This window comes from Rhodopirellula sp. J20-39 (genome assembly GCF_057365095.1).
This window is the reverse complement of record NZ_CP195123.1, coordinates 6,217,031-7,139,776: the sequence shown is the minus strand read 5'-3', so window position 1 is coordinate 7,139,776 and position 922,746 is coordinate 6,217,031. Positions and strand designations below refer to the sequence as shown.

Here is a 922,746-nt window from a genome sequence, read left to right as displayed (position 1 = left end):
CGGCTCGAGACGAATCGCCTGTGATGACAGCAAGTCCAGGATTGTTTGGCAATGCAAAGGTTGCTGAATTCGCCGTCGACAATCTCGAAGTCACTCCCAACGAATAGTCCTCGGCTCGACTCTTTTTACGGTAGGCCTGAATAGGCCTACGCTAACTCCAAACTCAATACCTCCCCTCCTATAATCTTCCTATGGTTCGCACTGAATTAACCGCTTGGTTGTTGATGATCGGTTCCGCCATCCTGGGCGCAATGACCACTGTCCTGTTTACGGGATGCCAGCCAACGGTCGCCCTGGCTGTTGCACCTGATGTAGCAACACAAGCATCCAACCCGGCAGCTTCCAACACCGATTCCGAAGTGAAGGAATTCGTTCTTCCCGAAGTCATTATGAGCGAGGGCAAGGAATGGCCGCAGTGGGGTGGAACCCGAGTTCGGAACAATGTCCCGAACGTGAAGAACCTTCCGGATACATGGAATATCGGCAAGTTCGATCGACGAACTGGAGAATGGGACGGAGCTAAAGCCGAAAACATTCGCTGGTTTGCCGACTTGGGAAGTCAAACGTACGGAAACCCAGTTGTTGCTGGCGGTCAAGTCTATGTCGGTACTAACAACGGTGCCGGGTACCTTAAGCGTTATCCCAACCAAACCGATTTGGGTTGCTTGTTGGCTTTCGACCAATCCAATGGCGATTTCCTTTGGCAGCACAGTAGCGAAAAGCTAATTACCGGCCGTGTCCACGATTGGCCTTTGCAGGGCATCTGTTGTGCACCCTTGGTTGAAGGCGAGCGATTGTGGTTCGTTACAAGCCGCGGCGAAGTGCGTTGCTTGGACACCAAAGGATTCTACGACGATGAAGACGACGGAGCTGTTCAGGGTGAGCTTGCTCGCGTTGGTGATCTAATGGATGGCGGCGAAGGCAACGCGTTTGAAGAATCGTTGGCGTCGCTTGCCAAAGGCGAGTTGTCCGAAGCACTGCGAAAGGTTCTGGCGGATGCGGGTTCCGAAGCGGGAGACGACGTTGAAATCGCAACCGTGACCGATAACAAGGTTTGGAAAGCAACCGGGACTTTTGATGGTGTGAAACGCACGCTTTCGATCAAGCAAATTGGACCTCGGATTTCGATCTTCAAATCACTTGGTGTCCATGACAAGCAAGACGCTGATGTAATTTGGGTCTTCAACATGATGGATGAGCTCGGCGTTAGCCAGCACAACATGTGTGCGTGCAGCGTCACTTCCTATGGCGATCTGTTGTTCGTCAATACATCCAACGGATTGGACGAATCGCATATCAACCTACCGGCCCCGGATGCTCCCAGCTTTATCTGCATGGACAAGAATACTGGCGAAGTACTTTGGACCGATGGATCACCCGGCAACAACATTCTGCACGGTCAGTGGTCGAGCCCTTCAATTGAAGTCCTTGGCGGCGTGCCCCAAGTTCTTTTCTGCGGTGGCGACGGGATCCTTTACTCGTTCAAAGCCAGTCGCGGCAAAGACGGTAAGCCCGAATTGCTCTGGCAGTTTGATTGCAACCCTAAGACATCGAAGTGGGTTCTGGGCGGTGAAGGTACACGGAACAATCTGATCGCAACGCCGGTTGCTTACGATGGCCGAGTTTATGTGGCCGTTGGTCAGGACCCCGAGCACGGTGAGGGTGAAGGCCACTTGTGGTGCATCGATCCAACTAAGCGTGGCGACGTTTCGCCGCAATTGGCGGTGAAGATGGAAGACCGATCTCGAACACCGATTAAACACAAGCGAATCCAAGCGGTTGAGCCCGAGTTGGGTGAAGCTGCCGTTGATAATCCAAACTCGGCTGTGATCTGGCACTATTCGCTTGCAGATCAGAATGAAGATGGTGAGATCGATTTCGAAGAAGAGATGCACCGTAGTTGCGGTACTGTTGCCATCAAGGACGACGTTCTTTACATCGCTGACTTCTCTGGCTTGCTGCATTGCCTAGACGCCAAGGGGTCTCCCGATGGCACTGCCGTCGTGCATTTCACGTATGACATGTTCGCGCAAAGCTGGGGCAGTCCACTAATTGCCGATGGCAAGGTTTACATCGGTGATGAAGACGGCGACGTGTGCGTATTCGAATTCGGTCCTGAAAACAATGAACCGATCGAAGAAATCAACATGGGCAGCAGCGTTTACAGCACGCCAGTGGCTGCCGATGAAACGATCTTCATTAGCACCAAGGACAAATTGTTTGCAATTGGTCTCTCGGAATAGTCGATATTGATCTTTGGGATCGCGAATAGCTAACGGCGGCCGTTTGGCCCCGTTAGCTTGGCCTCCCAACCTTTTCGCCGAGCTGTTCCTTTTTGCTCAGCCGGCTTCTTATTTTGGACAGGTCCATTCAACTGAATTGAATGGCCGGTTCAGTCGGTATTCTCTCTTCGCAATCGTGCGAACGTGAAAAGCCCCGAGTTATGACCGTCGCTGAAAGCGATGTTGTAAGCGTAGGTTCCGGCTGGCTGCATACCCAGGATTCTCATCGGCTGAGCTTCGGCGGCGCTTAAGACGGGAAGCCCAATCGGCTTAGCTGGCTTAGGCGTTTCTGCATCGTCGTCCGTCAGCAGTTTGCCGTGCTTTTCTCGGCATGTCGCGCAGGGGCAAGCGTCTCGTAATTGCCGAGCGGTCCATTCGGTCGACTCGCCATCGCTCCAGATAATGCGGATCCCTGAATCACTACATCGCTCGATCGATTCGGGATGATAGGCGGCGGAGTTGTCTGTCATGATTGGTTGTCTTCGGAGTTAAGTGCTTGGCGGCCTGCCTCTAGCGTTCGGATGATTTCATCGACATCGTAGACACAGCCGCCCCAAGTTCCGCCGCCGACCTGCTGTAGGGCTGCCCATAGTCGGGTGTCGTCCGGGATGGATTCGTCAAGTTGCAAGCGAGGATGCGGCGGGCGATCGTTCAACGCTTGCGAGACTGATGCACCGTCACAGGCCTCTATCAGATTAACCCGGCCATCAAGGGTGTTGCGGTTGATTTCGATTTCAATGATATCGCCATCCCGAACCTTCGCGATCGGGCCACCGGCAAGGGCTTCTGGGCCGACGTGTCCGATGCAGGCACCCGTGCTGACGCCGGAGAACCGGGCATCGGTAATTAAGGCAATATCTTTACCAAATGACAAGTACTTCAGTGCCGATGTGATTTGATAAGTCTCTTCCATGCCGCAGCCAATGGGGCCACGCCCGATCAGTACGATCACATCGCCTGCCTCGATTGATGTTTCGGTTTGTCCCTTCACTGCAGCGATGGCTTCTCGTTCGGTGACAAAGACTCTCGCTTTACCGCGTTTTCGATACACTCCATCGTCATCAATGACGCTAGGGTCGATGGACGTTGCTTTAATCACCGAGCCTTCCGGACAAAGGTTTCCTGACGGAAAGCAAACCGTGCTGGTCAAACCCCGGTCTTTGGCAACGGCCGGTGACATGATGACATCATCGGGATCAATGCCATCGGCTAGACCTAATCGCTCGCGACAGACTTCTCGTCGAGGGGAGGCTTCCCATTTGTCGAGAATCTCATTCCAGGTCATTCCCGAGACCGTTTCCGCATCGCCGTTCCATAGCCCAGCTCGCCTCAAGTGCAGTGCAACTTCGGGAACGCCGCCGGCCAGGAACAACTGCACCGTTGGGTGTCCGACAGGCCCGTTGGGAAGGCAGTCTACGAAACGCGGGACTTCTTGATTGATTCGCCGAAAATCGTTTGCGGTGGGACGCGGGATACCGGCTACGGCGGCGATGGCTGGAATATGAAGCAACAGATTAGTGCTGCCGCCAACGGCCGCGTGCATCCGCATCGCGTTTTCAAAAGCGGCCTTGGTTAAGACCGATCTGAGGTTTTTGCCTGCTGCGTGCATCGCCTTGGCGGCCGCAGCGGAATCTCTCGCTAATCGCGTCCAGATTGGTTGTCCGCTCGGTGCGAGTGCTGCATGGGGGACGGTCATCCCGAGTGCTTCGGCGATCACTTGGCTGGTCGCCGCGGTACCCAGAAATTGGCAGCCTCCACCGGGTGTGCCGCAAGCCCGGCAGCCAGCGATGGATGCCTCTTCCAAAGTCATCTCGCCGCGAGTGTACCGGGCGCCGATTGTTTGCACCTTTCCGGCATCCTCACCAACGGTAGGCGGTAGTGTAACGCCACCCGGGATTAGCACATTGGCGAGGTGACCGGTGCCGGCTAACGCCATCATCATCGCGGGCAAACCCTTGTCGCACGTCGCGATCCCGATCACGCCTTTGCGTTGCGGAAGCGATCGAATCAATCGCCGCATCACAATCGCTGCATCGTTGCGGTAGGGCAGGGAATCAAACATCCCGGTGGTGCCCTGGGTGCGTCCGTCGCACGGATCGCTTACGAACGCGGCGAATGGGACTCCCTCGCGTCTTTCGATTTCTTCGGCAGCAGCCTGGACAAGAAGTCCGACTTCCCAGTGGCCAGTGTGGTACCCCAAGGCGACGGGGGTGCCATCAGGGTTGCGTACGCCGCCCTGCGTGCTCAGGATCAGATATTGATCGCCTAGAACTCGACGCGGATCGAATCCCATTCCCACGCTTTGAGTCAGTCCGAACAGGTCGCCACTTGTCCACTGGCGAAGGATTTCGTCCGAAAGCGGAAGCTGACCGCTGGGGCCAGCCGCTCTCGTCTTGAGCGACTCGGCCGAATCAAGTGCGGCGAAGTAGTCGACTGGGGTGTCTTCAGTCATGTAGGCGGCGCTCGATCGGTTCGGTTAAGACGCGGCCAAGACTTACACTCGTGCTCAGTCGCGACGGTTCAGTAGGACCATCAGATAATAGGCTAACGTCATGATGGATTGCAAAGTGGCTGCAACATAAGTCAGCGCGGCCGCATTGAGAACCTTTGCAACGTACCTTTCTTCCTGTGCCGAGATCAGGCCGTATTCGACTAAGTGAGCTCGAGCGCGGTTCGATGCGTCAAATTCGACGGGTAGGTTGACCACTTGGAAAAAGACAACGCCCGCGAACAGAATCACACCGATCCACATTAATGGCGGCATCGCTAAAAATGCACCAATCCCCAGCAACGTAACCCCGATCCCGCTGCCGAAGTTAGCGGCTGGCACAGCAAGGTTTCGTATCACCAAAGGAGCATATTGTTGAGCGTCTTGAAACGCGTGACCCGCCTCGTGACATGCGACGCCAAGTGCGGCCATTGATTTCTCGTTGTACACATCCGCGCTAAGTCGTAGCACTTTGGCTCGTGGGTCATAGTGGTCCGATAGTTGACCCGGAATTCGTTCAATCCCAACGGATTGCAAACCCGCGGCGTCAAGCATTCGTCTTGCGGCCTCTCCGCCCGACATTCTCGCGGGCACTTGGCTCATCGCGGCGAAGGAGGACTTCACCTTCCACTGGGCATAAAGTCCAAGCAAGAAGGGTGGGATCACAAACAGGAAATACGTAAACATTTTTGGTGCTGTGGAAACGAGTGGGTTGCAGGGCTGTGTGCCCACGAAAGTCACGAAAGCTTTGGATCCAGTGTCCGCCTTCTAAGCAGACCAGGACGCCACCTGACTGGTGGCCTATCTGATAGACGACCGCCAAAACGGCAGGAAGCCCATCAATCAGACAGACCGGCCCTACTGATACGCAAGAAATGGGCCAATCGATCAGGAATCAATTAGGCTCAATCGATGGCCCAACGGGGCGCGGTTCGGCACCGAGAAGTTTCGCTAGAATTCGCGAAGAAGTCCGAACGAGATCGCCTGGGCGGTTAAGTCCGTGTAGAAATCGTCGCGTTGAGGGCGAGCGGTGCCTACTAGTCCGCCAGCGTCGAGTTGACTGAGGTTCAGGAGCGGATCGATCTGCTCTCCTGCTCGCATGACGCGGCTGATGTAGACCAACTGGTAGCCAGCCGAGACACTCCAGTCTCGGTTCATGCGCCGGCTGAGCATCAAGCCAAGCTCAGGAGCAATCGCGAATTCGTCGAAATCGCTGGAACCCGAATTTGTGTCTTGAACCAACAGTCCGCTGTTGCGAGTGGACGTATCGGTGCCGCCCGCCACGGGAACGCTCGCTGTCGTTGAACCGCTGAGGTTGAGGTTCGACGAAGTAACGCCCAGTCCTAGTTTCAGCGTAGACGCGATCGACCATCCGCAAAAACTGGTTTGGCTTCGCATTCCAAACGCTGCACCGTGGAAATCATTGTCTACCTGGAACCGATCGGTTTCATCCAAGGTCGTGCCCACCGCCAGACCGCTACTACCGCCAATAACTCGCTTAAAATCATGAATCGCAATGTCGTCATCGAGTTGATAGTACGTGTAACCAACGAAGCCTTCGAGTTGCCGGTCGGGTTCGCAGATCAAGATGCCTCTTAGCAATACGTCACCAGCGGCGAACTTGGTTGACGAGGTGACGTCAACGTTGCCAGTCAGTTCGCCAGGGAAGGCAATTAACTCAGAGTTGTTTCCGACTCCGGTGGGCGAAACATCAACGAAGGGCCGAGCCAAAATTCCATAGTTCAGTGAGTCTGCACTGAAGCGTTGGCTCTCATCGTCGGCAAACATTAACGAGGCGGAAATACCCAGTCCGGATTCCCCTTGGAAGTAACGCCCGATTTCAAAGCGACCGCCGGAACGATCATCGTCGTTCAGCTCATCGTTGCCGTACAAGATGCTTGCGCCGCCGACTCCCAAGATTCCGGCATCGTCCCGGTCGGTCCCCGTTGGGCTGGTCGATACCAGGGCCGGAACTTGTTGTCCGTCTATCTTCCAGTGCATGTATTCCGCTCGAGCCCAGAATCCCACCAGTGGGTTTGCCAAAACACGTGCAATGCGTTCCACGCGGGCATCGACATGAGATAAGTGGTGTGGTTGATTGGTTGAGCAACCATCGCAACTGTTCTCTCCGCATGACTCACAGTCGGAACCATCGATCAAGGAAGCTTCGAGGTAATCACCTTCGTAGTATTCTTGATCGTATTCGTAGTCGGGAGAGCCCAAATAGCGTTCATCATCAAATTGCGAAGTCGGCCCGGATGCCATTTGCGCGGGGGTAGATCCCGGCATCGGTTGTCCGATTTTGATGGGCATGGGAGCCGCGCCAAGGAAGTACTCATCCTCGTCCAGCTCTGAATCCACAAGCTCGCCAGCTTCGTTGCGAATTTCAATGCTAGTCACTTCACCGGGTTGCTCACCGGGAGCTTCGGCAAGGACTCGATCGGATTTTGGTTGGTAACCCCTTACCGGAATTCGCCGCCCTGAAGATTGGCTGGTTTGGGAGTCGCCGTTTTGAAACGTTTGCCCGAGGGCAGATCCGCCCCACATCAGCGAGGCAACCATGGTGATCGCAAGGATTCGATGAAGTGGTGTCACGCCGCAGTTTCCATAAAGTTGTCACGAATTGGACCGGCATGTCGTTTTAAATGGGGGTTGAAAAACGCCAGTCGGCATTCGGGGTAACAAACTTGAGTCAAAAGCGTCAAGTCAGATGAGAAATGTCGGTTTTCCAGCAGTTTCACAGCGGGCTAGGCGACAGTCCAAGGTGAGAGTGAATGAGACAGCCGTGTTTTGAAAGAATACTTGCTTGCTTGAAGGGCAAGTTTCAGTTTGATAGCAATTCGTCGTCCGTGTTCTGGACCCCAAGATTGCAGCAGATGCAGGTGAACGTTTGACGACGCCACTTGGGTTTGGAGCTCGTCGGTGCCATGCTTTGGGGGGTGGTGAGCAAGCGAACTGTGTGATTGATTGAATTGCAGAAGTTTGAGTTGGTTCGTTTTACCGTCTGTTGGTCACCGATGATTGTTGGTGACGCGTTGCCTCTTGTTTTAAGCATCTCGGTCATGGTTTTTTCACGTCTTGGACTTCGCCGCAAATCCTCACTCAGAATGGTTGCATCCGACCGTCAAAGGAATCTTCGGAGAGCACGCAATCAGCTTCAATTCCAGGCTCTAGAGCCACGGCACATGCTAGATGGTTTCGGTGTTCGGTTTGCCTTTTTCGCTGCCGAAGGTGGTGGCAGCGAATTGTCATCGCTAAACGTGGGCGAGTCGTACTTGATGCGCACCTATGTACAAGACCAAAGAGCTGAAACTGGATCGACCATTCCCTCGGGCATTTCGCAAGCCGCGTTTGATGTGAGCTACGAGCCTTCGCTTCTCCAGTTTTCAGGGCCGATTACGTTAGGCCCTGAATTCGAAACGGTTCCAGGCCGTCCGAATAATGGCACTATCGAATCCAGTCGTCTGGACAACCTGAACGGTCGAGATAGCACGGAACCGACAGGTGACGGTCGCGACGATGAGTTTCTGTTCTTTGAAATCAACGTGATGGCTCTTGCCAAGGGAAGTGTTGATCTGGATGCAATCGACGCGGTGGAGCCTGATTTGCACGCGGAGTTCTTTTCTCCCACTGGGGTAGTCACTGACTTCGATGTGACCGGTGATCAGATCGAAATCGTCGGCGGTGCAGTAATCTTGACGGGAGCGACAGGACTCGAGGTGACTGAGGGCGGCGCGACGGAGAGTTTTCAAGCGGTGTTGGACCGAGCACCTACGTCGGATGTTAGCTTTCCGATCACGACGACTGCTGATCATCAAGTTGTCGTGTCTCCAACGACCGTGACATTTACCACCGCGAACTGGAACGTGCCGCAAACGATCCAAGTTTCTGCAGTCGACGACGATATTGCCGAAGATAGTTTTGTCGTCAATTTGCAAGCCGGCAACTTGGTAAGTGCGGACGCTGCATTTAGTGGAACCGTGGTCGATGATGTGAGTGTCTTGGTCAGTGATGATGATCAAGCCAGCATTCAGTTGGATCCTTCGTTTGGTTTGGCCACTGATGAGGATGGCTTGCAAGACAGTACTGACTTGCGGTTGACATCAAAGCCGACATCCGATGTGACGATCTCTTTTACTTCGGGGGATTCAGGCGAAGTCGCGATCTCGCCTTCTGAAGTAGTCTTCACGCCGGACAATTGGAACTTCTTTCAAACGCTTGTCGTGACTGGAATAGCCGATGAGGAATTTGATGGGGCTCAAACGGTGACGATCACCTCGATGGTCACCTCTGATGATTCGAAGTACTCGGTACTTCCCGGGCCAACGATCTCGGTCACCAATGCGGACACGAGCCAGGCCGGGTTGTTGATCCAGCCCACTTCAGGATTGATTACCGGTGAGAGTGATGCGGTTGGTGGGAGCGATGTTTTCAACGTCAGGCTAAAAACGCGTCCAGACTCTGACGTCGTTTTAAATATTGTCTCCTCGGATACGAGCGAAGGACGACCCGATAAGGATCAACTGACATTCACACCGAGTAACTGGGACACCGCGCAGGTCGTCACGGTGTTTGGACAAGATGACGACGTCGCCGACGGACAGGTTGATTACATGGTGTCGATCACTCCGGATGCTACTAGTGACGCCGCGTATCAGGATCTCGAGGCGTCCACTGTGTTGTTGACGAACGAGGATGACGATGCGACGGGGTTGTTAGTATCCGAGCCAAGCGAAAGCTTTACGACCGAAGAGGGAGGCGAGGTCACGTTCACGGTTCAGTTGCGAACGCAGCCAGCAGGGATTGTGACAGTCGATGTAACGAGTTCTGACGTTGGCGAAGGATCGGTTTTACCGGCGACTGTGTCCTTTGACGAATCTAATTGGAACGTCCCACAGCAAGTGACAGTGACTGGTGTGGAAGATGAGTTAATTGATGGCTCAATCAGTTACAGCGTGAATCTAGCTAGTAGCTCGGCGAATGATTCCAGCTATGACGAGCTGACCGCGTCTGTCTCACTGATGAATCAGGACAACGATGTTGCCGGAGTTCTGTTGGCGGATTCCGATTTGCTGCAGACGAATGAAGAAGGGGCGACGGATACTTTCGGAATTCGTTTGCAGTCTCAACCTCAATCCAACGTCACGATTGCGTTATCAAGCAGCAATACCGGCGAGGTCGCGGTTTCGCCAGCGACTTTGACATTCACGCCCGCCAACTGGGACAGTGAGCAGACGGTGACGCTGACCGGTGTGAATGACAATGTGATTGACGGTGATGAGACCGTCAGTATCAGCTTTGACTTCTCATCGAGTGCGGACGCTTCCTATCAAGTGCTTACGGTCGATCCGGTGTCGGTGACCAACGCCGGGGATGAGGCGAAGTTGCAGGTGCTTCCGATGACAGGGCTGGTGACCAGCGAAAGCACCGGCGCCAATCATTCGGACAGCTTTACTGTTCGATTGACGCGCCGGCCTGACACAGATGTGATACTTCAAGTGGTTTCATCGGACCCGGAGGAAGGTGTGCCAGCGGTCTCGCAAATTACCTTTACGCCTGAAGACTTTGATCAGCCGAAGGTGGTTACCGTCACGGGTGTGGACGACGATGTCACCGACGGCGATCAATCGTATCAGATTTCGTTGACCCCAACGGACACCAGTGATGCCGCCTACCGTGACCTTAATTCCACGATCGTCGCGATTACCAACCTAGATAATGATGTGCCTGGATTGGTCGTGGGTGAGGCAAGTGCGGACACGACAACCGAAGCTGGCGGGCAATCCCAGATTCCGGTGCGGTTGCAGACTCAGCCGACAGGGACCGTGACGGTCAATGTTGTTTCCAGCAATCCGCTGGAAGGACAAGTGGTCAGCGCCCCGCTCACGTTTGATGAAACGAACTGGGATGAAGACCAGTTGGTCACCATTCAAGGGCAGGACGATTTTGTTGTGGATGGGGATCAAACGTATCAGGTGACGTTGATGCCTTCGTCGACTGAAGATGCGAACTACAACAATAGTTCGTTGGTCGAGACTGTCTCATTGGCGAATGTCGACGATGATGTCGCCGGAATTGAGTTCTTTGATTCAGGGAATTTGCAAACGAATGAGTCCGGGCAGACGGCCACTTTTTCGCTGAGTCTCACCTCCCAGCCGACCGCTGACGTGATCGTGGGAATCGCCAGCAGCGACACCGGTGAGGTAACCGCACCACTTGCTTCGCTGATTTTTACGACTGAAAACTGGAACCAGGCACAGATCGTTACGTTAACGGGAGTCGACGATAGCGACATTGATGGTGACCAAGCGGTCTCGATTGATTTCGATCTGTCATCGAGCCAGGACGCGATCTATCAAAACGTTACTGTCTCGTCATTGACGGTGACCAACAACGATGATGACGGCGGCGTTCGTGTGATCGCGGATAGCAATTTGGTGACCGACGAAACTGGGACCCAGGTCACTTTCGAGGTGGTTCTGACTCGCTTGCCGGACGAGGATGTGGTGGTTCCGCTCTCATTAAGCGATGACTCGGAATTGTCGATCGATGCCGCATCGTTGACATTCACTCCAGCGAACTGGGATGTCGCTCAAGTGGTGACGGTCACCGGCGTCGCGGACAACGTGGTTGACGGGGACGTCGTCTCGCAAGTTTTACTGGGGCCGACCAGTAGTAGTGACCTGGATTTCGATGACCTGAGTGTTAGTTCGGTCTCGGTGTCCAACCGCAACACCGACACTGCATCGATTTCGGTGCTTGCTGCCGATGTGATTGAGGGTAACGCAGGGGATACCTCGACGATGGTCTTCACCGTCCAATTGACCGGGGCGATCGAATCCGGCGTGTCGCTGGACTACACCACGTTTGTTCCGGCAACCGGTATTGTTGCTGAGCCAGGCGTGGACTATACGCCGATCTCCGGTTCGCTGTCGTTGTCGGGACAAAATGGTGAAACGGTTCAATTGAGTGTGCCGGTTTTGGCTGATTCCGTTGTTGAATCCCACGAGGCAGTTGGCTTTCGGCTCAGCAGTCTGGCATCGGCCGATAGTGGTATCGACTTGGGCGACATCGCTTTGCCGTCGAGCGATACGTCGGCGAACATCATCAACGACGACACTGCTGTCATTACTTTGGCGGCCTCTGGTTCGTCCAGCATCTTCGAAGGTGCTGCGGCGGAGCGGCCTGTTTTGAACGCCCAGGTTTCACTCTCGGCTCCTGTGCAGGGTGGCGTTGACATTGCCTATACCACGGTCAACGGAACTGCGACTGCTGCGGACGGCGATTACATCTCGTCGTCAGGGACGCTTTCGCTCGGTGGAGATGCTCCGCTGAATCAGACGTTGGCGTTTGAAGTGATTGGTGACGACACGACTGAAACGGACGAGTCGTTTTCCATCACGCTCGACAATCTCGCGGTAATGGACCCGGTCATTCGAGACGCCATCACGGTGGTCGGTTCACCACTTGAATTCACCATCCAAAACGACGACGCGCCTCGATTGTTGTTTCGCAATGTCACGACTGATTCCTCGGAAGGGAACACCGGCACGGAGCGTGTTTTCCGCTTCGAAGTCGAACTGACCGAAGATGTCGATGATCCAGACGGTTTCACGGTTCCGATTGCAACTTTCGATGGCACGGCAAACTCGTCAAGTGACTACTTGGCACTTGATTCTGAGTTGGTGTTCGCGGGTACCGCAGGTGAGACGAAAACGTTCGAGGTGATGATTAACGGCGATGCTGTTGTCGAAGACAATGAGACATTTCTGGTGTGCCTGAGAACGCCGACGGGTCTAGCCGATACGGCTGAATTGGTCGTGACCGAGCCAGAGCTTCAAGCCACGATCACCAATGATGATACCGCCTCAATTACGTTGGTGGCGGAGCAAACGAGCGTTGCCGAAGGAGCCGTTGGGACGACGACATCGATTACCTTCACTGCGACGCTAAACGGACAAGTCGATTCGACGTTGTCAGTGGACTACTCGACCGCCGATGGCACGGCCACTGTTGGAAACAGTGACTACGTAGCGTCCAGCGGAACCCTGGATTTCACGGGTGAATCGGGGCAATCGCAAGCCTTTGTCGTGACGGTCAATGGTGATTCCCAGGTCGAAGTCAACGAGGTGTTTTCAGTCTTGCTGTCATCCTTGGTAGCAACATCCGATGAGATCCGTGATTTAGTCACCTTGCCATCCAGTAGTCTCGAAATCGAGATCGAAGGCGATGATCGGGCAACCCTTTCAATCGCGAATGCCAGTTCCATCGTTGAAGGTAACGCGGGCTCGGCCAACGAGTTGCAGTTTGTGGTGACCTTGTCAGCTGCCGTTGGCGATGGCCTGGAAGTCGCATATGCCTCCAATGATGGTTCAGCCACGTCGGATTCGGACTACGAAGCGACCAGTGGAAGTTTGTCCTTCGGGGCAAGCGACGGCTTGTCGCAAATGATTCGAGTTTCGGTGCTTGGCGACATGATGGTGGAAGCCGATGAAACGTTGCAGGTAGCTCTGGGTGAGGTGTCGGGTTTATCGAGTGAATTGCTGAGCTTCATTGATGTGACGCGTTCGTCGGCAGCGGGAGTTATCGATAATGACGACACGGCCACGATCACCATTGAGGGACCTGCCGAAGTGAATGAGCCCGGCGGACCAGGCAGCTCTAGCGACGTCACCTATACGGTCCGTCTCTCCGCTCCGATCCAAGGCGGCGTTGATGTTGGGTATGCGTCCGTTGACGGTACCGCGACCAGCAGTGTTGTCGGTGTTTCGGTTGGGGATTTCGAAGCGGTGGCCGGAACGCTCACGTTCGCAGAGCAGGGAGCGTTAACACAAACGATCACAGTCACCATTCTTGGTGATTCAAGGCTGGAAGGTGACGAGCAGTTTGTGGCGGGGCTGACCGATTTATCGGGCGTCGATTCTGAATTGGCATCTTCGATTGCCCTCTCGGATCAATCTGTCGCAACGACCATTCAAGATGACGACTCCGTGAACATCGCCTTCCGTTCGTCCGCTGGCTCGGTAGCGGAGAAGGAGGGTGTGTACGAGGTCGAGGTCGTGCTGACATCGACTGGTGGAGCGGTTCTAAGTGAAGCGTTGGTGGTTGACGTGTCGGTGACATCGGCTGGGACGGCGAGCAGTGCTGATTACGTCTTGCAAACACCTCAGATAACATTCCCGGCGGGAAGTTCAGCCGGTGCTGTGCAAGTCGTTCGTTTGACCCTTGTCGATGATGGGATCATCGAGGTCACCGAAACGATCGAGTTGGCGCTCAGTGCAGTTGGAACAGGCGAAGCGAACGTCACGGTGGCGAGCAGCACCCATGTCGTTTCGGTGACCGACGATCCCGGTAACGCAACTTTGGCGGGTTATGTCTGGGCCGACACCAATTCCAATTCAGTGCGTGAGAGCTACGAGATGGGGATTGCGGGCGTTGTCGTTCAATTGACTGGCGTGGACAACCAGGGTGAAGCGGTTTCGCGTGAAGCAACGACTGACTCCAACGGTCGCTACTTCTTCGACAACCTATTTGGCGGTGTCTACACGCTCATCGAAGTCCAGCCAACCGCCTTTCACGACGGGATCTCGATTGCACCGGATCAGTCCAGTGCAATCGTCACGCAGTCCAATACGATCTCCGGAATCCAGGTCACCGCATCGAACCAGCTCGAAGGATTCGGATTCACCGAAAGAGGCTATCGTGCCAGTTCGATTCCAGCGACAGCGTTCCTTGCTCGCTCGGTTGGCGGTGGACTTGCTCAAGCCGCTATTGATGGCTCATTGACCGATGGCCAAGAAGGCAACGAAACTTCCAGCTCCCGGTCATCGGCCCTCGATAGTATCTTCAGTACTTGGTTGTGATCAGCTACCCAGACCAGACATCATGGGGACCTTGGGCAATGCCATTTCTTGGTCTTCTCTGGACGCTGGCTTTAAAGCTTCGTCGAGGCGTTCATACTTCCTACGCATCATTTCCTTGAACCACTGGTCGTCTTCATCGGCAAGTCCTTGGGCGGCTTTGAACTTTCCGTTTTCACTGCTGGCTACCTGACTGCCCGACAGAATCCCAAACTGGTCTAGTGCGTCGTCTAGGGTCATGGCAGATTTCGAACTGTCTCCCGAGATGAGCCGCTGAATTGCGTCAATCGAGATGATTCCAACGGTACGATAGTTGATATTCGTCACAACTGGCTCGGCCGGATATAGTCCCATCAAGATCATTTTGTCAAAACGAACGTAAGATGAAATGGTGGGCGTGGGAGCATTAACACCCTGGCTGGAGAGTTCTAGACGGTGCAGATTTCTGCGGTCGTCACTCGTGATGAAGACTTCAAGCGGCACTTGATTCCGACTGAATTGTGATGGTGTGGAACCGGATTCCAGACTCGTCGTGCTTGGCAGATGAAAAAACAGCAACTCTGTCGTCAAGCGACCTGTGTTCCCGATCGACGAGATGATTTCGTCACTTTTCTCAAAAGTGAAAGCCATCATTAACGTTCGTCCTTCAGCCTGAAGTTCGCCGGATGAGCCAACCACTCCCAAGGCGCGAAAACGCGAGACAGCAGATTCAATCATGGGCTCAGGTTTCAATGCCACACCAGGACGCGCAATTTCAAAAAATGCTGCATGGCAATCGGTGCCGAAGTAGTACTGTCCTGAGGCGTCGTAATAAATGGTTGGTTGAATCGACAATCGATGCTTGGCGAAATAGCTATCAACTTCTCCTCGAGTAACTTTAGGCAGCTTGTTCCTTCCTGCTGAATCCATTTCCAAGCCAATCGTGATCGCAGGCACACGTCCAAGCATGCCCGCCTCACCAGCTTTGACCATTGAGAGAGTGGGGGCCACGATGGATCCGGGAGGCAATACACGACAAGACCGATCCTTCGATTGATTGTAAATTCGACGTACCTGCGACTCCAATATTGGAAGCGAATCCACCCGATCGATTTCACTTAGGCTGGGCGTCGCACGGATCAATCCCACTCGAAGTTGTAGTGCTTCATGTCGGGGGGCTTCTACCTCGACATTGTCTTCTGACGAGCCTTCTGCACCATCCGTTAAAGCACTGCTGGCAGATTTGCCCTCGCCGAACGTCCCCAGGTTTAGCCGCGACTTACCGTCTACAGAAGATTTGGAATCACTTAGCCTTCCTTCTTTCGACGCAGCGTAGCCGAGCATTCCCAGTAGAATTACAGCCACGGCCAACGTAGTACGTTTAAGATTTTGTTGGCTAACCATCCTAATTGTCTTTCGATTAGAGGAAGAGACGCTCTCAGATACGCGTGACGACAACAGTCATGCTATCGAGTTAACCTGGGATAGTGTAGTCAGAGGTTGACTCGACGGGTGAGCGTACATAGAGGCTGTCAGACCCATGTTCGGCTAGCAAACGTCAATGCCAGCTGTAAATCCAAAAAAAAGCCGCGGCCAACCGGCCGCGGCTTTTCGTTTTTGAGATGGTTAACTAAGTAGATTATCACATAACCCTACCTATCGACCCTCTCGAACAGATAACAGAACCGAATCGCCACTGAAGTAGTTTAAGAAAGTGTTGAGGAAAGCAGCACTTGGCTTTTGGTGCAGCATCACTACATCGTCTGGCAGGACGCGAATTCGCTGTTTCTTGTCCGTGATGGCTCGATCGAGATCACAACGAATGTTGATTTGTCGGCCATCTTTCAATGTTCGCAGGATCATCACTTGTGTCGCTTCCCGAACGTAGCCTGGGGTTGCAGCCGCAAGAGCACCTCCGCTCATGCCCAGTGGACCGCCGGCGGAACCGGTCGCCATCGCAATGGCTTCGATGATGTCCACATCCTTGTCACGTGGCAGCGGGATTCGAGCACCGGGTAGCAACCCACCAGTAATGAAGTATTCATCGCGTCGTGGGATATAGACAACGTCGCCTTCGTTTAGGATCACGTCTGCTGGGCTAAAGGGAATTCCATCACATGGGCAACCCGCCAATGGAATTCGGGTGACACCAGGATTGCACTGCCCGCCCTCGCCACCGCTGACGATACTTTGTAGAGAACCACCGCTTAGGAATTGAGTGTTCAGTCCCAGGCCGGCACGAATTACGTAAAGTTCACGTGCCGCGTCGGTTCCAGGCAATCCGCCGGTAGCCCCAAGGGCGTGTAGCACATCGTTTTCAAAGATCGGCAAATCGATGACTTCGCCACTACCGCGATGGATTTCGTCGACTGCACCTGGGGAAACCAATGCTACCTGGGTGTTAGGTGTATCTTCACGAAGAACAACAACGCGGCGTACACGAGGGATCAACAAGTCAACCGTGACTCGTTCCTTGCCTTCTTGCAGAACGTCTTCGTCAATATATGCCTGGGTGATCTTGTCGATCGCCTGTGGCATGGTAAGTCCTTCAAGCGACAAATCGGGAAGCAGTGGCAAGTCAATCGTCCCGTTGCCTTCCACGCGAACAGGAAGACCAGTCAAAGGCCCGACGACGCTACCTCTTGGTGGGTAATAAATTTGATTTACAGATTGTGTTCGTTGTTGAACAGGAGTCTCGTCTTCGTTGGCAGGGAATACACCGAAGACATAGACCGAAAGCGTGTCGCCTGCACCAATGATGTGCTGCTGCGGCTTGACTTGACCTAATGCCGAAAAGGGCAGTGGTGCGAGCGCCTCACGTGAGCACTCGAACAACGATGGATCGAGCCGGTTGGCTGGGATCGCCTTGCAGGCCGACGAAACGGAGTGATGGAGTTGGCAGCCCGTCGTAGTGAGTGTGCTGACGGCGATGAGTGCAGTCGCGACAAGCGATCTGCGGATGTGTTTGAGTCGATTCTTGAGAATCATTGCTGAGTCCCTTCGCAATGCAGGGTGAATGTATGGTTTGAACTATGAGGAAACACGCCAGCTTAACGGGCGGGATACACGGCAGTTGGAGTTTCCAACATTTCAAATGTTGTTTGAGGTGCCTCAATAATGGCGACGGGTGCGACGTGATCGGTATTGCCTTTAGACAAAACGTCATTCTCAACAGTCGTTTGATTGACTGGAGCCACCAGTCGGACGAATCCAACCGATTGGGCATCAATCGACTTTTTCAATTTGTTTGACGGCGTGGTCGCCAAGCTGTCTGACGAGATTTGGCTTAGCCATGACGAGACATCTGTTGTCTCGGTGGGGACTGTGTAGCGGACGCTCGAATCTGGCTCAGGAGCTGGGATTTCGAGAGGCTCTGTATCGTCAGCCTCCTCAAAGTGGTTCGCTTCTTCAGGGCCCTGTTCACGATTCGAGCTCGACTGAATATCGTGTTCCTCAGGATGCACCACGATTTCGCTTTGCGTCATGCCAGCAGAATACATGTCTGAAGTTGGCATTGCTTCAATCATCTCAGACGACGCACTCATGCCGACGAAAGAGACACCACAAGGTCCACTGCCACAAGGCTTATCGCATCGTGGAAACGGACATTCGCATGTTTCGTAGATTCGCAGATAGTGAGTGTCAGGGAACTGCGAAGCACGTGAAGCACCGTCTTGCCAACCGCTGTAGTAAGCGTGTCGTTTTTTGTCGCAGTGCTTTAGAATCTGTTCGGGTTTATAGTAGCGTGCCGGTGCAACGGCTGGAGGACAACTGTCCCCACCGGTTGCTACCTCGTAGAAACCGTCTAGCCAACCGCACTTATAGTCGTGAGGGTAGCTAGAGCATTCAGGGTTTCCACATTTGATGTATTCCTTGAATGCACGTATCGTCTGCGTTTTTTCGTAGCAGCAATCATTAATAGACGCACAGCCTCCAAGCGTCATCAACGCTAGCAGGCCGATCGCCGCGGGATAGGATTTATTCATCATGTCCTTGACTCATCTGAGACTGTTTACAGAGGGGGGACTTGTGTCCACACTCTGTTTTCGACTTGTCAAGGAATCATCCCACTGATTTTCGCTAGATTTCTCCTAGTGGGGCATATGACTGGCGTTGAAATACGATCGACTCATCGATTGCTTACAATCCGACAATTCGCAACAACCGTTACAACTTCACATGTTAGAGCTCGGCGATCGGTTCTAGAGCTTGTTAACTGGCGAGAATTTAGAAACGGTTGCGGAGCGGCATCAAATTCACACGCAAAACATTCGAGTGTATTCGCGTTTCGTAAGACTTGTGTTCAGCTGGCGTGAGTGACGGTGGAGTCACAAGATGTTGGTTTGACCACAGGCAACGCTGGATTTCCGTCCTCGTGTGGCGGGATATCGGCAACGCTTCGTGGGTAGGTCGCCACGTTCTCAGCGAAGTGAATTGACACTCGTAACGCCTCCAGCATCTTCTGTGTCTGAGCGTCAAAGTGAAGGAAACTGCCCGTTATCGTATGGGCGTATTCAAACTTTGTCGGTCCCATCATCGCTGCTTTAGCGAAATTTCGAATATACAGCCACCGCGTTCGTTTGTCGGCCAGCATTCTCCACGCGATCGTCCGGAACCCTTTGAACATGCGTTTAAATTCCCACCAATTGGGAACATGCTTGTTTTGAATTTTCAGACGTTGAGCTGTGTCGATGACGCGGTCCATGAACGCTCGCGGCGAGTACACGGCTTCAATTATATTGTGCAGTTCGCGGTAAATTTCTACCCGGTCACGTGTGGTCACGAAATTCAAACCACTGATTGTCTGGTCTTTGGATTCCACGCTTCGAAGTTCGTAAGTGGCGTTCGGGTCATCAATCCATTGATGCTCCGAATCAATCAAACGGCGTTCTCTGGTGAGTCGACGGGTTAATTGGGTGTTCGGTAGCGCTGACAGCAATCCAATCATCGAAAGGGAAATTCCGCTTTCTTGAATGAAATGGATCATGGGTTTATCTGTTCCAGGCTTGTCTGTATCAAACCCGATGATCAAGCCAGCGGCGACTGAGATTCCGTAGTCATAGATCGTTCGGACACGTTCGATGATCGGATGAACGGTGTTGATGCGTTTCTGAGTATGAATCAGTGTCTCTTCGTCCGGTGATTCAATTCCTAAGAAGACATAACGAAACTGGACATCCCTCATTAATTCGAGCAGTTCTTTGTCATCGGCAAGGTTGACACTCGCCTCCGTTGAAAACACGAATGGATAGTTGTGCTCTTCGTTCCAAGCTTTCAACGCAACCAACAGCGGTTTGATGAGTTTACGATTACCGATGAAGTTATCGTCGGTAAAGTCAACCCATCCCCGATACCCAAGGTCGTAGAGTCTTTGGAGTTCGGCGAGGAATTGGTCGGGGGTCTTAACACGTGGACGCCGGCCGAACAATTCGATGATATCGCAAAACTCGCAGTTGTAGGGACAACCGCGAGATGACTGCACTCCCACGTGCAGATAATCGTTAAAATCGACAAGGTCGAAACGAGGCACAGGGGCAGTCGTCACATCCGGCTTGATCTTGCTCTCGAAAACGCCCCGAGGGTTACCTTTTCGCCAAGAGTCCAACCACATTGGGATGGTCGCTTCGCCTTCACCCATCACAATCGCATCTGCCTCTTCATAGATCTGAGGTTGGCTAGTGGGATCAGGTCCGCCAACGACAACGAACTTGCCTTCTGCTTTCGCCCGTCGCACCAGTTCCAGAATTCCCGGTTGCTGGGGAAGCATCCCGCCGGTACAGATCAAATCGGCACGTTGCCAAGTCTCTTCGTGTAGGGGGGCCACATTGAGATCAACAATTTCAACTTCCCATTCCTGCGGCAGCATCGCGGCAACCGTCATCAGCCCCAGCGGAGGCGCGGTGGCCTTAGCTCCAATGGCGCGGGCACTTTCAACGAAGTTCCAATAGTTGGTTTGCTCGAACTGCGGTTGAATCATCAGGCACCGCATTGGACGCTCCGGTCCTGGCAATTGGCATGCGTGTCCTGATGAAGAATCGGCAGCCTCAGGGGCTTGGTTGCCGGTTTCGGCCTGATCCAAATGAGATGGTGACGTCGGCATGATCCCCGTTCCAATCGCGTTTTTGAATGGGCGAATCTTTGTATTCGTTAGAATCCCCTCAAGCAGGTTAGTCGGTCAAGTCGCCAAAGCAAAGTTAAACAGGGATACGGAACATTTGCTTTTGTAACTTAAACTGCAATTAGTATGATCGGAGTTCGGGCAAAGAATTATGTTTCGGATCACAAGTTGACCGTGATTTGTTCTCGAATCTTCCCCACTGCTACTCTTCCTATTCAATCAAACTTAGCGACAATGCGTATCAATAAGCTTTTCTACTGCTTTACGGTTCGCCACATGAGTGGAAGTGAGGGGCGATCGTGAGCGACCTAAAAGCCAGTACGGGAACGTTGACACCCCGTAGTGTTTTACTTTTGTCAGGGGCCACCGGTATGGTGGGCTCCTATGTCATGGCCGATTTCTTACGGCAAGGACGCATGCTCGCAGTCCTCGCTCGTGGCAAGGGAAAACAGTCTGCATCCCAACGTGTCGAACAGATTTTGCAGCGATTCGAAAAGTCCTGGAACCTTGTTCTCGATCGGCCGCGGGTGGTCGACGCTGACTTGAATCAACCGAATCTGGGTATTTCCAACGATGATACTCAATGGATTGCTCAAAACTGCGGCGAAGTTCTTCACAGTGCGGCGAGCCTAAGCTTCGCCCCGGCGAGCGAGTCCGTCGAAAACGAACCCTACCGCACGAATGTGGATGGTACGCGGCGCGTGCTTGAGTTCTGCGGTAAAACGGGCATTCGCCAGTTCCATCACGTGTCAACCGCTTACGTGTGCGGAACTCGCGCCGGAACAGTTTCCGAATCGGAATCCGAAATTGGCCAGGAGTTTGCCAACGATTACGAACGCAGTAAAACCATCGCGGAAACGATGCTGCACCAGGCACGTGATTCCGGCACACTTGATTGCCTTACCATCTACCGCCCGTCGATCGTGATCGACCGCACGGGGCTGTCGCCCATTTCGGGTGACCGCACGATTTATGGTGCCTTTACGATGTACCAGATGCTGGCATCACGATTCGGGTTACCTGACCGTGGGCAATGGTTTAGCAACTTGGGATTCATGGGTAGCGAACGCAAGAACATTGTTGATGTGGACTGGATTGCCCGCGCCATCAATGTGATCGTTTCGACGAGAAAGTATCACGACACCACCTACCACCTGACCACTCAAAAGGGAACTTCCGTAGCCAGCCTGGATGCGGCTTTTCGGATAGCCACCGAGGATTGGCTGAACCGCCCTTCCCGAGTCCAACGCACCAAGCGGCCCGCAGCGAGTCAATCACTGAAGGCGGGCGACTTAAGTGCGTCACAAAAGGCAGAGCTTGACCGCATGGCGGCTCCCTTTGTGCAAACATTTCTGCCTTACTTTCGAGACGATCCCACATTTGGTCGTGACCATATCGACCGCGTTGTCGCCGAAACCGATCTGCCCGCCACGCCTGAGATCGACACTGACGAACTACTCGAAATGGTTCGGCACTGGTCGGCGTTTGTGCCCAACCTGCAACCCACGCCGCAGACGCAACCCAATCCAAGTGCTCGGCCTGCATCGTCCAATCGACCTGCGGTAACGACTCCTGTTATCAAAGAGACCTCATCTCAAGGCCTATCCGCAGATCCAACGACGGAAGAATCTGGCTATGAGTCGGAAGCTTCCGACGGTGCGGACGAGATTGTTATTTGTGGCTATGAAGTCCGGTTACCGGGCGGGGTCGAAAACGCCAGCGATTTCGAAAAGATGCTGTGGGAAGGACGTTCCGGGATTGAACCCATGCCGGCTGATCGCCTGGATCGATCACTTTATTTTGACTCGGCACGAGGCGTCCCTGGAAAAACCTACACTCAGCTCGGGGGCTGTGTCACACCAACGCCGCTGGATTCAAATCGCGAACAACGAATTCGCGAGATTGGCGACTTTGATCTCACACATCGTCAATTTGCGCAGGTCGCGATGGGCGCCGTCCACACTACCTTTGGTGTTGACAGTATCGATGAAATTCCGGAGATCGATCCGCTTCGCGCTGGCGTTTTGGTAGGCCACAGTGGTGGCACTCAATTAGGCGGTCCGTTGGCAATGAGCACGCTTGCCGAAGCTGCGGCTGAAATGATCGAGAACACCGATCTAGCAGATTCTCTTGATCAAGCCGATTTAGAAAACTGTAAGTCCGAGTTGGTGGAATCCATCCAACGCGATCGTCCCCGTTGGAACGATGATGGGTCTCCCGATTTCAATGCCTACAGTGTGGCGTCTTTAACTGGTTCGCTGATCGGTTTTCGTGGTCGACGCGAGGTGATTGACGCAGCCTGTTCTTCGTCTCTGCTGGCGCTTCATCACGCCGTGTCAGCGATCAGTGCGGACCGCATGGATCTCGCCGTGGTTGGCGGAGCCACCTTCAATAATGTTGATAACTTGGCCCTGTTCTCTCAGTCGGGCGCTTGCAGCGATGAGGGAAGTTATCCGTTTGACCGTCGGGCCAATGGTCTGATCAGCAGTGAAGGTTACGTGGCTTTAGTACTTGTCCGTCGCAGCTTGGCTGAAAAGCTGGGACTGCCCATTCATGGCGAAATCGTCGGCGTCGGTGTGGCGTCCGATGGAAAAGGAAAAGGACTTTGGGCACCTCGCAGTGAGGGCCAACAACTCGCTGTCCGCCGCGCCGGTTCGCCTGATCCACGTCAGCCACTGGATCTCGACTATCTGGAATGCCACGCAACCAGTACCCAGGTTGGTGACGCTACTGAACTTGAAAGCCTAACCGCCCTCCTGCGGCCCGCTGGCGAAACAGCCAATCCGCCAGCAAAGCCCGCTCAGCGACTGCTGATTGGCAGCGTGAAAAGCAACCTGGGTCACCTGCTTGAAGCGGCTGGGTTGGTCGGCATGGTCAAGTGCCTGATCGCAATGCGGCAAGGTCAAGTTCCACCATCGATCAATTTTGAACACCCGAACGATTCGTACCAGTGGACCGATGCGCCGGTTGAAGTGGTGGATTCAGTTCGTCCGTGGCCGCAACGAAATCAATCGTCCGATCGAGTAGCCGGCATCAATGCTTTCGGTATTGGCGGATTGAATGCTCACGCAGTCATCCGACGCTCACAAAACTCTTCCACCGGTTCGGCCCTACAAATTCGCGCAAAGACGGCTAGCTCACCTGACGAACCGATCGCCATCGTGGGGCGTGGCCTTGTCGTGCCGGGCGCCGCCGACATGAGTTCGTTCGCTAAATTGCTGGAGCAAGGAACTTCACGCATCACCGACCCGCCGTCGGGGCGTTGGCCAGCATCGAAGTCGGGTTCCGGTTGGATCGGGGTGAGCGGCGAAAATGGTTCGCTCCCGCACTGTCGCGGAGCTTACATCGACGATTTTGAGTTCGAAGCCCAAAGCTATCGCATTCCTCCTAAAACGGTCCGATATGCGAATCCGGCTCAGCTGATGCTGATCAAAGCGACGACACAGGCCCTCTTAGAAGCGGGTGTCGTCCCCAATGCGCAATCCATCCAAGAACTTAATCGTGGCGACTGGACAATCGATCGCAGTCGATTGGGCGTTGTCGTTGGAACCATTTTTGGTGGTGAATTCAGCAACGCACTGCAGATTGGTTTGCGGGTTCCTGATATTCAACAATATGTTCGAAAACTGGCTCGCCAGCGAGGACTCAGTGCCAGTTCGGTTGAACGAATCGCGAACCAATTGCGTGACGCGTTGATGGATCGTTATCCCGCTTTGTTAGACGAAACGGGTGGTTTCACAGCCAGTACGCTGGCATCACGGATCGCTCGGACGTTCGATTTGATGGGCGGAGCCTGTGCGGTTGACGCCGATGAGGCTTCCGGCGGACTCGCAATTTTGACCTCATTGGAACAGCTCCGCCATCAGCATGTCGACGCCGTTTTGTGTGGCATGTCACACCGATCTATGGACCGGGTTGCCTTCGAGCAATTGCATCGCAGAAACCAGCTGGTCCGGTCCGGGCGGCCCGAAGATACTCCAAATGATGGATCTCGGATCTTCCCAGGCGAGGGAGTAGCAATCATGATGCTGCAACGGCTTTCCGATGCGGTTGCCCAAGGAAAGAGGGTTTGGGGAATCATTGACCAAGCCCACGAGACCTGGACCGACGATGTCTCGCAGTCGAGGCGAGTCGCTTCGCAAGCTTCTCAAGGGCGCGAATGGATGTCCTCGCACCGTTTGGTCTCGCAAGTTGGACATTTCGGTGGCGGCCAAGGAATTCTTCAAGCGATTACCGCAACCGTTGCTTTTGACATGGACAAATCAACAACCGGCTCGCAGGAAATTTGTGAGACGGCGCGAGATGGTTACCAAATTCGCTATCAAGTTGCACAACCGACCACGCCTGACCAAATGAATCGATCGTCGACTCTCGCTGCGAAACGCCCCTCCGAATCGAAATCAGATTTGAATTCAGACAATCTACCGTTAGACGCCCCGACGGAACGGTCGAGGATTGATACCGCTGCGCAACTGATTCAAGTCCGTTTAGAAGCCGGTAGTTTTCAGCAAATCGAACAGGACCTACAACGACTCGCCGCACAACCCGGTCAGTCTGTCGAATCTCAAGTCACCTCGTTTGCTTCCAGCGACTCGTCTGCGCCTTTGATCCAAGCCGCGATCGTAGGTCGACATGCGACCGAGATTTCACGTGCTGCCCAAGCGTTGCTCGCCGGCCCGATCCTAAAACGACACACCTCGGCCCTCGCCAAAGACTGTGCCTGGCTGCGTGTGATCGATTCGTCCCACGATCAGGCCCGCCCTGTCAATCGAGTCGCGTGGTTGTTCCCCGGACAAGGTTCGCAATACGCGGCGATTCCCTCGTTGTTACGAAACGACACCAACCACGAAACGTTCGCAACCTCGCAAGCGTTTCTAAGCGATGTCGACGTGCGACTGCAGCAACGCGGAATCGAAAAGGTCAGCCATCGCCTGGACGATCCACAGGGCCTACTGGGCCACGACGTCTGGTGGACCCAGCTTTGGGTATTGGCCGTCGGTGCGGCGATGACAGATTCACTGAAACAACGCGGCCATCGCCCTGATGTCGTATTGGGACATAGTTTTGGCGAATGCACTGCCGCCTGGGCTGCCGGCGTGATGAGCATTGATCAAGCAATCGAGTTCGCCAAGTGCCGCAGCGATGCTGTCATCATGACACGCCAAGTTGGCGGCGAATTGCTTTCCGTTCGCGGCGAGCCCTCCGCCGTCCAAGCTGTCATCGCTCGACATCAACTTGAAACGGTTATTTCGCACCACAACTCACCAACGAACACCGTGGTCGCCGGTCACCGCGACGAAATCGCCAAGGCCAGACAGCACCTCTCTGCCGCCGGTTTGGCATCCGTCGTGATCCGTGTGCCTGCTGCTTTCCACACGCCACAAATGCGTCCCGCTCAAGATCTGCTGCGTGCTCGCTTTGGCGGACAGCAACTGTCACCACCTCGCTGTGGGTTCCTTTCAGCGGTGTCAAATCGATACCTCGCCGAGCCGACTGATATTCTGGACAACCTTATCGAGCAATTGACACAACCGGTTTGTTTCAATGGCGCTCTGGAACGGATTGTTCAGCAAGGGTGTGGTCTTTTAATCGAAGTAGGCCCTGAAAATATCCTCACACGGCTAGCCCGTGCGACGGTCGATGGTCGAGCCATCTGCCTGAGCGCTGACGACCGAGCTCGCGACTACGTGTCACAACAAGCGTTGATCGATCTTGCTTGTGAAGCGTTCCAAGGTCCCCGAAGTACATCCCCGAACGCTGGCGTAACGCTCCACACTGGCGATGCAGCCTCAAGTTCTTTGCCAACAGCTGCCGCGGTCAATCACCACCCCGCCTCACGCAATGGCACCGCGTTGCCATCTCCGTTGCCGTCCGCTCCGGCACCACCCGCGACCAATCCGTTTGAAGTCGTTGACGTCACACGTCAACGCCGCCGGTCAACCGAAACAAATGAGCGAGTCGATACGTCTTTGTCGGTCACCGCGCGGCAAGCGACACCACAAGCTTCCCAACCCCAGATCCCTGATTCGCCCGCCCCTGTTTGGCCGACCAGCGAATCGCAAGTCGCCCAGCCGCAAGCCAATGTCTCCTCCACGATCGACCTCAACGCGGCGAAGTCGTTTCTGTTCGACCTCGTTGTCGACCTCACCGGGTACGACCCCGAAATCATTGAGTTTGACGCAGACCTCGAAGCCGAGCTCGGCGTCGACAGCATCAAGAAAGCCCAACTCATCGGCGAGATGGTTCAGTGGGCTGACGCAACGATTGAAACTCAATCCATGCAACTCGCCCAGTTCGAAACACTCAACGACATCGTTGGAATTCTGGAGTCGGCAGGAGCCAGCAACACGCCCGCTTCCGCCGGGCCATCTCCGCTTGATACGGTTGCTTTGGACACGGTCATTAACAAGCAAGAAGTTGAATTCGACCTCCCGGATTCGTACTTTGAGAACAACGTTGCCGGCGATGGCAAATCAACGCCGATCGCAGCCGCCGATCAAGTCTCTGCCAGCGAGTCGTTGCATCGGCTGATCATTGACTTGGTGGTCGATCAAACCGGCTATGACGAATCCATCATCGACATGGAAGCCGACATGGAAGGTGAGCTTGGAATCGACAGTATCAAAAAGGCTCAGCTCCTCGGCGAACTCGAACAACAATATCAATTGCAATCGATCCGCGAGACAAACCTCACGCTAGCAGACTTTGCCACACTCGGTTCCATCCGCGATTTCGTTTGGGAACAAATCTCTGATTCCCCCGTTGCAGTCGCCGACAACGTTCACGCAGCAACGCGTTTCGACGAAGACATTTCTGAATCGCTGCAAAAAAAAAACGAAAGTGACTCCGAGGTAATCCCTCCTGTTCCTGGTTCAGGAACTCATCGTTTTGAAATGCGAACGCGTCCTGCTCCTCGGCTCGATGCCATGCCGACTTCGCCGAAGTTTCATGGCCCCGCCTTGGTGCTCGGTGACAATGCATTGAGTGCTGCCATCATTGCTCGCTGGAATCGCGATCCCGAATCGGCGAAATACGCGATTGAGTCGATTGAATCCTCGCTGACGGCGGAACAACTCGAACTCAAACTGGATGAAGTTTGGCGTCACGGCGTTTCGCCACACCTTTTCATTGCAACCACGCATGATGATGGCGGCGTGTGGTCGACGATGGATTCGGAAGCTTGGAAGTCACGTCGTCAGGCCGCACTGAGCAACCCGTTTCGCGTCTGCCAACGCTGGATGCAAGGGCTCATCGATGCGGACAAAATGCAGCAAGGCTCATTGGTCACCGTTGTTCGTGGCGGCGGCAAGCTTGGGTTTATTGATACCGACAAATTGAACGAGAGTGCAGCGACCAATGTTTCCGCCGAATCCGGTGGAGTGGCGGGGCTCACCAAAGCGATGCTGATCGAAGCCTGGATGCGAGGACATCGCGATACACCGATGTTGGTTGTCGACACGATCGACCACGCCACCCATGACGAGATCGTCGAAGGCATTTGGCGAGAGCTTGCAGTGCCTTCTTATGACGAAGAAGTCGTGGTTGCCGGGGCAAAACGGCTGGCCACCTGTGCCCGCTATCGGCCGCTTTCGTTAGCAGACAACGCGGCTGATTCACCTTCGCTCACGCGAGGTGGCAACTGGGTAATTGCTGGTGGTGGACGTGGAATCACGGCATTGACCGCAATGGAACTCGCCGCTCGGCACGGACTGAAGTTGCACCTACTGGGAACCGCACCCGTCCCGCAAATCGACGACCAAATTCGCCAGCGAGCCGCTGCGGACCGTGGCGACTTGCGACGCCGGGTCATGACCCAAATTCAATCCAAGGGCGGCAACCCAGTCACGGCTTGGCAAAAGATGGAAAAGGCCATTGAGATTGACCAAACACTGCAAGCTTGCCGTGAACGGTCGATCGAAGCAGCCTATCACAGCGTCGACGTTTCCGATGTCCAAGCCGTTCGCGAGTGTCTTCAAAAAATCCGTGAATCTCACGGTCCGATCCACGGAGTCATCCAAGGTGCCGGCGCGGGACAGGATGCCCGGTTTGATCGCAAACGGCCCGACAAAGTTGAAAAATGCTTCCGTGCCAAGATCGATGGTTGCGTCTCGCTTGCCGATGCAACCCGCAATGATCCGCTGGAATGGTTCATCGGCTTTGGTTCGATCAGCGGTCGTTTTGGCGCCAACGGCCATACCGACTATTCCGCTGCCAATGACATGCTTGCCAAATTGATTGGCAACCTTAAACGTCAGCGACCACAAACACGATGTGTCACCTTTCATTGGCACGCTTGGGGTGACATTGGCATGGCGACCAAACCGGAAGCCAAACTCGCCTTGGATATGATTGGAATGGAATTCATGCCCGCTGAAGAAGGGCTGCAGCATTTTCTCGACGAGGTGGAATACGGTGGTGATCTAACGGAAGTTTTGATTACGGACCGACGTTACGTGCGCAAGTTTTTTCCAAGCGGTGAAGCAGTGGGAGCGGGCAACGTGGATGAGCCACTTCCTATGCTCGATCCGGAAGGAAAGCGAGGTGAAACTAATTTGTCGCGGAATGCGTCTGCCAGTATTCAAAATCAATCTTATGTAGTGACCCTGAACCCGACGACAGATCGATTCCTGGCTGAGCATTTGGTGATGGGACGTCCCACGATGCCGTTCGTCATGGCGATTGAAATGCTTGCTGAGGCGGCTATTGCTGGGCAATCAGAATCTGCCGCAGGGAATCGTCGCCTGGTCGCGTGTCATCATGTTCAGGCCCATCAGCCTTTAAAGTGCCTGACGTCCGATTCATTTGCGGTTGAGTTGGTCTCGCTTGAGCCTGCTTCCGAACGATGGTCGTTAGTGAGTGATCTTCGGCGTCGTGATGGCCGCTTGGTACAGGCCGCCCGCCCGCACTTCAGTGCATCGTTTCAATTCGGCGACTCAGTAGCTCCTGTTGCTTGTCAGTCCGATGAACTCGCAACGAGTACCCAAGTTGACTTTCAGCCCATCGAGTACTTACCTGTGGAGGCACCGGTTTATCACGGTTCTCATCTTCAGTGTTTACGGGAAATTGGCTTTGATGATGAGCAATCCATCGCGATTGGATTAATCGTTGCCCCAAGCCCCGCTCATCTGGCGAGCGAAGAGCGACCGCTGCGAGGTTGGGTGATTTCGCCTGCATCAATGGATGCGGTGCTATACGCGGCGGGGATGCTGGCTTATCGCAAAAGTGGTCGTCCTAGCCTGCCGGTTTCGTTTGAACGAATTGAAATGGGGCGTTTGCCTCAACCGGGAGAGCCTCTTCGTGTGATCGTGCGAGTTCAGGAAGAGACGGCAGATGGGCTGATGTTGACAGCTCTTTTAGCCGGCCAAAACAATGATTGTCTGCTTAGGATTTCTGGCTACAAGATCGGTTGGTTAGGGTAACGTCATGTATCAATGTGAATCGACGATGCCGGCATTGCTTGCGCCAGATCGTTACACAACCGAGTCAGCGCACACGCACGATGTCGAACAGTTGCGGAAGCGGACCTGGCAACTTGTCGCCGCGGCATCGCAATTGGCCAAGCCTGGCGATTATGTTGCGCTCACTCGATTGAATGTCCCCTTGTTGATTCGCAACCATGGAGGCGAACTAGTCGCAGTGCGAAATGCGTGTGCCCATCGTCAATGTGAATTGGTCGAAGTTGGGGTAGGGAATCGTGAGGAATTCAAGTGTGGCTACCATGGATGGTGTTACGGTTCAGATGGACGCACGCGAAAACTGCCCGTGTCGAAAGACTTCCCCGGTCTGGATCGAGAGACGTACCGACTCGATGTGTTTCCAATTCGACGCATTGGCGAGTTGATCTTTGTACGTTTGGAACCGACCGACGCGAACGCGATTGAACGGAGTGCCGGTGTGGCGAGTGAGTTTGATGATCTGGATCGATGGCAGGATTGGTCGGATGAATTTGCGGCGAGATGTGATTCGGATCGCTGGCAATTGATCATGAATGAGGAAATACGTTTCGACTGCAATTGGAAGGTCGCGTTGGAAGGATCCCTCGAAGGGTATCATCTTGAAGAGGTTCACCCGCACACATTCGGAGCAGCTCCTGATGAAGCGGATGTCGATCACAAGCTATATGAATCGGGAACGACTCTGGAAACGGTTGCTCGCAATGATTCGTGGATGACGAAATTGGAGATTTGGCTTGCCAAACAATCGGTAGGCAGCCACGATCCGATGTACCGCCATGTTCATGTTTTTCCCTGTGTGACGGGAGCATTTCAAGACAGTGCGAGTTTGATTTATCAGTTTTATCCATTGTCACCAAACCGCTCTGCGATGATTGCACTCGGGTTTGGCAGGCGTGCCAATCGTGGTGGTGCTTACGGCAAAATGCTATCGCGTTTTCGAGGATGGGGGGCCGCTGCATTGACCCGACGCCTGATTGCGGAAGATGGTGCGATCTTCCCTAAGGTTCAACGCGGCATGGAAGGACATCCAGACGGCAACCGGATTTTTGGGAGATGCGAGGAACGATTGGATGCGTTTCATCGGCACTGGGTTGCAACCGAAACAATGCAAAGGCCCTCTCAATGACTCATACGGGAAATACAGAAAGAACGATGACTCAATCAGGATCGGATATCCGCTCATTGCAAGGCAGGATCGCGCTCGTCACTGGCGCGAGCCGCGGAATTGGACGCGCAATTGCGATCCGCTTGGCTCATGCGGGCGCCAATGTCGCGATCAACTTCTTAAACTCGCAGCCCCAGGCAATCGACGTTGCGAAAGAGATCGCCGGCATCCAGCTCTCCCAACCGGGCAATAGCGAGGTGATGCTAGTCAAAGCGGATGTGTCTCGACGAGAAGATGTCTTCGCCATGGTGGAAGAGGTAGAGTCGCGATGGGGCGGTCTAGATATCGTAATTAGTAACGCGGCTGCAGGGGGCTTTCGAGATCTTGCCGACCTGACCCAAGTTAATCTTGAAGCCGTTTTAAGGAACAATTCAGCACCCGTTGTGTGGCTTGCTCAAGCGTCTGCCGCGTCGCTGTCGAAATCCGAAGGGCATGGGAAAGTAGTTGCCGTTAGTAGCCACGGATCACGTTGGGCAGTTCCTCACTACGGAGCGATCGGCGCGTCCAAAGCTGCCTTAGAGAGCTTGGTACGGCACTTGGCGTTGGAATATGGCGATCAAGGCATTAACTTTAATTGCGTCTTGCCTGGAATCATCGCCACGGAGGCCATTGCGAGCATGCCGGGCGCAGATGATTTGGTACAGGCAGCCGGCGAACGCATGATGTCCGGAACGAGGACCCTTGTGGCAGAGGACGTTGCTAACGTGGTTGCGTTCTTAAGCAGTCAGGATAGCGATCTGATTCAAGGGCAAACCATTGTGGTCGATGGCGGCGTCAGTATCCGGATTTAGATGGACGATCCAAACAGCCTACCTACAACCGCGATGGAACGTTACCTGGCCCGATCAAGCCACGGTTCGGGGATGGTATTTGACATCACTTTGATCCTGGAAGGAAAGATTGAAGTTGATCAAATCCGAAAAGCTTGGTTCCAAACGATTGAAAAACATCCTCGACTGTTTGCTCATTTGACAGGCCGAGGTCGGAAGCAAGTCTGGGTTCAACAACCTCACGCTGATCAAGCTTCATTCGCGTACCACGCGGTCGAGACGGAATCCTCCGTTTCGTGTGCTCCCGACATTGCGACCAATCTCAGCGAGCAACCTACTGTCTGCCCTCGTGCAGGCATTGGAACGCGTTGCCTTCTGCGGTCCCGAGCAAGCTCTCGATCGCCTTGTGAAACGCAGTGGACAGTGCATCTTCAGTTTCACCACGCTTGCTGTGACGGTGTTGGTGCCATTCGTGTGTTTGGTCAGTTCGCTAAGGCCTATGTCGGTGAAACAAAGTCCACTGGTTCTGAATCTGAAAACCAAGTTATCGCTACAGAATCTAAGCAATCGGTCGAACTAAAAGCACCGCAGTCGAAAGCTGCGAGAATCGCAATTCCCGATTGGAAGAATATTTGGACGACGATCCGAGGTCGTAATATTCGGCTGAGTCGGCACTTGCCTCCTCTCGGGCGAAGTGGCTCTACTCAACAAGACCCTGGCCTAGCGGCAGAACGCAGGCCGTCCTCTACAAATGCAAATGAGCCGGAATGGTGCAAGCAGCGTGGTGCTGTTTATCAAGAAGGCTCGTTATCTTCCGCAACCCGAAAAGAAACTGTTGGTAGTGAACGACCACCGCAAAAAACACAGCATAAATCCTCGATCGATGACTGCGATGGACATTGTCGATTGCTGTTCTCCAAATCCGACAGTGACCGAATTCGATTGGCGATCAAAAACGCCAACGTCAATCTCAACGACTGGGCCACTGCAATCACGTTGAAGACGTTAGCCGAGCTAACGCCTAACACTGCATCACGGTCCAATCACTTGACGGTTCTTAATCCAGTCGAAACAAGAGATTGGAACGACCGCCATGACACAAACAATCACATTGGTCTAGCATTTATTCGGCGAACCCACGATCAAGTTGACGACGTCGTAAGCTTGATCCAATCCGTTTCGCATCAGATGCAAGACGTTCGTCGATACGGAACGGCCGCCGAAATGGAAGCTGGTATCGCGATCGCCGAGCACATTCCAGGTATGCTAAGACTATTCGAACATCTAGGTACCTTTACTCCCACCGCAGCAGTGACGTGCCTCGCTGGCTTGCGACTTGGAAAGCGTTTTGGTGTCGCTTTTCAAGGTGATTCCCACTGGATCGGTGAGGCGGAAGTTAAAGACATTCGTTTCCAAGCCCCGATTCAATCCGGAGGTGAAGTGTCTATCGCCGTGTGGGATTTTGCGGGGCAACTGACCATCTCTTGTCGTGTCGCGAATGGTCAGGACTCGAAAACCAGCAAAGTTTTCTTGGAACGCTGGCGTAAATGCTCAGTTGTCGCGATTTGAATCAACTTAACCATGATAAATCATGACGTATCTTCGCTCATTCGGCTTGCATGCTGTACCGCGTTAGAGGACCCAAACGTTAACGATAGCTTCGATTCAATGGAGCTTAGGTCCACCAAAGCCGCGAATACGGTCTGCCCACCCCCAATTCCTTGAGAACCCCCCTTTTTAGCTTGACGATTCGCCGTAAGCCAGTGATTATTGGTTGATTGAAATAGGCTGGAGAACGGGCCAGTAGCAGGTATTTATAGCAACGATCAACAAGCGTGTACTCTCCACGCGAGCACCAAATTGAAATGATTATGGCGGAATCCAGCAACCCAAAAAACCGTGTTCGTAGCCTCACGCGACGGCCTGAGGCGGACGATCAGGGTGAAACACTCGACGTGCTTGAAATCCTCAGCCGTCAACGTTGGCTGATCATGTTCTTGACGGTATGTGGCTTGACCGCGGGTGTTGCTTATGCTTTGACCTCGCAGGTCTGGTACGAGTCCACTGCGACGGTTTTGATTAACCAAAAAAGCGCAGGCCTAGGAGGTGATAGTACCGGACAATCTATGGTGGACGAGGACATCCTCGCCAACCATATACAGCTAATCCAAAGCCGGATGATTATCGGCGAGGCGCTTGAGCAAAACGAATTGGTCGCTCTTCCTTCAATTGTGGAGCAACTTGATGAGAGCAAACCTGAATTCGATTCTGTTGATTATGTCATTGAACAGCTTTCGATTGTTAAGGGAGGTGATGGTTCCGCTAAGAGTGCAAGAAGCCTAAATGTAACCTTTACGCACTCAGATTCTGGTGACGCTCAAACAATCCTGACCGCAGTGATGAAACGCTACGAGCAGTTCATTATCGCGCAGGTCGAACAATTGATGGGTCGTGCCAATGAGATGGTTAACGAGGCCAAGCAAGAAGTCGAAGCTGACTTGCTCGCCGCAGAACAAGAACATTTGCAGTCACGACAGGAAGCACCTTTGTTCTTTCAAGGTGAAGGCAGCAGTAATGTTTACCAGGATCGCTATCGTCGACTGCAAGAAGAATTGCTCGACATTGATATTCAAGAATCGACCGTGCGAACTCGGCTTGAACGGGTCGAAGCAACCCTGAAGGAGATGGACGATTCTGGCAATGCTTTTGACCACCTGGACAAACTAGCGTTAATCGACAGCGAGAGTCTTGAGCGACTGGGAGTCTTTGCTGGCTTGCAAATGAGTGCGGCGGATTCAGCAGAATTCAAAGCGGCAATGCCAGCCAAAATGGAAGAAGCTCGCACTCAAATCACGCACCTTTTGAAACTTAATAGTGAGAAGCAGCGACTCACTTCCGTTTTCGGTGCCGCTCACCCAAAAGTGCAGGAGATCGAAAGCGAGATCACGCTGGTCAAGCAATTCTTGCAGGACAAGCAGGATATTACGAGTCCGACCTCCGCGTTCGGTGACAGTTCGCTTTCTCCGGAGGGTTTGCTAAAAGCCTACGTGGGGTTTCTCCAGCATGATTTGGCCGCGCTTGCCGAACGGCGGAAAGAGTTGACTTTCTTGGCTTCGGATGCGGAGACAAAAGCTAAAGAACTCATCGAATTTGAACTGACCGACATGGTCTTGCAGAAGAAGATTGCACGGCAGGAGGCTTTGTTTGAGGGGATCGTGCAGCAGTTGCGAGCACTGGACACTGCCAGCGGCCTGAGTGGCTACCTCTACGAATTCTTGGAGGTCCCGCGCACAGGGGTTAAATCCTGGCCGAAGCTACCACTGTGTGGATTGGGGGGGCTGATGCTCGGCCTGTTCTCCGGCTTGTTCTTAGCGGTCGCCAACGATGTGCGTGATGGTCGATTCCGCTCCTCCGCTGAACTCGATGAAGCGATTGGCTTGCCGAGCCTAGGCCGAGTCGGCAAGCTCAATTCAATCAAGCAGGGCATCACCGGATTGATTGCCACCGAGTTATCACCCGATGCCGAAGCGTTTCGCTTAGGACGCACTGTGTTGCTACCCGATATCCGCAAGGGCAACCTGCGCTCAATCGGCTTCACGAGCCCCATGCAAGGCGACGGAAAATCAACTGTGGCTTCCAATTTCGCCGTTTCCTTCTCGCAAGTTGGCTTGAAGGTGCTCGTTATCGATGCAGACCTTCGCCGCCCCAGCGCCCACCGCTACTTTAGTATCGGAAAAGAAGACGGTCTCTGCGACCTGCTTGAAAGCCGAATCAGCTTCGACGAGGCCGTCCAAGAGACGCGAGCTGAAAACGTCTCCGTGATCCCCGCAGGATCCCATAGTTCCACGCCAGCTGAACTGCTGCAATCGAATAAGTTCGACGAAATTATCGAAACAGCAAAGGAGAAGTACGACGTCGTCCTAGTGGATTTACCGCCAGTGCTCGCTGTCTCCGATCCCGTTGTCGTCTTGCCGCGACTCGATGGTGGAGTTTTGGTAGTCAAGGTCTCCAGCGTCCGCCGAGACGAAGTGGTCAACAGCCTCCGCCGCGTTGAATCCTCTCACGGCAATTTCGTCGGCTGTATGCTCAACGCATTTGGAGCAGGCAAGAAATTCGACTCCGATGGCGGTTACTACGGCTACTACAAGAGTGACTACACCCGCGGGCCAGCCAGAGGAGCTTCTTCTTCACCAACTCGCTCGCCAGGCAGCGTTCAGGTATCTGCCGACGTCAACGGAAAGCATGACTGAGTGCTTCGCCTGACAGCGCTACTTTGATTAGCCGTCTGGGTGTTCGTGGCCTGTGGTTTTATTGAGCGGTTTGGTCGATAGCCCCGGTTCTGGCACCGCGAAGGAATGCGAAATCAATTAATTGCGTAGTGACGAGGCAACTAGCTGGCGGTTACCCGCAAGGATCTCGAAGGGATTTCAGATGCTAGCCGTAGGTCGCGATAGCGCACCTACGGTTAATCAAGGATGACCGACCCCGGAACGCGTCGCAACAACCATGTCGGAAGATTTGCGACCGCTTTCGTGGTCGAATTGATGGTATTTCGAGATGTTCGCGGTCGCTCAAATCCCCGGCTACCATCTTTGCAGCGACCATCCACCATCCACCATACAGCACGCTGATGCTGAGAGTTGTTAAGTGAATATTAGCGGTCGGGGTTGAGGAACGACAGACTAATAACGCCATGTCACCACGAAATACACCGAACTCGCGAAAATCCAGGATTCGCTCTCATTGAGCAGACCGGCAGTGGCCACTTTTCGTTTCGTTTTATTTGAAATTTTCATGGTCAAATAACATCGCCGGTAGGGAGATTCCAACTCGCTGTCCGGGGCAGTGCCAAGTTCTGTAAGTCTTGCCTCAGGTGAATCTGGAGTCGGAGTTTGATCGGGGTGTTCTATTGCCCAAGGAGAACCTTCCTGCAGCAAAACTAAGGCATGGCAAATCTCGAAAGTGCTCCCAATCGTGCAAAATAACTTTCCAAAATCACTCGCCAACTCACACTAATCCGAGCGCTCCGGACCGAGACGCGTGAGTACCGGTGTGTAGTCGGTCGGTGTCCGGCCTTGTTGTAGCGTTTAACGATAAGTTCAGAAGCGATTGTCTGGCTTGGAAATTGATCTTACACTAGCGAATCGCTAATGATTGCAGGTCTGACATGAATTGGTTTAAAATTGCATCCTTGTTCAAAAAGTCCACCGCGTATTGCCGCGCCGCTTGTGACAACTGGACACGCAGCGACTCGTCCACAGCCAACTGGTTGATCGCACTAGCGAAGGCCTTGACGTCATCCGGCAGCACCACGATGCCACGGCCCTTCACTACGTCGGCGATCTGAGTTCCAGGGCTAGCACACGCAACCACGGGGCGCCCTGTCGCCAGCATTCCCGCTATTTTTAAAGGCAGCGCCAAGTCCGTCGCACCAGCCCGCTGGGGCAACAAATGGATGTCAGCACAATTCATTAGTGCGTTAAAGCGGGCAAGCGGCTGGACTGGCAAAAGCTGGACGTTTGGTAGCGAATCACAGGTGTTCGCCAGTGACTCAAACGATGTCCCAGTCCCGCAGATTACATAGTGTAAGCGTGCGTCACCACCGGTTAGCCGAGCCGCTTCAACAATTAATTCCAGCCCCTGCCCAGCACCGAAGTTGCCCGCGTACAAGGCTACGCATTTGCCTGGTGGGATGTCAAACAAATTTCGCAGCGCATTCATCGTCTCACGGGACGAGCTAGATCCTGAAGTTTTTTCTTCGCCGGACCACGTTGCGGATACAGCCTCAGCGATCTCCGAAACGCCCCGAGCCGGTATTAGCGACTCAAGCCGGTTCCCGACTGGCGAAGCCTCCACTTGACTGCTTGCACGTTTCGTAGTGTTCGGATAGCGCCGGTAGAGTGCCTCGCTAGTTTCCGACAAGATGCCTTGCCAATTACTCGTGACGGGTAGGGTTGGGGGGGCGAGTGTATCAAGATGCTCACCATGTAGCTCGCCTGGCCAAACCAGGGGTTGCATAGCGTCGCAATCAACCCAGTTTGGGAAGGGCACGAGACGGTCCTCGTTCACTCCTTTTTGCACTAATTTCATTAGCATGTTGGGGGCGATACTGCTGACACAATCGAACCGCCGCATCAAGAAAGTCTCCACCGCCAGCACGAACTGTTTTAGTATTCGCTGTTTTAGCACCCCTGAATCAATCGCGTCATCGATTTCAAGGTCCTGGATATGCAGCCAGCATTTCGCGCCGCACACCCGAGACGCGATCCAGTCGGTCGGCATGCACATCGCCGCAGTCTCTACCGTCATGACAACATCTGGCCGAAAACGTAAGGACTTCCACACCACAATCGGGATGCTCGACAACCCAAACGAAGCCAGGTGGAGCACTCGCTTCAGCCCGGTCGCCTTCGTTGGCACCCATAATGGGCATCGAATGACTTCGATGGAGTTGCGAGACGCGCGTTGTGAGCGGCGAAGAGTCTTCGGCGAAGCAGTATCTTTGTCCAAAGGTGCTTGCTCTCCGCTCGCTCCATGCAACTCGTCACTGGATGCTCCCGCCTCACGAGCGGTTGGCCATTCGCGATTGTAGGCCATGCCCGAAAAACCAGGCAGAATCGCGAACTGTGGAAAATGAGGCGGCGCGGTTACTACCACGACCTCGTGTCCCGCCTCCGCCAATCTTGCAACCATCTCTCCTGTGTATCTCCCAACCCCAATTTCTTCAGGCGAGTAATTCAATGCGTGCAGTAATATCTTCAATAGTTTCAATTCCAGGAAAAATCCCAGCGAACAATGGTAAACTGGTGCCCAGTTGAAGATAGCCTACGGTCCAGGAATTTCAATTTTGTCGGCTGCGATCCGAGGGAAAGCCATTATTGGCAAAATTACTTATTTACAGCCTATCGGACAAATTGAGTGTCTGAAGCTGACTAAGGCTGCCCGCCTTCCCGCAAGAGAAATTCGGCTAAACGTTATAAAACATCGATATTTCTGTGTTGCTATCGTTGAAGCTAAAATTTGCCTACCTAGACTGGAATCGACGTTTAGCATTTTCGGTTTATCTGCCCCCCATCCAGCCAGCGTTTTATAGACCAGGCTGAAATCGCGGGCATCGCGAGTTAATTCTCCGGGCGAGTGTGCAACGAAGGCTACTAGATGCCTGCCTGCAAGAATGTCGTCTTCATCGGGTACTGCAGTTAAACAAACCCCTCACTTTATGGGCACTTGCCTGCCTTTATGTCACATTGTCGGATCCATGGAATCAATCAGCCTCAAGTTTTGTGAAAGTCTAACGGCGTTGACTTCTTTTCTGGTTGCGACAGTTATAATGCTGCCGTCTCAACACATGGCAATCACTTGTCACGTGGAGTAAGTCCTTTTACTTGACTGCCTCTCTTAGGTAAGAGATTTATGCCGCAATTCGCTACAAGTCCGGTGCCTATTGGCGTTGTCTGTACGGATACGATCGAACAACTTGACCCATTCGTCCCGAGTGCTGCAATGGACGACCATCGCCGCTCTGCACGAATCCACGACCGTTCAATACGGCGGCGGATTACCCGCAACAAGGCGAACGGTGTCGGTCAGGTACTCCTAACGCTGGCGCCGCTGCTCGCCGCTGATGTAGCTGCGTTGTTTTGCTCTGTCCTGATTGCGGCGATGCCACTTTATGTCCTAGGTTACCTTGGGCTTCAATCGTGGTTGTTGCTAAACAGCATTTGCATTGTGGCGTTTTTTATTGTATGCGCGACGATTTACGGCTTGTATCCCGGAACAGGAATGAGCCCTGTTTTAGAATTGCGTCAAAGTGTCCTTGCAGCGATTGCTTCTTTCGCGTTTGCGATCACCGCCAATCTCGTTCTGGCGACTCTTAGCCGAAGTGAGCTTGTTGTGTTTTTCATTGCGGTCATTGTCGCTTCGCTTCTGGTTCCCCTGGCTCGACTGACGGCGCGACGAGTCTGCTCCAGGACAAGTTGGTGGGGCGAAAACGCAGTAATCGTCGGTTCAGGTCCTCAAGGCCGTGCGATCTACCGATTCTATTCTCGTGCTCCGCAGCGAGGCCTTCGCCCTATCGGTGTCGTTGACTTTTCTAGAACAGCTTCCGCAGAAAAATCGTTGGAACTAGCTGGTATACCGTACCTTGGATCCGTGCAGAAGCTGGAGCGTTTGCGTCGAAAAACACAAGCCCGATGGTCGATTGTCGCCCCCGGTGGCTGCGAGCACATTGACATGAGCGAGGTCCTCTCCCATGCCGGCAACTTCTCCAATGTTTTAATTCTACCCTCCCAGATGCAGCTCCCAAGCCTGTGGTCGGGATCGCGGGAGTGTGCCGGTGCAATGGGGATCCACTTGAAGGATCACTTGCACAACCACCCTGCAAGAGCCGTGAAAAGGCTCGTCGATATTTGTGTATCCGCACTCTCTCTGGCCATTCTTTCTCCATTCATCATCGCCTTCATCTTCCTTTTGAAGTTACGTGACCCTGGCCCCGCGTTCTATGGACAAACCCGCGTCGGCAAGAATGGAAAGCAATTCAAGGCCTGGAAGTTCCGAACGATGGTCATCGACGCTGAACAAGTATTAGAGGAATATCTCGAGAATGACCTTGACATGCGTCAGGAATGGATCGAATACCAGAAGCTACAGAGCGACCCTCGTGTCATTTCTGGCATCGGCTCATTTCTACGCAAGACAAGCCTCGATGAATTGCCCCAATTATGGAATGTACTGAAAGGTGACATGAGCTTGGTAGGGCCACGACCGTGCATGACATCTCAGACCTCTCTTTACGGCGACGTTCTTCCTCTCTACCAACGAGTTCGACCAGGAATCACTGGTCTCTGGCAAGTCTCCGGCCGTAATAAAACAACCTACGGCCAACGTGTCCGTTTTGATAGCTACTACGTCACGAACTGGTCCCCCTGGCTTGATATCTATATCCTAATCCACACCTTAAAAACAATAGCATTTCGCGAAGGCGCTTATTAACGCAACTTCAAACCTGAGAAAAATTTTCGAACCAACAAATTACTCGACAACCAAGAAGAAATAAGCAACCAAAGACGCAAGAGGCGTTGCCCCAAGGCTGATTTTGCATCGCACGAATTGCAGTCCACCAAAGCAGCTCCGCAAACACCCACAGAAAGCCAACAGGCTAATATACATTTCCCGAACTTTACGCTTAGGCCAATTTTCTGCCATTCGTCTATCATGGAATCTTTCTTCACTCCTCAATCACCTGCGCTGTGACAACAGTACTTCATATAACAGAGTGCCTCGGCGGTGGAGTAGAATCTGCAATCGCAAAGTACATTCAAGAATCGCCAAAGCACGTCGGACACCACGTTCTCTCTATATCCGGCCGAAACAGTGACCAAAATGGTGAAATATTCCAGACTGAGATCGTAAATTTCGAAGAGTTGAAATGCCCCTTCGTAGTCACCCCATCTGCAATCTGGAAACGCTACTTAAGCTTACGCCCTGATTTCGTTCATCTCCACTCAGCGTTTGCGGGCGTGTTCGGCAGGATGAGTTTCATTCCCAAATCGAAAATTATCTACACTCCTCACTGCTACGCATTCGAGATAACGTCGAAAAGCACTTTATCCAGATTCTCTTACCGTCTTGTCGAGGAGTTGCTGGCAGCTCGTACTGGCACGACGGCTGCCTGTGGAAAGCACGAAGCAACTCTTGCACGATCATTACTTCTAAGCCGCGATGTCGTTGCATTGAATAACGCTGTCCTGCCTACCTCCGCGACTCCGAAGCTGGGAAACGACATGCGTGAAAGAGCTCCAATAATCGGAATGCTCGGACGGGCATGCAAACAGAAAGGCGTCGATTTCTTTATAGAATCCGTTCTAGCAATCCGGAAGCATGGGCTGGACGCTGAATTTTGCTGGATCGGGGGAGGCGAAAAGGATCTTGAAAATCAACTGATAGAAAATGGAATTCGGGTTACCGGGTGGATCAGCAAAACAAAAGCGATTCAACACTTGCGTGAATTAGATGCATACATCCATTCTGCAGCTTGGGAGGGAAATCCAATAGCAGTCATAGAAGCAGCATCATTGCATAAGCCGATCTTTGCCAGGCGAATAGATTCAATTGCAGTGTACGGATCGGACCTCTGTTTCAAAGACCCGAGCGAACTTGGGAATGCAGTAGCAACATCCTTAACTAGCTCACAAATAGACCACAGAGCATTAGAATTGAGCAAGAATGTGCAAGCTGGCAATTCAGTTAGCGATCTGCGAAGGATACTCCAAAGCCTATATTATTCGCGGCATAAACAATCGCCCCCCCCGAAAAACGACTCCTCCATAGAAATGCCTTAAGCATCACCAGCGTGGCCAGAACTTACTAGTACAGATAAGGTACGTCAGACTATAGAACTAATCGCATTTACGCCATTGGCAGAGTCACCGCTTGAACCAGTAGCGGAGCAGAACAAAGATAAAACGTTTGGGCTTGCCACCTTCTTTTCGCAATCAACCGCCACGGACTAACGATACCTCCAGCATCGATGAATATTCTCCGCACTGCCTTTACTACACACCCGGCTATACGAGTGCAGTTGACAGCCGCGAGACCGTGAAATCCATCGACGCGATTGTACAACTGTTGACATAGCCCCCTTGCGAAGGAAACCGAACTAGCAATATTTCCCCGTCAATGGCTTCGAGACAGGCAGAATAGCTCGGTAACTTCCGCACACTCGGTAACCTCCACACAACTGACTTCGTGTTTACGCAAGCATATGTCACACTTCACCATGCTGATCTCGCAAACCTTCGCATTCAGAGATAATTAAGTGTCTTCAAGTTGCTTCCCTGATTTCGTAATACCTGGTGCCATGAAGGCAGGAACAACTACTCTAGCTTCCTGCTTGGAGAGGCACCCGCAAATCGGCTTCTCCTTCCCAAAAGAACCAACACTTCTAATTAACCACGATTACAAACAAATGAATCTGGGGTTTGACGTACCAGCTCCACATCAACTTGAGAAAGCATATGCAAGGTGTTTTAACCATGCTCCAAGAAGTACTCTGTGGGGTGAAGGTAGCGTCGCGTACTTTTCGGCTTGCGAAAGCCCGGGTTTGGTAGCCGGCCGAAACCCTGATGTGAAAGCTATCTTTGTTCTGCGAGACCCCATTGCCAGAACTCAGTCTGCGTACCATTACTCAAAAAGTCGCTTTGATGAATGTGCCGGGACATTCCAGCAAGCTCTAGAAGAAGAAGTGTTAGGGCACCGGGATAATTACTGGCCAACCTTGCGACACCTGCACTACTCTCAGTACGTGGAGCATTTGAATCGCTGGAAAAAGGTGATTAAGCCGGGCAATATGCTTATTATTGAGTTCGAAGAGTTGATTAGTAAGCCATTAGAAACGCTAAACATTACATGCCAATTTCTTGGAGTTTCGGACCTGCAAATCTCTGCCATAGAAAACATGCAGAGGAACAAAACTGTGTACACCGATTCTGCAATTAAGAAATTCGCGATGAGGTTTTTGTACCAACCAAGCAAGAGCAAGAAAATCATGAAACGTTTATTACCAGGCCGCATTCGCCGAAAACTGAAAATTACTGCCCAAGATGTGATGGCCAGGAAGAGCATCAATACGCCAGAATTGAACGAGCACTGCAAGAGCATTCTAAAAAAACAGTTCTGCGGCATCGAAAAAAACTTGATCCAGGAGTTTGGCTTCAAGCCAAAACACTGGAAATACTTGAAGGAAGTATGCTGCTCATGAAAATCGTTCACGTCATACCAAAACTTGTCCAAGGAGGTGCTGAGACGCTACTGCGCAACTACCTAGCCGCGTCTACTTCTGCCCACAGCCACCAGGTCCTTACACTCTTTTCCGATAACGACGAGCGAATACTCAATCCCATTGCAGACAAAACGGAGTCGAGGAGTTCAACCTCCTACTTACAACTAATCGTCGACATTCCAAGAATTCGACGTAAGATTCATCAAATGCAGCCGGACCTGGTGGTAGCATGGATGTACCATGCAGCAGCAATGATACCGATACTGGTGCCCCGACAGGCGAATTCGCTGGCCTATCTACATAACACAGATCTCGCCAGCACTGCAAAAGCACTGGAGAGATGGACCCAGAAGCTACTCGGTCCCGTAGCCCGTTTTCAGAAACTGAACCTTCTGTATTGCGGAAAATCTTCTCGCGCTTTTCATGAAAAAACTCTTGGTTACCCCAGCGTTTTCGGCTCATCAATACCGAACGGTATTCCGCTTGATCAGTTTACTCCTAACAACGCCAACCGCCGACGGATTCGCCAAGGCCTAGATATTCCTGAAGAGGCATTCGTGCTTGGGTGTTTTGGCCGATTTAACCCGCAAAAGAACTGGCCACTGATCCTGAACGCAACTCGAAACGCTCGCATTGCGAGAAAGGACGTGTTCCTAATTGCGGCGGGCCATGGTGTATCGACAGAAAACAGTCAATTCGTGCGACTCATAAATGAATACGATATTGCGGATGCTGTGCGTGCAGTTGGTAATCAATCAGACACTGGTCCGTTTTACGATGCTATTGACATATTTCTCCTAGCATCTACTTATGGCGAAGCATTTCCACTAGTGCTAGTCGAAGCTTTAGCGATGGGAAAGCCCGCCATTGCGACAGACGTTGGTGCCGCTGGAGAGATATTAGCAGGGATCTGCAAGCCAGTGGATCGACACTCGCCAACCGCCTTTATTGATCAAGTGGTTAGTGCTGTGAACGGAAGTTGGCCACCACTTGCTGTAGACCCTGCCGTACTTCGACATCGAGCTGAATCCATGTATGGCATGGCCGAATACGTTTCGCGGTTGGATAAGATATTTTCCGAGGCGGCAGAAAGATGACTTCGAGAAATCCTTTGAAGATCAGTCGTTCTAAACTTCGTGCAATCGGCACCCGATTATTTGTAGTAGCTCTCATCTTGGGACCACTAATTCCATTGCGTGGTTTAATCGCGCCAGCTGACCACGAAGGTTACCTGGAAGTCATAGAGAATGTTGAAGGCACACAGCACGAGAGCGACCTAAGCTCTAAGCAGCACGTTGGGATCTTTTTCAACATCGTGACTCAACTGATGCCATACTGGGTTTTCACAAACGCTGTTTTGATAATCTATCTCTGGTTTCTTTCAGCAACGGTAAAAACATTCAGTTCATACTGTATTGCCTTAGTCATAACGCTTCCGATGTTTATTCACTTCAACTATGTTTCGAAAGAAGCAATTTTGGGGTTCATTGCGGTCTCCGGGATGCTTTCAGCTAGGTTTGCCGGAAAAAAGTTTGGGTACATTGTGTTTATCTCAGGAACACTTCTTTTTGCAGTCTATATAAGGCCGTACTACGCACTGCCAATTACAGCAACCTTGATTGTCTCTGGGCTAGGATTGCGTTGGGGAACCATCACAACTGCCGCAGGATTCCTTTTCTGCATCGTTGCATTCCCGTTGCCACTCCAGATACTCGAACAGCAGCGCGTACAAATGCACACAGCTTCTCAAGCCAAATTTGGGACCAGAACAGTCTACCCGAACATTGACGTGTCGGAAGATCTGCCACTAGTGGCACAGTCAATACGTAACTATCTCGTAGTTCTCTTAGAAACGCTCTTCCCTATTTCCTGGGCGACAAGCATTAAAGATATCTATGCTCAGATATTCATTATTGCGTTGCTCGTCTTAATTTCTGGAGCCGTCCGCGATGGAGACCGACTATTCTCAACATTCGGCATTTTTTTAGTTCTCACGATCCCCTTTTTCAGCCCCGACCTGGGAACAACGCTACGACATTTTTCGGCTTCTGCCATGTGTCTTTCACTTGGGATCGCCTTCAACAAGTTATCCCGTGATCAACACACCTCCATAAAGCCATTCGCACTAACCCCAGTCTACATTTAGCTACCATGTCCTTTCAGCACACGCTGCAATATCCCAGCACCATTTTCGTTGGCCCTCTAAAAACAGGGACAACCTGGGTTCATGAATACCTTTCATGTACCGATGCAGTTCTGCTTCCAAAGGGCACAAAGGAGACGTTTTATTTCGATCGTCATTACGACTCAGGGCCGTCCACCTACGCAAGTTTTTTTAGGGAACCCAAATCAGACAAACGACAGGTGAAAGTCGAAGTGGCTCCGAGCTATGCGGGCAGTACGACAGCTGCGATCCAACGAATTGCGAGAGACCTAGATAATGTTAAAATCGTTATCTCTGTTCGCGACCCGGTGAAACGCAGCCTATCGCAGTTTTGGCACGAAGTACGGTACGGTTATTACCACCAGAACATTGAAAAATACTTAACTAACGACGATCCAATTATCCAAAGAAGCCTATACCCGCAGATGCTGGCAGAAGCCGTTGAATTGCTTGGAAAAGAAAGGGTAAGTGTCATTGTTTTTGAAGAGCTTTGTAGTGACGCACACTTGTTTTGCGCTCGAGTATGCTGCTGCCTTGGAATTCCATTTTTCCGGCCAAATGATTCACTAGTCAACAATGCTAGCAATGAGAGACAAACGCCTCGCAATGCATTTGTATCAAAGATGTCAACTAGTTTTTCCGACTCTCTCAAGCGCATGGGGTTGCATTCACTGCCAGCGACAGCCAGGAAATTTGGGATGAGATCTCTTCTGGAACGGCCTCAAAATAGGAATGAGAAATCAGTAACCGATGAAATTGAATTTCGGATACGCGAGTTGATCGGCTTCGATTATCACGAATTTCTTGAGTCCGCAAAACCTTTCATCCCGCCTGTCAATTCTTCATTGGAAATGAAGTTCTGAGGTCTAATATGCAGAAATTCAAGTGACGCTTATTTAGCACCTTCTGAAGACAACGACCGTCAATATCCGGAGTAATCAGCGGGCTTTTTCAGGGCCTCGAACTGCTGACTATCTCTGACCGACGGAAAACGAGGTAGCCGGGTGACCTGCACCCAAGAAACTGATCCATGCAAGGTGAGAAAATCGGGCTAACATCGATTCGGCATTTTCTTGGAAAGAACGCCGATGAAGAAGTCAAAATTTACCGATCAGCAGATCGCTTTTGCGCTCAAGCAGGCTGATAAGGGGACGCCGATCGTGGGGTCTGCCGTAAGCTCAGAACTAGTCAGCAGACGTTTTGCCGATGGATCAAGAAGTTCGCCGGACTTTGCACCGAAGAACTTCGGCGCCTGAAGCACCTTGAAGATGAAAATAAGCGTTTGAGGTCACTGGTCGCAGACTTAGGTTTAGACAAACAAATTCTGCAGGATGTCCTGCCAAAAAAACTCTAAGGCCTGCTCGCCTTCGTGAATGCTTTAAGGGAGCGAAGTCTTGTTGCCGAATCAACGAGCGTCGAGCCTGCGGTTTGGCTGACCTAGCTCGTTCGAGTCATCGCTACCAGTCCACGAAGGATCACCAGGCCGCACTGCGATTGCACATTTTGCTTCGCCGAGAAGGTTGGGAGGTCAACGCCAAACGGATCTATCGGCTTTACCACGAAGAAAAATTGAGTTTACGAATAACGACTTCTAAACTACGTGTGAGTCGTCGAACCCGTGTCGATCGCCCAAATGCGCCTCACATCAACGACTGCTGGGCGATGTTTTTTTTGTTTGCCGGTCGCCAGATTCGGCTTTTGATGATAGTCGATCGCTTCACTCGTGAGAGTCTTGCGATTTAGGTCCCTCAGCGGTTGCAAGGCAAGATCGCTGCCGCAGTTCTGGAAGGCCTGGCATGCAATCGAAAGCTGTCGAAGTCGATCCGAGACGACAACGGTCCCGAGTTCGCATCGAAAGTTTGAAATCGATGGGCGTACTCCAATGGCGTCGTGCTTGAGTTCAGTAGACCCGGAAAACCAACGGATAAGGCAGTAATCGAATCGTTCAAAGGAAGCGTCCGCGCCGAATGCCTCAACAAAAATTGGTTATTGTCGCTTTACGATGCAAAGGAGAAGCTCAAAGCTTGGCGAGTTGACTACAACAAACATCAACCTCACAGAGATTTGGCGAGTTTTTTACAACGAATCGGACGTATTAAATCCGAAGACCTTCACCAAAGGAATCTCGCAAGCTAAAAAGCAATAGTTGGTACTCGCCAGTTATAAGCTAATGCAAAGCCCGTCAGCTAGCACGAGTAGACCATATAGAGATTAACGTCGAGTAGATGACATTACGTATCAAAATGAATTCAAGAACCAACCTATGAAAAAGGCCCCGTTTCAGACGACTGATTGTAAGGAAGAAATCGTGGCATTTGATGCTAGGTCCCGCGATCTAAAAGAATTACTGCGAAAAAGCGGCGTTTCGCTTTTACTTAAGATTGCTGGCGGTATCGCAGCATTCGTGATGACCTTGGTTGTAGGGCGAAGCCTTGGAACGACAGGTGCGGGCCTGTTTTTCCTCAGCTTGGCCATGGTGAACGTGACAGCAGGAATTTGTCGCTTAGGGTTGGATCAAGCCGTGACGCGAATTGTAGCAGAAGCTAAAGTAAATCAAGACTGGGAAAGCATCAACGGTGTTTATTCAAGAGCGGTACCTGTAGTCCTGTTGACATCAACGTTCGCAGGAGTTTTTTTCTACTTTGCTGCTCCATCGATCTGTAAGTCGTTTTTTGACGAACCACTATTAGTACCTGTGTTTCGCTGGATGAGTTTTTCGATCCTGGGAGTCACCGTAGCTTGGATCCATTCACATTTCTTTCAAGGTCTTGAAGATATTAAGGCTTTTCAGGTCTTTCAGAATTTAGGCCTGACTGTAGCGTTTATGATTGTTCTCGGGTGCGCGTTTCAACTTTACCCCCGAGAAGCTTTAACTCCAGAAACGTTTGGGGCGTGCTTCTTCATTGGTAGCTGTTTTGCAGCAATCCTTGCGCACCTAGTTTGGGTGCGAAAACATACTTGGTTTTCTTGGTCTGGTTCTGCTCGCGGCTGGCAGAAAATCTTGCCAACGCTGGCACCCTTCTTTGGAATGCTTGCACTGCAGCAATTTAGCAATTGGCTGCCACAAATCATGCTCGGTGTTTTTCAGCCTGCAGATCAAGTTGGTGTTTACAACGCGGCGTTTCGTCTTGCTAATCTAGCGTCGCTGGTGCTCGTTGGGGTAAACAGCGTGGTCTTTCCTAAATTCGCCGCCTTGCATTCTGCGGGCGAATTAGACCGTTTGAAGGCTCTTGCCCAATCCAGCGCCCGTCTTATGGCCATCGGCTGCCTGCCCTTCTTGGTGGTCTTGATGTTTTTCCCCGGTGATATCTTGAGCTTGTTTGGTGAAGGCTTCGCCGGTGGTGCTGTAGCACTCCGAGTCATTGCAGTAGGACAGTTCGTCAATGTAATGACGGGGTCGGTTGGTGGTCTACTTAGCATGAGCGGAAATCAGAACATCTGTCTTCGATGCAATTTGATTTCGTTCTTGGTTATGCTGGTCGTACTTCTGGGGTTGACACCTGTCTTCGGTTCCACGGGGACCGCAACTGCGCAGGCAATTGGAGTCATTGTAAACATGGTACTATTGTCACTTGCTTGTCGGCGTCGATTGGGATTTTCCCCAACCGGCGACTTGTCATTTTTGCGTCAAAGATAAATTCGGCCTCTTGGTGTGCTCAGTAAATGGTGACAAATACAAACTCGAGCAAATCCGATGTTCGCGTGCGAGCCATAAAAACGCTACCGCCAGTCATCCGAATGAAGATGCACCTGAGTTGGGTCAGTATTTGTTAAAGCTGACTTCCTACACGAATCTTTGTGACTTGAGATTGCATGCCGGCAAGGGCGCCGAGCTGGAATAGTATCCAGAAGTTGTAGTCGTAGCTCCAGAATACGGTGGCTATCTCAAGTGCGACGGCGATTAGCATGCCTGCGTAGGAGAACAGTAGGATTGCGTTGCTTGGAAATAGATAGGTGGAGGCGACTGGGCCCAAGCGTAGGGATAGGGCAATCGCGGTAAGCAGTAATGCGGCGAATAAGCCGACGCCAATCCAGCCGAACTGGAGGCCGATGTTGATGTAGGAGTTGTCGACGATCCCTAGCCTTGCACGAATTTTGGGGTCGGTGGGGAGGCCTGGCAAGTTGGCTGGAGGGAAGCCACGCGTGTCTCTCGTGCCATAGCCCAAGGGACCACCTTTGATGACGAGTGGTCCGTAGATTTCAACCACGAATAGTCGATTGCGAGAGCTGGTCATCAGCTTGGGTTGGCTGCTGTCGTCGACCTGAATGATTTGAGAACGCTCAACGCCGGTGCCCTCAGAGTCGAAAAGGCGAATGGCGGCGTCAAATTGAAAGGCGACGATTAGTAAGCCCGCGAGGCTGGTCGCGACCAATAGCCATTTGACGGTCTTGTTGAGGCACGCGGCTACGACTGCTGCTGCCACAAGAATACAGAGAACTGGACCGCGTGAGACGGTTGAGAGAATGCCGAGGCAGATCAGAACGAAGAATGATATTCCGAGAATACGTAGTTTAGGTTGAATGCTCGACCGCGTGAAAAGGTCGACTGCGAACGGGAGCATCGAAAAGAGTACGATACCTAGGAAGATGGGGTGTCGGGTGGGGCCGATGGCTCGGTAGAGCAGGCCGTAGCGGATCCCTTTACTCCTAGTGACCTCGTCATCGACCCCGGTAAATAGCCACTCCCATGCGTTGAAATACGTGAATGCTTCTATAACTGCAAGTAGCGAAATCGATGCTGCGACTCCGGCGAAGAGTGGTGCGAGTTTGGTGAAGGTTCCTGGGTATAGGAACGCGTATCGACCTGCGGCATAGGGTAACAGCCATTTTCCATAGGCAACTGCTGCGTTGGCTGGTAGGCCACCGTCGTAGTACGTGTCGACGAAGACATGCCATACAGTCAGACTGCCAACTAGGTAGTCGAGCACGCTGAGTGCATTAAAAATTTCGCGCCAAGAATGGACGCAGTAGACGACTAGTAGGACGACGGAGGTGGCGACCGGGACATTGATGGGAGTCTGTCCGATCTCAATTTTGAACCAGGTGCCGGCTAACATCGAGCACGCCATGCCAGCACCCAACGCTGTTTCCTTGCCGTGTTTTCGCCCAAACCATGCTGCAACGCAGCAGGAGGCAGCTAGCATAATGACGAACGAGATCTCAGCGTTTAGCATTTTTTACTGTCTTCGTTTTGTGGGCAGGGAAATGCATTGTAGCTGTCTGTTAATGAATCGGGGCGTCAATCAACTACGTACGAGTCTTGGACGAACGGTTGGTCGATTTTGGTGCGCGGTGATGGGACAGGCTAAAGCCTGGACTCCAGCAATAGGGAATGATTCTTGGCAGCGTTATGGTTAGGCAGGGCCGTAGGCTCCGCCACCGGGGGTTTGGATTTTTAAGCGGTCGGTGGGGCGGACTTGGATGGTGAAGGATGAGGGGAGGTTGGTGGTTTCGTTGCCTCGCGATGCGGAGGTGTGTCCCATCGCTCCTAGGTGCATGGGCACGTGAGGGGCGTTGGCAACCAGCGAGCCATCACTGAGGAATACGGCGCAGCTGTAGTCGCGGCGTTCTTTGACGCTGACACTGGTGCGGCGCATCGCTTCTCCCTTCGCTCCGGCGATGCCTTGCACTCAGCGGGCGACCACTTCCATTTCAACGGCGTCGTTGTTGGTAGATTCCGCTGTTTGTGGTTCCCGTTCCGTCCTGGCCAGCGTTCGGTGCGGGGCGCCATGAGAGTTAGCTTGATCGGGACTGGTGACGCGGTGCAGTTGGATCAAGCCCTCGTCGTTAATGCCGGCGGTCCAGTTGTTCTCGACGACCAAGATGGAGTGAGCGGATGCGATGATCGCGGGGCCTTGGATTGGTGTACCGGGCGTCAACGATTTTCGGTCATAGGTCGGTTGGGCTTGATCACTCTTGAAAACGGAGTGGGTCGGTTTAGCGTAGGCAGAAACCGGGGTGGATTTGGCCGCGTTTTTAGCCACGATGATCTTGGATTCACATCGGACTACGACGACTTCGATAGGCATCGTGCGGATATCCAATTCAACGAACCATCGGCAGCAATCGACTTCACCAAGCCAATGCACGTTATGGACCGTGTCATCTAATAGCGTCGTGGCAATTGTATGCCCTGCGCTGCGAAACCCTTTTTTCAACTTGGTTATGCTTGATGAGCCGATCGATGTCGGCGTGTCGATTGAGTCAATCCGTAAATGAGAAGCTTTGGCGAGGAAGCTCGTGCTTTGTGCTGATGGAGTTTCGTGCCTCACGAACGTGTCGGTTTACCCGGTAATCCCCAGCCCGGTTGGCGACGGGCCATGTGACGTCTTCGTTTATGCGTCGTGCTGCCTTTTTCGTTTCGCCCAATGCTGATTGGGTGGATGCCGGCCATTTTGAGGATCCACCTCCACTTCATTTCAACGCAATGTTCGCAGATGGCCAATGGCGCATTGGCGAATCGCTCGAGGGCTTTGTCGCTTGATTTCGATGTTGGAATCACACGAGGGTGACTATACCGATGATCGTCAGGCCACCGCTTAAGTACAGGAAGGGGGCGTCCCAGGTGTGGGGCGAGATTGCTTCGGTGGCCGTCATTGCGGGGGGCAGTAACAATAACATCGCGATCCATTGGGGCGTGCTGACAACCGAGTAGGTGAAGACAACCGATAGCAACGCGACGACCCAAACGCAAGCACTGCCCTCGATTGACCTGACGTACTCGCGTCCTTTGGCCAGAGAGGGCACTCGGTAGGTGTGCTTTCCGAATCGGATTCCTACTGGTTCGGCTAGCCCGTCGCCCACGCCCGTTACGATCAGTGGGATGCTGATCAATTCGGTGATGTCCAGCTTCTGAAAAATCAAAAACAACATCGTTAAAATCAGCGCTGACACGATTGCTTGGCTAATGATCCAGAGCAACGTATGCGGGCGATCTTCGGGGCGATCAACGGCAGCGAATGATGTCTGCATCAACGAAATTCGCGTTCGAATCGGTTGGGACAGTGCGAGGGTCGCCAGCGTAAACACCGTGATTGTGGTCAAGAAGGTCCATGTGTTTGGCTGGTAGGGAAGCACAGGAGCTATCAAGAATGGACACAGCATCAATGCAAAATGATTGATTTTGCGCGTGTAATTGACCTTCCAACCACGATTGACGACCAACCAACCCGTTGCCCAGCAACACACGGCCAAGAACGACTGATGTAAACCGATCGTCCATAGGTAGTTTGACGGCAAATTCAACAGGCTATTTCACGTGTAGAGATGAGTGGATTCCAATTCAGATGGCTTTGCGAGGTGGTGCCGATCCGAAGTTCTAGCGAGTGGAACATGGGGTGTCCATCTTCTGCTCGCTTGCGTGTCAGCCTGGTGCGGATCCTAAGTGCATGCCGGCAAGTCATCGGGTTTTCATTCGCTGGGGAGCGTTAGTTCGCAGTATGCATTAACCGAACGCCAATGCATTTCGGTTGATCGAGCTGCGTCAAAGTGATTCATGGGATGTGTCAGTTAAGTTTAGTGGAAGCTTCTGCGATAAGGAGACGCCGTAGCCGCCGCCGCCGGGGGTTTGGATTTGTATTCGGTTTCCGGGTTGGACGTTTTGTGAGAAGCAGGCGTTTAGGTTGGTTTTTGTGTCATCGTGGATCCAGGTTTGTTGGCCAGGCTGTCCGTGAGTTCCGCCGCTTAATCCGTAGGGTGTGGTGGTGCGGCGTGATGTTAGCATTGAAACCGTCAGTGGACGCAAAAACTCGATTTCGCGGATGATTCCGTTGCCGCCGCGATGTTGGCCGTGCCCGCCACTGTCTGGGCGGATACCGAACTTCCAGAGTCGGAGTGGTAGGCGTGACTCTAGGATTTCGGGGTCGGTAATCCGGGTGTTGGTCATGTGTGTGTGGACGGCATGAGCTCCCGGTGCATTGGCTGTCGCACCGGATCCTCCGCCGATGGTTTCGTAGTAGCCGAAGGTATCGTCTCCGATGAGGAGGTTGTTCATCGTGCCTTGGGACGCGGCAGCGGCGCCGAGGGCGCCGAGCAGCACGTCGACGACTCGGTTGCTGGTTTCGACGTTGCCCGCTACGACTGCGGGACAGTTGTCGGGATCGAGCTGGCCGTGCGCGTCGCGGGATACGGGAGGATCGAGCAGGCCGGGTGGGATGATCAAGTCAATGCGATCAAGCACGCCATCGCACAGTGGGAGCTCATTCGGGGTAACGCAGCGCAGGACGTACAGGACCGCGGCGGTGACGATGGACCGGGTGGCGTTGAATGCATGCGGGTGAACGTCTCCAGTTCCTGTGAAGTCGATCTTGAGCCGGCGATTGGTTTGGTCGGGAATGAGCTGGACTTGGACCGGCGTGCCATCGTCGAGTTGGTCTGAGAACCGACGGGGCTCATTTCTGAGCGATTCGATCCAAGTCGCTGTTGCTTGCCCGGCGACGTTGAGCAATCGTTTTAAAAGGTGGGTCAGACGCGGTGCTGAAATGGAATCGGCCAACGACTGGATTAGTCGCACGCCCTCACGGCCAGCCGCTTCCGCTGCGGCGATGTCAGCCATGTTTTCGTCGACGTTGCGTGACGGGTAGCGAGCGGATTGGAGTCGATGGCGGATGTCGGTGTGGTAGGTGTGTCCTTGGTAGACCAACGGAAGACTACTTAGGACGACTCCTTCGTCGGTCAGGCAGGTGGCATTGGGGGCCATGGAGCCTGGGACGAGGCCGCCAATTTCGGCGTGGTGGCAGCGTGAGGCAACGAAGAAGTTGCATTGCTTAGGGGAGTCGGCGCTGTCGGAGTGTTCAAAACAGAAGACTGGGGTGACGACCGTGATATCGGGAAGGTGGGAGCCGCCAGCGTAGGGATCGTTGCTGATGAAGCAGTCGCCGGGCTGCATGTTAGGGAACGCCTCGATGATCGTGCGGACGGTGTGTCCCATCGCTCCAAGGTGAACCGGGACGTGCGGTGCGTTGGCGACCAAGGAGCCGTCGTGGAGAAAGACGGCACAGCTATAGTCGCGGCGTTCTTTAACATTGACGCTGACACTGGTGCGGCGGATTGCTTCACCCATCGCTTCGGCGATTCCTTGCACGCGGCGGGCAACCACTTCCATTTCAACGGCGTCGTTGTTGGAGTGATGAGGTGGGGGCGATGATGGAGATGCGGGGGAACCGGCGGCTAGCGCCTTGCCGCTCACGGGGTGTGAGTGATTGCCGGGCTTGGAGGTGGAACACGCCTCACGTTGCTCGACCCTTCTTGAGGGCGGGTGAAGTTTGGGGGGATCAGCGGTTAACGCCGTGCCGCTGACGGGGAGTGAAGGGGGGCTGGCGATTGGGTTGCGGTGGAGTTGGATGAGGCGGTTAGCGTCGATCGTTGCGGTCCAGTTATTCTCGACGACTAAGATTGAGTGGGCTGACGCGATAATTGCAGGGCCTTGAATCTGTGTTCCTGGCGTTAGCGTTTCGCGGTCAAAGGTTGGCTGGTTCGGATCACTTTCGAATACCGAGTCGGTCGGTATAGCGAAATCAGAATCTGGGGTGGAGTTAGTTGCGTTGGTTACGGAGACGATTTTGGATTCGCATCGTACTGCGACGACTTCGATGGGCATTGCATGGCGAGCATAGCCAAAGGTTTCTTGGTGTTTGGCGTCCATGCGATCGGCTAGTGATGCCAGTGGGGCGATCGCGATTTCTAGGGTCGATTGAGTGCCGAGGTAACGTAGGTCAGCGGTGATGGTGGTGTGGAGTTCGCTTTTGTTGAGCCTGGCGGTGTCGATGCGTTCTTCGGTTTGCAACCGTTCAAGGCAATCTTCTTGTAGGCTGGCCGCCATCTCGCTTAGGCGGTCAATCGTATCGGGAGATATGACCCGAGCAGTGTTCAGCGACGGTGATGTTGTTGAATCGGCGGATGGTGCGATCGTGGCTAAGTACGGACGCGTGAGGATCCGTCCGATGGGTGCGTTGCCGATGCCGACGGCGGAAAGGATCCCGGCTTGGGCGTGGTCGACGGCATGGTGCATGTTGAGTGCTTCAGCGACCTGGCAGAGGTGGCCACCGGCAGCTCCTCCGAAACCGACCAGCGACATTTTGCGGACGTCGTTGCCCGCGGCGGTTGTGACGACTCGTGCGGCTTCGGCCATTTCAGTAACGGCGATTTTCAGGAACCCTTCCGCTAGCGTTTGAGGGGACGTGGCGATGGAAGGTGGTAGTTCGTCGAAGATCGCTTGCAGAGCGTTATGAGATGCATGCGGATCCAGAGGGAATGGAAAGCGATCAATGGGAAGGCGGCCTAGGACCACGTTGATGTCGGTAATCGTCAGGGGGCCGCCGCGTCCGTAGCAGGCTGGGCCTGGGTTGGCGCCGGCGCTATCGGGACCAACGAAGAGGCGTCCGTCTCGGACTCCGCAGATCGAACCGCCACCGGCGGCAACCGTGTGGATATCCATCATAGGTGCAAGGATGCGTATGCCCGCGATCTGGCTTTCTTGGCGGCGCCCCAGTTGGCCGTCGAAACGACTGACATCGGTGCTGGTGCCACCCATGTCGAGGCCCACAGCACCGGCGAGGCCGAGTTGCCGTGAGATCAGTTCCAACGCGACGACGCCACCGGCGGGACCGGACAGCACACTTTCGCGGCCACGGAACGCACCTGATGAAACGAGCGTTCCGTTGCTGGTCATCCAACGCAGGTTGCACCGATCGCCGCCAAATTGCTCGGTCACTCGGTTGACGTAGTCTTCCAGGACAGGTTGCAGATAGGCGTCGAGCGTCGTTGTTTCGGCACGCGGGACGATGCGTGGTAGTGCTGCGATTTGGCAAGATCGAACGACACGTTCGAACCCGGCTTCGTGAGCAAGTTTCGCGACGACCTTTTCATGAGCATCGTTTTGATAAGCGTGTAGCAAACAGATTGCGATGACATCGGGGCGGCTATCGGATTTAGCAAGGGTTCTCAGTCGCTTTGCGATGGTGTCGACATCAAGTGGGATCAGTTCATCGCCTTGAGCGGTCAGACGACCGGGGATTTCGATGATGGTTTGCGGCAGCGGTTCCGGCTTGACTATGTCCAAGGCGAACAAGTCCGGCCGATCTTGCGTTCCGATATGCAGTAGGTCACCGAAGCCTTCGGTGATCAGCAAGGCGAGCGAACTTCCGCTGCGGGTTAACAAGGCGTTGGTTCCGCGGGTGGTGCCTAGACGAGCGTTGAGTGCGGGCAGTGGTTGTGCAAGTGGGATTTGCAGCAAGAGGCGTGTGGCGAGGACCGGGGCTTCGATTCCACCATCAAGCGTGAGCGTTTCGCCAGCGGAAACGGAGTCAACTGCTACGCGGTCGAGCGATAGTTGAACTTGGGAGAGCTCCTGATTGGCGGGTTGATCCGGTGCAACGATTTGAATTTCTGGCAGAGGTGTAACTCGGCATTGTGTGATTTTCCCAAGCGGGGTGCCGGACTGATTGAGAAGTTGCGCGCCGGTCCAGAAGTCTTCGTGCACGAACTTGGTCGGCATTTCGACCGTCAGTGAATCGGATTTCACTGAATCGACGACGGCGGTGACGAGTCCGCTGCTGAGTACTTTGATGCTTCGCTGGATTTGCGAAGTAGAGGTGCCTGACGGATCAGGAAGGTTGACCAAGCAATCGGTGAACGTGCCGCCGATGTCTGCCCAAACGTTGATGATGGCCCTAATGTCCATGTTGGATTGGGACTTTATCGATTGAGTCATATGGACGTGATTCGCAGATAGGTCGGAGGCCGATGCGGTCTGGTGTTTGGTGGGGTAGCGTGCAATGACCTATGCTATGAACGGCTACCGCAGTTCTTTGTCTACCGGAGCGAAACAGTGTTTAAACAGGAGGGGTACGACTTTATGGGGGCCGCGTTTGAAGTCTACAACGAACAAGGCTACGGTATGGCCGAGGAAATTTACCAACAGAGTTTGGAGATTGAACTCGGGATGCGAAGCATTGTTTACGTCAGCAAGGTGGAACTAGAGGTCTACTATAAAAACAATCTGCTTAGCACAAAGTACCGGCCCAACCTTCTCGTGTTCGGCGAGATTGTCGTCGAACTGAAGGCGATGAAGGATACTTGTTCGGATCATGAGGCTCAGCTTTTCAACTGCATGCGAGTTTCTCGAAAACGCATCGGGTATCTAGTCAATTACGGACGCAGTGATGGATTGCAGTGGAAGCGGTTTGTACTAAGCGATCTTCATCCTGGAAGTCTTGGAGAACGCTAATCGACGCTAATTAACACTAATGAAGAAGGAATGAATTGGATGCCTGCTTCGTGTTCCATCCCTCATGACGCATCATGCTTTATTAGTGTCAATTAGTTGGGATTAGTGTTCATTGCTCCCGCCGGTGAACGGCTACGTTTTGACGGGCAGCGTACTTGCTGGTTGCAGATTGACTTTATTAGATGCCCCGTCTATGAATATGAGCTTCGACTAACCGACAGGCACAGGTCGCATCGCCTTGAGGCTGCTTGCGGCCGTTTGGGACATGACACGATTCAGCTGGGGTTGAATAGCTTCATGATTTCGTCGGAATCGTTTAGGTCGATCAGAGCGACGATGATATCGCCGACCTTCAAGACGTCATCGGCGGTGGGGACTCGGACGAAGCCGTCACGCTGAATCGCGGCGACCAGACATCGACCGGCAAGCGGAAGGTTTGCCAGCGAGGCCTTTGTGACAGGGGTCCCGATCAGGATTTCCAATTCATAGACACCGATGGATCCGTTGGGCAGCTTGCTTTGGCTGATCACGGCGCCTTCGTTGAGGAAGCCCAAAACCTGCCGAGCGACCACGTCACGTTCACTGACGGCTAGGTCGATTCCCAGTTTGCCGACAACGTTGGCGTAGTCAGGTCGTCCGACGATACACATAACTCGCGACGCCCCCAGTTCACGGGCTTCGACGCCAGCCATGATGTTGCTTTCGTCGTTGCCGGTGCAGCCAACGAAGTAGTCGACCGTGCCACCGCCTTCGTCTTCGAGAACGCTGCGCCGGTTCGCGTTGGCATGGACGATAGTGGCGTGCGGCAACAACTTGGACAGTTGTTCGCAGCGATGTTGATCGTGTTCGAGAAGGACGATTCGGAAGTCTTCACGTCCGAGTAGTCCGGCGAGGTGATAACCCGTTTCGCCACCGCCGGCGATCATGACTTTAACTTGCTTGCGATTGCGTTTGCCGCTGCCGAACGCTTGCCGGGCAAGGCTGATGGCATCGGGCATACCAACCAAACTGACTCGGTCGCCGACATGTGTTTCGTCGGCACCGCTGGCGATCCACATGCGTCCCTCACGAGCCAGCGAGCCGACTCGCACGCTGGGCGGAAGGTCGAGGTCCATCAGTTTCTTGCCTGCGGCTGCTGAGCCGGGAGCGACTTCCATTTCGTAGACCTGCAGTTGTCCACGAGCGAAGTGTTCCAGCGGGATCGCGTCGGGGTTGCGGATCGCTCGGGCGAGCTCGGAAGCGGACAATTGTTCGAGGGAGAGCAGACTGTCGATACCGAAGTGTTGTTGGTAATCGAAAGTGGCCAGGTCGCGGAATGCGGGCGCGTAGACCCGTGCGATCGCTCGCCGGGCACCGAGTGCTTTGGCCATGCTGGCGGCGACGATGTTGACTTCGTCGTTCCCGGTCACCGCGAGGCAGAGGTCCGCGCTGAGTACGTCGGCGGAAAAAAGCACGGTGCTTTGAGACGCGTTGCCCTCGATCGCTCGTACATCGAGTTCGCTGTTGATCGAGCGGACGATTTCAGGGTCGCTGTCGATCAATGTGACGCTGTGTCGACGCCGACATAACATGTCCGCGATCCAGCGTCCTACCGTTCCTCCGCCAAGCGTTAAAATTCGCATTGAGTTAGGCCATCCAATCCATGACGAGCAGCACGACGAATACGATCGCCATGAAGCCGGTGATCCAGCGGGCCGTGTGTGCGGCATGCTTTAGAATCAGCGTGAGGTCTTCGTGTCGGGTGGCACCAAAAACCAGCGAGATTGCGATAATCAGCGGTAGGTAGTACAGCAGGTAAGTGGGTGCGATCGAAAGCATCACGGGTCCGCGATAAAGGTTCGGCCTAGTTGCAACGGAAACCCAGCGAGTACGTGGGACGGTTGCGACTTCGTATGAGGCGTATCCTAGTTGAGATGGCCAAAGCATCGCAACGGCTTGAATTTTTGGCCGTTTTGAATCATCGTTCTGCGGTAATTCCACTGCAGGGTGTGGCGGCGATCGAGATTGGAAAGTCAGGCCGCACTTTTGCGTTTCCCTGTGTATCTACCCGTGTTTTTGGACGTTTGATGGAAATTTGGCCCGCGATTGACCTCCGCCATGGCAAACCAGTGCGTTTACGTCAGGGAGACTATGACCAGCAAACCACTTTTGGCGACGATCCCGTTGAATTTGCTAGGCGATGGCAGGATGCCGGAGCGAAGTGTCTTCACCTGGTCGATTTGGATGCCGCGCGAGGCGATGACCCCACGGCAAATCGTGATGCCGTCGGGCGAATTGTGGACGCGACGGGTTTGCCCTGCCAAATGGGTGGTGGAGTTCGTGATGAGGAAACGATTGCCGCGTTGATCGAGGTGGGGGTTTCTCGGTTGGTTGTCGGTTCGCGTGCCTGCAAGGAACCCGAATGGTTCACGACGATGTGTGACCGGTATCCAGGCAAACTTGCCGCAGGGATTGATGCTCGCGACGGTTTGGTCGCGACCCAAGGTTGGTTAGAAACCAGCGATGTGTCGGCGATTGATTTGGCAAAGAAGTTGCGTGAGGCGACCGCGAACATTGCCGCGATCATCTACACGGATATCGCTCGCGACGGAATGATGCAGGGACCTAACTTCGAGGGCCTGGCGCAGATGGCTGCCGCGACGGATATCCCGTTGGTAGCCAGCGGTGGTGTAACGACCTATGAAGACGTACAGAAGTTGGTCGAAATGAAAATGCCGGCGGCGATCATCGGCCGTTCGTTGTATGACGGCGTGATGGAGCTGGAGAAGGTTTTGGAAATTGCGACGGAATAGCTATTAGCTATTGGTTGCTAGTGCTAGACCGCGACTGTTGCTTTGATGTGAGGGTGCGGGTCGTAGCCGACCAATTCGAAGTCTTCAAATTGGAAGTCGTTCATCGATTCGACCTTGCGATTGATTTGCATCGTGGGTCGAACTCGCGGTGTGCGAGAGAGTTGCTGACGAGCTTGGTCGAAGTGGTTTGAATACAAATGCACATCGCCGAGAGTGTGAACGAACTCACCCGGCTTCAGGCCTGTCACATGCGCCATCATCATCGTCAGTAGTCCATAGCTGGCGATGTTGAAGGGCACACCGAGGAACATGTCGGCACTGCGTTGATACAGTTGGCAGGACAATTTCCCACCAGCAACGTAGAACTGGAACATCAAGTGGCAGGGTGGCAGTGCCATGTTGGGCACGTCGGCGACATTCCAGGCTGAAACAATCAGTCGCCGCGATTGTGGATTGGATCGGATTTCGTTTTCGACCCAGGCGATTTGGTCAATCGTTTCGCCGGTCTTGGACGGTTCGGTTTGAGTTGAGGTGCCGGTCGGCCAGCTTCGCCATTGGTGCCCATAAACGGGGCCGAGGTCGCCATTTTCGTCAGCCCATTCGTCCCAAATCCGTACACCGTTTTCTTGCAACCACTTGATATTAGTGTCGCCACGCAGGAACCACAGCAGTTCGTAAATAATGGAACGAACGTGGAGTTTTTTGGTGGTCAGCAACGGAAAACCATCAGCCAAATCAAATCTCATTTGGCGACCGAATAGGCTGCGGGTGCCCACGCGGGTGCGGTCGTCTCGGTCGATGCCGTCGTGCAGGACTTCGTCAAGGAGTTGCAGGTATTCGAGCATGAGTGCCTCGAGTGCGATTTGGAGTTGAGGTTTTTGGGCGAGAGCTGGCCGGGAGTAGCTTTACTCGTCTTCGGGCTTTTGCCAATCGAGCGTCCAGTGTCGATCGCTCGTCATTTCAATGCAATGCGATGGAATCCCAAATGGAGCGACGCTTTCGCGGATCTCGTCCAGAGTCAAAGACGCGTGCAATGATTGACGCAACAATTGAGCTGGCGATAGGGGGGCGTCCGAGGCGGGCTCGTTTGTGGGGGCGGATGATGCGGTGTGTTTACCGACAAGTTCCTCCACTTCGGCTTCGGTGGCCGGGCGAGCGAGATCGCGGATAAATAGCCGACCACCTGGTTTCAGGCCCCTGATGGCCAGTTGGATTGCATTGGTCGGGGTTTCTAGATGATGCAGGACGGTATTGCAGATGATGGTGTCAGCGATCTCAGTGTGCAGACCCTCGGGATCGTGCAGGTCGATCTGTTGTAGCTCGATCTGGTCGACACGCCCCGCCATTTCGAGCTCGAAGCGTGCCAGTTCCAGCATTTCAATGCACGAATCAATGCCCATCACATGCAGGTACGGCAACGAGGTGGCGTTGGGCAACTGGTCGTACATGTCACATAAAAGGATCGGGATCAGCGCTGGTCCGCAGCCCATGTCGATTACCAGTGGGCCTACCGCGGGGGGGCCGTTTTCGGGCGATGCGAGTAGATCGGCAACGAATTGACGGTTGACCGTGTCGTTGTCCATTGCGAGGTAGGCATCGGCCTCTAACTTGGGGTTTTCGGGTAGGGGCTCACAGACGCGGGGGAGCATTTGGGAAACTCTCAGGGGTGGTGGGAAGCAAGTGGACGGCAAAGTGTCGAAATCGGGCAGTTTTCGGTTTGGGGAGATTTGATACCCAAAGGCCGAAGATCGCAATTATGAGGGGCTTTACCCACTTTTTTGGAAAAACGACCCCACAAAAATCCGTCCACCAACTAGAACATAATGTTCAGTGCCTGACCTGGACGGTCTAAGAAGATAGGGAGATTTTGCGGCCTGGCGAAAATGGTCTGAGTTGGACGGTCTCGGATCATCCTTTTGTTGCCTTTTTCTAATCCGTTCCAGAAGGCAAAATTGATGTCACGTTCTGATTCTGAAGCCTGGGCGATGGTCACGCCTGGTGATGTATTGCGATCGATCCGCCGCCGAGTTCCCTCGGTTATCGTCACGACTGTATTGGTGACTGTAGCGGTCGTCGCGCTTTTGATCGTTTGGCCGAACCAGTATCGCAGCGAAGGGATGATGTATGTGCGTCTAGGACGCAATGCACTTGGTTCGGACCCGACGTCTAAATCCAGTAATTCGGTGTCCATGCAGGAAAGCCGTACCGCTGAGGTTGCGAGCATTGGCGAAATGGTGGGCAGCCGCGAAATTGCCGAACGAGCCGTCGAGCGGGTGGGTGTGGACGTTATCAACCAGCCTCGTAACTGGATTGAACAATCTCTCGAAGACGCCGCTGCGTTCATGAAATCGGATCACGCATTGGTGAGCTGGATTCCCAAAGGTGAGCCTAAGACAGCGGGTGATATGACCGCTGAAGAATATGAAGCTCAGATCGAACGCGAGAAGGCAATCAAGACTGTTCAAAAGGCGATCAACGTCAATGTTGCCAAGAACGCGTACACCGTGACCGTGGGCGGCAAGGAAGATGACCCCATTTTGATTCAGTCGATCGTGCAAGCGGTCATGGACGAGTTCGGTAGCTACCACGTTGACGCGCACCGAGTTCGCGGTTCAGAAGATTTCTTTGACCAGCAGGCTCGCGAGAGTCGTGATCTTGCAATCGGTGCGCGGAAGAAGCTGCAGGAGACCCGCAACGAAATGGGCTGGTTGAGTGCAGAGTCGGCGGAGCGAACCTTGAGTGAACGCATCATCGATTTAGAGATGAAGCTCAGTTCGGCGGATAGCGAATTAGCTGAGGCGATTAGCCAAGCGGAAGAATTGCGTCGCCAACTTGATGCGACTGAACCTTGGGTGCCGATCGAAAAGACTTTGGGCATTGCGAACGTGGCCGGCGATACGATGCGTAGCCAGCTTTACGACGTGCAAGTTCAAGATGGTGAAGAGCTTGCCAAATTGAGCCCATCGCATCCACGTTACAAACGTCTGCAACAGAAGATGAGTCAAAGCGAAGAACTCGCTGGTGACGAGCGGCAAGAACGCCAAGAAACTCGTGAGGCAATTAATCCGGTTTACCAAGACTTGGAGACTCAATTTCAAACGGTTCGTGCCAAAGCGGTTGGCTTGGCTAGCCGTCGCGATTCGGTTTTGGAAAGGCTTGAAGCAACGCAAAGCGATCTGCAGCGTTTGAATCGTGATATGACCGTGATGGCTCGGTTGAGCTGGGAAGCGGACATTGCTGAAGCAACTTACCGGGAACATGCACGCTCGCTAGAAGAGGCTCGGGTGAATGCCGAGCTAGACAAAAATCAGATGTCTGACGTTAGCGTGATTCAAGAAGCGACCTTGAATCTGAAGAAGTCGGGTCCAATGCGTGGGTTGTTGTCGGTTGTCGGCGCCATGTTTGCGTTTTCGTTGGGCTTGTTGCAAGCGATCCTGCGAGATTCACCGGTGGATCCGCGTTCGACAACGCCGCGTTCCAAACGAGACCGGCTGGATAGCGGTCGCTCAGATCGTCGTGAGCGAGATCGGGTCGACAATGAGCGGTTTGACGGCAATCGCGATTCTTTCCGGACCGAAGTTGATCACGGTGAAATGAATCCTCACCACTTGTCCGCTGGCAAGCCGAGTCCGATTTCCGTGGACGACCAAGGCCAAAAAGCGATGGATGCGGTTGAGTCGGCAGCGTCTGACATTGATGCAACATCAGGATCTGTTGTTGGGGTGGACAACGGCAACTCGAATGGCCAATCGACATCGTTGCCACGCTGATCTCGTTTGTTGAACGAAGTCAAAATCAACTAGGACGACGCTGTGTTTTCAATTTTCAAACGACGCTCTACCGATCAGCGGTGGTTGGCTTGGCCGACCGCCTCGACGCTGGGTAGTCGCCGTGCGCTCTTGCTAACGCCAAGGCAGTTTGAGCGTGAAGTCGCTCGTGAACGCGTGCGTTCGACACGACGAGGCATTCCGTTTTGTGTTCTGCAGGTGGAATTGATCGCGGCCAATGCGCTGGATCCGGAAGCTCAATTGTCGGCGACGCTGGATGATTCGTCGGTCGGTGTTTTAGGACGAACACGGCGGATGACGCAATTGAAGAAGCAGTCCCGCAAGTTGATCGATGTGCTGCACCGAAATTTGCGGATGACTGACGAAAAAGGCGTGCTTTCGGCAACCCGGTATGGTGTGTTGTTGGTCGATACGCCGGAGATGGGCGGTCGTGCTGTGTTGGACCGGATGACAACCCTGACCGCCGACGCAGGATTGGGCGTTCGGCTAAGTTTGCAGGTTCATGACCCAGAAGGTTTCGGAGATCGGTTAGACGATTCGAAGGAACCATTCGATACACCGGACGACGATCGCAATGGTGATCCCGGCGATCAGAATTGGGTGCGAACGCCTACGCCAACGCTGAATGAATCGAATGCCTCGTTTCAAGCTCGTGTAATAGGTGAGCCAGAAGTATACGGGCCGCAGACCCGCACTCAGGTATGTCGGGACAAACCATTAAACGAGGGCCGGTCGGTTCGAGCGTCTGACTTCCGTGCTTCACGAGTTCAATCGGATCAAATTACGGTCGCGGACGAAGAATTGACGTTGCCCGCGCCTTTGGTATCGCGTTTGACCAAACGTACTATCGATGTAGTTGGTGCATCGGTCGGGCTGATTTTGACCGGTCCGTTTGTGTTAGCCGCCATGGTGGCGATTAAGCGTGGTGATGGTGGGCCGGTCTTCTTTTGCCAGACCCGCGAGGGGCAATTCGGTCGGCCGTTCACGATCTATAAACTGCGCACGATGGTGGTGGATGCTGAAAAAGCACAAGCCTCGCTGCGATCGGCCAGTCATCGCGACGGGCCGGCGTTCAAGATCAGTCGTGATCCTCGAGTGACCCGTGTAGGGCATTTGTTGCGTGCGACTTGTCTGGATGAATTGCCACAGTTGATCAACGTTTTAAAGGGTGACATGTCTTTGGTGGGCCCTCGCCCGTTGCCGTGGCATGAAAGCCGAGCGTGCGAACGTTGGCATCGTCGCCGTTTGGACGTTCGTCCAGGATTGACCTGCATTTGGCAGGTCGACAAGGCGAAAGCTGAGACATTTGATGATTGGATGCGGATGGACCTGCAGTACATTGACCGAATTGGTCTATTTCAAGACTTGCGGCTAATCGCCCGTACGGTCGTTGTGCCGATGACGGGTCGCGGCGGCGATTGAGCGGTGTGATTTTCAAAAGATGAATTATCATGCTGGGGTGAATCCTTTTTCCCAAACCATCGAGCCCGCTGTTTCTGAGCCATCGTGCATCGATGCGCGCGTGGTGTTTTTGACCCACTACATCCCGCTCTATCAGGTTCGGGTTTTGCAGGAGATCACGAAGTCGATTCGTGACTTCAAAATCCTGTTAAGCACACCGATTGAGCCGAACCGTGACTTTCGTCCCGATTGGTCGGGGCTGGACGTTGAGATTCAAAAGACGATCACTCTGCGGCGACGTTGGAAGCATCGCAGTGCAGGCTTTGATGACCCGCTGTTCGTGCATGTCCCTTACGACACCTTGTCGCGTTTGAAGTCGATTTCGCCGGATGTTGTTTTTTCACACGAGTTAGGCGCTCGATCGCTAGCGGCAGCACGATACTGTCGTCGCAGTGGTGCAAAGTTGGTGCTGGCAACATTCATGAGCGAGCACACGGAGCAGGGGAGGGGATGGATTCGATCGAGAGTTCGTCGGCGGTTGATCTCTCAAGCGGACGCGATCACATACAACGGTCCCTCTTGTCGCGAATACCTGTTGTCACTGGGGGCAGATAAACAACGATTGTTCCATCTGCCTTACGCTGCGGACGACCGCAACGTTTTGCCGGAGGTTCCAACACGCGATGAGGACGTTGTGCGGAATCGGTTGCTGTGTATTGGACAGCTCAGTTCTCGCAAGGGTGTGTTGCCGCTGGTCCAGCAAGCAAGTGAGTTTTGTCGCAAACATCAACGTTCTTTGGAGATCACGTTCGTAGGTGATGGTCCGATGCGATCATCGCTGGAAACCTTGGCCGCTGGAAAGCCGATCGAAGAGCAGCCTGCACCAGACGAACGATTGAAGATCCATGTTCTAGGTAATCAACCGGCGAAGGAATTGCCGACGCTCATGCTTCAGCACGGCGCGATCGTGGCACCCACCCTGGCTGACGAATGGTTGTTGGTTGTCAACGAGGGAATGCATGCAGCAATGCCCGTGATTGGTAGCGTGTACGCTCAGGCGGTGACCACGCTAGTTCGAGATGGTGAGACCGGTTGGCGGTACGACCCGCTGGCCGATGATCAGGAACGTTCAGGTTCTTTGGGGAAGGCACTGGATAGCTACTTTAGTGTCTCCAATGAACAACTTATCGGTATGCGTCAAAACGCGCGTGAGGTTGCCGCGTCGTATACGCCGCGGCAGTCTGCCGATGGAGCCATTGCCGCGATTGCGTCGGCTTTGAATGACAATCAAAGCTCTGGTTCAGGGCACGCGTCATGAGTGAGTTACCTTTAGCAAGTTTGTCGTTGGATCTTGATAACAAGTGGGCCTACTTACGTGCGGCGGGCCGTGAAGATTGGGAAACGAGCGAGAGCTATTTCGGTATTGCAATCGAAAGAATCGTCGACCTGCTTGGCGAGTTGGACTTGCCATTGTCGGTGTTTCTGGTGGGACGCGATCTGTTGCATGAAGAAGATGTGACAGCGATTAGAAGTTTCGATCGTTTGCGATCTTGGGAACCCGCAAATCATTCACTGAATCATCTGCCATGGATGCATACGATGGCCGATCAGGAGATTCAGGAGGAAATTGAAACCACGCACGACCGCATTGTTGCTGCGTTTGGCGTTCGTCCGGTTGGATTTCGAGGCCCGGGTTTCAGTTGCCCCGACGAAGTGTTGCGAGTGTTGTCGCGGTTAGATTACCGCTATGACGCTTCGGTTTTTCCAACTTCGATGGCTCCTATTGCGCGAGCTGTTTTTCTATCGCGAACGAAGTTGCGAGGGGAACAGCGAGAAAAGGCAAAGAAGCTGTACGGAGGATTTGCATCGATGCGAAATCCCAATCGTCCTTATGTGCGAACGCTGACGGGTGATGATCCAGTGGATTGCACAAGCATGTGGGAGGTGCCGGTGACGGTGTTGCCGATCGTGCGAACACCGATCCATTTTAGCTATCTGAACTTTGTCGCTCAGACGAGTGTTAAGTTAGCGAAGACCTACTTTCGAATTTCGCTGGCCGCGTGTCGTCGGTTAGGCGTAACACCATCGTTGTTGCTGCATCCACCTGATTTTTTAGGTTGTGATGATGGATCCGACATGGCGTATTTTCCAGGGATGAAATCGACTCGCGATATGAAGCTGAAGTTCATGCGATGGGCGTTGGCTCATTTTGCAAAACAGTTTGATGTCAAAACGATGCTCGACCAAGTCACGCAGTTGAATCCTGCGGCGACGCGTCCCGAAAACTCGATGACGTCCGGACGTCATTCTTCTTCTCATTCTTTTCATTTGAATCCTGACGTTTCACTATGATCGACTACGGCCAACACAGTGTTCTCGGTATCGGTGTCAACGCGATCGATTATGAAGCAGCGATCGATAAGATCATCGGTGCCGCCAAGTCACGCCAATCGATGGCGGTGACGGCTTTGGCAGTGCATGGCGTGATGACGGGCGTGCTCGACCGCGAGCATTTTTATCGGCTCAATCAATTTGACTTGGTATGTCCAGATGGGCAGCCCGTTCGCTGGGCACTGAATGCTCTGCACGGCAAAGGGTTCGATGGTCCGAAGTTGCCGGATCGAGTATACGGTCCTGAACTGACGTTGCGATTGTGTGAAGCCGCAGCCAAGCAAGACGTGCCGATCTTTTTGTTTGGTGCCACCGAGGAGATGCTATCGCAGTTCGCGACCAACTTGTCGGAGCGGTTTGAAGGACTGCGGGTGGTCGGGCAACGGGCGTCGGCGTTTCGTCAAATTAACGCAGAAGAGCGAGATGAGTTGGCTGCGGAGATTACGGCGAGTGGGGCACAGATGTGCTTTGTTGGGCTTGGTTGCCCTCGCCAAGAAATCTTTGCTTATGAGATGCGGTCTCACCTTTCGATGCCGTTGATTGCGGTCGGGGCCGCGTTTGCTTTTCACGCCGGGATGTTACAACAGGCTCCGCCTTGGATGCAAAACAATGGGCTGGAGTGGTTGTTCCGACTGACCCGTGAGCCAAGCCGACTGTGGCGGCGGTATTTGTATCTCAATCCAGCCTACGTCAGTTTGTTGACGTTGCAAAAACTGGGTCTGTACCGCAAATCAGCAGCGGACGGGAAGCAGCCTCAAGAAGACCTTCTATTTGGCTGATGAGGTCAAGAGCTGTGCTAGGCGACGACCAGCCTCGCGTGCCGAGCGATCGTCTTCGGCGGTGATGATTTTGCCGTCGATCATGACGTCATCCGCGACCGAGTTGGGATCGCCAATCGAACCTGCGGGGACCAGTCGGCCATCGTTCTGTTCGATGTGCCAGCGGATCGACGGAGCACCGGGGCGGCCGTTGTAGGTTCCTTGCGGTGCTTTACGAGTGGGCGCGGTGACTCTTTTTCCCGCGAGTAGACTTTTGCCATTCACCCGAGACCAGGCGAGTACCGAAGTCGCGTTGCAGATCCCGCAAATGTATTTGTCGTCCGCCGCGAACTGATTGAGCAAGCGATTGACAATTTGTTTGGTTTGGCGATCGCCATTGTAGGATCGGTCGTTGTAGTTGCCCGGGAATGCGAACTGATACATCGACGATCCCCAACCACCGGAGAACACGATCGCGTCGTACCGGTTGGCATCGACTTGGGCCAAGGTGAGGTCAGGCTTGACACCACCGTCACCGGTTTGACCGGACCCGGGGTGTGGATAACAGATTGCGGCGTGTCCGGCGGCGACGTCGACGGTGATGCCCGCCCGTTCAAGTTCTTGTTTGGGATCGGCAAACTCGCGGTAGAAAAAATGCCGGTTGGCGATCACGAGCAACACGCGGTGCGAACCGCCCGATTTTGAAGTGGAGCGTTGTTTTGGTGGTAGCGTATTCGAGCTCGCTTGAGGGGCCGAGCGTCCTGTATCAGTCATGCGAGGTGATCGTTGCAGCTCCGGCCGAGACGCAGATGCGGTGGCGGATCGTGTTGGTTTCGCAATCGAAGCGGAATCGGCTACCTGTCGAAGTTCAATGGAATGGAAGGTGGTTGAGGATTGATAGGCTCCCACGCCAAGAGTGGTGCCCGATGGCATCGACCAAAGCGGATGCAAACTGAGTTCACTTCCGTTGCCCTGGTAAGTGCAGAGCACTTTTTCGTCGAGCAAACAGGTGACTGAGTTCTGACGGACTTGCACTTCAGCGGTGTATTGCCGCTCGTTCCTAATAGCGACATTTTCGGTTCGGGTGGTGTTGGATTGCAACTGAATGGTTTGCCCATCAATCGTCTGGATACCAGCAAGGTGTTGACTCCAGGCGTCTATTTCGAAGGTTGCTAATGAGGCGTTGTTACCAGCGTGTTTCGAGAAAATGAGTGCAATTGAATGTTGACCGGAATGACGCGTGAAGCGAACGCGAAAGTCGTACTCGCGGGGCAGCGTTGCTGGAATGGCAATCCGAGAACTGTTTGACGGCGTGGTTTGAATGCTGTCAGCACCTTGGGTCCATTGCCCTGCAACTGTGTCGCGTTGGATGTCAATCTTGGATAATTGAGAATGCCAGCGCTCGTCCGATTGTGGAGGTTCCGCAAATAGCTTGGAAGCATTGGTTAGCATCAGCGCGCAGGTCCAGGTTGCGATCCACAGCAGGTAGACAGAGCGTGACATGCGAATGTTCCGAGGAAGAGAGTGCGATCGCGAAGGAGCCAAGTTGCAAAGCGGGCATTCCAAAATAATGCATTCGAGATCGTGTCGTTGATTTTGAGGTGTTGGTGGATCCGTCATTTATGCTCGGGAGCGTCCTGTTATTCGAAAGCTGATCGCACCGCGACTTAGTCGACAGGCCAAATTTGATCCCGTAGGATGGGGGGCTCTTCCGTGACTCTTCGCCCTGCGCCTCCATTCTGGGATCAAAAATGCTAATTGCGTCGCCTGCTTCAGGCTCCTTTTCCATGCTCGCAATTGGGCTCTCGTTTTGGTTTGGCGGTCTCGCTGCCCGAGCTCAAGAAGTTGCGCCGTCTCGCTATTCCACCGAATACATTCCTGGTGATGCAATCGCGGCGGCCTTCCTGCCGGTTGGCGAGATGCTTAAGTCGCCAGATTTGGAGCTTTTTCCGATTGAGATTGCCCAGGCAGCCATGATTGAGAAGTTGGGGGTTGATCCACTTCACATTGCCGATGTGAGTGCCGTCGTCGGAATGCCGGGGCCAACGGGACCACAAGGTGGCGCGGTGATTCGAATGAATCACGACTACCAAATCAGCGACCTCAGAGAAAAGGCTCTAGACACGAGAGAACCGATGGAGGTTGGAGAGCACCAATTTTATTTGGTGAAAGACACACTAAGTGTGTTCCTATGCCGGCTGGATGCGAGGACCTATTTGGTGGGGACTGTCGAGTTTTTGGGTTCGATGATCGAAAGTAAGGGGGCGGAGGGGCCGTTGCCGAACTTGGTCGGAAAGTTGAAGCGTCGGCAAGGTTTGTTGGCCGTTGCAGTGATTGAACCCATCCGACCCATGGTCGTTGGAGGGCTAGGACAAGCGGCGGGACGCATGCCGCCTCCGTTACAGAAACTAGCAAGGTTCGGTGAGTGGGCCGATGCGTTGTTGGTGCACATCAACTATGGCTCAGCGATGGGTAGCTTGTCGGTCTCGGCATTGGGGACAGACGAAGCCGCGGCTGAAAACTTGGAAGATGCAATCAATGAGTCCATTGATTTCGGATTGCTGATGCTGCGTCAACAGGTCCTGAAGGAGCAACAAGTTCAACCCGATAACGCGGTCAATCGAGCGACGATCCAGTATGTCGATCGGATTTCAGCGACTTACTCGGACATGATTCGTCCGAAACGCGATGGCAAAACGGTGCAGATCAAGTTGGAGTCGAACATTGCAACGACCGGTGTCTTGGTAGGACTGTTATTGCCAGCGGTGCAGGCGGCCCGTGAAGCAGCACGGCGGATGTCAGCGAGTAACCATTTGAAACAGATTGGATTGGCGTTTCACAACCACCACGCGACACATCAATCACTTCCCGATCGAGCGATTCGCGACGCATCAGGAAAGCCAATTTTGAGCTGGCGGGTGAAGATCCTTCCTTTCATTGGTGAAGAAGCGTTGTACAACGAGTTTCATTTGGACGAACCGTGGGATAGCGATCACAACTATCGTTTGCTGCGCAGGATGCCCGAAGTTTATGTTGATCCCAGTGTGCCGCCACGGCCGGGCTACACCGTGTTTCAGGTTCCCGTCGGTGACGAGGCGATGTTCCCTGAAAGTGGGACGCGACGGTTTCGTGATGTGCGTGACGGTTTGTCCAACACGATCATGGTGGTCGAAACCAGTCGCGACCAAATGGTGCCGTGGACCAAGCCGGTCGATGTGCAACTTGATCCGGTGAATCCGCTTCCGCAACTAGGGAATACGCACCAAGGTGGATTTCATGTTGTCTTAGGTGACGGTGCGGTCAAGTTCATTACGACCAGTATCGACTTAAACATTCTGCGGGCGTTGGTGACTCCGTCGTCTGGCGAGGTGATTCAAGGTTTTTAGTCGACTGGTTAACGGCGCCACTGGGTTAATTACAAAGACGTTGGTGGTCCGCTGAAAACAACTTGGCCACCATCGTCAGCGGCTCCCGGTCCGATGTCGACAATCCAGTCAGCGGCGGCAACGAGCATGGGATGGTGTTCGATCACGATCAGCGAGTGGCCGTCAGCGATCAAAGCGTCGAAGCATCCGATCAGTCGCTCGATATCGGCGAAGTGCAATCCTGTGGTCGGTTCATCCATCAAGAACAGTGTGCGTTTTTTGGTGGAACCGGCCAAGAACGCAGCGAGTTTCAAGCGTTGTGCTTCGCCGCTGGAGAGGGTTGTCGCGGGTTGGCCCAAAGTGACGTAGTCCAAGCCGACGTCGATCAAGCGTTTAAGTCGGGCTTGGGCCTTGGGCATTGTCCGGAAGAATTGGTACGCGTCGCGGACACTCATTTCGAGAACGTCAGCGATGGTGCGGTCGCGGTAACGGACCTGCAAGACTTCCTCGCGATAGCGACGGCCTCGACATTCCGGACATCGCATGGAAACGTCGGCGAGGAATTGCATGTCGACGGTTTGGACGCCTGCACCTTCACACGCAGCGCACTGCCCGGCGGCGGAATTGAAGCTGAAGTGGCCAGGTTTGAAGTTTCGAATTCTGGCATCGACTGTGTCGGCGAAGGCCTTGCGGATTTCGTCGAAGGCTTTGGCAAACGTGACGGGGCAACTTCGCGGACTGCGGCTGATCGGTGACTGATCGACCAACAGACAATCTTCGATTTGGTCAACGCCCTGGATGCTGGTGTAGGGCAGGGTGGTCGCGGTATCCGCAGGTGGGCTGTCGCCCCGTCGGTTTGCTAGTCCAATTGTGACCGCACCGAACAGTGTGTCGTGGATCAGCGTGCTTTTTCCACTACCGCTGCGTCCGGTAACCACGCACAGCGAACGTAGTGGGAATTCAACATCAATGTCTTTCAGGTTGTGACCGGATGCACCTTTCAGCTTCAACATCGACGTAGGCTTGCGCGGCGTGGACTTGTAGGTGGGCTCCAGCGAATCGTCGGCCAAATATTCACCCGTCAGTGAATCTTCGGATTGGATCATTGTTTCGGGGGTGCCTTCGAAGGTCAGTTCACCACCGCCTGCACCTGCACCAGGACCTATTTCGATTACGTGATCCGCAGCAGCGACTAATTGAGCGTTGTGTTCGACTGCAACGACTGTATTGCCACGATCACGCAGTTGCAGGATCGTCCGGATTAGCTTAGTTACGTCGTCACGATGAAGGCCGGCGGTAGGTTCATCCAGGACGTACAACATGCCAACGAGCGTGCTGCCTAGTGCCGACGTTAGAGCAATTCGTTGCGTCTCGCCTCCCGACAGTGTGCGAAGGGGGCGGTTGAGTTGTAGGTAGCTGAGTCCAACCGATGCGAGATAACGCAGCCGGTCGCGGACCTGGCGAGTGGGCTCTTTTGCGATCGAGCTTTGACGTTGACGATCGGTGCGAGCGAGTGCTTCAAGAGCAGATGAATCCGTGTAGGATGCGGGTGCCTCGCGAACTGAAGTCTGGGGTTCCGTTTCTTCTAACACGGACCACGTTTCCAAAAAACGATCCAACTGATCGCACTGCATGGCGAGCAGTTCCGAAATGTTTCGGCCCGCAATCTGGTAGGCGAGAGCTTCGGGTTTGAGGCGTTTGCCTTCGCATTCGGGGCACGTTTTGTAGCTTCGGAATCTGGCTGCAAAGACGCGGATGTGCATCTTGTATTTTTTGCGGTCTAGCCACGCAAAGAATCCATCGAGCCCACCAAATTGACGGGCGGGGATGCCAGCATGGATCTTCTTCAGTGCGGTCTTGTTCAGCTTTGAAAAAGGAATGTCGACAGGGATTTTGTGATCGTCGGCGAGTGCGAGCAGTTCTTCGAGTTCGTGGCTGTACGACGGAGTGTTCCAGGGTGCGATGGCGCCTTCCCGGATGGTTTTGCTGGGATCAGGAACCACTCGAGTCATGTCGGTCTGCAACACATCGCCGAAACCCTCGCAGGTCGAACAGGCACCGAGTGGATGGTTGAAGTTGAACAGTCGAGGAACAGGATCGGGATAGTCAATATCGCAGCGATCACAACGCCGGCGGTCGCTAACGGTTCGTGACCTCATTGAACGTTCATCGACTTCGACGAAGGTGGCGTGTTCGGATTCTTCGTCGGACGTCGCTGAGTCTGATAGAACGATTGCTCGCCCGTTTCCTTCAGCCATGGCGGTTTCCAAGGACTCCGTCCAACGTGGCAGTTCGCTGTCGCCGGATAGTCGATCGACGACGACGATGGCGGTCACGCCGCGGCTGCCGATCCGCTTGGCGAGCGGCTTGCGATCTTCGTCAGACAGCCGGAAAGTTTCTCCTTTCAGGATGAGCCTTAGGTAGCCTTCTTGTTGCAAGGCCAGCAAGATTTCGCTGGCGGCGGTTCGGTTGGGCAACCAGACTTCAAACCCCACAATGGCTCGACTAATGTTGGATTCCGGCGATACCATTTCAGCCGCGATGCTTTGTGGGCTGTCGACGCTCACGTTTTGGCCACATGAATAACAGACCAAGTTCGCCGCCTTGGCAAACAGCAATCGGATATGTTCGGCAATCTCAGTGGCCGTGGCGACTGTGCTGCGGTTGTTTTTGACCGCCGAGGCGCGGGTCACGGCAATCGCGGGTGGAATGCCAGTGATCGCGTCGCAGTCAGGCTTTTCTAGCCGGGCGAGGTACTGGCGGGTGTAGGCCGAGAAACTTTCGATGTAACAGCGTTGGCCTTCGGCATAAAGCGTGTCGAGAGCCAGGGAGGTTTTCCCGCTGCCGGACAGCCCACAAACCACGACCAGTTTGCCTCGAGGGATATCAACGTCGATACCTTTCAGGTTGTTCGTCCGGCAACCCTGCAACCGGATTGGGGGCGCGGCATCGAGTGACTTCTTCACTGATTTGTCAGACATATTGTTACTCTTTTCGGCTTTTTTTGTAGCCATGCTTGTTTCCGCTAGCCAAGTCGCGCCATCTACCTTTGATCAACTACAATGTTGCGTTCAGCGATTCACCAACATTGAGTCCTACCGGTCCCCAATATCCCCCTTAGCAACCCCACCTTTTACGATGCTTGTTATGCTTGCTAGTCGATTTTTGCTTCCCAAACCGCTTTCTCAACTTCTTGCCATCGTAGTAATCGCGTCAATGACGTCGGGGACCTTGTTGGCTCAGTCTGATGCCAAGAAAGCCGATGCAAAAGCACCCGCAGCGACCGAGGCAGAAGCTGAATCTGCAAAATCTGAACCGGTCCCATCAGAGCCAGCCAAGGCCGAATCAGGAAAATCGGAATCAACAGATCAGAACATGCCTAAGGAGGCGGACAAACCCGTCGCCGAATCCAAATCCCAAGAAGACAAAAAGTCAGCGGACAAGACGGAGCGTGAGGAACCCGCTGTAGCCCCGCCTGTCGAAGATCCGGCTCTGGAAGCAGAGTGGAATTCCCAGGGCGTATGGCTCTCGCCTCCTCAAGAGGGCCCTGCTGCTCGTGACTTTGCACTGGTCGGTGAATACTTAGGTGAAATTAAGGCCGGGAAAGAGGATGCTCAACTTTGGGGAATCCAAATTCGGGCACTTGGCGATGGAACGTTCGAGGCACGCGGCTATGTGGGTGGATTGCCTGGACAAGACGGATCCACCGAAGACGGCATGATGGTTTTGGTGGGGCGTCGCAGCGGTGACACGTTGGTGTTGTCAGGCGGTCCTTGGGCGATGTTCGCCGGTCCTGAACAGTGCAAGGTGATCAGCGTTGAAGGGGAACAACTGGGGACTCTTCCACGAGCGAATCGCGTTAGCCCGACATTGGGTGCGAAGGCACCCGAAGGTGCGATCGTGTTGTTCGATGGCAGTGGCACCGAGCAATTGGTCAACGGTCGATTGACGCCCGGCGGTTTGTTGCGTCAGGGGGCTGATATTCAGTTCATGTTGAACGACTTTGATTTGCATGTTGAATTTCGTATTCCTCACATGCCCAAACAAGAAGGCCAGCAACGCGGCAACAGCGGTCTGTATTTGCAAAGCCGTTACGAATGTCAGATCTTGGATTCGTTCGGTGCTCCAAGGGTCTTCAATGGTTTGGGAGCTCTTTACCGTCACCGAGCTGCGGACGTGAACATGGCGTTGCCACCTTTGGTTTGGCAAACGTACGACATCCATTTCACGGCTGCGCGTTTTGGTGCGAATGGCAAAAAGCTAAGAGATGCTCAGGTCACTTCATGGGTCAACGGCGTCAAGGTTCAGGATGCCCAATCGTTGCCGGGCCCAACGGGTCATGGCCAACCAGAAACACCGACTTTGCTGCCTACGAAGATGCAAGATCACAAGGATCCAGTTCGTTATCGCAACGTGTGGGTGATCGATCGTGGCTTGGTTAGCGGCGTCCCATTCCCCAAAATGGCCGAAAAGACTGCCTCGCCGAAGTAACGCCGGCTCGCAGGCCATTTGGCGGGTTGCCATGAAGGTTGCATTCAAGCGAATGCATTGATTCATCAAAAGGCCTGGAACACCAGAGGAATTCTGGCGTTCCAGGCGGACAGGCGAAGCCCATTTAAATAGGTGATTGCCATCATTGCTAGCGAACGCTAGTCGGCAGGCTTATGAGCACGACGTGCAAGACACGCATTGTTCAGTGCTGCAGTCGCAAGTTGTGCATTCGCAGTCACCGTCGCACTGAGTGCAATCACACTCCGTGCATTCGCAAGCGGCGGCACAGTCACATTCAGTGCAGTCACAGACCGCACAGTCGCATGCGGCGCAGTCACAAGCCGCGCACTCGCAGGCGGTACACTCGCATTTCTCGCAAGTGCATTCTCCGCCGCTGCAGCAATTGCAGCCTTCATCGCACTGCCCGCAAGGACAAACCTCAGCGGACGTTGAAGCGAGCGGCGTCGATTCAGCAGACACGTTGCTGCGAATTAGAAACGCGGATAGGGCGGCTACCAACGCGATAGAAGCCAGGATCATTGGGGTTCGAAACATCATATTTCCTCTATTGAAATCAATTGAAATGGAACAGTCGTCTGAATTCAGCGACTGTTAATTCAACCAACGACATAGAAGCGCGCAGCGGTCGCTTGAGGTGATCGAATACGATCGCCTTGTTTCCGCCTTTGCTAATGAACGAACAGGGATACTGGTCAACCCTGGCGTACCAATCCAAGGTACCAAGCCAATGGGGTTCTTCGTCGGAGCTTCAGGTGTTGAGGCTGTAACGACGACCGGTTCGTGTTTCCACTGCTGGATTTCGCACGGACACTCGTGTTTCACACACGCGGTTGTTTCACCGATTTCTGATGCCGTGCACGCACAACAACTAGGTAGTTCTTCATCCGCAAGGGACGCTTGAGGGCCAGGGGCTTGGCAGCAGCAATCCGGCACTAAGGCAGGCCACGCAGCAATCGCGAAGCATGCAACGATTGCGGGCACCCACCGCATCATCTCTGTGAGACGAGGCAGTCGCTGTGATGAGCGAAATCGGTTGGTGGGCAGTCGCTGTGATGAGCGAAATCGGTTGGTGGAGGGCCGTGCCGAGTGTGACATAATTACATGCTACGGAGCTTGGCCGGTTTGGGTCAAGATAATTTGGCTTGTGGCTTGAACGTTTGCTTTCGTAGTGTGATCTCCGACGATCGACCGCTGCGTTGATTGTCGCTGTAAACACTGTATTTCACGAGACTTCCGTTACAAGTTGCCTTTTTGGCCGCTCCTATTACCCCTGACGTATGCCCGCCTCGAAGGTCGCAAAAAATTATTTTTGCTTCGTCGAGGATGTTTGCTGCGCGGTCCAAGTGGGGCAAAGAGCTGGCCGTCGGAAGTTTTTTGACCGTGGCGATTTGTATCGGAGCTGGCCTCTTATGCAGTTCACCAGCGATCGCAGGCGAGCCACTCTTGGCAGTAGAGCCAGCGACAGCAGTTGATCCCGTAATCCCAAGGAATTCCGAGACACTAGGCGATCACGAGACGGTTTTCGTTGCCGGTAATACGGTTCACCGCTGGCGAAATGCGAGCGGCGGGCAAGATTGCACACTCGTTCGTGGCGATTGCGTGCTGAAGCATCAGGGGAAACGCTTCCGCGCCGAACAGGTTTTCCTGGTGGTCGACGGTCAAGGTGATGCAGTCGGAGTCCACTTGTTGATGGACCGCGTTCGGATGAGCGAATCGGAATCCACTCGCAAGCCGATCGTTGCGCATTTGCAACTTGATGAGCCTCCACGCATTGAAGCCCACAACTATCGCGGCGAAACCGAAGTGCCGGCCGCTTGGTGGTCGCAATTGAATCTGCCCCATCCAGGTATGGCTTCCGTCCTGGCAAATTCCGCTGCGGTAGCGAACTCCGGTTCGAAAATGAGTCCGAAACGGCTTCCGGATCCAGGAACAATCTTGCCGGTTCAATACGTCGAGTCGCCAGGAATGCTTCCACAGGGCGGACGGGTGATCGATGCACCGTATTTTGAGTCTCCCAATTCGGAAACCACTCCGTTCACACCACCGGTGACGAGCTATTCGCCGCAAACGAGTCCGCAATATTCGGCGCCCGCTTATCCCGGCCCTACAACGTTGGCGGGGCCAACCCCAGTCATGCCGCTTCCCGATGCACCGATCTTGACCGAAGACGGTGGGACGACCGGTGGATGGCAGTTTGTCGTTGGTGGTGGATCGCGTAGCGTGGAGTTGTTGTCGCGTGGAGCATCGCTACCGGCTCAATTCGAAACAATCAATCGCGTTGAGAACAATGAGACGATCGTGGTCGCTCGAGGCGGAGTAACTGTGTTGGTCCGCGACATCACGGTCCAGGCACCCGATGGAATTACCTTCGATCTAGGAACCGTATCCGTCTCAGCGGACCGGATTGTAGCTTGGTTGCCGACGCTGGGAGATATCTTGACCGGTGCAGCGGATGCCTCAATGGCGGAAGGTGAGATGTATCTGGAAGGAGATATCGTTTTCCGCCAAGGCGATCGAATCATCTATGCCGAATCGATGTACTACAACGTGACCCGAGAGGTCGGTGTGGTTCTCGATGCGGAGGCAATTACATCGATTCCGGAGTACCAAGGGACCGTCCGCGTTAAGGCGGAACAAATGCGACAGGTTGCTCGGGATAACTACGTCGCCACTAATGCGGCGGTCACGAGCAGCCGAATGGGTGTGCCAAGTTATTGGCTGCAAAGTCGACAGCTGCAGCTGACACAGCGGCCCGTCGCGAAGACGGATCCGTTTACCGGTCAAGCGGTAATGGACACCGAACCCTACGTTTCTAGCGGCGGCAATTTCGTTTATATGGCCGGTGTGCCGGTACTGTATTGGCCTCGGTTTACGACACCGCTTCGCAAGCCCACGTTCTATCTGACCGGGGCGGACGTCAAAAGCGATAGCATCTTTGGAACCCAAGTATTGCTGGAGTGGGATCTGTTTCAGTTGCTCGGTCTGGCGAACACACCGGAAGGCGTTGAGTCGATCTTGTTGACGGATTACTTGAGCGATCGCGGTCCGGCAATTGGAAGTCGCACGACGTACAATAAGTCAAGTTTGTTTGGGTTTTCTGGTCCGGTCGAGGGCGAGTACGACAGCTACGTGATCGATGATTCGGGATTGGATGTCTTGGGCAATGGGCGCCGAGACTTGCAACCTGAAGAGACGCTTCGTGGTCGCACGACGCTTCGGCATCGTCATCATCTGTCGAACGATTGGGAATTCATTGCTGAGTTAGGCTACCTCAGTGACCGGAATTTCCTGGAACAGTATTTTGAACAAGAGTGGGATAGTAAGTCAGATGCGACGACGGGGCTGCGACTACGACGTTACGCGGGTTCCCAGTTGTTCGACCTGAACTTCAATGTTCAGATCAATGACTTTTATCAGGAAACGGAAAACCTTCCGTCGTTGAATCATCATGCGTTGGGCGGTTCGCTGTTGGGCGATCGTTTGACGTGGTCGATGAATAATGAAGTTGGATATGCGAGACTGAAAACCGCCGACACACCAGAAGATCCAGCGATTGCAGCGGTGACGGCCGTGCTTCCGGGTGAAGTTGAGAGTGAAGGAATTGTCGCGCGAACGCGTCAAGAGATCTCCATGCCAATTCAAGCGGGACCCATGAAGGTCGTCCCATTTGCCATCGGTGAGGCTTCACACTATGGCGAAGACATCAACGGAGAAGAGTTGACTCGGTTGTGGGGTGGCGGCGGTATTCGTGCAAACTTGCCGTTGTCGCGAATCGATCCAACGATTCAGAGTAGCTTGCTGAATGTACGAGGGTTGGCTCACAAGATTGATTTGTCAGCGGAATACTTCTATGCAGACAGCGACACGAACTACGAGCAATTGCCGTACTACGATCCGCTGGACGATAACGCTCAGGAAGAGTTCCGTAGGTTCTTCACGTTTGACACCTTTGGCGGATTGTTGCCGGATCAGTTCGATCCGCGCAACTACGCTTTAAGGCAAGGAATTCAACGATTCGTCACCAGCCCTAGTAGCACAATCGCGGATGATACCCAACAGTTGCGTCTAGGGATGAAGCATCGGTTCCAGACCAAACGCGGGTTGCCGGGACGTGAGCGTATTGTGGATCTGTTCCGCTTTGATGTGGAGACAATTCTTTATCCGGAAGAGGTGCGGGACAACTTTGGTGAAACCATTGGACCGACGATCTTTGATGCTCAATACAACTTGGGCGACCGTGTCACGTTATTGAGTGATGGCTATCTTGATTTCTTCGACGATGGACTCCGGTCTCTCAGCGCCGGAATTCGAACCAGTCGGCCAGGCTTGGGTGACTTCTATGTGGGGCTGTTGTCACTGGAAGGACCGATTAGCAGCACCGTGTTGCGAACAAGCTTGGATCATCGATTGAACGAAAAATGGATCGTGTCGGCAGGCAACACTTATGACTTTGGTGAAGCCGGTAACGTTGGGCAATCATTTGGTTTGACTCGGATCGGCGAATCGTTCTTGGTGCAAATTGGCGCGAAGGTTGATAGTGGCCGAGACAATACCAGCTTCGGATTCCTGATCGAACCACGGTTCCTGTCACTCGGAAAACTGGGAACTCTAGGCGGCCAGATGATCCCACCACCTGGCGTGGAAGGTATTGAGTAGCGATGCCCAAAGAAGGTGACGCTAATCGAGAAGGTCAGCATCCGGATCAGGTACCCGGACAAACAATCAGGACGGGGCGAACGTCGGAAGCGGATCAAGCAGGCTTGCAACTAACCAGGCAGACTTGGGGTGCCAAGTTTCGAGTGGCGTTGAGTGGTCTCGCTTGGGCGGTCAAAACACAGAACAGCTTTCGCGTGCACATGGCTGCCACGCTCTTAGCGATTGGCGTTGGGGCTGGGTTGCGGATCGACGCTTGGCAGTGGGCGGCAATCTTGATTGTCATCGGCGGCGTTTGGACGGCCGAGTTACTGAACACCGCAATTGAAACGCTGGTGTTGGTCGTGCACCCACAACACGATGAAAGAATTGGCCGGGCTCTCGATGCCGCCGCGGCTGGGGTTTTGGTCGCGTCGATAACGGCAATTGCCGTCGGCCTAATCGTATTAGGACCCGATCTCTATGAACTACTTTGGTCAATTGGGAAACAACAGGACTGATCCTGTTATTCCAAACCCCAAGGCATCGCCGACGCCAGGGAACCACTGGCCAGATGCGAAAATTGCGCCCTGAGGGAGTGCGAGGAACTTTGAAACACGCAGCCGTTACATGCTAATCCCATTACCCCTGCGCACCCCGTCAGGACGCAACTTACATAAGTCAATATATGTACATTGGCGCCGCTTTGCGAAGTCTAGCTTAGTTCAATTCGGTATGAAATGTGGTTTCGTGAAAAAAAACCTATTCTGCCCAAACAGAACATTCTACCAAGGATCGGAGGGCTGTTGCGTGTTGGGGATTTCCGTAAGCAAAAGATAAAGCGAGCTTGCTTACCGTACTCTTTGCATCACCGTATCCAAGGTTTTTCGAAGTGCTGCACCACTTTGACGCAGCCCTTGAACTTCCTTCGGCCACAGGTCGATTTCCATGGTTGCTTGGACACCTGTTCGTCCCAAAACAGTCGGAACACTCAAGGCGACATCCCGGATTCCGTAACAACCATTTTGAATGCTACTGACAGGAAGCACTGTTTGTGTATCCAAAATGATGGCATCGACACAGTCACGAATCGCGACGCCAACGGCAAAGCCGGCTCCGCCTTTTCGCTTAATGACTTCAGCGCCGCTTCCGCGTGTGCGTGTAAATAGTTGGCCAGCTAGGCTTGGGTTCCAGCCAGGATACTTGTCCAGAGGCAGACCAGCGATTGTGGCGCTACTCCAGATTGGCACCATGGTTTCGCCGTGCTCGCCCAAGATCAAAGCCTTGGTTTGAGTTGGTGGTGCCTTCAACTCGTCAGCGATCAGTGAACAAAAGCGGATCGTGTCGAGCTGTGTTCCCAGGCCGATGACTTGTTGTTGTGGCAAACCGAGCATGTCGGCCGCAACGTAGGTCAAGATATCGACAGGATTGCTGACCACCAGGACGATTGCATCGGGCTTGGTACCAGCCGCTTTGATGTTGCGAAGGATATCAACGAACAGGTCCGTATTGCGATTGATCAGATCCAATCGTGATTCGTCTGGTTTACGACGTAATCCGGCCGTGATGCAGATGATGTCGGAGCTGGGGATGTGTTCGTAGCCGCCACCAGCGAAGGTTTGATTGGCGATGCTGGGACTACCGTGTTGCAGGTCCAAGGCATGGCCTACTGCAAGTTCTTCGTTGACATCGAGAAGGGCGATTTCGTTGGCGAGTCCGCCACACTGCAATGCGTAGGCTGCACAGGAACCGACCAGGCCACCGCCGCCGATGATGGAAACTTTCATGATTCTTAAGTATGGATTGTGTGGAACGTGATTGAGGGGGCAAACACGCTCGCAAGAACGTGGATGTCAAAGAAGGCGACTATCAGTGGATCTTCGCCGTTGGTTTTCCAATCGAGTCGACTAGCGGCTCATTTGACGAATGACTTCGTCGGTGATTGCTTTGACGAGCTGGGCTTCATCCACACCGGCGGGAAGCGAAGGCTTGCCATTGCTGGCTGCGTCGCCGGTTGACTTGATTGGTGGAGGTGCTGGGAAAGCACGACGCTCGACACCGGTGTCGGCCCACGAATCGCGGAAGATGTCATTGGCGCAGATATCGCAATCTTTGAAGTCGGCGGTGTTACGAGGATCTTTGTAGCCCCACTTTTCCTTCAGATCCAACAGTTCGCGTGACTTTTCTTCGTTCAAGTACGACACGTTGCCAAGCTGTTTAGCGAGCATCAGCATACGGCAGTACGAATCCAGAATCTCGGTCCACCAATAAGCTTGCTCAACGGATTCACCGTAAGACACGGTGCCGTGGTTTGCCAGGATCATCACGTTGGTCTTGTTAACGTATGGGATGATCGTGTCGGCGAAGGCTTGTCCACCAGGTGTTTCGTACTTGGTGATAGGAACGTCGCCCAAGAAGACTTCCACTTCAGGCAAGATGCACTGTGGGATCGGCTCGCGAGCGATCGCGAAAGCAGTGGCGTGTGGCGGGTGACAGTGCACAACGCTGCGGATGTCATCGCGTTGCTTGTAGATTTCCAGGTGCAGCAGTGCTTCGCTGGATCGTTTCTTGCGTCCGGACAATTGCTTGCCGGTCATGTCGACCAAAGAAATGTCGTCAGGCTTCAGAAAGCCTTTGCAGTGCAGGGTGGGGGTGCAGAGCACTTCGTTTTCGCTCACTCGGACGGTGATGTTCCCATCGTTTGCCGCAGCGAATTGGCGGTTGTAGATACGACGTCCGATGTCGCACATGTCCTGTTTGATTTGATGAAGATTTTGCATTGTGAGACTCGTCAAAAACGAAGGAAGTGGAAGAGGGATCTAGATGGGGAGAGACGGGGTTTGGTAAACGGATCGATCGCTAACCGGGAGCGGTCGTTTCGCAGTGATCAAGGATCGCCACAATGGACGCGTCGATCGGTTTGATGTCTGGCTTAAATGGCGCCGCGGACTCAGGGCCTTCGGCGAGGGCGACGAGGTCACCTTCGCTGGAGCCACATAGGTCCCAAGCGACAATCAGGTCGCCGCCGGGAGTCAGGTTGTTTAGGTCGTCGGTGGAACCCACGACTTCGATGCAACGCAAACGGGAGGCTTGCATTGCTGGGTGCATCCGGCACAAGGTTGTGTTGCCAACGACTCGAGCAATTTTCATCGTTGGCCTCCGGCGACCGTAATCTTCGGAACGCCCGTCCAAGGGGCTGGCGTCCGTTGGGCGATTGCAATGATGCTGTTGACCAACGCGATCAATGGCAGATGCTGAACGTCGAGAACAAATACAGTCGGACGGAGTTCGTCTTTAAAACGTAGGACATCATCGGTGCGGCTGATTAGTACCGCCGAAGTGTTTGACGAAATGGACTCGTACACGGCGAGGGCAGGGCGGTTGGAAAGCGTGGCGGTCACACCCGCTTGTTCGCATAGCCGAACGCCACGAGTGAGTAGTTGCTTTTCGACCGCTGAAAATAATCCTGCATCGACTGAATCGTCTCGCGTCAGGCGGACTCGGCGAAAAGGTGAGCGTTTGGCTGTAAGCGTTGTTGCCTTGGATGACTTCGAAGGGACGCTTGTTTGGATGCCAGCAAAACTGAATTCGATGTTACGATGCTTCAGTTCGTCCTTAGCAGCGGGCGTGACCACGCACTTTGCCGGCAATTGCAGTTGCTTGATTCCGGCGGGAATTTCTTTCAGGTCTGCTAGCGTGACGACGCGTCGATCCAGCGTGAATTGATTAGCGGGAGCCGGGACGGGCGTTGTCGGTCCGTTCAAATTGGGTTGTGTGTCCTGAATCCGCTGCAGCACTAAGCGAACGATCGACTCAATGTCGATTTCAGCAAGCGCGGCGGGAGGAAGTTTGGAGGACACGTTGGAAAGCTATTGACTAGGTTTTGTTCGAAGTTGATTGGGAAAGGTGCGGTGTAAGACTTAGTCGATTAAGCCGCACACGCTCCATCGTGCTGGGCAATTGTCGACGCCGGTCATTTCCTTGATTGGACTGCCGTCGCTGGTCAGCATGACTTGGTCGCCCACTCGGCAGCCCATCGAATCGAGGACTAAGAGGGGTGGCCCGTCAGCGGATCCAGAAGCGTCCAGCGGCTGGGCGATGACAAGGCGTTGGCCGACGAGCGATTCGTGCTTGGTCGTGGCTCGAGCATGTCCGACAACGTTGGCGGGTTGCATCAGACCACTCGCAATTCGTCGACCATGGTGCAGCGGCGTTCGCGGGTGAACGTGTTGGGCGTGGTGACGCCTTCGCCGGTTGGACCAGCGATGCTGAAGGACAGGTAGCCTTCGCCGCCCAGTCCAAGACCAGCGGTGCAGGGGCCATTCTTGATGTACAAGGTGGTATCGAGTTCACGGCCCATCTTGGTCATGTTCGAAACGTTGCGCGAGTGAATGATCGCGGTGTGTCGGAAGCCGTGTTCGTAGTGTTTGGCCAAGGCGATTGCGTGGTCCACGTTGCGGGCTCGTACGAATGGCACGAACGGCATCATTTGTTCGACGGTGACAAAGGGATGATGCTCATCGGTTTCGCCGAAGACCAGTTCACAACCTTCGGGCGGATGAGCACCGGCGGCACGAGCCAGGACCGATGCATCTTTGCCGATGAAGTCCTTGGCGGCGGCGTCGTGTTGGTCGTCACCGACTTTGGCGATCGCTTGGCTGGTGAGCGTGGCGATTTGTGTTTCGTCAAGTTGCAACGCACCGGCTCGTCGCATGGCGGCCATCATGTCGTCGAAGACGGAGTCGACAACGAAGACTTCTTTTTCGCTAATGCACAATAGGTTGTTGTCGTAAGCGGCACCTTGAATGATGCAGCGAGCGGCGTTGTCCAGATCGGCCGTTTCGTCAACAACGACGGGTGGGTTGCCTGGGCCAGCAACAATCGCTCGTTTACCACTTCGCAAAGCAGCGCGGCCGACAGCGGGGCCGCCGGTGACACAGATCAAGGCAATGTCGCGGTGAGCGAACAGCGCGTCGGCACTTTCGAGCGTAGGTTCGGCAAGCACGCAGATCAGGTTGTCGATGCCGACTTCGGCTGCGATGGCCGCATTGAATCGGCTCACACCTTCGGCAGCGACTTTCTTACCGGATGGGTGTGGGTTGACGACAACCGAGTTGCCGCCCGCGATCATGCTGACCGCGTTGCCGGTGATGGTGGGCAGGCTGTGTGTGACCGGCGTGATTGCTGCGATGACGCCAAAGGGAGCTCGTTCGATTACGGCCAATCCGTTGTCGCCACTGAAGGCTTTGGTTTCCAACATCTCGGTGCCTGGTGACAACATGCCGAGCGTTTTGAGCTTTTCAATCTTGTGCTCAGGACGACCAATCCCGGTTTCTCGCATTTCCATCAGCCCGAGTTCTTCGCACTGGTCGATGCTGATGCGGCGGATGATGTCGATGACTTGTTTACGTTCTTCCATGCTCCGTCGACGAAGTTCTTCCTGGGCGTGCTTCGCAGCGGCGACGGCTTCGTTGACGTCGGTGAACACGCCATTGCGACCGGCACCCGGCGCGACGTTCTTGCTAAGCGGCGTTGCGGTGCCGGTAGGCATCGGACCCACTTCGGAAAGAACCTGGGCGACTACGTTGCGGATGATGGATTCGTCGAGTTGCATTTTCGTTATCAGTATTTGTGTTCAGTAAACCGTGGGGAACGGAGCCAGCGGCGTTGTGCCGTTCGCTCTTGGTAATACTTAGTCGTTTCGTGAATAGACCGACTTCTTTTCGGCGTGGACGCTATCGACGATGCCGATAATGACCGCGTCGATCGGTAAAGTCTTGGTTTCGGGAGTCAGGCGTGCTGAGCTTCCTTGGCAAACCAAGACCAGATCGCCTTCACCCGCACCGAGCGTGTCGACCGTAATGAATGTTCGGCCGGTAGTAACCAGCCGATCACGAGCGTCCGCGTCGAGCCGGTAAGGCTCCACGATCAGCAGCTTGTGGCCGGTCATCGCTGGCACCTTTTGAGTGCTGACAACCGATCCGGTTACGCGGGCTAAGAACATGATTGGTGTTGGTAGTGAAGGTTTGAAAAGTGTGTGACAACAGTTACATCAAGTCGCTAGCTGCCAATCGCTTTCTTGGTTCGTTTGGCGACAATCCATTCTTCGTTTGTCGGAACCACCCAGATTTGTGTCTGGCTTGATTCGTCATGCAACGGTCCTTCGGTGCGGTGTCCCTCATTTCGACTTTCGTCTAAGACGATGCCGAGTGATTGCAGGTTGGCACAAACAGCTCGACGAACAACATCGCTGTTTTCGCCAATCCCACCTGTGAAAGCGATCACGTCGACGCCACCCATGGCCACAATCATGCCGCCCATGTGTCGCCGGATTTCCTCCACGTAAACGTCCAATGCCAAAGCCGACTTTGCGTCTCCTTCGGCAGCGGCGGATTCGATGTCACGGAGGTCACCACTGCGATCGCTGAGTCCTTTCAAACCACCTTCGCTGGCCAGTTCGCCGAGCAGCGTTTCGAGTGATTTCCCACTCCGCTCGATTAACAGGGGCAACGCAAATGGATCGAAGTCACCGACACGGTTGTTTTGCGGTAGACCGGTTTGCGGCGTCATGCCCATCGTGGTCATCACGCTTTGGCCGTTTTGAATGGCCGTCAAAGAACTGCTTCCGCCTAAGTGACACGAGATCACTCGCAGGTCATCACGACCCAAAAGTTCAGCAGTTCGTTCAGCGATGAAGCGATGGCTCGAACCATGGAATCCCCACTTTTGAACCTGATACTCTTCGCGCCAGTTCGGCGGCGTCGCGTACAAGCGGCGTGCCTCGGGGATCGAATCGTGGAATTCAGTTTCAAATGCGGCGACCAACGGCAGGTTCGGGAATCGCTCTCGCAACAGTTTCATCGCGGCGATGTACGGCGGGTTGTGGGCCGGAGCGGCGGCATTCATTTCCGCCATCGCTTCGAGCACATCGTCGTCCACCATAAATGTCCCACTCTTGCGTCCACCGTGAACGGCTTTGAAACCGATCGCGGAAACTTCCGATGCGTCTTTCAAGCATCCGTGTTGAGAATCGGTCAACTGATCCAAGCAAGACTGGACGGCGATACCGTGATCTGGCACTGGCATTTCGTAGACATTGTGATAGTCACCAATCGTGACTTCACAACGACTTTCCGAAGCGTCACCGATTCGTTCGACGGCACCACGTGCGAGCACACGGTCGTCGGGACGAATGTCGGCAGCGTGCAGGTCACCGCTGACGTCGAGCAGTTTGTACTTGAAGCTGGTTGAACCTAGGTTCGCAACAAGAATGAGCATGAGGATCTTCCGTGAGTAAGTGGGGAATCGCGAGTGAAGGCGGGAGCTGACTAGCTAAAGTAAGCGCCAACCAACCCATCGGCAGGCCGAGGGATGATGTGGCTGCTGACCAATTCGCCCGCAGTCGCTGCAGCAGCAGCACCAGCTTCGACAGCCGCGCGAACGCTTCCGACGTCACCGCTGACGACGGTTGTGACCAAGCCACCACCGAGGTCGACACGTTTGACGATTTGGACGTTGGCCGCCTTGGCCATGGCGTCGGTGGCTTCGACGAGAGGCAACAAGCCCTTGGTTTCAATCAATCCGATTGCTTCGTTCATTATTTTAGCTCTTAGCAGTTAGCGTTTAGCAATTAGCTGTTGGTATGGGAGATGGATGGTTTGGAAGCTAAAAGCCAATCGCTAATAGCTTGCCGGCTTCTTCTACTTTTTGGCTGGTGTGGCAGGCAGCTTGAGTACCTTTTCGAGGTCCGCGTGTGGGCGTGGAATCACTTGCACGCTGACGACTTCACCGATGCGACCAGCAGCAGCGGCGCCGGCGTCGGTGGCTGCTTTCACAGCAGCAACGTCGCCAGTGACGAAGACGGCTGCGAGACCCGCGCCGACTTTGTCCCAACCGAGAAACTGAACATTGGCGGCCTTCATCATTGCGTCGGATGCCTCGACCATGGCGACAAAGCCTTTGGTCTCGATCATGCCGAGCGCTTCATTAATTTTTGCCATCGAATTGGATGCCTTTCTTAAACAGAACTAACAGGAGAGAGGGGAAACAGAGATCAGTGACCGCACGCACAAGCGTCGGGCATTTTTTGTAAGATTACTTCCGAAGCTGCGTCCAAATTGCACGCATTGCCTTCGTCGGTATCAATGTGAACTTCAAGCTTGGCGGCCTTATCGGCTCGAACCAAAACGTCATCGAACGTCATGCTGCAGTCAGCGCTTTTGACAACAAGCTGCATCATGTCGCCGTTGGCCACGCCGTAGTAATTGGCGTCGTGGTCGTTCATGTGAACGTGTCGAGCGGCGCGGATCACGCCTTGGTCCAGTTGGACGCTGCCGGCGGGGCCGACCAACACGCAACCGGGTGTGCCTTCGATTTTGCCGCTATGGCGAACCGGAGCGTCGATGCCGAGCGAAATAGAATCGGTGAACGCGAGTTCGAGTTGGCTGAATGGACGAGTGGGTCCCAAGACGCGAACGTTGGGCAGCATTCGCTTACGCGGGCCCACTACCATCACGGTTTGTTTGGCCGCGTAAAAGCCGTCTTGGTACAGGTCCTTGTCGGGTTCCAGAATGCTGCCAGCACCGAACAGGATTTCAACATGTTCGTCCGTCAGGTGACAGTGCCGGGCTGAGATGCTGACCCGTAGATTGGGCTTACCATCAACCCAACCCAGCGGCGCTACCGAAGAACTTTGGGGGGCGCTTGAACCGTTAGACGAAGCGCCGCCTGCTTGGCGAATCGCCTGGCGGACGAGGTTTTCAATTTGAGACCGGTCGACAGTCACACTCATGTTGAAGAAGCCGAATTGAGTTCAGATATAGAAGTATCGGGGGTGGAGTTGGCACAGTCAGTTGAAGCCAACAATAGTTCGACCCCTGACGATTCCAGCCAGGGTTTCCATTGAGAATCGAGTCCGTCGTCGGTCACTACCCTGTCCACGTCCTGCAATCCGCAGATTTGGGACAAGCTGACTTTTCCGAACTTGGTATGATCCGCAAGGACGATGGTTTGGTCCGCTGCGGTGATCATCGCTTTCTCGCTTTCCACCAGCATCATGTCGCTGTTGAAGAAGCCTCGCTCGGTCACACCGGCGACTGAAAGGAATGTTTTTGATACGTTCACGCCGGCCAATTGCGAGTCCGCCATGGGGCCGATCGTGACCGAGGTGCGACCGCGAACGCAGCCGCCGATCATGACCAGGTCGATCGAATCACTGGTTGATAGTAGATGCGCCACCGGCAATGAATTGGTCACCACCTGCAGCGGTCGGTGCACGATTTGACGAGCGAGTTCATAAACCGTACTGCCGCCATCCAGCAGAATCGTGTCGCCATCTTCGACCAGGGTCTCGGCGAGCCGACCGATCGCTTGCTTGCGTGGCCAAGCGTCGTCTTTTCGTGAGCGAAACACGCCTAGCGTGTCGGTTTGGCCGGTCCAGTAGACGCCGCCATGGGTACGCCGAGCCAGACCAGCGTCTTCCAAGATTTCCAAATCGCGACGAACGGTTGATTCGCTGACGCCGAGTGTGGACACCAGTTCACCGAGCGCAGCAAACCCAGATGACTGGACATGCTCGCGAAGTTTTTCGCGTCGGGCGTCGGTGGACAAAGTGTAACTCGCTGGGGAGACGGTTTTCTTTCAAGGGGTGATAGTATTCTCGCATCAAGGGAAGAATGCAACCTATTTGGCGACGATTACGCAAAATAGGTTGACCTGGATGGTTTTGGAGAGATCGGTCTGGTAGATATCTTTCGCTTTGTTGGTCGATTTCTGGCGGGTTGTAGACGCGGATTCCTAGCCCAGTGTTTTTGTTTTTGTGCGCAAGACGTTATTCGCCGAGAGGTTTTTTAACGATCGACGGATCGACTGCTGCGTCAGGATCGAGTGCGGATTCGACCTGTTGGTAGGTTTGCATCATCTGATCGAGCTGCTTGAGCAAACGATCGATGTCACGTCCATTGTCAATTGATTCCGTCAGCAGTGGACGCATCCATTCTTGCATCAGATGGAATTGGCCTTTGATCAATTCCGCCATCACGCGAGGGACTTTGTGCTGAACGAGGACCTTTTGTTCCGGTGGGGTGATGGCCTGTTGCTTGGTGAGGTCCTCGATGCGATTGCCGGTCGTTTCCATTTGACGCGCCATGGATTCGCCCATTGCCAGCAAGGTTTGCCGTAGCGAATCGACTCGAGCGTCCATCTTTTCTTCCGCTGAGTGATCTTCCATCGCGATTGCTTTGGCGATGACTTGTCGGATGGATTCGAGGCCATCACGCATGGACGCCAGTTGCTTCATGACTTGGCCGACCTGATCGTCGCTATCCATTCCAGCCATTCGCACGTTCTCGATGAACGCGTACTTGATCGCTTCCCATCGCTGAGTTTCTTCCGATGTCAGGATGCCCATCAGTTCTTTGAACTTTAGCACGTTGGCTTCGTTGTCGGTCGTCAGCGTTTGGGCATCTTGTTCGTAGTTGCTGATGATCAACGTTTGCAGTTCAGCATCATTCATGACGGGAGCGACACGTTCGGCAATCCGGTTCATGTTCCGGTAACTGCCTTGCAACTTGAATGGCGGTTCGGTGCGATACGCGTCGGCTTGGGCAGCGCTACGGATGTATGAACGATTGACTCGTAAAACGACGTCGCGAACACGTAGTAGTTTACGGGCCACTTCGAACATGTCACGGACTTGATCGAGCGGCAGGTTGCTTTCCAGGTCGATGCCTTCGATCGAATCGCGTTGAGCGGCGAGCAGGATCTGACGAGCATCCTTGGGTGGCGAGGAAGCCAGTGGAGCAAGCGTCGCATTGCTGGTGAGGCAGTTTTCGAGATAGCTCATCTCGAAAGCATCCGCCTTGTCGCCAATGATTTCGCCCAAATTGTAGACATCGGCTCGGTTGGAAAGCATGTCAGGAATCTGGAAGCGATCGCCGCTTTCGGTATAGGGGTTACCCGCCATGACAACGGCGACGCGGCGACCACGCAGGTCGTACGTCCGCGTTTTTCCATTTCGGACGCCTTCGATTTTTCGAGTCGCGTCGCAAAGAGAAATGAACTTCTGAAGGAGTTCTGGGTGCGTGTGCTGAATGTCATCAAGGTATAGCATCACGTTGTCGCCCATTTCGAGGGCCAGGTTTAGACGCTCGACTTCTTCTTTCGCGGCCGCATTGGGGGCTTCGGCCGGATCAAGGGAAGTCACACCATGTCCAATCGCCGGACCATTGATCTTCATGAAAACCAACCCAAGCCGGTTGGCGATGTATTCCATTAAAGTCGTTTTGCCGTAACCTGGCGGCGAAATCAGTAACAGCAGACCCATGCGGTCCGTTCGTTTGTCTTCGCCAGCGGTACCCATTTGCTTAGCAAGATTGTCACCGATGATGGGAAGATAGACTTCGTCAAGAAGTTGATTTCGAACGAAGCTGGATAGAACTTTGGGCTTGAATTCTTCCAGCCGCATCTCTTGTCGTGATCGGTCGATGATCTCCGCTTTTGCGGTATGCAATGCCCGGAAACGTGGAACGACTTCGTTGGTGTAATGACGTAGGCGTTTATTAAACTCGTGGTAGTGCAGGGTGAGCTGGCCGTCTTGAATTCGTTCATGGCTGCCCAGTAACCCAGTGATGTGTGTGGCTACGGGAGCGGACTTGGCTTTCTTGCTGGTCGTGCCACTTGGCGATGAATCGTCCAAACGTGAGTTGTCGTTGGACAGGCTTTTCAACTTCTCACCCGCGTCCGCTTTTCTGTCCTTTGTTTTGTTACTCGAAGACAGTTGCGACGATTCGGATTGAGATGTGACCGAACGCAAGATGAGCCAAGCGATCTCATCTCGATAGCCCGTTGCCGGATCGATTTCAGCCGTGGATTGCCCGCGATCTCGTTTTGCAAGAAATGCATCCGCCCAGTTGCGTGCCAACACAAAACACTTCAAAGGATCATGAGCGTTGTCATTGATCCCTGCGTTCAGCCATTTCGAACGGTCGGATTGGGGCAGAGACTGTTCCAACTCGCGGAGCAGATTACGTGCTGGATCACTGACGATTGCTTGTGAGGAGGGCGAGATTAGTTCGTCGAATAGATAATCCGCCACTCTGGTAGGGCTGACATCGGAGCTAAACAAAGGTGACCATCTAGACGAATCCGCGTCGGCGAGTTCCGTCAGTCGTTGACGAAATTCAATGGCAGGCTTCGCATCGGGAAGTGCCCGAGCCAGTTTTGCAAAGCCTTGAATCCATTGCTGCATCTTGCGACGGTCATCGTCGCTAAGGATCTGTTCGAACCAAAGTAGGCTCGCAGCGCGGAGGGACGGTTCGTAGCGAAGTAATCCTAAGTGGGTTTCCATCTCGATGAGTGCAGCGAGGATTTTAGCTGCATCAAGATCGTGGACGCCCTTGGCATAGCCTTCATCGAAACGACCGGCCATTTGTTGGGCGATCCAAGCGGTGTCGGGTTTGTTCGGTGTCTGGCTTGCTTTCGCGAACAGATCCATCGCGAGATATTCCGCTCTATAGACGTTTCGGTTCTCGCTGATCAGCGGCTGGTCCCAAAGGTCACGAGCGTCGTTGAGCCGGGGTTCGTGCATCGGTTCAAAGAACTGGGTGCCAGTCAAATGCAGGCAAAGTTCACCGCCTCGCAATACCGTTGTCAAATCGAGCGGTTGGGTGTTGACCGCGAATCGGCGTTCACCCAGCCGGATGATATCACCACCGTCTTCGTATAGGTCTTGCCGATCTTTCAGGCCACGCATGGCGTCTTCGCGGACGACCTTCATGCGTCCTTGCAAATCGCCGACCCGAACGGCATCACTCAGTTCATCGAGTTGTTCAATCAAATCTCGCAACTTGGCAACCATCAGGTCGCCAGCGAAATAGGCGGCGATGTCATCGGTGGATTCCATCGCGGTGACCCGCGAGTTGATCCCTTTGAGAATACGGTCGGCTGCCGAGGCCAAGGATTCAGCACGCCGATTGCGTTTTTCGACTAGGGCAATCTTGCGGGACTCGAACGCGGCGTAGACCTCTTCGCGTCGTTCGCTAAGTGTTTCAATGAACTCGTCGAATTCTGCGAATCGTCCTTCGAGTTCTTCCAGTTGCACCATGACTTTGGTGAGATACTCGTCGCAGCGAGCGGGTGTGTCGCACACGTCGAGATAGCCCGACGTGGTTTGTTCGAGAAGTTTCATTTGCGACGCAAACTCGGCCCGCCCTTCGGAGCCGACTAGATCGCGTCGTCGGTTCTTCAGTGCACTGCGAACCCGGTTGACTGACGCGAAAACGTTGCCAATCGAATCGATAATTTGAGTCCGCTGGGTCGCATCATCGATTTGCAGGTTGCTGACGGTTTCGGTCAACAGTTCTAAATCGGAAGCGGCGGTATCGATCTGTTCGCTAAGTTCACTAGCGACGGCAACGGTTTGGACTTCCTTGACCTCCGCTTCGGCGGATTCGATACGTTGTTGGTAGGGTGCCAGCGAGTCCGGTTCGAGCAGGAAGTCCACACAGCGACGACTGAGCCGATCGGCGTTTTCTTGAACACGTTTTTCGAGATCGTCGACCAGCGATTCATCGACAAACTTCAGGTCTCGAAGCGTGATCGCATGCCCGCGATGTTGGCGAAGTTCGGTTAGCGAAGAGACAAAATCGTCGATTGATTCGAAACGTGCTCGTTCGATTTGCTTTAGAGTGGCATCAATGGCAGATCGAACTTGTTCGGTTTGCTTGGTCGTCGATTGGCGAACACGAACGACCTTTTCGAATTCGTCGATAGCGGCAGCGGCAGCGTGCTTGATCCCCGTCAGGGGTTCGTCAAGTCGATGGGTTTCGTCCTTTCCGATCCAGAAATAGCTGTCTAGAACGTCACCGGTCTTCTTGGCGAGATCGCTGTAGAGACCGTCGTAGCTATCGTCCTTTTCAATCAGTTGCAGGATCTCGGTGCACTCGGCCATCCCGCGAACGAGATCTTTGTTGCCGATCTTGAAGAGCAGCGAATCGGTTTGGTTGTCCGGTAGATGATTTTCACCCGTGAATGGCGTTTGCCAAATTTGGATGGCGTGATGCTTTTGGGGAGCTTCTTGTGTCTTGAAACACACCATTTCGCCGGCTTCGAAGAAGGTTTGCCCATGGCAAACCAGCGGTGTGTCGACGCTTTGGCGAATTTGGTTGTACCGAAGTTGGATGTAGGTACCGTTTTCGATGTTACTGAACAGGTACAGATAGTCTTCGCCATTGGGTGACGTAATGGTGCGTTCGAAACGCATGTCAGAAAGACCATGGTCGAAACGCTTAAATTCGCCTGATTGTAAGTAGTAACCGCCTGGGAAAATCAGTCCCTGGTCACCTGGCAGCATAACGCAAGCATGCTGCATTTCGTCCAGCCGAACGGCTTGGTTGATCTTGCCTGAAAAAACGATGTAGCGAAATGCTTCCTCTTGATACGGCTTGATCTTAAGCAGCACTAAGTTGCCGACGATGGCGTAGTATGTTTCTGCGTCGTCGAGTTTTTGGTCGGGGTTATCGACCGGTTCAGCGTAGATTCCTTCGCCGCTGCTGGTGTTGTTTTCCACTTTGACGGTCAGGTCGCCGCCAACCGTTTCCACAAAGACTTTGTCTTCGATCGAAATATGTGGGTGTTCGCCGTAGCGGTGCATATCGCGGGTGGCGCGTTCCCAAGCGAATGCATGTTGAGGTGGGCGTTTGACTTCGTGATCGCTGCGGTTGTCGATGTACTGCATCGTTCCATCGGCCAATCGCCATTTGAACGACTTGATATCGCGGGCCGTTTTGCCAACCTGAAACACCATGTGCAGGTTAGGGCCGGAAACGAAGAACCGCAAAAATGTGGTCCCTTTATAGAACCGGTACAATTCCTCGAAGTCACGAATGAACCTTGGATCTTGCAATTGATCCAGCGGGGTGGGGTGGAAGTGGTGGTCTTCCATCCGATAGATCGAAAAGACATCCGGAAGATGAATCTCGGTCTTCAGCCCGAACTGCACGTTGTAGCCGAATACAAAGTGCTCACCGATCGAAACGATGTCGCGAGGGACGCAGTTGTGATCAGTCGTGACGCGCTCGGTAGCGACCAAGCGGGTTTCGATATTACCAAACACTTCGTTGCGATCGATGTTGAGAGCATCGAGTCGGTTGCGAAGTTCACCAGCCGAATCCCGCAACCGGTTGCGCAGGATCTCGTAGGTTCCGCCGGCAAGTTGAGGTTCGGACATAGATTCAGGTTCCCTTATCAATCGGGACATTCCAAGGCCGCGATGCAGCAGGAGTGATTGGTGGGCGCCGACATCCTAGAGCGAAGGCTCAAGGATGTCGTTTGCCGCAGTGAGGCAGCCCGAAAGCGACTGTACGTGCTCAGTCACCTTCTAGGACTTGCGCGTCGGTTTCTTGCTAGTGGTCGCAACTGAATCCACAGCGGGTTTGGCGAGCAATCGGCCCGCTTTCTGGTCGGTGACATTTGCCGTCGCCGCCACGCTAAGCAGGCTGGTCAATTGATTACGCACGTCATCGGTCGATGACATTCCCATCATCTTGGCGATCAGGGCGGCGATCGACAGGTCTTTGACACCATCGGTATCCAAGCCGAACTGGTTCATCAACTCTTGGACCTGGCTGCGGAAGTATTCCGCATTGCCATCAAAGAACGTGTCCTTGATATCAGTCGCCACCTTGGAGTTGTAGACAAAGCGGTCGATTGCCTTGCCACCCTTCACAGCGGAGGTGATTTGTTCGAAGAACTCGCCATCACCACCAACGATGTCGATACGAGCCGCCTTCAGGGCGTCGCCGATGACACTGGCTTGGCTTTCGGCGATTCCTCGTTGAGCATCGATCGCTGCAATTTCGACATCTTGTTCCTTCTTGATTTTGATCTTGAACTCTTCGTGTTCTTTGCCGACTCCGTCGAGCTTCTTCATCGCTTCGGCCTTTTCGGTCAGGCCCTTGGCTTCGGCGCTGTACTTTTCCATCGAGATCTTCGCTTCGGCGAGACCTTCTTTTTCCAGTGAAGCAGCTTTGGCTTCCTGCACTTGGGCTTCGGCCAGTCCAATCGCGGCGGCTTGGGCGGATTCCGCTTCGGCGAGCATTTTGGTCGCTGCGGTTTCCTTTTCGGCTGCATCGCGTTTGGCTTCGGCTTCGATCCCGATCTTTTCGGCAAGCAGAGTACTGGCTTCCTTTTCGGCTTGGGCCAACTTGACTTGGCGGATCAGTTCTTCTTCCGCTTTCATTTCCGCAGCGGTGATTTGAACCTTCTTGGCCCGGTCCGCCTTTGCGAGTTCCTCGGTGTCTTTAATCTTTTCCTGTTCTTCAACAACGGCCCGTTCGACAGCGACCCGTTCGCGAATGACTTCTTGGATGTTCCGCTTCTCGACTTCGATCGCTTTTTCTTTTTCGACTTCGGCAACACCGACAACCCGCAATCGCTCGGTTGCTTCGAGGTCGCGGTCTCGCGATACGCGTTCGATTTCGACGGCGTCAGTTTTCTCTTTATTCCGCATGGCGACAAGGATTTGCCGCGACTTGTTTTCTTCGGCAATGCCGATTTCTTCTTCGGTTTGAATGCGGGCACGTTCCGATTCAAGTCGTTGTTCTTCTTGGACCTTGGCTGCGGCGGCTTGTTCGCGAGCGGTGATCTCAGCGATCTCGCGATGTTGTTTTTCAACCGCTTCGACGCGTTGGCGTTCGAGTGCAAGGATGGTTTCTTCGGCTTCGACGTCTTGCTTCTTAAGTGTCTTTTCTTTGTCGCGGGTGAACTGGTTTTCCTTGACTTTCTCGCTCGACGTCAGCTCGGTGATTTTCTTGATGCCTTCCGCGTCAAGAATGTTGCTGGGGCTGAGCATGCTCAGTGGCGTTTGTTCCAGATAGTCAATCGCGGCGTCGTCGAGGCGGTAACCGTTCAGGTCGGTGCCGATGACCTTCAGGATTTCATCCTTGAATTTGTCTCGTTGGTCGTACAAGTCAATGAAATCGAACTGCTTGCCGACCGTTTTAAGAGCTTCGCTGAACTTCGCGTCAAAGAGTTCTCGAAGCGTTTCGAGTTGGCTGCAGCGTTTGGCACCGATTGCCTCGGCAACTTCTTTCATCTCGGCCGGTGAGTTGGCGACACGGATGAAGAACGCAACTTTGATGTCGGCGCGGATGTTGTCTTTACAAATTAGGCCGGCGCTTCCTTCACGGTGGATCTCGAAGCTCTTTAGCGTCAAGTCCATGAACTCGTATTGCTGTAACAGCGGAATGACGGCCATGCCCTGGCCGCAAACCGCTTTGACGCCGCCTTGGCCCGAACGCACGATGGCTCGATCGGGGCCAACCTTGATGTAGTACTTGTTTGCCAGGGTGGCTGCGAACATCAGCAGCACGATCAAGCCGACGATCAAGATGATCGCGGCATCGACCCAAGGATTATTGGTTATCAACGCGGCTAGCATGGAAGTATTCCCTTTTGGAGACCCTGGAACCGTGACGGTGTTGTGAATTAAACGTGGTGTTGAAATGGCGTGAGCGGCAACGGCAAGCCATCATCCGCAGACGCTGGCCCGAGTGAGTAGGCCAAGTTGCTTGGCATTGGGGGCGCTTTCGGTACACGAAATACTCTAATTTGTTTCGCTTAGCTTAATCGCATCCAAGGTTGTGTGGTGGAATCCAGTCGTTTTGGCGATTCTCTTGGCGTGAAGGAAATCGTTTTGATGAAGGACGAACGTGCAGACGCGAAACGCTTGAAATGTGGCGGTTTTGGGGCAGCAACCCATCGGCGTCATGGGCAATTTTGAGATCCTGCTGACTTGAAGCACGGTCAAGATGGAGCTCGTGGAGACCTAAGAACATTGGCAAATTCCGGCAGAGAGCGTCCTGTAGGGCGTCCGCCGCCGGTGTGTTTTACCGGCGGTGGCTCAATCGGCTCTGTAATTGGGCTAATTGTTACCGCCGGAGAAACCGATACAGAAGATCAGATTTGTCGGATTATGGGCGTCTTACTTAAGCGAATTGAAATGACTCAAGTTTCTGCTGCTCCCATACCGTTGACTCAGTCCATGGAAGTGACCCGCCGGATTCAGAACGAAGTTGATCGCCCACTGCAAAAATTGGTGGCAAATGATGACTGGAATCGGCTCTCCACCGTGACGACGATGGAAATGGTCAACAAGATGAAGGGCTCCCTATTGTCTTACGAGGCTCAAGGGAATGCCAAGACGGTTCGCGATTTTCTTGGCAGACAGGTGCCCGGATTCGTTGTCAACGCAGTCAGCGTTGCTAGTGGTGCATCAAGCGGTCTCGGTTCGGCGGTGAAGCCTTGGATTGTGGCTTTAGAGATCTACAGCGAGTATGGCTCGGTCGTCAACAAAAACAATTTGCACGACGTGGTGCCACAGGGCACCAATCGTCAGAGCCCATACCCTTGTAACTGTGCCAGAGGAGCCGACGGTCGAACTGAATGCGATGAAGCGGTGACTTGGTTGATCAATCGGTCCGAGTGCGACTTAGGGATCAAAGCGGTCGGTGTCTTGTTGGCGGGGATGCCCAGTGTATCGCAATGGGTTTATCGCCGGATTCGTAAGCAGGTTAAGAAGAACAAGATCAGTATGCACGGAGGAATGGCGTTCATCGAACCTTCGTCTATGGCGGTATGGATGCCGGATTCTCAGACTTGCAATTCGTGTGCAGCGCCAGTGAGTTCACGAATCAAGTCGGGGGCTGACCGCCATCATTGCCGGGTTTGCGGCGAGAACTATTGTGGCAATTGTTGCAATATCCGCACGGCACTAAAGAACCCTCTCAAACCAGGCGGCCGAGCAATGGGAGTTCAACCGAATCAATTGATTTGCAATAGTTGCATGGTTGACGCCCAAGAAGATGGTAAGCAGATCACGCGTTATGAAGACGGTCCCCATCGGCGGACTGCGATTCTGAAGAAGAACGCGTTGCCTAAGAGCGGAAGTCATGGTTGCACGCGAGCGTTGGCTGCCCTGTACGCAATCTGCAAGGGATCCACGACGGGAATGTACTGGATCTTGGTTGCCCGCGATGGGAACCATGATCTTGTTCGACGGCTAAGCATGTAGCCGATCTGGCATGTCGTCGATTCGACATGCAGCCAACCGGGTATGTCGTTTGAGTCCAATATGCGACCGCGGTTACGGCGTTAGCAAATCGAGCACGCCGTATCGTTGGGTTTGGTGCACTGCGTTGTTTGGTGCACTGCGTTGTTTGGTGCACTGCGTTGTTTGGTGCACTGCGCTGTTGGAATCACGGCGTTAGGGGACCAGTTGGTTCAGCATGGCGGTGGCGAGTCCAAGAACTAGAAAGAAGCCACACATGTCAGTGACCGTCGTTAACAGCGGACCACTGGCGACGGCGGGGTCAAAGCCGAGTCGCTTCAATAGCAAGGGGACCGTGCCGCCGATCGAAACTGCGATGATCGTGTTGGCGAATAATGCCACGCCCACGACCAAACCCAGATAGCCATTGCCATCCCAGATCACGGCGACGATCGCGACGAGTAGTCCCAGGGCAGCACCGTTGATCAGTCCAACGCTAACCTCTTTTAGCCAGACGCGAAGCATTTCGGTGGGGCGGACCAGGCCGAGCGAGAGTTCTCGCATGCTGACGGCGACCGCTTGATTACCACTGCATCCGCTCATGTCGCTGATGATTGGCAGGAAGACGGCCAACGCGATGACCTTTTCGAGAGTGTCTTGGTACAGTGCGATGACGCCCGCGGCACCGATGTTCAAGACGACATTGATGCTTAGCCAACTGAGTCGTCGTTTGGCGCGTTGCAACAGCGGCATAGTGCGCAGTTCTTCGCCGCCAATGATCCCCTGGCTTTTCAGGAAGTCACTTTCGGCAGCACGGGTGGCTTCGTAGTCGACCGCGTTACGGTGAACAACACCCAGCAACCGGCCACTGTTATCGACGACGGGTACGCCAAGAAAATGGTGGCTGTCGAAAAAGTCGATCAATTCGTCCAGCGGTGTCGTGTCGCGAAGGGAAAGCGGATCGGCGATCATGATGTCGGCAACAGGATCGTTGCGTCGTGCAAATAACAGATTTCGCATCGGTAGAACGCCGACCAGTCGTTGATCGTCATCGGTCAGGTATGCGTACTGCACGTCGTAGTCGCGGAATTCTTCGGCGTTTTCGGAAAGCGTGTTGATCACGTCGGCGACTTTGGTGGACTGATCAAACCGCAAGATCTCGCGAACTAGCAACCCGCCAGCAACATCGTCGTTGTAAGCAAACAGCTCGCGAACGGCTTTTGCTTCATCGCGTGGGAAGGCATCGATGATTTCGCTGGCTTGAACTTGATCCAAGTCGCCCAACAAGTCAGCCTGCTCGTCGCTGGGCATCTCTTGAACAATCGCAGCGGCTTCGTCGATCGATAGCGATTCGACCAGATCCGCCGCTTGGATTTCGCTAAGGTGTCTTAGTAACTCTGCCGCATCTTCGGCAGGCAGTGTGGTGAGGACGGTCTTGCGATGCTCTTCGTCCAGTCGACTGAGGGCAAGTGCCTGGTCGCTTGATGTGAGGTTCTCGATGAATTCGATCAGCGGCGCAGCGTTACCCAGGTCAGCAAGTTCGGTCAGCTTTTCCCAAGGGCGTTCGTCGACGGGAGCGGTTTCGGTTGGATAGGAGCCGGATCGCGAGTGGTCGTTCATGCCGAAAGCAGATGGGTTCGGGGCTTCAAAGGTTTGTAATTCAGTGGCACGTTCGAACTGAATCGTTCTTGCCAAGCTTCAGTGGCGCCAATGGGCGGGTGGGCTAGTTCGTCAGGAGTTCGCATTGTCGCGAACGCTACCCAGTTTTCTTCGTCGCAGTGCGTTGTGTCTCGATGCGTTGTGTTGACGTGCGTTGTGTTGACGTGCATCGATTCGCAATACAGGACGTCACCGATCGGGATTTAGCGTTTTTTCCGCATGTGGGGAAGCCGACGACCTTGCATGGATGCTGTGGTCAGTTGGGTGCGGAGTTCGTCAAGTGAAAGCGGGGTGACCGGAATGGTGATTAGATCTTGCAGGTCGATTTCGCTAGCGAGGTTACGTTTGCCGATCTTTTCGACTTCTTCGTCCAAGGCGGAAAGCCAGGGTGGCAAGTCGAGGCCGACACCAACGGGACGTTTGGAAAGTTCGTTGGCCTCGGATTCCAGTTGTTCAAAGGCAACGCTATCGCGGTTGGCTTCCGCGTCCGCCATCGCCGGTCGAACAAAGGCTCGCATGCGATCGATCGTCATCGGTTGAACGAACCGTTCTTCTAGTCGATCGGCCACGGTGGGCATTCGCATTGAATAGCGTTGCTGCAGTTCGATCAACCGCTTGACGTACAGCTCGGCTTCCGTGGAAATCCGTTCGTTCAGACTGTGACGCCATGCGCTGGATGCATCGTTTAGACCCATGCGGACGAGAACCTGATGCGTCCACATAATTGGTTTTAGGTTCCACGCCACACGTTCGTAGCGAGCCTTCAATCGCAGGAAGTCCAAGAACGTGTAGATCATTTCCCCACGATCGCTTTGGGTCGTGGTGCTGTTGTAGTCTTGGTATTCGGCGTGGTGGTCCATCAACGATTCGAACACCAGCGAAACCCAGCGGGCGGCTACGCTCAGGTCGATGCGACCGTCATGCAGCGCCTGCATGAGGTCCGTTTCATCGAGCAAATCGTCGCCGTCTTCCATGGCACGACTGAGCCAGCTTTCAACGCCCTGGTGCAGGACCGCCCGAATGTTACTGAGCTGTAAGAAGCCTTGGGTGAACATGGGATCGCCATACGTCCTGATGAATTCAACCAGGCGTTTCCATTTAGCTGTATCCCCAACGGCTTCCAGCGGTGACAGCCGCAGCGTTTGGCTGTGGGCGAGCCAACTGCCCAGCATCACTTCGGTCAGCTTTTCAAGCAAAGGGATGAGCGTGTCAGCGATTCGCTGTTGATCGGTTTCGGTCAGTTGCCGGTCGACTGGGTTGGCCGGTTCGGAGTCCGATGTTGTCTCGGGGGCACTGGCGTGCAGGACCGCTTCGGACATCGAGCCCACCATCGAACGGTAGCCTGCGCGGTAGAGGCCATCGAATTCCGTCACCGCACCGGCGCCGATTGGATTGCGCTGTTCCATTTGGCGAGCGGTTTCAATCAACCGACACGTTTCTACCAAAAGTCCCCGGCGGGGAAGCCAATGCAGTAAATGTCGAAGCACGCGTTCACGGAGACGGGCAACGTAAATCTTGACTGGATCACCGCCGCGTGACAGCGGAATGTAGAGCAGGTTTCGTTGGAGGACAGAGTCCACGAATCCTGGAAACGCCTTGCGAGCCGTGGCGGCATCACCGGCGATCAGTGACGAGAACAGCTCGATCGCACCTGCATCGTCTTCGGCAAACTCTTCGCCAGCATCTGCAGAATCCTTGTGGTCCAAAGCTAGCAGGGCACTGGCGATCAATCGCCGAGCGTCTGACATTTCGACGGCGGTTTCAATCACGCGTTCCATCAACGAATCACGTAAGACTCGCCGGCGATCATAGCTGCGCATCGATTCGTTATCGGTGCCGGCTGGCTTGACCTTGTACGCACGAACATCGCTAAGCAGCTTTAGCAATCCAATACGGTTTTCAACGGCGCGTCGGGCCCAAGCTTGGAGGGATTCGACTTGTTGACGGTGCGTTTGCTCGCTGATGCCGCTGGCCGCCTGGTCCGCAGGATCATGAATGGTGGTGTCGTGGCGATCGGTGTGGTGAGTAATCGCAACGTCCGCGCCCACGGCCCACATGCGGGCCAACGCTTGCAAGAAATCCAGACGGCTGCCGAGTCGTTTGACTTCGGTTTCCAGTTCGTCGACGCTTTCGCTTTCGCCGCCGGTGTCGAAGATCGATCCCTCGTTGCCATCGTCTGTGGTGTCACGATAGCTGACGTCTTCATAGGCAGCGTCAAACAAACCGGCTTCGGAATCTTCATTCCAATCATCGTCGGATTCCGGCGCGAATAGGTCGTCCGTCGCCGAGGCGAGTTCCTGTTCCCATTGATCGCCGGAACGGTTGGTGACCGATTCGTCACCGACTTCGAATTTAGGAGCTGACCAAAAGGATTCGGCGTTGGCTTCGAGGTAGTCGAAGAACTTGTTGACCCGTGGCCAAAGTTCACCGGGTTCGTCACGAAGGTGATCGCGAAGTTGCAGCAACCAGCGTTCGGCTAGTCTTGGCAAAGAACTCGCACCACTGCGCAGTCCAACCCGATCGGCTTGTCCGAGCCAGTGGATCAACAACGCTTGTGCAGGGATGAAGTCTTTACGTTCCAACAGTGCCGAGATCACCAGCATGTAAGCGCGTGGAGAATCGAACAGGTCCGCGTGGGGAGCCCAGAACGCGATATCACCATGGCGGGCGCCACCGCGATGCCAGAGCCGCAACGCTTGAGCGACTAGACGAGCCGATTCGTAGGATTCCCACGGATCGGCAGCCTCGACGGATTCGACAGTGTGAGCCGCGAAGGTTCGCCACCATTGGGCGATCTCGCGGTACTGGGAATCCATTTGATCGTAGGCGGCCTCGTCATCCCGCGCCGCCGCTTCGCTCCAAACGCGAGCGATGTATCCGAACAAGCTTTCGATGATGTAGAGCAGTTCGTCGAGTCGGCTGTCGTGAATCGAGTTTTCGATTCCAGGATACAGGCTGAAGTTGCCCATGAATCCCAGGATGTCCCACGGATCCATCAACGCACCGCAGTGAATCGCGCGGCGGATCAGATCAAAGGTTTGTTCGGGAACCGCGATCGCCTGATCGAGATCGCCAGCGCGGAGAGCTCGCAGGCCGAGCGTCATGCCGCAATCGATCCGGCACATCAATCGTGCCGAGGCGGCCGACACCACATCCGCTTGGCGTGCAGCAGAATCGGGATAGCCCATGCGGGCATAGATGCGGGCGAGTTGGACGTGCTGCAACTGCACGGCCCGACTGCGGGCAAGCGACGCGTTGAGGTGTTGTCGAGCGGCACCGAAAGGTTGGTGACGGGTCTCCGCTTCGGCGAGCAAGCGTTTTCCATGCTGGCCACCGATTTGGGAAATTCGCCATCGATAGAACTCGTCGCGGTAGTTTGCGATCGGAACCATCAAGGATCGCAGTGTGACATCGCTGGAGTAGGCACCTGGCCCCCATCCGGAAACGCCTGAAGCCATTAGCATGGTGCCGGCCAGCACCGATGCGGCTTCTTCGAGAACCTCTTCTTCGGGTAGATTGTTGTTGTCTTGGACTCGTTGCAACAGCGAATCCAGCGTCACGCTGCGTAGGATAAAGCGGTCGTACCGACCGTCCCCGTCGATGGACCGTTCGTCCCAGCCACCGAAGTGATAGTTAGGGCGGCGATTGACGGGATGGTCAAAGTCATAAGCCCGCGGGTCGAGACAAAGTTCTTTGATTTGATGTGGATCCATCGCGGCGGATCGCAGGATGTCCGGCGGTGCGGTGGTGATCGAGCGGAGTGCGCGCCGGATCAATTCGCGATAGGGTCCGGCGGATATCCCAGCACCGTCGATTGCCAACGGGATCGGGCGAACGAATTCATTTTCATAGGGTTGGCAAGATCGATTTTCCAGCAGGGCGACCGGTCGGTAGCCGACGTAGTCGTTTAGCTGGGCAATGATCTTTTCGACGAGTTTGTTTTCGTCGTCGATCGAATTGGTTTCACCGATGTGTTGCAGCATCGACTCGGAACACCGAGCCAAAAAGAAACCGTTGAAGATCAATTCCGGTTCGAGGTGAAACAACAGGTCGCGGTGAAAGTCGAGATAGCTTGGCAGCAGCTTTGACCAGAGCACCCGGATGATATTTTCCGCGCGAGAGACATCGCCGAACGCGGTCTTCTCGACGCGTAAGCTTTGGGTCGTTTCTTCGAGCCAGCGCCGGATGATTAAGAACGGTGGAGGGCCAGATAAGACATCTCCACCGGCGGCTTCATCGTGGACTCGGTTCCAGGCTTTCAGAATCGACGGCGCGGCCAGCCCGGACGAGAAGTTCAGGTAGCCCACCAAACTTTGTAGGGCATCGCGTCCGTCTGCTGAGGGCCCTTCCAGCGCGGCTCGCCACGAGGCATCGAAGTCCTCGCCGGAAACAAGTGAATGCAGAGGTGGCATATCCCGACCAGAATCCTCGCCGCGTGCCGAGTCCGATGGACGATCGCTGGGAGGATTCGAAGACATAAAAGGGAGATATTAGACGAACGAGATACCCAAACAGACTGGCGCGGAAACGTCCCTGCCAGCTCAGCTTCGTTTCTTCTTGACCGTCTTTTTGACGCTCTTCTTTGCTGACTTTTTAGCCGACTTCTTGACGCTTTTCTTAACGGACTTTTTCGCGGCGGCTGCTCGCGACTTCACCGCTTTCTTGACCGACTTCTTCGCAGCCTTTTTGACTGGCTTGCGGACGGATGCCTTTGCTGGCTTCACCGCCTTGCTGCTTTTGCTGACTGAGCTCTTCTTGCTAGCTGGTTTCGCAGCGGCAGCCTTCTTTGCCTTTTTCTGAACTTTCTTCTTGGCAGTTGCCTTCTTTCGTTTGGTCGGAGTTCCGCTGAAAGCGGATTCCCAACCATCGGAGTACTTTTCGTTAGTGCCTACTCGCAGGATCGTCATCGTGTCGATTGCCTTGGGATAGAATCATATTGTGTGGTTGTGATGCGGTCGCCGCGGCTGACGACCGGTGTACCACTATGTTTTATCGCATCTCGAAGAATTAACGAGGGGAGAGGTCCTGCGATGGACGACTAACCGGCGTGGATACTCTTGTATCGTGAACGCGACGAATCGTCATCGGAGTCTTCACCCATCCGTTCGCGGCGGTTTCGTTCGTAGGTATCGAAGTTACCTTCGCACCAAACCACCTTGCCGTTGCCTTCGAAGGCCAGGATGTGGGTTGCCAAACGATCCAAGAACCAGCGGTCGTGCGATGTCACAACAACGCAGCCGGCGAAGTTCGCGATCGCTTCTTCCAACGCACGCAAAGTGTCGACGTCGAGGTCGTTGGTCGGTTCGTCGAGCAGCAACACGTTGCAGCCCTTGCGAAGCAATGACGCCAAGTGGACACGGTTGCGTTCTCCACCGGACAGGACACCGACCTTCTTTTCTTGGTCGGGACCCTTGAAGTTGAACTTCGACACGTAAGAACGAGCGTGCATGACACGGCCGCCCATTTCAAACGAGTCGTGACCGCCGCTGATTTCCTGGAAGATCGTTTTGTCTGGATCCAGCTTGTCACGCGATTGGTCGACGTAGCCCAGGTCGACGGTTTCGCCAACCTTGATGGTGCCGCTATCAACGGGTTCTTTGCCCGTTAGCATCTTGAACAAGGTTGTCTTGCCAGCTCCGTTGGGGCCGATGATGCCAACGATTCCACCGGGGGGAAGGCGGAAGGACATGTCCTTCATCAGGACCTTGTCACCGAAGGCTTTGTTGACCTTTTCGGCTTCGATCACGAGGGCACCGAGGTGCTTGCCGGACGGGATTTGGATTTCCAAATCATCCGGTCGATCTTCGAAGGTTTCCGCCGACATTTCTTCGTATGACTTAATCCGTGCTTTGGACTTCGCTTGGCGAGCCTTGGGGCTCATGCGGATCCACTCAAGTTCGCGAGCAAGGTTCTTTTCACGAGCTTTCTGTTGGCGTTCTTCCAGGGCCATTCGCTTAGCTCGGTTTTCTAGCCATGCGCTGTAGTTGCCTTCGAAAGGCATGCCCTTGCCGCGATCGACTTCCAGAATCCACTGAGCAACGTTGTCCAAGAAGTAGCGATCGTGGGTGACCGCGACGACGGTACCTGGATATTTCGCGAGGTGTTGTTCCAGCCACGAAACGCTTTCGGCATCGAGGTGGTTGGTCGGTTCGTCCAACAGCAGCAAGTCGGGCTGGCGAATCAGCAATTGGCACAATGCGACACGGCGTTTTTCACCACCGGACAGGTTGGTGATCTCGGCATCGCCCGGTGGCAGGTTCATGACGGCCATCGACATTTCGACGAACCGATCCAGTTCCCACAGGTTGCCCGCGTCGATGATGTCTTGAAGCTCGGCCATCTCGTCGCAAAGCTTGGTCATCTCGTCATCGTCAGTGACTTCACCAAGCAAGCCGGAGATTTCGTTGAACCGATCCACAACGGCTTGGCGTTCGGCGACGGCAACTTGCACGTTTTCGAAAACGGTCTTGGTCGGATCCAGTGGCGGCTCTTGTTCGAGGTAGCCAACGGTGAATCCTTTGCCCAAGCGTGCGGTGCCTTCGAATTCGGTATCGGTGCCGGCCATGATCTTTAGCAGAGTCGATTTACCCGCGCCGTTAGGACCGAGCACACCGATCTTGGCACCGGGGTAAAAGGCGAGATTGACGTTCTCAAGGACCTTTTTTTGACCATGCTTTTTAGTCAGGTCAGTGACTTGGTAGATGAATTGTCCGGCCATGTCTGGAAGCTTGAAGTAAGAAGTTTGAAGTGTGAAGGTTTGTTAGTAACAGTATTTGAAATCGCTAGAAAAAATCCGCGACTTGGCACTTAAAGATTGGGTTGATTTCGGGAAGTTCCAACGTGTCTCTTTCGGTGAGCTCAATGTCGGATCCGTCTTCACGGAAAATACGAGCATTACGTTTTCGGGGGTCGACGATGACCACCACTTTCACGTCGATGTCCAAGTATTCGCTGATTTTTGCATAAGCCAGTGACCAACGATCGGTCTTGGAGAGCACCTCGAATACGACTTCGGGTGGCGGTCCGTTGTAGTCGTCGGGGATCTCTGCATCTTTTGGAAGGCGGTCGTACGAACAAAAGGAAATATTGGCGCCGCGGACCGTGTCAGGCGCCTCAGAAGTCTGGATTCCTGAATCGCACGTCATTACGTGGCCACACTGATGCGTTTCGACATGTTTTCCCAACGCAAACGCGATTCGAAAGCAACAGCGTCCATGAAGCGGTGATGGTTGATTCATTTCCACAACCTTGCCTTTCACAAGCTCGCAATGAGTTGGTAGGTTCTTTGCGATTTGGTATTCACGTGCTGACATTAGGCTGAGTTCAGGGGCAGCGTCTTCACGGACAACATCGCTCATCGGATCACTCCCATTCGATCGTGGCAGGTGGCTTGCTGCTGATGTCGTAGCAGACTCGGTTGACACCTTTGACTTCGTTGATGATTCGCGTGCTGATCTTGGCGAGCAAATCGTAAGGCAGATGACTCCAGTCCGCGGTCATGAAATCGTCCGTGTTTACACAACGAACCGCGACGGCGTTGTCATAGGTACGAGCATCGCCCATGACGCCGACACTTTGGACGGGCAAGAGAACGGCGAATGCTTGTGAGGTGTCACGATACAAACCTGCCTTTTCGATTTCGTCGACCACAATCGAGTCGGCTTCGCGGAGTACGACAAGTTTGTCGCGAGTGACTTCGCCGAGGCAACGGACGGCGAGTCCGGGACCGGGGAAGGGGTGACGCCAGACGAGTTGTTCGGGAAGGCCGAGTTCTAGTCCTAAGCGGCGTACTTCATCTTTGAAGAGATCGCGAAGGGGCTCGATCAATTCGAAACCGAGTTCTTCAGGAAGCCCGCCAACGTTGTGGTGCAACTTGATCGTGGCGGCGGGGCCATCCTTGTCAGCTCCGCTCTCGATCACGTCTGGGTACAGCGTGCCTTGAGCCAGGAAATGGGCGTCTTCGATCTTTTCGGCTTCGGCTTTGAAGCATTCGATAAAGGCATGACCGATGCGGCGGCGTTTTTCTTGAGGCTCGGCCACGCCAGCGAGATCGGCGAGGAACTGGTCTTCGGCGTCGACGACGCGCAGGTCCGTTTTGAAGTGGCTGGAAAATTCGTTGATGACGAGTTGTTGTTCGTTTTTTCGCAGCAAGCCGTTGTCGACCAAGATGCATGAAAGTTGAGGGCCGATCGCTTTGTATAGCAACGCCGCAACTACCGATGAATCGACGCCACCGGACAATCCACAAATCACTCGCTTATCGCCGACTTGAGCACGAATGGTGTTGATTGCTGCGTCAGCAAAATCGCCTAACTTCCAAGTTCCGTCACAACCACAAACTTCCCGAACAAAGTTGCCCAGGATTTGGCCGCCGTTGGGCGTGTGAGTGACCTCGGGGTGGAACTGCATTCCAAACACGGGGCGAGAAACGTGACGGATCGCGGCATAAGGACAAGTAGCTGTCCGGGCCATGACGGTAAACTGATCGGCGATCTGGGAAACCTGATCCCCGTGGCTCATCCAGACTTGCTCGGAACTGTCCATGCCTCGGAAGATTGAATCGCGATCGACGAACTCGCACTGCGCCCGACCAAATTCTCGGCTAGGTGTGTTGTCGACCCGTCCACCCAACGCTTGGCAGGCGACCTGCATTCCGTAGCAAATGCCTAGGATCGGAATTCCCAGATCAAAGATGGCGGGATCGACCTGGGGGGCACCGTCTTCGTAGACGCTCGATGGACCTCCGGACAGAATCACGCCTTGAGGGGCGAGTTCCTTGATGCGTTCGGCTGTGATGTCGTGCCGGACGATTTGACAGTAAACGTGTTGTTCACGTACGCGTCGAGCAATCAACTGTGCGTATTGCGAGCCGAAGTCCAGGACCACAATTCGCTGGTCGGTCAAAGCGGCGGCGGGGGAGTCGAGATCAATGCTTTGCGGCTGGGTGGTCATCTATTCTTCCGAAGGTGGCGAGTTGGGCCAATCCAACAGTGTAGAAGTTGCATTGACGATGCCCAAGGGGCGAAAACGGCGGGTTCATTTTGTGTGTGGAAGCGTTTGCGGTTTAAGATATGGATACTGCAAGGAACCCAAATGCTCTTTTTGGCACCAATCACGCTATGAAACCTGTTTTTAAGATGATTTCGCGACCGCTATGGGCGGGCTCCGTTTTTCTGTTGGGGCTGTTTTTCTGTTTGGGGGGCGATGTAGTTTTTGGTCAAACCCCCGTTCGACTCGATACGCGGTCCAAACGAATCGTGATGGCGGTCAACGACAGCGTCAAAGAGGCGGGCCAAAAATACCAATCCGGAAGCTTCGATCAGGCGGGTGCGGCATTGGATAAAGCGGTCAAACAGATCGAAATCGCCGTGAAGGCGGGGTCGCCAGAATTGCACGACGCCTTGGCCCCGGCGATGAAACGAATCGTCAACGCACGAGCGATGCTGGAATTGGAGGGCATTTTGATGGCTCCCTTCACGTTGCCGCCCCGGCCGGAAAGCAAACCCGCACCGATGGCGAAGGACGACCCGAAGTCGCCTTCGGCCAAGCCCGCGGGCGAGGGAACGGGCGGAGTGAGCTTCGTATCCCAGGTCGCACCGATCTTGGCAGGTAAGTGCGGCAAATGCCATGTGACAGGATCCAAGGGCGGATTTTCGTTGGCGACTTTTGCCGATTTGATGAAAGGGCCTCCGGAAGGAGTTGTGGTTTTTGCGGGCGACACCGTGGGAAGCCGTTTGATCGAAACGATTGAGTCCGGCGACATGCCTCGGGGGGGCGGCAAAGTTTCGCCGGCGGAATTAATGGTGCTGAAACAGTGGATCAACGAGGGAGCCAAATTTGACGGAAAAGATCCCGCAGCGAAGTTGACCAACCTGAACGGAGCCGCTGAAGAGCCCGATCCGGCTCCGAAGCCCAAAGAGATTGCGAAGCCGACGGGGAAGGAGACCGTTCACTTCGCCAGCGATATCGCTCCGATCTTGGTCGAAAACTGCAGCGGTTGTCACCTCAACGCGATGCGGGTCCGAGGCGGTTTGCAGATGAACACGTTGGCGCAGATGTTTCGTGGAGGAGACAGCGGGGCGGTGATCGAACCGGGCAAAGGCGAGGCGAGTTTGCTGGTCCGCAAGCTGCGTGGACTCGAAGGAGACCGGATGCCGGCGGGTGGCAAACCACCGCTTAGCGAGCAACAAATCAAGCTGATTTCCACCTGGGTTGATGAGGGTGCGACGTTGCCCAAGACCGAACAAGAGATGCCGTTGGAGGTGCTGACGAAGAAAGCTTGGCTCGCCGCGGCATCCATTCCAGAAGTCACGCAGCGGCGTGCCGAAATCACGCAACAGCATTTTCGGCTGGCCGGCGGTGACGCGAATCGACTGAGCCATTTCGAAAGCGAGCATTTTTCTGTGTGGGGCGAGGCACAGCCGAAGCTGCTCGAAGCGGTCGCCGTTCAGGCCGAAGAAGTGCTGAAGCAAGCCACGATCGTATTACCAGACAGCGATCTGGATTCGGCTCCCGCGAGTTTCTTTAATGGCCTGGCTTCGATTTACGTTCTGCCCCGACGCTATGACTACAGCGAGTTCGCGAAAATGGTTGAAGGCCGTTCGTTGCCGACGGATTGGCAATCGCACTGGAAGTACAACGGAATCGAAGCGTATGTCGCCGTGGTCGCATCCGACCGTGACGAAGATGCTGAGATTGCCCAGCGTTTGGCCGCTCCGGTGGCGAGTCTGGCTGTGGCGAGCCGTTCGATCACGGTCCCGCGTTGGTTTGCCAACGGATTGGGCCAAGTGGCGGCGTCGAACAAGAAGATGGACCGATCCGAGCGAGAGCGGGCGCAATCCGAATTGATCACGGCGGTCGGCAGTCTGAAGTCGGGCAAGGAATTTTTCGCGGGCCGGCTCGCACCCGAACGAGCGGACCTGATCGGGGCGGCTGTTTGTCAGTCGTTCCTGACCCGAGATAAGCGGCGGGGGTTTGACGCTGTGATGCGAAACCTCAATGGCGGCAAACCGTTTGATGGAGCGTTCTTGGTCGGTATGGGCGTGACGCCGGTGGCCTATTTCGATGCTTGGCTGGGCTGGGTGAAATAGCCCCGGGCCGGATTGAGGGAAATAGCTAGTCGGGAGAGATTGCCGCTCGATCCGTTTGCTCCTTTGAGGCTGGATTTGTAGACTCCAACGCATCTTCAATGCTTTCGGTTCTTCACTCCAGCTCGCTAGGCTTGCACCCATGAACGTCGGGTCCGATTCAACTGCACCGGTTTCCGAGTCAGATGGGCCTTCCATTCTTGTCGCGGCCATCTATCGGTTCGTGCGACTAAACGATCATGCCGGGCTGCGGCAACTACTCTTGGATCAAATGCGATCCTTGGGAATCGGCGGTTCTTTGTTGTTGGCCGCAGAGGGGATTAACGGGACGATCGCGGGGACGCCGGACGAACTACGGGCGTTCATCGATTGGCTCAGGGGGCTGGAACTGGATGGGCAGACTCCGTTCGCCGGCACCGACGTGAAGTGGTCTTCGTGTGAACAGATGCCATTTCGCAAGTCCAAGGTGCGGCTGAAAAAAGAGATTGTGACGATGGGCGTCGACGGGATCGACCCAAATCAAAGCGTGGGCACCTATGTCGAACCGGAAGATTGGAACGAACTGGTTGACGATCCCGATGTCGTGTTGATCGATACCCGCAATGACTACGAAATCGAGATCGGGCAGTTCGAAGGGGCGTTGGACCCGAACACGCACACCTTCCGAGAGTTCCCGCAATATGTTGCCGAAAACTTGGATCCTCAAAAGACTCCCAAGGTGGCGATGTATTGCACCGGGGGGATCCGTTGCGAGAAATCAACCGCCTATCTGAAGCAATGCGGTTTTGAAGAGGTTTACCACTTACGCGGTGGGATCCTGAATTACCTGGAAAAGGTTTCGCCAGAAGAATCTCGGTGGCGCGGTGAGTGTTTTGTTTTCGATCAGCGGGTAGCGGTCGATCACGATCTTCAAGCCGGACAACACCAGTTGTGTCATGGATGCGGTTGGCCGATGACACCCGATATGCTCAATGACGCCAAGTTCGAACGTGGGGTGGCGTGCCCACGGTGTGCCGATGAAGTGACCGAAGATCAGCGGGCTCGTCGGCGTGAACGACAACGCCAAATGGATCAAGCGAAAGCAGCTAACTTGCGATCGAAAGCGACTTCCGAAAGCACGCCTACGTCGGGGGCAACGTGCGAGTTACCTCATGCGAGCGAGTAAAAGCGGGACAGCGTGAAGACGCTCGCGTTCGGGAAAACGCCATTTTTCGTAGGATAGCTCAGGGTTTTGCGTCGCACTGTTTAGGATGACCTCGTGTTTTGGATGACATATTGAGCGACTCATTCGGCGAGCTGGATCAATCGGCAAACGAGGGCGACCGGAATCGCCACTTGGGGTTGGTCGGTGCGACGGGAGTGGGCGTCGGCGCGATCGTGGGCGGTGGCATTCTGGCCTTGGCGGGCGTGGCCTTTGCGACCACCGGTCCAGGGGCGATCGCCGCGTTTGCAATCAACGGCTTGATCGCGATGCTGACCGCCTTGAGCTTCGCGGAAATGTCGTCGAAGTTCCCCGAGTCAGGCGGGACGTATCTATTTAGCCGTAAGGTTCTTTCGGTCGAGGCGGCGTTCACCGTTGGATGGGTGGTTTGGTTCGCGTCGATCGTTGCCGCGGTGTTGTATGCGATCGGCTTCGGTAGCTTCACAGCCTTGCTGCTTCGCGAACTTGCGGCCGTCAGCGGCGGCGGGCCGGATTGGTTGTCTGATGGAAGGCTGCCTTCGGCTATCGCGCTAGCGACCACATTGTGGTTAGGGCTGGTGTTGATGGTTCGCTCCGGCGGCGGTGGCGCTTGGGTGAATGTTGCCAAAGTTTTGGTCTTCGGTGTGTTGGTCGTCGGCGGCTTTTGGGCGATCGCGGGTCAAGACGTTGCGAAAACTACGGACTCCTTGCAGCCGTTTTTTATTGCGGGCTGGAGCGGCTTGATTCAGGCGATGGGCTATAGTTTTATCGCCTTGCAAGGTTTCGATTTGATTGCCGCGGTAGGTGGTGAGGTTAAGCAGCCAGCCAAGACGATCCCACGTGCGATCCTGTTATCGCTCGCGATCGCCTTGCTGATTTACTTGCCGCTTCTGTTCGTGCTGGTGACCGTCGGCACCCAGGATGGTGAAACAATTGCAGAGCTCGCGGGCAGTGATCCCGAAGCGGTTGTTGCGGTGGCGGCACGGCGGTTTCTGGGCGATGCGGGATATTGGCTGGTGATCGTGGCGGCGGTGTTATCGATGTTCACGGCACTGCAAGCGAACTTGTTTGCAGCGTCGCGGATCGCTTTGGCAATGTCGCGAGACAATACGTTGCCGTCGGTGATGTCGCGTGTGAGTGATCGAACGCGAACGCCGTGGGTTGCGGTGTTGGTCACGATCGTTTTGGTGGCGGTGTTGGTGATGATCTTGCCGGATGTGGCTGCCGCGGGCGCTGCGTCAAGCTTGATCTTTTTGGTCACGTTTGCGATTGCACACGTGTTGGCCATGTTAGTGCGTCATCGCAGCAAGGATGATCCGCCGCCTTTTCGATCGCCGGCCTATCCATTGGTCCCCGTCGTTGGCGGCTTGGCGTGTTTAGGGCTTGCGATCTTTCAAGGGATCGCTGTGCCAGCGGCTGGGCAAATTGCTGTGTTCTGGTTGAGCCTGGGCGGCGTGTTGTTCCTGACCCTGTTCGCCCGACGTGCGCGGCTGACGGACGTGTCGAACATCGCCTCAAACCCTGAACTATCGCGATTGCGTGGCAGCACGCCGTTGGTGTTGGTGCCGATCGCCAATCCGAATAACGCAGGCGCGATGGTGGAATTGGCGGACACGTTGGTGCCGTGGTATGTGGGACGAGTCCTGGTGCAAACAGTGTTAGTCGCGCCGGTTGACTGGCTGCCTAGCAAGGATTCCAAGCCACTGGAACGATTGCTGGAAGTGCAGAGCAAAGTAGTCGAGTCGTCGACACAGTTGGGAATCCGTTGCGAAACTTTGACGTCCATTTCGTCCAAGCCGATGGAAGAGATTGCTCGCGTCGCCAAAATGCACCGTTGTGAATCGGTGTTGTTGGGCTTGTCGGAAATTGCCGAAGACAGCCAAGGCACACGTCTGGAACAGTTGCTGGGCGAACTGGAAACGGATGTGGTGGTGTTGCGGGCACCGAAGGATTGGAAGCTGTCGTCGTCCAAGCGAATCTTGGTACCCGTCGGAGGCAAGGGAGGTCACGACTATCTGTTGACGCGGCTATTGTCGAGCTTGTCGCGTTCGCAAAAGCGGCAGGTCAAGTTTCTACGCGTGGTGCCGTTGGCTGTGTCGGCGGTTGATCACCGGCGGGCCGAACGAGATTTGGCTCGCACCGCTTCCGAAAACGCAGGTGCCCAGTGCGAACAAGAAGTGATTGTTAGTGACGATGTGATTGGAACGATCGCTGATCAAGCGGGCGACAACGGGCTTGTCATCCTGGGCGTCCAGCGACTCGGTCGACGGCAAAAGCTGTTCGGCGATTTTACACGCAAGATCGCTCGACAGACTCAATCACCGATCATCATCATCAGCCGCCGCGGTTGATAATGGACAGTTGCGAAGTTGGATGGTGGTTTCAAAGCACATCGACTTCACAGGTTAGAAAACAACCCTGCTGATTTTTGTTTCGGTTTTTCTCGGTGATGGCTCATTTGCCAAAGAAGTCGTTCACTCGCATTTGACGTTGGGCACGGATTTGCTGGTTTTGTCGCGTGATCGCTTCTTGATCAGCGCCCGGCATCCATCGTTTCGCATTATTACGGTCGATCAGCTTTTGTGATTGTCCTAGCGTCATGTATCGGGCGTTCGAAGCATCGTTTGAATGGAACGAGTTCTGGCGAGTGGATTGCTGTTGATACGAACCTCGTTGGTTTTGATAGTTTTGGTTCGAATAACGTTGTCCCGATTGCGTTTGGTAGTTTTGTGTTGGCTGCCGTGTTCGTTGGGTCTGTTGCTGATACGGCGACGGTTGGTAGGTCTGTGTGGTGTTGAGGGTTGATGATCGAAGAGGCGACATCTGCTGGTTGGATGCCTGAGTGTAGGGCGTTGTCATCGTGGATTGCGTCATAGGCTGTGCCGGATAGACGGTGCTAGGTTGGAATGACGAGACCGGTGCCGGCAGTGATTGATTGGGTAGATAAGTCGTTGTTGGATTTGGTGATGACGACGTCACCGAATTAGCAGTTGAAACGCTTGGCTTGGAAGTGATAGCGGAATGGGACGGGATACTTTTGGGCGGTTTGACTGTGGGCACGGTGGGCTCGACAAATGCGGTCAGCTTAGTCCATCCCCGCCGTGACGAATCGCCTTGGACCGCGTTGACCCAAATCCAATCGCCGTTGATTTGGTTCACTGTCGCGACTTGATTGCGCCGAAGTGTCCCGAGTTTCTTGTTCTGATCCATCAACGCAGATTCCTTCACGCGAACGGCGATTTGCATGTGCTTTTCGCCGCAAGCTAATTTGTCCAGCAACGCCATTTTGAGGTCTTCGATTCGTCCGCGAGTCAGGCAAATGCTTGCTCTTTTCAAGCGAGCGGAGCGTTGATCGTAGGCTGTTGCGCGATGCAACTTGAGAATGGTGCTGCACACGTCGAGAGCGTCATCGTAGGCACCGTTGTTTTCATAGACGCTCGCTTGTCGAAGCAAGTCGACACAATTCATCGTTTGGTCGGACGAGTCTTCGGAGTTGGTCGACTTCGTTGGCATTTTGATCTCGCCCAAACTCTGTGGCATTTCGCTTTGTGTCGCGTCACCAAGCTTAGGTTGTGGACCACCAACGGAAGCCATTTGCGGATTTGTGTCATCGTCGACCGGCGGCAATAGATAAACCTTGGGCATCGCCACATCGATGTGCAACCAAGGGCGTTGTTTGGTCGCTTTCTCGAGCAACTGTCCGGTTTCGAAAATGACGTCCCGCAACAGCAGTCCACTGCGTTGGCGTTTTGACAAGGTTTGCACAAATGCTTGTGTGAAGGGTGAGTTGTCCCCTTTGCCATCCAGTGCGGTCGAGCCTTCGTGGGTGGCGTGGAAGATCACCATATTGTTGCGGGTGCCGCCTCCAGTTTCGGCTAAGCCACGTTGAATGGCACCGCGGTGGACGCGAACGCTTCTTTCAAAAGGATTGTTCTGGCAGCAATCCAAGGTGACACATGTCGCCTTGCTTCTTGAATCTCCCAACGAATCCAGCACGTAGTCCAGCGGCATGGTTTGATAGCGAACGTCGGCTGGCGTGGTGAGATTGGCGTCGACGGGGATGAGGTAGTTGTTCTTGTCCAGTTGCATTCCGTGGCCGGCAAAGAAGAAAAAGGCCAGGCTGTCTTGGGGAAGTTGATAGGAAAAGTTGGCGACGGCTTCCATCATTGCTTGAAGATTCAAGTCCTCGTGTCTTGTGACTTGAAAGCCCAGGGCGGTCAACGACTGATCAATCGCCTTGGCATCGTTGATGGGGTTTCGCAGTGCACCGACTTTGTAGTTTGCGTTGCCGATGACCAAAGCGTGCCGCGGACGTCCGACCGCTCGCTTGACTTGTTCGGGGGCGGGGCTAGCGGTGATCTCGGTTGACTGCTTTTCCTGTTGTAGGGCTTTGGTCAACGGTTGGGACTGCTGTTCCTGTTGGACGACTTCCGATCCGGGGTTGGCAAGCCCGATCGCTCGCGTGGGTTCCGCGGCGGTAGGTGTGTCGTTCGGCGAGGCGTCCGGTGGGTTGATCGCCGGGGCTGCTGCCGCTGTTGTCGGTTCTAGTTGAGCGTTCGCTTGGGCTCTGTCTGCCTCCGTGATCGTTTGGCTATGGAGGCTAGGTGACGAAATGGTGCTGATCACCAGTAGCAGGGACAATCTGCCAAAGTGTGAAGCCATCTGATTACTCTTGTCAAAAACGATTACTGACCGACGATTTCCCCATTGTGTCCCAATTTGGGGGGTAGGTGCAAGTGTTATCTCTGCTGCCGACGAACACTATTTCAGTAGGCGGAAAACATCTGCCCAGCGGCCAACGAGTTTTGTCAGAATTGAAATCGGTCGCGGCTTTGGCAAGGCAACGGAGCAGGGCAGGGCGTCGCGAAGCAGAATGTCGCGAAGTAGAATATTACGGGGCAGAATCTAGCGGGGCAGGGCGGGCAAGCTCAGGCAACGCGTTCTAAATACTCGGCAGGCCGGATGGCTGCGATTTCGGAAGATTTGCCATTGTCGAGACTGCTTTGCAGCCGACGGATGTGGCTTGGGCCATTGTTTCCCGCGTGACCCATTCTTGGGTGTCGACCGGTGCGTCGCATTGATTGACTTCGTTGACGCTTGTAACCAGTTGATGCATCAGCATGGCGATGCCAACAATGATCATGGCTGCATAGCCCCAGAATGCGAACGTGGCGGCGAAGCTTGTGCCCAGTAGTGTCGTTGTGCCGACCGATAAGACCAGGCCGGAAAAAGCCAGTGCCGTTTTGAACTCGGTGGGCCCAAATGTGGACAGAGTGAATTCGCCGGTCATCTTGGACTTTATATTGGTCAGAACCGCCATGGCGAATAGGCAGCACACCGCAGCCAGTCCAAAGTCGAGGCGACCAATCGCAACGGACAGACCGATCAAGATGTAAGCGAAGCTGAGTGGATCGGTAAAATGGTCCAGCAATTCGCCGCCGTTGCGACATTGTCCGGTGGTGCGAGCGTGGGTGCCGTCAAGACAATCCGCGGTATGGTTGCCGGCAACTCCCAGGCATCCCACCAATCCGCCCCACCAAGTCGTGGTGGAAAAGGCAAAACCGATCGCACCGATGATGGCACTGATATGGCCAATCAACACGATGCCTTCAGGTGGGAACCAACGGGGAATTCGCAGGGCAGGGTAGAGTGCTTTTAGGCGTGGGCCGATGACGGGATCGAGCAGGCTATGTGAAACGCGACGGGACATGGCGAGGGCTCCTGGGAAAGAGTGCGAGTTTCTTACAGGAGCCCGTTGGTGGATGAGCGTTTCGCTGGAATCAAATTTATTTCGAAATCAATTCATTCAGCCTGATAGCAGGTTTCGCAGTTCGTCGGGCTGGATGCCGGCGATTGATATTGTTTTGATACGGTTCGTTTCGCCGTTGATAATTTCAATGCTGGACTTACTGACGCCCAGGTGCTTGGACATAGCGGCGATCACCGCCTTGTTTGCCTTGCCGTCCTCGGGAACAGCGTTCACAGCCACTTTCAAAGCGCCGTCGTGCGCGCCGCCGATCGCCGCCCGTTTGGCTTTCGGCGTAACCCGGATGGTCAGTGTACTGCCGTGGGGATTGGATAGAATCTTGAACATGCAGGCCGAAGACGTTTTAGCGGATTTGGAAGCTTAGTAAGCGGTCTTGGTCGCGAACGTACAGGTTGCCGTTGGCAATCACGGGGTGCGCCCAAGCATTTTTGTCGCTGCGGTTGGGTTGAGTGAAGCGGCCAAGCTCTTCATATCCGTTGGGGGTGGCATTTATCAACGCGATGTCCCCCTGTTCGCCTCGCACGTAGAGCACGCCGTCGGCAGCGGAAATTGATCCTTTGCCCACACAGCGATTTTGCCAACGGATGTTGCCCGTTTTCCAGTCAATACACAGGAGAACGCTGTTGTTGGTGCCGTAGATGTATCCATCGACGAAAACGAAGCCACCGTGATGGTTTTCAAATTTCTTGACAAAGAACTCTTCGCGGGTATTCCAGTTTTGGCCTCGGCCGGTAATCAGGGCTTTGCCGCCGCCCGTTCCATAACCGCTGGCGGCGAAGAGGGCGTTGCCGATCACCAACGGGGTGGAACAGTTGGCGGTCCCGTTGGCTGGTGCGTCGTAGTGCCAAAGTCCGCGACCGGTTTTTGCGTCAAAGCCAACCACGCCACCGTGCAGGAAAACAACATATTGTGGTTGCCCATTGATTGTCGCGGAGATGGGGGAAGCGTACGATGCAGTCGTGTAACCGCCGCTGAGTTCGGCTGCGGAGCCTTGCCAAATGGGAGCACCGTTGGACTTGCGGAGGGCAACGACGGTGGCCCGCTCTCCACCGGGAGTGCAGATCAATCGGTCTCCATCGATCAGCGGGGATTCGGCATAATCCCAGTGACCGCAACTGCCGCCGAAATCGCTTTTGAGGTTCTTCTTCCACGCGACGGTCCCATCGGCTCGGTTCACCGAAACGAGTGTCCCATCGCTGCCGATGGCATAAACTTGATCGCCATCGACGGTGGGTGTGCCGCGGGGACCAGGGTACCCGCCACCGCCTGCTTTTCGTCCTAGCGGCGCGGTCCAAATTTCGCTGCCATCGGAGGCCGAACGGCAGAACATTTGTTCGGTGTCACCTTTGGCACCGAGTACATAGACGCGGTCTCCGGTGACCGAGGGCGTTGAGTAGCCTTCACCAATTCCGGTGACATTCCACTGGAGACTGGGACCGCCTTCGGGCCAAGTCTTAAGTAGGTCTGTTTCTGTGCTGACACCATCGCGGTTGGGGCCGCGCCACTGCGGCCATCCGTCATTGGTGGGTTGTGGACTTGATTGTGATGTCGGTGATGAGGACCGTTTGTCGTCGCTGGGGCGTTTGTTGTTCGAACGCTCGCGATTGAGATATTCCAGGTCGCCGACACTTAATTGTTTCAGCGGTAGAATGACAATCTTTTGGTTGTCTTCGCGTTGCAGCCGAATCTTTTCCGAAGTTTGTTCGATCAACTTAAGGCGGACATCGGAACGTCGTCCCGACGAGGTGGTCCAGTGCCGGTAGGTTTCAGCCGCTTCTTGGGCATGTGTCGCGCTGTGAATAAAGCTAGCGACCAAAAATACGGCGAGTGCGATGATAGGTTTCAATGGAATACCTGTTGGTTGACGGATCCGTCTCGGCCGGATTTAGGAACGGAGCAAACGGAGGGCATTGAAGGTGACCAGCAGGGAGGCGCCGGTATCGGCTGCAATCGCCGCCCACAAGGATGCATAGCCAAAGAAGGTCAGGGCGACAAAAATTAGCTTGATCGCCAATGCGAAAACGATGTTTTGACGAATGATGCGAAGCGTGCGTTGGGAATGATTTCGTAACCATGGTAGCAGACGCAGATCATCAGACATTAATGCGATATCCGCGGTTTCAATTGCCGCGTCGCTTCCTCCGGTTCCCATCGCGATGCCGAGGGTGGCGAGCGCCAAGGCGGGCGCGTCATTGATGCCGTCGCCAACCATCGCCACCGATTCGTATTGATTCACAAGTGATTGGACTGCTTCCACTTTATCTTCGGGTAGCAGTTCGGCGTGGATTTCGGTGATGCCTACCTGACGCCCGATCGATTCGGCCGTTTTTCGGTTATCACCCGTCAGCATATGAATGGATTGGACGCCCGAAGCTTGTAGTTCAACGAGAGCTTGTTTGGCTTCGCTGCGAACTGGATCCGCCAGTCCGATTCGTCCTAGAACGGCATCCTCATCGCCGACATAAACAATCGTTTGCGTACTGGATGCATCTGGCTCAGCGATTGAGGAGGGTGCAAGTCCGTCTTGCTCATCTCGGAAGCGTCGTGAACCGGCCCAGTATCGTTTGCCGTTCATGCGGGCGAAGGCGCCTTTGCCTTGGACGATTTCGATGTCGTCGGCTGACTGAATCGAAAGTCCTCTTTGTTCAGCTTCGGCGGTGATTGCTCGGGCCAGAGGATGGTTGCTGTGGGATTCAATTGCGGCGGCGAGTGACAGTAGTTGATCTTCGTCGATAGTTTCGCTAACGATTTCGCTGACATGCGGTTTCCCTTGTGTCAGGGTTCCTGTTTTGTCCAGTGCAATTGCGGTTAACCGTGCTGGGATCTCGATGAAGACGCCTCCTTTGATCAGGACACCTTTACGAGCGGCTGAGGTGAGCGCGGCGACAATACTGACGGGCGTCGAAATCACCAAGGCGCATGGGCATGCGATCACTAGTAGCACCAGGGCTCGGTACAGCCAAGAGTCCCACGGTTGATTCAGCAAGAGCGGAGGAATGACAGCGATAGCAGCAGCGAGCGCGAAGACACAGGGCGTGTAGACGGCTGCGAACTTTTCTACCCAAGCTTCCGATGGGGCGCGTTTGGAACTAGCGTCACCAACCATACGAATGATGCGAGCAAGCGTCGTGTCGCCGGCAGGACGTGTGGTGGTGATTTCGAGTAGACCAGAGCCGTTGATGGTTCCAGCAAAAACAGTATCCCCAACCTGCTTGGATACCGGAACGCTTTCACCCGTGATTGGCGATTGATCGATCTCGCTGATCCCCGAGGTGACGGTGCCGTCTAGCGGAACGCGTTCGCCGGGGCGGACTTGAAGAACGGATTCGATAGGAATCGATGCCGGGTCCACTTCCGTGGTTTGCCCATTGGGAAGCAGTTGTCGAGCGAGCGGCGGCGTCAGATCCATCAGCGAACTGATCGCGTTGCGAGCACGTGCCACGCTCCAAGATTCAAGCAGGAGCGAGAGGGAAAAGAGGAATGCAACGGTGGCTGCTTCGAACCATTCGTCAATCAAAATCGCGCCGATGACCGCGATTGACATCAGTAGATTCATGTCTGGGCGAAGAGTCCGAGCCGAACGCCACGCTTTGGGAATGACGAGAATCAAGCCGGCGAAGATACCGACGGTATACAACGCTTTGTCTAGAGGAATGGCCAGATCCTGGACTTGGGCGGTGAGACCGAGCAACCCAAACACACCGCTGGCGATTGTTAGGACATCACGTCGGCGATACCAATCGAGATGTGCTTCGGCCTCGTCGGGGCTGGACCCATCGTTCCATCTTTCTGAACGTAGACCCGTTCGATCGATCGCGGCCAGTACATCCGCTTTGCTGACGTTCGCTTCGTTAAGATCGATCGTAAGTTTGGCGTTTAGCAGATCAAACGATAGGCGTTCGTCACCACCAAGCAGCGGCACCAATTCTCGTTTGAGCATGCTGACTTCTTCGACGCAATCGAGGCCATGGATTTTGCGTTCCAGCGTTTGCGAATCAGGCATGTCAAAATCGGGGTAGGGCAGGGCGGTGGGGCAGGGCGGTAGCCAGCCTTTTGTGGTAACAATGTAAGCGGAACGCGGGGGTCATGGCGATGTTGGCCGTGGACTGGCTTCGGTTTCATTGGGGCCCAAGGTTTCTTGGCCCGCTAGGGAACCGCTGTTACCGCTTTCTTTCTTCTCCGCCATTTTTATGCAGGACGGTTACTTGAATACTGACAAGGCTCTAGAGCGGTTCATGGAATTGACCGCTATTCCAGGACGCAGCGGCGAGGAAGGGGACGTTGCGGCTACGATCACTCGGTGGTTGGTCGAGGCGGGGGTGCCCGCCCAAAGCATTGAACAGGACCAAGCTAATCAGTCGAGCCGAATTGGTGGGAATTGTGGAAACCTGATCGTGACATTGCCCGGTGACGATTCGCTGCCTCGCGTGATGTTATCCGCCCACATGGATACGGTACCCGTGTGCCTAGGCGCTCAGCCGATTGTGGTTGAAGCAGAAGACTTGGGCGACAGCGATGAACCCGAAAATGCTCATGCGGGTAAAGAGCTGGCAGGCAAGATTGTAAAATCGTCGGCAGATACCGGCTTGGGGGCCGACGATCGAGCGGGCTGTGCGGCGATCGTGACCGCGATCGAGAACCGGATGCAGTGGATAAAAGAAAATCCGGGGGCGCCAGTTCCTCCTGCCGTCTGCACTTTTTTGATCCAGGAAGAGATCGGTTTGGTGGGGGCCCGCTATCTCGACGGCGAACGCGTAGGCCAGGTTGATCTGGCTTTCAATTTTGATGGCGGCACGATGGACAAGATCCGTCACGGTGCGATTGGCGGCGAGCGGATGCAGATTGTCGTTCGCGGATATGCCTCTCATGCGGGGGTGGCACCTGAGAAAGGTGTCAACGCGATTGTCATCGCTGCCAAGGCGATCGCCAATCTTGAAGAGCGTGGTTTGATGGGGTTGATTCAGCAAGACGGAAAACGCGGCACGTCCAACGTGGGAGTGATTCAAGGTGGGGAAGCCACCAACGTAGTGACCCCTGAGGTCAAGCTGCGAGTGGAAGCTCGCAGTCACGATGGGGAATTCCGTAGCTGGATTGTCGCTCAAATTCGGCAGGCGTTCGAACAGGCGGCCAAGGAGGTGACGGATGTCAGCGGACGCTGTGGTCAGATTGAGTTTACCAGTCAGGTTGATTACGAGGCGTTTGCACTGGCGGAGGATCATCCGTCGGTGCAAAAGGCAACCCAATTGCTGTCTGAACTGGGTTACAATGCGGTCTGTGAGGTCGCGAACGGAGGCTTGGACGCTAATTGGTTGTTCCAGCATGGCGTCGAGGCCGTGACGCTGGGTTGTGGGCAGGCAGCAATCCACACGGTCGATGAGCATTTGCTGGTCGATCACTACTTGGATGCCTGCCGACTGGCGACGCGGGTTTTGACGGAATCATCCTGCTGAGGGATTGTGTTGTTCAAGAAGGGGGCGATGACGCGGGGCGATTTGGATTGGATGCGGGGCGAAGTTGTGGGAGAGTTTGAACGCGGACTAGGTGCAAGAGGCACGGGCCTCTACATTCTCGCTCTGATTTGCTCGGTATAGTTCTCTGGTTTTTTCGTTGAGGCGTTTGTCGTTTGTCTGATTCTTGGCAGTCTGGTGTGAAGGTCGCGGAGTTGACGCATGTAGGAATGCGCCGTGCCAACAACCAGGATTCGTTCGCAGTAATGGTGGCGGAATCCCCGGACCGCTTTGAAAGGCGTGGGCATCTTTTCGTCGTTGCCGATGGGATGGGAGCTCACGCGGCTGGCGAATTGGCGTCTAAGATTGCCAGCGAGCAGATCGCGATGCGATACATCAGCTCTCAAGAAAGCGATGTCGGGCAAGCTTTAGGTGAGTCCGTTCATCATGCGAATACGGCCATTTTTGAACGCGGCCAAAGCAACCCCGACTTCCACAACATGGGGACGACGGCCAGTTCGCTGGTTTTGTGTGGCGGTCAAGGATATGTCGCCCATGTCGGCGATTCACGAGTTTACCGATTGCGCGACCGTACGCTTGAGCAGTTGACGTTCGATCACTCGTTGGTGTGGGAAATGGAAGCGAGTGGGCAGGTCGACAGCGACAGCCCGCTTGGGAAAGCCATTCCCAAGAACGTAATCACGCGCTCACTCGGGCCGGGTGAACACGTGATGGTGGATCTAGAGGGGCCCTTCGACGTGCAAGTCGGGGATCGATACCTGTTATGCAGTGACGGGTTAACTGGCCAAATTGAAGACGAGGATTTGGGCGTCTTGATGGATTGTTTGTCGATCGACAAGATCGCTCCCGTCTTGATCGACTTAGCAAACCTGCGAGGCGGGCCGGACAATATCACCGTGATCGTCGTCGATGTCACCGGCGAGAACGTGGCGGCGGGCGGCGCACCGGATGAAGTACCGGCGAAAACGGGTGGCAGTCGCTGGAGCCCGGTTCATTCGTCACGCATGTTGTTAGCGGCGACCGGAATATGCTGGTTGGGTGCGATTGGATTTGGGATCGCCGTCATCTTGGGCCACGCTCGAATGGTCGGCTCCGCAATTGTGGCATTCGTACTGGGCGCGATCGCGATATCCGTTTGGTTTAGCGGTGTGCTTGGGACCGGAAGCAAGCGACCGGCGTTGAAAACGCGGCGGCGGAAGGCGGGTTCGAGACCTTCGGCCAGCCAAGCGGCTGGTTTGGCGACCTACGATTCCGGGTTAGAAGCATCCGAGATTGCGTTAGGGAACGGGCCGTATCGATCGTATTCGGTCGACCATCACCAAGCTCTGTGCAAGAACCTAGGTGGCGTGCTTGCGGAATTAAAACGCACGTCTGATCAGCATCACTGGTTGCTCGACTGGAGTGACGTCGACGCGATCGAAAGCCAAGCACTGCAGGCTCAAAGCGAGGGCAAGTGGAACCAAGCGGTCGTGCAGTACTGCAACGCGGCACTCGAAGCAATGGTCTTGTTGCGTCGGCACCAGGACGATTCGGCTAGCGATACGGCGGTCGATCTCTAGTCGCTGCTTCCGTTTTCACTCTGGTGAAGGCAAGGCTCGACTTAGATGGCTTGAGGCTGATGGGCCTAAAGCCCGGGGCGACATGTCTCGTATTAGTAAGTTCAGCGCAGCAAGAGGATTGTGCGGGGCCCTTTTCCCGTCTCGTGCTTCCACCACATCCAATACCGTCAAATCCAACTCAAGCATTGCATTGGGCCCGCGATCGATCGGCTATTTCTTGCCGAGAACGGGTGGAACCAGAAAGAAGCCGTCTTGGGCCGCAGGTGCAGTTTGCGTGGCGGTTTCCGGAGTCAGACTTGGGGCCGGGGTGTCGTCCCGGAAGCAATTGTCGATGTCCAGCGCACTGGTCATCGGCTCGACGCCTTCGGTATCGAGCTGCGATAGCTGTTCAACGAAGGTCAAGATGTCGGTGACTTGGCGACCGAAGCTGGTTTGTTCAGCCTCGGTCAGTTGCAACTTCGCCAAGCGAGCGAGTTTTTCGATATCGACTGTGGATGTCATGTTCACTCCCTGGCGTTTGCAGAACCGGTGGGTTCGCTATTTCAGCGAACTACTTTTTGACGCCACTGACGTCAAACGGCTTGGTCTTCACCGTTTTACGAACAATACCGCTACGGATGCACTGAACGCACACTCGCAGGGTTTTATTCTGGCCACTGGGCAACGTCACATGGACGCGTTGTAGGTTTGGGACAAATTTTCGGCGGGTGCAACCAGTGATCTTGGTACCGACTCCACCGAGATACTTCGCTTTACCGCGAGTCTCGATTCGGTTGCCCATCTGTACTTTTTTGCCGCACGCTTCGCATTCTCGTGCCATCAGATTCTCCGCCGCTAACTAATTAGGGGTGTTTTAAATACAGGTCATCACCCCTTTTGGGTGACGCCGTGATGAATGTGTTTTTCTTGGAAGCCCCGTAGGATAGCGACTGACCGCTTTTTTTGAAAGCAGGAATCAACATTGGGGACGCTGAAATGCTCAGAGACACCGAAAAGGTGATCGAACCGGCTGATAGAGGGGGTTTTTGTTGCGTTTTGGAGTGAATTTGCTTCGTGATCGGGACAGATTGCCTGATCGGCAAGGGTTCCCTAATCAGCGCGAAGATTGCGATCGGTCTGTCAGGAACCGTTGAGACTGATTCCGGAGCTAATTAGTAGGACCAATGCGTTCGCTAGTGCGGTTTGCACCGATGAAACTTTCGACAAGCCGGTGTGGAACCGGGAACAGCCTTGAAACTCAGATTGAAGCCTAGTGGCGGCTAGCTTCGAAACGAGGGCGGCGAGGCCGGATGTTGTTTTTCGGTCATGGGGATTCGAAATGAAGTCCACTCACGTGAGTGGGCCACTTCGATTCTCTGACCACGCCAAAATTGGTGCCACAAAACTCCCCAATTGGATTTGGGATTAAACGGAGAAAGCAATGAAGCTTAGTAAACTAGCCCTGATCGCAGCGGTTGCATGCGGTATCAACGCCAGCAACTTGATGGATGTTCGGGCAAATGAGATTAATTTGGTTTCGTGCTGCGAAACAACTTGTGACTGCGGTGAGCCCGTTTGCGGTTGTGAGCCAGTATGCTGCGAGCCTACTTGCGACGACAACGCATGCTGCGAGCCTGAGTGCGGTTGCGAAGTCAGCTACTGCGAAGACACCTGCTGTGACAGCGGATGTGACTCGGCAGCTGGTTGCGGCGTCCTTGGCGGACTAGCTGCTATGGGCGATTGCGGCGACTGCGGTGCTGATCCTTGCTCGCTGTTCGGCGACATCGGTCACGGCATCACTGTCGGCGGATGGGCGCAAGTCGGTTACCACACCGCAGCCCTTCCACTTTTCAACAGCCGTCCTGATGAAGTTCAACTTCACCAAGGTTGGTTGTACGCTGAAAAGGCGATCGACACTTCTAACGGTTTCGATATCGGTGGACGTATTGACTACGTTTACGGTACTGACGGACCTGATACTCAGGCATTCGGTATCGACAACGGTCACTGGGATTCCGGTTGGAGCAATGGCGGAGACTACGGTCACGCATTGCCACAAGTTTACGCTGAAATGGGTTACGGCGACCTGTCGGTCAAGCTGGGTCACTTCTACACCATCATCGGATGGGAAGTTGTTGGAGCTCCTGACAACTTCTTCTACAGCCACGCGTACACCATGTACAACAGCGAGCCCTTCACCCACACCGGTGCATTGGCGACCTACAACGTGTCTGACGACATCTCGGTATGGGGTGGTTACACCCTTGGTTGGGACAGCGGTTTCGAAGACAACGGCGATTCGTTCTTGGGCGGTGCTTCGCTCGGTTTGACCGAAGACATCACCATGATCTACGCCACGACTTTCGGTCGTTTCAACGAGCGTCAAGGATCAGCTGAAGGTGCTGAATCAGGTTACATGCACTCGTTGATCTTCGACGTTGCCGTGACTGATAACCTTCAGTACATCTTCCAAAGCGACGTGCTTGAGTCGGATTACGCTGACAGCACGACTGCACGAAGCACCTTCGGCATCAACCAGTACTTGCTCTACACGATCAACGACTGCTTGGCAGTTGGCGGACGCTTCGAGTGGTACGACAACGAAGGAATCTACGAAGACGGTGGTGGAAACGGTATCGAAAGCGATATCTACGCTTTGACCTTGGGTGTCAACTACAAGCCTCACAGCAACGTCATGTTGCGTCCAGAAGTTCGCTGGGACTGGGTTGACTCCAACGTCGCAACCCCAGAAGTTCTGGAAGATGGCGACGACGACCAGTTCAGCTTCGGCATGGACTCGATCTTCTTGTTCTAAGAGATCTTAGGATCGCTTGAAAACGCGAACCGACCGGATGCTAATCAGCGTCCGGTCGGTTTTTTCATGCGCTAAAGGAAAACCGCGATTTGGCGAAATGGGTGGTTTGGCGAGACGAGGGTGAACCAGACGGTGCAAGCTTCGGTGCTGGTTTGCTGCCTAACCGGCACAGATTAACGCGATGCAATAGGAATCATCGCATCGATTGGGATTTTCTTGTCGATGACCTTCACCTTACCGGTTATGCGGACCGATACGATATTGTGAATTGAGTCCTTTGATTCGTTTCACGTCGCTCGGTCATCCAACTTTCAATGGATGTGCGGCCCTCGGTTTGCTTTCACGGACGATTGCAAGGCTTGAGTGGGCGGGGCGTGTTACTGACAGGGGTTACCATCGGGGAAGGAAACCAGTGATGAAATCCAAACGTGCCGCGTTGTTTTTGGCTTTAGGCGGGATCGCCGCTTCCAGTTTAGGCTGGGGCTTTTCAGGGCTAAACGAAGTGTCGGCGGGGGAGCCTCTGATCTCGCAAGCCGCCTATCAACAAATGTCAGGCGGCTATCAGGCCGGCCAGCTACCGACATCGGTTTCGCCAGCATCAGGCAACCTCGCGCCGCTGGGAATTCAGCAAGTCGGGTGCTTCGAAACAAGCTGTGACGATGCATGCGATTGCGGGGGCGGGGCCGATTGTGGCTGCGGTGTGTCCGGCTATGAAATGAGCATGGATTGCGGTTGTGATCCAAACTACGGTTGCGACTGCGATGGCGGTTGCGAGTCGGGCGGGTGCCTTGCCAATGGACTCGCATGCAACCTTGGCGAACCGTTTTCGTTGTTCGGTCAAGCAGGCGCCATCTCCGCCGGCGGTTGGGCCCAATTGGGATACCACAGCAAGGCGTTGCCGCTGTTCAACAGTCGGCCTGACGAATTTCAGCTCCATCAAATGTGGCTGTATGCCGAAAAGTCAATCGACACGACCAACGGCTTCGACTTCGGTGGACGAATCGACTACGTATACGGAACCGATGCACCCGACACCCAGGCGTTCGGACTTGATAACGGTCACTGGGATACCAATTGGGACAACGGCGGTGACTACGGTCACGCTTTGCCGCAAGTTTATGGTGAGGTCGGCTATGGCGATTTGTCGGTAAAGGTCGGACACTTTTTCACGATCATTGGTTACGAAGTTGTGGCCGCGCCGGATAACTTCTTCTACAGCCATGCGTACACGATGTACAACAGCGAGCCGTTCACCCATACCGGTGCATTGGCGACCTGGAACATCGGCGAAGATATCACCGCTTATGGTGGATACACACTGGGTTGGGATAGTGGTTTCGAAGACAACGGGGATTCGTTCTTGGGCGGGGTTTCGCTTAACCTGACTGATCACGTCACCGTGACTTATGCCAGCACAGGTGGCCGGTTCAACGAGGTCAATGGTGCGGTTCGGAATTTCTCCGAGCGTGGGTACATGCATTCGATCGTCACCGACGTCACGCTGACGGACAAGCTGCAATACATCAGCCAGTCTGATTTGCTGAAGTCTGAAGATGCTGACGGTAACACCGTTCGGGATTCAATTGGCTACAACAACTACTTGATCTACACGATGAGTGACTGTTTGGCCCTCGGATCACGTGTGGAATGGTGGAACAATGAAGTCGCCGGAGAAGAGTTTGACATCTTTGAAGTCACTTTAGGTGTCAACGTAAAGCCACATGCGAATGTTTTGATTCGTCCGGAAATTCGTTGGGATTGGGTTGACGGCGACACTGCGGTATTGGCTGCTAACGGCACCGGTCTAGATGGTGACGAAGATTCGCAAACAACCTTCGGTATCGACACGATCTTCACTTTCTAGTTCAAAACGGCCGGCAACCTTGGTGGCGTTTACTTGTTCAGTGAATGAGTGAAACGCGGGTTACGGGCGAACTGATAATCTATCGCTCGGCAGGGGGGTTGCGCCCTCCTGCCGGTTTGCGTTTCAACGCTCTGGCATTTCACCGCCATTTACGGCGCGATACCATGCCTCTCGGTAACGACAGGCCACATGAACATTCAGTGGCATCGCTAGTTCAACGCAATACGACCTTTCGGGCGGAATCCGACGTGAGTAATCATTTTCTACGAAGCCTTTTCGTACTAGCGTGCGGGTGTTTTTTGACATCCTCCGTGATTGCGGACGAAGGTGCCAACGCGCCTCTCGAAGTCGCTGGCAATGCAGGTGTGGGTGGATATCTATCAGCCACTGAAATCATGCCAGCCGATGCGGCCGGCGTGGTGACGGTTCCTGATATGCCGACGCTTTGTGACGCTTGGAAGAAAACCACGCTCTACGCCCTCGGCGAAGATTCCTCGATGCAGCCACTGATCGAAGCTAGCTTCGGTTCGGAAAGCGGTTTGTGGAATCGCGTTGGCGACAAGGTCGGGGTTCGTCCCAAAGACCTCTATGAGATCGGTGCCGGCGAAGTCGTGTTGGCTTGGTTGCCGTTTGAAAACGATCGCCGGCAACCTTCGTGCTTGTGTGTTGTCGCTGATATTCGTGGCAAAGAGGCGGCCGCTGCCAACGTCCTGGATCGCATTGACGCTGATTTGAAAAAGAACGGTGCGACTCGCTCCGACATCGTTCACCGTGGACAGCCCGTACGCGTCTATCAGCCAAAGACGCGCCCCGGTCAATTGAAGATCGAAGAAGTCGTTATCGCATTAACCGGTGAACGGGTGATTGCGGCGGATCGCCAATCGGTTGTGACTGAATTGCTCGACGGAATTTCAGACGGTGGTCGCAAGTTGAGTTTGGCAAGCGACGAAACCTACCAAACGGTGATCAAACAAGTCGCCGAGCGGACTGAAATTCAAACGCCTGGATCGAATGTCGATTGGTTCGTACGCCCCTTGGCTATGGGCCGCATTATTCGCGATGTTGCCAAGGTGGATCGCGGCAACAAGGTGAAGATTCTGAATCTGCTAGAAGATCAGGGTTTTGATGCCGTCAAAGCAATCGGTGGGACGGTGATTGTCGCTCAGGAAGATTTTGACCTGCTGCATCGTGGATACATCTACGCTCCGCCAGTGACTGATAAGCCAGACCGATATCGTTTGGCAGCAAGAGTTCTGCAGTTCCCCAACGGCGACCTCTATAACTTGCCAGGCTGGATTCCCGCCTCGACCGCCAGCGTGACCCAAGTCAACTGGAAATTGGAGTCGGCATTTTGGGCTGTTGAAAGCTTGGTCGATGAAGCGTTCAACGATCAGATCTTTCGGCCGACGATCGAAGGGATCCGAGACGACGAAGAAGGTCCCCAGATCGATATTGCTAAGAACGTTTTACCCAACTTGGGCGAACACTTAGTGTTGTTGACCGACAATACGAGTCCAGTGACGGTCGATTCCGAACGTGTCTTGGTTGCGATCGAGATTCGTGATGAAGAGGCAATCCGCGCTGCCGTTGAGAAGGCGATGGAAGTGGAGCCGGATGTCACGTTGATCGATGCGGTGCCTGGCGTTGATATTTGGAAAGTACAGCGTGGCGACAGTGGCGATGGCGTTGATCAGGAATTCTTTGATGACTTCCAGTTCGAAGAGGCTATCGATGAAGAGCAAACCCCGCTGCTGAATACCTGGGCGATCGCCGTTGTCGGCAAAGGTGAAGGATCAAACCAGCCTTATTTGGTCTTCGCTAGTCACGATAGTTTTCTGATCGACGTTGCGAAGCGAATTCAATCCGGTTCTTCGGACGGACTTGGAAGCTTGCCCGAGATTCAGTCGTTGTTGGAAAAGACGCGTAGTGTGGGTGCTGACCAGGTGGCCATTCAACGAATCGTTCGCTTACGCGAATCGCTGCGTACAAAATACGAATTGCAACGACGCGGTGAGCTGAAACAAAACGATTCAGTCTTGTCGACGCTGGTTCGTCGGATGATGGACAAGAAGGGCGAAAAGGAAATTGAACGACCCAATGTCGAGAAGTGGCCAGCCTTCGATGAAGTGCAGCAGTTCCTTCGCAATGCTTCTAGCTTCGTTGAAACGACGGATGACGGATGGAGCTTGAACAGTTTCATTCTGCACTAACGCATCAAGCCGTTTTTACTTGAGGTGTGCGGTAGTGGACGAGACAACGAGTCCATGGCACTCGAGGTTCGACCGTAGTGGACAAGGAAATATGTCCATTCTGCGGCCCAAGTCAGATGGACTCGTTGTGTTAGCGGAACGGCGCAAGCCGTCCGGTGCCAATCTCAAGGTTCGTCCACGCTGGTATTTGTCCACATGGCATTCATCCATGCTGCATTCTTGCTGCAGTCGATTTGCTGCTAGAGCGAAGGGTCAGGAGTGTTGTTTTCAGCGAAGCCTTTCGCTCTCAGCAAACACGCATCGCACCGGCCGCATGGAGTGATCTTATCGCCATCGGTGGTGATTGGATCGTAGCATGACAGCGTGATTGAGTAGTCGACTCCCAATCGAATTCCCTCGGCGATGATCTGTCCTTTGGTGAGGTCGATCAGCGGTGTATGAATGGTTAGCGGCGTGTTTTGGGATTGAACACCCGCCTTCGTAGCCAACCTAGCCATTGATTCGAAAGCCGCGATAAATGCTGGGCGACAATCGGGATAGCCGCTGTAGTCTAGAGCGTTGACACCAATGTAGATGTCAAACGCACCGATGGTTTCAGCCACAGCGAGCGCGTAAGAAAGAAAGATCGTGTTGCGAGCGGGGACATAGGTGACGGGGATGTCGTCACCAATATCGTCCAAACTTTCACCTTTCGGGACGGCGATGTTGCTGTCGACTAAAGCCGAACCGCCGAGTTGTGCCAGATCGATGTCGATGATTCGGTGCGATGCTGCCTGCATGCTGGAGGCCAGAACGGTCGCTCGTTCCAGTTCGGTGAGATGTCGCTGGCCATAGCGGAAGCTGATGGCGTGAACGGCATGCCCACGTTCTTTGGCGAGGGCTAAACAAGTGGCGCTATCGAGGCCACCGGATAGAAGGACGACAGCGGGAGTCATGGGCTTGATCAGGAAAGGTGTGTGGTCGGCTAGGCCGGTTCGAAACGATGCCGGTTCAAAATGTTAATTGGGAAGTGACTATTTTTTCTTCCAAAGTTTGCGCCCGATCGCGGGAGTGTAGTTGGTCCAGTTGCCGTCCGCGGCAATATCGCGATCCATGATAGCGGTGTACGACGCGAGCTTAGCGTCCAGGTTGTCAATGTGATGTAGGGCGACCGCTTCCAGAGTAACGGGGATCTTGGGGCTGCCGTATTCCAGTGTCCCGTGATGACTTACCACCAGGTGTTCAACTTGGTAACGCAGTTCCTTCGGGAAGATCTCGCCGCTTGATTCTTCGACTTCAGCGATCTTGTCGCCTAATTGTTGAAGTCCGATGACGATGTGACCAACAAGTTGCCCACGATCGGTATAGCTGATCTCGCCGCTGGAACGTAGTTCGTCGATCTTGCCGAGGTCGTGCAGGAACGCGCCAATCAGCAACAGATCGGTGTCGACGCCGCTGTACCGGGGACCGATCATCCGCGCCAGTTCCATCATGCTAAGCGTGTGTTCGAGCAGGCCTCCAGGATAGGCATGATGGTTGGTAACGGCCGCGGCAGCTTGCCGAAAGCTCAGGATGAAGGCTTCGTCGTTCAGGTAAGCGTCGGCTAAGCGAGTCAGCCATGGCTGCGATAAGGTCGCCAGTAGTTCACGCAGTCGGGAAAGATTCTGTTCCGCTTGGTTGGCGTCAAATCGTTCGAAGTCATCCAAGGAGATTTCGCCGGCATCCATTCGTTCGACATCGGTCACGATGATCTGCAACGCACCGTTGTGGATCTGGGTTCGGCCTTGGCAGAACACATAGTCGCCCCGGTCGAAGCGATCGAAGATGGCCTCGTCGGCATTCCACATCATGGCCGCGATGGTCCCGCTGGCGTCGGAAAGCTTCAGCAGGATGTACTTCCCACCCTGACGATTGACACGGAGTTGTTTGTCAGCGGCCTGGAAGGATTGGCCCAACGTGATGCCGTCGGTTAATTCGTTAATCGGTGTGCGAGTCACAAGGAGAACCGGGGCAGGGGGGGGAGTCGAGTCAAAAACAGGAAAACGGCTAAGCCGCCGCCTTGGCCATTCAACGGCTAACAAGGCTGCCAAAATCCTAACAGGCTGAAAAACCTAGCAGGAGGGTGGGGCGGGACTTAAAATCAACTGGATTTCGACTAACCGAGCATTTAGTCTGCCCTGGTAGTTTGACCCATAGGTTTGTTGCCAGACTGCCCGACTCGCGCGATCCAATTTCCAACTTGTTTGCTAGACTGCCTACCGGCGGACTGGTTTGCGTTGGGATTCTGGTATCTGAGGCCAGAAATGAGGGCCAGAAATTGGGTCCAAAATTTGCTGCTCCAACGTGGCAAAGATCTACAGCCCGAGCAACGATCGACAGCCAGGACGTTTGCCGTTTTCCATTATTGGCTCCCACTCCATGTCAGCACCTCCGAAGACTCCCGATTTTCTCACCCCGCCGGTGCGGGAAGGTGAGATCGGACGACTCGGGCCTTACCGCGTCATTGACCTGTTGGGCAAAGGGGGGATGGGACAGGTCTTTCGGGCGGAAGACACGCGGCTAAAACGTGTGGTTGCGTTGAAGGTGATGAATCAAAAATTCGCCGCGACGCCATATAGCCGGCAGCGATTCATCGAAGAAGCCCGCTCAATGGCAGCGGTTCATCATGACAACGTGGCGACGCTTTTTGAGGTGGGACAAGAGAAGACAACGCCATTCATGGCGATGGAGCTGCTGCAAGGCAACAGCCTCGAAGAGCTGTTGGATGAAGGCCGCCAATACAGTTACGACGAAGTCATCGAAATTGGCAAGCAGGCTGCACTCGGTCTCGACGCGGCACACCAGCGAGGCATCATCCACCGGGATATCAAGCCTGCCAACTTGTGGATGCAGACGCCCCACGAGCGAATTAAAATCCTCGACTTTGGGCTCGCTTTGGCGGGGACCGGCGAAGATAAACTTGTGAGCTCTGGCAAAGTGATGGGCTCGTTGGGATACCTGGCTCCTGAACAAGCTGGGAATGAACCGGTGGATGAACGAACCGATTTGTATGCCCTGGGCGTCGTGCTGTATGAACTGTGCAGTGGGAATCCGCCCATTTTGAAACGCAGTGCGCCGGAACAGTTCATCGCCATTTTAACCAGCGATGCACCGCCCGTTGTCGACGAGAATCCAGACATCCCGTTGCCGCTGAGCGATTTGATTGGAAAGCTGCTACGTAAGAACCCTGGTGATCGGATCCCTACCGCGATCGCATTACATCAAGCACTTTGCGATGTCGCCGACGAAATTCAGCATGGCAACCAAAAGCAGCTCGAAATCGATCTCGGCACGGACGAAAAAGTGGAAGCAAAGCAACGAAGCTCCACCGGTAGAGTGCCGGTGGCTTCCAAAAGCGATCAAGCGGACGTGCTTGAGGCTGTAATCGTCCCGGGCTCCGGCGACTCGGATGACGAAGTGGCCGAGGTCGTTTCGCCAGGCTTGATGGATTTCCGGATGTGGTCGTTGGTGGCCGCCGTGATTGTCTTAGTCGGTTTGCTTGGGGTTTACCTGATGACCGGGCCTCGCCGGGTTGCTCAAGAGGTTTCCGAACTCAGCTTGGTGGAGATACCTGAAGGTGTCCGGGAGCCGGTGGGTGAGTCATCGTCAGCCCCTAAGCCGATCACCGCAACGACGCTGGGTGCGTTGTCGCTCGAGACGCCGGCCCTACCTGAAACGGAGGTCGTCGCGGGCAGTTTGGCTCAGTTCACGCTTTCGTTGCTCAACCAAGCGGACTCCCCGCAAACGGATCCACGGATGATCCACCGGGGTGTGAAGAAGGTCGCTGTGGTAGCGATCTACTTGAAGCAGGATGGCAAGTCGAAACAAAAAGCGCCGGCGTATCCATTTGTTCTTTCTGCGTCGCAATTGCCTGCCTCGGGTGCGAACAAGCCCGTCGTCGTGCAATTCCTGACCTCGGGGTTGGCGCCTGGCCGCTACACCGTGATCTTCGAACTGCAGGCCCCTTTGGGTGCCGAGTTGTCGTCTGTGGAATCGGAGCTTGTCCTGACCAAATCTTCCTAAATCACGCCGTTAGGTGATCTAGGGTGGCCACATACTCAATTGCTGGGGTTAGAATGCCCGTTATGAGTGAAACCACTGCTAACTCGACGAATACAAGCGACACAGATGTCAAGACGTCCTCAAGGGACGTGTTGAGCTCGTCGAGTCATTGGCGAGCGACCTCCACGAGCGTCCACTTGGCTCGGTCCAAACAAACCTGGACAGGTGCAGGCAGCGCGGCCGGGTACGTATTGCGATATTTGGCACCGATGCGGCGATTGATGATCGATGTGGCCGGTGGTGAGCAGGAGGCCGATCGTGCGCTCGCGATTTTGGTTGCGCACTTGGTGAAGGCTGGATTCAGCGGGCATGATAAGGGACGACTTCGAGACTTTTTGGTCCGTGGTATTCGCTCGGCGGCCAAGGCACGATTTGACGAAGCGAAAGCGGACAGTGAAAAAGGGGCGACCGTCGATGGTAAGCCTGTGAAGTCACCCAAGGCGCCTCGCATTGAAGCAGCACAACTGGAGTCGTCCGACTGGATTGGGTATTGGCGAGAAGGCATTTTGCAGCGAGCTTGGCGATCGCTAGAACGTTACCAGCACGCGTGTCGATATGGGCGGATCGTCAATCAAAGCCCGGACGCGCCTGCCGAAGACATCGTTTATGACTCGTTGCGGGTCATGATGTCGCATCCCAATGAAACTGGTGAGCTTTGGGCCGGGCGGGTTGCCGCCATGGCCGGTCGCAACGTCACGCCGGATGAGGTTCGTAGCCAAATCGAACTGGCTCGCGTGCGTTTTGCCCAGCAAATCGCAGACGAAGTGGCACAAACCCTCGAACTACCCGAGCCCAAAGCGGTTCACGCCGAGATCAAATCGCTAGGGCTAGCGAAGGCGTTCGCGGGCGTGAAGGTTTTAGCTTAGCGCACGAATCCAATAGTGGTTCGGATCGCAAATTTGAAGACGCGCCAGTTGGTAGTGCGTCGTTGTCGCCGGCAAAGTCTTCCGTGCGAATGCTGTATGCAGTTGGTGACCTGCCGACCGCAGTTCGTTCTCCAGCATCGGCCTGCCTCCTGGTCTGTAACGGACTAAGGCTCCTCAGTCCGCAGCACCCCAAACCAGACCAAGGTCCTGGGGCAGCTCTTCTGGCAACCGGAAACTTTGCTGTGCACCAGGGCAAAAGCCGAGGATCCTGTTCCGTGCCATCCATAGGATCCTGTTTGGTGCCAGCCATGAAGGCACCATGTTGCTGAAGTTGCTGAGCGAAACTTGTTTCGGTTGTGCGCGTTCAAGCTATATACGGTTCTTGCTGTCTTGAGACCGCCGAATATTCCATTTGGCGATCGAACCGAACCGGTAAGCGAAGATTTTTCATGAACTTACAAGCTTGAGGGTTGGGCTGATGATGAAACGCCAACTATTCGCGACATCTATCCTGCTAACGGTTTTCCTTGCCTATGGCACTGGCGTCCATGGTCAAAGCAACACGGTCGATCTACCAACGAATGTTGATAAGACACGCAATCGAAATGTTCCGATCGTCTTTCACCTTCCGAAGCAGAAAGAAGCCTGCCCGTTGGTTTTGATCTCCCACGGCGGGGCGGGGAGTCGCCATGGGATGTACGCCTTGGCGTCGGAGGTTGCACGCAATGGATTCGTAGTCGCATGCCTAGAGCATGTTACAAGCAACACTGATAACATTCGTCAGCGGATGAGGAATAGTGGAGTCGGATTCCGGCTCGCTTTGTTGGAAAGTGCCGACGACATGGTTCCCCGAAAGAACCGGCCGCTGGATGTGAGATTTGCCATCGACCTTTCGGAAAAGTTGAATGCCGACGATCCGCGATTCATGGGGCGAATGGATTTGTCTGAGATCGCGATCATCGGACATTCCTACGGTGCCTACACGGCAATGGTGGCCTGCGGAGCGAAACCGGTCAAATTAAGGGAAGACCTATCGGAGCCGCGGATCAAGCTCGCGATCGCTTTCAGCCCCCAGAGCTCGAACGGAAATTTCTTTAATAAAGAAAGCTTCCAATCCGTAACTCAGCCGTTCGTTGGAATTTCAGGAACCCATGACATTTCCGGCAAAGGCCACCAAGACTTCTTTCATCTCATGCCGCCAGGTGACAAGCATTTGTTGTGGTTTTATGACGCGAACCACTTTAGCTTTTCCGATCCCACCGGCGGTCCACGCAGACTTCCGAACACAGACACCGACGTGACGAACGCTCTCAAAATCATCGTCCCCGAGATCTTGGACACGTATCTTCGAGACAAGGGCGACCTAGACAAAACAAGGCGTGACGACTTGATCGGAAGTAGCCTCGGCGGCACCGTCAGGCAAATTGAATGGAAAGTGAGGTAAGTCGTCCGCGACGTTTGACCGCTCAACCGATTGTAACCACCCCGCGAAAGACACAGTCGTCAACGCAACTACGGGGCTCGAACGAGTGTTTTCCAGAGCGAGTCGTATCGGGGTGATCGCGTTAGTCGATCTAGAGATTTTTCTGCTACAAAAAACGCGTTGTTCTATCTTTCGGCAGATGCATAGCACTAGACGATCTGGCACTGATCAACCCGTCGCTCTAGGTCGAATTCGAAGTTACTCTAACGAATGCCGGCGACTTGTCGAGCACGACTTCATGGATGAGCTTGAGGCATAAGATGCCCAGTAGGCTTTACTGGACCCTTCAGGCTCGGGAGGACTCGAAAGCAGTTCGCCAGCATATTGCGGAGGGATGCTCAGCTACTCGTTTGCTTACGTTCGCAAGATATACCTGTCCATTGGGAGGCTTCGACAGTCCCCTTGCTCCAACGAAGTGGTTCCTGAGCATCGGATCGAGACGATCTGGGAATTTCTATACGGCAATTATTTACCGTGTATCCGATGCCCACATCGACGTTCATACAGTCTTTCCCAGTTCACGCGTTCTTGATTAGCAAAACCTGTAGTGAAGGCCAGCAATGTGGTAAACACCAACCACCGCCAAGCCAAGCCTCCGATCGGCCTGCATCACAATCAGCGTAATCCCAAACACGATCTCATGAGAAATGGATGGCACCAAGCTTCCGATGGCACCAAGCTTCCCAAATGCGGCCATCGAGACAGCGGGCGTGCATGAATCGTCGCCGAATCATCGGTCAAAGCGGACCGGCAACTGTGAAGACGCATGGTCGGAAGGGTGAGCAAATAGATCATCGCCGACTGCTAGCTGAGCGACCTCGTTGATCTTTGATGAATTCTAGTTGAAGAGTGTTTGCATGTCCCACGTCACACAGCTTACCCTTGCGGTCTTGGTATCAAAGCGATCTGTTTTCTCGATGAACGATTCACTCATGACTTGCATCCAACCGACTTTTCGAACCGTTTGCTTCGTCAGCATGGCATTGCTCTCAAGCCTTAGCCTTGCGGATTCGCTTGTCGCACAAGACGCCCATTCAGCACCTTCGGAATCTGCATTCACTGCAGAACCGTTTCAAGTGACCTGTGAAGGAACCTATCCCCATCACCTGCAAGGCGTTTGTATGGACGGGGCGTCGATCTACTGGTCGTTCACCACCACGTTGGTCAAAACGGACCGCGACGGCAAAGTATTGAAGAAGATCCCTGTCGCGAACCATCACGGCGATCTGTGCTTCCGCGACGGCAAGATCTACGTTGCCGTTAACCTTGGGAAATTCAACGATCTCAACGGCAATGCGGACTCATGGGTTTACGTCTACGATGCGGAATCGCTCGACGAAATTGCCCGGCAAGAGACCCAAGAGGTCTTTCACGGGGCAGGCGGGATCGGACACCGCGATGGCCATTTCTACGTCGTCGGCGGACTGCCTGATTCACTCGACGAAAACTATGTGTACGAATACGACGGCCAGTTTCAGTTCGTGAAGAAGCACGTGATCGCGAGCGGCCACACTCACTTGGGGATCCAAACGGCAACCTTCGCTCATGGTCGCTGGTGGTTTGGCTGCTATGGATCGCCGTCGATCACATTAGTGACCGACGCCGACTTTCGGATGAAAGGCCGACACGAGCTCAACTGTTCACTCGGCATTGAAGGGCTCGTGGATGGACGATTGCTGGTCGCCAGCGGCCGCTGCGACAAAGAAACGGGCTGCAGTGGGAAGCTCCAATCGGCGCTCCCACGCGAAACGAAGGGCTTTCAGATCCAGGAGTAATTCAGCGGTCAATTCATGAAAAAACGATCCGCACGGAGCTACCAATCTGATTGGTGCCACCCACCTAATTCTTGACCGCGAGGTCTGAATTGCTAAGGTGGTTGTGACTGCCCAGTTCACTTTGGAGAGTTTCCATGCCTCGGCCGAAACGTGAAGAACAGTTTGGAAGTAGCGAGATTTGCATCGTTCATGCGGTGCAGAGGTGCGTGCGACGAGCGTTTTTAGCTGGCGTTGATGCACAAACTGGCAAGGATTACTCGTTTCGAAAAGAGTGGATCCGTCGACGGATGGAAGCTCTTGCCTCCGTCTTCGGGATCGACGTGCTTTCGTACGCTGTCATGAGCAATCACCTGCACGTGATCCTGCGCAATCGCCCTGATGTGGTGGCGAATTGGAGTGATGCTGAGGTCGCGATTCGCTGGCTGCGAGTGTTTCCAGGACGCCGAATGGAAGAACACCTGGCCGAACCGACGGAACATGAAGTCAAAGTCCTGGCGAGCAACGCAGAGCGAATTGCTGAGATTCGGCTGCGAATGTCGGACATTTCATGGTTCATGCGGTCGTTGGCTGAGCCGATTTCTCGTTTGGCCAACAAGCAAGACGAATGCACGGGGCGTTTTTGGGAGGGGCGGTTTAAGGCTCAGCGAATCGTGGATGAGGCCGGATTGCTCGCGTGCAGTATGTACGTTGATTTGAACCCAGTTCGAGCGGCGATGACGGCGGATCCAGCGACTTCTCCGCATACTTCCGCCTTCGATCGCATTCAGGGAAGCCAAGGAAAACGCATTGATTCCGCAGCGTTCGACTTAAAGCCGGTTCCGACCGAGGAAGCGGCTAAGAAGATCCGCGAAACGCCTGTTGAAGAACTTCGCGCGCAGCGGAAAGCAAAGAAACGCAACCCAACGGGCAAGCGAATTCGTCGCGATGCGTGGTTGGCTCCGTTGACGCTATCGACAGACAAACTGTCCAGTGATGCGGAAGTCAATCGCGACGGATTGCGAGCAAGCAACAAGGGTTTTCTGCATGTGTCGATTCGCGATTATCTCAGGTTGTTGCGTTGGACAGCGAAGCAGAGCGTTGATGGAATCGCGGCGAAGGTCCCTGACTCGCTGGCTGGCACACTGACGTCGATCGGAATCGACGCATCGATGTGGCGAGACCTGGTGTGGCATTGGCAGAAGTATTTCGGCAAATCGATCTGTGTTGGTTCACCGGAATCGATGCGTCAGGATGCCCAGCGATGTGGCAAACACCATCACCAAGGCCAAGCCTCTGCATCTGCCTGCTTCATGTAGCCTGAATTTTACTTCGCCACTGCCTACGACATTTGACGTGCTACCGGTCTGCGCGGACGCTCATCTTTGTTCTCAGAAACACGGAAAACATCACGAAAGGCTAATTGAGGGAAGCGTACGCGGATCAGCGGGATCCCAAACACGACCTCATGGGTGATGGATGGCACCAAGTCTCTTTCGGTTTCTTTGTCTGAGTCGCTTTTGCTCAATTTGCTGTCAAAAAGCCGCGTTGCGCAGGCTTGGGAACGATCTAGCTCTGGGCCAGGGATTCCTGCTATCGTCGAACTTGAATGTTTTTTGAGATTTTTGCGAAGGATCGCACATGCACCTGTTAATGCGCTATCGAGACCTGGTGTTGCCGTTGGGCATCATTGGGTGCCTGGTGGTCATTCTGGTGCCGTTGCCGCCTTTCCTGATGGACTTGTTGCTGGCGACCAATATCACCGTTGGTGTGATCGTGCTGTTGACGACGGTTTACGTCACAACGCCACTTGAATTCAGCATTTTTCCGTCACTGTTGTTGGCTACTACGCTCGCGCGTCTCGTGTTGAATGTGGCGACGACAAGACTGATTTTAACCAGTACAGAATCCGGTGATAGCGCTGCGGTAGGGGGCGTGATTCAGGGTTTTGGCGAGTTTGTCGCTGGGGACCGGATCGAAATCGGGATCATCATCTTTGTCATCATTGTGTTGATTCAGTTCATCGTGATCACCAAGGGTGCCACTCGGATTAGTGAAGTGGCGGCTCGGTTTGCGTTGGACGGGATGCCTGGTAAGCAGATGGCAATCGATGCCGACTTGAATGCCGGCATCATCGATGAAAAAGAAGCTCAGACCCGCCGGGATGACATCGCCAACCAAGCCGACTTTTACGGGGCGATGGACGGTGCCAGTAAGTTCGTTCGCGGTGACGCGATCGCTGGCATTGTGATCACGATCGTGAACGTGGCCGGTGGTCTGTATATCGGTGTGATGCGATATGGGATGACCGTCAGCGAAGCCGCTGAACTGTTCACGAAATTGACGATTGGCGATGGCTTGGTCAGCCAGGTGCCTGCACTATTGATCTCGCTTGCTGCCGGTTTGTTGGTGACGCGGAGTGCTCGTAAGGCAAACCTGCCGGAGCAGTTCATGCAGCAACTGTTCAGCAATCCAAAAGCGTTGGCAGTCGCCGGTGCCTTTTTGTCGTTGCTGATCATGACCAACCTGCCGACAATCCCCATGGCGACGCTCGGGGCAGGGTGTCTCGGTTTGGCGGTCGTTTTGAAGCGGACCAAGGCTCAAGATGTCCAAGATCAACAAGATGCTGACGACGCACAGGCTGCCGCTGCGGCCGCGCCTGCAGACAAACGCGTTGAAGATTATCTAACCGTCGACCCCATGGAACTCGCCATCGGTTTGGGGCTGCTGTCGTTAGCCGATCCGGCTCGCGGTGGCGATTTGATGCAGCGAATCACAGGGGTTCGCAATTCCATGGCGGGTGATATCGGCATTGTTTTGCCAAAAGTTCGTATCCGCGATGATATGGCTTTGGCGGATAACCAATACGAGATCCGGATCGCTGGAAATCCGTTGGCAACCGAGCGTGTGTTACCGGATCGCTTGTTGGCGATCGACAGTGGGCACACTACCGGCGTGATCGAAGGCGAGGCGACTCGTGATCCGACCTTTGGCGAACCTGCGGTTTGGATTGATCCCATTCGGCGTGAGCAAGCTGCGATCTATGGTTACACAACCGTTGAGCCAGGAGCCGTCTTGGCAACACACTTGCAAGAGTTGGCAAGGCGTCATGCCGATGAGCTGCTGACTCGTGATGCAACGAAGCACTTGGTCGATGAACTGAAAGAAGCGGCACCCGCGGTCGTGGACGAGTTGATCCCAGGCCTGATGAAAATCAGTGAGGTTCAGCAGGTCTTGCAGATGCTACTTCGCGAAGATGTGCCTATCCGTCAATTGGCGATTATCTTGGAAACGCTTGGTGACCATGCTGGCAAGACGAAAGATCCTGTGTTCCTAAGCGAGTATGTCCGTCACCGGTTGGCGCGTACGATCAGCACGCGTTATCGCGATGAATACGGGCAACTGCACGTGGTCGCGTTGGATCCCGCGATGGAAGACCGAATCGCGGCCGGTATCGAACATACCGAGCGTGGACTTTTTGTTCGAATGAGCCCACAAGCAGTGGACTCGACTTGCGAGAAAATCAGCGGCGGTGTTAAGAAACTAATCACGCTTGGCCATCATCCGGTGGTTCTGGTGAGTCCACGGATTCGTCCGGGACTTCGCCAGATTTTGAACTCCTCGATGCCTCGCGTGAGAGTGTTGTCGTACAACGAGATTACACAAGATACGAAAATCCAGTCCCACGGCGTAGTGAGTGATTGATGTCCATACGAACATTTAAAGCAGCCAACCTGCAAGCCGCGCTAGCTGATATTCGGGACCAAATGGGGCCCGAAGCCTCGGTGCTGCATACCCGGCAAGTCCGCGATGGTTGGTTTGGCTGGTTAGGTCGAACCAAAGTCGAAGTGGTCGCTGGATTGCGCCCGCAAGGCGAAGGGACCGGTGTCGCCGATGGGCCTCTGGAGGAGTCAAACTCACAGCCTCGTGATGTCCGATCGCTTCAGAATTCCATGGCGTATTCTGAAACCGCCAGTGACTACCGACTGAATACGTTGCGTCCTCATCCGCAACCGGATCCGTTGACAATCGATCCGCTGGTTACGCCGCTGCGACAAGCGGGCGTTGATGAGCCCGTCATTCGTCGCTGGTTGGCATCCGCGTCGAGCTTCGCGGCTAACCTTCGCGATGACGATGACCAATACATGGAGTCGGATCAGCGACTCGAGCATCTACAGCGAGCCGTTGCTCGCGAACTGAACTTATGCGGTCCCATCCGGACTCAGCCCGGTGAACGGCACGTTGTGGCACTGGTTGGGCCTACAGGTGTGGGCAAGACGACTACGGTCGCGAAGCTGGCCGCAGGTTTCCGCATCGAAGCCCGGCGACGAGTTGGCTTGCTTACAATTGATACCTATCGAATCGCGGCGGTCCAGCAGCTAAAGGCTTACGCCGAGATCATGGATTTGCCCATGGAGGTCGTCGAGAAGCCGGAGCAGATGCAAGCTGCACTGCAGTCTCTGGGCGACGTTGACTTGGTCTTGATCGACACGGCGGGACGGAGTCCGCGCAGCGACGCCCGGATCGATCAGCTAACAGAATTCCTGCGTGCCGCTCGTCCCGACGAGACACACCTTGTTCTCAGTGCGACCAGCTCCAGCGACAACATTCGTGCCACCTTGCAAGGATTCCAGCCGGTCGGGCCGACCGCGGTGATCCTGACCAAGCTTGACGAGACACCACACACCGCCGGAGCACTTGCGGCTCTTACGGCAAACGAGCGCCATCTTGCGATGCCGCTCAGCTACGTGACGAACGGGCAACAGGTTCCCGACGACATCGCTGTCGCAGACGCACCTCACTTAGTAGGTGCGCTGTTGCCAATGATGCCGACGGCAATCCAGTCTGTTTCGGCGTTTGGGGAAGCTGCTTAAATAAGCTTTTTTCGCTAAAGAACCTACGCTCGGGGAACCGATCACTAGAACTGACGCGGAACGCAAGGAACCAGACTCACTTGAGTTTATTTTTTGTAAGTCCGTTTAACAAATTTGGGAAACAAGATATATCAGAATTCGATGAAAATGCTGAATCGAATTTTGATCTCTGGAGTTGACTCTTGATACGAACGCTGGCTATTTCAATTGGATCGCTTGCGATGGGACTGGTTGTCCTTCGCGGTGTGATCCGAGGCGAATTGGCGGCGAACGTTGCTGAAGAAGCGATCATTGTTTTGGTCGTCTTCTCTGGCGTGGGAGCCCTCGCTGGAGCGATTGCGGATTACTTGATCCGGGATACAGTCGAAAGCTTGTATCGCAAACGAGTGCAGTGGTATCGAGACGGGGTTGCTGAATTGATGGATTCATCAAAGGCAGCGTCGGAAGATACCAATACGAAGCCGTTATGAACCGAGGCACGGTAGCCCAAGTTCTTAACATTTGCTTCAGCCAACTTAAATCATCATGGAGGATTCAATGCCCGCCGCCGCCAACGTCGACGAAGAAATTATCAAAGTCTGGGATTCCTTCAAGGCGATCACCAAGGATCATCCTGACTACGAAGGTCTACGCAATCAACTCGTCGAGCGTTTCATGCCTTTGGTTCGCTATAACGGCGAACGTATCTGGCAACGTCTTCCTGACGGCGTCGAGCTGGACGACCTGATCAGTGCTGGTATCTTCGGATTGATGGATGCCATTGACGCTTACGACCGCGATCGCGGCGTGAAGTTCGAAACCTATTGTGTGCCACGTATCCGGGGTGCGATGCTCGACGAGCTTCGTACGATGGACTGGGTGCCTCGATTGGTTCGCAGCAAAGCTAGCAAGCTCGGTGTTGCCACCAAGACTTTGGAAGCTCGATTTGGCCGTGCTCCGACCGTGCAAGAGCTTTCTGTGCACATGGAAATCGAAGTCAAAGAAGTCGAAAAGATGCAAACCGAAGCGAATGCCGTTGGCGTCGTTTCACTGAACAAGAAATGGTACGAAACGGACAGCTACAAAGACGTCCGCGAAATCGATATTCTGGAAGACAAGAAGGGCGAAGATCCGACTCTTCGCGTCCAGAAAACCGATTTGATGCGATTGGTTACCAAGGGACTTAACCGCAACGAACGACTCATCATCATCCTCTATTATTACGAAGAGTTGACGATGAAAGAGATCGGTGCCACGCTCGATCTATCCGAGTCGCGAGTGAGCCAGATGCACACATCGATCGTTAATCGATTGCAACAACAACTCGGCGTCCGTCGCCTTGAGTTCGGAGCTTAGTCGCTCGCGTTGTTGCTTGAAATTCGCTAAAACCTCATTGCTGTAGTGGACAATGAGGTTTTTGCATGTCGGGGCGGTCGGTGGCTGGCTCGCGGAATCACTTCTAAACAATGCTCCTCGGACGAGTCCACTTGTTTCGATTACCTCTTCGGCTTGTGAATGTCTGATGCGTGTTGCCCATGTGATCACCCGAATGATCATTGGAGGTGCGCAAGAAAATACGCTCTTCAATTGCCAAGATCTGGTTGCGGATCACGGTGACGAGGTGCTCCTGGTTTGCGGGCCGGAAACGGGGCCCGAAGGAGATCTCTTGGGGCGGGGCAGGGCAGGGCAGTCGGAACGGTCGTCTTTTGAAATCGACGGTGTCCAAGTCCGAATTGTCGATTCGCTCCGGCGGGCCATTCATCTCTCGCATGATTGGCGTGCCGCTGGCGAACTGAAAAAGGTACTGCGTGATTTTCAGCCTGATGTGGTTCATACGCATAGTGCCAAAGGCGGATTGTTAGGCCGGTATGTCGGATGGGGACTGAAGGTTCCCGCTGTCATCCATACCGTTCACGGTGCTCCGTTCCACGACTATCAATCTTCCTTGGCGAGAAAGTTTTTCGTTGAGTGTGAAAAGTGGGCGGCCAAGCGGTGCCACCATTTAATTTCGGTCGCCGACGCCATGACGGATTTGATGGTCGATGCCGGAGTGGCCCAGCGAAGCAAGTTCACGACAATCAGCAGTGGTATGGATGTCGATCCGTTCTTGAACGCAAGACAGCATCGGCAGCGGGTCAGAGTGAAGTACGGCATCACCGACGAACATGTTGTCGTGGGTAAGATCGCGAGGCTGTTTCATCTGAAAGGGCATGCGGATCTGGTTGCATCGGCTCGTAAGGTTGCAGATCAATATCCCAATGTTCGTTTTCTATTGGTCGGTGATGGCATCCTGCGTAATGCATTGACGAAGCAGATTGCAGAAGCGGGTTTGACCGAACAGTTTATCTTCACTGGGCTGGTGCCACCGACGCAGGTGCCCGAGATGATTGGTGCGATGGACCTTTTGGTTCACACGTCGTATCGCGAAGGCTTAGCACGCGCGTTACCACAAGCGTTGATTTCCGGCATTCCCGCGATCAGTTATGACATTGATGGTGCACGCGAAGTGGTGATCAACGATGAAACGGGGTATCTCGTGCGGCCCGGCGACATCGAAGGCCTGGCCGGACGAATTGGTCAATTAGTCGGCGACGCAAAGCAACGTGAGCGGCAGGGCAGGGCAGGGCAGTCCCGGTTTACCGAACAGTTTCGCCATCAAACGATGACGAACAGCATCCGGAAGCTTTATCAAGACGTGCTCGAGCAATCTCGTTAAGACGCGAGAATCTCTCGTTTGATTTGATCTAATAGCTCGACCACTTTGATGCTGGCGGGGCCACAGATCGTTTCGTCGAATGCTGGCGAAGCAGAGGTTGCATCGAGGTTGATCTCGATACGACGGCAGGCGTGCGGCGTGGATGCCACGATACCTGCGGCGGGATAGACCAAGCCGGATGTTCCAATCGCGATGAAGAGATCAGCTTTGGATGCGGCTTCGGATATCTGATTCAGTCCAATTGGCATTTCGCCGAACCACACCACGTGCGGTCTTAAATAACCTTGACGCGCAACATCGTCGGGATGCTCAGGGTGTGGTGTTTCGGTCGAAAGGTCTCCTGTCCACGGAAAGGTTTGCAGGGACTCGACGCACTGGGCCTTCAGTAATTCACCATGCATGTGCAGCACGTTTTGGCTGCCCGCTCGTTCATGCAGGTCGTCGATGTTTTGAGTCACCAATAGGAAATCAATGTCACCATCGTCGGCACACACTTGTTCAAATTCAGCCAGTGCGACATGGGCAGCGTTGGGCTGAATGTCGGGTTCCTGAAGTCGGCGTCTGCGTTCGTTGTAGAACCGATGCACTAAAACGGGATCGCGTGCGAATGCTTGCGGAGTGGCAACGTCTTCGAAATCATGCCCCTCCCAAAGACCGTTGGCATCCCGAAAAGTCGGGATGCCCGATTCAGCAGAAACGCCTGCGCCTGTCAGAATCAAAATATTCATGTTGCTGATTTCTTGGTTGGAATAGCGATGCAATCAGTCACTGTATTCATACTTGATCGCGACGATTTTGACTTGCCTATTGATAGCAGAACGGCGGTGTCGCGACTCAGTTTTTCCCTCTTGGCACTGCCGCCGATTGATTTCGAAGAACTCCAATGATGGGATTGCCGCGGCACTGAGCGGTGGGCTATGGATACGCGGGCCGCACAACAACGGGATGTCACATCGCGTTACATTGTCGGTAGGGGGTTGGCGGGCTCCTTGGGGTTCTGCCTTCATGTTCCCGTTTTTACGGTTTGGATGTGCGTATTGGAGATAGATGATGGCAGAGAATCGTGGTGTTGCTTACGTCAAGCCAGGTGTGGTCGAAGTTCAAAACATTGACTTCCCCAAGCTTTCACTGGGAAAACGAAAGTGTGAACATGGTGTGATTCTGAAGATTATTTCCACCAACATTTGCGGAAGCGATCAGCACATGGTCCGCGGTCGAACCACTGCGCCGGAAGGTTTGGTGTTAGGTCACGAGATCACCGGTGAAGTGATTGAAACGGGAAGTGACGTCGAGTTCATGCAGGTCGGCGATATCGTTTCGGTGCCATTTAACATCGCTTGTGGTCGATGTCGAAACTGTAATGAACAACAGACTGGAATCTGCTTGAACGTGAACCCGGCGCGTCCTGGTGCAGCGTTTGGCTATGTCGACATGGGCGGTTGGATTGGTGGCCAGGCCGAGTACGTGATGGTTCCCTATGCCGACTTTAACCTTTTAAAATTCCCCGATCGTGACCAAGCGATGGAAAAAGTCCGGGACCTGACCCTATTATCGGATATCTTCCCGACTGGTTTTCATGGTGCGGTAACCGCCGGGGTGGCACCGGGGACGATCGTCTATGTTGCCGGTGCGGGACCGGTTGGTTTGGCGTGTGCCGCATCGTGCCACTTGTTAGGGGCGGCACTCGTGATCGTGGGCGATATGATCCCAGAACGGCTTGCTCAAGCTCGCAGTTTTGGCTGCGAAACCATTGATTTACGTAAAGATGCCACCCTGGCTGAGCAGATCGAACAAATCGTCGGGATCCCCGAAGTGGATGCTGCGATCGATTGCGTGGGTTTTGAAGCCCGAGGCCATGGCTCCAATGCGGGCACTGAGCAGCCAGCCACCGTTTTAAATTCGATCATGCAGGTTACTCGCGCCGGCGGGAAATTGGGGATCCCCGGGCTGTATGTGACCGGCGATCCAGGAGCGGTCGATGAGAACGCTAAAACGGGGATGCTGGGAATTCGCATTGGCCTCGGTTGGGCCAAGTCGCACCAATTTTCAACCGGTCAGTGTCCGGTCATGAAGTACAACCGCCAGTTGATGAACTGCATCCTGTATGACCGAATCCAGATTGCGAAAGCAACCAATGTGTCGGTCATTTCGCTGGATGAAGCACCACAAGGTTACAGTGATTTTGATGGCGGAGCAGCTCGCAAGTACGTGATTGACCCGCACGGCATGATTCCCGCATAGCCGATCGAGCGATTTTGTTGACGCCGTTGGCTGAATCCGCCAATGGCGTCAACGGTCACGCTTGGCCTTGTAAAACGCTGCCTTTTCGTAATCCCTAGCGATTAAATCGTTAGGGCTGAACCAGCGACCGGATCGCCTCGGATTGCTTGGCGGCGTCGGCGATCGCTTGTGGTTCGGTGAGGTGAAAGTAGTGACCGTGGTCGCTGGTCATTAGAACCACGGTATCGTCCCAAGCGTCGTTGCTTTCGACCCAGTCAACGACAGCCTGGAAAGCAGCTTCGCCACTGAGCACGGCACCGATGCTGTTGTCGATGTTGTTGGCGTGGTTGGCCCAGTCCACATCGCCGCATTCAATCATCAACCAAAATGGTGCCAGAGCATCCTGCGGGCTGCCGTTGGATTTGGGGCGAGAAAGGACCTTGAGTGCCGATGTTGCCATTTCGGCTAGGCAGGGGTTTTCGAGTTGGTCCGCTTCGGTGTATCGCTCGGTTCCTTTGACGTCGAAAGTAGGGCGATGGTTGCCATCAGCGGTTTGAAAGGGCAGGTGTCCGCCGCGAGTTCCGAAGTAACCCAGCAGACGACGGTCCGTTTCGATAGCAGTTTGAGTTGCATCGGTTAGGACATCGTTGCCATGACGTCCTGGGGTTCGTTCGGCGACGAGGTACTTGCCACTTTTCTTCACTTGGTCGAGATCTGTTTCGTGCAGGTATTTGTTGCCCGGCATGAAGTTGTCGCCTTGGGTCGCGTCCTTGCCCACCCCTTCACCCCAGCCGCCGCCTAGTAGGACATCGAGTCCGGGTAAGGGATTCTTGCGATGTGAGGACGAAGGCAGGCCAAGCAGATCGCGTGCGATGTCCTGGTAGTCTTTTCGCGTGACGTTATTGGCGTAAGCTGCGCCGGGGGTGGCGTGACTGACCGGGACGCTGGTAACAACGCCGACGCGGAAGCCTTGTGCTTGTAGGTCGTGCGAGATAGGCGTCGCATACGAACCGTCGAAGTTGACATTGATTGATCCGTTGAAAGTCTTGATGCCAGCCAGCAGCGAAGATGCCGACGACGCCGAGTCGGTGACGGTGTGGGGTTGTTCTCGGTCGCGGCCAATGGGGTATTGGCTTTGTGAAGCCTCATGCCAGGGCATCGGTCCGGCACGTCGGCGATCAAAGCCGCCCGTTACTTTTTCTTTGACATCGAGCACTGTCTGGGAATTCACGTCGTACTTAGCGCCGCTGGATCTCGGAGCGGTGACCAAAAACGCGAAGTCGGTGGTAACCCCTCGATAATCTTGAAAGGCGAGTCCTTGACCGCGACCGCTGTCGTAGAGGTCGGCTTGGTTGCGATATATCGCGGCATTTCGGGTGGATTGCCAGTCCGTGCCATCAAAGATCATCGTGATGATGTGCTTTTTGCCATCGCGAACGGCGCGTTTTTGTAATTCGTAGAAATCCACTTGGTCGTGGTAATTGGCCTGTGGGTTGAGCGTGTCCTTTGGGACCGATCCAAAGCGTTTGGAAAGACGATCCGGGTCGGCATACATGCTTCCCGGTTCTCGCAGCGAGTTCAGCGTCATGCCGAACGTGTACAACGGCACGACGCGGTTACTGTGGTTGGTCCAGGTGCTGTACTTGCTGGCGACGTGCCCCCAATATCCCCAGGAAGCCGTTTGGTTCTTCATTGCGTCAGATTGCATCTCTCGCAATGGGTCATCTGGCGAGTCGGGATCGGTGGCGAGGTTGTCTTTGACCGCCTCAATGACTTTGCTCACCGTGTTGGGCAGGACAACGTTCTTTTCCGCAACTGCGTTTGCATCCTGGGCTGTCGAGGTATCAATCAGACTGACCGTAAGTGCGAATAGCCAAAACGGCGTGAACAAGCGGATAGATGGCATGTCGGGGCAATCGGGGTGAATTGGTGGGGCTTAGGCAGGAGTTTTGGCGGTCTGTTTCGCCAGCAAAGCGTGATTGAGCGGATGGATCCCTAGGCGGTCCAGTGTTCCGTCGGCAACCATCACGAGATGCGTATCTTAGTCTGATTGTGGTTTCCAAATCCAGGAAGTTGATAACTCCGCTTTCAGCCGTTGTTGACTTGCACCAGAGACGTTTGATGCCAGCGTGGTGAAATGTTGGGCGGGCCGGGATGCAAAGCGGTAGGAAAGCTAAATCGTCGCAGGAATTAGCGGATTTGGGCCTTCGTGAGAGCACGTTGCTATTAGCCGTTTTCAGTCGGTAACGAACTCCAATTAGCAAATTCCGGTGCATTTGCGAGGCTGTTTTGAGGCAGGGCGGCAGTATGAATACCGTTGCGGCTCCGTAACGGGGCTTGCTGGCTTTTGTAGCTCGTCGGCCAAATTCTCCCGCTAGTTGGTGGGGTGCTGTGAACGACCCTTCGCAAAGGTTTTTGATTTGTGACGCTTTCGGATAACTCTCGATATCGCTGCAGTGCCGGTTTGCTGGCTGCATGTTTTGCCTTGGTAGGCATGTTTTGCCTGACGGTCGGGGTGCGTGCGGATAGTCCTGGACAAGATCGGTTGCGTCAATTTGGTGAAAAGCGTGGGCGGGCACCCAGCAATTGGCCTCGCTTCGAATGGCCGGAAAAACGCGAGGTGTTGTTCGGCCACTATGGGCCGACTGAAAATGAGAAACGCTTCATCACTGAAGCGACTCCGCAAAACGCTTTTGCCGAGTCAGTTCACCCACGCAAGGTGCTCGTTTTCTATCGCTGCCAGTACCCCCATGCTTCCATTGCGACGGCGAACTTCGCATATCAGCAAATCGCGGAAACGAGCGGTGCTTTTGAGGTCACGTTTAGCGACGACCCGATGGATATCAATCTCGATTACCTGCAACAGTTCGATGCGTTGTTGTTGAACAACACAACTGATTTTGATCGGACGGTTGGTGAATCCGGACAGCAAGCCATCTTGGATTTCGTCCGAAGTGGTAGGGGGCTAGTCGGTGTTCATGCGGCCGCCGATAGCTGCAAAGGTTGGCCTGAGGGAGCCCGAATGATCAATGGGATTTTTCAATGTCATCCTTGGAAGCCGCAGGGCACATGGGCGTTCAAGCTAAGTTCACCCGAGCATCCCATCAATCAAGCGATTGGCGGAAAGGGCTTTTGGTTTCGCGACGAAATCTATGCTTACCGAGACGGTACCCATGATGAGACACAGTCTCGTGAGCTGATCTCGCTGGACTTGGATCAACCGGAAAACCACAACGCTCCTGAGTTGCATCAAGAACAGCTATCAATGACCAATGCGATTCCATTGCGTCCTGTCGCATGGATTCATCGTTTCGGAAAAGGTCGCGTGTTCTATTCGAATTTAGGCCATAACAACACGACGTATTGGTCGCCGCTTGCGTTGAAACACTACCTGGCTGGAATTCAGTATGCGGTAGGTGACTTGAAGGTGGACGACACCGCGACCAGCCAACTTGGAATTGTCGATACGGCACAAGCTCCGCCAAGGTCGACGCAATAACCCACGACGCAATAAACAATCGGTGGGCGTTTCGATCGGTCGGCATACGCTGATCCGCCTATGCCACTCCCTATCAATCATTGGATTATGCATGACAACACACTTCACCCGTTCTCGCCGTCGCTTTCTGGGACAGACCACCGCCCTGGCAACCGCTACGATGCTCTCGCCGCTTTCGTCAACAGCGACGGCGTTGGCAGTTTCGGCAAACGACCGGCCTGCACTTGGGTTAATTGGTGCGGGGCGTATGGGCCACAATCACATGCGTTTTGCCAAAGGCATGTGTGATTTGGTGGCGGTGTGTGATGTGGATTCGAATCACCGTCAAAAGGCAATCGAAAAGATCTTTGATGGTGATGCAAAGAATGCGAAGGGCTTCGTTGACTACCGAAAGGTGCTCGACGTGGATGAAGTCGATGTCGTGTACATCGCGACGCCGGACCATTGGCATACCAAGATTTTGATCGAAGCAATGCGTGCGGGTAAGGATGTGTACTGCGAAAAGCCTTTGACGCTAACGATTGATGAAGGCAAGCAAGTCCGCCAAGTGGAAAAGGAAACCGGCCGCATTGTTCAGGTCGGTACGATGCAGCGAAGTTATTTGAGCCTGTTCGTGAAAGCGGTCGCGATGGCGGGTGACGGTCGGTTGGGCCGGATCACGCGGGCGACTGCAGCAATTGGTGGCGGAGGAGGTTCCGGCCCCATTCCCCAGCACGACGTTCCGCAGTGGTTGGATTGGAATCAATGGCTTGGCCCGGCCCCCGAGGCTCCGTTCCGCTGGACGCCTGATTCGAAGCTGGGGCCTGATGACTGGGGAATTGGAAGGACCAACTGCCATCAAACGTTTCGGTCTTGGCTGGACTATTCCGGTGGCAGCATGACCGATTGGGGAGCCCACCACGTTGACATCTCGATGTGGGCATTGCGGCAAGCCGGGCAGTCCGACACGGTTGTGTCCGTTGGCGGCGAGGCAACGTTTCCGGTCCCGTATAAGGACGGATATCCGACACGGAATGATCAGTACCACACCGCGTCGTCGTTTTCGATGACCGCAACGATGAGCGATGGAACTGAACTCGTCATCAATAGCGGTGGCCGCAACGGTGTTCTGTTGGAGGGAACGAAGGGACGTATCTTTGTCAGTCGCGGTGATTTGACAGGGAAACCTGTCGAAGACCTAGCAAGTGATCCACTTCCCGAAGACGCAATTGCCAAAACCTACAAAGGCTTACCGACGCCTTACAGTGAGCACAAGAATCACTGGGCAAACTTCTTCCATTGCACTCGAGAACGCATTGAACCAATCTCCGATGTGACTAGTCATCTTCGAGCGATTGACCTGTGCCACCTCGCGAACATCAGTGCTCGTTTTGGTCGGCCAATGCAATGGGATGCCGTGAAGGAAGAGATCGTTAACGATGATCAAGCAAACGCGTTGTTGTCGCGTGAGTACCGTAAAGGTTTTGAAATCGAAGGTTAGCGTTGTCTCTGTCTGAATGCGATTTTAGTCCACGCTAATCCTCCATTTTGTGTGGACAAGGTTGGGCTAACTCGGTCATGGCAAACTAACGCATTTCCAATAGCGGAAGCGGCAATGATTCGTTTTGACTTAAGTTGTGCAAAAAAGACTTGTTGCCTCGCCCACTACGGTTGGACCGAAAGATTGTTGGAGCTGAAAGCCTTGTCCTAGTCAGAAGAGAGCAGGGTAGGGCACCTGTAATCAGATAGCTCGTTGCGGGCTTCCGCGGTTCGATAGTTTGTGTTGCTCAAGATTTACCATGAGACTTCAAGATCCTTTGTTAAAATGAATTATGGCATCGCGTCGTCCAGGGAAGACATTTCTTTCCTCGATGCAATTGCTTCCTCCCTCAATCTCGCCACCGAATGCTTCCCGCCATGAATCACACGTCACCTGAGTTGGATCGTCTACGTACCGATTGGGCACGTCGGACGTTCTTGTCGAAATCGTTTGCGGGCATCGGTAGTTTCGCGCTGGCGTCTTTACTAGGCGGGAAGTCGGCACTCGCCGCCGATCAAGCTTCACAAGGCAGTGATCATCCCTGGCCAGCTTTGCCTGGGATCCCACATTTCGCACCCAAGGCGAAACGCATCGTTCATTTGTGCATGGCGGGTGGCCCCTCGCATGTCGAATCGCTTGATCCGAAACCCGAGCTCGATCGGCTCGATGGTCAAGCTTTCCCCGAGTCGTTTACGGCCGGACAACAGCTCGCGCAGTTGCAAGGGGCTAAGTTAATCGCCCGTAAGTCGTTCACGAAGTTCAGGAAGTGGGGTGAGTCCGGGATCGAGATGTCGGACATGTTCCCGTTGACCGGAGCTCATGCTGACGATCTGTGCGTGATTCGCAGCATGACGACAGAGCAAATTAATCACGATACCGCTCACGCGTTCATGAATACGGGGTCAATCATCAAGGGGCGTCCGTGCATGGGATCGTGGATGCTTTACGGATTAGGTGCGGAAACCGAAAACCTGCCTGGCTATGTTGTCATGACCTCGTCTGGTCCCGGTGCCCAGCCGGTATCGGCACGGCAATGGAGCGCTGGCATCCTGCCTAGTAAGTTCCAGGGCGTCGCATTCCAGTCGTCAGGGGCCCCGGTGCATTACATTGGTAATCCCGACGGTGTCTGTCAGTCGACTCAGCGTCAGGTTATTGACGAAGTTCAGCGGCTTAACGGGATGCTGGCTGGCGAAGTCATTGATCCGGAAATCGCAACCCGGATCGCTCAGTATGAAATGGCGTTCAAAATGCAATCGGCGGTCCCGGAACTGGCCGATATGAGCAGTGAAACCAAGGAAACGTTGGCGGACTATGGTGTCAAAAGACCAGGCGATGGTTCCTATGCATCGAACTGTTTGTTAGCACGCCGTCTGCTGGAACGAGGTGTTCGTTTCGTCCAGTTGTATCATCGCGGTTGGGACCACCACAGCAATTTGGTGAACGGTTTCACACAATCGGCGAAGGACACCGATCGTCCAACGGCAGCGTTGTTGAAGGACCTGAAGGATCGCGGCTTGCTCGAAGACACCTTGGTGCTTTGGGGAGGTGAGTTCGGTCGTACCCCAATGGCGCAGGGGACCGGACGTGATCACCACATCAATGCATTTAGTGTGTGGATGGCGGGCGGTGGCGTCAAAGGCGGGATGACCTACGGCAGTTCAGACGAACTTGGTTACGCCGCAGTCGAAAACGAGGTGCCGGTTCGTTCGCTGCACGCGACGATGCTGCACCTGTTCGGAGTCGATCATGAAAAGCTGACGGCCCGTTTTCAAGGACTGGATTTGAAATTGACGGGTGTCGAACCGGCACGCGTGCTGAAAGAAATCATGACTTAAGCGTATCGAAGCGTGTGTCGCCGATCGGTTTTTTCATCTTGCCCGTAATTGCTCTCACTTATTCTTTCATCATATGTACCGCACCTTATTGCTTTTCGCGTTCGTCTGGTTGCTCGTCGGGAGTGTTGCGACGTTCGCTGACGATCCATCTGAACAGCAACTGGTTACCAGATCGCTTCGGGAAACATTGCCAGCAAAAGTAACGTTCAACGCACACATTCGGCCAATCATGTCGAACACGTGCTTTGCGTGTCATGGGCCTGATGAAGAAGACAACGAAAGTGCGTTCCGGCTTGACTCGTTTGAATCGGCTACCGGTCCACTGGATTCTGATGACGAAGTACGCGGGATCGTACCGGGTGATTTAGATGCGTCAGAGGTCTATCACCGGATCATGGGAACTAGCGACGGCGAGCAAATGCCACCGGAGCACTTTCGGCATCAATTGTCAGATTACGAAAAGGCATTGTTCGTTAGATGGATCGAACAGGGTGCGGAATACGAGCAACATTGGGCGTATTCGCCTCTGACAAGACCGGCTCTTCCTGTGTTGCAGCGATACGCCGCCGAGGTTGAAAATGACATTGATGCGTTCATTCTGTCGCGTCTGGAGACCGCATCGATCGAGCCTTCGCCGCTCGCTGACAAAGCGACGTTGCTACGTCGGTTGAGTCTGGACCTGACCGGTGTGCCGCCAACACCAGATGAGCTGCAGGCATTCTTGTCGGATTCTTCGGACGGAGCCTATCAACGCCAAGTCGACCGCTTGTTGGCGTCGCCGCATTTTGGCGAGCGAATGGCCAGTTCGTGGCTCGATATCGTGCGGTTCGCCGATACGGTCGGCTTCCACGGTGACCAAAATATGCGGATCTTCGCCTACCGCGACTATGTCATTAACGCGTTCAATGAGAACAAGCCGTTTGACGAGTTCACGATGCAACAACTTGCGGGCGATCTTAAGCCGAATCCGACGACGGAGGATTTGGTCGCAACCGGGTTGCTACGACTGAACATGATCACGCGGGAAGGCGGTGCTCAGCCGGGCGAATATTTGGCTAAGTACAAAGCGGACCGCGTGCGGATGATGGGAACCGCATGGTTGGGCTCCACGCTCGCTTGTTGTGAATGCCACAATCACAAATACGATCCGTTTAGCGCCAAAGATTTCTATTCGATGGGGGCATTCTTCGATGACCTTCAACAGTGGGGCGTCTATTCCGACTACGGCTACTCTCCCAATAAAGACCTTCGAGGTTTCAATAATGACTACCCATTTCCTCCGGAGATGCGTGTTGAGTCCGCTTCGTTGCGGAAGGAGATGGAGTCGCTGATCCGGCAACGTGATGACGCTTTGTTGGCTTCGCTGGGCCGGTCCAATTTGGATTCAGAAGCGTTTCAGAACTGGCAGGCAACACTGAGGTCAACGCTCGCGAAACATCCTGATGGATGGGTTCCGGCGGAAGTGACACAGCACACCACTTCGGCGGACACATCGCACGAGCTTCTCGATGACGGCAGTGTTTTGCTGACAGGCAAGCCGGCAAAAGACGAGACCATTTCGATCACCGCTCGCCCGCAAACGCCGACCACAATCAATTCAGTCCGAGTGGAGGTGCTGCCCGACGATCGCAACGGCGGAAACATTGGGCGGGGCGAAGACGGACGATTCGCGCTGAGCCTTTCAGCTCATTTGACAGAGGCGACAGGCAAGGGGCCGGAACTGCGTGTCAATCGCCCTCGTTTCGTTCGGATTGAATTAAGTGGGAAGCAGATTTTATCGCTTGCCGAAGTGCAGGTGTTTTCAAAGCAGAAAGACGAGCAAGGCAATCCTATCAATTTGGCTTTGCAGGGGACCGCAACCCAGTCATCAAACTACTCGTCCGGTGAGGCGTCGCTGGCGATCGACGGGAACACTGATGGAATGTATCGCCGATCGGAATCGGTAACGCATACCAGTATTAGTGGCTACAACCCTTGGTGGGAGGTGGATCTTGGTAGCGAACAGTCTGTCGAATCGATTGTGATTTGGAATCGTACCGACGAAAACTACGGCGATCGCTTGAAGGGATTTCGATTGGTCTTGCTTGACGAAGATCGCAATCGGCTGCAACAGGAAACCCCGGCGACTCCGAAACCGTCGGTTAGTGTCGCAATCGTTGATGAGGTCTTGGTTGAACCAGAGACGAGTCTGAAGATCGCTTGGGGCGAAGCTGACCGAGAAAACCCAGCACGATTCAGCAATGGGCATCCGCCTCGCACGTTAGGAGAAGTTTGGCGTAGTGGTCCGGCGCGATGGCAATTACCGGCGACCGAAAACCAGCTTGTGCATACCGCCGTCTACCATTTTGATCGCCCAATCCAATTGGAACCGAACCAACAGTTGGTGGTTCGGCTGAAGAGCGAGGATGTCGGTCGTGTTCGGTTGTCCTTCTCACCCATTGGGAATGCAATTGCCGGTTGGGATGCTGCTTCAGATGACCTAACGCAATCGTTGCAAAAGAACACTTCCGAGCGTAATGATCGTGACCTCGCGACTTTGGTCAGTTCGTATCATCTTTCGACTCGGCCCGTTGGTGCTCAACGAACTGAAGCAAAGCGATATCGCGACAAGCTTCTGGATTGTCATTCTGCGATGGCGGTCACATTGGTGGCTCAATCGATTCCCGAAGACAAAATTCTGGTCAGCCGTGTTCTGCCCCGAGGCAACTGGCAGGATGAGACTGGGGAATTGGCACCGCCAGCATTCCCCCATTTCTTGCCAGCGGGAGACGTTGAGAGCGGACGCCGATTGAACCGGACCGATTTGGCTAAGTGGCTCACTTCGGCAGAAAACCCGCTTGTACCGCGGCACTTCGTAAACCGAACCTGGAAGCAATTTTTCGGTACGGGCTTGTCGAGCAAGTTAGATGACTTGGGGAGCCAAGGTGAATGGCCAAGTCATCCATTGTTACTGGACCGGTTGGCTAGTGAATTCGTGATTAGTGGTTGGGACATCAAGCACATCGCGCGAATGATGGTGACCAGTCGCACGTATCGCCAAGCCGTTACCGGACGTAGCGAACTGGTTGAAGTGGATCCGTACAATCGCTTGCTGGCACAGGCATCACCGCGTCGTCTGGAGGCGGAAGCGATTCGCGACAACGCGTTGGCGATCGCGGGAATCTTGAATCAGGAATATATCGGCGGACCGAGCGTGTTCCCTTACCAGCCTGGCGGGCATTACTCGAACCTGCAATTCCCCAGTCGTGGATACGGAGCATCTAGCGATGCCCGTCAGTATCGGCGGGGCGTGTACATGCATTGGCAAAGAACGTTCTTACACCCGATGTTGGTCAACTTCGACGCTCCGTCACGAGACGAGTGCACGGCGGACCGATCGCCTTCGAATAGTCCACAACAAGCGTTGACGTTGCTCAACGATCCGACGTTCGTGGAAGCCTCGCACGCGATGGCTAAAACGTTGCTGGAGGAGAACGAGGGTGCTGAGTTCGAAACAATCTTGGACGCCGCGTTCGTGCGGGCTTTATCACGCAGTGCGAAACCAGAGGAGGCTGAATCGTTGCGAGCGTTGCTGGATCGTCAGATCGAGTACTTCGGTGAACACCCTGGTGATGTCGCCAAGTTCATCCGCGTCGGCAACACGCCAAGTTCTTCATCCGAACCGGCTAAACTCGCCGCATGGTCCCAAGTTTGCCGAGTGATTTTGAACCTGCACGAGACGATTACGCGGTACTAGTTCGTTTCCTTCGTATCACGCGTCGACTAAGAATTAGATCCTTGTGTTCTGAATCAATCTCGCTTGATCTTTTGGGATCCAGCATTCTCGACCGTCGGGTAATTGAATTTCCAGCCAGTTGTTTCGTTCGTTGATCCGGTGGAATTCCAAACCGTCGTGGAGTGGTTCGTTGAAGGCATTTGCGTAGGAATACGCCGGACCTTTTCGACCATAGATTTCACTTACCACGATCACGCCCTCACTGCCGGAACCACTGCGAGCATAGATTCCGATGCTTGCGATGGTGATCACGATGGCCAGTGTGGTCAGACTGGCGACGACTGTTGTCCTCGTTCGATAGCGAAGATGTAGCAACACAACGGCCAGAAAAACAAACCAAACCGGTACCAGGACGGCACTGATCCAGCGAACGGGCCAGGCTTGGATTTGCAATCCCGATTTCTTTTCCACCACGTCGACGGTGAGAGCGCGGGCGGCATTTAGGTTGTTGGCGACCTGGTCGTCGAATGGCAAATAAATTTCCGCTTGGCGGTAGCAGGCGATCGCCAGACCGAGTTCACCGGTTTGGAACCAAGCGTTTCCGGCGTTGTACCAAGCGACTCCGCGACGATCCGGTGCGGCAGCCGCGTTCTCGAATTTTAGTGCGGCTTGCAGATACAAAGCTTCCGTTTCGGGGTGGCCGGCTGGCGAATCGATGGCTTGCTGAAAAAGTGATTCCGCGTCTTCCCAGTGGCCGGCGACGGCGGTGCCACCGGTTGTGAGCCAAACGCACAGGATCACCGCAGTCGCTTGCCGGAAAGTCAGGAAAAGGCGATGGGCAATATCGTTTAAGTCGGGAATCGAAGCGGGCGGTTTGCCTGCAGAAAAGTTCGATTCATCGGACTGGGCATGCAGCTTTGAGATCGTTTCGATGTCGTGATCGGGCAGACCCAACGCCTGTAATCGCTGCTTGGCATCGCCAGCTGTCCAAGCCTCCGCTGGCATGGAAAAACCACTGGATAGTAGCTTTTGAAAAGCTTGCCATTTTTCCAAGGTGCCGTCCGGCTGGCGACGCAGTTCTTGGTATGCCAATGCTTGACGACGATAGTTTGGGTTGATGGCACGCCGGCGTTGTTCTCGGACCCAGGGCACCAAGAGCGCAAACGCGGCGGTTCCAAGCAACAACCATGCGACCATGTATTCCGCCAATAGTCCTATTGCGTGATTCATCCATCGGCTCAAAGAAGTAGGTTGTGCGTTGTGCCAAATCCCGGTGGTGTTGTCGGTCAAAGTTGGATCAAAGGCAATGGTTCGCACGTCAAAAAAATCTTTTCCATCTTGCGGGTTTACTTGCAACGGAACCGCTTGGGTCGACAGCATCCGAAAACTTTCCAGCTTGGTGTCGAAGACGGAAATCTGTAGTGAAGGAAATGCTTCGATCCGGGTGGTCAGTGGTCTCACTCGGGCTCGAAAACCGGTGCCGTCAGGGAACCAAGTGCGCCCAAACTCTTCCGATACTTGGAATCGGCCACGGAGGCTTCGTTGCAGTGTTAATGGTTGCAAGTCCAACATGCCATGCGGTGCCTGGTTGTGAACACGAATGTCCACTTCGAGAACTTGACCGACGTTGATTTCATCGGTTGATGTCGCGACGTCAATTTCACAGGGCGTGAACAGGTTGCTGAAAAGCTCAGATCGACCCTCGACTGGAAGTGGGGAAACCTCGAGGGTGATCGGTTCAGTTTCGACGTAAACGCGTTCATAGGAGATCAACGCGGATAGCGGTTCAAAGAGGCCGTTGTTGTAATAGGCGGCGTAGGGTGCGAACGGTGCGGCGCGTCCTTTCAGCCAAGCACACTCCAGCCGCGTCTTCGAAATTTCGATTCGACCAGCAGTTTTGAACCGTAGGAAGATCGGGAACGAAACGGTGCCGAACAGAGAAGGATTGTCGGCTGGTGGCGTGCGGCGGGCAACGATGCGGCGACCACCGAAAGGAAGGCCCATTTGTTGTTCACGATCGGCCGTGCAACGTGGAATGACCACTTCGATATTTTCATCATTGAAGAATGATGGGAAGCACTGCAACGCCCGAAAACGGTTTGAAGGCTGATTGCTGGACCAGGTAACGTCGACCCGTAATGGCTCACCCACATACAGGGAGTTCTTCGACGGTTTCAGTTCAAATTGCATGTCCTCGGTCGGTTGAGGAACGCTAACCAGAAATTGGGTTGCAGGTGAGCGATACACGCGGGTTGTCGATGCAAAATCGAAAGACGGTAAGACGGCTAAACCCGGTCGACGTGGCAGGAAACGGATGATTGCTTGTTGTCCGTTCGATTTCGCATTCGGGGACGGTTGAAAGTGGATGTCGATGAATGAGACGTCGTCGGTCGGTGGTAGCTGGTCCGGCTCAATGACGGATTCGGGAACTTCCACAATCGCTGTGGCCACAACATCAGTGAACCAGGACTGTTCTTTAAATTCGACAGGAACCTCAACGACTTCCAGGTCGACTGTGGATTCGGAGTCCTTGTCCGCGTCGCTATCATCCACCGATTCATTAGCGGATTGCGGCGTGATCGTCGTTGTAGTCGCTTCGGATGCGGCATCGTCAGCAGTTCGCGATCGGGCGAATGAGAAAGGTCCACACGCGATCGTCAGGGCGATAGTGATCACACGGAGGTGAAGTGGGAATGAACGCATCACCAATTTTTCTCCACTTTGCCTTCGTTGCTCTTGGCACGTTGCTGTTGTCGAAACTGCAGGCTGCCTTCTTCTTCCATCAAGATGTCCTCTACCGAGTAATTCGGGACGGGCAAAGATTGCATGCTGGAACCGCTGGCGAAGTCACCTTGTCCTTGCATGGAAGACATCATGGCTTGATCGGACTCGCTCGCCTCCATCATGCTGTCGTAATCTTCTTCATCGTCCCAGTCGCCTTCGTCACCCTCTTGATCAGAGTCGCTGGCGAGGAGTTCCAGGATCTCTTGGATCTTGAGGATCGCCACCTGTTGTTGTTCCCGACCGTCATGCCAAGTGTTCCATTGTTTCAAACGAGTGGCTGCGATTGTTTGCGCGGCGACGACCTCGTTCATTAAACGAATGGGTTCTTGTAGCATGCTGACCGGCGTGGTGTTGTCGTCGGTTGCGGGGGGCGAGATGGCGAGGTCGATCATCTTCATTTCGGCCAAGATCGCTTCGCCTTCTTGTTGAAGTTGATCCTGTTGTTGTGCGAAACGTCTCGATTCCGTGTCGGCGTTGTCAGGAGCTTCGGAAGGCGAGATGCTCTTACCCATTCGCCTTTGAGCGGCGGTTAACCGCGGTGGTGCCGGCACCGAGTCACGCAGTCCCGTTTGTGCTTTTTCAAGTTCTTGCAGCCGTTCGACCAAGTCCTGCATTTGTTGTTGCTGTTTTTCGTTTTCCTCTTCTTCCTTTTCGATCCGCTCGGAGTACTCCTGGATCAATCGGGCTGTCGGGTCGAGATTTTGTGCCGCTTGTTGGAAACCGGGGGAAGTCTGACAGGCCTCTAGGAAATAGCGTTGGGCGGTCATGGCGAGCGACATTGCCGATCGTGGCTCCGCTTCTGCCGCTGCGTTGGCCATTGCCAGATAGCACAGCCCTTGGTTGTAACGAAGGGTGGCTAATTGGGGTGATGAGACAGCTGTTTTGCCGCTGTCCGATTCGAAAGTGTTATAAGCCTCGATGGCTTCTTCGGGCTGGCCACTTTTCTGAAGTTGCAATGCCTTCGAAAACGGACTGGTCTCGGTGGGCTGGATGGCCGAAGCAGAATCATCCGCCGACACCAATCCGGGACCACTTGCAAACCCAGCAAGACCAACGAGCAACATAACGGATGCGGTGGAAGTCTTTACGTTGGGTCGGGCAGTGGGGGAGAGGGCAGTGCGGGGCAGGGCAGTGGGGGGAACGCTGGATCGGGAGCGAGGCGTTCGCTCCGCGATCAACAATAACGCCAAAGCGACGGCGATGAACACAAAGGCGATCTCGGTGTAGACGACGTAGGTTTCCGCCGCTGCGGTACTGGCGACAGGTTTGTCGCTGGCGATTTGATAGTACAGATCGGGCAGGTTGAATGCTGAGGTCCCCGCAGCGACATACTTCGAACCGGCTTCGGACCTCGCCGTCAATCGTGACAGTTCGAGTAAGCCTTGATCGTTCAGTCGAGTGGTGACGAATTGGTCTTCGTGTTTCAGATAGGTTGTTGCACCTTCGTCGTCAATAATTGGGATTCGCGAACCCGAAAGCGGGTCTCCTAGGCCAATCAGTAACAGTCCCACTTGGTGTTCCAGTAATTGCTCGGCGATCTTGTTGTTATGCTCGCCGTGCTCTTCACCGTCGGTCAAGACGATGATGTATTGCATGCCAGTCCGATCTTCAATCAGCAGATTGTCGACGCACTTTTCCATCGCGGACAAAAGCGTGGTGCCGCCGAAGTCGACCGCTCGCGGACTCGCTTGGTCAAGCATATAGAGGGCGAAGTCGTAATCGTGGGTCAGCGGACAAAGGATGTTGGCGCTGCCGGCATAGATGACTAACGCCACACGCTCGGTACGGAACCGGTCCAGAGCGTCGCGGATGCCATTCTTGGCCGCCTCGAGACGCGACGGATAGGCGTCTTCGGCCAACATGCTTTGCGACACGTCCAATACGAATATGACATCGCGACCTGTCTTTGAAATCGACTCGCGGTGCGGCTGGATTCCTGGTCGAGCTAACGCGAAGATCAATAAAGTGCAGGCAATAAGCCGCAACCAGTCTTGTGTTGACGAGCGAGGCGTGCCACCCATTTGAGCGTGCACAGTGTTTCGACGTTTTCTAGCGTGACGTAATAGCCATGCCGTTGGTATCAACAGTACTAATAGGCATAACATCCACGGCGATTGAAAGATCATTGGTGTCATGGGACCGTCCGTAACCACGTGGCATCCAGAACCAAGGCCGGCAAAAGAAAACAGATCGCAATAGCCAATGGCAGCCCAAACCACTCCGTGACGCGGGTGTAGCTGCGCGAGACGATTCGTGATTGTTCCAATTCGTCGACTTCCGCGTAAACGGCCAAAAGAGAGTCGTAGTCATAAGCGGTGCGAAAGACGCCGCCGGTTTCGATGCTGATATGCTCGAGCACGCGTTCGGCTTCGGAAAGTTCAGGCATCGCCGAAGGACTGGCGCCCGGTGGATGTTCGCCTAGGCTGATGCAATAGATTCGGCAGCCCCACTCGCGAGCCAATCCCGCTGCTTCGATGGGCATGTGTTGGCCGGAGTTGTTCTCGCCGTCGGTTAACAAAATGATCACCCGGCTGGCCACTTCACCTTCCAGCGAACGACGTGCACGCACTTCGGGATCGTCAAGCTGTTCGAGCCTCGCTGCTGCGACGGCTAAAGCATCGCCATAGGCCGTTCCGTCTTCGTTGGGACGTTCCTGAATGTCCAGCGATCGGACGAGTTGCAGCAAAGCATCGTGACCAAAGGTTAACGGGCTACGTGTGTCGGCGTAACGAGCGAACGTGATCAGACCTAATAGATCTCCATCACGTCCTTTTAAGTTTTTATCATCACCTGCGATGAATTTTTCGACCAATTCCTTTGCGACTTCGATGCGAGTGGTTTGCGCTTGATCGGGCAATTGCATATTCATGCTCATGCTGCTGGAAACGTCGACCAATAATTCAATCGCAATCCCCTCGGACACTTGCTTCGTGTGCGTGGATCCAGCCTGAGGGCGGGCCAGGGCGATGATCAGCAGCGTGAACGCCGCAAGTCGGCACGCTCGAGGAATCCACAGATATCGAGCACGTCCGATACCAGTGTGTTCCCACAACTCAAGTGAAGGAACCGACACGCCGGATTGATTCTGACGTTGCAAGAATCTCCATAGAAATGGCAGCGGCAGTGCGAGCAGTAGCCATGGATAAGCGAAGCTCATGAGGAAAGCTCCTTAGCGGCCAACACAGCCAACTCGGACGATTGGAAACCTTGCGAGTAGGCAGCCTCTTCCATTGCCAAACGCAAATGCGGGGAGGCAACAAAGTTCGGATCGTTCAGCAACTCGACGAGTTCTTCGCGGCTGGCATTTCCAGCGATGAGCTTTGCAGTGATTAGCTGCGTGCGATCGATCCCGGACTGATCGGTATTGTTCGCTGGCGTTGGCGGGATTCGCAGGCTCCGCAAAAAAGCGACGAAGACGCCCACCCCAATGATTGCTGCGAGTCCAACGATCCATGCCGTACCGAAATGGATACCGTAAGTTTCGTCGTTGGGCGGCAAGGGTAGGGGAGTGTCGGTCAATTCTTGGTTGGCAAAGGGTTGCACTTGCAAAAGCAGTGTCGGCAGTCCAATCGTTTGCGTTCCATCTTGGCTCGATAACGTCACGCTGGCATCTTGCAATCTGATTTCTCCGGAAGAGATCGGTTGGAATAGCCAACTGATGCGTTGCTGGTATCGTCCTTCGGATAGGCTCAGCGGGATTTTTTCAATCGCGATGCTATGCAAGTTCGGGTGCTTGGGGATCTGCAATTCGAACTGGCCCCAACTGTCACGCTGCATCTGCACCTGCAGTGTAACGATGTCACCAGGTCGAGCTTGTTCAGGATCGAACCGGGCGGTGATCCCCGCCTTGGCCAGTTCCAACGCACTTTCGGCAAGAGCGTGATTACGGAATCCATTGCCAAGGGAAATGATGATGAATGCGGTGAAGATGAAACGAAGCACCGTTTAGCCTCCCGTTTCATCGGCAACGCGACGTTGACGTGAATGAAAGAATCCAGACAACGCTGTTACACAATCTTCGTTAACGGCGATCTCCATTAAGCTAATGCCGCATTGCAGCATCTGCTCTTGAAGATCGACATGGTGTTCTTGTTTAAGTTGGGTTTGCTTGTTGTTCGTTGAGGAACGTAGGTCGACAAATCGTTGTTCACCAGTTTCGGTGTCTTCCATACGCACGATCTCGTCGATGGGCGCTGATGCGATGGAGGGTTCGAGGACATTGATCGCGCTAACATCATGGCGACATGCGAGTGCTCGTAGTTCCTCGAGATAATCCGAAGCTAGAAAGTCCGATAGCACGAACACGACAGAATGTTTGCGGGCCATGTGGCCGAAGCGGCTGAGTACATCGGAAAAAGCGGTGGTTCGGCCTTCAGGTTGGAAGTTCAACAGGGTGTCCATGATCCGCAACGCATGGCGCCGGCCACTGCCCGGTGGGATCACCATTTCAACGCGGTCGGTGAATAGGATCAGACTGACGCGATCATTGTTGCGGACCGCAATCATGGTCAGCAGTGCACAAAGTTCGGTGACCAATTCACGTTTGCGTCCGGCGACGGCATCGCGAACCGATGCTGACATGTCCACCAACAAGTACAAAAACTGTTCCCGCTGTTCAACGTATCGTTTGATGTGGGGTTCGCCCGTCCGAGCGGTCACCTTCCAGTCCATCGACCGCACGTCGTCGCCAGGTTGATAACGGCGAACGTCTTCGAACTCGATTCCTTGACCACGAAAGACCGAGTGGTATTCACCAGCCAACAAATGCTCGACGGGTTGGCGGCATTTCAGTTCTAGTAGCGAAAGTCGATTATCCGCTTCCAGCAACTCCGTCATGCTTCCACCGCGGGTACGTCATCGATTGCAGGAACGGTCGACAACATTTGGTCGAGTAGATCGTCGGAGGTTAGCGATTCGGCTTCGGCGCGATAGGAAATCGCCAACCGATGACGAAGCACATCGTGAGCGATGTCTTTGACATCTTGAGGAGTCGTGTAGTCGCGGCCGCTCATCATCGCGTTGCCTCGTGCGGCCAGCGAAAGGTAAATCGACGCTCGGGGTGAAGCACCGAACCGCAGGTACCGGTCGATATCGAGACCATACTTGGATGGGTGACGTGTGCAGTCGACTAAGCGGATGATGTATCGTTCGACTTTCTCGTCCAAGAATGTGTTGTCGAGAGCACTTCGCATTTGAATCAATTCATCAAGCGACAACACCGATTGGATGTCGACGGCCGAAGTGGTTTTAGCCATCCGCTGCATGATGACCAATTCCTCGTCCATGCTTGGGTAGCCAACCTTCAGCTTGAACATGAACCGGTCGACTTGTGCTTCGGGAAGCGAATACGTTCCCTCTTGCTCGATGGGGTTTTGGGTGGCGAGGACAAGGAATGGTGACGGTAAGTCGTAGGTTTCTTTACCGAGCGTGACTTGCTTTTCCTGCATCGCTTCGAGCAAGGCAGATTGGACTTTGGCCGGTGCTCGGTTGATCTCGTCGGCCAAAAGTAGGTTGGCGAACACAGGGCCTTTTTCGGGCGTGAAGGTGTGGCTTCGCGGGTCATAAACAAGGGTGCCCGTCAGGTCGCCTGGCAGCAGGTCGGGCGTGAACTGAATCCGACTGAATTGGGCATCAATTGCTTTGGCCATGCAGTTGACCGTTAAGGTCTTGGCGACGCCGGGGACGCCCTCGAGCAGCACATGGCCATTGCATAGCATTGCAAGCAACAGGCGGTCGATCAGGTCTTGCTGTCCCACGACGAAACGTGAGATCTCCTTTTTTATCTGATCCAGTTTGTCGCTGGAGTCAATCATTTGCTTATCCAATCGCGTGGCTGACCAAGTCGAGGCAGGGCAGGGTATTTGGCTGTCAACGCGAATAGCATAGCCACTTCGAGCGATTCTTGGGCCCCGGCTGGTATTGTCCCAGACGCCGGGGCAGGGCAGGGCGGTTGATCTGAGCCGCCGCCCCTCATGACGCTGGGGGGGCAGGGGCCGTACTGGAAAGACCGCGACATTTTGCAGTCTATGACTTGGTGCAGACTACGACTTGGAGAAGTTCAGTCCGCCGGTGGTACCGCCGCCGACTCGGAAGGTGAACCCACCAGATTGGTTGGGGGTCCAGGTGCCTTCCATTTTGCTGGAGTCGCTGGCACGGCTTAAAGTCAAACGCTCGGAGCCGATTTCATATTGGCCAAGGAAGCGGCTGGTCGATCCGCCCTTGGTGGCGGTCCAAGCAAACGTGCCGTCTTGGTTCAGTTCGAGCGAAACGGATTGGTCGCCGGGTAGCGAGACGGACCACTTACCAACATGGGCAGCCTGAACCGGGGCGGCTTGGCTGCTAGCGACACGTCCAAATTCCGGAATCGACGCAGCAGGGGTGGCGGTTGACGTTGTGGAGGCGGGTTGGTTGATGGAGGCAAGCATGGCCAAAGCAGAAGCTTCCGGCGAGGAGTTGGCCGACGTGTTTTGCTGTGTCGGTGCAGTTGCAGCTTGTTGAGGCTGAGTAGGTTGTTGAGGCTGAGTTGGTTGTTGGATGGGAGCGGTTTGCCGGGTATTGACCGTTCGCTGGGGTGACGCAGCTTGTTGGGGCGACGCTGTTTGTTGGGGCGACGCTGTTTGTTGAGAAGCTCGCGTTTGCGTTTGGAATTGTTGTTGGTTGGGTGTCGCGAACGATTGTTGAGTTGAGCGAGCGGTTCTAGCTACCGCTTGCGACGGCGTGAACTGGTTTTGAGGGGCAGCGAACTGGTTAGGGGCGTTCTGGAAGCTGGGCTGGGTGCTGTACTGCGGGGCAGGGCTGTTGTACTGAACGGGATTGTTGTAGTGAGTCGGAGCGGGTTGGTAGGAAGCCGATGATCGATAAACAGGAGCGGGTCGGTAGGATGAGTAAGACGATGATCCAAAGCCGCCGCTGCTGAGTCCGAATCCACCTCGGCGTCCACCGCTTCCGCCGCAAGCGTTTGCGCTAAGGGCAGGGCCGACGATCACGGACAGGGCAGCGATCGAGAGAGTCCAGGTTTTCAGTTGAGTCTTCATGATTGGGTTCCGTTAGCAAGAAGTTTTTGAAGTCGAAGGCGGCGAGTTGAATAAAGGAGTTCACTTTTCTCGCCTGACAAACTGCTAAGCGGGATCCCAGAGAAGACGTTACAGTTTTTCTCGATAACAATCTTTCCGAAATCGAGCGGCGTGTCTGCCTAGAAGCGAGTCAACGCAGTACGGACTTGCTGTATGGCGAAAAACAGTGCGGCCAGGCCAATTCGGTGCAGTGATTTGCAGAGCAGGACAGGGTGGTTTGGGGTCGAGCCACTGCCTGAGCCACTGTCAAAGCCATTCTGGGCGACTTCTGTGCGAACGCTTGTTGTGCGATTGTTTACTGGGCGAGCCACGATGCCAGCGTTTGCGAGGCGGTTTTCTTTTCCGTTTTCACGTTGAGCTTGGCGTTCATCGCTCCTGCAATTCGGGCGACGTATTCAATCGTTCCGTCGACCGCTTGGCCGGAGGCGGTGGCGTCGAGTTTGGCGACGTAAAGGATCATGTACTCATCGTTTCCGTTCTTCTCGACGGCCCAGCCGCCGATTTTGGTGGCGGAGCTTTGACGCATCAGTCGCATTAGCAAGGCTTCGTTGGGCGGCGTTTTATCGACCGAAACGAGCGACCAAACTTTGCGGACGTCCGCCCGCTGAAAGTACTCGGTATCTTTGGATACGAAGACCGATTGGGTGCTTCCCGAGCTGAGTTCGCGTTTGACTTCGTAGTGTCCGGTAGAGTGCAATTCGTGGTCAACGTTGGCGTTGACCAGGATCGCTTTGGTCGACAACGGAGCGGCCTTCCAAGGGCTGGCGACGAATGCTTTGATGTCAGAAATGTCCACGCAATAGCTGACCAGGTTCATGGTGGGCGAGAACGATTGGGCGATCGCGATCAGCTTTCCGTCTTCGTTGACGACGGGGCCGCCGCTGTCGCCTGGCTTGATGGGCGTTTGGGTTTCGACGACTCGGAACTCGTGCTCGCCGTGGTCTGACTTGAATTTCTTGTCGTAGACCAATCGGACGGTGCCGGAGGTGTACGCCCAGAGAATGTCGGATCCGCCTGGATTGCCGATCAAATCCACCTGATCTCCTGGGCTCGCGCTTTCGGAGGCCAGTTCGATTGCTTTGGCTCGCTCGGGAACGCTGCCCAGCTCAATCAACGCCAAGTCCAGCTTCCGGTCTACCGCGACGATTTTGCCGGGCTGGGCCAAATCAACGACCTTGTCGAGGTAGCGTTTGCGTTTGACCGACGGTTGGCCGTTCTTGATTTCAGGGAAAAAGACGACCGCAGTGCGGCTATCGCCGACCACGTGAGCGTTGGTTAGGACGAGTTTTCGCTCTTGGTCGATGAAGACTCCGGTTCCGGTGGACGTTTTGTCTTCGCCATCCGCTGTGATGATCCAGGTCGTCGAGGGCAACACTTTTTTGTAGTTGTTGCCAGCGAGGCTGACCGAGGACGTGGTCAGGATAGTGAGCAGAGCGATGCAGTTGGGAAGGGCGATGCAGTTGGGAAGGTTTCGGAACATGGGACTTCCTCGGGCTTGGATGACTGTGGGCGGTCGACGGTGTGACGTTCGGTTGTTGGTTGGAGACAACGGAGTTGTCAATGAATTACTTAGCGGAGTGGGCGGCGATGTGTTACAGCCGGATTGGGTGAAAGCAGCTCAAGCTGGCCATTTGGCCTGCAAACGCCTACTTCTGGCGGCGAAACAGAACGCTGGCCGTTCCAATTTGCATGGTGAACTGATCTGCATCCGTTGCTTGGATCTCGCTTGTTAAAGGCGAGCTGCCTTTGGACGAGAGCGTCAATTGTTTGTTGTTGAGTTGGAAATCACCGGCGGATGTTGTTGATTTTCCAGCCTTGAGATGCACTAGCTTAAAGGTGCCAGTGGTTTTTCCTGCTGAGCCATCCGCGAACGCGATCGCATAGACCTCACCGGTAATAGGCGTCGCTGACCATGTGCCGGCCAACGAAATATCAGGTGGCAGCGAAACACTAGATGGCAGCGAAGTGCCAGGGGAAACAGTGGGCTGGGTGGCCGCTTTGGAAGCCGGGGCAGGGGAGGTGGTGGGTTTTTCAGTGGAGCTCGGTTTGAGCTGGGCCCAGGAATCGGAATGTGCCGCGGCCAGAGAAGCGAGTTCAGTAAGCCGTTCCGACAATCGAGCCGTGGTGACGTTTCGGTTCGACAGGGTGCCGCGAACGACCAATTGCCGTGTAGCGGGCGAGAAAGCGAAGAATGCACGTTTCTGGGGACTGCCCGAGGACAGCAGTTTCAGCAAGATTTCGTTGGCTGCTGCGGTTGCCGGCGTCTTGCTGTCGAGGGTCACGAGGCCTAGTTGGAAAACGAGTTGATCGTTTTCGATGTCGACGTTGATCCGGGTTGGGAATCGCCACCCGTCTTGCCGGGCGTTCATTTGGACCGCGTCCGATTGCTGCTTTGCTTCAGTGTCGATGCGAGTGGCAATCGAGAACAGTGTGTTAAGGCTGGTAACGCGTCCCACCGATTCGCCGGGCGAGGCGTCGGACGGTTCGCTGATGACGTCAGTTTTGGTTGATGCCGACGAGCTGGCGAAGACCGATTCCATGGCGATCTCTGAAAACAGATCATCGTTCGCTTTGACGGATGAAGCGGAATAGGCCAGTGCAATCGTGGCCAGGAAGATGGTGAGTGATTGACGCATCGGAGTGTCTCGCATGTTGAGAGGTGGCGGGGGATGTGGACGGAAGTCAGCGGAGCAGGGCAGGGGAGTCGTCAGCGGAGAATGCTTGTGTCCCATGCGATGTCCCGTGCTTACTGGGCCATGACTTTCCAAGCGAGGAATTCAGGGTGTTGTTACATCCCTATTCCTATGCAGTGCGATTTAGCGGGCGATCTCAGGGGCGTTCGAGCAGCGAGCTGAAAAACGAATTCAGAAAAGTTTTGGAAAGTCGGTAACAAGTTCGTTTCCTTGTCGCTTGGCTTCTTAGTCACACGACGAACGGCAGCGAGCCAACGCGGCGAACTCGCTTCCGAATCTAAAAGCCGCACGAAGAAACCTTTCTGGAGAAAGACCCATGTTGTGCCGAAACCTGTTTGCTGTTGCTCTGGCCGTTACCGTTTGCAGCTTTGCCGCTACTGCACGAGCTGACGAAGATTTGTTGACCCGCTTGGCAGCGGCTGAGGCGAGCGAGAACGTTGCCGATGGCGACGAAGCCGATTTGGATGAAAGTGAGTTCGGACTTGCTGACGTCGAAGACTTGCTCAATGAAGACGGTGAGGAGGCTTCATCCGAAGAAGCGGTTGCAGCTTGCTATCGCCGAGCCAGCTACAGCTATGGATATCGCAGCCATGGCTACCGAACACACTACACCTCTTACTACACGCCTCGGTACCACTCGTATAGCTACTACTCTCCTTCGTACTGCTACACCCCGGTCACCTACGCCCCAGTGACTTACAGCTACTACACCCCAACCTACACCAACTACTGGGGTTGCTGGTAACTGACCCGGACGCAAGTGCGATAGGCACGGATCGTCGTGCCGATCGCTTCAAGCCCGGACCCTCGAGTGATCGGGGAGACGGGCTTTTTTTATTCCAAAGCTCGACTTCCAAATTGAAAGACCCAACCCATGCACCATTCAAAAACCATTACCCGATTCATGATGCTGGTCATCATGGGAATCGCTTCGCTAACTATCTGTGTCGTTGCCTGTCAGGGGCAAGGCTTTTATCACCCGCCCGTATTGTCGTCGCACTACGGCAGCACACTCGTATCGGCTGACGAAGTCGGTGATCTGTGCATCGCTGATGTGCAGCAGTTCGAGGTGACCGATTCGTCATGTGGACCCAAGTTCGCTGTTGTCGTTTCGAACAACAGCACTCGATGTGTCGAAGACTTTCATGTCACGGTGGCCGCGACTTTAGGCCGCTTGTTTCCACACTCGCCGCAATCGACTGTTAAGGTTGAAAAGATTCAGCCCGGCGAAGCCTTCCAAGTCGAAGTGACCTTGCCGATCGAAGCACTCGCGATGGGAAATCGAAATGGTCAGGTGATCGGTTTCCAGCGAGTGATCGTGGCGATCGATAGTTTCGATGAGCTGTTTGAGACCGACGAAGGCAACAATCTGAAAACGTTCAAGGCGTGCGATATTCCTTTGATCGCTGCGGTGATTCCGGTTAGTGATGCACCTGTCCAATCGGCGCCCAATCAAGCGCCGACCAACCAGGTTGTGCCCAGTACAGGGATCGCTCCTTCACATGGCGATCTGGCTCCATCGGCCGCGACGGGATCAGAGGTCAGTGCAACGTTTGCTTCGTCTTCGGGCAATGCAGAATCCGGATCCGGGGCGACGAATGCGGCCGATACTCAAGATTCGCTGCGGAAGGCAGTGGCACAGTTTGATGTCGCCAGCCAATCGGCGGACTGAGTGGTTGAGGCCCGTCCGCCGCTAAGCCAGCGGCGGATGGGCTGATTGGTGAATGGCGGCAAGTGTCGTCCAGCTACGAAAAGCGAAACTGGATGCCGGAGCCAGAAGCCGGGTGAGGGCAGGGCGGTTGCGAAAAAGTCACCGCAGGGGGTGAGGCCATTTCGATTGTTGCGGAACGTTCCCGATTCAGAGCATTTTGATAGCGTGCGGACGCGAAAACTGAGGCTTTTCCCTGGTTGGGTATCTCGGGATAGAACCCAGCTCGGGGTTCCTGTCGTGGGCGGGCTTGGATTATCATACAACCCAATCCTTTTGCCTGACCGTTGCGATCCTCGCTTGCCCCGTTGCCTGCCCGATGTCCAAATCTCGCGATTTTCTCGGCCCTTACCGGCTCTCTCGGCTGATTCGTATCGGTTCGACGGCGGAGGTATGGGAAGCGGTCGACGACACCGACATGCAGAAAAAGAAGTACGCGTTGAAGGTGTTGCGGTCTAGTTGCGCGGACGACAAGAACGAGTTGGCGTTGCTGAAACACGAGTTCAATGTCGGCAAAGCTTTGGCTAGCCCGCGAATTATCAAGGTGGTTGATTTCGTCAGCGACAAGGGACGCCCGTTCTTGGTGCTGGAATTGTTCAGCGAATTGAACATGAAACAGGCACTTCGCAAGGGACCTGAGTCGCTGGGGTTTATGGTTGACAAGATTGTGGAACAAGCTGCCGAGGGCTTGTACTACATGCACACCAAGAATTGGATTCATCGCGATATCAAACCGGACAATTATTTGGTTGCCCGAGATGGTGAGACCAAGCTGATTGACTTCACGATCGCGGAACCCAAGCGGACCGGGATCAGCAAGCTGTTCTACAAAGCGAAGACGGTTCAGGGGACGCGTAGTTACATGGCCCCCGAACAGATCCGCGGAAAACTATGCGACGAGCGAAGCGATATTTATTCGTTTGGCTGCGTCGTCTTTGAATTGGTCACGGGCAAGCCGCCGTACACCGGCCAGACACCCAACGATCTGCTTTCGAAACACATTTCCGCATCGATCCCCAGCGCAGTGGCTCACAACAATAACGTGACCAGCGAACTGGCCGGATTGATCAAGCGGATGATGGCCAAGAAACAAGAGGATCGGCCTGCGTCAGTTTGGGAATTCTTGAAAGAGTATCGCGCGATCGAAACTTGGCGCAAGCGGCCACGGATTCCTGAGGAGAGCGTCTTTGATGACGTCGGCGGAGTGCGAACGGCTGACGACATGGTGAAACGCTCCAGCGGAAATAGCTGATCGGTTTGCATGGTTGTCGATTGGCAACGCTCAGACCGCGGCAGCAACTAATACAAGACACACACGAGGAAAAGAAACGATGGCTGGACCAGGACTGGAATTTGAAAACGAGATTGCGGATCTAGAAGACAAGATCGCTTCGCTCGAACGAACAACGGACCGAAACGCTGAGATTGAATCTGCGATTCGATCGTTGCGACTTGCGCGAGTTACCAAGCTGAAGGAAACGTATTCATCGTTGGATCCTTGGCAAACCGTTCAAGTGGCCCGTCATAAGAATCGTCCTTATTCGCGAGATTACCTGAATCTGGCTTTTGACGAATTCGTCGAATTGCACGGCGACAAGCACTTTGGCGATGACCGTGCGATGTTGACCGGGTTCGCCAAGCTGGATCGTTTCAAAGTCATGGTGGTCGGCCACCAAAAAGGACGGACCTACAAAGAGCGAGCGGCGTGTCATTTCGGTTGTGCGCACCCGGAAGGCTATCGCAAGGCGATGATCAAGATGCGATTGGCTGAAAAGTACAAGCTGCCGATCATTTGTTTCATTGACACGCCGGGTGCGTATCCAGGGATCGGAGCCGAGGAACGCGGTCAAGCTCAAGTGATCGCGGAAAGCATGTTTATGATGAGTCGGCTGAAAACGCCCATCATTTGTGTTGTGATCGGAGAAGGCGGCTCAGGCGGTGCGTTGGGTATTGGCGTTGGAGATCGCGTAGCCGTTATGCAGCACGCGTATTACAGCGTGATCAGTCCTGAGGGTTGTGCGGGTATTTTGTGGAAAAGCCACGAACACGCACCAAAGGCCGCCGCCGCGCTTCGCTTCACGAGCAGCCATTTGAAGCGACTCGGGATTGTCGATGATGTGCTCGAAGAACCACTCGGCGGCGCTCATCGCGACCACCATCAAATGGCTTCGCGGATGAAGACTTATCTGTCTCGCCAGCTCACTCAATTGGAGTCGATGCCGGTCGATGAGATGGTCGCCCAGCGGTACGACAAGTACCGCCGCATCGGCGTGTTCTTAGAAGACGCGGTCGAAGCTTCCGCGGTCGTTGCGTGAGTTCGTTGACCGCCATCGATGGTCGCTGCGGAGTTCGCCGCGGCGTCGATTTGAAATCTCAATTCTGCGCCGCCGTTCGCAGTGCCGAACGGCTCGCCGTGATGTTGTTTGGCGCCGCCGCATGTGGGTCGGCTGTTGGTCGGTTGGATGAGCGTGCAGCGATCGGCTGCAGAAAGCAGGGCGGGAATCGACCGCCCCGCAACGTCCGATAATGCCCCTTATGTTGTATTCAGGGTGCGTAAAACCCTTGTTTCAGGCGTTTTTGCGTTTTCGTTTTTCGTGGGTGCCTGAGGGGTGCCTGAGCGTTCGCTTTAGCTGGGCTCCCGAGAACCGGGCTGCCCTGGCGTCGGTGCGGCTGGTCAAATTTCGCTGAGCGATCATTGGGCAATGTCCATCTGACGCTGCGAAAGTTTTGCCGAGCGATGTAGCTAATCGATCAACCGCAGGTGCGTCATCGGCCTCTTATCTTTGCCAAGGTGCTGGCGATGTAGCTTGCTGCCATTGCTGGATTGCAGGCGCGCTCATGTCGGTGCCCTGCTGCATTAGGCGAGATGTTGGAGTCTCGGGTGACCAGGCTGGAAAGCGAGTCGCTGGCTGAATTTGGGGTGCTTCGCTGAACCAAGATTGGCCGGCGGATTTGGGTTCGAATTGAGAATCGAAATTCTCCAGATACGGGCGAACGACCGGTGCGAGTTCGTCTGGCATGATCACGTCGGATTGGTCAAGCAAGCGAGCGATCCAACGGCCGGATCGACTGCCCACGATGGTGTCGCGGACTGAATCGCCGAAAAGTGTGACAGCGAAGAGTGTGATCAATGTGCAGAGGATGGCGCCTTTGCCGAGTCCGAACAGCGCGCCGACTTGGCGGTCAAATTCCTTCAGCTTCATCCGATCGATTGTTCCGCTGATCATCCGGAAAGCGACCCAGATCACTAAGGACGTTCCGATGTACAAAATCAGCATTGCCAGGAAACGGTTCCATGGCGGTGCCGCATGGATATTTTGGCTAAACGGTTCTCGGTAGTGATAAGCGACTGCGTAACTGACAACGATCGATGCGATTGAAGCGAGTTGCCAGGCAAAGCCTTTGACGGCACCAAGAATCATCGCACCGATCAGGACGACGGCCATGATGATGTCGTAAGTCTGCACGGTGACGATTTGGGAAGAAAGGATTCTTGGGTTGGGATCTTCGTATGTGCTGGGAATTCGCTTTTAGCAGAATTGGCAGAGTAGGGCGTAGATCAAAAATTTTGAACTAGCTTCAGCGGCTCCCAAACTGGTATGGGCGAGGGGTCGGATCTCGAAAATTTCCGACCGCCCTGCCCTACTCCCTTCCTATGACACCGGACCGAATTCGTGCCGAGTTGGGTATGACGCAGGTCACGAGACGTTTCGTCGTGCTTTCGCAAAGCGATAGGCGGCAAAGACAACTTCGCTTTGACTTACTTGATTTGACCTCTAGCCGTTTTAATTGTTCCTGTGGCCGGATTTAAAACCCACATATCGACTAGCACGATGGTGGGTGTCGCCTACGGTTATTGGGGCGTCGTGGACCAAGGCATGTCGCTGGAAAGTGCGTTGCTGGCTGGTGGTCTTTGCAGCGTGGCGGGGATGTTGCCGGACCTTGATAGCGATACCGGGGTGCCGCTGCGTGAGACCAGTTTGTTTCTGGCTGCGACAGCGCCGATGTTGATGATGGATCGCTGGCAGGACATGGGGTTGTCGCACGAGTCGATGGCTTTGGCGGCGATGTTGGTTTACGTCGCCATCCGGTTTGTTGCGGTTGAGTTTTTTCGTCGCTACACGGTCCATCGTGGAATGTGGCATAGCATTCCCGCTGCGGTCGTATCGGGGATGGTTGCCTATCTATTGATGCCGTGTCCGAGTGAAGCAATCCGGGTTTACAAATCGTTGGCTGTCTTTGTTGGCTTCATGACGCATTTGATGCTTGATGAAATCTGGAGCCTCGATTTCAGTAGTGGACGTTTCCGAGTTAAGAAGTCCTTTGGCACGGCATTGAAGTTTTTTGGAAACAGTTGGGCGGCCAATGTAAGCGTGTATGCAAAGCTCGCGTTGCTGATCTATGTCGCTTATGGAGACCACGGGATCCTGGATCGGCTGCGTCAACGGACTCGTCTGGATCGTGAGCAATACACGCTTCCAAGTTCAGGTTCTTATCCGTCTTTTTCGCTACCTTGGAAAACCGATCCGGCGGTGACCACGCAAGAGACGACCGGCGAGATTCCAGGCGGTGTCCCTGGGCAAGGCTATGCACCTGGGGCAGGATTCTTCTCTGGTCAGGGGTACCCGCCAAACCAAAATGTTGCACCGGGTCAAAATTTAGCACCGGGTCAAAACTTTGCACCTAGCCAGAACTATGTACCGGGCCAGAACGCTGCGCCGGGTCAGAACGCTGTGCCGGGTCAAGGTTTTCCAACACAGTCGTCGCCTTACGTGCCAGCGCCGAGTCCTTGGCAGCAGGCACCGTCGAGTCCGCCGCAGCAATGGCAGCAGCCGTATCAGTTGCAGCACCGAGTTGCCGATCCGCGAGCTATCTCCCCTGCCCTGCCCTACTGATTTGGCACGCTCAACCGAGTAGTCGAAATCGCAGCGAAGACGGAAGTCTAGCTTGGTGTCGTCTCCGGCTTGGTTCGGCAGATTTCATCGGAGTCTAAGGCGATCGTGACGGGGCCATCGTTGATGAGTGAGACCTTCATGTCGGCGGCGAAGATTCCGCACTGAACAGGCACGCCGCTGTTTCGTAGTGTGTTGGCATAAAGTTCATAAAGTGCCTTGGCGATACCAGGCTCGGCAGCGCCGGTGAATGCCGGACGTCTGCCTTTGCGGCAATCGGCAAGCAAAGTGAATTGGCTGATTGCGAGGATGCCGCCGCCAGTGTCGAGGACGCTGCGATTCATCTTGCCGTTATCGTCATTGAAAATGCGAAGCTGGGCGGTCTTGTTTGCAATCGCTGCGACAATTTCCGGCGTGTCTCCATGGGCAATGCCAACCAATGCCACTAATCCATGGTCGATCTGACCGACGACTTTCCCGTCGACGCGAACGCTTGCATTTTCAGTACGCTGCAGGATCACCTTCACGGTGGGTTCTCGTTAAGATTAGTAAGAGCGGAAGTAAGGAACTGAGGGTGCGGCCCGAACCGCCCCGCCCTGCCCCGTTTCAATCTTGGGATGCGGGTGTCGCCGGTCATTCGGCTGCGGTCGTCGCAATGGTTTAGGTTTTTGTTCGTTCAGCGTTAATCGTATGTCTTATCTGTTTACTTGCCCACACTGCCAAACCCGTACTGAGGTCGAGGATGACTTCAGCGGTCAGTCTGGCGAATGCGTTGTTTGTGGCCGGCAGATTCAGTTACCTGACTTTGCTCCCCGTACCGGGAACGGGGCTGTCGGCGGTGGTAGTCCATCCAGGGCTGCGGTAGCTGGATCATCGCCTAAACGAAAGCGTTCGGTCGCCTGGGTCGTGGCGGCGGTAATGTTGTTGTTGATCGTGGGTGCGGCGGTGATCGCCATTGCTCGAGTGGGCGGATCGGCCGCTCAACGCGTGCGAGTGGGGCGGGAGCGGATGGCCAGCATTCGCAACCTGGAAAAGATTGCCTCGGCGCTGAACGCCTATGCGGCTGACCATGGTACCTACCCTGCCCCGGCGATCTTGGGTAAAGGCGGCAAGCCGGTGTTGTCGTGGCGGGTTCAAATATTGCCGTATCTCGGCGAAGAGGAGTTGTTTGATCGGTTTAATTTGAACGAGCGGTGGGATTCCGGCGAAAATCAGATGTTGAGTTATCAGGAGATGCCAGCGGTCTACCGACACTCCACTTCGCAGGGCTGGGCTACCGACACGGTGTATCACTTGGTTACCGGAAGTGGCACGTTGTTTCCGGCATCAGGGCCGTTGGGCCCAAAGCAGGTCAGCGACGGCGCTGCGAAGACGATCCTATGTGTTGAGGCTCGCGAGGCCAGCAGTTGGACCGAGCCGGTGGATCTGGACGTGATCACGGCGGGCGGCAAGATCAACTCGAGCAATGGATCCGACTTTGGCGGAGTGACCGAAGGCGGTGTATGCGTCGTGACCGTTGATGGTCGCGGCCACTTTTTAGCGGAGTCCACGCCAGCGATGACGATCAATGCGTTGGTCACGCCGCGAGGTGGCGAGCCGCTAACGGATGATGTCTTGGATTAGACGGTTGTTCGTTGGCAGTCGAATCATGATCGCGACTGCCTTGGGAACTGAAGCAACATGCCGGTGGTCGATCAAGGTGAACGCCACCGGTCAAATTGATGTGAACAGCATCTGCTCTAAAGAGGCAAGAAGCGTCAGTTCTAGAACTGTCGCGGTGTCACGCGGCCTTGCACGCGGGATGGTAGTCCCATGATTCGCAAGAAGCCTTCAGCATCGTCCTGGTTGTAGGTGCCGCCGCCTTCCATGGTCGCGATCTCTTCGTCGTAAAGACTGTTAGGACTTTGACGTGAGGCAACCATGATGTTGCCCTTGTAGAGTTGCAGGGTCACTTCGCCGGTTGTGTTCTTTTGAGCTTCCTTGATGAACTTGAACAGAGCGTCCATCTTGGGTGCATACCAGAAGCCGTAGTAAACCATTTCGGCCACTTCCGGTGCGAGTCGATCTCGCAAGTGCATTAGGTCACGGTCCATGGTCAGTTGTTCGACGTTCATCAACGCGTCGTACAGCACGGTCATGCCGGGTGATTCGTAAACGCCACGACTCTTCATACCGACAAAACGGTTCTCGACCATGTCGATCCGCCCTACCCCGTTGCGTCCGGCGATGATGTTGAGTTGCTCAACCATTTCCAGGGCGCTGACTTTGTTGCCATTCAATGTGATTGGCACGCCTGCTTCGAAGCCGATGGTGACTTCTTCGGGCTTGTCGGGGGCATCTTGAGGCGAGACACCCATTCCGAAGTCGACCAGTTCGACTCCGTTGATGGTCAGTTCTTCGAGTTGGCCGGCTTCGTAGGAAATGTGCAGAACGTTTTCGTCGCTGCTGTATGGCTTAGACGTGGATGCTTTGACGGGGATCCGTTTGGCGTCGCAGTATTCGATCAGCTCGGTACGGCCCGGGAACGCGTCGCGGAAGGACTTGATTCGCCACGGAGCGATCATTTCGATGCTAGGGTCGAGCGATTCGGCAGCCAACTGGAAGCGACATTGGTCATTGCCCTTCCCAGTTGCTCCGTGGGCGTAAGCGGTCGCACCGACTTCACGAGCGACTTCCAGCATGACCTTGCTGATCAGAGGGCGGGCAATGGACGTGCCCAATAGGTAGATTTGCTCGTATTTGGCCTGCCAAGCTAATACGGGGAAGGCGAAGTCGCGGCAGAGCTCTTCGCGAACGTCTACCAAGCGGGCCGACTTGGCGCCACACGTGTGAGCCTTTTCCATAATTGCGTCGCGATCTTCGCAAGGTTGACCCAGGTCAACGTAAACGCAGTGAACTTCGTAGCCCTGATCTTGCAACCAGCCGAGAATTACTGAGGTATCCAATCCACCCGAATAGGCCAACACACAACTTTTCATTCTAGCTCAGCTTCCAAATAATTAGGGCAATCGTCTATCTTTACCGGCTCGCATTTAAGTTGTCAGGCGGCAAAGACGCAAGCCTTGGTCTGTCGAAGTCCCGACTCAATCGGAAGAAACGCCACGGCGGTCACTCAATCATGAACGAACTGGATCCCACACTGATGAAAATCTTGGGCGATCTCGCCCAAGGGCAGGTGAGCATTGAGGCCACCGCAAAGAAGATTGCCGAGTCAACGGCGGTCGCTGGTGGAACCGATGGCGGTGCTGTTGGCGGGATAACGGCGGGCGTTTTGCCTTCGGATGTGACGGCCGCGGATCAGTCTCGGCTCGCCAAAGTTGATGGAGCCGTTGTCGATCTGGGACGACTGGCTCGTTGCGGGTTTGGCGAGGTGATTTATGGCGAGGGAAAATCGACGGAGTTAATTCAGCGAATTGCTCAGGCTCAATTGGATGCGGGGCAAGATTGTTTGATTACCCGAATCGAGCCGACCGCCGCGGCACAGGTTCGTCGCCATTTTGAATTCTCGCATCACCACCCGTCAGCCCGGACGATGCGGATTGGCCGAACGAGTGAATCCCTGGACGTTTTGCCTGTTGACGGCACGAAACCGCATGTGGCGGTTGTCACTGCTGGAAGCACTGATGCCGCCGTCGCTGAAGAAGCGGCTGAGACGTTGGCGTGGATGAAAGTCCCCTGTCGACGGTTTGAGGATATTGGCGTCGCGGGGCCTCAGCGATTATTGTCGGCCGTTGCTGAATTGAGGCAAGCGGCGGCAGTCGTGGTCATCGCTGGGATGGAAGGTGCCCTGCCCGCGGCGGTGGCCGGGCATATCGCATCGATGGTCATCGCGGTGCCGACAAGCACAGGTTACGGAGCGAACCTCAGCGGGCTGACTCCGTTGATGGGGATGCTCAGTTCGTGTGCTGCCAATGTCGCGGTCGTTAACATCGATGCCGGATTCAAAGGTGGCTACCTCGCTGGTTTGATCGTTAGCGGTTGGGTCGCGGCTAAGTCAGAATAGGATTCGAAGCTACGACTTCTCCATCAAGCAGACGCTACTGAGAGAATCATGAGTTCTTCGCCCCCCACTGCCCTGCCCTCTCGATTGTCCGATTCTCACAAGGGGACATTTGGACGCGTGATGCTGGTTGGCGGTTCGCGTGGGATGGCGGGCTCGATTGCGTTGTCGTCGATTGCCGCACTGCACAGTGGATCTGGCTTGGTAAGCGCGGCGATACCAGACTGTATCTTGGAAACGGTGGCCTGTTTTCATCCTGCGATCATGACCCTGCCCATGGCCGATTGCCATGGCGTGTTCAGCACCAATGCCTGGCCGCAATTGAGAAAGCAGCTTTCCAGGCAAGACGCGGTGGGGGTTGGACCGGGCATGTCGACCGGCAATGGCAGCGTCGCCATCGTGGAGGGGTTACTCGGTGAGAAGTCCAAGCCGCTGGTGGTCGATGCGGATGCGTTGAACGTGATCTCGCAACAGGGCTGGTTGGACGGGTCGCTGTTGGTTCGTCACCAGGACAACGCGGGGATCGTGTTGACGCCGCATCGAGGTGAGCTCGCTCGGCTGGTAGGAGTGCCCGTGAGTGAACCGGAGAGTCAGGATGAAGCCGCGATTGAGCTGGCTAACCGATTCGGGATCACCCTTGTTATCAAGGGTGGCCCCACTCGCGTGGTGAGTGGTTGCGATACCGGGTGTCGGGGGACTGGGGGGCACGACTACATCAACACGACTGGCAATCCCGGCATGGCAACCGGCGGGAGCGGTGATGTGCTGACTGGCATCATCACGTCCTTGCTGGGGCAAGGGCTGTCTGGTTGGGATGCAGCCCGCTTAGGTGTTTGGGTGCACGGTCTGGCCGGCGATAAAGCGGCTCGTCGCGTTAGCGCGGTGGGGATGACCGCCCAGCACTTAGTGGATTCCCTTGCCGAGGTTGCGGACCGGATGAGCGATGCTTAGTCGTCGTTGAAATGCAGTGATGCGAGTTTGTTCCGTTTGGAACAAACGGGGCAATCACGCAATGTGATCGTAGCGGCGCTGAGTCATCGTAGCGATGCTGAATGTCGTCGCCGATTCGATTATCCTGGTGAGCTCCTTGTCGCAGACGTCTTGTTTTGATGTCGATCACGCAACTTATTCAGCTTAGGAATGAATCCGTGCGCAATTTCGTTGATCGTATTGCTTGTCTTTTGATTTTTGCAGTTTTCGTAGCTACCTCGGCGGCGAATGCTGATAAACACACTGTCAAACTTCCTGGCACGATTGAGAACGTGGTGGTCGGTGGGGGCGGTCAATTCATTGTGTTGCACCTGAAGCAACAAAGACAATTGGCCATTTACGACGTCGCGGCAGGCAAAGTCACCAAGTTCATTCCGGTCGCCGATGATTCACTGACTTACGCCGCGAACATGACCAAACTGATTGTGTCGCTTGGTGACAAGGGAATTATCCAGCGATACGACTTGCACACTCTGGAACGGGAAATTACCACAAGATTGCCATCGGACGATCCAGTGATCAGTTTGGCGATGGGTGCCGCGTCCAATGGTCCGCTGATGGTTATTGCGAATGGCGGAAGCTCGCACAATTATGGCAGCGTTGAGTTCTATGATGTCAAGAGCTTCCAGCCACTCGGCGTGGAACTGAAATATGCTCAAGCCGGCAACCTCTCTACATCGAGTCGTGTCCGCGCTGCGTCCAATGGATCCGTGTTTGGATCATGGCGGGGGAAATCATCCCCAGCGGGATTTTTGACTTTGTTTTTGTCGGGCAATAGTGCGGAAACGTTTTATGCCCACGACACGGTTGGTTATGTCGTGCCGAGTCCTGACGGTAGCAAAATGTTTACCGCACATGGAATCAAGACCAATCGTCCGAGCCTTGTCACTGGCGATCAAAATCGTGGTAAGAGCGTTGTGCCTGCACTACATGGCGCTAGCTATATGACGATCCTCGAGATGGGTAGCGAGGTAACGAAGGTTGGGTTTCATTTCCCAGGTGATGAGACGCCTTTTCACACGATCAACGACGTGGATTTGGCCACGTCACGTGATGATGAGTTTGCAAGAAATAATTTGAAATTGACCCTTGATCAGCGACTCATGCTCGCCCCGAATTACAACAAATTGATATCCATTCCCAAGACGGAAGATCAGTTGGTTGTACGTGATTTCGTGTTTCAAGATGTCCTGGATGATGCAGGGATTGACTATCTCTTTGTGACATCGCAGCCGCCAACAGGGTATGTTCCGGGACGAGTTTTTGAGTATCAGCTTAGGACCATCAACAAGCACGGCGGAATACGGTTCGAGCTGAACTCAGGGCCGGAGGGCATGGAAATGTCGCCGACAGGCAAGATTTCTTGGAAGGCACCTCGCCGGACCGAGGAAATCCATCACGTGATCACAACAGTATCAAATGAGTTCGGGAAGGACACGTTTCATACGTTCAAGATATCACCTGTTAAACAGGGAGACATTGCTGTCGTCCCGTCTGCTGTCGCGAGCAACAGCCCGGGACCCAAGCCGAGTGTAGCCAAGCCATCGTTAACTCCAAACGCCAGCCGGAACCTTTCGTTGGCGAAGGAGGGAAAACGAGTGGTGAAGTTGCCTAGCACTATTGGTGACGTCCAACTTGCTGGTGGTGGGCGATTTCTAATTATGCATCTGAGATCGATGCGAAAGCTTGCCGTGTACGATGGCGAGGCTACCAGAATTGTGAAGTATCTTCCGGCCAACGACGATGACTTGTTGTTTGCCGGCGGCGCGGATCACGTAGTCGTTTATCAAGGGAATGCGGGGACCCTAAGTCGTTGGCGTTTGAGCGATTTTAAATGCGAATTGTCCGTTGCCTGCGAGGACGATCTGCAGGCGATTGCGATGGGGAATGCATCGCAAGGGCCGATCGTTGCAGTCACGAAAGGTCGCTATCGTGGTACGGGGAAGTTCTATGACCTGAAGAAACTTCGTCCTATTGCGATGGCCGTGAGTGGGGGGCAAAACAATGACATGGGGCATCGGTTGCGAGTGTCTGCGAATGGCCAGGTCGTGACCCATTGGAAAGAAGGGGTGTCGCCTACTGGATTCAATAGCTTGATGTTGTTGGGAAACTCCGCTCAAGCTTTTCATGAACATCAATCGGTTGGGAATATCTTGCCAAGTGACGATGGGAGTGTGTTGTTCACCGATCATGGCCTGTTTACCAATGAACTGAAATCACTGGCGAAACCAGAGCCCAGCCTTACCCGGTCGTATATCCCAGCGGTCCAAGGAAAATACTACTTGGTTGTGCGTAAGGATCGAGGCGAAAAACAGGCAAAGCTGAGTCTGCACATGACCGGTGATGATCGGCCGATAGTGAAGTTGTCCCCTGAAAAACTTTCGGTATATGTGCCCGAACGTAGTAACAGGCAAGATCTTCCGATCGATAAACGTTTGTACTTCGTCCCCGCTTCCAAGACGATTATTTCCATTCCAGAATCGAATGATCAGCTGGTGGTGACACGGTTTGATCTGGATGAGACGCTGGAAGAATCGGAGGTTGATTTCCTGCTGGTCACTTCGCGACCGCCGAATACCGTTTCGCCAGGATCTCGCTTCGAATACCAAGTGGAAGTCAAATCGAAACGAGGGGAGGTCAAGTTTGAGTTGGCATCTGGACCAAAAGGAATGCAGGTTTCCGCAGACGGAAAAATTAGCTGGCAAGTCCCGCAGGACGTAGTTCAGCCGGAAGCCAGCATTCTTGTCTCGGTTTCAGATGCGTCCGGGCAAGAAGTTTTTCACAACTTTAAGCTTGGATTGGTCGGCTTGAGCGGAAGCAGCCCTGCCGGCTTGCCAACCGGAAGTCCAGAAAAGTTCATTCGTATGAGTGACGTTTTGGTGCAGATGCCCAGTGGCGGAATGCAAAGTCTACCGGACTACGACCGCAGCGGAACGGTGGTTGTGAAAGGTTCGCATGTGGTGACTCTAGGATCGGATGGAACCACGATCTTGTCACAAGGACAGTTGCCGTATCCGATTCATCGACTTGCCGCCCGTAAAAGTTACTTCATTGTTATTTACAAAGACCAGAATCAGCTTGAATTAGTTAACCGCAAGACTTGGCGATCGGAAAAGTCTATTCCACTGCCCAAGGGGCATCTTATCGATTTAGTAGCCCATCCACGCAATCAGATTTGCTATGTCTCGTACCGGCATTCGTTTGATGAAATTCCTGGCAGCCGAATCATGGTGATCGACGAAAAAAGCGGCAAGGGACGAGAGTCGATCGACTTGATCGGTAGCGAATTGTCGATTGACGCCCAGGGCAAGTACTTAATCGCCGGCTACACCGATTCCTATCGACGTGGATCCAGGCTACTAGCGAACCCCGGGCGATTGCATGTGATTCCGGACTACGGATACATCATTTGGCTGTTGCGTTATCGACTCAACTCGTCCGGTTGGCCCGAAGGTGAAGAGATACTGACCGAAGCTTACAGTGCTGCCAACGGGCTCCGGATTTCATCGGACGGAAAGAAAGTCGCTGCCGTTCCCCAGAGTAAACTTTGTAAGATTTACAATCTGCGAGACTTTACTGAGGTCCCTGTTACGGTACAAACTGAAACAACCGAATCGAATGATTTCGCATTTCATCCGTCGTTGAATTTCGCCGCGATTCTGCAAGGTCCAACGGGGGTTCCGCGATTGGTCGATGTTGATAGTGGTAAGGAGATGCCTGGCAAACTGAAGTTGCCACCAGGCGGAACGCAGGGCGAGGGAAAGCATCTCTATTTTTCAGCCGACGGTCGGTATCTGATTTCGCATACAAGTACCAGCGGCGGAGACTATCTTTACCGGCTGGATCTGGAACTAAGCGAAGACGAGCGTCGGCGGAGTTCGCCCTCGATTCGCATGCAGGCGAGTGGTGCGGGAACATCGAAGCCAGAGCCTGCGAAATCGAAGAAAGCGGTGCCGCTGCGTGAATTGAGTTCCTTGCGTGGAGGTGTGGGAAAAGCGATGAGTGCAAAGGATATTGGCCGTTGGTTTAGTCGATCAGTGGTTGTGGTCGAGACGGACGAAGGCAACGGTTCAGGTTTCGTTGTTGGAGCCAACGGTTACATTCTGACTTGTGCGCATTGCGTCTCCGGCGACGGCGAGATCCGTGTTTCGATTCAAGGTGATTCGGAAACGGTGCGTGTACCTGCTCAAAGAGTTCTTGTTGACGAGCAAGAAGACCTTGCGTTATTAGAAGTGTCGCCAAGTGCGCCGATGCGACCCGTCCGTTTAGCACCGTTGACACCCGTCGAGAGCGGTGAGCGAGTGACCATCATCGCAAACCCAGGTCTGGGACGCACGATTCTTTCGCATACGATGACCGAAGGGATTGTCAGTAACGCAATGCGTGAAATCGATGGTGCGTCGCTGATTCAGACTTCCGCGGCTGTCAATCCTGGCTCCAGCGGCGCACCCATGTTCGATTCGAGCGGGCTTGTGATTGGGCTCGTGGTGCTTAAGGGAAGCATCGAAGGAGCGGGGTTTGCGATTCCTAGTGAGGAGCTCACCCGGTTTCTGGTGCGAGCCGCGTCGACACGCAATGAAGATGCCGAGATTCGTCGATACTGGTTTGATTCTTCCGGCAAACGTCAGATCGACGCTTTGTTGTTGGATGCGAAAGCCGCGGAAGTCCGGTTGCGGCTATCCAATGGCAAAGAGGTGCAGGTTCCGGTGACTAAGTTAAGCAAAAACGATCGCTTGTTTGTGCAGGCCTTAGCAGAGGCTAAGTGAGTCTGGGTTTGTCACCGATCGTTTCAGTCGGTTCGAAAAAGAACCGTGTTGGTGAAGCCATTCAGTGTGTGGCTTGAAAGGTGGTGAATTCGCCGGGTTCAACGGAACGACAGGGATGACAGCACGGCACTTGGTCGAGACGCTGGTGAGCGCCTCGACCAAGTGCAAGTATCCGGTTGCTAGTCGTTACTGTCGGTTGACTAGCGGATGACCAGTAGGATCCGTGTGTTGCCACGACGGACGACTACTCGAAGCGGTACCTGTTGGCGTTGGGCTTCGTTGAAGATTTGCGTCAATTGAGGAACCGAGTTAATTGGCTGTCCGCCAGCTGCTTCCAGCACGTCACCGACTTGCAAGCCGCCGTCCGCAGCGATGCCTTCGTCGTCGACACTGGTCACGATCAGGCCGCCCTCTAGGTCCGAGTAGCCATAGCGTTCAGCCGATTGCGGTGTGACAGGTTCCAGTTCGGCGCCGAGGGCGTTGCCTTTGCCGAACATGGCCATCGCTTGGTCGGTACGCTCTTGAAGATTGACGGTCACGTTCATGATTCGCCCATCGCGGTTAATGACCATTTGAACGCTTTCGCCTGGTGGACGGCTGGCAATGTAGTTAACCAATCGTGAGCTCGTCGTGACCGGACGTCCATCGGTGGAAACGATCACATCGCCAGGTTGCAGACCTGCGTTCGCAGCAGGCTGGTTTTCCAAAACGCCACGAATCAGCGCGCCTTCTTGAACCTTCAATGCAAACTCTTCGACAATTTCAGGCGTCAAATCGGCAACTTGGGCACCCAAGAATCCGCGGCGCACTTCACCGTTTTCAATAATCGATGTCATGACGGGGCGAGCGAGTTGGACAGGGATGGCGAATCCGATACCGGCGCTAGCGCCGGAGCGAGATAGAATCGCGGTATTGATGCCAACCAATTCGCCACGCAAGTTGACTAGCGGACCGCCAGAGTTGCCAGGGTTAATCGCCGCATCGGTTTGCAAGAAATCTTCGAAGCCGCGACCGCCGTCGACAATCCCTTGCACTCGATTCTTGCCGCTGATGATGCCGGCGGTGACGGTTTGGTCCAGACCGAAGGGGCTGCCAATCGCTAACACCCAGTCACCAACCCGGATCGCATCGCTGTCGCCAAAGGGGACAGCGTGCAGGTTGTTACGCTCGATTTTTAGAACGGCCAAGTCGGTTTCGGGATCGGTGCCAACGATCTCGGCGTCGACTTTCGTGCCGTCGTTCATTTCGACGGTCACGATGTCGGCGCCTTCGACAACGTGGTTATTCGTCAAAATGTAGCCATCGTTGCGAACGATAACCCCACTGCCCTGCCCTTGTTGCTGTGGTTGAGGGTTTCGGTTGCCTCGTCCGTTTTGTTCAAACTGTTGTTCGAAACCGGGGGGTAATTGACGCCGCAAGTTCGGCGGCAAGTTTCTTAGGCGGGCGCGAACGTCGGTTTTGGTGCTGATACTGACGACGCTGGGACGCATCGCTTCGGCGACAGTGCGAAACGCACTGGATAGATCTTGAGCGGTGTTCAGATTTTGCGTTGCGGCCCGTTCACGAAATTCCTGATCGGCGAAAACTTGGCGTTGTGAGTGTTGAGGCAGGCTGACGAGGAGTCCGCCAACGAGGGTGCCGATCCAGGCGATTCCCAGGACGAGGCTGATTCGCTTCCATTGCTTCTGCATGGCTAAGAGTCTCCGGTGTGAAAGTAGGGAACTTGAATGCGAGAACGATGACGATGATCGCGGTTTGCAAATTGGCAGTCTTGCCAAGGAGGTTGAAATCCTTAGCAAAGAACGCACCAATTTGCTAAGTTGTTCGTTGAGCGACCGGTCTGAGTGGGCAGCGGCTCTCCCTTTTGCTGGCGGAAGGGAGACCATTCTTCCGATAGTTGGGGTGAGACCGGAAAGTTTGGCCTTGAAAAAGCATGGCCGTGGGAATCAATCGTCGATGTCCCGTGGTTGTTTGATTGGTCGGGGTGGTGCACAGCACCAAGCGAGTCATTGGTGCGCGGCACCGAGCAAATAACTAGGTGCTCTGCACGGGGCAAAAGAGATGGATCTGGCAAAATGCAAAACACGTTAACTGTAATTTTGGCTGGCGGACGGGGATCCAGGTTGGAGCCGTTGACACGAGATCGGGCTAAACCGGCGGTGCCAATCGGTGGTGACTACCGAATCATCGATTTCGTGCTGAGCAACTGCTTGAACAGCGGGATGCGGCGTTTGCTGTTGTTGACGCAGTACAAGGCGCAGTCGCTGGACCGCCATATCCAGGTTGCTTGGTCGAACTACTTTTGCCGCGAACTGGGCGAATTCATCGACGTTGTTCCGCCTCAGCAGCGGATCGATGACAACTGGTATCAGGGAACCGCAGACGCCGTTTACCAAAACATTTATGCGATTGAGCGAGAGCAGCCTGAGTACGTCGTGGTTCTGGCAGGGGATCATTTGTACAAGATGAACTATGAGCCGATGGTCGATTTTCATCGTCGCAACGGGGCTGACATTACGGTCGGGGCACTTCGTGTGCCGCGTGGAGAAGCCAATCAATTTGGCGTGATGCAAGTCGATGCGGATCACCGGCTGCTAGAGTTCGAAGAGAAGCCGGACGATCCGACACCGACAATCGACAATCCAGATGTTTGTTTGGCGTCGATGGGAATCTATGTCTTCAGCACTCGATTCCTGTTCGAGCGTTTGTGCGACGATGCGACAATCCCGGACAGTAGCCACGATTTTGGCAAGAATATCATCCCCGGGGCGATCGCGGACAGCAATGTCTTTGCGTATCCGTTTACTGACGAGAACCGGAAGTCCGACGCGTATTGGCGAGACGTCGGTACCTTGGACGCTTACTACGAAGCGAACATGGATCTGGTCAACGTGGATCCTCAATTGAACTTGTACGATTCGCACTGGCCGATTCGTTCGTTCCGCCCCCAGTTGCCTCCGGCAAAATTTGTCTTCGGTAGTGAGGGACGCTCCAGCCGCCGTGGCGTGGCGATGGACTCGGTGATTTGCCAAGGGGCAATTATCAGTGGTGGGAATGTTTCGCGGTCCATCATCGGTGCGAATTGCCGCATCAACAGCTATGCGAACGTCGAAGACAGCATCCTGTTTGAAAACGTGGAGGTGGGGCGGCACAGTCGGATTCGCCGCGCGATTATCGACAAGGGTGTGTGCATCCCACCGGAAACAGAAATCGGTTATGATCCGGCAATGGATGCCGCCCGAGGCTTAACGGTGACCGACAGCGGTCTGGTTGTGATTGCTCGTGGCGAGCTAATCCGCTCACACGATCCGATTTCGTCACTGACGTAAGGCTGCTACCTGCCCAATGCTACCGGTCAATACAATCTTCCTGTCCGCCGGTTTAATGTTGGCGGTGATCTTATTGGCGATTGGGTACTGGTTTGGACTGCGCACTCGCAAGACGAAACGACGTGAGGAATCGTTCCTGCCGGCAATCGCCGATGAAGATGATCGGCAAAGAATGGTCGAGTTGCTGCAAAGTTTGGCACGCTGGACACAAGAGTATTCAGGCAATGTGTCTGACTACCAAGCGAATTTGAAGCAGATTCGCCAGGACGTTCGCAGCAAAGTGAACTCGGCCAAACAAGAGTCTGGCAACAGGTTATCGGCGGAATCGGCAAGCGTTGGAGACGCTCGGATGCTCACTATGATCAGTGAGGTCATGACAGCCAATGAAGAGTTGCAAACCCGGTTGGTGGCGGCTGAAAAGCAACTCGAGGAACAAACCAGCCAGATTGAGTCCTATTTGACCGAGGCCAGAACCGATGGTCTGACGGGGCTCTACAATCGTCGAGCATTCGACGTCAAGTTAGACGAAATGTTTAGCAGCTACCGTGGCGGTGGCGGGTCGTTCGTCTTGATCTTGATCGACATCGACCACTTCAAAAACATCAATGACACTCACGGGCACCCGGTCGGTGACGTCGTGTTGCAACGCATCGCTGCTCAGTTAGGTAGCGACGTCAGTGAAGCCACCATGGTGGCCCGATTCGGCGGTGAAGAGTTCGCCATTCTGACTGAGTTGCCAATCCGAATTGCGGCCCAGAAGATCAATGATTTTCGAAAGCGGATGGCTGATGTCCCGATCATGGCCGGTCAAATCTCTGTTGAAGTAACTATGAGTATCGGCCTCAGCGAGCCGCGTGATGAGTTGGTGATCGGACCGGTTGTGCGTCGCGCCGATGCCGCGCTTTATTGTGCCAAGAACCGAGGGCGTAATCGGGTCTATTTTGACGATGGTTCGGGACCTCAATTGTTTGGTGCTCCCGAAGTAGTTCGAACATGACCAAGCTGGTTCGCCTTAGCGAAATCAATGCGATCCCCGGTAGCATGTCTTCATTGCAGAACGGTGCAATTAGCATTGGTAATTTTGATGGTGTTCACAAAGGGCATCGGGAGTTGCTTGGCAAGGTTTGCGATGCCGCCAAGCGAGTCGCTGGACCGGCGATTGCAATCGTCTTGGACCCGCATCCCGCTTCGGTCTTGAGACCGCATGGGGCGCCGCCGACCTTGACCACCCTGCCCCGCCGCGCTGAACTGATGTCGTCGGTTGGGATCGATTACTTGTTGGTGTGCGAATCCACTCGTGAGTTCTTAAACCAAACCGCGGAAGCCTTCTTCTCGACTTTGGTTGTCGATGCCTTGCAGGCCAAGGCGGTTGTGGAGGGACCCAACTTCTATTTCGGGCGTGATCGTACCGGCAACGTGACTCGGTTGGCCGAGCTTTGTGCGGAAAAGGATATCTGCTTTGAAGTGGTAGAGCCTTCGGTCCGTGACGAAAGAATGGTCAGCAGTTCACGGGTCCGTGAAGCGATCGCATCGGGAGAAATTTCGCTTGCCAACGAGATGCTCGAATCCGTTTATCGGTTCGCGGGAATCGTGGCCAGTGGGGAGCGTCGGGGTCGCACGCTAGGATTCCCAACTGCGAACCTGGAACAGATTGCTGAGATGCTTCCCGATAACGGAGTCTACGCAGGCCTCGCGACCACTGAGGACGGGGATCGGTATGCGGCGGCGATTCACATCGGCCCCAACCCCACTTTTGATGAAACCCGAAAGACCAAGGTTGAGATTCACTTGCTTGACTATGATGGCGACCTTTATGGCCAAGCCCTGACAGTTGAGTTGTTGGGGAAAGTTCGCGGTGTCCAGAAGTTTCCTGATGCGGCTGCCTTGGTGAGCCAACTTCATGCCGATTTGCTGTCCGTTCGAGCAATCGTTCCTCAATCATTCTAACGTTATCTAAAGAAAGTGCCGCTGTGAGCGTCAACTGGAAAGCCTTCGTCGATCAGATCAGTCACTATCAATCGTTCGTCTTGGTCAGTCATATTCGACCTGACTGTGATGCGTTGGGAAGTGAACTTGGTATGGCGGAAGTCCTACGTGCGGTTGGCAAAGATGTGCGGATCATCAACGCGCACCGGACACCACCGGCGTTGTCCTTTCTCGATCCGGCCGGCAATATTGATGTTCTTGGCGATAGTGTCGAGGCAGCCGACGTGGTTGCGGATTGCATCATGATTTTGGATACAAGTGCTTGGGCACAACTCGGTGATATGGGCGATGTCATCCGCGCGTCTCGAGCTGACAAGATGGTGCTTGACCACCATGTTGGTGAAGACGATTTGGGCGCAAGGATGTTTAAGGACTACCAGGCCGAAGCGACTGGGCAATTGGTCGTCCAAGCAGCCGATGCGTTGAACGTGCCAATCACTCGAACAATGGCCGTGCCGATCTTCGCTGCGATCGCAACAGACACAGGTTGGTTTCGGTTCCCGAGTGTGACATCGGAAACCTATCGCGTGATTGCTCGATTGATCGATGCCGGTGTGGTACCCAGTGAGGTCTATGGAGACTTGTATGAACGTGACACGTTGGGGCGATTGAAATTGCGTGGCTTGATTCTGTCTCGCACCGTTGCCGAAATGGATGGCACGCTGGTCTACACACACGTCGCCAAAGAAGATTTCGAACGTTGTGGTGCAGCACCTAATGACACCGAGGATGCGATTAACCTAACTCTTGCCGTCCGTGGGACCCAGGCTGCGGTCATCTTCGTCGGTCAGATTCGCGGTGGATTCAAGTTGTCGTTCCGCAGTCGTTGTGGCATGGACTGCAATGAGGTTGCGCAGCAGTTCGGCGGTGGCGGTCACAAAGCGGCTGCCGGTGCATTCTTAGAAGGCACACTCGACGACGTTCAGGGACGAGTCTTGCCAGTGGTCCGCGAAGCGCTGGCGAAGTGTTTGGCTTAGGCCAACCCGGCGCAGCTGAGGCGTATGTTTGCGTTTCGCGAGAGTTTCAGCGGCTTGCATCGTAACTAGATTTGCGTGTCGCGGGACGATGTTTCGTGGATGTCTGTGCCGCTGGTGGGCAGGATCATGCGGAAACAGGCGCCGCCGTCGGTGGCGTTTTCAACGCTGACGATGCCGCCATGTTCTTGCATGATTTTGGCGGTCACGGGGAGTCCTAGTCCGGTGCCGCGAGCTCCCTTTTTCGATTCGAACAGCGAGAAAATCTGAGCCTGTTCTTCTTCAGGGACACCTTCGCCGTCGTCGATCACTTCAATGATCCAACCCACGGCGGCATCAAAGCGGCTGTGGATCAAAACACTGGCCTGGGCAGCGTCGATGGCGTTGGTCGCTAAGTTAAGCAACGCTCGATGGATCGCGTCAGGATCAAAACTGGCCGTTGGTAGGTTTTCATCGAGGTCCATTTCGAATTCGATTCCTGCCTCCCCTGCCCTGCCCTGCATCAATTCCATCACGTCGCGGATGGTGTCGTTCAGATCCGCATCGATTCGTTGAGGTTCACGTTCTTTGGAGAACGTCAGCATGTCGAGAACCAAATTGCTGATCCGTTCTTGGTTGCGGTCGACGATCGCCCAACCGCGACGAATCGCTTCAGTGTCATCTTTTTGCAAACCGGACTCGATCAGATAGCTGCCACCGCGAACGCCCTGCAGGATGTTCTTGATGTGGTGGGATAGTGTGGCGATGGTCTGGCCCATCGCGGCGAGCCGTTCTCCTTGTAGCAAGGCTGAATAATAGAACGTATCTTCGATCGCCAGCGCGGCTTGGTGTCCGATCGCGGTGATCAGTTTTAAGTGATCGTCATGGAAGCGAGTGGCACCTTTGGTTTTGATCCATTCGCCGGGTGATGTGTAGGTGTCCACATACAGTGCACCGACGACATCATAGCGACCTTGTAGCGGTACGCAGAGAGCTTCACGGACACCGCCTTGAACGATCGATGCGGCATTATCGAATCGCTCGTCATCCAATGCGTCGCTGGTTCGAACGCCCTCTTTTCGTTGCAGCACATAGTCAAGGATGGTGTGACTGATGGTGATGCGTCCCGGCTTCTTAGTGGACGGCGCGTTCGGCGAGGTCAGCGAGTCACGGTCACACCGTGCCGCAGGGGTCAGTCGCTTTGTTTCTGGATCACGGAGCATCACACATCCGCGGTCCGCTTCGACCCAATCAAAAATTAGCTTTAAGACTCGTTCAAGAACCTCGTTAAGATCGTCGGTGCGTCCTACCGCGAGTGCAGTCAGGTACATCACTTCCAGCGATTGATCGGAATCGAGTGTGGATGCTGTGGAGGTCGCTGCAGGCGATTCTAAGCCTCCGCTGGTACCGGGCAGTTCGGCAGGCGTGGCTGCCGGTTTCGGGTCTCGTGAAAACGAAGAAACGATTCGGCTAGCATCGCCAGTTCGGACTTGCTGAACAATGTCGACACCGTGGACGGCATCCATCGCTGATGCGTTGGCGCCACCGGTGAAAATCAGCAGCGAGTTGCCGATTTCAATTCGATCGCCGCTAGCAAGGTCGCGTTGCTGGATCCTTTGCCCGTTAACGCGGGTGCCGTTGCTGCTAGCCAGGTCAATCAGTTGGTGCCGTCCCGTGGTGAAGTCGGAACGGACTTCCGCATGGCCCCGAGAGGCTTCGTTATCTAGCAATTGGATGTCGTTGGTTGCTTCCCGCCCAAGCCGGGTTACGGGCGCAGATAGCTGAAAGTGCTTCCCCTGATCTCGTCCACGAATCACGAACAGCGAAGCCATGAGCGATCGGTTCCTTCTTGAGGCTGAGTTTCACGGGGGTGTTGGCGGGAAATCTATTAGATGGCATCTAACATAGCTTGTCGCGGCCGATCGTGTTTGGCTACGGTCCTAGATAATTGGTCGAAGTACCGCTCCGTGCCCCCTTCCTCGCACCCACTTTTGATGCATCTGTGTTCGAAGAGCTAAGCCGTTCAGCCAGTCGACGTGCCGGGCTCGTTTGTGGCTGTTTGGTCATGGTGTGTTGCTTCGCGGGATGCCGAACTTGGGCACCGATTCATGTCTGGCAACCACCCGAAATTGCCGCCGCCGATGAGAAATCCATCGTCTTGATGGGAATTGCCGGGCCAACCGAGACCGCCGACGCCATCGGGGAAGAACTTCTGACTCATACGAACCGGCTGGCCAAATCGGATTCCGATCATTCGACGGTTGGACGTCTGCGATTCATGCGACCGTCGGATTTGCAATCTAATCCAACGATCCGACTGGTTTCTGGAACGGATGCTAAGTCAGATGTTGAATTGGAGCTGACTTCGCAATCAAGCGACCTTTCAATCGCGGCCGCAGCCCGTGAACAGGGAGTCAACCAGTTGTTGCGAGGTGAGGTGATCTTCGCGACAGGGCACGAAGATTCCGACCAGCGATTGTCGGTGGTTTGGCGGTTGATCGGACTGGATCCCAGTGCGACCACGGCGGGGCTTCCAGTGTCGGTCGATCAGGATTTCATCGCATGGCAATATCCGGACTTGATGAGTGTTTCGGACCCTCGTGAGCGGCTGAGAAAAGCGGTAGTTCGCCGAACTGTATCGCTGTTGACGGTTTCCGTAGATCGGCAACGTGTTAGTTTGGCCGAACCGCGTTTACGTTTAGGTAGCTCAGCAGTTCGTCGAGGTAATGAACTGGCGAAGATGGGCAATTGGCCCGAGGCAGAGCGGGTTTGGCAAGAAACGCTAGAACGCTATCCCGGTCAAGCGGCCGCGTGGATCAATGCAGCCATCGCTGCGGCGGCCCGTCAAGATTTCACGGAGGCAAATCGCCGGGCATCGCGGGCGGTGCAGATGTCATTCTTTGCACCAGTTCACCGTACACTGGCGCAAGAGACACTCGTTTGGATCGAGCTAAGGCAGCGCGAGTATCACGAAGCGTTCGGTTTGCTGGATCCGCCTAAGGGCTGGCGAGTTACATCAAGCTAGACGTTGAGCGACGCGTAGTTTTGCACTACGGCTGCGCGTGTTGGACTGCAGTTCAGCGTCGGTAGGTCGCAACGGTTTCTTGGTGAGGACTTCCCACCGTTCGTCATCGCGGAAGGCGTTCTTGACGATGCGGTCTTCCAGCGAGTGAAAGCTAATCGCGACGACGCGGCCGCCGGGGGCAATCCAGTCAGGAGCGGACGCAAGAGTGCGTTCCAGAATACCTAGTTCATCGTTGACCGCGATCCGTAACGCTTGAAACGTGCGGGTTGCCGGATGGATATCGTGGTTCTTGGATCGGGGGACGCAACGCCGACAAATATCGACCAAGTCACCAACCGTGCGGACGGGATCCCGCTGTTTGGAACGCAGGCAAATTTGTCGAGCGATTCGGCGGCTGTAGCGTTCTTCACCGTACTGGTAGATCGCGTCGGCGATGTCTTTTTCTTCCTTGAATGCAAGCCACTGATATGCGGGGATATCGGATTCCGGATCAAACCGCAGGTCGAGCGGTGCGTCCGCAATGGTGAAGCTAAAGCCACGCTCGCGATCGGCCAATTGGTCACTGGACAATCCAAGGTCGATGACAAATGCATCGGCGTGCGTTCGATCGCAGTGTGCAAGTGCAGCGGGTGATTTTTCGTAGCTGCCGGTGAACAATTCAATCCGTTCATCAGAGCCTGGGCCGCCCGGTTGATCGTCACGTGCAATGACGCCCGGGTCGCGGTCCATCCCGATAATCAACGGCGCGAGTTTCTTTGGCTGACCGCTAGATGATTCAGCCGGTGGGTCGGATGCGAGGACGTCGAGTAATAGCCGTGTATGGCCACCGCCACCGTAGGTGCCATCGATGATTGTGCGAGGTTGGATCTCACCCACCCAGTGCACGATCTCGTTGGGCATGACCGACACATGTTCGGTGGCCTTGGACGAATCTGAAGACGCGGGCGCAGGGCTAGCTGGCCCGGGACTAGCTGGTACAGGTGATGATGACTCAGGCGATGACTGGTTTGGGGTATGAGTCATGCGTGGGTCGGTCGATTACAGTGCAAGGCGGTTTCCATCTGGTTTGCCACCATCGTGAGACGACTTTGATCACCGCCACCGACTTCTGCAGCTAGCCAGCCGGTGAACTTGATCTTGCGCAGCGCCGTTTCGACAGACGCCCAATCGATATCGCCTTGGGTAATATCGGTGAAGCGATTTTGTTTTCGCGAGAAACCCTTGATGTCGAGTTTTTGTATCCGACTGCCAAGCGTCTCGATCCACTGCGCAACATCGCCGTACTTCCAGTGGTTGCCCAGGTCGAACTGCAAGCCCACGGTGTCGGTTCCAAAGGAGTCGACGAAGTCCGCTAGCGGTTCAGCGGACTGATCTTGATCACCTTCATGGTCGTATAGGAAGTGGTTCCACACGTTTTCAATCAAGATGTGAACGCCAAGTTGATCGGCCAGAGGAATCGCTTGTGTGATGGCATCAAAAGCACGCTGCTTTACTTCCTCGGGGGTGCCATCGTTTCCGTGACCGGGCACGATTAGGAAAGTCTTTGCACCCAGTTCAGCAGTTTGCCGAAGTGACGCGGTGAGTAGTTCTTGGGCTTCTTGACGTACTTTGGGGTCCGGATCGGTATGTCGTGTTTTCCAGTGGTAGCCGCCGACGGTGCCATCGATCTCGATACCCACTTCGCTTGCGGCATGATTGATCGCCGCAATGTCGAGTTTACCGGTGTTGGGTTCAACACCTTCAAACCCAGCCGCTTTCGCTATTTGAAGTCGCGCGACCCAGTCAGCATTTGGGGTGGCTTTGATCATTCCAGCTTTGACTGTCTTACGCAGCCAAGCTCTTTGAGTTTGGTCGTCCGAAGGACCGGCCAGATCGGTGGGCAGCGGTTGTTGTCGTGGCGACTCGGGTTGATCCGCCATCAAGCCAAATCGGCCCACCGCCCTGCCCTGCCCCAACCATGCTGAGCCACCGACGCCAGCGACTAATCCGCCCAGTCCTGATAGGGCTTGGCGACGTGAAATATTCTTTGGTTGATACATAGGCTTATTGAATGATCGATTCGGGAACTCGCTGCAACCTGCCTTCACCATCGATCACGGCTAGAGTGACTGTCGCTTGAACCAAAATTTGTTCATCGCGGCGAATTTCGTACTCGTGAATGATCTTTGCGGCCGTGACCGTAGCAACTTTGGTGGTGACGTCGATTTCGTCATCATACCTAGCGGGGCTCTTGAATCGGCAATCAATTCTTGCCACGACGACAAACAATCCCGCCTCTTCCACATCGCGATATCGGCCACCAGAAGAACGCAGTAGTTCAGTACGGCCGATCTCGAAGTAACGCATGTAGTTCGAGTGATGAACCAAGCCCATCGGGTCGCATTCATCGTACCGAACTCGAAGCCGGATTGTTTGTTCAGTCATGGGGTGCAATTAGGTGCTTTCATACCACTGGCCGCCCTGCTGAGCGACAAGCGTTTTTAGGGCCGGAAGTTCGATCTCCGGATCCTCTATTAGCAGCCAACTGACTTTGTATTCCAGCCCCATATCGAAGGCTGTTTGTTTAATCTGCTGGATCGCATCGAATTCTGGTAATGCTGCAAAGGTGGCAGCGGTTGGCACCGCAACGACTAGGTTGTTTAAGTACCGGAATTCCTCGTCGGCAAAGAAGCGATCACCCAAAGATCGAAGCCTTTCGATGGGGACGGTGCTGCAGTCGACAGCAACCATTGGAAGCTCAGGTTCGTCGAGCGTTCGGAACAGACGCCGTCGCATGTGAGCAACTTCGTCTTTTTGGGGGCCCGCGTCGTTCGATGGCGACAAAGGCGGGAGTGTGGCTACCGACGTGGCGGCAGCGAGAGAGGTTTGAGGTGATTTCCAAAGTGGCCCTGATAGTGAATCTTGGGCAGCTACGGAGTTACTCATCTTCGATTTCCACGGAGGACGAAACGGGATGCTACGTCACACCCCTCCAGCGGTCGCTCAATTTTAGCAAATAATGTGCCGGTCGGACACCGTTTGGGAAGTGTGCCATGAGAAGAGGCTTATTCCCGTCACTGGTAAGGGAAGTGGCCTGCGGAAATCGGCATACGGAAGTAGAGCAGCCAGCGGTAATGACAGCCGCTGGGTTCAGGTTTACCGGCGAAGCATTCGACTTTGCCGTTCAGTGATTTGTATACCGTACCGGGTCAGATAGCGATCCGTTTCATTCGTGAAGTTAACTTCCATGTCTTGATTATCGAATCGAAAACGAGCAATGGGCGGGGGCATGATCCGGCGGATCGAATACAACTCGATCAGACTAACCAAGCGGCTGTGCTGAGCTCCAGGAAGCATGGCATCGGGTTGGTCTTCGATGGACGTCTTGTCGGTTATGGCTTCAGTGGCCGCAAGCGGGCTCGTTTGGGTTGCCGACTCGCTTGAGGTCGGCGGCGTTAGCGAATGGGACGCTAGTTGAGTCGGTGTGCCAGTTGAATCGTCAGCAGCCATGTTGGTCGATGAGGAGTTCGCGGGAGTCGGTTTCGGAACCGCAGGGTCGGTCCAGAATTCGAAACGTAGCGGGATGCCTTGCCCGAATTGAGTTTCAGCCGAGTCTGTCCGGGCGATCGCCACCACGACTTGGGTGGGACACAGTTCCGGCCATTGTTCGGTTCCAAATTGTTCCAGCCAACGTCGGCGAACTGCCAACTTAAGAGATCCGCGAACGATCCAGACGTCACGTTCTTCCAATTGCCCAGCAACGACTTTCAAGTCGTGGTCCATAACGAGGTTCTCAAGCATCTCGGCGAAACCGCCCACTCGCAAGCTCGGTGGCAATGGATTGGATTGAACGGTCGGCCGCTGCGCTAGCTCTCCGTTAGTGAACGAGGATCCTTGGATCCATTGGTCAAGACGTCCGACATCGACCCGCTGAAGCTGAATCTGATCGCCGATTTGTTCGCGAGTCCAAGCGAGACGCCCGTCACTGATCTGTTGCAGGGTGTGTTTGCCGTCACCGTCGTGCATGGCGACTTGTAGGTTGAATCGGCCACTGCCTTCGCCGGCTTGTTCGTAGGTGCCAACGCCGATGACTTCTCTTCCGCCGACCCAGACCCGTTGCCGCACTTTGCAGTCGAAGGCGGGACCCAGTGCCATTTGTTCGGTGACGCGGTTGATCAGACGTATCGCTCTTTCCTGTTGTTCAGCCGGGCTGACGTTCAGTTGAGTCGCCAGTGCCCCCGTCGCTGCAGAGGGAAGGGATCGATTCGCCGACATCCCCGGGGTGCTTGGCTGATTGTCTTGGGCCGGGCCTGATTGATTGGTCCCTGACTGGGCAGTCGGTTGCGAAAACGATTGCGCGGGTCCAGCAGTGTCGGATGTGAATGGCGTTTGGGCGGTAATGGGAGCGACCAACAACGCGATCGTACTGCCATAGATCCATGCCGTTCTCTTGAGCGAAGCCGTCAATAGTCGTCGAAGCGACGTTTTGAGAGCTCGCCGGGGCCATGATCGGTTCGATCCCGCCGGTTGGCAGAATTTTGGCAAAATCCCGCCCAGCCTGAGGTGGGGTCGTTTGACACCGCAAAAAACGGTGTTTGACGCCCAGGTTGGGTGCGAGCAGTCGTGCGGGACAATCTTCATGGGCAAGTTATGACGGTTTTATCAAAGATCGCGGCGGTAGCGTGCCGATGCGTACCAGCAGGGATTGGTCTGTTTTGGATCATTTCCTTACGCATTGTCGAATCCTAGTTTTCGGCAGCGTTCCAAGTCCATGCCATTCTCAGCGACCCAAGACGGGGAAAAAGATGAAACGAATCGTCACTCATTTGGCGCTAACGGCGACCATGGCGGTAATCGCCACTGGGTGTGTGCCGGTTCGCCACAATCTGCCGCCCGAGCAGCGGATGTTGCAACCCGGTCCCGGTGTCGGCGGCCCTGGCCCCGGTGTTCTCGGTCCTCAGGCTTATGGTTCGATGGGTGCTGCGGCAACCTCGAACGCAGTTCCCGTAGAAGGGATGCCTAGCGATGCCGACATGATTTCCGCAGACAGTGAAGTATGCGAAGCGTCGCCGAAAGGCCCGACTTTGCAAGAGCTAGCCGAATCCGGCGTTGGTTCAGAAATTCAACAAGTCGGCTTCCGTCAACACGTTGGCGGCGGTGATGCTTGTGGGTGCGGCGGTCACGGTGAAGGCGGCGGTGGCTGTCTTTCCGGCGGCGGCAGCAACATTCCACCGGGCGGCGGCGTTATGATGCCACCGATGATGGGTGGTATGGTCTCAACCGCACAAGTAACGTTCGGCAATCCAGATGGGATGCACGTGCGTTACGACGTCGGCGGTGCAGGAATGTTTGACAGCGAGCCCATGGTGGTTCCCGCTCGTCAGAACTTCCCGCAAGGTGGTTTGTATCGTCTGAAATTGACGAACATTCCTAGCCGACCCGGCGTGGAATTGTATCCGACCGTGGAACTGGCATACGCCAACCCACGAACGGGAGCCTACCTGGCCCACAACTCGGTGCCATTGCAGTTCACGGAAGAAGACTTTGACCAAGTGCTTACGGGCAACTTCGTCACCAAAGTCATCTACCTTCCAGATCCCGAGTTTCAAGGTCCTGCCTTGGCCGGTATCGATACATTGGTCAGCACTCGCCTTGATCCAGGCATCGACCCCATCGTCGAAGCCGATCGCCGAGGTAGCATTCTGGCCATCATCCGCTTGGGTGACAAAGACATTGAAATGGCCGGCAGCGGATTCGCTGGCGGAATGGCCGGCGGCATGATGGGACCACCCATCGTTGGCTTGCCTGCTCCATTCGCTCCCGCCATGACCGATGGTTGTGGAAGCTGTGGCGGAGCATCCGGTCCCAATGCGGGCAAGGTTGGAATGCCACCAGGTCTTCCAGGCATGATCGCAGGTGTGAATGCTCCTCAGTACGGAATGCCGATCACGGGAACTCCGATCGGATTGCCAGGACCGCCTCACATTCCATTGGGTGCTCCAGCAGGATTGAAGAAGCATGTGATTCGTAACCACACTCACATGAACATTCCTCGCCCTGTCGACAATGTCCGAATTGATGTTCGCCAGCAACCTGGCATGAGTTATCCGAACCCGGTCAGCCGAATCCGGATTACCGAGCAGAACATCAATCCTGGAATTCCTAACGCACGACCTGGCTACGAACACCCTAGCGAACGGGTTTACTAGGCCAAGGTTGATCTTAACGCAGGGTGGGCCATAAGCCTGCCCTGCATTGGGTTCGTAGAGTTGCCGGCGATCGCTGGCATTACGAAGCCTTCGATGATTACTAACGGTTTGGCATGATGCCAGCTATGCCATCATGCTACCTGCCTTTCCGAACGGAATCATGAATCAGTCCGCAACCTGTCGAATCGATTGTTGCCGTGACCGACTGTGGGTCGCTGCGTTGCTGTTGACCTGCTGGATCAGTGCCGGTTCCGTCGATGCTGCTGAACCATCGGACTACTTGTCCGATGCGAAGCGACATCACCTGTTTGCTGGCGACATGCCTGCGGGTGTGATTGCGGCGACTCGCCAGCGATTGACCGCTAACCCGCAGCCGCCCTATTACCAACCGGTTCAGTTCATTGGGCCTCAGGGCACCGAGTTTTCGCTGGCCCAGTACGGTAGCTTTTCAGAGGGCCAGAAAAACCTGATGGCCGGCTTGATGGTTGGCCAGGTGTACCGTTTTCGGATCAGTAATATTCCTTATTCCGAAGGCGTTGAGTTGTACCCCACCCTGGAAATGGTGGACCGAACTTATCCGCCGCCAGGGCTGGCTACCAGTTATCCCATTCCAGTCAACTTGGATGCAGACGATTTGACGGCCGCGATAGGTGGACAGCTTGTCACCCGTGTCATCTTTCTGGAAGACCCGCAGACGGCTGTGCCGCTGGAACAGGCTCCCGAAGGTCCGATGACGATCGATGTTCCGGAGTACCAGGATCCGTTGCGGCTCGCCGATTTACGTGGTCGTGTCGTCGCCATTTTGCGGATCGGTTCGATGTCGCCGCCGCGTGCAGAAGTGTTAAAGCCCCAGTTCTTTTTTGGTCACCCAAGTTGGGCACCTATTTTCGAGCAGCAACCATGATTGAATCCACCGTGCCAAAATGGACACACTGGACTCTCCTGTGTAGTGCCTGGTTCTTTAGCGGTTGTGCGACGCTGCCTGGCCTGAATCGGTCCGCTGCGGTTTCGCCGAAGTCAACCGCTATCGCAACAGATGATGCGGCAGTCGCTGATAACACCAAGGTAGAAACCCACCGTGATATTTCAGCGGAAGCGAGTCGCACCGCAGACCCCGCAATTGCTCGGGCTGCCAGTTCGCAATTTCATAAAGATGCCGTTGTTGCGAACCAACCGCCCTGCCCTGCCCCGATTCAGCAAGTCGGATTCCGAGACCGAGTGCACGTCGGTGACGATGTAGGCTGTCAGTTCGGGCCGTGTAGCGACGATGCGGCAGGTAATCCGTGTTCCGTGGGACCGTGTGCGACATCAGGACCCTGCATCACGCCAAGTTATGTAATGCCAACTGTGCCACCGCGATGGTACTACGATCCACAAGAGTTTCTTTGTGACGGTGGTGACCAGGCACCCGAGGCTGGATTGCGAACGGACGACCAAATCATGGGGCTGCAAACCGAAGACACGGTTAGCCACTACACAACCGAAAGTGGAAAGATCGAATTCACCGCTTCGAATCGTGTGTGTGTGTACTCGCCTCGATTTGGATCGGTTCGGCGGATTACTGGTGCTCTCTTGAACGATCGCTCAATCGCTGCTTCCGGTGTCGAACGCCCGGTGGGCGCTCGCGGTGTTGATTACGATCTGCCGGGTTTGGTGATGACCGATACGCTTGAGGTTGATCAGGCGGAGTTTACGCATCGTGTTGACTCGATGCGAGATCGCAACCGAGGCGTTCGCATTGAGAACATTCAGCAGTTGGAAATGGCTGGAGAGAACATGGCCTTGCTAACGGGTATCCAGAATGTTGGATTGACCGAAATAGACGAGTCCCAACTTGCGGTCATCGAGCGACTCGCGATCGCGGCAAATACCTGGACCATCGATGAATCCGTCGAAGTCGAAATTCTTGATCTGAAACCGCCGGTTTTGACTCGCGACCAGAATGTTGACGCGTTAGTCGTCTATGACTTCCCAGATGCTGGCCGGTTGAACTTGATCAAACTCGCCGACAAGCAACATGCTGGTATCGGCGACGAAGTTACCTTCGCTCTGCGATTGCAGAATGTTGGTGATTCACCGGTGTCCGATGTTGTTGTGACTGACAACCTGACGACCCGCTTGGCCTATGTTGATGACAGTCAATCAGCCAGTATCAAGGCGGAGTTCCAAACCCGCCCCAACGATGCCGGTTCAGCACAGTTGATCTGGACGCTGAAAGAAGAATTGGCGGTTGGCGACAGTGTCTTGATTGAATTCAAGTGTCGCGTCCGCTAATGAAAGCGTCGCAATAAGACAAAATGCAACCGGTCTGAGGGGCACAACAGGCCGATTGCATTCTGAGTTTCTAAGCAATGTTATTGCTGTGAAATGTCGTCAGCCAACAGGCTCAACAAGTCATCATCGTCGTCGTTACCAGCAACCGAAGAGTCAGTTGCCACGCTGACAATGGAAGCATCTTCAATTGAAGATGCACCACCAACGATCTTGGCATCCTGAGCAAGTGATTCAATCGATTGATCGAGCACAATCTCTGCGTCGCTGGAAACATTCGTTGTAGGTACGGCAGCGAGAGGTTCGCCTGACGTCACGGTCGATCGGTTGATTTGATTGATGACGCGAAGAGCATCAATCGCAGTCACGTGACCGTCGCCGTTCACATCGTGATAATACGGTTTCGCAGTTGACGTTGAAGCGGATTCGCCTTCAGCATTCAATCGAGACATCTCGTTGATAACCAACAATGCGTCGATCGCTGTGACGAGGTTGTCACCGTTTACGTCAGCGGGGATCGCATGGTTGTGAAGTGGTTCGCCAGATCCGCTGGTTCCACTGCCATTGGCGATCAGTACCGAGACGGAATCGTAGATAATGTTCTCTACCGGTACTGGGGTATCGACATTGTCTAGCAGCGTGTCTTGGAAAGGAGAGCGGTCCGCGGGTGAACCGGTGATTGTGGCTGTACCGGTTTGCGAAGCACGGAAGTATACCGTTGCCAATCGAGTCCCTGTGCTCCCCGTACCACTTTTGTTCGATCCAAACTCATCGATGATGCCCGGGAATTCGGCCGAACCAACGGCAGAAGACAACAAGAACTGGGAATCAAACTCGACGTCAAAGTCGAATACGTTGGGATCGCCGCCATTGTTAACCGCGATGGTCTCTAACAAGTTCGAATTGTAGAGAATGTCGAGGAAACCAGCGAAGACAGCGTCGTTGCTGGTGTTGCCAAAGACATCCAGATCAATTGCATCGATGCGAATTCCGAAACGTTCGCCGACTGAAACCATTGGGAAGTTGTTACCCGCCAAAACAGGGATTTCAACTCCGCTCTCATCGACAACGGTAAAGTCAAACTGAGCTAATGGGTCGGAGACCTGTCCGGTGACCACACTGACATTGGCGATCGAGCTGACGGTGCCAAAGTCGTCACTTTCAACCGTGATGCTGTAGCTGAATTCATCGTATCCAGTAAAACCGCTGGTAGGCGTGTAGAGGATCTTGTCGTCAGACGGGTCTGTCGTTCCGTTGGTGCTGAAGGCAACCGATCCATTTCCTGGTCCACTACGAATTTGGAAGTTGGTAATCGTATTAGTACCAACCTTTGCATCGTTGGCTAATACATCCAAGATGACGGTCGAGCTTCCCGCAATAGCGGTGCCACCGGCCGGGTAAGAGTCGTCCAACGCCACCGGGTAACCGGAACCCGCAGGAACGATCTCGATCGTTCGCGAATCGTAGGCGATTTCGTCGAAGTTCAGTGCCGTTGGAAGCACACCCGTATCGGGAATCAAGATGGTTTCAGCGACCGCAGCCTCGGTAGGATCGGTCTGGAACAATGCTAAGCCAGTACCCGTGGCTTGCATCGTCAATGTGAACAGTTCAGTAAATCCAGTGTGCGACGCAAGGTCGTTGGAAGTGCCGATCGTATCCAGGTTGATCGTCGACTGGGTCGCGCCAATTTCGTCATACAGACCAGGCGTGAGCGTGTTGCCTAGCGAGAACGATGGGGCAGCGAACTTGGGGCCGAATGTAATATCAAACGGGAACGCATCGGTAGGATCAGTGTCCACCGGTGTAACCAACTCGGACGTGTAGAGAAGGTCTGTATAGGCCGACTGAACACCTTGGACGAAGTCGGAGTCAGGGCTGGCGATGTCATCAACGGAGACTCGCACACGGAAGGTTTGTCCGGCTTGCAGTGTTAGCAATTCGGTGTCGTTGTTCTGGTCAAGAATTTCAATCTTGAAAGCGGCTTTGTCATTAGCCGCTGATTCCGGAGTCAGAATGACGGTAACGTTGGCGGTCGAGGTGTTTCCGACCCCATCGATCACCGTATAAGTGAACTGCTCCGAAGCGGTATTGCCGCTTGCAGGTGTGTAGCGAAGGCCGAGGTTACCAGTCGTTCGAGAGACCACTCCACCTCTGCTTCCCTGCGTAACCGACGTGATCGACAACGCACCGTTGGTCGACTGGATGTCGTTGCTAAGTACGTTGAGCGGGATGCCAGTTTCGTTACTTCCAACTTGGTAGATGTCGTCGACGGCGATGGGATTCGCTGACTGGAAGACAACGTTTACGGTCACAGTAGCGGAGTCTGTGTTACCGTTCTGGTCAGCAACAAAGTAAGTGATCGTATCCAACCCGGTAAAGTCGCCGGCGGGTGTGTACAGCAATGTCTGTTGACCGACGGCACCGGGGCCAATGCTGACCGTGCTATTCGGGTTGGAGCTGCTCGCACCCGTGATGAATAGCGGGTTGTCAGCTACGTTCAGGTCGTTTGCCAGTACATTGATTAGGAAGTTAGACGCGTTCCGTGGTACTTGGATGTTGTCGTCATCGTTGGCAAGCTCATCGGACTGGAGAATGCGAATCTGATAATCTTCGACTTCACCGGTGTCCGCAGTGCCGCCGATAGGGAGGCCCGGCGTTAAGCTGTAGCGGAATCGGGCATAAGTGTCGACGAAGCCGTTTGCTGTAACTGCAGAAGCGTTAAAGCCAGTTGGCAATGGAACGTCGATCGTTGCTGTGCCCGTGCCATAAACACCATTGGTAACAACTTGTTCGCCGAAGTCGTTGAAGTCACCATCGGCATTAAAGTCCACCCAGGCTTGTAGGTAACCAGTACTGCCGGACGTGTTGGTCAGTGATACTTCAAACTGACCCGACGAGATCAAGTTGATTGGACGAATGACAGCCACACCGTCTTCATCATCAATCGCACCAGTGGAGAAGTTGACGGCGTCGTCACCCAATGCATCGGCACTTGGCGAGCCATCGCTTTCGCTATCGATCGTGGCCCCGATTCGAACTGCTGAGCTGACGATGTGATTAGGGCCGCCAGCGCTACTCGTTGTCATGTAGCTGTCCGGGGCATCGCCGAAGTCACGCGAAGAGCGACCGCGGAAGTCGTACGAGCCAGCCAAAGGGCTACCGTTGTAGACGATGATGTGCTCGCCACTAACGGGGAAAGTCGATTCGAATCCAGGTACGGCCACTTCGCGTACGGCAAATGTTTGACCGATGCTAGAGGTTGGAATGCTTAACGAGTAGTTGCCGTTCTGGTCGGTGATATCGAAAGGCTCGAACAAGTCAGGACGGTTGTCGCCGTCGAGGTCAGCATAGATGTAGGCACCGGCAACACCACGGTCTTCAGTATCGAATACACCATTGCTGTTTGCGTCGGAGAACTTACGTCCAGTGACATCAGGAGCGATCTGGGAGAAGCCGAAATTAGCATTGACCGAAGTTGCTCCGATCGTGACCGACTGAGACCGAGTTAAGGTTCCGGCAGTCGAAAGGCTGCTCGGAGCGATGGCGTAAAGAGTGTATGTGCCCTGAGGACCGTTTAGCGAAAAGGAACCATCGGCGGCACTAAGTGTGGTCGGTTCGCCAGCATCTTGTACCCCATCGCTATCGAGGTCCAAGTAAAGGGTAACGCCAGATACACCTGAATCACCGACGAAACTTCCGTCGCCGTTGGCGTCATTGAAAATGGTGCCGGTTACGCTCCCGCCGCCACCGCCGCCAGATCGGCCGGTTGATAGCACGTGAGCAAGAGATTCACCGTTGAACAGTCGGCCGAAAGTAATATCGCCAGCGGGGTCGACTAGGTCGGTGACGAAGCGAGGGGTGATGTCATCAATGGTGCCCAAGATTCCATCAATACCCACGCCCAAACCATTTAGGTTGGTATCACCTGCACCATCGCCGAGCGATGCAGTTTGGTTGCCGCCGTTGGTGTTCAGCAGGCCAAACACATGACCTAATTCATGTGAAGTTGCTGCACCAATTTCGAGGCCGAGGACTTCAAAATCACTTAGGGCTGCGCTATGGGTGACGCCATCGGCGGCCGTGACTTCGCTATCAACCAGAACAAGAACGGTTTCACCAAGGTCGAAGTTGCCGACGTCGACAGTAGGAGAGATTCCCCCAAAACCGTCAGTGTCGGTCAGTCCAGTCAAACTGGTTGTTGAACCGAATACAACCCGGGTTACAGGAACACCGGCACTTATGAGCGAAAAGTACTCAGCTTGGTCGGTGTAGCTGTTGAGAATCGAGATCCCGTATTCACCAGGATTGAATGTACTCGCGTAGTCGCCATTATTGGTGTAGTTCCCTAAGTCAGCGAACCGTTCCAACACAGTTTCGGTGATGTGGTCGGCAACTTCGGTGTAACGGTCCGGTGTGGCTACAAGGCCAGCATCTTCTAAGGTTTGCTCGATCGGCGGAATAACAAACACGCCGCCTTGGAATACACCATCGCCACCGAGGTCGAAGTTGAATTCATCACGAGCAACAACGCCTCCGCCATAATCGAGGTAAACGATTTGCGATTGTCCCGAACCGAGGCTTTCGGTCACCGGACGGTAAGTGCGTAGGCCCAGCGTGTAGTTTGCTGTGATCGTTTGTGCTGACACGCCAATGGTGTAGACACCGTCGTAGGGAACGACCTGGGCAACGTTGACGTTACCAAGTGTTTGCAGAGGCGAGTTGATGGGGTACGCGTCGGAGATTCGAGCGGCGGTCCCGTCAGTAGAGCCGTCTTGTGAAATCCAAACTTGGCCGGCCAAAGATTGTGCTTCGAGCGGAGCCGAGCTGAGATCGGTGGGCATATAAAGCTGGAATGACGACACCGCGCCGTATCCCGCGATGTCCAAGATGTCGCCAGCTTGCAGTTCGAAGCTGTAGAAGTCTAAGTCGGTGACGAACCCGCCCGCGTTACCGGTTTCAAAGCCCACCGATCCGACCACATTTACGGTGTCGCGTTGGCCAGAAGCGTTGCCCAGTGGGACTAGCTCGGAAGTAAATCGGCTGTCGTTTTGTCCAAACTCGCCGCTGTCTTCCCGTTCGTTGTAGGTAAAAGCGGTAACCGAGCCGACGTTCCGAGGGCCATCGTATTCGTCGATGTTGCTGAACGCGCCGATCGAGTTGGCGGCGAGTAGCTGTCGGCGTTCGAGACCTTCGACAGTGAGTCGTCGGTTGGCCACGCGTTTTGAACGAGTGTTTTTCCGTCGGCGAGCACGTTTGGATGCTGGAGCTTGCACGTCCAAAGAAGGAGAGCTATCCGACGACGGTTGGGAAGACTGACGAGGATTCATCGAGGGTCTCTGGCGAGGGGGCCCCGTTGGCTCAGGCTGCCGGGGGACCAGAATAGGAAAAAGCGTTGTTAGGAAATTGGCTCGGATATGAAGTCGAAATTCAATTTCCCAATCGCGAGTCTAGTTGGGCATGGTGAACTGTCAACGAAATGACGCCATTCCGACGCCGTTGGAACCGACAAAGTTCCCCTGAAACATGCCGGAGCCCCTGCAATCGATACAACCGGGCTGAAATACGCCGTGATCTGCAAGGCTTCTTGCCGGTTTGGCGGATTATGCCGGGGGCCAAAACTGAATTTGTCCGGACTCTCTCAAATGGTCGATGACGAGCCAGTGTTCGTGACGTAGCCGGTGTTTGTGAGTCGAAAACTTCAGTTTTTGGTGATCTGTAAACGGTTCGTGATCTGAAGACTGAGTGCTTCAACCATTGCCCAGACAGGAAATTCTGATGTTCGATCGTCCGCGTGATCTAACAAACTCAATTCTAGGAATTTGGCGTTTGGGCGAACTCCTGGCCGTTGGGAACGGGACCTTTTTGTACACTGCCCAGCCCGCTGATTCGCAGGGCAACCCGCGATACGACTACGTTTTGAAGACTATCGACGCCGGGCACGAGAATCCCAACCGCGTCCGCGAGGCCGGACGACAAATTGGTCAGGCGATTCAGGCTTCTGGGGTCACTCATCCGAATCTTGTGGCGGTTCTGGATGCATCGATGTCCGATCACGCTCCCTATTTGGTGATGCCGCGATTAGATGCTCAGCCATTGAATGTGCGAATTGCGGAAATCGAACATTTCGCCGTGCCAGTCGCTCTTTGGTGGGCAAGGCAGATCGCCCAATCGCTGGAAAAACTGCATTCCGCCGGTTGGGTTCACGGCGATGTGAAGCCAGAGAACATCTTGGTCGATGCGATGGGGCATGTGACTTTGATCGACCTTGGTTTTGCGGCACGGACCCATACGCCGATGCATCAGATTTTCCGAGGCACTCCGGCGTACGCTTCACCGGAATTGACCAGTGGCGCGACCGCTGCCCTTCCTGCCATGGACACGTTCGCTCTCGGACGCATCCTGTGGGAATCGCTGACCGCGGCCAACGTATCGACCTCCGCGTCGATCGAGCCTATTGCGGAATTAATTGAACAGATGGTGTCACCAGACCCACTGGATCGTCCTGATTCGAAGCGAGTCGTCAAGCAATTGTTGAGTCTTGAAATCGAAACACTCGGTGGCCACATCGGGCCTTCCACTGCTATCCGTCGCGCGGCGTAAAGCGAAGCTTTTAGAGTATCACCGTTTGCGTGTGGGCCTCGTGTTTGAAACGAATTGATGGCGAATCAACAGCAAGTGCGACGGACTGTCTTTCGGTATCGAGGACATGTCCAAGGGGTTGGATTCCGTGTCAACGCGATTCAGCAATCGCGTGGATTGCAAGTTGTGGGCTTCGTCCGCAATGAACCCGACGGCGACGTTTTGATGGACGTCCAAGGGCCTAGCAAAGATGTCGACGAGCTAGCCAAGCGGGTTGCATCTTCGATGAGTATGAAGATCAATGAAGTGCTCGTCGACCAACGCGATCCGTTGCCAGATCGCGTTGGGTTCAAGATTCAATATTAAGTCCGGACGAACGTTTCGTGCGGCTTATTCTTCGCTGCTTTCCGGGTTGGTTTCCGGAGTGTTTTCGGAAGCATTCTCAGGAGCACTTTCGCCGTCTTCAGGCGTCGTGACTTCTGGCGTTGCGACGGCGTCTGCAGTAACGGTCTCGGCCGTTTCTTCCGACTTCTCTTCGGCTGGAACGCGTACGACAGCGATCAGGTGATCGTCTGCATCGACGTTCATGATTCGAACACCTTGCGTGTTACGGCCGATGACGTTGATGTCGGCTGCTCGGATACGTTGCAGCTTACCCTTGGCGGTCATCATGAAGAGTTCGTCTTCATCGGTGACACGGGCGATGCCAATCACCTTACCGTTCCGCTCGCTCGTACGAATGTCACGCAGACCTTTGCCGCCTCGCTTTTGAGTTCGGTAGCGTGCGGAGCTGCTGGTTGAGCTTGCCTCTTCATCGCCAGTGCTCTCGCTGGCGGTGTCATCAGTATCCGCTTCGTCGCTGGCTTCGGTAACGTTCGGTCCGAACGGAGTCCGCTTGCCGTAACCGTTCTTGCAAACGGTAAGCAGGGTCGCGTCAGGATCCGTAACAACCATCCCGGCCAAACGATCTTCGCCCATCAGCGAAATGCCCTTCACGCCAGAAGTGTTCCGGCCCATCGGACGCGAATCGGATTCACGGAATCGAATCGCCATGCCGTCAGCAGTGACCAGCAACATTTCGTCGCCAGGGCCAACGACAGCAGCATCGACAAGCTCATCGCCTTCGCGAAGTTTGATCGCAATGATGCCGCCTCGTTTAGGCCGGCTGTATTGTTCCAGAGGCGTTTTCTTGATCAATCCGCTGCGTGTTGCCATGGCAACGTAGTGGCCAGGCTGGTTGAAATCGCGAACAGCTAGGCACTGTGCGATTTGCTCACCCTCTTCCATTTGCAGCAGGTTTACGATCGCCCTGCCCTTGGCATCTCGGGCCAATTGCGGGATGTCGTATACCTTTTGCCAGCGAACCTTACCGGTTGTCGTTAAGAACAAAAGGTAAGCGTGCGTGCTGGCAACGAACAAGTGTTCGATCGGATCTTCGTCGTCACTCTTGGCACCCTTGAGGCCTTTGCCGCCTCGGCGTTGGGTGTTGTAAACGCTCGTTGGGGTACGCTTGATATAACCGCGGTGGCTGATCGAGACCACCATTGGTTCCTCGGTGATCAGGTCTTCGAGGTCGATGTTGCCGAGTTCTTCGTTGCTGATCTCGGTACGTCGTTTGTCGCCGAAGCGACGTTTCATTTCTTCCAGATCTTCCTTGATGATGTTGCTGACGCGTTGTGGGTCGCTCAGGATATCTAGGTAGTCCAGAATCTCGGTCAACAATTCGGCGTGTTCGCCGGACAGCTTTTCCTGTTCCAGGTTGACGAGTTGCCCCAACCGCATTCGCAGGATTTCGTCCGTCTGAACGCTGGTGAGCGTGTAGCTATCCGCTTCACCTCGTTCGGAGACGAATTGTTTGAAGCCGCCCTCGCCCAATGCCCGTTCTAGCATCGCCGCCGGGCAATGGATGCCCATCAAGCGTTCTTTCGCTTCGGGTTGAGTCCGGCTGGTACGAATCGTTTGAATGATCTCGTCGATGTTGGCGAGCGCGAGCAGCAAACCTTCGACGGTGTGCTTGCGACGACGGGCGCGGGCCAGCAAAAACTGGGTTCGTCGGCGAATGACGTTCGTGCGGTGACGCAAGAACTCCATCAAGATTTCTTTGAGCGTCAACTCCCGAGGTTTGCCGTCAACCAATGCCAGGAAGATCAGCGAGAACGTGTCCTGCAGCGGCGAGAACTGATAGAGCTGGTTGAGGATGACGTCGGGATCTTCACCCCGCTTCAGTTCGACAACCAAACGAACCGGTTCGTTCAGATCGCTTTCATCGCGAATGGCCGAAATGCCCTTGATCCGCTCGCCGTTTACCAGGGCAGCGATCTTTTCAACAATTCGGTCGCGATATTGTTGATAAGGGATTTCAGAGATAATGATGCGTGACCGGTTGCCTCGCATCTCTTCGATTGAGCACTTCGCGCGGACGACCATGGTGGATCGTCCGGTTTTGTAACCGCGACGAATTCCTGCCCGGCCGCAAATGATGCCTCCGGTCGGGAAGTCGGGGCCCGGAATGATCTCGCACAGTTCGTCGATTGTCGTGTCGGGATCGTCGATTAGCTTGACAATCGCATCGCAAACTTCGGACGGGTTGTGGGGTGGAATGCTGGTTGCCATCCCGACCGCAATACCACCGGAACCGTTGATAAGCAGGTTGGGGAACTTGCTAGGAAGCACGGTTGGTTCAGTACGCGCTTCGTCGTACGTCGGAACAAAGTCGACCGTGTCGAGCTTGATGTCTTCGAGCATCTGAGCCGCGGTCGCGGACAGACGAGCTTCCGTATACCGCATCGCAGCAGGCGGAAGGCCGGCGACGCTACCGAAGTTCCCCTGTTTGTCGATCAACAGGCAACGCATGTTCCATTCTTGTGCCATCCGAACCAAGGTCGGATAGATCACACTTTCCCCGTGCGGGTGATAGTTACCCGACGTGTCACCGGAAATTTTCGCGCACTTAACACGCTTGGAGCCTGGGCCAAGATTCAGGTCGTTCATTGCAACCAGAATTCGTCGCTGGGACGGCTTCAAACCGTCGCGGACGTCTGGCAAAGCACGACTGACAATCACGCTCATCGCGTAGGTCAGGTAGCTTTCACGCAATTCGTCTTCGATGGGCAAATCGACCATTCGAAGAGCACCGTAGCCGCCCGATGATCCGCCAACGGGGATATTGCTGCGGCCATTGCCCTCGTCGTCGGAGCCAGCCGCTCCGGCGGTGGTATTATTAGGCGGGTTGTTGCCGTCGCCATTGTCCCCGCCACCAGCGTTGTTCTCTGGGGGGGAATTGCCTTGGTTGACGTCTTCGAGTTCGTCGCCGTCGTTGGTATTTTCGCCGTCGTCAGCCAAGTGTCTTCTCGTGCCAAATGCGATAATGAAAGAGCGTCAAACGCGGAGGGTTTTACCCCGTTCGCGAACCCGCTAGTTTACCGGAGAGGGTGTTTTTTCACAACGCCCCGCCGTGGAGGTCTGATTGACGCAAAGTCTTGACTTTCAAATACTTAGGTTCTAATCAAGATCGGCCGTCGAACTCTTCCTGCGCCGCCGTTGTCGAGGTCCGGTCTGGCGAGGGCTCGGTCGCCCTTTTGCCCCGAATTCACCTTCTGCCGAGTCTGCTCATGTCTGGTCGCGACGACGATGCGGTTTTACGTTCTATCCGCTTGTTCCGAGAAGCTCTTTCACAAACCCAAGAGCTGTTCGTGGAAGCAGGGCAAATCGCCGAGGGCAGTTACGGCTGGCTAGCCGGCGACGATGCGGATCCTGACGCGAGCATGGCTTCCCAGATGAACGATCTGCACCAGGGCTTCGTGATGAAGGTGTTTGCCGAGACGTTGCCTGACCCCAGTGCACAAACCATGCAGCATCGCCAATTGGGGCGGATTCTGTTGGAGCATATCTGGGGAACGCCTGTCATGGGGTCCCAGCTTCACGAAGCGATCGATTGGTTGATCGGTACAGCGAAGGATCTTTCTTGGTATGACGTGACCCGTCCGTTTCTGGAGCTGCCTTCGTTGCGAGACCGTTGGGGAGAGGTGGAAACGATGGCGACCCGACTGGCGACGCTGATTGCCGTAGTCGATGGTGGCGAGGATGCGAAGGATCGAGCACGCATTGAGACGATTCAAAAGGAGCTAGACCAAGCCAAAGCCCAATCGCACGCGACGACATCCATGGTTGGGGAAGTGGATCGATTTAGCTCGAATGATGGGCGGGGTTCGGAATCACCGGTCGTCGATCATCAAGCGGATATCGACCATGCTCGAGATGCAATCGCCTGGTTGCGAGGCGAAGCGAAGCGGTTGCGTGAAGGCACCGATACTCAACCCGGGATTGGGAAAGACGCCGCCAACAAGCCAACCCCGATGACGGTCGGTGGCAATCCGAAACCGCCGGCGGAATCCGCTGCAAAGTCCACTTCTGAAGTCGATAAGCCGGTCGATGAACGCACGCCTGAAGAGCGATTGGCCGACGCACGAGCGAAGCTCGATCGGCTGATTGGGTTGGAAGCGATCAAGAATCAAATTCAGACGCTTTCCAATTTCTTGAAAATGGAAAAGCATCGCGAGGCGGCCGGATTACCAACCACCAGTCCCAGTCTGCACATGGCGTTTGTTGGAAACCCCGGCACGGGCAAAACCACCGTGGCGCGGATTGTTGCCGATATCTATGGTGCACTGGGCGTGTTGACGAAGGGGCATTTGGTGGAGACCGACCGCAGTGGTCTGGTTGCCGAATACGCAGGCCAGACCGGTCCGAAAACAAACGCCAAGATCGATGAGGCACTCGACGGCGTTTTGTTTATCGATGAAGCCTACACGCTGGTGGACGAAAGCGGCCAAGATCAATACGGCCGCGAAGCCGTGCAAACCTTGCTGAAACGAATGGAGGATCAACGTGATCGACTGGTGGTGATCCTGGCGGGGTATCCGAAGGAGATGACCAAGATGATTCGCAGTAACCCCGGACTGAGCTCGCGTGTGGGCACGACGATGCACTTCGACGATTACGATGCGGAAGCTCTTTGTCGCATCTTTGAATTGATTGCAGCGAAGGCCAAATATGAACTACCGCCGGCCAGTCGCAAGCGATTGTTAAGAGGTTTCACCCATTTGTATTTCAATCGAGATCGCCATTTCGGAAATGGGCGAACATCTCGAAACTCTTTCGAACGAAGCGTCCGCCGGTTGGCTAATCGAATCTCTACCGCTCCGGAAGTCACGCGTGAATTACTGGTGACGATGCAGCCCGAAGATATTGAATTACCTGATCTTACCGACAAGCAGTTGGCGGCGCTGGCTGAACCCGAGGGCATGGTCCGCGTAATCTGTCAGCATTGTGACACCCCGCAGGTTATTGATGACACGAAGCTGGGCATCGAGATCAAGTGCGGGGAGTGCAAAGAGATGTTCGTTCCAGCGTGGGGCAGCCCAGTCATTGATCTGAATGTGCCTGATACCGATACCGAGGACGATGTCGAGTCACCCTTAGAGGCCTAGTTCGTTTGCTCGTCCGCGGCTGCTTGCTATCAGCAGCCGCATGCTAATCACGGCTGGCTCTAAAGCGGACTCGAAGCGGAACTAGCAGTCGCCGCCACCGCAACAGCCGCCGCCATTGACCGGTAGTGTCATAGGGCGAGCCACGGGAAAGCCATCGCGAGAGCCGTCGGAAACGATTTCAGGGGTAGCCTGATAGGTCGCGAACTGATCGGCGATCGCTTCCCGCTGGGCAGCTTGTGCCAACGCATCGCCGCAGGTTTCGCCGCGTGTGTACATGCGACCTTCATCGTCGACAACGTGTTTGAATGGACCGCGGTACACGCTTTGAATGGATGCCGCCGGGGTCTGCATGAATTGCTCCGTTTGCTCGGCTAGTTCTTCACCATCGGTGGCGAGGGCGGGCCGGTATGCAATCACGGTTGCCGACCGGAACGCGATGCCGTCGACGGTTTTCCACGGTTCGGATTGAAGTTGGTCGAGACGGACGTCGACGAAGCCAGCTTGTTCAAAAGCCTCAAGAAAAGCAGACCGCTCAAAGGCTCCGGAGATGCATCCGCTCCAAAGTTCAGGATCAGCTTGCATTTCGAACGGGACCGGTTCGTCGGCAACAATGTCACTGATCACGGCGCGGCCGCCCGGACGCAGCACACGGAAGAGTTCGTCAAAGAGCAGTTCTTTCTCTTCATCATCAACCAAGTTCAAAACGCAGTTGCTGACGACCACGTCGATCGACTCGTCAGCAATCATTGGCCGTTCTTTCCGCAACGAATCTAGAAACTGTTCGAGTTGTCGCAGGCTAAGTTCGTCAGTGACCGGATGGTCCGTTAGGTAGCGTTCAACTTCATCCCGATCGACAGCTAGATCTTGGATTTTCCCTTTGCGGAACGTCACATTGTCATAGCCGATCGCAGACGCGACCGCGGGTTGGGATTTCCGGGCCAGACCGAGCATCTCGTCGTTTAAGTCGACCCCGATGACTTTGCCATTGGCGCCTACGATTTGCGCGGCGATGAAGCAGATCTTCCCGCCACCACTGCCAAGATCAAGCACGGTTTCGCCTTCACGAACCTGCCTAGATGGATCGCCACAACCGTAGTCACGCTCGATCACTTCGGGTGGAATCACTTCCAGAAATTGGGTGTCGTACGAAATTGGGCAACACAACGCCGCCTCTCGCTCGTTCGCAGCGTCGGAATATCGATCGCGAACGATCTTTTCGGTGTCAATTGACGGCATCACGAGGTTCCGCTGGGGATGACGCACGCATCTAAGATTCCAAGCAAGAAATCTGACGCTCGCATAAGAAGGGCAATTCAAGGATTGCCAAAAAAATGGCGTTTCGTGAAGGGCTGCACAAGGGGCACAAGACAACCCTCCACGAAAACACCGATCAAACGAGCAACGTCACGGGGCATGCGACGTAGACGCTCGCTTGATTGCGCATTTTGGTCCCGATATTGAATCGGAATGGTGTACGAATGACAAGACTAATTTCAGCTAAGAAGCGATGGGCTTCTTGTGGGACAATTGAGGGGGTGAGGAATAGCACTAGACAGGTAAAGGTATCTACTTGATCTCAGCGGATTACCGCAATGGTGAAGTCAAATTGATGAATTTCGAACCTGAGCATGCTTTCCAACGCCCATTACTTCTTTGAGACTTTCTGAAGAATACACAAGATAGCGAATCCGCCGCTTGATTGGAATGGACTAGGGGACAACCGTCTAGTTGGGTGCGATTTTTTAAACTCCCAACTGATGCAAATTCAATCCCAATAATTGAAGGCTGCCGAGCAGGGAATGTACCCGGGTGAATTGATCAGGGGAGAAAAAAGGCTATTTAGACTGGAAACCTGTGCTGTAGACCGTCTTTTTGGCCGCCTATTTCGTAGCATCCGAAGCTTAGATTATGCCAGCATGACCTCAGGTCAAGAGTTGTCTTTAAGGTGACAAGTCTTGGCGAAGCTGGTGTCCCGAAGACGAGTCGGGCAACAAAAAAAACGCCACGTCCTAAAACGTGGCGTTTTCTGTTTGCTGTCGTATTCGAGCCGGGTGGTTAGTTGTTGTCACCTGACGAAGCTGCGGCATCGGCGGTTTCGCCGTCACCACCGAGCAGTGGGAAGGACTCTTCCAAAGCGGTAACCGGAGCGGCCGCCAGTTCTTCGAGAGCTTCGCGGCGGTAGTTGACTTCCGATTCTTGGAAGATTCGGAAACCGGTACCCGCTGGGATTAAGTGACCCAGGATAACGTTCTCTTTCAGGCCAACCAGCTTGTCGACCTTGCCAGCCAAAGCGGCTTCGGTCAGCACCTTGGTGGTTTCTTGGAACGACGCCGCACTGATGAACGAGTTCGACTGAACCGCTGCCTTGGTAATCCCTAGCAACTGGGTTGAAGCCGTCGCACTCTTGCAACGTTTGCCCTTGGCAATGTTTCCGCCCATTGCTTCGACTTCCGCATTGGTTTGTTCCAATGCTTCCTTCGGAACGATGGTGCCTTCGGTGTAATCGGTATCGCCGGGATCGGCAATCTTCAAGCAACCACGCATCTCTTGGTTGGCTTTGCGGAAGTGGAACCGGTCCATCACGCTGCCTGGCAATAGGTTCGTGTCACCAGCCGTTTCGACTTTCACCTTACGAAGCATACGAGCGATGATGATTTCGCCGTGCTTGTCGTTGATTTCCACACGCTGGCTACGATAGACCTGTTGGATTTCATGAAGCAGGTATTGTTGAACAGCTTCTTCTCCGGTCACACGGAGAATGTCGTGAGGCACAAGTGCTCCGTCGACCAAAGCTTGACCCGCTTTGACGATGTCGCCGGTGTGGACCAAGAAGTGCTTACCGTGAGGAACAAGGTGTTCACGTTCGATGCCTGATTCGCTGCGAACGATAATGGTTCGCTTACCGCGTTTACGTTCGCTAAGGATTTCCACTTCGCCATCGACTTCGGCGATAACGGCTGGATCCTTTGGCTTACGAGCTTCGAAAATCTCGGTAACCCGTGGCAGACCACCGGTGATGTCCGAAACACCACCCGTTTCACGAGGCATTTCAGCAAGCACAGCACCGGGGGTGATTTGCTCACCTTCCTTGACCGAGATGGTCGCTCGTTCAGGCAGGTATTGGGCGTGCAGTGGACGGCCTTCGGCATCTTCGATCACCAATTGCGGGTGAAGGTCACCCTTGTGATCGACGATGGTCATCCGGGTGTTACCCGATGCTTCGCGGTCTAGACGCATGGTTTCGCCTTCGACCACGTCTTCGAATCGGATCTTACCGGTGACTTCCGAGAGGATTGGAATCGAGTACGGGTTCCATTCGCAAAGCACTTGGCCGGCGGTGACCTTGTCGCCTTCTTTGACCATCAGGGCCGAACCGGTTGGGATATCGTATGACTCGATTTCCCGACCGCGTTCGTCGACCAACATGACTTGGCCGTTACGTGTCAGTACGACGTCGTGGCCTTCGGTGTTGGTCACGGCCTTCATGCGAGTGAAGCGAACTTCCCCGTCACGACCGGACTTGATGTCGGACTCTTCGACTTGCTTGGATACCGAACCACCGATGTGGAAGGTACGCATCGTCAACTGAGTACCGGGCTCACCGATCGATTGAGCAGCGATGATACCAACGGCCATGCCTTCTTCGACCATCGAGCCGGTTGCCATGTCCATTCCGTAACAGCAACGGCAAACACCCAAAGGTGCGTCGCAGGCCATCGGAGTTCGAACTTGGATTTTTTCCAGACCCATTTGCTCGATGTTTCGAGCGATTTCTGGGGTGATCATTTCCGAAGCACCCACGATCAATTCGTCAGTGATTGGGTTAACGATCGACTTCAAGCTGACACGACCATTGATCGAATCGGCGAGCGAAACTTCGACCTTTTCACCACGGTACACAACACCCTTGGTGATGCCTTGGGTGGTGCCGCAGTCATGCATGGTGACAACCACGTTTTGAGCAACGTCGGCAAGCTTACGAGTCAGGTAACCCGAGTCAGCCGTCTTCAACGCCGTATCGGCCAGACCCTTACGAGCACCGTGTGTTGAACTGAAGTATTCAAGTACAGACAGGCCTTCACGGAAGTTAGCCTTAATAGGCGTTTCGATGATTTCACCAGTTGGCTTGGCCATCAAACCACGCATACCGGCGAGTTGACGAATTTGCTCAATACCACCACGAGCACCGGAGTGGGACATCAAGAACACGGGGTTGATGTACCAGCCGCCTTCGCGGATGTCATTTTCCATCGCCTTCATCATGTCCGACGTGATCTCTTCACGGGCATGAGTCCAAGCGTCAAGAACCTGGTTGTACCGTTCCTTGCCGGTCATCAAACCGCGGTCATAAGCCTTCTTGTGCTTCATGACCGTCTTTTCGGCGTCCTTGATGAACTTCAGCTTGGTGTCTGGCGTGACCAAGTCGTCCGTCGCAAACGACAGACCGCTGCAAGTGGACTCGCGGAAGCCCATTTGCATCATGTCGTCGAGCAGGTGAATCGTTGGGCGACGACCGAGACGTTGGTAGCAATCGCTAATGGTCTTGGCGAGGTCACCCGACCGCATGGCGCGGTTGTAGTAATCCATCCCGTCGGGAAGCATGTCGTTGAACCGGACACGCCCAGGGGTGGTGTCGATCGTCGCGCCATAAACACCCGATTCGTCATCGGTTTTCAGTTTTTGGAACTTCGGCAGTCGAAGTTTGATCTTGGTGTGCAAGGCGACAATGCCTTGAGCCAACGCATAATCCACCTCTTCGTAACCACTGAAGGTCATGCCCTCGCCCTTTTGATCGGGCATGACGACCGTCATGTAGTAGCAACCCATGACGATGTCCTGGGAAGGACTCATGATCGGCTTACCGTTCGATGGCGCGAAGACGTTGTTGGTCGACAACATCAACGTGTGGGCTTCCACTTGTGCTTCGATGGAAAGCGGCAAGTGGACGGCCATTTGGTCACCGTCGAAGTCAGCGTTGAAGCCCTTGCAAACCAGTGGGTGCAAGTGAATCGCGTTGCCTTCCACCAAGGTCGGTTCAAACGCTTGAATGCCCATGCGGTGAAGCGTTGGAGCACGGTTGAGCATGACCGGGTGATTGGTGATGACCTGTTCGAGGATATCCCAGACTTCTTCGTCTTTTCGCTCGAGCATCTTCTTCGCGGACTTGATCGTGTCGGCGTGGCCGAGTTCTTTCAAGCGGCGAATGATGAACGGTTGGTAGAGTTCCAACGCGATCTTTTTGGGAAGACCACACTGATGAATCTTCAAACGTGGACCAACCACGATCACCGAACGAGCGGAGTAATCGACTCGCTTGCCGAGCAGGTTTTCGCGGAAACGACCCTGCTTACCCTTGATCATGTCCGTCAACGACTTCAATGGTCGGTTGGACGAGCCAAGAACAGGACGCTTGCAGCGGTTGTTGTCAAACAGCGCGTCGACGGATTGTTGCAGCATTCGCTTTTCGTTGCGAATGATGACTTCCGGCGCGTTCAGGTCGACAAGTTTGCGCAACCGGTTGTTCCGGTTGATGATTCGGCGGTACAGGTCATTCAAGTCCGACGTCGCGAAGTTGCCCGAGTCAAGCAACACGAGCGGACGCAAATCCGGAGGAATGACGGGGATCACGTCGAGCACCATCCACTCAGGACGGTTGTCACTGTCGCGGATCGACTCAACGATCTTCAATCGGTTGATCAGATCCTTCTTCTTTTGCTTCGATCCGGTTTCTTCCAGGTCGACACGAAGTTGCTCGGACAATGGCACGAGATCCAGGCGATTGAGCAGCTTGCGAACTGCTTCGGCACCCATGTCGGCTTCGAACGTACCGGGGCCGTATTGTTGACGTGCGGCGCGGTACTCTTCTTCGGTCAACAGTTGCAGCGATTCTAGATCCGTTTCGCCTGGATCGATGACCACGTAATCTTGGAAGTAGATCACTTTTTCAAGCGAGCTCGTCTTCATGGCAAGCAAGTTGCCCAGACGCGAAGGCATCGCTTTGAAGAACCAAATGTGAACAACCGGTGCGGCCAATTCAATGTGGCCCATTCGTTTACGACGAACGCGGCTGTGGGTGACCTTCACTCCACAACGGTCACAGATCATGCCCTTGTACTTCATGCCGCGGTACTTGCCGCAGGCACATTCCCAGTCTTTTTCTGGGCCGAAGATACGTTCGCAGAACAGACCGTCTTTTTCGGGACGGTAGGTACGGTAGTTGATCGTTTCTGGCTTTTTAACTTCGCCGAACGACCAGCTTTTGATGTCTTGAGGTCGTGCGAGTGAGATGCGTACCGATGCGTAATCGTTGATGCGATCGTAGTTGCTGGTTTCGCCAATTGACATGGGAGAAAGCCTTTAGCTGGTAGCTATTAGCTCGTGGCCTTGGGGCACCTGTGGTCGAGGTGTGGGAACCAAAGCGTTGAGCGTGATTGAGTTGAAAGGTTTCGAGCGACTGAACGCCGCAGTACGTCGGGCATGGCCCGACGATCAATTGTTTGGGGAGCGGTAAGTCCGCTCGAGCCAGCGAAGCGATTGGGGAGTACCCAATCGCGGTTGGCTCAGTCGTAAAGCGACTAGATCGGCCGTTTCTCGAGTTGCATGTTCAGTGCAAGACCGCGGATCTCGTTGGTAAGAACGTCGAAGCTGGCAGGTGTACCGGCTTCGAGTGTGTTCTCGCCCTTGACCATCGACTCGTAAATCTTGGTACGTCCTTCGACGTCGTCCGACTTCACTGTCAATAGTTCTTGCAAGATGTACGCAGCACCGTATGCCTCGAGTGCCCACACTTCCATTTCCCCGAAGCGTTGGCCGCCGAAGCGAGCCTTTCCGCCCAGAGGCTGTTGGGTGATCAGCGAGTAAGGACCTGTGCTTCGAGCGTGGACCTTGTCGTCGACCAAGTGGTGGAGCTTAAGCATGTAGATGTAACCGACCGTGGTTTCCTGGCCCATTGGCTCGCCCGTTCGACCATCGGTCAAGCGGATCTTACCGTGAGCAGGCAAGCCCGCTTCAGCCAAGCAATCGTTGATTTCGCTTTCGCTTGCACCGTCGAAAATTGGGGTAATCGCTTGGAAGCCAAGTTTCGCGCCAGCCCAACCGAGGTGGGTTTCCAAAATCTGTCCCACGTTCATCCGCGATGGAACGCCCAGTGGGTTCAGCATGATTTGGATCGGCGTGCCATCGGGAAGGAAAGGCATGTCTTCGATCGGAAGGATCTTCGCGATCACACCCTTGTTTCCGTGACGGCCGGCCATCTTGTCACCGACGCTGATCGTTCGTTTGGTCGCGATGTAGATCTTGACCATTTGCAGAACGCCCGAGCGAAGTTCGTCACCACGCTTCATTGAGTTCAGTTTGCGGTCACGTTCGTCGATGGCGACTTCAACGTTTGGCCATTGCGACTTGTAAACCTTTTCGACTTCGGCCTTCTTCTCTTCGTTTGGAACCTGTTCAAGCACCAAGTCGAAACGGAACGCCGTTGCTCGCTCAGCAACGAATTTCGGATCCTGGCCGTCCGCCAAAGGCGTGCCGGTCGGGTCTTTCAATTTCACGCCAGCGGCTTCTTCGAGGTCGCGAACAAGCGATTCGAAAGTGCTGGCGATTTCTGCGTTGCCTTCCGTTTCGTGTTGTTTCAGTTCGCGTTCGAATTCCTTCCGCTCGTCTTCGCCCAGGCTCATTCGGCGGCTGAATTTGTGCGTGTCGATGACGATCCCTTCGATGCCCGATGGCACTTCCAACGAATCGTTCTTCACGTCTTCACCCGCACGGCCGAAGATGGCGTGCAGAAGTTTTTCTTCCGGAGTCAGTTCGGTCTTGCTCTTAGGCGAAACCTTGCCGACCAGGATGTCGCCCGGTTTGACGTAAGTACCGGTTTGGACGATGCCTGTTTCGTCGAGGTTGCGAAGTGCTTTTTCCGAAACATTAGGAATGTCGCGGGTGAACTCTTCGCGGCCCAGCTTGGTTTCGCGGATTTCGACGTCGAAGTCTTCGATGTGGATCGACGTGTATGTGTCGTTCCGCACCAACTCTTCGCTGATGATGATCGCGTCTTCGTAGTTGAACCCGTCGAATGACATAAAGCCAACCAACACGTTACGTCCCAGTGCCAATTCGCCCAAGCGAGTCGCAGCACCGTCAGCGATGATTTGACCCTTTTCGACCTTGTCACCGATCGATACCAAAGGCTTTTGGTTTTGGCAGGTGCGTTCGTTGAGGCCTTGGTATTTCTTCAAAGCGTAGTGATCGCTGCCGACTTCGATGCGAGTCGCATCGGCGTAGGTCACCTTGCCGGAGCGACGGGCGCGAACGACCATCGAGCTGTTCTTGGCGACTTCGCGTTCCATGCCGGTACCGACGATCGGTGGTTCGGCAACCAACAGCGGCACAGCTTGTCGCTGCATGTTCGAGCCCATCAACGCGCGGTTCGCATCATCGTGCTCGAGGAACGGAATCAAACCAGCCGAGACACCAACCATTTGGGCCGGAGCCACGTCCATGTAGGACACTTGCTCGGGCAGCACGATTTCGAAGTCACTGCGGAATCGGGCAATCAAGTTGGGGCCAGGAACCAAGGCACCGTCTTTGACTTCCGTGTCAGCAGGAGCGACGTAAGATTCGCCTTCCTCGTCGGCACGTAACCAAACGGTTTGATCACTGATCTTGCCGTCGACCACCTTGCGGAACGGGGTGATTAGGAATCCATAGTCATCCACACCGGCGTAAATCGCCAGCGAGCTGATCAAGCCAATGTTCGTACCTTCAGGGGTCTCAATCGGGCAAATACGACCGTAGTGAGAAATGTGAACGTCGCGAACTTCGAAGCCCGCACGTTTCCGGTTCAGGCCACCTGGGCCCAGTGCGGAAAGGCGTCGTTCGTGAGCCAGTTGAGACAACGGGTTTGTCTGGTCAACGACCTGAGATAGTTCGCCACGACCGAAGAAGTAATCAATCGCCGCCGAGACGCTCTTCGGGTTGATGAGCGAACGAGGGGTCATGTCTTGAGCATCTTTGACGCTCATTCGTTCTTGGACCGTTCGGCGAAGCTTCAAGAAGCCCTTGCGAAGTTCTTCGCTGGCCAATTCGTCGATCGTACGCAAACGGCGGTTGCCGAGGTGGTCGATGTCGTCGATTTCGGCATCGCTATCGGCGTCGAACAAGTCGATCAGGTACCGAATCGCCGAGATCATGTCGTCGGGACGCAGGCACATTTCGGTTTCAGGCACTTCCAAACCGAGTTTACGGTTCAAACGGAAGCGGCCAACCTTGCCAAGACGATAGCGGTTGTCGTCGTAGAACTTTTCTTGGAACAGCGTGCGTGCTTTTTCCAGTTGCGGCGGGTTACCCGGACGCAATCGCTGGTAGATACGCAGCAATGCTTCTTCGTGGCTGGCCGTGGTGTCTTCGGCAAGCGTATGGAAGATCAGTGGAACCTTAGGCAGGTCCATTGCTTCCACGCTGGTGACGCCGGCGCCACAGATCGTTTCAGCCAATTCGGTGCTGATCTTGTGGCCGGGTTCAACGATGATTTCGCCGGCTCGTTCGTGGCCGCTTGGGTAAACGACATCGTCGACGCAGATCTTGTTTTCAAGCTTGGCAGCATCTTCGCCACCGTTGACCTTGATGGTCTTGGTTTCGTAGAACGCTTCCAGCAATTCCGCATCGGTGCTGTACTTCGGATCCATCGCACGAAGCAGCATGGTGGCGGGGAACTTGCCGCTTTGGTCAATTCGGACCGTCAGCGAGTCCTTCTTCGTCACGTTGACTTCGATCCACGATCCACGTTCTGGGATCACGCGGCACGAAGGCAATTTGCGATCGGTGGTCGTGTCTTGTTCAAGCACGAAGTCGACACCAGGTGAACGGTGAAGTTGGCTAACGACAACCCGCTCGGCACCATTGATGACGAATTCGCCACCGCCCAGCATGATTGGCAAGTCGCCAAGATAGACTTCCTCTTCGATTGGCTCTTCGCGGTTCAGACGCAGCCAGATTCGCAGTGGGCGACCAAAGGTCAGGCGAAGTTGACGGCATTCCTGCACGGTGTACCGGGGTTTGCCCAGTTCGTAGTGCAGGTATTCCAGCGTCGTGTTCCCGTCGTAGCTGCTGATAGGAAAGATTTCCTTCAACACGGACTCCAGGCCCTCAGGCTTGCGTTCCAGCGGGTTCTCGCCTTCCTGCAAAAAGGCGGAGTAGGAAGCGGTTTGAAGTGCTGTCAGATCAGGCAATTCGAACTGGCCAAGGCCGGTTCCGAACTTGCGGATGCTGGTAGGCTCAAGTCGACGCTGGGTCGTAGTTGCCATCGAAGTGGTAGCTCCTTCGCGGGGAAGAACAAACTCATCTCTGCCCTGGGTCGAGAACTGCCACTATTCGATGCGGCCAGATCCGTCCAACGCCGGAGCGATGAGATGACTAAATTGGGTTCATCTATCGAGCCAGGACGCCGCCGCAATCGCTGCCAAGTTACACCTACGTCGCACGCTTATCGACGACTTAAGTCGATGCGGTAGCGAAACGAATTCATCCTGGAACAAAATATCAGGCTGCTCGCGGAGGGGACAATTCCACGAAAAGCTCGCATCCCAGGAAGAAAATGGCAGTTTTGGAGGTGGCAGGGAGACGCGTTGAGGGGAGACCGGGCCGATAGTCAACCCAGAAATGTAACCCTTGATTGGAATTTCGCAAAGGGCAACCGCGAGAATTTGGTCCCGTTTGTGCTCTGTGTCAAAATGACATCGTATTAGCGCGTTTTTGCGGCTGCTTGTACGGGGTGTCGCGTCTGCGATTCGCCGTGGTTGCGAGAGTTTGGGGTGGCTGCGCGCCACAATGGGGGCCTTTGGTCGGCGAGGAAGGTGGCTAGCTAGAACATCAACGCTGAGCGATATTCAAGTGGCGTTATCCGACTCTAACGATAAAATCTGATATGAAATTTCCGCGATCTTCCGGCGTTTTACTGCACATTACCAGTTTGCCGGGGGAGGCCTTGGATGACGGTGGGATTGGCGACTTGGGGCCTCAGGCATACCGGTTTGTCGATTTTCTAGCAGCGGCCGGGCAAACTGTTTGGCAGATTCTGCCGCTTTCGCCGCCAGCGGAGGGAAATTCACCTTATAGCGCGTATTCCGCTTTTGCCGGTAATCCGCTGATGATCAGCCTTAGTCGTCTCGTTCGGGATGGGTTGCTGTCGCAGGTGCCGGAATTGAGTCCGGGTGAGGCTGGGGCCGATCACGTTGACTTTGGGTTGGTCGCGGAGCGAAAAGAACGGGCTCTGGCACGGGCTTTTGAGCGTTTTAGTGGCTCTGACTCGCACCCGCTGACCACCGCATTTCGCGATTTTTGCGTCGCTCAGGCCGATTGGCTGGATGAATTCGCCCGATTTGAAGCGATCATGCGAAATCAAAACGAGCGAGATTGGTCGAAATGGCCTGCTGAGTTGGTCGCTCGCCATCCGGAAGCCATCGCCGATTGGGATGAAATGCTGGCCGATGAAATCCAGTTCGCCAAATTCAAGCAGTTCCTGTTCGATCGTCAGTGGGCGGAGCTGAAGGCCTATGCAAACGAGCATCGCGTTCAGATTTGTGGCGATATGCCCATTTTTGTGGCACACGAGAGTGCAGATGTTTGGGTGAATCAGAATCTGTTTGCGGTCGATGACCAAGGGAAACCGACCTTGATCGCCGGTGTGCCGCCAGATTACTTCAGCGAAACGGGCCAGCTATGGGGCAACCCGCAGTATGACTGGGACGCATTGAAGGAGACCGGATACGACTGGTGGGTGAAGCGGTTTGGTTGTGCTCTGCGGCAGTTTGATCTGTTGAGGGTGGATCATTTTCGCGGTTTTGAAGCGTACTGGGAAGTTCCAGCGTCGGCGAAGACCGCGATCGATGGTTCCTGGAAGAAGGGCCCAATGAGTGAGCCTTTTGACGCGGCTGCGCGTGTGCTGGGTGAGTTGCCGTTCATTGCTGAGGATTTAGGGCTGATTACCGAAGAGGTGCATCAACTTCGAGTGCAGCTCGGGTTCCCCGGCATGCGGGTGTTGCAATTCGGTTTTGACACCGCTGACGACGAATTCCACCGGCCGAACACCTATCCCGAGGATTCGGTGGCTTACACGGGCACTCACGACAACGAGACCTTGGTTGGATGGCTGAAGACTCGAAAGCCCACTTCGACCCCGGACCCGCTGAAGGCTTGGGTGACGGAAAGTGAGCCGGTCTATTGGCAATTGATTGACACCGTGCTGCAGTCACGAAGTGACATGGCGATTATCCCGATGCAGGATTTGCTTGGGCTGGGTAACTCGGCGCGGATGAACGTGCCGGGGCAAGCGAAGGGGAACTGGGGCTGGCGGATGAGCGCCGACGCGATCACGGATTCGATCACGACGAAGTTAAAGACGTTGACGAATGACGCGGGGCGTTGCTGATTCGGTTGCGTAAAGCGGTTTAAAACCGCCCTGCCCTGCCCTTTAGATGCGGTGCAGCGTATTTTGAATGGGCGTTCGTTTGGCCGGATCGAGTGTCAGGTTTGAATTCAGTCGGCCGTGAGTGGAGTTGTCGCCGAAAGCATTTTGATGGTGGTGCGGTATTGCAAACGCGATTCCTGCTGCTAGTTGCAGAGCTGTTTAAGGCCGACCGGCGCGACTTTGTTTTGAAAGTTGCCTTGCGTTGCCGAAGCGGAATGGTCCGGCTCTGGTAGAGTCAGGTTACCGAATCGCACTTATCTCTTTTATGGCGTACGATCGATGATGGACTGGCTTTTTGAACCGGCGCGGATGCAGTTCTGCGAGGCGACTCTGGATGGTCCCATCGCACATCCGGCGGACACCTGGACGAACATCGGGCCCATCATCGCTGGCGTGATCATCTTGGTTTATGCCAAGCGTCCGCTCTCGCGTTTGTTAGGTGCGGCTTCGTTATGGACTGGAATCGCTTCGGGCTATTTTCACGCGTCCAATACGATCTTGGGCGAAACGCTCGACCTGAGTGGGATGTTCTTGTTCATCCTCGCGATTGCCGCACTGCAGCAACAGCGGGCTCGGCCGACCAAGCCGGGGAATCGATCGTTAATCTTGTTGTCGATTCTGGGCACGGTCGTGTTAACGGTGGCGTCATCCATTTCAACGGCGTTTGCCAGTCCAATGTTTGCGGCCATTGTGGTGGTCGTGGTGATCCGTGGGATCTATGACCAAAAGCTCACGCGTTGGGCGTACGCGATGGTAGTCACGTTTTTGGTGGCGTGGGGTTTTTGGTGGCTCGACTTCATGCACGTCGTGTGCAATCCGAGCAACCATATCCTGACTCTGCACGGATTGTGGCACTTGCTTAACGGTTTGGTGTTTTGGTTCGCGTTCGAGCATTTTGAACGAACGATGCGAGGCGAAGTGCCGGTTCAAGGCGAGTAGGCAGGCGGACCGCCCTGCCCTGCCCTTTTTAGCTCTGCCTTGTTTAGCCTTTTCCCGTTTAGTCCTGTGCTGCTTAGTCTTGCCGTCTCATTTTATCCTGCCTGGATGGCTTGAGCTGGCGGGACCTGGATTCAGCTTGGTGGGCGTAGTCTTTGGCGAAGCACGGTGATCCGCTCGCTCATTTCGGCCTCTTGGCCTCGACCGACCGGGTTGTAGTACTCGCGGTCAACGCCCAGGTAATCAAGGTCCGCGATTCCGTCGTCTTCGTTGTGCGCCGATCGGTAGCCGTCGCCGTGCCCGAGTTCTTTGGATCCGGTGTAGTGTTGGCAGCGGAGCATCTTCGGGATCGGGATGATCTGTTTGTCGCGGACGTCTCGGCGGGCTGCACTGATGGCAGTGGTGGCTGCGTTCGATTTGGTGCAAGAGCCAGGTAAGCCACTGTCTGACTTAGTGTCAGTTGTGCTTCAGGCAGTCCGATCATCTCGCATGCCTGCATTGCCGATACGGCGATGACGAGTGCTTGTGGATCGGCATTGCCAATGTCTTCGCTGGCCAGGATCACAAGTCGTCGGCAGAGGAAGCGAATGTCTTCGCCGCCTTCGAGCATACGGGCAAGCCAGTAAATCGCGGCGTCTGCATCGCTACCGCGGATGCTTTTAATCAATGCGCTGGCAAGGTCGTAATGATCATCGCCCGTGCCGTCATAGCCGCCCACGCGATTGGTCAGCGATTCCTGGGCGACTTCGAGATCGACGCTTTTGCTGGTGTCGGCGACGCTCTCGACGGCAACTTCCAGGGCAGCCATCGCTCTTCGGGCATCACCGTCGGTCGCATTTGCAAGGAATTCAATCGCTTCGTCGGTAACGGATACGCCGCGTCCGCCCAAGCCACGCTCACGATCGGCGATGGCTCGTTGAAGCAGTGCAGTCATCGCTTCGGTGGACAGCGGTTCGAGTGCGAACAATTGACTGCGACTGATCAGAGCACCATTGACGGCGAAGTACGGATTGCTGGTCGTTGCTCCAATCAGTGCGATGATTCCGCTTTCGACGTCCGCCAACAACGCGTCTTGTTGTGACTTGTTGAAGCGATGGATCTCATCAATGAATAGGATCGGTCTTGAGCCACCGGCGGCGACTTGATCATTCGCTTTCTGGAGGACTTCGCGAACGTCTTTGACGCCGCTGTTGATTGCGTTCAGGGAGATCAGCTCCGTACCCGTTTCCGAAGCAATCAAGCGAGCAAGCGTGGTTTTGCCGCAGCCCGGTGGGCCGTGCAGCAGGATGGAGCCAATCCGTTTGCTAGCGATTAGCCGCTGGAGTAGTTTCCCATCGCCTAATATATGGTGTTGTCCGACGAATTCATTGAGAGTTTGCGGACGCATCCGGGCCGCCAACGGTTGGGCGGAGAATAGGTGATCGGCTTCTTGTTGTGCGAATAGGTCCATTGAAAATGTTCGGGTACATTGCGGCGGCAATCGGAGTTGCCATGGTCGGAAAGACGGTAATGACGATCGATGACTGGGGGCGCGACCTGACTCAGAACACGGCGGAGCTGTCGGACACGCATGCGGATGAGTCTCTGCATCCACTGCGGCTTATTGTGCCTGTCGAGCAAGTCGAAGCTGCGATCGCTCAGTGGGTCGATAGTGAATCGAAGTGGGCGTTGGTGGAAGCGAATGGTCAAGACGACAGTTTACGACGGTTGCATTTGACCCGCACTACGCCGGTATTCCGATTTGTCGATGACATTTGGGTGGAACTGAAACAAGTCGATGATGCCGACGGGCCTTCGCACGTTCTGGTCAACGCAAAGAGTCAATCTCGGGTTGGTAAAGGCGACCTGGGCCAGAACCCAAGAAATTTGAAGGCGTTGCGTGAAGGCTTGCTAGCGACCGGATTGCGACAGGCCGATTAAGGTTTGAATGATCTCGCGAAGTTTGTCGTCGCCGCTGAATTTCATTCCGAGTTGTTCAATTTTGTCGGTGCAGAGCGATCGTTTGGATTCTTTAGCGGGGCCGGTTATTTTCGAGTCGCTGCTAGTGAGTTCCTTGGCCAGGTTCGCGACTTGATGGTGGCTGACGAAGCCGCTGCAGATGTTGTAGGTCTGTCCCGCGATGTCGGCGTCGGTTGATAAAAGGCGTTCGATTGCGGTCACGACATCGTCGACGTAAACCACTTTTCCGCCGCCGGTCGCGTCGGTTTTTTTTCCTGCGATGACGGACTGAATCAATCCGTACCACTTCGATCGCTCGACTGGGGTGTCGACACCGACGATGGACACTGGACGCAGTGTGGCGATCTTCATCTTGTCGGACAGCCCGTAGGCGTGTACAAGCGTTTCGACTGCCGCTTTGCTAGCACCGTAAAGAGTTGTCGGCCAAAGCGGATGGCGTTCATCGAGCGGTAGGTCGTCGGCGACTTGATCGTGGACGGTGCCGGAAGACAAGAAAATAAAACGGGAAACGCCGGCGTTCTTTGCTGCTTCGATCAGTTTTAGAGTGCCCAGTACGTTGGTTTCGTAATAGGCAACCGGATCTTCAGGCTCGCTCATGAAGCTGTCGCTGGTGCGTGAAAGAGCCGTGTGAATCACCGTGTCACAATCGGCAACCAATCGAGCGGTTGAGTCGTCGTCATTGAGTTCGCCGCGTATCCACTGGACGCTGCTTCGCGGGGTCGGAGAACCGCTGCGGTACCACGCCTGCACGTCGGCGCCGTTGGCTGCGAGACGGTCAAGGCAGTGTCGTCCAACGAAACCTGTCGCACCGGTGAGGGCAATACGCATGAAATGAAAATCCTGTATGGGGGTGAATTGCGTTTAAGGGGCAGATAGCGTGTTGCTGAGCAACTTTCACGCCTTTTCGCCTAGTGATTTCTCGGATTGCCAACTAGAACTACTCGCGAATCCCTTTTATTTATGGTCGAAAGTCACCTCATGTCTCCCCCCTCTACCTTGAATCAAACCGAAAACGCCTCATTGGCTACTCGTGAAGACATTCGCAATGTCGTCATCATCGCCCACGTCGATCATGGCAAAACAACGCTTGTCGATTGTCTGCTACGGCAAAGTGGCCAGTATCGGGATACCGAGCTGCAGGGAGAGCGGATTCTCGATTCCAACGACCTGGAACGCGAACGTGGGATCACGATTCTTTCGAAGAATATCGCCATTCCTTACCGCGGTGTGAAGATTAACCTGATCGACACGCCTGGTCACGCGGACTTCGGTGGTGAAGTTGAACGTGTGGTGAAGATGGCTGACGGTTGCCTCGTGTTGGTTGACGCCGCCGAAGGCCCCATGCCCCAAACCCGTTTCGTGCTGGAAAAGGCACTGCAGGCGGGTGTGAAGCCTATTGTGGTTGTCAACAAAGTTGACCGTCCTGACGGCCGCCCTCACGAAGCTCTCGATGAAGCTTTGGAATTGCTTGCTGATCTTGGTGGTGAAGAGCAGCTTGATGACGTCGGTTTCGTTTACACCAGTGCTAAGGAAGGGTTCGCAACGACCGATCCTGACGAACGCACTGAGAACATGTTGCCGCTTTTGGATTTGTTGGTTGATCACCTGCCGGGACCAACGATTAAATCGGATTCGCCTTTCCAGATGCTCGTCACGACATTGGACTGGAGCGAGTATGTCGGCCGGATTGCGGTTGGTCGGATTAATGCGGGAACGATCAATGTCGGCGAGTCGTTTGACTTGCATGGTGTCAATTCAGCGGGTGAACCGGTTGTTCGTAAGGTGAAGCCTTCGGGCTTGTACCTGTTCGACAACTTGGGCCGCGTCGCTGCTGAGACGGCTCACGCCGGTGACATCGTGGCATTGGAAGGGCTCGACGACGTTGAAATTGGCGACACGCTCTGTGCGATCGGCAGCAACGACGTGATGCCTCGTTTGCGAGTCGATGAACCGACTTTGGAAATGATCTTCAGTGTCAACTCGTCCCCGATGGCTGGACGTGAAGGCAAGTACGTGACCACGCGTCAGATCAAAGGGCGTTTGGAAAAAGAACTTGAGCGAAACGTTGCTCTTCGCGTTCGCATGATCGAGGGCACCGAAGCTTATGGTGTTGCTGGTCGAGGCGTGCTTCACTTGGCAATCTTGATCGAAACAATGCGGCGTGAAGGCTTTGAGCTGAGCGTTGGTAAGCCACAAGTGGTTTACAAGACCATCGACGGCAAGAAGCATGAGCCGTTTGAAACACTTCGCGTTGAAGTGCCAACTGAAGTCATGGGCCCGGTCATGGAATTGGTCGGTCTGCGTCGTGGACAACTCGAAGAAATGAAGCAGCGTGGCGAATACAGCTTGCTTCGCTTCATCATCCCATCGCGTGGTTTGATCGGATTGCGTACCCGACTGCTTAACGCGACTCGCGGAACGGCAATTATTCACCACCGCTTTGAAAGCTACCGTGTTGTCGAGGGCGAAGTGCCACGACGTGCTAACGGTGTTCTGATCTCAATGACGGGCGGCAAGACAATGCCTTTCGCATTGTTCGCACTGCAGGACCGTAGCGAATTGTTCGTGCCACCAGGCGTGGAAGTTTACGAAGGGATGATCGTGGGCGAGAACGCTCGTGACAACGACATGCCAGTGAACCCATCGCGTGAAAAGAAACTGACAAACATGCGGGCCAGCGGCAGCGATGAAAACGTCATCCTGAAGCCACCACGCGATATGTCGCTGGAGTCGGCACTTGAGTACATCGAGGATGATGAGCTTGTCGAAATCACTCCGGAATCGATTCGCCTTCGTAAGATCTTGCTGAAGGAATCGGATCGTCGTCGCCAAGGCCGTAACTCTTAGTTCGGCATCTCGCACTCTGACGGCTTGCCGATTGGCGAGCCGTGAAGGCTCAGTGAGTAGCTGATGAACCCGCATGGGCTTCTCAGTTGGCGGCTTAATGCTGAGGCTAAGCTTTGAGAGCTTGGTCTCTGGAGACTGGTTCTAAGAACCTGAGGCCAGAAGACTCGCCGTTTCAGATGGCAATATTGAAATCGCCGTTTTACCCATAAGCCGATCGTTCCAATTAGACTGGTTCCTGTCCCCCCTGAGATGTTCGGGTTGGGGTTTACGGGGTTGGTGTGAGAGAGCGATTCGATGCGGACAGCCGACGAGATTCTAGAAGACGCTGCTGGTCGAGTACCTGTCGACGCTGAAAGCAAGCGAGAGTTGGCGAGGTTTTCGCGAACCCGGCATGCCGAGTTGGTGCGGTCTTTGTCGCAAGTCAATGGCTACATGACGTCGGCATATCTCGCTCTACAGTGGGCCGCAATGATTGGAACTTTGGCGGTTGCCGCATGGGCCGACCACTGGCTCGTCTACATCGCGGCCGTCTTTATTTTGGCCAGTCGCATGCAAGCTTTGGGTGTGATGCTGCACGATGGTGCGCATTGGTTGCTCTACACGAATCGGAAAACCAACGATGCGGTTTGCGATCTGTTGATCGCGTTCCCGCTTGGCATGAGCACGACGCTGTATCGAAAGACTCACTTTCGGCACCACCGGCACACGAACACCGACGAAGACCAGGACCTAGCTGCGCAGCGTGAAGAGCGGGAATGGTTCGAGTGGCCCAAGACGCGATTAGGGTTGGGTTGGGTATTGTTCCGCAGTTTGTTCGGTCTGAACACGCATCGGGCCTGGGTTCTTTACAAGCACTGGGCACCGTGGAACAACTTTCGAAGTCCCGATTTCCCCAAGCAAAGTCGCTATTTGTATGTGTTGTCGATGGTGTGCGTGTACAGTTTCTTTGCGTGGGCGTTTCAGGTGAACCCGCGAATCACGCTGATCTTAATGTTGCTGTACATGATCGCTGGGTTCACAATCTTGAATTTGCTGAACCGGATGCGTGGCACGGCGGAGCATCTTGGGACCGAGGGGACGCATGAGTTAAATGACACGCGGACCGTTTTGCCGAGTGTTCTGGAGCGATTCTTTATCGCACCGTATGGCGTCAATTACCATCTGGAGCATCATCTGTTCCCGTCGGTTCCAGGATACCGTTTAGCCAGATTGCATCGCGAGTTGATGCGGGATAACGAGTTCCGTGAGTTGGCTCACGTTACCAAGTATTACACCGGAGTGGTTCGGGAGCTTATGCAGCAAAGGGGACGCGGCGATGCGTTGACCCGAGCTGATTCACTGCCGTAATGCAATCGCGGTTCCGGGGCGGAACCACGATTGCTTAAGCGGCGATTGCTCAAGAGGCCCCGTATGCGGGCCTAGCTATGCAGGCCTAGTTCGGCGGGCCGATTGGGGTGCCTAGATCCGCGAGTCTACTTTACGGGAAAGCCGCGTTTGCGAAGCAGTGCGTCTGTGTTGACGTCGCGGCCTCGGAAGGCTCGGTAGGTCACGCCTGGGTCGAGTGTGTTGCCGACGCTAAGGATGTGATCGAACAGTTTGCCGGCGACTTCGTTGTCGAAGTACTTGCCGTTGGCTTGTTCGAACATCTCTGCGGCGTCTGCGGTCAGTGCATCACTCCACAAATAACTGTAGTAGCCGGCCGAATAAGCATCGCTGCTGAACAAATGGCTGAAGTGCGGCAATCGGTGACGCATCGGCAGTTCGGCGGGCATATTGATCTCGCCGAGTTGTGACTTTTCGAATTCCGAAATGTCGATGCCGGTGGCGTCCTGTTGGTGCAACTGCATATCAAGGATTGCACAGGCGAGGTATTCAACCGTTTCAAAGCCGCTGTTGAATTTGCTGGATCGCTCAACTTTTTCAAGTAATTCAGCCGGCATGGGCTTACCCGTTTCGAAGTGGACGGCGAATTGGCCGAGCACTTCGGGAGTGGAAAGCCAGTGTTCGAGCACTTGAGAGGGAAACTCGACGAAGTCCCGAGCGACGTTGGTGCCGGCTTGCGATGGGTACTTCACTTGGCTGCTAAGGCCATGCAGTGCGTGTCCAAACTCATGGAAAAGCGTGGTGGCATCGTCCCATGAAATCAATACGGGCTCGCCTTCGGCAGCGGCCACGAAGTTGCTGTTGTTGGAAACGATTGGTGTTCGAACAGGGATGGCTTGCTCGTCATCGCTAATTCCCTTTCCAGATTGTGCTCGGTAGTCGGTCATCCAAGCGCCGCTGCGTTTTCCTTCGCGAGCGAACGGATCCAGATAGAACAAGCCGAGGTGTTGGCCGTCACGGGTGACTTCGTAGACGGTGACGTCGGGATGGAAGGTTGGTAGGCCGCTGGTGAGTTCAAACTTCATGCCGAATAATCGCTCGGCGCAGTACATCATCGCCTCGGTCATTTTGCCGAGTTGCAAGTAAGGCCGGACTTCGGCCATATCGAGATCGTATTTTTGTTTACGGACTTTCTCTGCGTAATAGCGGTAGTCCCATGGTTCAATCTTGATGCGAGGTTCGCCTTTCGCATCGTATTCAGCGTCAGCGATCGCTTGCATGTCAGCGACTTCGTCGGCCACACGGGCGATGGCAGGCTTCCAGACCTGCATCATCAGTTCCATCGCGGCGGAGGGTTTTGCGGCCATCGTGGATTCCATTCGCCAGTGGGCGTGGGTTTCGTAGCCGAGTAGCTTGGCCCGGGCGGCGCGTAGGTGAAGGATCTCGCGGATGATGTTTTTGTTGTCGAACTGGTCGTCGTTGTCGCATCGGAAGTAGAAGTTGCGCCACACTTGCTCGCGAAGTTCGCGGTTCTCGGCGTAGGTTAAAAACGGGTCCATGGAAGACCGCGTGTTCGTGATCGCGTAGGCTGCTTCGCCACCCTTTTCCTTGGCGGCACTGCTCATGGATTGGATGGTTGATTTCGATAGACCGGCTAAGTCAGCTTCGTTGTCGATCCAGGTGACGTGACGCTTTTCTTCTTCTAGGACGTTCTGGTTGAAGTCGGTGAAGAGTCTCGCTAGACGCGTGTTGATTTGCGAGAGTTTGGCTTTGTCGGCTTCGTCCAAGCGAGCGCCGAGTCGCACGAAGTCTTTCAGTGTTTCATCGAGTAGGCGTTCGGCGTCTGGTTCAAGTTTGACGGAGCCCTTGTTGAATACGTCGTCGTGGATCTTCTCGATCCGAGCGAAGAGCTTGCTGTTTTGGGTGATCGAGTCGGCGTGTGCGGCAAGCTTTGGCGAAATTTCACGTTCGAGGTCCGGGATAGGGCCGACGTTCAGGTTTGATGCGTGAACATCAAACAGGACTTCGAGGCGGTTGAGTGTCTCGCCTGCTGTTTCCAACGCAACGATGGTGTTTTCGAATGTGGGCGGTTCGTCTGAATTCGCGATCTCGTCAATGTCGGCTTCGGCTTGGGCCAGTGCGGATTCAAAAGCAGCGGAAAATTGGTCGACGCGCACGTCCCGGAATGGTGGGACGCCACCGTAGGGACCGGTCCAGGTTTGCAGCATGGGGGACGCTTCGATGGCGGATGTTGGCGTGTCGCTCACAAGGTGCTCCTGGGCACTGGGTGCCGGTTGTTTGGGATCCTGGGTGACGGATTCCTGGGCATTGGAAACTGGATAGCCGGTGACCATCGGTGGGACGGTCGCCATCGCAAGCGGTGCGATGGCAAAGAAGATGTGTTTCAACGAGTTTTTCACCAGGGGTTTTCCTTTGGCGGAACGTAGGCGTGAAATCTCGTCCGGCTTCGCGGCCGGCGCGAGATCGCAAGCCGGCTTAAGGGGCCGTCTTGTTTATTTGATGAATTCGCGAGACTTCAGCAATTCGATGATCGCGTCGGCGCAATCGCTGACGGACTGCTCGGATGCATCGACAACCAGGTCTGGCGATGTCGGTGCTTCGTAGGTCGCAGTCACGCCGGGGAAGTTGGCCAGTTCGCCAGCGTCGGCTTTCGCGTATTGCCCCTTGGTGTCGCGTTCGCGGCAGACTTCCAATGGTGTGGCAACGTGGATGACCAGGAATCGATCTTCGCCAATCAGCTTGCTGACTTTCTGGCGAACCTCTTCGGCGGGTGCAACCATGGAAGCCAGGCAGATCAGGCCTGAGTCGTTCAGGGCGTGTGCGAGGTGTCCGCCACGACGCAAGTTCTCGCTGCGGTCTTCGGCGGTGAAGCCGAGGTCGCGGCTGAGCCCGCGGCGCATTTGTTCGCCATCGATGACCGCAACAGCGCGGCCGGTGTCGAAGAGTTTTCTTTCGACGGCACGGGCGATTGAAGTCTTGCCGCTGCCGGTCAATCCGGTCAGTAGAACAGTGGCGGGCTTTTGGCCGAAGCGGGCGGCGCGTTCTTCGGTTGAGACCGTCGAGACTTCGCCGTTGTCATCAGTGGATGCTTCTAGGTCATCGTCCCAGACGGATTTTTGTGGGCCGGTGGCGCCGCGGTCAAGGATCATGCCAGCGGCGACGGTGGCGTTGGTGATACGATCGACCACAATGAACGCACCGGTGCTGCGGTTGCGACGGTATGGGTCCATGTGAATCGGGCTTGAAAGCTCGATCGCCACGCGGCCAATTTCGTTTAGCTCCAGTGTTGGTGCTGGAGTGCGGTGCAGCGTGTTGACATCGACTTGGTATTTAAGCGTTTGGATGCTGCCCGGTAGGGTTTGAGTGGTGTGTTTAACCAAGTATGACTTGCCGGGAACCATTGCTTCTTCGCCCATCCAGACGAGCATCGCTTCGACATTGGATTCGCTGCGAGGTAGGTTGCCGCTGCGGACGATCATGTTGCCGCGGCTGGCGTCGATTTCGTCTTCGAGGGTGAGCGTCACGGCGAGCGGCGCGAACGCCTCGTCGAGGTCGCCGTCGTAGCTGACGATGCTTTTGACTTTCGATTTCTGCTTGCTGGGCAAGACAGTGATCTCTTCGCCGGGGCGAATGATGCCAGAGGAAATCGTGCCACAGAACCCACGGAAGTTGAGGTTGGGGCGGTTGACGTATTGAACCGGCATGCGGAAGTCTTGCAGGTTGCGGTCTGAGCCGATGTAGACCGTTTCCAGGAAGTTCATCAGGGTGCTGCCGGTGTACCACGGCGATGCTTCGCTGCGGTCGACCACGTTGTCGCCGTTGAGTGCGCTGATGGGAATGAAGTGCAGGTCGGGTAGATCGAGTCGGGTTGCGAAGGAGCGGTAGTCGGCGCAGATTTCGTTAAAGCGATCTTCGCTGAAGTCGACCAGGTCCATCTTGTTGATCGCAACAACGACGTGGCGAATGCCCAGCAGCGAAACGATGAACGAGTGCCGGCGGGTTTGGGTGAGCACACCGTGTCGGGCGTCGATCAGGATGATGGCAAGGTCAGCGGTGCTGGCTCCCGTCGCCATGTTGCGGGTGTATTGTTCGTGGCCGGGGGTGTCGGCGATGATGAACTTCCGCTTCGCGGTGCTGAAATAGCGATAAGCAACATCGATCGTGATGCCTTGTTCGCGTTCTTCTTTCAGGCCGTCCATGAACAGCGATGGGTCGAAACCGCCAGCTACACTGCCCTGGCGAACCGAGTCGCTTTGGACTTTGGCCAGTTCGTCTTCATAGACCAGTTTGGAGTCGTACAGAAGGCGCCCGATCAGGGTGCTTTTGCCGTCGTCAACGCTGCCGCAAGTAATGAAGCGAAGCAGTTGTTTCTGCTCGTGTTGCTTCAGGTAGGCGTCGATGTCGGTCGCGATTAGGTCGGATTGATGAGACATGGCAATTAGCTGTTAGCGTTTAGCCATTAGCGGTTAGCTAACAGCCATCAGCGGTGCGTGGAATTCGAGTAAAAAGAGCTAAAAGCTAGTGGCTAATAGCTAGTGGCTGATGCGAAGCGTCTAGAAGTAGCCGCGTTCTTTTTTCTTTTGCATGCCGACGCCGCCTTCGTCTTGGTCGATGATGCGGCCTTGGCGTTCGCTGGTTTTGGTCAGCAGCATTTCTTGGATGACTTCAGGAAGCGTGGTCGCTTCGCTCTCAACGGCACCGGAAAGCGGATAGCAGCCGAGGGTTCGGAAACGAACCATTTTGGTTTCTTCCACTTCGCCGGGCAGTAGCGGCATGCGGTCGTCGTCTCGCATTAGCAGGATGCCGTCGCGGTTGACGACTTTGCGGGGTGCGGACAGATAGAGCGGAACGATCGGAATGTTTTCCATGTGGATGTACTGCCACACGTCCAGTTCCGTCCAGTTGCTCATTGGGAACACACGAATCGATTCGCCTTTGTTGACGCGTCCGTTGTAAAGGTTCCACAGTTCCGGGCGTTGATTTTTGGGGTCCCAGCGGTGGGACTTGTCGCGGAAGCTGAAGACGCGTTCTTTGGCGCGGCTTTTTTCTTCGTCCCGGCGAGCGCCACCGAATGCTGCGTCGAACTGGTATTTGTCCAACGCTGCCTTGAGGGCATCGGTTTTCATCAGTTCGGTATGCCGCTCGGAGTCTTCCCACGGTGGGATGTTGAGCTTCAGGCCTTCTTCGTTGATGTGAACACGCACATCCAGTCCGAGTTCTTTAACGGCATAGTTTTCACGGAAGTCGTACATGTCTTTAAACTTGTACGTCGTGTCCACGTGCAGTAGCGGGAATGGCAATTTGCCCGGGTGGAAGGCTTTGAGAGCCAGGTGCAGAAGGACGGCAGAGTCTTTGCCGATCGAGTACAGCATCACTGGCTTTTGAAATTCCGAGACAACCTCTCGGAAAATGTGGATGCTCTCGGCCTCGAGTTGCTTCAGGTGGGTGAGGCTATAGTCTGACATGTGCAGTTTTTTTCGTAGGCGAAGGAATTGGCGGCGGAAAAGTGTTGGGAAGGAACGTATGTCCTTCACTCGGGTTCGTTTTCCTGCCGAATTGCTAGCGGGTTTGCTGCTGAGTGGAATAATGGTCGATTGGTTTTCGAGGCTCGCAGTTTAGTTCGCGGCCGTCGGATAAGTAGGTCGAAAGTCCTAAGCGAATCGTCCCTTTTGAGACAATTGCAAAATAACGCCTTCGCCTGGTGATGCATCCGATGGAGTCGGGGCCCCGTCTTCCGGATTGGCCGGCGATAGGTCGTTTGTTTCGGCCGGGCTATCTTCGTCCATCGGGTTACCTAATGGATAGGTAGCCACGATTCGGAGGTCCAGGCCTTTGAGGGCACCGTGGTGACGTGCTTCGCCACGTTCGCCAACCCACTTAGGGCCTTTGATTAACAGTAGGCGGTCAAATCCGCTCCAGTGAGGTTCGACCCAGCGGCAGAATTTTAGCAAACTGCCCACCGCCCGGCTGACGATGGTGGTGAACCGGAAGTCCTCGAGAAGGTGCTCGCCCCGCGAGGCGTAAACGGGCACGTTCAGGTTCAGTTCGGTGACTAATTCGTCGAGTACCTTGGCACGTTTCCCAACGGACTCGGCCAGAGAGACTTCGATGTCCGGGCGAATAATCGCCAGCGGAATACCGGGAATCCCGTTGCCACTGCCGAGATCTAAGACATCTTCGTTAGGCTGGATTAAATGGGCCAGTTGCAGGCAATCGCGTAAATCACGGCCCACGAATAGATCCCACGTTGTGTGGCGAGTCAGGTTGAGTTGCTCGTTGTACCGCCACATGGTTTCGGCGTACGCCTTCAGTGAGTTCACTAAAGGTTCGTCAAGCTCCATGCCATAGCGGGCCAAGGCAGCTTCGAATGTGTCGTCATCGCCGGGAGGCGTTGGGTGATCGCCCGGCGGCGTTGAATTGTTTGGCGTTTCGGTCATTCCGGTGGTGATACCAGGGTGGCAACGTCGAACCAAGGTGGGAACAAGCGGAAATTCAGCAGGAATTATTGCTAAATCTCAGTGATCGCTTGGCGATTCAAGGCTCGTCGGACGATTGAGAAGATTGAATTGAACCTAAGCATACCCAGTTTTTTTGTTTTTCAGCCCTGTTTTTGGTTCAATTCCATCTTGTTCCCCGTCGATGGATCGGTACACTCTGCCTTCCCTAAACGGGAACCGCCGTTTGGCCAAGGATGGAAAGTGTGTGACAGACAGTTGTTTTTCACATGGATCATCGATTGGCACCGGCCAACGTAGCTCAGTTGGCAGAGCTGCTGATTTGTAATCAGCCGGTCGTGGGTTCGAATCCCTCCGTTGGCTCTTAGTATCGTTCGCGAGGCGAAGTGACTTCGCGCTCAACTAAATCGTATTAGGTAGGTCGCAGATAACTGAATTGAAGTAACACGACTGACAAATTTTTATGGGGGTTTGCCCGAGTGGTTAAAGGGGGCGGACTGTAAATCCGCTGGCTATGCCTACACAGGTTCGAATCCTGTAGCCCCCATTGAAGAAGCTTTTAGCGGTTCGCTAATGGCAGTTGGCTTTTTGAAAAGAACTCGCCGCCCGCGGCAGTCCCAAGAAGTGATCTGCGGAAGACTGACCGTCGAAAGCATTGGACTGCGGGTGTAGCACAATGGTAGTGCAGCAGCCTTCCAAGCTGAATACGAGGGTTCGATTCCCTTCACCCGCTTAGAGAAGCTTTTAGCGAATGGCTATTAGCAGCTAGTTTTGACCCGCGAGCCGTTGTGTTTCGCGTGATTGAAGTGATGGTTGCTGGCAGGTGATTGGCTAGTGGTTTTTCCGCTGCTGTAGCTCAGGGGTAGAGCGCCTCCTTGGTAAGGATGAGGTCATGGGTTCAAATCCCATCAGCAGCTTTTTTGATATCAGGGCGATGCTTTGGTGTCTAACACAATTTCTGTTTCGTTTCGATTGTCAAATCGAATGCGATTTGTGCGGCCGAACCGTCATCGGTCCACCGTGGGTGTGAACACGGTCGAAGGCGGGTAGGGTTCCTTGGAGCGTATCTCTAAGGGACAGTGGCATGAGTCGCGAATGTAGGTGAACCAAGATGGCTAAGGAAGCATTTCAGCGTACTAAACCCCACGTCAACGTCGGTACGATCGGCCACATTGACCATGGTAAAACCACCACTACTGGTGCTATTCTCGCTGTTCAGGCCGCTAAGGGTCTTGCAAAAGCGAAGGGTTACTCAGATATCGCCAAGGGCGGTACAGTTCGCGACGCGACTAAGACTGTGACAATTGCGGTTGCTCACGTTGAGTACGAAACACCCGAGCGTCACTACGCTCACATTGACTGCCCAGGTCACGCCGACTTCGTGAAGAACATGATCACCGGTGCCGCCCAAATGGACGGTGCGATTTTGGTTGTGTCGGCTGCCGACGGTCCAATGCCACAAACCAAAGAGCACGTTCTTTTGGCTCGCCAGGTTGGTGTGCCTTACATCGTTGTTTACCTCAACAAGTGTGACCTCGTCGACGACGAAGAATTGCTTGAATTGGTTGAACTCGAAGTTCGCGAATTGCTTAGCAAGTACGACTTCCCTGGCGATGACGTTCCTGTCATCCAAGGTAGCTCGTTGCCAGCTTACAACAATCCTTCGGATCCTGAAGCCAGTAAGGGCATCAGCGACTTGATGGACGCGTTGGACAAGTACATCCCTGAGCCAACCCGTGAAGACGACAAGCCATTCCTGATGGCAATCGAAGACGTTTTCTCGATCGAAGGTCGTGGTACAGTTGCTACCGGACGTATCGAGCGTGGTGTTGTGAAGGTCGGCGAAGAAGTCGAAATCGTTGGTTTGTCGGAAACTCCGGTTAAGACCATCTGCACCGGCGTTGAAATGTTCCGCAAGGAAATGACCGAAGGCCGTTCGGGCGACAACGTTGGTTGCTTGCTTCGTGGTGTGAAGCGTGAAGACATCCAACGCGGTCAAGTTCTTGCTAAGCCAAAGAGCATCAACCCGCACACTAAATTTGAAGCAGAAGTTTACTGCCTCAGCAAAGACGAAGGTGGCCGTCACACGCCATTCTTCAGCGGTTACCGTCCTCAGTTCTACTTCCGTACCACTGACGTGACCGGAACAGCTAACTTGGTCGACGCCGACATGTGCATGCCTGGCGACAACGTCAAGGTTACTGTTGAATTGCACAAGCCAATCGCGATCGACGATGGTGTTCGTTTCGCTATTCGCGAAGGTGGACGTACCGTTGGTTCGGGCGTTGTTACTAAGATCGTAGAGTAGGTTAGCTGGAGGAGCTTTTAGCATTTAGCTAAACCGGCTCTTACGCTAGACTGACAGGCTGTGAGCCTTGGATGGTGACATCGATTCACTGTTCAAGGCTTCGGCAATTCTCGCAAGAGATGGTTCGGGATGCTGAGATGGGAGCGTAAAGTGCGCTCGAAAGTCCGGTTTCCATATAGGGGCGTAGCTCAATTGGCAGAGCACTGGTTTCCAAAACCAGCGGTTGTGAGTTCGACTCTCGCCGCCCCTGCTTTTACAACTGCAAGATTCCCGGTGACTTGGCCTTCCTAGGTTGGGCTAAGCCCGGCACCATCATGAGGATGGAGCCGATACGGGTTCCTATTTCCTGCCGATCGTTCGGCTGTGAAGGATTTAACGGATGTCGAAAGACCTGACTCAATCCGGCTCAGCCGGTTCGCCCCTGACCAGCGAATTGTTTCATGCGGAGGTTTACAAACCGACGCAGGGACGAATCGTTCGTCAGCTAACGGCGCTCGCAATCTTTGTGATTGTCGGGCTTGGTAGCTGGCGCCTGTACGGGTTTTTGCCCACGATGATGAGCAACGCGGTGGTCGCTCGGTCGATCGCGGGTGTTTTGTTGGCGGCAGGTTTGTGGTTCGGGTTCCGGCTGGTGAACTGGCCTCGTTTCGCCGATTTTTTGATCGCCGTCGAAGCAGAGATGAACAAGGTCACCTGGCCAAGTAAAGACGAGCTAATTCGAGCTGCGATTGTCGTGATTTTCACGATTTTCTTCCTGGCCGTCACGCTTTTCACCTTCGACGTTCTTTGGCAATTTATCTTTAACGTTCTCGGGGTCACCTCGTGAGCGATAACGAACACTCGGAAAGCGAAATCATTGACGACGCTATGACTGATAACGAAGTGCAGGACGATGACGGCGTAAGTGCGGAAGAAACCGCATCTTCAGGCCCCGTTTTGCCACCCCCTGCCCCGGTCGATCCCAACGCCAAACCTAAGGTTGATGTTGAGGGCGAGGCCGTGAAGGATTGGTACATCTTAAAGGTTGCATTTAACCGTGAAGATTCCATCGCCGACGCGCTTCGCAAGCGGGTTAAGATGGAAGGCATGGGTGATCTTATCGAAGAGATCGTGGTTCCCAGCGAAGATGTTGCGACGTTCACTCGCGATGGAAAACGGCGCGTCACAAAGCGAAAGTTGTTGCCTGGCTACATCATGGCCTACATGGCAATTAACGATGACACTTGGTTCCTGGTTCGTGAAACTGGGGGCATTAGCGACTTCACCGGTTCGGCTGGTAAGCCGATGCCGATGGAGCCTGAGGATGTCGAGCGATTCATTAATCGTCCGTTGGTAGAGGACGAAGAAGACGCTCCGATGAAGACCTCGATCCCATTCAAGGTGGGCGATCGGGTTCGCGTCAAGGAAGGCAATTTCGAAAACCAAGAAGGCGAAGTCGAAGTGGTCGACGAAGCCAATGGTCGTGTCACGGTGGTTATCAATATCTTCGGGCGAAGTGTCCCGATGGAACTGGACCACTGGCAAGTTGAACCTTTGTAGGACGCGAATGGCTGCTAGCGGTTTGCTACTGGCTTTCAAAGTATTATCAATCAGATTTCCCTCACCCGCGATAACTCGAAGACGCTAAATCAGGATCGCCGCACTGCGGCTCGATCAGGCAGCCAATCGTTCGTCGCAAATTGCTAAGAGCTATTTCCCATGGCAAAACAAGTAACCGGTCAAGCTAAGTTTCAGGTTCCTGGTGGACAAGCGACTCCAGCGCCTCCTGTTGGTACCTCGTTAGGTAAGTTCGGCGTGAACTTGGGCCAGTTCGTCCAACAGTTCAACGATCGTACAAAAGAGTACAACGGAACTCCGATTCCAGTAATCGTGACGGTTTACAATGACCGTAGCTTTGACTTTGTCACCAAGAGCCCGCCAGCCGCATCGATGTTGAAGGCTGCTGCAGGTATCGCGAAAGGCAGCGGAGTTCCTAACAAGGATAAGGTTGGCAAAGTAACTCGCGCTCAGTGCGAAGAAATTGCCCAAAAGAAGATGGAAGACCTTAACGCTCGTAGCGTCGATCAAGCTGCAATGATGATCGAAGGCACTGCACGTAGCATGGGAATCGTCGTCGAAGGCTAGTCCTCGACTATTTGGCTGGTTCTCTAGTTGAACTATCGAAAATTTAAAAATGCCAAGCGGTTTTCGCTTGGCATTTTTTGTTTCTGTCTTGGTGTGGTTTCAGTGTTCTGCTAATTTCGGTTTTGTCGCCGTGGAGCCAGGATGGCCCGTGAATTGGCGGTGGAATCTTCATCGTACCGGAAGGGAATCCGACGTGGAAAACACTAAACAAGCTACAAAGACGTCTCACATCCGTTGGATGATTCGCCGGGATATGCCGGATGTGCTCGGGATTGAGGGCAACTGTTTTGAGTTTGCTTGGACGGAAGATGATTTCATCCGTTGTTTGCGACAGCGGAACTGCATCGGCATGGTTGCTGAGTGCGAGGGACGCGTCGTTGGTTTCATGATTTATGAGCTGCACAAGAACCGGCTGCACATCCTAAATTTCGCCGTCCACAGTGATTATCGCCGTCGTGGCATCGGCAATGTGATGATGGACAAGTTGCTCGGCAAGTTGTCGCAGGAACGCCGCAATCGGATCATGTTGGAGGTTCGCGAAACGAATCTCGAAGCTCAGTTGTTCTTCCGGAACCTTGGCTTCAAGGCGATCTCAGTACTGCGTGATTTCTACGACGACGCCACTGAGGATGCGTATCTGATGCAATTCCGGTATCAGCCCACGGCTGAAGAATTGGCACAGCCGCATAACCGAATCACTCGGATGGCTGGTTAGTACAGGGCTATTCGGCCTGATTTCGCGTTGCCTGGTTAGGCATGGCGAATTTGAGGTAATGGAACATCGCACTTCGGTTCGCGGCCTGGTGTTTGCCAAGCCGCGTCGCAACGTTCTGGATGGGCGATTGCGTTTTTGCGCGGAGTATTTGAGCTAAGCGTCTGTGCGGAGCTCTGCCTGCTCGTTAGCTGAGAGCGGCTTCAAAAAAAGTGAGTCAACCTTACATCCTGCTCGGTTGAGCTCACTGTGTCGACTCCTTAAACAGTCTCTGCCACGCTGCATCCTTGTGGCGTGTCAGGTTTGAGGCTTGGTCAGTAAGGGATGGTCCGCATTGCTGCGGTACTTACTGGCAAGTGACGACAAAAATTCAAAAAGGGAGTGACGGGTCCATGTCCAGGGAAAATAATGCCCTGCGGTGGCGTCCAACTGTAACCATCTCCCGATGATTCAACCACATTCTTTGTGGCTAACTAACAGACCACGCTACCTTGCGTTGCCTTGTTGTCTCGGGCGATATCGCGAGTCAGTTTCGTGGGCCGTGTCGTTGTGAAGCGGCTTCGTTGAGTTGACTGCAAAAAGCGTGTGCGGTTGGCGATGTTTGATCGCTTGGTGTCTTCGGGTGTGGTCGTCGTGGAGCAGATGTTTGGCCGTGTGAGTTGTCCTTGTGAAAGGCGAGAGTCACTCTGGCAATTGGCATCGTTCACACTCCGATAAGATAAGCAGGACGAACTAAGAAGCATGGAAGAACGATTAGATTCGGTTGCTTCACGTCGCCTGAAGAAGGGCAACGCTGACGTTCGTCTTGTGGTTGAAGTCCCCAAGAATTTGTCGTTGCGAGAGACGAATGTCAACAACAAAGTAGATGAAAATTACGCCGCATCGGTTTGGCGGATGCGTTTCGGTGTGCAAAAAACGACAATCTTCGATGAAGAAAAGTTTGCTGAAATCTGTTCTGAACGAATGCTCGACGAATGAACGCAATGCGCATCAAAGCTAGACTGGTTTGTACCAATGAGCGAACCTGTCGAGCCGAGTGTGTGCATGAATCCGCAAAGTGATTGTCCGAGTCCTGTTCCCCTGCAACGGAACAAGTTCGATGCATCCTATGTTGCTCAAGTTACGCAGTGGCTCGGTGCAGATGCTTGTCGACGCTTAGCGATTTACGCTTTGCCCGATGCTTTTCGATTGACGGTCATTGTGCCGGTCTATAACGAATGCGATACGGTTCAAGATGTCATCGCAAAGTTGCGAGACACGGGATTACCGCTTGAGATTATCTTGGTGGATGACGGTTCGGACGATGGTTCATCCGAAGTGCTTTCGAAGATGCTGTTAAGCGACGTGTCCGCACGTAGCGAGTCCACCGATGGATCGGTTGCTGGTGATGTGCAGTTGCTAAAGCACGATGTAAACCAAGGCAAGGGAGCTGCGATACGCACCGGTGTTGCTGCCGCCAGCGGTGATGTGATCGTGATTCAGGATGCCGATAGCGAATACAACCCAGATGATTTGCGAGGCCTTCTGCAGCCGTTGGTCGAGGGTTCCGCGGACGTGGTCTACGGCACTCGCTACGGTCACTGCGATAGGCAGTTGTCGCCGTGGTGGCATCAAGCGGTTAACGCGTTAATCACGATGCTAGCGAGTATCGCGATTGGTCCACGTCTGAGTGATGTGGAGACTTGTTACAAGATGGCTCGAGCGGAGCACTTCAAAGCGGTCTTGCCGGATCTAAAAGAAGACCGCTTTGGAATTGAAATCGAATTGACCGCACGATTTGCACGCATGGGATTGCGTTTCACCGAACGGCCCATTCGTTATCAGCATCGTTGGTACGACGAGGGCAAGAAGATCACTTGGAAGGATGGTGTCGCCGCGTTGTACTGCATCGCGAAGTATGGTTTCTTCAAACGCTAGCGACTATTTCAATCCAGCGCCGGTGGGACGTTTGCCCAGTGCACCGCGAACGCCCAGTTGACGTGGGTCGCGAGCAATCTTGTCGGTGAAGACGCGAACGTCGTCTAGAATGGGACGGACACGAGCGGTTGCCGCTTCGATGTTTTCAAGCGTGCGTCGGAACTCGTAATAAAGTTCATCGTCTTCGAGCAATCGTTTTAGTGTGCCGTCGCTGTTGTTCAGTGTCTCGCCAAAGGTGTCGATTTGTATCAACGCGTTGTCGACATTGGCTAGGCTGCGAAGCACTGATTCAACCAGTTCTCCACTATGTTGACCAATCGGTTCGGTGATCGCTTCGATGTTTTTTGCGGTCGCTTGAAAACTACGAAGAGTGTCGCCGGCGGTATCTTTCAATTCGGTTAGAGCTGCCTCGGCAACGTCGCCGACCTGTTCAAATTGTTCGCCGACTTCGGCGAAGTTATCGAAGGTGCGTTGAGTCGTCTTCAGCGTAGCGGTGGCTTCGTCGAGCACACCTGGCAATCGTGTAACGGTGTCGTTGATGCTTTGACGGACTTGTTCGTTGCCAAGGATTGAACGCGCGTCACGGATTGCTCCCTGCAATTCTTGAAGGGTTTCGATAGCTTCCTCTTGAAGATCAACAAGTGTGACTCTTTTGTTCGGTACCGCAGTTGCTGGTGGTCGAAAGCCACCTTGGTTTTGATACGCGGCGGTTTGCGCAATCAATCCTAAGCCGTGCGACGAACCCATAGCGACGGCTTGTTGTACTTGGGAAGCGGCTGCGGGTGTTTTCACCCAGCTTGGTGCTGGCGGCATCGCTAGATTGCCACGCATGTATGGATGAGTACGCAGCGGTTGCCATGAGACGAGTTGTCGGGTCGGTAGGTTGGCGTTTCCAGTTGGGTGCGTTGGCCAAGAGGTTTGGTTGGGGTATGCCGGCGGAGGCCCTTCGAGTCCGATCACGCCGCGAACGTCGCGTACGAGACCTTGGATGCTGTCGCCGATGTTTTGGACGGCGTCCCCTGCCCCGCGGATGCTCTTGAAGGTGGATCGTAATTCGTCCTCCATGCCAAAGAGCAACGAGAACGGGTCTTCCAGCTTTTGTCCGTAAGCGAAATATTCGCCGTCGCTGTATGCACGTTCGATCATGTCTTGGTCGGACTCGAACAGCACTTTCAATTCGCGCGGTTCAGCCTTGCGAAACTCAAGTTTTGAATCACCCGTGATCAGCGAGCCAATGCCGATCTGCGGGATGTAGTGATGCGACATGGTGTGTTCGGAACTCATGGCCAGCATCAATAGCACGCCGCCTTCATCCTGCAACTGAATATCGCTGACGCGACCGATCTTTACGCCGTCACGAAGGACGGGGGTGTTCGTGTTAATTCCTTCGGCCGAAGGGAAGTACACATTCAGTGTGTACTCGCGACTTAAGATTGCCGGAAAGGCTCCGAACAGAAACGTTAGGATCACACCGATACCAATCGCTGCGATGACCAATACGCCCACGCCAAATCGTAGTTTGCTATCGTCCATGGTAATTTTGTCGTTGGGATAGGTGGGTGATCGTTAAGCGGAAGCCATGGTTAACTCGCGAAGGCGGTCACCCGCCTCGCCGCGAACGAATTGGCGAACACGGCGGTCGTCAGCGTGTTCAAGTTGGCTGGGAGGCCCGTCGAAAAGAATTTGGGAGTCTTCAGGTTGAAGCATTCGTCGTGGATAAAACATCATCACGCGGTCAGCAACTTTACGTGCGGTGTGCATGTCGTGGGTGACCACGACGCTGGTGACCGGATAGAGTCGCCGGGTATGTAGGATCAGTTCGTTGATCACGTCGCTCATGATCGGGTCTAGCCCGGTCGTCGGTTCGTCGTAGACGATTAGTTCAGGCTTTAAGACCAGTGCGCGTGCGAGTCCAACTCGCTTTTGCATCCCGCCCGAGATCTCCGCTGGGAACTTGCGTGCGATGTCGTCGGTGAGGCCGACTTCATGCAAGTGTTGTCGAACTCGGTCACTGACTTCGGACTCGGATGTATTCGGTTCGTTTTGGCGGATGGGGAAGGCGACGTTGTCAAAAATGTTCATGCTGTCAAACAGTGCAGCGTGTTGAAACACGAAGCCAAATCGACGACGAATTTGAGCCAAGTCTTTGGGCGATAGTTGATTCAGGTCTTCGCCATCAAACTTCACTTGCCCGTTGGTGGGTTTGAGTAACGCTACCAGCGTTTTCATGAATACTGTTTTGCCGCAACCACTTTCGCCAATGATCGCAACGGTTTGGCCTCTTTGAATCGTTCGGTTGATGCCTGCCAGAATCGGTTGTTCAGAGAACGTGACATCAAGGTTGATCACCTCGATGAGAGGGCTGCCGCCATTGGGTTGAGGAAGAGCTGCTTTGCCGTTGTCTGAGAGATCCGAAGCGTTCGCATCATCGGCAGATGCGTGGCTGGACGAATTCTCCGCATGCGAGGATTGGTCCATCGAATCACGCACGGAATCATCGTTGGATGATGAAGCCGCTGTGGATGCTGGCTCGATCGGCGAGGTTGGGTCGTTGGGATCGTGCATTAGAACAACGTCGTCCCTTCGGGGTAGATCATGAAGTAGATCGAATCCAAAACGATGTTCAGGAACAGATCGATCGCGAGAATCATGACGAAGGAGTAAACGAAGGCTGCGGTTGCTGCTCGCCCAACGCCTTCGGCTCCTGGTTGGCAGTTGAAGCCGCGATAGCAACTGACCACAGCGATGATGCCGCCGAAGAAAAAGCTTTTGAAGATGCCGCTAAACAGATCAAAGCCGACGACGCCTTCACGTGAATGATGGAGGTACGCAGCACGGTCGATCCCCAGGATGATGACGCTGTAAAAATAGCCGCCGACGATTCCCATGAAGTCGGCCATGATCGTTAAAGCGGGAATCAGCAATAGGCATGCCAAGAAGCGTGGAACAACCAGATAATGAATTGGGTCGGCGCCCATGGTTGTAAGTGCATCGATTTGTTCGGTCACTCGCATCGTTCCGAGGACCGCAGCCATCGCACCGCCGACTCGTCCGGCCAGCATGGTGGCGGCCAGCACAGGGCCGAGTTCGCGGACCAGGGATGTGTTGATGACAACGCCCAGACGGCTTTCCAGGCCGATCGCTTGGAACTGGTAATAGCTTTGGACAGCGAGCACCATTCCAATGAATGTGCCAGTCAGTGCTACGACAGGAAGGCTCAGAACACCGACCTGATAGAAGTTCACCATCAGCGTGCCGCGACGCGGCAATCGTGTGAACATCCACACGAGCATTTGCCAGAAGAAGTAGGCTAGGTCACCGATCGACGCGATGCCATCGACAACCGCCGATCCCCACTGCATGATCCAGCGGTTGAGCGGTGTTGGCATCTTCAGTGAGCGTAGATCGCCCGACATGAAACGGCCTTTGTGTGAATGGCGAGGGTGGAGCGAAGAGGTTCGTAAGCTGAAATCAGCTTGGCGGCTGTACGCATGGGCCGGCTAATGCCAGGGGACCAGCAGTTGAGCTTCCGATTCGCTCTTGGATAACTTCCGGTGTGGATTGGGACCGCGCGGAACGCGGTCGACGCGATGACATTTCACGCTAGAAGTTTTATCGGCCAAGGATCATGGGCGGGTTAGTTAAACTTTGCCGATTTCGCTGACCTTGCCGTGGGCCACGATGAACACTCTCGTGTCCCAGTCCCTGCTTCAGCCGGTGCCGATTATTGGCCGCAAGAAAACCAGCATCCCAGGCTAAGCCGACCCAGCGGGTGTTGGGTTTAGTAGACACAAGCGGCCGGTTCCGAATCCCGCCCACGTTGAGGCTGAGATAAGTGGTGCACGCCTTGGTCATCGGTTGTTTGGGCCGCAGTCCTACGCTCCGACGCTAACTCAACCCGTCAATCGTGATTGAAAATCGGCCGAGAGATTCGGCCGATTGGGATGTTTGGGGCGTCTCGCAAAGCGATCGCTTACGACTTGGGTGAGCGATTGAAGAGGCCGCGTTTATTGTCCCGTTTGGTAAGCCCGGCCCGGTCCATCAGCGAAGTCTTCATAACTTCTTCAATATAGTCATCGTCGGCGGGAGGTGGCCCGAACGCGCCCAGCAATTGTGGGTCGTATTCCATCACGTAATCATGTCTCGCGATGGTCACTCGGCTTTTAGGGTCAATGCGTTTCCGCATTACGGCGCGGCCATCGACTTTGGTGCCGTTTCGGCTGTTGAGATCCCGGATAAACCAGTACCCGTGTTCCAGACTGAGTTTGCAGTGTTGGCTGGACACGTTGGGGAAATCCAAGCAAATATCGCAGTGCTTGCGGCGGCCGATCAGCAATTTGTCTTTAATCAGCGGGATCGGGTCACCACCACCGGTGGGGGTCAGTTGTCCAAATGCGCCGGCGAAGGAAGCTTCTTCTTCGCTTTCTAGATCGCTCATGGGATGTTCTGCGTGCTGGGGGGCTTTGATAACGTGGACAAAACACCATTTTAGCGCCGACCGATTGAAACTCCAGCTTCAAAACAGACGGGGGGTGAGTTTTGCGTGTTTTTTTGCTGACTTGCCCGTGTTTTCCCACCCCGACACCTCGGAGCCCCGTTTGAGGGCTCGGATCGCCTCGTTGTCAGCAGATGCCAGCTAGCTCGTGACCGATTTCGGCGACGACTGCGAGATTGGCCGCTGTCGCTTCCGCTATCCTTTGCCGGATCGGCTATCGCAGGTCTAAGATGCGGCGAATGCGTGTGGCGACGTGTGAGTCGTCTTCGCGAGAAAGCCGTTGCCGAAGTCGTTCTAGGATCGCGGGATCTTGATTGGACGCGACGCTGGAAGCGAGCGTGGACGCCACGTGGAGGCGAACTTGGCGGTCTGGGTCATCTAGCAGCATGGATAGCCAAGGACCCGCGTTAAGCTGGCTCGAATGGACTAACGAATCGATCAGGCGAATTCGCCCTTTACCGTCGGTCGTGGCGATTGCGGTCGCCATCTCGAGTTGTGGATCGGAAAAACCGCGTTGAACAAGTTCCGCACGTGCTTGGCTGGCGATCATGGCATCAGGGTTCGCTAGGTGACGAATGACGGTTTCGTCGTCCAGCACCGCGAGTGGCGACTCGGAAAGATGCGTTGCCATTTGGATGGTCGAATCGGTTGGTCGCCGAGCCGCAACAATGCGTGGGCTGGGTTGTGCGTGCGTGCTTTGAGGTGATGGCTCCACCTTTGCCAGCGGAACGGTGACGCCTTGCGGTAGCGATTGCAGTCGACGTGGCGTGGTCGCAGTGACTTTGTCGTTCGGCGTCGCGGAGTTAAGTTCGATTTGCGGCGTTTGCTTGGTGCCTGAGCCCACGATTTGAGCCGTGGTGGAACCCTGAGTTGTCGTCGAATTTGGGGCCAGGTTGGTCGCTGGCGGTGGCCAATCGGTCCAGCCAGCACGACTTTGAAGTGGCGAATTGGCTGGTTGATCAGGAACGCTGCGTTGGGTGGCCTTCGCTAGAATGCGAGGTTGAGGCTGGGGAGCATTTGAGTCGAGATGGTTAAGCAGCTTTTGTGCGTTGCTGACCAAGATATTAGCCCGGTCTAACGGCCCGTCTTCGGGAAGCGACTTATCGGAAAATTCCAACAGGGTTTGCCGAATCAACTCGCGACCCCGAGCGAGATGCTGGGGAGTCAATTGCTGGGCGTCGGTTGTCTTGGCGGTGCTGTAGGTGCGGTGAATCGCTTGCAGCAATCGATCGTGGGCGGTCATTGCCGCTTCGCGTTTGAGCGTCGTCCAGTCGTTCTGCATTCTTTGCAGCAGGACAAAAGCCGATTCCGACACGTCATCGGCCGGATCAATCAATCGCTGGGTCAGCGGTTCGATGGCGGCGTTGCCAAAGCTTGCGATTTGGACCAGTCGAGATTGTTTGCCTGCCGGATCCAATTGATCGAGATCGGAAACCAATCGGTGCAGAAGATACTGTTTGCCGAAAAAGACGCCTGCGAGCAAGACAGCAGTCACGGCGATAGTGGCCAGCAGCGTCTTGATTCCTCGCCACAGCTTGGCTCCGGTGGAGGCTTCTGGCTTGGCGAGAGCTAGTGAGAACGGGTTGGGCGTTGCGGGATCCCAGACGCTTGAATTGCTTGCCGTTTGGTTGCTATGCGTGGGATGAGGGTCAGCGAACGAGGTTTGTGTCGGCGCGGATTGTCCCGAAAGCGACCTGGCGTCTTCGGCGGCCGCGTGGGAGTTGCTGTAGTGTGGAGCTTGATGCGAGGGCATGCGGCGGATTGTGCCGTTGAGGGTACTCGGGCAACAAGATCAATTGCGGTGGATTGATTCGCGGCTCTCGGGATGTCGCTTGTTTGAATGCCATTGCCAGAAATTGTGGCCTGATGCCTGAATGAACCCTCTCGGCTTAGCCGATCAGATATAATTTGCCCAGCTTGTCATTGGTTTGCGTTTGACCTTGGTGCGTTTTGCTTTCTGTTTGCTCGTCTCAAATAAATGAATGTTGCGTTATTTGTCCCCTGCTATATCGACCAGTTCTTTCCGGACGTGGCGGTCTCAACGCTCGAGTTGCTTGAGCGTCAGGGGGTAAAGGTTCATTTTCCAGAGAGCCAGACCTGTTGTGGCCAGCCGATGGCGAACACGGGATGCGAAGCTGACACGGCCCCCGTCGCTCGCCAATTTGTTGAGTTGTTCTCCGGTTACGATGCGGTGGTGTGTCCGTCAGGAAGTTGCACATCCATGATCCGAAATCACTACGGCCAGTTCTTTTCGGCGGATGACACGAAGTTCACTCGACTTCGAGATTCAACATTTGAGTTGTGCGAATTCTTGGTAGATCGGCTTGGCGTTCGTAAGGTTGATAGCCATTTCAATCATCGCGTCAGCATTCACGCTAGCTGTCACGGGTTGCGGGAATTGCGGCTTGCCCAGTGCAGCGAGCAGATGGTTCCTCGCGAAAATAAGCTGCGTCTGCTGCTGGAATCGCTGCATGGAATCGAGGTTTTGCCGACCACTCGCGAAGACGAATGTTGCGGTTTTGGAGGCACGTTTGCGGTTGCCGAACGGGAAACGAGCGTCGCTATGGGGGGCGATCGCGTTCAGGACCATCTAAATACAGGCAGCGAGGTCATGGTGGCTGGTGACATGAGTTGTTTGATGCACATGCAGGGCATCATTCGGCGGCGGAAGTTGCCGCTGCAGGTCATGCACATTGCCGAAGTTTTAGCCGGCCGGCCCGTTCGATCGGTCTCGGTAAACAAGCGTGCTCAAGCCGCCCCAGCTAATTGCCAAACCGACTCCACTCGTTCCTCGCAGCACTAGGCTGATATGTCTTCCGTTTTGCCTATTGTCGATCATCCTCAGGCCGCACGTGACTTCGTTAACAACGAAGAACGCTCGCATTGGCACGACGATTCGTTGTGGTTTGTACGCAGCAAGCGGGACCGCCAGGCGCAGAGCCTTCCGGAGTGGGAGTACCTGCGGGAACAGGCTTCCGCCATTAAGAAGCACACGATTGCGAGGTTGCCGGACTATTTGCAAGCGTTTGAGGCGAATGCGACGCGGCTAGGGGCGGTGGTTCATTGGGCTCGCGATGCGGCGGAGCATAACCGGATCGTGTTGGGGATTCTGCAGCAAAACGACACGCTGCGGATCGTCAAAAGTAAGTCCATGCTGACCGAAGAATGTCACCTCAACGAATATTTGATCGAACACGGAATTGAGGTCGTTGACACTGATTTGGGCGAGCGGATTGTTCAATTGCGGGAAGAAGCTCCCAGCCACATTGTGCTGCCGGCGATTCACATCAAGAAAGAGGAGGTTGGCGAGACATTCCATCAGCACCTGGGAACCCGCCAAGGAGAGTCCGATCCACAGGTGTTAACCGAAGCCGCGCGGGGGCATTTACGCAGCAAATTCCTGAAAGGAGAAGTGGGGATCACGGGGGTGAACTTCGCCATAGCGGAAACCGGCGGATTGGTGGTTTGTACCAACGAAGGCAATGCCGATCTTGGCGTTTCGCTGCCCCGAGTTCACATCGCATGCATGGGAATTGAAAAGCTGTTACCGCGGTTCGAAGACCTGGCGGTGTTTACGCGTTTGTTGGCGCGGAGTGCAACGGGGCAGCCAATTACGAGCTATACGTCGCATTTCCATGGTCCGCGTGATCAAGACAGTCAGCTGCACATTGTGTTGGTGGACAATGGGCGATCGGAGATACGTCAAAGCGACACGTTCCGCGATTCGCTGAACTGCATTCGGTGCGGCGCGTGCATGAACACGTGCCCTGTCTATCGGCGCAGTGGTGGCCATAGTTACCGAGCGACGGTTCCGGGGCCAATCGGCAGCATTCTTGGGCCCGCAAAAGATGCCAAGCGGCACAAGAGTCTGCCTTTCGCATGCACGTTGTGTGGCTCGTGCACGGATGTCTGTCCTGTCAAGATTCCGCTTCATCATCAATTGCTCGCCTGGCGGAAGGTGCTTGTTGGCAAGCGATTGGTTGCCTGGAGCAAACGAGCGGGGATGAAGGCGGCATCGTTGCTGTTTCGGCACCCTCGACTGTTCGCCAGTGCGGGATATGTAGGCCGAATGTCGTTGCGGTACCTACCCAAAGCGTTGACTCATAATCGGCTGAATGCTTGGGCGATCGACCGAGATTTGCCAGAGCCGCCGCGGCAAAGTTTTCGTGCTTGGTATGCCCAGAATCGCAAGGAATAGCTGCGTTATTCGCTTGAACGTTATCAACAAGAAGCTGCCGGCCATCGACCGATTGCTTGGCCACCATCCGCACTTATGTCAGTGAAGTATTGCATGTCTAGTCATCTCAATCAGTCGTCGCCGGCCCGGACCGATGGTCGGCAAGTGATTCTGGATCGACTGCAGGGGCGGCATGTTGATTCAGAAGAGCTTCCAGTTATCGACACGAGCCGTTTGGTGACTTTCGACGACCCGGTTGCGAAGTTTGAAGAATCGCTAAGGCTCGTTGGCGGTGATCCTCATCGAGTTGATTCGCCTCTGCAAATGCTGGAGGTTCTGCAGGGAATCGGTGTGTTCCAGAACGCCGCCCGCATTGCCTCGACTATTCCTGAAGCCGTCCAGTCGACAGTGGACTTAGTGGCGATCGAAGATCCGCATGCCTTAGCGTCTTTGGATTGGACAATCGTTAAAGGTGAGTTCGGTGTCGCTGAAAATGGTGCGATTTGGATCGACGGAGAAACGCTGCCGCACCGCGTCATGATCTTTATCGCCCAGTATTTGGCGATTGCGATATCTCGTCAGCAGATTGTTTCGCATATGCATGAAGCGTATGCCCGAATCGGCACACCGAAGGCTGGTTTTGGCGTGTTTGTTTCTGGTCCCAGCAAGACCGCCGACATTGAACAGTCGCTTGTGTTGGGGGCTCATGGCTGCCGAAAGCTGCAGGTTTTCCTGCTTCCGTGAACCTAGCTTGCCTGTTTGCTCCATTTTTGCGTGCCGAAATCGCAAAAACTTTCATCAAATGTTCAACAGCCGTTGACGCTCAAGAGGCTCGCCCCTACATTCTCGCCTCCCCGGACCAAATTGGTTGGTCATGGGTTGCCTTTTTATCATCGCTTGTAGTGGATTTCGAACGTGTCAACTGGTGCCAGTGAAGTCATTCGTATTCGTATGGAAGCATACGATCATGCCGTTCTGGATCAGAGTGCACGCGATATCGTCGATACGGTGAAGGCAACCGCGAGCATTGTTCACGGTCCGATCCCGTTGCCGACTCGCATTGAGCGGTACACGGTTTTGTCGAGTCCGTTTGTGAATAAGAAAGCTCGTCAGCAATTTGAGATCCGAACGCACAAGCGTTTGGTTGATATCGTCCAGGCCTCGGCCAAGACCATCGAAGCGTTGAATAAGCTCAGTCTTCCGGCTGGGGTTGATATTAAGATTAAGGCGTCCGCCCGCTGATCTTGTCTCCTGGGGTGTTTGTTGGTGGCTTGCTTTCGGCGAGTTAGCTAGCAGGGCTTCGGCTTGTTTGTCGAGTTGTGTCTTTGGTTGCTCGTGACGGTTGTAGTGCCGTTCGGGTAAATGTTGTTCGCGTCATGTAGTCGCGACGACACTATTGTTTTCACTTTGGAAGTCACGGTTTTCCGTATGGTCGGAAGCTGCGGCGATAGCAGGTTGGGTTTCTCGGTTTATTCGAGGGCTTCGATTTGGATCGTCGGGCAGTCCCGGAACTCCTAACGAATCGCGAATGGCCCGCTTCGAAAGCGGCGGGCAGGAATTGTAATGTTACCATCCATTTTAGGCCGAAAGATCGGGATGACTCAGGTCTTTCTCGAAGACGGAACTGCGGTTCCGGTCACGGTCGTTCAAGCTGGCCCTTGTCGCGTCCTGCAGGTTCGCAGTGCTGATCGCGATGGCTATGAAGCTGTTCAGTTAGGTTTCGAGGACAAGCCGCGTCGCTTGGCAAGTCGCAGTGAGCGAGGCCAAGTAGCGGTGATCGAAAGTAAGCGATCAAAGTCCCGTGCGGCTGCTGGTGTTGAGGCTCTGCCCAAGGCGGATTGTGAGCCACAGCGTTTTGTTCGTGAGTTTCGCGGGTCGGCTGACGCAACTGTTGGTGATGAGCTGACGGTCGAGCAATTTGCTGATGTCAAGAAGGTTGATGTCACCGGCGTTAGTAAGGGGCGTGGCTTCTCTGGTGTGATGAAGCGGCACAACTTTGCTGGTCAGCGTGCAACGCACGGTGTTAAGAAGTGTCACCGGCATGCTGGTGGTACGGGCATGAGTGCTTCGCCGAGTCGTGTGTTCAAGGGCAAGAAAATGCCTGGGCAGTACGGCAATGCTAAGGTGACAACCCGCAATCTTGAAGTTGTCAGTGTTGACACTGAAAACAACTTGTTGCTTGTGCGTGGTGCGGTTCCCGGCCCCAATGGTGGGTTCGTTTCTGTCCGTCAAACGAACAAGGTCTAAGGCTAGTACTAATGGCAACTCTTCCAGTACATGATGCGTCGGGAAAAGAGGTCGGCTCTTACGAGATCGACACGACGCAAATCGCTGATCGAATCAGCAAGCAGCTTCTTCACGATGTGATCGTGATGTATCAAGCTAACAAGCGTCAGGGTTCGCACAATTCGCGGACTCGTGGGCAAGTTAGCGGTAATAAGAAAAAGATGTACCGCCAGAAAGGTACGGGTAATGCCCGTGCTGGTGGGAAGCGTACCAACGTTCGCCGCGGCGGTGGTGTTGCACGAACGATTAAGCCTCGTGACTACAGCTACCGGCATCCTCGGAAGGCTGTGAAGTTGGCGACTCGCATGGCGATTCGTTCGCGGATCGACGACGGCGAAGTGGTGGTTATCGACCAGTTTGGTTTGGATGCACCGAAGACAAGCCAGATGGCAACGGTTCTGAAGAACCTTGGTCTTGAAGGCGTGACGACTTTGGTTGCTACAGGCGGCGAAGACGCAGTTGTTTACAAGAGCGGTCGTAATATCGCTGGTGTGACAGTTGAGCCGGTTCGTCAGTTGAATGCGTTGACGCTTTTGACTCCGAAGAAGGTCGTCTTCACGAAAGATGCCCTTGATAAGATCAAGGACGGCACGTTCGCGGCCGGTTCTGCAAGCGTTGAATCAGAGGAGGCCGCCGCTTAAGGCGTTTGAAAATCATGGCACATATCCTTCCACCCGCACCTGTCGAGCGAGCTGTTAAGCTTGAGCCTCACCAGGTTTTGTTGAAGCCGCTTGTCACCGAAAAGGGTGTTCATCGTGCTTCCCGGAATAATCAGTATGCGTTTCAGATTCATCGCGATGCGACGAAGTTGGACGTAAAGAAGGCAGTTCAAGAGCTGTTTGATGTCAAGGTGACTAAGGTTCGCACGCAGACCCGCAAGGGGAAGACTCGGCGATTCCGTCACAAGGTTGGTCGTACGAGTGACTGGAAGAAAGCGATCGTGTCGCTCCAGGAAGATCATCGCATCGATTTCTTTTAGTAAGTGATTGCCGGCTGCATGTTGCGGCCGGTAATTGAAAACACACACACTGCACAAGCTAACTGTAAAAAGCAGAGTCAATGGGCATCCGAATTTACAAGCCGACTAGCGCTGGACGACGTAATGCGTCTGTCAGTGACTTCAAGGATCTGACGAAGGGCTATAAGCCTGAGCGATCTTTGTTGCGTCCCAAGCGTAAGACGGGCGGTCGAAACAACCAAGGTAAGATCACTTCGCGTCACCGTGGTGGTGGTCACAAGCAGATGTACCGTGTAATCGACTTCCGTCGAGTTAAAGACGGTATCGATGCAATCGTCGAATCGGTTCAGTACGATCCGAACCGCTCGGCACGTATTGCTTTGTTGAAGTACGCCGACGGCGAAAAGCTGTACGTGATCGCACCGGCCGGTGTGAAGGCAGGCGATCGTTTGCAAAATGGTGCCGATGCAGCTCCGAATGTTGGGAACTGTCTTCCGCTTAAGAATATTCCTCTGGGTACCTCGGTTTGCTGCATTGAAATGCGTGCCGGTCGTGGTGCTGTGATGTGTCGCAGTGCTGGTACGCAAGCAACTTTGCAAGCTCGCGAAGCAGACTGGGCTCAGTTGTTGTTACCCAGTGGCGAAGTTCGCCGGGTGCCGAGTGCTTGTCGTGCAACCGTTGGCCAAGTTGGTAACAGCGATCACATGAACGTTCGGTTGGGTAAGGCTGGCCGAGCACGTTGGCTTGGTCGTCGTCCACACGTTCGTGGTACTGCGATGAACCCGGTCGATCACCCGCACGGTGGTGGTGAAGGTCGTACAAAGGGTGGTCGTCACCCAGTTAGCCCATCGGGCAAGAGTGCCAAGGGTGGTGCTACTCGTCAGAAGCGTAAGCCAAGTAACTCATCGATCGTTCGTCGGCGTAAGAGTCGTCGTTATGGTCAATTGAAACTTCATAAGTAGGTCCCATGAGTCGTAGCAGCAAAAAGGGTCCCTACGTCGACCCCAAGTTATTTTTCAAGGTCCAAAAAGCCGCCGAGACTGGTTCTAGTGAGCCAATCAAAACCTGGGCACGATCGTGTACGATCGTTCCTGAGTTCGTCAACGTGACTTTTATGGTTCACAACGGTCGTCAGCACCTGAAGGTGTTGGTTACCGAAGACATGGTCGGGCACAAGCTCGGCGAGTTCTCGCCAACACGGACTTTCCGTGGGCACGGCGGCAAAGGCAAGCGTTAAGCAGGAGTTTCCAACCATGTCTCAGTTCACCGCATTTCATAAAAACGCTCGAATCAGTGCACAAAAAGTGCGATTGGTCGCTAACTTGGTCCGTGGCATGTACGCCGACGAGGCACTTGATACTTTGAAGTATCAGCCTCAGCGTGGTGCTCGGATGCTCGAGAAGGTGATCAAGAGCGCTGTCGGCAACGCTCAGGATCCTGACCAAAATAACGGTCACGGGTTTAAGATCGAAGAGTTGGTTCTTACCGACGTTCGAGTCGATGGCGGCCCAATGTTCAAGCGAATTCGTCCGCGTGCTCGTGGTATGGCGTTCATGATTAAGAAACGCTCTAGTCACATCCGCGTCGGCCTCACCCACATCGACGAAGTTTAGTAGTCCTCACCACTCAGTCCTCAGCACTCAGTATTTACTATGGGTCAAAAAGTCAATCCGATCGCGTTTCGATTAGGCGTTACCCGCGGCTGGTCTAGTCGCTGGTATGCATCGAAGCAAGATTACGCGGCGTTGCTGGTCGAAGACAAAAAGATTCGGGATTTCATTACCAAGAATCCCAAGAAAGCATCGTACAAGAGTGCCGGTATTGACCGGATCGAGATCGAACGAACACGCGACGAAGTTCGGGTGTTGTTGTTCGTAGCTCGTCCCGGTCTGATCATCGGCAAGAAGGGTCAAGAAATCGAGATTCTGCAAGCTGAGCTTCAGAACCTGGTTGGCCGACGTATTAACCTCAAAGTCGAAGAAGTTGGACGCCCTGAGTTGCAAGCTCAGTTGGTTTCCGAGGACATCGCGCAGCAATTAGCGAAGCGTTCCAGCTTCCGCCGAACGATGAAACGTTCGTTGGAACAAACGATGGATGCCGGTGCTAAGGGCATTAAGATTCAGATGGCTGGACGGCTCGGTGGAGCTGAGATGGCACGACGAGAAAAGCAAAGTGCGGGCTCAATTCCATTGAGCACGTTACAAGCAAAGATTGATTACGGCTTCACCGAAGCGATGACGCCACAGGGGCACATCGGGATTCAGGTGTGGATTAACCAAGGTACTTACGGAGACGACAACGATGGCGCTGATGCCCAAACGGGTCAAGCATCGAAAAAGCCAAAGAGGTCGTATAAAAGGTAACGCGACTCGCGGTAATACGGTCGTCTTTGGAGATTTCGGTATCCAGTCACTGGATGCGGGATGGATCAAGGCAACGACGATCGAAGCCGGCCGGATCGCAGCCCAGCAATACGTTCGTGGCGAAGGCAAGCTTTATATCCGAATCTTTCCCGACAAGTCCGTGACCAGCACTCCGCTGGAAACTCGGATGGGTAAAGGTAAGGGTGAGCCTGACTTCTGGGCCGCAACCGTCAAGCCGGGCACCATTTTATACGAACTTGGTGGCGTAACTGAGCAACAAGCTAAGGTTTGTTTCGCACGGTTAGCTAGCAAGATGCCTGTTAAGGTTCGATTTGTCGCACGACGCCCTGCTTAGGTGCGGCGTGCGGATCGACTTCGATTCAATATTCCCTTTCGTATGTTTGACTGATGACTTCACTGACCGAACTCCGCGAAATGAGCGACGAGCAGCTCGAAGCGACCTGTAAAGAGGCCGCAGAGACTCTGTTTCGCCTTCGTTTCCAGTCGCAATCCGAGCGGCTTAATACGCCCAGCGAAATGCGAAAGAATCGTCGTTTGATCGCTCGAATCAAGACTCTTCAGACTCAACGCGAGCAAGCCGCTTCGGCTAGCTAGTGTTGCAGTTCACTTTACAATACACCACTTCCATTTTTCCGAAACGTCATGCCTAAACGCGTCGTAGCCGGAGTCGTTACCAGCGACAAGATGAACAAGACGCGCCGCGTCGAGATCAATCGCGTGGTCAAGCACCCCAAGTACAAGAAATACATCCGTCGCCGTACGGTTTGTCACGTCCATGACGAGGCAAACGAGTCGGGGATTGGTGACAAGGTTGAGATCATCGAATCCGAACCGCTTAGCAAACTAAAACGCTGGCGTTTGGTTCGAGTGCTTGAGAAAAGTACTGCGGTCGACGTGGTTGCTTTGCGTGCGGCTCGTAAAGAGGCGCTCAACGCGGCTGAAACCGAAACACTGGAAGCGGCTCACGCCGGCGAAACCGCCAGCAACGAAGAGAACGCTTAGTGGTCTTCGGTCACAACCAAAGCTGGTTGTGATTGAGCTGGCCCTTGATAACTAATTTTTGTCGTTGAAGTAAACCAATGATCCAACAAGAATCTCGCCTCGATGTGGCGGACAACACCGGTGCTCGTCAAGTGATGTGCATCAAGGTGCTCGGGGGAAGTCGTCGGCGTTTCGCCACCGTCGGAGACGTGATCGTCTGCAGCGTCAAAAGCGTCATCCCGGGCAGCGAAGTTAAAAAGAAGTCGGTTGTACGAGCGGTAATCGTTCGTACCAAGCAACCAACGCGACGTCCAGACGGAAGTTACATTCGTTTTGATTCCAACGCCGTTGTGTTGGTCGACAAAGACAAGAACCCTCGTGGTACTCGGATCTTTGGTGCCGTGGCTCGTGAGCTTCGCGAACAGAAGTTTACGAAGATCGTCAGCCTCGCTAATGAAGTTGTTTGATCAAGCCATCGGCTATGGGTGTTGAGCCTTTAGCTGTAGAATTCCGACGCGTAGAATCCCGGTTGGCCCTCCGCTAATCACCATAAGTCAGAAGTTAGTGTTATGAAATTTCGAATTGACGATGAAGTCATCGTGATCGCCGGAGCTGACAAGGGTCACCGCGGCAAGATCATCAAGATCGACCGAGATGCGAACAAGGTTATTGTCGAAGGTGCTGGCCGAGTTTGGAAGCACGTTCGCCAAAGCCAAAAGAACCCTCAAGGCGGTCGCCTGAATAAAGAAATGCCCATCAGCGCTAGCAACGTCATGTTGGCAGACCCTGGTGACGGCAAGCCTACACGAATTGGCACACGCTACTTGGCTGACGGCAGCAAAGAGCGTTTTGCGAAGAAGAGCGGAACGACTATCAGCCAGATCTCGCCTGCCAAGGCAAGCCGAGCTGCCAAGTAGTCCGGTGCTTAATGGGTCGCCGCACATTCCGGTGATCGCTTTCCTCTCCATACTAAACTAACACGGCACGTTGCCAATCATGTCCACACACACTCCACGACTGCAAGCTCGATATCAAGAGTCGATCCGTTCGGCACTGACCGAGCAATTCGGTTACAAGAATCCGCATCAAGTCCCTGCTCTTCAGAAAATTTCGTTGAACATGGGTGTCGGTGCGGCAGTCGGCGACAAAAAGGTTTTGGATCTTGCAATCGATGCAATGACCCAAATCACCGGCCAGAAGCCAGTGATCACGTTGGCTCGGAAATCAGTTGCTGGTTTCCGTTTGCGTGAAGGCATGCCGATCGGTTGTATGGTGACTCTGCGTCGTCAAATGATGTTCGAGTTTCTCGACCGTTTGATCTCGGTTGTCCTTCCTCGTGTTCGTGACTTTCGTGGTATTAGCCGAACTGCTTTTGACGGCAACGGCAACTACACATTGGGTTTGACCGAGCAATTGGTTTTCCCCGAACTGAACCCCGACAAATTCACTCGCCCGCAGGGGATGAACATTAGCTTCGTCACCTCGGCGCAAACTAACGACGAGGCTCGTGCCTTGTTGACTGAATTCGGCATGCCTTTCAAGGCAGCTAAAGAAAAAGCGGGTGCCGCGTAAGCGTCGCTCATTTAATTCATCACCGTATCGTTTCCCAGATGGGCCTAAAAGCCCGCTCCGTCCACCGCAGGTCCTTTCGTGGCAAGCAAGTCCAAAATCGCCAAGGCGAGTCGAACGCCAAAGTTTTCCACACGGAAAGAAAATCGTTGCAACTATTGTGGTCGCCCTCGATCGGTCTATCGCAAGTTCGGTTTGTGCCGAATCTGTTTCCGTCTTAACGCGAACGCTGGGTTAATCCCCGGAGTTCGTAAGGCCAGTTGGTGATTTTGGAAATTAATAAAGGGAACCCCCAACTATGATGACTGACCCAATTGCCGACATGCTTACCCGAATCCGTAACGCGGTTCGTGTTGAGCGGCCATTCGTTGACATCCCAGCAAGTCGCGTTAAACGCGGCGTAGCCGACGTTTTGAAGCGTGAAGGCTTCATCTGGGATTGGAAAGAAGAAGAGACCGAGCCGGTGAAGACGCTTCGTTTGGAGCTGAAGTATGGCCCCAATGGCGAACGCGTTATTCAGACGATTAAACGAATCAGCAAGCCTGGTCGTCGTCTGTATTCTCGCAGCAAAGAGCTGAAGCCTGTTTTAGGTGGTCTCGGTATTCGTATTATTAGCACATCCAAGGGTGTGGTAAGTGACCGCGAAGCTCGCCGCGACAAGATCGGCGGCGAAGTGCTCTGCGAAGTCTCCTGATCCTAAGATTTATTCGTTGCCGAGGTGTTGAAGCCTCGGTTTACACCACCCCCGTTCACTCTGTTCCATTTAGCAAGTTAGCCATGAGCCGCATCGGTAAAAAGCCCGTAGCGATTCCCGCCGGCGTGACTGTGTCGTTGAACGACCGCACGATCGATGTGGAAGGCCCCAAAGGCAAGTTGTCGTTTACACATCGTCCTGAAGTTAGCGTTGAAATCAACGAAGACGGTAAGGAAGCGAATGTGTCACGCGATGGCGATCATCGTTCTGCACGTGAATTACATGGTCTGACTCGCGCTGTTCTCGCGAACATGATTGTCGGTGTCACCGAGGGATACGAAAAGAAGCTCGAAATCGTCGGTGTGGGTTACCTCGCTGCGATCAATGGTGACACGCTTCAACTACGCGTTGGTTATGCCAACGAACTTCATCGAAAGATTCCTGCGGAATTGACCGTCACCTGCCCCGATCAAACTCATGTGGTTGTTCAGGGATGCGATAAGCAAATGGTTGGCCAGTTCGCAGCGGAGATTCGTTCGCTACGTAAGCCAGAGCCTTACAAGGGCAAGGGCGTTCGCTACCAGGGCGAATACGTCAAGATCAAGCCTGGTAAGTCAGCAACCAAGTAAACAGCTAAGCTGTAAGCCTTTAGCGAATAGACACAAGTCAGAGTTATGGACAAGAATAAGAAAATTCAAAGCAAGCGTTTACGTCGCCGACGTAGCGTTCGAAACAAACTACGCGGTGATGCTGGCCAGCCTCGGTTGTGCATTCATCGTTCGTTGAAGCACTTCGCTTGCCAAGTCGTCGATGACGAGGCTGGTAAGACTTTGGTCAGTGCTAGCACACGTGACAAACAAGTCCGTGACCAAGTAAAGCATGGTGGCAACTGTGACGCTGCTGCTTTGGTTGGTAAGCTTGTCGCTGAAAAGGCTGCTGAAGCTGGCGTTACCACCGCTCAACTTGATCGTGGTCACAACAAGTATCACGGCCGCGTTAAAGCTTTTGCAGACGCAGCACGTGAAGCTGGCCTGAAGTTTTAATTCCAACACATCCCCTGCATTTCCTCCCGCAGATAAGACGTAGTTATGAGTAACGGTCGCAACAAACGCAACAACAAGAACAACGAAGAAGGCCTAGCCGATGGCCTGCTCGATCGTGTTGTGAAGATCAAACGATGTGCCGCCGTGGTTAAAGGTGGCCGTCGGTTCAGCTTCGCCGCGATGGTTGTGGTTGGCAACGGTAACGGTCAGGTCGGCTGGGGTTACGGTAAAGCTAACGAAGTTCCGCCAAGTGTTCAGAAGGCACAAAAGCAGGCTTCACGCAGCATGATCCACGTTCCTTTGGTTGATGGATCGATTCCACACCAAGTCTGGGGTCACTTTGGTGCTGCTAAGGTTTTGCTGATTCCTGCTGGTGCTGGTACGGGTATCATTGCCGGTCAAGCGGTGCGTGCTGTTTGCGAAGCATGCGGTATCCACGACATCCTGACTAAGTCGTACGGAACCAACAATCCTGTCACCTTGGTCAAGGCAACTCTGGATGCCATGAGCAAGCTGCGTACTCGCGAGCAAATCGCTGCTCTGCGTGGGTTGAACGCCGAAGACCTGGTCGAAACTCACTGATCTGGGCTTCTGCTCACCCGGTCGACCCTAGTTTGGGTCCCGGCTGCTGATACATTGAAAACCGAAATCTGAAAATTATCTGTCATGCAACTTAACGAAGTCCATCGCGGGATTACAAAACACCGCAAACGTAAACGCATCGGTCGTGGTGTTGGTAGTGGCACCGGTAAGACTTCCGGTCGTGGCCATAAGGGACATAAGAGCCGTAGTGGTTACAGTCGCAAGCCTAACTTCCAAGGCGGTGCGATGCCCATGTTCCGCCGAATCCCAAAGCGTGGATTCAACAACAAGTTTGCTGTTGAAGTATTCGCCGTTAACGTGAGTCGCTTGTGCGAAGCGTTCAACGATGGCGACACCGTGACACTGGAAGCACTGGCTGCCAAGAATCTCGCTAAGGGAACCTTCGACGAAGTCAAGATCCTTGGTGATGGCGAAATCACAAAGAAGCTGACTGTCCAAGGTCATCGCTTCAGCAAGTCGGCTGAAGAAAAGATCACCGCGGCTGGCGGAACGGTTGAAAAGTTGGCTGCCAAACGCACGCCGGCCGAACGCGTTGCCGCTCTTAAGAGCAGCTAGAATGGATTCCACGCGTAGCGTGATCCATCAACGAACACACGCCGAGGCGTGACTTCCAACTAGAACAGGCCGTTAAGCCTGTTCTTTTTTTGTTTCCCTCTCGTGGTCAATCGGTCAGCCCGCTAAACTTTCCGAAATTACCACCGTTAACTTTTACTGATCGACGACGGACTGATCGATGTTGGAAAAACTCCGAGTCATATTCTCGATACCTGAGCTGCGCAAGAAGGTCATGTTGACGATCGGCTTGCTTGCGGTGTACCGGATCGGATTTCACATTCCGTTGCCGATGATTGCGACGAACCTTGAGAACGCAGCCGGCAGTGGTGCCGCTGACTTCTTCGAAAGGGTTAGTGTTTTCGCAGCGTCGGATCTTCGCCAAGCGACGATCTTCGGTCTTGGTATCATGCCATATATTTCGGCCTCGATCATCTTCCAGTTGCTCGGAAGCGTCTATAAGCCGCTCGAAGAGTTGAAGAAGGAAGGTGAAGCAGGCCGTAAAAAGCTAAACGAGTACACGCGATACCTCACCGTGGTTATCTGCCTGGTACAGAGTTACATGTACTTGAAGTTCATGCTGATGTCCGGAGGCGGCGGTCAAAGCAATATCAACCCGAACTTCATGAACGCCGATCAAGAGCTTTATTTTGGCTGGCAGATTGTTGCCGTTCTGGTCATGACCACGGGAACCGTGTTCTTGATGTGGTTGGGTGAACAAATCGACGAATACGGTATCGGCAACGGGATCAGCTTGCTGATTATGGCAGGGATCCTGGCCCAAATGCCCAAGGCTCTCTATGAGTTGGTGCTGGGCATGAAACCTGAATTGACTGGATTGGCGAAAGGACAGGTTGGGATTGAAACGCTTATCATCCTGGTAGTGCTCTTTGTCGTCGTGGTGTTCGGGGTGGTGTTTATCACGCTCGGTCAACGGAAGATTCCAACTCAATCAGCAAAGTTCACTCGTGGCCGCCGCGTCTACGGCGGAACACGTCAACACCTTCCACTGCGTATCAACCAAGCCGGTGTGATGCCCATCATTTTCGCTAGTAGCTTGTTGATGATTCCTGGTGTGTTCTTCGGATTCTTGGCTGGGTATTTCCCTTCCGATGGATCGTTGTTCCGCGGATTGAACTTGGTAAGTTTGACGATGAGTGATCAGTCGTCCTACTTCTTCAACTTGTTGTACGTCGCGTTGATCTTCTTCTTCTGCTATTTCTGGACGGCGATTACGTTCAACCCTAAAGAAATGAGCGACAACCTGAAGGAAAGCGGCACGTTCATTCCTGGCTATCGTCCCGGGCGTCGTACTACCGACTACCTTGAAAAGGTCATGGTTCGAATCACGTATGTTGGTGCTGCATTCCTTGGCTTGATCGCGATCGTTCCGACGATTGTTTACGGTTCGCTGGGCGTGCCTTATTCGATCGCTGGTTTCTATGGCGGTACCGGTTTGCTGATTGCGGTTAGCGTGGCGTTTGATTTGGTGCAGAAGATTGATAGTCACTTGGTCATGCGAAACTACCGTGGTTTGCTTGAAGGTGCTGGTGGCGGAACTTCACCGGTCGTCTAATAGCGACGTCATCTGGATAGCCCAAACTCAACGAGGGAGGGCTCGGTTTTGGCCGAGCCTTACATGGTTTGAGAATTGTCTTCATTGGCCCGCCGGGCTCGGGTAAGGGTACGCAATGTGTCTTGTTGGGACGGCGTCTGAACGTCCCTCACATCAGCACTGGCGAGATGCTGCGTTGCCTTAGCGGTGAATCCGGTCAGATGGTCCACTCGCGGATCGATCGCGGCCATTTTGCGCCCGACGACTTTATGCTCCCGCTAATGCAGGAGCGTTTAGCGAACGCGGATTGCGAAACCGGATATCTGCTTGATGGGTTTCCACGAACGATGGTCCAGGCCAAAGCGTTCGACGTCGCTCTACGGGAACAACGTCAGAAGCTAGACCGAGTGATTCATTTGGAAGTAAGTTCGGATGTTTTGGTGGACCGATTAGCGGAGCGTCAACGGACGGGAAATCGTCTGGATGACTCCGAGCAGTTCGTTCGAGAGCGGTTTGATATTTACCAAGAGCGAACTGCCCCGCTGTTGAATCACTATCGCATTCAGGGGCTTGTCAGTGATGTCGATGGTATTGGTGAAGTCGATGTGGTGTTCGATCGAATCGTTGCTTCGTTGGATGCGAATGGTTCCTTTGACCAGCCCAGGCTGAGCTAGGTAGTTGCGTTGGCGATGCTGCCTTTTGTACGTCGATGGGCACCTGGTGTAACTCCATAATGATCGCGAAATACTTTGATGAAGTACCAGGCCTCATTGAACCCACAGCGATGTGCGATTGATTCAATTGTGCTGTCGGTTGTGTCAAGTAGTCGCTTGCTGGTTTCCATTTGTAGACGCAATATTTCTTGTTTGGGAGTGCGTCCGACGATTTGTTTGAACCTTCGGTTCAGTACCGAACGTGACAAGGCTACCTGTCGTTCGACATCAGAGACGGTCAATTGATTGCAGGCGTTTTCGCGGATGAAGCGTAATGTCTTTGCGATTTCTTGATCATCGCAAGCGACCACGTCCGTGGAATGCCGTTCGACGACACCGATGGCTTCAAACAGAACTGGGGCGTTGTGTGTGACTTCACCATTCATGATTCGGTCCAAGAACGCTGCAGCGGCATAGCCAATTCGTTTCGCATCGACGTCGACACTTGACAACGGAGGAACCGACAATTGGCAAAGGAACTCGTCGTTGTCGACGGCAATCACCGCAACTTGGTCAGGCACATCGAGTTCGGCGCGACGGCAAGCATCGAGCACTTGTTGTCCTCGGTCATCGTGGCAGCACATCACGCCGATTGGCTTGGGGAGTTCGGCTAACCACTTTGAAAGATTGAGTTGGCGTCGCGTCCAGTCCTTCTGTTTGGGAACGGTCGGGTTCGCAAACACATGGCAACGATAGCCGGAGTCTTGCACTAGGCGTTCAAAGGCGGCTTGGCGTTGGTCATCGTAGATGTGATGTCCGGTCGGTTCACCCACAAACGCAAACTCAGTCACTCCACGTGAAGCGAGATGTTCGTACGCAGCGTTGGCGACACTGTTATTGTCGATCCCAAAAGGTGGGTAGCCCAATGGTTTTGCCCCACCGCGAAGGTCAATCATCGGCAGTCCAATTTTCTTTAGCTTCTTTGCCTCAGTGGTGTCAGTAACGCGAGCGAGTATTCCGTCGCCGTCCCAGGTTTTCAGCCATTCGGGGATTGGTTGACCGAGATCTTGTTGTTGGAAGTAGATGGACCAGCTTGGATTTTCACTGTTGAACTCGGCAACGCCGCGAAGCAACGCGCGGCCGTACTCTCGGGAGGTCTCGATTAGCACGGCGACTTGGCGGGTCGGTTTCATCGGAAATCTCGCATGGAGGAGAATCGTATCGCCATTCAGTTTATCAGGGCGACCTAAAAGTTGTGTCGAAAAAACAGTTTCTTGTTTGTTTGCTCCTGGGATATGGGCGATGATGTAGCCAAGCTTGGGTCGGACAACCCGTTCACTTTTGAAATGAAATCGAGAACAGATGAAAATCGATGTCAGTGCAACCAAGAATCAATTGGGCCAGAAAGCTGCTGACCAAGGTGCGGAATGGATTCGCGACGCGATTGCGAGTCGCGGTCAGGCAACTATCGTCGTCGCCACCGGAGCATCCCAGTTTGATACTCTCGCAGCGTTAACTGAGTTGCCTGGCGTTGATTGGTCGCGGGTGACAGGATTTCATCTAGACGAATACCTTGGTTTGCCCGAGAGCCATCCCGCGTCGTTTCGCGGTTACTTGAAGCAGCGGTTCGTCGATAAGGTTCCGTTGAAGGCGTTTCATTACATTGATGGTGAAAGCGATCCCATTGAAGAATGCGAACGCCTTGGTGCATTGATTCGCGACCATATTGTGGACGTAGCGTTCATCGGGATTGGTGAGAATGGTCATTTGGCGTTCAACGACCCGCCAGCAGACTTCGAAACACAGCAGCCATACTTACGCGTGCAGTTGGACGAAGCCTGCCGTCGGCAACAGTGCGATGAAGGTTGGTTTGACACGTTGACCGATGTGCCAACTCATGCCATCAGTATGTCGGTGAAACAGATCATGAAGTCGGCACGAATCGTTTGCAGTGTTCCCGACTCGCGGAAGGCGAAGGCTGTCAAAGCCACGGTTTGTTCGTTGGTGTCGCCTGCCGTTCCTGCATCAATTCTGCAACATCATGACGACGTGGTGCTGTACTTGGATCAAGAGGCAGCCAGCTTGTTGCCTGCGAAAAAAGTCTAGTCGACCACCGAAAAAGTCGTTTCGTCCTTTCAGGAATGGTCCGACGAGCGACGGACTGATCTCAACGAATCGAGCCGTTTCCCAATTGCCAGAGTACGCATGGTTTTCAAAACTTCGCTGAGTAACGCTGGCTACGTTGATTTGCAGGTGAATGGCTATGCGGGCGTTGATTTCAATGGCGACGACCTTACTGCGGAGTCTCTTCATCGAGCATGTCAGCGACTTCGTCAGGATTCCGTAGAAGGAATACTGGCTACGTTGATTACCGACACGTTCGAACGTATGGCGGCGAGGCTTTCACGAATCGCTGAGTTTCGGCAAAACGATTCGTTGTGTGCGAATGTCATAAAAGGCGTGCATATTGAGGGGCCATTCATCAACCGTGAGTCGGGCTATGCCGGAGCCCATCCTGCCGAGGCGATCCGACCTGCGAAAATTGACGAGATGAAGCGGTTGTTGGATGCGGCGGATGGTTTGACAGAGATCGTAACACTCGCACCGGAATCCGATCGCGACATGCGAGTCACTCGGATGCTGGTCGATCAAAATATTCTTGTATCGGCGGGGCACTGCAATCCAACGCTTGATCAACTGGACGCAGCAATCGATGCGGGACTGTCGATGTTTACTCATTTGGGCAATGGTTGTCCGTTGATGATGCACCGCCACGACAACATCATCCAGCGTGTACTCAGTCGATCGGATCGATTGCACATCGGATTGATCGCTGACGGCATTCACGTTCCCTGGCCGGCATTGGGCAATTTTATCAAGGTCTACGGTTTGGATCGGTGCTTTGTAGTGACCGATGCCGTCAGCGCCGCTGGGAACGGACCTGGTTGTTACCGCCTCGCAGATCAAGAAGTCGTGGTGGACGAGCAGGGAGGAACTTGGACCGCGGATCGCAGCCATTTGGTCGGTTCGGCAGCGACGATGCCGATGGTTGCTAAACACCTGATGAAATCGCTCGATTTAAGCGAAGGCGATGTCGAGGTCCTGACCTGTCTCAATCCCAAGGCACTTCTAGCAAAACGTCCTACCCTACCCCTGGATCAAGCCAGATGAATGACTCACTATCACGTCGAACGTTCACGCAGGCCGCCATGATTGCGGGAGCAGCGGCTGCCACGACGTCTGAAAACTTAGGGGCGGAGACCGCGAGCGATTCAACCGAGCGGATCCGAATCGGGATGATCGGTGTTGGAAATCGAGGCAATCAATTGCTCGACGCCGTATGTGAACATCTCGATGCACAGGTGGTTGCGATTTGCGACGTGTTCCAGCTTCACCTCGATAAGACAATGGCCAGGTTGGGCAAAGCACGACCGACCGACAAGGTGGAAACGTATAGCGACTTTCGCAGATTGCTCGAACGCAACGATTTGGACGCGGTTGTGATCGCGACGCCCGATCACTGGCACGCCATCCAAACGATCGCAGCCTGCCGTGCTGGGATGGACGTTTACGTTGAAAAACCATTGTCGATCACGATTCATGAAGGTCGCAAGATGGTCGAGGTGGCCCGAGAAACGAAACGGGTGGTTCAGGTAGGAACCCATCGGCGCAGCGCTGCGTTGTGGCAAAAAACAGCGGGCATGACGCTGGATGGTGCGATCGGAAAAACGACCGTTAGTCATTCCAGTCTGAACAACAACATGTATCCCGACGGCATTGGCAAGCGTCCGTTGTCCGACCCACCGAAAGGCCTCGACTGGGATATGTGGTTGGGACCGCGACCGGAACAACCGTATCAGGACAATATTTGCCCGTATAAGTTTCGCTGGTGGCAAAGGTACTCGTCGCAAATGGGCAATTGGGGCGTTCATTATTTGGACGCGATGCGTTGGTGTTTGGGTGAGGAAAATCCTACGTCGGTTTGCGCGATGGGAGGACGCTATGCAGTTGATGACGATCGTACGATTCCCGACACCGCTCAGGCGTTGTTTGAATTCGCATCGGGACACCTGGCGATCTTTTCCACGTTTGAAGCCAGTGGAAATCCGGTGTTGATCGATGGTGAAATGGAGATTCGCGGTACCGAGGGAACTGCGTACGTTGGCGGAACGACGATTCGAGTTGTGCCGGAACAAGGCGGCCGTTTTCAGAAACGGGGGCTGAGAATGGATCCAGTGGAGGTCAACGTTCCCGGGGCTAATGCGGAACAAACCGCCGCGCACATGCGAAACTTTTTCGACTGCATCCGAACGCGTGAACTACCCGCGGCCGACGTTGAGATCGGGCATCGTTCCACAACGATGGCTCTACTGGCTAACCTTTCCTTAGCTGTCGGAGAACGACTGCAATGGGATGCCGATCGAGAGATCGTGACGAACGTCGCTAAGGCCAACGACTTGCTGCATTACGAATACCGCTCACCATGGAAATTGGATGGCTAATAAAACCCGTCGCAAAAATTGTTCAGCGGTCAAAGTCACCGAAAGGATTGACGACTTCAACTATGGATCACTTCCCAATGCAGATTGCAGACCTATGAAATCACCTCGTCGAGTCGCATTCGCTTTCAGTCACAACACGGTCGTTCCAGTCATCGTCATCATCGGTTTAATCGTGATGTCATCAACGGCCTCAATTGCGAGTGAGCCGCTGCATGCTGGAATCATCGGTTGTGACACTTCACATGCACCCGCGTTTACGAAAGTAATCAACGCCGAACGTGCAGCGGACGATCCATTGGCTGGCGTGCGTGTCGTGGCGGCGTTTCCCGTCGGCAGTGACGACATTGCGTCCAGCCGAGATCGCATCGATGGGTTTGTCGAACAGCTAAGACAGCTTGATGTTGAAATCGTCACGACGCTTGACGAGTTGATTAAGCAGGTGGATGTCGTGTTGCTTGAAAGCGTTGATGGCCGAAAGCACTTACCGTTGATTCGAGCGGTGTTGAAAGCAGGTAAGCCAGTGTTCGTCGACAAACCGTTCGCTGATTCGGTGGCCAATGCAAAAAAGATTTTTGAGTTTGCAGAGCGATATCAAGTTCCCGTTTTTTCAAGCTCGGCATTGCGATTCAGTTCCGGCATTGCGGCGGCGAACTCCAGTGCTGAGATTGGTGAAGTGTTGGGCTGCGTCACTTACAGTCCCTGCGCGATCGATCCGACGCACCCTGATTTGTTCTGGTATGGCATCCATGGCGTCGAAACGTTGTTCACGATCATGGGGCCTGGTTGTCAGAGTGTCGTGCGGACGCACACCGAGGATGCCGACGTCGTTACCGGCGTGTGGAAGGACGGGCGAGTCGGAACGTTTCGCGGTGGGCGATCGGGCAAACACCACTATGGCGCGTTCGTATTTGGATCCAAATCCGACCAGTCCATTGACAAGTTTGACGGCTACGAACCGCTGGTTGCCGAAATCGTGCAGTTTTTTAAGACGGGTGTGCCGCCGGTCGGCAAGGCGGAAACACTTGAGATACTTGCCTTCATGGAAGCTGCCGATGAAAGCCGGCAACAAGGCGGTGTACCGGTGATGCTCGAAGCATTCCTTGGATCTACCAAGATAAGTAATACGGCGACGCCGCTACCGGAGTCCACTGAATGATCGCTTTGGTGCGGAAGCTTGGACCGGCGATCATCGTTGCTGCCTTGGTGTTGGGGCCGGGCAGTATCCTGACGAGTTCCAAGGTGGGATGTCAGTTTGGATACAGCGGGCTTTGGATTTTGGTTCTGGCCGGACTGTTGATGATGGGGATGGTGGCGTTATCGTCGCGGTTAGGAATATCGCTGAAGGGGACTTTGTGCGACGAATTGGCGGCAAGGATCGGTCGACCGTTTGCCATGTTTATCGGCGCCAGTTTGTTTCTGATCGTTGCCTGTTTTCAGTTCGGTAACAACATCGGTGTGTTGGCTGCTATCGAACCATTCGCGAGCGACCGTTGGCTCTGGAAGCTACTGGTTCTAGTTGGTTTGAATGGCTTTGTGATTTGGGTGCTCTTGCGAGCAAGCAATCTTTACAAGACCATCGAACGCATCATGATGTGCATGGTCTTGTTGATGATTATTGGCTTTGCTGCCAATCTAGTAATGGCTGCTCCCAAGCCGATCGCAGTTCTCAGTGGCCTCGTTCCTCAAACGCTCGATACCGATGACGGATCGCGATTTCCGTTATTGGCAGTATTTGGAATGATCGCTACCACGTTCTCGGTGGCGGGTGCGTTTTATCAATCCTATCTGGTTCGCGAGAAAGGTTGGACGCACCGAGAATTAGGACAAGGGCTGGTGGATTCAGCCGTCGGTGTGAGTGTGTTGATCGGTATTTCGGCAATGATCTTGATCACATCCGCGTCGGTGTTGCACGGAGTTGTCCCGGTCGATCAACTGACCAGTGCAACCGAGGTTGCGAAGCAATTGGAACCATTGTTCGGTCCGTTCGCTCACGTCCTGTTTTGCCAAGGAATTTTGGCTGGTGCGTTCAGCTCGTTTATGGTTAACGCCATGATCGGTGGGACGTTGCTGTCCGATGGTCTGGGATGGGGTAGCTCGATGGAAGACAAGTGGCCGCGGCGATTCTCGATTCTCGCGTTGGGTTTAGGGATGGTGATTGCCGTTGCCATGACCGTCTTTCAAATCAGCGTGGTTACGTTGATTATTTTTGCGCAAGCGATCACGGTCGTCGGAGTCCCGAGCCTGGCGTTTTCGATGCTGTATCTAGCAACGCGTCCTGATTTAATCGGCGAGCGTCGAATTCCAACCTGGCTGAAAATCGTTGGGTTGGTTGGGTTGCTAACGACGCTTGGATTGGCCGTGGGCACAACGCTGCAGGTGTTGGCGAAGCTGTCGTAGAGGACTGACGTTGATCGCACTGCCCGAGGCAGCTTCGCCGACTTGCTGCTCAGGACTTGGTCACTGAACAGCTTAGCGTCGGAAGCGGGCATCCACGCTAATTTGCGGTGGCGTTCCAACGAACCGGCAGGTCAAGGCTTTCAAGCTATAGTGCCCTGCCCTGCCCTGCTCAGCCCTGCTCAGCTCAGTTCAGCATGTTGCGACTACAACGCTTTGAAGCGAATGTTTTTGAACTCGGTCCACATCGGTTTGCCGGCGTGCAGTTGCAAACCCAACGAGCCGTTGGTCAGTGCTTGTTCTGGCGAGTCGGTGAAGTCCATTATCAAACGACCGTTGAGGTAGTGCTGAAGGTGCCGGCCCTTTGCGATGATGACCACATCGTTCCATCCATCGAGGTTGAAAAGTTCTTCGAACTCTTCGGCGGTGATGATGTTCTCGATGACCTTCTTCTTGCCGTTTTCTTGAATTGCTTTTTCACCAACGGTGCTGATGCGGCCTCGTTTGCCACCTTCGTCGTAGATGAAGCCAGCAATGTTGGGGAACTTCACTTCATTTCGAACTTCGTGTTGGTAACCACGCAGGACCCAGTCGTTGCGAGCTGACTTGTCCTGGATGTGCTTGGATCGATACTGGATTCCGGAGTTGTTGGTAGCATTGCATCGGAATGACAAACGCAGTTCGAAGTCTTTCGTCGAGCCATCTTCCCAGATCAAAAAGGTGTTGCCCTTGGCTGGGTTTTCCTTGGTTGTTTCACCGTGGATTACGCCGTCTCGCACCGACCACAATCGTGGATCACCGTTCCAGCCATCCAAGTTTTCGCCATTGAAGATGGACTGGAAGCCGGTTTCGGTTTCAGTTGGTGCGTCTGCAGAAGCGGTAGAAAAGGTGGCTGCTAGCACGAGTACTGATAGGGTAGCGATTGTTTTCATGTTCTGGTTCCTAAGGTGGGTATAGAGGTGGGAAGTGAAGAGTATGATTCGAAGTGGGCGTGGGACCAAGGGATGTAGCCAATGAAACCAAAAATCACATTATTGGACGGGCCCGTCGGCACTGAGCTGAATGCTCGCGGGATTGAAACATCTTTGCCATGGTGGACTGCGCAGGCCAACGTGATGGCGGATGATATCGTCGCTCAGATTCACCGCGACTATGCCGATGCTGGGGCTACGGTCCATACGGCAAACACGTTTCGCACCAAGCGACGCTATGCAGGACCGAATTGGCGAGAATGGACACGGCAAGCGGTGGAGCTTGCCCGATGCTCGGTTGGTGTAGGCAATCTTGTCGCCGGAAGCCTTTCACCGCTGGAGGATTGTTACCGCCCTGACCTCGCGCCCCAAGATAGTTTTGAAGAGCACCTTGAAATGGCGGAAATGCTGGCCGAATCGGGCTGCGATTTGATTTTATGCGAGACGTTTCCCAGTGGTCACGAAGCGACCGATGCGGTGCGAGCCTCGGTGCGCACGGGGCTTCCGATTTGGGTAGCCTTAACGGCTGGGCCAGAAGCGAACTTGATGACACCTGATGAAATGGCGACCCACGCCGCTAGCTGTGTTGATGCCGGTGCGGAAGCAGTGCTCGTCAATTGCGTGTCCGCCACCCAAACGAATGCATTCGTCGAAGCGATTGCCGGCGCTCGTTTGGGAGTGCAGATTGGTGCATACGCGAACGCTGGATCACCAAACGAGGCGATTGGTTGGTCGAATGACGTTGACGCGTTAGCTCGCAATGCTGCGAACTACCTGAGTCATGTCAGGCAGTGGATCGAAAGTGGTGCCACGTTGGTGGGTGGTTGCTGTGGAACCTCGCCCCACCACATACGGGCGATCCACGATTGGCTGCACGAAAACCCATGCTGAAATGCATGGGTAATCGCTCCGCTTTCGCCAATTGTCGTTATGCGACCCGACAGGGCCGTGGACTATTCGGCGTTTGAGCCTTCGGTAGCGTCTTCGACGGCGTCCTCAATGACTTCCTCGACGGTTTCCTTATCCGCGGCACCTTCATCTGCAGATTTATCGTCCGCAGTGTTGTCGTCCGTGGTTGCCGGCTCTTCATCGGCTGGGGATTCTTCCATCTTCTCAACCGGTTCTTCGCTCTGCGGAGCTTCCTGATCGCCAGCGACATCATCGCCGTCAGCGTTCCCTTCGCTTTCCGCCTCTGGTGCGTCTTCGGCCGACTCAGCAGGTTCCTCGCTTGTCATTTCAGCGGAGTCTTCCGAGGAAGCTTCTGCTTCGGAAGCCGAGTCAGCGGACTCATCTTCGGATGCCTCGGTTGCTTCAGCCGCTTCCGGAGTCATCTTAGTGGCCTGCTCTGCTTCGAGTTCTTCCGCTTCACGCCGCTTTTCTTCTTCGGCAAGTTCACGTTTTCGAGCTTCGAGCTTCGCGTCTTGTTCCTTGCGGACTTGCTCGTACATGATTGGATCGACCTGGCCGTATTGACCCATCAATTCCACGAATGTGCGAAGCGGAAAGTCATCTTCGATCTCATCGGAGTCCGTCGCAATCTTGTAACGACGAATGGAGTCGAATAGATCTTCGGCGCTGTCGTCGATTACGAGAATCGGATAGTCGTCGAAGATCTCAGCCCAAACTTTGAACGAGTCTTCGTAGAGCTGAATCGCTTTGTCCAGCTCCGCATCCGCGTTAGCTTGCTCGGCTTCATAGGTTAAGCGTCGAGCGCGAACGGTCCGTTCTTCCTGCTCGGCAAGAGCCAAGGTTTCCCAATACTCGAAGTTGATCTGTTTGCGGTGCCCGCTGGTCTTGATAATGCGCTCGTCGATGTCTTTGACTTCGTCAACCAATTGAAGGATCTTCAAGCGGTCTTTCGGAGCGGCTTCGCGAGCGATCGTGTCCAAGTTCGGTGTGACGGCGCCGCCGTGAGTGGCGGCAATCGACTGTTGCGATTTGGTCCGGTCTTCGATCGGTGTTAATAGCGCGTCTTGAATGACGGGATCGAGCGTTTCGATCATCGCCATTTCGGCTCGTTCATAGGCTGCACCGGCCGTCTTTCGGATTTCAGCAACGGTCTCGGCACGCTGACGATTGAGTTCATCGAGCTGGCCTAGTTTGATCGTGAACGAAGCTGTTGTGGGGATCGAGCGATTGCCCAAACTTTGCCAATCTTGCGACGCCATTTGCCAAGCGTTTTGAGCTCGGTCGTCCAGGATCCCTTCTTTTTCGATTGCTTCGGCGTGCTTAATACGCCACTTGGGACCCGTTTCGTAGAAGTTAATCGGGGTTTGGCGGCGGATTTTGATTCCGGACTCGACAAGGTCGTAACCGGAGTTCAGCCACAAGCGTCCAACTAACCAGTTGTCCGGTTTACCGAGCGGCCCGCGAGCTTCGGGGCTATCGACGGCGATACCTTGGTTAAGCAGTTGTTCGTGCAGCACTTCGTCGTCCGCGAAGAGACGTCGGAATTGACGTTTTTCGTCGGACATGCCTAGTTTCTGGCCATAGAACCAACCCGTGTACCAGACCAAACGCGGTGCTTTGCGGTTTTGCTTAACACCCTTGGTTAGGAATTCCGTTCCCTCGCGGACCATTTCGTAGCGTTGACGATAGTCATCGAATTCCGACGAGACGTTGTAAGCCAAGTTGTGAGCTTGGAACTCCCAAACCTTGTCGAAGTGAGGCTGAAGCAAAGCAATGTTGTTAAGCGTTGCCTTGAGTCGGTCCCATTCGTGCGTGACGCGATAGTCGTGCGACTTTTTCCAAAGCAACGATGCCGCAACACCACGCATCCCGAGGGAGGCCAGTTTCATGGTTTCGCTGGCTGGGCTGATTTCACCAAGATCGCTCTCGGCGATGTCATAAGCGTCGCGCATTTGCGCGAGCTTGCCGCCGCCGTCTCCACCACCGCCGGCCGGTTGGCCGAGAAGGTAGAGCGGGATCAGCATGACTACGAGAATGACCAGGTAGGTAAGTTTTCGACGAAGTTGAGTCGTGCGATTCATGCCGCGATCTCACGTGCTTTCAGGGTAAAATAGCTGATAAGGAAAGCGAGCAGGACGTAGCCCAATGTCGCCATTGCGTGACGTGCTAGGATCGCACCAAAAATATCGAATCCAGAGGCAGCAAATTCCGCCGTGCCGACCATCTTCGGCAAGTTGGGTAATGCAGTCGCGATCGCGTCGAGTGTGTAGACAATCCCGGCGTCCGTGGTCTGAATCACCTTGGCTGCCACAGTGTCGACATCCAGTTGCGTCGTCATCGCGTCTTGTTTGAGCAGTCGAACCATCGATTCAATCGGACCGCCTCCACGAGCGATTCCGGCGTCAATGTAGTGCCGGGTGTCGTAGACCTGTTCGGCAGAAAAACCAAGCAGCACGCATACCGCGGTGGCAATCATTGCAACAGGACCGGTCAGGAACGTACTGAACATCACACCGAACGCGATGATCATGGTCATTTGTAACCAAATTGAAATGTACGCCTTGGCCATGTTCCAAGCGAAAGGATTGTCAGCGGGACGTAGGTAAACGCTGGCGGGAGTCACACCGAGGTATTGAGCTCGGTCAAGACAACGGACGACTACAGTCATACGTCCGTTCTCGTCAACTAGATCGTCGAATACGTTCAGCATTCGAGTTTCGGTTCCGTCGGTACCTTCGGTTTCCAGCGGAAGCGTTTTTTCGTCGACTTCATATTCGTGAACGACAAACGCGATCGGATTGCTTTCGATAGGCTTGTCCGGGTGTTTCATCGTGACCGATCCACGGATACCGGTTTCGATATCACCTTTGTAGGAACGGTAAGCACGCAACGACAAGTCGATCGGAAATCCGTCGGGATAGCGTTCTTTGGTCACGTTTGGGAATGTAAATTCCGCCGTACCGAGCGTGCCGCCTTCGACGTAGCCGTGTTCGACCTTTCGGGTTCCCTGTGTGACGCCGATCAGCCGTGAGATGCCCGCACTGCCGTAGCCGCCCGCGAGTCGCTCGTTACCGACGTCGATACCTTCCTCTTGCAGGTTACCGCTGCGGTCGCGGAAGACCAGCGAACCGTAGGAAGGAATCCGAGCTCGCAGAGCACCCTCGGGCGATCCAATCTTGAAGTTGCCTTCGTCATCGCGAATCACAACGTGACGGTGTCCACGAACGATGTTGGTCAGTCCTTCACCGTTTTCGTCCAGGCTAAACGTGTGGGAGTGGAACTGGGTGTAGTCGGTTTCCCCTTCGAAACCACCGCGAGGCAATTCCCGAACGTCCGCTACTTGGGAGTGAGTGTGGTCGAGTCCTCGCACGACGAAGACGTAACTTAGCAGTCCCATGGGCACCAGAATCATGGTACCCACGCCGATGAACCCGAGCATCCGTCCGAGAATGATCTCAGTCGCACGCACCGGTTTCGTGACGATGGTGTACATCGTCTTGTTCTTGATGTCCTCGGGTAGCGAGAAAGCACTGATGAACAATGCCAGAGCCAGCACGAGGTAGTTGGTCGCTGTCAAAACGAAGCTGACATAGAGTCGAGCCGGATCGTCGCTTTGTGGGTTCAGGTACCAACCCGCCAATAAGAGAACGACAACAAACAGACCGACGACGTAAAGCACCTTGCGGCGAAGTGCTTCTTTGAAAGCGAGCTTGGCCAATGCCAGAATGCGGCGCAGGCGGGTGCCGGGCAAGTCGAATCGAAAGAGGTCACGAATCGCGCGTGCGACGGCAAAGAACCCTTCACCGGAACCGTAGCGAGATGACGAAACGACGTAGCCACCGACGAGACCTAGGAAAGTAGCCAGGATGGCTAGAACAATCCCTTTAAGAGCGGCGCTTTCTAGGAACGCTCCCGGTCGGAAGAACCATTCGTAAAATGACCAGAAGTCATCTGGTTGCAAATTCATGCTTGGTCTCCGGTGCTGGCGGAGGTGTCAGCATTGGCACTTTGCGAAACACGGCGAGCACCAGGGCGGGCTTCGCTTTCGCGGACGATGTTCAGGAATAGATCTTCCATCGTCGCGGTTGGGTTGTCGATCGATTGCAATTGGCCGCCGTGACGTGCGATCAGATCGGCGATCTCGGTTTTGGCTTGGTCGCTCAGTCCGGTAGCGTGGACTTCGGTGACGTCTTGGACCTTCAATAGATCCGTCACGCGACCCAATTCCTTCAGTTCGCCTTGGTGCAGAATTGCGACCCGGTCGCAGACGTCTTGAACGTCGGCGAGTTGGTGGCTGCACAGCAAGACGGTTTTGCCTTGGTCTCGCAAACCGATGATCAGGTCTTTCATTTCCCGAGATCCGATCGGGTCCAGGCCGGTCGTTGGTTCGTCCAGCAGGATCAGGTCGGGGTCGTTGATCAGGGCTTGAGCCAGACCCACCCGGCGGGTCATCCCCTTGGAATATTCTTTGAGTTGGCGGTGCTTGGCACCCTGCAAACCGACCAGCTCGATGAGTTGCTTGACTCGGTCACGGCGTTCGGCTCCGGACAGGTCGAAGAGCCGACCGTAGAAGTCGAGGGTTTCTTCGGCGGTCAGGAACTTGTAGAGGTAGGATTCTTCTGGCAAATAGCCAATTCGCTCGTTCTTGCGGGTCTCGCTGGCGTCCTGGTCGAACACCAAAACACGGCCGCTTGTTGGGAAGAGCAGTCCCAGGATCAGCTTGATCGTGGTCGACTTACCGCTACCGTTGGGGCCGAGCAGGCCGAAAATCTCGCCTTTCTTGACTTCGACGTCGAGCGATTTCAAAGCGTGGACCTTTTTTCGCCCCCAGAAATCGCGATAGATCTTGCTTAGGTTGCGGGTCTCGATGACCACATTATCCACGTCCGGGGTGGATGAGGAGGCGGCAAGTTCGGCTGAGTCGGACTGATTAGCTGGGTTTGAGTCAGCGGCAGCACTGGTATCGGTATCCACGAAACAATGATCCCGACGAGAGGGAGAGAAGGACTAGAAAAAACGAGAGTCCGTACGCTACGGGCGGACGTTCAGAACGGTTCGACATTTTGTGCCACGCCGTATGGTTTTGCGATGTGAACGCTACAATAGTGGACAGTCGGAAGTTTTCCAGCGGCGTTCGTTCCTCGCTTTCGACCTCGCTGCCTTGCTTTTTGCCCCAAAAGTTGATGACTCCCACTCGATCCGCCGCCTATCTTGCCGCGACCAAGTGGCTGTATGACCGAATCGACTACGAGCGATTGGGCAAATCAGGGGCGAACTATCGGTTCACACTGGACCGAATGCGAGAGCTGGTGCAGCGTCTGGGGCATGGGCGTTGCTTAGCCAAAGCTGATGGCGGAGATGCAGCGGGGGGCCCGGTTGGTGGTCTTTCAGTTCACCAATCAGCGAAGCCTTCCTCAGCGAAGCCTTGTATCGTGCACATCGCGGGAACCAAGGGGAAAGGTTCCGTGGCGACCATGGTTGCGAGTCTCTTGACGGCCAGTGGGGCGAAGGTCGGTTTGTATACCTCTCCGCATTTGGTGAGTCTGGAAGAGCGATTTCGCGTCGATGGTCGGCCAGCATCTTCGAGCGAGCTGGTCGCGTTGATCGAATCGTTCAAGCCGATTGTCAACGCGATGGCGAGCGAGGCCGTTGGGGGGCCGTCGTTCTTCGAATTGACCACCGCGATTGCGATTGAGCATTTTCACCGCAGTGGTTGTGATTACTGGGTGATGGAAACCGGGCTGGGTGGGCGTCTGGATAGCACGAACGTGTTCCAAAGCGATGTGACGGTGATTACCAGCATCGGGCTAGATCACCAGCATGTCTTGGGCGATACGGTTCAAAAGATTGCCAAAGAGAAAGCGGGGATTTTTAAGCCGGGCGTTCCCGCAATCAGCGGCGTGACCAACCCATCGGCACAGGCCGTGATTCGTCAACAGGCGGAACAAACAGGCTGCTGTCTCGCCGAGCTAGACCGCGATTTTGAGGTGCAAACAATCTCGACGCCAGCCTGGGGAAGCCATTTCCTTTGGCGGCTGTGTTTGGAGGATCTGGATTCCCGTTCGGATGAATTAGAGCCTATTACGCCAGAGGTTATTGTCGGGCCGGAGCTCATTGAGCTGCGGTTAGCCGTCGAGGGACAACACCAGATTCGTAATGCAGCGTTAGCGATTGCCGCGGTGCGGGAGCTGCAGGTTCCGATCGTCGACGTCATGATTGATCAATTAGCGTCGTTACGCATTGATGCCCGACTGGAACGGTTTGTGGCTGAAAATGGAGCGGCTGTCATTTTGGATGCCGCACATAACCCGGATTCCATCGCAGCGTTACTCGATACACTGCAAAGACGCTGTGCGGGCCGCCGCATTGTCGGCGTGTTTGGAACAAGTGTCGATAAAGATGCGCCTGCGATGCTGGGGCAGCTCAAGGGATTATTGAATCGAGTAATCTTTACCCGTTATCACCAGAACCCGCGGTTCGTGCCGACGGCAGAGCTCGCCGAAGTCGCTGGCGAAAGTCTTCGTGATGAGTGGTTTTCGATTCAGGAAGAACCGTTGGCAGCGTGCCGGCAAGCGATTCGCGAAGCCGGGCCTGATGGCGTCGTCGTGATTTGTGGATCTTTCTTCTTGGCGGCCGAAGTTCGTCCCTGGTTGGTTAAGGCAGTTGGCTTTCAAAGTCCATCAGCCGAACCGGTAGCGACGAAGCCTTAGTCGCTTTGGAAGTGGCTGGCTCCACCCCGACGGCGACAGCGGCTACAAAACCGGGGCGGGGTTCGAACGCTTGAAAAGTCCACTCGCGATCACGTGCCAGTGCAGCGTCGGCGAGCGTCAACGTTGGTTCGTTTGAATGTGCTTCTTCGAAAGCGAATTGGTCCAGCGGCGTCGATAGCCCTGTCCCGATTGCTTTGATGAACGCTTCCTTGAGGGTCCAGATTCTAAGGAATAGCTTTTGTCGTTCATCGTCGGTGCGCAGCGACTGCAGTTGCTGAATTTCCGTCGGCGCGAAGTAACGGTCGGCGAGAGCGGGATCGGTTCGCCGATCCATCCACTCCACGTCCACGCCAAGCCATTGGTTGGGTTGCCCCAAGCCGCACACGACTAGGCCGCGAGTGTGAGCGATGTTGAATGTGCGCCGAGCTACCGCGGGACGGTCCACAATCGGCTTGCCGTGATCGAGCAGCCGGAAGCCGATCTCGTGGTGTTCGCAACATCCCGATGACAAAAGACGCCGGGCCATCGCGCGTCCGATGACGTGTTGATGCCGGGCCGAATTGACACGAAATCGATTCGCAGCCACCCGTTCCTCTTCCAATAGAAGGGTTTCGCAAAACGCTTCGATTGGTCCGGGAGCGTCGTGAGCCGCGGGGGCGAGCCAGACTTGGATTTCGTCGTTCAGTTCGGTCATAGCCGGCATGATCGTCAAAACACGCTCGTTTCGTCAATCAGTCTGGCTTGCGGGCGTGAATCGCGGGAGCGAATCGACAATGAGGGCCGATAGGGATGAAGCCTCGATTTGCGGTCGTTCCGCAGGGTGGTGCATGGTTGGAGGGTGGTCCAGCAGACTGAAGCCTGGATTCCAACGGCCATCAAGTCGTCGATTTTGAATGAATCAAGGATTCCCATGAACGCCCTGATCCTCTCGATGACGCTCATGGACCGCAGCGGGCTGTGGATGCTGGGCGGGTTTGCCATGCTCGGTTGGGTGTTGGCCCGGATGACCGTGCAGCGGCGGAAGCGTCGACTGCGCGATGATCGAGAAAATCGCGAAACGTTGCAAAGACTGGAAGCCAAAAACTCAACCGCCCTGCCCCTCAGTGATGCACCGGTGGAGCTTCAGCGATGGCAAGTCGCGATGTTTGATTTACAGCGTGAGTTGAAAGGCGAGCTCGATTCCAGGATCGCGGTCACGCAGGGCTTAATCCGCCAACTTGATCAGCGTATCGCTCGGATGGAAGAGCTCGAGAAAGTCACTGGCAAGTAGCTGGCACCTAAAGGTGTAGGCGAGTCTGTTTGCCTTGGGTGAGACGTTAGTCTTCTTTGGGTTCGTCTAGCTCGTTATCGAAGTTCTGTTTCGGGTCTTCCGCTTTCAATCGAGCAAGCATGTCCGCTTGGTCTTTTGCGAAAAGATCGCGAGCTTCGTCGGTGATAACGGTTTGTGTGGGTTGGGAGTCGCATCCGCAACTAATCAGAGACGCAAGAAGGAGTGTGCATGTTAACGTGATTCGGATCATGTTCGAGGCCGCTTGTGGGGAAGGAATCGAGATGGGGAGTGGGCGGAAACAATCGCCCGATAGCCCTTCCAACTCACATAAGTTGCTTGAAGAAAGGGCGAGTTGCCGGATTCGGAAATTTGGTCCCAACAGAGTGGGGTGAAGGTGTCTACCTAACACCCCAACGTTGTTGTTGGCGAATTAAATGGAGCCGGTGTCGACAGTTTCTTTCATTGAGCGAGTGCCAAGTGCTCCCCATAATCCGAATGGGCTTTGCTGACCGCGGTAAGTGCTGGAGCCATTGTGGTTCGGGTTGACCATTTTGGCGGTGCGATCACCCGCTTCGATTGAGTCAGTGATGAATTTCACCGCACCGTCCGCGAACAGAACGTGTGCTCCGCCCTGGTGACGTGAGCTTACGCTGACCAACGCATCGCTTTCATCGCCACGGAAGCAACTAGCACTGTTGGGCGGATGGACCGTAATGACACTGCCGTAATAGGAAGTCGAAGATGCCCAGCGAAGACCACGTTGCTGGGTCGAGCCACCTTCAAAGGGAGCCGTGTCGTTGTTCCAGAATTGTGGGCGTTCCGGATCGATGTATTGGTCGCAATCCGTCGTTGTTTTGTGCAGATCGTTGCCGCGGACTCGTTGGGTGGTGATGTGGCGATCGCCAAGGTCCGTGTTGATTTCGCCTGCTGCGATAGTGTTGGATAGTCCGTCTAGTACTGCATTGAAACTGACGCGAGACCCGTGTTCAAAGAAACCTCGGTCTTGGATGTTGCGTTCGTCGGTTTCAGGTTTTCCAGCACACCATCGTTCTTCACGGCCTCGACCAATCCGGTACATCGCGTCGCCCATGCAGGCGGCGTAGTTGGTTCGGGCGGCAGCAGGCAATCCTTGACCTGGATCGCTGGGGCAACGAAATCCGGGAATCTCAGTAATGAAAACCGGCTGTTCGACGATGTGGTCGGTGTTTGGGTTCGGCGAAAAAGCAGGGCGAATGAAAGAGGCGCTTTGTTGGTATGGGTTCGAGATGGCTTCCCACAAAGCTTGTTGTTCGACAAATGGTAGCACCCCAACTAGGAAGTTGAGTGTCTTGTTGGATGCCAAGTTGGTTTGCGAGAGATAGCTACCTGGGTAGGTCAGGCCGTTGTGCGAGCATGAACCGCCAGAGCGATAGTCGATGGTGCCAGTACCGTGGATGGGAATGTTGTTGTAGGCCGAATGGTAATTGTGGATGCCCAGGCCAATTTGTTTGAAGTTGTTGCTGCAGGACATTCGTCGAGCAGCTTCACGAGCAGCCTGGACGGCCGGCAAGAGTAGTCCAACGAGCACGCCAATAATGGCGATGACAACGAGTAATTCGACGAGCGTGAACCCGTGTTTGCGAATTTTCATGGTTACGAAACTCAACTGTTTAAATGAGATAGGGGCTAAACGGGGGCTTCACAGCGTTATTTGCACGCCTGGTTTTTCCTGAAAACTAAATAAGTGATGTTGGGAAAACGTTTCGAATTGCAATGTTTTTGCGTCCCGTGACGACAGGGAAGTCTCACGCTGCATGAGAGCCGATGGGATTACTGCCGCAGCTTCAAAAAGCAGCCCTGAAAATAGTCTGAAATTTGCGGAAAAGTTGTCGTCGTGAACTATTGCTGATTCTACGACGGTGTTTTTCTAGAACGTTACTGCTTTTTTGCGGGGTTCTGAAGGCCTCTCAGGTTCGCCATATGCGACCCGGCTGTTTGTAAGGAATAGCTTGGTGTTCAGTCGTTTGGCTGCCTGAATCCAAGTCGGTCTGATGGTTAATTTCAGCTACCGGATTGCCTGCTTTTTGTCGCCACGTTCCCGGTTCGGCCGCCGGATTAAGAAGATCCCTGGTCGCGATCGGTGACTCAGAGAGTTGTGCTGAATCTGTTGGCCAGAATTCCTGGCGGGCTGAGGAGCCTTGTTGGTGGGTGCTGAGCGGTGTGTGCTCGGTTGGTGGTTTGGCTCGTGGTTCGCTTGCGGAGGGGTGAGTTGCTTGCGTGAGGCTCACTGATTCCGGAAGGCATTCAAAGGAAAATGCTCGGTTCTTATGGCTGATCAGCGTCCGTTCGGCAGTAGGTTTGGGCGAAGTGATCGCTCGTCGTCGCGTTCCGGCGTCGCGGATGTGACTGGCAACCGATGCGCTTTTGTCACGAAGCGAGGCGTTTGTGGACGCGAGGCTGGTGTCGTTCGGAAAAGGTTGAAACCCAAAAGACTGTTACCTGAATATGATGAATTTAGTGTCTCCTTGGATGATTGCGGCCGCGATCGCTGTGCGGCTTTGTGTTGCATCGCCGCAGGCTTCAGCCAGTGAGGCGGCGGGAGCTTTAGCTGCGACCGTTGATTTCGATCGCCAGATTCGACCGATCTTCACTCGGCATTGCACCGCGTGTCACGGAGGTGTGAAGCAGGCTGCTGACTTGTCTTTCGTTTACGCGGATTCGGCAATGTACTCCGTCGAAGCCGGAGACCCGGATGCTTCGGAGTTGTTGGTTCGAGTGCTGGATTCGGACGAAGAGACTCGTATGCCGCCGGCGGGACACGGGCCGCGGTTAAGCGAATCCGAAGTGGACTTGTTAACCCGCTGGATCGAGCAGGGCGCTAAGTGGGGCAAACATTGGGCTTACCAAACCCCGACGCGTCATACCGCATCGATGCTGTCGCGGCCTGATTGGGTGATGCAGCCAATTGATGCGTTTGTCTTAGAACAGCTTGATGATCGAGGGATTTTGCCGGCGGGTGACGAGCGGCCTTCGCGTTGGTTGCGCCGAGTTTCGCTGGACTTGATCGGGCTGCCGCCCACGCTTGAAGAACGTGAAGCATTTTTGGCTGACTTGGAGTCCCATGGCCCGGTGGCCTACGAGACTGTGGTGGACCGATTGTTGCAGTCGCCTCATTTCGGTGAACGTTGGGCGAGTGTGTGGTTTGATCTGGTGCGATACGCCGACTCGCGGGGACAGGGTGAGGACTCGCCGCGTGAGATTTGGAAGTATCGCGATTGGGTGATCGACGCACTTAATGAAGATATGCCTTACGACCAATTTACGATTAAACAAATCGCGGGAGACTTGTTGCCGTCGCGATCGGTCGACGACATGGTGGCTACCGCGGTCCATCGGTTGACGAACACCAACGAAGAAGGCGGTACCGACGACGAGGAATTTCGGATCGCTGCGGTGCTCGACCGAGTCAGCACAGTATGGCAAACATGGCAGGGGACGACATTCGGGTGCACTCAGTGTCACGACCATCCTTATGATCCTTTCACGCACGAAGAATACTATAAGTTTGTCTCGTACTTCAACAACACGGCCGATGTTGATTTGAGCGATGACTGGCCCGTGGTGAAGGTTCCCCTGGCTAAATCGGACTACGAGGCGGCCTCGCAAATGCAGCGAGATGTTAACGCTCGCACGCGTTCGATTTGGGAGCAGCAATGGTCAGTGGCGTCCGATCCGGATCATTGGCATGAATTGCGGGTCTCCAGCGGCAAGGCTTCGAAGTCGGCGGGCGTGGAGATCGAATCTCGCGATCAATGGGACGAGTATTACACCACCGGTACGGTTGCCAGTGGCACGGTCATTACGGTTGAAATGCCGATCCCAGAATCGATGTCTTCCTTGACTGGCGTGCAAATCACCGCGATGCCGCTGGATCCTAAACAGGCGTTGGCGGACTCGGAGTGGGGGTTTGTGATGTCTCGCATCACCGCCGAGTTGATCGTGCCAAATGTTGTTGGGAATAAGCCGGCACCGGCTAAAAAGTTGGAACTTGCGGCGATGTACGGTGACGAGCCGTTCCCGTACTTCGATCCCAATGAGAGTCTTCGTGATGGAAAGCCTGGGTTCGCCGCTTTCACGCGTATCCATCATCCAAGGCAAGCGGTGATCGTGCTTAAGGAAGCCACCGAGGTTCCGAAGGGGGCCAAGCTGAAACTGACGATTTTGCATCGGCACACCGAGTTGGCTGCATTTCCGTTGGTCACTCGCCGGGCGCATTTTGCGGTTTCGAAAAGTGAGCAACTAACCGAGTTGTTGACCGATCCGGGGTTGGCCAAAGCGGGTGAAGATTTGAAGCGGGTCAAGGCGGAACTTGCGGCGATCGAATCCAGCGAAGTGCCGGTCTTGATCGAGCGTGAACCCCATCTGACTCGCCCGACACATGTGTTCTTAGGTGGACTGTTTTTAACGAAGGGGAATCAGGTTTATCCCGATGTTCCGCAATCGTTGCTGAGGCATGATGAGCCACTGTCGGATCGATTGCAGATGGCGGAGTGGTTGGTGAGTGATCAGAATCCGCTCACGGCGCGTGTCGCCGTTAATCGCCTTTGGGCCCAGATGTTCGGCGTCGGCTTAGTGGCGACTGAAGAAGACTTTGGTTCGACCGGCGATCGGCCGTCGCATCCAGAGTTGCTTAACGATTTGTCGGTTCGGTTTCGGGATGACTATCAGTGGAGTGTTAAGCGGCTATTGCGAGAGCTCGCTTTGTCGCACACATATCGACAGGCTTCGGCGATTCGTCCCGATTTGCTTGAGTCGGACGCCGCGAATCGCTTCTTAGCACGCGGTCCACGCCACAGTCTGCCAGCCGAAACGGTTCGTGATCAGATGTTAGCGATCAGTGGATTGATGAGTGACAAAATGTTTGGTCCGCCGGCCTATCCACCGTTGCCGCCCGGCGTATGGCGGGCCCGTCGCGGAACTTGGCACACACCCAAGTCAGGTGAAGAGGATCGTTATCGCCGCAGCGTTTATACCTACGTGAAGCGAAGCGTTCCGTTCCCCATGTCGGCGGCCTTTGACGCACCTTCGCGTGATTTTTGTGTGCCGAAACGATTGCGTTCCAACACGCCGTTGCAGCCGTTGATGTTAATGAACGACGCTGGATTCGTGGAATGCTCGCAAGCGTTTGCAAAACGGATTTCGGCGCAATCCGAGGCGTTGGAGGATCAGATCGCCTTCGGTGTGCTTGCGGCGACTTGTCGACCTGCTGAGCTGGATGAGGTAGAGCGTTTGGTTGGTCTGTTTCGTCAAGTCGAAGGCAGCAGCAACGCCGAGGTTGCCATGCAGACGGTCGCCGCCGTGCTTTTGAATCTCGATGAAGTCATTACCAAATAGTTTTGCCGAACCTGAAATCCGCAACGACGATCGACCATTTTTAACGGTAGTCAAACCATGAATCACTTCACGATTGAACAAGAGTTGCGCCGGGCCAAGCTCGAGTATGATACTCGCCGGCAGTTTTTGTCCGGATGCACGACCGGTCTCGGTGCGCTTTGGATGGCGTCGCAATCGGCGGGGTCGGTCGCTCGGGCTTCGAGTTCGGGGCCAGCGACTCTTCCGCATTTCCCAGCGAAAGCCAAGCGAGTCATCTTTCTGCACATGATTGGTGGTCCCAGTCAGTTGGAGTTGTTTGACTACAAGCCGATGCTGGCGAAGTACGACGGTAAAGACGCTCCGCAGGAGTATCTGGATGGGCAGCGGTTTGCGTTCATTCAAGGGACGCCGCAGATGCTGGGGCCGCAGTTTTCGTTCAAGCAGCACGGCGAGAGTGGTGCTTGGGTGTCAGAATTGTTCCCGCATGTCGCCAATCACGTCGACAAATTGTGTTTCATCAAGACGATGCAAACGGATCAGTTCAATCACGGCCCGGCCCAATTGTTGGTGCATACAGGGAACGCACGGATCGGCTATCCGTCGGAAGGATCGTGGGTAACGTGGGGGCTGGGGACTGAAAACGAAGATTTGCCCGGGTTCATGGTATTGTTGTCCGGCGGCGTACCTCGGAATGGGAAGGCGTTATGGTCTAGTGGTTTCTTGCCGTCGGTCTATCAAGGCGTGCAGTGCCGTTCCCAGGGGGATCCGATTCTGAATATTTCGAATCCCAATAACGTCACCCGAGGCATCCGGCGTCAGATGCTTGATGCACTGGGTGACATGAATCGTAAAAGTCATGAGCAGTTCCACGACCCGGAGACATTGACGCGAATTGCACAGTACGAAATGTCGTTCCGGATGCAAATGACCGTGCCGCAAGTCGCTGATATCAACGACGAGCCACAGGAAATTCTGGATCTCTATGGGGCGAAGAAAGGCGAGACATCGTTTGCCAATAATTGTCTGTTGGCCCGTCGGTTTGCCGAGGCCGGGGTCCGTTTCATTCAGCTTTACGACAGTGGGTGGGATTCGCACGGCACGGAGGTTAAGACGTCAATCAATCAAGGCTTTGCCGATAAGTGTCGCCAGGTCGATCAGCCTATTTCGGCGCTACTGACCGATTTGCAGCAACGCGGCTTGCTTGAAGACACGCTGGTTGTTTGGGGCGGCGAATTTGGGCGTACGCCCATGCGTGAAAACCGAGGTGGCAACAAAATGGCGCTGATTGGGCGGGACCATGCTCCGGCAGCATTCACGCTTTTCATGGCCGGCGGTGGCGTTAAGCCCGGGTTCACTTACGGGGAAACCGACGAATTTGGATACCGCCCCGCGACGAATCCAGTGCACGTGCGGGATTTCCATGCAACGATGTTGCATCTGTTGGGGATCGATTCGGATCGAATGACCCACTATTTCCAGGGGTTGCACCAAAAACTGACTGGTGTGAAGCCGGCGTCGGTGATTCAAGATGTCATCGGTTGAGCTGTGTAGGGGCAACGAATAGGCTGAGTCGGTAGTCGATCGATTACGCGTGAAAGCGTTGTTGTGAATCTTTTCGTTTTGCAGGGCTGAATTAGGGGCCGTCGGCAGTAACTTACCGGGGCCGTTGCAGAGAGACGGTTCTTGGCCAGGGTTCGAGCGTTAAGAAATAGGTAGCTGACTGTGGATAACCAGAAAGGGGCGGGGGCCGACGTTGCAAGATTCGTTCGTCTTTTTACTGCCAACGAACGTAGAATCCGCGCATTTCTGTACGGTTTGCTGGTCAATCGAGATGCGGTTGACGAAGTGATGCAGAATGTCAGCGTCGTGCTTTGGGAAAAGTTTTCAGCCCTGCAGGAAGACGAAGGATTTTTGAAATGGTCCTACGTCGTCGCACGGTATGAAGCTCAGATGCACCGTCGTAAGCTTGCTCGGAATCGATTTGTCTTTGATGACGATTTGTTGGCGCAGTTGGCGGCTGAATATGCTGGAGAAGAAAACTTCGAGGCCGACGCACAAATGCTCAATTACTTGGATGATTGTATGACCAAGCTCGATGACTCCGAGCGTGAATTACTAGTCACGGCGTACGCCACGAATCAGTCGCTGACGTCGGTCGCAGACCGGTTGGAAGTGACAGCCAACAGTCTCTACAAGACCGTTGCCCGGCTGCGGCGTCGTCTGCAGCGTTGTATCGATCACAAGTGCCAACCTTTCCCTTCAGCATTGGGCAGCGAATGAACACTGCAAATTTGGAAGAGTTGATCCAGCGCTACTGCTCCAGCGTGATCGATGCCGATCAGTTTGCTGAGTTGCAGGATATCTTGCGAGATAGCCCAGAGGCTCGGAAGGCGTTTCGGCGTGCGACGAAGTTGCACGCCGCCTTGCATGAACTGACTGATTCTTCGCACGATAGTGTGTTGGAATCGGTGTTTGACGTGTCTGGCGCAAACTCGATAGGCGTTCCAGTTTCGCAAGTTAGTACGGCCAAGAGCGAGGTTCAGCCCACCGAAGTTGTTCAACGCAGTACGGCTGGTTTGGCGTGGGTGATGTTTGGTTGTGCGGCTGTGGTGCTATTCGCGTTGGGGGTCCAGACCTTTCTTTCTCAAGATCCCCGTGAGGTTGCTTGGCAGCCCGGGAAGGCGGAGATCATCCAAGATGGTTTTGGCGGTGAAGATCGGGTGATCGATGACGTCGCGGGATCTCAGAAAATTACTCGTACTAGTGCACATACCGTCGTTAATGCACCACGATTTGATCGCGCCAGTGCCAATTTGAATGTTGCTGTATTGCGAGATTCCGGAACCGCCAAGTGGATCACGCCCAATAAGGGAATCCAAATTGGTGACATGCTTGGTCCGCAAACGATTGAGCTTTCCGAAGGGGTTGTTGAGCTCGGTTTTTTAAGTGGTGCCACGGCCATCATTGAGGGACCAGCGAAGATCGAGCTTGTCTCTCGCATGTCCGGGACTTTGTTCTATGGAAAGGTCCGGTGTCATGTGCCTCCCGCAGCCAGTGGATTCACGATCCAGTCTGAAAAGACCAAGTACGTTGATTTAGGTACTGACTTCGCTGTTGAGGCCACGCGAGACGGACGCCAAGAGTTGCACGTTTTCGAGGGTGAGGTTGAGGTGCGGAGCGACCAAGCCGATATGCCTGTGCAGCGTATTACATCGGGTAATGGTCTGAAGCAAATCGAAGATCAGCAACATCCCATTGATTCCGATTCGCAGCAGTTTCCTAATAGCAATGAGTTGCGTTTGCTAAAGGAGTCTTCTGAAATTCAAAGGCATAAGGAATGGCAGAAGTATCGTGATGAGTTGTCCAACGATCCGAGCCTGCTTGTCTTTTATGACTTTCAGCATAACGACGATCATCCCTATGAACTTGAAGATCTTAGCAACAACGCGGTGGATGGATCTGTCATTGGTTGCCGTTGGTCGCAGGGGCGATGGAAAGGGAAGAACGCACTGGAATTTAAACGGCCCGATGATCGGGTGCGTCTCGAGGTACCTGGTCAGTTTGAGTCTCTGACGATGAGTGCTTGGATGCGGATTGACGGATTTGATCGACACTTCAATTCCATCATGCTGACTGACGCGTATGAAGCCGGCGATATCCACTGGCAAATTCGTTCGTCAGGTGCCATCGATACAGGTATCAAACCGCCCGGTGAAGAGCGTGTGATTTGTGTGTCGAAACCGGTCTTTGGATATGATGATCTGGGACGTTGGTTCCATATCGCTACGGTTGCGAATTCAAGCACCACGGAAGTGCGGCATTACGTTAACGGTCAGTTCGTCGAGCTCAGTAAATACTTTGAGGGTAGATTGCCGACCGGAGAGTACAAGTTTCGAATCGGCAAGGCGGAATTGGGCAACTGGAGTCCGAAGCGTCAGTACGATGATTGGCCGATCCGAAATTTAAATGGACAAATCGACGAGTTCGCGGTCTTCAGCCGAGCTCTCTCTGAATCGGAAGTTCTTGAGCTGTATAACGCTGGAAAGCCGGCTTCTTAATCTTGGAGGTATCGGCCTTGGGGAGGCGTGTCGTCGCGTGGAAGTCTTTCCTGACGCGACTTTAGGCACGTCGTTAAAGACTAGAAAAAAGCGGTTTAATCGGGGTTGGCACGGCAGGTTTGTTGTCGCGCGGCAGTAACTGTCTAGTCACGCCTCAACTTTTTGCTCGGTATCTGCACTCGATATCCCAACAACCGACTCATCTCTGGTCATGGTTTATTTTCGTTCAAGGTCCTTGCTGTTCTGTTTCCTGGTGCTGCTCGGAATAGGAGCTGGACACATCGGATGGGCTGACACCCCCAGAGAACCGCAGCCTGCGGCGAGCGATGAGGTCGAAATCTCGCGCGAGCAGGCCCGCTCAGCTCCTGAATCATCGGCGGCGACACAACAACCCATGTTGAAGAGTGGCCAGCCGTCGACGAATTGGGGCGATGCGTTGATTAGCGGTAATGGACGCCAGGGTGTGATGGTCCATGGTCAGCCGCTTGAAGAGACGATAGTTCTGAACCATGAGAAATTGTGGGTGCCCGCTCAGCCGGTCAAGCCGGATGTTCCCAACATGGTTTCCGCCATTCAGGAAGCTCGCGAGTTGGCCAAGCAGGAAAAGTGGAGTCCTGCGGCGAGCATCGTTTTCAACGAGTTCGGCAAGCGGAACGCGGAAGTGTTTCCAGAGGAGGCGTTGATTCGGCCTGGTCCGCGATTCGGTTTGAACTACGTTCACCCCGCGTTGTACTTGAAAATCTCGGTGCCAAAGCAAGGCGAGGTTAAGAACTACTCTCGTACCCTACAACTGGATAGTGGCGAGGTTTCGGTTAAATGGACTGATGATCGCGGCGATTGGCAGCGTGACGTGTTCGTTTCGCGTCCCGACAATGTGGTGGTCACCCGATTGCGTCGGCCGAGCAAGGGATTGCTGAATGCGGAGCTACGTTTTGCGGCCAGGCCGGGCTGGAACGAAGAGGATATCGCAGCCCCATCCATCGAGCACACCGCTGGTGTGGGATCTGCTGACGACGAGATGTACTTGCACACGAGTTACCGACATCTTCACGGGCTCACCAAGGCAGAAGGCTATCAGGTGATGTCGCGGGTAGTCGTTAAAGGCGGGACGTCGCAAGCGAAAGCAGATCGGATTTCAATTCGTGATGCAGATGAAGTATTGGTGCTGACTCGCACCGAGTTCTTGCCTGTTGCCGAACTGCCTCGTCGTGGACAGTTGCAGTCGGACCTAAATCGCTTGTCCGAATCCTATGCGGACTTGTTGCAGGCTCACGCGAAAATTCATGGCGAGATGTTTCACCGGGTGGGCTATCAACTCGGCGGCGAATTCGGGAACGGAAGAACGACTGAGGAGATCATTGCCGAAGCGGAAGCCAACGGTCCTACGCCAGCTTATTTGGAATTGATTTTTGCCGTCGGCCGCTACAGTTTGATCTCCAGCAGCGGCGAGTTGCCGCCTACCTTGATGGGGATTTGGGGCGACACTTGGAAGCCGATGTGGTGGGGGCACTACACCAACGATTCCAATTTGAATCTTGCTATTTCCAATGGTAGCGTTGGGAATTTGCCGGAGGCGATGGAGAGCTATTTCAGTTGGATTGAAACTCTGTATCCCGACTGGGAGCGAAACGCCCAGCAGTTATACGGAGCCCGCGGTTATATGGGGGCAATTGCGCACGGTTGGCGACATGGTTTGGCGATTGCAGGTTGGCAGGGATGGACCGGCGCAACTGGATGGTTGGGTGCGTATTTCTGGCAACACTACTTGTTTACCGGCGATACAAAGTTTTTGGCCGAGCGTGTTGTTCCCTTGTTAGAAAACACGGTGCTGTTCTACCAAGATTTTCTTGGGCCAATGGAAGGTCCTGATGGAAAGTTTTTGATCTATCCCAGCATCTCACCGGAGAACCAGTCTCCTAATACTCCAGGGGCTCCGAATGCTACGTCGGAAATTGCCATCATACGTGGCAGCTTTAATGCCTTGATTGATGCTTATCAGGAGTTAAATATCAAGCTGGATCGCATTCCTGAATTAAGGGCGTTTCTTGCAAAGGTGCCGGAGTATCGAATTAATGAAGACGGTGCAATTGCGGAGTGGAGTTACCCGGGTGTCGAAGACAATTACAACCACCGGCACAATTCACATCTGCATGCCGTTTACCCTGGCGTAGATATCAATCCATCAACGCCGAGACTTTATCAAGCAGCCCGACGTGCCATCGAGAAGCGTCTGGAGTCAGGCCAAGGAAACAAGTCCGCACACGGTTTCATGGAATTGGGGTTCTATGGTTCCCGTTTGCAGGATCCGTCTATCGTTTGGGACATGCTTGATGACTATGCCAAGAGCAAGTTCATCTATCGCAGTTTCATTAGTTCCCACAATCCCAATCACCGGATTTACAACCTTGATTCGATTTTGGCGTTGCCTGCGATCTTGACGGAGATGTGCGTGTATTCTCGGCCGGGCGAAATCAATCTGCTACCAGGGATTCCTGCGGAGCACCTTCCGCATGGGGAAATCGCTGGGGTGCTGGCGCGGAAAGCAATTGTCGTTGATCACTTGAGTTGGGATCTTCCCGCCAGAGCGATCGAGTTGAAGCTGACTTCGAAGGTTGCGCAATCGATTGTGCTTTCGACTCGTTTGGGTATTCAATCAATTGACTCGTCGTCGGCTAGTTACGAAGAAACGGAGTGGCAACTGTACCTACCTGCTGGAGAAACCATCTCAGCATCAATCCTGTTGGAGAACGCTCAGTAGTGAGCAGTCGTTCGTCAAACTTCGACGGCGAACGGTTGAAATTATCGATCTGAATTGGACAAGCTCACAGCGCGGGGGCATCTAGTCGATGCTTGCTTGATCCACTTTGCACTTCCCTTAACCTTTTCATGTTCTATGTATTCGAAGCTCGTCGCCGAGTTCGAGTGCTCCCTCTAAATGAGTCACAATATGCTTGTCAAAATACTCACTCCACTACTGCTGCTCGGGCTATTGCAGTCAGCCACGCTGGCCCAGCAAAACGCATCGGTCGCGACGAAAGATAGTGCTATCGCTGATGAGGCCGCGGCATGGGAAGCGATCGATGGCCGTGATACACCGCAGTGGTGGAAAGACGCTAAGTTCGGAATCTTTATCCACTGGGGACCCTATTCGGTACCGGCCTTTTCTGAAGTGGGACGCTATTCGGAGTGGTATTGGGAAGATTTGGTGAACCCAAAACGCCGGTCGCATAAAGCGGTCAAAGCGTTTCATGAAAAGAACTATGGGAAGGATTTTGAGTACCCCAAGTTTGCAGACCAGTTCACTTGCGAGTTGTTTGATCCGGCTCAATGGGCTGAGGCATTCGAAGAGTCGGGAGCGAAGTATGTCGTCCTGACTAGCAAGCACCACGATGGGTATTGCTTGTGGCCAAATGAGCAGGCGGACAAATCCTTTGGCCGGCCATGGTGTAGCACAAACACGGGGCCAAAGCGTGATTTGGTTGGTGAGCTAACCGACGAAGTGCGTAAGACTGACGTGAAGATGGGACTCTATTTTTCAATCTATGAGTGGTACAACCCGCTCTACAAAACAAAGCTAAGTTCGTTCGTTGACGATCACCTGATTCCTCAGTTCAAAGACGTTGTCAACAAGTATGAACCCGCAGTGATTTTTTCGGATGGTGAATGGGATCATCCTGCCGCGGATTGGAAGTCTGCTGAGATGCTGACTTGGCTTTTCAATGAATCACCATGCAAAGACGAGGTCGTCATCAATGACCGATGGGGTAAGGGCGACCGCCATAAGCATGGAGGCTATTACACAACGGAGTACGGCGCTGGGTTGCCCGATGGGACCAATGCTTGGGAAGAAAACCGAGGGATGGCTCATTCGTTCGGTTATAGCCGAACCGAGCGATTCGAAGACTATAACTCGACCGAATCATTGGTCTTGATGCTAGCCGACATCGTCTCGCGTGGCGGAAACTTCTTGTTGGATATTGGACCGACTGCGGACGGGCGTATTCCTCCACTGATGGAAGAGCGATTGAGCGAAATCGGCGATTGGTTGGAAGTCAACGGCGAGGCTATTTATGAGACAACTACACATAGTAGTACTTGTCAGTGGTCATCCGGTAAGGCTCAGGAACTTGGTCGAGGCAACTACCGGGTCAAGTACGACGTCGAGAAGCTGATGAAGAATCCCGACGAGGGAATGGCTCGTAAGGAAGTGTTGTTCACTCGAAAGGGTGAATCTCTTTACGCGATCTGCGCTTTGTTGCCTGATGAGCAGTTGGTTCTACGACATGTGCAGGCTGCCGAAGGAGCCACTGTATCGATGCTTGGACTCGGCGAACTTGAATGGGAGCAATCCGGAGAAGACTTGCTTATCAAAATGCCTCGGTTAAACCCATCGAAGATGCCTTGCGACCACGCATGGACTTTCAAGGTTAGTAAGGTCGAAGCACTTAACGCTGGGTAACTGGATAAGGCGTCGGCAGGCAGGATCTTCTGCAGCGGTGGATGCTTGAGGACAGCAAGACTCAACATTCGGTTGGGTCGGGGCGAGACAATAGGTTTGTTTGCCCTGGGTTGTGCAAGGCGATTTCGTGTCGCCGTTCACCGCGGAGACTACCAGTGTTGATTGAAGTTTGAGACTCCTGGTATTTGATTTCTTTTAGGAATGTCAAAGCCCGTATCACGAAATCGCGATACGGGCTCTTGAGCTTAAAAGTAGAGCGTTAGGCACGTTGCCCGGCTTCTTCGCTGGTTTGTTTGCCTTGTTGTGCTGCTGTTACTTGTCGGCAATAGATGGATCATAGCCGGGGTTGTCCGGCATCATTTGAGCGTCGACGGAAGTTCGCCAGGCCTGCAGTTTCTTCAGTAGGTGCTGTGCTTTTTCAGGATTGCTTTGCGCCAGGTTATTAGATTCTTGCTGGTCGTCTTTTAGGTTGAAGAGTTCTAGATTCCCATCTTCAAAGAACTCGATCAATTTCCAATCCCCATCGCGAATGGCTCCATAAGGTTTCGTTCGATGGTAGTGCGGGTAATGCCAGTACACGGTATCGCGATCGAGTTTTCTGGATCGACCAGTCAGCAACGGAACGATACTTTTGCCGTCGCGATGTTCATTCGGCCGTGTTGGTAGTCCTGCCATTTCTAGCATTGTTGGATAGAAATCCATTCCGATCACTGTTTCGTCACATGTCGTGCCCGCAGCGGTTTTACCCGGCCAGCGAATCATCAGCGGTTCGCGAACACCGCCTTCATGTGAAAAACCCTTGAAGTCTCGTAAACCGCCAGTTGATTGGTCGTAATTGCCACCATTGTCTCCCGTCAAGATAATGACGGTGTTATCGGCCACCCCTAAAACATCCAGTTTCTTCATTAACCTTCCGACACTGTTGTCGAGGCATTCCACCATTCCAGCACGTTTGGCGTTGAGGTATTCCTTTTTTCGATTGTCAAAGGTTTTGGCTTTCTCGGTGTACTTCGCTTCCAACTCGGCTGGGCACATGATAGGCCCGTGCAGCGTGTAGTATGAAAAGTACAGCAGAAACGGCTTGTCGCGAGGTGTCTCGTCCAAAAAGTCGACGGCCGCGTCGGTTAGTTTGTCAGTTAGGAAGTCACCCGGTTCGCCATCGTCCAAGTTGGGCATGCCAAAAGGAGAGAAGTATCTTCCTGGGCCTTTGGGTTGGCCCCATTCGCGACCACCAACATTCAGATCGAAACCGTGTGAAGTGGGATAGTGTTCATCAAAGTCGGGTGCTCCGATGGGCATAAGGTGCCATTTCCCGAAGAACGCCGTTGAATAGCCCGCTTCTTGTAATGCTTCAGGAAGTAAGGTCCGGCTGTGGTCCATTTTCATGGTCCAGTCGGGAACGGACAATTTCGCCTTGGGGCGAAGGTGTCCAGTGATCCAATCGGTCAGGTGAGTGCGGGCCGGATAGCAACCTGTCAGGATGGCTGCTCGGCTGGGTGAGCAGACAGTGCACGCAGCGTAAGCGTTGGTAAACATCATCCCTTGGCTGGCCAAGTTATCGATGTTAGGTGTTTCGTAAAACTCGGCGCCGTAACTGCCGAAATCGCCCCAGCCAAGGTCGTCGACGAGCAAGAAAACGAAGTTGGTCTGGGGTTCGTCTGCCGACACCAATGCGGGAGTTAATAGCAAACTGAGACAAAAAATCCATCGCGTCATTAGGGTACCTGTTAGTCTTGTTGGTGAATCAAGCAAGCAGTGATTCTGTCGCCTTCCTGACGATTGTATTCAAGAATGGTAGCTGCCGTTGGCTAGGTGGGTTACCAATGCGAATACTTAGCCAAAAGACGGGTTGGAAGCCTGGTTTTCGATCGCTTGCTTATGAAACGGTAGCCCTGACGCTGGGGCGCTCGGCCCCTAGTGACGAAACTTGCCTTGGGAAAAGGCCGTATTCGTAGCGGATTGGTAAAGCTAGTCGCTGACTGGTGAGGCATTTCCCTTGGAATTGTGTTGACGGCTATTGCGTCTTGAAATCCTGCTTTTGAATGCTCGTCTGGCGTATAGGGCCGTAAGATTCCAGCAAAAAAACGGCTTGGTCGTTTGCACAACCAAGCCGTTTCTGAATTTCGATATGGGCTTATTTCCAGAACTAAATTTCTTCCGAAATAACTTCCTTGGCAGCACGAGTTCCAAGCGAACCCCACAAGCCGTAAGGGCTAGCGGCACCGGTCGCCGGTGTATCGGTTTGAGTCCCAGCTTCAATGCTGTCAGTGATAAACTTAATCGCTCCATCACCCATCAATACATGGCAACCACCTTGGTGACGGCTGCCCATCGAAACGATCGCTTGTTCGTTCTCACCGACTCGTGAGCAACTTGGGCTGTTAGGAGGCATGATGGTCATACAGCCAGTGTAAGACAGTCGAGCGTCTGCCCACGCGAAGCCACGGGCTCGGGAAGAGTTATTAACTGCCCCGGTTAAGAACCGAGGACGAGTCGGATCTTGGCGATCACGACATACTTGGACGTTGATGTCGCCGTTGTCAGCGACAACGCCTGTTACGTTCCAAGCCATTTCACCGACAACTTCACGGTTGCCCAAACCTGTGCCAATTTCGCCACACATAATGGTGTTCGCCAAACCGTCAAGAATGTCACGGAATCGCAGTTGATTACGAACTTGGAAAACCCCGCGGCAATTAGCACGTGCCAAATCAGCGGTTGTGTTGTTGTTGGCGGTACCGACTTCTAGGTATTGGAGACGGTCCCACTGACCAGCAATATCTTCAAAGACATCCGCCGAATTCTTGCCACCCGATAACGCCATGAATGCGTCGTCACCGAGGCATGCGGCGTAGTTGGTTCGTCCACTCGAAGGCAGACCGATGCCTGGATCGCTTGGGCAACGGAATCCAGGGATATTGGTAGCCCAAGGATCAAAATCAGTTACCCAGGGTGAAGGGCCCATTCCAGGGTATGCGGCACCGGCAGAGTCTCGTCCTGTTGAGATCTGTTCCCACAAAGCTTGTTGTTCAACAAACGGTGTAACACCCACTAGGAAACTCAATAGTGTCGTGTTGTTTTTGTCGCTAACACGGCCAGAAGGCAAGGATTTCGTGCCTCCACCGTGTTTAGGCAAGGCATTGAAGGCAGAGTGATAGTTGTGGAGGCCAAGTCCGATTTGCTTGAAGTTGTTGCTGCAACTCATCCGTCGTGCGGCCTCGCGGGCGGCTTGAACGGCTGGCAATAGAAGGCCTACCAGAACCCCAATGATTGCAATGACAACGAGTAGTTCCACCAAAGTGAAACCTCGGAAATCACTCTTCTTTGCTTGTAACATAAATAGTTCCTCACTCTCAGCCGGGAAAAGTATTCGCCATAATTGATAGGGCGAATGAAAAAGCGGTCTAAAGACAACGCCTTCGATAGAAGCGAATGCTTCAGACCAACGCACTTACTGCCGCTGGTCTGGGAATGAGCCCTGCTTATTTTTGTGCAAACGAAAGTTTTTTGTTTGGGCTAAAGATTGGGCGGTCCTGTGCGACCTGCCTAAGGTCACGTGCATTGGCCATTGAATTGACTGAATGAGTTTTACTACTGTCGGTGCACTTCAATATATTTTTGTCTGATTTGAAAGTGATGGAATTAGGTCGGTAAGGACAACTGAAGTATGAGCGTCTTAAGAAAGTCAGTGCTCAAAAAACGCGTCGCGTGGTTGTTGTCAATGCAAGGTTCGATCACGTGATCGTCAAATAGGTTTATCGCGTTTCGACTGTGTGCTTGAATTATGTGTTGAGTTTGTCTTGCGATTTGGCGGTTGACTTGTAATCCATGACAATGGACATTCAAGCCGATCATGATCGGTTGAAGTGGACTACATAGTTGTTGACACGATGTGTTCGAGCATTGGGTGTTGGTCCGAGACACGTTGCCTTGACTAGACAAGAGCTTGCGAGCTTGATCGTTTCGTCAATAGCTTGCGGATTGAGAGGTCGATGCTACGTCGGCCATGATCTTCTTCACCGATTCCATTCCTGTCCTTTGTATGAAAGCGATTGACTGATGAATTTTTGTGTTCGTTTATCGATGTTAATGTTGGTGTTTGCTTGTCTCACAGTGACGGGTTGTCCCGGCGGGAGTTCTGCTCCAACCGTTGTTGAACCTGCCGCCGAATTTAGCACCGACCCAGATGATCCCAACGCCAACACTCCAGTATTGGACTGATGCGTCACTTTGCGTTTGGTTCAAAGTGTTGAGCCGTTCGCAATTGATGTGTCACCGTAGGAGTCGACAAGTTGTCGATTAATCTCGACACTTCGACAGAGCGTCAAATGTGAAAAGCACGGCGGCAAACAAGTTTGCCGTGCCTAGGTGGTTGTAGATTCGCAATCGACGTGATCGCTGTTTGCTTTTGCCGCATGACGTAAGAGGGGAGCGTTATTCTGCATTTCGGATAGAGATGGGACAGAATCCCATTCCCGATGCGATGGAGCGATGGAGCGGGGCAGTTCCGCCGTATCCAATTTCTGTCTAATGAGACGCATGCCCTTTGGAATGCAGGCCGTCTTGTCTTGATGACTCATCGTTTGCGATAGCCACACGCGACGATTCGGAAATCTACACCGCTCTAATACGATCGGACATTGCCAAGATTACAGCGTAGACGTGGCAACGTCTGAGTATTAGAGCAGTGTCGCGTTTCCAGAGTTGGGGCCTTACCCGTTCGTTAGCGTGATTGAAGCTCGAGGCTTTAGTCGATCACGTTTTTCGGTTTTGGGGGCGGAGCGTTAGGGTCCTTCGGTTTCGGTGGTGGCTTGGGACGGGGTGGCCCCAGTTCGATCCCGCCGGGGACCCAACTTGTCAATTCGTAGGAGTCCGCTTGAGGTGCCCATCCACTGAGCATGCCTGCCTCGGTGAAGAATCGACGCGCGACAACATAGACCGCGAAACTATCCGGCATGACATTGAATTTCGCGTAGTATTTAGTGGTGTCGATCTTGGAAAGCCAAGCGGTGCGGACCCGAGACCGCGGGTTGAGCAATTCGGCGGCAGTCGCGCCCCGGCCTACTCGTGGTTTCATGCGCAGCCGAGGAAGGCGATCGTCTTGAACGTAGTACTCGACTTCAAAGAAGTCATCCTGGTCCTTCATCCTTTCCCAACGTTCAGTGAATTTCTTAACATCGACGCCCTTCTGCGGTTCTCGCTTCGATGTGGATGCAGCCGCAAGAGTCATCGCTCGTTTCTTAGCGGTCTCTCGAAAGGCATCCCAGTTAACTAGATAAAGTTGATCGCCCGAGCAGAGGACCGTAAGTTCCTTCGCTCCAGGCGGGGCTGGACGAGGGTCGGGAATACTAACTTCGATGTCATCGGGTGCTTCGGTCCGGGGTGTACGGGCCAGCTTGGCTTCGAGTGATGCTTTCTGTTCAAGAGATGCCGTTATCAGCGTTTCCAACTCCTCTCTTTGTGCTTCGGCGGCAGCCACTTGCTTTTGGCTCTCTTCCGCCTTTTTCTTGTCTTGTTCGATTCTAATCGAGTATTCGTTTTTCTCTTTTTCACGTTGTTTGATCAGCTCTTGGCGTCTTTGCAGAAGTTCTTTCTGGCGGCGAAGCTCCTCCCGTTGGCGATCGACATTCACGCTGTTGGGGTTGATCAGAACTTGTTCAAGTTCCGATTCCTCGTCTTGAAGTTCATCCAGTTGTTGGTGCAGCTCCTTGACGGTCTCTTCGTCGATTTTATTTTCCGTCGTGATGCGTGTCACAACGTCGGCAACGCTCATTTGAGTGACGATCAAAACTAAGACTAGTATCCCAACAACATTGGTCATCGTGTCTAAGAGCGAATCGAGGCCGCCATCGTCTTCGCCATCGTCGCGTGGTTTTCTCATTGTTGGACTCCTGCGAATGCACTTAAATCGACTCGTCCCTTGCCGACGATGGGGAGCTTGCCATTGCGAATGTCACGATCGTCACACAATTTCTTGACCGCTCGGTAGGTGTTAAGGCCATCGCTTCGAATAAGTAGTACGAGCGTATCGTCTTTGCCATTGGCGACTTCGTTGAGAAGTGCCAAAAAGTCATTGTCTTTCGTCATGGCACCGGCGGGGATCCGTTTAGGTTCCTTTAACGTGTGTAGCACTAATGCTCGGTCAGCGCACTCGACGAAATGAGGTTTGAAGTTCTGGCCACTGCCCTGCGGCAAAATAGTGACGTTGGCTTCTTTCGGATTTGTACGCTCGTCGATTTGTGATTCGAGTTGAGCAATTTCCTCTTTCAGATCTTTCGCCTGCGATTGCATATCCGCGATCGACTCTCGCATCTGTTTGTCGAGCGTTGGGATGATAACGACGATGCTTTTTTGTTTGGCGAGTTCTAATTCCACTCGCTGTAATTCTTCCAGCAACTTTTTCAATTCTGTGACGGTGACGGAGAGTTGTTGTTGCTGTTGTTGGATTTCAAGAGAGTCCGACTGCGCTACAGAGATTTCACGTTTCAGCTCAGCGATGCGTTCCTCCGACGCCTTCAGTTGTTTTTGTGCGTCTTCGTAGGCTTCGATCTGCGCTACATCGGGCTTGTCAGTCTGGGCCAATGCCAATGTCGCAATCATCATCGTCAATACACCGATGACGGACGCGATGATGCTAAGGAACGGGAACAACGAAATGTCATCGTCGTTGGATTTGGGGCGTCTTGGCATCGCTACGCCCTCCCGTTTCGGCTCTTGCGTCCGCGACCACCAAACCAACCTTGGCGACCTGGGGTGGATTCAACTTGTTGCACGATGACCTGCTGTTCGCCGAGGTTCTCAAGTACTTGGCTGAGGCTTGATAGGCCGGATTCAACCCCGCTAAGGTGCTCGCGTAAGGTCGCATGCGTTTGAGCGAAGGTATCATTGACTTGCGTCTGCATGTCCGCGGTTTGTTCCGCTAGCGTGTTAAGTGACGCTTGAATCTTGTCGGCGGCATTGGCCATTTGGTCTAGCTGGGCTTGCAAATTGGCTTGTTGATCGAGTTGTTGGGTTTGAAGGGTTTCAACATGCTTGGCTTGTTGGGATTCGATGCGTTGATTGACTTCGTCCCATCCCTTGGAAACTTGCTTGGTCATCCGAGCCCCGATCGCATCAAGTTTTTCGAGCCAGCGTTCCATTTCGGCATGCTGAGTTCCGAGAGCTTGCTCAACAGCTTCCCGGAATATCTTGGTGTCACGAGCCCCGGTGCCGCCCCCATTGCCCCGTTCAGCACCACCTTCGCGGTCGTCATTGAGGCGACGCAATAAGTTTTCGTTGCAGTATTCGTCCACATTGGTGATCAAGTCCTCTTCGCTCTTTTGAAGCGCGGAGGCTGGGATCTTGACCAGCATGCTCATGATCAGTGCTAGCAAGGTGGTATCGAAAGCGGTTCCCAGCCCGCCAAAGACGTCTTGAAGGGCAGACTTCATAGCGTCCATGCTGCCACCGCCAGCGAGGCTGCTTGCCAAACTGGCCACCGCCGCGCTCACACCCATCACGGTTCCGATGAAACCAAGAATGGGCAACGCCCAAATGAAGACCTTCAAGATCGTGTAGCTGCCGGCAACGTTGTTGGCATCAATGGCGGATTGAGATTCCATCATCGTGACGGTTTCGGCAGCACTTTTGCGGACACGGAAATGTTCGATTCCTCGAACGACTCGGTTGATCAAAAAGCTGTCGCTGCTGGCGCCGGGGAGATCATTGATATGACCAATGAATTGATCAATGGAGTCAAACGTGATTTCAGGTGAGACTTCCATCGGAAGTACGTCAAGCAGCATCGCGGTTCGTTGTTCGCGAAGGCGTAGCCATTTTAGAAATAGGATGGCGACGGCCCAGAACATCAAGAACGTGGTCGGAAACGGGATCGGGCCGCGCTGCCAAAACAGTGCGCCGAAATAGTTGTCTTGCATCGGGTACAGCATTGCGAACCACAGCACGGTCATGACCGCACCAATAATTCCGCTCAGAAATAGTGAGACATCGCTACTTGCCGATTCACTGGAGGAGTCGAGCCAGCCTTTTTTTGTGGAGCGATTGTATTTGACAGGCTGCTTTTTCGGCGACGCGGCTTTTTCCGGCCGGGTTTGAATGTTGATGCCAAGGCCAGCATTTAGAGCTGGAGTGGCCTTGTTTGGCGACGAAGTTACCGCAGTCGGCTTGGGTTCAGGGGCAGATTCTGGAACCCGAAACGAAGCTCGGCAGTACGGGCAGGCTCGGCTTTTTCCGGCAAGTGCATCGCGTACTTTGAGGTGCTTCTTGCATCCTGGGCAGGAAATCGTGAAGTAAGACATAGCGGTGGGATGAAGTTGGTATGGAGTGTGCCGATAGGGCGTAAGGGCTGTTCGAGATTGGCTAGTGGGGGCAGCTTCTCGGGCCCGGCGGGAATTCATGATTCGGTAGCGCCCATCGGCCGGTTGTCGGCGCACGATGGATGGCTGGAGCTTGAACGCAGCTAGCCGCTCTTAGTACTCAATGGCGTCTAGAGTGGTGGAGATCACGGGATAAATCGTGAATTCCCACCGTTATTGTATCTCGCTTGGTGCGAGAATGCAGTCGGTGGTATCAGCGGCGTGACATTATCGGCTAGTTCGCCGGAACGCTTAGGATTCGAGCGATCATTTGCAAGCGGTTCTCGGCGTCGGGCTGCCGGTGTTGAAATTGCTGAAAGTATTTCAGTTCTTCGCGTAGCCGTTTGAGGAACTCAGGTTTGCGTTGGCGTAAGTGAATGGGGCCAAAGTGAAGCGACGTTTCCAGATCAAGATCGATGTAGGCTGGGTCCACGAAATCACCTCCTTCCGACATTGAGCGGACGAAGTGCAAGACTTCAAAGATGCGATTCGTTCCAGCCCAGTGTTCGTCGACGAGCTTAAAACCGTTTTCGAGTCCCCAGCGGCGAACCAGATGGACTCGTTGATTGGGCTGAAGGACGACACACGATGGCACGCGATCGGGATGTGCGGTAAGGATTCGAACGATGCTGCGTCCGCCCATCCCGCAGATGCTCAGCGAGTCGGCTTCGCCCGCTTGAGCAGCGGCAAGCCCGTCACCCATTCGCACTTCCGCGTTGACGCCGGTAAGTGTCGATTGCGAATTCAGATAAGGCTGCTGCTTGTTTTCGATCGCGATCCCGCGAGAGATGCGACCGGACTTCAAAAGTGCAAAAAGCAGGTGCCCGTGATCTGATCCGACATCCACATGGGTGTCGCAACGGATGATACGAGCAACTGCTTTTAGGCGATCATCTAAACGTGGCACGCGAAAGTTAGATTAACGTTCGCTTTGCATCTGTTGCTGTTGTGCCTCTTGGCGACCCATCAACAACATCATCAGCGGACTTTTTTGTTGTTTGCCACCATAGGTGTAGCTGGCTTCCAAAGCTCGATTGATACGTTGTTGGCTTTCAGTCAAGTGAGCCTTGGAATAGGCATCCATTTTCTGGCCACAGGACTTCAGCGAGCCTTCGATTCGATCGGCTAGCTTGCGAAGTTCCATACGAGCCAAGTTGCTGATCGGATGATAGGCGGCCGTTTGAGGTGCCTCCTCCAAGATCAAGTCAACCAATCGTTGCAAATGTTCGCGTTGTAGATTTCGGCGAAGTGACGAAATCATAGGGTCGCGATCATTGCGATCATCTGGGCATGTTGCATCCAGTTCAGACCAAACCGAAGCGGTGACCTCGCCAAGCAATTCTGGAAGGGTCAATGCATCTTGGTCAGCGGGCAATCGCAACTCGTTGTCATAAACCCGACGCAAAGTAGTTGGGTTCAGCAACAGTGTCAGCGAGGATGCTTGCATGTCGAGGACGCGATCGTGGATAGGCCAAGTCGCTTCCCCGGACATTCCGTGACCACCATCGAGCCACTTGTCGACGCCCAGGCGTTCAAGGATTTCGGGGGTTAGTCCGTAAGCCTCGTCAGTGAAGCTAGTATCGATCACGTACTTCAGTGCCGCTCGCTGATCGTCGGCGGGAACAACTTCCACGGGAACGCGGTTGCCGGGGTCGCCCTTTTTATCACGATGGACGAATGCGCCACCGATCCAGTTTGCCATCATGCTGACCGATCGCATTTGCAGGCCAAGCGTCAATTCGTAGCCGCGACGAGCTTTCGCCCAGCTATCACCATCCTTCACGAAGCGATCTAGCAATTGGTCGCGGTACAACTGCACCAACTTCATTTGTTCCGTCGCATGTGCGAGCGGGTCTTTGCCGAAGTCGTAACGACGAGCGTAGGGGTCTGGTCCGCTGGTGTCCTCATCCGTTGCGTACTGCATTTCAGGTTCGGAGCATCGCTTTAGGATTTCTGGAAGTGATGAGTTCTTAAGCGTGTAGCCGTACTCGATCGCCCAGTAATCGTATGGCCCAATGTCGATCATGGCGTAATCGCCTTGAACGTCACCGGCTTCGTATCGGTAGTTGATAGGGGTGTAGTCCATTACTGACGAGGTGAAAGGCTTCTTGCCTTTAACTTCTTCGCTATTGATTTCCGCGATGGTGTGAAGCGACGACGCTTTGAAGTTGTGACGCAGTCCTAGGGTGTGGCCCACTTCGTGGGCAACTAGATCGGCGAGCAACGGTCCAACGAACCATTCAGGCATCCCGTCAAGCAGGACGGTTTCATCGTCCTTCTTGTCCTTGTCGTCGTCATCTTTTTCGTCGTCGGCTTCTTCTTTGTCCTCGTCAGATTCGTCGTCGGACTTATCGTCAGCAGGCTCTTTTACTTTCTTGTCATCGTCCTTCTTGGCGTCAGACTTTTCTTCGGTGGAGTCTTTTGACTCTTCATCTTCCTTCTTCTTGTCTTTCTTCTTTTTCTTTTCGGCTTCGAGGTCTGCATGCAGCGACAAAGCCCAGTTCATGCGAGCGAGTGCCAAATCCATGCTGCGACCGGTGGCAGCCATGCACATGCCATTTTTTTGGCTGACGTGTCCAATCAGACCATCGAATTCGTCATCGCCTAGCAAGGATGGATCGGCTTGTGCCATTTGGTAACCGGCCATCGGTTGAGTGGCTTGGCGAGCGTACTTGGCACGCAGCGAGTGAGTTTCCTCCGGAGCACCCATGCGGATGCGCGGATCCCAGTTCGGGCGGGTCGCCAGCCATGCGAGCGTCTCGGCGCTGACGCCTTCCATTGCCAATTTGGGCATCAGATCGACGTAATTGAAGTTGAAGTGACGAATCCAACCGTCGGTCAAAATGATATCCGCGTCCAAGATTTGGCCGGTCGATGGATGAACCCGGCTGGGGCCGATCGCGGTACCAATGTCATTGTTGAGCCAGCGAACGAAGTTGTAGCGGACGTCTTCGGGATCCTTTTCCATATGAATGCCGCTGACGGCGTCCTGGTATTCAATCACGATCGCATCGTCGATACCCACTTTTTCGAACGCTTTGTTCCAGTAATCGATGCCAGCTTTGATCCAACGGCGATAGCGAACCGGTGTCGTGTGTTCGACATAGAACCGGATCGGTTCTTTCGGTGGACTTAGATTCAGCTTGGGGTCACGTTTTTCGAGGTGCCAGCGATTGATGTATCGCACGCGAGTTTCTTCGTCGTCGTACTTGCTGAGGTCGGAAAACGAGGTTGTGAAGTAACCGATGCGTTCGTCAGCTTTACGTGGTTTGAATCCACTGGAAGTGCCTGGGACTTCACTGAATGAATAGTGAAGCGTTTGCAAGCGTCCGCCCTGGCCGACGATTTCGAATGCGAGTTCGACGTTCTTCGGAAAGACCTTCAGCGATTCGATTGAATAGAGTCGTGAATTGGTGACGCGTATCTGAGCCCCGAAGAACTTGCTGGCGTTGTTAACCAGCAGGTTGTCCAAGTCGACGACCGGACCACCGTGTGGACCCATCGCGAGGATTGGCACATCAAATAGTACGCGGTCGGTGAAGAGACGTTTGACGGAGGCTTTTGACTCATCGTCGCCCGTCGCCCGGATATCCAAGTTCGGAGCGATCAGTGCCAAACGATTGTTGTATCGCCGCCACTGAACCACCCAGTCACCCGATTGCAATCCGGCATAGCGGTCGCCGCTGCTAAGCGTCAGGGCGATGAAATAGTTTTTCCCTTTGAAATTCTTGGGAAGCTCGCCGATAACGGCCGAGTCCTTCTCTCGTTTCCAGACATTGAAGAGGCCTTTGGTGGCCTGTTGGTCCGAAACCGAAACAGCCTCGAAGTCCTCCGAGATCTTGGAGAATTCAGGCAACGTTTCAGCCGCAGCAGCGGAAACCGTTGTTCCGGAAACCACTGTGGCTAAAGCGACGAACAGAAAGGCGAGCGAACGGCGGGATTGGTTCATACCAAGCATCCAAAGAGTCGGGAGGTCCATCAAAGGTGGGGCGATCATGGAGTTAGTTTACGTCACAACCCGGCACCGCGGATCGCAACGTTTACGGGTTTCTGCCTGTTTTATCCGATAAAACCGGTGCGAACAAAACAATCAGCTAAGCAATTGACGTACGTCTCGGGACGATGGTTCCGGTCGTTGATGTCAATGTGAGGTTGTTTTTTGGCGATCATGGATTTGTTTGATCGCCCAGGCCGCGGATTCGCTGACGATTGGGTCATCGTCTTGGCGGGCTACTAGTAGGGAAGGCAGTGATTCACGGCCTCCGATATTGCCCAGGACAATGGCAGCGTTGCGAAGCATGCCTCGACGACGGGTTCGCCACATCGGTGATCGCCTGAATCGTGTCCGGAATTCATCGTCGGAAAGTTCGAAGAGGGCCAGGGCATCCATCCAGCCGATGGCTTCGTCAGATTCGGCCCCGTTAAGTGGAAGTTTCGCATTGTCGATCTCGGTATGGGGGGCTCTGGATCGCTGGTCCGATTCGCAGGATCGGGAGTTAAATTCGTCGGGTTGGGATTGGGGGGTGGTTTCGTTTGCCGTGGGTCCGGATTTGTTGCTGGGATTTGCGAAGGTTGAGGACTTCAGGTCCGCTCGGCGAGCAGGTTTACGGTTCCAAGGGCAAACTTCTTGGCAAACATCGCAGCCGAAAAGCCAGTTTCCAATCCCTGGTCGCAATGATTCTGGAATGGAATCGCGATGTTCAATCGTCAGGTAGCTGATGCATTTCGATGCGTCCAAAACGCCGGCCTGGACGAATGCGTCCGTTGGGCAGGCGTCCAAGCACGCTGTGCAGGTTCCGCAGTGGGAAGTGGCGTGCGGCGAATCGGCTGGCAGATCGATATCAACCAGAATGCAGGCGAGAAAAAAGTAGCTGCCCAGTTCGCGATTGAGCAGAAGCGTGTTCTTTCCTCGCCACCCCAGCCCCGCCAGTTGGGCGACTTCGCGTTCCATCAACGGAGCGGTGTCAACGATGCCCCTCGCGTTTGCCTCGGGGCAAACTTCTCTGATCTGGCGACACAGGCGTTTAAGTTTTGGATGAATCGTGTCGTGATAGTCGGTCCCCTGCCATGTGTATCGGGCGACGCGGCCAAATGTCGTGTTGATGTGGCGTGGATTTTGGTTGGCGGCTGTTTTTTCGTCCGCAACTGGCGATGGACTTTCGGCGGTTGAGAGATTTGTGGGGGCTGGAAGACTTGCGGGCGATTCGGCGTGGTACGGCATCGCCATGACGATCAACAACCTCGCACCGGGCAATACGCCGCTAGGGTGTCGGTATGCGTCCAGCCGATTGCTGAAGTAGCTCATCTCGGCGGCGTAACCCGCTTCGATCCAGTCGACCAATCGAGGAAATCCCTCGCTAGTTACTGCCGGGGCAATTCCACAACGGATGAACCCTTCGTCATAAGCCGATTGGCGGATGGTTTCGACAAGCTCGCTCGCAGGCAATGTTGGATTCGCCGGCACAGAGCTGCCCGCCGCCACAGAGCGTCCCGCTGGCTGAGCTTGTGACTCACTTGCCAGAGGAGCTTGAGACTCAGACGGGGAGCGGGAATTCGGTCGCGGTTGGGAAGCTGGCATAATCGCAAAGCATACTAGTTACCAAAGACGACGTTGTTGCCTAAACTGCGGAGCATGGCAACGAAGATTGATTCTCAGACGCTTACTTTCCCGGCAATTTGGCGGCATCGCCATCTATTGGATCTGGAACGACATTCAGCGGCGGAGCTGATGGCAATCCTCCGGACGGCTCAAACGTTAAAGGAGCTGACCAATGGATGCAGAGAAAAACTGTCACTGCTGTCGGGCAGAACATGCGCGAACCTGTTTTTCGAAAACAGTACACGTACCCGCAATAGTTTCTCCTTAGCGGCCAAACGGCTCGGAGCGGATACGGTTGAATTCAGCAGCGCCGGTAGCAGCGTTGCGAAAGGCGAGACGTTCGTCGACACGGCCAAGACAATTGAAGCGATGGGTGTGGACTGGGTCGTCACACGGCACTTCACTCCCGGCACGCCGCATTTGCTGGCTCGCGAGCTTGGGTGCTCGGTTCTGAACGCGGGCGATGGACCGCACGAACACCCGACGCAAGGCTTGTTGGACATCCTGACGATTTTGCAGAGTCGCGGACGCGAAGATTGGGCGGATGAGTCGCTCGATCCGGAGCAGATTTTAGCTGGCAAGACAGTCGCTCTGGTTGGTGATATTGCGCATAGCCGAACCGCCCGTAGTAACTTGTGGGGGCTCCGCAAGCTAGGGGCTCATGTGATCATTTGCGGTCCGCCGACGTTGGTGAGTCCGCGGTGGGAAGAACTCGGGTTCGAGGTCGCACACCGGCTTGATGACATTGTTGAACGTTGTGATGTGTTGAACCTATTGCGAATTCAGTTTGAGCGACAATACACCCGGCCGTTTCCCAGTGTTCGCGAATACGCGGCCTTGTACGCCATGAACGGTGATCGGATGCGTCGGGCCAAACCCGAAATTTTGATCATGGCACCGGGCCCCATCAACCGCGGTGTGGAAATCACGCCAGAGGTCGCCGATGGGCCGCATTCGGTCATTCTAGAACAAGTCACTAACGGCATCGCGGTGCGGATGGCATCGCTGTGGTTGTTGGCGGGGGCCAGTGACGCGGCGATCGCCGGCGTTGAGCCTCCTGCTGAAAATACGCCGAATTGGGTTTAACCAACGTGAGAACTGCATTGAATTTCCCATCGCCTGAGCCAATCGTCATTGATGGAGGGCGGGTAATCGATCCGGCGAACGGTATCGACCGCGTCGCTCGACTGTTGTTGGTCGATGGGCGAATTGCGGCGATCGATCCGGCGGATGGCGATATCCCGAGTGATGCTCAGTGGATCGACGCAAGTGGCAAAATTGTCGCTCCGGGTTTAGTAGATCTCGGAGCTGAGTTGCGGCAGCCAGGCCGAGAAGAAGACGAAACGATTCAATCGGGAAGTGACGCCGCGTTGGCGGGTGGTTACACGTCGCTGTTGTGCTGCAGTAATACCAATCCGGTTATCGATTCAGCGGCGGCCGTTGAATTGGTGATCCAAATCGCGCAACGAGTGGGTGGCGTTCGGATCTATCCGATCGCTTGCTTGAGTAAGTCTCGCGAAGCCGAGCAGATGGCGGAACTGGCGATCTTGCACGAGGCGGGAGCAATCGGATTTAGCGATTCGCCCCGGCCGATGCCCAATGATGCTTTGCTGAAGCGTGCATTGGACTATTGCCGCATGTTTGATGTTCCCATTTTCGATCGGCCGGAGGTGCCGGGCTTGGCCGAAGGCGGCGTCATGCACGACGGTCGCGTTTCATTGGCACTGGGCCTGAAAGGATTGCCTTCGGAAGCCGAAGACTTGGCGATCGCACGTGACGTTCGGTTAGCTGAGGCGACGAAGGGCCGATTGCATGTCGGTCCGGTAAGTACGATGGGGGCGATCGACATGATCGGTCGTGTGAAGGCGCGTGATATCGCGATCTCAGCTTCCGTTTGCCCGCATAATTTGAGCGGCAGCGATGAATCGCTTCGCAGTTTCGATGCGAGGTACAAGGTTCACCCGCCGATTCGCAGTGCAAGGCATGTGGAGATGCTCCAGCATGCCGTTGCCGATGGGACCATCGACGCTATTCAAACCGGTCATATGCCGCGGGCCCGTGAAAAGAAGGGCAACGATTTGGATACCGCTCCGTTCGGTGCCGCTGCTTTAGAAACGACGCTTGCGGCAACGGTCACGGACATGGTTCGCACTGGTGTCATGTCGTGGACTCGAGCGATTGAGTGCTTGTCGACCAATCCTGCGAAAATCGCCAAGCTGGATGCTGGCACGCTCAGTGTCGGTGCTGCTGCCGACGTGGTTGTTTTTGACCCGGAAGCAACATGGACGGTTCGTCCGGAAGCGTTCTTGTCGAAATGTCAGAGCAGTCCGATGGAAGGTCGTCAATTGCATGCTGTCGTCACCCACACGATTGTGGGCGGTGACGTGCGGTTCGTTGCGACGCAATCGGACGCGGTTCATACAACCGTTTGATGAGGACTGTTTAGTGACAAACGTCGTCGATGCGAAGTTCCCTAAGTCGATGCGCATCGTCAAAGGCGACGATTTCACTCGTGTGCTTCGTCGCGGTGGTTGTGCGGCAGATAGCACGATAGTCGTATTTGCAATGCTGCGTCCAAATTTGGACGCCGTCGCATCAACAGAAACATCGTCGTTGGATGTGACTCGCTTGGGCGTCACGATTCCCAAGAAGACGGGCAATGCCGTTGTGCGTAACCGGTGGAAGCGATTGATCCGCGAGTCGTTTCGTACGCAGCGTGATCGGATTCCAGTTGGATACGAACTGGTGGTGCGACCTAAAAAAGGGGCGAAGCCAGATTGGAAAGCGATTCAGCGGGGCCTACCCAAGGTCGCTACCCGAGCGATCGCGCGGATCAAACCGTCGCCTTCATGACCGGCTGATTCCGATTTATGAAACGCGAAAAATGCAAGTTGCAACGACGATTAGCAACAAGCATTAGCACCGGTCGGTTTAGGTGGCCATGTGTTTGCGTGTGACATGGTCGGCAACCAAAACGATGCCGGCGGCGACGATCGCTAGAACCGCCAGCATGATAACGCTGCCGTCGTATTCAGCTGGTGAAACGAAATTGAATTTTTGAAACTTCAGTTTTAAGTCTGCCGTCTCGGGTGTGACGACCTGCAGAGGCCATAGCCGACCGACCGATCCAATCATTAATCCGATGAGGGTCGCCATTGTGACATCGCGATGAGTGGATAGCAGGTAGTTCAAGAGTCGAGAAAATGCCAGCAATCCGAACCCACAACCGGCCGCGAAGACGAATAGCTGCGTGATGGATTGGGCGTCAAAGTTTCCTTTGACGAAGTCCTTGATCATTCCAATCACGGGCTCATACACACCGAACAGCAAGAGGACAAACGCGCCGCTGATACCCGGCAAAATCATCGCGCAAATTGCGATCGAAGCGCTGAAGAAGAGGTACACCGTGCTGACCTCACCGACGCTGGCGGGGATTTGGGAGATTGCTAGTGCGGCAACAATCCCGATGACTAAGCCCACGACACGTTCAATTCCCCATGAGGCCACGTTCCGGCGAACGACCCACACGCTCGCAAGGACGAGGCCGAAAAAGACGGCCATGGTTTCGTTCATCCGTTCGTGTAACAGCCAATGCATCAGACCGGCTAGCAAGCCGATACCGGTCACGATTCCGAGTCCGAGGACGACTAAGAAACGAAGGTCGAGTTTGTTAGCCAGTGCACGCCAGTTTCCACCAATCAACAAGGCAACCGCTTCGGAATCAACATGGCTAATCGCCGCGATCAATCGATCGTAGTGGCCCAAGATTAAGGCGACCGTACCACCACTGACGCCGGGGACCGTGTCGGCCGCACCCATGCAGAACCCACGAAACAAATTGATCGCGTCCCCGGTGAGCGTATGGGTGGATTGTCCGTTACCGCAATCGGTCTGGTGATCGAGGGTGGCTGAATCGATGGAACTGGCCGAAGCGTTGGGACTGGTTTGATCGTCGGAACCGTCCCAGTCGGTATTCTCGGAGTTTGCCGTCACGGAAATCTTTGTGAGTGAGGATTTAGTGGTGTATTTCGCGGGCGGCTCGCAGAAGAGCGAGCACCCTAAAGTAGGTTAGATGAATCGCAATGCCACACTTTAACCCAGACTTTCAATCGTGTCCGACTTGTATCGAGTTTTGATCCTGGCCGTCGTCCAGGGAATTGCCGAATTCCTACCGATCAGCTCATCCGGTCATTTGGTCATCCTCGGATCGATGCTCGGCGAATTGGGAGAGTCGGCTTCTCTAGAGATCATTTTGCACGCCGGCACGCTTGGCTCCATCTTGATTGTCTACTGGCGAAAAATCTTGGACCTGTTGTCGCGAGATCGCCGTGTCATTGGCTTGTTGGTGATTGGAACCCTGCCCGCCGTTGTGGTGGGACTGACGATCAAAGAAGCCTTTCCCTGGTTGATCCGAAGTCCGTTGTTGGCTGGGGCCATGTTGATGGTGACTGGTGTGCTGCTCATTGTGTTAGGCAAGTTGTCGGCTCGTGAGGGACGTTACGAGCGAATGGGATGGTGGGGGGCGTTGATCGTTGGTTGTTTCCAGGCGGTCGCTATCCTTCCGGGGATCAGCCGTAGCGGATCGACCATCTTGGGTGGCAGATTGATGGGGTTGGGAAAGGATGACTCGGTCACCTTTTCTTTTTTATTGGCCATCCCCGCAATCTGCGGTGCAACAGTGTTGACAGTTAAAGATCTACTTGATGGCAGCGATTCGGCTTCGACGCTGTCTGGGGCTCTGCTTTGTCTTGGTGCGATCACAGCGATGGCAGTGGGTGTTTTTGCACTGCGCTGGCTAATTTGCTGGAGCAAAGAGGACCGGCTGCATTGGTTCGCGTACTGGTGTCTACCAGTTGGTGCAGCCATTGTTGGAACTCATTTGTTCTCCTAATCGGCTGGTTGTCATACCCCCTCGAGTGCTCGTTTTTACCAAAATCGAGGGCCGTGCACGGGTGAATAGTGATAGTTGGTGTATAAATTAACGTTAGAATTCCGTCGTCAAAGTGATTCGAGAATTAACCAGATTTTGCTCCCGCCTTCTTAAGCAGTTCCCACTACATGAATTGCCCCGCCGTCAGAGAACCTATGACCAAGCCGCAACTTACAGACCGGCAGAAGGATGTATACGAGCTTATTCGTTCGTTGATTCAAGACCGCGGGTATGGACCGACTGTTCGCGAGATTGGCGAACACTTTGGAATCAAAAGTCCCAACGGGGTGATGTGTCACCTGCGGGCTCTTGAACGCAAGGGATTGATTGTTCGCAAGGCGAACAAGTCTCGCGCGATTGAATTGACCGATGGCAATGCTCGATCGAAAACCGGCTTGGTGATGATGGGTGTGGTCTCGGATCAGCCTGTTGAGTTGGACATGAATCCAACCGTCACGGTTGACCTGGGTAAAGTGCTTGCCACCGGTGAACGCTTTGTCGTTCAAGTCTCTGGCAACTCGCTGGAGCACCGTAATATTCTCGACAGCGACTACTTGGTGATCGAAGCGAGTGAGGAAATCGCTCACGGTTCCCTGGTTCTTGCCAAGCTTCGCAGCGGCCACGTTGCATTGCGAATCTGGGAGTCAAGCAATCCTTCGCTTGCGACGGCTTCGGCCGGTTTCGGCGATGAAGCATTGGGCGTGGTCACGTCGCTTGTCCGCGAGAACATCGCTATCTAGACGCTCGGGCTGCGGCAAAGTTCAATTCCGAGATAGCGGCCGTGGCAACGATTCTGTTGCCGTTGAAACAACGGCACATCCCAGAATGCACTGAGCGTCTTCGAGGTGAAGACGCTTATGAGTATTCGCTTCTTGTTGGCGGTTTTCGCCAGCGATCACTACTGGTTCCGAACGTGTTCTTTGAACAGTTCATTGAGCTGACGTGTGATCGGCCCCACCTTGCCATCGGCAATCAGTCGTCCATCCAGTTTGACAGCTGGGATTACCTCGGCAGCACTTCCGGTCAGGAAGCATTCGTCCGCGATGAACAGGTCGTGGCGGGTCATCGTTTCTTCCGCTACTTCAATTCCTGCCTTACGAGCCAGTTCGATCACGGTGTTACGTGTAATACCCTCAAGAATGCCAGCATGGATCGGCGGGGTGATAAGTCGACCACGGCGAATGATGAAGATGTTGTCGCCGGTGCATTCAGCGACTTCACCCATGTGGTTGAGCATCACGGCTTCGACGCAACCGGCACGGAGTGCTTCGATCTTGGCCATGATGTTGTTGAGGTAGTTGAGCGACTTGACTCGTGGGCTAAGCGCCGCAGGGTGATTACGGATCGTGGATGCGGTCACCAGGTCAAGCCCTTCGGTGTAGTACTTTTCAGGGTACAGCGATATTGAATCCACGATGATGATGACCTGCGGATCCTCGCAACTGAACGGATTGAGTCCAAGTTGGTTGCCACCGCGTGTAATGACCAAACGAACGTAGCCTTCAGTCAAGCCGTTCTTGGCAACGGTCTCGACGGTGGCGGCGCGCATGGCGTCGATATCGATCGGGACGTTCAAAGCGATCGCGCGAGCGGATTCGTACAAGCGGACAAGATGGTCTTCCAGTGCGAACACTTTGCCAGCGTAGATGCGCATTCCTTCGAACACGCCGTCGCCGTAAAGCAAGCCGTGGTCGTATACGCTGATTTTGGCGTCTTCGCGGGAGAAGTACTTGCCGTTGATGTAGATCGCTTGAGCCATTGAACCGAAATGAATGATGTACAGAGGAAGTTGGATGGAAAGGTCGACTACGACGTGTTAGTCAACCGAGGCGTCGGTCACCGCGCCGACGACGGCGGCATCGAAATAGTTAGTCGACATGCCAGCATCGACCACAATCGCTTGGGAAGTGATCCCGCTGGATCGGGGGGACAGTAAGAACGTGGCCGTCGATGCGACTTCATCCGTTGCGAGGGCGCGTCCGCGCGGGATGACCTTTTCGGCATACAAGTACGAATCGACGTAACCCGGGATGCCAGCCGAGGCACTTGTTTTTAGCAGACCGGCGGCGACTGCGTTGAAGCGGACTTCGCTAAACCGGCTGAAAGACTTGGTTAGAAAAGCAAGCGACGATTCCAACGCCGCCTTAATAGGAGCCATGAACCCATAGCTTTCGCTCGCCATTCGCGTCGTACTGATACCGATCGTAACGACCGAAGCATCAGTGGCCAGACTTTCGCGGACAGCATTGCAAACCGCAATCAGCGAGAAGGCCGAGATATCGATTGCCTGCAAGAACTGTTTTCGCGTTGTTTCGTGGAACGGTTGAATACCGTCGCTGTAGTCGGCAAAGGCGATCGCGTGCACCAATCCAGATAGCTGGATTTGTTCCTGGACTAGGGTTTGGCCGAGCTGATCGATTTGGGATTGTTGCTCAACGTCGCAAACGATGACGCGTCGATCTTTTAACAATTTGGCAGCGCTTTCGCGGCGGGCTTCGCTGCGAACGGTGTAGATGACCTCGCCACCGGCTTGCTCGATTTGTTGGGCGATGGCCCAGGCAACACTTTTTCGGTTAGCGACACCCATGACCAAGAATTTCTTCCCGGCGATGTTCAGGAAGTCAATTGCTGCCGGAGTTGTCGAATTTGGGTCGAGATCACTCATTGGTTCGCCTCCTGTTCTGCAGGGGATGCGGTGAGCGACGTGTCTGCGGGAGGAGTCGTGAGGCTACAGGCGAACTCAAGTCGGGTGGTCGTTTTGCCGTTCAGCAACATCTTTCCAGATAGGAAGAATGCGTTGGCAAGACGTTCTTTCAGGGTGACGTGAATATCGACGGTGTCGCCAGGGCGAACCATGTTTTTGAACTTCACGCTGTCCATTCGGGTGGCGACTGGGATGAAATCACCAGAATCCGGTGTGCGTGAGCTCAGCAGAACCGCTCCGGCTTGTAGACAGCATTCGCACTGGATCACACCGGGAACCAGTGGGATTTCGGGGAAGTGCCCTTGGACGAAAAAGTCATCCTTTGAAAACGTCTTCCGAGCGTGGATCGTGGATTCTGTTAATTCCACCACTTCATCGATCAGCCGCATCGGCTGGCGGTGGGGGATCATGGCCTCGATCTGTTCAGGACCGAAAGGGCGGGCGTCTGGGGAGGAAGAGGTCATAATCGGATCATCGAAAAGGAGCTTTGGCCCCTGTATGAGACGCCAAAACGCCAATCTTCGTCAAGGTGTCACCGTAATGCTCGGTTCGCTATCGTATTCGTCCAACGCCCGTATTCTTAGTCGTCTGTGGTGACCATGCCGTCTGTGTCTCCTGAATCTGACCTGGTGATTGATTCCGGCAATCTAGCTCGTTGTCGCTGGTGTGTTGGCGATCCGCTGTATCAGAAGTACCACGACCAGGAATGGGGAATCCCGGTCACCGACGATCGATTGCTTTTCGAGAAGATTTGTCTGGAAGGGTTTCAGTGTGGATTGTCTTGGTTGACGATTTTGAAACGCCGTGAGAACTTCCGTGTGGCGTTTGCCCACTTTGACTTTGCGAAGCTAGCGAGTTGGTCGACCCCGGAGGTTGATCGTTTGGTCCAAGATGCTGGTATTATTCGGCATCGCGGGAAGATCGAAGCAGCGATTCACAACGCGTCGCGGGCCATTGAAATGTGCGAAGTTGAAGGATCGTTATCGGACTTCTTTTGGCAATTTCAACCCGCGTCGAGCCCCATCCCCAAACGTTTTGCTGACGTTCCCGCGATAACCGAAGAGTCTTCGCGGATGAGCCGAGAACTCAAAAAACGAGGTTGGAAGTTCGTCGGGCCAACGACTTGTTACGCGTTCATGCAAGCGATGGGAATCGTCAATGATCATCTAGCGGGCTGCAGTTTTCGAGAAGCGTAAACTGCGATGAAAGCCCGTTCAGCCGATTTCGGCACCGAGGGCATGGGTGTAGGCGCCAATCACCGACGCGTGGTCGCCGCATCGCGAAAATTCGATGTGGTCGAAATTTCGAAAGCCGTCGAGGGCATGGTCATAAAAGGATTGTTTGGCTGTCGTCAGGTATTGGCTGCGTACCGAAGTTGCTAGATCGCAAACCCCGCCACCGATGACAAGGACGTCGTAGTCGCCAATGTATTGAATGCACAACAACGCAATGCCCAACGCTTTGGCTTGGTCTTGAAACAATTCCAGTGCCAGTGCATCGCCATCGGCGGCCAGTTCTCGCAACAATTTTGCACGGTCTTTGTCGGTGCCGGGGACCTGATTCAGCGAGTGCGATTTCCATTGCGGTAGATTCAACCGATAGGCGAGTTGTCGGGTCAACGCCGTCAGCGACACGGCGGATTCCACGGTGCTGGTTGAGTTGCCGACCTTGAGGTTGCGGTCGTGCTCGTAGCGAAATGCATCGGCGGAAAGCATGATGTGTCCGGCGTGGCCAGCACGACCCTCGTTGCCTTGGATCACTTTGCCGCTGCGGACTTCGCCTCCACCCAGTCCGGTGCCAACGGCAACCATAAATAACGAATCAAGGTTGCCTTGGATTTGTCCGGGATCGATCCCCAATGAGACTGCGGCGTCTGATGCGAATGAAACGTCGCCGCGTCGGGCCGCGAACTCGCCCAAAGCCGCGGCTTGTCCGTCGCCTACGTATCCTGCAGTCAGTCCAGTCGTGTGCGTTAATCCGGCGGCAGCGGCGGTTTGTTGCAGTCGGATTTGCAACAGTTCGCGAATGGGGCAATTTTCCCAAACGTCGTTGTTGAGATTTGGCGTTGGCGAGAGCACGCCATCGAGTGTTGCCGGACCAGGTGTTGCGATTGTGACACGACGGACATCGGAAAGGCTCGCGTCAAGCTTGTTTAAAGCCGCGACAATCGCATTGACGATGTCTTGGATTGTGGCATCGGGGCCTTCGGTGTTGCGAGTGGGAAATTGCGGCGAAATGTAAGTGATGCGTCCCGCTTGGTCTCCCACGCAAATGGTTGACGTCGTTCCGCCGACATCGACTCCGATATTCAATGACATTATTTCTTACCTGTAGACAATTGACGGTTTGCGCAAGCTAAGATAACGCCGATGAAGGGTTATGTGCGAGGGCCAAACTAGCGGAGTCGCCCTGCCCCGCTTTGCATTTTCCCGTGCTGCATCGCCCCGCGTTAGATCGCGCTGTCCAGTTTTGCATACATCTTCTACCAGTCGGCAAGATGTTCTCTGGTGGGTAGTTTGGGTGGTGATGACCGGGATGACGTCGAAGTGGCAAGGCAACATAGCGATCCACTGGCGGCTTCGGGTCTGGTCAAAATCCCGTCATTTTTGCTATTTTCACTACGTTTGACCGTCTGAAGGTCATGGTGAGCTTTACTGGCGTAGGGTTGATTGACCCATTCGCCTCGAACCAATTGAAAGCAGTTTTGGATGAAAATTTTAGTCACCGGCGGTGCCGGCTATATCGGCAGCCACACTTGTCTGGAATTGCTGGAGGCCGGTCACGAATTAACGGCGATTGATGATCTGAGCAACAGCAGCAAGGAATCACTGCGACGTGTCGAAAAATTGACAGGCAAGAAAGTTGATTTGCGATGCTTCAGTTTGCTGGACAGCGATCAAACGCTGGCGGTGATCCAGGAAGTTCAGCCGGACGCGATCATTCACTTCGCTGCGATGAAGGCGGTAGGAGAATCCGTCGAGCATCCGCTGCGTTACTACCAAAACAACGTCTCCGGTACGATCAATTTGATCGCGGCGATGCAAACCGCTGGTTGTAAAAACTTGGTCTACAGTTCGTCATGCACCGTCTATGGCGAGCCAACGAAGTTGCCGTTGACCGAAGATCATCCTACCGCGGGTGCAGAAAGCCCGTATGGGTGGACTAAGTTGATGACCGAACAGATCATGCGTGACGTCTACGTTAGCGACAACAGCATGAACTTCTCGCTATTGCGATATTTCAATCCGGTTGGGGCTCACCCCAGCGGAGACATTGGTGAAGATCCTAATGGGATTCCTAATAACCTGTTGCCATTCATCACTCAGGTTGCCGTCGGCAAACTGGCCAAGCTGAACGTCTTCGGCGACGATTATGAGACTCGCGATGGGACTTGTATTCGCGATTACATCCACGTGGTGGATCTGGCAAAGGCTCATGTTTCAGCCGTGGAACAAATCGTGTCGAAGCAGCCCGGTGTGGTGACCTACAACCTAGGAACCGGAACGGGCTCGACTGTGCTTGAAATGATTCACGCTTTTGAGGCGGCTGCTGGCAAGAAGTTGCCTTATGAAATCGCACCGCGACGTGCTGGCGATATTGTTGCTGCCTACGCTGATCCATCCAAAGCAAAGGAAGAACTTGGTTGGGCGACAACTTTGGACGTCAACGACATGTGCCGTGATAGCTGGCGTTGGCAGTCACAAAACCCGAATGGCTACGAAGCGTCCTAACGCGGGCCAAGCCAGGTGGTGGCATGATCTGCCGACAACCGCGTTTCGTTAGTGCTGCTGTGAAGCCGAGCGGGCATCTAAGATAACCAACGCCGACTCAGTAATCGGACTGGCCGCAGCACGTGCACCGATCTTTTGAGCGGGCAGGATGATTTGCAGCCCAAGGATGCGAGTGACCACGCTACCGGCTTGTGAAAGTTCGGTGGCTTGCTTCGTGAGCACGCTTGGCGGCGACGTTGGTGTGATACCCAACGCGACCTGTTCCCAAGCAATTTCAGCTGCTTGGGCAACGTACTCTTGATGGGTCGGCGATAAGGAAATCATCCGGTCGAACACTTCGGCGGCCAGTTGCAAGTCTTCGGTTTGCCCAGCGACTTGGTAACGCTGCAAATGCATGACGCCAATTGCTTTAAGATGTGAGGGATCGTTGCCAATCCGCCGAGTCGCTTCGGAAAATGCTGTTGCGAAAGCGTCCGAACGCTTCGTCGATTTGGACTGCAAGTAAGACGTGATCCATCGTTGGTTTTCAATCGACGCAAGCCAGATAGCCGGAGGGCTCGCTAGTGGATCTTCGGTTAGTGCCGACCGTAGTTGTTGGGTGACCGAGCTGATTCGGCCGCGTTGCATTGATTCTTCGACCCGCTGCATGCTGGCCTCCGATGTCTGTACCGGACGAACCGAGTAGACCCACATGAAGGTCAGTGTGATCAGCCCCGTTGCAGCAAACAGAGTGCTTGCGATCTTGTTCTTGCGGGTGACGATAGCGAATGGCGATGATGTCGTCTTGGTTGATGGCGTTGTCTTGGGAACGATCTCGGGTGCAACAAGGGTTAACGGGACTGTCATGGCCGCGAATCCCGCTAGAATCACTGTTACGCCGGGGATGGTCCAGCCGCTGGAAATGCACAAGTGAATCAGGCCGGTCGCGGATGCAACGGCACCGACTTTTACGAAGCTGATATCATTGGCGACGTTGGGGGACCACATCATCCAGGCGGCGGTGAAGGCGATTGCGAGTGGCAATGCAAACTGATGAGCCTCGAAGTCAGGCACTTGGCCGGTCGTAATGCCGACATACCACGCAGCGAATATACCAATGATGCCGCCACTGATCACCGCGACGCGTGGACCCCATGAACGGTTGTTTTCAGGGTTGCCTTCAGGATTGAAATCGGGGGCCGATAGCGTGTTCGATGCAGCAACGGCTTGCGAGATGCTTGCGATCAACAGTGCCAGCAAGACGATGGCGGCGATCCAGCCACCGCAAGCAAGCGTTTCGAAAAAGAAGTTGTGCGGTTCGGCGATCAGTTCATGCGCACTGATATCGCGGTATTTTTGGTATGCGAGTTGGAAGTTACCGGGGCCAATGCCGAACCAAGGGTGGTCCCACACCATTGCCAAAGTCGATCGCCAGTACTGCAGTCTTAGCTGAATCGTGGCCGGTACGCTCGACCATCCCACTCGATTCGGTGCTAAGGCAGCCAAGGACATGGCGGCCGCTCCTGCAACAACGGCGAATGCGATTGTCCGCTTGCCGAATGAGAAACGGCGGGACAAAACGCAATGAGCAGCCAGGCACGCTCCGCCAAGGACAACCGAAAGCACTCCGCTGCGGCTGCCTGAAACCAGTAGTGCCCAGAGCACGAAAACCAGTGCCAAGGCCACGATCGATGTGAAGCCACGATGTTGGGCGAGACGGCGACGGCGTTCAACCAAAATCGTCAGACATGCGGCTGCAATCATCGCCAACGGACCGGCAAGCGAGTTTGCCAGTGCGAATGTCGCCGTTGGACCGCCGTCTCGCAAGCGGTTTTCGAAGATCATTCGTTCCGCTGATCCAGGCGGTGCCACGACGCCAGCGAGGGCAAGTTGCTGATCGGGGTTGGCTTCGTATTCACGCAGCGTTTGTGGCAACGAAATGTATCGCTGGTGCAGTGCGTGAACGGCAAGCAGGACTCCTAGGCTGATCAGAAGGCCGGTCATCGCGGATCGTGACTCCGGCGTCGTCATCATCCGCCGACCAACGATCCACCAAGCTGCTGCAGCTAACCACCACCACCCTTCGTTGGTAGCGGCTCTCAAGTTCCCGCCGATTTCTGGTGGCTGTGACGAAAAGGAGCCTGCTGCGACCCATCCGGATAGAAAAACCCAGCCCGCGAGCAACACCGGTAACACATCGGCCCAGTCGCTTGGATTGCGCCAATTGAAATGGACGGGCGTCGTTAGTGGGTAGGTCGCAAGGGCGACGGACGCCCACGCCAGCACGAAAAACGTCAGACCCAATGACGAGCCCTGTTCGACCGCGGTCGAATCGCCTGGTTGATAGATCGCCCAAACGGTCAGTGCAGACGCTCCGCCTAATACGGCCCACTGGTGGGCTGAGCGAAGTGGCGTGCTCACGACTTGGGATCCTTCCAGTGGGTTGATTCCAGAATCGCGACCAGCAATAGCATGCATGCGACAATGCCAAGAACCGTGACAGCCTGAAGCATTGAAACATGAGTCAGTAGTAAAGCGGAAAGACCACACGTGGCGGTGATTAGATGGATGGTCGCGACCGCTCGTGGTCTCGACAAACCGAGTGCAACCAAGCGATGTGACAAGTGACTGTTGTCACCTAAGAATGGACTTCGGCCTTCGCGAATACGAATCCAAAGTACCGTGGTCATGTCGTACAGCGGCACCGCCATCGCACACAGTGGAGCCAACACCGCGTGAGGACGCAAACTGCCGTCGGAAGTGGGGCCGCCTACAAACGTCGCCATCAAGGTGGCAACAGCGATCAAGAATCCAACCAAGTAGCTGCCGCCGTCGCCCATGAAGATGCTCGCCGGCGGACGGTTGTGGAACAAGAATCCGATCAAAGCACCCGACACGACCAACAGTAATGCTGCGACCAGCAACTGGGGTCGGTCGGTGTCTGGGTCGGGAGTCGTCATCATGACGGCGGCCATGGACGCGGCAATGATTGCTGCGATACCGCCCGACAACGCGTCCATGTTATCGAGCATGTTGAAGGAATTGATAACAGCCACAATCCATAGAATCGACAAGCCCTTGGTCAGCCAACCGGCGTTCATGTAGGCGGTCAGTTCGATCCCCAATCCCAACACCACGGCGGCGGCGATTGCGAATTGGCATCCCAAGCGGACTGTGACGGATAGTCCGCGGCGATCGTCCCATAAGCCCAGAATCAGCAGCACGGTGCCACCGGCCAACAGCCATAAGACGTCGCCCGAACGGGACCAAACGCCGGGGGCGTGAACGGCCGCGAGCTCGAACCAACGACTGGGGATCCAACTACCCAGGCCTGCCTGGAAGTCGGCTAGGCCGCCCTCGCTTTGTCCGAGCCATTGCAGGTACCAGGCGGCGGCGAGACCAAACAGGATCGTCAGTGTGATCCCAAGATAGATTCCGATGCCACCACCGAGCGGAGTGGGAACGGTGTGGCTGCTGTGCCCGCCTGGTCGATCCAGTAGTCCCAGTTGCCGGGCGTAACGCCGAACCGGAAAAAGGCTCAGGCCACTGATGCAACATGCCATCAATGCGGCCACCAAAATCAGCAAAACGGTGGCCGACATGCGAACCGCGGGGTAATGAGGACAAGCAGGAAAAGTATTGATACCGATGAACGTGAAGACCGTCCGGCGGCAGCACGAAAAACACTTTGCGAATGCAATCGGTTTCGCCAGTACGCAGACTAGCTTGTTTTGTTCGGTTTTATCAACAATCGTCGCTGAATTGTTGCACGCTTCAGGCGATTTGTCTTCGCTACACCTTCCTTCGATGTTAACATTAAGCATGTTTGTCGACTTGTTGGCGAAGCATTTCAATGAGATTTTGCTCGATCGCCGGTCGAGACTGGTTCTCTCATTCGTACCGCGTGGACGCCCCCGATCAATCGTGAGTTATTTAGACAACCACTCTGTTTGGCTTGGTGCCAAGTTTCGCTTGCCATCGGGGCCGATTCCCGCTTGGGCAATCGTTGGCTTGTTGATGGTTGCGATTTTGCCCATTCCGCGTGTCCGAGCCGCTGATAAAGATTCGCTTCATGTGCCCTTCCAGGCTATGAATTTCGTCCGCAATCATTGTTTGGATTGTCATGACGGCGAGTCCGGCGAGGGTGGTTTCGATGTTGAATCGTTGAGCAAAAGTCTTGTCGATGAGGAGAATGCGAAAAGATGGATTCGCGTTTTCGACCGAGTTCAGAATGGCGAGATGCCACCACCCGACGAGACCCAGCTTGCAACGGCAGCGCGGAAGCGATTCCTGACTCCGCTCGGCGATGCGATCGATGATGCTCAGCGACAACGTCACGCGAGCATTGGGCGTGTGCAGAGCCGGCGGCTAACGAACGTGCAACTGCAAAACACGCTCAACGACTTGCTGTGCATCAATGTTCCGTTGGCGAACGCGATGGCTCCGGAGCAGCGTACGCATAGCTTTGTCCATCTAGCCGAAGCACAAACGATGTCGCACTTTCATCTGCAATCACACTTGGGAGTCGTGGATGCTGCTTTGGATGCAGCTTTTGACCGAGCGATAAGCGAGGATGAAAGCTGGGCAATTGATTTGCCGCCAAACAAGATCGCAAATAAGCGTCCTGGGCAGCGCAATCGTGAACCGGAAATCAGGAAGGGACTGGCGGTTGTGTGGAGTAACCGGCTTGCTTTTTACGGACGGATCAAGTCAACCACGGTCCCCGAATCGGGATGGTATCGAATCGAAGTCAAAGCGTCAGCGATCAAACCGCCCAAGGAGCACGGGGTTTGGTGCAGCGTTCGCAGCGGTGAGTGCACAGCGGGATCACCGCTGATGAGCTGGATTGGTGGGTTTGAGGCGACCGAGCAACCGAAGACTTTGCAATTCGATGCTTGGTTGCCCAAGGGGCATATGCTGGAAATCCGGCCGTGCGATGTCACGCTCAAGCGAGCCACCACAAAAGGTGGCCAGGTGGGGTTTGGCGAGACCGAGAGCCAAGACGTACCCGGGGTTGGGATGCATTATTTGAAGGTGCAACGAATTTTTCCCGGCGGTGATGTGGCGACGGTCCGGCAACGATTGTTTGGTTCGGTTCCCTTGGTTTGGAACAAGAAGCTTCAGCGATCGTTTCCCGATGTTTCCGCGGTGGATCCCTCTGCAACCCAATCATATCTATCCAAGCAACTGGCACGATTCGCTCAATACGCTTTTCGGCGTCCGACCTCTCCAGAGGATCTCAAGTTGTTTGTTGGGTTCGCTCTGCAAACGATTAACGAACGAAGTGATCTGCCTCGCGGCCAGGCTTACTACGAGGGGTTAAGGGCAGGTTATCGTGTGATTCTTTGTTCGCCACGGTTCCTCTATTTCACGGAACCCGCGGATTCGTCGGGACGGTTGGATTCGTGGGCCATCGCATCTCGATTGAGCTATTTCTTGTGCAATAGCACGCCGGACAAAGACTTGTTGCTAGCCGCGCGGGCGGATCGTTTGGATGATCCTGCCGAACTTCGTCGACAGACCGATCGGTTGTTGGCAACGCCGGATGGTAAAAAGTTCATCCAAGAATTCACTGCCCATTGGCTGGATTTGATTGATATTGATTTCACGGAACCGGACAAGCGATTGTTTGGTGATTTCGATGTCGCTGTCCAAGATGCGATGCTGGCTGAAACCCATTTGTTTCTGGGTAAGTTGCTGAAAGAGAATCGACCTATCTCGGAATTGGTGAACGCGGATTACACGTTCCTCAACAATCGCTTGGCGAGGTACTACGGAATCGATGACGACCTGCAAAAGCTGAACGTCGATGTGAACGATCAGATGCAGTTGGTTTCGTTTTCAGGCAAAGGAAGGCAATCGGCGAAGAATCAAGTCTCAGTTCGCCGCGGTGGGTTGCTTGCTCATGGTTCCATCTTGAAGGTGACTGCCAATGGCAACGACACATCACCGGTCTTGCGTGGGATATGGGTTTGCGAGCGAATCCTTGGAATGGAAATCCCGCCACCGCCCGCGAACGTCCCTGCGGTTGAACCGGATATCCGTGGGGCGACGACAATTCGTGAACTGCTAGCCAAGCATGAGGCGGAAGCTTCGTGCGCATCCTGTCATAAGAACTTCGATCCCCCCGGCTTCGCTCTGGAAAACTTCGACGCGGGCGGCAAGTGGCGTGACCAATACCGGCAATTGGTTGGTGGCAAGTATAAGCGAGGCGGGAAGGTCGACCCGAGTTACGAAATGGTCGATGGGCGGAAGTTCAAAACATTCGATCAATATCGTGACTTGATCGCGAAGGACGCTGATGTGTTGGCTCGCAATTTAGCTTCCCAGCTATTGGTTTATGCCACCGGTGCCACGATTCAGTTTTCTGATCGACCGCATTTAGATTCGATCGTCACCGAAAGCCGCCGATCACAGTATGGCGTTCGCACGATCCTGGATCAGGTGATCGCCAGCAAGCCGTTTTTACACAAATAGTTTTACTCCACGTCTTTCGTGAACGTTCCCATGGCTGAATTCAATTTCCAACGTAAGTTGCATCGTCGTACCGTTGTTCGCGGTTCTGGTGTCGCGATGAGTTTGCCTTGGTTGTCGGCGATGCGTTCAGCGTTTGCCAAGGATGCGGTGGGGAAATCCGCGTCGGCTAGTCGGTCTGGTGAGAATCCTCAGCGGTTCGTCGCCATAACGATGGGGCTGGGACTGGTTAGCGAAAACTGGATGCCCCAAGGTCAGGGCCGACAATACAAGCCATCGTTATATTTGAAGTCACTTCAGGACATCCGTGAGCGAATCACGGTAGTGTCCGGGGCCTCCCACCCTGGCGTGACTGGCGGCCACCGCGCCGAAGCAAGCATTTTGACAGCGGCATCGGTTGGTTCCGGTGGATTAGGTGTGAACTCGATTTCGGTCGACCAGTACTTGGCAAAATACCTGGGTGACGCGACGCGTTTCCCATCGCTGGTACTGGGGACAGGTGGCAGTACGAGTCCGTGTTACACCGACAGTGGAGCCATGATTTCTCCGTTGACGTCACCGTCGAAGTTGTTTGCGGAGTTGTTTGTTGATGATTCGCCCAAGGAACGTGTCAGACAAGCTGATCGAGTGCGGCAAGGTCGCAGCATCATGGATCTGGTTGCGGAAGATGCGAAGTCGTTGGCACGCAAGCTTGGCCGCGGCGACCGGGATCGTTTGGAGGCGTATTACACCAGCGTCCGTCAACTTGAAAAACGATTGCAGCAATCAGAAAACTGGTCGACCCAACCCAAACCTAAGGTTGACGCGAAGCCGCCTGTGGATATTCGCAATCCGAACGATCTGGTGGGGCGATTCAAGACCATGTGCGATGTGATCCAGTTGGCTTTAGAAACGGATTCAACTCGTTTCGTGACGTTGCATCTTCCCGGCGGGGGTGGCGTCGTTCCCATCGACGGCGTGGATGAAGGCTACCACTCGCTGAGTCACCATGGGCGGGACGAAACCAAGCTGGAACAGTTGGCGATCGTCGAGCAGGCTGTTGTTGCGCAGTGGGGCGAATTCTTGCGGAACCTGAGTTCGCACGAAGATGCCAACGGGAACTTGCTGGATCAGACAACGTCGCTCTTGACCAGCAATCTTGGGAACGCTTCGAACCATAGCAATAAGAACATGCCAGTCCTAATCGGTGGTGGCCACTTCAAACACGCCGGGCACCTGGCGTTCAGTCAAAAGGAAAATTATCCGTTGCCGAACTTCTTCGTTTCGCTGTTACAGCAGTTCGGAATGGAAGTCGACCAATTCGCAACCAGCACAGGAGTGATGGACGGTTTGGAGATCGCCTAGCAGAATGCAGGCGTTAACCGTGGCCAGGAGGCAATCGGTCAAAGATCCGTCGCCGAACGGGCTCGCACGGCACGGCGGCCACGATCATTGGTTCTGGGCGATTCAATCTTCGCTTGATTGAGGAGGCGGTTCGAATGCGAACTCTTGCCACTTGACCGCTTTGTCCATCGGTACGATTTGCAGGATCAGGAAACCGTTTTGGTAGAGTCGAACCGTTCCGGTGGACTGGCTCACGACGACAGAAACGGCCTTGGTTTTCCGGGTGATTGCGGCGGCTGCCCAATGACGCGAGCCGAGACCCTTCGTCATCTTCAGGTCTTCGTGGCTGACTTCCAGCATCTGGCGACTGCGTTCGATGACGCCTTCCGACGTCACGACAAAGGCCCCATCGAGTTGGGCCACTTCTTTGGCGTCTTCCTGGACCTTGGGGTCAAGCAGGTTGCGGTGTTTCTTGTTGTAGCCTCGGAACGGATCGACTCCGCTATCGTTGGCGTGGTCGAGAACCTTACGCGTGTCACCGACGACAAACATGGTTCCGACGGGTTTGCCTTCCCGACCCTCTCGCCCGATTTGCGACGCCAGGTCGACGACCGCCTTGATCGTTTTCAGTGGCACACTGCTTTCAAGCGTTTGCAGGTCACGAACGGTGAACCGTCGCATTCGTTCGTCAAGTTGCAGGTGGCTAATCGAATCCAGCCGACCCTGCTGGAATCCACTGTAGACGGCCACGACTTCGCCGTTGGTGCGAATCACTTCGTCCGCAGCGGCTTCCAAGAGTGCTTCCTGCAGACGTTCAAGCAGCGGAGCTTTTTCCTTGTTCAAGGCGAGTGGCTTCAGTCCTGCCTCAGCCGCTCCGTCAAGGTCGCCGAGCGTATCGACAGCGACAATCACGACGTTTTTGTCGGCCTCGGCAAGTTCCGAGACCCGCTTCCAATCGGTTCCACCGTCAAACAACAGCAAGAGAGCATCGGCCCCACGATCACTCAGTAACGACACCCCGGCGCGAATCATCGCGGCGTTATGTTTGGTTAATCGCTGAGTCGCCATCAGTCGCTATCGATTCGAGTAGAAGGGAAATAGGAGAATCGCCCATTGCGGCACACCAGTTTAACCACGAGGCCGTCCCATGCGATAGAATACGAACGCCGGAATTGGTGAACGGACGAATCTTCCGGCCCGATGATTTGGCACCTTTGAACCCGCACTTTCTAATCGAAACACCATGTTCGCACTTTTGACGTTACCTCTGGCTCAATTCAGTGGTCTGACCACCTGGGTTCTCGCTGGCTCGCTGGTACTGTTTTGCTTGCTTTTAGTCGTGTTTTTCGTGTTCGCGAACTACTTCGGATTGTGGATTCAATCGGTTCTGACGGGTTCCAATATTGGGTTCCCCAGCTTGATTGCGATGACGTTCCGAAAGGTCAACACGCGGGCGATCGTCCGTAGCAAGATCATGGCTACCCAAGCGGGGCTGAATGATCCCGAACTAACATCGGGTGCACTGGAAGCTCATTACCTCGCCGGCGGTAATGTCCAACAAGTGATTCGGGCTCTGATCGCGGCAAAAAAGGCAAAGACGATCTCGCTCACCTTTCGAGAAGCCACAGCGATCGACCTGGCCGGCCGGGATGTTTTGGAATCGGTGCAGACGAGCGTTTATCCCAAGGTGATCGATTGCCCTCCCCGCGGTGAAGCCAAAGCGTCGCTCGACGCGGTGGCGAAGGACGGCATCCAGTTGAAGGTGAAGGCTCGAGTGACCGTTCGAGCTAATCTGCAGCAATTGATTGGTGGGGCAACGGAGGAGACCATTATCGCACGTGTCGGCGAAGGTATCGTCAGTGCGATCGGTAGTGCGGAGAGTCACAAGGCAGTGTTGGAAAATCCCGACATCATTTCCAAAGCCGTGCTGGCAAAGAAGCTGGACTCTCAAACCGCCTTTGAAATCGTTTCGATCGATATCGCTGACATTGACGTGGGCGCTAACATCGGTGCTCGGTTGCAAGCCGATCAAGCGGAGGCCGACACGGCAGTGGCTCGAGCCAATGCGGAAAGCAAACGGGCTCTTGCGGTCGCTGAAGAGCAAGAGATGCAGGCACGCATTGAACAGAGCCGGGCGGAGGTGGTTGAAGCCGAGGCGGCGGTGCCCCGAGCGATGGCAGAGGCATTCCGCAGTGGGCGTTTGATGATTTTGGATTACTACAAGTTGCAGAATGTCAGTGCCGACACCGAAATGAGGAAGGCGTTGGCAGGGCAAGGCAACGAATCCGCCAGTATTAATGCGGCAGGCTAAACGAACATGTCCAATCAAAAATTAAGCAGCGATTTAGAAGCGTTTTTGGAACACACCGCCTCGCTTCGCCAACGCAAGACAATCGAGCAACGAGCCGAAGCAAGTCAGCACCAGGCGCGGCAAGAACGCCGTCCGCCTCGCTACACTAACGCGAATCGAGAACGTTCCGTTGACGAGACGGTATCGCGGTTTGGTTACGATCGCATCGATCCCGATGAGATGATCGTGGATGCGGAGATCGTCGATTTAAGTAACGAGATCGTCGAGGGGATTGAAGTGGTCCCTCGGAATTCAGGTGCGCTGGAACATCACCTAGCGGACAACACCATTCGTGGTCAGGTCAAACCGACCAAGACGATCGAGCATCTTAAAGAGATGTTGCGCCAGCCGGAAGGATTGAAGCAGGCGTTTTTGATCCAAGAGATCCTGAACCGTCCACGCTTTTAGGCCACCGGAAAGGCCGCAAATGCGTCCGCGGTTTAGTTCGCTGCCACCATGATTGGCGATTGTGGTATCGGGTGTGTGCCACGTTAGGCCGCGCGATAGAGATGCTCACGCGTGGGCGGCATCCCAGACAAACCTTTTTGTTGTCGTTTGGTGGCCACCACTTGGAAGATCTTAATCGATCCCGCGGTGAAGCCCGCTGAACCACCAGCCAAGTACGCCACCCATAATCGGTAGCGTTCTTCGCCGACTAGGTCGATAGCCTTGTCTTGGTTGGCCGACAAGTTCTTGCACCAGTATTTCAGCGTAAGTGCATAGTGTTCTCGCCACGATTCCACATCGTGCACTTCAAATCCACCCCGTTCGAGATGGTTGGTGGTCACGCCAACCGGAGTCAATTCGGAGCCGGGGAAGATGTACTTAAGAATAAACGCCCGCTCTGGGCGAATCCGCTTGGTCAGCTTTTTCGAGCCCTTCGCGCGACTGGCGATGGCGTGGTTCAGTACCATGCCTCGATCGCGTAGCAGCGAGTTAATTTTGCCAAAGTATTTCGGGTAATTGGCAACACCAATGTGCTCCGACATACCCAGGCTTGAAATTTTGTCGTACTGGCCCTTGTGATCGGCGTAGTCGCAAAGCTCTACGGTCACTTGATCGGATAGCCCCAGTTCATTGATTTTCGCTTGAGCGTAGTCAAGTTGGGTTTGCGAAAGCGTAACGCCGTGAGCTTTGACACCGTAGTGCTGAGCTGCATGGCAGATCAAGCCGCCCCATCCGCAGCCGATGTCAAGCATTCGTTCGCCAGGTTCCAGACGCAACTTGCGGCAAGTCATGTCGAGCTTGTCGAACTGCGCCTGATCGAGGGAGTTGTTCCAGTCCTTGAAATAGGCACACGTGTAAACCATTTCGGAGCCAAGAAAGAGTTTGTAAAACTCGTTGCTGACGTCGTAGTGGAACTGGATGTAGTCGGTGTTGTTCCGGTTGCCCTCGGTGCGGCCGACTCGGTCATCGGGGAAGGACGCCTTCAGGTCGCGTTCTTCCGCTTTGGCAAAAATGAATGGGAGCGTTCGCTTGGCGACCATCGTCTTGCTGATCTTTTTCAGCAATCGACGGTTGGACCGCTCGGTTTTGAATGCTTCGGTGAACTCCATCAGGTCGCCGCCTTCGAAGCGGATGTGGCCGGTCGCGTAGAGGCGAACGATGGTTTCTAGAGTGGGCCGCCGAATCAGCGATCCGATGACACCTGGTCCCGACAATGCGATCGTGTACCGGCCGTCTGTTTTTGTTCCCAGCGGAACTAATTCACCATTCCAAAGCCGCACGGAGGTATTTAGGTCCAGCGGCCCAGCGACTGAATTCAAGAGTTCCTTGATGGATTCAAGCTGCGTTGCAGCAGAAAAAGGATTACCCATCCGTGGCGTCTCCGGCGTTCGTAAGCGGTATCAGGCAGGACAATAGGTCCCACACGCTTCCAATTCCATCGGCCGCGTTGCCCTGTAGTGAACAGAGGCTAACAAACGGTGGTCAGCACGATCAGATCAATTCACGCTTCACTTTGTGCAAAACGAGAGTGTTTTTTGCCAAATTCGAAACTGTGCCCCCTGATTGGTTGTGATTGGCCGACTCGGTAATCAGCCGTGCCAAGCCTTGGCCTGCGTGAGGTGAACCAGCCCATGCTTCGAAATTAAAGCCGTCACACCGACGAAGTCAGGACTGCCCCTTGGCAACTGGATCCGCAACCAGCGGTGCATCCAAAGCAATGACGGCCGGTTCGGATCAGCCTGTTGTTTAAGCGTTGCTCGTCGAAGTCTTGAATGTGAGTCGGCCCTTCCTTGGACAGCGGCATGTCTAGCATCTGGTTGAAATCGCAATCGAACAAGCGACCCTGCCAATCGACCGACAGCATCGTGCGGCACATCACGCCGTCAACGGTCAGCGGGTTGAAATGTTCGATCAGCGTTTGCATGTATTCGTCGAATTTCTTGGTCTGCAACAATTCGTCAAGGAATCGGCTGATCGGCAGATTAGTGATCGTATGCAGTTCCGAAAACTCGACACCGTAACGTGCTTTCAATTCATCCCGGTAGGTCGCTTCGAGCTTGGCTTGTTCAGGCGGCAGCGCTGGACCAATTGGGTTGTAGACCAACGATAACGTGCGGCCAGAACCTGGAATTCCGTAGCCAAGCGAGTTGAGCCGGCGAAGGGCATCGATGGATTGTCGGAAGACCCCGTCCCCACGCTGGCTGTCACAGTTTTCTTCGAGATAGCATGGCAAGGATGCCACGATTTGGACTTCATGTTCGGCGAGGAACTCGGGCAAGTCGCGAAAACCGTTCGCCATCAGGATGGTCAAGTTGCAGCGGTCGATCACACGTCGACCAAGGCTGGAAGCTTGTTCAACAAGCCAACGGAAATTCGGGTTCATTTCCGGTGCGCCGCCGGTAATGTCCAAGGTCGGGATCTCGGTGCGAGCAAGTACATCGATGATGGCCTCGGCGGTTTCGCGAGTCATATTTTCTCGGCGTTCCGGCCCCGCGTCGACATGACAGTGCGTGCAGGTTTGGTTGCACACTTTGCCGACGTTGACTTGCAGTACCTCGATGCCTGTCGCTTTGAGTGGTGCAAGACCGCTGGTAGTGAGCTGTTGATCGAAGAATGGAAGCGACGGCTGAGCTGTGTCCTCGGTTGACGTTGTAGCTTCGAGGACCTCTCGCTGTTTCGCTGCATTGGCCAGTTCAGCCTTTTGTCGCAGTAGAGTGAGTTGCACGTTGAATTCCATGTTCGAGGTGATGACGCGGAGTAGGCGGTGGGGCGCCATCGCGGTGGGGGATGATTGGATCTGTCGTCGGCGTCAGGTTTTCAGCAACATGGTTCGCCGTTTCCGCAATCGTTGTTGGCTTCGGAGGTCGCCTGGCAGTCGTGACCTTTGGTTTCGCGTGGGTCACGCTGAGCGGACCGGCGGCAATCGAATTGGGTTGCCTCTTCAATCGGAATATCGACGCGTGGATCGATTGAATCAAATCGTCCAGCATACGGTTCTTGTTGTAACAGCTGAAACGTCATCACCGCATTGGGCATATGGCGTAGGGTCACGTCATCCGTATGTCCTTGTCAACAATTTCTTGCGGGGTGAAGTCCAGCAGTTTAGGCGAATATTGAAGGAAAGCAGCGAAGGGCCGGTTCGACCGCCAGGGCGGCGGCACAACGTTCATCGATAGATGCCTCACTCGTTTGGGGGGCGCTGTTGGCGGTGTTGTTCAGAGATGTCCAAGTGGGACGACCAGCCACCGCAGGGCGTTCGTGCAGGGGGCGGCAATCGTTCAATGCACCGCGAAGTGTTTTTGCGGAGTTTGAGGGCGAGATCTCCGTTCGAAATGACCTCGGATGAACTCTTTTAGAAAAAAGGGGTGAATTTTGAGTAACTTGCAGTCCCCTTGTGACGTTGTCATGGTGCGGGTTCTTCCCTTCTGGGCTGGGCGCTGGTTGCTTGGAACAAGTGTACAGAACCGCCGCCTGCAATCTTTACCGAATTTAAGAGTGAGCTTTAACGATGCGTAAGTCGAAGAAATTGGCGTTCACGCTGGTCGAACTCCTAGTGGTGATAGCCATTATTGGAGTCCTTGTCGGGCTCCTGTTGCCGGCGGTTCAAGCGGCTCGAGAGGCAGCCAGACGGATGAGTTGTAGCAACAATTTCAAGCAAATTGGACTTGCCGTTCACAACTATCACTCGGCTTACAAGCAGTTACCCCGACACAGTACGGGCACTTGGGACGATGCCGCTTCAAACGGTTACTCACTTAGTGATCATCACAACGGTGGAGCGCTTAGCGCATTTGTTGGTATGTTGCCTTTTCTGGAACAGCAGGCTTTGTGGGAATCCATCGCCAACCCGAATTCCAATCGCGTCGATGGAAGTACAACCGCTTCTTGGGGGACTCCGACCAAACCATGGGTTGCAATGGGGCCACGTCCCAACCAATCGCAGTACATTCCTTGGGCAACTGACATTCCTGCACTCCGCTGCCCCTCAGATCCAGGCTTTGGATTGCCTGCTTTAGGGCGTACAAACTACGCCATGTGCATCGGCGATAGCTGGAAAGCGAATTATTCCAACCCGATTCGTTGGAGTGGAACGGTCAACCCGGGCGAGAGCTTTTACGACGTTACTTCAGGTGGTAAAACGCATCAACGAAGGTATGACCGTGGCGTGTTTGTCTATCGGACCGATACGGCATTTCGCGATATCCTCGATGGTCTTTCCAATACGATCATGATGGGGGAAATCGCCACGGACCTGGGCGACAGTGACATTCGAACTCGCCCCAACCGTACGATCGATTTTGATGCCACCGTTCAGCATGTCAAAGCGTGTGAGGACGCCGGACACATCGATCCGGTTCGTCCCCAGTTTTGGTGCAACGGATCGAACTGTCCGACACCATCCGGTTCGGCTGCAGGTGCAGCGCTGAATGACGCCAATAGTAGCGAAAATCGCGGAATGAATTGGGCATGGTCGCGGCCTTCGTTGACCGGTTTTCAAACCAACACACCGCCCAATTCCGAGTACTGCGGTAACCGTTGGTCTGAGTATGGCGGTTCGATCTCTTCGAGCAGTCGTCACCAAGGCGGCGTGCACGTGTTGATGGGTGATGGTGCAATCAAATTCATCACGGATTCGATTGAGGCGGGCGATCAGCGTGCCGGTGCCGTCTCGGCTGGTGATCCAAGTCCGTATGGCTTGTGGGGTGCTTTGGGAACACGGGCCAACCGTGAAGTGATCAACGAAGAAATTTAGCCTGATCCCCTTTCGCAGGATGTCTTGGCGGCCTGTCGTAGCCAGCCTCTAGTGGCCGTTTGACATCCGCTTCGACTAAGTGATTTTACGTTTGCAGCGCGGTGTGTTTGCACCGCCATCGTAAGGCATGGTGAGCATGTCTTTGTTTATGGTTCCTTGATTCGTTTTGGAGAGAGAAAGTTGAAACAACTTATTGCGTCGATGTTGGGATTGTGCTTGATCTCGGTTTGCCTAGTAGGCTGTGGTAGTTCAGGTCCAACCGTGGTGGTGACCCCTTCGGACCAAGAGCCTGAGGATACGAGTGCAGCCGCCGCAGCGGAGAACCCAGAAGAATATGCGAAAATGAACCAGACCTGAGTTCGCGTTTTCAATGCGTTTGCTTTCGTGAAGTTGCGGATGAAGGTCATCCCGCGACCTCACGAACATTAGTTGTTTCAGATTCAGCGTCGATGCGGCCGCAGTTCACATTGACTGCGTTGATCTTGAGCCGGTTCACCCCCGTTTGTGAGGCATCGCTTTGCAGACGGGACTGCATCCGGCTCTTGGGGAAACCCGTAGGTCATAAGCGGTGATTCGTTTTGAACGAAAGTACGTGCTAGATCGCTTTGGTTCGCACGGTATCAGGATAGGTCCGCACGACTGACGCGGGCTGCGTCGCCCCGCAAGATGTCGGAGTTTCCACTGTTCGCCTTTACCAATTTTTCATGGCAAGTTACCGCTTGGCGAGTCCTCTGGGTGAAAGTGGGCCAGCTTCCCAAACAAGCTTCAATCGCTCGAATGACTGGCGTATTGGTGGTATTTGTTATGGTTGGTTGTTCTGACACGCAGGCTCCCAACATCGTTCAGGTTAAGCGGAACGCCCCAGGCAAATTGTCTTCGGTTCAAGTTGGAACACCGGAATCCACTGCTGGACGTAAGCAACCCCTTTATGCTCGAATCCCGGCGTTGATCGAGGCGGGGGCTTTCGAGGCAGCACGCCATGAATTGCGCCAATTGCTGATCGCTGATTCAGCCAACTGGGAGGCTTATCTCTGGTTGGCACGCGTTGAACAAGCCGGTGATAATCATGAACTTGCCGTGACTACGTTCGCGGAAATTCCAGTGGAAGATCCGCAGTTCGGATTGATGGCACTGGGACTAACGGCCGATTCGCTAATGGAACTCGGACAATACGAGGACGCGATTGGGCGATATGCACAGCTCGCCGAAGCTGCGCCATCGCTCGCTTTGGTGCACCGTCAATTAGCCTCGTTGCTGAATCGTTTGGGTCGACGCGAGGAAGCGATTGAGCATTTGCAGACGCTATGTCGTCTCGGCGATATCACGGAGCCTGAATTGGCAGCGATGCTCTCGCGACAGGATGCCGTTGTTACGGAAAGTATCACGCGTGACGTTGGTGCAGCGAATGGAAAAGATCAGGATTGGCTGAGTCCCGTCGCGTTGGCTCGCGATCGGATTAGCCGAGGGGATCGCGCTGGTGCCTTGCCGTTATTGATGCAAGTCTGTGCGTCGATGTCTGATGCGAAGGTAGGCAATGCTCAGGGAGCCAAGGAAGAAGCAGACCGCCCTGCCCCAACCGCTATCGCTTTGTTGGGACGACTGGCTGTTGACCTTAACGATGATCATGCACTGAAGTTGTGGGCGAACTTGGTGGATTTGGATCAACAATTCCACGCCGACCATTGGTACACGTTGGGGGTGTTGGCTATTCGAGAGGGGTTGCCACCAGAAACCTCAGCCGCTTTTTTCGTGGAAGCCGTGTTGCGAGACCCCACGGATTGGATTGCGTTTGGGCTGCTTGAAAATTTGGCGAACCAGTTGGGGAATGTCGACGCCGAACGGGTCTATCGCGAACGTGTTTTCTTGATCAAACGGACCATCGTTGCCGCGAATCAGATCTCTAAGAATCAAACCAACCAAGGCCAGTCTGATCCGATTGATGCATTCGATCGTCTTGCGACAACACTCGAACAACTCGGCCGACCCCTTGAAGCCAACACGTGGCGGATGTTGGCGGCGTATCGTCGTGGTATGGCTGACGAAGCGCTTTCGCAATTCCAAACAAAACACCGTCAACTCGTCAGGTCGAACGCAGGCTTTCCATCGGACAATTTTGTGTCGGGGCCGCTCGCCCGTGATCTCGAAATCATGATGAAACGTGAAAGCCTTCTCGAATCACTCCAGTCGTCCAACTTCGACTCGAAGTCATCCAGTTTCGCAAACAGTCAACTCTCCAATGATCAATTGAATCTTTTGTCGAAAGATTCAGTGGTTCCACTTCGTTGGAACCGGAAGGCAGCATCTTCGGGACTCGTCTTCCAGTATCAAAACGCCGCACCACCCAAAGAACAAAACTTTCAAATCTACGAACAGTTCGGCGGTGGAGTCGCAGCGCTGGATTATGACCGAAACGGCGAAGTGGATTTCTATTTCGCACAAAGTGCAGGCACGCCCCTTCAGGAAAACGGTAGTCAATCGAACCGGTTGTTCGCTCAGCAATCCGGACGCTATTTTGACGTCACACTTTCTGGGAATGCCGACGACCGAGGTTACGGATTGGGTGTTGCGGCCGGAGATTTGAATCAAGATGGTTTTGAAGATTTGATTGTTTGTAACTTCGGTTCCAACACCGTATTGATTAACCAAGGCGATGGCACATTCCAGCAAGCATCCGCGGAAGGACTTTGGGAAACTGAAAGTTGGACGTCATCCATTGCAATCGCGGATATGGATGGCGATCAATTGCCTGATGTGGTTGAGGTCAATTACTTGGATGACCCGAAAGTCTTTGAAGAACCACCGCTCAATTCCGAAGGGCGATACTCAACGTTTCTCGGACCGGAATCGTATCGGCCGGCAGTGGATCGCGTCTTGTATCAGCAGCCCGATCAAACTTGGCAAGCACAAAATCTCACTTCGCAAGCGGACGCCCAGCCAGGACTGGGGGTAGTGGTCGCCAATTTTGATGGTGAGCAGGGGAATGAAATTTTTGTTGCCAACGACATGCGTCCCAATCAGTTTTGGCAACGTGTGGGAGATCGAATGGTGGACGTGGCGAAGTTGCGAGGTTGTGCTTATTCAAGCCGCGGCGGCAGCGGTGCGTCGATGGGAATCGCCAGTGGAGATTTTGATAATAATGGCACACTCGATTTGCATGTTACTAACTTTTACAACGAGCCCGTGCATCTGTATTTGCAACAAGCCAATCGTTCTTTCGCCGACGCCGTCGTGCGGGAAAATCTAGAACGAGAGTCGACACCGGTTTTGGGCTTTGGCACGGCAGCAATTGATTTCGAGAACGATGGCGACCTGGACTTGGCTGTTCTAAACGGTCATATCGAAGACCTGCGATTTCGAAACGCTCCATTTAAAATGAAGCCGCAATTGTTTTCGAAGCGGAACGGGCGATTTGAGCGAGGTCTCGTTTCGAGCGAGTCGCAGGCGGAAAACTATTTCACGTCTCCAGCATTGGGACGTGGGCTAATCCGCACAGACTGGAACCGCGACGGGCGAGTGGATCTGCTCGCGACCCATCTCGATGCTCCGGCTGAGTTGCTTGAAAACGGAACGAAAGGAAGCGGAAGCTGGTTGCAACTGGAATTGGTCGGCGTTGAGTGCGAACGAAATGCCGTAGGCGCAGTTGTGACGGTGCAGACCGAACTGGGCCACAAGACGGAGTGGCTTGAAGCGGGGTATGGCTATAGCTGCAGCGACGAACGGGTCCTGTGCTTCGGGCTGGGGGATTCCAAGCAGGTTCAGGCCGTTTCGATTCAGTGGCCTGATGGTACTCTTGAAGAGTTCGCCGATTGTCCTTTGAACCAACGTCTTTGGGTCGTGCAAGGACAGCGCCCCCTCTTTGCACAGCATTAATCCATTGCTTGGTTTTTCAAAATATCTCGTTAGGTACGCTTGGCTGGCACCGATCCTATGCTTGTGTTTGTGTTGCGTCTGCTTGAGCATTGGTTGCGGACGCCATAACCAATCGATCGAACACTCTAAGGTTTCGACGGACAAGGCTTCGGCTGAATTGGAAGGTGCTTTGTGGCAATGGAATGACAACCTGATCCGTGTTAGTTCCAATGATCGGGATGAAGAGGCTTGGCAACATCCTCTTAATTCCGAAAACGCGACGATCCAAAGGAAGCCGATTGGCACAACTGGATCCAAGGCTTGTATCGAATGCCATCCCGATCAGCATGCCAGCTATCTGGATTCACCACATGCCCGTTCGGCCCGCTTGGCAAACGAAACGCAGTTAAGTCGAAATGATCGATGGGAACATGGGGCATCCAGACGGAGGTATCAGATTCAAGGTGATTCAACGGGAATCTGGCACCGTGAAACCATTCCGGGAAAGCATGTGGCACCATTTGCTATCCAGCAGGCCAAGCTGGATTATGAATTTGGTTCAGGGGCCAACGCTGTTACATGTTTGTTTCGCGATGGTGAGTTTGTTTGTGAATCTCCCATTACTTGGTATACCAAGATTCAATCATGGGGACTCTCGCCTGGTTATGATCCAGCGAAGCAACCAACGTTCAGCCGAGCAGTCACGACAAGCTGTGTCTATTGTCATGTGGGAAGTATCGACCTAGTCAACGGGAACCCGAATCAGTTCGCCATTGCGGAGCTGACGATTGGGTGCGAACGTTGTCACGGACCCGGGACCGCGCACGTGGCATTCCAAAATCGCACATCGCATTCGCCATTGGACTTGCAGTCATTGGTGAGCGCGGAGAGCGATGCAAGCGTCGACGGGGCTGCATCGCATGCGGATCCGATTGTGCATCCGGGGCGATTGAGCCGAGAGCGGAGTGAGGCGGTTTGTTCGCAGTGCCATCTTCAGGGTGCGGTTCTGGCGACGGCGCCGGGCCAAGATTTGTGGGACTTCGTACCCGGTGAATTGCTTTCGACCAATCGCACTGATTTTCAAATTCCGCACGATGACGATACGCTCCGTTTGGTGGGGCACACCGAACAATTACACGCCAGTGTTTGTTACCAACAGTCGACCACGTTGACGTGCATCACGTGTCACAATCCGCACCAACACTTTGAAGGTGCGGCAACGATCAAAGCTTATCGCGACGTCTGCGCCTCATGTCATCAGGACGACGCGTGTGGGATTGAAATTCAAAAGCGACTAGCTGTTAACCAGAATGATTGTTCGAAATGCCACATGCCGATTCGGCCTACGAATGTCACCCACGCGGCTTTGCATGATCACACGATTGGCGTCCACCACGAATCCTATCAAATAGCAAAGCAGACGCCTCCAACACGAAACAAGCGACCGAAGCAGAAACGCGATGCTTCGAATTCCTCATTTCTTTATCCGTTAGTCAATGACGGATCTGTTTCGAATGAAGAGATGGAACGTCGGCTGGCGTTAGCCACACACAACTTGTATTTCAACGAACGCCATTTGCAGCAGGTCTCCCAAGACATGCCGTTCGCTCAAAAGGTTTTGTTGAAACTTCATCGCAGTGGGAAGTCGGACCCAGCAGTTGATGTGACACTCGCTCAGGATTATCTCGAGGCCGGCTTGGTCGAGCAAGCAAGTCAACTGGCGACAGCAGTGGAGCAGTCCGAGGCATTGTTTAGTGATGCAAAGATCAACGCCACGCACATCTTGGCACAGATCGCATTTCGTCAGCAACGCAATGCCGGCGCGTTGGAAGGATTCGAAACGCTGACGCACAATCGCCGGGTGTCCGGCGATCACTATCTATTGGCGATTTGTCTAATCAATGCCGGGCAAGTTGAAGCAGCGGTGGCATCACTCGAAAAAGCACTTCGGATCGACCCTGGTCTCCTGGTTGCTCACGAACAGCTTGCCGTGCTCTTTGAGCATCTTGAGCGGCCTGCGAGAGCCCGAGCCCATCGAAAGGCCATGACTGAAATCAAGGCTCAGGCTCGCTTGCTTCCGTAGGCTCGATCCAGCCACGTCGTGATCACCGCCTTCCTAAGCAGTATGGGAAATTGGCAGAATTCAGATCACGGCGGAGTTGTCATTCGTCCACTGTCCGCAATCGAGCGTGACTGGCGTGCTCAAAATGTGCGTTCCCGAAGGGTTTGAGGCTGTGGAGCGATCACGTTGCCACCTTCGATTGATTTGAACGAAGTTTCTGCGTTTCGTTTCAATATATTTCTCATACTAGCGATACTGCCGATCAGTTACCGGTGTTGGATGACTTGGTTTCCGTCAGTCTGTCTAGACGTCTTCTCCTCTCCTTGCTGTGGTGCTGAATCATGAAGCGAATCTTTCTATTTCTAGCCAGTGTGGCTTTGGTGGTCCCGAGCATTGGGGCAACCGTTCATGCGGATGATGACACCCAAGATGCAGCGACCCAGCAGGAACGTCGAGCAGCCAGAGATGCAGCCCGCGAAGATGGAATACGAGGCGAAGGAATACGCCGCGACGGCCCTCGTGGTGAAGGCATGCGTGGACGGGATGGCGAGAATCGGCGTCCGGGAGCTGCCGGACAAGGCCCCGCGTTCAACATTGACCCTGCCATGATCGCCGAACGGATGATGCAGACCTTTGATAAGGACGGGGATAAGAAGCTGGATCAAACCGAATTGACAGCGATGTTGACTTCGATGCGAGACCGACGCGGAGGTCGCGAAGGTGGCATGGGGCCAGGGAACGCTCGAGACGGTGCTGCGCAGCGACAACCAGGACGAATGCAGCGTGGTCAAGGCAACCCGCAGCGTGGCGATCGCGAATTCAAGCCGCGTCGACCTAAGGGAGATACTGATAATGCTCAGCCCGGTGGCGAAGTCCCGCAACGTCCCGACGAAGTTTAAGGTGATCCCTATGCGTTTCCATCGATTGTTAACCACGTTTGCAGCGTTATTGTTATCGGTCAATGCGTTGGCGGATGAGCCGCTGACGCCAGACGAATTGAAGTTCTTCGAGACTAAAATTCGTCCCGTTTTGATCCGCGAGTGCTATGGATGTCACAGCAATCAATCCGGCAATGTTCGGGGCGGATTGCGGTTGGACACGAAAGAACTTACAGCGATTGGTGGAAGCAGCGGGCCGGCAGTTGTGCCTGGCAATCTAGAAGAAAGCTGGTTGTATAACGCGATCATTCACGAAGACTTCGTGATGCCGCCGAAGCGAAAGTTGCCTCAAAACGTCATCGACGATTTTCGGCAGTGGATCGAGATGGGAGCCCCGGATCCGCGGGTCAATCAAGTTGTCGAGATTCAAGCCACGATCAGCGACGAAGATATCCAATCGGCTCAGGAATCGTTTTGGGCCTATCAGCCACCGGTGAAAACCGCACCACCCGCTGTTGGAAATGCGGCTTGGCCACGGACTGACATCGATCGATTTGTGCTGGCTCGATTGGAACAGTCATCATTGCAACCTGCATCGGATGCGGAACCGTTAAAGGTGTTGCGCCGGCTTTGTTTTGATTTGACCGGATTGCCACCAAGCCCAGAACAGATTGATTACTTCTCGGCGAAGTGGAAACTGGATCCTGATGCCGCGATCGCCTTTGTTGTGGATCGTCTGCTGGAAAAAGAACAGTATGGCGAACGCTGGGGGCGGCATTGGTTGGACGTGGTTCGTTTCGCCGAATCGACCGGCCGGGAAGTCAACGTGACGTATCCTCATGCTTGGCGGTATCGCGACTATGTGATCGATTCGTTTAACGAAGATAAACCGTTCAACGAGCTCGTCCAGGAACAAATCGCGGGCGACTTGTTACCGGCCCGGACAGATGAAGAGTGGACTGAGCATTTGGTTGCAACCACATTTTTGGCGATGGGGCCTAAGAACGTTAACGAACAGAACCGTGTTCAATTTAGCGCGGATCTTGTCGACGAACAGATTGATGTAACCACCCGCGTCTTCTTGGGCATGTCGGTCGCATGTGCTCGGTGCCATGACCACAAGTTCGATGCGATTCCGCAAACGGACTACTACGCCTTGGCGGGTGTGTTTGCCAACACCGAAACTTACTTTGGTAACCCGCCATCGGAATACGGTAGTTTTTCAACAGCTCAAACGAAGCGAACGAGCAGCCTGATTCGATTGCCAGTGGAGGATCCGAATCCGTTTGACAAGAAGTACACCGCTGCCGAGTTAAAAGAACTGAAGCAGCAAATCGAAGACAAAATGAGCGAGTTTGGTGCGATTCGCCGCAACGCAACTGCGGGAAACGATGCTGGTAACGCACTGCGTCAGCGTTTACGGTTGCAAGCTGAGTTGAGTGAACTATCGGCGAAGTTGTCAGTCGTTGACGATCAGGGGCGTCCACGCAGTTACTGCATGGGAGTGCAGGAACGCGGAAGTCCAAGCAATGCACGTTTGCTGGTTCGTGGAGAAATTGATCAGCCAGCGCAAACGGTCTCGCGTGGATTCCCGCAAGTGTTATGCAGCACGCCGGTTTCAATCGAGCCGAACAGTGGCGGTCGCTTGGAATTGGCCCGCTGGATCGGCAGTGATGAAAACTCGCTAACCGCTCGCGTGATGGTGAATCGCGTTTGGCAATACATGATCGGCCAAGGTTTGGTCACGTCGACAGAAAACTTTGGTGTTACGGGCCAGCCACCAAGTCACCCTGAATTGCTCGACTACTTAGCGGTTCGGTTTGTTGATTCAGGATGGTCGGTGAAATCGTTGATACGCGACATCGCAACGTCCCGAAGCTACCGAATGAAGTCGACCTTCAACGAGGACTACCACGACTATGATCCCGATAATGCTTTGCTGTGGCGAGCGAACCCACGACGGTTGGACGCTGAAGGGATTCGCGATGCGATGCTCGCGATCAGTGGAGAATTGGAACTTGAACGACCACGGGCGAGTGTTGTTGCGGAAGCGGGATACACCCGTGTTCGTGATGGTGCCTTGGGGAATCCACGAGATATCGCTCAGCGAACGATGGAGACCATGCGAGAAGCTGGTTCCGCGATGGGTGGCGGGAACATGCGACGTCGCCTGATCGGCCAAAATCAACAGGGTCGTTCCATGCAACGAGGGCAATTCCAACGAGGTCGATTCAATAGTAATCAGCAGGCGGACGCGGCGTCGCTGCGAGACTTGCTGCGTAAGTCACAGAACCAATTGGATATGGAAGACGCCAATTTCCGTAGTGTCTATCTGCCGATTGTTCGAGATGAAATTCCTAGATCTTTAGATGTGTTTGACTTCGCCGATGCATCCACGGTTTCAGGAACTCGCGAATCGTCGCAAACCGCTAACCAAGCGTTGTACATGATGAACAATCCGTTTGTCATTCGGCTAAGCGATGCGTTTGCCGATCGGGTGCTCAACGAGCAGAAGCGTTTGCCGGACCAGGTTGATTTTGCCTTTCAGCTAGCTTACGGACGCAGTCCAACTTCCAGCGAACGGCAGGCTTCGTATCGATTTTTGAAAACAGTGGGCGGCCGTCAGGAGTCATCCGCTAGCAACAAAACGTTCTCAGCGTTTTGTCAGAGTCTTTTTGCTTCCGCCGAATTCCGATTTGTGGATTGATACCATGCTAACTCGACGACATATTTTGCAAAGTGTATCGGCCGGCTTCGGCTACCTCGCCTTCAAGGGCGTTCACGCTGCTGAGAATGCGGCGACGAACCCATTGATGTCCAAACCGCCTCATTTCGCCGCCCGTGCTAAGAGGGTGATCTTTCTGTGTATGCAGGGCGGTCCGTCGCACGTTGATACCTTTGACTATAAGCCGCTGCTGACCCGCGATCATGGCAAACCTGGTCGGTACGGCGGCACGCTATTGAAATCGCCTTGGGAGTTTCGTCAGCGCGGCGACAGTGGACTTTGGATTTCAGATTTGTTTCCCGAGGTCGCTAAGCATGCTGATGACATGACTTTGATTCGATCGATGCAGTGTGATCAACCCGTTCACCCCGGCGCGATGACGCAAATGCACACCGGGACAGCTCAGTTCATTCGTCCATCGTTGGGTGCTTGGACTTTGTATGGCTTGGGAACCGAGAACGACAGCTTGCCGGGCTTTGTTTCATTGAGTCCACCGGCGGGCAGTTCACGAAACTACGGAAGTTCGTTCTTGCCGGCGATCTACGGCGGTTCGAAAGTCGGCCGTGGTGGTCGTGGGGCACGGTTTGTAAACGGTGGCAGCGGCGAGTCGGTTCCTGATATCAAGAACCCGCGTTGGTCCGACCCGCAGCAACGGAAACAGTTGGATTTCATCCAATCGCTGAACCAGGCCAAACTGATCCGCGACCAACATCAGCCTGACGTGGAGGGGATCATCGAGTCCTATGAATTAGCGTTTCGGATGCAGGACGCGATGCCCGAGTTGATGGATACCTCGCAGGAAAGTGCGGCAACGCTGGCGATGTATGGGGCGGACTCAGGACCGACCCAGAACTTTGGTAAGCAATGCTTGTTGGCGCGACGATTCATCGAAGCGGGAGTCCGATTCGTAGAGGTCACGCACGGCAATTGGGACCAACACGTGAACCTGTCGACGGATCATCAATTGCGTGCCGAAGCTTGTGACCAACCGATCGCTGGATTGCTGGCGGACTTGAAACAGCGTGATTTGCTAAAAGATACCTTGGTGATTTGGGGTGGCGAGTTTGGACGCACGCCGTCTGCACAAGGCGGCGATGGTCGCAACCACAACAACAAGGGTTACACCACATGGATGGCAGGTGGTGGCGTTAAGGGCGGATTCAGCTATGGTGCAACCGATGAATACGGTTACGAAGCGGTTGAAGATAAGTGCCACATCCATGACTGGCACGCTACCATTTTGCATCTGCTTGGTTTGGATCACGAACAGTTAACGTATCGCTACGCTGGCCGTGATTTCCGTCTGACCGATGTTCATGGCAACGTGATGCATGACATCGTAGCTTGATGCGGATCGCGATTGGTCCGCAAAGATCGTACAAGTCCAGAGTGGCGCGTTGCTGACCCGCCGTTACGCAGTGCGGTGAATTGGCGAACTGGAATGCCTTGCCACGAATCTCCTGCAGATGGGACTAGTCAGTCCCCTGCCCGTGTGCCCGTTTGCTGGTCGGGATGAATATGTCGAGCTAGATAGTCGTCGGTGTCAGTGTCGCCTGACTCGAGAATCGGCTCCAATGATTGTCTGGTATAGCACCCGTCTGGCATCGTCTCTGTCGCTCCACCACAATCGTCGAGTTTTGGCACAATGTCGCAATAGGAAGAATGCCTCTAGTTAGGCAATGAACCTCGTTGGCCTTCGGTGTGGTAACGAGGTTGCGAAAGATTCCGCCGCGACATGCTATTAACATCAAGACGTTGGCCCGCGTTAGCGGCGTGGTATGTGACTTGTTCGCCCTCTGAGTGAATTCGGAGAAAACAATCACATGTCCAAAGGTATGTTAGTGCAATCAGAGAAACATCCGGAATCGGCGACTACAGCAAGATCAAACATGAACAAAGAACTCTACGACCAAGTCGTTAATTCGTTCTTCAATTGTGACCCCGAAGCAATCAATCGAATTTTCAGTGAATTTCTCACCGCCATGCAGGCCCAAGAAACACTGCCGCCCTCGTCAGGCATGGAGCAGAATTACGAAACGGCCCAGGCAAACCCTGAGATTCATGCGATCCCAGGCAATTTGAAAGACGCTCGCGATGCCGTTTTCCCCTATTTCTGGGGGACGGACGGTTGGTCATCACCGCTCCATTTGGAAAACGTGAAAGGGCCAGCAAACTACGCCAGTTTGGTTGGGGCATTGGCCTGCCTATTGAAGAATCCGAATCTTTGCACGGACACCTATAGCCAACGATCCAATGAGTTGGAGATTAAGGCGATCACGTCCTTAGCGAACTTGTTGTTTTATCACACCGACGATCCGTCAGGTGTGTTCACGATGGGGGGTACGACTTCGAATTTGTATGGAGCAAAGATCGGAATCGAACGAGTGGCGCCTGGCACGATGCGGACTGGTTTGCAAGACAAAAAGATCGCTGGCGTCGTGTCGACCGCGTCTCATTACAGCAACCAAAGCATCGCCGGCTGGCTAGGAATCGGTACTGACAATCTGTTTTCGATCCCGACGGACGAAGCGATGTCGATGCGTATCGACTTGCTAGAAGAACAGCTTGAGAAACTACATGCGGACGGTTATAGCGTCGCGTTTGTCACAGCGACTTTCGGCACGACGGATGCCTTTGGTGTTGATGACGTTTCTGCAATTCGACGCATCCTGGATGAGTTTTCCAAACGTCACGGAGTCGTCACGCCGCAATTGCATGTGGATGCTGCGGTCGGGTGGGTGATGAGTTTTTTGGCGGATTACGATTCGACGAGCAATTCACTTGATTTTTCGAGCGTGATGCTTGAGGCCATCGGACGCATCCAGGACCGTTGCCGCGGTTTGCGTGAAGCTGATAGTATCTCGATGGATTTTCACAAGATGGGCTGGGGGCACTATCCCGGTAGCGCGTTGTTGGTCAATCGACGTAAGGACTTGAAGTACTTGGCGCGAACAGTCGCGGATACTCCCTACTTTTCTGACGCAGATGAACGTCGAGATCCAGCGTTATTCACATTGGAATGCTCGCGTCCCGCGTTGGGGCCATTTTCCGTCATGGCGTCGCTCAACGGGATCGGTTTGAATGGTTGGCGATTGCTTGCCGCCCGCTCGATCGATTTGGCCAACCAGTTAAAGACTCGGTTGGAGGCACTTCCGTATTGCAAGGTTCTTAATTTGCAAACCGATGGACCGCATGTTGTCTGGTGGGTTTTGCCTAAAGGCCGCGACGCCAAGCAGATATTTGACGCGGTGCAGAACGGGACCATGAGCGCCGAAGAGTTCTCGCACTATACCAACGAGATCCAGCGTCAGTTCGACAAACGCAGCAAAACGATGTCACCACGCAAGGACGCTCGCCTCTCGTTCACCACGAGCATTGGCTACGCGCCGCGTGATATTAAAATTCCGGCGTGGAAAGCGGTCTTCTTCAACCCGAAAACCGATGAAGCGATTATCGATCGAATCATTGAAAGTATCGAAGATTTGATGTAGTCACAGGTTGATGTCAAATTTGGGGATGGCAGATGCCTCTTGGACTTCAATAGGTAACTATTCCCAATCAACAAATGATCTTGATCAGTTGCCTGATGATTCCAAGTCGGTGATCGCCATGATGGTTCGATTCATTCGCAACAACCACCGGTTTCCCGAAGTTGCTTCGCTCGACGAGCGTCTTCCTGCAATTCAGGGACTTCGGTGAAGCAGTCCGTTAGGCAGTCGTAGAGTCGTTGTTGGAAACAGGATTGCGCTTCCGCGAGCGAATAGTAAGACCATAGACCGTCTTTACGGACATCAACCAAATTCGCTTTCCGAAGGTACGCTAGATGCCGCGACACAGTAGGCTGCGGCAGTTGCAGCGTTTCGACAATGTCGCCAACACAGGTTTCGTATTCGACTAACAAGTGCAAGATCCGTAGCCTCGTGTTGTCGGCGAATGCTCGAAAGATAGTGTTGATGTCTTCGCCAATCTCGGCCAGAGCAACGGCTGGCTTGGCGTTTTGGGGACGTGATTTCTTAGTGGTTCTCATCGTCCTATGCCTATCCAGTCCTGTACCTGTCCAATAATGACTGCCCGTCACGTATCCCTGATTCGCTACGCTGTGCTTCGTTTTGACAGTGTAATCCGGGCTACGCGACTTGAGCAACAGAACCGGTCGCCGGAAGATTCGTTATCAATCACGGCTTGCGACAAACCTAGGCGGCGTCGAACGAGTGCAGCGCGGCGCGGTCATCGACAATTTTCCCATTGCGGAGCTTCAAAACGCGTTTCGCTCGTTCAGCCGCAACTGGATTGTGCGTCACCATCACGATCGTACGCCCTTCCCGATTGAATTCCTCGAAATAGCCGATCACTTGATCGCTAGTCTCGGGATCAAGATTTCCGGTTGGTTCATCAGCCAAAATCACCGCCGGGTCGTTGGCAAGCATGCGGGCCAAGGCAACTCGTTGTTGTTGACCGACGCTTAGTTCAGTTGGTTTATGATCCAAGCGGTCTCCCAAGCCGACACGTTCTAACAGGTTGGCGGCCCGGTCGCGTTGATCGGCTTCGTGGGTGCCGGACAAATACAAAGGAATCTGTACGTTCTCTTGAGCCGACAGGTACGGGATGAGGTTGAACGTTTGAAACACAAAGCCGATGTTTTTTTTACGCATTCGAGCACGACCATCGGCGTTTAAGTCGTACATCGATTGGTCGTTCAATAGCACGCGGCCGGACGTGGGCGACAGCATGCCACCCAACATCACCAGTAGCGTGCTTTTGCCGCTGCCGCTGGGGCCAATCAGTGAAACGAAATCGCCTTCCGGAATTTCCAAGGTCGCATCGTTCAACGCCACCACCTTTTGGCGGTGCATTTCATAAGTCTTCGTGACGTTTTGCATTGATAACATAGTTCAAACTTCCTTGAATGATGTGACGGGATCCAAGCGAGCGGCATTGCGAGCGGGGAAGTAACTCGCCAGTAGTGTCGTGCCAACGGAGATTCCAATTGCCCATAACGCTAGTATGGGCATGGGCAATACCGGCACGCTTGCCAGACGAGGTCCCAAGGTGACCGCTAATGTGGTTCCGATTGCGAATCCGCCCACACCACCGGCAACGCCCAGCAACAATGCTTTGAGCAGAAAGATCCGAAGGATCAGATTGGATTCTGCGCCGAGAGACATTAACGTGCCGATTTCACGACGGCGTTCATAGACATTGGCGAACATGAAGTTGGCAATGCCTGCACCGCCAATCACCACGATGATTGCTACGAAAATCAATGATAGCTTTTCCATCATGCCGTTGACTTTCGTTTGTGTGGCAACGACTTGCGCTACAGTGACGACTTTCGCATCGGGAAGTAGGTCGTTCACCTTGCCGACCAGTCCCGCTGAAATTTCTTTACAGCAGCCAACGATCTCGATGCAACTGACCACAGCGTCTTGGTTCGACATCTGTTGCACGGTATGCAGGTGGGCAAAAATGCGTGAATCGTCAACGGTTCCCGTTTCTGGAAGTACCGCAACAACTGAAAATTGCCGGCCCATCAGTTCCAGCGATTGACCCTCTTTGACACCCAAAACCAATGCGGTGTCGGCACCAACGAGAGCTTGGTCGGTTTCTAAGTCATCGATCACGCGTTTGCGAACCAATGTCTTGGTGTCTTCTAATTCTGTAGGGTCGCTAAGTTCGATGGCTCCACAACCGATCGGACGAGAAAAGATGCCTGCTCCGCCCCACGCCGCTTTGGCCTGGAATTCACTTTTGGGTAGGATTCCGGTCAGTGTGAACGAACGGCCTTCCAATTCCACTGGCACGCATAGCTTGGGTGAAAGGTTGTCGACACCCGCTAGGTTTGACATCGTTAGCCGTAACGCGTACTCCTCGGGAATCGTTTCGTTGTGAATGTCGGCCGAGTAGTAGTCTTGTAGGGTGACCGACTTGGGTAAAACCAAGACGTTGGCTCCTAGACTATCCATCTCTCTCGCGACGGCCATTTCCGAATAGTAAGTGATGTTCTTGATCGCGATGACGGTCGTTATCCCCAAAAGGATCCCTACGAAGATCGTGATCATCTGACTCTTTCGCTCGAAGAGTTCTCGCCAGACCAATTTTTTTAGGTTCATTCAGTAGTCTCCATCCGGTAGATTGATTGGTTTTGAATTGTGTGTGAACGGGCGGCATTCTTGAGAAATGCAGTTTGCATGGGGGCTGAAACTTGCCCGCTCATTGGGGCGACCGTTAACAAGCCGCTTTACCCGGCGAATAAGTTTGCCCGTCAATCATGGCATGGTCGCGTTCCAGGACTGGTCGGTTTCCTTTTACGGAGAACCTATTTCGTCGAAGGCGCACACTTTCCGTCGGGGCAGCATTGTTGGCCGGGTTCACACTGGCCATTTGGGCCGCATTGACCACCCGGACAACAGGATGAGCTTGCGGCCGTTAGACGCTCAACGATTTCGTCTTTGGTCGCGCCTTCGGGAAACGTCGCAACCGGTTGTCCGGGAGGGCTCAGGACAATCATTGTTCCCTTGGCAGAGGTGAGGTCGGCATTGAGGGATTGCAGGAAACCTTGTTCAGTCGTGTCACTCGGATCGACGTTTACGATCTGAGTCGAAGTGGCAAAGCGATCGTCTTGTGTCAATTCGCGAGCACCGGCAAAATCGTTGGTATTGGCTTGACGTTTCACGCAGAGCAGAACCAGCTTGCGATCTTGCATCGCTTTCAAGCAAGTTGCAGTTGCCGAGCTGACAATCGACTCCCGCAATTGTTGTTCGTTGAACTTAATCGGCAAACCACGAGTCACAGCACCGTTAGGGGCGATTGCCAGTGCTAAGGGCATAGGAGCACGACTGACTCCGAGTTGCTCGACGATTTCCGCGTTGTTGGAGTCGGTGATTTGCACGCTGACAGCATGGGCGAGGTCCCCCATGCGATCGGTTGCCTGGCTGAAAACACGCTGCATCGATTGAGTTTGCTCGTCGTTCTGTTTCCAGAAATAGACGAACAGATACTTCCCCTGAGTAGCCGCTTTCTGCATCGCGGCGACGGCGGTGGTGTTCGCGACTTGGGGCGATGTTGGTTCTGTAGCTCGGATGGTAGAGGACGGTGTGAAGCAGATCGCGGCGAAGGCCAACGTCACGATTACCAGGGTTTGTGTGCTGATGTGTTTCATTCGAAATTCTTCGCGTTAGTGAAACGATGACCCCTTCCAATAGAATGAAGGGGAGGAACAGTGGGATGCGTGTCTGTGGTCTATATCCGCCAAGGCGAATATTTTGTATATTCGCCTGTTCGCATGTAGTGAGTCCACCCCAATTTTCACCTGCAGTCGATTGCTGTGCCAAGCGGTTTGCCGGTCGAAGCGTCTAACAGGCCAGAATCTAAGCGAAATAAGCAACCGACTTGAGGCTGGTAGCGTGCACCGGAGATGCAAAAATTTTCTGCGTCAGTCACTTTTCGCAAGATCGCGATCTAGAGGCCTATTCCTATATCAAGCGGTTTCTAGGGAGCTCTATCTTGTGATGGCGATTGACAGAGCTGAAAAAAACTGTAGCTTCAATCGTTAATCGCCGATAGGCGTGTTGGGGCGATCAATGCAACGGCAGTTATGAATCACAACGGATCGAGCGGTGATTCGTTGGTGAAGTTGCGACACGCTTAAGCAAATGACATCACCTCGCAACGCCAAGCATTGCAAAGTGATTCGATACAAACGTTTCTAATCCAACCCGCTGTGAGAAAAATCGAAATGGACGTTACATCCACATGCCCCGGACAAGACTCGCCTTCATCGGCAAGTGGGATGGGCTTTTTCGAACGCTACCTAACGGTATGGGTTGGGCTTTGCATTGTTGGCGGGATTGCGTTGGGCAAGATTGCTCCAGGATTGGCTCAATCTCTCGATGCGATGGCAATCTATTCCGGCGACGCACCCGTGGTTTCGATTCCGATCGCGATATGTTTGTTCTTCATGATGTTCCCAATCATGGTCAAGATTGACTTTGGTGAAGTGGTTCGTGCTGGCAAGGCAATGGGCCCGGTCTCGCTGACCATCTTCATTAACTGGGCCGTGAAGCCGTTCACGATGTACGCGATTGCGAACTTCTTTTTGGGAACCGTTTTTCTTGGTTTGATTGGTCCCGATGCGATTGATTACGTCAAAGCTCCGTTGGGAGCCGATCTCGAAGTGGGAGCCGTGTATGGATCGGGTAAAGCCGTGCTGGTCGACGGCGTAACGATGCTGGAAGTGCCGCTGTGGCGAAGCTACCTGGCGGGATGCATTTTGTTGGGAATTGCACCGTGTACGGCGATGGTCTTGGTATGGGGATATCTTGCCAAAGGGAATGATGGCCACACATTGGTTATGGTTGCGATCAACTCATTGATGATGTTGGTCTTGTACGGATTGCTAGGAGGATTTTTGCTGGGGGTGGGGCAGCTTCCGGTGCCATGGAAAGCTTTGTTGTTGTCGATCGCAATCTATGTGGCGTTGCCGTTGGTCACAGGATATGTGACGCGAAGATGCCTGATTGCGACTAAGGGAAAAGCGTGGTTTCAGGATCGGTTTTTGCGATATCTTTCGCCGGTGACGACAACGGCGTTGTTGGCCACCTTGGTTTTGCTGTTCTCGTTCAAGGGTGAAACCATCGTTGCCAACCCACTGACGATTCTTTGGATCGCTATTCCGTTGACGATTCAAACGATCTTAATTTTTGCACTGGGCTACGCGCTGTCGAAGGCATTCGGTTTCAGCTACGAGAGTGCTGCACCCACCGCGATGATCGGTGCGTCGAATCACTTTGAAGTCGCGATCGCGACAGCGACAATGCTATATGGATTGTCTTCCGGCGCAGCGTTGGCAACCGTCGTAGGCGTTTTGATTGAGGTGCCGCTAATGCTGGCGTTGGTGAAGTTCTGTCTAAAGACAAGTGGCTGGTTTCACGCTCCAACCGGCGAGAAGCTTAGCCATCAAGAATTGGCCAGCTCGTAGCGAATCGTTACTCGGCGGCTGAGGCACGGTTCTGTAAAAGTGTTGGCCGATTAAACATCGGGCATCGGGCGTTTCATGTGTTCGTAAGACTTGGGTGTTGCTAGACGCCCACGTCGCGTACGGACCAGCAGTTCGCTTCGTAGCAAAAACGGTTCCACTTCATCTTCCAGCGTGTCGCTGCTGACGTTCATCGTGTGCGCGATCGCATCGAGGCCAGCGGGACCCCCAAGGAAAACTCGCATTAGCGTGTCGAGGTAGTTGCGGTCTTGTTTGTCGAGTCCCAATTCGTCGATGCCGATCATGTCCAGCGCGGCTCGTGTGATCTCTCGGTCGAAGTTGCCGTCGGCTTTGCTTTGAGCGTAGTCGCGGACCCAAAGTAGTCGATTGTTGGCCAATCGCGGGGTGCTGCGACTGCGGTCGGCGATCATGTTCGCGGTGCCATCGTCGACTTCGATGGACAGCTTTTTTGCGTTGCGATGAACGATCTCGGCCAACTCGGCCCGCGTATACCAGCCGAGGTGTTCACGGATTTGAAATCGGTCACGCAGTGGTGCGCTCAGCATGCCGGCTCGAGTGGTCGCGCCGATCAAGGTGAACGGTTTGAGTTCCAGATTCAAGGTTCTCGCGTTGACTCCGTCCCCCAAGACGACGTCGATGCGGAAGTCTTCCATGGCGGTATAGAGGTATTCCTCGACCGCCTTAGGGACTCGGTGGATCTCGTCGATGAACAGCACCGAGCCTTCGGAGACATTGGTTAGGTAAGGGAGCAAGTCCTTGGGGGCTCGCAATCCAGCTCCGTTGGCCATTTGGACGGAGGTGTTCATCTCGTTGGGAATGACGGTGGCGAAAGTGGTTTTGCCAAGCCCGGGAGGACCGTCAAACAGAATATGGCCGAGCGGTTCGCTGCGGGAAGTCGCGGCATCAATGGCGATTTTAAGTCGTTCGATGACGTCGCGCTGGCCGACCATCTCGTCCATGCGGCGTGGACGCAGTTTGCCGTCGGCATCGGAGCGTGGCTTGGGTGCTTGGCCTCCGGCGACGCCGTTGGCCCTATCGTTTGGTGGTGTGCCGTCGCCACCGGCGGCGGAGCTGGATTGCTCGCCGGTTTTTCGCTCAGGATCGGATTGTTGGTAAATTGCTTCGCGTGCCATTGAATTGCCTCTCGTGCTTCCTTTATTCGTTACTGTAGCGGGATGGGCTGATCGAGCGTAGTTCAGTTGTGGTGTCGCGCCGTTTCGTCTCGTTTTGGCTGATCAAACCGTCTTTTTGTCCGCAATCGCCCCACTCATGTCAGAATCCACTGGTTCCCGTTCCGAAAATTCCCAAGCGTCTTCGCCTCCGGTCGACACTTCGGACCCCGACGTGATCGCTTGCTACGAGCCGTATTTGCGGATGTTGGCCCGGACGCATATGCGAGCTGCTTACCAGGCAAAACTAGGGGCTTCGGACATTGTTCAGCAAGCGATGTTGCAGGCCGTTGGGGCATTGGACCAGTTCCGGGGGGGCACCGAGGCGGAATTACGGGCCTGGTTACGCCAAATTTTGGTTCGCCAGATCTGTCATCTCGACCGAGACATGCACCGGGACAAGCGGGATGTGCGTCGCGAGCAGTCGATGGAGCAGAAGCTGGCCAAATCGTCGATGCGGTTGGAAGGTCTGTTGACGGCTGATCAGGCTACGCCCAGCCAGGTTGCAGTCGTTGGTGAGAATCTGTCCGGCTTGGTCAGAGCGGTAGAGCGGTTGCCAGACGATCAGCGGCACGCGATCGAACTGCACTATTTAGAAGGGCTGAAATTGGCCGAGGTTGCCGAGGCTCTTGGGAAGACGACCGGAGCGATTGCTGGGCTGCTGCATCGTGGCATGAAGCAATTGCGGGCCGATTTGAACCAGTCGCACAGTCAGGTTGGATTTGCGATGCCGAAGTCCAAAGCGGCTGATGCGAAAGCGGTTGACAAAAAGGAGAGGTCATAAGATGGATAAGGAAGATAAGGAATCCGAGGAACATTTCGATCCGGAACTGGAGGACGGCGATTTGGGAGCTGCTGAGTCGGACCGCGTCGTCTCCGAATCGGGCAGTCACGTTGATGACGAAGAGTCTGGCGAAACACCCGGCGAAACGCCGGACAACGAATCGGAAGATGTGGCCGACGAGTCGGAAGACGTAGCCAGCGAGCTTGCTAGCAATGATCTTGCGGGTGAGGTGCCAGTAGAAGACTCGCTAGTAGAAGGCGAGCCAGAAGATGTCGAACCAGCGGATGGGGATTTCGAGGATGATGAGGATGCGTTTTCGCTGGAGGAGCTCGGCGCGGCGTATCGGCACATCGTTGCCCAGGCCGACTCGGGGGAAGACACGCCGGCGATTGAAACTGGCGAAGTGCTGCAGCGGGAACAGTTAATTGCCGCCCAAGCGAAAGCGGACGCTGAAAATGCGGCGAAGGCGGCCGAGGAACAGGACTTAGATGGTGAGGATGATCAGGAATGGGACGAGACGCCAGCTGAGGAAGAACCGGAGACGGCTGCGACGCCGCTGGCCATCATTGAAGCAGCCTTGTTCGTCGGCCAGCCGTCGGGTGATTCGATTTCGCCAACGCGTTTAGCATCAATCATGCGGAACATGACGCCCGACGAGGTTGAGGCGATCATCGAAGAACTCAATGCTTCCTATCGTGAACAACGACAAGGGATCCGAATCGCTCAAGACGACGCCGGATACCGTATGGTGGTAGCCCCCGAGGTAGAATCCATGAGACATGTATTCACGGGGAAGGTTCGTGAGACTCGGTTGAATCAGAGTGCGATTGAGGTGTTGTCGTTGGTTGCCTACCAACCCGGAATCACGTCTCAACAATGCACAGACTTGCGAAGCCGAGATAGTGGGGCATTGTTGAACCAGATGGTGCGTCGCCGGTTGATCGAGATGAAACGTGAACCGGTAGACGGTGAACCGCCGGCTTCGGCAGAAGATGGTAAAGCTAAGAATAAGAAGCCCAAATTGGTTTCAAGGTTTTACCCGGCGGAGCGACTGCTGGTTTTGCTCGGGCTGGAGTCACTTGAGGATCTGCCCCAGGTCGAAGAAACCCATTTTGAATAATCCATCATCAGTGGCCCGTCGGCGGGACGCTGCTATTTGATTGGCTGCAAATGAACTGGTTGCAAACGCTATTAAAAAAATGGGACGACTGGTGCGGCGACCATCAAATGGAGAGTTCGATTCGTCAGCACTTGTCGCGAAACGGCTACTTTGGCGGTTCGGCGAAATTCCATGGCGTCCGTTTAATCGCGGTGCAGCGTCCCGGTTGGCTACAAGTATTCCGGTTTGAGGTGACCGCTCGTGTTGACCCCGGCGTGTCGGATGACGAACCGATCCCCGATGCCGAATATCGAAAGTTGTTCGGACTGGTTCGCGAAGACCAACGTCACAATCAAAGCGACGTACGCGTCTTTGAAACCGAGTCGGAGCGATTGGATTTGTTCAAACGCTGGAGTGACGGTCTGATCTGCTTGCGGAGTGCGCGGTCGCTTCAGTAACTGGGCGACCGAAATCCCATCGCAAGTTAATTGTTTGCCCAAGCGTCTGGTGATGGAAAACGCGATGGTTGGCTGGGGCGGTCTGTCGTTTTCGTCGGCGGGGGAGAATACAATCGGATGCTTCCCCATTTTCTAACGTCATGTAGGTCAACCAGTTTGTTTGGTTGGCTCGTCGAGTCGAGTGCATGCTTCTTTGCAACGACGGCGCAAGAAAAGGTGCATTAATCTTCACTGAGCGAGCTTCCAGAATGCGTTTGCGATGTCTTCTATCCGAGGTGCCCTCACTGAGAATGTGGGGCTCCTTTTGCTGTGTCGTTTTGCTGATTAACTCGCTGGTTCACGCAGAAACTTGGACGGATGCGACCGGTAACTTTTCAGTCGAAGCCGAGTTTCAAGGCGTCGATGGCGGGAGCGTGGTCTTGCTGAAAGCAGACGGGCTTACGATTCGCGTGCCGATTGCGAGATTGTCAGCGGAGTCAAAGGGCGTCGCTAAAAAGTTATACGATCAGATGAAAGAAGCGGATGCTTCGAGGGGGAAGTCGGTTGCCGAACCGATGTCACCTGTCAGTCCAATCGACAATCCACGTGAAGAATCAAACGCGGTTGCGACGAACGATGGAGATTTGATCGTTACTGGCTATCCGCTCGATTCGGATCTGAAGACCGCAATGAAGTTTGTGAGCGAACAGATGGAGGCGGGGAACGTCAATGTCTTATGGCAATTGCTGCCCCCGGAACTACAGCATCTGGCTCAGGACCAGGAGGTTCAGGATGAATTGGCCCAGTTGATCGATCACCATCAATCGGCGTTGGACAGCTTGGATCGGTTGCTCGATGGTCTGCTTTCGGTGCTTAAGAGCAAAAAGCAATTTGTGCTCGGATCTGCGATTGGGAAATCGATGAAGCCCGACGGCAAGCGGCACTTCACCACGCACTATGACGATTTCGTTTCTCTGGTCGCGGCAATCAATGACGCAGTGCGAGATCGTGCACAGATTGGCAATCTTTCTTTACTGCAGTTCACCGACCAACACGGTCGGGCAATCCTGAAGCATGCCGATCGGTTCATGACCGACCTGCCCGATTCGATTCCTGCGATATCGCTGTACTATCGTTTTGATGTGGAACAGAAATCCGAATTGGAAGGGACTCTCACGGACCCCGATTCACCTGACAAAGTCACCCCGATGGTGCGGGTTGGTGGTTATTGGGTTCCGGTGAAGTCGAATGAGGCTGTCGAGGGAACTAACTCTTCGGGACGTTCGGTGAAAGAGGAGTTGGTGCAACAGTTGAAGAAACTCAGCAGTGAGCCGATCTCACCGGAAACTCATCAAATGATCGGTATGGTTGATGGGTTCATCGGACAAGCTTTAACGCGACTCGGTGCGGCGGAGTCCCAGGCCGAGTTTGATCAAGTATTGGGCGTGTTGGCTGTTGTGCCGGGAATGGTTTCCGGAAAGCTACCTCTGGGTGGAAATTGATCGAAGCGATACGGAAGTATTGGTTACGCGTAGATTTGATCTGTTTGATTGCCTAACCGTGTCGTTGATGACTCACCACCCGCATTCGGGTTCGCGCTCTAACGTTTCACCGTGTTGCAAGGTGTCATTGAAATCGTCCTTTTGATTTAGGCGATTCGTCGAGAGAGGCAAACAAATTGTTTGCTGTCGCGTGTTAGAGTCGGAAGCGGTTTTGTGTTTTTGTGGAATCCGTCGGCTCCACGGGGAGCCAAGCGGCTAGGCAATTCGTAGACTACGGGGTAGCGGATTCCACGATTCGCTGGAAACAAGCTTCGGAAACTTTCGACATCGGATGGCTTCCCCGTTTCGTTGCACGAAGCGTTGGGTAGCCCGCTTTCACTCACGCTAAAAAATTTGAATGACCGACTCACGTTTAGCCAATTCGATCCCGCTCTTGGTTGTGTTGCTTTTTTCGTCAGCCAATCTGTCACCGGCACAGGAAGCACTGGCGGAAAAGACAGCCGCATCGGTTACGGATGATTCTCAACGCGAATCCGAATTGCTTTCCAACACGCGGTTATTGACGTTCGAAGGACGACGCGCAGGTGAAGGGTATTTCAGCGCCGACGGATCACGAATGATCTTTCAAAGTGAGCGGGACCCAGCTAATCCGTTCTACCAGATCTATTTGATGGACTTAGAAACCGGTGATTTGCAGAAGGTCAGTCCGGGATTTGGCAAAACGACGTGCAGTTGGATTCATCCCAATGGCGATCTGGCCTTGTTTGCCAGCACGCACGAAGACGAGCAAGCCAGATCCAAACAAAAAGAGGAACTGGAGATTCGAGCGTCGGGCAAGCAACGACGTTATAGCTGGGATTATGACGCGAAGTACGAGCTGTATTCAGCGGACTTAAACGAGATCAAAGAGGGCACGACCGAAGGGCTAACCCGATTGACGGATGCCGAGGGTTACGATGCCGAAGCCAGTTATAGTCCCGATGGAAAGCAAATTGTTTTTGCATCCAATCGCCAGGCTTACGAACGTGAATTGACAGAGCGAGAACAGGAGCTGTTTGAGCGTGATCCCGCTTTCATGATCGATTTGTACATCATGAACGCAGACGGGACGGACGTTCGGCGGTTGACCGAAGAGCCTGGATACGATGGCGGGCCCTTTTTCTCGCCAGATGGTCAGCGGATATGTTGGCGGCGGTTTGCTCCCGATGGAGCGACAGCGGAAATCTTCACCATGAACGTCGATGGGACGGACGTGCGAAGGTTAACCAGTTTGTCAGCCATGAGCTGGGCACCGTTTTTCCACCCCAGTGGCGATTATCTGATCTTCACGACCAACCGGCACGGGTTTGCCAACTTCGAACTGTATTTAGTGCGAGCTGATGGCGAAGGGGAGCCTGTGCGTGTCACCACGACGCCAGGCTTTGACGGTTTGCCCGTTTTCTTGCCCGATGGAAATCGGCTTTCATGGACCAGTACGCGTGTTATGAACGCCGACGGAAGCTTGGCGATGGACGAGGGTGAGCCGAAGAAAGGCACCTCGCAGATTTACCTGGCCGACTTCAGCGACGAGAGGGCTCGACAATTGTTGGGGCTGGGGCACGACAAAGCCGAATCGGATGACGTCGATGCGGCGATCGCCCGCGAGACGCTACAGTCCACTGCACCGGAGTACCGCGACCGAGACGTGATGCGGCACGTGGATTATCTAACTCGTCCCGAGTTAGGCGGGCGGATGACCGGTACCGAAGGTGAGAAACGGGCGACGGCTTACGTTGCGGCGTATTTGGAATCGCTGGGGTTCGAACCAGCCGGACGGGATGGCTCGTTCTATCACACATTTGAGTTCCCTGCCGGTTCGACGTTGGGTGAAAGCAATCAGATGACCGTTGCGATTGCGTCCAAAGAAACTGCGGCGTCCAAGAATGTCGACGTTGAGCTGAACAAGGATTGGGTACCGTTGTCGTTTTCGCAAGTGGGTGAGATTCCGTCCGGTGAGGTCGTGTTTGCTGGCTACGGCTTGCAGGTGCCGGGTGATGAAGAGAACGATGAATACGACAGCTATGTCCATTTGGATGTTATGGACAAATGGGTGATGGTGTTGCGGGATCTTCCCCAGGACATCGCCCCGGAACAGCGTCAACGTATGGCTCGTTACGGCGATCCGCGACGAAAGGTGACCATCGCTCGAGATCAGGGCGCCAGGGGCGTGCTGTTTGTGGCTGGACCAACCAGCCAGGTATCACGCCAGTTGATTCGATTTGATGCTAATGCATCCCAAGCTCAAGTCAGCATCGCCGCGGTGTCGATCAGCAATGAACTGGCGAACCAAATCTTCGCCAACAGTGGTGAAAGTTTGGCCGAAGTGCAAAAAGGCCTGGATGACGGTTCCATGGCGATGGGGATTCCCATCGATGGAGTCAAGATTAACGCGAACTTGGAGATCATTCGGCGAACAGGGGAAGGCCGGAACGTCGTTGCACGTTTGCCTGCCAAGGATGACGGAGCCACTTATCCTGTGGTGATGGTCGGGGCACACATCGATCACCTGGGACGCGGTGGCAGTAACTCGTTGGCTCGGGACGACGAAGAGGGCAAGGTCCACGTGGGGGCGGACGATAACGCTAGCGGTGTTGCGGCGATGTTAGAAATCGCTCAAGCAATCGCCGCGGACAAGCGATCGGGCAAGCTGAAGATGCGACACGATTTAATGATTGCGGCCTGGAGCGGTGAAGAGTTGGGGCTATTTGGCTCACAAGCGTTTGTCGATGAGTTTTCGACTTTGTATCCCGACGCCCCCGTGTCCGAAGTGGATCCCGACGCGGTGGCGATGGCTCATGCACATGGGATGACTCCGGATGCGGCATCGCTTGGTGATGCGGTGGGGGTCTATCTGAACTTAGACATGGTGGGACGATTGGAAGAAAAGCTGATCGTGCAAGGGATTGGTTCGTCACCGAGCTTTGCTGGTGAAGTCGGCCGCCGGAACGTTCCGGTTGGGCTGCCGATTCAGTTGGACAAGACCAGCACTCGATTGCCTACCGACGCTTCGGCGTTTGTGGCTCGTAAGGTTCCAATCTTGGCCGCCTTCACGGGGGCCCACGAGGATTACCACACTCCACGCGATACTCCTGACAAGTTGAATTATCCTGCCGCGGCGAAGATCGCAAGGTTATTCGGTTTGTTGACGCGAGGCTATGTGGTGGCGGAGTCGATGCCGGCCTTTGAGCTGGATGAGGGGCCTGCTAGCAAAGAGGTGCCGCGTGCTCGATTGACCGCTTACTTGGGGACCATTCCTGACTATGCCGCTGGCGAAGTCAAAGGATTGAAATTAAGTGGAGTGGGATCCAATGGACCCGCTGAGAAAGCTGGGCTGCGTGGTCGCGATGTGATCGTCGAATTAGCCGGGCGTAAGATCGAAGATATCTACGATTACACCTACGCGATTGAGGCTTTGAAGATTGGCCAAGAGGTGACGGTCGTTGTGCAGCGGGATGGTAAACCGGTGGAGCTCAAGATCACTCCGGGGTCACGAGATTGAGTGAACTCAGCTCGCCAGGACGATCCGCTGGGTTGTCGGTTTCTTTGTTGCGAGGGTTGCTACTGGCGATCTGCGTGATGGGAATCGCATCGTTTTCGGGGCGAGTCGCTTATGGTGAACCGCCCCAAGCGGACGATCACGAGGCCGCATATCAGAAGTTGACTTTGGCGGACTTGCCGGCAGTGCCAGGGGATTTGAAAACGTTGGTCGACGAGAACGGTCTGACTTTCCTGATCGGCGGTGTGCGGCCGTCACTGGTCGATGGAAGACGTTCGACGGGTAGCCCGGGACGACGTTTCGATGCGGAGACCCAGTTCCGAATGAGTTACCGGTTTGATAGCTCTTGTTCGTGGGAGGCGATTCAGGATCGACGAACGCCGGACTCGGTGAAGCAGCTTGCGGTGAAAGTGAAGTTTAAATGGGTGCGGTTGTCGGTGACCCACCAGATCTGGTTTCGGGAAATGCCCGACTTGGATCGCTTTTGGGAATCGCCATTGGTTTTGCACGAGCTGGATCACGTCCGGATTTCGGGCGATCCTCGGATTGCGAATCGATTTCGTCAGTCGGTGCTGGAAGATTCGACGATCGAATTAACGCGGTCCGAAAGCGAGCCACTGATCGCGGTGGCGTATCGCAAGCTCAATGCGAAGTGGTTTGGTCGAGGCCCGCTGGTTTCGTATCTGAATGCCCGGGACGCTCGCCCGTTCATCAAAACGGCAATTCAATCGCATTTCGATCAGATCGTGGAGCTGACCCATGTTCGTTATCAGGAACTGGACCGCGTCACCGAACACGGACGCCGGGCAGTGCCGGACACGGGCGAACTACGAGAATGGCTCGGGCGTTAAATGTCGGGTGATCGGATTCGCCCTATCGGGGTGACCGATGCGGTGGGATTGCAAGCTGGGGTGATGCTAGCCCGTTAATGCCAGAGTCGGTTAACGCCAGTCCGGTATCGTCCCTTGGGGCAGCGCCCTGTGCGTGGTAAGTTGTTCGCCTAAACGCAATCCAGGTCATCTTCCCTTCTTGTCAGATTTAGTGAGACTCCATGTCGATCGATACCTACGCGATTTGCCCGTGCGGTAGCGGAAAAAAAATCAAGTTTTGTAAGTGCAAGGATTCCGTTCACGAACTCGACCGGGTTCTGAAAATGGTCGAGGGGGGGCAGCTTGTGCCCGCACTGGATCGTCTGGCAGCCATTCTAGATGAACACCCCGACGCAGCCTGGGCGCTGGCGATCCGGGGGCGGTTGTTGATGGATTTGCGTGAATATCAGTCTCTGCAAGAAAATGCGGACCGGTTCACTCGTTTGCAGCCGTCCAACCCGCTGGCCCTGACGCAAAGTGCGGCCGCGGCAATGTTCAGTCAAGATTTGGGCAAGGCGACTGAGTTGATGCTGGAAGCGTTGACGGAAAGTGGCCAAACGGTTGATTCGTTCGTTTTAGACGTATCTTCGTTGCTGGCGTACGGCTTGGCCGGCAATGGCATTCTGTTGACCGCTCGTATTTACGCCACGCTGGCATTCGTTTCCGAAGGGTACGAAGGCAGCAACATGGCAGCCAACGTGCTGCAGCAAATCAACCGGGACCCGAACATCAACCTGCTCGCCAAGGTGATGCCGGATCTGATCAAGCGTCCTGACGACGTGGATTGGGCCGAGCGTTACGACGAAGCGGCATTGTTGCTAGCAAACAACAAGATCGTGCTGGCCGAAAACAAGTTCGATTCCTTGCAGCGATCTGCTCCGCTTCAGCCGGCCGTTTTGTCAGGGCTGCTGACCTGTTCAATCTGGCGAGGTGATTTCGAAAAGCAGATCGACTTGCTGAAGAAGCTTGCCCAGTGCGAGAGCCTGACGTTGGACGAACGGGCGAAGTATTTGGCGATGAGTTTCGTCGTGGGGCCAGAATCGGGGCCTGTCGCGGTTGAAAAACTGATGTTCCGCGGTGACATCGAAACCATTGATGAAGTGTTGATGGCGTTGACGGCTCATAACCGATTCGCCGATCTGCCAGCCGAGGTGCTGCAACAACTCAAGGGCGATCAGGAAGTGGGCCCACGAGCAGCATTCCAGTTGCTTGACCGGGACGCCATCGAAAGCGATGGGATTCCAGCGACTGACCAAATTCCAGAAGCGATCGGCTTGGTCACGATTTACGGCAAAGAAATGGACCGTTCCGCTCGCGTGGAAATTATTGGTGTCAACGCATCGTTGGAATCTTCTGTTCGCGAAATTTTGTCGTCGGCAATTCCAAGCGTCGAATTCGCTTCGGAAGTGGAAGGCACGCTGCCACTGGCCGTTTCGGCCATGCCACAGCCTGGTGGATTGAAGCTGAAAGATGCTGCTGAATTTGAAACGGTGCAAAAGAATCTGTTTGCCGATCGAGTGCTCAATAACTTGGCCCAGACGACTTTGCCGTTGTTGGACGGGCGAAGTTTGATCGAGGCGGCAGGCGACGAGTCGAAGCTAGTTGAACGAGCCGCGGTGGTTCGATATCTCGAAAGCGAAGATAGCCTGGTTGCTCGCGATGAAACGATCGTTGACCGTCTGTACGAAGCGGCGAGCGTTCCCAAACCACAACCGATTACGCCAACCGGTGACGAGGTCGAAGAAGTCCAGGCATACGATCTGAACCGAATCGATGTCAGCGGCGTGACTGCTGAAAACTTGGTCTACCTGATTCAGCGGGCTCAACAGGTGTCGGCGACTCAGGTTGGGCGTGCCGCTTCAAAGCGATTGGTCGCGATGGATGTGCCAACCGACGGCGAATTGGCGGGTGCGAAATTGCTCGGTTATTCGTTCCTGTTGCAACATGCAACCGGTGGCGACGAAGCGATCGAAAACTTGGAAGCTGCGAAGGAATACGCCGCCGCGAACAAGCTGCCAACGGCATCGTTGTTGTTGACGGAATTGCCACTTCGTTTGCGACGTGCCGAGCCGGAGAAGTTCCAGGAATGCGTGCAAACGATCGTCAGCGAGCATGGCAACGATCCCGAGGTGATGGGCCAATTGCAACAAATGCTGGTTCAGTTCGGTTTGATTCGTCCAGACGGATCGCCTGCTCAACGACCGCAAGCGGGTCCTGCTGCACCCGCCGACGCCGGCGGATTGTGGACACCTGATGGCGGCGGAGCAGCACCGGCTGCTTCGGGCGGTGGCGATTCGGGCAGCAAGTTGTGGGTTCCAGGAATGGATTGAGGCACCGCCTCGATTCGTTAATTGCTATGCCGGAAGCCCCTTTAGAATCTGAGCTCGTCACCGACGAGCGTTGGATGGATCAAGCGATCCAACTTGCTTGGCGGGGGCAAGGCTATGTGGAGCCGAACCCGATGGTTGGGTGTGTGATTGTCCGCGACGGTCGTTTGATCGGGCAAGGCTATCACAAAGTGTTTGGCCAGGCTCACGCGGAAGTCAATGCGTTGGCGGATTGTCAGCGTGCGGGTGAGGATCCGGCTGGGGCGACTGCGTTCGTGACGCTCGAGCCATGTTGTCATCACGGCAAGACGCCTCCCTGTGCGGATGCTTTGGTTGCCGCCAAGGTCAGCCGTGTTGTCGTTGCGGTGGTTGATCCGTTCGATGCCGTTGACGGTGGTGGTTTGAGCCGCTTGAAGGACGCTGGCATCGAGGTCGTGACCGGTGTGGGGACAGCCAAGGCAACCCGATTGCTGGCACCCTATTTGAAACGCGTTCGGACGGGGAAGCCGTGGGTAATCGCAAAATGGGCGATGAGCATGGATGGCCGGATTGCGACGTCGACCGGCGAGAGTCAGTGGATCACAGGTCCAGAATCACGCAAGGAAGTGCATCGTCTACGTGGGCGTGTTGATGCGATTGCAACGGGTATGGGAACGGTGCAAGCCGACAACCCTTCGCTGACCGCGAGAGAAGGTGGCCCGCGGCAACCAACTCGCGTTGTCTTCGCGCGGACCCGATGTCCCGATATCAAGTCACAACTGGTACGGACCGCATCGGAAGTACCGACTTGGCTTGCCGTAGGAGACTCCATCGCGGAATCTGATCTGGCATTGTTGGCGGATCACGACGTCGAGTTCATTCGCTGCCAATCTACGACGCTGCCCGAGATGGTCGATGAGGTTCTGACGCGGTTAGGATCCGGCGACAACCCAGCGGGCCAGCAGATTACCAACTTGATGTTGGAGTGTGGTGGCGGGTTGCTGGGTAGTTTTGCGGCAGCGGGACAGATCGATGAAGCCCACGTTTATGTCGGTTCGAAGCTGATCGGAGGCCGGGCGGCACCGGGACCGGTTGGCGATCCAGGCATCGGTCAATTGGCCGACGCTCTTGGTTTTCAACTTACCGATATGTCGCAGTTCGGAATGGACGTGCGACTGATCTATCGGCGAGATACCGACTGAGGCGGTTTCGGTGAAACCTACAGCGAGCTCGTCCCGAGCCATGAAAACACGGCTACGGAACATGCTGCTAAGCCCTCGGCAAGCATCGTTGATGCTTGCCTTCTTTTGATCGCGGGAAAGTCCCCGCGATTAGAGTCATCTGTGGTCGCTGGCTAGTTACCAGTACCTGTACCACCACCGTCTTCACCGGTAACAAAGTTAAACGTTGTCACATCCGCGATCTGCGAGAAGAGTGGAGCAGGACTAATCCGAACGTAACGTCGGTCAGCGGAGATAATCGCCAGAGCCGAGAGTGAGGCACCCTCGGGGATCGTGGTGATTTCAGGTCGGTAACCGACCGCACCGCCACGAGGGATAAATCCTTGACCATTCGGCCCAATGGGGCCCGTCACGCGTGGATCGTTGGCGCTGGATGACGACAACGACGGGTAGTCACGCAAGTAATCTTGAAGGATCTCTTGGTTTCCAACCCCGGCACCCGCTGCTGCACCAGCAAACTGCCCCAGCACTTCGCGACCCGCCTTGCGGCCAAAGGCTTGAAGGTGGTTCAGTTGGGCTTCGGCGAGTTCTTCTTGACGTTGGCCGGATTTGACTTCGAAGATTACCAGAGCGTTCTTTTCCATAAGCGGAATCTGCTTGCGAATGAAAGCCTGGTTTTCGCGACCCACATCGGTCAGGATTTCAACGGTAACGTGTCCAGTCGAAACGTTACCCCATACCCGACGAAGTAAAACGCGATACTGGCCACTGAAGCCCTTAGGGCACAGGTAAGTTTCGCAAATCTGTCCAGTTGCATCGTCACCCGCACCTGGGAACGCGTCACCTAACAAGCTGCCGCCACCAGCACTGGTTGGGGTGTCTAACGAGCACACCGTGCCGGCGGGCTCTTCAACAGCCAAGTCAATGTCAGCGTCGCCGGTCCAGCAAACACGCACGATCGCGTCGTGTGATGCCGCACGACGAAGAGCTTCACTGAACTTCGATGCTGCTTCGGTGTCGCCACTCGCAAGCAGGTCTTGGTGAGTTGCACGAGCGACTAACCGAGCTTCTTCGACGAGCGGTTGCATCTTTTCTGGCCAAGCTTGACCGAGCACGCCTTCGCATGCCCAAGCAAGGTCATCGGCACTGTTGAGTCGTTTCGCCAAACGCAAGCCGGTGACATAGGGTTCGCGTCGGTACGGATCCATACTGGATAGTTGTCGGCAAAGTTTCATTGCCGCCGCATCGTGATGAATGGCTTCGAGACGACCGATCACATTGAGAATGTCATCGGGTGAATCAGCGAAGTCCACTGCCGACAAAAGAGCTCGTTCCACCTCGCTGTCGGAGGCTCCCGTCGCGGCTAAGGCGATTGCGTAGGCTTGGTACATCCAAGGTTGGATGTGGCCGGCTGAGATCGCACCGCCGATGACGGCACGGATGTCATCAAATCGTTCGCGGGACTCGGACTCTTCACCCTTTTCCTGTAATGAGGAAGCTTTGACGTTCAGTTCGCTGACCGTCGCTTTGACACGGCGATCCAAAACGGTGAGCTGTTCAGCCGAGTCGATCGACAATCCGGCGAAGTAATTTCGCCACACGTCATCCTTGGACTGACCTTCTTCAAGCTTCAAGCGAATAGGGCTGAAGTCATTGATGGTTGCTCGGTTGGCAGGGTTCGAGTCAGCAATCGGTTTGGCGTTGGTGCTTGTTTTTGCATCCGCCGCAGGACGATTGGCTTTGTCGCTGAGAGACAGTTCGTCGGGGACAACAAACATGCCGCCTCCGCCCATGCCTCCGCCCATGCCGCCGCCCATGCCGCCGCCCATGCCGCCGCCCATGCCGCCACCCATGCCGCCACCCATACCGCCGCCCATGCCGCCACCCATGCCGCCACCCATGCCGCCACCACCAAGGGAGACGACGGGGACAACAAGGTCACCGACTGGATAGACTTTGGTTACGAGGTTGGTTTCAGCATCTTCTTGCGTGGTGATGTTTAGGACTTCGTCTTGGATCATGTAGGTCAGTTCCAAGTCACGCAGCATCAGTCGCAAGAACGAACGTAGGGATACGTTTTCAAGCGAGATATCAACTGGCGTGTCTTCGGTCAGACCGATCCCTTCCAAAGCGGCACGGTTGATCCGGATTGGAATCCCGTGTTGTTCGGCCAAAACGCGAACGGCTTCGTTCAACGGTGTTTCGGGGAACTGATTGGAGGTTTCGTCATCGAGTGTGGACTCAATACGACGCTCGGTTTCGCTATCGCCGACCAATTCAATCGCACCGTACTTTTCGATACGGCGTCGGCTAAGTCGTTGCCAAACATCGGCATCGGGATAAACGATCGGTGGATCATCCACAAACGGAATCGCTGATTTCAGCACCAACGAGAACGCGTCGATGAAGTTTCGCTCGCGAAGTTCACGATAGCGACGGTCACGTGCATAAGTTTGCAACCACAGTGGTTGGTCGGTGATGTGACGCCCTAGAACGCTGTCTTCGGTGATGGTATCACCAGCCATACGAGCCATTTCCAGCGACACGCCACCGTCAGCTTCGGTGTAACGTCCTTGGTCAATCAAAGCATTCAATTGCCCCGAAAGGGTTTTCAGCTTTGCTTCGCGGCGGAACGTTTCTTCTAGCAAACGAGCCGACGAGGTTGCACCCGCAGCGAGTTGTTCGAGGTTGGCCTGTTGTTCCAAGAAAGCGGCTTCGCGAGCAGCAGCGATTTGAATCGATGCACGAACTTGGCCGATCATTTCTCGACGCAACTGAGGGTCAATGTCTGGAGTCGTCTCGACACGAGCAAGCAAGCTTTTCAGGCTTCCCGCAACGCCGATGGGATCTTGTCGGATCAAGCGTCGTGCTTCACGCAGTTGCGCTTGAACTTCCGCACGCAGGCGACCTTCTTGGCGACTGCGAAGAGCTTCGACGCGATCGAGTAGTTGTCCGCCGGTTTCACGCAGTTCATTATCGCCTGGTGGCACCGAGAAGTTATTGTCACGGAAGTTGTTGCCGGGCATCGCACCGCCACCCATGGGAGCACCGAAGCGTTCAGGTGCAGCGTTTGGGTTTGCGGGGGCTGCGTTGCCGAACGGTTCGTCGACAGGACCGGCAGCAGGTGCTGGCGATTCCATCGGTGCGTCGTTTCCAGCGGAGAACGGATCGTCCGCAGGAGCCGGCGTGTCGGGGAACGCTGGAGCAGCCGGTGTGCTGGGAGCAGGTGTGCTAGGAGCAGGTGCAGCGGGCTCGGGTGTCGCCGGGGTTGCTGGTTCAGGGGTGCCGAAGGGATCGTCGGCTGCCGGAGCACCGAAAGGATCTGCTGCATCGTCACCGCCACCGCCGAATAAATCGTCGAACGGGTTCTCATCATTTTGGATGATGAGCGTTTGTCCGGAAGGGGCCGAAAGCTTCAACAACGCTTTGGCTTCAGGGTTGTTCGGGTCATCCTGCAATGCTTTTTCAGCGACCGCTCGAGCGCCACGTTGGTTGCCTTGTTGCAGTGCCATGCTGCCGGCATCGGCCAAGTCTTCAGCACGATGAGCCATTAGCTGCGCGGTTTCGCGAAGCATCGGTGAACCTGCCGTTGCCAGCATCAAGCCGCGTGCATTGTGATGTTGCGCAATCAAGCCGGGCAGAAACGCCATGTCAGGGTTGCTCGGTTCAATCGTAGCCTGAGTCTTGATTGATACGTTCATGTGATTTGCGGTCGCCACTTGACCTTCGATCACTAACTGAACTTCATTCGTGCTAGCGTTGGTATTGCCCAGCAGGATGCTATCGCGATCCAAACGCAGGGGTGGGAATCGGTCGCCATGAACCCAATCGATCGACGGCCCGTTTTCGGTGCGACAGGTGCTGATCCAAACCGGTTGCAACATGACGGAGCTAGCAACACCGCTGGCGATAACCGCTGGGCCACCGATGGCAGCGTCATTGCCGACGACACCAATCACGCCACCGGTATGATTGGCGAGGATCGCCATGGCTTCGATGTTTTTGGTCGGGCCAACCGCAATGCTGTGAACGCTGGTTCGGTCCGCACGAAGGCGATCGATCAGTTGCTCAAAACGCGACGCGTTCTGGATCGAGTCGATCGAAGTGCCGTCGCCGATATAGACAATCGCTCGAGCATGATCCTTGTCTAGAGAAACCAATTCATCAGCAGCGGTCTCAAGTACCTGGACCAAGTTCGTGTTGCCCAGTGGCAGACGACGATCCAAGTTCTTCACCGCGGCAATGACTTCGCTTGCGAGCGGAGGAGTGAATTTGTCGGTCAGCGGAGTTGCTTGAACGTCAACGGCGAACAACCGCACGCGAGCCGATTCCGCGTCAAGTCGACGCAACAGCATTTTGACTGCCGTCATCGCTTCCTGGCGGAAGGCACCGACTTGGCTAGCGGAGGTGTCGACAAGGACGACGATATCCGTTGGCGAGCTCGATGCAGCCTTCATCAGATCGTCAGCGGCAGTAGGCTGGATCGACAATGCCACTGACTTCTGAGCGGGCTGATTTCGCTCGGCTGCGTTTTCGCTGGCCGAATCGTCAGTCGCCGAAGCGTTGGGTTGCGAGTCTTCCGGTTGGTAGCTGACGATCCGAGTCGCAACATCCGATTGGATCGTTGAGCTCGTATCAGCAGCGGTTGCGAACGACGAGAGTCCCGGCAAGTAGCTGGAACCCATGCCGAACACCGCCAAAAAGGCGATGGCAGGAAGGTGGAGGATCGAGGCGGTAAGAGGCATCTTCATCAGTGGCTCGAGATGGAGAAGAGAGTCGGGGGCGATCGGTCGCAGATTCAGGTGAATCACTCAAGGTGTGGATTAGTCGTTTGGAAAACATAAGATGCCATCCAAAGCGACCCTCCAGTCTATTTGTGAAAACCCAGGATTCCACGATAAAACAACGTTTTGACCGAGTCTGAAGGGCGATTGGTGGGATTGTAGGGTGTAGCAATTTGCAACACTTGCGGCAAAACGCTTCATCAATCCCGCGCATCCGACCCGGATCACGTCTGAATATGGAAATAACGCGATTTCTGGGCCAAAACGGTAGGTGAACTCGATTCGCTCACACTTTGTGCTGGGAACCTTTAGGGGGCCCCGATTTCAGCCGGAGCGGAGTCAACGCAGGCGGCGCCACTCTCAGGGGTGGTTAGACGGGCCGAGATTCGATGCGAAGAGGATCCATTGGGGGGTGGGTAGAATTTTGGATGAACTGTCGCGATTGGTCTTTGATTGACGAGCCCGGATTTGATACCCCAAAAGATCAAGAGCTTCCCGCCGAAGCTGAACCTAACGATATCTGAATCGCTTCGTCGGTTTGATTTGATCCTTCCGTCTCGGAAATCCAGCATGGCATCCGATAAGTCAACTTCCAGTCATCTTTGCCGATCGTGGTGCAACGCATCGTTGTGCCATCGCGCGACGGTGACTTCGGTCCTGTCGTTGTCCGCTATTTTCTCAGCGGGCTGCCAAGATGGGCCAATGTACGCGCTCAAGCAGGCAAACCCTTACTTCACGATGCAGCAGTGGAAGGCGGACCAAAAGATCGGAGTCACCGATCACGAGCGACGCGAAGAATTGATGTCGCTGGCTGAATCAATGCCAAACCTGCCGCCGGACCGTCAGCAGTATTGGTCGGGGCATTTACAGCAAATCTTTGAGAACGATGAAAGTGCTGAGATGCGGCGTTTGGCGGTCCTCGCAGCCGGGAAGACCAACGATGCGAAGATGCTGAAGCTGATCGAGAAAGGCCTCGATGACGAAAGCCTGAAAGTGCGAATGGAAGCCTGTCGCGCGCTTGGAAATCGAACCGATGATGAGGCGGCCCGCTTGTTGGCCTCCACGGTTGGCAAAGCTCAAGACCAAGATGTGAAGCACGCCGCGATCGCAGCACTGGCGAAGCACCCAGGGCAAATTGCGTCTGATTCACTTAAGTTGGCGTTGCAAGATCGCGACCCGGCGACTCAGAACCTAGTCATCGGCTCGCTGCGTCAAAGCACGGGTAAAGATTATGGAACAGATCCCGAGACTTGGATCGCCGCTTTGGACGGCAAAGATGTGCCGACGAAATCTAACCAAGGCACTGGTTTGGGTTCGTTCTTCTAAGAAACGATGTTTAGAGAACAGATCGCTGGAAACCTTGTTGAGCTGGTAACCCGTCGCGTCAGTTTTGAAGTTGCACGTTTGCGTAGGCGAGATCAAGCAAACAGCGTCAATGCCGGAGCGGCGGACGCAATTGCAAATTTGATTTCAGTCCAGTGCTAATTGGATCGTGCCAGCGTTTGTGCCAACCCGGCATGATTTGCGTCCTTGATCCGGCCTACAACTAGTAGCAACCTTGTTAGCGGATAACGCCATCGCTAACCGGAGCCCACGCTAAAAAAAGCGAATGCTGCCTGGATAGTCCCACGGCTTTCCCTCGTTCGCTTTGACCCCGCCGATCAGTGGGAAGATCACTGACAACGCGCCAATCAAAATCAATCCGACAAAGCCGATCATGACGACGGCCAAAATTAGCGAGATGATGCTGTAGATCAGTGATGATAGCATCCAATTGGCAACGATCCGACCATGAATGTCGATTTCGGGGATCGTGTCTTTCTTCAACTGCCAGATCAGAATTGGGGCAGCAAATCCCAGCAGCGGGATCACGAAACCAAGGTACTGCGAAAAGTGCAGTAGCATGGCAGTTTGATTCGCCGAGGGACTGGGAATATCGAAATCAATTTGCTGAGCGAAGACATGCGGTTCTCGCAAAACTTTCGCTTTAGCTTCTTGGAATTCATGTTCGGTCAGCGTGCCTCGGTCGCGAAGTTGCGACAAGCGTTGAATTTCTTCGGCGACCGACATTGTGCGTGTTCCTAAGCTGCCCGGCGAATCGTTTTGCGTACCGAACGTGTGGATAGACTTTTGTCCGAGATTACCACACGGATGCGTTGCAGTGCGTTGTGCATGGCTATTGCATCGCGGAATCGACGTTGGGGTTTGGGATCGATGGACTTTCGCACCCAGTCGATAAAGTCTTGGCTCAGGCCTTTTCGTAACTTCGCGTAGGAAGGCAGTGGGGCTTCGAATGGGTATTCCGGCAAAGCACCCGATAGCATTCGATAGATGATCAGCCCAAGCGAAAACACATCGCTGCGATAGGTCGGCTTGCCCATCGCTTGTTCAGGAGCGATGTAGCCGACGGTTCCCGATGCGGAAACCAATTGACCCCGACGTTGCGTGCGAGCCAGTCCAAAGTCAGTCAAACAAATCTGGCTGTTCGGGAACAGGATAAAGTTCTCTGGCTTTAGATCGCGGTGCAATATGCGACGTTCATGCGCGTGGGCGACCGCAGCGGTCATCTGGCGGATGTACGAAATGGTGGTCGCTCGTGCAAGGCGGCGACTGAGACGATCGTGTAGGCTCTCTTCGCCCATCGGAAACGCCATCACAAACTGGTCGTCGATGAACCGAGCGTCTTTGAGTGGTAATACGTTGGGATGAGCCAGCGAAGCCATGATACGGACTTCACGATGCACGTCTTCAAGTGACTGGATACCTTCGTCACTGCAGACATCCGGAATCTTCAACGCAACAGGTCGATCTTCGATCGTGTCGTGCGCTTGATACACCACGGCAAACCCACCTTCACCCAATCGGCGAACGATGCGGTATTTGTCTAAACGGGAGCCGGTTCGCAGCCGTCGTGGCGGTGCTGGGTCCGCCATTACCAATCGCAGTCTTGCTGTCACGCTCGGCTTCCTGAGTATTTCGGTGGATTACTGAAATCGAGATACAAAAGGCACGTTGAATTGTGCCTTTCACGAACATCATTCACGAAGTGTTGAAGTCTTGGCTTTCGCTTGCGACTGATTGATCGAACAGCGAAACATTTGGAATTCAACGGTTTGCGATCATGGTCTTCTCATCCCCGAGTCAACTGTGGTCGCAATCAATCACTACACGATCGAACCTGCGATCGATTGGGTTGGTGAAATTTCGCAGTCGGCTTCGACACGCGTCGCGACTTCGATTCGCACGGCCCATCGTCCGTCCGCGTCGGCGGTAATGATCCAGTGAGGCATCACGCAAACGCTTTGGTGCACGAGTTCGAAACCGGCTTCACTTTGGCTGACGGTTTGGATCGGGAATGCCCAAATGTTGCTTTCGCGATCACAGCGAAGGTCAACGTCCAACTTCAGCCAGCGATCCGATAGCGAAATGCCATGGGTGTCATTCAGGTCAACGGATTCGCCCAGTTGGCCCAAGCGATTGCCATTGATATCGCTGAAGTAGCGATCGTCGGCGCCGGAGGGCATGCCGGCGAAGTTCCATTCGATTGCGAAGTGCAGTGGTTGGCCCGGTGGCAGGTTTTCTAGCAGGTAGGCAACCGAAAGCTTGTCGCTCTCGGCGTCGATCGTGACCGCCTTGGTTAAAGTGATCGGAATGCCCCAAGCGTTGCCATCACGCCGCATGTGAGTTTGCACGCGGTCACCGCCGCGTCGCAATTTGGCTTCGAAAGGCAGATCAACGAAGTCACCGCGTTCGAGCGATTCGCCGGACATGACCGATTCGAGAGTTGCTTCGTTGTCAAAGAAGTGGTCGACCAAGCTCTTACGTGGGAATTGATCGTACTGAACCCGTTGGTCCAAGTCTTCTTGTTTGAACACGACTCGGTCGTGAATGCTGGCAACATCACCGTCGCCACATCCGGGCCCAGCAAGCACCTTACGGTGGTACGCTTCGGGGCGACGTTGGAGCGTGGCTAGCAGGTTGTGATTGATGCCGCGAATATCCAGTTCATACAATCGGCCGCCGCGAGCTGGATCAAGCCATGCGATGAGATGTTCGTTGGACATCTTGATTTCTTGTTGACCGTCAAAGTCAAAGTCTTCGGCCGTGGCGGTGACGGTTTCCAACGTGCCTTCGAGTTCCTGCAGCATCGTGTCGGCTTGAATCAGGTGCTCGAAGATGGCGTTACGCAGGTGCGGCAGATAGATGCCACCGAAAGCGCCGTGCCAGTACGGGCAGTTGCACTGTCCGCGATACAAGTGGTCGCGGACTTCGGCCAGAACGCCGGCGTCCAGGCCAGCCGTTTCGGCAGCGGCTAAGCGAGCACTGACATGCATCATTCGCGAATACATTTCGTTGGTTTCTTCGTACTTCGTTTTGAAGTTCCGCCAGAAACCGCCACGGACGAACTCTTGCAGTCGTGGCCATTCCGAACTTTTCTCTAACGCATGAGTGACGTCTTCGAGAGTTTCTTGAGCTTCGACCGGCAGCGCCCATTCGGTCATTTCACGATAGCTGCAATCGGGCAAGTAAGTTTTGCCAGCTGCGGGTACGCGGCGGATCGCTTCGGCCATCGATACGGTGTGCAACCAGTCTTGGTTTTCAGTCAGCGCGTCGAAGAACGATCGCAACCAACCGCCTTCATAGACGTGTTGTTTCGTGTCTGGCCACGTGCCGAATTTTTCGCCATCGTCGCCAAAGGTCATTACGGCGCCAGGGTGACGGTGAGCGACGTCTCGCAGGAAATCAACGGTTTCGTCGACCGGGCGAAACGGGATTGTGTAACGCAGTTTTTCGCTGCCGGGGAAGATTCGTAGCAAGCGTCCTTGATCTTCGACCAGGTAATAGCTGGTCAGGTCTTCCGCTTTCATCCCGGCGGCTTGGAAGTGATAGTCGTCCAAGACGGTGTAACGCATGCCCGCATCGACCACGTCCGTGGTGAGGCTGGATTCCCAAACTCGCTCGGGAGTCCACATGCCGGCTGGGGTCACGCCCAGGTTGCGCTGGATCCATTGGCTGTAGGTGCGGATTTGACCAACGCGGTCACGTCCCGGAAGCATCGTTAAGATGGGTTCGTATTGTGGGCCACCGACGATTTCGACACGGCCGGCTTCGACCAGCAAACGCAAACGGTCAAGATATTCGGGATGCCGTTCGGCAAGCCACATCATCAATGGGCCCGATGTGTGCAGCGAGATCTGCAACGCTTCATAGGGCTCGAACACATCCAAGAACGGCAGATAGCTGTCCTGGTATGACTGTTCGAAGACGCCGTCGAAGTTGCCGATCGGTTGGTGATTGTGAAGGACGAGGCAAAGGTGAACGTTCGGCGTCATGTGCGTTTCAAAAAAATGAAGAAGCGTGAGTCGGTCAGTGGCGCCGATTGTAAGGTAATTCCGGGCTACCTCCCAACCGCTAAACTCGACGAACAACGATGAGATTATCGACGTTTAATCGGCAGAAGTTGAGTGTTTGGCAGAATCGGTTGCCAAGATGCCGTGGCTTGTGACGAATGGGCAAGATAGGCTTTTCAGACGAACTGTTGCCCATTTCCCCTGGCGAACTATGTGGCGTTGGATTGGACGATTTTGTTGGCGAATTTGGGCGGTCGCGTGGCTGTTGGTGCTGCTCGCGTTTGTGACGGCGATTCCCTTGTTTCAGCTAATCACGCTGGGTTACCTGTTGATGGTTGCCGGTCGATTGGCCAGGGGTGAAAGCTTCCGTGCAAGCGTCCCGGGGATCGATCGTGCCGGAAAGATCGGAGTTGTGTTGGCAACGCTTGGGCTGGCGATGTTGCCCAGTCGCTTGTTGGCGCACTGGGAGTCCGTTGCGACAGTTGTTCAGCCGGGCTCGGACACGGCGGGAACACTGCGTGGATTGGCGATTGCGTTGGCGATCTTCGCAACCGTGTATCTGTGGTGGGCTTGGGCTCGTGGTGGGACGCTAAGGCACTATCTTTGGCCCGAACCGATACGTCTGATTAAGCAAATCTGGCGACCGGCGTTTTGGTCGGATGTTTCACAACGATTGTGGGACTCGGTCTTGTCGATGAGGTTGCCCATGTTGTTCTGGCTTGGCTTGCGAGGAGCCGCTGGCACGTTGGTGTGGTTGATTCCGGCGATGGGCATCATGGTGGTAACCCGCGAAGGCAAGCATGCTGCCGCTGGGCTGTTGGGCGGGCTGTGCTTTTTGGTGCTGGGCTACATCTTGATGGTTTTGCCAGCTTTGCAGGCTCACTTTGCGGCCGAAAATCGGCTAACGGCGTTGTTTGAATTTAAGCGCGTTCGCCGCGATGTCCACTTTGCTCCGTGGAGCTATGCGGCGGCACTGTTGGTGGCACTGGTGTTGATGCCGATCCCGCTGTACCTATTGAAGGTGGAGGCGACTCCCGAAGAAATCGTGTGGCTGCCCTGCCTCGCGTTTGTTGCGTTTATGTTACCAGCACGCATCGCCGTGGGGCTGGCACTTCGGCGAGGGCGGCGGCTTCGACAGCTTGCCGAAATGGGCGCCGTCGATGAGACATCGTTAGCCGAAACCGGTTTAGTTGATACAGGTTCAGCCGAAGGTCAACGTCGCGGCAGCTTTGCCAGTGGATTTTGGCCTACCGCATCCCGGTGGACGATCCGAGGTCTGATCGCACCCGCGATTGTGGCGGTATACCTGTTCGTGTTGTTTGGCAGTCAGTTCACCAGTTGGGATGGTGTGGATACTTGGGTGCGTCAGCACGCTTTGTTGGTTCCGGTGCCGTTCGTGGGCATCTGAGAAGCAAGGGAAAGCAACTGCGGAATCAGTCGCCGCAAACCTCGCGAACGATGGCTGATGGCCCGTTTGACGGCCAGGTCTAACTCGCCGAAGGTTCGGTGATATTCGGGGATGATGAACAATGGGTCGTAGCCGAAACCCGCTTTCCCGCTGCGTTCCAGTGCGATTCGGCCTCGGCAAATCCCCGATGCTCGCAAGCGAACTTGGCCTTCGGGGTCCGAAAGGCAAAGGTGGCAATTGAATTGGGCGCCCCGTTTTTCCATCGCAACGCCCTGCAGTTGTTCCAGGACTTTGGTGTTATTGGCTTCGTCGTCGCCATGTTCACCGGCATATCGAGCGGAATAGACGCCGGGTTCGCCTTTCAACGCGTCGACGGTCAAGCCGCTGTCTTCGGCCAAAACCCAACGGCCCAGGTGCAACGCTTGTTCGATCGCTTTCTTGGCAGCATTTTCAGCAAACGTCTCGCCGTCTTCCACGACATCGATCGCGTTTTCGATTTCAGCGAGCGTGGTTAACCGAATCGTTTCGGTCGGCAACATCATTTGAAGCTCGACGAGCTTCTTTGCGTTATGGGTTCCCAGCACGATATCCAACATCATTTCCACCAATTTCCATCTTCAGTTACGGGACGAGCGTCGCATTTCATTGAGTCTAGCCCGGAGGCGATTTCGCCAACCGCCCAGTCAACGTCATCGACTTCTAAGCGATATTCAGGCCACTGCCAACTCGATGGCCACATACGATGGGGGGCCGGCCAGCGGGTTTCGGTTGTGATTCGGTCAATTCGAGCGATGAGTCGAGGCATCCGTTTTGCTTGCGGCAAACTGGACGCTTGCTCGGGAACGGTCGCGTTCTCGGAACCGGCATCATGCTCGGATCGGGGCGGATCGCCAGCGGGCGTTCCATGAGGTTGCAGCAAGCTGGGATCTTTCAGTTCCAAACAAGCCGGAACGACCGGTGAAATCCAAGGTTCCATTGGGTTCCAGGATGCCAGGGTCGCGGGGTCGCCTTGGGAGAGTTTTTCGGCGTCGATGATCTGGATTCCGTGCTCATCGTGCAGTCGTTTACAAATTAATTTTCGCAACGCCTCGTCACCGCCGGCGAACGCCATCGAAGGGACGGCTTCGTCCAAGTGATCGGCCAGTTCCTGCAGCGTCCAGCCGAACCGGGGGTCACAAAAGTCCGCAGCGACATCACAGGCCGGGTCGATCACGAACTTGCGAGCCGTGTACCGAGGATGCGGGACCACCAATGCGTGGGCCGAACCGATGGGGCCACGACCACCAATCAAGCCTCGCCGGCCGGCTGGGCTGGTGCCACGTAGGCGACCGTGCAGCACCACATCCAGGTCGATCGAGCGGGCGCCCCAGCGATCGATCCGCAGACGACCAAGCTCATTTTCCGTCTTTTGCAGGACATCCAGGACTTCCGCAGCGGACGCTTCGGTGCAGAATGCCGCGACGGAGTTGAGAAACGGTGATTGACCGCCGGGGCCACCGATGGGCGGTGTTTCGAACAGCCGACTGGTGCGAAGCCCGGGAACGTCGGATAGACCCGCGATTGCAGATGTTTCGGGGGGTGAGTCTGGGGGGGAAGCCGTATGCCGGGCGACAACACCTGATTGATTGATCAGGCGCGCGGCGCTGGCGACAACCGTGTCCCGGTCGCCGAGGTTGGATCCAAAACTAATTAAGCAGTGCAGAGGCATGCCAAAAGCGTACACGTGCTCGGCGAGTAGCCAAGTGGCCCGACGAGCGATCCACCCCAATGGTGGTGGGGACCGGCTGATGTTGGCGGTTTGTTTGCGGTTTTCGTCTTGCGATGGGTGTCCCGATTTATCTATCCCGAATAAACCCCAAGGTGCTCGCTTTGCTTTGTCGAGGCTAGTGCCGGCAGGAAATAGGATTGTTTTAGTTTCAATTGCAGGGATGCACCGATGGCGCTCGCGTCACAACAAACCACCGATTCGTCCGATGATCGCGACGCTGAACCGGGCATTCGTACCGAACATCGATCCGGCCGTACTCGCCAGCCTTCTGATGCGATTCCGCCAACCTTGTTGCGTCTACCCGACCTGGATCCTCCACCGGTCGTCGAAAACGACACTGAGGATGCTGGGATCGACGCATTAGCGAGTGCCGATGAGCACCAAGCGGAAGCGCCGTCAGCCTTTACAAAGGTTGCTAACGAACCAGTGCCGCCCGCTTCGGAACAGTTTCCGGGCAACAAAGCTGCGAATCCTCAGCTCGATTCGCTTTTCGAGCAAGCTTTGAAGGCGGATACCAAATCGACCGCTGAAGCTAAACCAGCCAAAGCTGACAAACTGCATCCCGTGCCTAAAACGGTTCGTACCGAAAGCAGTGCGGCGGAGTCAGATTCGTTTTTGTCCACGTTTGCGTCGCGTAAGGCCTTGCTGGTAATCGTCGCAATCTTCGCTGGCTTGGCCATCTTCGTCCCGCGACGTAGCCAATCACCGGATGCAACGCTGAACACCGACGCATTGCAACAAGTGCAGTCCGGTACCACTTCCCCAGCGCAACCGATCACGCCGGGCACCGACTCGCTGACTGCCCGAGATCAATCTCGTGCGAATAGTGGTAAACCAAACGATCAACCCAAGCCGAAGTGGAATGATCCGATCACGATCCCGCCTAAGGTTGCTTTTGATCGAAATGTCACCAAGGACACCAGCGATTCAAAGAACAACCAGCCACCGGCAAGCCAAGACCTTTCGTCCGTTCAAAACGGCGGGATGGTCAAGCAGCCTGAAACGGTGCACGACCACACTGCACCGAGCCCCGCTCATTCGGCAACATTGCTAAGCCCGATGGTCAGTCCCCAAGCGAACCGCTTACAAAATCCGATGGCCGGAAAAGCTCACAATGGCACGCCGGAGAATGTGCCGCCAATGAACGAACCGTTCTTCCCTGTCGCCAACTCGGCTCCAAGCCTTGATCAATCTGCTCCGGATGCCACGCCTCCGTTCCAGGCTGCGACTCAACCGCCAGCCGAAACGCCCAACGGACCGCCTGCTTTCGCAGCGGATAATACTGCGGCGAACCAGTCTGGCCCCGCAGCAGTGGCCCCGCCAAGCAATACCGCAGAGCCTCGCGCTCGGATGGTCCAAAGTCGCACGCCCAAAGGGATCGAAGATTGGAAGCGATTCCTGCCAGCGATCCAGCCCGAGGACGCCGACATGAGCCAGACTCAAACACCCGGTATGCAAACGACCGGCGTGCAAACATCGGTCAATCCAAACGCAGGGCAACCAATGGATAACCAAGGCAGGGTCGCCGCATCATCGGTTCGCACCAGTTCGTCGCCAGTCGCTCCTGACTTTCAGTTCGGTTTGCCTGGATCGACCGTACCCGCTGGTTCGGGTTCGACCGCTTCCATGCCTGGATCAGGATTGCCTCCCGGTGCCCAGACAGCACCTCAAGCTCGCGTGGCGATGCCGCCACCATCGTACATGCGATAGGGCACCTACCCTACGTCAACCCGCTAAGAATGAATCCCCACGCAACCCAGTCTGAATCACTATCATGCACGATTCCGTTCAAACCAAAACCAAGTCGTTGCGGGACCAAATCGGTCAAGACAATCTAGTCCAGTCGAGTGTGTTGGCAACTCGTCGGTTAGACGAGGCGTTGTTGCGTTTGGATGAAGCGGTTGGACGCACCCGCGCGCTCTCGCCGAGCACGACACCGGAAGCGGTGGCTCCGGAAACCAGGCAGCCAGCGAAGCGTGTAGCAAGCCAGGCTCCGATGGCGGTCGTCCCTCGACCCAAGAGTCATCCCGAACTCAGTCCCGCCGCAGCGTCACGACAGCGGTCCGAACTGAATCAATTGGAATCCGGCGACCTGTCGTTAGATGATTCGATTGTGCAATCCAGTTCGTTATGGTTGGAACCGATTCACAAACAGTCCGAGTCATCGGAATCCGGTGAAGCCGTTCGTTACCGTCTCGATGACGGCCACGAATCAACGAACTTGCCGAAGCAACATTTCGAGTCAAACGAGCCATCCGGCGATAAGCCCGCTTCAGTTGCGGCACCAAGCTCGGAGCCGAATCCACATCAAACGCCTGCACCGTCTTCGTTGGAAGCGTTGTTTGCCGATCCAATCAACGTGATGATGGAATCGGTTAACGCGGCGTCGACGCCCACCTTGCCGCAAGCCAAACCGGTTGCCCCAGTCCGACCGTTCAATGCCAGTCAGGCAGTCGCGGATCGTTTGGACCGAGCCAAAGAACATATTATGCGAGTGCGTCGACGAGACGCTCAGGAAGCAAAGGCACGTGAGGAAGCCCAGGCCAACGAATCGGTGGCGTGGTCGATTGAACCCGAAACGTCGACCGAGTCAGCTAAAGTGGCAACGCCTGCTCGTGAAGTCGAAACGAATCACAAACCGGAATCGGTACAGCGAATCGAACCAGCCCGCCAAGTGGAAGCGTCTCGTGCTATCGAGCCATCGCACGCGGAAGTCTTGAAGCCTGCACCGAGTGAGCGTCCGATCGCACAAGTCGCCAAGCCGATTGCGGAACCCATTGTGATTCCGTCGTCGCCCAAAAATATCGAAGACTACTTTGTCGATGACACGCCACTGACCGTGCATGACAGTCTCGTTTTGGAATCCAGTGTTGCTCCATCGATTGTCATCCCGCCCGCCAAAGAAGTAGCGGCCGCTGCGGAAGTGACTCCCGAAACGTCTGAAGCAACCGCCACTGAACAAGTAGCCGTTGCTGATGAAACGCCGGTTGCTGAAGAAGCAGCAGTCGAAACCAAGCCAGCTACTGAGGTAACGCCGACCACCGCGACAGCCCAAAACGCTGTGCTCGAGCCGTTTGTGGCCACTTGGCAAGTGGATGAGTTCATTGTGCCGCCTACTGTGGACGAACTTTTCTTAGCCGGTTCGATTGCGGAGCAATTGGCTGGGCGCTTAGCCGCGGCAAAAGACAAAGGACTGCATTCCATCGCGGTAACCAGTTCCAAGTCCGGTGAAGGTCGTTCGACAGTCGCACTAGGGATGGCACTCAGCGTTGCGTTTTCTGGACTGAAAGTTGCCTTAGTAGATGCGGATCCAACGGGTGTGAAATTGGTCTCGGACTTGAACCTCGAACTGGATCACTGCTGGCTTGATTCAGTGCGAAACCGATTGCCCCTGGAAGAAATCGCGGTCTTCTCACAAGCCGATTCTTTGACTTTGATTCCCATGCTTGATCGCGAAGGCGAACCGGCCATGGAGACCGATGAACTGAAACAGTTGCTTGTAAAGCTGAAGACAAGTTTTGACTTAGTTGTCGTGGATTGTGGTGCATCGGAAGTGCACTCGGCATCGCTGTGCGACACCGCTTTGGTTGTCCGTGATATGCAGAATACGAAAGCTCTTGAAGTGGAAACGCTTGCAATTTCGCTTCGTCGCAACGGTCTACAAGGTGTCGGCGTGGTCGAGAACTTCTGCAAACCGAAGTCCTCGAAAAGCTAACACTAGGCCGAACATGACGGCCAGCCGAACGCCAAACCGAGAACAAGCCGACGCTCGATCAAAAGATCAGCGAGACGGCATGTGACGTTGCTTGATCCAGGCTGCCGCATCGTCCAGCGTTTCGTCGAGCGGACGAATTTGGTAATCCAATTCGTTGATCGCTCGTGAACTGTCGTAGGAATGTGTCTGACTCGAAATGCGGATCGAGGCACTATTCAAGTCGGGTTCTTTGCCGGTGATGTGCGTCCATAGATCCCCAGCGGCTCCGCCGATCCAGCGTTGCAACGGACCCGCTCGGAACAGTGGACCTCGTGTCCCCATCCGAGAGGTCATCTTGTCCCAAAGCTCTTTGTAGCGAAGGTTGTGTCCGGCCAGGATGTACTCGCGTCCGTTTTCAACCTGAGCGGTGATGGCCGCGATGGTCGCCGCAGCCACGTCGCGGCAATCGCAAACGCTGTTGCCACCCGACGGTGCGAGCGGCCGCCACGCCCGTCCAACCTCTAATAGCATTCGTCCGCTGCTGGGTTTCCAGTCCCACGGGCCAAGCATAAAAGCTGGATGCACGATGGTGGCTTGCAGTCCATTGCTGACCGCTATGCGAACCTCTTCGACTCCGGCCCGTTTGCTGTCCACGTAGCTGCATGGAACTTGTCCGCCACCGGTGTCCAGCGGCGTCGTTTCGTCCGACACCGTGTCGCGGGTGGAAATAGCGAGTGTGTTGACCGTGCCCACGTACACCATTTTCCGGTTGTTTTGTAAGCAAGCTTCCGCGATCAGACGCGTTCCATCGCGGTTGATTCGCATGGATTCTTCACGCTGCGTCCAGCCGATATGGATCAGTCCCGCGCAGTGAATGACGGCATCCGCTTTTGCGATCGCAGCGTTGAGCAACGGTTGATCGAACAGATCCCCGTGCAGCAGTTCCGCGTTCGTGCCGTCGATGACACCCGGTTCTGGCTCTTGACGGACAAGGCATTCAACTTGGTGGCCAAGATCGGAAAGTTGACGCAGGATGTTGTTGCCCAATAGGCCGGTCGCGCCCGTAAGGAAGACTCGCATGGGATCGTTCTCTACCAATCTTGTTCGACAGGGACTTGTCTCAGGCGACGCTGTTGTTGCTGACGAAATCTTCGGATCATGTCGCGATCACGTACCGCTTGCAGCATCTTTTGTGCCTCTTCCTGGGTCATTGTAATTGGAGTTTGGGATTCTTCCGGATCACTGGGGGAACCCGATTGAGGCATCGCTGCGGATTCGGATCCATCGGTTCCTTCCAACGCACCGGGTTGGCTTTCTCCACTGGACTGCTGGGGATCGTCGGTTTGCTGGGATTCGTCGGGCTCCGTGGGATTCTCAGCATCCTGTGGTTCCCCGTCGGAATTCGATTCACTTTGCGACGGGGATGCATTCGAGTCGTCCTGCATGCCGGATTGGTCGTCCGAGGAGTCACCTGGATTGGACTGTTGAGAATCACCTTGCTGAGGTTCGGATTGCTCTTTTGAAGATTCTTGTTGGTTAGCTGAATCCTGCTCGCCTGATTGCTCTGAAGCTTCATCGGACGATTCTCGCGAGTCCTGGGATTCGGACTGCTTGCTGTCTTCGGATTGTTGTTGATCTTGGCTCTCGTTGGAGTCCTGATTTGGTTCCGATTGCTGGTCTTGTTGGGATTGCTTCTGTTGTTGGGCAAGGAGCCGCACGGCGTGTTCTAGGTTGGCGCGAGCATTGTCCCAGCGAGGACGAAGTCGCAAGGCAGAACGCAACGATGCAATCGCCGCATTTAGATCCTCTTCCACCTTTTCGGTTTGCTGGGACTGGATCGCTTGTTGGGCTTTGGCGATCAGGGCAGTGCCAAGATTGTATCGGGCGGAACTTGCGACTCGCTCATCGGTAGACCCCGTGGCGTTTCGGAATTTCTCAATTGCACCATCCAGGTTTTCAGCTTGGAAGTCCGCTACGCCTTGGTTGTAAGCTTCGATGCTTGTGGGCAAGGTTTCAGCGACGGCGAGGTTGTTTGTCGCAAGCGTCAGAAACACGATCGTAACAGAAGAGGCTACGGTTTTTCGTTTAGATAGCGGCGATGAACGCGTACGTTTGGGTGAAGTCCACCAAGCTTCTAAGACGAGCAACAGAAATGCCGGTAGTGCGAACCACTGAAATCGGGCCTCGTAGGCGTCGATCTTCACGGTGTCGAAATCCGCTTTTTCAATATCAGCGATATAACGTTGATAGACGGCGTTCATGTCGACCTGTTTGGTTCCCGCGGGGATGTAGACTCCGTCACTGGCCGTTGCGACGTCTTGAAGCACTTTGCCGTTAAGTTTCGAAAAGACAAGTTGGCCTTGATGTTGGACGTAGCCCTGACGTTCGGCGTCTGGGATTTTGGCTCCCGTTTCCATGTCACCCAATCCGATCGTGAAGATGCGAATGCCTTCTTCGTCATGGAGTCGTTTGGCGAGTTTGACGGGTTCGCTTTCTTGGTCTTCACCATCGGTTAGGACAATCATGACGCGGTGCGAGGTCGTCTTACTGAGGAAGCTGTCCCCACCGACGGCGATCGCGTCGCCCAGTTTCGAGCCGCCTCGGCGAACCGAGTCGGGACCCGCGTCAGCAAGCGTTTGGCTGAAGTCTTCGTAGTGATTCGTGAGCGGAATGATCTGGCGGGTTTCGCCGGCGAATGCAATCAAACCGACTCGATCGCCCGCCATCGACGCGACCATGTCGCGGATCATTTGTTTGGCACGCTCCAGTCGATTCGGAGTCGCGTCCTGGGCGAGCATGCTGCGTGACACATCGAGCAGGAACATCACCTCGATGCCCTTTTGAGGCACTTCGCGTTGAGTCTTGCCCCACCGGAAATCCATCAGGCCTAGGGTTAATAGTACAACCGTAGTAACGATGAGTCCGCTAGTGATGATGGACTTCCAGGTTGAGGTCACTCGGTGCGAAAAGACTGCGTCGAGTCGATCCGCGGTTGCGAACCGTTTCCTGGCGACTCGGCGTAGGTAGCCCGCGATCATCATGGCGGCTAAGACGACCAACGCGGCGATTAGCCAGCTCAATGCGGCACGGTTACCGATTTGAATGTCCGTTGGGAAGTTCACTATGCCAACTCCCTTAGCCAAAGTTTTTGCACTAATACCCGGGTTGTCAGAAGTAGTAACGCGATCCATAGCAAAGGCGGAAAACCAGCATGTTGCTGCACCGCCAATTCGCGATAGTCAACATATTGTTGCGACTCGACTTCGGTCTTTTCAAGTTCGTCAATCGCTTCGTAGATCGCTTCCAGCGAATCGGTGTCGGTGGCTCGGAAAGACTTCGCATCAGTGACATCGGAGATCTTTTGAAGTGTTTCTTCGTCGATGTTGACTTGCATAGACCGGAACACTTGCCGCCCGCTGAACGGATCGATCACCGGGACGGGGGCTTCGCCTCGCGTGCCAACACCGATGGTGTAGACCTTGATCTTCAGTTTGGCCGCGAGTTCCGCCGCTTCAAGCGGTTCAAGCGTGCCGGCATTGCTTTCGCCGTCAGTAAGCAAAATGATGATTTTGCTTTTGATCTTTTTGTCCTGTCGAGCGTCCAGTGCATTCAGCTTCTCGGTTGCCAATGCAATCGCGTCACCGATCGCCGTACCGTCCTCGTCACGATGTTCGGCCATGCGGACTTCGTTAAGGTTGCCGATCAAGAAACCGTGGTCGAGCGTCGGAGGCGTCACTGCATCGGCATACCCAGCGAAGGTGGCGAGCCCGACAAGATCGTTGAAGCGTCCCGCCAAAGCGGTGTCGTCTGAAAACTCGTCGCCTAGAACAAACTTGCCAACTACGTTTTTAATCGCGGCCAGTCGGTCCACTCGCTGGCCATCGATTTTGAAGTCCATCGCCTGCATACTGCTGCTGCGATCGACCACCAATTCAATCGCGATGCCTTCGCTTTGCGAGACCGTGCGTTCACGACCATCGCGGGGACGAGCAAGGGCAATGATCAGGATTGCGAGGGTCAGCAACATCAACGCATCGGGCAGCCACATCAGTCGTTGCCGGAACGTTCGCGGCAACATGCCACCAAAGTCGAGGCTGCTGAAGGCGATTGATTTGTCACTGCCACGCGAAAATCGACGCCACGCCAGGATCGGGATGACGAGCAGCAACCACAGGAAATAGGGAGAGTAGAATTCAGGCATCTTACCGGTGGCTGCCTCCGAGGTGATCCAGCAGCTTTTGGGTCTCTGCAATCGCGGCTTGGATTTGGCCATCCAGGGTGGCTGGTGCAGAGTGTGTCGCGGCGAACTTGGACTGGTCGCCGTATTTCAAGACTTGTTCGCAATGGTCAAAGTTCAAGCGGTCTGAAATCGATCGGCAAGCATCTAGCAATTGTCGCGTGGACGGTGATTGAGTGAACAATCCACGATCGATGGAAACGCTTGTTCGCAACACTTCTCTGATGACCGCAACCTGTTCGAGCGGTGGTGTCTGATTCGTATTGTCATTCAGTTTCGCCAGTTCGGTTCGGCACCATCGCAGTGGCGTGTTGCGTCGGCGGTACCAACATCCAGCAAGCGTCGCTGTGATCAAGCCGGCAATTCCGGCAAAGACAAGCCATGGCCAAGGTGAGTTTGACGATGACGATTGGGAATCGGTATCCGGCTCGATGCGGTCAGCGATCGTGCGAAGAGATTCATCGTCGGCTTGGAGCACCGATCGAACTTCAATCTCAATCGGTTCGGTGGTCAGCTTTTGCGAAATATCGCCTTTGCGAATCGTGACTGCAATCGCGGGGATTGTATGTTGGCCAGTTTGCAGAGTTTCAAGGCGGATCGTTTGAGTCCAAATCCGCATGGTCGAATCCGCGTTGTCTGAAGGGAGATCAGGAGCGGTTTGGACGGATAAAATATCAAATACCCCGAGCTGGTTGACGCTGGATGTTGACGGGGCGGCAGGTTCAGTTGCGTCGGTCGGGAAATCAACGACGCTGCCGGCTTTCACGATCGCTTCGACTCGAATCGTGAACGGTTCGGCGATCTGGATGCTGCTTTGCGATGCACTCGAGCGCACCGTGTTGTTGACCGAATTGTAGTCGGCAACGGGCTGGGCCAGCAGCGGAGGCAAGGTCGTCAACGTGCTCGTTAGCAACGCGAACACGAATAGGAGTGTGCGCAGGGTCATCGTTGATCAAAATAACGGTGCAGCGGTTTGGAGATGTCTTGGCCGGTGTTGACGACCAAGGGTTTCCATTTCAATCGGGCAAAAAGCTTGTCTCGCTGTTCCGCACGGTTTGCCGCGAGTTGCTCGAAATGGCGACGAACGCGACGGCTGGATGTGTCGATTGTGGTTTCACGACCGGTTTCGGAATCGTGAAGACGTACGAGTCCGACGTTCGGCATCGTCTGTTCTCTTTCGTCCAGCAAGACGACCGGGACAACATCGTGTTTTCGGCCGAAGACACGCATGGCCTTTTCGACTCGACGATCGGGATCATCGATCAAAAAATCGCCAAGCCAGAAGATAACGCTACGCCGATGGTTGGTGTGGTTGACGTGATCGAGCAATGCGACCGGATCGGTGCGGGTGCCCTGTGGAGAGTGGTAAAGCAGTTCGCGGATCAAACGCAGGACGTGTCGGGAGCCCTTGCGAGGTGGAACGTGCTTTTCGATCTGGTCAGTGAACATCGTTAATCCGACACGATCATTGTTCTTGATCGCTGACATGGCCAACGTGGCGGCAACTTCGATTGCCAAGTCGCGTTTGGATTGATGTTGAGTGCCGAAGTCGATCGAACGAGAGACATCAACGAGCATCATCACCGCCAATTCTCGCTCTTCGCGAAAGAGTTTGACGAAGGGAGCGTTAGCGCGTGCAGTCACATTCCAGTCGATCGCCCGAACATCATCACCCACTTGGTAAGGACGGACTTCCTCGAACTCGATGCCTCGGCCCTTGAATGCCGAATGCCAGCTGCCGACCAACAGTTCGTCCACACGATGGGATGTTCGCAATTGGATCTTGCGAATCCGTTTGAGGATTTCGGTCGGTGTGCGGTCTTCGGTTGGCGGCTCAGGATGAGTTTGCCGGAAAATCATGGAACCGCGACGCCCTGCAAAATTTCACCAATGATGGATTCGCTGGTGCGTTCTTCCGCTTCGGCTTCGTAGGTGATCGCGACCCGGTGCCGCATTACGTCCAGGGCGAGTTCTTGGACGTCTTCGGGAAGCACGAACCCGCGGCCTTGCAGGAACGCGTTGGCCTTTGCCGCGAGGGCAAGATTGATCGAAGCGCGTGGCGAGGCACCGAATTGAATCAATCCATCCAAATTCAAACCGTAAGCGGCCGGACGGCGAGTCGCCATCACGAGGTCGACGATGTAACCCTCGATTTTGGGATCCAAGTGCACGTTGTCGACTTGCGATCGAGCTCGCATGATCTCTTCAGGTGAGGTGACGGCGCTAACCTCGAACTTGGGTGCTGTCTTGCTCATCCGCCTCAAAATCTGCAGTTCTTCTTCGCGGTCCGGGTAATCGACAATCACCTTTAGCAAGAATCGATCCGTTTGGGCTTCAGGCAGTGCGTAGGTGCCCTCTTGTTCGACCGGGTTTTGAGTTGCCATTACCAGGAACGGCTCTTCCAGCGGGAAGGTTTCGCCGCCGATCGTGACCTGGCGTTCCTGCATCGCTTCGAGCAGGGCGCTTTGCACTTTCGCCGGTGCTCGGTTGATTTCATCGGCGAGGATCAGGTTCGAAAAGATTGGACCTTTTTGAACGACAAAGGTTTGATCTTGAGGACGATAGACCTGGGTGCCGATCAAGTCGGCCGGAAGCAGGTCGGGAGTAAACTGAAGTCGCTGGAAATTCGTTTGAATTGATTTCGCCAGACTGGCTACTGCGGTCGTTTTTGCGAGCCCCGGGACGCCTTCGATAAGCAGGTGACCCCCAGTTAGCAATCCGATCAGCATCCGGTGCACGAGTTGTTGTTGACCGACCAAAACATGGCCGATCTCGGTTGCGATTCGCCGGAACGGCTCACTTTGGTGGCTCAAATCAGTGTCGGCGGTGGGAACGATCGAAGACATGGATTCAAGAAAATGGGGAGCGGTGGGAAACGGGCAGGCGGCAACGCGTGAGCGTTCGTTGGGTGTATTCGATCGTAGTGGACGAAAAGTTCAACAGGGCGGGTTTTCCAGAATGGGATAGAGAGGGATTTTAGAGAGGGATTTTGCAGCCGCGTTCGAAACCATGAAATGGCGGCCAATCGTGGTTGATCCAAATTGCGTTTTGGATCGTACATGGGACGTCGTGTGGTGGTTAGCCACGCGAGGGTTAAGGCCGGGCATGAAGGAAATGAGCCTGGCCCTGGCGGTTGTCCGTGCCTAAGCGGTTTGAGGTCTGCATGATTTTGTATTTCGCCCAAACTGTGTAATTGGCCCAGTTGGGTTGGAGCTAGGCAATGGATTCTGCTTAAATGGTCCGCTTAACGACCCGAGAAATGTCCGCCAGTGCGGGCTGCTTGTGTTTCCCCAGTCCTTTCGGAGTTCAGTCAACTGATGGTCTATCGCACTTTCCTGTTCACGTTTGTCGCCCTGCTTGCCAGCCTTGCACCGCGAGCCGCCTCTGCTGCGGATCCAGCGGGCGCTGAAGTGACCAACAAAGTTTATTTTGACGTCTCGATCGGCAAGGAACCTGCCGGACGGATTGTGATGGGGCTGTTCGGCAAGGATGTCCCTAAAACGGCCGAAAACTTTCGTGCTCTGTGCACGGGCGAAAAAGGTGACGGCAAGCTTGGCGTGCCTTTGAAGTACGAAGGCAGCGCTTTTCACCGTGTGATCCCTCAATTCATGTTGCAGGGTGGTGACTTCACCGCTGGTAACGGTACCGGCGGCGAAAGCATTTACGGTATGAAGTTCCCCGACGAAAACTTCACCTTCACCCACAGTAGTCCAGGTTTGTTGAGCATGGCGAACTCGGGCCCGAACACCAACGGTTCGCAGTTCTTTATCACGACCGTTCCGACACCTCACTTGAACGGACGTCACGTGGTGTTCGGTCGAGTGCTCGAAGGCATGGATGTTGTGAAGAAGATCGAAGCCAACGGCAGCGGCAGCGGTCGCACCCGCCAGCTGATTAAAATCACTAAGGCTGGTGAATTGAAGTAGCCCCAGTTGCTATTCGGTCAGAAATCGTTCTGGGCATGTTTGCATGCTTAGGAAACGAATCATGAAAGGCGGTACCGATGCGGTATCGCCTTTTTTCGTTGCAATGAGAGCTTTGGCCAACGTCTAAGACGTTGTGGCGTTACAACGTCAAGAATGTGCCAAGCGATCGGACTTCGAATGGGTTTGATGAGCGAGCTTACTGTTTCAAAACATCTTCGACCCAGCTTTTCGCTCGCATCATCGTGGGGAAGCCAATCGTGGGAGCTGCCAGAATCGCAACATGACGCAGTTCTTCGGGGGTGCATCCTGCTTGCAGTGCTTTGCGGCAATGTGAGTGGGCACCGCCTTGTAAACCGGCTCCGATCGAGATCGCGAGTTTAATCATTGCGACTTCGCGATCGTTCAGGGGGCCGGCTTCCCGCGTGGCTTGGCCCATCGCTTCGTAGGCCTGCATAAAATCCGGAAAGTCTTCGTGCATCTTCTGGTAAGTGCCGGGGATCTTGTCCTGTGGAGCAGTCATTTGGGCGCGCCTTAATGAAATCAAACTGGTGGGAAAGGATGCGGTAAGCAGGGGAGATGGGAGGACGTTTGAAGGCGAGTGATGCCCGCCGGCATGGACGAATTAGCTTGTTTCGTTGGGTATCTCGCTGTTAAGAGAACGCTCGCTTTCTAGTGACGGGTTGCGGCGACAATAGCTTCGATCAATCCCTGCATCGTGTAGGTTTGGGCAACGGCATCGACCTGGTAGCCCAAGTCTTCTAGGACGCCCGCGGTGATCGGGCTGATCGCGGCTAAGCGGGTTTGTGACAATCGGGAGCCAAACAAGTGATGCAAATTCTTGGCTGTCGCGCTGCTTGTTACGGTGACCCAGTTAATTTCGCCGTTTTGCAGTTCTTCGCCGACCGCATCATCGATTTGGCGAACGTCGACATTTTGATAGGCGGCGGCTTGCCGTACATCGACGTTATTGGCCGCTAGGCCATTGTAGAGATCGTCGCTGCCACGATTGGCACGGACAATCCGAACGGATAGGTCGGCGGACAGGCTTTCCGTTTCCTGCAGTTTTTGCAGGAGTGACTTGGCGTTGAATTCAGCGGGGATGATATCCGCGTTCAGATGGAATTCGGCTAGCTTCGATGCGGTCGCGCTTCCGACTACGGCGATTTTCGTGCTGCCCAATTTCCTGGTGTCGAAGCCGCGGTGAAAGAGTCGCTGCATGAAATGCTGAATTGCGTTGGAACTGGCGAAGAACAGGATGTCAGTCGAACCGAGTTCATCGATGAAGGCGTCGATTTGCGTCCAGTCGTCCGGAGGCAGGATCTCGATCATGCTTTGAGTGATCGTCGAAGCACCCAACTCTTCTAGCGGTCGAGCGAGTTCGTCGGCCTGTTGGGCGGGACGCGTGACCAAGATTCTTTGTCCGTGCAGCGGACGTTTGGTAAACCAGTCCATGTTCTCTGCTAGCTTGGTGACCTCGCCCACGATCGTGATCACAGGCGGACGAAATCGACTGGCTGGGGTCAGATGACTGACGATTTCGTCCAGTCGGCAGTGAATTTGTTGTTGGTCGGGTAGGCTGCACCGTCGCACGATCGCGCAGGGTGTGTCAGGGGCTTTGCCAGCTTCGAGCAGGGCGTTGGTCCAGGTTTCGACCGTTGTCACACCCATGTAAATCACCAGTGTTCCTGGGAACGCGGCCAGCGCGGGCCAATCGAGATCCGATTTCACCTTGCCGGGTTGTTCGTGGCCGGTGACCAATGCGACGGCGGAAGCGATGCCGCGGTGGGTGATGGGGATCCCGGCGTAAGATCCGGCGGCAAGAGCGGCGGTGATGCCAGGGACGATTTCGAAGTCGATGTTGGCCGCGACGAGAGCATCGACCTCTTCGCTCGTGCGGGCGAAAACGGCTGGGTCACCGCCCTTGAGCCGAACGACGCAGCGACCCATTTGGGCGTGCCGAAGTGTTTCCTGGATGATTTCAGGTTGGGTCCAGATACGGCTTTGGCCATGCTTGCCCACGCAAATAGCCTCTGCTTGCGGAGCGTGGGCAAGCATTTTTGCGTTCGAAAGTCCGTCGTAGAGCACCACATCACACCGCGAAAGCCAGTCTTGACCGCGAAGGGTCAAAAGGTCTGGATGGCCGGGACCGGCCCCAACCAATGCAACAAATCCTTTGGATTGGTCAGGGGGGGAAGGTAGCGGTTTTGAGGAGTTAGGCACGAAATACGATCAAATGGCGATTAATATGACGAGAGACAATATGATTATGGAAGTTTTCGACAGATATGGACAGTCACCGGTCCGGTCGTCATACTACGCCGCTTCGAAAATCTCGTTACCCTGAATTCCGACGATCCGAATCGATCGCCGCCTACCACAATGCCTAATACCCCTAGCTCGATCAAACGTCTTCGTCAAAACGACGTCCGCCGTCTGCGTAACCGTGCGACTCGTAGCACCATGCGTGCAGCCGTAAAGCGTGTCCGAGCCGCCGTGGAAGCCAATGACGCTGAAACGGCCAAGAACGAATTCAAAATGGCTTGCCGCAAGCTTGACCAAGCCGCCGCTCGGAACGTGATCCACAAGAACGCTGCTTCACGCACGAAGAGCCGTTTGAATGGCGCGATCAAGAAAATCGCTCAAGCTGCCTAATTCGAGCTCGGTTTGAAGGTCTTGGCCGATCTCTCGTGATCGGACTGAGCGTTTGCCGGTTAAAATGACCGTCAGCTGAAGTTGCATGTGACCCGGCCCCGGTTGGGAAAAATCACCGCAAGCTTTGGACTGGCGGTTCTGCATTGATGCATGGCTGGTCGAATAGGGTTCTCAGCCGTCTATCGGCGACTCATTTGTCCGGTTTTGTGGGGATGAGCTTCGTGGATATGCCTGTCAATAACGTCCGCTCATCGCTTCCCGATCGCAGCGTGGTCGTGATTGTGCCTGCCGCCGGTCATGGCGCCCGATTTGGTGATCAGGCCAACAAGTTGTTTGCCCGTCTGGGTGATAAGCCGCTTTGGACCTACTGTGTTCAGCGGTTGAGCGATCGGCCAGAGGTCGCGGTGGTGCTGGTCGCCGTTTCGGCAGGCGATCGAGACCGTTTTGTCGAAGAAACACGATTTCTGTCGCAACCCGATCGAGTTCAATTCGTGTTGGGTGGGGCTGAGCGGAGTGATACGGTGCAAGCGGCCTTGGAGCACGCTGTCGCTGATCTCGCTGTTCACGATTCTGGTTTTGGCTTGGCTAATGGCTCCTCTGATGTAGAAGCCGTCGATAAGGCGTTGGGGACGGACCTGAAATTCGTCGCCGTTCATGACGCCGCTCGACCGTTGGTTCGCGATGCTGACTTGACCGCTGTTTTCAACAAAGTGGCTCAGACCGGTGCTGCAATCCTGGCTCACCGGGTGACGGCGACGCTAAAACGCGAACGAGCCGATGATCAGGGTTGCCAGACAGTCAGTCGCGAGGGCATGTGGGAAGCGCAGACACCCCAGGTTTTCCGTTTGGACTGGATGCGTCAGGCTTATGCCCGGCATCGAGGTCGGCCCGTGACTGACGATGCTCAGGCGATCGAGCGTCTTGGCCACGCGGTCGCGTTGGTCAGCGGTGCCGCCGATAACCTCAAAATTACTTACCCCGAAGATCTCCGCATGGCGGAGGCTTTGCAGCAAATTTATTCCGATCCGAAGCAACTGCGATGACTCAAAGCGAATCCACCGAAAACTTCCTCGACGAACTCCGTTGGCGAGGCCTGTTGCACCAAACGACCGATGAAGAGAGCTTGGCAAAAAGTCTCGCGTCGGGATGTCAGACCATTTATATCGGTTTCGACCCAACCGCTTCGAGTTTGCATGTGGGCGGGTTGATGCAGTTGATGATGCTGCGCCGATTCCAACGCGCGGGTCATCGCCCGATCGCTTTGGTAGGCGGTGCGACCGGCATGATCGGTGATCCAAGCGGCAAGAGTGAGGAGCGTAATCTTCAGACGGCGGAGCAATTGGAAGAGAATGTCGCCGGAATCGCTGCTCAAATGCGGAGCTTTCTCGATTTCGAGGGCGAAGATGGGTTCACTGGCGGCAACGGTGCCTTGTTGCTGAACAACTTTGACTGGATGAAGAACTACTCGTATCTGGAGTTTCTTCGCGACGTTGGTAAGAACTTCCCGGTCGGTGGCATGATGGGGAAGGAATCCATTCGCAGTCGGCTTAATAGCGAAGCGGGGCTGAGTTACACCGAGTTCAGCTACATGTTGTTGCAGGCCTACGACTTCGTGCATCTGGCACGGGAGCATGGTTGCCTGATTCAAGGTGGCGGCAGTGACCAGTGGGGCAACATCACCGCTGGTATCGATTTGGGCCGGCGGATGTTGGGTAAGCAGCTATTTGGGTTCACGGCACCTCTGTTGACGACCAGCGATGGCCGCAAGATGGGGAAGACCGAGCGTGGTGCGATTTGGCTAGATCCAGAGCGGACGAGTCCTTACGCGTTTTACCAGTATTGGATCAACGTCGCCGATGATGACGTGATGCGTTGCATTGCTTACCTGACCGAAATTGAGAAGGCAGAGTACGACGAATTGGCGGAATTGACCGCAAATTCGCCTGGTCAGCGTTCGGCACAGAAACGTTTAGCGGAGTGGATGACGGAATTGGTGCACGGCCAAGCCGGAATCGAGTCAGCGCAGCGGGCAACGAAGATTTTGTTTGGTGGCGAACTGGGTGATACGCCCGATTCTCATCTGCGAGAGATCTTTGCGGATGTTCCTAGCAGTGAAGTCGCTGCCGATCAGTTGTCCGGCGACGGGTTGTGGATCGTCGAGGCGCTGCAAGCGGCTGGCTTATGCAAGAGCGGTGGCGAGGCTCGCCGGAGCGTCAAGGAAGGCAGCGTCTATCTGAACAACGTTCGAGTCAGCGACGAGCAATTGCGAATCCAAGGCGATGATTTCGCTGGGCGAAGCGTCGTGGTGCTCCGCCGTGGCAAGAAGAAGTACGCGTTGTTGTCGCGAGACGCGTAGCATCGATTGACGGTCTTTGTCGCTGTTTCGCCTGCTACGCTGGCTTTGTGATTCCCGCAGCTTCGCCTCTATCGCAGCTTCGCCGCAAGGCGGAGCATTTCGAGGACTGCGTCGGTGGCCTCATGTCCCTTGTTGCCAACGGTCCCACCGCTACGCTGGATTGCTTGTTCCAGCGTGTTGCACGTCAGTAAGCCAAACCCTACGGGGCGGCCGCTGGCGATCGATTGACGCATAAGCGAGTCGCTGACGGCGCGATTGATGTGTTCATCGTGCGTCGTTTCGCCTCGAATCACACACCCCAGCGTGACCGCGGCCAAGACGTTGGAGTGCTGGAAGGCTTGCTCAACCGCCATGCACAGTTCCCATGCTCCGGGAACGCGGATGACCCATTGGTTGTGTTTCGCCACGCCAGCATCGGTCAGGCTTTGGATCGCAGCATCCAACATCGAATCGCAAATGGATTCGTTGTAGCGGCTGGCGATGACCGCGATTCGCCCATCGGGAAGTGGGCCGGTGGTGCCGTCGATACTAGTGGGGGCGTCAGGCGATTGGGGCATTTGCAGTGCTTATTCTTCTGGGGGAACACTCATGAGGAACTCTGCGTTATTTTGAGTCTTCTTGAGTTTCTTCACCAGGGTAGACATCGCTTCGCTGGGTGAAAGCTCGGCAAGTGAGCGGCGAAGAGACTCGATTCGTTTGAACTCTTCTGGGTCGAAGAGGATTTCTTCGCGACGGGTTCCGCTTCTGGTCAGATCGATGGCTGGCCAGATCCGGCGGTTCACCAGCTCTTGATCCAGTACGATTTCAAGGTTGCCGGTGCCTTTGAATTCCTCAAAGATCACGTCGTCCATGCGGCTTCCGGTATCCACCAACGCGGTGGCCAGGATGGTCAGTGAGCCGCCTTCTTCCACCTTGCGAGCGGATCCGAAGATAGCCTTGGGTTTCTGCATCGCGCCGGCATCCAGACCGCCGGTTAAGAGCTTGCCCGTTGCCGAATCGGTATCGCTGTTGAAAGCACGGGCGAGCCGGGTGATGGAGTCGAGGAAAATCACCACGTCGGTGCCCGATTCGACCATCCGCTTTGCTTTTTCGATCACCATTTGCGCAACTTGGATGTGTCGTGCCGGTGGTTCATCAAACGTGCTGCTGATGACTTCGCATTGTGGCGAGCGGATTTCCCGCTCCATGTCCGTGACTTCCTCGGGGCGTTCGTCAATCAAAAGGATGAAGACGTATGCGGCTGGATAATTGGAGAGCACGCCTTGGGCGAGTTGCTGCATCAGGATGGTTTTGCCCGCACGGGGAGGGCTGACGATCAGACCCCGCTGGCCGAAGCCAATTGGTGCGATCAGGTCGACCACTCGCGGGCTTAGCTCGTCGGCCGCATTTTCCATCACGATCCGAGTCCGCGGGTGCAACGGAGTCAGTTCGTCGAATGGAACTTGGCGTTGGCGACGCGAGGGTTCGTGGTGATTGATTGCTTCGATTCGCAATAATGCGAAGTAGCGTTCGTTCTCTTTGGGTGGTCGAATCTGGCCAGCGACGTGACTGCCGGTGTGGAGCCCGAACCGCCGGATTTGGCTGGGGGAAACGTAGATGTCATCAGGGCACGACAGATAGTGGTACTGGGCGCTACGCAGAAAGCCGAAACCATCGGGAAGGATCTCGAGCGTGCCTTCGCCGTACATCAACCCGTTCGCGCTCATCTTCGTTTTCAGAAGACGAAACACAAGTTCTTGACGTGGTAATCCAGCGACTTCTTGGATGCCGTTTTCGGCAGCCATTTCCAGTAGTTCACTGTGAGAGAGCTGCTGAAGTTGGACCAAATTCAGACCCGAGGCGGCTTCGCCTTCAGGTTTCTGGTTGATCTTAGGGATGCCAACGCGTCCACCTGCTTTGGTGACTTCGCTGACAATCTCTTCAGGTAAAGACAGCGGATCACGCTCTGCATCAAGCTCGCGGACACGGCGGTCCACAGCTTGGTCAGGATGGCGCATTCGACGAGGGCCGCGACGACCGTCGCGCGGCCTTGGCGAGGATGGGGGTTCCATGATGAGAAGAACCGGTCGGAAGGTGGGCAATAAGAATAGTGGACTCGGCGCGGAACGCTGAGTCAGTTGGACGGATGTCCGGGAGGAGGATCGAACATTGTGCGATGTTCGCTTCCCTATCCTAGTCGAACCCCAGGCGGGTACTAGCCTAGTTTCGTTATCCAGGGGGGCAACGGACGTACCAGGCCCCTTGTCGGGCCAAATTCGGTGTACATCAGGTGATTGGTTGGTGGTCTGCGCGGTTTTGGTAGATCAGGAGGTTTGTTTTGACCGTCCGGCTTGTTGGGTTTTTGGCGGATTTATCGCTTCGCTCGGTATTCCGGTTAAGCCTCAGCCGATCGGTTGACCGATACTACCGTCACAACCCGATATGAATGACTCAGTAATGAGTCTGCGGCGGGTTAATTATTAGACCCGCAGCCACGCGGGGCAGAGACGGAACCTCGGCGGCGATCTTTGGATTGTCTTCGAGGGGCAAGTCTTCTGGGCGTGACGGCAACTCCTAGCATGACGGTGGAATAACGATGTCGGTACGGAAGCTGACGACGAAACTAACGATGCTCCTGGCTTTAATTGTAGGCGGCGCGAATGCGAATGCTTACGCCGGAGATCACGAACTGCCACCGGCGGACCCGTTTGAGTTCGACCCGGATTTCCAGTGGTTCGAGCCAATCTACGAGGCGGATATGCTCGATATGAAGCCTGCTAAACGGGCTCATACGGGATGGTTCGCGACTTACGACCGGCTTGCCTTGTACGGCAAACGTCCGGATTCAATCGACCGTATCGGCGACGAGAATAAACTCGACAAAGGTTCGGGACATCGTTACGACCTTGGCTACATGGATCCCGATGGCGAGACAGGCTACCTGTTCAGCTACACCGACTACGAAGTTGGTGCATTCGACGGTTTTCGAATTGACCGGATCAACCGCCTGAACGACGAGAACCTAGACGGCGAACCCACGTTCGCACTTGGTGCGACCCGTTTCGGTTTGCCCGTGTTCCCGGAAGATGGAAACGTGTTCGGGTTCTCGCGACGTTTCTATGACGTCGGTCAGTTCAACAACATGGACCTTGATAGCTACGAGTTCATGAAAACTTGGCGGATGGAACCGTATCACTACGGTGGCATCTTGGAGCCGATGTTGGGTATTCGGTTCTTGCGAGCTCAGGACCTGGGATTGAGCCGAAACTACGCTCGGACTCGTGACGGTGATCTATCTGCTGATAGCGTTAACGATGCGTACTTCACTGATCTTGGGCTTAGCACTGACGCTGTCGAGCGACTAACGGACAGAGTTTCGGAAGTTGATAACGAACTCTATACCGTGCAGTTTGGTTTCCGGTACTTCAAGTTCCAGAACCGATTCCGTTACTCGGCTGAGTTCCGCGGCTTCACTGGTCTGAACTTGCAATGCTTGCGTCAGCAGCAAGCCATCACGACGACAACCTACGACGGTTTTGATATCGGTAGCGACGTGGTTCAGAACCTGGTTACAAAAGATATTGCTACTTACCATACCAACGAAGAGTTCTTCATCGGTTACGAAGTGCGAGCAGAGTTAAGCTACCAGCTCAGCAAGATGTTCCATGTTCGTTGTGGTGTCGAGTTGATCGACTTGGCTCTAGGCTTGTGGCGAAACGACCGTTCGCTGGGATTCCGCGAGCAAGGCGACTTTGTTGATAGTGGCGAGAACCGAGAGCAAAGCTTCTTGGCAGTCGGTGGTACCTTCGGTATCGAGATGAATCGCTAGAAAGAAACGGAGTACCGGGCCGGAATAGAAGGGTCAGGTACTCCGCGATCGGCTTGCCGCTATCAGTGGCGGGCTGGAAGAATGAGGGAATACGAGTTGCTATTGAGTTTCAGTTGGTGATGCTCGATACGCGGTCGTGATGATGAGACGGTTTTCGTTTTGGAATTCCGTGACCCTGCCTGTGATGGTCCAGGTATCATCGTTGGAGTCTTCAGAGATGGCTTCGACGATTCGATCGAGCATAAGGTTTTCGACCACTTGCATGGAATCGAAAACGGCATGCGGAGCCGATAGCGGGCCGGATGCACCACGCTTGAGAGCATCGCTTGAACCAAGATGGTTGGTTCGCATGGGGTCGATTGCACCGCGAGATGAATTCGCAGTCTCTTTCCGCAAGACGGTGTCGTGACGCGGCAGAACTTGACGAGCTAGACCGCCGTCAAGCATCTTGGATACGTCCGATTCATCGAGCGATGGTTGGTCTTGGACCAGGAATCGCCACCGCTGGGCTCGCACAACCAAGCGACCCCGGATCGGCCCGACTTCGGTGCCTTCACGCAGGATGACCTGGACTGCCCGAGTTGATTCGGGCGAGAAACGTCCGGTTGTCGATCCGCTATCGGCGCGAGACGAGCTGGACCCGTTGAACGAGTTCGTATTCTCCAACGCCAACGCGGGGTTGGTGTTCCCAAGCGATCCGGACAACGCCGATAGAATGATCGCTCCGAACGCCCATCTGCGGACGCTCTGTTTAGTGATCCGTTTAGTGACGAGATCGCTGCGAAGTTGGCCTTGGATTGGGTGTGCCGGATTGTTTGGCTTGACTGCGATAGATTTGGCCACGTGTTTTCTCGCCATGTCTTGATCAGCTCGTTTGGATTCTGTTCTGTGCATGTCAGCTATGTCCATACTCGCCATTTCAACACTCGCCCGGTCCCAATCGGTTAGGGCATCGTCGGTGATGTTTAGTGACGAGGAATTGCGAGTGCGTGCAGGCTAACGACCGAACCGACGGCGATCATCGCGAGGCCCAACCAACGAGGTGGGTGTACCCGCTTGGTCGGCTTGGGATGGACCTGCATCAGAAAGCTGCTGAAGGAATCATTCACCGTGGGAGTCGAGCTGCGAGACATCTTGGCGAGCGTTCGCGTCGTCGGTTCATTCAATACGAATGAATCGATCATGCGAAATTGAGTTCCCAGTAAGATGAGCAAGACTCCAACCAGGAAGTACCGATTTCGATTCATTGCCATGGGGATGCGTTCCGACTGAAGACCGATCTGAAAGACGTGTTAGATTCGAATCGTCATTTCTTGAGGTTAAATCACATGGTTTGTTGAAAGGGTGGCATTGGCCCGGTTCTTCGGAATGAGCTTGTTTTCGGGACGGTATCGACCACAATCATTGAAGGGTGCCAAAGCCGTCTGCTGGTCGCTCGTTAACAAGTTTGTGGCGATTGTTCGCTCGATTCTGTCGGTGTTTTTTAGGTCAAAGGGGGATGTGTAATGTCGATCGTCTTGTTGATCGACGGGTACAACGTGATTGCCCCGGTCGCGGCACCAAGACGTGCAGAGACGCCGAATCATTTGTTGGCCGCCGGGCGGGGTGCCGCGGTAGGTTGGTTACAAGTGGAACGCGAGCGATTTTTAGAACGACTTGCCACCGGATTAGATGAGTCCGTTCGTCAGCGAACGTGCGTGGTGTTTGATGCGAAGGCGGCGCCACCAGGCCGGCCAGCAAGCCAAATTGTTTCCGGAATTGAAGTCCGGTTTGCAATCGATCATGATGAAGCGGATGACCTGATCGAAGAATTGATTCAGGCTCATCCGGTACCCAAGCACCTGACCGTCGTGTCAGCGGACCACCGATTGAAACGGGCAGCTAAGCGACGCCGGGCCTTCAGTTGCGATTCTCAACCGTGGTATGACGAATTGATCGAAGGTCGGATTCAACTGGGATGGCGACCGAAGCGACCTAAGCCGAGCGACACTTCAGCAGGGAAGGATAAGGCTGCGGATTCGGAAGCGACAAATCTCTTCGATGAGATCGACAGCAATCCCGCGAACCGCAAGCCTGAGCAATCCGAGATGATCTCCGACGAACAGCTTCGCGATTGGATCGACGAGCTTGGCCAGTAGATTCTATTCGCCTTGGTTTTTCGATAGTGGTAGACCACTCATCGAAGCGCTTGTCGTTTCCTACTCGTGTGGTTTAGCTCGATTCGATCCAGAGGTTAACATCGCCAAGTTGAGGTTCCTGGTCGATCATGTAGAGTGTGACCTCAAGTTCGTTATGGTCGGCGAGATGCTTCGACAATTCAACACGAATGGATTGGATGGTCGATGCAGTGGACTCATCTTTCCATAATGAAATGGTGTTGAGTTGGATTTGCTTAACCTGTCCTCGTTCAGCGTTCACTTCCAGTTCGACGGAGTCGTCGGTGGTCAGTCCCGTTGGGCGATTGAAACGTCGTGAGAAAACGGTTTGAGTTTCCCCGGATGAGTCTGACCCAGAACCCGGGGCAGGCAGTTGCGTCCAAGGATGACGAAGGCGAATACGATGAGGCATCGAGCGATGTTGGTACGAGAATTAGCAAGAGACACGACATGAAGAACTACGCATGACAACCAGCATCACCGAGCAGACCGTGGCGTCAAGGACTCGCACATTTGCATTGACGATCTCGTACGACGGAACTCGGTATTCAGGTTGGCAGGTGCAGCCGGGACGCAAAACGATTCAGGGCGAGTTGGAACGCGTGGTTCGACCGTTAATGGGGGCGGTCGATCGAGATCTGCATCCGGATAGGGAGCAAACCGTCGATCACGAGTGGTCTGGTCGGATCCTTGGCAGCGGACGTACTGACGCAGGCGTGCATGCGATCGGCCAAGTGGCGAGATGTGTGATGCCGAAGTGGAGTGCCGATGAGACAGCTTTGTTACGTGCGATCAATTCACGTTTGCCAGACGATATTGTGGTTGTGAGTGTTCGCGAAGCGATTGGACGTTTCCATCCGATCGCTGACGCGATGGGGAAATGCTATCGATATCAAATGCAGTTGGGTGGGAATCGCGATCCGTTTCGCTATCGAACTTGGCATCGCGTGAACGCACCTTTGGACCCAAGCCTACTTCAGCAAGCGGCCGCAAAGTTTGTCGGTTGTCATGACTTCGCTGCATTCCAGGCGGCTGGGGCAGAACGCAATAGCACGGTGCGGACGATCACATCAAGTCAGTGGCGGGCGATATCGGATGATCCAAACGAAGGTGATGCCGATGGATCGCAGTGGGTTTATCAGGTGGAAGGAAACGGCTTCCTTTACAACATGGTGCGGAATTTAGTTGGCACGATGATTGAGGTCGCTCGGGGGCGGCGGCCGCTGGCTTGGATCGATGACGTGATTGCTTCGAAGGATCGAAATCAGGCTGGTCCAACCGCGCCGCCACACGGTCTTTTTTTGTATCGTGTCGACTACTCGGACGACTTGTTTAAGACGTGAAATGAAATGTTCACGAAAACTTAATGACACGAGGCTCAAAACCGGGGGAATATGAAGAAATAGTCCGTGGTCTATTGCTTCGCAGATTGCTATGTCGATGGATAAAATGGACCGCACCTATTTATCTAAAACAATTTGATGCAATTGATGTCTGGCAAGAGCCGACTTTCCGATCCGGTGGATTCCGTCTCGGCTGATTCAACCGCTCAACCACGTCCGATTCTCGATGACGAGACTCGAGCACTGGTGAAGCGTGCACTCGTATCAGGCATCCTCAAACTGGATGAGATTAAGACCGTGGTCGCGTCATTGCTGACCGAAAATGCTGTCGTTGATTGCAATCGGCTGGTGGACGGTCTTCAGAATTCGGGGCTGTTAACCCGTTGGCAAGCCGCCAAATTGCTTGCCGGAAAGAGCAAGGGGTTTTACCTGGGGGCGTACAAGTTGTTGCGTCCGCTGGGCAAGGGCGGCATGGGCATGGTCTATCTTGGCGAACATCAAGTGATGAAACGTCAGATGGCGTTGAAGGTGTTACCGCCGGAATCGTTGCAGGATGAACGTCGCATCCGCCGGTTCAAAGAAGAGGCGCGGGCATCAGCGCAACTGGATCACGTGAACATCGTACGAGCGTACGATTTCAATGAAGCGGGCGGGAAGCTTTATATCGTGATGGAGTATGTCGATGGGATCGACTTGCATCAGGTCGTCGTACGGGACGGGGTGATGTCGTTTGCGGCCGCCGTTGACGCAATCACGCAAGCGTGTCAGGGGCTCGCACATGCACATGAACGCGGGGTCATTCACCGCGATATCAAACCGTCGAACTTGATGCTCCGCAGCGACGGAGTTGTTAAGATTAGCGACATGGGATTGGCCCGAATCGGCTGGACTGAAGCGGGGGATGTAAGCGATGGCAAACGCTTGATGGGCACCGCTGACTTTGTGGCTCCCGAGCAAGCATTGAACAGCACGACGGTGGATGCCAGAGCAGATATCTATTCGCTAGGTTGCACGTTGTACTTTTTGTTAACCGGACGCCCACCGTTTCGTGGCGAGACGGTTGCCCAGCGTTTGGCGAAACATCAAACGGCTCCCTTGCCGGATATCCGTAAATTGCGGTCGGATTGTCCCGCATCCTTGGTGAACTTGCTTTCCCGGATGATGGCCAAGATGCCAGCGGACCGACCTTCTTCGGTGGTTGATTTGCTCGGACAGTTAGAGCGATTGCGGGGAGGCGTGTTTGGTACGGGCGGGAAGCACGATCAGCTTGCCGACATGGTTCATAGCTCTGATACCGCTCTTGATGATCGGTTGTTCCAAGCCACGATGGATGATGGTTCCAGCGTCTCTTCGGACATAGTGGAAGTTGTCGATAACGTTGAAATTGTGGACGAGTTTGATTTCGGGACTCTACCGCCACTGGATGTCGATGGGGGTGCTGGTTCCATGTCGACGTTTGATTCGCTGGGGCAGTTCGACTCAGCGGGGCAGTTTGATTCACTCGCGAGTACGTCTACGAAGAAGCCAGTTCACGTTAAGAACGATGGCTCGAAAGTAGTTCGCCCTTCGGTTTCGTCGGTGATGCAAGCGAAGCGTCAATCGCATGACGGTCAAATGTTGATGCTTGGCGTCGGGTTAGCTGTCGCGATCTTGGCGTTGGTTTTGGTAGTCGGTTTGGTTGCCTACACGATTTCGCGTCCGCTACCCCAACAGCCGACCAAGCTGAAGGCGATCGAAGACGGCAGAGGAAGCCGAATCATCGTCATCCCATAATTGCCTGAGTTGTCGGAAGTCACCGCTTTATTCACAGTTCGCTTTTACCTTTATTCTTACTGGATCGAATTTGATCGTGGCCGCGCCAACAACCGCTCAACTTATTTTGACGACTGGAAGTCGGGCGGGGCTCGTCGCATCAATTCAGGTGGGGTATTACCTGATCGGTCGATGCCGCGATTGTCAGATTCGCCCAAAGACACGATCCGTCTCTCGAACACATTGCTTGTTGTGTTATGGGAAGGCTTCGCCCGGAAGTGTTTTGCCGTCCCAGTCGGAAGCGTCGACGGAGCGGGATGCGGCGCAGTCGCCAGCGTCGAGTTCGGAAGGGAACCGCTTTTATGTCCTGGATCTCAACAGCACATCGGGAACGAAGCTAGACGGAAAGAGAATCGAGCCTCGCCGTTGGTTCGAAGTGAAGTCGGGTACCGAGTTGCGGTGCGGGAAGATTGCGTGGAATGTGGTGGTCCCTGAGTCGATTGAGAGCGACTACGAGTTAAGAGACCGAGACTTCTCCACCACGCAATCGACTTCGACGGCCAATCGCGACACGCGAAGCGAACCGGAGCTTTGGGCTAAGCGAGGTTTGCCGACCGAAGCCTCCTCCCACGTGGAAACAGAGTCGAGCGATTCCAGTGGTGAAATCGATGCCGGCGATGTTGGCGAAGCATCGACGGGAATGCTACGTGGAGACGCGTGGGATGAATCGGATGTAGCCGCGTTCTTGGCGGCTCAAGATGACACCGATCGTGAGATGCGTTACGAGTCTATTCGTGAGAAATCACGACAACAAAGCCTCAAGCTAGAACTTGAGTTGCAACAGGCTGCGGACAGCGAAGACGATGCAGAGTCGGCCTTTTTGGACGGATCGGCAGCAGGAGATCTGTTGGAGTCGGCGCCGACTTGTGTCGATTTCGAAGCCGATTCTGATTCGGCCGAGCAAGCTGCAGACGCCGGTGCAACGCCATTAACGGCGAAAGAACAACGACGAATTGTCGCTGAAAGCAAAGCTGCCGCTGCACAAAAATCAAAGCAACGGAAAAAGGAAGCGGCTCAGAAAAGCGTGTCTCGGATTCTAAGCGGAGAGTCGAGCGAATCGCTTGAGAGGGTGAAGTTGTTCGTGTTGATTTCGTTCGCGGTGGTCGTCCTGGCGATCGCAGGCTACCAATTTATCGAGTTTCAAACGGGGCCTGCACCGCGGGTTGTCGAGGGAATTGATTGATTATGCGGCGAATTGGGCCGTGAATTGTCCCGCTGAGGCACCAAATCGAATGTCTCAGATGGTGAATCTTGCTCGGCGTGAATTATACTGCCGAGTCTATGCCTCGATATTCAACCACCGCCGCTGCCTCCGCTCAGTTGAATGACGGCGGTCCAATCGCGTCTGCGTTAGTGCCGCAGAACTGCGAGAGGACGAAGAGTGACGCTCCGTCGACTGATTCCGGGAATGTCGTTGTTGGTACTACGACCGATGACGCGAACGTCAATCAGGCTGCATTGGGCGGGAATCCAATCGCTGGTGATGGGATGACGGGTTCGGGCCTAGCAGCATCGCAAAGTGTCGACTTGCCGCTGGATGGTGATGCGACCGAGGAGCCGGCCCAAGGAGTGGCTGGTAAGATTGGCTCGTTCGTTCAGACGGTCGGTTTCGCGTTTGCAATCGTTGCTCTTCAAATGGGGCAAGGGATTTTGCTGGCTCGATTGTTGGGGCCGGAAGGGCGTGGTCAGTATGCGACAACGGTGTTGTATGTCCAACTGCTGCTGTACATCGGGCTGTTCGGTGGGCTAGAAGTGATCTGTCGTTATGCGGCGGAAGGCAAGTCAGATATCTTGCGGTTGCGTCGTGCAGCGATGTGGTTGGGGGTGACCACCGGGTTAATCACAACGGCTTTGGTGATTGGTTGCAACGTGGTCGCGTTGCCAGCGGAGAAGCGTTTCTTGATGCCGCTGGGTTTGTTGTGTGCACTCAGCATGATCGGCCAACACATCATGCTGATCATGACCGCCGTTGATCGGGGATCGGGAAACTACGCCGCGTACAACGTTCGTCGGTTTGTAGCTGCCGCTGCGTTCCCGGGATTGTTGTTGGTCGCCGCGTTGGTTTCCAAGGTCACGTTGACCTTGGCATGTGTTTTGTTTGTGGTTGCTTCGGCAATCTCGGCGTTGACTTGCGTGGTCGGAGTTTCCAGTCCGCTGCGTGGAAAACGGTCCCCTTCGGTAAAACGCCTACTTTCGGAAAGCCGTCCGTATGGCGTTTCCATGTTGGCCACTGAGGTCTTTGAGCGACTTGATTTGCTATTGGCGATGTGGTTGATTCCGCTGGTCGCCCAAGGTTTTTATGCCGCGATGGTGCCGGTGGTTTATCCGTTGACTGTGATCCCAAACACGCTGGGGATCTTTCTTTTCAACGCGGGGGCTGATGAGCGGAAAGGGCTGACGACGTCCGATGTCCACCGAGTCCTGGGTGGGTCGATTGCCATTCAAACGGTATCGACGATCGCTTTCATGATGATGATCGGTCCGTTGGTTCGCTTAGTGTATGGCGAAGCATTTGCGCCGGCGGTGGAGTTCGCCTTGTGGCTTGCCCCTGTATCGGCGATTCGGGGAATCTTGCAGGGGCTGGATAGCTACGTCAAAGGACGGGGGCGTCCACTAGCGGTTGTTCGCTGCCGGATTGTCGCGGCAGTCGTGATGCTGGTTGTCACAGCGGCGTTAGTGCAAACCGAAGGCGCAATCGCTATCGCTAAGGCAGCCTTGGTCAGCCAGATCGTGTGCCTGGTCTGGTTATCCGCGATCGTTTACAGCGATGCGTCGCAGTCGAAGAATTCAAGCGGCTGATTCTCGGTCACATCTGCGACTCGGATAGCAAGCTTTCCATCGAGGATCTTTTTGAAGCTTGATCCTACGATGTCGCCTCGCCAGCCTAGCAATAGTGCTGGCTTTTCAGTGCCTCGTCGAGGCGTCAATTCGTAGGCCAGAAGATCTTTCACATCGTCGGAGTTGCCGACAATGGCGGGCGACAGCTTATGTTGGCGACTAATGCAAGCTATAGCCGTCGACAGGAACTGACTAAGCATCGGGGATGCCGTCCGCGCCCGACCGCGTGCTCGCTTGGGAAGGTCCTCATCAGGCGTTCGCAGGCCTTCGGCAATGGCTTCGCCGATTGCTTCGTACTCATCTTGAAAGTTGCGGCGTTCTAGCCCGCGGATGTTGCGGATTTTCCGTGGGTCCGATGAGCCTCGCTTGGCCAGTTCAACGATCAAGTCGTCTCGCATGACTCGTCGAGGCAGGCGATCGTTGTCGCGAGCAATCTCTTCCCGCCAGCGCCAAAGTTGCCGAACGATTTCAAGCTGCCGAGGCTTCAGTCCTGAACTGCCGCTGACACGTTGCCAGTTTTCAGACTCTTCGGCATCAATCACTTTGTTTTGCAGTCGTTGAGTTTCCTCTTCGACCCATTTGACGCGATCCAGCTTGTTGATGTCACCGAGGATCTTTGTGTGCATCTCGGCAAGGTTGGTGACGTCGTGCAAAGCGTACGTCAATTGATCTTCGCTTAGCGGTCGGTGCCGCCAATTCGTGCGAGTTTCGCCCTTGGGAAGGGTCACACCAACAATGTTTTTGACAAGCGTGCCTAGCGATGCCGGGTATTCCATGCCGGTGAAACCAGCCGCCAGTTGGGTGTCGAACAGACCGGCAATCGGCTTGCCAGTGAATCGATAGGCGAACCGAATTTCTTCTCTTGCAGCGTGTGCGACAACGGTCCGTCCGGGCGTGCAAAGCAGATCCCAAAAGGGTTGCGTGTCGTCTACGGCATAGGGGTCCACGACAGCCAGATGTTTGCCTGCAGCAATTTGAATTAGGCACAATTCAGGCCGATAGCAATCTTCGGAGACGAACTCGGTGTCGAACCCAATCACGCTTTCTTTGGCGATTCGTTCGCAGAATTCGATTAGATGGGTCTGCGTTTCGATTGATTCGTAGTTCACCACAGATTTCCCAGGCGTGGATGCTTGATACTCTTGCATGCAATTGTTGGCTCAGACTTTAACCGGCATCGTAGATCAGGTCGATGAGGAGTTAAGATTGCGTCCATGAAACAGTCTGCGCCCTCTAATTCTAAACGTTTATCCCGCTCGACAGGTTCGTCGGAGCTTCCGAGTTCGCCAGAGCTTCGAGAAACGATGAGTCCGCTGGCAACATCAGAATTTCCTGAAACGTCGGCGGTTCTAAAGACAGCAGGGGGGAGAGGGATTGCCCTATTGGTGAGTGTTCGCAGTATCGAGGAGGCGAGGCTGGCTGCCGACTGCGGCGTGAATGTGATTGATTTTAAAGAGCCGTTATTGGGACCGTTGGCACCGGTGTCCGAATCAATCTGGCAAGCCGCGACGAGGAGTCATTTCGGATCGACGCTGTCAGCGGCATTGGGTGAAGCGGATACTGCGAGTGAGTTGGCGTCACGCGTGCCGATTGGGTTTCAATACGCGAAAGTGGGACCAAGCGGGACGCAATCCGCTGAGCGGCTCGCGGATTTGTGGAGTCGGCTTCCGCTCGATCCTCGCGTTGAATTAGTACCGGTCGCGTATGCGGATCACCAAGCGGCGAATTGTGTCGATCCACATCAGGTTCTGGATTTGGTTATCCAGCAAGGACGCTCGCGTTTGTTGATAGATTCGTTTGTGAAGGACGGACGTGGATTGCTAGAACACCTCGAATTGGAAGCCCTATCGCGACTGATTCAACATGCCCGTGACGCGAACGTTTGGATCGCGTTGGCAGGCTCGTTGCGTCTTGCGGATGTGCAACGAATTGCAGATCGGGATTGTTTGCCCGATTGCGTGGGAGTCCGCGGCGACGTTTGTGAAGGTCCGGCGACCGCGTTAACGCAGCAGCAACAAGTGGGCGATAACGGCGGCGGGATCGAGCTCACCGGTCGGCGAACCGGGCGGTTGTGTCGGTCGCGAGTCGAAACTTGGCAGTCAACGCTTAGGCAGTTGGCCTAGGCTTGGTTTGGGCGCTCGAGCAGTTGTTGGATGAGGACTGCCATCGCGGCGCTGACCATAGGAGTGCTCATGCTTGGCGAGTCGGAGTTCTCGCGAGCGACTTGGCTAGGCGACAGTGGCACATGCACGAACGCGGATGATGTTTTCATGCCAAACGAGGCGATGTAGTGCTGGCTTAAAAACAGAGCGGCGTTGCATAGGAAGGTTCCCGCGTGGTGCGAAACCATGGCGGGAATGCCTGCTCCGCGGATGCGAGTGGCAGCGGCTTCCAGGGGCATCGTGCTACGATAAGCGGCTGGTGCGCCGGATAAGATTTCACTGCCGTCGGTGCGAAGGTTCAGCCCAATCGATTCCAGCCTTAAGATCGCCGAACCGGGGCCCTGACCGCAATGAAGTGCGAAGTCGTAATCTTCTTGTAGGTCTGTTCGAAGCTTTTCGCTCATCTTGGCCAAGTCGACCGGGTATCGGCGAGTGACCAGTTGCACGGGGCCGTCATACCAGTGCGTTAAATCCATCAACGCCATCCAACTGGCGTTGTCTGGCCAGCGGTCATAGGGTTCGAAAGCGGTGAGCAGGACGCGGGTCACGGAACGGCCGATCGGAAGGCGAAGCGGGTAGCGGTAGAGCCAAAAGTATAGTTCGTATTTTGGAAACGGGGTCAGAAGATCGCAGGAACCGCCTCGGAGCGGGCTGGGGAGGCCGCGGCGTCCGGCGAAGTGACGTTGTTCGAAGCGGTTCCGACGGTCGCTACCGCGGGAATTCAAGCAGCCTTTTGGAGGCTACTTATCGGGTTTGGGCACGTGCCGATATTGGCCGAAGTGGTTCTCGGCGATCTTCCGCATCCGGCTCTCGCCCTCGCGGCTGTGGTAGCCGATCGTGTGGATAATGCTGACTGGAGTTACTTCGCCAAACAGGTTGCTGACTCGGTTGGATTCCATCAGCACCGACTCAATCCGTTGCGGAAATTCGCCGTCGGAAAGCAGAAAGATGACGTCAGGTTTCAGCTTTTCCAGAGCGAACTGCAACGGTTCGTAAGGAGCTTTGCCGCGGTCCATCGAGACTCGCATTGCCCAGGCTCGCAGCCGACTTTTGTTTTCTTCGGTTGCGTGAACACTGCGTGGTTCGTCTTCGTCGGCACGTGAAATTCGCATGTAGTCGCACTCGGCGTCAAAGAAGATGACGTAGAAACGCTGCTTTTCGGACAGCATGTCGATCGATTCCAGCAATGCTCGTCTGGCCGAAACGAAGGCGTCGCCCATGCTGCCGGAACTGTCGACCAGATAGACGAAATGGTTGCCGCCACCGTCGACCCCACAGAACTGCATCTTGGATGATGAGTCCGACTTCATCGATTTGAGCAGCTTCGAATCCTTCATGTTGGATTCGGAGAACGACTTCATCGAAGCCATTGGTGGGGCGGTCACGCTTGCAAGATCCGAGGTTAGATCGAACTTTGCCATCTCGCCGAGCGGACTGACGTCGTACTGGGTTTCGTCCGGAGCGGTTTCGGAAGGATCAACGGTCGACTCGACGGACTCCATTTGAAATGTTTCGATCGCCTCTTCAGCGGATTCGCTTGTTGATGCGGACAACGCAACTTGATCCTTAGGCATCGTCGTGGAAAGCGTCCACATCATCAGAAGCAGGACGATAACCACGTGGACCACCGCACTTAGAAATAGCGGCAAAGGATGCCGGCGAGTGGCGGTCGTCTCGGACTCTTCGTCGATAACGAGATCGGTGGGGACGTCCGGGCTGGAGGCCGGTGCGTCTGGTTTTAGGAGGTCCGTTTCCGGCGTTTGGGTTTGCTCGGATGGGTCACTAGTTGGGGCTTTGGATACAGCCGATTCAGCGAATTCGGATGAGATTTCCTGTTCGAGCAGATTCGAAGCTAGGTCGGCGGATTCAGTTAGCTCGTCGGCTTTGAAATTGACGCCTGCCGATGTTTCATCGCTGTCGATCTCGTCATCTTTGTCCGGTGGTGGTCGACGTCGTGGCGGGCGAATCGAAGGATGGGCCGAGTCGGCTCGGATGAATGTTGTTGCGGGTTCAGGTGAACTGTTTCGTGCCTCGCGAACGTCATCCCAAGACTGAAAACGAAAGCGATTGGTGGGGGAATTCTGTTCTGGTGTGGGTAAATGATCCGGGGCGGTGGGGGCGTCAGATGCTGGTTCCCTGGCCGTAGGATCGGGAAGCGTCGGAGCTGAATCGATCGGAGGTTTAGCCGACCCGGTGGCACCGTGGTAAGGAACTGACGCGTCTGTCTTTCGCTCGGTCAGGCCTAAATGTTGCAGCTCAGCGGCAGACAAATCATGGCCCGCGTCGATGCGTTCGAGCATCTCTTGCAGGTTTTCCGCAGAGGCTTCCAACCGAGCCGCGTTGGCTTCCAGGCGGGCGGCTTCGGCTTCGCGGCGGACTCGGACCAATTCATGCTGGATGCGGAGTCGCGGATCTATGTTTCGCCGGGGTGACGATTCGCCGTCTGGCTTCGCGTCATCGGGTGATGGAATGGCCATGAAACAACATCCACAAGAACGGTTCAGTCGATTAAACGCATCATGTCATAAGAAGGCGATTGAACTCGCGGATCCACGCTGGGTGTGCTGGCCAAGCGGGAGCGGTGACGAGATTGCCTTCCACGTGTGCACTGTCCATTTGGGGGCTCGGTTCGACATAGGTGCCGCCCGCCGCAGCAATTTCCGGTGCAACCGATGGGTAGCTGCTGCACTGGCGGTTCGTCAGCACACCCGCCGCAACCAGAAGTTGGGGCCCATGGCAGATCGCAGCGATTGGTTTGTTGGTTTCGGCGAAGTGCCGCACCATCGTTAAGACTTGTTCATCCAGTCTTAGGTATTCTGGGGAGCGACCACCTGGGATGACCAATGCATCAAAATCGGAAGCCGTGATGCTGGCAAAATCGCCTGTGATAGCGAATCGATGTCCCGGTTTTTCGGAATAAGTCTGATGACCCTCAAAATCGTGAATCGCGGTCATCACCGTGTCGCCCGCTTTTTTGCCTGGGCAGACCGTGACCACGTCGTGTTCCAGCATCACCAACATCTGGTAAGGAACCATCGCTTCGTAGTCTTCGACGAAGTCGCCGACGATCATCAAAATGCGTTTCTTATCGCTCATGGCGTTGCATCCGTTCGGAAATACGTGTTCGAGGGTGAATCAAGGTGTTCAAATGTGGTCCCAAGCTTACGCCAATTGCTAGAGGACAAAAAAACAGGTCATTGGGTTTGTAGGTGTAAGGACAAGTCTACCGCAACGAACTGAAACGGTGGGGACGATGCCGAGCAAAAAAATGGCGTGATTTACGATCATCGATTACAATTGGTCAGTTCTCGTCTCTCCTCTTCCGCACGATCCCTCTGGATTCGCGACATGTACCGGTTTCTGATCTTTTTGACTTTCGTGGCATCAGCGGCGATCGGCACTCAATCGGTGCACGTTCAAGCTGAGCAATCGTTGATTCCGCCTGTTGAATTGGCCCGGCTCGGCTTGGCGGAAGCTTGGCAACGTCAGTTGAGCGTCCCAGCGGGCGGGCAATCGATTGTCGATTTCAAGATTCACGTTCATCGCGATTCTGCGAAGCAATACGTCGAAGTCATCGGCAAGGCTGCGAAACCAGCCAAGCCGGTTGCCGACGAGCGGGCCGGTGCTAGCGCCGAAGGCGTTTTGTACGCTCGTTACCTGTTGGAAGTGATCGATGGCGAAGAAGTGAGCCAAGGGCACTCATCGACGAGTGGCTTAATGTCGTCGGACCAGCGGCGCATAGGTGGTACCGGGCGTGCCGCGTTCGGGCGTGGTGAGTTTGCGTCCAGTGGATTGTTGGATCGAGCCGAGGCTGAGCGATTGGCCCGGAACGACGTGCGACGCCTTAAACGTCGTGGAATCGAGGCCGAGATCACCTCTCGGGAAGTCCCGCGAATTCGGTTGTACACGCTTTGCAATGATGGCACGGTTGAGGCTCGGGACGCCGAAACGGGCGAACTGGTTTGGCTCCGCCGAGTGGGGTACCCAAACCGAGGTTACGGTGGCCTGGGGATCGACGATGATTACTTGACCGTCGTCAACGGCGGCGAAATGGTCAGCATTGACACTAAAACAGGGTCGGTTTTCGCTACCCATCACCTGCCGTACGTGGCCGTGCGAGGGGCTGTGCAGGTAGGGAATTACTCGATCGTGCCCTCGATTGGTAGTCGCATCATTGCTTACCCGCTGGAAGATCAGCACCGTGAGCGTTTCGAGGAGATCGTCAGCGGTTCGACTTTATCAATGCCCACCAAGGCCATTGGATCGTTGAAAGTTGCCTGGGGAACGTCTGAAGGATTCGTTTATGTGATGGAATTGTCGGGCGAGCCGAATATTCAATTCCGACTGAACACAGATGGAATTGTCAGCGGAGCACCTGTGGCGGCATCCGGTGAGCGGTTCTTCTTTGGAAGTGAAGGCGGCCAGATCTACGGCTTGCGGGCGACCCGATCCGGCGAAGTTTTGTGGAGCCAGCCTACTGGAGACCCCATTTACGATTCACCTTCGTTTTACGAAGAAAAAGTGGTGTTTCGCTCGACTTACGGAAACGTGACGTGCGTGGATGCGGCAACGGGACAGAACCTTTGGAATCAAGCCGTCGCGGGAATTGACGAGGTCGTTGGCATCATCGAAGGTCGAATCTTTGCTCGGACGCTTTCCGGATCGATGGTGTTGTTGGATATCGAAACTGGCGAAACCTTGCACCGGGTTTCGGGTGTCACACCGCGAGTGTTAAGCCGGAATATCGAGACGGACCGAATTTACTTGGTCAACATCAATGGAGCGATTCAGTGCATTCGCCCCATCGACAAGGAAATGCCTACCTTGGCGATATCAGTTGAAAAGATGCTGGAACAAGATCAGCCTGACGCCGACGAGAAAGAAACTAAGTCAAAGGCAACGAAACCGGCCGGTAATGACCCCTTCGGCGGGGGCGGAGACGATCCGTTCGGAGCCGGTGCGGATCCATTCGGCGGCGGTGGGGCTGATCCCTTTGGCGGTGGCGGTGCTGACCCATTCGGTGGCGGCGGTGCGGCCGCGGATCCATTCGCTCCGGCGGGTGATGCTGGCGCGGACCCGTTCGGCGGTAGCCCATTCTGAGTCTTGGGAGGCCCTCGTTGGCCGGGTGGAGCTGGGTTCCAGGTCCAACGGTCGAGTATTTGAGTGGGACGAGGTCGTTGGAGTGGAGCCCACAGGTCCGTTTGGGGCCGTAAACGATTGCCTGGTGGCGAGCGCAAGACGCCTCACGCTGGGGCGGAACTTTTGCTACAATTCGCTCCGCTAGTTTATGGCTTTTCGACCGTTTTTGTCGGCTTTGCGGCCGTCCCTCAATGAGCGACTCCTCCTCCACTGATTCAGTTCCGGCCCCTTCGGATGATGCCGATGTTCCTGCCGCCGATCCGGTTGTCGCAGTGGACCCCTCGGACGATGGCACGCGATCTCCAGCGGCCAATACCGAATACACCGACAAGGATTTGCAGCACCTATCCGACTTGGAGCACGTTCGTGAACGTCCCGGGATGTATATCGGTGATACCACTGTGCGCGGTCTGCATCACCTCGTTTACGAAGTCGTCGATAACTCGATCGACGAAGCGATGGCGGGGTTTGCCAAGACTGTTAGCGTCGTCGTTCACACCGACGGCAGCGTAACCGTTGAAGACGATGGACGGGGAATTCCGGTTACTCGGCACGATCAGCTTTCCGAAGAACTCGACCGCGAAGTCAGTACGCTCGAAGGCGTGATGACCGTTTTGAAGTTTGGCGGCAAGTTCGAAAAGGGTGCCTATCAGACGTCGGGTGGTCTGCACGGCGTCGGGGTGACCGTGGTCAACTTCCTAAGCCAATGGGCGGAAGTGGAAGTCAGTCGGGATGGCTCGACTTGGACGCAGGAATACGAACGTGGCGTCAGCATGGGCCCGATCAAGAAGGGCCGCGCAACCCAAAAGTCGGGAACGAAAGTCACTTTTAAAGCTGACGGTCAAATCTTCAGCACGACAAAGTACAGCTTCGATGTGCTGCAAAAACGTCTGCAAGAGCTGGCGTTTTTGAATAGTGGCGTGCGAATTAAGTTCTTGGACGAACGTAATGGAGAAGGCGGCGACTACAAGTACGATCGCGGGATCGTTGAATTTGTCGAGCACCTCAACCGCGCCAGCGATGTTCTGCACAGCGACGTCATCAACTTCGTCGGGCATCGTGAAGGCGTGGAGTACGACATCGCGATGCAGTACAGCACCGAATTTACTGAAACGGTGCAGTCCTACGTTAACAACATCCATACCATCGAAGGCGGAACGCACGTTTCGGGCTTCCGGTCCGCTTTGACCCGGATGCTAAACAATTACGGTAAGAAAGAGGGGCTGTTTAAGTCGACCACACCGACCGGAGATGACTTCCGCGAAGGTCTGACGGCCGTGATCAGTGTCCGCGTTCCTCACCCGCAGTTCGAAGGACAAACCAAAACAAAGCTGGGTAACGGCGAAGTTGATGGGATCATCACTAGCGGTGTCGGTGAACAACTCGCTAAATACCTAGAGGAAAACCCGCGTATCGCGAAAATTATCGTCCGTAAGGGGCTATTAGCCGCCGAGGCTCGTGAAGCAGCTCGGAAAGCAAAGGACCAGCTTCGTAAGCGAAAAGATGCTCTGGGTGGCGGCGGTTTGCCCGGCAAACTTCGTGACTGCATCTCCAAGAATATGGAAGAGTGCGAAGTGTACCTGGTCGAAGGTGATTCGGCGGGTGGATCCGCCGAAGGTGGCCGGATGCGAGAGTTTCAAGCCATTTTGCCGCTTCGCGGTAAGATCATCAACGCGTACAAGAGTCGCGAAGATAAGGTTCTGGCGAACGAGGAAGTTCAGTCGATGATCCAGGCGATCGGTACCGGTATCGGTGCTGACCAGGATCTGACGCGACGCCGGTACAACAAAGTCATCATCATGACTGACGCGGACGTTGACGGTAGTCACATCCGTACTTTGTTGCTGTGCTTCTTCTATCGGCAAATGTATCAACTGGTGGCGGCCGGGCACGTTTATGTTGCTCAGCCACCGTTGTTCCGTGTTTCGCAAGGAAAGACTCGATACTACGTTCAGTCCGAAGAGGAAATGAAGTCGCAGTTGCTGGAGCGTGGTTTGAACGACACTATCTTCGAAGCCGAAGACGGGCGTCGGATCGAAGCGGATCAAATGCGGGAATTGGCCGGTGCACTCGCTGGTATGGAAGATGCCATCTTGGCTCTTGAACGCCGGGGTGTGAGCCTGCGGGTTCATGCGATGCGATTGGATCCTGTGACGGGTAAGTTGCCACCACTTTTGATCGCTCTGCAGGGTGAAGAGAACTGGTTCCACACGCTTGAAGAAGTCGAGAAGTTCTTGTTGGAGCGAGATGCTGTTCTGGATGTGGACCTGGCCGAAGAAAACAGCGAAGAAGAATCTACTGACGAGGCAGGTGCCAAAACCGATGCCGATGTGGACGCGCCCGAGCGATTGGTAGCCCACCTGACCGAGCTCCATGAAGTGCGGACGATCAACGGTGGTTTGAAAGATCTGCAACCATTGGGGTTTGGGCTCGATGACCTGATCCCTGCCGAACGGACTGGCGCGACGACTGCTCGGTTTGAAATCGTTCGTGGGGAAGATATTCGGCGACCATTGGAAGACCTGCGATCGCTTTTGCCAGAAATTCGAGCTGCTGGTGAGAAAGGCCTGTCGGTAACTCGCTTTAAGGGACTGGGCGAAATGAACGCCGAGGAACTTCGCGAAACCACGCTGGATCCGGCCAACCGTACCCTGATTAAGGTGAATTTGACCGACGCAGGTGCTGCCGACGAGATGTTCCGCCTGCTGATGGGCGACAAAGTCGAGCCACGGCGTGAATTTATCGAAACTCACGCCTTGGATGTGCGGAACTTGGATGTTTAGACGCTCCCTTATTGGCGGTTATGGCTTTTTTATCGGCCCTTAAAAGGTGCCGTGGAGCTAGCTGTAAATGTGTTCTCGTTTTCCCCAGTTCTTCACGTGACAAAGCTTGATAAAGTCAAGTCGTTTGCTTACTATTAGCCTGTGAACTTTGCCTAAACTGCCAAATATGCGGACAGGACCTATCTTCCAATGAGACTCACCATGAAACTTTGGCTAGCCGCAGCGGCCATGATCGCGATGTCGATCAACACCGCATCAGCTCAATCGTCCGCTTTGAAGGTGACTGATCACCTGACTGTCCCGCAGTGGGTGAATCCCGCGACTCCAGGTGAGTTGCGCGGCCGAGTGATCCTTCCTTCGACGGATGGTTCTTCCCGCCCGATCGCCAATGCGAAGGTGGTGATGAGCAATCAGGCCGGTGAATCGTTGACTGCGATCGCGGATGAAACAGGCAATTTCTTGATGGCAGGTGTGGAACCCGGGCTTTACGCTCTTACCGCTCGTGCCGATGGCGCTTTCGCTTGCTGTGCAATGCACGTGGTTGACCAAGACATGGCGTCCGCAAATGTTTTGCCTCGCGAAGTTGAAGTCGCTGCAGCCGCGATTGATTACACAATCGTCAAATCGTCGATCTTACGTTATCTGCCACCGGTTACCAATGACGCTCCTTACACTATGCAAGGTGCTGATCTTGCAGGTATTTCCAGCCAAGTCGTTGGCGAGAACCTGTTCCGCGTCAAGCAAATTGCTGGCGGTTTGAAAGGTCGTATTCATGTTGCTGGTGCTGAAGGCAAGCAACTGGGCGATGCTGGATTGTTGAACATCTTCTTGGTTTCCAAGGGCGATGTCATCGACCGAGTTGTTTCCAAGGGTGATGGATCTTTCGAGTTCGCGAACGTATCGCCAGGTGAATACTCGATTCTTGCTCTTGGTCAATCTGGGTTGGGCATGGCTGGGTTCGAATTGGTCGACGAAGCACTTGCTAACCAAGCTGCTAAGGCGAAGACTGACAACGCCCAAGTTGGTACCGACGGACGCACTCTAGTAAGTAATTACGACCCATGTTGCTGCTGTGAATCGTTCTCGATGCAACTCGCACCGTTGCCAATGGCTATCTCGGCATGTGAAGTCATCTCGTCAGAGGAGATTATCGCGACCGAAGAGATCCCGATGGACGAAGGTTTGGCGACTCAAGATGGTGTGATGCTTGATGAGTTCGGAAACCCAATCGCTACCGATCAGTTCGGTAACCCAATCGGTAGCGGTGGCGCTGCTGGTGGTTACGGTCCTGCTGGTGGAGGCTACACCGGTGGCGGTGGCGGCGGAACTGGTGGTGGCGGCTTCGGCGGCGGACTGGGCGGTCTCGCTGGTCTGGCTGCTTTGGCAGCTATCGGTGGCGACAACGACAGTAATATTCTCGATACGCCAGTTCCTGCTAGCCCCGCTCGCTAGGAAGCTCGATCGAATCGATACAACGAAAACCTCGGACCAATCTGGTTCGAGGTTTTTTGTTTGCTCGGACACACATGTCGGGCGACAAGTACTTTACGACCGGGCATAATAGCGAACGAAGACTCGATTGACTCCTTTCATTGAAGTTAGAGAATTGCATGAGTGTGGCCGGCGAATCATCTAGTACTGACCTAGCAGCAGCATCCGCAGAGGCGCTTGATCGCCTGAACGAGCACACGCTGAAGACGGTGCATTGGCACTTCCACGATGACACGGGGTGCCCTTTCTGGCTTGAGAAAAAAGCCGAGCTAAATTTCGATCCGCTGAAGGACGTCAAGAGTTTCGACGACCTAAAGAAGTTTCCCAACTTCGAAGATGAGTGGCTTCGTGGTGGTCCGATTCGCCGATGGGTTCCCAAGGGGCATGCTGGAAAGCCAGTGTTTGTCTTTGAGACCGGCGGCACGACTGGGATCCCGAAGAGCCGAATGGTGATTGAGGATCACTGGAAAGACTACGAGTTGTTTAGCGACACGCTGCCAGACAAATATTTCCCGCGTGGAGCGAACTGGTTGATGCTGGGCCCAAGCGGGCCACGTCGATTGCGTTTGGCAGTCGAGCATTTGGCTCAGCACCGGGATGGTATTTGCTTTTGCATCGACCTGGATCCTCGCTGGGTGGTGAAGTTGTTGAAGAAAGGCCAAATGGACCAAGTCGAGGCTTACAAGAAACATTGTATCGATCAGGCAGTCACCATTTTGACAGCGGGGCACGATGTGAAGTGCATGTTTGCGACGCCGAAGTTGTTGGAGTCGCTCGGTGAAGCGTTGGACGAAAAAGGCACGAGTTTGGCGGAGGTCGGGATCACAGGGATCTTCTCTGGCGGGACTGAGTTCACGCCGCAGTGGACACGATTTTGTGTCGAAGAGTTGTTGGGTGGATCGCCTGAAGAAAGTGGTGTCTACATGACACCCACCTACGGTAACACGCTGATGGGACTGGCATGCAGTAAACCGATCACGGCCCAAGAGGGTTACAAGATCAGCTACTACGCTCCGCAGCCTCGGGCAGTAACCGAAGTGGTGACGTTCGAAGATTACAACCAAGTTGTTGGCTATGGTGAAACGGGCCGGGTCAAGCTTTACACGCTGACCGACGAATTCTTTGTTCCCGGTTTCATGGAACGCGATGAAGGTGAGCGTGAGCAACCTTTCGATACGTATCCCTGGGACGGTGTATCCGGGGTTCGCCCATTCCATGAGTTGGCCAGCGCCACCACCGTCGGTGTCTACTAGCAAGAATTAAGTTTCGTTTGCCAGCAAGACGCGGTTGCTCGCGTCTGCTAAGCGGAACAGAAATCGTGAAGTTTAGTTTTGTCTAAACGTGTGGCCGGTGCCACTTTCGCCCGAAAAGCTTTCAACCTTTTACTTTCAAGACGCATGATCACTCTCAATCCACTTCGCTGGGGCAAGCAATACGAGTCACTCGATTTTAACGAGGTCGTTCATTTCGATACTGGCGAGCCGATTGCCCGAGTGGGAACGGTTGGAGGTGGCATTGTTGCACGAGACCTTCGACAGGCTCACAAAGCCCGCGAAGCGTTGTTAGAAGTGCCGGCCAGTGAATTGATTGCGATGAGCAAGAAGGCGGCCGAGCTTTTTGAAAACGCCACGCTAACGGTCGGTGATTCCCAACAGTCGGTCGACGATTTCGTGCATCAGCAATCCGCCAGCACCGGTTTGCCAGAGCATATGTGCCGTTCGAACATGTCCAAGAATAGCTTTGTGCTAAGCAAGATGGACGAGATCTTGAATTGCCTCACCCGTGGTTTGGATCTGTCGATTTTGTCCAAAGGCTACGGTGACGAAGGTCGTGGTGTGACGGTTAGTTATCAGTGCCAGACACCTGTGTTGGGCGCGGTCTTGCCGAACAATTCGCCCGGTGTTCACACTTTGTGGTTGCCTGCGATTGCGTTGCAGGTTGGGCTTGCTCTGAAGCCGGGTTCACAGGAACCGTGGACGCCCTACCGAATGGTTTCGGCCTTCATCGAGGCTGGGGTTCCCGCGGCGGCGTTTGGTTTGTACCCCGGCGGCCACGATGCTGGCGGGGCAATCATGACAAAGACGCCACGCAGCATGATCTTCGGCAGCGCAGAAACCTTGGCACAGCATGCTGGGAATCCTCGCGTTCAGGCTCACGGCCCGGGATTCTCCAAGATCCTATTGGGCGATGATATCGTCGATGACTGGGAAATGTATCTCGATGTAATGGTCGAGAGCGTGTTGAGCAATTCCGGACGCAGTTGTATTAACTGCTCTGGCATTTGGGCCAGTCGTCATACGAAAGAAATTGCCGCTGCAATCGCGGATCGTATCGGCCCGGTTGATATTTCGTCACCTAGCGACGATGAAGCGAAGTTGGCTGCTTTCACCGTGCCAGCCATGGCCACGGGAACTTGGGCGATGGTCCAACAGGATCTTGCCGAAGCGGGCGTGACAGACATGACCGCCGAGTTTGGCGATAAGTTGATCGAGCGTGAGCACTGTGCGTACTTGCGTCCAATGGTCGTTCACGCTGACTCACATGAGCGGGCGGTTGCTTCCAAGGAATACATGTTCCCGTTCGTTAGTGTCGTTGAGTGCCCACAAGCGGAGATGATCCGTAACATCGGTCCGACTTTGATTGGAACCGTGATCACAGCGGATGAGGCTTTGATCGCGCAAGCGGGGAGTTGCACCGATATTGATCGATTGAACGTAGGGCCGCTGCCGACCAACCGTGTTAATTGGTTGCAGCCACATGAAGGAAACATCATTGAGTTCTTGTTCCGCAACCGTGCTTACCAGATCACGCCGATGCCAACTGCCGCTTCGGTGTAGACGGTCTTGATCAGGGGACGTTATTGGTCTGGTGGGTTGCTGTCTCGATTACGAATAGCTTGCCCGACTGGTTTCTGGCGTATCGTCGCGGAGCCAAGTCACTACCAGAGGCTTTTGAAAAGAGCCTCTGTGTTGACGGTGGCCATGTGTTGAAACGCGTCCAGTTGGAATGGTTAGCGTAGTTTCGTACAGGATGCTTTGCGTCGCGTTAAGTTCAGACCTGATTCAGGCCGGCACTGCAATTGCGAGTTATTCGCCAGTCGCAATTGCCTGTAGCTTCGATTGGATGAGTGTTTGGGACTCGGCGTTTTCGTACCCCAGTTCAATCTTTAAGTACCCCAGTCGAATCCCTGCGATTTGATCGCTAGCGAGTTTGACTGCGTCTTTGTGCGTGCATAACAGGAGATCGACGGGGTGGTTTCGCTTCAGTGTTTCTACCCAGTCGCGAAGCTCTTGTCGCGTTTCACGTTCGAAAGCATCGTGGTCAGGCAGTTTGTGGTGGGCGATCACTTGTCCGCCGCAATCTCGTACCGTTTGCTCGAACGCATCTGGGTTGCCAATCGCGGATATCAACGCGATCTGTTTGTGGATAAGGGTTTGGATCGATTCGTCGCTAGCATTTTTATACTGAATCGATGTAGGTCGGTGCACTGTGTGGATAACGGGTGTGTTAGGGGCATGCACCTGAAGGGATGCTTCTAAGTGTTTACGATCGCTGGCTTGTACTTGATCGGATCGGGAGACAACGATCAGGTCGGCACGGCGAAGGCTGCTGATGGGTTCTCGCAAATAACCGCGTGGTAGAAGATAGCCGTAGCCAAATGGGCATGTGGCGTCAACGACGACGATGTCTAGGTCGCGATGGAGCCGTCGGTGTTGAAAGCCATCGTCCATTACAAGTACTTCAGCTTCCAGTTCTTCGACTGCAATGCGGGCCGCTTCGACTCGATCAGGGTGCTGGACGTGAGGTACATCAGGAAGTCTGGCGGCCAGTTCCATTGCTTCGTCGTTCACGCCGGACTCGCCCGCGCCATAGCCGCGGCTGACAATCGCAACGCGTGAACCCAATTGCCGAAGTTGCGAGCAGAGTTCACAGACGATTGGAGTTTTGCCCGTACCGCCAGTGGTCAGGTTGCCCACACTGATGACGGGGACCCCAGCATGATGAATCGGCTTGCGCTGGTGGTCGTATTGATATCGCCGAGCTCTTGCGGCTCCGCCATAGAGCCAGCTCGCGAGATGAAGACCTAGTCGGGCGGATGCTGCAATCGGGCCCTTCTTTTGACCACTCAGTAACGCTTGGTGGTCGATGTTCATCGTATGCGTGTTTGCGAAGACTTAGTTTGACTGCATTGCGACGATTGCCGAACGCAAAGGAATTCCGGTCCTTCGAGAGTCGCGTCCATGCTGAAAGAGCGACTTTGGAAGGCGGTAAAATCGGATAGGGCATAAAAAAAGCAGCAGGCACGAAAACATGTGCCTGCTGCTTTATAAGACGCTTTAAACTCCGGCTAGAGCTGTGCCCATCGTCTGACCAGGGGCAGGTAAGCAACTCGAACCTTCTAGGAAGATGTCAATCGCTCGAGCGGCACCACGGCCTTCGTTGATGGCCCAAACCACAAGGCTTTGACCGCGACGGCAGTCACCGGCGGCGAAAACGCCTTCGAGGTTTGTCGTGAACTTCCCGTGTTCAGCTTGGAAGTTGCTACGGCCATCCGTTTCCAGTTCGAGGGACTCGGCAACGTATTGTTCTGGGCCAAGGAAGCCCATCGCAAGCAAAATCAATTGGGCGGGCCAATCTTTTTCACTGCCTTCGACTTCTGACATTTGCCAGCCGCCGTCGTCCTTCTTGGTCCACTCCACGTTAACCGTTTTGATGCCTTTCAGCTTTCCTTCGTCGTCAACCAGAAACTCCTTACTAAGAATTTGGTATTCGCGAGGGTCTTTACCGAACTTGGCTTCGGCTTCTTCGTGACCGTAATCGACGCGGAAGATGCGAGGCCATTCTGGCCAAGGGTTGTCGGGGGCACGGTCCGCTGGTGGTTGTGGAAGCAATTCGAAGTTGACCAACGAGCGGCATCCGTGGCGAATGCTAGTACCGATGCAGTCAGTGCCGGTGTCACCACCACCGATCACGATGACATCTTTGCCTTCAGCACTGATGAAAGTGTCGGTCAGGTTGTCACCGTGCACGCTCTTTTGCGTGTTGGCTGTTAAGAAGTCCATTGCAAAGTGGACACCCTTGGCTTCGCGACCGGAAATTGGAAGATCGCGAGGCTTCGTGGCACCGCATGCCAGTAGGACTGCGTCGAACTTATCTCGGAGTTCAGCTGGAGTGATGTCTTTGCCGACATCAACCCCAGTTTTAAAGGTGATGCCTTCCGCGGTCATCTTGTCGAGTCGACGTTGGATCGCCTTTTTGGAAAGCTTCATGTTAGGAATACCGTACTGAAGCAGGCCTCCGATGCGGTCGGCACGCTCAAATACGGTGACCAAGTGGCCAGCCTTGTTGAGTTGGTCCGCAGCAGCCAGTCCGGCAGGACCACTACCGACGATCGCGACCTTCTTGCCCGTTCGGTCTTCCGGTGGTTCCGCCGTGATCCAGCCTTCTTCCCAAGCGCGATCGACGATCGCGTTTTCGATGTTCTTGATCGTGACAGGTGGGTTGGTGATTCCCAGCACGCAAGAGCCTTCGCATGGAGCCGGGCACACTCGGCCAGTGAACTCAGGGAAGTTGTTGGTTTTGTGTAGCCGCTCGATCGCTTCTTTCCAGCGGTTGTTGTAAACCAGGTCGTTCCACTCGGGAATCAAGTTGTCGATGGGGCAACCACTAGCCGATTGGCAAAACGGCACACCACAGTCCATGCACCGAGCACCCTGCGTTTGCAGTTGGTCGGTTTTGTGCTCGGTGTAAATTTCGTCGTAGTCGTTGATACGAACAACTGGCAAACGCCATGGCACTTTTTCGCGATCGAACTCTTTAAATCCGGTGGGCTTTCCCATTTTGTTTTCCTTCGAAGTTGAGCGGTTTGGGGGCGAGGGTTTCGATGCCCTCGAGGTATGTATGGGGTGAACGCGGGCTCAATGAAGTGCCCGCGAAATTGAGTTGGGTCTTGAAAGCTTACGCGTTCGCCGCAGCAGGTTGATCTTCTTTGGCCGCTTCCATTTCCATCAAGACTCGCTTGTAGTCTGTTGGCATGACCTTCACGCATTGGCTAAGGAATGTCTTCCAGTCCGACAACGCAAGTTTGGCGACATCGCTGGACGTGTAGTCCAGGTGCTTTTGGATCAACGCCTTCACTTCAGCTTCCTCTTCGCCCGGTTGGATCGATTCGAGTTCCACCGTGGCAAGGTTGCAGTTTAGGTTGAAGTCACCATCGCGGTCCCAAATGTAAGCGATCCCGCCTGACATCCCTGCGGCAAAGTTGCGGCCGGTTTTTCCGAGCACAACAACACGCCCGCCGGTCATGTATTCGCAACCATGATCGCCGACACCTTCAACGACAGTGTGGGCACCGCTGTTTCGAACGCAGAATCGTTCAGCAGCACGTCCACTTAGGAACGCTTCCCCACTGGTTGCACCATAGAGGCAAACGTTCCCGACGATGATGTTGTCAGCGGCGACGAATGTTTTCTCGCGTGGTGGGTAGACCATAATCCGCCCGCCGGAAAGGCCCTTACCGACATAGTCGTTGGCGTCCCCTTCCAGTTCGATCGTGACACCGTGTGCCAGGAACGCACCGAGGCTTTGGCCAGCGGAACCGGTCAGGTCAATATGAATCGTATCGTCGGGAAGCCCCTTTTGCCCGTGAACCTTTGCGATTTCATGCGACAGGATCGTGCCGACGGTCCGGTTGATGTTGATGATCGGCGACGTGATGCGAACCGGTTCACCGGTATCAATCGCGTTACGAGCTTCGCCAACGATCTTGGTCATGTCGAGTGATTTTTCCAGGCCGTGATCTTGAGCACGCGAGCAGATGACGCCAACGTTCTCATGCATCTTGGTAGCCGGACGCAGGACTGGGGTCAGGTCGAGGCCGTCGCTCTTCCAGTGTTTGATTGCTTTGTCGGTTTGCAGCACGTCGCTGCGCCCGACCATCTCATCGATCGTTCGGAAGCCAAGTTTGGCCATCAATCGACGAGCGTCTTCGGCGACCATGAATAGATAGTTGACGACATGTTCAGGCTTGCCGGTGAACTTCTTACGCAACTCAGGGTCTTGAGTCGCGATTCCCACGGGGCAAGTGTTGAGGTGACACTTCCGCATCATGATGCAGCCAAGCGTAATCAGAGGAGCGGTTGCGAAGCCGAATTCCTCTGCACCCAACAATGCCGCGATGACAACGTCGCGTCCAGTTTTCAGTCCGCCGTCGGTTTGCAGGATCACACGGCTACGCAGGTCATTAAGAACCAGGACTTGGTGTGTTTCAGCAATCCCCAGTTCCCAAGGTAAGCCAGCATGCTTGATGCTGGTAAGCGGCGATGCACCTGTTCCACCAGTATCACCGGCGATCAGGATGTGGTCGGCGTGAGCCTTGGCAACACCCGATGCAATCACACCAACGCCAACTTCACTGACCAACTTCACGCTAACACGAGCCGATGGGTTGCTGTTTTTGAGGTCGTGGATCAGTTGAGCCAAGTCCTCAATCGAGTAAATGTCGTGGTGAGGTGGTGGGCTGATTAGGCCAACGCCCGGTGTGCTGTAACGAATTCCAGCGATGTAGTTGTCGACCTTCTTGCCGGGGAGTTCGCCGCCTTCGCCAGGCTTAGCACCTTGCGAGACTTTAATTTGCAACTCATCCGCGTTGGACAGGTATTCAATCGTTACACCGAATCGACCCGAAGCAATTTGCTTGATCGAGGATCGTTTCGAGTCGCCGTTTTCCATAGGCAGGAAACGAACTGGATCTTCCCCGCCTTCGCCGGTGTTGCTCTTGCCGCCGAGGCGGTTCATCGCAATCGCGAGAGTTTCGTGTGACTCGGCGCTGATGCTGCCCAAGCTCATCGCTCCGGTGCAGAAACGTTTTACGATATCGGAAGCACTTTGGACTTGGTCCAACGGGATCGATGGACCTGCAACACCTTCTTGGAAGTCGAGCAAACCGCGAAGCGTGCAGCGATTGCGGTTTTCTTCGTTGATCGTGTGAGCGAACTTCCAGTACGCGTCTTCGTTGTTGTTTCGAGCCGCAACCTGCAAGTTTGAGATCGCTTGTGGGCTCCAGGCATGCTTTTCGCCTTCGGCACGCCAGTGGAACTCGCCAAGGTTCGGCAACGCGGGAAGCCGATCGTCTTTTCGTTCGGGGTAGCCCAAGCGATGGCGACGTAGTGTTTCTTCCGCGATGATGTCGAACGAGACGCCTTGGATGCGGCTTGCCGTGCCGGCGAAGCAGCGATCGATGATTTCGTCTTGCAGTCCCAATGCTTCAAAGATTTGGGCACCTTTGTAACTTTGCAGCGTGCTGATGCCCATTTTGGCCATCACCTTGAGCATACCCTTGGCAACGCCCTTGCGATAAGCGGCGACAATCTTGTCGTCGTCCAACGCTGGGTTCATCAATCCATCGCGGTGTGCTTGCCACAAAGCCTCGAATGCGAGGTATGGGTTGATGGCATCGGCACCGTATCCGATCAACAAGCAATGGTGGTGAACTTCACGAGCTTCACCGGTTTCAACGGCCAAGCCAACTCGTGTTCGCTTTGCTTTCGAAACCAAGTGGTGGTGAACCGCTCCGGTAGCAAGCAACATGCTAACGGGGACGCGATCGTGTGAAATCTTGCGATCCGATAGCACGATCAGTTCCAGGCCAGCATCGCAGGCCTCTTCGGCTTCAGCGCAGATTCGGTCCAGTGTCTTTTCGATACCAGCTTTGCCTTCGTTGCGATCGAAGGTAATGTCGATCACGCGGCTATCCCAGCCTTCGTGATGGATATGCTTTAGCGTTGCAATTTCTTCGTTGGTCAAAATCGGGTGGTCGACCAACAATCGGTGGCAGTGTTGTTCGGTTGCGGTAAGCAAGTTTTGCTCCGGACCGATGTAGCACTCCAGCGACATGATGACCTCTTCGCGAATCGAGTCGATCGCGGGGTTGGTCACCTGAGCGAAAAGCTGCTTGAAGTAGTCGTAGATCATTCGCGGCTTGTCCGACAAGCATGCTAGCGATGAGTCGTTGCCCATCGATCCGACCGGGTCACGAAGTTGTTCAACCAACGGACGCAGCATGAAGTTCATGGTCTCGGCGGTGTAGCCGAACGCTTGCATACGGTTAAGTAGCGTGTCGCCGTCAAAGCCGTGGCCTTCCATTTCCGGATGCAGGTCGGCAAGGCGGATACGTTGATTCTTGAGCCAGTCACCGTACGGCTTGCGGCGAGCGAACTCGCTTTTAAGTTCTTCGTCGGGGATCAAGCGACCAGCTTCGAAGTCGATCAAGAACATCTTGCCTGGCTGCAGTCGGCCTTTCTCGCGAACGATGGCTGGATCGACTGGCAGCACGCCGACTTCGCTCGCCATGATCACGCGATCATCGTGAGTGATGTAGTAACGGCTGGGGCGAAGTCCGTTGCGGTCGAGCGTTGCACCGATGTATTTACCGTCGGTGAAAGCGATTGATGCGGGGCCGTCCCAAGGCTCCATCATGCAACTGAAGTACTCATAGAATGCACGCTTGTCTTCTGGCATCGTTTGATGCTTTTGCCAAGCTTCGGGCACCATCATCATGATCGCTTCTTGTAGCGTGCGACCATTCATGAGTAGGAACTCAAGCACGTTATCGAACGTTCCAGAGTCGCTTAGGTGCGGCTCGATAACGGGGAACAATTTCTTCAGCTCGTCGCCATAGATTTCGCTTTCCGCCATCCCTTCGCGAGCACGCATCCAGTTCGCGTTTCCGCGAAGCGTGTTGATTTCGCCGTTGTGGCTCATGAACCGCAACGGTTGAGCGCGGTCCCAGCTAGGGAACGTGTTGGTCGAAAAGCGGCTGTGAACCATTGCCAAGTGAGTCTCGAAATCTTCATCGCGAAGATCCGGGTAATACGGCATCACTTGAGCCGGGGTCAGCATTCCCTTGTAGATGATGACACTGGTTGATAGTGAGCAAACGTAAAATACAAGTGCTTGTTCAAGCTTGTCGCTGCCGCGAAGCTCGTGGCTCGCTTGCTTGCGGATCAAATACAGTTGTCGTTCGAACTCGGGTTGGGTTAACCCTTCGGCTGCACCGACAAATAGTTGTTCGATTACAGGTTCGCTATTACGCGCCGTCGGCCCCACGTCCGCCGCGTCGGTTTCTTGAGGGACATCACGCCAGCCGAGCAGGACTTGGCCCGTCTCGCTGATAAGGCGTTCCATCGTGTCTTTGCAGATTTTGCGCTCGGCATCGTCCGGCGGCAAGAAAATCAAACCGGCAGCGAACTTACCCGCTTCGGGAAGGTCGACACCCAGGTCCGCTTTTGCAACCTTGCGAAGGAACTTGTGAGGAAGGCCACACATGATGCCCGAACCATCGCCCGTGTTGGGTTCGCAACCACATGCACCGCGGTGGTCCATGTTTTGCAAAATGGTATCGGCGTCAATGACGATTTGATGACTGGGAGCACCCTTGATGTGTGCTACGAAACCAACACCGCACGCGTCTTTTTCCATCGTCGGATCGTAAAGACCTTGAGCCGGCGGAAGGTGATAGAGTGGTTTTTGTGTCATCGTGGTAGCTAATCGTAAGAGGAGTGAGCGTTGTGTTAGAGAGTTACGTCGTTCGCCAGGAGCGACGGCTTGTGTTGTTGGAGATGGTCGATTGGGTTGAGTTGTCTAAATGACCACAGAGACGGCTCGGTCTCGTGTTTCACTTCGGCGACGGTCTGCTTTAGCGGCTTCGGTCTTGGAACGGAGTTCGACTTCCATTTCTCGGCCTAAAAGCAAGGAGCCGAACTCGATTGCAGCCCTGCTGAGCTTACCACCTTTCCGGAAGATAATTCCGAGTGGGCGAACCATCTTCAAATCTCGGCATGAAACTACGCGGAGAGATCCGTGGGCGGTTTCGCGTCGTACGGCAGCTTCCGGCACCATACCAATTCCGCGGTGGGCCTGAATTGCCCGGACCATGGAGTCCGCGTTATCGAATTCCATCGAGGTCACCACGGAAATACCGGCGGCTTTCAGGCACTGGTCAATCGCTTGACGCAGTACCAAGCTGCGATCAAAGCCGACCATTTCGATGCCCTGTAGTCGAGAAGCAGGGATCTCCGTCTCGCCCGCCAGTGGATGGTCTGCCGAGCATACCAGACGCATGGGTTCGGCTTGCCAAGGAATCGCACCGAGGGCTTTCGTGGCTCGGGGGAAGCTGACTAAGCCAAAATCCACCTCGCTATCGAGAACCATCTCGACCACTCGTTGGCTGGATCCGAATTCTGTGCGAACGCGGACATCAGGCTGGACCGATTCGAACGCCGCGGTGGCCTCGGGCATGTAGCTGAGTCCGACCGAATAGACCGCACCGATCGTGACGGAGCCGGACAACTGGCGGCCAAGATTCTGGACTTGAGCTTCCAGTTCCTTGTATTGCCTGACGATCTCGCGGGCACCACGCAAATAGGTTTGCCCGGCCTGTGTAAGGTTTAAGGGCCGTTTGGAGCGGTCAATCAGCGTCGTTTGCAGGCTTTCTTCGAGATGCCCCATCGCTTGGCTAACTGCACTCTGAGTCACGCCAGCAGCACCGGCGGCTTTTGAGAAGCTCCGTTGGTCGGCAACGTGACAGAAGAATTCTAGAGTGCGGAGCTGCAAGCGGTCACCACAGTGTATCTGTATTAGGTTGTCTTATATGTCTCTGGCGGATCCTTAGGGACGCTAATGCAGAGAGGGTACCTACCTATTCTGCCAGGGTCAAGACTCCATTTGTCATCCACGGTGGCGACGAAAGGCGAATGCGCACGATTGAGTCCGTCTGGGGGGGGCTGGGTTGGAGTTGCTGAGCCAAGAGCTTGAGCTGGGCGGTGCCGGCGTATGAGTGTTATCAAGCTCACGGCTGTATCGGGGCAACCATCTGTACCAGACCGATCAGCAAGCATGTGCGTGAGTTCCTGGACAGCGAACGATGGACAGCGAACCATGCGCACTGACGGCGAGCCATGCAATTCGAATCCGGCTGGCTTGAGTAGGCAGAGGGGGCACGTTAGGTTTTTGCGCATGAATGCTCCATCGAAACCAGTCGTGCGTGATGCCTGCCCGTTGAATGTCCCGGATACCGATTCGCTTCGGTTTCTTCCGGAAGGACCCATTCCGCTCGCGAAGGACGGCTGGTTGTCCTGGGTCGGGATCCAGCATGGCAGCGAATCTCGCAACGGCTCTATCAATCTGCTCGATTTAGCCAGCCAACAGAATCAGTCGTTCGATCTGCCAGGTAGGCCCGGCTTTGCATTCGCATGCAGCTCGAAAGACGAGAATGGCTTGCCGACTCGTTTTGTGGCCGGTGTTGAGCGTGCTCTGGGAATCTTCGATATCCGAGATGGATCGTGGACGCCTTTTTGTGAAGACGTCGACGCGTCGGTAACCAATACGATTATTAACGACGGCCTGGTTCATGATGGCAACTTGATCTTTGGTACCAAGGATCTGGCGTTCGCTGAAAAGAAGGCAGGGCTTTATCTCTATCGCCAAAGTGACAAACAATTGATCTGCCTTCGAGATGATCAGGTTTGTAGCAACGGCAAGATGGTGCGAACGGATGCAACGGGTAAGCTGAAGTTAGTCGACATTGATTCGCCAACGCGATTGATCGTTCAGTACGATCTGGACATCGAAGCTGGCAAATTAGGTCCAGCGGAAGTGTTGGTCGACCTAACCGAGGATCCAGGGGTTCCCGATGGTGCGATTCTGACACCGGATGGCGATGGAATCATCGTTTCGATCTTCCTGCCATCGGTCAGCGAATTTGGTCAAACGCGTTTGTACGACTTGGCCACTGGCGAACTTCGTTGTGTCTGGCGAGCACCAGGATCGCCGCAAAACACGTGTCCAGCGCTGGTTCCACAAGGCGGCAAGATCCAGTTGGTGATCACGACCGCGGTGGAGAACATGAGCGACGCAGATCGGGCTGAATGTCCTCACGCAGGGCAATTGTTCATTGCGGAAACGGACTTCAGTGACGCATCGAAGATCGCGGTGGCAAACTACTTCCAGTAGATCTTATCGATTTCGCGAAACTAAACGCGTACGTCGATATGCCCGTTGGCAAGTTGTTTTTGCACGTTAACCACTTCGCTGATCATTTGATTGATCGCGTCGCCGGTTTGTTGTTGAACATCGAGTTGTTTCCCCATTAATGCAGTGTCAATCTTCGTTTGCATGGCGTCTTGGCGAGCCAGCAACACGTTTTGAACAGCGGGGGAAATGGAACTCATGATCGGCCTCTCGGATAACGCGACGGTTTGCTTTGGACAAAAACGGCTGCGAGTTGACGATTGGGAACTGCGTCTACGAAAGTGTCGGTCATGAAGTCCGGCTATGATGTGCCGTGAAACCGGAAAGCCGCGTATTGGCCAAGGCTCCGACGTGAACTTCCGGAATGTAGCGATTGTGACGAAGACGGTTACATCTAAAAGCCGAGTCGCGCGGCCGAAAGCAGTCTCTCGGCCGGCGAAGGGAATGTACGAAGTTGCTGATGTCGGCCAACTAGGCACTGCGGCAAGTATTCGACAATTCGCCAACGCCTTGGATCCGGACGGTGCAGCGATCGCCATCGCTCAGGAAGAATGGTGGTGTCCTGGCTACGCCAACTCCAGGTGGTGTGCCCGTGAAAATGAGGTCGCCCGGCTGCAGTGTCATGAACTGGCTTAGGTGCGAGATCAGTGTCGGGATATCAAAGATGAGCTGAGCCGTTGTGCTGTCTTGGACGACGTCGTCGTTGACTCGCATCTGAACTCGCACGTCGCTGGGGTCGCCGAAGCTGTCGGCGGTAACAATCGCAGGGCCAACCGGTGCGAAGGTGTCGAACGATTTGCCAAGTAACCATTGGCCACCGGCACGTCCCTTTTGCCAATCGCGGGAAGACACATCGTGCCCAGCGGTGTATCCGAAGACGTGTTCCATCGCGTTTTCTTTGTCAACGCATCGGGCCTGTTTTCCGATGACCACAACGAGTTCAGCTTCGTAGTCAACTTGATCGCTAATCGCGGGCAGTTCAATCGCTTCGCCATGACCGATCAGCGCGTTGTTGTACTTGCCGAAGACAACTGGTTGATCGGGAGCTTCCGAGCCCGTTTCGATGGCATGGTCAAGGTAGTTCAGTCCGATGCAAAGCAGCTTCTCTGGACGTTGCACCGGGGGCAACATCACGTGCGGGGCTGGCTGCCACATGTCATCGGTTGGAGTAGCGATCGCGGCGAGTTGTTGATTGGTAAGCTGAAACAGCAAGTCGTGATTTGCTAGCAAATCGGATTGATCCTGACTTATTAACGTATCCAGCGGACAAACCTTCGGCGCCGCATCATCGGAGTTATCGTACAACGCGATTCGAGGTTGTTGGTTTGAGTCCAAGAAGCGGCAAAAGGCAGTCATGGTTGAATCCGGTTAGTTAAAAAAATGTGAGTTTTTGAATGCGGTTTTTGCAGTGTGATTCGAATTGCAATAGCAACATTGGACAAAAGAAATCTTTACACTTACTGCGTTGCCCGGCATACTCCCGAGCCTCCTCGCCAGACATCTTCGCAGTTCTTCTGTTGTGTTCCAAGAACGCCGTTCGCAAGAGCGACATGTTCAAGGAACAATGTGGGAAGATGCGTTGGTGTTGACCTATCTGCTTTATTCTACGTGCGTCAGTGCATCGCTTATGAATACCCTCGCGATCAATCAGTTATCGACGTTTCGGTGGGAGTTCGAAGAAGACGCGAGAGCGTATGCGTCTCACGGCTTCGAAGCGATTGGACTGTTTCGTCCAAAGGTGGATGACTTTGGGATTGATCGTTGTTCAGAGTTACTGAACGAATTAAATCTTTCGGTGACCTCGCTTAGTTGGGCTGGTGGTTTCACTGGTAGTGACGGCCGCGGATTCGATGAAGCGGTGCGTGATGCAATGGATGCGGTAATCGATGCGGCAAATCTACGAGCGGGTAGTTTGATCGTTCTGGCCGGTGGTCGCAACAATCACATTCGCAAGCATGCCCGTCGAACATTGTGCGATGCGCTTAGGAAGGTTTCTGTTGTAGCCGAAGAGTTCGGCGTGTTGTTGTCGCTGGAACCTTTTCATCCCGGTTGCGGCCAAGAGTGGTCCTTTATCAACGATTTGGAATCCACGCTGCATATTCTTGATTCGGTAGGCAGTCCAAATCTGGGATTGGTGCTGGATACCTACCACGTGGGCATGGATGACGAAATTCTTTCCTGGTTGCCTCACGTAACCGAGCACCTGCATTTGTTGCAGCTTGGTGATGGACGGCACAGTCCGTTGGGCGAGATGAACCGTTGTTTGTTGGGTGACGGTTGTGTGCCTATCGAGTCGATAGTTCACACCTTGGTGGATCACGGTTATGACGGACCGATCGAAGCCGAAGTGATTGGCGAAGATGTTGAGTCCTTGGACTACGAGATGGTGTTGGGACACACCCGTAGCTATCTAGATATGTTGACCGGATCAAAGGTTCATTGACCGGCGTTGCGAAAAGATCGGCGTTGGGTGTGGTTGCTTGATTTGACTTGAGTGTCATCCGTTTGAGACGCCGAATTTGAGCGTTTTTTGCCGCCGAAGTGTGGATTGATGGCGTTAATTGGTCGAAAAGCGTAATTGCTAGCGGTCAGTATCGGACCAGAAAACGGCCATTGTTGGTTGAGAAATGTACTGCGGTCTCAATTTTCGCTAGCGTGATTCACTTTGCCGCAATCTAGATTGGCCCCAAATTCCGATCCCGATATACTCTGCTCGCCGAACTGCATTCGGCACGCGAGTGCTTCCGGAAGAGACTTCGCCTCCGGGCCGCCTACGATCCTTTCAATTGAAAGTACCTATCCATGTCGAATACGCTGACCGATCCTGCTGAAAAACCATCCGCTGAAACGCTGGATTCGCTTGGGTTGCTCGACCTGCCTTCGGAAGTGAATCGTCACCTGAAGATTACGTTGGGCCACGCCAATCCAATCAGCAGTGACGGAAATGAGTCTGACCAGCGGTACCTGTACCGGGCACTTGCGATCGCAGTTCGTGACCGCTTGGTACCGACTTGGCAGCAAACTTGGCGTCGCATGAAGCAAAGCGATGACCGCAAAGTTTATTACTTGTCGCTGGAATTCTTGATTGGTCGATCGCTTACTAACGCGATTGAAAATTTAGAGCTCGATGAAGACGTTCGTGACGCTCTGCACAACTACGGTTCCGAGTTGGAAGAGATTGCCGACCGCGAACACGATGCCGGTTTGGGTAACGGCGGTTTGGGTCGCTTGGCAGCATGTTTTCTAGACAGTTGCGCTAACTTGCAGTTGCCGGTTGTGGGATACGGTATTCGATACGAATACGGCATGTTCCACCAACACATCGAACATGGTCGTCAAGTCGAAGATCCCGATCACTGGTTACGCGATGGTAACCCTTGGGAAATTGAACGTGCCGAACACACACGTCGGATTCGTTTCTACGGTCGTACGGAAACGTATTACGACAACAGCGGGCAAGCACGTCCACGATGGGTTGAGTCACGCGACGTGTTGGCGGTCCCTTTCGATATGCCCATCCCCGGTTACCGAAACGAAACGGTGAACACGCTTCGTTTGTGGAAGGCTTCCACCACCGATGTATTCGACCTTTCCGAGTTCAATGCTGGTAGTTATCCCGAAGCGGTAGCGGCCAAGAACGACGCTGAACAAATTTCGATGGTGTTGTATCCCAACGATGCCAGCGAAAACGGGAAAGAGTTGCGTTTGAAGCAGCAGTACTTCCTGGTTTCGGCTTCGCTGCAAGACGTTATCGAGCGTTGGGTTGAGCAGAACGGCAAGGACTTCAGTAAGTTCGGTCAGAAGAACTGCTTCCAATTGAACGACACGCACCCTGCTTGTGCGGTTCCCGAGTTGATGCGATTGCTGATGGACGAGCACGGCTTGGAATGGGATGACGCTTGGGACGTGGTCACACGTTGCATGGCTTACACCAACCACACGTTGTTGCCTGAAGCACTCGAACGCTGGTCAGTTGGTCTGTTCAGCCGATTGTTGCCGCGATTGTTGGATATCATCTACGAAATCAACGCTCGCTTTTTGAAGCTCGTCGATCAGCAATGGCCTGGTGACATTGAAATGCGTCGCGAGATGTCGTTGATCGAAGAGGGCGACAACCCGCACATCCGCATGGCATACCTTGCGATCGTAGGTAGTTTTTCAGTCAACGGTGTTGCTGGATTGCACACGCAGTTGCTCGAAAGCGGTCTGTTCAAGAATTTCCATACGCTGTGGCCGCGGAAATTCAACAACAAAACAAACGGTGTGACGCAGCGTCGTTGGTTGTCGCACTGCAATCCAGGGTTGCGTGGTCTGTTGACGGAAACGATTGGTGATGGATGGCAGACCGATCTAACGAAGATCAGTCAGCTTGCTCCGTATGCTAAAGATCCAGCATTCCGCAAGCGTTGGCAGGACATCAAGCTGGTTAACAAAAAGCGGCTCGCAGACCTCGTGCTGAAGAATACAGGTGTCGAGTTCGATACTTCGTTCTTGTTCGACGTGCAAGTGAAGCGGATCCACGAGTACAAGCGTCAGTTGTTGAACGTGCTGCACGTGATCCATCTGTACGATCGCATTCAGCGTGGTGAAACCAAGGGTATGGTTCCACGTTGTGTTCTAATCGGTGGTAAGGCGGCACCGGGTTATCACGTCGCCAAGCTGATCGTCAAGTTGATCAACGATGTCGCTTCGGTAGTCAACGCGGATGCGAAGTGCCAAGACTTGTTGAAGGTCGTGTTCTTCCCGAACTACCGCGTTTCATCGATGGAAATCATTTGCCCGGCAACGGAATTGTCGGAACAGATTTCGACTGCTGGTAAAGAGGCGTCCGGTACGGGCAATATGAAGTTCATGATGAACGGCTCGCTGACGATCGGAACGCTTGATGGTGCGAACATCGAGATCCGTGACAACGCCGGAGCAGAAAACTTCTTCTTGTTTGGAATGGATGCACCGGAAGTCACCGAGGCGAAGAAAGACTATCGCCCCAACGACATGATCTCAGCCGACGAGGATATTTCTCGTTTGATGAGCTTGTTGGAGAGTGGAACGTTCAATCCAACCAACCCCGGTCTGTACGACTTGTTGACCGGTGGGTTGCGAAGTTCCCACGATCCTTGGGTCACGATTGGTGACCTGCGTAGTTACATCGATGCCCAGGCCACGGTTGCGGAAACGTACTTGGATGTAGATCGCTGGAATGAGATGAGCATTCTCAACACCGCCGGCAGTGGTTGGTTCAGCAGCGACCGCACCATCCAGCAGTACGCCCAAGACATTTGGGACGTGCGAGCTTTGCCACCCAAGGCTTAACCGGCTTTTCGATCGCTAACGTTCAAGAGTAAACCACCGTTCGTAAAATTTCACGTTCGGTGGTTTTTCTTTGGGCGCCAGGGCCAGTGAGGCTTCGATTCGGTCAAGTTGTGTTTTGGTGGGGGTGTATCGGTAAGCATTCGGCCGAAGCTTCCGACTGGTGGTGAATGTGGGATAGGACGTTATAAAGGGCGACTTACTGATTAGCTGATTCTTGCCGCCTTTGTTAGAAGAGATTCATGTCCGAAGAACACGTCCTGGTTGTTCCTGCAGAGTTGATTGAATCGATCGGGCCGCTGGAAGGTTTCGAAGTGGATGTCGATCGATTCCTGCAGCCCATCTTAGCGAGCGATCAGCTCTCCTATCGGCCACGCAGTGTGATGGAGACCGATCCCAACTTTAAACAGCTCATCCCCTATGTGGTGATGCAGTGGGTCGACCCCCAGGATGGTTTGCCGCGAGTTTTCACGTACACGCGGGGCGGCGGATCTGGCGAAAGTCGATTACACGCTAAACGCAGTATCGGCGTTGGTGGTCACATCAGTAGCGAGGATGCGGAAGGTGCCGACGATCCTTACACGACGGGGATGCGGCGAGAACTTGCCGAAGAGGTCTCCATCGGTTGCGAGTACGTCGATCAACGCGAAGGTTTGCTGTACGACCCGAGTAACGATGTGGGGAAAGTCCACTTGGGGGTTGTTCACCGTTTCGTCCTGGAATCGCCATCGGTAACCAGTAATGAAGTGGAGCTCGCCGAAGGTGAATTTCTAACAGTTGCTGAACTTCGATCGCAATTTGAAGGCTTGGAAACATGGAGCCAACTGTGTTTGGACGCCTTGTTCCCGCCGTCGTAGCCAGGGCCGGGTAAGCCGCGTGTTCCGTCCGGTGTCTAGTTCGTGATCTAACCGCTATGGCTGGACGGAAGCCTGTATGCGTAAGGTGTGATCGCATTAAAGCTAGGCTCAGCCGCGCACGCCGCTTGATTGCGGGGGAATTGGCTGCCTAATCCTCGCTGGCGAAGAAGCGGACTTTTATGGGTTTTGCACCTTCGTGACAGTGAGTACCCTATGGCCTGCAACGGAACCGCCGGGGGTCACAGGACTTCGGCTGAGCTCGATTGAGAGTTTATGTTCACGGGTTCCGTACGCGACAAGTCTTTTTCGGTGCTCTGTTTCGGTTTCCGCACATCGCTGCGTCTATCGTCTTGCCAGAGTAACCCTCGGTGCGTGTCCTTGAAGTGACATCCTGGAAGTGAAAGCAGCGTCGCGTTCTGTGTATTGAGCGAACGGACTGAATCGATCAAAAGATCGTTGGTCTTCGCCGATGAATTGCCACGCCATCCTTCCACACTCTTGCTTCGACCGGTTTCGTGAATCGGTCTCGAGAGATTTGCGCATTGAAAGTATCGAATGTCGAACACGAACCCCAATCCAACTCAGTCTGAATCCACCGGTGATTCGTCGACGGTGATTGATGAAATTTCCTGTATCGCAACTGAATCAGGCGATATCAACGAGGCCCTGCTGGCCTGCTATACCCAGGACACAACCGTCGAGTGCTTGGCCACCCCCGAGTTGGCTGAATTGGTTTCGGAGCCTGAAGTCGCCGCACCTGAAGTTATTGAGCAGCCTAATTCAGTAGCTGAGGTTCCAGCGGTAGAAGTTCCAGTTGCCGAAGTGACAGAGCCAATGGCTGTTGTCGAAGAGCCAGTCGCTAAGGCTGAAGAGGCTGCCGCCGTGGCGGAAGTTGAAGAAGCCAAGGTTGAAAGTCCTGTTGCCGTTGTCGAAAATTCAGTGGCAAAGGACGTTGTTCAAAGCGTAGATAATGGAAAGTCGGAATCGAAGCAGGTCGCCAAGGTGAGTGAATCAGACGTAGAAAACACCGTTCCAGTGGAAGCAGTCAAAGAAGAGGAAGCGTTGGCGGGGTTTGCCGCAATGTCGCTTCGCCCAGAAGTACTACAGGCCGTTCTAAAATCGGGTTACACCGAACCGACGGCGATTCAGGCGGAGATCATTCCATACATGCTCGCTGGGCGAGACGTGTTGGCGCAGTCACAAACCGGGACCGGCAAGACTGCTGCGTTCGCGCTGCCGATCTTATCTCAAGTCGATTTGAAACGACGCGAGCCTCAAGTGTTGGTACTGGCACCGACCCGTGAGCTTGCGATCCAGGTCGCGCGTTCGTTTTCAACCTACGGTGCGAACATCCCTGGGTTCAACGTCGCTGCAATCTACGGCGGGCAGGACTATGAAATTCAGTTGCGGCAACTTCGTCGCGGGGTTCAGGTTGTTGTAGGAACACCCGGACGGGTCATCGACCACGTGAACCGGGGAACGCTCGATCTGAGTCGTTTGGATAGCCTCGTTTTGGACGAAGCCGACGAGATGCTCAACATGGGCTTCTTGGAAGACGTCCAGTTTGTTCTTGAAAAAACTCCAGACACACGCCGGGTCGCACTCTTTTCGGCAACCTTGCCGGGGCCGATCCGTCACATCGCTGACGAGTACCTGAACAATCCGGCTGTGATCACGATCAAGAAAAAGACGGCCACCGCTGAGTCGATTCGGCAGCGAGCGGTGTTCGTTCCGCCACGCGAAAAGACAGATGCGTTGGTTCGGTTGTTGGAAGTCGAAGATACCGATGGTGTGATCGTCTTCACCAAGACCAAGGATTCGACAATTACTGTTGCTGAAAATTTGGTGCGGGAAGGTTTGCGAGCGGTTGCCTTGAACGGTGACATGCCACAAAAGGTCCGTGAGCGAACGATCAGCCAATTGAAAAGCGGCAAGCTAGATGTCTTGGTCGCGACCGACGTTGCCGCTCGTGGCTTGGACGTGCAGCGTATCAGCCACGTTTTTAATTACGATCTCCCGCATGACAGTGAGTCTTACATTCACCGCGTTGGACGTACCGGCCGTGCGGGGCGTAAGGGCGAAGCGATCATCTTCTTGACCAACGCGCAGCGTAATCAACTGCGAAGCATCGAGCGGACCACGAAGCAGCCGATTGAGATCATCAATATCCCGACTGCTCGCGATATCAACGCGACACGGACCAAACGTTTTCATCAACAGATCACGGATGTGACAGCGGAAAAAGACCTGACATTCTTTAAAGAATTGATTGCGAGCTATGCCGAGGAAACTGGCAAGCCGCTCGATATTATCGCAGCCGCGTTGGCGGAAATCTCGCAACAAGGCCGCCCGTTCTTGATGCGAGAACGACCCGCTCAAAAGCGAACTGAAAAGACCGATCGTGGGCGTGAGCGATTTGAAGATCGTGGAGACGATTCCCGTCGTTCGGCGAAACCCGCTCGTCAGCTAGGTCCACCAGAAGAAGGTATGGTCCGCTACCGCATCTCCGTTGGTTGGCAAGATGGCGTCAAGCCGGGCAATATCGTTGGTGCCGTTGCGAACGAAGCCGGAATCGAAGGCCAATACATCGGGCCGATCAACATCCGTCACGAGTTCAGCACGATTGATCTGCCCGAAGGCATGCCTGCGGACATCTATCAAAAGTTGCGTAAAACTTGGGTGTCGGGCAAGCGATTGAACTTGGAAGTATCTCGTGGCGACGAAGAAGAAGGTGAACGCCGAGGGGGAACACCGCACAGTAGCCGTTCGGGTTTCCGTGGTAAGCCACAAGGCAATCGGGGCAAGCGTACGTTCGCGGGTAATCCCAACAAGAAGAAACGCAAAGCGAAGTCTTAGTCAGGCAGCTAGGTTGTCTGGAATGTAGTCAAGAACCACGCTCGTCTGAGCGTGGTGTCTGGCGGGCAGGCATCTTAAGTGTGCCGGCTTTAAAGACGGAGGATCCGGTTCGGCTTGGTCGGAAAATGTTTCGGCGAGCGACTGCCTGTTGATCTTCACTTTCACCTACCACGCTGCTGAGCGTGGTTGATTCGCGGCGCAGCCACTACGCGTCGCTTGAGTCACTTTGGGGACTATCTTGAACACGGCCGGTATGCGTACCGGGAACGGTCGGCACACTTATTGCCTCGCCGCCGCTAGCTCACTTCAGCTTGTGACATCGATCGCCAGTCGTGCCGCCAATTCAGCGTTGACACCGTGTAGAATGATGTAGGTTCGGTCTCAGCAATGTAAAGACTCATGCGTCTTCCCGGTCGTGAGCGCGGCAACGAGTCCAGCTGGCTAGGTACCGCTACGTGATTCGTTACCTCATCCGTTACGATCAATTTAAGATTAGACGAATTTGAATCGCCAGCGCTGGTGATCCAAACGTGTTTGTGGGTAGTTTGGTGTCGTCCCGGCGTTGACATTGGTGAGCAGTGCCGGCCCGTTGGGTGCGTTCTTTCGGTCATTTCCAGTTTTGCTTCCATCATATTCATCAAGGTTTCATGGCATGCGAACTCTTTTTCATCTACTTGTCTTGCTGGCCGTGACTTTTGTAGGCAGCGTCCTAACCGAACCGGTCTGTGCTCAAACGCTGCGATATGACTGGCAACCAGGTCAGAAGTTTTCTTATCGCTTTGCAATTTCAGTTGAAAGTGCAGGGTCGATTGTTAGCTACATGGGAATTGCCCACTACACCGTGGACGCGGTTGAAGCCGACCAGTCGAAGGTGACTTACACCGGTGGTCTGCGGGAATCGACAAAGCAAAAGGGTGGCGGCATTCGTCCAGGCGGGTTTGGACGATTCGGTTCAATGCCTCCTCGTATCCCCAGCCCTTTCACACGCCCGACGTTCATGGGCAAGGTGCAGACGACGAACAAGATCACAATTAGTCCGAAGGGGGACGTCCTCGCGTTAGAGGGCGACTCGCAAATTCCCTATCTGTTGGGGAACGTGTCGTTAATGCCATTTGAAACCTTACCAGGTGATGGCCAGAAAGCGTGGGTGGCTGATAGCGGCATCGCGATCACTGAAAAAGAAAGCAGCAGCCGAGGTCACTTTGGACCGTTCAGTCCCTTCGGTGGTGACGAAAAGGAAAGCGTTCAAGCCGCCAGTGAAGTGACTCGATACCGCGTGCAGGAAACTTCGGGCGATCGCATCAAGGTCAGCCGGGCCTACGAAATGAAGATGCCTAAGTCGAGCGATGATGCGTCGTACGCCATGACCGGTTCAGGCACTTGGACTTTTGACACGAAAGAACACATTCCACATTCACTTGATATGGCTTACAAGCTGACCGTGATTATGGGCGGCACAACCACCACGGTGCCGATCTCGGTCACGTATTCACGAGTCGAACCAGCCGAGCTCGCTCAAATGGCCGCCGACGCAAAACGGCGAGCGGAAGAGCGAGCTCAAGCTGCTGCTGAAGCGAAAGCGGCCGCGGAAGCACCCCTTACCTCGGAAGAGAAAAGTGATGCTTTAAGGGTGCTCGCCGCTGACGATGACAAGGCGGTGAGAGCTAAACTCAGCGAGCTGGCTAAGAAGAAAAACAAGGATCCCGATCCCGAAGTTGCCGCCGCAATTGAAGCACTTTTGGATAGTGAGGACAAAGCAATAGCGAAGTCTGCAAGCAGTGCGCTGATGAATTGGTCGACCAGTTACCGGCAACGGCAGGAACTTGCCAAGGCATACCAAGGACCCGGCTCGTTAAAGTCGACGGGGCGAGTTGTTGAGTCCATTACGCCACTCTATGTCGGACAGTTGGTTCAAGCACAAAAACCTAAATACGGTAGTTTCTGGCGAGCGGCCCAGGTTGAAGAACTGATGCCGGATGGAAAGGTAAAACTGGGGTTTTTAACTTGGGGTAAGGTGCGTTCCAGTGCAGTTGTTGAACGACGTAACATTCAGCTCGCACCCGATGAACTTGATCAGCCAGCCAAACCGAAAATGGTCGCCGCAACGCCAGTAAAGGAAACGATTCCAGTGGTCGCATCGTCAGTACCGTCTGGCGAAGCCCGAACGTGGTCTGATTCAACCGGTCGCTTCCAAGTGAAGGCAACCTTCGTCAGTATGACTGATGGCACGGTCAAGATCCGCCGCGTCAGCGACAACCGAGTGATTCCAATCCCAATCGCCAAGCTCAGTCAAGCCGACCGAGCCTATCTGGAGGAGTTGGAATCCGAAGAAAGCCCGTTCGCGATCCCATAACGTTTGGTATTCGTGGGGTGAGCGGTGCGTGGCTAGCACGACAACCTACTGTTTGATTGACACCGGTTGTTGACAGGGTCGGGGGACAACCAATGTTGCGCCAGAGGCCTGCGGTCATTTCGGTTGTCTTCGATGTCGTGGTGAGATGATGGGCTCGTCAATTGGGTGAATTCGAAGTCGTCCGTTTCAACAAGATCAATCGCATTTCAATGCCCTCATCTCCAGCAATTCGGGGGCAGTTCAGCCGTAGGACTCCTTTGCCACGGGTGAGGCGAACCAGACCGAGCGACATTTTGCCCCAATCCTTGTCATAGCCCTCTACTCGTGGTGACCGATCGTACTGTTTTCCAACGACTCGTGAATCGATGGCTCTTTGCACTGTCGTGGTCGTTAACTTGATCGGATTTTTATCTTGGCCAACCCAGGTCAGTTGCACCTGCGTGCCAACGGCTGATTGCGAGCAAGCGTACCGCATCTCGACCTCGAAGAGCCCATCGGCCAAGACGCTCACCTCCCAATCAATCACGTCTTCCGTTTGATTCCAGCGAGTCATGTAGCTGCTATTGGGGAAGCGATTGCTACGAGCGATTCCCTCGGAATGAGTCGCATCGCGAGCGGGAAGTTGTGTCCAGATGTAATCAGGATGCCCCACCGGAAAGGATACTTGGACCTTTCGCGACGACTTTTGCGGTCGGGTCTCTTCTACCCACTCACTCAACGTGTTTCGCATTTGCTGCGCCACGTCGGGAAAATCTTGAGCCACATCAACGTGTTCGCCGCGATCCATGTTGATGTCATAAAGCGTACCATCGCGATGGTAGCGAAACCGTTGAGATCTCGCACTGGCACGTCCGTTCCATGCCGACATAATGATCCGCGACGCTTGCGCAACGTTTTCATCAGTGGTTTGCTGCGAGGCCTTTGTCGATCGAAGCTGGCTTGCCATCGAAACGCCATCGAGCGGACCTGCAGTTGTTCCGACAGGGACGTTGGCAAGATCGGTTAGTGTCGGCAACAAATCAATCGCTGCGGAGATGTCCGTTATCTGCAGTCCATTTTCAATGTGGCCCGGCCATCGGATCAAGCAGGGCGACCGCAAACCGCCTTCGTAGACCGAACCCTTTCGTCCACGCAAGCCGCCGTTATAACGCCAGCCATTGGGGCCATTGTCACAGAAGAAAACAACGATTGTTTGATCGGACAGTCCATTTGTTTCCAAGCTTGCTAGAATCCGTCCTACGTTTTCGTCAATGTTCTCGCACAACGCCAACGCCGCTCGAGTGTGGACGACATCTTCTTTTATCGCGTTCGTTTTATCAGGGTCAGGGACGATGACCTTATCGGCAAAAGGAGCCCAGTCGGAATCCGGCACCTGCATCGGTGAGTGAGGTGTGTTTAATGGAAGGTAGACAAAGAACGGTCGTTCATGGTCTTCTTGCATGAAGTCGATCGCGTGTTGCGTAAGGTCATCGATGATGAATCCTTCGCCCCGGACAATCTCTCCGTTGTGTTCCAGCATCGGCGAAAAGTAGTTCCCCCAGTGCCCACTGCAGAACCCATAGAACTCATTGAATCCACGTGCGTTGGGATGGTATGGCGGTTGCATCCCTGAATGCCATTTACCAAACGCGGCGGTGCGATAGCCTGACTCTCGAAACGCATCACCTACCGTGCGTTCTCGTAAGTCAAATCGCTCGCCACCCCGAGATGTACTGAAGACGCCCATCCGCGTGTGATACCGGCCCGTCAGGAACTCAGCCCGCGTGGGCGAGCAAACCGCGCAAACATAGAAATTTTGAAGCTGAGCCCCATCGCGAGCAAGTGAATCGATATGGGGAGTTTTAAGATTCGGATTCCCATGCAAGCTGAGATCCCCCCAGCCTTGATCATCGGTAAGGATCACCAACACGTTAGGGTGTTCCTGTGACGCCGCGACTACCGATTTAGCCCAACAGTTCAAGCTGATCAATAGAAGCCCAGCCAACGCCATCGTCCATGGTTTTCCACGTTTCCAACGAAAAAACGGTACGCGAAAACGACTTTCCGATCCACGCTGAAACACGAATGCTCGGACAAGAAATCTGGACATGTTCAGTTGCTTCCAATTGCAAAAAGAGAAACGGAAGTGTCTGGATCAAAACTTTCCTTGTCACCAAAAGATCTAATTCAAACGATCTGTTTCGCTGAGTTAATGATCCGATGCTCGGAGCGTTCGGACTTTGATAGCCTGATTCTAACTGTCTTGGTTAGCAGGTCGGGCTAGGACGTTACTTTGGCTAGGAAGTAGCCCAGGGCGAGGGCGGCGACGAAGAGGGAGGCGAGGATCGTGCCTAGCAGGAGTGGGTCGATTCCTTGTCGCTGGCGTGGGCTGCCGGAAAGCTTGGTGTCGTTGTGTATGATTTCCTGGTTCACCGGATGGGAACGCCGACGCGGTTCACGGAAGCCTGATTCGACTTCCAAATCCAGTAGGCTGCCGCTACCGGAACTCAGCGGTAACCCGATCGGATCGACTTTCACGAGTTTGCCGCTTTTGCTGGCGGCTTTATTTTGTTCGCGAATCAGTTTTTCACGGTTGCTGGCCAGCGTTTCTTCCGTGGTGGCCGATATCGTGTCTTGTTGCGATTCGACGGTGAGGTCGCCGGACAAGCCGACATCACTGAAACTGAGCGACGCTAGATCGGGAACGGAATCGTCTGCATTGCCGCCCGCGCCGACTCGCATTGGTTGGCCCTTGGGAACCGCGACGGCGAAATGTTCAAATGCTTCGGCGACCTGTTCGGCGGTGTCGTAGCGATCGTTGGGATCTTTTTGCAGCATCTTGAAACACATGCGTTCCAATTCGATTGGGCAATCCGGGCGTAATTCCCGGATCGAACGCGGCATTTCGTTTTGGTGTTTGATGATCCGTTGGGCCAGTGTCCCATCAGCGAACGGCGGGCGACCGGTTAACAAGAAGTAGAGCGTGCAGCCGAGACCGTAGATGTCGACGCGGTGGTCAACGTTGTGGCTGTTGATGGCTTGTTCGGGCGCCAAGTAGTCGGCCGTTCCAAGCACGTTTTCGCTGTGCGCGACGGTGACGGAGTGGTCCGCTTCGGACGCCATCAGGGCGAGACCCATATCGAGTAACCGGACGCGGCCCTCTTGGTCAACCAGCAAGTTCGCCGGTTTGATATCGCGATGAATGACGCCTCGATCATGAGCGTGATGAAGCCCACGGGCAGCTTGGCCGATGACATCGGCAGCGGTCGACAAGTCGAGTGGGCCGTCTCGCTTGACCAAAATTTGAAGATCGAGGCCGTCGACGTACTCCATCACGATGAAGTGGGTGTCGCCTTCTTGGTCAATGTCGTGGGCGCGGACGATATTGGGATGGCTCAGCGACGCGATCGCTTGTGCTTCTAGCTTGAAACGGGCCAGGTAGGAGGCGTCCTTGACCCGTTTACGTGGCAGAACTTTGATGGCACGTTTATCATTCAGCCCGGTGTGCTCGGCTAGATACACGCTGCTCATTCCGCCGGTGCCGATATGCCCCAGCAGTTTATATTTCCCCAGGAAGAAGCCTCGGTACTTTCCAGCGAACATCTTGTCGATGTGCCATTCGGTCAGCAGACCGGCTCGTTTGTAGGCGGTTGCCAGCTTTTTAGGGTTCGATGGTAGCTTCCCGCCACACTTTTCTCGCACCTTCGACAGAAAACGCTCCTGCGTTTTCTCGTCGATCAAGTTGCTCTTGGCAACCATCGTGATGAAGCGTTCGGAAGTAATCGAAGACATAGACGATTCGGACGTGATCCCATCGAATCAGGGGGCCGACTAAACAGGACGAGCCGAACTCGTGTGCATGCGGTTGGGAGACTAGTGAAGTAGCTATCGGCAGTTTAGCTGAACCCTACCGACCGCATGCTGATTTTTAGCCGTTTTTACAGCATGTTTCCAGCCAAGCCCCCCTACTTTCATGACGCGTGAACAAAACATGATTCCGCAATCCTCGTCGAGCAACTACCGCATTTTGGGCATGATGGCGAAGTATTGGGACGCTGGACGAGTTAAAACGCGTCTCGCTCAATCGATGGTCGATAGCGAAATGCCTCGTCCAGATGCGCAATTGGGGGCTCCCGATGCGATTTCGACAAACCCTGACGTAAAGCTAAGCCGGGCTCAGGAGAGGTCAGCGGAACTGCACCGCCGATTTGTTCGCGAGTTGCTGAATCGTCTTGATTCTTGCGGTGATTTACGGCACCTGGTGGTGTCGCCTCCGGCATCCATGACCGACTTTCAAGTGGTCTGCAATGGAAACTGGGAGGTGCTGGACCAGGGCGATGGGGACCTGGGGGATCGGATGCAGCGTTGGTTCACGCAATGTTTGAGTGCAGATTTAGGTTCAAAAGCGGAAACACGAGAGATCGCCAGTAAAGAGATTGAGGGGCAAGCGGGATGCAGTTCTGCTGGTATCAATGGTGGAGTTGATAAGAGCAGACAATGCGGAGTCAATGGCGGGGGGGGCGAGTACCCTGGTCCCTCTGGTCTTGCAACAATCGGTCCCGATTCAGCTGAAGCAAACATGGGTGGATCCTCTCAGGACGCGGTCGTAAAGCAGGTCGGGAACGCCGCTCCCGATGAAATCGCTAAAAAGCGCGAGATCGGCGAAGGAGGCGGCGGATCGGTCAAGTCTTTCAGGCAGGTGGTCTTGATCGGCGCAGATTGTCCGTTGCTTTTGCCGCGTGATATCAACGAGGCCTGGGATCGATTGCAGGATCACGATATCGTTCTGGGGCCGGCGGAAGATGGTGGATATTATTTGATTGGTCTTTCCAGTGGCAAAGCTGTCGCTGATGTTCAAGCCGTTTTCCAAGGGATTGCTTGGAGCACCGGAGACGTGTTGGGGCAAACGCTTGATGTGGTGAAAGGTTTGGGCTGGAAAGTCGCCTTGCTCGATCAGCGATCCGATGTGGATACCAGCGATGATTTAGAACACTTGATCCGCGCGATCGAGGTCCAAGGCAGCGAGGGAAGCCATGCTGGTTTGCACGATGACCTCATGAAGATCTTGGCTGTGGAGTGAACCGTGTCCGAATTGAACCGATGATGAGAACGCAAACACAATCGCTGAAAGTTACGGTCGTTGGAGGCGGAGTGATTGGATTGTCCGTCGCTTGGGAGCTTCGTAAACGCGGTTGTACGGTTCAGCTCATCGAGCGACAGCCGGCCAGCGGAATCTCACCCTCCCAGCCTCGGTGCACTTCCTGGACAGCGGGAGGCATCTTGCCGCCGGCTAACTTTGAACGTGCGACCGACCCAATGGAGCGATTTCGTGGATACAGCCATTCGCAGTGGCCGGCCTGGGCGGCTGGTCTCGAACGCGTGTCTGGGATATCGACCGGGCTGGTGCGGTGCGGCGGGTACTACCTGGCCCAAACGCCTGGCGAGGCTGCCGCGATGGTCGGCATGGTGGACTACTGGGACGAAATGGGGATTGAGTGCGAGAGCATCTCGCTCGCTCGGCTTTGTGAAAAGCAGCCGCAATTGAACGCCTGGGCGGCGAATTCGGTTTGGGGAACCCAGCATCCGAACGCCGCCGCTTGGTGGGTGCCCGATGAGTGGCAGGTTCGCCCACCTCGACTACTGCAATCACTTCGTGCGGGATGTGAAAAGAGCGGTGTTCACCTTCGCTTTGGGGAAGAGGTCGACGAGCGAGCGTTGCAAGTGGCTCAGAATGAGTCTGACGCAACCGTATTGTGCGGTGGCGTTTGGACGGGATTAATGGCGGATTCACTGAGTTTAGGGAAGTCGCTGGTGCCGATTCGCGGGCAGATGTTGTTGTTCCAGTGTGATGAGTTCGACAGCCCCGTGGTGATCAATTTAGGGAACCGGTATCTGATCGCACGAGGTGACGGCAAGGTATTGGCCGGCTCATGTGAAGAAGAGGTTGGCATGGATCAAACCACAACCGACTCGGCAATTGATTCTTTGCGGGAGTTTGCTGTTGGTGTTTGTCCGTTGCTAGATAGAGCACCCGAGGTTTCTCGTTGGGCGGGTCTGCGACCCATGACGTTCGATGGCTTCCCGATCATCGGCCAAGTTCCTGGTAACCATGTATTGCACGGTGATTTAGGTGCGCTGCGCGGTGCTGATCAACCCTCGCAAAGCATTGATTCATTACACGGCAATAGTCTTGTGCCGGGCAACATTCAGGGCGGAGTCGACGTGAAAAGCGGTAGTGTTGTCTTAGATCACAACCGCTTGTATATCGCGAGCGGTCACTACCGTAGTGGCATTCACTTCGCACCCGCGACAGCAATCGCGATCGCGGACATGATTCAAGGGCGAGACAGTTTTATGGACATGCATCCATTTTCGGTTGGACATCAACAAGAGCATTTACGATGAGCGATACTTCAGCGACTGACGCGGCAACTTTAGATCCTCCCGGTTCGATCGTGGTGCTGGGCACGACTGCAATTGGAATCGAAGCGGCGTTGTATGGCCGGTTCCTGGGCTACGATGTTCGGCTGTTGGCCGGGCGGGACGCTTGGCAACCTCGTCATTGGGTGTCGGAGTCGATGCAGCGGATTGGGCCGCGTTTCCAAGACGATTGGCTGGCCCGTCACTGGTTGGAAGATCGAGCGTTGGAGGACGTGTGGCAGGAGGCGGTCCCGATGATGCCGGATCGCTGCTTGTCGCCATTGGCGTTTTCGGCTCTTGAGGCACAGCGTGATACGGAAGTATTCGCATTGCCCAATACCGTAGAGCAGTGGATTGAAGATGGGCTGTACGCTTTGACCCAAACCGACTTGCTGCGAAATCGCGTGTTCACCGACACCTTTGTCGATTCGGTCGAAATGGTTTCGGTTGAATTGGATGAGGACGCAGAGGGCGATGAAGATGCGGATGATTTTCCGCCTGACTTCTTATTGCATCTCAGTGGCGAAGAGGGCGTAATCGACGGATCGAAAACGCTGCAATGTGAATGCTTGATCGTTGCTGACTTGGATAGCGATTGGTTGTGGGAGAAATCTTCTCGGCCGACGGACTACTACTTTCAGATTGGGGCGGATGCGGTTGGCGACGACGCTCCGCCGATCGAGGACACCAAGGCGTGGTTGCGATTGGGATTTCGCCAGATCACCGAGCTCTATGCCCAGTTAGCTGGCCGTGAAAATCTAGATTTGTACCGTCCGCAGAGAATTTAGGAGTCAGCGTTAAAGGTACTTTGCCAGTGCATCACCGCGTGTGGCTCGCGCGTCGACTTTCTTGAGCGTTTCAGCGTCTTCGATCAGCGGTGGGGCGTGGTGTGGTTTAACGCGGGCGTCGATTAGCAACGGTCCACGGCACCCCCAATGCTTGTCCACCACGAGTTCATCGACGCCGGATACATCCTTCGCTGGATTACTACGGGTGAACGTTAGCCAGAGCCAATTTTTCAGCGAACGGGCTGCAAAGTCGGTGTCATCGCACACCGTGATAATGGGATAGCTTCGAAGCGTTTCTTGCCCGTTGAATTTGCCTGAAAGATATTCTGCCAACCGCTTCATATCGTGGTGGTTGGTTTCATCTTGATACAGTGGCCCGGTGATCGCGATTACGCCCGGCATGACGATCTTGGCGTTTTGGAAGCCATCCGGTAGCGTAAGTTCCGACGGTAAGTTTTGCCCCAGTTCCGTGTGCGACGAACCGGTGGCAGCGATGACCAGTTTGGAGCCTTGGTTTAGTCCTGTGCCGGAATAGTCGAGCGTATCGATTGTGGTGCGAGTTTGAAAATGCAAATCGCGACGCCAATCGACCCGCTGCAAGATGTGCTGCATGAACGCCTGGATGTTGTGGATGTCGAGTTGATTGGTAGGGTCGTCGGTGATCCACAAGTACTTCGCAAGCGATAATTGCCCGTTGCCCAAAATGGCATTAGCTTGGGTCAACAATTCTTGGGGTTCGGCAGCGTTCATGTATGACATGTAACGCTCACTGCCGATCGCTAGCAGCAGCGGATGTACGCCAGCAGCGTCGACGGCATGGACCGCTTTCACACCTGGGATTACCGTCGGGATAATGGGATCGGTAAGTTCATGGATCAATTGTCCAAATGTGGTGTCTTCTTGCGGTGGACGACCGACTACCGTGAATGGCCAAATCGCGTCTTTGCGGTGCCAGACGTGATCGACTTTCATGAAGGGAAAATTGTGTCTCAACGAGTAGTAGCCTAAGTGGTCACCAAATGGACCTTCGGGCATCGTTGCGGCTGGATCAATCCGCCCGACGATTGCGAAGTCGGCGTCGGCATAAACGGGCGCGTGATTACCTCGAATCATCGGAATGCGGCGGCCGGAAAGTGCACCGGCAAAGGTGAGTTCGGTTAATCCTTCCGGCAGCGGCATCACTGCGGCAAGGCTCATTGCGGGAGCGCCGCCGACCGTGATCGCTACGTTCAGCGGCACGCCGCGGTCGATCGCCTCGCGATGATGGACGCCGATGCCGCGGTGAATTTGGTAGTGCAAACCAACTTGGTTTTCCGGATCGTAGTCGTTGCCTGACAATTGGACGCGGTACATGCCAAGATTGACTTGCATCAAATTGTCAGGCGATTTGGGATCGACACTTAGCACTTGTGGCAAGGTGACGAATGCGCCGCCATCATCCGGCCAGCACTTCAGTTGGGGAAGTTCGGAAAGTGGGCAAGAGTTTCGGTTGACGTTGCCACTGCGAACTCCGCGAGGCAGCATGCGTAGTGCGGTCATGGGGACACCGGCATAACGCAGCGGGTGTTTCGGCAACGCGGAAGGATCAAGCTTGATTTCGATCAACCGGCGAACCGATTCGAGCGTGTCGCGAAACAAATAGCGAGCTTGTTCGAGTGACGCGAAAAGGTTCGACGCCATCGGAAATCGACAGCCACGCACGTTGTGGAACAGGACCCCAGGCCCTCCATTGGCATAGACGCGCCGCTGGATTTCGGCCATTTCGAGGTTCGGATCGACTTCGTCGGTGACATCGATCAGGCGCCCGTCGGCTCGTAAATCGTCGACTACTTCTCGGGTGCTGCGGTGTCTCAAAGTAAGGTCTCAACCAAGGTGGTATGTCAATTCGGTTTGCACGCCGAATTCGAAGGGAATCGGAGGATGCGAAGCCTATCAGCAGGGGGAAAGGCTGGAGCGACTGGTCGCCCACCATTTACGTCGGTACGCACTCTGGTCTAGGCGGTTGCTTGCGTACTGTCTTTCTTGCGTACTGTACTGCTTGGTCCACAGTCCTGTCTGTTCCACAATTGTGAGTGAATTCTGAGTGGGCAGCGGTCCTGCGTTGTCGGAGTATGGGGCGATTACCAATGTATCGGCATCCGGGTGAGCGTTCGCCACCACTGGATCGGGGCGAATCGGCCTGATTGTGGCTGGCTTTGATCGGTTCGGGGATTGGAGGAGTTTTTTGAGTTTTGCCCTAGTTTTTCGATGGTAGCTAGGCGGTTTGCCGGGACCGTGGGTGGTGCCTATGCTAGAGTTACTTCGCCACATTTGTGTTCCCGTTCGTAGTTGCCAGCACCATGCCACTTTTCGAAATCGAAACCGATGCTCATATCATCATCACCTGGGCGGAAGATGAGTCCGCAGCCCAAGGGGTGGTTGATGAGGCCTATCCAGAAGACGAAGTCCTGCGAATGACGAAACGTCCGCGAGACTCTTGGGTGATCAGCAAAGGAGCGTTGGGGTTAACCGATCGAACGATAGATCCTTGCATGATCGCGAGGGATTGCCTGAGCAAGTCAGCCGGCGACAAGGTCAATGCAATCCGGCTGTACCGCATGGAGACCGGATGCGATGTCGATCAGGCCCGCCGCGCGATTGAATCGAATATGGTGATGGGGTGGTAAGGACCCGTCGGTCTTTTACTTTCGCTTGTCACACGCGGGTTGGTCGTATCTTGGCAACGTTCAAACGTAGATTTTCGTTTGGGACTGCGACACCGAGATCGGGTTATTTAACCGAATCGTTGACACGCACATCAGCCACCCGTGTCGCTTCAAGAAAAAACTTGAGCTGGAGCGGCACGAGCTTCGTTTTTCGTTTGATCGTACTAGCCATGCCGCTTTTGGCGGGCTGCGACGGATGCCGATTAAACGAAGATGGAACTGACGCCGCAGACGATGGCGCTGCCAACCGAGCAGCTTTCACATCGCGGGCCGCTCAGGCATATCCGATTAGTCGCGCTGATGCGGGTACGGGCGGGGCACTCGATGGGGCGGCGAAACCAGGACACTGGACGACTGTCGGTTTCGGACTGCGGAGCAACCAGGAGGACCGGCGCGGGACGGTTGGGATACAAGCCAAGACATCCCTTTCATCCAGCGGGTTTGTTGGAGAAGTGAAGGACGAAGAGTTGGAAGATGCCTCTGGTGTTAGTCTTCTTACTCAGCGGCCCGTCGTGCTACCCAAGGGACAATTAAGGCGTTTTGATACGCGGTTGCTGACTCCGATGCGGAGCGGTCAAACGGTAGACTCAATTGCATTGGAAGGTGAGTTCGGATCGACCGATTCCACTCATCGATTTGCAACCCAGCCCTCACGGCTGATGGCGTTACAGGCTCAAACGTACTTCTTTGTAGTCCTAACCGATCGGGCGGAACGATTCACTCGGTTGCAGACTGCCGATTGGGTGCAGCCCTATCAAAACGAATTTGCTTTTTTTCAAGCTCGTGACAACTACCGGATCGTAATCCCACCGACCAACGGAGTTGTGCCCCTCGCCGAGACTGCTTTGGATTGGACTTCCACGGCGGTTGTGCTGTGGGACGATTTGCCCGTGCGAGCACTGACATCCAGTCAAGTGACGGCGGTTATCGATTGGTTGCACTTTGGTGGGACGCTGATCATCAATGGGCCAGTCGCGGCGGAATCGCTCAATGAGAAAGCGTTTCGAGAGTACGTTCCTATACAGTTCAACGGGAACGAAGAACTGCATAGCGAAAATGCACAGCAGTTCATTCGTTCGCATAGTGTGGGTTCGGATGTGTCGATCAATTCGATCTTGGCTCGCTTGGACAAAGACTCTTCACGTATCGCCGTTGCTGGTCAGCCGCGTGGCGATGCGAAGCCAATCGGTGAAGGAGGACTGCTGGTTGAGCGAAGGGTCGGGCGTGGAAGGTTGATTCAAAGCCGTGTCGACTTGATGAGTGAATGGCTGACGGCTTGGAAGTCGTATGACAGTTTTTGGAACTCAGCCATCTTGTCGCGTCCGCCGCGAGTCTTTCTGAAGGACAATGGCGTAATAGCTGAGCAGAAAGCAAACGCGGGAGCGATCCTTGCCGGTGGGGCGGACCAGGATGGTGGCGAATCAGGGCTAGCTTCTGATGACAGTGGTTTGCCGCCGCTTCGGCAGACGTTTGTGGGTGTGTCCACCGAGGAAACGCATCCGGCGATCAACACCGGTGTTCGTTGGTTGTCACGCGATGCGGTCTTGTTCCAACCCAGTACGCCGGAAGATATGGACGATGCTCCCGTTACGGAAGAAGCTACAGAGTTGGATGGTGGTTCGGCGCTTTCACCGTGGATCACATCGACGCTTTGGACGCACCCAGTCAGCGGTTTAGGAGGATGGAAAAACGACAGCCCGATCGTTGCTTGGAGTCGACAAACTTTGGCGGGTGAGGTGGGGCTGGCGATCCCCGATTCAAAGTTGGTTTTTCGAAGCTTGATGATCTACTTAATCGTTTTGATTCCAGTGAACTATTTGTTTTTTCGGTTGTTGGGTCGATTGGAATGGGCGTGGCTGGCAGTCGTGCCGTTGGCAATCTTGGGTGCCTTGTATGTTGCTCGCGCGGCGCAGCTTGACGTAGGGTTCGCCCGCAGTCGCAACGAAATTGCGTTCTTGGAGGTGCCACGCGATTACGATCGTGGGCATCTGACCCGGGTGATGGGATTGTATAACTCGCTGGCTAGCCGATACCGCATCGATTTTGATGATCCCGATGCTGCCATCGAGGTTGTGGAGTCGAAGTCAGATGGCGATCCAAACGAAGGTTTGTTTGGCGGGGCGGATCCAGAGTTAAAATTCGGCTACGAAGCGGGGATCTCACTGGACAACGTTTCGGTCGGCAGTAATGCGTACCGGGCGGTGCATGTTGAACAGATTGTCGATCTGGGTGGCCCTATTGAGTTGCAAGGCGATACGCAGGATTCCGCTGAGTCGAGTTCGCTCGTTTTGGTTAATCGTTCCAAGCTGGACCTCAAAGACGTTCATGTCGCACGCTTGACGAAGGAAAATGATTTTGAATTGATCGCTATCGGGGAGTTGTCGGCGGGAGTGTCGAAGCCTTGCGGTCTCGGTGAACGGGGAGAGGTTTCCGTCGAATCCGATGTGGCGATGAACGTCGATGATGCCATCAGGCGGATGCTAACAAAAGAAAATATTGAGCAAGGGACGATACGTTTAGTCGGGCGAATCGATGATGCGATGCCTGGGGTGACGATCTCGCCGGATACTCAACAGGTACGTGGCCAGACCATCGTTTTGGTCCATTTGCGTTATCAGCCAACGCTTCAGCCGAAGCCTGACTCCAATTTGATCGGTGATTTTCGCCGCCGACAAACCACCCTTCCTGGCGATGAGAAACCAGCCAATGATTGAGCTAGAAGGATTCGGAAAAGATTACGGTGACTTCACGGCTGTCGAAAAGATGGACCTGAAGATCGAAGAGGGTGAAACGTTTGGTTTCATTGGACCCAACGGAGCCGGCAAGAGCACCACGATTCGATTTTTGGCAACCTTGCTGAGAGCGACCCGCGGTCGTGGCGAGGTGGCTGGGTGTGACGTGATGGGAGATCCCATGGGCGTGCGCCGGGCGATTGGCTACATGCCGGATAACTTTGGTGTCTACGATGGCATGCGAGTGTGGGAGTTTCTAGATTTCTTTGCCGTGGCGTATGGAATCAACCGCGTGGCACGTGCTTCGATCATTGACAATGTATTGGAATTGCTAGATCTCGGGCACAAACGTGATGACTTCGTCAACGGGTTGTCGCGAGGGATGAAGCAGCGGTTGTGTTTGGCCAAAACGCTGGTGCACGATCCGCCGGTTTTGATTTTGGACGAACCGGCCAGCGGTCTGGATCCGCGTGCGCGGGTGGAGGTGAAAGCTCTCTTTAAAGAGCTTCGAAAGATGGGCAAGACGATCGTCATCAGCAGTCACATTTTGACGGAACTGGCCGACTGCTGCACGTCGATCGGGATCATCGAACGGGGGCAGCTGTTGATGCATGGCCCAATCGACCAAGTCTATCGACAAATACGCCGAAACCGTTTCGTCGAAATTGCTTTCACCGAGAACCAGGATGCGGGGATATCAATCCTGCGTAGCAGTCCAGCGTTGCGAGATTTGGAAATACGTCCAGATCGTGTCATCGCTGAACTGGAGACGGACGACGCTGGTTTGGCTCAATTGATGGATTACCTGATCGCTCAGGGTGTGAAAATGCGATCTTTCAATGATCGCGACCCGACGCTTGAAGACGTCTTCATGACAGTCACACAGGGTTTGGTTAGCTAGCGGTTTTTCGAGGCTCAAGCTGGCGCGTTTTCGCCGACAACATTTCGTATTGCTGATTTTCGCTTCGAGTCGGAAGTGGGGCCGGATGTCTTGTGGACGTTCGCTGTTGTCAATTTCCCAGCCGTAGAGCGTGATCGGCAGCGGGAAAGACTGCGTTTGGCGAGGCCTGTTTGGACGGTGGTGGTGGGCGCCGTCTAGGCGTTCTAAACTAGGGTCAATGGAACTCGTCCATTGTCTTGACTTGCCCTACCAACCAACGCACTACCATGACTGACTCGGCTAATTCGACTGCTGACCCGACCCGAATTCAAGACGCACTTGCAAGTGTGGATCAAGCGTGTGAACAGAAGCTTTTAACCGCTGGAGCGGTGACGAATATTAAGAGTTGGTTAACGGAGGAGCGTTATCGAGAATACCGCGACAGCGTTTTGCGGCATATCGACGAGAAACAATGGCAAAAACTGGATGACGTTTTCTGGACGATCATCCCGTTTGGTACCGGCGGACGTCGAGGGCGTATGTACGAGATTGGTTCCAATGCGATCAACGATCGAACGATTGGTGAAAGTGCGCAGGGTTTGGCAGACTATGTCGTTCGGTTCCACGGTGGCAAGAAACCGTTGTCGTGTGCGATCGCGTACGACACTCGTCACCGATCTCGTCATTTCACGGAGTTGTGCGCCGAGGTCATGGTTGCGGCTGGAATCAAGGTGTACTTACTAGACGACTACCGCGCCACGCCGCAACTTTCATTTGCGGTGCGTCACCTGAATTGCGATTGTGGAATTATGGTGACGGCAAGTCACAATCCACCTAGCGACAACGCGGTCAAGGTCTACTGGTCCAGTGGTGCCCAAGTGTTGCCGCCTCATGATAAGGCGATCATCGATGGTGTGATGAGTTGTCAGGAGATTAAACGCGGTAACTTCAAGCAGGCACTGGCCGATGGCATGATTGAAGTAGTAACCGACAAGATTGACGCTGCATTCTTGGACGCGGCGTCAGCGTGTGGTTTCGAAGGGGCACGGGACGTGAAGATTCTTTACTCGCCGTTGCATGGCGTCGGTGAAGCGGCAGTGGTTCCGTTGTTGCAGCGAGATGGTTTCAGCGACATCACCGTTTACGAACCGCATCGGGAACGAAGTGGAGATTTCCCGAACGTTCCTGGCCATGTTTCGAACCCCGAAAATTCGCAAGTATTCGCCAAGCCGATCGAACAGGCACGGGCGGAGGGATTTGATTTGGTGCTGGCTACCGATCCGGATTGCGATCGGTTGGGAGTCGCGACGCCGTTGACGACAGATCCCAGTGGTGAATGGGGGACGTTCACGGGTAACCAGATCGCAGCTTTGCTGGCGAATTATGTGCTGAGTAAGACGCCTGAATCGAAAAAGAACGATAACTCTTATGTTGTCAAAACATTGGTGACGACTGAGTTGGTTCGGCGAATTGCCGATTCGTATTCCGTTCGTTGTGTTGGCGATTTGTTGGTGGGATACAAGTACATTGCCGAGGCGATGGACCGCGAAGGGCCTGAGGATTTCTTGTATGGATGCGAAGAGTCCCACGGTTATCTGGTGGGTTCGTATGTCCGTGACAAGGACGGGGCGGTGGCTTGCATGCTGATGAGTGAATTGGCTGCCGAGCTGAAAGCCAAGAATCAGTCGATGCACGACTACTTGGGCGAGCTGTTCAAGCAGCATGGTTACCACCGCGAGAACCTGGTCAACGTGGTCATGGAAGGCAGCGAAGGGATGGCTGCCATGCAGGCTCTGATGAAGGCGTTCCGTGAAAAGCCACCGACTTCGCTGGGTGGTGTCGCGGTTGCTCAGGTACGGGACTACGGCAACCAAACGGTTACAACGTTGGGGGATTCCGGTGAGTCCAAACCATTGGAAGGTCCGGTTGGGAACTTAATCATCATGGATCTAGAACAGGATGGTAATTATGTTGCCGTGCGTCCAAGCGGAACGGAGCCGAAGGTGAAGTTCTATGTCTTCACGCGTTTGGAAGCTTCGGAGTCGCAAGACTTGCGAGCAGCGGACGTGAAATTGGGTGACCGCATTGCTGCGATTGAAGAAGACGTCCGAGCGTTCGCCAAGTTGGCCACGGCGTAGTTCGTTGACCAGGAACGGTCGGCAATCGGGCCGACCGTTGTTAGGCAATATCGGTGGTTAACGGCATGACTTCCTTGATGTGGTTCGCACCAAGGCGAAGCATCAAAATTCGATCGACGCCGACGGCAACACCACTGCATTTGGGAAAACCTTGACGCATGGCTTTGACCAGCGTCGTTTCGGTCGGCAGAGCATCTCGCCCAGATCTTTGACGAATTTGATTGTTGGTCTCGTAACGTCGGACCAACTCGACGGGGTCGAGAAGTTCGTCGTAGCCGTTGGCCAGTTCGACTCCTCGATAGAACAGTTCGAATCGTTCGGCCACTCGAGGATCGTCTTCACAAGGACGCGCTAGTGCAGCTTGGGAAATTGGATAGCGAGTTAAGATCGTGGGGAATGTTTTTCCCAGTTCGGGCTCGATATGTGTGGAAAGCAAGACGTCTAGTAAGCCGTCACGATCGTCTTTCAGGGAACGGGCCAGATCCGAATCAATCGCGTTGACGTGGCGATGAATGTCGTCGATCGAGCAACCAATCGGATCGAGGTCGAGGGTTTTGTGAAACGCTTCTTGATAGGAGATGGTTTGGAATTGATGGGCGGCGAAAACAACTTTGGCAAGTTCACCCAGCAGGCTGATTGCGGATGCCGCATCGCCGCCTTTCTCGTACCACTCCAGCATAGTGAACTCGATGTTGTGTCGGTTCCCCATTTCAGCTTTGCGGAAGACAGGGGCTATGGCGAAAATAGAGGGTGCTCCCGCGGCCAGCATCCGCTTCATTGCGGATTCCGGAGAGGTTTGGAGTAAATACCGATGTGCTGATTTTTCGTCGTTGATTCGGTCATTCGAGTTGCTAGCAACAGCTAGTCCCAATTCCTGGACAGGAATTCCGATTGGATCTAGATACGCGTCGACGACACAGTCCCTGCTGAGACATGGCGGTTGGACTTCGCAGAAGTCTCTGTTGTGAAAAAATGCCCTGATTTCCCGCAGCAATCGGTCTCGCTCAGTGCAGCAGGTGGCAAAATCGATGGGCATATTGATGGTGTGATTGACGTAGGGAAGAGGGGGCCGGCGGGGGGGGAGTAACCTGGAGTTGGCGGTCAGGAAACACTCGGGTTTTGCAGGGTGAAGAAACAATTACAGAACTGTTACATCTTGGTGTCCAGGGTGTGACACGAATTCGGTGTCGACTTGGTACTATTCCGTCGAATTCGCTTGCTCCTCGGGGCGGCACCTCCCGTAAAAAACTCTCTCCACACCACGAGACCAGGAATCGTTCTCTGATGTCGACTGTGATCGAACCTTCCCGCTCACGCAGCGGATCGAATAAAGAATCTAACCCCTCCAATACCGGGGCAACGACCCAAAGCGAGCTGGATGCTGCTGCTGGCGTGGAAACCTTGGATCCCAAGGATGCTGAAGTTTGGAACCGTCCAGGATTGGAAGGCTTCCAAGACAAGGCTGAAACGCTAGATCAACCTACCAAGGAAGATGCCGATTCGCAGTCTTCGTTGGTGGCTCAAAAAGCAGCTAAGAAGCTGGACATGGCCCGTCCAACGGTTGCTGACCGAAAGCGGATGGACAACATCAGTTACTGGGCCATTGGCTGGCTCGTGACTGCTCACGTGGTCTGCTTAGCCGCTCCATCGTATTTCACTTGGTCCGCATTGGTCGTCGCTCTGGTAATGCACTGGATGGCCGGTAGCCTTGGAATTTGCTTGGGCTATCACCGCTTGCTAACGCATAGCGGGATGAAGACCTACAACTGGGTTCGCTACCTGTTCGCGGGCATCGGCTGTTTCGCTGGCGAAGGTTCGCCACTGGATTGGGTTGCCGATCACCGCAAGCACCACGCACACAGCGACCAAGAGGGTGATCCGCACTCGCCGCACGACGGCAGCATTTGGAGCCACATGTTTTGGCTTGCGTTCCATACCCACGGCGGTGATCGAAAGGCGTATTTGCAACGTTGGGCACCTGACTTGTACAAGGATCCGATGATGCGTCGGTTCGACATGTTGTTCTTGCCGATTCACATCGCCGTTTCGGTCGCTCTGTTCGGCGTCGGTTATGCCATCGCTGGATTCGATTACGGCATGTCGTTGTTGTTGTGGGGCATGTTCGTGCGACTGGTCGCTGTGTTGCACGCAACATGGATGGTGAACAGTGCTTCGCACATGTTTGGCTACCAAAACTACGAGACTACCGACGATAGCCGTAACAACTGGTTGGTCGCAATCGTTGCTTACGGTGAAGGCTGGCACAACAACCACCACGCTTACCCACGTATGGCAAAGCACGGTCACAAGTGGTGGGAATTCGATATCACTTGGCAAGCAATTCGTTTATTGCGAGCGGTTGGCTTGGTTTGGGATGTCGTCGATTATCGTACGGTTGCCGAGAAGCGAGCTGCTGCGGCCGCTAAGAACGCTTAGTTCTTCAACGAGACAAGACCTTGAGTCTTGATAAAAATTTCACGCTAACGAGGGAAGGATTTTGAAATCCTTCCCTCGTTTTTTATGCCTGGTCAATGCCCACTGATCCGTCTCACGCCCACCGATACCTATCGCATCTTTCTCTCTTGGGCGGTGTCGGCGGTTATGATTGTTGGAGCCTTTGGCCGGCCGCACCTATCGAGGAACGCAACTTCCAAAGTTGCATGTCGGATTGGTGGTGACTGGTCAGATGGTCGGGCATCCAAATCATGAATGTCACGGTGCTCAGAGAACGCTTGGTTCCAACTGTTGTCTACCTTGAAGCGAAGGGAGTGTTATGAATCACTTGTCACTGCAATCTGTGTTGAGTTTCATCATCGTGTTCACCTGTTTTTTGGGGTGTGACTTGGCCGAGATTGGTCAGGTGGCGGAGATATCTGAGGTTGCGGAATCGAAGCAATCAGTGACGACTGAAACGGACAACACCCACAACGGTTTCGTTTCGATCACGCCGCTCGCGGCCGCGAAGTTTCGAGGGTTTCTAACGGACACTCCTACCTCGCATGTCCGCTTGGCCGTGACGAAGGGCGGTTGCTCTGGATTCCTGTACGATCTTCATCTCGAAGACCCACCAATTAATAGCCTGGACTGGATCGACGCTTCGCACGGTTTCACGTTAGTGATGTCACCGGAACACGCCTTGTATTTAGAGGGTTCAACGATTGATTGGGTGACGCAACCGGATGGTACGGAGGGGTTCAAATTTGAAAACCCTAATGCAGTTCAATCGGTCGATGATGGTTCGTCTAATGCGGGTGCGACTGGTGAAGCGAATGAGCCAACGATGTCCGACGCGTAGCGAACTATAGCGGCCGCAAATCAATAGCCTAAGGATCGTGAACACCTAGTTGCATGGAAGACCGGGGGTTGATCTCCGCCGTAGGTGATACCGAGTTCATCAATCGGTATCACCTGTCAGTCCACGCCCAAACTGAATCAGACCGAGGACTAAGAGAACGGGAGGGTAGAAGAAGATAATCCCGCCTAGTAATCCAACGGTGAACCACACCACCGCGCCGATCATCATCAGCAGTCCGATGCCGGTATTCGCATTGAGGAACGAAGGGCCATTGCTCTGGTTTGTTCTGACTCGATCGGAATTGAGCTCTGCGGCGGCGTGGGCTAAATATGGACTTGGTGCGGCGGCGACTTGAGCGGGGGCGCTGATGGGTTTGGGGGCGGCGCCCCGAAACGCCGAGACAGGTGCGGCGTTGAAACCGCCCGCGGGCGATGCTCCTCCGGCGGGCAGATCAGCAAATAGGTCTTTTTGAGGTGCTGGTGCTGCCGGTCTCGCAGGCTGCTTAGCGGCCACAGGATTGTTGCGAGCGGTTGCGGCAGGTGCTGGGCGGCGAGGTGTTGAGGCCGGTGTGGGCTGCGTATTTGCTGCTGATGCGTCAGGCTTAAGAGCCTTTCCGCAGGGGCACTTTAGGGTTCGGCCAGGCGTCCAGTAAGAGGGAAGCTTGAGTCGCTTGCCGCAGGCCGGACATCCAACGATCGTGTCGGACTGGCTGACCGATTGCGATTTATTGCTTGAGGCTGGGTTCGCACGCGATCGTGTAGCTGTCTGCACAGCAGCTTGCGGCGCGGTGAGTGTCGGGCTGGCTGCGCGAGCCGGAGGGACGCGGACCAGCGTCTGGCATTCGCACCTCGCTTGCTTTCCCGCTGCTGTCTCTGGGACCTGGAGTCGTTTAGAACAAGCAGGGCAAATGAACTGGATCATCTCGATTTCCGGCAACGTCATGCTGAAGGGGACCTCGCAAGTCGCGACTCGCGTCCCCCTAGGATAGCCATGTAACACCCCGCTCATCTACTGTTAAAGAGTGAATGTCCCTCGCTAATTTGTGCGTTCTCCGAAATGCAGCTCAGTGTGTGCTGGTTAGCCGAGATTGTTTGGATTGAAAATCAACCGGCGTGAGCGAGAAAACGGGCGTCGAATTCAGTCGAAAATCGCGAAGCAGAAGCTCTTCGGCTGGGATAGATGACCTGGCTGGGATGACGACGGGCAGCGCAGGAAGGCTTGCCCGAATGGCGATCTGATGAAGCGACTCACCTTGAGTGGCTTCATTGGTAGTTCGCGACGAGTTATCCGACCTAGGCCTATTCGAGACCTAGGCCTATCTGAGCCCAGTACTATCGAGACCTATAACTATCTGGCCTCCGCTTAGGTAGCGGCGGCAGCTTTCACTCGCTGACGGGTTCCCATCCGATGGCGTCCAGGTGGACATTGCCGCCAGCACCCTGGGTCGAAATAGTCACCGTCACCGGTTCGCCCGCCGGTAGCTCGTACGTGCCCGCTAAGATTGGAGCGTCCGCACCTTCGTCTCGCTGGTTGATTCGGACGGTGCCGAGTTCTTTGTCACCAATCTGGATCAAGACCGGAACCGAATCCCCACGATTCGGGTGCGGGTGGCTATAAACCATCAGACGGTACTTTTGAGCTTTGGGCAGCTTGGTTGTAAGCTTCGCTGAAGCGTTTGTGTCAGGTCCGGTGAAGCGATAAGAGTAGCCAACGAACCCGGGCAGACCGGTTTGCTTAGGCCACTTTCCTTTGACTTCGGCATCGTGATCATCAATGACGATACCAGGAAGATTGGCTGGATCTCGGCCCTGCATCGGTCCAAGCGGCCCTGCCTCTTTCATCGCGTCTTCAGGGATGATGATTTCGCTGTTGACGGTCTCTCGGCGTGCTTTGCCGGGCAAGCGTAAGAGGTCGAGAAGCTCATCAAGGTGCGCCTCGTAGACGTCTCTTGGTTCGCAATCGTATTTCTCGCAAAGCGAGGCTGCTTTGCCGACGACTTCACCCATCATGCCACATGTTTTCATTACACGGACGGTTCCAAGGGCTTCGTGGGTCACGCTGATACAGCGACCGGCCATAAATAGGTTGTTGACGTTACGGCTGTAGAAGCAACGGTAGGGTACCGGATAACCGTACATGCGATCGACGCGGCGATCGTGTACAGCATGGCTGATGAAAGGGTTATCCGCGAATTTTTCGGCGTATTGTTCCTTGGGGTAATGCAGATCGATCGACCAAGTACTGGGTACACAACCGTCCGGGAAGTCTCGTTTCGCAATGACGTCGTCTTGGTTCAGCACGACATCGCCCATCAAGCGATTGCTTTCCCGTGGACCGCCGATATAGGCAACCCAGGTCAGAATTGCGTTCTTGTGATCGGCAGAACCGTCGCGGTTCTTCATGGCATTGAATGCACCGTAGACCGCCCGCAGGTTCCAGTCGCGGATGGCTTCGGCGCCACCGAGCGGGTCCTTGTCGAAACCACTTTCCCAGAACCATTGGCCGTGGTGATCGCGTGGGTAGGGGAAGTCGGCCATATTCAGGTCGAGCGCCCAGGGCGTTTCAGGAAAACTTTGGGTTTGGTCGGCTTCGTCCCAGGCCCACATGTTGCTCATGCCCATGCGGCCCTTTTCGGTGAATTCCAGGTCCGCGCCAGCCCAGGTTCCAATCCAGCCGTGACCGGTAGCGTCGACGAATAGGTCGCCAACAACTTTCAGATCCTCGCCGGTCATTGTGTTAAGCAATCGCACGCCATTGATGTGTCGTGTTGGCTTTGCGACCTGATCGGTAGCGGCGTTAGGGGTGTTGGGAACATCGATCGCATCGACGGCATAGGCGAAGTGATGGAGCATCAAGTCGATGTTCTTTTCAGCCAGCACGATCAGTTCTTTGGTGTCATCGCCAAACTCTTCATAGGTGCCTGGGGATTTCTTAGCGTGGTCGCAAAATTCTTCGACGATCTCGCCGATACGTGGGAACTTGCCACGGCGGATATTGCCCATCGCCCACACGCGTACTTCGCTGGATCCGTTACCACCCAGTACACCGCGGTCTTGAACGAGAGCGACTTTGCAACCCATGCGGGCCGCTGACAGTGCGGCTCCCATGCCAGAGTAGCCACCGCCGATCACCACCAAATCGTAGGGGCCTTTTTCAACGGGCTTTTCGGGAAGGCCAAGTTGGGATCGTCGCCAAGGTGAGAGCACGTCGTCGACCGCTGGCGGAGTCGCACGGATGTTGGTGGTTAGATAGAGACAATCGCAACAACCGTCAAAACCAGTTAAATCGTTCAGCGAAATTTGGTGCTGTCCAGGTTCCAATTCGACAAGCCCACCGTCCTGCCAGGCCCAGTTTTCGGATTGGGTTCCGAAGGTTGTTGCCAACGGTTTACCATCGATTTGTACTTTGAACTGACCCGGCGATGGCGAAGCGTCCCAGCGAGCGACCCAGTCCATCGTGCGAACCCAGACGCGATATTGGTCGCTTTCGGTTGATTTAAAGGTGGTCGTTGCGTCGTCGACGGGTTGGCCAAGTCCGTGTGCGATCAAATACGGGGAGCCCATTTGTTCGATGAACTGAGTGTCCAGTTTCCATCCGCCTCGATCTTCGAAACTCTCTGCTTCAATAAAAATTTCCTCTGCCAGAACGGACTGCGTCGAGGCGAGATTCGTGATCCCAGAAACCGGAAAGTTGAAGATAGACGCCAGCGGTATCAATATCGCAGCGAACACGAAATGGCTTCGGTTTTCCATGATTTGTTGGCTCAAAGAATGTTGGGGAGGAGACGTGGGGAACGTCCAGGGGGGAGGAAGCGACCTTGGTTTGATGACAAAAATTAATGTCAATTTTTGCCCGGTGTTGGGGGCGAAAATGCTCGCCAGATCCGACCCAAGGGCGTAGAGCATAGTATAATAAACCTGGGTGCGCAAGTTTGCGTCCCCATCGTCGATTCTCTTTTGAAAGGCTGGCAACATGCAAATTCAAACCCACACCGACAACCATATTCATGGTGATCAAACGCTTCGAGGCTATGTCGAAGAAGCTGTGGTGCACGCGATGGGACGTTACGAGGATCGGATTACACGGGTTGAGGTGTTTTTGGCCGAAGAGCATTGTCAGGACAAATTCCATGGCGACGACGACAAACGCTGTGTGATGGAAGTTCGGATGCGGGGTTTGAAGCCGATGTCAGTTCGACACTACGATTCGTCGGTGAGGGAATCATTCGAGGGCGCAGCGATGAAGCTGCAGCACATGATCGAGAAAACCCTCGGGAAGCTTGCCAATCGGCCGGACAACGTCAGCCTTAGTGCTGAATTGATGTCTTGATCGAACGCGGACGGTGACCCTTTTCTATTACGATCCGCTGTTCATGGAGCATCAAACGGGCAATCATCCTGAGAGCCCGAAACGATTGCTGCCGGTCACCCGTCACTTAAGCTTCGTCGGTCTGGACGCGATGTGTTCGCGTCCGTCGTGGAAGCCCGTGACGCGAACGCAACTTGAGGCGGTTCATACCGCTGAATATGTGGATCGTCTCGAACAAGTCGCCGCCTCCGGTGGTGGCTGGCTGGACGAGGACACTCGGATGTCCAATCAATCCTTTGAAGTCGCTCGGTCGGCCAGTGGTGCGATTTGTGATGCCGTCACGCGGGTCATGCAAGGTGAAGACAAGAATGCATTTTGTCTTTCGCGACCGCCTGGGCATCATGCGACATCCAATCAAGCGATGGGATTTTGCTTGTTCAATCATGTGGCCGTGGCAGCTCGCTGGGCGTTGGATTCAACACCGTGCGAGCGAGTGATGATTGTCGATTTCGACGTACATCATGGTAACGGTACGCAAGACCTTTTTTACGATGATCCAGCGGTCGCTTACTTTTCAATCCATCGAAGCGACTTCTATCCGGAAAGCGGCCACGCTGAAGAAATTGGGGAAGGTGCTGGTAAGGGAACGACGCTGAATCTTCCGATCACGTTCGGTACCGACCGGATCTTGCAACTCAAGCAATTCAAGCAAAGTGTTAAACAATTCGCACAGTCGTTTCAGCCTGACCTCTTGATTGTGAGTGCTGGTTTTGACGGGCACCAAGACGACCCGGTCGGGTCACTGGGGTGGCACACTGAAGACTACGCGACGGTCGCCGAGTTTCTAATTGAACTTGCCAAAGAACATTGCGACGAAAAGTTGATCAGTGTTTTGGAAGGTGGCTACAACCCTGAAGCACTCAGTGACAGTGTGACCGTCTATTTAGAATCCATGCTGGATGCTTGAAGTTCGTTGGAGGCAAAATTGTGCTTGCGATTGAATCGGCTATCAGGTGTATCTGATGCCCTGGTCACTGCGAGTGTTGTTCCGTAAAGCGATTCGCTGTGGCACTTGAATTCTTGATCTGATCCACGCGGCTCCATTCAGTCTATAGGCCCACCATCGTATTGAGTGTGAGGTCTTGCGGTGGAAATGCGAGGGAATCGCTGGGGCAAAGCTCATTCGATTTGCCTGATAATGCGTTGAAAATTTGACGTTGTATTGGGATTCCACTATCCTCGAACCATTTCACATCTTTGATAAATGAGTCCATATGCGGCCATTCGATTTTGTAGCCGGTCGGACGGCTGGGGCCCTCGTGGCGATAGTGGCCGGGTTTCTGTTCGCGGGAGCACTTTGTGGGCAAGACGCGAAGGTTCCCATTCCACCAGAAGAGGATCGATTGCGTGTTGGCAAGTTGGTTCAGGACATCTATCGAGATGAGTACCGGTCGGCAAAAACGACGCTGCAGCAATCCGAAATTGCGCAGGAAATTCTGACCGCGGGCAGTGAAACCACTGACGATGCTGCGGGCCGATACGTGATGCTGCGGCTTGCTCGAGACATTGCGATCGGAGCGGGCGACGCCAAGACGGCAACCGAAGCAGTGGAAACATTGATTGCGTCGTTTCACATTGACGGATTTCCCTTGCGGGCACAAACGTTGATCGCGGTGACCGGACGTTTGTCGCCGACTCAATACGGAGCGACGAAGGACGCGTTGTTAGATCTCGCCGATATCGCAATCAAGATGGATGACTACGACGCGGCGCAACAGATCGTTGTCGCCGCCAGTGCTGACGCCAAACGGGCACGGGATTGGGGTAGCAGCAGTAGGATCGACAAGCTCGCCAATCGGATCGCTGCAATGAAGGCTAAGTTCAAAGGCATCGCCGACGAGCTGAAGCAATTTCAGGACGACGCAACCCAGCTTTCACCTGAAGCCGCGCTCACCGTGGGTAAGTTTTACGCGTTCTCAAAAAATGAGTGGCAGGTTGCCTTGGGACTGATGGCTGTCGGTAGCGACAAACAGATTGCGGCTGCGGCTCGGGCCGAACGAACGCTGCAGAACCAACTTGCCAACCAGAAAAAGATGGACGACGCGACCTATGAGGCTTGCCTCAACGTCGCGGATCTGTGGTGGCAGTGTGCTGATTCGCTCAAAGATTCTGAGCAGATTGCTGCGACGCTGCACGCGGGATACTACTACCAGCGTGCGCTGCCCGGAATTAAGGGGCTGCAAAATGCGAAAGCGGAGGCACGTGTCCGGGATGCAAAGGCCGTCGGAGAAATTGTCTCGCCACTGAAATCGAACGACGACGCGGCAACGGAAACTGAAACCCAAACCGATTTCGAAGTGGTGCCCATGGCGAACCCACGCGGAACCGTCAACTTACCCGCTACGTTCGACGATTATGTGATTGGTGGGAACGGACGCTACATCATCTTTCTAATAGGTTCGATGAAAAAACTCGCGTTCTTCGATATCGGTAAACGCGAAGTGACGAAGTATGTGACGATCGAAGATTCCGATGTTCGTATTGCGGGTGGTAGCAAGAATTTTTATGTCGCGATTCGCCGCGACAACGTCATCCAGCGTTGGAACTACGAAGAGTTCACGAAAGAAGCAACTGCGAAACTCCCGTTCGTTCAACCGGTCGATGTGATCGCGACCGGGCATGCCGTCAATGGACCCGTGTTCGCCGGTGCAAAGGACGGCCCCGGGATCTTGTTGAATCCGCAGACGATGCAGCCGATCTCTTACACGGTCCGTGACGAACGGTACCAAAGGGAAAGTGACATTCCCGGTGCAGGGCCGGACACCCGCGTCCGTGTGAGTGCCAATGGTCGAGCGTTTAGTTTTTGGAGAACACGCCTTTCGCCGGGTGGGTTTCGTACGATGTATTTGGGCGACCGACTTGGTCACATGTACTATGAGCACAAGACGATGGGGTATATCCAACCGAACCCATCGGGCGATTTGATGTACACAGCGTTAGGGATCTTTACCACTCAGACAAAAGATTTTGCTCACAATAACGAGTCGGCCGCGAAGAGCTTTTTTGTGCCCGCAATCAGTGGCGACTACAGCATCAGTATTCCGAGGGACGACGATAAGGCGAGAAAGAACGAAAAGCAGACTCAGGTTCATCTGCACGTTGCCGGTAGCTCCACACCATTGTTGACGTTGCAAGATATCCAGATCCGTCCGGGAACCTATGGTGATTTCCATGGCCGAGAACCGATGACACTCGATCGACGCTTAGTTTTCGCACCGAATGCTAGCCTGATCGTGACGCTGCCCGATTCGAATAAGTCACTCGAACTGCACGAAGTCGATCTTGAAAAAGAGTTCGAAGCGTCTGATGTCAACTATCTCTACGTTGCGTCTCGACCGCCGACCACGTTACGCGCTGGCAATCTCTATCGTTATCAGATCGATGTGCGGTCACGGGTTGGTGACTTAACGTACGAGTTAGCGTCAGGTCCGCAGGGGATGAAAGTTTCGACCCAAGGAGTTATCACCTGGAGATCGTCGCGTCGTATCACTGGATCTCACGACGTACTGGTGACGATCGAGGATGGCACAGGGCAAGAATGCACTCACGCGTTCAAAGTCACTGTTGAATAGAAGCTATCGAGAGTATTAAGTTTCAGCGGTGTGCGGTGAAAGTATGGTGATGCATTGTGTTCGGGAAGGCGGCTTCGACCTGAAGTAATCAGCGACAGGGTGGCGGTCTAATTGGAACCCGCGCTAGTCGCTTGAGCATCCTTTTGAGGAAGCGTTTTACTTACTACGACGTCGTCTTCGTCGCTGCGGTCGACGGCAAAACCTCGCTTGATAAACATCTGCAACATCTTTCGATTGCGAGGGTCGACTTCGGCGGTGACGAGTTCAATTCCCCATCGTTCGCAAATGGCAAGGCACTCGTCGATCAGCGTTGAGCCAAGGCCGTGGCCTTGGTATTGGTCCGCGACCAAGACGGCGAATTCTGCCACCCGGTGATCTGCGTCAGCGACGAGGCGACCGACACCCGCAATAGGTGGCTGTGCGGTATTGCCCGTCGGCATAATTGTTTCAGCGATGATGGCCAATTCGCGATCGTAGTCGGTGTAGCAAAAACGTGATGCGAGTTCGTGGCTGCTGCCTTCGAAGAGGTAACGAAAACGCATGCGGATCGTTTCTTCAGAACAACCCAGCAGCATTGCTCGCCATTGCGGTTCGTCTTCGGGTTGGATCGGCCGCAGGGTGAATTCGGTTGAGTTTTTCAGTTTAGCGACACGCGTGTATTGCTCGGGGTAAGGGCAAATCGCAAGATGCGGGTACTGGCTTTGCTTAGATTGAAACGCTGGTCCTGTTTTAAGTTTCGTTGTGTCGGAATCCATGTCGATGACAATGCTGGCATCCAGTGCGACAATACGATCAGGAGTTACCAGCAGCGGATTGACGTCCAGTTCAGCGATTTCGGGGTGATCGGCCAAGAGATAAGAAAAACGCATCAGGACCTGGACCAATTGCTCGAGGTTGACCGCGGGTTTGCCGCGAAAGGTTTGAAGCATCGGCCAGCATTGCAGTGACTCCAGCATCCGGCGGGCGAGTCGTTCGTTCAGCGGCGGTAGTTCGAGAGCGTGGTCTTTCAAAACTTGCGTGTGGATGCCTCCGGAACCGACCATCATCACCGTCCCAAAAACTGGATCGCGACGAGCACCAACGATCAGTTCACGACCATTGGGGTCAATTGCCATTGGTTGCACCGTCACGCCTTGGAACTCCATGTCGGGGCGGAATTCGGCAGCTCGGTCTTGGATGGTTTGATAGGCTGCGCGAACGGCTTCGTCGGAGCCGACGTTGAGTAGCACGCCGCCTACCTCTGACTTATGCAGTACGTCCGCGGCTAAGATTTTGACAGCAACGGGATAGCCGATTGATTGAGCGTACTTGACTGCTTCGTCAGGTGATCGGGTGGCGATCGGCCGAGTGGTCGGGATGCCGTACGCTTCGAGTAGGGCTTTCGAATTCGACTCTGTCAGGTTGCTAGAATCGCTTAAGCACAGCGAGGCGAAGGAAGCTCGTAGCATCTCCCGGTCTCGATGGAAATCAATCGCGATCGATCGTGGGGTTTCGTGCAGAACCTCTTGGTTGCGAGCGTGTGCCAGCAGATAGGAAAACGCGCGGATCGCTCGTTGAGGCGTGCTGTAAGTTGGTATGCCGGCCCGCGACAGTCGTTGGTTGGATGCGGCAACACTTCCGCGACCCATCCAGACGGCGAGGATCGGTTTGGACGCTTTTGCGGCGACCTTGATGATCCGTTCAGCGGTCCCGATCGGATCGGTTTTCGCTTGAGGTGTCAGTACAACGACGATGGCATCGACGTTTGCATCCGCCAGGAGGACACGAGTTGCCGATTCGTATAGCTCGGGTGTTGCGTCGCCAAACAGGTCGACTGGGTTGCTGATAGCGAGCGAGGCCTCGGCGTCTTCATTGGGAATTTGTGTTTGTAACTGCTCGATCGTATCGGGCGACAGTTCGGCAAGACGACACTTCTTGGTCAGGATCGCATCCGCCGTCATTAAGCCAGGACCACCAGCGTTGGTGACAACGGCTAGGCGATTACCGAGTGGGCTGCGGAAGTTGATTGAATTGTGGTGAGCGAGTAGTTCGGCGCAGTGGATAAGGTCGTCGAACTCGTCAACACGTACGACGCCGGCGCGTGCGAACGCTGCGTCATAGACCTCGTCGATGCCCACCATTGCTCCGGTGTGCAGTGCGGCGGCTTTCGCGGTGGTTTCGAAACGCCCCGACTTCAGCGCGATGATGGGCTTGCGACGAGCAAAGGCACGCGCCGCGGACATGAAGGCTCGAGAGTCCTGAATCGACTCGATATACATCACGATCGAATCCGTGTTGGGATCCTCGGCCAAGTAGTCGATCAGATCCGCGATGCTGACGTCGAGCAGGTTTCCAAAAGAGATGAAATGGGAAAAGCCAAATTGCTCGTCCAAGGCCCAGTCCAAGATCGCGGTCGCCAAGGCGCCGGATTGCGATAGCAGTGCGATCTTGCCTTTGGGAGGACTGACATCAGCAAAGCTTGCGTTCAGTCCGGTATGAGTGGAAATCACGCCTAGCGAATTGGGCCCGATGATCCGCATCGTCGGATAGCGTTTCAAGACGTCCCGCAGTTTGCCTTCCAGTTCTCGCCCGGCTTGTCCGGTTTCGCGAAATCCAGCCGACAGGATGACAATCCCGCGGACCCCATTTTGCCCGCATTGTTCGACCAGATCCGGAGTCGATTCCGCTGGGGTGCAGAGCACTGCGAGATCGACTGATTGCCCGATCGAGGCGAGGTCGGGGAAACAAGGAATCTCCTCGACCGAAGGATAATTGCGGTTAACGGCGAATAGCTGGCCGGTAAATCCCCCGTTTTTCAAATTACGGGCGGCGGTGTTGCCGACACTACCCGGACGCCGGCTGGCACCGATGATGGCAACGCTCTTGGGAGCGAAAATTCGTTTCAGGTTTCGTGTTGGCATAATCTTGATGCTAACAAACCTGGAACGCTTAGCGGAACCTCAGGGAGGTGTCCGCGACAATGTGGACGCTTGCCGACGCCAGATGAGCTACGCCAGCCTTCACTATGTCAGGCTCATTTTGGTGGAAGGCTCGTCGTAAGAAGACGTTAGCGTCGTAGTGGCGTGCCGCGGGAAAGAAACACTGTCAATGTGCTTCTTTGTTAAGCGGTTGGTCGACCACGATTGTAGCCGGGAAGTCGGCTGCTTCTTTCCCGCCGCGATCGTCCCAGCGTTTGTTGTTGGACCGGCCCTTGGGCTTATTCATCGGGATCTGCATCCCACCTTTTTCATCCAACATGGCGTACAGCTTTCCCTCCATCTCTTTGGCAATGGATTTGTAGTCGGGATCGTGGATCAGATTATTAAGCTCGCCTGGATCGGTCGTCAGGTCGTAAAGTTCGTCGGTGTCCCAAAGTCCGTAGTACGTGATGTATTTGAATCGGTCGCCTCGCAAAGCAAATTGTGTTGGGGTTTGAGGGAAGTTCTTTTCCCAGTAGTAAACGTAGAGAAAGTACTTCCGCCAGTCTTGGTCCCGATCGTTGGGTAGGTCGAGCATGCTTTGCCCGTCCATGTAGTCAGGCGCTTGCAAACCCGCGGCGTGCAAGATGGTGGGCGCAACGTCGATGTTTCCGATCACGTTGTCGATGGGTTTGCCGCCTGGGAATAGGTTGGGGCACTGCATCAACATCGGAACACGAATGGAGGTCTCGTACGAGACTCGCTTGTCGATTAGGCCGTGTTCACCCCACATGAAGCCGTTGTCGCCCATGTAGATGATTAGCGTGTCGTCGTGGATGCCCATGTCTTTGAGTTGTTGAAGGACTCGGCCCACGCTGTCGTCGACGGCGAGCACTGATTCGCAATACCGCCGGTAGAGATATTCCAGGCCGTTGTCACTGTGGTAAGAGAAGTCGATGCCGTGCCAACTGTTTCTTTGGTCGCGTACCCACCGTGGAGCATTCTTTTCAGCAGTGACTTCTTTACCGGTTGGAAGGAAGCTAAGGTCCTCGTCCGCGTACCGGCCTTGGTGTCGCTTGGCGGGCGTGAAATTGGAATGCACCGCCTTGTGTGACAGGTAAAGAAAGAAAGGTTTGTCGTCTTCGCGTTCGCCCAGCCAATCGATGGCGTAGTCGGTGAGTTCGTCGGTGATGTAGCCCTTTTGTCTTACGCGTTTACCGTCGATGTTGAGCGTGTAGTCGGGGTTGGGAGGCAGGTAATTGCCTTGCCCTGGAAAGCTAATCCAGTGATCAAAACCCGGTCGTGGGCCATCGTGGTGAGCACCCATGTGCCACTTGCCAATGAAGGCAGTGTCATAGCCGGCCCGTTGCAAGTATTGCGGAAAGAAGATCGTACCGTCGGGAACGATGCGTTGGTTATCGATCACGCCGTGTTTGTGTGTATACAGGCCCGTCAGAATCGAAGCACGACTCGGCGAGCACAGGCTGGTGGTGACGAACGCATTCTTCAGGTGCACGCCGTTCTTCGCCAGCGAGTCGATGTGGGGTGTTTCCAAGAATGGGTGCCCGGCACAGCCCATCGCGTCAAATCGGTGGTCATCAGTCAAGATGAATACCACGTTTCGAGGTTTCGCATTTCCGCGTGCTGGTGTGGCGGGAAGTTCAGCCGCCGACCCAGGATTGGCCATGGGGCCGAAACCGATTAGAAGTGCGATGCCGAGTATGAATGGACGGGGAGCAAACATGGCGGTGGAATCTCTCGATGGGGGCGTGAAGATAACTCGCAGTATAAACCGGTGGCGGTCGAAGGTGGGCTATCGATCACGATCGGCTGAACCAAAATCGAACCAGCTCCGCAACCCGCTCTCCATCAATCTCGTCGCCCAACATCAATTCGTCCGCTAGGGCTGCAATCGCTGGCCAGCACGGAGGCGAGCCGACGACCGTTTTCAGTCGGTTGACGGCTTGTTGTAGCGTGCGGATCTGCTTGCGAGCGTCGGAGTGCATCGAGGCTACGCATTGTTGGGCTTGGTCCCAGTCCATTGCCCAGCAGGCCTCGTCGATTTCGTCGGCGTCTTCGTTGCGGTAGGTCAGCTCGGCGATCGGGCCAGCCAAGATCGTTAGCAGCTCGCGTTGCTGTTGCCAGTTTTGGCTCGGATCGACGCGGCCCCAATTGACGATGCAATCACCAAAGCGTCGGGGAAGGCCGTCATCCAGGTCGTCGTACGCAGACGCTTGGGACAGAGATACGGAATCGATTTGTGCGCCCAGTGCGCAGCCCACGATCGCATGCCCCGCCTCGTGGTAGGCCGTGTGAGTTTCTTCCTGGTCGGGTTCCCAGTCCCAGTCCATCGGTTTGCCTCAAGTGTCTTGTTGTTTAGGGTGTTCATTTGCAGCCGCGATCCGAATGCGTTGTTACCGGATCAATGTTGAGCCGTCGATGGGGTGCGTCGTGCGAATATGGTTGTTCGGCTATGGTTGTGTGTGGGTGCCCTGCCCGTTGGAAATCGTCGTGTTTTGTCTCTCTTCGTCGATCGTGTCCCCTGCCCTGCTCTACCCTGCCCTGCCCCGAGTTAATTTTCGCGAAACACATGGTGGGGGAAAGTAAGAGTCACCCTCTGGCGTGCGTTATATGGGTTGGAAGCCTGGACGGCTGACTTGTGCGGCATCCTTGGTTTGGGGCAGCGGGTATGGAATTCTGGGAGCGGAATCCTAGGGGAACGCATTACGGGCGGAACAGGCTAACGCCTGGACTCCAGCGGTTGGTTGTTTGGGGTGTCATTGTTTGTTCTTGATGGCATGATATTGTGAAACATCTGCCGTTCCCGTTCGGTCTTTTCCGGCCACCTGCCCTACCCCGTTTCTTCTATGAATCAAGCTGACCGCGACGTGACGAGCGAAAATCAAGTTGCCGACGCAGCAGCCGATTGCGACACCGCCCTGCCCTGGCAGCAAGAAGGATTGAAGTTGAACGCGTTTGGGCGGACTTTGCGCCGTCGGTTCGGCGGTCGGGTTCAGCGTGTCAGTCTGGACGCAGGGTTTACCTGTCCCAACGTGGATGGAGCGTTGACGAGCGGCGGTTGCAATTTTTGTGACAACCGGTCATTCAGTCCTTCGCGGCGAGTTCGGTTGCAACGCGTTAGCGAGCAACTCAGTGCGGGCATCCAGAAGGTCACCCAGCGATACGATCGCGTGCATGGGTTTATCGCCTATTTTCAGCCGGCGACGAACACGTATGCTCCCGTTGAACAATTGGAAGAGATTTATCAACTTGCGTTATCGGCTGACCCACGTGTTGTCGGAATTGCGATCGGGACGCGGCCCGATTGCGCTCCGGAAAGCGTGTTGAATCTGTTGCAGCGATTGTCAAAAGATCATGCGGTATCCTTGGAATACGGCATGCAGTCGGTCCATGACGCATCTTTGGAATGGATGAACCGGGCGCACACCCATAAGGACATGATCAACGCGATCGATCGTTCTCGGGGCCGAGGTTTCGAATGTTGTGCGCACGTGATCTTAGGCGTTCCCGGCGAAGATCATGCGATGATGATGGAGACGGCGGATGAAATCGGAGTGTTGGGGTTTGATTCGATCAAACTGCACAATCTATACAGCGTTCGAGGCACGCCGCTGGGGGAAGAGGTGTTGGCTGGCAAGGTGAAAATGATGGAGCGGGAGGATTACGTTCGGACGGTGGTCGATTTCTTGGAACGCATTCCACCGACCACGATCGTTGAGCGAGTCAGTGGCGACGCGCCACCGAATTTCTTGATTGAACCGAAGTGGTGTTTAGAGAAGTCGGCGTTGCGAATTGAAATCGATGCGGAATTTGAACGGCGAGGCACGCGACAAGGCGACCGATTCGTCCCACCGCCGGTTCCTCCGAACGAACGTCCCGTCCCGGATGACCAGACGCCTGCAGCAGTGCGGGATCAGATCGACGCGCGAGGGAGATTGCCTGTTTTGAAGATGCAGGGTGGGGCTTGAGATGGACTTCACGGCGATTGATTTCGAAACCGCGACTCGGCAGAGTGATAGTGCGTGTCAATTGGCAGCGGTACGAGTGCGAGGCGGAAAGGTTGTTGATTCGGCGAGCTGGCTGATTCGACCGCGGCCGCTTCGTTTCAGTTACCAGAACATTCAGATTCATGGCATCACACCTGAAATGGTTCAGGGGGAAAAGGAGTTTGGCGAATTGTGGCCAGATATCCTCGCGGCGTTTGGGGATGATTGTCTGATCGCTCACAATGCCAGTTTCGATATGGGCGTGTTGATCGCGTGTTTGCAAACACACGGGCATCCGGTTCCAGAGATGCACTACAGTTGCACTCGGGCGATCGCGCGGCGTACCTGGCCTCACTTGCCTCGGTTTGGACTGAAGCCGCTATCGGATTGGTTAGGAGTGCAGTTCAAGCACCACGATGCATTGGAAGATTCGATTGCCTGTGCGAAGGTTGCAATGGCGGCGGCAGAGCATTTGCAGGTCGAGACGCTGGAGCAATTGGAGGCGAAACTGAAAATGTCGCGAGGTGCGGCAGGTTCGTGGGGCAAAAAGGGGCCATCCAAACAGACTCGGCGCCGAACCCGTACCGCGATCGCACCCAAGCCAACGCCAGAGCCCATTGCCGAGGCGATGGTGACTTCGGCTGGTATGGATTTGCAACGCTTGTTGGTCCGAGCGGAGTTTCTGCGTCCGTTCAGTGGTCAACGCGTTGTCTTTACGGGATCGTTAACTCGACTCGCCCGTGAAGAAGCGGAGCAACTAATCGTTTGCTGCGGTGGGCAGTGTCAAGCGTCGGTTTCCAAACGTACCAATTTATTAGTTGTGGGAGATCTCGATCCTCGTACGAAAGCGTCCGGGCGTGCGATCAGTACGAAAGAAGAGAAAGCAAGATCATTGATCGCCGAAGGTGCCGAGGTAAAAATCTTGAGCGAAGATGATTGGCTGCAGATGATCGCGACGATGTGAGCCGGACAGTTCTTCACTGGCATCTGTACAATGCGATCAACGAATCAGTCGCGAAATATACAAAATTCGAAATAGTAGCCTTTTCAATTTGGCCCGTTGGATGTGGCGGTCGGCTTCATCTTCTACCTGCAGTCGCCGCAAATAGATGTCACGATCGGTGAAACCGCATGACGGGCAAGGTTCATCGCTTTTCATTAGTGGCTTCAGGCAGCAGCGGCAGGTTGTCAGTGCTTCGTTTGGCATGTGATCTCTCTGATGATTTTGAGCGTCGCCTCGACAGGTGTTGGAGCGGGATAACTCGTTCCGCGTGGCGATTGTGCCGGGATAGCTGATCGACATACGCCACCAAGGTTGAGCTAGGAATCGCAGAAACACAGGAGTGTTCCCGAAGGCGTGCAAAGCACGCGATCGACTCCTCGATGCGATTGGTCCGAACGGCTCTCGTAAAGGACTCGAACGCGGTTGCACAAGGATCGCGTTTGAGATTCGTCGTTGAAGCATGCCTTTTAACGGCGTAAGCGACCGTCCCCGCATTGTGATCTCGATGGGCTGAGCGATTCGTCTTTCTATTGGTGATTGGTTTGGAATTGCCGCGAGCGTTTCGGGATTGAATTCCTAATCGCGACAATAGATCCCATCCTTCACAGTCCACCATGTCATGCCTGAGCATCAAGATTGCAAATGGGATCCCGACCGACATTCCCAACAGGTGAAGCATTGGCGTCGACATACTGATTCCTGTCCAGGCAACCTGTAGGAATTCGACCGCAAAGTAGAAGAACGCGATCACGCTGATTGGGATTTCAATCGTGCCATAAAACAGCCAACTCCAAACGTAAATGAGATGAATGTCATTCGCGGGAGCCCAGATTAGTGCGACCGCGAGCAAAGCAAATATCACCCCGGAGGCACCGAGCGCGCCTCCTTGACCGTCGGTGAACAGGAACATTGGAATCTGCCCGATCGCTCCGTCGCCGAGTGCAAGCCCGAGATAGAGCAGGCTGAATTTTTGCCAGCCCAACTTGCCCTCTATCACTAGCCCAAAGCACCACAGAAACAGCATGTTGCCGAGTAAGTGGGACCAGGACGCATGCATGAACGCGCCGGTTACCCATTGCAGCGGATTGATTCGATCAAACTCTAAGATCAACCACTCATAGGCATGGTAGTCGCCCATCCCCGTCAGCAGAAACAGCGCGACGTTGATGGCAATGATTCCGATTGTCGCCACTGGATAGTGATAGATCGGCGTGTCGGTTCCGTAAGGAATAAGCATAGGTATCCATAGCAATAGGGCCAAACTTCGATTGCTATAGAACTAGGCATCAATTTCGTCCGAGCGGGGCGCACACGTTATCGGCGAGCCGATATTCTTGGAAGACGTTGGCAGCGTCGATGCATGACGCTTGCTTGGTTGGGTTCGGTGCGATCAGGATTCACTGAAATCTTGACCCGCACCAAGTCGTTTTCGGTTGAGCGAACCGCCCTGCCCTGCCCTACCCTACTCGCTGAGGTCAAACCGAAGACGCGGTCTTTATTCTTTACGCTATCTAGAAAAAAACCGATGAGCTTCGGTGCTGAAGGCTACTTGCTAGTCGTCTAGTAGATTTATCTTGGTTCCATCCTGGGTGGTGGCATCCATCCTGCTGTAGTCCCAGACACCATCGGATTTGGTACCGGTGACGTGAACCGTGGCCGTTCCATCGGGGCCGCTGACGGAGTAGTTCAGGTCCGCATTTCCACCATCGTTTTCCAGTTGGATGTTGCCTTGGACGAAGGTTGATGGCTCGATCGGATTTCCGATCGTCGATTGGATTTCCGCGTTGGCTTGCGTCTTGGCTAGTGATTCGGTGTAGGGTTCGCTCGACTTAATCAAGGCAAAGGCCCCGAGCACGGTGGTAGCGATGATGCCACTACAGACCAGTAATATGACGAGGCACCCGCCTCCGACTCCGAGAACGATGCAACCCGTTTTCGACTTCTTGGGTTCGGCAAGTGGCGTGGGCTGGGATTGAAAAGGATCGGCGACTGGCGATTGAGACATAGAGCTACACTGACATGAAATAGGTATGTAAGGTGATAGAACGAAGGGCTGGATTGTTTTGTAAGTAGGGCGCGAAACTTGTGGCGTGTGGGGAAACTTGACGCCGAAGTCGGCAATTCATCGCATTGGTGATCCGTTTTAGCCTACCAAAAAGTGGCGATGGGGAGTTTGGCTAAGGCATTCGTTGCCAATAAAGTTCCACTGCGCCAATAAGGTTCCACTGCATGCATGTTTGATAGGTTCTTTATGTCAGGGAAAACGATGCTCATGAGGACTCTCGTATCGGGCTTGCTTCGGTGACAACTTTTGAACACGCGATGATCGGTGTGAACGGAGCACTCGCAGTCGGATTGCAGCGTGTTTACGGTTGGAAGGTCGTCGCCCTGGCGGGAATCGCAGCGATTGCTCCTGATTGGGACGGCTTACCGATGCTGATTGATATGGAGGCATTTGAACGCGGGCACCGTGTGTGGGGGCATAGCATTCTTAGTTGCATCGTGCTGGGGATTGCACTGGGGGTCGTCGATTATCGCTGGGACGTGATCGGACGGGTTGCCCATCGCTTGCGCAATTGGGGGCCGATGTCTGAGGCGCGAGCGGAGTTGACGATTCGGCATCACTGGAGTTTTCCTCAAGCCGCGGTATGGTGCGTGGTCGCGATCGTCGGGTGTCTTTCGCAGATCCCCACAGATGTCGTTGTCTCAGGTGGAGAGGGGCTTAGCGATTGGGCGGTTCAGCCACTTTGGCCATGGAGTAGTCGCGGCATCGTTTACCCCATGATCCGCTGGGGAGATGTTGGGCCAAGTGTTATTTTGGGAGCGGGCATGATTGCATTGGCTAAATGGAAAAGCCATTCGCAGCGAATCGCCATCTTCACACTGCTTGGCGTTTTGGGCTACTTGTTGTTGCGCTGCTCCACAACCTAATCGAGGTTAGGCCACGGCTCTGACTAAGGCAGCAAAGTGTGTTCTAGCCGCAGGACTTTTAGGTTGCTCAAACGTGAACTCACTCGCTCGTCCACCACTCGAGTAACTCGGGTGGCCAGAATTTTTCTGGCAGGGGCATGACGTAGTAGGGTGCTTTGTGCGAAACGACCACTGGCAAGAAGCCGCGGTGCAACCGGTTGTTGGGAAGATGTTTTCGCAGAAACATGGTTGTCGAAATGTAGCACGGTACCTTGGGTGAGAAGCGTTGAGGTACGCTCCATCCGAAAGCTCGTACCGTTTCAGCTTCCAGGTATGCGCCTATTCGCGTGATCTCTTGGTCACCTTCGGTTTGTCCACGGATGGCGGCCAATTTTTGGGCGACCGTTTCTAGATAGAGCGGGCTTACCTGGCCGGTCTCATCGAGCGAGAAAACGAGTTCGCCCGGCGCGTCTCCGTTCTTACCCGGTGTTGGGTTTGGTGGAAACCACAAGGATGAATTGGCTTGGATCACATGGGCCCAGACCACTTTTCCTTTTCGGAAGATGCTTCGTTGGCGACTGCTTTTGAGTAGCTTGCAGATAGGGATTAGGAATAGCAAGCCGTATAGCCAGCTCATTTCCAATCGCAGATATTCCGAAGTCGAAGAGGAAAAACTTCGTGGTGGAGCACCTAGGTTCGCTTGGCATGCATTCAGCCAGGTGGCCCAGTGGTTTTGTGGCTGGGCAACAGTTTGAGCTTTGCCAGCCGGCTTCACGTTTTTTCGTTGGGACGCTACGGCTTTCTCTCGCTGGGGCGCGGCGCCTTTCGCACGTTGTTGCGTAGCGGCTTGGGGGAGCCGCAACTTTTGTCCGCACGCACGGCAGGTCGTTGTCTTTCCGGCTGCCGTATCGGCGGCCTGGTAAGACTTTTGGCATCCTGGGCATTTAAAGCGAATCATGGGTCACCAGATCACTGTGTTTGTATCGCTACAGGCGACAGCGATAGCTTCCGTAATTAGTACGAGAAGCTGTCGGCGTCGGCTTGGGGTGCCGCTTGGTAGCCGTACGGTTCCATGCTGCTTCCAGCCCGGCCTTGGCTAAGGCTGCGGACAGCGCTGCTGTAGCCGAACATCTCTTTGAGCGGAGCGTGGGCGGTGATGACAGTCATCATGCCTCGAGTTTCGGTGGAGGCGATGATGGCACGGCGTTGCTGTAAATCGCCGACGATTTCGCCCATGTAGTCTTCCGGCGTGGTCACCTCGACTCGCATGACGGGTTCAAGCAAAACCGGCCCGGCAGCCTGGATTCCCGATTCGAAAGCATCGCCGGCAGCGATACGGAAGGCGACCTCGTCGCTACCGTCTTCGTGCATTTCCGCTTCGTAGACTTCGAAACGGACGCCAGATAGCGGGAAGCCAGCGATCATGCCACCACCACCGGCACGTTCCCGCATTTCGTCGATTGCTGCAGAACGCACGGCATTGGGCAGCGGGCAATCCGGTGGTAATCGGTCAAACACGACGACGGGAGTGGCTGGATCTTCGGTCGCCATCACGCGGGTTTTCAATCGAGCAAACATTTGGTTGCCCCCGATGACCCGGTTGCAGACCCCAGTTACGTCGGCGGTACCACCGATGGTTTCACGATAGTTCACGCGAGGTTTGTAGAACTTCACGTTCAGGTTGAAGTCGCGTGTCAGGCGGTGCTGGATGACTTCCAGGTGAAGTTCGCCCATGCCACTGATGATGGTTTGCCCGATCTCTTCGTTTTCGACTGCTCGGAACGTCGGGTCTTGGCGACGCAGCATATCAAGGGTTTCTTCCAGCTTCTTTCGGTCGGACGTGCTCTCGGGCTCGATCGCCATCGAGAGAACGGTCTCGGCGAACTTGATGCTGGGAAGTTCGATCGGCGATTTCGTGTCGCAGATCGTATCGCCAGTAATTGCGAAGCGTGGTCCGATCACACAGCAAATGTCCCCTGCCCCAACGGTTTCACTTTGGCCGTCGCGATCTTTCTTAGTCGCGTGGATTTGCCAGATTTGAGCGACGTTTTCTTTCTTGTCGCGGTTAGGGCAAAAGACTCGCGAGTTCTGGTTAAGTTCGCCGCTGTAGATTCGAATCCAGTAGTTATCGCCGGTTTTCGCGGGCAGGATTTTGAAAACGAGACCGCAGAACGGTTCTTTCGAATCTGGTTTTCGGCTGGCTTTTTTATCCTCTTTGCCAGGCACAAAGCCTTCGACAGGCGGGCGATCCAGCGGGCTAGGCAGGAAGTTGCCGACGCCAGTCATCAGCGGTTGGACGCCGATGCCGTGCAGGGCTGAGCCGCAGAAAACCGGTTGGATGGTGCGGTCCAAGCAACCTTGGCGAAGAGCCGCCATGATCACTTCATTGGGAACCTCTTTTTCCTCCATGGCTAGCGTCATCGCTTCTTCGCTGATTTCGTAAACAGCTTCAAGCAACTGTTCTCGCCAGATCGAAGCATCGTCGGCGAGTTCTTCGGGGATATCGGTTTCGGTGACTTCCTTGCCTTCGGTTTCGGGATCGAATTGCAGGAACTTCAGTTTGACCAGGTCGATCACGCCGCGGAATGGATTGTCCACGTGAGTGGGGCCCTGACCCACGGGGATTTCTACAGCGACGGGGCGTCCGCCGAGTCGTGGACCGATGTCGTTGAATACGTTTTCGAAGTTAGCGCCTTCGCGGTCCATCTTGTTGATGAACACGATCCGAGGAACTTCGTAGCGGTCGGCTTGTCGCCAAACCGTTTCACTTTGGGCTTCGACTCCTTCGCGAGCGGAGAAAACCACAACCGCCCCATCGAGAACGCGTAGGCAGCGTTCCACTTCGGCGGTGAAGTCAACGTGGCCAGGGGTATCGAGGAGGTTGACGTTGTAATCGCCCCAGTTGTACTTCACGCAAGCGCTGAAGATGGTGATCCCGCGGTCTTGTTCTTCCGGGTCGTTGTCGGTGTCGGTGGTGCCGTGATCGACTCGTCCGACACGATGTTTTTGGCCGCTGAGGTAGAGCATCCGCTCGGTAACGGTGGTCTTGCCGGCATCGATGTGGGCGATGATACCGATGTTGCGGATTTTGGAGATGTCGGCCATTTAAGTTCGTTCGTAGTCGGTGGTCGTTGTTCAGCCAGGGGGTAGCACGAGCGGTGGGCTGAAAGCATCGGCAAAAAAAAATCGCGATCCGGATGAAACCGAATCGCGAACTATTGTGATGTCTTGTGGCGTTTGTGGGTAGCGGGAAACGCTACCAAGCGAAGTGAGCGAACGCCTTGTTAGCGTCAGCCATTCGGTGGGTGTTTTCGCGTTTGGTGTACGCGGCACCTTCTTTCTTGTAAGCGGCGAGCAATTCGTCGGCCAGCTTCAAGTGCATTGGGCGTCCCTTCTTGTCGCGAACCGCACCAAGAACCCAGCGAATCGCGAGGCTTTGTTGGCGAGCCTTGTTGACTTGCATTGGGACCTGGTAGCTAGCACCACCAACCCGTTTGGATCGAACTTCGATGTAGGGCTTGATGTTTTCCAAGGCAGCTTCGAAAACCGCGATCGGCTCTTCTTCGCCTTCGTGGCGTTTGCCGATTTCTTCCAACGCGTCGTAGAAAACTCGCTGAGCGGTGGTCTTCTTGCCATCGAGCATCAAGCAGTTGATGAACTTACTGGCCAACAACGAATGGTGCCGTGGGTCGCCCTTGAGTTGGGTGCGGCTGGAAGTGATACGTCCCATGAAAGCTGATCAATCGAAAGTGTGTGTGGTGTGTCTTGATAGAGAGAGCGAGGGCCAGAAGATTACTTCTTGGCTCCGTAGCGACTACGTGATTGCTTACGGCCATCCACGCCCAGTGCATCGCGTGAACCGCGAACCACTTGGTAACGAACACCCGGCAAGTCGCGAACACGTCCACCGCGAACAAGAACAATCGAGTGTTCTTGCAGGTTGTGGCCTTCGCCGGGGATGTAGACGGTGACTTCTTTGCCGTTGCTAAGACGAACCCGGGTAATCTTACGAAGAGCCGAGTTAGGCTTCTTAGGAGTCATCGTCCGCACTTGCAAGCAAACACCCTGTTTTTGAGGGCATTTCTCTAGAACCGGCGACTTGCTCTGGCTCTTTTTTTGCTTCCGGTTTTTTCGGACGAGTTGGTTGATCGTTGGCATGGTTGACGGCAAAGAAGGTTACTGTTGGTCAATCGAGCCGCGAAGTATCGCGGACTAACGATTTTTGTCAAGGCCGAACCTGAAACCAATGCTGGGTCTCGCAATAAGTGTAGTCGGCCTACTACACTAGGCGAAAAACATTCTATATCGGGCTAACAGGCCCGCCCATCCCCTTCAAAGTGCCAGTTTCGCAAAAATGAGTCTTCGGAAAGGTAGCCAATTCGCCGGTTTGGCGGTCGCCATCGTCACCCCCTTTCGTGACGATCGGTTGGATGTCGATCGACTTCGCGAACAAATCGAGTTTCAGTTAGCTGCGGGAACCCAGTGTATTGTGCCAGCGGGCACGACCGGGGAATCCCCAACGCTGTCGCACGACGAACACGAACGAGTGATCGCGGAAACCATCGCATGTGTTGCGGGACGTGCCAAAGTGATGGCCGGTACCGGTAGTAACAGCACGGCGGAGGCACTTCGTTTGACCCGCCGAGCGGTCGCCGAAGGGGCTGACGCGACGCTTCAGGTGGCTCCGTATTACAACAAGCCGACTCAAGAGGGGATGTATCAGCACTTCAAGGCGATCGCCGAAGATGTGGATGTCCCCGTTTGCGTCTACAACATTCCCGGGCGTACGGGCAAAAATATCGAAGTCGAAACGATCCAGCGGCTCGCTGAGTTGCCTGGCATCGCCATGGTGAAGGAAGCGACGGGATCTTTGGATCAGTGTTCAGCCATTTTGGGATCGACTGATTTGACGGTTCTGTCGGGTGACGATTCTTTGACGCTGCCGATGATGAGCGTCGGGGCTGAGGGCGTGATCAGCGTCGCTGGCAACGTGGTGCCTTCGGTCATGCTGGAATTAGTGAAGGCCGCCGCTGCGGGTGATTACACCGAGGCCGCCAAGGTTCACCACCGTCTGTATTCCTTATGCAGCATTATGTTGGGGCTTTCAACCAACCCCATTCCGGTGAAGGCAGCGATGCAAATGCTCGGCCGCGATACCGGCGAACTTCGCTTGCCGATGGTGGCCCTAGATGAGGGCGAGCGAGCGATTTTGCACAAAACCTTGGTTGCCTTTGGTCTCGATGGAGTGAGTGCGTGATTGAAATGCTGACTTTTCGTTGTTTGATCGTCGCGATCGTGGTGGGATCTTTGGGGTTTGTAGGTCGCGGGACCGCTGATGATGGTGTTGCCGCGGACGCGTTTAGTCGTGAGCAGTTTGTCGGCCCATCGGGTGACAAACTGAACTACCGGATGCATGTTCCGGCTAAGGCAGCATCGGCCGCTAAACTACCTTTGGTGCTGTTTTTGCATGGTTCCGGTGAACGAGGCGATGACAACGAGGCTCAGCTTAAGCACGGTGCTCGCGAGTTTTTGAAGAACGGCCGGGGTGAGCGTTTTCCGGCAATCATCGTGGCTCCGCAGTGTCCGTCAGGAACTCGGTGGGTGGAGATTGACTGGTCACTTCAAACCGGCACTGGCCAATTTCCCGAGGAACCATCGCCTGCGATGACGCTCGTTTTCGGGTTGTTGGATAAACTCACACAGCGAAACGATGTCGATTTGTCTCGTCTTTATGTGACGGGGCTTTCGATGGGTGGATACGGCAGTTGGTATGCCGCCGGTCGGTATCGATGTGCAAGCGAAGCTTCAGCAGCGAAAACGACGGAATCGCATTCGGCAGATGCAAAAAGTAACGGATTTGCGGCCATGCTTGCGGTTTGTGGCGGAGGCGATCCGGAATGGGCCGATCGATATGCCGATACCGATTTGTGGGCCGTGCACGGCGGTGCTGATTCGGTGGTGCCGGTGGTTCGATCGCGAGAAATGATCTCGGCGATTGCGAACCAAGGACATCCAGGGGAACTCCGTTATACTGAACGGCCAGGCGTGGGACATGACAGTTGGTCCGCGACCTATGCGAATGAAGAAACCTATCGTTGGCTGTTCGAACAAATCCGTCTCTGACCACCTTTCACCCGGAGTCACCGACATGTCCGCTCAAACGGATTCATTCACCGCTTATCTTGAACGCTGTGGGATCAAATATGACCTCGATGATGACCGGGGTCTGTTCCGCATGCTGTTCGACGGAAAACACGGTGAAATTCGTGTGATGATCATCGTGGAAGATGCGATGATCCAGGTTTTCACGCACCCAGCGAACAAGGTTCCTGAAGGGTATCGCACACCGATTGCGGAAGCGATTACGCGGGCCAATTACGGGCTGAAGCTTGGCAAGTTTGAAATGGACTTGGACGACGGCGAGCTTCGCTACCAAACCGCCCTGCCCTTGGGCGATGGTTTCCCTTGCGATGAAGTGCTCGACCACATTCTGTATGTGGGCGGGGCGATGGTGGATCGCTATGTCCCAGCCTTTTTGTCGATCGTGTACGGGAATGAGGACGTGAAATTGGCGATTGATGCAGCCGAGCTTTAAACGCTTACGCATCGTTCGACGTTTGCGCGTCGTGCACTGTTTGGGCGAGCGTCTTGTGCTTACCTGTTACTGGTTCGCCTGCCCTTTGATGGTTCGCTGGGCGACCTGCCAGGCTTCTTCGAGGTGTTGGGCGTACTGATCGGCGTTTAGTAGAACGTCGCTGTCGCCCGGATCGCACTGGATTTCCAGCAGCCACCCGGTGACGTAGGGATCCGCGTTGATGATGGCCGGATCGTCCAAAGCGGCGGCATTGATGGTGGTCAGAAGACCTGCAACAGGTGAGAACAAATCGCTTTCGGCTTTCTTGCTCTCGATCGATCCAATTTCGCCGCGAAGTTGCACCGGCGACGGAGCCTCAACAGTCCAGTCCAGGAAATAGACGTCCTGGAGCAGTCGTACCGCGTAGGCGGTCAGACCAAAGCGGTAGGTCGTTTTCGTGCCGTTGGGATTTGCCGTTTCGCTCGGATCAGTCGCGGGGGAAGTTATTGGCAACGCCCACATGTGATTTTTGGCGTACAGGTAGTCCGATGGGAACGTGGCGTCGAATTCGCCCATCGCGAAGGTAAACGAATCGCTCATGAGTCGGTTGCTGTGGCGGTCGCTTCGTGGATGTATCCCTGTGGGAAGACCCGTTCAAATTTGCTGGCTGCGGTGCGTTTCCAGAGGCCGGTTCGTCCGACCACGGTGCCGACGCGAGTGATTTGGGTGTTGAGCTTGAGATCGGCGAGTTTTTGAGCGTCTTCTTCAGTGACGGTGAAGATCAATTCAAAGTCTTCGCCATCGCTCCAGGCGTGTTCCAGCGGCGAACGACCGCTGGTTTGGGCGAGTTCGATTGCGGCGTCGGAGATTGGGATGGCTTCGATGTCGAGTTCGATTCCCACTCGGCTGGCCGCCAGCATGCGGTCGAGATCGAGACTGAAGCCGTCGCTGACGTCGATCGCAGCGTGGACCTGCACGTGTTCTCGCAGTTGTTGGGCAAGTTCGATTCGCGGTTCGGGACGCAAATGCCGGCCAGCGATACTGCCGCCGAGCGATCCGGTAACGAACACGGCATCGCCTTCGATCGCAGTGCTGCGAAGCCAAGCGTCGGTGACTGTGCCCAATAATGTGACGCTGATGGATAGCAGGCCGTCGTGCGTCGACAGGTCACCGCCAGCGATCGCGACGTTGTATTTCGCGCACGCTTCCAGGATGCCTTCGTAAACTTCGCCGGCGATCTCGGTGGCATTGTCTTTGGGCAGCGCCAGCGTGACCAACGCCGCGGTCGGTGTGGCGCCCATTGCGGCGATGTCGCTGAGGTTGATCGCGACGGATTTGTAGCCGATATCAGCGAGCGATTGCGATTCGCTTAAAAAATCAACGCCGTCGATAATTTGATCGGTGCAGGCGACCTGGCGTATAGAACTATCGCCAATGCTAAGTACGGCGGCGTCATCGCCGATGCCGACTTCGACCTGCGGCAGGTTGCGGGTTCGGCCTCGAAGGTAGGCGAGAAAGGACTGTTCCATCTGGCGAGGGGACCGTGTTGGGAGAGTAACGAGTGGCGAATCGTGTCGCTGAAAATCATTCAGCGAGCAGGGTTTGAATTGATTCTCGCATTTGTTGCTCCCCAAGCGTACCCTGCCAATTCATTTCTCCTTGCCACCATCGTCGAATGAAGCCTTCCTTGTCGATCAGGTAGGTGGTTGGCCACATCGTGTTTCCCCAAGCTCGCCAATTGTTGGACGCTTCGTCGAACAGGACGGGGAACTCAAAACCATCGCTCCGGTAGGCTTCTTTGACTCGGGTTTCGTTGCGTTCGGCTGAGGTTTCGGGGGTCTGGATTCCAACCACGACCAGTCCTTGATCGGCCAGATCGGCGTGCCAGCTTTTGTAGTGGGGGAAGTTTCGTTGGCAGTTAATGCACTGGAAAGCATAGAAATAGACGGCCACGACTTTGCCACGCAGGTCCTTCATTTGGACAGGCGAACCACTGATCCACGAGGCGTCTTCGGTCAGAAATTCAGGGGCACGGGGATAGGTGCGTTTGACGGCGGAGAAGTTGAACGTCTTGCCGACGAGTGGGCCGATGGCGGTTTGTTGTTCAGTGGTAAGGGTTTCTAGGATTCCTTGCCGTTCGTTTTGCTGGGCCTGGGCAATTTCTTGGGAAGCGACTTCAGGGGTGGTTTCTTTGGCGGTTAGCTTCTGTTGAATCGAAGCGACTTCGGCGTCAGTTTCGCTGAATCGGGCTTCCAGCTTGGTAAGTTGTTCGTCGGTCAGTTCCAGTGCCTCGGCGACGCCGGGTGAGCGAACCATCCGTGTTCCGTGAGCTTGCCGAAGTAGCTGTTTCAGACGAAATCGCTGGTCTTCGTTGAGCAGGCCGTCGAGGCGGGTTTGAAGCTGAGCGGTGAGTTGCTGGATCTCGGCCTGTTGTTTGTCGGCCGGTGTGATTCGGCTGACCCACCAGCGAGGATCCACCTCGGCGATAACATCGTAGACCTGGGTGACTTGTGAATCAGATAGTTGCAGGTCTTGGTGCACTGCATCGTCGCGAATCATTTGCAGCAGGAACGGTTGTGCGGCCTGGGCGTTGGCGAGCGAGAAGATCGAGAAGATAATGGACAGCACGGTTAGGAATGTGGTGGTCCAAACGCGAATCAGTGGCGAGCTGTTCATCTGTCTTCCTGCGGATCGGTGAGCGAGAGAAGGGCGATTTGCGGAGTCGCAGAACGCTAGCTAGAAATGATCGGCGAAGTGCTCGTTCCGCCGAACGCTTTACTGTAGCCGAGGTGGCACGGGAAATTGCAGCGAAAATTTCGTCCCCCGACCGACTTCGCTCTGCACGCTGATGCGACCACCGTGGGCCTCGATGATCTTACGGGCGGTCGGTAAGCCCAGCCCGGATCCGCCGTCTTTGGTGCTGTAGAACGGTTCGAACATGTGCATCACCGTGTTGTCGTCCAGCCCAGAACCGCTGTCGATTAAATCGAGAATCACGCCACTGCGGCTGCTGTAGGTTCGGGCCCAAAGTTGGCCGCCATCGGGCATGGCTTCGAGAGCGTTTTTGATCAGGTTGATCAGGGCAGATTGCAGGGAATCGCTATGAAGCCGGATCGAGGGTAAGTCAGGATCGAGATAACGTTGTAAATCGATTTTTTGAGCGTCAGCCTGGGCTTGGTAGGCATCGAGCACCTGTCGGACTTGGTCGTTCAGGCTGCCGGGCAACAAATCGATATGCCGAAGCCGGGCGTATCGCAGGAAATCACGCAGCAGTCCTTCCATGCGTTCGCATTGGTTGCGAACCATGTCGACTCGGGGCAGACAGCGGCGGCTGGACGGCGTGTCGATCTCGATCAAGTCTTCGCTCAATAGGTCGATGTTCATGTGAATGATCGACAGCGGGTTCTTGATCTCATGGGCAAGCGAGCCGGCCAGTTCGGCGAGCTCCTCGTATTGTCCGCGAGCGGTGTCCATTTCCGCTTGGTGGCGTTCGGCTTGGCGGATGTGCTCGGCGTTTCGGGACGCGTTTTGGGCAGTGCTGGCAGCACCGGAGCTGGAATCTGCAGAGCTGGACGGCTCCGGCGTTGTTGGTTGCCGGTTTGGTTCGGCCGGTTTGGAGGCGGACGTTGGATCAGCGGATGCTTCGCTGGGCGTGTGAGCGGGCGGCGGCGATCCGTGGGGGTCGGTTGGGGGTGAACTCATCGGGCCTTGAACTCATCCGGTCAAAGGGGGAAGTGTCGATCGCAGCGAAACTTGTCTTGAATTGTAACGGCCTGGCTCGGGCTTGCCGATTGCCCCGAGCGGCTCGGTCAGCGGATCCGGTGCGGGGCTGCCGATCTCGACGAAACGCCACTGGGTGACTAAAACGGGGGCGACGATTCCTGTTTCCAAACGAACAACGGACCCACTTTTTCGCCCATGTCGACTGCCTCCGCTGAAACTCAAGCCGAAACCGCCGATCCCTATTTCCAAAACCTGTTCGCTGAGCGAATCGGTGGTGCTGAATACGGCAAGGGAACGGCCATCTATAAGTTCGAAAAGATCAAACGGGCGAAGCGGAAGGCGTTGGCCGACCATCCTGAGCGTCAGCTCTTGGATTTCGGGATCGGCGAAAATGACTCGATGGCCGACGTCAGCATTCGCGAAACGATGGCGACGGAAATCAACCGCGTCGAAAATCGTGGCTACGCCGACAACGGTGTTGCTGAATACAAGGAAGCCGCCGTTCGGTTCATGGATCGTCACTTCGGTGTCAAGCTGGACGCCGCCACACAAATCAATCACTGCATCGGCAGCAAGCCAGCCTACGCGATGTTGCCGGCCTGCTTCATCAATCCTGGCGACATCACGATGATGACCGTGCCTGGATATCCCGTCGCTGGAACTCACACCCGGTATTATGGCGGTGACGTTTACCGCTTGCCATTGTTGGCTGAAAACGGCTTCATGCCTGACTTGGATGCGATCCCTGACGACATCTATCGTCGGACCAAGTTGATGGTGCTGAACTATCCAAACTCACCGACCGGTGGAACAGCGACGAAGGAATTCTTCGCAAAGGTCGTTAAGCTGGCTAAAGAGAAAGAGTTCGTTGTTGTTAACGATGCCGCGCACATCGTGTTGACGTTCGATGGCAAGCCGATGAGCTTCTTGGAAACACCCGGTGCGTTGGACGTGGGTGTCGAAGTTCACTCAATGAGCAAGGGCTACGACATGATCGGATGGCGGATGGGCTTCGTTGCCGGTCACCCATTGATCGTTCAGGCGTTTGCCGATGTGAAGGACAACAGCGACAGCGGCCAGTTCATCGCGACTCAAAAGGCGGCTGCGGCGGCGTTGGACAACGATTCGATTCCGGAGCGGATTCGTGCGAAGTATCGTCGCCGAATGGAAAAGCTTGTGAAGGTTTTGAAAGAAGCTGGGTTCGAAGCCGAAGTTCCTGGCGGAACGTACTTCCTGTACACCAAGGCTCCCACGCACACGGCGTCAGGTGAAACCTTTGCTGCGGCGGAAGATGCGACTCGATTCCTGATTGAAGAAAACGGCATCGTCACCGTGCCTTGGGACGATGCGGGTGCGTTCTTGCGATTCAGCGTGACGTACATCGCGGAAGACGAAGCAGCGGAAGATGCCTTGATGGCCGAAACCGCGGCTCGATTGGCCGGAGCCGGATTGCAATGGAAGTCCTAGGCGGCCCGCATTACGCCGTCGCGGGTGCCGGCGAATCGCACGGCCCCGCAGTGACGACGATCATTCACGGTTGCCCGCCGGGATACCGGATTCGCCGGTCCGATGTGCAACCGTTCTTGGATCGTCGCCGACCGGGCGGCAACAAGCATGGCACGCCGCGGAACGAGAAGGACAAAGTTGTTTTCTTGTCCGGTTTGTATCGCGACGACATCGATGTGTTGCTTGGTGGATCGACCTTGTCCGTGGAAGTGGACGGGGCTTCGTATCAAACCGAAGGCTACGAAGATGGCTTCACGACGGGCGAGCCGATCGCTGCGATGGTGCTTTCGACCAGCAAGAAGTCCGGTGATTACACCCAGTTCACAGGTCTGGGCGGTGAAGTTCGCCCCGGGCACACGGACTTGGTGAAGTTTCATCAATCCAAAGGCTTCGTGGACGTGCGTGGTGGTGGCCGGTCAAGCTATCGAAGCACGATCAGTGATGTCGTCGGCGGCAGCGTGGCGAGATTGCTGTTGCAAGAAATGTTTGGAACCCGATTGGTTTCATCGATCACGCAAGTCGGACCACTGAAGGCGAGCAAGCGACTTTGTGATGTGTTGCAAGCGACTTCGACGGCAGAGCAAGTTGACGAGGTCCAGCAGCAATTGGACGAAGCTGAGATTCCCTCCGTCGACACCGACTTTGCAAACGAAGCGGGCGAGTTGATTAAAGAGACACGAAAACGCGGTGATTCCTTAGGGGCGGCCGTGGAAGTGGTCGCCATCGGTGTACCACCGTTGCTCGGCCAACCGCTCTATCAAAGTTTGAAGGTGCGATTGATGGGAGCCCTTGGTGGGCTCAATGCCGTTCAGTCGTGTGAGATTGGTTCGGGCGTGGACGTTGTCGAGCGAGTGGGAAGCGAAAACAACGATCCGATTCGCCATGACGGATATCAGACCAACACGCATGGCGGTTTGCTGGGCGGGATCACGACCGGCAGTCCGCTGGTGGCTCGGGTTGGCTTTAAGCCGACGTCGACGATCAACCTGCCTCAAAAATCGGTGACCAAGGATCTGCGTGACATCGATTTCGAACTTGCCAAAGGTCGGCACGATCCGTGTGTTGGTGTTCGTGCGGGCGTGACGTTGGAGTCGCGAATGGCGATTGAGTTGCTTAACGCGGTGTTGGCATATCAGGCCACAGCCCATGCCGGTGATCCGATCACGTTGTTTGACCGATAGCTAAGTTCGATCGGATTGCAAGTTTCGATCGGCAGCAAGCTTGCTGTTTGGAAGACGCCCCTGCGGTGGGGCGTCTTAGCGGATCTTGGTGTTAGCCATCCGCTGTTGGAACGCCTCTTGTTCATCGGGGCTGAACAAGTCGTCGAACTCGTCTTCGGTGTATTTCTTTTCAGCGATCCACTGCGGGATGCGGATGACCTGATTGCACGACTTGCATTTGACCTGTTTGCCAAAGTTGGCGCTGGTGACCGACATCACGACGCCGCATTTGCACCGCACGGGAAACCGCATGACGGTCGCCGTGTCGAACTGATCCGGTGTTTCGACTTTTTTGCGAAGCCGGAACATCTGTTCGCACTTGGTGCACTTGTGGACTTCTTCGCCCGCGTCCTTCTTGACCTGGTTGATCGTTTGGCAGTGGGGGCAGCGAGTTTTGACAAACCCGGATGAATCGGGGGAGTTTGCCTGGGGGTTGGCGGACCGCGAGGCCGGTTGTTTCGGTGGCTGATTCATCGGTTCGGTTTCAACTCGTCAGAGGTGAGGTTCGGGCGACAGGCGACTGAACGGCGACGTCTAATCTAGCACATCCGCTGAATCGTTGATGTTCCGATTCGTTGTGGCTCGAGCGTTGTCCTTCTTTAGATTACGTACGACGTAACCAGATTGCTCACATTCCGGCTTCGAAACATACGAACGGAATGCCGTCAACTGTCCGAGTTGACTTGCGTTGCGTGGAAAGACTTGTTGAGTCGTCCATTGCGTTCAAAGCCGGTTTGAAAACGAAAAAAGCCGCCTCGTCGAATGGACGCGGCGGCTTTCGGAATAATGAGCGTGTTGGTTCGCTTAGAGGTTAGGCGTCGTGTAAGGCTCGACGTCGCCGACCATGTGGAAGTGGTTGTGGTCAATGTACACCACTTCGATTGCTTCCTTGTCATGAAGCGTGTGTGGTACTGGGTACCCGACGGTGGTTCGCTCATCGAAGTAGATCGTGCACTTATAGTGTGCGTGGTGCAGTTGTGCAGGCCCGATCAACGGATAGAAGCGAGGTGGGTCGATGTAATCGGCGATCTTCTCTTTGATGATCCGTACGTCGTTGCGTTGGGTTTCCCAAAGCAATGGGATTCCCCCTTGAACGGGCCGAGCTTGTTCCAAAGCCAGCATGACTTCGTCATCGCTAGGTGGATCCAGGGCAACTGGATTGCCGCCGGAGGTCGTTGGGCCCAAAATTGGCACGCGGTCGTAACGTTCTTTCTTATGGAACTTTTGTTCCTGACGCCACTGGTAGTATGGGCTGACGGGGATTGGATATCCCAGGAAGCCAATGTTAATGTTGCTGCCGCCCAAGCCATAACAGCCGCTGCTGGCAAGCGTTACTAACGCCACCAAGCATAGACTTATGCGAACGAGGTTCGTGTTCATGATCTGAGTCATCCGAGCAACCTTCCGTGGTTTCACCGTGTTCGAGGAAGCAATCGAGCTGAAGACAGGAGCGGTGTTAAAACAGACTCGTGTCGACGATTCGCTTGCGTAGTACCTCTATCGTGTCAAACTGTGCCGATCTTGCGGGTAATTCGGAAAATCCGATCTTTTTATCACCGCTCGCTGGCGTGTCGCTCGCTCGTCTTGGGTTCCTGGTGAGCTAGCCGTTGACCGGAACAGAGCAGGAAAACCAGTGTTTTGTGCTGTTTGGTTGCCAGAATTGGTGTCGCGGGCTTAGGCGGCAGTGTTTTGGGCCGTTTCGCAGCTTTCGAGATCTACCGCCCCAAAATCGCGGCCAGGATTTCCTTAATCGCGATACCGATCTTCTTTTGGTTCTCTGCGGTAGGGATCAAATTGGATGCGAGCCACGGTTTTTCTGTGTCGGAGGTTCGAAACGCGCACGGCAGCGGGATTAGCTGCAATCCTTGCGTTCGGGCCAGTCGCATCGCTCGCGGGATGTGGAACGCACTGGTGATTAGGCCAATTTCGGGTGGCCGGTCGTGTCCTACCAAATCGAGCCACTTTTGAGGCGGTGAGTCCAGGAACGCTGCCAAAGACTTCATTTCGGCGTCCGTGTTGGCTCCCTCGATCGAGAAGATGATCTCTGGGGGAACGCCTAGCGATATCAGTAGATCGCGGCTGAGGCCGGCCGGATTGCCAATATTGTCGGTGGAGGTGCCTGTGGTGATGATGGATCGGGTCGCCCCGCCATGGAACGCCTGGGCGGCCGAGACAATGCGTTCGCCGTCAGCGTTGATCTCGGGAAAACCATCCAGGACCAAGCCCGCAGAGCCTCCCAGAGTCACGACGGCGTCTAGAGGGAGTGACTCGGGATCACGTTTTTCCAGAGCCGGATGAGGCGTGGGTGTCAGTGGGAATTCGACTAGCCGGATGGTGCGGTCGGTGACGGGGCTGATCCCCAGCAGCGTCCAGGCCAGGAATAGGAGCAAACATGCAATAGCCGCTCGGATTTGGCCGGCATTGAACCGATGAATGGTCAGTCCCCACAGCAGTAGCCAAGCGATTCCGGTGGGCATCGCCATGCTGGTGGCGGCGCGACCGGCAGCGACAAAACCCTGCTGGAAGTAGGTTGTTGCCAGGATAGGCAGGGGTAGCAGGCTGAAATAGATGGCGAATTTTGCCACCTCCGGCCCAATTCTCTTGGGCTGGCTCTCTGTGTTCGTTTTTGCCCTGGTTTCTTGCCGATTGCTGAGCACCTAAACTCCCGGTGGGATTTACGTTTACTTTTCGAAGGATCCAATATGGCTAAGGGACTTTTCACCCAAGGCATCGTTGTTTTAATGCGTCAGAGTGTGACTATCCAAGAGGTGGCTGCTTGCTGTGACGACTTTTATCCGTCCGAGCCTATCGAGGCGTCCGAAGATTGGACGTTCCTGGGGCCGGCGGTGCTGATGAATATGGATGAAGACGGCAGCGGTAAGGTGGTCGTTGATATCGTCGAGCGTCCTTGGCCCGATTCGATGGGGGATCCAGAACAAGATCCTGAGCTGTACGCGGGTTGGGGCCTGGGCAGCTTTGGGCCGTATACCTGTGCGGGTTCATTAAAGCGGGCTCAGGAGCAGTCATGGGTTTGGGAAGACGGTCGCGAGATGGCTGAGGAGCCCGTCGCTTTCGTTCGTGTGCGTAGTTCGTACGTATTGGGCAACGATGACGATGATGCTCCGATCATCCCGGAAGGGTACGAGCCGTTCGATGAGTTGGCGTTGGTGACGGAGATCGCGGCGGCCATCACGGATCTGCCACAGGCGATTTGTTACTTCAATCCCAACGGCGAAGTGCTGCGAGATTTGAAGACGCTCAACGAGAGTTTTGAATTCGCCGAAGAGAACGACTTCCCGCCACTGGATTTGTGGTCGAACGTTCGCTTGTTCCGCTTGGAAAACGAATGGGCGGTGATGGACACCGTGGGGAATGCACAGTTGGATTTGTTGGACGTCGAAGCTTGTTTCCACGCCGAGTCGTATGACTTCGCCGAAGTGGAGCAGTTCTTGCGGTTGGTTACCTGTTTCCTAGAGGAACAGGAAGAGCCGATCGAAAGTGGCGATTCGATGGAAGGCCCCGGCGACGTGATTTGGAAGGTCTGCGTTTGCGACGAGGGAATGATTGATCCACCACGGGGCGTGTTGCGGTGCTTCCCTCAGGATGGCCGTCCGGTTCCGGCGGAGTGTGCAGTGGAAGGTTTTCCTCCTGAAGAAGACGCTGTTACGGAAGAATGAATTGATGTCAAAGTCCTCGCCGATATCTCGTGACTTGTTCGAGTTCCTAGATGATCTGAATGAGAACAACGAACGCGAGTGGTTCAAGGCGAACAAAGATCGCTATGAGCAGTGCGTTCGAGAGCCGGCGTTGGACTTGATAGAGCAACTGGAAAAACCGCTCGCGCGATCCGCTCCGATGCTTCGTGTTATTGCGAAGCGATCGGGCGGTTCGCTGTTGCGGATTCATCGTGATACGCGATTTGCTAAAGATAAGACGCCCTACAAAACCAATGTGGGGATCTCACTTCGGCATGACGCGGACGGCGATATCCACGGGCCGGGTGTCTACATTCATCTAGCATGCGATGAATGCTTTGTGGGCGTCGGCAGTTGGCGGCCGCCGAAGGAGACGCTGGCGGCCATTCGACATGCGATTGATGCCGACCCGAAAGCTTGGATCAAGACTCGCGATCAGCGGACGTTTCGCAAGTCATTCGACTTGGCTGGGGAATCGCTGAAGACATCACCGCGTGACTATTCCAAAGATCATCCGATGATCGAAGATCTTAGGCGAGTTGATTTCATTGCGATCGCCAGTTTGGCCCGCGAAGAGGTGCTCGCTGATGACGCGGTGAAGCGAATCCTGGAGTTGATTCGGCAGGCCAAACCGTTGATGAAGTTCTTGTGCGATGCGGTGGAACTTCCCTATTAGCCGCGATGGCTTTGGTTCTCGGAAAGAGCTCTGAGCCTAGGTCGCAAGCTGGGTTCAGGTTGCATGCCGGGCTCAGGTTGCATCGTCATCATCGAAGTCCACCACCCAAAGTTGGTTGTTCCAATTGACCTCGTCGCCGGAGTGAAGTTGGCGACGGCGTCGGGTTTCGACTTCGTCATTGACGATCACTTCGCCGCCTTGGATCCGGACCTTGGCCTCGCCTCCGGTGCCGACCACGCCGGCCGCCTTCAGGAAGTCGTCCAGGCGGATCATCGGCCGTGAATCGGGAGGAGTTGGTTTTTGAGGTGGTGTGGTTGGGTGTGTCGTCTTGGGGGGCGGCGTTTCGCTCATCGGATTTCAAACTCTGCAACTACGGGGTAGTGATCGCTTAGGTCGCGTTGGTCGTCGGGTTGGCCCCAATAGTCTTCCCAGTGTTCAGTCGGCGTGTCGCCACGGCCACGGATGACGACATCGCGGCGGACCTTCACCGTCGATAAGACAAGATCTTGGACGTCAGGAGTGTCTTCGACAAGCGAGCGGCTGACCAGGATGCGATCGAACTGCTTGCCTCTTAATAGGTGTGTTTGCCGCCCGCTTTCGGGGATCCAGTCGTGCAGGTCAACCAGGTCGTCATCGGGGTCGGCGGTGGAGCGTGACATCACAACCGCTAATTCACTAGTCGGATCCACTTTCTCGGCGATCTGTTCGGTGTTGAAGTCGCCTAGCACAATCACGGGGGTGGTCGGTGAATGGCGTGTCCATGCATTGATCCATTGGTTCAGGCTTGCCGCCTGTTTCTTGCGAATCGGGTCGCCCACGTCTCTGGACCGTAGGTGAACGTTGACGATCAAGATTGTTTCACTGGTCTCGCCAACAGGTACTTCAATGAAGGCAGCAACGTGCTTGGAAACAGAACCGAACGTGTCGCGGTTCATTTTTGAAGTGACGTTCCCCCGCATGATGGATGTGAGGTCGATCGGCGGTCGTACTAGCAAACCGACATCTTGTTCGGTGAAATGGTCGTTGCCTTCGATGACAAATTCGTCGTACTTGAGGCTGTGTTCTCGCTCGAGTGCTCGGGTCAGGTACCACAGCACCCGTTGCCCTTCGATTTCTTGAACGGCGGCGACGGAGGGATTGATCTTGGCGATGGCCGCTGCGGCAGCATCCCTACGCCAGTTCCATTGACCGCGACTGGGCGAAGCTTTCTCGATCGCCAGTTCGCTGTAATTGTCTTTCTTGGCGTCGTCATAGAACCATTCGAGATTCCATGTCATGACCGAGAATGGCTCTGCAGCGATCCCGTCGCGTGCAGCGAGTGCTTCGGTAATCACGACGAAGACTAGGATGACCAGCCACGATGTTCGGATGCGATTCACAGCGGTTACTTTTCAGAAGGGCAGTCGCTAGCAGCGAGGGATCGTGGGGATTGAAGGCGTAGGTAGGATTTCGGTTGGGTGTGGTGGATGCAGGCCTCAGGGATGGTTATCGTGCGAACGGTTCTGCACCGCTATCAACGCCCAACCGCAATCTGTACCTGACCTCCATTTGTACCCGTCATCCGTTTGAAATGGTATGACGGTGTCAGTGGCGTTCTTTTCATGAAAACTGTGATCCCCATGTTCTTCGCAAGAGTTGATCGTTTGCTGCTGGTCTCGAAACGCCGTGCGTTTTCGTTGCTCGAGCTTGTCGTTGTCTTGGTGATCCTGTGCATCCTGTTGGCAATTTCGATCCCGGTCGTACGGGACATGCGATCCATCGCTCGGCGAAGCAATTGTCACCAGAACTTGACGAAAATCACGTTGGCGACTCAGGCGTATGCCAGCGATTTCGGGCATTTGCCGAGTGGGACATTTTCGCACAACGCGGTTTTGAGCGAGCCTGTCGAGCCGATTCAGAGCCTGCCAGAGGGGTACCACCAAAATTGGCTCGCCAGTTTGCTGCCGTTTCTGGACCGGGACGGGCTCTATCAGTCAATTGATTTTCGATTTGGCGTTTACGAAGAAGCCAACCGATTGCCGCACGAGGTGGATATCGCGTTCCTGAGGTGCCCGGCGTCGGCTCAAAAGCAGGTTCCCAACACGACCAGCTACGTCGGCATGCATTCGAGCCAGGCTGGGCCGATTCAGGTCGATGGCAACGGTTTGCTGATGCTCAATCGTTGGATCTTGCTCGATGAAGTGGTCGATGGGATGGCCCATACGATTTTGGTTGGTGAAAAGCTCTCGCCGCCTGAGTTTGATCTGGGATGGATGAGTGGGACCCGCAGCAGTCTTCGTAACGCGGGATTGCCAATCAACGCCGAGATCGCCGTTGAAAGTTTCAGCGATCCTCTGTTTGTGCCGGGGTTGGCGAGCTATCACGCCGGTGGCGCCAGCGTGGCGATGGGCGACGGAGCGGTCTCGTTCATCAGCGAGACCGTGGATATGTCGATCTATCAAAAGCTGGTCGGCCGAGACGATTCCACCGCCTTGCCTGGGGACGAGATGGTTATTCCGGGGGGGCCGGCGGAGGATTCGAGGCCCCTGTAAATCTCCTGCAAGCTGGTGGAGCGATGAGGTTGCTAGTATTGCTCAACTAAGCTATCATTCGCCGCTCGACCCAAAAAAAATCCGACCACCCATTACTCTTTCAGCGTAGAATTCGTCCCATGACCATGGATCGAAGCCTCAAGGTTCAAGCCGGGGCCATCAAGAACCGCAACGTCCTGACCCGTGCCGAGCGAGTTGCTCGTCTTAAGGAACTCGATCGTTTCGATGAAAATGCCGACATCATCGGGATGGCAAAGACCCGCGTGCAAAAAATCTCGTTGAAGAAAAAGAAGAAGGTCAAGAAGGCCGACGACAAAGACAAGTAGAGCTGGCCACGAAGGTGTGCTAGCGGTTGTCTTGCAATTGGCGGCTTAGGTTTCGGCCAGGCCCCAGTTCACCGCAAAATTCGAGTTCAATACGGCCGGGAATGCATCCTGGCCGTTTTTGCTGCGCACTGATGTATTTAGCAGATTTAGCAGCAAATCAGGGCCTCGTCCGGGAATCGCTCCGTTAGCATGCTAATGCGGGTAGCTGGCGATTAAAGTGGCATTGCATATTAGGCAAAGAATGCCGACGCTAGGGCTTAGCGAATCCCTCTATGGCCAGTTTTTTCTCGCTTTTCTTGCTCAAGACGGTTCTGATGTCCACTTCCGAAACTATGCGGTCCGAATCCGGTTCGGCTACGATTCCTGCAAAGCCCTCGCCCGGTGACGTCGCGGCAGCCACCTATGACCCGATGGGTGATGAGTTGCTGCATCAGGATGATGAGCCCAGTCGCGACCCGCAGCGGATTCCGAAGCCGGATCAGGTGCAGCCGCTTCAGATCATGTGGCAATACGTGATCGTGCTTTCGCTGGTGCACGTTGTCGCTTTGGCGGCGTTTGTGCCAGCGTGGTTCAGTTATCTGTTCACGTGGTCCGGTTTGATTGCGGGCATCGCGGGACACTTCGTGTTTGGCATGATGGGGATCACGATTGGGTACCATCGCTTGCTGACCCACCGTGGTTTCACTTGTCCGAAGTGGCTTGAGCACACGCTCGCTATTTTGGGCATGTGCAATCTGCAAGATAGTCCAGCGCGATGGGTTGCCATTCACCGGATGCACCACCAGCATTCCGATCACCAGCCTGACCCACACTCTCCGCTTGCAAGTTTCCTTTGGGGGCATGTGGGATGGGTGGTTTGTCGGCACCGAGATCTCGATCGAACGAGTCGTTACGAACGGTATGTGCGTGACTTGTTGCGGGATCCGTTCTATTTGAAGTTGGAACGCAAGGACGGTTGGTTCTTTGTTTTCATCGCGCATGCGATCGCATTGTCTACCCTTGGTGGCTTGATCGGTTTAGCGGTCAGCGGCGGCGATTGGTCGGTTGCTTGGCGATACTATTTGAGCTGGAGCGTTTGGGCTGTCGCGATTCGCACGGTATTTGTGCTGCACGGAACTTGGTCGGTGAACTCCCTGGGGCACGTGTTTGGGTACCGAAACTATGAAACTCGCGATAACAGCATGAACAATTGGCTGGTCGCATTGATCAGCCATGGCGAAGGCTGGCACAACAACCACCACGCTGCCCCGCGAGCGGCTGCTCACGGTCACAAGTGGTACGAGTTTGATATGTCGTGGCGTGTGATCCAGCTCTTCGAATTGCTCGGCCTTGCAAAGAATGTCCAACGCCCCAAGGCGGTTAGCGTCGCCGGAAAGACACTCTCTTAGCGTCACGCTGCGTTGAGTATCTCACGGCGTGGAGGTCGTGTAGTTTTTCGAGGCCGTGTTTTAGCGGGCTTCAGCATTTGAGAACCTCTCCCGGAACGAAGTTTTGGGTGAGGTCGAGCGACGCCGTTCAGGCGTACGTGAGGGAGGGGGCCGAGCGTGGGAAGCAGCGCATATTGCCGCTCCCCCGGAAATCTCGCTGAACGTTCGCTTTCCGACCCCGCCCGTTGCGTGGGCGGGGTTCTCAAGGCGTTACTGACACAGCACTTAAAAACTGCACGACCTCCGTGTTGGGGGAGGAGGCAGCGATTCCCCTCGCCATCCGTAGTGGATGAGGCAACGAATCCTTCTGTGAACCGGTAACCGCATTTCACTTCGGTTGTTACTGCAGTGGGGGATGTAGCGAATCCGCACGTCACTCCCAGTTGACGGAAGTAGACGAGGCAACGAATCCTCAATCGCCACTCAAGACAGACTGGCTCGTTGCCTCGTTGCCTGCCACTGGGTCTAGCGGCAAGTTGCAACGCTTACGGCGACAAGTTGTCGGGTAGCTGCATGCCTTTGTTTGAATCTGGCGAAGCGGGTTTGGCCGGTTGCGATGACGGCTGGATTGGCACCTCGTCTGGCAGAGTCATTCCACCGGTCAATTCTTTGGCGGGCTGCGGGTTGGCCGGTTGAGCCACATTATCGCCTGTGCCAGGGCTTGTGGCCTGAGAGGGTTCTGCGGTGCTTCCGCCTCCGCATCCTGCGAATGCGAAGCTCAACGCAGCGCACAAACCGAAATACTTGATGCTAGCAAGACGATCCATCGTTTGACTCAGTCGAATAGGAAGGAAGGGTGAGAAGGGGAAGCGATTGTACGGATTAGTTTAGCGTTTGCGAAGAATGAAAACTGCGTCCGTGAGATCATTGTCCATTTTGCGTTGTTCAGTCATGTCGTAATCAAAGTCGTGAACAGAAGCGATTTCAAAAACGTCGTCGACACTCTTAAGTAGCTTCTTGGCTTGGGCTGGTGTGTAGAGACGCAATTGGAACTCGCTTCGAATTCGCTCAATTTGTCCATTTGATTTTGTAGCTTTGATGGAAACTCGCAGGGTTTCCCGACGTTTGCGTCTTTCAAAGTTGATCACGCGTAGTGTCACGCTGACTTTCGTGCCGCCATGCAAAGCTGACCAGCGTTCGGTGCAGTCCGGATCGGCATCCAGTGGGATGCAGTGAAAGCCAAGAATGTAGATGCCACCAGGCTGCAGTGACGCAGCAACGCTACGCAGGTGAGTGACAGCGGCGTCCTCATCGAGGAGGTGCCGAAACGTATTGAACGTGCAGAACGCCGCGTCAACGGTAGGTTCGCAAACGTACGTCGTCATGTCAGTGTTAAGGAGTTGGCCGGGGAGCCCACGTCGCTTGAGGCGTTTGGCTAGGTAGGCCAACATCGCGTCGTTGTTGTCCGTGGCAACCAAGGCGTAACCGCGGCCTGCCATCGCAGCGACAAGTCGGCCGCTGCCGCATCCGGGTTCGTAGAGTCGTTTGACAGGATTGTCGACGAGCTTCGTAAACGCTTGTTCGAAGAACCGCACTTCGTCGTTGGTTTCGTCTCGGAAAACCATGTCGAAGTATTGCGGTCGGTCGTACCAGTTCATCAGTGTTTGGGGCATCGGTTGTTCTCTAGTGATTTCGAAGTCGCGACGCGAGCGTTGATGCTGCCGATTTCTCCGGTGCAGTTTGTTGAGAAGAAACTGCTTTGTGAGCGGAGCCGAATCGGCCTAGGTTGCCCGGTCCGAATCCTGGGCAACCTCTACTCGATGCACGTGCGTGCTACGAACGGGCTTCGAGGTCTTCCCAGGTCGCGAACTTGGATTCGAGAGTCGATTCCAGCTCTTGTAGTTCTTTCGCTTTCAGAGCGATTTGGTCGCCGCCGGATTGATAGAAGTTGGGTTCAGCCATTTCGGTGTGAAGTGACGCGATGCGAGCTTCAAGTTTTTCAATTTCAGCAGGCAGCGATTTCAGCTCACGTTGCTCGTTGTAAGTCAATCGTGCAGGTTTGGCTTCGGACGCGGCCTGTTGATTGTTGGCGGCTTTGGACTGCGCTGCTTTTGTTTGAGCGATCGTTCCGCGAGCGTTGCTGAGTTCGCGTGCTTCGCCTTCACGACGCAACTTGGCCGCTTCCCATTCGTCGTAGCCGCCGACGTATTCGTTAACCGTGCCTTCGGCCTCGTCGTTTTCGAACACGATCGTGCTGGTCACCACATTGTTCAAGAATGTCCGGTCGTGGCTGACCATCAAGAGAGTGCCATCAAAGTTGGCGAGTTGTTCTTCCAGCATTTCCAACGTTTCAGCATCCAGGTCGTTGGTCGGTTCGTCCAAGACGATGACGTTGGCCGGTTGAGTCATTAGCTTGGCGAGAAGGGCGCGGTTGCGCTCGCCGCCGGACAGGTGCTTCACGGGCGTTCGGGCTCGGTCGGGCGTGAACAAGTAGTCTTGTAGGTAGCCCAGGATGTGTTTGGTTTTATCGCCCACGACGACTTTGTCGGCGCCTTCGCCGATGTTCTCAGCGACGGTCGCTTCGGGATCCAGTTTGTCACGGAGTTGGTCGAAGTAGGCAACCTTCAGGTTGGTGCCTAATTTGATCTCGCCGGATGTTGGTTCCAGGCTGCCTAGGATCAGCTTCAGCAAGGTGGTTTTACCAGCACCATTGGGTCCGATGATGCCGATTTTATCGCCACGCATGACCAGCGTGCTGAAGTCTCGCACAATGGTTTTGGATTCGTCGTAGCAAAACGAGACGTTGTCGAGTTTGGCGATCAACGCTCCGCCGCGTTGGGCGGTTTGCAGATTCAGCTTGGCTGTGCCTTCCTTGGATCGCCGGTCGGATCGGACTTCGCGAAGTGCCTTCAACGCGCGGACCCGGCCCTCGTTGCGGGTACGACGGGCTTTGATGCCTTTGCGGATCCAGGCTTCTTCTTCGGCTAGTTTCTTGTCGAACAACGCGTTTTGTTTTTCTTCGGCGTCGAGTGCGTCAGCCTTGCGTTGTAGGAACGTGGGGTAGTCGCACGTCCAGTCGAACAGGCGGCCGCGGTCGACTTCCCAAATCCGATCGGCGAGCGATTGCAGGAACGAGCGATCGTGAGTGATGAACATCAGCGTGCCCGACCAGGCTTTCAGGAATTTTTCCAGCCAAAGGATCGAGTGGATATCAAGGTGGTTGGTTGGTTCGTCGAGCAGCAGCAGGTCAGGTTTGGCTGCGATCGTACGAGCGAGCAGGACTCGGCGTTTCATACCGCTGGAGAGATCTTGGAAATTCGCCTCGCCGTCCAGGTCCATGCGAGAAAGAGTTTCCTCGGTTAACTGTTCGACTTCCCAAGGTTCGCGGGTTTCGTGATCGGATGGGCCCAGCGAAGATGTCATGCCCTCAATTTCAGTTGAGCGGGCCATCATCAAGTCGTTGACCTTCATCTCAATGTGCCGCGGCACATCCTGGAGCAGTCGTGCTATGCGAACGCCGGCATCAGCGACAATGTCGCCATGGTCGGGCGTGAGGTCACCGGCAAGTAACTTCAGCAGTGTAGTCTTGCCTGCACCGTTGCGTCCGAGCAGTCCGATGCGGTCGCCTCGTTGAATGCGAACGGAGACGTCGTCAAGCAGTTGAGGGCCGCGGAATCCGATTGAAAGGTTGTCGAGTTGAATCATGCTTGTGTTGCTTCCTGCGTGTTTTCCATTGACTCGCGGAACAGTCCAGCGATGACGTCTTCGAGTGGTGGGTCTTCGACGACGACATCTTCGATTGAGTGGTCGCGAAGGGTTTCGGCTAAAAGTCGCGGCACGTCGCCGCGAGGAACCTTGTATTGAATCTTGGGCCAGTTCTCGTTGACGACTTCACCAAGTGACTTCGGCAGCGATAGCGACTCCGATGCGGCGAATTGCAGAGTGACCAGCTTGTCGCCGCTGAACTTATCGATGATGCCGGATAGGGACCCGTCGTACTGGATTGTGCCACGAGCGATGACGACGACGCGGCGGCAAAGGGCGGCGATGTCCTTCATGTAATGACTGGTCAGCAAAATCGTGATCTGGCGTTTCTCTTGATAGTATTTCAAGAACTTTTGGATGTTGTGCTGGGCGATGACGTCCAAACCAATCGTTGGCTCGTCAAGGAAAAGAACCTCGGGGCTGTGTAGCAATGCGGCGATCAATTCCATCTTCATCCGTTCGCCTAACGACAGCTCGCGAACGGGTTGATCGAGCAAACGCGTGACGTCGAGCAAATCGCTCAGTTCATCGAGTCTAGCTTCGAACGCCTTAACGTCGATGCCGTAGATGTGTTGGTGAAGGCGATACGATTCACGGGCGGGCAAGTCCCACCAAAGCTGGTTTTTCTGGCCCATGACGAGCGCAAACCTTCGCCGGTAATCATTCTCCCGTTTCCACGGAACGTGCCCCATTACGGTAGCCGAACCGCCGGTGGGTTGGATCACACCCGATAGCAGTTTCAGGGTGGTGGTCTTGCCGGCTCCGTTAGGGCCCAGGAAGGCGACAAACTCGCCCTGCTCGACGGTGAGGTTAATGCCCTGAACGGCATGGACGTCGCGGAAATCGCGATTGAAAAGACCTCGGATACTACCCCCTAGGCCTTCTTTCTTTTGGTAGACACGGTAGTGCTTCGTTAGGTCTTTGACTTCGATAATCGGCATCGCGACGATACAGCCCCAGATGAGTCCGTGAGTGCGGGCGATCCCGCAATTCCATAGGAAAACGGAGCATTGTAGGGGCACGCGAGCGATCTTCGCAGTGGGGTGCATTGCACAATGTGGGCTGCCGATTACGCCCCAGTGTTAAGTCAGCAGCGAATCCAACACACGGCCTTCGGAGCGGAACATTGGACGTCCGACTGGCGTGTGGTATTCGTAATTGGGATCGAGGCCCAAAGCGGTTTGAATCGTCGCATGCAGATCGGCGATGGAAACCGGGTCGCTGACGTGTTTGGCTGGCCCGGTCGCTTCAGGATCCGTCGAAGTTGCCCCATGCACATGCCCGCGTCGGAACCGGCCTCCAGCCATCATGACACTGAAACCGTGCGGCCAGTGGTCGCGTCCTTCGGCAGCATTGATTCGCGGTGTGCGTCCAAATTCACCTCCGCAAACAACCAGCGTTGAGTCCAGCAGTTTCCGTTCTTCCAGACGATGCAGCAGCGCAGCCAGTGCGGGATCGAGCCTTGAAGCTGCCGAGCTTTGCAGCGAGTGATTGTTGACGTGACTGTCCCAGCCACCGAGTGTGACCTCGACGCAGCGGACGCCGACTTCGATCAGTCGAGCGGCGGCCAGGCAACCTCGTCCGAACGGATCGTCGCCAAATGCTAGTCGATTTGCTTCGGGCTCCAGACGCACGTCGAATGCATCCAGTTGGTCGCTAGACATCATCCGTCGAGCGGCTTCTGTGCTGGCTTGATGTAGAGTCCGGTTGTCCTGCAGATTGGTTAACCGGTTTCGGGCAAACTGAGGTTCCACGATATCGTGCAAATCAGCCAGTCGGCGTGCTAAGTGATCCGGTTGGACACTCGCGACAACATCCGGGACTGGATTGAGTGGGTCACCGGTGCGGAATGCGTCCCACTTTGCACCCAGGAATCCACCGCGTCCAGCATTGTTGCCCGGTAAGATGGAAACGTGCCGAGGGATGTCCGCGCCGGAATCGTCGGCATCGCACAGCACCGCTCCGATCGCGGGATGGACGAGGGTGGGGTCAGGCCGAAAGCCCGTTTTGATGTTGTAGATCGCCCGCTCATGATCACCTTCTTGGCCGACAACGCTGCGCACCAATGTTGCTAAATGCATCGCTTCGGCAGTGGCGGGCAACGCATCGGAAATTTCAAGCCCGGTGGTCCGGGTTGGAATGGCACGGGCGTCGCCACCGACAAGCGAACCTGAATGAGGATCAAACGTTTCAAGTTGGCTCGGACCGCCTTCCAGCCAAAGCACAATCAGGCTCATCGGCGGCGATTTTGGATCACGTGATCTTTCGGCTGCGTGTGCGAGTTGCCGGGCCAAGCTCGGAAGCATCAATCCGCCTCCGGCACCGAGAAGTCTGCGCCGCGATAGGTGAATTCTTGGATCGCAGAGCGATGTCCATCGAGAGTCAATCATGGTCAGTGGTTCCACGCGAATTCGCTGCTGTTAAATAACACCCAAACGATGTCCTCAATCGCCATCTTGCGACTTTCGGAATTTTCAATTCGTTGGATGAAGTGGTCTTGCTCGGTTGGCGTAGGAAACCGATTCAGCGTTGCCAAATAGATGGATTCGACGACACCGGCAGCGTCTTGAGCAAACATGCCGGCATGAGCCGAGGTGTTGAGGATCGGGTTCCACTTGGTGATTTCTTTGGTCAATTTGCCGTTGAGCATCAACAATCGTTGCGAGATTGTTACGGCATCGCTGCTGAACTCGTCGTCGCCCAAATCGCCGTATCGTTTGAGGAAGTCATTGGTTTCGCCGTAGCGCTGAAGTTGCACAATGAAGGAACTGTCTCGGTCGATCGTTTTGACACGTCCGGCCTGAATGACTGAACCGGCAACCTGTTCGGCGCGAAGTCGAACTAGCGGGAATGCCGCCATCGCGTTTTCGTGTCGTTGGGTGATTTCAAATTTGGCCCGACTGTCGATACGGAAGGCTTGGCTATCGGTGATCAACCGAATCAAGGTCTTTAGGTCGTAGTGGCTATCGATGAACGCCTGCGTTAACGCCATCATCATGGGGCTGGGCGTCTCATCGAGTGACAAGTCGTCGACCGCATCACCGGGCGGACGACCGAACAAGAGAGTCCAAATGCGGGTGACCGTGGCACGAGCAAACTGCAGGTTGTCGGGAGCGGTAATCCAATGTGCCAATCGTTTACGAGCATTGGGGATTTCGTCGGGCGATGGACACAGGTCACGGCGGAATGGGACTTGAGGCGGCACCGATGTTTCCTCGTCCGCATACAAGAACTGAAACGAGTAGTTCGCTGGCTTGCTTTGCAAACCTTGTAAACCCTTGTTTTTTGCGGCGGTGAAGAAGGCAGCCAATGCGTGGAAATCCTCTTGAGTCCCGGCCCGAATATCAGCGGTGGACGGCTCGGCTTGGTTGGCTGTGGCGTTAGCAAATTCCGCGTCTCGCATCCACGTGTTTTGCATCCATACGGGATCGCCGACGGAGACGTTGCCTAAGAAGTCATCGTGGCACTGCAGGCAGTCAATTCGGATCCCCAGGAAGACTCTTGAGACCCGAGCGGCAATGCGAACGGGATCTGGGTTTCCATTGCCGGTATCGAAGGTCACCGTATGGAAATTGACCTCCGGTCGATCCGTCCAAAGCCCTTCCGCGGTGATCAGTTGCTGTGCCAACCGATCGTAAGGAACCTGAGCCGCAAGTTGTTCGGAGAGCCACGTTCGGAAGCGACGCCGACGGTAAACAAGGAACGGGCCTTCATCGGCGCCGACCAAAAAACGCGTGAATCGCTCGCCCCAGTAGTCATGAAATCGTCCATCGTTGAGTAGGGTCTCGCGGTGGGTTTCGACTCGCTGGTCTTCGGCCAATTGTTGTAGATCGCGGATCTCTTCGAGTGAAACGCCGGTGCCGACTAATGCGAGTGAGAGTCGTCGACACACGGTAAGCCAATCGGCAGGATCGGCGGCATCCAAGCCAGCAGCTTCGATTTGATCACGCCACGTTTGATCGACGACTGAATCCCAGTGGGACGTGTTTGTGGACTGCTTAGAAAGGCGAGAAGCTTGTTTGGGACGGGTTGGTTCGTTGTCGCTGATGCCGGTAATCAGGACCGCGAACGTGCTCAACATCATGAACGCCAGCAACGCCCAGCGAGCGGTTCGAGTTGCCAGAGTCGCTAGACCTGACTTCTCGCGATTCGTTGTCGACTCGCTGGCTGCGTGGTTCATGTTTCATATCGATCTAGAGAACAGTCTGTGCCAGTTGGTAGCGGTCGGTGGCATCTCGGGGCTATCAGTGGGGGCCGGCATGGTGTTGGATAGTCATTCGAATGGGACATCGCAATCTTGGCAAAGCGGATGACGAATGTCGAAACTTCCCCACCAACTGCTGAAACTTGGTCTCCAGCTACCCAAACTTCCCCATGAACTACTCTGTACATTAGAAACGCATGGCCGGTGTCGAGGTCACGCGGGAACCCTCACAAGCTCAATTTTTACCCTTTGTTATAAGTGACTGACGTGACCTCTCCTGCGAGTGACTACTTTTTTGACGCCTACAACCGCGATGAGATCGCCTACGGGATGGAGCCATCGGCGGCTCTGCAGGCGTATCTTGAGCAAGTCGGCGGGCCGGACCGGGGGGCGAAGCAGCCGACCAACGGGTTGGCGGTCGACTTGGGCGCTGGAGCCGGTCGAGACTCGATCGCATTGGCAGCCGCGGGATACGAGGTGACGTCGGTCGACTTAAGTGATCGCGGTTTGGCACGGATCAACGAGCGGGCTGTGGAGCACCAAGTGGCCGACCGGATCACGACCAAGCTTTGTGACGTGCGGGAGTTTGAGTTTCCTGAAAATCACTTCGACGCCGTGATTGCGACCACGGTGCTTGACCATATTCCGGCGGTGGATGCTCAAGACGTCTGGCAGCGGATGTGTGACAGCCTGACTGATCACGGTATGTTGTATGTGCAGGTCCATACGACCGAAGATCCCGGCAGTGAACTTCCCCCCGGCAACACTCGCCAGGTACCCGTTAGCGAAACTGCTGGCGCGGTGATCAATTATTTCCGGCCGAATCAATTGGCCGCCTGGGCCGTTGCGGCAGAATCGCGGTTGAGGATTCTGCGGTACGAAGAACGGTTGGAATGGGACTACACGCATGGGGCCGAACACCAACATGGCAAAGCAATTTTGCTAGCGGTTCGAGAGGGATATCATCCGGACTGGTTCGGACAACCAGCTGCGTTTCCCAAGCAGGGGTAGATTGGCCGCTGTTGTGTGGATTGGTCGTCTGAGAATGGGCTAAAGACGACTTGAGTTGATCTGGAAAAACTGTCGCGTTTTTGATAAACGCCGGGGGTGTTGATTTGAAAAGAATCTTTCCCTGACCAGTCTTTCCAAAGGAAGTGGTTGTGTTGCTTCACCGTTCGTTCGGCCCTGTTCGGCTTTCTATCGCTCTCGCCGCCGTTTGTTTTGCCTCTTTCGGTGCATTCAGTACGCACGACGCCACTGCCGCGGATGCAGGTGGCCAAAGCATTTTGGTTAAGTCCAAGCCCGCTGAATCAGGTGAGACCTATCAGTTGCGGCACAAGTTGTCGCCCAATCAAAAAATTCGTTACGAAGTGACGCATGTTGCGAAGACGAAAACGCGGATCAACGGCACCGAAGAAATCGCCAACGTGCACACCACCAGTATTCGGTCGTGGACGGTCAACGATGCGAAACCCACGGAAATGACGTTTGATCATCAGATCGAATCCGTCGCCATGACTCAACAAAACGGCGAGGCCGAAGAGATTCGCTGGGACAGCAAAACAGGCGAAACGCCGCCTGGCGTTTTTAGCGTAGTGGCTAGCCAAATCGGAACGCCACTCGCCACCGTAACGATCAATGAAAAGGGTGACGAAATTCGACGCGAAAAGCACGCTGGATCGGAATCGTCGCTGGGCATGGGGTCGCTGACCTTGTCGGTGCCTGAAGAAGCGGTTTCGGTGGGCACGTCATGGGCGGTGCCTTCGGAATTGCAAGCTCGCACAGAAGACGGTTTGGTGAAAACGATCAAGATCCGTCAGGTCTATACGCTCAAGAAGGTCAAGGCCGGTGTGGCGACGATCGCCGTGAAGAGTGAAACATTAACTCCGATTGATGATGAATCCATCAAGGCTCAAGTGGTTCAGCAGTTGAGTAACGGAACGATCCGGTTCGATGTCGACAACGGCTACCTGCTGGGCAAAGAGCTCAACTGGGATGAAACCGTCGTCGGCTTCCAAGGTGCCGGTAGCATGATGGAATACCGGGCACGCATGACCGAAGAATTGGTGCACGAAGACACGGTGAAGTCGGCCAAAGCCAACGACTCGCAATCTCGTCGCTAGTTGTTGTTGAAGTCCTTAGCCGGGACGAAGCGACTCGGATTCGAATGCCCTACCCTTGCGGGTGGGCAGCTTCCAAGTCAGGCGATCCGAGCGGCCGATACAGAACTACTTGCGACTTTGCGATCAGGTCGTGAAGGCAGCGACGGTCGGCACGGAAAATCATCAACGAGTCCACCAGTGTGATGATCCCCACCAGGAAATCGTCGATCATTCCAGGGATCAGAATCGCGATCAGCGTGAACGGCAACAGCCACAAATAGCGGTAGGCCAACAGCCGGCCGAACGGGATCAGTTCGCGGTCCGGATAGCCAACGATTTGGATCTTCAGCAAGAACTTACCAACGGTTTGTCCTCGCTTGGCCAGCAGGTACCCATGGAATAGCAGGAAGGCACCGAAATTCAGGGCCGTCATGCCAAATTGCTCCAGTGCGCTGACTTCGCCAGTCTGCGTCCGCATCTGAAATTCAGTCATGAATTGAATGGGCAACATCACCACCATGACTAGGATGCCGTCGATCAACGCGGCGACAAAGCGGGTAAAACGTCCCGCTAATTCGTCTGGGTTGCCGGGTGAATAAGGATCCTGTCCACCGATTTCGCTAGGTGCCGCGTAAGGGTTGTTGATCGGATCTGACATCAGCGATTCCTGTGGTGGCGAAGTGGGCCACTTGAGCGTAGCATTTCAGCGTTTGGTTGTGTTGGATCGCGTCATCGCGGTCGAATACCGCTGGCTAGCGCATGCCGGTTTTGACTCTTAGAAGGAATTTATTTTGATCAGTGCGATTGCAGGGACGCTCGTCCACGTTGGCGAAACCAGTGTGACGATTGCCGCGGCACCCTTTGACTACGAAGTTTACGTGGGCGACTTCACTCGCCGGCAGCTTCAATCCAAGCTGAACGAAGAAATTCGTTTGCACACGCTGGATTACATCGAAGGCAATGCCCAGGGTGGGCGTTTGACCCCGCGATTGATCGGATTCTTGACGCTACCTGAACGTCAGTTCTTTGATCTGTTTTGCAGCGTTGACGGTGTCGGTGTCAAAAAAGCGCTCCGAGCCATGATCCGCCCGGTTCGCGAACTTGCGGTGCTGATCGAAGAGCAAGACAATAAGGCGTTGTCAGCACTTCCGGGGGTAGGCCCAGCGACGAGTGAACGGATTATCGCCAAATTACGCCGCAAGATGCCGCGATTTGCTTTGATTGTGGCGGGCGATGATTTGACTGGCGGTTCACCCGACAGCTCGCCAGTGGTGGAAGAAACCTACGACGCGTTGGTCACGCTGGGCCACAGCGAAACGGACGCGCGTCACCTTATTGATGAAGCTCTGCAGAGCGGAAAGAAGTTCAAGGACACGGAATCCCTGCTAACGGCGATCTATCAGAAGTCGAAATAGACATCTCGAGATCGCAGGGACCCTGTACGAAAAGACACCTTTCCTGCAGAGGTGTTATCGCCCCACCTCGTTGCCTATCTTGTGTAGCCCGCGTATCTTCCGTCAGGTTTTTACACATTATCGCCGTTCAGCGGAGCAGAATGCTCCGTCAGGTAGGCTTTGAGGTGTTTGGGAGCGTCGTGATTGGGCGAGCCTGACACCGGTGGTTTGCTGCGGCGGATCTCGTTCTCAAAATGGGTTTGCGCAAATGATTCGTGCTCTCCAGTTCCATTCGGTTGTCCGTTCAGCGGATCTTCTAACAGCCGGTCTTCTCAGTTCAACTGATCCAAGTTCATCAGGTCCAATCTCTACAGGGCCAATTTCAACCGGATTGCGTAGTCGCATCCTGGCAGGGTTCATCGGGTGTGTCGCCTTGGTGACGGCGTCGGTGGGGCATAGCGAAATGCCCGACTTTGCATCGCCGGCGGTCGAGCTCACATCCAGCCAGACGGCGGAGGCGGAACCGGTCTGGCACGAAACGTTAGAGTCTGGTTGGGAGGCGTCCAAGAAGAGTGGGCGTCCGATGTTGATTTTTATTACCAGCGAACAATGCACGTATTGTGACGCAATGAAACGCAACACGTTGTGTGATCCTTCGGTGCGCAAGCGTTTACTTGGTCGATTCATTCCCATCCGGTTGCGCCCCGATGCTAACAACCAGGTGCTCTCGAGAGTGGAAGTGACCGCTTTTCCGACCACGTTAGTGGCTCAACCCCAAGGCAAAGTAGTGGCTCATCGAGTAGGCTATCAGCCGGTTGAAAAGTTTCATGAATTGCTTAGCGAAGTCGCTGTTGCCGATTCTTCTGTACCCAATGTTACTGGATTGATTCGGTAGTCATTGGACAGACTTGAAATTCCCGCTGCAGCCTGGTTATTCCAGGCTGATTGGGGCTTTAAGGGTGATCAGTGATAGGCGAGCTAAGGGTTCATTTCCTGATGATCCCAGTGACGGTTGAGTTATGTCGAGTCGAATTACCGGTATCCTGACGCCAAACATCACACCGGTTGATGCACGCGGCCGGCTAGATGAAGAAACGTTGCGTCGATATGTCGACTGGCTGATCGAAAAAGGCGTGGATGGGATCTATCCCAACGGTAGCACCGGAGAATTCATCCGCTTCAGTACCGAAGAGCGGCAACGGATTGTGGAAGTCGTCGTCGATCAAGCTAACGGACGGGTGCCGGTCTTGGCCGGGGCAACGGAAGCCAATGCCGACGACACGATTCGCGCGTGTAATGCCTATGGCCAGCTAGGCGTGCGAGCGGTCGCGATCGTTTCGCCGTACTATTTTCGTGTCAGCAGCGAGAGTGTGTACGCCTTCTATGCCGAGATCGCTCGCAACGTGGATGTCGATGTCACGCTGTACAACATTCCGCTGTTCGCCTCACCCATCGAAGCCGAAACGGTCGTTCGGTTAGCCAGCGAGTTTGAACGCATCGTCGGAATCAAGGATAGCTCCGGTGACATCGTCAACATGATGCGGATGATGGCGGCGATTCGTCCGACACGCGATGACTTTTCGTTCTTGACCGGTTGGGACTCTTCGCTGGCACCGATGTTGTTGGCCGGAGTTGATGGCGGCACGAATGCGAGCAGCGGTGTCGTGCCTGAACTAACACGTGAGGTGTATCAGAGTGTGAAGTCCGGAGACGTGTCCAAAGCGATCTCGCTTCAATACGAGCTTATTGCCATTTTCGACTTGTTGGTCGGGCTGGGCGAATTCCCTGATGGCGTTCGCGCGGGCACGAAAGCTCGCGGTTGGGATCTGGGGGCCGGTAGGGCGCCGACGACAGCCACCCAGCGGAAGGACGTTGCCGCGGGTGAAGCGAAAGTCGCCGAAGCGGTTCAGCAGGTATTGGACCGGTTAACCAACTCATGCTCGCAGCCAGGTTGATTCCGATTTTGATCGTCGTGGACAAGGCAACGAGTCCATCCGCACAGTTCGGGGCAACCGGACTGGCTGCCTCGTCCACACCCCAGCAGACGGTGCGGAAATGCACGAAGCGACTGCAGGGTGCAGTACAAACCTTTAGTGCTTTGGCAGTCGCATGGTGGCTGCCTTGGTCCAACTAGGCAGTTCAACCTGTTCGTCGGCAATGCCCATTACGACCACAGGAGTGTTTATCGTGGGCCGGCCAATGACCAAGCAACGGGTTAGAGAGATCCAGGGCTCAATTTGACGTTTGGCGAATTCACGTTGGCAACGAAATAGATCCACTCGTTCGAGCAGACTGCGAAGCCAACTGCCCGACGACTCGCCTCGACAGATGTCGATCTGCAATCGCGTGTCTTCGCTAATGGATAGCTTGGACTGCAACGATCGCCAGCCTTCGGCAAGATCGCAAAAGAAGGCCGGTTGCAAAGCAATGGACGTGGGAGTGACGAGCGTCAGCGTTTTCTGTTCCGCTCGATTAGCCGCAACGGCGTGACACAAGAACGTGGTTAACGTATGGTCCGCCGAAATGGCTTGCGTCGATGAAGTGGAGTTCATCGTGATCCCAGGTGATTAGCGATTTGGTGAACGCATCTTGGCAAGCATGGCTTGGAAATCGACAGCGACGGTGGTCGCCGGTTTCACATCGACTTCGACTTCGTTTTGAACGGCGACGCCATCCACATCGACATCGTCTTCGATGACTAGAAGATCACGGTCGTCTTCCAGGCTGCCGCCGTCTTCGTCTTCCACCCAAAGCACGGGAGATGCAGCGGCACCTCGTAGGCTGAGGATTTCTTGATGCAACGAGTTTTCGAGTTCATCCGAAGGAACGTTCTCGGTTGGCTTCGTGGCAGGTGACGCGGCCAACGTGAGTTGGTCGGTGGTGCCGGCGATCGGTTCTTCTTCGTCGAAGTCGCCAAACAGGTTGTCTGGCGATGGAGTCGAGGTGTCTTGAGCCGAAGGACCTTGAACTGGGATGCCGTGCGATGCGGAAGCCGCTTCGCTGTGGTTCCCTTGAGTCGTGCTTTTCTGGTCGAGTTCGTTTGCTACGTCATCGCAGTTGCTGGTGTCGCATTGAAACGCACCGATGGTTTGGCAGTCGAGGCTGAGCGATCCAATACCAATGGCATCTTCACTGATGATTCCCAAGTGCATGCCTTCGCCGGCAAGCGAGATGTCATCATGATCCGCCTTGGAATCGTCCCAGACACTGCCTTCAGCTTGTTCATTCAGTGTGATCGACTTTGCGGTTTCGGCACCAGCAAGTGGTGCTTCGTCGTATTCAAAATCAGATTCATCGTCGATTGACAGATCCAGTTCCAAGCAAGCTTTTTCCGAACGGCATTCGGCGTTGTCGCAATCTTCCGGATTGCAAGCTTCGTCTTGGCAGTTGTCAGCCGCGACTGGTTCCACCGAGCATTCTTGTGAGCATGCTTCGGCTTGGTGGTGGTCTTCAAAATCGATGCTGGAAGAATCATCGCCGAGCGGTCCAAATTCGACTTCGCTGGTGGGGCGAGCGAGTTCGGGTTCTTCCAGGATCGGGCTAGGTAGCTGTTGCAAGATGGCCCAAGCTTGATCGACGGTTTGCGTCGTCACTTCCCGTTGGTCACGTGATTGAGCATATTCAACCGAAGCGTTCATCAATTGGTTGATCAGACGCGGGACGCCGCTGCAGGCTCGGTGAATTGACCGGATAGCGGCTTCGTCAATTGCGTCGACTCCCCAACCGGCACTGCGCTGGAGCACTTTGCTGATGTAGTGAATGGTTTCGTCGCTGGACAGCGGATGCACATAGCACCGAGTGGCCACACGTTGGACCAAGGCTTCGAGCGAAGGCAGAGCGAGTGTCTCGTCCAGTTTGGGACCGCCGACCAACACAGCACTGACGCAAGGACGACCGTCGCTTGTCATCGCGTTGGTCAGCACGCGGATGGTGTCGAGCGTTTCGGGCGAAAGGTCTTGAGCCTCGTCGACGAGCAGCAAGAGACCAGCAAATTCTGGCGAACTGCTGGCGATTCGCTCCATGATCGCAAGTTGCGGATCATCGTGAGCGGAAGCTGGGGCGGCGGCGATGCCGCGGATCCGATCCAGTCGACTCAACAGATGTCGCTGAAGTGCGGTAGGGCTTTCCAGTGTCGCGTCACCGAAGACGATGACTTCACGCTGGCTGGCGAAGTGATTCTTCAGCATGCGGCAAATCAAGGACTTGCCCGTTCCCGGAGGCCCGATGACCAGCGAAATGGCTTCCCATGCCTCGACGGCACGCATCACACGCTGGAGCGCGTCATCCTGGGAACCCACGCGAACGTAACGTTCAGCACTTGGGAAGGGAGGAAATAAGGGAACGTGAAACTGTGGTTCAACCGGCGACATGGTCGAAGTTCCAATGCGGCATAAAACGTAGAAAGCGGACAACCCGTCTAATCGTTAGAGTCGACACAGATCCCCGTCTGGCTGTAGTCAAAATCCTCAGGTGCCAGAAAGTCTTCGTTTTTTCATCGAGTCGCAAACCAGTTTGCCCAGTTTGCGCATTTGCCCAGTCGCAATCGGTTTTGGGGCCTGCCAATTCTACGACGGATGTATCGCATCGCTGTCGATCCGAGGGTCGCAGCATGGCAATTGTTCAGCCGCTCAAGCAATGCGGCGTCGGTTGAACGCTCCGGAGTGACTTGGCTCAGGCGGTCGGTTGTCCGGCGGCCTGTTTCTGTTCAATCAGGAGGTCGAGTTCCGCTTGTAGTTTAGGCAGGATCTCGTCGTAGCCGAACGCACCGAGGGGCTGTTCGCCTTTCTTAAGATTGACCTTTGCTGGACCACACCACAAACCGAGATCCGCGTCATCGGTTTCGCCGGGGCCGTTCACTCGGCAACCCATTACCGCGATCGTGATCGCATAGTCCTGGGCATAAGCCGTCATTTCCTTGACTTTGGCGGCCAGATCGACGAAGGCTTCGTTTTCAACTCGCGAGCAACTGGGGCAACTGATGATGTTCAGCTTGGTGTCGTCGAACCGCACGACGCTGCGAACGCGACCCGCATAGATATCGTCGATGATTTCGAGACCCGCGTCGATTTCTTCCGGTTTGCGAGGGTTGGGGAGCGTTAGCGAAACGCGAACTGTGTCGCCGATTCCCTTGCCGATCAATTGCTCGAAGGCGATCCGAGTCTTGATAATCCCCTCGGGAGGCATGCCGGCTTCGGTCACGCCCAAGTGCAGGGGCACGTCGGGCCGCTGTTGAGCGAATCGCTGGTTCACTTCGACGACCTTGGACGGATCGCTATCTTTCAGCGAGACAACAAAGTTATGAAAGCCCAGCGAATCAACTAGCTCGCAGTGTTCCAGGGCGGATTCCAGCATCGGAGTGATTGAGTCATCGGCGGCAAATTTTTCCTTCTTGGCTGGATCCACGCTGCCGCAATTCACACCGATTCGAACCGCACAGGCATTCGTCGCGGCGATATCGATCAGGTATTTCACCTTGTCTTGCCACGATAGCTCTCGCCCGTGGTGATACAGGTGGCCGGGGTTGTAGCGAATCTTGTCGACGTGGGGAGCAACCAGTTCAGCCAGCCGGAAGTTCTCCTGCAAGTCGACGGCCAAATTGGCTTTTGTTTGTTGGCGAATTTCCGCAAGAGCTTCGGCGTCTTTGCTGCTGTCGACCGCGATCCGGACCACTCCAGCGCCTCTCGCATGCAGTGCTTCTGCCTGCGCGACGGTGGCGTCAACGTCCTGAGTCTTAGTCGCCGTCATGCTTTGAACGGCGATCGGATTCCCGTCACCAATCGTGATGGAGCCGATGGTAACGGGGCGAGTGGGGTTGCGTCGGATAGACATCGAAATCGGGGACAGAGAGGAGTTGTGGGGGAAGGCGGCTATTGTAAACCGTTATTACTTCTTGGCAGCCAGTTCGGCGGCTTCGCGTTCGTAAAGGCGGCGAATCTCGTCAAGATCAGCATCGATGGTTGGCAACTGCGGATCCATCTCTTGCAACGTTTTCTGCACGATGGCGGCGACGCTGGCATCGCGATACCACTTTTTGTCGGCTGGGATCACGTGCCAAGGAGCATAGGAAGTGTTGCATTTTTCGAAGATGTCCTCGTATGCCTCACGGTATTGGCCCCATTTGTCACGAGCCGCATAATCCCCGGCGTTGAGTTTCCAGTGTTTGGAGGGCTCGTCTAGTCGCTTTTTGAAGCGTTCGAGCTGTTCTTCCGGGCTGATGTGCAAATAGAACTTCAGAATTCGGGTGCCGCGATGGGCCAATAGCGTCTCGAAACTATTGATGATGTCATACCGCTGTTGCCACACGGATTTTGGCACGAGGTCTTCCACGCGAACGACCAACACATCTTCGTAATGGGAGCGGTTGAAGATCGACACCTTGCCCGCTGCGGGAGCACATTTGTGAACTCGCCACAGGAAATCATGAGCCGCTTCTTCGGACGAGGGGACTTTGAAGGGATAGGTCCGGCATCCTTGCGGATTCATTTGCCCCAGCACTTTTCGGATCAGCCCATCTTTACCAGCCGCGTCGGGAGCCTGCAGAACCACCAAAAGTGATTGTTTTCCTTCTGTGAACATGCGGTATTGCAGTTCGCGGATCTCGATGACCGTCTGGTGGGTGAACGCCCGACCGTGGTCCTTCCCGTCGAAGGGGCCATTGGTTTCCGTGTCGATTTTCCCTAGCGAAACCTTCTTGTTGGTAGGGACACGGTGCTTTTCAACGAAGTCGAATTTGGGCTCGAGGTTCCACTGCGGCTCGGTCATTGAACTGAAAACCTGATGTGAGAAAAGGACTTACGGATATTCGAAACTATAACGACTCACAAATGAAGGGAACCGGGTTGTCAAAACCTGGCCGATCGAGCACAATCCCGCCTGACCGAAAGCATTCCTGGGAAATTAATCTCCCGATGAAGGAATCCACCTGGAGCGGTGGCTGAGTGGTCGAAAGCGCCGGTTTGCTAAATCGGTGAACCGGGAAACTGGTTCCGCAGGTTCGAATCCTGTCCGCTCCGCTTAGAGTGCTCGCGAGATAACGGTTGTTTCGACAACCGGTTGGTTTCGCCACCTGAGTAAGAATCAAACGAGAGTGTAGCTCAGTTGGTAGAGCATTCGACTTTTAATCGAATGGTCCTGGGTTCGAGTCCCAGCACTCTCACTTCTTTTGGGCCGTTAGACTCGTTCGCTTGAACGAATCTAGCATGGCCTCGCTGGGCAAGCTGCTGGGCAAGCTGCTGGGCAACCTTTCGGGTTGTGACGCATTTGGCGACCGAGGCCCCGCAAAGTCTTGTTTTTTGCGGTTGGCTTGTCGGAAATTCGGCAGTCGTTTCTGTGACAAAGTGTCGCTCCGTTTTGGCGATTCTTGTTGGTGGTTGTTTGCGTTCTTGATCCAGATCAAGAACGAGCCTGTTTCGGTACGGCACCCGCGTTGAAGCTTGGGATTTGATGGCGTTCGTTCGAGTTGTGACGGATCTAGCCAACTTGCTTATCGGGCTCCTCTCTACTCCACGATAGATCGGTCGTGGCCAGCTTTTGTCGGTTTGGTCGGGAGTTAGATCGATGTGTGGATTGCTGTAACGGCAGTTCACCAGGAACTGAGACAGGAGTCTGAAGGTGAAGAAGAAATACAATTCATGGTTGGCGATCAGTGCAATTGCACTAGGGCTTTCGGTCTCGACGGCTGGAAACGCCCAGGCCGGCTACTGCTTGGGCGATCTGCTCGGTGCATCAGGGTGTGACACTGTTTGCGATGAATCGCAGTGTTGCGAACCGGACTGTGGTTGCGAGTTCGAATGCTGTGATTCGGCCGCCGGTTATTCAACATGCGATGGCGGTTGCGATTCCGGGCAATGCAGTTGTCTGACTTGTTTGGATAGTTTCGCGAAAAAGTTGACGGGGCTGGGATGCGTTCAGGAAAGCGATCACTGCTTCGATGATTTCATCAGCCCGATGATCGACTTTGTGCACTTCGAGGATCCTCGTAACTTGACCGAGTTGCGACCTATTTTCATGACGCATCGTTTTCCCAAAACGCTCGGTCCCGGTGATGTTCCCGCTGGCGGCAGCGTTCAGTTGTTCGCCTTGCAGTTTCGCATCGCGCTGACCGAACGGCTGAGCTTGATCGCCGTCAAAGATGGTTACATCGTCGACAATAGCGAAGGGGCACTCGACACCGCTTTGCTGAATTCCGGCTGGGCAGACGTTTCGGCTGGGCTGAAATACAACCTCATTCGGAACACGAAAACGGGAACACTGCTGTCAGGCGGGTTCACTTTCGAGATTCCGCTAGGCAGTGAAGGTGCCCTTCAGTCGCAAGGCGATGGTGAGTTCCACTTCTTTGCCACCGGTGGTCAGCGTTTGTTTGGCGGCAATGCCCACGTTTTAAGTTCCTTTGGGTGGCAGCTTCCGGTGGATCAATCGGTACAGAGCACGACCGTGCACTGGAACAATCACCTCGACGTCCGGATGACTGACAAATTCTATCTGTTCACTGAAAACTCATGGTGGCACTGGGTGGACGATGCGAATACCGGATCCTCGTTCGGCGTTTCAGGGTTGGATCTGCTGAATCTGGGTGACACCGCAGTGGAAGGCAATGATGTCGTCACTCACAACGTCGGCATGAAGTTCAAGCCGAGCGGCAATGTCGAGGCGGGTGTGGCTTACGAGTTCCCGCTGACGGATTTCGAGGACATTATGAAAGATCGTTGGACGTTTGACATGATCTTCCGCTACTAGGGTTCAGGCTCCTGTTATTAGCCAAAACTCAAGTCCTGTCGAAGCACTCGCCCCACGCTCTCGTATGCCGTGGGGCGAATTCGCTCGGAAATAGGCTCTGGTCCAGCGGCGGTTGGCTGGCGAGAGCCTCGGTGCAGAGGGGCCCGTGCAGAGGGTCCGGTGCAGGGGGCCTGTGCAGGGGGCCTGTGCAGCAGACGCATGGCTGACCTGGGGCTCGACAGCCTTCTTACAATACGGCTCATCAGCAACAAGTTTGTCGACGATCGCACTGCGTGACTGCCAGGAAGGGCCATTCCAGTCCGGCTGGTCAATCCAGCCCAACCGGCCTATCCAGCTTGCCAGGCCGAATACCGGTGGCTTGCCCGAGGAAACGGGTGAAGGCCCGTTGGTCCGGAAATGGAAGCGGCCATCGGCCCAAAATGGTCTGCCAGTTGGGCTAGTAATTTTGTGATCGCGGCTACAATGTTTGGCTGAAGTGTCGGGCCAGCGGGAGTCCCTGTGATCGGTCTGTTGAGTTTCTAGAGTTAACCCTCAACCCCCTTTCCAGAGAGTTCACAATGTCACAAGTCGCTACAGAACGACTTCCTTACAAAGTCAAAGACATCTCGTTGGCCGAATACGGCCGCAAAGAGATCAACATGGCTGAAAACGAAATGCCTGGCCTAATGGCACTTCGTAAAAAGTACGGCCAATCCAAGCCGCTTGCAGGTGCCCGCATTGCCGGATGCCTGCACATGACGATCCAGACCGCTGTCTTGATCGAAACCCTGGTTGAGCTGGGCGCCGAAGTTACCTGGAGTAGCTGCAATATTTTCAGCACCCAGGATCACGCCGCTGCCGCGATCGCCGCTGCTGGAATCCCCGTTTATGCTTGGAAGGGCATGAGCGATCAAGAATTCGAATGGTGCATCGAGCAAACCTTGCACTTCCCCTCGGGCGAGCCGATCAACATGATCCTCGACGATGGTGGTGATTTGACTGCAATGGTTCACGATCAATTCCCTGAATTGCTCGACAACATCCGCGGAATCAGCGAAGAAACTACCGCTGGTGTTCACCGTTTGGAAGTTCTCAATCGTAGCGGCAAGCTTCGCGTTCCAGCGATCAACGTCAACGATTCGGCAACCAAGAGCAAGTTCGACAACCTTTACGGTTGCCGTGAATCGCTGGCTGACGGTGTTAAGCGAGCCACCGACGTCATGTTGGCTGGTAAGGTCGCCGTTGTTTGTGGTTACGGCGATGTTGGCAAGGGCTGTGCCCACAGCCTGCAACGATACGGTTGCCGCGTGTTGGTCACCGAAGTCGATCCGATCAACGCGTTGCAAGCCGCGATGGAAGGTTTCGAAGTCACCACGATGGAAGAAGCCGCCAAAGAAGGCAAGTTGTACGTCACCACGACCGGCAACAAGGACATCATCCTTGGCAAGCACATGGTCGAAATGCCGAACGACTCGATCTTGTGCAACATCGGTCACTTCGATACCGAAATCGATATCGCTTGGCTCGAAGAGCAAGTTGCTCAAGGCAAGGCCACCAAGGACGAAATCAAGCCTGCCGACGTCGGTGCCGTTGACCGTTATACGTTCAAAGAAAGCGGACGCAGCGTCATCATCTTGGCCAAGGGCCGCTTGGTGAACCTCGGTTGTGCAACTGGTCACCCTTCGTTCGTGATGAGCACCTCGTTCACCAACCAAGTGCTTGCCCAGATGGAATTGTGGCAAAGCAAGGGCGAGTACGAAGTCAAGGTTTACATGCTGCCTAAGCGTCTCGACGAAGAAGTCGCTCGCTTGCACCTGGGGCAACTTGGCGTGAAGCTGACCACCCTGACTCAAGAGCAAGCCGACTACATCGGCGTGCCGGTCGAAGGCCCATACAAGCCAGAGCACTACCGCTACTAGGCCATCAGGTCTGAATCGTTGAATTCTTGAACGCTCTCGGTTAACGCCGAGAGCGTTTTTTATTGGTTGGTGCGGTTGGTCAATGTGGTGTGTCCCTGCACGACGGTTCTGGCAAGCAATCTCATTGCCGATCACGTAAAGCAGATCGATTTCCGGTCATTTGAACGCTCTGTGTCGACGTTGTGATGGGCACCTCCAATTGGCGAAGAGCCGTATCGTTTGGTTGTCATCGATAATTCGACTGGAGGAGTGTTATTTAAGCGGTTCGTCCGGCTGGCGGCCTCGCCTAGGCCCAGTCGCACAAGCTTGTTCATAACTTCAGTGTGTTTCAAATTGAGCGTTTGGCCGTGGCTGTCTTCAAGCCAGCTTTGGCGAATAGCGGTAGTTGGATGCGTTCTTGAATGCTGACGGGACTGGAAGCGTACGCTCACTATTCGGGATTCAATTCAGTCGCCATCGCTTTGTTTCTTGTTCGAACGTCATGAAGGCGCACTTCTCTGAACCGGACCATCCGAGAGATGCGGCTTAGGTTGGTTTATCTTCGCGTGCCTGTTGGCCTGTCGGGAGGAGCAGGATTCCCGTTGTTTAAACGAGAGCCCGTGACCTGCTAAACACTTTCCGTAATTCAATATCACGCGGTTGCTACCTCCCGACTTTCACTCCTTCATTGTTGGGATTTCCGTGAACGCTAAGCGTGCAACAGGCCATTAGAAAAAGGCTGGAGCCTGGGTTGGCTGGTGCTGGTTTTGTCGCGAAATACAGCATGGAATGCTAGTTTTGGCATAGTTTGAGCAGCCGTCTCACAGCCCATTGCTCGTTGCCGCCTGAATTATGTGACAGTTGAGTTCTCGAAAAAAAGAAATTCCTAGTTAAGGATTTTATTTTCTGTCTCATCCATAGCGTCCAAAGGTGGGTTAGCTGCCTTTTTGTGGACTTAATGCACATCGTCAGCCATTTTCACAGGAATTTGACAGTGACTAGTCACTCTAAAAAAACGGGGTTCACGTTAGTTGAGCTTCTTGTCGTTATTGCCATTATTGGGGTCTTGGTGGGGCTTCTCCTCCCCGCTGTCCAAGCGGCTCGCGAAGCCGCTCGCCGTATGAGTTGTAGTAATAATTTCAAGCAACTTGGCTTGGCGATGCACAACTACCACTCTGCGTTCAAGCAAATCCCCAAGTATTCGGGCGGAACGTTCCAGCTCTCTGGTAACAACAACGATGCCAAAACTGCCCCGTTGGGCAATAACATGAACCAGTTGAGTCACTTACCTGCACTCACGCCATTCTTTGAGCAGCAAGCAATTTGGGAGCAGATCTCAAATCCCTGGCTGGTAAGTGGTGTTGGTCTTATTCCATCAATGGGGCCTGCTGCAAATATGTCAATCGGAGATCACGATTCGATCGGGAACTACGACCCTTGGTTGACGGACATTCCAACTTTGCGTTGCCCGAGTGACCCCGGTCGCGGTCTGCCAGGCCAGGGCCGAACGAATTACACCGCATGCTTGGGCGACTCGTTCGTATGGCACTATGGGCTCGATGGTCACGCTAGCAGGTGGACTATCAAGAATGATGGTACGAACCATAGCTCTGGTCGCTTTGAGCAGCATAAGCGTTGTTCAAGAGGCGTTTTTGTCCCTCGCATTGGAGGGATGGCGTTCCGCGATGTTCTTGATGGTTTGTCCAATACGATCTGCATGGGTGAAAACATTACTGATCTTGGGGACAACGACAAACGTTCCATCACCGTCTCGCTCGGAGCCAGCACTCAAGCGGGATTGAACATGGATGAAGCAGGCGAATTCCTGGCTTGCCGTCAGTATATTGACGACGAGCGTCCTCAGTTTTGGCAGTCCGGTGCGCCTACTCGAGGTGCCTCGGAACAAACTCGCGGGATGAAGTGGGCGTTGGCTTGGCCATCGATCACTGGTTGTTACACAATTCTTCCTCCCAATGCTGAAATGTGTTCAGGTAGGGACGAGCGATTTGCTGGGAATTACCCAATGTCGAGCCGCCACCAAGGTGGTTGTCACGTCCTGATGAGCGATGGGGCAGTTAAATTTGTCACAGACTCAATCGAGGCAGGCAACTCGGGCAGTGCTGTTGTCTCGATTCCAGGCAATGGATTGGACTACGGAGTTCAAAGTCCATTTGGTTTATGGGGAGCATTGGGAACCCGAGCCGCCAAAGAAACTATCGAAGAAGAGTTCTAGATCGATCGCCAGATCTGTGATCTTTATGATGCAAGGCAGGTGCCTTCCAATTGCATTCGATTGGGAGGCTGCCTGTCTTTTTTGATTTACTGCCTTTAGCAATTTTTTCCTGACTCTATGTTCCAAGAAAGTTGAATGAACATGAAGCGATTTTCGATCTTTTGTGCCTCCGTTTTTTGCTTGACTTGTATCAGCGTTGTGGGATGTGGTGATGGTGGCCCGTCTGTCCCCTCAAAAGATGCTGTATCTGCGTATTTGGATGAGCATGGCGCCGAACAAGCTGAAATGGATCGGCTACGGGCTGAGGAAGACGCAAGGATTTTGGCTGGAGAGTAAGCAAACCTCCAGTGATGTTCTTAGGCCAACGGGCTAGTCTCGGTCGTGGAAGCATCAAAGGGGTCACGGCCTCTTTGATGCGTCGGGACGCAAAACGCCTTCGGTCTCGTCATAGGATCAATGACTCAAATCTGGGGAGGTGAGCGATCAATTTGCCCCAGAAATGAACGCACGGTTGAGTATGAAAGTGCCAAGCAAGCGTACATGATTGCGCACCACGCCGGCGCAAGAAACATGCCGGTAAACGGCGCGAAATTGCGACCAACATCCGACGACCACTGCTTTATGGCTGCCTCGGCTTCAGGCGTCATCTCTGATTTATCAAACGATCCGTTTCCATCGAGGTCGAATGAATACATGTGAGATTCGATCCCCGCTTCCGTGAACGGTAACGAGGCGAGCAGCAGCCCATATGATCCGAAACACGCGAGGATGAACATTAGTGGTTCAGTTCCTGGCCGACGAAAGTGACGGCGAATGATGTACGCAAACGCGGGTGTTGCGATCGAAAGTGCCGCTAGTGTTGTCCCAGTGGTGAGCATGGATTTTAGCCGGATAGCAAAACAGTATCCTGCTCACTATCCAAGTAGATGCGAGGCCGGACGTTGCTCATGCGTGTAGTCGTTTGGAATAGCGTGCTTACGGGAGCCACGAACAACGGAGTCCTTCAAAGGAGTGGAAGGAAAAGACAGTAAGGAGAAATCTTTCCTAGTTGGGGCCGTTCTTGCGGATGGTGTCGCACTAGAACAACTAATCTGATGCGTTTGTCGTTGACAGATTTAAGCCATGGAAAGCTTTTTCAAGGCGTGATCGATTTTCTGTTTCCAACAAATCATCTTCCGAGGCGGATAGTGGGTACTGCTCTAGCGGATCCTCCGCCATGTGGAATAGACGCCCATCGTTGTAGAGTTTCCAATCTTGATTTCGCACCCATCGTAATCCTGAACTTTCTCCATCCGGTTCAACCCCGCCCGGTTTGGGCAAAACTGCTTCTTCGCAGTACGCGAACGATCGTGGCGATGAACCGGTGCCTCTCAACCGGTCGGCAAAGCTAACGCCATCTAACTGCAAGTTATCGGGAACTGGCTGATTCGTGAGTTCCATAAACGTCGGCAGAAAGTCACTCAAGTCGACTAGGTCATCAACGACTTGGCCGGGTTGGATCGTTCCAAGCCAATTGGCGATCATCGGGACATTGGTCCCTGCATTGGTTAACTGCTTCTTTCCACCTGGAATGTCCAAGCCGTTGCAGCGTGAAACTACTGGAACCCTACTCAATTCTTGTCCCTCCGCACGAATGATGATCTCAGGCGGTGTTCCATTGTCCGCTAAGAAAATGATCAGAGTCTTTTCTCTCAACTTTAGTGCGTTCAAAGCGGCGATTAATCGACCTACGTTGCGATCGGTCTCGGCGACCATCTCGGCATAATTGTCGTAGCGATCAAAAGGTCCGTGTGGGACGGGTGGCGTTAAGTCATCGGTCACTTCATGTGCGAGCGCCATTGAATAGTAAGCCAGGAAAGGTTGATCACGATTTGCCTTCATGAAATCGATAACGCTGCGAACATACAGGTCCGGACCGTAGAATCCGGTCGTGTCAGTTCGCACGGATCCGTTTTGGTGGATCATCGACTCGTAGTAGCGGGGGCCTTCGTGCCAACCAAAAAGATCCCAGTGATCAAACCCTAGACGCCTTGGATGGAACGGATCATCGCCTAGTAGACATAACTGCCATTTGCCAGCGATTGCGGTCTTGTACCCCGCATGTTTAAGAAGATTGGAGAAAGTAAACGGTTCCGCCTGCTTTGGAAAATCTCCCCAACTCACTTGGCCATGACGAAAAGGATAACGACCCGTCATCAGGGTCAGTCGTGACGGATGGCAGACCGGCATGCTGAAAGCCTGATTGAACTTCATGCCCGTCCGGGCTAAATCGTTCAGGTGTGGAGTGTCGTAAGATTGACCTCCATAGCACTCTAAAACTTCTTGACCGATGTCGTCGGCAAAGATGAAAAGAATATTCGGTTGCAGATTATCGTTTGCACTACTAACGCTGACCCAGCCCAGAACGATACACAAGGCTGCTTTGATTGCATTTTTCATGCTTCTAAGTTTAGTCGAAACGGTTAAGCGAGTGTTTAGCTAACCGAATGTCTTCCCCTGTTGGAAGAGTGCAACTGAATTGTCTGGCGATGACGGCGGTGTGCCAAGCTCGTTTCGCAAAACCCGAGGTGATAATCAGGGTGGCCTAATGTCTTCGGGCTGTCAGCTCACTTCTCTGTGTTCTTATTGGTAAGCAACGGCCGTATGCTTGCTGTTTGGCTCGCCGCGAATTTCCGCCGATGGGATTGTGGTGGCCGATGTCTTGTTTAGCGAACTCAATTTCTTTCATGAGTACCTCGGCAACCTCCGGGTGCGACTTGGCAACTTTGGTGGTGTCGCTGACATCTTCATCAAGGTTGAAGAACGTCAGCACTTCAATAGTAAGGGCGTTTCTTCTTGGAAATATGTGCCTGCCTTAACGTTCCTTCTTTTGTGCGATCGAGATCAGAGTAAGGGAGATGCAACTTCCACTTTCCCTGTTTTACCGCTCGCAACGCTTGATGTTGGTAGAAGAAGAATGGCGGATCAATTTCTGTTTCAGTGCCGTGAACGATTCCAGGGAGATCTGGCCCATCAGTTACTCAGTCATCAGGAAGATCGCCGCCTGTCCGTTTCGCGATCATTGGAAGCAGATCGATGTTCGCATCGACGAGATCCGAACTGCTTCCGGCCGGCCACCTTACCCGGCGCCCGACTGATGAGAGGAACACGGAACCCACCGTTGTAAGTACTAGTGCTTCATCTACATTTCATTTTGGGGTTGATCGTAGTGGATGAGGCGACGAATCCTATCCACTCACCGACCAGACGAGCTCGTCGCCTCGCCCAATACACCCAACTTGAATCTGGATGAAGCACTAGTCTTGACTGTACGCAGTGGTTCATCGTGCCCCACGTGATCGCCGTCTCTCTACCACGGACCACTAGCGCTCTTAAAAACCACACAGTCGTTTTCATAGCAGAAAGTGCGTTGATCACACTCTAGGGGACACTTCAGTAACTCAGCGAGGTCACTTCGTTGAAGTTGGGGAAATGATGATTGCACACCCACTTCCGAAGCTCATCGTGGCCGTCAGCGAACTGCTCGACGTGACCGCACGCGACTGGACCGTGACCAGCTTTTTGTCCTCGGGATTCTCGGAAAAAATCTTCGCCGTGTACTCTCCAGGGCCGAGGAAGTCCAACGGGATGTCGAGGCTTCGGGCTTCGTCAACGATCGTTCCCACAAACCAACGCTCACCTTTCTTGCGGGCCACGGTCATGTAGCTGCCGATCGATCCATGAATCACTTTTGAATCATCCCATGTCGTCGGCATCTCCTTCCAAAACTCCAACTCAGGATACGATCGTCCGGCATAGCGATCGGCTTGGTCATACCAGTGCAGGTATTGCAGTGGGCTATAAAACACGACACCCAACGCCAGCTGAAACGAGCGGCTCACCACGCGACCGTTGAGGTAGCAGGGAGTGTAATCACCCGCTCCGGCGATCATCCGAGCATAGGATGTGGTCAGAACGTTCTTCGGTGGGTTCCCCCGCTCCGGAGATTCCTCGTTGCCAAGGATCCCTTCGACCGTCAAAACATTTGGGTAGGTTCTCTCGATTCCTGTCAGCCGAAAGTTATCGTGGATGTCAACGATCAGCTTGTATTTCGCGGCCGTCTTGATCGAGGCGAACAAGAACTCCATGTCGGACTGACTCTTCCAATCGACAAATCCGAACTTCACGCCCCGAATGCCCCATTGCTGGTAGGTGCGAAAGGTCTTGTCCAGATCGTATCGCGACATCGCAATCTTGTTGATGTAACAAATCAGACCGATCCCGTGTTCGTCCGCATATCGAATCGTCTCCGGCATGTCGATGGAATCAACAACCGTCAACGGGTTGGAATCAGCCGCACGTTCGGGCCCATACCAGCCCGCGTCATAGTGCACGTATTGGTAATTGTTGGCGGCGGCGTAGTCGATGATCGCCTTGGCTGCGTCAGTCGCGAGATTGCTTCGCCAGACCTTGCCGGGTTTGATCCAAGACGTGTCATCAAACGCACTCGGTTCCGAAAGATTCTGCAGTAAGTAATGGTGTTCGACCAGCGTGCCGGGATGGTCGGCAACCATAACCACACGCCATGGCGTGGTGAGAGAATCATTGGCCGAAACCGTTCCGCTGCGAAATCGAGTGATCAATTGCAGCTTGCCGGATCGATTCAGCATCATCGGTGCGTAGTGTTCAAGACTCCCTGCTTCGGCGATCGCAACAAAATGCGATTTCGTTTCCAACAATAAGGGACGAATCGCCTGGTCCGGCATCTCAGACAATTGCACCTTGGAATACTCCGCCTGCGGGTAGTCGTCCCAGTAGACCAAGTGATCGTCGGTGAATTGGAACCGGCTGTCTTCCGAGCGGAGCGTGATTTTCGAGACGCCTTCCTGCGCGGGAATCATGTAGCGAAACGCAACGCCTTCATCGTACGCACGGAACGTGAGATCGAGCCTTCGCTTCTTGCCAGACGCTTCCCGAAGTTGAACGACACACTCGTTGTAGGCATCTGGGTAGGAACTTTTGGAGCCGACCACGGGAACCCAACTGTCATCCTGCGACGTGGTCTGGGTATCCTCGACCACAAACCGGTCGCTGAAGCCATCGCCTTCGAGGTCCAACGAGAGACCCGAATCGGAAAGGATGGCCGTTCCCCGATAGGAGACATTGTAATGCGGCACTCCGTCTTTCAGCAAAAACCGAATCAGATGGTTTCCTGACGGGGATGAAACGCTCACATCGTCAGCTAGTAAACGGCCGCTGAACGCTGAAAGAATTAACAAACAGACGATTGGTAATAGAGACAGCTTTGACATTGAGTTCATGGTGGGAGGCGTGGGGTTCGTGGATACGATCGCAGGACCGGTTCCTAACAGGATTCCGCAGGAGCAACGATTCGCCAAAAGAGCAAACCCGAGACAAGGAAACTATCAATGGGCGAACCGAGCGCGAGCAACTTCAAGCTGCTGCGTCGAGCTCATACTTTACCCGATAGGAACTGGGCTGACACTTACTGAGCCTGATTACTTAACAAAGCTTCCGCAAATGCCTGCCCTGCTTGCGCATGGAATTTGGCACTTCCGTAGTAATGCACAAAGCCACCGGTTCCCGACGCTCGCTCTTTAAATGCGAGTTCTTCGGGTGTGAAGATCTCCGAGGTGTAATCCTCCATGAACCGCTTGATGTCCGCCTGGCTCATGGAACCGTCGGCGTTGGGGCCGGAATCAGATTTCTTATAGATGCTCGTCCGCATTCGCTGGACTTTGAGCTGTTTCATCCCAAGATTTCCTAGCTTGTCGTCCCAGAAAGGAGCGGTGGGAACGGCCATGACCGAATCTTTGAATTCGTCGAGTTGAGCCGGCGCCGCCATGGCCCTACGTAGGCGTTCCATCTTCTCTTGGGCATTCGGTGGCCCCGAAAATAGCCCAGGAGTGTGATTCCCATTGACGCCAATCACGCCGATTGCAAACGGCAGTTCCGGTGCGTTCAAGTCGTTCCGCACGTCGCGAATCAGGTGACACAACAAGTCGCTGTACGTGGCAAACTGCGCGTCTCCCTTCGACGCTGGGTACTCTGCGGTCGCAGCGTAGTCATTCCACCCCTGAAACCAAACAAAGCCCGCGAGCTCATATCCCGCTTCTGGCTCATACTCCGGACACACGCGTTTGATATCGCCGAGGACTTTTTTCACATGCTCAATCATGTAGTGGTAGTACTTGCCCGAGTATTCCTCGACCTCGCCTTGCTTCGCTTCAAGAACTCCTTTCTCGCGAAACTTTTCGACCAATTCAGCCGGCAACTGATACTCATCGGCACTCGGCGGTCGGTACTCAAGATGTAGGCTCTTTCCACCCCATGCCGTTTTGATAATCAGAATGGGCCCGCCATAATGCCTCTCCATCGTGATCCCAAACGTGTACTCCGGTCCAATGCAATCACCAGGCGTGGCCGGATCCTCTCGGCGAAGCCCGTAGCCCGGGGAAAGTTTCCCCAACCCCTCGCCACCATAGGTCCGGTACTTGCCATTGAGCGATGATATCCAAACACGCTCGCATGTCTTGGGCTTGCCCTCTTTATCGAGCATGCTCTTGTACAACCCAGCGGTCGCCGGATCCTCGCCGATGTAGTCGATCGTTGAAATCGCTCCCGTACCGACCATGTTGGACTGCCCCACCAAAACATAAACTCGCAAAGGTTTCTTACCGCCTTCGGCAAACGAGTTAACGTGACCGAACAGTGTCGCCGTGATTAGCAATACCAAGCCGATTCGCCAGGCGTGAGGTCTTTCTAACAGCATCGAAGTTTCTTTTCTAGAAGTTGTTGAAACAAAGGGGTCAGGCCTCTTTGTTTAGGTTTTTGGGGAAGCGAACACGTTTTCGTCCTCGAGGTCGCATCGTTGATTCAAGATTGAGACGGCGTGCGATCGATTCGACCCAGCTATCATTTCCCAAGGGTTTGCCTCGTTGGGCTGACAGTCGGACCGCTGCGAGCTCATTTTCGCTAAGTGGTTCGTTGACTCGCTGGACCCATCGAGGCTGTCGTGGCAAGGGCCATGGCGACAGAAGTGGCGGGTTCGGCTCCGGTTTGCGTAACCATCGCCAAAGCGATCCCCATCGCCAAGCTTCTGCTCGTCGCACTAATCCTGCTCGCAACGCATTTCGTTCGACGTATCGGCAAGCGACAAAGAAATGTTCATCGTCTTGAATGGGGAAACTTTTGTAGCGTTGCTGGTACACGTGCCCCATCCCGCTAGTGTGATAGTGTGCGTGGTATCGCATCGTATGCGTTCCGCCAACCCAACCCATGAAGCGACTCATCTCACCATCCACCAATGGTCGAAGCACCAGGTGATAGTGATTGGGCATCAGTTGGAACGAGTACATCTCTACTTGATGGATCTGCAGTGCTTCGTACAGAATCCGTTCGAAGGCAATGTAATCTTCTTCCTTATGGAAAATCTCCGCACGCAGATTGCCGCGGTTCAAAGCGTGGTACAGTCCTCCAGCTTCATCGGCTCGGGGTGGTCGAGGCATGAAAGAAGTCTCCCATGAAAGGTGATCTCAGCAGTTTAACGCATCTCATTGCCCATTAAAGAGGCCTGACCCCTTTGATGCCCTCACTGGCCATGGCGAAAAGGATACCGGCCCGTCATCAGGGTCAGTCGTGACGGATGGCAGACCGGCATGCTGAAAGCCTGATTGAACTTCATGCCTGTCCGGGCTAACTCATTCAGGTGCGGAGTGTCGTAAGATTGGCCTCCGTAGCACTCTAAAACTTCCTGGCCGATGTCGTCGGCAAAGATGAAAAGAATGTTCGGTTGCGTATCATCGTCTGCTTTAGTGACGCTGACCCAGCCCAGAACGATACACATGATTACTTTGATTGCATTTTTCATGCATCCGAGTTTAATCGAAAGCGTCATCGGGGTGTCTCGCCGACCGAGTGTCATTCCGAGTGAAGACGCGTGCTTTCGACTCACCTGCGATGGATCGCGATGAATCAATGTCGTTGCGAGAAACCAGTAAGAGGAAATCCAAGGGGGTGAGTCCCTTGGTTTCTTTAGTCGTTGTCCTGGTCAAAAAGGCACGCCACGCAGATTGCTACGGTTCAAAACGTGGTACGTCCCACAAACTTGCTCGGCTAAGTGTGATCGAGGCATGGCTGACGATCGATCACCGCTGCTCGGCTTATCCAAATCCGATTTCGTTGAGGACTCCGTTGCTGTTGGCGAACTTGTCTTGCTCAACGCCGACATGTCGTAGCATGGATAACCAAAGGTTGGCCAGCGGCGTGACCTTTGGAGTGTAGACGAGGTTCTGGCCCTGCTTCAGGCCGCCACCACCATGTCCGGCAAGTAGCATCGGCACGTTGCTGGTGTTGTGACCCTGACGCAGTGTCGAACCGTAGGCAACCAATGAATGATCCAACAGCGAGCTGCCGTCCGATTCTTTGGTGTTCTTAAGCTTTCGAATGAACCCGGACACCAATTCCGACAACATGCGGTCGCGTCGTTGGTGGATGGCATTGGGATCCAACTCGCCGGAAGCTTGATGACTCATCTTGTGGGGATTCGTCCGAGTGCTTAGTGCGTCGAGCACGCGATTGGTGGGAAGCATGTAGGTCACCACTCGTGTCGAGTCGGATTGCAGTGCGGCGACCATCATGTCCAACACCAATTCAATTTCTTCATCCCCACCGATCTTTGCTGATGGGTTCGGAAACGGGGCTTTGGGGTACGGTATTGCTGACCACTCGGCTGCTTTGGTCAGTCGTGATTCGATATTGCGAATCGACGTGAAGTATTCGTCGACACGATGCCGATCCGACGAACTGATTTCGCCATTCAAACGTTTCGCATTTCCCAAGATGGCGTCCAGGCCGCTTTGTTGACGAGCTAACTTGGCTTGGATTTCTTTGGCTTTTCCTCCGGTGCCAAACAGGGTCGCGTAGATCCCCGTCATTTCGCGGTAGAGCCCAACGGGTTTGCCATCCGAGCCCCAGGAAGCGTAGCTGCCATGTCCATCGACACGCCAAGGAGCCCCTGCGAGAGCCAGCGAACCGTGGCGAGTGTCTTTTCCGAGAACACCGGCGGCCAGTTGGTCGACTGAAACCGAGTTCCCCTGGCTTCCCTTGCCCAAGTTCGCGCAGGTTAAAAAGTTTTGCGAGCCAGCGTGCGGGTTGGCCATCCGCTGGTTGGTCAAGTTTTGGATGATCGAGAAATCGGATTTGAGATCTCGGAAGGATTCCAACAAGGGTGGCAGCTCGTATTCAGAGCCCACTTGGTCGGTCGACGGAAACCAGTTTTCTCCGTTGACACCGTAGCCCATTGCCAGGAACACCAATCGTTTAGGAATCGCTGACGAGCCGCTCGCGGCATGAACAGTGGATTCCAAACGCGGCAACACCAGAGCCGTTGCTCCAGACATCAACATTCTTCTTCGGTGAATCGTATTCATTTGATGTCCTTGATTTCTCGAAACTTAGTGGGTCCGAAACGCGTCCGATCTTAACACGGCAACGAGGATCGAAAGTGCGGGGAAATCGGCGGCGTTCGCCCTTCTGACAATATCGTCGATAATGGTCTTGTCAGCGACGCCTACCGTGCGTCCGTTGGCCATCGAAAGCAATGCTTCGATGTACGCCTGCACCAATTGATGATCCTTGGAAAGCAAGGCTTCCTTCAAGCCATCCACCCCGCGGATACGTCGCCCCTGAACCCGACCATTTATTTCCAGAGGCAGTTCGATGGTTAGGTTTTTGCCTTTGCGGCGATCACGTGCACTCAACTTGTCGATGTTGGGATTGAGTCGTTGGTCCACGGTGCGGAAAAGTCCCACCGCGTCGAGTTCCTCCAGTCCCATACCGACAGGATCGATACTGTTATGACATGAGGCGCATTGCGGAGCCTTGCGATGCATGCTGATCAAATCCACCGCCGTCATTGTCGCGACTGCTTTACCCGTGGTTGGCAGTTCATCGACCAGCGGCGGTGGCGTTCCCGGTGGATCGTTGAGTAGTTTTCTTGCCACAAACGCACCGCGTTCCACGATCGAGGTTCGGTCGCCCGTTCCCGTCTGCATCATGATGCCCGCGTGAGTGAGAATGCCGCCTCGTCTTGAACCCTCGGGTACCGGCACAACACGAAATGCATTGCCGCTAATTCCGGAAAGCCCGTAATGTTCGGCTGTGAAACCGTTGGCCAGCATGAAGTCAGAATCGATCAGATTGCGGAGCGATAAATTTTCGCGAATCACATGCGAAACAAACTGGACCGTTTCTTGTTTGAGCGACTCTTTGGCGTTGGGGTTGAAGTCGCGGAACACTCTTTCGTCGACGGCGACCTCATCCTGCCGGTCGAGTTCGAGCCACTGAGTGACAAAGTCTTCCAGGAAACGCTCAAACTTTTGGTCCTTCACCATCCGGGCGAACTGCTGCTTCCTAACTTCGGGGTCGTACCATTTTTGGGACTGGGCCAAACCAATCAACTCGTCATCGGGAGCGGAACGCCACAGGAAGTACGAAACCCGATTGACCATTTCGACTGGCGAAACGTAGCGGGACTGCTTGGCCGCGCCTCGGTTCTCGAAGTGAAACATTGCTTCCATCGTGCACATCGAAAGTGCCATTGGTTCCACCATCGCTTGCCAAAACGTTTCGCCGTTCTGGCGTCCGATGCGAAAGCTCTCGTGCAGATCGCTGACTAATTTACGATCAACCCGACGACCGCGGTTCATCATCGTGACGAATTGCAAAATCAAATCGTCGGCGGCTGAGTCCGGAACTCGATCACCGTAGCGGCTGCGGACGTTTTCAAAAAATTCGTATGGCTGCGGATTGATGACCTGAAAGTTTTGTATTTCTCCAACGACCACTTCCGGACTTGCCTTCCATTCGACTTTGCCTTGTTCGTGGAACGTGTAGTCAATGTGCTGTGGAGCATCAGGTGTACCCGTGACCTCGAAGATCGGTGTAAGACGTGGCCCAAAGTAAACTCGAGTGGAAGAACTCGGATCTTTCCGCCAACATACCAGACGAGCAATTTGGTGACCGGCGGGAGGGACGTCATCTCCCTTGATGCCAAATGTCTTTTTCTTCGACAGTCGCATCGCCGCATTCTTCAGTTTCTTTTGTCCCGGCTCGCTGTTGCGACTAGCGATGAATCGCTTTGCTGCTTTGCGTGCGACTTCAAGGCAGGCTTCGATGTGCATGTCCGTGGTATAGAGAGCCTCGGCTTGAGTATCGAAGCTACCGGTGTTGCCGTCCTGAGGAAGTTGCTTCGGGTCAACATGAACGCCCAGCAAGTCCGACAACGTATTGACGTATTCCGTTCTCGTGAGCCGGCGTACTGGTTTACCGCCCCCGGAACTGTGTTTCGCTTTGGCCTGGGCAATGTGTCTGCCGAGAACTTCGGTGATCTCTATTAGTTCTTTGGCCGAAGGGCGGGGCTGGCCTTCCGGTGGCATGGACTCGATGACAATTTCGTCCAAGACATTCTGCAGATCGTCGACGCTTGCCAAGTCATCCAAATTCCAGTTCAGTTGATCAACGCGAATTCCGCCTTCTTCTTTTGCCGGGCCATGGCACTCTTGGCAGTGATTTTTCAGAAACGGTTGAACCTTCTGGACGAAGTCTTGTTCGCTTGCTTGTACGTTCCCGCCTGAAAGTCCCCACAAGGCAATCATCAGCGTCAAAAGGAAGCGGATGGGGTGAGGTCTCATCGTCGATCGGCAACTTCTGTTATGCAGATTCAATCGCAGCCTCCACTGGAATCGTGCGCGGCTTTCAGGTGACGTATTCATGGAAAGGGCATCGTGGGAATGCTAACCAACAAAGCGATTGCTATCGGAATCCACTACGGGCAGGCTGTGCTGTCCACCTGAGCACCCCATCGGGTCAGAACCATTCTACTCTAGTTTTCGGATTGATTCTGAAACGGCGATAACGCCGGCAATGGCTGCTGGGGGATGCGTATTTCAGGGATTTGAAAGCCATTTGGAAACCAGCTGAGCGGCATTCGGCGCCTGCCCCTTTGATCGCCTCCCTCTTTGATCTGATCCTCAACGCTGTGTTCCGCTTTTGGTATTCAATACGTCGAGGAGTTCAATGCAGGCTATGCGGTCGAACGCAATATACGCCTGGGTTCCCGCTGCCACGACTTCGACACGTGTGAATCTGGTGTAATCATCGGAGACAATGCCACCCAGAAAACGCTTTCCACTGATGTCGACGAATGAAGCATTCGTGAGAACCGTTCGCTGGACATCCCCGCCTCGGAGGTTGTAGGCAACCAAACACGGTGAATCACCGAAGTCGTGAACTTCTTCAAGTTGGGGGCTCGCAGCAGTATCAGCCATCGCGATCCGGTACGTTGCAATGACAAGTAGAGCGATGGTGGAAAGAACGAGCGATTGCCGTGTGAGTAGTTGCATGTGATATGCCCTTTGTGTCGGTTTCGTTTAGGGTTTGGTAAGCTGCAAGACGCTTCGGTCCAGCGAGAACACGCGAGTGATTTACCACTTTGATAACGCTAGCTCGCGGTCGCCGTTGGAACCGTTCGTTATCCGATATCAGTGCGTCAGCGATCAAAGGTTTCCGACACCTATCCTGTGTCCGTGGGTGGAACACATTGCCAGAACATTCCATTTGGAATCAACAATGAGGCCACGTGGACGTCCCAAAAAAGAACCCAGTCAAAAGATGATCTTCAGAAATCGAAAAACGGTACCGCACACCTTTCCCGACCCACACCTTTTCCGACCCTGCGGCTCAGGTCAGGCCGACGAGAAGAGCAATGGAACAACCTGCTTGAAGTGATCTCCGAGTTAAGTGTTGGCAACCGTCCCGGTAGACAAGAAAAACGAGAACTCAAGCGACGGCGGAAGAACTACCGACTGATGACCTATCCGCGCAATCCGAACCGAAACCGTTTCGCCACAGCAGCTTAGGCTTACGCCCGTGCCATTCGTACCGGACACCTTTTCCGCCCCCGTGCCATTTGTATCCGGCACCTTTTCCTGTTCAAAGGAGTCCGAAACGAGTCTTTGAATCGTTATCCGCTTCGCCCGATGATCTGCTCGGCATATCGAAGGGTCATCCCCGCGTCAAAATAGTGTGTTATGATCGCATGATCGGTGCCGACGCCATTACGCGTCCAGTCCAGCCCAAGGGAAGCCCATAGGCTGTGAATGCGAATGCCATTTGACTCGAACCATATCGCTTGAATCTGTTCCGTGGACTGGTCCTGAGGATCCAGGATTTTCGGCGGAACAAACACCATTGGAAGCCAGAAATCGAACAACTCGCCCGTGCTATGTGGAATATTTGTCTCCCGATTAATTCGGTTTATAAATTCGCAGTAAAGATAGCCAGTCGTAATGTGGTTGCGGAACAGAGCTTTTAGTTTGCGATAGGTATCAAATGACATCCTTCGAAATACTTCGCGGTGCTTTGCCGCAAAGCGTGGAATGTGATCGCCAACTCTACCCAAGCCCCGCATACCCGAGGTGGTGAAATCAAGCTCTGCAGATATAAATCTGTCGATGCAGATCGCGGCCTCGGAGGTTAGCAATCGCGGTTCAGCATCGAACTCCTCTTGAAGGGCCTTTACCGCTGCGGGATTGCCCACCTCCGGTGTATCGCAATAGTTTCGGTAGACGTTCTTTACGCCTTTAAACGCTACGAGAATCGGGTCGGACAATTTCGTTCTCAGGAATGGAAGGTTTGCGAAATCAAGTCGGGTAACACACGGCATCAGCGGGCAAGCGTGTTGGAGCGGTGGTGCTATATTGCCATAGGCAAACACCGCATCAGAGATCCCATACTCGAGCGCATTTAATCGTCACCCCCGTGTGTAGAACTTGTCAAATTCTTTGAGGATGTTTGGGCTAAAGAATACCTTTTTAGCACTCTTTGGATTGCCAGGATCAAGTACGCGCTCATTTGCAAATTTTACGTCGTTTTCTAGTTCTCGGGTTCGGAAAAGGTGTCCGGTACCGTTTACATCTCAGGTCGCAGAATTTCAGAGCAAATGTAGCGACCGAGTCCTGGAATCGGTGCCGGACACCTTTATTCCTTCAGGGTGCATCGACGTAGGCTTGGAGGTGGGGTGCCTCTCCATCGGGGGAAGCTAAGTTTGCGTATGCGACGCCTGGAGTCAAGCGGATCCGGTGAATTTCGTGGTAACCCAGGGACTTGACTGCACGGGAGAAGTTGACGTGCGGGAATGCTTCACGCTTTTGCGGATGCGCGGAGACGGGGATTTCGGTTTTTCACAGGTGTTTAAGCTGGTGAGCCGGAGAGGTCGTGTAATGCGATGGCTCTCGTGCGAGGTTCCGCACTCTGGCACCGTGGTCTCGTTGAGAACGGGTACGTTCTGGACCGCCGATCAACTGGTGATTTGGTTTCAGTCGATTTGTGGGTTGGGCGTGTTTGTTGGAGTCCGCGTTTTTGCGTGTTTTGCAGCCTGAAGGCTGGACTCCAGCGGTTGGACGCCTAGGAACTGGCGCTGCGGTAGCTGCCTAGGGCTGTGCGGAAGACCCAGCGGCTGAAGAGGACGCTTAGGACGGTCGCGATCAGCGCCCAGCCGACTAGCATCCATTCGGTGTCGCTGCGTGGGGAGATAGGTTTGGCGAGCAGTCGGGCGGGGACGTTTACCACGACTAGCACCGGAATCACGAAGGTGAAAAGTCCGTACAGCGGCGTGCCCCAGCCGCGGTTGTAGATCTCCATTGGATAGCGACTGAAGTTGGTGATGTAGAACCAGAAGTTGTATAGCGTTTGATTGCGTCCCAGCCAAATGCTGGTCGCCGACAAACAGATCATTAGGCTGTACATGATCGCAACGCCGCAGCCACAAAACAGGACGTACAGCACGACCGCGGATAGCGATGGGACGTAGGGGGCGACTTCGCGGCCGGCCAATCGCGAGAGGGCGACCACCATGATCACCATTCCAGCGGCAAAGTTCGCCAGCGAACTCCAACTAACCCGACGGAACGAAATCAGGAACTGCGTGTCGATCGGTTTCAGTAACGCGAAGTCCAAACCGCCCGTCCGAATCAGCTCGCTGAACTCTTCCGCGTTGGGCATGAAGAATGCCTGCACGATTGAGTTGATGAACCAGGTCGTTGCTAGGAACAGGAAGAACTTTTCCTGGTCCCATCCGGTGTTCGCGCCGATTGTCGACGTGTACTGGAAGATGATCAGGTAGAAGCCCACGTTCATCGCTGTCCAGCCCAGACTGCTGAGGCATTCGATGACGAAGTTCGTGCGGAACGTCATGTCTCGCACCAGGCTGTTGCGAGCGAACGTTTGGAAGACGCGGCGGTATCGGTTCAGTTCTGCAAACATGATCAGCCTCCGTAGCCGCTATAACGAGAAACACCGCGAGCGTAGGCAAACCGGCAGACGACGATGAAGAAGATCAGCCAGGCAGCTTCCATTGCCATTTCGCCGGCCAACTCGTCTTCGGGGATCTTCCCTAGGAACACCGCAGCGGGAAAGTAAGCGAGATACTTCAGTGGCAGTAGGTTGACGAACCACTCGATGTTGTCGGGTAGCAGCGAGAGCGGGAACATGTGGCCGGACAGGAAGAAACTGAACAGCATGTAGAGGAACAGGAGCGAGGAGACTTCCAAGAACCAAAAGCCGATCATGCCGATTGCAGCTTCCAGGAAGAAGCCGATCGCAAATCCCATCGCGAGCGACGCAAGGAAAGACAAGAACAAATGCAGAGGTGGGAATCCGCTGACGAAGTAATCTCGACAGAGATAGAACACCAGTGCAAAGGGAGCGAAGGCGACCGCGTAGTACGCGATCTTGTGTGCGATTCGGTTCAGCAACAGGAAACCAATCAAGTCGATGGGCTGGATTAGGTACCGCTTGATTTCGCCTTCCCGAATTTGTTGGGCGATGCCGGATGCTAAACCGGGCATGCTGGAGAACGCGCGGGCGATCATGGTCAGTAGGTAATACGCCACCATGTCACGGAAGCCGAACCCGCCGATTTGGGCAGTGGGTTCGCCGCTTGGGTTTTCCGCCACCAATTGTTCGGAGCGTTCGCTGATGCCAGTGGCGTCGATGGAATCGAAGATCGCCCACCACAAAAAGATTTGCGTGACGATGGGCAGGAAACGCATCAGCGTGCCCAGCGCGAAGTCGCCCCGGTAGACCAGACGCTCGGACAGCGCAACGCTGAAGATCATCTTCCAAATCCGCAGCCGACCTAATAGGCCAATGGGACTGTGTTGGTCATGGGCGTAGGTCGCCGATGCAGCCATGAATGGTTTCCGAGATGGGGTGAATTGGAAGGGGCGAAGTGAGTTGATTTTCGAACGTTTTTTTGGGGGGGAAGCGGTTGGGCTTCTTCATGTAAGTAGGCCGGATCGAGCCGGAGGCGATGAGCCGGCGTTTTCCGTTGGATGCCGGGATGTTGGATGCCGGATGTGCGTCGCGGAGCCTCCTTCATCCGGCCTACGGGAGTTATGGGAAAAAGGTTGATCTAGAGAGTTACGGTTTGGCCGGTACGAGCACTCTCGTAGATTGCACAGATCAACTCGATGCTGCGTCGACCTTCGGAGCCATCGATTTGGGGCTGGGTGCCGGTTGCGATTGCATTTAGGAAATCGTTGAACACGGCGGTGTGACCGTGGTGTCCGATTGCGGCCGGGTCGGCGGCGCCGCCACCGGTTTCGGTCTTGCCCGCCATGCGAAGACGGATGGCTTCGTCTTCGTCGGTTTCCTTGGCGAACGTCCACTGGGTCAGGTCTTCTTCTTCCAGCACGGCACTGCCTTCGCTACCGCCGATCTCCACTCGTTTGAGTGCACCGGGGAAGGTGGTCGTGGTGGCTTCGATGACCCCAAACGCACCGTTTTGGAATTCGATGTTGGCAACGACGGTGTCTTCGACTTCGATCCGTTCGTGGGTCATGGTGCCCATCATCGCGCTGACTCGCTTGACCGGGCCCATCAACCACAACAGTAAATCGACGCTGTGAACGGCCTGGTTCATCAGGGCTCCACCGCCATCGAGATCCCACGTGCCGCGCCACGCGCCGCTGTCGTAGTACTCTTGGCTGCGGTACCACTTCACGTAGGTATCGCCGAGGGTGATCTTGCCGAAGCGTCCTTCGTCGATGGCTTTTTTCATCAACTGTGACGACTCGTGGAAACGGCTTTGGAAGGTCACGCCCAGCTTCACGCCGGCGGCTTTGCAGGCGTCGATGATTTGGTCGCACTTTTCGGCGGTGACTTCCAGTGGCTTTTCGACCATGACGTGTTTGCCAGCTTGTGCGGCGGCCACGGCGGGTTCGAGGTGAGCGCCCGAGGGGGTGCAAATCGATACGGCTTGGATTTCGGGATCGGCAAGCATGGCTTCGAGCGTCTCGAAGGCTCGGCAACCGTGCTTTTGAGCGAATTCTTGGGCACGATCAAAATTGCGGTTGAAACAGCCAACCAGCTTTCCGTCTTGGCTATCAGCGATGGCTTTGGCGTGAAAATTCGAGATCATACCAACGCCGACGATTCCAATTCCTATAGTCATGAAGTGTCTTGGTGTGCAGGAGTAGGGAGGGACAAAAGCGGGGAGCGTCCACCTTGAGCTAGGCGGATTCGTATGATCAGGATACGTTTTGAGCTTCAAAGCCGCCACCGATGGTCTTGCCGTGCCTCCCGCTAATCGTTCCAACCTCCGTCGATCTCCGGATGCCAGTCGTTCGTCGGAAACCGCTGCTGCGATGGAAACGAATGACCCGCTAGAAACCCCTGAACTGGAAAGCTCTATTCCACTGGAAAGCAAAATCCCCCTGAAACGCAAAAGCCAGCCGAAAAGCCCGTCGAAAACTAAGTCGAAGAGTCGTCGCCCGCCTCAAATCCGGAGTCTGCACGACGTACCGGCCATTTTGGATGCCACCGCTGGGATTCAGTCCGCGGTTAAGAAACAAAAGCGGGACACGCCGCTGGCGTTTTCGGGCGTGTGGGGCGGGATCCGTGGCCTGTTGGCGGCCACGTTGACCCGTCACGCCCCGCACGTGCTGGTGTTGTTGCCGCAGGCGGTGGATGCAGACATTGTGGCTGGGGACGTGCGATCGTTCGGGATCCAGGATGTAGTGGCGTTGCCGTTGTCGGCCGGCGACGGAACGGGTTCGTCGATTCGCGATGCTGACTACGCGGCTCGTTTGCAGGTATTGCAATCTTTGCGGGGCCGAGACCACGCGAGTCCCGATCCGCTAGTGGTGACCGCTTACATTGGCGCGGCGATTCAAAAGGTTCCTTCGGTCGATCGCCTGACCCGTGCGACACGAACTTTGTCGGTGGGCGACGAGGTGGACCCTGAATCGATTCGGAAGTGGCTTGCCGAAGCCGGATTCGCCAATACGACTGCGGTGCAGGTGCCCGGCGAGTTCGCTAGCCGTGGTGGTTTGCTCGATATTCATTCGCCCGACCAAACGACTCCGATTCGGATTGAGTGGTTTGGTGACGAAATCGAATCCATTCGTCGGTTTGATCCAGCGACTCAGCGAAGTAATGAATCCATCAGCCGCGTAGAAATCGCCGCGATCGGAGCCGATGGACCGCCGCCACCCTCGTTAGCGGATCAGCATTTTGATCCCGACGCAGAGTCCCCCGAGCCTGTTTCCGTCGATCCCAACGAAGTCTATCAAGAGGACACGGTGGGGGCCGAAACGACGGTGGTCGATTACTTGCCCGAAGACACGGTGGTGTTGTTAGTGGATCCGGCGGAATGCCAGGCAACCAGTGACGCGTTGCTGAAACGGGTCGCTCGGACGGAACGTTTCGTCACGATGTCGGAATTGCTGGCTGGCTTACACAGTCACCGTGTGGTCACCGGCAGCTTGTTGGCCAGTGGCAACGATAGCGATGTGATCGACTTGCAAACCGCTGGCGCGGATAGCTTTGCAGCCTCACTGGATGAAACGAAGACACGGGTCGATAGCGTTGCGGCGGGCCATGAAGTCATCGTGGTTGGCGACACGCCGGCTGATGGTCAACGGTTGACGGAGTTGTTGGCGGAAACGGAGGCCGCAAAGTCGGGACGGTTGCACATGACTGTGTCCGACCTGAGTGGCGGTTTTCGATTGTCACAAGCCGAAGTGTTGGTGTTGACCGGGGCGGAGCTGTTTCATCGCAGTCCGGTGCGACGGACCACCACTCGGGTTCGCGGCAAACCGATCGATAGCTTTTTGCAACTGACGCCTGGCGACTTGGTTATCCATCTTTCGCACGGGATCGGTCTGTATCGAGGCTTGCACTCGATCGAAAAGAACGGCCAGCATCAAGAGCATCTGACGATCGAGTTTGACGGCGGCACGAAGATCCACGTTCCGGCGACGCGGATTCAGTTGATCCAGCGGTATGTGGGTGGGACCAAGACGCGTCCTCGGCTCGCCAAGATCGGTGGGATTTCGTGGACCAACCAACGCAAGGCTGCTGAGTCGGCGGTGGTCGACATGGCCGACGAGTTGCTGGAGTTGCAAGCGAAGCGGGCGACCAAGCGAGGCATCACGTTTGATCCGGACAATGAATGGCAGCGTCAGTTTGATGCCAGTTTCCCGTATTTGGAAACGCCTGACCAAGCGACGGCGATCGATGCGTTGAAGGCAGACATGGAATCACACCGGCCGATGGACCGGCTGATTTGTGGTGATGTTGGGTTTGGTAAAACCGAAGTCGCGATGCGTGCGGCTTTCAAGGCGGTCACGTCGGGATATCAGGTCGCGGTGTTAGTGCCAACGACAGTGCTCGCCGAACAGCACTACCATTCGTTCTGCAATCGGATGGCGGAGTTTCCGGTCGAGATCCGCAAGCTTTCACGCTTTTGCACGGCAACGGAACAGCGCGAAACGGTGAAAGAGATTCGCCGCGGGAAGGTGGATATCGTGGTGGGGACGCACCGCGTTGCCAGCAAGGATGTTGATTTCAATAACCTTGGTCTTGTCATCATTGACGAAGAGCAACGCTTTGGCGTGGCAGTGAAAGAACGATTGAAGTCGAAGCACACCAACGTGGATGTGTTGACGCTTTCGGCTACACCGATTCCTCGAACGTTACACATGGCGTTGGTCGGGGCACGCGATATTAGCAACTTGGAAACACCGCCGGCTGAGCGAATGGCCGTCGAGACCAAGGTCACCCGCTGGGATCCTAAGTTGGTGCGGTCGGCGATCGTGCGAGAGCTCAACCGGGGCGGCCAGATGTACTTCGTTCATAACCGCATTGGCGACATGGACGACTTAGCGGCCAAGATCAAAGAGGTCGTTCCCGAGATTCGGATTGGGATCGGACACGGCCAAATGGGCGAAGGTGAACTGGAACAGGTGATGGTCGACTTCATTGACCACAAGTTCGACATGTTGTTGGCCACGACGATCATTGAAAGCGGTCTGGATATCCCCAATGCCAACACGATGTTCATCGACGATGGCAATCGATATGGGCTAGCTGATTTGCACCAATTGCGAGGGCGTGTGGGACGCTACAAGCATCAAGCTTATTGCTATTTGCTGGTCTCGCCGACGAAGCACCTGACGCCGGAAGCCAGCAAACGCTTGCGGGCGATTGAAGAGTATTCGCAAATGGGTGCCGGTTTTGCCATCTCGATGCGTGACTTGGAAATTCGCGGTGCTGGTAATCTGCTGGGCAGCCAACAGAGCGGGCACATCGCGGCGGTTGGCTACGAGATGTATTGCCAGTTGTTGGAAGACGCAGTGCGGCAAGCACAGAAATTGCCGCCGAAGTTATCGGCCGAGGTGGATATCGATTTGCCGATTGAGGCTTACTTGCCAGATGACTACGTGCCCGACCTGCGGCATAAGATCGATCTTTATCGACGGATGACCCGGATTGATCGCGCGGAGCAGATCGCGGCGTTTCGCGAGGAGCTGATCGATCGTTTTGGGCCGCTTCCCGATGCCGCGAAACGCGTGATCGAATTGTGTGAGATGCGACTGGATGCCGCCGCGTGGGGAATCGCTGCGATCACGTCGAATGATCGCTTCATCGTTTTGGAGTATTCCAATCGGCAACGGATCGAACAGCTTGCAAAGAACTCGTCCGTTCCGGTGCGGCTAGTGGATAACCGGAAGGCGTATATCCCGATTAAGGATTTCGACATGTCCGACCCGACCGGTCAAGCTTGGCTGCAACTAGCCCGAGCGGCGTTGTGGATTGGTTAGGTTGAAATCGGAAGGGGCCAGAAAGGACGCAAGCACCGATTCGGTTTGTGAATCCAGTTTGCCACTGGTCCTATTTCGACAGCACCGTGCAGGTCGATGATCCGGTTGCGACCAATTTGCCGCGTTGATCGGTGATGGTGCATTCCACGAACCCGATTCGCAAGCCACGCTGGACTACTGAAGCGCTGGCCGATAAAAGCCCTTCGCGGACGGGGCGAATGAAACTGACCTTCATCTCGATGGTCGAGAAATCTTCGCTGTCTAGTAACGTGCGACCAAACGCGATCCCCATGGCGGCGTCGGCAAGTGCCGAAACCAGGCCACCGTGGACACGGCCCATCGGATTGTGGTGTTGCGGGCCGCACTGAATATCGACAACCGCTTGACCTAGCTTCCCTTCCGCTTCGGCAGATTCATCGGCAGGGTGGACCTGGAATCCAACCAAACGAGAGATTGGGGCTTCAGAGAATCGTTGGCTCACTAAGTTGACTTAAGCGGAGTTATTTGAAGGGGGATCCGCAGCGAAGGGATCCAAAGTGGTGGTCTGTCGGGTGGCTGAGAACACCGGTGACTATCGCGGACGGTTCGGTGTCGCGGAAGTGCTGGACTGATTCGCGTAGCTAGAACGGGGCGCGGATTGTTTGCTAGGCCGATTGCGGCTTTTGGAGGCCACCAGCGTCACGAAGCATCCCTGTTGAAGCGTGCGGCCGTCGTCAGAGACGAGCTTGCGAAGCCAGGTGATTCGTCCAGCACGACGACCGTGGGGCTGAATCGCGGTAACCTCGGTGACGACGTGGACGATTTCACCGAAGAAGATTGGGTTTTCGAATTGCCAATCGCTGATTCCAACAAGCGCCAAGGTGGCTGCTCGAGGATGTTCGGTGCTGAGGCCAGCCAGAACACTCAAACCTAATAATCCGTGAGCCACTGGGCGGCCAAACGGAGAAGCTTTGGCAAGGTCGCCTTTGTGAAGCGGGTCGAAGTCACCTGTCAAAGCGGAGAAATTCTCAACGTCTTCGCTGGTGATCGAGCGGCTGGGGCTTTCCCAAACCTGTCCTTCGTGCAGATCTTCGTAGTAATAAATGATCGATTCATCGCAGGCATCGGTCGCATGCGTTTCCGCTGCGGAGTCGATCGGATGGGTGTTCTTATTGTTGACAATCATATTCATAAATCAGCCGCCACAGATTATTACGGAGCGAATTCGCCAAGTGGGCGGCTCGGTTGGGATTCCGAGGCCGCTGCATTGGTTCGGTTCGTCCACCTAAACTTGCCCGATAGTCGGTCTACCGACAAGTCAATTCCCGCTTGGAACCAGCTCGAGGGTGCTGTCCAATGCATTTTAGTCCGAATGGGTGGCTTGGGAGAGGCGAAATTGTCTCTAGGGGGAACGATCGGCCATGAGAGGCCTGTTCTGTCGCGGGAAACCTGTGTGGACCCGAAATACCCGCTAGTTGGCGATCAAAACGCTTGTTCGGTGGAAATCGCTAGGGAAATCACCGGAGAGATTGCTGTGTCGGCGGAAAAGCTAAATAGCGGGAAAACCGAAACGACCCTTGCCGAAGGGCTCGTTATAAGAGAGTTGTGAGCTAATCGCTAATCGCTAATCGCTAGACCGGGATTTCAGTCAGTCCGACCACTGAATCGATGATCGTTTTGGTCTCATCGAGCGAATTGCTGGCATTTCGGGAGCTAACACGGTGCCCGAGAACCGTAGGAGCCAAGAATTGAACGTCGTCGGGGAGCACGAAGTCACGTCCTCGCAGTCCCGCATGAGCTTGAGCGGCTCGCAACAGCATCTTGCAACCACGAGGGCTGCAGCCAACCCGCAATCGCCCATCATTTCGTGTGGCGGTCGCTAAGGCGACGACATAAGTGGCGACTTTGCGGCTGACGGTGACCGTGCGAACCCATTCTTGCAAACGTTCCAGATCATCGACATGCATCACTGACTCAAGCCGCGATACAGGTTCGTGATCGGATTGTTCTAGCAAGAGGTCGACTTCGCTCTTCGGATCGGGGTAGTCCATTTTTAGGCGGAACAGGAAGCGGTCCAACTGTGATTCTGGCAACGGGAATGTGCCTTCGAAACCAGCCGGGTTCTGGGTCGCGATCACCATAAAGGGACGCTTCAGGTGATGACGCTCGCCTTCGATTGTCACCTGGGATTCCGCCATCGCTTCCAGCAACGCACTTTGTGTTCGCGGCGAAGCACGATTGATTTCGTCGGCGACCAACAAATTGCAGAAGACCGGGCCCGGACGAAATTCGAATTCACTGATGGAAGGGCGATAGATCGAACCGCCGAGAATATCGCCCGGCAACAGATCGGGGGTGCACTGAATTCGCTGGTATTCCAAGTTGATGAGCCGCGAGACCGCCTTTGCCATTGTGGTCTTGCCCACACCCGGCACATCTTCCAGCAAGATCGAGCCTTCCGCCAACAGAGACGTTAAGACGAGGTCGATTACATCATCCTTGCCTCGGATGACGGTACGTAACTTCGCAGAAACCTCATTGAATTTTGACCAAGCATCACCAATTTCGACCGGCAATTTTGGACTCGGCGTTCCGGGCTTTCCAGACGTTCCAGGTTTTTCGGACGAACTATCTGAGTCCACCGGGGGCTGGCTCGGCGGGTCGGTCTTCAGTGACTTCTTGGCTGAAAATATCACTCTGTTGAGACTCACTTCCGTCGGGGTCGGTCACGAAGTTTTCAGTGTAATGCGTGCGAAAACCGGTTGGTTTTGATGGCCCGTTCTTCGCAATGTTCAGCGGCGGTGACGACAGCTTGATGCAACGCCAATCCGCTTTGATCACACAGTCGTCAATGGTCCACGCAGCACCGCCAAGGTACCACAGTTGGGATGCTGCGAGTCGCTACGGGAATCTTGTACGGACAAGTCCAATCCCGCAAGCACCGCTCGCCCCTTCATCCATTTCAGGCCGCCGCTGATCGCCTCATTAAAGATGTCCGTGTCGAACCCTTTTCCGTCATCGCGAACTTCAATCGAAAACTGTTTGGCGGAATCCGTCGCTGGTTCGGTGGGGCAAGTGCATGAGACCTGGATGGTGGTCGCCTCGGCGTGCCGGACAGCGTTGCGGACCAATTCAATCACGATTCGGTAAACCGCGACCGCGACAGTCTCCGAGAGCTTTTCACTCAAACAGGAACTAAGTAAACAAGATTCCCGAGAGCCAGCATTCGCAAAATCAGAGTTAGGCAAGTCGGCAGGCGGACCGCCGCACTGCCAGTCGATCAGCGGTATTGCCGCTGATTCGGTTGCCGACACGTTATCGGAGATCGAATCTGTATCCTGTGCCGCGGCTGTCTTTGGACCAGCGGAAGCGAACCTAGCCATGTTACTGGCGACCAGGACTCCGGTCAGGAAATCGTGGGCAGCATTCAGCGGATCGGCAGTGACGTCGGGCGGAACGGTGATCCCGCTCATGAGTTGCCGAGCGGCTTCACGGGATTGGTCCACCCACTGGGCGACATCGGAAAGACGTGTGTCTAGGTCCGGATCCGATTTTCGCAACGCCGACAGTTTGGCGGCGGCGGCATAGAGATAGGGAAGCAGGCCGTCGTGAAGTTCGGCCGCGATTTGCTGGCGTTCGAGTTCCAGCAGATTTCCGAGCTGTTCGGATTGGCTCAGCTGAACCACCCTTTCTTGTCGAAGCTGGCGATCGCTTTTTCTTCCGTGTCCTGGATGTCGAACAGTTTGTTCAATTTCGTGATTTTGAAGACTTCCATCACGTTCGGCGACACTTCACAGAATTTCAGGGCGACGCCCTGCGATTTGCAGTGTTTGTTGAGCATGACCAGCTTCGTGATCATGGCGGAAGACATGAACGAAACGCCTCGGAAATTCAACAGCAAACGGCTATTGGTTGCTCCCGGGACAGCCTCTTTCAATTCACGTCCGATCAACTCGATCCGCTGGCTATCCAGGATTTTTACATCTGTAAAACCCAAAATAAGGACATCGCCCTGCATTTGGTTAGTAATCGAGGACATTCGTGTTTTCCGTGGGATTCAAGTGGGAGCGGCTGAACAAGTACGACGACGGTGAACCAAAGTGCATCACCGGACCCGCCTTCATCATACCCGCTTTCAGAAAGTCTACCTAGACGAGGGGCAGATCACAATTCGATTGCCCTGGACATCCGACGAATCAAATTGCTACAGCCCGATACATAAATGCGGATGAGCCGCACAAATTTATGTCCCTCGAACAACCGAGCCCACCACCCATGGGCCCAAATTTTAGAGGGCCCCGAAACTAATGGGCAAAGTGGCTTCATGATGAAGCCTCCGCGGAGTCAGCAATGAGTACCTGGATCGGAATCCCTTTCTTATCGGCTTTCCTGTTTGTGATGGGAGGCATTCTGGTCGGGCATTTGCTTTGGTATCGCGACCGATCACGTGATCTGCAGTCGGTGAAGGATGCGGAGTCGAAGTACGCCAAGGCGAAAGCGGCCGCTCGTGACCGAAAGCACCAGTTCATCGAGTTGTCGCGGGACATCGACTCGTATCAAACCCAGCGTGACGACCTACGCAATGAGGCCGAGACGCTTCGGAAGGCACTGGCTAGCCAAAAAGGCGAAACCGAGGCGTTGCAGGCGGAAATCGGCAATCTGCAAGCTGAACGCAGTCGTTTCCAGTTAGCCACAGAAGATGCCAAGCAAAAATGTGAGGCCGCTAATCGACAGGTTGACCAACACGCTGTCGAAATCGAACGACTGCAAGCCAGTCTCCGCGATAGCGAAGAACGGCTTGAACAATCCACGCAAAAGATTCAACAACTCGCCGAAGAAACCGAGTTGGCTGGGGTTCAGATCAACCAACGACAATCCGTGGCGGATGAACTGTCGCAAACGAACGAAGAGCTGAACGCGGAAATCGAAAAGCTCAAGAACGAAATCACTACTCTTGAGGGCCGCCTCGAAGATCGACTGGATGCCAACGGCAATCTCGATAGCCAAATCGTGGACCTGAACGCGAAGCTTGACCAATTGCAATCGCTGGTGGATCGTTTGCAGGAAGAACGCGAGACCTTGGTTGGCCAATGCGATGATTTGACCGAGCAGCGAGACGCCCTGAAGAACCAATGCGGCGAATTACAAATGCAGTGCAGTGACTTGACCGTCCGGTTTGACGAGATGGTAGGCCAACGCGATGAAATGGTAGGTCAGCGAGATGAGCTAACCGTCCAATACGAAAACATGATCGCCCAGCGTGACGAAGCCATTGCCAAGCAAGATGAACTGAATAACCAGATCGAGCAGTTGGAATTACAGCGAGATGACTTGGTTCAACAACGCGATGATATCGCTCGCCAGTACAGTCAAGCGACCGCGCAGCAAGAACAACTGAACGTCCAGATTGATGACCTTACCGAACGTTGTGATCAGCTAACGATTTTGCGAGACGAGGTCATCCAGCAACGCGATCACGCCATCAATCAACGCGACCAGTTCGCTAGTGAGCGATCCGATGCGTCCAACCAATTCGATGAAGCCGACAAGCGATATTTGGAATTGCAAAACGAATACAATTCGCTGCGTGACCAACACGAAGTCGCCATTCAAAGTGTTGCCGAACAACAAGCCGCTTACGCTGCTCGCCAGCACGAAATCGACGAACTGCAAACGACCTTGCAGGCTTCGGGAGTCCAGGTGCAAACGCTACAAAGCGAGCACGAAGAGTTGTTGGACCAACTCGATGAACGCACGGCCAGAATCCAAGAAGCGATTGATGGACGTGTGAGTGCCGAAACAGCACTCAGTCAGATGGAAGCTCAAATCGAGGCGTTGCAAACCGAACTGGAACATGCCGGTGAGCTGAAGTTCCAGAACGAACGCAAGATGCAAGAAATCCATCAGTCCACCGAACAGATGCAGGTGCAAGCCAACAAGTTGTCGGAGGACTTAGAGACCAAAAACCAGCTCGTGACAACGTTGCAGGCGAAAGTGGCTCAGCAAGACGATGCCATCACACGCCATCGAGCGGAGATCGAACGACTGCAAGCATTCCGGCCTGAGTTCGAAAAGTTGAAAACCACGGTCGCTGAAAAGTCAGCGGAACTCGAACGAGCCGCAGCCCAATTACGCAGCAAGCAAGAAGCCGAAATCAAACTGCAGAAGGAAATCGAGCTTCGCGATAGCCGTATTGTCACCGTCACCAGCGAACAGGAAGCGATTCAAAAACAGATCGGTGAGCAGAACGACATCATCAGCGGTTTGCGTTCGGACTTGCAGTCATTGACCGGACAACTCGACGCGGCGAAGCAGTTTGAACCTCAAGTTGCGACGATGCAGAAACAGGCGAAGCAATTGGAAAACCAAGCCGAGGACCTACGGGCTCAATTGGTTCGTGTTTCCGCCGAACTGGAAGCCAGTTTGGATGCCAACGCGTCGATGCAGAATCGAATTCGTCAACTCGAAGAACAATTGCACGAAAACGCAATCGCGATGCGAGACTTGCGACGCAAACGAGCCAACGTTCCGAACATCACGGCCAGCGAGTCTGCTCCGCCGGCACGTAAGGCGGCTTAGACGTCGGATCTGGCAGGCTTCAACGGTCGACTACGAAAGACCGTTGTTCGCGGTCACGAACAATTCAAATCCCGTTGCTTTCCAGCATCACGCCACGAACCAGACGACCGGCACGAGCGACCATCGCGGTCAATCGGTCACCCCGTTTATTTGCACGAGAAATTGCACAAGGACGAACCATGACTTTTCGTATGAAACGATCCCTGGTCTTGGCGAGCTTCGGGTTTGCGTTGGCGGTTGCGAGCACATCAAATGTTGCTACTGCACAAATCACGACACGGAGAACCCTGTCGGCTGAAATCGACCCAGTTGCTCGATTGGAAGAACAGTTGGTCAACCGGCTGCACGCGACTACGACGGCGCAGCGGGAGTATTTGGACCTGATCGTCAGATACGTCGAAGAAGAAAAGCTGCAGCTTGAATTGGTGGTCGCGATCGAGCGGTACGCGTTGCGACGCAATCCACGTTACGCGTTCCCATTCTTTGAGCGTGCGTTGCGGTACGAGGCTCGAAAACGCGGTGTCGACCTACCATCGGTCCGACATTTCCAGAGCACTGCCAACCGCATGTAGCGGCGAGTTTCACTTAGCCAGATTTGGCTAGGAACCCATCTTTTGGCGTGCTCGGTTCAGAAGCGGGCCGATTGTGTTTTCGTTCAGCCCAACGGCTTGGCTGATTTCTTGGTAGGACTTGCCTTCCAAGTGGAACATGCGGACCACGTTGGCTTCGCGATCATCTAAACGCGTCATCAAATTCTCGACGACTTCCGCGTTTTCGATCCGCTGGATTTCGTGATTCGGTGAGGATGCCTCGCCGTTCCCCGGAGTGAACGAATCCAGATCCGCACCGTTGGCCGAGGACGCAGGTTCCTGGGTCATCTGTTGTATTTTACGGACGACGACTCGCCGTGCGATGACGGTGAGGTAGGTAGCCAGCGAACATTGGCGACGGAATCGGCGCAAGACGGCGAAGTCATGCCGGATTAGCACCAGGAACACTTCGGACACGAAGTCATCACGTGTGGCCTCGTCGATCGACAGGCCGCGCCCCGAGGTTGTTCGGTGCACGACGTGGACGACCAAGCCGACAAAGCGATCAACGAAATTCTGCCAGGCCCGGGGTTCACGGTCCAAGCATCGTTGAAGCAGTTGGCGATCGACGTCGGATAGACTCACGTCAGTGGCTCGGCAGGAAGAAATGTGGGGCAGTACAAAGCCGGCGTTTTAACACGCTCGGTCCCCACCGCTATCAACGCATGTTAAGTGGAGCGAGGCTTAAGAGCAAGTTTTTCGGCGGAAGTATGGATAATTCGGTTTGTAAGACTGAGTCCGCCACGCTGGTTTCGTCAGGCATGTCGTATCAAGACGTTTGTCATGGATCCTAAAGAAGTCGCAAAATCTCCGCCGGCAAGGCGACGGATATGACCTAGGCTTTCGAAAACATGCTCAACTCCACCGCAAAAAGCAATCTTTTTGATGAACGATCCTGTCGCCTCGTCGCTGCCGTCAATTCATTCGTCTGAAGTCGCTGTTCCGTTGCCCCCCGTCAGCAATGTTCCGAGAACGCGACAAGACCTGCCCCCCCAAGAGGAAGTTTTAACACATGACCAATCGCTGCCGAATTTTGTTGAACAGGACAACGTTGATCAGGGAAAGGCAGACGAGCGTGAAAAATCAGTCCAGCACGAAGATCTAGATGCGACCGATGGAACTTCGTCGGCAACCCGGTTGAGTGATTTGTTGGTCGGATTGGGCGAAGTCGCCACGGGTGACCTAACGCCGCTGTCCGGTCGCGGCACTTCGAGCGATTCACCTAGTAGCGCCGGCAAAACAGCGTCGCCGACCCCGGATAACGCCCAGCAGTTCGAAAATCGACTGGCGATGGTGCGTCTGGGCATGGCAACTTCGCTGTTCTATGCACTTCGTACCAAGCACGCGCCGACGGCGGCCCATAGCTTGCGAGTAGCAATCTCATGTTCAGCCTGGTCCGAACGATTGGGGCTAAGCGGTCACCAACGCGATCAAGTGGAAGTTGCGGCACTTTTGCATGACATCGGCAAGATTGGCATCCCCGACCGGGTTCTTCGTAAACCAGGCAAGCTGACCGTCGAAGAGCAGATGACGATGGACGTTTGCCCAGAGTTGGGCTGCGAAATCCTACGAGGCTGCACCGACGATGCCGAGCTTCTGGACATCGTGCGGTACGGCAGCACCTGGTACGACTCTCGACGCCAGGCCGATTCGATCCGTGGTGAAGCGTTACCTTTGGGTGCACGCATGTTGGCGATCGCGGGCGCCTTCGACGCGATGACCACCGACCAAGTTTATCGTGCGGCGCTCAGTCGCGAACGTGCATTGCAGGAACTGTTTCGCGGCAACGGGACTCAGTTTGATCCGGAGTTAACCCACGATTTCGTAATGATGCTCGAGAAGCGACCCGAGATGTTGCACGAGTGTGTGGTGGATCGCTGGTTGCAACAATTGCAAGCGAGTTCGAATTCCAATCAACTCATGTTTGGTCGGTCCATTTCGACTGCAAACAGCAATTCCGAAGCTCGGGGCTCGGCGATCGGCACCGGCCTCGATTTCGATGCGTTAGCCAATTCTTCGGTACCCGGTTTCACAGCAGTAAGCGACGGGAAAAGTCGCCCCTCCTCGGCTCAGCCGTTTTACCGAACCCTTTGCGAGCAGCTTCGCGACGGCGTCGCGTTCACCGATCGAGAAGGCCAGATTTTGTACTGGAATGATTCGATGGCCTACATGACCAAGGTCGCGGCGTCCGCCACGGTCGGTCAGTACTGGGATGCGTCGACGCTAAAGTTTTTCAGCAGTGACGGCAGCGACATGACGGTGTGCCCGATTCGTGAATGCGTTGATCGCCAAATCGTCGTGAATCAGACGATGCGGTTGATCGCAAATAGTACGGGCGAGAATTCAGACGTCGTCAAAGGTCAAAAGGCTTCGAAGTCGGCTGCGGAATCCAACGGGCGTGACGTGTTGATGCAGGTCGCGCCAGTGAAAGAAGAGTTCGGTGGTGGAGCGGTTGTGATTGTGCGTGATATCTCGGATCGTGCCGAGATGCAGCATCAGATTCAAACGCTTCATAAAAAGGCGACCAGCGATCCGTTGACGGGCGCTGCCAACCGAGCTGAATTCGACATGCGGCTGATGCAGTGCACCACCAAGGCAAAGCAACAAGGTGCGACCTTTAGCTTGATCATGTGCGACATTGACCACTTCAAAAAGGTCAATGACATCCACGGGCACCAAGCCGGTGACGAAGCTTTGATCCAGTTCGCGAAAGTGCTCGAAAGCCACACGCGCGGTTCGGATCTGGTTGCTCGTTACGGTGGCGAAGAGTTCGCATTCCTGGCGATCAACAGCGACAACGCAACGGCCACACGCCGCGCCGAAGAAATTCGAAAAGCCGTCTCGACGACTCCGCTGGATGGACTCAATGGCGAATCCGTCACGGTCAGTATGGGAGTCACTGAATATCAAACCGGCGACGCGCCCGAAACAGTCATTGCACGTGCTGACCGAGCATTGATGACGGCTAAGGAGAATGGTCGAAACCGGGTCGTGCAGTTGGGAAGTGGTTTGGTCGAAGCGGAAGAGAAAGCTGAATCGGGAGGCTGGTTCGGTTGGCTCGGGGCGTCAACAGATAACAAGCAGCAAGAATTCCAGCTCGCCACGCCGGTTCCAACGGACTTGGCGGTTGAAAAACTACGCGGGTTCATTGCCGATCACCGTGCCGAAATCATCAACGTTTCCGGTAGCGAATTGTCGCTACGGTTGAACGTGAGCGGGGGATCGGGACGACGTGCTGCTGATCATCAAATGACGCTGAATACGTTGATCCGGATTAGCGAAATGAAAGGCAAGCGAGGTACACGTGGTGCTTCACTGACGCAAACCAAATTGACCGTGACGGTGACACCGGTTCGCAGTCGTGATCGGCGGAGTGCTGGATTCACGCCTTGTGTTAGCCAGGTGATCAGTAGCCTGCGGAGCTACTTGATGGCTGAATTAATCACAGATCAGGACACCGAGGTTTCTTACCTCGGCTAGGATTCAATCGAGCGGTTCAGTTTTCGGCCGCTGGGTCGTAAGCGAATTGGTTGTAGGCGGTTTTAGCGAAGGCGTTAGTGAGAGTCCCACTGGGGCGATGGCTGAGTTATGATGCGGATCCCAATTTAGTCATTGGGCTCCCCTCCAACTCGTAGCTAACGGCAATTCTCACATGATTCACTTCGGTTGCATCCGGTCCGTTTTCTTAATCGCCTTGTCTTGCAGTGTGGCGACGCATTCCGCCCGAGCTGACCAAATTGACGTTTGGTTTGGCACCATCACACCTAAATCAAAACCAGGTGCGAAACCTAGCGATGGGCAAAGCCAAGGGATCTATTACGCGAAACTCAACACCGAAAATGGCCAGCTATCCAAGCCCAAGTTAGCGGCGCAGTGTGACGGTCCGGGATTTCTGGCCCTTCATCCCAGCGAGAACGTTTTGTACTCAACCGGCAGCCCGTCGCACGCTGAGCAAGGCGGCGACGTGTCGGCATTCCGGATCGAGGGTGGCCAATTGAAATGGCTTAGTTCGGCTAAATCCGGCGATGGTGGCGCGGCCCACATCTCGACCGATCGCGAAGGTAAGGTGTTGATGTCGGCGCAGTATGGCGGCGGTTCAACTTCGCTGTACCAACTGGATGACGAAGGTGCGATCAGCCGTCTGGTCGATACGAAAGAGCACGCCGAGTTGTTGCCGGACGCTGGATCGCATGTCGTGGGCAATCGCCAAAACTCGCCTCACGCTCACTGGACCGGAACCTCGCCGGACAACCGATTCGCGTTCGTCCCCGACTTGGGAATGGATCGAGTCGTGATTTGGAAGCTTGATACAGCTAAGCCTTCGCTGACTCACCACGGATTTGGCGTTTGCCCACCCGGCGGTGGTCCTCGGCACATGAAGTTCAGTCCCGATGGCAACCGGATCTATGTTCTTAATGAGTTGGCGTTATCGATTACCGCGTTCGATTACGACGCTCAAGCGGGGACGATGACTGCGGGCCAAACGATCCCAACATTGTCGGATGAGGCGAAGGCAAAGGAAACCTTTAACAGTGCTTCCGAAATCCGGATCCATCCCACTGGCAAGTTTGTCTACTCAGCCAACCGAGGCCACGACAGTATCAGTGCATTTCGCGTTGATGACAGCGGCCAAATGTCTCTTGTGGAGATCGAACCGATCCGAGGTGGTTGGCCACGCAACTTCGCTATCGATCCCACTGGTAAGTGGATTATCGCGGCAGGACGCGATAGCAATACGGCAACGGTTTTTGAGATCAATCAAACGACTGGCGAGCTGACCTTCATCCGCCAAACCCAGTCGGTGCCTCAACCGATTTGCGTTCTGTTTGGTCGATCGAACTAGGGCATTGCCAATGTTCAATCGAGCTAGTGCTCTCGTTCAGCCGTCGCCGTGACTGTGCCAGCGTTTGGGTAATGTGATCGCGTAGAGGACGACAATCGTCCCAATCGCGAGCATGGCCCAAGGAAATTTTTCGCCGGGTTGCCAGACCCGCGTGTTGACCGCGGGTGTCCCGCTCGGATCGATGAAATCGACTGCGGTCGACTCAGCCGCCGCGTACATGTTGGCTGAGTCAATGAGGAGGGTTTCCACGCCGACAATGATCGCCATGATGCCCAGTGCCATGAATAAGCTTCGCCACATTGATCTACTCTCCGGTTCCGAACAAACACCTGTATGAAGTAGATCGGCGGATCGGTAAGGAAATCATGGGGCGATTTTCACCGCGTCGTGTGACCGTTTCATTCCGTATATCCGGCGGTCGATCACAACAAGTGTTTGGCTTTGACTTCCAGATATTGGTTGACCAGCGGTGCTGTTAATTCGTCGGGGAACGCGTCAACGACGAGGACACCCCGGTGGCGAAGACCACGAAGCACCTCTTCCCGCCAAACCAATATGTCGGCTGCCGCGGCGGCCCGGTAGAGCGTGAAGTCATCAACCGAAGACTCGTTGGCGTCCAGCGTTTGAGTGGCCGATTGACCGGTTTGCTGTGCCGCAGCGAGTGAGGCCAGCATGGGGGCGTCGGCAGCATCAAACATCTCGCGGTCTCGCAGCAAGACGCCTAGTGGTAAGTGCGTGCCGGATAAGTTCGATAGGTAGTCGACGACGACTTCGGAGTTCACTTCATCGACAACGTTCGTGATTAGGGTCACCAACGACCGGCGTTTGCAGTACTGGTTCAAATGCAGAAACGCTTGGTCGTATCGCGATTCCACCATGCGTGGGAATTGATCAAACCCGGCCTGCAACAAACGGTTCATTTGGCTTGCGCCGCTGCGGGGCGGAATGTAGGCATGGATTCGATCGCTGAAACAAATCATGCCCACCGCGTCACCCTGGTTTAGGGCGACATACGCCATCATCAACGATGCGTTCAGAGCGTGGTCCAATAACGAGTAGCCGTCTCGCTCGTTCGTCATCATGCGACCGCAATCGAGCATGAAGATCAATCGCTGGCTTTGATCGCTTTGAAATTGCCGAACGGTCAGCTTATTTCGACGAGCGGTGCTTCGCCAATCGATGTGGCGGTAGTTGTCGTCACGGGTGTAGTCACGCAGTCTTTCGAAGTCGCTGTCTTGTCCAATGCGGCGAGTCCGACGGACGCCGATCAAACTCAATCGGTCTGTCCGCGCGAGCATCGCGTAGTCCGATAGTTGTTTCATATCGGGGTAAATGTTGATTCGGTTCTGGACATCGACCGTGATCTGACGCTGCCATAACCGCAGCGGGCTTTCAATCCGCAAGTAACAATGTTCCAGCTCGAAGGCACCGCGGCGGTGTGCCGTTAACTCGCCACTGGCGTGTGTTTCCAAACCTGGGGCGAGGTCAAGCGAGTGTGTTTCAGGATGCGCGCTGAAGTGTTCGGGCAAGTCATCGCGAAATTCACCGATCAGTCGCATCGACGTCCGGTTGCGAATGGTGAGTTTGCTTTCGACGGGGACGCGAAGGGATCCTGTGCGAGCGATTTCCCGTTCGACCTCGATGTTTTCATGTCGCGATCCACCGCTGCCCAACCACAACAGCACGAAGTCAATCGTGGTGACGATGAAGATCAATCCGTCCAACAACGCCAGGATCGCTAGCCAGGAGACGGAAAATACGGTTAACACCGACACGCACACCGAAGCGGCCAGCAAGGCGATCCACCAGCGCGTCGGGAACGTGCGGGTTTGAATCGCCGCAATCACCAGTGGAAGACTCAACACAACCAGCAAAAGCCATGGCCACTGGCTAAACCACTGGAAATCGTTTGACGCATCGACAGGCACGTTCGATTGCAAGAAAAACGATTCCATCAGTCAGCTTTCTTGATTGCACTCGAACGGATTGGCTAGCAGCGATTCATCACGCAAGTCGCCGTGGGGTGTCAGGTATGGACGTGGTTCGGTCGGGTGATCGAAGCGATAGGCTCACTTCGTTAGTTCACTGAGTTAATTCACTGGCACTACGGTCCGACCCGCACGACGATCCGACCCGCAAGGCCAGACCCAACATCAATCAGGCAGGATCGTAGGCACCTTTTCCTAGACCTCGCCCGCGAGGCATGTACGCACACATCCCGATGCCTAGAAAATACAGTATCAACAGCGGGATCGCCAACGCGACCATGCTGGTCACGTCCGCAGGCGTCACCACCATTGAAATAACGAAGATCACAAGCACCGCGACACGCCAACTGCTGACGTAATGTTCGGTTTCGATCAGGCCAATCCGTTGTAGGAACAGCATGACCAGCGGCAACTGGAACGCGACGCCGAAGCCGAGCGGTAGCATCAGCACGAAGTTGACGTAGTACGTCAGACGCGGTTCGACCGCCACGTCCATGCTGCTGTTAAACGCCAGCAGGAAGTTCAGGACGTAGTGCAGCACCAAGAAGAATGCCAGGGTGACACCGGCCGCAAAGAGCACGACGCTAAAGGGCAAGTAGATGTAAACGTAGCGGCGTTCATGCGTGTGCAGCCCTGCCGCGACGAAGCTCCACAAATGATAGAAGATCATCGGGGAAGCCAGCACAGCACCCACAATCAGACCGGCTTTCACCCAAATCATGAAAGTCTCTTCGACCTTCAACGAGCTAACACCACGCTCGGAACGTCGGAACTGGATCGTCGGCACCATTTCGTTGGGATCAGGGACTTCGCCGATCGCAGCGACAAGGTCCGCCGTCTGCACCCGCTGCGTCACGTCGACGGTGGTTGGGGCGACAAGTTCCGTAGGCAGCGCGGGAGTGAGAGTTTCATCTGCGTCGGAAGATTCACCCGTTGTTTCGGATTCAACCGTGGTGGCGGATTCCTTTCCTGTCTCGGACTCACTTTCAGCCGGAGCAGACTCGCCGTTCGACAGTTTTGCTTCGCTAGATGGCAAGGCGTACACCAGTTCGGCGACCAGCGAGTTTTGCATCAGGAATTGATGAAACTCTTCGAGCTTGTCTTTGTCCGGGTACTGTTCGCCCTCCGATAGCCCCATCAGAGCCATATCACGGTCGGCGTTGTACTGCACAATCGCTTGTTTCAGCGGTTCTTGGATGTACTGGACAACTCGGTTGGCCACCAAAAGGCCGAAACCTAGGCCCACCATCAACCAAATGATCGCCTTCACCAGCGCACCACGAAGTTCCTCGAGGTGTTCACCGAACGTCATCGTCGAGTTGTCAAAAAGGTCGTCTTTGGGGCGTGCCAGGGCGTCCACAGCGGTCTTTGTCGAAGGAGGGAGGGGGGACATCAGGGGGATTTCGGAAGGTGGATCGAAACTCGCGATCGGTTCGGTTACCTTCGAATGCTCCATTAGTTTAACTGTTCCCAGAAAAGTCGCACGATGACACAGCTACCAAATTCCGAAGCGGTTTCACCGATCACCCTGCAAGGCTGCCGAGTATTAGCGTTTGTGGGCGAAATTTACGAAGATTTGGAGCTTTGGTACCCCAAATTTCGGTTAATCGAGGCTGGGGCCGAAGTCGTCGTCGCGGGCCCCGCTGCGGGTGAGAATTACAACGGAAAACTTGGCTATCCGTGTGTCAGTGACGCGTCGATCGCCGATATGAACGCGGCTGACTTCGATGCGCTGTTGGTTCCTGGAGGCTTCATGCCCGACAAATTGCGGCGAGATCCAAAGGTTTTGCAATTGGTTCGCGACTTTGATGAAGCGAGCAAGCCGATTGCAGCAATCTGCCACGGCGGGTGGATTCCAATCAGTGCTGGCGTCTACCGAGGCGTCCGCGTGACCGGTTCGCCGGGAATCAAAGACGATTTGGTGAACGCAGGAGCACTCTTTGAGGATGCCGCGGTCGTCGTGGACCGCAATCACGTGTCCAGCCGGCGACCGGACGATTTACCGGACTTCTGTCGTCAATTTCTCGCTTTGATTGCCGCTGGACGTTGACACCTGGACTCGGGAATTCGTATAGCCGAGCGATGTTGGCATCTTCTCGACGACAATTTACGAACCCCAACGTACCGCGATGACGTTTTCGAAATTCGTTACGCGTGACGTCAGGCTAGCGACAGCGATCATGTTTTGCATGTCGCTATCGGGCTGCACTCTCTTTTCGGCCGGTTCCCTATGGGAATCCGGTAGCGGTCTGGCTGCGTGGTCGTCCAATGGAGGATCCGACGGGAGCGATTTCGGTTCGGCGGATTCCGGTCAACGCCAATCAAGTCATCACTCGTCGTCGAAGTTGACTCACCAATCACGTCAGACGATATCGTTGGAGGTGGATTTCCGGCACGTGCCCGTTTCCGCTTTGGGCGAAGAATTGTGGCGTGGCGTGGACGAAACGGTCTTTTCAGCCGAAGTTCGCAAGGCTTGGCTGGATAACGGTATTCGGATCGGGTTGGTCCCCGCGGCCAGTGATCCACTGAAACCGACCTATGGCGAATCCGGTGACGAAGATCCGACAAACCAGCTTTTGGCGCACGCGGATGTGTTGGGCAATCACTCCGAAGGCCGCGAAGTGATCCCGTTGCAACCGTCCCGTCGCCACGAATTGCCGCTGTCGCGTCCATTGGAAGGCTCGCAAGTCGTGCTGTATCGGCGTGCGACCGGTTTGATGGGGCAAAATGTCCAAACACCGCAGTTGTTGCTGGCTTTGACCGCTGTTCGCGGACCTCGCGAGGGACAAGCCACGCTTCAGATTCGTCCTGAGATTCAGCATGGGGCCGTCAAGCAACAATTTGTGAGTAGCGAAACCGCAGTGCGGATTCACGCTGGACGCGAACAGTGGAAACTGCCTGAGTTGGATCTGTCGTGGATTGCCAAACCAGACACGCGTCTTTTGTTGGCACCGGCACTTCAGCAAGACGGGGATGATTCTCAATTTGGCCAACCTACATTTGGGCTCGGACGCCAGATGCTGCGGGACGACCAGCATGTTGAAGACGACCAGTGCATCGTCGCACTGTTGCGACTGAATTGATTCGGCGTCTGAAGCAGGACTCGATTTCGGCACCCTGCTTCTAGCGAAGGGCACTCGCTCGATGCCACGTTTCTGTCGAACAGTGATCGGAAGAGGCAGAAGATGTGAAAGCGTGCCGGTTGCGAAAGATTTTCTAAAGATTGGGCCTGATCCGGTCGATCAGACTGAAATGAAAGCCAGTTGTCCTTACCGAAAGTCGCCGGCACCCGTTTTGATGAATCGGGCTGGTCTGTTGCGTTCGGTGCACCAAATGGCGTGCGTGTTGATTGTCCTAGCGTGTTTGGCCTCTACGGGGTGTCTCGCGTTAGGGATTCCCAGTCAGCGACTGCATGATCCGGATGATCAAGGCGGAATTCTGGGCGATTGGAAACGCTCCAAAGCTCGAACGCCCGCGGAAATTACAGCCGAGCTGGTCGCTGAAGGTGCGGTGATCAAGTGTGCTGACGGGACATGCGGCAGCGGGACGCATCCAGGTTATTTGGATGACTCCTGTCTCGACGGACCGCCCGCGATGGACGTGGATCCAATCACGGGTGGTTGTCTCAGTTCAGCGGAAGAGCCTCCTGAGGTTCCTTGGCCGAAGTATCATCCATTGCCCACCCGGCCCGTATTCGGATCGCCCTACCCGAATTGACTTGGTTGCCGGCTGACTCGGTTGCCAGCCGGTTGCGTGGACGGCCTGGTCGTGTTGCCCGCTTTGCTGCGTCGCCTGGATGGCTTAGTTGTTTAGTCGCTGGATGCCTCAGCCACTCGACGCCTAAGTCATTTGAATTAGGCGTGTTGTGAGAATTCGCGTGGCGATCTAATCTTTTGGGCCTTCGTCACACCGATTCGTTCTAGGTACCCGGCATGTCCGATCTCTCGCGTTTGTTCGATCAACTTCGCAGCCAAAATCGCAAGGCACTGATGCCATTCGTCACCGCCGGTGACCCTGATATCCAGACGACCGCCGCCGTGGTGGCTGCGGCCCGGGAAGCGGGAGCGGATTTGTGTGAAATCGGGGTTCCGTACAGCGATCCGATTGCCGACGGTCCCGTCATTCAAGCCTCTTATCAACGGGCGCTCGAATCCGGTTTCCATTTGAAAGATATCTTTGGCCTAGGCGACCAGCTTTCCCAAGGCGACACGGCCGAAATGCCCAAGGTGACGATGGTCAGCTACTCGATCATCTACCGGGTCGGCATGAAATCTTATGTTGAGCGAGCGATGAAGGCCGGCTACAGCGGTGCGATCGTGCCCGACTTGTTGATTGAAGAAGCCGCACCATTGAGTGCCGTGTGCCAGGAAGCGGGATTCGACTTGATCCAATTGGTCACGCCAACGACGACCCGCGAACGTCAAAAACGAATCGTTGAACTGACCACCGGGTTTCTGTATTACGTTTCCGTCACTGGGATTACTGGCGAACGTTCCGCTTTGCCATCGGAAATTGTCGACAGCGTGTCTTGGTTGCGAGATCAAACGGAACTGCCGGTATGCATCGGCTTCGGCATCAGCAGCCCGGAAACCGCAGCCCAGCTCGCGCCGATATCGGATGGTTTGATTGTGGGCTCGGCGATCGTTCGTCGAATGGCGGAAGCGGCTGCCTCGGCCAAGGAAGCTGGTAAGGATCCGGTCGCATCGGCTGCTTCGGAAGTGAAAGCATTTTGTCAAAAGCTTCGAACGGCCATCGATAACGCATAAGCGGTCGAGCAATTCGATCCTTACGATGCGTTTGCGTGGATCGACATGCGGACTGTTTACAAACGTTTTAGAGCGTCTTCAAATATTCCAAGACGGCACGTTTTTCATCTTCAGACAGGACGTTGGGATAGGTGTGTCCCGCGGCTGATTTTCCAAATCGGCGCGTGTCGAAGTAGCTCCGCCGGACGGCGACGTCGGGATTTTCCAGCGGTACTCGTTTGGCTGGTTCAACGGTCAAGCCGACTTTTGACTCGTCTATTTGCTCGCTCGTGCGGTGCCAGATTTCCGGTCGTTGTTCTGGATGCAAGACATCCCATAAAGTTGGGACGCTGCCATTGTGAAAGTACGGTGCGCTGGCCCACACACCGTCTAGCGGTGGGGCGACATAGCCAGCCGGATTTACGATCGTTGTTTGCTCATCAGCCAAGCCTGCGTTGGCGAACCAGCTACGGGCATACTTTTCCCGACCGGCCACGGGCAGTGCCTGGTAACGAACTGGGTCGGTTCCGATCTCATCAATTGGGACGGTTTCATTTGGATACGCCGCAATAGCTTCTGTCTCATTGTCGTGACCGTAAGCGCCGTGGCACTGCGAACAATTCTGTTCAAACAAATGCTGTCCGGTACTCGCCAGTGAACGATCGATGGGATGCGGGTACTTCGGCGGACGCAGGGACGAAAGGTACGCGTAAATATTGCGGAAGTCGTCCTCATGCTCCGTGAAAAAATCGGGCCCGTGTTCAGGCACCAGCATGAATTGCATCAATCCACGATGCCCTTTTTGAGCAAAACCATCGATGTAGAGATAAGGCCGCTTATAGAAGTGCCACCAAGGTGGTGCGTCCATATCGTGGTGTGTGAACGACGCAGGCGGCTTTTCGATGACTTCCAACTCAGCATTGCGGAAATGCATTAGTCCCATGCCGAAGACGACCGCGTTGGTGGTGCCGTGCGTCGTGCCCAGCGGAATGACCAACGACCCAAGGTCCATTCGCGTCATGGGCTGGCCGATTCGGAACTTCGTACCGCGGACCTCTTCAGTCATCGTTTGTAAGGCGAACTGATTATTGGGCGCTCCCGGTGTCGGGACGCCGTACACCGAGCCGCCATGGCATGAAAAACAGTTCATGGTCCAGTCGCCGTTATCGGACACGACATACTGCAGCGGTTTGCCCAGTCCGTCCGCGTCGGAACCCGGTCCGTCCGAATCGGAACCCGATACGCCCGCATCGGAATCTGGGCCGGCCGCGTTTGAATCATGCCCAGGCCTAGGCGTTAAGCCATATCGCTGGAACACCATTCTTTGTCGCTGGCCAGCGGTGGCTGATTCGGCTTGGCTGCGAACGGGTTCAGGCCAACTTCGCCAAACCTGATCAATCACCTTTTGATTGAAATCCGAAGGCAAGAACGGCGTCTGGGTTAGCAATCGATAGCCCTCCGCAGGGTCGCCTGCGGTGTCCGGGGTGCTTGCCGAAGTTGCATGTTCGCTGGCGTGAGCGACGGTTTTAGATGACGCAACGGTGATCGCGGCAACCAGCACGATTGTAGATAAGAAGACCTGCACTGCTACCAAAGTTGTTGAAGCGACAGTTGCTGGCTTAGTCGATGCCGTGGCGAAGCGAAGCATGAGAATCAGCGAATCGATGAGGAAGATAAAGGAAGGACGCAGGGTCGTACTTCTCTATCTTATGGGGCCGGCTATCGGCATGCTGTCCGAACCGGCGATTCGCTTGTTAAAGCTGGCTGAAGGTCGAACGCAGGGCCGAACTTACCGGTAGCTGATTCGGCGAGTTCGGCAGGCTTCGAGCTACTGTTGGATCGAAGTCTTCACCCAATCATTCAATTGAAAGTTGGACGATGAGTCAGCGAGCTTTTGGGTTTCCAAGCGTTGTAGCTTTCGTCGAGCGTCGCAGTAGTCCAGAGCCACGACTCGCAATTCCGTAGGAAGCTTACGAATGACAGGGTCGGTGTAAGGGTCTGCATTTTGGAAGACCAGACGATCCACCCAAGCTCCGTTGGGAGCTTCACTTTCGATGTCGATTTTTGCAGCGACGTGGCGAAGCAATGTTGACAGCGAGTGGGTAGCCGAGACGGTTCGCACCTTGCTGGCTTCGTTTCGCATAACCTGTTCCGTGTCGGCCATCGATTTAGCTAGACGCCATGCCACGGGGTCGCCCTCGGCATGCACGGCGACGGAAAATCGACCCTGACCGATAGGATGCACTCGATTCAGGTCGTCACCCAACACAGGAATGCTGGAGAACTTGCTCGATGACGATGAACGTCCCAAAGCAACAACCGAGACATCCAGTAGGCCGGCGCGGAAACCGACGGGTACTTGGAAAGTTACCTTGAACTCTTTCTCGCCTTCGAGAACCTGGGTCGAAGTCCAACGCAACTTGTAATAAACGCCACGGCCTCGCTCGATTGTTCCCGATGCGGTCACGGCATGCAGCGGAGCTTGGCGGCGGTACTGGACCGTTTCGCCTTCCTTTTGGTTTGTGTCAAATCCCGCATGAGCTCCACCGAGTTGCAGCGGTGTGGCGTCGAACGACATGCCCAGCGAGTTGACTTGCTCGTCAACTTGTTTGACTTCGATCGGTCCGTCGTAGTCGCTAGCGGTTTCCGTTCGTGGGGCATAGTCAACGACTTGCCAAGATGCATCGCGGGGCACGCAGCGAATCATCCAACGATCGATATCAGGCACCTTTTCACCCGACACCAATGATGACAATCGCAAAGCAACTTGTACGGTGTCGCCGTTGCCATAAGCGGGCGAAGATGCTTCGCTTAACGTGGTGACTGGGATCGCGACTGCGGTCGGCGGCAAGTCGAAAGAGATTACGTGGCCGTTGGCAGCGAACGTGGTCGATGGGGAGATGCCCCAAGCGATGCTGGCCAGCAAGAGAGTTGTGGCCGAAAAGTGTGATGCCGAAAAGTATGCGAATTTGATAGCGTTCATTGAGGCGTCCTCCGTTCCGAAACAGTTGGCTGCGGTGCCGTGTTTTTGCTGAACCGAATGGTTAGCGAATAACGTGCCAGATCGTCTAGCGGGCATCCGATCCGTCTTGGATACGGGCTGTCATGTTTTGCGGGTGCGATGCAAATCGCGGCGACAGCGATGCCATCATGCATGGTCAACGCCGACTGGCAAGCGACGTGTGGGAGTGCATGGTTTGTGCATCAATTCGCCTTGGTGGCCGTGAAACAATTGCCGCTTGCAAAATCATTCTGAATCGCGAGCTTGAGATTTGATGGACCGAACGATTGATGAGTGAATGCTAGTGCATCCGTGAAACTCGCTAGGAATGCATCCGTGGCAGTTCGCTACCGGTTGCGATAATGTCCGATTCCAACTTAGACAGTTGGTCCAATCTTTCGCGTATCACTTCGCGAGATGCAAAGTGTTCCGCAAGGCGAACATAAGTGGTGTGATGACGTGCTTCGCTTTCGAACAGACTGGCGTAAAAGTCCGCAAGTTCGGAATCGCGGTCACGGATGTGTTCGGCTAACAAGGAAAATCGTTCGCAGCTACGGGCTTCGATCAGCGATGCGACTAATAACCGATCGATTCCGCGTTCCGGTTCGGTAGGCCGAATCAAGCGATTCAGTTCACGTCCGTATGGGCCAACGGCCAATCGGCGAAAGGGGATGTCCCGTTTGTTCAGGATTTCGATCACCATAAAGAAGTGTTCAAGCTCTTCTTCCACAATGGTCGCCATCTCGCGGCACAGTTCGATGTTCTCGGTGTACGCGTTCATCAAGTTCATTGCCGTCGATGCCGCTTTGCGTTCGCAGTGGGCGTGATCGATTAGCAGTTCATCTAAATGGGCATCGACGTGCAACAACCAACGCTGAGCCGATTGCGATTTCAAATGAAGCATCCGACCTAGCCCTTCAGCAACGCATCGGCAAACGAGTCGGGATCAAAGGCAGCCATGTCTTGCATGCCTTCGCCCAATCCAACGAACTTGACCGGCAACTGAAACTGATCGCGGATAGGAAGCACGACGCCACCCTTGGCGGAACCATCGAGCTTGGCCAAAACAATTCCGGTGCAACCAGCGGCTTCACTGAAACCCTTGGCTTGGCTAATCGCGTTTTGGCCCGCGGTCGCATCCAGCACCAGCAATACTTCGTGAGGAGCGCCGGGGATTTTCTTTTCAATCACGCGGCGGATCTTTTGCAACTCCTGCATCAAGTTCTTTTGAGTTTGCAAGCGACCTGCGGTATCGATGATTGCGTAGTCCGCTTTGATCTCCAATGCCTTTTCAACCGTCTGATAGGCGATGCTTGCGGGGTCCACGCCGCTGTTGCCTTTGACTATTTCGCAACCGATTCGCTCTGACCAAATCGTCAATTGCTCGACGGCGGCGGCCCGGAACGTGTCACCGGCACCCAATACCAGCGAATACCGAGCGGCGCGTAGGTAGTGGGAAAGCTTGCCGATCGAGGTTGTCTTGCCGCTGCCGTTGACGCCGACGACCAAAATCACGGTCGGTCCCGATTTGGCTTTCGCAAGGTCGCCATCGTCTTGGCGAAGTTGCGAACGGATCTCTTCGGTGATGGTCTGGATCACATCGTCCAGCTCAACAACTCGGCCGCGGTACTTCTTGGCGACCTCATCGCGAATCAGATTAGCGGGCTTGGTGCCCATGTCGGTGCGAATCAGGCGGGCGAATAGCTCACTAAGGAACTCGTCGTCGACCAGCCGGCCAGCACTTTTGAAAAGGTCACGAATGTCGGTGCCCAGCACGCGGCGTGTCTTCTGCAGACCGCCGGTGATTTTGGAGAACACGCCACCGCCCTTGGCGGCCGGTTCCGGGTTTGCCGAACCAGAGTCTTGCGTTTCAGCAGACGATGGGGTCTGCGACTCCGATTCGCTGGGCGATTGAGCCGCCGATGCAGGGTCGTTGACGGGGTCGGTTGTCGATTTTTTAGAACGCCAAAACGCCATTGGGGTCATTCTTACGGGGTGATCGGTTGGTTTCCTAGATTGTGCCGCGCCACCGACGAAATCACCACCCACCCAAAACAGAACGCTCGACGATGAAGGCTGCGTTTCACCGAAACAGGCTCAAATGGACATTTGGTCTGTCGAAAAGCGGCAGAATGTCTTCGTACGTCATTTTTGCCCTCGGTTGAATGTGTGGGGCAAATGTCAGGCAATCTTTTTTGTCACAATTGTCGCCCGTGGCGGGCTGGCCGCGGACCGCTAAACTGGTTGGTGGCTAGGATGGCGATAGAAGTCGGCCTGGGTTGGCCGGCATTCGTTCTTTGATGGTGACACTCAAGGCGTCCGGTTCGACCGATGACGGTGCAAATTCAACGCGGACTCGAGATCGTTCCCGGCTACACGCTCGTGCGCCGCGTCGGTTCCGGTATGGCCGGCGAGGTCTGGGTGGCTCGCGCGTCCGGCGGAGTGCATGTCGCGATCAAGATCATTCGCGATATGGCGATGGTCGGTTCGAAGCGTGAGCTTGGCGCTTTGCGGATTGTTCGCGAAGTCAAACACACCAATTTGTGCCCGCTGATTGGCGTTTGGTTCTTTGATCGCGATGGCGAACTGCTTAGTAATGCGGCAACGGACGAAATTCTGGGCCGAGAATCTTCGCTGGTTGATACGGAATTTTTAGCGACTCAAGACACGCCTGGCGACGAACTTCGCGAAACACGCTCAATCGAATTGGTTGGCAAGGGCGACTCGGATGCTGGAGATGATTTGGGCGTTAGCGGGGGCGACAATGAAACACCGTCCAAGTCACTCGAGCTGCCCAACGAAGCTCGCCAGATGGTGGTCGCGATGGGGTTGGGCGATCGTACGCTGCATGACCGCTTGGTGGAGATGCGTGCGCCGGACAACATGCCGGAGGAAGGAGATCCGATGCACCTGCCCGGTGGGATCCCTGTTAAGGAGCTGCTTCGATATATCGAAGGTGCCGCGTCGGCAATTGATGAGTTGAATCTCAATCACGACATTTATCATTGTGACATCAAGCCGCAAAACATCTTGATCGTCGGCGGTAACGCACAGGTATGTGACTTCGGTTTGGCTCGACGAGTCCAGGAGTCGCGAAGAACCCAACTCGCGATCGGGACGCCTGCCTATGGCGCTCCGGAGATGTTGTTTGACCAAACGTATACGAAGACGATCGATCAGTATTCGCTAGCGATCACCTATTACGAACTTCGCACGGGCAAGCTTCCTTTTGAAACGAGCCGGCGATCAACGTTCTTGCGGGCGAAGGCAAACGGAGAGCTGCAGTTAACGGACTTGCCAGCGGCGGAGCAGGCCGTGATGGAGCGGGCAACGCAACTGGATTCCGAAGAGCGATATCCCACGTGCATGGCCTTCGTCGAAGACCTAACCCAGGCAATCCAAACACCGGATCCAGCGGATTCGCCGAAGGGAGCGGCGATCGGAATGGGAAGACGATTGACCGGTGCCGGTCTGTTGCTTGGATTGGTTTCAATGGCTGCATTTTCGAGCCAATGGTATCGGGAACAACCTGCGGATGCTGACCGCGAAGCGAACCTAGGCGGGAACGGATATCTCGATGGCAGCGAGGTCACGGCCGCAGAGTTGGACGTGCCGGTTTCCATTACGCCGCCACCGGATGACTCAAAGGTGAGCGACGTGAACGCTAGCGAGATAATTGCTAGCGATGCAAATACTGGCGAGTCCGTCGTTCGCGATGTGGACTCGACCATTGTTCCGCAACCAGAATCGATGGACGCAAATACGAATCCCGACGCGTCGGTTATGACAAGCCCTTCGCGTGAACCTGGCGCGGAAGCGGTTGCGGCGAAAGAAGAGCTTTTCGCGAAGGAAGCGGAAATCGACATGGGCGAGCCGGATGTGGTCACTGAAGTTGATACGGAACCGGAAACCACCGTCGAGCCGAAAATCGAAACTGACGTCGCTGGTCATGTGGAAGTGGCGTCAATGGAGCCGACGACTTCGGTCTCGTTGGACGAGCCTTCTGAAGAGCCAGCGATTGGCCCCGAGTCAAAAACGATTGAGCCTGAGTTGCCGGTTGAGCCTACGTGGGAAGATTTAGTCGCCGAGGCGTCCAAGCAAGCTGAGCAGGTCGTTGAATCGCAGCGCGTATTGGATAAGTTGCCAATCGGTTCGGACGAAGCGAAGCAAGAACGCCTACGTCTGGGCAAGTTGATTGCCACACTGGCCGAAAAGCGGCAACCCCCTAAGACGGCGGTGGCGAACGATATTGGTGGTCCGATGGAGAATTCTTCGGGAAAAGGTTCTAAGCCGTTAAGTGGGTTTGATTTACTTGCACCGGAGTTAAGACAGGAAGCGATCACTGTTGCGGGTTTTGTGAGTTGGGACAACCGTCAAACCAGCCAAGCGATCCGGCACTGGATTTCATTGCAAGATGAATCTGGATTAACGAACAACGTGCCTTCGATTTGGCGGAATCGTGTAGCAGATCACGTGATGGATTGGTTAATCGACGGTTCCGGCGTGACGGACGATGATGTCGGTAAGCTTCGCTATGCTAAGCGAAGTAAGCCTGCCAGCGGCGTGTTGAACTTGTGCAGTCGGTTCACACCCGACTCGGCTGAGTACCGCGGACGGATACAGAAAGAGCGACTGCATTTAGCGGCAGCGCAAGACGACGTGGCTTTGGGTTTGAAAATCTGGGAGCAACTAACATCAGATTTCGGTCTGGTCATTCCAAATGATGTGACACCGCAGATGGGATTGGCATTGGCGAAGTTGACGACCGCTCGGCTGAAACAAACGCTCACGACCGCACAGCGGATTGAGATTGTTGGACATCGGGTGCTGGCATCGGTGCAGATGTGCCGCGTGGTGGACGGTAAGTCTGATGTGGATGATGCGTCGGGGATCGATGCAGACGAGTTTGATCCGGAAGCTGACCTGCAGTCGACGCTGCAAGAGCTTCTTAAAGTAATTGACATCCCGCAGGACAGACCGCCTGTCGTTCCATCGGCATTGCAGACCGGTGTGCTGGCCGACTTCTGTACCCGTTACGTGGATCGGGTGACTGCACTGCCGGCTGCTCAGGGGCATCAGGATTTTTTGCAGCGGTTGAGGCATGTTGAGATATGTGCCGCGATAGCATCCAAGCTATCGGATGATCCGGTAAGCTCGACCACCATGCGGCTGTTTGCCAGTGAAGCTTTTTTGCAGTCGCTTTATGAGCAAACCGATGACGTCCCGGTCGACACCTTGGTTGGCCGCCTGCGAGCGTATGCCGAACCGCTTAACACCAGCACTTCGTCAGTCGAAACGTGGTTTGTGCTTGCCCGAACCGAAGACCAGAACGGGGCGTTGGCAAGAGACAAGTCAAGCATGCGAGAAGCGTATCAGCGAGCTCGAACGCTGTATTCGCAGGTCATCGATGATCGTGCGACCGCCAAAGATTTGCGTGGCAGTGCAGCCCGGTGCCGAGCTCACATGTTGACGCGGCTTGCCGCGATCAGTGATGCCGACGAGCAGGCCGATTTGCTTAAACACGCCGCTAGTGATGCGGCACTCAGTTTGGAGCTGCCGCAGCGATGGCATCAAGATAATGATGACCGATTGATGACCGCCGCCGAAGTGAACTTGTCGATGGTTCGGCTGTTGACCGATCTTGATACGAAAGCGAAGCAGGATCTACTGGACGATGCCGATCAGTTTTTGGCTCAAGCGATCGCTGAACGAGACAAACGTGATTACTCATCGAATCCGCAAACAACCTTGCGGCTGAATGGCTACCTGCTCGACTTACTTCATTCGCCAGCCGGGGCACGCCGAGATACCATCCAAGCGAAGACGCTTGATTGGATGGATCGGCACTCGGTAGCCGATGTGGTGAAGCCAACCACCAAAGTGGTGCGAACGATCGAGTCGAAGTCAACGCGTTTACAATGCCATTGGCACTGCATGTGCGCGATGGTACTGGACGTGATCCAACGACCTGGACCGGCTATGCAGCATATCGAGCACGCCTATCACATCGCTAAGCAGCGACTGGACAACACCGACGATCGTCGGCACTTCGCCACCTTGATTCTGGTGCAACTGAAAAGTCCGGTTCTGTTCCAGAGCATTGCCAAACACAATCGCCCTGATCCCAAGCTTGTCGTCGAGTTGAGCGAGCTGCTGCACACGATTGTCGACCCGATGCCCGGTTTCCAAGATAAAAAAGCCGGGTATTTGAGAGAACTGCAGGCAATGTCGCAAACCAAATAAGTTTGCGAGGTCAGTAAGTCTTTGGCCGGTCAGCCGATAGACGGTCTATCGTTCGCGAAACAATTCGCTGATCGACTGGTCGTGGTGGATCCGTTTGATCGCTTCGGCCAACAGTGGTGCGACAGATAGTTGGACTAAGTTCGGCAACAACTTATCGCCCGAGACTGGGATAGTGTCGGTCACGGTGATCGAATCAATGGGTGCTTCACGCAGACGCTCGATCGCCGGGCCACACAGGACGCCGTGGGTGCAAGCGATGTGAATTTCCTTGGCACCGGCTTCGTGGACCAGTCGTGCAGCTCCGCAGATAGAACCAGCGGTGCTGATCATGTCGTCGAACATCAACGCCACCCGGCCTTCGACGGGGCCGCCGATGATCGTGCTTTGTCGAACTTCCAACGCGTTGGATCGACGTTTGTCAACGATGGCCAGCGAGCCACCGAGTCGTTTGCCGTGGCCGACGGCTCGTTTGATGCTACCCTCATCGGGGCTTACAACAACGATTTCGTCACCTTCAAAACGGCGGCTGATGAAGTGGTCATTGATGACGGGGGCGGCGTAGAGGTGATCCACCGGAACGTCAAAGAACCCTTGAATCTGAGCCGCGTGCAGGTCCATTGTCAGGACTCGGTCGGCACCCGCGCGAGTGATCAGGTTGGCGACCAGTTTGGCGGTAATCGGCACCCGGCCTTCATCTTTTCGATCTTGGCGAGCGTAGCCGAAGTACGGAATCACGGCCGTGATTCGCTCCGCACTGGCACGCTTGCAGCAATCGATCATGGTCAACAACTCGATCAAGTTGTCGTTTACCGGTGGACACGTCGATTGCATCAAAAAGACGTCGCGTCCGCGAACGTCTTCGTCGAGCTTGCAATAGTTTTCACCGTCAGGAAACTGGCCCAGCGAGATGCGGGCAGGTTTCAAGTGCAGGTGGCGGCAAAGTTTTTCGGCGAGATCGGGGTTCGCACGACCGCTAAAGATTTTCAGTTCACGCATAACCCATCGCTCGCATCGTTTGGTCGACCAGTTTCAGTTCTTCAGGATTGTTAATCGATAGCGACTCACAATCCTTGAGCACCGGCATCGCTTCGACCGGGCGTCCAGATTCTCGCAGCAGCCGAGCACAATCGGTTAAGTAGTATTCGCCTTGTGCGTTATCGTTACTGAGGTTGTCCAGAGCCCACAGTAAATCGGGAGTCGAGAACAAATAGGTGCTCATATTCACCTCTTTGGTTTCCCGCTCCGCTTCGGTGGCGTCTTTATGTTCGACAATTCCAATGAATTGCCCTTCTTCGTTTCGCAAGATGCGTCCAAGACCCTCGGGATCGTCCTTCGTTAAGGTCCCCAACAACAATGCAGGCCGAGTGCTAGCAAAGTGGCCGATCAGCGATTTGAGGCTTTCGGGCTGAACGAGCGGCGAATCGCCTGCAATCACGAGCGTGAGTCCTTGGTGACCTTGCAGGTGTTCGCGGCAGATCTGGACGGCGTGTCCGGTTCCGAGTTGCTCACTTTGCAGGGCATAGACGATGTCGGATTGGCCGCGGGTGTCCAATTCGGCTCGGACCTTATCGGCCTCGTATCCGACGACAACGATCTTTTTGCCAATTCCAGCCTTTTCGGCTGCGTCGACGACAAAGTGAATCATTGGCCGGTCGACCACACTGCACAGCACTTTAGGTAAGTCGCTGTTCATCCGTGTCCCCTTTCCGGCGGCCAGGATGACCACCATCGGATCCAAGTCCGGAGCATCTGAGGGATCGGAAGGATCTGGAGCCGAAGGTTGGGAGGTCGAAGTCATTCTATTTCGTGGGGAAAACCGAAAAATGGAAGCCGCGACCATCGTCACCTTTGGGGGCGAATCGGGCAAGGCGGTGTGTCGACGTAGTTCTGGTAAAGGGGGCCAGATGAGTGACGATTGCAGGCGAAGTTGCGATTCAAGCAAGATGGCCGGATTTTGCGGTCTGGGTGTTTTCCGGAATGGTGGTAACCAGCCCCATGAAATTTGAAAGCTGGCAGCGGCTTTTAGGCTTTTTCCAAGAAATGCATCAAATCGGCTCAAGTCGTCCCCGGCTTGCTCTTGCCTCCGGTTTCACGACGTTGGTACTGTGCGGACTTCGAACACAGGGCCTGCTTTGCCGGCTGCGGTCTTTCCGAAGACCAGGTTCTTTCCGCCAAAGAATGAAAACAGACTATAGAAATCGCAGTAAGAGAGCCGATGACATGGGTAATCTCAAACGTCTGCGCTTGCGAAGTCTCCACTGATTCTGACGGAATGCATCCTGGGACAAGGATTGCGGCGCAAATGACCGAATTGAGAATTGTTAAAACGCTCGTGTTTCGCGTGGGAATTCCCATGTGGACTAGGTGTGTTGTGACTCGGTCATTGCCAGCCCAATTCGAAAAACCGTTTCTGATCGTCCCAGAACTATTGTCACAGTTCGCCCTTTGGGTGAACGCCCATGAAGGGGTGACATCCGGGCCGGTCAGGTTCCGCCTTCCTCCCGGGAGCCAGTGAAGATGCAAATTTACGGACCATTCCGTTTATCAACGACTCAAGCCACTACCGCCGCCAAGAGTACCCAGGCCACCACGCCGGGTGCGAATCGGCTCGCGACTCCTCCAGCCGGCCAAAAGCCGTCTGCGGGGCCTATTGATCAACTTGATCTGTCCTCAGCCGCTCGTGCCAGCGAAACCGCGCCGACGAACCGGTTGCAAGAAAGCGGTGCCATCGCTGGCGGTGGAGACATCCGAATCGACCGAGTTGCCGAGTTGCGACGTCAAATCGCCGATGGCAGCTACGATACGCCGGAAAAGATGGATCTCGCCCTAGACCGATTGCTAGACGACTTGGTCTAAGCCGATCGCGATCAGGTTCGTTGTGGTCGATTCCGATGACCACAACATAAAAGAGAGTTCGCTGCCGCCGCTGATGTTTCCTGGGTGCTGCAAATTGCCATCGGCCATTTGCGATCACCTTCGGATTGGCGATGGGTTGGGCCTAACGTTGGGTTAGGCCTTACCGGTTACGCCTGCGTTGAATGCAGTTGGTGGAATGTTGGTGTCAGCACCAGTCCATTCTTATGACGACAGCGATTCAAATGATCGCAGGTCATAACCAATTCCGACATAATCGAGCACCTTACAAAGTGCTCGAGCGGCGATGCCGAATCCATCGGGGCCACTGAAGCCACCGAATTGGCCGCCACCGCGAACATGGGGTTCCAAGTCCAGGAACACGCCATCGATGCCGCGGTCGCTCATGCGTTTTTGCAGCGTGGGCAAAAAGCCCTTCAGGTCACGCAAGATTGCTTCGTGGGCGCTATCACCCCGGTCGGCTGGGACGAAGTGGCTCGCCGATTCTTCGTCGACGTGCTCAACGCGTCCGCCCAAGCTGGGATCGCTGTAATCCTTGATGTGCAACCAACCCAGTGAGGGCTTCATCGCTTGATACTGAGCATAGACTTGGTCGGGTTTGAAGCCTTGCATCACGATGTTGGCCCCATCGAAGATAGTGACCATCGCGGGATGATTGACTTTTTCGGTGATTGCGGCCAGCAGCTCGCCCGTCTGGCCGACCAGGTTGGCTTCCACTTCCAAGCCAAACGTCAGGCCTCGTGCATCACACGCTTCGGCGATTTGACCCAATTGGTCGGCAACCTGATCGATATGCTTTTCGGGAGCGGTGCCTTTAGGGTGATAGAACGAGAAGCCGCGAAGCAATTTCGAGCCGAAGGCTTCAGCTCGGTCGCAGGCGGTTTGGACGTCTTCCTTCAGGTAGGTTTCGAAGGGGATGTACTTGTTGGCCGTCCCATCGTCGACATCGGCAAGTTTGACTTTTCCAATCGGCGATCCGATGCTCGAAACGCTCAGCCCGTAGTCCGAGTGCATTTGCTGGAGTTGTTTGATTTCCGCGTCATCGAGCGCCATCACATTTTTGATTCCGTTGCCGACGTCGACAAATCGAATCGAGTAGTACTTCAAGCCAATCGCGGCCAGGGCGGCGAACTGTTCGTTGGCCTTTTTGGTGAGAGCGGATTCGTCGGCAAAACCGCTGAGCAGGACGGTCGGAGTGGTGGTGGAAGCAGATGTCATCGGGTCGCATCAAAGTGGGGAAGGAAATTCCTGGAGGTCAGCCTAGTTTGCAATATCGGGTTGCTGATGGCAATCCACGGCAGAAAGCGGCAGGATCGGCTAGCGTTGAGCGATGGGCGTCGAGCACTGGACCGTACAACGCAGCCTTGATCGCTGGATTTACCGGGGCACTTCTGAAGCGGTCCTTCGGCTACAATCGTTCCTCAATCGGAAATAGTCGTGGTCTGTCGGAAAGGTGCTTGGCGATGCAATTCAGTTGTTCACAATGTTCAACAGTTCTAAGAGTCGCTGACGGATTGGGGGGCCAGTCGGTGAGATGCCCTTCGTGTCAGTTGGTCCAGCAGGTGCCTGGGGCACCCCGAAATCAGCCCTCCGCGACTGACAATCCTGCCGCCGGTGATCCGTTCGCGGCCACGTCGGGCCAGTCCCAACGTCCTGAACAAATGGGGGCGGGGCAAATGGGCAATCCCTATTCGCAATCGCCTTCGAACCCGTACGCGTCGCCGTCTCCTGTCGCACCCTTGTCGCCCGTTGGCGAAGGAGTGATGCGCCCCACCGCGGTTGACTTTGGTGACATCATTTCGCATTCTTGGTCGGTATGGAAAGCCAACTTGGGTGTGTTGGTTGGTGCGACTGCCATCACGTTCGCAATCTCAATGGCTTTTGGGATGGTGACCTCGGTGATCGAGCAGTCTGGTCGAGCGAATGATGCAGCCATCCTGATTGTATTGGGAGCGATCCTCAACATCGTTAGCAGTTTCGTGAACATGCTGGTGGGGATTGGCATGGCACGAATTTGCTTGAATGTGGCACGCCGCCGACCGGTTCAAGTCGGAATGCTCTTCGGCGGGGCGGATGCTTTTTTGCCTGTGTTAGGGGGGACGATCTTGTTCATGATCGGCATGATCGCCGGTCTACTTTTTCTGATCATACCGGGGCTGATCTTCGCGCTTTTAGTTTGGACCTATTACTACTTGATCGTTGACCGGCAATGTGGGGTGATCGAGTCGTTTTCTCAATCCTTTGCGATGGGCAAACTGAATTGGGGGACGTCGTTCGTGATGTTCTTGATGTCGATGTTGATCTTCATCGTTGGACTATTGGCGTTGGTGGTCGGACTGTTGTTTTCGACACCGCTCGTAGGAGTCATGTTCGCGACCGCCTATGTCATGATGAAGGGCGAACTGGTCACTTCCGACCGGATGTAAAATCCCGTTGGTCTGCGATCCCGCTGGAACGCTTTGCCTCGTCTTGCATCACATTCGGATAGCAGTGCCACGCGTCACATTCGTCGATCAAACGGTTGTGTTACTCCGCCGCTTGGTAGTAACCGGGATCATCCAGATCGTTGCCGTCGAAGTCGCCCACGATTGGTTGTGAGTCGCCAGCCGGTCTCGGTACGCGAATTTGGCGATCGTTGCCCGTGATCTTACGGTCACCGTCGGTATCGATGATCCATAGATCGCCGCGGACAACGCCAATTTCGTCGAGGCCGTCACCGTCAAAGTCACCAACGATCGGCTCGTCGCCGGCACGACCGAACGTGACGGGTTGATCGTTCTTCGTCCAACGCCCGTCACCGTCTTCGTCCAGCAACCATTGCCCAGATCGGAAGACACCGATTTGATCGATACCGTCTCCGTTCCAGTCACCGGCGATTGGCGTGTCGACTTGTTCGCCGTATTGGAAAACGTGGTCAACCGCGTCGGCAAGCATCTCGCCGTCTTGCCCTCGCAGCAGCATCCGTTGTTGCTTTTCCTGTTCGGTATGCTCTTGATGCACCAGATCGATACGGTTCAGATTACGACGGCGTTTGTTAGCCGGGTCAGGTAGACCAGGGTCACGACGAATCCGCGCGGCATCGTTGTGCCAGCGTCGTCCGAAGATGCCGACATCGTCTTTGCCATCACCATCCCAATCGCCCACGACGGGACGATCCAGTTCCGTGCCCATGCGAACCCAGAGGTCGCCCGCATCCCAACTGCCATCGCCATTTAGGTCGACAAACCACTGTCCCGCGATGAACAACACCGCTTCGTCTTTGCCGTCGCCATCAAAATCACCGGTCAGTGCGGTTGCATCGCGATGGCCAAGTTGGATTGACGATTGAGTGTCGCCTTCACTGCGAAGTGATGCTGTACGTAGGGTATCGCCGCCGCTTGGCATGATTTGCCAGCGACCGTTGGAAAGGTCAACCTTCAGTAACACGTCGGGTAGTTGCCCACGTTGGCTACCCGCTTCATCGTCATGGTCCTGGCGAGCGGATGCTTGTTGAATCTGCATCCGACCATCGTAAGACGTCATGATGGCCGAGTCGCCTTGAGGGCTGTCGCCACGAGGGAAGCCGCCGTTGATAACGCTAAGGTGCCAACTGACTTCCCACTCATCCGCTGCGATCATCGGTGGTGGTGCGGCGATGAAGTCAGCGGTTCCGACGGGGCGAATCACTTCGGGGAACGTCTCGATTGGCGCTACGGGGCGAGAGACTTCTGGGGTGGGGGATTCTTCCGGCGGAACCGGTGGATCTTCAATTTTGATTTCGCTGAAGTTATTGCTTTGGCTCGCTTGACCAGGTTTGACTTGGATATTGAAAATCGCATCAAACTGTGGATCGGCGGCCGCATCCAGTCGGGAAACCAAAGTCGCGATCCCCGGTTCGCTGCTGTAGTCGGCCAAGTTGATAGCCAAGCCGCCGGTGGTGCCCGCGGTATCCAGGGAGTCAACGTAGTCTTCAGGTTGCGATTGATAGACTGAGTAAACTCGCGTAGGACGCAGGCCAACGAATTCGTAGTAGCCGTACTGGTCCGTGGTGACTTCGATGGTGCCGGTTGATCCACCCAGTTGATCGGTGGCGGCATTGATCGGATTCCCATTGAGATCACGTAGCTGCAACGTGACACCGGCAAGCCGACCGTCGTCGGGAGTCAATTGACCGTCACGGTAGTCACGAAGGTCCGACGGATCGGGAGCCTCGTTCAACAGCAATGCGTCACCATCTTGGAACACATAACCTGAGATAATGGCAGGTGGCAATTCAGGGAAGTCATAGTTCAACCCGTTGTCACCGCCCTGAAGTACGATTTGGCCAAGGAAGTCAAACGCTAATAACTTGCCCCCAAGCGTTCCGATGTTTTGGCCACCGTGGAAATACCCGTCCGGTTGCAATTCCTTAACGCTATAGGTTCCTGGTGGAAGTTCGTCAAACTCATAGCAACCGTCAGCGTCAGTTGTGGTGGTTTGAATCAGCGTTCCAGCTTCGTCGTACAGTTCGATGACAACGCCAGCGATAGGGGCTTCGTCGTCATCGAAAACAGCATCCGTGTCGACGTCGCTCCATACCTTCCCCGAGATCGACCCAGGTAGAACTTCACAGAAGTCGTAGTTCGCGAAGGACTGGCCCGCAGCGAGGTTGATTTCAGAAATCACGTCGTCAACCGAATCGTTGCCGCCACCATCGCCCGCCATTTGCGAACCTTGAAAATAGCCTTCCGGTTGAGTTTCGCGAACGGTGTAGATTCCCGAAGCCAGGTTGGTGAATTGGTAGGTGCCGTCGCTGGCTGTTTTGGTGGTCGAGACAAGCCGTCCACTTTCATCAAACAGCTCTATCGTGACACCAGCCAAGCCGGGTTCGTCATGGTCTTGGAAGCAATCGCGATCGCGATCGACGTAAACCGTCCCCGAGATCTCGGCGGGCAATCGTTCACAGAAGTTGTAGTTGGTGAGCGATTGGCCCCAAGGAATGGAGACGCTCGAAATCAGGTCGGTTTGCGAATCATCACCGCCATGGCTGCCAGCGGTTTGACCACCTTGGAAGTAACCTGAAGGCTGTGTTTCTCGGACCATGTATTCACCGGCACGTAAGCCCGTGAATTGGTAGTTGCCGTTGATGTCAGTTGTGGTCGTGGCAACCACTTTGCCTGTGTCGTCGAGCAACTCGATCAGTACGCCTTCGAGGCCTTCTTCCCCTGGATCGCGGAAGCAATCTGCATCGCGGTCCACATAAACGGAGCCTGAAATTTCAGCGGGTAGCAACTCGCAGAAATTGTAGTTCGTTAGGGTTTGGCCCCAAGGAATGAGCACATCCGAAATGCGGTCCGTGATGGAGTCGTTTCCGCCGTGGCTTCCGGCCGTTTGACCACCATGCAAGTAGCCAGCCGGTTGTGTTTCGCGGACGAGATATTCACCGGCTTCCAAGCCTTCGAATCGGTAGTTGCCGTTGGCGTCGGTCGTGGTCGTGGCAACGACCTTCCCGGTTTCATCAAGCAATTCGATCAGGACGCCTTCGAGTCCCTCTTCGCCGGGATCTTGGAAACAGTCGGCATCGCGGTCGACATACACCACACCGGACAGTTCGGCGGGCGGACGTTCACAGAAGTCGTAGTTCTCGGCGTTCACACCGGATCCCAAGCTGACCTGTTGGATCAGGTTGGTGTTGGCTACCACACCGCCTGCGGTTCCGGATTTGGCACCGCCTTCGAAATAGCCCTCGGGTTGATGTTCGACGACGCTGTAGGTGCCCGGCAATAGGTTGTCGAAACGGTACTCGCCGTTGACGTCGGTTCGAGTCGACGCCACAGTTTTGCCAGTGGAGTCGACTAGATCGATTTGAACGCCGGAAAGCGTTGACTCGTTTGCGTCTAAGACACAATCTTCGTCCAAGTCAACGTGGACGCGTCCGCTAATTGAAGCGGCTTGGCGTTCGCCAAAGTTATATTCCACCCCGTGTAAACCTTGACGCAAAACAACGTCGACCAGCGAATCGCTATCGGTGCCCTGGTTACCAACTCGTTCGCCCGCGATCGTGCCGACGGTGTCTTTTCCGTCGATGTAGCCAACGGGTTGGGTTTCGACGATGCGGTAGGTGTCTGGGGCTAAATCGGTAAACTGATACCGGCCTTCGCCATCGGAGCGAGTCGTTGCGATTTCGTTGCCGAGTGAATCGATCAGTGCCAGCACGGCCCCCGCGATCGCTTCTTCGCCGCTGTCTTGGATTCCATCGTTGTCGCGGTCGTGATAGACGACACCAGATAGCGAACCGGGAGCCGCTTCACAGAAGTCATAGTGGGTGCCAGTTCCGCCGGCCGGCAATACGATGTCACTAAGGGTTCCGCCGTCGACCGCGGTTCCTGCCGAGACGAGTACTTCGGAACTCAACGTGCGGATGTCGCCTGCATGTGAGCCGCCATCGATCAAGCCTTCCGGAGTGATCTCAACGATGCTGTAGATGCCGGTGAGCAGGTCGTCAAACTTGTAACCACCATCGTTACCGGTGTACGTGGTTTCAAGAATGTTACCGTTGCTATCTAGCAGACGGATTTCAGCATTCGCGATCGGTTGGCTATTTTCGTCTTCGTGATCGCCAAAGCAATCTTCTCCTGGATTGGCTAGGTACACGAAACCGCTAATGGAACCCAGCGGCAGTTCCCCGAAGTTGTAGTTGATTCCGCTTTCACCACCATTGAGGACAATGTCACGCAGTTCATCACCGGGATTCACGGCCGAGCCGACGATCCGGTTGTTTACCGTACCGGCGGCATCTTTGCCGTCTTGAAGTCCTTCCGGTTGATCCAGTTCGACGATCCGGTACGTCCCCGGCATGATGCCGTTGAATTGATAAGAACCATCGGCGGCGGTGGTTGTGATCAAGGGCGTTTGGGGTGCGATCGTGTCGACCGGTTCAAGCCGTACACGCACGCCACCGATGCCAATTTCGCCAGCATCCTTGGTGCCTGAATCATTGTCATCGCGATACACAAAACCGCTGACCGAAGCTGGTTGTGGTGTTTGTGTGGCGCTAGCGACCGCGGCTGCAGACCGGTTTGGCAAACTGTTGGGGTCACCACTTTCGTCCGGTGGCAAGTTAAGGCCAAATTCGGCCTGTGGATCGCCATAATCGTTTAGGAAGATCGATCCGGCGGTCGCGGCGTAGTAGTTGGGGGCTTCAAAAACGGCTTCTAAGATCGAGTCTTGGAACTCTTGTCCCGACGTGATCACGTCAAGTCGTTGATTGAATTCTTCCAGGTTGGCGAGATTACGCAGCACCTCGTCGACATCGATCGTGAAGATCAATTGATCCCCCGCTTCGAAGTCAGTCGGACGCAGGATCAATTCTTGGCCGCCATCGGCAACCTCGACGCTGACTTGTTCGGTTTGACCGTTTGCTAAGACGAACCCGTGGTATCCATTCTTTCCACGTCCACCGGCTTCGGTGTCAAAGATCGGGTCACCTACGCTGATACCGTCGCCGTCTTTGTCCGTATTGATGCGAAGCTCGGTTAGCTTGGTCCCTGGTGCACCCCCGGTAAACGAGACGATGAACCGGTCGCCTTGCGAGTCACTTCCGACATCGGATTCCAGGTAATCCGTTTCCAGATAGACCACTCCCACACGAATCGGATCGGCCGCCATCAACCGTCGGGTTTCGAGCGGTTCGACGCGCATCGATCGCGACTTTTGTGATTTCCCACTACGTGGGCTGATCGAGTCGAATAGGTTTTCAATGCATTTTAGAATCACGCTGGGCACCTCCCTGTGCCACCGGTGTGGAGTCTGTTATCGCTTTTTCGAAGCCGCGAGCGGCTAACTTCTCGCGGGCTGACTATCTCGAAGTCGCTGTCGAAGAATGACCTACTGCTTCACCAGTAGAGTCGTCCTTCAGTGCAACTTTGTCCTGCTGAACCTGCAGCGATGGCACGTCCCAGCGTCGAATCGTGGCGTCGAAGCCACCAGAGATTAAAACGTCATTGCTTTTGATCAGCGTGGAAATGGATCCAACATGACCAACAAGGGTTTGATCAATCTCAGCCGCGTTGTCATCCCGGCTAAATCGAACGATGTGGATGCCGTCGTCGCTGCCGGCCGTCGCAATGGTTTGCTCGTCGAGAACCGCAACGGTGAACAATCGCCCGGAAGTGATCTTTCGCCGTGACAGGATCTTGCGTTGCAGGGTGTCGTACTGCACGACTTCACCATCCTCGGAAACACTCACCAACACGTTGGAGTTCGGCATGAATTTCATGTCTCGAACTCTCGCCGCGTGCAAAGGTTCTTCGTGTTGTAGTGCGCCGCTGACCGGATCAAAAAGGTGCAATTGCCCATCGCGCCCGGCAACAGCAAGTGACTTGCTGTCGCTGCGGTAAACGCAACACCGCAGATCGATGCAGTCGCACTTCAGTGTCGGTTGTTGATGCGATTTCGAACCGATTAGAAAGACGCGTGAATCGAAACCAACGGCGGCCATTTGTTTGCCCGTCGGCGAAAAACAGACGCAGGCCAGCGCGGGGGCCGACTTGATTTCCTGTAAGACAGCAAAGTCACGCCGACGGTCCCACAGGATCAACTGACCGTCGTTTCCGGCGGATGACAGTTTGGCCCCGGCGTCGTCAAAGTCCAGTGTGCGAATCCAATCGAAATGCCCTGGTTTACCCGAGTCTATTTCAGCGGGGTTGCCCAAAACGTGCATGATTTGCATCGTTTGGGCGTTCAGGATGCGGATAACATGGTCGTCACCCGCAACGGCCAGCAGTTCGCCTCGCGGATCCATCGCCATCGCCGTTACGACGACCTCTTTGACGTCGGAATCCACCGGTGGCAAGCGAAATGTGCCGTTCTGGAACGATCTGATTTCTGGCGTTTGCGCCGCGATTTGCGGTAAATCGCCGATTCCGCATACCGGCGAAGCCAGGCCAAAAACGGCTAGCCCCATCGCCAGCGTGTTTCGCCGCGTAATTCGTGTTGGTTTCATGACATCCCCCCCGGGTCTCATTTGGTACGCGTCGATGCACGCACACTCCAATCGGAATGATCGGCATCTTTTCCCCAGGTCATGAATGCAAAAAACGCTGTCCCCCCGTCATCTTCAAATATCCAATCGCCAACGCCATCATTGCGACCGGGGTCGTTACGATCTGTCCCACATAAAGCAACAAAGATCCCACCGTTGCTAAGACGAAATACACGGTCACTAACGACAAACTCAGGCGACGGTGTTGGCGAGCTAAGCTAACTCCGCCGCTCAACGCCGCCGTGAAACTGCCGCGCTCATCAGCAATCAGAAAAGTCACCGGCCACATCAGCCACTGAAACATGAAAACGATTGCGATCAATATGGAGCCTAAGCCAAAGGTACCCAGCAAAACGGCCTGCTTCGGATCTGTCACTAACGAGAGTGCGATGACCGCAAACAGTCCCACTAGCAGCGCCGCTACCAACGCAAAACCAACCAGAATGAACAGAAGCGTTAGCCGTATCACGACGCCCGGCGGCACCAACAGTTCGCGAAGTGCTGGGCCCGTCCTCACTGGATCGCGTTGACCATAACGAGCGATTCGTAACGCAAGCCGAATCATCACCGCCATCGCATATGCAGATAACGGTGCCGAGACAATGCCGACGGCCAAGGTGGCACCGAGGACGCCGACGGCAACCAATCCATCACCCTGCCCGATGTCGCCAATCGATTGCCATTGTTGGAACAAGATCTTCGCTGGCCAGCCGATGATCGCGAACCAAATGGCATTGACGATAAGTGAGACGCTTAGCAACGCGACAACGTGACTTTTTAGTAGTGCCATCGCCGGCACAATCACGCGGTCTAATGTCGTTGTTTTGCTTTCAATCCGATCGATTGGGGCTTGCGCGAAATGCTTATGAGCGTTTGATAAATCAAAAACGTTTTCACAGGCCGCACAAAGGATTGTGGAGTCGGGATTCGCCGTTGATTTCGCTGGCAAGCGAATTTCGACCAGTGCTTGGCAGGCGGGGCAAATGAGTCGGCTAGTTTTGGAAATCGGACTAGCTCTTAGGTGAAAGGTGGCGGGGAAGGCAAGTGAGTGAAGGTTCACAAACGTGATGACGAGGTTCGATCGATTCCCACACTGTAATGCCTACCACATTAATGCGTACCACATTGGTGCCCCTAACTCTCTGGAACACCGGAGTCACCTCAAGAGGTGCAGCGGCACCTCATCGAACGGCAACCCATGAATTGGCGATACACCAATCCGCACGGAAGTTGATCTCCAGAATGAAATCGATCACTGACCTCAATCTGCTTCACGCGGTGCCCCAATTGATCCAAGATCGATTCCGCTTGTGCCTCGCTAGCCGACGTTAGCGGTAATCCATTCTGGACGCATCAGGAATACCAGCAAGGCTTTTTGAGCATGCATGCGGTTTCCAGCTTGCGCGATAACATCGCTTTGTGGTCCATCGATCACTTCGTCGGTAATCTCTTCGCCACGCACCGCCGGCAAACAGTGCAGCACTCGGGCGGTTGAAGGAGCCGACGCCATCAGTTTGGCGTTGAGTTGATAATTTGCGAACGCAGCACAGCGAGCCTTGGATTCAGCCTCCTGGCCCATGCTCGTCCAAACATCGGTGTAGATCGCATCAGCGTCTTTCACCGCCGCGTGCGGATCGTCGGTTTGCTGGATGTCGGCCTTGGGATACTTTTGGGCGATTCGGTCCAGCCAAGGTTGATCAAACTCGTAACCGCTGGGGCATGCGAGTGTGAACTTGAGATCCAGCATGGCACAAGCCAACGCCAGCGATCTGGAAACATTGTTGCCATCGCCAACGAAGACCAGATGCTTCCCACTGGCGGAGCCAAACGACTCCTGAATCGTCAGGATATCCGCCATCGCTTGGCAGGGATGTGAAAGATCCGTCAGGCTATTGATCACCGGAACCGCATTGAAGCTGGCAAGTTGTTCGACCCGTTCATGGGACTTGGCTCGACAAGCGACAGCGTCAACGAATTGACCCAGGACGTTGGTGAAGTCCGAGGGAGATTCACGTTTGCCCCAACCCACATCCTCACCCAGGAAAAGGCTACCACCGCCCAATTGCGTCATGCCAGTTTGGAAACTGACACGGGTTCGCAAACTGGGCTTTTCGAACAACAAAGCCAACGTGTAGTTAGCCAAGATCGATGGACGCTCGCCTTTGCGGAGCAATGACTTCAGTTGCGAGGCAACAGTCAAGATCGTCTTCAGTTCGTCTGGCGTTAGGTCAAACAGCGTTAACAAATGTCTCATCACGCACTCTCCGTTTCGGCACTCGGGGTTGGCTTCTGGTACTCCGCCGGATCTATCTCTTCGGTCTCTTCGGTTAGCTCAGCAGGATCGCTTGAGTTTTCGTCCGACAACTCCGGTTCGTAAGCCTCGTTTTCATGACTGGTGTCTTCGTCTTCTTCCGCCTCGACGTCTTCATCGTCTTCTTCATATTCATCTTCGTCGTCAACTTCGTCTGACTCTAACTCGTCGTCTGGTTCCATTTCGTCATCGAGTTCGTCCTCGTCTTCATCCTCTTCCTCAATGTCGGCAACAACATCGGGCTCGGTATCCTCGTCTTCTTCGTCGACGCGATCTTCGTCTAAATCTTCGCCTTCGTCCGTTGACTGGGCATCGTTGACAGGTTGGGACTCGGAATTGGACGATTCCGTTTCCTGCGATTCTTCCGCTTGCAAGGCGTCAAATACCATGTCCATGCGATCTAGCAGAAGTGTTGCCGTCTCGTCATCGAGGACCAACGGAGGTTGGAAACGGACCGCAAAGTCTCCCGCCGCTTCTGCGACCAGACCGAACTGGCTTGCCGTTTCAATCCAATCGGCTGAGGGCAGATCGAGTTCGATGCCGATCGTCCGGCCGGTGACATGCAAGTCGCGAATCGTTTCCCGCGTAGCGAGCCGTTCGGCCCACTGAACGGCCATCGATTCAACATCAGTTACCAGCCAATCTTGCGAGACCCACTGAGACAAGGATGCATCGAACAGGCACGCCGCCATTTCATTGGAAACCATCTCGCCCGAGTCTACCGCGGCGGCCAGTTGTTCGCCCAGGATGAGCAGTCCGCCTGGCATCCCGCCCAGCAAACCTGCCGACATTAATACTGCGTCGGCGGGAATATCAGCGAGTGCTTCGTGAACCCAAAAATTGCCTCCACCGATCGGCGGAATCGCGTGATGATCGATCACCAGTGGGATTCCCTGGCGATCGCAAGCGGCTCGGATCGCACCAAGGGTTTTGGCATCGACGGGGCGGGCCATGTCGTTTAAGTCGATTGGCGACAGTAAAACCATCGCAGTGTCGTCACCGACGCGGCCTGCAATGTCGTCGATGCCGACATGAGTGAAACCTGGCAGTACAGGCCATTCGGCAGTGCGTGTCTCCGCACAACCGCTGGCCATCCGTCCGACCACACCCGGTCCGTGATTGCTGCCTAAGGCGACCAGGCACTTTGGATTGGACGTGTTGTTCGAACCGGCGGCAGGATCGGATGCGGATCGATGGTGACGGCGACGTGCCAAAACCAGCATCCACTGCAACGCTTCTTCGGCGGACGAACCCACTAGGCATTGTTCAATGCATTGTGAATCATGCCCGGTAAGTGAGCGAAGCGATTCCGAAATGTTATTTAGAAGTGAACTTAGGGTATCGCCGGAATCCGCGCCGATCGATCCACTTTGCGCTCGACCCCACCGGTCGTCTTCCCATCGCTGCCCAGCCCATTTCGACAAAGCGGTTTGCAAGTAGTTGCACGAAGTTCCCGTCGCTGAGAGCGTTCCTGAACAACCGACGATTTGCGATAAATCGGGGTGGGATGGGTCGTCGGAGTATTCGCTCACGCGTAGATCTCCGTGCCGACGCCGTCGGTCGTGAAGATTTCAAGCAACAGCGAATGTCGTAGACGCCCATCGATGATGTGCACCTTTTGGACGCCGCGACCGAGTGTCTCCAGACACGCTTCGACTTTCGGAATCATGCCACCCTGGATCACACCACTGGCGATTAATTCACGAGCTTCGGCCGCCGACATGGCAGGAATGATCGACTCGGGATCATCCGCTTTGCGACGGACACCGTTGACGTCCGACAGGAAGACCAGTTTGTCAGCGCCGAGGGATTGTGCTACGGCCATGGCCGCCGTGTCGGCGTTCACGTTGTACAGTTGGCCGTTGTCGTCCTGGCACAGCGATGGGATCACGGCGACTTGATCGGTGTAGCCAAGGCTTTCGATGACATCGCGGTCCACTCGGTCCACTTCACCGACGAACCCCAGGTCTGTTCCATCGGGATCGACCATTTTGGATCCGTGCAGAACGCAGGTAGTCCGTGGTGACAGGTTCACTGCCCGACCGCCAAATCTTTCCATCAGCTCAGTGATATGGACGTTCAGTTCGCCTGCAAGGACTTGTTCGACGACTTTCAGCGACGCTTCGTCGGTAACCCGACGACCTCGAACGAATTCTGCTTCAATTCCCGCGGCGGCCATCGCTTGGGTGATCGCCTTGCCGCCACCATGGACGACCACTGGGCGGAGCCCAACGGATTCCATGAAAATGACATCTAGCAACAAGTGCTGCATCGCGGTGTCATCCTCGAGCAAACTGCCACCGAGTTTGATGACGGTTGTTTTGCCTCGAAAGCGACGGATCCAGCCCATCGCTTCGATCAGAGTGTCCGCCTTGGCGATCGCTTGATCCATCGCAGATTGTCCAAAAGAAAAGGGAAAAAGTGTAGGGGGACGCGTCCGGTCGGTCAATTCGGCTTCGTTTAGCTCGGAAATCGGTGTTTCGACCATATTGGAAGCCAGTTTGGGAGTAGTGAGAGTTGGCCCAACGAATCATCGGTGCTGGGACGAGTTGAGCCAAGCGTAGTATTGCGGGGGGGACCTAATCCGTTCAGCCGCCACAATCCATTGGATTGCCAGCGATAAGATGGCGTTCAATGCTAAAAATGCACCCGTCCTCGAGCCTGTGTGACGTAGCTTTGACTGCACCTGGATTCGCGAGGATCCAAACACGGGGGAAAGCCTAATTTAACTTCACTAGACAGTGATGCAGTAAAGAGCTTTCCAAAATGTCAATCTCATCAGTCTCTGGAGCAAGTAGCTTCGGTGGGCTTCTAATCGAAAACAGCAGCTTTGCAGTGCGCGGTCCCTCCGCGGCTCAAAACGCTGATTCAGAACAGAGGTCGCCTACGAGCCCAACGTTAGATCGGATCACCCGTCTCGTTGAAAAATTGAAGGAACAATCTCTTAACGCTGCCCGCACCAACCAAATCGAACGACTCGATACATTCCAATCAACAATTAACGAGACCCTCGCCGAGATTGGCTATCTAGCTGGAGTTGAATTCAGTGCGGGAGGCGTCGAAAACGCAGTTGTGACGGGCGCCGAAGCAAGTCAGTTGAAAGACCTGCAAGTGCTAGGATTGGCTCCCGGCGCATCAGCCAGCTTTTCAGGATCCGTTGTGCGACCCAGTGCGGGTGCGTCAGTGACGGTGGACAATGTGGGGCGGTTGTTGTCCGGTGGCGGATCGCTGCAACTGAATCGGGGCGGCGAGTCGCAAACGATTTACGTCAATAAGAATGCTTCGATCAGTGGATTGATCCGCACGATCAATGATGGCGGCTACGGTGTCCGTGCTTCGCAGATCGACAATAAGCTTCGATTGACGACGCGATCAACCGGTCCGTCTTCAAGTTTGGAAGTGATCTCGCGGGCAAAGCGAACGGTGCGAGGACCGGTCGGGTTGCAGGTGTCCGGCATGAACGCCGCGCAGGTCAATAATGTGACCGCAGACAATCTTGCGCCTAACCAGTCAATTACGGTGCAAGGCAGTCGGGATTCGGTCGCCACGACCGCCGAGTTGGTTTACCAAGGTGACGCGCAGGGACGGGTCAGTGGGACTGCTTCGTTTGAATTAAATGGTGATCTTGGTAGTCAGACCTTCTCGATGACTGAAGGCGAATCGCTAAACGATCTGGCCGCTCGCATCACCTCGGCCTCTGATCAAACAGGGGTTGTTGCAACAGTCGACGGGAACCAGTTGCGGCTAGAGTCGTTGGCCAAGGGCGACAATGCGTCGGTTTCCATTACCAACGTGAATCCCATCCAAGAAACCTCGGTGACCGGCGTCGAGGTTGACGAGTTTTCGCAGTTTGACTTGGTTTCGATGCCTGCGAACACTCAAGTCACTATCAGCGGATCGATCACGCAAGCGGCCGAGACGGCGAATCTGACCTATCGCGGCGCGAGCGGATCCGAGATCGTTGAAACGGCGACGTTTACTATCTCTGGTGCAACCGGTAGTGCCCAGGTGAACGTGACGCAAGGTGAATCATTGGCCGACGTTGCCGACCGAATCAATACAAGTTCGACCAACACCGGTGTTTTGGCTCGCGTCGACGGAAACGATTTGCAATTCGAAAGCACCGAAGTCGGATCGGCGCAGTCCGTCAGCGTGACGCTTGATTCCATCACGCAGGATGTTAGCGTGACGGGAGTGGATTCCAGTAAAATCAGCAATTTTACGGTCGAATCGGCCGAGGCGCGTTCGTCAAACACGCTGTCTGGAAGCATCGATCAAGCAGCAACCAAGGCCCAGTTGACCAGCAGCAGTACCTATTTTGCTTCGTCCAGTGCTACGTTCTCGCTGACCGGTGAATTGGGCAGCGAAACGTTTTCGGTTAATTGGCTTCAGTCGATGACGTCGATCCGCGATGAAATCAACGAGGCTTCGGACCGAACCGGCGTCGTTGCCAGCATTTCTTCCAATCGGCTGAAGCTCACCAGCGGTGAATACGGATCATCGGCGATCGTACAATTGGATGTGTTGTCAGGTAGTTTTGGCACCACGGGCGGTGACGGTAACGGCAATGCTCAGGGAACTGACGCGGAGTTGACTGTCAACGGCAACGCCGTGACCGCTGATCGAAATCACGTGGCTTATTCCGATGCGTTGGGAAGCTATTCGTTTGATCTGGTTGCTGGGCAAACCGGTGCTATCGCTGAAATCACAGTTGAATCTACGGACCGTGATTTCGACATTGACGGCGGCGACGGTGACGGAAATGCGATTGGGTTGGATGCTTTGGCAACACTCAATGGTGTTGAGTACACCGGGGTTGGAAACCACTTCGACGCAACGATCGATTCAGCTCAGGTCGACTTTGAGGTAACCCAAGGCTATGTCGGTGCGATTCATCCGATTACGGTAGAGTCCAAGGAAGCCGAGTTTTCTATCACCGGTGGTGATGGAAACGGTCAAGCGTCAGGCCAAAACGGCACCGCGACGATTGATGGTGTTACCGTGTCGAGTTCCACCGATACCTTCAACGCGGTCGTTAATGGTGAGGCGGTCCAGATTCAGTTTACCTCAAACTTCACCGGCAACTTCGATGACATTACGTTGACCGGTGGAGGATTTGTGGCCAGTCGTTCGGCGGGAAGCGAAACCTATCTGGGACGTGGCCGGTCGCAGTACGTCGAAATCAATGGCGAGCGACTTTACGAACAAGACGGTCGCTACATTGCAGAGCAAGATGGTGTGCAAATCTCATTCACCCTAGATGCATCTGCATCCGGCGTGATTGGTCCGATCACTATTTCGGGAGCTAAGTCGGAAATTGTCAGCAGCTTCGTGCCGGTACTGCAGGGCCAGCAACAGTTAGCTGTGCAGAATTTGTTGCCGAGTCTTTTCGCGATTGGATCCGGCGGCGCGTATTCCGGCGATGCGGCCGATGCATCACAAACGCTATCGGTCTTGATTGATACGATTGATCAACTCCAGACGATCAATGGACAATCGACACGGCAAGGCCGATCGTTGATGGGATTTGCATTGGATGTCTCCGCTTAAGCGACGTCCTTTGACCGCAAAATCTAAACCGCGATGCTAATCGGTATCGTGTTCAACGCGATGATCAACGATCTGGTTGAATTGTTGCTGCGCAGTGGAAGTTTGCGTCCAGCGGAAGCGGTCTTGTACACAGACCCCCCGCTGGCCTGCTAGACTAAGGGTTCCATCCAGGTCTTGCGGGTGGGGTGCTTTTAAGCGGAGGCAACACCCTGTGCGAATCATTCATAAACTATTGCTGGCTGCCCTGGTGCCAGCTCTTCTAATCGGACTGGTTGGTCAATATGCCACCAGTGTCGCACAGCACAGCTTGCGTTCGGCGATCGAGTCGAACTCCATGACCCAAGCCAATGCAGTGATGGATGAAGTCGATCGCATCTTGCAGACACGGATCGCCAACTGGAAAGCCTACGCCCGTAGTGATCTGGTGCAACAGACATTGGTGGCCTCCAACGACGAGATGGCCGAGGAGCCGGATCCTAGGGCAACGATTGATCAACGCGATCAAGAATGGCAAATCGCTGCGGACGGGAAGCCGAACGAGCTGATGAAAAGATTGTTGAGCAATCGACTGTCTCGCGATCTTCGCACGCGTTTGGAAAAGCTTGAAGAGGGATCAGGGTATTCCGTTTTTGGCGAAGTCTTTTTCACCAACCGATATGGTGCCAACGCCGCGCAGTCACAATTGACATCTGACTATCGGCAAGATGACGAATTGTGGTGGAAGTTTGCGTCCGACGATGGACTCTACATCGCCGACGTCACTTGGGATGAAAGCGCTGGCATTTACTCCATCGTGATTTGCCTGAAGGTCGAAGATGCTGAGAACGAGTTTCTGGGCGTCATGAAAGCGGTCATGAATATTCGTGAAATCGTCAGTGTGATCGATGGACGATCGATTCGGCTGGGGCCTGGTGAGCGATTGATCTTGCTGAACCAGCAAGGTGAAATCATTCGAATTGGCAATCAAGAGACCGAACCGCTTGCTGACGGCTCCGCTTTGCTGGGTGATTTTCAACTGGATGCGGAAAACCCAGAGGCCACGATTTATCGTGTTGATCCAGCAACCAACGAGCGATATTTGGAGTCGTTCGCGTTGTCGCAAGGATTCGGTGACTTCAAAGGTCTCGGCTGGAAGATGCTGCGTGAGAGTCGCGAATCGATCGCCTTCGCGCCCGTCAATGATCTGCGACGGCGCATCATTTGGATAGCGTCACTAGCGATGCTATTTGGATTGATCGTCAGTGGTTTTGTTGCATGGTCGTTGTCACGACGAGTCAGAAGTTTAAGCACCGCAACGATGGCGATTAGCCGTGGTGAATTAGACACCACTGTCAATGTGCAGGGATGTGACGAGATTGCTGATTTGGCAACGCACTTCAATCAAATGGGACGCGATTTGAAACGCGTTAACAGCGAACTGGTCATCGCCCGAGATGCTGAACGGGATGCGAACCGAGCCAAAGGGGCGTTTTTGGCGAACATGAGTCATGAGATTCGCACACCAATGAACGGGATCATTGGTATGGGACAACTGCTGGGGCACACAGCACTCGACGCGAACCAAAAAGACTATTTGAGGATGATTCAACAATCGGCCGACGCGTTGTTGAGATTGCTGAATGACATCTTGGACTTTTCTAAGATCGAAGCCGGCAAATTGGAGTTGGAGGAAATCGAATTCAGTTTGCGGGATTGCATTGGACAAACCGGCCAGACGTTAGCCGTTCGGGCTGGCGAGAAAGGATTGGAAATGGCTTGCCGGATTGCCCCCGACTTACCGGACACATTGCTTGGGGATCCGGGGCGACTTCGACAGATCATTGTGAACTTAGCGGGCAACGCAATCAAATTCACCGATCAGGGTGAAGTCGTGATCGATGTGAAACGTGCGAACGGTTCCAGCCGGAATGGCGATACCGACGACCAAATTGAATTGCAGGTTTCGGTCCGGGATACGGGGGTGGGCATTCCCAAGGAAAAGCAAGCGAAGGTGTTCGAGGCTTTCACTCAAGCGGACGTTTCCACTACACGGCAGTTTGGTGGTACGGGGCTGGGGCTTTCGATTTCGGCGCAGTTGGTTGAAATGATGAACGGCCGGATCTGGCTAGAGAGCGAGCCGAACCAAGGCACTACTTTCTATTTCACTGTGAGCCTTACCCTGCTTCCTGAACGTGAGCGTAAACGTCGCGAAGGCGTGGTCTCGTTGGCGGGGAAGCGAGCGTTAGTCGTGGACGACAATGCGACGAACCGACGTATCTTTGAAGAGTTGTTGAGTCATTGGGGCATGAAGTGGGAATCCGCTAGTGACCCGGTTCAGGGCCTAGCTGAGTTGGCAAAAGCCGCATGCGATGGGACGCCGTTCGACATTGTGTTGTTGGATTTCATGATGCCGGGAATGGATGGCTTTGGGTTTACCGAACATGTCCGCGCGGACGAAGCGATTCAAGAAACCAAAATTATCTTGTTGTCATCGGCGGTGGCGGTCGGAGATTCTAAACGCAGTTCGGAGTTGGGGATCTTGCGTTGCATGACCAAGCCGGTTGTCGAGAGTGAGTTGCATCGGACGTTGTTGGATGTTTGTGATGTGGTATCGCTGAAGTCCAATAAGTCTGACCCAGCGAACCCGCTAGTTGCTGGAGGTGGTGCGAATCGGAGTTTGAAGATTCTGTTGGCCGAAGACGGCATCGTGAACCAATGCGTCGCGAAAGGAATCTTAAAAACACTGAACCATGACGTCGTGATTGCCGATGACGGGGTAAAGGCGGTGAAGGCGTGGGAGAACGGAAACTTTGATGTCATCTTGATGGACGTTCAAATGCCAGAGATGGACGGACTTCAAGCAACCACCGCAATTCGCAAGGCCGAACAAGAATCTGGCCAACGCATTCCAATTATCGCGATGACGGCCAATGCGATGAAGGGTGACCGTGAACAATGCCTGGCCGTCGGAATGGACGATTACATAGCCAAGCCGTTTAGGCGAGATGAACTGCATGAGGCGCTGACGCGATGGGGCGGCGTCCCGAGTGATATCGCACTGAATGAGTGATCGGTTTTCACTCGTTTGGGCAAAGGCCTTGACCCGATGCCGGTAACCGGACTATTTTACGAACATGATGACTCGACTAACTTTACGACTTCTCGACCTCGGACTGCTTCTAGGCATGTTCCCGAGCCGATTCGTCGTGGTTACTTGAAACACAGTCATTCCACTAAAACACGAATTAGCCCGGGCCGCTTGCCATGCGACTCGGGCTTTTTTTGTACCCTGTTTCTCGATCCGTTTTCACTTCCTTTCCTAACTGGACCGGTCATGTCCGAACCCAACGATTCCCAAGCCGAGACCGTACAAACGCGTCCCATCCGTATTTTTGACACCACGCTTCGCGATGGCGAGCAGTCACCGGGTGCGAGCATGAACCTGGCGGAAAAGCTGGAAGTCGCTTCGGCTCTTGCTGAAATGGGCGTGGACGTCATCGAGGCTGGGTTCCCCATCGCTTCGCCAGGCGACTTCGAGTCGGTTCGTCAAATCGCGTCAACGGTGCGTGGCTCAACTATTTGTGGTCTGGCTCGTTGCAATGAAAAAGACATCGACCGAGCTTGGGAGGCCTTGAAGGTCGCTCCATCGAGCCGGATCCATGTCTTCTTGGCAACCAGCGCCATCCACCGCGAATTCAAGCTGCGGATGACGACGGATGAAATTGTCGAGCGTGCGATCGCAGGCGTGAAGCGAGCTGCGTCGTATTGTGATGATGTCGAATTTTCACCTGAAGACGCCTGCCGAACGGAGCATGATTTCTTGTGCCGTGTTGTGGAAGCGGCGATCGATGCTGGGGCGACTACGATTAATGTTCCCGACACGGTGGGCTATGCCACGCCGAGCGAGATTTACGATCGTTTCGACATGTTGATGAATCGGGTTCCGAACATTGATAAGGCGATTTTGAGCACGCACTGTCACGACGACCTGGGGATGGCAGTTGCCAACTCGTTGGCTGCCGTCGCGGCGGGTGCGGGGCAAATTGAGTGCACGATCAACGGGATCGGTGAACGTGCCGGAAATGCCGCGTTAGAAGAAGTCGTGATGGCGATGAAGACTCGCGAAGACTTCTATCACTTATCGACGAATATCGATTCCAAGCGATTGGTGCCGATGAGCCGATTGGTCAGCAAGACCACTGGGATCAGCGTGCAACGCAACAAGGCGATCGTGGGTCGCAATGCGTTCGCACACGAGTCCGGCATTCACCAAGATGGGATGCTGAAGGAACGCAGTACTTACGAGATCATGTCACCGGAAGAGGTTGGCTTTTCCAAAACGGATTTGGTGCTGGGCAAACACAGCGGTCGAGCGGCGTTGGCGGACCGGGCACGACAGTTGGGCTTCTCGCTTAGTGGCGAGCAGTTGCAAGAGGTCTTTGACCGCTTCAAAGAGTTGGCCGACAAGAAAAAGGAAATCTACGATGGCGACATCATGGCGCTCGTTCAACAACAAATTAGCGGCGCTGTGGCGGCGCAGTGGAGCTTGATCGATTATGAAGTGACCAGTGCTAGAAACAAGACGCCCGAAGTGCGCGTGACCCTGGGCAATGGTGGCCAGGAATTCACTGAACAGGTTTCGCAAGGCGACGGACCGATCGATGCCGCTTTTTGGGCCGTCGAAAAGATCACCGGAATCGAACTGGTTTGCAAAGACTTTCGTGTTCGCAGTGCCACGCTGGGCCGCGATGCGATCGGTGAGGTGAATCTAGAAGTCGAGCACAAAGGCCGCACGTTCCGCGGGATGGGCGTGAGTACCGATAGCGTTGAGAGCACCATTTTGGCGATGCTCAACGCGATCAACCGCATCATGGCTGGGCAGGATGATCCGGCGGAAGGCGATCTAGCACATCCTTAACTTGATGTGGGTGCTGCACATGCAGTTGCACACCGGCTTCGAATAATCGCATGGTCTCGGCCGGGGACACCAACCCGGTCGAGACACGGACGGCGTGCGGATGGGCTAGTTTGACGGCGGCGATGGAGGTGAGCACCTTCGCGACGCCAGCGTCGCCGATCGACCAAACAAATGCCTCGATGGGAGTTTTGCCAAACGTTCTTTGTAGTGTCGCTGGTGACGCATCTGGGGCGAGATGAAGCTGCCAAGTTAGTTCGGAGGCTACGTCTTGAGATTGCTTCGCTTCAATCTCGACCGCCTTAACCTGGTCGGTCATCCAACGAGTTAGCTCGTCTAAGTAAATTGATTCGCTCGGACCGATCCAGCACCAGTTGCGAACCGTTTCGCACGCCGTCTTTGCGTCAGCCATCGGCTAGCTTCCGTAGCAAACGAGCACGACTGATTCCCAGCCGCCGGGCAGCTTCGGCTTTGTTTCCATCGGCCGCGATCATCGCTTTGGCGATTAGCTCGGACTCATACTGCTGCACCGCTTTGTCGAGAGATTCGATTTGAAAAGCATGTGGCGGTTCGGGAGCCGGGCTGATGGTGATCTTGTTTTCCGACTTTGTAACCGCGACACCACTGGGCGAAGGCGGTTGATAGGATCGAATTGCAAGTGGCAAGTGTTCTCGCATGACGCGGTCGCCCCGGACGGCAGCTTGGGCAAACTGCATTGCTGAAACCATCTCGTCCCACTGACCGGGCCAGGGATAGGATTCGATCAGTTGAATCGCGTCTCGAGAAAGGCGTGCCGTTTCGACAAGGCTCTGTGCGATCATGGCAAGATCGGTCGAACGCGAGGCCAGTGGCGGCAGCTTGATTCGCATCAAGTGCATCGCATCGGCAAGCGGGGACAGTAGTGGCGATCTGGCTTCGTTATGGCCTAGGGATTGGTGGCCAAGAGAATGTTGACCCAGCGGTGTGGTCTCAGAAACGCCTTCCAAGATGCCAATCAACCGCAATCTATCCGGCCAAGATTCAAGCCATTGGGCCAGCCGTTGTTGCCCGTCCGATGGCATTTCATCGAAATGTTCTAGGCACAACGTGCTTGAAAGATCGTGGCTGTGTGAGAGTGGGCCGATGGCGGGCGACGCGTACACTTCCAGCAGTTCCGCATCCATCAGAGCGGCATCCAGGCACACGTAGGGTTCGTCTGGCGTCGCCTGGGATTGCTGTTGAATAAATGCGGCTAGGTCGGATGCACCGCTACCAGGCGGACCGACGAGTGCGACATGACAACGAATCCGACCCGCGAAGTCGATACGGTCTCGCAGTCGCCGGGAAGTCAACGAATCGCCCGCCAACAGCATTCTCGATCTTGTTTTTTGATCCGCTTGAATGCGTCTGATTTGTTCAGCGACCTGGCTGGCCTGACGAATGCCATCGCTGGCGAACCATTCTTCCCAAGGCACATCGGCATCGGAAAGGAAATCGCCCAAGCAGCCGAGCGTCATTTCATCATCACGCTGCGTTGATGCCTGTGATGGCGATGGTGTTTGAGACGAGCTCGCTTGTGTGATGGTCGCGGTTAGGAATTGGCCAACAGCTTCACCGCTGAGTTTGACAAAATGTGCAGTCGCGGTGAACGCAACGCTCTCATCCTGGTCAGCCGGGTTGGCGTCGGCTAGCGGAATCGTTAACCGGCACGTTTGGTGTCCACGGTCTTGATTTTGAACTCGCCAAGCGTTTTGTGAAGGCTGTATCGCTTTCACGGTGGACTCTGGGATTTCGTCTCCCAAGCCCAATCGCTCTCGCATCGCACTGGATAGAAACGCAACCTGCCCATCGCCATCGAGCAACCAGAAACAAATTCCGGTTGCGTCGAGCAAACGTTCGAGCGATCCACCACGTGCACGACGTGGCTTACTGGGCGTTGCGGATGGGCGAGTCGATTTGTCCAGCGTGCTTAGAATGTATCGAGGATGAAGTGGTGGCCGCTGTGGAAGCGACGGTTACTTGGGTAGTAATTGTGCCACTGCTTATTGTAGACCGGGATCCGCATCTCTTGGGGATAACGGTGGTACAAGCTATCGGAACTCTTAAAGTAGTCTTGGCTGTAAAAGTTCTGGGGGTAATACACGTAGGGGTAGTGATAGAAACGGTTCCAGTCGACATTGGCCGCCGAGCTTCCCCAGGCTTGACCGAAGGCCGGTTGGGTTCCTTGACCTGCGGCTCCGAAACCTTGAGGGTTTTGGGCACCGTAGCCAGGGACGCCACCTTGGGCGGACGCTTCAGTAGGCAGGCTAGCCGACATGGCGGCAACCCCGACGGCAATGGTCAGAATAATAGTTGGACGAATCACTTGAGTTTCCCGTTTGGCGACATCTCGACGAACCGAGGTCCACCGACCTCCTGGATAGCAACACCCCTTTCTTCGGCATGACTAGGGGGATCGGATGAGTTGTTTCTACCGCTAAAATCGGAACTCGAACCTCCAGCCGCCATTTCGCGTACTCTGATCGCATCAAAAAACTCATTTTTCACTGCATTTTGTTGGCCATGTATCGCGTTTTCGCAAGTCGTTTTGAACAGCTCTTTCCGCTATCTCGAGTTCGCCTTGTGGGGCTGAATTGGGGAATTATTGCGGCGGTCAGTCTTGTCGCCAGCTTGTTTTTGACGCCGCACGTGAGGGCAGCGGAGGTTACCGCCCGGCTATCCAGCGGCCAGGCCTATGTGGATTCCCCGCTCGTGCTACAGATCACGATCCAAAACGCTAGCGAGTATGAACCACCAAAAATCGAACCCATCGACGGTCTGAAAATCGAATCGGCCGGGGCGGGGAGGCAGTCTTCTCAGACGACGATCATCAACGGGCGTATTTCACAACGCCAGTCGGTCACACTGCAGTACGAAGTCACGCCCAAGCGAGCCGGCACGTTTACGATTCCTGCACTGGATATTTCCGTTGACCGGCAAAACGTCCAAACAAGTCCGCTCGAATTTGTCGCTTCGGTTAGCGAGACCGGCGATTTGATGTTAGTTGAAATCGCAGGGAAGCAGGACAAGGTTTACGTCGGCCAACCGCTTGAGTTGGTGCTGCGAATCTGGGTTCAGCCGTATCGTGATGAAGAATTGGATTACACGTTGACCGAAGGCGAGATGTGGTCATTGATCTCTAGGCGAAGTGCTTGGGGCCCCTTCCAGGATCGCATTAATGATATGGCCGAACGTCGTCGTCGGCCTGGTGGCGAGCCAGTCGTTCGCCGAAATGCTGAGGGTGAATCGAAGCGTTATTACTTGTACGAAATCGAGACGACCTTCTATCCAAACAAGCCGGGTAGTATCGACGCGGGTGATGTTCGCATTGTATCGAGCTATCCGGTTGAACTGCGTCAGGAGCGTCGACGCAGCATTATGGATGATTTCTTTGGTGGCGGTTTTGGTCCGGGAATGGACGGGGCGTTTGAATCCGAATCTCGAACCCAGTTGGTGATCGGAAAGACACGACCGATCAGTGCGGCAGCGAGCGTGGATGCGACGCAGATCATACCCATTCCGACCGATGGCCGACCGGTCTCTTTTCAAGGTGCGGTTGGACGATATCAAGTGCGGTCCAAGATTGATACGAAACAGGTCGCCGCCGGTGATCCGATCACGCTGCAGATTGGTGTGTCGGGGGACGGACCATTAGAAAATCTGCAATCACCGCCGCTGGATTCGCTGCGAGAACACTTCCGCCTGGATAGCCAACCGTTGGCGGGATTCATTCAGGATGGCATTAAGTATTTCACGACCACGATCCGGCCGATCGACGAGAACGTGACAGAGATTCCGGCGATCGAGATGAGTTATTTTGATCCCGAAAAGGAAACATTCGAGACCGTGATGACGGACCCGATCGGGATCACGGTTACCCCGGCGGAAAAGTTGGCGATGGATTCGATCGTCAGTGCCGATAAACAGCCTGGGGAACGATCGTCATCGGTATCGTTGTCTGGCTCGACCGCATTGCCATGGTCGCCACTGGATTGGTTGATGAGTAATTCGGCCGACTCGAGTGTGCTGGAAGTACAACGCCCGGTGTCGTTGTTGAGCTCGTTGGCTTGGATTTACTTAACGCCCGCTGTTCTTTTTATCGTTGGGATGGCGATCCGAGGTCGCAAAAGTTTAGCTGCACTAGCAAGGCTGTTCCGGTCCGCGGACCAACGGGCAAAACGGCGGTTGCAGGAAGTGTCGACGCCCGCCGAGATCCCGGCTGTGCTTTGTGATTATGTGCTGGCTGCGTTCCCCGCCGGTCGAGGCGATCGTGGTCAAGATTGGCAAGCGTGTTTGGGGGCGTTGCGGTCCGGCGGGCATGCTGGATTGGCGGCCGATTTAGAATCACTAGCCTACCGGTGCAAGAATGAAACCGTGACGGGGGAGTCGACTGAATCCATCATCGAACTCGCCAGTCGCTGGATCGACGAAGCGGAAGCGGCCCGGTCCAAATGGCGAAGCTCCGTCAGTTCGCGTACGTTCAATCGTAGGAACGGCACTCGGGCAACGACGGTGTCTGGAAAAGCGGCGTCCGGCGGCAAGTCAATTGCGGGAATCGTGATTTTGTTGAGCGTTTGGGGGCTAAGTCCCGGATCAGCACACGCTGGCAGCGGTACGCAAACGGGCAGCGGCGTGGTGCTGTTGAGTGCTGAGCAACAGGAAGCTTTGGTTGACGAGGCGGATGAGATTTATCGCAATGCCGCGAAGTCGCCAGTTGCCGAGAGAGCCGGATTAGACGAAGACGAGAAACTCGAAACGTCAGTGGAAGATGCTGCGGTCCAGGATGCGTATCGGACCGCGGCGATGAAGTATGAACAAGTGATCGACAGCGGCGTTCAAAATGCGGCGATGTATCGCAACCTCGCCAATGCCTCTTTCCGTGGTGGCCAGATCGGCAAAGCGATCGTGAACTACCGCCGCGCCGAGGCACTCGAGCCACTGAATATCAAAAATCAAGCGTGTCTTTTGATTGCACAAATTCGCGCCGGTGTCCCCGTTACACAATGGCACACGCCGTTGGTGTGGACGATCATCGGCGGTGTTTTCGCCTGGTTGGGTTGGGGCCTGCTCGCCCGCGCCCTGATAGCGGGGACACGAAGCTCCGGCATCGCGGGAGTGTTGGTGTTGCTTTTCTCGATCGTATGCCTGGGGATGACCCTGCGTCAGACGATGCCAGACTCTGGAAGTCAGGCAATCGTTGTTGTGGATCAACTCGATGTTCGAGTGGGCGATGGAGAAGATTTCGAAATAGCGTCGCGGCTCGATGGGATCGAAGGACGCACTGTCGAGTTGCAACAAACGCGTGGCGACTGGAGCGAGATTGTTACGGCCGATTCGATTCGGGGCTGGGTGCCGATTCACGCTGTGCAGCAAATTTCTCCACTCGGGCTCGCACGCCCGGAATGATCCGAGATGCATTGGCGTGGTAGATTTTCTCAAGCACTTCGTCGGGCAACTGAACGCCGTAAATGTTCCATAAACCCTGCGGTGGTGGCGATTTTTCGCTGTAGGGAAAATACTCGTCATGGGTTTCGAGGAATCGCCAATACAGTCGCAAGCGGGATTCAGGCCGCGGACCATCGGTTCCAAACAGAATTCGATCGGCATAGCGAATGAGGAACTCGCGTGCAGTGAATGGCTGACGTCCCAGTTCACTGATGCGGGAAGATGGCTCGATCACTAGGTTGGGGTATTTGTCCAGCCATTCACTGACCTGGGCAAGGTTTTCTGAATTGTTCGCAACGTGAGCACCGATGAAGGTGGTTTTCGGGTGCCGCTGAATCACCCGATTGCGGCTGGCTAATAATTCATCGCGAGAAGGATACTCGTCACCATAAAAGCTCCAGTCCGGATGTCGCGAAAGTTCTTCCCAGCGTTCGTTATGGGCGTTGATCGGTTCAAAGAATGCTGCTGGGTCGGCGGTATGAATGATGACGGGAATCTGCAGTTCCCCGCAAACCGCCCAGATCGGATCCCAGCGAGGATCGTCGATTTCGATCAGGCTGCCGTCGGGGTTGCGATAGGAAAGCCCAAATCGCTTAAAGATTTTAAGTCCTGAAACCCCTCGTGCTACTGCATCGCGAAGCTCTTGAGCGGTCCGTTCAGCAAACCCGGGTCGATGGCACGCCCAGGTTGCTGGATCGTCCTTTTGGCCATCGCCTTGCCAGTCGACGTTGGCGTAGATGACAAAGCGGTCGCGGTAGTCAGTCCATAGATATTTCATGTGTTCATCGAGTTGGCTACCGAGTTTGCCGTCCAGTGAAACACAAACCGCTATGTTGCTGCGATCCATCGTTTTGACGAAGTCATCGAGGGCTTCGTGGTTGTGCCGCATGCGATAGAAGAAATGCGTATGAACATCCACCACTGGCATCTTGGCGTGATGCAGATCAGTAGCTTTCACCTTGAGCTGCGAGATTGGGTTGTAATCGCGAACGCTAATCTCGGCGTCTGCTGCAATGTCGCGATCTTCTGTTTTGTGCGACTTCGAATCATCGGCCCGGATTGGTTGGACCGGGGCAAGTTTGCCTGCAGTAGTACTTGTCGGCGATTGAAGAGGGCGTGGTGGTTGTGCGTGCGCCAACGTGAGTGGCATCAGCAACATGGGCAGCAAGATCGATGCGATTTGCAAGTGAATTGACACGGCTAACTGAAGGGTTGAATGGATTTGATGTTGGGGTGATCCGATGCGAGTTGCTCGACTCGTTGTTCGGAAATGCAAGTGATGGGTGTTTCGTTTGGGGGCCAAGTGGTTTCGGCGGGATCGCCATTGGTTCGCCAGTTCAGCCCGCCTCGCATAGCGGCATCGATCGTTGGGGCGTCGGCGATTCCGTCTCGTTCGATCGCGATTGCTTCCAGTCGCATGGCGGCAGCGAACAACTCTGCGACGCGTTGAATGAGTTCGTCGTGGGCGAACTCGTTGATTGGAAAGGAGTCTCGGTGGTATCGCTGGACCAGTTCTGTTGCTTCGGCAGTCAATTCGTTGCTGGTGCGATGCCCTTGTGAGTCATAGTGATAGAAGCCTTTACCGCCAGCGACGCCAAGTAGTTTCTTCTTGACGACAGCGGGAAGTAACGGCGACGGATCCATGCGTTGAGGGAACGCTTGCCATACGATCCGGCCGCCATCAAAGGCAGTTCGAGGACCAATCAGGTCGACTAATGAAAGCGGCGACATCGGCATGCCGTATCGCAACGCCGCTTGCTCGATCACATCGGCCGTAACGCCTTCGCACATCAAGCTCATGGCCAAGTTCAGGTACGGGGACAGCATGCGGTTGACGACGAAGCCAGGGCCGTCGCCGACCGTCAAAGGCGTTTTGGATAGTCGCCGAGCATGTTGCTGGCACACTTGTGTTGTTTCGCTGGCAGTGTGCGTATGCGGGATGATTTCTGCGGCGTGACGACCTACCACTGGCATGAAAAAGTGCAGACCGCAGAGCTGTTCGGGGTGAGTCATCGACGTTGCGATTTGTTGGATCGATAGCGTCGATGTGTTGGTCGTCAACACAGGTGATTGGTCGAACCAAGTTTCGGCCTCGGCAAAAAAGGATTGCTTGATTTCGAGCTTTTCCGCGATGGATTCAATCAGGATCCATTGTGGGATAGCGGGCGTTTCCATCGAGTCGAGCTGCGTCGGTCGGACGCATACGATCGGGATCTCGATACGCGCTCCCCAAGGTGATGCCGATTCCGCGATGGAGTCGCTACGTTGCAGCACCCAGTCGCAACTGGCACTTAACGTGGGAAGGTCTCGGTCCGCCATCCAAACTGGAATGCCTGCTAAGACGTGATCCAACGCGATCGCTCGACCGACCACGCCAGCACCAACCAACATCACTTGGCGGTCCGGCATTGGTTTCGCTTGTTCGATCAACTCCCCTGCTCCGCTTCATCCGCGGTGCCAGACTTGTTACTGCGCGACGGCAATACGGTCGAATCCGGTGGTGTTTGCGGATCGATGCTCGGTTTGGAAGTCGACTTGGAGCCGGGGAACGGTTGGGGAACTAAGACCAAACGGACGGGCGTGCCGGGCTCGGGGACACGTTCGCTAAAGGGTTGAAAGAGAAGGTTGCCCGCATCGGCGCTGCTGGCGAACGGAACGTCCATCATGGCGGTCGAGAAATTCGACACGCAAATCATGTCGCCTGCGTCGGCTGAGTAGTGTTCGATGTTCTCTTCCGGATCGGTCCAAAATTCACTGCCTGAAAAGACCCACGATTCCTTCAGCGATTCCTGGGTTTCGACATTGCGAACCCAATCGCGAGCGTCGGCAATGTGCACCTCTTTACCAGGCACAAATTCGCGTATGCGAGGATCGTCTTCGGTGGGTTTGTCGTCGCCGACCGGTTTGTGTTCGCGATAGACGATCCACACAGAAATCGGCTGCCCGGTTGGTGGTCGAAATTCGGGATCCCAGCGGGCGGTGGTCCCGCTTTGGGCGCCGATCGCGAGGAGTGCGGCGTGCACTTCACTGCTTTTTGCGAACAAGGCGACAACGGCTTCGTGTTCCTTGGTTCCGACTGGGCAAGCGAGCATTTCCAGTGGCCCACGCCGCATCGAGACATATCCATCGACGTAGATCCGTTTCGCTTTCATGTCGACCCAAAGGTCCGGTAACTTACCCAGTTGAGTGGCTCCCGGTGGCGGATCGTAGGTGTCCGCGATGCGGCGGAGTGCTTGCCGTTGGGCTTCCAGTTCGGCCAGGATTTCAGGATCCGGAACGTATTCCTCCTCCAATTCCTCGGTCGTTAACGGCTGTCCTTCTAACGGGTCGCTTTTGGGTAAGGATTTAGGTGTCTCGGCAGGCTCCGATGAGGAGGTTTCGGCTTCCGAGGCACGTGATTGCATGCCGGATTGTGTTGAAGCCTGAGCGGTCTGGTTGGCGGCTGATTCTGTACCGGCATCATCAGTGGAAGGCGTGTCCTCGGTTGAAGCGGCGGCGTTGGTTTTAGGTGCACTTGAATCGCCGGAGCCGCCCGCTTCAGCATCTGCAGATTGGTCGTTGTCCGGTTTTGTGTCCGTTTGAGCGGGCGCGGTAGAGGTGTTGGCAGCTGGAGTACCGGCCGGTTTGGGTGTGTCGGCCGCGGTGGGGCTTGCGCCTTTGTTCGCGTTTTCAGGGACGGACACCGCATCGGTGGCAGGTTCCGATACCGGCGGCGTCGACTTTCGGCAGCCGCCAACGAAGCTGGTACCGATTAACACGGCAATCAGGACGGGTTTGATGAACAGAGGCGGGCGGGGTGGGGATGCGAAAAAACTCATCAAAACGACATCTTCCTTGGACCGGTGGGGTGGTTAGACTGCGCTGACGTCCTTTTCAGTATCCCTGTAGCCCGCCGATCGGTCTATCACCTTGACGAAAACTGCATCCTCCACCGGCCGAAAAACAGCGAAGACCCCGAATTCACCCAAGAAAGCGGCTGGAAAACCAAGGCGGAAAAAAACGGGGCAGATAACTTCGGTGCCCAACGCATTCAATTTCGAGCAGATGACCGACTCGCAGTGGCGTGTTTTCGGTGAAGAAATTCAGGCGGGGGCGGCTAATCAGCGTGCAGCAAGTGTTCTATCGCACGAGGGCTTCGTTTCCCGAGTGGACTTGAATTCCCGTAATGACTCGGCATCCGCATCCGCGGATGGTGAAATCGTGCTTTTCGGGTTAGGCCTAGCCACCGGGGCGTTGCCTTCGGACACGCAGACGAAGTTGGCTCGTTTGGGGGCATGGTCGCTCCCGCAAGCGATGCTAGCCCAGCGAGGGAAAAAGACCACGAAGTCGATCCCTTCGGATGACGCAGATTTGGATCGCGACTATTGGATTCAAGAGGCGGAGCGATGGGTGGAGGCGAATTCATCCCCGTTGTCATCGCGTGAGGTAGAGCTATCGGAATGCTTGGACGCCATATTGTGGGCCTCGGCAATCGTGCCGTTGGTGAACTTTCTGCCCCAAGAATTATGGTGGAAAGTGTTTTCGCAACTGCTCCAGTTGCGGGCCGATGCCGCTTTGGAGCTGGAGGCCACGTCAGGCCAGTATTTGTTGTTGGCAGGTGAACTTGGGCTGACGTTGGCGTGGCAGCTTACGGCTTTGCCGGCCAGCGAGCTTCCGATCCAAGCCGCCTTGGATGCGGTGTCGGCGTTTCTAGAAGGGGAAGCGGATAGCATTGAAGAGGTGCTGCGGCGGCCCGCGGAAATTCGTTTGGTGGTGGCATCGTTGGTGCGTTGTCGATTGCTATTTCCGGTCGTCGGCAAGCACAAGCTGAAAAAGCGTCAATTGGCGATCGCGGGCGAGCTATCAACTTGGATGGCGATCTTGTTGCGACAAGATGGCTCGCAGGCTTTGACGGACGCAAGCGAATCGGTGACGAAACTCGACGTGGGAGTGGTGAAGAAATTCAAGGGTGGCAAGAAATCCAAGCCGGCCGATGACAACGAAGCCGTTGAGCGTCTTGGCGGATTGATGCGGGCGGCCAGTCAGTTCGATACCGAGACTTTAGTGCCAGCGATTGCGGCAGCACTTGGGCAAAGCCACTCCGGCGGACGGTTAGCCTGGGAGTGCACCCTGCCCGAAGCGATGTGGCACGGCGAGGTTGGTAAGGTTGTTGCCATGGTTCCTGAGTGGGACGTTCGGCGAGGCCGGTGTTATCTCGACTACAGCGGTGAAGATATTCGGATTGAGATTGTCGGTGGCAAGCCGATCGTCTTGGCTGGGGCTCATCAAACGATGATCCAGATTGATGGCGAGGCCATTCATCCCAACGGCGAATGGGAATGCACGTGCGAGTATACCGATGACGACGTGCACATGATCGAACTGGAACAAACCTTTGATCGCGGTGTTGTGTTGCAGCGGCAATGGATGCTGGTGCGAGACGACCGCTGTGTGATGGTTTCCGATGCGGTACTGACCGACAATACCGATGGTGAGATGCCGGAAATCTTTTGTTCGAGCCGCTTGCCGTTAGCGGACGGAATGAAGGTGATGGAGGACGAAGAGACGCGCGAGATCATTTTGACGGATGGAAAAAAGAAGCGGTGCATGGTGTTGCCACTTGCCGCGAGCGAATGGCGAGTGGGGCCGTCGGCATGTCAGATTTCAGCTTCGGAAGATGGTCACTTGGTCGTTCAGACCCGCGGACGAGGGAAACTTTATTCGCCCATTTGGCTTGATTTTCAAACCGGTCGTTTCGGACGTAAACGGACTTGGCGTACACTCACGGTGGCCGAGAATCTGACCATGTTGCCTGCTGACGTGGCTTGTGCGTTTCGGGTGCAATCGGGCAGCGAGCACTGGGTTTTGTATCGTTCCTTGTCAGGGCGTTCACCGCGTTCGTTCATGGGAAAACACTTGATCGCGGACTTCTTCGCCGCCAGATTCCATCCAGGTGATGGTGGGATGGAAGAACTGGTGACGGTGGACGATTCGAATTCTTCCGAAGGCTAAGGCAGATGGCAGTTCAGCTCATTTCGATGGACCAAATCACTTGTAGTCCCGCCGAGGCTAAGGAGCGTATCGCTGCGAATTGGCAGAGCTTGATTGCGGAGGTTGCCGAAGTTACGCATGCGAACTCACGACCAGCGGACTCGGTCCGAGTGGTTGGGGTTTCCAAGTATGTCGATACCGAGTTGACCCAAATGCTCGTTGACGCGGGGTGTCATGACTTGGGCGAAAATCGACCTCAGGTTTTGTGCCAGAAAGCGGATAGTTTAACGGGCCCGATTCGCTGGCATCAAATCGGCCATCTGCAGCGAAACAAGGTGCGACGTTTGTTGTCTGCGCAGCCCATGATCCATTCGATCGACAGCGAACGATTACTCAACGAGGTAATTGCTGAAGCGACGTGTCAGCAATGTACGACAGACGTGTTGATCGAAGTCAACGTGAGTGCAGAAGACGCGAAAACCGGGTTGCCGGTGGATCAGGTTCAGGGCGTGATGGATCGCTTTGTTGAGCATGCCACTGAGGCGGAGTCTTCTTTCGTGCGAGTCGTTGGGCTGATGGCGATGGCGGCCTGGGGCGGAGACATCGCGATCGCACAACAGCAGTTTGCCAGGTTGCGCGACCTACGAGATCAGCTCCAGGTGTCCACAGGGTTGGAATTGCCCGAGTTGTCGATGGGCATGAGTGGCGACTTTCCGGCGGCGATTGCGGAGGGAGCGACATTGGTGCGTGTCGGTTCGAGGTTGTTCGACGGAGTTCTACCGTCGGCTCATTAGCGTTTCTTCAACGCGTTGGCAGAGCCATGCGGATGCAGTGGCAGTGGCTTTCCGGTGGATTTTTCGGAGGCTTGGGAGAGCCTCGAAACGGTTGGGCTTGGCTGGCTGGAAGCCTGGGGTAAACTTCACTTGGCTGTAGCGAGCACCAATTGTTGAGCACGAATTCCCTGATCATGGACGACCCCAGTGGCACGCCGAAGACGATATTCAAGCATTTCACGCTCATCGGATCGCGGACAATCGGATTTGGGGAAATTGATTACTCGCCGGGGGCCGTCGACATCTTTGTTTGATGATCAGTTCGATTCGGGGACAGGCGTGGAACCAGAGGCATCCGCTGATGCCTCGGCTGGCAATCTTGCGATCGAGTGGGCCGATATTTTTGAAGCGATCTATTTCGCTGCGCCTGACGATGTGTTTGACGATATCGATGGTTCGCTTGAGTTTTACGTCACACACATCTTTCCGAGCGGCGAGTTCCACGCGATCTGTACCGATGGTGACCAACGCCATCCGGTTTTCGCTCGGACTAAGTTTGATGAAGTGATAGCAGGATGCAATTGCTTGGATTCCGTTGGCGAACTGCCTTGCGTGCATGCTGTGTCGTTTGTCGAGTTTCTTTGGAAGCGATTAGAGAACCGAAAATCGAAATTGCATGCTGATGTGAACGCAGGCAGATTCGCGGAAGGTCAGCCGGATTATGCCAAGTTCGAAACCAATCCCACGGAAGTGCTCTTCGGTGGGATTGATCGCACAATCGCCGAATTTGCACGTCAGGCGGCAGTCGGTGGATCCAGTCACCATGACGATACGCTCGCTCCTCGTGTGGTCGAGGATCAACAGCGTTTGGCTTGGCGATTTGAAGTGGAACAGGGCGAAATTGACTTTTATCCGATACAGCAGCAGCCGAAAAAACGCGGTGGTGGTTACACCAAAGGACGGCGGCTTAGTCTCGAAAATGCCGTTCGCAATTCGTCGATAAAGAAGTCAGCCCAGGACCGCAGGGTTTTGGATTGTGTAACGTTCAACGAAAGCTACTACCGGTATGAACCTGAAGCGGAGTTGAGTCTGTTTCGAGCGATCGAACAATTGATCGGGGCAGACAACGTGTACAACGGGACGGATCAGCTTTCGATTTGTCGGGGCTCGATCGAATTCGAAGTTGTGCTACACAAGGATCGTTATCATCTGCTGAACCATCACAGTGCCGACGATCAATTGCGGCGAGACGCTAATCGCGAAAAGCTGTTCGGTGCGAAGGGGCCCGAGCAGGTGGCTCAGCCGAGATGTTTGGCTACCCATCGCGATGGACCGATGTTGCAAGCGGACTTGCACTTGGGGCGGATCACTTACATCGACGTTAAGCCATTGGTTGCCGATGCCATTGTCGGGCTGATCAAATTAGGCAGCGTCCCGGCAAGTCAGGGCTCTGAACTGGTAAAGCGGTTGTCGACCCTGCAGAGTGAAATTTCGATCAAGCTTCCCGAGGCGGTTCTTGGGCCAATCGTGCCCTCATCCACCCGCAGCGTTGTGTTGTTGCGAAGCAATGTAGATGGAAGTCTGGATGTGGCATTGCGTGTTCGCGATGAGGCTGGCCGGTTGAGGAAGCCTGGCGCCGCCCCAGCGATCACGCATGGCAAACGGGATGGAAAGCCGGTTCAATTGCAGCGCGACTTGCCTGCGGAAGTACGTCGCGCCGAATCGCTGGCCAAAGAGTTCCGGTTTGAAAACGAGGAGCAACACGAATCGCTTTCCGGTGAGCAGTTTGCGACTCAGATTACCAATTTCAGCGATTCGCTGGACTTGATCGATCGTTTGCAGTCCTGGAATGATCGGGAATCGGACGCCCAGGATACGCAGGATGGGGAATCCGCCAACGACGATGCAGATCAGCTCGAAGTGTTGTGGGACCGCAATAGCGAGAAGCCGGTGGCCGTGCTCGGAAGCATTTCTAGCCACAATGTGAAGGTTGAAATCAGCAAAAAACGCGATTGGTTCGGGATCACCGGCGAATGTGAGGTGGGTGGAAAGAATATCAAACTGGCCGACTTGCTTGATAATTTGACGGGTGAGGATGCCGACCGAATCCATGGTGATTTCATTCGGTTAAAGGATGGACAGTGGGCACGTATTGGTGAAAAACTCAGAAGCCGCTTGCGGCGATTGCGTGACGCGACACATCAGGATCGTAAGACACTGAAGCTGGATGCCACCGCCGCGCCGGCAATGCGTGAGATCATGGGCGACGGCGAGATCGCATTGAAAGCAACCAAGGCGTGGCAGGATTGCCTGAAGCGATTAGCTCGTGCGGAGACCATGGATCCGCAATTGCCCGCTTCCCTTGATGCGACGCTGCGTGATTACCAGTTGGAGGGTTACAAGTGGCTGCGCCGATTGGCGGAATGGGGCGTGGGCGGAATTTTGGCGGATGACATGGGGTTGGGCAAAACGCTGCAAACTCTCGCGGTGATTTTGGATCGTAAAGACGAAGGGCCAACTCTCGTAATCGCCCCCACCAGTGTTGGGTTCAACTGGGTTCGTGAAGCGGAGCGGTTTGCCCCGGATTTGAATGTGCACCTGTATCGCGAAACGGATCGTAAAGAGTTTTTGCAGCAAGTTGCACCCGGGGATTTGGTGATCTGCAGTTACGGGCTGGCCCTTCGTGATGAAGAGCAATTGGCAAGCGTGCAGTGGGCGACTTTGGTTCTGGATGAAGCTCAGGCGATCAAGAACAGTCGCAGTAAGACTTCACGTGCGATAGCCGGAATTCCCGCGCAGTGGAAAGTTGCGCTGACCGGTACCCCGGTTGAAAACCATTTAGGTGAATTGTGGAGTTTGTTTCACATCGTTTCGCCCGGTGTGTTTGGGGGGTGGGAATCATTCCGCAAGCGTTTTGCCGCACCGATCGAAAAGAATGACAGCGAATCGGCAAGGTTTGGATTGGCCGAACGCCTGCGCCCGTTTGTTTTACGTCGGAAAAAGTCGGAGGTTCTAAGCGACTTGCCGCCACGGACTGAAATGAACCTGTACGTGGATTTGTCGGAAGCGGAGCGGGCCGAATACGAGCGGATTCGGCTGCAGGCGATTGGGGAGGTCGATCAGATTCAAGCCATCACGACGACTCAGGACCAGCGGTTCCGTATTTTGGCGATGTTGACCCGGTTGCGGCAAATCAGTTGTCACGCTGCGATGGTCAACAAGGATTTCAAAGGCGACTCGGCCAAGTTGCAGCAACTGATTGAAACGCTCACGGGGCTGAAGGAAGAAGGCCACCGGGCGTTGATTTTCAGCCAGTTCACCGAGCATCTAGGTTTGATCCGTGCGGAACTGGATTCGAAGGGGTTTACCTATGAGTATCTCGATGGCTCGACGCCCGCAAAGGCAAGGCAAGATCGTGTGGACGCGTTCCAAAACGGAACCGCCGATGCGTTCTTGATCTCGTTGAAAGCGGGCGGCACTGGTTTAAATTTAACGGCTGCGGACTACGTGATTCACATGGACCCGTGGTGGAATCCGGCGGTCGAAGACCAGGCTACCGACCGTGCCCACCGCATGGGGCAAGATAAGCCAGTAATGGTGTACCGAATTATCGCGAGAGGAACGATTGAAGAGGAAATCTTGTCGCTCCATGAAAACAAGCGTGACTTGGTTGCTGGTGTAATGGAAGGCACTGCCGCGGCGGCCAAGCTTAGCAACGAAGAGCTGATTGCGATGTTGCGAAGGTGATGATCCGGTGGTGCAGGTCGACCGGGCGGTGTCCGCAGTACGTTGGGCAATTTTGACGGCGGTCTTGATAATTTCCCATTTCGCGACTGTCTTGTGTCATAATGCTCAGATTCCTACCGTTCAGGTTGGCGGCCCATTCAGGTTAGCGGCCCCGGTATGAAATCAGCCCGGTCCGGTTTGCACCGACTGGGATCTAACACATTCACCCGCCTTTCTATCCTCTTAGACGAGTTTCCACCCGATGACCCGTACGAGCCTTCTTGCTTCTGATCGTCGTCAGTTTTTGACCCTTGCCGCGGCCGGCATGGGAACCGTGGCAATGCCAAGCATCTTACGCGCAGCGGCACCTCATTCGCAGGTTCGCGTCGCCATTTTGGGAGCGGGTGGTCGAGGCGGAGAGATTGCCCGGGCGTTCGGTAAGTGCGAACAAGCCAAGATCGTCATGGTTGCGGATCCGGACGAGCAACGTGCCGGAAAGCTAGCGGCGGCTCATGGAGCCCAAGCCGTGACCGATTTGAGAAAGGCACTCGATTCGCCCGACGTCGACGCGGTGGCGATCACGACGTGCAACCATTGGCACTGTTTGGCAGCGATGTGGGCGTTGGACGCTGGAAAAGACGTCTATGTTGAAAAACCCCTTTCGCATTCCCAGTGGGAAGGCCGCCAAGTCGTCCTGGCCGCTGAAAAATCGGGACGAATTGTTCAGCTTGGGACCCAACAGCGAACGGATCCCATCCAGATGCAAGCTCGCCAGTTTTTGCACGACGAAAAAGGTCTTGGCGAGATTCAGTACGTGCAAGCCAACCGGCTCGGCCCTCGCGGCACGATCGGTAAACGCGACACGCCATTGCCGGTGCCGAAGGAAGTGAACTACGACTTGTGGTTGGGCCCAGCGGCGGATGAGCCGATCTATCGCAAAAACTTTCATTACGACTGGCACTGGGATTGGAACACCGGCAGCGGTGAAATGGGCAACTGGGGAGTCCATATCCTCGATGATGTCCGCAATGTGGCCTACCAGGACCAGGTTTCGACACCGCGGGCGATGATGGCGGGTGGCGGACGAGTTGCCTGGAATGATGCCGGTCAGACTCCGAACCATCACTTCGCTTTGTTTGAAACTGAAACCTTCCCGACGCTGATCGCGTTGAGTAATTTGCCGATGGTTCCTGGCAAAAAGGGCGGTTGGCAAGCCAAGGGTGAGCTTGCCGTTGCGGCACCAGGTAGCGGATACGCGATCGTTTGCGAAGGTGGCTACTACTTGGGGCAACGTGGCCATGGCAAAGCCGTCGATCATGACGGGAAGTTGGTTCGGTCATTCCGAGCCAAAGTGGACATTGTTTCGGCGCACGTCGAGAATTTCGTGCTGGCGGTGCAATCCCGAGACGCAGCATCCTTGAATGCACCGATCGAAAACGGTCATCACAGCACCGGTTGGTGTAACCTTGCTAACGTCGCGTTCCGTGCCGCTGGCGCTTTCGATCCAGAGCAATTGACCGATGGGATCGATCTTTCGGCTTGGCCGGTATTGGTCGACGCTATGGTTTCGCCGTTAAGCAGCCACGGCGTCAGCACAAGCGAGCTGAAATCGAGTCCGATGTTCACGCATGATCCGAAAACGGAGCAATTTGTGGGTGAGCATGCTGAAATCGCCAATTCGTTCCTGAAACGGGAGTACCGCCCGGGATACGAAGTCAAACCCGTCGCCCAGGCCCAAGCGGTCAGCTAGCGAGAACGGGCGCGTTTGAACGTTTCGGTGTCCGAATGTCTCGGATCCGGCGGAATGCCTGAGATTCCGCCGGCAAATGCGAGAGATCCTAACGGGGCATCGTTGAATGCACCTTGTTCCAGTGTGTGCTTCTGCTACGCTACGGGACTGGACTGCGATCGCTGTTGCATTGGATCGCGTTTTGCAATCTGTCAATCATCCAAATTGAATAGGAGAAAGACCTAGGTGGGTACGAAGCGAACCGGGAAGGGTAGACGTAAAGTGGGCCGAAAGAAACGACGAATGCGCGCGAAGATTCGTCACCGCAAGAAATAAGAGCATTAATGTCAGGTCCTAGCATCCAAGAATTGCTGGGGTTGCCAGCCGATGTAACTCAGCCCAACGCTTATCAGTTGTTTGGGCTGCAGATTGGTGAATCGGATCCAGCGACCATCGAATCGGCGATCGCTCGGCGAATTGCTGATCTAAAGCATGCTAAGCCTAAGGCCGAACCTGACAAATGGAAACGAGCAGCCTTGGCGGTTCAAGCCGCCCAACGGACGCTTAGCGACCCCAAAAAGAAAGCAGAGTTGGACGCTTCTTTTGGGATTATTAATGAGCCGGAGCAGGCCGCTGCGCCTGCGGTGGTTGATCCGCTGGCAATGCTTTTGCCGTCCAGCAACCTATCTAGTAGCGGTAAGCTAGCAAGCGAAAGCTCGGTGGTGCCGGCTCCCCCTGTGTCACAAGCGTCAGCTTCTGCTAATGAGGCGACGCAATCGGGTCATGCGGGCATTGATGCTGCGGGGACGGCGGATCGCTCTCCTGTCGACGCCGTGGTGCCCCCAATCGTTCAAAGCTCGCCGACTGTTCATTCGCCTCAGCCTTCAGCGATCGAGTCGTCTGGAAATCAGTCATCTGCGATTCCGCCATCTGGGTCGGACGCGATCGCACCCGCTGCGGTTCAGATCGCTCCCCGCCGACCCGTTCGCCGGAAGAAAAACTGGGGCGGCTTCGTGCTCGGGTTGATGGCTTTGCTGATGCTGGCTGGAGTTGTCGGCGGGCTTGGCTACTTTGTCCTTTTTCAAAAAGGCTCCGTTCAGTTCGTCAAAACCGATGACGGGTTTCAGATCAAAACCGGTGCTGGAGCCAATCCGAACGGAAAGCCGGTAAGTCAAAATTTGGGCAGCAACCCGAACGGGCGTTCTCCTCGGCAAGCGGCGGGAGATGGAATCATCAAGCCATCGCGTAGCGGAACCCCCGGTCGTGGCTTGTCACTTGAAGAGCTTAACTCGCCCAAAGATCCACCTCTATCGGGCCGTCCAGATTCGATGGGCGTCAATCCGCAAGGCAATAAGCCGGAAAGCTCCGGTGCTGCTATGCCTGGGATGGGGATGCCCGGAATGGGAATGCCCACGACGGGAATGTCAGAAATGGGAGCGCCGGCCAGCGAGGCTTCGCCAGTCGGTGGTGTGAAGCCTCCTGGCGGTATGGACTCAGCCAGTGGGATGGGTACTCCCGGTGGCATGAGTTCACCTACTGGTGCGCCGCCTGCTGAGGGGATGTTTCCGACGGAGACAACGGTTCCTGACGGCATGGCTGGACCCAACCCTGCCACCAATCCGAACACTCCGGCTGGTGAGATGATGCCGCCCGGGGAAATGGCCAATCCAACACCGCCATCAGCCGCGGACATTGCGGCTGGGGACCAGGCGATCGAGGTCGCTCGGAAAGCAATCCAGGCTGCAAACTGGGCTCAGATGGTGCCACTTGCTGAACAGGCCGAAGCCAAAGCCGTGACTCCACAACAGGAAGCGGATGCCGAGACTATTTATCAGTACGCGGACTTGGCGACGTTTTATCGCGGTGCAATCGTTCGAGCGATGACGAGCTTGCAGGTTAACAGCGAAATTAAGATTACCAGCACCCGCAATGTGCTTGTTAACGAAGTGGATGCAAACCACTTGAAGGTCATGTTGGGCAAGAACAACTACAAGGAATACACCCTTGATGAGCTGCCGTTTGTGATCGCCCATGAACTGGCTTCTTATCAGCTCAGCACCGACACCCTGGCGGATCAAGCTCAAGCGACCGCTGCCAAAGCAGCCTTTCAAGCGATTGCCTCGCAGGCCACTCCGGGGCATCGCCAGCAATCGATCGAAATGCTGCGGGGGCTCGAGTCACTTGAGGGTGCTGATGCGAAACGCCTAGCTGACTTCCTTGAAACTCTGGATCGGTAAACGTCGATGTGTGGAATTACCGGTGCGGTTTGGTTGCGCGATCACCTAAGGGTAGATGATGATCTGATTGGGCGAATGACTGATGTGATCGCCCATCGTGGTCCCGATGATTCGCAAACGTGGACCGATCCATCGCACCGAGATGGTTTAGGGAATCCGATGGGCGTTGCGCTGGGGTTCCGCCGGTTATCGATCATCGACGTGGCGGGCGCTCGTCAACCGATGCCGAACGAGGATGGTAGTGTTCGGATGGTCTTCAACGGTGAAATCTATAACTACGTCGATCTGCGAAAACGCTTGCAGGGTGGCGGGCATCATTTCGCCACGCAAGGTGACGGCGAGTCAGTCATTCACCTCTACGAAGACATCGGAACGGACGTCTTTTCACAGCTCAATGGAATGTTTGCGATTGCGATTTGGGACGCCAAACGCAACCGGATCGTGTTGGGCCGCGATCGGATTGGGCAAAAGCCGTTGTACTATGCGTTTAAGGATGGTCGGCTTGTTTTCGGTAGTGAGTTGAAGTCGCTGGCGTTGGTTCCAGGCGTTTGCGATCAGATCGATCCCGCGGCGATTGATGAGTTCTTGACTTATCAATACATCCCGCATCCGGGGACGATCTGGAAAGGCGTTCACAAGTTGCCGCCGGGACATTTTGCGGTATTGGACTCGTCTGGGTTCCGGGTCGAAAGATACTGGAATTATGACCCTACGATTGAAAAGCCTACCTCGCGTGGCGAGGCGATCGAGCGTCTTCGTGAGCTGTTGAGCGATTCGATTCGATTGAGAATGCGAAGCGACGTTCCGTTGGGGTCATTCTTGTCCGGTGGAATCGATTCGTCGTTGATTACGGCGTTGGCGGGTGATTACACCGACACGCCACTGCGGACATTCAGTATCGGATTTTCAGTCGCCGACTTCGACGAGACCGCTTATGCAGCAAAAGTGGCGAAGCATCTGAACACGAATCACACGCGATTCGAAGTGACTCCTGACGCGATCGGAATTCTAGACAAGCTGGTTTGGCATTACGACGAGCCCTTCGGTGATTCGTCGGCGGTGCCAACATGGTATCTGTCGGATCTTACCCGTAAGAGCGTGACGGTCGCGTTATCAGGTGACGGCGGTGACGAATTGTTTGCCGGCTATGAACGATATCGAGCGTTGTGGCTCAGTCAAAAAATCAATCGTTTGTTTCCCGTCCATCGCTTTCCGGGAATTGGTTTGGTCAATCGTTTACCCGATTCAAATGGGCGGCACAGTTTTTCTCGTCGAGCCAAACGGTTTGTCGAGGCGCTTGGGCAGCCAACGGTACGGCGTTATTTGAACTGGTTGCAAATTTTCCCAGAGTCGATGCGGGCGTCGCTCTATACGGATGACTTCGTCGATCAACTTCCCGGTAGTGATCCCACCGAATTTTTAGAGTCTGTGTGGGCTCGTAGTGAAGGTCGAGACGTTGTGACGCGAGCATCGACATCGGACGTTTTGTCGTACCTGCCTTGTGACTTGATGACGAAGGTCGACGTCGCATCCATGGCTCATGGACTGGAGGTTCGGCAGCCATTATTGGATTACCGGGTGGTCGAATTTGCCGCCGCGCTTCCGGTGTCGCATAAGTTTCGCGGTCGTCGAGGGAAGTTGTTACTGCAGGATGCGTTCGGTGATCGGATTCCGCCGGAAATCTTTACGCGGCCCAAAATGGGGTTTGGCATTCCGATCGGAAAATGGTTTCGAGAGGATTTTCGACCGTTGGTACAAGAGACCATGCTGGCGGATGATGCCAGGATTCGGCGGTTTTTTCGTCCTGAAGCGGTGGCTGATTTGGTTGCAGCGCACAATGACGGACGCCAAAATCATGGTTATCGATTGTGGAATTTGTTGATCCTAGAGACCTGGCTCCGACAGCATTTTTAACCCCTACGATAGGATTGGCCGCGCCGAGGCACTACTATGTTGTTCACCTGCTGTGCTTTCTTTACCTCGATCTAGTAGAAGTTATGGTCCATCGGGACGCTTATCAGACTTGTCAATTGCTCCGGGACAACATCGCTCGGGTTGTTTTGGGAAAAGACGACCTTATCGACCTCTTGGTCGTGGCAATGATGGCCGGCGAACACGTCTTACTGGAAGATGTTCCGGGTGTTGGTAAAACGCTTGCCGCGAAAGCATTGGCGAGCAGCTTGGATTGCAAGTTTTCTCGGTTGCAGTTCACGCCCGACTTGTTGCCCAGTGATATCACCGGCAGCATGATTTATCGCTCATCGACGGGTGAGTTCGAGTTTTCACCGGGCCCGATTTTCGCCAATGTTGTTTTGGCTGACGAAATCAACCGCGCCCCACCTCGTACACAATCGGCTCTCCTAGAAGCGATGAGCGAAGGCCAGGTGACAGTGGATGGAGTCACTCACCCATTGCCTCAGCCGTTCATGGTGATCGCGACGCAGAACCCATTTGAGTACGAAGGCACCTATTCCCTTCCGGAAAGTCAACTTGACCGCTTTTTGTTGCGGACGTCGATTGGTTACCCGACCCGGGATATCGAGCGTGAGGTGTTGATGACACACCGCAGCGGCGAACCGGTTGATCACCTGGAAAGTGTGTTGAACCAAGCGGAAGTTTTGGAAGTGCAGAGTCATGTGGGCGAAGTGCGTTTCGATCCTTCGCTGACCGACTATTTGCTAGATATCGTCGCTGCGACCCGCCAGCATGAAGCGTTTCAGGTCGGGGTTAGCACGCGAGGTGCGTTGAGCTTCTATCGTGGTTGCCAAGCGTTGGCCGTTTTGCGTGGACGTGACTACATCGTCCCTGACGATATCAAACAACTTGCAGTTCCTTCGCTTGCACACCGCGTGTTGCCCGAGGGGATTTTCCAAGGTGGTAGCCGCTTTGTTGTTGAGCAGCAACTTGCTGATTTGATCGAGCCGATTCCCGTTCCGGTTTAAACTTTATGGATCGTCGTAGCACCCGACATCGACTGACTCGACTGGGGATCCAGGTACTGCTGATTGGTGCTTTTGGTGTCCTTGGCGGATCTCTTAATGGATTGAATTTGTTGATCGTCGTGGCCGCTTTGGTGCTGGCGGCGTTGGTGGCTCAGTGGCGTGTGAGTCGCTCGATTATCGGGGCGTTGCGTATCGATCGCCGGATGCCCGGTGAAGCGTTTGCCGGTAAGCCGGTGCGAATTCGATATCAAATTCAGAACGAACACCGTTTGATGCCGATGTGGATGGTTCGCATCGAAGATGGAATCGAGCGAATGGAGACCGCACCCGATGACAGTTCGCGGGCGGGTTCGTTTACCGGTCGCTTTCGACGGAAATTGACAACCACCACGACACGTTCCACGAAGTCAACTGAATCGACAGGCGTTTCTTCCAAGTTGTCGCCGAAGCCGATTAATCGTGAGTCGCCTTTCTTATCGGCAAGTACCGGCGTTGGTTTGTTGGTCGCTGGTCAAGCGACGAGTACATATTTTGACGTGATTGCCCAGCATCGAGGTCGGTATCGCTTGGGCCGTTGGCGTGCTTCGACGTTGGCACCTTTTGCATTGTCGACCGCCTTCCGTGAATCGATTTGGGAAGAGGACACCATCGACGTGTACCCTCGGTTGTTGCGGCTGCAACGTTCATGGCATCGGTTGTTACCCAGCCGGGTCGGAAACGTTTCCGCTACCGCTCAGCGACAAGGACCGGCAGACGATGTCTTTTTCGGTCTGCGTGAATATCGCCATGGTGATAGCCCCAGGCACATTCACTGGCGGACCACGGCTCGCCTTGGCGAACCGGCCGTTCGCCAATTCGAACAGCAGCGGCGTTACGACTTGTGCATGTTGGTGGATGCGTGGGTTGAGAGTGACGGCCGGACCGAGGATAGCGAGATGCTGAACGCGATGGCTGAGCGGGCGATTAGTTTGGCCGCATCGGTGATCGTCGATCTTGCACACGGGAACCAGAGTCAGGTGTTGCTGGTTGTTGCGGGACGAGATTTCAAAATCGTATCGGGCAATGCCTCACCCCTGGGCCTGCGCCGAATGCTTCAGTCGCTGGCTCGCGTTGAAGTGGGATCGAGCGTTGCGGTTAGCGACGCGATGTTGCAGGCTTCCGGTGTTGCCAAGCGGTTACCGGACATGTTGGTCGTCAGTTCGCGTTCGCAAACACGAGCAATCGCATCGGACGCAGCAACCGGGCTGGCAATCAAACGCTGGAAGTCTCGAAGCCAGCTTCAATGGGTCGATGTTTCCAGCCCCGATTTTTCGCGTTGGGCAGTCGCGGATTCGGCAACAGAGGTCGTCGAGTCGAGTGGAGTGCTTGAGTCCAACGGTTTGTCGTCGATGTCCAAGAAGGGAATGCGGCAAGCCGAAACCGCCGGTGGTAACGTGGGAGTGTCCGTATGAGTGAGTTGCCGATCAGTGATGTGCCCGCCGGCCAAGCTCCCCCGCCATGGTCGGTGCCCGATTCCTCGCTTCGATTAAGAACGAAGTTTGCCTTCGCGTTGATTACCGCGTTGGGGGGGATGGTGATCGGCACCGGGGCGAATACGGAAGCGTTGTCGATCATTGTGGTGGGGTTCGCTGTTATTGGGTTTGTGCTCGTTGACTGGCTTAAGTTCTTTGCATTGCCGCCTGTGATCGCGTATGCGGCAATGGCTTTAACGGCACTTGTTTGCATTGCCGATTTTATCCAGGGTGCAGAGCTGCTTAGCCGGAAGATGATTTCCGTCGCTGAGCTATTGGCGGTGGCGCAGGCGATCTTGATGTTGCAAGAGAAGAGTTCACGATTGTTTGAGCAATTGTTGATCTTTGCGCTTTTGAATTGCATCGTTGCAGCGGTCTTCAATGATGCCTTCAATTATGCGATTTGGTTTTTACCGCTAACGTTCGCAACCGGCCTCGCTTTGGCGTTCTTGGCCGCGGATCAATCGGTCGAGGCGACGCAGGATCAAGGTGGGCACGCCCGAGTGCATTTCTCCAAACATGAGACGGAGACTCGACCGGCGGGACAGCATTACTTTCTGTGGGACAACACCGTCGCATTGAAGTCGCTAAGGACAGTCGCCTTGCGGCTTCCCGTAATCACCCTGTTTTTAACCATGCCTGCGATCGCATCGGTCGCTATGGCGTTTTTCTTTGTTTTGCCAAGGCGAATTGAACCCAAGCGTGGCGTATCAGGGGAAGCCCTTGTTGGATTCAGCGATCACGTTCGATTGGGGCAAATCGGAAAGATGCAGATGACGGAAGAGCGCGCTCTTCGTGTCCGATTAGATGATCCTGAATCCGATAGGCCCTACCCAGTCGTTGATGGGATTTATCTGCGTGGCTTGACGCTGGAAGATTACATCGCCAATCGCGCCGTGAAAGATGGTGGAGGCAGTTGGGCCACGACGTCGGACGCAAAACTGTATCCATCCAGTGCATTGCCTGCGAGATTTGTGCCGAGTCGGCGAAGTGACTTGAATTTCTATGACCGTGTCCACGTCGAGGTGAGCACGGAATCGCTTCGGACGCCAGCACTGTTTGCGATCGCGCCGTTTCATCGCATCGTCGGTAGCGGCGAGATCCAATATCGACCGGCGCAGTGGATTGTGGGACGGGATGATTTTCAGGCACCCAGTTCGGGAAGGTGGTATGACCCGCTTGAGTATCATTTTGGCACGCATGCATTTCGAAATGGAGTGCAAACGCCATGGCTAGCGCACCGGATGAATGTGGAGGAGGAATCCGGGGAGGAGGAATCGACTCGGATGCCGAGTTCGAGTGAGCTGGACTACCTTGATCGTGTGCTTGAGTTTCCTTTGCAGAGTATGCCAAGCGTGCAACTGATCGCGGATCAAATCGTCAGTGAAATGCCGGCGTCGAAACGCGGGCCGATTCAGATCGCGAGGCAGTTCGAACAATATCTTTCAATGAATCAGCGGTTCAGCTATTCGCTTGCTGGTGATGTCAAACCGGTGGTGGGCCTGGATCCGATCGAGCAATTCTTGACGACGGATCCGCGTGGTCATTGTCAATATTTTGCGTCCGCGTTAGCGATGATGCTGCGTAGCCAAGGGATCCCGGCAAGGCTCGTAGTTGGATATCACTGCAATGAGTTTAGTGACTTGGGACAGTATTTCATTGTCCGGCAAAGCCACGCGCACGCTTGGGTGGAAGCGTTGGTGGACCGAGAAAAGATCCCACTAAGCGAGAACACGTACGGGCAGCCGAAATCGACGCATTATTGGTTGCGGCTCGATCCCACGCCGGGCGGCGGGGTTTCGGACACGGATGATGCCGGGATACGCCAGTTTGCTGACTTAGCACAAAACTTGTGGACTGATTATGTCGTGGAGATGGACTCGGATCGTCAACGCAAGACGCTCTTGTCGACACCTTCGCTGGCACCCATGACCCAGTCTTATCGCAGTTGGATTGATAGTGCAAAGACTTATGCCTTGCGAATCAATGCGGGTGAGGTTCAAGGGATCGCCGGGACGCGAATGTTCTCGCTTCCAGCCGCGTTGTCTGCCATCGCGTTATGTGTCTTATTGGCCGTACTGCTGAAGTGGAATCTGACCGGTTGGATTCGGAACCGTTGGATCGGTTTACAACAGGCGCAAGCGGCGAAACCAAGCGTGGCTTTCTATGCTGAAACGCTGGAGTTGCTCGAACTGGCTGGCTACCACCGTCAGGTTGGGCAGACGCCCGCAGAGTTATCCGCTTCATTGACTACGCCACAATTGCAGGGACCGGTCAAGCAACTCACCGAGTGGTTCTATCAGGTTCGATACGGACGGGCTTCGCAAAGCTCGCATCCTCGCCGCGGCGAGGATGGTGTGGCTGCCCACGACCGAATCAGCGGTGACGGATCGGCCGGTCATGCTCTGGAAATCAATCGTCCTGAGAATACCAACATGGCCGATCTTGCATCCAGCAAACGTGCTCCGCATTCGATCGATTCCGCACAGGTGCAGAAGTTGCTGCAAACGCTACGTGAGCAAATCGGTCAGAAATAATACTGCGAATTTTCGCTCGCAATATCCGACAATACTTTCAGTTGCTTAAACATGATTATCACCATTGATGGACCTGCTGGCGCCGGTAAAAGCAGCATCGCTCGAGAAGTCGCTGAGGACCTTGGGTTTGCTTTTTTAGATACCGGAGCGATGTACCGGGCGATCACACTCGGCGCGATCCGCCGAGGAATCGAGCTTGAGGATGTGGCGGCGTTGGTTGAATACGCACGCCAGGCACAATTGAGTTGGAAAGATGACCGGATCGCCTTAGACGACCAGGATGTCTCGATCGAAATTCGAACGCCTGAAGTCACGGCGAACATACGCTACGTTGCTGACCCACCAGAAATTCGCGATTGCTTGACGATGCAGCAGCGTCGCATCGCTAAGGGCCGCGATCTTGTCACCGAGGGCCGAGATCAAGGGACTGAAGTCTTTCCTGATGCCGAATGCAAAGTGTTCTTAACGGCGTCGCCGGAAGAACGTGCCAAGCGTCGACACCTGCAATTGCAACAGGCGGGAAAGGAATCTTCTTACGAGAAAGTTCTGATGGCCCAAAACCAACGTGATCTGGAAGATCGCATGCGACCGGTTGGTCGACTACGAGCGGCACTCGATGCTGTTGTCATTCAGACCGATGGAATGACATCTCTTGACGTGAAGCAAGCGGTGCTAGAAGTCGTGCGTTCGAATCTAAAATCGGTCATTGAAGCCGATCGCGATATATCGTCCAGTGCGGCTAGCCAATCAGCTGGCTGAAGCAATCGCTTCGTTTTGCAGAGTGGTTAGTTCGGCGATGCCTTTCTTGCCCAGCGAAAGCATTTTGGCCAGTTGAGCATCGTCGAAAGTTGCTTCTTCACCGGTGCCTTGAATCTCAATGAAACGGCCGTTGCCGGTCATCACGACATTCATGTCAACGTCGGCGGCGGAGTCGAGTTTGTAGTCCAGGTCCAAGACCACGTCGTCTTGGATGACACCGACACTAATCGCGGCCACGCTTTGCGGTAAAACTGCCTTGGGATCAACAGCAGGAAGTTCGGTCGCTGGTAGCTTGGCGAGTTGAGCGACGGCGAGCGACAAGGCGATGTAACCGCCGGTGATCGATGCGGTGCGAGTACCACCATCAGCCTGCAATACGTCACAATCAACTGTGATCATTCGTTCGCCAAGTGCGTCTAAGTCAATGATCGCTCGTAAGCTGCGACCAATCAGGCGTTGAATTTCTGTGGTACGCCCGTCGACTTTGCCGCTTCGGTCGCGTCGCTTTCTCGGGCTAGTGCTGCCAGGCAACATGTTGTATTCGGCTGTGACCCAACCCTTGCCTTTTCCTTCCAACCATGGCGGCACACCTCGCTCGATCGAAGCGGTGCACAAAACGATGGTCTTGCCGCTGCGATACAAGACGCTGGCGGGATTGGATTCCAAGTAACCGCATTCGATTTGAACCGGTCGAAGTTGATCGTGGGGGCGGTCGGCAGAAGCTGGCATCGGTATTTCTTTGAGGGGATGTTGTCGGATTGGATGGGGCGTATGGGATCGGTCCAAGAGTTTATCGAGTCATGGTGGTTCCGGCTTCCCGGGCAATCGGTCGAATCCCATGTGCTCACATAATGGGGGGATAGCCCACGTTTGTAGCGGTTTGCTTTGAATTGTGCTTGACGGATGCACTGCACGGTATCAACACCAAGGTTAGAATAGCGACAACGAATTTTCAGCCTCTTCAACTTAAGGTCGTTCGGTGCGAAGCCTAACCACGAAAAACAAGTTTGTATTCGCATGGGTGATCTATGGGGTGGTGGCTGCCTGGATGATTTTTCCCACCGACGGCGTCGGGCTACAATTCATATCGGGGCTAGCCGCGGCGGATTCGCCAGACAGCAATCCGCCAAGTGCCAATCCACAGGGCGTCGATTCGCAGGACGTCAATACATCGGAGGCTAAGTCGCCCGAAGGCAAGCTGTCGACGAAACCGGACACCTCAACACCGGAGACGTCCGCGCGGAAGCCAACGTCGTCCCCTCATCCCGCGAAATCGAAATCGGAATTGCGGCCGCATGCTTCGGATGTTTGGTTGTCCGAAAAGATGGACGATGCGTTGAAGTTGTACATGTGGTTGCATGCGAATCCAGAGATCTCGTTCGAAGAAAAGAACACATCGGCGAAGCTCGCATCGCTATGGAAGGATGCTGGTCTTGAGATCACGACGGACGTGGGAGGGCACGGCATTGTCGGGTTGTTTCACAATGGTGAAGGCCCCACCGTGATGTTGCGGACGGATTTGGATGCTTTGCCCGTAACCGAACGAACTCCACTTGCCTTTGCATCGAAACAAACCACCGTTGCACCGGACGGAAGCACGGCCGGCGTGATGCACGCGTGCGGTCACGATATTCACATGACCAATTTAACAACGGTCGTTGAGTACTTGATGAGCCACCGTGATTGTTGGTCAGGGACTTTAATGGTGATTGGACAACCGGCTGAAGAACGTGGGGCAGGTGCCAAGGCGATGTTGGAAGACGGATTGTTTTCACGATTCCCCAAGCCTGACTATGCACTGGCGATGCATGTCAGTGGTGATACGCCGGTAGGTCAAATCGGATTGCGTGCTGGCTTTTCACTCGCCAATGTGGACAGTGTTGACATCACCATGAAGGGGCGAGGTGGACACGGTTCCCAGCCGCACACCACCACCGATCCGATTGTTCAAGCGGCTCAGCTTGTGATGTCGCTGCAATTGATTGTCGCACGAGAGGTAGCGCCGATCGAACCTGCGGTGGTGACAGTGGGTGCCATCCATGGTGGTACTAAACACAATATCATCGGCAATGAGTGCAAGCTACAGTTGACCGTTCGAAGTTACGATCAAGGCGTGCGACAGCAGGTCTTGTCAGCAATCCGCCGTCGAGCACTGGCTGTTGCTCAAGGGTATGACGCGCCGGAGCCGGATATCTTGATCAGCGAAGGAACACCGTCGTTGAAGAATGACACTGAGTTGACGGTAAGAATTCGGCGTGTTCTAGGGGAACGTTTCGGATCCCATAGCATTGTCGACGACGAACCCTCGATGGGGGGTGAAGACTTTAGCCGGTATGGAATCGAGGGTGTGCCGATCCTGATGTACCGCGTTGGCTCGGTTGAGAACGCTCGCTTGGAACGTTTTGAAAAGTTAGGCGTTCCCCCTCCATCGCTGCATTCGTCACTCTATTATCCGGATGCCGAACCCACCTTGAAGGTGGCGTTTCGAGCGATGCTATCCGCCGTTTTGGAGTTGATGCCGAAGCAGCGTTAGCGTTTATGTCGCGTGTTTCCCCGTTCGCGTATGAACGAAAGTAGGCCGAAACACGGGACGCGGTGGTAGAGACATGAAACGCAGCGATAAACGTAGCTGAATCTGGATGCTGTCGATGTGGTGGTGAAAGCCGTCGGTGAGCGTAATGGATCGAGTCGTTCTAAGGCGCCGTCACATTAGCGGTGACATGAACTATAATCAGGCTCTTTCAACCAGCCGCGCCTAGTCAAAGTTTCAGATATGGGAGTTCGTTTTGCTTGTCATTCCTGTGGCAAGCGACTGAACATCAAAACCGAATTGGCCGGACGTCGTGGAATTTGTCCCGCGTGTTCGGTTCGTTTTCGTATCCCCGCCTACGACACAGAATTCTCGACCCCCGTGCAGACTGAAGAGTCCGTGCCGGTCGGTGACTCTGTGGCAGTGACGGGTGCGCGGGCGAACAACGTCAACGCAACTCAAAATGGTCGCGAGAATGTAGCGGCGGCGGGCAGATCTTCGACGGTAGGCGGGGCATCGACGAGCGTTGTGGAGCGAGACGTTTCCGAGGTCGCTCAGCATGACGCCACCGCACATGCGGCTTCGGCTGACTCACAGTCGGCTGACCCTCAACCAGGATCGGGACAGACATCTGCATCCAATTCAGTGCAGCCCGAACCGAGTTCAACCGTGCACTCCGTTGGCGAGGACTTTGGTGGTCCTACGGCGACCTGGTATGTGCGTCCGCCGACTGGGGGGCAGTACGGTCCGGCGGATGGGCCGACGATGGAGCAGTGGATGAAAGAAGGCAGAGTCGCACAGAACGCGATGGTTTGGCGGGACGGGTGGAAAGATTGGCGTGAGGCGGGTGAAGCACTTTCTGATGTCTCGGTCCCTGGTTCAACAATTCCTGGTGATCCATCGGCTGTCCAAGGATCGTCTGCTAACGCAGTTGCAACGGGTGCCGATGCAAGTTCGAACCCAACTTCTGAATCAACGATTCGTACGAATCGCGGCGTCCTGGGATCCAACAAAAAGAAACGATCTCGCAAACGAGTTGTGGCCAGTGTCGTTCTTGGGGTTGTGTTGGTCACTCTGCTAGCCGCTTTAGTGCTCGTGATTCAACAGAGCTAAGCCGGTCGGGCGCAAATTGCCGATTGGCAAACTGGTTGACGCCCGAAGTGCTAACGCCTCATTTTCGCTGCCCCAGCATTTGCAGCCCCAACATTTGTGAATGAAATGTTCGAGGGCCAAACGTCTGGTGGTAGGTCGATTTCTGAAGGTCTGGCCGTTTACGCAAAAGTCATCTTGACAACAGGAAGCAGTTTTTTGTTCCTTGAGTTGCTGGCGGGGGGTGTGTTGCGAAAATGATTTTTTCGCAATTAAGATCGGTAAGTTGGTTCCGCCTCTCCCCCGTTCCTGATTTAGGTCATTAGGACGTTTCCGATGCAGCCCACCATAAATAAAAGCACGCCGGTATCTGGCAACAAATCTGCTTCATCGCCCACCTGCCACCCGTTTAGCTTCTCACAAGCTCGAACGCTGATCGCTGACTTACAGCGACCCAAACAGTCCATCTACTGGATTGATTTTCTTTGTTCGATCGTGGTCGGTCATACGGCACTCCATCTCATTTTTATCGCACCGTATCACTATGGCTTTCAGCCTTGGGTCATTGGGGTGATGGGCGTGTGCTACGTCATCACAGTGATCTTATACATGCGAGCGTTGATGTTTATCCATGAACTGGTCCACTTGCCGGATCAGGGGTTCACGTTATTTCGGGTGGCTTGGAATGCGTTGTGTGGCATCTTCTTTCTGGTGCCTTCGTTTCTGTATTACCCGCACGTTGATCATCACCGTCGCAAGCATTACGGCACCGAACACGATGGCGAGTACTTACCGCTCGCGAATCGTGGCCCGTGGATGATTGTCCTGTTCATCGTGCAAGCACTTGTGTTGCCTTTGTTGGCGGTGTTCCGATTCTTGATCGTCAGTCCGCTGTGTTGGCTATTTCCACGGCTTCGTCCGCTGGTGCATCGGCATTTGTCGACCATGTTGGTCGATCCCTTTTACGAACGACGAGACGCTTCACCAAAGGTCATGCGAATCGTCTTACTGCAAGAAGTGCTTTGTTTCGTATGGCTAATTTGGTTTCTGACGCGAGGTTACATCATGCGGGATCAATTGCTCGATCCGTTCTGGCTAATCGCGTATGCGGTTGGTGTTGGGATCTTGATCGTCAACGAAGTGCGGACATTAGGAGCCCATCGCTGGAACAACGATGGTGGCGAAATGACGTTCGCTGACCAGTTGTTGGACTCCGTTAACTTTCCCGATCGCCCCTGGTTTACTGAATTGTGGGGACCGATCGGCACACGCTATCATGCGTTGCACCATTTGTTTCCACGTTTGCCATACCACAATTTGGGCAAAGCACACCGTCGCCTAAGTGAGGGACTCCCATCGGACTCGATCTACCACCAAACGAACGAAGTGTCCCTGTTCGGCGCGATTGCCAAACTATGGGACCGATCTCGCAGGTCTCGTCGCAGCACGGTGAGGTTTGCCATACCGCGTTTTTCTCGTGCGAACTGACCGGACAAGCGAACTGGCTGCCCAGTAACGAAATTCGTTTGCCCGTTGATGACCTCGGTTTTCGTCAAGCGGTCACAGCGGTCGAGCGGCTAAGAACTTACCAAGGTGTTTTGTTTCAAACGTCGAAGCACTTGGCGAGGCTTGAAAAAACGCTTGCGTTGCTCGGACTCGGGCGAGCCTTCAGCGATGTGCAGTGGCAAGCCTTGTTGGATGAATTGATTCAGCGAAATCACGATTGGATTCAATCGCACGGTGACGTTGGAGTCACCATTTGGGCGACGCCTGGATCGTCCCAAGCGAAGCGGCCCACGTACGCACTGCATCTCAATCGCCTCGACCAAGTCGTCGGCAATCAACGCCGCAGCCTCGGGCAACCGGTTGTGCTGACTGACGTTCAACAGCCATCACCGGCGTGTTGGTCGCGGCAGGCAAAGGTTCGAAGTCGCCTGCATTACTACCTAGCGGATCAACAGGCCGCGGCAATCTGCTCCGAGGCGACAGGGGTGTTGCGAGACGCGGATGGAAGTTGGACTGAGTCAGGAATTGCGAACATCGGACTTGTGTGCGGCGATGGATTGAAGTTCGCACCGCTGGAGCAGGTGCTCGGCGGCATTACCCAAGAAATTGTGCTGGAGCGTGCGAGTCGGCTTGGGCTGCCAGTTCGCCATGAAAAGCTCACAACGCAGGAGCTTGCCGCCGCCGATGCAGTCTTGTTGATGGGCACGGACAGCGGGGTCTGGTTCGGCTGCGAAATTTTGCAGGGGGATGGAACCGCGTTGAAGCGTTTTCCGGTTCCTAACGAAAACTCCATCGTGCGGCGTCTGCAGCGAGAGATGCCGGAGTCTTCGACGCGGGAACCGGGGTAACGGATCGGGCCTCTTGCTACGTGATCCTTGCTACCAGTGTCTGCTCGCACATGTCGAGGATCGCTGAAGTTCGTGGCATCCGAGTTGGGCGATTTTTCAAAAATCGCTTTCCAAACCTTTTTTTGAACCACCCTCCTGACGGGCGGGAATCGGAGGCCTCGGCGTCTACAATTGAGGTCTTGCTCCCCATTTGGCGGCTGATATTGCCAAGGTCCAAGCGGCAAAATCCTCACGTCTTCGCTTTCGAGGGTGGTTAGGTTCCGAATTGTCGGTTCCGGTTGGCCAGCTTGAATTGCGTTGTCGCGTCATCGCGGTAAACTCAACGCTGGAAAACTGGGTAAACCACTCAGTTCGGTCGATTCGGGGTAGCAGGAACCCGAGGATAGACCCGTTTGCCCATTATTCCGGCATTTACAGCAATTTCATGGCCGAACTGAACCACGAATGTGGCGTTGCCGCGATCTACCATTTGTCCGGTCGCGGACGTAGCCCGATTTGTACCGACGATGGGCCGCGGCATATCTCGCGTCTATTGCCTCGGATGTTGTTGGACATTCAAAATCGCGGCCAGCTTGCCGCGGGGATGACCACCTTTGATCCCGATCGTCCTCACCTACTGAACACGCTGAAGGATGTCGGTACGGTTACCGAGGTTTTCCGGCTGAATCATCGGGCCAAGGCGGAAGCGTTGATGAAGTCGCTCGCTGGGCGCACCGCGATTGGCCACGTTCGTTACGCCACTTGCGGCCAAGACGACAAAAACTATGCCCAGCCATTCGAACGGCAGCACATCCACCGCCGAAAGTGGTTTAGTTTCTGCTTCAACGGCCAGTTGGCTAACTATTCACTGCTGAAACAGAATCTGCTTGCCGACGGTGATCACCACCTAACGCTCGACACTGATACCGAGATCATTCTTCATGAACTCGCCAAGATCCTTTCCGAGGCACCACGTCGTCTGGACTGGATTGACGTGCTTCGTCAGGCGACGGCAAATTTCGATGGAGCCTACTCGCTTGCTCTGTTGACGGCCGAAGGTGAAATGTTGGTCGCCCGTGATCCACTGGGCATCAAACCGATGTGTTACATCCATGAAGGGCCTTTGTTCGCTGCCGCCAGCGAGAGCGTTGCGTTGTTGAACCTTGGTTTCGAAGCCGACCAAATCAAGTCACTCGCCCCCGGACATGCGATCTTGATTGATCCTGAAAATGGCTTCCGGATTGAACCGTTTGCGGAGCCGCAAGCTCCCAAGCATTGTTTCTTTGAATGGATCTATTTCGCTAACGTCGCAAGTACGCTCGACGACCGCAGCGTTTATTTGACACGAACTAACTTGGGACGTGAACTTGCCGACGCTGAACGTCAATTCGGCCGGATCCCATTGGATGATCCGGACACGATCATCGTGCCAGTTCCTGACACAAGTAAAGCTGCCGCGGACTCGATGGCTTACGAGTTATCGATTCCTTGCCGCGAAGGCTTGATTCGAAATCGTTACGCGGGTCGAACCTTCATCGAAGGTGGGAAAGCTCGTAAGGCGAAAGCGGCCGCGAAGTACACGCCACTGCGAGAAGTGTTGCAGGGTAAACGCGTGATCTTGGTCGAAGACTCGATCGTCCGTAGCACAACAATGAACGCGCTCTTGGATCGGATTCGAGACGTGGGTGGGGCGAAAGAGATCCATGTTCGGGTTGCCTGTCCACCCATCGTTGCACCGTGTTTTTACGGGATCGACATGAGCACGATCGATCAGTTGATCGCACCCAAGTACTTCTCTCTTGACGGTGAATTGACCGATGACGCGCAACAGCGTTTGGCCGACGACTTGGGTGCCGATTCGCTTCGGTACCTGCCTGTCGACGCCTTGGCGAGAGCCATCAACCTTCCCGAAGATAAGCTTTGCCAAGCTTGTGTGACGGGGAAATATCCGACTCCGGTAGGCCAGCATTTGTATCAAATCGCTTGCGATAATCGCGGTACTCCTGTTGATAGCCAACGCACCTACGAACAACTCGCTGCTGTCGTCGACGCGACATGATCCATCCTTACCTTTGCACCGCATCGGAACTGAATGACCAGGCAGACGAAGTTTTTCAAGAAGCGTTGGAGTGCCATCAGTCATTGCGGGCTTCCATCCACACGATAGGTGGTGCAACGGTCATTGACGCGGGCACCGGCTCGCATGACAAACCAGGGGCAATCGGCTCACTTCGAGCTGGCATTGTCCTGGCGGAGCTCTGCCTGGCTGGACTTGCGGAAGTTCAGTTAGTGCCAGCGTCCGTCGACATGGTCGTGGACCAAGCGGTGATGGTCAGTGTCGATCAGCCGGTGGAAGCTTGTCTGGGCGGACAGTACGCAGGCTGGCCACTATCGGTCGGTGATTATTTCGCGATGGCGAGTGGGCCGATGCGAACGCTACGTGGTCGCGAAGAGATGCTTGAGCATTTGCAGTTGGCTGCTACCGATCATCAATCTCAGGTAACCGTCGGGGTGCTCGAAACCGATCAGTTGCCTAGCGAGGAGGTCGTCTCGGAGATCGCTCAACAGTGTAGTGTGGCGAATGAACAGGTTCGTCTCGCGATCGCGCCAAGTACTTCGATTGCCGGCAGTGTGCAGGTCGTTGCACGCAGTGTCGAGACGGCGCTGCACAAGTTGCACGCACTTGATTTCGACGTGCGTCAGGTGATTTCGGCAACGGGCGTGGCCCCGCTACCGCCACCCGCCAAGCCAGGCGATACGATTAGCGGCATTGGCCGCACCAACGATGCCATGTTATATGGCGCCACGGTGACACTTTGGGTCGACGCACCCGATGATGCGATCGACGCCATCGCCAACGAAGTGCCCAGCTTCAGTTCGCCCGATTATGGGAAGCCGTTCTCGCAGATCTTTAAGCAATACGATTACGACTTCTACAAAGTCGATCCGATGTTGTTCAGTCCCGCCGTGGTCACGATTCATTCGCTGCAAAGTGGCCGGACCTGGCGTGCGGGCAAGTTGGCAAGCGACGTTCTACGTGCATCATTCGGAATGGAAGACTGAGTGACGCGGCGAAGCATACTCGTCGTGGGTGGACGCGATTCCCATACGCTTCAACTGGGTTGGCACCTAAGTCAGCTTGACGATGCAGCGAAACGTCATCACGCGGCAATCCACTTTGTCGGCTATGACGCCTTGCGAGGTGAGTTGCGAGACGATCTATCCGCGAGCCGACAATCGGAAGGTGCCAGCTTAAATGCGGAATCGGTGAGGACGACCCGGCTTTCAGATTTTGACGCGATCCTGACTCGCACGATGCCGATGGGATCGTTTGAACAAGTCTTGTTCCGCTTGTCGGTTTTGCACGATGAGTACGATCAACGAAAGCGAATCGGGACTCACACGACCCTCTGCAATCCACCCGCCGCGTTGGAAATCGCGATCGACAAGTTTGCCACGCTCGCCCGTGCGAAACGGCTGGGCATCCCAACGCCGCCTACCTCGGTCGTTCAGTCTCGTGCGGAGGCGATGGAAGCGTTCGAAACGCTGGGTCGTGATGTTGTCGTGAAGCCGATTTTTGGCGGTGAAGGACGCGGAGTCATGCGACTTCAAAATCGAGAACTCGCCTGGACCGCCTTTTCCACACTCTCGCAAGTCGGAAGTGTGTTGTACATTCAGAAGTTCATTCCACCGGGCGGGCGCGACATTCGTTTGTTGGTGCTTGGCGATCAAGTGTTTGCAATTCGGCGGACCAGTCCAAACGACTTTCGCACCAACGTGAAAGCCGGCGGTAAGTCGGAACGAATTGAGGTCGACGAGGAGTGGCGAAATCTCGCGTTGCGGTTTTGTGAATCTCTTCAATTGCGATACGCCGCGGTGGACCTGATCGAGACGGAAGACGGCCACGGGTTTTACTTAGTCGAAGTCAACGCAATTCCGGGTTGGAAGTCCGCCCAAACCGTCCTGCCGATCTCAATCGCGGATCAAATCGTTTCTTTACTCCTCTCTTCTACGCATTCAGTATGACGGCAACGGATTCCAACCCATCGTGTTCTGATTCGGTACCCGCGTCGTCGTCGGGGAACGTTGCCGAGCGACTGACTGCGATGGCGAAGATGTTGCCAGGTGCCATCGCGATTGCCGAAGTCGCCGGCCCACCCAAGCAGGATGGTACCGATCGCGACTACGCGCTGACCACGTTCAAGTCGCTCGATGATGCCAGCACCAAGATCGCACATGGCTTGACCGCTTGGGGTGTGAAGCCTGGGATGCGGTTGGTGAGTTTGGTTCCGTTTGGCGCCCAGTTTATTGAACTGGTTTTTGCGTTGATGAAATCCGGGGTCACTGTGGTCTTGATTGATCCCGGAATGGATCGCAAGCATTTGGTGAACTGCATTTCAGAAATTCGTCCCGATGGATTTGTTGGGATTCCAAAAGCCCAAGCGATTCGAACGGTACTTCGCCATCGCTTTCCTCAAGCGAAATGGAATGTCACCGTCGGCAAACGTTGGTTCTGGGGCGGCAAGACGCTAAAGCAAATTATCGAACTGGGCCAGTCGGCGGAAAGTGAACTGCCCAAGATAGAAACGGATCACGAAGCCGCTGTCATTTTTACAACCGGCAGCACTGGTCCTCCCAAAGGGGTTGCCTACACGCACGGCACGTTTCATTCCCAGATCGATCGGATTCAAGCTCGCTATGACATTCGCCGGGGCTCGCGAGACTTAGCTTGCTTCCCTTTGTTTGGATTGTTCGACGCGGTGATGGGAGTGACCACCATCATTCCCGATATGGACCCAACGCGACCCGCCGCGGTGGATCCTCGAAAATTGATTCAAGCAGCTCGCCAATGGGAAGTGGATCAGGCGTTTGGCTCGCCTGCACTTTGGCGAACGGTCACGAAGTGGTGCGAAACGAATGCTGTTGGCCGCCCTTTTCCTACGCTCCAGCGAGTGCTTTCCGCGGGCGCTCCCGTGCCGGCCGCGACGTTGGCGTCCTTGCGCCGGTTTGTTCATGAAGAAGCGATGATTGAGACGCCTTACGGTGCAACCGAAGCACTACCGATCGCTTCGATCGAATCGCGACAAGTCATCGCCGAGACGGGGCCAGCTTCGATCAAGGGGAAAGGCGTTTGTGTGGGAACCCGTTTTCCAGACGTGCAGTGGAAAGTGATTGAGGTTACCGATGGTCCCATCAAACAGATTGACGACATCGTCGAGCTTCCCCAAGGCAAGATTGGCGAGCTGATGGTGAGCGGACCGATGGTCACGCGAAAGTATGTCACCCGGCTTGATCAAAATGAAATTCACAAGGTTGCCGACGGTGATCGGGTTTGGCACCGTATGGGAGATGTCGGCTACTTCGATGGCGATGATCGCTTCTGGTTTTGTGGTCGCAAAACCCATCGTGTGACCGGAGCAAATCGGACCTATTACACGATTCCGTGCGAAGCAATTTTTAATGTGCATCCGCGTGTCGAAAAATGCGCGTTGGTCGGACGGGGGGAACCAGGTAATCAAGTTCCGGTGATGGTCATCGAACCGAGTGATCTGGGTGTGGCACAGGATCCAATTCAGCGTGAACGCTTGATCGAAGAGTTGCGAGATCTTGCGTCACGGAATCCATTAACCGGACGAATCCAAGAGTTCATCGTTCGAGATCAACCACTACCCGTCGACATTCGCCACAACAGCAAAATCTTTCGAGAAAAGTTGACAGCCGAAGTGCAAAAAAGGGTGTAGGCGTCGGTTGGGCGGGCTTCAGCCTCTATTCGGCATCCGGATGTAATCGAAATATCGGTACGTTCGTGACGTTGTCGATGTGCCGTTTCTTTATCGTAGTCTGTCGACTGCGGAGCGTTCGGCCACCATTCCTGTAGCGATGGTTTTATGCTGGGTGGCGTTTTGCCCAGCTCCATTTGTGCAGTTCCATCACTGGCAGGATTGTCAGCGCGAGCATGATCAGCACGCCCCAGTGCTTTAATGGCAACGGTTCAGCGTCCAGCAATGATTGTCCGAGTGCCGTGTGCATGGCGGCAACGTGGATACAGAATGCGGCGATGGCGCCGGCAAGCAAAAGCGGGCTTTTCAGTGGCGACAACACGAATGCGGACTTGGTTTCTGAACGGCAGTTGCCAACGTGAACGTTCATGAACAACACCAGTAGCAACAGTAGTGCGTTGCGGGCCGTCGCCGCCTCGGCTTCGGTCGCTCCATTGGGCAGGAACCAGCGATAGGTCAAGAACCCGATCATCCCCATCACCAGCGCCGAGATCACTGTTCGTTCAATCATCAGTTGATTGAACATGCTTTCAGCAGGCGGACGCGGCTTTCGGGTTAGCACATCACCTTCATTAGGTTCAAAGGCCAGTGCGACATCTTGAATACCACTGGTTACCAGATTCAGCCACAAAATTTGTACGGGTAACAAGGGCAAGTGCGGTTGGCCAGTTGCGATCGCTAGAAACGTCAAGACAAGTGCCGCGGCACCAGTCGAGATTAAGAAATAGATGACTTTGCGAATGTTGCCATACGCAATGCGTCCTTGTTCAACGCCACTGACAATGGTGGCAAAGTTGTCGTCGCTGATGACCAGTTCACCGGCTTCACGAGCCACATCCGTGCCGCCCTTTCCCATCGCCACCCCGATATTGGCGGCACGCAGTGCAGGCGCGTCGTTAACGCCATCGCCCGTCACCGCGACAAAGTGACCGGCACGTTGGGCGGCTTCAACAATGTCTAGTTTTTGCCTCGGTGCGACCCTCGCGAAAACTCGTACGCGGCCGACGACTTCTTCGAGTTCTTTCGGCGTCAGGTTCAGCAGTTCTTCGCCCGTCATCACCTGTCGATCGTCACTTGCCAGACCGAGCTCCTTAGCGATGGAAAAGGCCGTGACGCGATGGTCGCCGGTGATCATCGAAACTTCGACGCCGGCTTCGGCACACTCACGAACGGCCTGTTTTACCTCTGATCTTAAGGGATCAAGCATGCCGGCGAATCCAAGGAAACGCAGATGGTCTGGATGCGAAGACGTGCTTCCAGGTCGCGTCTCTTCATCGACATTTCCATCGGCCAACGCCAAAACTCGGAATCCACGCTTGGCCATTTGCGTGGCAACGGCTTCATACCGTGACTTGTCAAAATCGTTGCCCAAGGCTTCGCTGCACATGGCCAGCACGCGTTCGGGACTGCCTTTGACGGACACCTTCAGGCCATCATCGGTGCGGTTGTACACGGCTGCGAACTGGTGTTCGGATTCAAACGGAATCTGATTGACTTGGGGGCGTGATTCCAGCAATCCTTCGCGATCCACTCCCACTTTGTGTCCCAGCGTCAGGAAGGCAACGTCAACCGCATCGCCACGCCAGCTCCATTGACCCTCAAGCGGGTACAAGTCGGCCTCGTTGCACAGAACGCCCGCGTCAACGAACGTCCCAAGCTGTCGATGAATCTGTTGGTCAACCGGCTGTCCGTCGACAAGCACATCGCCGACTGGGATGAAACCCTCGCCGCTGACATAAAAGGTGGCACCATCGGGGGTCTGTATTTCACGAACGGTCATCTCGTTGCATGTCAGTGTCCCGGTCTTGTCGGTGGCGATCAGAGTGCAACTGCCCAAGCCCTCAACGGCGGTCAGTCGGCGGACAATCAGTCCGCGTTTCGCCATCCGAGTTGTCGCCACGGCAAGTGCGATGGTCATGGCCACCGGTAAGCCTTCGGGAATCGCAGCGACGGCCAGGGCAATCGCAAACGTGAACATGGCACCAACCGTATAGCCGCCCAGCGTCACGCCTAGGACGCCGATGAATGCGGACGAAACCAGAACGACAACCGCAATCACACGTGTGAACCGTTCCATCCGCTGCACCAGTGGTGGCTTTCCTCCGGTGTCGCTAACAACATCGAGTGCAAGTTGACCGACGTTGGTTGAGCTTCCAGTGGCGATAACGATTCCTTGTCCACGGCCTCGCGTCGCGATCGAACCGGCATAGGCCATGTTCAGACGATCCGCAACGGGCGTGGATTCGGGACCTTCCCATGCTGCGTCTTTCGAGGTGGGTATCGACTCGCCAGTCAGTAAAGATTCGTCCGCTTCCAAGCCGTGTGACGTTAACAGTCGAATGTCGGCGGGCACGCGATTGCCCGATTCCAGAAGTACGAGGTCGCCCGGCACGACCTCTTCGGCGTCAATTGTGGAAACATTGCCATCACGCTGCACTGTGGCTTGAATCTGCAGTAGTTTCTTGAGTGCTTGGCCGCTCTTTTCCGCTTTTGATTCTTGCCAAGAACCGATGATCGCGTTGAGTACCAAAACAGCAGCAATGAACGCCGCGTCTTTGACGTCGCCCATCGCCAGCGAAACGGTTGCGGCGATCGCAAGAATATAGATCAACGGGCTGCGAAACTGACGCAGTACGATCACCCACAGCGGCGCGGGAGGTTTCTGTGGCAAACGGTTGGGCCCGATTGCGGCGAGACGTTTCGCCGCCTCACGTTCACTCAGTCCACCCTTTGTGGTTTCGAGTGCCTGCGAAGCGACTCGGGTATCAAGACGATGGCATGCATCGATCGCTTGCGTGTTGTTCATCTCGCTAGTTTGTCTAGGTTGGGACTGCCAGAAGAATCAGATCCAGTGTCGGAAGTCGCTAAGGTCTCTGCGACGTTCGCTGCCGAGTTGTTAGGCCTTTATGGTGTTGGGGTGACGGCGTCGTCGTCGTTCGCGGCTCCCCATCGCCATTGAGTAACCTCCGGCATATCGGTCCCGTGTTTGCGGATGTACTGCTCATGTTCGATCAGCTTTTCCTGGATCGCTTGTTTGGCGTAAGCCGCTTTGGATCTTAGTTGCGGCACGCGGTCGATTACGTCGCTGACCAGATGGAATCGGTCGAGATCATTAAGCACGACCATGTCAAACGGAGTCGTGGTCGTACCCTCTTCTTTGTATCCGCGAACGTGAAGGTTCCTGTGATTTGTTCGTCGGTACGTCAGCCGATGGATTAGCCAAGGGTAGCCGTGAAAGGCAAAGATGATCGGCTTGTCCGTCGTGAACATGACATCGAACTCTTTGTCCGAAAGACCGTGTGGATGTTCGCTTTCGGATTGTAGTTTCATCAGGTTAACCACGTTAATCACGCGAACTTTTAGTTCCGGCAACTCACGCCGCATGATGTCAACGGCGGCCAAGGTTTCGATGGTCGGCACGTCGCCGCAACACGCCATGACGACATCTGGTTCGCTGTCCCGATCGTTGCTGGCCCAATCCCAGATGCTGATGCCAGCCTTACAGTGTTTGACAGCCTGATCCATCGTCAACCATTGCGGGGACGGTTGCTTGCCAGCCACGATGACATTGACGTAATTGCGACTTCGCAAACAGTGGTCCGTGACCGACAACAGACAGTTCGCATCCGGCGGAAGGTACACGCGCATGTTCTTCGCCTTCTTGTTGACCACGTGGTCGATGAAGCCGGGGTCCTGGTGACTAAACCCATTGTGATCTTGACGCCATACATGGGATGACAACAGATAGTTCAGCGATGCAATCGGACGTCGCCACGGTATGTCCTCACAAACCTTTAACCACTTGGCGTGTTGATTGAACATCGAGTCGACGATATGGATGAAGGCTTCATAGCAGTTGAAAAAGCCATGACGTCCGGTCAGTAGATATCCTTCGAGCCAACCCTGGCATTGATGCTCGGATAGCATTTCCATCACGCGCCCGTCTGGCGAGAGATGATCGTCGTCGGGCAGAATCTTGCCGACGAATCCGCGATTGGTGACATCGAACACGTCTCCCCAACGATTCGATGCGTTCTCGTCGGGACTGAAGACACGAAAGTTCTTCGCGTCTAGATTCGACTTCATCACATCACGAATGAACTGACCTTGCACACGAGTTGCTTCGGCGGTCACGCTGCCAGGTTGCGGAACGTCGATCGCGTAATCCGAATACTCAGGCATTCGCAGCGGTTTCAGTAACGAACCGCCGTTGGTATGTGGATTGGCACCCATCCGACGATTTCCTGTTGGAGCAAGCTCCGCCAACTCCGGTCGCAGTTGGCCTTCGCCATCGAACAACTCTTCTGGACGATAGCTGGCCATCCATTTTTCCAGCAGCGTGACATGATCGTCGTTATCGTGCATCTGCCCCATCGGCACCTGATGACTGCGGAAAGTGCCCTCGACTTGTTTGCCGTCAACCTCACGGGGACATGTCCAGCCTTTCGGCGTTCGCAGCACAAGCATCGGCCAAAGCGGACGCGACGGATCGTTGTTCTCTACCGCGTTGCGTTTGATCCTGGCGATTTCGTCGCTGATGGTGTCCAGCGTTTCGGCCATCAGTAGGTGCATCGCGACGGGATCGTCTCCCTCAACGAAGTAAGGTGTGTACCCGTATCCGCGTAGCAGTTGATCCAGTTCGCCGTGACTGATCCGGGCCAGCACAGCGGGGTTGGCGATCTTGTATCCGTTCAGATGCAAAATCGGCAGGACAACGCCATCGTGAATCGGGTTTAGAAATTTGTTGGAATGCCAACTCGTTGCCAGAGGCCCGGTTTCCGCTTCGCCATCGCCGATGACGCAAGCGACGATCAAATTTGGATTGTCGAACGCGGCGCCAAAGGCATGTGATAGCGCGTACCCGAGTTCCCCGCCTTCGTGGATGCTTCCGGGGGTTTCTGGAGCGACGTGACTAGGAATGCCGCCGGGGAAGCTGAATTGTTTGAACAGTCGCTTCATCCCATCCGCGTCCTGCGTCACGTTGGGATAATACTCGGTGTAGGTGCCTTCCAGATAAGTATTGGCGACGAGCGCTGGTCCGCCATGTCCCGGTCCCGTAACAAACATCATGTTTAAGTCACGCTGCTTGATGACACGATTGAGATGGGTGTAAATGAAGTTTAAACCCGGTGTTGTTCCCCAATGTCCGAGCAAACGGGGTTTGATGTGTTCCTTCCGAAGCGGTTCCCGCAGTAGCGGATTATCGAACAGATAGATTTGCCCAACGGACAGGTAGTTCGCCGCCCGCCAGTAGGCATCCATGCGATCGAGTTCATCCCGGGACAAGACATCGTCTGTGCTTTGCTTGTCGGCAGTATGAGACTCAGCAGAATTTGCTGCGAGGTTTTTGGGGGCGGAGGAATCGGGGACGCGTGTGACCAGTGTGTGTGACATGGACCGTTGTTCCGTGGTAAGTCGATGACGTTGAACGCACGGTCTGCTGATAATTGCAATTGCGGTACCAAGCCGCATCCTTCAATTGAAAACCTCATGTCATGTCGAAACAGCGTGCCCCACCGAACTGGATGTCCGTATCGGCGCGCTGAGCGTGCGGCACCGCACAAAATGCATCATCTGCTCTGCATCAACGAATGAACAATCGTTCCAATTCTCTATCGAAGCTCGCTAGACGCTGGATTCAGAACAGTTGAGGTAATTGTTCTGCAGTGGCTATTCTGCGTTTGGGTGATGGTGGTGCTGTTCGATGTGTTGCCGCAACAAATCTTTGCCGTAATCGTTGCCGTTGGGTGTCCGGATGACGGCATGGATGTGATCGCGAGTGGGTTCGCGGGTGCGGAAGGGAGCAACCCGACGCTGGTGGTCGAATTCGATCAAGATCACCGGGCTGTGAATTCGGTAATAGAAAACAGCGTCCTCCGATGTTTCGCCGATCCATGCGAAATAGGTTCGATCAAGATGCTCTTCGACTTCGCTCATTTTGACTTTGGCATGACCTTCTCGCATGTTGCCGACATATTGCTGAATCAATTCCAGCAATGCCGCTCGCTGTGATTCATCCAACTTCGATGCGGGTAGGCCGGCGTAGTCGAGATTGATGTTGTCTTTGTAAGCTTCGGTTAGGTTGTTGTTACCGTTCTTGGTATTGGCGATCGCTGCTTCTTTCTGCTGAGATTCGTTAAGGGACTGCATGAACGCAAACCCTGCATCCTGTTCGTTCTGCATGATGATGGTGCCTTCGAACTTACCGCTCGTTGCATGCACCGGTTCGCTACCGACGAACACTGGCGACATGACGACTTGGTCGCCTAAAACGAAATAGTTGATGACCAAATGGTGTCCGTCGATCTGCCATCCCCAAGGCTCGGTTTCAGAGGGATCGCCCATTACCGTAATCCAGTACAGCCATTCGCCGTATTCGTCGAAGTTGTCAGCCAGTTCCGCCAGCGTGCCGTTAAGCTTCATGATGTCTTGCGACAACTTCAAACCTTTCGCACTCAGGCTCTCACGCATCAAATCAAACGCCAGTTTGCGTTGATCCTGGTTCATCTCGTCGAAACCGACGCCTTGCCTTTTGGGAGAGTGTCGGTTGTCCCATTTTCGCCATTCTGAATCATCGACGGGAAACTTCGTTCGGCTTTTCTGACTGTCGCTCAAACCTGCCAGAAAGGTATTGGCCGCTTCAACGACCGGCTTGGTTGTCACGCCGGTGGACTCGATTTTGAACAGCCCTTTCTCGATTTTTTCGCCGGCAACGATTCCTCGAAATGGCTCGGAAAGTGTAGCTCCGCCACCTCCACGCGGCCCACGCTGAGCGTAGACGCTGATCGCAACAACGGGGATAAGGAACGCCGCAATGGCAACAAATGCTTTCGTTCGGTTTTTCATTTCTTCACTTGCTATTTTGGAAGTCTCAATCGCATTGAATTGTAGCGACAGATTGACCGGCACCCCAAAAGCAGATGCACACAAAACAAAAAAAACGAAATGAAATCGCGTGGCACTCTCTCGAAGCGAACACTGATGGCGAAGCCATGATTGCAGAAGCTCAGATTTACTTAGCAAGAGGTCGCCTTTAGGCTACCACGTGCAGCGTCTGGAACCTTCATCGAAACGGTCTGCTTCCCGCCGGGTATGAACAGGCTGGCCCGCTAATGGTAGATGAAGATCATGAACTCGCTACGCAGAAGCACTGGCTCAATGAAGCTCTGCTTTTTTCCTGCCGGTGTACAAGCTGAAAGCGGTGATTCAAGACTACCGATTGCTCTTTTGCACTGCATCTTTAGCCAAATTGAATGTCGACAGCCGACGTCACTGGCTGAAGCGAGATTAGCCAATCGACTTCAAGGCGGACGGGTTCGAACTGGCGAGACGGCTGTTACAGGTAGTTCAGTACGGTCAAGTTGGCGGTTTGGCCGATGAACTGCATGGATGCTTGCAAAGCCGCTTGTCGGGCTTGCAGTTCGCTGATTACCGTCGCTAAGTCGGCGTCGACTTCTTCGGATAGTTGCGATTGCAGCAGCACGGTCTCGTCCTGCACGGCCGCTTTGAGATCTTGCAGATTCGCACTCCAGACACCTACCCGTCCACGTGTCCGGGTGCTGGCATCGAGGTCTTCGTCCAAGCGAGCTTGTAAGCGTCCGATCTCGCTGATGTCGTTTTCGCGAACCGCTTTTTCAAGTCGTAAAAGTGTGTCGATCGCACCGCCGGCTTCACGTGGGCTGTAGTCGCTTCCCGTCAGGACCGCGCTACTGCCGACCACTTCGCTGGTGGCTTCGCTTTCGCCCTTGGGAATTAGCCCAAGCCGCGTACCCACATCACTGGTGCCGGGCTGCGTGATGCGAATGGGGTCGACGCCCGGAGGTGCCGAAAGTTCTAGTCCGTTACCGACCGTAGCGAGTGACAACCGAACTCGACGGGAATCTTGATTGAGTGGATGGTTCGAGACCGCGTCAATCAGTTCTTCGATCGTTTCGACATCCGTCAGTTCCAATTCCAGTTCCACACCATCGGGACGCGTGATCACCAGATCGGGCCCGTCGGAGTTCAGTGCGACGCCGGTGCCGTGGTTGAGGTCGCTGAACAAGGTCTCTTCGTCGGCGGTACGAATGCCGAGCTGACTTGCCGCGTCACCGCCGTTTTCGCCGATGCTGTAATCGACGCCTGAAATCATTCCGCGTAAATCGATGCGGCCGGCTGCTTCATCGAGCTGAGCGTTGACGCCCGCGCCGCTACGGTTGATAGCAATGATGACATCGCCCAACGTTTCAGCGTCGGCGAGATCGATCGTGAATCGCTCACCACCTTGGTCGATCACAATTCCGTCGGACAAATCCAGTCCAGCGCCGCCGGCCAAATCGTCAAGCGACGTTGCCAGGGTCACGCGAGGAGACAAACGGTCGCCAACCAAGGGCGGAGCCTGGAAGCCTTGCGGGTTGGAAATCCCCAAATCAGCAGCGAGGTTGCTGCCTTCGGCATCGGCAATCGCCAGCGTTCCCGACAGCGTGTCGGCGTATTGGATCGTGATCGAATCGTCCTGGATTTGCACACCTAAGGCCCGTCCGTCGAGCCGCACATCGCGAAGCACGTCGACGATATCGCCGATGGTGGCTGCGCTACGCAGGTCCAGTTGCACCTTTTCGTCGCCGTCGGAAATCGTGATGATGCCTGGCCGGACACCGATACCTTGTCGCATATCGACTAAGCGAGTGTCTTCATCCAGAGCTGCGTCGAGCGACGAACCGGAATGGAAAACCGAAGCCACACCGATGGAGCTTTCGCCCGTGACAGTGAACGCCGTATTGGTTCCGGTACCTACTTTGGTTTGCCCGACCGCGTTGGTGCCATTGAACTGAACGGTGCCGTTGGCGTGTTCCAGAGCAGACGACGGTTCTAAAACACCACCGAGGAGTTGGTGGTCCAGGAACATCGCATTTCCTGCCGAGACCACGGATTCCATGTTTTGACGGATGGTGATGGCGAGTGCTTCGAGTTCGTCATCTGAAAGGACGCTTTGCGCTGCTTCGACGGCGACCCCTCGAGCCGCGATCAATGCAGAATCAATACGATCTAGTGCGGTGTCAGTGGATTGGTAATAGCCCTCGGTCGCGTTGGCGTTGCGAACGATTTGCTCGCTGCGGGAAATGCCTCGCTGCAGGTCCAGAGCACGAGCCGCTGCGGCCGGATCGTCACTCATCCGCTGGACGCTACGTCCGGTGCTAAGCTGGTCGTACAGCCCCTGGATAGCGAGTTGGTCGTTGTTGAGTTGGTACAGCATCCGCTGGCTATTTAGCGGCGTGCTGGTCCGGCTGGTGGCGACGGGAAGAAGTGACATCGGCGAGTTTCACTTGAACGGTAGTGTGCGCTGTCGTCAGCGTTCACCAGGACGATCACAAGGCGGTTCAAACGGAACCCAATGTCATCTTCTTTCGGCACAATGGCCTATTGAACTCAAGTCAATTCGTTCCGCCACTAGCCGCACCCGCCAATCCGGGGGCATCGTTCGAGGTCACGTCACTGCCACCGAGTCCCGCTTTGCGGTCTCGAATCAACAAACTGGTCAAGTCGCTCCGGCGGACGGTGGCCACCAAACGATGCGGCGCATCGTCGGTCACAACCGGGACACAGTCATCAGCGGTATGACGGAAAAGAGCGACGGCGTCGCGAACGGGCTGGGACGGACGCAGCAGAATTTCCGGAGGCGTGGCCAAGTCACCAGCGCAGATCAAATGGTCGGAATGCGGATCGAAGAACGCTTGATTGAGCAAATCGAACCGAATCAGGCCGACAACACAGCGATCGTCGTCGACCACGGGGAAGGTATTGTCATGGGAATGTTCGACAAAATGCACGACTTCGTTAAAGTCGGCGTTCTCAGCAATGCCCTCGACGGTGCGGCGCATCACCTGTTCGACTCGCATTCGCTCAGACAATGCGGTTTTCTTATCCAGCAATCCTGCTGAACCAGCCAAACGCGTGACCACGTTCTTAAAGGCGCTGATAGGTGTGCCGAAGGTGTGGTGGATCGAATTGGCGATCGGCATCTCGCCGCTGCGTAAGACTGCGGCCCGGGTTAGCAAGGGACCAAAAATTTCAAAGACGACCACGGTTCCAAGAATGATTGTTTGCACCTCGCCAACGATTTGGGGATTTCGAGACGTGGCCGTCGCACTGAGCGAGATTGCGACACCAGCCTGAGCTAACAAGCCCGGCCCCAACCACTTTCGGATTTCAGGCGACGCCTCGGTGCGTGATGCGACCACCCAAACACCGATGACTTTTCCAAGACTGCGAAGGATCACATAGGCCGCGCCAACCAATCCCACGTCCCATAACAATCCAAGGTTCAGTTCCGAACCGTGCACCGAGAAGAACACGACGGTCAGTAGGCCACCGATCGAATCGAGTTGGGCCGTGATTTTGGCGGTGCCGCTGGATGAGTTTACGACGACCAAGCCAACAACCAAGAACACCAACATGTAAGGAAGTTGCCATTGTTCGCTTAGCCCCAACAGCAATGCTGCCATCGCGACCAGCAACACAAGCCATCGCCGGGTGTGCATGACTTCACACGCATAACTCATGACCAGACCGCCGACCAAGCCCAACGTGAACGCTCCACCAAGAGACTGCACGAGTCGCAACAGCGTCGAGCCGATGGAATTGGCATCCATGGCATTCGCGCCGGTGGCGGTTGCCAGTTCGATGCCTAGCCAAACGAGTTCAAAGGCGATCACAGCGACAAGATTGTTCAGGGTCACCAGCGTGCCGGTCAAACTGGTAACGGGGCCCTCGGCATTGGTTTCACGCAAGACGAACATGGTCGTCGCCGGCGCGGTCGCCAGTGCCAACGTGCCCAGCAAAACGGACTGGGCAACCGTCATCCCGCAGAGATATGTGCCCATCGTGACCAGTGACCCGGTCAGCAACAATTCGCCGATTGATAGCGGGATCGCTCGGCGGGCGATCCGACGTATCTGGTCAAACGGAAACAACGTCCCGAGATAAAACAGTACCAACGCCATCGCCAGCTTGGTCAGCGGCTCTAGAAAGCGGTAGTGATCATGGGGGACGACGTCGAATGCGCTTTGCCCAAGTAGCATGCCAGCGATTAAATACGCTGTTACCTTGGGAAGTCGCAGCATTTCACTGGCCACACCCGCCAGCAAACTTGCACCCAATAGCAAACCGACGGTGGTGGCGATATGAATCACCTCAGCCGGGTGGCTTGCCGTTTCGTGGGCGATCGTCTCGACGGTACCGGCTGCAATCGCTATCGCCTGATCGACCGAAGTATCAGCAAGAAAACTCATAAGCGGCGACACGGTGAGGGAGCATGAAAGATTGGAAGTCGCAAGTCGGGAGGGTGCCAGAGTTTAGCTGATCGCCGCGATCGCCCCCAGATCAGGTCGTTGGAACGCGATTTGCCTGCCTAAACGCATTTTGGGGTTACGGACCGTTCAGTTTTTGGAGCAGTTCGAAACGATTGAAAAGCCGCTGCGATTGCTCGGTTTTTCCGAGTTGTTCGTACATTGCCGCCGCGTTGTAGGTCGCTTTGATGTGGTTTCCGTCGATCTCGAGCACTCGTTCAAAGAAATTGACTGCGGTCTGGTGGCGCCCATCCCCAGCTGCGATGACGCCTAGGTTCAGCATCGCGCTAAGGTTGGCTGGATCGCGAGCCAGAATGTCCTTCCAGATGCTTTCGGATTGTTGGGGCTTGTTCTGCGACATCAGGACACGGGCCAGGTTTTCCCGAACTTCGGTCAGCGAGTCATCTAGTGCGAGAGCGGCTTCGAAGCCTGCGACGGCTTTGTCTAGTTCGCCTCGACTCGCATACAGGGTCGCCAAATTCGCATGGGTTTGAGCGTACTCGGGATCTAACTCGAGAGCCCTCATTAAGTGCTGCTCGGCCAATTCAAGGTCACCTCGCATTCCACAAGTTGCTCCCAACCCGTTCCAAGCGGCTGCCATTGAAGGCTGGATTTCGGTAGCCTGCCGGTACAACTGAAGTGCTTCGTCAAAGTCCTGTTGACCCTCGCGGGCTTTTGCTAGGTTCACTACTGAATCGGCAAACCCGGGCTTCAGTTCTACTGCTTGGCGAAGGTGATATTCCGCTTCTTCGAAATCACCACGACGATTCAAAATGGCGCCCAAGTTGTTGTGAGCCAGAAACGAACTTGGGTTCTTCGCAATCGTGTCACGCCACAACACCTCGACGCCTTCATAGACATAGCCTTGACGCCATGTTAGTGCAGCCAAAAACAGAACGACGACGACCGAGATGATTTGAGGGAAGCGTGATTCCTCGTCTACTTTGCGATCCATCCAGGTGCGAACGCTCGCAACGACTAATGCGATTACACCGATGCTGGCTAGGTACTGAAAGTGGTCGGCAACAAACGAAAATCGCATGGGATAAACATCGAAGAATCCCAACGCGGGGAAAAGTGTGCCAGCGAAGAACATAAGTGCGGCAAGAGGGCCGCGGCCAATTCGCTTGGAATAGCAAAACAGGGCGATCATGGCGGCGATCGCAAATGCCGGATACAGAAATTGCCAAGCTTGCGAAGTGTCGATGTTCCAGCGCGGGTAGGTGAAAACCAATGGGATCGGGTATAGCAATTTGGTGGCGTAGAAACACAACGCTCTTCCGGCAATCAGGATGCGTTCAATGAATGACAGTTCCCAATCGATTCCGCTCGCGCCGACTTGGTTCTTTTCCAGCCAAACCGTTATCAGTCCGAGCGAGATACCTAGCACGAAGAAGGGTGACAACGTGACGACATTACGAAGCGTGATCCGTCCGCGTTTCCACCAAATCATGACGAGCATTGCGGCGGGGAAAGTTGCGGCAACTGTCTTGCTCAACAAGGCACCGATGAAGCAAGCGAGAGATAAGAGGTACCAACGGCGATCTGTTCCATTGGATGACGAGTTCGGTGTGGGTTGGGTGAAGTCCCAGTACTTCAGGAAACCAATTGCGGCCGAAAGATAAAACAATCCGGATAGCACGTTTTTGCGTTCGGTAATCCAAGCGACTGATTCGACATGGACGGGATGGATCGCGAACACCAACGCAATGAACCACGATCCGGGTACTTTCAACCGAATCAACAAGAGCCCAAGTAAAAGTGCGTTTACTATGTGAATGAGGACATTGACCAGGTGAAAGCCAAATGGCTCCAGCCCCCAAAGTTGGTACTCGATCCAAAACGAAGAATGGACCAAAGGATAGTACTGGGGAGTCGCCGACGGATCCAACCAGATGTCTTTGAGTCCTTCTAGCGAAACCAACGTGGCGTTTTCAGTGACATAGTCGTCGTCGTCCCAAATAAAACCGCCGCGCATGGCGGGGATGTAAGCAATCAGTGTGATCACGACGACTGCCAACGCCCACCATTTGGCGTGAGACGGAGGGGGATCAGCCAGGCTAACATTGGATGGGCTATTGTCCGCCGAGGTGGTACCGGTAGGGTTTTCGCTATCGGGTATCGGTTGCTTGTGCGAGTCGCCCTCGGTCATTGATTTTCTCGTCGAATGGACTTACTTACTTTGCGATATCCGCGGTTTGTCCCCACTTGTTTGAGAACGTGAACTCACTGAGTAATCGACGTTTACGCGGTCCGGATTGTCGGTCTTCCAAAGCCTTGGCTTCCTCGCCAACGGCCGGTGAAGTGTCGGGGTAGCCGATCGCGATTGCCGTTTGAGGTTCGTGGTCGTCGTCGATGCCATAAACATGGCGTGCTTGGCTAAGGTTGATGCCAGCCATTTGGTGAGCTTGCAAACCGAGTGCGGTCGCTTGCAGAGCCATGTGGGCCGCTGCGGCACCTAGATCGTGCAAGGCAACGCGATTCGGTTTCTGGTTCCTGCGGAAGGTTGGTCGCATCACTGAAATCATCAGCACGCCGGCGTTCTTGGCCCAGCCTTGGTTGGCCTCCAACAGACAGCTCACCATTGCGTCAAAAGCGTCGGTGTCCTGGCGTTGGGCAATGATCCAACTCCACGGTTGATCGTTGAAGCTGCTCGCTGCCCATCGTGCGGCTTCCAAACACGTCACGATCTTTTCATCTTCCACCGCTCGCGGTTCGAACCGATAGGGGCTCCAGCGTTCGGCGATTTCATTGATGACTGGATGAGCGACGGGGTTGGTACTCATAGTGGCAGTTTCTTCAGGTTCGGGCTGGGAGAGCTTGAGTATAACCCTCGTTGAACGTTCTGTGTTTCTTCATGGCTCCCCAGCCAAGCACTCGTAACTGGCTAGATTTGCGCAGGCGAGACGCCGCTCAGCGAGACGTGCCCCTGCAAGACTCGGACAGGCAAGACTCGGACAGGCAAGACTTCCGCCAGTAAGTCTTTACCAATGAAGCCGGACGCCCATGAGATCAGCGGGCGATGAATCAGCCCAGAATTTTAGCTGCCGATCGCGGTGCTAGCATCTAAGTCGGGGTTAGCGTTTGACTACGACTCGGTGCCCGTGTCATTATTCGCGATCGTGTCGGTGCTTGGACCGGTGTCGCTGAAGTTACGAGGGCGGATTTGGTAGAACAACGCCTTCTTTTGATCGGGCAACGAGAAATCGAAGCCACACGACCGGAGGAAGTCTTCCGACGAGCTGATCGCCAGCACTTCCATAATACCAAGCGACTTTGCACGATCGATGCACATGCCCACCAAGCGACGCCCTACCCCGTGCCGCTGGACGTTCGGGTGAACGGCCAAACACTGCAATTCGGCCAACTTGGGTGAATAGATTTCTACTGCAGCGAAGCCCATGCAGCGTTGCTCATTCATGGCTACGAAGCCGTGCCGCGTCAATTCGATGACTTCGGCCTCGCTACGACTTAGCAATAGATGCTGGGCCACAAAGGGACGCATCAACGCGTGAATTGCCGGTGCATCGGCGGGAAGGGCCTGCCGAAGCTCACAAGAGACGGGGGCAATTGAATCGTCCGGCGTATTCATTTAGCGGGCTACTAGAAAGGAAAACTACGTCTGAGCACTGACCTCTCGGTGACGAATGATTTCACCGGTGACCAAGTAAATCGTTTCTTCGGCGACATGGGAAGCCATGTCAGCGATTCTTTCTAGAGAACGCGACGCACTGAAGCAATGCACCGCCGCCTCGACCTGCTCGGAATCGTCCCGCATCAATTGCTGTAATTCTTCGATCAACTCAACGTTCAAGCGATCGACTTCTTGGTCCGACCCAATTACTTTTTGGGCCAATTCGGCATCCGCATCTAGGAACGAATCGAGCGAGAGTCGCACCATTTCGATAACGGCTCGAACCATCGGGGTCAGGTCGTCGGGCACGCGGAATAGCGGAAAGAAGTCGAGCGATTGGCTTCGTTGCGAGATGCTGCAAGCCAGATCCGCCATACGTTCCAGGTCGCCGTTGATCTTGATCGCGGTGGTCAACCAACGCAGGTCGGCTGAAACGGGTTGGTGTAGGGCCAACAATTTCAGGCACTCTTCTTCGATGCGGATATCGTTGGCATCCACCTGGTCGTCGCTGGCGATCACTTGTTTGGCGAGATCGGGGCGTCGTTCGACCAGCGACCGAACGGACAGGCCGATCATCTGCTCGACGATTCCAAATTGATCAACCAGATCGGTGCGGAGTGCCGAGATCGCTCGGTCGAGATGCTTGCTCATCGTAAATCCGAATGAAAGTTCTTAAAAAAAACTGCGCATGCTGAATGAGGACGATTCAACGCAGGTGACGAGAAAGGTCGTCAACTGGGAAGAGCTACCCGCCATGTCGGCAGGTGTCTAGGCCAAGGCAGGCCGTGCCTCGAACGGGCTCGAAATCAACCGAAGCGTCCGCGAACGTAATCGTCCGTTCGCTTTTCCTTAGGCTTGGTAAAGACGTCGTCCGTCGGTCCTGATTCAACGAGTTGTCCTTCGAAGAAGAACGCGGTTTGATCACTACAGCGGCTGGCCTGTTGCATGTTGTGGGTGACCATCACGATGGTGTATTGCTCTCGCAATTCATAGATCAGGTCTTCGATCGCCAACGTGCTGGCAGGGTCCAACGCGGAACACGGCTCGTCCATCAACAAAACTTCCGGACCGACCGCGATGGCGCGGGCGATGCAGAGACGTTGTTGTTGGCCGCCGGATAACCCTAAAGCCGGGGCATGCAAACGGTCCTTCACTTCATCCCAAACCGCCGCTTTGCGAAGCGACCATTCCACCAATTCATCCAATTCGGCCCGTCGCAGCTTCATGTGCAGCCGAGGCCCGAAGGCGACGTTTTCGAAAATCGACTTGGGGAACGGGTTGGGCTTTTGGAAAACCATTCCGACCAACCGTCGCAGATGAACGACATCGGTCGATGACGCCAAAATGTCCAGGTCATCTAGTTGCAACATGCCCTTGCTGTGAGCTCCCGGAACGATGTCATTCATCCGGTTAATCCAGCGAAGCAAAGTACTCTTGCCGCAACCGGATGGGCCGATGAAAGCAGTGACTTGATTGCGAGGGATTTCTAGCGACAGATTGTGGATCGCTTGGAAGGCTCCGTACCAGGCATCAAAGTTTCCAATCTTGATGCAGGTTTCTGCCGCCGGCGAATCAGAAACGGTTTGCCCGTTCCCCTGGGGAGCCGGGTTGGTCAGATTCGAAGGAGCAGACTCGGTCATGGCAGTGGGCAACATCAGAGGGCCACAGATTGTTTCAGAGGGAATACAGATTGTAAGTGCAACACGCTGTGTGTTTATTCCAGTCTCAGCTTTTGACGCAAATAAATTGCGACAGAATTCACTAGAAGTAGTACGACTAGCAAAACGATAATCGCCGCCGCAGCCAGCTCCTGATAGGTGGCTTGTTGCAGCCCAGCCCAGTGGAAAATCAGCACTGGCATGGTCACGACATTGTCCATCAAGTTTTGTGGGCCGGTGCTTTTGGCTACCGTTGCCCCCAAGACCACTAGGATCGGTGCCGCTTCCCCAATCGCCCGTCCCATCGCCAAGATGGCGCCCGTCATGATGCCCGGAATCGCAGCGGGAAGCGAAACATTCCGCACGGTTTGCCATTTCGTTGCGCCCAATCCATACGAGGCTTCTCGCAGGGAAGGCGAAACGCCACGGAGGGCTTCTTGGGAAGCGATGATGACGATCGGCAAAATCACCAGTGATAACGTCAAACCGGCTGCCAGAAAACTGCGGCCGAAGGGGACCCGGAAGTAGTTCCATGACGTCTTCGCATAGGCACCCCCGATTTGATTCAGCTTGACGGTTCGGCGGCGAACGGACTTGTCCTTGGGCTTGGGTTCCCCACCCTTGGGGTCCCACACTGAAATCTGGATGGCGTTGCCTTGACGGTCCACCGCCTCGATCGGCTCGGTGACTTTGAACGTCGGTTGGTCCAGGTCCGTTTGTGGGATCAAGATGGTGTGGCCACCGCCGCCCAAGGTAAGAACTTGGTAGTACCGTTCCACACCCATCAACTCGGTGCCGCTGGACCCGTTGACCTGGATTTGTCCAAGGACATTGAACATGAACACAAACAAGCTTAATCCCAACAGTCCGTAGACAATCGAAGGGACGCCGGCCAGGTTGCTAATGTTGAGGTTGATGAAGCCGTGCAGGTATCGCAGCCATCGATTGGTCGGTTTGAACTCTTCCAGGAAGATCGCGGTTCCGACGCCCAGGGGAAGTGCAGCAAGTGCGCAAACCGCACAGATCGAAAGGGAGCCAATGATGGCCGGGTACATCCCGGAGGTTTCCGGTGCCAACGCACTGTGCGAGTTCTTAAGCAATGTCGGGGTCAGTCGTGAGTGACCTTGATAGAAGATCGAGGCCAACAAGACGACCAGCACGACCACGCTGAGCATCGAGATCATCACACAGAGCCAATAGAACATCCTGCTAAACCGTTTACGGCTTCGCGAGTTCTTGATTGATTCCGGTGTCGCGGAAACGCCACGGCGAATCGATTCGGGAATTGGCCGAGCATCGGGAGTTGCTGTCGAGACGCTCATTGGTATGCCTCCTGGTATCGTCGACGGACGAGTTGACCAACCAAGGTCATGCCAAAGGTGATGACAAACAAGGTGATGGCGACGCCATAAAGGCTGAAGTACTGAACGGTTCCGTATTCATTTTCGCTCTTGATCATTTCAACAATGAACCCTGTCATCGTTTGCGATTGAGCACGCGGGTCGAACGTGAATGTCGCTCGCGTTCCCGCCGCCAATGCGACTACCATCGTTTCGCCAATCGCCCGGCTGAAAGCCAGCAAGAACGCCGAGACGATTCCCGAAAGTGCTGCCGGAACGACGACTTTCACGCTTGTTTCAAAAGGCGTGCATCCCAGACCATATGCTCCTTCGCGAAGCGCCCGTGGTACTGCATGCAAGGCGTCTTCGGAAAGGCTGCATACCATAGGAAGGCATAAGATTCCGACCGCGATTCCAGCACTGGTTGAGTTGAATGTGTCAAAGATGCCACCGGTCACCCATTGCAGTCCAGGACTGATCACCAAGATTGCGAAGTAACCCAAGACCACGGTGGGAATCCCCGCGATCACTTCAAGGGTCGGCTTAAGAATTGTGCGAACTCGTTTGGACGCAAATTCGCTTAGGTAGATCGCCGTGACTAACCCGCACGGCAGAGCAATCACCATCGCGATGAAGGTAACTCGTAGGGTTCCGGACAAGAGCGGCCAAATTCCAAACTTGGCTTTGTCGATCTCCTTACTCTGCAGCGCCGTCCATTCGGTGCCCGTGAAGAAGCCACCGAGACTGACATATTCGGAGTTGAAAAAGTGCCAGCTTTGACCGATCAGCATGGCTAAAATGCCAACGGTGATCCCAACGGTCAGTAATGCACAGAAGGCAAGCAACGCGATCATCAAGCGTTCTTGCAACTCGCCAGTTCCGGTAGATCGAAACTGGCGATTGACTAACACAGCAGGGCGGTTCAATAGACCGGCTCCATAAAGATAAAGACAAGTTTCAGCCGGCAAGATGGCCGGCTGAAACAAGGGTGCTCGAAACTACTTCAGGGAATTGACCAGGTTGTCTTCGACAAACAAGTCCTTCAGAGCTCCGCTGCGGCTTTTGCCGTTTTCGTCGACGAAGTGAGTCCCGGCTTCGACCGCATCCAAGTTCTGTGTTGCCTTTGCGATGATCGCTTCAGGAAGTCGAACATAACCAACTTTTTCGCAAGCTTCCGAAACGTTTTCGATGTAGTACTCAACGAACGTTTGAAGCTCAGCCCGGTTCAGCGATTCGGTGTTCACGTAGATGAACAACGGACGACTGAAAGGAGCGTACTTGTTGCTGGCGATGTTGTCGGTGGTTGGCTCGTAAGCGGTTTCGTCCTTGGGGTTGACGATTGGCACGGCACGCAGCTTGTCTTGGTTTTCGGTGTAGTAAGCCACTCCGAAGAAACCGATTGAAAACTTGTTGCCGGCAACGCCTTGAACCAAGATGTTGTCGTCTTCGTTCAAGCTCATGTCCGAACGGAGTTCTTTGCCGTCTTTCTTGGCAAGCACTTCGTGGAAGTAATCGTAGGTTCCGCTACCGGTGCCTGGTGCGAAGATGTTGATCGGCTCGTTGGGCCAGCTTGGGTCAACGTCGCTCCAGTTCTTGGCCGCTTCATCGCCGATGAACATGGTTTTGAGCTGGGCCACAGTGAGTTCTTTGACCCAATCGTTTTCTGGGTTCACGACGATCGTCAAACCGTCGTATGCCACGGGCAATTCGACGAAGCTAACACCGTTGGCGACGCATTTTTCGAATTCGCCTGGCTTGATTGCCCGCGATGCGTCGGAAATGTCAGTGCCCTTGTCATAGAAGCTTTTGAAACCGTTTCCGGTTCCGTTGCCACCGACAGAGATATCAACTTGGGGGTGAAGCTTGATGAACGATTCGCGAACCGCGTCGCTGATTGGCTGCACGGTGCTGCTGCCGTCGATCTTGATCGCACCAACAAGGTTCGATTCTGAGTCGATGCCTACTTCTTCGGAATCGGTCGTAACTTCGTCGCGTTTCGTGCTATCGCAGCCAATCGACTGGACAAGGGCAAAGCCGATCAGGATCGGAGCAAGCCAAGTAACTTTTTTCATCGAAATGTGCCTGGACAAATTGGTTTTGGGGAATGGCTTGTGGGGTGTTTGAGGCATTACATCTAGCAGTAGATGTTGCCACGACAAGTCTAACCATCCAACTAGCTTGCTCAATCGCCTGGCCCGGTCGGAAGATGCCGCGGCGACGGGGGTAGAAAAGCACAAAAAGTAGTCGTTTTCGGGGCGAAAAGCCACGGCGACGACCTTCAAACGAGGGCCGAGCCCTTGTTTGAAGATCATGTTAAGAATTGTTCACCGCCGTTATCACCCGCTCATTCCCCCGCCGAGAGGGCCTCGCTGGTCTGGTTCTCGCTGTCTCGGGTGTTCTTCAGTCGGCCCCAGAAAAAGATTGCTTCGATCACCATCCAAATTTGCAGGCCCATAACGACCATTCCGAATGTGATCAGCACCCAGTCGCGGGCTGGCCACCAATTGTTGACCAGGTCGAATGTCATCGCCCATGCCGGCATCAGCAGCATTAGAAACATCGGTGCCGCCAACAATCCAACTGGGCGGCTGCGTTTTGCAAGGTAGAAGACCGCCACCATCAACGCCAATCCGGCGAGTAATTGATTGGTCGCGCCAAACAACGGCCACAGCATCAAACCGCCTTTCCCAGGCGAATCGCCCGCAAAAATCGCGATCGCGGCCGCCACACCGACCGCCAACAGGCTGGCGATGTACTTGTTTGAAACAACGCTGATTCCGCCCGTTGTGCCCAGTTCGCTGATCACGTAACGCTGCAAACGGGTCGCTGTATCCAGGGTGGTGGCGGCAAAACAGGCGACCATGACAGCCATGATGGCGACACCCATCTTCAGCGGCATTCCGATTGATGAGAGGAAGTTGGCCCCGCCATCGATGAAGGCGGCTAATTTCTTATCGAGCCCCTGTTTTCGCCATCCGGCTGTTGAATCGACTGCCTCGGTCGCGACGGTTTCCGTTAGGTTTCCCGCAACGGAGGGGGATCCGGCGATTGCGCCGGTTCGATAATAGGACTTCCAAGCCGATCGGGCACCCTCGCTAGCCGTTTCGCCATCTGGCGTGGCCATTCGGGTGATTTGAACGTCTTTACCGATGCCGGATCGTTCGAGCCGGCCCATGCCGACGCCAGCACAGCACGCCAGGATCACAAGCACGGCCAGCATGCCTTCCCCAAGCATCGACCCATATCCAATCAGTTGAGCGTCTTTGGCGTTTTTGAGTTGCTTGCTGGTCGTGCCGCTGCTGACCAAGCAATGGAAACCGCTGCAGGCTCCACAAGCAATCGTGATGAATAGGAATGGAAAGATCGGCGGTGCATCGGCAGGCACTTCCGAAGAGATCGCCGGGGCCGCCGTCATCAGGTTCGCTTGGCCCGTGCTGGATGCAACCGCCAGCCCGATGACCATCAAAACCAAGGCGACGAACAGTTGCAGGCTGTTCAGGAAGTCGCGTGGCTGCAAGAGCAACCAAACCGGAAGCACCGACGCTACGAACGCATAGGCAAGCAAAAGCAGCGTCCAAACCACGACCGAGTTCACATAAGGATTCGCCGTTCCGCCAATTTGGTACTTGTCCAGCAATACCTGCAAATCGAACGGCATTTGGTAGGCGCCTAAATACACCGTCAAATACAGCACGCCTAGTCCCATGATGCAGGGCAAGACGAGGTTCCCGCCGCGACGAATGACCATGACCCCGATCAACGCCGCTAAGGGCATCGCCGACCAAACGCTGAGTACCGATTCCGGATACAGCTTAAAAATATTGGCGATCACTAGGCCGAAAACCGCCAAAACGATCGATAAGGCCATCGCCAGCACAATCAAAAACAGCACCTTCGCTCGCGGTGAAATCAGATTTCCCGCAGCCTGGCCGATCGATTCACCACGATTGCGGATCGAGATAACCAACGCCGCTAAATCGTGAACCCCGCCGATCAGGATGGAACCGAAGATCACCCACAACAATGCGGGCAGCCAGCCCCAAAACACCGCCAGTGCCGGGCCCACGATCGGGCCGGTTCCCGCGATACTGGTAAAGTGATGCCCAAAAACGACCGATCGATCCGTTGGTACAAAATCCACGTCGTCACGCTGCGCCACGCTGGGCATGACCTCATCGGCCGTCAATCGAAACAGCTTGTTGGCTAAATATTTCCCGTACGTGTGGTAAGCGATGATGAATGCGATCATCGAACCGATCGCAACGGCAAGGGTGGTCATGGGCAGGCGACTCGAAATGAGGCGGGAATGGGTGGGATATTCGCCGAAATGGTCATTGCTCTATACTAAGCAGTGCCCCAATTCGGGCTGTCCGGTATCCTAGCGGACGCGATGGCCTAATGCATGCATCTTCCACCACTCCAGTCATTTATTGCTTCTATGACCTCCACTCCTGAAAATAACACATCCGGTCCCGCCGCCGTCGGCAGCAACGGACCTGAGAAAACCATCATCATCGGAAGCGGCCCTGCCGGTTGGTCAGCCGCGATCTATGCGGCTCGTGCCAACCTCGACCCCGTTCTGTACGAAGGCACTGTGAAGCCGGAGATGATCCCGTTGGGGCAACTGGCGTACACCACCGAAGTCGAAAACTTTGCCGGCTTCCCTGCTGGTAACATCCGAGCGTTCGTTGAGTCGGCCGTCGATAAGGATCGTCACTGGAATCTGCCTCTCGTACCGGAAGGGCACACCAAAGACGACCAGCCGCACTACGCGGTCCAAGGAACGGAGTTGATGGAGCTGATGAAGCAACAGGCTCTGAACTTCGGCACTCGCGTGGTTGGTGACGACATCGAACGAGTCGACTTTTCCGGACCCGTTCACACGCTTTACCCAGCTTCCGGCGAACCGGTTCAAGCACACACCGTCATCGTGGCGACCGGAGCCCGGGCGAACTACTTGGGGCTTTCCAGCGAAGAAGCCTACAAGAACAAGGGCGTCAGCGCCTGTGCCGTTTGCGACGGAGCGTTGCCTGTCTTCCGTAGCAAACCACTCGCCGTGGTGGGCGGTGGCGACTCCGCCATCGAAGAGGCAAGCTACCTCGCCAACCTGAAGGGAGCCGACACGATCTACTTGCTCGTTCGCCGTGATGAAATGCGAGCCAGTAAGGTCATGCAGGATCGAGCGATCAATCACCCCAATATCGAAATCGTGTGGAATACGGTTGTCGAAGAAGTTCTGGGTGACGGAAAGATCGTGACGGGACTTAAGGTCAAAAGCACGGTCGATGGTTCCATTCGCCAGCTCGATGTGGGCGGGATGTTCGTCGCGATTGGGCACACGCCTAACACGAGCTTCCTGGATGGTGCTTTGGAAATGAACGAGTCGGGCTACATCCAGTGGACCAAACCTTTCCGCACCAACACGACCGCGGAAGGCGTTTTTGCCGCTGGCGACGTTGCGGACGACTACTATCGCCAAGCAATCACTTCGGCCGGAACCGGCTGCATGGCGGCATTGGACGCCGAACGCTACTTGGCTGAAAAAGAAGCTCCCACCAGTGTCGCATCGGCCAGCTAGTTCAGCTGATTCGTTTGGCTCAACACGATCGCCTCTCTAGAGGCGATCGTTGAGCCGCTATTCAGAGCACGTTAATGGCAACTTGGATCGGGCTCATTCGAGGAATCAACGTCGGTGGAAAAAACATTCTGCCGATGGCTTCCCTGAAAGACGATCTGCACGTGATTCAGTTGTCGGAGGTTCGGACCTACATTCAAAGCGGGAATATTGTTTTTGAATCACGGTTGAAATCTCCGGCGAAGCTGAGCCAGAAGATTGCCGACCAGATTGAAAAGACGCGAGGCTTCCGACCAACCGTTCTTGTTCTCGGCAGCGAAGATCTCGCTAGGGCAATCGCAAGCAATCCATTCCCCGCCGCCGAACGGTCGCCGGCGACGCTGCATTTGTTCTTTCTAGCCGAGCCACCAGGAAAGCCAGACCTGGATGCGATCGAGCAGGCCAGAACCGGCACCGAGCAATTCTGTTTGGTTGACGGCGTTTTCTATCTGCACGCCCCTGACGGAATCAGTCGATCCAAGCTTGCTCGCGGCGTGGAAAAATACTTGGGGACCGCTGCGACAAGTCGCAATTTGCGAACCGCGAGCAAGTTGCTCGCGATGGCTTCTCAGTAAGCCACTGGCACCAAGCCGCATGCATCGAGAGCAACGCCTGGTTACTTGCCTTTGTAGTCGGCCGCGGTCAGCGAACTCATTGGATCACCAAGTTCGTCCATCTGCTTCTCTAGTTCGGACGTCAGAAACTTCACCTTGGCAGAATATTCCGGGTTGCCCGCTAGGTCGTTCATTTCCTGTGGATCCTTGGCAAGGTTGTACAGCCGGTTTACGCCGATTTTAGGATACGAGATCAGCTTCCAATCGTCCTTGATAATCATCCGCTGAGTGCCGATGTACGAGCTGTAAACCGAATCGTAGTGTTCTGTCGCATCACTGTTGGACACATCTTCACCGAGCATGGGTAGCAAGCTTTTAAAGTCGACACCGTCGCGGTTAGCTCCGGCCAGTTCTAACGAGGTCGGCACAATGTCTTGTAGATAAATCGGTGCATCCAATTTGGAATCTGCCTTCACGTTGGGGCCAGCAACCATGAACGGAACACGTACGCTGTCGTCGTACATGTTTTGTTTGCCAACGAGTCCGTGGTGACCGACGGCCAAACCATGGTCTGCGGTGAAGAAGATGTAGGTGTTGTCGGCTTGGCCGCTTTCGTCCAACGCGTCCAAGATGCGACCGATTTGGTCGTCCATGTGAGTGATTAGGGCGAAGTACTCTTGCCGGTTCACCTTCACGGCGTACTCCGTTCGCGGATATGGGATCAGTCGTTCATCGCGTAGGTTTTTGCCGCAGATTGCATCCGCATGTGGGTATTCCGGCAGGAAATTCTCGGGCAATTCAATACGGTCCAGTGGATAGCGGTCAACGTATTCCTTGGGAGCTTGCCGCGGGTCGTGGGCTGCATTGAAAGCCAAGTACATGAAGAATGGCTTGTCATCCTGGGCCGCTTGATTCAGGTACTCCACGCCGTCATCGGCAACGATTTCGCTCCAGTGTTTTCCACCTTCCCAGAATCCGCCGTGCTTCGGGTCCCAGGGTTTCCAGCCCGATTCGTAATCGGCTTCGTCTTTGGGCCGGTTGTAGCCAGCGGGTGTTTGCTTCGGCATGCCTGCTCGCACATTCTTGGCGACATCGAACACCGATGGGGCGCTGACGGCGACGTGCCACTTGCCCGTCATGTAGGTTTGGTAACCCGCCGCGTCCATCCGCTGCGACCACATTTGGTTTTCTTTCGCGTACGACTTGAGGTCGGTTGCTTTGGCATTCCAAACAAACTTGCCGGTGTTCAGCATCGTGCGACTGGCCACGCATACGGCACCATTCCAGGCGCCCATGTTGTACGCGTGGCTGAACGTCATGCCACGTTTGGCTAACTTATCGAGATTGGGGGTATCGATATCGAGCAAGCCATAAGCACCGATCGTTTCGTAGCTCATGTCATCGGCGAAGATGAACAAGATGTTTGGCTTCGAATCTTCCGCCAACGCGGTGCCGCACATCGCCAGGGCGACCCATGCAAAGATTGCAATCGATTGAACTCGTTTCATGTTGTGTATTCTCCGGTGGCGTGCCTGGATCGGTTCCCGGCGGAACCGCTGTTCGTGACTTGGGGGGAGGCCAGACACGTGAAATGTCTTGGTGCTGGCAACGACAGGTTACCATCTTACACAGACTGCGAGCTTGCGTAGGCTGCGAGCTTGGGTAGGCTGCTAGCTTGCGTAGGTGGGCATCTTGCACCGCTAGCTGTCTTGCATTGCAAGCTACCTTCCACCACCAGTTGCCTTACATCGCCAGCTACTTTGTAGGGTGAAAGTAGGGTGGAACAGCAAGCAGCGGATCGGCAGCTTATCTTTGGGCGGTGTAGGCTTTGGCGGCAAGGAGGGCCGCATCGGAAGACGCTAATTGGCAAGAAGCCTAAGCGTTTAGGACCGAGCGATGGTCCATTCGATCGCCTTGATCAACGCTCTCGCTTTGTTGAGCGTTTCTTCGTATTCCTTGTCGGGATCGCTGTCGGCGACGACGCCACAACCCGCTTGAACGTGGTAGGAATTGTTCTGGAACACGATCGTACGCAAAGCCAAGCACGTGTCCATGTTGCCGCGGTAATCGATGTATCCCACGGCTCCGCCGTACGGACCACGACGATGCGGCTCGATTTCGTCGATCACCGCCATGGCACGAACCTTGGGGGCTCCGGACACGGTTCCGGCGGGCAGACAGGCTTTCAATGCGTCGAAGGCGTCGAGTCCCTCGCGTAGTTTGCCACGCACTTCGCTGCTGATGTGCATGACATGGCTATATCGCTCGATCACCATGATTTCGGTTAGATCGATACTACCGAATTCCGCAACTCGGCCGACGTCGTTACGACCCAGATCGACCAGCATCACGTGTTCGGCACGCTCCTTGGGATCCGCCAAAAGCTCCTTTTCCAAAGCGATGTCCTCGGCTTCGTCTTGGCCTCGGGGCCGGGTTCCCGCCAGTGGGCGAACCGTCACGATGCGGTCCTTGACCCGGCACATGATTTCCGGGCTGCAGCCGACCAGGACGCAATCGGGGCTTCGCACAAAGAACATGAACGGTGATGGGTTGACCACTCGCAGCGACCGATAAACCGCGAACGGATCGACGTCGCTATGAACCGTTAGCCGTTGACTTGGGACGACTTGAAAGATGTCGCCCGCCCGGATGTATTCCACGCATTTTCGCACGGCATCGCAAAAGGACTCTCGCGTGAAGTTGGACTCAAAGGGAAGCGATTGTTCCTGATCGGTGTTGTGAATTTCTTCGATCTGATGCGTCAACGGTTGGCTCAACCGCGAGATTGTCAGGTCCACTTCCTCGCATGCGTTAGCGAATGCGGTGGCAGGATCCCCGGATGTTTCGTCAATGTTCCGGCAATCCGCGAGTGACACGACCGTGATGGTCTTGTCGACGTGATCGAAGACACAAAGTGTGTGGTAAAAGGCAAAGTCCAGATCTGGCAGATTGCGGTCGTCTTCGGTTGTGTCGGGCAATGTTTCCACGTAACGCACGACATCGTAACCGGCGTAACCAATCGCTCCGCCAATGAACGGTGGAAGACCGTCGAGCGTCGCCGTGCGATCGGCAAAATATTTCCGAAATTCGTCCAGCGGGTCTTCGCAGGTCGTTTCGACCTTTTTGCCTGTCGTTAGGTCGGTTCGGCAAACTTGGTTTCCCTTGGCGGTAAAGCGTGCCAGTGGGTGAGAGCCAAGGAAACTGTAGCGGCCAACCTTTTCGCCTCCGATTACACTTTCGATCAAGAAGGCGGCCTTGCCATCGTCCAGTTGCATGAAGGCGGTGACGGGCGTCAACGCATCGGACAGCAATCGCCGATAAACGGGCACGAAATCGAAACGGCGAGCGAGCTGAGCGAATTCGTCAGGCGAAGGCTGGTGCATGAACGCGGCATCTCTGGTGGGGGGCGGCGAGGATTGCCCCCAACGCAGCTTTCCTGCAAGCAACGCAGGGCTCCCGGCAAACACTGCTGGGCAACTTCATCGACGAGGGCAACCAAAACGGTGCCACCAGTTTGATCAGCACGGAACAAAGGGACAACCGCCCCTTGAGACAGCGGCGAGGCTTCCGTGGTTCACGACAACCTTAGAAGAAGTCATCGGCCTAGCAATCGCAGCTAGGCAATGAAAGTGCGAGGACCGCCGATCGTTAACTCAGCGATCAGCGTATTCGCTCTAGGCAATGCGGTATCGCATTAGGCTGCCGATCGTTTGTGCGAACGTCTTCCAGGCCGGGGCAAGTTGTTCGTCGACAAGGTCGCCTTCATAGCTGGTCGGAACTTCCATCACGACCGAGGCTCGGCGTGCAATCTTGGCGGTCACTTCGGCGTCAAACCCTCGGTCGCATTGCTCTAGGTTGAGCGAACGGATCAGGTCGCCCTTGAAAACCTTGTGCGAGCTCTCGAGGTCCGTCAATCGCAACCCGGTTGTGTAGTTAGCAACCATGGTTGTGACGCGGTTGGAAACTCGAGCGGCGAGACCGACACCGCGACGGGTGACACGTCGCAGACGGCGAGATCCGTAGACCACGTCCGCTTGGTTTTCCAGAACTGGCCAAATCGCACCTAACAAGTCAGCAGGATCGTAAGCCATGTCGGCATCTTGGATCGCTACGACGCGGCCCTTGGTGTGTCGCAGCGCCATTCGAATCGCCGAGCCGCGTCCGTGGGATCGTTTGCGACGCAGCAGTTTGAGGTTAGGACGGTACGAGAGACCGTTGACGTAGTGCCAGCTTCCGTCGGTGCTGGCGTCGTCGACGACGATGACTTCGCATGATGTCGGCATCACTTCATCGATGCGGTCCAAAACTTCCGGCAGCGATTCTCTCGCGTTGCGGACTGGAACAATGATCGAAATGTCGATTTGGCCGACTGGGTCGCGGGCCATGTCGATCGCCTGAGCTTCGGCGATCAGGTCGAGTGTGTCGTCGATTCGCTGAAACAGATCGTCTGTGTCGATTGTCTCAACTTCAATTCGTTCAAAGCTTGGGCGGTAGCCAGTGCTGCTGTCCATGCCTTCCTGAGGCGAGTCGAGCTCGGTCAGGGCAAAGAAATCGGCTAAGTCTGACTGTGGAGGAAGTGTGGAAGTTGCCATCGACTCAGTTACTCAACGTGTTTGCGAAACGGGACACTGTTGAGCACGCATGACTTGTGCGAATTCATCAGTTCCTACCGAAGCAACTATGGGGAAGGTTCTGGGCTCAGGCGGAACTTCATTGAGATACAACGATCGAAAAACGGAAAGCGGTCACGTAAGCGAGACCGTTGTTGTCAGTCGTGCCGGTTATCCGCATTGCCTAAACCTGCCGGCCGCGATTCAATGCGGGTGCGGTTGCCCTCATTGCTCGACGCTTCGACTTTTGGGCGGCCTTTACTCTGGAAGCCATGCTGTTAACGGATCCGTGATGACACCGTTCCAAGGAAACCTATTTTCGTACGTCGCTGGCAGTCTGCCGGATGAATGTGTGGACTTGTTGGCGGGCAACCGGCACGTGCGGGTCGAGCGAATCGTATCTACCGGTCACGTCAGCCCACCGGGATTCTGGTACGACCAAGACGAACAAGAATGGGTGGTCGTTCTTCAGGGCGAAGCCAAACTCACAATCCAGAACCCCGACCGGTCGGTGACTTTGAAGGTGGGGGATCAGTTGTTGATTCCTGCTCACCAAAAGCACCGAGTCGAATGGACATCTACCAGCGAGCCCACGGTTTGGCTGGCAGTGTTTTTTCCTCCTGGCGATAGTTCATCCATTGGCGAAGTGGTTGATTAACTTCACTCTCGACACTCTCGAGGACCCCGGATGGTCCAAATGATAGCGATTTGCTGGACTTTGATTTACCGGACTTTATCGTGAAGTCGGTTGCCTGGGTCAGGTTGGGCTTGAGTCGCTTCCTGGGATTTTCCTAGTGTCGACGGGATGAGCTCACGCACCCCCATTGCGGCAGTATCGCCGCCAAAAGTCGCCTCCGAGTCAGCATCCGCATCGGACGAGAATGTTCTCGGCCAATACATCCCGTTGCTGTATCACTACAACATGCTTCAGGACGTTGATCGAGTCGGTGCATTTCGCGACGCAATCAATCTGATGGTTCGTCCAGGGATGCATGTCGTCGAACTTGGCGGCGGCACCGGAATCCTTTCATCCTTCGCCGCCCACCGCGGTGCGCGTGTGACTTGCGTCGAACGCAATCCAGAGTTGGTCGAAGTAAGCCGCCAATTCTTAAGCCAAAACGGGCTTGCCGATGCCGTCACCGTCGTGCAGGCCGACGCTGCCCAGTTTGTTCCAGATGAACCTGTCGATGTGGTCGTCTGCGAAATGCTGCACGTTGGGTTGTTACGTGAGAAGCAAGCACACGTCATTCGTCAATTCAAACGCAACTATCGAAATCGGCATGGCGTCCATTCCCCGCTGCCCATTTTTATCCCGGAAGTCTCCATCTTGATGATTCAGCCGGTCGAGCAAAACTTTGATTTTGATGGCTACGTGGCACCCGTTCCCATGTTCCAAGCTGCTCAGGCTGAACAGTTGCGAACGACTGAACTCAGCTTGATGCAAGCGTACGCAAACCTTGCCTATGAAGACACGGTGCCTAATCGTTTCGAGATGCAAGAAAAGTTTCAGCTCGAAAAAGAGGGCTATGTAAACGCGGTTCGTCTGGTCACCCAGAACGTATTGGCAATTGATGATGAAGCGCAATATGCGATCACGTGGCCCAATCAGTGTCTCGTGTTGCCGATAGCGAATCCGTTTGAAGCTCAAGATGGTGATTTGGTTCAGATCGACTTTGACTACGAAGCGGGTACCTCGATCGAGGCGTTTCAGCAAACGCTCTCTGTCCGACGCGCAGCCTGATACATTGGTAGGACGATTCGGGGCGTGAACGACGCTTACCTCTGAAAGTCCTTTTGACGTTTGGGTTTTCAGTCGCCCCATTCTTCTACGAATGATGTGGCAATGTTCCCTACGCGTTTTCGAATGCAGGTCGCTCCACGATGGTTCTGTGTAAGAGCGATTTTCTGTGCGAGTGCGATCTTTTTGGTGTTGATCCCGCGGTCGCTCACGTTTGCAGATGAATACGAAACGCGGATCATCACGACCGGTTGGAATTCGCCGACGGCTCAGCAGCTCCAGCGAGACTGGAGCGACTTTCACGGTCAGTCTTTTTCCGGTGCCGTGATTCATGTTCGTGCGGATCAGACGCCACCTGATCCATTGAAGTCGGCTCACTCGAACGATTCCTGGGATAAGGTCACGTTCGCTGAAACCGAATCGACCTTAGACAAGCTGGCGTCCGCTGAAGCATCCGGTAGCTATCTATTGCTATCGGCCAACCCTGGGGATGTCGACTGGCTCGATGACCAAGCATGGACTCGCGTCGTCAGTCGCTGGCGATTGGCGGCCCGACTGGCCAAGCGTGGCAAGCTTCGTGGCATCACGTTTGATCCGGAACCTTATCACGCGCCGCTGGCACAATTTGATGCCGATGCTCAACCGCACGCATTGCATGATTCGTTTCAGGTTCTTCAAGCCGCCGCGCGAAAGCGTGGCCGTCAAGTCATGCGAGCCATCGCTGAAGAATTTCCGGACGTTGAGTTGTTCAGCTATTTCTGGATGAGCTACTTTGTTCGTGACCATCGATATCGAGGCCCCTCGCCGATTGATAAGTCAGATAAACGCCGCACTGATTTGTCGTGGTGTTTGGCTGGGCACAAATATGGTTTGTTGCCAGCGTTTCTAACGGGACTGCTTGAAGAGTCGCCAGCGACCGCCCGTTTTGTAGACGGTTGTGAGTACGGTTATTGGCTCACCGAAGAAGCACAATTCACCCAATTGGCAAACGATGTTCGAAAGCGTGGCAGGATGGTCGTCGACCCTATCGTTCGTCAAAAGTATGACCGTCAAATGTCGGTCGCGATGCCGGTCTTCGTTGATATCGTTGTTCCGGATCTGATTCCTGAGTGGACAATCAAGCCGGACCAGACGGATCGGCTGGGATTGTTTCGAAAGCAGTTGGGCTTTGCTGTGCAGGCAAGTGATGGAATGGTGTGGTTGTACAGCGAACGCGGTCGCTGGTGGCCCGAGCCTAAGGAAACGCAATTGTGGCGCAACAAGGACGTTTATCCTCACTGGAAAGAGTTGTTGCCCGGTTGTTTGAAAGTCATTGGCGAAGCCACTACGGCAAAGCGTTCTATTGATCCGGCGGCGATACAAGTTGTATCGCCAAGCTCGCAAAGTTTGCTCAACGAAAACACTCCGGAACGTACTGAGGCGGAGGTTCTTGAACTAGACGATTGGGAAACCGAAGTATTGCCGGGTGGCCAGGTGCTAGTGGCGGAGACCGATCGTCATGATGGGGAAGAACACGGTGTAGAAATACGTGGTGCTCGCGAGGCGATCGCTTCGCGGTCATGCATCGCTAGTCCAGGTCAGCGTTATCGGATCGCCGTTCAGGCTCGGCAGGCCGGACGAGGGCTTTGTAAGTTGGTGATCCAGTATCGGGATGTCGATGGAGAATTGATTACTCGACGCGGAGTGGATTCATACGCTTTCCCCGACCCTGGACCTCCGGACCAATGGCGTTTCATCACGGTGGAGGCGGTGGTGCCCCAGGACGCGGACCGCATGATGATCAGTATCCAGGTGAGTCGACAGCATGTAGAAGAGGATCGCATCTGGTTTCGTGGATTGACCTGTTCTCGGCTAACCCCATCGGCTGAATCATTCGAGTAGAATTGGCGTTCCTACCCAATGCTTAGCCATTGCCCCTCCTACCCCTCCAGGCTCACATGATGCAGTTACCCGCTCAATTTCCAGTTCCATTTTTTCTGCTGACGACCATCAGTTTCGCTGTCGTATTGACGACCCCAGTCTTCGGTGAAGTAACCGTGGAAAATCCTACTTCGGCCGAAGTCGTCACGCCCGCCTTCAAGACAATCGACTTGTGGTCGGACGCCGAACTCGCCAATGGTGACGTGGAAGCCGCCTCGACAGAAAGAACGGACAAGCGAGGTAGCGGAAACGCGTGGACGACTCAGATCAATCGCCCGACCTTGGCAATCTACTCGCCGGATCCGGCAAACGCATGTGCAACGGCGGTCGTGGTTTGCCCCGGGGGTGGCTACGGCGGATTGGCGATCGAGAAAGAGGGCCATGAAGTTGCGAAATGGCTATCTGGATTGGGCGTGACCGCAGGCGTGCTGAAGTACCGGTGCGGTGGTGGTGGCAATGCTCATCCGGTCCCATTAAATGACGCTCGCCAAGCCGTTCGTCTGCTTCGAGCGGATGCCGAGCATCTGAAGATTGACCCTCAACGTGTTGGCATCATTGGCTTCTCCGCCGGCGGCCACTTGGCCTCCACCGTCGCGACCGACGAAGAGACGGGCATCAATTTCGCTGGACTGATCTACCCCGTTATTTCGATGGCTGATGGGGTAACACACAACGGTTCTAAGAGAAACCTGTTGGGCGAATCGCCCGATAAAGCACTCGTGCATGAAATGTCGCGTGACGAGCAAGTGAACGCGAACACGTGCCCTACGTTCTTAGTTCATGCCGGTGACGACCGAGCCGTTCCGGTCGAAAACTCATTGCGATTTTATGCGGCGTTACAAAAGCACAACGTACCTGCTGAACTGCACGTGTTCGACCAAGGTGGGCACGGCTTTGGAATGTATCGCAGCGATCGTCCAAGCGACAATTGGCCGGATCAGTTCCAAGCCTGGATGCAACTTCACGGCTGGTTGAATTAAGTTCGGATTGATCGATGGCTATTCTCGTTAATGCATACTGCACGCACCGGTCACCGCCGGTGATGGAGTTCCCGCACTCGAACTTGCAAATGCGAGATCGGTCTGATCCAGATTTGCCAAAGCACTTGGAAGATTTCATCGGATATCTGATGCAGGGCGGCCAACGGGAAATGACGCAAACGCTGTATGCGGTTTATCGCCATTTGCAGCGAGTGCAAAAGCAAGCCTCGTTTGAGGTGGAAGGTGAAAATATAGAAGCGATCTCAACATGGGCCGTTCAGGCCAATGCGATTTTGTTCCTGCCCGATGGAGCCGTTCGTGATCCGCGCGGAGCGGTGTTGGTCGATCCCGATACCGGCGAAGCAGAACCACACGCCGCCGTGCCGTATCTCGACGTTGCTCGGCAGCGGAGGTCCCGATCGGTCGAGCAATTGAATGGCCTCGGTATTCATTTGGCCGAAACCTTACCGCCGGTGATCAGTGAACACGAAGTTGACCTGCGCGGCGCCGAGGATGTGGCGTGGCGATCACTGGGTTTGTTAATTGCGGCAGTTCGCGCGGAATCGGTTGCCACCGATGAGCCCATTTCGGCGGATGAGTTGCAAGCTCGAGCACCACTTGCTTTTAAAGCGTTCACGCCGGCGGAAACTGAGTTTGTTCAAGACCCCGAACCTGATAGGCAATTGGTGGTTAACTTTGCTTGGCGTTACGAAGCACTCTATGTGTTGCAGTGGGCGTTAGGACTTCACGATGCGATGCCATTTCCGGATCGAATTTGCGATGTGCCCGGCGTCGCCAAATGCATGCTACCTCGAAATCATGGCGAGGTGCTGCGTGAAGCCAAGCTTCGAAGCACGGTCGAAATCCTGGATGCACTGGACTTCAACTATCGATTGTTATGGGCCGCGCGAGACGCCAACCTTCAGGACGCCCAATTGCCCGCTGGGATCGATCCTGGCGTGGTCAATGAACGCCAACACGCGTTGAACTGGCTGGTGCGATTTGAAGATGCGGACTGGGATCACGTCGACACGCCAAGTTGAGCAGCATCCGTTCGGAAGATAACGAGGCTGGAAGGCCGCTTGTCGGGGTATGTCGTGATCCGTTTTGGGGCGGCAGCGATCGGTTGCTAGGCGGGATCTGTGCCAAATTGGATGTTTTTTCGACACCTTACCCGATAAATTGGGTTGAAACCCAAGGGGGAAATCCGGTTCGGTAGTTCGTCAGTCATGATCGGCCGATTGGCATTCGCGTCAGCCAACAAACTTGGAAAGTGTTTTTCGTTGTGAATTTGTTTTGTACGAATACTGCTGTTTTATTGGTCGTCCTGCTAAGCCAAAATTGGTCCCTCGCTGGCGATTATGTACTGACCATTGGAGGTGGCTATGCACCCGGTGGTAATCAAGCATCGTTGGAAAAGAACGTGTTCTTGTTTCAACGGGTTTTGGCCGGGTATCCGGTGAAGCCCGAACGGCATGATGTCTTTTTCGCCGATGGGAAGGATCCGGCGAAAGACTTGCAGGTCCATGATCCAAGCCAAGTCCCGTTGCCGAATCGGTTGATGGCGGAGTTTTTCGGTAGTACTCGCGATTTGGGCCTGACGTATCGAAACCATCGCGTTTTGAACGTGCGCGATGCATCCAAGCCCGCAAATGTCAAAGCATGGTTCGCGGACGTTGGCCCTTTGATGAAAGCGGGCGACAAGCTGACGATCTACGTAACTGCCCACGGCCATCGCAGTCGTGATCGGAACCGCGAGTACAACACGTCGATCGCAATGTGGGATAACTCGGCTTTATCAATGACGGAAATGGCCCGTCTGCTTGATCGGCTTGATCCGGGCGTCGACGTTGTGATGGTTATGGTTCAGTGTTACACCGGCGGATTTACGCACTTGATGTATCGTGGCGGGGATCCGTCGAATGGTTTGTCGCCCCAGAATCGAGTCGGTTTCTATGCCACCGTTCATGATCGTCCCGCAGCGGGCTGCACACCCAGTGTTGACGAAGCGAACTACGTTGAATACAGCACGTATTTCTGGGCCGCGATTGCAGGGAACGATCGGTCCGGTTCACCAATTGATCCACCCGACTACGACCGCGATGGAAAAGTTTCGCTGGAAGAGGCTCATGCTTACACGATCTTGAATGCGGACACGATCGATGTGCCGGTCAAGACGTCGGGAGAATACCTAAGCAACGCGAGTAAGTTTGGTGACGGCACGGGGGAGTTATTGCAAAACGATGAGCCGTTTAGCACCGTGCTGAAGTACGCATCGCCGGTTCAAAAAGTGGTGTTGTTGGAGTTGTCTAAGAAGCTGGATCTGGAAGGGGAGGATCGGCTGGTCGATGCTTGGGAAAAGACTCGTGTTGAACGGCGCCGTCGCCGAAGTCCACCGAAGGCTTCCACTGGCCTGAAGGACAAGATTGCCGCGGATCTCCAGCGTCGTTGGCCAGAGCTCGCTAACACACTGAATCCAATCAGTATGGAGCTATTGACGACACGCCAGGAAGAATTTGTGGACGCAATTCAGAACCACTCGCAATACGAAAGGTACCGACAGGAAAGCGAACAGGAAGAGACGGTTCTGGGTGACCAGGAAACACGAGCCCAGTACGAACGGTTTTTGCGAGTGGCGGATAATGTGGTGCTTGCCGAAAACCTACGCCGGATGAATAAGCCGGAACGCCTGCAAGAGTACGAGAGAATCATCTCGGCGGAGCGGGAAGGGTTTCTTTCTCGTTAGGACTTACTCTCGATGTTGTTTTATTCGAAACCGATCAGGCTCGTCGTTTCCAATGGGGTGATAACATCGGTCGTCGTTACTGATCCTGCTTTGCTACCGCCATTTCGGCGATGCGTCGATCGTTTTCAGAAAGCTTGCTAAGCGGATAGTCAAAGGTCCGTCCGTTCGCTTGTCGAAAGTGGCCGATTCCATCTTCAGCGGATACCAACTCGGCACGCAGCGATTGAGAACCTGGCGTGGCGGATCGCCATTCGCGTTCAGCCACCAGGACGTCAGCGGCAGGAGGTTTCGTGCTAGCGTCGTCAGGTGAATCCTCGTCAGCGGTAGTCGAACGATCTGAACTTTTGAGGTCAATTTTGATCAACAGAATCGACGCGGCAGGGACGTTTTGGACGACGATGTACTTTCCGTTTCGTGACTCAACGTCGAGTGTTCCGGAGGTCTTCGTCGGTTCGGTGTTGCCGCCGGCCCAGTATTCGCCACTGACCTGTTCTGCTCTGCCGCGTTTTAGCTGTACCGGCAATTCCAAGATAGAGGCGTTCGGATTGAAGTACCACAGCCAAACGGTATCCCCGACGCGTGTGGCTTGGGCCAGCGTTGCATCCGGTGCATTGTCTTTGGCTTTGTACTGTCCCGACGTGTAGATGCATGAGCCACCTAGGAGGCTGGTGATTGCCCGCCGCCGAATCAGGTTGACGGGTTGGTCTTCGCTGCCGCGAGCCCACCAGATGTATCCCTCCACACCGAGTTGATTGGTCGCGAATAGGATGGCTAGACCATCTCGGACTTTCGCAACATGATCGGCTGGGTCGGGGCTACTGCGGACATGCAATTCAGAATGCCAGATCGGTCGTCCTCTTGAGACTTCCGATAGTTTGATCCAGTCTTGGATGGAGCCACTGGTTAAGTCTGGATAGAAATGGCTGCCCCAGATGTTGGCATATTCAAGTCCGCCTTCCATCTTAATGGTGTTGGCGTAACGGACCGCTGTGGCGACGCCAAACGTTTCTGCGCCAACGAACTTAAACGAGCGATACTCCTTGGGGATTTTCCGCCTGGCAAGTTCGATGGTCAACGCCCGCGCGGTCGCAACGTACAATGGCGCGGTCAATGCACCGGAGATCTCGTTATTAAGGCCGAGGAAATCGATTGCGATCTCGTGGCTGCGCAACCAATCGATATAGTCGGCGACCAAGTGTGCGAACTTGTTGGGGTTGGGGCGTTTGACTTTCACGCTGAAGATCGAGCCTTCTTCGTTTGATTCAACCCAATCCGGAAACGTTTTTTCCTTCGCTAGTTTGATACTGGCAAAAATTTTGACATCCGGGTTGATCGCGCGGATGTTTGCAATGCTGGTTAGCATTGGCCCATACGGCTTTAGATTCACGGTGCCGTCAGCTCGATGGGCAATCCCCTCGATCGAGATGCGGACAATATTGGCCGGGGTGTCGGCGTAGAGTATGGCAGCGCGTTTGGGCGTACTGGCACTGTCCTTCCAGCCCTTAAGATCCCAACCAAAATGCTGCACGGTCGCGCCGGTTGACCGCCCTGGGTCAATTTCAATTTGTGCCACTGCGGTCGTCGGGACCGCCATGCACAAAATTAAGAATGTTAGGGCGTTGAATCTCATTCGGTTGTCTGGATTGGTTTGGAGTTCGGCGGATTGTAGGTTCCGATCCGAAACCGGACTTTGACTGTTGTTGGTGGTGAAGGATTTTGTCTAAGCGTCTAAAAGAGGCACGGTTCGCTTTTCATCGATACTAAGGATCGCAGTTTCGATGATTTGCTGGCCTATTCTCGCAACGCTAGGTGAAAGCGGCCCTTCGATTGGGAAGCCTTGCGACAAACGGGTTAGCGTGTATTCGATTCCATTACGCTCGCCTTCGGGCAGTTCGTCGACGGGTTGCTCGAATCCTTCGGGGCACTCAGTGGATTGCACACGCACCGTTGGTTCGTAATCGTAGCTTGCGATCGTGCCGGCGGTGCCGCGTACGACAAACCCGCACTTAGGTTGTGGTTGGTGAACCCAAGGGTCGGTGAAGGTGCCCCAACGAGTTTCAAACTTCGATAGCCCATTGTCGTACCGGGCGATCGTGATGCTGTGTTCGTCGACTTCGAGTCCCGGTGTGGAGGTAGCGACGGATGTCACTTCAATTGGCTTTTGGCCACCGTTGAACCAGGTTCCCAAAGTAACCCCATATCCCAAATAGTCGCGCAGTGAACCGCCACCGGATTCCCGTTGATACCACCAACTGTTTCGTTTGTCGTCGGCCGTTGGCTCGAACTCAATCTTATCGGCACCGTGATATAGCGGACCTCGATTGCCGCCGTAGTGATGGACTTCAATCACGGAACCAATGGTTCCTTCCGAGATCATTCGCCAAGCAGTGAAATGGCTGGGATCCCAACGGGCCGGCCAATTGATAATCAGTTGTTTACCGGAGTTTCGGACTGCCGATATCATGCGGTCCGCATCTGACAAGGAACCTGCAAATGGCTTTTCAACGAACACATCCGTGCCGTACGGAGCGACCCGCTCGACCCATAACGCGTGCTCACCCGTTGGCGGGCACAGGACAACCAGATCGGGCTGCGTTGTTTCCATGCATGTTTGGTAGTCGGTGAACACACAAGAGTCTGAAATGTTCAGGGATTCAATGGCCGATTTCATCGCAGTCGGGTCTTCATCGCAGATCCCGACGATTTCCGCGTTAGGGTGATCATGGACGTTGCGCAGCAAGTCACCCATGTGCATGTGCGAGAAATTGATGCCTGCAATCCGCCAACGCTTCGTCATGATGAATCAATTGTGTCTAAGGATGATTGACTGTCGTTGCCAATGAGTTGCCTAATTCGGTCGCCGCAGAGATTGGGAGCGTGGCAGGCACTTCGATTGAAGCATGGATGCCGAGAGCTACAGTTGGCTATGTGCAAACCAAGGCTGTGATTCTAGCCAAAGGCTGGGCGTTTGCATTCAAGTAGGAAGGCTTCACGCCCGGCGGTATCAAAAGAAGTCGCTTACGGCAGCGGGCTTTGGTGCCATTGGATAGGCGATCGCTGTTCAGCGGTGGCCTGAGTTACCGAATCGAGTGCTTCAGTTCACTTTAGTGGGACGACGTTTGTTCGGTAGGTTCGTCTTGCTTGGGCGGCGAAGTCGGTGTCGCTTCCAGCACCGTTTTCACGACGTCGATTAGCTGGTCTAGGCGGAAAGGCTTGAACAGAACCGCTTTGGGATGCAGGCCGTTTTGTTTTGCTTTGACGATTGAGTGACCTGGGTCGTAGCCGAAGCCGGTCATCAAGATCATCGGAACGTGGTCCATGACCTTTTCCAGCCGGAGCATCAGTTGATAGCCGCTGTAGTCGGGCAATCGAATGTCGCTGATGATTGCATCGTAGGCGTGGTTGCCGCCGCTTCGGCGAACCATCAATACAGCTTCGTCGCCTTCGTGTGCTGTCTCGACGATGCAGCCGTATTTTTCGAGCAGACGGTGAGCGTCTTCGCGAACTTGGTCGTCTTCATCGACAACCAGAATTCGTTTCCCGCGTAGGCCAATATGTTGTTGTGATTTCTCGTCAGCAGGAACCGCTTCGAGCGGCGTCATCTTCTCGCCAATTTGCTGGATGGTGCGTTTGATGTCACGCGAATTTTGCAGGATGCGGCTTAGACGGTCCATCACCTCGGGGCTGTGCCCAATGTACTTTTCCATCACGTGAACGGCGTCGTTCAAGATCGCGTCCACAGGCAAGGCAACCGCACTATGGATCGCGTCACAACTCTGCTGCGCCGTGTTTGCTTTTTGGGCGACCAATAATTCCAGAGTGTTCAGCGCGAACGCAATGTCGCGAGCGAAGATTTCCAGGAACTGCAAGTCGCTGTCAGAGAACGCTGAAAGCTCGGGGCTTTCCACATTGATTGTGCCCAGCACTTGGTCGTGCAGGATCAGCGGCACCGTCAGTGAGCTGCGTGCGTTCGCCACGCCGGGAATAAACAGAGGATCGTTGAGCACGTCGTGACAGATATAGCTAAGCCCGCACGCAGCAACGTAACCGGTGATTCCGTTCTTCTGCATCTTGGCCAGTAACCGGCGGTCCGACGCCTCGTCATCGATCCCCACGCTCAGCAGCGGCAGCAGGTCACCAGTGGATTGTTCCAACACACGTATTTCGATGACGTCGAAGTTCAGCAGATCTCGCAGGTAATGCTGGATGTTGTCCTTCAGAAGATCGATCCGCTCGTCGACCTCCATCATGAAGATTTCGTTGGGGCGTAAGTCCGCCAATTCGCGACCAGCCTGGTGAATGGCGGCCAGCTTTTGTTCCTGAAGGATCTCTTCGGTGATGTCGCCGACGGTCACAATCAGTTGTCGCAGAGAGTCGGGAGACTCGATCGGGGCGGCGTGAACTTTAAAGAAGTGGTTGTTTTGGCTGTGCAGAGTTGAATGGCTTTGGTCACCGGTCGCCAACGCGGTGTGGAACGGACAGAAGTCAGGTCCCATGATCTCGGGATCGTGCAGTAATTCGTAGAACGTCATCCCGAGTGGTGTCGCTTCTTCGCGATCGGCCCACTGCAACAATCGCCGGTTCGCCCAGATAACTCTCAGGTCGGAATCCAAAAGGGCGACGCCTTCGGGCATATCCCGCAGCATGACTCCGCTTTGCAGCACGCCTCGAATTTCGGAGACGCCCGGAAGCTTGTCTCGGCCCAGCCACAGACCAACAATGTCGTCGTCTTCAAGATGCAGGAACGCATCGACGATCGTATCCGCATGAATCCATTGGACGGGCTCAGCGTTCTGGACGCTTTGATCGACCTGCGGATTGCTCTCTTCGGATCCTCCGGGAACACCAAGATCTAGATCTGAAGGCAGAACCGGTGGATTGTTGGCATCGCCAACCCAAATTATTTTCGACACCGATCTGGTTCCCCACCACTGCAAGCCACAAGCACCGCACGAACTCTACGAAAGTATACGGACGGACGAAGGTATGTTTACAGGTTTACTAGCCTTTTCAAGGACTTTTATTCAATTTGAGCGTGGTCTAATTAGCGACAGTCTTGGCACCTGTAGCTACCGAAACTGTTGCTATTGTATGTGTTAGGGCTGGTAAGTTCACGGTGCGGGTCTCTCTTGGCGTCTTGGTGTCCATAGTGGACTGTAATCGGAAGCGCAACACCCATTTTTTACCGACTTTTGTACACCACTTAGGGATTTCCCTTGGGAGCGTTCGCAGTGTCCTGTTCGACGTGACTCTTGCAAGCAATTGCAATGCCCCTGTTTCCCTTGGAATCGGCGTCTGACACGCTTTGGAAACAGAAAAACTTCGCAAGGAAATCCGTCCGCATCGTTGACACAAATCACCTAGCATCTACCTTTTGTGTTCAGTGGGTGATGTCCACCCAAAGTACGCAGCCGTTAAAGCTTACCCGTGTTTCTTCTGTTGCCTCACCTGGCTGTGAGCATTTTGGAGTGTTTTCTATGAAGTCGAGTGTATTAAGGATGTTTATGGGCCTTACCGCAGCGATGTTGTTCGCTGTTTCGGTCCACGCAGGATGCGGAGATTGCGGCGGTTGCGCCAGCGGTGACGGATGCGTCACTGACGGTGGTTCAGCTTCCTACGATGGCGGCTCTGTCGCTTACGGTGCTGGTGGCGGATGTGCTCCACAAGTTACCTACCAAACGCAAACTGTTATGCGTTCGCAGTACGTTACCGAAACCCGTATGGTTCCGACGACTTCGTACCAGCGTCAAACCCAAACTCGCATGAAGAACGTCACCAAGCAAGTTGCTCGAGTTGAAACTCGTCAGCAAACTTACACCGTGAACGTTCCTCAAACTCAGACTCGTACAGAAACTTACGACGTTCAAGTCGCAGTTCCTTACACTGAGGAAGAAGCCTACACCGTTCAGGTTCCTGTCACGACTCAAGTCGAACAGTCCTACCAAGTGTCGGTTCCTTACACCGAAGACGTTGAACAGTCCTACCAAGTGACCGTTCCTTACACCGAGAACGTCGAACAGTCCTATCAAGTCACTGTTCCTTACACTGAAACTCAAACTCAGTCGTACACTGTGAACGTTCCTTACACCGAGCAAGTTGAGCAAACTTACACGGTTCAAGTTCCTGTTCAAAAGTCACGCACTGAAACTTACCAAGTTTCGGTTCCTTACACCGAGCAAGTTGAGCAAAGCTACACCGTCCAGGTTCCTGTGACGAGCACGCAAACTCAAACTTACCAAGTGTCGGTTCCTTACACCGAAACTCTGACTCAAACTTACAGCGTTCAGGTTCCTTACACCGAAACGCAAACCCAGACTTACACTGTAAACGTTCCTTACACTGAGAGCGTCGAGCAGTCGTACAACGTCACCGTTCCTTACACCGAGCAAGTTGCTCAGTCGTACACCGTTGCCGTTCCTTACACCGAGCAAGTTGCACAGAACTACACCGTTCGTGTTCCTGTTCAAGAAACCAAGACTGCTTACCGTACCGTTAGCAAGTGCGTTCCTGTAACGACCATGCAAACCGTTACCAAGGATCTGGGAAGCTACCAGTGCCAAGCTGTTGAAGCCGCTCCTGCTGCTTCGGCCGGTTCAGGTTGTGGTTGTGCAACTAGCAGCTGCGGAAGCCCTTGTGGCGGATGCGGCGGTTGCGAAAGCAGCTGTGGCTGTGCAGCTGCGGCACCTGCGTGTGCACCAGCCGTTTCGTACCGTAAGGTTTACGTTCCTAACGTTGTCACCGAGCAAGTTCCTACGACCTCGTACCAACGCACCACTGAAAAGGTTCCTTACAGCTACAACGTAACTACCTACACCTGCCAAACGCAGACCCGTATGGTTCCTGTTACTCGTACACGTACCGAAACTCGTCAGCGTATGGTCAACGTGACCAAGCACCGTACCGAGACTCGTACTCGTACTATTCAAGTTCAGAAGTGCCGCCAAGAGCAACGTACTCGTGACTACACCGTTACCAAGTACCGCACTGAAACTCGCACCCGCGAAGTTCCTGTCACCAAGACTCGCATGGAAACTCGCACCCGCGAAGTTCCTGTGACCACGATGACAACTGAAACCAAGACTCGTATGGTTCCTGTTACCAAGACTCGTATGGAAACTCGTACTCGCGAAGTTCCTTACACTGAAATGACTACCGAGCAACGCTCGCGTACCGTTTCGGTTCAGAAGTGCCGTCAAGAGCAACGTACTCGCGACTACACCGTCACCAAGTACCGCACTGAAACTCGCACCAAGAGCGTTCCTGTAACTAAGACCCGTGTCGAAACTAAGACTCGTACGGTTCCTGTTACCAAGACCCGTGTTGAAACTCGTACACGCATGGTTCCTCAAACGACCATGACTACCGAGCAACGCACTCGTACGGTCAACAAGACTCGCATGGAAACACAACAACGTAGCCGCGAAGTTAGCTACACCGTTAACGTTCCTGAAACTCGTACTCGCAACTACAACGTCACCGTTTATGACACTGTCAACGAACAAGTGCCAGAAACTTACAGCGTTTGCGTTCCTGTTCAGTCGATGAAGGCTGTTCAAGTTCGAGTTTGCAAGCAAGTCCCAACGACTGTACAGGTTCCTGTTTACAGTGCACCTGCTGCTGTCAGCTACGAAAGTGCTCCTTCGTACGAATCGGCTCCTGCCGTTCAAAGCTACGAAGCTGCTCCTGCAATGCCAGCCGCTCCAGTAATGCAAACCGGTGCCGGTTGCACGACTTGTGGTGGCTAGTCTTGGATTCAAGTTCGCTCAGGTTGATTCGTTGACCTGGATGAGCTGAAAACCAGAAACAAAGGAACCACGCAAGCAATCGCTTGCGTGGTTTTTTTATGCGCCAGCAAAACCTCTGTTGTTGCTGGTCAGTTGGTGGGACAGGCCGGACGGCTCGCCCCTCTCGAACTTTGGGCTCCCAGCAGTTAAGTTTTGCAGCGAGTACACACCCACGCCCCATGATCCCGCTGATGGGATGTCTAGGAATGCAAGAAAATGAAATCTGAACACTTCCTGGCGTCGCTGATATGCATCAGCTTGTCCGTAAGCTCGTTGTCGGTGGTCTTGGTGGGTGGCTGTTCCAAAGGGGATCCGGTGGGAAGCGATGCGGCCCGGCCAGTCCAGAAGGTTGCTGTTGTTCCTGCGGTCGAGAGTGAAGTCACTGACTACGTTGAGTTGGTTGGGCGTTTGGCTGCCGATGAGCGTGTGGTCATTCAGTCCCGTGTTTCCGGTTTCCTATTGAAAACGCATTTCACCGATGGACAGCGAGTCGAAGAGGGTGACCTGCTTTTCACCATCGAGCCGGACGAGTACGAGGCAATCTACAACCAAGCACAGGCCCAAATATCGGTTGCAGAGACGCGATTGGAGTTGGCTCGAAAGAAGTTCGCACGGTCTCAGAAACTGATTGCCAGCGAGGCGATCTCCCGCGAGGAGTTTGACGAGAATCAAGCCGCGGTGGCGGAAGCGGCCGCCAGCGTCATTGCTCGAAAGGCCGATTCGGCGCGGGTTAAGCTCGATGTTGGGTACACCAAAATCACCTCGCCGATTTCAGGCCGGATTGATCGAGCGTTATTGGATGATGGTAATTTCGTAACCGGTGGATTGGTTGGTGGTACCATATTGACGACCGTGTTGAAGGATCGTCCCATTAAAGCGATTGCGAATGTTAACGAAGGCGTGCGTCTGAAATTCATGCGACGTCAACGCGAAATGGCGGGAGCAGACTTCAAAGAAGCAAACAAGCTTTCGGAACTGAACATCCCCTGCTTCCTGCAGCTTCAGGATGAGACTGGGTTTCCCCATGAAGGCCAGTTGGAGTACGCCGAAAGCGAAGTCAACGAGCAAACCGGCACGTCCCAGATCCGCGCAGTGTTCGAAAATGCCGATGGATTGCTGAAGACAGGGATGTTCGTTCGCTTGAAGCTTCCCGTTTCCGATGCCCATGCAGCTGTCTTGGTACCCGATACGGCAATCGGGACTGATCAGGCAACCAAGTTTGTCTACGTCGTTGATGACAAGAACGAGGTGCAGCATCGCATGGTGGAAGTCGGTGATCGAAAAGATAATTTGCGTGTGATCCTCAAGGGTGTCCAACCCAATGATTCAGTCGTGGTCGCCGGCATGCAATTGATTCAGCCGGGAATGAAAGTCGATCCGGTTTCGGAAACTCCCTAACGGCATTCTCGCCGTTTCATCTTGTGTCGTCTTGGATCGCATTTCTTTTTAGTGGGCTACGGCCTGTCGAACGACCATGTCTCAATTCTTTATTAAACGTCCCATCTTCGCCTGTGTGATTTCGGTGCTCATCGTGCTGGCGGGAGGCATTTTTGTCTGGACGTTGCCGATCGCACAGTATCCTGAAATCTCACCACCCTCGGTATTGGTTACCGCGAAGTACCCAGGAGCCAGTAGCGAGGTTGTCGCTGAAACGGTTGCTGCGCCCATCGAGCAGCAGGTGACCGGTGTCGAGAACATGTTGTACATGTCCAGCCAGTCGACCAACGACGGCGGCTACTCTTTGACGGTGACCTTCGCGGTCGGTACCGATCTGGATATGGCTCAAGTTCTGGTGCAAAACCGGGTCAACCTTGCCACTCCCGTCTTGCCGGCCGAGGTCAAGAGCACTGGCGTCTCGGTGGTCAAAGCCTCGGCAAGTTCGCTGTTGGCGGTCAACTTCTTTTCTCCCGATCAGTCGCGGGACCAGTTGTACTTAAGCAACTACGCGACCATTCGGGTCAAAGATGAACTCGCGCGGATCGACGGCGTGGGCGACATCACGATTATCGGGGAGCGTGATTACAGCATGCGGGTTTGGTTGGATCCCAATCGCATGGCAACGCTTCAGCTAACCGCCAGTGACGTAATCGCCGCGTTAAAGGAACAGAACATTCAGGTTGCTGCCGGCGCACTTGGTCGACCGCCGGTACCTAGCGGCCAGGACTTTCAGTACACGCTGAAGACTTTGGGACGATTGTCATCGGTGGAGGAGTTTGCCGAGATCGTCGTTAAGACCGGCGAGGACGGCCAGATTGTCAAATTGTCCGATGTGGTAACCGACCGCCGAACCGAAGATGGCGTCTCGTTTGGGGGTATCGAATTCGGAGCGAGTTTTTCCGATACGAAATGCAAACTGGATGGCGTTGCGGCGTCCGGTTTAATGATCTTTCAATTGCCCGGTTCCAACGCTTTGGATACTGCCGACCGCGTGCGCAGTAAAATGGAGGAGCTTAGTACGAAGTTCCCGCTTGGTGTCGAGTATTCGGTCAGTTACGACACGACCCCGTTCATCAGTGAGTCTATTCAAGAGGTTTTCAAGTCACTGCGAGACGCGATCATCTTGGTGGCGATTGTGGTGTTACTTTTCTTGCAATCCTGGCGTGCCGCAATCATTCCGCTAATCGCGGTTCCGGTCGCCATCATTGGTACGTTTGCGGTAATGGCTGGCATCGGATTCAGTCTGAACAACCTTTCGTTGTTTGGTTTGGTGCTTGCCATTGGGATTGTTGTTGACGATGCGATCGTCGTGGTCGAAGCGATCGAACATAAACTCGAGAGCGGTATGTCACCCGTTGAGGCTTCTGAAAAGGCGATGGAGGAAGTGACGACGCCGATTATCGCAATCTCGCTAGTCTTGATGTGTGTGTTCATACCTTGCTTGTTCATCTCAGGGCTAACCGGGCAGTTCTTCAAGCAGTTCGCCGCGACAATCGCTGTATCGACGTTCTTCAGTGCACTGAACTCGCTCACGTTGAGCCCCGCTTTAAGTGCACTGCTGTTGCGTCCCAAGTCGGAACAACGTGATTGGTTGTCACGTCTGTTGAATTTCCTGTTTGGATGGTTCTTCAATCTGTTTAACCGCTTCTTTGGAGCTGTTTCAGAAATCTATGCCACGATTGCGGGATGGTTGATTCGATTCGCCTTGATTGTTTTGTTGGTTTATTGCGGATTGTTGTGGGGGACCTATGAGGCCATGACCACCGTGCCAACCGGGTTTGTGCCGGCGCAGGACAAGGGGTATTTGCTAGTCGATATCCAATTACCAGACTCAGCGTCTCTGGAGCGTTCCGAAAAGGTAGTCGCCGAATTGAGTCATGCTTTGTTAGGCAAGCGAAGTGGCGACAGTCGTTATCTGGCGGGAACTGTGCAGGCAGAGCGTTCGGGCGAAGAAGAGTCACATGAACACGAAGGGCATGACGAAGCCAACGGGCTTGCAGGTGTGGAGCACACGCTGGAGATTGTCGGACAATCGTTCATTCAAAACGCAGTCGGTTCGAACTTTGCGTCCGTGTTTGTCATTCTGGACCCATTCCATGATCGCGAAGATGCTGCGTTGTATTCCGAGCGGATTGCGACAAGGGTTCGTCAGGTAGCTGCACAGGAAATATTGGATGCACGAGTGGCCGTTTTCGGACCGCCTCCGGTCGACGGTCTGGGTAGTGGAGGTGGTTTTAAGATCATCGTTCGCGATATCGGGCAAATTGGGCTGTCGGAACTGGAGAAGACAACCGCTCAGCTGAGTAAAGCGGGAAGTTCCAAGCCGGAAATCATGGGCATGCAAAGCGGGTTCCGAGCAAACACGCCGCAGATGTTTGTTGACGTTGACCGCGAAAAGTGCAAGACGATGAACGTTTCGCTCAACGAAGTCTTCACAACTCTACAAACCTATTTAGGTGGCTATTACGTCAACGACTTCAATGCGTTTGGACGGACGTGGCAAGTGAATTTGCAAGCGGATCCCATGTTCCGTTTGACGCCGGATCAAGTCACGCAGCTATACGTCCGTAGCAACACTAACATGATGATTCCGTTGGGAAGTGTGGCAACGATCAGCGATACCACCGGACCCGCCGCCGTTCAGCGATACAACGGATTCACGGCGACTTCGATCAACGGAGTTGCAATGCCGGGAGTCAGTTCAGGTGAAACGATTCGTGCCGTTGAGGACGCGGTGGCTGATACGCTTCCGTTTGGATTCGATACCCAGTGGACCGAGCTGACCTACTTGCAGATCGAGGCGGGCAATACTGCGTTGATCGTGTTTGCGTTAGCGGTGGTGCTTGTCTTTTTGGTGCTAGCGGCCCAGTACGAGAGTTTGAAACTTCCTCTTGCGGTTGTTTTGGTGGTTCCAATGTGTTTGTTATGTGCCGTGATCGGTGTTGCACTTGCGGGCATGGACATCAATATCTTCGTGCAGATCGGGTTTGTCGTTTTGGTGGGACTGGCCAGCAAGAATGCGATCTTGATCGTCGAGTTTGCCAAGGAGCAACAGGAGCAGGGGCTCAGCAAATTTGATGCAACGATTAAGGCGTGTCGGCTTCGGTTGCGCCCGATCATCATGACGTCGCTGGCATTCATCTTGGGGGTGGTCCCGTTGGTGTTAGGCACCGGTGCCGGGGCGGAAATGCGCTCGACGCTTGGGGTTGCTGTCTTTTCAGGCATGTTGGGCGTGACTTTTTTCGGTATCTTCTTAACGCCGGTTTTCTATTTCGTGTTGGCGAATCGGACGCGTTCCTCTTGAACGCGTTGGGGTGCACAGATTGTCGTCAGGAAGATGGTCGTTAGTCCTGGGGAAGCTTCCTAAGAGGCTGCATTTGAAAGGCCGTTTGTTAGGGCTATCGTTTAGAGATCATTGTTCTCGTTGGAGCGGATGAATGTTCAATCGCGTTGTTCTCAGGATCAGTTCGATATCTCGCTCCTACTTGGACTCCTTTTCGTTTACCGGTCTTGTCTTCGCAACACTCTTTTTCTGCGGATCGATTACTCCGTCGCTGTTGCCTCGGCCGTACGTTGTGCAAGGAATCTTATCGGGGTTTTCGCTGGCGATTGGTTATGTCGTCGGAGTGTTGGCTACTTGGGCTTGGGTTTTCCTCGAGTTGCCACAACCCGGCCCTGGTGTGGCACGGCGGTCAAAGCAAGTTAGCGTGACATTGGCGGTGATCGCGTTTGCAATTTCGGTTTGGCATGCGACTGGGTGGCAGAACTCGATCCGCCAATTGATGGAAATGCCGCCGCTTGAGTCGACAGCGCCGTTTCGGTTTTTTGTGATTGCCTTGCTGGTGGCATTCATCCTGGTGTCGATCGCCCGTTGGATGATTCATATTGGGGCGTCGCTTTCGAACCGACTGCAACGGTACTTGCCTCGCCGGATCGCAATAACGATAAGCACTATCAGTGTGTTGTTATTGGGTTTACTGATCGGCAACGGTGTGATCGCTCGCGGATTGCTCGACTTCGCCGATCGTTTCTTCTTGAGGGCGGATCTCTTGATCGATGATGGCATCGACCAGCCAAGTTTCGAGTTCGCTTGTGGTAGTCCGGAATCGTTGGTGGATTGGGAATCGATCGGCCGGCGAGGGAAGGATTTTATCGCAGGCGGTCCATCCGAAGATGAAATCAGTAAGGTTACCGGTGAGGCATCAAAGCGTCCGATCCGGGTGTATGTCGGTATGCGTAATGACGAAGATGATCAAGCAAGAGCCGCGATCGCGTTGGCGGAACTGAAGCGGACAGGTGCATTCGAACGGAAAGTTTTGGTTGTCGCCACGCCCACGGGGACGGGCTGGCTAGATGAGGGTGCGGTCGACACCCTTGAGTATTTACATCGTGGCGATACAGCCATCGTCAGTATGCAGTACTCGTACCTTCCCAGTTGGATCACCATTTTGGTCGACCCATCGCGGTCGAAGCGGTCGGCATCGGCGCTCTTTGATCAGGTGTATGCGTACTGGACCGCCTTGCCCAAAGAAGATCGTCCGCGTTTGTATCTGTTTGGATTGAGTTTGGGGGCCTACGGATGCGAAGACGCAGCAGACCTAATCGAAACGTTCCAGGACCCTATCGAAGGGGCTGTATGGAGCGGCCCGCCCTTCCCGAGTCGTCAATGGGCGTCCATTGTCAATTCTCGTAATGCTGGTTCACCCATTTGGATGCCGACTTTTCGTGACGAATCGATGGTACGGTTCACATCGCAAACGAATACGTTGGATACCGGAAAGTCCTGGGGGCCAATTCGGAACGTCTATATCCAGCATGCCAGCGACCCGATGGTTTGGTTTTCGCCTTCGCTCGCCTGGCATCAACCGCAATGGCTGGCCGAGCCGCGTGGTCCCGATGTTTCGCCGGGGCTGCGTTGGTATCCGATCGTAACTTTTCTTCAGATCGCGTTCGACTTACCGATGGCAACAAGTGTTCCGGTTGGCTACGGACACAACTACTCGCCATCGAGTTACATCGATGCTTGGGTTTCAGTGACCCAGCCTGAAGAATGGTCGGATGGCGAACTAAAAAAACTGCGTCGCCACTTTAGGCCATCCATTTTGCAGTAGCGGATTAGCGGAGGAGGGACCGCTATTTGCTTAACGCACTGGCCACTTCGTTTGAAGCAGTTGCACTGGAGTGAGGCTTGTTCATGTAGGATCGATACGTGCGACTGACCGTCCACGCTGCCAAGATCCATGGGAATAGTAAGCACCACCAGTAGATCGTGAACCGTTCAAATCCCAAGCCGTCGGCATAGAGCAACAGCAGTATCGATGTGATTACTTCCGCGGTCGGTTTGCAGACACCTTTAACGAACACGATAACCTTCCGCCGAGTCTTGGCGTGAAATAAAGCGAACGCCGACGTTAAAGCGGGATTGTGAAGAGACCGGCGAATCACATCCAGTCCGCGAGTCATCGTCATCAAAATAAACCAGGACCAGATCGCTTGAGTGAACAACGCAATCACGCCAGCTAGTACCAATAGCAAGGGATAGCCCACCAAAGCCATTCCGATGCCAAAGCGGTCAAGTAAGCGTCCGGCGACCGCCAGTTGAAACGTCAGGATCAAGACGTCTGTTGCAGCATAGTACATCGCAAAGTAGGCGATCATCGCTGTTTCGTTCTCATGCAGGTACTCCGACACGGCGTATTTCCATTGGAAACCCAGTAGCGTCAGCACGACCGTTTCCATCACCAACAACATCGCGAGATTAAAACGAAATCGGTAGACATCCGTTGGCTTTATGACGGGCCCAAAGTCATCGGTGTCGGGTTCCGGTTGCGATTTAGCGTCAACCTGGTTTTCCGTGCTGTGGATCGAGGAAGAGCAACGCGGCAGGAACAACGCAAGCAAGAGAACAGCGGCATCTAGTCCAGCGATCACCTGGATGAAACGCACATCGCTGAACTGAGATGGGTCGTATCCCATCAGCAAGCCTACAACGATGCCCGCTGTAGGAGCGCCCGCCGCAATCATCGTGTAGGGGCGTTTGGATCGAGAGTTGCTGAACCGATCGGTTGCTAACGTGGTTAGGAAAACAGTGTTTAAGCACCCGCGGATTTCACCCAAAACGTATAGCAATCCCAGTAGATAGACCGAGTGTCCCGATGTTTGCAAACGGAAGGACAGAATGATAGAGACAACCAACATTGCCATCCAGCATATAACCAAGCAACGTCTCGTTCGCACTTTCGAGATCGCGGCGTAAGTCAGCGATGAAACGCAAACAACAGCAATGGCCGAGGCGGCGAATACGAGCGGCAGTGCACTGGCGCCGACTCGGCCTAGGTACCAGCTAACGCCTAAGGCACTCGTCAGGACGTAAGACGCTGACGTCAAGAATGCGAATAAGAACAGCACCACGATCGGACGATTTGAATCAGAAGTCACGACGGGCGCGGGCAAAATGGTGGGAGGAGGCGAGGCTAGATCGCGGAATTGGAATTCGATGTATGTAGTTGGACGATACGTTTAGCAATCGCGAGGGAGGCCGTCGCAGCAGGACTGGGGGCGTTCAAAACGTGGGTCATTCGCGGCGTTTGGCGAAACAGGAAATCGTCCACCATTGAACCGTCTGCAGCGACCGCTTGCGCTCTCACTCCCGACCGAGCTCGGACCAAGTCCTCCGCTCGGATCGCTGGAATCAGACGCTGAAGCGATTCAACGAACACCGACTTGCGCAAAGACCGGTGGATCTCGCTCAAGCCCATTCGCCAGTGTTTTAATGCCAGCCGACGAAAGCCACTGAACCGCAGTGTGTCCATCAAATCAGAATAGTCCAAGTCGCTCCAAGTGTAACCATGTCGGGCAAATGCCAACACCGCGTTTGGGCCGCATTCGACTGGATCATGACCCGGGCCGGCCGGTCCAATCATCCGAGTGAAATGGACGCCCAAGAACGGATACTGTGGATCGGGGACTGGGTAAATCAGATTCTTGCATAGCGATCTTCGCTCCTTTACCAGTTCGTAGTATTCGCCTCGAAAAGGAATGATGCGCACACCGTCATTGGTTCGTTCACTCGCAGGTAAGCCGGAGCAGGCTGCGAGTTGATAGAGCCGATCACTGTGGAGTCCGGCACAAACGATGGCCTCGTCAGCGTGAAATTCCGAGCCATCGGAAAGACCAATGCGAACCCGGCTATCGTCATAATTGATACGGTCGACATGTTTGGATAAGCGAATTTCGCCCCCCAATTTTTCGATTTCATCCTTTAAGGCGATGCACACTTGGCGGTAATCGACGATCCCCGTACCTGGCACATGGATCGCAGCCAATCCAGCCACGGCCGGTTCGATACGCCGAAGTTCGTCGGTATGAATGCGATTGAGCGGGACTCCGTTTTCTTGCCCACGCTGCACCAGTTTTTCGAGCTGGGCAAGCTCTTGCGACGTGGTCGCAACGATTACTTTTCCGCATATTTCGGTGCGAATGCTGTGTTTTTGGCAGAACGCTTCCATCAGCGTTTTGCCTTCAATGCAAAGTCGGGCTTTCTCGCTGCCAGGACGGTAATAGATGCCTGAGTGGATCACCCCAGAATTGTGTCCGCTTTGGTGCTGGGCGACGGAGGGTTCCGACTCAAGAACGGTCAGCGGCAATCCTGGGTGACTGCGCAGCCATTCTAGGCCCGTTGCCAAGCCAACGATCCCGCCGCCGATAACCAACCGTTTCACGGTGATCGACATCAGAAGCCTCGCCATTCGGGTCGCTCATCCGGCAGCATTGTTCGCAAAAGCCATGAAGAACATTTGCATGCACGCATGGGGGACCTACCTTTGGGATGACGGACAGTAATTTCAGGAAAAGTATACCCTGAAGCTGGTCCCGCTTTTTCCTTCATCGAGCATTAAGATGAATCCAGCAGCGCTTGCTGCAAGGGGAAAAAGCGACATGGTGTCGCTACCGATTGAAGAACTTCAAGTTGGTGCGATTTGTCGCTTCCCGCTTGAAGACGATAACGGTTTGCTGCTACTAGGGGCTGGCACGGCGATCACCGCGGATTTGATTCGCGGCTTGAAAGACCGTGAAATCGCTGAACTGGTGGTCCGCGCCGACGAAGTTGAGACGCTTCGGCGGTCCGACGGGGGCGGTACGCCACGCCGTGCGGCACCTAAGACGTCGCGATCGCCCGGGCTCAAATTCCAGGCCGAACATCCATCGAAGTGGCCAAAGGGAGTGCCGCTTAAGGAAAATCTGGTTGATCGTCACAACGAACCCTACAACAACTCACGTCGTGAAGTTCTGCGCAGCCATGTGAAACTCGCTCGTGACCAATTTGAACAGATTGGCCTCGAACTGGCGGATTCTAAGCTGAAGACAATCGAGGCACTGTCCGATCTATCCGCGGCTTTTGCGACCGCCATCCTAGACGATCACGATCAAACCATCGCGGATGTTGTCGCCGCTGAACCGTCGATGTCTTTAACCGATCGCAGCGTCAAGCTTGGCGTGTTGGGCATGGCGATTGGTACTGAAATGGGACTCGATGGACCCTCGATTCTGGAGATTGGTACCGCTGGCTTGTTGCATGACATTGGTTTGCGGACGATGGATCCCAGCTTGACCGTTCCAGGGCGAGGACCGCTCGACGATGAAGAAATGTGGCAGTACCGGAAGCATCCAATGGTCTCGTCCACATGCCTGCAAGAAACATCCAAAATTTCACACGCGGTGCTTAGTGCGATCGAACAGGTGCACGAGCAGTTCGATGGTTCGGGGTATCCGTTTGGAATCGTTGGAAAACGAGTCAACCTTTATGCTCGAATTCTAAACGTGGGTGATACCTATTTACGGCTCACGTTGGGCACCAGTTTCCGTCAAGCCCTCGTGCCGCATGACGCACTTGGTTTGATGCTGCATCTTGCCCAACATCAAGTTTTTGATCCCGAAGTGATCCGCGCGTTCTTGCGAGTGGAATCGCTTTTTCCACTAGGAAGCAGGGTCAAACTTGACGACGAAGTGATTGCTTGTGTTATTCGGCGTCCGCGTGATGGATACGCCTATCCCGTTTTGCAAACCAGCGACGGTACGCGAATTGATTTGCAAAGTCAGACCGAAGCAATGGTGCAACCCATCGCTGACCCGCAATGCAACCAAACACGCTTGCCGCAAAACATGATGCAAGCGTTGCGTTGGAGTCCGGCTGACGAATTGGTCTTTGAATAGTACTCGCTGACGCGAGTGTCAGTGCTGCATCGATAGCTCACTCTAGCGACGGTTCACCCGATGAAGGATTGCTAGGTGTTCGGTGATCGCCGATGATCACGCCGACGACGATGAAGACAGTCTGGACGGCAAAGAACATCGTGAGGTTGAAGAGCATGCCTTCGGTGAAGCCATAGCTATGCAAACCAATGCCAAGTTCATTGGTACCAAACCAGCTCCACGCGGTGATGATGTTTCCACCGATCGCCAACAGCGAGAAGCCGTGAGCTTTTACCATTCCGTCCCAGCGGGCGTGGAGCATCAAAGCGTTCCAGATAACGATTAGCAGAGCACCGTTTTCTTTCGGGTCCCAGCCCCAGAAGCGGCCCCAGGAATCGTCAGCCCACAGTCCACCCAAAACGGTGCCGACAAAACTGAACAGGATACCGAAGCACGACGCGCCGTAAATCACACGGTACAAATCGCGACGGAAACGGTCGCTCGCATTGACCCATCCAGAGATCAGGTAACCGATCCCAAGTGTTCCGGCCACCATGGTCGCTACGTAACCTAGCGAGACGCTGATGACGTGCGTCGTTAGCCAAAACTGAGTATCCAGTACCGCTTGCAACACACCCATGGTTTCCGCTTGACCCACATTGAGCGTTAAGTAATCCGCGACGCGTAGGGTCAGTAGGCCCGCCAAGCCGGCTAGCAAATTGCCGGTACCGACTTGGAAAATTCGTTCGACAATCAGCCCGAACAACACGGCTGCCCATCCGATGAAGATGGCCGAAGAATAGAGGTTGATGACGGGGGCTCGTCCGGTGATGTAAACGCGACATGCAATCACGATCGTGTGCACCACAAAGGCGATTAGCAGTGTTCCCCAAACGGCCGTCGTCATGCGCGGCGAGTTGATTGCCATCGCAATCAATCCCAAGATGAAAGCCAGAATGTAGAGGCCGGTGGCAACCGCGGTGGGGGCCGCTCCGCCTAGCCAGCGTTCCAGCGATACGGCAAATGGGTCGTATCCGGAGATCGTATAGGACTGCACCGCAGCCAAGTGTTCGTCGACCGCTTTATTGAACAGCATTGCGTCTTCGTTGCCGTAGGCGCGGATCATCTCGCCAAACGTTCGGATTCCGACCGGCGTGTTGTCTTCGGTGAGTCCATTCTTGGCCATGTCGAAGAAGGCGGGCGCGAACGCTGACCACTGAGGTTGCTTTTCCGTCGACATCGCCTCTTCGGGGCTGGGTGGAACTAAGCCAGGTGGCTTCATCCGGTCCGCTAGATCCTGCATTTCTTGCTCAAGTCGACGAAGAGCAAACAATTGACGGGTTTGCTCGCTGGTTCCTTCAGGAAAGAAATCAGCAGGGAAATCCTTCGGTACAGGCAATCGGAAGGATGCTGCGGCAAGTGTGTATTGCCGCGTTCGCATGTCCAGTTCAATCAGCTTCTTGTCTTTGAAGTCTTGTTGCTTCGCATCCTTTTCGCGAGCCTGGCCTACCAGTTCGCTGAATCGCTCGATGCTCTCACCAATTTCCTGTAGTGAATACAGTTTGCTCTCGCGGCGTTCGAGATCCAGTTCCGATCGAATCGGTTCGGCATCAATACGAAACATGGGCAAGCGACGGATCTCTTGGGTGTCCGTGGCGACTTCCATTAACCACTGAACCGCCGACATCTTTCCGTCGCCAACGCGATCGCGAATTTTGCTAGGGGCTTTTTCCGTTGGCAGCTTGTCCTTGTTCGTCATCGCCTTCAGCGTTTGCCGTGCGTAGGCGTCCAGCGGCATGATCCGCCCGCCTACCTGCACCGGAATCCGGCCAGCGGCGGCGTAGTCGAATTTCTGGTCTCGCTCAGTTGGCCGTCTCGCGTTTTGCATCGATGTGGCTGGCAATAGGCAATACACGACCAAAGCGGCAACGGCTGATAGCCACAATACAACGGGAAGTGATTGACGTTGGCGGCGGGATAGTTTGCTGGTGCCGTTCTCGCTATCTCCGCTCAGTGCATCGTTGAAAGGGTCTTGCTTGGCCAACATCTGGGCCGTTTCTCGGCGGCGGCGTGAGATGAACCGGGACAGCGTTCCCCAGAAGTGAACCAGCATTCCCAGTGCGGTGATGCTGCAGGCAACGTACGGGATCAACCAGCCGGAGTTTCGGACTACCTGGATACCGGTCAGTTCCTTGCCGCCAGGCAGTGCGGTGTAGTTGGACTGATAGAATGTTTCCCCGCGATAGCGAAGCGGGTTGTTCATCCAGACCCGTTCCTTGCGATCTTTGCCCAGTTCAGGGTCAACGATGCGAATGAATGACGAGTAGTCACGTGGCGTGTCCGACCCGCTCCAGTTAATGCGACGGACATCGTCCAGTTGAACCCAGTAGGGTTTTACTTCGCGGTGCAGTCGCAGGCCGATTTGATAGGTTTGTTTTCCGTTGGATTCCGTTTGCACGTCGACGGAATCGAGCATGTCTTTGGTTTTGCCATCGGGAGCCAGCATCTCGCGATCATTGAGTTGTTGAGAAACCAGGAATTTGCCAAGTGACTCGTCGGTCTCGGCATTGATCAGTTCGACGTAGGCCGAAGGTAAGTTGATCGCCATCGATGCACCGCCGGACTTTTCTACCTCTTTGGCACCGACTTCTAAGCCGAAACCCTGGTCGGCAGGATTGTCTTCGGGCACGTCGCTGAGTGTTGAGTTTTCGTAGTAAGCGATCGCTTTGACTTTGATGGGCAAGCCTTCGTGAGTGATTACGCTGTTGTCGCTTGCCGCGCTGATCAGTCGAGACGCTGGGATGGCGGTCACGTGCTGGATGGCGTCTTCGGTACGAATGAGCTGCAACTCGACTTCGTCAAGATTGACAAACGTGTTGGTCGATTGGCCTTCAATCAAACTCAATCGTTGCTCTGTTTGGCGATCGCCAAATGCAAACTGACCGACCATCAATAATCCGACGCCCAGGTGCAACAAAACGTTACCGCCCTGTTTGCCAAACGCCATTTGGCAGCCTACTAGCATCACGAGCCCGGCGCCGACGCCCTTGGCTAATTGCCAAACAATTCGAAGGCCGGGGTCACCGATTCGATATCCCGATGAGAGCGAGTACACGACATAAACCGCCAACAACGCGGCGGTGATAAAACCACACCAACGGAAGACTTGGGTTTTGGCCGTGGTAGCACCCAGCACGCAGCCGACGGAACTGACGGCCAAGACGGCCAGGATCAACGCCCAAAGTTTGTCATAGGATATCGGTGGCGTGCCCTGCAGGCCTTCATCGTTTTGGCCTAGCAACACAATCACGGCGGCGATTCCGATACCGGTTGCCAAGAAGGCGAGTCCCGCAATCAATTTGGTGCCTTTGGCTTGCAATCGAAATCGCGTGATCTTGGCTGCGACCAAGTTCACCATCAACAAGAAACCAATCATCGCTCCACCAGGAAACGGAATGATTCCGGGGATGGGTTTGTCGTGACGATAGAACGCTTGAGGAAAGAAGTCGTCGATGTGCATCATCGCGACCCAAGACATGAAGTATCGAGACTTCACCTCTTGCATGTTCAATTCGTCTTGCGCCAGCGTCCCGACAAGCACCAAAATCAGAGACAAGGCAAACAGAGCAACGGTCAGTTTTAAAGAACCGAGAACGGTCAGCACGCCTGCACCGGTGGCCGGCCTAACCCATCCGTCGGCATCGGAACGAGCGTCGGTCGGAAATTGATTGGTGACGGTAGCCATGGGATTCAGCTAAGTGAGGGTGGGGTAAGGTGGGTGTTAAATCGCTTCGTTGATAGTCGTGACTAAAAACGAAGTGATTTCAAGAACGCACGCATTTGTTCAGTTTGGGACTGAACGACCTCGACAGGTCCGGTCATTTTAACGAACAGGCTAAAGCCATTATCCAGTGGGATGATCGTTGCGTCGATCGCAGTGGCTCCGCTTGCGATCGGATCGCCGTTGGTCGTCGATGCGTCTGAGTCCGTATCGTCGGCATCCTCGGAACCGGCATCTTCAGGTTCGTCTGCGTCGGAGTCCGTATTTGCCGATGCAGCGGTTGGCGGGATCAGGACAAAGCGTTGGCCGGTATGCCCACTGATTTCCAGTTCTTCGGCATTTTCAAGTGCCGCATCGACCTCTTCATCGGGCACGGCTGATTCGCGGATTTGTCCCATCCAGCGAGCCACGTTGCCACGCAAGTCGCCACCGGCGGTGATGATGGTGACTTCGGCGGGGGCGTCTTCGGGGCCCACGTTGAAGGCCGCCATTCGCATGACCGACATGCGTCCGTCACGCCAACCTTCGGGTCGGTCGTATTTTAGTTTCGAATCGGAGTCGTTGTCTTCGGTCTTGGCGGTAGCCGCCGCGTCCGGTTCTTTGTTCTTCGGTATCGCTTTGCCAGGAGCTTTCATCTTGCCCGACGCGATTGCTTCACGTGCTTCGCGAGGTAAACCAGCATGAGGATCGACCGCTTTCCCGTCGGGGCCAGATTCGCTTTCCATGGAAGCGAAGGGACCCGCGGCGCCAGAAAATGGTCCACCGGCGGACATGGAACCTGACATGGGGCCGCCCATTGAGGATGCGGCCGCGTCCGGGCGACCGATCACGTCGACCCAAATCGCGGGTGCGTCTTCTTCGGTTTGGTCTTCAGGATCGGCGGCGGTTTGTGAAAGCACTTCGGCGCCCGCCCACTTTGCTTCGCTGGCTTCGAGCCCGACTTGGCCACGCCAGCGGTTCACATTCATCGCAACCAATTTTTCCCAATCGTCCATCCGGGCGAGTTGTGAAATACTGAGGTCGAGTTGTTGGGTTGGTGTTTCGATGTTGATCGACGCGAAACGCATTGCTCGATCGGCGCCTCGTCGCCATCCCGTCGGCAGGTCATCCAGGATGGGGACGCCTTCTTCGAACCGTACGCTTTGGACGAATGATTTGAAGTCCGCTTCGGCGACGTCCACGGCGGATTGCCGGCCCATCAATTTAAAGAACCAAGCTTGTTTTACTTGAGGCAGGATCGCTGCGACCATTCGCGTGTCCTCGGTCGCGAGTGCGGCTGGGACGGTGGTTGGGATCTGATAGGTGACGATCGGGGCTTCGGTCGAGCACCCCAACGTGCAAACCAGCAGACTCGCACTCAAGAAGCGAAGATAGCGTGAAAACACCATGGACGAAAACAAACCAGGGAAGGCGGGGGAGGGAGGAAAGGCAGGTTTCGCCGTAGGAAGAAATCGGCGTCACTACATCGCGGTAGGACCTTATAAGGTAACCGGTGATAGTGGTTCGACGCGACATCCAATGCGATGGTTCTTACCCAATTTGGGTGACCATCCACTCCAAAAATCGTTCTGCCGCTTCGATTTGCCGCCCGATTCGGGTGGTTTGGACAAGCTGGAACTGAAATGGGACTGGTTGAACAGGCGACAAACTGCCGCGTTTGGCCAGGGCAGCAAAGACGAGTCCGTCCTTTTCGGCGGGTGCATTGGGGCCGAGATGACCGGTGATCGCGCCCGCCCAGTCAGCCTGCGGAGTGGTTTCGAGCAACCGGATGGCCATCGCCAGGGTCGTTTGCTCGCTTTCGGCCGAAAATTGATGGATCGTGGCGGCATCCACGTTTAGCCATTGCTGCTTCACGTCCGCTTGATAGGTCACCATACTGCCCCCGAACGCGTTGGAGGCTCCGGGAACGCCGCCAACGATCGCGGCGGCCATGCCACACGTGCAGCTTTCGGCGAAAACGATTCGCTGGTCCGCACCGCAAAGGATTTCAATCAGTTTCGCAGCCGAAGCGTTAATGGAAGAGGACACGTCGGAAATCCATTGGGATCGAGAAAGAGAAATCTCGATTCCATGGTACGACGTGCCACGCGTTTGGGCGAGAAGCGATGGCTATGCGACTTTGGCTGGAACCCATTGTTTGGATCGTCTGCTTTCGTACCACGCTCGAAGTCGACGAGTCAGTGGTTGTTCGATGCGATGGGTGACCAGGACACCGACTGCAAAGGAAAACACAATCACGATAGCCAGGCAGATTAGCGGCGGCACGCCAGCATGGTCGAACGTGTGTATCAAGGCACAGCCAAGATTGTTGTGGCACAGATAAATCGCATAGGAAATCGTCGCCACGTAGGCGAAAGGTTTCATTCGCAAGATCGGAATGCGTCCCCAAGCGGCCAGAGTCACTAAGCCGATGATCAGCACTGTCGCAACCGGATTGTGTTTGCCATGGTCGATGCAGTGGAAGACGGCTACCGCGGCGACAATCCCAGCGACGTTGTGCCAGGGGCGGCCGACTTTGGTTTTGATCATGTATAGCAGGAAGCCGATCATGAACATCGGCACGAAATCCAACACCAAGAGATGCCGCACAGCCGTTGCAACCGCATACAACCCATGATGGGAATAGCTGTCTTTGAGTGCGTCGAGCGTGGGGCAAACGATAGCCGAAGCCGCCAGCAAACTGCCCCAGCCCAACCAATAGCGTTTCAGGCCACCGCTGCAAAAAAGAGCTACGAGGACGAGGTAGAACATCATTTCGACCTGAAGGGTCCACATCACCGGGTCGATGCAGTCATACCCAAACACACGCGGCATGAGTGTCAGGTTGGCTAAAAACTGCGGCACCGAGATCGGCTGGCTTCGTAGCGGTTCGAGGCTACAGATAAAGACGTTGGCCACCACCACGACCAAGAACAGCGGCACGATCCGAATCAAACGAGCGGCAACGAAGTCGCCGGGCTGGTTTCGCCGCATGAGCGACATGCTGTTCACAAAGCCGGATAGCATCAAGAACATCATCACCCCGTACGCACCGTAGGGCCACTCGCCGCCCAGCGGTGTGGTGAACCCAAACTTGACGGCATAAACGTGCGTGAAGTGAAACAGCACCAAATTGATAGCCGCCATGGATCTCAATGCATCCAGCTCGACAATCCGTCGGTGAGGCGGCGGTGCCGCGTCGGCCGATCCTGGCGAGGTTGATTCGATCGCTTTGGTGGGATTGTTATTCATGCATCCGACGGGAAAGACCGAGATTCTATTAATGCTCGTGTAGGCGAGTTTCGTCCTTAAAACGATAATTTACCGTTGCTGGCTGTAGCGAATCGTCTCGCGATTTACCCCTCCGTTGAGCCAAAAGGCGAGGTCTGGTGCGAAAAATGGAATGCTAGTGAAAGCAGGGGTTTTTCCGGTTTGGCGGAACATTACCTTTGCATCAAAAATGACCCGCCTTTCGCAAAAGGACGGCTTCCACGACACTCTCCGGCTTGACTTTCGACTTTTTCTGCTAGCTACCGATTCCAATGAAATACGTCATCATCATTCCTGACGGCTGCGCCGATGAGCCGCTAGATTGCCTGGAAGGCAAAACGCCACTGCAAGCCGCTCAGTTACCCGCAATGGACGCGATCGCAGCGGCCGGATGCGTGGGTGTCACGGACAACACGCCAGCGGATTTTCCTGCTGGAAGCGAAGTCGCCAATCTGTGCCTGTTGGGCTATGACCCCAATCAATATTTCACCGGTCGGGCTCCCCTGGAAGCTGCTGCGACGGGGATTCAGCTTGGCCCCCATGATTGTGCCGTACGCTGTAATTTGGTGACGGTTGAAGATCAGATCATGGTCGACTTCACCGCCGACCATATCAGCACCGAAGACTCCACCGCGTTGCTCGGTGAGCTGAACGCCAAGCTTCTGCGTTGCGACGATCCGCCGATTGATCCAGAGATCGCATCGCGACTGGAATTCGTCCCCGGGGTCAGCTACCGCAATTTGCTGATCTACCGTGGTGACGAGGCTCACCCATCACCGTTTACCTCGACGACGCGTTCGTCGGCCCCGCACGATTTGACGGATTTATCCGTCGCGGATGATTTCCCACGTGGGCCGGGAAGCGACATTTTGGTTGCGTTGATGAGCGCATCGGAAGAGGTGCTGGCCGCTCATCCGAGCAGCATCGTTCGTCAAAAGGCGGGCAAAAAGACCGCCACCAGCGTTTGGCTCTGGAGCAGTGGTGGAACGCCTGGGTTGCCTACTTTTGATGAGCGATACGGGCTGAAAGGTGTGATGATCACCGCCGTCGATTTATTGCGAGGCATCGGAGCTTTGGCTGGTTGGCCACGCATCGAAGTCGAAGGAGCGACCGGATACTTGGACACGAATTACGTGGGCAAGGGCGAAGCGGCGATCAAGGCCTTGAATGAGTACGACATTGTGTGCGTCCATATCGAAGCACCCGACGAAGCGTCTCACGAAGGCCGGGCTGATGCTAAGGTCGAAGCTCTTGAGCAGATTGACCGTCATATCGTCGCGCCGCTTTGGGAAGCGGTTCAAAAGGATTCGTCAGCCCGGATCCTGGTTTTGCCTGATCACCCGACCTTTTGCCGCACCAAAAAGCACACTCACGGGCCAGTGCCTTTGACTATCGCTGGGGCGGGCGTTCCGACCGATTCAGCAACAACCTACGACGAAATTTCAGCCTCGCAAACAGGTCTGGTATTTGATCCGGGTTGGACGATGATGGACCGCTTCATTAACGAAGAGTTTCAAGCTTAACGCGCCGATTTTACCCTGGACTGGGTCTCAACCTCCGCTTCACGTTCCCTGATGTCATGTCTCTGATTGTTCAAAAATTTGGCGGCACTTCTGTCGCTGACACTGAAAAAATCCGCGCTGCCGCCCGCCGAGCAATTCGGGCTCAAAAGCAAGGGCATCGCGTCGTCATGGTCGTCAGTGCGATGGGCAAGCAAACCGACGTGCTGCTGAAGTTGGCGGCTGGCGTTTGCGAACGCCCACCGGCCCGTGAAATGGACATGTTGCTAAGCACCGGTGAGCAAACCAGCGTGGCGTTGGTGGCGATGGCAATTCATGATTTGGGCGCCAAAGCGGTCAGTCTGACCGGTGGCCAAATTGGGATGAAAACGGATAACAGCTTTTCGAAAGCTCGTATCCGGTCCATCGATACCCGACGTATCGAACGACTTCTCGAGGAAGGCAATATCGTTGTCGCAGCGGGTTTCCAGGGGATCGATGATGACCTGAATATCACCACGCTCGGTCGTGGTGGTTCCGACACCACCGCGGTTGCGTTGGCGGCGGTATTGGGAGCCGACGCGTGCGAAATCAATACGGACGTGGATGGTGTCTATACGACCGATCCACGGTTGTTGCCCGAAGCTCGCCGCGTGGATGTGATTAGCTATGACGAGATGCTCGAGCTGGCGTCCTTGGGAGCTGGCGTGATGCACTCGCGATCGATCGAGTTCGCTAAGAAATTCTCCGTGCCGATTCACGTTCGCAGCAGTTTTGGTGATCGCGACGGAACCATGATTGTTGCTCAGGCCGAATCTGAAAGTGCCGCCGTGAGTGGTGCTGCCCTGACCAAAGATGAGGCCCGTGTGACGGTGCTGGGTGTGCCCGACGTGCCAGGCATGAGTCGAGCGATTTTCAATGCCATCGCGGCTCAAAAGATTGCCGTCGACATGGTCGTGCAAAACGTGGGAGCTGAAGGCAAAGCGGATGTTTCGTTCACCGTGGCGGGCGATGAGCTGCAGCAAACCCTAACCGCAGTGGAATCGGTCGTCGATTCGATCGATGCCAGTGGAGTCACCCACGACGCGGAAGTGTCCAAGGTCAGTGTCGTGGGTATGGGAATGGCCGACCAGAAAGCGGTCGCCGCCAAGATGTTCCGAGCGTTAGCGGACGCCGGCGTGAACATCCACATGATCACAACCAGCGAAATTAAGATTTCGGCTCTCGTGCCACGCGAGCAGTCGGCCGCGGCTCTCCGTGCTGTCCATGAAGGCTTTTCGCTGGATCAGCGTCCGGCGGACGCGAAAACATGGAAAGAGATCAAAGCCGAAGCAACCGTCGAAGCGGACGTGGATGATGTGGTTTCACGATTGCAAAACGATGCACTCGAAGCGTTGACGCTAACCGATATCGCCATCGTAGGCGGGCAAGCTCGGGTCACGCTGGATGGGGTGCCGGATCAAGTCGGCATCGCAGCGGACGTGTTTGAAGAGATCGGCCAAGCCGGTATCTTTATCGACATGATCGTGCAGGGTTACGACGGTGAAGACGGCCGGACAAGCGTCAGTTTTACCATCGAAGAAGCTGACCTTGATGCGAGTATCAAGGTCGCCGAGGCGATCTGTCAAAAACATTCGATGCGTGGCGTCCGTGGTTCAGCCGGGATCACCAAACTGAGCGTCAGTGGCATTGGGCTGCGAAGCCACACCCAAGTTGGTACGGTCCTGTTCGATCAGCTTGCCGAAGCGAAAATCAATGTTGAGATGATCGCGACGAGCGAGCTGCAGGTGAACGTAGTGATCGACTCTGCGAAAGCCGATACGGCGACCGAACGCCTCAAGGTCGCCTTCGCCGACGCGTTGCGTTAGGCGAGGTTACTTTTGATGCTGGCTTTATGAACCAATGTGGCTCGCGTGTGTGAGCCGCATGGATCAAGTCGCGTTCAAGGTCCAGTCGCGGCGTTTGCGGCTGCTGGGGATGCCCATTTTCTTGCGGTACTTGGTCACGGTACGTCGTGCCACCGTCATGCCAGCATTGCGAAGTTCGTCGACCAAGGTTTCATCGCTAAACGGTTTGCTTTTGTCTTCCTTGTCGATCAATTCCTGCAACTTCAACCGGATCGTGTCCCAAGCGACGTCTTCGCCGTCTTCGGTTTGAGTTCCGCCGACGAAGAACCGTCGCAGTGGCAAGATTCCACGTGGCGTTTGAATCCACTTGTCGTCGACAGCTCGACTGACGGTGGTGACGTGGACACCGACCTTGTCTGCGATCTGTTGCATCTTCAGTGGTTCGATCGCTTCAGGGCCTTCATCGAGGAATCGCTTCTGGTGTTCGACGATGGCTTCGGCAACCTTGGTCAGCGTGCTGCGACGTTGCTCGATTGAATCGATCAGCCATTGTGCACCGTTGATCTTTTGTTTGATGAACTCGCGTTCTTCTGTAGAGCAGTCCGACGCCTGCAAACGTCTGCGATAGTATTCGCTGATGAACAGATTCGGTACGCGATCATCGTCCAGACGAACCCGATATTCGCCGTTGTCGTCCTGCTCCAGGATGATGTCGGGTGTGACGTTGGGTACGTAGGTTTCCAGGAACGCGGCACCTGGTTTTGGATTCAATAAATGCAGGTCTTCACGAAGCTCTTGAATGTCTTCGATCGAAAATCCGGTCTTCTTGGCAATTTGCGGCAAACGGTTTTCGGCTAGATCGTTCAGGTGCGAACGGATCAGGGTTTGCAATTGTTCGAAGTGAGGAATCTTCGGATCGAGCTGCAAGATCAGGCATTCGCTTAGATCTCGGGCCGCGATTCCGGAAGGTTCAAGCGACTGCACGATCCGCAGTGCTTCTTCGGCTTGGGCAAGGTCTTCTTTGGAATGTCCAGGGGGAAGCATGTCCGCGATCGGCGTGCGTAAGTAGCCGCCGTCGGATGCATTCAGAGTGCTAATGATTCGTTCGGCAATTTGCTCGACGTCGTCGTCGATATCCAGTTCAGCGAGCTGATGCAAAAGGAAGTCGTTGAGCGACTCTGGACGAGACTGCGCGTTCGCCATCATGTCGTGGCGGCGGTCAGCCTCCTCGGACATTCGGTTGGCGCTCTGACGGAACGAATCATCGAATGTGCTCGGTAGTTCCGAGTCCATGTTTGAGAGACGTTCGAAATCGTCCTTGTTGTCGTGATCGTTATCGACAACCAGTTCTTTTTCGTTTTCGCTGCGAGCATCTTTGCTGGGTGCATCGTCGCCATCATCGTCAGGCGAAAGCGGATCTCCCGTCATCTGTTCCAGGAGTGGATTTTCGTTCATCTCCTGTTCGATGCGTTCCTGCAGCGCGAGCGCGTGCATTTGCAGGATTTCCATCGACTGAATCATCCGTGGAGCCAGTTTTTGCACCTGGCTTTGTCGGGCATGTAGCCCCACTGACATCCGCATGGGAGTATTTCTTGTATGGAAAAGCTATTTGGAAACGCGTGGTTGCATTGTACAGCGAATGCAATGCCAACCTAAGCGGGAAATATGAACCTATAGCTTTTGTCGGCCCGTCAACGCATCCGCAATTATCTCTCGATTTGCATATTCGAGTACGCTTCCGGCAGTGATTCCCCTCGCTAAACGCGTGATTTGTACGGGAAACTCGCTTAACTGGTTCGACAAATACAGCGAAGTGCCGTCGCCTTCCACCGTCGGATTGGTCGCCATAATAATTTCCGAAAAATTTCCTTCTCGGACCCGATCGACCAAAGATTCGATGGTCAGTTGGTCGGGAGTGATCCCATCGAGGGGAGCGATGCGGCCGAGCAGGACGTGATACAGGCCTTGGTAGGCACCCGACATTTCGAGGCTGAGCAGGTCGCGGGGTTGCTCGACGATGCACAACCGACTGGCGTCCCGTTTGGGGTCGGCGCAGATCTGGCAAAGCTCGTTTTCTGAAAGATTGAAGCAAGCGGCGCAGTACCGAACGTCCGTACGCACCTTGCGGATCGCGTCGGCCAAGGCCAGGGCGTCCTCCTCGCGAACTCTTAGTAAATGAAAGGCAAGCCGTTCAGCACTCTTGCGACCAATTCCAGGTAGTTGGCTCAGGCGATCCACTAGCTGGGAAACCGCTCCTGCGTGTCCGCTCATCCATTGCCGCCGGTGAAGCTAGATAGAAGGCCTTCCATTCCAGGAAGGTTGATGTCCAGATCGCTTGCCATTTGGCTGACTGCACTGGCGTAGAGTTGCTTGGCTTCCGCGCCCGCTAGGTTGGTTGCGTCCTGAATGGCTTGGCCGAGTGTTTCGTGCGAGACAGCTTGGCTGCCTTCTGCGCCCAGTGCGGCAGGGTTCACTGCAACGGTTTGAACTTCGCCGACGCCGTTCATGGTCACCACAACGTGGCCGCACGAGGAACTGGCGGTCACGCGTTCGGACTTCATTTGTTCGTTCAGTTCCTTCATGCGATCAGGTAGGTCTTGTAGCTTACCGATGATCGACGCGATGTTGCCGAGATTGCCGAGTCCTTTGAACATGATTGATTTCCTAATTTCGAAAAACAGCGTTGGCGGTGTGGAGAAGGTTTTAAAGGTAGCGGAACTCGACTCGGGTTTCGATCCGAAACATGCCGTCTAGCTGTGGAACTTGGGTGCGGCCCGATGGAGATGTGTCGCAGTGGGTAGTGTGGGACTGCTTGGAGTGCGGGATCGATTAGACCGGCGACTGGTCACTATCCCATGAGATCAATGGCGCCATAGGTTCAACGTCGCGGGGTGTCGATTTTGACCAGCTCGGCACCGAGTAATTCGATGCAGGCACGCACGATGGGCTTCGCTTCGATCTCCGCCATTCGTTGCATCCGGTTTTTGGCCTTCGGCTTAGGTGCAGCCTGGGCGACCGGTTTGGACTTGGTGCCTGTGGCTAAGACCAGCGAGGCCTGTTTGCCCGTCACGCGAGCGATTGTCTTGACGATTTCTTCCTTGTTCGTCGGCGAGCCGCATCGGCTCAGTGCCAGAGCCGAAGACTCGGGGAATGTCAGTCGCACGACACCCGGTTCGGGCGAATCGACGCGTTCGGTTGCACGGACCAAGGTTGCCGTGATTGGATCGATCTCATCGAGCACTTGTTCCCAGGTCGCCTGCAGGACCGCTTCGGTGATCGGCTCGGCATTGGGATTGGCTGTTGCGGGCGCGGATTCAGATTGTCCGCTGGTGGCTGCCGTACCGACAGAAGCTGGGGCACTGGAGGACGCCGGAGTGGTTGCGGGGCTGGTCGGTGCCGAGCCACTTGGTGCGGGGTTGGCTGGAGCACCGTTGGCCATTGCCAGCGCGGCGGAATATTGGGCGGCCGTTTCGGCGGATGGAGCCGTTGGTGTCGAGGCGGCCGGGACGCCGCTGGCAGACGCATTGCCAGTTGCCGGAATGTAGTCGTTTGACTGGGTAGCAACCGAGGCACTTGCAGCTGATGTATTCCCAGCAGGCGTGTTGGGTGCCAGCGAGGTAGGTGTCGGGGCCAGTTCTCTGACGGCGCTCGCCGGTGGGCTACTTAGCTGCTTTTTTTTTCGCCTGCGCCACTCGATGCGCCACTTGATGCGGCGCCCGCAGCAGTCGTCAAGTCGACAATCGCTTGCAAATCGGGAAGGTGGCAAATCTGAATGAGCGTTGATTCCAACAACACGCGAGCGTGGACACTGTGCCGGATTCGCACCAAGGTTTCGTCGACCAGGCCGACAATTGCTAATACCGTTTGAAGACCCCACTGTTGGCCCAATTGCGATAGCGAGTCGTGCATCGAGACGGCGGCATACCGCATCAACGACGCGTCGCAGCCAACGCTGACGGTCATGAGGTCGCGGAAGTAACCCAACATTTGTTCGGTTAAGCGACCCGCGTCGACGCCCGCTGAAATGGCCTCGTCGACTTGGTTGAGAGCGTCTGCGGCGTCACGGCGTTGCATGGCTTCGGCGAGGCGATGCAAGCGTTGGTCGTCGGCAGTGCCGAGCATGACGTGGACTTGCTCAGCGGTGAGGTGGCCGTCGCTGAAGCTGAGAACTTGCTCGAGCAGCGATTGGCTGTCACGCATCGAACCGGCTGCACGTCGGGCAAGCAGTTCGAGTGCTTCGTCTTCGGCGGTGCCGTTTTCCGCTTTGACGATTTCTCGCAATCGGCCGACGATCTTGCTGCTTTCAACCGGCGCGAAATCAAATCGCTGGCAACGGCTCAAGACCGTGATCGGAATCTTTTCCGGGTCCGTCGTGCAAAAAATGAACTTCACATGTTCGGGCGGTTCTTCCAACGTCTTGAGCAGCGCGTTGAACGCTGCTCCGGTCAGCATGTGAACTTCGTCGATAATGTAGATTTTGTAGCGTGACCGGCTCGGTCGAACGCCAACGTTGGCTCGGAGTGAGCGAATTTCGTCGATCCCGCGGTTACTGGCACCGTCGATTTCGATCACATCGACGTCTTCACCCGAGTCAATCGCTTGAGCGACATCACTTTCGCTGTCCGGATTAGCGGTCGGCCCATCGGGATGATTTAGGGCTTTGGCAAAAATCCGTGCGGTACTGGTTTTGCCCACCCCCCGAGCACCGGTGAATAGGTATGCGTGACCAACTCGAGAGGTCTCGATGGCACCCTGAAGAGCTCTAGCGACGTGATCTTGGCCGACCAGTTGATCGAAATCTCGTGGTCGATACCGGCGAGCCACTACAACATAGGAGCCATCGGTGGCGGCAGACTGCTTATTTGGGGTTCCCGAAGATCCAGTATTTGCCGAGTTTTCGGACATAAGCAGGTGGGGCCGCTGGCGATTAGGGGCTGCTGGCGATTAAAAAAAATCCCCCCACGCGTTGGAGGCGACCCTCACACAAAGCGGCACCGTTTATGGCTGCTCCAGTTAAGGCCTGACCAGGTTCACAGCTTGCAGTCGCAAGGGTCGCCACCATCACGAGGGGGGATATCATCGAGATTGATCGGCGAGTCGGAGCAGTTTAGAACATCAGTTGAGTTCGCGAAAGATGCAGTGATCCGTTAACTTGTTGAACCCGAATTTTTATCTGATTTCAATTCGAGTTTGGTCTCCCTGTTCCCAGAGGCATTTCGTTGAGTGACGCAACCAACTCCCCGTCTGATCCGGCCCCGACCGCGGCAACTACCAAGAATCCCAATAAGCGTGTCGCGGACAGTCATCGAGGTGACAATTCTTGGAAAGCCTATTCGAATCAGTGGAAAGAGAATCACGGCACTCAATTGATGATCTTTGCAGGTTTAGTTTTTCTGGCAGGCTCGGGGTTTCTGTATTACCAGCAAAACAAATTCCAGCCGCCCACGTTTCCCGCATCCGAAGCGATTGATAGCGTCCGGACGCAACTGATTGATGTTGACTCTGGCGGAGCCACTCCCGCGTCAGCGGCGGCGTTAGATCAGACCGGCCAATTAGCGGTGCTGCAAATTAGCGGTGCTGCGGATGAAACGGGCCAAATTCGCGTGGCGTTTTACGATTCCCAGGAAAATTTCAACCAAGTTGAAAAGGCGACGTGGAAGAAAGCGTTTGCCCCGGTCAGCGAAGGTCCCATTTTCGCTGAGATACCTCTGGCCGATCAATCAGAAAAATTTGCGATCGCGGTCTACCACGACCGAAATGACAACGGAAAACTGGACCGCAACAAACTGGGCATTCCCACGGAGCGTTACGGGTTCAGTCGGGGAGCTCGCGGTAAGTTGGGGCCGCCCGCGTTTTCTGATGCGTTGATCGAGCGTCCGCAACCTGGTCAAACGATCGAGTTGGAAATTTGGTAGCCGCCAACTTATCTGTGTCACCGCCACTCTCTATTCCAACTGGTTGGTGGACGGTCGTGCAGAGACGTTGTCCGCAAGATGTCACTTTGGCTGAAAGCTGGCATTGACGTGACCGGCGAAAAACTTCTACCACCAGCCGCGTTCCGATTCATTCGAATGCACTGATTTTTAGGATCTTGCTCGATTTCCGGCCTGACACGGTCGATGAATGGGGATGGATGTCTATTTGAATACAGAATGAATCCGCTTCCCATTCAAATTCCGCGTTAAGCCATCGTTGATCAGTCTGCCCATCGTTTTGGATGTGAGCACAGATGACTGAGTTGACGATTGATTGATGCAGAGGATGCGAAAACGACGCAGAGGGCGCGAATATGATGCACCAACAAAGTCACAACCAACCCGTTCAGCTCGCTTCGAGCCAGGTTCTGTCTGGATCGAAGGTTCAAACCGGCGTGAAAACTCAACACGCTGGCACGAAAAAACAGCACGGAAGAAAGTTGATCTATCGATCGCTCTTGGCCGTTTGTGTTGCTACGCCTGTATTCTCGACGGGCTGCCGCAGCGGGAAGCCAAGTTGGAACATGTTTGGTCGACGCAGCGAGCCTTCCGCCGCGATGCTGGCAGGTTCCGGTCCAACCTTGACCTATCCGACGCCTCCTTCGTCCAAAGCGACTCCCGAGGCTATTGCATCGATTGCCGGTGGCACAGCGCCAGCACGCGATACCACGCCTGAATCCCCTTCAATGCCCGGTGTACCCGGCGCCAGTCCATACGCATTGGCGGGCAACCGTTCGGCGGCTCCACCGTCTTATTCGCTACCCGGATCCGGCAGTGCAGCCTCGGCGACGCCGTCCAGTTCCACTGCGCCTAGTTACGCTGCGGCTTCGGCGAATGGCTACGCCGCCAGCGGTACTCCAGTGAACACGCCATCGACCACCGCCGGATCGAATCAAATCGCTTCGGCACCCAAGCCAAGCACGAGCGGTCCATCGGGTTATCAACTGGGAACGCCTTCCAGTTCCGTTTCGGCCAACACCGTCGCGAAATCGCCAACGAGCCTTGGCGGCCAATCCACATCGCAAACACCGAGCAACTCGTCATTTGCGTTGCCTGCTTTGAATTCGTTGACGCCATCACGATTGGCAAGTAGCCCGTCGCCAGCGAGCGGATCCGCTTCAAGCAGCGGGGGTGGGTTCACCCTGCCATCGAGCATCTCGGCAAGTCCGTCAGCGTCTTCCGGATCAAGCACGACAAGTGCGGCGTCAAGCAGTCCTTATGCCATGCCCGCCGCTTCGACGGCTTTGGCCGCCATCGGTTTGCCGCCTAGCACTCCCGCACCGAACGCCGCTGCTAGCGATCCGGTGCCAGCCTCCGCGACATCCGGTGCAACGGCGACCAGCCAGGGATTGTCGACGCCTATTTCAGGTACTGTGGCATCGTCGAATTCCGCTCCGGCCCCTAGCTTCCAAACAGCATCGAACCCTGCCGCCAGCACGAGCAGTCCGGTAAGCACAACGCTTTCCGATAGCGTTCAGCCCACCGGCTACACGCCAGGCAGCACCGGAGCTTCCAGCGGCTACCCATCAGGATCGCAATTGCGATAACGCGGTTTCGGCCGAGAACGTGTCGAAAGCACGTTTGGTTTGATGAAACCCTGCTGGTCTCGGCCTCATCCGGTCGAGCTTCTGGCTGATAGTGGACATGGCGCACGCGTGCTCGATGCGATTAGCATGCGTCCAACGCAGATGCGATTTGACGAGTGAAAACTCGTCTCGCTTGAATCTCCACAACCTCTACAATGCTCCTCGGCAAGATCGATTCACGGCATGATCGAATTGATCAGCCAAGTTGAGTCGGTCAGGCTGCTTCGTCAGGCTGCTTCGTCGAGTGGCAGTTTGGAACCCGCGAATTTTCCGTGCCCCAGGTTTCAACCTGCCCGTTGTCATCAGTCCCGATCTTGCCGGACTGTTGGCACCGGACCGGCTACACCAAAGAGATACCGGGGTTAACGGGAGTCCTGGGTTGAAGAGTCCTGATAATGCGAATTCTGGGAGTTTGGCGTTCTGAATCGCCAGAACTTACCTGGCGGACTGTTCGTACCAATCTGCCTTATGTTCTATTGACTCACCCACTGATTCCCCGCCTGCCATCCTGCTTCGTTTCGCCGCCTACCCAATTCGATTTCCTATGCCCGTCGTACTCAATCGTTTTTGTTCAGTTCGGTTCTCTCGCATCTTCATGCTGCCGATCGTGCTGGTAATCGGGCTGATGGCCATTGTGCCTGCGGTCACCGCTTTGGCCTGCCCGTTTTGCAGCGCCGTGGCCCAGACCCTGCGTCAGGAAATGGAGGCGATGGACGCCGTCGTGATCGCCTCGGCAACCCAGAGCGATGCGACGCGTAACACCGATACCGGCGAAGTTACGATGCAAATCGAGGCTGTGTTGAAGGGCGGCGAGCATGTGAAGGTCGGCCAGGACGTCAAGGCGATTTACTTTGGCGACGTCGCACGCGGACGCCGCTTCTTGTTGTCGGGAGTCGATCCAGAAGACATGCAGTGGTCGTGTTTGCCGCTGACGCCACGGGCGGAAGTGTACGTGAGCAAAATCCCGGAACTGGCCAAAGAAGACGACGCAACTCGGCTTCATTTCTATATGAAGTATCTCGAAGACGAGGATTCGATGCTGTCGCGGGATGCTTATGACGAGTTCGCGGTCGCTCCTTATGCCGCGGTTCAGCAAATCAAAGACGAGATGGATCACGACCAATTGCTGAAGTGGATTGGGGACCAGGAAATGTCGCCTGACCGCAAGCGGTTGTATCTGACGATGTTGGGTGTTTGCGGGACCAAAGCTGATTTGCCGCTGCTCGAAGACATGCTGCTCAGCACACAAAAATCCGCTCGAACTGGCCTGGATGCACTGATCGCCTGCTACCTGACTCTGGCCGGGGAAGAGGGGTTGGATCTGATCAATAAGCAGTTTTTGGTTAACAAGAACGCGTCCTACGCCGACACCTACGCCGCGATCATGGCGATTCGCTTTCACGGTACTGAGGGCGGTGTGATCGCTCGAAGTGCCCTGGTTGAGTCGCTGCATTACATCCTGGATCGCGACGATCTGGCCGATTTGGTGATCCCCGACTTGGCACGGTGGCAAGATTGGAGCCAAGTTGAAAAGCTGAAAGAACTGTTTCTGGCCGCGGATGCCGACAACAACTGGGTTCGCGTGCCCGTGATCAATTACATGCGGGCTTGCCCCACGGAAGAGGCTGCTGCTGCGATGGAGGAGTTGAAGAAGGCGGATCCCGAGAGCGTCCGTCGAGCCAACACCTTCTTTGCTGTCCCTAAGCCAGCCGCGGAAGTGAAGCCGCAGTTGCAATAAGGACGGCATCTTTGGCGAGTCGGAGCGGCGGGACCGGGTGGGGGAAACGGTGCTGCGAACCCATCGTCGTCCGAACGCGTACCGGCGTGATATCGTCCTCGTTTCCCTTTTTCGTTCGCACGACACGCCATGTCCGCTGACCTTCAACTTTCCGCCGCGTCCGATTCTGCTGATTTCCCTTACAAGGCGATTAGCCGAGGGGCTGTCGTTTCGGTTGTGTTTTTGGCACTGGCGTTGCCCGGGTTGATGCCCACGTTCGCGCCCATGTTGGTGTTGGCGGTGCCTGGGATCGTGTTCGCTGTATTGGCACTGCGAGCGATCAAGCGTTATCCGGACGAATTTAGCGGCTATGGCTTGGCGATGACGGGCCTAATCGGATGTAGCTTGCTCTTTATCGGCGGCGTGACGCAGCACACGTACATTTACTTAACGGAAGTGCCCGACGGCTATGAACGCGTTCAGTTTTTCAAGCTTCAGGCACCCGACAATGGGCCCGATGTACCAACGGAACTGGCACTTGAGATTGACGGCGATCCGGTCTTTCTGAAAGGCTACATCCACCCCAGTAGCGGCAGCGGGATGTTGCGTCAGTTCATCTTGGTGCCGGACTTAGGGACGTGCTGCTTCGGTGGCCAACCCAAAAGTAGCGACATGATTGAAGTCACCCTGCCAGCGGGCAACTCCGTCCGAGCAGGAATGACCAAACGCAAGTTAGCTGGCACTTTTAAAGTCAATCGTCCGCAAAAGAAGACCGATTTCGATAAGCCGCTCTTCTACAAAATGCGTGTCGACCAATACAAATAGCGACCCAGGTCTGATGAAACACTCCAAGCAAGGCTGGCATCAATCACTTACGTTCGCCAGTGCCATCGCCGTGATCTCAATCGGTTGTTTCGGTGGCGGCTTTGTCGTCGCCGATGAAACCAAGCCAGGTCCGTCGATCGCTGAGCAACGCCGCGCGATCATGCGAGGGGAAGCCGCCGGTCGAGAGAAGGTCGAGGTTCGCAAGTCCAGCAAGGCGGACTTGGAAAAAGGCGACATCACTTTCGACGATTTGAAGTTTGAAATCGAGAAAGACGAAGCCTTCGACGAAACCCGTTTATCAGAAACACTTCGGTTTCTCGATGGACGCAAGGTGAAGTTGCGTGGATATATCCTGCCCAGCACCCTGTTCAAAGAAACGGACATCGCAGAGTTCGTTTTGGTTCGAGACAACCAGGAGTGTTGCTTTGGTCCTGGTGCAGCTTTGTTCGACTGTGTGATGGTCGAAATGCAAGGTGGTAAGACGACCGACTTTGTGACTCGCCCGGTTACGGTCGAGGGCAAGTTCATCTTCGACCCCGTTCAATACAAATACCCTCCGGGCGTGGGCCCGAAGGGTGCAAGTCACTTCGCGATCTTCCGTATCGAAGGTGTTCGCGTCCGCTAGATTTCGCGAAATTGATTCGCGAAACGAATTAGCGAGTGCGTCGCTGTTGAGTCGCTCGGCCTGCGGTCTGGATGCCGCCTTTGGGGCGAACCAAGTAGACCTTAGGGTCGTCGACGATGAATGAAGTGCTCCAGCGTTGCCCGTCGTCGGCACTGCAGACGTTATAGAAGAACGTTCGCATTCGCTCGGCTTGGTAGCTGTAAGGAAACTGGCTGGTGATGTAGTCGTCTTCATCCAGCTCGTCGATGCCCGGCGAGGCATAGTAGTGAACCATGCCGTCAGGCGTGCAGCTCAGTCCGAGAGTCCACCAACCGGTTGTGGTGATTTGAGGACCGCGGAAGTCGCCGCCGTTCTTGTTGCCGCGAATTCGCAAGTAGGCGTAGTCGTCTGCTTTGCGGGTTTGATCTTTGCTCTCGAATTCGATGAACATGCCGGGCCAGTAGATCTCGTTACCCAGTTCCTTCTTTTTGAGTTTGAAGAAACCGGTTTCCTGTTCGATCATCGCGGTTGTTTCCAATGCCAGGCGGAAACCGAAGTGCGGTCCGGATCGGTTTTCCCATTCCGCAACCGGTGGTAGGAAGACGCGAGTCGTCACGCTGGGGACTTCCGATACATCGATGCGCCGTTTTAGCCGGTACTGGACGTTGCAAATGAAATCGTCCTGATGCATCGTGCCGCTGGTGCGGCCGGGGATGCCAGTAAACTTGCTTCGCATCAACAGCGATCCTTTACTGCCGGGCAGGCCGCCCGCCGGTGTAGGGACGCGTTGAACGACGTCAGGATGGCCTCGTTTGATGCCTTCGTACCAACGTCCGTTGGTGCTTTTGCCCATCGGTGCCCGCTGGTTTTCGTCGATGTCTTCAGTGCTTTTAGGATTGTTGAAGATGTATCGCCAGTTCGGGTCCTCGAAATCGTCGGCCACACCCTGGATTTCAACTCCGGTACCCGGCACAACGGGACGTTGGCCGTTCGCTTGGTCGGCGCCCACGGTTGTTGCGAGGCAGGCCAAGCTTAATGCCACCCAACCCGAACGCCTGCCAGCCAGTACCAAATCAGTGATGTTCATCCGTAACATAGTCCGTCGCTTCCGTTTCAAATAAAGATGAAATGGACACGCAAGGTTGGCGGTATTAATCGCACCCGATTCTCTTCGTCAAAAGCTGTAGCGAACCGATGCCGCAGCACTTCGACGGAAATCCTTCCGTGACGGAGGCCCCCCTCCAACCGTTTGAATCGGCAAAATCCCCCTTGGAATCAATGCAAAGCGGCAGAAGACTTCCGGAAAATGGGTAACCCTTGGCCAATCGGTCTAATTTAAACCGCACATTTTGCGTGACCGTTACAACCTGACACGGCGGCCCTCGGCGTCCACCGATTCGCTCTGAAATCCTCAGGTTCCGCACGACTCGGGTGAGATCGGGACTAAGGTTCTGTTGTCGAGGGAACGCCAGCGGCACCATGAATCACAACAAGATATTAAGCGTCCCCCCGTGCGAGGCGGGGTCGGTTCTTCGGAATCGGCCTCGCCTTTTTTTATGCCTACTGCGACTGTACGTTCGGCGTCGTGGATCCGGGATTTTGCATGTCGGCTTTGCAAAAGTCCCTCGGAATCGCTGAATTTCGTTGACGTAGTCCGCCTTGCCGGTGAATAATGGAGGCCGCCGTTCGATTTCGCAACTTGTGTTGTCGTACCGCCGTTTTCTTCTCTTCTCTGCTGCTTAGGTGTTCTGTTGCATTTGAACCCTCACCCCTCGTCCAATTCGCCCTCGAATTCCCTGCAACACCGATGCGGCTTCTGTCGTACATCCGCGGTTGCAGTGTTTGACGTCGAAAAATCACTGGGAAAGCGTCGACTCGTTTGTTGGACGTTGATGGCCGCGTTGGTCACTTGGTGGATCGTCGGCGGGATTGCATCGGCTCAGAAGTATCCGACTTTCGAGCTCGATAAAGCCTACGAGCCCTTCAAGGATCCCAGGAAAGCAGCGGAGCTTGAACGAGCGGCGGGGCAATTGGTCACCACGCGAGACCTGGCCAAGCTAGAAGGTTCGGTGCAGGGAATGGCCAAGTTCTATTTGGAGAAATACATCCCCTGGAAGCTAACCCAGCCGGAATCGCTTCCTGAAATGCCTGAGATCATTGACGGCTTGCTCAAGAATTTGGAGCGAGTCCAGCGTAGCGAAGGTGCCGGCACACGAACCCTGCTGGCGGGCACGTTTATCGGAATGAAAACGATCGCTGAGGGGAAATTTATTCCCGCCGCTCGTATTAATGCCATCAGTGCTTTGTCACGCATCAATGCACGTCCGCTCGATATCGCCAATGGCCGTCCGCCGCTGCCGTTGAGCTACAGCTTCCCGATCTTGATGAAGTTGTACAACGACGAAACCGAAGTGGATGGCGTTCGTGCGGCCGCGCTGATCGGGCTGCATCGATATGCCAATTTGGCTTTCCCCGTCATGACAGCGGCTCAGAAGAAAGAGCTTGTTGACGCAATGAACAAGCTTTTGGCGTCTGAGCCACCTGCTTCTCGCGATCCCGATTCACACGCGTACTTGCAACGCTTTGCAGTCGATTTGCTGGATCTGTTTCGCAATCCGCGAGACGCTTCTTTGGCCACTCAGTTGATCAGCATTAGCACAACTGAAGATGCAAGCGAGGTGATCGCGTTGTACTCGGCATCCCAATTGGGCAATTTCCAGCAAGGGTTGCAAGAACAGGCAAAAGACCCCGCCACTATCTTGCAAAAGTGGTCCTTGCGAGCCTTCCAGGCAACCGAAGCGGAAATCGCACGTCTGGAAGCTCTGACGCGTCCGGCGCCTGTGTCCACTCAACCGCCAGATCCAAGGGATTTCTTGCAGAAAAGTCGAGAGGCCCGGCGCAATGAAGCTCGCGCTGAAAATGAAATGGCCGGTGCTCGCTCCATGCGTGGCGAGATGGGGATGGGCATGGACCGCGACATGGGTATGGGAATGGACATGATGGACATGGAACGCGACATGGGGATGGGCATGGGAATGGATATGATGGGGATGGACATGATGGGCATGGGGATGATGGGCATGGTGCCCGCCGCTAAACCCCAACCGCCGGAAGTGGACATCTCACGTCGGTACCTGACTGATCTTTTGCAGCAGTTGCTGCGTGGTGCCACCGGATCGCGGAAAGGCGAGCTTGCTGAAAAGCCAAGCGGATTGATTTCGGGGGTTGCTCAGCCCAACAAGGCTGTTTTGGAAGCCTGGATTGAACAGGTCAAAGGCGTCATGACCACGGTCAACGATGACATGTTGGACGACCGTGTGAAGTGGCTTGATATGCTTCAAAATCAGCGACTGGTGCTAGGTGATTTGGCTGGGCTTGATGTTGAAAAGCCAGAGCCTGAAGACGCCGAAGATCCCAACGGAGGCCACGTGCTTCCCGGTTTCGGAATGCCAGCGGCGGCTGAAGAAATGCCCGGTCTTCCCGGTGAAATGCCCGCCGCCTTGCCTGGACTTCCAGGAACCTGAGCTGGCTTGGTCACAGTAGTCAGACTTGCTGTTTGAGTCGTTTCGAGCAGCAAGCAAGTCCGCGAATGGGATGGTTTATCTGATGGTGGGCCAAAATCGATTTGCGCCAGACCGTTCGCAGCCCTGTTGAGCGTGCGGGGCGTCAAATCGCTGAGATGAGGATTTTGCGATGCGTAAAGTCTGCAAGTCGCAAATATGCGGGCGTCGACTTTTGTCCTTCAGCACACACCTTGCCGCGTTATTCCAGGTTTAGCTCATTCAGGATTTTGGTGATCCATTTCGGGCTCAACCGTTGATGGCCAACACTGTCAGGGTTCATCAGCAATCCCAGGTCGTTGTCCAGATAGTCCAGCATTGTGCGGCCATCTACCCAAAAGCCGCCCACCTCGGACTCCTCGGCAAACAGATCGGATCGCGTTTCGACAAATTCGGACGCCCTTTCCTGGCTGGAAAAAGCGACCAAGTAGTCGCGGTCCTCGTACTGGGCCGTCAACGCACCTAGGATCTCGGTCTCGTCGCTGGAGTCTGTTTCGTCGGCCAAGTGGATCAACAAGAACTGGTGATCGATCAGTTGCCGAGAAACGGTGGCAACATCACCACGCTTCAATGCGTCGTGAAAAACTTGGTGGTCTAGCTCTGATTCGACACCCATGAAAGGACGTTATCCAAAAGGAGATTGATGACGCGCATTCCATCGACCGCCTTCCAGGGAAATCCTTCTCCGTCGACCGGCCGCCTGATTGCTGCCGAGTCGAGCTAGACAATATAACCAGTTTGGAGGGATTACAGAAACGAGTGGGCTTCCAAACTTGCAACTAAGCGTTCAAAAGCTGGTTTTCTTCCAGGCGGACCATCAATCGGATCACCTGAACCTTCCTCGCGAAGCCAAAATGCTCCAGGATCTTCGTGCGGCGGACCTCGACGGATCGTCGGGTCAGGCCCACGGATTTTGCGATTTCACTGGTGGAGTCTCCAATCGCGATTCCGTGGCAAATCGCACGGTCGGTCTCGTCCAGTTCGTAAAACCGCGTTAGCTGCTCGGCGAGTAAGATCGCTCGCACGTCTCGGGGCAACTCGGCTTCGGCAACCGGCCGTGTCATCACGACCGAGTCCTCGCCCCCCCCGAAGGCTGCTGGAACGTAGGATTTAATGGTTGCCCACCGCCACCATTGTCCCTGGGGTGACTGCGTCTCGTGGATGTACTGAAGCTGCCTCGCTCCCATGGTCAGCATTTGGTCTGACAGATCTTCGAGTCGGTTCCCGCGATGCCATGCGGAAAGGGTGCAGCGCCCACCAATCGAGCTTTCGTCAATTGCCAACCATGTTTGAGCAGCCTGGTTAATCCCGCGGATCAATCCATCGCTGTCCGTCAGACATGTAGCACTGGATAGTCCTAGTTTTTTCAGTTCTTGGCTGACAGCTTTGTTGTCAACAGAGTCGTCGTTGGACAGATTGTCCAACCACTGAACCACCTTGCTGAAATCTTTCTGAAGTTGTTCAATTCCTTCCGCCTCGGTTCGGCCCATTAGGCCACTGATCCCAACGTCCACCTTGGGACTGCTGGACGGGCTGTTTTGCTGATTGATTTGGGGGGACGCGTCAAACACTTTTTCTCCGCAAGAATGCTTCTTCAGAACGGCGACAGGCTACTGAAAAAGGTTAGCTCTGATCCGGCGGAGGGCGATTGCGTCTCTTGCAGCCCGTCCTTTCGATCGCGATCAATGTGAGCGTAGCGGGCATGGATCGCTCGCAGTCTGTTGATTGTGAAGTGCTTGTTGCCGTTGCGGTGAGAAGCGGCCTGACGCTGTTTTAGCCCAAATAGGGCGAGGTATCGATCGGCCGAAAGCAACGCTTATCAGCTCGAACGCGTCGTGCCAAACCAGTATTTACTAGATAGGAAACGGCATCCAGCCTGGACACTTTGGAAACGGAGCGGGGCCAGCACACCACCTTTTTGCCAGCACACCACCTTTTTGCCAGCACACCACCGTTTTGCCAGTACACCACCGTTTTGGTGGTGCAGCAGTGATTTCGTCAGGTTTCAACGCGGCAGTTCGTACAGTTTGCCGGTTGAGGGCTAAGCCGAAAGGTTGCTGCCGACGTCGGTTCGGTACGCCGCCCATGCGGGGACGATACCAGCGATCAAGCTAAGTAGGGCGACGAAGGGTAAGAGTAGCCATTCGAACTGGCTGACGGAAAACAGTCCTACCTGAACTCCTGTTTGTTGTTCAATGAACGTCCCGGCGGACAGGATCGCACAATGGGCCAATATCCATCCGGCGATACCTCCAACCACAGCGATGATGAAACTCTCAAACAGGATTACCATTGTCACGCTGCCGCGACGGGCTCCCAACGCTCGCATGACTGCGATATCGCGTTTTCGATCATTCATCGAATTGTAGATAGCGACTAACACACCAACTGCCGCGACGACACACGTAATTACGGTGATGGCCAGCAGGGCTTTCATTAGCGGGCCCACGATCAGCGTCATCAGTTTATTGATTTCACCAATCGGTGCAGCCGCTTGTGCGCGTCCGCCTTCATTGATTCGGTTTTGCATTCCCGGGGCAAACATTAGATTCCCGTTACGCACCAAAATGGAAGTCACTTCACGCTCGGGAATCGTCAGTAGTCTTTCGCTAGGAGCATCTTCATTGGGTTCCGGCGGCACCACGATGGCATCTTCGTCGAGCGGCTTGGCGTGGCCTTCGAGTAGGTAAAATCCTTCTAGATTGACGAATACCGCACGGTCATTGGGGGTTCCCGTCGGATCCATGATGCCGACGACTCGGAAGCCTTGGCCATGCCCCTTTCCTTCCGGGTCGCCGTGGGTTGGGTTCATCATCTCGCCAACCTTCAGCCCCATCTGAGCTGCCACCCGGGAGCCCAGCACGGCTTCGAAATAGCTGTTCTCGGTCGAGAATGCCTCGAACGCCTTACCTACTTCGAAGGTGAATGGTTGGTCGACATCTGGGCCATGTTTTAGTTTGGTAAAGAAGTCCGGCGTGGTGCCAACGACGCGAAATTCGCCGAAGTAATCCCCTAACGCCAGTGGAATCACATACCCGCCAGCGACATACCCAGCGTATTCGCCGTCTCGTTCGCCCAGAGCCGGATCACCACCGTATTTGCGAACCATGGCGGCCCGCTCATCAGCGGGAAAGAACTCCATGTATTCGGTGAAGGCCAAGTTTTCGATCGGCTGGCTGAGGTAGTAAACACTGTTCAGCGTTAGTTGCAGGGCACTTCCTCGGGGGCCCACTACCAAGTTGTATCCCACCGATGCGTTTCGTACGAAGGCTTCGCTAATGATGCCATAGATGGCCATCACCATGACAACGAGGGCGACACCCAAAGTGAGCGATAGCGTCGTCAAAAAGCTGGAGAGCGCGCGATAGCGAAAGTTGCGCCAGGCGATGAAGAGCAGATTCATTTGGGTAGTCAGATAGCTGGAAAGTGAATCAGGATGCGTCGGGCGAAGGGGCGGTGCCAAAGGCTCGGTTTATCTCTTCAAGCTTCTCGATCCGTTTGAATCGTGACGCAACCTCCATGCTGTGTGTCACCATTAGCAAAGCGATTTTTTCGGTTCGACATGAGTCAATGATCAGGTCCAAGACCGAGTCGGCGCTCGCCGGGTCCACGTTTGCGGTGGGTTCGTCGGCAAGTAAAAGCTGCGGGCGACCTGCCAACGCGCGTGCGATTGCGACTCTTTGTTGCTGACCGACGGACAATTGCTTCGGCCGATACGAGGCGCGGTCGGCCAGTCCAACGCGATCCAACAGCCTCATCGCGCGGGTCGGGTCAACGCGACCGGCTCCGAACGTCATACCGAGCTTGACGTTTTCGAGAGCTGAAAAGGCGGGCATCAAGTTGAATGTCTGGAAGACATAACCGATCTTCGATGCGCGGAAACGATCACGGCCTTGTTCGCTGAGCCGCGTCAATTCCATGTTGTCGATGCGAATCGAGCCTGATGTAGCGGATAGCATTCCCGCAATCAAATGCAGTAGCGTTGTCTTACCGCCGCCACTTTGGCCGATCAACGCGACCTGTTCTGCGGCGGCCATTTCAAACCTTGGCACGTCCAAAACAGTCAGTTCCCCACCTCCAGGTTGTGGGAAAGTCTTAACGAGGTCTGCGATCATCAACATCGAATTTAGGTTCTCTCTAAGTCATACGAATACGCTGCGCGAGAATCCTCGAAGGGACCATCAACGCGAACACCGCAATCGCCCAAAATGCTCCCACGGCAAGCATGGTGATTGTGGCGGCGATTGGGATAATTGCCAGGAGTCCGGAACGGATTGTTGCCTGAATCTTGGCAGGTGAAGGGCTCACTACGGCGCGACGGCCATGAAAGATCGTTGTTGCTAACATTAAAAGGATTGCCGCGGGAAAAACAACGACGGGATCCACTTGCCAGCGTCGGGCGAGTGAATCGCCAGCAGTCAATTCGCCGCCGAGATCTTGGGCGAACGTAAAACGCGGTGCGAACGCCAAAAGCAGCCCACCGATCACCATCATGAACAGTCCAACGGGTAGATGAATCGTGGCTTCCCCGGTTGCCTCTCGCCGTCCAAACGTCGTCAGACCGGCAATGTAGATACCCATCCCGATTGCGAATGTGAAGGCCACCGACCGGATGTCGAAGATCACTGCTGGGCCTAGCCGAGCGGTTTGCAGCGGTATGTTGGCGAAATCGCCGATTGCCGCATTTGCGGCGGTAACGCCCAACAGGAAACTGAACACTCGGCAGCCCCCCATCAGGAGAGGTGCTACTGGGGTTCGTTTACAGGGACCATCGTACAGGACCACTAAGATCGCCAAGATGATCGAGATGCCCAGAGGCAACCAAGTTGATGGCGACGAGCTTTCAAATTCATTCGGCACGATCAGCCCGATGGCGAAGGCAGGAACCCATCCAAGTGCGAGCAGGCCCCAGCCTACTTTTCGTGCGGTCGAAACGGAGATCTCACGGTTAACCAGCGGGCCATTGCGTCTGGATCGAGCATCTGGCCGAAGATCGAAAACGTCGTTCAGGACCATTCCACCCCAGTACAGCAGCACCCCCGACGCGACGGCGCAGGCGAGTACGGCCCAGATGGGCAGCCCCGGCATGACAGAACTGGTCGACGGTGAATCCGCGGTGAGGGAACCACCTGCTGCACTGGAGAGTGAAACGCTGGTACCAAGCACCAACAAAAACGCGGCGGTGACGTCGGCAATGATGGTGAACACATTTGGCAGTCGAACCAGTCTGACCCAGGCTCGCCATTCCGCTTTGCGGGTGAACTCATTTCGTGATGCAAGTTTGTTCAACGGAGAGCTCAATCTTTCAACGTATCAGCATGGGGAAAACAAGCCGTTGGCCAATGAATCACTGGCCACTTTGGACTTGGTAACCCTCACCCCAACAGCTCAATAGAAGTGCAAGGGGTGGCTAGCGAAGTTCGTCGCGATCGACGACTGGATTGGCGGTGCCCTGGCTGATCAATACCATCACGCCTTGTTGGGGGCGGTTGGCATTCATTGCAACGCGATCAAACGGAACGCCGTAACAGGCGTAGTTTCCGGTTGCGGTGTCGAGCACGTAAACCACTGAAAGACCAACGGGACGGTTGCTGTTACGTGGGAAGTCGGCCGTGCCGGTGGTCATGATGTATTGACCGCCCTTGGCATCCAGCCCCAGTGCATCAGCGACGTTGACGGTGAACGTGGCCATGAAACGACCCAAACGAGGGTAGATGACTGAACACTGCAACAGACCGGAGTTGTGGTCCAGGACAAACAACGCCTCTCCGCTTTCGCTGAGCGATCCTGTTGCCATGGAGTATTTTTCGCTGCTGACGGCGGCGGTCGCATTGGCGATAGGAAGCGAGCTCCAGTCGATCGCGGTCGACTGGCTCGTCGCTTGTTGGGTTGCTTGGTTGGCGACGCCAGCGAAGTAGGCTGCGGTTCCGATTCCGACTACGCCCACAATCAAGCTCGCTACCATTGCAACGTCGCGACCGCGGTTGAGGATCCGTCCGATCGATCCGAGTCCGCCACAGCAAACGTTGCGAGAATCGGCTGAATGGACGACTGGTAATGACGAAATATTCGACTCGGATTCGTTTTGCATGAGAATTTCGACCAGATTGAAGCGTGCGAGGGGAAGATTGGGTTCCGTTGGCTACATTGTATCGCTTGCTCTCGGACTTTACGATTGCAGTTCCCAACGGAACATCCAACCTCATTCCTCCTGCAAAACGCGAGTATAGACATGGCTTTGAACCCACCCCTGAACCGAAAACTTCGCATGGGTATCGTCGGCGGCGGCCTGGGCTCGTTCATCGGTCGAGTTCACACCATCGCTGCGGCTCTGGATCATCGCTGTGAATTGGTGGCTGGTGCGTTTTCCAGCGATCCGGAAAAGAGCAAGCAATCGGCTCCCGGCTATGGGGTCGACGAATCACGAGCCTACGGCAGCTATGAAGCGATGCTGGACGCAGAATCCCGTTTGCCGGCCGATCAACGTATCGATTTTGTCAGTGTCACGACTCCTAATCACACGCACTTTGAAATTGCTAAGGCTGCCGTCGAAGCCGGATTCAACGTGGTTTGTGACAAACCAATGACGCTGGATCTGGATCAAGCGGAACAGCTACTGAAGACAGTCGAAAATTCTGACGTTGTGTTTGCTTTAACGCACAACTACACGGGGTACCCGCTGGTTCGCCAAGCTCGTGAAATGATCATGGCGGGCGAATTGGGGAAAATTAACGCAATCCGCACACAGTACATCCAGGGCTGGTTGGCCGAAAAGCTAGAAGCGACCGAGAACAAGCAAGCTGCTTGGCGAACCGATCCCTCCAAGAGTGGCGTCGCAGGAGCTTTCGGCGACATCGCGACTCACGCGTTCAATTTAGGCCGGTACGTCACCGGCGAATTGCCCGACCAGGTGAGCTGCCATTTGAAGGCTTTTGTCGATGGCCGGCGTTTGGACGATTACGGAACCGCCGTAATTCGCTACAAGAGCGGCGCATTGGGGACCGTGACGGCTTCGCAAATCAGCCATGGGCGTGAAAACGATTTGGAACTCGAAGTCGATGGAACATTGGGGTCACTGCGTTGGCGTCAAGAAAATCCGAACGAAATGATTGTTCGCAAGAACGGTCAGCCGCATCAGATCTACACGCGGGATCCCAACGCTGATTTCACCAAAGAGTTGTCAGCATCGTCGAGCCGGATCCCCGCCGGGCACCCGGAAGGGTTCTTTTGTGCGTTTGCCAATATCTATGCGGCAGCGTTCGATGATATGGCCAAGCGTGCCGAGGGGCAGCCATTCGAACGCCGAAATACGGTTTATCCCAACGTTTACGATGGTGTCGAAGGCATGATGTTCATCGAGCAGTGCGTCAAAAGCAGCGAGCAGGACGCGTCTTGGTTGACTCTTAGCCATACTGCTGCACGGAGCTAGGCTGGCTCTCGCTATTCTCTTTTCGCGGTACAAGCCGACACATCGTCGGCTGAAGCGTCCGCTATGTTCTTGTTCAGATTCCGGTTGACGCAGTTCCATCGCGTCGGTTTTCGGAATCAATAAGCCATTTAAGCAACCTTGAGTGTTCCTTGCTTGGTTCGAGTACTGAGCTAGGTTCAAGAACTGGACGCCTTTCGTCATCGCTAACCCTCATTCGCCGAAGAAACTATGTCACAGCCGATTCAGTTCATCATGCTTGGTGGTTTTCTAGGCGCTGGCAAAACGACGCTGATTTCCAAGTTGGCTAAGCGTTTTCAAGCCGATGGGAAAAATGTCGGCGTGGTGACCAATGACCAAGCGGTGGGATTGGTGGACACGCACTTGTTGCAAAGCCAAGGCTTGGACGTGAATGAGGTTGCTGGCTCTTGCTTCTGTTGTAACTACAACGGATTGACTGCCGCGATGTCCGATTTCGATAAACGAAGTCGTCCTGACGTCATTCTCGCCGAACCGGTTGGCAGTTGCACGGACCTGATCGCGACGATCGCAGTTCCGATGATGCAGCAATTGGGCGAGCATTTCACGCACAGCCCGTATGCGGTGCTGCTGAAACCCAGCCATGGTTTGCGCATCTTGTCCGGCAAAGGTGGAGGCTTTTCAGCGAAGGCGGAGTACATCTTTCGGAAGCAGTTGGAAGAGTCGGAGTTGGTCGTGATCAACCGCATCGACGAACTCTCTGCCACTGAAGTGAAGACGCTGCAAGCGGCGATTGAGGATCAGTATCCGGGGCGTCGTACGATTTGTGTCTCTGCTATTACGGAAGAGAATCTCGACGAACTGTACACCGCGTTGCAAACGACCGCGAAGTTCCCGACCGACATGATGGAAGTCGATTATGACGTCTATGCCGATGGGGAAGCGGAACTGGGGTGGCTGAACGCTTCGGGCACACTTGCCAGCGACAGCCCGATTTCGCAAGACGATTTGACGGTGGCCTTGGTTGATCGTCTGCGAACGGTTTTGCTAGCCGTGGATGCGGAACCGGCCCACATTAAAGTGCTGGTTTCCAGTGGATCAACCGTCAGTGTTGCCAACTTGGTCAGCAGCGATTCGCAAACGATGTTATCTGTTACATCGGATCAACAGATCACGGATGCCGAAATCATAGTGAACGCTCGGGTGTGCTTGTCACCAAGTGAATTGAAGGGTGTCGTTACGGATGCGTTAGATCGCACGGCGACCGATTTTTCGGCGAGAATTTCGATTGAGCAAATGGAGGCCTTCCGTCCAGGACGCCCGGTTCCAACTCACCGGGTTACCTCTATCTAAGCGGGCCAACTCAAGAGGCCAGTACTCAGGAGGCCGGCTATCAAAAGGTCTGGCTTCGAATGGCTAAATTGGTGACGGGCTAGTGTCTCGATAGCTCGCTGACCTTTGGGGCTTGGAAGAGTTAACGATTTGATTTGACCTGAATCGTACGGAAGGGCTCATAACCTGGCCCACTATGGTTAGGCAAAATTAAATTGAGTTGAAGCGTTGGTTCTGACAGCGCACGAAAAAGCCCGGTCTTCCCCCCGAAAGACCGGGCCTGATTCGCGGCTTAGCGGTATTCCGCTTTGCCACAAACTCGCTCCGCCACTGACTTCCCCTTTGCAGGGTTCATCGGGCGAACAGTTTCAATGGGTCGTGGCCTGATGCCCACCGGCTCCCGATTGGCCACGACCTGTTCTGTTCAGCAAGCTGATTTCTAGTTTCATCGCATTAAAGGATGCACAACTTGTAGCTGAGGTAAGGAACCAAAGCGAAGTTGTTTTCGGGTGACGCTGCGTCGCTGGTGCCACCGAGAGTGACCATGATGGAGTCACCCGAGTCGGCGGGCGTAGCTCCCGTACTCGCTTGTTCGAGTCCGTCGTTGTAGTAGTCCGGAAGGTTAAGACGTTGCACTTCGTAGTCACCGGCGATCAAGTCTTCGAATTCATAGAATCCGTTTTCGTCGGTGACCGTACGAAGTCCGTCGGTACCTAAGTCACCACCGGTCAGCAGGAGTTCGACACCTGCCAAGGCACTGTCCATTCCGTTCATGATCCCGTCATTGTTGAAGTCACGGAAGATCGTGCCGGACAGTTCATTGATGGCTTGGTCGATCGCAGTCGTAGCCGAGGCTGTGTTATCCGCCGTGCTCGTTTCCGCAGTCGTTGTCGATACAGTGACGTTGTTGATTTGATCAACCGTGACGCCGTCATTGACGCTGACCACAATCGTGAATACGAATGAGCTGCCCGTGCCACTTGCGGCGAGTGTGCCGCCGTTGACAGTAACTGTTTGGCCGCTGGCCGATAGTGCTCCGCTAGGTCCGCTTCCGCTGACGAATGTTACACCGGCGGGCAAGGTGTCGATCGCGGTTACCGTTTCCGCTGGCGATGGGCCATCGTTGGTTACCGTGATGGTGTAGGTCAGTTCCGCTCCATTTTGAGCCGTTGTGGCACTCACGGTTTTGCTGACTCGAACGTTGGCTTCGGGGACAATCGTCACGTCCGCCGAATCCGCGTTGTTGGTCGTTTCCGTTTCGCCGGCGTCGGTTACCAACGAAGCGTTGTTCGTGAGCGAGCCAACCGCTGTGTCATCCACCGAGGCGGTGATGGTGTAAGTTCGAGTGGCGGTCGGTGCGAGATCGAACTCAGGGAAGACGATGGTTCCGCCGGTGGTGCTGGTCGGTGTGACAGCGGCTCCGGCAGCGGTTGCTGACACAAAGGTTAACCCGGCAGGTAGGACGTCCGTTAAGACGACACCGGTTGCTTGCGAAGGACTGAGTCCGTTGTCTGCTTCGGTGCCATCGTCGTTCAGGTCGTGTGAAACCACAATCGTGAAGGTGACTGTGTCCAGTGGCCCGAACGTGCCCGTTCCGTTGACGGTCTTGTCGATCGTCAGGTCGAACTCGGGAGCGGCGGTCACGGTGACCGTGTCGGTGTTGTTGGTGTCATCCAGTTCGGTGACGCCAGGGACCGTGACTTCGGCAGCGTTCACGATCGTGCCGGTTACGTCAGCATCGACGTCAGCGGTGACGGTGAACGTGCGAGTTTCACCTACCGGAATCGAAGCGTATTCAACCAATACCGTACGTGTGCTGGTATTGAAGTTGGATGTCGTGATGCCAGTACCATTGATCACCACGTTGGACAAACCAGCGGGCAGCGTGTCGGTGACGTCCACGTTGATCGCGTCCGAGATGCTATCATCGTCGTGGCTGATCGTGAACGTGTAAACCACTTGATCACTGCCGGGGACAACGGTTGCTTGTCCCACCGACTTGTCAAGGATCAGGTCGATCCGTGGATCTGGATCGATGGTGACTGAACCGGTGTTGTTCGTCGAATCGGATTCGGGGTCCGTTGTCGTAATTGTGGCTGTGTTGACGATTGGGTCAAACTCATCCGATGCGACGGCGACTTCGAAGGTGAATACTTGTGATTCACCAGGCCCCAGGTCAGGGATTGTGAAAGTCAGGTCTTGGCCGCTAACGGTTGGAGCGACGACGCCACTAGTCAGAGCGTCGAAGCTGCCGGTGACGTAGGTCAGGCCGGCTGGCAATGTATCGGTCACTTCCACACCACGAGCTTCGGAGGTACCCGAGTTGGTGGCGGTGATTTGGTAAGTGACGAAACCACCCGCGAACACTTGATAGGGATCGGTTGAGTCGATGATGTCATCCCCGTCGTCACCATCGGTACGGTCGTCAGGTGTTCGTGTTTCCACGACAACCTTGCCGACTGTCACGTCGACTTCTCGTGTGACAGTGGTGTCGTCCGTAGCGGTTTGCTCAGCCGCGTTATCGGCGGTGACGGTGACGCTATTGGTTAGCGGCGAATCACCGTCGGCGAGGTCAGGATCGATGTCGACTACGATGACGAAGGTTTCGCTGACACCCGCACCGAGGGTACCCAAGGTTGCTTGGATTTTGCCGGTGTCGACTCCCGTTGTGATTTCAGTGACGGTGCCGTCGCCGACAGTCACGGTGCCGGATACGAAGGTCACGCCCGTTGGTAAAGTATCCAAAGCAACGACGTTGGTGGCTGCATCGGTAGCGGTGTTCGTTACAACGATCGTGTAGGTAATCTGGCTACCTGCGACGGTTGTCGTCAACGAGTCCGATTTGGTGATCGTCAGTTCGGCCAACGAGATGTCGGCGGTTTCGAGGGCGATGTTGTTAGCGAGGGCACCTTGCAGTGGATCGCTTGTTCCGCGGTCAGCGTCGACGGTATCGATATCGTCTTCGACCTCGAATCCTTCAACGCGAACTTCGTTGATTGGGTCGGCAGTGATGGTTCCCGAGATGGTGGTCGTGATCGTGTAGACCACGGTTTCACCCGCAGCCAAGTCACCAATCGTGAAGGAGCGAATGGTATCGCCACCCGAATCTTCGTTCACAAAGGCAACGTTGTTGCTGTCGCTGTCTTGCACGGTGGTTACGGTTAAACCATCCGGCACGATGTCACTGACCTTGACTCCCGTGGCATCGTTAAGACCCTTGTTTTCGATCGTCACCGTGAAGACAGCGGTTCCACCGGGGACGAGGTTTGAATCGCCAGCACTGATGACTTTGTCGATGCGAAGATCCGTGGTGGGGACCACGCCGAAATCGACGGTTGTGTTGGTGTTACCAGTAGTGGGCTCGTCACCGATCGTCAGCGTGACCGCACCACTGATGAAGCCGACTCCGACGACATAAACGCCGTCGTTATCGCCATCAACGTCGTCATCCGTTACGTCGGTGCCGCCGTTGCCAGGCGTGTCGACGGAGCTGCCGATGTAGCCGGCGAGCGAGTCATCGTCGGCGAACTCGGATTCAGGGATCACGACGTAATACGTGCCTGGTCCCAGCGGATCGCCGCCGACGGTATCGAACAGATAGCTTCCGGGGTTTCCGTCGGTTGAGAGATCGACGGTCGTCGTTGCGATTGGCGTCGCGCCACCACCGCTAGGATCGGTGTCGAATAGCTGGACGATGACCTTGTCACCGCCTGCATTGTTCGCATTGAGGTTAGCCAAGTAGACGCCTTCGCTGCCATCAAGCACGCCATTGTCTTGCTCACTGGAGTTGGATCCGCCACCGTTATCGACAAAGATTTGACCGCCAAGGAACAGCGGTACTGACGCGGGGGCTACCGTCGTGTAAACGGTTGACTTTTGAGATTCCAGCACCGAGACGAACAGGTCCAAACTAGGAGCACCTGCTCCACCGTTCGTGCTCACGCCGTCAACAAAAGCTTCGATCGCTCCAACGTCGGTGAAGTCAGCACCGGCACCACCGCCATCGTCAATGAAGTCTGCGAACGGGACGAAGATTTCCATTGCGGTGGCGTCCCCGATGTTATCGGGCAGATCAACCAAAGCGGTTGAGAAGTCAGTCGCATTGGTGTAGATGCGAATCTCTAAGCCATCGGTAATCGCAGTGTCACTTTGAACTGCCAAGAGTATTCCAGCTACGGCTTCGCCATCGAGATCACCGTCGGTCAAGTCGATGTTGCCTAAGCCTGTGGCCGCAAGAGTCAGTCCACCGGAATCACCGTCGATGCCATCGTATTGAAGCAATAAGGTTCCGCGAGCGTTCCCGCCGTTGCTGTAGACCATTTCGTTGGTTCCAGTCTCAACGCGAAACTGGGAATCGCCGCTGGTCGCCGAGTCGATGTAGATCTCGACATCACGCTCGTCTCCAACAACTCCACCACCGGAGGTCAAAGCTCCACTGCTGCTGGTCGTGGTCTGGCCGACGACGGTTTCAGTGATCGGCTGCGAAGGTTGCTCGGTCAGGAAGTCGTCGATAGTGACCGCTGTCACTCCCGTGTCATCGGTAATCTGGACTCCCACATCACTGGACAAGACAACACCGGTTAGCACGGTCCCGGATGAGTCCTGGACTCCGCCACCAGCGTCTGCAAAGGTGAGAACGTAGAAACCGTCGTCAGTCTGGTTGATCGGCGCGGGTGGAACGTCGGCGTCGTTTCCGTCTAGTTGCGAGAAGTAGTATTCGCCGGTAGGCCCGGTGATAACCGACCCGACCAAGGTCTCGCCGACGTCGTACTGGCCGTTTTGCGTGATGTCGTCCAAGTACAAAGTCACTTCGACGTTTTGCAGTCTCTCTTCACCGACGTCGACCGTTGAATCGCCATCGGAATCGATGAACGCGATACCGGAGATTGCACCGAGGTCGCTTGCTAGCAATTCACGTTTTTGCAGGCTTTCCAATCGCAAGCCGCGTGACTTCTTGTTGCGACGCGATGTTTTTCTAGAAGCCAGCTCGCGACGGGCCCCCGATCTGGAAGATTCACGGCCAATCAAACGGCTGAACATGTTTTGCAAAGTCATCTTAACGCTACCTTCAAAAGGCAAATGTCGGTGTTTCGGGTCTCACGTGGCAAGACTGGCAAAACACCAAGGAGGTCTGTGAATGTCGTCTGGAAGTGCATTCCAAGTGACTTCGATGCGTTCACTTGGAAATAGGTTTCAACCGAATAAACGTTTATGACAATTCAGTCGATTCAATCGGACTCTTCGTTCAAATCGGCTGTTTCGTCACAATCCGATAGTTGCGATCCGCATCAGCGGTGGATTTGTCCCAATCGGTGCAGGTTACCAGCGGTAATCCAACCCAAAGCTCAGGCCTTGTGCCCAGTAGTCTGTGTTGTCAAACGCGAACCGTGGGAACACGCCGTCTGGGGTTGCTGCGTTCGAGTTAGGAACTTGAGCTTGGTCGATGATGCGTTCAATTTGGTCACCGGGGCGAACCACGTTGGACCAGTACAGGAACGTGTATCCGAACGTTGCTTTAAGCTGGTCTGTCAGTTGGTAACCCAGCTTCAAGTTCAGTTCCGGCAGGACCGAGAACTCGTCTCGTTCGTAGTTGCCAATGTTCGAGTTCAAGGCCAACAAACCGCCCTGTACTGCGGGTGGGGTTTGGTTAACGACGGTCGAGCCATTGATTCGGACACGTTGTCGTGTGTTACCAGCGGCAAGGCGAAGTCCGATGTCAAAGTTCCAGTAGTTCATCGTGCGAGTGTGGTACCAGCCGACGTCGATACCGTTGAACTGGTTGAAGGTGCGGAACGATTCGTTCAAGTTGAAGCTGAGCGGAGTTGTGCCGGTATCGACCAGTACGCTGCTGCTGATGCCGATGCCTTCGTCCAATTCAACTTGGCGGAAACCGATACGGTGTTCGCTGCGTGAGCACCAAGGTGTGGGGCAGCAGCAAGGGCCGACGCCGGTGCAACCTGAGCTCGCTTTGGTGAAGTGACGCAGGTACACGTCCCAGCCGTTCAATTGGCTATCGACGGTGATGTCTAGGTTTCCTGTGTGGCCACGGCTGGGGTCGTTTACCAAAGCAACGCTTTCGGTCAAGTCGTCCAGCGAGCCTGCGTCGGTGTCTTCAAGTACGGTAATGATGGGACGGACCAGGATATCGTTGCCCAAGCCGCCTGAATAACGATCGTAACCGCGGTCCAGACCGAAGAATCCAGCACCGATGCCCCAAGTGTGGCAGTTGTCGAACCAGAAGCCGAAGTCAAAGCGAAGTCCGTCGAAGTTGTCGTCGAGTACCGTGTTGTCGCCGTACAAGACGGTTCCGTTGGCAAGTGGATCACGGTCACTCAATCGACCAGTCGAGGCGAGCGGTGGTAGATCCACACCGTCCTGCCACCACATCAGGTATTCAGCGGAAAACCAGCCGTCTTGTGGCCAGCACAAAGTGAGGCAAGGTCGCAGTGAATCGCAATCGCGGTATTCGCCGCACATGGGGTCGCCGTTACAGCAGCTTCCCGATGAGCAACCGATCCCGTCGCATCCGCCCATGCCGACGCCGCAAGATCCATTGCATCCGCCGTCACAGCCCATGTCGCCGCATCCGCAATTGCCCATGGGCATCGCGTCGCAGCTGCTGTCGTACATTGGCTCGAACGTGACGTGACCGTCCAGTGGCACTGTGTGCTGCATTACGGGTTGGGCCAGGACTGTTGCTGAAGCCGGACGCACGTTTGAACGCGTAGGAGCGTTGCGTTGTGTGTTTCCCGAATTCCGGTTTCCCGAGGTGGGCCGAACACGTTTCACCGTGCCGGAGCTCGAAGCCGCAGGGGCGGACGTTTCGTAGTCGACCAGTTGGACCTGAGCGGAGCTAGGGCGAACCTTGGGAGCTTGACGCGACAAATCGCGGACAGGCTGCCATGACGCTCGAGCCGACTCTTCGAGATCATCTTGCGATGAGTTCGAGCCGTACTGGGCGTGCGCCAGCGGACTGGTGGTAATAGCTGAAACAGCGAAAATCGCTGTCAGCATGATCCAAAATGTTTTGTTCAGACGTTGCGACACGGTCGTCATCCATCAAGATGAAAGTCGGGGGGAAGTGTGAGGTCAGCCGAGTTTCACGTTCGTCGAACAGGGTTCGAAGCAGCGTCGACTCGGCCAAGAATCACGGGCTCAACAGTCGTATCGACGAGATTCCCCGGAACACTCAAACGAAAGTCGGCAAAATCCAAAAAATCGACAAAATCGCCCCAATGCGAACACCCGACGTATCCGGTGTTGTCAACCTGATCCGGCAATCTGCCGCAATCGTTAAACTTTGCCACGCGAGTTGATGGATCAAAGAGCTGGTCCATCGAGTCGTGTTCCGTGGCGTCAGCGGGATAAAAGCACTGAAATTAGTTTGAAGTTGCGTGTTCCGTTCAGATGTGATTCCCGAGTCAGGCAACGAGGTGGCTGTCCAGGCACCATGGCAAGAGGTTGTAGGTTTCGTAAACTGAACTTCGAAGTGCGTCCGCGATCGGATGTTTCGCCTATTGGCTTCATCCAGCCCGCTGCCTTCGCCATCCGTCGTCCCCCCGATACTGACAAGCCCCACCAACATGACCGCACAAAAACTTTCCGCTGCTGCCGGCCCCCTCAGCCAAGCGGCCTTTGAACGAGCCAGTCGTCTGATGCCTGGCGGTGTGAACTCCCCCGCTCGCGCATTCGGAGCCGTCGGTGGGACTCCGCTATTCATCGATCATGCCGATGGGCCATATCTGTTTGACATCGATGGCCGGCGATTTGTCGACTACATCGGATCGTGGGGGCCGATGATTCTGGGGCACGCCCAGGCTTCGGTTATCGAAGCGATCACGCGGGCAGCGGCTAAGGGAACCAGTTATGGTGCGCCCACCGAAGCTGAGTCTCGACTTGCCGAACAGATCATCGAGGCGGTGCCGAGCATCGAGAAAGTTCGCTTGGTGAACAGCGGTACCGAAGCGACGATGAGTGCCATTCGCGTGGCACGCGGGGCGACCGGACGAAACAAGGTGATCAAGTTCTCAGGCAACTACCACGGGCATGTCGACTCGTTGTTGGTCGCTGCTGGAAGTGCGGCTGCGACTCTTGGAGTTCCCGATTCGCCGGGTGTTACCGAAGGTGCCGGACAGGACACGATCGTGTTGTCTTACAATGATGTTGAAGCCATCGAAAACATCTTTGCTGAAATGGGCGACCAGATCGCGGCGTTGATCCTCGAGCCCGTCGTGGGCAACATGGGCTGCGTCGCGCCGACGGATGCGTTCTTGAAAGCGATCCGCGACCAAACCACTCGTCATGGTGCGATCTTGATCTTTGACGAAGTGATGACTGGCTTCCGAGTCGCGTTCGGTGGAGCACAAGAGCGTTTTGGAATCACGCCGGACATGACGACACTGGGCAAGATTGTCGGTGGCGGAATGCCGCTGGGTGCCTACGGCGGCAAAGCTGAAATCATGAATCAAGTCTTGCCCGCGGGAAAGGTATTCCAAGCTGGAACCCTCAGCGGCAACCCGGTCGCCGTCGCCGCCGGCAGCGCGACCTTGGATATTTTGAAAAACGATCCACCCTATGAACAGCTCGAGCGTTTAGGCAAACGCCTCGCCGACGGTTTGGATCAAGCGGCTACGAAAGCCGGTATCCCTCACACCGTGACTGCGGTAGGAAGTATGATGACACTGTTCTTCAACGCTAATCCGGTTTCATGCTGGGCGGATGCGGATCAGTGTGATCGTGATGCGTTTGGTCGATATTTCTGGGGAATGATTGGGGAAGGCATCTACATGCCATGTAGCCAATTTGAAGCTCTGTTCTTTAGCCGATTGCATGACCAAGCCATCATCGACCAAACGATCGACGCGGCGACGCGAGTCTTGGCAGGGCTTTAAGCTGCAAGCCTTATTTGCAATCCAGTCGCTTGGCTTGTGGCTGATACTGATCCCGTGCTTGTTACTGGGCTCGTGCCTAGTCGCGAGCGTTGGGACGCTGGCGGCGGATGAACGTGTTGAGCTTTCGAACTCAAGGCCATCGAACAGCCAGTTCGAAGGATTGCGTGAAGATTACACGCTTGCGATTGTTGACGGTGCGTCGCCGAAAGAGATCGTGCAACTGATCACACGTCGTCGACACGTTGATTCCGTTTTGGAAACGGAAGCAAGCGATATTGCTGCTCAACTGGCTCGGCTTCAAACTGAAAAACCAACAACCCAAGCCAATCAAGAGACGGCGCAGCTTCGCCGTCGGCTGAGTTTGATCTGGTTAGCAAGAATCGAACTGGCGGCGTTGCAATCCCAGGTTTTTGCAACCGGAAGTCCTGATGCGGTTGCGGCAGCATCGCAAACAAGCGAACTCATCGAAAACGCGTTGGTTGACTTTCCCGCCGAAAGTATCGTGCGTGATGAAGTCATGCGTTTGTTGACAGAAGCTCAGTTGCAAGCTGGCGACGGGCGGGCTGCCGGTGCCGCCAACCCGGTAACCGAATCACCACAACCGGCCGAGTTGGCACGTTTGATTCGCATTGATCTCGCAAGCCAGCGGTTCACTGCCGCTGAGCAAAAGCTCCGTGAGTACTACAGAGGTGTGAAATCTTCCGACGACGATTCGGTTGAAATGGCACTGGCGCGGTTGCGATACCTGATGGCCAGCCAAGCACGGTCGGACCGGTCCCGGCAATCTGATTTAATGCCCGTGATCGGCGACTGGCTCGACGAAATGGAAAACCGTTTTGGTAAATCGGTACGCCGTCGAGCTGAAACCATGCTCGCGCGATCGCGTCAGTATCAGGCCACTTTGGGCGGCGCCGATGTAGGATCGGCACCATCCGATCCTGGTTTGGACCCGCGGATCCTGCGAGCGGATGCCCGCTATTACTATCGTGTCGGCCAGAAGTTGCCCGCTGCGGTGGCGTACGCTGCCGCGGCAGTCAAAGATGCAAAGCCAAATCGGGCGCATGAATCTGCAATCAGTTCTGCTGCGATCTTGCGTGGACTTTCCAAACAAGCCGCGGCGGCGGAGTTACTGTTGCGGGTGGCCGACCGGCAAGTTGATTCGGAAGCAGCCCCAGCGATGTTGCTGCAAGCGGCGGTCTTGATCAGTGAAACGGAAAGACCGCCGGTCGACCGGATGGTGGACATTTTGCAACGCTGCATTGAGCACGACGCAACGAGCTCGGCGGCGAATCAAGCCCGGTCGTGGTTGATTGAGATTTTCAAGAGTCAGGGCGAGTTGGCTGAAGCGGCAAGGCTGGCGACTGAAATGCCGGCGATGTACTGGAACGATAAGACCGCCCAGCGTTGCCGAGAAGCCTGGCTCGATGCCGTTGTGCCGAATTCACTAGCCACAGTATCGGCATTGAACGCAAGTGAACTTGCCGGGAAGGATGACCGCAAGTCTGCGGCGGACTTACTCGACGATCGTTTGGTCGAGATGCGGGGAGTGTTCCAGTCAGTCAGTGATACGAATGAAGTTCCGTTGTTGCAGCGGACGTGGAATGAACTGACGGTATTGGTCGATGAACCGGATGTGGCTCGTTTGCGTGAAGCGACAAGCGGTTTGGAGGATGAGTTCTTGCGGCACTTGGCTGCCTTTCGTCTTCGCCCGGCAAGCGAACGCATTCCAGCAGTGCTCTCGTTCTCACCTCAAAGCAAGGAAGCCGTGGCGATACGTTGGCGTTTGAATCGAGACATGCTGGAGCATCCCGAGGCGAGCCCGTATTTGGCAAAGTGTTTGCTTCAGCATTTTGCCGAGGCGGACCTGATGACGTTGCGTTGGATGTGTCTGAGTGGACGGACTGAACAAGCAATCTCGTTCCTGCGAAAACAAGCCGCGGAATCGGCGAAGCCCGCAAGTTGGATTTCCACAGCCGCGACCGCTCTATCGGAAACTCGCGTAAATCGAGAAGCGAATTTGCGGGTTGCTTCAAAGCTTTGGGATGAACTCGCTTCAGGGTTACCACTGAACTCTGCTCAGGGAATCGCCGCTGAGGTTGAAAGTTTGCGTTGTTTGTTCCAAGCGGGAGACCACGAAAAAGCGGTCGCCCAAGCGGAGCTGATTTTGTTAACGCGGCCACCAGCAGATACTGAACTGCTATCGACGTTGCAGAATTATTCGACATCAGTCGAAGCTCCGGGAGAGTGAGGCTCCCGCCGAACTACACCCAGGGCCAACGTGGTCTCTCAGCACCAGCTCGGCAGGAGCCTCGCCCTCCCGTTCCAGATCCGACACAACGCAAGAAGCAGTTCCAACGCCTGAACCAGGATCCACAAAAGATCCCCGGGAGTGTGAGGCTCCCGCCGAACCGCACCCAGGGCCAACGTTGTCTCTCAGTACCAGCTCGGCAGGAGCCTCGCCCTCCCGTTTCAGTCCGGCACGATCCAAGACGAAGTTCCAGCGCCTGCCCAGGATCCACGATAGATCCCCGGGAGGGAGAGGCTCCCGCCGAACCGCACCCAGGGCCAACGTTGTCTCTCAGTACCAGCTCGGCAGGAGCCTCGCCCTCCCGTTTCAGCTCCGGCACGATCCAGGACGCAGTTCCAACGCCTGAACCAGGATCCACGATAGATCCCCGGGAGGGAGAGGCTCCCGCCGAACCGCACGCAGGGCCAACGTGGTCTCTCAGTACCAGCTCGGCAGGAGCCTCGCACTCCCGTTGCGATCCGAATCGCGTATCTCATTCCCTCTTCGAATCAACACTCGCGTGACTCAGAACAGGCGTTGCGAAAAAATTGAATCGACGGCAGCCAATCGATTGTCTCGCTGATCTTGCCGGGACGAATCGTCTGGGCCTTGTAAGCCGTTATCCTTTTCTCCCTGACCAGCAATGCCACCACGATCGTCTGGGTTGTTCACGATACCGATGTCTCCACTTCCGTCATCGCTCGCGACTACAAACTCCGATGCGACACCAGCGGCAATCGCTTGACCGACTTGTTGACCAACCAGATCGTCGAAGTCGAAGTGAATGCCCAAGTAGACACGACTGCGTCCGTTTTCAGCCATCGCTTCGCTGAAGGAATTAAAAGTACGGGTCGCATCATCCAAATCCAGTCCATAGGCCTCTTCCAAGTCAAGGTCGTCGAGAAGGACCTCCAACTCGGCTGAAGTCACCTCGAAAGAGATGTCATCGGTGCCGTAGAACTCTTGCAGTGTCCCGAACAGTGCCGCACCGAAGGTGGCGTGTCCTGAAATGTAGGTAGGGAACTGCGGAGTGAAGCCCGTTGTGTCTTCACCATTCGGTGCACCCAATGCAAGCCAGTTGGCGTCGCCTTCGGTAAGATCATTCCCATCGGTGTCGCCTGCTTGAATCGCAGTAATAGGCCGCCAGAATTCCTCAGTGAATTTTGTATCCCAAGCTGTGATGCCAGCGTCTGCCATCGCCACCGATGCTTGCGCGAACAATGCAGCGTTCTCCTCCAGCGTGTTCCCTTCTTGCACGGCAATCGTTTGAAGGATGTCGTTGAAGAGGGCCATCGGCGTGCCCAATCCTTCCCGGTCATAAGCCCAGAAAAGTCCGGCTTCCGTTTGATCGGTGGTACGAATCTCGCTGTCGGCCGAGCCCAGTTCGAGGACCTCGTTGTAGGAAGCAGCGTAATCTTCGCTGGTCAGTGCCGGCGTGGTTTCCGGGCGATAATCATCGCTCGAAGAGATCGCGAAGGTATCGACATCGCCCCAAGCCGGTCCCCAAGCGGGGACTTCGGGATTCAGCGGGTCCGCTTGAAAGTTGCCGGCTTCATCAGTGTAGGTGTATTCCGCGACGGCGTCCCAACCATCACTCGATCGGATGTCGAGAATCTCACTGCCAATTTCAGCGCCAACGTCCAAACTGTCTGCGAAGCTACTGTCAGTGCGAATGCTCGAAAGACTGGTCTGCAAAAAAGCGTCCAACGTTTCTTGTTGGTCTGGGTACAGCGAACTCAGGACGGTGTACGCCGCTTGGGAAGCGGCTGCTTCGGCTGAAATGTTATCGGTGCGGCTAAGGTTGATGTCGTAGTCATAAAAGGTATCGGCACTGGATCCACTTGTCGCGATTGCGACGGCGTCATAGATCGCCAGATTCAGGATCGCTTGAGATCGCGAGGCGTACCCTGGGTTTTGATTTTCGGTGCTATCCGCCAAGATTTCACCGAACAGATCGTTCCACTCGAGCACGACATCGGTGTCAGTCTGGGAAGTTGGCGTCGTGTCGTCTTCAACGATGACGTCAGTCGAATCTTCGGTCGTATCATTGACGGGCGTGTCGATGGGACTGTTCGGGCGGTCAATGGAGCCTTCAACTCCGCCACGGTCACGGTTGAGGCGATTGATGACCATCAACGCATCGAGTGATGTGTCCTGGCCGTCGTTGTTGACGTCGGTCATACGGCCTTGCGTAGACTGTTCAGGAGTGCGATCCACATCGCTCGCGCCGTTCGCACTGCGGCGATTCAGTTCGTTGATGATGGTCAGAGCATCGACAGCCGAAACGACACCATCTTCGTTGACGTCTTCGGGCATCAGCTCGTTGTGAAAAAGATTTGCCGCGAAAAGTTTTCGTGTTTCTAAGTTTTCAGTGCGAGGTCTTCGTCGTAGCGACATTCTTCTCTGGCGTCGATTTTGTTTTCGCCTGTGATCTGGTATGTGGCGTCCGATCCAGCGATTCCAAAATGTTGCCATGACATCACCTTTGTCGTGTTCCAGAAGTGGGGTTCAAGAGAAGAGCGGCCACTCCGTGAAGCAATGTTGCGACAAGCAGAGGCTTACTAATCAGGTACGAACTGGGACGCTAGGTGTCACGCAACGAACGGTTAGTTCGCCCCTTTAGGTTCGCGGAAGTTGCTGACGCGATTGGGACTGCTTGCACTCATGCCAACCCCAAGTGGGCATCCTTCGTCAATCTCCTGTCAGCGTCACTCGAATTCCAACTTCATCCAACCGGAAATCTGTCAACGTGGGGCGATTCCCTTTCTTCGTTAACAACTTGGGGCGGGTGTACTTGAATCCAGTTTGGCAAAGCCACCCGGCCGGGGTATAACTTTCAACGCGATGATTCAACCACCTACCACTACCGACATGACTCGCGATCCGCAGCGTCCTTGCGTGTCTGTAGGGACGCAGTGGGTTGTTGATGCGGCAGGTTGTGACTCGTCAGCGCTGCAGTCTCTCGACGCGATTCGAGGGATCTGCGATAGCGTTGTAGAGTCTTTGCAACTGAGTGTGATCGGGGAACCAGCTAGCCACCGTTTTGCGGCACCGCATGGGGTGACGTTGCTGTATTTGCTAAGTGAATCGCACTTGGCCTGCCACACCTACCCCGAACACGGCTTGGCGACGTTCAACTTTGTTTGTTGTCGTGACGAAGCAGATTGGCCGTGGGCAGACGAACTTCGCCGCGTTCTCGGTGCGACGGATGTGATGATCCGAGTGATGCATCGCGGGGTCTGGTCAACCCGTCCTGGGAGCTCGGACTCGTGAAAGGAATCCAGTCATGAAGGGCGCTCGTTCATTAAAGAAGCGTGGCGGTCCATGCCCGAACTGTGGTGCGCCAGTCGAATTTCGGTTCGGCGGCACGTTGGTGACCGTTTGTGAGTTCTGCAATAGCGCGATCGCACGAGGGGATCAAGACCTGGCGTTGATCGGCAAGGTTTCCGATTTGGTTGAAACGGAATCGCTCGTCCAAATCGGATCCACCGGTGCCTACCGCGGAAAACCGTTCGAGGTCATCGGGCGGGTTCAGTATCAGCATTCGGCCGGTGGCGTTTGGGATGAATGGTATTTGCGTTTTCCCGGCGACAAAATGGCGTGGCTGGCGGAGGCTCAGGGGCAAATTCATCTGACGTTCCCACGTCCAATCCGTAAGAAAAATTCCATCCCCGAATTCAAGTCATTGGGAGTCGGCGAAGTCGTTAAGTACGGCGAAAACGAACTGACTGTGATTGAAAAGGGGACTGCCGTCGCCGGTTCGGCCAAGGGCGAGATTCCTTGGGCGTTTGTACCAGGTGCTTCGCATACCTATGCGGATTTGCAAGGCAGTGAAGGTTGGTTCGCGACGTTCGAATATGAGAAAACTAGCGAGGCGATGGTGCCTCACCAAGCGTCGGTGGGACGGACTGTAGCGGCGGATGAACTGGGGGTGTCCTCGCCGGCCTGGGAGTCCGCTCCGGATTCAGCGGTGAAGAAAGTCGAGATGGTTTCGCTGAACTGTCCGAATTGTGGCGGTCCCATCGATTTGCGTGTGCCCGACCAAACGAAACGGGTAGGATGCCCGCTTTGCGGTTCCATGCTAGACGTCAGCGAAGGCAAGCTTGAGGTCTTGCAGACGCTGGATCGACGAGATGTGCATCCCGTGCTGAAGCTGGGAAGCAAAGGAACTTTGTTCGGCGACGAATACACCTTGATCGGGTTTATGGAACGCTATGCCACTTATCAGTCCAGCGTGTTCCCGTGGACGGAGTATCTGCTGTACAACTCCGATAAGGGATTTCGTTGGTTGGTGTGCAACCAGAGTCATTGGTCGTTTGTCGAGAGTATCTCGGCCCATGGTTTGAATCGGAAAGCGTCCCAGATTCGGTACGATGGCCAAGTGTTCAAAATCTATGACCGCGGCAAAGCCTTCGTTCGTTCCACGCGTGGTGAGTTCTATTGGAAGGTTCGGCATGGGGACAAGGTTCGAACGGATGACTTTATCTGCCCGCCGCGAATGATTTCGTTTGAGTCCTCCAGCAGCGATGGTGATTTCGAACTAAACGTGTCGTTGGGGACTTACATGAAGATCGAAGAGATTGAAAAGGCGTTCGGCGTGAACGACCTGTCGCGTCCTTGGAGCGTCGGAGTGATTCAGCCCAAGCTGACACTCGGTTTTGGTGTGGTTGGTTTGTGGGCAGGCTTTATCTTCTATCTGTTTATCGTGAACTGGATCGGCAACTCCGTTGTTGGTGCGGATCGTTGGCTGAAACAAGCTCCGGACTCCGGCTTGCTTGTGATTGGGATCATTCTGCTTTCGCTCTTTCCAGCACTGCTGTTACTGTCGCGACACATTGTCGAGGTGCAGCGTTGGAAAGACAGCGACTACAGCCCCTATGCGAGTGATGATTGATGAAGGTCAAAGCGTATTTAGTCATCGGGACGATCATCTGCTTGTGGTTCACAATCGCCACAGCGAGCGGTTGGCGTGCGCCGAAAATGCCGACCGGCGGTGGATACCGATCAAGTTACGGCAGTGGATACAGCAGCGGGTACGGACGCAGTTACGGTGGATCGTGGGGAAGCGGGAAGTAGCCCGGCGAGTTTTGGGAACACCTTGCTTTTCGTGAGGTCGCTTTTAGTGAAGATTTAAGAGAAATCAAAATGAATGAAACCTTACCAACAACCGGTGCCGCGGCAGAAACCGCACAGCATGTTCTCGTTTCGCCCGCACCAATGGCGGGGACGCGACTGGACGTGTTGATGGAACATTTGATCGCGGCAACCGTGTTTTCAGTTGTCGGAATCATCGTGTTCGTGATCTGCTTGATCCTAGCTGAAAAGCTAACGCCGTTTTCACTCCTTCATGAAATCGGTGAAGAGCACAACATGGCGGTGTCGATCGTGGTATCGGCGATCGTGCTAGGCATTTCGATTATCATCGCCGCCGCGATTCTGGGCTAACGCGTTGATGGATCGTGCCCCGCTCTGGCTGCTATATCTCAATGTGTTGATCATCGCAACGTGCGGTCTGGTCTACGAACTCGTCGCCGGAACGTTGGCAAGCTATCTATTGGGCGACAGTGTCACACAATTTTCGCTGGTCATTGGTGTTTATCTATCGGCACTGGGGATCGGAGCCTGGTTGTCGCAATACATCGAAACCAAATTGGCTCGTGCTTTCATCGAAATCGAGCTGGCTCTGGCTTTGATCGGTGGGTTCTCGACTCCGGTGATGTTTGTCGCGTTTCCGTACTTGGATTGGTTTCACTTGCTGTTGTTTGGCAGCGTGATCCTGATCGGGATTTTGGTTGGCCTTGAGTTGCCACTGTTGATGCGGATCCTGAAAGAGCATCTCGACTTCAACGAGCTCGTTTCGCGGGTCCTAGCGTTTGATTATCTGGGCGCGTTGTTTGCGTCGCTGCTGTTTCCGATCCTGTTGGTGCCGCGTTTGGGCCTGACACGGACGGCAATTTTGTTTGGATTGCTTAACGCAGCGGTCGGGTTGTGGGGCACTTATCTGTTGCGTCCCCTACTGTCTTCCAAAGGCCTTGGTGGTTTACGCGGGCGTGCGATGTTGGTGATCGGCTTGCTCGTGATCGGATTCATCAAAGCCGATTCGCTGACCACCCTCGCGGAAGAAAACACGTTGGGTGGCAAGATTGTCTATGCCGATACATCCCCGTATCAACGCATCGCTGTCACGCAAGGAGATCGTGGCTTTCAGCTTTATCTGAACGGCCATCTTCAGTTCAACAGTGTTGACGAATATCGCTATCACGAATCTCTGGTACATCCGTTGATCAGTGCTTGCCCGGATGCTTGCAAAGTCCTGGTGCTTGGCGGTGGAGACGGTTTGGCGGTGCGGGAACTTTTGCGGTACGACCAGATTGAATTGATTACCTTGGTCGATCTCGATCCCGCCATGACCCGATTGGCAACTCAGTTTCCGCCCTTGGTTTCTCTGAATCAAGAATCGTTGACGGACCCTCGTGTTGAGGTGCTCAACCAAGACGCATTCATTTGGGTGAAGGAGCAATCAACCCAGCGGGATTTAGGCGAGGAGCAGCCCAAGTTCGATGCCGTTGTGATCGATTTTCCTGATCCCGGTAGCTATTCGATTGGCAAGCTCTACACGACTTTTTTCTATCAGTCGCTGAGGAACTGTTTATCTCCTGGAGCGGGCGTTTCGATTCAGTGCACCTCGCCGTTGGTCGCGCCGCAATCGTACTGGTGCATCCTGCACACGCTGCGAAGTTCTGGGTTTGACGTGACGCCCTACCATGCAGCGGTCCCTACGTTTGGGGTTTGGGGATTTGCACTTGCGCGGGCTAATAACATGGCTGAGCCCAATACCAGCGTGAACGAAGTTTCTTCTTGGGAAATGCCCCCGAAACTGACGCCCGAAATCACTGGTTTGCGATTTCTGAACGATTCAACGATGCGTAGCCTGTTTGATTTGCCCGCCGATCAGCAACCGCAAGTAGTCACGCCCAATCGCTTGAACGACCAAATTTTGGTTCGTCTGTACGATTTGGAGTGGGGCGGCCGCGGTTAGCTGAGGTGCTAAGCCAAGATTTCGAGAGAAGGGCTAGCGACCTAAATGCCAATCGGGTTTGAAATTGCGTTGTAGGATGACGCTCGCGAAACGGCCAAAAAACGCTCGATTGCGAATTTTCGGTCGGGCTGCCAAACTAGAGTGGGCCGGCGGAGCGAATTGACTCCGCAAAGCACCAAGAAATTCCCAAATGTCCTCCCGAGCGAGTTGGTCACGACGTGTCAGTTCCCCCCTCCACAACGCTTTCCGATATTTTTCCGCAAGACCTCCAGCACCTCATTGGCGAAAACCAACCGCTCAATGAGTCGTTGTGGCTTGGAATCGGTGGGCCAGCCCGCTTTTTGGCTGAGCCAGTCGAAATCGACCAAATTTCTCGTTTGCTGAAGGCGGCTCACGAAAATGAGTTGTCGGTGCGGATTCTGGGGCACGGCAGTAACGTGTTGGTCCGTGAGGCCGGCTTTGACGGACTGGTCATTTCTTTAGGTGGCCCAGCAACGAACCAATTGGAGATTTCCGGGAACCGGTTGAAGGCTGGGGCTGGGGTGAAGTTGACCCACGCAGCGATTAAAACCGTTGGCGAAGGACTTGGTGGGCTGGAGCATTTGGTCGGAATTCCCGGTAGCGTAGGCGGAGCAGTGGTGGGGAATGCGTCAGCCGAAGGGCGTGACATTGGTTCCGTCGTGCATTCGATCGATGTGCTGGACGAAACGGGAAATGCGAAGACGATTTCCGCCGAAGAGGCAGGGTTTTCGCACCGGAAATCAACTCTCGACGGGCTGGTCATCCTGAGCGTTGAATTCGAACTGGAGCCGAAGGATGTCACCGCGTTGACGAAGCGGATGCAAAAATTGTGGATTCACCGGGGCCAACACCGGCCGTCGGATACCTCACGAATTGTGATGCCGTTCATCGATCCGGATTCCATGTCGACCCGCGAATTGATTTCTTCGACGGGATTGTCCGGGCTGCGTGAAGGCGACGTATCGTTGGATATTTCCGCTCCCCAGTACCTGGTTGCTCATGAAAACGCGACCAGCGATCAGTGTTTGCGATTGATCGAGCGGGTTCGCGAGCAAGTCCTGCTGCAATCTGGGGTCGACTTGCGTTTGAACCTGCAGATTTGGTAAACGCAAGGTTATCGAAAATGTAGCCCGCCGATTTGGGTGGGTTTCGTTAACCGCAACCGCTAGTGAATTGCTGGCGGATTCCGTTGTCGCACCGATGCAAGGAAGCAGTAACGCGACGTGACCGATTCGCCTTCGAAACGCACGACCGTTCGGAAACGACGGTACGAGTCGCTTGACGACCCATCACCGTCAAAAATACGGTGGATCGCATCGTTGGTCGCTGCGCCGGCGGTGCTCTCCATCTTGTGGCCGGCCTTGTTGTTGGTCCTTGGTTATGCCGCATGGCAACAATGGGGAAGTCACTACGTTGCCCATAAATACTTCAGCGTCCAAGCTGAGCAGATTGGCGTGACACCGGCCCCGGAATACGTTCGCACCGATATCGTGGAAGCGGTTTACCGCGATGCAGCGATGGACAAGCTTTCGTTAATGGATTCCCAGGCGTGTGCCAAAGTGGCGTCGGCCTTTGCGGGGCATCCATGGGTGAAACGAGTCGTGGGCGTTCGTAAGCTTGCCGGTGGTCAACTTGACGTGCGACTCGATTATCGTCGCCCGGTTGCGATGGTGCATGTGATCAGTCGTCATCCCGAACACAACGGCGCCGGCTTCTTTGCCGTGGACGGTGAGGGTGTGCTGCTTCCGCCAAGTGATTTTTCGCGTGCCGAAACGGAACAGTACCTCCATATCGTGGTTCCGGGAGCCTATCCCACTGGCGGTGTGGGGGCATCGTTTGGCGATGCTCGTGTGCATTCCGCGGCGATGCTGGCTTATCTGTTGCAACCCTATCGTGATCAGTTGAAAATTTCCAGCATCGGTGTTCATGGCGATCTCCGTCAAAACCCGATCGTGCAATTAGAAATCGCCAATACGGACGGTGGACGCTGGTTCTGGGGAAGTCCCCCTGGCACTGAAGCCCAATCGGAACCACCGGCGATGATGAAGTTGCAACAGCTTGTTGGCGGTGCACCAGTAGGTAGCGACCTAAGGCAAATTCAGTTGGCACCCGTTGCAACATCTCCAACGGTCGATACAACGCTAAACCGTTGATCAAATTCTGCTGGTGGTCTCGTCATCCGCGAAGCATCGGATCCTGTATGCTTGGGTGGATCGTTCGTCGCCAGTGATGTGCCGCTGCGTTGTCGTCTCAAGTGCGAACGCGTTTGATTGATGCGGAACCGTCCCATCCGACCAGGGACTTCTTGCCATTCGCTTTCAGGTGAACTCTGTGTTGACCCTTTCCGAACTGAACGTCACCGCGGGCAATCAAACGCTGTTAAGTGATGTTTCGGCAACGATCGCCGACGGAAAGATCACGGTTTTGGTTGGCCCCAGTGGCGCTGGTAAATCGGTGTTACTGAAGGTGCTTGCGGGATTACTGCCCCGAGACGGAGAAGCGATTCAGTGGTCCGGGACGCTACAAAGCGGCGAGGCCGATAGCGGTGCAACTAAACGTGATCGAACGGGAATCGTCTTCCAGCAATTTGCACTTTTCGATGAGCTCACCCCAACCGCGAATGTGCAGTTCGCCATCGATCATCGCCGCGATACCTCACAGCCTCCGCAGCATTCAGCGATGCAGTGGTTGGAGCTGTTAGGTGTTCCGGCGGCGGTGCCCGTGTCCGCACTGAGCGGTGGACAGAAGCAGCGATTGGCGATCGCTCGAACGCTTGCCGCGGATCCGGACATCATTCTGTACGATGAACCAACATCGGGGCTCGATGCCGCGTCGGGTTACAAGGTTGCTGAGCTGATTCGCGAAACGCAACAACGATTCCAACGGACCAGTTTGGTCGTGACGCATGACTACGCGACGTTGCTGGGGATCGCTGACGAAGTCTTGCTGCTCGATCCGATCACCAAGTCGCTTGTCTCGGTTCCTGTCGATGAACGGCAGGGAATTCCGGAACGAATGCGAGCGGCGGCGAGTGCGGCCGCGGACCAGATCGATGCTTCGGCGCCCGAGGCCGAAAGGGAGCCCAACCGAATTCGAAGCATGATTCGCGAGAAGGTTGCACGCTTTTTTGCGTCAACCGGTTCAACGGTGATTGCGGCGGCCCGGTTACCGATCGACACCTTGCCTATCGTGCCTCGACCTCGATGGGCATTTCGATTCTTCTTGCATTACTTGCGTTTGATTGGCGGCCCATCGGCGTGCATCTATTTGATAATCGCGGGGCTGATTGCTGGGTTCACGACCACCTACTTCACGCTGCGATTCCTGCCGTTTCGTTTGTACACACAACCGTTGTTGATTGATGAGATGTTGGCGTCGATTGGCTTCGCGTTGTACCGCATTCTGGTGCCGGTGTTGGCGACGGTTCTGATTGCGGCACGTTGTGGTGCGGCGGTCGCGGCGGACGTGGGGGTGAAACAATATGGTGGGCAGATCGAGGCCATCAAGACCTTTGGCATTCGCCAAGCGGCCTATTTACTAGTGCCGATCATGGCCGCCTTTCTGCTAGCGACGCCTCTGTTGGAATGGTTGGCGTTCACGTCGGCGCATTGGGTGAGCCGGATGACCTTTCTGATGTCGTATCCGGATATCGGCATCCACTTTTGGCATCAGCACTTCTTTCGTGCGATTCAAATAACGCCGAATTCGTGGGCAGCCAATCTGTCTGGACTGGGGCTGTTCATCGTCGGAAAAGGTTGGGGATGGGTGTTGCTGAAAAACTCGATGTGTGCGATCGGGACCGCAGCGATCGCCTATCACCAAGGAATCACACGTAAATCGTCGGCCAGTGACGTCAGCCATGCGATCACGGCGACGGTGTTGTGGACGACGCTCTATGTATTGAACGTCCATTTTGTGATAGCTTTGCTAGAATTTTGAACTTGAAACCACGCTTCCCCACGAGACCACGCCATGGACAAGAAAGCCAAAAAACGCCTCGAAGTCATCAACAAAAAATTGCAAACTCTCCGTCCTCGCTTGGCCGGATCGCGAGAACAAGCCGATGACCCGCAAGAGTTGAAGGATCTCGAAAACGAGATCAGCAGCCTGGAAGCGGAAGCCGCTGAACTCAAGAAGTCGTAAGTTGGTTTCCAATTCAATTTGGCGGCCCTATTGCCAAATGAAGACGGCACCGTCGCCGCTCGAGATTGTCGCTGCGGATCAGTTTGAATTGATCATGGCTGACGGCCGGCGATTGATTGACGGCATGGCGTCATGGTGGGCGGTTTGTCATGGCTATGGCCACCCGCATATCGTTGAGGCCGTAGCAACGCAGCTCGAAAAGATGCCGCATGTGATGTTTGGCGGGATCACTCACGAGCCTGCTGAACGTTTGGCGTCACGGTTGGTTGAGCTTTTGCCGGCGGATTTGCAGCACGTCTTTTTCGCCGACAGTGGCAGCGTTGCGGTTGAAGTGGCGATGAAGATGGCGATTGGGTATTGGCGTCGACATGGCGAGTCGACACGCAATCGATTTGTGGCGTTCGATCATGGTTACCACGGGGACACGACCGGGGCGATGTCACTGTGTGATCCCGACCGCAGCATGCACGCGAGTTACGGCGAGGCCATTCTGACGCAGTTGCACTGTGCGTTGCCGACTACCGAAGCGACCACCGAAACGTTCGCTCGCTTGCTGGATCAAAATCGCGATTCGATCGCGGGCGTTGTGCTGGAGCCGCTGGTGCAGGGTGCTGGCGGGATGCGTTTTCATGACCCCGAGACGGTTGCGCGAATTCGTTCACTCTGCGACGAGTTCGATGTCTTGATGATCGCCGATGAAATCGCGACCGGATTCGGGCGTACGGGAACGATGTTTGCTATCGACGCATGCAACGTCGTTCCAGACATTCTGTGTTTAGGAAAAGCTTTGACTGGGGGCACGATGACGATGGCAGTCACGATCGCTCGCCAGAAAGTGTTCGATGCGTTCTGGTCCGATCGTGGCGAAGATGCGCTGATGCATGGGCCAACATTCATGGCCAACCCGCTGGCCTGTGCCGCCGCGAATGCTTCGTTGGATCTCTTCGAAACCGAACCAAGAGTTCAGCAAGCAATCGACATGGAGCCACAACTCCGCATCGGTCTGGAACCATGCCGCGCGATCCCCGGCGTGGTGGATGTCCGTTGCCGTGGCGCGATTGGAGTCATCCAGGTTGAGTATTTGCCGGACGTCGAACAGTTGCGTCAACGTTTTGTAGACGCCGGCATCTGGCTGCGTCCTTTTGGCGACTGCATCTACATGACACCACCACTGAACTTGCCCAGTGAATCAGTCAATCAGCTTTGCAGCGTCGTTGTTGACGAAGTGACAAACGCTTTTAGTAAGCCTTTGCCGACTTAACGTTTTAGCGACACGCCTCAATCGCCGATCGCACCTTTTCGACGGGGACGTCGCCGACAAGGTCAACGTGCCCGACTCGGCTCGGCAGTACGAATCGTAGCTTGCCGTGTTCGACTTTTTTGTCGCGTGCCATGACGGGGATCATGGCTTCGGTATCGGCGTCCGCCCACGTGATCGGCAGTTTGGCTGCGGCCAGCAATTGAGTTTGACGTTCGAGAAGCTTCGCGTCGCATAGACCGAGATCCAGTGCCAATCGGGAAGCCATTTGCATTCCGATCGAAACCGCTTCACCGTGCAGCATCGTGCCATATCCCGCGTTGACCTCGATCGCGTGCGCAAAGGTGTGGCCGTAGTTCAGGATCGCTCGCCTTCCGGTGGTTTCTCGTTCGTCGTCGGCGACAACGCGTGCTTTGGATTGGCAACTCTTGGCAACCGATTGCTGTACCGGTTCGGGCTGTCGTTGGATGATCGCGGCGATGTTTTGATCGAGGTATTCGAAGAAGTCCGCGTCTTCTATGACGCCGTATTTGATCACCTCGGCCAGACCACTGATGTACTCGCGGTCAGGTAGCGTGTTGAGGAAATCGATATCGATCCAAACGAGGTGGGGCTGCCAGAACGATCCGACCAGGTTTTTGCCGCCCGGCAGGTTGATGCCGGTCTTGCCGCCAACGCTACTGTCGACCATCGCTAACAGCGTGGTGGGAACCTGCACGAATCGCAGTCCGCGTGTGAAAGTGGCGGCAGCGAATCCCGCCAGGTCGCCGATGACTCCGCCGCCCACGGCAATCACGACGCTGCGGCGGTCGGTGCCAGCTTCAAGTAACTGACTCCACAAGCTCGCCAGTTGGTCGACGGATTTGCTGGCTTCGCCTGAGGCGACTTCGATCACGTCCAACCGATCCAGCGAACCGCCCAGGGCTGCTTGGATGGAGGCTCCGGCGGTCTGGCTGACGGCTTGGTCCACGATCATGACGGCATGAGTCGCGTCGCCCAGAGTTTGGGCGAAATGACTGCTCAGCCCAACTTCCTTGGAGACGGTAAGCCCGCTACCGATCACGATCGGGTAACTCCGATCGCCAAGGTCGACGGGGATGGTCAATTGCGATTCCAAGCGGGGCGGGACTGTCACGGCGGATATGCTACAACGTGGGGGATGAAAGGGCTTATGCTCGCTTGGCACGACCAAGCTTTCAGAATCCTAATCATCCGGACGGTCCAACCCAACCTGTCGTGTCTCACTCTTCCCTCTTTGATCGCCCGTTTGACATGCCTGCCGAACCCGAAGTCGCACTTTCGTCGGACCCTTCAAACAATTCTCTGGCGGATTCCCCGACCGATTCGACTAGCCAGCACGCTGATAAATACAATGACCCACGAGCCAAATTCGGCGTCAAAGGCTGGCTGGCGGTGGTCGCGATTGCGATCGGAGCCACCATTTTCGCACTGTTCAGTGTGGCGGCGCGACGAACTCAACTGGGCGAGACGACGCGGTTTTACGGTCCCGAGGTCATCCAGGCGATTCAACTGGGCGACCACGTGATGCTGATTCCGGGCAAAGGCTCCGATTTTGAAACGGTTGAGCTGACGGCTTTCCCTGGCCTCGGGCATCTGCGGAAAGCGTTGTTGGATGAGGGGCATTACGAATGGGCAACCGAAAAAAATCAGAGTGTCGTCGAATTTTGCGACAACGAGGAGGACGTGAAGTGTGTCCGACTTGAGTTTTCAGATCCTTCGCTGAATCGATTTGAGACCGCTCGAATCGACATTGAACTGAATCGCGGCATCGTTGGCCGGACCGATCAAGAACATCAGGTGCGAGTCAACGACCGAGTCCGCCCTGCCCTGCAACACCAGATTGGGCTCTTGATGAGAGTCAAGCAAAAGCGCTACGATCGACGCGACTAGTCACTATTTCACGCCTCATTCCAGCTCGTGTCTGAATTCAATATTCAATACACGAGTTGGCCGTACCGCCTACGGCCCCCGAACTTCCGAGGATAACGAAGTCCATGCTACCCATTTTTCCATTTCATTTGACAGGCAATCCACTTGGTGCCTCGCTAACCGAAATGCCGGTTACATCGGCGCCCGCGTGGGTGATGTTGTTGTTCGCCGCCGTGATGATGGCGACGTTTGTGGGTGTGGCGGTTGAGCGTTTCCACAAGACCGTCGCGGCTTTATGTGGTGCAGCGGTGCTGGTCGCCCTGGGCGTGTCGCTGGGCCTGTTCGAATATTCCAAAGTTTACGACTTCCTGAAAGAGGATCTCAATATCTTTGGTGTCATCATTGGTACCGGGATCCTTGTTGACGTGGTCAGCAAGAGCGGTCTGTTTCACTTCATCAGCATGTGGATCGTGCGGCTGACGGGTGGGCAAGCCAACCGTTTGTTTTTGACCCTGTGTGTGGTGACGTTCCTGTTTGTCAGTGTGCTGACCATTGTCCCAGCAATGCTGATCTTGACATCGTTGGTGTTGGTGATTTGCCGTTCGCTCGGTTACAAGCCGATGCCCCTTCTGTTATCTGTCGCGGTGTGTGCCAACAGCGGTGCGATCGCAACTTTTGCTAGTGGCCTGCCGAACATCATGATCGGTACCGCAGCGGGGATTCCTTATGTTGATTTTCTACGGGTGTCGTTGCCGTATGCGGTTGTCAGCTTGGTTGTGGCAATCATTGGGTTGCGGATTTTCTTCCGTAACGACTTGCCTTGGAAACAATCCGCTGAGGACAAGGCGGCGCTGAAGCAACAGATCGAAGGTTTCGATCCATGGGCGATGGTCGAAGACCGAAAGGTGCTCTATCGCAGTGCCATCATTTTGCTGGGAACGGTTTGCGGTTTCGCGCTCGCTCAACCGCTGCATGTCGGGATGGATTTCATCGCCATCGTCGGCGCGACGGCCGCGTTGTTGTTCTCTGGCAAGGGAGTCGAGGATGCGATCGGCAAGGTGAACTGGACCGTGATTCTGTTCTTTATGGGACTGTTCGTCATCATTGGATGCGTTAAGCAAACTGGGGCACTGAAGTGGGTTGCTGAACAGGTGATCGCCTTTTCGGACAATCGAATTGAATTGTTGGTACCTTTGATGGGGATCTTTTCGGCAGTAGCCAGTTCAATCGTCGACAACATTCCGGTGGCGGCGACGTTGATTCCGATCGTTCAAGATATTTCGGGTGGCGACACTGGCGTGCCCGCGGAACCCCTGTGGTGGACGTTGGTGATCTGTTGCAATTTAGGCGGAAATGGGACCCCCATCGGTTCCATCTCATGTGTGATCGCAATCTACGCCCTCAAGAAAGAGGCCGGCATTCACGTCGGCTGGGGGACATTTTTGAGACTGGGTGGCGGCATCATGTTCGTCCAAGTCGCCGGTGCGATCGCCTATGTAATGTGGATGCATAGCCAGGGCTGGATTCCGGACATTTAGGTGCAGTGATTTTGGCTGTTTTGCGACAGCTCGATCTCTTCAAGCTTTATCCCCAACTGAACTGTTCAGCGAGAATACCAATGGATGATACGAACGATTTTGACCGCGAAGTCGACGATTCGATGCGTATGTTTGAGCGTGCGCACGTTGGTTCGACTTCGCCGATCACCCCCATTCGTCCGGCTCGCGTGCTGTTGGTCCTGGATGGATCGGATCAAGATGCGACGTCGATCGCTTCGGCGGTTTACATGCACGGGCGGCACAATACTGAAACGCTGATCCTGGACGCACGTGATTCAGGAGATGACTCCGGCACACCGGTTGGTAAATCTCCGATTGCGACGCAGACCGTTTCGCAGGTCGGGAATAGTCGTGCGATCGACCGAACCGCTGGAGATGCCTTCGATGCAATCCTAGACTCATTGGAGGCTCATCAGATCGATTTGGTGATTGTGCCATGTCCGTTTGGAAGGTCGTTTGAAAAGGTTGGACTTGATAGTGCGGGAACCGTCATCGATGTGTTGCTGTCACGTTGTTCGGTACCGATGCTGGTGACTCGGCGGTCGGACCAAACACTCGCCAACTGCATGAAACGAGTTTGTGTTCTGGTCAGTGGCGAGTGCGATGTGGAAACACGGGCGGCCGGCTGGGCGTTTGGAATGGCGGCCGATTCGGCCGAGATCTCCTTAAACATTGTGATTGAAAAAGAACAATTCGAAAACGTTCGAGCAATCATGGAAGCGGTCCGCCCTGGAGAGACGTTCGACGAGGCGATGTTAAGTGATGTGATGACGCAAACCCATCAATCGCTGCACTCCGCCATGAACGCGACAGCCGGTCAGGCTGGGATGCGTTATCACCTGATTCCACAAGCGGGCAAGACAGCTCCGCCGAATCCGCTTTCCGATCCCCAAGAACAATTGTTGGTGGTGCCGTTGGAAGTCGACGACCGATACACGCAAGGCTTCGTGCAAGATCGGATTCGACGCAGTCCTCACCCGGTGCTTGTTGTTCCCGGGCATGTTCGCCGGGATGATGCCTGATCGCGATCAGGGCTGTTGAGTAGCCGTTTCAATCACTTGCACGATGACCGTGATGCCAACTTACCGAACATCGCCGCCGGCGAAGCTCAATCTGTTTCTTGAGATCTTGGCGCGTCGACCGGACGGATTTCACGAGCTCGATACGGTAATGGTGGCCATTGATTGGCGAGATGAGCTCGAGCTAACGCCGAGCGACCGGCCTGGTATTCGGCTAGCTGTGGATTGGCTTCCCAGCCGAGCGGTCGTCGCCGAACAATTGCAAGTGGCTGTCGATGACCCGATTTTGTTTGTGCCTACGGACGAATCCAATCTGGTGTACCGGGCGTTGGTCAAGGTTTCCGAAGCGGCCGGGTATGCCGGTGGTTGGGACGTGAAGCTTGGAAAGCGAATTCCAAGCGGGGCCGGGATGGGTGGTGCGAGCAGCGATGCGGCGGCAACGCTGCGGCTTGCGGTGGCTGCGTTTTCGCAAATGGACGAAAGTAGGGCCGCCCGTTGCTCACCGGCTGTTGTCCGGGAAATTGCAGAGCAACTGGGCAGCGATGTGCCGTTTTTCTTGGATCCGGATGCCGATTCGGCTGAGTCGGGTGGTTCAGGCTCGAGCACCGGATCGCCGCTGATTGCTCGGGCTTTGGGACGTGGGGAAAAGTTGAGCTTTCGTCCTTTGGCGGTCTCACACCGGTTTATCGTGATTTATCCCGGTGTTGCTCTGTCCACGCCACGGGTTTACCAGCATTGCCAAGTCTCCCAAGACGCTCGCTCAGGCAATCGAGTGATGGATGCCTTTTGTAGCGACGATGCCACCCGCACCGATAACATTCTGTACAATGCCTTAGAATCGCCGGCCCGCGGGCTATCACCTCGTATTGGGGAGTGCTAGAATGTTTACCCGTTACCTTATCAATTCAGAACTCGATGACAGGAAGTGGTTCGGCATGTTTTGCCTGGATCACAGATTCGGGTGAGCCAGTCGAACCGTTGATTGAACAAGTCAGGGGGCGACTCGAAGGCGGCGCGTTGATTCGACCGGTGTCCACTTGCACGGGGGCCCCGGAGATCCAAATCGCATAGGGGATCATGGTGGAAATAACCGAAATCCGCATCAAACTGATGGAAGGGTCGGAGGATCGTTTGCGGGCGTTTTGCTCGATTACGATTGATCAGAGTTTCGTTGTTCGAGACTTGAAAATCATTGATGGCACGAATGGGCCTTTCGTTGCGATGCCGTCGCGAAAATTGACCGGCCACTGCAATCGGTGCGGCAGCAAGAATCATTTGCGAGCCGGATACTGCAATCATTGCGGTAACAAACAGTCGCCTTCGTATGGAAACGATTCGCCGCAAAAGCTGTACGCGGATGTAGCCCATCCGATCAACAGTGAATGTCGCGAGATGATTCAAACGGCGGTGATCACCGAGTTCGAAGCTGAGTTGAGCCGCGCCGCTCAACCTGGCTATCGTAGCCGGTACGACGACGACTTTGATGCCGGTGACTACGACGAAGGTGATTATGCGGATGTGAAGTCGGATGCAGTCACTGCGTCGAAAACGGCAGACGCGTCGCAGCCTTCATCGGCGGAGTCTTCCTCGTCGCCATCTGTTTCCAAATCAATGACGCGATTGGACATTGCCGCATCGGCGGGGACTGATGTCGCTGCAGAAACAGTAACACCGCCCGAGCCAGCCTTTGGTGCTGGATTGTTTGACGATGATGCCGCGACATTGGACCGGGGCACTGATCGTCCTAGCAACGCGGATGATTTGCTTGTGCGAAGCGAAGCCGGCCAACCTGGCAAAGCGATCCCGGCTCCGCACATACGTCGTGAAGCGAGTAAGCGACAGCGGGCGTCGGTTTTGAAAGATCAGCAACGATCCGATTCGGTGTCCAATGCAAAGGAGTCGAACGATATATCGAGCACCGATCAACCGGATAGTGATGATTCTTTTGGTGCCGGCATTCTAGATGACTGAAAGATTGTCTGAATCTGCATCCGCGTCGAAGACGCTAGGTCGTTCGGGAACGAAACAATCGTCCGCGTCAGGTAATCCGTCGCTGGGGCACGTTGCTGGTCAATCCAATGTGCGGGGGCAATCCAGTCCCCAGGCCTCGGCCCAGTCGCCAGGACAGAGGGCTACTGGAGATCGACGGGCTCCGGTTCAGATTGGCATTTCAGCGATGTTGTTACTGGTTATTGTGGCGGCGGTCATTTCGGCAGGATTGGTCTATGCCGCCCGCATCCCTGAAATCCAAGAAGAAATGGCCGTTTTGTTTGGTACCGAAGTGACGGCGGATCGGACGCGGCGCGGACCTCAAATCTTGTTTATTTTGTTCACGCTGACATCGCCTCTGCTGTTGGCCCTTGGATTGTCTACCGCAATGGGCATCTGGAATTCGTTGGCAAAACATTGAGCCGATCACGTAAACGTCGCCCGAGTTCGGGGCGGTCGAAAAATTCGTCTCAATCGCCAGCGGTTTCGTCCGAAGCGGTAGCCGCTAGCCTGCAATCGGATATCTGCGGCAACATCGAACTGCCCGCCGATGAGCTTGTTGAGTTAACCGCGGCCATTGTGCAGCGGCATGACAATGCTTTGCGATTTCATCGGGAGGCTTCCGAGCCCGCGTTTACCAGCGAGCCGGTGCCCTGGTACGGCCGGGCGGCTTGGCCCTCGGTGGAGCAGGATGTTTTGTTTCGCCCGTCCCGCACACTTGCATACGCGGCCGGTGAATTCTATTTGCAAGACGCCGGATCACTGCTCGCTCTGGCTGCAGCAGCGGCGCATACCGATCAGCTTCGGGGTAAATTGATTTGCGATCTATGTGCCGCGCCTGGTGGAAAGTCCAGTGCGCTGCTGGAAGCGGTCGACGAACCACTGGCAGCGACAAGCAACGATAGCAGTGAAGCAGCGCCGGGCCGCGGGTTTGTGCTCGCCAACGAGCCGATCTCTTCTCGCGTCGCTCCGCTGGCCTACAACATGGCTCGCACCGGTTGTGATCAATACGCGATCACGAGTTTGGATCCTGAAAAGCTTGCCGAGCGATTACCCGGTGTCTTTGATGTCGTTGTCGTTGATGCTCCTTGTAGCGGTCAAGCGTTAATGGCTCGCGGCAAGCAGTCTGTCACGGCGGTTCAGCAAAGTCAGATCGGAATCAATGCGGCTCGACAGAAACGAATTTTGCATGCCGCGGCTCGATTACTCCGCCCGGGCGGCCGGCTGATCTATAGCACGTGCACCTTCGCCATCGCCGAAAATGAAGAACAGGTGCGGTGGATGGTGGAGGAGTTGGACTTTGATCCGGCGCCCGTTCCAGAGCTGGCGGATTATGCCAGTCCGATTGAGCCGGCTTCTTATCGGTTGTGGCCACACCGCCACCGGTGTGCAGGAAGTTTCGCCGCGTCGCTGATGCTCCCTCGACCGGACGCCAGTGTTCAACAGAACCGCCGCCAGGACTTGTGGGTGCGTCAGCGAACGAATTCGGCGGCACCGGAAGATGCGGTGGAGCAGTTGCCGTTTCTTTTTAAGTCAGCCACGCACTGGTACCAACAGCGAGATTGGATTGTCGACGCGTTCCCGATTGACGCACCTGACTGGACCAGTGAATCGTACGTTTTGGGGCCGGAAGTCGCGTATCGGACTGGTTCCACCTGGAAACCATCGCACGCTGCGGCGTTGCGTCGAGGCCAGGTTGTCGGCCACGAACAAGGCGTCGCTTCGGGTGAAAACGCCGATCAGGAACTAGCGGCCGATTCGGCGAAGGTGCCGTCTGTCGAAATCGATGAGCAAGCCGCTCGCAGCTATCTGACGGGTCAGGCGATTCCGGTTTCACCACGCGGTTGGCATGTCGCCTGTCAGGCTGGCCGGCCTTTGGGGTGGTTGAAGGGCGACGGACGGATTGGCAAGAATCACTTGCCCGTCCACGCTAGGCAGCCTGGATAGGAAACTCGCGGCAATTGAGCTGGCTGGACTAAGCCGACTCGGCTAGTAAACCCAGTGGAGGGAATGGGCGAGCGTCGCTACCGCTGTTCGCGATAGGTCGTGTAGCTCATATAGGCCAATCCGCCGGCGAAGATCAGGAACGCTGCGTCCATGAAAAGGCTAGTCGCCCCCATCGGAGCGGCATCTTGCATTCCGGCAACGCCCATCACCAAGTCGGAGCCGAAGAGCACCAAAAGAAGAATCGATGCCACAAGGCTAAGCAGACAGAGCGCCTTGGGCATAGATGAGACCTCTTGTTGAGCGGTTAGGTGAAAGAAAGTGGCAAATAGCGTAAAACGACGCGGGTAGTATAGTTGCGCACATCTTAGTTGCGCAGCCCGGGGCATGTTTTCACCCGGCAAATTGGCTCTTTTAAGGACGCACTTCCCTGATCTTTGGGATGTTTGTAGCGTCTGTGCCAGGAAAACTCGGGTATTCCTGCCTTCTTCGTCATGCGACGATGCTCATCGCACCGTTTCAGTATTCGCTAATTGTACTTCCGAAATGCGCCGAACGCTCTTTTTGATTCCGCACGAAGTCGCAGGCTTACCCGTCCTGGGCATAGGCTGGCTATTGATTGCCCTGGTGATTTACATCGTCGCTCGGTTGTTATGGGCGTGGCAGAAAAAGGGGGACCGTCCCTCCCCAGCGGAAATTGTCGCGCAAGAAGGGATTTTGTGGGCCGTGATGGCAGCGATCATTATTTTGGTCCTGCCGAGAGCAGAGATTGGGAACATCGCCGGCGATCCGGTCGGGCTGCCCGTCCGTGGATATGGAATGTTCCTGATGCTTGCGGCGGTGGGTTCGGTCGGCATGGCTGCCTACCGTGCTGAGCGGGCTGGTCTTCGTTCCGAAACCATTTTGCGGCTCGCGCCCTGGACGTTTATCGGTGGCTTGATTGGGGCTCGCCTGTTTTACGTCATTCAATACCGTCACGACTTCATTCGAGATTCCTGGGGCGAAACGCTTTTGGCGATGGCCGCTTTTACCCAGGGCGGTCTAGTTGTCTACGGTGGATTCATCGGCGGGTTCGTAGCGTCGGTCTGGGCGATCCGGCGATTTCATGGCTCCATTTGGCAACTCGGTGACGTGATCGTACCGTGCATGTTTGTCGGATTATTTTTCGGCCGGCTGGGGTGCTTGATGAACGGATGTTGCTACGGAGGTCATTGTGAACCCAATCTGTTTTCGGTTCAGTTTCCACCGGGCAGCGGTGTTTACAGCGACCAGTTGCAAAACGGAGAGTTGATCGGGGTGCAGTCCAAATTGGTTTCGCGTGCGGGGAATGTGGACTCGTCTAGTTCGTCAGCTGCCGGTTCCGATTTGCGTCCTTTACACGAAGTTGAGTCCGTTAACCAAGGCAGTCTCGCAGAAGCCGCTGGCGTGCAGCCTGGCGACCAGTTGGATTTAATTCCCGATACCGCGTTCGCTCGGGAAGCGCCGCTCGAGATTCCTGCTGAAGATGCACGGATCGGTTTGGCGGTTGTGCGAGACGGCCAGCTATTAGCTCGCTATTCGCCGGAGCAGCTACCGGATCGTGCGCGTCCGGTCTGGGCAACTCAGATTATCAGTTCTCTGGTCGCGGCCGTTATGTTTGGGCTGCTGTTGTTGCTGGAACGACTGGTTGGCAAAACGCGTTGGTACCGACAAGGGCTGCTTATGCTAACCGGGTTTGTCGCCTATGCGATTCTGAGGATCATTTTGGAGTGGGTGCGGGTCGACGAAGCGGGGCAATTCGGAACATCGTTTTCGATTTCCCAGTGGGTTAGCTTCGCCGTGATCATCGCCAGTTCGATCGCAATCTTTTTCCGTTTGAGAACGCCGCCGGTATCTTCCACGCCAAGCATGCCTGGCAATTCAAGCACGCCCGAAAATCCAGCCATGCAATAGAGTCCAGCCATGCTCGAAATGCGGGCAAGCCAAGGACGCCATTGCGACCGGATCTTAAGAAGGACGGATCACGAACGGTTTGGCCGTCCAGTGGCGGTTACTAGGGTTTGCCAAGTGACCAGAACGACTGAATCTCTTCGGCTGTCATCACACGGCGTGCGATCACGAGTTCGTCGATCGCGCCATAGAAGCGACGCTGCGAATTACCCGCTGAGCTCTCGAGCTCTTCGCGTGAGACGCCAAAATTGCCGAGTTCCATGAAGTCCAACAACAGTGGATCGGCGTTTTCAAACTGGCACGTGCCGATGGCGTCGCCGTTTCGATAATGGACCACTTCTCGCTTAATCGCGTCACAAGTCACGGCCAGGCATTCCCAGTTGCCCCAATTGTCAGGTTGGGTGGCCGGGTTTTGAACCGGGCATGTGTCGTATTGCCAGTTACCGTTTTCGCCATGTCCGACGCTGAACATCACGTTGGGATGCGATTGGGAGATCTCCCACCGCACCGTTTTGACGTTGGAAGCAGCGAGGCGAGCCAACGCATCGGCCACCGATTGGTCCTGAGCTCGCGAAAACCGTTGCCGACGAATTGGATTTTCCGTCATCAATAATGAGGTGATCGGTTGTGTCAGCGCGTCGATACGTGCCCACACCATGAACGTCAGTTCATTGAACGCCCCCGGGACCTGAAACATGACTCGGTCGGTTGGTTTACGGTACAGCAAGGCACGTTTATTTCGCCAGCGTCCAGGTGTCCACTGACAACCAATCACGGCCCCGTCAGTAGCTTTAGATGGATCGGCCGCATGATTGGACAGGGCGAGACCGTCGGGGTACTCCTCTTCAAACGTATAATGCAGAAGAACCGAGGGATCTTGGCTTAGTTCGGCTGCGTTCTTCTTCCACTGCTCGAACCGCTTCCGATCACGAGCACGTTGTCTGGCATGAAGATCGGATATCTGTGGGAACCGTTCGGGCGCGTAGACAACACTTTCAGGACCCTGTTCGCCCATCAGGATGGCTTGCTGTTCGCTCAATTCCAGCGGTGATGTTTGTTGATCCGAATGGATCTCAACGGAGCCCTCGAGAACGTGGACTTCCGGTTGTCGTCCGTCTTCGACTTCGATGCTGAACGCTGTGCCCAGGTCGATGACTTCCATCTCGCTGGTCACGATCCGGAAACCACGTCCCATTTCAGTGACGAAGCAACTGGCGGCGCCTTGCCGCAGTAAGACCTCGTCTGGAGCACGCAGTTCGATGTTGGCAGGGCCGCGAAGCAGGAGACGCACGCCCGCTAAAAAGTCAAGTTGAACGGTGCCGCGTTCAATCGCTAGGTCACCTAATTGCAGGGAATCGCCAACTTCTGGTGCTCGATCGCCGCTCCACTGCACTCCCACGGATTGGCTTAGGACCGCAATGGCGTTCACGGAAGATAGATCCCGTGCATTGTCGTTTTGGCTTATCGGCTTAGGGGCATTTCGGTCTTCGGCTACCGCAACCGAATTTTCGGACGGTTGGGCAGGCTTTTGAGCAATCGATGGCGCATCGGGATCTGAATGGGTCCAGAACATAATTCCAGCGATTGCGGCGGCCGTCGCAAGCCCGGCCAGCATTGCAGCCAGATAAGCGGCGGAGTTGCGTTTGGTGAACTGGCGGTCAGCTCCCGCGATGTCACTCATTACCTTCTTTTCGAAGCGTTCGTCGCTGGCTTGCTGGCCAAGCATTTGAGGGTTGTCTGTAACCTGTTCGAGTTCACTGGATAAAACGTCTTCTAGTTCTAGCCAGCGAGGTTGGCTGGATTGGACAGCTTTCAGTTGACCTAGCATTGCTAGTTCATCAACGAACGCTTTGCGAAACGCCGCGTCTTGTTTGAGTCGTTCGACAAGCGGTTCGGCTGCCGTGTGATCCGGTTCATCCGATAGCCATGCTTGGAGTAGTGTTTGTAGGTCTTGGTCCATCACTGAATCTGCTCCTTGACGCACTCACGCAGCAATCCGTTTGCTCGATAATGCAAGTTGTAGATGGCCCCAACGGACGTGGCGAGTTCAGTTGCTAACGCTGGAGCCTTGGTTCCTTCCAACCCAGCGCGGACAACTCGTTTCATTCGTTCGGGTAGTTGGCTAATGCACCGCAATAATGACTCGATCGCATAGTCAGTTTGTTCGGCGAAGGTTTGGTCTAGGTCATGTTCGATTGCCTGAGTCACCTCTTCGCGGAATTTGGCATCGTTGGCTTTTCGTCGGCCGATCGTGCGGAAGTGCATCAGCAGCTGGTGCCGTGCGATACCGCGTAACCACGCCGCGAAGTTCCCGCGTCCATCGTACTGATCAAGATTGCGATACGCCGTTAAGAAGACCTCTTGCGACAGATCTTCCATCTCGTCGGCACGGTGTAGTTGGCTGCCAATGTAGCCGCGAATCATCAGTTGAAACTCGCGCACCAGCAACCGATAGGCGTCCCGGTCACCGGCAACGACTTTACGAATGGTCGCTTCGATTTGATCTGATTCGAGCATTCTGGCTTTGTGCCTTCGTTACGAATTGGTTTCGGCTTTCTCTACGTGTTCATTGCGGCGGCTAATTGATATGTGCCACCCAATGCGAAATCTCACGGAAATTCACCTGCAAAATCGGTAAACAGCCCGTTAATTGCTGTGGATTCGATCGCTCGCAACGGCAAATTCCCGAAGGCGTTTGAATCAATTTTGGAAAAATAAATGTTTTATGGGTGAGAAAGTCGCCTGAGCGGCCAACTCAAGGTGGCGATCGTTACCTCGCCTGATTTATCCGGTTCGCGATCGTGGCCCGGTGAAGATTGGTTTTGGCCTCTCGGCTTTCTTTTTCACCATCTTTGAAAGTTTTCAATGTCTGTGTCGATTCGTTCCCTCACTTTGTTTTTAGTTTTCGCGATGCCGCTTTGGGTTGGTTGTGGCGAAGAGGCGCCGACCCAGACATCCAAAAGCGAATTGCAGCAGTACATGGAAGATCATCCTGAGCTTGCAGTCGAGTCGGTGGAGGTCCCCGATGATCTCTATGAGAACATTGAGGTGGAAGAGTTGGAGGAGGAAGTCGAGTAGCGTCGCCGATGCATCAGTGGTTGTTGAGAGGCGCTGTTCTTGCGTCGCTCGTATTTTGTTCTGTTTTAGGGAGTGTTTGTGATGAGAGTTTCTCGGAGTCGGTTTGGTTTCACGCTCGTTGAGCTGTTGGTCGTGATTGCGATCATCGGTGTGCTCGTCGGTCTATTGCTGCCCGCGGTGCAGGCGGCTCGCGAGGCGGCTCGGCGGATGTCATGCAGTAATAATTTTAAGCAACTGGGGCTGGCAATTCACAATTATCACTCAGCCTACAATCAATTGCCCAAGCACATGGGGGGAACCACAGCGGACCCTTCGGGCGGCGCTATTCTACGAAATCCGGGGCACAACCGTTTAGAGCTAAGTGCTTTGGTCGGGTTAACTCCATTTTTCGAGCAGCAAGCGTTGTGGGAGCAGATCAGCAATCCGTATCGGAATGAAGGTGAGACGGTTAGTTTCTCGCCAATGGGGCCAAACCCTCGGATGAACCTGAATGATCACAATACGGGTGCTCTAGGCCCTTATGGACCTTGGTTGACGAACATCCCATCGCTTCGTTGCCCAAGTGATCCGGGCGTGGGTTTGCCTTCGCAAGGCCGGACGAACTATGTCGTTTGTCTCGGCGATAGCTCACACCGTAGTGCGACCGGTGGCACCGGTGATACGGGTAGTCGCAACAGCACGGCAGCGGAACAAGTGCGAGTTTCTCAGCGTGGGTTCTTCATTCCACGCCAGCGCACGAAGTTTCGTGGGGTGCTTGATGGTCTGTCCAATACGATCTGCATGGGCGAGATCTGCACTGACTTGGGTGATCAGGACAAACGAACTCACGCGTCCTACTTAGCGACACTTACCGCGATCCCGCGCCGGGCCAATCGATGCGAGGATGAAAATACCGATCCGGAACGACCTCAGTTCTTAACGAAGAGGATGGCCGGTGGTGCCGAAGCCAAACGTGGGTACCTGTGGGCATACGGTCGTATTTTTTATTCGGGGATGAACACGATTCATTCACCCAACCGCGCCGTTTGCATGAATAAAGCGACTCCGGTCGGCAACACGGTTCACTTCGATGGCGTCTGCCCACCAAGTAGTCGTCACCAAGGTGGCTGTCATGTCTTGATGGGCGATGGTGCTGTCAAGTTCATCACCGATTCCATCGAAGCCGGTAATCGGCGAAGTGCCCATGTGGCGAAGATCGGATCCCGAACCGATGTGCTCGCCGCTGGTATGGAAAGTCCGTTTGGCTTGTGGGGCGCGTTGGGAACACGGGCATCCAAAGAAGTGATCGACCAGGAGTTCTAGGTCGGTTGGTTGTGAGAATGCAGAGCCTGTTGACCGAAAAGTTGTCGACAGGCTGCTGGTTGAGCGGTCCTCCTTTTTGCGACCCGGTGCGATTGCGCCGGTGTGAGTTGGGGGACATGCGGCGGTGAACGAACCACTGTGATTCTCTACTTGGAACAAGCTAACAATTTGAGTGCTAAACAACACCGACTGACTTTCAAGAAGGCAACAATGACAAGATTTTGCATGGTATGGGGTGGTAGGGTTTTGCTTTCTGCGGCAGTTGTCCCCGTCGCGATTGCGTGTTTAATCCTGACGGCGACTGATAATGCGACCGCGGCGGAATCGTTAAAGCCCAATATCGTTTTGATTCTCTCGGATGATCAAGCTTGGACCGACTATGGGTTCATGGGGCACGAGGAAATCGAGACTCCGCACTTGGATGAATTAGCTCGCCGCAGTGCAACTTTCAAACGTGGCTATGTGCCCACGGCGTTGTGTCGCCCATCGCTAGCGACATTGCTTACCGGTCACTACGCCTCGACGAACCATGTGACGGGAAATGACCCGTCGCCCAAGTATGCACCCAAAGGTTCGCCCCTTTTTAAGCAACGATGTGCAGAACTGATTGCCAAAACGGATGCTTTTGAATTACTGCCCCAGGCTCTGAGTCGGGCGGGATATCTTTCACATCAAAGTGGCAAATTGTGGGAAGGCAGTTATCAGCGATGTGGGTTCACTCACGGGATGACGCGAGGTTTCCCGGAGCCTGGTGGGCGGCATGGCGATGATGGATTGAAGATTGGTCGTCAAGGGTTGCAACCGATCAAAGATTTCTTGGACATCGCTGAGCAAGCGCAGAAGCCATTCTTCCTTTGGTACGCTCCCTTCTTGCCTCACCAACCGCACAATCCGCCGCAGCGTTTGTTGGAAAAGTACACCGCAAAGGTCGAGTCTCTATCGGTAGCGAAGTACTACGCAATGTGTGAATGGTTCGACGAAACTTGTGGAGAACTGATGTCGGAAATCAAAGATCGGGGTGCAGCAGAAAACACGTTGTTCATCTACGTGTGTGATAACGGATGGATTCAAGAGCCCACCAAAGGCACATTCGCCGCTCGATCAAAGCAATCAGCCAACGAGGGCGGCACTCGGACTCCGATTATGTACTGTTGGCCCAATCAGATCTCGCCCCAATCGCGTCCTGAGTTGGCAACGAGTTTGGATATCTATCCAACCATTCTTGCTGCCGCTGGAGTCGAATTGCCCAAGGATTTGCCAGGCCTCAATGTGATTCCTGCATTGACGGAGTCGAAGCCTATTGAACGAAACATCGTTTTCGGAGAAGGCTTTGCTCACGACATAGCTGATCTGAATGATCCTTCCCGCTCGTTGCTGTATCAGTGGGTAATTCGTGACAACTGGAAGTTGCTGCTGCGACGCGAAGGTGAAACACACTCCTATACATCCCGGCACCCTGCCTCCACTCCTCAGGTTCAGTTGTTTGATTTGTCGGTTGATCCGACCGAAGAGAACAATCTTGCGGAGACGATGCCCGGGCAAGTTCGTGAATTGACGGCGCTGATCAAGAACTGGTCACCTGCCGATCACCCCAGCCTTCAAACCGTTTCTGGAAGCTTATGATTTTGTTGGCTCAATCGTGCCGTTTCGGCAAAAAAAGTTTCCTGCAAACGCAGCAGCACTCACGTAGATCGCTGGAAATTGGGATCTGCCTTCTGTGCTTATGGGGCGTGCTCGTTTCGGGAAGTCTGCTGGCGGCGGAAATCACTCCGGCACGAGAAGCCTCTTCGCAATTGGTCGCGATTAGCAAGTTGCGATCGAAAGAGCGTAAGCAAACGACTGCGTCCAACGCTGTGATCGAGGAATACCTCAAGCAATCGATGCCGGCAAAGATCTCTCAGGTCGTCGTCACCGAGGATCAGGTCTTGATCACTGGTGTGGTTTCTGACTTTGGTTTAGACCAAGGCAACGCAAACAAATTCGTGCTAACCGAAATAGCGATGGAGACACTGGTCTCGAAATCGCATGTCCATCGGTCGCGAACCCCGGTCGAGCTTGCCACCGACGGGACATTCAAGGTGATCTTGCCGCGGATCGATGATGCTGGTTTCGATCGTCTAACGTCTCGTTGGCAATTGGTGCGAGGATTATCCCATCGTCCCAGCAAAACTGCACAAGACGCTCACCAATCGACGCTAATCGAAAACAACGAATTGGTTGTCAGTCATGCTCGCTATGCAGATGAGCTGTCCTGCCGCGATCCGAATCTGCCACCTGCGAATCCCAAAACAAAAAAGGGACTTGGTGGTTGGCGGTGGCCTATGCCGGACGAAGTGCGTGATGATATCGATGAACTCGACATCCAAGCCGTGACGGTCAACCTTAACGCGCTGCATCGTTTTGTATCGACACAACCATGTCCCAATTGGTCGCCGTTTCAGTGGCAGGGCAAAACGTATTACGCCAATGACGGCTTGCTCGCTCACTATGACCGAACGTTTTTAGCGGCTCAGAATCGCGGCGTGATGGTTTCCGCGATTCTACTGGTAACCAATCCCACGGCGGATCAGTCGCCCGAAGCGAGGTTGTTGGCAAACCCAGATGCGGATTCGCGAGGCAAGTTCGCAATGCCGGATGTTACATCGACAGAAGGCATTGAGTACTACGGCGCTATTTTGAATCTGATGGCCGAACGTTGGTCGCGAAAGGACAGTAAGCATGGCCGTATCCACCACTGGATCGTTCACAACGAAGTCGATTTTGGCTACGAGTGGACGAACGCGGGAAGTAAGACGGCGTTGCAGTACATGAGTTTGTATCATCGCTCGCTGAGACTAACCGACTTGATTGTTCGCCAGTACGATCCGAACGCTCGGGCCTTCATCTCGTTGACCCATCACTGGGCAAAGAGGGGAGCACCGGATGGGTACGGCTCGCGGCGAATGCTGGAGTTGTTAACGCAGTACTGCGACGTGGAAGGTGATTTCCCGTGGGCGGTAGCTTTTCATCCGTACCCTCAAGACTTACGAAACCCCCGAGTTTGGGAAGACCGTCAAGCGACCTCGACGGTCGATACGGACAAGATCACACCTTGGAATTTGGAGGTGCTCGACGCTTACATGAAACAACCTGCGATGCATTATCGCGGGCACGTTCGCACGGTGCATCTGTCCGAAAACGGTTTCAACTCGCCTGATTATTCCCCTGAGTCGCTTGCCGACCAAGCGACTGGGATGGCTGTCGCGTGGAAGAAAATTCAGCCGCTTTCTTCTATCAAAATGTGGCATTACCACAACTGGATCGACAACCGCCACGAGGGTGGATTGAGAATCGGGTTACGGAAGTTCCCCGATGATGACCGGACTCCCTATGCCAAAAAGCCAATTTGGCATCTCTATCAATCGCTTGGTACGCCTGACGAACAGTCCGCCATGTTGCCTTACCTCAAGACCATCGATTCAAGAACAAAGGACCTCCATGATTGATCAGCATGACATGCCGTCGTTGCAAAGGTTGAGGTGTTACTTCATTCCGGCTGCGTTGTTGTTCGCGGTCGCGGTAGCGATGAGCCAAGGCGATGCTAACGCCGAGCAAAAACAGCCCAATGTTGTCTTTATTCTGGCCGATGATCTGGGCTGGAGTGACACGACATTATATGGGACCACGAAACTCTATAAGACGCCTCACATCGAGCGATTGGCTCAGCGTGGCATGACATTCACGCGTGCTTACGCGTCGAGTCCCTTGTGTTCGCCTACTCGCGCAAGCGTTCTGACCGGACTTAGCCCGGCACGCCATGGTATCACAGCACCGACAAGCCATTTGCCGAAGGTCATTTTGGAGCCCGTCCAAGCCACAAGCGGTTCACCGAAACAGAAGGCAACTATTCCAGAATCCGTTTCACGGCTGGATACCAAGCATTACACCCTCGCCGAGATGTTTCGCGACAACGGCTACACGACCGGGCACTTTGGGAAATGGCACCTGGGATCGGCGCCGTACTCGCCGCTAGAGCACGGTTTCGATGTGGACGTGCCGCATCATCCGGGCCCCGGTCCAGCGGGAAGTTATGTGGCGCCATGGAAGTTCAAAGATTTTGATCATGACCCACTAATTCCCGACGAGCACCTCGAAGATCGGATGGCTAAGGAGGCGGTTGCGTTCATGGAAAAGCACCGCAACGAACCTTTCTTTTTGAACTACTGGATGTTCAGTGTCCACGCACCCTTCGATGCCAAGAAGGCATTGATTGACCAGTACAAGCAAGTTGTCGATCCAAGCGACCCGCAACGCAGTCCGACTTATGCTGCGATGATCGAGAGCATGGATGACGCCGTCGGTGCACTGCTGGACACGATCGACCGTTTAGGGATCGCCGACGACACGATCATTGTGTTCGCCTCGGACAATGGCGGGAACATGTACAACGAAGTCGATGGTGGCACAGCAACCAGCAACGCCCCGCTGAAAGGTGGGAAGGCGACCATGTATGAAGGTGGTGTGCGAGGCCCAGCGATCGTTGTGCAGCCCAATGTTGTGGCGGCCGGATCGAAAAGCGACGAAATAATCCAGAGCAGCGATTTCTATCCAACGTTGTTGGAGATGCTATCGATCAAGCGTCAGCCCAATCAAGAATTCGACGGAGTTAGCATTGTTCCGGCGCTAAAAGGCAGCAAGCTAGATCGAGATGCCATCTTCACTTACTTCCCGCACTCACCAGGTGTTCCCGATTGGTTGCCGCCCGCAGTGAGTGTGCACCAAGGTGACTGGAAATTGATTCGAATTTTCCATGGTGGCGAAGCGGGACAGCATCGATACAAACTATTCAATCTTCAGCAAGACATCGGCGAGCAAAATAATCTCGCTGACCAGTCTCCCGAGCGTGTTCAGCAACTCGATGCACTGATTGAACAACACCTCATCGATACCCAGGCCGTTCGCCCGCTACCCAACCCTCAGTTTAACCCAACCGTGTATGACGTTGCCCTCGAAGGGAAGGCGACATTGAAAGGCGGTGCGGGCGCTGCCAAGAAAGCCGCGCGTCCGGGGAAACCAATCGCCGGTTGGCAGAACGGCGGAACGTGCAAGCTGTCGCAAGCCGACGGCGCCTTGCGGGTTGAGAGTTCCGGCAGTGATCCGTACTTGAGTTTTCAATTTTCCAGCTCGTTGCCGTCCGGTTCCATGACGCTGGGACTTCGCATGAAGTCGGATTCTTCAGGCCAGGGGCAGTTGTTTTGGAAAGAGCCAGGGCGTGGCTACAACGCCGATCGCAGTCAGTTTTTCGATGTCACGCATGATGGTGTCGAACACGACTACATCATTGAAATCGATTCACGTTCACCCATCCAAGCGATTCGGATCGACCCATCCCGAGGCAGCGGCACGATCCAGATTACCGAGATGCGATTGACTGATGGCGATGGCGAGGTGATTCAAAAATGGGCGTTCTAATCGGCGAAAGAATGTGGTTGCGTTGGATGGAGATCTGCGTTGCCTTAGTCGTCGCTGAATTGTGTCTCGGGCTAGATGCGTCCGCACATGAACGACCGAATATTCTGTTCGTATTGACGGAGGATCAGGGTGCACATCTAAGTCTGTTGGGGACACCAGGTTTAAAGACACCGCAGATTGATTCGCTTGCCAAATCAGGCGTCTATTTCGACAACGCATTTGTCGCGTATCCCGTTTGTTCGGCGTCGAAAGCGGCGATCTATACAGGTCTGCACAGTCACACCAATGGCATCTTAAACAATACGCATAACTTCCATATGCCTGCCGATCAGGTAAGCAAGTCACAGCGATCACTTAAGCTAGCGCAAATCAATCGCATAGGTGATTCGTATCCGACACTGACTGAAATACTGAAGCGAGAGGGCTACTATCAAGGCGTCACGCATAAGCTGCACGTGTTGCCGAACGAGAAGTTCCCGTACGACGAATTTCTTCAAGGACGACGCGCCGAGATCTCGCAATTTATCGAACACGCCAAGGCTCGCGACCGACCTTGGTTTTTGATGATCAATATCCCGAATTCACATCGCCCTTATCCCAATAGCGATAAAAATCCAATTCGCGTTGATCCATCACAGGTTCAATTGCCAGCCTACTTGCCGGATTCACCGGAAGTACGCAAGGACTGGGCCGAGTATCTTGCTGCTGTTGAGCAGGCCGATGCGTTAACGGGGCAAGCCCTTGATGTGCTTGCCGAATCGGGGCAACGCGACAACACGATCATCCTCTTCATGAGTGATCATGGACCCACGTTCCAGCACGGCAAGATGACGCTTTACGACCTTGGGCTGCGTGTGCCACTAATCGTTAGCGGTCCAGGATTGAGTCGTGGTAAGCGATGTCATGAATTGGTGAGTGAACTTGATCTACTGCCCACCATTCTTGATCTTTGTCAGATTCAACAGACGTTCAAGGTGCCGCTTCATGGCAAGTCAATGGGCGGCCTTGTGTTGAATGACGAAACCGCGAAAGGGCACGGTTTCATATTCGCTGAAATTTCCAATCGTGGCCCATTGCCCAACGACGGGATGCAAGAACGCAGCGTCTTCGATGGTCGTTGGAAACTGATCTACCGTGAAAAAGTCGAAACCGCGTGGCGGCAGGTCAACGCTGACAGTCGGCAGTTTGCAACTTGGGGCAACCGCACCTACGCGGAAACGATTCGTCTGAAAGAAAAGTTCCCTACCCAGTACCGAATCTTGACCGAGATGGACCCGCAAAACTTAGGCGGGGCTGTACCTAAGCTGGAACTCTATGACCTGCAGTCCGACCCGGATGAAATCCACAATCTCGCGGCGGAACCCGAACACCATCAACATTGCCAACGGTTGCTCAACGCTCTTGATGACTGGGCCGATTTGACCAGCGATACGGCGTTACATCGATAGCGATTTGCCGTTGGCTTCTAAACCGTTTAACTGAATCCCTTTGTTACCTCTTTACAACTCGATATGAAAACTCTGTTTGCTCTCGCCGTTTCCTGCCTGTTCGGCTTGAATCTTGCTTCCGCGATGGAACCGGTTCAGCTCCGCTGCGAATATCTCGACAACCCGGTTGGTATCGACATCGCGAAACCACGTTTGAGTTGGCGAGTCACGTCCGACAGTCGTGGTCAATCTCAAGCGGCCTACCGAGTTCTGGTTGCGTCGTCAGCCGAACTTCTGAAAGATGATCAAGGCGACCTGTGGGACACCGGAAAGGTAGACTCCGATCAAACCCTGTTTGTTCCATACGCCGGTCAACCACTAGAATCACGGCAGCAGTGTTTTTGGAAAGTCCAAGTTTGGAATGGGGAAAGTGATGCCCCCGTATCGAGTCAGCCTGCATTTTGGTCGATGGCGTTACTCGATGATGCCGATTGGTCGGCCGACTACATCAGCTTTCGAGATGAGACTCCGGTTCACACTGATGTGAAGAAGCTGCACTTGCCGGCGGCTCGGCAGTACCGAAAAGATTTTAACGTCGACAAACAAATTAAACGTGCAGTGGTCTACTCGACGGCACTTGGCATCTACGAACTTTACCTCAATGGGCAACGCGTTGGCGATGCTCTCTTCACTCCAGGCTGGACCGACTATCGTCAACGTGCGTATTACAACACGTACGATGTCACCAATTTAGTAGGCAAGGGTGATAACGCGATCGGAGCTTGGGTCGCTGACGGTTGGTACAGCGGCTATGTCGGTTTCGGTTTGTTGACAGGGATGGGGACCGAAAAAACCGGACGGGCCACGTATGGCAAAACGCCTGCATTGATGACCCAATTGGAAATCGAATACACCGACGGTTCACGGCAAGTTGTTGGTAGTGATGCGAGTTGGAAGGTGACCGGTAAGGGGCCGATTCAAGAAGCCGATCTGTTGATGGGGGAAGCCTACGACGCTCGGCAAGAAATGCCGGGTTGGTCGACCGCGAAATTTGACGACAGTGCCTGGGACTCGGCGATTTTGGCTGAAGACAACGGCAGTGTTTCGGCCACCTTTTTCCAGCGTCGCAATCCAACGAAACCGGGCCAAGGTGTGCGTAACCTGGGTGAAGATCGTGAACTTGGGTTTCACCGGCCTAAGCTAGAAGCGTTCCCGGGCGTGCCCGTTCGAGTGACTGAGGAAGTCGCCGCCAAGACGATGACGGTTCGCGAGCCAGGTACGTTCATCTTCGATCTTGGACAGAACTTCGCGGGCACGATCCGCTTGAAAGTGAAAGGGCCCGCTGGCCAGCGGATCCAAATTCGATACGCCGAAATGTTGCATCCCGATGGCCGGATGATGACAGAAAACTTGCGTAAGGCTCGTGCAACGGACTTCTATACCTGCAAGGGCGATCCCGATGGGGAAACCTATCAACCGCGTTTCACGTTCCATGGATTTCAATTCGTTGAAGTTTCGAATTGCCCTGGCGAGCCGACCGTCGATTCGGTCACCGGATTGGTAGTGCACAGCGACACACCGATGACCAGCACGTTTGAGTGTAGTGACCCGATGGTCAATCAACTTTATAAGAACGTGTTGTGGACTCAGCGAGCCAACTTCTTGGATTTGCCTACGGATTGTCCGCAGCGTGACGAGCGGATGGGCTGGACCGGAGACGCACAAGCCTACGTTGCCACGGCGGCGTACAACGCCGACATCGGTGCGTTTTACACCAAGTGGTTGCGTGAATTGATGGAATCACAACGCCCCAGCGGCGTATTTCCTGGCTATGCTCCGTTCCCGTTTCAACATGGCTGGGACTTCGGAACAGCGTGGGCTGACGCCGGTGTGATTTGTCCTTGGACGATCTGGCAGTTCTATGGCGACACGCGAGTGATTGACGATTGCTGGGAACCGATGACTCGGTTCATGCAGTGGCGAAACAAAACAAGCGTCAACGATTTGGGGATCTCACACGGCAACGCGTGGGGGGATTGGCTAGCTCAGGGTGCCGAGACACCGCTGGATTACATCGACTCAATCTATTATGCCATCTCCGCAAAGATGATGGCGGAGATGGCCGAGGCGACTGGTCGGCAAGACGAAGCAGCCAGTTATCGTACGCAATTTGAAAAGACCAAGTCCGCCTTCCAGACGAAGTACCTCGATGACGATGGCAGCGTGAACGTGAACACGCAAACGGCGCAAGCATTGGCCTTGTTTGCCGATCTTATTCCTGACGATCAGCGTGAATCGAACGGGCGGCATCTCGCCGAAATGTTAGCCGAGAATGGGAACCATATGGCGACCGGATTCTTGGGGACACGGCCGTTGTTACCCGTGCTTTCCGCATCCGGACAACATGACTTGGCGACGTTCTTGTTGCAATCACGCGAGTTCCCGTCCTGGGGTTATGAAATATCCAATGGAGCGACCACGATTTGGGAGCGTTGGGATAGCTACACGAAAGAAGACGCGTTCGGTCGTCACAACGCGGCCATGAATTCGTTTTCGCACTACGCCTTCGGAGCGGTTTGTGAATGGATGTTTGCAACCTTGGCGGGAATCCAGTCGGACGGTCCCGGGTTCAAGCGGATCATCATTCGTCCCAATCCGCCGGCTACCGGCAGCAACGCGATGCACAAGCCAATCCATTGGGTACGAGCCTCGTATGAATCGATCCGTGGACCGATTCGCAGCGATTGGAAGATCGAAGATGGACGATTCGATCTCGCTGTCACGATTCCAGCTAACACAACCGCCACGGTCTATCTGCCGACATGTGACGCCAACAGTATCACCGCAGGTGGATCACCGTTGGCACAGAATCAGCACGTGAAGCTGCTTCGCCATAAAGACGATGTGGCTGTGTTGGCGGTGGCGTCGGGGGACTATTCGTTCTCCGCGCTTAGCGGAGTGCGGGAGGCGGAGTCGGCGTTGGAAACATCCAAACCCAAAGACAATTCTATCAATCCCGATGGTATCGACTTGAGTGGTGCTAGACCGCTTGCCCGGTGGGACCTAAACAATCCCACGGACGCGGCGAAGTGGGAAGAGCGGAGTGGTGTTGAAATTCAACAACGTGGTGACAAGACGTTCCTTGTGGCGACCGGCGATGATTCGCAAATGGCGGTCCGTCTGGACGAGGAAGCGTCGGGGAAGTTGGCCATTGAGTTGGTCGCGATGCCAGCAAAGGGGGCAACGAGTCAGTTTTTCTGGGCGGCCCCTGGGCACGGTTTCAACGGCGGACAGCAAACGAAGCGATCTTTGACCGCTACGGACCAAATCAATGCCTACCTGTTCAAAATCCCAGGGAACGTGCCTGTCAAAAAACTACGGTTTGATCCGTTCGCCACCTTTGATCCCTATGCCGATGTGGGTGAAATGTTGATTCAGTCCGTTACGGTTTATCAATTGGCGGACTGACCAAGTAAAAGGACGTGAACGGTGGAATCCGAACACTGGTCCGTGGTTTTCTGCAGAAATCCGCGCGGTGTTCGGTTGTGGAGAGGCACTGGGTATATTGAACCCACAAATCACTCCTCGAAATGACTTGCCAGGCCATCATGTTTGCTCCGATACGCCGTCGACGATTTGCTAAGTGGTTTGCGAGTTGCCTGCTGATTTCAGCAGGCGTTTTCGCCGTTCATGCTTCCGTCGGTCAGACCCAGGACAATGCTGTGGCCAAGAATCTCAATGTGCCGATGCCGACAATTGGTGGTGCTCAACTATGGACCGATGTTGTCTACCGCAACGGGTATCGCGTTCAGCGAAACGAGATGACGAAGCATTGTCGTTTGCTCGATGCCAAGAATGTTCGTCGAGGTTGGGGGACCGAGCAGGACACCATCGCTTTGTTGGATGAGTTTTGTCCTACGCCGGATCCGCCGAGCGACAAACCAATCGCGGTGCTGTTGCACGGTTTGATGCGGACGGACGGATCCATGAAATCACTGGAAAAGGCATTTCAAGAGGACGGCTACGAACAAACGATTCGTTTCGGATATGCCAGTACTCGTTCTTCGCTGGCCGATTCCGCTATTGCATTGCGGCGTGTGTTGGAGTCCCAGCATCCGGAAGCTGAGTTTTGTTTTGTTGGGCACAGCATGGGGAACATTGTAGTACGTCACTTGATTGGTGATCTGCAGCGGGATGGTGACCCAGCCAAAATCTTGCCGCGTTGCCGAGCGATGGTAATGCTCGGACCGCCCAACCAGGGTGCGATGATTGCTCGCCGGGCCGCGATGACGGGCGTCTTCGAATGGTTTGCTGGCCCAGGTGCGATGGAATTGGGGCCAAGATGGAATGACGTGCACGACCATCTAGCTACGCCGCCGTTTCCGTTCGCAATTGTTGCTGGACGGATCGAGTTAGGTCGTGTTCGCAACCCATTGGTTGATGGCGAAAGCGATTTTGTGGTTAGCTTAGACGAAGCCCAACTTGAAGGTGCCGTTGTTGTGCAAGAGTTTCCCGTCCTGCATTCGTTCTTAATGGACGATCAAGATGTTCAAGGTTGGACGCTTCGATTCCTGGACCTCTCGTGCGAATCGCCCGGACAGTAGCTACATAGGATGTAGCTGCCTTAATTAATAGCAGGAAAGTGTTTCCCACATTTCGATAACCACACCGTGAGCCTAAGTTTGGTTGGGTCCTAGTTTGACCCAGATACCCGTTGGACCGGCGTTCAGAATTGTGGTGGATCCCAACTTCATTTGTTTGCCCCAATCACTGTGGATGTGCCCGCAGACGACCAATTCGGGACGGCAACGTTTCACGCAGTCGAGAATGCTTTGACTGCCTCGCACTTTTCCAGCACTATCGTGGTCGACCGTGTCGATAGGAGGCGAGTGAACAACGAGGATGCCGTGGTCGGGGCAATCGGCCAGCATGGCTTCAGCTTGTTGTTCGTCAAAATCATAGCTCCACGATCCAAATGGCGTGACCGGAATCCCGCCGCCCACACCCCACACGGGATACTCCGCGGAGTTCGCCGATACGGTCGTTCCACTACCGTGCAGAACGGTCGCCGATTCCCAGTTGGCCTTCTGAACCGCTTGCTGCAGAGCTTCCGCCGTTTCGCCGTTACCCGGTACGAGGATGGACGGAGCTTGGATGGCACAAAGAATGTCGAGCGTGTCGGAAAGTCCTTGGTGTCGATTGGCGAAGTCACCAGCCCCGATCACCAAATCCGCTTTTTGCGCCTGCTCCACGAGCGAGGTAGCGGCCTTCTTGTCGCAGTGCAGATCGCTAAAGCAAAGTACGTTCATCAAATTATTTTCGAATTGCGAGGGAAGTTTTGAGCAGCTTGGCAGCTGATACTGCAACAACGAGGTGTGCTGTTTTGGCGGCGAAACGGCTTGAACACCAGATTAGAAGCCGTGTCATTAATGCATTCAAATGACAGATGATATTGAATATGCGACAACTGGGGTGTCGCTTTGGAAAAAATCATGCGAATTGGTGGCGGATGGTTTGCGTGAATCGCTATCTTCGACTTGAAGAAACACATTGCCTTGCGAGTCTTGGTGACACGTCGGTTGCCAAGCCGCATTTCTTTCCCCATTCTCAGTTTGAGATCGCCCCTATGAAGATGACTCGATTGTTTGGTTTGGCTTTGGTTGCTTGTTTGGCTTCGACTTTGTCGACTGCCCGTGCTGCCGACGTTGAAAATGAATCGGCTGAAGCTTCCAAGACTTGTCGTGCCGGTGCAACCTGTAGCGCCGATAAGGTTGCCGAAGCCTGTGCGTGCCCCGATGCGTGTGGTGCTTGCGAAGTGAAGTCAGCCATGGCGAAGCTTCCACAACTGACTTACCTGGTCGGCGATCAAGAAACTTGTTGCAGCGAATCAGCCGCTGCAATGGCGAAGAAAGCCGGAAGCGAAATTCGCTTCAAAGTGAGTGACGACCAGTTCGATTCGAAGGAAAAGGCGATGGAGACTTTGGTCAGCAAGACCGAAGCAATGGTTGAAAGCTTCACCACGCCAGCCACCTGTAGCGTTTCGGGTAAGACCACCATCGCCGGCAAAAGCTGCAACTGCCCCGTTGAAGCTGGCACGATCGCCAAGCAAGTTCAGGAAGCCACTCAACTTGTTTCGATGAAGTACCAAGTTGGCGAAGAATCCTGCAGTTGCCCCAACGCCGCCAAAGCAATGGCCGATAAGGCTGGCGTCGCAACGACCTACTGCGTCGATGGCACTGAAACTCAATGTGCGATGACGGCGCGTCTTAACTTGGCACGTGCCAAGTACAAGGCTGCTGTGACTGCGATCGCGAAGACCGCCAAAGCGGCTGATGCCGGTTCGGATTCTTAATCAACGCGAGTTCTCGTTGCGATTCAGATAGGTAAACAATTCTGATATACAATCACGCTCGATTTTCGGATCGGGCGTTTTTTATTGGCTTGATTCAAACGCTTTGGTGCGAATCTCACATCCAAGATTTCCTGCGGAACAAGAAATGACTACCGAACTGAAGACGATGCAAAACCTGTATTCGATGATGAACGGGATGCTTAACACGATGGTCGCCGAGATTGAGGAGGATCGTTTTGACGAGCCACTGGGCGATGGAAACAGCCCGAACTGGATCGTCGGGCATTTGGCGTTGGCTAACGAGTTTACAGTAGCGTTGCTAGGCAACAAGTCAGATGTGCTTGGTGAATTGATGCCTGTCTACGGACCTGGAAGTCCGGGAGGACGGATTGGCGATACCGGCAAAACGAAGCAGCAATTGGTGGTCCTGCTCGAGCAAGGCTTTGACCGAGTGAATGAGGCATTGGCGAATATTCAGCCCGGTCAACTTGATCAACCGCAGCAAACGACGATTCTGGAAGAGCCATTGCCGACGGTAGGTGACATGCTTGGTCACTTGTTGACCACTCACTTCGCGATGCACATAGGGCAGTTGTCTTCGTGGAGACGGGCCGCAGGCATGTCAAGCATCTTGAAGATTGGCTGATCGACAATTGGCTGGGCTCAGAAGACTTCGAATCTGATCAAGTCGGCTGCGAGGGTTACCATGGTCGCCGACATCGATTCCAGTCGAGCATGTTGCGAGAAACGGACTCCGCGGTAGGTCATTGCCATTGCGTCGGCGATGGCGTCTGGTTGGAGCTCAACCCGCTGCGTCCAAGTCTTGTGTTCGACGCATCGCAATCCTGCTTCCAGCATTTCGTCGACGACGATTTCCCATCGACTGCGACGGTGACCGGACTGTTGAACCTCTTCTCGCAGTTCGATCAGGTCTTCTTCGCCCGGGACCGCCACGATGCAGGCACCGCTTGGTTTCAGAACTCGGCGGATTTCGCTTCGTGGACGTCGGCCGAACAACGACATGACGCAGTCCACGCTGTTGTCGGCGACGGGCAAAGTGCGATCCGCGTTGGCGAGCACCCAAGTGCCTTCGGGCCAGCCACGAACGGCGAGCCGGATTGCTTTCTTGGATAAGTCGATCCCACAGTAGCCGTCTGGATGGGCGGCGAAGAGTGCTGGGCCGAAGGTTCCCTCGCCACACCCTAGGTCAACGACGCGTGGTGTGGATGCCGCGGAATGCGTGGCATCACCGGATCCGGTTTGCAGTAAGTCGACCCAGGGCATCAGGCTTTCGATCAGGCCCGTAGCGTGACCGCGAGCTAGCCAGCGGTGCCGAGCCAACACCGCTTCTTCGCAATCGCCGGGGTTCTTAGACCGGCGATCCTGAGGCTGCAAAAGATTCCAGTATCCCTGCTTGGCACGATCGAAGTGATGGCCGGCGGCACACTTCAGTCCTGAATCGGTCAGTTCGAGAAGTGATTCACAATTGCGGACGGTGCAGCGTAGTTCAAACATTGGTAAGTCTTAAATTCACTGCTGCCGTCATTGGGATTCCTCTTCAAACTCTTAAAGCCGGAGTAGGCAAACCGCATGTCACCCAAAGGCGGACAGTGTAATCGCGAGCACCCGACGGTGGGAAGCTTCCGTTCGAGAAGCTATCAATCTCGGACTGCCGAACGCAATCGGCGAAAGCCTTGTCGCGGACTTCCGATTCTCAGCGTCGTTGTGATTTCGGCGGACGGAAATAGAAGCGTTGCTCGCCCAACTGGAATTCCGTGATTTGATCCAGCTTGGCTTGATGAAGTCTAAGCCAGACGCCGTTGCGTGATCCCAGGTCTTCGATCAACCATCCCTTCTGGGTGTGATGGATGCGGGTGTGGTTGGGACAGATGAATTCGTCATTTAGTGATAGCCCGCACGTTGACGGATCGGCACCGATGACGAGGTGAAGACCATCAAGCACGTGCGTGTGTTCGGTGTCTTGCCGTAGGTCGCGGTAAAGCAGTTTCGGCAACGCGATGTTCACCGATTCGATGAGTTGTGTGGCGTGCACGTCGTCTGCAGCAGGTACGGAAGTGCCCGTGCCCGGCGTTGGAATTTGAAAAGCGATGCGATGACGGCCGATCAAGAATTCTTGATCATGACGCAGGTAGGCACGCTGGACGCGGAAGAATGAACCGTTGCGGCTTTCCAAATCGGTGAAGTGCCACTGGTATCCGGATCGATGACGACGACACTCCAACTTGGCATGCTTGGACGACATCAGGACTTCGTAGGGAAACTGAATGTCGCCTTCTTGGCGGCCGATCACGACGCTGCCGCCGCGGAGGCGATAGATTTCCGCATCGCGAATTGAGCCATCATCCAGGGCGGCCAAAAATCCCATCGGCGGTCGCAAGGACGGGCGATAGAGTGAAGCGGACTCGCTTCCCGGCCCCGCTGATTTCGACTTGCTTGCTCGACGAGACTTCGCTGACTTGCCGGCAGCATCGCGGGCGGCTTGCAGTTGCGACGGATCAATCAATTGCGTTTGACGAACCGCATCGATCTCTTGATCGAGTGACTCACCGGCCATGGTTTGGCGTTCGTCGGAATCGGCTTGGCTTTCGCCTCCGCCGATGAGTCGTTTCAAACGGTCAAACATGCTCACACTCGGTAATGTCGCCGCCGATCCTATCGACGCCGAGGATTTCTACGACGAGTGCAAACCACACTCGGTTTTTTGAAAACCGCTCCATCGTCCCGACCGCTCATCTTCACCAGGCAAAACCGATCGGGTGCAGGGTTGGCAACCGATGCTGGGATAGCCTTGATCATGCAGTGGATTGTAAGGGATGCCTTCCTTGGTGATCAGCGACCAGACATCTTTTTTGGTCCAGTTGGCCAGTGGGCTAATTTTGACAAGCTGAAATTTCTTGTCCCAGCCGACGATAGGTGCCTTTGCACGATCCTCGCTTTGGTCACGCCGAATGGCACTAGCCCAGGCATGCCAGCCACGGGCCGCTTTGTGCAGTACCCGAAGTTTTCGTTCAAAGCAGCACCGATTGGGATCGGTTAGATAAACCGGGCCGTGGTTGGCCGCTTCGAATTCCTCGACGGTTTGGTCGGGATACTTGTACTCAACCGTGACGCCATACTTTTCACGAACTCGTTCTCGCAATTCAAGGGTCTCGGCAAACTGATAGCCGGTATCCAGATTGAAGATCGGGGTTTCCGGAGCGATGCCCGCGAGCATGTGGATGATGGTCATCCCTTCGGGCCCGAACGCGGTGGCCATCGTGAACTTGGGTGCGAATCGATCGACGGCCCATTTTAAGATGGCTTGGGGCGTCTCGTTTTCGAGTGCGTCGCTTTCACGTTTCAGTTCGGCCAAGAATTCAGGCGTTGGGGCCAATGGCGGATCCGCGACCATCGCGCCACCAATTTCGGGGATCGCATTTTCCGCCTCGGCAGCGGCTTGTGCCTGGCGAGCGGCCTGAGCGGCGGCATTGGATTCTTCGTCGGTCAGTACCTTCAGACTCGGACGAGGAGCGGCCGAACTTGATCCAGCGGTCTCCGGCCCAGGGCTGAAATCAGCGCGGACCTTCGCAGCCGATTCTGGCGGAGCGTCTTCTGGAGAGGGGTGGGCTGCGGTCACGTGCGATCCGTCTAGGCAAAATTTTCAAAAACAAGCGTATCGAGCATGACAACCATACAAACTTGACCTCCGAGGTCAAGTATCTCAATCGGTCGCCAGCCGCGGGGGCTTGAGCACTTTTGAGACCGGCATCGCCGGAAAACCATTTACTTATCAAAATTGGTGTGAGTTCGGCTAGAATGAGTCGATTCACAGGACACATTCGGATGCGAGCATCACGGACTGGCGAAACTGGGGCCCAACATGCAAAAATTTGACTCGATCTCTTCCCGCACATTGGTCTCTTCCAACGTTTTGGGCTCTTCCAGCCCTTTGGCTGCATGCGGTGCGATGCTGGCGAGCATCACTTTGGCGGGAATGATCTTCAGCGGCAACGTCGTGGCGGGCAAAGTCGAGCTTTCCGGCGGCGGTCAATTGACCGGTGACGTTCGCCGGGTTGAGGACGCCAACGGCAAAACGGCTCACGTCATTGTTCGTGTCGACCCCGCCATGTCGATTGCAATCGCTGGGGCTCACACCCGACGGACCGTTGATGCGGACCAGCTTGCCGAATACCGGGCTAGGGCCGCCGCGGCGGGGCAGGACGCTGAGGCCCAGTTCGAGTTGGCTCGCTGGTGCAAGTCGGAAACTCTGCTTAATCAGTATCACTTCCATTTGGTGCGGACGATTGAATTGGATCCCGACCACCGACTCGCGCGGGCCGCGTTGGGGTATGTCAAACCGGCTAACGAGTGGATCAGTTTTGAAAAGCTCCGGCGATCTCAGGGGCTGGTCCAAGACGCCAAGGGGCGGTGGGTTTTGCCGGAAGTCTTGTCGGTTCGGCAATTTGACGATGAGGCTGAACGGGCTTCGAAGTTGTGGATCAAGGATTTCCGGCGACTGCATTCCAAAGCCATTCGTGGCGATGCGGAGGCTCTGGCGGAAATCAACGCGATTGACGACCCGATGGCGACCATTGCAATCGCAGGTGAATTTGTGCGGTCCCGATCCTCGCGAGCGAATTTGCGAACGTTGCGCATCACCTACGTGCGGTTATTGGCCAAATTCCGCAATCAAACCGCGGTGGCAGCCTTGGTCGAAGCGGGACTGAACGAAACCGACGCGATGGTTCGCGAGGAAGCATTGCGGCAACTGGTTGAGTACGGAGCTTCATCGGCGGTGGCGAGCTATCTGCCGCTGTTGCGTTCTAATTCTCCGGCTCAGGTTAAAGCGGCCGCACGAGCCCTGGGATTCTTTCCCAACCCGGAACTCGCTTTCGAATACGTCCGAGCCCTGATCACGGAACAGAAAACTCGCTCTCAAGTCGGTAGCGGGGGCACCGATGCCTCGTTTGGAAACAATGGCGTCAACGGGCTGTCCCAAGGATCCAAGGTGGTTGAGCGGACCACGCAAATTCGGCACCCGGAGGTCTTGCAGCTCGTCAAAACCATCGCACCGGAGGTGGATTACGGCTACGACGAGAATGCATGGCGGAACTACTTCGCGGCTCTGCGGAATCCGCCACGATCGGATTTGCGACGAGATCCATAGCCAATTTGCCGATTGAAAGAGTCCGGTGGTTACTTGGCGGCGGTCATTGACGGTCACCGCCTAGGGGCCGACAATCGGTGCCTACTCATTCGCTGAGTCTTTGCCGCCCATCTTCCCACTTTTGGTCCCTGAATCGAAAACCATGAGCATCATTCAATCGCAAGACCCGCAACTGTACGCAGCCATGCAAGCCGAAGCGACACGGCAACAGGACGGGCTGGAAATGATTGCGAGCGAAAACTACACCAGCCCAGCGATCATGGAAGCGGCGGGTAGCGTCCTGACCAACAAGTATGCCGAAGGTTATCCCGGTCGCCGGTACTACGGCGGTTGCGAGCACGTTGATGTCGTGGAGCAACTGGCGATTGATCGGGCTAAAGAACTCTTCGGTGCCGAGGCCGCCAACGTTCAGCCTCACTCGGGCTCGCAAGCCAACGCGGCTGTGTACCTGAGTTGCCTGGAAGTCGGCGACACGGTGATGGGGCTGGACCTAGCCCAAGGCGGTCACCTAACCCACGGCATGAAGTTGAACATGAGTGGCCGGCTGTACAATTTCATCAGCTACGGCGTTGACGAAAAAGAGCATCGCCTGGACTTCGACCAAATCGCTCGATTGGCTCGCGAAAATAAGCCGAAATTGATCGTTGCCGGTGCCAGCGCTTACCCGCGTGAAATCCCTCACGACAAGTTCAAAGAGATCGCTGACGAAGTGGGCGCCAAGTTGCTCGTCGACATGGCTCACTACGCTGGCTTGGTGGCCGCAGGAATTCACAACAGCCCATTACCGCTGGCCGATTACGTCACCACCACGACTCACAAAACGCTTCGCGGGCCTCGTGGTGGCTTGATCATGTGCAAGCAAGAGCACCTGAAGTTGGTCAACCGAAATGTGTTCCCCGGCACGCAAGGTGGCCCATTGATGCACGTCATCGCGGGCAAGGCGATCTGTTTCGGCGAAGCTCTTACGGACCAATACAAAGTTTACGGCCAAGCGGTCGTCGATAACGCAAAGACCCTTGCCGACACGCTGATGGCGGCTGGCTTGCGCTTGGTCAGCGGTGGAACGGACAACCACCTTCTGCTAGTCGATGTGACTGCGGTTGGTCTGGGCGGTAAGAAAGCCGAAGCCGTTTTGGATGCGTGTGGGATCACCGTGAACATGAACATGATTCCGTTTGATCAACGCAAGCCAATGGATCCATCGGGCATTCGCATTGGTACCCCCGCACTGACGACTCGGGGTATGGGCACGGCCGAAATGGAACGCATCGGAAATTGGATTTCCCAAGCTCTTTCCAATGCGGATGACGAGGCTTTGCACACATCGATCCGCGGCGAAATTCGCGAAATGTGCGGTTCGTTCCCTGTGCCTGCAGCGGCGTCTCAGGCTTGCGAGGCAGTTTAATGAATCGAATTCTGATTGCCGATGACAACTCGGCCAACCGCGAACTGATCGAAGCTTACTTGATCAACATCGATTGCGATCTAGAAACCGCAGTCGATGGAGAAGACACGCTTGCCAAGGTCAAGTCGTTCAAACCGGATCTGATTTTGCTTGACGTGATGATGCCCAAACTAAGCGGGTTTGAAGTCTGCAAGCAACTTAAGGAAGACCCCGCGACCAGTGGCATCATGATCTTGATGGTGACCGCGCTGAGTGAACTCGGGGACATCGAACGTGGTGTGCAAGCGGGAACGGACGACTTCCTGAGCAAACCGGTTAACCGGGTCGAATTGGTCAAACGCGTTGAGAACATGCTGAAGCTCAAAGGCACGACCGACGAACTAGAGCGCTTGCGTCAATACATCCAAGAGATGGAAGAACACTGAATTGCTTGAATCACTTTGTCTGATGCCGCCGAAGTTGGGGCAGGTCCGCCGAGGCATTGCTCCGGAACAGACCGAAGTGATGATTTCTCGGCAGGTCGGCGATCCTCTCATATTGTCCCAGCCTTTGTACTGGGACACGCCTCCGTGGCATCGTTGGCCGGTGCTCTTGGCACAGTGCGTCTATGAAGGCTTTGCTTCGCGTGGCATTTTGGTGTCCGCATTGCAAAGTGAATTAGGCCTCGCTTCGTCAACCGTTGACGATTCGGTCCAGTCGGCCGAAGTGATCCAAGGCAGCGTTTCGTCACAGCGGATTCTTCCATATCGGAATGAACGATATGGGGTATCCGATGCCGATTGGGATTATGCAAAGATCGTTGATCTGCAGTTGTCTTGCCCACGCGATGTGACTGGACGAATCGCGTACTCGGCTGAGCAAATTGGACGCTGGGAATTGACCGCCGAAGATCAACCGCTATCCGGCGGTGGATGGGTGCCTGCGATGACGCTACCGCCCGATGTGCCTTCGTCAGACAAGTTAGCATCCAAGGTCAGGCAAATCCGAACCTTGTGCCCCGCCGCGGCCGTCGCGATTAGCGTCACGCCAGAGTGGTTAGATGATTCCTTGGGGGATTTGATCGCTGCTTCGCCCGATGCGTTGTTAATTCGATTAAGCCAGCTTCGTATCACCGGCACGTCGCTCGCTCGATTTTTGTTGCGGCTGACTCAGAGAATGGAAGCCAGTCACCCGATCCCGATTTGGCTTTCGCCCCCGCGTTCGCAAATGGGGATTCCGGTCTCAGTATCCGATTCCATCAAACTGATCGCATTAGGTGCTTCGGCGATCGCGATCGACAGTTGGCTCGAAGAGATTGTCGACGAGCTCGACGATGTTCCGAATGTCCCGTCGATCGATGCCGATCCAAAAGCCAAGCGAATGGTTCAAGTCGAAGAAATTTTGCAGCGTTTGTTGGACCCACAGATCGAGTTGTTTACAGGGTTGTACTCTTCTCTAGTGCATGATCGACCTTCCGAATTGCTCGGCACGTTTGATCCCGACGTAGCGAACCTGTTAGGTTTGCCATGTATCGGTCAGTTTTAATCGCTCCCCGCTTTCACAGCTTCTGAAAAATTATCCCCATGACGCCCCCCATCTCAGACGCAACTCAAGACTCTGGCACCGCTCAGGATTCCAGTGACGCGCAAGCATCGGATGCCGCTAGCGATCTGCAAGCGAGTTGTTTGAAGATCGCCGAACAAGCCAAAGCGGCTTCGCGCCAACTTGCTTCGCTGGATACCGAAATCAAGAATCAGTGGTTGCTTCAGTCCGCTGATGCCTTGGTTGCCGCCGCCGACGAAGTGATGGCAGCGAATGCCAAGGATCTTGAAGCGGCTCCACAGTACGGGCTAACCGACGCGAGTATCGATCGGCTGAAGCTTGATGCGGCCCGGATTGGATCGATCGCTACCGGGCTGCGTGAGATCGCTGCACTGAAGGATCCGATCGGTGAAGTGTTAGACGGGTTCACTCGTCCCGGTGGGATGAAGATCGAGAAACGCCGGGTGCCGTTGGGGGTGGTGTTCTTTATCTACGAGAGTCGTCCTAACGTGACCGCGGACGCCGCGGGTATCTGCGTGAAGAGCGGCAACGCGGTCATCCTGCGTGGTGGCAAAGAAGCGATGCATAGCAGCCAAGCCATCGTCAAGGTTCTGCACCGTGTGGCAGCGGAGGTCGGCATTCCCGAACACGCCGTCCAGTTGGTCGGCACCACGGACCGAGCCGCTGTGGGACATTTCTTGAAGCTGAATAAGCAAATCGATGTCACCATTCCTCGAGGCGGCGAGAGCTTGATTCGCCGCGTCGCCAGCGAAGCGACGATGCCGGTGATCAAGCATTACGACGGCAATTGCCACGTTTATGTGGACGCGTCGGCGGACATCGAAATGGCCGTTAACGTGGTCGAAAACTCCAAATGCCATCGTTTGGGGGTGTGCAATGCGTGCGAATCGCTGCTCATTCACGAATCGATCTTAGCGGAAGCGTTGCCAGCGATCGCCGAACGATTGGCGTCACGTGATATCGAAATGCGGGTCGACGAGCGGGCTGCTCCGCACGTTGCTGGTGGAATCGCGGCAACGGAGGAAGATTTCGGCACCGAGTATTTGGGGCCTACTATTAGCATTGCTGTCGTGAATTCGCTCGATGAGGCCGCCGATCACATCAATCGCTATGGCTCTGGACACACTGATGCGATTATTACTTCACATATCGCTGCAGCACAGCGATTCACGGATTTGATCGACAGTTCCGCTGTGATGGTCAACGCCAGCACACGTTTCAACGACGGCGGGATGTTCGGGTTGGGGGCGGAAATTGGCATTTCCACCGATAAGTTTCACGCGCGTGGCCCATGCGGGTTGCGTGAACTGACCAGCTACAAGTACATCGTTCTTGGGAACGGCCATTTGCGGAGCTAGGATTTTCGATGTCAGACGAATCACTCAGTCAGAACCAAGTCGAAAATTTGCTGAAAGCCATGGAAACTGCCAACCTCGATGAAGAGGGTGGCGAGGCCCAAAGCGGCGAACAAGCGGATCAGGCTGATATTGATGGTCTGATGGCGGAGGATCAGGAGTCCGCCGATGGCACTCCTCCAACGCCACAATTGAAGTCTCGCTCGGCGACGGACAAGCCCTATTCCCCCGGTGTCCCGGCGGGAGCACGGATCTCGGCCTACGACTTCAAGCGTCCCGAACGCGTCGGCAAGGACCAGATGCGAGCGATGCAGTCGCTCCATGAGTCGATCGCTAGAAACTTCGGAGCGTCGATTTCTGGGCTGCTGCGAACGATGCTCGAAGTGAAGTTGTTGAGCGTTGATCAACTGACCTATAGCGAGTTCGTCTTCTCGCTGGATAACCCTAGTTGTTTCAATATCATCAAGCCTGAACCCCTGGACGGGCATTGGGTGCTCGATATCGCTCCATCGCTGGCTTACGCGATTATCGATCGCATGTTAGGCGGTGAACCAGTCCCCGGGGAAACCATTCGGCGACCATTGACTGAAATTGAAACCCGGCTGATGTGCCGAGTGGTCGCGTTGTTTCTCGAGCAAATCATCCCCGCATGGGAGAACATCATCGAGCTGAAGCCGGTGATCGAGGCCACTGAAAGCAATCCACAGCTTGCTCAGATCGTGCCTCCCAACGAAGTTGCCATCCTGATCGGGTTCGAAGTCTTGTTGGGCAAGAACCGTGGGATGATGAATTTGTGCATCCCGTTTAACACGATCGAGAAATACAACGCCAAGCTTTCTCGCAATGGTTGGGTCGGCTACGGCAAGTCCAATCCCACCGCCTTTACCCGTCGCAAGATTGTGGACAGTATCGACACTGCTCGCGTGGATGTCGTCGTCACACTGGCTCGTAGTCGTGTCAAAACGAGCGATTTGCTCGATTTGGCGGTAGGGGATGTGATCGCAACGGAGCAAGCAGCGGATCATCCGTTGGAGTTGGCGATTCAGGACATCCCTAAGTTCCATGCCAGTGCGGGGGCCTTCAAGGGCAAGAAGGCGGTCCAGATCCAAGACACGATCGAAGTTAAACGCAGTCCAGTCGACCCCGACGAAATTGACGAAGATTCGGACGAGGCTACCAGTTCAGCGGCGTCGGCGACGCAAGCGAAACCAGCCGCGGAAGCCGAGGTCAGCGATCCGGTCGCGAATGCCGAAAAGCTGCTGGCTCAAGCTAAGAAGGCCTAGTCTATAAGAAGACCTAGTCCAAGCGTGATTCGGCTAACCGAACCGTCTTATCGATTCGGCACCGCCTTAATACGGCGGTTGGCCCGGCGGTTCTTCTTCCTCGTCTAGATCCTCTAGGAAGTCTTCGATGGATTTGCCGGGTGGATCATGGTCGTCGAGGAAGCTTTCCTCGTCGTCGTCATCGTCGACACCAAGCAGGTCGTCAAACTCTTCATCCAAGTCTTCGTCTTCACCTGGATCTAGCAGGTGGTCAGGCGGTGTGTGGGAGTCATCAGGAATCCAGCGAATGGTTGGGCGCGGCGGATCGGATAGCGATTGTCCACACTCGATCGCCGACCAAGTGATGTTTCCCGGTCCATCGGCGGTGTCGCCGGTGCAGACATCTTCGTCGCCAGCCAGCAGGTAAAGCGTGGCGTGCCGCAGGAAGTTCTCGACTTCGCCGGGGGGATAAACCTCTCGCCGGCAAACCACTTCCATGTCCGGCAAGTCGAATTGGCCGTTGCCGACGGTATCCATGATGACCCAGGCCTCGTCATCGGAAAAAATCCGGACATTGGTCCACATGTCTAGCGGCGGCAGTTCGTGGCTCCAGGCATGGTTCAGTCCTTGTCGCAGGAGCGTCGCGTCCCGCAGAATTTCGCCGCCGGGGTTGTAATAGCAGAGGGCGTCGGGGGACTCGAGCAATGCGGTGACGGCACGAGTCAATGTGTTCAGCTCCGCCATTGAGTCGTAGTCTTCGGGCACCAACGGCAGGTCATCGTCATCATCATCGTCTTCTTCGTTGCCGAGCACGTAGCTGATTAGCAAGCGAATATGCGCAGTGTGCTGCTCAACCGCGTCGGCGGCTTCGTCCCAGCCCCATGACTGGGAAGCAGCCCGTTCCAGGCCTCCTGGGAATGCAAGAGGTCCGAATTGTCCTAGAGACCAAGCCACGAATCGCTCAGGCGACTCTTCCGGATCACCCATGTCGTCCGGCCAGCATGCTGAAGTCGGTGTCACCAACAAGTGTCCACTCACTTCAGGTCGAAATGAGTACACCAACGTTTCAGGCGAATCCTCGTCATCGGATTCCTGACGAGCCACTAACTCAAAGGATTTCAGCCGTTCCTGGATTTCCTCCATTGGCATAGGCTGCCGCAGCAGCACGCACATGCCTTGGGTGAACAATCCTTTAGCCATCAAGCACACCTCCAAAACCCTCAATTTAAGGCAGTCACACCTTTCGGGCGACCGATCGCTCTCAGTTTTTCTTACGGATCAGCGAATTAACGGCGGCAGGATACCATCGAAGACGGTTTGTATCGATTAAGTTTGGATTTTCGCCTGGATCCATGTGCTTTTTGAACATCCGGCACAGGACTCAAGTCCCCCTCCAGTGTATTATTGGAGTGTATCACCGCCATTGGGTGACCTTCTGTCGTCAGTAAGTGTCGGATAGAATCCCCAAAAAGTAATTACTCGGTTAGCGGTTTATACCAGCGGTTGACGCGATACTACTCTTGGAAGGGGGGCACACCCTTCTATGTCGCAAACGTGTTTCAGATTGCTACGAAAAGTAGTTACGCAGAAAGCGGCAACCACGCGATAAATCGCTGCTAACACTTCCCACTACGCGTTTAGGACTTACCGATGACCAAGCGACTTCTTATTGTCGATGACCACGCCGTCTCGAGGTTGGGCACCCGCGCCGCACTTAGTGAAACCGACATTGAAGTCGTCGGTGAAGCAACTAAGGCAGCCGAGGCACTCGCCTTTGTAGAAGAAAACACACCAGATGCGATTTTGCTAGACATCCGCATGGAAGGTGGCGACGGCCTCAATACCCTAGGGCGGGTCAAGCTTGACCACCCCGATTTGCCAGTGCTGTTGTTCTCCGGATACGACAACCCAACTTACGTGGCTCGAGCAGTCGCTTTGGGGGCAGCCGGCTACATTTTGAAGACTGCACCCGTTGAACGCCTAATCGAAGCACTGAACCTGTGCTTCGCTGGTGAGCAATCCTGGACTCGCGAAGAACTTCGCCGCGTCACAGGTGCCTTGGCGACTCCACGGATGAACCAAGATATTGACGTTCCATTGACCCAGCGTGAAAGCGAAGTGCTTCGCCAAATGGCTTTGGGTTTGACCAACAAAGAAATCGCCAAGATGCTTGGCATCAGCTACGAGACTGTGAAAGAGCACGTCCAACACATCCTGCGAAAGCTAGGTGTATCGGATCGTACCCAAGCCGCGGTTTGGGCTGTTCGTAAGAACTTGGTTTAGTTCACTCGAACCTGACCTTCGTATTAAGCCTCTGTTTGATCAGTAATCTGATTGGGCACGAGGCTTTTTTCGTGCGCCGGTGTGCGGGCTGATGATGCGAAAAGGTTGGGCTGATGATGTGAAGCTGCTGGCCTGGGGACGTGCAAAGTTGACAAGCGGATACGAAAAACGGCCCGATGTGAAAACACCGAGCCGTTTCGAATTCATCAAGAGAAGCTGTTGTCTCGTAGGAGACTAGATCGACGCGTGGCGTCCAGCGTTCTTGTTTCCGCCAAACTTCCTGCCGCCGCCTTTGCCACCGCGAGGTTGGCCGCCTTGGCCGAACGCTCGACCTGGCTTGCTGCCGCGACCGCCACCACCGTTGCCGTGAGGCCGGCCACGGCCTTGCTTGGGGGCACCGGAAGCGGGTTCGAAGGATTCCTCGGGGTTTTCAACTGGGATCTTCTTCCCGATCAAGCTTTCAATCGCTCGCAGTTCGTCCAGTTCATCACCGGTACAGAACGAGATTGCGATCCCCTGGGCACCGGCACGACCGGTTCGGCCAATGCGGTGAACGTAACTTTCCGGTTCGACAGGCATGTCGTAGTTGACCACATGGCTGACGCCGTCGATATCGATCCCGCGTGCCGCCACGTCGGTGGCGACGAGCACGCCGATATCATTGTTACGGAACGCATGCAGTGCTTTTTGACGAGCGTTTTGCGTTTTATTGCCGTGAATCGCAACCGCTTTGATGCCTTCGCGGTCCAACTTGCGGACCAGAGCGTTGGCGCCGTGCTTGGTTCGTGTGAACACGATGGCCCGTTCGCAATCCTTACGGGATAGCAAATTGCTGATGGTCGAAAGCTTGTTATCGCGGCGGACGATCCGCAAGCGTTGTTCGATCTGTTCCACGCTGGTGCGTTTAGGAGTGACGTTGATCGACACTGGATTGAACAGCAACTGATTCGAAAGTTCACGGATCTTCGGAGCCAAGGTGGCTGAGAAGAACAGCGATTGCCGTTGGTTAGGCAAATTCGAAATGATTTTCTTGAGTGCGGGCAGGAAGCCCATGTCCAGCATTCGGTCAGCTTCGTCGAGAACGAAGATCTGGATATCGCAAAGATCAAGTTCACCTTGGTCCATTAGGTCAATCAGACGACCTGGCGTTGCGATCAAGACATCCACGCCGCGGCGCAGGGCCTGGACTTGATTGCCTTGGCCAACACCGCCGTAGACCAACGCGGTGCGAACCTTCATGTGCTTGCCATAGCAGCGAAAGCTCTCGTCAATTTGGATCGCCAATTCGCGAGTTGGTGCCAAGACCAACGTGGTTGGGCGTTTAGCCGCTGCTTTGGGCTTTTCGTGCCCTAGAAAATCGAGGATCGGAATTGCGAAAGCAGCGGTCTTGCCGGTTCCGGTTTGGGCACATCCGAGGATGTCTTGTCCAGCGATTCCGGGTGGAATGGCTTGAGCTTGGATGGGGGTCGGTGTTGTGTAGTTTTGCTCGGCGAGGGCCTTTTTGACCGGCTCGAACAAGTCCATTTTCTCAAAAGTATTCAAGTAACTTCTTTGTGCAAAGAGAGAGACAAAAGCTGATGGGACGGCGAAAGAAAATCGCATCCGACGACTTTCGGCCAACAAGAAGGGCCAAAAATCCTGAGTGATCCGGGTGGACCACAGGCAGCTTTCCAAGAGGGTCAAGCAACGCTTTTGATTTAAAAAAGCATTTCCTGTTACGACTTGACCCGTATAAGGAGAGTCGTGCCAATCCGTTTGACACGCAAGTTCCGGCAATAGTACACCGCTGTTAGAGCAAAGTACACCACGAAGCGGTAATTTAGGGGGCATTGCTCGCAAAGCCGGGATTCCGCGCACCACTTGGTCCGAACGTGCTATCTGGCGCATTGCGTCGACCACGAATCGGTCGTCAAGCGTGCTAACAAATTGGTTTGGACGAAGGCCGCTATCCGCAAACGGGTCGACCAGGACCAAATCACGTTGGCGGGGTTTAAATTCTTGAGCCGCATTCAAAGCCGGTGTTAAGCACGTCCAAAGCCTGTCTAAGTCGCTGCTGCGGTATTTCAAAAGACGCTTGTTCACAACAAATCAACAGAATCCTTTGTAATTCCTCGCGTTTCGTGGGATTCCTGGACCGGGCGTCTTGCCGATCGCCGTCCTCAAACACTACACTTCCGCGTTGACGACCGGACCGATAATGGGCTGGTTGTCTTCCACAGTACACACTGACACTTCAGCGAATACGCTGGAATTTTCCGTCCGTGGTGCTCTCACGGTTACGACCGCGAGCGCCCTCCTCTGGCAAGAAGTAAGAAAACAGGATGTCCACGTCCGTCGAAAACGATCTGAGCGTGAACGACACGCCCGAAAAAGCCGCGTTGCAACTGCAAGTCACAGTGGAGAAGCCACACTCCTGCTTGCGTGAAGTGATCGTCTCGATCCCACGCACCGAAGTCGATCGTTACCTCAAGGAAGCTTTCGATGAATTGGTCACCGACGCGCAGGTCCCTGGTTTTCGTGCCGGTCGTGCACCTCGCAAGCTAGTCGAAAAGCAATTCAAAGACCGCATCGAAGACCGTGTCAAAGGCTCGCTGTTAATGGACAGCCTGAGTCAGGTCACCGAGGAAGCTGAGTTCTCAGCGATTGGTGAGCCCGATTTCGATTACGAATCGATCGAGTTGCCCGAAGAAGGCGAGTTCAAGTACCAGTTCAAGATTGAAGTGCGTCCTGAATTCAGCACTCCAAACTGGAAGGGTCTGGAACTCAACAAGCCTGTCGAAACCATTGACGAAGCCGAAGTTGACGTTGCGTTGCAGCGTGTTCTGGGACGCTACGCCACGCTGGAAGCCAGTGCCGAACCTGCCGAACTCGGCGACAAATTGCTGGTCACCGCTGTCTTTAAGGATGGCGACAAGAAACTATCCGAAATGGACGAAGAACGCGTCACGTTGGCTAAGCGATTGAGCTTGTCCGATGCGGTTTGCGAGAACTTCGGCGAACTGATGGCTGGCCAAAAAGAAGGTGACGTGATCACTGGCAAGGCTAAGCTAAGTGAAGCTCACGCTACTGAAGAGCTGCAAGGCAAAGAAGTCGACGTTACGTTCACGATCGTCGAAGTTCTGAAGCAAGAACTTCCGAAGCTCACCCCTGAGTTCTTGGACGAACTTGGTGAATTCGAATCGGAAAGTGAACTGCGTGACTTCGTTCGTGCATCGCTCGAGCGTCAAGCAAACTACCGTACCGAGCAAGCACTTCGTACTTCGATCATCGAGCAATTGCTTGCTGACGCTGAGTTCGACTTGCCACCAACGTTGGTCAAGCGACAAACCAAGCGAGAATTGGACCGTAAGGTTCTTGAATTCCGCCGCAGCGGTTTCGATGACGACATGATTCGTCGTTTCGTCAACGCGAACCGTCAAAACCTACAAGCTGGTACCGAGACATCGCTGCGAGAGCACTTCATCCTTGAGCAAATTGCTGAGGAAGAAAAGATCGACGCGTTGCCAGAAGAGTACGATGCTGAAATCGAACTGATCGCTGAGCAAAGCGACACTTCGCCTCGTCGTATTCGTGCTCGTTTCGAAAAGACTGGCCAAATGGACGGTTTGCGAAACCAGATCGTCGAACGCAAGGTTATCGAAGCGATCACTGCGGCAGCCAAGGTGACTGACGAACCAGTGACCAAGGAACCAGAAGACCAAGACGAAGAATTCGCGGTCTACCACGAAATCGTGCCTACCAAGGATCTTGATGCGATCCCTGAAGCGAAGTACGCCGATAACACACCTAAGGGATCCGAGCCTGATTCGGATACCGATAAGGACAAAGACTGATTTCGTCGTTCCCTTGATCCTTCGGTGACCAAGGACTGACAAAGCACATCAAAAGGCGGGCGCGTGAGTTTTCATGTGACCCGCCTTTTTTTGTTTTTCATGCGTATTGTGTCTTCAAGCAACCTCGTATCTTCAGCGTTCCCCATAACGACTCAATGCCACGAATCGACAACACGCGATGAACTCCGATTTCGATGACGACGACTTCGACACGGATGACTTCGACGACGGCGATGACGAGTCCGACGAGGACGAAGAGTACCAGGACTTTTTACGCCGAGAGTTTCCCGATCAGTACGCTGGAGGCGGTGGTGGTGGAAGCAGCCTGCCTTCGCATTGGAAGTGGACGGCTTGGGGATTGCTTGCTCTACTCGCGACCTTTTGGCTTCTCTCACTTCTATAGTTTTGACCATGTTGCCGACTCCCGCTCATATCGTGCTCTACCGGCCTGAGATCCCTCAGAACACAGGTAACATCGGTCGCACCTGCGTTGCGGTGAACGCCAAGCTTTGGATCGTCGAGCCAGCCTCTTTTTCGTTTGAAGAGAAGCGTCTGCGTCGGGCTGGCCTGGACTACTGGCAGCATCTGGATATCGAAATGGTGCCGGATTGGGAAACCTTGACCAGCAAGCTCGACCCCGCACGTTTTCACTTCCTTTCGAAGTATGCCAATCGGATGCTTTGGGATTGTGAGCTTCAGGTCGGCGATGTGTTTGTTTTTGGGCAGGAAACCAGCGGGCTTCCCGATCACATCATGTCGCCCACCGACCCGCGATCGGTTCGATTACCGACCGATCCGAAGGTTCGTAGCTTGAACTTGGCCACCACAGCCGGGATCGTTTTATACGAGCATCAGCGACAGTGCTATCAACGAAACCCAGCGGCTTTTGCGTCGGCACCGAATGCTTGAGCTGGCACGACTGAACCGGTCTTACACTGACAATGTATTGCAGGTACAGCGTGCCCATTTGCCTGAAACTACAATGTCCTGATTGCCTGCGGTATGATGGAGTTTGTCTAAAGCCGTATGACAAGGCTGGTGATTGGATCGTGATTTACAAGTTGAGGGCATTGGTCTCGACTTAGGTGAGCGGAATTCGCTCGGAATGGTACAAGGACTGATCGATCGATGATTCTGATCGGCACGATGAACTTGACGCGAACTCGCGAGACGGGTGATTTCTATTGTCCGACTTGTAATCTGTCGCAGCCGTACCGATTGCGTGCTCGGCGTCCGTTTCTGACGTTGTACTTCATTCCGACGGTCCCGATCGGCAATGCAGAATTGTTCGTCACTTGCAGTCACTGCAAAAACAATTGGGACGAAAGCGTTCTGCATCTCGACCAAGCCGCTCATCAGCAAGTGCAGCTCGAGCAGTTTCAGGACGAGGCAATTCGTTCAGCGGTCTTGATCACTTTGCAAGGCGAAGACATCACTGAAGACGAAGTCCAGAGCCTGATTCATATCTCAAACGTGTTATTTGAACGCGAGATTGAACGGGAGGAATTGGGGCGGCTTTGCTCGATCGCACGTCGGTCCAATATTCAGGCAACAAATTATGTTTTGACCGTATCAAAACGGTGGACCGTGCAACAGAAGTTTCTCGCTTTGCAGGGAATGTTCTTGGCAGCCACGTCCCAGCTTGGAGAGATCCCAGCCGAAACGATTGCCACTCTCACAGAAATGCGAGATTTGTTGCAGCTATCGGACAATGAATTTCGCATCGCGATCGACGATGCGCTCGACTACCAAATGGGATAGCCATCGCGGTTTGTTGCTGGCAAAGCGACGCAAAGGTCGGTGTTCCCGACAGGTGCACGCATTGGAAGCCGACTCATGACGACGGCTGGTTGCCTTACGACGAAACCGTGCACCAATCGTGAGCAGCAGCACCCTGTCCTGACTGCTACACCCACTCCTGCGTTGTGGGCTTGATGACAATTTCGGGGACACAAGCTCGCGGTGGCAATTCGCAGATCGATTTAACTACCTTTGCAATGTCTTCGGGTTGCAAGATCGATGCTTTGTGTTCGTCCGATACTGGGACGGGACGCTTCTCTAGAATCGGTGTGTTCACCTCGCCAGGATAGACGTTGGTGATGCGAACTCCCTCGTGGCGCACTTCGTTAGCCACCGCGGTGCCCATCGCTGTCATCGCAAACTTGCTGGCGCAATACACAACACCTCCTAGAGCTATCGCTCGTTTGCCTGCAACCGACGAAATATTGATGATCAGCCCGTCGCGACGGTCTCGCATCGCAGGCAGCACTTGGTGCATGCAACGATATGCGCCAGTCGCGTTGATCCGCAGCACACGTTCCCATTCATCGGGATCCATTTCCGCCATGGTCCGTTTGGCGATATTGATGCCAGCGCTGTTCACCAAAATATCAACCGGCCCCACGCTGCCTTGCAAATCGCCAAAAAACGCTTCGATGCTGGCTGGTTCGGCAACATCGATCTTATGCGTCCGGATCGGTAGCGTAGACTTTGTCTCCGCCGCCAGTTGATCGAGGGGTTCGGTGCGGCGTCCGCCCACGGTGACGTTCGCGCCTGCTAGCGCGAGTTCTGTCGCAATGCCTGCTCCGATCCCGGTTCCGCCACCGATCACGGCGACAATTTTTCCTGATAGTTGCATCTGAATAACTTCAATGTGAGGATTTAAAGTTGGGTTGTTTGGCGGCAATGATCGTGGTCCGCTAAGGCTTAAACGATTCGTTGATCCGCCAAGTCTGGAGATCCAGAGCCGAACACCTCGAATCGAGGCGAGCAAATGCGTGCAGCAAATGATTGGGTAATTGAAAGGTGCCTGTGGTTGATAGCCGCTGGTCTCGTTTGGCGGGTTTAGGGCCACGCTTAACATCGGATTGTCCCGCTCGTCTATTCTAGCGTTTAGGAGGTTGGCTGGGAGTAGATATCGCTTTCAAAGTGAGTGGGGAATCGCTGAGTATGAAGTGAGGATCGCCAGCCTAATGTATTCATCGGTGTGTCATTTCGTTTCAGGTTTTCAGTGCAAGCGATCGGTAAGATCAGGTTTGGAAAAATGGTAGCGTTGGCTGAAATAACGGATCAAATCAACGCCAGTTTGAAGGAGTCTGAAGGGGCAATTACGGCATTGCGAAGAGCGAATCGAGAAACTCCTCGTTTGCTGAGTATGGTTACCAATCAACGCACCGAAGCGTTGCTAGAACTCGCTCGGCACTATCTTCCTGATTTGACACATCAAACATTGGCAACGACTTGGCATGAGGTCCGAGACCAAATTCAAGAATTGCTTTTGCTGCGGGATGATAATTGTCGTCGGTGTCAAACCAAGTTAGACGAAGCTTCCGCTCATGCGTCTGATTTAGAGCATCGGCTTCAAATCGCGGTGAAACAACAGGAGAAAGCCCATCGTGACTTGCTTTCCAAGACAGGTAACTACCGCAAATCGATAAGAGTTGATCCCAGCGTTCAACGTCTCACCGATGAAGTCGCTCGGGTGCAGCAAGAATTGGATGAGGCTGTCATCGCTTTCGAAAGAGCCCGAGGGCATGCGGATGAGAAGTTGCCTGATTTCGAAGAGTGCGAGCTGTTTACCTATTTGCGTGATAAACAGTATGGAACCCCTAGGTATAAGGGATCAGGTATCGGACGCCGTTGGGATCGTTGGATCGCAAAGTTAGTTCAGTTTGATGCTGCCAATACCAGCTATCTTCATCTCGTTCAGACGCCACCCCAGATCGCCAAGCTGATCCGAGAAAAGCAAGCGGTCTATCACCAGTTGCTTTCGGAAATCACAGAGGTTCGTCGTCGGACCGAGATTGAGCGAGAGGAGGCATATCAAAGGTATGGGATTGGAGAGCAAAAGGCGAAGTGGGAATCTTGTTGTGCCGAAGTGGCGGCTTTGGAAGAAGAGCTGAACTTAGCCACGTGGGATGTTACGATCCTGGAGTCGGACATCGAGCATGCGTGTGATATCCAAGGAGATTTACATCAAAAGGCATTGCGAATATTCGCGGACTTTCTGGACAAGATCGAACCAGAGCTTTTGAAAGGATATGCGGATTGCACCCCGTCTCCGGTTGACGACCAAATTGCCGCACGGATTCGCAGTCTAGAAGCTGAAATCGGTGAAGCCCAGCAACGCAGTCAGCATCGATCACAGCGCATTGGTGACTTGGAAATGTTCCGATCGGCACTTGGTGAGCTCGCAAGTCGCTTGCGAAGTCATGTCGCTCAATCGGGCGGCAGTATTGATGTTCGCAACGATTTCCAATTTCCCGTGATTCTGAAAGATCTTCGTGAGCAGAAAATTTCGCCCCTTAAGGCTTGGCGATTGCTTGCTGGGGCACTGCTTTTGGACAGTCAAGTCACATCAATCGGTGGACGGCCGATACTGGATACGATCGACGCCGCTTTTCTTGCTGCGGCCAGTGATCGAACCGATGGCAATGCCCCAGTGGCCACTTCACCTTCGCTGACGCGTTCCAGTGAAATTTTGGTTGAGCCGCGCTTGGCTTTTTCTCAAACGCCGACCGAAGCGACTTACCAACCGCTCGCATCCTGTTCGGATCAGGCAAACGCAAACGATGTCGTTTCCGTCCTGGCAACAAAAGACATCCGCTGCTTCGCTAGTCAGGATGAATTCGAACTCGCGGAGCCGGGACTGGGTGGTAACCAATTGGTGCGAATCCACGTCGAAACGGCACGTTTCAATGAAGCTCGGCAGCTTCTTTTGGATGAACTGAAGAAACACGACGTTGCGTGGGATTGCCCTGCATGTCGATCGGAAATCGCCCGAGGCTACCGACAATGTTGGCGGTGTGGAGAACGAAGGCCGGTTTGACTTAGAACGTGATGCAGATCTCAAGACTGAAAAGGTGTGAGGTTTGCGGCTTTGAGTTGCGATACCGGCCAGGGGCGGCGGTCAGGTTCGCATTCGCCCATGCGTTTGTCGACACTTATATGTGTTTGTGTTTTACTAATTACGTCGGCGTCGAATACGGCGTCTTAGTAAAATGCCTCTGAATCACCTATCTAAGTCTGCTCAAGCGGCCTGCCATCGAGCAGAATCTGCCCGAGTAGAAGTAGCCATTCCAAATAGTGAAGCAATAAGTTGATGCAGCGAACGAATTTGACGACCTGCGGTAAAGTTTGGCTCCCCACGTTAGTGGTGCTTTGTGCCCTCAGCTGGCAATGGGATGTAGCCGCTCAAGGAACTCCTGACGACTATGAAGCGTGGCAGTCGTATTCTCAACGCGTGCAAGGCCATGTTTTTCACGACTCGGTTTCTGCGCAATGGGTCGGGAAAGATGATCGCTATTTTTGGTACCGGAACCAAACCGCCAAAGACCGGAATCAATTTGTTTTTGTTGATGCCGAGTTGGGCGTAAAAGAGGCGTTTGATGACTTCAAGGCTCTCAAAAAGAGGATTGCCGAAAAGACTGAGGCTGATGCGGGTGATGTGCCGGTCTACTTAACCGCGCGAAAAGAAATCGTGCGAAGTCGAAACGGAAGCGAGTCCACGACTATCCGCTTTCACAACCAAACGTTGCGAAACCTCGATTACTTCTGGGTTCAGGCGGACGGCCAGCGAAAACGGTACGGCACAGTGAAAGCTAATGAAGTATTGCCGATCCAAACCTTTGATGGGCATGCTTGGCTATTGCAGGATTCCGAAGGCGAAAACGTAGCTGCGTTCGTGGCATCGGTTGGTCAAGAGGACGCCTTAGTTGATGAACGGACTCCGAAGCCGCGATCGTCATCCCGCAAACGCCGGTCGAATAACCGAATCGCATCACCGGATGGACGGTACCGAATTGAATTGAAGGGGCATAACGTTTGGTTGGTTCAAACTGACAACAATGAACGAACACAATTGACCCAAGATGGTTCAGTAGATGATTCGTTTGATGGTCGGGTCTGGTGGTCTCCATCATCGGATCACTTCGTTGTCTTTCAAACCAAAAAAGGTCAGCACCGTAGCATTACGCTGATCGAGTCCTCACCGGACGATTCAATCCATCCCAAGTTAATCGAGGTTCCGTACGACAAGCCGGGCGACGATTTGGATCATCCTGCGGTGGTCTTGTTTTCTGAGTCACTGGACTGGAAGCCTCGACGTATCAAGGACTCCGAGTTTCCCAGTCCTTTTTCGTTACGAGATTTGGCTTGGAAGCCAGAAGGCGATTCGTTTTCGTTTCTCTATAACGAACGCGGTCATCAGCGATTGCGGATCATCACGGTTGATGCGGAAAGCGGTGACGCGACCACAACGATCGATGAAAAAAGTGACACGTTTGTTTGCTATTCGAGCAAGGCGTACGCTCACTATCTTGCGTCAGCGAATCAGTGGATTTGGATGAGTGAACGTAGTGGATGGAACCATCTTTATCTGGTCGATGCCGCAGGTGGTGAAACGGTCAATCCAATCACCCGTGGTTCGTGGGTGGTGCGTGGTGTCGAAGACGTCGACGAGGAAAGCAGACAACTGGTGTTGAAAGTTTCCGGAATGGATCCCCAGGAAGATCCGTATCATGTTCATTGGATACGAGTTGGTTTCGATGGTGCGGACCTTATCAAGTTGACCGAAGGCGACGGAGATCATGAGGTTGAGTTTTCGCCCAATGGCCGCTTCCTAATTGATCGTTATTCAAGAGTCGATTTGCCGCCGGTGACGAACCTTCGTGATGCGGAAACGGGCGAGCTCGTTTGTCATCTCGAAACAGCGGACGCATCGGAGCTCTTGCAGACGGGTTGGCAGCCACCTGAACGTTTCGTTGCGAAGGGACGCGATGGCAAGACGGACATTTACGGCATCATCATTCGGCCAACGGATTTTGATCCCAAGAAGGAATATCCGGTTTTGGAAGCGATCTATGCGGGGCCTCACTCTGCATTCGTGCCCAAGCGTTTCGGCTTGCACACATCGCTTTACGGCATGGCCGAACTCGGTTTCATTGTCGTGAAAATTGATGGCATGGGAACGAATCATCGCAGCAAAGCGTTTCATGATGTGTGCTGGAAGAACCTTGCCGACAGCGGGTTTCCAGACCGGGTTGCGTGGATGAAGGCAGCAGCGAAAACGCGTCCGGAAATGGACCTCTCGCGAGTGGGGATTTGGGGCGGATCCGCCGGCGGCCAAAGTGCAATGCGAGCCTTGATTGATCATGGCGACTTTTACCATGCGGCTGCCGCCGATTGCGGTTGCCACGATAACCGAGTCGACAAGATTTGGTGGAATGAGCAGTGGATGGGATGGCCGATCGGTCCGCACTATGAAGCTCAATCGAATGTCACCGGTGCCAGCAAGATGCAGGGGGATCTGTTATTGATTTGGGGTGAACTCGATCGCAATGTGGATCCGTCCAGTTCCATGCAGGTGGTCAACGCGCTGATCGCCGCTGATAAGGACTTCGAGCAGTTGATTGTTCCCGGGGCTGGTCATGGGGCAGCGGGGCATCCGTACGCCTACCGTCGCCAAGCCGATTTCTTTATTCGAAAGTTGTGGAATCGAGAGCCTCGAACGCCCGAGGTTACCGAGTCCAAGCCGAGCACTTAGCAGTCGCACACGGTAAGCGAGTATCAAGTCGGTGGGTATCCGCTGCAGACTACGTCAGCTTAAAACGACGGTGCATCACTTTTGAATGACGTCGTATTGCTGTCGGTGAGATGGAACAGGTTAGGCTTGTTCAAACGCTGCTTGGTAAGAGCGATTTAGGCACGGAAGATTGTCGACGGACCTAGGCTACGGCCCTCTTAGTGCCGTCACCATGGGGCTCTTCGAACTCTATTATTGAGCCCGTTGCAACGGAGCTCGCTCTTTCGACTCGCTCTCCTCGACAGGGGCCTTCAAAACGCTGTTCAGTCCCCCAATTTTCAAGATGCGCGGTGGGGTAACGATTGGTGCTTCTGGTGTTGCGGGATTTTGAGAAGGCTGCAGTCTCGTGGCATTTCCGAGCAGTTGGTGCCGGGGGGCGGTACCCGGCGAGTGGAGCCGCACCGGGTGGCGGTAAGCCCGATTTCCCCGTGGCCGGGGCTGATTTACGGGGCTCAGCGTTCCGTCCATCGCCGATTTGTGATCGATTAATAAACGCTAAGCATCGTATGAATACACGATTTAGTGCTCGCTCATCGCCGTATAGAGTTAAAGCCAACCACAAAGGCCCGATGGTGGCAACTGAAGTCGCCTCAGGGGAAATGTGGGACTTTTCAATTTTTTCTGGCTTGTGAAAGGCATTGATGATGAGACGAAGTTTTCAAAGACGGCACGGTTTCACGCTGGTGGAGCTTCTGGTCGTGATCGCGATTATTGGTGTATTGGTGGGGCTTCTGTTGCCCGCCGTACAGGCTGCCCGCGAGGCGGCACGCCGAATGAGTTGCAGTAACAATTTCAAGCAAATTGGGCTCGGGATTCACAATTACCATTCCGCGTACAAGCAGCTACCAACCCATATGTCTGGTTCGTGGGGTGATGCGGCATCCAACGATGGAACTCACCCCCGGGAAGAGCATTCTGGTGGCCGACTGAGTATTTTCGTTGGCCTGTTGCCTTTCGTTGAATCTCAGGCTCTGTGGGAGCAGATCTCCAACCCATTTGACACTGCGGTCAATGGAGGCACGGTTGTCTACAACTCGATGGGCTGCACGCCAGAAGGCACGTACACCACGACAGATCCATCTAACAGCCAGTTCTATACCCCTTGGGCAACCGAAAGTCCGATGTTGCGTTGCCCCAGTGACCCTGGTTCTGGATTGCCCGCGTTTGCCCGTACGAATTACGCCGCGTGCCTAGGTGACAGCCCTTTTCGTAGCGGTGCTGGCAAGTACGACAATAGTTTCGGAACGAACTCGAACCGATCGCAACAGCTTCGCGCGGCTCAGCGAGGGGCATTTGTGCCTCGCGAGAAAATGGCATTCCGTGACATCCTTGATGGCTTGGCTAACACGATCATCGCAGGAGAAATCACAACAGATCTAGGAGATCTTGATGTGAGGACCATGCCTAGAACCGCTGGGATGACGATGGCGGGCGATACTTGGGGCACCGCGCCGGTCGGTTCGCCGAGTGAGTGCGCAAATCACGGTGACATCAACCCTACCCGGCCACAGTTCTATACAAGTGGTAGTAGCCTCACTGCGAGTGAAGGTCGAGGTTACCGCTGGGCGGCGGGGCAACCGATATTTACGACGATGAATACCATGTTGCCACCTAACAGTCCGACCTGCCTGTTGGCCGCTGCAGAGACGGGGACAGTAAGTTCGTTTGAATTTCAAATACCTGGTGTCCTTCCACCAAGTAGCCGCCATCAAGGCGGTTGTCATGTGCTGATGGGCGATGGTGCGGTCAAGTTCATTACTGATTCAGTCGAAGCGGGTGAGGCGACCAAGATTCCTGTCTCCGTCGATGGCGATCAGGCTTACAACGTCCCCGGTTCAATGAGTCCATACGGCTTGTGGGGCGCACTGGGCACTCGGGCATCGAAGGAAACCATTGAGGAAGATCTCTAGTTTTTAATGCTAGTTAGGGCGAAACGCAGGGCTACGCTTTCTGCGCTTCGCTCATTCAGCCTTCTGTCGTTTTCTCATCATCGGCTGGCCTTGGACAAGGCTGGCCCTCTCTAATTTCTCTCTTAATTCGTATCGGATTTGTTATGAACAATGTGTTTTGCATTTTATTGCTGCTGGCTTCCATGCTGACAATCGGTTGTGGTGATTCGTCGCCATCAACCCCGGAGATTACAGGATCCTCGCCTCGCGTTGTGCCGAAGAACGCACAGGAAGAAGCGAATCTTGATGCTGCCTTTGAAGCTCAATCAAAGTAGTTGATTCGTTCCGTCTGTCATATTCGCTGAATAAGCTTCCCCATCGCGAAACGCAAATCCATCGTGAATCGAACTAGCCTTCTCGTCGTACTGGTTTTCCAGGCGATTGTCGGAACGTGCCTTGATGCGCGTGCTGAGACCCGATCGACTGATCCCGCCTTTTATCGAGTTGGCCCCGGCTCAATCGAGATCAACGGTGATACACCTTGGATTGTGATGTCGGATGATTTTGCCAATCCAGCGATCCAGGAAGCGATCCGGGATGCAGAGCGAGATTGGTACAAAGTGTTCGGTTATCCGCCTGTGATTTTTCGGGATAACACGCGAAGTTCCTGGGACGGCCCCGTGATAGCGTTCGGGTCGGTGGAAAACACACGCACTCTGTTTGAGTCGGACGTTCCCAAGGGCAAGGAACAGTTTCGTGTGACAACCGGCAAGGTGAAGCAAAATCCTGCGATCACAGCGGTGGGTGCGGACACTCGCGGCACGATCTACGCGATTTATACATTTTGCGAAGAAGTGCTGGGCGTGGATCCCATGTACGTGTTTACCGACAACCAGCCAAAGAAACGCAGCAAAATTTCGCTGCCAGCGGACTTCGATGTTGTCTCAAAGGAGCCAACGTTTGAATATCGTGGCTGGTTCATTAACGATGAAGAACTGCACGACGGGATGCACCGGGATCCGCTGGGCGGGAACGTGATCTCGATGGAGTGGATGGACAAGATCCTGGAAACTTTGCTTCGCTGCAAAGGAAACATGATCGCGCCCGAGTCGGCTCCCTATTCCGATGCGACCGTCTACGAACTATGCAAACGTCGCGACGTGGTTATCACTTTCCATCATATTCTTCCCGTGGGGCTGAACATGATGGACTGGCCTAAGGGAGTACCGTTTTCGTTTGTCGATCACAAAGACATTTTGATCGATGCGTGGACGAAATCGGCCAAAGTGTTGGCTGACAAAAAGGTGGCTTGGACGATCGGGTTCCGTGGTGAGAGTGACGGAGCGTTTTGGAACAGCGACCCAGCCGCGCCAAAGGACGATGCGGGGCGGGCGGCGGTGATCGCCGAAGCGATGCAGGTCCAGACAGATATCATTCGCAAGATCGACCCGGATGCGACGATCATCGCCGCACTCTGGAACGAGCAGGGGCGGTTCTACAACGATGGGTTGCTGAAGGTGCCTGACGGCGTTTGCAAAATGTTCGCCGATGACGGACGTGGCTTCATGCGTGACAAGGGCGATGGATCGGACTTGGATCCCGGTGATGGCCTCTATTACCACGTCATGATGATGATGAACACGCAAAACCGGACGACCGAAGGCGTGCCGCCCGCTCGTATCTACAGCGAGCTGAAACGATACGTGGAAAAGGGGGCGACCAAATATGCGATCATCAACGTCAGTGGCATTCGCCCCGCCGCCATGTCGGTCGAAGCGATCACCGATTTTCTCTGGGACGCCGATCCAGCGCTCGGCAAGTCATCCGATAAGGCGATGAAGGAGTACTTGAATGATTGGTATGAGAAGGAGTTCGGATCTGAGTTGGCATCCGACCTGACCGCATTGCGTTTGCAGTACTACGACATTCCCTATATGCGTGAACAGATGCCGATCCAAGTGCGTTGGCGAGGAGCACGCGGGGAACATCTGATCCAGTACCTCACGCAAGAGATGCTCAAGAAGTACGGCAAGGCGATTCAAAATGGTGAAGATCTTCGGACGATCAGAGGTTTCGAAAATCAGTTTCAGCAGGCGACAGAACCGCTCGCTGAAACGGCCGAGTTTTTTCCTTCGCTATGGGAGCAAACGAAGGCCCTCGAATCGAAAATTCCTCCCGATCGAAAAGATTACTACCAGGCACACTTCACCTATCAAGTCGCAGTCCATATGTACTCGTGCCGAATGCTGTCGAAGGTGAATGACGCCTTTGAACAGTACTCGCAAAATCGGGATCCTCTGGCATTCGCCGAAGAAATGAAACTCGCGCTTGAGGAACTTGAGAAGGTACTGGAGGAGGCTCACAAGTCCGAGTACGGCAATTGGGACACGATGTTCATGCACGTTCGGCTGATGGATATGTGGCGCACGCGGCTGTTGCTGAAGGAAACGATTGCAAAGATTCAGGACAAGCCCTACACCTCCGGCTATCGTGGAATCATGAACGGATCATTCTGGGGATCGGCTCAAGATTATATGGAACACAGTGAAGGCGTCTTCCCGTACTTCTACAAACATTCCGGTCGCGGGCTGGAAGTTTTGGAGGACGGCAAGTCTTTGACGAGATCAGCGCAAAGATAAATTCGTACTTAACTACAAGAGAAGTCGGAGTGTTATCCATGCAGTTACGAACATTGATACTAATCGCCGTTGCCTTCGCAGTAACACCGGCTCAAGGAGAAGTCTTTGTCATGTCCTCACAAGTGGGGTATGACATCGGCGATCCGATGCAGGTGATTCCGCAAGCAAGCAATTCCAAATCGCACCAATCACCGTCGAAAGTGATAAACCGAATTTCTTTGACGGCGAAGGCTACATCGCCCACAGCCTGCCTTACCTGGTGGGCCTGGCCCGACTGGAGGCCGAAAGAAATCGTTACAAGCAGACTGAATTAAGCACTGAAGTCGACGGAGTAAAGCCCGAGCCTTAGGAACAGTCCCGAAATAACTTCCGCTTTTACCCACGGTTCCGCTATCAGCTCAGAGAGCTGAGCGACAATGTCGCTCGGTTCTCCGAACCGAAAGCGTTTGCCACCCTAGCGGTTACTCAATTCTTAAATCGGTAAATTATTTCAGGACTAATCCTTAGGACCGCCGGAACAATAGGTGACGCATTAGTAGTGGACGAGGCAACGAGTCCCCCGTTACGCCAGGACTCGTCGCCTCGTCCACTACGTTAGTTATTGTTCCCGCGTTTCTCCCTTACAACTATCAAAAGAAGATGATGCATTTGAGAATGACAATTGGGTTGGTTCTGTTGGGAGCGTTTGCAAGTTTCGCTTCGGCGGAGCAACCGCCTAACGTTGTCTTGATCTACGCGGATGACCTCGGCTATGGCGACGTGGGCTGCTATGGCGCCACCAAGGTGCAGACGCCGAACATCGACAAGCTCGCCGCCGAGGGCCGCCGTTTTACCGACGCGCATTCTCCCTCGGCCGTGTGTACGCCTTCGCGTTATGGCCTGATGACAGGTGAATATCCAATGCGCAAAAACATCTGGGGGCCGTGCAGCCCGACGAAGAATCTGCTGATTGATACCGACAAAATGACGATCGCGTCGCTGTTGAAACAGAAGGGATACGACACATCGTGCTTCGGGAAATGGCACCTTGGGTTTGGCGACGAGATCGCCGATTACGCGAAACCGTTGCGTCCCGGTCCGTTGGAATTGGGCTTTGATTATTACTTCGGTGTGCCGGTGGTGAACAGTGCGCCGCCGTATGTCTATGTTGAAAACGATACGGTGGTCGGCATGACCGCAGACGATCCGATTGTCTATATCGGTAAAGAAGCCAGAAAGAAAGCAACGCCGATTACCCCGCTGAAAAGAGAGCATGGTGCTCGGGTGTCCAACTGGTTTGGCGGTGCGAAAGCGGCACACAAGCTCTACAACGACTTCGAGTTGGGCACCGAGTTGGCCAGCCGGGCTACGAAATGGATCGGTGAGCGCGGGGATGATCCGTTCTTCATGTATCTGGCAACGACGAATATTCACCACCCGTTCACGCCGCACCCACGTTTTCAAGGAACGAGCCAGTGCGGGCTGTATGGCGACTTCATTCATGAGCTGGACTGGATTGTCGGCGAAGTCGTGAAGGCGCTGGAAGAGAAAGGCGTGGCGAACAATACGCTGATTATCTTCACCAGTGATAACGGCGGCATGTTCAATCATGGCGGTCAGGATGCCTTTGAAAAAGGTCATCGTCAGAACGGTGACCTGCTCGGCTTCAAATTCGGCGTCTGGGAAGGCGGCCACCGCATTCCGTTCATTGCTAAATGGCCCGGCCAAATTGAACCGGGCACCGTATCCAAGCAATTGATCAGCAATCTGGATATGTTGGCCACGTTTGCTGCGATTACCAAGCAGGACGTTGAGCCGGCGCAGTTGGCCGATAGTGTCAACGTTTTGCCTGCCTTGGTGGGCGACACCGAAACCCCGGTGCGCGACCACGTGGTTCTGCTTCCGCGCTACGACACGCATGTTTCACTTCGCAAAGGCAAGTGGATGTATATCCCGCAGCAAGGCGCCGGCGGATTCACAAGAGATCCGGGGCAGCATGCCGCGGGTGGCTCGGTTGCCGCGGCGTATGTCGGAAACGTGAATAGCGACTTTGATGCCAGTGGCAAATACAAGCCGGATGCGCCAAAAGCGCAGCTCTATGATTTGGAAGCCGACGTCGACCAGACCACGAACCTGTGCACTTCCTATCCCGAAGTGGTGCAGCAAATGGAGACCCTGCTTGAGACCTGTCGATCAACGCAATCAAATAATTGAGGCCGCCGCGATCGGGAAATGATTAGAGGCCAGCATGTAAATGGTGTCTGCAAGAATTGTCATCTAGGAGATAAGCGTGAGTGTTTTGAGGTGTGATGTGCTGAAGGTCGCCGTGTGTGGCTTTGCCGTTTTGGGTTTAAGTATCCGCATGGAAGCCCGCTGCAATGCAGAACAAAAAAATCCGAATATTGTCGTCATTCTCGCGGATGATTTAGGCTACGGAGACGTCTCTTTTTTGAATAAGGAGTCCAAGGCTATCACGTCCCATTTGGATGCCTTGGCAAAAGAAGGAGTATGGGCAACAGACGCTCATTCACCGAGTGCTATTTGCAGTCCCAGTCGTTATGCGATGCTGACCGGTCGCTATGCATGGCGCAAAATGAAACAGGGCCGTTTAAGTCCATGGGATCCATTGTCTATCGATGCCAGTCGGGTCACCATCGCGTCGATGTTGAAAACGAAAGGGTACAACACGGCATGTATCGGTAAGTGGCATCTGGGATTCAACTGGCCGTGGAAAGGCGGGCAAAGGCCTTCCAAAGAAATCATTGGTTCGAATACTAGCACCGCCAAAAATGATGTGTTTGATTGGACCAAGCCCATCGAGGGACCAACATCGATCGGTTTCGAATACTACTTCGGCGTTGACTGTCCCAATTTTCCTCCCTTCGCCTTTATTGAGAATACAAAGCTTGCCTGTGATCCAGTTGATTTTCAGGGGAAGTCTCTCAAGTCCAAAGGTCCTAGAGGCTACATCCATGGTGACGGTCCTGGTCAAGAGGGCTGGGACCTGGAAGCGGTTTTGCCAAAAATCACTGAGCAGGCCGTTAGCTATATCAACGACAAAAGTAGCAAGTCAGAACCCTATTTTCTGTACTTCAGCCTGACCTCTCCTCACACCCCTGTCGCGATAACCGAAGAGTTCCATGGCAAGAGCGAAGCGGGCAACTACGGAGATTGGTTGGTTCAGACAGATGATGCGATCGGGCAGGTGATTGAAGCGATAAAGTCGACAGGCGAATTCGACAACACGCTCATCGTGGTCTCCAGCGACAATGGACCGGAAGCGTTCACGCGTAACTTGATCCAAACACACTCGCACTACTCCTCTGGCCACCTTCGCGGAATCAAAGGCGATGCATGGGAAGGGGGACATCGGGTTCCGTTCATTGCCTGTTGGCCTAACGGGAATATCAAGGGAGGGCGATCGATACACTCGCTTTTCTCTCTGACAGACCTTTTTGCAACGATTGCCGGGATTGTCGAATACCCATTGGATGAAGGGGTGGCAGAGGACAGCCTTAACGTGCTTCCGACCTTGCTTACTGACACCAAGGTGCGGGATGAAATGATTTATCATTCCGGACGGCAAGCCAACGGGATTCGCCAGGGTGACTGGGCCTATTTGCGTAAAGGCGGAAGCAAGCCGGAGCCAGACTGGTACTTAGAAATCAATAAGATCCAAGCCGCTGATGAAGGAAAAGCATTGTATGACTTGTCCGTCGATCGATCACAAACTCGCAATTTGTTTAGGCAGAATCCTGAGAGGGTTCAACAGATGGCCGATCGAATCACAGAAATAGAGAAATCAAAGGCAACCCGCAACTAGAAATGAAGATTCCCACTGCCACTGGAAAGCTCTTGTTCCACGGGAGAGCCAAAGAAACTTTCTGGTAGATCTGAAAACCGATATCCGCGAGGAAAAGAATGGCGCTGCAGCTAATCCTCGAGTGGTTGCCACATTACTGAAGTAAGCCGACCGTGTTTGCGCCGAGCTAGGAGATTACAGGAAAAAAGTTGCGGTCAGCGTTCAAGTTGGCCACCGTTTTCGAAGCAAAGGCAGCGTGGGAAGGAATCAACGATCGGCACGCCCGCCTTTCGCTTACGCCGCAAATACATGACATCATCTTCAGTAAACACATGACGGAGTAATAGCTTGCTCCGGAGTATAACTAAGGCTTTTACACCTCACTCTCAATCCATGAAACGGTTTATCCTTATCCTCGGTTCGGCGCTCTTCTTATCCCGTTTGGCAGTTCATGCTGCTGCGCCGGAACCGACTGAGTTGCCTGCTGGAATTCTTCAGCCGTTCTTTCAGAACTACTGCGTCGACTGTCATCAGGGCGATGATCCAGAGGGGCAAGTCCGATTGGAAAACTTGCCATGGACCATTTCCACTAATGATACGGCCCAGCGATGGCAAGACTTATTGGATGTGTTGAACTCAGGGGACATGCCGCCGGAGGGAGAAGAACAGCCTCAGGCCGAAGAACTGACTCCGGTTTTGCGATCGCTAACGAAGGCACTTTCGGACGCGCGTCGGCGACTGACCGATCACGGAGGCGAGATCGCAATGCGGCGACTGAACCAACGTGAGTATGTCGCGACGATCCGCGAATTGTTTGGTTTAAAGCTCTCGGCTAATGCAGTACCTCCAGACGCCGAATCGGATTCGTTCGACACGGTTGGCGCGGATCAGTTTTTTACCTCGTCGCACTTTGACTTGTACTTCGACCTCGCCAAAGACATCGTTCATCAAGGTATCACATGGGCTGCTAAACCACGGGAAAAGAAGAGGGTTCGGCGCTATGACCCGGAAAAGAAAATCACGCCCAAACAACGAAAGATCGCTGAAGACCATCGCGAGCGATTAGATGAGGTGACGCGAGGCTTGGAGAACGGCAAGTCGTGGAAACAACTCGGCTTCAAAGATGCTGGCGAGATGAAGCTCTTCGTCAATCGATCGAAAAAACAGCACAATTCAAGTCGATATATGGAGTACCCCCGAGTAGACGACGGGCACTACCTAGCACCAGACAATACGACAAAACGATCGAGCTTCGCCATCCGTCCTGACCCGCGTGGGAAGTACCGTCTGCGAATTCATGCCGGGGTCCGCGACGGACAGGCACCGCTGCGGCATTTTATCAAAATTCAGGACGAAGACTTGGTGACCGTTAAAAGAGTGTTTGGCACCGAAGCCAAGCCCCAGCCGATTGAGCTGGTTGTGCAAAAGCACATTAACCAAAGTGGGATCATGAACCCTGTGGTCACCGCACTGATGGATCAGGACAAGAAGATTGATCCTGATGGGGATTGGGCAGCAATCTGGATTGACTACTTTGAGTACGAGGGGCCGTTGTACCCGAACGAACGATCTGTATTTGAGAGGACTCTATATCCAGAATCACCGGAACGCGGCAAACCGAGTATGCCCTGGAATGACGAGAACGTCGATCAGCTCTTTTCGAAATTTGCACGCGAGGCCTTTCGCGGGGCGGCACCGTCCAAAGAATACGTCGATCAACTGGTTGAGTTGTATCAAGCCAACCGTAAGGCTGGCCAGAAAATTCAGCAAGCACTCGAAGAGCCGTTGGCCGTTGTTCTTGCGTCTCCGCAGTTTTTGTTTATTCAAGAAGCGAGCGAAACTAACAGTGGGCGTCATGACTTGACCGACCGCGAGTTGGCCATTCGCTTGTCGTATTTTCTGTGGAGCTGCCCACCTGATGAGGAACTGACCAAGCTCGCTGCTAAGGAAATTCTGTCGGACGAATCCGTGTTGCGTGGTCAGGTCGATCGTATGCTTGCCGACCCGAAAGCGACCACCTTCTTCGAGGGTTTCATGAGCCAATGGGCGGACCTCGATCGATTTGACGCGATCACCGTGGATCGTAAAAAGTTCTGGCGTTTCAATGATGGACTTCGGCAATCAGCTCGACGCGAGGTCGTTGAGTTTTTCAAAGTTCTGGTGCAGGAAGATCTTTCTGCGGCGAACTTGATTGATTCTGACTTCGTGGTTGTCGATCCCTTGTTGCAGGACCACTACGAATTGGACGACGGGTTTTCAGTCACCGACGACCAGTTCAGTAAGGTCCTACTCGCTAGGGACTCACCACGCGGTGGTCTACTGGGGCAGATGGCGTTTTTGACGTTGGGGTCCAACGGCGAACGCAGTTCACCTGTGATTCGAGGCGCCTGGGTGATGGAGAAATTGCTGCACGACCCGCCCTCGCCTCCGCCACCCAATGTCCCGGAACTGGGGGCCGCGACGAACAAGCCGGTAACGAACCGCGAGATGGTTCTGTTGCACCAAAAGCAAACCGTCTGTTCGTCGTGTCATAAGCGGATGGATGTGATCGGCTTTGGGCTTGAGAACTTCGACTCGATCGGTCGTTGGCGAGACACCGAGCTAGTTGGCAAAAAGCAAGTTTCGATCCAACCAGGCGGAACCTTACCCAGCGGAGCCGCGTTCCATAATATCCAAGAGCTGAAGGGATTGTTGTTGACACAAAGACATCGGCTTGCACTGGAACTATGCGAGTCGCTGACCGCCTACGGCATCGGTCGCACGATTGAGTTCAGTGACACCAATGCGATGTATGCCATCTTAAGAAAAAATCGCAACGACGATTTTCGGGTGCGGTCAATGATTTCCGAAATCGTTGTCAGTCCGTTGTTTAGAACCAAGTGAGAGACATTGAGGAAATATTGAATTAACTAGGGCCAACGGCCCAATGTTTATCTAGCCCAGCCCGCGAGGGCTGGGTTACGAGGCCCAAAGTTAGGATAGGGCCAACGGCCCGACCGATTTCATTTTCAAACACGAGTTAGTCATGTCACAATCATTGTCCCGCGTTTGGTTGCACCTTGTTTTCTCAACGAAGCAACGCAAACGGTATCTCCAAAGCGAATCGTTTCGTGATGAGATGTTCAAGATGTTGGCTTACCATGTCAAAGAAACCGGTTGTCAATCGGCCTCCGTTGGAGGGTTTGTCGATCATGTACATCTTCTTGTTGGACTCACTCGGACGATCACCATCGCCCACCTCGTTGAACGAGTCAAATCGGAAACTTCGGGATGGGCAAAAAAGTCTTCAACCGGTGTATCAACGTTCCAGTGGCAAAGTGGGTATGGCGTGTTTTCCGTAAGCGAATCGTTAGTAGGAAAAGTGGTCGATTACATCCAAAACCATGCCGAGCATCACGCCACCGTTAGCTTTCAGGATGAGTATCGTGCCCTCTGCCGTAAACATGGAATCGAGATTGACGAGCGTTATGTGTGGGATTGAATCGGCCGGCCCGTTGGGCCTATGGAACTTACTGTTTTTCCCATACCCAGCCCTCGCGGGCTGGGCTAGAAAATCGATCGGCCCGTTGGGCCTGTACCGAACCGGATCCCACTATCGGTTGACCAATTCCATGCACGCCAACCACCCGGGCCAACGGCCCACTGTTTATCCAGCCCGGCCCGCGAGGACTGGGATGCCTCAATCCACTAGGGCCAAAGGCCCGCGGTTTATCAAGCCCAGCCCGTGAGGGCTGGGTAACGAGGCCTCAACATTAGATTAGGGCCAACGGCCCGGCCGATTTCCTGCCCCGAATCAAGCGACCTCAAACGCATCCAATTATGAATCCATATATCACTAACTCGGCAACCCGACGTTCCTTCCTTCGCGTTGGCGGTTCTCTATTGGCGTTGCCTTTCCTCGAAACATTTGCTTCGGCGGAGACTGCATCGACATCTCCACCGAAACGCGCCGTCTTCTTAGGTGGTGGGTTTGGCTTTACCAAACAATCGTTCTATCCCAAGAAAGCAGGGCGGTTCCAGGATATCGGTCTGACGCAGGGACTGTCGCCTTTGAAGCGACATCAGGATGACATCACCATGGTCAGCGGAATGACCAATTTGGGAGCGACCAATCCGCACGGTGGTAGCCTTTCGTACCTGACCGGTGCAAACGTTGACGGAACACCAGGTAAACGATTTCACAATTCCATCTCATGCGATCAGGTGATCGCGAATCACATCGGCAAGCAGACTCGATTCGCCTCGCTCACGCTTTCAGCGATCGAAAAAGATGGTGGGCAAAACTCCGGTCATGGCAAAGGACTTTCCCTGTCATGGGACCAATCGGGCAATCCGATTCCCGGCTTCAACACACCACTGGATCTCTACAAGGAGTTGTTTGCTCAGAAAGGTGATTCCAATGAAGAGTTGATGGCACGGCTGAAGAAGAAGAAAAGCATTCTCGATATCGTCACGGCCGATGTGTTCGCCATGAAGGGGAAACTGAGCCAGCGTGATACGCAAAAGTTGGGCGAGTACTTTCAAGGGGTTCGGCAAATCGAACAAGGACTGTATCGACAGGCCGCATGGTCGAAAGTGCCGAAACCAGAAGCCCCCTTTGACATGCCCGTCGAAGTGATGACCGGCGAGGAAGAGATCAAGTTAATGTACGACATGATCATCACCGCCTTACAAACCGATTCTACTCGGGTCGTTACCTATCGGTTGCCGGTTTGTCGGTTACTTGAGGGCATGGAACTGAAACTGAAGGCTCATTCCCTCAGTCACTATGGTTTCTCGCAGCAGCGGCGTCTTGAGTCGGAACAACGCGACCAGAAGTGCATGGAGCTGTTTGCACACTTCTTAGACCGGCTGAAAGAAGCTCGTGACATCGACGGTAGTCGCCTGTTTGATAATTGCATCGTTAGCTACGGCACTAATCTGCGTTCAGGGCACGAACTGAAAAATGTTCCGGCGATCCTCTCGGGTGGTGGAGGGGAAGGAATTCGTCGAGGACAGCATGTAGTGTTGCCAGGCACGGATCGTCCCCTGGCCAACTACTGGTTGACACTAATGCAACAAGCCGGTGTGCCACTGGAACGTTTCAGTCACAGCACCGGAAATATCCCAGAGTTGCTTGCCTAAACCATTTTTGACGTAGTGGATCTTGTTAAAAATCCCGTGCGATTGGGATCTTTAACAAGATCCACTACCTATCCGAAGATTATTGCGACGATCCTAACCATGGAATTATCCCATTGAAAACCAACCCAAAAATAGCGATTGCATTCGCAGTTGTCATTATTGCAATTGCATGTGTGAATGTCTCTCCAGCGACTGGCGAAGAGACGCAAACCGTAGACCGAGTTGAATCCAACTCAACCAGTTCGACACTCGGACTTGCTGCACCATCGGACGCCGTTGTGTTGTTTGACGGGTCCAATTTCGATGCCTGGAAACCATTTTCATTTCAATGGATTAATCCAAACGACGACCAGAAGCTGATTCAGTGGCAATTGATCGACGGCAAGGCAATGCAGATTGCTTTTGAAATGGAAGGCAAGCGTCGCAAGCAGTCGCTATGCAGCAAAGAGAAGTTTGGTGACTACCGATTACATCTGGAGTTTCAGTTGCCAGACGAGGGTTCGGGCAACAGTGGGGTCTTCTTTGGCCCATTGTACGAATTGCAGATTTTCAATAGCACCCAGAAGAAACAAGCTGGCTTGAGCGACTGTGGATCGATCTACCAGATACGAGCCCCCGATGTGAACGCGAGTCTAGGGCCGGGCGAGTGGCAAACGATCGATTTGGAATATCAAGCGGCCAGAATCAGCAAAAACGGATTCATGACTGAGAAAGACGCAGCACGCGTGACGGTGCGATTGAACGGCAAACTGATTCACGATGACATCCGGCTTTCGTTGCGTCGAAATAAGTATGCTGCCTACCCAGAGGAACCGACTTCGCCAATCGTACTGCAGGAACATGGTTCGCCAGTGAAGTTCCGCAATATTTGGCTTGTCGAGAAACCAAACAAAGCAAGTGTGAACGAATGAGTGTTCAACGATGAACAATCGCTGGTGAATACTTCGCCGTTTCGATGATCAATATTTTGCACCCTAGATGGAGGTTTCGATGAAACGAACTACTACTGCTGACCGCAACGATCTTCATAGAAGAGAGTTCCTTGCGTTGGCTGCCTCAAGCGTTGGGGTTGGGCTAACAACGCGTGCAAGTGGGGCCGAGGTCTCGCGGATTGTCACGTTGAAGGAGGCGCATCAGGGTACGCTCGAGATCGACCTGCGGATCATGAATCAGTACGACGTGCAACCGTCGGAGGTGCTGGAGTTTTATACGGCCTGTCGCGCGGCGTTGACGGGGCCGAACCCCGAAGAGTCATTGGCACAGCAGTGTCGAAATTTTAATCGTTTGACACTGGGCGGTCCGATGTTGGGTGATCTGACTTCGACAAGTGTGGCCGTGTGGATGCATTTACCGGAACCCGACCGGGTTGATGTCGTCGTGAGCCCCGATGCCGGTGGATCCCCGAAGGCGTTTGCATCGCGAGCAGACGAACGGATTCAGGTGGTGCGGTGCGAGGGGCTTTTACCCGACACACGCTATTCTTACGTGGTGAGGGATTCCAAGGGGCGAAAACTCGGAAGCGGCGGCTTTGCAACGGCACCGGCTGAGTTGTCTGAAAAGCCATTCCAAATTGCATTCGGGACGTGTTTTCACAAAGTCGGTTTGTATCGACCGGAGTTGATGAAACTGGTGCAGGAACGTGGCAGTCGCGCGATGTTAGTGCTCGGCGATTCTGCGGTAGACGATCGGAAGTGTGATTATGGATTGATCAACACCGACTACATGCTTCGCAACCTCTCACCGCCATGGCAGCAGTTAACCGCGAATGTCCCGGTCTTCACATCTTGGGATGACCATGATTATTGGCACGACGATTCGGGCGGCACGCATACGAGAGGGCAGGCGATTGAGGTTAATGGGCTGCGCAAAAATTGGAGAACCCAATGGAACAATCCGGATCGGAGTGTGGATCGCAACGGAGTCTACTTCCAGACGCAAATCGGGCCGGTGCATTTCATTTCGCTCGATACACGCTCGTGCCGAGTGAATGAACAACGTGGTCAGTTGAGTTCATTTTTAGGCGAAGAGCAGATGGCTTGGGTGAAGAAACAACTTAATGAATCAACGTCGCCCTACATTTTGCTCAGCAGTGGAACGATGTGGAGCGACTACATTTCCAACGGGAAAGACAGTTGGGGCACATGGGACACGAAAGGCCGCGAAGAAATCTTTGAGGTGATCGACGCCAAACAGGGTTCGCAGGTCATCCTGTTGTCCGGGGACCGTCACGGCGCACGCGGTTTTGCCATTCCACGCCCTGGCGGCAAAAAGATCTATGAGTTTGAGGTCGCAACGTTGGGAGGTGTTCCGGGGCCGGGGGCATTCGGACAAGACAGATCGGCACAATTGTTCGGTCTTCCGAGCAACTCTTGGGCGTTTAGTGAATTCTCTTTCCGCTCCGTTGATGGAGTCCCGCAGGCGACCTTCCGCCTGGTGAATGAACGTGGGGAAGAGTTGCAGACGATCGCACTGGATTAGCTGTACCTGACTCGGCTATCGATATTGAATACAAGACGAGCATGTACTGGTAACAAACTCATGAAGAATAGAATGATCGCCTGTTTATTTGTCATCATCGCGGGAGGATGGTCTTCCGTGCTCGCGGCCGATGACACAATGTCTCTGCGTGAGACACTGACCCCGCTGGCCAGTGGCGACGTACCAAGATCGGTCGAAGCATTGTGGGCGGATTTTGATCCTCGAGCTGAACCGCTGGATGTGGAAATCCTCAAGGAATGGGAGCAGGAAGACGTTGTCTTGAAGGTGGTGAGGTTCCGCATCGGCACGTTTAAAGGCCAGAAGGCGATGCTGGCTGGAGTTTATGGTTTCCCCAAGGGCGGAACGAAACTTCCAGGACTGCTGCAGATTCATGGTGGAGGCCAATATGCCGATTTCAGGGCGCCACTAGCCAATGCCAAACGGGGTTACGCCACGATTTCCATCTCGTGGGCAGGCCGCATCAGTGCTCCTGACTACAGAGTAACACCCACTGAGGTCAAGCTTTTTTGGGAAGGCAAAACGGACCACCCGAAGTATCGGTTGACAACCGACTGGGGTGCAGTGGATGGTTATCACGCGCCATCGCGGAATGCAAAGAACGCGTTTCCAAAGATTCCCGCCCCAGCTTCCTGGACGCTGGATGATGTAAAGTCGCCGCGTAATAACGGTTGGTTTCTGTGTACGCTTGCCGCACGGCGGGCTCTTACATTTCTAGAACAGCAACCGCAAGTCGATGCGGACCGCCTTGGTGTCTACGGACATTCGATGGGCGGGAAACTAACGGTGTTGACAGCGGGTTCCGACGAGCGTGTGAAAGCAGCGGTGCCGTCTTGCGGCGGGATCAGCGATCGCGATAACGACGATCCCTTGTTTCGCGCAACGCTTGCCGATGACGCCTACTTAAAAAACATTCAAAGCCCGATCTTGTTCCAAAGTCCGGCGAATGATTTCCACGGACGTATCAACGATCTGCAAACCGCTCTGACAGAAATCCAAACCGATGTGTGGCGTGCGACCTGCTCGCCGCACCACAACCATCAGGACACCAAGGACTATGAAGTTGCTTCGCTGCTTTGGTTTGACCAGCACCTGCGGGGGACTTTTCAATGGCCGAAGACGCCTACAACCGAACTAAAACTTGGAGCCACTCCAACGTTTGCCGTAAAGCCGGATCAGTCAAAACCGGTACAAGCAGTCGACGTCTTCTATACACGCCAAGGTCAGGTTGACGGAGAAAAGGACGATCGCGAGAACTCCAAAGCGAGATACTGGCATCATGCTAAAGCGGTCAAGCAAGGAGATGTCTGGATCGCAGATCTTCCACTGTTTGAAACCGACAAGCCACTCTGGGTCTACGCCAATGTCCTCTATCCGCTAGATCAATCGGTCAGTGGAGCGGGTTACTACTACGGTGATTACACCACTGATCAGTTCAATCTCTCTTCCAAGATGGACATGATTTCGGTGGGAGAACTAAAGACGTCGGGAGCGGCATCCGCACTTAATGCGACGCTACAAATCGAGTCATTTGAAGGCGATTGGCAGAAGGGTTGGTACTCCTACCGTCCACAACAGTGGGGACGCCACACTCATAAAGTCTATGATCCGCGTTGGAAGGCACCTGAAGGTGCGAAGCTAGCGTTCGACATTAAAGCCACCGAAGACAATGTCTTGGTCGTTGGTATTGATGAACATGCAACTGAAGTCAAAGTGCAAGGCGATGGTAAATGGCATGAAGTTGTCCTTTCGGCATCTGACTTCAAGGATGCCACTGGGGAGGCTTTGTCGGACTGGAAAGGTATCCGCGAATTGCGTCTATTAGCTTCCGAAACGCTTAGTAAAAAAGCCGGTGGCGAGACAACGCGAGCGAAACTGGGGGCGTCTTGGGAAGGTGCCGATCCAGAATTTCGAAACCTTCGTTGGGTCCCCCAGCCACTTCAGGCGGGTATCGACTACGAAGCCTTTCTGGCTCAGCACGATATGGTTTGGGATCGCATTCCCAATCGCTGGGAAGTAGCTCCGTATACAGGAAACGGAAACGTCGGCTTCTTATTCTATCGAGAACAAAACGAAGCAAAGAATGTGATCTCAATCTACGCGGGACGGCATGATTACTACGATCACCGCGAACCGCATGAAGGCAACGAACTACTGTGGATCTATCGCAGTCGTCTGCCACTTGGCCACTTCAAACTCACTTCGCAAGGAGACATCAAGGCGGTTAATCTGCGGCTGAACCTGTGGAATGCAGAGCTGACCGGCGAAATCGAAACGACCCAAGGATCGTACGACGTGCGTGGTCTTTCACACAGTTTGCACGACGTGATTTATTTCGAAACAGACGCGAAAGATGAATCTGTCAGCGTCTCGTGGCATCCGGATGTTCCCAAAGCACCTGTGCGAACGACGTTAGAAGCCGGTGGGGGGCCCAAGGGCGGCAGTTGGGACAAGATGCGTGAAGCACCTTATGAATTACCGCCCTCGCCAACACTAAGCGAAGAGGACGGTCGACGGTTCTGTTACCAACCGCTCTACAAAAACCGTGGTGAAACGACAACGGGCTGGGAAGTCTCTGGGGAACCAGCCCAAAAGCAGATCCTGCTGGCGAGTGTTCATCACAGTTTTCCTGAGAGCAACTCGATGGAGATCGTGAAGGACAATCTGGATAACGCGAAAGCAATGTTGTCGGACAACCGCTTTTTTGCAACGCATCGAAAGTGGTGGAACGATTACTACCCGCTCAGCTTCCTGACGATCAATGACGCAGAAAAGGAAGCCTTTTACTGGATCCAAATGTACAAGTTCGCTTCGGCAACTCGCGGGAACGGACCGGTCATGGACCTCATGGGACCTTGGTATCACAAGACCTTCTGGCCGATGGTCTGGGGCGACCTGAATGTTGAACTCCAGTACTGGACGCATTTGACCGCCAACCGACTAGACGTCGGGTCGTCGCTGGTAAATTGGTTCGACAAACATGAGTCGCAGTTATTCAAGAATGTGCCGGACCATTGGAAAGAAAGTGCCGGTCTGGCAACGCTGTTCCCGCAAGACTTAGTGGCACGGCAAGGCGGAACCGTACCGGATATGTTGTGTTGGATTCTTCACGACTATTTGCTTCACTGTCAGTTCGCTGCGGACAGCAAGCGGATGCGTACCGGTTTGTTCCCAAAACTGCGAGGCGTTGGGAACAGTTATCTGAATTACCTCAAAGACAACCCGGTGTCCTCCGACGATGGCAAGGTCCACATCAAGAGCAGTTGGTCGCCGGAATACCCGGGTGGTCGCGGACAGGATATCAATTTTACGATTGGTTTGATGAAGTGGTGCTTTCAGACACTGCTCAACATCAACGAGCAGCATCAACTGAACGATCCTCTAGCCGATCAGTGGCAGAATATCGTTGACAACTTGGTCGATTTTCAGATTGATAAAGACGGGTTGCGTATTGGTAAAGATATTGCCTTCGACAAGCCTCACCGCCACTACTCCCACCTGCTGCCGTTTTATCCGTTGGCGGTGCTGACGCCGGAAACCAGCGAAGGCAAGAACCTACTGCGGACTTCGCTCGACCACTGGTTAGATGTGACCATCAATAGCGGCATCAAGGTGAGTGCGATGCCGGTGACCGGATATACCGCGACAGGCGCGGCGTCGATGTATGCCTGGTTAGGCGACCGTGAAATGGCCTACCACTATCTAGACTTCCTGATCAAACACAATCGGGTTTCACCGACAACGATGTATGCCGAAGGCAATCCAGTCATTGAAAGCCCGCTTTCGTTTGCGACGTGTGTTCACGACATGCTTTTGCAAAGCTGGGGCGGTGTGCTTCGCGTCTTTCCCGCCGCCCCTCAAGTTTGGGGTGATGTTGCGTTCAAAGATTTAAGAGGACAGGGAGCGTTCTTGGTCAGCGCCAAGAAGCAAGACGGTGCAACACAGTTTGTGTCAGTGAAGAGTCTTGCCGGATCTCCGTGTGTGGTTTGGACAGATATCCCCAAGCCCAAAATCACGATCGATGGATCTCCCGCTGAAGCCAGAGTCCGTCCAGACGGCAGCTACGAGGTTCCTCTCAAGAAAGGGGAAACCGTAACGTTTTCGGTCGGCAGCTTGAAGCAAGCGGACACGACAATCAAACCGATCCCGGTTGATGAGGCAGATCGCAACCTGTTCGGTCTGAATGAAAAAACGAGACGCCTGCCGGGACACCAGCATTATTACAAAGAGCCGGTTTCGAATACTAACCGATAATCGCTTTCAACCACGTGATAACATTATGATGAACCGAAGTATGATTTACAGCTTGCTGGTCTTCGCTGTCCTTGGATTGGTATCCACAACCCGAGCTGACATGGCGAATCCGCAGCAATTCGACATTAGGAGTTTTGGTGCGATTGGCGATGGTACCGCCATTGAAACAGACGCAGTGCAAGCAACAATTGATGCCTGTCATGCAGCAGGGGGAGGAACCGTTTGGGTTCCTGCCGGCAATTACGTCATCGGGACGATTCAGTTGAGGAGCAACATCTCGCTTTCGTTGGACTACGGCGCGAGTTTGCTAGGCAGCCAGGACCAAGCTGATTATCCCATCAATCATTTGCGGCCAGCGCGGGAGGGCAACTCAGAATGCCTTGTATATGCAGAGGATGCAACCAATATCCGCCTGGAGGGTCTCGGCGTGATCGACGGTCGCGGAACACCGGAAGCCTTCCCGAAACGCGCTGGACCAAGCGGAAAAGACAATCGACCTCGGCTAGTCCGATTTGAGAACTGTAGCGATGTAAAGTTTTCCGGCCTGACCTACCGAAACCCGGCGTTTTGGGGGCTGCATCTTGTCGATTGTCGCGATGTGCGATTTTCCGGTGTGACGTTGCGGATGCGGAACAATCACTCCAATAACGACGGTATGGACATCGATGGCTGTAAGAATGTGCTGATCGAAAACTGCGATATCGAATCTGGTGATGACGCAATTTGTCTGAAGAGTTCGGGGAATCCATGTCGGAACATTGTCGTTCGTAACTGCAAGGTTTCCAGTCATACCGCGGCGCTGAAGTGCGGAACATCATCAAGTGGTGGATTTATCGATGTGGACGTTTCTAACTGTTACTTTTACGACTGTCCCATGGGAGGCATAAAGTTACAGATCGTCGATGGAGGCAAAATGGAAAATATCAATATCTCACGCATTGTGATGGAGGACGTTGGATCTCCAATCTTCATCCGGCTTGGCAACCGAGGGAGAATCTATTCGAAAAATACTTACACTGGCACCAATCAACTCAATGGACGAAAGTCCGAGGGGGCAGCCGTTGGTTCCATCAAAGGGATTCGAATCAGCGACATCGTGGCGAATGTAAAGATCCAATCACGCGGACAGAAGGCGACGCCCCGAGAGGTAGCACAGGCTGGACCCATCATGATCGCCGGTATTCCTGGCCATTACATCGAAGATGTTCATTTGGAGAACATTGCTATCTCCTATCCTGGGAAGGGGACGTTTGAAAAGGCACAGCATGAAGTTCCCGAAGACATCGCACGCTACCCAGAACAATATTTTTTTGGGGTCCTTCCATCCTGGGGAGCCTATATCCGGCACGCGAAGAACGTGACTTTCAGAAACGTTGAGATGGCAACGCGTGCTGAAGATGCGAGAGAACGGGTCATGCTAGATGACGTTGAGGAGTTTAGCGATGAGCCAAAGTCGAATCGCGACATCGGTATCCGTCCTTAGTGCGAACGCGATGTTGTTGCTTCCGTTGGCTCGATGCGGTACTGAAAACTGATGAGAAGGTGTTCGGGTAATTGAGCGATGGATAGCTGTTAAAGTTGAACGAGGTCTATTAATGCACACTACAGACACCTAAAGAATGCAGATTCGCAAAGAGTTGACGTCGCTGCCAGGGAACCGCAAAAAGACAAATGCGATCGATAGTGCAATGATAAAAGGCAGGCTCCGTTTCGTCGCTGTTTTGCTATGTGCGCTGGGTTTTTTGCTGTTGGCAGGAACCAAAGTTGCGGTAGGTGACTATACCTACAGTTGCTGGCTAAATGGATGGCGCAAGGACGCTAAAGATCAGAGCTCGGATGTCTTTGGGGTCGAAACGAGTGCCTATGGATTTTCAATAGACGTCGCCGACTTCAATAAAGTCAAACTTGGCTTGCTCGACAATTCGGGAGGTTATCGCCAAGCCCTTGATCACAAGGCTAGGAAGCTAGAAATGCTTCGGGATGCTGAGTTGTTGATTGAGCTAGAGCTTGATGGGCAACGGTATCAGGCAGAAACTTGCCAGGCGGGGTTGAGCGAATCACCAGGCCATCTCTACGCCGCTCGATTATGGGAATCGGGGCGGTACGTTCAACACTATGACTTTCAAGGGCTCGTTTTTCGAGATGCAAACAAGCAAACGTTGTCGTGTGACGCCGTCCTGGATCTAGTGGCATGGCCCCGAAGTTTGACTTTGACTGCAAGCGTGTCTGTGCACAATTCCTATAAGACAGCCTCACTTCGGATGTCGCTGAAGAGCGAAGCCGGAAGGTGGGAACAAGAATTCGCCATGGACGATGGTTGGAAGAACGGTCGACAGAAAAGTTTGACGATGACTTGCGATCTTGCTCCTGGCGGCAAGATAGATGATATGAATACCGTTTCCGCTCAGACTCGTGACGGAAAACCGTTGCCCGTACGTTTCGATCCCAAGAAGAACTGTTATGTCGCGTCGGTGGAAAAGCTGCAACGCAGTTGGCAAGGAGGCTACACTGACATTCGCGATTATGATGAGTTTGAGATCTCAGTTGACGAAACGGATTCGAAAGATCTGTTGCCATTCATGTTGGACATGCGACCGCCAGCGAATGTAAGCGGACTTTGTCCCATCCTATGTGATCAGGAGGGTCGACCAACAGGCATTCCTGTGCAGTTAAGTAAGAATTGGCATGACCCGACGATGGGATCCTACTTCATGCCTTATGTCCTTTTGCCGACCGACAAATCTCGCACCTATTTGTTGCGGGTGGCGTACGGGTTTTACGGCACGTTGCCTTCGGCAAGCCATGCGCAGTTGAGCTTGCTCGGTTATGCCAATAGGAAAGCGGGCAACGGTCGCTGGGATCAGTTAGCGATCGGGTGCTGGGGTGAGACGATCTGCTTCGACATGGACATGAGCTTGGTAAATGTTGCCATTACGGACATTCGCATGCTGATGGTTCGCAATGGGACCCGCGGCCGAAAGTGGAGCTGGACCGAGGCTGGTTGGGGAGGGGATTGGCTCAAGATCGCCGACGCTAATCAACGAAAGTACTTTTGGAAGGATCTTAAGACCGCTTACCTTGCTCACGGTCCTTGCCTAACCGACGTCCGATACGACGGCTACTATGGTGCAAATCGGGAAGTGGATTTCGCCGCCCAGGTTCAAACACTTCGTACGGACGACTACGCTCGCACGTTCCAAAATCTAAGTTACACCTTCACGCGTGATGTTGCCGCGAATGAAGTGACACTTTACAAACTGGGACGCACACCAAACTACCGAACACCCCGAATTGCATATGGCAATTCAAGCGGACTTCTCGCTGAAAAAGTGGTTCCCTATTCGGTAGGGCAGGAAGATTCGATTCTAGAGGCGGTTGAGTTAACGGGGCCCGCACCTCACTGGATTGCTTTGGTCGGTGCGTCGGAAACCGCGAATCAACGAAGCAAGCCGAATGGCTACCGTGCATTGATTGTACGAAGCTACCAGGCCGTGATTGGCGGTAAAACCTATCGACAGCCAACCATCAGGACACCGGTTCATACCGATCGCCCTGGCAACTTGGACATGGAATTGCTTCCGCCAAATGGAATTAGCCAGTTCCGTAAGGGTGATCGTATTGAGCTGGAACTGGAACTGATCACTTTACCTCGAGTGGCCGATGACTATTACGGCCCCAATGATTCTTTCCGAGACCATCTTTCGCAGAAACCTAATTCCTGGGAGACCACCTATCGTGAGGCCACAGGGAACGACTTGGCCGTTACGGTTTCAGGTGGCACCTTGCTTCATCGATACCCGTTGGTAATCCGTGCGGAAGAGTCAGAGGTGAACATCGATATCAGAGGGGGCGTTGGTGCGGTTCCGATTCGATTTGAAGGTTTAAAATCGAATCTAGGTTACCGACTTTATCGTGTTGACGAAGGGAAACGCACTCTATTTGACCAGTCCGTTCACGGCCATGACTTTTGGCAGACCGATTATGAGGAGGCTACCCAAACCTACAAGATGACTTTCAATGTTCCGCTAAATGGATTGGGGGAGTCTCAATGGGTTTTGGTAAGGGAGTAGTTCACAGTGCGTGCCGTTGTCTAATGGTCATTGCCTTTAATGGCTTGTCCAATTTTGGATTGATGACCTTGCCACGAGCTTCCTGAGTCGGACGCTGCGTGGAACGTAGCGGTTCTTCCTCGATACCTTTCGCACTTGATAAATTGGCACGAACATGGAATCAACAACAAAAGTAGGTTGCAATGAAGATGTTTTCTGTGGACCCATTATCGTGTCATGCACGTGCAAGATCTGCAGCGAATTCTAATTGGTCTTCATTTGATATGAATGTAAATCTCTGGCCAATCGTGATGCTGGTTCTTTGGTTGGGAGGCGGTGCGCATGCATTCGCATTGCCACCGGAGGATGCAGCCGAATATCAGCTTTTCACATTGCCTCAACTTGAACGCCGTTTAATCGAAATCGACTCCGATGTGAAAACGCTTCCAGCCAATAGTCTGCGTGGCGGTGCAGGGGCGATCGGCTTTCGGTCACCCTCCTACTCTACAAGTAGTCACCACTTGTGGATCAAGATTCAACTCGCTCAAGAAACATTGATTGACCAAGTCGTGCTGGTGCCGACTATATGGCGTGACGCAGCATTAGGTTTTATCGCAGATGGCTTTCCCCGCGAATTTACGATCACGATCGGTCAGGACGACGATACCGAAGGTTCGGTTGTCGCAACCTACACCCTTGACGATGAATTGCTGCCACGTGTGGCTCCTCTTGTGATCGACGTGACTAATCCCGTACCAGGTTCTTGGGTTCGCTTGGATGTATACACGCTGACTCCACGCGTTTGGGATGGGCGATTCAACTTGCAACTTTCGGAAATCTTGGTGTTCAGTCAGGAAGAGAACGTTGCTTTGCATCAAAAGGTCATGGTTTCCGAAGACGCTTACACGACCGTTGAGTCTTTGCAAAAACACTATCTTGTTGATGGTTTCTTGCCATACCTCATGGATTCCGCAACCGGCGACCAGAGTATCGCCTTCTTGTGTTCTCTTGAGGATGGCAAGGAACTCGAATTAGTTATCGATCTCGAATCGCATCACCTGGTCGATCGGATTCATTTTCACGGACCAGACATCAGCGATACTGTTCCTCAGTCTCGTTCAGCTGGGTATGGCATTCCGCGCCGAGTAAAGGTCTACGCATCGGATTCCGCCGACTTCGCAGACTCCGTAATTCTATGTGACCTTAAACTTGATACGGTGTTCGATGTTGCTCCAATCATGGTCGAACGGTTTCCGAAAACTCGATGCCGGTACATCAAAGTGTTGGGAAGTGACCCGATCCGAAGCAGTCCAGCGAATGGGTCGCAAACTGATATCGGTTTCGCTGAAATTGAAGTTTTCGCTGGCGGTGTCAACGTCGCGTTTGAAAAATCAATACAGCTGAATGTCGAAAAGCCTAGTGACGGACGAGAGCTTTCTGCGATCACGGATGGTTGTAATTTCTATGGCGAAATACTGCCAATGCGGGACTGGTTAACCGACTTGGCCAGACGTCATGACTTGGAAACAGAACGTCCCAAAATCTCTGAAGAGCTCAAGCGACGTTATGCTCAGCAAGCATCCAATCTACAGAACATGACTTGGTTGGCTGTGATTCTTGGCGTGGGGATTGGGGTGACGTGGCTAATCAGCCGTATTGTTCAACTGCGAAAACTCAACGAAATAAAGGAGCGTTTTGCGGCGGATTTGCACGACGAACTCGGGGCCAATCTGCACACCATCGGATTGCTGAGTGATCTTGCTGATGATGCGAAGACCGAACCAGAGAATCTATCGATTTTCCTTCAGCAAATTCGCGGCGTCACCGAACGAACCGGTGTTGCAATGCGCAACTGCACTGAAATGCAAAATGTCAGTGAGCTCTATTCGGGTTTCTATACGGACATGAACCGTGCGGCTGAGCGTATTGTTGTTAATCTCGATCACGATTTAGTAGTTGAAGGTGAAAACTATCTCAATCTCCTTAAACCCCGCACGAGATTCGATTTGTTTCTGTTCTATAAAGAGTGCCTTGTCAACATTTGCCGCCACTCAGGAGCGACTCAGTTGGAAACTCGATTGACGGGAGATGCGAACCAGATCGATCTTCGCATTTGCGATAACGGTCGTGGTCTTTCCGGGTCAGCGATCACGGATGTGCCTTCATCTCTTAAGCGGCGTGCAAAATTGTTAGGTGCACGAATTACGTTAAATATTCCTGAAGGTGGAGGGACATGTATTCATCTTAAGTTGCGCTGTCGACGTTGGAGGTGGCTGCCATGAATAACCCTGCTAGTGAATCTCCGCTGATTCGGGTGATGATTGTTGAAGACCATCCCGAGTACCGGGAGGTTGTCGAGATTGCGTTGCGGAGAGAGCCTGACTTCCAATTGATTGGCACCTACGGTGCTGTTGAGGTGGCTCAACGAAGCCTGCAAAATCGGGATGAGAGAAACATGCCCGATGTGATCTTGTTGGACTTGAATCTGCCGGGCATGAGTGGACTTGATGGCATTCCAGAGTTCGCGTCGCTCTTTCCAGACGCCAAAATCATCGTTCTGACTCAATCGCAACAGGAAGCCGATGTGATTCAAGCCATCAACTTGGGAGCGTCGGGCTACCTAGTGAAATCAGCAACCGTCACGCAAATTAAGGATAGCATTCGTAGTGTCGCCAGGGGCGAAGCGATGCTCGATACGCGTATCGCAAAATACGTCCTAGATACACTGCGGTCGGTGCTTCCGAAAGATAAGATCGAAAGTGCGTTAACACCTCGTGAACTTGAAGTTTTGTGTTTGCTTGCGGAAGGAATGACGAAAAAGGAAATTGCGAATTCACTGCGAGTCAGCACCAGTACAATTAGCACACACGCGGTGCACTTGTTTGAAAAGTTGCAGGTCCCTAATGCTCCTGCCGCGATTGCAAAAGCGTTCCGTACCGGTCTAATTCGCTCCAATTCAGATCGTCAGTGATGACGTCAACTTGGAAACCGATCAGGGAAATGCGAGTTGTTCCCGCGTGTTTCCAAAGAGGGTGATGCGATTTGCGGCTAGCTTAACGAAGCTGAGATGCTTGTTGTTAAAACGGTTTCGCCGGTTCAGTTTGGGGCTCGTCGGGAATCACTCGTAGCTCGTAACCATTGTGCGATTTTTCTTTAATCGCCTTCAGTGTTCTTGCTAACGCAATTCGATCACGTCGTGTTGGCTCAAAAGACCTTGAGATGATCTTGCTTGGACGGTTTTCGCCTGGCTTGTACAACGCGATGCGAAGTCGACCATCGCTGGCGTGTTCCTTGCTGCTGCCGAGATAGAATTGACGCCACTGGGCCGAATCCATGTCGAACGCGGTCAAGAGATACCGTGAACGATGGGTTAACGGACGCCGCAGGTATTCTTCGGGGGTCAGAGGTTGAGAGATTAGGTCGCGAACTTCACGAATCTGCACGCGGCGGCGGCGGAACGTGGTGCGGCTTTCAACTTGCGTGGATTCAGGATAGGTGAGCTCGATTTGGGTGTCAGGTGCGTACATCATTTTCTCCGATTGGTGCGAACAAACGACCAAAGCTTCTACTTTGATTATTCGTCGCAACTTGGACACGTCTGGTCCAAATGCAGAGAGCGTGGGCGATACGCGGAGGATAGGTAAAGCCGTGAGGGCAATTCCCGCCAATGTTTTGCCGTCAAAACCGGCAAACTGACCCTAACTGAATCCGATGTACTCAATGCCTGACGCGTACGATTGATTCGTCTGAATCTTGGCGATGGCTTCTTCCATCGCATAATAGCTTTGAAGCAACCGCTCACGCTGTGCTTCCAAACTCACGTTCATCGAGGTGACACGTTCGTCGTTACGTTCGAGTTGGTTGCTGAGTGTGATCGTTTTGTTGATCAGCATGCTGTTGTCGGCACCGGCGTAGCGGTCCGCTAGGTCACTCAGCTTTCCAACCAGCCCAATGTTCTCGTCGGTATCCGGATCGGTGCGATTGAAGAAGTCGGCAACCCCTTCGGAGTCTTCTTCGATTGCTTCTCGAAGTTTGGTTTCATCGACTTGCATTAAGCCGTTTTCATCTAGCCGCACCCCGACTTGTCCCAACGACTTCACGCTTCCTCCGTAAAGAGGGCTTGTTAGAAGACGGGAATATCCGTTTTGAATTCGAAGGGTTTCGGTCGAACCGAATAGTAACCCGACTTCGCTGCTTTCCGCGTTGTAGTAGGTCGCGTCGGCAATCAACTCTTGTAGTTTGTTGTACTGAGTAGCGAATCGCGTGATGGCGGAAACGATCTGAGCAGGATCGTCATCCACACTGATGCTGATAGGATCGGAAGAGACTTCCTTAACGGTCAAGTTCAGGCCGGTTACGGAGTCTTCGAAAACGCCGTCGCTGGAACTTAAGAAACGGGCGGTTCCGCCATCGCTTGATAGCGAGATCACCGCGTCTTGGCCTTTCGACACGGTGCGAAGATTCAGATCGAGACCATCGGTGTTGATGCCGATGCGTCCGGCTTCACCAGCCTTGCTGGAACGAATCTGCAGCGAGTAAGTGCCGTCGTCGTTTGCCAACACGGAAGCATTGGAATAACGCCCAGACTCGTTCAGTTTTTCGACAATCGATTCAAGCGTATCGTCGGCTTCGATTTCAATCGTTAGGGAGTCGCTACCCGCTAGGACGCCTTCCGTCGCGGTGCCAGCAATCCCTAGATTTGCGGCGACCGTTCCGGTGCCGGTATCGCTGACTTTCAGCGACAGTGAGCCGCCAGCGTTGTCGACGATTTGAATGCCGTCACCGGCTTCATTTAGCGAAGCGGTCACATCGATCGACAAACCGTTGATCTTGTCGATCAAGTCGCCAACGGTTTCGATAGCGTCGGCCGTGATGTTGATCGCACCGGTGTTTCCGTCGCTATCACGAATCGTGAAGCTACCTGTTCCGACACCAATGCCTTGATTGAGTGCACTCAGTTCGGTGTCAACGGTGACCGTTTGTAGGTTGAGGTCTTGGCCGTTGATGATTCCCGAATCGGTGGAAGTCTCGATTCCAAGTTTGGCAGCAGTGTCGTCGCTGCTTGAGACTTCGAAGCTGTTCTCGCCAGCGGAAACGTCTCGCAATCGAATGCCGTTTCCCGCATCGCTGATCCGAGCGATCAGGTCGAGCCCGGACGCATTGATCGTGTCGATGATCTCGCCCAGCGAAGTGGCGGACGATACATCGATCGTGGCGCTGGTGCCATCGGATAGTGTGATGTCAAAGTTGGTCAGATCGTTTAGGCCTGCGCCGCCGTTAAGCTGTGACAGGGCGGCCCCGCTGAGAGCGTTGGTGCCCTCGGGAAGATCAATTGATTTGCCGTCGACTGTCGAGGAGGCTTCGTCGATTCCCCACAACCCGAGATCGGCAGCGGTCTCGGCAGTTCCAAGTTGTTCGACCTTCAGGTTTGAAATCGTTTGACCGGTTTTGTCGATCAGTCGAATTTTGCCGTCTTGAGTCGTCGCTTGGATGTCGACATCGGCGTCATTGATCGCTTGCAACACATCGTCGATGGTGCGAGCGGAGTTTAGGTTCACTTCGGCGGTCTGACCGCTACGGTCGGTCAAGCGAATTGAACCGGCTTGGACACCAAGCCCATCGTTGAGACTTGATAGGCTGACTTCGTTGTCCACGAATCCACTGGCCTGGATCGTGATACTTCCCGTCAGGCCTAAGGCTTCATCAACGGCCGAGAAACGTTGTGCGGATTGGATATTGTGGGTTGCCGCGGTTTGCAGCGTGTTAACCAAGTGTTCGCCGGAAACGGGATTGTCGCCGGACTCGACCGAAACGGCTGCGTCGTTGGACGAGACGGTTGACTTGCTGGTGAACAAACCAGCGGTACCGATAGCGTTGCCGGCGAGCTGCACACCGATAATGGTCGCAGTCAACGAGGCGATCTGTTCCTGCTGTGACTGAATTTCGCTGGACTTTGCCAGCAGCCGGTCACGCGGCTGCGCACTGATCGCGACTAGCTGATCAACGGTCCCGACAATGTCGGTACCGGTAACGAGTCCGATGGAAGATTGTAAACGGCCCATTAGGCATCGTCAGATTGAATGCAGGAGCTGAAATCTCGCGAAATTGCGAACAGGTTGCAAGTCGCTATCTCCTTATCGGCGATGTCCCTCTTGTTTGGCCAACCAATTCCACTGGCCGTTTGATTGTTGCGTCCACGATCCGAGCTCGCTTGAAGGGAATTACTTGGCGGAATGACTTTTTAGTCAAATTTGCCTAGCGCCCGAGGAGCCAAGACCAGAATCGCAACGATCAGATAAGAGCTTGCATGGAAAACCTAGGTGCGCCCCGGCATTCATGTCGCTACAAAAACAAAAAACGTCACTCCTGGCTGGCGGGCCAGAAATGACGAATGTGACTTGAACGATTATGTCGATTCTATGGCGATCTTGGGATTACCAAGGGCCACGAACGTAGTAGACGCCGAACTGGTCAGTGTGGCTGGGCCAGTTCGGAGTGGGGTAGAACTGACCGGGACGGGCAGCACCGGGTGAGGATGCGTTGCGGCCGTACTGGTGATAGATCGGGTGGTTCAGGTTTTGGCTGACGCCCCACGAGTAGGTTTGCCGCATGTGGGCGGTGGGGGGGACGACCAAAGCAAGCGGCTGGCCGTAGCTTTGGTTGTAGTAATTTCCGTGCCAGGGGCGATTTTGAGCGTAGTTTAGGTTCCACACGTGCGTCATGCCGTAAATGTCGCTGGCACCGGCACTGGGGGTGTCGGTCGACATTGAGTGACCAGCAGCGATCACAACCAGGCAAACCAGAATTTTTCGAATCATGACAGTGGTTTCGCTAAAGGCACTTAGGTGGACGGGACGTGAAGCCGCGACTATCGCGGGATACGCAGGACGTTCCAGTATAGATTACTGACCGCGGAGTGGACGGGACGGGTGCTGTACTTAACGGCAGTCCGGTTCGTTCCACGACCGTTGTCATAGTAGTTATGGAACGTGTCCTTGTGGGGGTAAAGCATGTGGTGTGGGTAGAAAGGCTGATACGTCAACGACGTATGGCCCACGTTGGCCGGTACAGGCACCGGTGACACATACATTTGTGCGTTGGCCGAGTTGGCTCCGCCCTGGGTGTAGAAGTTGTAGAACAGATCCGGCTGTCCGTACTGGCGATTGACGACTCCGGCACCGCCTGCACCTTCGACATATTCGCCGCCGCTGTAGGATTCGCCCACCACTTCGTCGCTGACGACTTCAGAGCTAACGATTCGCTCGCCGCCGTGATGGCCACCAAATGCATAGGCGGACGCACCACCCATCAAGATTGTGGCCGATGCAGCTAGTGCAATTGCAACGCCGTGTGATCTTTGGGAAAAACGCCCATCGGATAGTTGGAATAGACGGTTCATTTGTGCGTTCCTCCGTGAACGACCGCCCGAGAATTGCTTCCCGGGTAGAATTGCTTCTCAGGTTTTAAATACTTCTTTGGTAACTTTCGGCGCTCGCAAGCCGATAGGATCAACTTCGAGACCCTTCCCGCGACAATCCGAACTACGGTCGCATCCCGCACGTCCGGGGCAAGTTGTCCTGTCGTCAGAGTGGATGCGAGGCGTTAGGGTTTCGCTAGCGGTCCCAGTGTGGCTATAACCCCCATTCTGAAGCGCCGGGTCTGAAACGATGCGGGCCGCATGACTCAACTTCCAGAATTCGCATTAGGAACCCCCTGGCGTGGCGAAACGTCGATCTTCTGCTAACGGACAAACTGGCAAATCCACCAACGGGCGTGCCTCGGGCGGTCGCTCGAAGTCAGGACGTGGAAATTCCGGCCAAATTGATGAATCGCTCTTGAAGGAGATCGAAAACATCCCGTTGCGGCTGGCCGCCCAAGATCGTTATTTGAACTACTCGTTGTCGGTGATCACGTCGCGAGCACTTCCGGACGTGCGTGATGGGTTCAAACCGGTTCAGCGGCGAATCCTCTACACGATGATGCAACAGCGGCTCGACGCCAGCGCCAAGCACAGTAAGTGTGCGAAGGTCGTCGGCGACGTAATGGGTAAGTATCACCCACACGGTGACAGTTCGATTTACGAGGCACTCGTGCGGATGTCCCAGGCATTCTCGTTACGGATGCCGATGATCGACGGTAGCGGCAACTTCGGCAGTATCGATGGAGATAACGCGGCGGCGATGCGGTATACGGAATGCCGCATGACGCCCATCGCCTCGGAAGTCCTTCGTGATCTTGCGACTCGAACGGTGGCGTTTAAGCAAAACTACGACGGTACCAGAGAAGAACCTGTTGTGTTGCCGTCGCGGGTCCCGAACCTATTGGTCAACGGTGCAACAGGGATCGCCGTCGGGATGGCGACCAACATCCCGCCGCACAACCTGAAAGAGGTTTGCAAGGCACTGCTGAAGTTGTTGAGCGACCCTGAGATCAAGGATTACCAACTGGTCGCTGGGGACGCCATTCAAGCACCGGATTTCCCCACTGGCGGACAGATTGTCAACTCGAAAGAGGAGCTGCGGGAAATCTACGCCACCGGTTCCGGTACTATCAAATTGCGAGGCGTCGCCACAGTTGCCGAAAAGAGCAAGAACGGTGACGTCTTGCGAATCACCGAGATTCCCTTCGGTGTGAACAAGGCGTTGATGGTGGAACGGATTGCTGAGCTGGTCTACAGCAATAAGCTGCCGCTGGTCGAAGAGGTACGCGATCTATCCAGCGAAGACATCCGAGTCGACCTGCTGTTGAAAAAGAACGCCGACGCCGACAAGGTGCTCGCGTATCTTTACAAGAACACACCGCTGCAGACGAACTTCAACGTCAACTTGACGTGTCTGACGCCCACCGAGAATCCGGAAGTAGGAGCTCCCCGTCGGCTTAGTCTGAAGGAAATCCTGTGGTACTTCTTGCACTTCCGCTTGGATGTCCTGACGGCGCGGTTGACCAATGAACTGAATTCGCTGCTCAAGCGGATCCATATCCTTGAAGGCTTCGCGTTGATCTTTGACGCGTTGGACACGATCATCAAGATTATCCGCAACAGCGATGGCAAAGCCGACGCAGCGGACAAGATCATGAAGAAGTTTCCGGCCGATAAGGGGGGGCTTGATGCGGAACAGACCGACGCGATTCTAGAGCTGAAGCTTTACCGGTTGGCTCGGCTGGAAATCAATCTGATTCTTGATGAGTTAAAAGCGAAACGTAAGCGAGTTAAGGAAATTCAGAAGTTGCTCGCGGACGATCGCGAAGACTATCTGTCGTCGGGACGTTGGAAGCTGATTCGCGAAGAGCTCACGTCGATGTTGAACGAATACGGCAGTGACGTGGCGGGGCGGCGACGTAGCCAGATCATCACGCAAGCCGAAGAGATCGAGATCACCGAAGAAGATTTCATCGTCGCGGAAAATTGCCATGTCCTGGTAACGGTCGATGGTTGGGTGAAACGCCAGAAGCAAATCGCTGACCCATCAAAGAGTCGCTTACGCCAAGGCGACCAAGTGCTCGCTTGTGTGGCCGGCAATACTCGCGAGACGATCGCGTTTTTCAGTTCACTTGGCGTTTGCTATACCGCTCGAATGCAGGATTTGCCAGCGTCGACTGGATTCGGCGAGCCGATACAAAAACTGTTCAAGTTCAAAGACGGTGAACGGATTATCGCCGCGATGTCGATGGATCCCCGCATCATCGGCAATATCACGGAAGACCCGAAGGGGAACTACTATCCCGAAACGCATGCACTGGCTGCATCGAGTGACGGCTACGCATTGCGATTTGGCTTGCAATCCTTTGCCGAACCGTCGACTCGCGCCGGTCGGCGATTCTCGCGTGTCAAAGCCGGGGCCGCTATTGTCGATGTCGTTCCGGTTCATGGAACCGAAACGATCCTGGCGGTATCCGCTGATTGTCGGGGCATGGTTTGTCCCGTTGACGAAATCAACTACCTGTCTGGTGCGGGCAAGGGAGTCTTGCTGATGAAGTTGGCGACAACGGACCGTTTGCTCGGCTTCAAACCGTCTACCGGCGATCGTGATTTGCTGACGGTGGTAACCAACCGGGGCGCCAAGAAAACGATCTCCACCGCGAAGTACCGTGTTACCTCACGCGGCGGTCGCGGGATTGAATTGCAAAAGAATGGCAAGATTGCCGAGATCGTTGAAAATTCGGTCGAGGCTCCGACCCTGTTTGATGAATAAACGCTCGCGATCTGGCTGTCGAGTTTACTGACCTCGGCATGGGATCGAACGAGCTTGAACGCGGGACTTCAATGACGATGAAGCCCCGCGTTGGAAGGTTGTGCTGAACGGCCAGCTTTCAATTTTGATTTGAATTTCCTTTTCATCCAATCACTAATTCAATGTCATCTACAACGACCGGCAACTACAACGCAAAAGACATTGTCGCGCTCGAAGGACTCGACCCAGTTCGCAAGCGACCGGGCATGTATATCGGCGGCGTGAACTCCGCTGGTTTGCATCACCTGATTTGGGAAATCGTTGACAACAGTGTCGATGAGGCGATGAATGGTCACGCAACTGAGATTTCGGTCACCCTGCATAAAGACCAGCAAACGATCACCGTTAGCGACAATGGCCGGGGGATTCCGGTCGACAAACACCCCAAGACCAAAAAGCCCGCACTTGAAATGGTGCTGACCGTGCTGCACGCGGGAGGCAAATTCGAAGGGGCGAACTATAAAACAGCCGGCGGTTTGCACGGGGTCGGTGCTTCGGTTGTTAATGCGCTTTCCAAGGAATTGGTCGCCGTGGTGCGGCGTGGCGGCGCTCAGTACCGGATGTCGTTCGAACGAGGAATCGCGACCAGTAAACTGCAGAAATTGCGTGGTGCGGTTCGTGGCACAGGGACCACGATTACGTTCAAACCTGATCCAACGATCTTTCCAAAGACGACTTTCAATAGCGACACAATTCGAGCTCGCTTGGAAACCGCGTCGTTTCTTCACCGTGGCGTCAAGGTGATTTACAACGATGAAGTGGCGGGGAAGAAAGAAACGTTTTTGCACGAGAATGGGATTGTTGATTACTTAGGCAAAGTAATTAAGGAACGGGGGGCTCGCACGATTCACGATACACCGTTCACCCACCGCGTTGACGACAATGAGCGGTTGGAGGTGACGTTGCAGTGGACCGAGTCGACCGACGAACATGTGCGTTCGTACGTCAACGGTATCCCGACCGCAAACGGTGGTTCTCACGAGAACGGATTTCGGGCTGGTCTGGTTAAAGCGACCCGTAACTACATCGACACTCACGACCTGACGCCACGTGGCGTGAAGATCACACATGAAGATATTCGCGAGGGGTTGATAGCGATTGTTTCCATCTTCATTGCCGAGCCACAGTTTCAGGGCCAAACGAAAGATCGTTTGAACAACCCGGAAGCTCACGGCATGGTTGAGACGCATGTTCGTTCGTCGATGGAACAGTGGCTTAACAACAATCCATCTATCGCCGACGGCGTGATCGCTCGCGTGATCGCCGCGGCGCGTGCCCGTGCGGCATCGCGTGCCGCTAGCGAAGCGGTTTCTCGAAAGGGCGGATCGAAGCGGACCTTGTTGCCAGGGAAACTCAGCGATTGCGTTTCCGGTGGACGAGGTAAGTCCGAATTGTTCATCGTCGAAGGTGACTCGGCCGGTGGTAGTGCGAAGCAAGGTCGCGACCGAAACTTCCAAGCTATCCTGCCGTTACGCGGGAAAGTGCTCAACACTGAGTCAGCCACGCTGAAGAAAATCTTGGACAACAAAGAAATCCAGGACATGATTTCGTCGTTGGGATGTGGCATCGGTCCCAATCTCAATCTGGCCGATCTGCGTTACGACCGCATCATCTTGTTAGCTGATGCGGATTCTGACGGGCATCACATCACAACCCTGTTGCTGACGTTTTTCTATCGGCACATGCCAGCATTGATTGCCGATGGGCGACTTTTTATTGCGGTGCCACCGCTGTACCGAATTGATATTGGCAAAGAGACGTTCTGGGCGGCTGACGAGGCTGATCGTGAACGTATTTTGGCCGAGCACACGGGGCGTGCTGTCCCTGAAATCACACGTTTTAAAGGTCTTGGCGAGATGATGCCGAAGGTGCTTTGGAACACGACACTGGATCCGACCAAACGCCGTATGTTGAAGGTCGAGATTGACGACCAAATCGAAACGGACAAGACGATCAGCGATTTGATGGGACGCGATGCTTCGGCACGCTTCCACTTCATCATGGATCGGGCTGAGGATGCGGAGGAAATTGACGTTTAGTCGGCCAACGGTAGATATCTCACAGCGAAAAAGCTAACTTGCAGGAACAGCTTACCCTTAGCCTTTACCTCAAGTGGAATGTCACCATGTCGAAGCGTCCTGAGCCACAAAAGTCGCAAGAGTCCGCTGCCGTTGGTTCGCCGCAGAGGACGGTGATCCGCCCAACAGTATCAACGCCCGCGCCCAAGCAGGCCGCGGTGCCAGCAGAGGTTTCCAAACCGGTCGGTCAGGAACGCTATCACGGGTTAGGAGCACACCTGGAAACCCGCGACGGTGTCTCCGGAGCCCGTTTCGCCGTTTGGGCTCCCAATGCGACCGAAGTGTGCGTGCTAACGGACGGGAATGGGTGGCAACACGGCAGTGACTGGTTGCACGGGAGCGATTCCGGCGTGTGGACTGGGTTTATACCAGGTGCAACAGTTGGTACACGGTACAAGTACAGCTTGAGAACCAAGGAAGGCAATCTGCTGGATAAAGCGGATCCTTACGCTTTCGCTGCCGAGCTTCCACCGGCGACCGCATCGATCATCCATAATCTGGATGAATACGAATGGAAAGACAAAGACTGGATGCATCGCCGCGGCCAGGTCAATTGGATGAAGCAGCCGGTTTCGGTTTATGAGGTTCAACTGGCTTCATGGAAGCGACCTTGGGATGGGCGGCGGTACCACTCGTATCGTGAATTGGCTCACATGTTGGTCGATTACGTGCGTGAGCTTGGATACACGCATATCGAATTGATGCCGATCACGGAGTACCCGTTTGATGGATCATGGGGATATCAAGTTACCAGCTACTTTGCCCCGACAAGCCGTTTCGGTGGCCCTGACGAATTCCGTTATTTCGTTGACTATTGTCACCAGAATAACGTCGGTGTCATCATCGACTGGGTTCCTGCACACTTCCCCTACGATGATCATGGCTTGGCTCGTTTTGATGGGACTGGATTGTTCGAGCACTCGGATCCGAAACAAGGATTCCACCCAGATTGGAACACCCACATCTTCAACTACGGGCGTCACGAGGTCCGTGAGTTCCTGCACGCGAGTGCACGGTTTTGGTTGAAGGAATACCACATCGATGGACTACGAGTTGATGCAGTGGCATCGATGCTCTACCTAGACTATTCACGCGACGACGGTGAATGGATTCCTAACCAATTCGGTGGGAACGAGAACCTCGAGGCGATCGAATTTTTGAAGCAATTCAACACGCATCTCCACGCGGACTTCCCAGGTGCGATGACAATCGCCGAAGAATCCACTTCGTTCGGCGGCGTTTCCCGACCGGTTTATGATGGCGGTTTGGGCTTTGGTTACAAGTGGGACATGGGGTGGATGCATGACACCCTGGAATACCTCAAACGCGACCCGATTTATCGCAAGTATCACCAAGACGAATTGGCGTTTCGGTCCGTTTACCAGTTCACTGAAAACTTCATGTTACCGCTCTCGCACGATGAAGTTGTCCATGGAAAAGGCTCGCTGCTTAGTCGGATGCCGGGCGATCATTGGCAACGATTTGCAAACCTAAGGTTGTTGTACGGCTATCAGTACGCTTGTCCGGGCAAAAAGCTGCTCTTCATGGGGTGCGAATTTGGCCAGTCATCGGAGTGGAATGCGGATAGCCAGTTGGATTGGTCGCTATTGCAGTTCGATGTGCACGATGGAGTTAAGAAGTTCATTGGCGATCTAAACCGTGTGTACAAGGATTATTCCGCGTTGCATGAATTGGACTGCGAACCGGCTGGCTTTTCTTGGATTGCGGCGGATGATGCCGAGAAGAGCATCTTCACGTTTTGCCGATTGGACAGCAGCGGACAGCACGTCGTCGTTGTATTGAACTTCACACCTGCGCCGCACAGCGGTTATCGAATTGGCGTGCCGACGGGTGGTGAGTACACCGAGATCCTGAACAGTGATTCGAAGCTTTATGGCGGCAGCAATGTTGGCAACTTAGGTGGCCAGACTGCTGAAAAGGTGAAAAGCCATGGACGCGACTTCAGTCTGATGCTGAATCTTCCACCGCTGGGATGCATCATGTTGGCGGCGAAATCCAAGACAAAAGCAACGACGTAGTCGAAGCTAGTGCTTCATCCATATTCAACTTTGGGGTGTAGTGGGCGAGGCGACGAGCCCGTCTGGTTGGTGAGTTGATGGGATTCGTCGCCTCATCCACTACGATCAACCCCAAAATGAAATGTAGCCGAAGCACTAGTGAGCTGATTTGTTTGGAATCCGCAATCCTTCAAGACGCGGGGGCGACTTGAAACGTATTGCCGACGCTACTTGCGATAGTCGTTGGCGTTGATGTTATGACGTTTTAGAAGTTTGTTCATTCCCTGGCGTGATAGCCCCGCTTGGCGGGAAGCGCTGGCGATTACACCGGCATGCTTGGTCAGCAGGCTGGCCAGATAGGCTTGGTCCGCCCGGTCGAGTGCTTCGTCGCGAGAGACTTCGGTTAATTCGATGCTGGAGTGTTTCGCTTCTGGGTCACGCAACGTCGGCGGTAGGTCGCTAACCTGGATTAAGTCACCGCTGGCCAGCGTGATGGAACGCTCGACGACGTTTCGTAGTTCGCGGATGTTTCCGGGCCACGGGTAGCGACGGAAGCAGTCCAATGTTTCCGATGAAAATCCTGCAATGGTCGAGTCGGTCGGTTTCAAACGCTGCAAAAACGAATCGGCTAGCAATAGCACATCGTCGCCTCGCTGGCGAAGCGGGGGCAATTCAATGTGAATTACGGCGAGGCGATAAAATAGGTCTTGGCGGAAGTGCCCCGCATCGACCTCCGCTTGCAAGTCGCGGTTGGTAGCACAGATAAAGCGAGTGTCGACCTTGACCAATTGGCTGTCGCCGACCGGCGTGAATGTTTGGTCTTGAATCACGCGTAGAAGTTTCGCTTGGGATGACGCCGGTAGCTCACCCAGTTCATCAAAAAATGCCGTTCCCTTGTCACATGCTCGTAGCAAACCGGCTTGATCCTGGACCGCGCTGGTAAACGCTCCTTTGACGTGTCCGAACAAGACCGATTCAAATAGGGACTCGGGAATCGCTGTGCAATCGATGATTTGAATTGCATGGTCACGCCGCGGGCTGTGCCGATGTATCGCTCGAGCAATCACTTCTTTTCCCGTTCCACTTTCACCCGTAATCAGCACGTTTGAGTTGCTTGCCGCCACTCGGTCGACAATGTCCAGCAGCTCCAGCATCGGTTGGCTTTTGCCAACAACCTCAGGGAACTTTTCGTGTAGCCCCGTGTCCGGTGATGGAGCCTCTTCAGTCCGAACGACAGATTTGGGTTGGCGCAGCGCTCGTTCAACGGCAGCTAACAGTTCTTCGAACTTAACAGGTTTCAATAGGTAGTCCGCGATTCCCAAACGCACACTTTCAATCGCCGAGTGAATCGATGGGACGCCGGTAACGATGATCATGGGGATGTGCGAGTACTTGGACCGGCCTTCACGAAGCAATTCGAGTCGAAGGTTGCCGGGCATATTCAAATCCGACAGGATCAGGTCAAACGAGTTCTCTTTCAGCACACCGATGGCATCGTCGGCATCTTCAACGCACACACATTCATAGCCTTCGTCTCGCAAAAGCTCAGCGGTGGTGTCGCGATAGAGTGGTTCGTCGTCGGCGATCAAAATTCGTTTGATAGAATTCATTCAGTGCTAACTCGTGAGGTGTGATTCGTGGTGACTTGTCAATTGACGTGGCAGTCGTACGATGAACTGAGTGCCGATTCCCGGATCGCTTGTTGCATCAATGGTCCCTTTCATCGCTTCGATGATGCTGCGCGAGACTGACAATCCCAGGCCCATTCCCTGACCAATCGTTTCCATCTTGGTACTGAAAAATGGATCGAAAATCTTGCCCATCACGGATTTGGAAATCCCATGCCCATGATCTGACACGACGACAAGCAATTCTTCGAGCCGAGTCGTGACGGAGATTGTCACATGTTGGCCAGGCCGTGAAGCTTGAATCGCATTGCGGACCAGATTAAGCAGTACCTGTTTCAATTCCCCGGATCGCAATAGGACTTCATTTTCATCCAGTTCGCCTGAACAAGCGAGCGACACGTACTCTGATTGCACCTCGATTTTACATCTTTGAGATAGCGGATGGGTCAACGTAATAACCTCGGCGACCAATTTACGAACTGAAAACCGTGTCGCTTCCTGTTGGCTTGGGCGGTAAAGTTGGTACATCTGGTGAGTGATGCCGCTGATCCGTTCGATTTCTTCATCGATCAATTTCAGCTTGTCGTAGTGTTTGACATTGCTGGGTAGATGGCGTTTGAACAACGTGAACGCATTGCGAATTCCGGCAAGCGGGTTGTTGATCTCGTGTGCGACTCCCGCGGCGAGTTCGCCAAGTGCAGCCAGCTTTTCCATTTTCAGGCGATGCTTTTCCAGTTTCGCGATCTGGGCAGTTCGTTCTTGAACTAATTGTTCGAGATGCTCGTTTTGCAGAAAAAGTTGTTCACGCAATTGCTGAATTTCCGAGACGTCCCGCATACTGGCTCTTACCCCCAGTGAACGACCGTCGTCGTCAACCATAGGTTGCCATGAAACCGCGACCCAACACTTGGTGCCATTGCGGTGCACTGCTTGGAACTCAACGTTGTTTTGGGTGCTTCCTGAGCAAGCTTCATCGAAGCAGTGGGCGATTCTCTTTCGATCATCCGGGGCCACTAAAGGCAAAGGGTAGTTGTCCATTGCCAAGCATTCTTGCGGAGTGTACCCCGTGAATCGTTGGACCGCTTCGTTCACCCAGAGAACATCGCCTTCTCGGGATAGCCAGCTTTCCCAGTCATAGGTGAAGCCCGCGATCAAACGGAAGTACTCGTTAGGGATCGGTGCTCCACGGCGGAGCGTTGGTAAAGAATTCATGGCAATATTTTAACTCACTTGGTTCACAGAATTGCAAACCGACATCGAAACTTGGCGATCGGTAGCGTGTGGCGTCAACGCAGGTTGTCGGTTGGTAAGCGGAGTTGACGCTAGAATGAAGGAATCGTTCAAACGCTTGCAATGCAATACTTTGAAATGATTGGCCCGCGTCTTGCTATGCACCGGTGGATACCCATGACTTCACAAAAGGTTTCCATGAATCAACCAATCACTCCACTTCCCGTGCCATTGCAACCGATCGATAAGTGGTTGCGACCGGTTGCACGGTTTCTGCACATCCAGGCGACCAGCGGTATCGTGTTGGTCGTCTGTACCGCGATCGCGTTGTTTGCAGCGAATTCTCGCTGGGCTGCGGCCTACCTTTCGTTTTGGCAAATGGACGTGACCGTCGGCATGGGGCCATGGCAGTTCAATCATTCGCTGCATCATGTCATCAACGATGGCTTAATGGCGATTTTCTTTTTCGTAATCGGCTTGGAAGTGAAACGTGAATTAGTTCACGGTTCCCTTTCCGATTTGAAACAGGCGTCATTGCCGATCGCCGCTGCAATCGGTGGGATGATCGTTCCAGCGGGGGTCTACCTTTCACTTCAATACGGCGAACCCGGCATGCGTGGATGGGGGATACCCATGGCCACGGATATCGCCTTCGTCGTTGGGTGCTTGGCGATCTTAGGATCTCGCGTGCCCCATAGTTTGAGAATCTTGCTGCTATCGCTTGCGATCGTGGACGATATCGGTGCGATCTTAGTCATCGCGGTCGGCTATACCGAATCGCTTGACGGTCGTTTCTTAATGTTGGCAGCGTTTGCAGTCGGATTAGTTCACTTTCTGTCTCGCGTCGGGGTGCGTCGCTTTCCACCGTACATTGCGGTGGGTGCAGTCGCTTGGATCGCACTGCACGAATCGGGAGTGCACGCGACTTTGATTGGTGTGGTGCTGGGGTTGATGACGCCCGCAAGATCGGTATTGGTGCCCGAGCGATTTCGTCGCTACTTGCACGAAAAGACAGAGGAATTTAGTCAGCAGCAATGGGCTCAACGCCATCATCGCGCGGAGGTGGTTCTAGAGGTTCAACGCTTGACACGCGAAACCGTGTCGCCACTTGAGTATCTGGAAATGACGCTGCATCCTTGGACTGCTTACGTCATCATGCCGATTTTTGCTTTGGCGAATGCAGGTGTTTTGATCGAGCCCGCTAATTTGAGCGATCCGGTCGCCCTTGCGGTGGTATTAGGACTGGTGGTCGGCAAACCAGTCGGGATTGTGTTGTTCAGTTGGGCGGTGATTCAATTGGGAGTCGCCAAGTTGCCACGCGGGATTAGCTGGCCGGTGTTGGTATCAGGCAGTTGTTTAGCGGGTATCGGCTTCACCATGGCACTGTTCATTGATGGCCTTGCCTTCGGAGCCGAGGGGCTGGATACCGCCAAGACGGGAGTCTTAGTCGGTTCAGCAATCAGTGCCATTCTTGGCATGGGGTTGCTAGTTTGGACGTTACCCAAGCATGCCACAACCGAATGAGCGTTACTTGTTTGGCTCATTAGAAAAAGCCGGTTCCGCTAGGCGAAGCCGGCTTTGGGAAGGGACGCTTGGTCGTGACTAAAGGTTGAAAGCGCCGACGCGTTCGGGTTGGAAAGAGAGTCGTTTGATTTGCTTGCGAGACTCTTTCTGTAAAACCTGAAGCGTCAAGGTTTCACCGACCGAACTTCCAAACACGGCTGTGCCCAAAGGCGACAAGATCGAAAGCTTGCCTTCGGCGATACAGGCTTCGTCGGGATAGACGAGTGTGAATACGTCAACGGAATGCCGGTCAAGATCTTGAAGGTAGATGGTCGAATTCATCGTAACGATGTGCGGTTGCATATCGACTGAATCAACGACATGAGCATCCGTCAACTTTGAGCGAAGGGTTTTCAAGTGAGGTCGTTGTCCGCCAAGAACAGCGGTCCACTCGCTATCGAACAATTCGCTAAGCCGTATTTGATCAGTGCGTGTGATCGTGATGGTATGTGCATGCATAATCTGCTAGCTCCAAATCGTGGCGTCAGAACGATCGCTTCAGGAGGCGAGCGTCCGTAAAAGAATCGCAATCAAGAACATCATGAACAAGACAATTTGTCCAAGCAAAAGCTCCTTGGGCGTGCGTGCTTGTTGGTCACGTTCACTCAGGACGCTAAGTTGGTTCTCTTGGGTGACTGCAGTGGGGTAGTCAGGGTTCCGCATCAACATGGTTCGGTCTCCTCAGAGCTGATTGACAGTTGCCCCATCCGTGGTTTCAAGCAATCTGAAATTGCAAGGAACATGCCGGGAGGCAACGCAAATAGACTGAAGTGGCCGATTGTTGCGTAATTTGCCGTGTCAAACGCAATGACGCCTCAAGCTCCACTGGCCTGGGGAGCGGAAACTACTGGCGTGACCCGTCACCTGAGGTTGACGAATTTCTCGCTAAGTCCCTTCTGAAAACAGACGGTCGACGACCGAATGCAGGCCGTCTTTAACTCCACCGAGTGTGGTGTCGGACAGCAATTCCGACTTGTCGCTTTTCATGATCGCAGCGGCAAGTGGTTTGTGGGTGCGCCAATCTTCCAGGGTGAATCCGCGGATATCGACATAAACGTCGTGCAGTTCGTTGGTTACTTTCGGAACGAGAAAGAACCCATCATCGCCGCGAACGACGTGATAATGGATGGCGCCATACATCAATGCGGCACCAAGAATCATGCCGAAAAACAGTCGTGACATTGCTCTATTCGCTCCCTCGCACGACTCCCGCTCCCAGCTAACTGAGGAGCGAAGTTGTACACTAACCATTTTGTTTTGAAATTCACAAACGCTTCACCGTTTGAGTTGCAAACTCTATCGTTTGCTCGCCACAGCGCGAAGACAAGGTCGAGTCACCTGTCGTGTGGAACGAGAGTGGCTTGCTGAGCTGGACGGTTGGGTGCGACTATCGGCCGGCAGGTGTTTTACGGCTTGGAACGCAGATGTCCGGCACTGCTTTGAAAAAGTCGCCCACGTCGAGCTTGGGATTCTTCGTTTTCCGCCTGGGCCTGACGAAGGTCGTCCAGATTCGCGTTGCAAACCCGGCAATGGATTTCGTCGAGGTGGAATCGAGCGTAATCGGCTTCGTTTGCTGGCAGCTTGTCTGACAAAAATGCTGCTAATTGAGTCCGGTCGAGACAACTTAGCCGTCCGCGTCGCCAAATGGCACCAATGGAATGCAGCCCGGCTAGGTTTTGGCCCCGCAAGACGGTGAGTCGTTGGCGTAGCTCGGGTTGCTCTCGGAGTGCAGCTTCCAGCAACGACGACAGCTCAGGTTGTAGCTCCTCATCGAGGAACGCGAGTAATTGGGCGTCGGAAAAGACAGGGCAATCACTCGGTGAATCAGCGGGATTGTTCATAGAGCCGGTAACCTGAAACTGATTGTATTTGATAAACTCCGAAGCGATTACCGACATCCGAGCCTCTCTTTCTAAGCACCCTACTGGTTTGAAATATCCCGTCAAGTCGCTGCCAGACGAGACGTTTGCGTCTCCGCCCGCCCAAGAAGCCCTTCGTATCATTGGTCGTCTTCGCGAGTCCGGTTTTTTTGCCGTTTTAGCGGGTGGCTGTGTGCGGGATGCTCTGTTGGGTCGGAAGCCAAAGGACTTCGACGTGGCCACCGACGCGACTCCCGATTCGGTTCGCGAAGTCTTCGGGAAACGTCGCACTCTGGCGTTCGGGGCGTCTTTCGGTGTCATCGGCGTGCTTCCGCCTAAGCCGAAAAACGGATCAGCGGATCCCAACTCAACAGAAAAGAAATCTTTGGACACTGTGTCGGCGTCGACGGAAAACCCTGAACAAAAATTGTTGCCGACCGAAGTGGCCACCTTTCGCGCCGATGGGAATTACAGCGACGGGCGTCGTCCAGATAGCGTGACCTATGGAGACGCTGAAGCGGATGCTTTGCGCAGGGACTTCACGATCAACGGGATGTTCTACGATCCGGTTTCGGCCAAGGTGTTGGATTACGTCGGTGGCTTAGACGATTTGCAAGCCAAACAGCTTCGTACGATCGGCGAAGCGTCACGTCGTTTTGACGAAGACAAGTTAAGGATGTTGCGAGCGGTTCGTTTTGTAACAACACTGCAATTGACGATGGAACCGAAGACGATGGCGGCGATTCAAGAACACGCCGACTCGCTTCGCGTCGTCAGTGGTGAGCGCATCGGTGCCGAGATGCGGCGTGTGATGGTGCAGTCCGGGGCTCACCGAGGACTGCAGTTACTGGTGGAAACCGGGTTGGCAGAACAAGTCTGGCCTTCATTGCAGGCGGCTGACTGCGGCCGACTGGAAGCGGCCTTCGCAGCGATGCCTTCACTGACTTTTGAAACCGCGATGGCAGCGACGCTATTGCTAATTCATCGGTCGGCGACTGCGGCGGTGAAAGACTTGTCGCAATTGACCAAGCGATGGAAGTTGTCGGTCGCCGAACAGCGAGCAATCACTTCGGCGATATCGCATTCGCAGTCGGTTTTGGATTGCGAGAACTTACCGTGGTCGCAATTACAGCCGATCCTAATTGACCGCGATATCGAAACGATCATGGCAACCGCTGTGTCACTTGCTGATGCATCGCAAGCGGGTAGCGTTGAGCGAGCACGTCAGTCGCTACGCCTCGAATCATCGCAATTGAATCCGCCACCGTTGTTGACCGGAACGGACTTGATGAATGCTGGCTTTTCCAGCGGACCGCATTTTCGGTTGTGGATGACCGAGCTTCGGCGATTGCAACTCGATGGCAAGATCAGTGGTCAAGCCGAGGCATTGCAGTGGGTAAAGTCCCAGCGAGAGGATTAAACTCGCGCGTTTGCAGTGCGCCGTCTTATCGCTGAATTTGCCTATCGCTGTATTCGCCGTGTCGCGGTCGCCAAAACATGTGGCGTGTCCAGCCCTTGTAGGTACCCGCTCTCGCCGGTGATTTGAACTTCGCTGCCGAGATGACTTTTCACATCGACACCCGGTGCGGGGGTGACATACGCCAGCGTGCGACCGCCCCGATCGGTGATCGCGTACGGCGGGCGACTTGGGTCCGCGGAATAGACTTCGACTAGAATTCCTGTCGATGACTGTTCCGCCACAATCGGTTCGGCGGAAATGGCCGCGAATGACTGTGCGTTGCCACCAACTGGCTGGGACGGAGTGACTGGCGGTGTGTAGCTAGTGGGGGCGATAGTCGTGCGAGGCATGAACTGGCCATCATTGGAAGCGGCTACCGAAGCGATTGGAACTGATCCGGCGGGCGGCGCGAACATTGGCGTCGCGACGATTTGTGTCGGTGCGGAATGGGCGGGAACAATCGGCGGCGGCATGATGGTTGTGTCAATAATGGTGTCGCCGTCACGGCGACGGGCCAACGCTTGGTAATCGCGAGCACGGACGGCCAGGGGATTGTTTCCAGCTTGTTCCGCAGCTTCGGCGATTAGAGCAATTTCAGGTGCCGACGCGCCACGCGACATCAGTTTGGATAGCTCGACCGGCAATGATTCAGCCGATGCTGCGGCGATGCTGCGGCGAACATCTTCAAGCTGGGACGCGGCAATCGTGCGGGTGCGTTGAGGTGGCAGGTATCGGCCAGGGGATCGAGATGAGTCGATAGAACCACTGGAGTGAGTTCCGGATGCCGAACCCAGGATGGGGAGTGGCGTCGCCAACGTAGCGATGTTGGTTGATTGTTGTGTCGGCATGAATCGCGGACCAAAGCCCTGAGCAGACTCGGTACCCTGTGCGGATTCAGTTGCACGCGTCGGTGATGATGCGAATACGGATTCGGTTGACGAGGTTGAGTTTTGGGCAACTGACGATGACACGCCGGATCCAATCGGAGTTGTCGGAGTGGAAATCGCAACGCTAGCAGGAGTCACCATTCTTGGTGCTGATGAAAAAGCGACCTGTGAGTGGTTCGAACGGAGTCCGGGGTGATCGGTGGCGGCAACCAGTTTCGGTGCAGCGGCACGTTTTGGTTGTTCAGGTTCAGCGGCGGCCACGGATGCATCGGCCGTGCTGGACACGTCATCGGTAAGACTCGAATCGATCGCTTCGGAATTCCTTGCGATTTCGCTGCCGATGGGGACCAAGTCAGGAATGCGCCGCTTCGTTCCGGTGATCGGTTGCAGTTCGTTTTCTTGAGGCTTGCGACCTCGCATGATTGACGAAATGCCAGCGGTAACTCGTTGGGAGAAGCTTTGCGCGTGGTGAGTATGCGAGTCTCCGTCGTCAGGCGATGCCGGATCGGTATCGGACGGATCACGGTCAAATTCGCTGGGCCGCGTTGAGGCATCTTCGGCCTCGGCACGCTCAAATCGACTGCGTTGCCGAGAGCGAATTCGCTCTTCGATTTCATCCAGTGATTCGTCCCAAACTTCGTCGTGAGAGACGCGGTTGAGTGTTTGGTTTGTCGCTTGTGAAATGCTTGATGCGATTCGTTGAGCAAGCGGTTGTGGTTTGGCAGGGGCTGCACTCGGACCAGCCGGAAGGAACTCAATCGGTTCGCGAGCCGGCGCTGGTTTGATGCTGGCAATCAGCTCTTCGGCGGTGGTAACCACTTGGTCGCGATGAATCCAGCGGAATTCGCCGGAAGGTGGAACGACGCGGTACCACGTTTGAGGACCATCGGGGCCGTCGCGTTCGCTGCTGCCTAAAATCGTGACGATTTCGCCTTCACCTAGCCTGACTTGCCAGTGGTAGCGCCGGGCACGTCCGAGATTGGTGCCAATCCAAGCAACGGTCTTGTTTTCAATGATTTCGGCTTCGATTGCTCGGTTGGCATTCACGCCGCTGCGTTTTTGGATGGCTCCCTGGCGATCAGCGTCTTTCGAATCGACCAGCTTGACCGTGTCGGCCGGGATCCAGCAAAAGCTGTCTTCGGTCGGGCGCACACCGAGCCAACCGTCAGCGGTTTCGACGTAAACCTCAAGTTCTTGGCCGTGTCGTAACGGATCGGTGCGGTAGTACTCGCCCGATGGACCGCAACGCAAATGGGCGGATTCGTCGGCAACGAATACCAGATACGGGTCCGAGACGACCGTGTTTTGGGCGTCTTGAGCACGGGCGGTCGGCAGCGAAATTTCGCCAATGACTGCGAATACAAAGACAGCACAAAGGCAACGCAGTCCAACGGATCGCAGCGATAGGGCTGCAAAACAGGAGGACAGACGACACCAAGCCGTGGAAGATAATAGGATCAGTAGCGGGGACCGACGCATCGTGCGGCTTCCGTCATGACGGGTAGAAAACGGTTCAAAGGGTTCGACTCTGACCGATAGCTAGAAAAGAGCTTTCGAATCAAGGTCATTCCGTTGAAGACGCTTTCTTTTCCACCATGCACAACTGCCACGACACAGGGCGTTATGGACCCTGTGTCGGCATAAATGCGGCCTGATTGACAGGCTGCTAATGAAGGTGGACTACTTCAGCGAGCGGACGCGGATGTCTTTCCAGCGAACTTCGTATGGCCCGGCGTCTTTGGGGATGCCGTGGACTTGCAGACCAATGAATCCCTCTCGAGCCGATTCTGGATCGACGATATCGGCGATTTTGGTGTCGTTCACCCAGGTTTGGATGCGATCACCGACGGCGCGGACGCGGAAACGATTGAATTGACCGTTTTGGTAAGCATCTTTGATCGGTTGCTCCTTCGTGATCCAGCCACGCCCGGTTGCTTCCCCATAGATATAGCCTGATTCGCCTGGGTTCCCTTCGATTTCGACCTGAGGTCCATAGACGCGGCCGCCATCTTCGCGAGTTTTCGACCGAATTTGGACGCCACTGTTGAGAGCCTTGTCCACGTCGACCTCGAAAGTCAGTTCGAAGTCGGCATAGTTTTTATCACTGCAGAGGAACGAGTTGGGGCTGCCTACGGCCGTTTTACCAACGATTGCACCGTCTTCGACTCGGTAAGACGCGGTGCCGTTTTTCTGGGTCCAGCCGCTCAGTGATTTGCCATCAAACAACGACACCCAGTCATTGGCTTCCAGACTAGGTGGTGCGGCCATCGCTGCGTCGGCGTCTGCTGGCGTGATGGCTTCGGCTTGGGCAGCGCTGGCGGGTTCGCCGGAAGCAGCTTCTTTAGATGTAAGCACTTTGCCGCTGACGGCAGGCAAGCTGACCGAGCCGCCGGCAGCCCACTGTGTGCCGCGACGAAGCGTCGTTTGAAATGCCAATCCGTTCATCGCGACAGCGTCGTGGCCAAGAGTGGTGTGGAAGACACGTCCTTTGCCGTAGTCGATCGCCATTAAGATTGGCTCGTGCTCGCCCGTACCGCCGGTCTTTGGATTGCTATAAGCAGTCGCAAGGATGGTCATGTTGGCGGCGGGGCCACGCAGTTTTCCGTAAAGCTCATCGGCCACTTGCATGAAGGAGGGTGGCAGCCCTTCGGTGATCGGGTGATTTTTTTCGCGGACAACGATTTGGAACGGGGTGCGTCGACCGTGTTGGCCGCCCTTGCCAGGGGAATCGTCGCGAGTGAATTTTTGCTGGTCTTCTTTCCAACGCACGAATGGGCCGTCCTTTTCAGTCCGGCCACCCCATCCGCCCAAACCGATCATGCGGTTGTAGGCGTCCCACGCGGGGAACGAGTTATCAGCGGCGTGAACGGTGACAAACCCGCCACCACCGGACACATAGGCTTCGAAGGCTTTTTCAGTGGCCTTGTTCCACGATTTGCCGTTGTAGTTGGAAACCACAACGTCGTAGCCCTCAAAGGTTGGATTGAAGTCGGATAGATCTTGGTTTTTACCGGGGGATGTCGCCACGGTTACCTCGCACAACCCGCCGGATTCCAGTGTTGCTTGGATCAGTGGCGTGGTCGTTTGCCAAGCGTGGTTGTTTTGGCCGTCGACCAAGAGCACCTTCAGAGGTTGCGTCTCGGCAGCATCGCTTGCGGAGGAAACGGACAAACTGCCCATAAGAGCGACAAGACATAGTCCCGCGATTCGGCTGCGGGTGAATTTGAGAGTTCGAAAGAGCATGGAGGTGGATTGCATTGGGGTGGCGAACATGGGGTTAGGAGGGAGCACTCTGGGAGAGGTGTGCCGAGTGAGGCCCCCTAGTTTATCAAGACGACCCCATTGTGGCAGCGTGATTGGTCCTTTCATTGAAGGCGAAAACGAAAAAAGCGGCTTGCGACCTGAATCGGGATTTCGATTCAGGTGCAAGCCGCTTTAAGCGTTGAGATCAGCTAAAGGCCGATTTCAGCTAGTTTTAACGCAATGGCAGCGAGAACTCGTTGCCACCTGGTCCGCTGCGACGGGTAATCCGATCGTTGCGTGGGCTCAGGTAGTGAGTCGCTTCTTCGGCAACCAAAACGGTGTCGCCGCTGCGAACTTCCGTGCGGAAACGGTGGTGGCCCGACGTTTCAGCTTGGGCGACGATGGTCACACGGACCTCTTCGCCTGCATCGATCCGTGCGATGGGCTCGATCAAGACTTGACCGGTGATCACCTTGCCAGCGTGGCCGCTGATTTGCTTCGGCTCGATACCGTGGCTGAACTGAGCCACTGCACGAACGTCGCTGGCTGGCTTGCTGCCGCGGTTACGAATCACGATCTGGTAGGACACGTCTTCGCCAATCGGAGCCGGAGCACTGGGGTCTTCGATCGACAAGACGAGGTCGGCGATCGCTTCGACGCTTGTGTCCAAAGCCACGTTGGTTTGACCGGCCGCACTGCCCTTGCAATCGAAGGTGAAGTTCTGAGTTCCGGTTGCATCCATACGGCACTGGAACTGGTACTTGCGAACGGCTCCCGGAGTCAGCGATGCGATCTTCCAACGCAATTGGTTGTCAATCATCGTTGCCCCTTCCATGCCACCTTGGTAGGTCACACCGGTGGGCATCGTCAAGTTGGCAATGACTTCGTCACTGGCAGCGGTGCCGTGGTTCGTCAATTCCAATTGATACACGGCGTCCGTGTTTTGGTACTTCACTTCGGGACCGGAAAGGATCGCTTCCAGATCGGCTGCCAAAACGCGGATGGTCTTGTCAGCTTCAGCCCGTAGTTCAAGGTCGCCCATTGCAAGACCGTGGATCTTCAATTCACCAAGATCTTGAGCGGTAAGCTCGACTTCGAATTGTGCTTCTTTTCCGGCTGGGATGTCACCGATACGCTGGCTTTGCGGCGAGCTCGATTTAGGCGACAAGGTGAAAACCACGCCAGGAGCAATCCCGTCGCCAGGATTCAAAACGCGGATCTGGTAGGTTTTCGATTGGCCGTAGATGACTTCATCGGGACCGTCGATCGTCAAAGCCAATTCAGGCTCTTGAACGACAACCTGCATGCTGCGTGATTGTGGCATCATGGTCCAGTCGACGTCCAAATCGTGGGTGCCGCTGCGTGATGCTTTCAAGCGAACAAACATCTTTTCGGTTTGGCCAGCTTCGAGCCGGTCAATCTTCCATTGCAGGTTGCGAACCGATTCGACGGAATCCGAGGTGACGTCGCCACGAGTGACTTGTTGTCCAACGACGTCCGCCCAGTCTGGAATATGAGCCCGAACGAGCAGCCCTTCGGCAGCTACCGAACCGCGATTCTCGACGATCACTTCATAGGGATGCGTTTGGCGAATCATGATCCGTTTCGGACCAGCGGTCAGAACGCGGATACCAGGAAGTTCAGTTGAGGTGTTGTTGGTGTTGACGTGAGTTGGTGCGGCAACCGCAGCTTGTGGTGTGCCGATCGTTCCACGCATTGCATTGGGATAAGCGTTGGAATTGTACGCCGGCGGTGTTTGGTCGTAGCCGGAGTGATAGTTTGGCGACGTCGGGCCGGCAACGGTGCGAGCCGGAACGCTTGTGCCACGAGCGGCAAAGCCATCGTGCGACACGTTTTGTGATTCGTGCCAAGCTTTCATTGGGTCAACCGCTTCGTTTTGGTCGGCTGGCAAACGATCGCTGATCGGGTGCAATGCAATGCTTCCTGCAGCCGCGTTCAATGAACCGCCCGAGCGAGTCGCGTCACTTTCGCTACCGAAGGTCGTCATGCGAGCCTGATCGGATTGCTTATGTGTACTTGGATGGGCCGTACCTTGTGTAACCGTTCCCAAGGTGACGCGTGGTGCTTCGGTGCGACTTGATGCCGAAACGGTGTTGCCCATAGGCAACGACATTGCTGGCTTCGCAGTAGCGGCAACTTGGTTAGGTGCTGTGTCGACTTGACGAGCGGCACCCAATGCAATGGTGGTCGTTTTCGGGGCCGGTGTTGCAGCAGGCTTTTGAGTTGGTGCTTGAACTGGCTTTGCAGCGACCTGAGTTGGGGCCGGAGCAGAAGCGGGTTTCATTTCAGGAGCGGGTGCAGGTGCTGGCTTCGCAGTCGGCTTTTGTGCGATCTTGGGAGCTTCGACCTTCTTTTCCACCTTCTTCGGTGTCACTTCTTGCGACGCAACGACCTCAGGTGCTGCGCGGCGAGCCGATTTTGCTGGACTGCTCGAAATAGCTTCTTTGGCAGGCTCGGTTTGAATGACTTTGCGACTGACCTTGGGTACCAACTCAACTGGCTTGTCGCTCTTGGCGACCAACTCGGGTTCGCTGGTGGACAGCTTGGTTGGTGTGGTGGCCGTTGCCGTTGAACGTCGGCTGCTGCGCGTGATGGACAGCGGTGCTGGACGTGCCGACGAGCTAACGACTACGGGAGCCGCGCTTTCCTTGGTTTCCAACTTGCGCGGGGTCGAAGAGGCGATCGACCGGCGTGAAGTGGAAATCGGTGGTGGCGTCGGAACGGCACCACTGGAATCGGCTACGCGTGCTGAGCGAGTCGTGCGACTGGTCGCTGAAGGATCTTGGACGGGTGCCGCGTTCCTGCTGGCCGTTCGCGATGGTGTCGCACCGTGATAAGGAACGCCTGCCCAATCGACATCTCGTTCGCTCGGTACTGGAGTTGCCTTGCGGTACGGTTCACCCGACTTGCTGCTGGAGCTGCTGGAAGATGACCCGCTTCCAAACAATCCGCTTAACAAGCCACCGGAACGGTAGTTCGACGTTCGGCGACTCCCGTTGAGTTCCTTGCCAACAACTTGTTGGATGTTAGTGGAACCGGTTGTGGTTTGAGCGACCGCGTTTGAAGCCACCATGGGAGCAAACGATTGAGACACCACCGCGGCTGTCACCAACGCGGCGATTCCACGTCGACGGCGAGGCGGGCTCATGAAACGGAAAAAACGATTGCGGGTCATTGGGTTCTCGCCTCAAGGCACGAAAAAATGTGTTCGTTCGTTTTATCGGCCGTTCCAGTCGTGCTTTTTGAATCAATTTTGATGGCGATACCGGTTTGCGGGATAAATCTGCTAATGCAGCCGGCAAGACGTGAAAAACGCGGGTTTTACGGACTGAGAATTCGATCTTCGCGGTTGCTTTTGGCGAGTGAATGTCCGCAAACGTATTGCTAGCAATCGAGCAATTGCGGTGGGGTTCGGCCTCCCTCGCAGCCTTTTTCGAAGCCTTAGCCACGCTGCAAGGAGAGGCGTGCCGCGTGTTGAGAACACACGCTAATTAGAAAGGTCTAGGAGGACTGGGGCGGTTAGGTTGTTGCCCGTGAAGTCATCGCCCGTGAAGTCATCGCCCGTGAACTCAACGCCCGTGAACTCAACGCCCGTGAACTCAACGCCCGTGAACTCAACGCCCGTGAACCCAGCGCCCGCAAAGCCTGCACTCGTTAAGCCAGGACTCTAAGAATCGCCACCGTAACGTCGTCGAACGGCTGTGCCGGTTGGCAGAAATGACGAATGTCAGCGATCAAGGCATCACGAATTTCGGCCGTGGATTTGTCCTGGTTCTTGGCGACGATTTCAAACATGCGTTCGGTACCGTAGTGGTCGCCGTGTTCGTTCATCGCTTCGTAGGCGCCATCGGTGGGTGCGATCAGCAGGTCGCCTGAATTGAGGGTAATTGTATCGGTTTGGTTGTATTCGTTCTCTTCCATCAAACCGAGCGGCAAGCCGTGACATTCCAGGGCTTGGATATTCCCGTCGGTGCTGACCAACCACACCGGATGACCAGCGGAGGAATACGTTAACAAACGCTGTTCCGGATACAGACGGCCGTAGAACAATGTCACAAAGTGTTCACCACCGGTGTCCTCGAAAATGGACTGGTTCGCGACCGTCAAGATTTTCCCCACGTCGCCATGCATTCGCGCACAGGTCCGAAGCGCGCGTCGAGCACCCACCATGATCAAGGCTGAACCAAATCCGTGGTTACTGACGTCGCCCACCACGAAATCCAGAGTTCCCTCGCTAAGTTCCAGATAGTCAAAGAAGTCGCCGCCACATTGTTTCGTGGGCTCGCAAACCGCCGCGATTTCATAGCCAGCTAGAATCGGCGCTTGGGTAGGCAGCATTTGTTGCTGGATGGTGCGAGCAACCTGCAACTCGCTTTCGACGATCGAGTTATGTCGCTCGGCCAGCAAACGTGCCTGACGTTCGATGGCATAGAGTAATGAACGCGTCAGCAGTTGCGGATTGACATCCTTTTTGGGCAGGTAGTCTTGGGCTTCGTTTGCGACCGCCTGCAACGCGAGTTCGACGTCCTCTTCGCCGCTCAAAATCACAATGGGTAGCGCCGGATAACGAGCATGAATGGAATCAAACGTTTCGATTCCCACGCTATCGGGCAGATTGAGATCCAGAATGATGACGGTGATTTCAGCTTCGCCTAGGGTGCCGAAAGCCTCGCCCAGCGACTTCGCATGCGTGACGACAAATCGCGAATCGCGACTCAGGTTCATCTTGATGATGATCGCATCGGTTTCGCTATCTTCGACCAGTAGCACGTTATGGCTAGCAATCGTCAGGGGGTCGGACTTCGGATCTTCAGCAGGCGAAGGTTCAGTCATTCGATTTCCCTTGGACTTGGGAAATGAATTCGTCCAGTTGTGATTCCATTTGGGCGACGGTTCGTTTTAATTCCTCAATCAATGGTGCAATTGCTTCGAAGTTTCCGGCTAAGACGGTTTCTTCGATCTTCTTGGCCGGGGCCGTGACTGGGGTCGCGTTAAATACCGAGGACGCTCCTTTAATAGTGTGGGCACTGCGTTTGATGGCGGTGGAGTCACGCTGTTCGTACGCTTCGATCAGCTCCGACAATCGAAGCGGTGCCTCATGTTTCAAAGCACCTGCGACGGCGACAAGGTCTTCGTCGGGACAACCACCTAGGCGTTCACGAGCCGTTTCAATGTCGAGCATGGGGGGGCACTCTTGGGCAATGTCGTCGGCGCTGGTGAGATTGTCTGGTGGAACCGAGTCCGAGGGGGCGGTGGAGGAGCCTTGCGAATCGGCATCTATCGTCGGCAGCACATGTTTTTGAAATGCAGCTTCAATCTCAGCGGATCGCATGGGCTTAACGAGATAAGCGTCCATGCCCGCTTTCAGACAGCAGTCTTCGTCAATGTCCGTCGTGGTGGCCGTCATCGCGATGATCGGGATGTGGTGCCCTGTGGATTGTTCTTCGGTTCGGATCGCCGTAGTTGCTTCCAAGCCGTCCATCACCGGCATTTGCAAATCCATCAGGATGACGTCGTACGGGGCCGATCGCCACGCTTCGATAGCCAGCTTGCCATCTTCGGCAACGCTCACCTCACAGCCCAGTCGTTTCAGAACCGCGGATGCGACGCGTTGATTGACCATCCCATCCTCCACCAACAAAACACGTATCCCACCAAATCGAGATTCGTCAGGTGTCGCAGGTTCGGACATGATCAAAGTTATTCCCGCCACGGATCACTGAAAAATTGGAATGTCGAAAACGCTGAAGAAAGGAGCAGCGGAATCGGAACCCTTTGGGGTTCAATTCAGGTCACTGCGAGGTTCCTCACCGTTCGTCGAGGTCAGTCTGGAAGATCGACTGCCAAGGACACATTATGATAACACGACAGACGGCCGTCCTGGTGTGACGGAAAAGCCAAGCTTCGCAAGAATAACCCGATAACAAGAAGTTTCGGCACACCCGGATGCTCACAGGCAGCCGACACAAAACACCTCGAAAAAACTTGACAGGAGAAATCGAGCCAGACGTTTCCTGGCCGTATCTGGTGACGAATTGCCGGTAGTTGGGCCAGCTTTGATCGTGGTGTCGATTTTATGGCCGAAGAAGAACGAAGCGTGTTCTGGCCAGAGCAATCCAACGCTCTCATGTCGCCGACCGAGATAGATTACACTAACGCCAACTCATCTACGAACAACACTTGTCTCCCTCTCCAATGTTCTGCATTCTCGTTGACGCGCGAAAGACGCCTTCCCTGCGCCAATCGTATCGCTTGCAGGTGGGGTGCTGTATCGCATTGGCGGTCTGGTTCGTCGCTAGCGGCGTCACCAGCGTTTGGGCCGAAACGATTGTCATGCGCCGGGTTGTTGACGATCAACCCACGGGTGCCAAACGCACCGTCGATGGCGAGGTACTCGTTGAGGCCAAGGATGGTGGAGTTCTAATGCGTGGCGATGATGGTCGGATTTGGTTGATCCAGCCAGACGAGATCCTGCATCGCGAAAATTCACCGACACCCGCGCCCATCAATGCTGATGAGATGACACGGCGGATGCTCGCTGAATTTCCCGAAGGCTTTGAGGCTTTCGAAACCGCACATTATGTGTTGCTCTATCAACGCAATGATGCCTACGCCCGCGACGTGGCGTCGCTGTTTGAATCCTTGCACCGAGCGTTTTTTGCATATTGGAAAAACCAGCGAGTTGACATCGAGGAGCCGAAGTACCCGCTGGTCGCTTTTGTGCTCGCCGATCGCGCCGAGTTTTTGAAACATGCGGGGGAAGAGATCGGCGAAACGGCGGCCAACGTGATCGGCTATTACCATCTGGAAAGCAATCGGATGACAACGTTCCGTGTAGGTAATTTGGAACGCAACATCGCGACGATTATCCACGAAGCAACTCATCAATTGGCCTATAATTGTGGATTGCAAACCCGCTTCGCAGACAACCCGATGTGGTTGAGCGAAGGGTTGGCGATGTTTTTTGAGTCGCCTGATCTAAGCAACCCGCGAGGCTGGCGGGGCGTGGGGCGAGTCAATCGAGTCAATTTGAATCGTTGGAAACGCTATCTGCCCACTCGACCCGGTGACTCATTGGCAACACTGGTCGCGGATGATGTCAGATTTCAATCCTCCGCAACGGCGGAAGCCGCCTATGGCGAGTCGTGGGCGTTGACCTACTTTTTGCTTCGAACGATGAAGCAAGAGTATATCGATTACCTAGAACGACTTCGTGAAACAAAACCGCTCCAGCAATACACGCAGCGAGAGCGGATCGAGATGTTTGAGACGGCAATGAAAATGCCGTTGGCGAAAGTCGACGAAAAGTTCTTGGCGTACATGCGACGTGTGCGATAACTCTTCTCGCCAGATCGTTTCCTACGATCCGGTGCTGTTGCCGCCGCATGCGGTACCGGTTTCATGTGTCGTTCTCGGCATGGATTTTCTGCTAGGTCACACCGGGACGAAGATTCAGTTTAGAACTTCCAGCGATATTCCATTCGCGTGCCGTACACGTCATCCAAATTTCCACGCCAACCATGCATCACGTCGAAGCGTAAAATTTGCGAATTGGAAATTGGAAATTGATAGCGGCCCCCTAGTCCAAACTGATCGCCATTGACGAATGGATTCGAGTCGCCGTGCTCCGTTTGGTACGACGCTTCGAGAATGAGTTGTCGACTCAAGTCGTTGCCAATTAAGTCCACACCGATGGATCCGCCGGCGGTATCGAAGCCACTGGTGTCGAGCGTTGCGAATCCGTTCACGCCGTCGGTATCAAAGTTGATACCCGTGTTGCGCAGGATACCACCGCTGGCAGCGGCGCGAGCAACGGACTGGGGACGTCCCCAACCGTAGAACGCGTTGACATACGGCACCACGGTCAACGGCGCCGCGGTGATCCAACTGTTTTCCCAAAGCAATAAACCACCGTCAGCGGTTCGGTCGTCTTTGTCGAGATCTTGCCCCGAGTTCAGAATGACCCGCGTCGAGTTGCTAATGCGGTCCAAGTAACGACGAGTGAAACTTGCCGTGACGTTGTGGTAGCTTCTTGCGGAATCGTTTCGATCTCGCACATAAGCATATCCAGCCTCGATGTATCCGCCATATGCTTCGATAAACCAGGCGTTACCGAATGCCTGGGCGGCGTGGTTGTCGCCTGCAAATGCGTTGCTATTGAGTTGGTCAACAACGGCGAAAAACGTGGTCTCGTAATTCGACCAATTCAGCAATCGGCTGTGGCGAGCCGGCAATGCAAAAGCCGCCCCTGTCACCGCGTCTTCCATCCAAATTCCATTTTGGAATAGCAGTGGCACCAGCCCGATCGTGAACGGGATTTCCATTGGGGAAGATTTGTTGTGGAAACCGCCCCACATCGCCCCAAGATCACCTTCGAAGAAGGCGGTCACTAAGTTTGGGTTGAAAACATTGTTGAACTCAAGTTCGTCATCAACGATCTGCACGCCGTTGACGTTGGTCGCGTTGTTAAGCGGTCCGATAAAACCGTGGAAACGTTCCGTGTCGGTTATTCGGAAGTCCATGTCTAGATTCAGACGGTTGGACCAGTTGTCGGTTCTTCCCGCAGCGTTGCGTCCTGTAATGACGCCAGACCGAAAATCGCCGTATACATAGAATTGTGGACGCACCATGTTCATGGGGCCGAACAAGTTCAAGCCGCGTGGCGTGATCCCGTCGCTATAGAACATCCGCCCCAATTCGATCAGCGGCCGTTGTGTCGGCACCGCATGCTTATCGTCGTAGACGTATTGAGCGGCGAGCGGATCATGGTACATCGAAGCTTGCGGCAAGGGTGTCGCCGAAAAATCGTCGATGTTGACGCTGGGTGGGCAGTTTGCTGGTGTAGCCGAAGTTGACGAATCCAACGTTGACTTGCTTGGCGTCGCTGCTGCGATGCGATATTCCGGACTGGTTTGTTCGAACGCGGATCGCTCAAAATCGAATGCAGCTGAATCTCTCCCGCCAGCTTGATAATCGGTCGACGATTGATACGAGTTGGATGCGTCGAATGCCGGATCGGGGTGGTAGCTTTGTTCCGGGAAATAGCCGGGCGATTGTAGATAGCTAGAGCCAGGCTGGTAGGTCCGGCCTGCTGCGAACTCAGGACTTGCTAGCGACGTGCCCGCCAAAGACGGCATTCCCGAAGCTTCAGAGAACGCCAAGGACGAGTCGTGGTCTTGGTTCAGGGACTGGTAACCACTGAATTGGAAAGCGTCACTTTCAACCAAGGGAAGGCGTCTTGGCCGTAGTCGCTGCTGGGCCTGGGCATTGGTCGTCGTCAGCATCACACAGCCGAGCGCAACGGCAATCGCGACGGATAGCCGTTGGACACGATTGGGCGAAGGACTCTGTGTTGGAATGAATAAGTCGTTCATCGTTGGCTACCGAACCTCAAACGTGTGGCTTGAGTGGCAGATGTCGATCATGTTCTCGTTCATCCGACGCATCATGTCTGGGGTGCTGCCGACTAATCGCATGAAGTACATCGGCTCGGTTCGACTTCGCATCCTGACCGATAGACGGTAAGAACCTGGCACGCGAAACGCCGAAGCTGGGATCGTGTATTTAGCCATCCGATGGTCCAGCGGCGCAATGCTGTGCGCTTCCATCCGAATCAGTGGCGGGTGATTGAGCACCGACACGGGAACCGCACCTGGCCGCAGGAATACCAATTGATCTAGGCTGTAGTTCAGCGGCAAGGCCGCCTCGCGATCGGTTCCCCGAACATTGTTGATCAAGAACTTGGTTTGCAAGTTGAAGAGACCTTTGTCACGCGGCACGCGACCGGTTGCCACGTCAACGCTATGCATGTCGGCGAGGTCCGCGTTGCTATCCAGGTAGCCAGTTTCCCAAACCCGTCTACCAGTCGGATCGATCAACACGGCGTTGAGCCATAGTTGGGGTTGGGCACCCAGTGAACCGGTTGGCAAGTTGTGGCCGTCGCTAGCGTTGTCGACGCGGTAGCCGACTCGCAAGGGAACGCCAATGCGAGGTGTTGAATAGAAAACGGGAGCACTCACTTTGGTCGCCGCTTCCAGCGTCATCGCGGCCACGCCACGTTTGTGTTCCGATTTGGCGATGTTCTCGTCAATCACTTTGCGAGCGTCGATGCGATCATCAGCTTCCGTCCAAGGCTCAGGGAAATAGGTCCCCGCAGGAACGTTGTCTTCGAAAGCTTTAGTTCCCCATCCAGCTCGGTCGTCGAACGTTAGCCACTGACGCGGTGAGTACTTCTTGGCCTTCGGGTTATGTGGGAAGACGCCTGGGTGCGCGATCGAGTAGCCAGGTCCCCAGAACGTGTGGTTGGAATGTTTCTTTGGCTGGCCATAAGGTTTGCCGCCTAGTTCGGCGCAGTGGCACTCTTCGTAACCAAGGTCCTTGCCGGGCACGGCGCCCATGTGGCAATCTTGGCATGACACCCCCCGTTTCGAAGCGGGACCAGCGCGGTACTGACCATGAACGACTTCCAACCAAATGCCAGGATGTACGGCTACCTGATGGCAGGATACGCAGACGTCGGTCTTGGTAAGCGGTTCAAAGAAGAACGATCCGTTGTGGATCTTTTGCCCGGTCCCGGTCTGGGAGGCGTCCGTCTTGAGTTTGTATTTTCCGGCCTTTGCGAGTGCTTCGTAGAGACCGTGTCCGTTGCCGCCACTACCCACTGGAGCGTGGATATCACCCGGTTCGATCCGTCGGTCACCGTTGCTGCGGCCGTAGTGTTCGTTGATCCGGTGGCATGCGATGCAGGTAACGCCTTCTCGTGCCACCGCGGGCTGATCGAGCATGCTGACGGTACGTGGGATTTCCAGTTGGGTCGCGACCGGCGAGTGGCATCGCATGCAAAAAACGCCAACGGTGCCCTCGGTTAGTTCCGTGATCGCCTGTTCAAACCGGTGGAACATTGGCGACAAGGTGGCGTAAGCGTGGCTGCTAACGCTCCATTCTTCGTAATGTTTAGGGTGACAAGCTCGGCAAGAATCGGCCGATGGGTAGGTTCCCTCTGTCCACAACCCGACATGCGGATCTGTCGGATTTGGCTTGCTGTTCTGCTGTGGGGCGGGCGGCTTGATGGGCTCAGTCGCCCCCATTCCCGCCAATGGATCGACAGCAGCAGAACCGCCTCCGAGAGCGTTTCCACCTAATAGGTCGTCGCCAGACGAATTGCCTCCGCCGAGTAGATCGTCGCCAAGGGAATTGTTGCCAAGCAAATCGTCGCCGAGTGAGTTTCCAGCCGGGAGATTGTTACTACGGGGATCGCTACCCGAGAGATCACCGCTTGTTAGATCGCCACCCAGTAAATCGTCGCCAGAGAGTTCACCGCCCGGTAGACCTTCGTTCAGCAAGTCATCACCGAGCAGATCTGCGCCCGAAGATGGGTTGCCCAACGGATTATTCTGGGGTGCTAGCAAAGGCGTATCGTACGGATTTTGAGCGACAGCCACGTCCACGAGGCAACTTGCTGCCACGATGACCGCAAGCAGTACACCCCAAACCGACCTCAAGCGCGAAGTAAGCTCGGCTGCATCGGCTATCGCTTCTTGGCATCGTCCCGATTGGGGCGGCAAGAAGGTTTCAGCGGCTTCCATACGTTGGCTTTCTCGCATCCATGGTCGAATAGCAAACAGACAAATTTTGGAGCCCTCTTGGGCTCATTTCGACCTGCAATCCGTTGCCGATCGTCGCGAAAACAGCCATCACCGCGGCAGCGCAGCGAGGCCTGTTAAGGTTAGATTTGTCCAGTCCCATCATCGGGAACTCACTCCCTGCGGCACTACAACAATCCTTCCCACAGGTAATGCTTCTCTAACCGGAATAGTTTGACAGTTATTTCGCCACTAGCGGGTCATTAGGGTGCGCGAAGGCATGAGTTTTGCGAATCAGCCTGTAGGATTCCCGCAAGTGGTTGGTATGCAGATAACATGGCAACTTTGATGTGTCCCCGTTTCCTTCAAAAGGAGATCGCTTTTCACGTCGCTGAAGGTCTTGCCAAGATCAAAACGTCTTGGACGACAGGGAAGTTGCCAGCGTTAAACTTTCGCCTATGCAACCATTTCCCCTGATCGATCCATTGATCCTGGAAGTGTCAAATTCCTGTTCGGTATGAGCAAGAATTCCGGTCATTTCCTGACATGGTGGTAGGTTTGAATTGCCGCCAGGCCCCCAACCCAGTGACTCAAGGAGTGATCTATATGCTGATGCGACAACCGTGCCCCGATCTCCAATTTGCCTATGCCCCACCGTTTGGGGCTTCGCTTACTGAAAAAGGGACTCAGTTTTCCGTTTTCAGTCGATCGGCGACGGAAATGCGTTTGCTGCTCTACAACAAGGTGAATGACCGCGAACCGGCACAGGTCATTGAATTCGATCGCGAAACCGACCGTTGGGGTGACGTCTGGAGTTTGCACGTCCCAGGTCTGGAAGCCGGCGCTCTTTACCATTTCCAAGCCAATGGACCTTGGGACCCTGAAAATGGGCAGCGATTCGATTCATCCGCTCGATTGATCGACCCCTACGCTCAGGCGTTGGCAGGGACCTACCAAACTGGTAAGGATGGTCTCGTTCGGCCACCAAAGTGTGTCGTGGTCGACCACAGTTTTGACTGGGAAGGCGACCGCCACCTACGTCACGACATGAGCGAAACAGTCATCTATGAGATGCACGTCCGCGGTTTTACCAAGAGCCGAACGGCCAAGGTGAAGGCCTCGGGTAGCTATCTCGGTGTGATCGAAAAGATCCCGTACCTGAAGTCCTTGGGTATCACGGCCGTCGAGTTGATGCCCGTTCACGAATTCCCAATCCGCGACCCACACGGCAAGAAACTATCCAAGCCCAACTATTGGGGCTACGACCCAATGGCTTTCTTTGCGCCGCACCGTGGCTACGCCCACGGCACTACCCCCGGTGCACAGGTCAATGAATTCAAGACGATGGTGAAGGCACTGCACGCCGCCGGGATCGAAGTCATCTTGGATGTGGTCTTCAATCACACATGCGAAGGTAACGAGAACGGGCCGACCCTTTCATTCAAGGGGCTCGAAAACCAAGTCTATTACATCCTCAGCGAAGGCCAGCATTACTGTAATTACAGCGGTTGCGGTAACACGATCAACGGTAACCACCCCGTCGTTCGCGAGATGATTTTCCACTGCTTGCGACACTGGGTTCACAACTATCACATCGACGGCTTCCGCTTCGATCTAGCTAGTATCTTGAGCCGCGACCGAGGCGGTAACTTGGTGCCCAATCCGCCAATGGTGGAATTGATCGCTGAAGATCCAATGTTGGCTGATACGAAGATGATCGCGGAAGCCTGGGACGCCGCTGGTGCCTACCAAGTTGGTAGTTTCGGTGATTCTCGCTGGGCGGAATGGAACGGTCGTTATCGCGATGACACGCGGGGTTTCTGGCGTGGCGATGGAGGCACACTTGGGCCTTTGGCAACGCGTTTGGCCGGCAGCAGTGACCTTTACGAACACGCAGGACGACCCCCGTTCTGTAGCATCAACTTCATCACCAGCCACGACGGCTTCACGATGAATGACTTGGTGTCTTACAAAGATAAGCACAATGAAGCCAACGGCGAGAACAACAACGACGGCGACAACCACAACATCAGCGACAACTACGGAGTCGAAGGTCCGACACGCAAAAAGGGTGTCGCGACGATTCGTAGTCAGCAAATTCGCAACATGTTGACCACCTTGTTGGTCAGCCAAGGCGTACCGATGATCGTCAGCGGTGACGAAGCGCGTCGTACGCAGAAGGGCAACAACAATGCTTATTGCCAAGACACCGATATTTCCTGGTTTGATTGGCGTTTGGTTGAAAAGAACGCTGACCTTATCCGCTTTGTCAGTGCCTTAATCAAGTTCCGTAAAACTCAGCCAACGATTCGTCGCAAGGAATACTTGACCGGACGTCCGGTAGACGGTCGTAAGATCCCAGACGTTTCCTGGTACAGCCCAAGTGGTCACCCGCTGGATTGGGATCAAGGCGAACTGGCGATGACCGCTTACATCGCGGCACCAAGTCGGATCGACGATCCGGAAGGCCTTGGTCGAGATTTGATCTTGATGTTCAACAGTACGGGCGACAACAAAGAATTCCACCTGCCTGAAATTGGTCGTGGAACGCAGTGGAACCTGTTTGTTGATACAGCCGCTGTTTCACCGGCCGATATTTATCCGGAAGCGGATGGACCACTCGCACCAAGTAACCGTATCGTCGAAGTTGGACGACACTCGATGCAGATTTACGTCTGTCAAAAGACGCTTTCCTAAGTCGTCGTCACGCATCTGATAAAATTGAAAGCCGGATTGGGATTTGTCTCAGTCCGGCTTTTTGCGTTTGTGACTACCCGAGTTTGTGATGACGCAAGTGGCTCCGCTGAACTGCGGGTAACCGGCCGAGTGCGACCGACATTGGACGCAACTTGCGACGTAGCGGCAGTAGATTGCCGCCAGCACTCTGTAACAACAACGACAGAAGCTAGAGCCATTCCAGGCGTGTGATTTTGCGAAGTCGATCGTCGAAGTGACCTAGCAATCCGCCAACCATCTTCCATTCGTTGCGGTCACGTAGTTCGATCTCGCCGAATTTGTTAATTCGTAAGATTGAATCACCAGTGACTCCAGCTTCATGGAGTTGGCGCATATCAATTTCGCCTTCGTTGATCAGGTCGAGCAATGTTTTGCCCGTAAGCTCGATGAACTGCATGACCGGGGTTCGCTGCGGGGTTGAAGGGGAAAGCCATTGACAGGGCACCCCTTCAAGCTTAATTCAGCGGATTTGATTTTCGACCATTTCGCTCAAATCACGACCAGAAAAATCCACGCCGATAACCTTGCCGCTTTGGTCGATGACCGCCACGAATAACAGTGAAACAGCCCCGAATCGGTAGGCTACCTCGTTAGCAATAGCCGCCTGGGAATCCGACACGCTCCTGAAACTAGGAAATCGCAGCGAGTTTTGTTGCATAAAACCTCGGACGTCCGTCCCTTCCAAGTCCAGGTTCATGCCGACGATCGCCACGTCGTCTGGGTAGCGTTTTTGAATAGATTGCAAGTTAGGAAGCATCGCCAACGAATCCGGGAAAACGCTCGACCAGAACGGCATCAACACGACCTTGCCGCGGTAGTCGGCCATATCCAATTTGGAACCATCTACCGAAGGTAAGTCCGGCGCGAAGTTCTCACCGATGACGGACTCGCGGTTGGCTTTCGCTTGGAGCGCCGTGCGTGCCTCGCGTCCGACCGAATCTTCTCGGTTGGCAATCTTTTCTTCCATGATCCGGTAAGTCGCGTCGGCGATGTCGGTTCGGCCAATCGCCTCTGTTTCTAAGCTCACCCCAGCAAGGAATTGGACGGTTAACAAGTCAACCGTCTTCTCGATAACCGCATTCACTGCCGATTCCCACTGTGCCACGGTTACCTTGGATCCTCCGGACTGCGGTTCAACAATGTCCGATCGCAATTGATCAAGCCTTTGAATGTCTTGATCTTGTGCAGCGAATCCAGACGCTGCAATCATGGCCGCCATTCTCGCTACCTCGGCATCGTTCGACGACGCAAAACGATCCAGTATGAGTTGTCGAATTTCCGCTGCTTCGTCGAGATGCTCGTATTGCAACAAAGCGTCTTTCGCCTGTGCCATTACCATCAACATTGCAACGTCAACATGTTGAGGGTTCGAAGCGACATCCTGCATCAGGCTAACGACTCGTTCCGCTGCGTCTTCCTTGCCATTACGAAGTGATTCGATTGCAAAGCCGACCAATACAAGCCGAGCATCCGAACGTAGTTCGGCATTGTTATCATCACGATGTTGCAACGCGAACTTTTCAAGCTCTTCGGCTGCCTGGACGTCGCCCATCGAAGCTTGATGCGACATGGCTTGCAGGTAACCACGCTGGCCGGTGACACGCGCGGACTCGCTTGCGTCGGCGTGATCCATCAAACGTTGTGAAGCTGTTTGCTTAAGTTGCACGACACGCTGCACTTCTTTCTCAATTGCTTGAGGATCAGTGATGCGCGATTGACCATTGATCAAAGCCCTCATTTCCTGGTCGATCTCACCAAGGAACCGAGTAAGCTCAGCCGGACTTAAGTCGGCCCGCAGTTGCCGTCCTTCGGGATTCACCGATTGTGGAACGAGAGCAGTCGCTGGATTCGCTTGCCCTTGCATCGAATTCGGTGAAGGCGAGCCTGTTACCGCTGGCGGCTTGAATCCAGGAGTTCCCGTAACTGGTGTAGATTGACTCGAAGGATTTTGCCCAGGTTGATTTCGCGTGGTTACCGCTTGGCCGTCCAGATCACCTGGAATGGAAGAAATCGAACCCGGGGGATTTGGCTCGCCCGCCCGTGCATTGGCTAATTGCTGCGATGACTGCGTTGGTGGACCATTTTCCGCAGCAGCAGACCGATCGTTCATTCGTTCTAAGGTAGGATCGGATTGAGTGGGAGTCTGACCACTGCAACCGATGATTGCCAAATAGCAGATGGCAACTGTAATTCCCGAATAGAAATTGTACTTCCGCGACATGTCGGCTTACCTGTCGGATATTGAACGCATCAAAACCGCGAGTGTAAGCTGAACTCGTTTGACTCGCACTAGGTACCTGCGAGAAGACTCTTACTGCCTCAGTGTCCAGCAATCTACGAGTCTTTGCTAGCAAAATAAATGAATCGCTCGGTGAGCACTGTTGTGGCGATTCGCGAGACATGGGGATTGGTGCCTCGCCGCATTCAGTGGCCATGTTCGGCGTTCAACGCCGACCAACTAATCTGAACAGAGTCTGTCGATTTAACAACGCCGATCGTAACTGAGTCGATCGGAGCGATATCGATAAGAACTAGGCAGCGTGCGAATCGAGCTCAAGTGCTTCGAGCAGGTTTGCGAAACGTTCGTTGGCGGCTTGGCGACGCTCGATTCGCTCTGAAACACTCCAGCTACTGCGGATGTTTCGAACGCGGCGAAGGATCTCGACGTCCGACAAAGTTGTCTCATTTTGAGTCGGTGCGATGGCGTTTGAGATAACTTCGTTAGCTGGGGCAGTGGCGGTGAACATGGTTCTTCTTCCTGAAAAAGGTTCGTGATTAGGCTTGAGCCTTTCAGTTGGCTCAGTCATTTCGACCCTGGAGGTCGGGGTGCCGGTTGTCCGGCGATCCAGGGTATTGCATTCGGTGTGCCAAAACCTCGTTAGCTAAGATCGAAATGTTCCAGGTTTTCGGATTGAAGCCTGTTGTCTTCGCGTTTTTTCCGGTAATTCCCGTTGATCTGGCCTCCGAACAAATCGAGGGACGTCGCTCTACCGCTGGCTGCTTTGTTTCCGGCCGCTGGCCGATTTCCACTCTTTTTCAAAGTCTTGTAAATTTTGCCACCGCCGCTCAGGCAAACGCATCAGCATCAATTCATCGAGTTCGCCCCATGTGAGGAAGAGTTGTCGAAGACAATCTGCGAAACGTTCGGTTTGTTCTTGGCGATCCACGCGACCGTGAAGGTCGACGTACTGTACTTCCTTGCCATCGTCGTAAACTGTTCCATCGATCTGCCAGCCTTCGGCCTGATTCGCCCAAGTCAGCGAACCATCCCACTCGAAAAAGAGTCCCTCTAAAGCCGTCATCGGTTCGACGACTTGTTCAAGCGATCGCCCTAGAGGTGAACCTTGGTTTCGGTAGACGTACGCGTGAAAATTGAAGAAAGCGGGCATTAGATCGCATTTGTCGTAAGGAAAGAGATTGAGCACCGGTGGTGATCAACTTTGTGTCGAAGCTGCCAAATTGGCAAGTTGGCTGGTTTAGGAGTTGTTTGCGAGGCTGAATACTGCGGAATGTAGATTTTTCCCCGTTTGTCAACCCGGATTTCCTTGACCGCGACAAATTTTGTCCTAGAGTTGAGTCCCCAAGGATCCCTGTCCGTACACGAACTCTTCGATCTTTCCTCCCCCAACCTTTGTGTTAAGAAGATCGCTAGTGAGAGGTGTTACGGCCTTCGAAAAGGAATGAACCCATGTTGGTTTTGTCAAGAAAGAAAAACGAGAGCATCGTCATCAACAACGACATACGAATTGTCGTGGTTGAAATTCGTGGCGACAAGGTCCGCCTCGGTGTGGAAGCACCCCGTGAGGTGCCAGTGCATCGCCATGAAGTCTATGAAGCGATTCAACGCTCCAACGAAGCTACCGATACATCGGTCGAAAGTTAATCGACGTCTCTGTGAAAGGCTGCTTAAATCGGATTCCCTCCCTTATGGATCCTCTCGCAGCCGGAAGGGATCGTCTTAAAGCCCATCAAAAATGGGATCAAATGCCCCAAATTCACGATTCGTGACGTGCGTAAGACGTGTATTTATGTGGGCTAAAAGTTAATTGACATCAGTTGCATGGGCACCCTTGACGTGCCGTCACTGTGTTCGCTAAATTACGCCCGTCGGTGAGGTCGGACGCACAGTTCGCCACATCTCCGGCCCCTTCGTCTAGCGGTCTAGGACACTGCCCTTTCACGGCGGCAACACGGGTTCGAGTCCCGTAGGGGTCATCAGATGACCAATCATCGCAAATTGAAAGCCTGCAAGACCTTGTGTTTTGCAGGCTTTTTTCGTGCGCTGACGAAAGACCAGCGGAATGTATGGCGCGTGAAGCGGACGGTTCGCCTCTTGGATCAGTTGATCTGAATGGCTGAATTGGGGGCGATCAGGTTTTATGCCGTTTGCTAGTGCTTTGTGCCTAGTTCAAACGGGCTGGTGCTTGGCTATCTAAGTGCAAACAGAGGCTGAACGCCCAGGGACCGTTCCCATTCTCGATTCGGTACAGCACTTTGTTGTAGCCCGCATCGAAGCGGACGCGACGTAGACCTTCGTCGATTCGCCACATCTTCAGCACATCGCTGCTGGACCAGACTCGGACATCGTTGATCCATAAGTCCGAGCGGTCGTCGCTCCCGACGGCGATCCACACGTCGGTGGGTTCGTCGAAGTGAAGCTGCGTCCAGGCATAGTAGATGACGTACTCACCCTGAAGATGCCGTGGTTCAATCTTGGGAGTGCTCGATTGGTAGAATCGCCAGTCAATTGCGTCGGGGCTCGCTTGGCTACGATACTTCGCATCTAAGTCGACCATGCTTTCAGGAGGGAATTGTTTGTGGATATTCGTTCGGTTGGTATTGTCGAACGGACCCAAGATGTACCAAGAATCCACGAAGGTCCATCCGGATGTAGGGGCACCTAAACGGGTGCTGAATCGGCGAGTGGGTGATGCCGATGCCATATCTTGTGGTGCTGGCGGTGCTGGCAAACTCAGTTGATCGACAACGGTGGTGTCCGGCAACATCGTGGCCGCAGGTGTTGGCAAGGATTTTGTTGAGCTTTGTTCAGGACTCGGTGACGATGAATTTTTGCGTTCGCTTCGTTTGGCCATCAACGACGTCATATCGCTAACGGCTCCACTAATGTCTTCGGCTGATTGGGATTGTTCCTCGGCTGCGTCCGCTTGACGCTCCGCCAAGGTGATCTGCAGCCCTTCTTGCTCAAGTCCTTGGGCGCGGGCGAGTAATCCGCGAGCGAATTCATCCATTGTTTTTGATTGCGATGCCGCTTTACTTAACGTATCGATTTGACGCTGCATCTCTGCTTGAGTTCGAGCGGGGTGGTCCAATGCAGCTTCGTCTAGATCGGGCTGTTGCGGTAACGCGACGCTGACCAGTTTCCGGGCTTCGGCTGGATCGATTGATTGAACGAGGGCCACGTCGGCGGAGCGGATGTCTTTGAACCGTTGCGATATTTGTCGTTCCAGCTCTTGCGCCCGTTGAAAGGTCGCTTGGGTGGTTGCGAGTGTGTTTGCTGGCGTCGTTGATTGCGACTCTTCATCGGTTGGCGATTGAAAGTTTGAGGTCATCGCTTGGCTTGCTGCAATTGCCAATTCTTGAGCGATCCTCGCTTGAGCAAGTTGTTCTTTGGCTTCAACGCTCGCTGCTCGCAGACGGGCAAAAGGTTGAGCGAGAAGAGTCTCCTGCGCAGTCGCTTTTTGTTGAGCCTCTTTGAGCTGTGCTTGCGAAGTTGACTTTCGCTGCGACAAGGTTTCGATTGGGCGACGAATCGTGGGGAGTTGATGCTCCGCAATTTTGATTTGATGCTGGGCGGTGTTTGCTTTTTGTTTTGCTTGATTGACTTGACGGCTGGCGTCTTGCTGAGCTTGACGCATCGATTGTTCAGCTCGCCTTGCTTTATCAAGCTTTTGTTGGGCGACTTCGGTGTCCGACTGAATCTTCTTTTTTTGCGTCGATTTGAATTCACGTAGTGCATCAGCGACTTGATTTCTGGCATCGGTGAACTCTTTGTCGGCGGTCCGTTTGGCGGTTTCGGCATCCTTAAGGTTTTTCGTTTCCAATTCGAAAGCCTTCTTGGCGACTTCCACTTTTTGGGCAGCATCGACGAGTTGTTGTTCTCGGTTTGCGATCTCGCTTTCAATCTTTTTGACCTCTGAACTGAGGCGAGCGAGCATTGCTCGGACGTGCGCTATTTGGTTGCCATGACGTCCAATTTCATTTCGAGCGGCGGCGGCTTCGCGATCCTTTGCTCGTGCAGTCGCAAGAGCTTGGCTTGCCGTTACCTGCATTTCAACGATGGGAGCCAGCGCGTCGGTGGAATGTCCAATAAGTGCTTGCGCCGCCGCCATGACCGCAAAGGAATCTTCGGCGATCACTTGTTCTTGGATCGCTGCGGTCCGAGCTTCGTTCAATTGGTCTTCATGGTTCGCGTCGGATGCCGCCAAAGCTTCATCGATCTTTTCGAGTGCTCTTTGTTGCGCTGAAATCGCTTGGTCATACGCAGCGGAGAGATCTTCGGGGGCCGATGTGGTTTGTTCTGGGTAGGCTTCTCGAAGTTGATTCACCCTGGACTCTTCAAGCTTCTCCATCGCCTGTAGCGTTTCTTCTAACGATCTGACCGAATCGATCATTTGACGTTGATGCAGTTGGCGTACTTTCTCGCTGAGCTCTTCTAGGCGGGCGGCACTGGTAACGCTTGCTGGATTCGCGTTTGCATCGGTATGGGGATCCACGCCGGAACGTAACAGCAAGACGATCGCTACGAAGATGCATGCGTGAACAGTCAGCGATCCGAGAAGCCATCTCGATTGCGAGACAGCGTGCTGTTGACTGGGGTTCGACGAAGATGCCTTCATATTGCGACCTAGAACGGTGGGCGGTTACGAATGCGTATTGGCGACTAGTGCGAATCGGCGACGCGAACCGCTACGTTCGAAAGTGATCGTAGCTTTAGGGCTTCGAGTACTTCGACGACATGTTCGAAGGGCGTGGAGCGATCGGCGTCGATGCGGACGGGACGGTCAGGTTGTTCCGACGCAACTTGATCGAGTTGACGCATCAAGACACCCGGCGTTGCCATGTTGCCGTTGCAGTAGGTGAGGCCGGCGGCATCGACTTCGATGATGAGGGTTTGTGGATCGACTGCCACCTCAACAGCTTGGGTTGCGGGCGGCAGTTCGATGGGGAGTTGTCGATCCAACTTTTTGAGCGTCGTCGCGACCAGAAAGAAGATGAGTAGCAAGAAGACACAGTCGATTAACGGTGCCATTTGCGGTTCGATGGATTCCTCTTCGATGATTTCGGTTCTCATCAGACCATCTCCGCCGTGGCTGCAGTTTCGAGCGGACCCGGTGACGTGGAGATGTCTCCGGGAGCAGTCTCGCCGGAGACTGTATTGTCGGAGGCAGTCGTTGGTGGCGCTAGGATCAACCAATCGCTAATGAGCCCGCTGGCCGCTTGGTCTAGCGACGCACTGCCGAATCCGATTTGGCTTTTCAGACACTGATAGATGAACACCGCCGGGATCGCGATGATCAAACCAACGGCCGTTGTCACCAGTGCTTTGGCAATGTCGTCGGCAAGAATCGAGGCGTCGCCCATCGATCCAGCGACCGCTACGGTTTCAAACGCACCGATCATTCCCAACATCGTTCCGAGCAATCCTAACAACGGTTCGAGAGTAGCGACCAATGCGATTGGGAAGAGACGCTGCATGTGGCGGCGAATCTCTCGTGCCGCTACATCTCCCGCGAGTTGGGACACGACTTGGTGGCCAGCGGAGCGATGCCGTACGACCTCCTCGATGACAAGTCCTAGCAGGCTGCCGTTGTTGCGTGCTGTTTGAATGAGTTCGTCATACTTCCCTTGCTTCCAAAGTCGGTCTGCGTTCGCGATCAGCCCCGGCGGTACCAGGGCACTACCTCGAAGATGAACAAACCGCTCCAATGCCACCGAGAAGCCGACGATCGAAAGCAGTATCTGAAGGACCACGACGATCCCGCCTTGGCGTAGCTTGTGGATAAGTTCGTCGAATGCACTCGCCTCTGCCGTAGCGGAGGCTATTTCAGCGGACGCTAGCTCGGCAGTGGTTGTCGTCGATACAGCAGACGCCAATGGAGTCGTTGATAATGAAGTGGCTTGAGGCTGTGAGTCCGATAGTGTGGTTTCAGACGCAGTGACTGGTGCGCACGATGCCGGAAGGCAATGGGTGATGACGAGGGAAACCGCCATCAAAATCACAGCAAGACGCATCGGAAACCTCATTGACGATATCTAAAGAAGACGACCATGCGTGCGGCGAACTTGCCTTAGTTGGCAACCAAGGGGAGCATGGTACCCGCCAGGATAGATTGTTAACAATCTGCAGTCAAGGTAGAGGGCCGGGATTTGCGGGGAAAGAAGTTCTCTTGCTGTGTCCTGACCAATTGAATCGAGAGCCTTGCGGATCGAGAGCCTTACGGATGCGGAGGGGCTCAATCAACGGCATCACTGCAATCGGAATGCGGGTGCCGAAGCTCGACCGATCGCGGGCTCGATGCTTGCGTACAATCAGCGTTTAGGCCGCTGACGGATAGAGAAGGATCGTGATAGGACCGATCCTGTTTGGGCAAGATTGCGAGAAACGGGTGGTTAACCGTTATCGGTGGTGCCGATTCCCAGTTCCGCCAACCAGCGTCGGCCGGTTTTGGCTGGTGTGGGGTTGTCGCGTTTTTCTCGCTGAAGATCTTCGATCTTTTCTTCCAACTGCTGAGTGCGTTTGGCGAGTTCTTGGCGTTCGCGTGACAGCTTAGCTCGTTCCAACGACGCTTCGATTTCGGCTTGGCGGAACTTGTCTTCCCAGTCGCTTTTAAGTTGCTGCAAACGCTCACGCTCTTCCATGACCAGTTCGTCGGAGTCGACGAGGCCGGCGATCGCAGCGGCGCCAATTGCGATTCCACCGTCACGGGTTTCGGATTGGTTTTGCAGCAGCATTTGCAGTTCACCGATTTCCTTATCGCGAGCACCAATCATACCTTCGAGGCGGCTGATTTGATCGACCAATGATTCAATGAATTCCGCAGGCGTTAGCTGGACCGGTTCGGCAACATCCTCGCATTGGACGACGGCGTGTTGTTGTGCCTCGCCGGAGAGCGATTGCACGAATGCATCGGCATCGAACGAGTCTTCTTCCATTTGTCGTAGGATTAACGCTTTGCGGCTTTCCCACGAAAGTGATTCGTCAATTCCTTGATCAGCTTGGACGGTTTTGTGAATGCTCGATTCGGCGACTTGGGTAGCCAGAGTGTTGTTCTGGTGCCGGAGTTCTTCGTTTTCCTGCCAGGACTTTTCCAGCTCGTCGCGAAGCTGTTGAAGTTCTTCGGTGTGGTCAGTATTGCTTGCCAAGGCGGTTGCAAATCCGTCGCCAATCATGCCATTGGTCATCAACTCGCTCGTTGGCTGAGTTTGATTCAATTGGCCTTCAATGGGTTGGCCCCATTGGTCCAGTCGCATGTCGAGATGATCGAAACGCTGCAGCAGTGTTTCGAGTCGCTCGATAATTTCCGGCGATCGATCAGGTTGCGTTGAACCAGAAGTCGTAGGTTCTGGCAAAGGAATCGACGCCATTTCCTCATCGAGTGCATAGGCTTCCGCATAGGCATCGTCGGCGAAGGGAGTCGCTTCGTTGTCGATGGTGGTGTTAGCCAGGAAAGCAGCCTCATTAACAAATGGTGCGGCGGCTTCGACGTTTTCAATTTCGTCGGCGGCTTCTTGGAATGACGAATCCGCTACGGGCTCGATTGGAGTCTCGATGGGCTCCGGCTCAGGATCGGCCTCGAGCGTTTCCATCTGTTCCGCGATCTGATCGGCGAGAATTTCCGCCTGGATGTCCGCGCAGTTAGATACAGGAATCTCGACCGACGCTTCCAAATCGTTGGCTTCGGTTAATTCGGCTGGTTCGGAGTCGATTGGTTCCGAATCCATTGTTGATGGAGCCGGCGCATTTTCAGTGCAGGCCGGATCCGAGGTGGCGTCCGTGTCGCATGTGTTGGTGTCCTCGCCGTCTAGATTGTTGGCTGGATCCGTATCGGCGGTTGCCTTGGCTTCATTCAAGCCGTCATCGGTCAAACCCGTCTCGATTGAGGCGGGATTGTTCTTTGGTCGGGATGTAGTTGATTTACAACGATTTTTCCGACGAGAGCGAGATTTCCGATTTGAGCGAGTCATTCCGTGCGGCAGACGTGCAAATATGAAAAGTGAGTCGAAAACGAAAGCAGTGCCCTGGAAGGACCCCACCCGGTTCTGTCGCGATCAATGGACATGTTGCTATACTGCAACCAAAGACGGACCTACAGAAAAATGGTAGGTCACAAAACCTGCTGAAGCAAAATGACTCGTGATGAGCTTGATGGATTGGCCAAAGTAAAACCCTCCGCCGACACCCTGGACACCGATTCGGGTGATCTCGACGCATCTGTACAGATTCAATCCCAGCAAGCGGAGTCATCCGAATCGCAATCCGAGGGGGAGAGTTCGGTCGATTTCGAAACCGCGCTTGGCGAGATCGAGAAGATTGTCGGTGCATTGGAGTCAGGGGAGCTGACTCTGGATGATTCGCTGACCCAGTACGAGACCGCGGTCGCGAAAATGCGGCAGTGCTACCGTTTGCTTGAGGTGGCGGAACGCAAAATCAGCATTCTGGCCGGTTTTGATGCGGAAGGTAATCCAATCAGTGAGTCCTTCGATGATGGCGGCGGTAATCGCTCGGACTCGGATTCGTTGATTGCGAAGCAAAAGAATCGTGGGCGGCGACGTGGCGTGGGAGCCAGCGGTCTGGCCGATGCGTCGCAGGACGAGGATTGAACCGGAATGCTTGTTTCAGATTTTTTAGCCGAATATCGGCCTCGGATCGGCGATGCATTGGCGAGTGCCTGCGACTTTGAAAACGTTGCTGGGGACGCATTGAAATGTCCCGACCGCTTGCGTGATGCGATTCGTTACGCACTGCTAGCTCCTGGAAAACGGTTACGCCCGACCTTGGTATTGATGTCCGCAGAGGCATGTGGCGGAACGATCGAGAACGCGATGCCGGGAGCGGTTGCCGTCGAAATGATTCACGCCTATTCGCTGATTCATGACGATTTGCCCGCGATGGACGACGATGACTTACGTCGAGGACGTCCGACAACTCACATTCAATTTGGCGAAGCGACCGCGATTCTTGCCGGTGACGCATTGCAGGCGGAAGCCTTCGCTCATTTATACCGTCACGTTAGCGATCCATTGCGGGCGGGGCGGATGATCGGTGAACTGGCTCAAGCGGCGGGTGCCTCGGGACTGGTTGGTGGCCAGGAAGACGATCTGGCGGCCGAAAACGTCTCGATTCAGGACTTCCCGTCACCTCGCGAGGCACGTGAACATGTGGAATTGATCCACCGTCGAAAGACCGGAGCGTTATTCGTTGCAAGTGTCCGACTCGGTGCAATCAGCGCCGGTGTTGAAAACCACATAATCGATGCTTTGGGGCGTTACGCCGAAGCTTTCGGACTTGCCTTCCAAATCACCGATGATGTTCTGGACTACACTGCCACCGACGAGCAACTTGGCAAACGAACCCAGAAAGATATGGGCCGCGGCAAACTGACTTTTCCCGAACTGATGGCGGCGGAGGCAAACGCTCGCGACGATCAGGGGAATCTTGATGTGAGCGTCGGCATCGAAATGGCGCGTCAACACGCGGCGGCAACCATTCAGCTAGCCCACGAAGCGTTGGGGGCGCTCTCTTCGCTCGAACTTTCGGGGGCGTCGACGGATCGGTTGCATATAATGGCGGATTACATCTTGGAGCGAACGACATGAGCCAACCGAACTTACCCTCCGGCCAATCGGCCCAATCGAATGTGGAACAGCGACACCCTCTGTTGGCGGGTTTAACCGATGCTCGCGATCTGAAAGATCTGTCGTCGGAAAACTTAGAACAGGTTGCGGTTGAGATTCGCGATGTCCTTTGCAACTTGTTGGCGACTCGTACGGCTCACTTCGCTTCAAACTTGGGCGTTGTCGAATTGTGCTTGGCATTGCACTCTGAGTTCAACTTCCTGTCGGACCGTTTGATCTGGGATACCGGTCATCAAATCTATCCCCACAAATTAGTCACCGGCCGGTATCACCAATTCGAGAGTATCCGTACTCGCGGCGGTTTGATGGGTTACCCCAATCCGCAAGAGAGCGATTACGACCTTTTCATGACGGGCCACGCTGGCAGCAGTGTTAGCACGGCGGTTGGTCTGCGCAGCGGCGATGTCTTGGGTGATCAATCGGATCGTCGAACCGTTGCGGTGATCGGTGACGGCGCGTTCCCCAGCGGAATCGTCTTCGAGGCGCTCAATAATGCTGGCGAGCTCGGCCAGGACCTGACGATTGTCTTGAACGACAACAAAATGTCGATCTGCCACCGCACCGGCGCCGTGGCGAGCTACCTCGACCGGCTGCGTAATAACCCTTTCTACACCGGGTTGAAACACGAAGTAGGCCGGCTGCTGGACCATGTGCCGATGTTTGGCGATCCGGCTGAACGGTTGCTGGCGCAAATGAAAGAAGGCGTTAAAGCGGGGCTGTTGGGCGGGATGCTTTTTGAAGAACTCGACATTCGCTATATCGGCCCGATCGATGGGCACGACATTCCGCTGATGCGGAAGTACCTGAAGATGTGTAAGGAGATCTCGGGGCCAGTGTTGTTGCACGTGGTGACCGAGAAAGGTCACGGTTACAAACCCGCTGCCGAAGATCCAGTGTTCTTCCACACTCCGCCAGCATTCGAAGATCGCGGCGGGAAACCGGTCACACGTGGTAGTGAGGGACGTCCGCCGTACACAACACATGCCCGCGACGCGATCGACGCGGCCATGAAAAGTGATCCGCGGGTAACGGTCATCACCGCTGCGATGTGTCAGGGCAACAAACTCGAACCCGTTCGTGAAAACTATCCCGATCGTTTCTTCGACGTCGGAATTTGTGAATCGCACGCGGTCGCGTTTGCGGCGGGGCAGTGCAAAACCGGCATGCGGCCTATCGTTGATATTTACAGTACGTTCTTGCAACGCAGCTACGACCAGATCTTCCAAGAAGTATCGCTACAAGATTTGCCAGTCGTTTTCATGATGGACCGCGCTGGATTGACTGGTCCGGATGGACCAACACACCACGGTGTGTATGACATCGGTTATATGCGACTGTTCCCTAACCTTGCTCTGATGGCGCCGGGGTATGCTGCTGAACTACCAATGATGTTGCAGGCCGCTTTAGCCTATGACCATCCAACTGGCATTCGTTATCCGAAAGCTTCAGCACTTGAGTTAGACCACACGCCCGAGCCGATCGAAATTGGTAAGTGTGAGTGGATTCGCCAAGGCTGCGACGGAACGATCGTGGCTTACGGGGCGATGCTGGAACAAGCGATTGCTGCGGCGGAAAGTCTCGAAGGCGAATTGAATGTGGGCGTCGTCAACGCTCGATTCGTCAAGCCGATTGATCACGAGATGGTTCATCAAACTCTTTCGGGAGGGCGTTTTGTCGTCACGCTGGAAGAGGGCACGATCGTCGGTGGATTTAGTTCGGCGTTCCTTGAATCCGCCGCCGAGCAGCGGCTCGACACGCGACTGATCCATCGTTTGGCATTACCGGATGAATACATTCAGCACGGTGACCGCCCAGACTTGTTGGCGGACCAATCGCTGTCGCCAGATGGAATTGCGGGCGTATGCCGAGACGCCGCTGCTCAAGTGAGCGTTGGATGAACCAACCACCAGCAACTCCATCAGAAGACATGCCTAACTGGTGCGGTTGCGGCACACCGCCACGGGTGATCGTTATCGGAACGCCGGGGCGAAAACGTGTGCAAGAAGCGTGGCAAAAGCTCCAGCCGGTGATCCAAGCACACGCTACCTTGGTTGCCGAAGACTTTGAGTTTTCGCATGAGTTCACCGGCGATGATGCGGACTTGGTGATCGTCATCGGTGGTGATGGTTCGATTTTGCAATCGGCGCGTCAGATGGGTAACCATCAAGCACCTGTCTTAGGCGTCAATTGCGGTCGGCTGGGTTTTTTGGCCGCATTGTCACCCGATGACTTCTTGCAGGCTTGGCCGAAAGTTTGCCATGGTGATTTCAGTGTTGTTGATCACCTTATGCTGCAGGTCCAAATTGTTCGTGACGACAAAGTCGTTGCCGAACAACTTGCTTTGAACGAAGCCGCGGTGATGGGCGGACCACCGTTTAGCATCTTGGATATTGATCTATACGCTGACGGGAATCTTGCCACCCAGTACCGATGTGATGGGCTGATCATTGCAACACCCGTTGGTTCGACAGCACACAGCCTTTCGGCGGGTGGCCCGATCTTGCGACGTCAGTTGCAAGCGTTCGTGATCTCACCGATTAGTCCACACACACTTACCTATCGGCCTTTAGTCGACTCGGCTGATACTCAATTAGAATTGGCCGTCACCGAACCGCACTCGACCACCAGTATCGTTGTCGACGGTCGTATTTTGGGTGCATTGCAAGCCGGCGATCGCGTTCGAGTTCACCGAGCGCCGGTCAGCTTTCGTATGTTGAGTGTCCCGGGCCAGAACGATTACCGGACGCTTCGCGAGAAGCTTGGATGGGGTGGCTCGATGGAATTGCGACGCTAAAGAGTTCGAACGCTGATGCACCTGGACATTCTATGGCGGTCGCGTTCCGCAATCGCAGTCGACAAGCCGGCTGGTTTGCCAACGACTGCGCCGCCGGGGATTGCGAGTGTTGAGTCGACGGCACGTGACCAATTTGGCGACTTGGCTTACTTGGTCGCGGTGCATCGTTTGGATCGAGATGTGAGCGGCGTGGTGTTGTTGGCAACGACCAAAAAAGCCGCTCGATTGTTATCGGAGCAATTCGCTACGCGAAAGGTGAAGAAAACGTATCACGCATGGGTTCACGGTAAGGTCGAACCCGAGCCTTCGAACTGGCAGGATTTTCTAGCAAAGTGTGCTGGTGAGGCTCGCGGAGAGGTCTGTACCGCGGAGGACCCGCACGCGAAACAAGCGGAGACGGATATCGAGATCATTCGTTATCAGGATGCCAGTCGTGCTACCTTGTTGAAATTGTCTCCCGTGACTGGCCGGATGCATCAACTTCGGTTGCAAACCGCTCATCGAGGACATCCCATTCTCGGTGACCCGTTGTATGGGAGCCCGCAGAGCGACATTCCGCTGGCGTTGTTGGCGAAGAACGTGCAGTTCTATGATCCAACGTCCGGTGCATCGGTGACGGTGGAAACGCCGCGAGAGCTTTGTCCGCCGTCGTAAGTGCAGATGGCAGGTGAAAACGCCTTGATAAGACGAGCATCGTTCGCAAACGTTAGCACGCGTTTGGTGTCTGCGCGATCGTGATAGACGAGGGGCGACTGCGAAGCCAATCCAGGGCAGATTGCACAAATGCATCTGCGTCCAAACCGATTGTTTCGATCTTCGCGTTGGGTTGCGATAGGGCGTCTTGTAATTCGTTCAGTGCTTGGCTTAGTTGGCTCTGAACCGCCTCGAATTGCTCGTCCGTTAACGCTTGTCGCAGAAGCGAGATTCGTCCTGCCGCGTTGACAGCCCGGACCAGTTCACAAAGTTGTCCTTGCTCAGCCGCCAATTTCTTCCCATCAACATACGCACGGCGGAGTTCGCCGCTCGAATTGAATTGGAAGACTGGATCCGCATCAACGTACAGGCTGACCGACGAATCCTTCCGCCAACCGATGATCCACTGCTGAAAGTTTTGCCCGGTAACTCGCCCGCGTTGAGGCAAGTTGGCACTTTCAGCAAGTAGATCTTCTCGATCGGATTCGTGGATCGCCATCGGCTATTTCAGGGAGTTCTTTTCGAGTCGCTCGATTGAGCGTTAGATGCGGAAGATCGCTTCGATTGGTTGGCGAAGCGATTCGATTTACTGGAGTGTTGTGGATCTTCCTTTTCGTCCCGTTTGGCGACTCGGGCGACCTTGTAAGTCAGGCCGTGGACAGTTTGGATGAAGGTGGGGGCGTGAATGGGAGCGAACATCGTATTACTCTCGGCTGGTTTTGGATTTGGCGATCTCTTCTGAACAATAAGTAGCTCATGGAACTACTTTTCGACTGATCCAAACGATGAAGCAATCGCGATGCCAACAAGTTGTCCAACTTCGGTAATGGCGAATCCGGTTGTACCGATTAGTTGGTCTCAACAGGGCTGTTTGGCACTTAGGCGGCTGCCAAGGCGAGATAAGGCAACGTTAGTGGCAGGTCATATCGATGCCAAAAATTGCTCGATGCACTCGATTTGACCGCGCGTGAGACACCTAGCGGGCACCATGCCCAAATTCACAGCAAGATCGCCTACTCGCCGCCAGAGCTCGCTTCCGGGTCGTGCAATGCCTGGTCAGCGGCACGAACCTCTTCCGCAAAAGTTTGCATCGCTGCTGACATTCGAGTCAGGGTTGGCGTCAGCGTATTGAGCGATTGCTCTTCAAAACGTCGCGCGGGTTCGTCCCGCCAACCCTCTTTGGTTTTTTGCCATTGGGCCGTGAAGTCGAGGAACTCTTGGCGAATTCGGGTCTGACTTTCGTACAGTGGTCCTAGTGGTAACGGGTTCATGTTGGCAGCCTTGGTGGACGCGGTTTGGCCAGTTGGAATGGCGCAGTTTGAATTGCCCGGTTTAAAATGCCCAGAGGATTCACTCTTGGGGTCAAAGGCTAGCTAAGAGAGTAGCTGCCGTTGTGTTGTCGGGTCCTGCTTGAGGGCCTAAATGCCTTGCGGGTTGAACGTCCGCAGCATCTTTCGTCCTTTGTACAAGTGAAATAAGTCTTCGCTTTGCGGCGGACGCATCCGTCCGGCGGTTGGCAAGTCCATCGTTTCCAGTCCATCGGTAACCACCAAGCATTCGGTGCCGTCTCGTTTGGCCGAGAACACGGTTGCCGTTTCATCCAAGAAGAAACCCAGTAGGGCCAGCTTCAAGTCTTCGTAGCCGACACGTTGCAAATAGGTTTGCATGGGCTCGACCAAACGATGTTGGGCATCGTTGAGTTCGTTGGCTGGGACGGCAAAGATGTCGTCGTGTTCGGCATGCCATCCGGCGTAGATGGCGTAAATGTCTTCGGGTGGCAAATCGGCAACATCAGCGGACAATGCAAACGTGGTGGGGCCCGCAATCCCGATATTGCTGTATTGTCGCTCGCCGAAGTCGTATTGGAAACGAACTAAGAAGACGTCTACGGGATCGTGATAGCTAGGCCACAGGATCCGCCGGGAATCCACTACTTCCACGCTGGTAGGCGGTACGCCCATTTGTTGTGGCTGAGATAGCCAAAGGGCCAGTTCCGCTTCTGCCGTGGCGCTCGGTTGGCGATAGACTTCATCGATTCGATCGCCGAAGCCAAGTTCGTCGGAATACGCGATTGCTCGTAAACGTGCCGAGGGTTCTTCGGCGAGTGCAATCAAATGCTGCACTCCCACGCCTTCGCCAAGCCTGGCAAGTGCGCCAGCGGCCTCGCATTGAACCCGGCGATGTCTGAGTTCGGCGGCTTTGTTTAGTTCGCCAATCGAAGATGGGTCTCCGATCAAGCCTACCGCGTCACAAAGTGAAACCGCCAGTGCGACCGCTTCGCCTAGAATGGCTTGGACTTGGTCAACGTCAGTTCCGAAACTACGCGGGTCCTCTTCAAAACGTCCCAGGCGAGCAGCCACTGATCCCAACAACGCATTGAGTGCACCCACGCGATCGGTCGCCGGATGTTCTTTCACACGTTTGGAACGAGTCAGATGTCCCGCCAGATCTAAGACGGGCGCTGCCAATGCGGGTTCGTCCAAACGATCGAGCAAACGTGGGAACAACGCCGCAACAGGCCAGTCATCGTGTTGCATCAGCGGGCTTAGAATTTGGCCCGCCGCCATCCAGCCACGAGGCGGGCAATCGGCCAATACCTGGTTCAAGCTTTCGAGTGACTGCGGCGTGCGCATCATCGCCAGTAGCTGCATCAGTAGGTGTCGATTGGACACTTCTGGCGATAGCCTGCTGGCGACGAGGACCACCCAGTCGGTCTGCAAGCGTTGGAGCGACTCGCCGCCGTTACTGAGACAACGAATATGAATCAATCGTAGCAGTCCACCCATCAATGCGGGGTCAGCGTCGGGCAATCGCTCGGGCTGGGCCGCTAGGCAACCGATAATCTCGTCGCCGCCAACTTGTTCGTCATCGGCCAAGGCTTTTAACGCCAGACCACCTTTCACGGGATCGACTTCGGGAGTCAATAACGTTTCAAAGATCTCTTGCGATTCCGATGTGGGCTGATTTTCTGGATCACTCATTTTCAGCCTCGCTGGCAGGTTGTTCGTTGTCAGGGGTGTCACTACCACCGGAAGAGTTGGGATCGTAGGTTAGGCTATCGTCAATCGCGTCGGACCATCCGAGGGACTTGATGTCATCCGCCGTGGCCCAGCGACTGACCGTTGGATCGTAGAGTCCGAACTGGTTGATCGGTGACTTGGGATCTTCGGCATCGGCGTAAACATGGACGCCTTCGGTATTGGGCTGCAGCCAAATCGCCTCGCATTCGTCGCAGATGACCAACCCATATAACAAGCTTTCGGTCGATTCGAAATAGGCTCGCACACCACACAAACCACCGCCACAGATTGGGCAAGCGGACACGTGATACCTGAGTTTTTCACCGGCGGAAATCGATGAATGATTCGAATCGGATTCGAATGGTGGTTTCCGTTTAGGTTCCATGCGTGTCACGATGATTCGGCTTTTGAAAAAGGTGTCTTGAATTTTAGGCGGCGGCAGCGATGCACTGGCTTAGGCCACAAGGTCTTGGGTGAAGCGGCGATGCGTGGCGAACCGGCTATAGGGGAAAGGCCGTGATCACACGTTTGCCTTCCAGCACCAATCGAATACGACGCGCCATCGGTTTGCGACGTTGGTTGCCGTCCCGTCCACCGATGTAGCCGACGCGTTTGCCCATGTCGACGGTGTAGATGGTGCGATTACCATCGACTTGTTTGGTTGTCCGTTTTTCCGCTTGGGCATTCAGGTACGCTTTATCAATCGACTTCAGGGCGCCTTCCATACCACCGTCAAAGACACCGTGCTTGCCAGGACGACTGGGTTGGTCGGCGGTGTGGCGTTTGAGGTGTTCGAGGCGATGTCCCTCGGCACTGCCGGGCGTGTATTGCAATCCCGCCGGCGACATGTAGCGGTTACTGCCATACTCCTGTAGCAATCCGTACTTCAGTGATGGATCGGACGCGGAGTCTGGCGACGTATCAGCTTTCTCGGTAGCTGTCTTAGCCGGCGACATCCGATCGGCTAACGGGCCTCGTTTGGCCGACTGGGCCGACTGGGCCGACTTGGCCGTCGTGGACTCGCCCGGCGGTCTCGATTTGGATTCGGCAGCGGGGCTATCCGCTGCGGTGGTGCTTCCGCGATCTGAATTCGCGGTCACGAAAGCTTCCGAAGGCGGATTCACCTGCGTTGGCTTTTGAGGGGCGGTCGAGCCGCCGCGATTGACATCGTTTTCGGAAATCGCGGGAAGATTCCAGCCGGTCGCCTCATTGATTTGAGGCCGCAGCATGGTGTAGCCGCCGATCAAGATTGCGATCACGACCCCGGCGACGGTCGTTTTCTTCTTACCAGACGAGTGAGCAGCCATGAATCATCAAATGCGAGAAAAGTCAGAAGGAGAACGCAGGCAATTGTCCGCGTGCCCATGAAAGTAGCACTTTGCCACACCCATCGCCAACCGGACAGTGATTATGGCAAACAGCAAAAGAGCACCTGCCTGGACAAAGCGAGGACGCAATTAGGACAAAGCACCGCGTGCCGGAGTCACTTAACTCGTCTCGAAGGAGGTTCGTTCAGGCCGATGTGAAAATCGCGGGCCACGTCCCACGGAACGAATCGCCAGTTAGGTGCCCACAGGGATGCCTAGGCCTCAGTGATGCTTAAGAGCCTTCGATTGTCTCAAAAGCGGACAAAAGATCAGCCTGCAAGTCTTCGACATCTTCCAGTCCGACAGACAACCGGATTAACGAATCCGTGATCCCGTGCTTGGCTCGGGCATCGGGAGCGTACGACGCGTGCGACATAGTCGCCGGTTGTTCGATCAGTGACTCCACCGCGCCCAGGCTGACTGCTAAGTGAAACAGCTTGGTGGATTCACAAACTCGCTTGACCGCTTCCAGGGAAGCGTTTAGTTCGAACGTGATCATCGCGCCGAAGCATTTTTTTGCAGGAGCCCGATCTGGGTCGAATAGATTCGACGCGAGTGGGAACTGCGGATGCGATTTCAAGCCGGGATACAGCACGGTGCGAACCAGGCTCAACGATTCCAGCCACTCCGCCAAATACATCGCCGAACGAGATTGTTCTCGCACTCGCAAGTCCAATGTTTTCAGGCCACGAGCGACCAGGAAACTGGTCATCGGATCGAGCACGGCCCCAGTCGCGTTTTGGACAAAATACAGTCGGTCCCACAATTCCTGATTGGCGACCGAGAGCGTTCCGCCCAAGCAATCGCTGTGGCCACCTAAGTATTTCGTCGCGGAGTGCATGACGATATCGATGCCCATTTGCAGCGGGCGGATCAGCACGGGGGTGCCAAACGTGTTGTCGACACCCGTCAAAATACCTCGACGCTTCGCCAGCTTCGCAATTTCAGGTAGATCGACGATCGACATCCTTGGATTGCCAATGGACTCCACCCAAATCAGTCGCGTGTTTTCGCGGATTCCGGCTTCGACGGATTCCAGATTGGTCATGTCGACCATCGAAACCGTAATCCCAGCGGCATCACAAATCTGGTGCAACAAGCGGTAAGCACCGCCGTACATGTCGGCGCCTGCCAAGACGTGATCACCGGACCTTAGCAGCATCGTTACCGCATGGATCGCAGCCATTCCGGAACTGAATGCTAGCGATCCGCAACCGCCTTCGAGCGATGAAAGTGTTTCTTGAAGTGCAGACCGAGTTGGGTTGCCGCTGCGTGAGTAGTCGAAATCTCCCCACTGTCCGGCACCCGGTTGTTTAAAGGTGCTAGCGAAGTGAACTGGACGAACAACCGCGCCGGTAGCGGGGTCCACCTCGTTGCCGACGTGGATTGCGCGGGTACGAAAACCGGACATCTTAGATTCCCCTCAGAGCTTGGTCTAAGTCGGCAATGAGGTCATCAGCGTCTTCGATGCCACACGAAAAACGAATCATGTTGTCCGAGATACCAAACGATTCACGCTGTTCCGGTGAGTAACCAAAGTAGCTCATCACCAAAGGTTGTTCGATCAACGATTCCACGCCGCCTAGGCTGGGTGCGATGCGAGCGATGCGAGTTCCGTCGACAACCTTGGCCGTTGTTTTCCAGTCAGCGTCTTTGACCGTGAAGGTAATCAACCCGCCGAATCCGCTCATCTGTTGAGTCGCGATCTCATGGGTAGGATGCGACGTCAGACCGGGGTAGTAAACACGGTCAACGCGAGGGTGGTTCTCTAAGAACGTGGCGACAGCCATTCCATTTTCGTTGTGCCGTGCCATCCGCAACGCGAACGTTTTTAAGCCGCGTTCGAGTAAGTACAAGCTTTGCGGTGAGTTCACGCTTCCTAGACAACCACGCAGGCTGCGAACGGGATCGAGCAATTCTTTTCGACCGCAAATCACACCGGCCAGCAAATCGTTATGGCCGCCGAGATACTTCGTTGCGGAATGCAGGACGTAATCCACACCGAAGTCAATCGGCTTCAGGTTCATCGGGGTTGCCAGCGTCGCGTCGATTAGAGTTTCGATCTCGCGGTCTTTGCCGATCGCAGCGAACTGTTCTAGGTCGACGCAAGTCAGATGCGGGTTGGTGGGCGATTCCGAAACCAGCATTTTGGTTCGCGAATTGATCGCGGCTTCCATGGCGGCGAAATCGCCAGTAGGAACTTGCCTCGTGACCACACCAAAACGAGCTAAGTGTTTCGAACAGAACTCGCGACTGCGGTGATAACACTGATCGAAGAAAACGATCTCGTCGCCGGCGGATAATCGTGTCATCAGCAAGCCGACGATCGCAGCCATTCCGCTGGAATACAAGATCGCGTCTTCGGCGCCTTCCAACGCTGCCAGTTTGGCTTCGACAACCCGTTCATTGGGGTTGCCGTATCGGCCGTATTCTTCTCGAGGTTTTCGGCCTTCGACGAAATCGAGCAGTTCGTCGGTGGACTCGAACGTGAACGTCGACGCGTTGTAAATTGGCGTCGCAATCGCGCCCTCTGACTTTTGTCGTCGTTCGCCACCGTGGACGCATCGGGTAGAAACCCCTGATGCCGGCTGGACGGATTCAGAATCGTTGAAAGAGGCTACTGAAGATGCAGTATCAGTTTGTGCGCGGTTGTTAGGCAACGCGCGTTCGGTGGAGTCCACCGAATCACTCAGATTCGTTTTCATTGAATGGCTTTTTAGCAGTGAGGCTGCAAGCGGCCGCAAATCCCTAATAGTTTGCGGGTCACAATCACGGAGATTGGGACCAGTACGCTGTCCAGGTTAGCCACCGACCTTGGTTTAGGCAACTGATTTTCCAGGTAAGAATCTCGTTGCATTCCTACTCGATGCCGTACAATGTCCCGAGACCTCCGTCTCTTCCCATCCCGCCAATTCTCTTCCCATTTCACCACTTCTCCTCCACTTCACTGTGCCGTCCGCATCGTCCCGCCAAGTCTTTCCTTGTCGAATTGACTGCAACCGGAATCCTTTTTAATGATTTTACGATTCATATTGCCGGATCTGAACTCGGTGCAGCGATGCAGGGGTTACCTGCTAACGGTGTTTGCATTGATGGTGGCCTCGATCGGGGTATCCAACGCGGTAGCCGAAGAACCGCCCGCGGCGGAAAAGACCAGCGACCCTGTTGACGTCATTCGAATTGAAAACCGGCCGCCCTTGCTGGCGGCTGAAATCGCTGGCGCGTACCGGTCGAATCAGTCCACACCGCAACCTGCAGCATCCGATCGTGATGCTGTTCTGGAATCCCTACGTTCTGACGAACCGAATACGGACCAGTCTGCGGATGCCCAAACGCCGTCCGCGGCGCAAATGCAGATTTGGGTTGAGCAGTTGGGCTCGACGGTCTTTGCATCGCGTGAGCAGGCGACTGCCAAATTACGCGAGATCGGACGTCCTGCACTGACAGTATTGCAGGACAACGCAGCGAACCATTCGGACATTGAAGTCCGCATGCGAGCTAACGATGTGGCTCAGGGGATTACCCAAAGTGAAACCGCCGGACGGATTGATGCGTTCTTGGCGGGCCAGGATGTGGGGCTAGAGGGTTGGCCATTGGCTCGTCAGATTTTGGGCGACGGAGTCCGAATTCGAGAAGTCTATGTCGATCTAGCCATGCGGTTGGAACCGGTCGCGAAAGCGTTGGCGGGTTCGGCCGCCGATCGCACCGCGGCTTTGCGACTGGCGATCAGCCAAATTCAGCGTGGCATGTTTGTTGAGCAGCGTTTGCCAACCGAGGCGGATGCGATTGCATTGCTGTTGTTGGTGAACGACCGAGATGTTCCGGTTAACGGCGTTGACGAAGGTGCCTTGTTTTCAGTGTTGCAGAAAGAGGTTTCCAGCATCTTGCTGAAGGATGCTCAGTTGTCGGTACCCTTCCGGCAGTTGTTGGCCGGATGGATGACTCGTGAAGATGTCAGCAACGCTCAAGAAATGTTGTGGTTTGCTATGAGCTGGGATTTGAAAGAATCGCTTCCGCTGGCAACGCATGCGATCTCACAATCCGACGACCCGGTCACACTTAGCATGGCCGCCCAAGCTGCCGCTCGATTTGGTGGTCCTGACGTCATTGCTTCGTTGCAGCCATTGCTCGAAGACGAGCGGCCAGCGTCGGAACAACAGTATTCCGCTGGGGCGATCGTGCAGGCTCAGGTCCGCGATGCTGCTGCGGCAGCGATCATCTTGCTTAGTGGGCGGAAATTAGCGGACTTTCAGTTCAACGAAGACGCTACGCATCCGCACTACGCCTTTATCGTTCAAGAGATCGGATTTCCCACCGAAGATCCGGCTCCACGTGAAAAGGCGTTGGCTCAAATCCGAAAAGAACTGCTGCCATCGGATGCGGACGCCAGCTAAATGCAGGGCTTGTCTAGAGTTCGGCAACAGCCAAAGCGGACATTTGTTTAATCTCAGCAGTCGTCTATTCTCAGCAGTCCCGTTTTCCGCGACGCTGTTATTTCGCGTCGCTGCTATTCCGCGGGGCCGGCGAACAATCGGCTTTCGAGGGAACAATTGGCTTCGGGCGACACGGCTTTGGGGCGACATGGCTTCAGGTGGCGTTGCCACTTGTTTGACGTGCACACTGGTTCGATGTGGTTTAGAGGATCGGCTTTGCTTGATAGGCTGACACGAAACCAGGTTTGACGACTCACAAATTTTCTTTTTGAAGGCTGCCCCGGCATGTCCCGACGCGAAAAAATCGAAGCCATGCTGGCTGAAGATCCAACCGATACTTTTTTGCGATACTCCCTAGCGATGGAGCACCGCAGCGAAGGTAACCACGAGGAAAGCATTCGTGGTCTGGGGGAATTGACGCGAGACGAAACCCCCTATGTGCCCGCTTTTTTCATGGCCGCCCAGCAGCTTGTCGATCTTGGCCGGATCAATGAAGGCCGCAGTCTGTTGCGGGCTGGTATCGATGAGGCTCGCAAGCAGGGTGATTCCCATGCTGCCGCTGAGATGAGTGAATTGCTGGCATCGCTAGGTCAATTAGGCGAAGCCCCTGACCAGGACGACGACGACCTTTGAAATCGGCCCCCTACGCCAAGGACCAGTCTCGCAACCACGCGACGACTGCGATCGTATTACGCACGATTGAGTTCAGCGAGACTAGCTTGATCGTTCATTTGTTGACTCGGGACCTGGGCCGAATTTCGGCTTTAGCCAAGGGGGCTCGGCGTTTGAAGGGCCCCTTTGAAGGGTCGCTGGACCTGTTGAGCGTTTGTCAGGTGGTTTTGATCGCCAAGTCGGGCGACAATCTGGATCTATTGACGGAGTCCAAGCTACGGCGGCGGTTTCGGGGGGGCGATCGTTCGCTTGAACGCACCTATGCCGGGTACTACTTGGCGGAAACATTGCGTTATTGGCTGGATGACAACGAACCCCACGAAGAACTTTTTGACCTGACCCTGGCCGCGTTGGGGTTGATCGATGGAGAGGGGCCGGTTGCTGCGACGCTGTTGGCGTTCGATTGCCAGTGCCTTCGGTTGCTCGGCCACGCACCTGCGACGCGGCAGTGCACCGTTTGTGGCGTGAAGCTGGATTCGAATGCGGCAAACACCAGTGCTCCAAACCCCGGAGCCACCAATTCCGGCGGCGTACCGGCGGCGATTTCGACTCAATCCAGGCCTCGTCGATCTGGCGATCGGATTGCGTTTTCTCTGGACGGTGGTGGAGTGGTCTGTGAAGTTTGTCGACCGCGGCAGTCGTCGCTCGTGTTGGTCAAACCAGCCTTGATTGAGGCCTTGGATGTCTTGGTTCGCTCGCCGCATTTGTCAAACGACAGCCCGTTAATGGAAAGTCCGTCACCAAGCGATTCGGTTCAAACCACAAAATCGCGAGATTCCGGTACGGCCCCAGAACCCGTTGCGGAAACCACCAGTCCCCCCACCGCGGCCCGGTCGACGTTTCCGTTGCGTTCGCTGTTGCCACAGGTGGTCGAAACTTCGTATCCCGAATTGCGTGGGTTGGTCAGTCGGTACATGCAAGTACTGCTTGGACGCGAGTTGCGGATGCAAGCTTACCTTCCCACGGATTTTCAAACTCGCCCGTAACGGATTGTTTCATGGCCGCTTGGCTTGCTCCATCAACTCGGCACTCGTCAATTTTAAAACGAGTGGTTTTGCTTCAGTGGATCGCTGTTTCACTTGCTTTAACGCAAGCTTCGGTCGTCCAAGGACAAGACCCTATCGACAATTTGTGGCATTCGACTCAATCCGCAGCCGATCGAGTTTCACGATTCTTGACGGGCAAAGAACAAGCCAATGCGGTCAAAGCGAAAGAGCTATACCAAGAAGGTGACGCTGTGTTCCGGCGGGCCGCCGAAGCGGCGGGCCAGGTCGCTCGCGACGGCGAGACCGAAGGCAGTGAGAAAAAAGAATTTATAAAAGCAGCCAAGCTTTTTCGTCGGGCTGCCGAAGCGGAACCTGGGTCGGCGCTGTCCCAAGATGCCATGTTCATGCAGGCCGAGAGTCTGTTTTTTGCCGATCAGTTGACCGAAGCGACTGACGTTTATCAAAGCTTACAAAAAGACTATCCGCGAAACCGGCATAGCGACCGGATCGCCTCGCGATTGTTTTCCGTGACTCAGTACTGGATCGACACCGAAAAAGCATCCGAAGGAAGCTGGATGCCGATCAATCTGTTCGACCCCACACGCCCACGAATTGATGTCGATGGGCACGCGATCCGCGTCCTCGATTCGATTCGCTATGACGATCCCACCGGTCGCCTTGCCGATGATGCCACGATGGCCGCCGCAGCGGAGCATATTCGTCAAGGCGATTTCGAAATGGCCGACGAGTTTCTGACCGATCTTCGTGAAACGTTTCCTGACAGTGAGCACTTTTTCCTTGCTCACATGCTAGGAATTCGGTGCAAGCTGGAGGTTTATGCTGGACCGGAATACAGCGGTTTGATGTTGGAAGAGGCCGAAAAGCTGGTCCAGCAAACTCGAGAGCGATTCCCCAATAAGTTGCAAGACAAAGAGACCGGTGACATGCTTGCTCGCGCCGCTGCCGAGGTCGCCTATCGGCACTCCGAACACCTTTTCACCCGCGCACAATACCGCGAAAAGAAGAAAGAGTATCGTGCCGCGAACGAGTACTATCAACGTATTTTGGAAGATTACCCCAACACGCCGCTGGCTGAAAAAGCTCGAGAGCGATTGTTGAAAACATCCGGTCTGCCAGCTGTTCCGGAAAAGCGTCTGACTTGGTTGCGAACCGTCTTTCCCGATAGCAAACGATCCAGCCCGCTGGAATTTAGCTTTGAATCGCCAACGGGCGAAAAGCGGGAGACCATCCTACGGTGAGCCGGTGTTCATCCACGATCGCTTTGTCGTTTTGCCTCGTAACCTTGCTAGGAATCGTTGGGCAGTGCGGTTGCGCTCCTTACCAGTTCGGCAACGCGGCGATGTTCCCGCCGGGAATCCGTACGGTTCACATTCCGATCGTGCGTGATGCCACATTTCGGCATGACCTGGGCGTCCAGCTTACCGAAGCTTTGGTTCGGGAAATCGAGCTGCGAACCCCGTATAAGGTCACTGCCGACCCGATGGCGGATACCACGCTTCGCTGTGAAGTGATTGGCGAAACCAAACGGGTGTTGACCGAGACAACGGAAGACTATCCGCGAGCGCTCGATGCCGCGGTTCAGGTTCGTGCGTCTTGGACCAACCGAAACGGTCAACTGTTGCTGAGCAATTCCATTGTGCCAACTGATGACTTGACCATCCTATTTAGTCAGGACGAGCGGTTTGTGCCCGAGGCGGGGCAGTCCGTTGATACGGCGATGCAACAAGCAATCGAGGACCTTGCCGGTCGCATTGTTAGCCAAATGGAAACCCGCTGGTAAACAGCGTTCATTCTTCCAGTTGAGGCCGCATCACTTCCCAGACATCGGCAGCCGCTTGGATGTCCTTGGTTCCTGCAGCGGAGCGTCCGTAAACGACCCGGTTGTACGCGCCGACCACTTTCAATGCTGAACGCTTCAACGCGGGGAACTGGGCGACCAATCGTACGACAAACTCGCTGGGGGTTTCGTCATTGCTGCGGCGAATGCCTTGTTCTCTCGCCCACGCTTCTAAGGCTTGAAACGTGACCACGATGGCTTTGCCGGGTTCTTGTTGTCCGATTGGGTTTCGGATCGAGGCAAATGATGGCTCGTCCACTGCATCGGATGGCGACGCCGTGGATAGCGGTTCTCGGGCCCGGTGCGGCGACGATCGGCCCGCCATAACTCGGTTGATCCAATCGATCAAAGCCTCGTGGTTCAAGTACAGGTAGAGTAGAACGATCCCTACCAAAAATGCGATGAAGATCGACTTCAGCCAGTTGGATGCGCCGTTGATTAACTCGCCAAATTGTTGCTTTTTGGCTGCCGAAAACGCTTCGCTGGATTCGGACTCTGGCGTGCTATTGTCCCGCTGGCGAGTCGCTGATTTCGTCTGATCTGGATCCTGTGACTCTGGTGAATTGGACTGAGTCGATTTGGACGGGGCGGCTTGGGAATTGTCCGGCTTGGGTTGCTCGGATTTCGGTTTGCTGGAGTCCGGTTTCGGTTGGTCCGGTTTCGATTCATCCGGTTTGGCGTTTGGATCTTTTTGATTTGGGGGCTGAGGGTTCGAAGCTTGTTTGGTTGGTCCCGGTTCGTCGGGTTTGGACTTGGGATTGGTGGGTTTGGAGTCCTCTGATTCCGACTTGTTCGAATCGGATTGCTTTGGTTTTGATTGCGACTCTCCATTGGGTGGTGTACTCGCATCAGCATCTGACTTCCCTGCATTTTTCGGTTTGGCCCCAGATCCGTCTGACTTGTTTTTCCCCTCTTCGGAGGCTTGGGGTTCGCCTTGCTTTTCACTGTTGGAGGTTTGGCCTTCCGAACTTGGTTTGCCCTGCTTACCACCAGGATCGCTGCCGACCGGGCCGTCATCGCGTTGTCCTTGGTTGCCGCCGGGAGGGGCGCCTTTTTTAGTTTGCGTCGATGAACCGGTTTGCTCTGCGGGCGATTCGGTTTCCTCACGCAAGTCATCGGACTGGGCATCGCCGCTCGATGATTGCTCGGCGCCCTCGTCGCCCCAGCCATATTGGCTGCCGGAAAATGGTTTGTCGGTGTCGAACAATATTGGCATCTCGAATGACGCCAAGGTGCGACCGGGAAGAGGTGCCAACAAGGCGAGCAGCAAGATAGCGGCAATCATCACCATGCCGCCAACCAACCAAGCAACCGTGGTTTGCACTGGCATTTCAGTGTCACGTTGTCTCAGGTAGCGACGCAAGTTGAGGAACGACGTCACCACTAACAACGAGAGGCTAGAAAACAGATAGATCGTTAGCAGTTTTCGAGCAGCCAGACCGCTGGCTTCGCCCAAGAAGAACTGCCCCAGCCCGAACAGCGGTAAGGCTCCCAAGGCCAGGTACAGCACCGTCCGGCCAGGCTGACTGGCCTCGCTCTTGAAACTCGTAACGCTGGGCACCGTGTCACCGGTGGTTTCTGGGGGCGTCGAAGCATCTGGATCGGCCTCATCACGGCGGGCCGAGCCTCGCAGCAATCGCATCATTCCTTTTGCGGAGTCGATCAGCCCCTGACCACTGCTGTCGATGCTGTCATCGACGATGGTGCAGTCGTGCACGATCCGGTCGGCGAGGTAGCCTACTACCGCGATCACGATGAGCGACGCGATCGGATTACCGACAAACCGAAATAGGACGATGAACGTTGCGATGCCGAGGGCCACGATGTAACCCAGTGAGTATTCGCGACTCTGCTCGATCGACATGCGAGCGCTGGCGGTGACTCCCATCGTGTAGAAAAACAGCGTCCACATCACCCGAGTTGGATAGTGTCCGGAATAGAAAATCAGGACCAGGAATCCGGCCAAGCTATACAGCATCGCAAACACCAAAATGGGTGCTAATGCGATAGCGGCATAATCAGCGAGCGTTTGCTCGCGGCGTCCAGACACAGCGGATTGCGGAATAAGGTTGGTGGTTTGGGTAAACCAGGTTGCTGAATACAGGCTCGTCACGGTGATCGGAGCAACATGCCAGTTTGGTGTACGGCCAGTCATCTCGTTCGAGCGGTCTTATTGTAGACGATCGAACCTGGAGCAATCTGGCTGTTGCCAAAACCCACCCCGGTGGCGAACACAAGCCTCCTTTGCCCAGACTTTCGAGACGCGGCCGCCAAATTTAGGGGCTTCCGGGAAAGTGCGGAGTTGATTGGTCCAAAACCCATCAATCCATCCGTGCCGGGCTTTACTCAAAAGACGAATTTTTGATAACTCCGACGATACGGCTCGATTCGTTAACGGATCGTATGCACGAATTGATCCCCATGGCCCTCCCCTGAACGCTGGAAACGACATTTCATGAGCAAGCTGCTACGAAATTGTTCGACTTGGTCCACACTCGTCATCCTGATCGGACTCGGGTTCGCTCCCAATAGCTCGTCGGCTGAAGGGCCGTCCCTGTTGAGAATGTTCTCTCGGGGGGCCAAGGTCGAAGCTGACTCGTCGAAAGCCTACAAACTGACCCAAGAAGATGGCCCATGGATGATTCTGGCCCACACCTTTGTCGGTCCGGGATCGCAAGAGCGTGCGGAGCGATTGGTGATGGAAGTTCGCCAAGATCTCAATATGCCGGCGTTCATCTATGAAGAGGACTTTGATTTTTCAGGCGAACTGAATCCGGGGTCCCCGATCCAGCGAACGGGCGGCAGTGCTGGCTACCAACGCAAAATGAAATACAAGAATCCGATTCGCTACCAAGCTCACGCAGTCTTGGTGGGCGAATATGATTCGGCCGAACATCCACGGATCGAAAGCGACCTACAAAAGGTCAAAACCGCGAGTTGTGCTGTTTTCGGCGACGCCAAGGAAATGGCGGCTGAAAACGACATTCGCAACCCTGTCACAGCAGTGAAGGCCTGGCACCAAAAATTAGTCACTCGCATGGGTGACCAGAAAACCGGTGCCATGGGTAATGCGTTCTTGACCCGTAACCCAATGCTTCCAGACGACTATTTTCAGGCACCACAAGTTGATTCTTTTGTCCGAAACTTAAATGAAGGCAAGCAGCACAGCCTGATTGAATGTGATGGAAAGTACACCGTCGTTGTGCGGACTTTCTCTGGCTTCAACACCATCGTCGATGGCAAGAAGGATAAACAATTTGAACCCAGTGGCGAGCGACTGGATCGTTGTGCGGCTGATGCTGACAAAATGGTTGAATTGCTACGTGAAGACGGTGTCGAAGCCTACCAATTCCACGACCGGACTCAATCGATCGTGACCATCGGTAGCTTCGAGGAACTGGGGCATGAATTGCCAGGCGGAAATTTCCAGTACGCCGAACCGATTCTTGCGGTTATGAACGAGTACCGGGCATTCAACGTGGACCCAAAGCTTGCCAGCCATGTAAAGCAACAGACTACCCAGGGCGTGCCAGTGAAGTGTGTAGCACAGCGATACCCTTTTGACATTCAACCGATGCCAATCGCAGTGCCCAAGGTCAGCAAACGCAGCTTCTACAGTGCTGCATCACGCCGGTAGATCGATCCGGATCGGACGGATTCGCCAGGGTTCGTCCGTGGCGAGATCGACGCGTAAGGACTGAAAACATGTCTTATCGAGCGCCGCACTTGGGTGGAGAAGCCAGTTCTAATTTGGCGTGAAGCGAATCGCTTCCGTTTGCCCGTCCTAGGAATTGGCGATCAATCGATCACCTAACCTCGTAACCGCCTGAGGCTCTCAGATGGTTTGGTGTGGTACTGACCGAGAGGCCTCGGTCAGCTACGAGAGAGGCGTAGGGCTTGGAATGGATACGTCGATTGGGTGCGGATGTGCGCGAAGGCAATTCACGGTGTGATGGGTTTTCAGCTTGCACTGGTCATGCTTGACGTTCAGGCGGAAATACCGAGTCTTTCGAGCACTCACCCTGTAACCGACTGAGGCCCTCGGTCGGTCGTGTCGTGGTACTGACCGAGGGGCCTCGGTCAGCTACGCGGAAGGAGGTGGTGTGAGACTTCGTTTCAGCGATGTGGACCAAGTTGGTAGACTGGACGCTACCTGGTAAGCAGCGATTGTCTGGCGGCTTGCCTTGCGTCATGGACCTTACCGATCTTTTTATCCGACTGAACGCTTATGCCACGGATTGCTGAACTCAACCTCAATGCTGTCCGTTCGGGGGCGAGCCGCCGGTTGTGTATCGCACTTCACGCTCCGGAGCTTGATCCGAAGGACGCCAGCGGGCACACCTTTCGGACACTTCTCGAGTTTGGTGATTTCTACAAGCCGATGTTCATCCACGGCGTCGGTTCGCTCCAGTCGCTTGGATTGGCCGTCAATATGCTTCGGGACCTGCTTGAGATCCTGGAAGAGGGGAAGTGGGTTCTCCACGACCCTGAAACAGGCGAAGTTGTGGACTCACACCTGAACATCTTCCGTAGACCGAAGACTTAATTGCAACGGCTTCCAGAGCTTAGGCACAACAAGCTCGCGAGCGAGTTGTCGGCCGCGACTTTTGTTGGCAATTGTTGACGAACGGATCGGGCCCGCACTTGGTAGCAACACGGTTCGAGTGCTCGAACGCTTTAGGTCGTTGGGGCATTCGATTTGGCACTCGTCGCGATGGAATCGATCAGTTCTTTGGGAAGCGATCGAAGGTGCAAATCACGTTGTGGGAACGCGATTTCGATTTGGGCCTTGTTAAACCGTTTGTTGATTTCGGTATGCAGTTCATGGATCGTCCGCAAACGATTGTCCAAGTCCGAAAGATAGCAACGAACCACCAAGTTCAATGTCGAATCGCCGAAGCCTTCGAAGGTCACGACCGGGGAAGGATCAACCTTGATCGCTTGGTGCTCTTGGCAAATATCGCGGAGCAAGTCACATGCGGCTTCGGTGTCGCTTCCGTAGGCGACGCCCACGTTGATCACGACTCGGTTGGTTGTGTCCGAGAGCGTCCAGTTGACCAAGCGACCGGTAATCAAATCCTTGTTGGGAATGATCAGTTCCTGGCGATCCCAGTTGGTCACCGTGGTCGCTCGCATGCGGATCTTGGCAACGACGCCGGTGGTGTCGCCGAGCGTAACGATATCGCCGACTCGAATAGGTTGTTCGAATAGGAGAATGAGCCCGCTCACAAAGTTGGCGAAGATTTCTTGCAAACCAAACCCAAGACCGACGCCCAACGCCGCGACAAGCCACTGGATGTTGTCCCATCGCAAACCGAACGTTCGGGCGCTGAAAGCGAGTCCAATGAACAACAGTGCGTAGGTACCTAGCGTCGTGATCGCGTAACGAACAGGCTTTTCCAATGGCAGTCGTTCCAGCAGCACACCCTCGATCAAACCGGGAAGGTTGCGCACCGAAGCCCAGGTCAAAATTAGAACTGGAATCGCCTTGATCGCGTCCGCAAGCGTGACCCAAGTTTTCTCTTCGTTTTCGCCAACGATTGACCACAGGTGGACGGCTTCTAAATAGCCAATTGCGGGTAAGACGGGGGACCAGATATAGGCCACTCCGATCAACGCGGCAATGAACAAGAAGGTGCTGACCAGTCGGCTCGTTTGAGCATTGATTTCCGCAGCTTCCAAGCTGGTGGTGGGCTCAACTTCAACGCCTTCGAGTCCGGCGACTCCGCCAATTCGCTGATTTTCTTCCAGTCGCTCGCGGTGGACCGCCCATGCCAGACGTCGGCGTTGGGTTAGCAGCCAACGTCGCATCAAGCCATTCAGATAAAAAGTCAACAGGCAAAGCCATAGCGTCCAGTACAGTTGGCGAATCAAGACGACCGCGGCGCTTCCGTATCCGGCCAAAGCGACCCCTGAGAACAGGATGGGCATCACGACGATTGGAAGGAACCAAACATGTCGTAGTCGGGCGAGCCAGCCGTTGGGCTTTTCGCGGATGGAAACTGAGAAAATGCCCTGCTCCGGTTCTAACATTTTCCACAAGACGCAGCTCAACAGCACCATGCCGCTAACCAGCATGACTCGCCCGAGTGCTTGGGTCAGTTGGTAGCTGCCGAGGTAATGCGCGGTAGCGAATACAAGCAAGATGGGAACGCCGAGGTCGATTAGAATTCGCAGCCAACGTCGTAGGCCTTTGATCGATTCTTCGTCGATGTCGAAGTGAGCGATGGCAAGCCCGCGGGGGCGTAGCCATTGGCGGAGCAGTTCGATGGGTAAGACTGCGATGGCCGCTAGGTGAAAGGCTTTGGCTAAGGCGCGAACCAGCGGTTCTTCTCCTCGCGAAGCAATGAATGCATCTCCCACAATCCACAACAGGATTACCAAGGGAAGCACTAATGCAGCGGACAAAAGCGTTGCCGCAAAAGTAGGACGCAAGGATGTGCTTTGGCGACTGGCGGCGCGTTCCCCAAGCGTCAGCATCCGGCGACGGAGTCTGGCACCGGCAACCAGGATGGTGAGGAAGGCGACCAGTGCGATGACGATCAATTCGGGGCGTTGCCAGAAACCGGTCGCTAGCCGACTGGCCAGAAGTTTCAGGTGATGTGGATGAACAATCCAACGAAACGCTTGCCAAGCCAGCGGTACGTCTCGCACGTGGAAGAGGGGTTCGTTGCGAATCCACACGACGTGCAGGTCGATTTCAGCCAGCAATGTGGTAACGACTTTACGCTGGGTTTCCAGTTCCTGGCGACGATCGGCGAGTTTATTAAGGTGTGTTTCAAGGTCCGCGATGAACTTGCCGAGAAGCTGCACCTCCGTATCAGGAAGGTCCGATTGCGAGCGATGAGCTCCCAAAATGACCTGTTGCGAAAACACATCCATGGGCAGTTCGCCAGCCACGGAATCGTCAATACCTTCGAGGGTCAATTCAAGCCGCCGTTGCAAATCGCGACGTTCTTCGATCACCTGATCGATCGCGGAAATTTGGCGGCTGATCGCCGTTGTCGACGGAAGGCGATTCTTCATCAATTGCAGTTGCAAACCAGCGCTGCTGGAAAGCCCACCACCCTCGGTATTGGAATCCGCGATCTTTTTCTGGGTATCGGCGAGCCGTTCGGACCACTTGGCCGTTTCAGCCTTTTCTTTGGTCAGCAGCCGGTCGGTTTGATCGGTTTCCCCGATGATTTTGACCCAGATGTCTTTTAGCTTGAGAACCTGAGAAAGACTTGGATCGCGATTCGCTCGTTCGAGTTCTTTTTCGTATTTGGCGAGTTCCAGCGTGACTTGGTTTTGACGCATCTTCTGGATCACCGCGGACCAGCGGTTGAAGGCCATCTCGGCTTCCAGAACGTTCTTCTCTTCCGCTTCTTTTCGAAGCGGCAGCAAATCCACCTGCGCCTCAAGCAGCAATTGTTCGGTCTGCATCGCCTCAAGACGTTGTTTCGCGGTCGCGATTTCGGCTTTGCGATGAGCTTCCCGTACCAGTTTCAGTTGGCCGTTGGGGTCATCGTTGAGTTCGCCAATGGACGAAGCTTCCAGCGTGTCAATTTCTTGACGCAGTTTTGCGATTTCGCCCGGAAGCTTTTCCAGTCGTGACTTTCGAGCCGTGATTGCGGAGTCGGCTTTTTGCAGTGCTTCGCGAGCGGCGGCGAGGTTGGTGCTGGCCTTAATCTCGTATTGTTTCAGTTCCTCGAGCGACATCGATCGCCCGTTCACTTCCTCGGCAGGTTTGATTTCCCGCTTGGCATTGCGGGTTGCAATCCCTTTATCAATTGCAATTTTGGAGAGCGACTTTTTGAAGGCGGCCTGTTCGTCGGCCGCGCTTCGATGTTTGGCCAGAGTGGTATCGATGTCCTTCAGCGAGGCCAAAATCCGATCGCGTAGATTGGGATCGAGAGTCGTATCCTCGGTAATACGTTTGGCTTCAGCGGCAACGGCTTCAGCATTGGTCAGCGAGTCAGGATCGATCGCGACCGGGGCAGCTTTTCCTGGCGTCCCATTGCTCGGCTCGGCATCGGCTTGAAAGCGATAGCCGACCGGGATGACGGGCGTGCTATTGGTAGGCGCTGGCGGAAATTGAGCGCACAGGTTCCCTGAAAACGCCAGCGTTATCCCGCAAACTGCAAACCACGCGAGAGCGAGTTCACGCAGGCGTCGGTGGCGAAGCCCATTGGGTGCGTCGGGTGCGTCGGGTGCGTCGGTGGCGAGGTACACGTCGGTGATCCGGCAGGCGAGTTGAACGATACTCGTTGATATTTGGGTCATCATTTCAATAGTGTCTTCGATCCGTTCAGTTGGTCGAAAGGTCAAAGCGGCAATTCGATGAAGTGTTTCGTTTACGTTGTCACGGTGTTGGCTTGGCCCATCCGTCTTGACGCTGTGGCGTGTGTTTTGCTACCGCTACGCATCATGCAATTACTCCGCGACTCATCTCGATATCGCTTCCCGCCCCACTTGTGGGTGTGCATGCGCCAAGATGGATGGGCCGGATGGATGCTTGTATTCGGGCTATTGGCGTCCGGGCTATTAGCGTCGTTGATGAATACGAGCCGCGTATCGGCGCAAACGCTTGACGGTATGCCGGTGACCAGCCCAATAGCGACATCGACTGACCATGCCGCCAGGACGACTCGCTTCGTGTTGCTGCGGAACGATCATGTTCTTTCAGGGCACGTGATCACGCGAGGATCCATGGTAACGGTGCGTAAAGATCGCGATGCGGAAATCACCCTTCGAGCGGACCAAGTGGTCGCAATTCGCGATGACCTGATGGGATTGTTCACTGCACGACAAACATTCAAGCGGCGTAGTAGCCAATTTCGGTTGAACGAATTATTGGACGATGCTGGTTGGTGTGTGGACCAAGGCATGCCGGTTCAAGCGACCAAGCTTTTGATGGCAATTTATCAGGTGGTGCCTAATCATCCGATCGCGGTGCAATTGGAAAGTCGATTGCGTCGAAAGATGAGCCAAGCAGACGAATCCATTGAATCGTCGAATACGCCGCCGGTCAGCCAAACCAGTTTTCTGGCTAACGAAGAGACGTCTCTGGACAACGCATCGCCAAGCGAGGTGCAGCGTCTATCGTCAGTGGATACGCGTCAGGCGAGCCCCGAGTTGCATGTCTTTGCCGCACGGGTCCAAGCGATTTTGCTGTCGCGATGTGGACGTTGCCACAACGAGTCGACCGATCGGCAATGGACACTCACGCTGCCGCAAACCGGTAGCCGGGTATCGAGAACCGGCACGATCGAAAATTTTGAAGGAACCTTGGCGTATTGCGAGCCCGGCGATCCACAATCGAGTGAGTTGTTGCGGTATGCGATGATCGATCATGGCGGCGAGCCCGACGGAAGCGGCAAGCCGCCAATTGCGGAATACGAGCAGCACCTGTTTCGCTCGCTGAGGGATTGGGTGAGTTTCTTGCCTCCGTCATCGACAGAAACGAGTTCGCATTTGAATCAGGCCGGCTTCACCGAATCAAAGGACAGGGGTTTAGGTTTCCCGTCATCGGATGTTAGGGCGGCGATGGGTGCGGTATCGGTCGAGGAAGCGGAGCCGGGCAAGTTGATTGCGGCAACGCCTGCGGATGTTCAAGCATTGTCGCCACCACCGATGGCAGCGGCCATGTCGGAGACGCCTGGTGATTCGAACGTCGAGTCAGCCAACCGGCCGCGGCGATTGCCGATCGTGGAGAATCCAAACGATGTGCGATACTTCAATCGTCAAACGGAACTTCACCGCCAGCTCGGTTTCTGAACACAGTTTGAAGAAATTGCGGTTGCCGCCAATTGACTCCTCCGTCGCGCCGCCACATTCTATTTCGTGTGATCCTGGCTAGATGTCGAGCTGGGCGAACCCAACTCAATCATCAAGCTGATCGCCATGGTCTCCTCTAGTATCTTGACACTCGACGTCCAGCAACTCGATCGTGATTGGGAGTGGTTGCTCGAAGCGTTCGCAACCGTACTTCGGCATGGCGGTGACGGCGAGCTGGCTGATTTGTTGCCTCGCCACGGCGAAGCTTTGGCGGATCGACCGACGCCCAGCGATAGCGTCCAGTTGACTCAGGCGTACTCGATCGCATTTCAGCTTTTGAGCATGGCGGAGCAAAGTTCGGCTGCTCGCTTTCGAGATCACATCGAAAGTGAATCGCACATGGACCAGTTGCCCGCGCTGTGGGCCGACAGCTTGCGTCAGCTAATCGCCGAAGGCTGGACAGCCAACCAGATTGCCGAGCAGTTGTCGTCGGTGCGTGTTGAGTTGGTGTTGACGGCGCACCCGACCGAAGCGAAGCGAGCGACGGTGTTGGCGCATCATCGGCGTTTGTTTGATCGTTTTCAATTGCGGCACCAAGAGGGCCTTCCGCCTTGGAAGCGAAACGAAAACGACCACGCGATTGAGGCGATTTTGAATGTGTTGTGGCGAACCGGCGAGATCTATCTCGATAAGCCGGATTTGCAGTCCGAACGTCGCAACCTGATGGACTACCTCAAACACGTTTTCCCGCGTGCAATGCGACCGTTAGATCTGCGTTTGCGTCAAGCGTGGAGTGAGGTGGGATTGGACCCTGCCGCGATTAAGGATCCTCTTTCGTTGCCGCGGTTGACTTTCGGCACGTGGGTTGGCGGCGACCGCGACGGGCACCCATTGGTCACTCCGGAAGTGACCGCGGAAACATTGATGCAGCTTCGCAGCGGTGCGATCGAATTGCTGCGTGCTGAGCTGGTCCAGCTTGCTCGTTTGGTCAGTCTATCGGCTTACTGGTTGCCGCCATCGAATCGCTTCTTATCGCAGATTGCGACTTTGGCGGAATCGATGGGCGAGACCGGTCAAACTGCTTTGTCACGCAACCCCAACGAACCGTGGCGCCAGTTCCTGAACCTGATGATCGCTAAGTTGCCTAGCGATTTCGTGGCCCTTGGCATCAACAATCATCCGGAAAACCCCGACGCCCCGTGGAAATATCATCACGCCAATGAACTGTTGGCCGATCTGCGTACCCTGCACGACAGTCTGGTGGCTGTCGACATGAGCGACATCGCGGATCATTCAGTCGCCCCGGTAATGCGAATCGCTCAAACGTTTGGGTTCCACTTGGCCGTTTTGGACATTCGGCAAAACAGTGGCAAGCATGATGCAGCAATCGAACAGCTCTTGCAGGCGGCGGGCTTTGCCGACACCCAATTTGCGAATTGGGACGAAGCGAAACGAGTCGAGTTCTTGCAAAAGGAATTGATGAGTTCGCGGCCGATGGTTCACCCTGACTTCACCGCCGGACCTGATTCCCACGCCGTGTTGGGAGCCTTGCGAGTGGTCAAGCAGCACTCGGACTTGTATGGCATTGATGGACTGGGCGCGTTGATTGTCAGCATGACCCGCAACACGTCAGACTTGTTGGCTGTGTACTTTTTGGCAAGGGAAGTCGGCTTGTTGCAGCCAACGGCTGAGGGCCCGATCTGTCCCTTGCCAGTGGTTCCGCTGTTTGAAACGATTGATGACCTCGAAAAGTCGCCTGAGATTTACGATGGCTTTTTAGATCACCCCATTACGCGACGCAGCATGGCAGCTATCGCTGGTCGGCAAGCTGAAGTCCGCGATTTGGTATCGGGCGATGCCAAGACGGCACCGGTGTCGGGTTCCGCGACCAAAGTGGGGCAGGTCATGATCGGCTACAGCGACAGTAACAAAGACGGCGGGATCTTGGCCAGTTTAGTGGGTTTGCGACACGCCCAGCGTCGTTTGACTCAAACCGGTCTTCGGCATGGTGTGCGAGTGAGATTCTTCCACGGCCGAGGCGGCACGATCAGTCGCGGTGCAGGACCAACGCATCGGTTCATCAAGAGCTTGCCTGACACAACGATCGCGGGGGACATTCGTTTAACCGAGCAGGGCGAGACTATTGCCCAAAAGTATGCCCACGAACCGACCGCGATCTACAACCTCGAACTATTCCTGGCCGGGACGACGCGAAAGACGCTTA

The 922,746-nt window shown here is 54.6% G+C and carries 658 protein-coding genes, 8 tRNA genes, 1 other RNA gene and 3 pseudogenes (2 of these 670 only partly in view); 354 read left to right on the top strand and 316 right to left on the bottom strand.

What is annotated here, in order from left to right; all coding sequences use genetic code 11:
• Positions 1–107 carry the end of a PQQ-binding-like beta-propeller repeat protein gene (locus tag ACR3ZL_RS26005; RefSeq protein WP_473650189.1) on the top strand. 2,149 nt of this gene lie to the left of the window's left edge, so only the last 107 of its 2,256 coding nucleotides appear in the window; its start codon lies off the left edge, out of view; the stop codon is at positions 105–107.
• A gap of 84 nt (positions 108–191) precedes the next feature.
• On the top strand, positions 192–2,243 hold the full coding sequence (locus tag ACR3ZL_RS26000; protein ID WP_473650190.1) for an outer membrane protein assembly factor BamB family protein: 2,052 nt from the start codon (positions 192–194) through the stop codon (positions 2,241–2,243).
• Positions 2,244–2,392: 149 nt separating this feature from the next.
• Here the strand turns inward: ACR3ZL_RS26000 and ACR3ZL_RS25995 are convergent, their stop codons facing one another.
• The 4 genes from ACR3ZL_RS25995 to ACR3ZL_RS25980 all read right to left on the bottom strand — a co-directional run bounded on the left by ACR3ZL_RS25995 (position 2,393) and on the right by ACR3ZL_RS25980 (position 7,365).
• Positions 2,393–2,752, bottom strand: a complete 360-nt coding sequence (locus tag ACR3ZL_RS25995; protein ID WP_473650191.1) for a DUF971 domain-containing protein — start codon at positions 2,750–2,752, stop codon at positions 2,393–2,395.
• Positions 2,749–4,734, bottom strand: a complete 1,986-nt coding sequence (locus ACR3ZL_RS25990; RefSeq protein WP_473650192.1) for a YjhG/YagF family D-xylonate dehydratase — start codon at positions 4,732–4,734, stop codon at positions 2,749–2,751. Before ACR3ZL_RS25990 ends, ACR3ZL_RS25995 begins: the two co-directional genes overlap by 4 nt.
• A gap of 54 nt (positions 4,735–4,788) precedes the next feature.
• The gene (locus tag ACR3ZL_RS25985) at positions 4,789–5,457 is read right to left on the bottom strand and encodes a zinc metallopeptidase (protein ID WP_486173076.1); all 669 of its coding nucleotides are present in this window, start codon (positions 5,455–5,457) and stop codon (positions 4,789–4,791) included.
• A gap of 264 nt (positions 5,458–5,721) precedes the next feature.
• Entirely contained in the window at positions 5,722–7,365 is a 1,644-nt protein-coding gene (locus ACR3ZL_RS25980; RefSeq protein WP_473650194.1) for a BBP7 family outer membrane beta-barrel protein, read from the bottom strand.
• Between the two features lie 590 nt (positions 7,366–7,955).
• Between ACR3ZL_RS25980 and ACR3ZL_RS25975 the strand changes: the two genes are divergently transcribed.
• On the top strand, positions 7,956–14,633 hold the full coding sequence (locus tag ACR3ZL_RS25975; protein ID WP_473650195.1) for a Calx-beta domain-containing protein: 6,678 nt from the start codon (positions 7,956–7,958) through the stop codon (positions 14,631–14,633).
• Here the strand turns inward: ACR3ZL_RS25975 and ACR3ZL_RS25970 are convergent, their stop codons facing one another.
• The 4 genes from ACR3ZL_RS25970 to ACR3ZL_RS25955 form a co-directional block, all read right to left on the bottom strand.
• On the bottom strand, positions 14,634–15,974 hold the full coding sequence (locus ACR3ZL_RS25970; protein WP_473650196.1) for a hypothetical protein: 1,341 nt from the start codon (positions 15,972–15,974) through the stop codon (positions 14,634–14,636).
• A 291-nt stretch (positions 15,975–16,265) separates the two neighbouring features.
• Entirely contained in the window at positions 16,266–17,597 is a 1,332-nt protein-coding gene (locus ACR3ZL_RS25965; protein ID WP_473650197.1) for a polysaccharide biosynthesis/export family protein, read from the bottom strand.
• A gap of 62 nt (positions 17,598–17,659) precedes the next feature.
• Positions 17,660–18,598: a hypothetical protein gene (locus ACR3ZL_RS25960; RefSeq protein ID WP_473650198.1), complete on the bottom strand. Its 939-nt coding sequence runs from the start codon at positions 18,596–18,598 to the stop codon at positions 17,660–17,662.
• A 314-nt stretch (positions 18,599–18,912) separates the two neighbouring features.
• Positions 18,913–20,709, bottom strand: coding sequence for a B12-binding domain-containing radical SAM protein (locus tag ACR3ZL_RS25955; RefSeq protein WP_473650199.1), 1,797 nt, complete (start codon positions 20,707–20,709; stop codon positions 18,913–18,915).
• 317 nt (positions 20,710–21,026) lie between these two features.
• Here ACR3ZL_RS25955 and ACR3ZL_RS25950 point away from each other — a divergent pair, with 317 nt between their 5' ends.
• From ACR3ZL_RS25950 to ACR3ZL_RS25930, 5 genes are all read left to right on the top strand, one after another.
• Positions 21,027–30,146: an SDR family NAD(P)-dependent oxidoreductase gene (locus ACR3ZL_RS25950; RefSeq protein WP_486173075.1), complete on the top strand. Its 9,120-nt coding sequence runs from the start codon at positions 21,027–21,029 to the stop codon at positions 30,144–30,146.
• A gap of 4 nt (positions 30,147–30,150) precedes the next feature.
• Positions 30,151–31,308: an aromatic ring-hydroxylating oxygenase subunit alpha gene (locus ACR3ZL_RS25945; RefSeq protein WP_473650201.1), complete on the top strand. Its 1,158-nt coding sequence runs from the start codon at positions 30,151–30,153 to the stop codon at positions 31,306–31,308.
• A 26-nt stretch (positions 31,309–31,334) separates the two neighbouring features.
• Positions 31,335–32,138 (top strand): SDR family oxidoreductase, encoded by an 804-nt coding sequence (locus ACR3ZL_RS25940; RefSeq protein ID WP_473650202.1) that lies wholly within the window; start codon positions 31,335–31,337, stop codon positions 32,136–32,138.
• An 885-nt stretch (positions 32,139–33,023) separates the two neighbouring features.
• Positions 33,024–33,686 (top strand): hypothetical protein, encoded by a 663-nt coding sequence (locus ACR3ZL_RS25935; RefSeq protein WP_473650203.1) that lies wholly within the window; start codon positions 33,024–33,026, stop codon positions 33,684–33,686.
• A gap of 266 nt (positions 33,687–33,952) precedes the next feature.
• Positions 33,953–36,367, top strand: a complete 2,415-nt coding sequence (locus ACR3ZL_RS25930) for a polysaccharide biosynthesis tyrosine autokinase (protein WP_473650204.1) — start codon at positions 33,953–33,955, stop codon at positions 36,365–36,367.
• 886 nt (positions 36,368–37,253) lie between these two features.
• On the opposite strand, the gene ACR3ZL_RS25925 is transcribed toward ACR3ZL_RS25930, so the two are convergent.
• Complete coding sequence (locus tag ACR3ZL_RS25925) at positions 37,254–38,879, bottom strand: glycosyltransferase (protein WP_486173074.1); 1,626 nt, start codon at positions 38,877–38,879, stop codon at positions 37,254–37,256.
• A 741-nt stretch (positions 38,880–39,620) separates the two neighbouring features.
• Here ACR3ZL_RS25925 and ACR3ZL_RS25920 point away from each other — a divergent pair.
• From ACR3ZL_RS25920 to ACR3ZL_RS25885, 8 genes and pseudogenes are all read left to right on the top strand, one after another.
• Positions 39,621–41,108 (top strand): sugar transferase, encoded by a 1,488-nt coding sequence (locus ACR3ZL_RS25920; RefSeq protein ID WP_473650206.1) that lies wholly within the window; start codon positions 39,621–39,623, stop codon positions 41,106–41,108.
• A 257-nt stretch (positions 41,109–41,365) separates the two neighbouring features.
• The gene (locus tag ACR3ZL_RS25915) at positions 41,366–42,457 is read left to right on the top strand and encodes a glycosyltransferase (RefSeq protein ID WP_473650207.1); all 1,092 of its coding nucleotides are present in this window, start codon (positions 41,366–41,368) and stop codon (positions 42,455–42,457) included.
• A gap of 476 nt (positions 42,458–42,933) precedes the next feature.
• Positions 42,934–43,875 carry a sulfotransferase domain-containing protein gene (locus ACR3ZL_RS25910; protein ID WP_473650208.1) on the top strand — a complete coding sequence of 314 codons (942 nt, stop codon included), beginning with the start codon at positions 42,934–42,936 and terminating at the stop codon, positions 43,873–43,875.
• Positions 43,872–44,993, top strand: a complete 1,122-nt coding sequence (locus tag ACR3ZL_RS25905) for a glycosyltransferase (RefSeq protein ID WP_473650209.1) — start codon at positions 43,872–43,874, stop codon at positions 44,991–44,993. The genes ACR3ZL_RS25910 and ACR3ZL_RS25905 overlap by 4 nt, the downstream gene beginning before the upstream one ends.
• A gap of 14 nt (positions 44,994–45,007) precedes the next feature.
• Positions 45,008–46,042, top strand: coding sequence for a hypothetical protein (locus tag ACR3ZL_RS25900; protein WP_473650210.1), 1,035 nt, complete (start codon positions 45,008–45,010; stop codon positions 46,040–46,042).
• Positions 46,043–46,047: 5 nt separating this feature from the next.
• On the top strand, positions 46,048–46,923 hold the full coding sequence (locus ACR3ZL_RS25895) for a sulfotransferase (RefSeq protein WP_473650211.1): 876 nt from the start codon (positions 46,048–46,050) through the stop codon (positions 46,921–46,923).
• 225 nt (positions 46,924–47,148) lie between these two features.
• Positions 47,149–48,196 (top strand): annotated as a pseudogene (locus ACR3ZL_RS25890) (integrase core domain-containing protein).
• A gap of 127 nt (positions 48,197–48,323) precedes the next feature.
• Positions 48,324–49,697 (top strand): flippase, encoded by a 1,374-nt coding sequence (locus ACR3ZL_RS25885; protein WP_473650212.1) that lies wholly within the window; start codon positions 48,324–48,326, stop codon positions 49,695–49,697.
• A gap of 133 nt (positions 49,698–49,830) precedes the next feature.
• Here ACR3ZL_RS25885 and ACR3ZL_RS25880 read toward each other — a convergent pair whose 3' ends face one another.
• The 5 genes from ACR3ZL_RS25880 to ACR3ZL_RS25860 form a co-directional block, all read right to left on the bottom strand.
• Entirely contained in the window at positions 49,831–51,234 is a 1,404-nt protein-coding gene (locus ACR3ZL_RS25880) for an O-antigen ligase family protein (RefSeq protein WP_473650213.1), read from the bottom strand.
• 180 nt (positions 51,235–51,414) lie between these two features.
• Entirely contained in the window at positions 51,415–51,690 is a 276-nt protein-coding gene (locus ACR3ZL_RS25875) for a hydantoinase B/oxoprolinase family protein (RefSeq protein ID WP_473650214.1), read from the bottom strand.
• The gene (locus ACR3ZL_RS25870) at positions 51,691–52,218 is read right to left on the bottom strand and encodes a hypothetical protein (RefSeq protein ID WP_473650215.1); all 528 of its coding nucleotides are present in this window, start codon (positions 52,216–52,218) and stop codon (positions 51,691–51,693) included. It lies immediately after the preceding gene.
• Positions 52,219–52,558: 340 nt separating this feature from the next.
• Positions 52,559–53,305, bottom strand: coding sequence for a hypothetical protein (locus ACR3ZL_RS25865; protein WP_473650216.1), 747 nt, complete (start codon positions 53,303–53,305; stop codon positions 52,559–52,561).
• A 238-nt stretch (positions 53,306–53,543) separates the two neighbouring features.
• A complete protein-coding gene (locus tag ACR3ZL_RS25860; RefSeq protein WP_473650217.1) occupies positions 53,544–57,770 on the bottom strand; it encodes a hydantoinase B/oxoprolinase family protein in 4,227 nt (1,408 codons plus the stop codon).
• A gap of 117 nt (positions 57,771–57,887) precedes the next feature.
• On the opposite strand from ACR3ZL_RS25860, the gene ACR3ZL_RS25855 reads away from it, so the two are divergent.
• Complete coding sequence (locus ACR3ZL_RS25855; RefSeq protein WP_473650218.1) at positions 57,888–58,286, top strand: GxxExxY protein; 399 nt, start codon at positions 57,888–57,890, stop codon at positions 58,284–58,286.
• Between the two features lie 275 nt (positions 58,287–58,561).
• On the opposite strand, the gene trkA is transcribed toward ACR3ZL_RS25855, so the two are convergent.
• Entirely contained in the window at positions 58,562–59,908 is a 1,347-nt protein-coding gene (gene trkA / locus ACR3ZL_RS25850) for a Trk system potassium transporter TrkA (RefSeq protein ID WP_473650219.1), read from the bottom strand.
• A gap of 4 nt (positions 59,909–59,912) precedes the next feature.
• Positions 59,913–60,104 (bottom strand): hypothetical protein, encoded by a 192-nt coding sequence (locus ACR3ZL_RS25845; RefSeq protein ID WP_473650220.1) that lies wholly within the window; start codon positions 60,102–60,104, stop codon positions 59,913–59,915.
• A 248-nt stretch (positions 60,105–60,352) separates the two neighbouring features.
• Here ACR3ZL_RS25845 and hisA point away from each other — a divergent pair, with 248 nt between their 5' ends.
• The gene (gene hisA, locus ACR3ZL_RS25840; protein ID WP_473653452.1) at positions 60,353–61,078 is read left to right on the top strand and encodes a 1-(5-phosphoribosyl)-5-[(5-phosphoribosylamino)methylideneamino]imidazole-4-carboxamide isomerase; all 726 of its coding nucleotides are present in this window, start codon (positions 60,353–60,355) and stop codon (positions 61,076–61,078) included.
• 23 nt (positions 61,079–61,101) lie between these two features.
• Here the strand turns inward: hisA and ACR3ZL_RS25835 are convergent, their stop codons facing one another.
• A complete protein-coding gene (locus ACR3ZL_RS25835) occupies positions 61,102–61,923 on the bottom strand; it encodes a thymidylate synthase (protein ID WP_473650221.1) in 822 nt (273 codons plus the stop codon).
• Positions 61,924–61,983: 60 nt separating this feature from the next.
• Positions 61,984–62,727 (bottom strand): class I SAM-dependent methyltransferase, encoded by a 744-nt coding sequence (locus ACR3ZL_RS25830; RefSeq protein WP_473650222.1) that lies wholly within the window; start codon positions 62,725–62,727, stop codon positions 61,984–61,986.
• A 306-nt stretch (positions 62,728–63,033) separates the two neighbouring features.
• Between ACR3ZL_RS25830 and ACR3ZL_RS25825 the strand changes: the two genes are divergently transcribed.
• From ACR3ZL_RS25825 to ACR3ZL_RS25805, 5 genes are read left to right on the top strand one after another with little or no spacing between them, the layout of a single operon-like run.
• Positions 63,034–64,848, top strand: coding sequence for a GumC family protein (locus tag ACR3ZL_RS25825; RefSeq protein ID WP_473650223.1), 1,815 nt, complete (start codon positions 63,034–63,036; stop codon positions 64,846–64,848).
• Positions 64,849–64,890: 42 nt separating this feature from the next.
• On the top strand, positions 64,891–66,288 hold the full coding sequence (locus ACR3ZL_RS25820; protein ID WP_473650224.1) for a sugar transferase: 1,398 nt from the start codon (positions 64,891–64,893) through the stop codon (positions 66,286–66,288).
• A 37-nt stretch (positions 66,289–66,325) separates the two neighbouring features.
• The gene (locus tag ACR3ZL_RS25815) at positions 66,326–67,585 is read left to right on the top strand and encodes a glycosyltransferase family 4 protein (protein ID WP_486173073.1); all 1,260 of its coding nucleotides are present in this window, start codon (positions 66,326–66,328) and stop codon (positions 67,583–67,585) included.
• Positions 67,582–68,619 (top strand): polysaccharide deacetylase family protein, encoded by a 1,038-nt coding sequence (locus ACR3ZL_RS25810; protein ID WP_473650226.1) that lies wholly within the window; start codon positions 67,582–67,584, stop codon positions 68,617–68,619. The genes ACR3ZL_RS25815 and ACR3ZL_RS25810 overlap by 4 nt, the downstream gene beginning before the upstream one ends.
• Positions 68,616–69,437: a WecB/TagA/CpsF family glycosyltransferase gene (locus ACR3ZL_RS25805; RefSeq protein WP_473650227.1), complete on the top strand. Its 822-nt coding sequence runs from the start codon at positions 68,616–68,618 to the stop codon at positions 69,435–69,437. The genes ACR3ZL_RS25810 and ACR3ZL_RS25805 overlap by 4 nt, the downstream gene beginning before the upstream one ends.
• On the opposite strand, the gene ACR3ZL_RS25800 is transcribed toward ACR3ZL_RS25805, so the two are convergent.
• Positions 69,426–70,919: a DJ-1/PfpI family protein gene (locus tag ACR3ZL_RS25800; RefSeq protein ID WP_473650228.1), complete on the bottom strand. Its 1,494-nt coding sequence runs from the start codon at positions 70,917–70,919 to the stop codon at positions 69,426–69,428. The genes ACR3ZL_RS25805 and ACR3ZL_RS25800 overlap by 12 nt on opposite strands.
• 284 nt (positions 70,920–71,203) lie before the next feature.
• Here ACR3ZL_RS25800 and ACR3ZL_RS25795 point away from each other — a divergent pair, with 284 nt between their 5' ends.
• Positions 71,204–72,802 carry a DUF1559 domain-containing protein gene (locus tag ACR3ZL_RS25795; protein ID WP_486173072.1) on the top strand — a complete coding sequence of 533 codons (1,599 nt, stop codon included), beginning with the start codon at positions 71,204–71,206 and terminating at the stop codon, positions 72,800–72,802.
• A gap of 29 nt (positions 72,803–72,831) precedes the next feature.
• On the opposite strand, the gene uvrA is transcribed toward ACR3ZL_RS25795, so the two are convergent.
• Complete coding sequence (gene uvrA / locus ACR3ZL_RS25790) at positions 72,832–75,762, bottom strand: excinuclease ABC subunit UvrA (protein ID WP_473650230.1); 2,931 nt, start codon at positions 75,760–75,762, stop codon at positions 72,832–72,834.
• Positions 75,763–75,928: 166 nt separating this feature from the next.
• Here uvrA and ACR3ZL_RS25785 point away from each other — a divergent pair, with 166 nt between their 5' ends.
• From ACR3ZL_RS25785 to ACR3ZL_RS25775, 3 genes are all read left to right on the top strand, one after another.
• Positions 75,929–77,272: a 3-keto-disaccharide hydrolase gene (locus ACR3ZL_RS25785; protein ID WP_473650231.1), complete on the top strand. Its 1,344-nt coding sequence runs from the start codon at positions 75,929–75,931 to the stop codon at positions 77,270–77,272.
• A gap of 1,401 nt (positions 77,273–78,673) precedes the next feature.
• A complete protein-coding gene (locus tag ACR3ZL_RS25780) occupies positions 78,674–81,949 on the top strand; it encodes an LPS-assembly protein LptD (protein WP_473650233.1) in 3,276 nt (1,091 codons plus the stop codon).
• 2 nt (positions 81,950–81,951) lie between these two features.
• Complete coding sequence (locus ACR3ZL_RS25775; RefSeq protein WP_473650234.1) at positions 81,952–82,446, top strand: diacylglycerol kinase; 495 nt, start codon at positions 81,952–81,954, stop codon at positions 82,444–82,446.
• 330 nt (positions 82,447–82,776) lie between these two features.
• Here the strand turns inward: ACR3ZL_RS25775 and ACR3ZL_RS25770 are convergent, their stop codons facing one another.
• The 14 genes from ACR3ZL_RS25770 to ACR3ZL_RS25705 all read right to left on the bottom strand — a co-directional run bounded on the left by ACR3ZL_RS25770 (position 82,777) and on the right by ACR3ZL_RS25705 (position 99,362).
• The gene (locus ACR3ZL_RS25770) at positions 82,777–83,712 is read right to left on the bottom strand and encodes a lactate/malate dehydrogenase family protein (protein WP_473650235.1); all 936 of its coding nucleotides are present in this window, start codon (positions 83,710–83,712) and stop codon (positions 82,777–82,779) included.
• Positions 83,713–83,832: 120 nt separating this feature from the next.
• Complete coding sequence (locus tag ACR3ZL_RS25765) at positions 83,833–84,705, bottom strand: class II aldolase/adducin family protein (protein ID WP_473650236.1); 873 nt, start codon at positions 84,703–84,705, stop codon at positions 83,833–83,835.
• Between the two features lie 79 nt (positions 84,706–84,784).
• Complete coding sequence (locus tag ACR3ZL_RS25760; protein WP_473650237.1) at positions 84,785–85,075, bottom strand: EutN/CcmL family microcompartment protein; 291 nt, start codon at positions 85,073–85,075, stop codon at positions 84,785–84,787.
• Entirely contained in the window at positions 85,072–85,785 is a 714-nt protein-coding gene (locus tag ACR3ZL_RS25755) for a hypothetical protein (RefSeq protein WP_473650238.1), read from the bottom strand. Before ACR3ZL_RS25755 ends, ACR3ZL_RS25760 begins: the two co-directional genes overlap by 4 nt.
• A gap of 60 nt (positions 85,786–85,845) precedes the next feature.
• The gene (locus tag ACR3ZL_RS25750) at positions 85,846–86,100 is read right to left on the bottom strand and encodes a EutN/CcmL family microcompartment protein (RefSeq protein WP_473650239.1); all 255 of its coding nucleotides are present in this window, start codon (positions 86,098–86,100) and stop codon (positions 85,846–85,848) included.
• On the bottom strand, positions 86,100–87,539 hold the full coding sequence (locus ACR3ZL_RS25745; RefSeq protein ID WP_473650240.1) for an aldehyde dehydrogenase family protein: 1,440 nt from the start codon (positions 87,537–87,539) through the stop codon (positions 86,100–86,102). Before ACR3ZL_RS25745 ends, ACR3ZL_RS25750 begins: the two co-directional genes overlap by 1 nt.
• 78 nt (positions 87,540–87,617) lie before the next feature.
• Entirely contained in the window at positions 87,618–87,929 is a 312-nt protein-coding gene (locus ACR3ZL_RS25740; protein WP_473650241.1) for a EutN/CcmL family microcompartment protein, read from the bottom strand.
• Positions 87,930–87,985: 56 nt separating this feature from the next.
• The gene (locus tag ACR3ZL_RS25735) at positions 87,986–89,203 is read right to left on the bottom strand and encodes an acetate/propionate family kinase (RefSeq protein ID WP_473650242.1); all 1,218 of its coding nucleotides are present in this window, start codon (positions 89,201–89,203) and stop codon (positions 87,986–87,988) included.
• Positions 89,204–89,253: 50 nt separating this feature from the next.
• Positions 89,254–89,523 carry a BMC domain-containing protein gene (locus ACR3ZL_RS25730; RefSeq protein WP_473650243.1) on the bottom strand — a complete coding sequence of 90 codons (270 nt, stop codon included), beginning with the start codon at positions 89,521–89,523 and terminating at the stop codon, positions 89,254–89,256.
• Between the two features lie 102 nt (positions 89,524–89,625).
• Positions 89,626–89,925 carry a BMC domain-containing protein gene (locus tag ACR3ZL_RS25725; RefSeq protein ID WP_473650244.1) on the bottom strand — a complete coding sequence of 100 codons (300 nt, stop codon included), beginning with the start codon at positions 89,923–89,925 and terminating at the stop codon, positions 89,626–89,628.
• A 53-nt stretch (positions 89,926–89,978) separates the two neighbouring features.
• Positions 89,979–90,716, bottom strand: a complete 738-nt coding sequence (pduL, locus tag ACR3ZL_RS25720) for a phosphate propanoyltransferase (RefSeq protein WP_473650245.1) — start codon at positions 90,714–90,716, stop codon at positions 89,979–89,981.
• The gene (locus ACR3ZL_RS25715) at positions 90,713–91,534 is read right to left on the bottom strand and encodes a DeoR/GlpR family DNA-binding transcription regulator (RefSeq protein WP_473650246.1); all 822 of its coding nucleotides are present in this window, start codon (positions 91,532–91,534) and stop codon (positions 90,713–90,715) included. Before ACR3ZL_RS25715 ends, pduL begins: the two co-directional genes overlap by 4 nt.
• Positions 91,535–91,754: 220 nt before the next feature.
• Positions 91,755–97,151 carry a DNA repair ATPase gene (locus ACR3ZL_RS25710; RefSeq protein WP_473650247.1) on the bottom strand — a complete coding sequence of 1,799 codons (5,397 nt, stop codon included), beginning with the start codon at positions 97,149–97,151 and terminating at the stop codon, positions 91,755–91,757.
• 150 nt (positions 97,152–97,301) lie between these two features.
• Positions 97,302–99,362, bottom strand: a complete 2,061-nt coding sequence (locus ACR3ZL_RS25705; protein WP_473650248.1) for a flotillin family protein — start codon at positions 99,360–99,362, stop codon at positions 97,302–97,304.
• 561 nt (positions 99,363–99,923) lie between these two features.
• Between ACR3ZL_RS25705 and ACR3ZL_RS25700 the strand changes: the two genes are divergently transcribed.
• Positions 99,924–100,994, top strand: a complete 1,071-nt coding sequence (locus ACR3ZL_RS25700; protein WP_473650249.1) for an FYVE zinc finger domain-containing protein — start codon at positions 99,924–99,926, stop codon at positions 100,992–100,994.
• Between the two features lie 192 nt (positions 100,995–101,186).
• Here ACR3ZL_RS25700 and mgtE read toward each other — a convergent pair whose 3' ends face one another.
• The 6 genes from mgtE to guaA all read right to left on the bottom strand — a co-directional run bounded on the left by mgtE (position 101,187) and on the right by guaA (position 111,581).
• Complete coding sequence (gene mgtE / locus ACR3ZL_RS25695) at positions 101,187–102,590, bottom strand: magnesium transporter (RefSeq protein WP_473650250.1); 1,404 nt, start codon at positions 102,588–102,590, stop codon at positions 101,187–101,189.
• A 242-nt stretch (positions 102,591–102,832) separates the two neighbouring features.
• Positions 102,833–107,041 carry a hypothetical protein gene (locus ACR3ZL_RS25690; protein WP_486173612.1) on the bottom strand — a complete coding sequence of 1,403 codons (4,209 nt, stop codon included), beginning with the start codon at positions 107,039–107,041 and terminating at the stop codon, positions 102,833–102,835.
• A 129-nt stretch (positions 107,042–107,170) separates the two neighbouring features.
• Positions 107,171–107,536, bottom strand: a complete 366-nt coding sequence (locus ACR3ZL_RS25685) for a hypothetical protein (protein ID WP_473650251.1) — start codon at positions 107,534–107,536, stop codon at positions 107,171–107,173.
• 131 nt (positions 107,537–107,667) lie between these two features.
• Complete coding sequence (gene ettA, locus ACR3ZL_RS25680; protein ID WP_473650252.1) at positions 107,668–109,347, bottom strand: energy-dependent translational throttle protein EttA; 1,680 nt, start codon at positions 109,345–109,347, stop codon at positions 107,668–107,670.
• A gap of 64 nt (positions 109,348–109,411) precedes the next feature.
• Complete coding sequence (locus tag ACR3ZL_RS25675; RefSeq protein ID WP_473650253.1) at positions 109,412–109,987, bottom strand: Uma2 family endonuclease; 576 nt, start codon at positions 109,985–109,987, stop codon at positions 109,412–109,414.
• Between the two features lie 4 nt (positions 109,988–109,991).
• Positions 109,992–111,581 carry a glutamine-hydrolyzing GMP synthase gene (gene guaA / locus ACR3ZL_RS25670; RefSeq protein ID WP_473650254.1) on the bottom strand — a complete coding sequence of 530 codons (1,590 nt, stop codon included), beginning with the start codon at positions 111,579–111,581 and terminating at the stop codon, positions 109,992–109,994.
• 167 nt (positions 111,582–111,748) lie between these two features.
• Between guaA and ACR3ZL_RS25665 the strand changes: the two genes are divergently transcribed.
• From ACR3ZL_RS25665 to ACR3ZL_RS25655, 3 genes are all read left to right on the top strand, one after another.
• A complete protein-coding gene (locus ACR3ZL_RS25665; RefSeq protein ID WP_473650255.1) occupies positions 111,749–113,719 on the top strand; it encodes a c-type cytochrome domain-containing protein in 1,971 nt (656 codons plus the stop codon).
• Between the two features lie 139 nt (positions 113,720–113,858).
• Positions 113,859–114,881, top strand: coding sequence for an oxygen-dependent tRNA uridine(34) hydroxylase TrhO (gene trhO / locus ACR3ZL_RS25660; protein ID WP_473650256.1), 1,023 nt, complete (start codon positions 113,859–113,861; stop codon positions 114,879–114,881).
• 110 nt (positions 114,882–114,991) lie between these two features.
• The gene (locus ACR3ZL_RS25655) at positions 114,992–117,247 is read left to right on the top strand and encodes an APC family permease (protein ID WP_473650257.1); all 2,256 of its coding nucleotides are present in this window, start codon (positions 114,992–114,994) and stop codon (positions 117,245–117,247) included.
• 103 nt (positions 117,248–117,350) lie between these two features.
• Here the strand turns inward: ACR3ZL_RS25655 and ACR3ZL_RS25650 are convergent, their stop codons facing one another.
• The 5 genes from ACR3ZL_RS25650 to ACR3ZL_RS25630 all read right to left on the bottom strand — a co-directional run bounded on the left by ACR3ZL_RS25650 (position 117,351) and on the right by ACR3ZL_RS25630 (position 124,666).
• Positions 117,351–119,558, bottom strand: a complete 2,208-nt coding sequence (locus ACR3ZL_RS25650; protein WP_473650258.1) for a caspase family protein — start codon at positions 119,556–119,558, stop codon at positions 117,351–117,353.
• 280 nt (positions 119,559–119,838) lie between these two features.
• Positions 119,839–120,606: a CDP-alcohol phosphatidyltransferase family protein gene (locus ACR3ZL_RS25645; RefSeq protein ID WP_473650259.1), complete on the bottom strand. Its 768-nt coding sequence runs from the start codon at positions 120,604–120,606 to the stop codon at positions 119,839–119,841.
• Positions 120,607–120,702: 96 nt separating this feature from the next.
• Positions 120,703–120,990 (bottom strand): DUF167 domain-containing protein, encoded by a 288-nt coding sequence (locus ACR3ZL_RS25640; protein ID WP_486173071.1) that lies wholly within the window; start codon positions 120,988–120,990, stop codon positions 120,703–120,705.
• A gap of 16 nt (positions 120,991–121,006) precedes the next feature.
• Entirely contained in the window at positions 121,007–122,509 is a 1,503-nt protein-coding gene (locus tag ACR3ZL_RS25635; protein WP_473650261.1) for a PQQ-binding-like beta-propeller repeat protein, read from the bottom strand.
• Between the two features lie 39 nt (positions 122,510–122,548).
• Positions 122,549–124,666 (bottom strand): heavy metal translocating P-type ATPase, encoded by a 2,118-nt coding sequence (locus ACR3ZL_RS25630; protein WP_473650262.1) that lies wholly within the window; start codon positions 124,664–124,666, stop codon positions 122,549–122,551.
• 232 nt (positions 124,667–124,898) lie between these two features.
• On the opposite strand from ACR3ZL_RS25630, the gene ACR3ZL_RS25625 reads away from it, so the two are divergent.
• Both ACR3ZL_RS25625 and ACR3ZL_RS25620 read left to right on the top strand, forming a co-directional pair.
• Positions 124,899–126,113, top strand: a complete 1,215-nt coding sequence (locus ACR3ZL_RS25625) for a M20/M25/M40 family metallo-hydrolase (RefSeq protein ID WP_473650263.1) — start codon at positions 124,899–124,901, stop codon at positions 126,111–126,113.
• A gap of 173 nt (positions 126,114–126,286) precedes the next feature.
• Positions 126,287–127,690 carry a PP2C family protein-serine/threonine phosphatase gene (locus ACR3ZL_RS25620; RefSeq protein ID WP_473650264.1) on the top strand — a complete coding sequence of 468 codons (1,404 nt, stop codon included), beginning with the start codon at positions 126,287–126,289 and terminating at the stop codon, positions 127,688–127,690.
• Positions 127,691–127,900: 210 nt separating this feature from the next.
• Here the strand turns inward: ACR3ZL_RS25620 and gatC are convergent, their stop codons facing one another.
• Positions 127,901–128,191, bottom strand: a complete 291-nt coding sequence (gene gatC / locus ACR3ZL_RS25615) for an Asp-tRNA(Asn)/Glu-tRNA(Gln) amidotransferase subunit GatC (RefSeq protein ID WP_473650265.1) — start codon at positions 128,189–128,191, stop codon at positions 127,901–127,903.
• 49 nt (positions 128,192–128,240) lie between these two features.
• Positions 128,241–128,510: a 50S ribosomal protein L28 gene (gene rpmB, locus ACR3ZL_RS25610; RefSeq protein WP_473650266.1), complete on the bottom strand. Its 270-nt coding sequence runs from the start codon at positions 128,508–128,510 to the stop codon at positions 128,241–128,243.
• Positions 128,511–129,110: 600 nt separating this feature from the next.
• On the opposite strand from rpmB, the gene ACR3ZL_RS25605 reads away from it, so the two are divergent.
• The 3 genes from ACR3ZL_RS25605 (at position 129,111) to ACR3ZL_RS25595 (ending at position 134,558) form a co-directional block, all read left to right on the top strand.
• On the top strand, positions 129,111–130,484 hold the full coding sequence (locus ACR3ZL_RS25605) for an outer membrane beta-barrel protein (protein WP_473650267.1): 1,374 nt from the start codon (positions 129,111–129,113) through the stop codon (positions 130,482–130,484).
• A 415-nt stretch (positions 130,485–130,899) separates the two neighbouring features.
• On the top strand, positions 130,900–132,348 hold the full coding sequence (locus tag ACR3ZL_RS25600) for a porin (RefSeq protein ID WP_473650268.1): 1,449 nt from the start codon (positions 130,900–130,902) through the stop codon (positions 132,346–132,348).
• 299 nt (positions 132,349–132,647) lie between these two features.
• Positions 132,648–134,558, top strand: coding sequence for a membrane or secreted protein (locus tag ACR3ZL_RS25595; protein ID WP_486173070.1), 1,911 nt, complete (start codon positions 132,648–132,650; stop codon positions 134,556–134,558).
• Between the two features lie 239 nt (positions 134,559–134,797).
• Here the strand turns inward: ACR3ZL_RS25595 and queC are convergent, their stop codons facing one another.
• On the bottom strand, positions 134,798–135,493 hold the full coding sequence (gene queC / locus ACR3ZL_RS25590; protein WP_473650270.1) for a 7-cyano-7-deazaguanine synthase QueC: 696 nt from the start codon (positions 135,491–135,493) through the stop codon (positions 134,798–134,800).
• 78 nt (positions 135,494–135,571) lie between these two features.
• A complete protein-coding gene (locus ACR3ZL_RS25585) occupies positions 135,572–136,534 on the bottom strand; it encodes a 3'-5' exoribonuclease YhaM family protein (protein WP_473650271.1) in 963 nt (320 codons plus the stop codon).
• Between the two features lie 421 nt (positions 136,535–136,955).
• On the opposite strand from ACR3ZL_RS25585, the gene ACR3ZL_RS25580 reads away from it, so the two are divergent.
• From ACR3ZL_RS25580 to ACR3ZL_RS25570, 3 genes are all read left to right on the top strand, one after another.
• The gene (locus tag ACR3ZL_RS25580; RefSeq protein ID WP_473650272.1) at positions 136,956–138,599 is read left to right on the top strand and encodes a serine/threonine-protein kinase; all 1,644 of its coding nucleotides are present in this window, start codon (positions 136,956–136,958) and stop codon (positions 138,597–138,599) included.
• A gap of 62 nt (positions 138,600–138,661) precedes the next feature.
• A complete protein-coding gene (locus ACR3ZL_RS25575; protein ID WP_486173069.1) occupies positions 138,662–139,504 on the top strand; it encodes a hypothetical protein in 843 nt (280 codons plus the stop codon).
• A gap of 478 nt (positions 139,505–139,982) precedes the next feature.
• Positions 139,983–140,948: an alpha/beta hydrolase family protein gene (locus tag ACR3ZL_RS25570; RefSeq protein ID WP_473650274.1), complete on the top strand. Its 966-nt coding sequence runs from the start codon at positions 139,983–139,985 to the stop codon at positions 140,946–140,948.
• Between the two features lie 877 nt (positions 140,949–141,825).
• On the opposite strand, the gene ACR3ZL_RS25565 is transcribed toward ACR3ZL_RS25570, so the two are convergent.
• On the bottom strand, positions 141,826–141,966 hold the full coding sequence (locus tag ACR3ZL_RS25565) for a hypothetical protein (RefSeq protein ID WP_473650275.1): 141 nt from the start codon (positions 141,964–141,966) through the stop codon (positions 141,826–141,828).
• Between ACR3ZL_RS25565 and ACR3ZL_RS25560 the strand changes: the two genes are divergently transcribed.
• From ACR3ZL_RS25560 to ACR3ZL_RS25530, 7 genes are all read left to right on the top strand, one after another.
• Positions 141,965–142,762 (top strand): hypothetical protein, encoded by a 798-nt coding sequence (locus ACR3ZL_RS25560; protein ID WP_473650276.1) that lies wholly within the window; start codon positions 141,965–141,967, stop codon positions 142,760–142,762. The two genes, ACR3ZL_RS25565 and ACR3ZL_RS25560, sit on opposite strands and share 2 nt — an antisense overlap.
• A 134-nt stretch (positions 142,763–142,896) precedes the next feature.
• Positions 142,897–144,057, top strand: a complete 1,161-nt coding sequence (locus tag ACR3ZL_RS25555; protein WP_473650277.1) for a transposase — start codon at positions 142,897–142,899, stop codon at positions 144,055–144,057.
• A 334-nt stretch (positions 144,058–144,391) separates the two neighbouring features.
• Positions 144,392–146,443, top strand: coding sequence for a flagellar biosynthesis protein FlhA (gene flhA / locus ACR3ZL_RS25550; protein ID WP_473653453.1), 2,052 nt, complete (start codon positions 144,392–144,394; stop codon positions 146,441–146,443).
• On the top strand, positions 146,443–147,612 hold the full coding sequence (locus ACR3ZL_RS25545; RefSeq protein WP_473650278.1) for a flagellar biosynthesis protein FlhF: 1,170 nt from the start codon (positions 146,443–146,445) through the stop codon (positions 147,610–147,612). Before flhA ends, ACR3ZL_RS25545 begins: the two co-directional genes overlap by 1 nt.
• Positions 147,613–147,794: 182 nt before the next feature.
• On the top strand, positions 147,795–148,082 hold the full coding sequence (locus tag ACR3ZL_RS25540) for a hypothetical protein (protein ID WP_473650279.1): 288 nt from the start codon (positions 147,795–147,797) through the stop codon (positions 148,080–148,082).
• A gap of 67 nt (positions 148,083–148,149) precedes the next feature.
• On the top strand, positions 148,150–148,947 hold the full coding sequence (locus ACR3ZL_RS25535) for a FliA/WhiG family RNA polymerase sigma factor (protein ID WP_473650280.1): 798 nt from the start codon (positions 148,150–148,152) through the stop codon (positions 148,945–148,947).
• A 166-nt stretch (positions 148,948–149,113) separates the two neighbouring features.
• On the top strand, positions 149,114–150,307 hold the full coding sequence (locus ACR3ZL_RS25530; RefSeq protein WP_473650281.1) for a glycosyltransferase family 4 protein: 1,194 nt from the start codon (positions 149,114–149,116) through the stop codon (positions 150,305–150,307).
• Here ACR3ZL_RS25530 and ACR3ZL_RS25525 read toward each other — a convergent pair.
• Positions 150,304–151,035, bottom strand: a complete 732-nt coding sequence (locus ACR3ZL_RS25525; RefSeq protein WP_473650282.1) for an NAD-dependent deacylase — start codon at positions 151,033–151,035, stop codon at positions 150,304–150,306. The genes ACR3ZL_RS25530 and ACR3ZL_RS25525 overlap by 4 nt on opposite strands.
• Before the next feature lie 322 nt (positions 151,036–151,357).
• On the opposite strand from ACR3ZL_RS25525, the gene fdhA reads away from it, so the two are divergent.
• Positions 151,358–152,548 (top strand): formaldehyde dehydrogenase, glutathione-independent, encoded by a 1,191-nt coding sequence (fdhA, locus tag ACR3ZL_RS25520; protein ID WP_473650283.1) that lies wholly within the window; start codon positions 151,358–151,360, stop codon positions 152,546–152,548.
• A gap of 109 nt (positions 152,549–152,657) precedes the next feature.
• Here fdhA and ACR3ZL_RS25515 read toward each other — a convergent pair whose 3' ends face one another.
• On the bottom strand, positions 152,658–154,433 hold the full coding sequence (locus tag ACR3ZL_RS25515) for an alkaline phosphatase (RefSeq protein ID WP_473650284.1): 1,776 nt from the start codon (positions 154,431–154,433) through the stop codon (positions 152,658–152,660).
• 516 nt (positions 154,434–154,949) lie between these two features.
• Between ACR3ZL_RS25515 and ACR3ZL_RS25510 the strand changes: the two genes are divergently transcribed.
• From ACR3ZL_RS25510 to ACR3ZL_RS25495, 4 genes are all read left to right on the top strand, one after another.
• Positions 154,950–156,026: a ThuA domain-containing protein gene (locus ACR3ZL_RS25510; RefSeq protein WP_473650285.1), complete on the top strand. Its 1,077-nt coding sequence runs from the start codon at positions 154,950–154,952 to the stop codon at positions 156,024–156,026.
• A gap of 91 nt (positions 156,027–156,117) precedes the next feature.
• Complete coding sequence (locus tag ACR3ZL_RS25505) at positions 156,118–157,506, top strand: Gfo/Idh/MocA family protein (protein WP_473650286.1); 1,389 nt, start codon at positions 156,118–156,120, stop codon at positions 157,504–157,506.
• A gap of 416 nt (positions 157,507–157,922) precedes the next feature.
• A complete protein-coding gene (locus ACR3ZL_RS25500; RefSeq protein ID WP_473650287.1) occupies positions 157,923–159,380 on the top strand; it encodes a DUF1501 domain-containing protein in 1,458 nt (485 codons plus the stop codon).
• Between the two features lie 73 nt (positions 159,381–159,453).
• Positions 159,454–163,116 (top strand): DUF1553 domain-containing protein, encoded by a 3,663-nt coding sequence (locus tag ACR3ZL_RS25495; protein WP_486173068.1) that lies wholly within the window; start codon positions 159,454–159,456, stop codon positions 163,114–163,116.
• Between the two features lie 33 nt (positions 163,117–163,149).
• Here ACR3ZL_RS25495 and ACR3ZL_RS25490 read toward each other — a convergent pair whose 3' ends face one another.
• The 9 genes from ACR3ZL_RS25490 to ACR3ZL_RS25450 all read right to left on the bottom strand — a co-directional run bounded on the left by ACR3ZL_RS25490 (position 163,150) and on the right by ACR3ZL_RS25450 (position 175,588).
• The gene (locus ACR3ZL_RS25490; protein WP_473653454.1) at positions 163,150–165,798 is read right to left on the bottom strand and encodes a tetratricopeptide repeat protein; all 2,649 of its coding nucleotides are present in this window, start codon (positions 165,796–165,798) and stop codon (positions 163,150–163,152) included.
• Positions 165,798–167,912 carry a vWA domain-containing protein gene (locus ACR3ZL_RS25485; RefSeq protein ID WP_486173067.1) on the bottom strand — a complete coding sequence of 705 codons (2,115 nt, stop codon included), beginning with the start codon at positions 167,910–167,912 and terminating at the stop codon, positions 165,798–165,800. The genes ACR3ZL_RS25490 and ACR3ZL_RS25485 overlap by 1 nt, the downstream gene beginning before the upstream one ends.
• Positions 167,913–168,010: 98 nt before the next feature.
• Positions 168,011–169,036: a vWA domain-containing protein gene (locus ACR3ZL_RS25480; RefSeq protein ID WP_473650290.1), complete on the bottom strand. Its 1,026-nt coding sequence runs from the start codon at positions 169,034–169,036 to the stop codon at positions 168,011–168,013.
• Positions 169,033–169,821, bottom strand: coding sequence for a hypothetical protein (locus ACR3ZL_RS25475; protein ID WP_473650291.1), 789 nt, complete (start codon positions 169,819–169,821; stop codon positions 169,033–169,035). Before ACR3ZL_RS25475 ends, ACR3ZL_RS25480 begins: the two co-directional genes overlap by 4 nt.
• Positions 169,822–169,824: 3 nt before the next feature.
• Entirely contained in the window at positions 169,825–170,715 is an 891-nt protein-coding gene (locus tag ACR3ZL_RS25470) for a DUF58 domain-containing protein (RefSeq protein WP_486173066.1), read from the bottom strand.
• Positions 170,712–171,692 (bottom strand): AAA family ATPase, encoded by a 981-nt coding sequence (locus ACR3ZL_RS25465; protein WP_473650294.1) that lies wholly within the window; start codon positions 171,690–171,692, stop codon positions 170,712–170,714. The genes ACR3ZL_RS25470 and ACR3ZL_RS25465 overlap by 4 nt, the downstream gene beginning before the upstream one ends.
• Positions 171,693–171,920: 228 nt before the next feature.
• The gene (locus tag ACR3ZL_RS25460) at positions 171,921–172,913 is read right to left on the bottom strand and encodes a hypothetical protein (protein WP_473650295.1); all 993 of its coding nucleotides are present in this window, start codon (positions 172,911–172,913) and stop codon (positions 171,921–171,923) included.
• A 334-nt stretch (positions 172,914–173,247) separates the two neighbouring features.
• Positions 173,248–174,432: a S1 family peptidase gene (locus ACR3ZL_RS25455; RefSeq protein ID WP_473650296.1), complete on the bottom strand. Its 1,185-nt coding sequence runs from the start codon at positions 174,430–174,432 to the stop codon at positions 173,248–173,250.
• A gap of 166 nt (positions 174,433–174,598) precedes the next feature.
• The gene (locus ACR3ZL_RS25450) at positions 174,599–175,588 is read right to left on the bottom strand and encodes a hypothetical protein (RefSeq protein ID WP_473650297.1); all 990 of its coding nucleotides are present in this window, start codon (positions 175,586–175,588) and stop codon (positions 174,599–174,601) included.
• 373 nt (positions 175,589–175,961) lie between these two features.
• Here ACR3ZL_RS25450 and ACR3ZL_RS25445 point away from each other — a divergent pair, with 373 nt between their 5' ends.
• The 4 genes from ACR3ZL_RS25445 to ACR3ZL_RS25430 all read left to right on the top strand — a co-directional run bounded on the left by ACR3ZL_RS25445 (position 175,962) and on the right by ACR3ZL_RS25430 (position 179,668).
• Positions 175,962–176,390, top strand: a complete 429-nt coding sequence (locus ACR3ZL_RS25445; RefSeq protein WP_473650298.1) for a hypothetical protein — start codon at positions 175,962–175,964, stop codon at positions 176,388–176,390.
• 129 nt (positions 176,391–176,519) lie between these two features.
• On the top strand, positions 176,520–177,317 hold the full coding sequence (locus ACR3ZL_RS25440) for a hypothetical protein (protein ID WP_473650299.1): 798 nt from the start codon (positions 176,520–176,522) through the stop codon (positions 177,315–177,317).
• A 355-nt stretch (positions 177,318–177,672) separates the two neighbouring features.
• Positions 177,673–178,605, top strand: coding sequence for a serine/threonine-protein kinase (locus ACR3ZL_RS25435; protein WP_473650300.1), 933 nt, complete (start codon positions 177,673–177,675; stop codon positions 178,603–178,605).
• A 79-nt stretch (positions 178,606–178,684) separates the two neighbouring features.
• Positions 178,685–179,668, top strand: a complete 984-nt coding sequence (locus ACR3ZL_RS25430) for an acetyl-CoA carboxylase carboxyltransferase subunit alpha (RefSeq protein WP_486173065.1) — start codon at positions 178,685–178,687, stop codon at positions 179,666–179,668.
• A 462-nt stretch (positions 179,669–180,130) separates the two neighbouring features.
• On the opposite strand, the gene ACR3ZL_RS25425 is transcribed toward ACR3ZL_RS25430, so the two are convergent.
• A complete protein-coding gene (locus ACR3ZL_RS25425; RefSeq protein ID WP_486173064.1) occupies positions 180,131–180,820 on the bottom strand; it encodes a CvpA family protein in 690 nt (229 codons plus the stop codon).
• 366 nt (positions 180,821–181,186) lie between these two features.
• Here ACR3ZL_RS25425 and ACR3ZL_RS25420 point away from each other — a divergent pair, with 366 nt between their 5' ends.
• Positions 181,187–182,248, top strand: coding sequence for a metal-dependent hydrolase (locus ACR3ZL_RS25420; protein ID WP_473650303.1), 1,062 nt, complete (start codon positions 181,187–181,189; stop codon positions 182,246–182,248).
• Positions 182,249–182,295: 47 nt separating this feature from the next.
• Here the strand turns inward: ACR3ZL_RS25420 and dtd are convergent, their stop codons facing one another.
• Complete coding sequence (gene dtd, locus ACR3ZL_RS25415) at positions 182,296–182,772, bottom strand: D-aminoacyl-tRNA deacylase (RefSeq protein WP_473650304.1); 477 nt, start codon at positions 182,770–182,772, stop codon at positions 182,296–182,298.
• A gap of 163 nt (positions 182,773–182,935) precedes the next feature.
• Between dtd and ACR3ZL_RS25410 the strand changes: the two genes are divergently transcribed.
• Positions 182,936–183,868 carry a DUF1559 family PulG-like putative transporter gene (locus ACR3ZL_RS25410; protein WP_473650305.1) on the top strand — a complete coding sequence of 311 codons (933 nt, stop codon included), beginning with the start codon at positions 182,936–182,938 and terminating at the stop codon, positions 183,866–183,868.
• A 140-nt stretch (positions 183,869–184,008) separates the two neighbouring features.
• Here the strand turns inward: ACR3ZL_RS25410 and ACR3ZL_RS25405 are convergent, their stop codons facing one another.
• A complete protein-coding gene (locus ACR3ZL_RS25405) occupies positions 184,009–185,223 on the bottom strand; it encodes an argininosuccinate synthase (protein WP_473650306.1) in 1,215 nt (404 codons plus the stop codon).
• Positions 185,224–185,363: 140 nt separating this feature from the next.
• Between ACR3ZL_RS25405 and larB the strand changes: the two genes are divergently transcribed.
• The 3 genes from larB to ACR3ZL_RS25390 all read left to right on the top strand — a co-directional run bounded on the left by larB (position 185,364) and on the right by ACR3ZL_RS25390 (position 192,001).
• Complete coding sequence (gene larB, locus ACR3ZL_RS25400; protein ID WP_473650307.1) at positions 185,364–186,248, top strand: nickel pincer cofactor biosynthesis protein LarB; 885 nt, start codon at positions 185,364–185,366, stop codon at positions 186,246–186,248.
• 48 nt (positions 186,249–186,296) lie between these two features.
• On the top strand, positions 186,297–187,196 hold the full coding sequence (locus tag ACR3ZL_RS25395) for an NAD(P)H-hydrate dehydratase (RefSeq protein ID WP_473650308.1): 900 nt from the start codon (positions 186,297–186,299) through the stop codon (positions 187,194–187,196).
• Between the two features lie 197 nt (positions 187,197–187,393).
• Positions 187,394–192,001: a trypsin-like peptidase domain-containing protein gene (locus ACR3ZL_RS25390; protein WP_473650309.1), complete on the top strand. Its 4,608-nt coding sequence runs from the start codon at positions 187,394–187,396 to the stop codon at positions 191,999–192,001.
• A 200-nt stretch (positions 192,002–192,201) separates the two neighbouring features.
• On the opposite strand, the gene ACR3ZL_RS25385 is transcribed toward ACR3ZL_RS25390, so the two are convergent.
• Complete coding sequence (locus ACR3ZL_RS25385) at positions 192,202–193,692, bottom strand: Do family serine endopeptidase (protein ID WP_473650310.1); 1,491 nt, start codon at positions 193,690–193,692, stop codon at positions 192,202–192,204.
• Between the two features lie 384 nt (positions 193,693–194,076).
• On the opposite strand from ACR3ZL_RS25385, the gene glgC reads away from it, so the two are divergent.
• From glgC to ACR3ZL_RS25365, 4 genes are read left to right on the top strand one after another with little or no spacing between them, the layout of a single operon-like run.
• Positions 194,077–195,330 (top strand): glucose-1-phosphate adenylyltransferase, encoded by a 1,254-nt coding sequence (gene glgC / locus ACR3ZL_RS25380; protein ID WP_473650311.1) that lies wholly within the window; start codon positions 194,077–194,079, stop codon positions 195,328–195,330.
• A 16-nt stretch (positions 195,331–195,346) separates the two neighbouring features.
• Positions 195,347–196,327, top strand: coding sequence for a GGDEF domain-containing protein (locus ACR3ZL_RS25375; RefSeq protein WP_473650312.1), 981 nt, complete (start codon positions 195,347–195,349; stop codon positions 196,325–196,327).
• Complete coding sequence (locus tag ACR3ZL_RS25370; RefSeq protein ID WP_473650313.1) at positions 196,324–197,277, top strand: bifunctional riboflavin kinase/FAD synthetase; 954 nt, start codon at positions 196,324–196,326, stop codon at positions 197,275–197,277. Before ACR3ZL_RS25375 ends, ACR3ZL_RS25370 begins: the two co-directional genes overlap by 4 nt.
• 23 nt (positions 197,278–197,300) lie before the next feature.
• Positions 197,301–198,293 (top strand): DHH family phosphoesterase, encoded by a 993-nt coding sequence (locus ACR3ZL_RS25365; RefSeq protein WP_473650314.1) that lies wholly within the window; start codon positions 197,301–197,303, stop codon positions 198,291–198,293.
• Positions 198,294–198,358: 65 nt separating this feature from the next.
• On the opposite strand, the gene ACR3ZL_RS25360 is transcribed toward ACR3ZL_RS25365, so the two are convergent.
• Positions 198,359–200,101: an ATP-binding protein gene (locus tag ACR3ZL_RS25360; RefSeq protein WP_486173063.1), complete on the bottom strand. Its 1,743-nt coding sequence runs from the start codon at positions 200,099–200,101 to the stop codon at positions 198,359–198,361.
• A gap of 170 nt (positions 200,102–200,271) precedes the next feature.
• On the opposite strand from ACR3ZL_RS25360, the gene ACR3ZL_RS25355 reads away from it, so the two are divergent.
• Complete coding sequence (locus ACR3ZL_RS25355) at positions 200,272–201,294, top strand: hypothetical protein (protein WP_473650317.1); 1,023 nt, start codon at positions 200,272–200,274, stop codon at positions 201,292–201,294.
• Here ACR3ZL_RS25355 and rsmH read toward each other — a convergent pair.
• From rsmH to ACR3ZL_RS25330, 5 genes are all read right to left on the bottom strand, one after another.
• Positions 201,286–202,317, bottom strand: coding sequence for a 16S rRNA (cytosine(1402)-N(4))-methyltransferase RsmH (gene rsmH / locus ACR3ZL_RS25350; RefSeq protein WP_473650318.1), 1,032 nt, complete (start codon positions 202,315–202,317; stop codon positions 201,286–201,288). The genes ACR3ZL_RS25355 and rsmH overlap by 9 nt on opposite strands.
• Complete coding sequence (locus ACR3ZL_RS25345) at positions 202,314–203,333, bottom strand: sugar phosphate isomerase/epimerase family protein (RefSeq protein ID WP_473650319.1); 1,020 nt, start codon at positions 203,331–203,333, stop codon at positions 202,314–202,316. Before ACR3ZL_RS25345 ends, rsmH begins: the two co-directional genes overlap by 4 nt.
• A gap of 4 nt (positions 203,334–203,337) precedes the next feature.
• Positions 203,338–203,718 (bottom strand): acyl-CoA thioesterase, encoded by a 381-nt coding sequence (locus tag ACR3ZL_RS25340; protein ID WP_473650320.1) that lies wholly within the window; start codon positions 203,716–203,718, stop codon positions 203,338–203,340.
• 9 nt (positions 203,719–203,727) lie between these two features.
• A complete protein-coding gene (locus tag ACR3ZL_RS25335; RefSeq protein WP_473650321.1) occupies positions 203,728–204,219 on the bottom strand; it encodes a hypothetical protein in 492 nt (163 codons plus the stop codon).
• Positions 204,220–204,429: 210 nt separating this feature from the next.
• A complete protein-coding gene (locus ACR3ZL_RS25330; protein WP_486173062.1) occupies positions 204,430–205,740 on the bottom strand; it encodes a hypothetical protein in 1,311 nt (436 codons plus the stop codon).
• Between the two features lie 338 nt (positions 205,741–206,078).
• Here ACR3ZL_RS25330 and ACR3ZL_RS25325 point away from each other — a divergent pair, with 338 nt between their 5' ends.
• From ACR3ZL_RS25325 to ACR3ZL_RS25315, 3 genes are all read left to right on the top strand, one after another.
• Entirely contained in the window at positions 206,079–207,482 is a 1,404-nt protein-coding gene (locus ACR3ZL_RS25325; RefSeq protein ID WP_473650323.1) for a hypothetical protein, read from the top strand.
• A gap of 160 nt (positions 207,483–207,642) precedes the next feature.
• Complete coding sequence (locus ACR3ZL_RS25320; protein WP_473650324.1) at positions 207,643–208,386, top strand: hypothetical protein; 744 nt, start codon at positions 207,643–207,645, stop codon at positions 208,384–208,386.
• Entirely contained in the window at positions 208,383–209,756 is a 1,374-nt protein-coding gene (locus ACR3ZL_RS25315; RefSeq protein ID WP_473650325.1) for a DUF11 domain-containing protein, read from the top strand. Before ACR3ZL_RS25320 ends, ACR3ZL_RS25315 begins: the two co-directional genes overlap by 4 nt.
• 80 nt (positions 209,757–209,836) lie before the next feature.
• Here ACR3ZL_RS25315 and ACR3ZL_RS25310 read toward each other — a convergent pair whose 3' ends face one another.
• The gene (locus tag ACR3ZL_RS25310; protein WP_473650326.1) at positions 209,837–215,080 is read right to left on the bottom strand and encodes an Ig-like domain-containing protein; all 5,244 of its coding nucleotides are present in this window, start codon (positions 215,078–215,080) and stop codon (positions 209,837–209,839) included.
• Positions 215,081–215,528: 448 nt separating this feature from the next.
• On the opposite strand from ACR3ZL_RS25310, the gene ACR3ZL_RS25305 reads away from it, so the two are divergent.
• Positions 215,529–216,353, top strand: a complete 825-nt coding sequence (locus tag ACR3ZL_RS25305; protein WP_473650327.1) for a serine/threonine protein kinase — start codon at positions 215,529–215,531, stop codon at positions 216,351–216,353.
• 57 nt (positions 216,354–216,410) lie between these two features.
• A complete protein-coding gene (locus ACR3ZL_RS25300; protein ID WP_473650328.1) occupies positions 216,411–216,698 on the top strand; it encodes an acylphosphatase in 288 nt (95 codons plus the stop codon).
• A gap of 24 nt (positions 216,699–216,722) precedes the next feature.
• Here the strand turns inward: ACR3ZL_RS25300 and gyrA are convergent, their stop codons facing one another.
• Positions 216,723–219,674: a DNA gyrase subunit A gene (gyrA, locus tag ACR3ZL_RS25295; protein ID WP_486173061.1), complete on the bottom strand. Its 2,952-nt coding sequence runs from the start codon at positions 219,672–219,674 to the stop codon at positions 216,723–216,725.
• 269 nt (positions 219,675–219,943) lie between these two features.
• On the opposite strand from gyrA, the gene ACR3ZL_RS25290 reads away from it, so the two are divergent.
• Entirely contained in the window at positions 219,944–221,821 is a 1,878-nt protein-coding gene (locus tag ACR3ZL_RS25290; RefSeq protein ID WP_486173060.1) for an AAA family ATPase, read from the top strand.
• Positions 221,822–221,902: 81 nt separating this feature from the next.
• Here ACR3ZL_RS25290 and ACR3ZL_RS25285 read toward each other — a convergent pair whose 3' ends face one another.
• The 3 genes from ACR3ZL_RS25285 to rpoB form a co-directional block, all read right to left on the bottom strand.
• Positions 221,903–223,057 carry a methyltransferase domain-containing protein gene (locus ACR3ZL_RS25285; RefSeq protein ID WP_473650330.1) on the bottom strand — a complete coding sequence of 385 codons (1,155 nt, stop codon included), beginning with the start codon at positions 223,055–223,057 and terminating at the stop codon, positions 221,903–221,905.
• An 819-nt stretch (positions 223,058–223,876) separates the two neighbouring features.
• Positions 223,877–228,166, bottom strand: a complete 4,290-nt coding sequence (gene rpoC, locus ACR3ZL_RS25280; RefSeq protein ID WP_486173059.1) for a DNA-directed RNA polymerase subunit beta' — start codon at positions 228,164–228,166, stop codon at positions 223,877–223,879.
• A gap of 230 nt (positions 228,167–228,396) precedes the next feature.
• Positions 228,397–232,119, bottom strand: a complete 3,723-nt coding sequence (gene rpoB, locus ACR3ZL_RS25275; RefSeq protein ID WP_486173058.1) for a DNA-directed RNA polymerase subunit beta — start codon at positions 232,117–232,119, stop codon at positions 228,397–228,399.
• A 620-nt stretch (positions 232,120–232,739) separates the two neighbouring features.
• On the opposite strand from rpoB, the gene malQ reads away from it, so the two are divergent.
• Entirely contained in the window at positions 232,740–234,242 is a 1,503-nt protein-coding gene (malQ, locus tag ACR3ZL_RS25270; RefSeq protein WP_486173057.1) for a 4-alpha-glucanotransferase, read from the top strand.
• A gap of 318 nt (positions 234,243–234,560) precedes the next feature.
• Positions 234,561–235,220, top strand: coding sequence for a ceramidase domain-containing protein (locus ACR3ZL_RS25265; RefSeq protein ID WP_473650334.1), 660 nt, complete (start codon positions 234,561–234,563; stop codon positions 235,218–235,220).
• Positions 235,221–235,351: 131 nt separating this feature from the next.
• On the opposite strand, the pseudogene ACR3ZL_RS25260 reads toward ACR3ZL_RS25265, so the two are convergent.
• A pseudogene (locus tag ACR3ZL_RS25260) lies at positions 235,352–236,667 on the bottom strand (replication-associated recombination protein A).
• Between the two features lie 5 nt (positions 236,668–236,672).
• Between ACR3ZL_RS25260 and ACR3ZL_RS25255 the strand changes: the two are divergent.
• A complete protein-coding gene (locus ACR3ZL_RS25255; RefSeq protein ID WP_473650336.1) occupies positions 236,673–237,137 on the top strand; it encodes a DUF1499 domain-containing protein in 465 nt (154 codons plus the stop codon).
• Here ACR3ZL_RS25255 and ACR3ZL_RS25250 read toward each other — a convergent pair.
• Positions 237,108–238,004, bottom strand: a complete 897-nt coding sequence (locus ACR3ZL_RS25250; RefSeq protein ID WP_473650337.1) for an NAD-dependent epimerase/dehydratase family protein — start codon at positions 238,002–238,004, stop codon at positions 237,108–237,110. The genes ACR3ZL_RS25255 and ACR3ZL_RS25250 overlap by 30 nt on opposite strands.
• Positions 238,005–238,154: 150 nt before the next feature.
• On the opposite strand from ACR3ZL_RS25250, the gene typA reads away from it, so the two are divergent.
• Both typA and ACR3ZL_RS25240 read left to right on the top strand, forming a co-directional pair.
• Positions 238,155–240,023 carry a translational GTPase TypA gene (gene typA, locus ACR3ZL_RS25245; protein WP_486173056.1) on the top strand — a complete coding sequence of 623 codons (1,869 nt, stop codon included), beginning with the start codon at positions 238,155–238,157 and terminating at the stop codon, positions 240,021–240,023.
• A gap of 294 nt (positions 240,024–240,317) precedes the next feature.
• Positions 240,318–241,370, top strand: a complete 1,053-nt coding sequence (locus ACR3ZL_RS25240; protein WP_473650339.1) for a fatty acid desaturase family protein — start codon at positions 240,318–240,320, stop codon at positions 241,368–241,370.
• Between the two features lie 125 nt (positions 241,371–241,495).
• On the opposite strand, the gene ACR3ZL_RS25235 is transcribed toward ACR3ZL_RS25240, so the two are convergent.
• The 4 genes from ACR3ZL_RS25235 to rsmG all read right to left on the bottom strand — a co-directional run bounded on the left by ACR3ZL_RS25235 (position 241,496) and on the right by rsmG (position 247,804).
• Positions 241,496–243,574 carry a M3 family metallopeptidase gene (locus tag ACR3ZL_RS25235; protein ID WP_486173611.1) on the bottom strand — a complete coding sequence of 693 codons (2,079 nt, stop codon included), beginning with the start codon at positions 243,572–243,574 and terminating at the stop codon, positions 241,496–241,498.
• A gap of 285 nt (positions 243,575–243,859) precedes the next feature.
• Complete coding sequence (gene cysN, locus ACR3ZL_RS25230; RefSeq protein WP_486173055.1) at positions 243,860–245,800, bottom strand: sulfate adenylyltransferase subunit CysN; 1,941 nt, start codon at positions 245,798–245,800, stop codon at positions 243,860–243,862.
• A 120-nt stretch (positions 245,801–245,920) separates the two neighbouring features.
• Positions 245,921–246,832, bottom strand: coding sequence for a sulfate adenylyltransferase subunit CysD (gene cysD / locus ACR3ZL_RS25225; RefSeq protein ID WP_473650340.1), 912 nt, complete (start codon positions 246,830–246,832; stop codon positions 245,921–245,923).
• A 186-nt stretch (positions 246,833–247,018) separates the two neighbouring features.
• Positions 247,019–247,804 (bottom strand): 16S rRNA (guanine(527)-N(7))-methyltransferase RsmG, encoded by a 786-nt coding sequence (rsmG, locus tag ACR3ZL_RS25220; RefSeq protein ID WP_473650341.1) that lies wholly within the window; start codon positions 247,802–247,804, stop codon positions 247,019–247,021.
• A gap of 308 nt (positions 247,805–248,112) precedes the next feature.
• On the opposite strand from rsmG, the gene ACR3ZL_RS25215 reads away from it, so the two are divergent.
• The 12 genes from ACR3ZL_RS25215 to ACR3ZL_RS25160 all read left to right on the top strand — a co-directional run bounded on the left by ACR3ZL_RS25215 (position 248,113) and on the right by ACR3ZL_RS25160 (position 254,883).
• Positions 248,113–248,185 (top strand) — tRNA-Thr (locus ACR3ZL_RS25215).
• A 102-nt stretch (positions 248,186–248,287) separates the two neighbouring features.
• Positions 248,288–248,369: transfer RNA gene (locus ACR3ZL_RS25210), tRNA-Tyr, on the top strand.
• A gap of 115 nt (positions 248,370–248,484) precedes the next feature.
• Positions 248,485–248,555: transfer RNA gene (locus ACR3ZL_RS25205), tRNA-Gly, on the top strand.
• Between the two features lie 112 nt (positions 248,556–248,667).
• Positions 248,668–248,739 (top strand) — tRNA-Thr (locus ACR3ZL_RS25200).
• A 194-nt stretch (positions 248,740–248,933) separates the two neighbouring features.
• Positions 248,934–250,130, top strand: a complete 1,197-nt coding sequence (tuf, locus tag ACR3ZL_RS25195) for an elongation factor Tu (RefSeq protein ID WP_473650342.1) — start codon at positions 248,934–248,936, stop codon at positions 250,128–250,130.
• Between the two features lie 177 nt (positions 250,131–250,307).
• Positions 250,308–250,380 (top strand) — tRNA-Trp (locus ACR3ZL_RS25190).
• A 129-nt stretch (positions 250,381–250,509) separates the two neighbouring features.
• Positions 250,510–250,956 (top strand): preprotein translocase subunit SecE, encoded by a 447-nt coding sequence (secE, locus tag ACR3ZL_RS25185; protein ID WP_473650343.1) that lies wholly within the window; start codon positions 250,510–250,512, stop codon positions 250,954–250,956.
• Between the two features lie 41 nt (positions 250,957–250,997).
• Positions 250,998–251,669 (top strand): transcription termination/antitermination protein NusG, encoded by a 672-nt coding sequence (nusG, locus tag ACR3ZL_RS25180; RefSeq protein ID WP_473653455.1) that lies wholly within the window; start codon positions 250,998–251,000, stop codon positions 251,667–251,669.
• A gap of 159 nt (positions 251,670–251,828) precedes the next feature.
• A complete protein-coding gene (rplK, locus tag ACR3ZL_RS25175; protein ID WP_473650344.1) occupies positions 251,829–252,254 on the top strand; it encodes a 50S ribosomal protein L11 in 426 nt (141 codons plus the stop codon).
• A gap of 238 nt (positions 252,255–252,492) precedes the next feature.
• Positions 252,493–252,969 carry a ribosomal protein S18-alanine N-acetyltransferase gene (rimI, locus tag ACR3ZL_RS25170; RefSeq protein WP_473653456.1) on the top strand — a complete coding sequence of 159 codons (477 nt, stop codon included), beginning with the start codon at positions 252,493–252,495 and terminating at the stop codon, positions 252,967–252,969.
• Positions 252,970–253,707: 738 nt separating this feature from the next.
• Positions 253,708–253,944, top strand: coding sequence for a hypothetical protein (locus ACR3ZL_RS25165; protein ID WP_473650345.1), 237 nt, complete (start codon positions 253,708–253,710; stop codon positions 253,942–253,944).
• A 36-nt stretch (positions 253,945–253,980) separates the two neighbouring features.
• Complete coding sequence (locus tag ACR3ZL_RS25160) at positions 253,981–254,883, top strand: glycosyltransferase family 2 protein (protein ID WP_473650346.1); 903 nt, start codon at positions 253,981–253,983, stop codon at positions 254,881–254,883.
• A gap of 3 nt (positions 254,884–254,886) precedes the next feature.
• Here ACR3ZL_RS25160 and ACR3ZL_RS25155 read toward each other — a convergent pair whose 3' ends face one another.
• The 5 genes from ACR3ZL_RS25155 to ACR3ZL_RS25135 all read right to left on the bottom strand — a co-directional run bounded on the left by ACR3ZL_RS25155 (position 254,887) and on the right by ACR3ZL_RS25135 (position 261,131).
• Positions 254,887–256,416 (bottom strand): MlaD family protein, encoded by a 1,530-nt coding sequence (locus tag ACR3ZL_RS25155; RefSeq protein ID WP_473650347.1) that lies wholly within the window; start codon positions 256,414–256,416, stop codon positions 254,887–254,889.
• Between the two features lie 33 nt (positions 256,417–256,449).
• Positions 256,450–257,448, bottom strand: coding sequence for an ABC transporter ATP-binding protein (locus ACR3ZL_RS25150; RefSeq protein ID WP_473650348.1), 999 nt, complete (start codon positions 257,446–257,448; stop codon positions 256,450–256,452).
• Complete coding sequence (locus ACR3ZL_RS25145) at positions 257,448–258,299, bottom strand: MlaE family ABC transporter permease (protein WP_473650349.1); 852 nt, start codon at positions 258,297–258,299, stop codon at positions 257,448–257,450. The genes ACR3ZL_RS25150 and ACR3ZL_RS25145 overlap by 1 nt, the downstream gene beginning before the upstream one ends.
• Before the next feature lie 557 nt (positions 258,300–258,856).
• On the bottom strand, positions 258,857–259,321 hold the full coding sequence (locus ACR3ZL_RS25140; protein ID WP_473650350.1) for an FHA domain-containing protein: 465 nt from the start codon (positions 259,319–259,321) through the stop codon (positions 258,857–258,859).
• A gap of 271 nt (positions 259,322–259,592) precedes the next feature.
• Positions 259,593–261,131, bottom strand: a complete 1,539-nt coding sequence (locus tag ACR3ZL_RS25135) for a HEAT repeat domain-containing protein (protein WP_473650351.1) — start codon at positions 261,129–261,131, stop codon at positions 259,593–259,595.
• A 225-nt stretch (positions 261,132–261,356) separates the two neighbouring features.
• Here ACR3ZL_RS25135 and ACR3ZL_RS25130 point away from each other — a divergent pair, with 225 nt between their 5' ends.
• The 25 genes from ACR3ZL_RS25130 to ACR3ZL_RS25010 all read left to right on the top strand — a co-directional run bounded on the left by ACR3ZL_RS25130 (position 261,357) and on the right by ACR3ZL_RS25010 (position 276,854).
• On the top strand, positions 261,357–262,181 hold the full coding sequence (locus ACR3ZL_RS25130; RefSeq protein ID WP_473650352.1) for a (Fe-S)-binding protein: 825 nt from the start codon (positions 261,357–261,359) through the stop codon (positions 262,179–262,181).
• Positions 262,182–262,187: 6 nt separating this feature from the next.
• Positions 262,188–263,576, top strand: coding sequence for a lactate utilization protein B (locus ACR3ZL_RS25125; RefSeq protein WP_473650353.1), 1,389 nt, complete (start codon positions 262,188–262,190; stop codon positions 263,574–263,576).
• Between the two features lie 93 nt (positions 263,577–263,669).
• The gene (locus tag ACR3ZL_RS25120; RefSeq protein WP_473650354.1) at positions 263,670–264,299 is read left to right on the top strand and encodes a LutC/YkgG family protein; all 630 of its coding nucleotides are present in this window, start codon (positions 263,670–263,672) and stop codon (positions 264,297–264,299) included.
• A gap of 171 nt (positions 264,300–264,470) precedes the next feature.
• Positions 264,471–264,797, top strand: a complete 327-nt coding sequence (rpsJ, locus tag ACR3ZL_RS25115; RefSeq protein WP_083905006.1) for a 30S ribosomal protein S10 — start codon at positions 264,471–264,473, stop codon at positions 264,795–264,797.
• A 354-nt stretch (positions 264,798–265,151) separates the two neighbouring features.
• Positions 265,152–265,802: a 50S ribosomal protein L3 gene (gene rplC / locus ACR3ZL_RS25110; protein WP_473653457.1), complete on the top strand. Its 651-nt coding sequence runs from the start codon at positions 265,152–265,154 to the stop codon at positions 265,800–265,802.
• A gap of 11 nt (positions 265,803–265,813) precedes the next feature.
• Positions 265,814–266,482, top strand: coding sequence for a 50S ribosomal protein L4 (gene rplD / locus ACR3ZL_RS25105; RefSeq protein ID WP_473650355.1), 669 nt, complete (start codon positions 265,814–265,816; stop codon positions 266,480–266,482).
• Positions 266,483–266,496: 14 nt separating this feature from the next.
• On the top strand, positions 266,497–266,820 hold the full coding sequence (gene rplW, locus ACR3ZL_RS25100) for a 50S ribosomal protein L23 (protein ID WP_473650356.1): 324 nt from the start codon (positions 266,497–266,499) through the stop codon (positions 266,818–266,820).
• Positions 266,821–266,900: 80 nt separating this feature from the next.
• Positions 266,901–267,761 carry a 50S ribosomal protein L2 gene (rplB, locus tag ACR3ZL_RS25095; protein WP_473650357.1) on the top strand — a complete coding sequence of 287 codons (861 nt, stop codon included), beginning with the start codon at positions 266,901–266,903 and terminating at the stop codon, positions 267,759–267,761.
• A gap of 5 nt (positions 267,762–267,766) precedes the next feature.
• Complete coding sequence (gene rpsS / locus ACR3ZL_RS25090) at positions 267,767–268,036, top strand: 30S ribosomal protein S19 (RefSeq protein WP_283431958.1); 270 nt, start codon at positions 267,767–267,769, stop codon at positions 268,034–268,036.
• Positions 268,037–268,052: 16 nt separating this feature from the next.
• Positions 268,053–268,412: a 50S ribosomal protein L22 gene (gene rplV, locus ACR3ZL_RS25085; protein ID WP_473650358.1), complete on the top strand. Its 360-nt coding sequence runs from the start codon at positions 268,053–268,055 to the stop codon at positions 268,410–268,412.
• A gap of 39 nt (positions 268,413–268,451) precedes the next feature.
• Entirely contained in the window at positions 268,452–269,162 is a 711-nt protein-coding gene (rpsC, locus tag ACR3ZL_RS25080) for a 30S ribosomal protein S3 (protein WP_283431956.1), read from the top strand.
• Positions 269,101–269,517: a 50S ribosomal protein L16 gene (rplP, locus tag ACR3ZL_RS25075; RefSeq protein ID WP_283431955.1), complete on the top strand. Its 417-nt coding sequence runs from the start codon at positions 269,101–269,103 to the stop codon at positions 269,515–269,517. The genes rpsC and rplP overlap by 62 nt, the downstream gene beginning before the upstream one ends.
• Positions 269,518–269,570: 53 nt before the next feature.
• Complete coding sequence (rpmC, locus tag ACR3ZL_RS25070; RefSeq protein ID WP_473650359.1) at positions 269,571–269,777, top strand: 50S ribosomal protein L29; 207 nt, start codon at positions 269,571–269,573, stop codon at positions 269,775–269,777.
• Between the two features lie 48 nt (positions 269,778–269,825).
• Positions 269,826–270,185 carry a 30S ribosomal protein S17 gene (gene rpsQ, locus ACR3ZL_RS25065; RefSeq protein WP_473650360.1) on the top strand — a complete coding sequence of 120 codons (360 nt, stop codon included), beginning with the start codon at positions 269,826–269,828 and terminating at the stop codon, positions 270,183–270,185.
• A gap of 77 nt (positions 270,186–270,262) precedes the next feature.
• Positions 270,263–270,631 (top strand): 50S ribosomal protein L14, encoded by a 369-nt coding sequence (gene rplN / locus ACR3ZL_RS25060; protein ID WP_283431953.1) that lies wholly within the window; start codon positions 270,263–270,265, stop codon positions 270,629–270,631.
• Between the two features lie 102 nt (positions 270,632–270,733).
• Positions 270,734–271,081 (top strand): 50S ribosomal protein L24, encoded by a 348-nt coding sequence (rplX, locus tag ACR3ZL_RS25055; RefSeq protein ID WP_473650361.1) that lies wholly within the window; start codon positions 270,734–270,736, stop codon positions 271,079–271,081.
• Between the two features lie 79 nt (positions 271,082–271,160).
• Positions 271,161–271,736 carry a 50S ribosomal protein L5 gene (gene rplE / locus ACR3ZL_RS25050; RefSeq protein ID WP_473650362.1) on the top strand — a complete coding sequence of 192 codons (576 nt, stop codon included), beginning with the start codon at positions 271,161–271,163 and terminating at the stop codon, positions 271,734–271,736.
• Positions 271,737–271,814: 78 nt separating this feature from the next.
• The gene (locus ACR3ZL_RS25045) at positions 271,815–272,000 is read left to right on the top strand and encodes a type Z 30S ribosomal protein S14 (RefSeq protein ID WP_146577559.1); all 186 of its coding nucleotides are present in this window, start codon (positions 271,815–271,817) and stop codon (positions 271,998–272,000) included.
• A gap of 31 nt (positions 272,001–272,031) precedes the next feature.
• Positions 272,032–272,427 carry a 30S ribosomal protein S8 gene (gene rpsH / locus ACR3ZL_RS25040; RefSeq protein ID WP_473650363.1) on the top strand — a complete coding sequence of 132 codons (396 nt, stop codon included), beginning with the start codon at positions 272,032–272,034 and terminating at the stop codon, positions 272,425–272,427.
• An 83-nt stretch (positions 272,428–272,510) separates the two neighbouring features.
• Entirely contained in the window at positions 272,511–273,056 is a 546-nt protein-coding gene (rplF, locus tag ACR3ZL_RS25035) for a 50S ribosomal protein L6 (RefSeq protein WP_473650364.1), read from the top strand.
• A gap of 45 nt (positions 273,057–273,101) precedes the next feature.
• Positions 273,102–273,470, top strand: coding sequence for a 50S ribosomal protein L18 (gene rplR / locus ACR3ZL_RS25030; RefSeq protein ID WP_473650365.1), 369 nt, complete (start codon positions 273,102–273,104; stop codon positions 273,468–273,470).
• Positions 273,471–273,515: 45 nt separating this feature from the next.
• Positions 273,516–274,052 (top strand): 30S ribosomal protein S5, encoded by a 537-nt coding sequence (gene rpsE, locus ACR3ZL_RS25025; RefSeq protein ID WP_473650366.1) that lies wholly within the window; start codon positions 273,516–273,518, stop codon positions 274,050–274,052.
• A gap of 84 nt (positions 274,053–274,136) precedes the next feature.
• On the top strand, positions 274,137–274,628 hold the full coding sequence (gene rplO, locus ACR3ZL_RS25020; RefSeq protein ID WP_473650367.1) for a 50S ribosomal protein L15: 492 nt from the start codon (positions 274,137–274,139) through the stop codon (positions 274,626–274,628).
• A 178-nt stretch (positions 274,629–274,806) separates the two neighbouring features.
• Positions 274,807–276,201, top strand: coding sequence for a preprotein translocase subunit SecY (gene secY / locus ACR3ZL_RS25015; protein ID WP_473650368.1), 1,395 nt, complete (start codon positions 274,807–274,809; stop codon positions 276,199–276,201).
• 68 nt (positions 276,202–276,269) lie between these two features.
• A complete protein-coding gene (locus ACR3ZL_RS25010) occupies positions 276,270–276,854 on the top strand; it encodes an adenylate kinase (RefSeq protein ID WP_486173054.1) in 585 nt (194 codons plus the stop codon).
• On the opposite strand, the gene ACR3ZL_RS25005 is transcribed toward ACR3ZL_RS25010, so the two are convergent.
• On the bottom strand, positions 276,851–278,026 hold the full coding sequence (locus ACR3ZL_RS25005) for a XylR family transcriptional regulator (protein ID WP_473650370.1): 1,176 nt from the start codon (positions 278,024–278,026) through the stop codon (positions 276,851–276,853). The two genes, ACR3ZL_RS25010 and ACR3ZL_RS25005, sit on opposite strands and share 4 nt — an antisense overlap.
• 169 nt (positions 278,027–278,195) lie before the next feature.
• Between ACR3ZL_RS25005 and ACR3ZL_RS25000 the strand changes: the two genes are divergently transcribed.
• The 5 genes from ACR3ZL_RS25000 to ACR3ZL_RS24980 all read left to right on the top strand — a co-directional run bounded on the left by ACR3ZL_RS25000 (position 278,196) and on the right by ACR3ZL_RS24980 (position 283,732).
• Positions 278,196–278,939 (top strand): glucosamine-6-phosphate deaminase, encoded by a 744-nt coding sequence (locus ACR3ZL_RS25000; protein ID WP_486173053.1) that lies wholly within the window; start codon positions 278,196–278,198, stop codon positions 278,937–278,939.
• A gap of 99 nt (positions 278,940–279,038) precedes the next feature.
• Positions 279,039–280,004, top strand: a complete 966-nt coding sequence (locus ACR3ZL_RS24995; protein WP_473650372.1) for an N-acetylglucosamine-6-phosphate deacetylase — start codon at positions 279,039–279,041, stop codon at positions 280,002–280,004.
• Positions 280,001–281,335, top strand: coding sequence for a Gfo/Idh/MocA family protein (locus tag ACR3ZL_RS24990; protein ID WP_473650373.1), 1,335 nt, complete (start codon positions 280,001–280,003; stop codon positions 281,333–281,335). The genes ACR3ZL_RS24995 and ACR3ZL_RS24990 overlap by 4 nt, the downstream gene beginning before the upstream one ends.
• A 94-nt stretch (positions 281,336–281,429) precedes the next feature.
• Positions 281,430–282,491, top strand: coding sequence for a Gfo/Idh/MocA family protein (locus ACR3ZL_RS24985; RefSeq protein ID WP_473650374.1), 1,062 nt, complete (start codon positions 281,430–281,432; stop codon positions 282,489–282,491).
• The gene (locus tag ACR3ZL_RS24980; protein WP_473650375.1) at positions 282,488–283,732 is read left to right on the top strand and encodes an Nramp family divalent metal transporter; all 1,245 of its coding nucleotides are present in this window, start codon (positions 282,488–282,490) and stop codon (positions 283,730–283,732) included. The genes ACR3ZL_RS24985 and ACR3ZL_RS24980 overlap by 4 nt, the downstream gene beginning before the upstream one ends.
• A 203-nt stretch (positions 283,733–283,935) precedes the next feature.
• Here ACR3ZL_RS24980 and ACR3ZL_RS24975 read toward each other — a convergent pair whose 3' ends face one another.
• A complete protein-coding gene (locus tag ACR3ZL_RS24975; RefSeq protein ID WP_473650376.1) occupies positions 283,936–284,661 on the bottom strand; it encodes a 3-keto-disaccharide hydrolase in 726 nt (241 codons plus the stop codon).
• 81 nt (positions 284,662–284,742) lie between these two features.
• Here ACR3ZL_RS24975 and ACR3ZL_RS24970 point away from each other — a divergent pair, with 81 nt between their 5' ends.
• Complete coding sequence (locus ACR3ZL_RS24970) at positions 284,743–285,591, top strand: homocysteine S-methyltransferase family protein (protein ID WP_473650377.1); 849 nt, start codon at positions 284,743–284,745, stop codon at positions 285,589–285,591.
• A 62-nt stretch (positions 285,592–285,653) separates the two neighbouring features.
• On the opposite strand, the gene ACR3ZL_RS24965 is transcribed toward ACR3ZL_RS24970, so the two are convergent.
• From ACR3ZL_RS24965 to ACR3ZL_RS24955, 3 genes are read right to left on the bottom strand one after another with little or no spacing between them, the layout of a single operon-like run.
• The gene (locus tag ACR3ZL_RS24965; protein ID WP_473650378.1) at positions 285,654–287,690 is read right to left on the bottom strand and encodes an ICP22 family protein; all 2,037 of its coding nucleotides are present in this window, start codon (positions 287,688–287,690) and stop codon (positions 285,654–285,656) included.
• A complete protein-coding gene (locus ACR3ZL_RS24960) occupies positions 287,687–289,576 on the bottom strand; it encodes an ABC transporter permease (RefSeq protein WP_473650379.1) in 1,890 nt (629 codons plus the stop codon). Before ACR3ZL_RS24960 ends, ACR3ZL_RS24965 begins: the two co-directional genes overlap by 4 nt.
• The gene (locus tag ACR3ZL_RS24955) at positions 289,573–290,583 is read right to left on the bottom strand and encodes an ABC transporter ATP-binding protein (protein WP_473650380.1); all 1,011 of its coding nucleotides are present in this window, start codon (positions 290,581–290,583) and stop codon (positions 289,573–289,575) included. Before ACR3ZL_RS24955 ends, ACR3ZL_RS24960 begins: the two co-directional genes overlap by 4 nt.
• Before the next feature lie 209 nt (positions 290,584–290,792).
• Between ACR3ZL_RS24955 and ACR3ZL_RS24950 the strand changes: the two genes are divergently transcribed.
• Positions 290,793–292,319 carry a bifunctional folylpolyglutamate synthase/dihydrofolate synthase gene (locus tag ACR3ZL_RS24950; protein WP_473650381.1) on the top strand — a complete coding sequence of 509 codons (1,527 nt, stop codon included), beginning with the start codon at positions 290,793–290,795 and terminating at the stop codon, positions 292,317–292,319.
• On the opposite strand, the gene ACR3ZL_RS24945 is transcribed toward ACR3ZL_RS24950, so the two are convergent.
• Positions 292,264–293,013: a 4'-phosphopantetheinyl transferase family protein gene (locus ACR3ZL_RS24945; protein ID WP_486173052.1), complete on the bottom strand. Its 750-nt coding sequence runs from the start codon at positions 293,011–293,013 to the stop codon at positions 292,264–292,266. The genes ACR3ZL_RS24950 and ACR3ZL_RS24945 overlap by 56 nt on opposite strands.
• Positions 293,014–293,229: 216 nt before the next feature.
• Between ACR3ZL_RS24945 and ACR3ZL_RS24940 the strand changes: the two genes are divergently transcribed.
• The gene (locus ACR3ZL_RS24940) at positions 293,230–293,589 is read left to right on the top strand and encodes a hypothetical protein (RefSeq protein WP_473650383.1); all 360 of its coding nucleotides are present in this window, start codon (positions 293,230–293,232) and stop codon (positions 293,587–293,589) included.
• 46 nt (positions 293,590–293,635) lie between these two features.
• On the opposite strand, the gene ACR3ZL_RS24935 is transcribed toward ACR3ZL_RS24940, so the two are convergent.
• Together ACR3ZL_RS24935 and ACR3ZL_RS24930 are read right to left on the bottom strand one after the other, a co-directional pair.
• Positions 293,636–293,839: a hypothetical protein gene (locus ACR3ZL_RS24935; RefSeq protein WP_473650384.1), complete on the bottom strand. Its 204-nt coding sequence runs from the start codon at positions 293,837–293,839 to the stop codon at positions 293,636–293,638.
• 180 nt (positions 293,840–294,019) lie between these two features.
• A complete protein-coding gene (locus ACR3ZL_RS24930; RefSeq protein ID WP_473650385.1) occupies positions 294,020–295,219 on the bottom strand; it encodes a DUF1559 family PulG-like putative transporter in 1,200 nt (399 codons plus the stop codon).
• An 854-nt stretch (positions 295,220–296,073) separates the two neighbouring features.
• Here ACR3ZL_RS24930 and ACR3ZL_RS24925 point away from each other — a divergent pair.
• From ACR3ZL_RS24925 to ACR3ZL_RS24900, 6 genes are all read left to right on the top strand, one after another.
• The gene (locus ACR3ZL_RS24925; protein WP_486173051.1) at positions 296,074–298,962 is read left to right on the top strand and encodes a PSD1 and planctomycete cytochrome C domain-containing protein; all 2,889 of its coding nucleotides are present in this window, start codon (positions 296,074–296,076) and stop codon (positions 298,960–298,962) included.
• 57 nt (positions 298,963–299,019) lie between these two features.
• Positions 299,020–300,483: a DUF1501 domain-containing protein gene (locus ACR3ZL_RS24920; protein ID WP_473650388.1), complete on the top strand. Its 1,464-nt coding sequence runs from the start codon at positions 299,020–299,022 to the stop codon at positions 300,481–300,483.
• Between the two features lie 180 nt (positions 300,484–300,663).
• Positions 300,664–301,221: a sigma-70 family RNA polymerase sigma factor gene (locus ACR3ZL_RS24915; protein WP_473650389.1), complete on the top strand. Its 558-nt coding sequence runs from the start codon at positions 300,664–300,666 to the stop codon at positions 301,219–301,221.
• Positions 301,218–302,999, top strand: coding sequence for a LamG-like jellyroll fold domain-containing protein (locus ACR3ZL_RS24910; RefSeq protein WP_486173050.1), 1,782 nt, complete (start codon positions 301,218–301,220; stop codon positions 302,997–302,999). Before ACR3ZL_RS24915 ends, ACR3ZL_RS24910 begins: the two co-directional genes overlap by 4 nt.
• A 253-nt stretch (positions 303,000–303,252) precedes the next feature.
• Entirely contained in the window at positions 303,253–305,757 is a 2,505-nt protein-coding gene (locus ACR3ZL_RS24905) for a glycosyl hydrolase family 95 catalytic domain-containing protein (RefSeq protein ID WP_473650391.1), read from the top strand.
• A 189-nt stretch (positions 305,758–305,946) separates the two neighbouring features.
• Complete coding sequence (locus tag ACR3ZL_RS24900) at positions 305,947–307,458, top strand: alpha-L-fucosidase (protein WP_473650392.1); 1,512 nt, start codon at positions 305,947–305,949, stop codon at positions 307,456–307,458.
• A gap of 312 nt (positions 307,459–307,770) precedes the next feature.
• Here the strand turns inward: ACR3ZL_RS24900 and ACR3ZL_RS24895 are convergent, their stop codons facing one another.
• The 8 genes from ACR3ZL_RS24895 to queG form a co-directional block, all read right to left on the bottom strand.
• Complete coding sequence (locus ACR3ZL_RS24895) at positions 307,771–309,174, bottom strand: sulfatase (RefSeq protein WP_473650393.1); 1,404 nt, start codon at positions 309,172–309,174, stop codon at positions 307,771–307,773.
• A gap of 430 nt (positions 309,175–309,604) precedes the next feature.
• Positions 309,605–310,795: a DUF1559 family PulG-like putative transporter gene (locus ACR3ZL_RS24890; protein WP_473650394.1), complete on the bottom strand. Its 1,191-nt coding sequence runs from the start codon at positions 310,793–310,795 to the stop codon at positions 309,605–309,607.
• A 1,410-nt stretch (positions 310,796–312,205) separates the two neighbouring features.
• Positions 312,206–313,339, bottom strand: a complete 1,134-nt coding sequence (locus tag ACR3ZL_RS24885; protein WP_473650395.1) for a hypothetical protein — start codon at positions 313,337–313,339, stop codon at positions 312,206–312,208.
• Positions 313,336–314,148: a hypothetical protein gene (locus ACR3ZL_RS24880; protein ID WP_473650396.1), complete on the bottom strand. Its 813-nt coding sequence runs from the start codon at positions 314,146–314,148 to the stop codon at positions 313,336–313,338. The genes ACR3ZL_RS24885 and ACR3ZL_RS24880 overlap by 4 nt, the downstream gene beginning before the upstream one ends.
• A gap of 2 nt (positions 314,149–314,150) precedes the next feature.
• Positions 314,151–315,755 (bottom strand): MotA/TolQ/ExbB proton channel family protein, encoded by a 1,605-nt coding sequence (locus ACR3ZL_RS24875; protein WP_473650397.1) that lies wholly within the window; start codon positions 315,753–315,755, stop codon positions 314,151–314,153.
• 292 nt (positions 315,756–316,047) lie between these two features.
• Positions 316,048–316,719, bottom strand: a complete 672-nt coding sequence (locus tag ACR3ZL_RS24870; RefSeq protein WP_473650398.1) for a tRNA (adenine(22)-N(1))-methyltransferase — start codon at positions 316,717–316,719, stop codon at positions 316,048–316,050.
• A gap of 12 nt (positions 316,720–316,731) precedes the next feature.
• A complete protein-coding gene (locus ACR3ZL_RS24865; RefSeq protein ID WP_473653458.1) occupies positions 316,732–319,770 on the bottom strand; it encodes a zinc-dependent metalloprotease in 3,039 nt (1,012 codons plus the stop codon).
• A 183-nt stretch (positions 319,771–319,953) separates the two neighbouring features.
• Complete coding sequence (gene queG / locus ACR3ZL_RS24860) at positions 319,954–321,390, bottom strand: tRNA epoxyqueuosine(34) reductase QueG (RefSeq protein ID WP_486173049.1); 1,437 nt, start codon at positions 321,388–321,390, stop codon at positions 319,954–319,956.
• Positions 321,391–321,444: 54 nt separating this feature from the next.
• Between queG and ACR3ZL_RS24855 the strand changes: the two genes are divergently transcribed.
• Genes ACR3ZL_RS24855 through rnpA form a run of 3 tightly spaced genes read left to right on the top strand, consistent with a single transcriptional unit; the run spans position 321,445 to position 324,264 of the window.
• Positions 321,445–322,497: an aspartate carbamoyltransferase catalytic subunit gene (locus tag ACR3ZL_RS24855; RefSeq protein ID WP_473650400.1), complete on the top strand. Its 1,053-nt coding sequence runs from the start codon at positions 321,445–321,447 to the stop codon at positions 322,495–322,497.
• Positions 322,498–322,514: 17 nt separating this feature from the next.
• Positions 322,515–323,843: a dihydroorotase gene (locus ACR3ZL_RS24850; protein WP_486173048.1), complete on the top strand. Its 1,329-nt coding sequence runs from the start codon at positions 322,515–322,517 to the stop codon at positions 323,841–323,843.
• A 13-nt stretch (positions 323,844–323,856) separates the two neighbouring features.
• Positions 323,857–324,264, top strand: a complete 408-nt coding sequence (gene rnpA / locus ACR3ZL_RS24845; protein ID WP_473650402.1) for a ribonuclease P protein component — start codon at positions 323,857–323,859, stop codon at positions 324,262–324,264.
• 78 nt (positions 324,265–324,342) lie between these two features.
• Here rnpA and ACR3ZL_RS24840 read toward each other — a convergent pair whose 3' ends face one another.
• Complete coding sequence (locus tag ACR3ZL_RS24840; RefSeq protein ID WP_473650403.1) at positions 324,343–325,404, bottom strand: DUF368 domain-containing protein; 1,062 nt, start codon at positions 325,402–325,404, stop codon at positions 324,343–324,345.
• Between the two features lie 118 nt (positions 325,405–325,522).
• On the opposite strand from ACR3ZL_RS24840, the gene ACR3ZL_RS24835 reads away from it, so the two are divergent.
• Both ACR3ZL_RS24835 and lexA read left to right on the top strand, forming a co-directional pair.
• Positions 325,523–326,302 carry an undecaprenyl-diphosphate phosphatase gene (locus ACR3ZL_RS24835; RefSeq protein WP_473650404.1) on the top strand — a complete coding sequence of 260 codons (780 nt, stop codon included), beginning with the start codon at positions 325,523–325,525 and terminating at the stop codon, positions 326,300–326,302.
• Positions 326,303–326,496: 194 nt separating this feature from the next.
• Positions 326,497–327,081, top strand: a complete 585-nt coding sequence (gene lexA, locus ACR3ZL_RS24830; RefSeq protein ID WP_473650405.1) for a transcriptional repressor LexA — start codon at positions 326,497–326,499, stop codon at positions 327,079–327,081.
• 158 nt (positions 327,082–327,239) lie between these two features.
• Here the strand turns inward: lexA and ilvE are convergent, their stop codons facing one another.
• Genes ilvE through ACR3ZL_RS24815 form a run of 3 tightly spaced genes read right to left on the bottom strand, consistent with a single transcriptional unit; the run spans position 327,240 to position 329,509 of the window.
• On the bottom strand, positions 327,240–328,100 hold the full coding sequence (gene ilvE, locus ACR3ZL_RS24825) for a branched-chain-amino-acid transaminase (RefSeq protein ID WP_473650406.1): 861 nt from the start codon (positions 328,098–328,100) through the stop codon (positions 327,240–327,242).
• A 57-nt stretch (positions 328,101–328,157) separates the two neighbouring features.
• A complete protein-coding gene (locus ACR3ZL_RS24820) occupies positions 328,158–329,006 on the bottom strand; it encodes an SDR family oxidoreductase (protein ID WP_473650407.1) in 849 nt (282 codons plus the stop codon).
• Positions 329,003–329,509, bottom strand: coding sequence for a 3-hydroxyacyl-ACP dehydratase FabZ family protein (locus ACR3ZL_RS24815; RefSeq protein ID WP_473650408.1), 507 nt, complete (start codon positions 329,507–329,509; stop codon positions 329,003–329,005). The genes ACR3ZL_RS24820 and ACR3ZL_RS24815 overlap by 4 nt, the downstream gene beginning before the upstream one ends.
• A 135-nt stretch (positions 329,510–329,644) precedes the next feature.
• On the opposite strand from ACR3ZL_RS24815, the gene ACR3ZL_RS24810 reads away from it, so the two are divergent.
• A complete protein-coding gene (locus tag ACR3ZL_RS24810; RefSeq protein WP_473653459.1) occupies positions 329,645–330,241 on the top strand; it encodes a DNA-3-methyladenine glycosylase I in 597 nt (198 codons plus the stop codon).
• A gap of 18 nt (positions 330,242–330,259) precedes the next feature.
• Here ACR3ZL_RS24810 and ACR3ZL_RS24805 read toward each other — a convergent pair whose 3' ends face one another.
• Positions 330,260–331,363 carry an ROK family protein gene (locus ACR3ZL_RS24805; protein WP_473650409.1) on the bottom strand — a complete coding sequence of 368 codons (1,104 nt, stop codon included), beginning with the start codon at positions 331,361–331,363 and terminating at the stop codon, positions 330,260–330,262.
• Between the two features lie 390 nt (positions 331,364–331,753).
• Between ACR3ZL_RS24805 and galE the strand changes: the two genes are divergently transcribed.
• The gene (galE, locus tag ACR3ZL_RS24800; RefSeq protein ID WP_473650410.1) at positions 331,754–332,776 is read left to right on the top strand and encodes a UDP-glucose 4-epimerase GalE; all 1,023 of its coding nucleotides are present in this window, start codon (positions 331,754–331,756) and stop codon (positions 332,774–332,776) included.
• Positions 332,777–332,824: 48 nt separating this feature from the next.
• Here galE and ACR3ZL_RS24795 read toward each other — a convergent pair whose 3' ends face one another.
• Both ACR3ZL_RS24795 and ACR3ZL_RS24790 read right to left on the bottom strand, forming a co-directional pair.
• Positions 332,825–335,233 carry an O-antigen ligase family protein gene (locus ACR3ZL_RS24795; RefSeq protein ID WP_473650411.1) on the bottom strand — a complete coding sequence of 803 codons (2,409 nt, stop codon included), beginning with the start codon at positions 335,231–335,233 and terminating at the stop codon, positions 332,825–332,827.
• The gene (locus ACR3ZL_RS24790) at positions 335,173–336,357 is read right to left on the bottom strand and encodes an MraY family glycosyltransferase (RefSeq protein WP_473653460.1); all 1,185 of its coding nucleotides are present in this window, start codon (positions 336,355–336,357) and stop codon (positions 335,173–335,175) included. The genes ACR3ZL_RS24795 and ACR3ZL_RS24790 overlap by 61 nt, the downstream gene beginning before the upstream one ends.
• Before the next feature lie 205 nt (positions 336,358–336,562).
• Between ACR3ZL_RS24790 and ACR3ZL_RS24785 the strand changes: the two genes are divergently transcribed.
• Together ACR3ZL_RS24785 and ACR3ZL_RS24780 are read left to right on the top strand one after the other, a co-directional pair.
• Positions 336,563–339,232 (top strand): DUF1592 domain-containing protein, encoded by a 2,670-nt coding sequence (locus ACR3ZL_RS24785; protein WP_473650412.1) that lies wholly within the window; start codon positions 336,563–336,565, stop codon positions 339,230–339,232.
• Positions 339,233–339,262: 30 nt separating this feature from the next.
• Positions 339,263–340,573 (top strand): DUF1552 domain-containing protein, encoded by a 1,311-nt coding sequence (locus ACR3ZL_RS24780; RefSeq protein ID WP_473650413.1) that lies wholly within the window; start codon positions 339,263–339,265, stop codon positions 340,571–340,573.
• 102 nt (positions 340,574–340,675) lie between these two features.
• Here the strand turns inward: ACR3ZL_RS24780 and ACR3ZL_RS24775 are convergent, their stop codons facing one another.
• Positions 340,676–341,620: a DNA integrity scanning protein DisA nucleotide-binding domain protein gene (locus ACR3ZL_RS24775; RefSeq protein ID WP_473650414.1), complete on the bottom strand. Its 945-nt coding sequence runs from the start codon at positions 341,618–341,620 to the stop codon at positions 340,676–340,678.
• A 175-nt stretch (positions 341,621–341,795) separates the two neighbouring features.
• Here ACR3ZL_RS24775 and floA point away from each other — a divergent pair, with 175 nt between their 5' ends.
• Together floA and ACR3ZL_RS24765 are read left to right on the top strand one after the other, a co-directional pair.
• Complete coding sequence (floA, locus tag ACR3ZL_RS24770) at positions 341,796–342,863, top strand: flotillin-like protein FloA (protein WP_473650415.1); 1,068 nt, start codon at positions 341,796–341,798, stop codon at positions 342,861–342,863.
• A 6-nt stretch (positions 342,864–342,869) separates the two neighbouring features.
• Complete coding sequence (locus ACR3ZL_RS24765; protein ID WP_473650416.1) at positions 342,870–343,310, top strand: hypothetical protein; 441 nt, start codon at positions 342,870–342,872, stop codon at positions 343,308–343,310.
• 83 nt (positions 343,311–343,393) lie between these two features.
• Here the strand turns inward: ACR3ZL_RS24765 and ACR3ZL_RS24760 are convergent, their stop codons facing one another.
• The 3 genes from ACR3ZL_RS24760 to ACR3ZL_RS24750 form a co-directional block, all read right to left on the bottom strand.
• The gene (locus tag ACR3ZL_RS24760; RefSeq protein WP_473650417.1) at positions 343,394–344,719 is read right to left on the bottom strand and encodes a class I SAM-dependent methyltransferase; all 1,326 of its coding nucleotides are present in this window, start codon (positions 344,717–344,719) and stop codon (positions 343,394–343,396) included.
• A gap of 281 nt (positions 344,720–345,000) precedes the next feature.
• Positions 345,001–346,125, bottom strand: a complete 1,125-nt coding sequence (gene arsS, locus ACR3ZL_RS24755) for an arsenosugar biosynthesis radical SAM (seleno)protein ArsS (protein ID WP_486173047.1) — start codon at positions 346,123–346,125, stop codon at positions 345,001–345,003.
• A 41-nt stretch (positions 346,126–346,166) separates the two neighbouring features.
• On the bottom strand, positions 346,167–346,400 hold the full coding sequence (locus ACR3ZL_RS24750) for a hypothetical protein (RefSeq protein WP_473650419.1): 234 nt from the start codon (positions 346,398–346,400) through the stop codon (positions 346,167–346,169).
• A 457-nt stretch (positions 346,401–346,857) separates the two neighbouring features.
• On the opposite strand from ACR3ZL_RS24750, the gene ACR3ZL_RS24745 reads away from it, so the two are divergent.
• The 8 genes from ACR3ZL_RS24745 to ACR3ZL_RS24710 all read left to right on the top strand — a co-directional run bounded on the left by ACR3ZL_RS24745 (position 346,858) and on the right by ACR3ZL_RS24710 (position 361,107).
• Positions 346,858–348,102, top strand: a complete 1,245-nt coding sequence (locus ACR3ZL_RS24745; protein WP_473650420.1) for a DUF1559 family PulG-like putative transporter — start codon at positions 346,858–346,860, stop codon at positions 348,100–348,102.
• Positions 348,103–348,282: 180 nt separating this feature from the next.
• Positions 348,283–348,459 carry a hypothetical protein gene (locus tag ACR3ZL_RS24740; RefSeq protein WP_473650421.1) on the top strand — a complete coding sequence of 59 codons (177 nt, stop codon included), beginning with the start codon at positions 348,283–348,285 and terminating at the stop codon, positions 348,457–348,459.
• A 309-nt stretch (positions 348,460–348,768) separates the two neighbouring features.
• Positions 348,769–351,972 carry a CRTAC1 family protein gene (locus ACR3ZL_RS24735; RefSeq protein WP_486173046.1) on the top strand — a complete coding sequence of 1,068 codons (3,204 nt, stop codon included), beginning with the start codon at positions 348,769–348,771 and terminating at the stop codon, positions 351,970–351,972.
• A gap of 82 nt (positions 351,973–352,054) precedes the next feature.
• Complete coding sequence (locus tag ACR3ZL_RS24730) at positions 352,055–354,034, top strand: cytochrome c3 family protein (protein ID WP_473650423.1); 1,980 nt, start codon at positions 352,055–352,057, stop codon at positions 354,032–354,034.
• Between the two features lie 320 nt (positions 354,035–354,354).
• On the top strand, positions 354,355–354,912 hold the full coding sequence (locus ACR3ZL_RS24725) for an EF-hand domain-containing protein (RefSeq protein ID WP_473650424.1): 558 nt from the start codon (positions 354,355–354,357) through the stop codon (positions 354,910–354,912).
• 10 nt (positions 354,913–354,922) lie between these two features.
• Positions 354,923–357,598, top strand: a complete 2,676-nt coding sequence (locus ACR3ZL_RS24720; RefSeq protein ID WP_473650425.1) for a PSD1 and planctomycete cytochrome C domain-containing protein — start codon at positions 354,923–354,925, stop codon at positions 357,596–357,598.
• 4 nt (positions 357,599–357,602) lie between these two features.
• The gene (locus tag ACR3ZL_RS24715) at positions 357,603–358,964 is read left to right on the top strand and encodes a DUF1501 domain-containing protein (RefSeq protein WP_473650426.1); all 1,362 of its coding nucleotides are present in this window, start codon (positions 357,603–357,605) and stop codon (positions 358,962–358,964) included.
• 541 nt (positions 358,965–359,505) lie between these two features.
• A complete protein-coding gene (locus tag ACR3ZL_RS24710) occupies positions 359,506–361,107 on the top strand; it encodes a pyridoxal phosphate-dependent decarboxylase family protein (RefSeq protein ID WP_473650427.1) in 1,602 nt (533 codons plus the stop codon).
• A 131-nt stretch (positions 361,108–361,238) separates the two neighbouring features.
• On the opposite strand, the gene ACR3ZL_RS24705 is transcribed toward ACR3ZL_RS24710, so the two are convergent.
• The 4 genes from ACR3ZL_RS24705 to ACR3ZL_RS24690 form a co-directional block, all read right to left on the bottom strand.
• On the bottom strand, positions 361,239–361,643 hold the full coding sequence (locus ACR3ZL_RS24705; protein ID WP_473650428.1) for an ArsR/SmtB family transcription factor: 405 nt from the start codon (positions 361,641–361,643) through the stop codon (positions 361,239–361,241).
• Between the two features lie 166 nt (positions 361,644–361,809).
• Positions 361,810–362,505, bottom strand: coding sequence for an ABC transporter ATP-binding protein (locus ACR3ZL_RS24700; protein WP_473650429.1), 696 nt, complete (start codon positions 362,503–362,505; stop codon positions 361,810–361,812).
• A gap of 3 nt (positions 362,506–362,508) precedes the next feature.
• Positions 362,509–363,726 (bottom strand): ABC transporter permease, encoded by a 1,218-nt coding sequence (locus tag ACR3ZL_RS24695; RefSeq protein ID WP_486173045.1) that lies wholly within the window; start codon positions 363,724–363,726, stop codon positions 362,509–362,511.
• Positions 363,727–363,932: 206 nt separating this feature from the next.
• Entirely contained in the window at positions 363,933–364,775 is an 843-nt protein-coding gene (locus tag ACR3ZL_RS24690; RefSeq protein WP_473650432.1) for a hypothetical protein, read from the bottom strand.
• Positions 364,776–365,405: 630 nt separating this feature from the next.
• Here ACR3ZL_RS24690 and arsB point away from each other — a divergent pair.
• Positions 365,406–366,593 carry an ACR3 family arsenite efflux transporter gene (arsB, locus tag ACR3ZL_RS24685; RefSeq protein ID WP_473653461.1) on the top strand — a complete coding sequence of 396 codons (1,188 nt, stop codon included), beginning with the start codon at positions 365,406–365,408 and terminating at the stop codon, positions 366,591–366,593.
• Between the two features lie 50 nt (positions 366,594–366,643).
• Here the strand turns inward: arsB and ruvB are convergent, their stop codons facing one another.
• On the bottom strand, positions 366,644–367,744 hold the full coding sequence (ruvB, locus tag ACR3ZL_RS24680; protein ID WP_473650433.1) for a Holliday junction branch migration DNA helicase RuvB: 1,101 nt from the start codon (positions 367,742–367,744) through the stop codon (positions 366,644–366,646).
• Between the two features lie 136 nt (positions 367,745–367,880).
• Here ruvB and ACR3ZL_RS24675 point away from each other — a divergent pair, with 136 nt between their 5' ends.
• The 8 genes from ACR3ZL_RS24675 to ribD all read left to right on the top strand — a co-directional run bounded on the left by ACR3ZL_RS24675 (position 367,881) and on the right by ribD (position 379,514).
• Positions 367,881–368,564 (top strand): sigma-70 family RNA polymerase sigma factor, encoded by a 684-nt coding sequence (locus tag ACR3ZL_RS24675; RefSeq protein WP_473650434.1) that lies wholly within the window; start codon positions 367,881–367,883, stop codon positions 368,562–368,564.
• A 1-nt stretch (position 368,565) separates the two neighbouring features.
• Positions 368,566–369,684 (top strand): SMC-Scp complex subunit ScpB, encoded by a 1,119-nt coding sequence (locus tag ACR3ZL_RS24670; protein ID WP_486173044.1) that lies wholly within the window; start codon positions 368,566–368,568, stop codon positions 369,682–369,684.
• A gap of 50 nt (positions 369,685–369,734) precedes the next feature.
• The gene (locus ACR3ZL_RS24665) at positions 369,735–370,121 is read left to right on the top strand and encodes a hypothetical protein (RefSeq protein WP_486173043.1); all 387 of its coding nucleotides are present in this window, start codon (positions 369,735–369,737) and stop codon (positions 370,119–370,121) included.
• A gap of 248 nt (positions 370,122–370,369) precedes the next feature.
• On the top strand, positions 370,370–371,602 hold the full coding sequence (locus ACR3ZL_RS24660; protein ID WP_486173042.1) for an SHD1 domain-containing protein: 1,233 nt from the start codon (positions 370,370–370,372) through the stop codon (positions 371,600–371,602).
• Between the two features lie 397 nt (positions 371,603–371,999).
• On the top strand, positions 372,000–375,140 hold the full coding sequence (locus ACR3ZL_RS24655; protein ID WP_486173041.1) for a M20/M25/M40 family metallo-hydrolase: 3,141 nt from the start codon (positions 372,000–372,002) through the stop codon (positions 375,138–375,140).
• Positions 375,137–375,988, top strand: coding sequence for a hypothetical protein (locus tag ACR3ZL_RS24650; protein WP_473650438.1), 852 nt, complete (start codon positions 375,137–375,139; stop codon positions 375,986–375,988). The genes ACR3ZL_RS24655 and ACR3ZL_RS24650 overlap by 4 nt, the downstream gene beginning before the upstream one ends.
• Positions 375,989–376,188: 200 nt before the next feature.
• Complete coding sequence (locus ACR3ZL_RS24645; protein WP_473650439.1) at positions 376,189–378,336, top strand: tetratricopeptide repeat protein; 2,148 nt, start codon at positions 376,189–376,191, stop codon at positions 378,334–378,336.
• Positions 378,337–378,362: 26 nt separating this feature from the next.
• A complete protein-coding gene (gene ribD / locus ACR3ZL_RS24640; RefSeq protein WP_473650440.1) occupies positions 378,363–379,514 on the top strand; it encodes a bifunctional diaminohydroxyphosphoribosylaminopyrimidine deaminase/5-amino-6-(5-phosphoribosylamino)uracil reductase RibD in 1,152 nt (383 codons plus the stop codon).
• A gap of 152 nt (positions 379,515–379,666) precedes the next feature.
• Here ribD and ACR3ZL_RS24635 read toward each other — a convergent pair whose 3' ends face one another.
• Positions 379,667–384,244, bottom strand: coding sequence for a VWA domain-containing protein (locus ACR3ZL_RS24635; RefSeq protein ID WP_473650441.1), 4,578 nt, complete (start codon positions 384,242–384,244; stop codon positions 379,667–379,669).
• A 735-nt stretch (positions 384,245–384,979) separates the two neighbouring features.
• On the opposite strand from ACR3ZL_RS24635, the gene ACR3ZL_RS24630 reads away from it, so the two are divergent.
• A complete protein-coding gene (locus tag ACR3ZL_RS24630) occupies positions 384,980–385,603 on the top strand; it encodes a HEAT repeat domain-containing protein (protein ID WP_473653462.1) in 624 nt (207 codons plus the stop codon).
• Between the two features lie 270 nt (positions 385,604–385,873).
• Here the strand turns inward: ACR3ZL_RS24630 and ACR3ZL_RS24625 are convergent, their stop codons facing one another.
• From ACR3ZL_RS24625 to ACR3ZL_RS24615, 3 genes are all read right to left on the bottom strand, one after another.
• The gene (locus ACR3ZL_RS24625; RefSeq protein WP_473650442.1) at positions 385,874–386,347 is read right to left on the bottom strand and encodes a magnetosome magnetite crystal formation protein family; all 474 of its coding nucleotides are present in this window, start codon (positions 386,345–386,347) and stop codon (positions 385,874–385,876) included.
• Positions 386,348–386,358: 11 nt separating this feature from the next.
• Positions 386,359–387,234, bottom strand: coding sequence for a serine/threonine-protein kinase (locus tag ACR3ZL_RS24620; RefSeq protein WP_473650443.1), 876 nt, complete (start codon positions 387,232–387,234; stop codon positions 386,359–386,361).
• Positions 387,235–387,441: 207 nt separating this feature from the next.
• Positions 387,442–389,610 (bottom strand): alpha-amylase/4-alpha-glucanotransferase domain-containing protein, encoded by a 2,169-nt coding sequence (locus ACR3ZL_RS24615; protein ID WP_473650444.1) that lies wholly within the window; start codon positions 389,608–389,610, stop codon positions 387,442–387,444.
• Positions 389,611–389,839: 229 nt separating this feature from the next.
• Here ACR3ZL_RS24615 and ACR3ZL_RS24610 point away from each other — a divergent pair, with 229 nt between their 5' ends.
• Positions 389,840–391,036, top strand: a complete 1,197-nt coding sequence (locus ACR3ZL_RS24610; RefSeq protein WP_473650445.1) for a DUF4013 domain-containing protein — start codon at positions 389,840–389,842, stop codon at positions 391,034–391,036.
• On the opposite strand, the gene rdgB is transcribed toward ACR3ZL_RS24610, so the two are convergent.
• Positions 390,994–391,632, bottom strand: coding sequence for an RdgB/HAM1 family non-canonical purine NTP pyrophosphatase (rdgB, locus tag ACR3ZL_RS24605; protein WP_473653463.1), 639 nt, complete (start codon positions 391,630–391,632; stop codon positions 390,994–390,996). The genes ACR3ZL_RS24610 and rdgB overlap by 43 nt on opposite strands.
• Positions 391,632–392,744: a 2-amino-4-hydroxy-6-hydroxymethyldihydropteridine diphosphokinase gene (gene folK, locus ACR3ZL_RS24600; RefSeq protein ID WP_473650446.1), complete on the bottom strand. Its 1,113-nt coding sequence runs from the start codon at positions 392,742–392,744 to the stop codon at positions 391,632–391,634. The genes rdgB and folK overlap by 1 nt, the downstream gene beginning before the upstream one ends.
• Positions 392,745–392,972: 228 nt before the next feature.
• Between folK and ACR3ZL_RS24595 the strand changes: the two genes are divergently transcribed.
• A complete protein-coding gene (locus ACR3ZL_RS24595; protein ID WP_473650447.1) occupies positions 392,973–394,514 on the top strand; it encodes a hypothetical protein in 1,542 nt (513 codons plus the stop codon).
• Between the two features lie 64 nt (positions 394,515–394,578).
• Complete coding sequence (locus tag ACR3ZL_RS24590) at positions 394,579–396,519, top strand: tyrosine-protein kinase family protein (RefSeq protein WP_473650448.1); 1,941 nt, start codon at positions 394,579–394,581, stop codon at positions 396,517–396,519.
• 66 nt (positions 396,520–396,585) lie between these two features.
• Here ACR3ZL_RS24590 and ACR3ZL_RS24585 read toward each other — a convergent pair whose 3' ends face one another.
• From ACR3ZL_RS24585 to ACR3ZL_RS24560, 6 genes are read right to left on the bottom strand one after another with little or no spacing between them, the layout of a single operon-like run.
• Complete coding sequence (locus ACR3ZL_RS24585; RefSeq protein WP_473650449.1) at positions 396,586–397,578, bottom strand: NAD-dependent epimerase/dehydratase family protein; 993 nt, start codon at positions 397,576–397,578, stop codon at positions 396,586–396,588.
• Positions 397,579–397,589: 11 nt separating this feature from the next.
• Positions 397,590–399,620 (bottom strand): VWA domain-containing protein, encoded by a 2,031-nt coding sequence (locus ACR3ZL_RS24580; protein ID WP_473650450.1) that lies wholly within the window; start codon positions 399,618–399,620, stop codon positions 397,590–397,592.
• Complete coding sequence (locus ACR3ZL_RS24575; protein WP_473650451.1) at positions 399,620–400,699, bottom strand: vWA domain-containing protein; 1,080 nt, start codon at positions 400,697–400,699, stop codon at positions 399,620–399,622. The genes ACR3ZL_RS24580 and ACR3ZL_RS24575 overlap by 1 nt, the downstream gene beginning before the upstream one ends.
• A 1-nt stretch (position 400,700) precedes the next feature.
• Complete coding sequence (locus ACR3ZL_RS24570) at positions 400,701–401,681, bottom strand: BatD family protein (RefSeq protein ID WP_473650452.1); 981 nt, start codon at positions 401,679–401,681, stop codon at positions 400,701–400,703.
• Positions 401,678–402,595 (bottom strand): DUF58 domain-containing protein, encoded by a 918-nt coding sequence (locus tag ACR3ZL_RS24565; protein WP_473650453.1) that lies wholly within the window; start codon positions 402,593–402,595, stop codon positions 401,678–401,680. The genes ACR3ZL_RS24570 and ACR3ZL_RS24565 overlap by 4 nt, the downstream gene beginning before the upstream one ends.
• The gene (locus ACR3ZL_RS24560) at positions 402,592–403,581 is read right to left on the bottom strand and encodes an AAA family ATPase (RefSeq protein ID WP_473650454.1); all 990 of its coding nucleotides are present in this window, start codon (positions 403,579–403,581) and stop codon (positions 402,592–402,594) included. Before ACR3ZL_RS24560 ends, ACR3ZL_RS24565 begins: the two co-directional genes overlap by 4 nt.
• Positions 403,582–404,052: 471 nt before the next feature.
• Between ACR3ZL_RS24560 and ACR3ZL_RS24555 the strand changes: the two genes are divergently transcribed.
• On the top strand, positions 404,053–404,661 hold the full coding sequence (locus ACR3ZL_RS24555; protein WP_473650455.1) for a peptidylprolyl isomerase: 609 nt from the start codon (positions 404,053–404,055) through the stop codon (positions 404,659–404,661).
• Between the two features lie 196 nt (positions 404,662–404,857).
• On the opposite strand, the gene ACR3ZL_RS24550 is transcribed toward ACR3ZL_RS24555, so the two are convergent.
• Both ACR3ZL_RS24550 and cobA read right to left on the bottom strand, forming a co-directional pair.
• Positions 404,858–405,139 (bottom strand): carboxymuconolactone decarboxylase family protein, encoded by a 282-nt coding sequence (locus ACR3ZL_RS24550; protein WP_473653464.1) that lies wholly within the window; start codon positions 405,137–405,139, stop codon positions 404,858–404,860.
• Between the two features lie 191 nt (positions 405,140–405,330).
• On the bottom strand, positions 405,331–406,881 hold the full coding sequence (gene cobA / locus ACR3ZL_RS24545) for a uroporphyrinogen-III C-methyltransferase (protein ID WP_473650456.1): 1,551 nt from the start codon (positions 406,879–406,881) through the stop codon (positions 405,331–405,333).
• Positions 406,882–407,040: 159 nt separating this feature from the next.
• On the opposite strand from cobA, the gene rpsT reads away from it, so the two are divergent.
• The 3 genes from rpsT to tyrS all read left to right on the top strand — a co-directional run bounded on the left by rpsT (position 407,041) and on the right by tyrS (position 409,669).
• A complete protein-coding gene (gene rpsT / locus ACR3ZL_RS24540) occupies positions 407,041–407,313 on the top strand; it encodes a 30S ribosomal protein S20 (RefSeq protein WP_473650457.1) in 273 nt (90 codons plus the stop codon).
• A 227-nt stretch (positions 407,314–407,540) separates the two neighbouring features.
• Entirely contained in the window at positions 407,541–408,356 is an 816-nt protein-coding gene (locus tag ACR3ZL_RS24535) for an IspD/TarI family cytidylyltransferase (protein WP_486173610.1), read from the top strand.
• Entirely contained in the window at positions 408,353–409,669 is a 1,317-nt protein-coding gene (tyrS, locus tag ACR3ZL_RS24530; protein WP_473650459.1) for a tyrosine--tRNA ligase, read from the top strand. Before ACR3ZL_RS24535 ends, tyrS begins: the two co-directional genes overlap by 4 nt.
• Positions 409,670–409,737: 68 nt before the next feature.
• On the opposite strand, the gene ribH is transcribed toward tyrS, so the two are convergent.
• A complete protein-coding gene (ribH, locus tag ACR3ZL_RS24525; RefSeq protein WP_473650460.1) occupies positions 409,738–410,226 on the bottom strand; it encodes a 6,7-dimethyl-8-ribityllumazine synthase in 489 nt (162 codons plus the stop codon).
• 9 nt (positions 410,227–410,235) lie between these two features.
• Positions 410,236–411,666 carry a transcription termination factor Rho gene (rho, locus tag ACR3ZL_RS24520; RefSeq protein WP_473650461.1) on the bottom strand — a complete coding sequence of 477 codons (1,431 nt, stop codon included), beginning with the start codon at positions 411,664–411,666 and terminating at the stop codon, positions 410,236–410,238.
• Between the two features lie 611 nt (positions 411,667–412,277).
• On the opposite strand from rho, the gene ACR3ZL_RS24515 reads away from it, so the two are divergent.
• Positions 412,278–413,477, top strand: a complete 1,200-nt coding sequence (locus tag ACR3ZL_RS24515) for a hypothetical protein (RefSeq protein WP_473650462.1) — start codon at positions 412,278–412,280, stop codon at positions 413,475–413,477.
• Between the two features lie 99 nt (positions 413,478–413,576).
• Here the strand turns inward: ACR3ZL_RS24515 and ACR3ZL_RS24510 are convergent, their stop codons facing one another.
• Together ACR3ZL_RS24510 and ACR3ZL_RS24505 are read right to left on the bottom strand one after the other, a co-directional pair.
• Positions 413,577–414,371, bottom strand: coding sequence for a hypothetical protein (locus ACR3ZL_RS24510; RefSeq protein ID WP_486173040.1), 795 nt, complete (start codon positions 414,369–414,371; stop codon positions 413,577–413,579).
• A 71-nt stretch (positions 414,372–414,442) separates the two neighbouring features.
• The gene (locus tag ACR3ZL_RS24505; RefSeq protein ID WP_473650464.1) at positions 414,443–414,730 is read right to left on the bottom strand and encodes a hypothetical protein; all 288 of its coding nucleotides are present in this window, start codon (positions 414,728–414,730) and stop codon (positions 414,443–414,445) included.
• Positions 414,731–414,982: 252 nt separating this feature from the next.
• Between ACR3ZL_RS24505 and ACR3ZL_RS24500 the strand changes: the two genes are divergently transcribed.
• Positions 414,983–415,615 (top strand): NYN domain-containing protein, encoded by a 633-nt coding sequence (locus tag ACR3ZL_RS24500; RefSeq protein WP_473650465.1) that lies wholly within the window; start codon positions 414,983–414,985, stop codon positions 415,613–415,615.
• Between the two features lie 73 nt (positions 415,616–415,688).
• Here ACR3ZL_RS24500 and ACR3ZL_RS24495 read toward each other — a convergent pair whose 3' ends face one another.
• Entirely contained in the window at positions 415,689–416,045 is a 357-nt protein-coding gene (locus ACR3ZL_RS24495) for a hypothetical protein (RefSeq protein WP_473650466.1), read from the bottom strand.
• A 52-nt stretch (positions 416,046–416,097) separates the two neighbouring features.
• On the opposite strand from ACR3ZL_RS24495, the gene truA reads away from it, so the two are divergent.
• From truA to ACR3ZL_RS24475, 4 genes are all read left to right on the top strand, one after another.
• Positions 416,098–416,976 carry a tRNA pseudouridine(38-40) synthase TruA gene (truA, locus tag ACR3ZL_RS24490; RefSeq protein ID WP_473650467.1) on the top strand — a complete coding sequence of 293 codons (879 nt, stop codon included), beginning with the start codon at positions 416,098–416,100 and terminating at the stop codon, positions 416,974–416,976.
• Positions 416,977–417,222: 246 nt separating this feature from the next.
• Entirely contained in the window at positions 417,223–418,749 is a 1,527-nt protein-coding gene (locus tag ACR3ZL_RS24485; RefSeq protein ID WP_486173609.1) for a serine/threonine protein kinase, read from the top strand.
• A gap of 76 nt (positions 418,750–418,825) precedes the next feature.
• On the top strand, positions 418,826–419,971 hold the full coding sequence (locus ACR3ZL_RS24480) for an FHA domain-containing protein (protein WP_473650470.1): 1,146 nt from the start codon (positions 418,826–418,828) through the stop codon (positions 419,969–419,971).
• 98 nt (positions 419,972–420,069) lie between these two features.
• Entirely contained in the window at positions 420,070–421,587 is a 1,518-nt protein-coding gene (locus tag ACR3ZL_RS24475; RefSeq protein ID WP_473650471.1) for a lipopolysaccharide biosynthesis protein, read from the top strand.
• Here the strand turns inward: ACR3ZL_RS24475 and ACR3ZL_RS24470 are convergent.
• The gene (locus ACR3ZL_RS24470; RefSeq protein ID WP_486173039.1) at positions 421,548–422,735 is read right to left on the bottom strand and encodes a ribonuclease D; all 1,188 of its coding nucleotides are present in this window, start codon (positions 422,733–422,735) and stop codon (positions 421,548–421,550) included. The genes ACR3ZL_RS24475 and ACR3ZL_RS24470 overlap by 40 nt on opposite strands.
• Positions 422,736–423,011: 276 nt before the next feature.
• On the opposite strand from ACR3ZL_RS24470, the gene ACR3ZL_RS24465 reads away from it, so the two are divergent.
• Positions 423,012–423,749, top strand: a complete 738-nt coding sequence (locus ACR3ZL_RS24465) for a (5-formylfuran-3-yl)methyl phosphate synthase (RefSeq protein WP_473650473.1) — start codon at positions 423,012–423,014, stop codon at positions 423,747–423,749.
• Here ACR3ZL_RS24465 and ACR3ZL_RS24460 read toward each other — a convergent pair.
• The 3 genes from ACR3ZL_RS24460 to ACR3ZL_RS24450 all read right to left on the bottom strand — a co-directional run bounded on the left by ACR3ZL_RS24460 (position 423,746) and on the right by ACR3ZL_RS24450 (position 426,884).
• Entirely contained in the window at positions 423,746–424,336 is a 591-nt protein-coding gene (locus tag ACR3ZL_RS24460; protein ID WP_473650474.1) for a pyroglutamyl-peptidase I, read from the bottom strand. The two genes, ACR3ZL_RS24465 and ACR3ZL_RS24460, sit on opposite strands and share 4 nt — an antisense overlap.
• Positions 424,337–424,528: 192 nt before the next feature.
• Positions 424,529–426,265 carry a hypothetical protein gene (locus ACR3ZL_RS24455; RefSeq protein ID WP_473650475.1) on the bottom strand — a complete coding sequence of 579 codons (1,737 nt, stop codon included), beginning with the start codon at positions 426,263–426,265 and terminating at the stop codon, positions 424,529–424,531.
• A 40-nt stretch (positions 426,266–426,305) separates the two neighbouring features.
• Positions 426,306–426,884, bottom strand: coding sequence for a DJ-1/PfpI family protein (locus tag ACR3ZL_RS24450; RefSeq protein WP_473650476.1), 579 nt, complete (start codon positions 426,882–426,884; stop codon positions 426,306–426,308).
• A 252-nt stretch (positions 426,885–427,136) separates the two neighbouring features.
• Here ACR3ZL_RS24450 and ACR3ZL_RS24445 point away from each other — a divergent pair, with 252 nt between their 5' ends.
• The 5 genes from ACR3ZL_RS24445 (at position 427,137) to ACR3ZL_RS24425 (ending at position 436,038) form a co-directional block, all read left to right on the top strand.
• Positions 427,137–428,888, top strand: a complete 1,752-nt coding sequence (locus tag ACR3ZL_RS24445) for an outer membrane protein assembly factor BamB family protein (protein WP_473650477.1) — start codon at positions 427,137–427,139, stop codon at positions 428,886–428,888.
• A 230-nt stretch (positions 428,889–429,118) separates the two neighbouring features.
• Positions 429,119–431,710 (top strand): DNA gyrase subunit B, encoded by a 2,592-nt coding sequence (locus ACR3ZL_RS24440; protein ID WP_473650478.1) that lies wholly within the window; start codon positions 429,119–429,121, stop codon positions 431,708–431,710.
• A gap of 201 nt (positions 431,711–431,911) precedes the next feature.
• Entirely contained in the window at positions 431,912–433,162 is a 1,251-nt protein-coding gene (locus tag ACR3ZL_RS24435; RefSeq protein ID WP_473650479.1) for a carboxypeptidase-like regulatory domain-containing protein, read from the top strand.
• 158 nt (positions 433,163–433,320) lie between these two features.
• Entirely contained in the window at positions 433,321–434,454 is a 1,134-nt protein-coding gene (locus ACR3ZL_RS24430; protein ID WP_473650480.1) for a hypothetical protein, read from the top strand.
• Between the two features lie 144 nt (positions 434,455–434,598).
• Complete coding sequence (locus ACR3ZL_RS24425) at positions 434,599–436,038, top strand: aldehyde dehydrogenase family protein (RefSeq protein WP_473650481.1); 1,440 nt, start codon at positions 434,599–434,601, stop codon at positions 436,036–436,038.
• A gap of 249 nt (positions 436,039–436,287) precedes the next feature.
• On the opposite strand, the gene lpxK is transcribed toward ACR3ZL_RS24425, so the two are convergent.
• The 4 genes from lpxK to ACR3ZL_RS24405 all read right to left on the bottom strand — a co-directional run bounded on the left by lpxK (position 436,288) and on the right by ACR3ZL_RS24405 (position 444,814).
• Positions 436,288–437,355, bottom strand: coding sequence for a tetraacyldisaccharide 4'-kinase (lpxK, locus tag ACR3ZL_RS24420; protein WP_473650482.1), 1,068 nt, complete (start codon positions 437,353–437,355; stop codon positions 436,288–436,290).
• A gap of 183 nt (positions 437,356–437,538) precedes the next feature.
• Positions 437,539–439,041 (bottom strand): glutamate synthase subunit beta, encoded by a 1,503-nt coding sequence (locus tag ACR3ZL_RS24415; protein ID WP_473650483.1) that lies wholly within the window; start codon positions 439,039–439,041, stop codon positions 437,539–437,541.
• 118 nt (positions 439,042–439,159) lie between these two features.
• The gene (gltB, locus tag ACR3ZL_RS24410; RefSeq protein WP_473650484.1) at positions 439,160–443,737 is read right to left on the bottom strand and encodes a glutamate synthase large subunit; all 4,578 of its coding nucleotides are present in this window, start codon (positions 443,735–443,737) and stop codon (positions 439,160–439,162) included.
• Positions 443,738–443,842: 105 nt separating this feature from the next.
• Positions 443,843–444,814, bottom strand: a complete 972-nt coding sequence (locus tag ACR3ZL_RS24405; protein ID WP_473650485.1) for a LysR family transcriptional regulator — start codon at positions 444,812–444,814, stop codon at positions 443,843–443,845.
• A 402-nt stretch (positions 444,815–445,216) separates the two neighbouring features.
• Between ACR3ZL_RS24405 and ACR3ZL_RS24400 the strand changes: the two genes are divergently transcribed.
• Positions 445,217–446,212 (top strand): SMP-30/gluconolactonase/LRE family protein, encoded by a 996-nt coding sequence (locus ACR3ZL_RS24400; RefSeq protein WP_473650486.1) that lies wholly within the window; start codon positions 445,217–445,219, stop codon positions 446,210–446,212.
• A 20-nt stretch (positions 446,213–446,232) separates the two neighbouring features.
• On the opposite strand, the gene ACR3ZL_RS24395 is transcribed toward ACR3ZL_RS24400, so the two are convergent.
• Positions 446,233–446,430, bottom strand: a complete 198-nt coding sequence (locus ACR3ZL_RS24395) for a hypothetical protein (protein WP_473650487.1) — start codon at positions 446,428–446,430, stop codon at positions 446,233–446,235.
• A 271-nt stretch (positions 446,431–446,701) separates the two neighbouring features.
• The gene (locus ACR3ZL_RS24390; protein WP_473650488.1) at positions 446,702–447,586 is read right to left on the bottom strand and encodes a fumarylacetoacetate hydrolase family protein; all 885 of its coding nucleotides are present in this window, start codon (positions 447,584–447,586) and stop codon (positions 446,702–446,704) included.
• Positions 447,587–447,857: 271 nt separating this feature from the next.
• On the opposite strand from ACR3ZL_RS24390, the gene ACR3ZL_RS24385 reads away from it, so the two are divergent.
• The 5 genes from ACR3ZL_RS24385 (at position 447,858) to ACR3ZL_RS24365 (ending at position 457,606) form a co-directional block, all read left to right on the top strand.
• Positions 447,858–448,673 carry a sugar phosphate isomerase/epimerase family protein gene (locus ACR3ZL_RS24385; RefSeq protein WP_473650489.1) on the top strand — a complete coding sequence of 272 codons (816 nt, stop codon included), beginning with the start codon at positions 447,858–447,860 and terminating at the stop codon, positions 448,671–448,673.
• Positions 448,674–449,032: 359 nt separating this feature from the next.
• Positions 449,033–451,543 (top strand): glycogen/starch/alpha-glucan phosphorylase, encoded by a 2,511-nt coding sequence (locus ACR3ZL_RS24380; RefSeq protein WP_473650490.1) that lies wholly within the window; start codon positions 449,033–449,035, stop codon positions 451,541–451,543.
• Positions 451,544–451,782: 239 nt separating this feature from the next.
• Positions 451,783–452,397, top strand: a complete 615-nt coding sequence (locus ACR3ZL_RS24375) for a phosphoesterase (RefSeq protein WP_473650491.1) — start codon at positions 451,783–451,785, stop codon at positions 452,395–452,397.
• Between the two features lie 555 nt (positions 452,398–452,952).
• Positions 452,953–455,253 (top strand): DEAD/DEAH box helicase, encoded by a 2,301-nt coding sequence (locus tag ACR3ZL_RS24370; protein ID WP_473650492.1) that lies wholly within the window; start codon positions 452,953–452,955, stop codon positions 455,251–455,253.
• A gap of 652 nt (positions 455,254–455,905) precedes the next feature.
• The gene (locus tag ACR3ZL_RS24365) at positions 455,906–457,606 is read left to right on the top strand and encodes an SHD1 domain-containing protein (protein ID WP_473650493.1); all 1,701 of its coding nucleotides are present in this window, start codon (positions 455,906–455,908) and stop codon (positions 457,604–457,606) included.
• Between the two features lie 157 nt (positions 457,607–457,763).
• On the opposite strand, the gene ACR3ZL_RS24360 is transcribed toward ACR3ZL_RS24365, so the two are convergent.
• Together ACR3ZL_RS24360 and ACR3ZL_RS24355 are read right to left on the bottom strand one after the other, a co-directional pair.
• Positions 457,764–459,695 carry an arylsulfatase gene (locus ACR3ZL_RS24360; RefSeq protein WP_473650494.1) on the bottom strand — a complete coding sequence of 644 codons (1,932 nt, stop codon included), beginning with the start codon at positions 459,693–459,695 and terminating at the stop codon, positions 457,764–457,766.
• Positions 459,696–459,865: 170 nt separating this feature from the next.
• Entirely contained in the window at positions 459,866–461,377 is a 1,512-nt protein-coding gene (locus ACR3ZL_RS24355; RefSeq protein ID WP_473650495.1) for a serine/threonine protein kinase, read from the bottom strand.
• Between the two features lie 181 nt (positions 461,378–461,558).
• Here ACR3ZL_RS24355 and ACR3ZL_RS24350 point away from each other — a divergent pair, with 181 nt between their 5' ends.
• Genes ACR3ZL_RS24350 through ACR3ZL_RS24340 form a run of 3 tightly spaced genes read left to right on the top strand, consistent with a single transcriptional unit; the run spans position 461,559 to position 464,793 of the window.
• A complete protein-coding gene (locus ACR3ZL_RS24350) occupies positions 461,559–462,665 on the top strand; it encodes a TIGR04282 family arsenosugar biosynthesis glycosyltransferase (RefSeq protein ID WP_473650496.1) in 1,107 nt (368 codons plus the stop codon).
• 20 nt (positions 462,666–462,685) lie between these two features.
• Positions 462,686–463,990, top strand: a complete 1,305-nt coding sequence (locus ACR3ZL_RS24345) for an NAD(P)/FAD-dependent oxidoreductase (protein WP_473650497.1) — start codon at positions 462,686–462,688, stop codon at positions 463,988–463,990.
• Positions 463,987–464,793 (top strand): hypothetical protein, encoded by an 807-nt coding sequence (locus ACR3ZL_RS24340; RefSeq protein ID WP_473650498.1) that lies wholly within the window; start codon positions 463,987–463,989, stop codon positions 464,791–464,793. The genes ACR3ZL_RS24345 and ACR3ZL_RS24340 overlap by 4 nt, the downstream gene beginning before the upstream one ends.
• 9 nt (positions 464,794–464,802) lie before the next feature.
• Here the strand turns inward: ACR3ZL_RS24340 and ACR3ZL_RS24335 are convergent, their stop codons facing one another.
• Complete coding sequence (locus ACR3ZL_RS24335) at positions 464,803–466,647, bottom strand: UbiD family decarboxylase (RefSeq protein ID WP_473650499.1); 1,845 nt, start codon at positions 466,645–466,647, stop codon at positions 464,803–464,805.
• Between the two features lie 485 nt (positions 466,648–467,132).
• Here ACR3ZL_RS24335 and ACR3ZL_RS24330 point away from each other — a divergent pair, with 485 nt between their 5' ends.
• From ACR3ZL_RS24330 to ACR3ZL_RS24315, 4 genes are all read left to right on the top strand, one after another.
• Positions 467,133–467,459, top strand: a complete 327-nt coding sequence (locus ACR3ZL_RS24330; protein ID WP_473650500.1) for a DUF6793 family protein — start codon at positions 467,133–467,135, stop codon at positions 467,457–467,459.
• 209 nt (positions 467,460–467,668) lie between these two features.
• A complete protein-coding gene (locus ACR3ZL_RS24325; RefSeq protein ID WP_486173038.1) occupies positions 467,669–470,212 on the top strand; it encodes a hypothetical protein in 2,544 nt (847 codons plus the stop codon).
• Positions 470,205–471,131: an ABC transporter ATP-binding protein gene (locus ACR3ZL_RS24320; RefSeq protein ID WP_473650502.1), complete on the top strand. Its 927-nt coding sequence runs from the start codon at positions 470,205–470,207 to the stop codon at positions 471,129–471,131. The genes ACR3ZL_RS24325 and ACR3ZL_RS24320 overlap by 8 nt, the downstream gene beginning before the upstream one ends.
• A 266-nt stretch (positions 471,132–471,397) precedes the next feature.
• Positions 471,398–473,248: a phospho-sugar mutase gene (locus ACR3ZL_RS24315; protein WP_473650503.1), complete on the top strand. Its 1,851-nt coding sequence runs from the start codon at positions 471,398–471,400 to the stop codon at positions 473,246–473,248.
• A 40-nt stretch (positions 473,249–473,288) separates the two neighbouring features.
• On the opposite strand, the gene epmA is transcribed toward ACR3ZL_RS24315, so the two are convergent.
• Positions 473,289–474,284, bottom strand: a complete 996-nt coding sequence (gene epmA, locus ACR3ZL_RS24310; protein ID WP_473650504.1) for an EF-P lysine aminoacylase EpmA — start codon at positions 474,282–474,284, stop codon at positions 473,289–473,291.
• 248 nt (positions 474,285–474,532) lie between these two features.
• Between epmA and ACR3ZL_RS24305 the strand changes: the two genes are divergently transcribed.
• Together ACR3ZL_RS24305 and ACR3ZL_RS24300 are read left to right on the top strand one after the other, a co-directional pair.
• Entirely contained in the window at positions 474,533–475,684 is a 1,152-nt protein-coding gene (locus tag ACR3ZL_RS24305) for an acyl-CoA desaturase (RefSeq protein WP_473650505.1), read from the top strand.
• A 337-nt stretch (positions 475,685–476,021) separates the two neighbouring features.
• Positions 476,022–476,543: a HesB/IscA family protein gene (locus ACR3ZL_RS24300; protein WP_473650506.1), complete on the top strand. Its 522-nt coding sequence runs from the start codon at positions 476,022–476,024 to the stop codon at positions 476,541–476,543.
• Positions 476,544–476,642: 99 nt separating this feature from the next.
• Here the strand turns inward: ACR3ZL_RS24300 and ACR3ZL_RS24295 are convergent, their stop codons facing one another.
• Positions 476,643–477,485, bottom strand: a complete 843-nt coding sequence (locus ACR3ZL_RS24295; protein WP_486173037.1) for a hypothetical protein — start codon at positions 477,483–477,485, stop codon at positions 476,643–476,645.
• Between the two features lie 440 nt (positions 477,486–477,925).
• A complete protein-coding gene (locus ACR3ZL_RS24290) occupies positions 477,926–480,295 on the bottom strand; it encodes an FAD-dependent oxidoreductase (protein ID WP_486173036.1) in 2,370 nt (789 codons plus the stop codon).
• 220 nt (positions 480,296–480,515) lie between these two features.
• Between ACR3ZL_RS24290 and ACR3ZL_RS24285 the strand changes: the two genes are divergently transcribed.
• From ACR3ZL_RS24285 to ACR3ZL_RS24275, 3 genes are all read left to right on the top strand, one after another.
• Complete coding sequence (locus ACR3ZL_RS24285; protein WP_473650510.1) at positions 480,516–480,872, top strand: HPF/RaiA family ribosome-associated protein; 357 nt, start codon at positions 480,516–480,518, stop codon at positions 480,870–480,872.
• A 13-nt stretch (positions 480,873–480,885) separates the two neighbouring features.
• Entirely contained in the window at positions 480,886–481,818 is a 933-nt protein-coding gene (locus ACR3ZL_RS24280) for a histone deacetylase family protein (RefSeq protein ID WP_473650511.1), read from the top strand.
• Positions 481,819–482,125: 307 nt separating this feature from the next.
• A complete protein-coding gene (locus ACR3ZL_RS24275; protein WP_486173035.1) occupies positions 482,126–484,483 on the top strand; it encodes a putative Ig domain-containing protein in 2,358 nt (785 codons plus the stop codon).
• 107 nt (positions 484,484–484,590) lie between these two features.
• Here the strand turns inward: ACR3ZL_RS24275 and ACR3ZL_RS24270 are convergent, their stop codons facing one another.
• From ACR3ZL_RS24270 to ACR3ZL_RS24260, 3 genes are all read right to left on the bottom strand, one after another.
• Positions 484,591–487,383, bottom strand: a complete 2,793-nt coding sequence (locus ACR3ZL_RS24270) for a bifunctional acetate--CoA ligase family protein/GNAT family N-acetyltransferase (protein WP_486173034.1) — start codon at positions 487,381–487,383, stop codon at positions 484,591–484,593.
• Between the two features lie 184 nt (positions 487,384–487,567).
• On the bottom strand, positions 487,568–489,124 hold the full coding sequence (locus ACR3ZL_RS24265; protein WP_473650514.1) for a sulfatase family protein: 1,557 nt from the start codon (positions 489,122–489,124) through the stop codon (positions 487,568–487,570).
• Between the two features lie 76 nt (positions 489,125–489,200).
• On the bottom strand, positions 489,201–489,731 hold the full coding sequence (locus tag ACR3ZL_RS24260) for a cell division protein FtsH (protein WP_486173033.1): 531 nt from the start codon (positions 489,729–489,731) through the stop codon (positions 489,201–489,203).
• 516 nt (positions 489,732–490,247) lie between these two features.
• Between ACR3ZL_RS24260 and mnmL the strand changes: the two genes are divergently transcribed.
• Both mnmL and ACR3ZL_RS24250 read left to right on the top strand, forming a co-directional pair.
• Positions 490,248–491,369, top strand: a complete 1,122-nt coding sequence (gene mnmL / locus ACR3ZL_RS24255; RefSeq protein WP_473650516.1) for a tRNA modification radical SAM protein MnmL/YtqA — start codon at positions 490,248–490,250, stop codon at positions 491,367–491,369.
• A 1-nt stretch (position 491,370) separates the two neighbouring features.
• A complete protein-coding gene (locus ACR3ZL_RS24250) occupies positions 491,371–492,351 on the top strand; it encodes an exonuclease domain-containing protein (RefSeq protein WP_473650517.1) in 981 nt (326 codons plus the stop codon).
• Positions 492,352–492,532: 181 nt separating this feature from the next.
• Here the strand turns inward: ACR3ZL_RS24250 and ACR3ZL_RS24245 are convergent, their stop codons facing one another.
• Together ACR3ZL_RS24245 and ACR3ZL_RS24240 are read right to left on the bottom strand one after the other, a co-directional pair.
• Positions 492,533–493,627 (bottom strand): rhomboid family intramembrane serine protease, encoded by a 1,095-nt coding sequence (locus ACR3ZL_RS24245; protein ID WP_473650518.1) that lies wholly within the window; start codon positions 493,625–493,627, stop codon positions 492,533–492,535.
• Positions 493,628–493,942: 315 nt separating this feature from the next.
• Positions 493,943–494,395, bottom strand: coding sequence for a cytochrome c oxidase assembly factor Coa1 family protein (locus ACR3ZL_RS24240; RefSeq protein ID WP_473650519.1), 453 nt, complete (start codon positions 494,393–494,395; stop codon positions 493,943–493,945).
• Positions 494,396–494,691: 296 nt separating this feature from the next.
• On the opposite strand from ACR3ZL_RS24240, the gene ACR3ZL_RS24235 reads away from it, so the two are divergent.
• Positions 494,692–495,321: a metal-dependent hydrolase gene (locus tag ACR3ZL_RS24235; protein ID WP_473650520.1), complete on the top strand. Its 630-nt coding sequence runs from the start codon at positions 494,692–494,694 to the stop codon at positions 495,319–495,321.
• A gap of 79 nt (positions 495,322–495,400) precedes the next feature.
• Here ACR3ZL_RS24235 and ACR3ZL_RS24230 read toward each other — a convergent pair whose 3' ends face one another.
• The 4 genes from ACR3ZL_RS24230 to rpsL form a co-directional block, all read right to left on the bottom strand.
• Complete coding sequence (locus tag ACR3ZL_RS24230; protein ID WP_486173032.1) at positions 495,401–496,258, bottom strand: hypothetical protein; 858 nt, start codon at positions 496,256–496,258, stop codon at positions 495,401–495,403.
• 56 nt (positions 496,259–496,314) lie between these two features.
• The gene (gene fusA, locus ACR3ZL_RS24225) at positions 496,315–498,405 is read right to left on the bottom strand and encodes an elongation factor G (RefSeq protein ID WP_486173031.1); all 2,091 of its coding nucleotides are present in this window, start codon (positions 498,403–498,405) and stop codon (positions 496,315–496,317) included.
• A 151-nt stretch (positions 498,406–498,556) separates the two neighbouring features.
• Positions 498,557–499,030 carry a 30S ribosomal protein S7 gene (gene rpsG, locus ACR3ZL_RS24220; RefSeq protein ID WP_283435391.1) on the bottom strand — a complete coding sequence of 158 codons (474 nt, stop codon included), beginning with the start codon at positions 499,028–499,030 and terminating at the stop codon, positions 498,557–498,559.
• A gap of 62 nt (positions 499,031–499,092) precedes the next feature.
• On the bottom strand, positions 499,093–499,458 hold the full coding sequence (gene rpsL / locus ACR3ZL_RS24215; RefSeq protein WP_007326865.1) for a 30S ribosomal protein S12: 366 nt from the start codon (positions 499,456–499,458) through the stop codon (positions 499,093–499,095).
• A gap of 196 nt (positions 499,459–499,654) precedes the next feature.
• Here rpsL and dapA point away from each other — a divergent pair, with 196 nt between their 5' ends.
• Genes dapA through ACR3ZL_RS24200 form a run of 3 tightly spaced genes read left to right on the top strand, consistent with a single transcriptional unit; the run spans position 499,655 to position 501,895 of the window.
• A complete protein-coding gene (gene dapA, locus ACR3ZL_RS24210) occupies positions 499,655–500,557 on the top strand; it encodes a 4-hydroxy-tetrahydrodipicolinate synthase (RefSeq protein ID WP_473650523.1) in 903 nt (300 codons plus the stop codon).
• Positions 500,554–501,423, top strand: a complete 870-nt coding sequence (locus ACR3ZL_RS24205; protein WP_473650524.1) for a carboxylesterase family protein — start codon at positions 500,554–500,556, stop codon at positions 501,421–501,423. The genes dapA and ACR3ZL_RS24205 overlap by 4 nt, the downstream gene beginning before the upstream one ends.
• A 25-nt stretch (positions 501,424–501,448) precedes the next feature.
• Complete coding sequence (locus ACR3ZL_RS24200) at positions 501,449–501,895, top strand: YbjN domain-containing protein (protein WP_473650525.1); 447 nt, start codon at positions 501,449–501,451, stop codon at positions 501,893–501,895.
• A 66-nt stretch (positions 501,896–501,961) separates the two neighbouring features.
• Here ACR3ZL_RS24200 and ACR3ZL_RS24195 read toward each other — a convergent pair whose 3' ends face one another.
• The 4 genes from ACR3ZL_RS24195 to ACR3ZL_RS24180 form a co-directional block, all read right to left on the bottom strand.
• A complete protein-coding gene (locus ACR3ZL_RS24195; protein WP_473650526.1) occupies positions 501,962–502,474 on the bottom strand; it encodes a glycine cleavage system protein H in 513 nt (170 codons plus the stop codon).
• Positions 502,471–503,403 carry a thiamine-phosphate kinase gene (thiL, locus tag ACR3ZL_RS24190; protein WP_473650527.1) on the bottom strand — a complete coding sequence of 311 codons (933 nt, stop codon included), beginning with the start codon at positions 503,401–503,403 and terminating at the stop codon, positions 502,471–502,473. Before thiL ends, ACR3ZL_RS24195 begins: the two co-directional genes overlap by 4 nt.
• Positions 503,404–503,458: 55 nt before the next feature.
• Positions 503,459–504,550, bottom strand: a complete 1,092-nt coding sequence (locus ACR3ZL_RS24185; RefSeq protein ID WP_473650528.1) for a redoxin domain-containing protein — start codon at positions 504,548–504,550, stop codon at positions 503,459–503,461.
• A gap of 99 nt (positions 504,551–504,649) precedes the next feature.
• Positions 504,650–505,348 carry a sensor histidine kinase gene (locus ACR3ZL_RS24180; RefSeq protein ID WP_473653465.1) on the bottom strand — a complete coding sequence of 233 codons (699 nt, stop codon included), beginning with the start codon at positions 505,346–505,348 and terminating at the stop codon, positions 504,650–504,652.
• 444 nt (positions 505,349–505,792) lie between these two features.
• On the opposite strand from ACR3ZL_RS24180, the gene ACR3ZL_RS24175 reads away from it, so the two are divergent.
• Positions 505,793–507,064: an LL-diaminopimelate aminotransferase gene (locus ACR3ZL_RS24175; RefSeq protein ID WP_473650529.1), complete on the top strand. Its 1,272-nt coding sequence runs from the start codon at positions 505,793–505,795 to the stop codon at positions 507,062–507,064.
• Complete coding sequence (gene aroC, locus ACR3ZL_RS24170; protein ID WP_473650530.1) at positions 507,052–508,284, top strand: chorismate synthase; 1,233 nt, start codon at positions 507,052–507,054, stop codon at positions 508,282–508,284. Before ACR3ZL_RS24175 ends, aroC begins: the two co-directional genes overlap by 13 nt.
• A gap of 75 nt (positions 508,285–508,359) precedes the next feature.
• On the opposite strand, the gene ACR3ZL_RS24165 is transcribed toward aroC, so the two are convergent.
• From ACR3ZL_RS24165 to ACR3ZL_RS24155, 3 genes are all read right to left on the bottom strand, one after another.
• Positions 508,360–508,797, bottom strand: coding sequence for a hypothetical protein (locus ACR3ZL_RS24165; RefSeq protein WP_473650531.1), 438 nt, complete (start codon positions 508,795–508,797; stop codon positions 508,360–508,362).
• Positions 508,798–509,127: 330 nt separating this feature from the next.
• Positions 509,128–509,715, bottom strand: a complete 588-nt coding sequence (locus tag ACR3ZL_RS24160; protein WP_473650532.1) for a hypothetical protein — start codon at positions 509,713–509,715, stop codon at positions 509,128–509,130.
• Positions 509,716–510,038: 323 nt separating this feature from the next.
• Positions 510,039–510,908, bottom strand: coding sequence for a YdcF family protein (locus ACR3ZL_RS24155; RefSeq protein ID WP_473650533.1), 870 nt, complete (start codon positions 510,906–510,908; stop codon positions 510,039–510,041).
• A gap of 117 nt (positions 510,909–511,025) precedes the next feature.
• On the opposite strand from ACR3ZL_RS24155, the gene ACR3ZL_RS24150 reads away from it, so the two are divergent.
• Both ACR3ZL_RS24150 and ACR3ZL_RS24145 read left to right on the top strand, forming a co-directional pair.
• Positions 511,026–512,000, top strand: a complete 975-nt coding sequence (locus ACR3ZL_RS24150; protein ID WP_473650534.1) for a DUF4261 domain-containing protein — start codon at positions 511,026–511,028, stop codon at positions 511,998–512,000.
• Between the two features lie 4 nt (positions 512,001–512,004).
• Complete coding sequence (locus ACR3ZL_RS24145) at positions 512,005–512,694, top strand: DUF2461 domain-containing protein (protein ID WP_473650535.1); 690 nt, start codon at positions 512,005–512,007, stop codon at positions 512,692–512,694.
• A gap of 72 nt (positions 512,695–512,766) precedes the next feature.
• Here the strand turns inward: ACR3ZL_RS24145 and ACR3ZL_RS24140 are convergent, their stop codons facing one another.
• Together ACR3ZL_RS24140 and ACR3ZL_RS24135 are read right to left on the bottom strand one after the other, a co-directional pair.
• On the bottom strand, positions 512,767–513,045 hold the full coding sequence (locus tag ACR3ZL_RS24140) for an RNA-binding S4 domain-containing protein (protein ID WP_473650536.1): 279 nt from the start codon (positions 513,043–513,045) through the stop codon (positions 512,767–512,769).
• Positions 513,042–514,073 carry an endonuclease/exonuclease/phosphatase family protein gene (locus ACR3ZL_RS24135; protein ID WP_486173030.1) on the bottom strand — a complete coding sequence of 344 codons (1,032 nt, stop codon included), beginning with the start codon at positions 514,071–514,073 and terminating at the stop codon, positions 513,042–513,044. The genes ACR3ZL_RS24140 and ACR3ZL_RS24135 overlap by 4 nt, the downstream gene beginning before the upstream one ends.
• Before the next feature lie 222 nt (positions 514,074–514,295).
• On the opposite strand from ACR3ZL_RS24135, the gene ACR3ZL_RS24130 reads away from it, so the two are divergent.
• The 3 genes from ACR3ZL_RS24130 to ACR3ZL_RS24120 all read left to right on the top strand — a co-directional run bounded on the left by ACR3ZL_RS24130 (position 514,296) and on the right by ACR3ZL_RS24120 (position 516,939).
• Positions 514,296–515,225: a DUF1559 family PulG-like putative transporter gene (locus ACR3ZL_RS24130; protein ID WP_473650538.1), complete on the top strand. Its 930-nt coding sequence runs from the start codon at positions 514,296–514,298 to the stop codon at positions 515,223–515,225.
• 119 nt (positions 515,226–515,344) lie between these two features.
• On the top strand, positions 515,345–515,551 hold the full coding sequence (locus ACR3ZL_RS24125) for a small basic protein (protein ID WP_473650539.1): 207 nt from the start codon (positions 515,345–515,347) through the stop codon (positions 515,549–515,551).
• Between the two features lie 410 nt (positions 515,552–515,961).
• Positions 515,962–516,939, top strand: coding sequence for an acyl-CoA desaturase (locus ACR3ZL_RS24120; RefSeq protein WP_473653466.1), 978 nt, complete (start codon positions 515,962–515,964; stop codon positions 516,937–516,939).
• 524 nt (positions 516,940–517,463) lie between these two features.
• Here the strand turns inward: ACR3ZL_RS24120 and ACR3ZL_RS24115 are convergent.
• From ACR3ZL_RS24115 to ACR3ZL_RS24090, 6 genes are all read right to left on the bottom strand, one after another.
• Positions 517,464–517,745, bottom strand: coding sequence for a hypothetical protein (locus ACR3ZL_RS24115; RefSeq protein WP_486173029.1), 282 nt, complete (start codon positions 517,743–517,745; stop codon positions 517,464–517,466).
• A 60-nt stretch (positions 517,746–517,805) separates the two neighbouring features.
• The gene (locus ACR3ZL_RS24110; protein ID WP_473650541.1) at positions 517,806–518,591 is read right to left on the bottom strand and encodes a class I SAM-dependent methyltransferase; all 786 of its coding nucleotides are present in this window, start codon (positions 518,589–518,591) and stop codon (positions 517,806–517,808) included.
• Between the two features lie 160 nt (positions 518,592–518,751).
• Entirely contained in the window at positions 518,752–520,623 is a 1,872-nt protein-coding gene (locus ACR3ZL_RS24105) for an ATP-binding cassette domain-containing protein (protein ID WP_486173028.1), read from the bottom strand.
• Positions 520,620–521,624, bottom strand: coding sequence for an ABC transporter ATP-binding protein (locus tag ACR3ZL_RS24100; RefSeq protein WP_473653467.1), 1,005 nt, complete (start codon positions 521,622–521,624; stop codon positions 520,620–520,622). Before ACR3ZL_RS24100 ends, ACR3ZL_RS24105 begins: the two co-directional genes overlap by 4 nt.
• A 141-nt stretch (positions 521,625–521,765) precedes the next feature.
• Complete coding sequence (locus ACR3ZL_RS24095; protein ID WP_473650543.1) at positions 521,766–523,073, bottom strand: DUF1501 domain-containing protein; 1,308 nt, start codon at positions 523,071–523,073, stop codon at positions 521,766–521,768.
• A 2-nt stretch (positions 523,074–523,075) separates the two neighbouring features.
• Positions 523,076–524,863, bottom strand: coding sequence for a DUF1549 domain-containing protein (locus tag ACR3ZL_RS24090; RefSeq protein WP_473650544.1), 1,788 nt, complete (start codon positions 524,861–524,863; stop codon positions 523,076–523,078).
• Between the two features lie 291 nt (positions 524,864–525,154).
• On the opposite strand from ACR3ZL_RS24090, the gene ACR3ZL_RS24085 reads away from it, so the two are divergent.
• Both ACR3ZL_RS24085 and ACR3ZL_RS24080 read left to right on the top strand, forming a co-directional pair.
• Positions 525,155–525,898 (top strand): class I SAM-dependent methyltransferase, encoded by a 744-nt coding sequence (locus ACR3ZL_RS24085; RefSeq protein WP_473650545.1) that lies wholly within the window; start codon positions 525,155–525,157, stop codon positions 525,896–525,898.
• Positions 525,899–526,050: 152 nt separating this feature from the next.
• The gene (locus ACR3ZL_RS24080; RefSeq protein ID WP_473650546.1) at positions 526,051–527,010 is read left to right on the top strand and encodes a DUF6263 family protein; all 960 of its coding nucleotides are present in this window, start codon (positions 526,051–526,053) and stop codon (positions 527,008–527,010) included.
• 49 nt (positions 527,011–527,059) lie between these two features.
• Here the strand turns inward: ACR3ZL_RS24080 and ACR3ZL_RS24075 are convergent, their stop codons facing one another.
• Positions 527,060–527,647: an RDD family protein gene (locus ACR3ZL_RS24075; RefSeq protein WP_473650547.1), complete on the bottom strand. Its 588-nt coding sequence runs from the start codon at positions 527,645–527,647 to the stop codon at positions 527,060–527,062.
• A gap of 133 nt (positions 527,648–527,780) precedes the next feature.
• On the opposite strand from ACR3ZL_RS24075, the gene ruvA reads away from it, so the two are divergent.
• The 3 genes from ruvA (at position 527,781) to ACR3ZL_RS24060 (ending at position 530,338) form a co-directional block, all read left to right on the top strand.
• Positions 527,781–528,404: a Holliday junction branch migration protein RuvA gene (gene ruvA / locus ACR3ZL_RS24070; protein ID WP_486173027.1), complete on the top strand. Its 624-nt coding sequence runs from the start codon at positions 527,781–527,783 to the stop codon at positions 528,402–528,404.
• 370 nt (positions 528,405–528,774) lie between these two features.
• Positions 528,775–529,278, top strand: coding sequence for a thioredoxin family protein (locus ACR3ZL_RS24065; RefSeq protein ID WP_473650548.1), 504 nt, complete (start codon positions 528,775–528,777; stop codon positions 529,276–529,278).
• Between the two features lie 124 nt (positions 529,279–529,402).
• Positions 529,403–530,338: a dihydrodipicolinate synthase family protein gene (locus tag ACR3ZL_RS24060; RefSeq protein ID WP_486173026.1), complete on the top strand. Its 936-nt coding sequence runs from the start codon at positions 529,403–529,405 to the stop codon at positions 530,336–530,338.
• 135 nt (positions 530,339–530,473) lie between these two features.
• Here the strand turns inward: ACR3ZL_RS24060 and ACR3ZL_RS24055 are convergent, their stop codons facing one another.
• The 4 genes from ACR3ZL_RS24055 to ACR3ZL_RS24040 form a co-directional block, all read right to left on the bottom strand.
• A complete protein-coding gene (locus ACR3ZL_RS24055) occupies positions 530,474–530,935 on the bottom strand; it encodes a hypothetical protein (RefSeq protein ID WP_473650550.1) in 462 nt (153 codons plus the stop codon).
• Between the two features lie 15 nt (positions 530,936–530,950).
• On the bottom strand, positions 530,951–532,753 hold the full coding sequence (locus tag ACR3ZL_RS24050) for an ExeA family protein (RefSeq protein WP_473650551.1): 1,803 nt from the start codon (positions 532,751–532,753) through the stop codon (positions 530,951–530,953).
• A 301-nt stretch (positions 532,754–533,054) separates the two neighbouring features.
• Positions 533,055–534,212, bottom strand: a complete 1,158-nt coding sequence (ispG, locus tag ACR3ZL_RS24045; RefSeq protein ID WP_473650552.1) for a (E)-4-hydroxy-3-methylbut-2-enyl-diphosphate synthase — start codon at positions 534,210–534,212, stop codon at positions 533,055–533,057.
• Between the two features lie 54 nt (positions 534,213–534,266).
• Positions 534,267–535,145 (bottom strand): polyphosphate kinase 2 family protein, encoded by an 879-nt coding sequence (locus ACR3ZL_RS24040; protein WP_473650553.1) that lies wholly within the window; start codon positions 535,143–535,145, stop codon positions 534,267–534,269.
• A 162-nt stretch (positions 535,146–535,307) separates the two neighbouring features.
• Here ACR3ZL_RS24040 and ACR3ZL_RS24035 point away from each other — a divergent pair.
• The 5 genes from ACR3ZL_RS24035 to ACR3ZL_RS24015 all read left to right on the top strand — a co-directional run bounded on the left by ACR3ZL_RS24035 (position 535,308) and on the right by ACR3ZL_RS24015 (position 541,229).
• A tRNA-Ser gene (locus ACR3ZL_RS24035) sits at positions 535,308–535,396 on the top strand.
• Between the two features lie 70 nt (positions 535,397–535,466).
• Positions 535,467–535,539, top strand: a tRNA-Lys gene (locus ACR3ZL_RS24030).
• A 455-nt stretch (positions 535,540–535,994) separates the two neighbouring features.
• On the top strand, positions 535,995–537,119 hold the full coding sequence (locus tag ACR3ZL_RS24025) for a hypothetical protein (RefSeq protein ID WP_473650554.1): 1,125 nt from the start codon (positions 535,995–535,997) through the stop codon (positions 537,117–537,119).
• Between the two features lie 557 nt (positions 537,120–537,676).
• Positions 537,677–539,017, top strand: a complete 1,341-nt coding sequence (gene ahcY / locus ACR3ZL_RS24020; protein ID WP_473650555.1) for an adenosylhomocysteinase — start codon at positions 537,677–537,679, stop codon at positions 539,015–539,017.
• Between the two features lie 973 nt (positions 539,018–539,990).
• A complete protein-coding gene (locus tag ACR3ZL_RS24015; RefSeq protein ID WP_473650556.1) occupies positions 539,991–541,229 on the top strand; it encodes a DUF1559 family PulG-like putative transporter in 1,239 nt (412 codons plus the stop codon).
• A gap of 461 nt (positions 541,230–541,690) precedes the next feature.
• Here ACR3ZL_RS24015 and ACR3ZL_RS24010 read toward each other — a convergent pair whose 3' ends face one another.
• From ACR3ZL_RS24010 to ACR3ZL_RS23945, 14 genes are all read right to left on the bottom strand, one after another.
• The gene (locus ACR3ZL_RS24010; protein ID WP_473650558.1) at positions 541,691–542,107 is read right to left on the bottom strand and encodes a hypothetical protein; all 417 of its coding nucleotides are present in this window, start codon (positions 542,105–542,107) and stop codon (positions 541,691–541,693) included.
• A 208-nt stretch (positions 542,108–542,315) separates the two neighbouring features.
• Positions 542,316–543,668, bottom strand: a complete 1,353-nt coding sequence (locus tag ACR3ZL_RS24005; protein WP_473650559.1) for a sulfatase family protein — start codon at positions 543,666–543,668, stop codon at positions 542,316–542,318.
• Positions 543,669–544,678: 1,010 nt separating this feature from the next.
• Entirely contained in the window at positions 544,679–546,529 is a 1,851-nt protein-coding gene (locus tag ACR3ZL_RS24000) for a glycoside hydrolase family 97 protein (protein ID WP_473650560.1), read from the bottom strand.
• 185 nt (positions 546,530–546,714) lie between these two features.
• Positions 546,715–548,001, bottom strand: a complete 1,287-nt coding sequence (locus tag ACR3ZL_RS23995) for a sialate O-acetylesterase (protein WP_473650561.1) — start codon at positions 547,999–548,001, stop codon at positions 546,715–546,717.
• A gap of 37 nt (positions 548,002–548,038) precedes the next feature.
• A complete protein-coding gene (locus ACR3ZL_RS23990) occupies positions 548,039–548,737 on the bottom strand; it encodes a transposase (protein ID WP_473650562.1) in 699 nt (232 codons plus the stop codon).
• An 83-nt stretch (positions 548,738–548,820) separates the two neighbouring features.
• A complete protein-coding gene (locus ACR3ZL_RS23985; protein ID WP_473650563.1) occupies positions 548,821–549,099 on the bottom strand; it encodes a sulfatase-like hydrolase/transferase in 279 nt (92 codons plus the stop codon).
• Positions 549,100–549,109: 10 nt separating this feature from the next.
• On the bottom strand, positions 549,110–549,241 hold the full coding sequence (locus tag ACR3ZL_RS23980; RefSeq protein WP_486173025.1) for a hypothetical protein: 132 nt from the start codon (positions 549,239–549,241) through the stop codon (positions 549,110–549,112).
• Positions 549,242–549,391: 150 nt separating this feature from the next.
• Positions 549,392–550,630, bottom strand: coding sequence for a DUF1552 domain-containing protein (locus ACR3ZL_RS23975; RefSeq protein ID WP_473650564.1), 1,239 nt, complete (start codon positions 550,628–550,630; stop codon positions 549,392–549,394).
• A 54-nt stretch (positions 550,631–550,684) separates the two neighbouring features.
• Complete coding sequence (locus ACR3ZL_RS23970) at positions 550,685–552,922, bottom strand: DUF1592 domain-containing protein (protein WP_473650565.1); 2,238 nt, start codon at positions 552,920–552,922, stop codon at positions 550,685–550,687.
• Between the two features lie 339 nt (positions 552,923–553,261).
• The gene (locus ACR3ZL_RS23965; RefSeq protein WP_473650566.1) at positions 553,262–553,633 is read right to left on the bottom strand and encodes a hypothetical protein; all 372 of its coding nucleotides are present in this window, start codon (positions 553,631–553,633) and stop codon (positions 553,262–553,264) included.
• Between the two features lie 620 nt (positions 553,634–554,253).
• Complete coding sequence (locus ACR3ZL_RS23960; protein ID WP_473650567.1) at positions 554,254–554,901, bottom strand: hypothetical protein; 648 nt, start codon at positions 554,899–554,901, stop codon at positions 554,254–554,256.
• A 794-nt stretch (positions 554,902–555,695) separates the two neighbouring features.
• Positions 555,696–556,553 carry an ABC transporter permease gene (locus ACR3ZL_RS23955; protein ID WP_473650568.1) on the bottom strand — a complete coding sequence of 286 codons (858 nt, stop codon included), beginning with the start codon at positions 556,551–556,553 and terminating at the stop codon, positions 555,696–555,698.
• 2 nt (positions 556,554–556,555) lie between these two features.
• Positions 556,556–557,482 carry an ABC transporter permease gene (locus tag ACR3ZL_RS23950; RefSeq protein WP_473650569.1) on the bottom strand — a complete coding sequence of 309 codons (927 nt, stop codon included), beginning with the start codon at positions 557,480–557,482 and terminating at the stop codon, positions 556,556–556,558.
• A 221-nt stretch (positions 557,483–557,703) separates the two neighbouring features.
• Entirely contained in the window at positions 557,704–558,744 is a 1,041-nt protein-coding gene (locus tag ACR3ZL_RS23945) for a Gfo/Idh/MocA family protein (RefSeq protein ID WP_473650570.1), read from the bottom strand.
• 88 nt (positions 558,745–558,832) lie between these two features.
• On the opposite strand from ACR3ZL_RS23945, the gene mfd reads away from it, so the two are divergent.
• Positions 558,833–562,396 (top strand): transcription-repair coupling factor, encoded by a 3,564-nt coding sequence (gene mfd / locus ACR3ZL_RS23940; protein ID WP_473650571.1) that lies wholly within the window; start codon positions 558,833–558,835, stop codon positions 562,394–562,396.
• A 70-nt stretch (positions 562,397–562,466) separates the two neighbouring features.
• Here the strand turns inward: mfd and ACR3ZL_RS23935 are convergent, their stop codons facing one another.
• The 5 genes from ACR3ZL_RS23935 to ACR3ZL_RS23915 all read right to left on the bottom strand — a co-directional run bounded on the left by ACR3ZL_RS23935 (position 562,467) and on the right by ACR3ZL_RS23915 (position 566,414).
• Positions 562,467–562,877 (bottom strand): PaaI family thioesterase, encoded by a 411-nt coding sequence (locus tag ACR3ZL_RS23935; protein WP_473650572.1) that lies wholly within the window; start codon positions 562,875–562,877, stop codon positions 562,467–562,469.
• A gap of 90 nt (positions 562,878–562,967) precedes the next feature.
• Positions 562,968–563,567, bottom strand: coding sequence for a MaoC/PaaZ C-terminal domain-containing protein (locus ACR3ZL_RS23930; protein WP_473650573.1), 600 nt, complete (start codon positions 563,565–563,567; stop codon positions 562,968–562,970).
• Between the two features lie 439 nt (positions 563,568–564,006).
• On the bottom strand, positions 564,007–565,017 hold the full coding sequence (locus ACR3ZL_RS23925) for an AAA family ATPase (RefSeq protein WP_486173608.1): 1,011 nt from the start codon (positions 565,015–565,017) through the stop codon (positions 564,007–564,009).
• 195 nt (positions 565,018–565,212) lie between these two features.
• Positions 565,213–566,061: a sensor histidine kinase gene (locus ACR3ZL_RS23920; RefSeq protein ID WP_473650575.1), complete on the bottom strand. Its 849-nt coding sequence runs from the start codon at positions 566,059–566,061 to the stop codon at positions 565,213–565,215.
• The gene (locus ACR3ZL_RS23915) at positions 566,049–566,414 is read right to left on the bottom strand and encodes an STAS domain-containing protein (RefSeq protein WP_473650576.1); all 366 of its coding nucleotides are present in this window, start codon (positions 566,412–566,414) and stop codon (positions 566,049–566,051) included. Before ACR3ZL_RS23915 ends, ACR3ZL_RS23920 begins: the two co-directional genes overlap by 13 nt.
• A 311-nt stretch (positions 566,415–566,725) precedes the next feature.
• On the opposite strand from ACR3ZL_RS23915, the gene ACR3ZL_RS23910 reads away from it, so the two are divergent.
• Both ACR3ZL_RS23910 and ACR3ZL_RS23905 read left to right on the top strand, forming a co-directional pair.
• Positions 566,726–568,954, top strand: coding sequence for a coiled-coil domain-containing protein (locus tag ACR3ZL_RS23910; protein WP_473650577.1), 2,229 nt, complete (start codon positions 566,726–566,728; stop codon positions 568,952–568,954).
• A 179-nt stretch (positions 568,955–569,133) separates the two neighbouring features.
• Complete coding sequence (locus ACR3ZL_RS23905) at positions 569,134–569,526, top strand: hypothetical protein (RefSeq protein ID WP_486173024.1); 393 nt, start codon at positions 569,134–569,136, stop codon at positions 569,524–569,526.
• A 27-nt stretch (positions 569,527–569,553) separates the two neighbouring features.
• On the opposite strand, the gene ACR3ZL_RS23900 is transcribed toward ACR3ZL_RS23905, so the two are convergent.
• Positions 569,554–570,129 carry an RNA polymerase sigma factor gene (locus tag ACR3ZL_RS23900; protein WP_473650579.1) on the bottom strand — a complete coding sequence of 192 codons (576 nt, stop codon included), beginning with the start codon at positions 570,127–570,129 and terminating at the stop codon, positions 569,554–569,556.
• A gap of 300 nt (positions 570,130–570,429) precedes the next feature.
• Here ACR3ZL_RS23900 and ACR3ZL_RS23895 point away from each other — a divergent pair, with 300 nt between their 5' ends.
• The gene (locus tag ACR3ZL_RS23895) at positions 570,430–573,024 is read left to right on the top strand and encodes a sensor domain-containing diguanylate cyclase/phosphohydrolase (RefSeq protein ID WP_486173023.1); all 2,595 of its coding nucleotides are present in this window, start codon (positions 570,430–570,432) and stop codon (positions 573,022–573,024) included.
• A gap of 172 nt (positions 573,025–573,196) precedes the next feature.
• A complete protein-coding gene (locus ACR3ZL_RS23890; protein WP_473650583.1) occupies positions 573,197–574,387 on the top strand; it encodes a lactonase family protein in 1,191 nt (396 codons plus the stop codon).
• A gap of 36 nt (positions 574,388–574,423) precedes the next feature.
• On the opposite strand, the gene ACR3ZL_RS23885 is transcribed toward ACR3ZL_RS23890, so the two are convergent.
• The 3 genes from ACR3ZL_RS23885 to tatC all read right to left on the bottom strand — a co-directional run bounded on the left by ACR3ZL_RS23885 (position 574,424) and on the right by tatC (position 577,735).
• Positions 574,424–574,687 carry a hypothetical protein gene (locus ACR3ZL_RS23885; protein ID WP_473650584.1) on the bottom strand — a complete coding sequence of 88 codons (264 nt, stop codon included), beginning with the start codon at positions 574,685–574,687 and terminating at the stop codon, positions 574,424–574,426.
• Between the two features lie 122 nt (positions 574,688–574,809).
• Positions 574,810–576,342, bottom strand: a complete 1,533-nt coding sequence (locus tag ACR3ZL_RS23880) for a DUF58 domain-containing protein (RefSeq protein ID WP_473650585.1) — start codon at positions 576,340–576,342, stop codon at positions 574,810–574,812.
• A 202-nt stretch (positions 576,343–576,544) separates the two neighbouring features.
• On the bottom strand, positions 576,545–577,735 hold the full coding sequence (gene tatC / locus ACR3ZL_RS23875) for a twin-arginine translocase subunit TatC (RefSeq protein ID WP_473653468.1): 1,191 nt from the start codon (positions 577,733–577,735) through the stop codon (positions 576,545–576,547).
• 126 nt (positions 577,736–577,861) lie between these two features.
• Between tatC and ACR3ZL_RS23870 the strand changes: the two genes are divergently transcribed.
• The 4 genes from ACR3ZL_RS23870 to trpA all read left to right on the top strand — a co-directional run bounded on the left by ACR3ZL_RS23870 (position 577,862) and on the right by trpA (position 581,141).
• Entirely contained in the window at positions 577,862–578,425 is a 564-nt protein-coding gene (locus tag ACR3ZL_RS23870) for a type 1 glutamine amidotransferase domain-containing protein (RefSeq protein WP_473650586.1), read from the top strand.
• Positions 578,426–578,504: 79 nt separating this feature from the next.
• Complete coding sequence (locus ACR3ZL_RS23865) at positions 578,505–579,458, top strand: hypothetical protein (RefSeq protein WP_473650587.1); 954 nt, start codon at positions 578,505–578,507, stop codon at positions 579,456–579,458.
• 112 nt (positions 579,459–579,570) lie between these two features.
• On the top strand, positions 579,571–580,092 hold the full coding sequence (locus tag ACR3ZL_RS23860) for a hypothetical protein (RefSeq protein WP_473650588.1): 522 nt from the start codon (positions 579,571–579,573) through the stop codon (positions 580,090–580,092).
• 215 nt (positions 580,093–580,307) lie between these two features.
• Positions 580,308–581,141 (top strand): tryptophan synthase subunit alpha, encoded by an 834-nt coding sequence (gene trpA, locus ACR3ZL_RS23855; RefSeq protein WP_486173022.1) that lies wholly within the window; start codon positions 580,308–580,310, stop codon positions 581,139–581,141.
• 67 nt (positions 581,142–581,208) lie between these two features.
• Here the strand turns inward: trpA and ACR3ZL_RS23850 are convergent, their stop codons facing one another.
• From ACR3ZL_RS23850 to ftsY, 4 genes are all read right to left on the bottom strand, one after another.
• Positions 581,209–582,768 (bottom strand): c-type cytochrome, encoded by a 1,560-nt coding sequence (locus ACR3ZL_RS23850; protein ID WP_486173021.1) that lies wholly within the window; start codon positions 582,766–582,768, stop codon positions 581,209–581,211.
• 180 nt (positions 582,769–582,948) lie between these two features.
• Entirely contained in the window at positions 582,949–584,103 is a 1,155-nt protein-coding gene (locus ACR3ZL_RS23845; RefSeq protein WP_473650592.1) for a hypothetical protein, read from the bottom strand.
• Positions 584,104–584,443: 340 nt separating this feature from the next.
• Positions 584,444–585,025, bottom strand: a complete 582-nt coding sequence (locus ACR3ZL_RS23840; RefSeq protein WP_473650593.1) for a MiaE family protein — start codon at positions 585,023–585,025, stop codon at positions 584,444–584,446.
• A gap of 5 nt (positions 585,026–585,030) precedes the next feature.
• Positions 585,031–586,098 (bottom strand): signal recognition particle-docking protein FtsY, encoded by a 1,068-nt coding sequence (gene ftsY, locus ACR3ZL_RS23835; RefSeq protein ID WP_473650594.1) that lies wholly within the window; start codon positions 586,096–586,098, stop codon positions 585,031–585,033.
• 354 nt (positions 586,099–586,452) lie between these two features.
• Here ftsY and ACR3ZL_RS23830 point away from each other — a divergent pair, with 354 nt between their 5' ends.
• Positions 586,453–590,364, top strand: a complete 3,912-nt coding sequence (locus tag ACR3ZL_RS23830; protein ID WP_486173020.1) for a protein kinase domain-containing protein — start codon at positions 586,453–586,455, stop codon at positions 590,362–590,364.
• 45 nt (positions 590,365–590,409) lie between these two features.
• Here ACR3ZL_RS23830 and ACR3ZL_RS23825 read toward each other — a convergent pair whose 3' ends face one another.
• Both ACR3ZL_RS23825 and ACR3ZL_RS23820 read right to left on the bottom strand, forming a co-directional pair.
• Complete coding sequence (locus tag ACR3ZL_RS23825) at positions 590,410–591,360, bottom strand: ribose-phosphate diphosphokinase (RefSeq protein WP_473650596.1); 951 nt, start codon at positions 591,358–591,360, stop codon at positions 590,410–590,412.
• Entirely contained in the window at positions 591,353–592,093 is a 741-nt protein-coding gene (locus tag ACR3ZL_RS23820; RefSeq protein ID WP_473653469.1) for a sugar phosphate nucleotidyltransferase, read from the bottom strand. The genes ACR3ZL_RS23825 and ACR3ZL_RS23820 overlap by 8 nt, the downstream gene beginning before the upstream one ends.
• 788 nt (positions 592,094–592,881) lie before the next feature.
• Between ACR3ZL_RS23820 and ACR3ZL_RS23815 the strand changes: the two genes are divergently transcribed.
• On the top strand, positions 592,882–593,220 hold the full coding sequence (locus ACR3ZL_RS23815) for a flagellar biosynthesis anti-sigma factor FlgM (RefSeq protein WP_473650597.1): 339 nt from the start codon (positions 592,882–592,884) through the stop codon (positions 593,218–593,220).
• Here the strand turns inward: ACR3ZL_RS23815 and ACR3ZL_RS23810 are convergent.
• Both ACR3ZL_RS23810 and ACR3ZL_RS23805 read right to left on the bottom strand, forming a co-directional pair.
• Positions 593,203–593,328, bottom strand: coding sequence for a hypothetical protein (locus ACR3ZL_RS23810; protein ID WP_473650598.1), 126 nt, complete (start codon positions 593,326–593,328; stop codon positions 593,203–593,205). The genes ACR3ZL_RS23815 and ACR3ZL_RS23810 overlap by 18 nt on opposite strands.
• 114 nt (positions 593,329–593,442) lie before the next feature.
• A complete protein-coding gene (locus ACR3ZL_RS23805) occupies positions 593,443–594,456 on the bottom strand; it encodes a sugar phosphate isomerase/epimerase family protein (RefSeq protein WP_473650599.1) in 1,014 nt (337 codons plus the stop codon).
• Positions 594,457–594,767: 311 nt separating this feature from the next.
• On the opposite strand from ACR3ZL_RS23805, the gene ACR3ZL_RS23800 reads away from it, so the two are divergent.
• Positions 594,768–595,664, top strand: a complete 897-nt coding sequence (locus tag ACR3ZL_RS23800; RefSeq protein WP_486173019.1) for a hypothetical protein — start codon at positions 594,768–594,770, stop codon at positions 595,662–595,664.
• A 100-nt stretch (positions 595,665–595,764) separates the two neighbouring features.
• Here ACR3ZL_RS23800 and ACR3ZL_RS23795 read toward each other — a convergent pair whose 3' ends face one another.
• From ACR3ZL_RS23795 to argB, 6 genes are all read right to left on the bottom strand, one after another.
• Positions 595,765–600,897: an SdrD B-like domain-containing protein gene (locus tag ACR3ZL_RS23795; RefSeq protein WP_486173607.1), complete on the bottom strand. Its 5,133-nt coding sequence runs from the start codon at positions 600,895–600,897 to the stop codon at positions 595,765–595,767.
• A 157-nt stretch (positions 600,898–601,054) separates the two neighbouring features.
• On the bottom strand, positions 601,055–602,200 hold the full coding sequence (locus tag ACR3ZL_RS23790; protein ID WP_473650603.1) for a WD40 repeat domain-containing protein: 1,146 nt from the start codon (positions 602,198–602,200) through the stop codon (positions 601,055–601,057).
• Between the two features lie 79 nt (positions 602,201–602,279).
• On the bottom strand, positions 602,280–603,029 hold the full coding sequence (locus ACR3ZL_RS23785) for a hypothetical protein (RefSeq protein WP_486173018.1): 750 nt from the start codon (positions 603,027–603,029) through the stop codon (positions 602,280–602,282).
• 528 nt (positions 603,030–603,557) lie between these two features.
• Positions 603,558–604,493, bottom strand: coding sequence for an ornithine carbamoyltransferase (gene argF / locus ACR3ZL_RS23780; RefSeq protein ID WP_473650606.1), 936 nt, complete (start codon positions 604,491–604,493; stop codon positions 603,558–603,560).
• The gene (locus ACR3ZL_RS23775) at positions 604,493–606,082 is read right to left on the bottom strand and encodes an aminotransferase class III-fold pyridoxal phosphate-dependent enzyme (protein ID WP_473650607.1); all 1,590 of its coding nucleotides are present in this window, start codon (positions 606,080–606,082) and stop codon (positions 604,493–604,495) included. Before ACR3ZL_RS23775 ends, argF begins: the two co-directional genes overlap by 1 nt.
• Positions 606,079–606,942 (bottom strand): acetylglutamate kinase, encoded by an 864-nt coding sequence (gene argB / locus ACR3ZL_RS23770; protein ID WP_473650608.1) that lies wholly within the window; start codon positions 606,940–606,942, stop codon positions 606,079–606,081. The genes ACR3ZL_RS23775 and argB overlap by 4 nt, the downstream gene beginning before the upstream one ends.
• A gap of 374 nt (positions 606,943–607,316) precedes the next feature.
• On the opposite strand from argB, the gene ACR3ZL_RS23765 reads away from it, so the two are divergent.
• The 3 genes from ACR3ZL_RS23765 (at position 607,317) to ACR3ZL_RS23755 (ending at position 614,997) form a co-directional block, all read left to right on the top strand.
• The gene (locus ACR3ZL_RS23765) at positions 607,317–610,100 is read left to right on the top strand and encodes a flagellin hook IN motif-containing protein (protein WP_486173017.1); all 2,784 of its coding nucleotides are present in this window, start codon (positions 607,317–607,319) and stop codon (positions 610,098–610,100) included.
• A gap of 211 nt (positions 610,101–610,311) precedes the next feature.
• Positions 610,312–613,149 (top strand): hybrid sensor histidine kinase/response regulator, encoded by a 2,838-nt coding sequence (locus ACR3ZL_RS23760; protein ID WP_473650610.1) that lies wholly within the window; start codon positions 610,312–610,314, stop codon positions 613,147–613,149.
• A 264-nt stretch (positions 613,150–613,413) separates the two neighbouring features.
• Entirely contained in the window at positions 613,414–614,997 is a 1,584-nt protein-coding gene (locus ACR3ZL_RS23755; protein WP_473650611.1) for a 2-isopropylmalate synthase, read from the top strand.
• Here ACR3ZL_RS23755 and ACR3ZL_RS23750 read toward each other — a convergent pair.
• The 3 genes from ACR3ZL_RS23750 to ACR3ZL_RS23740 all read right to left on the bottom strand — a co-directional run bounded on the left by ACR3ZL_RS23750 (position 614,948) and on the right by ACR3ZL_RS23740 (position 617,290).
• On the bottom strand, positions 614,948–615,406 hold the full coding sequence (locus ACR3ZL_RS23750) for a hypothetical protein (protein WP_473650612.1): 459 nt from the start codon (positions 615,404–615,406) through the stop codon (positions 614,948–614,950). The genes ACR3ZL_RS23755 and ACR3ZL_RS23750 overlap by 50 nt on opposite strands.
• Complete coding sequence (locus ACR3ZL_RS23745; protein ID WP_473650613.1) at positions 615,399–616,865, bottom strand: helix-turn-helix domain-containing protein; 1,467 nt, start codon at positions 616,863–616,865, stop codon at positions 615,399–615,401. Before ACR3ZL_RS23745 ends, ACR3ZL_RS23750 begins: the two co-directional genes overlap by 8 nt.
• Before the next feature lie 77 nt (positions 616,866–616,942).
• Entirely contained in the window at positions 616,943–617,290 is a 348-nt protein-coding gene (locus tag ACR3ZL_RS23740; protein WP_473653470.1) for a calmodulin-binding protein, read from the bottom strand.
• A gap of 245 nt (positions 617,291–617,535) precedes the next feature.
• Between ACR3ZL_RS23740 and ACR3ZL_RS23735 the strand changes: the two genes are divergently transcribed.
• On the top strand, positions 617,536–620,418 hold the full coding sequence (locus ACR3ZL_RS23735) for a BatD family protein (protein ID WP_486173016.1): 2,883 nt from the start codon (positions 617,536–617,538) through the stop codon (positions 620,416–620,418).
• Here ACR3ZL_RS23735 and ACR3ZL_RS23730 read toward each other — a convergent pair.
• Genes ACR3ZL_RS23730 through ACR3ZL_RS23720 form a run of 3 tightly spaced genes read right to left on the bottom strand, consistent with a single transcriptional unit; the run spans position 620,336 to position 624,275 of the window.
• Positions 620,336–621,655 carry an amidohydrolase family protein gene (locus tag ACR3ZL_RS23730; protein WP_486173015.1) on the bottom strand — a complete coding sequence of 440 codons (1,320 nt, stop codon included), beginning with the start codon at positions 621,653–621,655 and terminating at the stop codon, positions 620,336–620,338. The genes ACR3ZL_RS23735 and ACR3ZL_RS23730 overlap by 83 nt on opposite strands.
• Positions 621,656–621,657: 2 nt before the next feature.
• Entirely contained in the window at positions 621,658–622,866 is a 1,209-nt protein-coding gene (locus ACR3ZL_RS23725; RefSeq protein ID WP_473650615.1) for a 3-hydroxyacyl-CoA dehydrogenase family protein, read from the bottom strand.
• Positions 622,867–622,883: 17 nt separating this feature from the next.
• Positions 622,884–624,275 carry a YdjY domain-containing protein gene (locus ACR3ZL_RS23720; RefSeq protein ID WP_486173014.1) on the bottom strand — a complete coding sequence of 464 codons (1,392 nt, stop codon included), beginning with the start codon at positions 624,273–624,275 and terminating at the stop codon, positions 622,884–622,886.
• A gap of 199 nt (positions 624,276–624,474) precedes the next feature.
• On the opposite strand from ACR3ZL_RS23720, the gene ACR3ZL_RS23715 reads away from it, so the two are divergent.
• From ACR3ZL_RS23715 to cmk, 10 genes are all read left to right on the top strand, one after another.
• On the top strand, positions 624,475–626,448 hold the full coding sequence (locus ACR3ZL_RS23715; protein WP_486173013.1) for a hypothetical protein: 1,974 nt from the start codon (positions 624,475–624,477) through the stop codon (positions 626,446–626,448).
• Between the two features lie 5 nt (positions 626,449–626,453).
• The gene (locus tag ACR3ZL_RS23710; RefSeq protein ID WP_486173012.1) at positions 626,454–627,221 is read left to right on the top strand and encodes a YggS family pyridoxal phosphate-dependent enzyme; all 768 of its coding nucleotides are present in this window, start codon (positions 626,454–626,456) and stop codon (positions 627,219–627,221) included.
• Between the two features lie 186 nt (positions 627,222–627,407).
• On the top strand, positions 627,408–630,947 hold the full coding sequence (locus tag ACR3ZL_RS23705; RefSeq protein ID WP_473650619.1) for a DEAD/DEAH box helicase: 3,540 nt from the start codon (positions 627,408–627,410) through the stop codon (positions 630,945–630,947).
• 241 nt (positions 630,948–631,188) lie between these two features.
• A complete protein-coding gene (locus tag ACR3ZL_RS23700; RefSeq protein WP_473650620.1) occupies positions 631,189–632,676 on the top strand; it encodes a Gfo/Idh/MocA family oxidoreductase in 1,488 nt (495 codons plus the stop codon).
• A 323-nt stretch (positions 632,677–632,999) separates the two neighbouring features.
• The gene (locus tag ACR3ZL_RS23695; protein WP_473650621.1) at positions 633,000–634,892 is read left to right on the top strand and encodes a DNA polymerase III subunit gamma/tau domain-containing protein; all 1,893 of its coding nucleotides are present in this window, start codon (positions 633,000–633,002) and stop codon (positions 634,890–634,892) included.
• A gap of 6 nt (positions 634,893–634,898) precedes the next feature.
• Positions 634,899–636,806, top strand: a complete 1,908-nt coding sequence (asnB, locus tag ACR3ZL_RS23690; protein ID WP_473650622.1) for an asparagine synthase (glutamine-hydrolyzing) — start codon at positions 634,899–634,901, stop codon at positions 636,804–636,806.
• 131 nt (positions 636,807–636,937) lie between these two features.
• Positions 636,938–637,834, top strand: coding sequence for an AAA family ATPase (locus ACR3ZL_RS23685; RefSeq protein WP_473653471.1), 897 nt, complete (start codon positions 636,938–636,940; stop codon positions 637,832–637,834).
• A gap of 5 nt (positions 637,835–637,839) precedes the next feature.
• Positions 637,840–639,285 (top strand): DUF58 domain-containing protein, encoded by a 1,446-nt coding sequence (locus ACR3ZL_RS23680; protein ID WP_473650623.1) that lies wholly within the window; start codon positions 637,840–637,842, stop codon positions 639,283–639,285.
• On the top strand, positions 639,282–641,882 hold the full coding sequence (locus ACR3ZL_RS23675) for a transglutaminase TgpA family protein (protein ID WP_486173011.1): 2,601 nt from the start codon (positions 639,282–639,284) through the stop codon (positions 641,880–641,882). The genes ACR3ZL_RS23680 and ACR3ZL_RS23675 overlap by 4 nt, the downstream gene beginning before the upstream one ends.
• 51 nt (positions 641,883–641,933) lie before the next feature.
• On the top strand, positions 641,934–642,641 hold the full coding sequence (cmk, locus tag ACR3ZL_RS23670; RefSeq protein ID WP_473650625.1) for a (d)CMP kinase: 708 nt from the start codon (positions 641,934–641,936) through the stop codon (positions 642,639–642,641).
• Here cmk and rph read toward each other — a convergent pair.
• The gene (rph, locus tag ACR3ZL_RS23665) at positions 642,630–643,370 is read right to left on the bottom strand and encodes a ribonuclease PH (RefSeq protein WP_473650626.1); all 741 of its coding nucleotides are present in this window, start codon (positions 643,368–643,370) and stop codon (positions 642,630–642,632) included. The two genes, cmk and rph, sit on opposite strands and share 12 nt — an antisense overlap.
• A gap of 250 nt (positions 643,371–643,620) precedes the next feature.
• Here rph and ACR3ZL_RS23660 point away from each other — a divergent pair, with 250 nt between their 5' ends.
• The 8 genes from ACR3ZL_RS23660 (at position 643,621) to ACR3ZL_RS23625 (ending at position 654,334) form a co-directional block, all read left to right on the top strand.
• A complete protein-coding gene (locus tag ACR3ZL_RS23660; protein WP_486173010.1) occupies positions 643,621–645,174 on the top strand; it encodes an amidohydrolase in 1,554 nt (517 codons plus the stop codon).
• A gap of 240 nt (positions 645,175–645,414) precedes the next feature.
• Positions 645,415–646,284 carry a DUF4339 domain-containing protein gene (locus tag ACR3ZL_RS23655; RefSeq protein WP_473650628.1) on the top strand — a complete coding sequence of 290 codons (870 nt, stop codon included), beginning with the start codon at positions 645,415–645,417 and terminating at the stop codon, positions 646,282–646,284.
• Positions 646,285–646,596: 312 nt separating this feature from the next.
• Positions 646,597–647,748 (top strand): fatty acid desaturase family protein, encoded by a 1,152-nt coding sequence (locus ACR3ZL_RS23650; RefSeq protein WP_473650629.1) that lies wholly within the window; start codon positions 646,597–646,599, stop codon positions 647,746–647,748.
• Positions 647,676–648,614, top strand: coding sequence for an aminotransferase class IV (locus tag ACR3ZL_RS23645; RefSeq protein WP_473650630.1), 939 nt, complete (start codon positions 647,676–647,678; stop codon positions 648,612–648,614). The genes ACR3ZL_RS23650 and ACR3ZL_RS23645 overlap by 73 nt, the downstream gene beginning before the upstream one ends.
• A gap of 424 nt (positions 648,615–649,038) precedes the next feature.
• On the top strand, positions 649,039–650,652 hold the full coding sequence (locus tag ACR3ZL_RS23640) for an amidophosphoribosyltransferase (protein ID WP_486173009.1): 1,614 nt from the start codon (positions 649,039–649,041) through the stop codon (positions 650,650–650,652).
• A complete protein-coding gene (gene mch / locus ACR3ZL_RS23635; RefSeq protein ID WP_473650632.1) occupies positions 650,649–651,656 on the top strand; it encodes a methenyltetrahydromethanopterin cyclohydrolase in 1,008 nt (335 codons plus the stop codon). Before ACR3ZL_RS23640 ends, mch begins: the two co-directional genes overlap by 4 nt.
• On the top strand, positions 651,657–652,619 hold the full coding sequence (locus ACR3ZL_RS23630; RefSeq protein WP_473650633.1) for an ATP-grasp domain-containing protein: 963 nt from the start codon (positions 651,657–651,659) through the stop codon (positions 652,617–652,619).
• A complete protein-coding gene (locus ACR3ZL_RS23625; RefSeq protein ID WP_486173008.1) occupies positions 652,616–654,334 on the top strand; it encodes a fatty acid CoA ligase family protein in 1,719 nt (572 codons plus the stop codon). Before ACR3ZL_RS23630 ends, ACR3ZL_RS23625 begins: the two co-directional genes overlap by 4 nt.
• Before the next feature lie 145 nt (positions 654,335–654,479).
• Here the strand turns inward: ACR3ZL_RS23625 and ACR3ZL_RS23620 are convergent, their stop codons facing one another.
• The 14 genes from ACR3ZL_RS23620 to ACR3ZL_RS23555 all read right to left on the bottom strand — a co-directional run bounded on the left by ACR3ZL_RS23620 (position 654,480) and on the right by ACR3ZL_RS23555 (position 676,611).
• A complete protein-coding gene (locus ACR3ZL_RS23620; protein WP_473650634.1) occupies positions 654,480–657,179 on the bottom strand; it encodes a cation-translocating P-type ATPase in 2,700 nt (899 codons plus the stop codon).
• A 98-nt stretch (positions 657,180–657,277) separates the two neighbouring features.
• A complete protein-coding gene (locus ACR3ZL_RS23615) occupies positions 657,278–659,635 on the bottom strand; it encodes a phosphoketolase family protein (RefSeq protein ID WP_473653472.1) in 2,358 nt (785 codons plus the stop codon).
• Positions 659,636–660,043: 408 nt separating this feature from the next.
• Positions 660,044–661,219 carry a DUF3500 domain-containing protein gene (locus ACR3ZL_RS23610; RefSeq protein WP_473650635.1) on the bottom strand — a complete coding sequence of 392 codons (1,176 nt, stop codon included), beginning with the start codon at positions 661,217–661,219 and terminating at the stop codon, positions 660,044–660,046.
• A gap of 490 nt (positions 661,220–661,709) precedes the next feature.
• Entirely contained in the window at positions 661,710–663,665 is a 1,956-nt protein-coding gene (locus ACR3ZL_RS23605; protein ID WP_486173007.1) for a flagellin N-terminal helical domain-containing protein, read from the bottom strand.
• Between the two features lie 121 nt (positions 663,666–663,786).
• A complete protein-coding gene (locus ACR3ZL_RS23600; RefSeq protein ID WP_473650638.1) occupies positions 663,787–665,643 on the bottom strand; it encodes a cation:proton antiporter domain-containing protein in 1,857 nt (618 codons plus the stop codon).
• A gap of 136 nt (positions 665,644–665,779) precedes the next feature.
• On the bottom strand, positions 665,780–667,852 hold the full coding sequence (locus tag ACR3ZL_RS23595; RefSeq protein WP_473650639.1) for a tetratricopeptide repeat protein: 2,073 nt from the start codon (positions 667,850–667,852) through the stop codon (positions 665,780–665,782).
• A 25-nt stretch (positions 667,853–667,877) separates the two neighbouring features.
• On the bottom strand, positions 667,878–668,486 hold the full coding sequence (locus ACR3ZL_RS23590) for a nitroreductase family protein (RefSeq protein ID WP_473650640.1): 609 nt from the start codon (positions 668,484–668,486) through the stop codon (positions 667,878–667,880).
• A 302-nt stretch (positions 668,487–668,788) separates the two neighbouring features.
• Positions 668,789–669,292 carry a GNAT family N-acetyltransferase gene (locus tag ACR3ZL_RS23585; RefSeq protein ID WP_473650641.1) on the bottom strand — a complete coding sequence of 168 codons (504 nt, stop codon included), beginning with the start codon at positions 669,290–669,292 and terminating at the stop codon, positions 668,789–668,791.
• 24 nt (positions 669,293–669,316) lie between these two features.
• Positions 669,317–669,985 carry a phosphate signaling complex protein PhoU gene (gene phoU / locus ACR3ZL_RS23580; protein WP_473650642.1) on the bottom strand — a complete coding sequence of 223 codons (669 nt, stop codon included), beginning with the start codon at positions 669,983–669,985 and terminating at the stop codon, positions 669,317–669,319.
• 155 nt (positions 669,986–670,140) lie between these two features.
• Positions 670,141–670,989 (bottom strand): phosphate ABC transporter ATP-binding protein PstB, encoded by an 849-nt coding sequence (gene pstB, locus ACR3ZL_RS23575; RefSeq protein ID WP_486173006.1) that lies wholly within the window; start codon positions 670,987–670,989, stop codon positions 670,141–670,143.
• A gap of 59 nt (positions 670,990–671,048) precedes the next feature.
• Entirely contained in the window at positions 671,049–672,314 is a 1,266-nt protein-coding gene (locus tag ACR3ZL_RS23570; protein WP_473650644.1) for a PstA family ABC transporter permease, read from the bottom strand.
• Complete coding sequence (gene pstC / locus ACR3ZL_RS23565) at positions 672,311–673,258, bottom strand: phosphate ABC transporter permease subunit PstC (protein WP_473650645.1); 948 nt, start codon at positions 673,256–673,258, stop codon at positions 672,311–672,313. Before pstC ends, ACR3ZL_RS23570 begins: the two co-directional genes overlap by 4 nt.
• 72 nt (positions 673,259–673,330) lie before the next feature.
• The gene (locus tag ACR3ZL_RS23560) at positions 673,331–674,404 is read right to left on the bottom strand and encodes a PstS family phosphate ABC transporter substrate-binding protein (protein WP_473650646.1); all 1,074 of its coding nucleotides are present in this window, start codon (positions 674,402–674,404) and stop codon (positions 673,331–673,333) included.
• Between the two features lie 272 nt (positions 674,405–674,676).
• Positions 674,677–676,611 (bottom strand): carbon starvation CstA family protein, encoded by a 1,935-nt coding sequence (locus tag ACR3ZL_RS23555; protein WP_473650647.1) that lies wholly within the window; start codon positions 676,609–676,611, stop codon positions 674,677–674,679.
• Between the two features lie 159 nt (positions 676,612–676,770).
• Here ACR3ZL_RS23555 and ACR3ZL_RS23550 point away from each other — a divergent pair, with 159 nt between their 5' ends.
• Both ACR3ZL_RS23550 and ACR3ZL_RS23545 read left to right on the top strand, forming a co-directional pair.
• Complete coding sequence (locus ACR3ZL_RS23550; RefSeq protein ID WP_473650648.1) at positions 676,771–677,910, top strand: NAD(P)/FAD-dependent oxidoreductase; 1,140 nt, start codon at positions 676,771–676,773, stop codon at positions 677,908–677,910.
• Positions 677,911–677,984: 74 nt separating this feature from the next.
• Positions 677,985–678,521, top strand: a complete 537-nt coding sequence (locus ACR3ZL_RS23545; RefSeq protein WP_473650649.1) for a DUF1697 domain-containing protein — start codon at positions 677,985–677,987, stop codon at positions 678,519–678,521.
• Between the two features lie 41 nt (positions 678,522–678,562).
• On the opposite strand, the gene ACR3ZL_RS23540 is transcribed toward ACR3ZL_RS23545, so the two are convergent.
• The 3 genes from ACR3ZL_RS23540 to ACR3ZL_RS23530 form a co-directional block, all read right to left on the bottom strand.
• Complete coding sequence (locus tag ACR3ZL_RS23540; RefSeq protein ID WP_473650650.1) at positions 678,563–680,008, bottom strand: sulfatase family protein; 1,446 nt, start codon at positions 680,006–680,008, stop codon at positions 678,563–678,565.
• 375 nt (positions 680,009–680,383) lie between these two features.
• Positions 680,384–681,883, bottom strand: coding sequence for an anthranilate synthase component I (gene trpE, locus ACR3ZL_RS23535; protein ID WP_473650651.1), 1,500 nt, complete (start codon positions 681,881–681,883; stop codon positions 680,384–680,386).
• Between the two features lie 291 nt (positions 681,884–682,174).
• A complete protein-coding gene (locus tag ACR3ZL_RS23530) occupies positions 682,175–683,092 on the bottom strand; it encodes a glycosyltransferase family 2 protein (RefSeq protein ID WP_473650652.1) in 918 nt (305 codons plus the stop codon).
• A 310-nt stretch (positions 683,093–683,402) separates the two neighbouring features.
• Here ACR3ZL_RS23530 and ACR3ZL_RS23525 point away from each other — a divergent pair, with 310 nt between their 5' ends.
• From ACR3ZL_RS23525 to ACR3ZL_RS23500, 6 genes are all read left to right on the top strand, one after another.
• Entirely contained in the window at positions 683,403–683,768 is a 366-nt protein-coding gene (locus ACR3ZL_RS23525) for a cupin domain-containing protein (RefSeq protein WP_473650653.1), read from the top strand.
• A 147-nt stretch (positions 683,769–683,915) separates the two neighbouring features.
• Complete coding sequence (locus ACR3ZL_RS23520; RefSeq protein WP_473650654.1) at positions 683,916–684,851, top strand: methyltransferase domain-containing protein; 936 nt, start codon at positions 683,916–683,918, stop codon at positions 684,849–684,851.
• 102 nt (positions 684,852–684,953) lie between these two features.
• Positions 684,954–686,729: a hypothetical protein gene (locus tag ACR3ZL_RS23515; RefSeq protein WP_473650655.1), complete on the top strand. Its 1,776-nt coding sequence runs from the start codon at positions 684,954–684,956 to the stop codon at positions 686,727–686,729.
• A gap of 29 nt (positions 686,730–686,758) precedes the next feature.
• A complete protein-coding gene (locus tag ACR3ZL_RS23510; RefSeq protein WP_486173005.1) occupies positions 686,759–687,748 on the top strand; it encodes an alpha/beta hydrolase in 990 nt (329 codons plus the stop codon).
• A 14-nt stretch (positions 687,749–687,762) separates the two neighbouring features.
• On the top strand, positions 687,763–688,791 hold the full coding sequence (locus ACR3ZL_RS23505) for a DUF4272 domain-containing protein (RefSeq protein ID WP_473650657.1): 1,029 nt from the start codon (positions 687,763–687,765) through the stop codon (positions 688,789–688,791).
• A 242-nt stretch (positions 688,792–689,033) separates the two neighbouring features.
• Positions 689,034–690,494 (top strand): hypothetical protein, encoded by a 1,461-nt coding sequence (locus ACR3ZL_RS23500; RefSeq protein ID WP_473650658.1) that lies wholly within the window; start codon positions 689,034–689,036, stop codon positions 690,492–690,494.
• Between the two features lie 76 nt (positions 690,495–690,570).
• Here ACR3ZL_RS23500 and ACR3ZL_RS23495 read toward each other — a convergent pair whose 3' ends face one another.
• From ACR3ZL_RS23495 to ACR3ZL_RS23485, 3 genes are all read right to left on the bottom strand, one after another.
• Positions 690,571–692,124: a hypothetical protein gene (locus tag ACR3ZL_RS23495; RefSeq protein WP_473650659.1), complete on the bottom strand. Its 1,554-nt coding sequence runs from the start codon at positions 692,122–692,124 to the stop codon at positions 690,571–690,573.
• A 90-nt stretch (positions 692,125–692,214) separates the two neighbouring features.
• Positions 692,215–693,291 (bottom strand): Gfo/Idh/MocA family protein, encoded by a 1,077-nt coding sequence (locus ACR3ZL_RS23490; RefSeq protein WP_473650660.1) that lies wholly within the window; start codon positions 693,289–693,291, stop codon positions 692,215–692,217.
• A 307-nt stretch (positions 693,292–693,598) separates the two neighbouring features.
• The gene (locus tag ACR3ZL_RS23485) at positions 693,599–695,407 is read right to left on the bottom strand and encodes a response regulator (protein WP_473650661.1); all 1,809 of its coding nucleotides are present in this window, start codon (positions 695,405–695,407) and stop codon (positions 693,599–693,601) included.
• Between the two features lie 585 nt (positions 695,408–695,992).
• Between ACR3ZL_RS23485 and ACR3ZL_RS23480 the strand changes: the two genes are divergently transcribed.
• From ACR3ZL_RS23480 to ACR3ZL_RS23465, 4 genes are all read left to right on the top strand, one after another.
• The gene (locus ACR3ZL_RS23480) at positions 695,993–698,239 is read left to right on the top strand and encodes a hypothetical protein (protein ID WP_473653473.1); all 2,247 of its coding nucleotides are present in this window, start codon (positions 695,993–695,995) and stop codon (positions 698,237–698,239) included.
• A gap of 255 nt (positions 698,240–698,494) precedes the next feature.
• On the top strand, positions 698,495–699,676 hold the full coding sequence (locus tag ACR3ZL_RS23475; protein ID WP_473650662.1) for an efflux RND transporter periplasmic adaptor subunit: 1,182 nt from the start codon (positions 698,495–698,497) through the stop codon (positions 699,674–699,676).
• A gap of 76 nt (positions 699,677–699,752) precedes the next feature.
• On the top strand, positions 699,753–703,019 hold the full coding sequence (locus ACR3ZL_RS23470) for an efflux RND transporter permease subunit (protein WP_473650663.1): 3,267 nt from the start codon (positions 699,753–699,755) through the stop codon (positions 703,017–703,019).
• A 133-nt stretch (positions 703,020–703,152) separates the two neighbouring features.
• Positions 703,153–704,826, top strand: a complete 1,674-nt coding sequence (locus ACR3ZL_RS23465; protein WP_473650664.1) for an alpha/beta hydrolase — start codon at positions 703,153–703,155, stop codon at positions 704,824–704,826.
• A gap of 22 nt (positions 704,827–704,848) precedes the next feature.
• On the opposite strand, the gene ACR3ZL_RS23460 is transcribed toward ACR3ZL_RS23465, so the two are convergent.
• Both ACR3ZL_RS23460 and lhgO read right to left on the bottom strand, forming a co-directional pair.
• Entirely contained in the window at positions 704,849–706,153 is a 1,305-nt protein-coding gene (locus tag ACR3ZL_RS23460) for an MFS transporter (protein WP_473650665.1), read from the bottom strand.
• 35 nt (positions 706,154–706,188) lie between these two features.
• Positions 706,189–707,448 carry an L-2-hydroxyglutarate oxidase gene (lhgO, locus tag ACR3ZL_RS23455; RefSeq protein ID WP_473650666.1) on the bottom strand — a complete coding sequence of 420 codons (1,260 nt, stop codon included), beginning with the start codon at positions 707,446–707,448 and terminating at the stop codon, positions 706,189–706,191.
• Between the two features lie 166 nt (positions 707,449–707,614).
• Between lhgO and ACR3ZL_RS23450 the strand changes: the two genes are divergently transcribed.
• Positions 707,615–708,928 carry an HD-GYP domain-containing protein gene (locus tag ACR3ZL_RS23450; RefSeq protein ID WP_473650667.1) on the top strand — a complete coding sequence of 438 codons (1,314 nt, stop codon included), beginning with the start codon at positions 707,615–707,617 and terminating at the stop codon, positions 708,926–708,928.
• Between the two features lie 37 nt (positions 708,929–708,965).
• Here the strand turns inward: ACR3ZL_RS23450 and ACR3ZL_RS23445 are convergent, their stop codons facing one another.
• From ACR3ZL_RS23445 to ACR3ZL_RS23430, 4 genes are all read right to left on the bottom strand, one after another.
• Positions 708,966–712,652, bottom strand: coding sequence for a cytochrome c biogenesis protein (locus ACR3ZL_RS23445; protein ID WP_473650668.1), 3,687 nt, complete (start codon positions 712,650–712,652; stop codon positions 708,966–708,968).
• Positions 712,653–712,714: 62 nt separating this feature from the next.
• The gene (locus tag ACR3ZL_RS23440) at positions 712,715–714,076 is read right to left on the bottom strand and encodes a hypothetical protein (RefSeq protein ID WP_473650669.1); all 1,362 of its coding nucleotides are present in this window, start codon (positions 714,074–714,076) and stop codon (positions 712,715–712,717) included.
• A gap of 142 nt (positions 714,077–714,218) precedes the next feature.
• A complete protein-coding gene (locus ACR3ZL_RS23435; protein WP_473650670.1) occupies positions 714,219–714,716 on the bottom strand; it encodes a CinA family protein in 498 nt (165 codons plus the stop codon).
• Positions 714,717–714,797: 81 nt separating this feature from the next.
• Positions 714,798–715,919, bottom strand: a complete 1,122-nt coding sequence (locus ACR3ZL_RS23430; RefSeq protein ID WP_473650671.1) for an acyltransferase family protein — start codon at positions 715,917–715,919, stop codon at positions 714,798–714,800.
• A 290-nt stretch (positions 715,920–716,209) separates the two neighbouring features.
• On the opposite strand from ACR3ZL_RS23430, the gene ACR3ZL_RS23425 reads away from it, so the two are divergent.
• Both ACR3ZL_RS23425 and ACR3ZL_RS23420 read left to right on the top strand, forming a co-directional pair.
• Positions 716,210–717,460, top strand: coding sequence for a cofactor-independent phosphoglycerate mutase (locus ACR3ZL_RS23425; RefSeq protein WP_473650672.1), 1,251 nt, complete (start codon positions 716,210–716,212; stop codon positions 717,458–717,460).
• Between the two features lie 56 nt (positions 717,461–717,516).
• Entirely contained in the window at positions 717,517–719,304 is a 1,788-nt protein-coding gene (locus ACR3ZL_RS23420; RefSeq protein ID WP_473650673.1) for an aspartate kinase, read from the top strand.
• Between the two features lie 63 nt (positions 719,305–719,367).
• Here ACR3ZL_RS23420 and rpoN read toward each other — a convergent pair whose 3' ends face one another.
• The 6 genes from rpoN to ffs form a co-directional block, all read right to left on the bottom strand.
• Complete coding sequence (gene rpoN, locus ACR3ZL_RS23415; protein ID WP_473650674.1) at positions 719,368–720,864, bottom strand: RNA polymerase factor sigma-54; 1,497 nt, start codon at positions 720,862–720,864, stop codon at positions 719,368–719,370.
• Between the two features lie 90 nt (positions 720,865–720,954).
• Entirely contained in the window at positions 720,955–721,554 is a 600-nt protein-coding gene (recR, locus tag ACR3ZL_RS23410) for a recombination mediator RecR (RefSeq protein WP_473650675.1), read from the bottom strand.
• Positions 721,551–721,937, bottom strand: coding sequence for a YbaB/EbfC family nucleoid-associated protein (locus tag ACR3ZL_RS23405; protein ID WP_473650676.1), 387 nt, complete (start codon positions 721,935–721,937; stop codon positions 721,551–721,553). Before ACR3ZL_RS23405 ends, recR begins: the two co-directional genes overlap by 4 nt.
• A 224-nt stretch (positions 721,938–722,161) precedes the next feature.
• Positions 722,162–722,722, bottom strand: a complete 561-nt coding sequence (locus tag ACR3ZL_RS23400) for a DNA polymerase III subunit gamma/tau (protein WP_473650677.1) — start codon at positions 722,720–722,722, stop codon at positions 722,162–722,164.
• Between the two features lie 224 nt (positions 722,723–722,946).
• A complete protein-coding gene (gene dnaX / locus ACR3ZL_RS23395) occupies positions 722,947–724,188 on the bottom strand; it encodes a DNA polymerase III subunit gamma/tau (protein WP_473650678.1) in 1,242 nt (413 codons plus the stop codon).
• A gap of 60 nt (positions 724,189–724,248) precedes the next feature.
• An RNA gene (gene ffs, locus ACR3ZL_RS23390) (signal recognition particle sRNA small type) lies at positions 724,249–724,343 on the bottom strand.
• Between the two features lie 159 nt (positions 724,344–724,502).
• Between ffs and ACR3ZL_RS23385 the strand changes: the two genes are divergently transcribed.
• From ACR3ZL_RS23385 to ACR3ZL_RS23365, 5 genes are all read left to right on the top strand, one after another.
• Complete coding sequence (locus ACR3ZL_RS23385; RefSeq protein WP_473650679.1) at positions 724,503–725,198, top strand: DUF2141 domain-containing protein; 696 nt, start codon at positions 724,503–724,505, stop codon at positions 725,196–725,198.
• Between the two features lie 374 nt (positions 725,199–725,572).
• Positions 725,573–726,805, top strand: a complete 1,233-nt coding sequence (locus tag ACR3ZL_RS23380; RefSeq protein ID WP_473650680.1) for a hypothetical protein — start codon at positions 725,573–725,575, stop codon at positions 726,803–726,805.
• Positions 726,806–727,388: 583 nt separating this feature from the next.
• A complete protein-coding gene (locus tag ACR3ZL_RS23375) occupies positions 727,389–728,582 on the top strand; it encodes a hypothetical protein (protein ID WP_473650681.1) in 1,194 nt (397 codons plus the stop codon).
• Positions 728,583–728,711: 129 nt separating this feature from the next.
• Complete coding sequence (locus ACR3ZL_RS23370) at positions 728,712–729,386, top strand: DUF3299 domain-containing protein (protein ID WP_473650682.1); 675 nt, start codon at positions 728,712–728,714, stop codon at positions 729,384–729,386.
• Positions 729,387–729,399: 13 nt separating this feature from the next.
• Complete coding sequence (locus ACR3ZL_RS23365) at positions 729,400–730,011, top strand: DUF3299 domain-containing protein (RefSeq protein ID WP_473650683.1); 612 nt, start codon at positions 729,400–729,402, stop codon at positions 730,009–730,011.
• A 28-nt stretch (positions 730,012–730,039) separates the two neighbouring features.
• On the opposite strand, the gene ACR3ZL_RS23360 is transcribed toward ACR3ZL_RS23365, so the two are convergent.
• Positions 730,040–731,077, bottom strand: a complete 1,038-nt coding sequence (locus ACR3ZL_RS23360; RefSeq protein WP_473650684.1) for a hypothetical protein — start codon at positions 731,075–731,077, stop codon at positions 730,040–730,042.
• An 805-nt stretch (positions 731,078–731,882) separates the two neighbouring features.
• On the opposite strand from ACR3ZL_RS23360, the gene ACR3ZL_RS23355 reads away from it, so the two are divergent.
• Complete coding sequence (locus tag ACR3ZL_RS23355; RefSeq protein ID WP_486173004.1) at positions 731,883–733,514, top strand: hypothetical protein; 1,632 nt, start codon at positions 731,883–731,885, stop codon at positions 733,512–733,514.
• A 238-nt stretch (positions 733,515–733,752) separates the two neighbouring features.
• On the opposite strand, the gene ACR3ZL_RS23350 is transcribed toward ACR3ZL_RS23355, so the two are convergent.
• The 6 genes from ACR3ZL_RS23350 to ACR3ZL_RS23325 form a co-directional block, all read right to left on the bottom strand.
• Positions 733,753–734,166, bottom strand: coding sequence for an SseB family protein (locus tag ACR3ZL_RS23350; RefSeq protein ID WP_473650687.1), 414 nt, complete (start codon positions 734,164–734,166; stop codon positions 733,753–733,755).
• Positions 734,167–734,329: 163 nt separating this feature from the next.
• Entirely contained in the window at positions 734,330–735,121 is a 792-nt protein-coding gene (locus ACR3ZL_RS23345) for a transcriptional regulator (protein ID WP_473650688.1), read from the bottom strand.
• 470 nt (positions 735,122–735,591) lie between these two features.
• Positions 735,592–736,953, bottom strand: coding sequence for an ABC transporter permease (locus ACR3ZL_RS23340; RefSeq protein WP_473650689.1), 1,362 nt, complete (start codon positions 736,951–736,953; stop codon positions 735,592–735,594).
• A 28-nt stretch (positions 736,954–736,981) separates the two neighbouring features.
• Positions 736,982–737,671: an ABC transporter ATP-binding protein gene (locus ACR3ZL_RS23335; RefSeq protein ID WP_486173003.1), complete on the bottom strand. Its 690-nt coding sequence runs from the start codon at positions 737,669–737,671 to the stop codon at positions 736,982–736,984.
• A 16-nt stretch (positions 737,672–737,687) separates the two neighbouring features.
• Positions 737,688–738,839, bottom strand: a complete 1,152-nt coding sequence (locus tag ACR3ZL_RS23330) for a UbiA family prenyltransferase (protein WP_473650691.1) — start codon at positions 738,837–738,839, stop codon at positions 737,688–737,690.
• Positions 738,840–738,960: 121 nt separating this feature from the next.
• Positions 738,961–739,641: a hypothetical protein gene (locus tag ACR3ZL_RS23325; RefSeq protein ID WP_473650692.1), complete on the bottom strand. Its 681-nt coding sequence runs from the start codon at positions 739,639–739,641 to the stop codon at positions 738,961–738,963.
• Between the two features lie 141 nt (positions 739,642–739,782).
• Between ACR3ZL_RS23325 and ACR3ZL_RS23320 the strand changes: the two genes are divergently transcribed.
• Both ACR3ZL_RS23320 and ACR3ZL_RS23315 read left to right on the top strand, forming a co-directional pair.
• Complete coding sequence (locus ACR3ZL_RS23320; RefSeq protein ID WP_473650693.1) at positions 739,783–740,979, top strand: Gfo/Idh/MocA family protein; 1,197 nt, start codon at positions 739,783–739,785, stop codon at positions 740,977–740,979.
• Between the two features lie 228 nt (positions 740,980–741,207).
• Positions 741,208–742,308, top strand: a complete 1,101-nt coding sequence (locus ACR3ZL_RS23315; protein ID WP_473650694.1) for a GTP-binding protein — start codon at positions 741,208–741,210, stop codon at positions 742,306–742,308.
• Positions 742,309–742,740: 432 nt separating this feature from the next.
• On the opposite strand, the gene ACR3ZL_RS23310 is transcribed toward ACR3ZL_RS23315, so the two are convergent.
• On the bottom strand, positions 742,741–747,342 hold the full coding sequence (locus ACR3ZL_RS23310) for a beta strand repeat-containing protein (protein WP_473650695.1): 4,602 nt from the start codon (positions 747,340–747,342) through the stop codon (positions 742,741–742,743).
• Positions 747,343–747,606: 264 nt separating this feature from the next.
• A complete protein-coding gene (locus ACR3ZL_RS23305) occupies positions 747,607–749,343 on the bottom strand; it encodes a BBP7 family outer membrane beta-barrel protein (RefSeq protein ID WP_473650696.1) in 1,737 nt (578 codons plus the stop codon).
• A gap of 509 nt (positions 749,344–749,852) precedes the next feature.
• On the opposite strand from ACR3ZL_RS23305, the gene hemL reads away from it, so the two are divergent.
• Positions 749,853–751,178: a glutamate-1-semialdehyde 2,1-aminomutase gene (gene hemL / locus ACR3ZL_RS23300; protein WP_473653474.1), complete on the top strand. Its 1,326-nt coding sequence runs from the start codon at positions 749,853–749,855 to the stop codon at positions 751,176–751,178.
• A complete protein-coding gene (locus tag ACR3ZL_RS23295) occupies positions 751,117–753,426 on the top strand; it encodes a hypothetical protein (protein ID WP_473650697.1) in 2,310 nt (769 codons plus the stop codon). Before hemL ends, ACR3ZL_RS23295 begins: the two co-directional genes overlap by 62 nt.
• A gap of 564 nt (positions 753,427–753,990) precedes the next feature.
• Here ACR3ZL_RS23295 and ACR3ZL_RS23290 read toward each other — a convergent pair.
• Positions 753,991–755,940, bottom strand: a complete 1,950-nt coding sequence (locus ACR3ZL_RS23290; protein ID WP_473650698.1) for a dockerin type I domain-containing protein — start codon at positions 755,938–755,940, stop codon at positions 753,991–753,993.
• 369 nt (positions 755,941–756,309) lie between these two features.
• Between ACR3ZL_RS23290 and ACR3ZL_RS23285 the strand changes: the two genes are divergently transcribed.
• The 10 genes from ACR3ZL_RS23285 to ACR3ZL_RS23240 all read left to right on the top strand — a co-directional run bounded on the left by ACR3ZL_RS23285 (position 756,310) and on the right by ACR3ZL_RS23240 (position 765,929).
• The gene (locus tag ACR3ZL_RS23285; protein WP_473650699.1) at positions 756,310–756,738 is read left to right on the top strand and encodes an S-adenosylmethionine decarboxylase family protein; all 429 of its coding nucleotides are present in this window, start codon (positions 756,310–756,312) and stop codon (positions 756,736–756,738) included.
• Positions 756,739–756,751: 13 nt separating this feature from the next.
• Positions 756,752–758,359 carry a DUF4178 domain-containing protein gene (locus tag ACR3ZL_RS23280; protein ID WP_473650700.1) on the top strand — a complete coding sequence of 536 codons (1,608 nt, stop codon included), beginning with the start codon at positions 756,752–756,754 and terminating at the stop codon, positions 758,357–758,359.
• Positions 758,359–758,541 carry a hypothetical protein gene (locus tag ACR3ZL_RS23275; protein ID WP_473650701.1) on the top strand — a complete coding sequence of 61 codons (183 nt, stop codon included), beginning with the start codon at positions 758,359–758,361 and terminating at the stop codon, positions 758,539–758,541. Before ACR3ZL_RS23280 ends, ACR3ZL_RS23275 begins: the two co-directional genes overlap by 1 nt.
• Positions 758,542–758,610: 69 nt before the next feature.
• Positions 758,611–758,910, top strand: a complete 300-nt coding sequence (locus ACR3ZL_RS23270) for a DUF350 domain-containing protein (RefSeq protein WP_473650702.1) — start codon at positions 758,611–758,613, stop codon at positions 758,908–758,910.
• A gap of 4 nt (positions 758,911–758,914) precedes the next feature.
• Positions 758,915–760,504 carry a polyamine aminopropyltransferase gene (locus ACR3ZL_RS23265; protein WP_473650703.1) on the top strand — a complete coding sequence of 530 codons (1,590 nt, stop codon included), beginning with the start codon at positions 758,915–758,917 and terminating at the stop codon, positions 760,502–760,504.
• Positions 760,505–760,722: 218 nt separating this feature from the next.
• The gene (locus tag ACR3ZL_RS23260) at positions 760,723–761,631 is read left to right on the top strand and encodes a UDP-N-acetylmuramate dehydrogenase (RefSeq protein ID WP_473650704.1); all 909 of its coding nucleotides are present in this window, start codon (positions 760,723–760,725) and stop codon (positions 761,629–761,631) included.
• A 117-nt stretch (positions 761,632–761,748) separates the two neighbouring features.
• On the top strand, positions 761,749–762,678 hold the full coding sequence (locus ACR3ZL_RS23255) for a cell division protein FtsQ/DivIB (protein WP_473650706.1): 930 nt from the start codon (positions 761,749–761,751) through the stop codon (positions 762,676–762,678).
• Between the two features lie 169 nt (positions 762,679–762,847).
• Complete coding sequence (locus tag ACR3ZL_RS23250; RefSeq protein ID WP_473650707.1) at positions 762,848–764,464, top strand: ATP-binding cassette domain-containing protein; 1,617 nt, start codon at positions 762,848–762,850, stop codon at positions 764,462–764,464.
• A 33-nt stretch (positions 764,465–764,497) separates the two neighbouring features.
• Complete coding sequence (locus ACR3ZL_RS23245) at positions 764,498–764,668, top strand: hypothetical protein (RefSeq protein ID WP_473650708.1); 171 nt, start codon at positions 764,498–764,500, stop codon at positions 764,666–764,668.
• A gap of 1 nt (position 764,669) precedes the next feature.
• A complete protein-coding gene (locus ACR3ZL_RS23240; protein ID WP_486173002.1) occupies positions 764,670–765,929 on the top strand; it encodes an adenosylmethionine--8-amino-7-oxononanoate transaminase in 1,260 nt (419 codons plus the stop codon).
• A gap of 4 nt (positions 765,930–765,933) precedes the next feature.
• Here ACR3ZL_RS23240 and aroB read toward each other — a convergent pair whose 3' ends face one another.
• Entirely contained in the window at positions 765,934–767,061 is a 1,128-nt protein-coding gene (gene aroB, locus ACR3ZL_RS23235; protein WP_473650711.1) for a 3-dehydroquinate synthase, read from the bottom strand.
• Positions 767,062–767,162: 101 nt separating this feature from the next.
• Here aroB and ACR3ZL_RS23230 point away from each other — a divergent pair, with 101 nt between their 5' ends.
• The 7 genes from ACR3ZL_RS23230 (at position 767,163) to ACR3ZL_RS23200 (ending at position 774,330) form a co-directional block, all read left to right on the top strand.
• Positions 767,163–767,837, top strand: coding sequence for a hypothetical protein (locus tag ACR3ZL_RS23230; RefSeq protein ID WP_486173001.1), 675 nt, complete (start codon positions 767,163–767,165; stop codon positions 767,835–767,837).
• A gap of 104 nt (positions 767,838–767,941) precedes the next feature.
• A complete protein-coding gene (locus ACR3ZL_RS23225) occupies positions 767,942–769,354 on the top strand; it encodes an ArsB/NhaD family transporter (protein ID WP_473650713.1) in 1,413 nt (470 codons plus the stop codon).
• Positions 769,355–769,434: 80 nt separating this feature from the next.
• On the top strand, positions 769,435–770,397 hold the full coding sequence (locus ACR3ZL_RS23220) for an adenine nucleotide alpha hydrolase family protein (protein ID WP_473650714.1): 963 nt from the start codon (positions 769,435–769,437) through the stop codon (positions 770,395–770,397).
• Positions 770,398–770,449: 52 nt separating this feature from the next.
• A complete protein-coding gene (locus ACR3ZL_RS23215; protein WP_486173000.1) occupies positions 770,450–771,274 on the top strand; it encodes a 4-(cytidine 5'-diphospho)-2-C-methyl-D-erythritol kinase in 825 nt (274 codons plus the stop codon).
• 197 nt (positions 771,275–771,471) lie between these two features.
• Positions 771,472–772,365, top strand: coding sequence for a septation protein SpoVG family protein (locus ACR3ZL_RS23210; RefSeq protein ID WP_473650716.1), 894 nt, complete (start codon positions 771,472–771,474; stop codon positions 772,363–772,365).
• A complete protein-coding gene (locus ACR3ZL_RS23205) occupies positions 772,358–772,804 on the top strand; it encodes a hypothetical protein (RefSeq protein ID WP_473650717.1) in 447 nt (148 codons plus the stop codon). The genes ACR3ZL_RS23210 and ACR3ZL_RS23205 overlap by 8 nt, the downstream gene beginning before the upstream one ends.
• Complete coding sequence (locus ACR3ZL_RS23200; RefSeq protein ID WP_473650718.1) at positions 772,801–774,330, top strand: methyltransferase RsmF C-terminal domain-like protein; 1,530 nt, start codon at positions 772,801–772,803, stop codon at positions 774,328–774,330. The genes ACR3ZL_RS23205 and ACR3ZL_RS23200 overlap by 4 nt, the downstream gene beginning before the upstream one ends.
• A 77-nt stretch (positions 774,331–774,407) precedes the next feature.
• Here the strand turns inward: ACR3ZL_RS23200 and ACR3ZL_RS23195 are convergent, their stop codons facing one another.
• Positions 774,408–774,611, bottom strand: a complete 204-nt coding sequence (locus tag ACR3ZL_RS23195; protein WP_473650719.1) for a hypothetical protein — start codon at positions 774,609–774,611, stop codon at positions 774,408–774,410.
• A 262-nt stretch (positions 774,612–774,873) separates the two neighbouring features.
• Between ACR3ZL_RS23195 and ACR3ZL_RS23190 the strand changes: the two genes are divergently transcribed.
• Entirely contained in the window at positions 774,874–776,259 is a 1,386-nt protein-coding gene (locus ACR3ZL_RS23190; RefSeq protein ID WP_473650720.1) for a prolipoprotein diacylglyceryl transferase, read from the top strand.
• 100 nt (positions 776,260–776,359) lie between these two features.
• On the opposite strand, the gene ACR3ZL_RS23185 is transcribed toward ACR3ZL_RS23190, so the two are convergent.
• On the bottom strand, positions 776,360–778,216 hold the full coding sequence (locus ACR3ZL_RS23185; protein WP_473650721.1) for an iron dicitrate transport regulator FecR: 1,857 nt from the start codon (positions 778,214–778,216) through the stop codon (positions 776,360–776,362).
• On the bottom strand, positions 778,216–778,773 hold the full coding sequence (locus tag ACR3ZL_RS23180; RefSeq protein ID WP_473650722.1) for a sigma-70 family RNA polymerase sigma factor: 558 nt from the start codon (positions 778,771–778,773) through the stop codon (positions 778,216–778,218). Before ACR3ZL_RS23180 ends, ACR3ZL_RS23185 begins: the two co-directional genes overlap by 1 nt.
• A 348-nt stretch (positions 778,774–779,121) precedes the next feature.
• Here ACR3ZL_RS23180 and ACR3ZL_RS23175 point away from each other — a divergent pair, with 348 nt between their 5' ends.
• The 8 genes from ACR3ZL_RS23175 (at position 779,122) to ACR3ZL_RS23140 (ending at position 792,118) form a co-directional block, all read left to right on the top strand.
• Positions 779,122–779,334 carry a hypothetical protein gene (locus tag ACR3ZL_RS23175; protein ID WP_473650723.1) on the top strand — a complete coding sequence of 71 codons (213 nt, stop codon included), beginning with the start codon at positions 779,122–779,124 and terminating at the stop codon, positions 779,332–779,334.
• 81 nt (positions 779,335–779,415) lie between these two features.
• The gene (locus tag ACR3ZL_RS23170; protein ID WP_473650724.1) at positions 779,416–780,636 is read left to right on the top strand and encodes a DUF1559 family PulG-like putative transporter; all 1,221 of its coding nucleotides are present in this window, start codon (positions 779,416–779,418) and stop codon (positions 780,634–780,636) included.
• Positions 780,637–780,846: 210 nt separating this feature from the next.
• Positions 780,847–782,259, top strand: coding sequence for a sulfatase-like hydrolase/transferase (locus ACR3ZL_RS23165; protein ID WP_473650725.1), 1,413 nt, complete (start codon positions 780,847–780,849; stop codon positions 782,257–782,259).
• A complete protein-coding gene (locus ACR3ZL_RS23160) occupies positions 782,256–784,121 on the top strand; it encodes a DUF5722 domain-containing protein (protein ID WP_486172999.1) in 1,866 nt (621 codons plus the stop codon). Before ACR3ZL_RS23165 ends, ACR3ZL_RS23160 begins: the two co-directional genes overlap by 4 nt.
• Positions 784,114–786,087 carry a sulfatase gene (locus ACR3ZL_RS23155; RefSeq protein WP_473650727.1) on the top strand — a complete coding sequence of 658 codons (1,974 nt, stop codon included), beginning with the start codon at positions 784,114–784,116 and terminating at the stop codon, positions 786,085–786,087. Before ACR3ZL_RS23160 ends, ACR3ZL_RS23155 begins: the two co-directional genes overlap by 8 nt.
• A complete protein-coding gene (locus tag ACR3ZL_RS23150) occupies positions 786,075–787,535 on the top strand; it encodes a sulfatase family protein (protein ID WP_486172998.1) in 1,461 nt (486 codons plus the stop codon). Before ACR3ZL_RS23155 ends, ACR3ZL_RS23150 begins: the two co-directional genes overlap by 13 nt.
• 63 nt (positions 787,536–787,598) lie before the next feature.
• Entirely contained in the window at positions 787,599–790,982 is a 3,384-nt protein-coding gene (locus ACR3ZL_RS23145) for a family 78 glycoside hydrolase catalytic domain (protein WP_473650729.1), read from the top strand.
• A gap of 140 nt (positions 790,983–791,122) precedes the next feature.
• Positions 791,123–792,118, top strand: a complete 996-nt coding sequence (locus ACR3ZL_RS23140; RefSeq protein WP_473650730.1) for an esterase/lipase family protein — start codon at positions 791,123–791,125, stop codon at positions 792,116–792,118.
• Between the two features lie 72 nt (positions 792,119–792,190).
• Here ACR3ZL_RS23140 and ACR3ZL_RS23135 read toward each other — a convergent pair whose 3' ends face one another.
• Positions 792,191–792,823, bottom strand: a complete 633-nt coding sequence (locus ACR3ZL_RS23135) for a metallophosphoesterase family protein (protein ID WP_473650731.1) — start codon at positions 792,821–792,823, stop codon at positions 792,191–792,193.
• Positions 792,824–793,032: 209 nt separating this feature from the next.
• Between ACR3ZL_RS23135 and ACR3ZL_RS23130 the strand changes: the two genes are divergently transcribed.
• Complete coding sequence (locus tag ACR3ZL_RS23130; protein ID WP_473650732.1) at positions 793,033–793,866, top strand: hypothetical protein; 834 nt, start codon at positions 793,033–793,035, stop codon at positions 793,864–793,866.
• A 145-nt stretch (positions 793,867–794,011) separates the two neighbouring features.
• Complete coding sequence (locus ACR3ZL_RS23125; RefSeq protein WP_473650733.1) at positions 794,012–794,512, top strand: DinB family protein; 501 nt, start codon at positions 794,012–794,014, stop codon at positions 794,510–794,512.
• Between the two features lie 17 nt (positions 794,513–794,529).
• Here ACR3ZL_RS23125 and ACR3ZL_RS23120 read toward each other — a convergent pair whose 3' ends face one another.
• From ACR3ZL_RS23120 to ACR3ZL_RS23110, 3 genes are all read right to left on the bottom strand, one after another.
• Complete coding sequence (locus ACR3ZL_RS23120; RefSeq protein WP_486172997.1) at positions 794,530–795,381, bottom strand: methyltransferase domain-containing protein; 852 nt, start codon at positions 795,379–795,381, stop codon at positions 794,530–794,532.
• A 199-nt stretch (positions 795,382–795,580) separates the two neighbouring features.
• Positions 795,581–796,510 carry an FHA domain-containing protein gene (locus ACR3ZL_RS23115; RefSeq protein ID WP_473650735.1) on the bottom strand — a complete coding sequence of 310 codons (930 nt, stop codon included), beginning with the start codon at positions 796,508–796,510 and terminating at the stop codon, positions 795,581–795,583.
• 48 nt (positions 796,511–796,558) lie between these two features.
• On the bottom strand, positions 796,559–797,383 hold the full coding sequence (locus ACR3ZL_RS23110) for a phosphoadenylyl-sulfate reductase (protein ID WP_473653475.1): 825 nt from the start codon (positions 797,381–797,383) through the stop codon (positions 796,559–796,561).
• Between the two features lie 363 nt (positions 797,384–797,746).
• Here ACR3ZL_RS23110 and ACR3ZL_RS23105 point away from each other — a divergent pair, with 363 nt between their 5' ends.
• The 6 genes from ACR3ZL_RS23105 to fliM all read left to right on the top strand — a co-directional run bounded on the left by ACR3ZL_RS23105 (position 797,747) and on the right by fliM (position 804,618).
• Positions 797,747–799,033 carry a HEAT repeat domain-containing protein gene (locus tag ACR3ZL_RS23105; protein WP_473650736.1) on the top strand — a complete coding sequence of 429 codons (1,287 nt, stop codon included), beginning with the start codon at positions 797,747–797,749 and terminating at the stop codon, positions 799,031–799,033.
• Between the two features lie 142 nt (positions 799,034–799,175).
• The gene (glyA, locus tag ACR3ZL_RS23100) at positions 799,176–800,438 is read left to right on the top strand and encodes a serine hydroxymethyltransferase (protein ID WP_473650737.1); all 1,263 of its coding nucleotides are present in this window, start codon (positions 799,176–799,178) and stop codon (positions 800,436–800,438) included.
• Entirely contained in the window at positions 800,438–800,863 is a 426-nt protein-coding gene (locus ACR3ZL_RS23095; protein ID WP_473650738.1) for a response regulator, read from the top strand. Before glyA ends, ACR3ZL_RS23095 begins: the two co-directional genes overlap by 1 nt.
• A 1-nt stretch (position 800,864) precedes the next feature.
• Positions 800,865–801,962: a hypothetical protein gene (locus tag ACR3ZL_RS23090; RefSeq protein ID WP_473650739.1), complete on the top strand. Its 1,098-nt coding sequence runs from the start codon at positions 800,865–800,867 to the stop codon at positions 801,960–801,962.
• Positions 801,963–802,000: 38 nt separating this feature from the next.
• A complete protein-coding gene (locus tag ACR3ZL_RS23085; RefSeq protein ID WP_473650740.1) occupies positions 802,001–803,338 on the top strand; it encodes a glutamate-5-semialdehyde dehydrogenase in 1,338 nt (445 codons plus the stop codon).
• An 8-nt stretch (positions 803,339–803,346) separates the two neighbouring features.
• Positions 803,347–804,618, top strand: a complete 1,272-nt coding sequence (fliM, locus tag ACR3ZL_RS23080) for a flagellar motor switch protein FliM (protein ID WP_473650741.1) — start codon at positions 803,347–803,349, stop codon at positions 804,616–804,618.
• Between the two features lie 66 nt (positions 804,619–804,684).
• Here the strand turns inward: fliM and ACR3ZL_RS23075 are convergent, their stop codons facing one another.
• Positions 804,685–805,797, bottom strand: a complete 1,113-nt coding sequence (locus ACR3ZL_RS23075; protein WP_473650742.1) for a DUF4261 domain-containing protein — start codon at positions 805,795–805,797, stop codon at positions 804,685–804,687.
• 450 nt (positions 805,798–806,247) lie between these two features.
• Here ACR3ZL_RS23075 and ACR3ZL_RS23070 point away from each other — a divergent pair, with 450 nt between their 5' ends.
• Complete coding sequence (locus ACR3ZL_RS23070) at positions 806,248–806,880, top strand: response regulator (RefSeq protein WP_473650743.1); 633 nt, start codon at positions 806,248–806,250, stop codon at positions 806,878–806,880.
• 234 nt (positions 806,881–807,114) lie between these two features.
• On the opposite strand, the gene ACR3ZL_RS23065 is transcribed toward ACR3ZL_RS23070, so the two are convergent.
• A complete protein-coding gene (locus ACR3ZL_RS23065; protein WP_473650744.1) occupies positions 807,115–808,422 on the bottom strand; it encodes a DEAD/DEAH box helicase in 1,308 nt (435 codons plus the stop codon).
• Positions 808,423–809,201: 779 nt separating this feature from the next.
• Between ACR3ZL_RS23065 and tig the strand changes: the two genes are divergently transcribed.
• From tig to ACR3ZL_RS23045, 4 genes are all read left to right on the top strand, one after another.
• A complete protein-coding gene (gene tig, locus ACR3ZL_RS23060) occupies positions 809,202–810,713 on the top strand; it encodes a trigger factor (RefSeq protein ID WP_473650745.1) in 1,512 nt (503 codons plus the stop codon).
• Between the two features lie 178 nt (positions 810,714–810,891).
• Complete coding sequence (locus ACR3ZL_RS23055; protein ID WP_473650746.1) at positions 810,892–811,116, top strand: hypothetical protein; 225 nt, start codon at positions 810,892–810,894, stop codon at positions 811,114–811,116.
• An 8-nt stretch (positions 811,117–811,124) separates the two neighbouring features.
• The gene (locus ACR3ZL_RS23050) at positions 811,125–811,622 is read left to right on the top strand and encodes a tRNA (cytidine(34)-2'-O)-methyltransferase (RefSeq protein WP_473650747.1); all 498 of its coding nucleotides are present in this window, start codon (positions 811,125–811,127) and stop codon (positions 811,620–811,622) included.
• Between the two features lie 219 nt (positions 811,623–811,841).
• The gene (locus ACR3ZL_RS23045; protein ID WP_473650748.1) at positions 811,842–812,474 is read left to right on the top strand and encodes a zinc-ribbon domain-containing protein; all 633 of its coding nucleotides are present in this window, start codon (positions 811,842–811,844) and stop codon (positions 812,472–812,474) included.
• Positions 812,475–812,619: 145 nt separating this feature from the next.
• Here the strand turns inward: ACR3ZL_RS23045 and ACR3ZL_RS23040 are convergent, their stop codons facing one another.
• Positions 812,620–813,351, bottom strand: a complete 732-nt coding sequence (locus tag ACR3ZL_RS23040) for an SDR family oxidoreductase (protein ID WP_473650749.1) — start codon at positions 813,349–813,351, stop codon at positions 812,620–812,622.
• 405 nt (positions 813,352–813,756) lie between these two features.
• Between ACR3ZL_RS23040 and ACR3ZL_RS23035 the strand changes: the two genes are divergently transcribed.
• From ACR3ZL_RS23035 to ACR3ZL_RS22955, 17 genes are all read left to right on the top strand, one after another.
• Positions 813,757–815,541: a hypothetical protein gene (locus ACR3ZL_RS23035; RefSeq protein ID WP_486172996.1), complete on the top strand. Its 1,785-nt coding sequence runs from the start codon at positions 813,757–813,759 to the stop codon at positions 815,539–815,541.
• A gap of 273 nt (positions 815,542–815,814) precedes the next feature.
• The gene (locus tag ACR3ZL_RS23030) at positions 815,815–818,256 is read left to right on the top strand and encodes a prolyl oligopeptidase family serine peptidase (protein WP_473650751.1); all 2,442 of its coding nucleotides are present in this window, start codon (positions 815,815–815,817) and stop codon (positions 818,254–818,256) included.
• A 680-nt stretch (positions 818,257–818,936) separates the two neighbouring features.
• Entirely contained in the window at positions 818,937–820,205 is a 1,269-nt protein-coding gene (locus tag ACR3ZL_RS23025) for a DUF1559 family PulG-like putative transporter (protein ID WP_473650752.1), read from the top strand.
• Positions 820,206–820,348: 143 nt separating this feature from the next.
• Entirely contained in the window at positions 820,349–820,519 is a 171-nt protein-coding gene (locus tag ACR3ZL_RS23020) for a hypothetical protein (protein ID WP_473650753.1), read from the top strand.
• Between the two features lie 63 nt (positions 820,520–820,582).
• Positions 820,583–822,823, top strand: coding sequence for a glycosyl hydrolase 115 family protein (locus ACR3ZL_RS23015; RefSeq protein WP_473650754.1), 2,241 nt, complete (start codon positions 820,583–820,585; stop codon positions 822,821–822,823).
• A gap of 639 nt (positions 822,824–823,462) precedes the next feature.
• Complete coding sequence (locus tag ACR3ZL_RS23010) at positions 823,463–825,016, top strand: sulfatase family protein (RefSeq protein ID WP_486172995.1); 1,554 nt, start codon at positions 823,463–823,465, stop codon at positions 825,014–825,016.
• A 76-nt stretch (positions 825,017–825,092) separates the two neighbouring features.
• Entirely contained in the window at positions 825,093–826,625 is a 1,533-nt protein-coding gene (locus tag ACR3ZL_RS23005) for a sulfatase family protein (protein WP_473650756.1), read from the top strand.
• Positions 826,626–826,997: 372 nt separating this feature from the next.
• Complete coding sequence (locus tag ACR3ZL_RS23000) at positions 826,998–829,487, top strand: DUF1592 domain-containing protein (protein WP_473650757.1); 2,490 nt, start codon at positions 826,998–827,000, stop codon at positions 829,485–829,487.
• 142 nt (positions 829,488–829,629) lie between these two features.
• Positions 829,630–830,085: an IS200/IS605 family transposase gene (tnpA, locus tag ACR3ZL_RS22995; RefSeq protein WP_473650758.1), complete on the top strand. Its 456-nt coding sequence runs from the start codon at positions 829,630–829,632 to the stop codon at positions 830,083–830,085.
• A gap of 338 nt (positions 830,086–830,423) precedes the next feature.
• Positions 830,424–831,728, top strand: coding sequence for a DUF1552 domain-containing protein (locus tag ACR3ZL_RS22990; protein ID WP_473650759.1), 1,305 nt, complete (start codon positions 830,424–830,426; stop codon positions 831,726–831,728).
• Positions 831,729–832,006: 278 nt separating this feature from the next.
• Positions 832,007–832,639: a 3-keto-disaccharide hydrolase gene (locus ACR3ZL_RS22985; RefSeq protein ID WP_473653476.1), complete on the top strand. Its 633-nt coding sequence runs from the start codon at positions 832,007–832,009 to the stop codon at positions 832,637–832,639.
• 79 nt (positions 832,640–832,718) lie between these two features.
• Positions 832,719–834,206 (top strand): alkaline phosphatase D family protein, encoded by a 1,488-nt coding sequence (locus ACR3ZL_RS22980; RefSeq protein ID WP_473650760.1) that lies wholly within the window; start codon positions 832,719–832,721, stop codon positions 834,204–834,206.
• 60 nt (positions 834,207–834,266) lie between these two features.
• Positions 834,267–838,478 (top strand): dienelactone hydrolase family protein, encoded by a 4,212-nt coding sequence (locus tag ACR3ZL_RS22975; protein WP_473650761.1) that lies wholly within the window; start codon positions 834,267–834,269, stop codon positions 838,476–838,478.
• A 25-nt stretch (positions 838,479–838,503) separates the two neighbouring features.
• Positions 838,504–839,961, top strand: coding sequence for a glycoside hydrolase family 28 protein (locus ACR3ZL_RS22970; protein WP_473650762.1), 1,458 nt, complete (start codon positions 838,504–838,506; stop codon positions 839,959–839,961).
• A gap of 136 nt (positions 839,962–840,097) precedes the next feature.
• Entirely contained in the window at positions 840,098–842,548 is a 2,451-nt protein-coding gene (locus ACR3ZL_RS22965; RefSeq protein ID WP_486172994.1) for a hypothetical protein, read from the top strand.
• Between the two features lie 263 nt (positions 842,549–842,811).
• Positions 842,812–844,809 carry a sensor histidine kinase gene (locus ACR3ZL_RS22960; protein ID WP_486172993.1) on the top strand — a complete coding sequence of 666 codons (1,998 nt, stop codon included), beginning with the start codon at positions 842,812–842,814 and terminating at the stop codon, positions 844,807–844,809.
• A complete protein-coding gene (locus ACR3ZL_RS22955; protein ID WP_473650765.1) occupies positions 844,806–845,498 on the top strand; it encodes a response regulator in 693 nt (230 codons plus the stop codon). The genes ACR3ZL_RS22960 and ACR3ZL_RS22955 overlap by 4 nt, the downstream gene beginning before the upstream one ends.
• A 106-nt stretch (positions 845,499–845,604) precedes the next feature.
• Here the strand turns inward: ACR3ZL_RS22955 and ACR3ZL_RS22950 are convergent, their stop codons facing one another.
• The 4 genes from ACR3ZL_RS22950 to ACR3ZL_RS22935 form a co-directional block, all read right to left on the bottom strand.
• Positions 845,605–846,057: a hypothetical protein gene (locus ACR3ZL_RS22950; RefSeq protein ID WP_473650766.1), complete on the bottom strand. Its 453-nt coding sequence runs from the start codon at positions 846,055–846,057 to the stop codon at positions 845,605–845,607.
• 168 nt (positions 846,058–846,225) lie between these two features.
• Positions 846,226–848,589: a flagellar filament capping protein FliD gene (gene fliD, locus ACR3ZL_RS22945; RefSeq protein ID WP_473650767.1), complete on the bottom strand. Its 2,364-nt coding sequence runs from the start codon at positions 848,587–848,589 to the stop codon at positions 846,226–846,228.
• 372 nt (positions 848,590–848,961) lie between these two features.
• Positions 848,962–849,294, bottom strand: a complete 333-nt coding sequence (locus ACR3ZL_RS22940) for a hypothetical protein (RefSeq protein ID WP_486173606.1) — start codon at positions 849,292–849,294, stop codon at positions 848,962–848,964.
• Positions 849,295–849,395: 101 nt separating this feature from the next.
• Complete coding sequence (locus ACR3ZL_RS22935) at positions 849,396–849,926, bottom strand: hypothetical protein (protein WP_473650769.1); 531 nt, start codon at positions 849,924–849,926, stop codon at positions 849,396–849,398.
• A gap of 319 nt (positions 849,927–850,245) precedes the next feature.
• On the opposite strand from ACR3ZL_RS22935, the gene ACR3ZL_RS22930 reads away from it, so the two are divergent.
• The 3 genes from ACR3ZL_RS22930 (at position 850,246) to glgB (ending at position 856,876) form a co-directional block, all read left to right on the top strand.
• Positions 850,246–852,720 (top strand): DNA gyrase/topoisomerase IV subunit A, encoded by a 2,475-nt coding sequence (locus tag ACR3ZL_RS22930; protein ID WP_486172992.1) that lies wholly within the window; start codon positions 850,246–850,248, stop codon positions 852,718–852,720.
• 161 nt (positions 852,721–852,881) lie between these two features.
• A complete protein-coding gene (locus ACR3ZL_RS22925; protein ID WP_473650770.1) occupies positions 852,882–854,798 on the top strand; it encodes a DNA gyrase/topoisomerase IV subunit B in 1,917 nt (638 codons plus the stop codon).
• An 86-nt stretch (positions 854,799–854,884) separates the two neighbouring features.
• Positions 854,885–856,876, top strand: a complete 1,992-nt coding sequence (gene glgB / locus ACR3ZL_RS22920; RefSeq protein WP_473650771.1) for a 1,4-alpha-glucan branching protein GlgB — start codon at positions 854,885–854,887, stop codon at positions 856,874–856,876.
• Positions 856,877–857,082: 206 nt separating this feature from the next.
• On the opposite strand, the gene ACR3ZL_RS22915 is transcribed toward glgB, so the two are convergent.
• Together ACR3ZL_RS22915 and ACR3ZL_RS22910 are read right to left on the bottom strand one after the other, a co-directional pair.
• On the bottom strand, positions 857,083–858,465 hold the full coding sequence (locus ACR3ZL_RS22915; protein ID WP_473650772.1) for a sigma-54-dependent transcriptional regulator: 1,383 nt from the start codon (positions 858,463–858,465) through the stop codon (positions 857,083–857,085).
• A gap of 6 nt (positions 858,466–858,471) precedes the next feature.
• On the bottom strand, positions 858,472–859,695 hold the full coding sequence (locus tag ACR3ZL_RS22910; protein ID WP_473650773.1) for a two-component system sensor histidine kinase NtrB: 1,224 nt from the start codon (positions 859,693–859,695) through the stop codon (positions 858,472–858,474).
• A gap of 216 nt (positions 859,696–859,911) precedes the next feature.
• Between ACR3ZL_RS22910 and nhaA the strand changes: the two genes are divergently transcribed.
• A complete protein-coding gene (gene nhaA / locus ACR3ZL_RS22905) occupies positions 859,912–861,237 on the top strand; it encodes a Na+/H+ antiporter NhaA (RefSeq protein ID WP_473650774.1) in 1,326 nt (441 codons plus the stop codon).
• Between the two features lie 78 nt (positions 861,238–861,315).
• Here nhaA and ACR3ZL_RS22900 read toward each other — a convergent pair whose 3' ends face one another.
• From ACR3ZL_RS22900 to ACR3ZL_RS22885, 4 genes are all read right to left on the bottom strand, one after another.
• Positions 861,316–861,735: a GreA/GreB family elongation factor gene (locus ACR3ZL_RS22900; protein ID WP_486172991.1), complete on the bottom strand. Its 420-nt coding sequence runs from the start codon at positions 861,733–861,735 to the stop codon at positions 861,316–861,318.
• A gap of 39 nt (positions 861,736–861,774) precedes the next feature.
• The gene (locus ACR3ZL_RS22895; protein WP_473650776.1) at positions 861,775–861,945 is read right to left on the bottom strand and encodes a hypothetical protein; all 171 of its coding nucleotides are present in this window, start codon (positions 861,943–861,945) and stop codon (positions 861,775–861,777) included.
• A gap of 216 nt (positions 861,946–862,161) precedes the next feature.
• Positions 862,162–862,458 carry a hypothetical protein gene (locus ACR3ZL_RS22890; RefSeq protein WP_473650777.1) on the bottom strand — a complete coding sequence of 99 codons (297 nt, stop codon included), beginning with the start codon at positions 862,456–862,458 and terminating at the stop codon, positions 862,162–862,164.
• 224 nt (positions 862,459–862,682) lie between these two features.
• The gene (locus tag ACR3ZL_RS22885) at positions 862,683–863,117 is read right to left on the bottom strand and encodes a hypothetical protein (protein WP_473650778.1); all 435 of its coding nucleotides are present in this window, start codon (positions 863,115–863,117) and stop codon (positions 862,683–862,685) included.
• Positions 863,118–863,205: 88 nt separating this feature from the next.
• On the opposite strand from ACR3ZL_RS22885, the gene ACR3ZL_RS22880 reads away from it, so the two are divergent.
• Complete coding sequence (locus ACR3ZL_RS22880) at positions 863,206–864,555, top strand: CCA tRNA nucleotidyltransferase (protein ID WP_473650779.1); 1,350 nt, start codon at positions 863,206–863,208, stop codon at positions 864,553–864,555.
• Positions 864,556–864,596: 41 nt separating this feature from the next.
• Here the strand turns inward: ACR3ZL_RS22880 and ACR3ZL_RS22875 are convergent, their stop codons facing one another.
• From ACR3ZL_RS22875 to ACR3ZL_RS22850, 6 genes and pseudogenes are all read right to left on the bottom strand, one after another.
• A complete protein-coding gene (locus ACR3ZL_RS22875; RefSeq protein WP_473650780.1) occupies positions 864,597–866,960 on the bottom strand; it encodes an SH3 domain-containing protein in 2,364 nt (787 codons plus the stop codon).
• 201 nt (positions 866,961–867,161) lie between these two features.
• Positions 867,162–868,661 carry a 3-keto-alpha-glucoside-1,2-lyase-like domain-containing protein gene (locus ACR3ZL_RS22870; RefSeq protein ID WP_473653477.1) on the bottom strand — a complete coding sequence of 500 codons (1,500 nt, stop codon included), beginning with the start codon at positions 868,659–868,661 and terminating at the stop codon, positions 867,162–867,164.
• Positions 868,662–868,956: 295 nt separating this feature from the next.
• Entirely contained in the window at positions 868,957–871,920 is a 2,964-nt protein-coding gene (locus ACR3ZL_RS22865) for a COG1361 family protein (protein WP_473650781.1), read from the bottom strand.
• A gap of 312 nt (positions 871,921–872,232) precedes the next feature.
• Positions 872,233–872,376: pseudogene (locus ACR3ZL_RS22860) on the bottom strand (pentapeptide repeat-containing protein); the annotation flags it as partial.
• A gap of 23 nt (positions 872,377–872,399) precedes the next feature.
• Entirely contained in the window at positions 872,400–873,578 is a 1,179-nt protein-coding gene (locus tag ACR3ZL_RS22855; protein ID WP_486172990.1) for a PP2C family protein-serine/threonine phosphatase, read from the bottom strand.
• Positions 873,571–874,437 carry a response regulator gene (locus ACR3ZL_RS22850; protein WP_473650784.1) on the bottom strand — a complete coding sequence of 289 codons (867 nt, stop codon included), beginning with the start codon at positions 874,435–874,437 and terminating at the stop codon, positions 873,571–873,573. Before ACR3ZL_RS22850 ends, ACR3ZL_RS22855 begins: the two co-directional genes overlap by 8 nt.
• A 641-nt stretch (positions 874,438–875,078) precedes the next feature.
• On the opposite strand from ACR3ZL_RS22850, the gene ACR3ZL_RS22845 reads away from it, so the two are divergent.
• Positions 875,079–876,083: a DUF1570 domain-containing protein gene (locus tag ACR3ZL_RS22845; RefSeq protein ID WP_473653478.1), complete on the top strand. Its 1,005-nt coding sequence runs from the start codon at positions 875,079–875,081 to the stop codon at positions 876,081–876,083.
• A gap of 119 nt (positions 876,084–876,202) precedes the next feature.
• Here the strand turns inward: ACR3ZL_RS22845 and ACR3ZL_RS22840 are convergent, their stop codons facing one another.
• Together ACR3ZL_RS22840 and ACR3ZL_RS22835 are read right to left on the bottom strand one after the other, a co-directional pair.
• A complete protein-coding gene (locus ACR3ZL_RS22840) occupies positions 876,203–878,119 on the bottom strand; it encodes a hypothetical protein (protein WP_473650785.1) in 1,917 nt (638 codons plus the stop codon).
• 6 nt (positions 878,120–878,125) lie between these two features.
• Positions 878,126–880,348, bottom strand: coding sequence for a multiheme c-type cytochrome (locus ACR3ZL_RS22835; protein WP_473650786.1), 2,223 nt, complete (start codon positions 880,346–880,348; stop codon positions 878,126–878,128).
• A 585-nt stretch (positions 880,349–880,933) separates the two neighbouring features.
• Between ACR3ZL_RS22835 and glgX the strand changes: the two genes are divergently transcribed.
• Positions 880,934–883,024 (top strand): glycogen debranching protein GlgX, encoded by a 2,091-nt coding sequence (gene glgX / locus ACR3ZL_RS22830; RefSeq protein ID WP_473650787.1) that lies wholly within the window; start codon positions 880,934–880,936, stop codon positions 883,022–883,024.
• Positions 883,025–883,232: 208 nt separating this feature from the next.
• Here the strand turns inward: glgX and ACR3ZL_RS22825 are convergent, their stop codons facing one another.
• The 4 genes from ACR3ZL_RS22825 to ACR3ZL_RS22810 all read right to left on the bottom strand — a co-directional run bounded on the left by ACR3ZL_RS22825 (position 883,233) and on the right by ACR3ZL_RS22810 (position 886,452).
• Positions 883,233–883,460, bottom strand: a complete 228-nt coding sequence (locus ACR3ZL_RS22825) for a hypothetical protein (RefSeq protein ID WP_473650788.1) — start codon at positions 883,458–883,460, stop codon at positions 883,233–883,235.
• A 63-nt stretch (positions 883,461–883,523) separates the two neighbouring features.
• On the bottom strand, positions 883,524–885,284 hold the full coding sequence (locus ACR3ZL_RS22820; protein ID WP_473650789.1) for a TlpA family protein disulfide reductase: 1,761 nt from the start codon (positions 885,282–885,284) through the stop codon (positions 883,524–883,526).
• 310 nt (positions 885,285–885,594) lie between these two features.
• A complete protein-coding gene (locus tag ACR3ZL_RS22815; RefSeq protein ID WP_473650790.1) occupies positions 885,595–885,810 on the bottom strand; it encodes a hypothetical protein in 216 nt (71 codons plus the stop codon).
• Between the two features lie 240 nt (positions 885,811–886,050).
• Complete coding sequence (locus tag ACR3ZL_RS22810; RefSeq protein ID WP_473650791.1) at positions 886,051–886,452, bottom strand: hypothetical protein; 402 nt, start codon at positions 886,450–886,452, stop codon at positions 886,051–886,053.
• 299 nt (positions 886,453–886,751) lie between these two features.
• Here ACR3ZL_RS22810 and csrA point away from each other — a divergent pair, with 299 nt between their 5' ends.
• Both csrA and ACR3ZL_RS22800 read left to right on the top strand, forming a co-directional pair.
• Complete coding sequence (gene csrA / locus ACR3ZL_RS22805; protein ID WP_283430504.1) at positions 886,752–886,946, top strand: carbon storage regulator CsrA; 195 nt, start codon at positions 886,752–886,754, stop codon at positions 886,944–886,946.
• 259 nt (positions 886,947–887,205) lie between these two features.
• Positions 887,206–887,278 (top strand) — tRNA-Glu (locus tag ACR3ZL_RS22800).
• 188 nt (positions 887,279–887,466) lie between these two features.
• Here ACR3ZL_RS22800 and ACR3ZL_RS22795 read toward each other — a convergent pair.
• From ACR3ZL_RS22795 to ACR3ZL_RS22780, 4 genes are all read right to left on the bottom strand, one after another.
• Positions 887,467–889,920 (bottom strand): coiled-coil domain-containing protein, encoded by a 2,454-nt coding sequence (locus ACR3ZL_RS22795; protein ID WP_473650792.1) that lies wholly within the window; start codon positions 889,918–889,920, stop codon positions 887,467–887,469.
• Between the two features lie 44 nt (positions 889,921–889,964).
• Positions 889,965–890,375 carry an ExbD/TolR family protein gene (locus tag ACR3ZL_RS22790; RefSeq protein WP_473650793.1) on the bottom strand — a complete coding sequence of 137 codons (411 nt, stop codon included), beginning with the start codon at positions 890,373–890,375 and terminating at the stop codon, positions 889,965–889,967.
• On the bottom strand, positions 890,375–891,328 hold the full coding sequence (locus ACR3ZL_RS22785) for a MotA/TolQ/ExbB proton channel family protein (protein ID WP_486172989.1): 954 nt from the start codon (positions 891,326–891,328) through the stop codon (positions 890,375–890,377). Before ACR3ZL_RS22785 ends, ACR3ZL_RS22790 begins: the two co-directional genes overlap by 1 nt.
• A 366-nt stretch (positions 891,329–891,694) precedes the next feature.
• Positions 891,695–893,155, bottom strand: a complete 1,461-nt coding sequence (locus ACR3ZL_RS22780; protein WP_486172988.1) for a hypothetical protein — start codon at positions 893,153–893,155, stop codon at positions 891,695–891,697.
• Between the two features lie 276 nt (positions 893,156–893,431).
• Here ACR3ZL_RS22780 and xseB point away from each other — a divergent pair, with 276 nt between their 5' ends.
• Genes xseB through ACR3ZL_RS22755 form a run of 5 tightly spaced genes read left to right on the top strand, consistent with a single transcriptional unit; the run spans position 893,432 to position 898,388 of the window.
• Entirely contained in the window at positions 893,432–893,905 is a 474-nt protein-coding gene (gene xseB / locus ACR3ZL_RS22775) for an exodeoxyribonuclease VII small subunit (RefSeq protein ID WP_473650796.1), read from the top strand.
• Between the two features lie 6 nt (positions 893,906–893,911).
• Positions 893,912–894,901, top strand: a complete 990-nt coding sequence (locus tag ACR3ZL_RS22770) for a polyprenyl synthetase family protein (RefSeq protein WP_486172987.1) — start codon at positions 893,912–893,914, stop codon at positions 894,899–894,901.
• Complete coding sequence (gene dxs, locus ACR3ZL_RS22765) at positions 894,898–896,838, top strand: 1-deoxy-D-xylulose-5-phosphate synthase (RefSeq protein ID WP_473653479.1); 1,941 nt, start codon at positions 894,898–894,900, stop codon at positions 896,836–896,838. Before ACR3ZL_RS22770 ends, dxs begins: the two co-directional genes overlap by 4 nt.
• A complete protein-coding gene (locus ACR3ZL_RS22760) occupies positions 896,835–897,734 on the top strand; it encodes an NAD(+)/NADH kinase (protein ID WP_473650797.1) in 900 nt (299 codons plus the stop codon). Before dxs ends, ACR3ZL_RS22760 begins: the two co-directional genes overlap by 4 nt.
• 15 nt (positions 897,735–897,749) lie before the next feature.
• On the top strand, positions 897,750–898,388 hold the full coding sequence (locus ACR3ZL_RS22755) for an RluA family pseudouridine synthase (RefSeq protein WP_473650798.1): 639 nt from the start codon (positions 897,750–897,752) through the stop codon (positions 898,386–898,388).
• Positions 898,389–898,440: 52 nt separating this feature from the next.
• Here the strand turns inward: ACR3ZL_RS22755 and ACR3ZL_RS22750 are convergent, their stop codons facing one another.
• The 8 genes from ACR3ZL_RS22750 to ACR3ZL_RS22715 form a co-directional block, all read right to left on the bottom strand.
• Positions 898,441–898,926, bottom strand: a complete 486-nt coding sequence (locus ACR3ZL_RS22750; RefSeq protein ID WP_473650799.1) for a hypothetical protein — start codon at positions 898,924–898,926, stop codon at positions 898,441–898,443.
• Positions 898,927–898,934: 8 nt separating this feature from the next.
• Entirely contained in the window at positions 898,935–899,126 is a 192-nt protein-coding gene (locus ACR3ZL_RS22745) for a hypothetical protein (protein ID WP_473650800.1), read from the bottom strand.
• 314 nt (positions 899,127–899,440) lie between these two features.
• Positions 899,441–899,698 carry a hypothetical protein gene (locus ACR3ZL_RS22740; RefSeq protein WP_473650801.1) on the bottom strand — a complete coding sequence of 86 codons (258 nt, stop codon included), beginning with the start codon at positions 899,696–899,698 and terminating at the stop codon, positions 899,441–899,443.
• A 147-nt stretch (positions 899,699–899,845) separates the two neighbouring features.
• Positions 899,846–901,408: a HEAT repeat domain-containing protein gene (locus ACR3ZL_RS22735; RefSeq protein WP_473650802.1), complete on the bottom strand. Its 1,563-nt coding sequence runs from the start codon at positions 901,406–901,408 to the stop codon at positions 899,846–899,848.
• Positions 901,401–901,832: a hypothetical protein gene (locus ACR3ZL_RS22730; protein ID WP_473653480.1), complete on the bottom strand. Its 432-nt coding sequence runs from the start codon at positions 901,830–901,832 to the stop codon at positions 901,401–901,403. Before ACR3ZL_RS22730 ends, ACR3ZL_RS22735 begins: the two co-directional genes overlap by 8 nt.
• A 115-nt stretch (positions 901,833–901,947) precedes the next feature.
• On the bottom strand, positions 901,948–902,754 hold the full coding sequence (locus ACR3ZL_RS22725; RefSeq protein WP_473650803.1) for a hypothetical protein: 807 nt from the start codon (positions 902,752–902,754) through the stop codon (positions 901,948–901,950).
• 292 nt (positions 902,755–903,046) lie between these two features.
• The gene (locus tag ACR3ZL_RS22720) at positions 903,047–904,225 is read right to left on the bottom strand and encodes a trans-sulfuration enzyme family protein (RefSeq protein ID WP_486172986.1); all 1,179 of its coding nucleotides are present in this window, start codon (positions 904,223–904,225) and stop codon (positions 903,047–903,049) included.
• A 1-nt stretch (position 904,226) separates the two neighbouring features.
• A complete protein-coding gene (locus tag ACR3ZL_RS22715; protein WP_473650804.1) occupies positions 904,227–905,519 on the bottom strand; it encodes a trans-sulfuration enzyme family protein in 1,293 nt (430 codons plus the stop codon).
• Between the two features lie 309 nt (positions 905,520–905,828).
• Here ACR3ZL_RS22715 and ACR3ZL_RS22710 point away from each other — a divergent pair, with 309 nt between their 5' ends.
• The 5 genes from ACR3ZL_RS22710 (at position 905,829) to lptE (ending at position 910,706) form a co-directional block, all read left to right on the top strand.
• A complete protein-coding gene (locus ACR3ZL_RS22710; RefSeq protein WP_473650805.1) occupies positions 905,829–907,208 on the top strand; it encodes a hypothetical protein in 1,380 nt (459 codons plus the stop codon).
• A gap of 324 nt (positions 907,209–907,532) precedes the next feature.
• A complete protein-coding gene (locus ACR3ZL_RS22705; protein WP_473650806.1) occupies positions 907,533–907,880 on the top strand; it encodes a hypothetical protein in 348 nt (115 codons plus the stop codon).
• Positions 907,877–908,905: a DNA repair protein RecO gene (recO, locus tag ACR3ZL_RS22700; protein WP_473650807.1), complete on the top strand. Its 1,029-nt coding sequence runs from the start codon at positions 907,877–907,879 to the stop codon at positions 908,903–908,905. The genes ACR3ZL_RS22705 and recO overlap by 4 nt, the downstream gene beginning before the upstream one ends.
• An 11-nt stretch (positions 908,906–908,916) precedes the next feature.
• Positions 908,917–910,164: a tetratricopeptide repeat protein gene (locus ACR3ZL_RS22695; protein ID WP_473650808.1), complete on the top strand. Its 1,248-nt coding sequence runs from the start codon at positions 908,917–908,919 to the stop codon at positions 910,162–910,164.
• Positions 910,165–910,181: 17 nt separating this feature from the next.
• Complete coding sequence (gene lptE / locus ACR3ZL_RS22690) at positions 910,182–910,706, top strand: LPS assembly lipoprotein LptE (RefSeq protein ID WP_486173605.1); 525 nt, start codon at positions 910,182–910,184, stop codon at positions 910,704–910,706.
• Between the two features lie 7 nt (positions 910,707–910,713).
• Here lptE and ACR3ZL_RS22685 read toward each other — a convergent pair whose 3' ends face one another.
• Complete coding sequence (locus tag ACR3ZL_RS22685; RefSeq protein ID WP_486172985.1) at positions 910,714–912,918, bottom strand: DUF4129 domain-containing protein; 2,205 nt, start codon at positions 912,916–912,918, stop codon at positions 910,714–910,716.
• Positions 912,919–913,218: 300 nt separating this feature from the next.
• Here ACR3ZL_RS22685 and ACR3ZL_RS22680 point away from each other — a divergent pair, with 300 nt between their 5' ends.
• Positions 913,219–914,400 carry a hypothetical protein gene (locus ACR3ZL_RS22680; RefSeq protein WP_473650811.1) on the top strand — a complete coding sequence of 394 codons (1,182 nt, stop codon included), beginning with the start codon at positions 913,219–913,221 and terminating at the stop codon, positions 914,398–914,400.
• 591 nt (positions 914,401–914,991) lie between these two features.
• The gene (locus tag ACR3ZL_RS22675) at positions 914,992–915,309 is read left to right on the top strand and encodes a hypothetical protein (protein WP_473650812.1); all 318 of its coding nucleotides are present in this window, start codon (positions 914,992–914,994) and stop codon (positions 915,307–915,309) included.
• Positions 915,310–915,440: 131 nt separating this feature from the next.
• Here the strand turns inward: ACR3ZL_RS22675 and ACR3ZL_RS22670 are convergent, their stop codons facing one another.
• Positions 915,441–919,031 (bottom strand): mechanosensitive ion channel domain-containing protein, encoded by a 3,591-nt coding sequence (locus ACR3ZL_RS22670; RefSeq protein WP_486172984.1) that lies wholly within the window; start codon positions 919,029–919,031, stop codon positions 915,441–915,443.
• A 54-nt stretch (positions 919,032–919,085) separates the two neighbouring features.
• On the opposite strand from ACR3ZL_RS22670, the gene ACR3ZL_RS22665 reads away from it, so the two are divergent.
• Both ACR3ZL_RS22665 and ACR3ZL_RS22660 read left to right on the top strand, forming a co-directional pair.
• On the top strand, positions 919,086–920,522 hold the full coding sequence (locus ACR3ZL_RS22665) for a hypothetical protein (protein ID WP_473650813.1): 1,437 nt from the start codon (positions 919,086–919,088) through the stop codon (positions 920,520–920,522).
• Positions 920,523–920,648: 126 nt separating this feature from the next.
• Positions 920,649–922,746, top strand: partial view of a phosphoenolpyruvate carboxylase gene (locus tag ACR3ZL_RS22660; RefSeq protein WP_473650814.1) — the 5' portion only. The gene runs 734 nt beyond the window's last position; 2,098 of the gene's 2,832 nt are visible here — the first part of the coding sequence; it begins with the start codon at positions 920,649–920,651; its stop codon lies off the right edge, out of view.

Bases quoted from the DNA above. Each gene is read 5' to 3' on its own strand.
- ACR3ZL_RS26000 (WP_473650190.1), top strand. From the start codon at position 192: ATGGTTCGCACTGAATTAACCGCTTGGTTGTTGATGATCGGTTCCGCC.
- ACR3ZL_RS25995 (WP_473650191.1), bottom strand. From the start codon at position 2,752: ATGACAGACAACTCCGCCGCCTATCATCCCGAATCGATCGAGCGATGT.
- ACR3ZL_RS25990 (WP_473650192.1), bottom strand. From the start codon at position 4,734: ATGACTGAAGACACCCCAGTCGACTACTTCGCCGCACTTGATTCGGCC.
- ACR3ZL_RS25985 (WP_486173076.1), bottom strand. From the start codon at position 5,457: ATGTTTACGTATTTCCTGTTTGTGATCCCACCCTTCTTGCTTGGACTT.
- ACR3ZL_RS25975 (WP_473650195.1), top strand. From the start codon at position 7,956: ATGCTAGATGGTTTCGGTGTTCGGTTTGCCTTTTTCGCTGCCGAAGGT.
- ACR3ZL_RS25965 (WP_473650197.1), bottom strand. From the start codon at position 17,597: ATGATTCTCAAGAATCGACTCAAACACATCCGCAGATCGCTTGTCGCG.
- ACR3ZL_RS25960 (WP_473650198.1), bottom strand. From the start codon at position 18,598: ATGATGAATAAATCCTATCCCGCGGCGATCGGCCTGCTAGCGTTGATG.
- ACR3ZL_RS25955 (WP_473650199.1), bottom strand. From the start codon at position 20,709: ATGCCGACGTCACCATCTCATTTGGATCAGGCCGAAACCGGCAACCAA.
- ACR3ZL_RS25945 (WP_473650201.1), top strand. From the start codon at position 30,151: ATGTATCAATGTGAATCGACGATGCCGGCATTGCTTGCGCCAGATCGT.
- ACR3ZL_RS25940 (WP_473650202.1), top strand. From the start codon at position 31,335: ATGACTCAATCAGGATCGGATATCCGCTCATTGCAAGGCAGGATCGCG.
- ACR3ZL_RS25920 (WP_473650206.1), top strand. From the start codon at position 39,621: ATGGACGACCATCGCCGCTCTGCACGAATCCACGACCGTTCAATACGG.
- ACR3ZL_RS25905 (WP_473650209.1), top strand. From the start codon at position 43,872: ATGAAAATCGTTCACGTCATACCAAAACTTGTCCAAGGAGGTGCTGAG.
- ACR3ZL_RS25895 (WP_473650211.1), top strand. From the start codon at position 46,048: ATGTCCTTTCAGCACACGCTGCAATATCCCAGCACCATTTTCGTTGGC.
- ACR3ZL_RS25885 (WP_473650212.1), top strand. From the start codon at position 48,324: ATGAAAAAGGCCCCGTTTCAGACGACTGATTGTAAGGAAGAAATCGTG.
- ACR3ZL_RS25880 (WP_473650213.1), bottom strand. From the start codon at position 51,234: ATGCTAAACGCTGAGATCTCGTTCGTCATTATGCTAGCTGCCTCCTGC.
- ACR3ZL_RS25860 (WP_473650217.1), bottom strand. From the start codon at position 57,770: ATGACTCAATCGATAAAGTCCCAATCCAACATGGACATTAGGGCCATC.
- trkA (WP_473650219.1), bottom strand. From the start codon at position 59,908: ATGCGAATTTTAACGCTTGGCGGAGGAACGGTAGGACGCTGGATCGCG.
- ACR3ZL_RS25845 (WP_473650220.1), bottom strand. From the start codon at position 60,104: ATGCTTTCGATCGCACCCACTTACCTGCTGTACTACCTACCGCTGATT.
- hisA (WP_473653452.1), top strand. From the start codon at position 60,353: ATGGAAATTTGGCCCGCGATTGACCTCCGCCATGGCAAACCAGTGCGT.
- ACR3ZL_RS25835 (WP_473650221.1), bottom strand. From the start codon at position 61,923: ATGCTCGAATACCTGCAACTCCTTGACGAAGTCCTGCACGACGGCATC.
- ACR3ZL_RS25830 (WP_473650222.1), bottom strand. From the start codon at position 62,727: ATGCTCCCCCGCGTCTGTGAGCCCCTACCCGAAAACCCCAAGTTAGAG.
- ACR3ZL_RS25825 (WP_473650223.1), top strand. From the start codon at position 63,034: ATGTCACGTTCTGATTCTGAAGCCTGGGCGATGGTCACGCCTGGTGAT.
- ACR3ZL_RS25810 (WP_473650226.1), top strand. From the start codon at position 67,582: ATGAGTGAGTTACCTTTAGCAAGTTTGTCGTTGGATCTTGATAACAAG.
- ACR3ZL_RS25805 (WP_473650227.1), top strand. From the start codon at position 68,616: ATGATCGACTACGGCCAACACAGTGTTCTCGGTATCGGTGTCAACGCG.
- ACR3ZL_RS25800 (WP_473650228.1), bottom strand. From the start codon at position 70,919: ATGTCACGCTCTGTCTACCTGCTGTGGATCGCAACCTGGACCTGCGCG.
- ACR3ZL_RS25795 (WP_486173072.1), top strand. From the start codon at position 71,204: ATGCTCGCAATTGGGCTCTCGTTTTGGTTTGGCGGTCTCGCTGCCCGA.
- uvrA (WP_473650230.1), bottom strand. From the start codon at position 75,762: ATGTCTGACAAATCAGTGAAGAAGTCACTCGATGCCGCGCCCCCAATC.
- ACR3ZL_RS25785 (WP_473650231.1), top strand. From the start codon at position 75,929: ATGCTTGCTAGTCGATTTTTGCTTCCCAAACCGCTTTCTCAACTTCTT.
- ACR3ZL_RS25775 (WP_473650234.1), top strand. From the start codon at position 81,952: ATGCCCAAAGAAGGTGACGCTAATCGAGAAGGTCAGCATCCGGATCAG.
- ACR3ZL_RS25770 (WP_473650235.1), bottom strand. From the start codon at position 83,712: ATGAAAGTTTCCATCATCGGCGGCGGTGGCCTGGTCGGTTCCTGTGCA.
- ACR3ZL_RS25765 (WP_473650236.1), bottom strand. From the start codon at position 84,705: ATGCAAAATCTTCATCAAATCAAACAGGACATGTGCGACATCGGACGT.
- ACR3ZL_RS25760 (WP_473650237.1), bottom strand. From the start codon at position 85,075: ATGAAAATTGCTCGAGTCGTTGGCAACACAACCTTGTGCCGGATGCAC.
- ACR3ZL_RS25750 (WP_473650239.1), bottom strand. From the start codon at position 86,100: ATGCAACCCGCCAACGTTGTCGGACATGCTCGAGCCACGACCAAGCAC.
- ACR3ZL_RS25745 (WP_473650240.1), bottom strand. From the start codon at position 87,539: ATGCAACTCGACGAATCCATCATCCGCAACGTAGTCGCCCAGGTTCTT.
- ACR3ZL_RS25740 (WP_473650241.1), bottom strand. From the start codon at position 87,929: ATGTTCTTAGCCCGCGTAACCGGATCGGTTGTCAGCACTCAAAAGGTG.
- ACR3ZL_RS25735 (WP_473650242.1), bottom strand. From the start codon at position 89,203: ATGCTCATTCTTGTTGCGAACCTAGGTTCAACCAGCTTCAAGTACAAA.
- ACR3ZL_RS25730 (WP_473650243.1), bottom strand. From the start codon at position 89,523: ATGAACGAAGCAATCGGATTGATTGAAACCAAGGGCTTGTTGCCTCTC.
- ACR3ZL_RS25725 (WP_473650244.1), bottom strand. From the start codon at position 89,925: ATGGCAAAAATTAATGAAGCGCTCGGCATGATCGAGACCAAAGGCTTT.
- pduL (WP_473650245.1), bottom strand. From the start codon at position 90,716: ATGAGTGTGACTGTCGACCGGTCTCAAATTGAAAACCTCGTCCGCCAG.
- ACR3ZL_RS25710 (WP_473650247.1), bottom strand. From the start codon at position 97,151: ATGTCCGAACCTCAACTTGCCGGCGGAACCTACGAGATCCTGCGCAAC.
- ACR3ZL_RS25705 (WP_473650248.1), bottom strand. From the start codon at position 99,362: ATGCTAGCCGCGTTGATAACCAATAATCCTTGGGTCGATGCCGCGATC.
- ACR3ZL_RS25700 (WP_473650249.1), top strand. From the start codon at position 99,924: ATGACTCAAGTTTCTGCTGCTCCCATACCGTTGACTCAGTCCATGGAA.
- mgtE (WP_473650250.1), bottom strand. From the start codon at position 102,590: ATGAACGACCACTCGCGATCCGGCTCCTATCCAACCGAAACCGCTCCC.
- ACR3ZL_RS25690 (WP_486173612.1), bottom strand. From the start codon at position 107,041: ATGCCACCTCTGCATTCACTTGTTTCCGGCGAGGACTTCGATGCCTCG.
- ACR3ZL_RS25685 (WP_473650251.1), bottom strand. From the start codon at position 107,536: ATGACGATCCTGCGAGTAGGCACTAACGAAAAGTACTCCGATGGTTGG.
- ettA (WP_473650252.1), bottom strand. From the start codon at position 109,347: ATGGCCGGACAATTCATCTACCAAGTCACTGACCTGACTAAAAAGCAT.
- ACR3ZL_RS25675 (WP_473650253.1), bottom strand. From the start codon at position 109,987: ATGAGCGATGTTGTCCGTGAAGACGCTGCCCCTGAACTCAGCCTAATG.
- guaA (WP_473650254.1), bottom strand. From the start codon at position 111,581: ATGACCACCCAGCCGCAAAGCATTGATCTCGACTCCCCCGCCGCCGCT.
- ACR3ZL_RS25665 (WP_473650255.1), top strand. From the start codon at position 111,749: ATGAAACCTGTTTTTAAGATGATTTCGCGACCGCTATGGGCGGGCTCC.
- trhO (WP_473650256.1), top strand. From the start codon at position 113,859: ATGAACGTCGGGTCCGATTCAACTGCACCGGTTTCCGAGTCAGATGGG.
- ACR3ZL_RS25650 (WP_473650258.1), bottom strand. From the start codon at position 119,558: ATGGCTTCACACTTTGGCAGATTGTCCCTGCTACTGGTGATCAGCACC.
- ACR3ZL_RS25645 (WP_473650259.1), bottom strand. From the start codon at position 120,606: ATGTCCCGTCGCGTTTCACATAGCCTGCTCGATCCCGTCATCGGCCCA.
- ACR3ZL_RS25640 (WP_486173071.1), bottom strand. From the start codon at position 120,990: ATGTTCAAGATTCTATCCAATCCCCACGGCAGTACACTGACCATCCGG.
- ACR3ZL_RS25630 (WP_473650262.1), bottom strand. From the start codon at position 124,666: ATGCCTGATTCGCAAACGCTGGAACGCAAAATCCATGGCCTCGATTGC.
- ACR3ZL_RS25625 (WP_473650263.1), top strand. From the start codon at position 124,899: ATGGAATTGACCGCTATTCCAGGACGCAGCGGCGAGGAAGGGGACGTT.
- gatC (WP_473650265.1), bottom strand. From the start codon at position 128,191: ATGACATCCACAGTCGATATCGAAAAACTCGCTCGCTTGGCGAAGTTG.
- rpmB (WP_473650266.1), bottom strand. From the start codon at position 128,510: ATGGCACGAGAATGCGAAGCGTGCGGCAAAAAAGTACAGATGGGCAAC.
- ACR3ZL_RS25605 (WP_473650267.1), top strand. From the start codon at position 129,111: ATGAAGCTTAGTAAACTAGCCCTGATCGCAGCGGTTGCATGCGGTATC.
- ACR3ZL_RS25600 (WP_473650268.1), top strand. From the start codon at position 130,900: ATGAAATCCAAACGTGCCGCGTTGTTTTTGGCTTTAGGCGGGATCGCC.
- queC (WP_473650270.1), bottom strand. From the start codon at position 135,493: ATGACTCCCGCTGTCGTCCTTCTATCCGGTGGCCTCGATAGCGCCACT.
- ACR3ZL_RS25580 (WP_473650272.1), top strand. From the start codon at position 136,956: ATGTCAGCACCTCCGAAGACTCCCGATTTTCTCACCCCGCCGGTGCGG.
- ACR3ZL_RS25575 (WP_486173069.1), top strand. From the start codon at position 138,662: ATGAGTGAAACCACTGCTAACTCGACGAATACAAGCGACACAGATGTC.
- ACR3ZL_RS25570 (WP_473650274.1), top strand. From the start codon at position 139,983: ATGATGAAACGCCAACTATTCGCGACATCTATCCTGCTAACGGTTTTC.
- ACR3ZL_RS25560 (WP_473650276.1), top strand. From the start codon at position 141,965: ATGGCATTGCTCTCAAGCCTTAGCCTTGCGGATTCGCTTGTCGCACAA.
- ACR3ZL_RS25565 (WP_473650275.1), bottom strand. From the start codon at position 141,966: ATGCTGACGAAGCAAACGGTTCGAAAAGTCGGTTGGATGCAAGTCATG.
- ACR3ZL_RS25555 (WP_473650277.1), top strand. From the start codon at position 142,897: ATGCCTCGGCCGAAACGTGAAGAACAGTTTGGAAGTAGCGAGATTTGC.
- flhA (WP_473653453.1), top strand. From the start codon at position 144,392: ATGCGCTATCGAGACCTGGTGTTGCCGTTGGGCATCATTGGGTGCCTG.
- ACR3ZL_RS25545 (WP_473650278.1), top strand. From the start codon at position 146,443: ATGTCCATACGAACATTTAAAGCAGCCAACCTGCAAGCCGCGCTAGCT.
- ACR3ZL_RS25535 (WP_473650280.1), top strand. From the start codon at position 148,150: ATGCCCGCCGCCGCCAACGTCGACGAAGAAATTATCAAAGTCTGGGAT.
- ACR3ZL_RS25530 (WP_473650281.1), top strand. From the start codon at position 149,114: ATGCGTGTTGCCCATGTGATCACCCGAATGATCATTGGAGGTGCGCAA.
- ACR3ZL_RS25525 (WP_473650282.1), bottom strand. From the start codon at position 151,035: ATGAATATTTTGATTCTGACAGGCGCAGGCGTTTCTGCTGAATCGGGC.
- fdhA (WP_473650283.1), top strand. From the start codon at position 151,358: ATGGCAGAGAATCGTGGTGTTGCTTACGTCAAGCCAGGTGTGGTCGAA.
- ACR3ZL_RS25515 (WP_473650284.1), bottom strand. From the start codon at position 154,433: ATGCCATCTATCCGCTTGTTCACGCCGTTTTGGCTATTCGCACTTACG.
- ACR3ZL_RS25505 (WP_473650286.1), top strand. From the start codon at position 156,118: ATGACAACACACTTCACCCGTTCTCGCCGTCGCTTTCTGGGACAGACC.
- ACR3ZL_RS25500 (WP_473650287.1), top strand. From the start codon at position 157,923: ATGAATCACACGTCACCTGAGTTGGATCGTCTACGTACCGATTGGGCA.
- ACR3ZL_RS25495 (WP_486173068.1), top strand. From the start codon at position 159,454: ATGTACCGCACCTTATTGCTTTTCGCGTTCGTCTGGTTGCTCGTCGGG.
- ACR3ZL_RS25490 (WP_473653454.1), bottom strand. From the start codon at position 165,798: ATGCGTTCATTCCCACTTCACCTCCGTGTGATCACTATCGCCCTGACG.
- ACR3ZL_RS25480 (WP_473650290.1), bottom strand. From the start codon at position 169,036: ATGAGCTTCGCTTATCCATGGCTACTGCTCGCACTGCCGCTGCCATTT.
- ACR3ZL_RS25470 (WP_486173066.1), bottom strand. From the start codon at position 170,715: ATGACGGAGTTGCTGGAAGCGGATAATCGACTTTCGCTACTAGAACTG.
- ACR3ZL_RS25465 (WP_473650294.1), bottom strand. From the start codon at position 171,692: ATGATTGACTCCAGCGACAAACTGGATCAGATAAAAAAGGAGATCTCA.
- ACR3ZL_RS25460 (WP_473650295.1), bottom strand. From the start codon at position 172,913: ATGAAGACTCAACTGAAAACCTGGACTCTCTCGATCGCTGCCCTGTCC.
- ACR3ZL_RS25455 (WP_473650296.1), bottom strand. From the start codon at position 174,432: ATGTTCCGAAACCTTCCCAACTGCATCGCCCTTCCCAACTGCATCGCT.
- ACR3ZL_RS25450 (WP_473650297.1), bottom strand. From the start codon at position 175,588: ATGCGTCAATCACTCACCATCTTCCTGGCCACGATTGCACTGGCCTAT.
- ACR3ZL_RS25445 (WP_473650298.1), top strand. From the start codon at position 175,962: ATGTTGTGCCGAAACCTGTTTGCTGTTGCTCTGGCCGTTACCGTTTGC.
- ACR3ZL_RS25440 (WP_473650299.1), top strand. From the start codon at position 176,520: ATGCACCATTCAAAAACCATTACCCGATTCATGATGCTGGTCATCATG.
- ACR3ZL_RS25435 (WP_473650300.1), top strand. From the start codon at position 177,673: ATGTCCAAATCTCGCGATTTTCTCGGCCCTTACCGGCTCTCTCGGCTG.
- ACR3ZL_RS25430 (WP_486173065.1), top strand. From the start codon at position 178,685: ATGGCTGGACCAGGACTGGAATTTGAAAACGAGATTGCGGATCTAGAA.
- ACR3ZL_RS25420 (WP_473650303.1), top strand. From the start codon at position 181,187: ATGGTGGGTGTCGCCTACGGTTATTGGGGCGTCGTGGACCAAGGCATG.
- ACR3ZL_RS25410 (WP_473650305.1), top strand. From the start codon at position 182,936: ATGTCTTATCTGTTTACTTGCCCACACTGCCAAACCCGTACTGAGGTC.
- ACR3ZL_RS25405 (WP_473650306.1), bottom strand. From the start codon at position 185,223: ATGAAAAGTTGTGTGTTGGCCTATTCGGGTGGATTGGATACCTCAGTA.
- larB (WP_473650307.1), top strand. From the start codon at position 185,364: ATGAACGAACTGGATCCCACACTGATGAAAATCTTGGGCGATCTCGCC.
- ACR3ZL_RS25395 (WP_473650308.1), top strand. From the start codon at position 186,297: ATGAGTTCTTCGCCCCCCACTGCCCTGCCCTCTCGATTGTCCGATTCT.
- ACR3ZL_RS25385 (WP_473650310.1), bottom strand. From the start codon at position 193,692: ATGCAGAAGCAATGGAAGCGAATCAGCCTCGTCCTGGGAATCGCCTGG.
- glgC (WP_473650311.1), top strand. From the start codon at position 194,077: ATGCAAAACACGTTAACTGTAATTTTGGCTGGCGGACGGGGATCCAGG.
- ACR3ZL_RS25375 (WP_473650312.1), top strand. From the start codon at position 195,347: ATGCTACCGGTCAATACAATCTTCCTGTCCGCCGGTTTAATGTTGGCG.
- ACR3ZL_RS25370 (WP_473650313.1), top strand. From the start codon at position 196,324: ATGACCAAGCTGGTTCGCCTTAGCGAAATCAATGCGATCCCCGGTAGC.
- ACR3ZL_RS25360 (WP_486173063.1), bottom strand. From the start codon at position 200,101: ATGGCTTCGCTGTTCGTGATTCGTGGACGAGATCAGGGGAAGCACTTT.
- rsmH (WP_473650318.1), bottom strand. From the start codon at position 202,317: ATGACTCATACCCCAAACCAGTCATCGCCTGAGTCATCATCACCTGTA.
- ACR3ZL_RS25345 (WP_473650319.1), bottom strand. From the start codon at position 203,333: ATGTATCAACCAAAGAATATTTCACGTCGCCAAGCCCTATCAGGACTG.
- ACR3ZL_RS25340 (WP_473650320.1), bottom strand. From the start codon at position 203,718: ATGACTGAACAAACAATCCGGCTTCGAGTTCGGTACGATGAATGCGAC.
- ACR3ZL_RS25335 (WP_473650321.1), bottom strand. From the start codon at position 204,219: ATGAGTAACTCCGTAGCTGCCCAAGATTCACTATCAGGGCCACTTTGG.
- ACR3ZL_RS25325 (WP_473650323.1), top strand. From the start codon at position 206,079: ATGAAACGAATCGTCACTCATTTGGCGCTAACGGCGACCATGGCGGTA.
- ACR3ZL_RS25320 (WP_473650324.1), top strand. From the start codon at position 207,643: ATGAATCAGTCCGCAACCTGTCGAATCGATTGTTGCCGTGACCGACTG.
- ACR3ZL_RS25315 (WP_473650325.1), top strand. From the start codon at position 208,383: ATGATTGAATCCACCGTGCCAAAATGGACACACTGGACTCTCCTGTGT.
- ACR3ZL_RS25310 (WP_473650326.1), bottom strand. From the start codon at position 215,080: ATGAATCCTCGTCAGTCTTCCCAACCGTCGTCGGATAGCTCTCCTTCT.
- ACR3ZL_RS25305 (WP_473650327.1), top strand. From the start codon at position 215,529: ATGTTCGATCGTCCGCGTGATCTAACAAACTCAATTCTAGGAATTTGG.
- ACR3ZL_RS25300 (WP_473650328.1), top strand. From the start codon at position 216,411: ATGGCGAATCAACAGCAAGTGCGACGGACTGTCTTTCGGTATCGAGGA.
- ACR3ZL_RS25290 (WP_486173060.1), top strand. From the start codon at position 219,944: ATGTCTGGTCGCGACGACGATGCGGTTTTACGTTCTATCCGCTTGTTC.
- ACR3ZL_RS25285 (WP_473650330.1), bottom strand. From the start codon at position 223,057: ATGCCGTCAATTGACACCGAAAAGATCGTTCGCGATCGATATTCCGAC.
- rpoC (WP_486173059.1), bottom strand. From the start codon at position 228,166: ATGTCAATTGGCGAAACCAGCAACTACGATCGCATCAACGATTACGCA.
- rpoB (WP_486173058.1), bottom strand. From the start codon at position 232,119: ATGGCAACTACGACCCAGCGTCGACTTGAGCCTACCAGCATCCGCAAG.
- malQ (WP_486173057.1), top strand. From the start codon at position 232,740: ATGAAATTTCCGCGATCTTCCGGCGTTTTACTGCACATTACCAGTTTG.
- ACR3ZL_RS25265 (WP_473650334.1), top strand. From the start codon at position 234,561: ATGATGGACTGGCTTTTTGAACCGGCGCGGATGCAGTTCTGCGAGGCG.
- ACR3ZL_RS25255 (WP_473650336.1), top strand. From the start codon at position 236,673: ATGTTCGGGTACATTGCGGCGGCAATCGGAGTTGCCATGGTCGGAAAG.
- ACR3ZL_RS25250 (WP_473650337.1), bottom strand. From the start codon at position 238,004: ATGCGTATTGCCCTCACCGGTGCGACAGGTTTCGTTGGACGACACTGC.
- typA (WP_486173056.1), top strand. From the start codon at position 238,155: ATGTCTCCCCCCTCTACCTTGAATCAAACCGAAAACGCCTCATTGGCT.
- ACR3ZL_RS25240 (WP_473650339.1), top strand. From the start codon at position 240,318: ATGCGGACAGCCGACGAGATTCTAGAAGACGCTGCTGGTCGAGTACCT.
- ACR3ZL_RS25235 (WP_486173611.1), bottom strand. From the start codon at position 243,574: ATGCTGCAAACCTGGACCGGTCCCTACGGTGGCGTCCCACCATTCCGG.
- cysN (WP_486173055.1), bottom strand. From the start codon at position 245,800: ATGTCTCATCAATCCGACCTAATCGCGACCGACATCGACGCCTACCTG.
- cysD (WP_473650340.1), bottom strand. From the start codon at position 246,832: ATGTCAGACTATAGCCTCACCCACCTGAAGCAACTCGAGGCCGAGAGC.
- rsmG (WP_473650341.1), bottom strand. From the start codon at position 247,804: ATGACCGAAACGCCAAACAATTCAACGCCGCCGGGCGATCACCCAACG.
- tuf (WP_473650342.1), top strand. From the start codon at position 248,934: ATGGCTAAGGAAGCATTTCAGCGTACTAAACCCCACGTCAACGTCGGT.
- secE (WP_473650343.1), top strand. From the start codon at position 250,510: ATGTCGAAAGACCTGACTCAATCCGGCTCAGCCGGTTCGCCCCTGACC.
- nusG (WP_473653455.1), top strand. From the start codon at position 250,998: ATGACTGATAACGAAGTGCAGGACGATGACGGCGTAAGTGCGGAAGAA.
- rplK (WP_473650344.1), top strand. From the start codon at position 251,829: ATGGCAAAACAAGTAACCGGTCAAGCTAAGTTTCAGGTTCCTGGTGGA.
- rimI (WP_473653456.1), top strand. From the start codon at position 252,493: ATGATTCGCCGGGATATGCCGGATGTGCTCGGGATTGAGGGCAACTGT.
- ACR3ZL_RS25165 (WP_473650345.1), top strand. From the start codon at position 253,708: ATGGAAGAACGATTAGATTCGGTTGCTTCACGTCGCCTGAAGAAGGGC.
- ACR3ZL_RS25160 (WP_473650346.1), top strand. From the start codon at position 253,981: ATGAGCGAACCTGTCGAGCCGAGTGTGTGCATGAATCCGCAAAGTGAT.
- ACR3ZL_RS25155 (WP_473650347.1), bottom strand. From the start codon at position 256,416: ATGGACGATAGCAAACTACGATTTGGCGTGGGCGTATTGGTCATCGCA.
- ACR3ZL_RS25150 (WP_473650348.1), bottom strand. From the start codon at position 257,448: ATGCACGATCCCAACGACCCAACCTCGCCGATCGAGCCAGCATCCACA.
- ACR3ZL_RS25145 (WP_473650349.1), bottom strand. From the start codon at position 258,299: ATGTCGGGCGATCTACGCTCACTGAAGATGCCAACACCGCTCAACCGC.
- ACR3ZL_RS25140 (WP_473650350.1), bottom strand. From the start codon at position 259,321: ATGAGCGATCTAGAAAGCGAAGAAGAAGCTTCCTTCGCCGGCGCATTT.
- ACR3ZL_RS25135 (WP_473650351.1), bottom strand. From the start codon at position 261,131: ATGCCCTCGCATCAAGCTCCACACTACAGCAACTCCCACGCGGCCGCC.
- ACR3ZL_RS25130 (WP_473650352.1), top strand. From the start codon at position 261,357: ATGAATGTTGCGTTATTTGTCCCCTGCTATATCGACCAGTTCTTTCCG.
- ACR3ZL_RS25125 (WP_473650353.1), top strand. From the start codon at position 262,188: ATGTCTTCCGTTTTGCCTATTGTCGATCATCCTCAGGCCGCACGTGAC.
- ACR3ZL_RS25120 (WP_473650354.1), top strand. From the start codon at position 263,670: ATGTCTAGTCATCTCAATCAGTCGTCGCCGGCCCGGACCGATGGTCGG.
- rplC (WP_473653457.1), top strand. From the start codon at position 265,152: ATGACTCAGGTCTTTCTCGAAGACGGAACTGCGGTTCCGGTCACGGTC.
- rplD (WP_473650355.1), top strand. From the start codon at position 265,814: ATGGCAACTCTTCCAGTACATGATGCGTCGGGAAAAGAGGTCGGCTCT.
- rplW (WP_473650356.1), top strand. From the start codon at position 266,497: ATGGCACATATCCTTCCACCCGCACCTGTCGAGCGAGCTGTTAAGCTT.
- rplB (WP_473650357.1), top strand. From the start codon at position 266,901: ATGGGCATCCGAATTTACAAGCCGACTAGCGCTGGACGACGTAATGCG.
- rpsS (WP_283431958.1), top strand. From the start codon at position 267,767: ATGAGTCGTAGCAGCAAAAAGGGTCCCTACGTCGACCCCAAGTTATTT.
- rplV (WP_473650358.1), top strand. From the start codon at position 268,053: ATGTCTCAGTTCACCGCATTTCATAAAAACGCTCGAATCAGTGCACAA.
- rpsC (WP_283431956.1), top strand. From the start codon at position 268,452: ATGGGTCAAAAAGTCAATCCGATCGCGTTTCGATTAGGCGTTACCCGC.
- rplP (WP_283431955.1), top strand. From the start codon at position 269,101: ATGGCGCTGATGCCCAAACGGGTCAAGCATCGAAAAAGCCAAAGAGGT.
- rpmC (WP_473650359.1), top strand. From the start codon at position 269,571: ATGACTTCACTGACCGAACTCCGCGAAATGAGCGACGAGCAGCTCGAA.
- rpsQ (WP_473650360.1), top strand. From the start codon at position 269,826: ATGCCTAAACGCGTCGTAGCCGGAGTCGTTACCAGCGACAAGATGAAC.
- rplN (WP_283431953.1), top strand. From the start codon at position 270,263: ATGATCCAACAAGAATCTCGCCTCGATGTGGCGGACAACACCGGTGCT.
- rplX (WP_473650361.1), top strand. From the start codon at position 270,734: ATGAAATTTCGAATTGACGATGAAGTCATCGTGATCGCCGGAGCTGAC.
- rplE (WP_473650362.1), top strand. From the start codon at position 271,161: ATGTCCACACACACTCCACGACTGCAAGCTCGATATCAAGAGTCGATC.
- rpsH (WP_473650363.1), top strand. From the start codon at position 272,032: ATGATGACTGACCCAATTGCCGACATGCTTACCCGAATCCGTAACGCG.
- rplF (WP_473650364.1), top strand. From the start codon at position 272,511: ATGAGCCGCATCGGTAAAAAGCCCGTAGCGATTCCCGCCGGCGTGACT.
- rplR (WP_473650365.1), top strand. From the start codon at position 273,102: ATGGACAAGAATAAGAAAATTCAAAGCAAGCGTTTACGTCGCCGACGT.
- rpsE (WP_473650366.1), top strand. From the start codon at position 273,516: ATGAGTAACGGTCGCAACAAACGCAACAACAAGAACAACGAAGAAGGC.
- rplO (WP_473650367.1), top strand. From the start codon at position 274,137: ATGCAACTTAACGAAGTCCATCGCGGGATTACAAAACACCGCAAACGT.
- secY (WP_473650368.1), top strand. From the start codon at position 274,807: ATGTTGGAAAAACTCCGAGTCATATTCTCGATACCTGAGCTGCGCAAG.
- ACR3ZL_RS25005 (WP_473650370.1), bottom strand. From the start codon at position 278,026: ATGAAACCGACCCGCCAAGTCGCCGTGCTAATCGAGACCTCCCGAGAG.
- ACR3ZL_RS25000 (WP_486173053.1), top strand. From the start codon at position 278,196: ATGAAAATCGATGTCAGTGCAACCAAGAATCAATTGGGCCAGAAAGCT.
- ACR3ZL_RS24995 (WP_473650372.1), top strand. From the start codon at position 279,039: ATGGTTTTCAAAACTTCGCTGAGTAACGCTGGCTACGTTGATTTGCAG.
- ACR3ZL_RS24990 (WP_473650373.1), top strand. From the start codon at position 280,001: ATGAATGACTCACTATCACGTCGAACGTTCACGCAGGCCGCCATGATT.
- ACR3ZL_RS24985 (WP_473650374.1), top strand. From the start codon at position 281,430: ATGAAATCACCTCGTCGAGTCGCATTCGCTTTCAGTCACAACACGGTC.
- ACR3ZL_RS24980 (WP_473650375.1), top strand. From the start codon at position 282,488: ATGATCGCTTTGGTGCGGAAGCTTGGACCGGCGATCATCGTTGCTGCC.
- ACR3ZL_RS24975 (WP_473650376.1), bottom strand. From the start codon at position 284,661: ATGAAAACAATCGCTACCCTATCAGTACTCGTGCTAGCAGCCACCTTT.
- ACR3ZL_RS24970 (WP_473650377.1), top strand. From the start codon at position 284,743: ATGAAACCAAAAATCACATTATTGGACGGGCCCGTCGGCACTGAGCTG.
- ACR3ZL_RS24965 (WP_473650378.1), bottom strand. From the start codon at position 287,690: ATGAATCGCACGACTCAACTTCGTCGAAAACTTACCTACCTGGTCATT.
- ACR3ZL_RS24960 (WP_473650379.1), bottom strand. From the start codon at position 289,576: ATGAATTTGCAACCAGATGACTTCTGGTCATTTTACGAATGGTTCTTC.
- ACR3ZL_RS24950 (WP_473650381.1), top strand. From the start codon at position 290,793: ATGACTCCCACTCGATCCGCCGCCTATCTTGCCGCGACCAAGTGGCTG.
- ACR3ZL_RS24945 (WP_486173052.1), bottom strand. From the start codon at position 293,013: ATGACCGAACTGAACGACGAAATCCAAGTCTGGCTCGCCCCCGCGGCT.
- ACR3ZL_RS24940 (WP_473650383.1), top strand. From the start codon at position 293,230: ATGAACGCCCTGATCCTCTCGATGACGCTCATGGACCGCAGCGGGCTG.
- ACR3ZL_RS24935 (WP_473650384.1), bottom strand. From the start codon at position 293,839: ATGATCCGAATCACGTTAACATGCACACTCCTTCTTGCGTCTCTGATT.
- ACR3ZL_RS24930 (WP_473650385.1), bottom strand. From the start codon at position 295,219: ATGAAAATTCGCAAACACGGGTTCACGCTCGTCGAATTACTCGTTGTC.
- ACR3ZL_RS24925 (WP_486173051.1), top strand. From the start codon at position 296,074: ATGATGAATTTAGTGTCTCCTTGGATGATTGCGGCCGCGATCGCTGTG.
- ACR3ZL_RS24920 (WP_473650388.1), top strand. From the start codon at position 299,020: ATGAATCACTTCACGATTGAACAAGAGTTGCGCCGGGCCAAGCTCGAG.
- ACR3ZL_RS24910 (WP_486173050.1), top strand. From the start codon at position 301,218: ATGAACACTGCAAATTTGGAAGAGTTGATCCAGCGCTACTGCTCCAGC.
- ACR3ZL_RS24900 (WP_473650392.1), top strand. From the start codon at position 305,947: ATGCTTGTCAAAATACTCACTCCACTACTGCTGCTCGGGCTATTGCAG.
- ACR3ZL_RS24895 (WP_473650393.1), bottom strand. From the start codon at position 309,174: ATGACGCGATGGATTTTTTGTCTCAGTTTGCTATTAACTCCCGCATTG.
- ACR3ZL_RS24890 (WP_473650394.1), bottom strand. From the start codon at position 310,795: ATGTTACAAGCAAAGAAGAGTGATTTCCGAGGTTTCACTTTGGTGGAA.
- ACR3ZL_RS24885 (WP_473650395.1), bottom strand. From the start codon at position 313,339: ATGAGAAAACCACGCGACGATGGCGAAGACGATGGCGGCCTCGATTCG.
- ACR3ZL_RS24880 (WP_473650396.1), bottom strand. From the start codon at position 314,148: ATGCCAAGACGCCCCAAATCCAACGACGATGACATTTCGTTGTTCCCG.
- ACR3ZL_RS24875 (WP_473650397.1), bottom strand. From the start codon at position 315,755: ATGTCTTACTTCACGATTTCCTGCCCAGGATGCAAGAAGCACCTCAAA.
- ACR3ZL_RS24865 (WP_473653458.1), bottom strand. From the start codon at position 319,770: ATGCTTGGTATGAACCAATCCCGCCGTTCGCTCGCCTTTCTGTTCGTC.
- queG (WP_486173049.1), bottom strand. From the start codon at position 321,390: ATGCCAGCTTCCCAACCGCGACCGAATTCCCGCTCCCCGTCTGAGTCT.
- ACR3ZL_RS24855 (WP_473650400.1), top strand. From the start codon at position 321,445: ATGGCAACGAAGATTGATTCTCAGACGCTTACTTTCCCGGCAATTTGG.
- lexA (WP_473650405.1), top strand. From the start codon at position 326,497: ATGACCAAGCCGCAACTTACAGACCGGCAGAAGGATGTATACGAGCTT.
- ilvE (WP_473650406.1), bottom strand. From the start codon at position 328,100: ATGGCTCAAGCGATCTACATCAACGGCAAGTACTTCTCCCGCGAAGAC.
- ACR3ZL_RS24820 (WP_473650407.1), bottom strand. From the start codon at position 329,006: ATGAGTGATCTCGACCCAAATTCGACAACTCCGGCAGCAATTGACTTC.
- ACR3ZL_RS24815 (WP_473650408.1), bottom strand. From the start codon at position 329,509: ATGACCTCTTCCTCCCCAGACGCCCGCCCTTTCGGTCCTGAACAGATC.
- ACR3ZL_RS24810 (WP_473653459.1), top strand. From the start codon at position 329,645: ATGCCGTCTGTGTCTCCTGAATCTGACCTGGTGATTGATTCCGGCAAT.
- ACR3ZL_RS24805 (WP_473650409.1), bottom strand. From the start codon at position 331,363: ATGTCATTGAATATCGGAGTCGATGTCGGCGGAACGACGTCAACCATT.
- galE (WP_473650410.1), top strand. From the start codon at position 331,754: ATGAAAATTTTAGTCACCGGCGGTGCCGGCTATATCGGCAGCCACACT.
- ACR3ZL_RS24795 (WP_473650411.1), bottom strand. From the start codon at position 335,233: ATGCATGCTATTGCTGGTCGCGATTCTGGAATCAACCCACTGGAAGGA.
- ACR3ZL_RS24790 (WP_473653460.1), bottom strand. From the start codon at position 336,357: ATGTCGGCCACCGTTTTGCTGATTTTGGTGGCCGCATTGATGGCATGT.
- ACR3ZL_RS24785 (WP_473650412.1), top strand. From the start codon at position 336,563: ATGTTAACATTAAGCATGTTTGTCGACTTGTTGGCGAAGCATTTCAAT.
- ACR3ZL_RS24780 (WP_473650413.1), top strand. From the start codon at position 339,263: ATGGCTGAATTCAATTTCCAACGTAAGTTGCATCGTCGTACCGTTGTT.
- ACR3ZL_RS24775 (WP_473650414.1), bottom strand. From the start codon at position 341,620: ATGGCGACTCAGCGATTAACCAAACATAACGCCGCGATGATTCGCGCC.
- floA (WP_473650415.1), top strand. From the start codon at position 341,796: ATGTTCGCACTTTTGACGTTACCTCTGGCTCAATTCAGTGGTCTGACC.
- ACR3ZL_RS24765 (WP_473650416.1), top strand. From the start codon at position 342,870: ATGTCCAATCAAAAATTAAGCAGCGATTTAGAAGCGTTTTTGGAACAC.
- ACR3ZL_RS24760 (WP_473650417.1), bottom strand. From the start codon at position 344,719: ATGGGTAATCCTTTTTCTGCTGCAACGCAGCTTGAATCCATCAAGGAA.
- arsS (WP_486173047.1), bottom strand. From the start codon at position 346,125: ATGGCGCCCCACCGCCTACTCCGCGTCATCACCTCGAACATGGAATTC.
- ACR3ZL_RS24745 (WP_473650420.1), top strand. From the start codon at position 346,858: ATGCGTAAGTCGAAGAAATTGGCGTTCACGCTGGTCGAACTCCTAGTG.
- ACR3ZL_RS24735 (WP_486173046.1), top strand. From the start codon at position 348,769: ATGTCGGAGTTTCCACTGTTCGCCTTTACCAATTTTTCATGGCAAGTT.
- ACR3ZL_RS24725 (WP_473650424.1), top strand. From the start codon at position 354,355: ATGAAGCGAATCTTTCTATTTCTAGCCAGTGTGGCTTTGGTGGTCCCG.
- ACR3ZL_RS24720 (WP_473650425.1), top strand. From the start codon at position 354,923: ATGCGTTTCCATCGATTGTTAACCACGTTTGCAGCGTTATTGTTATCG.
- ACR3ZL_RS24715 (WP_473650426.1), top strand. From the start codon at position 357,603: ATGCTAACTCGACGACATATTTTGCAAAGTGTATCGGCCGGCTTCGGC.
- ACR3ZL_RS24710 (WP_473650427.1), top strand. From the start codon at position 359,506: ATGAACAAAGAACTCTACGACCAAGTCGTTAATTCGTTCTTCAATTGT.
- ACR3ZL_RS24705 (WP_473650428.1), bottom strand. From the start codon at position 361,643: ATGAGAACCACTAAGAAATCACGTCCCCAAAACGCCAAGCCAGCCGTT.
- ACR3ZL_RS24700 (WP_473650429.1), bottom strand. From the start codon at position 362,505: ATGTTATCAATGCAAAACGTCACGAAGACTTATGAAATGCACCGCCAA.
- ACR3ZL_RS24695 (WP_486173045.1), bottom strand. From the start codon at position 363,726: ATGAACCTAAAAAAATTGGTCTGGCGAGAACTCTTCGAGCGAAAGAGT.
- ACR3ZL_RS24690 (WP_473650432.1), bottom strand. From the start codon at position 364,775: ATGAAACACATCAGCACACAAACCCTGGTAATCGTGACGTTGGCCTTC.
- arsB (WP_473653461.1), top strand. From the start codon at position 365,406: ATGGGCTTTTTCGAACGCTACCTAACGGTATGGGTTGGGCTTTGCATT.
- ruvB (WP_473650433.1), bottom strand. From the start codon at position 367,744: ATGGCACGCGAAGCAATTTACCAACAATCCGATCCTGAGCGAAAAACC.
- ACR3ZL_RS24675 (WP_473650434.1), top strand. From the start codon at position 367,881: ATGTCAGAATCCACTGGTTCCCGTTCCGAAAATTCCCAAGCGTCTTCG.
- ACR3ZL_RS24670 (WP_486173044.1), top strand. From the start codon at position 368,566: ATGGATAAGGAAGATAAGGAATCCGAGGAACATTTCGATCCGGAACTG.
- ACR3ZL_RS24665 (WP_486173043.1), top strand. From the start codon at position 369,735: ATGAACTGGTTGCAAACGCTATTAAAAAAATGGGACGACTGGTGCGGC.
- ACR3ZL_RS24660 (WP_486173042.1), top strand. From the start codon at position 370,370: ATGCGTTTGCGATGTCTTCTATCCGAGGTGCCCTCACTGAGAATGTGG.
- ACR3ZL_RS24655 (WP_486173041.1), top strand. From the start codon at position 372,000: ATGACCGACTCACGTTTAGCCAATTCGATCCCGCTCTTGGTTGTGTTG.
- ACR3ZL_RS24645 (WP_473650439.1), top strand. From the start codon at position 376,189: ATGTCGATCGATACCTACGCGATTTGCCCGTGCGGTAGCGGAAAAAAA.
- ribD (WP_473650440.1), top strand. From the start codon at position 378,363: ATGCCGGAAGCCCCTTTAGAATCTGAGCTCGTCACCGACGAGCGTTGG.
- ACR3ZL_RS24635 (WP_473650441.1), bottom strand. From the start codon at position 384,244: ATGAAGATGCCTCTTACCGCCTCGATCCTCCACCTTCCTGCCATCGCC.
- ACR3ZL_RS24630 (WP_473653462.1), top strand. From the start codon at position 384,980: ATGTACGCGCTCAAGCAGGCAAACCCTTACTTCACGATGCAGCAGTGG.
- ACR3ZL_RS24625 (WP_473650442.1), bottom strand. From the start codon at position 386,347: ATGTCGGTCGCCGAAGAAATTCAACGCTTGTCGCAACTTCGCGACCGA.
- ACR3ZL_RS24615 (WP_473650444.1), bottom strand. From the start codon at position 389,610: ATGACGCCGAACGTTCACCTTTGCCTCGTCCTTCACAATCACCAACCG.
- ACR3ZL_RS24610 (WP_473650445.1), top strand. From the start codon at position 389,840: ATGTGGCGTTGGATTGGACGATTTTGTTGGCGAATTTGGGCGGTCGCG.
- rdgB (WP_473653463.1), bottom strand. From the start codon at position 391,632: ATGTTGGATATCGTGCTGGGAACCCATAACGCAAAGAAGCTCGTCGAG.
- folK (WP_473650446.1), bottom strand. From the start codon at position 392,744: ATGCCTCTGCACTGCTTAATTAGTTTTGGATCCAACCTCGGCGACCGG.
- ACR3ZL_RS24595 (WP_473650447.1), top strand. From the start codon at position 392,973: ATGGCGCTCGCGTCACAACAAACCACCGATTCGTCCGATGATCGCGAC.
- ACR3ZL_RS24590 (WP_473650448.1), top strand. From the start codon at position 394,579: ATGCACGATTCCGTTCAAACCAAAACCAAGTCGTTGCGGGACCAAATC.
- ACR3ZL_RS24585 (WP_473650449.1), bottom strand. From the start codon at position 397,578: ATGCGAGTCTTCCTTACGGGCGCGACCGGCCTATTGGGCAACAACATC.
- ACR3ZL_RS24575 (WP_473650451.1), bottom strand. From the start codon at position 400,699: ATGCCTGAATTCTACTCTCCCTATTTCCTGTGGTTGCTGCTCGTCATC.
- ACR3ZL_RS24570 (WP_473650452.1), bottom strand. From the start codon at position 401,681: ATGACCCTGCGCACACTCCTATTCGTGTTCGCGTTGCTAACGAGCACG.
- ACR3ZL_RS24565 (WP_473650453.1), bottom strand. From the start codon at position 402,595: ATGATTTTCCGGCAAACTCATCCTGAGCCGCCAACCGAAGACCGCACA.
- ACR3ZL_RS24560 (WP_473650454.1), bottom strand. From the start codon at position 403,581: ATGTCTTCGATCGTTCCCACCGCCGACACTGATTTGAGCCACCAAAGT.
- ACR3ZL_RS24555 (WP_473650455.1), top strand. From the start codon at position 404,053: ATGGTCTATCGCACTTTCCTGTTCACGTTTGTCGCCCTGCTTGCCAGC.
- ACR3ZL_RS24550 (WP_473653464.1), bottom strand. From the start codon at position 405,139: ATGCACGAAGACTTTCCGGATTTTATGCAGGCCTACGAAGCGATGGGC.
- rpsT (WP_473650457.1), top strand. From the start codon at position 407,041: ATGCCTAATACCCCTAGCTCGATCAAACGTCTTCGTCAAAACGACGTC.
- ACR3ZL_RS24535 (WP_486173610.1), top strand. From the start codon at position 407,541: ATGCCTGTCAATAACGTCCGCTCATCGCTTCCCGATCGCAGCGTGGTC.
- tyrS (WP_473650459.1), top strand. From the start codon at position 408,353: ATGACTCAAAGCGAATCCACCGAAAACTTCCTCGACGAACTCCGTTGG.
- ribH (WP_473650460.1), bottom strand. From the start codon at position 410,226: ATGCCCCAATCGCCTGACGCCCCCACTAGTATCGACGGCACCACCGGC.
- rho (WP_473650461.1), bottom strand. From the start codon at position 411,666: ATGCGCCATCCTGACCAAGCTGTGGACCGCCGTGTCCGCGAGCTTGAT.
- ACR3ZL_RS24515 (WP_473650462.1), top strand. From the start codon at position 412,278: ATGCTCCTGGCTTTAATTGTAGGCGGCGCGAATGCGAATGCTTACGCC.
- ACR3ZL_RS24510 (WP_486173040.1), bottom strand. From the start codon at position 414,371: ATGCACAGAACAGAATCCAAACGAGCTGATCAAGACATGGCGAGAAAA.
- ACR3ZL_RS24505 (WP_473650464.1), bottom strand. From the start codon at position 414,730: ATGGCAATGAATCGAAATCGGTACTTCCTGGTTGGAGTCTTGCTCATC.
- ACR3ZL_RS24500 (WP_473650465.1), top strand. From the start codon at position 414,983: ATGTCGATCGTCTTGTTGATCGACGGGTACAACGTGATTGCCCCGGTC.
- ACR3ZL_RS24495 (WP_473650466.1), bottom strand. From the start codon at position 416,045: ATGCCTCATCGTATTCGCCTTCGTCATCCTTGGACGCAACTGCCTGCC.
- truA (WP_473650467.1), top strand. From the start codon at position 416,098: ATGACAACCAGCATCACCGAGCAGACCGTGGCGTCAAGGACTCGCACA.
- ACR3ZL_RS24475 (WP_473650471.1), top strand. From the start codon at position 420,070: ATGCCTCGATATTCAACCACCGCCGCTGCCTCCGCTCAGTTGAATGAC.
- ACR3ZL_RS24455 (WP_473650475.1), bottom strand. From the start codon at position 426,265: ATGGCCATTCCATCACCCGATGACGCGAAGCCAGACGGCGAATCGTCA.
- ACR3ZL_RS24450 (WP_473650476.1), bottom strand. From the start codon at position 426,884: ATGAGCGATAAGAAACGCATTTTGATGATCGTCGGCGACTTCGTCGAA.
- ACR3ZL_RS24445 (WP_473650477.1), top strand. From the start codon at position 427,137: ATGTACCGGTTTCTGATCTTTTTGACTTTCGTGGCATCAGCGGCGATC.
- ACR3ZL_RS24440 (WP_473650478.1), top strand. From the start codon at position 429,119: ATGAGCGACTCCTCCTCCACTGATTCAGTTCCGGCCCCTTCGGATGAT.
- ACR3ZL_RS24435 (WP_473650479.1), top strand. From the start codon at position 431,912: ATGAAACTTTGGCTAGCCGCAGCGGCCATGATCGCGATGTCGATCAAC.
- ACR3ZL_RS24430 (WP_473650480.1), top strand. From the start codon at position 433,321: ATGAGTGTGGCCGGCGAATCATCTAGTACTGACCTAGCAGCAGCATCC.
- ACR3ZL_RS24425 (WP_473650481.1), top strand. From the start codon at position 434,599: ATGATCACTCTCAATCCACTTCGCTGGGGCAAGCAATACGAGTCACTC.
- lpxK (WP_473650482.1), bottom strand. From the start codon at position 437,355: ATGAACATCGACCACCAAGCGTTACTGAGTGGTCAAAAGAAGGGCCCG.
- ACR3ZL_RS24415 (WP_473650483.1), bottom strand. From the start codon at position 439,041: ATGGGAAAGCCCACCGGATTTAAAGAGTTCGATCGCGAAAAAGTGCCA.
- gltB (WP_473650484.1), bottom strand. From the start codon at position 443,737: ATGACACAAAAACCACTCTATCACCTTCCGCCGGCTCAAGGTCTTTAC.
- ACR3ZL_RS24400 (WP_473650486.1), top strand. From the start codon at position 445,217: ATGAATGCTCCATCGAAACCAGTCGTGCGTGATGCCTGCCCGTTGAAT.
- ACR3ZL_RS24395 (WP_473650487.1), bottom strand. From the start codon at position 446,430: ATGAGTTCCATTTCCCCCGCTGTTCAAAACGTGTTGCTGGCTCGCCAA.
- ACR3ZL_RS24390 (WP_473650488.1), bottom strand. From the start codon at position 447,586: ATGACTGCCTTTTGCCGCTTCTTGGACTCAAACCAACAACCTCGAATC.
- ACR3ZL_RS24385 (WP_473650489.1), top strand. From the start codon at position 447,858: ATGAATACCCTCGCGATCAATCAGTTATCGACGTTTCGGTGGGAGTTC.
- ACR3ZL_RS24380 (WP_473650490.1), top strand. From the start codon at position 449,033: ATGTCGAATACGCTGACCGATCCTGCTGAAAAACCATCCGCTGAAACG.
- ACR3ZL_RS24375 (WP_473650491.1), top strand. From the start codon at position 451,783: ATGTCCGAAGAACACGTCCTGGTTGTTCCTGCAGAGTTGATTGAATCG.
- ACR3ZL_RS24370 (WP_473650492.1), top strand. From the start codon at position 452,953: ATGTCGAACACGAACCCCAATCCAACTCAGTCTGAATCCACCGGTGAT.
- ACR3ZL_RS24365 (WP_473650493.1), top strand. From the start codon at position 455,906: ATGCGAACTCTTTTTCATCTACTTGTCTTGCTGGCCGTGACTTTTGTA.
- ACR3ZL_RS24360 (WP_473650494.1), bottom strand. From the start codon at position 459,695: ATGTCCAGATTTCTTGTCCGAGCATTCGTGTTTCAGCGTGGATCGGAA.
- ACR3ZL_RS24355 (WP_473650495.1), bottom strand. From the start codon at position 461,377: ATGTCTTCGATTACTTCCGAACGCTTCATCACGATGGTTGCCAAGAGC.
- ACR3ZL_RS24350 (WP_473650496.1), top strand. From the start codon at position 461,559: ATGACGCGTGAACAAAACATGATTCCGCAATCCTCGTCGAGCAACTAC.
- ACR3ZL_RS24345 (WP_473650497.1), top strand. From the start codon at position 462,686: ATGATGAGAACGCAAACACAATCGCTGAAAGTTACGGTCGTTGGAGGC.
- ACR3ZL_RS24340 (WP_473650498.1), top strand. From the start codon at position 463,987: ATGAGCGATACTTCAGCGACTGACGCGGCAACTTTAGATCCTCCCGGT.
- ACR3ZL_RS24330 (WP_473650500.1), top strand. From the start codon at position 467,133: ATGCCACTTTTCGAAATCGAAACCGATGCTCATATCATCATCACCTGG.
- ACR3ZL_RS24325 (WP_486173038.1), top strand. From the start codon at position 467,669: ATGCCGCTTTTGGCGGGCTGCGACGGATGCCGATTAAACGAAGATGGA.
- ACR3ZL_RS24320 (WP_473650502.1), top strand. From the start codon at position 470,205: ATGATTGAGCTAGAAGGATTCGGAAAAGATTACGGTGACTTCACGGCT.
- ACR3ZL_RS24315 (WP_473650503.1), top strand. From the start codon at position 471,398: ATGACTGACTCGGCTAATTCGACTGCTGACCCGACCCGAATTCAAGAC.
- epmA (WP_473650504.1), bottom strand. From the start codon at position 474,284: ATGCCCATCGATTTTGCCACCTGCTGCACTGAGCGAGACCGATTGCTG.
- ACR3ZL_RS24305 (WP_473650505.1), top strand. From the start codon at position 474,533: ATGTCGACTGTGATCGAACCTTCCCGCTCACGCAGCGGATCGAATAAA.
- ACR3ZL_RS24300 (WP_473650506.1), top strand. From the start codon at position 476,022: ATGAATCACTTGTCACTGCAATCTGTGTTGAGTTTCATCATCGTGTTC.
- ACR3ZL_RS24295 (WP_486173037.1), bottom strand. From the start codon at position 477,485: ATGACGTTGCCGGAAATCGAGATGATCCAGTTCATTTGCCCTGCTTGT.
- ACR3ZL_RS24290 (WP_486173036.1), bottom strand. From the start codon at position 480,295: ATGGAAAACCGAAGCCATTTCGTGTTCGCTGCGATATTGATACCGCTG.
- ACR3ZL_RS24285 (WP_473650510.1), top strand. From the start codon at position 480,516: ATGCAAATTCAAACCCACACCGACAACCATATTCATGGTGATCAAACG.
- ACR3ZL_RS24275 (WP_486173035.1), top strand. From the start codon at position 482,126: ATGCGGCCATTCGATTTTGTAGCCGGTCGGACGGCTGGGGCCCTCGTG.
- ACR3ZL_RS24270 (WP_486173034.1), bottom strand. From the start codon at position 487,383: ATGCCAACACGAAACCTGAAACGAATTTTCGCTCCCAAGAGCGTTGCC.
- ACR3ZL_RS24265 (WP_473650514.1), bottom strand. From the start codon at position 489,124: ATGTTTGCTCCCCGTCCATTCATACTCGGCATCGCACTTCTAATCGGT.
- ACR3ZL_RS24260 (WP_486173033.1), bottom strand. From the start codon at position 489,731: ATGGACTGGGACTGGGAACCCGACCAGGAAGAAACTCACACGGCCTAC.
- mnmL (WP_473650516.1), top strand. From the start codon at position 490,248: ATGAATCAAGCTGACCGCGACGTGACGAGCGAAAATCAAGTTGCCGAC.
- ACR3ZL_RS24250 (WP_473650517.1), top strand. From the start codon at position 491,371: ATGGACTTCACGGCGATTGATTTCGAAACCGCGACTCGGCAGAGTGAT.
- ACR3ZL_RS24245 (WP_473650518.1), bottom strand. From the start codon at position 493,627: ATGCTTATTCCTTACGGAACCGACACGCCGATCTATCACTATCCAGTG.
- ACR3ZL_RS24240 (WP_473650519.1), bottom strand. From the start codon at position 494,395: ATGTCTCAATCGCCAGTCGCCGATCCTTTTCAATCCCAGCCCACGCCA.
- ACR3ZL_RS24230 (WP_486173032.1), bottom strand. From the start codon at position 496,258: ATGATTCGCTTTAAATGCCCAGGATGCCAAAAGTCTTACCAGGCCGCC.
- fusA (WP_486173031.1), bottom strand. From the start codon at position 498,405: ATGGCCGACATCTCCAAAATCCGCAACATCGGTATCATCGCCCACATC.
- rpsG (WP_283435391.1), bottom strand. From the start codon at position 499,030: ATGGGACGTATCACTTCCAGCCGCACCCAACTCAAGGGCGACCCACGG.
- rpsL (WP_007326865.1), bottom strand. From the start codon at position 499,458: ATGCCAACGATCAACCAACTCGTCCGAAAAAACCGGAAGCAAAAAAAG.
- dapA (WP_473650523.1), top strand. From the start codon at position 499,655: ATGAGTCTTCGGAAAGGTAGCCAATTCGCCGGTTTGGCGGTCGCCATC.
- ACR3ZL_RS24200 (WP_473650525.1), top strand. From the start codon at position 501,449: ATGTCCGCTCAAACGGATTCATTCACCGCTTATCTTGAACGCTGTGGG.
- ACR3ZL_RS24195 (WP_473650526.1), bottom strand. From the start codon at position 502,474: ATGAGCGATTCGTTTACCTTCGCGATGGGCGAATTCGACGCCACGTTC.
- thiL (WP_473650527.1), bottom strand. From the start codon at position 503,403: ATGGAACAGTCCTTTCTCGCCTACCTTCGAGGCCGAACCCGCAACCTG.
- ACR3ZL_RS24185 (WP_473650528.1), bottom strand. From the start codon at position 504,550: ATGAACAGCTCGCCACTGATTCGCGTTTGGACCACCACATTCCTAACC.
- ACR3ZL_RS24180 (WP_473653465.1), bottom strand. From the start codon at position 505,348: ATGGACACCGCTCGCGGACAATACGAGGAGCTCGCCGAACTGGCCGGC.
- ACR3ZL_RS24175 (WP_473650529.1), top strand. From the start codon at position 505,793: ATGTCGACTGCCTCCGCTGAAACTCAAGCCGAAACCGCCGATCCCTAT.
- aroC (WP_473650530.1), top strand. From the start codon at position 507,052: ATGGAAGTCCTAGGCGGCCCGCATTACGCCGTCGCGGGTGCCGGCGAA.
- ACR3ZL_RS24165 (WP_473650531.1), bottom strand. From the start codon at position 508,797: ATGAATCAGCCACCGAAACAACCGGCCTCGCGGTCCGCCAACCCCCAG.
- ACR3ZL_RS24160 (WP_473650532.1), bottom strand. From the start codon at position 509,715: ATGACTCAGATCATGAACACGAACCTCGTTCGCATAAGTCTATGCTTG.
- ACR3ZL_RS24150 (WP_473650534.1), top strand. From the start codon at position 511,026: ATGGCTAAGGGACTTTTCACCCAAGGCATCGTTGTTTTAATGCGTCAG.
- ACR3ZL_RS24145 (WP_473650535.1), top strand. From the start codon at position 512,005: ATGTCAAAGTCCTCGCCGATATCTCGTGACTTGTTCGAGTTCCTAGAT.
- ACR3ZL_RS24140 (WP_473650536.1), bottom strand. From the start codon at position 513,045: ATGAGCGAAACGCCGCCCCCCAAGACGACACACCCAACCACACCACCT.
- ACR3ZL_RS24130 (WP_473650538.1), top strand. From the start codon at position 514,296: ATGAAAACTGTGATCCCCATGTTCTTCGCAAGAGTTGATCGTTTGCTG.
- ACR3ZL_RS24125 (WP_473650539.1), top strand. From the start codon at position 515,345: ATGACCATGGATCGAAGCCTCAAGGTTCAAGCCGGGGCCATCAAGAAC.
- ACR3ZL_RS24120 (WP_473653466.1), top strand. From the start codon at position 515,962: ATGGGTGATGAGTTGCTGCATCAGGATGATGAGCCCAGTCGCGACCCG.
- ACR3ZL_RS24115 (WP_486173029.1), bottom strand. From the start codon at position 517,745: ATGGATCGTCTTGCTAGCATCAAGTATTTCGGTTTGTGCGCTGCGTTG.
- ACR3ZL_RS24110 (WP_473650541.1), bottom strand. From the start codon at position 518,591: ATGCCCCAAACACTGATGAACTGGTACGACCGACCGCAATACTTCGAC.
- ACR3ZL_RS24105 (WP_486173028.1), bottom strand. From the start codon at position 520,623: ATGATTCAACTCGACAACCTTTCAATCGGATTCCGCGGCCCTCAACTG.
- ACR3ZL_RS24100 (WP_473653467.1), bottom strand. From the start codon at position 521,624: ATGCCGATTATCGAAGTCAAAGACCTAACGAAGCACTACCGTGTCTAC.
- ACR3ZL_RS24095 (WP_473650543.1), bottom strand. From the start codon at position 523,073: ATGATTGACTCTCGATGGACATCGCTCTGCGATCCAAGAATTCACCTA.
- ACR3ZL_RS24090 (WP_473650544.1), bottom strand. From the start codon at position 524,863: ATGAACCACGCAGCCAGCGAGTCGACAACGAATCGCGAGAAGTCAGGT.
- ACR3ZL_RS24075 (WP_473650547.1), bottom strand. From the start codon at position 527,647: ATGTCAGATCCGATCAACAACCCTTACGCGGCACCTAGCGAAATCGGT.
- ACR3ZL_RS24060 (WP_486173026.1), top strand. From the start codon at position 529,403: ATGTCGAGTCGAATTACCGGTATCCTGACGCCAAACATCACACCGGTT.
- ACR3ZL_RS24055 (WP_473650550.1), bottom strand. From the start codon at position 530,935: ATGAACTCCACTTCATCGACGCAAGCCATTTCGGCGGACCATACGTTA.
- ACR3ZL_RS24050 (WP_473650551.1), bottom strand. From the start codon at position 532,753: ATGTCGCCGGTTGAACCACAGTTTCACGTTCCCTTATTTCCTCCCTTC.
- ispG (WP_473650552.1), bottom strand. From the start codon at position 534,212: ATGTCTATCCGACGCAACCCCACTCGCCCCGTTACCATCGGCTCCATC.
- ACR3ZL_RS24040 (WP_473650553.1), bottom strand. From the start codon at position 535,145: ATGACCGAGCCGCAGTGGAACCTCGAGCCCAAATTCGACTTCGTTGAA.
- ahcY (WP_473650555.1), top strand. From the start codon at position 537,677: ATGTCACAAGTCGCTACAGAACGACTTCCTTACAAAGTCAAAGACATC.
- ACR3ZL_RS24010 (WP_473650558.1), bottom strand. From the start codon at position 542,107: ATGCTCACCACTGGGACAACACTAGCGGCACTTTCGATCGCAACACCC.
- ACR3ZL_RS24005 (WP_473650559.1), bottom strand. From the start codon at position 543,668: ATGAAAAATGCAATCAAAGCAGCCTTGTGTATCGTTCTGGGCTGGGTC.
- ACR3ZL_RS24000 (WP_473650560.1), bottom strand. From the start codon at position 546,529: ATGAACTCAATGTCAAAGCTGTCTCTATTACCAATCGTCTGTTTGTTA.
- ACR3ZL_RS23995 (WP_473650561.1), bottom strand. From the start codon at position 548,001: ATGCTGTTAGAAAGACCTCACGCCTGGCGAATCGGCTTGGTATTGCTA.
- ACR3ZL_RS23990 (WP_473650562.1), bottom strand. From the start codon at position 548,737: ATGCCTCGACCACCCCGAGCCGATGAAGCTGGAGGACTGTACCACGCT.
- ACR3ZL_RS23985 (WP_473650563.1), bottom strand. From the start codon at position 549,099: ATGAAAAATGCAATCAAAGTAATCATGTGTATCGTTCTGGGCTGGGTC.
- ACR3ZL_RS23975 (WP_473650564.1), bottom strand. From the start codon at position 550,630: ATGTCTGGAGCAACGGCTCTGGTGTTGCCGCGTTTGGAATCCACTGTT.
- ACR3ZL_RS23970 (WP_473650565.1), bottom strand. From the start codon at position 552,922: ATGAGACCTCACCCCATCCGCTTCCTTTTGACGCTGATGATTGCCTTG.
- ACR3ZL_RS23965 (WP_473650566.1), bottom strand. From the start codon at position 553,633: ATGCAACTACTCACACGGCAATCGCTCGTTCTTTCCACCATCGCTCTA.
- ACR3ZL_RS23955 (WP_473650568.1), bottom strand. From the start codon at position 556,553: ATGTTTGCAGAACTGAACCGATACCGCCGCGTCTTCCAAACGTTCGCT.
- ACR3ZL_RS23950 (WP_473650569.1), bottom strand. From the start codon at position 557,482: ATGGCTGCATCGGCGACCTACGCCCATGACCAACACAGTCCCATTGGC.
- ACR3ZL_RS23945 (WP_473650570.1), bottom strand. From the start codon at position 558,744: ATGACTATAGGAATTGGAATCGTCGGCGTTGGTATGATCTCGAATTTT.
- ACR3ZL_RS23930 (WP_473650573.1), bottom strand. From the start codon at position 563,567: ATGAATATGATTGTCAACAATAAGAACACCCATCCGATCGACTCCGCA.
- ACR3ZL_RS23915 (WP_473650576.1), bottom strand. From the start codon at position 566,414: ATGTCCTCGATTACTAACCAAATGCAGGGCGATGTCCTTATTTTGGGT.
- ACR3ZL_RS23910 (WP_473650577.1), top strand. From the start codon at position 566,726: ATGAGTACCTGGATCGGAATCCCTTTCTTATCGGCTTTCCTGTTTGTG.
- ACR3ZL_RS23905 (WP_486173024.1), top strand. From the start codon at position 569,134: ATGACTTTTCGTATGAAACGATCCCTGGTCTTGGCGAGCTTCGGGTTT.
- ACR3ZL_RS23895 (WP_486173023.1), top strand. From the start codon at position 570,430: ATGAACGATCCTGTCGCCTCGTCGCTGCCGTCAATTCATTCGTCTGAA.
- ACR3ZL_RS23890 (WP_473650583.1), top strand. From the start codon at position 573,197: ATGATTCACTTCGGTTGCATCCGGTCCGTTTTCTTAATCGCCTTGTCT.
- ACR3ZL_RS23885 (WP_473650584.1), bottom strand. From the start codon at position 574,687: ATGTGGCGAAGCTTATTCATGGCACTGGGCATCATGGCGATCATTGTC.
- ACR3ZL_RS23880 (WP_473650585.1), bottom strand. From the start codon at position 576,342: ATGGAATCGTTTTTCTTGCAATCGAACGTGCCTGTCGATGCGTCAAAC.
- ACR3ZL_RS23870 (WP_473650586.1), top strand. From the start codon at position 577,862: ATGACACAGCTACCAAATTCCGAAGCGGTTTCACCGATCACCCTGCAA.
- ACR3ZL_RS23865 (WP_473650587.1), top strand. From the start codon at position 578,505: ATGACGTTTTCGAAATTCGTTACGCGTGACGTCAGGCTAGCGACAGCG.
- trpA (WP_486173022.1), top strand. From the start codon at position 580,308: ATGTCCGATCTCTCGCGTTTGTTCGATCAACTTCGCAGCCAAAATCGC.
- ACR3ZL_RS23850 (WP_486173021.1), bottom strand. From the start codon at position 582,768: ATGCTTCGCTTCGCCACGGCATCGACTAAGCCAGCAACTGTCGCTTCA.
- ACR3ZL_RS23845 (WP_473650592.1), bottom strand. From the start codon at position 584,103: ATGAACGCTATCAAATTCGCATACTTTTCGGCATCACACTTTTCGGCC.
- ACR3ZL_RS23840 (WP_473650593.1), bottom strand. From the start codon at position 585,025: ATGCTTCATTTGAAATCGCAATCGGCTCAGCGTTGGTTGTTGCACGTC.
- ftsY (WP_473650594.1), bottom strand. From the start codon at position 586,098: ATGGCGTTTTGGCGTTCTAAAAAATCGACAACCGACCCCGTCAACGAC.
- ACR3ZL_RS23830 (WP_486173020.1), top strand. From the start codon at position 586,453: ATGACGGTGCAAATTCAACGCGGACTCGAGATCGTTCCCGGCTACACG.
- ACR3ZL_RS23825 (WP_473650596.1), bottom strand. From the start codon at position 591,360: ATGCGTGAACTGAAAATCTTTAGCGGTCGTGCGAACCCCGATCTCGCC.
- ACR3ZL_RS23820 (WP_473653469.1), bottom strand. From the start codon at position 592,093: ATGGTGGTCATCCTGGCCGCCGGAAAGGGGACACGGATGAACAGCGAC.
- ACR3ZL_RS23815 (WP_473650597.1), top strand. From the start codon at position 592,882: ATGCAAATTTACGGACCATTCCGTTTATCAACGACTCAAGCCACTACC.
- ACR3ZL_RS23810 (WP_473650598.1), bottom strand. From the start codon at position 593,328: ATGGCCGATGGCAATTTGCAGCACCCAGGAAACATCAGCGGCGGCAGC.
- ACR3ZL_RS23805 (WP_473650599.1), bottom strand. From the start codon at position 594,456: ATGACATCTGCTTCCACCACCACTCCGACCGTCCTGCTCAGCGGTTTT.
- ACR3ZL_RS23795 (WP_486173607.1), bottom strand. From the start codon at position 600,897: ATGCGCGTCGAACCGCTCGAAACCCGACGGTTGATGGCGGCCGATCCG.
- ACR3ZL_RS23790 (WP_473650603.1), bottom strand. From the start codon at position 602,200: ATGAAACCAACACGAATTACGCGGCGAAACACGCTGGCGATGGGGCTA.
- ACR3ZL_RS23785 (WP_486173018.1), bottom strand. From the start codon at position 603,029: ATGGCACTACTAAAAAGTCACGTTGTCGCGTTGCTAAGCGTCTCACTT.
- argF (WP_473650606.1), bottom strand. From the start codon at position 604,493: ATGAGACATTTGTTAACGCTGTTTGACCTAACGCCAGACGAACTGAAG.
- argB (WP_473650608.1), bottom strand. From the start codon at position 606,942: ATGGATCAAGCGATCGCCAAGGCGGACACTCTGATCGAAGCGATGGGC.
- ACR3ZL_RS23765 (WP_486173017.1), top strand. From the start codon at position 607,317: ATGTCAATCTCATCAGTCTCTGGAGCAAGTAGCTTCGGTGGGCTTCTA.
- ACR3ZL_RS23755 (WP_473650611.1), top strand. From the start codon at position 613,414: ATGTCCGAACCCAACGATTCCCAAGCCGAGACCGTACAAACGCGTCCC.
- ACR3ZL_RS23750 (WP_473650612.1), bottom strand. From the start codon at position 615,406: ATGGCTGACGCAAAGACGGCGTGCGAAACGGTTCGCAACTGGTGCTGG.
- ACR3ZL_RS23740 (WP_473653470.1), bottom strand. From the start codon at position 617,290: ATGTCGGCTAGCCTGCCTACTGAAGCGTCCGCCCAAGGTGGCGTCCCT.
- ACR3ZL_RS23735 (WP_486173016.1), top strand. From the start codon at position 617,536: ATGTATCGCGTTTTCGCAAGTCGTTTTGAACAGCTCTTTCCGCTATCT.
- ACR3ZL_RS23725 (WP_473650615.1), bottom strand. From the start codon at position 622,866: ATGCCGGACCGCCAAGTGATGTTGGTTGGTGCTGGCGTGGTCGGTCGA.
- ACR3ZL_RS23720 (WP_486173014.1), bottom strand. From the start codon at position 624,275: ATGAGTTTTTTCGCATCCCCACCCCGCCCGCCTCTGTTCATCAAACCC.
- ACR3ZL_RS23710 (WP_486173012.1), top strand. From the start codon at position 626,454: ATGGCAGTTCAGCTCATTTCGATGGACCAAATCACTTGTAGTCCCGCC.
- ACR3ZL_RS23700 (WP_473650620.1), top strand. From the start codon at position 631,189: ATGACCCGTACGAGCCTTCTTGCTTCTGATCGTCGTCAGTTTTTGACC.
- ACR3ZL_RS23695 (WP_473650621.1), top strand. From the start codon at position 633,000: ATGTCAGGTCCTAGCATCCAAGAATTGCTGGGGTTGCCAGCCGATGTA.
- asnB (WP_473650622.1), top strand. From the start codon at position 634,899: ATGTGTGGAATTACCGGTGCGGTTTGGTTGCGCGATCACCTAAGGGTA.
- ACR3ZL_RS23680 (WP_473650623.1), top strand. From the start codon at position 637,840: ATGGATCGTCGTAGCACCCGACATCGACTGACTCGACTGGGGATCCAG.
- ACR3ZL_RS23675 (WP_486173011.1), top strand. From the start codon at position 639,282: ATGAGTGAGTTGCCGATCAGTGATGTGCCCGCCGGCCAAGCTCCCCCG.
- cmk (WP_473650625.1), top strand. From the start codon at position 641,934: ATGATTATCACCATTGATGGACCTGCTGGCGCCGGTAAAAGCAGCATC.
- rph (WP_473650626.1), bottom strand. From the start codon at position 643,370: ATGCCAGCTTCTGCCGACCGCCCCCACGATCAACTTCGACCGGTTCAA.
- ACR3ZL_RS23655 (WP_473650628.1), top strand. From the start codon at position 645,415: ATGGGAGTTCGTTTTGCTTGTCATTCCTGTGGCAAGCGACTGAACATC.
- ACR3ZL_RS23650 (WP_473650629.1), top strand. From the start codon at position 646,597: ATGCAGCCCACCATAAATAAAAGCACGCCGGTATCTGGCAACAAATCT.
- ACR3ZL_RS23645 (WP_473650630.1), top strand. From the start codon at position 647,676: ATGGGACCGATCTCGCAGGTCTCGTCGCAGCACGGTGAGGTTTGCCAT.
- ACR3ZL_RS23640 (WP_486173009.1), top strand. From the start codon at position 649,039: ATGGCCGAACTGAACCACGAATGTGGCGTTGCCGCGATCTACCATTTG.
- mch (WP_473650632.1), top strand. From the start codon at position 650,649: ATGATCCATCCTTACCTTTGCACCGCATCGGAACTGAATGACCAGGCA.
- ACR3ZL_RS23625 (WP_486173008.1), top strand. From the start codon at position 652,616: ATGACGGCAACGGATTCCAACCCATCGTGTTCTGATTCGGTACCCGCG.
- ACR3ZL_RS23620 (WP_473650634.1), bottom strand. From the start codon at position 657,179: ATGAACAACACGCAAGCGATCGATGCATGCCATCGTCTTGATACCCGA.
- ACR3ZL_RS23615 (WP_473653472.1), bottom strand. From the start codon at position 659,635: ATGGATGCCTACTGGCGGGCGGCGAACTACCTGTCCGTTGGGCAAATC.
- ACR3ZL_RS23610 (WP_473650635.1), bottom strand. From the start codon at position 661,219: ATGAAAAACCGAACGAAAGCATTTGTTGCCATTGCGGCGTTCCTTATC.
- ACR3ZL_RS23605 (WP_486173007.1), bottom strand. From the start codon at position 663,665: ATGTCACTTCTTCCCGTCGCCACCAGCCGGACCAGCACGCCGCTAAAT.
- ACR3ZL_RS23600 (WP_473650638.1), bottom strand. From the start codon at position 665,643: ATGAGTTTTCTTGCTGATACTTCGGTCGATCAGGCGATAGCGATTGCA.
- ACR3ZL_RS23595 (WP_473650639.1), bottom strand. From the start codon at position 667,852: ATGACCGAGGGCGACTCGCACAAGCAACCGATACCCGATAGCGAAAAC.
- ACR3ZL_RS23590 (WP_473650640.1), bottom strand. From the start codon at position 668,486: ATGAGTACCAACCCCGTCGCTCATCCAGTCATCAATGAAATCGCCGAA.
- ACR3ZL_RS23585 (WP_473650641.1), bottom strand. From the start codon at position 669,292: ATGAATACGCCGGACGATTCAATTGCCCCCGTCTCTTGTGAGCTTCGG.
- phoU (WP_473650642.1), bottom strand. From the start codon at position 669,985: ATGAGCAAGCATCTCGACCGAGCGATCTCGGCACTCCGCACCGATCTG.
- pstB (WP_486173006.1), bottom strand. From the start codon at position 670,989: ATGTTGCCCACTGCCATGACCGAGTCTGCTCCTTCGAATCTGACCAAC.
- ACR3ZL_RS23570 (WP_473650644.1), bottom strand. From the start codon at position 672,314: ATGAGCGTCTCGACAGCAACTCCCGATGCTCGGCCAATTCCCGAATCG.
- ACR3ZL_RS23560 (WP_473650646.1), bottom strand. From the start codon at position 674,404: ATGAAAAAAGTTACTTGGCTTGCTCCGATCCTGATCGGCTTTGCCCTT.
- ACR3ZL_RS23555 (WP_473650647.1), bottom strand. From the start codon at position 676,611: ATGACCACCCTTGCCGTTGCGATCGGTTCGATGATCGCATTCATCATC.
- ACR3ZL_RS23550 (WP_473650648.1), top strand. From the start codon at position 676,771: ATGACCTCCACTCCTGAAAATAACACATCCGGTCCCGCCGCCGTCGGC.
- ACR3ZL_RS23545 (WP_473650649.1), top strand. From the start codon at position 677,985: ATGGCAACTTGGATCGGGCTCATTCGAGGAATCAACGTCGGTGGAAAA.
- ACR3ZL_RS23540 (WP_473650650.1), bottom strand. From the start codon at position 680,008: ATGAAACGAGTTCAATCGATTGCAATCTTTGCATGGGTCGCCCTGGCG.
- trpE (WP_473650651.1), bottom strand. From the start codon at position 681,883: ATGCACCAGCCTTCGCCTGACGAATTCGCTCAGCTCGCTCGCCGTTTC.
- ACR3ZL_RS23530 (WP_473650652.1), bottom strand. From the start codon at position 683,092: ATGGCAACTTCCACACTTCCTCCACAGTCAGACTTAGCCGATTTCTTT.
- ACR3ZL_RS23525 (WP_473650653.1), top strand. From the start codon at position 683,403: ATGACACCGTTCCAAGGAAACCTATTTTCGTACGTCGCTGGCAGTCTG.
- ACR3ZL_RS23520 (WP_473650654.1), top strand. From the start codon at position 683,916: ATGAGCTCACGCACCCCCATTGCGGCAGTATCGCCGCCAAAAGTCGCC.
- ACR3ZL_RS23515 (WP_473650655.1), top strand. From the start codon at position 684,954: ATGTTCCCTACGCGTTTTCGAATGCAGGTCGCTCCACGATGGTTCTGT.
- ACR3ZL_RS23505 (WP_473650657.1), top strand. From the start codon at position 687,763: ATGGCTATTCTCGTTAATGCATACTGCACGCACCGGTCACCGCCGGTG.
- ACR3ZL_RS23495 (WP_473650659.1), bottom strand. From the start codon at position 692,124: ATGAGATTCAACGCCCTAACATTCTTAATTTTGTGCATGGCGGTCCCG.
- ACR3ZL_RS23490 (WP_473650660.1), bottom strand. From the start codon at position 693,291: ATGACGAAGCGTTGGCGGATTGCAGGCATCAATTTCTCGCACATGCAC.
- ACR3ZL_RS23480 (WP_473653473.1), top strand. From the start codon at position 695,993: ATGTTTATGGGCCTTACCGCAGCGATGTTGTTCGCTGTTTCGGTCCAC.
- ACR3ZL_RS23475 (WP_473650662.1), top strand. From the start codon at position 698,495: ATGAAATCTGAACACTTCCTGGCGTCGCTGATATGCATCAGCTTGTCC.
- ACR3ZL_RS23470 (WP_473650663.1), top strand. From the start codon at position 699,753: ATGTCTCAATTCTTTATTAAACGTCCCATCTTCGCCTGTGTGATTTCG.
- ACR3ZL_RS23465 (WP_473650664.1), top strand. From the start codon at position 703,153: ATGTTCAATCGCGTTGTTCTCAGGATCAGTTCGATATCTCGCTCCTAC.
- lhgO (WP_473650666.1), bottom strand. From the start codon at position 707,448: ATGTCGATCACCGTGAAACGGTTGGTTATCGGCGGCGGGATCGTTGGC.
- ACR3ZL_RS23450 (WP_473650667.1), top strand. From the start codon at position 707,615: ATGAATCCAGCAGCGCTTGCTGCAAGGGGAAAAAGCGACATGGTGTCG.
- ACR3ZL_RS23445 (WP_473650668.1), bottom strand. From the start codon at position 712,652: ATGGCTACCGTCACCAATCAATTTCCGACCGACGCTCGTTCCGATGCC.
- ACR3ZL_RS23440 (WP_473650669.1), bottom strand. From the start codon at position 714,076: ATGGTGTTTTCACGCTATCTTCGCTTCTTGAGTGCGAGTCTGCTGGTT.
- ACR3ZL_RS23430 (WP_473650671.1), bottom strand. From the start codon at position 715,919: ATGAATAACAATCCCACCAAAGCGATCGAATCAACCTCGCCAGGATCG.
- ACR3ZL_RS23425 (WP_473650672.1), top strand. From the start codon at position 716,210: ATGAAATACGTCATCATCATTCCTGACGGCTGCGCCGATGAGCCGCTA.
- ACR3ZL_RS23420 (WP_473650673.1), top strand. From the start codon at position 717,517: ATGTCTCTGATTGTTCAAAAATTTGGCGGCACTTCTGTCGCTGACACT.
- rpoN (WP_473650674.1), bottom strand. From the start codon at position 720,864: ATGCGGATGTCAGTGGGGCTACATGCCCGACAAAGCCAGGTGCAAAAA.
- recR (WP_473650675.1), bottom strand. From the start codon at position 721,554: ATGAGCGGACACGCAGGAGCGGTTTCCCAGCTAGTGGATCGCCTGAGC.
- ACR3ZL_RS23405 (WP_473650676.1), bottom strand. From the start codon at position 721,937: ATGTTCAAAGGACTCGGCAATCTCGGCAACATCGCGTCGATCATCGGT.
- ACR3ZL_RS23400 (WP_473650677.1), bottom strand. From the start codon at position 722,722: ATGGCCAACGGTGCTCCAGCCAACCCCGCACCAAGTGGCTCGGCACCG.
- dnaX (WP_473650678.1), bottom strand. From the start codon at position 724,188: ATGTCCGAAAACTCGGCAAATACTGGATCTTCGGGAACCCCAAATAAG.
- ACR3ZL_RS23380 (WP_473650680.1), top strand. From the start codon at position 725,573: ATGATGCACCAACAAAGTCACAACCAACCCGTTCAGCTCGCTTCGAGC.
- ACR3ZL_RS23375 (WP_473650681.1), top strand. From the start codon at position 727,389: ATGCCCGTCGTACTCAATCGTTTTTGTTCAGTTCGGTTCTCTCGCATC.
- ACR3ZL_RS23370 (WP_473650682.1), top strand. From the start codon at position 728,712: ATGTCCGCTGACCTTCAACTTTCCGCCGCGTCCGATTCTGCTGATTTC.
- ACR3ZL_RS23365 (WP_473650683.1), top strand. From the start codon at position 729,400: ATGAAACACTCCAAGCAAGGCTGGCATCAATCACTTACGTTCGCCAGT.
- ACR3ZL_RS23360 (WP_473650684.1), bottom strand. From the start codon at position 731,077: ATGAACATCACTGATTTGGTACTGGCTGGCAGGCGTTCGGGTTGGGTG.
- ACR3ZL_RS23355 (WP_486173004.1), top strand. From the start codon at position 731,883: ATGGCCGCGTTGGTCACTTGGTGGATCGTCGGCGGGATTGCATCGGCT.
- ACR3ZL_RS23350 (WP_473650687.1), bottom strand. From the start codon at position 734,166: ATGGGTGTCGAATCAGAGCTAGACCACCAAGTTTTTCACGACGCATTG.
- ACR3ZL_RS23340 (WP_473650689.1), bottom strand. From the start codon at position 736,953: ATGAATCTGCTCTTCATCGCCTGGCGCAACTTTCGCTATCGCGCGCTC.
- ACR3ZL_RS23335 (WP_486173003.1), bottom strand. From the start codon at position 737,671: ATGTTGATGATCGCAGACCTCGTTAAGACTTTCCCACAACCTGGAGGT.
- ACR3ZL_RS23325 (WP_473650692.1), bottom strand. From the start codon at position 739,641: ATGCAAAACGAATCCGAGTCGAATATTTCGTCATTACCAGTCGTCCAT.
- ACR3ZL_RS23320 (WP_473650693.1), top strand. From the start codon at position 739,783: ATGGCTTTGAACCCACCCCTGAACCGAAAACTTCGCATGGGTATCGTC.
- ACR3ZL_RS23315 (WP_473650694.1), top strand. From the start codon at position 741,208: ATGTCACAGCCGATTCAGTTCATCATGCTTGGTGGTTTTCTAGGCGCT.
- ACR3ZL_RS23310 (WP_473650695.1), bottom strand. From the start codon at position 747,342: ATGACTTTGCAAAACATGTTCAGCCGTTTGATTGGCCGTGAATCTTCC.
- ACR3ZL_RS23305 (WP_473650696.1), bottom strand. From the start codon at position 749,343: ATGACGACCGTGTCGCAACGTCTGAACAAAACATTTTGGATCATGCTG.
- ACR3ZL_RS23295 (WP_473650697.1), top strand. From the start codon at position 751,117: ATGACCAAGCCATCATCGACCAAACGATCGACGCGGCGACGCGAGTCT.
- ACR3ZL_RS23290 (WP_473650698.1), bottom strand. From the start codon at position 755,940: ATGGCAACATTTTGGAATCGCTGGATCGGACGCCACATACCAGATCAC.
- ACR3ZL_RS23285 (WP_473650699.1), top strand. From the start codon at position 756,310: ATGATTCAACCACCTACCACTACCGACATGACTCGCGATCCGCAGCGT.
- ACR3ZL_RS23280 (WP_473650700.1), top strand. From the start codon at position 756,752: ATGAAGGGCGCTCGTTCATTAAAGAAGCGTGGCGGTCCATGCCCGAAC.
- ACR3ZL_RS23275 (WP_473650701.1), top strand. From the start codon at position 758,359: ATGAAGGTCAAAGCGTATTTAGTCATCGGGACGATCATCTGCTTGTGG.
- ACR3ZL_RS23270 (WP_473650702.1), top strand. From the start codon at position 758,611: ATGAATGAAACCTTACCAACAACCGGTGCCGCGGCAGAAACCGCACAG.
- ACR3ZL_RS23245 (WP_473650708.1), top strand. From the start codon at position 764,498: ATGGACAAGAAAGCCAAAAAACGCCTCGAAGTCATCAACAAAAAATTG.
- ACR3ZL_RS23225 (WP_473650713.1), top strand. From the start codon at position 767,942: ATGCTACCCATTTTTCCATTTCATTTGACAGGCAATCCACTTGGTGCC.
- ACR3ZL_RS23220 (WP_473650714.1), top strand. From the start codon at position 769,435: ATGGATGATACGAACGATTTTGACCGCGAAGTCGACGATTCGATGCGT.
- ACR3ZL_RS23215 (WP_486173000.1), top strand. From the start codon at position 770,450: ATGCCAACTTACCGAACATCGCCGCCGGCGAAGCTCAATCTGTTTCTT.
- ACR3ZL_RS23210 (WP_473650716.1), top strand. From the start codon at position 771,472: ATGGTGGAAATAACCGAAATCCGCATCAAACTGATGGAAGGGTCGGAG.
- ACR3ZL_RS23205 (WP_473650717.1), top strand. From the start codon at position 772,358: ATGACTGAAAGATTGTCTGAATCTGCATCCGCGTCGAAGACGCTAGGT.
- ACR3ZL_RS23195 (WP_473650719.1), bottom strand. From the start codon at position 774,611: ATGCCCAAGGCGCTCTGTCTGCTTAGCCTTGTGGCATCGATTCTTCTT.
- ACR3ZL_RS23190 (WP_473650720.1), top strand. From the start codon at position 774,874: ATGCGCCGAACGCTCTTTTTGATTCCGCACGAAGTCGCAGGCTTACCC.
- ACR3ZL_RS23185 (WP_473650721.1), bottom strand. From the start codon at position 778,216: ATGGACCAAGACCTACAAACACTACTCCAAGCATGGCTATCGGATGAA.
- ACR3ZL_RS23180 (WP_473650722.1), bottom strand. From the start codon at position 778,773: ATGCTCGAATCAGATCAAATCGAAGCGACCATTCGTAAAGTCGTTGCC.
- ACR3ZL_RS23175 (WP_473650723.1), top strand. From the start codon at position 779,122: ATGTCTGTGTCGATTCGTTCCCTCACTTTGTTTTTAGTTTTCGCGATG.
- ACR3ZL_RS23170 (WP_473650724.1), top strand. From the start codon at position 779,416: ATGAGAGTTTCTCGGAGTCGGTTTGGTTTCACGCTCGTTGAGCTGTTG.
- ACR3ZL_RS23165 (WP_473650725.1), top strand. From the start codon at position 780,847: ATGACAAGATTTTGCATGGTATGGGGTGGTAGGGTTTTGCTTTCTGCG.
- ACR3ZL_RS23160 (WP_486172999.1), top strand. From the start codon at position 782,256: ATGATTTTGTTGGCTCAATCGTGCCGTTTCGGCAAAAAAAGTTTCCTG.
- ACR3ZL_RS23155 (WP_473650727.1), top strand. From the start codon at position 784,114: ATGATTGATCAGCATGACATGCCGTCGTTGCAAAGGTTGAGGTGTTAC.
- ACR3ZL_RS23150 (WP_486172998.1), top strand. From the start codon at position 786,075: ATGGGCGTTCTAATCGGCGAAAGAATGTGGTTGCGTTGGATGGAGATC.
- ACR3ZL_RS23145 (WP_473650729.1), top strand. From the start codon at position 787,599: ATGAAAACTCTGTTTGCTCTCGCCGTTTCCTGCCTGTTCGGCTTGAAT.
- ACR3ZL_RS23140 (WP_473650730.1), top strand. From the start codon at position 791,123: ATGTTTGCTCCGATACGCCGTCGACGATTTGCTAAGTGGTTTGCGAGT.
- ACR3ZL_RS23135 (WP_473650731.1), bottom strand. From the start codon at position 792,823: ATGAACGTACTTTGCTTTAGCGATCTGCACTGCGACAAGAAGGCCGCT.
- ACR3ZL_RS23125 (WP_473650733.1), top strand. From the start codon at position 794,012: ATGACTACCGAACTGAAGACGATGCAAAACCTGTATTCGATGATGAAC.
- ACR3ZL_RS23120 (WP_486172997.1), bottom strand. From the start codon at position 795,381: ATGTTTGAACTACGCTGCACCGTCCGCAATTGTGAATCACTTCTCGAA.
- ACR3ZL_RS23115 (WP_473650735.1), bottom strand. From the start codon at position 796,510: ATGTTTGACCGTTTGAAACGACTCATCGGCGGAGGCGAAAGCCAAGCC.
- ACR3ZL_RS23105 (WP_473650736.1), top strand. From the start codon at position 797,747: ATGCAAAAATTTGACTCGATCTCTTCCCGCACATTGGTCTCTTCCAAC.
- glyA (WP_473650737.1), top strand. From the start codon at position 799,176: ATGAGCATCATTCAATCGCAAGACCCGCAACTGTACGCAGCCATGCAA.
- ACR3ZL_RS23095 (WP_473650738.1), top strand. From the start codon at position 800,438: ATGAATCGAATTCTGATTGCCGATGACAACTCGGCCAACCGCGAACTG.
- ACR3ZL_RS23085 (WP_473650740.1), top strand. From the start codon at position 802,001: ATGACGCCCCCCATCTCAGACGCAACTCAAGACTCTGGCACCGCTCAG.
- fliM (WP_473650741.1), top strand. From the start codon at position 803,347: ATGTCAGACGAATCACTCAGTCAGAACCAAGTCGAAAATTTGCTGAAA.
- ACR3ZL_RS23075 (WP_473650742.1), bottom strand. From the start codon at position 805,797: ATGGCTAAAGGATTGTTCACCCAAGGCATGTGCGTGCTGCTGCGGCAG.
- ACR3ZL_RS23070 (WP_473650743.1), top strand. From the start codon at position 806,248: ATGACCAAGCGACTTCTTATTGTCGATGACCACGCCGTCTCGAGGTTG.
- tig (WP_473650745.1), top strand. From the start codon at position 809,202: ATGTCCACGTCCGTCGAAAACGATCTGAGCGTGAACGACACGCCCGAA.
- ACR3ZL_RS23055 (WP_473650746.1), top strand. From the start codon at position 810,892: ATGAACTCCGATTTCGATGACGACGACTTCGACACGGATGACTTCGAC.
- ACR3ZL_RS23050 (WP_473650747.1), top strand. From the start codon at position 811,125: ATGTTGCCGACTCCCGCTCATATCGTGCTCTACCGGCCTGAGATCCCT.
- ACR3ZL_RS23045 (WP_473650748.1), top strand. From the start codon at position 811,842: ATGATTCTGATCGGCACGATGAACTTGACGCGAACTCGCGAGACGGGT.
- ACR3ZL_RS23040 (WP_473650749.1), bottom strand. From the start codon at position 813,351: ATGCAACTATCAGGAAAAATTGTCGCCGTGATCGGTGGCGGAACCGGG.
- ACR3ZL_RS23035 (WP_486172996.1), top strand. From the start codon at position 813,757: ATGGTAGCGTTGGCTGAAATAACGGATCAAATCAACGCCAGTTTGAAG.
- ACR3ZL_RS23030 (WP_473650751.1), top strand. From the start codon at position 815,815: ATGCAGCGAACGAATTTGACGACCTGCGGTAAAGTTTGGCTCCCCACG.
- ACR3ZL_RS23025 (WP_473650752.1), top strand. From the start codon at position 818,937: ATGATGAGACGAAGTTTTCAAAGACGGCACGGTTTCACGCTGGTGGAG.
- ACR3ZL_RS23020 (WP_473650753.1), top strand. From the start codon at position 820,349: ATGAACAATGTGTTTTGCATTTTATTGCTGCTGGCTTCCATGCTGACA.
- ACR3ZL_RS23010 (WP_486172995.1), top strand. From the start codon at position 823,463: ATGATGCATTTGAGAATGACAATTGGGTTGGTTCTGTTGGGAGCGTTT.
- ACR3ZL_RS23000 (WP_473650757.1), top strand. From the start codon at position 826,998: ATGAAACGGTTTATCCTTATCCTCGGTTCGGCGCTCTTCTTATCCCGT.
- tnpA (WP_473650758.1), top strand. From the start codon at position 829,630: ATGTCACAATCATTGTCCCGCGTTTGGTTGCACCTTGTTTTCTCAACG.
- ACR3ZL_RS22990 (WP_473650759.1), top strand. From the start codon at position 830,424: ATGAATCCATATATCACTAACTCGGCAACCCGACGTTCCTTCCTTCGC.
- ACR3ZL_RS22980 (WP_473650760.1), top strand. From the start codon at position 832,719: ATGAAACGAACTACTACTGCTGACCGCAACGATCTTCATAGAAGAGAG.
- ACR3ZL_RS22975 (WP_473650761.1), top strand. From the start codon at position 834,267: ATGAAGAATAGAATGATCGCCTGTTTATTTGTCATCATCGCGGGAGGA.
- ACR3ZL_RS22970 (WP_473650762.1), top strand. From the start codon at position 838,504: ATGATGAACCGAAGTATGATTTACAGCTTGCTGGTCTTCGCTGTCCTT.
- ACR3ZL_RS22965 (WP_486172994.1), top strand. From the start codon at position 840,098: ATGCAGATTCGCAAAGAGTTGACGTCGCTGCCAGGGAACCGCAAAAAG.
- ACR3ZL_RS22960 (WP_486172993.1), top strand. From the start codon at position 842,812: ATGAATGTAAATCTCTGGCCAATCGTGATGCTGGTTCTTTGGTTGGGA.
- ACR3ZL_RS22955 (WP_473650765.1), top strand. From the start codon at position 844,806: ATGAATAACCCTGCTAGTGAATCTCCGCTGATTCGGGTGATGATTGTT.
- ACR3ZL_RS22950 (WP_473650766.1), bottom strand. From the start codon at position 846,057: ATGATGTACGCACCTGACACCCAAATCGAGCTCACCTATCCTGAATCC.
- fliD (WP_473650767.1), bottom strand. From the start codon at position 848,589: ATGGGCCGTTTACAATCTTCCATCGGACTCGTTACCGGTACCGACATT.
- ACR3ZL_RS22940 (WP_486173606.1), bottom strand. From the start codon at position 849,294: ATGTCGACCGACACCCCCAGTGCCGGTGCCAGCGACATTTACGGCATG.
- ACR3ZL_RS22935 (WP_473650769.1), bottom strand. From the start codon at position 849,926: ATGAACCGTCTATTCCAACTATCCGATGGGCGTTTTTCCCAAAGATCA.
- ACR3ZL_RS22925 (WP_473650770.1), top strand. From the start codon at position 852,882: ATGTCATCTACAACGACCGGCAACTACAACGCAAAAGACATTGTCGCG.
- glgB (WP_473650771.1), top strand. From the start codon at position 854,885: ATGTCGAAGCGTCCTGAGCCACAAAAGTCGCAAGAGTCCGCTGCCGTT.
- ACR3ZL_RS22915 (WP_473650772.1), bottom strand. From the start codon at position 858,465: ATGAATTCTATCAAACGAATTTTGATCGCCGACGACGAACCACTCTAT.
- ACR3ZL_RS22910 (WP_473650773.1), bottom strand. From the start codon at position 859,695: ATGAATTCTTTACCAACGCTCCGCCGTGGAGCACCGATCCCTAACGAG.
- nhaA (WP_473650774.1), top strand. From the start codon at position 859,912: ATGAATCAACCAATCACTCCACTTCCCGTGCCATTGCAACCGATCGAT.
- ACR3ZL_RS22900 (WP_486172991.1), bottom strand. From the start codon at position 861,735: ATGCATGCACATACCATCACGATCACACGCACTGATCAAATACGGCTT.
- ACR3ZL_RS22895 (WP_473650776.1), bottom strand. From the start codon at position 861,945: ATGTTGATGCGGAACCCTGACTACCCCACTGCAGTCACCCAAGAGAAC.
- ACR3ZL_RS22890 (WP_473650777.1), bottom strand. From the start codon at position 862,458: ATGTCACGACTGTTTTTCGGCATGATTCTTGGTGCCGCATTGATGTAT.
- ACR3ZL_RS22885 (WP_473650778.1), bottom strand. From the start codon at position 863,117: ATGAACAATCCCGCTGATTCACCGAGTGATTGCCCTGTCTTTTCCGAC.
- ACR3ZL_RS22875 (WP_473650780.1), bottom strand. From the start codon at position 866,960: ATGCGTCGGTCCCCGCTACTGATCCTATTATCTTCCACGGCTTGGTGT.
- ACR3ZL_RS22870 (WP_473653477.1), bottom strand. From the start codon at position 868,661: ATGGGCAGTTTGTCCGTTTCCTCCGCAAGCGATGCTGCCGAGACGCAA.
- ACR3ZL_RS22865 (WP_473650781.1), bottom strand. From the start codon at position 871,920: ATGACCCGCAATCGTTTTTTCCGTTTCATGAGCCCGCCTCGCCGTCGA.
- ACR3ZL_RS22855 (WP_486172990.1), bottom strand. From the start codon at position 873,578: ATGACTGAACCTTCGCCTGCTGAAGATCCGAAGTCCGACCCCCTGACG.
- ACR3ZL_RS22850 (WP_473650784.1), bottom strand. From the start codon at position 874,437: ATGTCCGAACCTGCGACACCTGACGAATCTCGATTTGGTGGGATACGT.
- ACR3ZL_RS22845 (WP_473653478.1), top strand. From the start codon at position 875,079: ATGCGCCGGGTTGTTGACGATCAACCCACGGGTGCCAAACGCACCGTC.
- ACR3ZL_RS22840 (WP_473650785.1), bottom strand. From the start codon at position 878,119: ATGAACGACTTATTCATTCCAACACAGAGTCCTTCGCCCAATCGTGTC.
- ACR3ZL_RS22835 (WP_473650786.1), bottom strand. From the start codon at position 880,348: ATGCGAGAAAGCCAACGTATGGAAGCCGCTGAAACCTTCTTGCCGCCC.
- glgX (WP_473650787.1), top strand. From the start codon at position 880,934: ATGCTGATGCGACAACCGTGCCCCGATCTCCAATTTGCCTATGCCCCA.
- ACR3ZL_RS22825 (WP_473650788.1), bottom strand. From the start codon at position 883,460: ATGCAGTTCATCGAGCTTACGGGCAAAACATTGCTCGACCTGATCAAC.
- ACR3ZL_RS22820 (WP_473650789.1), bottom strand. From the start codon at position 885,284: ATGTCGCGGAAGTACAATTTCTATTCGGGAATTACAGTTGCCATCTGC.
- ACR3ZL_RS22815 (WP_473650790.1), bottom strand. From the start codon at position 885,810: ATGTTCACCGCCACTGCCCCAGCTAACGAAGTTATCTCAAACGCCATC.
- ACR3ZL_RS22810 (WP_473650791.1), bottom strand. From the start codon at position 886,452: ATGCCCGCTTTCTTCAATTTTCACGCGTACGTCTACCGAAACCAAGGT.
- csrA (WP_283430504.1), top strand. From the start codon at position 886,752: ATGTTGGTTTTGTCAAGAAAGAAAAACGAGAGCATCGTCATCAACAAC.
- ACR3ZL_RS22795 (WP_473650792.1), bottom strand. From the start codon at position 889,920: ATGAAGGCATCTTCGTCGAACCCCAGTCAACAGCACGCTGTCTCGCAA.
- ACR3ZL_RS22790 (WP_473650793.1), bottom strand. From the start codon at position 890,375: ATGAGAACCGAAATCATCGAAGAGGAATCCATCGAACCGCAAATGGCA.
- ACR3ZL_RS22785 (WP_486172989.1), bottom strand. From the start codon at position 891,328: ATGAGGTTTCCGATGCGTCTTGCTGTGATTTTGATGGCGGTTTCCCTC.
- xseB (WP_473650796.1), top strand. From the start codon at position 893,432: ATGACTCGTGATGAGCTTGATGGATTGGCCAAAGTAAAACCCTCCGCC.
- ACR3ZL_RS22770 (WP_486172987.1), top strand. From the start codon at position 893,912: ATGCTTGTTTCAGATTTTTTAGCCGAATATCGGCCTCGGATCGGCGAT.
- dxs (WP_473653479.1), top strand. From the start codon at position 894,898: ATGAGCCAACCGAACTTACCCTCCGGCCAATCGGCCCAATCGAATGTG.
- ACR3ZL_RS22760 (WP_473650797.1), top strand. From the start codon at position 896,835: ATGAACCAACCACCAGCAACTCCATCAGAAGACATGCCTAACTGGTGC.
- ACR3ZL_RS22755 (WP_473650798.1), top strand. From the start codon at position 897,750: ATGCACCTGGACATTCTATGGCGGTCGCGTTCCGCAATCGCAGTCGAC.
- ACR3ZL_RS22750 (WP_473650799.1), bottom strand. From the start codon at position 898,926: ATGGCGATCCACGAATCCGATCGAGAAGATCTACTTGCTGAAAGTGCC.
- ACR3ZL_RS22745 (WP_473650800.1), bottom strand. From the start codon at position 899,126: ATGTTCGCTCCCATTCACGCCCCCACCTTCATCCAAACTGTCCACGGC.
- ACR3ZL_RS22740 (WP_473650801.1), bottom strand. From the start codon at position 899,698: ATGAACCCGTTACCACTAGGACCACTGTACGAAAGTCAGACCCGAATT.
- ACR3ZL_RS22735 (WP_473650802.1), bottom strand. From the start codon at position 901,408: ATGAGTGATCCAGAAAATCAGCCCACATCGGAATCGCAAGAGATCTTT.
- ACR3ZL_RS22730 (WP_473653480.1), bottom strand. From the start codon at position 901,832: ATGGAACCTAAACGGAAACCACCATTCGAATCCGATTCGAATCATTCA.
- ACR3ZL_RS22725 (WP_473650803.1), bottom strand. From the start codon at position 902,754: ATGGCTGCTCACTCGTCTGGTAAGAAGAAAACGACCGTCGCCGGGGTC.
- ACR3ZL_RS22720 (WP_486172986.1), bottom strand. From the start codon at position 904,225: ATGTCCGGTTTTCGTACCCGCGCAATCCACGTCGGCAACGAGGTGGAC.
- ACR3ZL_RS22715 (WP_473650804.1), bottom strand. From the start codon at position 905,519: ATGAAAACGAATCTGAGTGATTCGGTGGACTCCACCGAACGCGCGTTG.
- ACR3ZL_RS22710 (WP_473650805.1), top strand. From the start codon at position 905,829: ATGATTTTACGATTCATATTGCCGGATCTGAACTCGGTGCAGCGATGC.
- ACR3ZL_RS22705 (WP_473650806.1), top strand. From the start codon at position 907,533: ATGTCCCGACGCGAAAAAATCGAAGCCATGCTGGCTGAAGATCCAACC.
- ACR3ZL_RS22695 (WP_473650808.1), top strand. From the start codon at position 908,917: ATGGCCGCTTGGCTTGCTCCATCAACTCGGCACTCGTCAATTTTAAAA.
- ACR3ZL_RS22685 (WP_486172985.1), bottom strand. From the start codon at position 912,918: ATGACTGGCCGTACACCAAACTGGCATGTTGCTCCGATCACCGTGACG.
- ACR3ZL_RS22680 (WP_473650811.1), top strand. From the start codon at position 913,219: ATGAGCAAGCTGCTACGAAATTGTTCGACTTGGTCCACACTCGTCATC.
- ACR3ZL_RS22675 (WP_473650812.1), top strand. From the start codon at position 914,992: ATGCCACGGATTGCTGAACTCAACCTCAATGCTGTCCGTTCGGGGGCG.
- ACR3ZL_RS22670 (WP_486172984.1), bottom strand. From the start codon at position 919,031: ATGATGACCCAAATATCAACGAGTATCGTTCAACTCGCCTGCCGGATC.
- ACR3ZL_RS22665 (WP_473650813.1), top strand. From the start codon at position 919,086: ATGAAGTGTTTCGTTTACGTTGTCACGGTGTTGGCTTGGCCCATCCGT.